We start from the raw sequence: 922,746 nt of genomic DNA, 5'->3' as shown, positions 1-922,746 counted from the left end.
TACATGGGCAATGTAAAATGAGACCAAAACTCAAATATGAACTTCAACCAATTCGAGTGCCAAGCGGTTGGACAGTTACAATCAACAACCTTTTTGAAGTTGAATTAACGCCAGAAACCAGCGACTGGTTCACTTGCTCAGTACTATTGGGCGGAGTGCGTCGAAGTAGCGGGCACTGCTTCGATTCTAGAGTAGAACCAGAGGGCGACCCCAATGGAGAGTTTGTAATTGATTTCCTGAAAATCGATTATGACCAAAAAGGAAAACCGGTTAAAAACTCCGAAGTTTTTCTTGGTGAGTTCAGAACCAAAAGCAAAATTGAATTCATTAAAAAAATTGAATCATTCATGATCGAATCGTGAGATACAGACATTTAAAACCCAGCACTCACCAATACAGCCAAAGCAAATAAAGCAAGAGGGAAATTTATTTTTCACACTTTACAAAAGACACTGAAAATAAATTCACTCCCTTTTTTTAAAATGCCCTTCTGCTATCCAACCTGAATGGGTAAAGACCTGTAGATACGGCACAACAGATCTTACGACCAAAGGAAATGTGGCGCTTAAACCCCACATTTAATCGGCGGAAAGAATGTTAGAAACCAACAAAAAAATAGCACTTAATGGAGAAGATGCTCTCGAAGTCCTTGTAGATATCGAGTTCATATTAATTTCACTGCACAATATGGGCAGCTATTACTCCGGCAAACCGATCGAAGACTACCAAAAAGCCACCACTGATTTCATTGATAACGAAGGAGTCACCCAACGCCTTGCCAAAATAAGAAAAATCATAAGCAAGAATTTTGATTTGACACTAGGGGACGACAATATGGATGACATTGAGCGCCACATGGAAAGGATTAAATTTTGGAAGCCCTAACTAAATCTTCAAACATATAATTCTCAACAGATTTGCTTATATAGATATAATCCGCAGCGGAGTTCACCAGACGCTCACAGCAATCCGGACAGCGATCAAAGGAGATAGATTATTTCCACAGCCCCAAAGATATTGAAAATAAATCTGTCACCTTTTTGCTACATTTCAATCTGCGGCCAACTAACAACTCTAAAACATAACAAAAAGACGACAGATTTATTTTTTCAACCAATTCAGATCGGCGCAGGAATACGCTGGCCAAACCGGTTCCAAGGTCAAAAATGACAATACAGAAATGTATCCCACGAAGTGTATGGTTTGGGCTCGACGGAATAGGCTACAACAACATTGCGCAAGAGCTAGAATCCGAAGCCCCTTCACTAAGAAAATGGATTTCAGTATACGCCATTTACAAATACACCTTTACCAGTGATCCATATAAGTATTACGACTTTATCCATCAATCGAAAAATTTTCGATATGCAACAGTGATATTTACAATCCCAACCGAAACACTTGAAATAAGTGACGGCGTGGACGACCGAGACATCAATCTCTTAAAATAGAAAACATGAACTCTGAGGCGGAAATCAACGCACTTCTTGAGAAGCTTGACATCGACCCAGAACTTTTCACCACTCCATGGCGGTGTGGATACCCGCTCTAGTTGCCGAACTGCAAACAGAGGGGAGCTATTTGTTTTCGTTGAAGGAAATAAATCCGCCCCCTTTTCAATTGATGGTAGCCAAATCGAATCAAAACAACTTGATCAGTTTGTAATTGAGATAGCAAAATGAATTTTTCAATTGACATTACAGAATCCTTTGGCGCTATCGATTTCGATAATGCAGGCGGAGTTATTTCACATATACATATACCGCCAAACGAAAACATCCAAGACAAATACCATATCGAACTATTTAATTTTGTCCTTAACTTAATAGACAAACCAGTAATTTACTCAATAAAAAATCAGAATCCAAACTTTCTAGAAAACATGGACGAAGACGGCTTCCTGATCATTAAGCAAGCTATTATTACATTTGAAAAAACAAAAGGTCACGAAAAATTAATACGCCTGTTAAACCAGGAAAGTGGCTACTTGACGCATGAGTCTTACGGCCCAAAACTCGAGAACAAAGATAAAATATACGACATCGGCGGAAGATCGTTTTCAACTCCTGAACTATTAATTAACCTCGCCATCATTTCACCAAAAAAAGTAACCCTCGACTTCGGCGCTTCAAACCACACCTATATACCCACATACGAAGAACTTCAGAAATCAGTAGGAATATTGAACTCACAAGCAAATCGCTCCCAACCTGAAATCCAGGGAATATTCGATACCAACTTTAGCAATTCTCATATGATAAGCAACTTTGACGCAGGCTATCGCGTATACATAGTATAGAAATGTAACGAACCGGGGCCATATGGAAGAGATTATTCAGGAGCTTTTGCGGAAAGTTTCAACCAAAGGTATCCTCACGAAAACCTGAATGTATGAATAGTTGCAGCACACACAACAAGAACCTTAACTGGTCGATAGCATTTTTTATAGACAAATCAAAAGACAAAAATACAAAACAGGCAACAAAAGCTTACAGATTTATTTCGCTTACGGATGAAAAATTACTGAAATTAAACTCATCCCTTTTTCATTGAAAAACATCGATGACTGGGAAAAGCTTCAATGAAGACCACTTTTGAAACTGCTTTAGACCTTCACGAAATATCTGATTTCTTTAAAGGAAATGGACAATATTTTGCTCGAGGCTCCGACTGGGGAGACCATCTTTTTATTAGCAATTGGCAGGAAATGTGCAGCGTTTTAAAAAACCAGAAAGCCGCACAAAACTTACTTACATCGATATTTGAAAATTATACAAAATATTCAAAGGAAAATTATTCAGATGCCGAAGGATTATTCTCCAACATAAGCGCCTACTACACACTCAAAAACAAAATAGCCTTTTTATCGAGCAATAGTTACGACCTAATCGAAAGTCTTGACGAGAGAAGCAAGAAAAACATAAGAAAACTATTTCGCCTGCTTAGGCAGCAATACGATTTAAAAAACAAGGATCTGCCGAAGTACACATTTGATGAGGAAATCAAACGGTTAAGGCTCAAGGGATGCACTCTTAATCTTGAACAGCTTTGAGAACCCTGCAGATCACGACTTCAGGACAGCTGATGATGAACATTTGAGGATGATATGATCACGTTAATACTAACGGGAAAATTTCCATGAAATTTAAATCAGCCGGCACAGAAATCAATCTAAACAAGGTCTCTTACAGAAGCCTTGGCTTCGGAGAGAAATCAAGTCTTGAAACAAAAAAATACGAAATAACGATAAACAACGATGAGTTTCCGGAGCAATTCATCAAACACGCAAACTCATTTATTATCGAATGCAAAGTTGATGACTCTAAGCAAGGCTACGCGGACATTCCAGAACTTGAAAAAATAAATTACCCAACCTTTGATAAAATTTTAAAAAGCCATCACTATTTAGCGGCCACCCTTATAAAAGATTATCTTTATTTCGAGCTTTTTTATTTTCTATTTCAAAAATCAGAAAAACCTGAAATAGTTATAAATAGCATAAAAGATGTAAAATCAGATGAAATATCAATTACGATCATGGGTGATACGTATCCAACTCAGAAAAGTTGATGAACGAAAGGTGACAGATTTATTTTCCAACTCTAATCAAAAGAGTTTGAAATAAGTCCGTCTCCTTTTACACGACCACACTTCGCATACGGAGTCTCGCCGCCCATTAAATGATTTTTTCACCATCTACGGTATAGCAATCATCTCTCCACCATTTCTTCGGCCACCTCATACTTAACCACCACCCGATTCCGATACAACCTCACCCGCTCCACCAATTCCCCCACCTGCCCCTTCTCCCTCACCTCCCGCCAGATCTCATTCTCCCGATACACCCGCTCTCCCCCCCGAACAAACCGGTGCCCTTCCTGAAACACGTGATACCGATACGCCCGCACCTGATCGCACAACAACTCGCCCTCCAGCTGCGTGTCCCCCACATTCAACTTCAACTGAAAAGTCCGATCCGTCGGGTTGTGCAGTACCAGGTCAACGTAGTTGTAGAAAATCGCCGCGCCAGAACCGAATGGCAGTACTCGCCCCTCATCCGGGAATGGATCGAAGCTGTGGTTGGAGCGTTCAACAACGACCAGCGGTGAGTGAATCGCCATCCAGTGGATCAGGTTGCTCAGTTGGCAGATTCCGCCGCCGATACCGCTGCGTGCTTCGCCGAAGGACAGTTCCATGCCTTCGACGTAGCCGCGTTTGCGGCTTGGCCGGCCGACGAGGCGGCAGAAGGAGAAGTGTTCGCCGGGGGCGATGATGAGGCCGTCGATGGCGGCGACGGCGAGTTTCAGGTTGATGACTTTGTTGTGTTGCAGGGCGAGGTCGGAGTCGCCGAGTTTGCGGATGAGTTTTGAGGTGTGTTTCAGGTAGCGGAATGGCAGGCGGTCAGCGCCGGCAACCAGGCGTGCGTAGCGATTGCTGGAGCAGTGCCAGGCGATCTGGCGGAACAGTCTTTTTTGCCACACGCGCAGCCAGTACAGGGCCGGGTGATAGAGGGAAAGTGGTTTCATCCTTGAGGCGACGGCAGGTGCCGTTTCTTCCTTGAAGCATCTGAGGGGCGCGCAGTTTAGCCTGTGGGCCGGCTTGCGTCGTGCGCGAGATGTCGTGTCTCGAAACACCTCGCCTCACTTCCTGAACAGCAAATTAAGCTTCAACTAAGCTTGCGTCGCTAGCATCCCGGCCCGAGAGACACCTGTCGCCGATCAACCGCGGATGAGCTTCCTGAATGAACCATTTTGATTTACCAGCCGTTACGCAGCCGAATTTCAGTCTTGTATTGGTAAATTACAAAACCCCGGACATCACCCGGATGTGCCTGGAGCTGTTGCGCGAGCATGTCCAGGCGCAGCGCATCCCGGTTTGGGTGGTGGACAATGACTCTGCCGACGCCAGTCTGGATTATTTGCGCTCGCTGGACTGGATCAATCTGATCGAACGCTCCTCCCCCGGCAAAGAAGCGGGACATATTGCGCATGGCAAGGCGCTGGATCTGACGCTGGGAAAAGTTGAAACCGACTATCTGTTTTTGCTGCATACCGACACTTTTGTCTACGACAAGGAAGTCTTCGCGATGATGCTGCGTGAGTGCGCAAAGTCTGCAGACATCGCTGCAGTCGGGTGTGTCGAGCAAATCAATCGCGGGATTGTCAGAGACACCTGGCGACTAACTTCGCGGTTTTGCAAACACTATATTCGCCGGGCGAAAACGGCATTGGGTTTGCGCAGTAAAGAGCCGAAACCTTATCGGGAAACTCACCTCAAAAGTTTTTGCACGTTGTGGAACGCCAGGTTGATGAAGTCTCAGGGACTGCACTTTTGCATGGATGACCGAGTTCCCGGTTATACCGTGCAGGATCGAATGGTCGCATTGGGCTACGGCATCAAGCTGCTGTCACCGCGCAAGATTTTCCGCTATCTGGATCACATCCAGGCAGGCACCGTCGCTGCCGCCGGCACCTACGGCAAAAACCACCGTCGTACCAGAATGTACGAGGCCACTCTCAAACGTTTTGAAAAGCAAGCATCGGTTTGATCACGAACACAAAAAAGGGCGACTGCAAAGTCGCCCTTTTTTAATCTGAAATTGTATACATCCGCTCCGAGGAGGTGTTCGCCCAGTGTAATGGCCTGGCAATCCATGCACCGGTAAAGAGCCCTGACACTGGGCGAACGGGAAGGATTTTAATAGAAGTTGGCGGATATGTCGTCATATACAAAGGTAAATTTTATGTACGAAAAAGTTAATAGATATTTATCGACGAAATCCTTTCGTGAAACTTTCACTACACAGTCCAACTCATTTCAGATGATTGTTCTCATACAATAATCTGTACAAGAACAACCATCTTGTAGAGTCAATACTCAACTTTCATGCTGACTGGTCACTTTTAATACATCGGTATAAGTGACAACTACGCTCTGCCCGACTTTCAGATCTTTCAGCTTGGCTTGGATTTCAGGCTTTTTCACGTCGAGTGTTTTCGACTGACCCTGCGGGTTTTGCAGGGTCACCTGATTATTCTTCAAATCAATTTTGGTGATTTTCAGTTGCACCTGAATCTGGCGATAGGCCTCACCGCCCGGGTTTTCGCTGCCCGGCGCCTTGCGCAGCTCACCGCTGCGTTCGACAGTGCCAGGCAGACCTTTATCCACATCGGTATCGAGGTAAGCCGCCACCGAGCGTTGTACTTCGAGTTTTACCAGGTCGCCGACCTTGAGGTTGGCGAGGTTTTTCGCCTTGTCGCTGAGCTGGACGTGAACCTGACGGCCTTCTGCGCCTTCGAGCACGACCTGATGGTTGGCCGCATCGACGGCCAGCACTTTGGTGGTGACCTGATCGGCCTCGATGGTGGCGGACAGCGGAATGTCCGCCGCCATGGCAACGAAGCTGGTGGCGGACAGAACGGTTGCGAGGGTGATGGCCTTGGCCAGAGCGTGGAGCTTCATAAGCGGTACTTTCCCTGTAGTGAATGGCAGCAACCGGCGCCAACGCGTGTTTGGCACCGAATGTGCCACTGAGCATAGACGCTGTTCAGGGCTTGGCTGTTGTTTATGCCGGGTCCTCAGGCTTCGGGGTCATCCAGTTCGTTGGCGATATTCGCGGCGGGCGAATTCTTGTGCAGATCATCGGCCTTGGCACGCAGGATCTGCCACTGCTCCAGATCGATCGCGCCTTGACCGAGCAGGTCGTCGGCGATGCGTTGCAGGTCGAAATAGTGAGCATCGGGGGACTGCTGCCAGTAGGTCTGATCGTCGAAAAGGCGCTGCCAGGTGTTGAGGTCTGGGGGTTGCAGGTCGTCGCTCATGGCTAATCCTCCACGGGTAATAGTTTGTAGAGGCTGCGCAATAAAACAGAGTTCAACCCAATCCCTGTAGGAGCTGCCGCAGGCTGCGATCTTTTTAAAGATCAAAATCAAAAGATCGCAGCCTTCGGCAGCTCCTACATGAATGGCAATGCAGCAGTCAGTACCCGGTCATTTCCAGATAGCCGCGTCCGCCACGGCTGCCGCTGATCTGCACCGGGCCCTCCCAATAAGGAATGCGCAGGTCCATCCAGGCCTTGGGGTTGAGCGCGTCGAGGCTGATGTCGAGGTGTTTGTCGGGAATGCGGATCGACCAGCGCACCGGCATCGTGTGCCCGGCAATTTTTGCGCTGTCCTTGGGTGTGAGTCTGATCTGCTCGCCGTGCAGGGTTTCGGTACGGCCGTCGGCGCTGATCCAGGTGCCGGTCAGATACGGCGCGCCATCGGTTTGTCGGGTGCGGAACAGCATCAGCGACTCACCACTGTCCAGGTGCAGGGAAAACCAGTCCCACCCGGTCTGATTGGCCGCCAGCGGCTGACTGCTCCATTCCCGGTCCAGCCACGCCGGGCCGCTGACGGTGTAGGTCTGGCCGTCGATTTGCAGGGTGCCGCTGGCCTGAAAGAACGGCTGACTGTAGTAGTACGAGGCCTGGCCCTGTTCGGATTTGCGGCTGAAGCCGTTGTCGCCCTGCAACACCAACGGGCGGCTGGAGGTGAGGTGCAGTTGATAGCTGAAGGCTTTGTCGCGGGCACTGAGTTGCACATCCGTCAGCGGATCCTGTGCCTGACTGGCGAAGCGCCAATCATCGATCCACGCCTCGAACGGCGCTACGTTGACACCGGCCTGCCCCACTCCGCCCCGGGCATAGCGCTCGGCAGCATGGTGCGCGGTGGCCGACGTCACCGCGGCATGCCCGAGCCAGATCGTCTGGTTGGCCCAGCCCGATTGCTCTGGCGCAGGTTTTAACGCACTGCGAAACAGCGTCCATTGCACACCGAAATCGTGGCCCTGCTGATCCTTGAGATTGGCGGTGACGTACCACCACTCGATACGAAATCCGTCGTGGGCGCCGTGATCCGCCGGGAAGCTGAACACCCGCCCCGGCACCACGGGAGTGAACTGAGCGGCCTGATCGCCGAGCCCGGCAAAACCCTTCTCTTCAGAAACAGGCTGATCGCAGCCGCCCAAAAGCAGCAGCGTGAAAAGCAACGCAACCCGCTTAATCCTCATGAGCAAACGTCCTCAGCAGATCCGCCGGTTGCGTGCGGTACAACGAATACAGCGGCCACGCCGAGGCCAACAAGGTCGCCAGTAACGCCAATCCCATCAATTGCAGCAGTTGCAGCGGGAAGATCCGCAACGGTAAGCGCCAGCCGAATGCCTGCACATTGATCACCGAGTCCAGACACCACGCCAGGGCGATCCCCAGCGGCAACGCCAGCACCAGCGTCAGCAGCGCGAGCAACCAGGTCTGGCCGAGGTTGAGCAGCATTAACTGCCGGCGCGTCACGCCCAAGGCCCACAGCGGCGCCAGTTGCCCGAGGCGGCTCTGGCTTTGGGTCAGCAAACTGATGAACAGCGCCACACCGGCCACCGCCAAAGTGAGGCTGTTGAGCGCGGCGGTGGCGGCGAAAGTGCGTTCGAAAACCTGCACCGACCAACCTTTGAGCCGCGCCTGATCCACGATGCGGCTGTCATCGAGCTGAAAGCGCGTTTGCAGCGCAGTCAAAAACGACGGGATGTCAGGCGACGCGATGCGCAGGTTGAAACGGTTCGGCGTCAGCGTCGGCCACAGGCGCAGCAGGTGGTTGCTGTTGACCAACAAATGGCCCTTGGGATTGCCGTAATCGGCGTAGATGCCGACGATGCGCGGTGACCACGGCCCACCGGGAGTCGGCACGCTCAGATGATCCCCCGCGCGAACCTTCAGCCGTCGTGCCAGTTGTTCGCTGAGCATCACCGCATCGTCCGTCGCCAGGTGCGCCCACGGATCGCCGGCAAGCGCCTCGAGCAACGGCCAGTGTTGGCGATAGTAAGGATGGTCGATCACCCCGAACACATCCGCCGGCCAGCCCTGCAGGGTCACGGCTACTTGCCAGTTGGGCAGCACCGCGCTGACGTTCGGCTGTTGTTTGAGCCAGACGTACATCTCGCGCGATTGCGCCGGATTCACCGGGTTGAGGTACAGCTCGGCACTCAGGCGTTGTTCGAGCCAGTCGTTGAAGGTCTGGCGAAAACCGGCGGTCATGCTGCCCGCGCCGATGTTTGCCGCCAGCGCCAGCAGCAGCGCCATCAGCGCCAGACTCAGTGCCGGTAACTGTTGGCGGCAATCAGCAAGAAACCACTGACCCAGCACCGAACGACTGCGCCCAAGCAATCGATTGAGCACCGCGCTGAGCACCACCGGCAATGCCAGCGCAGCGCCCAGCAGCAACCCGGCCATCAATACAAAACCGCTGCTCAGGCTGTCGCCGAACAGCAGCGCCAGCAGCGCGATCACGCCCAATAGGACCGCCAGCCAACCCTGACGGCGCAACCAGCGTGCATGCTGCTGATGCCAGGCCTGTGGATCCGCCACCGCCAACAGCGGCAAACGTGCCGCACGCAACAGACTGTTGGCGCCGGCCAACAACGCGCCGAACAGACTCAAACCAATACCGCTGAACCACCACCACGGACTCAGGCGTAACTGCCCCGCCACTTCCGCGCCGTACAAACCACGCAGGCTGGCGGCGACATCCGGCAGCAACACGCTCGCCAGCCAGTAACCGCTGACGACGCCGAACACCCCGCCAATCAACGCCAGCACACCGAGTTCGACGATCAGGCTGCCGATCAGCATCCGCGCACTGACCCCGCAGGCACGCAAGGTGCGCAGCAGGCCACGACGCTGCTCCAGTGCCAGACCGATCGCCGCGTGCACGATGAACAGCCCGACCACAAACGACAGAAATCCCAAGGCATCAAGATTCAGGTGGAAGCTCTCGGTCAGGCGCGCCAGATTGTTTTCCTCGGCGCTGCTTTTGAGCTGCAACCGGCCATTGAACGCGGCCGGCAACTCGGCGTGAAAATCCTTGGGCAGTAACAAGCGCGACAGTTGCCCGGGTTGCTCAAGCACGGTTTGCGCGACACCGATATCCACCAGCAACACGCCCGGCGCCATGTCCTGTTGCGCGTGCAGCGGTGGCAGGCTTTGTCCGTTGACGGCCTGCGGTGTTGCGCCTTCGATCAGGCCCAACGCGTGCAGGGTTTCCGGGGAAATCCACGTGCTGCCCGGCGGCGAGAAGAACGCGACGATGCGCTCGATTGGCATCGCCTGCCCGGCCACGGCGGAATCCACCGGCAGCGACACCGGTTCGATGCCCATCAGTTGCAGGCGCTGATCCGGGTGATCCTTGAGTACCAGCCGCCCCTGCAGCAGCGGCGAGACCGGCCAGCCCTGGCGGCGCAGGTCAACGAACCATTGCTGGGTAAACGTCGCTCCATTGGGCGTAGCAAGGCTGGCCTGTGGTTCGCCGCCAATCATCTGGCTCGCCCGGGCGTAACTGTCGCGGGCCTGGCTGTTCAGTGCCTCGACGCCGGTCAACAGACTGGTGGCCAGCCACAAACCCGTCAGCACACTGAAGAACTGCACCGGATGCCGCCGCCAATGGCTGAGCAGCGCACGCAGGGTTTGCCGGAACACGTTCACGTCAGACGGCCCTTGGACAACACCACCCGCTGCGCCAGTCGCGCCGCCACGCGCGGGCTGTGCGTGACCATCAGCAGCGTGGTCGGCGTGTCGTCGAGCAACTCCAGCAACAGGCGCAGCACTTCATCGCTGGTAGCTTCGTCGAGGCTGCCGGTGGGTTCGTCGGCCAGTAGCAATTTCGGCCGTGAAGCCAAGGCCCGGGCCAGCGCCACCCGCTGCTGCTGACCGCCGGAAAGTTGTTCGGGATAACGCTTGAGCAAATCGCCCAGCCCCAGACGCTGCACCAGATGCGCCTGCCAGCGCGGGTCATGGCGCCCGGCCAGACGCGCCTGAAACGCCAGATTGTCCTCGACCCGCAGGCTGCCGATCAGGTTGAACTGCTGGAACACCAGACCGATTTCGGTACGGCGCCAGTCGGCCAGTTGCGCTTCGTTCATCTGCTCCAGCCGATACTCGCCGCTGTGGATGCTGCCGCGATCCACCTTGTCGAGGCCGGCGATCAGGTGCAGCAAAGTGCTTTTGCCACTGCCGGATTCGCCCATCAGCGCCAGGCTGCTGCCGGGTTCGAGCGTCAGGTCGACGCCTTGCAGCACGGGTAATGAGCCTTGGGGAGTGAGGTAACTTTTGAAAACGCCTTGAACCTGAAGCATGCCGCCATCCGTTGGGTCAGTGTGGGGCAAGGATAGCGGATTGCGGGCTGATCAAATCAGTGGTGTTCGCACTGGCCCCATCGCTGGCAAGCCAGCTCCCACAGGGCTTGGGTTGTTCAAAAATACTGAGCACACCCAAAAACACTGTGGGAGCTGGCTTGCCAGCGATGGGGCCAGTGAACCCAACACAACGCTCAATCCCCGGTCGCCACACTGGTCGCCGCCTCCCCCGGCGTGACAATGGTGTTCAGATCAATGTGCTTCCACTCAGGCCTGGCCCCCAGCCGCGCATTGAAGCGGTAGTTGAAGGTGAAATCGTCCGCCGTCGGCAGCGTCAGCGGTTTGCCATATACCGCCTCGATGCCGGCCAGGTCGTAACCCATCAGCTGCAGCAGCGTCGGGAAAATGTTGTAGTGACTGGAACGGTCCTTGTTCACCGGTAATGACTGCGCCCAATCCGGGCCGTGCAGTTGATCGCCCTGAATCACCACCAGCGGCACCAGCCCCTCCTCCTCCACCGGATCACCACCGCAGTGGGTATTGAGCCCGGGATTGCCGCGCTCATGCAGGTCCTGGCCGTGATCGGAGGTGTAGATCAGCAGCGCATTGTTCAGCCTGGCCTGGGCAAATACCCGGTCGAAGAACTCGCCCACGTTCCATAACAGCGTGTTCTTGTAGGCGTTGCGGTACAACAGCCAATCGTCCGGCTGGCCGTTGAAACCGTCGCGTTTGCCGGTATCGGCGACTTCGGTGAACTGCCCGCGCGGCAGGGTCGGACGGTAGGCCATGAAGGCGTCGGGGTACTTGTCGTGCACAGGGAAATGCGCGCCGACTTTATTGATCACCACCAGCTCCGGCTGATCGTCGTTGAGCAACTCGATCAGCTTCGCGGCGGCAGCCATGTCGCGGTCTCGCACGCTGGTCTGGTCAAACTGTACGAACTCGTCGATGTCCTTTTTCTCGGTGTCGGTCATCAGGTTCTGCAGATTGCCGGCGGTGCGCTGGGCGTCAATGTACACCGTGCGCAACCCGGCCTTTTTCGCGTACTGCCAGATCGACGGCAGCGTGCTGTTGATCCGTATGTAGTCGGCACGCGTCCCGCCGTAACGCAACGTAACGTTGGTATCGGCGCTGCAGTTGGCAATGGACGCGGCGTAGCCGTAGTTGAAAATCTCGACCCCCGGATGCGCCTGCTTGAGGTTGCTGTGCACCCCGAACGGCGCGTTGATGTCCAGGTAATTGCCGGAGATGCTTTCGTCGATAATCAACACGATGTCGTGATTGACCGTCGCAGCGCTGCGCGCCAGCGTCACGGGCTCACGCGGACCGACCGTGTTGTGCAGCGCTTCATAGGTGAACAGGTTCAGATAGGCCAGCGGCGTGTACATGATCGGCAAGCCCCGCGCGCCCTCGCCCGCCCGCAGGAACAACACCGCGCTCAACAGCAGCACACCACACACCGGCGCCGCCACCCGCAATGCATTGGGCACCACCAGCGCATGCCGCGGTTTGAGCCCGATGCCGAACAGCAACAGCAGGCCGCTGAGCGCACCATGAATGATCGCGTCGCGATACTGGTAAGCGGCTTCCTGAATGAAGCCGCCGGAGTACACCAGCGAGACAAAGCTGCTGTAGCTCAGGTAATCCGCGGTGACCCGGGTATAGACATCAAAGAATACCGCCGAAGCAAATAGCGTTATTGCGAATAAGTGTCGAATCAATGCCTGACGAATATAAGCCGTTAGATATAACGCTAAAGTGAGCGCCAAAAACATCGCGCCAAAAAGAAGCACAGCAAAACCGACCCCGATAGCATTTAACCGCTCAATGTAATATTCGGAATAAAGCAGCAGATAAATAACTAAAAGCAGTTCTTTTAAATATCGAAACATGGCGATTCCGGTCGTACGAAACGGCATTGGGTCAATAGTTTGTCGGTCAAAATCTGACACTAGCACCCGGCCATCAAAGCGCAAGAAAAGCCTGACTTTTCTGTCAAGCGTCAAAAAACTGTTGACTCATTCCTGACACACTCCAGCGGCTACAAGTCGTTAATTTAAAGGCTTTCGACCGTTTATCGCTTTCTTCAGGATGTGAAAAAAGGGTCAAGGACGCGACAAATCCAGCAATAGCAAGCACTTGATGGCCAATAGCCTGAAAAAAGCCCGGTGTTATACACGTGCAACATGTCATTTTGCTGACACGCTTTTCCACACCTGCGCTATACCCCTTTTGACAGTTCCATTTTGATCTTCTTCCACCGTCTTACGAGGCACGCCAATATGGACGTGAGCGTATTTGGTACGGGCTATGTTGGCCTTATTCAAGCAGCCGCACTTGCCGATGTCGGACATCGGGTTTTATGTGTGGATATTGACCCGAACAAGATTAAACAACTGCAACAGGCCGTACCGCCTATTAGCGAACCGGGTTTATCCGCCGCGCTGGAAGAAAATATCAAGGCCGGCCGTCTGCTGTTCAGCACCCAGGCCAGCGACGCGGTGGAGCATGCCGAGTTGATCTTCATCGCCGTGGGCACCCCGGCCGATGAGGACGGTTCCGCCGACCTGACCCACGTGCTCAACGTCGCCCGGCAGATCGCCTCGCACATGGAGGCCGATCGCACCCTGATCATCAAGTCCACGGTGCCGGTCGGCACGGCGGATCAGGTCGCCGCCAAGGCCAGCGAAGAATTGCAGCGCCGCGGCCGCAGCAACCTCAAGGTCCGCGTGGTGTCCAACCCCGAATTCCTCAAGGAAGGCAGCGCCCTCGCCGATTGCATGCGCCCGGACCGGATCATCGTCGGCACCCGCGATGACGAAGCCCGCGAGCAGATGAGCGAGCTGTACGCGCCGTTCTGCCGTAACCACGAAAAACTGATGTTCATGGACAACCGCAGCGCCGAGCTGACGAAGTACGCGGCCAACGCGATGCTCGCCACGCGCATCAGCTTCATGAACGAACTGGCCAACCTCACCGAACTGCTCGGCGCCGACATCGAAGCGGTGCGCAAAGGCATCGGCTCCGACCCGCGCATCGGCTACCACTTCATTTACCCCGGTTGCGGCTTCGGCGGTTCATGCTTCCCCAAGGATCTGCGCGCCCTGCTGCACACCGCCGAACACAACGGCATGCCGCTGAAATTGCTGCGCAGCGTCACCGACGTCAACGACAGCCAGCGGCACATCCTCTTCGGCAAACTCAAGGCGCAGTTTCCGCAGGGTCTGGCCGGCAAGTCGATTGCGATTTGGGGCCTGGCGTTCAAACCCAATACCGATGACATGCGCGAAGCCCCCAGCCGCTACCTGATGGACGCGCTGTGGGCCGAAGGCGCGAGCGTGCAGGCCTACGATCCGGAGGCCATGTCCGAGTGCCGGCGCCTCTACGGCTATCGCGACGATCTGCACTTGTGCGCCACCCGCGACGACACCCTGGAAGATGCCGATGCGCTGGTGATCTGCACCGAATGGAAGAATTTTCGCGTCGTGGATTTCGAGCTGCTGGCGAGCAAGTTGCGCTCCAAAGTGATTGTCGACGGTCGCAACCTCTACAACCCGGAACACGTGGCCGCCGCCGGTTTGCACTACAGCGGCATCGGCCTGCGCCACATCGCACCGGAAGGATTGCGCCCATGAAAATCCTGGTCACCGGCGCAGCCGGCTTCATTGGCGCCCATTGCGTGTTGCGGCTGATGCGCGACGGGCATGCGGTGGTCGGCCTGGATAATTTCAACGGCTACTACGACCCGCAGCTCAAACACGATCGCGTGCAATGGGTGCGCGATCAGGTCGGGCATTTCCCGCTGGCACGCATTGATCTGGCCGACGCCGCCGCGATCGAAGCGTTGTTTGTCCGCGAGCAACCGCAGGTGGTGATCCACCTCGCAGCGCAAGCCGGGGTGCGCTACTCGCTGGAAAATCCGAAGGCCTACCTCGACAGCAACCTCTGCGGCTTCCTGAACATTCTCGAAGGCTGCCGGCACCATCCGGTGGAGCACTTGATCTACGCCTCATCGAGTTCGGTCTACGGCGCCAACCAGCACACCCCATATTCGGTGCACGACGGCGTCAATCACCCGCTGTCGCTGTACGCCGCGACCAAAAAAGCCAATGAGCTGATGGCCCACAGTTACAGCCACCTGTTCGGCATTCCCAGCACCGGCCTGCGCTTTTTCACTGTGTACGGGCCATGGGGGCGGCCCGACATGTCGCCCATCCAGTTTGCCCGGGCGATCACCGAAGGCACGCCGCTGAAGCTGTTCAATTACGGCGAGCACCAGCGCGATTTCACCTACATCGATGACATCGTCGAAAGCATCGCGCGCCTCACCGACCATCCGCCGCACAACCACCCGGAGTGGGATCGTGAACATCCCGACGCGGGCAGCAGCATGGCCCCGTGGTGCCTGTTCAACATTGGCGGCCACCACCCGGTAGAGCTGAAAACCTACCTGGCGCTGATGGAAAAACACCTCGGCCAGAAAGCCATTGTCGAGCTCTTGCCCCTGCAACCGGGCGATGTGCTCAACACCTGTGCCGAGACCGATGATCTGGCCCAGGCCACCGGGTTCCAGCCCCGGATCGAGCTGGATGAAGGGCTGGGGCGTTTCATCGCCTGGTTTCGCGACTACTACCCCACTGCCTATCGCCCACGCGCCGCTCGCGGCTGAACATCAGCGGAGGTCCCCATGACTGGACATGAACAAGGTGTACCGATCAACCAGATGCGCCGTGACAAGCGCATGGATCCCGAGCACCGAATGCGCCTCGATTCCGCCATCCACAGGCAGGGCCGTGGCTGGTTGACCGGCCGTGACGGTGGCCGGCCATGGACGCTGTCACGCACCAACCGGGTATTGGCCTGCTTCGGTGCGCTGGTGCTGCTGGTGGTGTTCTCGCCGCTGCTGCTGGGCCTGGCACTGGCCATCAAATTCACCAGCCCGGGACCGGTGATGTTCGTGCAGAAACGCACCGGTTATCGCGGCCGCACCTTCGGCATGTACAAGTTCCGCACCATGGTCTGCAACGCCGAAGAGCTGAAGGAATCGCTGCGTCACCTCAACAAGCACGGGGTCGACGCCATCGATTTCAAGATCGACAAGGACCCACGCATCACCGGTATCGGCGGTTTCCTGCGGCGCACCAGCCTCGATGAACTGCCCAACCTGTTCAACGTGGTGAGCGGAGACATGCGCCTGGTCGGCCCGCGGCCGACTTCGTTCAACGCCTACCGCTACAAGGACAATCACCTCGCGCGCCTGAGCATATACCCCGGCATGACCGGCCTGTGGCAGATCTCCGGGCGCAGCAACATCGACTTCGACCAGCGCGTTGAGTTGGACCTCAGCTACATCGCCGAGCAAAGCCTTTTGCTTGATCTGAAGATCTTGTTGAAAACCCCCTTCAAAGTATTCAGCGGCCACGGAGCAAGCTAATGGACGGTTCAACCAACAAAAGCCTGAGCATTGCCAACCCCAGCGAATCGAACCTGATCTCGACCGTGCTGGATCTGGATCTGCGGATCCTGTTCCTGACCGCCGCCAACCCGGGCGCCGGTACCACCACCAGCGCATTGGCGCTGGCCAGCCAACTGGCGCAGATGAGCAGCGGCCAGGTGCTGCTGGTCGATGCCAGCCAGTCGGCGGGCAACCTCACGCAGCAATTGAACCTGGGCAAGGAGCGCGGCCTGCGCGACTTGCTGTTCAACCCGGACAACCCGCCGCTGTTGCAGGATTGCGTGGTGCAGGTTTCCAGCCTGCCGTTCCATGTGCTGCCCAATGGCCGGCCGATCCGCACCCTCGAACACCTGACCGCCGAGCGCCTGAGCCCGCTGCTCGACCGCCTGGGCACGCAGTACCGCTTCGTGGTGATCGACGGCGACGCGGTGTATTCCGCCGCCGACACGCTGGTGCTCGCCACTCAAGTCGATGGCGTGGTGTTTGTGGTGCGCGCCGAAGACACCCGCTGGGAAGTCGCCCAGGCCGCCGTGCAACGCCTGACCCAGGCCGGGGCAAAAGTGGTCGGCAGCGTATTCAACCGGCGCAAGTACTACATGCCCAAGTGGCTCTACAAAAACCTGTAAGCAAACGCGAGGGATGACGCCATGAACGCCAAGATACTGGTTCTGCTGATGCTGCCGCTTGCAGGCTGCTCGAGCAATTCCGAAACCCAGAATATGCCGGTGAACATTCTCACCGCCACCCCGGCCAACGCCCAGGCCACCGACATGCCGAAGATCGAGCAGACCTTGCGCCCGCAAGACGTGCTGGATGTGATCTTCCACATCAGCACCAGCGGCTCGGACGCTTACCGCGTGCAGTCGGGTGACCAGATCGGCCTGAACTTCACCGCCGCCAGCCAGCTCAATGGCAACCAGTTGGTGCTGCCCGACGGCACCATCAACCTGCCCGGCGCCAACACCTCGGTGAAAATCGCCGGCCTGACCGCCGATGAAGCGCGCGATGAAATCCAGCGTGCCTACCAGCGCAAACAGCTGTTCCAGCCCAACCGCAATCAGTTGACGGTGCAGGTCATCAGCCCGCTGACCAATGAGCAGAACCTGAAAAGCGCGCTGAATCACCCGGCCACCGGCATGAGCCGCGAGATCACCGTGGGCAATGACGGTTATGCGAGCTTTCCGGAAATCGGCGCGGTGCCGCTGCAAGGCATGACCATCAATCAACTGGAAACCTTCCTCAACCAGAAGTACGCGCAATTGCCGGGGCGGATGAGCGTCGATGTGATGCTCAAGTCCACCGCCGGCAACGAGATCTACGTGCTGGGCGAGGTCGGCCAACCGGGCTCCTACCCGATCCGCCGTCCAGTGTCGGTGCTTGAAGCGCTGACCCTGGCGCGCGGCACCAACGTCAAGGCGCGTCTGGACTCGGTGGTGATCATGCGCCGCAACGGCAATCAGGTGCAGGCCGTGCACTACGACGTGGAAAAAGCCCTGTCGGGCGATGCGTCGCAGATCGCCTACCTGCAACCGGACGACATGCTGTTCGTGCCGAAAACCAAACTGGCGAGTGCCGGCGATCTGGCCCGGCAACTGGCCGATGTGGTGCTGTTCCAGGGCGTGGGTTTCAGCTTCGGCTACCGCGTCGACAACAAAGGCAGTAACAACAACTGACTCTCAGGTGACCGATCATGAATCCAAAGGAAAACTACCTGCATGAGTTCTTCAGGATCTTCTTCGCCAACAAGCAGCTGGTGAAACGGGTCTTCCTGATCTTTGCAGTCATCGCGTTGGTACTGCCGCTGGTGCTCAAACAGAGCTTCGATATCACCGCCCAAGTGATCGTGCAGTCGAAAAAACTCTCCCAGGGTGACGCCACCACGTCACTGACGGTCGATAACGCCACCTTCATTCCGCCGTCGCTGGCGGACATGGAAACCGAAAGCAACATCCTGCGGTCCCCGGCGCTGATCCGCCAGACCATCAGCGAGCTGCGCGACAAGGGCGAGTACAACCCGCCGGTCGGTATGTTCGCCAAACTGGTGAGTGATCCGATCCGGCGCTACGTCTCTTCGCCGCTGCGTGAGTACGTGATCAATCCGCTGCGCAACATGCTCGGGCTGCAAACCGATCCGGTGCGTGACACGGTGCTCGATGGCTTGACGCAAGATGCGATCAACAGCCTGAAGATCGAGACCCTGCCCGGCTCCAACGTGATCTCGATCATCTACAGCTTCCCGGATCCGCATCAGGGCACCACGTTCGTTGCGACCCTGCTGCAGAACTACCTGGTCAGCCGTCAGGCGCTGCAATCGATCGACTTGCCGCAATCCTTCTACGAAACCAAGAAGCACCTGTATCAGGTGCGCCTCGATGGGCTGGAAGGTAATCGGCAAGCGCTGCTGGAAAGTGTTGCATCGTCCGATCCGAAGGAAGAAATCACCTTCCGCCTGAACGCGATCAATACCGAAGAGCAAGCCCTGAACCTGTATCAGGATCGCCTGTTGCAGAGCCAGCGCTGGCTCGAATACCTGAAAACCGCGCTGACCGCTGCCAGCAGCAATAAGCTCAACGACTACACCTTCCCCTTCACCTTCACCACCACCGTCGATAACGTGGCGTTCGAGGACCGGGAAATCAAACAGTTGGGCGAGCAACTGACCACTCAGGTCAGCCGCTACATGAATGACCTCGCCGTGTTCCAGCCCGGCAGCGAGCCGATGCTGCTGACCCGTGAGCAGATCGCCCGCACCCGCCAGCAGTTCCTCAAAGTGGTGAGCAACCGCATTCAGGAACGCACCAATGACCTGGCCGTGGTGCAACAGGTGATCGATCAGAAAACCGCGCGCATCGCCGAGTTCAAGAACCGCATCCACACCTTGCAACAGACCCAGAGCAAGCTGCGGCAGATGGACACGGAAATCGACGCGCTGCACACGGCGTTCTCGACCTATGCGCAACGCTTTGCCGAAAGCAGCACCGCCGGTTCGCTCAACGATGACCTGTCGAACGCCAAGGTGCTCAGCCCGCCGTTCGAGCCGACCGAGCCGGCGTTCCCCAAACCGCTGCTGATCATTCCGTTCGGGCTGTTCACCGGCCTGCTGCTGGCGATTGCCCTGGTCTATGTGCGTGAGTTCTTCGATCACCGTTTCAAACACCCGGCGCAAATCACCCACGAACTGGGCCTGCCGGTGTTGCTGGTGATCAACGACGAGAACGTGCTGCCGAGCAATCCGCACAAGAACTGGACCGTGCCAAGCTTCGTGCACTGGGTGCGCAATTGAACACGCTGTCCACCCCGAACGCCGCGCTGCCGATCATTCACTTGCTCAGCAGCGGCGGCTTCTATGGGGCCGAGCGCATGTTGCTCGATCACTGCCTGGCGACACCGGGGCAGCACCAGGTGCTGTTTCTCGATGCACCGCCCGCATTGATCGCGCGCTTTCGCGAGGCCGGGGTGGACTGTCGTGGTTGTGCCGGGCTGGGCGAGTTGTTGCGCCACCTGCGGGCCCGGCGCAGTGAACGGCCGCTGATCAATACGCACAACTTCAAGGGGCTGTTGTTCGGCTGGGTCGGCGCGACACTGTTGCGTTTGCCGCTGGTCATCACCCAGCACGGCTTCACCCCGCGCAGCCGCAAACAGAAGTTCTACACCTGGCTGAGTCTGCAGTTGTGCCGCACCGCCTCGGTGGATCGGGTGGTGTGCGTGGCCGAGAGCATCGCGGTATTGCATCGTCAGGCCAGCGTGCAAGCTGAAAAGCTGCAGGTGATCCCCAACGGTTTACCCGCTGCCGCCGCGCGGGTCAGCAACGTTGACCGCCAGCGCTGGCTGGCCGGTTATGTCGGGCGCTTGAGCAGCGAGAAAGGCCCGGACCTGTTTCTCGATGCCCTGATTCCGCTGTGTCACCAGCATCCGCAACTGGACGCGGTGATGCTCGGCGACGGTCCGGAACGTGAGGCGCTGCAGGCGCGGATCGACGCCGCAGGTTTGCAGCAACGAATTCGTCTGCCCGGCTACCAGACCGCCATGCAGCCGTGGTGGCAGCAACTCGATGCGCTGGTGATCAGCTCGCGCACCGAAGGCACGCCGATGATTCTGCTCGAAGCGATGCAGAGCGGCGTGCCGGTGGTGGCGTTTGCGGTCGGCGGCATTCCCGATGTACTCGAGCACCGGCACAACGGCTTGCTGGCGACACCCGCCGCCAGCGCCGACCTCGCCCGCCAGCTCGATAACCTGCTGAACGAGCCGAACCTGGCTCGGCAATTGTGTGACAACGCAAAGCGTACGCAACAGGATCGCTACGACCTCAAGGCCCTGGCCGAACGCTGGTCGCAGCTGTACATCCGCACGGCACGGGAGGCACGCGCATGATTTTCCCGCTCTCGATCGTCACACTGCTCGGTCTGGTGTGCATCGGTCTGCTCGCCAGCCCTTATCCATTTCTCGCACCCGGCGCGGTCATTGGCCTGGTGGGGTTCACGGTGTTGTACCGCAAGCCGACCTGGGGCCTGCTGGGCATCGCCGCGCTGGTACCGTTTGAAGGTTTCTTCAAGGACAGTGCGCTTTCCGGAAGCAAACTGATCGGCGCCTCGCTGGCGGTGATCCTGATGCTGCAACTGGCCCTGCATCAGATTCCCGGCGAGCGCCTGCGCAGCAATATCTGGCGGTTTCTGCTGTGGTTCCTCGTCCTGTATTTCCTCAGTTTGCTCAACACCGATGACCTCGGTATGTCACTGGGGCATCTGCGTGAACTGAGCGTCGGACTGATCCTGTTTGTCATTACCCTGTTGATCGGCCGTGAACTGAATCTCGACCTGTTCGCCCGACTGGTGACCCTGAGCGTCAGCGCCACCTGCGCCATGGCGATGTTCTCGACCAAATTCCAGGATCAAGGCCGCGCCGCCGGGCTGCTGGAGGACCCCAACGCCTTCGCCCTGCTGATCGCCTTCGCCATTCCGCTGGGCCTGCTGCTGGTGATTCGGGGGCCTAACCTGCTGCACCGGTTGTTCTGGGGCGCTTGCTGCCTGCTGCTGCTCGGTGGCATGACCAAGACCGAATCGCGCTCCGGGCTGGTGGTGGTGGCCTTGAGTCTGCTGATCGGTTGCTGGCACTACCGCGCGCAACTGACGCGGATTCGCCCTCGGCACCTGGGCTTCGCCATGCTCGGTGCAGCCATCGTGATCCCGCTGGCAATCTACGCGATGCCCGCCGGTTACGCCGCGCGCATTCAGTCGCTGAGTATTCTCAGCGCCGGCTCCAAGGCACAGGATGAATCCCTCGGCCGCCGCGCCTCGTACATCGTGGTCGGCGGGCAGATGATCCGCGAGAACCCGTTGCTCGGTTCCGGCCCCGGCACCTTCCCGCTGCACTACGCGACCACCGGCTACGCCAAGGCGTTTTCCGCCAACCGCAAGATCGGTGACCTGTACCGCCGTGCGCACAACACCTACCTGGAAATCTTCAGTGAACTGGGGATTCCTGCCGGCCTGCTGTTCGTCGGCATGCTCGGCCTCGGCCTGTACAACCTGATTCGCGCCCGCGCCGCGTGGATGCGGCGGCGCGACTGGCAACAGGCGGACCTGATGACCCACCTCGGCGTGAGCTTCCTGTCACTGACCCTGTTCCTGATGTTCCTCAGCGCACCGAATCAGAAATACCTGTGGATCATGCTCGCGCTGACCAGCGTCCTGCGCCTCAAGGCCGAGCAGGCGCCACTGACCGAGGCCAGAACATGAGCCGGATCAGCATCATCATCCCGATGTTCAACGAGGCCCGGCACATTGGCCGCACGCTGCTGGCCGCGCAAAAAGCCGCACATGCAGCCGATGTCGAGTGCGAGTTGATCGTGGTCGACAACGGTTCGAGCGACGACGGCCCGCACATCGCCCGCCAGTTCGGTGCACAGGTGCTGGTGCTGCCGGGCCTGCTGATCGGTGCGCTGCGCAATCGCGGTGCGCTGCTGGCAAGCGGCGAGTGGATCGCGTTCATTGATGCCGACGTCGAGATGCCCGAAGACTGGCTCAAGCCCTTGTTCGAGCTGCAAGCCGATGGTCAGGCCGATGTGTTCGGTCTCGACCTGCACACCCCCGCCACTGCGCCGTGGTACGCCGCTGCCTGGCAACGGCGCACGCTGCGCCCGTCCAGCCAGAGCTCGCACCCGGTGGACTGGCTGCCCAGCTCCAACCTGCTGATGCGCCGGCGCTGGTTCGACAAGGTCGGCGGTTTCGACGAACACCTGCGCACTGGCGAGGACAAGGAATTCACCCTGCGCCTGCGCGACAACGGCGCCGTATTGCTCTCGATCAACAACAACGTCGCCCTGCACTGGGGCTACGAAATGAACTGGCGCGAGTGGATGGGCAAGGAAATGTGGCGCCAGGGCAGTCATCTGCAACTGCTGCGCACCCACGGGTTCAGCCTGCGCCTGCTGCGTTTTCCGTTGCTGTCGATTGCGGTGTGGATCCTCGATTTCCTGGCGATTTCAGCGTTGCTCGACGGCTTCCCGCATCACGCCGCGACGATGGTCGCGTTGACCCTTCTGCCGGGGCTGGTGCTGAGCGTGCGGCAGAGTATCAAACACCGCGACATCGGCCTGACCCTGCAACTGTGGGGCCTGCACTGGGTGCGTCTGCACCTGGCGGGCGCCGCGTTCATTCTCAGTCTGTGTCATTGGAATGCCAGGAGGCCTGCCCGTGGCTGAATTCATTTTCTGGCTGTGCCTGCTGCTGCCGGTATACGCCTACCTTGGCTACCCGCTGCTGCTGACGGTGCTGGCGCCGCTGTTCCCGGCCTGGCGCCACAGCCCGGCGCCGCCGCTGAACATCAGCATCGTGATCGCTGCGCACAACGAGGCGCGGCACATCGAGCACAAGTTGCACACGCTGCTGGCGCAGGACTATCAGCCGGCCACGCTGCAGATCATTCTCGCCAGCGACGGCTCGACCGACGACACCGTGGCCTGTGCGCACAAGGTGGTCGATTCGCGCATCACCGTCCTCGATTTGCCGCGCCAGGGCAAAGCGGCAACGCTGAATGCCGGGGCGGCGCTGGCGACCGGCGATATCCTGGTGTTCACCGATGCCGATAACCAATGGTCGCGGGAAACCCTCGGCTACCTGGTCGCGCCACTCAGCGACCCCAACGTCGGTGCCTGCGCCGGGCACATGGTGATTCCGGTGACCGGCGGCGGCCTCAGCGTCGGCGACAGTCTGTACCGGCATTACGAGGGCTGGCTGCGTCGGGTGGAGAACCGCACCGGCTGCATGGTCTCGGCCGACGGTGCCCTGCTCGCCCTGCGCCGCGAGCTGTTCCAGAGCGTACCGGCGGAGGTCAATGACGACTTCTTTCTCAGCACCTGCGCGCCGGTCGCCTTCAAGCGCATTGTCTATGTGCCCGAGGCGCAGGTGATCGACCACGGTGTCGACGAAGCGGACAAACAGTTCCGCCGCCGTCAACGCGTCACCGTCGGTGGCCTGCAAAGCCTCGCCCAGCGCCGTGAACTGCTCAACCCGCTCAAACATGGCTTGTATTCGATTGCGCTGATCAGCCACAAGCTGATCCGCCGCCTGGCACCGATCCTCCTGCTGCCATTACTGCTGAGCAATTTCTGGCTGTGGGAGGACCACGGTTTCTATCGACTGGCCCTGATCGCCCAACTGTTCGGTTACGCCGTGGCGATTGCCGGACTGCTGGATTCACAACACCGGTTACCCAAACCGTTTCGCCTTGCGGCATTTCTGCTGGTCACGCTGGCAGGCATGAGCATCGGCCTGTGGCAGTTCTTGCGCGGCCAGCGTTACGCCCAGTGGAATCCTGAACAAAACCGTTGAAAGGAGCGAAGCCATGGCGATCAAACAATTAATAAAACGCACCAGTGGCTGGCTTTACCTCAATTCCCCGGTGGGACGCAATCAGCTGCACGGCGCCGGGGTGATCCTGATGTTGCACCGGGTGCTGGCCAACGACCGCGCCGCCGACCTGCCGCACCGCAATGAGCTGTGTGTCGGACCGAAAGCCTTCGAGCACCTGCTGGTGTGGCTGCGCCGACACTTCGATTGCGTGCCGCTGATGGACATCCTCACGCCCACCGCATTACGCAGCGACCGTCCACGGGTGGCGCTGACCTTCGACGATGGCTGGCGCGACAACGCGGTCAATGCGTTCCCGCTGCTGCAAAAACATCAGGTGCCGGCGAGCATCTTTCTCTCCACCGATTTCATCGGCAGCCGCCAGCGCTTCTGGTGGGAAAGCCTTGGCGAGACCTTGTGGGGCAGCCATGGCGAAAAGGCCCGCATGCACTTGATCGAATACCTGCACATGATCCACCACCCACTGCCGGTACTGGTCGATGACATCGATGTCGACCGCCGCAGCCTGTCGCTGCTGCACTACCTGCAAAGCCTCAAAGACCTTGAACCGGCGATGCTCGAACGCTTGACCGACGAATGCCCGCCCGAAGCGCAGCCGCAAGCGCTGGACTGGCACCAGGTGCGGGCGCTGGAAGCCTCGGGGCTGGTGCGTTTCGGCCCGCACGGCGCCAGCCACGCGATCCTCACGGAACTGGACGATGTGCGCCTGAGCGAAGAAATCCGCCGCAGCCGCAACGCCCTGAACAATGGCTGCAACCGGCCGTTGCCGGTGTATTGCTACCCCAACGGCAACAACGACGACCGTGTGCGCAAACAGATGGCTGCCCACGATTACCCGTTCGCGCTGGGCACCGGCACCGGCATCTATCGCGGTGAAGGCGATCCACTGAACCTGCCACGTTTCGGCGTCAGCCAACGCACCGCGCGCAATCCCGAGCTGCTGTCGTGGCGCATCTTTCGTGGAAACCGGCCATGAGCCGCAGCCATTACCTCAAGCATCTGGCGCTGAGCATGGGCACCAAACTGGCGATGATCGCCTTGCGTTTGCTGCGCAACGTGTTGCTGGCGCGGATCCTCGGCCCCAGTGAGCGCGGGCTGTTTGCGCTGCTCAGCACCTTGCCCGATCTGATCAGCGCTGCCACCAGTGGCGGGTTGAATTCAGCCGTCGGTTATCAGGCCGCCAAGCAACGGCCGATGGGGCTGCTGCTGAGTCAGGTGCTGGTGTTTGGTTGCTTACTCGCCGGTCTGCTGACCCTGCTGGTGGTGGCGCTGGTGCGAGAGTTCGGCAGTGAACTGGATGTCACCGTGCAGCTCGGTCTGCTGGCGTGGCTGTTGCTGCTGGCGGTGCCGCTGACCGTGCTGAAAAGCGGCCTGCTGACCCTGCACAACGCCTCCGGTGGCGTGGTTGCGTTCAACGCCTTGCGCCTGACCGAGTCACTGGCGCCGCTGCTGCTGTTTCTCGCGCTGTTCTGGATGTGGAAAAGCGCGGCGCTGGAAGCGGCGTTGATCAGTTGGCTGGCCGGAATCAGCCTGGTGGTGCTGGCCGGTTGGGTCTGGCTCAAACGCGCTCAACCGCTGCACCTGCAATGGGATCGTGCCAGCCAGAACGAACTGCTGCGCTACAGCGCGCGCAGCCATCCGGACCTGCTGTTCCAGCAAGTGATTCTGCGCTCGGATTACCTGTTCATCGGCGCCCTGCTCGGCAGCACCGCGCTGGGGCATTATGCGATGGCCAGCGCCGCCGCCGAACTGCTGCTGATCGTCCCGGAAGCAGTGACCACGCCGCTGATGAAACGCCTGTTGCAACAAGACGAAGGCATGGACAAGGTCACCCCGCTGGCCCTGCGCCTGACCGCCACGGTGATGCTCGGTGCGTGCCTGAGCATGGCCGTGATCGGCAACTGGCTGATCGTCACCCTGTTCGGCATCGCTTACCAACCGGCGTATCCGGCGCTGCTCGCCTTGCTGCCGGGGCTGCTCGGCCTGTGCTACGCGAGCATCCTGCGTCTGGACCTGCTGGGGAAAAACCGCCCCGGTACGGTGTCGCTGCTGATGGGCCTCGGCGCCCTGCTCAACCTGGCGCTGAACCTGGTGTTGATTCCGGCCTACGGCATCGTCGGTGCAGCGGCGGCATCGTCGATTGCCTACCTGGCCGTGACCGTGGCGATGCTGGTGTTGTACTGCCGTTTAAGCGGCGTGGCGTTTTGGCAAACCTTGATCATCCTGCCCAGCGATGTCGCGCCGATGTGGCAGATGCTGCACCGGAAGGCCGCATGAAAGGCCTGCTCCTGCTGCTCGGTCTCGGCCTGTCGCTGGACGCCTTTGCCGCGTCGATGCGCTGGGGCGAGATCCGCGACGGCAGCCTGTATCTGCAAGCCGATCGCCCGGACACCGTGACCATTCGCTGGACCCCGGCGTGGCAGGCCGACGCCAACGAAGAGCATCTGTACCTGCTCGACGGCCGGGGCAAATTGCAGGGCGAGCGCTTGATCAAGGCCAGCGAAACCCGTGGCAGCCAGAGCTGGCCGCTGCTGCCGGGCGCTGCCAGTTATCGCCTGGAAATTCCTGGCTACAGCTTCCGCAATTATCGGGTCGAACACGATGAGCACACCGTGGCGCTGTTCGAGCCGGCCAAGGTGCATTTCAGCGCGCAGACACAGAACGGCGACGAGCTGTATTTCAAGGTGGCGTCGGGGGAACACGCGGTGCTGGCCGGCAAGTTTCATGGCGGGGTCAACGCGCTGCAGGCGCAACGGGTGGGCGATGATCAGCCACTGACGCTGGCGCTCAAACCCTATCGCGCCTACTGGCAGTTCGATCAACTGGCGTTGCCGGTCAGCGAGCGCGAACAGGTCTGGCGCCTGCGCCTGCAAGGCAGCGGCAAAGCGGCGTTCTGGCTCGACGGCACGGCCAATCGGTTTGCGCAGACTGCGCAGCAACTCAAACCCGTGCGCGAAGAGACCGGCCAGATCCACCTGAACCTGCACGACAAAATCCTCGGACGCACCCCGGATCTGGGCATCGCCCTGCCCTATGTGATGCCGCCCGCCAGTAGCCATGCGGTGCTGGATGCGTTGAAAGCGACCGCCGCCAGTTACTACAGTTTTGTCGATGTCACGGCGAAGAATCCGCACTTCGAAGACGCGTTCCGCAAGGTTTATCAGGAGCGCTTCGGCATCCGTCAGGACATCACCTTGCTCGCCGGCAGCCAGCGTCAGGCCGATCTGCGCGCCGACGTGCAAAGCAATGGCGGGCTCGACGCGTGGCTGGCCGGCACCCGCGCCTTGGGCGGCACGGGCACGCACTACATCGGTTTTGCCGATGAGCCGAACCTCAACTATTCGAGCTTCGAGCAATACCGGGCGATTTTCGCCAGCATGGCCAGGCAAGTGCGCAGCGATCCGGCAAATGCCAGGGCCGGTGTGCGCATCGCCATGCCGGCCAGTTCGCGGCTGGTCAACGGGCCGTTCGCCGATAACGCGGCAGACAAGCGTGGCATCGACTGGGCGCGGCGCTTGCTAGGTGAATCCGCCGAGCAGATCGACGCGCTGGCGTGGCACGAATGGATGATCCGCGACTTGCTCGCCACCCGGGTCTACCGCGACAGCGTGCGCCGCGCTGCCGAACTGGTTGGCCTCGACGCTCGCGGCCAACCGCGCAAGGCCTTGCTGCTGGATCAGACCAACCTGTCCAGCGGCTCCAGCCTCAGCCCCTACGATCAAGAAACCCGGTACGCCGCGCTGTGGTGGACGTCGGTGGTGATCAACGCTTCGCAGGACGGTTTGCTGAGCATGCTCAACTGGTTTCAGGCCGCCGATGAGCCGGAATACCCCAAAGGCATGATCCGGGTCCTGGGCGCTGAGGGTTTCGAGCTGAAACCGGTGGGGCTGGCCCAGCAGTTCATCGCGCAGCACTGGCTGCATCAGGTGCTGTGGCTGGAGAACGACGGCTTCGAAGTCGATGTGCTGGCGATGGCCGGCGACGACCAGCGTGGCCTGCTCGGTGTGAACAAGGGCACGCGTTTGCAGCGGGTCGACCTGAGTGGTGCCAAGTGCCCACTCAACAACGGTGCGTTGCGTTACTTCGGCGCAGACAACCGCAGCCGCGACGCACCATTTGCCTGCCGCGAAGGACGCGTCAGCTTCGACTTGCCAGGGCAAACCCTGTTCGCGTTGAGCTGGAGCGCGTCATGAACATAACCCCGATCAGTCATGAGAAAAGCCAGGCGAACATAAACTCTGTGGTGAGGGGATTTATCCCCGATGGGCTGCGAAGCGGCCCGGGGTTTTCAAGATTAAAAGCGACGACTGCTGCGCAGCCGATCGGGGATGAATCCCCTCGCCACAGGAATCCCCTCACCACAGGAATTCCCTCACCACAAGGGTTCGCCGTGCCAAAGAGTTCAGGAGTACAGAACATGGGTACCGTCAGCAAACTCAGCCAGCACATCAAACAAAAAGGCCTGCGCGCCACCCTCGCCAAGGCGTGGAAGCATTACGTGTTTTTCCATCAGGAGCTGCTGTGGATGGAGCGCGACCTGGTCAGTCCGGTGCCACCGCACAGCCTCAAACCGTACCCGCCGCTGCGGGTGGTAAAAATCACCGCCGACAACGCCAGCGCCTTTGCCCGCTACTTCGGCGACCGCGTCGGGACCATGGCCGAGCTGGCCAACGAAGGGCACACCGGGCACATGCACCTGGACGATCAGGGCGATGCCGTGGCGTTCATCTGGGGCAGCGCACGGGACTACTTCGACCGGCATTACTACGGCTGCCTGTTCCCGGTAAAACCAGGGGAATTCTTCGAGTTCGGCGGCGAGCTGACCCGCGCCTACTGGGGCAGCGAACTGTCGGTAGACCTGCAACTGGAACTGTGGAAAGCCATGGCGGCCCAAGGCTGCGACAAGGTGGTGGATGTCTGCGAATTCCACAACATCCCGGCGCTGAAACTGCATTTGCGCATGGGGTACACCGAGCAAGGCCGGATCATGAACGTCTACACCCTGTTCGGTCGCTGGCGCTTCTACCGCGAAACCCGCTACAGCGGCTCGCGGCTGGATGCGCTGCGCAAACCGTCCCGTCCACCTGTCACAGCCACGGCGGCCTGAATCTATGGTGACGCGATTCGAATGGTGCACTTCGCTGTGCGCCGCCGATTTCCCGGCAGTCGCCTATGAGGCGCTGCGCCTGCGGGTGAGCGATCACACGCCGTTCAACCAACTGGGCTGGTTGTGCGCGGCAGAGCAGGCACTGAGCGCGGGCGAGAGCCTGCACATCCTGCTCGGTTGGGAAGCGGACGAATTGCGCCTGTGCCTGCCACTGGTGGCGGGCCGCGAGCGCTTTGCCGGCGTGCCGTTTCGCGTGTTGCATCACTTGGGCCATCCACTGGCGGACCGACTGGCGCTGCTGTCGTTGCTCGAGGGCGATGACATGCGCGAAGCCCTGCGCCTGATCCGCCGACACCTGCCGCACGCGCTGCTGCAACTCAACGAGTTATCCGAGCCTGCGGGTGAAGAAAGCGCTCTCACCCCATGGATGGCCCACAGTTCGACGGGCGAACGCCGTCTCAGTTGCCGGGTGCCGGTGCATCTGATCAGCGAGGCGGATCACCAGGAGGTCTCCGGTGACCCGCGCTACAAGCTGCGCCGGGCGCGCAAACGGATTGCCGCGTGTGGCGCCCTGGTGCGGCGCATTACCCCCGACGCGCTGAGCATGGGTCCACTGTTGGGGGCGATCAGCGAAGTCGAAGCGGTGAGCTGGAAAGGTGACGAAGGCGTGGGAATCTTCGCCAGCGAGCGCAGTCGGCAATGGATCGAACGCGCCTTCACCGCCCTCGCCGGCCAGGGCCTGGTGCGGGTGGTGACGCTGGAACTCAACGGGCGTTGCATCAGCTATCGCCTCGGCTTGCTGGAACAGGGTCGACTCTACGATTACAACCTCGCGTTCCTGCCGCAATACGCCGATCTGGGCAGCGGCCGGGTGTTGCTGGAGGAATGGATTCGCTGGGGGCTGGATGAGCACTGGCGCTGGATCGATGCCTCGCGGGTCAGCCTGGAAAACTCCAGCCACCAGTTACACGAGCGCATGACCGGCCAACTGGAACACTGGCGCTGGAGCTTCTATTCCTGGCGCCCCAGCGGGATATTGCTGGGGCTGGGGTTGCGCCTCTGGCATCGCTTGAAACCGACGGTGCAGCAATGGCGCGCGCGACGTGCAGCCAGACCGGCACCCACACCTGTCGTCATCACCACGGAGGGCGATCATGCCTCGCCAAGTCATAGTCAACGCTGACGATTTCGGTTTGAGCCCGAACGAAAACGCGACGATCTTCGCCGCGTTTCAGGCCGGGGTCATCAGCTCGGCCACGGCCATGGCCAACATGCCGGCATTTGAGGCGGCCTGTGTGATGGCCCGGCATGCGTCGCTGCAAGGTCGGGTCGGGTTGCACTTCAATTTGACTTACGGTCGACCGCTGAGTGCTTCGATTCTGCGCAGCCGAACCTTTTGCGATGGCCACGGCGTGTTCGATCTGAGCCTGCCACGCCATAGCCTGTGGCTGAGTCGCGAAGATCGCGACGCAGTACGAGAAGAGTTGCAGGCGCAGTGGCAGCGTTGTGTCGAGCATGGCGTACGGCCAAGCCACATCGACTCGCACCAACACGTGCACAACATCTGGCCGATTGGTGAAATCGTCGCGCGGTTTGCCGCTCAGCAAGGCGTGCCGATTCGCCTGGCGCGCAATCTGGGGCAGAACCTCAGTCTGCCGAAACGCGTGTTCAAAGGTTTGCTCAATTGGCGCTTGCAGAGTCTGGCCGGCGCCACGGCGGACTACGTGTGCACGCCAGTGGACCTGCGCAACGCCCCCGCACCGAGCGACGGCGTGCTGGAAATCGTCGCCCACCCCAATCAGCTCGACAGCGATTTCGGCGATGCCTATCTCAACCCCGGAGAATCCCTGAACCGCGTGCTGGAGCAGCGGCTGACGGGGGTACCGCGGGTGTCCTATGCCGATTTGAACAAGGACTTTTTACGGGGTGCCGCGGCACTCGATTGATTCATTCTCACAACAGCAACATCCACCACACCGGGCCTCGGCCACGGAGGGCAACATGAGTGTTATCGAAAAGCTGCGCGAACGCATCCGTCAAAAAGGCCTCGGCCGTCTCTTCGCCACCCTGTGGAAACGCTACGTGTTCTTCCACTGGGAGCTGCTGTGGATGGAGCGCGACCTGGTCTCCCCGGTGCCGCCGCACAAGCTGCGCCCCTACGAAGGCTTGCGCAAAGTCGATATCACCCCGCTGAACACCGGGGCGTTCGCCAAACACTTCGGCGATCGCGTCGAGACCATGGCCGAACTCGCCGCCGAGGGTCACACCGGACACATGTACCTCGATGCCGACGGCCACGCGGTGGCCTTCATCTGGGGCAGCATTCGCGACTACTACGACCGCCACTATTACGGCTGCTGGTTTCCGGTGAAACCTGGCGAGTTCTTCGAATTCGGCGGCGAAATGGCCCGGCCGTATTTCGGCACCAGCCTGTCGGTGGACGTACAAGTCGCCCTCTGGGAAGCCATGGCGGCTCAAGGCTGCGACAAAGTCGTCGACGTCTGCGAAACCCACAACATCCCGGCGCTGAAGCTGCACATCCGCATGGGCTACCACGAACAGGGCCGCGTCACCCACGTCTACGGCCTGTTCGGCCGCTGGCGCTTCTACCGCGAAAGCCGCTATGACGGCTCACGCCTGGAACCCCTGCGCAAACCTGGGCGGCCAGTGGTGAGTGCGGCGGCGCAGGCGTGATTCAATCGTAAAAGCGATGGCGGCCATTTGGCCGCCATCGCGAGCAGGCTCGCTCCCACATTGGATTTGTGTACGACACCATCTTCGAGCCATCGCCTATGTGGCACAGGCTTGCTCAAACATTCAGAAGGGTCAAACGGGCGAAGTTGGTTCTGATTCTTTCAGCCAGACTTGAGATCTTGCCGACGCCTTCGCTGGCAAGCCAGCTCCCACAGGTGTTCAGGTGTCCTCGCTATTTTCGTGCGAACCAAAAAACTGTGGGAGTCTGGCTTGCCAGCGATGAGGCCCGTTGGATCGATGGAAAACTTCAGGCCTTGCTGGCGACCAAGGTGAAGCACAGCGGCATCTGCGCTGGCCGATTCAGGTACTGGTCATACACCTCTTCGCGGTTCGAATGTGCATATTCCCTGAAGTGTGCGATGTTCAGCCCGGCGGCGATGGCGCCGCTGAAGATCGCGCCGAGGGTGTGCACGAACCAGTAGGACTTGGCAGCCTGCTGCTCGACCTTGCCAACGTAGACAATCGGTTCTTCCTGCACGAATGGCTCGGCGCGGAAGTAGGAGCTGGCGAGGCGGTGCGGGTCTTCGCCTTCAGGATCAACCATTTCCAGAAACGGATGGGTTTCATAGATCACCAGTTTGCCACCCGTTTTCAGGGTTAACGCCACGTGGCGAAAGAACTCGCCGATGTCGGGCATCCAGTTCAGCACGCCGATGGTGATCAGCGCCACGTCGAAGCGGCTGTGCAGCGCAGCCGGCAGGTGATGGATATCGCATTCGATGAATTCAGCGTTGTACGGCGAGCGCTGGTTCAACTCACGGGCCTGTTCGAGAAACGCCTCCGATTGATCGACGCCGACCACACTGCGTGCACCGAGGGCAAACAGCGACAGGCTTTCGCGACCGTTGTTGCAACCGAGTTGAATCAACTCTTTACCGTCCACGCCGACCTGTTCCAGCAGACCGCGCAAGGTGTCGTCGAGGCAGGAAAAGTCTGCCTGCGAAACGTCGTTCAACAGCGCTTGCCATTCCGCCGATTCACGGTGATGGCGAGCGGAATCGTTCCACGCCTGTCGATTGCTGTCGATGGCGGTTTTATTGTTGGGCACTTCCATGGCGCACTCCGGACGATGCTCGTGATTGAGCGGCCCCGAGTCTAGAACAGCCCGATCAATACGGTTGTTGCGACTTTGTAAGCCGCACCGCCGATCCACTGTGGGAGCTGGCTTGCCAGCGATAGCGGCGGTTCAGCCAAATCATCATCGACTGAAACACCGCTATCGCGAGCAGGCTCACTCCTGTAGTTCGGAGCGCCTACATCTGATTCAGGCGTTCACGCAGGAATTCGACCAGTGCCTGCACCGGGCGCGACGCCTGGCGATGCTGCGGGTAGACCGCCGACAGGGTCAGCGGTTCGGGCCTGTAGTCGTCGAGTACCGGCACCAGTCGCCCGTCCTTCAGCGCCGCGCCGACGATGAACGTCGGCAGATAGGTAATCCCCATTCCCTGCACCGCTGCATCCCTCAGCAGCTCGCCGTTGTTCACCCGCATGCGCCCGGTGACGTTGACCAGCAGCGGCTTGCCCTGCCCCGCGTTGAAGCGCCATTGCACCGAACGACCATGGCCGTACGGCAGGCAGTCGTGGCTGTGCAGGTCTTCGGGGTTGAGCGGTGTGCCACGTTCGGCCAGATACGCCGGGCTGGCGCAGTACACCCGTTCGATGGCGGCGATGCGCCGGGCGATCAGCGTCGAGTCTTCCAGCACACCGATGCGCAACGCCAGGTCATAACCTTCTCCGAGCAGGTCCACCGGGCGATCACTCAAATCCACCTCCACCGTGACATCGCGATAGCGCTGCAAAAACAGCGGCAACAGACAACCCAGATGCGCCACGGCAAACGACAGCGGCGCGCTGAGGCGAATCGTCCCGCGTGGTTCGGCGGTCTGCCCGGCGATGCCCTGTTCGACCTGCTCCACTTCGCCGAGCAGGCGCAGCGCCGATTCGTAGTAGCTCTGGCCCAGCGGCGTGACGTCGAGGCGTCGGGTGGAACGGTTCAACAACCGCACACCGAGGCGCTCTTCGAGCTGCATCAAACGGCGGCTGACGAACTGCTTGGACAGGCCCAATTGATCAGCCGCGGCCGTGAAGCTGCCGGAGTCCATGACCTGGCAAAAAATACGCATGTCTTCGAACGGGTTCATTGTCACTCTCTGGTGGACAGTTAAACGCTTTATAGCCGCTTTTTCACATTTCGACAGCTCATTAATCTGTGTTCACGGTTTGCAAACAGCCCGACACAACACCAACAACTTTCGAAAATGGAATTGAGCATGAACATCAAAAAAACCCTGACCGCATCCCTCCTCGCCCTGTCCATCGGCAACGCATTCGCCGCCGGCAGCCCAAGTGTCGAACACAACACCCAGGCCTTCCTCGAAGCCCTTGCCGCCGGCGGTGGCAAACCATTGGAACAGTTGAGCCCGAAGGATGCCCGTGCGGTGCTGACTGGCGCTCAGGCCTCGGTGAAAGTCGACCTCTCCGGGGTTGAAGTCAGCGACAAGACGATCAAGGTCGACGGCCAGACGATCAACCTCAAAGTGGTGCGGCCGGCCAAGGTCAAAGGCGAATTGCCGGTGTTCATGTTCTTCCACGGCGGCGGTTGGGTGTTGGGCGATTACCCGACTCACCAACGCCTGATTCACGATCTGGTGGTCGGCTCTGGCGCGGTCGCGGTGTACGTCGATTACACGCCGTCGCCGGAAGCGCAGTACCCGACAGCGATCAACCAGGCCTATGCGGCGACAAAATGGGTTGCGGAAAACGGCAAGCAGATCGGGGTCGATGGCAAGCGTCTGGCGGTGGCCGGCAACAGCGTCGGCGGCAACATGGCGGCGGTCGTGGCGTTGATGGCCAAGGAACAGAAAACCCCGGCCCTGCGCTTCCAGTTGCTGATGTGGCCGGTGACCAACGCCGGGTTCGATAACGGCTCGTACCAGCAATTTGCCGAGGGCCACTTCCTGACCAAGGGCATGATGCAGTGGTTCTGGGACAACTACACCACCAACCCGGCCGAACGCGCACAGATCCACGCCTCGCCGCTCAACGCCAGCGCCGAACAGCTCAAGGGCCTGCCCGCCGCGCTGGTACAGACCGCCGAGTTCGACGTATTGCGTGACGAAGGCGAAGGCTACGCACGGCATCTGGATGCGGCCGGCGTGCCGGTGACCTCGGTGCGCTACAACGGGATGATTCATGACTTTGGTTTGCTCAACCCACTGAGCCAGATTCCCGAAGTGAAAGCGGCCGTGCGCCAGGCCGCAGCTGAGCTGAAGACGCATCTGAACTGAGGCCCCCTCCCTCGCCACACCCAACGGTGTGGCGAGTTTTTTGATTGCAAGAACCCTTGTGGTGAGGGGATTCATCCCCGATGGGTTGCGAAGCGACCCCACTGCCAACCAGAAAGGCAGGGGACTGCTGCGCAGTCCATCGGGGATGAATCCCCTGACAACTAAAGCCTCTTCAACACCGACGTTCATGCAGTTCCGGAGATCGCCATGTCCATCCTCCTCACCCACCTGCTGTCCTGGAGCGCCGCGCTGTTGCTGCTCGACGCCCTGCTCTGGCACCTCGCCCCGTTCAAGCACCGCGCGCCGCGGGTCGGTGTGCGGCTGGTGCTGTTTCTGGCATTCAGCGCGCTGGCCATCAATGCCGGCGTCAGCCCGTTGCAGGCTCCACTGTTTGCCGATGACCCGGTGACGCAGCTCGGGGCGACGGCGCTGGGCATTCTCTGGTGGCTGTACGCCGCGCGGGTGCTGACCGAAGTGATCGGCCTGATTCTGATGCGACGCATCGGCCACAGCGGTCGGCTGTTGCAGGACGTGATTGGCGCGCTGGTGTTTCTGGCGGCGATCGTCGCGGCCGCCGGGTATGTGCTGGAGCTGCCGGTCAAAGGCTTGCTGGCGACCTCCGGGGTGGTGGCGATCGTCGTCGGTCTGGCGTTGCAAAGCACCTTGAGCGACGTGTTCTCGGGGATCGTGCTCAACACCACCAAGCCGTATCAGGTCGACGATTTCGTGGTGATCGACGGTGTCGAGGGCAAGGTCATCGACATCGACTGGCGCGCCACGCATCTGTTGACCAGCACCGGCACGCTGGCCGTGGTGCCGAACTCGGTGGCGGCCAAGGCGAAGATCGTCAATCTCAGTCGCCCGACCAACCTGCACGGGGTCTCGATCAGCATCAAGGTGCCGAATCACATTCGCCCGCGGCGGGTGCTCGACGCCCTCGACCGCACGCTGCAAGGCAGCAGCAGTCTGCTGCTCAATCCGCCGCCCAAAGCCGTGTTGAAAGAGGCCGGCGAGGAGATGTCGGAGTATGTCGCCAGCGGTTTCATCAGTGAACTGGGCAAGAAAGGCGAAGTGCGCAATCAACTGTTCGACCTCGCCCACCGGCATCTCGAAGCTGCAGGTATTTCCCGGCATCCGGACGGTGTGATCGAACCCTCGACCCGCGCCCGGGCGTTGCTCGATGAAGTGAAAGTTTTCCGCTCGCTGAGCCATGAGGAACGTGATCGCCTCGCTGAATCGATGGTCGCGCAACAATACGCGGCCGGTCAGGTGGTGCTGGGGCTGGATGAAGTGCCCGACAGTCTGTTTGTCATCGCCACCGGCGTGGTCAGTGCCACCGTGCCCGACGGCGACGGCCAGACCGAGGCCGGACGCATGGGGCCAAGCGAGGTCATGGGCGAACAGAGCATCCTCGCCGATACGCCGTCGCAAGCGACGTTCACCGCACTGACGTCGAGCATCATCTACCGCCTCGACAAAGCCCTGACCCGTCAGTGCATGGAGCAGCGCAGCGAAGTCGGCCAAGCGTTGAACAAATTGCAGGCCGTGCGACAGCAGAACAGCCGGCTGGCGTTGATGGCCAAACCGGTGGCGGTGCGCAAAGGTGGTTTTTTGGGGTGGCTGCAGAAACGTTAAAAGCAAAAGATCGCAGCCTGCGGCAGCTCCTACATTGGAACGCGTTCCTCTGTAGGAGCTGCCGCAGGCTGCGATCTTTTGATCTTCTTACTTGGCAGTGAACTTGGTGTAGCTGTTGATCAGGTTGCGGTAGTTCGGCAGGCGTTCGGACAGCAGGTGCGCCAAGCCTTCCATGTCGTTGCGCCAGTCGCCTTGCAGCTCGCAGGCCACGGCAAACCAGTTCAGCAGATGTGCGCCGGCCGCCGACATGCGCGCCCACGCCGCTTGTTGCACGGTGGTGTTGAAGGTGCCGGAAGAATCGGTGACCACGAACACTTCATAACCTTCGGCGATGGCCGACAGGGTCGGGAATGCCACGCAGACGTCGGTCACCACACCGGCGATGATCAGTTGCTTGCGGCCGGTGGCTTTGATTGCCTTGACGAAGTCCTCGTTGTCCCAGGCATTGATCTGGCCAGGACGTTGAATGAACGGTGCATCCGGGAACTGCTCGCGCAGCTCAGGCACGATCGGGCCGTTCGGGCCGGCGTCGAAACTGGTGGTGAGGATGGTTGGCAGCTTGAAGAACTTGGCGATGTCGCCCAGTGCCAGCACGTTGTTTTTGAATTCGTTTGGCGAGAAATCCTGTACCAGCGAGATCAGACCGGTCTGGTGGTCGACCAGCAGCACGACCGCATCATCTTTGTTCAGACGCTTGTAGGGAACGCTCATGGGAAACTCCTCGGTGGATGGTTGTTGCGTGAGGCGCCGACCGGGTGGCCGGCGCTTTTTTGTAGTGATCAGAACGCGAAACAGGAACAGCCGAACGCGCCCCAGAAACCGGCGAAGTCACTGACCGGTGCGTTCGACAGTCGGGCTTTTTCATGGCTGTGCGCGTGCACCGCGCAGGCGCCAACGCACTGATGCACTTGCGCCTGCAAAGGCGAATTCGGGCGCCAGTGGCCCGGCACCTTGGCCACCGGCGACCAGTCCGGCAGCACGGGGATCGAGCGTGGGCCGAGGTCTTCGAAATCGCCGGCGGCGTAAACGATCTTGCCGCCGACCACGGTCAGCACCGACTCGATCCACTTGATCGCTTCTTCCTCGACGTGGAAGAAGTCCGCGCTCAGCGCCGCCAGATCCGCCAGTTGCCCGACCTTGATCTGGCCCTTCTTGCCCTGCTCGGACGAGAACCAGGCGCTGCCGTGGGTGAACAGTTCCAGCGCGGTGGTGCGCGGCAAACCTTCTTCGTACAACGCCAGACCGCCGACGGTGCGACCGCTGACCATCCAGTACAGCGACGTCCACGGGTTGTAGCTGGAAACCCGGGTGGCATCGGTGCCCGCGCCCACCGGCACGCCTTCGGCGAGCATGCGTTTGATCGGCGGCGTGGCTTCGGCGGCTTTCGCGCCGTAACGGTCGACGAAGTATTCGCCCTGGAACGCCATGCGATCCTGAATCGCGATGCCGCCGCCCAGCGCCCTCACCCGCTCAATGTTCTGCGGGGTGATGGTTTCGGCATGGTCGAAGAACCACGGCAGACCGTTGAACGGAATGTCGCGATTGACCTTCTCGAACACGTCGAGCATGCGGCTGATCGATTCGTTGTAGGTGGCGTGCAAGCGGAACGGCCAGCGCTGCTCGACCAGATGGCGCACCACCGGCTCCAGCTCCTGTTCCATGCTCTGCGGCAGGTCCGGGCGCGGTTCGAGGAAGTCTTCGAAGTCCGCCGCTGAGAACACCAGCATTTCGCCAGCGCCGTTGTGGCGCAGGAAGTCATCACCCTGATGCAACTTGACGCTGCCGGTCCAGTTCTGGAAATCGGTCAGCTCTTCTTTCGGTTTCTGGGTGAACAGGTTGTAGGCGATGCGCACGGTCAACTGGTCGTCTTTGGCCAGTTGCTCGATCACCTGATAGTCGTCGGGATAGTTCTGGAAACCACCGCCGGCATCGATCGCGCTGGTCAGGCCGAGGCGATTGAGTTCGCGCATGAACTGCCGGGTCGAGTTGACCTGATAGTCCAGCGGCAGCTTCGGCCCCTTGGCCAGCGTCGAGTACAGAATCATCGCGTTGGGTTTTGCCACCAGCATGCCGGTCGGATTGCCGTTGGCATCGCGCACGATCTCGCCGCCCGGCGGGTTCGGCGTGTCGCGGGTGTAACCGGCAACCCGCAGTGCGGCACGGTTGAGCAGCGCGCGGTCGTACAGGTGCAGGACGAACACCGGCGTATCCGGCGCGGCCTGGTTGAGTTCTTCGAGGGTCGGCATGCGTTTTTCGGCGAACTGGAATTCGTTCCAGCCACCGACCACGCGCACCCATTGCGGGGTCGGCGTGCGGTCGGCCTGCTCCTTGAGCATGCGCAGTGCATCAGCCAGCGACGGCACGCCTTCCCAGCGCAGTTCGAGGTTGTAGTTGAGGCCGCCACGGATCAGGTGCAGGTGCGAGTCGTTGAGGCCGGGGATCACGCAGCGCCCGTGCAGGTCGATCACTTGCGTGGCCGAACCACGCAGGGCCATGGCCTGGGTGTCGTTGCCGACGACGACAAAGCGTCCGTCCTTGATCGCCACAGCACTGGCGAGGGGTTTTTCGCGGTCTACCGTATGAAATTGGCCATTGAACAGAATCAGATCGGCGTTCATCGCAGTTCCTTCGAGATAAGTGAAACGAAGTCCGTATCCGCCCCTTCAGCGCGGCGGATGGGCGTTGGATTCCAGGTGTTCATGGGACTGACTGGCCGCCAGCCACGGCGCGAACAAGCGAGTGGCGGCCGGCATGCAGACGTACACCACCGACAGCACGATGGTCAGGGTGATCAGGAACGTGGCGACCACATAGTTGGACAGGAATGCATTGAGTTGCAGCAGCGGTCCCCAGATCAGCGGCACCAGCAAGGTGTGCGGCAGAATCACGAACAGCGTCACGACGGCCTGCTTCCAGCGCGGTGGTGGCGTGGCAGCGTCAACCAGTGGCGTGAACCAGAATTCGTTGGCCGCATTGACCTCGGTCTGGTCGCCGTCGGCGAGCATCGGCGCGGCTTCTTCGATCAGCGCCTGACGCTGTGGGGAGTCGAGCCAGCGCTGCATCGCCTCGGTCGAGCAATAACGCAGCACACAGGTGAACAGCGCGAGGCCACCCTGTTTACTGCGCATTACGTCCACACCCAGGTGCCCTTCTTCACGCCCCGCCACGCTGACGATATTGCGCAGCCAGGCTTCGTAGGGCTGTTCGAAGCCGGCCTTGACCCGGTGCTTGACGATCAGCGTCACGGTTTCTTCGGTTCCCGGTTTTCTCAGGGACGGGGTATCAGGCATAGCGAAGCACTCCGGGCAAACGCGCATTGAGCGCCAGCCGTCCGGGCCCGGCGATCAGCACAGTGGTGAAGAGGATCAACAGCAACCAGCCGAACTGCCCTTCGGCCACACTCCATTGCGGATGCACGAGCAGCAGCGCTACCAGCAGCACAAAAAGAATAGGCAAGCACGCCAGTCTCACCAGTATCCCGGCGACGATCAGTAGCGGACAGAGGACTTCGGCGAAGATCGCCAGGATCAACGTGAGGTGAGCACCGAGATGGAACGGGTCCTCGATGAGTTGCAGTTGCGCGGTGAAGTCCAGCAGCTTGGGCAAGCCGTGGACGAACAGTAGAAACAACCCGCCGGTCACCCGCAGAAACAGCAGGCCGAGGTTTTGCGCCCGGTCATTGCGTTGTACAGCGTTCATGGGCCCACCCTTGATCAATCATTGCCGGTAATGGTGCAACGATTGATCCAGGGGAAATTGGATGGGTGTGCTCTCTTTGCCTTGGAACGGTCGGGCTACAGCGGTGCGTCAGCCTTCAGCTCCAGATTATCCAGCGCCCGGTTCGCTGCCAACTCACAGAGCATGATCCATTGCGCGCCCCACAGAAAAACGGGCATTCATCGCTGACACTTGTAAATAAAACATTCATGTGTCACTTCAATAGCCCCCAAAGGAAGTGTCCAGTCCCGCTGCGGGCTCTCCAGGTGCAATCTGATCATCGGGGTCATAACTGAACACGTTAGTATCTGATGCCTCCATATCGACTTTTACTATCGGCAAAAATCGACCTGTCGTCTGGAAGTAATCGTGTTGACCAAACTGAGCCTGCAGCAAGCCCTTGCTGGTGTAGTGGCCCTTGAGGCTGTAGTAAAAAGCTTCAAGCGGAAGCTGTAAGGGTATGTCCTGAGGCCACGTGTGAATCATGACCTCATTCCATCCATCGCCATTCGGCACGCTGGGGCGAACATCGATGTTAAGTTGAAACTGTTCAGGATCAATATTGAAAGCACAACTTGTGCGCGGCTGTGCGGCATAGAGAGCAGCCCAACTCTCTACACTAGTGACACCCCGTTCGTCGCACATCTGCCCCCGAATTCGACAGGTGTCTTCTACTGGACGGGCTGTAGCTCCGTCAAAGGGATAGGCGCACATCACTCTGAGAGGAGTTGCTGCCGGCGCAAAGCTTTCACGAACAATGAAACCCTGTTGATGTACCGGCTTTGTCAAGTTTGCGTCCTTGCGCAGATAGGTAAATGAAACTCCATTATTGATGACGGAACCCGGACTGGGATTCCACATGTGGTAGCTTGTGGAGGCTTTGGTTCCCCTTATCAATACACCATTGCAATGAAATGCCGTTTTACCGCCTGAACAAGTTTTACTGGTATTCATGTATCTCGCGTTGAGCTGAGCAGCCACTTGATAACCGACATACAACTGATCTTGTTGATTGAAGCCAAATACTTTATCGGGTGCCAAGTCGAGAGCCAAACGTAATATGGGCAACCAATCGCCGGTGGCCTTGAAGTAGTCACGTTGATCTTTTTGAGCTCCCGCTAATGCTCCTTCATGTGTCACGTCATAAAAAAGCCCCAGAATCGGCATTTGCAAGGGTGCGCTGGCCTCCCAGTTGCGAATCTGTACTTGAGTGGGACGGGCTGACCACGCGGCATCGATCCCCTGATGAGCTATCAAACTTGCCTCAAATGTTTGTGGCTCTTGACTGCTGAAGGAACATTGAGCTGCCGGTTGCCAGTCATATTGTCGAAAATGTTCGATCCAACTCGCCGAATCATTGACCCCCAGGCTGGCACAGGAGCTTGGATCGGTCATTGCCGCGGCAGTCGGCACTTTCCATCCGCAACCAAATTCGGGATGCGTCGCTTGCAGAGGTAACTTGAACGGATACGCACAAAGCAGTTCCAGGTCCTTGCCTTGGCCGATAGCCGTGAATCCATCGCTGAACAAAACTCCATGTGCTGCATCGAGTGTTCGTGTACTGAGATCGGAGCGCAAGTAAACAAAGCTTTCCGCCCCCAGTTGGGACGACACCGCATCATGCTTCCAGAACTCTCCCTCTGACGGGCTTCCACGCGCCAGTACACCGCTACAGAAAAAGGCCGGTTTATCCCCCGGACACACTCGAGTGTTGTATTGAAAACTGCGATTGAGCAACTGTGCAACTTCCGGCCCCGTGACTCCCTGAGCGTTCGCGGTCAGTAGCGTAAGTATCAGGAATACAAGACATCCGAAGACCTTCGATTGCCTTGCCAATAGAAAGAAGTGAAAAGGTGAGCAGACAGTGTTTCCCGATATTTGAAAACTCATGACGAAAACTCCTGCCAACAAAAGAGGCGACGGAGCATTTAGACTCAAGATGAGCGGGGTTGGCTACTGTCAGAAATTACAGGTTTTGTCCTGTTCCGACAAAAGGCTCGATCGAATAATTACCTTCGATTATCGCGTGCAAAAAGTTCGCTCGGCGAAAGCCGAAAGGCCTTGTGGCTTATCGCACGCAACCACAATACCTTTGAACACCGCGCTAAACCGCCGGAATATCCAGCGGCGCCGCCATGAACTGACTGATCCGCGACCGCCGCCAGCGCTCCGCCGGGTCGTTGTCATGCACTCCGCTCCACGCCATCGACAGTTGCGCCGCATCACCGCAGGAGTGCACTGTTGATTCGACGGGGATATCTCACAAGCCGCTGGAATGATTGTCCGGCAACGCACAGCATCGTGCCCGATCAGAATCACTGGCCAGGCACGTGCAGCAACCATTCCATCATCCAATTAAGGCTTCAACGTGCCGGATATCCGCCCAGGCTGGGGCTTGTAATACTGATTTTTCACATTCCCCCCCCAAAGTACATAGCTACCATCCCTACGCCGTGCTGCAAACGATGGGTCATTGTGAGGGGGGGTTGGAGGAGGTACCTGATAAAACGGGTAACGCTTGATCGAATAAAGTTCGACAACATCTCTGCTCAGGTATCCAGCCAGCTCCGGAGGGATCGGTGGAATCTCGCCCGCGTCCTCCATGGCCAGAGTCGCCCCCCAGACAATGACCGCGCCGTAAACGCCGCCCTGGGTGGCAACCACACCATATGCACCATTTGTGCTGTACACGCCGGTAATTTTGCTGGCCATCAATGCCTGCCTCACCCCGGAACCAAATGCCCCGCCGTGCGTATTCATGCCCCAGGGTATGACCGCTTGGGTTCGACCATCAGCATATTGGCTCACCAGAAAAAAGCTCAGGTCATTTGCGTAAATTCTGACCTCGCCTGGAATCGTGATTGCACGGCTACCCACATGACTGCAGGCATAGCCGGGCCGGGGATTCATCTCCTTGATCACCGCTTCGATCTCGCTGCGAGTGGAATTGGTTATTGAGGCTCCACCGTAGCGTTGCGCCCCCCAGGACTCCGCCTCGCCACGTTCAGTAACCATACAGAAAGCCCAGCGTGATGCCTTGCACAGCATTACTCCGCCCCGCGCTGCGATCAATGATGCCGTCGCAGACATCAACCCTCCCTCCCCATCCAACCCCCAACTGACGGCCTTACGTCTGCCACGGGTAATCGCACAAAATGCTGTCGTAGACGCTATAACCGAACTCACGCCACCGTCGTCAATTATCGCCTCATACTTACTCGATGGAATCGCCCCCCCGTCAGCAGCTTTTCCCCATGTCGCGATGCTGCCGTCGCGGCCGATCGCACAAAAAGAAGCGGCAGCGGCAATAATTCGATCAACAAACATACCATTGAGGAGCACTTGAGCCTGGGCACTTATTGAACCTCCATTAGTTTGATTCCCCCACGCGTAAACCTTTCCGCCTTGGGTTCGCACTGCAAACGCATTTTCCGTGGCATGAATGGCGACAGGCTCATCAAAACGCAGAGCTCCCTGGATTTGCTCGGGAATTACATCACCGGAGTTTCTCAAACCAATAGCACCGATTCTATTGGCATCACCTGTAGCGTTTTTATAAATGAAAGCAAAGCAGACACGGTTACTGTATACCGATTTGATATCCGTCAATTTGACTGAGTGATTGGCGGGAATGTTGGCACCCCAGACCAACAACTGATTGCTTTCCCCATTATCAACTAACGCTGCAAAGTCTTTTTCAGTCGTGAACATTCGGGCCGCTGGATTGTTTTTCAAAAAGTTAACGATGTCAGGTGGTACCGGCAGGCCCCATCCCGTTTGACCTTCAAAATAAATATCCTGGGTGTCCGGGTCTATCAGGCCAAACGCGCCTCCCGTCGATACAAACACTCGATCCTGGGGTTCCGCACCATAAAAGGAAAAATTACCCCACTGTTTCAAAAAACTGTTCTCATTTTCTTCTGTACTGATCCCTTGAAATCCGGAGGTCACTTCTTTGGCGGCAGAGCTCACTTCTTCGCCCACCTCTCCTGTTGCGGAGACTGGGGTAACGCCAAATATGATGGTCCGATCGGTATAGGCGTTCTTGATTTTCAAGTCGATAGCTACCCCCTCCGGCGCCTCGATTGGCATGCCATTGAGATACCACTGGTAGCGAGAGCTGCCTTCTGGATTTTCATCAGCATTTTGGTAGCGATAGCTGCCACGCAAGTAACCACCCATTACCGGATCCCCGATGATGATGACGTCACGTGCAATAGGTTCGGCTTTAGTGCTCATCTCGAAATCCTCTAGATTGATCAACCGCGTTCCTGCGGAATATCAGCTGTTTCTTTCGGGTTCGAACTCTTCCTGTTTGACGTGAGCTCCCCACGTCACGAATTTGTTGTTCGACTTGCGGGCGGCAAAAGCAGCCGGGACAGTAGCTGTCGAGGGGGCAGGCATCGCCTGGATGGTATAAATTTCGACTACGCCACTGCTTAATGCACTACGTAGTCCAGTCGGTATCAGTCCACCGTCCTGCGACGACCGCCCCCATGCAATGACAACGCCTTCGGTTGTGCCTTGGTCTACGATCGCCGCGAAAGCGCCATTGGTGTTGTAAATCTTGCGAATCCTGCTGGCCATCAGCGTTTGCTTGGTATCACTTGGCATCGTGCCGCCCACCAATGCCAGCCCCCATGAAGTCACGTTTTTAGTGCGGCCATCGGCATGTCGACTGATCAGCAGGAAGCTTGCATCGTTGCGCAATAACTCGATCGTCTCTCCATCCTCCAATGCAAGATTGGAAGAGACTCGGCTTTGAGCATCATTAGCAAACCTGGCGCCACTGAACATTGCCTTGATCTCAGATTCGACTCCATCTTGTTCAAGCGATGCCTGGGCATTCAATGGCAAGTCGAACGATTCGCCATCAGCACTTTGAGCGGGAATTGTGCCGCCCCCGTAACCGACTGATCCCGAGGCAGCGGCTTGCCCGGTTTCATTGATAAAACAGAAGGCCCATGGAGTGGCAGCACACAGCACCAGATTGCCACGAGCAGCAAGAGTGGCAGCCTGCTCTGACAACACTCCACCGTAAGCCGCCAATCCAAAAGTCGCTGCTTTCCGGCGCCCCTGAGTGATAACAATAAAAGCACTGTCGTTGGCAATGACATTGAGTGCCCCACCATCGTCATAGATTTTTTCCAGAGTTGCAGCGGAAATGACGCCGTTTAATCCCCATGCGATGATGTCTCCGGAGGCTGTCAATGCACAAAAAGCCGTACGTGAAGCAACGATTCGATTAACTTTCATACTATTGAGTAGGGTCTGTACCTCGGCTGGAATTTCACCTCCGTTTATCTTGTTGCCCCAGGTGTAAACGCACCCGCCCTCTGTTCGCACCGCGAAAGCATCTATCGTGGCGTAGATGGCCATTGGGCGATCAAACATTAGTTTGCTCTGAATCTCAATGGGAACTACTCCACCTTTTGCAGCGGGTCCCACCGCACCAATCGTATTCTCTCCGGGCTGTCGATTCTTGTAGATAAATGCCAATGAGGAACCGTTGTTGTAAACCGACTGGATATCTTGAAGGTCAGGAAGCGATACGGGCATATCGGTTCCCCATACGAGCAATTGATTATGATCCTTGTCAACAGGGACCAGCGCCCCAAAGCTTTTCTCGGTAGTAAACATCGTTATGGCGGGATTGTTTTGTAGGTATGTTGCCAACTCCGGCGGAATAACGCCCCCAAAGCTTTGCGTACCCATGACGGATACATTCTGCGTCACTCTATTCTTTAGGGCGAACGCGCCAGCGGTCGAAGTAAAGACCCCATCCTTGGGGCCATTTGCATGGAAAGCGAACTGCCCGCGTTGTTTCAAGAAGCTGCCTTCACTTTCTTCATCCGATATATTCTGAAATCCATCCAGAATAACTTTTATGGGATCAGAAGTGCACTCAACACCCGCCTCCCCGGTTGCGGCGACAGGCTTAACCGAAAAAACAAGATCCTTTTCCGCATGTTCGGCCTTCAATGTCAGATCAATGGAAGTTGCGATAACGCTTCCACTGACACCACCGCTATACCAGCGAAATATCGACTCCCCCTCTGGATTTTCATCAGCGTTCTCATAAATGTAACTTCCGCTGAGTGTTCCACCTACCAAGGGCTCACCCATAATTGAAACTTGTTTTACCGTGGGAATTGCATTCACATTACGTTTCATCGCGATAACTCCTTATAGAGTTCCCGTTTACAGGGAACGTAAGCGCAGGTGTGCTTACTCGGTATACGACACCAACCCGGATAGTTCGGAGAGATCAGGAGCGCCAGGCCCCACTGCAAGTAACTTGCTGTCGGTACTCAGTAGCACCACTTGGGGACCGGTAGCATAAGCACAGGCAATTGGAGCCAGACTGGGGGAGGACGTATTCACTCCCCACATAACTGCGAGACCGGTGCTCAGCACCGCAGTGAAAGAACCGTAAGAAGAAGATACTGAAAGAGTGGGCGGCAAACCCGTGGGCACTGTCCCTCCTTCTGCAGGTTCTCCCCAGGCGGACAATTCCCCACCTCTTCCAAGTGCACAAAACGCCGTTGTCGAACCCACCACATGGCTTACTGTCTGCAGGTTTGTTGGCGCTTTACCACCAAATCGCTCATTGCCCCAGGCAATGACAGAACCGTCAAACTTCTGCGCAGCAAAAGCACCGCTGGTGGAAGTGATATGTTCGACCTCTACGAGAGCATTCGCCTCGGTTTCCGGGATAACTCCACCATGATCAGGCGACCCCCATGCAAATACAGTGTGATCTTCTTTCAGCGCACAAAATGCTTGGTCACTTGCACAGAATTGAATGGCGCCGTTCGCTTGCGTTATCCATTGACCATCAGGCCAGGTGTTCCCCCAGCTATACACACGACCGTCGCGCAGCAACACGGTGAAATCTGCCGTGTTACCCAAGACTTTGACTGCTGGGAAAAGTAGAGGAACGGCAGCAGTTGGTATCACTCCACCAAACTTCGGATTCCCCCATGCGACAAGTTGACCGTCGTCTGTCATAGCAACGAAAGCGCCATCAGTAGCCGCAATCGTTTTTACGTTTCGCAGTTGAGCTTGTATCTCGGGTGTAATTACTCCCCCGTCGGGGGCACTCCCCCAGGCATGAACGGTTTTGTCAACCTTCAATGCCGCAAATGCACGCCCACCCGATATAACGCAACGAACACCCGACAACCCCGAAGGTGGAAGCATCTCATCGTTGTCGCCCCACCCAAAAACACTTCCATCATCCTTCACCACACTGCCACTGTGCCGACCGTCGAGATTGAATATCCCAGCCATATTGACTGGTCGAAGAACAGTTCGAGCAATAACTTCGTTATCACGCTGAATTATTACGGTTAATGGCTTTTCGGGGTTCGTATCGAAAAAGTAATCACCCACGAAGCCATCGGCAGTACTGTCGTATGTCCATATAATTCTGTCTGAAAGACTTGTTTCTGCACCGACTGACAACGACGCAACTAATCGACTCACATTTGAGTGATAGCGAGGAGCAAGTTGTGACCGCTTACCAACTATATTGATCTGAAAGGTGATTGGTTTACCGACCAAAAAAACTTTCACATCGGAATAACTGGTCGTTCGCCCATCTGCCCATTTGATGGAATAGGACGCCTCGACCGTTCCCCCTTCATTGTCCTTGATCAGGCTGGCGCTGATGGGGAACGGCACCGGTTGACCGGCGGTAAACGAGGACAGCTTGACCGAGTCTTCATAACGACCGGCTTTCGAGCCCAGCCACACACAGAACACCTCGTCATCCTTGACGGTGTTCAGGTATTCCACGATCAACATGGTACCGGCTGTTTCCGCTGGCAATACACCGTCCACCACGCCGTCAACCTTCGGCTCTGGCAGCTCTTTCCGCGGTTCGCCGACGTTCAGGATTTCGGCGTGAATCGACTCGCGGATGGCGTGGGTGGCGTTGACGCGGTTCATCGTTCCCAACACCGCGTCGTCGCTCAGCAACTGGTAATACAGTTCCAGCTTGCCGCCTTCGATCTGTTTCAGATGAGGGCCGGGGACGTTGATCAGCAACGGCACGCCGGCCGCGATATCGCCATTGGTAATCGGGCGCAGCGGCAGGTCGGGCAAATAGGTGCTCAGGTCAGGCCGGGTGCCCAGCCAGAACAGTTTGATCGCCTGTCTCGCCGTAAAGGACTTGTCGAATGGAATCTCGATACGGGCCTGTACAAGCTCCGGATCGAGGGCGCCCTGTACCGCGTCGAGGGCGACCGGAGCCTGCAACCGTTTGACCTCGCCAATAACGTTAATGAACTGGGTCCTGGACAGCAGGTCGGTGGAGCCGTCGGCCTTTTTCAGGCGAAAGGACAAGCTGATCTGGGTCTTGGCCAGTTGCCGCAACGCGGCATTGGGAATTCTGATTTCGGGGATGCTGGGCACGCTGACCAGCGGCTGGCCAGTGATTTCGATGTTGATCGGTGCCCCTTCAACCGGTGTGCCCTTGAGCCGAACGATGGGGATGTCACCGACCATGAATTTATTGTTGTCCACGGCAAGAATCTGCGCCGTGCCATCGGTATCGCCCAGTGCGTCGGCGTCCAGCACGTTGCTCACCGCTTCCTTGCAAATCGGCGCGTCCAGCCGGTCAGCGTCGACCGCCACCACGATGCGCTGCGCGTAACTCCAGTCTTCGGAGCGGTTGTCGGCAACGTCGTAGACTTCATAGGCCACCGCGAGGCCGGCAGTGTCAGAGTCACCGACGGCGCGGATGGTTGCTTCTGTGATGTGCACGACAAGCGGTACTGTGCCGTCGGCCTCATCCTGAGTCAGCGGTCCGAAGAGTACAAACTCTCCCCCCCACGTCACCTGAATCCAGTCGCCGGCCGCTGCGTTGGGATAGGGCTCTGGCCCGCCGTCGGAAGGGCCGATGGTGATTTTCACGCCGGCGGCAACGTTGTTCTTGTCGATGCCGCTCTCGAGAATCTCCCTGGGGATGGTCATTTTCAGGTTCGGGTGGCCCGGGCCTTCATCGGTGTCATGGCCACCGGGGCGAGTGAGCTTGACTAGCGTCTGCATGACTTCGGACGGTTCGCCTGCTCCGCCCAGTCGGGTGACGACGTAGGACAGGGTGGTCGAGCCGTTACTGAAACGGGCGGCGGGCACAAACATCGACAGCGTCGTGTCGACCTCATGCTCGTCGAGGGTTTTGTTGAACACCGTCTGGCCGCCCAAAGAAATCACCAAATGGTCGCCCCGGCTCATGACCCCCCACGGCCCGGCACGGCACAGCAGGCCCTGTTTGGGGAAGTTGTCCTGCACCGCTGCGATATTGAGCCCCCAGACATCCGGCGCTTGCGACAAGGGGCCGGTACGACCGGGTATGTCGAGTTCCTTGAGCACCAGCGGTGATGAGCCAGCGGGGTTGTTGACAGTCATGGCGCGAGCTCCGATCGAATGGCAGGACGACGGAGGCATTGAACGGCGCTGTATGCGGTGTTGGCTACTGTCAGAAATTACAGGTGAGTGCTGTTTTAAGACGAACGGTCAAACAGTCCCCTACGACACCGATAAAAAACGGCCCGCTGGCCACTTTCTTTGGAACCGAGTAATTAGGTCGTAGGGACATCCAGCGGCGCCGCCATGAACTGGCTGATCCGCGACCGCAGCCAGCGCTCCGCCGGGTCGTTGTCATGCACCCCGCTCCACGCCATCGACAGTTGCGCCGCATCAATCGGAAATGGCGGATCCTCGGCCCGCAACGCACAACCTTCGACGAGCGCACACGCGGCATAGTCCGGCACGGTGGCAATCATTTCAGTGCCGGCGAGCAAGGCGCGCAAACCGCTGAACTGCGGCACGCCGAGCACCACGCGCCGACGCCGGCCAACCTTGGCCAGGTCCACGTCAATGTTGCCGCTCAGATCCCCCGAGAACGACACCATTGCGTGCGGGCGCTCGCAGTATTCGTCGAGGGTCAGCGGGCCCGGGCGGTTGTCGCCGCGCAGCACCTTGCAGGGAATGTCGCGCAGTTTCTTGCGCTTGGCGTTGGCCGGCAAATCGGTGGTGTAGCTGACCCCGACCGAAATTTCCCCGGAAGCCAGCAGTGCCGGCATCAGCAGATAGTTGGCGCGGCGTACGACCACGACGATACCCGGTGCTTCTTGCTGAAGGTTGCGCAGCAGCGGTGGAAACAGACCGAACTCGGCGTCGTCCGAGAGGCCGATGCGGAACACGTCGCAACTGCTGGCCGGGTCGAACTCTTTGGCCCGGCTGACCGCGCCGGAGATCACATCCATCGCCGGTTGCAGCTCCTGCAGGATCGCCAGCGCTCGCGCCGTCGGCTCCATGCTGCGGCCGTTGCGCAACAGCAGCGGATCATCGAACAGGTCACGCAAACGCCCCAGCGCGGCACTGACCGCTGGCTGGCCCATGAACAGTTTTTCGGCGACGCGGGTCAGGTTCTTTTCGAACATCAGCGCTTCGAAAATCACCAGCAGGTTCATGTCGACACGGCGCAGATCGTTACGGTTCATGGGCTGCAATTCCTTCTAAGACCGTTCGCAAGTGCCGAGCACTTTACCCGATCAACGGTGGTTTGCATCCGTGTCAGGCCTGCGAATTAACAACGATTAACTCGTCAGCCGGCATGTCCCTTCTTAACAATGAAGGCCTCTGCGCAGCGTTGTTTTTCACCTCCACGACACGGACACCGGCCATGGCTCATCTACAGCAATCCGTCGCCCTCGCCCCTGCCAGCGAAACGCCCCGGCCGCTTATCGGCGGCCTCAGCCCGCAACGGGAGCGGCAGGTCAAACAACTGATCCTCGAACGCCTCGGAGAAAGCCTGGAAGTGGCCGAGCTGGCACGCGCCTGCTCATTGTCGCGCAGCCATTTCTCCCGGGCGTTCAAGGCCAGCACCGGCCTCGCGCCGCAGGACTGGATTCGCGAACAACGCATTGCTCGCGCCAAACTGCTGATCCGCCACACCGACCTGAGCCTGACGCAGATCAGCCTGGATTGCGGTTTCTGTGATCAGGCACATTTCTGTCACATGTTCACCCGCAGCGAAGGGATCAATCCGTTTGCCTGGCGCTGTCAGGTCATGCGTGAAGACAAAGACACCCGGACACGGCATCTGAGCTTTTGAGCGTTGCGCAGGAGCCCGGCGTTGCACTGATGGCCAAACCTGAGGAATATGCTGCGATACCTTGTAGCCGACGATCTGCGTCTTCACGCAGCGTCCATCTGCCAGGATCGCCGCATCACCGCAGGAGTGCGCTGTTGAGTCTTTCCCCGAATCAGGCCATCGGCTTCGGCCCCTATCGGATTTACACCGGACAACGATTGGTCATGGAAGGTGACCAGCCGTTGCGGCTGGGACGGCGCGCCATGGATATTCTGCTGATGCTGCTGGCGCATGCCGGGGAAGTGGTGAGCAAGCAGCAACTGCTCGCCGGCGTATGGGCGGACACCGTCGTCGAGGACATCAATCTGCGGGTGCACATGGCCGCCCTGCGCAAGGCACTGGGCGACGGTCAGGCCGGTCAGCGCTACATCGTGACCGTGGCCCAGCGCGGCTACAGTTTCGTAGCCCCACTGACGGTGCACGCCAACGGACAACGGCTACTGGAGGCGGCGCCCGGGCGCCATAACCTGCCGCTGCGCCGTACCCGGATGATCGGGCGCCAGTCACTGGTGGACAGCTTGATGCAGCAACTGCCGCGACAGCGCTGCATCACCCTCATCGGCCCCGGCGGGATCGGCAAGACCACCGTCGCCCTGCGCGTCGCCGAGCAGTTGCTCGGACGCTATCGCGATGGCATCCGCCTGCTGGATCTGGCGCCGCTCAACGACCCGGCGCTGATCGCCTCGCAACTGGCGACCCTGCTCGATCTGGCAGTACACGACGGCGCGCCATTGGCGAGTGTGATCAACGATTTGCGCGAACGGCAGATGCTGCTGGTGATCGATAACTGCGAGCACCTCATCGATGCCGTGGCGCTGCTCGTCGAGAGCCTTTTGCGCGGTGCGCCGCAGGTCCATATTCTGGCCACCAGCCGCGAAAGTCTGCGCGCTGAGGGCGAGTTCGTGCAGCGTCTGGAATCCCTCGATTGCCCGCCTGCGACGAGCCGTCTCGATCGCGAGCAGGCGATGACTTTCGCGGCCTTGCAACTGTTCATCGAACGAACGATGGGCGCCCATGAACGCTTTGAACTGAGCGACGCCGAGCTGCCACTGGCGATGGAAATCTGCCGGCGTCTGGACGGTATTCCACTGGCTCTGGAACTGGCGGCAGCGCAGGTCGAAACCCTGGGCCTGAGCGGCCTGCTGGAACAATGGCAGGATCATTTGCACCCGCTGGCGGCGGGCAACCACCAGCGCCATGCGCGGCATCAAACGCTGCACGCCACGCTGGACTGGAGTTTCAATCTGCTCACCCCTTGCGAGCAGACTTGCCTGCGCCGCCTCGGGGTGTTTCGCGGCTGCTTCAGCCTGGCCTCGGCTGCGGCGGTGATCGTCGGTCAACACATCGATCCCGCGCAGGTGCTCGCATCGGTCACGCAACTGGTGGGTAAATCGCTGCTGAACGTGGAAGTCGGTGATGAAGAAGTGTTTTATCGCCTGCTCGACACCACCCGCCATTACGCCCTGGAAAAACTCGAACTCAGCGGCGAACGCGAAATCCTGCGCGAACGCCACGCCGAACGCTATCTGACGCTGATGGAGCAAGCGCAGACCGAGTGGGAACACACTCCGACCACACAATGGATCGAGCGCTATGCCCGAGGTCTGGAAGACCTGCGCGCTGCACTCGACTGGAGTTTGCACGGCAACGGCGCGCGCCCTCTCGGCATCCGTTTGACCGCGACGTCGGCCGCGTTGTGGCAGGAGCTGTCATTGCTCAAGGAATATGGCGCGCATGTCCGTCAGGCGTTGACCCTGCTCGAAAGCGCGGCCCAACCCTGTCCGCGCTTGCATACAGCCTTGCAACTGGCACTCGGCAGCGCTTGTTATCACACTTGCGGCGGTTCGCCGGAAACCATTGAAGCGTTCACTCAGGCTAACGCACTGGCGCAGCAGCACCACGACGTCGCCGCGCAATTGCGCGCCATTTCCGGCCACCTGGCGGTCAATCTCAGCTGCGGGCATTACCAGGCGGCATTGCAGCAAAGCGAACAGTTCGACCGCCTCGGTGGCCACGACGACCCGCTGCTGTCATTGAGCATTCACCGCTTGCGCGTCCTGGCGCTGCACTTTGCCGGCGACCAGCCGCGCGCGCGGATCAACGCCGAGCAAGTGATTCAGCGTATGGCCCACAGTGGTTGTCGCAACCGCTTCACCCACGGCTTTGGCGTGCAGTACGACCAGAGCGTGGCTTCGTTGACCATTCTCGCCCGGGTGTTGTGGCTGCAGGGGTTTCCCGAACAGGCGTGGCGCACCGCCCGGCAGGCGTTGGATATCGCCGTGCAGATCAATCACGGTACGTCGATCTGCTACACCCTGGCATTGGCCAGCTGCCTGATTGCGCATTACAACGGCGACGCCAGGACTGCGCGCGAATTGTTGCAACTGTTGCTGGAGCAGGCGCAAAAGCACTCGGTGCTGCTGTTCTATCGCTGGGGACGGCACTATGCGCAGGTGATCGATGAACGCCTGGCCCCACCCGACGCGCCGGCGGATAACGGGCTGATCAAGGAGCTGATGGTCACGCTCGATGCCCGCCATATCGATGACGCGTTGCTGGAGCGGGCACACAGTGGCGCGGCTGGCTGGAGCACGGCGGAGGTGTTGCGGGCCGAGGCTGAGCGGTTATTGGCGGATGAGGCGGATTGTCCGCAGGGACGCCTTGGCGAACAGGCAGAACACCTCCTGCAAAACGCCCTCGCCATCGCCCGCGCCCAGGGCGCGCTGGCCTGGGAACTGCGCAGCGCCACAACATTGGCCCAACTGTGGCAGCGCCAATCACGCCACCGCGAAGCACTGGCGCTGCTGACCCCGATCCATCAACGCTTCACCGAAGGCTATGCCACGCCGGACCTGCGCAAAGTGCGCTTACTGCTCGACGCGTTGCATGAACAGTTGCACACCCGCAGCTGATCGATTTGGCCTGCGGTACAGCGCACGATGGTACGCGATAGCACTCGGTTCTACGCTGGCTTCGGGCTGTTCACGGACGTAACAGCGAAGAAGATTGAGCATTCGATAACGCACCACGTCTGCACTGCGCTCCACCGTCAGCCATGACTTGGCGGCCAGGCGTTCGATCACCGATCGCAGATGCCCACCGTCGATGACCCGCAGCGCAGCCTCTTCGGTGAAGGCCATCTTGAATACCGACAGGCGCTGCAAGACCCGGCGTTCGCAGGGCCGCAGATCCTGATAGCTCCAGTCCAACGCTGCGCTCATGGATTGATGTCTTGGCTTCGCGGTGCGGCGGCCATGCCTGAGCAGGTGCAGGCCGTTGTCCAGTTGCGCTTGCAGCCCTACCAACGCCAGCGCATCGATCTGCGCGGCCGCCAGTTCAATGGCCAATGGCAAACCGTCGAGACGACGACAGAGACTGCACACGGTTTGCAGATCCTGCTCGCGCAAGCTGAAATCGTGCTGCCGGGCACGCGCGCGGCTGACCAGCAATTGCACCGCCGAATAGCCCATGAGCTCATCGATACTGGCCGGTGTCGAGGCCTTGGGAAAGGTCAATGGCGCAATCGGTTGCAGGGTTTCCAGATTGGCCTGCAACGGTTCGCGACTGGTGACCAGCAACGCCAGCCGCGGCGCCGCCAGTTGCAGTCGCTCCACCAATGCCCGGCATGAGTCACGACACCGCTCGCTGTTATCCAGCAGCAGCAAGGCATGACGCGACGCTAACGTATCGAACGAAAGGTCAAGGCTGCGCAACAGGTGTTCAAGCAGTGACGGCGCATCACCGAGCATGGACAGGTCGATGTACCAGACGCCGTCGCGGTAATGCTGCAACAGCAATTCGGCCACCCGCAGCGCCACGGTGGATTTGCCGATGCCGGCCGGGCCTGTCAGTGTCATCAAGCGGCACAGGGGCATTTGTCGGACCAGACGGCCCACCAGCGAATCGCGGCCGATGACCGGAGTCAGGCGAGCGGGCAGATTCTGTTGCGGCGCCTGCAAGGTGTCGAACACGACCTGCGCGACGCTGTCTCCGTGCACCGGCGCGATAAAGCTGTAACCACATTGCGGCACGTTGACGATGTAGCGCTGGCCCTTCTCGCCATCACCCAGCGCCCGGCGCAACGCGGCGATGTGCACCCGCAGGTTGATCTCTTCGACCACACTGTCCGGCCACACGCGGGCGATCAACTGCTCCTTGCGTACCACGCGACCGGCGTGTTCGACCAGCACCTGCAAAATATCGAGGGCGCGGCCGCCCATGCGCAATGGTCGATCCCCGTCGAGGATCAGCCGTTGGCGCAGATGAAAGGCGTATGGCCCGAAATACAACACCGATGCAGCGGGTAAGTCTTTGTGGCTGTTCATGCCGTTTTCCAGCGCCAGCGCGCGCGGGCAGCATGCCCTCGGCGCTCAGCGCGTCTCCCTTCCAAGCGTTACCGTTTATCTTGGCAGGCGCAGGTGACGGTACAACCTCCATACAGGGCGCAACACGGACATCCGGATGCACCGGACGGACACAACCGCTCTAGCTGAACTGTTCGCGGTATTGCGCCGGGGTCAGGCCGAGCTTTTCCGCAAACAGAAAACGCATATGGCGCACACTGCCGAAACCACTTTTGTAGGCCACTGTCTTCAACGGCAGCTCAGTGGTTTCCAGCAGATTACGCGCGCAATCGATCCGGGCGTTTTGCAAAAACTCCATCGGCGTCATGTTCACATCCCGCGCAAACAGCCGCGCAAAATGCCGGGTACTCATGTTCGCCAGCCCCGCCATGCGCTCAACGGTAAAGGCTTCGTCGAGATGCTCCAGCACATGGTTCTGCACCCGGGTGATCGCGGTTTCCTGTGGCGCCACTGCGGCCATCAACGGACTGAACTGTGCTTGCCCGCCCTGACGTTTCATCACCACCAGCAGCACCTTGGCCACGTCCTGAGCGAGCTTTTTCCCGTGATCCCGGGCGACCACGGCCAATGCCAGATCGATGCCGGCGGTCACGCCTCCCGAGGTAATCAGATTGCGGTCTTCGGTGTAAATCTGGTCGGTTTCCACCTGCGCCTTGGGGAACGCCTTGATCAGACGTTCGGTGTAGTTCCAGTGAGTGGTCACGCGATAACCGTCGAGCAGACCGGCATGCCCGAGCACAAAAGCCCCGGTACAGATCGAACCGTAGCAACCGGACTGCCCCACCGAGCGTTGCAACCAGGCAAGCAGCGCCGGATGTTTTTCGTTGTAGGCACCCGGTCCACCCGGCACCAGCAGCAAGTCGAAGGCCTGGGCCGGGTCGTCAATATGGCGGTCGGTCTGCACCTGCACACCATTGGACGCCCGCAGCATCCCGTGCTCGGTGCCCAAGGTGATCAGTTGGTAATGATCTTCAGGTTTCAAGTAGCGATTGGCGACCGAAAACACCTCCATGGGGCCGGCCATGTCGAGCAGGAGAAAGTCGGGGAACAGCACCATTGCCACGGTTTTCATGGGTGAACATCACTGAAATCAAGGGAAGGAACAGACCCGCATTATGGCCAAGTGCGTGACATCCAGCGAAAAGAATGCGTGATCGACTCCACAAAACTGTCAACCTGAACAGGACAGTATTTCAATTTCGATCTACTTATTGCCTCATCCGATTAACAGTAACCTTCTCCTCACTCGGACGAATCAACGTCCTGCAAGGAGAATTCATCATGCTGACCCTTCGCAAAGCTTCCGACCGCGGCCTCGCCAATCATGGCTGGTTGAAGTCCTTCCACACCTTTTCCTTCGCCAGCTACCGCGACCCGCGCGAACAGGGTTTTTCCGACCTGCTGGTGATCAACGATGACCGCGTGGCGGCCGGCAAGGGTTTCGGCCAGCACCCGCACCGCGACATGGAGATCTTTTCCTACGTGCTTGAAGGTGCGCTGGAGCATAAGGACACCTTGGGCACCGGCTCGGTGATCCGCCCCGGTGACGTGCAACTGATGAGCGCCGGCAGTGGCGTGGCCCACAGCGAATTCAACCATTCGGCCACCCGGCCAGTGCACTTTCTGCAGATCTGGATCGTGCCGGAAGTGGCCGGTGCAAAGCCGCGCTACCAGCAGGAGCACTTCAGCGCGCAGAAAAAACGCGGTCGCCTGCAACTGATCATCTCGCCGGACGGTAGCGATGGTTCGCTGACAGTGCGCCAGGATGCGCGGGTTTACGCCGGGTTGTTCGATGGCAAGGAAAGCGCCACCCTGAAACTGTCGGCCAACCGTTACGCCTACGTGCATGTCGCTCGCGGCAGTGTTGAACTCAACGGCCAGTCGCTGCAGGAAGGTGACGGCGTGCGGGTTCGCGAGGAACAGGCGTTGACCCTGAGCAATGGCGTGAATGCAGAAGTACTGGTGTTTGACTTGCGTCCGCAAGAGCTGCCACAAATGCCATGAGGCAGGGGTTTCCAATGGCAACAAAAATGGCCTTCGATTGAAGGCCGTTTTTTATTTTGGCAACACCGATGATGGCAGCTCGGCTGGCTTCGCTGCACCGACATCCTTGCCCGCCTGAACCGCCGCCAACGTTGTTTGTACCGCTACATACAGGTTGGCCTGACTGGCGAAATAACCACCCACGACAATGCTGACCACGCCAAACAAATGCACAGCCGTTGCCATCCAGACGTTGGCATTCACGGTGCCCGCCTTTTTGAGCGCCTCTCTGGATTCGATGGCAATGCCTTGAATCATCGAGTCGTAACGTTTATCCCGCTCGAACTGGATGCGCTCAATCGCCTTGTCTCGCTCTGCCTGAGAGCTAAGGAACTCTCGAATATCTGCGTGCACTCCCTCTACGCGAGCATCCATTCTTGCCTCGATGGTCTCGATCCTCGCGTTGAATTCTTCACGGCTGATAGCGTTCATGGCTTGTGCGTTACGACCTCTGCTCAATGTGTCAGTGCTTTGATATTGCTCGAATTCCCTGGCTTTCAATCCGATCCCTTCCCTGGGTTACCGACCTGTTCTGGCGCATCCCTCACACCGATTTCCTGGCGCTGCAAGTTGCATCAACAGTAGGGCTGACGCTCCAAGCCCACAAGCCGGCTGGTTCTGCTTTGAATGTAGGGCGTTTCGTCAGTCTATGTAGCTTGTCCAAAGCGCTTTGAGCCGTTACTCATTCTCCAGTGCAAACGCCTCGACAATCTGCTCAATCACCGCCCTGACACGTGCGGTGTGACGTAAGTCCGCATGGGTCACCAGCCAGACCTCATACGGTTGCGGGCGATTGCGTTCCGGCCAGAGCCTGACCAGGCCATCGCGCTCGCCCATGTAGACCGGAATCTCTCCTACGCCCAGACCAGCCGCAATCGAGCGGCGGACCAACAGACTGGAGCTCAGGCTGGCGACGATACGCCCGCGATGCAGCGGCTCGCACACCAGTGTCATGTCCTTGTGCGTCTGCAAATACGGTTGGTAGACCACCAGGTCATGGCCTTCGAACGCCGTACCCTGCGGCGGGATGCCATGGGCGTCGATATACGTCTGTGATGCGAACAATCCCACGGGCCAGCGCGCAATCCGCCGCGCGATCAGATCGGGATTGTCAGGCCGGGTATTGCGCACAGCGATGTCCGCCTCGCGCTTGGCCAGGCTAAGGATCTGCGTGGAAGCGTCCAGTTGCACGCGCACGTCCGGGTGCTGCGCATGCAGGCGGCTAATGGCCGGGATCAGGAAGTCGATGGCCAGTGAATCGGTGGTGCTGACGCGAACGGTGCCGGTCAGACGGTCATCCAGGCCCTGAATCTGCCGCTCAAGCGCCAGCGCCGACTGCTCCATTTTTTCCACGCTTTTGAGCGCGGCTTCGCCGACTGCGGTCAGTGCGTAGCCGTCGGACGTGCGCAGGAACAAGGTCGCGCTCAAGGACTTCTCCAGCGCCGTGATCCGTCGCCCGACGGTCGCCTGATCCACCCCCAGAACCCGCGCTGCGCCGCGTAAGGTCGACTCCCTGCATACCGCGAGAAATACCCGCGCATCATCCCAGTTCATGTTGTCCCGCCCGATGCGAATTTGCATCACTATAAAGCCAAATCGCTGCATTACCGCAGCAAAGATAGCCGATATCCTGAGCGCCATAGACCTCCCTCAGGATTGCTGTCATGCGTACATCGACCTCCGCGTTACCGATTTTCTCGGGGCTATGCGCCAGCCTGGTCGGCATTGGTCTGGCGCGTTTTGCCTATACACCGCTTATTCCCTCGCTGATTCAGGCGCAGTGGTTTTCTGCCAACGACGTGGTGTACCTCGGCGCAGCCAATCTGGTCGGCTATCTGATCGGCGCCCTGCTCGGCCGGCCGCTAGCGCGGCAACTGGGCAATAAAAACGCCCTGCGACTGATGATGCTGCTGGTCACCGCGGCGTTTTTTGCCTGTGCATTTCCATTGTCGGTGAGCTGGTTCTTTGGCTGGCGGTTGCTGTCGGGGATTACCGGCGGTGCAATTATGGTGCTGGTGGCGGCGACTGTACTGCCCCATGTGCCGGCATCCCGCAAAGGGCTGGCCAGCGGTGCGATTTTTCTCGGCATCGGCCTGGGGATCGCAGCCTCCGGCACCCTCGTCCCGCCCTTGTTGAATATGGGCCTGCACGCCACCAGGTTGGGTCTGGGCGGATTGTCGCTGTTGCTGACCGCAATAAGCTGGTTTGGCTGGCCTGCTGATCTCCCGCACCCGACCGCCACTCACGCAGGCGCGACGGTTGAACCAATCCCCTCCGCCGTCTATTTGCTGTTCGGCCAATACGCATTCATGGCCGCAGGTCTGGTGCCGGCCATGGTGTTTCTGGTGGATTACGTCGCTCGTGGGCTCGGTGCCGGGGCGCAGATTGGTGCACTGGTTTGGGTGATGTATGGCCTGGGGGCAATCGTCGGCCCGATAAGTTACGGCTTTCTCGCGGATCGGCTTGGCGCGCGGATGGGGATTCGGCTGGTATTGCTGGTACAGGCGATTGCGCTGGGACTGCTGGCGGTTTCCCACTCCTTCATGGCGTTGGCCGTACTGGCAGTGATCATCGGTTCATTCCCGCCCGGCATCGTCCCGCTGGCCCTGGCTCGCGTGCATGAACTGGTGCCTGATCACCATCGCCAGCAAATCGCCTGGAGCCGCGCCACCGTATCGTTTGCCACGTTTCAGGCGCTGGCCGGATTTGCCTATTCGGCGCTGTTCAATGCCACGGGCGGTCAGCACGCAATGCTCTTCGTGATCGCCGCGGGGGCGATTGCCGTGGCGATCTTGTTGGAGCATGCCCTGAAATGGCTGCCCTCAGCGACTGAACCACGCGTCTGTGAAAATTGAAGGGAATCATTGCCTGCGGGCTGTGCTCCCATCTTCAGAACCTCAAGCAACAGGAATCGACATGACTTTGCCCAACGAAATGACCCGGATCGAAATCACTCAACCTGGTGGCCCCGAAGTCTTGCAAGCCAAGCGTGTGCCCCTGCCCGTCGCCGCAGCCGGTGAAGTGCTGATTCGCGTGCATGCCGCCGGGATCAATCGCCCCGACGCCCTGCAACGGGCAGGCAAATACCCGATGAAGCCGGGCATGAATCCGATTCCCGGTCTGGAAGTGGCCGGCGAAGTGGTGACGCTGGGTGCCGGTGTCAGTCAGTTTGCCGTGGGGGACAAGGTTTGCGCGCTGACCAACGGCGGCGGTTACGCTGAATACTGCACGGTGCCGGCCGGGCAAACCTTGCCGATCCCCGAAGGTCTGGACTGGGTGCAGGCCGCCGCGATCCCCGAAACGTTCTTTACCGTGTGGGCCAACCTGTTCGGTCTCGGCAGCGCCCAACGTGGTCAGCGCGTGCTGATCCACGGTGGCACCAGCGGCATCGGCACCACTGCGCTGATGCTGTGCCGCGAGTACGGCATCGAAGCCTTTGCCACCGCCGGCAGTGCCGATAAATGCGCGGCAATCAGCAAACTGGGTGGGCAGCCGATCAATTATCGCGAACAGGATTTCGCCACGGTCATCGCCGAAAAAACTGCAGGCCAAGGGGTGAACGCGATTCTCGACATCATGGGCGCCTCGTACCTCAACGCAAATGTCAGCGCGCTGGCGATGGATGGCCGGCTGGTGATGCTGGGCTTTCTTGGTGGTGGCAAGGCCAACGACATCGACCTGCTGGGGATCATGGCCAAGCGTGCGGTGATCACTGGCTCATTGCTGCGAGCGCGCACCGCAGAGGAAAAGGCCGACATTGCCGAGCAACTGCGCGAGCACGTGTGGCCGGCGCTGACCGCCGGACGCTGCTTGCCGATCATCGACAAGGTTTATTCGCTGAACGATGCGGCCCAGGCGCATGCGCGCATGGAAGGTGGCGACCACATCGGCAAAATCGTTCTGCGGGTGGATTGAGCTGCTGCATTTTGTAATCGTTGCGAGTAGACGGTGGTCGAAAAACTCACGCGCAGACCGAGCCTTCTGGTAAAAAGCCTTCTTTGTCTGCGCCGTGGTGAACCGTTTAATGTTCCTGTCCTTCATGACCCGTTTGCGTCGTCGCCGTCTGGCGTTCGCCTGCATGGCTGCGCTGATCATTGGCGTGCCGACGAGTTGTGCGGTGCTCGAACACACCGAGCGCAAACTGCTGTTTCGCATCGAACCGGGCACGGCCGGCTGGTATCACGGCCTGCCGGGCAGCGTACAGGAGCTCGACCTGCAGCCCAGGAGTTTCAGGGCCGGGGAGAACATTCATGCCTGGTGGTGGCCGGCGGAAAAAGCCAATGCACCGGCCATTCTCTATCTGCATGGCGTGCGCTGGAACCTCACCGGGCAGTTGTTCCGCATCGAACAATTGCGCGCGGCCGGCTACTCGGTACTGGCCATCGACTATCGCGGTTTCGGCCAGAGCAAGGGCGATCTGCCTTCGGAAAGCAGCGTGTACGAAGATGCCCGTGTGGCGTGGGAACATTTCAAACTGCTGCAGCCAGACCCGAATAAACGCCTGATTTACGGTCACTCGCTAGGCGGTGCCGTGGCCATTGATCTGGCGGCAGAGCTCGGCCAGGACGCCGCGCGGGACCATACACCGCTACCGGTCAAGGGGCTGGTGATCGAGTCGACCTTCACCTCGCTCGCCGACGTGGCCGCCGCCGTGGCCAATACCTCGCTGCCGGTGCGCTGGCTGCTGTCGCAGAAATTCGACTCCATCGACAAGATCGCCGAGATTCACATGCCGCTGTTGGTGGTGCACGGCATGGCCGACGCGTTTGTGCCGCCACGCTTCAGCGAACAACTGTTCAACGCCGCCCGACAACCGAAACGACTGCTGCTGGTGCCAGGCGCAACCCACAACAACAGCATGGCGCTGGGCGGACAGAATTATCGCAAGGCGATCGATGCGCTGATGCAGTCCAGACCCGCGCCGCGCGTGGCCGGGCCGGCAGTGGCCCGCAACGCACAGGATTCCTAGCGATAGCCGCGAGCCTGCAGATCGAACAGTTTGGCGTAGCGTCCATTGCCGGCAATCAGGCTGTCGTGACCGCCCTGCTCCAATATCCGTCCGGCCTCCAGCACAATGATCTGATCGGCGTTGCGCACACTGGAAAAACGATGGGAAATCAGCAGGGTCATGCGACCTTCGGTGTGCTGGCTGAAATGCTCGAACACTGCCGCTTCCGCTGCCGGATCCAGGGCCGAGGTCGGTTCGTCGAGAATCAGGATATCGGCATCGCGGCGCATGTAGGCCCGGGACAAGGCAATCTTCTGCCATTGCCCACCGGACAACTCCTGACCGCCAGCAAACCAGCGGCCCAACTGTGTGGCGTAGCCGCGGTCGAGCCCTTCAATGAACGGCGCAGCCATGCCTTCGGTAGCCGCAGCCTTCCAGCGAGATTCTTCATTGAACGCCAGGGTATCGCCAACGCCGATATTTTCACCCACGGTGAACTGATAGCGGATGTAGTCCTGGAAAATCACGCCGATGCGCCGGCGCAAAGTGGTCTCTTCCCAATCCTGCAAGTCACTGCCATCAAGCAGGATGCGCCCTTGATCCGGCCGATACAGGCGGGTCAGCAGTTTGATCAGGGTGGTCTTGCCTGAACCGTTCTCTCCCACCAGCGCCACGCTCCTGCCCGGCACCAGGTGCAGGTCGATGCCTTCCAGTGCCGCGCGATTGGCGCCCGGATAACGAAAACCAACGTTTTCAAAGCGCAGGCCATCACCCGGGTGCGCGCCGACGGTGAGATGACCGGAATCGGCCAGCACCGGTTCAGCCAGGTATTCGTAAAGGTTCGACAGGTACAAACCGTCTTCGTACAAACCGCTGATCGCACTCAGGCTGCTGCTGACCGCACTCTGCCCCTGCTTGAACAACACCAGGTACATGGTCATTTGGCCGAGACTGATATTGCCGTGCACGGCATCGATCACCACCCACGCATAAGCCAGGTAGAACGCTCCGGTGCCGAGCAAGCCGAGACCAAAACCCCAGCCATCGCGACGCAAGGTCAGGCGCCGATCCTCGGCATAGAGCTTGGCGAACGTGTCCCGATAACGCTGCAGCAGCAACGGCGCAAAGCCGAACAACTTGACCTCTTTGATATAGGCCTCGTGGGACAGCAAGGTTTCGATGTAATTTTGCTGCCGACTTTCCGGGGCCCGGCGGGTAAACAAGCGGAAAGCATCGCCGGAAAAATGTGCCTCGGCAAAGAACACCGGCAACGCGCCGATCACCAGCAACAGCAGTGCCCACGGCGAAAAGTGCACCAGCAGCACACCAAAGCTGATCAGCATGATCAGGTTCTGGATCAGTCCCAGCGACTTCATCACCAACGCCAGCGGTCGAGTCGAGGCTTCACGGCGTACGCGCACCAGCTTGTCATAGAACTCGGAGTTCTCGAACTGCACCAGCGACAGGGTCTGGGCCTTTTCCAGAATCAGCGTGTTGACCTTCTGCCCCAACTGCACCCGTAGTAGCGACTGCTGGACCGACAATGCCCGTTGCGTGCCGGACAATAACGCCAATACCCCCGCTTCCAACAGGACATAACGCAACACCGGCCACAGCGGGGCATCGCCCTGCTGCGCGTGCAACTGCATCGCGGTCACCACCGCATCGACAATACGCTGCCCCAGCCACGCGGCCAGCGCCGGCAGCACACCGGCAATCAGGGTCGCCAGCACCAGCCCCAGAAACAACCCGCGTGATGTCGCCCAAACCAATAGCAAGGCGCGCCGGGCCTGATCGAACAGGGCGTTGAAGCGGGAAATCAAAGGCATGGCAAATCAAGCTCGACAGGTCGTACAGGGTGTCATGGTACTCCGCAGGGTTTATCCGTGCTGAAGCGCGCTGTTTTCAGAAGAAAAACATCTGGAAAAACTCCGGCCGTTACGACGTCCAAAGCTCTGCTATGTTTTTAACCGCCTTTCGCGGAACCTGGCGAAAATCGCCTCTCTCCGCGCCTACTGCCAGGAGCGCAACCATGCGAATCAATCCCTATCTGATCTTCAACGGCAACTGCCGCGAAGCCTTCACTTTTTACGAACAAGCCTTGCAGGGCAAACTCGAAGCGATGATGACTTTCGGCGAAACACCCGCCGCCGAACACGTACCGAAAGAGCACCACAACCTGGTCATCCACACCTGCCTGAAAGTCGGCGACCAGATGATCATGGCCTCCGACACCACGCCCGACCGCCCAACCGGCGGCATGAGCGGTTGCTCGATCTCCCTCAACGTCGACAGCATCGCCGAAGCCGAGCGAGTGTTTGATGCGCTGGCCAAGGACGGGCGCGTCGACATGCCGCTCGAGGCGACGTTCTGGGCCGCCCGTTTCGGCATGCTGGTCGATCGCTTTGGGGTCTCCTGGATGGTCAATTGCGAGAGCGACAAGTGACGCTGACGTATCGTCAGGCATGAAAAAGCCCAACCGTTTCAGGTTGGGCTTTTGGGTTTATCGCTGGGCCAGCTCATGCCGCACGCATTGTTCGTAATAGGTCTGCTTGACTGCCGCCGGCTTGAGCTTCGAAGTGCTGTTGTAGGTCTGCTCGGTAATGCCCATCGCCGTCATGCGCATCCACGGTTGCTGGAACTTGCGCACCTGCAACTGCTTGCGCGCGCCATACAACGAGATCCCCGAGAGCTTCGACTGTTGCGCCCCGGCAGCGATGTCCGAGCCCCAGGTACAGGCAAAACGATGACTCTTGCTCAACTCCCTCGCTTCAATGGCCGAAGCAAAGGCAGCCAGGGAAAGCGTTGCAACGGTTATGACAATCGTCCGCATATAGCCAACCTAACCTTTTGAAAAAAGGCGAGTTTGCCGGGGAAGCTCAGACCTGGGGGCCAGCAAATTGCCGCATGCGCGCGAAGCCAGCCGTTCGTCCAATGAGCAGCACCTTGGTGCGCCTGGTGCCTCCAATGCGGTACACCCCTCACCCAAGGCCAGAAAAATGGACAACAAGATTGCAACCCTGATGCTTGCTAGCCTGATGCTGGCTGGCTCTGCCTTGACACTGGCAACCGAGAAAGCAGGATCGGCCGCACCGCCCACGGCCATCCCAGGCGTCAACCAATCCAGCAACACATCTGAATCAAACGAAGAAAAAGCCAACAAGAAAGGTGAAGAAGCCTCAGGTTCGAACTCGGGCGCAGAATCGAATGAAACCGAGAAAGACGCGGCAACTTCCAGCGACTCGGAAGATATTCAGCGCAAGCCAAAGCAGTAACCACTGGATTGACCGACAACGAACGTCGATCATGCTGGGCATCGCCAATCCCCTGCAGATGAATGAAAGTATGCCCAGCAAAGAAGCGCAAACCCAGGCACCCGCGACCGCCGCTGACATCGAACGCTCGATCCAGGCCCTGAACAAAATGGCGGAACGTTTATGGGGCGATGGCCGAGAGGCAGAAGCAAAGGCACTTCTGGATGCACTGGATGCATTAAACCGGGCCCTGGACCGGATCAGGATTGGTGAGAGCCGGAGGGTTCTGCACTGAGGCGTGGCTTTTTGGCTGCGCACAGCATAGTCGTCCCGCAAAACTCACGCGCATGAAAAAGGCCAATGTCATCAACATTGGCCTAAGTCATTGAAATATATGGTCGGGACGGAGTGATTCGAACACTCTACCCCTAGCACCCCATAAAGGTGAATTACAATCCAAAGCAATCTTGCGAAATCTAACGAGAAGCTTGTGCTCCCTTATTTTGCTGGGCTCTAGCTATTTTGCAGTCCAAAGATATCCGATAGAATTCGAACAAAGCCAATCTCAATTGGCAACGAATTGGCAACTGGAGAAACGGACTGAGAATGGCGAAGATCACGGACAGGCAGATGACGGCCAAGCCGGGCAACAATGATAAATGGCTGAGCGAGGTTGCCATCTGGGGGCATGGTAGTTTGGTAGCTCGCATTACAGCCAGCGGTGAGCGTCTTTTCTATTTTCGCTACTCAAACAGCAGCAGCGAGCGCGTCACCTACCCCATCGGCACCTATAGCCGTAATGGCTCGGAAGGCACAATGACGCTCGCCGAGGCAGGCCAACGAGCCAAAGAGCTCGCCGGCCTGCATAAGACGGGAATCCGTGATATTCGGGAACATTTGACGGCCGAGGAAGCTTCCCGCCTAGCTGCACGCGATGCCGAACTTGCCCGTATTAGCTCAGAAAAAGCCGCTGTAGAAGCAGAACAAGCTCGGCAGGCTGCGAGGAAAAGCGTCACTGAGCTATTCGAACACTGGGTCAAGGTTGACCTGATCAACCGCAAAGACAAAGGCGCAGAGGTACGTCGTATGTTTGAAAAAGACGTCCTACCAGTCCTAGGAAGCCTGGCAGTAGCTGACGTTAAAAAAAGCCATATCACAGTAGTGACCGACGCCATGCTAGCCCGAGGAGTCAATCGCGCTGCGAAAATTGCCTTTTCCCTTATGCGCCAAATGTTCCGCTTTGCAGTGGATCGCGACTTGATTGAATACGATCCTACCGCCAGCATTCGCAAAGCGAAGATCGGTGGCAAGGATGTCGAGCGTGACCGCGTGTTGAGTGATGAAGAGATCCGCACATTGACTAAGTTAGCCCCCAACGCCGGACTGTTGCCTTCCACCGAAGCCGCTATCTGGATTGCTCTCTCGACCTGCTGCCGTATTGGCGAGTTGCTTGGCGCACGCTGGGAACATCTAAACTTGGTCAAGGGCACTTGGCTGATTCCTGCCGAGAACAGCAAAAACGGCAAACCCCATAGCATTACTCTGTCACCGTTTGCCGTCAGACAGTTCGAGTACGTCCGAGTGCATAATGGCACCTCTACGTGGTGCTATCCCAACACCGACGACAGCGGCCCAGTCTGCTCCAAGACAGTGACCAAGCAGTTGGGGGACAGACAACGTCAACCTGATCAAGGCACCATGAGCCGTCGCAGTGCCAAAGCACAGGCTCTATTGCTTCCTGGCGGCAAGTGGACACCACACGATTTAAGACGCACTGGCGCCACAGTCATGACGGCATTGGGTGTTCTTCCTGAAGTGGCAGAGCGCTGCCTTAACCACACAGAAGAAAACAAGGTAAAGCGCACTTACCAACGCCACAGCTACACAAACGAAATGTCGGAGGCCTGGAACAGACTTGGTGAACACCTAGACCTAGCCACGCGCAGTACCTAGTCTTACGCTCTCGATAAAAAAATAATCACTACTCGGATGCCAACTCTAGGTGAACCCTAGCCTCAGTCGCTGTTCATCGAGCAGCTGGTTTGGGGTGGGGCGACGCTCGCCTAAGCCTGAATATCACTCGCAAACCAGCCTTGAGTTAGCGCATTGATGTGGCTTTATGCTATCAATGCGCCAGATCAAACTAGGTAGCTATCAACGCAGCTACACCGAGGGACCGATTCCGGGGGACAAGGAAGCTCATGACAACACCCAAAGGGACTAACGCCACCTACCTTCGCCCATTCGCAAGCTTTCTACTCTACGAGTGGGACACGCCACCGAAGGCCGCGATGGTCGCTGCGGCATTGGCCGGGCTGCAAGCGTCGCTGATGTCAACCCTGCCGCTCAGCATGCGCGTCGTTGACGGCATCAGTGTAAAGAAACTTTCGAGTGTTGCCGCATCCGCTTTCTACGTGGTGCATCACTCGCGCCCCGCATGGACGAATGATCCAAGTGTGGTGGACGTGATGCACCATACGGTCATCCTGCTGAGCTACAAGCGGTACCTGGGTGTTGTTGTATCTGATCCTGGTCTGCGCCTGATAGTAGAGCGCGAGCTGGTCAACCACTCCACGATCAAGAAGCTGGACTCGGAAGAATTGGAGAATGCATTAGTCAGGGAAACGCCGCTACGGACTTTATGGCTCCGTTCTGCCCATCGCCCGAACCGACGTAAAGCCGACAGCAAGGTGCTAATTGGGCAGTATTTGCAGGAGGCGCTGAACCCGCTGGATGACCGCACCTTCACGTCACCATCCATGCGTGCGGAGGCACAGTTAAATCCTGCTGGCAAGGCCTCCGTGGTGGGGGTCACGACGCAGCGATCCTACGTATGGCTGGGGCCTTGTCAAAGCTTCGCCGAGTTGCAGAACGCGTTCAAATCATTGACTGATTATTTGACGCAACGCCGAAGCACTCAGCGCAAGGCCATCCCGGTGCTGGCAAAGACGCTAGCCAAGTCGCCCAAGGCTGGCGACGTAGTTCAAGCGTTTGATTTCTCTTTCTTGGCATCCTACGCCATTGCGGGTTTGGATCAGCCAACCCTCGCTGCGCTGGAGCACGCGGAGGCGGACTTGAGCATCGAAACCATTGGCAGTGCTGGCCAGGATTTCTTGCTCGCGATAACCGACGCCCAGCACCCTAATAGCCGGTGCTCTCAAGGACTTTGGCACGTCGTTGTAGAGGTGAAACTCGGCGCCACCAGGGCGACTGTGTCGGCCTCGTTAAACGGCACCTCGGCGGGCTGGCCCTCCTGGGGAAAATTCAAGGCGCTGTTTGATCAGAAGCATCTATGGAGCGTTTGGTACGAATCTGGCCAAACGTTTTCCGATGGTGATTGGGTATGGGTCGATCCCCGAAACTCAGCTTACGGGGGCGAAATCCTCTCGGTGGTTTTTGATGATAAGCGGTGGAAGGTTAGTCAGGAGAAACCGCTACTAGGTAGAAGCGTGCAGTGGGACGATATTGCCAATAGCACTGATAGCAGCCTGTTTTCATGGTGGATACATGAGGGTTACGCTTTCTGTTTTCCATCGGTCAAGAGCCCATTCAGTTCGGGTGAATTCGCGCTCGCACTATGTGACGACGGCGCAGGAGAAATTGGCGATTTCGTCATGCTGGTCAAGCATGCGGGGTTCGCCACGATGACCAATCCGTCTTCGCTGGCCGTCATCGTTGTGCATTTAAAAGGTGCCGCGAGCAGCAAGAAGCGGGCAATGGCGCCTAAGCAATATGAAGAGGTGCTGGGGCAGGCCACGAAGAACCTGAGCTGGATGTACTTCCCGGATCTTGTGACGGGCCTGAAGAAAGACCTGATGAGCGGCAAGAATCTATTGTGGCATTGGAATGGCCATGCTTTTGACAAAGTCCTGCAGCACAAACAGAAGCTCGCCAAGAGCGCGCCGCAGCTCAAAATGTTGGATGAATTCGATGGTCGGCGGGCTCATAGCTTTGTTGTGGTGGTACAGCCTCACCAAGATGCAGATGAATTCATCACGGCGATGGCGAAGTCACCCGTTGATTACAAAACGCGACTGTTGTCGACGTTGCTGTGTGCGGCAGATGGAGCGTGTCGCGGTTCGTCGACGACGTTGAAAGTGGTGATGTCGAAAACGTAGAAGCGCTAGCAGCCACGGCTGCATGTAACCCAAGGAGCGTCACTTTTGGCCGAAGAATTTGGCTTGCTGAGTTGCGCCTGCAGAAGGCGGAATCGGGACTTCTACACATCATCTGCACATCATCTGCTGGCGCTGCCACGGCCGCACACCTGAATGCTCAGACTCGCACACTGGGGTTGTCGGACGCGACTGGAGGTGGCGAGTCTAGCTACGTCGAGCTTGGGGCATAGCTGATGGATTTTAATTTCACTGCTGCCCATCTATGCGATAGCAACTCGATAATATTACTCGCCCGCTGCGCCGGCAGCCGCGTCAGCATTTCTTTGAAATAAGCATACCGATTGGCTTCAACATCGCTGCTAATCTGTCACTCCAATCCGCTAAATCGGGACGTAAACGTGTCATTTAGGAATATCGGGGAGCCGAGGCCATCAGCGCCTTGTATAGATACTGTGGCGATGCTACTCACCCAAGCAAAAAATGTCGTGCAGCAAGTATTTGATCTGCGAGGAATCGCTCCACCTGCGCAAATGCAGCACTTACAGTCAGTGTATGAAAGGATGGAGATTCAGCCTCATCAGGACAAAAAAGTCGATTTGACCATCCGCCAAGGCAAGGTCGCGATTGGAGAGCAGTTGACCGAGCATGCCGACGCTGCCCTACAGCAAGCAGTCTATGTGAAGCTTGTCCACGATAATCACCTACCGCTACAGAGTGTGCCGGGAGCAGCCGCCGCATACGAGCTTTGCCTACAGGATATGATCACAGCCTTGATGCGAGCCAATCGTCACCTGGCGATGCTCGAGGCGCTCAAGAACCTAGAAGGCAAACATTACAGCGTGCGCGGTGCCAAGGGGGGGCATGCCAAAAACATGCAGCCCTCCAGCAAGATGGCCTCTCAACTTATTCACGCCATGGTTAAGGGCATGCTCCATAACAACCCTGAGCTCGCGACTAGAAATAAGACCGACGTAGCCGATGCGATGGCGACCCGCATTTATAAATGCCAACCGCGAATTCGAGATGCTGGATATCGCTAATCTCGATGGCTTGAAGCAAGAGGTGCGCGATCTTCTGATCAGCTTTGCCAATAATGGCAAGCGAGGCAACCGGCGACAGGCAGACCGCCTGAGACTCGGACATATCCTGCGCCACTCGTTTCCCAAGCGGGATACGGAAGAAGCGCGCCAGATGGATGTCGATGCAGCGCGCACCCTAGGACGGATCGAAGGCGTGAGAACAGCGTTGGCTCTGCAACTTCAGATGCGCTTTGGAGAGTTACCTATGTCAGCTATAGAAACGCTCGAAGCTGCAGACAATCTGGATCAACTGCAAGCCTACCTAGAGCGGCTGACAGAGGCCCGATCGCTGGATGACGTTATGCAGAATAGCCAATGAGTTAATTACCCGATTGAAAACGCCACCTTGACGGATGGCAACCTCGATTGCCCACTTTTGGTAGTAGAGGAAATAAAAGCGAGCAGCCGTCATTCAAAAATGGAGGTAATCAAAGATGAGTCATGGCAAGCTGGCTTAAAAGGCATTAACGCTAAATTTGGAGGGTAGGACATGAGAATTCCACGCATCGACAACCACGCGGCGCAGGAGCAGATTGACGCGGCCACCGAGCTCTTGGCAGCTTACGAGCACGATCTTGAGAGAGAGGCCGCCGAGCTTCAACAAACTAAACGTGAAAAAGTCGAGCTGACAGCGCTTATTAGCTACGCGGAGCGCTCAGAAGAACGTCTGGCTGTCCTGCGCGAATCCGTGGCTGGCGAAGACTACAGTCAAAACGAACTCAGCCACTGCGGCGCGGATACGCTGGTGCAGTACAGCCGTTTTTTAGCGCTGGTCAACTCTCACATAAATTCCTGTGAACGGCGCGTCGGCGAGATAAATAAAGCGATTGAGCTACTTAGGAGCGACGTTGAGATGTTGACTATAATCTCTACAGCCCGTTTCCGGCAGGTCTATTCCTACTGCACGTTCAGAACGCCTGGTTGGAGCTTTTTCCGTCTTCACAACAAGGCACCGAAGCGTCAACTGAACATCGTCTCGCTAAGCAAGTTTTTGTAATGCCTTAGTGACCAGCACCCATTATCTCGATGCGCGCACCCCCCTCTAAATTGAAGACTTGTAAGGGGAGAGAACAGTTCTAGTAATTAAATTACTCATCGAGCGTTCAGGAAAAATATCTAAATATGTGACATTTCCAGACTTTGACAATAAAACCTTTCCCTGAGACGACAGCACTTCAATAGCTTGATCTAAGCGCTTTACTTTTCGCAACTGACCCGGCCCCTTTTGCAGTATAGCGTTCTTTGCCAAAAACCTCTCGCCGACCTCTCGTCTTACTTGTAGCCAGGCATCCAACTCGTGGGCATCGATCTCCTCTTGAGGTAGCGATGCAAACATACGCAAAAACTCATTAGAGTACCAAAAGCAAACATCAATAGCCGCCTCCAAAGTTTCCATCGCTATATCCCCACCTCTTTTCTCGAAGAAATGAAATAAAGCAGCAACCCTTGCGACATTGTCAGCCAACTTTGATGCATGATCCCCCATGCCAAAGTATCGCCCCCCGGCCTAATCTCCGACTCAACCGCATTAAAAACGGTTATCCATCTTTGAGCCGCCTCCTGAGAGAACCTAACCACCAACCTCGGCTTAGCGGGATCAGTCAGAAACTCAACACTGCTTTTAAGTATCTCCATAATGCGTTCAGAAAATCTTTCACAACAATTCCAGGGCGTATCCCCTCCCGCAATTAACCTAGTTCCCTGGGTCGACTTGGGGTTGCAAACCAGAAACCTAGCCCACAAGCCAGATCCACGTGATCTTTCGCCATGCTTCTGCATATAGCTGAAAAACGAATTTTCTTGAACCATTAGAGACACCGTCAGCCGTGCTCTTACCTCATAACTTTCAGATGAAACACGGTCAACGGTTATTACATCCCCGCTCCATAAAGCATTCTGCTTTGACAGATCATTGAATGCCCTGCCCGTCAACACTCCCCCACCCTCACTAGAGATGAGCCCAGCCGTTGGGATGTTCTGGTGCAATCCCAGAAACAAAGCCTCTGACGTAGAGTCTTCGTAAAGCAACTTAAATCGTCGAGGCTTGACCGGCATACGGGCCTCATGATCCATGAATTGTTTACATGCCTCATCTCCATCCTTGTTATCTGATTGGAGAGTTTTTTTTCAAAATTGACTTTCGGCGACTTTCCCAGATTGATTGCCTCGCACTCCAGTCAGAAAGTTCTTTCTGATAAATCACATCCATCTCATCCTGAAAGCGTCTAACCCCTCTCAAAAATACGTTCTCCGCAGTCGACTTCCTCTCCCCGGAATTGGCCACTGTGAGCAGCATTAGTGATGCTGGAACGACTTGGCCATTTGGTTTACAAACATCAATTAAACCTTGAGCTGCCGTCGCTATGGCTGTTAGCGCAGACGAAAAAACAAGCGCACGCGGGGCTTTTATATTGCGTTCACCCTCATCTACTGCACCCACTATAACCGGCAAAGCCATAGACCTTGGAAAGGCTTCTCCTGGAATAGGAAGCCAACTAGATACGTCATTAAAGAAGCTCACAGATCAACCCCTGAAGAATTCACACTGCCAGCATTCCGACTTTTTGCAATTCGAAAATCAATCCACCGACAGACATCTTCCTCAATCCAACCTACAGCGGACGCCCCCAACTTAATTGGCTTTGGAAAATTGCAGTCGTACCTTGGCGACATCGGATTTAGGCGATCATAAATGGTCGATGTACTCAGCCCCAGGCACTCTCGTAACTGCCGCATGCGTAAAATTCTTAACATAGGTTTACTACTGTTTTCTTTGATCATTTCTACACCCTCTACGACTATGGATTCGATGAGAAGGACTTTAAGGCTCCTGCCACTCCTAGTCATCGAAGGTGCTAAACGCCCTATCCACCCTAAGCAGATCTATAGACATTTCCATGCATTTTGTGCATGTCGCCTTCGCCCCTTCGAATCTGCCAGGGTCACTGCAGCTGCTATTCCTGCGATTAATAGCAAAAATAGCAGCCGTACTCTCCCCTACACCTGCTCAAGCCTCCCTTACGGCTCCCCCCCTTAGCCTGAATAATTCAACAGCTATGAAGCAGCCTGCCGATCAACCCATTGCAGCAGCAAGGCCCTGCCAGGCCCCTTTGGTTGTCGTCGACCCTGCTCCCAGTCCTGCAGCGTGCGCGAGCTGATCCCCAACTGCTTAGCGAGCTCCTGCTGGGTTAGGTTCAATCGTTGGCGCAGACAAGATACTTGTCTAATGATGCCGGAAGACATTGAGCAGCCTTGTATGGGATAATGCTGTCTCTTTGGCCCTTGCTGAGGGGGCTGCACTGAGGATTCCAAGTTAGCAGTTATAAAAGTTGATAAGGGAACTGCGAAACTTACAGACGAAGGCTCCGCTGTCTCCTGCGAATGCCCCCGTGACTGACTTTCATACTCAGGGTGCCGGGTGAGAAACTCACGACGCCAATGCTCGCTGTAGCTCATGCGAAAGACTCCTTTTCTAGTGAGAAACAGTGCGGCATTGCCGCACCATAGAATAGGCATGTTGAACACCTAATTAATCGTGCTCAGACCCTGCTAGTGGTAAACACGGCAAATCCCTGCCCAAGTTCCTGTGACTTACTGTAGGCCTTGCACAAGTAACTCATGGCATAGACCACTGGTTTGAGCGAGTCGGGAAAACGCCGCTCCAGACACTGGTATACCTGGCCACTGAGTTTGTCCTGGCAGGCATGTACCAACCCTGACATGTCGTGTGCGGCACACCCAATTGCCCAAGCCCAAGCGCGTACGATGCGATGAAACAAGTTATCCCTGCTGTAGGTGCCGTCTTTGCAAGTTACCGCACTTCAGAGCGTGCGAGAGTCGATTGCACTACAAGAGAAGCAGGAAGCCAAGCTCAAGCAAACGTTGCAACAGGCCATGGGTAATGCCAGTCGGGCGACCTTCGCCACCGGCTGCATCACTTGGAAAAAAGCCAAAGACAGCATGGCCCTGGATATCCCCCGTCTGTTGAAAGAAAAGCCCCACCTGCAAGTGCGCTACTCGACCACCAAAACCGGCAGTCGGCGTTTTCTGCTGGCCTGAACGCTCGTTCGCTCTCCCCCTTATTTCCATGCCCTTTCTCTCCATCGCCACCCTGGCCGTTTGCGCGGTCTCGGTGGCGTTTTTATTTCAGATACAGGAGAACTCCCATGCTCAAAGGTTTAGCCATCACTCCCCCGATTTTGGGCCGAATCTCCATCGGCAAAGTCGTCGAAAAGAACGGAAAACGTCTGCCGGAAAAGGACGATCAGTTCACTATTACTTCGCAGGTACAGAGCCGTGACGGCTGGTTACTGCATCCACTCAATGAAGAGCTGCGCAATGGCCAGGACGGCAAGTTGCGCGGCATTCCGATCCGGCTGCTATTCAACGAGCCCGATCTCAACTTTCGGGCTGACTACAGCCTGTTCGACCGAAACACGGGTCGGCCACTCTGCGTAGGCAATGGTGAGACCTGCAAGCGCTTGACCAAGGATGGCATCCAGTCGTTGCCCTGCCCTTCACCGGATGGCTGCTCCCTAGCCCAAGGCAATGCCTGCAAGCCTTACGGCCGGCTGAACGTGGTGATTGGCGAGGACGATCCACTGGGCAGTTTTGTCTTTCGTACCACTGGGTTCAACAGCATTCGCACACTGACAGCGCGTCTGCATTACCTGCAAGCCATCTCCGGCGATCGTCTGGCCTGTCTGCCACTGGAGTTGCGTCTACGCGGTAAATCCACCCGGCAGAGCCATGGCACGCCGATCTTCTACGTGGACATCACGGTGCGCAGTGGCTTGAACATGGAAGACGCCTTGCTGGAAGCCAAGCAGTTGGATGAAGCCCGACAAGTCTCGAGCTTTGACCAGAGCGCCTTGGATCACGCAGCCCGGCAGGGCTTTAACAATGGGGCCTTTGAAGACAGTGAGGAGGACACCGGGGCCATCGTCGAGGAGTTCTTCCCCGCCAGTGAAGATCAGCCCTGCCCTGTAGAGCCCCAGCCCCAACTGGCACCGCCTGCCAAATCCTCACTCGGCCAAAAGCTGGAGTCGCAAGCCACGCGGCACAGCAGCAGGCCCTCGGCGCAGTAATGCCCTTCTCAACCTATCCAGCGTGCTCCCTCATTCGTACAGGAATACCGTCATGAAGTATCACAAACTCAAAGCCGGTGAAACGACCGGCACCTATGTCATGGAATCCCCCGTCACAGAGGCCGACATCCTGCAGATGGCTCAACAACTGGCGATGAGTCGTCTGTCTAAAGGCCGGGCACTGACTGAGCCGAAGCAGGTCTTTAGCCACCTGCAAACACTGCTTCAGTACCACGAGCACGAAGTCTTTGCTTTGCTACTACTCGACACCAAGCACCGGGTTATTGGCTTTAGAGAGTTGTTCCGAGGCACGCTGGATGGGGCCAGCGTGTACCCGCGGGAAGTGGTCAAGATCGCTCTAGAGCACAACGCCGCAGCCGTAATTATGGTTCACAATCATCCCTCCGGTGACCCGGAACCCAGCCAAGCCGATCGCACGCTCACCGCCACCCTCAAGAACGCCCTGAACATGGTCGGTACCCGGATATTGGATCATGTCGTGGTGGGCCATGAAGGCTGCGTGTCGTTGGCTGAACGAGGTTACATGTAGTCCTTATGGCCACACCGTCCGATAGACTGCTCTTGGCTGATGCCAGGGCGGTCATCGGCACGGTGAGTGAACACTTATTTTTTTTTGTCGTGATCAAGCAGTTTTACTTAGCCTCGGCTGTAGCCAAAACGATGGCTGCCATCCACAAAGTCCTTGGTAGCCGACTTGCAGAGGTAGTTAGACTGCGTGATATTGCCTTCCTCGATGCTGGCCAGAACCACAAAGTGCACACCGTGCAGTAGATAGTAAGCGATTGCCCCGTTGTGGTTCTCCAGCGAAACTAGCTCCGTTCACATGGATTGAGTGGAAAATAACGATGCCAACAGTTGGCTGGATACAAGAAACCGGATTGGACAGGTACTGGGAAACCGGGAGTCCGCTGGATTTTTCAGCCGTGCCCGTCAGCTACCCGTGCCGCCACTGCGACTTGTCCTTTGACTCCATCTCGCAGCGAGATACGCATGAGATAGAGCACCCAATACAGAATCCAACCTTGTATTTTCAGGACAAGGACATTGCAGGAAAATACTTAAGAATCACCTCCCCCATCAAGTCTGGCGACCTTGCTGCTCGCAATGTAAGCAACCTGGCCATCAACGGCGTTGGCGGGCAGACAGTGGACACTCTGTTTGAACGCATACAAGGTGTACAGAAAGCCTACGTCGATGTCAGCTATGGCAATTCTGCACTGCAGAAAACGCTGAAAATCGAGGTGTGCATTGCGGATAAGCAGGAGCTGAATAACGTCGACCAGGCATTCGCTCTGTACTTCTCCAAGGACGACTTCACCAGCAGTGATATTGCTGCGTTTATTGACAACGTAAAGCAGTACAGGACTGTCACCGAGTACATCAATGGGCTGGTGCGCTATTTGCACGGCGTAATGGCTAAGGACCGGCGTTCGGGCACAACGCCCTTTGAAGACTTTGATCTTCGCTTCAACCAAGCCTTGCAGTCTTTGCAGGAATACCGCACCAGCCTTTCCATGGCTATAAGGGTTGTAATCCGATTCAACAGGAATGATTTCAGTACCCTGCAAATATGCGGTCTGCCTGAAATAGAAGCGGCCATGCAGTTCTTCAGAGGGGGGCAATATGCATCCTCTGGGCTGGTCGACAGCAGTGTCAGAATGCCGGTGGACTTCTCGACGGAGTTCAGTCTGAAGGAGCTACTGGGTAGCTATCAAAAGGCTTCGCTTCAGGATATGGAGCAGCAGATAGGGGCCCTGTCGGCAAACAACCTGTCGCTGCAGGACAGAAGTAAATTTGACTACATCTGTTACAGAAAGGCAGCCGAGCAAGATGATGTTTCCGGGATGGATAAATATCGAAGAAAACTCAGGTTTGACGATGTGTTCAATACGCTTATTGGAGAGCAATGACAGATGACTGGCATTGAGAATGAAATTACCGAACCCAAACCGGACGATATAAAAAAACGTAAACAGAGCAAGGCAAAGACCACAGCTGAAGCAAAATCTGTTGAGCAGATTCTCTCCGACGTTTTTGCAATAACGACGGATAAAGATCAGAACATCAAGCCGGCAAGCATCAGCAAGACTGACCTGAAATCGCTGGCGGCCTCTGAGCAAGATGTGGGCCTAAGCAATGAGCTTGCCGATCGGATCACTACCTCTGCCTGCAAGACTGATCCGGAACTTAAGTGTCTTTCACTCATCACCTTGGCAGCCGTCAAGTGCCAGCACGACGTGCAGCGAAATGATTTGCTGCGTTTCTGTATACGCCTGGCAAGTTCGCTATGGATTCAGCGCCACCTTGGGTCATTCGACCTTTACCGGGACATCATGGACGCAGATAAGGGGCTGGACAGCGCTCCGCTGACCTTTCTGCGCAACTCCATCACCGAGCTATACCGCAAGCGAATTGAGTTTGTCGCAAGCAGGGCAAAAGAGAATACAAGCCATAAATCCACCAATGCCGAGGTAATAGAGCCTACAGCACTCGATACCCTATCTAAAAAAGAGTTGGAGGCCCAGAGGGACAATATTTTGTTGATAGGCGCGCTGTGGCTGATGGCCCAGGGCAAGGCGGATCCCAACGCGGCTATCGAGTTTTTTTCAAATTTACTGAAAGAGCAAACGTCACGCATCCAGAGCAACCGTGCGATTGCGGTCTTTCTTGCAGAGCAATACGCCAATCAGGAAAGCCTGCTGGCCGACACCATTGACTACTTCAAAAAACAGTTCACCGAACTGGCCGACCAGCGCAAACTCTTGCAGTGGAAACAGCATGCTCAAGAGCTTGAGCTGAACAAGCTGCAAGCCGCGGTCAGGGATCAGCATTCGGCGATCGCTGACAGGGATCAGAAAATTGCTCGATTGCTGGCCGAAACTGAGCAGCTGAAACAAGCGCTGCAAGAGCAGCAGCTAGATGAGCGGGCCACAAGAACACACCTGCGTGACAATGCTGGACAGGCTAAGGGCAAGGCATTCAATCTGCTATCTGAAGATGTTCTTGAGCCATTGAAACTGTCCTTGGCAGCCTTGCAGCGTGAAAAGCCTAAGACAGAAGTTGCCGCACATCACATTGAGTTGGCAGTGGAAAACATTGAAAGGGAAATCAAATGGTTCAGCGAGTAGGCATTGACTTCGGCACCACCAACAGTCTCATTTCGGTGATTACACGTGCTAGTCGAGCAAAGTCATTCGACGATACTCAGCGCCCACATCCTTCAGTTGTGCGCTATGAAGGTGAACAGGTTATCTGCGGAAAGAAAGCACGGGACAAGCTGGAGAAGCTGGGTACTGGCGTGCTGGGCAACACGGTACGCGGTCCAAAAAAGCTGCTTGGTAATGAGCATATCAACGTCGATGGACGGGTCATGACACCGGTAGAGGTCATTGCCGACTACATCAAATACCTGGTCGCACATGCTCGCGATAACGATATTGATCAGATTGCAGATCTGACCCGCGCCGTAGTAACCATCCCGGTTGCGTTAGACGGGCGGGGCAGGCAAGCACTGCGCGAAGCAATGCTCAGTGCTGGCGTATACGTTGAAACCTTCGTGCACGAGCCATTGGCTGCTCTATATGGCTATTTTAAGGACCAGCCTGATGCTCAGGACGTACTTGCATATTACGACGGCAAGATGGTCTTGGTTTTTGATTGGGGTGGCGGAACGCTGGACCTGACTCTGTGCAAAATAGTCAATGGTTCCATTGTTCAGGTGCTTAACCGCGGTAACAACCTGGTGGGTGGTGATTATCTGGATGACGCCATTCTCAATCATGTCACCGACGAGCATGCACGTAAATTTGGCTGGAGCGCTGAAAGCAAGCTACCGGTCAATCCGGGGATGCGTGCGAAGCTAATCACCCAGTGCGAGCAGGCAAAAATCACGCTGTCCACGCGCGAAAAAACCAATATATTTCTTCCCGATTATTTTCAGGGTACAGATGAAGAGGCTGAAATTGATGTCTGGTTGAGCAGGGAGGATCTGGAAAAAATTTGCACTCGCCTGATCAATCAGGGCATCAATGAAATTGATAGCTTGCTGGCTGCCGACAATGCTGATGTAGATCCACAGACGCTTGCGCTGTGTCTTGCGACCGGCGGCATGGTCAATATGCCGCTGATCAAAAACAAGCTTACCGAAATCTTTGGTGTTTCCTCCCTGCACATCTCCGAGAAGGGTGACCGGATTATTTCGGAAGGCGCAGCATGGATTGCGCATGACAATCTTGAGTTGGCACTGGCAAAGCCGTTTGAACTGGTTGAAGCCAGAAACTCGCTGCTAACGGTGATTCATGAAGGCACTCGCTTGCCGCAACGGGGTGAGTCAATCCAGAGGCAGCAATCTATGTATTGCTCCGACCCCAGGGACAGCAAGGCCATTTTTACCTTCAAGCGCCCCCAGATGGTTCAGAAGTCAGCTGCAGCCGATCCCCGTACCACCTATGGCAGCCTAGTTGTTGAATTGAATCCGGACTTCCCACCACTCGAGGAACGTATTCAGCTCACGGTAACCATAGATGACAACCTGATTTTGCATGCCCACGCCATTGCCGAGGACTGCAGGGAGCCTACCGAGGCGGAATACTATGATCTTGAGTTTGCTCTGGTTGTGAGAAAGCAGGCTGACGATTCAGGCGAAAAAAAAAACCGCTTAAGACTGTCCGTTAACAACAGCGCCCCCAAAGAGTTGCTTGTTCGCGCCAACGTCACCAACGACAAGGAGCGCTGGGATACAGTTCCGGGTGAGTTGCTGAAGGAATACAACGACCAAAATATCTATCTGCGAAAGCCTATGACTACGGTGCAAGGCGAGGAATACGTCCGCTATCAGCCATGCTCGATGTGTGGAGCGAAATGGATGGAGAAGTGCTGCTCCTCTGAGGCGTAACTTCATAGGACGCGACCAGTTCCTGCACCAGCTCGGCATCGGTGCTGACGTGCTAGATGCTCTGTTTCTTCACTTGGCATTGTCCGGTAACGCGGCGATTCGCCGCGTGCTCAGTTTCTCTTCAGGCCGCCCCTTCAAATGGCCGAGTACGGCTTTTGCCAGGTTAAATACCTTACAAACCCAATGCGCCTCGCGCTGCGATTTGCACGGAAATGCTCTTCAATGGCCTTCATTTACCATCATTTCCAGCCAACTTGACTTGCTGATAAACGGCCCGCATCAAGTGGCTGGCAGCGATATTTCTGAACGCGTCATCATTCATAAGGCGAACAAAAATTTCTTCGTTACCATCCATGCGCTCAACAAATAGGTTTTCAAGCTGCTTATTGAATACTGGTTCGAAATTTTCAATGCTGTTGGCCATGACCGCCTGCCGCAACTGTTCGTTGGCCACAGCAGTTTCGCGGACTTGGTCAAAGAAAAGCTGGTCGGCAGGGGTGAACTCTGTCCCGAAGCGCTCATTGAGCTTGCCAATTAAGGTTGATAGCTGCACATCCTCGTCGGCTTGACCAGTGCCCACATCCGTCGCCCCCTCGAGCGCGTCGGCCTCGCCTGCGTTCAAGTCGATTGCCCCTTCGCTGATCTTTTGGAGACGGTAGTACTTAAGCTCAACTTCATCGTCGATCTGAACTGTCCGGTTGTCCGTCGTACGCGGCAGTTTGGTCAGCAGAAAACGGGCATAGGTGTAAAGTTTCTCGTGATCGGAGTCCTGGTAAGTAACAATCTGAGAGACAAAGCTGTACAGATTGCGGAAGCTGACCAACTGGCCCTTGAACAGGTTTTGATCTTCTTCTCCGAGCTTCTTGAAGCGCTCAATTGCTAGATCGAGCAGGCCATTCAATTTCTTGTGTTCACCGCCGGTAGGGTTGAGGCGGTTGCGAAACCAAATTTCACACCAGGCACTGACTTCCGCACTGCTAAAGACTTTCCATCCCGCAAGCGTATGAGCCAACGTGTTGAGCTGTTGCGGGTCGGTATCGTCGCCTTTGTCCGTCGCCTCGTAATACGGCTTAAATGCGGTGTAGATTTCGGCTGGCTCGTTAACAAAGTCAAGTACGAAAGTATCGGTCTTGCCTCGGGTCGTGCGATTGAGCCGCGATAGGGTCTGTACCGCCTGGATGCCAGACAAGCGCTTGTCGACGTACATGCTGTGTAACAATGGCTGGTCAAAGCCTGTCTGGTACTTCTCTGCCACTAGTAATACTTGGTACTCCTCGGTGTTGAATTTTTCCGGCAGCTCGGTTTCCTTGATGCCGGAATTCATGCTTACTTCAGTGAATTTTTTGTCGGCAAACTCTTTGAGCGTGATCTCGCCCGAAAAAGCCACCAGTGATTTCACATCGGTGTATCCCTTGCCTTTGATGTATTTATCAAAACCCAGTTTGTAGCGCACCGCGTGCTCACGGGATCCGGTCACCACCATTGCTTTGGCACGACCGCCGATCTTATGGCGGGTATGGGTGCGGAAATGTTCGACGATGACTTCGACCTTCTGGGCGATCTCGTAATCGTGAAACTCAACAAACCGCGCAAGCTCAAGAGCGGCCTTGCGGCGCGGCACTTCTGGATCAGCCTCGACCTTTTGGATCAGTTTGTAGTAGCGCTTGTAGCAGGTGTAGTGCGCCAGCACATCGTGAATGAAACCTTCCTCAATGGCCTGCCGCATGCTGTATTGATGGAACGGCGCTTTACCATCAGGACCGGGTTCGTTGAAAACGGCCAGCGTTTTGAACTTCGGCGTTGCCGTAAAGGCAAAGAAACTCAGATTGGGTTGCTTGGCACGCTTGAGTTGCTCCCGCAGCAGTTCTTTCTTCGCATCCTCACTCAGCGCGTCGTCATCCATATCGAGCAACTGCTCGGCGACGGCTGATTCGATACCATCGCGGTTCAGTATTTTGCGTAGCTCCATCGCAGTTTCACCGCTCTGCGAACTGTGCGCCTCGTCCACGATGACTGCGAAGCGCTTGCCGGCTGTCGAGATAGCAATGCCCTTCCCGTTGGTCTCCATCGTGCGGATGGCCTGGGTAATGAAGGGGAACTTCTGAATGGTGGAGATGATGATTGGTACCCCATCAGCCAGCGCCTTCGCCAGTTGCTGGGTGTTTTCGTCAATCTTCTGCACCACCCCCAGCTTGTGCTCGAACTGGAAAATGGTGTCTTGCAGCTGCTGGTCAAGCACACGCCGATCCGTAATCACCACCACCGAATGAAATATCTTCTCGTTGTTGTCGTCGTGCAGACTGGATAGCCGGTGCGCCAGCCACGCAATCGAATTCGATTTGCCGGAACCAGCAGAATGCTGGATCAAGTAGTTATGCCCCGAACCGTGTGCTTGCGCGTGTTCGGTTAGGGCCCGCACGGCGTCCAACTGATGGTAGCGCGGAAAGATCATCGATTCTTTGCGGTGGCGCTTTATACCTTTCTCCGTGACGACCGTCTTTTCTTCTACATCCAAGTGGATGAAGCGGGCCAGGATATCCATCAAGCTGTCCCGAGTCAGCACCTTGCGCCAAAGGTAATTGGTACGCACGTCGCCTGCCGCTGGCGGGTTGCCTGCGCCGTAACCTTGTCCCAGGTTGAAGGGCAGGAAAAATGTGTCCTTTCCTTCCAGCTTGGTGGTCATGAACACCAGCTCGGTATCCACCGCGAAATGCACAACGCAACGCTGCTTGAAGGCAAATAGCAGCTCCCTCGGGTCGCGCTCAAACCGATACTGATACTTCGCGTTTTCCACGTTCCAATGCGTGGCCGACATCGAATTTTTCAGCTCCAGCGTCGCCACCGGCAAACCATTCACAGCCAAGACCACGTCAGGGATTGCACCACTCTTGGTGTTTACTTGTCGCACAATAGTCAAACGGTTGTCGTCGTAACGCTCTGTCGCTGAAGGGTCTAGCTGGGTGTTGGGCGCAAAGTAGGCCAGACGCACCGTCTTGCCCACACACTTAAAGCCCTCACGCAAAATCGCCAGAACTCCTTTGGCGGCGAGCTCCTTCACCAAGCTATCCAGGAGCATCGCCGGAGCCTTAGTCGCATCCAGTTGAGTCAGGCGCGTCCAGATCTTGGGCTGAGTCCTCTGCACAAAGGCGACGACATCATTCGGAAAAAGCGAGGTTTCCGGGTCGTAGGTGTTTGGGTCACCTTTCTCATAGCCACCGTTGTTAATCAGCGTGTGCTCGATGTCATTCTCGAAATCAATTTCTTTGTGCATCAGACACGTCCAAGAATCAGATTAATGTTTGCAACGATTGCATTGAGATCCAGCCCAGTCCCCTCCCGCTCCTCGGTAACCAATAACGTTCCACTTCTGCCGTCATCTTCAATTGGCCATGGCGGTGGAAAGATCTGCGCCTTGCGATAGGCAGCTTCCTTGCGCTCCCATCGTTTCTTGTACTCGTCGTCCGAGAGCATTCCGTTGTGCTCCCAGTACCAGACCGTGCCGGCGTCTTCGTCGCGAATCGTGAAGTCAGGGAAGCGCTCAACACCATCCAGAACCAGTGACTGCTCATACTGGTACTTGATGCCTGCTGCCCTCAATTTGTCTGCGATGATCCATTCAGACTTTGAGCGAACTAGGTCGCCGTTTTCTGTCAGGTAAATCAGCCTTTCATCCAAGAAGACCGACTTATTCCGCACCTTGACCTCCACCGGCGCAGACGGTGAAAAGAGGTTCGTCATCCGCCTGTTGATTTCCGATGCGGTTTCTTGACTGTAGTGCATCAGCTCCCTGAAGTCCCCCTGATGCAAGATGATGATCTTGTCCCTCTGCCGCGTCAGCGCGGTGTAGAGCATCTCGCGTGTCAGGTTGCGACAGGGGTTCGGAACCACCACGAAGGTCTTACCGAACTCGCTTCCCTGCGTCTTATGTACGGTCAAGGCGTAGGCAAGCTCAAGCGGCGGCGTACCTTCCTGCGAGTCGAACTCCCAAGGCTTGTACTTGTAGGAGATCCCGGGTTGTGATGCCAACTCAACTTCGATTTCGTAGGGCGACCAATTTTTGGCTTTGGTCTTCCGGTGCCCAGTGACAATGCCTATGTCGCCATTCGCAACGTAGGTGTCGTCCCTCTCCGGATAGGTCTCACGCCTGCTCTTGTTGACGACGTTGATGACCTTGTCCCCATAAATGATTCCTTCAGGGCCCGCAGGGCTTGGGATCTTCCTCTGCCAACCCGTTTGCGCGGCCATTTTGAGGAACGACTTCCTGAACTGTTGCTGCAGGGCACGGTTGATGGCGGTAACACCTGCTTGGTATTGCTTGATCGGCGAAAGAATTTGCCACGCCTCAGCCTTCTTGGATGCTCCTGGGCGATCCATATACTGGGTATTGAAGAAGACAGTTGAGCCGCCCTCGTACTCCGAGTAAACGCCGCCAAGGGAGACCTCGAAGGCCACTTCATCATTGATCGACTCCAGCTTTAGCTCAGTCTTCAACTCATCGAGCAGCAGCTGGTGGAGCTGATCTGGCTTGTTCCACCGAACCAACTTTACGAATTTCGATTTCCCGGCTGCCACGGTTTGCCAGATTTCGTCTGCACCAGCATCGAGCGGTCGACCGCTGAAAGTTTGTGCAAGCAACACATCCTCGCGCACAACGCCCTCCTCGGCTCCTTGACGCATCGTCACGGTCAGCTCTGCAAAGCAGGCAGCAACGCGGGTGCTGAGGCTCTCTAAATTCGCTGGTTTCAGGAAATTGACGATATCCACATAAGGACGGCCCGCACCGATTGGCGGCAACTGCTTCGGGTCACCCACCAGTACCAGCCTGTCCACACCCTCTACCGCATCCAACAAGGCCGCAAGCTGTTCTTCGGTCAGCATCGAGCATTCATCAATGATGACTGTTCCATGCACCGCCGAGCGTTGGGCGACCTCATTAACATAGTACCGCCCCGTCTTACCGTCGTATCGATCCAGCCCATTCAAAAACTGCGCAACGGTTTTTCCTTGACCAGTCATACCGCTTGTGAATTCCAATCTCACACGGGCCTTGCCCGTCGGCGCCAACAGCAGAATGCCCCTATCTTTCACGCTCTCAATGCTGCAGAGCGCCTTGAGCAAAGTACTCTTACCCGTCCCAGCGGCTCCCATAAGTACTGAGACCCCAGATTTGTAGAGCACCTCCAGCGCTGCCGACTTCTCCTGACGGGCGGCAAGATCACGCCTACTCGGCTTCGTTTTAGAGGCTTCCTTGTCCCTCGTTGCGTCAATCGCTACGTCAACCAGTGCTGCCCAGTCGTGCTGCCCTGGATTTGCCCGACGTGACTTGCGCTTGCTGATCTTGGACCTAATCAATGTCGACGTCTCGACGTAGCGATCCAACTGGAAGGCCTCAAGCCCGTCTTCAATCTGAACGCTCTCAATCTTAGGCTCTAGACAATCTTCCATAATCGAAAGTGTATCTATGTCCAGAGGGCACTCTGGTTGAAGCGCTCGGTCCCGTATCCGCTGAACCATCCAAGTTGCCATCAGATAGGTGTGCCCCTCAGTACGGGCCGCTTCTTCCAGTGTCAGAAGCATTGCCGCGCGCACACGACGCTCGTCGATGGCTTCACGTACTAGGCTTGGCTCGGGCAATGGGAAGGCCATACGGATGGACTCCGGAGGGAAGACACCACGATCAACGATTTCAAATGCGACAGGATCGGCTTGCAACCGATCATCCTCATATACCAAATAGGGATTTGCCAGTATCGCTGCGTCGCTCTGATCGATCTCGGCCTTCTCACGCTCAGTCGGCTGATACCAGCGCAATGCTTGTGCATCCGAGAGATTAAAACGAGCTAGCAGCATCAGTAGTTCACGCCGCTCTGGTTGCAGTTTCTCCCACTTCTTTCGCAGGGTGTCACCGATCCCGTCGCGCAGGTAGCCAGGCAGGCTTTCTGGCTTGTTGAGTACATCCGCCAAGGCGAGCCAGGGGTTGAACTGTTTGTCGCCCTGGCTAGCCAAGTACCAAGCCAACAGGTTGCCATGTTGGAATCCGAAGGCGTTCAAGGCGGCACCCAATCCGGGAAAGGCACCACGCACTTCCCAGAGTCGGTTCAGCTCCGCATCAATCCATGCCAGATGTTCGCACCAGGGCTCGTCTGCCAAATGCTGACGCATCGCCTTGATGGCCTTCTCGATGGACAGCAGAGATGAGATAGCACCGTCATGCGCCAGATGCTCGGTGCCGTAGGAGTAGCTACCAAAGTACTCATTCGGCGCGTATGCCGTGCAAGCGGCAAGGTCAATAGATTCGTCTGCTTCAGCTGCTTGCAGCAGTTGCTGATACGGCAGTAAGAAGCCGTCCGAGTCCTTTGGGCGGATCGAATGCTCGATATTCCGCTCCCAGAGGTACCCACTGATGTTGTCCTTCGGCTTCTGCCCACTCACGTAGTGGTATTCGATCGGTGCGCTAACCGACTTGACCCGACCCACTCCGATGATCACCCGGCGAGCATCGTCCACCATAGGCGTGCGCTTGGCGTAGAAGAACACCAGCGACTCATTCGGCTGAGCGACGCTAAAGAACGTATCCAGAATGATTCGCTGATTGGTACCTTCTTGAACCCAAGTCTTCTTGTCCTTTTCCCACCCTTTGTTCACGGTAAGATCCGGCTCGCGCTCCGCCTGGTACCCCATCTGTAGGGTGTCCTTCAGGCTACCGACGCCCCACTTCTTATTGCCTTCTACCTGCTCGCGCAACATCCAACGAAACGGGATGCCTGCGACCGAGTACGGACGGATTGTGTACGGCGTTTCCGCAAAATGTCCGTGGGTGGTTTTGGCACTTTCTGTATAGGGATGCTTCTTTTGCATCGAGAGCGGAAACTTCGCCATGAAGGTGCCATGCTCATCAACGCAGGGCGGATGCTGTGAGCGATCTAGATGTTCAATGCTCCCCCCCGCATGCAGCGTTTCGAAGACATCATCGCGACCGGTCGCGATTCGCGGCAGCACAATGCAGCTGGTGTTCGCAGTGCAGGTTTGACAGAAGGTGCCCTTCCAGCCGAAGTCGTGCCAAGGCACCCGAATGGTTAGATGTTGAACAGGCAGACTGCGGGCACCTTGAATCATTTTTACCCCTTATCGAATAGTTTCTATGTTGCTATTTTCTAAGTCTGCTAAGGACATGCCATTTAAATCGGCGTAGCGATAGTGGCGAATTGTGTGATCGCGCTGAAGGTATTTGCCGGCTGCATCCAGATAGGGACTGGGGTCCGGATGGTTGCTCAGCACATACTTAGTAGCATGGATAGCGCTGCGCTTAGTCGTGTAAGCTTTGATCGTAGCATGCAATGCTTTGAGCCAATCCACACTGGCCTGCAACTGATCCGGAACATCGTGCGGGATGCTCTCAGACTTGAATTCCAAGCAATACACGTACAACTTGTTTTTGCGCAAATTGAACACTACAAAGTCGCAGCGCTTCGACCATGGCTTGGCGGTATCATCCAGAAAGTGAAACAATGGTAGCGAGGAACCATTCTTCTTGGTATCCAGCTTGATTACCAAGGTCTCCCCCGCGGTCAGCAAACTCACCTTATATTCAATGGGCTTACTGCCACTTTGGCCGAACACTCTCTCTTTCAATACAACCTCAGTGGCGCTAGCTTGGGGCTCGCCGTAATGGCCGGTATTCAAATAAGACTTTAGGCAATTAAAGTATCCCTGTGCATTCAATGCCATTTGACATGACCTCCCACCATCAAATCATACCTTTGCAAACTGTGGAACGATGAAACTACGCACATCGATCTTTCCAGTTACGGCGTTGGTAATTAGTGAGCTACGGTACTCTTGGAGACGCTCAACAACAGCTGTGACCTTGTTATGCGCCCTGATATATACACACTCAGACTGTTGAATATAGTCGAGAATTTCATCTTGCTCGCTAGCAGGGGGAACACATACCAAAACATCTTTTAACTGCTGACTATCAATACCACTAATAGTTACCTGCTTGGTTGTAGCTAATATTTGCGCGCGCCCGAATGCTCCACCAAAATAATGAAAAGCAAACATCGGCATAATTTCTTTTTTATTAAGTCGAACTCTTATCATCGAGGATTCGTAGGCATGCGGCTCTTCCAGTTCTCCAACCACTGCACATTTCCCTGACCCCTCAAAGACCAAAGAACGTCTGGCGAATATCAAGTCACCCTGCTCCAGCCCCCATTGAGATAGCTCGGCCTGACTCAACAAAACACGGTCTTTAGCAGTTCTCTTTATGATGGGTTCAGAAAATGCCTCACCCATCTGAATGAATGCCGTGCCATCTTCACTAAAAAATTCCTTGGCTTTGTATATTCCATTTTGTGTGCCACCAATAATCAAACGTCGGAATGGCAAGATCTTCCAGCTTTCGGGAATTAGCCCCAACCACGCCGCACCCGAGTCCTTCATTGGTACAGAACTATTAAGCCCCTTAGTGACGGCATGGCTGATTAACGCGATACGTTTTTCGGCCAGCTTCTCGAGCAAGGCTTGCTTCTTGGCAATTAGCGCATCGATTTGGGCGGTCTTGAAATCGAGGAAACTGGCAATCGCTTGCTGCTCTTCAACCTCAGGTAACAGAACTGGGAGATTCCCAATGAAATCCCAACTGGCCCGCGGCATTTTGCTGCCGAATGTTGACGAATTAACGATGTTGATAAAATCACGGGAAAGCATGTAGTACTTAAGAAACTCGGCGTGCAGTTCAGCCTTGCTCCTTATGACCAATGCTTCGCTGGAAATCAATCCATCTCGTTGCGCCAAGTGAACCTTTGCCAGATACGGCCTCAACTTCCCGAACAGTACGTCACCTGCCAAAAACGAAGACGCGACTCCTTCGCTATTAACAATTTCACCTTCAATCTTCCGCCCAGTCCACGACTCGATGTGTTCGAGACCGAGATAAGGCAATGGTGACTCTTCGACGCTCACTTTGTTATTAATGAGTTCGGCCGAAAACTTTAGTCGCTTCACTCCCCAATGACAGGGTATATGCTGCAACCATGCGACGCCCGAGCAATCCAAATCAGTATATTGGGCATATCCCATCACACCACCTCGCTCAACATCGCCATGATGTCTTTTTCAAGCTGACTGATCTCGCCAGCAATTTCCTCCAACGCGCGCGGCGGCTGGTACACATAGAAATGCCGGGAGAGCGGAATTTCATAGCCAACCTTGGTTTTATTGTGGTCGATCCACGCATCGGCAACGTGCGGCAGAACTTCGGCCTTGAGGTAGTCCTCGCAGTGGTCTTGTACCAATGCTAGGAGCTTGTCGTGATCGGTTTCGTTGTCATAACCGAGCGGCAGTGGCAAGGCGATATCATACGGCAATGCAACGATTTCGGTGTCCCTAAGCTCAGCATCAGGTTCACGATTGCCTTTTGCATCCAGGCAAATATCTGCCTTAGGATCCCGCTCTGACAGCGCTGCCATGATGGCTTTCCTGACCGGAGCACCAACATTAATACCTGCCTTTTTCAATACAGATCCAAGCTCTGACTCGAATGCAGGACGGTTGAGATATAGCGTTTCAACATCCATGCCCTGCAGGGCCGATTTGATCGCGTGTTGGGCTTCCTGCCCCGCAGCGACTTCGGCGCGAAAGGCGATCTCGTCCTTGCGCTTCTTGCTTCTGGCCAGATTGACGAAGGCGCTTTGCTCCTCCAGCTTACCGATACGCTCGGCACTCACCTGGAAGTTGAGGCGCAAGGGGCGCTCCACTGTGATCTTGAGGAAACCAAATTCGCGGTTGGCAAACAGCTTGCTGCAGAGACGACGCTCGGGCGTGCCTGACACCAGCACCTCGCTCTCCGCATTGTGGTCATGCTCGGCATAGAGGCGAACCAGCTCCTTGATGTGATCATCAGAGAGCTCATTGCGCTTATTGCCCAGGCTCTTGTCCATCTTTTTGAAATGCCGGGTGCCATCAATCAACTGCACCTTGCCTTGGCGATGAACGGGCTTTTTATTGGTGACGATCCAGACGTAGGTATAGATGCCAGTGTTGTAGAACATTTGGTCTGGCAGAGCGATCACTGCATCCAACAGATCGTTCTCAATAATCCAGCGTCGGATATTGCTCTCTCCACTGCCTGCATCACCCGTGAATAGGGGCGACCCATTGAACACGATGGCAATTTTTGAGCCGTCGCCACCTACATTTTTTCCATCAACCAGCTGGGGCTTCGCGTGCATCTTGGAAATCATGTGCTGCAAAAACAGCAACGAGCCATCGTTGATGCGTGGTAAACCCGCACCGAAACGACCGAAAAAACCATGCGTGTTGTACTCCTCACGCACGTATTCTTCTTCTGGCTTCCATTCCACACCGAACGGGGGATTAGCCAGCATGTAGTGGAATTTCCTCCCTGGATGACCGTCTTGTGGCACGAAGCCATTAGCCTTATTCTTAGTGTCCTTGATACCCAGCGTGTCGCCGTAGATTAGGTTATTGATCGGCTCGTCCTTGATCAACAAGTCCGAACAGCAAATGGCGTAGGACTCTGGGTTGTATTCCTGTCCAAAAAGTTCAATGTTCGCATCAGGATTTTGCCCCTGTTGCTCACCATCACCGAGAATAAATTTTTCGGCTTCTGAGAGCATACCGCCGGTGCCTGCCGTTGGATCGTAAACACTGCGGTAGATACCCTTATCATAAATTCCATAGTCGGCTTCCCCGGTGAACACCAACTGCACCATCAATCGAATCACTTCGCGTGGGGTAAAGTGATCGCCGGCCTCTTCGTTCGCCTGCTCGTTGAACTTCCGTACCAACTCTTCAAACAGGTACCCCATCTGCAAATTGCCGATTGCCTTGGGCGACAGATTGATTTCTGCAGAGCAAAATTCTTTGATGATCAAAAATAGCCGATTGGCCTCGTCGAGCTTGGCAATTTCCGCTTCGAACTCAAACTTGTCGAAGATATCGCGAGCTCTTGGCGAGAAGCCTTGGATGTAGGCGATTAGATTCCCTGCAATATTGGGGGCATCACCCAGCAATTTTTCAAACGTAAAGCCGCTGGTGTTGAACAGCTCTTGTTTGCGACCAGTAGCAGCGATGCGCGACAAGGCTTTTTCCAGCGCCGGACCAGCAATACCCTTATCTTCAAGGCGTTTCTTTTCGTCTAATACTTTTTGCTTATTTTCGGCCAATACCAGATCGAAGCGGCGCAGGACAATCAGCGGCAGCATCACGCGGCGGTACTGTGGTGGACGGTATGGACCGCGTAGCTTGTTAGCGATACTCCAGATGAAAGCGACGAGGTTTTGGTGCTGTGCGTTTTGCATGGAGGATTCCTGAATACTGTTAGTTGTTCTTGCGGGGCGTGCCTGATATTAAAGATCACGCCGCTGCCGCGCCCGATATGGTCAGTTCCCGAGCTTGCTCAGAGCGCCAACAAACCTGTCTTGTCGGTCAACGGAAAGGCTCGGAGTCCACAAATCGTCGCCCCGGACCTCTTGTGTCAGAATAAATGGCGATGTTATGACCTTGCCCTGCCCCTTGAAGGAGACGTTTTTCTTGGTGGCAAAGCTGAAATTGGTAGTGACGGGGTCCTGCAAACCTGCAACGGAACCAGGTTACCCAGGCGATGCGCCGATGACTCGCGCTTATCCTCGTCAGGAAACAAATTCACCCAACCAGACACGACAGACCTTGTTTGCGGAAAGACATGCTCTAGGTACAGGAAGCCAAACGAGTGCTTCTTACTGCAATCACTTGCCAGAGCGCCAAGGTGCGACATCCGCACCATCCGGATCGTGAGCAATCGCCGATAAATGTCGCCATCGAACGGGGCGACGAACTCGCACTTATGATTTCTGGTTAGCGCGAGGGACTTTAACCCTGCCAGATCACCATAAAATGCTTCAAGGGTCCTTTTCACTCCGCTACTCCTTAGCGGACAGCCAGGCCAAATTAGTATCAAGGCCAAATCCAGGCACGTCCGTGTAGTTATTGTCCATAATTACACAGGTGGGTTTGTAGCAAGCTAATCTCAATTGGCAACCAATTGGCAACCAGAATAACCCATTTCAAATTTTCACTCAAAAAGCATCAGGCATAAAAAATCCAAGCACCTGTAAGTGCTTGGATTTTCTAGAAAAATATGGTCGGGACGGAGTGATTCGAACACTCGACCCCTAGCACCCCATGCTAGTGCGCTACCGGACTGCGCTACGCCCCGACTGGTTTGAAACCTGCTCTTCATCTCGAAGAGCGCTCAAGAATATAGCGCAAGCTTTTGAAAACTGGAAGTATTCAAACGCAGCTTTTTATTTCTTGAGCACCACCAGTACATCTTCAAGCTCAGCGATCATCTGGCGGATCATTTGCTTGTATTGAGTGGTGTCGTCTTTGGCTTCATCGCCGGACAAACGCAGGCGCGCGCCGCCGATGGTGAAACCCTGATCGTAAAGGAGCGCGCGGATCTGCCGGATCATCAGCACGTCCTGGCGCTGATAATACCGGCGATTTCCGCGGCGTTTGACGGGGTTGAGCTGAGGAAACTCCTGCTCCCAGTAGCGCAGCACGTGTGGTTTTACCGCACACAGCTCGCTGACTTCACCAATGGTGAAGTAGCGTTTGCCCGGGATGACGGGTAGTTCGTCGTTATGACTTGGTTCCAGCATAAGCCTCAACTCGGGCCTTCAACTTCTGCCCTGGACGAAAGGTGACCACACGGCGAGCCGTGATCGGGATTTCTTCCCCCGTTTTCGGGTTGCGGCCAGGCCGCTGGCGTTTGTCCCGAAGGTCGAAATTGCCGAAACCGGACAATTTGACCTGCTCGTTGTCTTCAAGAGCGTGCCTGATTTCCTCGAAAAACAGTTCGACCAATTCCTTGGCTTCCCGCTTGTTCAGGCCCAGCTCTTCATACAGACGTTCCGCCATCTCAGCTTTCGTCAAAGCCCCCATACGTCACTTCCTTAACGTGGCGTTCAACCTTTGTTCGAGCGAGGTGAGGATATTTTGCGTCGTCGAATTCACCTCATCGTCATTAAGAGTGCGCGATGGATGCTGCCAGGTCAAGCCAACTGCAAGGCTTTTTCTATCAGGATCAATGCCTTTACCCTGATACACGTCAAACAGCCTGAGATCCGTGAGCCATTCGCCTGCATTTTCACGGATTACGTCAAGTACAGCCGAGGCCGCGACGTCTTTGTGCGCGATCAGTGCAAGGTCACGACGCACTTCAGGAAAACGCGACAACTCGTGGAATTGCGGCATTTTTCCGGAAGCGACTTCAGCCAAAACCAGCTCGAAGACGAATACCGGACGATCCAGGCCCAAGGCTTTGGACAGTTCAGGGTGAATCGCACCGATGAAGCCGACTTCACGCCCATCACGTTCAATGCGCGCGGTTTGACCCGGGTGCAGCGCCGGATGTTTGCCCGGAGTGAAAGTGAAGGCGCCCAACGCACCGGCATAACCCAGCACCGCTTCGACGTCAGCTTTCACATCGAAGAAATCGACGGTGTCACGACCCTGTGCCCAACCTTCCGGCAGACGGCTGCCGCAAACAACACCCGAAAGCATCGGCTCTTGTTTCAGACCTTCCAGCTGACCGATGAAGCGCAGACCGCTTTCGAACAGACGCACACGATCCTGCTGACGGTTCAGGTTGTGCTGCAACACCTTGACCAGGCCCGGCCACAGCGACGAGCGCATGGCAGCCATGTCATTGGAAATCGGGTTGGCCAGCATCAGCGGCTCAACGCCCGGGTTGAACAGTTCGAACTGCTTGGGATCGATGAAGCTGTAAGTGATCGCCTCCTGATAACCACGGGCAACCAGCAGACGACGCAGTTCAGGCAGTTCGCTGCGCGCTTCAGCTTTGGCTTGTGGCGCCAGACGCGCTTGCGGGTAACGAACCGGCAGACGGTTGTAACCGTACAGACGCGCCAGCTCCTCGATCAGATCGACTTCAAGGCTGATGTCGAAGCGATGGCTTGGCACTTCTACGCGCCACTGCCCTGCTCCATCAGCGGAAATCTTCAGGCCCAGGGCGCTGAGCAGACGCTCGACCTGCGCCGAATCCATTTCCATCCCCAGCATCTGGGTGATGCGCTGTGCACGCAGGGTGATCGGCGCGATCGACGGCAGGTGCTGCTCGCTGACGGTCTCGATGATCGGGCCGGCTTCACCACCGGTGATTTCCAGCAGCAGGCCGGTGGCGCGCTCCATGGCTTCACGGGCCAGTTGCCAGTCCACGCCACGCTCGTAACGGTGCGAAGCATCGGTGTGCAGGCCGTAGGAACGAGCTTTGCCTGCCACAGCGATCTGGTCGAAGAACGCACTTTCCAGGAAAACGTCGCGCGTAGTCGCGGACACACCGCTGTGTTCGCCCCCCATTACGCCGGCAATCGCCAGAGCGCGAGTATGGTCGGCAATCACCAGCGTATCGCTACGCAGGCTGACTTCCTGACCGTCGAGCAGCACCAGCTTCTCGTCCTCTTCCGCCATACGCACGCGGATGCCACCGTTGATTTCGGCGAGATCGAACGCGTGCAGCGGCTGACCCAGCTCGAGCATCACGTAATTGGTGATGTCGACGGCAGCGTCGATACTGCGCACTTCGGCGCGGCGCAGTCGTTCAACCATCCACAGCGGGGTCGGCTTGGACAGGTCAACGTTACGGATGACACGCCCCAGGTAACGCGGGCAAGCGGCAGGCGCCAGCACGTCTACCGGACGCACTTCGTCGTGCACAGCCGGAATCGCCATGACCACCGGACGGGTAACCGGAGCGGCGTACAGCGCACCCACTTCACGGGCCAGGCCGGCCAGCGACAGGCAGTCGCCACGGTTCGGGGTCAGGTCGACCTCGATGCTGGCGTCTTCCAGATCCAGATACACACGGAAATCTTCGCCCACCGGCGCATCGGCCGGCAGCTCCATCAGACCGTCGTTGCCTTCACCAATCTGCAGCTCGGCTTGCGAGCACAACATGCCGTTGGACTCGACGCCGCGCAGTTTGGCCTTCTTGATCTTGAAGTCGCCCGGCAGTTCGGCACCGATCATGGCGAACGGAATCTTCAGGCCCGGACGCACGTTTGGCGCACCGCACACGACCTGGAAGGTTTCCGCACCATTGCTGACCTGGCACACACGCAGCTTGTCGGCGTCAGGGTGTTGCTCGGTGCTCAGCACCTCGCCCACGACCACGCCGCTGAATACACCGGCGGCCGGGGTCACGCTATCGACCTCCAGACCCGCCATCGACAGACGAGCAACCAGCTCGTCGCGACTTACCTGCGGGCTAACCCAGCCACGCAGCCATTGTTCACTGAATTTCATCCTGCTCTCCTAAGAATTCGTTACGACTAGCGAAATTGCGCGAGGAACCGCAAGTCGTTGTCGAAGAACAGACGCAAGTCGTTCACGCCGTAACGGAGCATGGCCAGACGCTCGACGCCCATACCGAAAGCAAAACCGGAGAACTCTTCCGGATCGATGCCGGACATGCGCAGCACGTTCGGGTGGACCATGCCGCAGCCCATGACTTCCAGCCAGCCGGTCTGCTTGCAGACGCGGCAGCCTTTACCGCTGCACATCACGCATTCCATATCGACTTCAGCGGATGGCTCGGTGAACGGGAAGTAAGAAGGACGGAAACGTACGGCCAGCTCTTTCTCGAAGAACACCCGCAGGAATTCTTCGATGGTGCCTTTGAGATCGGCGAAATTGATATCGCGATCGACCAGCAGGCCTTCGACCTGGTGGAACATCGGCGAGTGGGTGATATCGGAGTCGCTGCGATACACACGGCCTGGGCAGACGATGCGGATCGGCGGTTGCTTGGACTCCATGGTGCGGACCTGTACCGGCGAGGTATGGGTGCGCAGCAACATGTTCGCGTTGAAATAGAAGGTGTCATGCATCGACCGGGCCGGGTGGTGGCCTGGGATGTTGAGCGCTTCGAAGTTGTGATAGTCGTCTTCGACCTCAGGGCCTTCGGCGATGCCGTAGCCGATGCGGGTGAAGAACTGCTCGACTCGTTCCAGAGTCCGGGTCACCGGATGCAGACCACCGGAGGTCTGGCCACGGCCCGGCAACGTCACATCAATGGATTCGGCAGACAGTTTGGCAGCCAGTTCGGCTTCTTCAAACAGAGCCATGCGCGCATTGAGAACGCCTGTGACACGTTCCTTGGCAACGTTGATCAGGGCGCCGACTTGCGGACGCTCTTCTGCCGGCAAATTCCCCAGGGTCTTCATCACCTGAGTCAATTCACCTTTTTTGCCAAGGTATTGAACCCGGATTTGCTCCAGGGCATTGATATCTTCAGCGCTTTGCACAGCCTCTAGTGCTTGAGAGACCAGCGCATCCAGGTTTTCCATGTACAGACTCCAGATACAAAATAGGGGAAGAGCTTGAAGGCTCTTCCCCTATTTATGACGTTTAACACCTGACCCCACAGAGGTGGGGCCGGGTGACTGTCGGGGGTACTTAAGCCAAGGTGGCTTTAGCTTTCTCGACAATCGCAGCAAACGCCGCTTTTTCGTTCACTGCCAGATCAGCCAGAACCTTACGGTCGATCTCGATGGACGCTTTTTTCAGGCCAGCAATGAAACGGCTGTAGGACAGACCGTTAACACGAGCACCAGCGTTGATACGAGCGATCCACAGAGCGCGGAACTGACGTTTTTTCTGACGACGGTCACGGTAGGCGTATTGGCCTGCCTTGATTACCGCTTGCTTGGCAACACGGAATACGCGGGAGCGTGCGCCGTAGTAGCCTTTAGCAAGTTTCAGAATTTTTTTGTGACGCTTACGGGCAATGACGCCACGCTTTACACGAGCCATGAGTTACTTCCTCTATTCTTGACTAAAATTAACGAAGGCGCAGCATGCGCTCGACTTTTGCCACGTCAGACGGATGCAGCAAGCTGCTACCGCGCAGTTGACGCTTACGCTTGGTCGACATTTTGGTCAGGATGTGGCTCTTGAAAGCGTGCTTGTGCTTGATACCGTTAGCAGTTTTCAGAAACCGCTTAGCAGCACCACTTTTGGTTTTCATTTTTGGCATGTTCGGATACTCCGCATTCAGTTGATAAACATAATCAGAAGGCCTGCCGTGCCCTGTTGATTACTTCTTCTTTTTCGGGGCGATGACCATGATCAGCTGGCGTCCTTCCATCTTAGGATGCTGTTCGACCGAACCGTACTCGAGCAGGTCAGCTTCAACCCGCTTGAGGAGTTCCATCCCCAGCTCCTGGTGGGCCATCTCACGGCCGCGGAATCGCAAGGATACCTTGGCCCTGTCCCCGTCACTCAGGAAACGTACCAGGTTGCGCAGTTTTACCTGGTAATCCCCTTCCTCCGTCCCTGGACGAAACTTGATTTCTTTTACCTGAATCTGCTTCTGGTTTTTCTTCGCCGCTGCAATCTGCTTCTTCTTTTCGAAGATCGATTTGCCGTAGTCCATCACCCGGCAAACCGGTGGGACTGCGTCAGCAGAGATTTCTACCAGATCAAGCTTTGCTTCTTCAGCAATACGAAGCGCTTCATCAATCGAGACGATGCCAATCTGCTCGCCATCAGCGCCAATTAACCGAACCTCGCGTGCCGAGATATTCTCGTTGATCGGGGCTTTCGGTGCAGCTCGTTTATCTTGTCTCATTTCACGCTTAATAATAATTACTCCGAATCTGGGCGACCACGCCGGGAAACCGCTTGCGCGAGAAACTCAGCGAACTGGGCGACGGGCATCGAGCCCAGGTCAGCACCTTCACGAGTACGCACAGCGACAGTCTGCATCTCGACTTCCTTATCTCCGATAACCAAAAGATAGGGAACCTTGAGCAAAGTATGCTCGCGGATTTTAAAGCCGATCTTTTCATTTCTCAAGTCGGACTTGGCACGAAATCCGCTTTCGTTGAGAGTTTTTTCAACCTGAGCGACGAAATCTGCCTGTTTATCAGTGATATTCATGATCACTGCCTGGGTTGGCGCGAGCCACGCAGGGAATGCACCTTCGTAATGCTCGATCAGAATCCCGACGAAACGCTCGAACGAACCGAGGATTGCCCGGTGCAGCATCACTGGGTGTTTGCGGCTGTTGTCTTCGGAGACGTATTCGGCGCCGAGACGGACAGGCAGGTTGAAATCGAGCTGCAAGGTACCACACTGCCAGACGCGACCGAGGCAATCTTTCAGCGAGAACTCGATTTTCGGACCGTAGAACGCACCTTCACCCGGCTGCAGATCATACGGCAGACCCGCGGAATCAAGGGCTGCAGCCAGTGCTGCTTCGGCGCGATCCCACAGCTCGTCGGAACCTACGCGTTTTTCCGGACGAGTGGACAGTTTCATCTCGACATCGGTGAAGCCGAAGTCGCGGTAAACGTCCATGGTCAACTTGATGAACGCTGCGGATTCGGCCTGCATCTGCTCTTCAGTGCAGAAAATGTGGGCGTCATCCTGAGTAAACGCACGCACCCGCATGATGCCGTGCAACGCACCCGACGGCTCGTTACGGTGGCAGGCACCGAACTCGGCCAGACGCATCGGCAGCTCGCGGTAGCTCTTCAGGCCCTGGTTGAACACCTGCACGTGGCACGGACAGTTCATCGGCTTGATGGCGTAGTCGCGGCTTTCCGACTCGGTGGTGAACATGTTGTCGGCGTAGTTGGCCCAGTGCCCGGATTTCTCCCACAGGCTGCGGTCAACGACTTGCGGCGTCTTGATCTCGAGATAGCCGTTGTCACGCTGCACTTTGCGCATGTACTGCTCGAGCACTTGATACAGGGTCCAGCCGTTCGGGTGCCAGAACACCATGCCCGGTGCTTCTTCCTGGGTGTGGAACAGGCCCAGGCGTTTGCCGATCTTGCGGTGATCGCGCTTTTCCGCTTCTTCGATGCGCTGAATGTAAGCCGCCAGCTGCTTTTTGTCTGCCCAGGCAGTACCGTAAACGCGCTGCAGCTGCTCATTCTTGGCATCACCGCGCCAGTAGGCACCGGACAACTTGGTCAGCTTGAAAGATTTCAGGAAGCGAGTGTTCGGCACGTGCGGGCCGCGGCACATGTCGACGTATTCTTCGTGGTAGTACAGGCCCATGGCCTGCTCGTTCGGCATGTCTTCGACCAGACGCAGCTTGTAGTCTTCGCCGCGAGCCTTGAACACTTCGATCACTTCGGCGCGCGGAGTGACTTTCTTGATGACGTCGTAATCCTTGTCGATCAGCTGATGCATGCGCTGTTCGATGGCGGCCATGTCGTCCGGAGTAAAAGGACGCTCGAAGGCGATGTCGTAATAGAAGCCTTCGTCGATAACCGGGCCGATGACCATTTTCGCAGTCGGATACAGCTGCTTGACCGCATGGCCAACCAGGTGCGCGCAAGAGTGGCGAATGATCTCCAGCCCCTCTTCATCCTTTGGCGTGATGATTTGCAGCGTCGCGTCGCTGTCAATGATGTCGCAGGCGTCGACCAGCTTGCCGTTGACCTTGCCGGCCACGGTGGCCTTGGCCAGGCCGGCACCAATGGATGCGGCGACCTCGGCTACGGAAACCGGGTGATCGAATGAACGTTGACTGCCGTCGGGAAGAGTAATAGTTGGCATGGCGCCTCCTCTCCTAGTGGTGACCCCTACCAAAGGTCACGTGGGTTGGGATGAGCCAGTACAAGATCCGATCCAGGCCATTCAATGACGAACGCCTGCCTTACAGCGGCAGGAGCCTTGCGGCCAACCGGAAAACCGAACCAGAGTGACTGGGATTCAAATCAGGGTTTCGCACGCTGACCGCTTCGGGGCTGAAGGCCATCCGGAGCCTGAGAACGCTTGAGCCCGGCATGCTAGCACAGATGAGCGGTCATCGAGTCGAAGGATTTTCAGTGCTGAAGATTTGTGCATTTTTGCGGCGCAAAGTGAACTTGGGATATACGCTTTGCCTCAAATAAGCTGAGAATCGTCGCCGATATCAACCCAAGGAGTTTCCGACATGCGCCTTATCCGACTTTTTGCTTACGCGGCCCCGCTGGCCCTGCTACTGCCGCTGAGCGCCAACGCGGCCTGGCCTGCCGGTGTCAAAGCCCAGTACATGAACGATTGCACCGCCGCAGCCAGCAAGAGCGTCAATCCAGCCGAAGCCAATAAACACTGCGCCTGCGGTGCCGATGTGCTGGAAAAGAAATTCACCACACAAGAGATCGCGCAACTGATGGACAAGAACACCCCGCCAAGTGGTGAACTGGGTCAGCGCGCACTGAAAGAAATCTCGGTTTGCCGAGTGCAGAAATAAGCGCTGACGAATGTTTTTTCGGGCGTCCGGCAGACCAAAAACCGCCAAAAAGACCCCGAAATCGATAATTTACGCAGGTTTTATAGCTTTTTTTACACCCTCGTCTTTCGGCCACAAGCCACTGAAACCGGGGCTTGCAGACATTTCAGAGGTTGAAATCGATGCAATATGAAAGCAAACAGCACGTCCGGGGGGCTACCAAAGCGAACATTTCGACTATGATACCCGGGTGTGCCCAGTTGGCCTGAGCAGCACAGTACTACTGAAAATATATGTTTCTTGGAGATACACCATGTCTAATCGCCAAACCGGCACCGTTAAATGGTTCAACGATGAAAAAGGCTTCGGCTTCATCACTCCTCAAGGTGGCGGTGACGACCTGTTCGTACACTTCAAAGCTATCGAATCCGACGGTTTCAAAAGCCTGAAAGAAGGCCAGACCGTCTCTTTCGTGGCTGAGAAAGGCCAAAAGGGTATGCAAGCTGCACAAGTTCGCCCAGAGTAATTTCCCGGCGCACTAAAAAAACCCCGTCCATGTGACGGGGTTTTTTATGCCTGCAACAAAAGCGCTCTGCGATCAACCGCAGTTGACGCGAGTGACCACCAGGTTGTTGTCGGTGTTCAGATTCAAGCGATCGGAGCGGTATTCCAGCGTGATCATGTCGGTTGGCTTGAGGAAACGGGCGTTTTGCGCGCCAGACTTGGCACGCGCCTGATCGAGCAGTTCCGGCGAAGCCTTTTTACCGATGGCAAATTCCGCTGCCTTTGCTTCACAGCGGCTGTGACCGGCATCGGTCGCCACAGGATCCTTTGCCGACTCGCTGGAGGTCGTGCTGCAACCGGCCAACATGGCAACGGCCATAAGTGCACCCAGAGACGCGAACTTCAAAGGCATGAAGCCTCCTTCTTTCAAATGGTTAAGCTGAGATCGTGCGACCGCCAATCTGGCGTTTGGTTTCACAACCAATGCTGCCACCCTGCCCCACGATCCGGAAAAACGCTGAGTCTGCCTGAAGAGCGTGCAGCGCATCCTCACACAATCGTCACCGAATATTAACGAAGCTCAATAGACGTCGATGTAGTCGAGCGGCGGATTCGGCCAGTTGTCTTTCAGCGCATTGAAAATCTGCATCACCCAGACTTCATCGCTGGCCGCGACGTTGCCGACATACCCCGAACCCTTGGCCCAGGTCTCCAGGCGAAAGAGCAGGCCATCAATATCCTGCCCGCCGGTCACACCGGAAGAAATATAGGCAATCCCACCCTTGGTCACACGCAGCTGCGTATGCACATCATCGCTGGCCGACGCGAGCAACTGGCGCACAGCGTCGAGTGTGAGGCCGTCGGGGGAATTCAAATCGATCTGCACAGCACATTCCTTGGTTCAGCCGGAAAAGACCAAGTGTCGCATAGCGTCGCGCCCATGCCTAAGTCGCAGTGCCAAACGCCCGACAAAGTGGTTAACTCGCGCTCAGACATTCCCGACTTTTCGAGCGCACTCATGAGCACCGTAAGCATCTCCGCTGACATCAAGGTTTTGTGGCCGAAGGGACACAGTTCGTATAGCCCTGGCAGTTCGGAGGAGCTGGCGCTGATCAGCATCGATCTGCTGGTCAAGACGATGGGAACCCAAGGCGCACAAACGTTTATCGCTCAAGTGTTCGAGCGGTACCAGCATGACGACAAGAGCACGCAGGACACGGAGAGGGATTAAAAACCCGCAGGCTTGCACCTGCGGGTCCTGGCCTTACTTCAAGCGCTTCAGACGCTCAGTCAGCAGATCGAAGAAACCTTGGGCATCGCCATTCTCGACCCAAAATGCGTTTTTCGGCTGTTTCAGACCGTCGTACCAGTCGACCACGGTCTGACCGAACGTGATCCCCTCACGGCTGTCGATGGCCACGTTCACCGAGCGACCAGTGAATAGCTCCGGCTTGAGCAGGTAAGCAATGACGGTAGCGTCATGCACCGGGCCACCCGGGATGCCGTAGTGCTCCATGTCGCCCTTGATGTACTCGTTGAGGATGTCGCCGACAATCTTGCTCGCATTGTTGTTGAGCGCGGCAATCTGCTTCAGGCGGGCGTCGCTGGTGAGGATCTTGTGGGTCACGTCCAGCGGCAGATAGGTCAGTTTTACACCGCTCTTGAGTACCACTTCTGCCGCTTGCGGGTCGGCAAACAAGTTGAATTCGGCCACCGGGGTGATGTTGCCGCCATTGAAGTGCGCGCCGCCCATGATCACCACTTCCTTGATACCGTTAACGATCTCCGGCTCCTGGATCAGCGCCAGCGCCAGGTTGGTCTGCGGGCCAAGCATGGCGATGGTGATGCTGTGCGGCTTGGCTTTTTTCAGGGTATCAATCAGGTAGTTGACCGCATTGCCTTCGGCCAGGCCTTTTTTCGGCTCATGTACGGTGACACCCGACAGGCCTTCCTTGCCATGGATGTTCTCGGCGTAAATTGGCGTACGCATCAGCGGCTTCGGCGCACCGGCGTAAACCGGAACATCCTCGCGCCCTGCCCACTCGCGAGCCAGGCGCGCGTTGCGCGACGTTTTGTCGAGGCGTACGTTGCCGGCCACGGTGGTCAGTGCGCGAATGTTCAGTTCATCCGGCGAAGCCAGGGCGAACAGCAAGGCGACCACGTCGTCGGCACCCGGATCGGTGTCGATGATCAGGTCGATCTTTTCAGCAGCCTGAGCGCTGGTGGCGGAAATAAAAGACAAAAGCAGCAGACTCCGAAGCAATTGATGGAGTTTTTGAGCATAGCGGTGCATGGCGCATTCCTTGTGCTGATGAAAATGAAAAGGGCGAAAACCCTATTAGAACGTTACTCCGGCCACCAGCACGATGTTGCAGTACGGCTGACATTCGCCTGTACGAACAATCGCCCGTGCCTGTCGGCTAAGAACCTTGAATTGCTCATGAGTCAGCAGATCGCGCCGACCGAGGGCGCCCTCTTCTTGCAACTCGTCCAGCACAACCATGGCGGTCGGCTGCTTGTCGAGGATTTCGTTGGCCAGCACATGGCTTTCCACCTGCATCTCGCTGAGCACGACTTTCAGGGTACTGACGAAATCCGGAACGCCGTGGGTCAGCGCCAAATCGATCAATTCAACGCCAGGAGGAACCGGCAGTCCGGCGTCACCGATCACTACCATGTCGCCATGGCCCAGGGATGCGATCAGCCGCGACAACGCGACGTTGAGCAAAGGAGTCTTTTTCATGCGGGTTTGAACGCCTGTACGTCGGACATGGTGGGAATGGAAGGCTGTGCGCCGGCCCGGGTCACAGATAACGCTGCAGCGACTTGCCCGTAACGGATCGCCTCAGCCTCGGATTTGCCACTGGCGAGCGCTGCGGCAAAACCACCAACAAAGGTATCGCCCGCGGCGGTGGTATCGACCGCCTTCACCTTGGGCGCCGGGAAATGCTCGAAACCTTTGCCATTGGCAAATAGCGAACCTTGCGCACCGAGGGTAATGATGACCTTGCCCGCGCCCATGGCGATCAACTGGCTGGCAGCGCTTTCTGCGGCCTCCAGCGAATCGACTGGCAACCCGCTCAACGCAGCGGCTTCGCTTTCGTTGGGAATCAGGTAATCGATGGCGGTAAACCAGTCTGCCGGCAACGGACGACTGGCCGGCGCCGGGTTTAAAATCACGGTTTTGCCCAGCTCACGCGCTCGCTTGAGCGCATGCTCCACTGTTGCATCCGGGATCTCCAGCTGGCAGATAATCACGTCGGCCGCTTGCAGCACCGCATCAAAACGGTCAATCACCGCCGGGGTCATTGCACCGTTGGCGCCAGCGACGATCACGATGGCGTTCTGACTGTTGTCATCGACCACAATCAGCGCCACGCCACTGGAGTCGGCAACCGTGCTCACCGCCTGACAATCGATCTGCTCGGCCAGCAATGCGTCGCGCAATTGCACGCCGTAGTCATCGTTGCCAACACAGCCGACCATCGCCACCTGCGCACCCAGGCGCGCAGCAGCGACTGCCTGATTGGCGCCCTTGCCGCCGGAAACGGTGGCAAAGGAATGACCGATCAGCGTTTCACCACCCTTTGGCAGCCGTGGCGCCCGGGTGACCAGATCCATGTTCAGGCTACCTATTACCACTACATTTGCTGGCATACATCACTACTCGTCAATTCGATTTCAGCGGTACTCGGTGAACACGCCTGACAGCGGTGCAGTCGATTCGCGCAAGACAATACTCGGGGTCACGATTCGTTGATCGGTGACCAGACTCGGGGTAGCAATCCTTCGCAGCAGCACTTCGGCAGCCATCTCGCCCAACTGCAGGATCGACTGACCAACGGTGGTCAGCGCCGGGTACACATAACGGCTCATCTGGATATCGTCGAAGCCGATCACCGACAGCTCGCTTGGCACGCGCACATTGCGCTCGGCCGCCGCACGCAGCACACCGATACCGATCATGTCGTTTCCGGCGAAGATCGCGCTCGGCGGGTTGCCTTCGAGCAGGATCGCCGCCGCGTTGTAGCCACCGGTACTGGTGAAATCGCTTTCCAGCATGCGTTCGGGCCGCACGGTGATGCCCGCCTCCTGCAGCGCCCGACAAAAACCGGCCTGACGCATTTGCGCCACGCTGGTACTCGACGGACCACCGATGGTGGCGATGTCACGATGGCCCAGCTCCAGCAGGTGCCGCGTCGCCAGATAAGCGCCATATTCATGGTCGATGCGCACCAGATCGGCGTCCACGCCATCCAGTCCACGGTCGACGATGACCATCGGCGTTTTCACCCCGGCCAGCCCTTGCGCGAGCCCGATGTCGCCACCGGCGGAGGCGACAATCAGGCCGTCAATGCGCTTCTCCAGCAGCACCCGCAAATAGCTGCGCTGTTTTTCCGGGTTATCGTCAGAGTTGCAAAGGATCACGCAATAGCCGTTACGCTCGCAATAATCCTCGATACCCCGAGCCAACTCGGCAAAATACGGGTTGAGGCTGTTGGGCACCAATAAGCCAATGGTCGCAGTGGTCTTGGCTTTCAGTGAACGCGCCACGGCACTTGGCACGTAATCGAGGCTTTTGATGGCCGCCTCGACCTTCAACCGCACTTCCTGGCTGACCGGGCGTGTCTTGTTCACCACGTGAGAAACCGTGGTGTAGGAAATCCCCGCGAGCGCCGCCACATCCTTGATCGTTGCCATGACTTAGCCCCGTCGACTGGCGCGTTGACTGCGATAAGTATCGAGTACCACCGCAATGACGATCACCGCACCGGTGATGATGCGCTTGGTCGGCTCGGTCGCACCGATCTGCGCCAGACCGGCGGCGAGCACCGAAATGATCAACACGCCGAAGAAGGTGCTGATCACCGAACCACGCCCCCCCATCAGACTGGTGCCACCAATGACCACCGCAGCGATCACTTGCAGTTCGAGGCCGGAGCCGGCATTCGGATCCGCCGCTTCCAGACGGGAAATCTGGAACAGCGCGGCGATGCCCGCGAGCAGCCCCATCAGGCTGAACACCAGAATCTTGTACGGTTTTGGATTGATCCCGGCCAGACGCACCGCTTCTTCGTTGGTGCCGATGCCGATCAGGTAGCGACCGAACACGGTGCGGGTCAACACCGCTTGCGCAATGAAGATCACCAGCAAGGCAATGATGAACGACGGCGAGATACCGAAGGCGATCGGGTTCGACAGCCAGGCAAACGAATCACCGATGTAGGCGGTGCGCGAACCGGTCATCTGATACGCCAGGCCACGGGCCATTTCCAGCACACCGAGCGAAACGATGAATGACGGAATACGCCACGCCACAGTGATCGAACCGGTCACCGTACCCGCCAGTGCAGCCACCGCCATTCCAAGCAGAGCGGACGGCAACACGCTCCAGCCCCAGCCGAGAATCGCTACGCTGACTGTCGAGGCGGCAAGCGCCAGCACCGAACCGACCGACAGGTCGATGCCGCCGATGATCAGCACGAAGGTCATGCCCACCGCCAGCACCATCAGATCGGGGATCTGGTTGGCCAGCGTGCTGAAGGTGTCATAGGACAGAAAGTGGCTGCTCATGACCGAGAACAACGCCACCATCGCCAACAAGGCACCCGCCAGGCCCAGATAGGTGCCAAGACCGTAGAAATTGCCACCACGTTTGCCGGCAGAAGATGCAGTTTTCATGGGAGTTCCCTAGGCGCCGCTTCATTGAGCTGCGCATCACGTTTTTGGTAGCCGGCGAACGCGGCAGCAAGCAAATCATCCTGGGTCCAGCTGTCGCGCTCGAAGGTATCGATCAAACGCCCTGCCGACAGAACACCGATCCGGTCGCAGATCAGCATCAGCTCGCGCAGGTCACTGGATACCACCACCAGCGCCTTGCCCTGACGCGTCAACTCGCCCAGCAAGGCATAGATATCGAACTTGGCACCCACATCAATGCCGCGAGTCGGCTCGTCGAACAACAGCACCGAGCAATCACGCTCCAGCCAGCGCCCGATCACGACCTTCTGCTGATTGCCGCCAGACAGCTCGGAAACCAATTGGGTCGGGCTCGAACTGCGGATGCGCATGGCGTTGATCTGACGCTGCGCCAAGGAAATTTCGTTGCTGTTATTGACGACCCCGGCCCGGGAAATTTCCGGCATGTTGCCCAAAGCAATGTTGGCGCTGATCGACTGACTGAGCAGCAGGCCTTCGCCCTTGCGGTCTTCGGTGATCAGGGCGATACCGTGTTTCACTGCATCAACCGGCGAACGCACACTGACCTCCTGCGCCGGCGAACCCAGCGCGATCGTGCCACTGTCGGCCAGGTCGGCACCGAAGATCAGCCTTAGCAATTCAGTGCGTCCGGCTCCGATCAGCCCGGAAATCCCGAAAATCTCGCCAGCACGCACTTCAAAGGAAACATCGCGCACCTTGTCGGAGCGGGTCAGGCCCTTGACCGTCAGGGCTGGCGCGCCAATCTTGCGCGGGCCCATGTCAATGTGTTCGCCCAGCTCACGGCCGACCATCAAGGTCACCAACTGCTCACTGTTATAGTTGGCCATCGGTTCGACACAGACCAGATTGCCGTCCCGCAGCACAGCAATGCGTTGCGCGACGCGCGCCAGCTCTTCCAGGCGGTGGGAGATATAGATGATCGCAACGCCACGCGCCTGCAAACGGGTGATCTGCTCAAAGAGCATTTCCACTTCACGGGCAGTGAGCATGGCCGTCGGCTCATCAAGAATCAGCACATGACAATCGCCGATCAGGTTGCGCGCAATCTCGACCATCTGCTGATGCCCGATACCCAACTCGCCGACCAGAGTGTCCGGATCAATCGCATCGAGACCGACCTGCGCCATGGCTTCGATGGCGGCCTTGCGCAATTGCTTGCGACTGATCCAGCCGCCGTTGCTGGGCAGGTTGTCGAGAAACAGGTTTTCCGCCACCGACAGCGTCGGCAGCAGATTGAGTTCTTGCATGACCATGCGCACGCCCAGCTCTTCAGCCTGGGTACGGCTGCCGGGGCGGTAGTCTTTGCCCTGGAACTGCATCTGGCCTGTGGTCGGCGTAACCAGACCACCAATGATCTTCGACAGCGTGCTTTTACCGGCACCATTCTCACCGGTCAGCGCCAGCACTTCACCGCGCATCAGCGTCAAGTCGATGCCCGTGAGCACCGGCTGCGCATAGGTCTTACCGATACCGCTGACCGAGAGGACAGCGTTCGGGGCGGAAACTGACATAAAAACTCTCCATGCGCTCGTCCGGACGGACGAGCGCCGTTGTGTCGCCGGAAGACTTACTGGGTGACCAGCTCGACTGGCGTTTCGATCACGCCATTGGCGCCGCTGTCGACTTTTTCGCCCTTGAGGATTTTCAGCGCGGTCTCAATACCGAACACAGCCTGCTTGGCAGCGAACTGATCGGCCGTCGCCAGCACGCGACCGTCCTTGAGCATCGGCTTGATCGCGTTGATATTGTCGTAACCGACCACTTGTACCTTGCCCGCCTTGCCGGCAGCGCGCACAGCGGAAACAGCGCCGACAGCCATGCTGTCATTACCCGCCAGCAGCGCTTTCACATCCGGGTATTCGCTGAGAATCGAAGCTGCAACCTTGTTGCCCTTGTCGATTTCCCAGTCGCCCGATTGCAACGAGACCACCTTGATCTGCGCCGCATCCATCGCATCCTTGAAGCCGGCGGTGCGCTGCTGGGCGTTGGTGGTGGTGGACACACCTTCGATGATGCCGACTTCGTCACCGGCCTTCAGTTGCTTGGCCAGGTACTCACCGACCAGACGCGCACCCTTGCGGTTGTCCGGCCCTACGAATGGCACACTGATATTTTTGCTTTTGACGATTTGCGGATCGAGCTGGTTGTCGATGTTGATCACGGTGATGCCGGCATCGACGGCTTTCTTGATCACCGGCACCATGGCCTTGGAATCGGACGGTGCGATGACCAGCGCGTTGACCTTGGCCAGAATCATCTGCTCGACGATGCGGGTCTGGCCGGCGGTATCGGTCTCGTCCTTTATGCCGTTGGAGATCAGGTCGAAATCAGCGGAGTGTTCTTTCTGGTAAGCCTTGGCGCCATCTTCCATGGTCAGGAAGAATTCGTTGGCCAGGGATTTCATGACCAATGCGACTTTGGGTTTTTCCGGGGACTCGGCGAAGGCCGAAGAGACAGGTAGTGCGGCGGCTGCAGCAGCCAGCATAGCGACAGCAAGAAGACGTCCAGCGAATGGCAGCTTCATGGGTTCACTCCGATCTTATGATTATTGTGAGCAACGCTCGCGCTGGCGTAAGCTTCAGCGCTCTACTTCCGGCCAATAGTGCACCGGGGAAGCCGCGCAAACGTTTGCGTAGACCGAACTATGCGAATCCCGCTGACATTTGTCAACAATCAGAAATCATCGATTTATTGCAGGGCGAATCGTCCGATTCGCCCTTCCCTGCTTAAGCCGTGGTGCTGACCAGGTTGCCGCTGGTTGAATCCTTGGACATTTCCTTGACCAGTGCCGCCGCGACTTCCATCAGCGCGCCGCTGGTTTGCGCGATCTGGCCCTGAACGGACATGACCGCCTGTGACTTGGCCTCGGGCGTCGGATAACTTGCCGCCTGCGCCGCCGCCAATTGCTGTTGCTGTTCTTGCAGTTGCTTCTGCAATTCCTGCATCCGCTTGAGCAGCATTTTGACGGTGATGCTCAGGCTATCGCCGCTGTCAGCATTACTCGCCTGGCTGGTTTCTTGCGCAGGCCCACCGGTTCTGACCTGGTTGCTTTGCTCATTTTCAACGCCCAGCGCCTCTTCGGATGCGTCTGCTTCCGCCTGGTTCATTGCATTGATTGTCGCTGCGGTTTTACCGCCGATGGTGACTGCGCCGGGATGTGAAAAACCGATCGTCAGTGACATGTGAACTCCCTAAATAATCGTTTCCTTTAACACCCATCGGCCTGCTGACGGGTTTCTTTAGCAGAAAAGCCGAAACCGGCAAGCCGTTTCGTTCACCAAGGCCTGTAGTCCTTTTCGGTGAACCGAACATGAAAGGCCCCAATATTCGGAAACCCGGACAGGTGATCGGCCCAACCATTGGCCATCCCACAAAAACATGATGCAAATCATGAAGTTAAACATCTCTCTGAAGCAAAGTAGCGCTGGTACGGATCCTGCTCCCTAGCCTGCACCCCGAGCATTCAGATCGGCTCGGGGCGCATCTAGATGAACCTGCATCAGCACCGTCTCACTACTAGAGAGAAAAATAATGAAATCTGCTTTCAACACCTTGGTACCGGGCGCTTTGGCCCTCCTCCTGCTCCTGCCAACCGCCCTTCAGGCAAAAGAAGTCGAAACCCAGACCAAACTCGCCAACGTCGTGGTACTTGCCACTGGCGGCACCATTGCCGGTGCCGGCGCCAGCGCAGCCAACAGCGCCACTTACCAGGCGGCCAAGGTTGGCATTGAACAACTGATTGCCGGCATCCCCGAGTTGAGCAAACTGGCAAACGTGCGTGGCGAACAAGTCATGCAGATCGCCTCGGAAAGCATCACCAACGACAACCTGCTGCAACTGGGTCGCCGCGTATCGGAACTGGCCGACAGCAAAGACGTCGATGGCATCGTCATCACCCACGGCACCGACACCCTGGAAGAAACCGCCTACTTCCTCAACCTGGTAGAGAAGACCGACAAGCCGATCATCGTCGTCGGCTCGATGCGTCCGGGCACCGCCATGTCGGCGGACGGCATGCTCAACCTGTACAACGCCGTCGCCGTCGCCAGCAGCAAAGAAGCGCACGGCAAAGGCGTGCTGGTGACCATGAATGACGAGATCCAGTCCGGTCGGGACGTCAGCAAAATGATCAATATCAAGACCGAGGCGTTCAAAAGCCCTTGGGGTCCGCTGGGCATGGTGGTCGAAGGCAAATCCTATTGGTTCCGCTTGCCAGCCAAGCGCCACACCATGGATTCGGAATTCGACATCAAGAACATCAAGAGCCTGCCTGACGTAGAAATCGCCTATTCCTACGGCAACGTTGATGACACCGCCTACAAAGCACTGGCCCAGGCCGGCGCCAAAGCCATCATCCATGCCGGTACCGGTAATGGTTCTGTTTCTTCGCGCGTAGTGCCGAGCCTGCAAGCCTTGCGTAAAGACGGCGTGCAGATCATCCGCTCGTCCCACGTGAACGCCGGTGGTTTCGTTCTGCGTAACGCCGAACAACCTGACGACAAATACGATTGGGTCGTCGCTCACGACCTGAACCCGCAAAAAGCTCGGATCCTGGCCATGGTCGCCCTGACCAAAACCAACGACAGCAAAGAGCTGCAACGGATGTTCTGGGAATATTGATTGGCCCTCGCCTGAGCCTTTCCGGATCGGGCAACCTGCTCACCACTCGCCCGCGCGGCGGGTGGTGCTGCCACTTACGCTGCGCGCGACTTTTTCGCACAAAATAATCGACCCGGCTTACACCAAAATCGCAAAAGCGCTGTCAGAGGATTTTCTTGAATTTTAAGCAGTTGCGAAAATGCTTACAGTTAAATACTGTATGCACGTACAGCTTAATAAGGATAACCTCGTGGCCACCTCCCCTGATGCTCCTGACGCTTACGAACGCATGGGTATGCGCGTTCAAAAAATCATCAATTCCCCTAACGCACAAAAAGCCAAAGCCGCCTTGATCTTCCGTCTGCCGGACGAGCCTGTGGATGCATGGGAGCAACTGCTCGAGGAAATCGACGAGAACGACAACGTCACACTCGCCTATCGCGACGATGGCGGCGTGCAGATTTTTTGGGTTGTGCCGAAGGAAGATTGATTCAATGAGTGTCCGCTGTTTTGCATTACTGTTGCTGTTCATCGCTTTTGGCGCCCAGGCTGGCGCTCCCCGCACCTTTACCGAGGCCAAGAAAGCCGCCTGGAAGCTGTATGCACCGCAGTCCACCGAGTTTTACTGCGGATGCAAATACACTGGCAACAAGGTGGACTTGAAGGCTTGCGGTTATGTGCCACGCAAAAATGCCAAGCGCGCTTCGCGCATCGAATGGGAGCACATTGTCCCGGCGTGGGAATTCGGTCACCAGCGTCAATGCTGGCAGTCGGGCGGGCGCAAGAACTGCACACGCTACGACCCGAGTTATCAGAAAGCCGAAGCCGACCTGCACAACCTGGTACCGAGCATTGGCGAGGTCAACGGTGATCGCAGCAATTTCAGTTATGGCTGGCTGCCGGTGCAATCCGGTCAGTATGGCTCGTGCCTGACTCAAGTCGACTTCAAGGCCAAGAAGGTCATGCCTCGCCCGTCGATTCGCGGCATGATCGCGCGCACCTATTTCTACATGAGCAAGCAGTACGGCTTGCGCCTGTCGAAACAGGATCGGCAGCTTTACGAAGCCTGGGACAAGACGTACCCGGTGCAAGACTGGGAACGCCAGCGTAATCAGAGCGTGGCGTGCGTCATGGGACACGGCAATGAATTCGTCGGCCCGGTGAACCTGAAAGCCTGCGGCTGACCCTCCAGCTCAAAGGAAAAGGCCTCGAACGTGATGTTCGAGGCCTTTTTTGTGCCTAACTGCCAGCCTTGTTGTAGCGCCAGTAGCCCATCAGATTGAGTGACTCACGGGGGATACCGCATTCCTTGATCAGGTATTTGCGCAGACGCATGACCGCAGCACTTTCGCCGGCAATCCAGCCATAAAAACCTTCGGGGGCCGTGTTGGCGATCTCCCAGAGAATGTCTTTGTCGATATCGACTTCGGCGAGTTCGGCGGCTTGCCCGACCGATGAATCCTCTGCAGGCAAGAACGCCTGCTGCACCGCCTCGACCATCAGCGCGCCAGCCACTGCTTCTGGCCCCTGATCGCGAACCAGCCACTGCACCGTCAGCCCGGGCCAGTCTGGCACCGAGAGCATGTCTGGCAGACTGTCGACTTCAAAGTACGCCTGAGTCTGGGGCGGCTCAGCCATGGCGGACAATTCTTCAAGAATACCCATCGCCGCCGGCAATGCCGTGGCATCGGCCACCAGCAAAACCTGTTTGAGCAGCTGCGGCGGTTTCCATTCGAACCCTCCGGCGTCCTGCGCGGAAAAACCGCTGCCGGGAGCAAGAATCTGCATCGACGCTCCCGGCTGCGCACGCAGCGCCCAGCGCGACGCGGGACCGGTCTCGCCATGCAGGACAAAATCGATGTCGACCTCGCCCTGATCAGCGCGTAAATGACGAATGGTGTACGTGCGCATTGCCGGTCGACGGCTCGCCAGCATTGAACGAAAACGCGCGTACCAGCCCTCCTCCTGCGCAAGGCTCGCAGGTGATCCATCTTCAGCAGGGAAGAACAGTTTGACGCGCTGATCCGGCGCCCAAGTGGCCATGCCACCTATTGAAGGGTCGGCGAGCGTGATCCGCATCATGTGCGGACTCACCAGCGTCTTGCGGCGCAAAACCGCATTGAAAAGCTTATAGGGAGCGGCGGAGGCCATGCGGAGCTCCTTCGAGAAATCGTGATTGACTCGTATAAGACGAGTCGACTGCGATGTCCTTTAGGCCGCTCCGCTGAAAGTGCGGCTTACGGTGCGAGCGGATGCTCGACGATCACCGATTCGACGTTCTGCTTCTTGGCCTTCACCAATGCTGCATCCACCTCGACCTTGCGAGCTTGCGCGTCGGCCTGGGAGTTGAACGGGCCAATCAGGATCCGCGTCTTGCCGCTGCTGTCCTTGATCACGGTCGGCACGAACGCATGCTCGATCAACCAGCCACTCAGGTCGCTGACAGCCTGAGGTGTTTCGCCGCGCACTTCGAGGTCCCACTGCGCAGAAGATGCCGCCACAGGCGCGGCTGCGACTGTCGTTTTCGGCTTCTGCACGTCTACACTCTTGCCTTCACCACACCCTGCCAATGCCAGTGCCGCGACCATCCAGACCAATTTGCGCACAACGCTTTCCTCGAAAATCACAAAGCGGCGATCTTAACATTCATAAATACTTCGCGAGGCCCGCAAAATGGGCACAAAACAACGAGATTGATGATTGCAGCCTCTGTATAGTTACGCCCTGGGAATTAATGCCGCATCTGCGCGTCAGAAAGAGGCACCCAAACCGTGAGACTTCGCACTAATCTATACGTACCACCGACCTCTGCACTGTCTGAATCAGGTGCCCTACAAAGCAATCAAGGAGAAGACCATGCTGATACTCACCCGCAAAGTCGGTGAAAGCATAAATATTGGTGATGACATTACGATCACCATCCTCGGCGTAAGCGGTCAGCAAGTCCGTATCGGCATCAATGCTCCGAAAAATGTTGCCGTACACCGTGAAGAAATCTATCAGCGCATTCAGGCCGGCCTGACCGCCCCGGACAAGCCACAAACGCCCTGAACCGCATTGCAGTCAGTAGCCAGTTCGTTTGCTTTGCGTAATGACTGGCTAGAGATACACGCGCCGTATTGCCATCCGCTCCCCAGCCCACTGGGCACGGCGCCTGACACATCCCATCGCTCTATTTCCTTCGCTTCCCTCCTCCCCTGCAGCGCGATACTACCTGCGACTGCACAGCCTGGCTGTCAGACATTTCCGAGAGCACACAGGGAATTGCTCCTTGTTAGCCGAACGTCACGCCGCGCGCCATGCCGGTGGCTGCAATCACCATCAATACCAACAACAGCGCCTCGACGTGACTGATCCGTGCATACAGCTTTGCACGCGCGGTATCGAACGCCTTGCCTCGCGCCAATGCGATCCGCCATTTGACCAGCGTGATCATCGGCGCCAGCTCAATCAACAGAAGCAGCACGAACAACGTCATCTTCAAATGAAACAGCGGCTGGTGCAGATAGTAGTCAGTGCCTTTTTCAAAGCCGCCAAAGGCGCGCATGCCGCCAGTCACTAGCAGCACCAGCGCAGCAATGCCCCACAGATTATCGGCAAGCAAAACCCGCTTTGCTTCACTGACGCCAGTCGCCAAACGACTGAACGCCGTGCCACGGGTCAACACGGCCCAGAAGCCCAGTGCAAAAGCCAAGAGATGAATAGCGGCGAGAAACCAATGAACCAGCATCGACGAACCTCTTGAGAAAGCCGTGGAAAACGCCAGTCAGTAGTAGTCGAAAAAAACCGGTTTCGCCCGCACACAGCAGTGGGACTGGAAAGCTTCGCGCAGGAAGCAAGGGGACAGAGAACGGGATTGGCCAAATCGCAGGCAAAAAAAATCCCAAGCAGCTGATGGAAGCTTGGGATTTAAAAATGCATAAACCGTGGTGGTGAACGCGGGGCAGATGTTACTGAAGTTCACGATCAGCAACAACATTTTTTTGATCACCGGCCGGTTAAAAATAACGGTAAGCCCTTCAGTATCCACACTTTTTAGACGGATCCAAAAAAAGCACAGAACGCCATATCAGCAGGTCGTGTTATTTCGAAACACGCTAAGCGGTCAGGGTAACGAAAAATCGGAAGGATTGAGGCGATCGCCTGGAGCAAGGCTTTGACAAATCACAGACAACAAAAAAGGGCCCACCTTTCGGTGAGCCCTTCCAGACCGCCCAGCAGAGCGGATTTTGTTTGGTAGGCGCGATTGGACTCGAACCAACGACCCCCACCATGTCAAGGTGGTGCTCTAACCAACTGAGCTACGTGCCTGCTGTGAGGCGGCATTCTACGGAATTCCGGAGGGGTGTCAACACCTTTTTTTCACCTAACCCTATGAATATGCAAAATATTTAATTTCGGGCCGGTAGATAAGATTTTTCCGGTGGCTGGCGGAGGTTTTTCAACTCGGGTAGGATCGGCGCACTCGTAAAATATATTAAACAGAGGCTGCAGGATGGCGAACACCCCTTACCCAGAGTCTTATTACGCTGCGTCGGCCAATGCCGTACCGCCACGTCCGACCTTGCAGGATGATGTGGAGACGGATGTCTGTGTGATCGGCGCCGGGTACACCGGGCTGTCCTCGGCGCTGTTTCTGCTGGAAAATGGTTTTCGCGTCACGGTACTGGAAGCGGCGAAGGTCGGTTTCGGTGCGTCGGGGCGCAATGGCGGGCAGATCGTCAACAGCTATAGCCGCGACATCGACGTCATCGAGCGCACAGTCGGCCCCAAGCAAGCACAACTGCTCGGGCAGATGGCCTTCGAAGGCGGTCGGATCATTCGTGAGCGCGTGGCCAAGTACAACATCCAGTGCGACCTGAAGGACGGCGGCGTGTTCGCCGCCCTCTCCGCCAAGCAGATGGGTCACCTGGAATCGCAGAAGCGCCTGTGGGAGCGCTTCGGCCACACGCAACTGGAACTGCTCGACCAGCGCCGCATTCGCGAAGTGGTCGCCTGCGATCAGTACGTCGGCGGCATGCTCGACATGAGCGGTGGTCACATCCACCCGCTGAACCTGGCGCTCGGTGAAGCCGCTGCGGTGGAGTCCCTCGGCGGCACGATCTATGAGCAATCGCCGGCCGTGAGCATCGAGCGCGGTGCCAACCCGGTGGTGCACACGCCACAAGGCAAGGTCAGGGCCAAGTTCATCATCGTCGCCGGCAACGCCTACCTCGGTAATCTGGTGCCGGAATTGGCGGCCAAATCGATGCCGTGCGGCACTCAGGTGATCACTACCGAACCGCTGGGCGATGAGCTGGCGAAAACTCTCTTGCCGCAGGATTACTGCGTCGAGGACTGCAACTACCTGCTCGACTACTACCGCCTGACGGGCGACAAGCGCCTGATCTTCGGCGGCGGTGTGGTTTATGGCGCGCGGGACCCGGCGAACATCGAAGCGATCATCCGCCCGAAAATGCTCAAGGCCTTTCCACAACTGAAAGACGTGAAGATTGATTACGCGTGGACGGGCAATTTCCTGCTGACCCTGTCGCGCCTGCCGCAGGTCGGGCGCCTTGGCGACAACATTTATTACTCGCAGGGCTGCAGCGGCCACGGCGTGACGTACACACATCTGGCCGGCAAGGTACTGGCTGAAGCGTTGCGCGGTCAGGCTGAGCGTTTTGATGCGTTTGCCGATCTGCCGCACTATCCGTTCCCGGGCGGGCAGTTGCTGCGCACGCCGTTTGCGGCATTGGGTGCGTGGTATTACGGGTTGCGTGACAAGCTGGGGGTCTGATCAGTTTTCTTGACTGGCAAACAACTGTGGCGAGGGAGCTTGCTCCCGCCGGTTCGCGCAGCGGACTCTCTTTTATCTGAAAAGAAGGCCAGCTGCGCAGCCCAGCGGGAGCAAGCTCCCTCGCCACAAATATTTGCAGAATTCAGATCAGAGCTGGTCCCGGGCGATCCCGCTACGAATCCGCAAGATATCCGCCAGCACCGCCAAAGCGATCTCCGCCGGTGTCTTGCTGCCCAGGTTAAGCCCGATCGGCGCATGAATCCGCGCCAGTTCGATCTCCCCCAGCGCACCAATCCTGCGCAGGCGCTCGAAACGTTTCTGCGAGGTCTGCTGCGAGCCCATGACGCCGATGTAAAACGCCTCGGTGCGCACCGCTTCCATCATTGCCAGGTCGTCGATACGCGGATCATGGGTCAACGCTACCACCGCGGTATCGCGGTGACAGCCGCCATCGGCGATAAACACTGACGGCAATTGCCGACGAATCTCCACGCCATTCAGCACCACGCCTTCGAGCACTTCGTCGCGCGGATCGCAAAGAATCACTTCAAAACCAAGACCGACCGCAAACTCGGCACAGGCTTGCGCCACGCTGGAATAGCCCGCCAGCAGCAAGCGCTGCGCGGCACCGATGCGAATCCGCACCCGGTCGATCTCGCGCTCGATGCGCGCGCCCTGCTCGCGATCCGCGAACAGACTGCGCGCACCACTGGCCAGATCGACCTCGCGAATCAGACGACGCTGGCCGAGCAACGCCGATTCAAGCTCACGCAGATGCGCCTGCACTTCGCAGTCGGCGTCAAATTTCTCTACCAGTACGTCGAGAATGCCGCCACAGGGCAGGCTGACCCGCGAGCGCGGATCATCACCTTCGCCGTAACGCACCACATTGACCGCATCGAGAAACGCACCTTCAGCGACGCGCGCGAGAAAGTCTTCCTCGACGCAGCCACCGGACAGCGACCCGATCCACTGGCCGCTATCGTTCACCGCCAGCAGCGAACCCGGCGCACGCGGCGCCGAGCCGTAAGTGGTCAGCACCGTGCACAGCCAAATGCGCTGCCCCGCCACCGACCACTCCAGTGCCCGCCGCACAACCTGTAGATCGAGATGCTGCATGTCAGTGCGCCTTGTGCTCGACGGCCGGAGCGTCAGCCTGCAGCTTCTGCACGTCGCTGACCGCCAGTTCAGCCGATTGACCGCCCCAGCCTTGACGCAGGTAGTTCAGCAGATCGGTCAGTTGCTCAGGCTTGAGCTTGTCGGCGAAACCCGGCATCGGCTGCATGTGTTCGAACCCGGCGAATTTCTGCTCGCCGATGCCGTCCTCAATCACCCGCAACAGATTGCGCGGATCTTCCAGACGCAGCGTGGTGTTGCCGCGCATGGCCACGGCGATGTGCGGCTTGCCTTCGCCACCGGCAGCATGGCAACCGGCGCAGACGTTCAAATATTCCTGACGGCCGCGCTGGGCGCTCGGGCTGAGCTTGTCCAGCGACACGTCAGTCAGCTCTTTCGCCGCGGGCGGCTTGTCGCCAAGCAGGAACGTCGCCATCGCCGCCAGATCCTGATCGTTCAGGCCCTGGGTGCTGTTGTGAAACACCGGGAACATCTCGTTGAACATCGTGCCCTGGGCGCTCATGCCGTGCTTGAGGAACGTGCTCAAGTCCTGCTGATTCCAGCCACGCGCCGCCAGATCGGTGGCGAGCAGGCTCGGTGCCAGATAACCGTTGAGGATGCCGCCGGTCAGGCGCTTGTCCAATTGCATCGCGCCCGGCAGACCGCGTGGCGTGTGGCATTCGCCGCAGTGACCGAGCACTTCGACCATGTACTGGCCCCGTTTCCAGGCTTCGCTTTTGCCTTCGGCAGATTCCAGCTTCAAGGCCTTGCCGTACAGCATGTTCCAGCCGATCAGGCCCGGACGCACGTTGAACGGAAAACTCAGGCTGGTGACCGGCGCGGCGCGCTCGATTGGCTCGATGGTTTTCAGGTACGCATGAATCGCGTCCGAGTCTTCCCGCGGCACCAAGTGATACGAGGTGTACGGCATCGCCGGATACAGATTGGCGCCGTCGCGACGCTTGCCTTCGGTCAGCGCAGCGAAGAATTCGTCATCGCTGTACAAGCCGATGCCGTGCTCTTTGCTCGGGGTGATATTGGTACCGTAGATCGTGCCGAATGGCGAGACGATCGGCAGCCCGCCAGCAAACGGCGCGCCACCCGGTGCGGTGTGGCACGCCATGCAGTCGGCGGCGCGGGCGAGGTATTCGCCACGCTTGACCTGATCGTCGGCATGGGCAAACAACACCGGCGCAGCCAGCCCGACCGCCAGGGTCAGGCGGGTCAATAGATGCTTCATGCTCAACCCTCCTTGACCAGGCCGAGATCGGTCAGCACGTTGCGCGTGGCGTTGTAATAACGCACGTACCCGGTGCAACGGCAGATGTGGTGGCCGAGGCTGTCCTCGATGACTTTTTCCAGCTGGCTTTTGACGATCGGCTGGCGCTGCAGCTTCTCCACCAGCACCGTCGCGGCGTTGACGAAGCCCGGCGCGCAGTAGCTGCACTGGAAGGCGAATTCGTCGACGAAACGCTGCTGGATCGGGTTCAGCTCGGTGACCTGACCGCTCTCATCACGCTTGGCATGACTTTCGATGGTGCGGACTTTTTTGCCTTCGAAGTAATGCGCGCCGGTGATGCAGGTGCGCACTTCTTCGCTGGTGCCGTCCGGGTTGTCGACGATCACCACGCAGGCGTGACAGATGCCCTGACCGCAGCCCAGGCGCGAACCGGTAAGGTTCTTGTATTCGTGCAGATAGTCGATCATCGGCAGGTCATCAGGGATGTCCACCGGGCCGACGGATTGACCATTGAGGGTCAGTTGAAGCGGACGGTTAGCCATTGAGGGCCTCCTTGATGCGCGCAGCAGTGATTGGCAGATCGCGAACACGTTTACCGATGGCATGCGCCACGGCGTTACCGATGGCACCGACCACCGGGATCATCACCACTTCGGCGATGCCTTTGGACGGATCGCTTGGTGACAGCGGCGGCAGAATCTCCGCAGTCTGCTTCCACACCGCCACGTGGCGGGCCATCGGCAGGCGATAACGGTTGAAGTTCCAGTCACCCTCCCCCGGTCCGCCTTCGTACAGCGGCATTTCTTCCATCAGGGCGTGACCGATGCCCATCGCGATCCCGCCTTCAAGCTGGCCCTTGACCAGTTCTTCGACCAGCACCCGACCGCACTCGACCCACGAATGGTGGTTGAGCACTTCGACTTCCGCTGAGCCTTTATTGACCTTCAACTCGACCAGTGTCGCGACCGGGCTGTAGTAAGTCACCGCAGCGTTGTTCAACTGAACCACCGGGTAGTTGATGTTCTGACGATCCAACAGGTGGAAACCCGCCGTGTTCATCAACGCCTTCTTCGCCTTCGGCGCACCATCGCCGTACTTCACCGCCAGACCGTCGAGCGGCAGACGCTCGCGCACACCGTCGATGCTGTATTCGGCCTCGGCCCAGCTCCAGCGGTTGAACGCGTGAACGGTGGCGCCGGTGACCAGACCACGCTCGTGAGCGCGCTTGGCCAGCTCTTCAAAACTCAACGGCTGCATGCCGTTGGCAGTGAGTTTGCCGTCGACCCAATGCGCATCTTCACGACGCACCACGTAAGGGTTGGCTTGACCGCCGTAAGGGCCCTGACGCCAGATTTCCATAGCCGCCGGCCACAAGCCGTTGTTGAACAGCACGCGCGCCGCTTCACGGGTGGCGTGGCTGAAGTAGTAAGCCGAGTTGGTCGCGGACGATGCCGAGGCCAGCTTGCCGACCCAGCGCGGGTTGCGCAGCAGGTTGTCCTGCTCGGCCTGACTCATGATGTAAGGGTTGCCGCTGGTGATCAGCTGCATTTCCTGCCATTCGGTTTCGCCGGTCTTCACCTCATGCGCCGGACTGCCAAGGAAATCGGCCACCACCAGCGCTTGCGAAGTGGACATGCCGGTGCCGATTTCGATACCGATGTGGCGCAGGGTGATGCGACCTTCAGCGGTGAACTCGATGCTGGCCATCGGCGCTTCGGAACCGGTGCCGAAGTCTTTCTGGCAAATGGCGAAACCCACGCCGTACCAGTTGTCCGGGTCGGCAGCTTCGCGCTGTTTCTTGATCGCGTCGCGGTTTTTCCAGACTTCGTGCACCGAGGCCTTGTCGAGAATTTCGTGCAGGCGCAAAGCACCCGCCGGGATCGCGCCCTGGGTGTTTTTCATCCCCGAACGCAAGGCGTTCTTGCGACGCAGATCAATCGCGTCAACGCCGAGACGATTGGCGATTTCGTCGACCATCATTTCGGTCGAGGCCATGCTTTGCAGGGTGCCGTAACCGCGCATCGAACCTGCTTCAACACCACGCGAGTGATAAGCGGTGACCTGCAGATCGTTCTGCGGCATGTAATAGATCGACTGCGCTGCCGTGGCACCGACTGCCGCTACCGACGGGCTGTAGTTGATACGGCCACCACCGTCGACGCTCATCTCGGCACGGAAAATCTTGAAGCTGTAGTCGTTCTTGTCCACCGCCAGTTGATAGCGGATGTCGAACGGGTGGCGCTTGATGCCGCTCTGGAACTGCTCGTAGCGGTCATTCGCCAGACGGATCGGCACACCGGCACCGTACAGCGCCGCGAGGGCCGCGTAGTAGACGAAGATGTTGTGGTCTTTGGAACCGTAGCCCACGGTGTAACCCGGGTGCATGTTCAGGTTGGCCAGGCCAAAGCGCGACGGCGCGATCATTTTCGCGGTCTCGGTCGCCGCTTCCAGCGGGCACTGAGTAGCGACCACGAAATGCAGGGTCTTGGTTTTCGGGTCGTACCAGCCGTTGCCGTTGTCCGGCTCCATTGCGGCCGGTTCGATCGACGGGGTCTTGTAGCGCTCGTCGAACACCAGCCAGTTGTCTGGCGGGGTATCGATCTGTTTTTTCATGCGATCGGCGTAGAACAGACCGCGCTCAGTCAGGTTGCCGTGCAGGTTCGGCTGGGAATTCCACACCGGCCGACGGTTCTTCAGCATCGGGAACAGGATCGAGTCTTTCAGGCTGGCGAATTCGTCTTCGTCGGCCGAGGTCGGACCGCCCACGCGCACGTAGCGGAAGCTGCCATAAGGATCGCCTTCGTAGTACGGCACTTGTGCACCGTAACGAATCGCCTTGTCATTGAATTTGAGTTTGTTCTTGGCCTGGCGGAAGCGCTCGAAATCGTTCCAGATCAGGATTGCTACCGGATGACCGATGAACATCGGCACTTTGCCTTCCGGCAGCAAGGGGTCCGGCGCGTGCTCTTCCGGGAAGACGATGCCGTCCTTGTCCAGATCGGCGGCGGTGACGATGCGGTCAGGTTGCAAGTCGGCACCGAGCCACGACAGGTCGTAGCCAGCGTAGATACGGTCGGCCTTGATGGTTTTCAGCAGCATGGCGTGGCCCTGTTGCTCAGGCCAGCCCGGCATGTCCTTGGAGCGAATGTCGCGGGCAAATACTTTGCTGCCGCAAACTTTGGACAGCGCATCATTACGTTGACGCGCCTTGCCGTTGTTGCCGAGCCACTTCTCGGACGGCACGGTGACGCTGGTTTCCATCAAGGCAGCCAGCGCCTGGCTGCTGAGCGGCGTGAGCGTGACGCTCACACCCGCCACCAGCCCGCCCTGGAGGAACGAGCGCCGGGATATATCACGGTTGGACATGGATCATCCTCTGGGCGGTTATGTGTCCGCCCTTCTGGTTATCTACTGGGAATCTCGAGTCTTGCAGAAGCCCTTCTTGGCGAAACAAAGGGCGTGTTGACAGTGCAAAGCTGACCGAAAGGTTAACTTTAAAGGTTTCCGCGCTCGCAGCAAACAACCAGTTACAAAAATTTGACTAAAGAATCAAAAAATCAATGCGACGTGGCACCGCATGAGGTCGATTGCCCCCCGCCATACATATTCGAATGCGGTTGCCCACTCCATGTAGGAGCTGTCGAGTGAAACGAGGCTGCGATCTTTTGATCCTGCTTCTACGATCAAAATCAAAAGATCGCAGCGTGCCGCAGCTCCAACAGGGATTTGTGCAGGGCTGGGTAGTGAAGGGAGAGAGAGCCAAATTTCAGACACAAAAAACCCCGGTCTTTCGACCAGGGTCTTTGCTATCGATTCCGAAACAACCAGCGGTTGCTTTCGGTGTTTCAAGGCGTTCAGTGGTCCTTGAAACAGATATGGCGCAGCGGACGGGACTCGAACCCGCGACCCCCGGCGTGACAGGCCGGTATTCTAACCGACTGAACTACCGCTGCGTATCGCTTTGAGCTTGCGCTCAATTAACTCGTTTTGACTGAAAGCTTCGGTGCTTTTCAATCGCGAACCAGACAATGTCTGATTCGTACAATATGGCGCAGCGGACGGGACTCGAACCCGCGACCCCCGGCGTGACAGGCCGGTATTCTAACCGACTGAACTACCGCTGCGCGTCGGTGGAGGCACTTTCAGCCTACCTCTTGCTTTCGCAAGTTTCTCGGGAGTGGTGGGTGATGACGGGATCGAACCGCCGACATTCTGCTTGTAAGGCAGACGCTCTCCCAGCTGAGCTAATCACCCGTTTGCATCTCCGAGGCCGCGAAATTTACGCAGGTAGCGAACCTAAGTCAATAGCAGGTTTGAAGTTTTTCTGAAAAAGACGAAATTGTTTCCATCCTGCAAGACTGCATTCGCGAGCAAGCTCGCTCCCACAGGGAAATGCATTCCTCATGTGGGAGCGGGCTTGCCCGCGAAGACGTCAGTTCATTCAACGCAAATTCAGTAGAAAAAGGAGATCTACTCGCTGTAGATCATCTTTTTCGTCATGCCACCATCCACGACGAATTCCTGCCCGGTCACAAACCCGGCATTGCGCGACAACAGCCACGCAACCATCGCCGCCACATCCTCGACCGTCCCTACCCTGCCCGCCGGATGCTGCGCATGATCGGCATCGGCCAGCGGCTCAGCTCGACGCGCAGAAGGATCCCGCGCATCGATCCAGCCGGGACTGACCGCGTTGACCCGAATCTCCGGCCCAAGACTGATCGCCAACGCATGGGTCAGCGCCAACAACCCGCCCTTGCTCGCCGCATACGCCTCGGAATCTGCCTCCGACTGTCGCGCACGGGTCGAGGCCAGATTGACGATCGAGCCGTTGTGCGCGCGCAGATACGGCGCGCAGTGCTTGGCCAGCAGCATCGGCCCGCTGAGATTCACTGCCAGCACCCGATTCCAGTACGCCAGATCCAGACTTTCCAGGGTGATGTTGTGCGGATCAGCCACCGCCGCGTTGCACACTAACGCATCGAGACGACCGAATTGCCCAAGCACTTCAGCAACACCCAATGCCACCTGACTTTCATCCGCCACGTCCATGGCGATGAACCAGGCATTCTCGCCCAGCACCTTCGCCACTTTCGAACCGCGTGCGCGATCGAGATCGGTCAGCACCACTTGCCAGCCTTCGCTGATCAGCCAGGCCGCGATGCCAAGACCGATGCCACGCGCGGCGCCGGTGACCAGCGCCACGCGGCCATGGGTACCCGCCGTCGGCGTCGACAACTCGATCACAACGCCGCCAGACCGCGCGACAGGTCGGCCTGCAGGTCGGCCACGTCTTCCAGACCGACCGCAATGCGGATCAGGCTGTCACGAATCCCCGCCGCCTCACGCTCCTGCGGCGCCAGACGGCCGTGGGAGGTGGTGCTCGGATGGGTGATGGTGGTTTTGCTGTCACCAAGGTTGGCAGTGATCGAGATCAAGCGGGTGGCATCGATAAAGCGCCATGCGCCCTCTTTGCCGCCCTTGACCTCGAAACTGACTACCGCACCGAAGCCCTTCTGCTGACGCTGGGCCAGCTCGTGCTGCGGATGGCTCTTGAGCCCGGCGTAATGCACCTTCTCGATACCGTCCTGCTGCTCCAGCCACTCGGCGAGTTGCTGAGCGTTGGCGCAGTGCGCCTTCATCCGCAGGTTCAGGGTTTCCAGGCCCTTGAGGAAGATCCACGCATTGAACGGGCTCAGGGTCGGCCCGGCGGTGCGCAGGAAGCCGACGACTTCTTTCATCTGCTCGCTGCGACCGGCCACCACCCCGCCCATGCAACGGCCCTGGCCGTCGATGAACTTGGTTGCCGAGTGCACGACGATGTCCGCACCGAGTTTCAGCGGTTGCTGCAAGGCAGGCGTGCAGAAGCAGTTGTCGACCACCAGCATCGCGCCTTTGGCGTGAGCGATTTCCGCCAGCGCGCTGATATCCACCAGCTCGGCCAACGGATTGGACGGCGACTCGACGAACAACAGCTTGGTGTTCGGCTTGATTGCCGCTTCCCAACCCGACAGATCGGCCAGCGGCACGTAATCAACTTCCACGCCGAAACGCTTGAAGTACTTTTCGAACAGGCTGATGGTCGAACCAAACACGCTGCGCGACACCAGAACGTGATCGCCGGCGCTGCACAGGCTCATCACCACCGCCATGATCGCGGCCATGCCCGTGGCAGTGGCGACCGCTTGCTCGGCGCCCTCCAGCGCAGCAATACGCTCCTCGAACGCGCGCACAGTCGGGTTGGTGTAACGCGAGTAAACGTTGCCCGGCACTTCCCCGGCAAAGCGCGCGGCCGCGTCGGCGGCGGTACGGAACACGTAGCTGGAAGTGAAGAACATCGGATCACCGTGTTCGCCTTCCGGCGTACGGTGCTGACCGGCACGTACGGCCAGGGTATCGAACGCTACGCCTTCGAGGTCGCTGTCCAGCCGACCGGCATCCCATTCCTGACTCATGCTGTCACTCCTTGCCCTGTTCTTGAAAATTAAAAGTCAGATACAAAACCGGCCCCTCAGGGCCGGTAGAAACTCAGTTGTTGTACAGATCGATGATCGCACTGACCGCCTGGGTCTTGACCTTGGAAGCATCGTTGCGTGCCTGCTCGATCTTGTCCAGGTAAGCCTCGTCGACGTCGCCGGTGACGTACTTGCCGTCGAACACCGCGCAATCGAAGTTTTCGATCTTGATCTTGCCGCCACCGACCGCTTCGATCAAGTCAGGCAAGTCCTGATAGATCAGCCAGTCTGCGCCGATCAGATCCGCCACGTCCTGAGTCGAACGGTTGTGTGCGATCAGTTCGTGAGCGCTCGGCATGTCGATGCCGTAAACGTTCGGGAAGCGTACGGCCGGGGCCGCCGAGCAGAAGTAGACGTTTTTCGCGCCAGCTTCGCGGGCCATCTGGATGATCTGCTTGCAGGTAGTGCCGCGTACGATCGAGTCGTCGACCAGCATCACGTTCTTGCCGCGGAATTCCAGCTCGATGGCGTTGAGCTTCTGGCGAACCGACTTCTTGCGCGCCGCCTGGCCCGGCATGATGAAGGTCCGGCCGATGTAACGGTTCTTGACGAAGCCTTCGCGGAATTTCACACCCAGGTGGTTCGCCAGCTCCAGCGCGGCGGTGCGGCTGGTGTCCGGAATCGGGATGACCACGTCGATGTCGTGCTCTGGACGCTCGCGCAGGATCTTCTCGGCGAGTTTCTCGCCCATGCGCAGACGCGCCTTGTACACCGACACGCCGTCGATGATCGAATCCGGACGTGCCAGGTAAACGTGTTCGAAGATGCACGGGGTCAGGGACGGGTTGGTCGCGCACTGACGGGTGTGCAGCTTGCCGTCTTCAGTGATGTAGACCGCTTCGCCCGGGGCCAGATCGCGGATCAGGGTGAAACCGAGCACGTCCAGCGACACGCTTTCAGAAGCGATCATGTACTCGACGCCTTCGTCGGTGTGACGTTGGCCAAACACGATCGGACGGATGCCATGCGGGTCACGGAAACCGACGATGCCGTAACCGGTGATCATCGCCACCACCGCGTAACCGCCGACGCAACGGTTGTGCACGTCGGTCACGGCGGCAAACACGTCTTCTTCGGTCGGCTGCAGCTTGCCGCGCTGGGCCAGCTCGTGGGCGAACACGTTAAGCAGCACTTCCGAGTCGGAACTGGTGTTGACGTGACGCAGGTCGGATTCGTAGATTTCCTTGGCCAACTGTTCAACGTTGGTCAGGTTGCCGTTGTGCGCCAGGGTGATGCCGTAAGGCGAGTTGACGTAAAACGGCTGCGCTTCGGCCGAGGTCGAGCTGCCGGCGGTCGGGTAACGCACGTGGCCGATACCCATGTGGCCGACCAGGCGCTGCATGTGACGCTGCTGAAACACGTCACGCACCAGACCATTGTCCTTGCGCAAGAACAACCGGCCATCATGGCTGGTCACGATACCGGCAGCGTCCTGGCCGCGGTGCTGGAGCACGGTTAGCGCGTCATACAGCGCCTGATTGACGTTCGACTTACCGACGATACCGACGATGCCACACATGCGACGCAACCCCTACTTAATGGATCTGAACTGAACAACACTCACTGAGGCGTTTTGGCCGAAGGCAAGAGTTGCTCCTTGAACGGAATATCAGCGGGTACGCTGATTCCGCTGGCAAGCCACTGACTGCTCCACCCGAGAATCAGGTTTTTGGACCAGTCGGCGACCAATAGAAACTTTGGCACGAGCTGTGATTCTTTCCACCACCCGTCCTGCTGTACCGGCCCCAGGCTCAACAGCCCGACTGCCACGACCACCAGCAACACGCCACGCGCCGCGCCGAAGGCCATGCCCAGGAATCGGTCGGTGCCGGATAACCCGGTCACGCGCACCAACTCGCCGATAAGATAATTGATCATTGCGCCCACGATCAGTGTGGCGACAAACATGATGGCACAGCCCGCGATCACGCGAGCCGATGGGGTTTCGATGTATCCGGCGAGGTACTCGGACAGTGAGCCACCGAACATCCAGGCAACCGCTCCTGCGATGATCCAGGTCACCAGCGATAATGCTTCCTTGACGAAGCCGCGGCTCAAACTGATCAAAGCGGAGATGGCGATGATTGCAACGATCGCCCAGTCAACCAGGGTAAATGGCACAGTGCAGCCTACAGACGGATAAGGCGGCGCATTTTAGCAGAGCGCACCGCTGTCGGTAAGCTGCGATTTTCAGTGCATTTCAATCGAATCGATAGATCCTAGCCGCGCTCGGGCTGAAAGCGCACGACAAAACCCTTGAGGTTCTGCTGGCGACTCAACAGATCACGCAGACGATCGGCCTCGGCACGCTCGATCAGCGGACCCACGAACACCCGGTTCTTGCCGTCGGCGGAACGGATATAAGCGTTGTAGCCCTGACTGCGCAGGGTTTTCTGCAGGCTTTCGGCGCTGGCGCGACTCGACAGACTGGCCAGTTGCACCGACCAGCTGACCGACAGACCGTTGGCATCGACGCGACTTTGCGTGGTGTCAGGTTTCGACGCAGCAGCAATAGGCTGAGCAGGTGCCGGAATCGGTTTAGCCACCGCAGGCGGCGCAGTCGGCTTGGCGATTGCTATGGGCGCCGTCGGCGCCGGGGCTGCCGCGATTGGTGCAGCAGGCGCAGTGTCTTCTGCGACTTCTTCATCCGCTGGCACCGGTTCTTGCGGCAAAGCCTGCGGCTCAGGCACGGCCACCGATTCCATTTGCACCTGCGGCATCGAAGGGGCTTGCGGCGCGGCAGGCGCCTCGACCGTCACTTGACGTTGCTCGTCCTGGCGGGAAAACAGCATCGGCAGGAAAATCACCGCCAGTGCCACCAGCACCAGGGCGCCAACCATGCGCTGCTTGTACGCTTTATCCAGCAAAGCCATTTGCCGCTTCCTCCGTGGAGCGCCGGGCCAGCCATTCAAGGGCCTCGGCGACACAATAAAATGATCCGAACAACAGAATTTCGTCGTCACTGGTGGCCACTGCGCACTGCCCTTCCAGCGCCGCCGCGACACTGTCATAGGACGTGACGGACGCGCCAAGGTTCTGCAACCCGGCGTGCAATTCGCTGACCGGGCGCGAACGCGGCGAATCCAGCGGCGCGACCGCCCAATGCTGGACACTAGCATTCAATTCGCCGACAACACCATCCAGATCCTTGTCGGCCAGCAAGCCGAACACCGCCAGACGTTTGCCCGCCAGTGGCCGACTGGCCAGACGCCGCGCCAGATACTCCGCCGCGTGCGGGTTGTGTCCCACGTCCAGCAGCAGGTTCAAGCGCTTGCCATTGAAGTCAAAGGAGCGACGATCCAGACGCCCGACCACGCGAGTCGCCTGCAAGGCTGCAACGATCTGCGACGCATCCCACGGCAGACCGAGCAACAGATACGCCTGCAAAGCCAGCGCAGCGTTTTCCATCGGCAGATCCAGCAACGGCAAATCATGCAGTTCGACCTGCAGGCCTTGCGCATCGGTACCGCGCCATTGCCAATGCTGATCAGTGACCCCCAAGTCAAAATCACGCCCACGCAGGAAAAACGGACACGCCAATTCGCGCACCTTGTCGAGCAACGGTTGCGGAGGATTCAGATCACCACACAAGGCAGGTTTGCCCTGACGGAAAATCCCGGCCTTCTCGAAAGCCACGGATTCACGGGTGTTACCCAGGTATTCGGCATGATCAACGCCAATGCTGGTGACCAGCGCGACATCGGCATCTACCACATTGACCGTATCCAGACGCCCGCCCAGACCGACTTCCAGTACCACAGCATCAAGTTTTGCCTGTTGAAACAGCCAGAACGCCGCCAGGGTGCCCATTTCGAAGTAAGTCAGGGAAGTGTCGCCACGCCCGGCCTCGACTGCAGCGAAGGCCTCGCACAGCTGTGCGTCAGTGGCTTCGACGCCATTGAGCTGCACCCGCTCGTTGTAACGCAGCAGGTGCGGAGAATTGTAGACACCCACGCTCAGGCCCTGCGCCCGTAGCAATGAAGCCACGAAAGCGCAGGTCGAACCCTTGCCGTTGGTGCCGGTGACCGTGATCACCCGAGGCGCCGGCTGGCCCAGTCCCATGCGGGACGCTACCTGTTGCGAACGCTCCAGCCCCATGTCGATGGCCGATGGATGCAACTGTTCAAGGTAGGCGAGCCACTCGCCAAGGGTACGTTCGGTCATACGTTGGCAGGCACCGGTGGAACGACGATTGGCTCGACAGGAGCGGCGACGTAGGTCGGTGTCGGCTGGCCGGTCAGCTGCGCCAGCAGATTACCCAGGCGCGGACGCAGTTCACGACGATCGATGATCAGGTCGATTGCGCCATGCTCCAGCAGGAACTCGCTGCGCTGGAAGCCTTCCGGCAGTTTTTCCCGCACGGTCTGCTCGATCACGCGCGGACCGGCGAAGCCGATCAGCGCCTTTGGCTCACCGACGATCACGTCGCCGAGCATCGCCAGACTGGCGGAAACACCGCCGTAGACCGGATCGGTCAGCACCGAGATGAACGGAATGCCTTCTTCACGCAGACGCGCCAGTACGGCCGACGTCTTGGCCATTTGCATCAGCGAGATCAGCGCTTCCTGCATGCGCGCACCACCGGAGGCGGCGAAGCAGATCATCGGGCAACGGTTTTCCAGGGCGTAATTGGCGGCGCGCACGAAGCGCTCACCGACGATGGCACCCATGGAACCGCCCATGAAGTTGAATTCGAACGCCGACACCACCACCGGCATGCCCAGCAAGGTGCCGCTGACGGAGATCAGCGCGTCCTTTTCGCCGGTCTGCTTCTGTGCGGCGACCAGACGGTCCTTGTACTTCTTGCCGTCACGGAACTTCAGACGGTCAACCGGCTCCAGATCGGCACCCAGCTCGTTGCGACCTTCGGCATCCAGGAAGATGTCGATGCGCGCCCGTGCGCCGATGCGCATGTGGTGGTTGCACTTGGGGCAAACATCCAGGGTCTTTTCCAGCTCAGGGCGATACAGCACAGCCTCGCAGGACGGGCATTTGTGCCACAGACCTTCAGGCACCGAGCTCTTCTTGACCTCCGACCGCATGATCGAAGGGATCAGTTTGTCTACCAACCAGTTGCTCATGCTTTCTTTCTCCAGTACCGGCGGCCCGAACGCTCTGGTTCGCAGCCCCGCGTATGCCCTTCAGCTAAATTCATGTGTGTGGCGATGGTTGGTGGAACGCCGCGGTCAGCGCGAAACATGACCTGCGTGCAACTCCAGAAACCCTCAGCCTCGCCTGCTTTGTGCAAGTGCATTGATGGACGGCGGCAGACTGCCAGCCGTCACATCGAAGTAGACGCTCCCTGCGAGCTGCTGCATACGGCATTGATGAACGCGCGGATCTTCGCAGGATCCTTGATGCCCTTGCTCGCCTCTACCCCGCCGCTGACATCGACGGCGTACGGTTTGACCCGGGCCACGGCGTCGGCGACGTTTTCCGGGGTCAGGCCACCCGCCAGGATCAGCGGCTTGCTCAATTGCTGCGGAATCAATGACCAGTCGAACGCCTCACCGGTTCCGCCAGGCACGCCTTCGACGTAGGTGTCGAGCAGCACGCCACTGGCACTCGGATAGGCATCGACGGCAGCCGCGATGTCGTCGCCGGCCTTGACCCGCAATGCCTTGATGTACGGACGATGCCAGCCTTCGCACTCTTCAGCGGTCTCGTCGCCATGGAACTGCAACAGATCCAGCGGCACGGCATCGAGGATTTCCCCCAATTCACAGCGACTGGCGTTGACGAACAAGCCCACCGTCGTCACGAAGGGCGGCAAAGCCTGAATGATCGCCCTTGCCTGCTGCACGCTCACTGCGCGCGGACTTTTTGCATAAAACACGAAACCGATCGCATCCGCCCCGGCTTCGACCGCTGCCAACGCATCCTCTATGCGGGTAATCCCGCAAATCTTGCTGCGAACGGCTGACATGTCGATAAAAACCTCAAGGTAAAAACCGGGAAAGTCCCGGATGGTAACAAAAGCGTCGGGAGGCGTCAGCCGTCAAGGTCCGAGAAACCCGTAAGGAAATGTGGCCCGATGAAACGCTCGGGCAGCGGGAACTCGTCGTGATACTCGACCTGTACCAGATACAACCCATACGGATGCGCTGTCACGCCACCGGAGCGCCGCTCCCGGCTCTCCAGCACTTCCTTCATCCACTCCACCGGGCGCTCGCCGGCACCGATGGTCATCAGCACACCGGCGATGTTGCGCACCATGTGGTGCAGGAACGCATTGGCACGGATATCGAGCACGATCATCTTGCCGTGCCGGGTCACGCGCAGGTGATGCATCTTCTTGATCGGCGACTTGGCCTGGCACTGGCCGGCACGGAACGCACTGAAATCGTGGGTGCCAATCAGATATTGCGCAGCTTGCGCCATGCGCTCGACGTCGAGCGGGCGGTGGTTCCAGGTGATCTCTTCGTTGAGATGCGCCGGACGAATCTGATCGTTGTAGATGACATAGCGATAACGGCGGGCGATGGCTTTGAACCGCGCATGGAAATGCGCCGGCATCACCCGCGCCCAGCTGACACTGATGTCGTGGGGCAGATTGATATTGGCGCCCATCACCCAGGCTTTCAGCGAACGATCGACCGGCGTGTCGAAATGAACCACTTGTCCGCAAGCATGCACCCCGGCATCGGTACGCCCGGCGCACTGCAGCGAAATCGGCGAATTGGCGACTTTCGACAAGGCTTTTTCGAGCTCTTCCTGCACCGTGGCCACGCCGGTCAACTGACGCTGCCAGCCGCTGTAGCGCGAGCCTTTGTACTCGACGCCCAGTGCCACACGGTAAAAGCCTTCGGGTGCCATTTCGGCGACCGGGTTATCTATGTTTGCCAAGGTGGGACAGCCTGCTGATGTACAAAGGCGGGCATTATAAGGCTGTGGGTCGGGGATGCCAGTTTCAAGATCAAAAGATCGCAGCCTTCGGCAGCTCCTACATGAGATTACGTTCCTCTGTAGGAGCTGCCGAAGGCTGCGATCTTTTGATATTAAAAAGCAAACAAAAACGGCAGCCTTGATCGGGCTGCCGTTTTTGATTTACCGCTGACTCAAGCCAGGTGCGAAAGCATTTCCTTGGCCTCGCCCCGCTGCTTCTCGTCACCTTCGGTCAACACCTCGTTGAGGATGTCGCGCGCGCCGTCATTGTCGCCCATGTCGATGTAGGCCTGGGCCAGATCGAGTTTGGTGGCGGCTTCGTCGGTGCCGGCGAGGAAGTCGAAGTCGTCTTCGCCCAGTTCATCACCCATGGCCGCGTCGGCTTCGGTGAAAGTCGGCTCGGCGATGCTCTGCGACAGACGATCCAGCTCGGCGTTGACGTCATCCAGCTCTGCCGCGAAGGCATCCGGTTCGGCCGGGTTGGTGTCCATCTCGTCGGCCAGCGACAGATCGAAATCGGCGGGCAGCTCCAGATCGTCCTGTGGCACTTCGTTGGCGACCACAGGCTCGGCCGGCGACAGGTCTTTCACGCCTTCGTCCAGATCCAGCAGGAAGTCATCGTCCGCCAGGTCAGCCATCGGGGCTGGCGCAGGTTCGGCACCGAGGTCCAGATCGAGGTCGAAGTCCGACAGGTCGTCGAGGTTCTCTTTGATCTCGGTCTGCTGTTGCAGCACCGACTCAAAGCTCAGATCGTCGTCCGCCGGAAACTCGTCCAACTCCACTGGTGCTTCAGGTGCGACGACAGGCGCAGGCTCAACCGGGGTGATGTTGTCGAGGTCGTCCAGGCTCAGGTCGAACGCGCTGTCCAGATCGTCCGCCGCCGGCTCAGGTGCAGGCGCCTCTGGCTCGTCAAGCAGCAGCTCCTTGACGTATTGCGCATCGAGTTCGGCGGCAGCGGCCGCTGCAGCCAGACCCGCAACCGCGACTACAGCCATGGCCGGGAAGCGTTTTTTCAGTTCTTCAACCTTGGCGAAGTTGTCGCCATTGGCAACCAGCTGGCGCTCCTGACCGACGAACGCATCGCGGTCACCCTGCTGACCATAGACTTCCATCAGTTTCAGGCGCAGGTCGCTGCGCTGCGGTTCAAGACTGACGCCCTCTTCCAGCAGCGCGGCAGCCTGATTCAGGCGACCGGCATTGATATGCGACTGAGCCTTGTCCAGCACGTCATCGGAACGCTCGGCGGCCGGCGCGACCAATGGCGCGGCAATCGGCTCGGCCATCACCACCGGAGCCACTACTGGCGCTGGTGCGGGTGCCGGGGTGTTGAGCTTGACGCTGGCGGCAGGTGTTTCCAGACCTTCGAAGCTGCTTTCCGGCAGATCCTGCTCGGCAGAGAACTCCTGCTCTTCAGCCAAAGCGCGGGCCATGCGCAGGTGTTTCTCGGCTTCCTGCTGGGCTTTGCGGCGACGGGCCAGCAGCAACAGCAGAAGCAGCAACACCACCGCACCGCCACCGATCAGACCCAGCAGGATCGGATTGGTCAGCAGTTCATTGAAGGTTTTGTCTTCATCGACTACCGGTTTTGGCGCAACCACTGGCGTCTCGGCAGGCGTGTCGACCGGTGGCGCAATCGCCGATTCCGGGGTAGGTGCGGCCTCCGCCGGCGTCGCTGGCGGCGTTGCGGCCAGTTCGGCAGTGATCGCCGGTACAGCAGCGGTGGCGGCTGGCGCAGTGCCCGGGCCCTCGGCCTGCATCTTCGCCAGTTGATTGTTTTTCAGCTCGATCAGGCGTTGCAGCTTGTCCAGCTGGCTTTGCAGATCAGCCATGCGGCTTTTCAGTTCCTCGTTGTCACGACGGGTCGTGTCGAGGCTTTCCTGAGTCACCGCCAGCTTGTTGCTCAACGCCTTGGCATCGCCGGCCGGGCCTTTGCCACGCCCTTTGGCGTTTTCGGCAGAGACCAGACTCAGGTTGTCCTTGGCATTCTGGCCGGCGCCGACATTGCTGCGACCACGCTTGGTGGCATCGAGCTGCTGCTGGCCGGTACCCGGCTTGGCCACATAGCGACGACCCTGACGCCAGGCTTCGTTCTGCGCGGCAACTTCGGCAATCGCTTTCGATTGTGGCAGCGCGGTGCTTTCCACCGAGTCTGGCAGACGCAACACTTGACCGGTTTTCAGCCGGTTGATGTTGCCGTCGATGAACGCATCCGGATTGAGTGCCTGAATCGCCAGCATGGTTTGCTGCACGGAGCCGCCGGTGCGCGCCTTCGCGGCGATCTCCCACAGGGTATCGCGCGGCGTGGTGGTGTACTGATTCGGGTGCGTGGCGCCGGTGGTCGGTGCGGTGATGGTCTGCGACGGCGCCGGTTGCGCGGCGGCGTCAGCGGTCTGTGGCGAGAATTTCGACGGATCCAGCAGCACACTGTAATCGCGCAGCAGACGGCCATTCGGCCACATCACCTGCACGAGGAATTTCACCATCGGTTCCGACAGCGGCTTGCTCGAGGTCACGCGCAGCACGCTCTTGCCGCTGGCGTTGAGCACCGGGGTGAACGTCAGGTCGTTGAGGAAGGCCTGGCGATCAACACCGGCCTTGGCGAAATCTTCGGGTGAAGCCAGGCTCGGCACCACTTCGGCAGCGGTGAGATCCTTGACGTCGAGCAACTCGATCTCGGCCACCAGCGGCTGGTTCAGGGTCGACTTCAGGGTCAGCTCCCCGAGCCCGAGGGCATGCGCCATACCGGAGGACAGCGCCGAGGCGGCCGCTATTGCTAACACCAGTTTGCGAACTTGAACCATAGCCTCATCCTTTGTTTGAACGTTCCTCGGCCAGCGAGAAGATGTTGATTGCCGCTGCCGTAAGGCATTGCGCGCGACGACGACACATGCCGCGCGCGATCATTTCTTTGATGCCCCGGAAAGTCCCGGAGGGTGACACGTTATCAAGTGCTCCGGGCAAGCATAGCGCTCACCTAGAATCAGTCGACAAATTGTTGCCAAGTATCTTTTACAGCAGGTCTTTTATCAACAATTCAGCAACCTGCACAGCGTTGAGGGCGGCGCCTTTGCGTACGTTATCTGACGTCAGCCACAGATTAAGTTCCGCCGGGTCGTCGACACCGGCGCGCACACGGCCAACATAGACAACGTCCTGCCCCACCGCGTCACCCACCGCCGTCGGATAATCGCCGGCCTCAACCAGCTCGATGCCGGGTGCGTCTTCAAGTGCGGCGTTGACCTTTTCCAGGTCGACCGCGCTCGCTGACTGCAAGGTCACGCTATAGCTATCGCCAAAAAACACCGGGGCTTGAACGCAAGTAGCGGAAATCTTTAATAAAGGCTGCGCCAACACCTGACGCAGCTCGCGCACCAGGCGTTTTTCCAGCAGCGTGTGGCCTTGAGCGTCCGGCGTGCCGACCTGGGCCAGCAGGTTGAAGGCCATCTGCCGATCGAAGAAGGTCGGCTCCAGCGGACGCATGTTCAGCAACTCGGCGGTCTGCCGCGCCAGCTCGGTCACGGCCTCGCGACCCTGGGCGGACACGGCCAGATTGGCGGTGACGTTGACGTATTGCAGGTCGAGCAAGTCGAGCAGCGGTGCCAGCACCACGGCCAGCGTCGTCGCCGACGGGCTTGGGCTGCTGATTTGGAACGGCGCGGTCATACCGGCGATGACCTCGGCGTTGGCTTCCGGCACCACTTGCGGCGCCTGCTCGGCCGGCAATGCGCCGGACAGATCGATCAGCGAGCAACCGGCCGCGTGGGCCCGCGCCGCATAGCTCAGGGAAACCGCAGCGCCAGCGGCGAAGAACACCAGTTTGACCTTGCTGAAATCGAACTCGTCGACTTCACGCACGCGCACGTTCTTGTTGCGAAACAGCACCGAGCTGCCGGCGGATTCGCTGCTGGCCAGCAGATGCAGGTTGCCGACCGGGAAGTCGCGTTCTTCGAGAATCTGTACGAGGGTTTCGCCGACAGTACCGGTGGCGCCGACGACGGCAATATCAAGGGTCTGGGTCATGGTTCTACCTCTGGCGAAACGGGGGGAGCGGCACTTTACCGGGTGACTGGCGGTTCGGCAATTTAGAGCAAAAGATCGCAGCCTTCGGCAGCTCCTACATGAGTTGCGTGTGAACCCGATTCTGTAGGAGCTGCCGAAGGCTGCGATCTTTTAAAATGCCATAAAAAAACCCGCACCTCTCACAAGGCACGGGTTCTTTCATTGCATCAAGCTATCAACGCTCCAGCAGGATCCGCAGCATGCGACGCAGCGGTTCGGCCGCGCCCCACAGCAGTTGGTCGCCGACGGTGAAGGCACCGACGAATTGCGAACCCATGTTCAGCTTGCGCAGGCGACCCACCGGGACGTTCAGGGTGCCGGTGACCTTGGTCGGACTCAGCTCCTGCATGCTGATGTCGCGGTTGTTCGGCACCAGTTTGACCCAAGGGTTGTGCTGGCTGATCAGCCCTTCGATGTCGGCGATCGGCACGTCTTTGTTCAGCTTGATGGTCAGTGCCTGGCTGTGGCAACGCATGGCGCCGATGCGCACGCAGATACCGTCGACCGGGATCGGGCTCTTGAAGCGGCCGAGGATCTTGTTGGTCTCGGCCTGGGCCTTCCACTCTTCACGGCTCTGGCCGTTCGGCAGTTCCTTGTCGATCCACGGGATCAGACTGCCGGCCAGCGGTACGCCGAAGTTCTCGGTCGGGTACGCGTCGCTGCGCATGGCTTCGGCCACACGACGGTCGATGTCGAGGATCGCGCTGGCCGGATCGGCCAGTTGATCGGCCACCGCAGCGTGGGTCGCGCCCATCTGCTTGATCAGTTCACGCATGTTCTGCGCGCCGGCACCGGAGGCCGCCTGATAAGTCATGGCGCTCATCCACTCGACCAGACCGGCCTCGAACAGACCGCCCAGGCCCATCAGCATCAGGCTGACGGTGCAGTTGCCGCCGATGTAGTTCTTGGTGCCCGCGTCCAGTTGCTGGTCGATGACCTTGCGATTGACCGGGTCGAGAATGATGACAGCGTCATCGTTCATGCGCAGGCTGGAAGCCGCGTCGATCCAGTAACCCTGCCAGCCGGCTTCGCGCAGCTTCGGGAACACTTCGCTGGTGTAGTCGCCGCCCTGGCAGGTCAGGATCACGTCGAGGGTTTTCAGCTCTTCAATGCTGTAAGCGTCCTTGAGCGGAGCAATGTCCTTGCCCACGGACGGGCCTTGGCCACCGACATTGGAAGTGGTGAAAAACACCGGCTCGATAAGATCGAAATCCTGCTCTTCCAGCATCCGCTGCATGAGCACGGAACCGACCATGCCGCGCCAACCGATCAGACCTACACGTTTCATCGCAACTACACCTTCTTGAAAAGTGGGCCGCTGCTTTGTATTGAATTTCGCAGCGGGCCCGAGAGATTACAGATTCCGCAGCGCGGCGACTACTGCGTCACCCATTTCCTGCGTTCCGACTTTGGTACAACCGGCTGAATAGATGTCACCGGTACGCAAGCCTTGATCCAGCACCACGCTGACGGCTTTCTCGATGGCATCGGCCGCGTCGTGCAGATTGAAGCTGTAACGCAGCATCATCGACACCGACAGAATGGTCGCCAACGGGTTGGCAATGCCTTTACCGGCGATGTCCGGCGCCGAACCGTGGCAAGGCTCGTACATGCCCTTGTTGTTCGAATCCAGCGAAGCCGACGGCAGCATGCCGATGGAACCGGTGAGCATCGAGGCTTCGTCGGACAGGATGTCGCCGAACATGTTGTCGGTGACGATCACGTCGAACTGCTTCGGTGCGCGCACCAGTTGCATGGCGGCGTTGTCGACGTACATGTGGCTGAGTTCGACTTCAGGGTAATCCTTGGCCACTTGTTCGACCACTTCACGCCACAGTTGGCTGGACGCCAGCACGTTGGCCTTGTCCACCGAGCACAGCTTCTTGCCGCGAACCATGGCCATGTCGAAACCGACGCGGGCGATGCGGCGGATCTCGCTTTCGCTGTACGGCAGGGTGTCGTAGGACTGACGCTCGCCGTTGTCCAGAGTACGGGTGCCACGTGGCGCGCCGAAGTAGATGCCACCGGTCAGCTCACGCACGATCAGGATGTCCAGACCAGCCACGATTTCCGGCTTCAGGCTCGAAGCGTCGGCCAGTTGCGGGTAGAGGATCGCCGGACGCAGGTTGCCGAACAGGCCCAGTTGCGCACGAATCTTCAGCAGGCCGCGCTCAGGGCGGATGTCGCGCTCGATGGCGTCCCATTTCGGACCGCCCACGGCGCCCAGCAGGACGGCGTCGGCGGCACGGGCACGGTCGAGTGTTTCGTCGGCCAGCGGCACGCCGTGCTTGTCGATGGCGGCACCACCGATCACGTCATGGCTCAGCTCGAAGCCCAGGCTGTACTTGTCGTTGGCCAGCTCCAGCACCTTGACCGCTTCGGCCATGATTTCCGGACCAATACCGTCACCTGGGAGAATCAGAATCTGCTTGCTCATGCTTTCCTCATGTCATCAGTCGGTGCGCCACTCAGGGCGCGCCCGGAAAAATTCTTATCGCTCAGCCATCAATACGATTACATCTGTACTGAACGAGCCGTCGGCATCAATCTCAAAATATTCGCGCACTTCGTTGCCCATCGACTGCTGCAACTGGCGAATCGCCGCGCGCATCACCTCGGGCGTGCGCATGCGCTCGACCCAGCTGCTGTACTCCAGACGCAGACGCTGACGCGTGGTGCTGCGGGTATGCAGCCCGGCCTCGCTGACCTGACGCAGCCACTCGCCGGCAGAATAATCGCGCACATGGCTGGTGTCGCGCAGCACTTCAACGCTCTGCAAATAGGTGTCGAACAACGGGCTGCCCGGTGACAACACGTCAACGAACGCCGCCACACCACCGGGTTTCAGCACCCGACGCACTTCGCGCAGGGCCACGCCGAGGTCGCTCCAATGGTGCGCCGAATAACGGCTGAACACGAAATCGAATTCGCCATCGGCAAACGGCAGACGCTCGGCGGCGCCGGTGACCGTGGAGATGTTGGCAAAACCGCGATCAACCGCCGCGGCGGCGACCACATCGAGCATTTGCTGCGACAGGTCGTAGGCCACCACTTCCTTGACCAGCGGCGCCACATGAAAACTCACATGACCGGCGCCACAACCCAAGTCCAGCACCCGGGCGTCGCCCTGCCCGGCCAGTTCAGCCTGTAGCAGCGCGAATTCGGTGCCTTGAGCGTGAACAGCGCTGCTCAGGTAGGCGGCGGCCTGTTCACCGAACTGCTTTTGTACGACCTGAGTGTGTTGGGCAGTGCTGGTCATAGAGACTTCCTTTTGATCTTGGGATGCCTGTTCCGGCCTCATCGCTGGCAAGCCAGCTCCCACATTGATTTGCAGCGTTCACAAAACCTGTGGGAGCTGGCTTGCCAGCGATGGGGCCAGCCCTGACTACATCAATCTCACGCGTCGCGGAACAACCACGGCTGGCTCACACGATGCTTGGCCTCGAACGCGGCAATCGCATCACCGTCCTGCAAGGTCAGGCCGATATCATCCAGCCCATTCAACAAGCAATGCTTGCGGAACGCGTCGATCTCGAAGCGGTACACCTTGCCGTTCGGGCTGGTCACGGTCTGCTCGTGCAGATCGATCTGCAATTGATAGCCCGGCTCGGCCTCGACCTGCTTGAACAGTTCATCAACTTCAGCGTCGCTCAGAATGATCGGCAGCAAGCCGTTCTTGAAGCTGTTGTTAAAGAAGATGTCGGCGTAGCTCGGCGCGATGATGCTGCGGAAACCGTATTCTTCCAGGGCCCACGGCGCGTGTTCACGGCTGGAGCCGCAACCGAAGTTCTCACGGGCCAGCAACACACTGGCGCCTTGATAACGCTCGGCGTTGAGCACGAACTCCTTGTTCAACGGGCGCTTGGAGTTGTCCTGATACGGCTGGCCGACATCCAGGTAACGCCACTCATCGAACAGGTTCGGGCCGAAACCGGTGCGCTTGATCGATTTCAAGAACTGCTTGGGAATGATCTGGTCGGTGTCGACGTTGGCACGATCCAGAGGCGCGACAAGACCAGTGTGCTGGGTAAAAGCTTTCATGCTGCGCTCCTTAGATCAATTCACGAACATCGATGAAACGACCGTTCACCGCCGCCGCAGCGGCCATGGCCGGGCTCACGAGGTGGGTACGACCACCGGCGCCCTGACGGCCTTCGAAGTTACGGTTGGAGGTCGAGGCGCAATGCTCGCCGGATTCCAAACGGTCCGGGTTCATCGCCAGGCACATCGAGCAACCCGGCTCACGCCATTCGAAACCGGCTTCGAGGAAGATCTTGTCGAGACCTTCGGCTTCCGCCTGCGCCTTCACCAGACCCGAGCCCGGTACGACGATTGCCTGCTTGATCGTCGAAGCGACTTTGCGCCCCTTGGCGATCACGGCCGCAGCGCGCAAGTCTTCGATGCGCGAGTTGGTGCAGGAGCCGATGAACACGCGATCCAGCTGAATGTCGGTGATCGCCTGATTGGCGGTCAAACCCATGTATTTCAAGGCGCGGACGATCGAATCGCGCTTGACCAGATCCATCTCTTTGGCCGGATCCGGCACGTTCTGATCAACGGCCAGCACCATTTCCGGGGAAGTGCCCCAGCTGACTTGGGGCTTGATCTGCGCAGCGTCCAACTCAACCACGGTGTCGAACGTGGCATCGGCGTCGGAGACCAGGTCTTTCCAGGCTTCAACCGCCTGATCCCACTGCGCACCTTTCGGCGCGAACGGACGGCCCTTGACGTACTCGACGGTCTTTTCATCCGCTGCCACCAGACCCACGCGGGCGCCGGCTTCGATGGACATGTTGCAGATGGTCATGCGGCCTTCGACGGACAGGTCGCGGATCGCGCTGCCGGCGAATTCGATGGCATGGCCGTTACCGCCGGCGGTGCCGATCTTGCCGATCACCGCGAGGACGATGTCCTTGGCGGTCACACCGAATGGCAACTGACCTTCGACGCGCACCAGCATGTTCTTCATTTTCTTCGCGACCAGGCACTGGGTGGCGAGCACGTGCTCGACCTCGGAAGTGCCGATCCCGTGCGCCAAGGCACCGAACGCGCCGTGGGTCGAGGTGTGCGAGTCGCCGCAGACCACGGTCATGCCCGGCAAGGTTGCGCCCTGCTCCGGGCTGATCACGTGGACGATGCCCTGACGGATGTCGTTCATCTTGAACTCGACGATGCCGTACTCATCACAGTTGTCATCGAGGGTCTGAACCTGCAAACGCGAGACCTGGTCGGCAATGGCCGTGATGCCGCCCTTGCGCTCCGGAGTGGTCGGTACGTTGTGGTCCGGGGTCGCGATGTTGGCATCGATGCGCCACGGCTTGCGCCCGGCCAGACGCAGGCCTTCGAAGGCTTGCGGCGAGGTCACTTCATGGATGATGTGACGGTCGATATAGATCAGCGCCGAGCCATCGTCGCGCTGCTTGACCAAATGCGAATCCCAGAGCTTGTCGTAGAGCGTTTTGCCGGCCATCAGACGGTTCCTCATCAGCTTGTTTCTATGCCCTGGGCTTATCAATAACCCTTTGGCTTGTGAGGCCGATCCTATGGGGTTACATTAAATAACTCAAATTCATATTTTTTATGCTTTGGATAACTAACTGGAATACGAACCATGGATCTGGCCAACCTCAATGCGTTTATCGCCATCGCCGAGACCGGCAGCTTCTCCGGCGCCGGGGAGCGCCTGCATCTGACTCAACCGGCGATCAGCAAACGCATTGCCGGGCTGGAGCAACAATTGAACGTGCGACTGTTCGACCGCCTGGGTCGTGAAGTCGGCCTGACCGAAGCCGGCCGCGCTCTGCTGCCCCGGGCCTACCAGATTCTCAACGTGCTGGACGACACCCGTCGCGCCCTGACCAACCTGACCGGTGAAGTCAGCGGCCGCCTGACCCTGGCCACCAGTCACCACATCGGCCTGCACCGTTTGCCGCCACTCTTGAGGGAGTTCACCCGCCGTTACCCACAAGTGGCGCTGGATATTCAGTTCCTCGATTCGGAAGTGGCCTACGAGGAAATTCTCCACGGCCGCGCCGAGCTGGCGGTAATCACTCTGGCCCCGGAGCCGCACACGCTGGTCAAAGCCACGCCGGTGTGGGACGACCCGCTGGATTTCGTGGTAGCGCCGGAGCATTCGCTGATCAGCAACGGCGCCGTGAGCCTGGCGGACGTTGCCGGTCATCCGGCGGTTTTTCCCGGCGGCAACACCTTTACTCATCACATTGTCCAACGCTTGTTCGAAGCCCAAGGGCTGACGCCGAACATCGCCATGAGCACCAACTACCTGGAAACCATCAAGATGATGGTGTCCATTGGTCTGGCCTGGAGTGTTCTGCCCCGCACAATGCTTGACGAACAGGTGGCGCGCATACCTTTGCCGGGCATACAGCTCAGTCGCCAGCTAGGCTATATCGTGCACACCGAACGGACGCTGTCGAATGCGGCAAGGGCTTTCATGGCCTTGCTGGATGCGCAAATCGATCTGCCAGGGACTCCCGGCTAACTTGTGCTACTCCTATAGAGCCGCTGTCCCTGTGCCTAACGCCACCATCAGCTCAAGGCCCGTTAACAATGCCGAAATCTGTTGACCGAATTCCGCCGATGCCGCGTATTCAGGCCATTGATCCGCGACGTTCCGAGCAGAGCTGGGAGAGTGCGCCGCAATTGCTCGCCGCACTCAACGGCGCCCGGCTCGGCGCCTGGTATTGGGACATCGAGCGCGGGCAGATCAGCTGGTCACGGGGCACTCAGGCGCTGTTCGGCTTCGATCCACGGCAACCGCTGCCCCAGGACCTCGAATACCTCGACCTGCTGCCACCCGAAGACCGGGCGAAAACCGTGCGCGCCTTCCACGCGGTGATTGCCGGCGCGCCGCTGGAACAGGCGATGCACCACCGTATCCGCTGGCCCGACGGCAGCCTGCACTGGCTGGAAATCAGCGGCAGCCTGCTGCCGGACAAAAACGGCCGTCCCCGAATGATCGGGGTGATTCGCGAAATCACCCACCAGCGTCAACGCGAACAGGCCCTCAGCAGCTCGGAGAAACGTTTCGCCACACTCTTTCATCTGTGCCCGAACATGGTGTTGCTGACGCGCCAGGAAGACGGCCTGATCAGCGAGGCCAACCAGTATTTCGAAAGCCTGTTCGGTTGGCCGGTGCAGAGCGCCATTGGCCGCACCACCCTGGAGCTGGGCCTGTGGGTACACCCCGAACAACGTGCCGAACTGGTGAAAAAGACCAAGGCCAAAGGCGAACTGGTCAGCATGGAAGTGCAGTTTCGCGCCAGCAACGGGCAGATTCATGACGGCATTCTCAGCGCGCAGAAGGTCGAGCTCGAAGGCCAGCCGTATCTGCTCAGCACGTTCCTCGACACCACCGAGCGCAAAGCCGCCGAACACGCCTTGAAAGACAGTCAGGAACGCCTTGATCTGGCGCTGGACTCGGCGCAACTCGGCACTTGGGATTGGCACATTCCCAGCGGCATGCTCTACGGCTCGGCGCGGGCCGCGCAGTTGCACGGGCTGGAACCGATCCCGTTTCACGAGTCATTCGAAGAGTTTTTCGAAGGCGTGCCCGGTGAGGAGCGCGACAGCATGCGCGACGCCTACCGCAGCCTGCGCGAGGGCCCGGCCGGCAACTATCAGCTGACTTATCGCGTGCAACTGCCCGACGGCAGCTCACGTTATCTGGAAAGCCGCGCCCGCCTCTACCGCGACGAGAACGGCGCGCCGCTGCGCATGGCCGGGACCTTGCTGGACATCACCGATCAGGTCGAGCGCGAGCAACGCTTGGTGGCCTCGGAAGAGAAATTCGCCACGCTGTTTCAGGTCAGTCCGGACCCGATTTGCGTCACCCGTCAGGACAGCGGCGAGTTCATCGAAATCAACAACAGCTTCACCCAGACCTTCGGCTGGAGCGCCGCCGACGTGATCGGGCGCACCGCCGAGGACATCGGCTTGTGGGACGCCTCGGCAAAGAGCCTGCAACGCATCGAACGCGTCATCCGCGAACAGGGCCTGAGCAATGTCGCAATCATCGTCCAGCACAAGGACGGCCAGTCGCTGACGTGTGTGATTTCCAGTCGGCAGATCAGCGTCGGCAATCAGCCGTGCATCGTCACCACCCTGCGCGACATCACCCAACAACAGCGCTCCGAGGCCGCACTCAAGGCCAGCGAAGAGAAATTCGCCAAGGCGTTCCACTCCAGCCCCGACGCGATCACCATCACCGAGCGCGACACCGGGCGCTATCTGGAGGTCAACGACGGTTTTTGCCGCCTGACCGGCTATCGCGCCGACGAGGTGGTGGGCAAGACCGTGTATCAGATCGGCATCTGGGCCGAAGAGAAACAACGCTCGGCGCTGCTTGCCGAACTGCAGATCAAGGGCCGCGTTCATCATCAGGAGATGCTCGGGCGCAACAAGCGCGGTGAGTTGCTGACCGTTGAAGTGTCGATCGAACCGATCACCCTCAACGAAACGGCGTGCCTGCTGCTGACGGCGCGAGATGTCAGCCTGCTGAAAAACGCCGAAGCGCAGATCCGCCATCTGGCCTATCACGATCCGCTGACCAATCTGCCCAACCGCGCCTTGCTGATGGATCGCCTGAGCCAGCAGATCGCCCTGCTCAAGCGCCACAACCTGCGCGGTGCGCTGCTGTTCCTCGACCTCGATCACTTCAAGCACATCAACGACTCGCTGGGTCATCCAGTCGGCGATACGGTGCTGAAAATCATCACCGCGCGGCTTGAAGCCAGCGTGCGCATGGAGGACACGGTGGCGCGTCTCGGCGGCGATGAATTCGTGGTACTGCTCAGCGGCCTCGAAGGCACGCGCAACGAGGTCAGCGCGCAAGTGCGGGAACTCGCCGACACCATTCGCGAGCTGCTCTCGGAGCCGATGTTCCTCGACGGCCAGCGCCTGCAAGTGACACCGAGTATCGGCGTGGCGCTGATTCCCGACCACGGCTCGACCCCGACCGACCTGCTCAAGCGCGCCGACATTGCCCTGTACCGGGCCAAGGACTCCGGGCGCAACACCACGCAGATGTACCACAACACCATGCAGAAAGCGGCCAGCGAACGGCTGCGCATGGAGACTGACTTACGTCTGGCGTTGTCGCGCGGTGAATTCAACGTGCACTACCAGCCGCAGGTCGATGCGCGGGACAACCGCATCATTGGCGCCGAGGCGCTGGTGCGCTGGAATCACCCGGAACTCGGCGCGCAATCGCCCACTGAATTCATCAAGGTGCTGGAAGACAGCGGGCTGATTCTGGAGGTCGGTACCTGGATCCTCGATGAGGCCTGTGAGGCGTTCAAACAATTGATCGCGCTGAAACTGGTCGACCCGCTCAACTTCAGCCTGTGCGTAAACATCAGCCCACGGCAGTTCCGCCAGAACGACTTCGTCGAACGCATCGAACACAGCATGAGCAGCCACGGCCTGCCCTGCTCGCTGCTGAAACTGGAGATCACCGAAGGCATCGTCATCCAGAACCTGGAAGACACCATCAGCAAAATGCGTCGCCTGAAAAAACTCGGCGTGAGCTTCGCCATGGACGATTTCGGCACCGGCTATTCATCGCTGACTTACCTCAAGCGCCTGCCGGTCGATACTCTGAAAATCGACCAGTCGTTCATCCGCGACGCAACCACCGACCCCAACGACGCCGAGATTATCCGCGCCATCGTCGCCATGGCCCGCAGCCTGGAACTGGAGGTGATTGCCGAAGGCGTGGAGACGCCGGAGCAACTGGCGTTCCTGCAAGGGCTGGGCTGCCATTTGTATCAGGGCTATCTGCACAGTCGGCCGGTGGCGTTGGAAGAATTGAAGACAATGCTCGAATGACGAGCACAAAAAAAGGGCGCCAATGGCGCCCTTTTTTTGTGCTCGGCCTTATTGCAGAACCGGCTTTTGCGCTCCGTTGATCGGGATACGCTTGGCTTTCGCTTCTTCCGGGATCACCCGCAACAAGTCGATGCTCAGCAGACCGTTGCTCAGATCGGCGGCCTTGATCTCGATGTGATCGGCCAGGCGGAAGGACAGCTTGAAAGCCCGCTGGGCAATGCCTTGATGCAGGAAGGTCACGCCTTCGTTGGCATCACGCTTGCCGCCACTGATGGTCAGCACACCCTTCTCGACTTGCAGTTCCAGGTCTTCTTCCTGGAAACCGGCTGCCGCCACGACGATGCGGTATTGATCGTCACCGTGTTTTTCCACGTTGTAGGGTGGGTAGGTGCTGCCTGGCTCGTTGCGTAGCGCGGTTTCGAACAGGTCGTTGAAACGGTCGAAACCCACCGAGGAACGGAACAGTGGTGCCAGGGAAAATGCAGTACTCATGGTTCAAATCTCCTGAAAACAATCAGCAAGTTTTTGTGTCTCCGCGACCCGAATTCGGCATCGCGTAACCCTTAGATAGGGACCGCCAAAATGATTTCAAGAGAGTATTTGCAGATTTTTTTCAGGCCGCTTCGGCGACCGGCAAACCCAGTAAACGCGAGACCTGATCCGGCTCCGTCTCGCGACGCAGCACGGTAAACAGCTCGGTGGCTTCGGGATAATTGCGCGTCAGCATCGCCAGCCATTGCTTCAAGCGACCCGGCGATTGACGTGCGGTCATCTGCGCCTTGGCTTGCAGCCAGAAGTCCTGAATCAGCGGCAGCAGCTCAGCCCAGCTCATCTCGACCACGTCTTCACCAGCGCGCGCGGCGGCGATCTGCTTGGCCAGATCCGGGCGCGATACCAGACCGCGTCCGAGCATGATGTCTTCGACGCCGCTGATCTCGCGGCAGCGGCGCCAGTCCTCGACACTCCAGATATCACCGTTGGCGAACACCGGCACCTTGACCACGTCCTGCACCCGCGGAATCCACTCCCAATGCGCCGGCGGCTTGTAGCCATCGACCTTGGTGCGAGCGTGAACCACGATGTGTTCGGCGCCGCCCTCGGCCAGCGCCGTGGCGCAGACCAGCGAGCCATCCGGGCTGTCGAAACCCAGGCGCATCTTCGCGGTGACCGGGATGTGTGCCGGCACGGCGCGACGCACGTGCTCGACGATGCTGTTCAGCAGCTCCGGCTCCTTGAGCAGCACCGCCCCGCCCCGGGACTTGTTGACGGTCTTGGCCGGACAGCCGAAGTTCAGGTCGATCACTTGCGAGCCGAGTTCGCAGGCCAGCGCCGCATTTTCCGCCAGGCACACCGGATCGGAACCCAACAATTGCACGCGCAGCGGCACGCCGGAACGGGTGCGGGCGCCGTTGAGCAGCTCCGGGCCGAACTTGTGGAAATAGGCCGGGGTGAGCAACTGATCGTTGACCCGAATGAATTCGGTCACGCACCAGTCGATGCCGCCAACGCGGGTCAGCACGTCGCGCAGGATGTCGTCGACCAACCCTTCCATGGGCGCCAGGGCAATTTGCATGGGAAAAACACTACTCAGGAAGAAAAAACGTGCGGCAGTTTACTGGATTAAGCCGGTTAAACCCACGACCACCCGTAGGAGCTGCCGCAGGCTGCGATCTTTTGACTTTGATTTTTAAAGATCACAATCAAAAGATTGCAGCCTGCGGCAACTCCTACAGGGATTGGGTCAGGCTGGGGACTGGATCGCCGGGCCGTAACCTTCGATGAACTCCGCCGGCATGCGCTTGGGTTTGCCGGTGGACAGTTCAATGCAGACGAAGGTGGTCTGGGCGCGCAACAGGGTGGCGTTGTCGCTGGGGCGGATCAACTGGAAGTGCCGGGTCATTTTCAGGCGCTGATCCCAATCGACGATCCAGGTTGCCAGTTGCAGTTCGTCGCCTTCGTAGGCCGCCGCCAGGTAATCGATTTCGTGCCGCACCACGGCCATCGCCCGATCCAGGCGCCGGTACTCGACCAGATCCAGCCCCAGACGCTGCGAGTGGCGCCAGGCGCAGCGTTCAAGCCAGGTCACGTACACCGCGTTGTTTGCGTGGCCCAGCCCGTCGATGTCCTCGGCGCCTACTTGCAGATCAATGGTGAACGGCGTTGCCCGATCCCAGCCCATGCCCCACTCCCGGTCAGATTATTCAACCGGGGCAGTGTAACGGATGTCAGGCCGATTGCCGCGTCTGAAGACTGCGCCCTGCCAGCAGTGATAACACGCCATCAACCACTCGAGGGTCGGCCAGCACGCGCTGGTGACCGCCGCTTTCCAGGCGCAGCAGGCGACTGTCGAACCAGGACTCGTGGATCAATTGCGATTCTTTGACCGAGACGAAATTGTCGTCCTCGGCATGCACGATCAGGCCCGGCATATCCAGTTGATAGTGCGCGACATCGAGGGTGGCGGCGCGCATGCCGACGTCCTGCTCGACCTGACGGATGAAGGCGGATCGTGCCCGCGGCGGCATGCCGACGTAGCGGGCGAAACCACGCAACACTCCAAGGATCCGTGCTGGCGCCGCGATGCTGACCAGGGTTTCGGTACGCAGCCCCAGTTGCACCGCGAGCATGGCACTGGCGCCGCCCATGGAGTGACCGATGACGGCTTGCAGCGGTGGCAGTTCGGCGGCCGCTTCGAGCATGGCGCGGGCGAACAGTACGACGTTGGCTTCACGCCCCGGCGAACGACCATGGGCCGGACCATCAAGGGCAACGACGGTATAGCCGGCCTCGACCAGCGCTGTGATCAACGCCGCAAACTGCGTGGGCCGCCCTTCCCAGCCGTGCATCAGCAGCACCGCCGGGCCTTGGCCCCAGCGTAGCGCCGACAGGCCAAAGCGCAAAGTGATGCGTTCGGAACTCGCCAGCAGCGGCAGCTCCCAATCGCGCAGCGGCAACGTGCGCGGCGTCATGAACGCTGCGCGCATTTTGCTCGCTACCCGCTTTGGTGCAATCCAGCCCAAGGTGCCATTAACGCCACGAACCCACTTCAACGTGTTCATCGCTCTCTCCTCAGGCGTATTGCCTTCAGGTCAACGCACCGCCGACTTGGCAGCGCGCAGCAATCGATCGGATAAATCGCCCGGGCCCAACGCGCGCGCCAGCGCCAGACCACCCACCATCAAGGCCACATCGGCCAATGCCTTGTCGGTGTCCTCGGGGCTGGACGCCAACTGCGCAATCATCAGTTCCAGGTGTTCGTTCAGTGCGATGCGGAAGGATTCCGGCAGACGCCCCAGTTCGCCAATCGAAGCCGGTATCGGGCACGCAGCGTCGCTGGAATCCCGATGCTTGCGCGACAGATAGAACGCAGCAACCAGGGCGCGACGCTCTTCGCCGGTCAGCTCGGCGTCCATGTCGGCAATCAGGTCGCGTCGACGGCTGAGCAGTTGCTTGAACGCTTCGAGCATCATGGCGTCCTTGCTTTCGAAGTGCGCGTAGAAACCACCAACAGTCAGGCCGGCGGCGCCCATCACTTCGCCTACGCTGGGGTCCGCCGGCCCCCGCTGCATCAGCGCAGCGCTGGCAGCCTTGAGGATGCGTTCGCGGGTTTGAGCTTTTTTATCGTTCATCGTTGCCTCCGAATATTACGACTAGAATATTATTCGCATAATAATATTCTGCAAGTCGAGGATATGACCGCTGGTCTGAAGCACAGTGTAAGGAAAATGGAGAATTGGCCAAACGCCAGACAAACAAAAGGGCCATTCAATAATTGAATGACCCTTATAAATCCCGCAGAGCGGGTAATCGTGGCGTCCCCTAGGGGACTCGAACCCCTGTTACCGCCGTGAAAGGGCGGTGTCCTAGGCCACTAGACGAAGGGGACACAAACCCTTCTATACAGCTGATCAGTGCTGAGATCTGATCTGATTCAAGGCCGGTGTGGCCAGACCTTGAACTGTAAAATTGGTGGAGCTAAGCGGGATCGAACCGCTGACCTCCTGCATGCCATGCAGGCGCTCTCCCAGCTGAGCTATAGCCCCGGATTTTTCGCCTCGCGGCGGAGCGACATCTTGCAACATCGCTTCTGTAAAACTGGCGTCCCCTAGGGGACTCGAACCCCTGTTACCGCCGTGAAAGGGCGGTGTCCTAGGCCACTAGACGAAGGGGACGCAAACCCTTCCATACAACTGATCAACGCTGAGTGTTGATCGCTTCGGAGCCGGTGTGGCCAGGCTTCGAAGTGTAAATTGGTGGAGCTAGACGGGATCGAACCGTCGACCTCTTGCATGCCATGCAAGCGCTCTCCCAGCTGAGCTATAGCCCCTCATCGTTGATGTCATCGCTGAGGACGGGGCGAATCTTAAGGGCGTATCGAAAGCCTGTCAAACTTATTTTTGAAAAATTTCAAAGTTTTTTGTCGGCATAACAATCACTTACCGCCCTCCCCCCGAAAATCCGGGAGGTTTACGCACACCGCCGACCTTCAGGAGCTGGCGCAGACTGCGGTCTTTTGCCGCTGGTCTTTAGAAGCAAGAGCAAAAGATCGCAGCCTTCGGCAGCTCCTACACAAGCCGCAAGCGCTTAGGCGATAGCGCCCAGCAGCTTTTCCCACTCTTTGTTTTCTTTCTTCGACACGCCACCCAGCAGGTCGATAGCCTGGCGCAGACGGAAACGGGTCAGGTCCGGGCCGAGGATTTCCATCGCATCGAGCACCGATACCGAACTCGCCTGCCCGGTAATCGCGGCAAACATCAGCGGCATTGCGTCACGCAGCTTCAGCTCGAGGGATTCGACCACCGCCTGAATCGTTGCGGTGATGCTGTCCTTCTCCCACTGACGCAGGCTTTCCAGCTTCCACAGGATCAACTGCATCAACTGACGCACCTGATCGCCCGAAAGCTTCTTCGACTCGAACAGCTTGGCATCCGGATTGACACCACCGGCAAAGAAGAACCCGGCCAACGGTGCAACCTGGCTGAAGGTTTCCACGCGGCCCTGGACGTGCGGCGCGATCTTCATCATGTATTCGGAATTGAACGCCCATTTCTGCACGCGCGCGGCGAACTCTTCCACCGGCAGGTCACGCAGCCACTGGCCGTTGAGCCACGACAGCTTCTCAATGTCGAAGATCGGCCCGCCGAGGGACACACGCTTGAGGTCGAAGTTGTCGACCATTTCCTGCAGCGAGAACTTCTCGCGCTCGTCCGGCATCGACCAGCCCATGCGACCGAGGTAGTTGAGCATCGCCTCCGGCATGAAGCCCATGCGCTCATAGAACGTCACCGAGGTCGGGTTCTTGCGCTTGGACAGCTTGCTCTTGTCCGGGTTACGCAGCAGCGGCATGTAGCACAGCTCCGGTTGCTCCCAGCCGAAGTATTCGTACAGCAGAATCAGTTTCGGTGCCGATGGCAGCCATTCTTCGCCGCGCAGCACATGGGTGATGCCCATCAGGTGGTCGTCGACCACGTTGGCGAGGAAGTACGTCGGCAGGCCGTCGGTCTTCATCAGCACTTGCATGTCCATGCGATCCCACGGGATCTCGACATCGCCACGCAGCATGTCCGGCACCACGCAGACACCTTCGGTCGGCACTTTCATGCGGATCACGTGCGGCTCGCCAGCGGCCAGACGCGCCGCGACCTCTTCCTTGGACAGCAGCAGCGCGCGGCCGTCGTAACGCGGGGTTTCGCCGCGCGCCATTTGTTCGGCGCGCATCTGGTCCAGTTCTTCAGCGGTGCAGAAGCATGGGAACGCGTGGCCCATGTCCACCAGTTGCTGGCAATACTTCTGATAGATATCGCCACGCTCGCTTTGCCGGTACGGGCCGTGCGGGCCGCCGACGTCCGGACCTTCGCTCCAGTCGATCCCCAGCCAGCGCAGGGCGTCGAAGATCTGCTGCTCGGACTCGCGGGTCGAACGCAACTGGTCGGTGTCTTCGATGCGCAGGATGAACTCACCGCCATGCTGCTTGGCAAAGCAGTAGTTGAACAATGCGATGTAAGCGGTACCTACGTGGGGGTCCCCGGTAGGCGATGGCGCGATGCGAGTGCGGACGGTGGTCATGGCATGTCTCGAAAAGAATGAAAAGCAAAACAATCAAGCGGCGAATGGTAACAGGCGACACCCGCCCCGCTCCAGCGGGCAGGGCATTTAAGCCAAGTTTGCGGCTGGAACACCCATAGAGCGTGGCGAATGGCCGAATATCGGTCGACGGCATTTACCGTTTATCGGCTTCGTGCCAGATTCGTCCCCTGATAACTTTCCTTACAATTCCTCGACTACAGTTTGCCCATGCCTGCCCAACTCAAGCGTCGCCTGTTCGTTTTCCTGCTGCTGGTTCTGTTGATTGCCGGGGGCTTCTTCGCCCATTGGTTTTTCAAGGGACGCTTTTATGAAAGCACCGACAATGCCTATGTCCAGGGCGAGATCACCCGCGTCTCCAGCCAGTTGAGCGCGCGCATCGACGAAGTGCTGGTACAGGACAACCAGCACGTGGAAAAAGGCCAGTTGCTGGTGCGCCTCGAACCCAATGATTTCCGCCTCGCCGTGGATCGCGCCAGCGCCGCCCTCGCCACCCGCGAAGCCGAGCGTTTGCAGGCACAAAGCAAATTGACTCAGCAATCGAGCCTGATCGCCGCCAGCGACGCGCAAGTGGCCGCCTCCCAGGCATCCCTGGGTCGCTCGCAGATAGATCTGTCTCGCGCTGAAGCCCTGCGCAAGCCTGGTTTTGTGTCCGAGGAACGGGTCACCACCCTCTCCGCCGACAATCACATTGCCCGCTCGCAAGTGGCCAAGGCTCAGGCCGATGCGCAGAGCCAGCGCCAGCAGGTCAACGCACTGACCGCCGAGATCAAACGCCTCGACGCGCAGATCGCCAACGCCCGCGCCGATCTGGCGCAAGCCGAACTCAACCTGACTCGCAGCGACATTCACGCGCCGATCAGCGGCATGGTCGGCCAGCGTGCCGCGCGCAACGGCCAAGTGGTGCAGGCCGGCGCGTACCTGCTGTCGATAGTCCCGGACGAAGACATCTGGGTGCAGGCCAACTTCAAGGAAACCCAGATCGGCCACATGGTCCCCGGCCAAAAAGCCGAACTGACTTTCGACGCCTACAGCGACACGCCGATCGAGGCGCGTGTCGACAGTCTGTTCGCCGCCTCGGGTGCGCAGTTCAGCCTGTTGCCGCCGGATAACGCCACCGGCAACTTCACCAAAGTCGTGCAGCGGATTCCGGTGAAATTGACGTTCAAGGCTGACAATCCGTTGCATGGCAAGATCCGTCCGGGCATGTCGGTCACCGCCACCGTGAACATCAAAGACGCCCCAGACAATGGCCGGTGATCAACTGATCCGCCCGGTCGGCGAACCGACCCGGCGGGACTGGATCGCGGTGATGAGCGTGATGCTTGGCGCCTTCATGGCAGTGCTCGACATTCAGATCACCAACTCTTCGCTCAAGGACATTCAGGGCGCGCTGTCGGCGACACTGGAAGAAGGCTCGTGGATTTCCACCTCCTATCTGGTGGCGGAAATCATCATGATTCCGCTGACCGCGTGGCTGGTGCAGTTGCTCTCGGCACGACGGCTGGCGGTGTGGGTGTCGCTGGGATTTCTGGTGTCATCGCTGCTGTGCTCGATGGCCTGGAGCCTCGAAAGCATGATCGTCTTTCGCGCCATGCAGGGCTTCACCGGTGGTGCACTGATCCCGCTGGCATTCACCCTGACCCTGATCAAACTCCCCGAACACCATCGCGCCAAAGGCATGGCAATGTTCGCCATGACCGCGACCTTCGCCCCATCCATCGGCCCGACCCTCGGCGGCTGGCTCACGGAAAACTGGGGCTGGGAATACATCTTCTACATCAACATCCCGCCGGGGCTGATCATGATCGCCGGGCTGATGTACGGACTGGAGAAGAAAGAAGCGCACTGGGAGCTGCTGAAAAGCACCGACTACACCGGGATTCTCACGCTGGGTGTCGGCCTCGGCTGCCTGCAAGTCTTTCTCGAAGAAGGCCACCGCAAGGACTGGCTGGAATCGAACCTGATCGTGACCCTCGGCAGCATCGCCCTCCTCAGCCTGATCACCTTCGTCATCGTGCAGATCTCCAAACCCAACCCGCTGATCAACCTCGGCATCCTGCGCAATCGCAACTTCGGCCTGTCGAGCATTTCCAGCCTCGGCATGGGCGTCGGTTTATACGGCTCGATCTATCTGCTGCCGCTGTACTTGGCGCAGATCCAGAACTACAACGCCCTGCAAATCGGCGAAGTGATCATGTGGATGGGCGTGCCACAGCTGTTCCTGATTCCGCTGGTGCCGAAGCTGATGAAATTCGTCTCGCCGAAGTGGCTGTGCACGCTGGGCTTCGGGCTGTTCGGGCTGGCGAGTTTTTCGTCGGGGGTGCTCAACCCGGATTTCGCCGGGCCGCAGTTCAATCAGATCCAGATCATCCGCGCGCTGGGTCAACCGCTGATCATGGTCACCATTTCGCTGATCGCTACGGCGTACATCCTGCCGCAGGACGCGGGGTCGGCATCGAGCCTGTTCAACATCCTGCGCAACCTCGGCGGCGCGATCGGCATCGCCCTGCTCGCCACGCTATTGGATGCACGCACCAAAACCTACTTCGATTATTTGCGTGAAGCGGTGGTGCCGACCAATCCGCAAGTGGCCGAGCGGCTGGCGTCGATGACCGACCGTTTTGGCAGTGACACGGCGGCGTTGGGCAAGTTGAGCGAGATCGTGCATCAGCAGGCGCTGATCATGGCTTACAACGATGCGTTTCACTTTGTCGGGATTGCGCTGGGAGTCAGCATGTTGGCGATTTTGTTGACCAAAAAATTGCCGCAGGGATTGAAGGCTGGGGAGTCTCACTGATCTGTGTTGCCTGGACCGGCCTCATCGCTGGCAAGCCAGCTCCCACAAGTTTCTTTGGTGCTCACACATTTTGTGTACGCCCTCAATCCCTGTGGGAGCTGGCTTGCCAGCGATGGGCCCGATCAGGCGATGAAGTTCAAACCGCCAAAAGCCGCTCACGCAGTTTGGCAATCTCATCGCGCATCTGCGCCGCTGCCTCAAATTCCAGATCCCGCGCCAACTGGTACATCTTCTCTTCCAGCGCGCGAATGCGTTTGGTGATTTCGCTCGGCGAGCGCAGTTCGGCTTCGTACTTGGCGTTTTCTTCGGCAGCCTTGGCCATACCCTTGCGCTTCTTGCTGCGCGAGCCGGGCACGGTGGCGCCTTCCATGATGTCGGCGACGTCTTTGAACACCCCTTTGGGCGTGATGCCGTTGGCGAGGTTGAAGGCAATCTGCTTGTCACGACGACGCTCGGTCTCGCCAATCGCCCGCTCCATCGAACCAGTGATGCGGTCGGCGTAGAGAATCGCCCGGCCATTGAGGTTGCGCGCGGCCCGGCCGATGGTCTGAATCAGCGAGCGCTCGGAACGCAGGAAGCCCTCCTTGTCAGCATCGAGGATCGCCACCAGCGACACTTCCGGCATGTCCAGACCTTCACGCAGCAGGTTGATCCCCACCAGCACATCGAAGGTGCCCAAGCGCAGATCGCGGATGATCTCGACCCGCTCGACGGTGTCGATATCCGAGTGCAGATAACGCACGCGCACGCCGTGGTCGGCGAGATAATCAGTGAGGTCTTCGGCCATGCGTTTGGTCAGCGTGGTGACCAGCACCCGCTCCTCGACCGCCACGCGCTTGGTGATTTCCGAGAGCAAGTCGTCAACCTGGGTCAGCGCCGGGCGCACTTCAACCTGCGGGTCGACCAGGCCGGTCGGGCGCACCACTTGCTCGACCACGCGCCCGGCGTGTTCGGCCTCGTAGTTGCCCGGCGTCGCCGAGACGAAAATCGTCTGCGGGCTGACCCCTTCCCACTCGTCAAAGCGCATGGGCCGGTTGTCCAGTGCCGACGGCAAGCGGAAGCCATATTCCACCAGGGTTTCTTTACGCGAACGGTCGCCCTTATACATCGCGCCGACTTGCGGCACGCTGACGTGGGATTCGTCGATCACCAGCAAGGCGTCGGCCGGCAGGTAGTCATAGAGCGTTGGCGGCGCGGCGCCGGCAGGACGCCCGGACAGGTAGCGCGAGTAGTTTTCGATGCCGTTGCAGTAACCCAGTTCGAGGATCATTTCCAGGTCGAATCGGGTGCGCTGCTCCAGGCGCTGGGCTTCCACCAGTTTGTTGCTGCTGCGCAGGTATTCGAGACGTTCCTGCAGCTCGACCTTGATCCCCTCGATGGCGTCGAGCAGGGTTTCGCGCGGCGTCACGTAGTGACTCTTCGGATAGAAGGTGAAGCGCGGCATCTTGCGGATGACTTCGCCGGTCAGCGGGTCGAACGCGGAAATGCTCTCGACCTCGTCATCGAACAGCTCGATGCGGATCGCTTCCAGATCGGATTCAGCCGGGTAAATGTCGATCACGTCGCCGCGCACGCGGAATGTCGCGCGGGCAAAATCCATGTCGTTGCGGGTGTATTGCAGGTCGGCCAGACGTCGCAGCAACGCGCGCTGATCGAGTTTGTCGCCGCGATCGACGTGCAGCACCATCTTCAGATAGGTTTCCGGACTACCGAGACCGTAGATGCACGAGACCGTGGTGACGATGATCGCGTCCTTGCGCTCGAGCAACGCCTTGGTCGCGGACAGACGCATCTGCTCGATGTGGTCGTTGATCGACGCGTCCTTCTCGATGAAGGTGTCGGACGACGGCACATAGGCTTCGGGCTGGTAGTAGTCGTAGTAGGAAACGAAATACTCGACCGCGTTGTTCGGGAAGAACGCCTTGAACTCGCCATACAGTTGCGCGGCGAGGGTCTTGTTCGGCGCCAGCACCAGCGTCGGGCGCTGTACCTGCGAGATGACATTGGCGATGCTGAAGGTCTTGCCCGAGCCGGTCACACCGAGCAGCGTCTGGTGCGCCAGCCCGGCTTCGATGCCCTCGACCAATTGGCGGATCGCTTCTGGCTGATCGCCGGCAGGCTCGAAGCGGGTGACTAGCTGGAATTCGGACATACACACCTCTGGGATCGCGGCTCGCGCAGAAAACAGCCGAGCCGCGGGGATGACCGCAAACGACCGTTGTCGCCCAAGGAAAAACGAAGATTGTGCTCAATGTGGAGCCGATTGCCTCGCCTTTCAAGGCAAACGTCCTACATCCGGTAAAGTCTCTGACAGAGTCAATCGACTAACGGTCAAGAAATAATCGGAAAAACTTGCCGGAAAAGCTGAATCGCCTGTCGCCATTGCTCAGTAATGGCCTCTATACTAGCTCCCCGTTTGTGCACCGCTCTAGTGCATTCGGCTGGAGCGCGACACGTCCCTCCACTCTCCATTCAGAGCCGCCGTAATAATGAGCCTGTTCTCCGCTGTCGAAATGGCACCCCGCGATCCAATCCTGGGCCTCAACGAAGCATTCAACGCCGATACCCGGACCACCAAGGTCAACCTGGGTGTAGGTGTTTACTGCAACGAAGAGGGGCGAATTCCCCTGCTGCGCGCGGTGATCGAAGCCGAAACCATTCGCGCTGCTCAGCACGCCTCCCGTGGCTACCTGCCGATCGACGGCATTGCCGCCTACGACCAGGCCGTGCAAAAGCTGCTGTTCGGTAACGACTCGCCGCTGATCGCTGCCGGTCGCATTGTCACCACTCAGGCTGTCGGCGGTACCGGCGCGCTGAAAATCGGTGCCGACTTCCTCAAGCAACTGCTGCCGAACGCCGTCGTGGCCATCAGCGACCCGAGCTGGGAAAACCACCGTGCGCTGTTCGAAACCGCTGGCTTCCCGGTGCAGAACTACCGTTACTACGACGCCGCCACCCACGACGTGAACCGTGCCGGCATGCTCGACGACCTCAATGCCCTGCCGAACGGCTCGATCGTTGTGCTGCACGCCTGCTGCCACAACCCGACCGGCGTCGACCTGACCCCGGCCGACTGGAAGAATGTGCTGGACGTGGTCAAGGCCAAAGGTCACGTGCCGTTCCTCGACATGGCTTACCAGGGTTTCGGCGACGGCATCGACGAGGACGCCGCAGCGGTGCGTCTGTTCGCTGAATCGGGCCTGACTTTCTTCGTTTCGAGCTCGTTCTCCAAGTCGTTCTCGCTGTACGGCGAGCGCGTGGGCGCCCTGTCGATCGTCAGCGAATCGAAAGAAGAAAGCGCGCGCGTGCTGTCGCAGGTCAAGCGCGTGATCCGCACCAACTACTCCAACCCGCCGACTCACGGTGCCAGCGTTGTCGCCGCCGTGTTGAACAGCCCGGAACTGCGCGCCCAGTGGGAAGCCGAACTGGCAGAAATGCGCCTGCGCATTCGCGGCATGCGCGAGCAGATGGTCGCCCTGCTGGCCGAGAAAGCCCCGCAGCGTGACTTCAGCTTCGTCGGCCGTCAGCGCGGCATGTTCTCCTACTCCGGCCTGACCACCGAACAGGTGCATCGCCTGCGTAACGAGTTCGGCATCTACGCCCTGGACACCGGCCGCATCTGCGTCGCGGCACTGAACCAGAGCAACATCAAAGCGGTAACGGATGCGATCGTTCAGGTCATCTGATTCGCCTGGCAATGAAAAACGGGAAGCCTTGGGGCTTCCCGTTTTTTATTTGTCCGAAGGAATGCAACATTCCCTCTAAACTGCATACAAATCTGAACTGTGGGAGCGAGCCTGCTCGCGAAATCGGTGTATCAGCCAAAGATCATGGCGACTGATCCGATGCTTTCGCGAGCAGACTCGCTCCCACAGGTTTCGTATATATCCAGGAATAACCCACATGAAAAACGACAACCTGCGCGCCGACCGAGACGACCTGGATGACTTCATCCCCCGCGCCCCGGCCAAACGCGACAAAAACCTGGTGCTGCAAGTGGCGGCCGGGGTATTCCTTGGCGGCCTGGCGCTGTGGCTGGTGCAACTGGCGGCCACGGCGTTGTACGCAAAGCTGCTGATGGGCACCCTTACATTCGGCGGCTGACAGCCGTTCGGCAAAAAAAGAATCGGCAAAGCTTGACTAGTCTTTTTAAATCAGTAACATACGCACCAATTCCGCAATAGCTCAGTTGGTAGAGCAAATGACTGTTAATCATTGGGTCCCTGGTTCGAGTCCAGGTTGTGGAGCCAAATAGCAAAGCCCCTGAATCGAAAGATTCAGGGGCTTTTTTGTGGGCGCTCGAAAGTCCAAAAGATCAAAAGATCGCAGCCTGCGGCAGCTCCTACATTTGGAATGCGCTCCCCCTGTAGGAGCTGCCGCAGGCTGCGATCTTTTGCTCTTCAAACCAAAAAGGCCGATCTGTCTCACAACAGATCGGCCTTTTTCATCCAGTCAGCGATCAGACATGCTCGCCACTCTTCACCTGCACCTTCGGCGCCCCATGCCCATGATCGTGGTCATCAGGCTCGACTACCGGCACTTCTTTGCCATCGCAATCGTGCAGCTTGCCGTCGCTGAAGTAGTCACCCTCACGCAACGCCGCCAGGTCGCGATAACGCAGAGTGCGCTCTTCCGCAGCCGCAAACACCGACTGCTGATCCGAGTTGCCGGCAGTGAAGTGGTTGAAGGCCAGGTTCAGCACAATCGCCATGATCGCCGATGAACTGATGCCCGAGTGGAAAATGGTCGCGAACCAGCTCGGGAAATGATCGTAGAAGTTCGGCGCGGCAATCGGGATCATGCCGAAGCCGATCGAGGTCGCGACGATGATCAGGTTGACGTTGTTGCGGTAATCGACCTTCGACAGCGTACGGATGCCGCTCGCCGCCACCGTACCGAACAGCACGATACCGGCACCGCCCAGCACTGAGGTCGGCACTGCGGCAATCACCCGACCCATGAACGGCAGCAGGCCGAGGATCACCAGGAAGATACCGCCGGTGGCCACCACATAACGACTCTTGATCCCGGTCACCGCCACCAGCCCGACGTTCTGCGCGAAGGCGCTTTGGGTGAACGATCCGAAGATTGGTGCAAACATGCTCGACAGCATGTCGGCGCGCAAACCGTTGCCCAGGCGTTTGGAGTCGACCTTGGTGCCGATGATCTCACCGACCGCCAGAATGTCCGCCGAGGTTTCCACCAGGGTCACCATGACCACGATGCACATCGACAGGATCGCGGCGAAGTGGAAAGTCGGCATGCCGAAGTGGAACGGCGTCGGGAAGCCGAACATCGGCCCTTGAGCGACACCGGAGAAATCCGCCATGCCAAGGAACACTGCCAGCACCGTGCCGATCACCATGGCCAACAGGATCGACAGACGCGAGATGGTCGAACTGCCGACCTTGCTCAGCAACAACACCAGCACCAGCGTGACCGCCGCCAGCCCGATGTTCTGCATGCTGCCGAAGTCCGGCGCATGGCTGTTGCCACCCATGGCCCAGCGCGCCGCCACCGGCATCAGCGTCAGACCAATGGTAGTGATCACGATACCGGTGACCAATGGAGGGAAAAACTTGGTGATTCGCGAGAACACCGGGGTGATCAGCAAGCCGATCAACGACGCGGCAATCACCGCGCCCAGCACCGACTGGAAGCCGCCCTCCCCGCCACTGCTGACGATCGCGACCATGGTCGCCACACCGGAGAACGACACGCCCTGCACCAGCGGCAACTGACAGCCAAAAAACGGTAGACCCAGGGTTTGCAGCAGTGTTGCCAGCCCCCCCGCAAACAATGAAGCAGCAATCAACAAACCAATGTCCGCCGGCGACAGCCCGGCCGCCTGGCCAATGATCAGTGGCACCGCAACGATACCGCCGTACATGGTCAGAACATGTTGCAGGCCGTAAGCCATATTCGCGCCGACCCCGAGATTTTCGTCCTCGGGCCGTTGGTGTGAAACATGGGGCGTTTTCATGTGGGGGGTTCCCTGGTTTTTGTTATGCGCACACTGTATTCAATACTCGGGACAAATGTCCATAGAGTTGTATACAACTTATCGGTCACATAATGGATAGGTAGCCACCCAAGCTTCTATCCCGCCACCTCTAGCTCCCACAAATCCGGCAACACATCCCCTCCTGCCCCCGGGTTTTATCGCACTAGGCTGAAGTGTTCATGGCGACCAGCGGTGCATTGGCGCCCTTTTTTATACATATAAAGTATGCATAATGAAGTCATTCGAAATTCAGTACGACAAAAGCAAGAACGCAGCCAACAAACTCAAGCACAGGGGTGTCAGCCTTGCCGAGACCGAGCCGGTCTTTCACGACGAGCGCGCGCTGACGATCGAGGACAACGACCATGACGAACAGCGCTGGATCACCCTCGGCCTCGATGGCAAAGGGCGTTTGCTGGTGGTTGCGTACAGTTATCGCGAAGCCAACGTCGTACGAATCATTTCTGCACGTGTCGCCACACCGAGCGAGCGTTGCGCTTACTTTCTGGAGGCTTGAACAATGAAAGACGAATACGACTTCTCGCAGGGCAAACGCGGTGCCTTGGCGCCCGCCAAGGGCAAGACCCGCATCACCATCATGCTCGATGACGCCGTCATCGAAGCCGCCCGCAACGTGGCGGAAAACGAAGGCTTCGGTTATCAGACGGTGATCAACAACACCCTGCGCCATGCCCTGCTGGAGGCTGGCAGCAAAATGCAGGAGGCCGAGCCGCCCCACTCCGGGCAATTCAAGAAAGGCATCACCGCCGCCGACCTCAAGACCCTGGAAAAAAAGCTCTCGGCGGCGGTCGGTGAAATCCGCCGGGTACTGGAACCGGAGGCAAAGCCCTGAGATCAGGCCGGTACGAGCATCCGCGCCAGCGACTGACGCACAGGCGGCTGGTCAGGCAGGCGCAGGCCGAACTCCTGCTCCAGCACCTCGATCAACTCATCGACATCCGCCACCTCGCGCCGTTCGCTGTCGGCGCCCATGTGATGAACCGCGAAGCTGCCGTTGTTCAGAGTCCGTCGCCAGCCATCGCCGGTACGCGCAACCATCAGCCGTTTGGCGAACGGTGACTCGGGATGGGTCGAGACGTACCAGTTGCCGAGGGTGTAATCGATGTCTTCCTGGCGTTGCAGATCAAACAGGTACATCGCACGCCACTCGCCTGCGACACTGGCCCGCAGCATGTAGCCGTCGGCCTGTTTCTCGATGCGATAGGACTCGTGCGGCGTCGGCTGTTCAGCCTCGGTATCGAGCAACAGCGGCGCAGTCGGCACCATGCCGCCAAAGCCGACATCGGTGATGTAGCGTTCGCCATCGATGATCACCAGGCTCAAGCGATGGGTGCGCGCCGTCCACGTGCCCTCGGGTTGCGCCAGTACCACGCGCCCGGAGATACCACGGGCCTCGAAGCCCAATTCCTGCAGCAACGCCAGAAACAGATTGTTCAATTCGTAGCAGTAACCACCCCGACCACCGTGGAGAACTTTCTGTTCGACCGACGCCAGATCGATCAGCACCGGTGCGCCCGTGATCGTCGACAGGTTCTCGAACGGGAAGATCCCGGTATGGCGTAACTGCAACTGCCGCAGGGTTTCCAGGGTCGGTGCCGGTGGGGCATCGAATCCCAGGCGCTGCAGGTACAACGTCGGATTCGCCAGACGTGGCTCGCTCATTGCTCAGTCCTTTTGCATGTGGCCGCGGCTCGCTGTGCCGCTGGCCGACAGGTATACGGGATTGGGCCCCGACTCCGACAATTGATTTCGCCAATCAGCGCTACCGCCGCTTGCGCGAACCGATGCGAATCCACGTCGGTGCATGGTCGCTGGCGTGCGGTTCGTTGCGCACCCAGGCATCGACCCCGGCCTCGTGCAGGTAAGGGCTGAGTTCCGGGTTGAGCAGCAGATGATCAATGCGCAGACCGGAGTTGGTTTGCCAATGCTGGCGGAAGTAATCCCAGAACGTGTAGAGGCGATCCTCGGGATACAGATGACGCAGCGAATCCGTCCAGCCCTGATCGAGCAGACGTTGATAACACTCGCGGCTTTCGGGCTGCAGCAGCGCATCCTTGAGCCAGGAACGGGTGTTATAGATGTCCATATCGGTGGGCACCACGTTGTAATCGCCGGCCAGCACCACCGGATGATCGCTGCTTTGCAGATCCTTGGCGTAGCGGATCAGGCGTTCGAACCAGGCCAGTTTGTAATCGAACTTCGGCCCCGGCTGCGGATTGCCGTTGGGCAAGTACAGGCAGCCGACCAGCACGCCGTGCACCGCCGCCTCCAGATAACGACTGTGCTTGTCGTCGGGATCGCCCGGCAGACCACGACGGCTTTCCAACGGTTGCGCATCGCGAGCGAGGATCGCCACGCCGTTCCATGACGCCTGACCGTGCCAGATCGCGCCGTAACCCGCCGCTTCGAGTTCGGCAGCCGGAAATGCACTGTCCACCGACTTGAGTTCCTGCAGGCAGGCAATGTCCGGCTGCTCGCGCTTGAGCCATTGCAGCAGGTTCGGTAACCGCGCACGCAAACCGTTGACGTTGAAGGTGGCGATCCGCAGGTTTTTCATCGTCCAGGCTCCGGCGAACAAGGTGGGAAAATTGTGACCCTGTGGCGGCGCCGGTGGTTGCATCGGATCAACCGGCCGCGACTGATGATCGATACTGCAGCTCGATAACCGCTCGTCAGCCAATCGGCACCAACGGGTAAACGTGTCAGACCAACGTCAGGTAATCGCCCCTTTCTGGAGACGTACCATGACTACACGTACACTCACTTCTTTGTTGCTCGCCGGCCTGCTGGCTACGACTTCGGCTGCCAGCTTCGCGGCGAACGACAGTTCCGGTACATCGAGCACCAACCCCGACGTCAACAAAAGCACGCCCAAACCGCCGGACAACACCCCAGGCGCACCGGCCGGCAGTAACGGCGCGGGTAGCCCCGGATCTGGCAATGGCACCGGCACCAACGGCGGCGCCATGGGTTCTGGTTCGGGGGCTGGCGGCGGCACCGGTGCGGCGGGCGGCGGGACCGGCGGTGCGGGCGGTGGCTCGGGCAGCTGAACGAACCGGCGTTACGGTGAGTGATGAGGCCTGTGAGAGGGAGTTTGCTCCCTCTCCTCTGCTGGAGCGCTGAAACTTCAGCGATCCGAACGCATCAACTCGGCAACCTCCGATTCCAGCGACAACACCGCCGCGCGATTACGCCCGGCATTTTTCGCCTGATACAACGCCGCGTCGGCACGCTGGATAAATTCTTCCAGGCTGTCGTTTCCGCTGGGCACAAACGCGTAGCAACCCAGGCTCACTGTCAGGTAGCCGGTCGGCGAACCGCTGTGGGTGATGCGCTTGTCCATCACGCTGCGGCGGATCTGCCCGGCAATCGCCAGCGTGCCGTTGATGTCAGTGTCCGGCAGCAGCACCGCGAACTCTTCGCCGCCGTAACGTACTGCCAGATCAGCCTTGCGCTGGCAACTGTTCTTCAGCACTTGGGCCACCTGGGTCAGGCAATGATCCCCCGCCACATGGCCGTAGGCATCGTTGTAGCGTTTGAAGAAATCGATATCGAGCATGATCAGGCCGACCGGACTCGACTGCCGTGCACCGCGGGCGAATTCGATGTCCAGCGATTGCTCGAACAGCCGCCGGTTCGCCAGTCCGGTCAGGCTGTCATGAGTCGCAATCTGCTCCAGTGCGCGCTGCGCCCTGCGCAAGTTTTTCTCGATACGCTCACCGTCACGCACCTGATGAATGAACACCCAGCCGAACAGGCCGACGCCGAGAATCACCAACGCCACAATCACGCTGGACTGAAAGGCCCGCTCGGACCAACCCTTGAGAATCGTGTCGCGCGAAGAGGCGGACGCGACCACCAGCGGGTAAGCCGTCAGCTGCCGGTAGCCGTATAAACGCACCACGCCGTCGACCACCGATCTGATCATCGCCGTACCGGCCGGCGCCTCAGGCAGCAGCTTCTGATAGATCTTGCCCCGCGCCAGCGACGAGCCGATCAGGCTCTCGTCGAACGGCCGCCGCGCCAGCAGGGTGCCGTCCTTGAGGCCGAGAAACATGATGCCGCTATCATCGAGGCTGAAGCTTTTGAAGAAGCGGTCGAAGTACGCCATCTTGATCCCGGCCATCAGCACGCCCTGAAAGTTGCCGGCGCGGTCATTGATGCGCTTCGAGATCGGAATGATCCACTCTCCATTTTCCCGACTGCGGATCGCCGGGCCGATGTGCGCCACGGTAGAAACGTTTTGCTGGTGAAACTTGAAGTACTCGCGGTCGGCCACCCCGTTGCCACGAGGCAAGTCCGGGAACGAGGTGATCACCCACTGCCCCTCGCGGTCAAACAGGAACATGCCGTGCAGCTGTTCCAGTTGCTGCACCCGACGGGCGAAGGTCTGCTGCAGGCGTGGTCGTTGCGCGGCGCCATATCCGTCGTCCTCGACCCAGTCGGCGAGACTGGTGAGCACCAGATCGGCAGCCAGAAACGTGTCTTCGGCCTGCTGCGCCATGGCTCGGGTCAAGTTGGTGGAGGCAACCTGCGCGTTCGCCAGGTCCTGACGCCGCGTCTGCTCCAGCTGCAAATAAAGCAAGCCGGACAGGCACAGGCACACCGCAACGATGAACAGCGCTGCCGCCTTACGCAACGGCAGGCGTTTAAGCGTGCCGGGAGTTTGATGCGGTTCGTGAATGGGGATTGGCAAAAACGTGTCCTGGGCAGGTACGACAGGGGCCGCAGCCCGAAACCCTTACTGTTTGTGAGCGTAGCCCACCGGGATGCGCACGGCAAACCCGCCGCGCCTACACACGCCCGCCCCGTTGTATCGGCGCGCGAGGGATTTGGATGAACGCCGCGCCGCGATTTATTTTCAGAGGTCGTTTTGCAGGTGATCGCCCTCGCGTATCTGCGCAGGGCATTCGCGCAGGGCACCAGTGGCAGCTATCGGGGTTTGTTGATTTCCCGCAGCAAATCCGCGACCGGCAGGTTCATGGTGTTTGAGTAGTAAGGTTTATAGCCATACGCGGTGACGACGACTTTGCAGGGGATTTGTTGTTTGTTGGCGAGGAGTTGATTCAGCTCTGCCACCGAGAGATTTCTTTCAGAACTCCGGTTGCTTGAAGTTTCACTCAAGAATGCGCGAGTGAGATAGGAAAACTTGGCCTTGTTGTTTTCATTTTTTTCCGAGCGTATCAAACCGGTGGCGGAAAACTGCATGGCTTTGCCTACTGAGAAATCATGATCATCCGCCAATGCGCAATGAAGCATGCCCGAAATCACCCCAACTCGCTCTCCGCGATCAAAAAGATCCAACACATCAACGTCCGACTGATACCGGATGACGTATAGCAGCGACTTTTCTCTTTCCACAGACTCGAAGCTCAGGTTTGCCGGAGGCTTTGTGTGATCCTTCGCACAACCAGAGCAGAAAGCGAGCAAGCCGCAAAGTAGTAACCTGTACATCATGGAAAATCCTTCATGATTGAATCAAAAAGCATATCGGCTGCTGATTTGCTCCCTGCGATACGGGCAGTAAACAACCCCCATGCATTTGCATGATTAGTGTCTACATTGACGTTCAATGAAGGGCCACATGAGATAAGCCACTTTTCACCAAAATCAGCGACTCCATCTGACGAATCTCTTTTAGTTGGCATTGCTTTGATATTGATCCAATCGGCAGCAATGGGATCAGGACGCTCGCGATAAATATCAGAACCCAACCAGACCAGGGCCCCTTCACCCACGGGATCAAGGGTAATCAGCATCTGAATCCGGTAACCCCATTCCGACATGATCTTTGTCAGATGCGCACCATTCCAACCGCCGAGGCTATGACCCACGATATAGACAGGACAGCTCTTGTAGGGAATCAGACTCAGGACATGACGCTGAATATCCTGTTTTCCTCTGACTTCGTTGTAGCCCAGCCACTCAGACTTGTATTTACCCTCCTTAGCCAAGCTTGTCGTGCGCTCATCAAAATCCTTCCGTGCCTCTTGGATGTTTCCATAAGGCCCCGAAAAATAATAACGTTCCTTATCCCCGGCGCCTCCAACGAAAACAACAATCGCCTTGGTACTCTCCACCGGCACAGGCTTGTCACTGACATCCTTCTTGTCCGTCAGCGCGTGTTCCTTGTGCAGCTTGTAATTAATGCCTTTCGCGCACGTTACTGTTTCAGCCGCCATGCCTCACTCCTCCAGAAACAGCTTGATGGTTTCAGGCAGGTGCGAGCTGACTTCGTGGGTGAACCCATTAGCGTCAGACACCCCGTGTTCCAGTCGCCCATCTGCGCGCTGAATCACGTAGGGATGATTGATCATGGGCTCACCGGTCACGTCATTGACCAGTTTCAACTTGTCCGTGAAATGCACCGGCATCGGCAGCAAACCACTGAAAGGTGCCGCTGTTACCGTGTCACCAATGATGACCGTGCCGGATCCACCAATGACCACATTGCCGTGCCCTCCGGTGCTGTCCAGGGTCGCGGCGTTCAAGCCATTGATAAACACCGTCGAAGAAACGCCGCCAGTAATCGGGCTGTCGCACGCTGATTTATCAGTCATTCGTGCAGCCGCCAAGCCGTCGAAATTTACGTTCGGCGAGCCACTGGCAATCGGATTGGTGCCATGCCCCGGGAGTGGGCAGGCGGTCGGATCGGTGACGCGGGCGGCGGGTTTTCCGCTCATGAACAGCTCCTTGCAGTGTTGCGGGTCATCCTTTTGGGGGCGCAAGCATGCGTGAATTTCCAGGGTGCTTCAAACCTCCAGGCAAAAAAAGCGCCCGATCGAGGCGCCTTTTTCATTCGTGCAAACCACTCACATCAACGCGACGGCGGCACCCGAATATCCCCCGCTCGGCACTGCGTCTTCACGCCTTTGCCGCACGCGCCAAACTGTAGATCCTTGCCCATGCATACCCGCACTTCCGAGAGTTCCGGGCCGCTGCAGATCACCGCGATGCCATTGGCCGGGATCCCCGGGTTGGCCTTGCGGAACAGGTCGGCGATTTCCTGGGCTTCGAAATAATACGAGGAACTGAACGGCTGCAGCTCTTGCGGGATCTTCACCGCGCCCACTGCTTTGTCCGCCTCATCCAGATAGCCCATCGCGCCCAGACCGCTGCAAGTGCCGTGCTTGGACCATTCGTGATCAAGCAGTTTTTTGGTCGGGAACAGCGTCAGACCTTTGGTCGTCTCCGCCGCCGACAGCGTGGTCAAGGGTGGGCAGGATTCCGGCCAGCCGCCATTGGCGTATTGCGGCCACAGACCGTGCAATACGAAGCCATAACCCTTGCCGGAACATTGCACGTCATCTTTGTGAGTGAGGCAAAAGGTCGGCGACCAGGACAGCGTCAGCAGGTAGTAATCGAACTGCCCCGCCACCGCTTCCGTTTGCACCTTGCTGGCGTGCGACTGACGCGCCGAACTCAGGCCGATGCTACCGGCCGTCAGCGCGATCAGCGCCAGAATTGTAAACAGCTTTTTCATGTACCCGCTCCTTGCGTTTGATTACCTGTTCCAGTTACGGCTGATTTGAACAGCCGGAAACATCTTTTCATAAAGAAATTTCAACCCTGTGACGAGAACAGTCGGTTGGAATTGGCGTGAAAAGCGCCGGGCAATCCGTGGAAAAAGAGATATCACCTTGACATCACTCCGTCACACCTCTAAAAAGTGCGGACAAATTGGATCCGAAGTAAAAATCTGATGGGGCCAGAGGCAAAATCGCCAAGGAGCTGTAAACAATGAAAAAATTCTTTATAAGAATTCTTGCTGCAACGGGAATCGCAGGCATCGCTTTTACTCTATTCGCAAGTGGTTATCTGATCTACTTGAGAGAACAGCCGATTTTTATAAAGATCGCAGCGGCGTTGATAGCCATGCTCTCCGCCTTTAAAGCCTACAAATATCTCAAGCACGCAATAGAACATGCCCAGGGCAAAAAAGACGCACCAAAGCTGAGCACTCCAGTCTTTATGGTTACCGGTGCGGTGTTGATGTTTTTCGTAACCCGCTATCTAAGCAACAACCCATTGATTTAAGAAACCATTCCCTTTACGACTTAGTACGCACATCACGCGCCCTGATCATTCAAACACAAGGACAGCCAAACCAATGGACTTTAAAAACATGGCGAATGCCGAGTACTTGTTAATGCACAAGGACTTTTACAAAACACAAGAAAGCATCGAAGAGATCCTCGTTAACAAAGCAGATGAAAACTCCCTGACATTGCTTTCTTCTCTTTCATTCAAGCATCATCAAGCGAAAGTCTTTAAAGAATGGTCCGTTTCCAGGCTCGCAAATAACAAATCTCAAAAGCAACTGCTTGAACAACATACCCCTTATGGCAGATTACAGATCTGGACTTGCTGGAAACACTATCTTTCCCATTTAAATCGGAAGCCATCGCAACAATCATTGCAGGATAGCTTAGCGACATTACATCGCACCTTTTGCAAACTAAACGACTCCGATGGCGAACAACAACACCCGCAACAGTATTTTTTGACTACGACAACCGCTTTTTCCAGGGACAGCTGGGAATTTCAGTTTATTCGAGCAAAAAAAATCTTCCTGGAAAACGAAACCCTCGCCCCTTACATCTCCGACTTTGAAAGCCACTACAATATAAAGCTTGTCGACTATTTGAATATTGTTTATTTAATTGTCAACATCTACCATTTGAAGGACGACATCGATTATCTCAACCCCACCCAGCTCGATCAATGGATCCTCGACATTGACCAAATTTGCACAAGCGCTCCGGTTAATCGCAAAACGCTCACCGAAGTGCTGAGCCTCATTTCCAGCCCCCTTGAAGAAAGCCAGTCATTTGCAAAAAGCACGTTAGACGAACCAAACAACTTTACACTTTTCCGAAACCGTCCTTTTATAAAACTGAGCGAAACTCGATACCTCCCTATCGAAGGCAAGCTTGTTGAAGATCTACTATTCAACAATCTGTATTACAAGATCAAAGATCTTTATATTGGAAAGTCACCATTCATGGATGATTTTGGAGGCGCCTTCGAAACGTATGCCGTCAATCTCTCCAACACGGCGTTTTCAGAAAAGAAAGACCAATACAAAATCATCCCCGAATTTCCTTTCGGCAAACCCCAACGCAAGTCTCCTGACTTGATGATTTCCTGCCCGGAAAACAACTCAGTAACCGTGATCGAAATAAAGTCAGCACGGGTTCTCGACCGGGTATTTTCAACCGAGCGCGATGATCAAGCGGTCGACAACTCTTTCGAGAAAACCAAAGCGCGCCCCCTCATTCAAGCTCGCACTTGCATAGGGGAAATAGTTCAGCGTAAAGTTCACCCGGATCTGACTGACAGCCAATACTATCAGTTCCTTGCGGTCACAATGAATGACTTCCCGCTTATACTTGAAAACATTGTCTTCACTGACCCAGCCGGCGAAGACATCAGTTCGTCACTTTTCTCGATGAACATCGAAGCATATGAAGTCCTTTTAAAAATCATTTCCTGCGACTATGAGTTCACACTGGACAACATACTTAATGGCTACAATCATTACAAACACAAAATGTCGATAAAGACCTATCTCAGCAGAGTGTTCACGCACAATAATCTTCATAGCGAAACGTTCGTGAAAATCATTAACGATTCAAGATCCGAATACATAGACTACTTACGCGCTTCTCGTAATTCTTAATAAGCCGAGGTCAAAAAAAGACAGGCCGAAACTAATGTTTCGGTCTATCCATTTCCCTAAAACAGCGCCTCCCAGAGAAGGTCATTCATCCCAACGCAGTCCAGAATGTACGGCTGAGTTCCAGACTGTCTCCTTGCGATTTTGGCGGTACCTTCATGACGCAAGGCAACACCACACCCCGTTGAAAGGTCTACGATTAACAGGCAGACATCAAACCAAGGGATCCGAAATGAGTAAAGCAGACGAACTGGCCGCCAAACTCAAGCAAACCCGGCACACCCACGCGGATGCCGCGCTGGAGATCGATTGCTGGCCGGCGCAGGTCTACGATCTGTACCACCGCATTGAGGTCTGGCTGCAGCCCGTCACCGAAGTCGGCCTGAAAATCCGGCGCAATCCAACCCACGTTTGCGAGAGCTCACCCGATGGCGAAAGCCACGATTACGCGATCGACCAACTGGTGATCGAAGCCAACCAGCAAACCCTGACATTTGATCCCATCGCCCGGTTTACCGAAGACGGCGCCGGTCGCGTGCAGATCACCCTGCCGGATCGCAACACCTACCTGCTGCGCACCGTCGATGAACATCATGAAAGCCATTGGTGGTTGCAGACGGTGGAAACCGGGCAGGAGCTGGATGCGATTGCGCTGACCGAGAACAATCTGTTGCAGGTGGTGCAGGAAGGTCTGGGCCTGTAACAGGAACGGGCAAACTGTCAAAACTGTAATCCCGCCCTCAGCCAACTGAAAGCCAGCGCTGGTTAGCCTCCCCGTCATGTTTCAAACGGGGACTTCCAGCGCATGCCTTCCAACACTTCAAGACGCACCTTCGTCAAAGGCCTGGCCGCCAGTGGCCTGCTCGGCGGCCTCGGTCTGTGGCGCGCGCCGGTCTGGGCGCTGAGCGGGCCAGGGCAGATCAATGAGCTGAGCGGCAGCGAGTTCGAGCTGTTCATCGGCGAAACCCCGGTCAACTTCACCGGCAGCCCGCGCACTGCGCTGACCATCAATGGCAACCTGCCCGGTCCGCTTCTGCGCTGGCGCGAAGGCGACACGGTGACGCTGCGGGTGCGTAATCGGCTCAAGGACAGCACTTCGATTCACTGGCACGGCATCCTGCTGCCGGCCAACATGGACGGCGTGCCGGGTCTGAGTTTTCACGGCATCGAACCGGGCGGCGTGTATGTCTACCAGTTCAAGGTGCGGCAGCACGGCACTTACTGGTATCACAGCCACTCCGGCTTGCAGGAACAGGCCGGGGTCTACGGGCCGTTGGTGATCGATGCGAAAGAACCGGAGCCGTTCCACTACGACCGCGACTACGTGGTGATGCTCAGCGACTGGACCGACGAGGACCCGGCCAGCCTGATGAAGACCCTGAAAAAACAGTCCGACTATTACAACTACCACAAGCGCACCGTCGGCGATTTTATCGACGACGTCAGCGACAAAGGCTGGAGTGCCACCGTCGCCGACCGCACGATGTGGGCGCAAATGAAGATGAACCCCACCGACATCGCCGACGTCAGTGGCGCCACCTACACCTTCCTGATCAACGGCCACGCTCCTGACTCGAATTGGACCGGACTGTTTCGCCCCGGCGAAAAACTGCGCCTGCGCCTGATCAACGGCTCGGCCATGACTTACTTCGACGTGCGCATTCCGGGGCTGAAAATGACCGTGGTGGCGGCGGACGGTTTGCACGTCAAACCGGTCAGCGTCGATGAACTGCGCATCGCGGTGGCGGAAACCTACGACGTGATCGTCGAGCCCGCCGCCGACGCTTATACCCTGTTCGCCCAGGCCATGGACCGCAGCGGTTACGCCCGCGCCACCCTCGCGTCCCGCGCCGGTCTGACGGCCCCGGTGCCAGCGCTGGACTCGCGCCCATTGGTGACCATGGACGACATGGGCATGGGTGGCATGGACCACGGCTCGATGGACATGAGCGACATGGTGGGCATGGACCACTCGGCGATGGGCCCGATGCAATCGCACCCCGCCAGCGAAAAAGACAATCCGCTAGTGGACATGCAAGCCATGACCCCCACACCGAAACTCGACGACCCCGGCCTCGGGCTGCGCAACAACGGCCGTCGCGTGCTGACTTACGCCGACCTGCGCAGCACCTTCGACGACCCGGACGGCCGCGATCCCGGGCGCACGATCGAGCTGCACCTGACCGGGCACATGGAGAAGTTCGCCTGGTCATTCAACGGCATCAAGTTCTCCGATGCCGAACCGCTGCGCCTCAAGTACGGCGAGCGCATCCGTCTGATGCTGGTCAACGACACGATGATGACCCACCCCATCCATCTGCACGGTTTGTGGAGCGATCTGGAAGACGAAAACGGCAACTTCCAGGTGCGCAAACACACCATCGACATGCCTCCCGGCACCCGTCGCAGCTATCGGGTCACGGCCGATGCATTGGGTCGCTGGGCCTATCACTGCCATCTGCTTTATCACATGGAAACGGGCATGTTCCGCGAAGTGCGGGTGGAAGAATGAAGGGGCTGATGATGACTCGATTTGCAGCGTTCTCCGTGTTGTTCATCGGCACCTCCGTCATGGCCGCCAACGACATGCAAGGCATGGATCACAGCCAGATGCCCGGCATGGATCACTCGATGCAAAGCATGGACGACGGCATGATGCAGCCTGCCGCACCCACTGAAAGCCGCACGCCGATCCCGGTGCTGACCGACGCCGACCGCGCCGCCGTGTTCGCCAGCCCCGGCGGCCATCAGGTGCATGACAGCGCGATCAACAGCTACTTCCTCGCCGACAAACTTGAGTGGCAAAACGCCGATGACGGCAGCGCTTTGGCCTGGGATCTGTCCGGCTGGATCGGCGGCGACATCGATCGCCTGTGGCTGCGCTCCGAAGGCGAACGCAGCAACGGCAAGACCGAGGACGCCGAGCTCCAGGCATTGTGGGGTCATGCGATTTCGCCGTGGTGGGACGTGGTCAGCGGCGTGCGTCAGGACTTCAATCCCGGCGCCGCACAAACCTGGGCCGCTTTCGGTCTGCAGGGCATGGCGCTGTACAACTTCGAAGCCGAGGCCACGGCGTTTCTCGGTGAGGGCGGACAAAGCGCGCTGCGGCTGGAAGGCGACTACGACATTCTGCTGACTAACCGGCTGATCCTGCAGCCCACCGCCGAACTCAACGTCTACGGCAAAAACGACCCGCAACGAGGCCTTGGTTCCGGCCTGTCGAACACCGAAGCCGGCCTGCGCCTGCGCTATGAAATCCGCCGCGAATTCGCGCCGTACCTCGGCGTGACGTGGAACCGCACCTACGGCAACACCGCCGATTACGCCCGCGAAGAAGGCGAAAGTCGCAGCGAAGCACGCCTCGTACTCGGTGTGCGGCTGTGGTTTTGAATCCCATTAAAAAACAACCCGGAGTCTTGCATGCGCACATTGAATATCACCTTGGCACTCGCCAGCGGATTGCTCTTGAGCACCCTCGCCCAGGCCCACCCGAAACTGCTGTCATCAACCCCGGCCGAAGGTGCTGACGGCGCAGCGCCGGACAAGATCGAGCTGCACTTTTCAGAAAACCTGTTGGCCCGGTTCTCCGGCGCCAAACTGGTGATGACCGAGATGCCCGGCATGGCCCATTCACCGATGCCGATGAAGGCCAGAGTCAGCGCTGGCAGCGACCCGAAATCCATGCTCGTCACCCCGCTCGTGCCGTTGCCCGCCGGCACCTACCAGGTCGAGTGGCGCGCGGTGTCGTCCGACACGCACCCGATCACCGGCAACGTCACGTTCAAAGTGAAGTGAGCGATGGCTGAACTGATCAACATCATTCTGCGCCTGGCGTTGTATGTGGATTTGCTGCTGTTGTTCGGGGTGGGGTTGTTTACGCTGTACAGCGCTGACGCCGACCTGCGGTCTGGCCCGATGCTGCGTGGATTGGCATTGATCGGGGCACTGCTGTCAGTGGCTGGACTGGTGCTGATGACGAGCGCCATGAGTGGCGAAACCGAACTCGCCGCACTCTGGCCGCATCTGCAGATGATGCTGCTGGAAACGGATGTCGGGCTGGCGTGGGCGCTGCGCATGATTGCGCTGATCGTGGTGCTGATTCAGCCGGGGATGTGGCTCGCGTCGACGGCCGGCGCGGTTGTCCTCAGCTCCCTTGCGTGGAGTGGGCACGGGGCCATGGACGAGGGCTCGCTGCGGTTCTGGCATTTCCTCAGCGACATCCTGCATCTGCTGGCGGCGGGTGCGTGGTTGGGGGGAATGCTGGCGCTGGTGTTGCTGGCGCGGGGTCGTGTGGATGAAGCGCGGATTCGCCTGCTGGCTGAGGCAGTGAAACGCTTCGAATGGGTCGGCGCGACGATTGTGCTGACGCTGTCGGTGAGCGGCGTGGTGAATTACCTGTTCATCGTCGGCCCGAGGCTGGATGACGTGCTGCTCGGCACTTACGGTGTGTTGCTGGCGATCAAGGTTGTGCTGTTTGCCGGGATGCTGGTATTGGCCGCGCTGAACCGCTTCCACCTCGGGCCGGCGCTGGAGCGATCACTACGCGATGGACAGCACGTCATCGCGGCGAACGCACTCAGGCGCAGTGTGCTGCTGGAACTGGGCATGGCCCTGCTGATCGTGGCGCTGGTGGCGTGGCTCGGCACGTTGAGTCCGGACGCGGGATGACACCCGCGAAGGCCTTTCACTACACTGGCTCACCGTCCTCTGCAGAAGCCCGATGTTCATGACTATTCTAAAAAGCACGATGATCCTTTGCGGCACGCTGGCCCTGGCCGCGGGTGTTCAGGCCCAGGAAGCCACTTCGCACCTCGACAGCATTCAGCAACAAGGCCAACTGCGCGTCTGCACCACCGGCGACTACAAGCCCTACACCTTCAAGCGTGCCGACGGCGAATTTGAAGGCATCGACATCGCCATGGCGCGCTCGCTGGCCGACAGCCTCGGGGTCAAAGTCGAGTGGGTGCAGACCACCTGGAAAACCCTGATGCCGGACATGCAGGCCGGCAAGTGCGACATCGGCATGGGCGGGATTTCGGTGACGCTGGAACGGCAGAAAAAAGCCTTCTTCAGCAACACCCTCGACAGCGACGGCAAGATCCCGCTGGTACGCTGCGCCGAGCAGGCCAAATACCAGACCATCGAGCAGATCAACCAGCCAGACGTGCGCCTGGTGGAACCGGCCGGCGGTACCAACGAAGCCTTCGTCCACGCCTTCCTGCCCAAGGCCCAACTGGCCCTGCACGACAACGTGACGATCTTCCAGCAACTGCTCGACAACAAGGCCGACGTGATGATCACCGACGCCTCGGAAGCGCTGTATCAGCAGAAACTCAAACCGGGGTTGTGCGCAGTGAATCCGCATCAGTACATGCAGTATGGCGAGAAGGCGTATCTGCTGCCGCGCGATGACATCAGCTGGAAGCTGTACGTCGATCAGTGGCTGCATTTGAGCAAAGTCACTGGCAGTTATCAGAAGGTCATTGGTGAGTGGCTGGCGGTGCCGCAGTAACCCACCAGACATAAACAGTTGTGGCGAGGGAGCTTGCTCCCGCTGGACTGCGCAGCAGGCCTTCTTTTGAGGGGCCGCCTCGCACGCCCAGCGGGAGCAAGCTCCCTCGCCACAATGATTCTCAGCCACAAAGTCCATCAGTCATCATGCAACATCCCGGAGCTGTATTGATTCAAGCTGCTGCCAATGCTGTTGCCGCCAAACTTCAGGGTCGTGGCATGACTGCGCCCTTCGGGCGACTGACAATCCGCAGAAAAACAACTGGTGGTGGTCAAGCCACCGGCGCCCGAACAGGCACTCAATACCGAGACAGCTGCAGCGATCAACAGCACTTTGACGACATTGGTGCGCATGGTACGGCTCCCCTTGGGATGATCTTGTGCAAGCATCCTAGGCCTTCGCCGCACCCGGCAAGATGAAACTTTGCCGATCGACAGCACGGGTTCAGGTTCGCATCAAACCGCCCGCCACGCCCCGGCAGGAATCTGCGCCATCGCCTCAAACGCCGGTTTGGCGAACCAGAATCCCTGCATCAGATAAATCCCGCAATCAGCGAGAAAATCGCGCTCCTCCGGGTGCTCGATGCCCTCGGCAATCACCTCGATCCCCAGTTCGGTACACATGCCCACCACGCCCCGCACAATCGCCTGACGTACGCGGTCGCGGTGAATACCGCGTATCAGCGCCATGTCCAGTTTGATCAGATCCGGTTGAAAGTCCGCCAGCAGATTCAACCCGGAATACCCCGCACCGAAGTCATCGATGGCGGTCTTGAAGCCAAACTCGCGGTACTCGCGCAAGATGTTCATCAAGTGCTTGTTGCTTTCGACGTGCTCGCCCTCGACCGCTTCGAAGATCAACCGCTCAAGCGGAAACGCATGCGCCCGCGCCGCCTCCAGCGTGCTGCGAATGCACAGGTCCGGGCGATAAACCGCGTTGGGCAGGAAGTTGATCGAGAGAAAACCGGTGAGGCCCAACTGCGCTGCCGTGGAGATTGCCCGCACACGGCACAGTTGATCGAAGCGATAGCGGTTCTGGTCATCGACCTGCTGCAGCACCGACAGCGCCCCTTCGCCCTGCACGCCACGGACCAACGCCTCGTGGGCGAAGGTCGATTGATCACGTACATCGACAATCGGCTGGAACGCGAAGGAGAACGCCATGTCGGCCTCGCCTTTTTGCCGGCAGCCTTGGCACCCCCCGCTGGGCTGGGGGAAAACTGGAGTTTTGGTCATGACGCCCCCTGAGAGCGGGTTGCAACCATCCATGGCCCAGAAAAAAATCACTGCACGGACCGGGTGGCGCCGCGTGGCGCCCCCCCGCTTATACAGGCTGACCGGTCAATTCCGGCCAAGTTCATTGCGAAATGCCATCAGGTGCGGAAATGCGCCGTCATGCGTTGCAGGTCCTGCCCCAACGACGCCAGCTCAAGGGTCGCAGAAGCACTTTCTTCGCTGGCGACGGCCGACTGATCAGCCACATCGCGCACACTGACGATGCTGCGATTGATCTCATCGGCCACCGCACTTTGCTGCTCGGCGGCGGCGGAAATCTGCAGGCTCATTTGCTGGATCGTGCCGATCGACTGGTTGATCTCGGTGATTGCCTGTTCGGCCTTCTGCGCCAGCACCACGGTATCCAGCGTGCGTTCGCGGCTGGATGTCATCAGTGTAGAGGCCGCTTGCGTGCCCTGCTGCAAGGTGACAATCAGCGCTTCGATTTCCTTGGTCGAATCCTGGGTGCGCTGCGCCAGCGAGCGCACTTCATCGGCAACCACCGCGAAACCACGGCCCTGCTCCCCCGCCCGCGCCGCTTCAATCGCCGCGTTCAGCGCCAACAGGTTGGTCTGCTCGGCGACAGCCTTGATCACATCGATGACCTTGCCGATCTGCTCACTGTCCTGGGACAGCACGTTCATCGCCGCGCCCAGGTCCTCGATCGCCACCGACAGCTCGCTGATCTGCACAGTCGCCTGCTTGACCACCGCACTGCCGTGACGCGCCTGCTGATCGGCCAGGGTCGCGGCGGCGGATGCGTCGGTGGTGTTGCGCGCGACCTCCTGCACCGTCGAGGCCATTTCGTGCATCGCCGTGGCGACCTGATCCACCTCGACTTTCTGCTGGCGCACACCGGCGCTGGTCTGCTCACTCATCGCCGAAAGCTTCTCGGCCGACGTCGAAATATGGGTCACGCCGTTACCGATCCCCTGCACCAGCGTGTTCAGACTTTGCGCCATGTCCTGCATCGCGTTTTGCAGATCGCCCAACTCATCCTTGCGGCTGGATTTGGCTTGCACCGTCAGATCGCCCTTGGCAATCCGCCGCGCCAGCTCCACCGTCAGCGCCAACGGCCCGGTGATCTGCCGCGAGATCAGCACCGCAGCCAACAGACCGACCACCAGCGCCAGCACCGTCAGCACGGCAATCTGGATAAACGCACGATGTTGATCGACGCGCGCCAGACGCTGCTGGGTGTCCATCAGGCCGGTCATGATGCTGTCCATCGCCTGGCTTTGTTGATCCACCTGCTGGCGCAAGCTCTGCTTCTGCTCGAACAGCGCGGCAACCTCCAGCAGCACCTCGCGATAACGCCGGATCCCGGCCTGCGCCTCTTCAAGCTGACTCGACAGGGCCGCCGGCAACCCGCTGCGCGCCTTGCCCATGTCCGTCAGAAACGTATCGGTGGTGTCCAGCAGCACCTTCTTGTTGGCCTCGCTCGGCACCGCGATATAACGCCGCAGCATCAGCCGAAACAGCGTCATGCCATTGCGCAGATCCGCCACCGTGCGCAAGTCCGCCACCCGCGCACTATCGGCTGACGCCAACGCACTGGCCGTGGCGCTCTCGAACAGCCTGTTGAAGGTCTCGGCGTACTTGTCCGACATCGCTCCCAACGGTTTCAGCGCTTCGCTGGTCGCCTTGTCCGCCTCGACCAGGCGCTTGACCTGCTGATCGTAAGCCAGCGTGGTGTCCTGCAAACGCTTCAAGGCCTGCTGGTTTTCCGCCCGCGTCAGGGTCTGCAAGGCCTTGGCGATCAGCCCTTGCAACACCGTCAGCCGCGACTGATAAGCCTCGGCAAACGCCGCGTCCGCCGCCGCCTCGTACTGCTTCTCCGACAACCGCATGTCCTGCGACGCATCGTTGAGCGTGCCGATCAGACGCGTGGTGTCCAGGCGATCCACCAGCACATTGCTGCTGCTATAGCCAATGAAAGCCACCGCCCCCACCGCCAGCAAAAGAACGCCAAACCCGGCCCCCAACTTTCGGGAAACCTTGATGTTGCCCAGGAAACTCGATGCTTCTGCCATGTTCAGCCTCTAACGCCCTGACGCGATTCAACGTCAGGCACAAAAAATTGATCTCAGGCAACCGCAATTGCCGCTCATATTCGGGGGCGTCATCCTGAGCAAATGGCGGACAGCTCCAACTGTCCCGGCTGCAACAGACTGACGCGAAAAACCGTACCGCCGGCGCACGCACCAGCGGACAAATCCAGGGTTCGCGCTGGATTTATCGTTTCAGCAAAGGTGTTGGGAACGGATGCTATAAACTTTGGGAAATGTTGTACAACTTTATATTTTTGTATAAGCGTTGAACTTTTTTGAGCCAGTGATGACGCATTGCCATCATTTTTTGTGGCACATCGCTATTGCTGTGGAAACAGGCTGAAACCCGCCATTTTCGGCGGTTGTTTTGCGCATCGACTGAGCGCCCTCCGCGACCCCGCCGCTCGCCACGGAGGGCAGCGATCTACGCTTTGAGCTCGACGTTATCCAACGCCTGATTCACCGCCAACTCCCCCAACATCACCACCTGCGCAATGCCCAGCAGCGTCTTGCGGTGCGAGACATCCAGCAACGCGGCGAAATCGTTGAGCATGGTGGTGGCGGAACCCAGGGATTCACTGGCGTTGGCGAGCAGGGATTCAGTGTCGTAGGCCGGGTTGGCGAGGAACATCGGTTTGGATTGATCGCCGCTGGCCATGATCTGGCTGGCCGGGGTGAGGTAGTGATCGAGGGCGCGCTCGGCGGCGTCGTGGAGTTTGCGGGAATCGAGGGATTCGTAGGGGGATGCGGGGTTGGATTCGGGTGGGTTGGGTGTTGGTTTGAACATGGATGAAACTCCTAACACTTTTAGTGAGGGCTTCACCCTTTCGCTACCAAACGAAGGGTGGCGGCCATGAACAGGTTGGTAGACCGGGTGTTAGGAGCCGGCGCGCCCGAAGACGCCCTGTACATGACCACCATAGACCCCGATCGACAGCACGATCGGTGATGGTGACGCTGTACATCTAACACGCGGGCTACCAAACCCGGTCACTGGTTTTCAGTGACCCGAGAACGATAGAACCCAAGGTCTAGACGTACAAGCCGGCGAATTCTGTCTTAGGTGTAGGGGGAGGCGCAAGGCGTTGTAGGGCTAAGGTAGTACAGATAACCACACTTTAAACAAGACGCATCTAAACCGTTTAAAATTTGGGAGCTTTGTCCCAAAGCGCGGTTCCAGGCAAGTCTGATAACGTCAGCACCGGTTCATTTGTTGACAGGTCTGGATGAAGAGCTTTCAGAAAGTGCTAAAGCACTTCAGCACGACTAGAAACGCAACCTCACCATGAAGTGACTTTATTTTGAAAACATAGAAATTACCGATCCACTACCGTCACGAACGAGAGCTTGGCACTCAATTGCATCTCCTATCTACTCAACCGTAGCAACCTATCCGTTATCATTAAGCGCCCGCGCCCTACACTACTTCGAATATTTCATAATATCGTCGACAGATCGTGTCGAAACCAAACTACCTGCCCTTCCTACTAGATCATAGAATTGCTGATCCGGGGTCGGACTGTCCCATGTGATCGCAACATTCGGTAGGGCAGTGGCGCAGCTAATAGACAAAGTTATGTATCCCCATAACGAAAGTGCGTTGTCTTTTTGCCTTCGGGTTGCCTATCCAGTGTCAAGTGACGCTCAGCCTGGAGTTTTGAAGGATTGACTCGCACTCTGCAAGTAGGCCGTTGAAAAGCGTAAAAAACAGCGTTTGTACCAACGCTGATCCAAAATTTACCGTTCATAAACGGACTTCCGTGATGATTTTAATAGCGCCCTAATAACTCAAAAAAATCGTATATATCGCAAAAAAATATAAAAACCTGTCATTTCTGGCAGTTCAAACCTCAACAAAAATAGTGCCAACTACCTTCTCCGACAACAAAACATATAACTACAGCAGCAAAACAAACAAAGCCTGGAGAATCAACATGACATACGTAGTGACTGACAACTGTATAAACTGCAAATACACTGAGTGCGTCGAAGTTTGCCCTGTAAATTGTTTTCATGAGGGACCAAATTTCTCGGTGATAGATCCCGAAAAGTGCATAGACTGCGGTGTGTGTGTGCCAGTATGTCCCAGCGACGCCATTTACGCCGAGGAAGACATACCTTCAAATATGGGAAATTTCATAGCAATCAACGCGGATCTCTCGCACAAATGGCCACAGATACTGAAAAAAAAAGCACCACTTCCTATGGCGGATGACTGGGTTCTCAAAGCAAATAAAATCGTTCTTCTGGAGCGCTGACAACACCTAGAGTTCTAACTAGTTCTCCGCTAAGTTTATCTTTCATAACGGGGACAGCCCGAGGAGAGCAATGCCGTGCTCCTCGAAATGCCCAAAAAAGGGTGGAAAAAGGGGTCAGATTTATTTACTACCAAGCATTCCCCGATGCTGATCCAGTTTTTTCAAGCACAGACCTCCACCAGACTCCAAACCCGTCCGTCCCCCATTCCTGATAAACTCCCCCACCTCCCAGCCCCACCCAATCCAGAACCGCCAATGTCCCCTATCTCCGCCACACCCGCCCCACTCTCCCGCCGCTTCTCCGTCGCCCCGATGATGGATTGGACTGATAGGCATTGCAGATACTTCCTACGCCTCCTGTCGAAGAACGCCCTGCTCTACACCGAAATGGTCACCACCGGCGCTCTCCTCAACGGCGATCACGAACGTTTCCTCCGTCACAACGAAGCCGAGCATCCGCTGGCGCTGCAGTTAGGCGGCAGTGTTCCACTGGATCTGGCCGCTTGCGCGCGCATGGCCCAGGAGCATGGTTACGACGAGGTGAACCTGAATGTGGGCTGCCCGAGTGATCGGGTGCAGAACAATATGATCGGTGCGTGCCTGATGGGGCATCCGCAGTTGGTGGCGGATTGCGTGAAGGCGATGCGCGATGCGGTGTCGATTCCGGTGACGGTGAAGCATCGGATCGGGATCAATGGGCGAGACAGTTACGCCGAGTTGTGTGATTTCGTCGGGACGGTGCGGGATGCCGGGTGTACCAGTTTTACCGTGCATGCGCGGATTGCGATTCTGGAGGGCTTGTCGCCGAAGGAGAATCGCGACATTCCGCCGTTGCGGTATGACGTGGCGGCGCAGTTGAAGGCGGATTTTCCGGAGCTGGAGATTGTGCTGAACGGCGGGATCAAGACGATGGAGGCCTGCCATGAGCATTTGCAGACCTTTGACGGTGTGATGCTTGGGCGTGAGGCTTATCACAATCCGTATTTGCTGGCGGAGGTCGATCAGCAGTTGTTCGGCAGCAGCGCGCCGGTGATCAGCCGGGCCGAGGCGCTGGCGCAGCTGCGACCTTATATTGCCGAGCATTTGCAGGCGGGCGGTGCGATGCATCACATCACCCGGCATGTGCTCGGGTTGGGCACCGGGTTCCCGGGGGCGCGTAAATTCCGCCAGTTGTTGTCGGTGGATATTCACAAGGCCAAGGATCCGCTGGCGTTGCTGGATCAGGCTGGCGAGTTGCTGCAAGGGCGGTGATGCCCTCCCTCCGTAAAACGCGCCAGGCGGGTTGATCCGCCTGGCGTGCGCATTACCCCGCCGCTGCTTCCGTCCAGTTGACCCAGCCAAACACCCACGTCGCCAGAATCAACAAGCCAAACGCGATCCGATACCAGGCGAACGCGGCGTAGCTGTGGTTGGCGATGAATTTGAGCAGGCCGCGCACGGCGATCATGGCGAAGATGAAGGCGATGACGAAACCCAAAGCGAACACTGGGAGGTCGCTGGCCTGGAACAGGTCACGGTATTTGTAGCCGGAGTACACCGCGGCGCCGACCATGGTCGGCATGGCGAGGAAGAACGAGAACTCTGTGGCGGCTTTCCGGGACAAGCCGAACAATAAACCGCCGATGATGGTCGAGCCCGAGCGCGACGTGCCGGGAATCATTGCCAGGCATTGCACGAAACCGATTTTCAACGCGTCTGACCAGCGCATGTCGTCGACGTGATCGACGCTCACCACATGGCTGCGCTGCTCCGCCCACAACATGACGATGCCGCCCACCACCAAGGCCATGGCCACGGTGATCGGGTTAAACAGGTATTGATGGATTTTGTCAGCGAACATTACCCCGAGGACCACCGCTGGCAGAAAGGCAATCAACAGGTTGAGGGTGAAACGTTGCGCATTGCGTTGAGTGGGCAAGCCTTTGACGATGTCGAAGATCTTCGGACGAAACTCCCAGACCACGGCCAGGATCGCCCCCAGTTGAATGATGATGTTGAACGCCATCGCGCGTTCGCCGCCGAAGTCCAGCAGGTCGGCGACGATGATCTGGTGGCCGGTACTGGAGATCGGCAAGAACTCGGTCAGGCCTTCCACTGCGCCCAAAATCAACACCTGGATAAAGGTCCAGAAATCCATTAATCCTCCGTCAGAGCGCTCTTGCTGAGCGACCGGTCAACTGTATTCAGGAATTGAGTATCTGAAGTTAAACAATCGGTATAACGCGACACCCATTGCCTGATCAGGCGACGGAGAATATGTCTTATCAAAAGACACACTCAAGCCATGTTAATAAACGTCCGCCTACGAACTACCCGAAAAATATTTAGGCCTATAGTAGAAAAAAGTTCGATTCGCCAATAAAGTGTGAACCAGCTCACACTGTCTCAAGATCGTGAACAGTGGCAATTGGACATGAATAAAGCCATCGCCATAGATTCAAAATAGTGGCACAATTCCACATTGCCACCATGTAACGACTAGTTCACAGCCCCGAGAAAATCAACTAAAAGCTTGAAATGCTTAATTATTGTTAGAAAACTCGGGAGCCACGTCTAAAAATCGCGTGAATGTTACCAATTGTCAGTCACAGATGAGAACCGGTGCTTTAACATCCCGATGTCAGCACCTAATTCGAGTCAATGCATGATGCTCTCAGGGAACTTGGCGACTAGAAGTCCGCGCCCGACGAACGACGTACCCGGTGTTCTTACTCTGGGTCGTACCCGTGGCGTGGCCGAACATTTCAGGGCGCTGATCGCGAAGCACGTACACACTGATATGGCACTTGAGGCCGGTTCGTACACTAGTTCCTTCAACAATGAACTTTCTGGTCCGTATCGCGCCATCTTCATCGTTATCGACACTCCGCAAGCGCTGGAAGACAATCTTGCGCTGATCGAAAACCTGCGCAGCGACAACTTGAAGCCGATCATCTGCGCGGTCATTACCGGTCGCGGCGCGTTCAACAAGATCAAGTATTTTCTGGCCGGCGCCGACGCGTGTATCAAACTCAATACCCTTGCCGACGAGGGCGACGAGTTGCTCGGTGAGTTCTTCAACAGTGAAGAATGGCAGCGGGATATCAATCTGACGCTCGACCCTACGCGTATCTGCCTGCTGGGCAGCCCCCGTCAGAAACTCGACATCTCGTTCGCCGAGATGAAGATCCTGGAAGCCTTTGCGCAGACCAGCAATCACATTCTCAGCCATGATGAAATCGCCAGCATCATGGGGCTCAACACCCATTTCTACGACCCGAGAGCGCTGGAAAAATCCATCAGCCGCTTGCGTGGAAAAATCAAGGACATGTATGGTACGAACGCGATTCAGAGCATCCGCGGCTACGGCTATCGCCTGATGCGGGGTCTGATATCGACTGCCTGACTCTCGGGCAGCCATCCTCTTTGCATAATTACGAAGGATCGTCATATGCAACCATACCGCTCTAGTTGTACTTCACATCTAATTATAATCAAGCCATTGAATGAGCACGGCTACACCGAACCATAACAATAAACTTCACAACATAGCAGCAGAACGAGTGGAACTTATCGAGGGCCATTTTAAGCCCAGACCCTGCCTGTCGATTACTTCCGAGGAAGTCATTGCTCGCCTGCCGATTTATCTTTTCGCCCATTTTGGTGCACATTTTAGGAGAGAGACATGGAAACGAGTACAACCCTCCCGAGAAAATATTTTGTCGTCGTGACTCACAGTACAACGTCGCAGCGTGAACTTGAGAGCATTCTGTCCAGCGAGCGCTTCAATTCGTTTGGCACGTCTCAGGCACAAATGTTTATTGAAGGTGCTACTTCGCCCTCTTCCGCGCCCATGCTGATGGAGTTCTCTTACCCAAGCGGCACCCGCAAACACGTGGCCCGCACGATTGAACACGACACCCAGCGCATCCTCGCCACCCTCGAATCGGAATGGCTGTCCGCACAATCGGCGAAGCCGTTTCAAAGTGCAGAGAGCGACAATCGCACTGCCGCCATTGAGGACGCTGCCACTGGCAACACGACCTGGCATCTGGACGATGATCAAGGCGCCCTGATCAAGGAAGGCGTCGAAATCAGCCTGACCGGACTGGAAACCGCGCTGGTGCGCAAAATGCTCCATCACGAAGAGCGCGTTGTCAGTCGCGACGATCTGATCCTCAGCATCGGCCGTGAACCGGAGCAATATCGTGGCCTGGAGATGTGCCTGAGTCGCCTGCAGGACAAGTTCAAAAGCGCCAGTAATGGGGAGCGATTATTCCGTGCCGTAAGAAACCGCGGTTATTGCCTCATCCAGGAAATCGTTGCGTAAACACGCACGATCTCCGCGAACAAAACAAACAGAAAACAGTGCGATTACAAAAACAACAAGAGCACTCTGTTTGACTTCACCTCCCTGGTAAATAAAAGTTCCCTGCCTCCACCCCTCCTACAGTAACAAACACAACATCATTTATTCACCCCTTGCTCCACGACCTTTTCTAACAGCCTTGTATTCGATTATTCGAAAGTTGGCACAGTGCCACCTTGTTAGAACTCGTCAGACACCCTCTCCGGCAATAACTTAGTCTATTGATTGACGACAGTGCGGCCTATCGACGTTGTTACCTCAGGACACTCGTCCAATAACAACAACAAGCCTATCTAGCAACTCGGACTTTAACTGTCGAAACCTGAATGGACGTATTTCTGGGGATATCTCATGGAACTCTCTCTACGGATCAATCGAAATAACGGCCTCAAGGGACTTACCTTCTGGGGCCAATGGGCATTGGCGCAGGCTTTCATTGTTGCGTTGTTATTCATACTGGCTGAACGGCACACAGGCACCGTCGAGTTCTATTACCGCCTGTGCGCGACACTGGCGGTATTGGCCTCGGTACCGGCGTATACGTTTAGCGGCGTGTACCGCAAACAGGACAATTACCTGACGGGTCTGGGACGTCTGTTCATGGGCTGGTCGATGACCATGCTCGCGCTGGCCGGCATCGCGTTCGTGTGCAAGGCCGACGAGGTGTTTTCCCGTGAAGTGACGCTAAGCTGGGCGGTGTACGGCTTCCTCGGTCAGGCGCTGCTGTACGCGCCGCTGCATGCGTTTTCCAAGTACTACCAGCGCTCCCGCACCAGTGCGCAGAAAACCCTGATTGTCGGCACGGGTGAGTTGGCGCTGGGCCTGGCGCAGAAGATCAGTCTGGTGGAAAACCTGCCATTGGTAGGTTTGGTCAGCAATGGCACGAAACCGGTTCTGGATTCGGATGCGCCGCGAGTGGTGGGCGATCAGGAAGATCTGCTGCAACTGATCAAGGATCATGACATCCGCCGTCTGTACATCACCCTGCCGCTGGCGGAAGCGGCGAAAATCGAAGCGATGTACGTCGATTTGCTCGGGGCCAACGTTGATGTGGTCTGGGTGCCGGACTTGAACAGTCTGACCCTGCTCAACCACTCGGTGAAGGTCGTGGATGGTCTGCCGGCAATCTGTCTCAACGAAAGCCCGCTGACCAGCCGCCCTACTGCTGCGCTGAGCAAAAGTCTGGTGGAAAAAGGCGTGGCGCTGCTGGCGATCATTCTGTTGAGCCCGGTGCTGCTGTTCATCGCGTTGGCGGTGAAGATCAACTCGCCGGGGCCGGTGTTCTTCAAACAGGATCGCCACGGCTGGAACGGCAAGGTGATTCAGGTGTGGAAATTCCGCTCGATGCGCGTGCACGATGATCGCGAGGTGATCCAGGCCAGCCGCAATGATTCGCGTATTACCGCCGTCGGGCGCTTCATCCGCCGCACCTCTCTGGATGAGCTGCCGCAGTTGTTCAACGTGCTGCAAGGGCAGATGGCCCTGGTCGGCCCGCGTCCTCACGCTGTCGCGCACAACCACTACTACTCGGGGAAAATCCTCGCGTACATGGCTCGTCACCGAATCAAACCGGGCATCACCGGCCTGGCGCAAATCAGCGGCTGCCGTGGCGAGACCGACACCCTCGACAAGATGCAGCGTCGGGTGGAGATGGATCTGCATTACATCAACAACTGGTCGTTGTGGCTGGATCTGAAGATCCTGGTGAAGACGCCTTTTACGCTGTTGTCGAAAGATATTTATTGATGGGCTGGTGACAAGCCAGGCGATACCGCAAGGGGACGAAAGTCCCCTTTTTTGTGGGCGGGATTTGGGTAGTGGGTCAGGCTGTTGCGAAGGTGGCAGTGCCGACGCCTTCGCGGGCAAGCCCGCTCCCACAGGGGATCTCGGCATGGATCGGGATATGTGCCTCACCACAAAACACTGTGGGAGCGTGGCTTGCCCGCGAAAGCGGTGGGTCAGGCAGCTCAGATGTTGAATGTGCCGACGCCTTCGCGAGCAAGCTCGCTCCCACAGGGGATCTCGGTATGGATCGGGATATGTGCCTCACCACAAAACACTGTGGGAGCGTGGCTTGCCCGCGATAGCGGTGGGTCAGGCAGCTCAGATGTTGAATGTGCCGACGCCTTCGCGAGCAAGCTCGCTCCCACAGGGGATCTCGGTATGGATCGGGATATGTGCCTCACCACAAAACACTGTGGGAGCGTGGCTTGCCCGCGAAAGCGGTGGGTCAGGCAGCACATATGTTGAATGTGCCGACGCCTTCGCGGGCAAGCCCGCTCCCACAGGGGATCTCGGTATGGATCGGGATATGTGCCTCACCACAAAACACTGTGGGAGCGTGGCTTGCCCGCGAAAGCGGTGGGTCAGGCAGCACAGATGTTGAATGGGCCGGCGCCTTCGCGGGCAAGCCCGCTCCCACAGGGGATCTCGGCATGGATCGGGATATGTGCCTCACCACAAAACACTGTGGGAGCGTGGCTTGCCCGCGAAAGCGGTGGGTCAGGCAGCACAGATGTTAAATGGGCCGGCGCCTTCGCGAGCAAGCCCGCTCCCACAGGGGATCTCGGCATGGATCGGGATATGTGCCTCACCACAAAACACTGTGGGAGCGTGGCTGAACTGGTCAAGTAATCTTGGACACTGATTAAGGTTTCACGCCGCCAACTTCTCCCTGGCGACTGGTGACCGATAGTCGTTGTAGCTATGTGGCCTGGTGATGTTGTAGCGCGATACATAGCGCTGCACATCCGCTCGGGCCTCATGCTCCGATTCGTAGCCTGCTTCTGGCACCCACTCTGATTTCAAACTTCCAAAGAAACGCTCCATCGCAGCGTTGTCCCAGCATTCGCCTTTACGGCTCATGCTCTGCCGGAGTCCATGTTCCAGCAGTTCATTTCTGAATTTATGGCTGGTGTACTGGCAACCTTGGTCGGAGTGAAACAGTACGTCTTTTGGGCGACCGCGTAGTTCAATCGCCATCCGCAGGGCTTCGCAGGTCAGCGTGGCATCGGAGATCATCGAAAATGACCAGCCCACAATCCGGCGAGCGAACAAGTCCAGAACCGCCGCGAAATACAGCCAGCGCTTGCCGACTTTGATGTACGTCACGTCCCCACACCACACCTGATTGACCGCCGTAACATCAAACTTGCGTTTGAGCACATGCGGTGCCACCAACGCTTCCACGCCAGGTGACTTGTACTTATGGCGCCGGCGTTGACGGCTGACAATGCCTGCTTCTCGCATCAAGCTGCGAGCCATGAACCGCCCGACATCATGCCCGCCTGCTTGCAGCTGTTTAGCCAAGGTACGAGCGCCCGCGGACTCTCTCGACGCCTTGTGATGCTTGACCAGCATGGCCTTGAGCTTCTCTCGCCTAGGGCTCACTTTGCCTTGGCGCTGACGCCATGCGTAAAAGCTACTGCGGTTTATTCCGAACACACGACAGCAATCGTTAACGCCATACTGCTCGCCCAGCTCACAGATCAACGAGAGTGATCTTTGGCGTCCAAAAGCAGGAGAGCACTGGCTTTTTTTAGGATTTCGATATCCCGGTCTCTTTGCCTGAGTAAGGCTTTAAGTTCCTGAATCTCTCTCTGATCTGCAGTAATCGCCTTGGCTCCCACCGGAGTCGAGCCCAAGCGCTCCTTACGAACCTGATCGACCCAGCGGCGCAAGGCCGTAGGGCCCATGTCCAAACTGGCACAGACCTCGGGAACCGACTGCCCCTCGTCCAGCACCATGCTGGCAGCCTTGAGTTTGAACTCACTTGAATAAGATTTACGCATATCCAAACACCTCAGATTTGGGCGCCATCATAGCGCCCGATTGAGGTGTCCAAAATCATTAGGCCAGTTCAGGCTTGCCCGCGAAAGCGGTGGGTCAGGCAGCTCAGATGTTGAATGTGCCGACGCCTTCGCGGGCAAGCTCGCTCCCACAGGGGATCTCGGTATGGATCGGGATATGTGCCTCACCACAAAACACTGTGGGAGCGTGGCTTGCCCGCGAAAGCGGTGGGTCAGGCAGCACATATGTTGAATGTGCCGACGCCTTCGCGGGCAAGCCCGATCCCACAGGTCCCGAGAAGGCTCTAGGTTTACTCGGTAATCTTCGAGAAGTTGCGGTAGAACATGTCACCCTCGCGGCTATCGGTCATCGAGTGCAGCTGGAAGCTGCGATTGAGCCTGGCGCCGCCGTCACGGGTCAGAGGGGCCCAGACCAGATTGGCGCGGCGCATGGTCGACATGCTCATCATTTCGTCGAACGGGATCGACAGGTAGATGCCCTTGTCGAAACTACCCTCCCCGTACTCGGCACTGCCAGCCGTGGTGATCGTGGCCCAGGCACCGAAGCGCACGCCGTTGAAGAACTCGCGGGAGATGTCCAGCGTACCGCCCCAGTCGCCGGCCAGGTAACGACCGACGCTGACTGCAGCCAGTGTGTCGTACGGCAAATCGGTGTAGCCGGTGATGTGCCCGGTCCAGACCGAGTAGTCGCGCAGGCCGAAACCCTGGGCGAACTCGCGCTGGCGCACGTAGTTCAGATCCGCCCCCACCGACCAGCGCTCGCCGGTCGGCCGGAACAGCACCTCACCGCCGACGCCGGCAAACATCGATTCCAGATAGCCGCCGTAGACCATGCCATACAGGTCCTTGTCCAACTGCTCGGCATGGCTGACCTGAAATAACGGCATGGTCACTTCCGAGGTGGTCAGGTACTGACGCAAATCGGTACGCACCCGCGGCAGGCCGCTCGGCGCATCGTAGGTGAACTTGTCGAAGTTGTTCACCAGGTTGGCACTGAGCAGGCCGTTCCACCAGGTGTTGCGGTTGAAGCGGTACTCGGCGTCCGCATCGGCGCTGAATTGATAGAGCAAACCATCCGGGCCGCCGACGTTCTGCTTGAAGCCCAGGCCGACGCCATAGTTGAAGTGCTGCGGCGCTTCGCTGTAGAGGGTTTTCTCGTTGTGCGGCATCGCCGGATTGATCTCGGTCGTGCGGTGCAACGACTCCAGCGGCTCCTCGTTGTTGATCACTTCGCGGAAGGTCTGGCGCGGCACGCTGGTCTCTTCCAGCGGCAGGTCGTAACGCTTGTTGACCACGGTGAACCAGTTGATGTCGTCGTTCACGCTGTTGTCGAGAATCCGGCTCGCGCGGCCAACGGCCTTGGACGAATGGAAGTAGCGCTGCTGCTCGCCGTATACGATCAGCTCGGAATCGCGCTGACTGATGCGCTCGACCTTGTACCCGGCATTCTGCTGCAAACGTTGCGACACGTCGGCCCAGTTGACCTGTTCCATTGGTGTGGTCGGCATCTTCGCCGGCAGCGGTTCAGGCGTCGGGTCGTAGGTCTTGGCCGGCGCCTTGCGGCTGACGAAATTGGTGTGAAACGTGATGCCGAACATCGCCGTATTGCCGCGCTCCCACGCCGCGCTGACGTCCACCGAATCAGCCACCTTGAACACCGCACCGAAGTTGATCGGCGAGTCTTGCTTGATCACGTTGTCCTTCGGCTCGTGCTTGTAGTCGTTGCCTTCGTATTCGAGTTTCAGGCTGAGTCGATCCCACGGCGTCTGATAGCTCACGCCACCAAAGAACGACGGCCGACCGCGAAAGTACGAGCCGGAGTTGACGTCACCGGTCCCTTCAAGAGCCGGTCGGGTATCGAAGCGATCACTGACGTAGCCCAGCGGGTTGTCGAGGTCGCCGCGATTACCCAGGTAACCCCAGGCAATGCCGGCGCTGAAATCGAAATTGTCGAAGCGTTTGTTGGCGACAAAAAATTCGCTGGAGAACAGACCCGTACCGCCAATGTCTCGGAAGCCCAGCGCGACTTCCGGCGCCCAGTGGCTTTCCTGCCACAGCCGGACTTTGGCGTCGACCGCCTTGTCCTTGTAGCTCTGGCTGCCGCTCAGCGCCTCGGAGCCGTACGGCCGGTTGGTAATCGCGGTGTAGCGGAACGAACCTTCGAGCCAGTCCAGTGGCTGCAACGACACGCTGTAGCGGCTGTAAGGCTCGGTTCGGTTGGCGTTGACGCTCAGTTCGCCGGCCGGAGCCATGCGCGCGGTCGGGGTCTGCAACAGACCGGTGCCGCCGAAATCATTTTGGGTAATACGCGGCTCGGCATGCACCAGACCGCACGGCAATAACAACACAGCTGCAACACGTAACTTCAACGAACCACCTCAGCCAGCTGCGTGGCAATCAATTCGGCCAACTGCTGATTCAGTTCAGGAACAGGCGGATCCAGATCATCATTTTTCACCGGCACCAGAATCTTGCTGCCGGCCACGGGGAACTGCCCGCTCTCGCGATTCCAGTGCGCGATACCCACCCGCCGCACCGCACCATTGGGCTGGATCAGCCACAGGTAATCGGCCTCGGCATCGTCCAGCGGTGTGCAGCTTTCCAGGTACTCGCGCGCCTCCAGCAGAGGCTGATAAGGCAGGTGACAGGTTTCGGCGACCGCGCCCAACACTTGCACCTCGTCGACCCGTTTCGGGTAGATCAGCCGATCGCCGTCGTCCAAACGAATGTTGCGCGCGAAACCGACTTCCACCGCGACCGGATCGAGGTCCGCCACCTGACGCCCGGTGACCGGCATCTGCCGCACCTGCTCGGCCAGGCGCAGCGCCAGTGCCGCGCGGCTCGGTCGATCAAACAACGAGGCCATGCGCTGCAACACATCGAGATCGAACAACACCCCGGCCTTGAGCCGCGCCTGCTGTTCCAGCAACGACTGGCGCAGCAACACGCCGGCCAGCCAGTAACCTTCGGCATTCGGCAGCGCCACGCTGATCACGTCGAGCAAGCGCCCGCCCGGCGGCAATTCCACCGGCCCTGGGTTGGCGACATCGCCGCTGACCGTGACCGCCGCCTGACTGACGCCGCTGAGCAACAGCAGCCCCGCCGATAACATCCGTAAGCGCTTCACGGCAGATGCCTGCGATCAGGGGTCAGTTGCACGATGCGCACACGCATTTGCGCGGTCAGTTGCTGCTCGCTCTGCAGGATGAAACCGTCCAGCGGATCGACCCAGTAATGGTTGGTCGCGTGCAGGCCGATGGCCGGGACGTCGATACGTTCGTCGACACGCAGCACGGTGTATTCCTTGTCGAGAATTTGCAGGGTTTGCGTGGATCGGCGGGAGAACCGGCTATTGACGATCAAACCGACTTCCTGGCCCTTGTACAGGTCGATCCAGCGCTGACTGGTGAAACCATCGGCGACTTGATGCAGGCCGCGTTTGAACGGCGCGTCGTCGGCCAGCCGCGTACCGTCTAGGTCGCCCTCGACGCCGAGGCCGATGGTGCGCACGGCGAGGCCGTCACGCAGCAGCAACACCTGTTTGCCGGAGGCGACCCAGAACTGCAGGTCTTCCCGCTCGCGCACCAGCGCCAGCACCCCGGAGCCGGACGGCGTGGTCAGTTTGATTTGCGGGTACTTGACCTCGGCCACCTGGGCCGCGCTCACGTCCAGCTCGTCCGGCCCGATCACCGCCGACTTGAGGTTGCGCACCGAGGCGGTCATCAGCGGGTTACAGCCACACAACATCAAGGCCGCCATCAGGCAGACGCCCACTTTCAAGGTTTTCACGGTCGGCCTTATTTGCTGTTGTTACTGAATTCGCTCCAGTTCTTCGCAGCGGAAGCCCCGGTCCCGACAATCGATGCCGACGGCACCAGTTGGCTGATGAAGCGGTTCCAGCGCGTGACGTTGGCCGGGCCGACGTACACCACATCCTGCGGACGCACTTCAAAGTGCGAAGCGAGTGCCATTGAGGTCGGCGACTGAGCTTCCAGTTGATAGATTTTCGCCGGCTCGACATCGAGGTTTTCCACCCCGCGAATCACATACACCGCGTTGCCATTGGAGGTGGTCTGGCTCAAGCCGCCGACCGAACCGAGCACGTCGGAGAGGTTCATCGTCGCGGTCTTGAAGCTCAGCGCACGGGGCTGGTTGACTTCACCCATGACGTAGATGCGCTTGTTGTCGTTGTACGGCAGATACAACTGATCGCCGCCCTTGAGGAAGACGTGCTGCAACTCGGAATCCTGCTGGTTCAGCGAGTCGAGATTGAGCGGATACACCCGGCCATTGCGCGTCAGCAGCAGGCCCGACAGATCGGCGTTGTTGGTATCGATGCCGGCCGTACCGAGGGCTTCGACCACGCTCAACGGGTTGGTGGAAATCGGCTGCGGACCGGCCTTGGCCACGGCCCCCGAAACCACCACTTTCTGACTGGCGAAACGCAGCACCGCGACATCCACTTGCGGCTCGGCGATGAACGCCGACAGGCGGGTTTCGATGTCCGAGCGCAGCTGTTGAATGGTCTTGCCGGCCGCCTGCACTTCCTTGATGAACGGGTAGTACAGCGTGCCATCGGAGCGCACCAGTCGACCGTTGGCGTCGATCTGCTGTTGTGCCCCCGAAGGCGCGGTCAGCTCCGGGTGATCCCAGACCGTGATGTACAGCACATCGTTGCTGCCGATGCGGTATTCCGCCGGCGTTGCCAACAGTTCCGCCGGCACCGTCTCACGCTTCTGCGTGGCACGGGTCATCGAGATCAACTTGGGCGTGATCGGGATCAACTCGACCCGACTGCTTTCGCTGGCGCCCTGGCGCGTGATGTCGCCGGTGCTCAGGTATTGGCCGGGGGAAAACATGCAACCTTGCAAAGCGATACTTGCCAACAGCAAAAGAGAAAAACTACGAGTCATAATGGCACTACGCTATTCAAGGGCGAATCTAAAAATAAAGTCACCCGACTTGCGTCGGGCGACCCTGTACTGCACTAACAAATGTTCCTGTTAGTTGTGCGTGCCAGTGGTACCGGTAGTACCGGTGGTGCCCGTGGTACCGCCGTTGGCACTTCCGCCGCTATTGGACGCCGCGACTGCACTGGCAACCATTGCAGTACTGGCAGCAGGCGCTGTAGAAGCCGCGACACTGCCAGATACATTGGTCACCGCAGTAAGCGGCGCTTCAGCAGCGGACGCCCAGTTGCTCAACATCGTCAACAGGGCAATCGCCATCACTTTTTTCATATCAACTCCTTTCTAACATTCGGCCTGTTAAAAACCGGCCTGAGTTAGCGGTGGTAGCGTTCAAGTCCGCGAAAAGCGCGAACAAGATCCGTCGTTCTTTCACAGTCTTACCCAACTGATAAAAGTCGAACGGCAGGTTTATATCTACGGACTTGCAAAAGGCATTTCCAGCGTATTTTCCCGACGATATCTAACAGCTGACCGAAACTAACATTCAGTATTAGAACGACATCATTCGAGATAACCGCGCGGATGATTCGATTGCCAGCGCCAAGTGTCGGTGACCATGTCCTGCAAACTGCGCGTGGCTTTCCAGCCGAGTTCTTTTTGCGCTTTCGAGGCGTCGGCCCAGCTCTCGGCAATATCGCCGCTGCGCCGCGGCATCACCCGGTACGGCACCGGCTGCCCGCAAGCCTGTTCGAAGGCTCGCAGCACTTGCATCACGCTGTAGCCGTCGCCGGTGCCGAGGTTCCAGGTGTGAATGCCCGGACGGTCGGCAATCGATTGCAAGGCTTTGAGATGGCCATCGGCGAGGTCGACGACATGGATGTAATCGCGCACCCCGGTGCCGTCGATGGTCGGGTAATCGTCACCGAAAATCGACAGCTCCTGCAGGCTGCCGACCGCGACCTGGCTGATGTAAGGCAGCAGGTTATTGGGAATACCGTTGGGGTCTTCACCCATGTGCCCGCTGTGGTGGGCGCCGATCGGGTTGAAGTAGCGCAGCAAGGCGATGCTCCAGCGCGGTTCGGCCTGGCTCAGGTCGCGCAGCACGTTCTCGACGATCAGCTTGGACTGGCCGTAAGGATTGGTCGGAATACCGGTGGGGAAATCCTCGCGGATCGGCATCTGCTCAGGCTCGCCGTACACCGTGGCCGACGAGCTGAACACCAGCCGGAACACCCCGGCCGCCGCCATCGCCTGACACAGCGTGATGCTGCCGCCGACGTTGTTCTCGTAATAATCCAGCGGCTTGCGCACGCTCTCGCCGACGGCCTTGAGCCCGGCAAAATGCAGCACGGCTTCGATCTGATGTTCGCGAAAAATCCGGTCGAGCAACGGCCGGTCGCAGACATCGCCGCGAATCATCAGCGCGCTTTTGCCGCAAATACCTTCTATCGCATGCAGTGCCGCATCGCTGCTGTTGCAAAGATTATCCAGTACAACAACTTCATAACCTGCTTCAAGCAGCGCAAGTGTGGTGTGCGAGCCGATATAGCCGGCGCCACCCGTTACCAGAATCTTCATAGCGCGGTCCGTCATTGGATAAGTGACAAGTAGCCTGTCAAGTCCCTTTCATTGAATCTGTGGCGCACCACACAAATAAGGACGACAACAGCCTTAAACAAAATTAGTTCAACCACTGGCAATAAATATTTTTGCAGGTCAAACTGTATTGCCCGGTACTTATTAGCACCTCGAGTACACTCATCACTATCAACAGATACCGACTAAAAATAACCAATAACGCTATAACCGACATCTCATAACATTGTCATGTTTTACCCCCTGCGCTAATTGCCATTAACAACCTGACTCAGGTATTAAAGTACTCGTTCAATAATCATTGAAACTTGTGCGCTTTGATAAGTGCGCGCACCCGTTGCCTGTGTTCCATGACTGTCCAGGATACTTTTATGATTCGTAAATGTTTGTTCCCCGCTGCCGGTTACGGCACGCGTTTCTTGCCGGCGACCAAAGCCATGCCGAAAGAGATGCTGCCGATCGTCAACAAGCCGTTGATCGAATACGCCGTTGAAGAAGCACGGGACGCCGGCCTGCAACACATGGCCATCGTCACCGGTCGGGGCAAGCGTGCGCTGGAAGACCACTTCGACATCAGCTACGAACTCGAACACCAGATCCGCGGCACCGAGAAAGAGAAATTCCTCGCCGGCACCCGCGAGCTGATCGACACCTGCACCTTCTCCTACACCCGTCAGGTGGAAATGAAGGGCCTCGGTCACGCGATTCTCAGCGGCCGCCCGTTGATCGGCGATGAACCCTTCGCCGTGGTGCTGGCCGATGACCTGTGCCTGAACCTGGACGGTGATGGCGTGCTCTCGCAGATGATCCAGCTGTACAAAAAATTCCGCTGCTCGATCGTCGCCATCCAGGAAGTCCCGGCCGACCAGACCCACAAGTACGGGGTGATCGCCGGCGAACTGATGTCCGAGGGCATCTACCGGGTCAATAACATGGTGGAAAAACCGGCGCCGCAGGACGCGCCGTCGAACCTGGCGATCATCGGCCGCTACATCCTCACCCCGGACATCTTCGACCTGATCGCCGACACCCAACCGGGCAAGGGCGGCGAGATCCAGATCACCGACGCGCTGATGAAACAGGCGCAAAACGGTTGCGTGCTGGCTTACAAGTTCAAGGGCCTGCGCTTTGACTGCGGCGACGCCGAGGGTTACCTGCAGGCGACCAACTTCTGCTACGACAACGTCTACCTCAAGGGCCGCTGAGACGGCTCCCGCCCACTTCTCTTTTCAGGAGGCAACCATGAACATGGCACAGCATGCAGCAGAGATTGAACGGGAGGTGGGCAACCTCGGGGCGGTGAGCTGGCTGTCACGCCATCAGCCGTTGCCCAGCGCCAACGAGTCGTGGCTGGGCAGTATTTTGCTGGTGGAGCGCATCGGCATGTTTCCGGCGTCCGGCGACATTCGCCGGCCGCTGGCCGATCCCTATCCCCTGCTCGCCCATCTGAAACACCTGTATGCCGAGCAGGCGCTGGAAATGGATGACCGTGATGGCCTGAAGGTGATCTTCAGCGACTGGCGCTTCCGCGTACGCCTGTGCTGCAACGAGCCGGCAATCATCATCAATGTCGAGACACGGTGTGCGACGCAACTGATGCCGCAGAAGACTGCGGAGCTCCTGAGCCAGATAGATCACTTCAAATAAAAACACTCCCCCTGTAGGAGCTGCGGAACGCTGCGATCTTTTGATCCTGATCTAGAAAAACAAGATCAAAAGATCGCAGCCTTCGGCAGCTCCTACAGGGGTTTCGTTGGGTCGCAACTGGTTGTGTTGATGCCACTGACGATCCAGCGATAGAAGTAGTCGGCAATCACTTTCCCACCCGTGGCCGGCTGCGGATGAATCTTGTCCGGCCCGATCATCGCCGCCGCATAGCGTTTGACGTCAGGGCCGAACGCGCATTGCAGATTGGCAAAGCCCAACTGCTGCTCATGCGCCCATGGCTGCAGAACCTGCGCATACGCCGACATCGGATAGGCACTGGACCGCGTGGTGTCCTGACGCATGATCAGGTTGATGCTCGCCGCCGGCTGGATCTCGCGGATCATCGCCACCAACCCTTGAACGTTGTGCAGGTACTGTTCGGGTTTGACCCCGAAGCCCTGATCGTTGCCGCCGAGCATGATCAGGTAAACGTCGGCGGGGATCTTCGACACGGCGGCTTTCCACTGCGCCTGCCATTGCGGGTTCTGGTGATAGAAATCCGCCGAGGCCGCGCCCGAGGCCGCCAGTTTTGAAACCCGCACGCCGTGCTGATCGTTGCTCAGCCACAGGCCAAACAAGGTCGGTGCGCCCTTCACCACTTCCAGTTTGAATGACCAGTCTGGCGCTGAAGAGAGACCTGCAAGCGGTACTTCCTGAACGCCCGACCCCTTGAGCGTCAATGGCTGCCAGTCTTCCGAGGGTGTCCAACGGTAGCGCAGCTCACTGGCTTCGCCGTTGCCCAGGTAGAGCAATTTCGCCTGGGTGACTTGGGTGTCGATGGCCGGTGTCGGGCTGGCATCGATTTGCAACCAGGCGCCGGGCTTGCCGGTGATCGTGCGGCTGTCGGGGCTGGCCTGACCGAGACCGGAAACCTGCCAGCCACCGCCGAAGTACTTTTCGCTGCTGCGGGTGTATTTGAAATGCGTGCCCCCCAGCGCGGCGCCGTGGTTGAAACCGACGTAACCGGGGCCGGCAAAACCCACTTCGCCGGCCACGCGCTGCACCAGTTTGTTCAGGTAGAAATCCTGCCCGGCGCTGTAGCTGTCGCCAATTACCGAGACCGACAACACCTTCCCGGCCTCGCCTTCGCGCCACTGCGCAAAGCGCTCGCGGGCATCGCCCACTTCCACCACCGACGCCGCGACGGGCTGAGCGTCATTTACTGCCAACATGCATTATTTCCTTCAGTCTGGAATGGCCCCTTCGCGAGCAGGCTCGCTCCCACATTGGCTCGGCGTCTTACACCAATTCTCTGTAGGAGCTGTCGAGTGAAACGAGGCTGCGATCTTTTGATCTTCAACCTCAAAAGATCGCAGCGTGCCGCAGCTCCTACAGGGAATGGTGTACGACGTTAAATCCGTTGGGTCTGCACCACTGGCGTAACGCTCGCCACCGGTTTTTTCTTCGCCGCGCGCTCCCCGAGAAACAGCATCGAAGTGACATTGAAGCGACTGAAAATCATCGACAGCACCACCGGCCCCAACAGACCAAACAGCAGCCCACTGAGCACCAGAATGCTTTCGTCTTTCACACCCAGCCGTCCCATGACAAACCGCGAAGTCGCCGCAAACAACACATGAAACAGAAAGATCGCGTAAGAGTAGCCGCCCAGCCAGGTCAGCCATTTCGAGCGCATGTCACTCGACAGCAAGGCGATGCAGGACACGCAGCCCACGGTCAAGCCGATCAGGCTGCGGCGGTCGACGATCAACTCACGGTCAATCGCCGCCACGTACAGCAGCGTCAACGAAATCAACACAAACACCAGCGGCCCGATCACCTTGAACCGCTGCTTCAACGCCTCGACATTTTCCTGGCCAATCATCCCCGCCACAAAAAACGGCAGCAGGTAAATCGCACCATTGATGCCGAACGCATCGAGCTTGAACGGCGGCAGCAGAAACAGCGCCGCAGCGAAGGCGAACAGCAGATACAAGCGCGACATCGAACGCAGCATCCCGCGCCATTCCAGCAGGCCGACGAACATGAAAATGATGAACACCGCCTGCAGGAACCAGAAGTGATTGACCGGCACCCAGAACGACAACAACGCATCGATCACGCCGACGTCCTTGTTCACCCCCGGCCCCACCGCCTGCAACACCGAGAACGGCACACCGACGCAAAACAACGGCACGATCAACCGTCGCACCTTGCCGCTGAAGAATGCGGAAAAGTCATTGCCGCGAATTTTGTAGATCGAATAGATGTAGCCGGAAATAAAGGTGAACAGCGGCATGCGCACGTACACCATCGAGTCGGCGATCACCCGAAACGGCGAGCTGAGATCGATTTTCAGCCCTCCGCCCAACGGGCCGATGACGTGGTAGAGCACCAGCAGCAGGCACGCCAGACCACGCAGGGTTTCGATCTCCAGGGACTTTTTCTTGCTCGACATACAGCACCTGCCTCAATTCAGAACGCGTGATTCAACCCGCACCGGTTTGTTCGCACGCAACATCAGGCCCAGGCCGACAAACAGCACCGGCACCACCATGGAAAAGTGCCGGGCGAAGGAGCCGAAGTCCGGCTCGAACAAGCCTTGCACTAACAGAAACGCCAGCGGGATCGCGATCAGTTCCTTGGGTTTGGTTTCGATCGGCGCGCCTTTGTAGTCGGTGGAGGTGATGACTTTGAACAGCAGCAGCGCGGTCATGATCATCAGCGCCACAAAGATCACCTGGCCCGGCCCGGACAACAGAATCAGCTCCACCGGGAACGACAGCCGGAAAAAAATGATCATCGAGTCCAGCGCCTGGGAGACGAAGTCACTGCCGCTGAGCCACGAGACGATCAGCGATTTCGACCCCTCCTCCCCCGCCGTGCGCAACTCGTTGTTGCTGGCGCGAATCGACGACACCGGAAACCCCAACGCCAGCTGAATCGCCATGGCCACCGCCAGGTAAAACAGGAATAGCATCAGGAAGAAGGTGAAGCGCGACACGTACTTCTTCATCACGCAGACGCCGACCCACGACAGCGAAAACAGAATCCAGTAAGGCCGGATCAGCACACCGTAGATCACCGCCGACAGAAAAAATCCGCCGCGGTATTTGCGTGTCAGCGAGCTGAACAAAATGCTCAGCACCGCCACCGAGACGATGATTTCCTTGGTCAGGTTTTCCAGGAAGAACGAACGCACAATCCCCCACAGACACAGGGTGCCGAAGATCGCCAGCGGCATGCGCCGGAACACCACCACCGGAATCGCCGTGAGGAAGAAGTTGCAGAACATCCCGTAGGCCCAAGCGTTGGTCAGGTTGATCCCGGTGGGCCGCAGCAGGAACGCCGAACACTCGTAGGAGGAGCGATCCGGCGAGAATGGGTTCCAGAAATTGCAGTTGTCGGCCCGGGCGTAGGACGACCATAAGGTCATCGCATCCGGCCCCGGATCGCGCGGGATCAGCAGCGGCATCGCCACCGACAGAAACAGCCCGGTAAACAGAATCAGGAACGACAGCGAGGAATCGAGTCTGCGGCCGCGAAACTCGATGCACGGCAACTTCAACCCCATGCCAGCGCCCCTTTGGCATGGGTCGCCCGAGTCAACACGGCGATCACCCCGAGCTGCACGATGATCGCAAAGACATTGCCCCACGCCGCGCCATAAATCGAATAGTGCTTGATCAGCAGGTAGCTGACCGGTACCGACACCAGCAGGCAGATCGCCGCGCTGGCGAATGACACCCGACTGTTTTTCGAGGCGATCAGACCGCCCCAGACGATGTCGCCGATGGCTCGCAGGGCAAAGGAAAAGATCAACACGCCGAGGAGTGCGTTATCCGGACGCGGCACGCTGCTGGCGACGTAATCGAGCACCACGTTGAAGAACAGATAGATCAGCACGGCCACCGCCGCCGACACCGCTAACGAGCGCATCACCCACTTGTTGACGAACAACTGCCGGACGCTGAACGCCTGTTGATCCGCCTGAAAGCGCTTGGCCAGCACCGGGATGCCGACTACCGCCACCACCGCGTAAGACAGCGCCTGCAGAGTGTTCGCCGCCGACCACGCATACACGTATTTGCCGAGGCTGGCGTAGGGTTCGAGATCGGCAATCAGAAAACGCTCGGCGTACTGACTCAGCGCGATCAACCCCGTACCGAAGTAGAACGGCAACCCGGCCTTCCACACGGTCGCGGTAGTCAGTGCTTCGCTGACCCGGCCCTTGTGCACATTCACCACGATCAGGTAACCGGCGACGATCACCAGCACGTTGGCGGCCACCCACAACCACAGCACACTGGCGATGCCCGACACCCAGTCGAGCATCATCGCGCCCACCGCCAGCAGCGCCCAGAGACCGGTCTTGATGAAGAACAGCAGCGCGCCCGCGGTGGCTTTCTGCGCAGAAAACACGAACGAGTTGATCTCGAACGACAGGTGTTCAGTGAGCAACACCAGCGTCACGCAGAGGATCAGCGCGGTGCTCGCCTCGACCTGCTGGAACAGCGAGTAAATCCCCACCGTCAGCAGCGACAGCAGCAGCCCCACCGCCAGGTACAGCAGCAGGACTTTGTCGACCACCCGCCGCGAGCTGCCGCCGACGCTGATCAACCGGTTGATCTCGGAACTGAAACCAACGCTGTAGAACTTCGAAGCGATCAGCGACGCGGCGACCACCACGCCATAAAACCCCAGCGCTTCGTAGCCCAGGTAATGGGTGATGGCCAACACCAGCAGAAACTTCGCGCCCAAGGCTCCGCCGCGCAGCAGCAAGCGAAATATCATCGAACGACGCCTTTGATGATCTCGTCCATCATCACCGTCTTGGCTTCGATTTCGCGGCAGGTGTCGGTCAGGCGCTTGCCGAAGTTCGACAGCGCGTTCGGCGCGTACACGGTGTCGATGATGGTGTCGACATTGATGTCGCCGCCATTGATCACCCAGTCTTCCACGCCCATGTCCTGATAGGCGCCAAAGCCTTTGCGCTCGTAGCTGATGTGGTACGCCGGGACGCCGGACAACAGCGATTCGATGGCGCCGTGCAGGCGCACCGAGATCACCAGGTCCGGCTGATATTTGGCAATCGTCGCCTTCAACGACAGCAGGTCTTCGCTGATGCCCAGTTCGCGATAGAACGCACCGTCGTCGTTACCGCGAACGGCACTCTGTACGGCGCAAACCACTTTGCTTTTGTTCTTCAGACGCTGCAGCAGCAACTTCAGGTTGGCGACGTAGGCGACTTTCTTTTCCTTGCTCCACTCCGGCGGCTTGCGCAGCACCACGCACACGGTGGCCGGCGACGCGGCACAGCGGGTGAACTTCGGCTGCTGAAGAATCTTGCTGGCCAGTGACTGCACCGCCAGATCCGGCGCGCGGTAGACGTTTTCGCAGGCATCGAACATTGCCGAGGAGCGGTTATCGCGCACGAACACCGCGTCCGCGCTGGCGTAGTGATCGACGATCTTGCGGCTCTCGCCATGGAACGGGCCGATACTTTGCGGCAGGTACACCGACGGCACCTTGCTGAGGATCGCCGTTTCCAGTTGCTTGGCGTGGCCGAGTTTGAGCTTGATGTGTTCGAAGGCGCTTTTCGAGCGCATGTAGCCGCCACCGACGCCGACGATCAGATCGGTCTTGCGCAACAGATCCGCCAGCCCGGCATACGACTGATTGAGGAACACCGCCTGCTTGACCCGCCCCAGGCCCTTGGCCGCCATCACCGGCGCATCGAAACGCGGGTGCGGCAGGTAGGCGAAAGACTGCGGGTCGGAGGCCACGACATTGATCGCGGTGTCTTCGCCAAAGTTGCGCTGCACCAACGCGATGGCCAGATCGACGAGCAGGCCGTCACCGGAGTTGGACGCACTGTAGCCATGCAAAATCGTTACGTTCATAAGCTGAGTTCTACTTAATAAGTGGGAGCGCAATACACGTCGTAGGTCTGGCGGATCATCAGCGCGGCACTGAAGCGCTCACGCACGATGTTCCGGCCTTCGCTGCCGAGGTCGAGCAACCGCGGCTTCTGGATTCGCGCCAGCACATCGGCCAGCGCCTGGTGATCACCGGTGGGAAAGACGTAGCCGGACACTTCATGGGTGACCAGTTCGGGCAGCGACGTGCAGTTGCTGGCGATCACCGGCAAACCCATGGCCATGCCTTCCAGCGGCACCATGGCGAAACCCTCCCAGCGGCTCGGCACGATCAGCGCGTCGGCCTGTTGATACAGCGCCTGCACTTCGGCCGGCGTGACCCACGGCAGGTACTCGACCGCGTCCATCTGCGGGCACTCGACCGTGTCCTCGTTGACCGCACTGCCAACCACGGTCAGCTTCAGATCGTTGCGCTGTACCTTGGCGAAGGCTTTGAGCAATACGTCGAAGCCTTTCTGGTAATCGAGGCGACCGACGAACAGCAGATGAATCGGCGCGGGGTTGTCGGCCCTCGGTGCGTCATCCTTGTGCGGGATGCCGTTGTAGATCAGGCGCATGCGCTTGCGCTCGATACCGAACCGCGCGGCTTTGTCCATCTCGTAGCGGCTGACGCAAATGATCACGTCGGTGACTTTCTGCAAGACGCGCTCGATCGAGGCGTAAACCTTCTGCTTGATGGGCGAGCTTTCCATCAGGAACGAAAAGGCGTGCGGGCAGTAGACGATTTTCGGCCGACGCCACGGTCGCAGAAGCACACAGACCACGCGGCCGATCACCCCGGAAAAGGTGCTGTGCAAATGCACCACATCGGGTTTTTCCTTGAGCATCACCCGGGTCAGTTGCCAGGCAAAACGCAGCAGCGAACGCACATCACGCCCGCTGCGTTCGAACGTGCGAATCTGCTGTGCATCAATGCCGTGCAGCTCTTGTTTCTGGTCGAGCGGCACCAGATAGACCAGCTCGTAATTCGAATCCTGGCCTTCGGGCGACGCCGAGATGGTGCGGATAACGGTGGCGACCCCACCTTTTATCGTTTCAGCCACGTGCAGTATTTTCTTCACAACCCACCCACTTTCATGCCTGTTGGAACGCCCCTGAGTCTCAGGATTTGTCCGACGCGTATTCGTAGTTGTAATAGCCGTAGCTGCCATTGCCGTAATAGCTGGCAGCGCGCTTTTCGACGCCGTTGAACACCGCACCCTTGAGCTCGATGCCGTTCTGCGCGAAGCGGCGAATGGTCGCTTCAATTTCCTTGGCCGGGTTTACTGCAAACCGGGTGACGATCAGGCTGATGCCGGCTTCACGTCCGACAATCGCCGCATCGGTCACCGCCAGCAGGGGCGGCGTATCGATGATCACCACGTCGTAGCGCTGACTCAGCTCGGCGAGCAGGTCGCGAAAGTTGGCGTGCATCAGCAGCTCGGAAGGGTTCGGTGGAACCTGGCCACGGCTGATGAAGTGCAGGTTGTCGATTTCCACGGTGTTGATCGCCTGCTCGATGCTGCAGCGCTTGACCAGCAGGTCCGACAGACCATTGGCGATCGGTACATTCAGCGTCTTGTGCAAGTGGCCCTTGCGCATGTCGGCGTCGATCAGCAACACGCGCTGACCGCTCTGCGCCATGACCGCGGCGAGGTTGGACGAGACGAAGGTCTTGCCGACCTGCGGGCTGGGGCCGGAGATCATGATGCGGTTGTTGGTCGAATCCAGCGCGGCGAAATGCAGGCAGGTGCGCAGGCTGCGGATCGACTCAATGGACAGGTCGGTCGGGTTGCGCAGCGCCAGCAGATAAGCGGGTGTTTCGGCGGTGACTTTGGCCCGGCCCTTTTTCGTGTCCTCGTCGCGCTGCAAGGCGCTGTAGGGAATCGAGGCGTACACCGGCAGCCCGAGCTGTTCGATGGCTTCCGGGCCTTCCAGACCCTTGCTCAGGGATTTGCGCAACAGCACCAGCGCCACGCCGACAAAGGCGCCGAGGAACGTCGCGATCAGCACGATCAGGGCTTTTTTCGGTTTGACCGGGCTGCTCAGGTCGACATCCGCCGGGTCGATCAGGCGCACGTTACCCACCGCACCGGCGCGAACAATGTCCAGCTCCTGGGATTTGTTCAGCAACTGCGTATAGATCTGCGAAGCCACTTCCACATCGCGGGTCAGGTTGAGCAGCTCTTGTTGCGTCGCCGGTAGATCGCCGACCTTGCCTTCCAGCGATTTCTGCTGCTGGGTCAATTCACCGATCTGCGACATCAAGGCGCGATACGCCGGATGCTGCTTGGTGAATTTGCGATCCATTTCCGCCTGCTGCATTTTCAGCTCGGAAATCCGCGTTTCCAGCGCCACGGATTGGCCGAGCACCGATTGGGTTTCCAGGGAAATGTTCACGGTCTTGCCGTGGGTCTGGTAAGCGTTCAGCGCGTCGCTGGCCTTGGCCAGATCACGCTTGACCTGCGGCAACTGGCTTTGCAGGAACGCCAGGCTTTGCGCCGCTTCCGCCGAGGTCCGACGTACGTTCTGATCGACGTAGAGCGCAGCAATCTTATTGAGGATTTTCACCGCCTCGGCGGCGTCGGCGCTGGCCAGCGCCAGACGGATAATCCCCGACTCTTTACCTTGCTCGGAGATATCCAGCGCATCCTGGTAACCCTGAATGGTCACGATCCGTGGATTGCGCACCACTTCAAAACGGGCACCCGGGTTGGCTTGCAGACGTTCGACCACCCCCTCGACGCCGTCCTGCGCGAAGGCTTCGCCGGCGACGCCTTCAATCAACAAGTTGTCGTTGTCATCGAGCAACTGAAAGTGCTGTTGCTCACCTGCAATCAGGGTGAGCTTCTTGCCCAACAGTTCTTTGGGCAGATCGAGCCGGGCGAATTCCAGACGCTCGCCGCCCCAGGCGTAGCTGTTGAAGCCAAAACGCGGCGGCGCCACGCTGGACTCGGTTTCGCCGCGATAACGCCGGGCGAGAAAACCGCCGATGACCGGGAAGGTGTTGGGGGTGACGTCGATGTCCAGGCGCAGGTCGTCGACGGTTTTGCCGATCACCGCGCGGGATTTGATGATGCCGATTTCGGTCACCGACGGCGATTGCCCGCCGAGCATGCTGCTGAGGTCGGAAAAACCGAGCATGTCGTTCTTTTTCGGTTCGACCTGCACCAGCGCGTTCGCCAGGTACACCGGCGTCGCCAGTACCGCATAGGCAACGCCGGCGGCCATGAAGGCACCGGTGAATGCACCGATCAGCCATTTCTGGTCGATCAAACTGCCGAATATGCCGAGAAGATCAATACTGTCTTGATCGTTATCACGGTTGGCGATTACTGACGGTAACTGCATAAGTCTTTCTTACCATTCACTGATCTGAAGAATATTCATCAATGTCCGAGGCGCTGCGCCCACGAGCTAACAGCATCTTCAATCAATGCATGGGCATGAATAAAAGCGGCCTTACCTTGACGATACGGATCCTGTATTTCTCGTTCGCTCTGCCACTTGCCAAGAAGAAACACTTTGCCTCGGGCGTGCGAAGCAATCTTCAGCACCTGATTCACATGTTGTTTTTCCATGACCAGAATCAGGTCTGATGCATTGACGATATCGGTCGTCAATTGCCGCGCCTTGAACCCCTCGGCGCTGTGCCCGTGGTCTTCCAGCACCTGGCGTGCCGAGGCTTCCATGCCTTCGCCGACTCGCGCTGCGAGGCCTGCGGAAGTCACGGAGATGGTTGAGGGGGTCAGCGCGTTGCGCAGCAGAAGTTCTGCTGTCGGACTTCGGCAAATATTGCCAACGCACACAACCAGGATATTTCTGAACAAGGTTTACTTTCCTGTGTAATATCATTCTGCCAACATCTAGTGCGAATCTTAATGAACCCACTAGATCATCCTGCACTCAGAAATAGATTCGCCCTGTTAGTACCAGCGTATTAAGTACCACAGGGTCAAAAGCCGCCAAAACACAATTAACGGACTAAAAATAACTGTGATTTTCAGGTCGGGTTTTCCTGACAAAAAATAACATTGGCGCACTTAGTGCCATTGTTAGTTTCGAAACAGTTATCTCGAGATACCTTTTCGCCGTTGTCACTTCTCACCCGGAGAACCGACATGAAATCAGCCCATCTCAAACCCCTGAGCGCCCTGACCCTGTTACTGCTGGCGGCAACCGGCCAGTGCCAGGCCAATGAACTGTTCCCGGCATTGCCCGCCAATAAAACCATCGGGGTTCAGGTCAAAGTCCAGACCTTTTCCGCTGCGGACGCCGAGCGCGTCAAAGCCACCGGCTTCAGTTTCGTGCGTTTTGGCGTATGGACTGACAGCCTGCCCAGCGCGGCCTACCAGAAGCAAATCAGCGATGCCTTCGCCGTGGCCCGCGCTGCTGGTCTTCCGGTGCTGATGACCCTGCGCGCGACCAAGCCGTTACCGGCCAATGATCTGGCGAACGCGGGGGTCGCGTATGCCAACTCGCTGACCAGCCTGGCAGCGACCTATGGCTCACAACTGGTGGCGATCGAGTTGTGGAATGAACCGGACCTCGGCACCTACTGGCCGACCGGCAATTTCGACACGACCTTCGTGCCGTTCATGAGCGCAGCGTGCAAGACCCTGCAAGACAAACCCCAGACAGTCCCGGTGATCGGTTTTGGTTTTGCCCGGCCGCCAACGGCCGGCTCGGCGTCGACGGTGGCGCTTAACCGAATCGTCAGCGAGTGCCCCAAGTGCCTCAACGCGGTTTCCTACCATCCGTACGGCATGACCGGTACACAGATCAGCAACGCCCAGGCGTTTATCCAGCAGAACTTCCATCTGCCGGGGGTGATCAGCGAATGGGGCATCTCGGCGCTCGCCTCCAACGGCGGGATTGAGGGGCAGGCCAGCAAAATCAGCGCATTCGTGGCCGATATCAAAACCCGCAACATTGCCCTGACTTCGATTTACGAATGGAAAAACAGCGACACCGGCAGCAATGACCGCGAAAAGAATTTCGGTCTGTTGACGTCCGATGGCCAGCCGAAACCGGCAGAAACTGCGGTCAAAACCCAGCTGAGCCAGCAATAACCTCCATCAATGTGCTCAAGGGGCGCTGGCCGTCAGTTGCTTTGAACCTGCGGCCGATTTTGGCATCGTATTCATCGATACCGCGCCCCACCCTTCAAACAGCCGTTTTCAGGTTGTTGCCCCCGGGGAACCCGTTACGCCTTGATGCCCTTGAGTGGCTGTCAGCGCTCGGGTAATGTCGTCAAACCCACAGGACAGAGCACACCCATGACTTCCAAGCTGGAACAACTCAAACAGATGACCACCGTGGTTGCCGACACCGGCGACTTCGAAGCGATCGCCCGGGTCAAGCCGGTCGACGCCACCACCAACCCTTCCCTGCTGCTCAAAGCCGCCGCCATCCCGGCTTACGCCGAGCTGCTGAACGCTTGCGTCAGCGACTGCAAGGGCGACGTGGGCCTGGCCAGCGACCGTTTCGGCGTCGCCGTCGGCCAGGAAATCCTCAAAGTGATCCCGGGCCGCATTTCCACCGAAGTGGATGCGCGCCTGTCGTTCGACCAGGACGCCGTGCTCAAGCGTGCGCATCGCCTGATCGAGCTGTACGACAAGGCCGGCATCGGCCGTGACCGCGTGCTGATCAAGATCGCGTCGACCTGGGAAGGCATCCGCGCAGCCGAGATCCTCGAAAAGGAAGGCATCCAGACCAACTTGACCCTGCTGTTCTCCTTCGCTCAGGCTGCCGCTTGCGCTGACGCCGGGGTGTTCCTGATCTCGCCGTTCGTGGGCCGCATCTACGACTGGTACAAAAAGGCAAACGGCAACGACTACACCGGTGCCGATGATCCGGGCGTTCAGTCGGTCACCCGCATCTACAACTACTACAAGGCCAATGACTACAAGACCGTGGTCATGGGCGCCAGCTTCCGTAACCTGAGCCAGATCGAACAACTGGCCGGCTGCGACCGCCTGACCATCAGCCCGGATCTGATCGACAAGCTGGCAGCCGACACCGGCAAACTGGAGCGCAAACTCGCCCCGGGCCACGCCGGCGAAGCGCGTCTGAGCCTCAACGAAGCGCAATTCCGCTGGCTGTCCAACGAAGACGCGATGGCTACCGAGAAACTGGCTGAGGGCATCCGTCAGTTTGCCCGTGACCAGGAGAAGCTCGAGGCGCTGTTGCAGGCCAAGCTGTGATCTGAGCGGTTGAAATGCAAAAAGGGCGAACCCGGTTGGGTTCGCCCTTTTTATTTATGCAGTGCCGGAAGATGCATCGTCTGGACTGACGCATTCGCGGGCAAGCCCGCTCCCACAGGGTCAGGTGTGGAATGAAGATCTCGGGTTCACTCAATCACTGTGGGAGCGGGCTTGCCCGCGAAGAGGCCGGAACAGACAACCTCAACCCCAAAGAATCAGTGTCTTTCGAGGGCGTTAACCAGATCATGAAAGGCTTCACGATTGGAGTCGTTCAGGCCCATGAGGATCTTGTGCGCTTCGAGCACCTTGATCCGCACCACTTCTTCTGACTGGTCCTGATCCGGCAGGTCATCCAGACACTCGGGGCACGGCACCGGGTGGTTAACGATGTTGAACACCTGCTCGAAGCCCATCGACTGCAACAGACGGGTAATGTCTTCGTGGGTGGTGACGACGGTCGGCAGCAGGCCGACCTTTTGCCGCGACAGGATCGACAGCTTGGCCAACAGGCCAAGGGTGGTACTGTCGATGCTGCGGGTTTCGGTCAAATCGATCACGATCGCGTTGAAATTCAACGCGGTGAAGATTTTCTCAATAGTCGCATCCAACGCCGAACACAGGGTCAGGCGAACTTCACCGACGAACTTCAGGACGAAGGTGCCGTCCTGCTCGGCGAACTGGATTCTACCGGTACTCATTGAAGGTTCCTGCTCAACACCAACAGGGCGATATCATCCGGCATCTCCCCTAGCGTGGCCAATCCAAACACTTGCCGCAGACCATCCAGGCTGCCGCCCGCCGACTTCACCCGTTGTGGCAAAGCGGCTTCTTTTTCCTTGAGCGTAGGTTCTGGCAACAGATCCAGAATACCGTCGGACATCAGCGTCAGGCTGAACGTCGGTGGCAGCTCAAGCACGTGATCTTCGTAGGTGGCCTCGTTGAAAAGGCCCACCGGCAAACCGCGGCCTTCGAGGTAACGAACACTGTCAGGCGTGTACAACACAGGCAACGGCAGATGGCCGCCGATGCTATAGGTCAACAAACCGGTCTCCTCGTCGATGACTCCACCGACCATTGTGACGTGTTTGCCCAGCTTACAACTGATCAGCCCCCGGTTGATATGACCAAGGACTTCCGAAGGCTTGAATTCCGGCAATGTGCCGTTGCGCTTGGATTCGAACAGCAAGCGCGTGGTCATGAACTTCAGCAGCACGGTGACGAACGCTGAAGAGGCACCATGCCCCGACACGTCGGCCAGGTAGAACGCCACCCGACGCTCGTCGACGCGGAAGTAGTCGACAAAATCACCCGACAGGTACAGCGACGGGATGATCTGGTGGGCAAACTGGAACTCGTCGATGCGCCACGGGCTTTCCGGCAGCATGTTCATCTGCACCTGGCGACCGGCGTTCTGGTCTTCCTGCAGCAGGTTCAGGCTGGCTTCAAGCTCGCGGTTGGCCTTCTCCAGCTTCTCGCGGTAGCGCTGGTTCTCCAGCAGCAGGCGCGCACGATCCAGCGCGCGACGCACCGAGTGCTCGAGCACGGCCAGGTCTTCAAGAGGCTTGATCAGGTAGTCCGCCGCACCCAGGCGCAGCGCCTCGACCGCGTCGTTCATCACGCCGGCACCCGAAACGACGATCATCGGCGTTTGCGGTGACCGCTCGGTGACCTGACGGATGAGTTCGAGACCACCCATCTGCGGCATGCGCAGATCGCAGATGACCAAGTCGGGCTTGTCTTGCTCGAATACCTGAAGACCCTGTTGGCCGTTGCTGGCCTGCAGGACGCTGAAACCACTGTCTTCCAAATAGGCCGCGAGGCTCGCGCGCACTACTTCGTCATCATCGATTATCAGCAGCGTGGCACTGGTTTTTGGCATGTGGGCAAACGGCGCCAGAATTAGGTTGGCGTAGCAGGCGGGGCATCGGCCCGGCTCAGACTACTGGATTCGCTTTCTAGCCTCTCTGCTGCACCGCTTTCGAGCAGTGGCCCGGAACGCGATTGCACCAGAGGTGCCCTTCTAAGGCGCAGACGGTACTCCCATCCGCGGGGCGTTTCAAGCATGCGCCGATGGTCGCTTGACGACTTTACTTGTCAAATCACCGAGAGTTATAAGAACCGCTCAAACCGTAACCCAATGGAAGGTTAAAACCATGAGTCAAACCGGTCGGGACTACAGCGAAAAGCGTGATTTCATCCGCATGCGGGTCGATGCCGATGTGGTGTTGATCCATGAAGGTGATGAGGTATCAGCCGTGTGCATCGACCTCTCGAGCAGCGGCATGCAGGTCGAAGCGCCGCGCCAGTTCGCGGTTGGCGACCGCTTGAGTGTGCGCATCGACTCCGATCATGCCGCCTTGAGCGGGCTGGAAGCGGAGACCGAAGTGGTCTGGGTCAAGGCCCAGGATGGCGACAGCCAGAAACTCGGCCTGAGCATTCTGAAGATGAAATAAGCGCACACAAAAAAGGCGGCCTCACGGGCCGCCTTCTGTCATCGGTCGAGATTAAAAATCATCTTCGACGTGACCATCCTTGACCTTGAACTCGCGGTTCTGCAGGTAGGCGTTGCGGATGAAGGTGTACTTGTCGCCGCTGATCAGCTTCTCGCTCGACAGCAGGCTGGCACGGGTGTCGACGATGTTCAGGCCGAACACCGAGTTACGTACAGGCACGTCGTTGATGTAGCGGTACGGACCGGTGTAGCTGTCGACGTACTTCGACGGCGCATCACGCAGGGTGCTCGGGCCGAGCAACGGCAGCATCACGTAAGGGCCGCTGCTGACGCCCCAGTAACCGAGGGTCTGACCGAAGTCTTCATCGCTGCGATTCAGGCCCATTTTGGTGCCGACATCGAAGAAGCCCAGCAGGCCGAACGTGGTGTTGAAGATGATGCGTGCGGTATCGACACCAGCGGCTGCGGGCTTGGCCTGCAGAATATTGTTCGCCAGGTTGGTGACGTCACCGACGTTGCGGAACATGTTGTGGATGCCATCTTCAAGGAACTGCGGCGTCACGTACTCGTAGCCCTGCGCCAGCGGCTTGAGCGCGTAGGTGTCGACGAAGTCGTTGAACTGGAAGATCGGGCGGTTGACGCTTTCCCAAGGGTCTTCTTCCGTTGCAGCATTGGCGGCGAACGGAACCAGCAAGACGCTGGCACATACACATAGCTGAGCGAGAGGATTGCTCCAGCGCATAGAAAAGCTCCTTGGATTCGTACTGGCGCGGGCACCGTCGGCCCAAGCGTTAAGACCGCTAGTATAAGCGCAAAAGCCGTTTTGGGCAGTCTACCTGTCAAGAGTAATGCAGGACGTTTCCAGAGAGCGCCTTCACACACCTGTCATCCAGCTGTCACCGATGTCGCCTAACCTCGTGACTATTTCAGGGACGTTGCCATGACCCACGCTGAAGCCTTGCCTGTCGCCGCGCCCGGCCTGACCGCCGTGCTGTTCGGACTCAGTGGCTGTCTGGTGGATTTCGGTGCCCGTGCCCGGCAACACGCCAGCATGCTGCCCGAGCACGCCGACGCCACACCCGGCGCCCTCGACAGCCTGCTCAGCCTGCAGCGCCAGGAGATTCCCTGTGCGTGGATCGATGAGTTGCCCCCTGCCCTCGCGCACCCTTTGGCGGCCTCGCTGCCGGCGTGGATCAAACCTACGCAATATTCAGCAACAATCAATCCATGGCCCGCGCCGAATGCCTGCTGGCAGGCACTGATGGGCTTGAACGTCAGCCGCCTGGATGGCTGCGTGCTGGTCAGTGGCGAGCCGCGCCTGCTGCAAGCGGGCCTCAACGCCGGGCTGTGGACCATTGGCCTGGCCTCCTGCGGCTCACTGTGCGGCCTGTCGCCGAGCGAGTGGCAAGCGCTGAGCCAGAACGAACGCGACCAACGACGCGGTAAGGCAACCCTGCAGTTGTTCGGGCTGGGCGTGCATTCGGTGATCGATCATCTGGGCGAACTCGACACCTGCCTGGCCGACATCAACCTGCGCCGCCTCAAGGGCGAAAAGCCCTGACCGGGATCATGCAGGTTGCAGCAGAGTGGATTAATCTAAAGGTCAGCCATAGACCTTTGGCGCGCGGCTGCGGTCAATGCCAGTGCCTCTTGATAAAAGGAAACCACCATGCCCGCCCAAGAACTGCAAAAACAACTCGACACCCTGCGCGAGCAACTGGAGCAGAATCCGCCGCTGTCCGAAGCCGAGCGTGAAGATTTGCATGCGCTGATGGCGCAGATTGAAACCGAAATCAAACTGGAAAGCGCCACCCAGGACGCCAGTATCGCCGATGGCGTGAACCTGGCGGTTGACCGCTTTGAACTCGAACACCCGGCCATTGCCGGCACCTTGCGCAATATCGTCAATGCGCTGGGCAGCATGGGGATCTGATTCCCGGGTATCCCCAAAAAGCAAAAGATCGCAGCCTGCGGCAGCTCCTACAGGGAATCTCATGTAGGAGCTGCCGCAGGCTGCGATCTTTTGATCTTACTGACGGACCAGTCGGTGGTTCGGCAGGTGTACCGCTTCAGTGCTGCGATACGGGTTGATATCCAGCCCGCCGCGGCGCACATACCGTGCAAACACCGTGAGTTTCTCCGGCTTCAACAAACGCTGCAGGTCGAGGAAAATCCGCTCCACGCACTGCTCGTGGAAGTCCGAGTGCTGGCGGAAGCTGACGATGTATTCCAGCAGGCTCGCGTGATCCAGCGCCGCGCCACGATATTCCACGACCACGCTGCCCCAGTCTGGCTGACTGGTCACCGGGCAGTTGGATTTGAGCAGATGGCTGTGCACGCTCTCTTCGACAATCCGCGAATCATCGCAACGCAGCAGTTCCGGACGCGGATGCTCATAGTTGCTGACGCTGATGTCCAGATCGTCGATGCACACGCCCGGCAACGCCACGACGCCTTCGGCTTCGACCTCTTTCAGGCTGCGCACACGCACGCCGACCGGTTTGCCGGCAGCGGCCGACAGGTCCTTGACCAGCGTCGCTTCGAGGCTGGCGATGTCGGCAAACGGCGTCTGGTTCAGCGAGTTCAGGTACAACTTGAACGACTTCGATTCGATGATGTTCGGCGAATCCGCCGGAATGCTGAATTCACCGATCGCCACCACCGGTTTGCCCGACGGCAGCAGCCACGACAGTTCGAAGCAGTTCCAGAAATCCACACCTTTATACGGCAGGGTTTCGGCGGTCAGGCCCAGTTCGGCCCATTTCGCGGTGCGCGGAATCGGGAACAGCAGTGACGGCGTGTACGTGGCGATGTATTCGCTGGATTTGCCCAGCGGCGAATGTTCGGCTGCGGGATGCATGGCGGAAACCTGACTGAAGAATCAGCGGATTCTATCAGCCTTTGCGCCCGCCTTTGAGTGCTTACTGACTGACAGTCAGTTTGCCGACCATGCCCGCCTGGTAGTGCCCGGGAATATTGCAGGCAAATTCCAGGTTGGTGGCCTTGCTGAAGGTCCAGGTCAGCTCGGCGGTCTTGCCAGGCTCGACCAGCACACTGTTGGGGTCGTCGTGCTGCATGCCGTGGCCCATGCTGCCGTGATCCATGCCCGCCATGTCGTGAGACATTTCTTTCATGCCGGTAGGCGTCAGCATGCCGCTTTGCTGCATCTGCAGCATTTCCTGCTGGTGTCTGGCATGCATCGCCGCATCACCGAGGTTGAATTCGTGCAGTAACTGGCCTTTATTCACCAGGACAAAGCGAACCGTCTCACCGGCCTTGACCTGAATCGCCTTGGGGTCGAACGACATGTCGTTCAGTACAACTTCAATGCTGCGAGTAGCCTTGGCTGCTGGTGCCGGTTGGCCAAAATCATAAGTGTGTGCGGACGCGGCCCAGACAGGTGAACTCAGTGCCAGCAAGCAGGCGGCGACGGCCAGAGGGTTGCGCAACAACATAGTCATACTCCAACAAGAAAAGGTTCAGCCTGTGGGAAACTCTAGCCCGCCCGCGCTGGCAGCTACCTGACAGGCAGATTACAACTTTGTCAGGTTGGCGCGCGCCGTCTGTTCCCACGGTATAACGTTTTCGTTTCTCTATATCCGAGTCGCCCATGAAACTGCTGATCGTCGAAGACCAACCGAAAACCGGCCACTACCTGCGCCAGGGCTTGACCGAGGCCGGGTTCAACACGGAACTGGTGGCCGACGGCAACAGCGGCCAGCAACTGGCGTTGAGCGGTGATTATGCGCTGCTGATCCTCGACGTGATGCTGCCCGGGCGCAGTGGCTGGCAGATTCTGCAAGCAGTGCGCAGTGCCGGCCTCGACACGCCGGTACTGTTTCTCACCGCCAAAGATGCAGTCGAGGATCGGGTTCATGGCCTCGAACTCGGCGCCGACGATTATCTGGTCAAACCGTTCGCCTTTTCCGAATTGCTGGCCCGGGTGCGCAGCCTGCTACGCCGTGGCAGCGCCCTGCCCCAGGAAACCAGTCTGCAACTGGCCGATCTGCGTCTGGACCTGATCCGTCGCCGAGTCGAACGCAGCGGTCAGCGCATCGACCTGACTGCCAAGGAATTCGCCCTGCTGGAAATGCTCCTGCGCCGCCAGGGTGAAGTGTTACCGAAATCGCTGATTGCCTCGCAAGTCTGGGACATGAACTTCGACAGCGACACCAACGTGATCGAAGTGGCGATCCGCCGCCTGCGCCTGAAGATCGACGATGACTTCCCCAACAAACTGATCCACACCGTGCGTGGCATGGGTTACGTGCTTGAAGAGCGTCCAGCCTGATGCGTCGCCTGTCGCTGAGTTCTCGTCTGGCTCTGCTGTTTGCCGCGTGCACCGCCGTGGTCTCGCTGTTCGCCGGAGTGCTGTTCAGCCGCGCCAGCGAGGCGCACTTCATTGAGCTCGATCAGCAATTGCTGGATGGCAAACTGATCGGCCTGCGCCGGGCCTTGCAGGATGTGCAACCGGCTCAGCGTGAGGCGCGGCTGGCGGATGAGCTGAGCCGTCAGGCCGATCTGGCGCTGCGTATTACCGGCAGTGACGGTCAGCGCTGGTACGACAGTTCGACGCAGATCCCTACGGAGTTGCCGAAACAATCCGGCCTGTCGACCATCAGCCATGACGGCGCCGACTACCGCGTGCTCAACGCCCCGCTCTACCCGGACAAGTCCGATACACCACAACTGACGCTGTTGCTGGATATCACCCACCACCAGCACTTCCTGCAACGGATGCAGCATCTGATCTGGCTGACCGTCGGGCTGTCGGCGCTGGCCACCGCACTGCTCGGCGCCTGGGCGGCGCGCAGCGGCTTGCGTCCACTGCGGCGCATGAGTGCAGTTGCCCGTGGGATTTCTGCGCAATCGCTCAATGCGCGGCTGCCGGAAGCGCAAATGCCGCCGGAGCTGGCAGAAATGGCCCACAGCTTCAACGCCATGCTCGGACGCCTCGATGACTCGTTTCAGCGGCTGTCGGCGTTTTCTGCCGACATCGCCCATGAACTGCGCACACCGCTGTCGAACCTGCTGACCCACACCCAGGTCACCCTCACTCGCCCGCGGCCGCTTGAGGATTACCGCGAAGCCCTGCACAGCAACCTCGAAGAACTGCAATGGATGGCACAGCTGGTCAACGACATGCTCTATCTGGCCAAGGCTGACCACGGTTTGCTGATGCCCAAGCGCGAGGCGCTGGAGCTGGCGGATGAAAGCGATGTGTTGCTTGAATTCTTCGCGCCACTGGCCGAAGACGCCGGGGTGACGCTGAGCCGCCAAGGTCATGCGCGAATAAAGGGCGATAGCAGCATGCTACGCCGGGCCTTGTCGAATCTGCTGGATAACGCGCTGCGTTTTACTCCGGTGGCGGGCAGCGTGCGCCTGTCCATCGTCGATCAGCCGCACGCGGTGCAGGTGTCGGTGGAGAACAGTGGCGAAGAGATTTCGGCAGAGCTGTTACCACGGCTGTTTGACCGGTTCTATCGCGCCGATCCGGCGCGGCAGGAAGGCAGCAGTGAGCATGCGGGGTTGGGGCTGGCGATTACCCAATCGATCGTCCGGGCGCATGGTGGGCAGATCCGTTGCGAATCGGCTGCGGGGTGGACGCGGTTTGTGATCGAGTTGCCCAAGGAGGCTTGAGGCCAGCAAGTACGGCCCCATCGCGGGCAAGCCCGCTCCCACAGTGTTTTGTGTCGCTCACATAATGGTGACGCAACTCAATACCTGTGGGAGCGGGCTTGCCCGCGATGGCGATTTCAGCGCTTACGAATATCTCAGCGCGTGAGCCGGCTCAATCTTCGCTGCCCGCAACGCCGGGTACACCGTCGCCAGGAAGCTCAGAATAAAGCCCGCCGAGCAGATCAACAGCACATCCCCGCCCTGCAATTCCGAAGGCAGGTTGCTGACGAAGTACACGTCGGAACTGAAGATGTGCTGCCCGGTAACGCGCTCGACCCAGCCGACCATCTCGCTGACGTTCAGCGCGGCAATTACGCCAAGCACGCCGCCGATGAGGGTACCGACAATGCCGATCACCGTGCCCTGCACCATGAAAATCGCCATGATCTGCCGTGGCGTGGCGCCGATGGTGCGCAGAATCGCGATGTCCGCGCCCTTGTCGTTCACCACCATGATCAGCGTGGCGATGATGTTGAACGCCGCCACCGCAACGATCATCAGCAACAGCAGGCCGATCATGGTTTTTTCCATTTTCATCGCGCTGAACAGACTGCCCTGGGTGTGGGTCCAGTCGTCAGCCTTGAACTCGGCACCGAGCCCGGCGGCAATGTCCGAGGAGACTTTCGGCGCAGCGTACAGATCCTTCACCGCCAGGCGCACGCTCTGCACCTGATTCGGCTGCCAGTGCTGCATGGTCGCGGCATCGGCCACGTGGATCAGGCCCATCGAGCCGTCCAACTCGGCGCCGACTTTGAACACACCGACCACGTTCAGCCGTTGCATGCGCGGGGTAATGCCCCCCGGTGCGGTGCTGACTTCCGGCACGATCAGGATGATCTTGTCGCCGACATTGAGACGGAAGCGGCGCGCGGTGATTTCACCGATCACCACGCCGAACTCACCCGGTTTCAGGTCATCGAGACGTCCCTGCACAATGTGCTGGGCAACGATCGACACCTTGCCTTCCTGGGCCGGATCGACGCCGCTGATCTGGATCGGCTGCATCAAACCCTTGTAGGACAGCATGCCTTCCATCTCGGTGAACGGCACGGCGGCGGTCACTTCGGGATTTTTCAGCGCGGCGGCGGCCACCGGCTGCCAGTCATCGATCGGCTTGACGCCAACGATGGTCGCGTGCGGCACCATGCCGAGGATGCGCGAGCTCATCTCGCGCTGGAAGCCGTTCATTACCGACAGCACCACGATCATCGCCAGCACGCCGAGGGCGAGCCCGATCATCGAAGTCATCGAGATGAACGAAACAAAGCGATTGCGGCGCTTGGCGCGGGTATAGCGCGTGCCGATAAAGATCGATAACGGTCTGAACATTCGCTGGGGCACCGTATAAAAAATCAAGCTTAAAAAAGCGGCCAATCGTTTGAGAGCGTAGCGAGCGAAGGAAAGACAAGGCAAAAACAGGCGAGGAAGCGGAGTCTACTGGCTGTAAATGAGCATTCCGAGCCTGTTTTTAACGCAGTATTTCCGAGCGCAGTAGCTCTCAAGCGATTGGAGTCAGGCAGCCTTCCTGCAATTGAAGGACGCGGTCCATCTGGCGGGCCAGGTTCATGTCGTGAGTCACCACCAGGAACGCCGTGCGCATTGAAGTGCTGAGTTCCAGCATCAAGTCCTGGATGCCTTCGGCGGTGTGCGAATCAAGGTTGCCGGTTGGCTCGTCGAGCATTACCAGGCCTGGATTGTTTACCAGTGCACGGGCGATAGCCACACGCTGGCGCTCGCCACCGGACAGCTCGGCCGGTTTGTGCTCCAGACGATGGCCCAGCCCCACGCGCTCCAGCAACGCGGTAGCGCGCTGACGCGCTTCCGGGATCGCGGTCTTGCCGATCAGCAGCGGCATGCAGACGTTTTCCAGCGCGGTGAATTCCGGCAGCAAGTGGTGGAACTGGTACACGAACCCGAGGGCACGGTTACGCAGCAGGCCACGCTTCTTTTCGCTCAGCGCTGACAGCTCTTCGCCGTCAAGCCAGACGCTGCCCTCGGTTGGGGTGTCGAGACCGCCCAGCAGGTTGAGCAAGGTACTTTTGCCGGAACCGGATTTGCCGACGATCGCCACACGCTCGCCCGGGTGCAACTCCAGTTGCAGACCGGCCAGCACTTGCACCGACTCCGGGCCTTCCTCGTAGGATTTGCCCAGGTTGCGGCAACTCAAGATTGCTTTATCACTCATGCCCGACTCACTCATAACGTAGCGCCTCCGCCGGCTGGGTGCGCGCGGCACGCCAGGCGGGATACAGGGTGGCGAGGAAACTCAGGACCAACGCAGCGGCGCAGACCATGACCACGTCCTGGCTCTGCACCTGCGAGGGCAGGTAATCGATGAAATACACGTCGGCGTTGAGAAACTTATGGCCGATCAGCCCTTCGAGGGCGGAAATTGCAGCGCTGACGTTGAGCGCGGCGAGAATACCGAGCACCGCGCCAATCGCCGTACCGACCACGCCGATCACGGTGCCCTGCACCATGAACGTACGCATGATCGTCCCCGGCGTAGCGCCCAGGGTACGCAGAATGGCGATGTCGCTCTTCTTGTCATTTACCACCATTACCAGCGTGGAAATGATGTTGAACGCAGCCACCGCGACGATCAGCAGCAACAGCAGACCGATCATGGCTTTTTCCATGCGGATCGCCTGATACAGGTTGCCGTGGGTACGGGTCCAGTCGCGGGCGTAGTAATGGTCTTCGCCCAACTGCTGGGCGATGGTCCAGGCCACGCGCGGCGCCTGGAACAGATCATCGAACTTCAACCGGATGCCCTGCACCTGATCAGGCTTCCAGCGGTGCATCTTCGCCAGATCCTGCAGGTTGGTGACGCCCAGATAGCCGTCCAGCTCACCGGCGCCGACATGAAAGATGCCGACCACAGTAAAGCGCTTCATGCGCGGGAACATCCCGGCCGGGGTCACGCTGACCTCCGGCGCGACGAAGGTGACCTTGTCACCAAGGCCCACGCCGAGCTTGGTCGCGGCCTTGTCGCCGATGACGATGCCGAAGCTGCCCGGCGTCAAATCGTCGAGTTTGCCCTGCTTCATGAAGTTGTCGATGATCGACACATTGCGCTCGAGCGCGGGGTCGATGGCGTTGAGCAACACCTTGGACACCTGGCCGTTGTTGGTCAGCAAACCCTGCATCTGGGTGAACGGCGCAACCGCCGTCACCTCAGGGTTGCGTTTGACCTTGGCGGCCAGGCTCTGCCAATCGTTGATCGGCTCGCCGGTTTCAAGAGTCGCGTGGGGCACCATGCCCAGCACGCGGGTGCGCATCTCATGATCGAAGCCGTTCATCACCGAGAGCACCACGATCATCACGATCACGCCGAGGGCGAGCCCGATCATCGAAGTCAGGGAAATGAATGACACAAAATGATTGCGACGCTTTGCACGGGTATAACGCGTGCCGATAAATACGAAGAGAGGTCTGAACATGTCGGGGCTTGTTCGGAGGGAAAAGGAACGTCCTTGTGGCGGGGGTCGATAACCAGCTTTACACTCAGACCACCGCCGCTACCATGGGTTCGCCATGTCGACATTAGATGAAGAAGATCGCCGCGAATACTACCGTATCGAGGACATGATCGCACTGGAAATTCGGCCCCTGTCCGCTCCCGAAGCCGCAGGCCAGGAAGTGTTGCAGGATGCTTCCCCGCTGTTCAACCTGCTCAGCGAACTGCACCTGAGCGAATTCGAGTCGCAGCACCTGTTGCGCCAGATCAGCGAGCGCGACCGGGCGATTGCCGCGTTCCTCAAATCCCAGAACAAACGCATCGACCTGCTCAGTCAGGTGGTCGCCCTGACCGTGCTCGGCCACATTGGCGAGCCGCAACCGGTGATCCTCTCCGAAGGCGGAATCGACTTTCAGCACCCGACGCCGATCGCCACGGGCGCGCACCTGTCGGTGAAACTGGTGCTGATGCCGCAGGCGCTGGGCCTGCTGCTGCGCGCCCGCGTCACTCATTGCGATCGCAAGGGCGACGGCTACGACGTCGGCACCGAGTTCGAACACTTGACCGACGCCCAGCGCCAGTTGCTCGCCCGCTATATCTTGCAGAAACAGGCCCAGGAACGACGCCTGGCCCGTGAACAGAACGAATCAGGCATTTAAATTAAGGAAGCACCGTGACCCTCATCTACGGCCACCGCGGCGCCAAGGGCGAAGCACCGGAAAACACCCTGACCAGTTTTCAGGAATGTCTCAAGCACGGCGTACGCCGTTGCGAACTTGATCTGCACCTGTCCAAGGACGGCGAGCTGATGGTGATCCACGACCCGACCCTCAAGCGCACCACCGACCGGCGCGGCAAGGTGGTCGAGCACACCGCCGCCGAACTGGTGACCTACGACGCGCGCAAGGGCGGCCCGGGCTGGATCAAACCGTGCCCGATTCCGACTCTGGAAGAACTGTTCGAACAGTGTGATTTCGAGCACTGGCAACTGGAAGTCAAAAGCGCTTCACGCACCCGCGCCGCGACTACCGTACTGGCGATTCGCGAAATGGCCCAGCGTCATGGCCTGCTGGACAAGGTCACCATCACTTCGAGCTCGCGGGAAGTGCTGAAGGCGGCGCTGGAGCTGGTGCCGGACGTATCGCGTGGATTGGTCGCCGAATACGCCTGGCTCGACCCGTTGAAGGTCGCCGCCAGCTATGGCTGTGAGATCTTGGCGCTGAACTGGACACTGTGTACGCCGGAACGCCTGCAGAAGGCGCAGCGTCAGGGGCTGCATGTGTCGGTGTGGACCGTCAACGAGCCTGCGCTGATGCGCAGACTCGCCGACTTCGGCGTTGACAGCCTGATTACAGACTTTCCCGGTTTGGCCACTGCCACCCTCGAGAATTGCTGAAATCGGTCTCCCCGGCCGGCTCAGGCCACCGGCCGGAGCCCGTCAAAAAAGCCGATTGAGGCCGTCGTACGCCGCTACCCGATAGGCTTCGGCCATGGTCGGGTAGTTGAACGTGGTGTTGACGAAGTACTTCAGCGTATTCAACTCACCCGGCTGGTTCATGATCGCCTGACCGATGTGCACGATCTCCGACGCCTGATAACCGAAGCAGTGAACACCCAGCACTTCCAGGGTTTCACGGTGGAACAGGATTTTCAGCATGCCTTGCGGCTCGCCGGCGATCTGCGCACGCGCCATGCTCTTGAAGAACGCCTTGCCGACTTCGTACGGCACTTTGGCCTGGGTCAGTTCCTGCTCGTTCTTGCCGATCGAGCTGATCTCCGGAATGGTGTAGATGCCGGTCGGTACATCATTCACAAAGCGCCAGCTACCGTTATCGACAATGCTGCCGGCCGCCGAGCGACCCTGGTCGTGGGCGGCACTGGCCAGGCTTGGCCAGCCGATCACGTCGCCGGCGCCGTAGATGTTCGGTACGCAGGTGCGGTAAGCCTCGTCGACTTCGATCTGGCCACGGCTGTTGACCTTGACCCCGATGTTTTCCAGACCCAACTGGTCGGTGTTACCGGTACGGCCGTTGCACCAGAGCAAAGCGTCGGCCTTGATCTTCTTGCCGGACTTCAGGTGCAGGATCACGCCGTTGTCCACGCCTTCAACGCGATCGTAATCTTCGTTGTGGCGCACGGTGATGTTGTTGTTGCTGAAGTGGTAGCTCAACGCCTGGGAAATTTCCGAGTCGAGGAAGCTCAGCAACTGACCGCGGTTGTCCACCAGCTCGACCAGCACGCCCAGACCGCTGAAGATCGAGGCGTATTCGCAACCGATCACACCGGCGCCATAAACGATCAGTTTGCGCGGGGTGTGGCCGAGGCTGAGGATGGTGTCGCTATCGTAGATACGCGGGTGATTGAAATCGATGTCCGCCGGGCGATACGGGCGCGAACCGGTGGCGATGATGATGTGCTTGGCCACCAGTTTTTCGACCACGCCGTTGGCGCAGACCACTTCGATGGTTTGCTCGTCGGCGAAGCTGCCGGTGCCGAAGAACACGTCGACGCGATTACGGGCGTAGTAGCCAGTGCGCGAAGCGACTTGTTTGGAGATAACCTTTTCAGCGCTTTTCAACACGTCCGGGAAGGAGAACCAGCGCGGTTCGCCGATCGCCCGGAACATCGGATTGGTGTTGAACTGCATGATCTGCCGCACCGAGTGACGCAGGGCCTTGGACGGGATGGTTCCCAGGTGGGTGCAGTTGCCGCCGACCTGGCGACGGCTGTCGACCATTGCCACCTTGCGCCCCGCTTTGGCGGCGTTCATTGCCGCGCCTTCTCCCGCCGGGCCGGAACCCAACACCACCACGTCGTAGTTGTAGACAGCCATGCGTACTCCTCAGAACAGGCCGCGGTGCCAGCAGCACCGGCGGCTAAATCACGCCGAATCGCGGCGCGAAGGAACAATTGGGGGCCAGTAAAGAACCCGGACACAGTCTATAGAAGCGTCAACGCCGCGCACATTAACCCTTGGTCGCGTCGTAGGCTACTTTTGCCTGCACTACAACGCCAGCTTTCGTACTGTTTTCAGTCAACTTTTGCGCCACTGAGGCGTTCGAAAGCCGCACTGGTGCGGATAACAAAACCTGTATCGGCACGAATCACGAAGAATGCACCAATGTCATGTTTTTCGGCATAGTCCCAAGCCCGTTCAGGCCCGAGAATCAGCAACAGCGTCGATAGTCCATCGGCCATCAACGCTGAAGGATGAATCACCGTAACTGACGCCAGGCTGTGTAGGACCGGCGCCCCGCTCCGCGCATCGAAGGTGTGGGAATAGCGCCGGCCACCTTGCAGGAAATAGTTACGGTAATCCCCGGAGGTGGAAACCCCGTAGCCGTCGACCTGAATGATCCGTTCGGCCACCTGTTGATCGTCTCGCGGCTCTTCCAGCGCAATACGCCAGGATGAGCCATCAAGCTTCTTGCCCTTGGCCTTTAGCTCACCGGTGGCTTCGGCGAGATAGTCATGGATGCCCATCGACTCGAGCCTGGCGGCGATGGTGTCGACCGCGTAACCGGCGGCGATGCTGTTGAAGTCGACTTCGACAGCGGCGTCCTTGCACAAGCGGTCGCCGTCGATATGCAAATGGCGGTAGCCGACTCGCTGCAGGGTTTCGGCCAGCACGGCGGGGTCGGGGACTTTCTCTTCACGCCCTTGCGGGCCGAACCCCCACAGATTCATCAGCGGCTCGACGGTCAAGTCGTAGGCACCTTCGCTTTGCTCTGACAGTTGTTCGCCAACGCGGACCAATTCAAGCACAGCGGCAGGCAGGGTCTGACAGCTGTTCGCCGGCAAAGCATTGAAGCGCTCGATGTCGGAATCACTGCGGTAGGTCGACATCTGTCGATCCACGTCAGCGAGGATACCTTCCACTTCCCGGCGAACTTGCGCCGGCTCGGCAATACCCGCGTGTCGCACGTACTTGATCGAATACGTGCTGCCCATGGTCGGGCCACCAAAGCTTTCCATGGACTCACCGTTGCCACAGGCAGCGAGGACAACCGCCACACTCACAAGCCCAACCCACCGTCCAGTGAACAATTCTTCATCTCCCCATAAAAGCGCGCCGGCCATTATGGATCAAAGGCCCGCACGCTCCCCATCGGATGCAACGCGTTACAAGAAACCAATAATGAGTAACTGAAAATGTCCTCGACCACGGGCAAAGGCAAAGCGATTTTTCGCGTTGTCAGCGGCAACTTTCTCGAGATGTTCGACTTTATGGTCTATGGCTTCTACGCCACGGCCATCGCCAAAACCTTCTTCCCGGCCGACAGCGCCTTCGCTTCCCTGATGCTGTCCCTGGCGACTTTCGGTGCAGGCTTCCTGATGCGTCCGCTGGGGGCGATCTTCCTTGGCGCTTACATTGACCGTCACGGTCGTCGCCAGGGCCTGATCATTACCCTTGCGCTGATGGCCGCCGGTACGATCCTGATCGCCTGCGTGCCGGGTTACGCCACCCTGGGTGTCGCAGCGCCGTTGATCGTGCTGTTCGGTCGCTTGCTGCAAGGCTTCTCGGCTGGCGTCGAACTGGGCGGTGTTTCGGTATATCTGGCGGAAATCGCCACGCCGGGCCGCAAGGGCTTTTTTGTCAGTTGGCAGTCTGCCAGCCAACAAGCGGCGGTGGTGTTCGCCGGTCTGCTCGGCGTTGGCCTCAACCACTGGCTAAGCCCGGATCAAATGGGTGACTGGGGCTGGCGCGTGCCGTTCCTGATCGGCTGCATGATCGTTCCGGTGATCTTCATCATTCGCCGCTCGCTGGAGGAAACCCCGGAGTTCCAGGCGCGCAAGCATCGCCCTACCCTGCGGGAAATCGTCCGCTCGATCGGTCAGAACTTCGGCATCGTCATCGCTGGCATGGCGCTGGTGGTGATGACCACGGTTTCGTTCTACCTGATCACTGCCTACACCCCGACCTTCGGCAAGGCCGAACTGCATCTGTCGGACTTCGACGCGCTGCTGGTAACGGTGTGCATCGGTCTGTCGAACTTCTTCTGGCTGCCGGTGATGGGCGCGGTGTCCGACAAGATCGGGCGCAAACCCCTACTGCTGGCGGCGACCCTTCTGGCGATCCTGACCGCCTATCCGGCGCTGTCGTGGCTGGTGGCAAACCCGAGCTTCAGTCATCTGCTGATTGTCGAACTATGGTTGTCGTTCCTGTACGGCTCGTACAACGGCGCGATGGTGGTGGCGCTGACCGAAATCATGCCGGTGGAAGTGCGCACCACCGGGTTCTCGCTGGCCTATAGCCTGGCGACAGCGACCTTTGGCGGCTTTACGCCTGCGGCCTGTACTTACCTGATTCACGTGCTGGACAACAAGGCTGCGCCGGGAATCTGGCTCAGCGGTGCGGCGGTGCTGGGGTTGATTGCGACGCTGGTGCTGTTCCGCGGGAACAAACATGAGCTGCGGACTGCGCAAGCCGCTGTGACAGGTGGGGCCAGATAGGACGCCATCGCTGGCAAGCCAGCTCCCACAAGGTCTTGAGGCGTACATGCCATTGCGCAGCCTGCCAGGAAACCTGTGGGAGCTGGCTTGCCAGCGATGAGGCCGGATCAGGCAATAGAGATCTGCCAGGCATAAAAAAACGCCCCGACCTAAGTCGGGGCGTTTTTGTTTGCAGCTATAGCTTAGCGCGGGAAGGCTGGCGGGTTTACACCGGCCATGTCTTCCATCACGCGAACCACTTGGCAGCTGTAACCGAACTCGTTGTCGTACCAGACGTACAGCACAACGCGGTTGTCCTGAACGATGGTCGCTTCAGCGTCGACCACACCGGCATGACGCGAACCCACGAAGTCAGTGGAAACCACTTCCTGCGAGTTGACGAAGTCGATTTGCTTGTGCAGATCGGAGTGCAGCGCCATGTAGCGCAGGTACTCGTTCATCTCCTCACGGCTGGCAGCTTTCTCAAGGTTCAGGTTGAGAATGGCCATCGACACGTTTGGCGTCGGAACGCGGATCGCGTTACCGGTCAGCTTGCCGGCCAGCTCAGGCAGGGCCTTGGCAGCGGCGGTGGCAGCACCAGTCTCGGTGATGACCATGTTCAGCGCGGCGGAACGGCCACGACGGTCACCTTTGTGGAAGTTGTCGATCAGGTTCTGGTCGTTGGTGTACGAGTGAACGGTTTCGACGTGACCGTTGATGATGCCGAACTTGTCGTTCACAGCCTTCAGCACCGGCACGATGGCGTTGGTGGTGCAGGAAGCGGCGGACACGATCTTGTCGTCAGCGGTGATTTCGTTGTGGTTGATACCGTGAACGATGTTCTTCAGCTTGCCTTTGCCAGGCGCGGTCAGAACAACGCGAGCCACACCCGGGCATTGCAGGTGCTGACCCAGGCCATCGGCGTCACGCCACACACCGGTGTTGTCCACCAGCAGCGCATCTTTGATGCCGTACTGGGTGTAATCCACCTCGGTCGGGTTCTTCGCGTAGATCACCTGGATCAGGTTACCGTTGGCGGTGATGGTGTTGTTTTCTTCGTCGATGACGATGGTGCCGTTGAACGGGCCGTGTACCGAATCGCGACGCAGCAGGCTGGCGCGTTTGGTCAGGTCGTTTTCGGCGCCCTTGCGCACGACGATGGCACGCAGACGCAGACCGTCGCCACCACCGGTTTTCTCGATCAGGATGCGCGCCAGCAGACGGCCGATACGACCGAAGCCGTACAGCACAACGTCAGTGCCTTTGCGGGCCGAAGCGTTTTGCTGGCCAACCACGTCAGCCAGTTCTTCACGCACGAACTGCTCGGCGCTGCGGCCATTGCCTTCGCTGCGGAATTTGAACGCCAACTTGCCCAGATCTACCGAAGCCGCGCCGAGCTTGAGCTCGCTCATGGCTTTAAGCAGAGGGAATGTTTCGTGGACGGAGAGTTCGCTATCGTCGGAGGAACGGTGGCGAGCAAAGCGGTGAGCTTTGAGAATCGCGATGACAGACTGGTTGATCAGGCTGCGGCCATAGATCGAGCTCACCACGTTGTTATTGCGGTAGAGCTGACCGATAAGCGGAATCATCGCTTCTGCGAGTGCTTCACGGTCGATCCATTCACCAAGACACTGGTCGGGCTTCTGAGTCACGGGAACCTTCCACATGTAGGGGCAGAAAAAAGGGGCTACATTATGCCGCCGAGAACCTCTTGTAGCAATGCGCGCTTGTCGCGCAATCGGTAACAAAATTCCGTTCAAAAAAATTACGCCTCGCGCCAGCCCAGTAAAACCGGGGCTTTCAGCACAGTCAATTTTTCGACGACTGTTAGACGATGTCTGTAACCCTCCGTAACACCAGTCGATTTCGGCACTACATAACCGTAAAAAAAGTGCTCGTTTTTATGGTTACCACTACATTTCGTGCAAACCACGAAGATAGACGCAGTCTGCAACTGACAGCCGGCACCGGACGCCGCTACAATTACCGACTTTGTCGCAAAGCCTGGAGCTCAACCTTCCGTGCCCGTTCTGCGTCTACCGCTTCTCCCTGCCGCGGCAGGTAAACAGCATTGGGGCAACCTGCCCGGTGCTGCCCTCAGCCTCGCGATTGCCGAGGCTGCCAGCGCTGCCAAGCGCTTCACCCTGCTACTGACCGCCGACAGCCAGAGTGCCGAACGGCTGGAACAGGAGCTGAGTTTCTTCGCCCCGGATTTGCCCGTGCTGCATTTCCCCGACTGGGAAACCCTGCCGTACGATCTGTTCTCGCCGCACCAGGACATCATTTCCCAGCGCATCGCCAGTCTTTATAGGCTGCCGGAACTGGCGCATGGCGTGCTGGTGGTGCCAATCACCACCGCCCTGCACCGCCTGGCGCCGACCAAGTTTCTGCTCGGCAGCAGTCTGGTGCTGGATGTCGGGCAGAAGCTCGATGTCGAACAGATGCGCGCGCGCCTGGAAGCCAGCGGCTATCGCTACGTCGATACGGTTTACGAGCACGGCGAGTTCACCGTACGCGGCGCGTTGATCGACCTGTTCCCGATGGGCAGCAAACTGCCCTATCGCATCGACCTGTTCGACGACGAAATCGAAACCCTGCGCACCTTCGACCCGGAAAACCAACGCTCCATCGACAAGGTCGAATCGGTCAAACTGCTGCCGGCGCGAGAGTTTCCGCTGCAGAAAGATGCGGTCACCCGCTTCAAGGCGCGGTTCCGCGAGCGTTTCGACGTCGACTTCCGGCGCTGCCCGATCTTCCAGGACCTGAGCAGCGGCATCACGCCCGCCGGTATCGAGTACTACCTGCCGCTGTTCTTCGATGAAACCTCGACGCTGTTCGATTACCTGCCGCAGGACACGCAAGTGTTCTCGCTGCCGGGTATCGAACAAGCAGCGGAAAACTTCTGGAACGACGTGCGCAATCGCTACGAAGAGCGCCGCGTCGATCCATCGCGTCCGTTATTGCCGCCAGCGGAATTGTTCCTGCCGGTGGAAGACTGCTTCGCCCGTCTCAAGAGCTGGCCACGGGTAGTGGCCAGTCAGCAGGACGTCGAATCCGGTGCTGGTCGCGAGCGCTTCCCGGCGCAAGCGCTGCCGAACCTGGCGATCGAAGCCAAGGCGACACAACCGCTGGCGGCGCTCTCGGCATTTCTCGACGAATTCCCCGGACGCGTGCTGTTTACTGCCGAATCCGCGGGCCGGCGTGAAGTCCTGCTGGAGTTGCTGGAACGTCTGAAGCTGAGGCCGAAAACCGTCGACAGCTGGCCGGACTTCGTTGCGAGCAAGGATCGCCTGGCGATCACCATTGCCCCGCTCGACGAGGGCTTGATGCTCGATGACCCGGCGCTGGCGCTGGTGGCCGAGAGTCCGCTGTTCGGTCAGCGGGTGATGCAGCGTCGTCGCCGGGAAAAACGTGCCGACGCCAACAACGATGCCGTGATCAAGAACCTCACCGAGCTGCGCGAAGGCGCGCCGGTGGTGCACATCGATCACGGGGTCGGGCGTTATCTGGGCCTGACGATTCTGGAAATCGACAATCAGGCGGCCGAATTCCTTACCCTGGAATACGCCGAGAACGCCAAGCTCTATGTGCCGGTGGCCAACCTGCATCTGATTGCGCGTTACACCGGCAGCGATGACTCACTGGCGCCGCTGCACCGCCTCGGCTCCGAAACCTGGCAGAAAGCCAAGCGCAAAGCCGCCGAACAGGTGCGCGATGTCGCTGCTGAATTGCTCGACATCTATGCCCGCCGCGCCGCGCGCGAAGGCTACGCGTTTGCCGACCCGAAAGCCGATTACGCGACGTTCAGCGCCGGTTTCCCGTTCGAAGAAACCCCGGATCAGCAAGCGACCATCGAAGCCGTGCGCGAAGACATGCTCGCGCCGAAGCCGATGGATCGCCTGGTCTGCGGCGACGTCGGTTTCGGCAAGACCGAAGTGGCGATGCGCGCAGCGTTCATCGCCGTGCACGGTGGGCGTCAGGTCGCGATTCTGGTGCCGACCACCCTGCTCGCCCAGCAACACTACAACAGCTTCCGCGACCGCTTCGCCGACTGGCCGGTGACCGTGGAAGTGATGAGTCGCTTCAAATCGGCCAAGGAAGTCAACGCGGCGATCGCCGATCTGGCGGAAGGCAAGATCGACATCGTCATCGGTACGCACAAGCTGCTGTCCGACGATGTGAAGATCAAAAACCTCGGACTGGTGATTATCGACGAAGAACACCGTTTCGGTGTCCGGCAGAAAGAACAGCTCAAGGCCCTGCGCAGCGAAGTCGACATTCTCACGCTGACCGCCACGCCGATTCCGCGCACGCTGAACATGGCGGTGTCGGGCATGCGCGACCTGTCGATCATCGCCACGCCGCCGGCGCGACGCCTGTCGGTGCGCACCTTCGTCATGGAGCAGAACAAGAGCACGGTCAAAGAGGCCCTGCTGCGTGAACTGCTGCGCGGTGGGCAGGTTTACTACCTGCACAACGACGTGAAGACCATCGAGAAGTGCGCTGCCGATCTCGCCGAACTGGTGCCGGAAGCGCGGATCGGCATCGGCCATGGGCAGATGCGCGAACGCGAACTCGAACAGGTGATGAGCGACTTCTATCACAAGCGCTTCAACGTGCTGATTGCCTCGACCATCATCGAGACCGGCATCGACGTGCCGAGCGCCAACACCATCATCATCGAGCGCGCCGACAAGTTCGGCCTGGCGCAATTGCACCAGTTGCGCGGACGTGTCGGCCGCAGTCACCACCAGGCTTACGCCTACCTGCTAACCCCGCCGCGCCAGCAAATCACTTCGGACGCGGAAAAGCGTCTGGAAGCGATTGCCAACACTCAGGATCTGGGCGCGGGCTTCGTGCTGGCGACCAACGACCTGGAAATCCGTGGCGCCGGCGAATTGCTCGGCGACGGCCAGAGCGGGCAGATTCAGGCCGTGGGCTTTACGCTCTACATGGAAATGCTCGAGCGCGCGGTGAAGTCGATCCGCAAGGGCGAACAGCCGAACCTCGATCAACCGCTCGGCGGAGGCCCGGAGGTCAACCTGCGGGTGCCGGCGCTGATTCCGGAAGACTATCTGCCGGACGTTCACGCCCGCCTGATTCTGTACAAGCGCATCGCGTCGGCCACCGACGAGGAAGGCCTGAAGGATCTGCAAGTGGAGATGATTGACCGCTTCGGTCTGTTGCCGGAGCCGACCAAGAATCTGGTGCGCATCACCGCGCTGAAGTTGCAGGCCGAACAACTGGGCATCAAGAAAGTCGACGGTGGCCCGCAGGGTGGCCGCATCGAGTTCGCCGCGCAGACGCCGGTCGACCCGATGACCTTGATCAAACTGATCCAGACTCAGCCAAAACGCTACAAATTCGAAGGCGCCACAATGTTCAAGTTCCAGGTGCCGATGGAACGCCCGGAAGAGCGCTTTAATACTGTAGAGGCGCTGTTCGAGCGCCTCCTCCCGAAAACTGTTTGAAGGACGCCGCATGCGCCTGTTTCGCTCACTGACTTTGCTACTCAGCTTCGTAGCACCGATGGCGTTTGCCGATGACACCTACATGGTCGAAATGATTCTGGTGCGGCAGAACGCCGTACCGGCGATTGTCAGCCGCGCGGCCCCGGAAGACTGGGCGGCCGGCGCTCAACGCCTCGACGATGCCAGCCAGCGCACACCTGCCTTGAATGAGGTGGCCAACAAACTCAGCGCCAGCGGCGAGTACAGCGTGCTGCTGCACAAGGCCTGGCAGCAAACCCTCGGCGAAGCGCCGACCAAAGTGGCCGTCAGCGACGGTAAGGAACAGTTCGGCCAGTTCCCGATCGAAGGCACCCTGGAAATGAAACTCGGGCGCTTCACCGACGTGAACGCCGACTTCTGGGTCAACCAGATCGACGCCAACGGCATGGTCACTGCCAGCGAACGTCTGAAGCAGGACAGCCACACTAAAAACGGCCAGCTCAACTATCTCGACAACGGCCACCTGGCGCTGCTGATCAAGATCACTTCCCTGACGGCGCCCGCCCCTCGGCAAGCTCCTGAAGCGATTCCGGACTGATCGAAGTCCTTATGTCCCCGCCCCTGAGCAAACCGTTGGCACCCTCCTGGGTCAGCCGATTCAAGGAACAGAGCCTGGAGCGTGGCCGCCGCTACGCCCTGGAGAATCGGGTACGCATCGCGCAGGTGGGCGATGCGACCATCACCGCCAGTTGCGAAGGCTCTGGCGGTAACGTCTACCGTCAGACCATTAACTTGCGCGAGTCAGCCAAAGGCACCCTGTTGCTGGTTGACGCCACGTGCACCTGCCCGGTGCGCAGCAACTGCAAACATTGCGCAGCAGTGCTGCTGCAAGTGCAGGAAACCCTCGAATACCCGGCCGCCGCGAAAGACGCCGAACTGCTGGAAAAGCTCCAGGCCGTGTTGGAGAACCGCAGCCCCAAGGCGCCGCCGCAAGTGCTGGTGGACAACGTGCAACCGCTGCCGCGCCTGTGGCTGGCGAGCGTCGAGTTCAGCGCGTTCGAGCCACGCAACGGCAAGATGCAGCGCTACATCCAGCATCGCGCGGCGCTGTCGTTCAGCTATCTGGATGAATACGTCAGCGGGCAGAAAAACAGCGACATCCTGATCCGCCAGGAAACCCAGACGCTGCGGATAAAACGCCATCCTGAAGTGGAACAGTCCTACCGCGAACAGTTAAGAATCCTCGGCTTTCGCATCGCCACCCGCCAGAGCAAAGCCCTGCCGGAAAGCGCCGGCGAGCTGTACGAGATGATCAACGACAGCGCCTGGCTGACCTTCACCCTCAATGAATTGCCGAAGCTGCGCACCCAAGGTTGGGAATTGCAGATCGACGAGGAATTCGGCTTCGACCTGACCGCCGTCGACGACTGGTACGCCACCGTCGAACAGGCGCCAGAGCGCGACTGGTTCGATCTGGAGCTGGGGATTATCGTCAATGGCGAACGCCTGAGCCTGCTGCCGATCCTGCTCAACCTGATGCGCTCGCACACCGAAATCCTCAACCCGGAACGCCTGGCACGGCGACGCGATGACGAGCTGATTCTGGTCAATATTCCGCAACGCAACAGTGAGCACGGGCCACTGCAGGTGGCCCTGCCCCTTGGCCGACTGAAACCGGTACTGGCGACACTGGGCGAGTTTTACTTGCAGGAGCCGGGCGAAACTACCCTGCGCCTGAGCAAAGCCGACGCCACACGGCTCAACTCACTGGAAGGCCTTCCCCTGCTGTGGGAAGGCGACGAACAGATCCGCAGCTTTGCCCAACGCCTGCGCGACATCCGTGATTACACGGCCAAGGCACCAAAGGGTTTGAACGCGACGTTGCGCCCTTATCAGCTCGAAGGCCTGAGCTGGATGCAGTCCCTGCGTCAGCTTGAGGTCGGCGGGATTCTGGCGGACGACATGGGCCTGGGTAAAACCCTACAGACCCTGGCGCATATTCTCAGTGAGAAAAACGCCGGACGCCTGGATCGGCCATGCATCGTGGTGATGCCCACCAGCCTGATCCCGAACTGGCTCGATGAGGCTGCGCACTTCACGCCGCAACTGAAAGTGGTGGCGCTGTATGGTGCCAGTCGCAAAAAGCATTTCGAACATCTGGCCGACTTCGACCTGATCCTGACCACCTATGCACTGCTGCCCAAGGACGTCGAACGGCTGGCACAACAGCCGCTGCACGTTCTGGTGCTCGACGAAGCGCAGTACATCAAGAACCCTAATAGCAAGGCCGCGCAGGCCGCTCGCGAACTCAACGCGCGCCAGCGCCTGTGCCTGAGTGGCACACCGCTGGAAAACCACCTCGGCGAGTTGTGGTCGTTGTTCCACTTTCTGCTGCCGGGCTGGTTGGGCGATGTCAAAAGCTTCAATGCCGACTACCGCGTGCCGATCGAAAAACGCGCCAGCGAAGTCAGATTGCAGCACCTCAATGGGCGGATAAAACCGTTTCTGCTGCGCCGGACCAAGGAACAGGTGGCCACCGAACTGCCGCCGAAAACCGAGATCATCCACTGGGTCGAGCTCAATGAAGCGCAGCGCGACGTGTACGAAACCATGCGCCTGGCGATGGACAAGAAAGTCCGCGACGAGATCACACGCAAGGGCGTGGCGCGCAGCCAGATCATCATTCTTGAAGCCCTGCTCAAGCTGCGTCAGGTCTGCTGCGACCTGCGCCTGGTCAACGACGCCACCCTGCCCGCTCGCGGCAGCAGTTCCGGCAAGCTCGACAGTCTGATGGAAATGCTCGAGGAGTTGTTCGAGGAAGGTCGGCGAATTCTGCTGTTCTCGCAGTTCACGTCGATGTTGTCACTGATTGAAGACGAACTGAAAAAACGCAACGTGGCCTACGCCCTGTTGACTGGCCAGACCCGCGATCGGCGCACGCCGGTGAAGGAATTCCAGAGCGGCAAGCGTCAGATTTTTCTGATCAGCCTGAAGGCTGGCGGCGTCGGCTTGAATCTGACCGAAGCAGATACAGTGATTCATTACGACCCATGGTGGAACCCGGCAACCGAGAATCAGGCGACTGACCGCGCGTATCGAATCGGCCAGGAGAAACCGGTGTTCGTCTACAAGATGATTGCCCGAGGCACGGTTGAAGAGAAAATTCAGCACCTGCAGAAGGAAAAGTCCGACCTGGCAGCAGGCGTGCTGGATGGGCGCAAGGCCGGGGACTGGAAACTGCAGAGCGATGATATCGAAGCGTTGTTTGCGCCATTGCCGGACAAGTTCGACAAGCGTTGAGCCCCTCCTTGCCAGTTAGAGAGCTATTGCTGCCAAGCCAGCTCCCACAAGGTTATAAGTCGAACACAACACTGTGATTCAACTCGCTACCTGTGGGAGCTGGCTTGCCAGCGATGGGGCCAAATCGGTCTCGGTCAGACTCAGCCCTTGAGCACTCGCGCCAGCGTCGATTTCACCTTGCCCATCCCTTCATGCAGCGCCTGCTCGATCTCGGCCATAGTAATCACTTCAGTGGTCTTGCCCGCCGCCGGATTCACCACCAGCGCCAGGCAGGCGTAATCCAGCTCCAGCTCACGGGCCAGTGCCGCTTCCGGCATGCCGGTCATGCCAACGATGTCGCAGCCATCGCGCTCCAGTCGCACGATCTCCGCCACGGTTTCCAGACGCGGGCCCTGAGTGCAGGCATACACGCCTTGATCACTGTATTCGCAACCTTCGGCAGCCACCGCCGCAATCAATTGCTGACGCAGCGGCTCGCTGTAAGGAAAGCTGAAATCGATGTGGGTGACGTGCTCCAGATCGTCGGCGAAAAATGTGTGTTCGCGACCGCTGGTGTAGTCGATGATCTGATGCGGCACACAGAAATGTCCGGTGCCCATGGCCGGATGAATCCCGCCCACCGCGTTGACCGCGATGATCGCCTCGGCGCCGGCCTGCTTCAGCGCCCACAGGTTGGCGCGGTAGTTGACCTTGTGTGGCGGAAAGCGATGCGGATGGCCGTGACGGGCGAGGAACAGCACTTCCTTGCCAGCGTACTCGCCGATCTGCAAGTCGGCTGATGGCGCGCCATAGGGCGTGTCTACCGCCAGCGATTGGCGAATGGTCAAGCCTTCGAGTTGAGTCAGGCCGGTGCCACCAATGATTGCGTAAACCGTCATAGCAAAAAATCCTTAATCGATCAGTTGAGCGTCTTTGAGCGCACCGATTGCATTGAGCCAGCGCGGATCCTGGCGGTAGTCGGTACTGGCGAACGCCTGCCCGCGCATGCGCGCGATGCGCGCGGACGGTTTGACTTTCATCCGTTGCGCGGCACTGAGCGCAAGTTCCGCAGCAGCGCGGTCGTTGCACACCAGGCCCATGTCGCAACCGGCGCTGAGCGCAGCTTCAATACGACTGGCGGCGTCGCCAACCACATGGGCGCCGGCCATCGACAGGTCGTCACTGAAGATCACGCCGTCGAACTGCAACTCGCCGCGCAAAATGTCCTGCAACCAGCGACGGGAGAAGCCGGCAGGTTGCGAATCGACTTGCGGATAAATGACGTGCGCCGGCATGACCGCCGCGAGCTGCTTGCTCAACCTGGCGAACGGTACGAGGTCATTGGCGCGGATGTCGTCGAGGCTGCGCTCGTCGTTCGGGATCGCGACGTGGGAATCGGCTTCAGCCCAGCCGTGACCGGGGAAATGCTTGCCAGTGGCAGCCATGCCGGCGCTGTTCATGCCGCGAATGAATGCTCCAGCGAGCAATGCGGCGCGCTCGGGATCACTCTCGAACGAACGGGTACCGACCACGGCGCTGCGCTGGTAATCCAGGTCCAGTACCGGGGCGAAACTCAGATCAAGGCCGACCGCCAGCACTTCAGTGGCCATGATCCAGCCGCATTGCTCGGCGAGGTACTCGGCATTCGGATTGTCGGCAATGGCGCGCATCGCCGGCAGGCGCACGAAGCCCTGACGCAGGCGCTGGACGCGACCGCCCTCCTGGTCCACCGCCAGCAGCAGATCCGGGCGAATCGCCCGAATGGCTGCGCTGAGCTCACGCACCTGGCGTGGATGCTCAATGTTGCGGGCAAAAATGATCAGGCCGCCCACTTCGGGCTGACGCAACAATTGGCGATCTTCGGCCGTCAGCCAGGTACCGGCGACGTCCACCATCAACGAGCCTTGCAGGCCAGCAGTCATAGAAATTCCTTGAAAACGAAAAACCCGATCCGCAGGAAATCGCTACCGTGAGCAATGCTCGGCAGGTCGGCAATTTCTTTGGATTTCGGGTTCAGAACGAGAGTCGGCATGGGCGGCTAGCTTAGCGGATGTAAACTGCCGCGCCCACCCGTGTGCGGTTAAACCTTGGCAGCCACCGGAGTCGACTTGCTGCGCGGGCGCAATTGCGCTGTTGCCATTGCCGGATCGGTAACACCGGTTTCCGCACGCATGCCAGCGGCGAGGAACGGCACCATCAGGCGCATCACCTGTTCGATCGACGTGTTGACGCCGAAATCGGTCTCGGCAATCGCGCGCAAGGCCTTGATCCCGGACATGCTGAACGCCGCAGCGCCGAGCATGAAGTGCACGCGCCAGAACAGCTCGATTGGCGGAATGCGCGGAGCCGCTTCGTTGACCAGCAGCATGTAGCGGCGGAACACCTTGCCGTACATGTCTTCCAGGTAACGACGCAGGTGACCTTGGCTCTGGCTGAATGCCAGACCGAGCAAACGCATGAAGATCGACAGGTCGTTACCGCTGCGTGGCTGCACCACGAGCGCTTGTTCGACGAGGATCTCCAGCAGCTCTTCAAGCGTCGGCTTGTTTTCCGGCTTGGCCTGACGCCGTTCCAATTCTTTATCGAGGCTGATGCAGAAGGGGCCGAGGAAGCGTGAGAAAACCGCCTGGATCAGGGCTTTCTTGGAGCCGAAATGATAATTCACCGCCGCCAGGTTTACCCCGGCCTTGCTGGTGATCAAACGCAATGAGGTTTCAGCGAAACCTTTCTCCGCGAACAACTGCTCGGCAGCATCAAGAATGCGTTCAACGGTTTCCGACTGGGCCATGGCTACTCCGCCTGACAAACACTTGTTTGAAACATACGTTTCAGCCTGTGCCTTGTCAAGCCTGCCAGTTCGTTTTGGGAATGGTCGGTCAGCTATTTAACCACACTCATCCGCTCCTTTAATAAGCACGGCCGCCGACCGTCCGGCGGGCTGCAAAAAAACGGGCATTGCCAAGACCGCTTCACTGTATATAATCCCAGTCACTGTATAAAAAGACAGAGCGATCAATATGCTAAAGCTGACGCCACGCCAAGCCGAGATTCTGGCCTTTATCAAACGTTGCCTCGAAGACAACGGCTACCCGCCAACCCGCGCGGAAATCGCTCAGGAGCTGGGTTTCAAGTCGCCAAACGCGGCTGAAGAGCACCTCAAGGCCCTGGCCCGCAAAGGTGCCATCGAGATGACGCCTGGTGCTTCTCGGGGCATCCGCATCCCTGGCTTCGAAGCCAAGGCCGATGACTCCACCCTGCCAATCATTGGCCGGGTCGCCGCCGGTGCTCCGATCCTCGCCCAGCAGCACATCGAAGAGTCCTGCAACATCAACCCGGCCTTCTTCCATCCCCGAGCCGACTACCTGTTGCGCGTACACGGCATGAGCATGAAGGACATCGGCATTTTCGACGGTGACCTGCTGGCGGTTCACACTACTCGCGAAGCACGCAATGGCCAGGTCGTGGTTGCACGGATCGGCGATGAAGTGACCGTCAAGCGCTTCAAACGCGAAGGCAGCAAAGTCTGGCTGATTGCCGAAAACCCTGAGTTCGCCCCTATCGAAGTCGACCTGAAAGATCAGGAACTGGTGATCGAAGGCTTGAGTGTCGGCGTCATCCGCCGCTAAAGGAGGCTTTATGCAGTTCCCACACACACCTCAGCAAACACAACTGCCTTTATTCGAAGCGTTTCTGGCACAACCGATGGCGCCGATCCTGAAAGATGTGGTCGAGCGCCCATGGATTGCCGAACCGGAAGTGTTCAGTGAGCTGTCACTGCGCGGTGCGGCCGGGAACTGCCTGAACCTGCTCGCCCCGATCCTTCGCGAACTGAGCGAGGATCAGGATGCACGCTGGCTGACGCTGATCGCCCCTCCAGCCAGCCTGACCCAGACCTGGCTGCGAGAGGCCGGCCTGAACCGTGAACGCATTCTGCTGCTGCAACCACGTGGCGCGCAAAGCGCTCAGCAACTGGCGTGTGAAGCGCTGCGTCTGGGCCGCAGTCACACAGTGGTGACCTGGCTCAACCCACTGAACACAAGCTCCCGGCAACAGCTGATCGGCGCAGCCCGCACGGGCGACGCTCAAAGCCTGAACATTCGACTGGGTTGATTAACTGGTAACGCGCGCTGTGTGAAGCGCATGGCTTCTCCAGGGACAGAGAAGCCGATCTGATGCGATAGCGGCAATCGCCGACAGGCGGGGCTCAGTGAAGAACCCGCGGCCCTTCTTCCTTATCAAACTCGCCTTCGACCATACGACCGGCCATCTGTACGCCGACGCTTAACATCGCCTTGGCGATTTCCACATGCTGGCCTTGCAGGAACGCCTTGGCATCCTCGGAGAAATCCAGCGTCACCAGAGAACCCTCGTCCTCAGCCCTGCGCAGTTCGATTCGGCCGTCTGGTAACTCGACAATTTCTAGAAAGGACGTTGGCATATAGGTCTGTTCTCCACGAAAGGCAGGGATTATATAGACATCATTCGGGCTTCGCTCGGGATCTTGACCAGCAGCATGTTTCAGATTGCCACCGTACCAACACCCATCAGCATTCGTTCAGACCTTCGCGAAAGCGGATCGCCAGACCTTTGAGATTCTGCCGCCAGCTCTCCAGCTCTTCGCGACTCAACTCCTGCGGCGCCTCTTCCTCATCGAGATTAATGGCCTGAATCAATGGCTGCGTCACATCGCCCTTGGGCTTCTGTGGCACCCGTGGCGGCTGGAACAACGCCGAATGCGCCGCCAGCAGTTTCGCCAGCCAGGTTTCAGGGTTACCGGCCAGCTCCACCATCTCGGCCAGCTCAGGGATTGCAATCGATTCCAGGACGTCACGATTCAACAACACTTCTGCTCGCGCCGCATTGGCCTGAGGCAGACGATAGAAACCGGCGATCTCATGGCAGAGCCCCAAAAGCGCGCCGTAGAGGTGAAATAACGCTGATTCACGCCCAGCCTGGATCAGCGCCAGCGAATTCATCGCTCGTCCCTCTTCGGCACGAGCCAGAGCCTCCAGCGACAGGCCGGCGAAATAGATTTTCTGATTGGTGCGGGTATAGAGTTCGTGCGCCATGCCGGCAGTCTCCACAGCGAAATAATTGCGTCACACAGACCCGACAGTGTCATGGATCAACGGATCCGACCGCAAGCACAAAACAAAAAGGCCGCATGAAAACCCGAGGGTTATCATGCGGCCTTTTTTGTATCAGGCTAACGCTTACTCAGCCTTGGCTTTCGTGCGCTTGTCTTCAACAGTCCATTTACCACCATCGTAGTACGCCTTCCAGCCGGTAGGCTTGCCGTCTACTTCGGTCTGCACGTATTGCTCCTTGGTCTTGCGGCTGTAGCGGATGACCGCTGGCAGACCATCAGGATCCTTCTGCGGCGCTTCGCACAGGAAGTGGTACTTCGGATCGATCTCGTCCTTGTGCGGCAGAATCTCGATCACCAGTGGAGCACGGGTCTCGCGGTTTTTCGGGAACTGACTGGCTGCCAGGAACAGACCGGAAGCACCGTCGCGCAGGATGTAGGTGTCGTTGACCTTTTCGCATTTCAGCTCAGGCATCTTCACCGGATCCATCTTCGGCGGCGCCGCATCACCGCTCTTCAGCAGTTTGCGGGTGTTCTTGCAAGTTGGGTTGGTGCAACCGAAGAACTTGCCGAAACGGCCGGTCTTGAGCTGCATCTCGCTGCCGCACTTGTCGCACTCGAGGCTCGGACCTTCATAGCCCTTGATGCGATAGTTGCCCTCTTCGATTTCGTAGCCCGCGCAATCCGGATTGTTACCGCAGATGTGCAGTTTGCGCTTCTCATCAAGCAGGTAGGCGTCCATCGCCGTACTGCAGATCGGGCAGCGATGCTTGCCACGCAGAACCAACGACTCCGACTCGCCCTCGTCGTCCGCGGCAATCTCGTCGCCTGGCACCAGGTTGACGGTGGCCTTGCAGCGCTCCTTCGGCGGCAGGCTGTAACCCGAGCAGCCAAGGAACACACCGGTCGATGCGGTACGGATCTGCATCGGACGACCGCATGTGGTGCACGGAATGTCGGTCATCACGGGCTGGTTGGCACGCATGCCATTGTCCGGGTTCTCCGCCACTTCAAGCTTCTTCTTGAAGTCGCCGTAGAACTCGTCCAGCACGTTTTTCCAGTCACGCTCACCCTGAGCTACATCATCGAGGTTCTCTTCCATGCCGGCGGTGAAGCCGTAGTCCATGAGGTTCGAGAAGCTCTCCGACAGACGCTCGGTGACGATGTCGCCCATCTTTTCCGAGTAGAAACGACGGTTGTGCAGGGTCACGTAGCCGCGATCCTGAATGGTCGAAATGATGGCTGCATAGGTCGAAGGACGACCGATACCGCGTTTTTCCATTTCTTTCACCAGGCTCGCTTCGGAGTAACGCGCTGGCGGCTTGGTGAAGTGCTGCGACGGATCAAGCTTGATCAGCTTCATCACATCGCCCTGCGCCATGTCGGGCAGAACGTCGTCATCGCCAGGCTTGGCGATCTGCGGCAGAACGCGGGTGTAACCGTCGAACTTGAGGATGCGGCCCTTGGCGCGCAGCTCAAAGTCGCCAGCAGCGACGCTGACAGTGGTCGACAGGTACTGCGCCGGCAGCATCTGGCAAGCAAGGAACTGGCGCCAGATCAGTTCGTAAAGGCGCTCAGCATCACGCTCCATACCTGCAAGCTTGCTTGGCGTAGTGTTGGCATCGGAAGGACGAATCGCTTCGTGAGCCTCTTGTGCGCCTTCTTTGCTGCTGTAGACATTCGGCGTTTCCGGCAAGTACTTCTTGCCGAACTCGTCTTCGATGTAGGTGCGCGCCATCGCCACGGCATCGGCCGAAAGATTGGTCGAGTCGGTACGCATATAAGTGATGTAGCCGGCTTCATACAGACGCTGGGCCATCATCATGGTTTTCTTCACGCCGAAGCCCAGACGATTGCTCGCGGCTTGCTGCAGGGTGGACGTGATGAATGGCGCCGACGGCTTGCTGCTGGTCGGCTTGTCTTCGCGCTTGACGATGCTGTAGCTGGAGGACTTGAGTTTCTCCAGCGCGGCCGTGGCCTGGGCTTCGTTCAGCGGCTTGAAGGCCTCGCCCTTCTCGCGCGCCACTTCGAAACGTACAGTCGAGCCCTTGGCGGTGCCAAGATCAGCGTGCACTTCCCAGTACTCTTCCGGGTTGAACGCACGGATTTCACGCTCACGCTCGACCACCAGCTTCACGGCAACCGATTGCACGCGACCGGCCGACAGGCCACGGGCGATCTTGGCCCACAGCAGTGGCGAGACCATGTAACCCACAACGCGGTCGAGGAAGCGACGCGCCTGCTGGGCATTCACACGATCGATGTCCAGTTCGCCCGGCTCGGAGAACGCTTCCTGAATCGCTTTCTTGGTGATTTCGTTGAACACCACGCGCTTGTAGCGGCTGTCGTCACCACCGATGGCTTCGCGCAGGTGCCAGGCAATGGCTTCCCCCTCGCGATCCAAGTCGGTTGCGAGATAGATGGTGTCAGCATCCTTGGCGAGCCGGCGCAGCTCTTCGATGACCTTCTCTTTACCCGGAAGGATCTCGTACTGGGCTTTCCAGCCATGTTCCGGATCGACACCCATGCGCGAAACCAGTTGCTTGCGCGCCTTCTCTTTCGGCGTGAGCACCGGCCCTTCGCCCGCAGCGGCCTTGCCGCGCTTGGCGGCCGGCTCTTTGCTGGCGCTAGCCGAACCGCTGGTGGGCAGGTCTCGGATATGGCCGATACTCGACTTCACCACGTATTGGTTGCCCAGATACTTGTTGATGGTCTTGGCCTTAGCCGGGGATTCCACAATGACCAGCGATTTGCCCATGGATCAGAAAATTCCTGAATTCTAGAAGTGAAAGGCGGTTGGCGCCTGACGCGGCACCGCTATATATAGTGGCTACAAGGTGAGGTCAAGCACAGGGTTCTGTGCGCACTCGCCTCATGGCTTGGAAAAAAGGCTCGGTTCGGCTTGCACCAAAGCAAAGCGTGGCACCTGCTCGCCGTCAACCTCGACCGACTCGACGAACATGCTCAAAGGGCGTACCCAGAAGCCGTAATCGCCATACAGGGCTTGGTAAAAGACCACTTCTTCCTCGGTCTCGGAATGCCGCGCCACACTGAATACGCGGTACTGCGGCCCCTTGTAATGTTGGTAGAGCCCAGGTTGTATCGGCATGCTTCGGCCCTCACTCAAATTTTTTCAAAATAAATACAAAAATAAATCCACAAAAACAAAAACCGGGGCACTTGGCCCCGGCTTCCATCGACGAGACGCTTAAACGCGTTCGAAGACGGTGGAGATGCCTTGGCCGAGACCAATGCACATAGTGGCCACCCCGAAGGTGCCGCTATTCTGCTTCATCACGTTCAGCAAAGTGCCGGAAATACGGGCACCGGAGCAACCGAACGGGTGACCCAGGGCGATCGCGCCGCCGTGCAGGTTAACCTTCTCGTTCATCTTGTCGAGTACTTTCAGATCTTTCAGCACTGGCAGGGCCTGTGCAGCGAAAGCTTCGTTGAGCTCGAAGAAGTCGATATCGTTGATGCCGAGGCCCGCACGCTTCAGGGCTTTTTGTGTAGCCGGCACTGGACCATAGCCCATGATCGCCGGATCCACACCCGCCACCGCCATCGAACGGATCACGGCCATCGGCTGGATCCCCAGGTCCTGTGCACGCTGCGCCGACATCACGATCATGCACGAAGCACCATCGGTGATCTGCGACGAAGTACCGGCAGTCACGGTGCCACCCTTCGGATTGAAGGCAGGCTTGAGGGCCGCCAGACTTTCCAGAGTGGTTTCCGGACGAATGGTTTCGTCGTAGTCGAACAGCTTCAGGAAGCCGTTTTCGTCGTAACCCTGCATCGGGATGATTTCGTCTTTGAACTTGCCTTCCACCGTCGCCTTATGGGCGAGCTGGTGGGAGCGCACGCCAAAGGCGTCCTGCTGCTCACGGGTGATGCCGTGCATCTTGCCAAGCATTTCCGCGGTCAGACCCATCATGCCCGAGGCTTTCGCCGCGTACAGCGACATGTGCGGGTTCGGATCGACACCGTGCATCATGCTCACGTGACCCATATGCTCGACGCCGCCAACCACGAATACGTCACCGTTACCGGTCATGATCGCTTGCGCAGCGGTGTGCAGGGCGCTCATCGACGAGCCGCACAGACGGCTGACGGTCTGGCCGGCCGAGGTGTGCGGGATCTGGGTCATCAGCGACGCCATGCGCGCGATGTTCCAGCCCTGCTCCAGGGTCTGGTTCACACAGCCCCAGATCACGTCCTCGACTTCAGCAGGATCGACCTTGGCGTTGCGTTCCAGCAGTTTGCTGATCAGGTGCGCCGACATGTCTTCGGCGCGGGTGTTGCGGTGCATGCCGCCCTTGGAGCGGCCCATCGGAGTACGACCGAAGTCGACAATCACGACGTCTCTAGGATTCAAGCTCATAAGTTCACTCTCACTCTAGTTGGGGGCGCTTAACCGAAGAAGCTCTGGCCGTTCTTGGCCATTTCGCGCAGCTTCGCGGTCGGGTGGTACAGCGCGCCCAAATCAGCGTACTGGTCAGCCAGGGCAACGAACTCGGCAACACCGATTGAATCGATGTAGCGCAGCGCACCGCCACGGAATGGAGGGAAACCGATACCGTAAACCAGACCCATGTCGGCTTCGGCGGCAGTTTCAACGATGCCGTCTTCCAGGCAACGCACGGTTTCCAGGCACAGCGGGATCATCATCCAGTTGATGATGTCTTCGTCAGTGACTTCGCGCTGCTCGTAAACGATCGGCTTGAGCACTTCCAGCACCGACGGATCGGCCACCTTCTTCTGCTTGCCTTTCTTGTCGGTCTCGTAGGCGTAGAAGCCCTTGCCATTCTTCTGGCCCAGACGTTTGGCTTCGTAAAGCACGTCGACTGCCGAACGACGGTCATCCTTCATGCGATCCGGGAAGCCGTCAGCCATCACGTCACGACCGTGGTGACCGGTGTCGATGCCGACCACGTCCATCAGGTATGCCGGGCCCATCGGCCAGCCGAATTTTTCCATGACCTTGTCGATGCGGACGAAATCCACACCGGCGCTGACCAGCTTGGCGAAACCGCCGAAATACGGGAACAGAACGCGGTTGACCAGGAAGCCCGGGCAGTCGTTGACAACGATCGGGTTCTTGCCCATTTTCTTGGCGTAGGCAACGGTGGTGGCAATTGCCAGCTCACTGGACTTCTCGCCACGGATGACTTCCACCAGCGGCATCATGTGCACCGGGTTGAAGAAGTGCATGCCGACGAAGTTTTCCGGACGCTTGAGGGCCTTGGCCAGCAGGCTGATGGAAATGGTCGACGTGTTGGACGCGAGGATGGTGTCCTCTTTGACCTTGTCTTCGACTTCAGCCAGCACGGCTTGCTTGACCTTCGGGTTCTCGACCACGGCTTCAACAACCAGGTCGACGTGACCGAAGTCGCCGTAGGACAGGGTCGGACGAATGCCGTTGAGCACTTCAGCCATTTTCGCAGCGGTCATGCGGCCTTTGTCAACGCGGCCCACCAGCAGCTTGGCGGCTTCGGCCAGACCCTGCTCGATACCGTGCTCGTTGATGTCTTTCATCAGGATCGGCGTGCCTTTGGAGGCCGACTGATAGGCGATACCGCCACCCATGATGCCAGCACCCAGTACCGCAGCCTGCTTCACGTCCTTGGCGATTTCGTCGTAGGCCTTGGCCTTCTTCTTCAGTTCCTGATCGTTCAGGAACAGGCCAATCAGACTCTGCGCGGCAGAGGTCTTGGCCAGTTTGACGAAACCTGCAGCTTCGACTTCCAGCGCCTTGTCACGACCGAAGTTCGCGGCTTTCTGGATGGTCTTGATCGCTTCAACCGGCGCCGGGTAATTCGGGCCAGCTTGCCCTGCCACGAAACCTTTGGCGGTTTCGAAAGCCATCATCTGTTCAATGGCGTTCAACTTGAGTTTTTCAAGTTTTGGCTGACGCTTGGCCTTGAAGTCGAACTCGCCGGAGATGGCGCGCTTGATCAGTTCAAGGGCAGCTTCCTGCAGCTTCTCTGGAGCAACCACGGCGTCGACGGCGCTGACTTTCAGCGCGTCTTCAGGACGGTTTTCCTTGCCGGCGGCAATCCACTCGATGGCGTTATCGACGCCGATCAGGCGCGGCAGACGCACGGTACCGCCGAAGCCTGGGTAGATGCCCAGTTTGACTTCCGGCAGACCGATCTTGGCCTTGGTCGACATGACGCGGTAATCCGCCGCCAGGCACATTTCCAGACCGCCACCCAGGGCGATGCCGTTGATCGCGGCCACGGTCGGAACGTTGAGGTCTTCGAAATCGCTGAAGATCTTGTTGGCTTCGAGATTGCCAGCAACCAGCTCGGCATCCGGCAGCTTGAAGTTGTCGACAAATTCGGTGATGTCGGCGCCGACGATGAACACGTCCTTGCCACTGCTGACGATCACGCCCTTGATCGAAGCATCTGCCTTGATGGTGTCCACGGCCTGACGCAGTTCGTTCAGGGTAAGACGGTTGAACTTGTTGACGGACTCACCCTTGAGGTCGAATTTCAATTCGACGATGCCACTTTCAAGAGCTTTAACCGTGATGGCTTTACCTTCGTAAATCATCAACTGATCTCCACGATATGGAAGCTGAACAGTACACGTCGGACGCAGGTAAATGGCTCGGCAGGACGCTTTTTCGTCGATGCTGACGCCAATCCACCCGGCACACCCGCCAACGCGATAGTCGGGATTCTGTAGGAGCAGTCTGTAAGACAAACGCTCAATTCATACGCCCGTTTGATTTGGGTACGCCACCTTCACGGAATTTCCGACAATTGTCAATCGCCCTAAATACGGGTTGAAATGCGACTTTGCGGTCATTTCTGTAAGACGCAGCCGCCGACACATGCTTGCATGTAAGGGTATTCATAAGATTAATAGTTAGAAATGTCGCCCTAATTCGCTGCAAGCCTTGTTTAACAGGCTACGCTCGCTGGACGACGAAGGAAAACAGGCGCACGTTTGCTGACCGGAGCACCACGAATCAACGTCAAAAAGAATTTCCGGCCTGCCTGGCCACCCCCGCCCGATGAATCATGTCGGGCTTTTTATTGTCCGTCTGCCGGACGCTCCCTACCGTTGCAGTGGGAAAAATCCGGGGTTCAGGCCAGCGCTTTCAGAGTCGCGTCGATATCCTGCAAAACCTTGGCCTCGCCCTTCTCGCCCCAGTACAAGGCGATCATCTGCTTGTCGGCCTCAACCTTGAACACATTGCCCGGCAACTTTTCGAAATAATCGAGCAGCAACCGATCCTCGCAGACTTCCTGCCATTGATTGACCCATACTCCCGGCGATTTCTGCCAGTAACTCCAGCACGCTGGCTGGCTGCCACGCCGTGGCCGATGATATTGCGCACACGGGCTGGGCGGCTCCTGCGACAGCCAATGCGGCCACTCCTGAGGCGCCAGCTGCATGGCCAGCCCGATGCGCCGCGCCTCCATGCGCAGGGCCATCCGGCCGCTCTGTACGCGCGACGGGCGCAACCATGCCAGTGGACTCAGAACCACCAGCAGGATTGACACCACCAACCAGACCGTCATATCTCTACTCCCGACTTAAGGTGAGCGCATTGTGTCACTCTGGAACCAATGTGCTTGAAACCAGCCATACTTAGCACTATTGAACCGTCACAAGGAGCACCTCATGCCCTACTCCCATATCCTGGTCGCCGTAGATCTGACCGAAGAGTGCGACCCTGTGATTCACCGCGCCCGAGAGCTGTCGACGAGCAATGGCGCCAAGCTGTCGCTGGTGCATATCGTCGAACCGATGGCGATGGCGTTCGGCGGCGATGTGCCGATGGATCTGTCACAACTGCAACAGCAGCAGTTCGATCAGGCCAAGGAACGTCTAGAGCGCCTGAAAGCCAAATATGCCGAACTCGAGGGTGCCAATTGCCACCTGACCTATGGCCAGCCACGTCAGGAAATCCATCATTTCGCCAAGGAAAATCTCTGCGATCTGATCGTGGTCGGCAGCCATGGCCGTCATGGTCTGGCGCTATTGCTGGGCTCCACAGCCAACGACGTGTTGCATGGCGCCCCTTGCGATGTGCTCGCGGTGCACCTGATCAAACGCTGAAACACAAAACCCTGTGGGAGCGAGCTTGCTCGCGAAGGCGTCGGCACATTCAACATTGATGCTACCTGACATACCGCTTTCGCGAGCAAGCTCGCTCCCACATTGGAATCTTCACCTATATCCGCATATGAAAAGCCCGGCGCTCATCACTGAGCGTCGGGCTTTTTTGTTACCGGATCAATCAGGCATCCAGCTCGGCCCAACGCTCCACCAGCGCATCCAGCTCAGCCTGCAACTGCTCCAGCGAAGCAATCACCTTGGCCGTTTCTGCCGGCGGACGCTGGTAGAAACCGGCTTCGGCCATTTCCGCCTCGACCGCAGCGATCTGCTGTTCCTTGGCATCAATGTCGCCCGGCAGCGCTTCCAGCTCACGCTGCAGCTTGTAGCTCAGCTTCTTCTTGGCGGCCGGCGCTGCAGCAGCAGGCGCGGCACCGGGTGCAGGCTCAGCAGTGACCACCGCCGAGTTCAGATCAGCCTTGCCCGACTTGCTCTCGGTCACACCCAACAGGCGCGGCGAGCCGCCCTGACGGATCCAGTCCTGATAACCGCCGACATACTCACGGACCTTGCCTTCACCTTCGAAGACCAGAGTGCTGGTGACCACGTTGTCGAGGAATGCCCGGTCGTGACTGACCATCAGCACCGTGCCGTTGAACGTCAGCAGTACTTCTTCGAGCAGTTCGAGAGTCTCGACGTCGAGGTCGTTGGTCGGTTCATCGAGTACCAGCAGGTTCGCCGGTTTGCTGAACAGTTTGGCCAGCAACAGACGTGCACGCTCGCCACCGGACAGCGCCTTCACCGGCGTGCGCGCACGCTGCGGGCTGAACAGGAAGTCGCCGAGGTAGCTCAGGACGTGGCGGCTCTGGCCATCGATTTCGATGAAGTCGCGACCTTCGGCGACGTTGTCGATCACGGTCTTTTCCAGATCGAGCTGATGACGCAACTGATCGAAGTAGGCGACATCGATCCGGGTGCCCTCTTCCACTTTGCCGCTGGTCGGTTGCAGACCGTTGAGCATCAGCTTGAGCAGAGTGGTCTTGCCGGTACCGTTAGCGCCCAGCAGACCGATACGGTCGCCACGCTGCAGGACCATCGAGAAGTCCTTGATCAGGTACGGACCGTCCGGGTGATGGAAGCTGACGTTGTCCAGGATCATCACTTGCTTGCCGGACTTCTCGGCCGTTTCCAGCTGAATATTCGCCTTGCCGGTACGTTCACGACGTTCGCTGCGCTCAACGCGCAGGGCTTTCAGGGCACGCACACGGCCTTCGTTACGGGTGCGACGGGCCTTGATGCCCTGACGGATCCACACTTCTTCCTGAGCCAGACGCTTGTCGAACAGCGCGTTGGCGGTTTCTTCAGCAGCCAGCGCGGCTTCTTTATGCACGAGGAAGCTGGCGTAGTCGCCGTTCCAGTCGATCAGGCCGCCGCGATCCAGTTCAAGGATGCGCGTAGCTAGGTTCTGCAGGAAAGAACGGTCGTGCGTGATGAACAGCACGGCGCCCTGGAAATCCTTCAGGGCTTCTTCGAGCCAGGCAATCGCACCGATGTCCAGGTGGTTGGTCGGTTCGTCGAGCAGCAGCAGATCCGGTTCGGACACCAGCGCCTGCGCCAGCAGCACGCGGCGACGCCAGCCGCCGGACAACTCGGCAAGAGTCTTGTCGGCCGGCAGTTGCAGGCGACTCAGGGTACTGTCGACCAGCGTCTGCAAACGCCAGCCGTCACGGGCTTCGAGGTCGTGCTGAACGTGCATCAGCTTGTCCAGATCGGCGTCGGTGACGATGTTCTGGCTCAGGTGATGATATTCGGCGAGCAAGGCGCCAACACCGTCCAGCCCCTCGGCAACCACGTCGAATACCGTCCGCCCGTCGGCCACCGGCAATTCTTGCGGCAATTCACCGATTTTCAGACCGGGGGCACGCCACACCGAGCCGTCATCGGGTTTCTGGTCGCCCTTGACCAGTTTCATCATGCTGGATTTGCCAGTGCCGTTGCGGCCGATGATGCACACCCGCTCACCACGGGCGATCTGCCAGGACACCTTGTCCAACAACGGCATCGCGCCGAATGCAAGGGACACATCGCTGAATTTGAGCAGGGTCATGAGCTTCTCCAAAAACCGGGCGCGCATTCTACCTGAATCAGGTCCTCAGCAGGCCGGCAATTTGTCTGCTGAAGCACTCTGCACAACATTTGTTGCGAACTTGTGCTGCAAGACCCGCAAAGCTTTCGCCCGTTGCTGGCAAAAGGCTAAGCTACAGACAATTCAGTGCTGGCCGCGGCCGGTGCTTGTCATGATTTCTCTGCCCGGATGTCTCATGCGCAGTCGCCTTTTCAGTGTCTTGTCCTGTTTGCTACTTACCGCCGCTGCCGCTCAATCCGCCCAGGCGGTGGACCTGTCGACCCAACGCCAGTATTACGATGAAGCCAAGCGCGCACTGGCCAAGGGCGATACCGGCCCGTACTTTCGTTACAGCCAGGCCTTGGCCGATTACCCGCTGGAACCGTACCTGGCTTACGACGAACTGACCGCGCGTCTGAAGACTGCCAGTAATGAGGAAATCGAGAAATTCCTCGCCGAGCACGGCGACCTGCCCCAGGCCAACTGGATGAAGCTGCGCTGGTTGCGCTGGCTCGCCGACCGTGGCGATTGGGCGACCTTCACCAAGTATTACGACCCGAAACTCAACTTCACTGAACTGGACTGCCTCAATGCGCAGTTCCAGATCAGCAGCGGCCACAAGGCCGAGGGCTATGCCAACGCCGACAAACTGTGGCTGACCGGCAAATCGCAACCGGCCGCCTGTGACGGACTGTTCGGGATCTGGGCCGCCGATGGCCAGTTGACCGAGCAGAAACGCTGGGAGCGCACCAAACTTGCCGCCCAGGCGCGCAACTATCCACTGGCCAACAGCCTGGTCAACGGCCTCACCACCCTCGCCCCGCGCGGTCGGCTGCTGGTGGATGTGGCGCAGAAACCCGAACTGCTCAATCAGCCGTCGCGCTTCACTCCCGCTGACGAGCCGATGTCCGACGTGGTCAGCCTCGGCCTGCGCCGCCTCGCCCGTCAGGACCCGGACAAGGCCATGGCCCTGCTCGACGGATACGCCAACAGCATGCATTTCTCCCGTGATGAGAAAGTCGCGATTGCCCGGGAAATCGGCCTGACCCTGGCCCGGCGTTTCGACAGCCGTGCGCTGGACGTGATGACCAAATACGATCCGGAGCTGCGTGACAACACCGTGTCTGAATGGCGCCTGCGCCTGCTGTTGCGTCTGGCACGCTGGGACGATGCGTATCAGTTGACCCGTCGGCTACCGCAGGATCTGGCGACCACCAACCGCTGGCGTTACTGGCAGGCCCGCAGCCTGGAACTGGCGCAACCACAGAACCCGCAAGCGCAAACCCTGTACAAGAATCTGGCGAAAGAACGCGACTTCTACGGCTTCCTCGCCGCCGACCGCTCGCAACTGCCTTACTCGTTGATGAACAAGCCGCTGGTACTCAGCCAGGCCACCATCAACAAAGTGCGTAATACCCCCGGTGTGCGTCGCGCTCTGGAATTCCATGCGCGCGGGCAGATCGTCGACGGGCGCCGCGAGTGGTATCACGTCAGCCGCCATTTCAATCGTGACGAAATGGTCGCCCAGGCCAGACTGGCTTACGACCTGAAATGGTACTTCCCGGCCATTCGCACCATCAGTCAGGCGCAATACTGGGATGATCTGGACATCCGCTTCCCGATGGCCCACCGCGACACCCTGGTGCGTGAAGCCAAGACGCGCGGCCTGCATTCGAGCTGGGTGTTCGCCATCACCCGCCAGGAAAGCGCGTTCATGGATGACGCCCGCTCCGGCGTCGGCGCCAGCGGCCTGATGCAATTGATGCCCGGCACCGCCAAGGAAACCGCGCGCAAGTTCAGCATTCCGCTGGCCTCGCCGCAGCAAGTGCTCGATCCGGACAAGAACATCCAGCTCGGCGCCGCTTACCTGAGCCAGGTGCACAGCCAGTTCAACGGCAACCGCGTCCTGGCCTCCGCCGCCTACAACGCCGGCCCCGGCCGCGTGCGCCAGTGGCTGCGCGGCGCCGATCACCTGAGCTTCGATGTGTGGGTGGAAAGCATCCCGTTCGACGAAACCCGCCAGTACGTGCAGAACGTGCTGTCGTACTCGGTGATCTACGGGCAGAAACTCAATTCGCCGCAGCCGCTGGTGGATTGGCACGAGCGGTATTTCGACGATCAGTGACAGGTGCTGAATACCTGAAATGAAAAATGCCCGCATCCATCGATGCGGGCATTTTTTTGCTGCCAGGAAAGGCTTCGGCAGTTCTACACCGCCATCGCATGCCCGTCGTTGAACTGCAACGCCGCCAGCCGCGCATACAGTGGATTGCTCACGATCAGCTCCTGATGCGTACCGATTGCGACCAATCTGCCCTGATCCATCACGGCGATCCGGTCGGCGTTCTTCACCGTGGCCAGGCGATGCGCAATCACCAGCGTGGTGCGGTTGTGCATCAGACTTGGCAACGCTTCCTGGATCAGATGTTCGCTCTGGGCATCGAGAGCGCTGGTGGCCTCGTCCAGCAGCAGAATCGGCGCATCCACCAGCAACGCGCGGGCAATCGCCAGACGTTGACGCTGGCCGCCGGAAAGGCCGAGACCAGCGTCCCCCAGATGAGTCTGATAACCGTTGGGCATCTTCTCGATGAAGTCATGGGCGTGAGCAATTCTTGCCGCTTCTTTGACCTGCTCCAGTGTCGCGTCGGCATTGCCGTAACGAATATTCTCTTCGACGCTGCCGAAAAACAGCGCTGGCGATTGCGAGACCAAGGCAAAATTGCGCCGCAGATCCAGCGGATCGAGGCTGGTCAGCGGCACCCCGTCAATCAGGATCCGGCCTTCCAGCGGGTCGTAGAAGCGCAACAACAAGTCATACACCGTGGATTTACCGGCGCCGGAAGGCCCGACAAGGGCCAGGGTTTCACCAGCCCTGATGGTCAGGCTCAAGCCGCTGATGGCATAGCTGTCCGGACGCGACGGGTAGGAAAAGTGCACATTCTGCAATTGCAGCTCGCCCTTGATCCGTTCTGGCAACGTCACCAGCCCGAGGGTCGGTGGCTGGATGATGTTCTGCGAATTGAGCAGTTCCGCGATGCGCTCGGCAGCACCCGCCGCACGCTGCAACTCGCCGATGACCTCGCTCAACGTACCAATGGCACTGCCGACGATCAGACTGTAGAAAACGAACGCCGCCAGTTCGCCCCCGGTAATGCGCCCGGCTATCACGTCCATGCCGCCGACCCACAACATCACCGCCACCGCGCCGAGCACCAGCACGATCACCACGGTAATCATCCAGGAGCGCTGAAAGATCCGTTTGCGCGCAGTATCAAACGCCTCCTCGACCGTCGTGGCGAAACGGCGTTCATCCTGCACCTGATGGTTATAGGCCTGAACGGTTTTGATCTGCCCGAGCGTCTCGGAAACGTAGCTGCCGATGTCGGCGACCCGATCCTGACTCAACCGCGACAGATTGCGCACACGACGCCCGAAAATCAGAATCGGCGCCACCACGAAGGGCAAGGCGATCACCACGATGCTGGTGAGTTTCGGATTGGTCACGAACAGCAGCACTACTCCGCCGATCACCATCAACAGGTTGCGCAGAAACATGGAGAGCGACGAGCCGATCACCGATTGCAGCAACGTCGTGTCGGCAGTCAGCCGTGATTGAATCTCCGAACTGCGGTTATTCTCGTAAAAGCCGGGATGCAGGTAGACCAGATGGTTGAACACCTCGCGCCGGATATCTGCGACAACTCGCTCGCCGATCCACGACACCCAGTAAAACCGCGCAAAGGTGCCAATCGCCAGGCCCAACACCATCAGCATGAAGATACCGATGCTCTGGTTCAGTTGATGCGGCGACTGCGTCATGAAGCCCCGATCGACCAGCAATTTGATCCCCTGCCCCATCGACAAAGTAACGGCCGCCGTGACGATCAACGCCAACAGCGCAGCGCAGACTTGCCAACGATAAGGCGCCAGAAACCGGCTGGTCAGACTCAGCGCTCGACGGTGCCGGGAAGAAAGCTTCGAGATCATTCAGGTACACATCCGTGTTGATGAAAGGGCTAGCCTAAACCTTCTATGGGGCGGAACTCTGTAAATCACAATGAGTCAGGTTAAATATGCCCCCAAAGACTAGGCCATAGTTGCTATTGGTCTAATGTCCCGGTTGAGACGAGCGGTCATTTCTGTTGGAGTGGAGATGCCGCTTTTGACAGACCCAAGGGTGTTGTCACAGCCTGGTCACGTGGCGGTTTTAATCTACGTGCACAACCTGATGAGGAGACAGGCCATGTCCTTGCAACACAGCAGCGATGACAAGATTCAAGTGATCCGCACCAAGCCCGGCCAACCTCTGGGTTGCTCGATTATCGACAAGGATGGGCGTGAAGTACCGATCACTGAAGACATGATCCAGGACGCGTGCCGCGAGCTGGAGAAGCGATTGGTCAAGCCTGCCGAACAAAAGTGATATAGCCACCGTCTTCCTGACCCGGCCCCTGTTTGGCCGGGTTTTTTCTGCCTGCCGTTCTGCTCTCTGTAGGAGCTGCCGCAGGCTGCGATCTTTTGATCTTGCCTTCAAAAAACAAAATCAAAAGATCGCAGCCTTCGGCAGCTCCTACAGGGTCAGGGCAAACACTGTGGGAGCGAGCCTGCTCGCGAAAGGGCCGACCTGTTATTGAACCGCAACCGCCCCCAGCGCCGCCACAATCTGTTGCAACTGCGGCGAATCACCGTCGATCCGCACCTTCAGTCCCTCGATCTCGCGCCGCACCGGGTACTGCTTGCGCAACACATCGAATGCCGCACGCTGTTCCGCGACATTGCCTACAAGACTGCGACGAAAATCCGCGTCATCGCGGCGCGGGTCGTATACGCCACGGCACAACATCGCCAGTGCCCAGGCCGGATCGCTGTCGGCGTGCAAGGTCACTTCTGACAGCCACGGTGCCGGTAGCAAGTCACTGAGCTGGATGCTCGGCGTCTGACCGATAAATTCGCAATAAGCCTGATAAATCTGCGCCGTGCCGCGCTGTTTACCATCGAGGCTGTAACCGGCAATGTGCGGCGTGGCCAGCACGCAGAGTTCGGCGAGGTCGACATCGACTTCAGGCTCGGCTTCCCACACGTCGAGCACCGCTTGCAGGTCTTCACGCGCCAGCAGCACGGTGCGCAACGCAGCGTTATCCACCACGGGGCCACGAGCGGCGTTGATCAGCCAGGTACCGGGTTTGAGCTGTTGCAGACGCGGCTCATCGAACAGATGCCAGGTCGCGCCTGCGCCGATACGGGTCAGCGGCGTGTGCAGGCTGATCACGTCGCACTGCTCGATGATCTGCTCAAGACTGACGTAATCGCCCCCCTCGACGGCCTGACGCGGCGGGTCGCAGACTTTGACATTCCAGCCCAGGCCCTTGAGGACCTTGATCAACCGGCCGCCGACTTCACCGGCACCGATTACCCCATAAGTACGTTGCGGCAATTCAACGCCTTCGATTTCCGCCAGGGTCATCAGACTGCCGAGCACATAATCGACCACACCTCGCGCATTGCAACCGGGCGCGCTGGACCAGGTGATGCCGGCCTCGGCGAAATAATCGAGATCCAGATGATCGGTGCCGATAGTGCAAGTGCCGACGAAACGCACTTTGCTGCCTTCGAGCAAAGCACGATTGACGTTAGTCACCGAGCGCACCAGCAACACATCGGCCTGCTCGACCGTCGCACGGTCGATGGCACGGCCCGGCACCCGGCGGATCTCGCCGTAACCGGCAAAAAAGGCATCGAGCAGGGGGATATTTTCGTCGGCAACAATCAGCATGGCGGGCTCCTTGGGCGGATCGGCAGTTTAACTGTAGGAGCTGCCGCAGGCTGCGATCTTTTGATTTTGTTTTTCAAGATCGAGATCGAGATCAAAAGATCGCAGCCTGCGGCAGCTCCTACAGATTACAAATCCGCAACAGAGGATTTTTCCTGACCAAAGCGTCAGCGGCGTAGAATGCGGCGCCCTGCGCATCAATCCCTGTGGACGCTTTGCCTGTGAATTCTGTTACTGATCAACCGCTCGCTGCCTCACTCACCCGCCCCGCGCGAATTCGCCTGGAGTTCAGGAATCTGCTCGCCCTCGCGCTGCCGATCATCATCGCGCAACTGGCGACCACCGCCATGGGCTTCGTCGATGCGGTGATGGCCGGCCGTGTCGGGCCGCGTGACCTGGCAGCGGTAGCACTGGGCAACTCGATCTGGGTCCCGGTGTTTCTGCTGATGACTGGCACCCTGCTGGCCACCACGCCGAAAGTCGCCCAGCGTTTCGGCGCCGGCACCCACAGCGAAATCGGCCCGATTGTCCGTCAAGCGCTGTGGCTGGCACTGGTGGTCGGCCTGATCGCCACGTGCATGCTGGTCGCCGCCGAACCGGTGCTGCACCTGATGAAAGTCGATCCCGAGCTGATCGGCCCGTGCATGCAATACCTGCACGGCATTGCCAGCGGGCTGCCGGCGGTGGCGTTCTATCACGTGTTGCGCTGTACCAGTGATGGCATCGGCTGCACCCGCCCGGCGATGGTGCTGGGCCTGTGCGGTCTGGCGCTGAACATTCCGCTGAACTACATCTTCATTTATGGCCACTTCGGCGTACCGGCCATGGGGGGCGTGGGCTGTGGCTGGGCCACGGCCATCGTGATGTGGGTCATGGCGCTGGGTCTGGCCGGTTGGGAGCGTTGGGCGCCGGCGTATCGCTCGAGTGAGATCTTCAGCCGCTTCGACTGGCCACAATGGGCGGTGATCAAACGTCTGCTGGCGATCGGCCTGCCGATTGGCATCGCCGTGTTTGCCGAGTCGAGCATCTTCGCCGTGATCGCCCTGCTGATCGGCAGCCTTGGCGCCACCGTGGTGGCCGGGCACCAGATCGCGCTGAACGTCAGCTCGCTGGTGTTCATGATTCCTTATTCGCTGGGCATGGCCGTCACGGTGCGTGTCGGCCAGGCGCTGGGGCGTGAAGAGCCGCGGGAAGCACGCTTTGCCGCCGGCGTCGGCATGGTCACCGCGCTGGCGTATGCCTGCCTGTCGGCGAGCATGATGCTGTTGCTGCGCGAGCCGATTGCGTCGATCTACACGGCGGATCCGACGGTGATTCACATCGCGGCAATGCTGATTGTGTACTCGGCGCTGTTCCAGTTCTCCGACGCGATCCAGGTCACCGCCGCCGGCGCCCTGCGCGGTTATCAGGACACCCGGGTAACGATGATCCTCACCTTGTTCGCCTACTGGGGCATCGGCCTGCCAGTGGGTTACGCCCTCGGTCTGACCGACTGGCTCGGCGAACCGCGTGGCCCAAGCGGTCTGTGGCAAGGTCTGATTGTCGGCCTGAGCTGCGCGGCGCTGATGCTGTCGATTCGCCTGACGCGCAGTGCACACAAGCGTATTCGGATCAGTCGTTCGGTGGGCTGATCAGCCATAAAAAAAGACCTGCACATGCAGGTCTTTTTTATGCCCGAATTCAATTGGACTTCTTGCGGATCCAGTACAGATAAGTACCGGCCTCTTCGTGCTGCCCCACCAGTTCGTGGTCGAGAAACACACAGAACTTGGGAATGTCGCGACGGGTCGAGGGATCGGTGGCGATCACCTTGAGCAGGCCGCCCGGCACCAGATCACGAATGTGCTGATGCAGCATCATTACCGGCTCCGGGCAATTGAGACCGGTGGCGTCGAGGGTGCCGTCGACCGGGGTATCGATCATTTCACTCATGATTCACTCCTGAAACTGGCCGGCATTGTCGCGCATTGCCGGGTGCTCAGTCATCTGTAGCGAGGGGATTTATCCCCGATGGGTTGCGAAGCGGCCCCAAAGAGTGGGGATGCGCTGCATCCCTCTCGGGGATAAATCCCCTCACCACAGAGACATTCCCACAGGGTTTAATGGTGACTCAGCGGGATTTGGCTTTCTTGATGTCATGCCGACGCAAATGACAGGTCACTTCCTCGCGGTCGTGATACAGCTGCTTGCAACCAATGTCGACCTTGATCCCGCGCGCTTTGAAGCCATCGGCGATGCGCTCGAGCAAGCGCTTCACTTCGGCATAGCGCTGTTTCATCGGCAGCTTGAGGTTGACCACCGCTTCGCGGCAATGACCGTCGCCGATCCATTCTTCCAGCATTGCCGCGTTACGCGCCGGCTTCTCGACGATGTCGCAGACCATCCAGTCCACCGGTTGCTTGGGCTTGAAGGTGAAACCGTCGGCCATCAAGTGTTGCACCAGACCGGTGTCCATCAGGCTTTCAGCCATCGGGCCGTTGTCGATGGCGGTCACCAGCATGCCGCGGTTGACCAGTTGCCAGGTCCAGCCGCCGGGTGCCGCGCCGAGGTCGACGCCGGTCATGTCGCTGTGCAGGCGCTCGTCCCACTGATCACGCGGGATAAAGTGGTGCCAGGCCTCTTCCAGTTTCAAGGTCGAACGGCTGGGCGCCTCGCGCGGAAACTTCAGGCGCGGAATGCCCATCGGCCACATCGCCGAGTTGCCGGCGTCGGCCATGCCGAGAAACACTTCGCGACCACTTTTGAAGGTCAGCAGCAGGCGCGGTTTGCTCGCGTCGTCCACCAGTTTGCCGGCGCCGGTCAGCGCCTTGCGCAGCGGGCCTTCGAATTTCTTGCAGAAGTTCGACAGCTCTTTACCGTCGTTGGTATCGACCACTTCCAGCCACAGGCTGCCGCAGACCGGGAAGTCCGCCATCTGCTCGAGGATCACGCTGATGCGATCGGTTTCCGGCAAATCGATGAAGACACCGCGCGCCCACTGGCGCGGAAAAATCAGCTCGGCGAAACGCTGGCCGCGCATCAGGCGTTCGGCGCCGTCTGCTTCGCTGCAGACAAACTCCGCGTACGCGGTGGCCGGTTTGGCCTTGGCGTAACCGGCCACATTCAACTGGGCGGCGAGGTCGGAAATCTCCGAACAGACTTCGCCTTCGAAGCCTGGCCGGCAATGCATGAATAGGGTGTTCATTCTTACTCCTGGGCAGAGGGCGGACATTCGGCCCCTGCACGCTGCTCAAGCCTTGCGGTGAAGCAAAGCCTGTCACGAAAACCGGCGCATGATAGCCGAGTTCGGAACCTTGGACTTATCGATAGAGTCCAGTTATTAGCCAGCTACTGAAAACAGGGCTACGTTGATAGCTCTGCCCGTCCCCTCAGTCCGTAGCCGTGCGGACTCAAAGGAGTGATCGTAATGCCGTCCCTCGATAGTCTGAAGACCCTTAAAACACTGCAGATCGACCAAAAAACCTACCACTATTTCAGCCTGCCGGATGCCGCGAAAAGCCTGGGCAACATCGACCAGTTGCCCATGTCGCTGAAAGTCCTGCTGGAAAATCTGCTGCGCTGGGAAGATGAAAAAACTGTCACCGGCGCCGACCTCAAGGCCATCGCCGCCTGGCTCAAGGAGCGCCGCTCAGATCGGGAAATCCAGTACCGCCCTGCCCGGGTATTGATGCAAGACTTTACCGGCGTGCCCGCCGTGGTCGACCTCGCTGCGATGCGTGCGGCGATGGCCAAGGCCGGCGGTGATCCGCAACGGATCAACCCGCTGTCACCAGTGGATCTGGTGATCGACCACTCAGTGATGGTCGACAAATTCGCCACCCCGAGCGCCTTCGAACAGAACGTCGACATCGAGATGCAGCGCAACGGCGAGCGCTACGCGTTCCTGCGCTGGGGTCAGAGCGCCTTCGACAACTTCAGCGTGGTGCCACCGGGCACCGGGATCTGCCACCAGGTCAACCTCGAATACCTCGGGCGCACGGTATGGACCAAGGATGAGGACGGCCGCACCTACGCGTTCCCCGACACCCTCGTCGGCACCGACTCCCACACCACCATGATCAATGGCCTCGGCGTACTCGGCTGGGGCGTCGGCGGGATCGAGGCGGAAGCGGCGATGCTCGGCCAACCTGTGTCGATGCTGATCCCGGAAGTGATCGGCTTCAAACTCACTGGCAAACTCAAGGAAGGCATCACCGCCACCGACCTGGTGCTGACCGTCACGCAGATGTTGCGCAAGAAAGGTGTGGTCGGCAAATTCGTCGAATTCTACGGTGACGGCCTCGCCGATCTGCCACTGGTCGACCGCGCGACCATCGCCAACATGGCCCCGGAATATGGCGCGACCTGCGGCTTCTTCCCGGTCGATGACGTAACCCTCGAATACCTGCGCCTGTCCGGTCGCCCGGCCGAAGTGGTGAAACTGGTCGAGGCCTACACCAAGGCTCAGGGCCTGTGGCGCCTGCCCGGTCAAGAACCGGTGTTCACCGACAGCCTGGCGCTGGACATGGGCAGCGTCGAAGCCAGCCTCGCCGGGCCAAAGCGCCCGCAGGACCGGGTCTCGCTGCCAAACGTGGCGCAGGCCTTCAGTGATTTCATGGATTTGCAATTCAAGCCCACCAGCAAGGAAGAAGGCCGCCTGGAAAGCGAGGGCGGCGGTGGCGTGGCCGTGGGCAACGCCGATCTGGTCGGCGAAACCGAATACGAGTATGAAGGCCACACCTATCGCCTGAAAAACGGCGCGGTGGTGATCGCCGCCATCACCTCCTGCACCAACACCTCCAACCCGAGCGTGATGATGGCGGCCGGGCTGCTGGCGAAAAAAGCCGTGGAGAAAGGCCTGACGCGCAAGCCGTGGGTCAAGAGTTCGCTGGCCCCCGGCTCGAAAGTGGTCACCGACTACTACAAGGCGGCCGGGCTGACGCAATACCTGGATCAGCTCGGCTTTTCGCTGGTCGGTTATGGCTGCACCACTTGCATCGGCAACTCCGGGCCATTGCCGGAGCCAATCGAGAAGGCCATTCAGAAAGCTGACCTCACCGTGGCGTCGGTGCTGTCCGGCAACCGTAACTTCGAAGGCCGGGTGCATCCGCTGGTCAAGACCAACTGGCTGGCCTCGCCACCGCTGGTGGTCGCTTATGCTCTGGCTGGCAGCGTGCGCACTGACATCAGCAGCGAGCCTCTGGGTAACGACCAGCAAGGCAATCCGGTGTACCTGCGCGATATCTGGCCGAGCAGTCAGGAAATCGCCGATGCGGTGAATCAGGTCAACACCGCGATGTTCCACAAGGAATACGCCGAGGTGTTTGCCGGCGATGAACAGTGGCAAGCGATCCAGGTGCCGCAAGCCGCCACCTATGTGTGGCAGGACGATTCGACCTACATCCAGCATCCGCCGTTCTTCGACGACATTTCTGGCCCATTGCCGGTGATCACTGACGTCAAGGGTGCGCGGGTTTTGGCGTTGCTCGGTGATTCGGTGACCACCGACCACATCTCCCCGGCCGGCAACATCAAGACTGACAGCCCGGCCGGGCGCTATCTGCGCGAAAAAGGCGTGGAACCGAGAGACTTCAACTCCTACGGCTCACGACGTGGCAACCATGAGGTGATGATGCGCGGCACGTTCGCCAACATCCGCATTCGTAACGAGATGCTCGGCGGCGAAGAAGGTGGCAACACGATCTACATCCCGAGCGGCGAGAAAATGCCGATTTATGATGCCGCCATGCGTTATCAGGCCTCGGGCACGCCGCTGGTGGTAATCGCCGGTCAGGAATACGGTACCGGCTCCAGCCGCGATTGGGCGGCCAAGGGCACCAACCTGTTGGGTGTCAAAGCGGTGATCGCTGAAAGCTTCGAGCGCATCCACCGTTCCAACCTGGTGGGCATGGGCGTGTTGCCGCTGCAGTTCAAGCTCGATCAGAACCGCAAGAGCCTGAACCTCACTGGCAAGGAAACCCTCGATATCCAGGGGCTGACTGGCGTCGAGCTAACGCCGCGCATGAACCTGACCCTGGTCATCACTCGTGAGGACGGCCGCCAGGAGAAACTCGACGTGCTGTGCCGCATCGATACGTTGAATGAGGTGGAGTACTTCAAGTCGGGCGGGATTCTGCACTACGTGTTGCGGCAGCTGATCGCCTCGTGATTGCTTGATTCCCGTGGTGAGGGGATTCATCCACGATGGACTGCGCAGCAGGCCCTTTTTTGGCGTCGCTTCGCAACCCATCGGGGATAAATCCCCTCACTACCCGTGCTCGACACAAATACTTTTCTGCAGGCGAAAAAAAACCCGCCGAAGCGGGTTTTTCCCAAGACCATTATCGACTCCCTGTCGGCAGCGATCCTTGCTAATGGTCGATCATCCGTGATCCTGAAACACTCCCTGTGTCTCAGTTGATGGGTGTAGATTACGCCATGGATCCAATCGGCAATAGTCGCAAAAGCTACCACCACGTGTAAGACATTCGCTATAAAAGCCCTTCCGAAACCCCTACGTCAGTCAGGCACCCAGCCTGCAAGCCGCCATGTCAGTCACCATCACGCTCGCGCGTCTTCGCACTTTCGGTGAGAAACTGTTCAAGTCGACTCAATTGCTCCTCCCAGCCGCGGCTGTCCATGTAGTACGCCTCCTTCTGCCGCACATCGGGGATATGCGCAAAGCCGGACTCGGACACCTTGAGCAATGTGCCGCTCTCGTAATCCTGCAGCTCGAACTTGACCAGCGTTGTCGGCTCCTGGGAATAGTCGATGTTCGGATTGACCGCGTACGGGTGCCAGCGAAACGAAAACAGCTGCTGCGGCTCCACCCGCTCCACCAGCACGTTCCACAGCACGTGTTCATAACCGGGATACGTGACCTGCCCTTGCGTCCATTCCCCGGCAATGAACCGCCTGCCCTCCAGTGCCACACCAAACCACTGACCAAACGCCTCGGCATCGACCAATGCACGCCAGACATATGAACGTGGCGCCTTGAGCGCGATTTTGCGTTCGAAACTATTGGGTACCGGTTTCATAAGTCACCTCCTGTTTTGAACAGTAGGCTTGTATGACCACATGTCCAACCTGAAGTTGTATCAAAGGGCTGCACCTGTCCAATCCAGAGGAAACATTCGGCGGCATTTCCGTTCATTGAAACGAGCGCCCCCCTCCGATGAACCTGTTACCGTTTCCTGCGAAATGGACACAGACAAGGATGAAGCATGCAGCCATCTCTCTCCGAACGTTATCGCGGCGCCCTGCTCGGCCTCGCTTGCGGCGACGCCGTCGGCACCACGTTGGAGTTCAAGCCAAGAGGCTCGTTCCAGCCGCTGACGGACATGGTCGGTGGCGGCCCCTTTCACTTGAAACCCGGGCAATGGACGGATGACACCTCGATGGCGCTGTGCCTGGCGGAGAGCCTGCTGAGGAAAAATACATTCGATGCGGCGGACCAGATGGGACGCTATCTGAATTGGTGGCGATGGGGGTATCTCAGTTCCACCGGTGATTGTTTCGATATCGGCATGACGGTCAGCCAGGCGCTGTCGCGGTATCAGCAAACCGGTCAGCCGTTCGCGGGATCTACCGACCCGTTTACCGCCGGCAACGGGTCGCTGATGCGCCTGGTGCCGGTGGTGCTGTTTTATTTTCCTGATGCCCGGCAGATTCGCCAGTTCGCCAGTGACAGTTCGCGAACCACCCATGCTGCACCTGAAGCCATCGAATCCTGTCAGTTATTTGCCGAAGTGCTCAGCAAAGCACTGCTAGGCGCCTCCAAGTCAGAATTGCGCAAATTGCCAGACACAACCTTCGTTCAACCTAAAGTCGCAGCCATCGCCCGAGGTGATTACCTCGCAAAGTCGGCGAGCGAAATCCGTGGCAGCGGCTACAGCGTCGAGTCGCTGGAGGCGGCTCTGTGGTGTTTTCATCACACTGACGGTTTCGCTGCGGCGATTCTGCAAGCCGCCAACCTGGGCGATGATGCCGACACCACTGCCGCGATCGTCGGCCAATTGGCTGGGGTCTACTATGGCGTTCGGGCGATTCCTGCCCACTGGCTGGAAATGCTCCATGACGGCGAGGAGATTGCAGCCACCGCAGATCGCCTGCTCGAAGCCTCCCGGCTACGCGTCCCTGATTAGAAGCTCCACAGCCGCTAAACTGCACTGCACTTTCATCCGACTCAGTGAGATTACCCAATGTCCCCACGCCTGCTTCTGGCCCTGACACCCTTTCTGTTCAGCCCCCTCGCCCACGCTGCCGTCGACTGCGCCAATGCCAGCGATCAGGCCACCATGAACCAGTGTGCCGGGCAGGAATTCAAGTCGACTGACAAGGAGTTGAACGTGGTGTATCAGCAGATCACCGGCCGCTTGAAGGACAACCCTGACCGCAAGAAGCTGCTGGTGGGTGCGCAGCGAGCGTGGATCGGGTTTCGCGATACCGAGTGCAAATTTTCGGCATCCGGGGTCGAGGGCGGGAGTGTTTATCCGCTGATCTACAGCAATTGCCTGACCGCTGTGACCAAGGCACGGATTGAGGCGCTGAAGCAGTATTTGGAGTGTCAGGAAGGTGACATGAGTTGCCCGGTGCCAGGGGCCTGACTTTGTAGTGGCTTCGGTCTTGCCGCCAGGTTTGTTGATTCCACACCTGGCGCAGCTTCGGCTCGCTGGCCAGTGAATCGATTTCCGCACCATTACCAACGACTGCGCGGAGCCCGAACATAAGAAGCTGGCGCAGCAACAAAGTACAAACTAATTATTGTAATCAGATAATTTATCATCGAGAATTCGCTACCAAATTGTAACAACCAGGAATTTTCATGAGTACTCACATCAACGGATTGGCGCCGCAGCGCATGCATTGGATCGGTCTGCTGGCTGCGATTCTTGTCTGGGTTCTGGGGGTGACGGAGGTCGGTGGCAACGTGACGATCTGGTTCTTCAAGAAGGATGAAATGCTGGCAAGCCTGCTTTATGCCTTTGCAGAAGGCTCGCCGCAATTGCTTGACCCATTTGTCGAAGGTGTATTGCTTGATCCTGACACTTGGCTGTCATCAACGGTCACTGCGCTGATCGTCTTTCTGGATTTCCTGCCCGTTGTCCTGTCGACTTACGCGTTATGGCTGACCGGGTTGTTTTTTCTGCGATTGTCGCGCGGCGAAACATGGACCGACCGCAACATCAGGGTTCTCTGGCGAGTGGGCGTACTCTGCATCGTTTCTCCGGCAACCTACCCGCTAATAGAGACCTTGCAAGGTCTGGCGTTGTCGATAGATCTGCCGCCGGGGGATCGGATTTTCCAGTTCTCGATCGGCCTGTCTTCCGCTTCTGCCTACGAGATAATCAAAGGCGTATTACTCTGTATTTTTTCAATTATCATGCGTGACGCAAAAGTACTCAGCGATGAGCAAAGCCAATACATATAGTACAATATAATGACCATTATCGTCCGCCTTGACGTCGTCATGGCCACGCAAAAAATTCGCTCGAAAGAGTTAGCCGCCTTGCTCGGAATAACCGAGGCCAACCTGTCATTGCTCAAAAACGGCAAAGTCAAAGGCGTGAAGATGGCAACTCTGGACAAGCTCTGCGCTGCGCTCGATTGCCAGCCGGGCGATCTGCTGGAATACCAGAAAGACTGAGACTTTCCCCGGACGGCGAGTTATTTATCGCAGGTCCCAATCGTTTAACTCTTATTCAATCCTTAGTTTCAAGGCGGCTTTGTCATGTCCCGTTATTTGTTATGCGCGCTGTTATTGCTGACAGCGTCACTCAGCGGCTGCGCCACACAATTTGACGTAGCGCTCAATGCAATCCCTGATCCGGACTATCAGTTCGACCGAAAGGCAACCGTACTGGTGACCTCCACGAATGGCGCGGATGAGAACGCACTGAATGCGCGCTACCATCTTCGCGACATGGTCAACGCATTGAAAGACAGGGGTTTCCAAGAGGTCTATACCGACGCCAGCCTGCCCAGAAATCACGCACCGATCAAAATGACCATCAGCCTCGATATCGGCAGCCGGCAAGTGTCTTACCGTTATACCGCTACCGACTATGGGCAAGTGCCAACCAGCACTACCACCGTTTGCAAGAACACCAAGAAGAAAGATGACCGACTGACCTGCACCAGTAAGCCCAATACGACCTATGGTCCGGTGGGTACTTCGGAGCGAATCGGCTATACCACCCTAAGTACCTTTATTGCCACCGCCCGGGATGAGACGAGTAAACGCACGGTGTATCTGCTGCGGGCGTCGTCTTATAACGAGGACTGTCAGGCCGCCAAGGTCGAAGCGTTTCTGGTCGAGCAGGGCCTGCAGAACCTGAACTTCCAGGATCGCGTGCAACGCAACTACAGCGTCACGATGCCCGAGGGTTACAGCTGCAAATAGTCAGTTACCCAAACCCCTGCCTCGACAGCTTCACAGCGCAGCCAACGTGAGCCGGTGTAGTGAAGCGCATCCCGGCTACACGTGCGGATCACCCGGCGGCTTGGCCGGCGCCGCGTATTGCGGCTTGAGGTGGCCGTCTTGGTCCAGTAGCCAGGCGTCCATGATCTGCCGCACCACGGGACCGGCAACCCGACCACCGGCCTCACCGTTTTCGATCATCACCGAGATGGCGATCTTCGGGTGTTCTGCCGGAGCGAAGCCGACAAACAAGGCGTTGTCGCGATGCCGTTCAAGGGTTTTCTCACGGTTGTAACGCTCACCCTGCTTGATCGCCACCACCTGCGCCGTACCACTCTTGCCGGCGATGCGGTACTGCGCACCGGCCGCTGCGGCACGCGCGATACCCCGGGCATCGTGCATCACCATCTGCATGCCGTGGTTGACCTGATCCCAGTCACGCGGGTTCTTCAGCAGGATATTTGGCATCGGATGCTCGTCGACCGGCGCCACGCCATCGACCGTCTTCGCCAGATGCGGTCGATTCCATACGCCCTTGTTGGCAATCAGTGCGGTGGCCTGAGCCAGTTGTAGCGGCGTGACCTGCATGTAGCCCTGGCCGATGCCCAGGATTACTGTTTCCCCCGGGAACCAGGCTTGACGGCGCGTGGCGCGTTTCCAGGCCTGAGATGGCATTAAACCGGGCGACTCTTCGAACATATCCAGCGAGACTTTTTCGCCGAGGCCGAACATCGCCATGTAGTCGTGCAGGCGATCGATGCCGAGCTTGTGCGCCAGATCGTAGAAGTAGGTGTCATTGGAACGCATGATCGCCGCGTCCATGTCCACCCAGCCATCGCCACTGTGATTCCAGTTGCGGTACTTGTGATCGAAATCCGGGAGTTGGTAATAGCCCGGGTCGAAGACTCGTGTCTGCGGGGTCACAACACCGGCATCAAGGCCGGCAATCGCCACTTCGGGTTTGATGGTCGAACCCGGTGCATACAGGCCGCGTAGCACACGGTTGAACAGCGGCCGATCGATGGAGTCGCGTAGCGCCGAGTATTCCTTGGAGCTGATACCGGTGACGAACAGGTTCGGGTCGAAGCTCGGATTGCTGACCATGGCCAGCACTTCACCAGTGGATGGATCGAGAGCCACCACCGAACCACGGCGGTCGCCCAGTGCGGCTTCAGCAGCTTCCTGCAGTTTGACGTCGAGACTTAGAACGATGTTTTTGCCTGGGACCGGATCAGTGTGTTTGAGCACTCGCAACACTCGGCCTTGGGCGTTGGTCTCAACTTCTTCGTAGCCAACGTGACCGTGCAGCTGCGCTTCGTAGAAGCGTTCAATGCCGGTTTTACCGATGGATTGCGTGCCGCGGTATTCCACCGAGTCGAGGGTTTTGGATTCTTTTTCGTTAATCCGGCCAACGTAACCGATTGAATGCGCAAAGTGCGGACCCAACGGGTAATGCCGAACAAACTGCGGCTCGACATCGAGGCCTGGCAAACGGAACTCGTTAACCGCCAACACGGCGATTTGCTCTTCCGTCAGTTCGTAGAACAGCGTCACCGGGGTGAACGGGTGACGGGACTGCTTCATGGCCTTATCGAAAACCGTACGATCTTCAGCGGGCAAATGCAGCAGATTGATCACCTCGTCCAGCTCCTGATTTACATCAGTGGCGCGTTCGCGGGTAATGATCAGGTTGTAACTGGGACGGTTATCAGCGAGCAGCACACCATTGCGATCGTAGATCAGGCCTCTCGTCGGCGGAATCGGCAATACGTGCACGCGGTTGTTTTCAGAGATGGTCGAGTGGTAGTCGTATTCAACCACTTGCAGGATGTACAAGCGCACCACCAGCGCGCAGCTGATAGCAAAGACAAACAGAGCGCAGGCGATCAACCGTTTGTTGACTAAGCGCTTCTCTTTTTCATGATCTTTGATCGGGATGGGTTCAGGCATTTCTACAGCAACTCTTTGACATAATTTGAGCGCCGATCCGTGGGCATGACATCAATCCGTTAAAAAACGAGCTGCACCATACCAAAAACCGAGTGATCACTTCAGAAGGATTTTCTCCAATGGCAGTCCTGGCGACGGTTGGAACACTCGTATCGTCTGATCTTGGCGAGCCAAGCACTTTCCTGCGGACAAAACAAAACCCCAACTGCTTTCGCAATTGGGGTTTCGGAATTTAATCTTGACGATGACCTACTCTCACATGGGGAAACCCCACACTACCATCGGCGATGCATCGTTTCACTTCTGAGTTCGGGATGGGATCAGGTGGTTCCAACGCTCTATGGTCGTCAAGAAATTCGGGGACTGAGTCGTGACCGGCTGGCCTCGCTTCAGCAAATCGGGTATGTGATACAGGTGTTTGTGAGCAGCGCGAACTTTCGGTTCATTGCGTCTTCACACACCGCAATCTGGTCTCTTTCGAGCATTCAGATTGCTTGGGTGTTATATGGTCAAGCCTCACGGGCAATTAGTATTGGTTAGCTCAACGCCTCACAGCGCTTACACACCCAACCTATCAACGTCGTAGTCTTCGACGGCCCTTCAGGGAACTCAAGGTTCCAGTGAGATCTCATCTTGAGGCAAGTTTCCCGCTTAGATGCTTTCAGCGGTTATCTTTCCCGAACATAGCTACCCGGCAATGCCACTGGCGTGACAACCGGAACACCAGAGGTTCGTCCACTCCGGTCCTCTCGTACTAGGAGCAGCCCCTCTCAAATCTCAAACGTCCACGGCAGATAGGGACCGAACTGTCTCACGACGTTCTAAACCCAGCTCGCGTACCACTTTAAATGGCGAACAGCCATACCCTTGGGACCGGCTTCAGCCCCAGGATGTGATGAGCCGACATCGAGGTGCCAAACACCGCCGTCGATATGAACTCTTGGGCGGTATCAGCCTGTTATCCCCGGAGTACCTTTTATCCGTTGAGCGATGGCCCTTCCATACAGAACCACCGGATCACTAAGACCTACTTTCGTACCTGCTCGACGTGTCTGTCTCGCAGTCAAGCGCGCTTTTGCCTTTATACTCTACGACCGATTTCCGACCGGTCTGAGCGCACCTTCGTACTCCTCCGTTACTCTTTAGGAGGAGACCGCCCCAGTCAAACTACCCACCATACACTGTCCTCGATCCGGATAACGGACCTGAGTTAGAACCTCAAAGTTGCCAGGGTGGTATTTCAAGGATGGCTCCACGCGAACTGGCGTCCACGCTTCAAAGCCTCCCACCTATCCTACACAAGCAAATTCAAAGTCCAGTGCAAAGCTATAGTAAAGGTTCACGGGGTCTTTCCGTCTAGCCGCGGATACACTGCATCTTCACAGCGATTTCAATTTCACTGAGTCTCGGGTGGAGACAGCGCCGCCATCGTTACGCCATTCGTGCAGGTCGGAACTTACCCGACAAGGAATTTCGCTACCTTAGGACCGTTATAGTTACGGCCGCCGTTTACCGGGGCTTCGATCAAGAGCTTCGCGTTAGCTAACCCCATCAATTAACCTTCCGGCACCGGGCAGGCGTCACACCCTATACGTCCACTTTCGTGTTTGCAGAGTGCTGTGTTTTTAATAAACAGTCGCAGCGGCCTGGTATCTTCGACCGGCATGAGCTTACGGAGCAAGTCCTTCACCCTCACCGGCGCACCTTCTCCCGAAGTTACGGTGCCATTTTGCCTAGTTCCTTCACCCGAGTTCTCTCAAGCGCCTTGGTATTCTCTACCCAACCACCTGTGTCGGTTTGGGGTACGGTTCCTGATTATCTGAAGCTTAGAAGCTTTTCTTGGAAGCATGGCATCAACCACTTCGTCACCTGAAAGGTAACTCGTCATCAGCTCTCGGCCTTAAGATCCCGGATTTACCTAAGATCTCAGCCTACCACCTTAAACTTGGACAACCAACGCCAAGCTGGCCTAGCCTTCTCCGTCCCTCCATCGCAATAACCAGAAGTACAGGAATATTAACCTGTTTTCCATCGACTACGCTTTTCAGCCTCGCCTTAGGGACCGACTAACCCTGCGTCGATTAACGTTGCGCAGGAAACCTTGGTCTTTCGGCGTGGGTGTTTTTCACACCCATTGTCGTTACTCATGTCAGCATTCGCACTTCTGATACCTCCAGCAAGCTTCTCAACTCACCTTCACAGGCTTACAGAACGCTCCTCTACCGCATCACTTACGTGATACCCGTAGCTTCGGTGTATGGTTTGAGCCCCGTTACATCTTCCGCGCAGGCCGACTCGACTAGTGAGCTATTACGCTTTCTTTAAAGGGTGGCTGCTTCTAAGCCAACCTCCTAGCTGTCTAAGCCTTCCCACATCGTTTCCCACTTAACCATAACTTTGGGACCTTAGCTGACGGTCTGGGTTGTTTCCCTTTTCACGACGGACGTTAGCACCCGCCGTGTGTCTCCCATGCTCGGCACTTGTAGGTATTCGGAGTTTGCATCGGTTTGGTAAGTCGGGATGACCCCCTAGCCGAAACAGTGCTCTACCCCCTACAGTGATACATGAGGCGCTACCTAAATAGCTTTCGAGGAGAACCAGCTATCTCCGAGCTTGATTAGCCTTTCACTCCGATCCACAGGTCATCCGCTAACTTTTCAACGGTAGTCGGTTCGGTCCTCCAGTCAGTGTTACCTAACCTTCAACCTGCCCATGGATAGATCGCCCGGTTTCGGGTCTATTCCCAGCGACTAGACGCCCTATTAAGACTCGCTTTCGCTACGCCTCCCCTATTCGGTTAAGCTCGCCACTGAAAATAAGTCGCTGACCCATTATACAAAAGGTACGCAGTCACAGAACAAAGTCTGCTCCCACTGCTTGTACGCATACGGTTTCAGGATCTATTTCACTCCCCTCTCCGGGGTTCTTTTCGCCTTTCCCTCACGGTACTAGTTCACTATCGGTCAGTCAGTAGTATTTAGCCTTGGAGGATGGTCCCCCCATATTCAGACAAAGTTTCTCGTGCTCCGTCCTACTCGATTTCATGACTAAGAGACTTTCGCGTACAGGGCTATCACCCACTATGGCCGCACTTTCCAGAGCGTTCCGCTAATCTCAAAGCCACTTAAGGGCTAGTCCCCGTTCGCTCGCCACTACTAAGGGAATCTCGGTTGATTTCTTTTCCTCAGGGTACTTAGATGTTTCAGTTCCCCTGGTTCGCCTCTTGCACCTATGTATTCAGTACAAGATAACCATCTTATGATGGCTGGGTTCCCCCATTCAGACATCTCCGGATCAAAGTCTGTTTGCCGACTCCCCGAAGCTTTTCGCAGGCTACCACGTCTTTCATCGCCTCTGACTGCCAAGGCATCCACCGTATGCGCTTCTTCACTTGACCATATAACCCCAAGCAATCTGGTTATACTGTGAAGACGACATTCGCCGAAAATTCGCAAAACTCTTAAGAGTCACTCACAAATTTTACCTTAGCCTGATCCGTTACCAGTGAAAGTAACGTTCAGTCTATCTTTCTATCACATACCCAAATTTTTAAAGAACGATCTAATCAAAGACTAGAAATCAATATTCGCACCGGAATATTCATTTCTAAGCTTTAACTTAGCTTTCGTCTTCTTCAATGAATCAAGCAATTCGTGTGGGAACTTATGGAGCAGCTGATGTCGTCGATTAAGGAGGTGATCCAGCCGCAGGTTCCCCTACGGCTACCTTGTTACGACTTCACCCCAGTCATGAATCACACCGTGGTAACCGTCCTCCCGAAGGTTAGACTAGCTACTTCTGGTGCAACCCACTCCCATGGTGTGACGGGCGGTGTGTACAAGGCCCGGGAACGTATTCACCGCGACATTCTGATTCGCGATTACTAGCGATTCCGACTTCACGCAGTCGAGTTGCAGACTGCGATCCGGACTACGATCGGTTTTGTGGGATTAGCTCCACCTCGCGGCTTGGCAACCCTCTGTACCGACCATTGTAGCACGTGTGTAGCCCAGGCCGTAAGGGCCATGATGACTTGACGTCATCCCCACCTTCCTCCGGTTTGTCACCGGCAGTCTCCTTAGAGTGCCCACCATAACGTGCTGGTAACTAAGGACAAGGGTTGCGCTCGTTACGGGACTTAACCCAACATCTCACGACACGAGCTGACGACAGCCATGCAGCACCTGTCTCAATGCTCCCGAAGGCACCAATCCATCTCTGGAAAGTTCATTGGATGTCAAGGCCTGGTAAGGTTCTTCGCGTTGCTTCGAATTAAACCACATGCTCCACCGCTTGTGCGGGCCCCCGTCAATTCATTTGAGTTTTAACCTTGCGGCCGTACTCCCCAGGCGGTCAACTTAATGCGTTAGCTGCGCCACTAAGAGCTCAAGGCTCCCAACGGCTAGTTGACATCGTTTACGGCGTGGACTACCAGGGTATCTAATCCTGTTTGCTCCCCACGCTTTCGCACCTCAGTGTCAGTATCAGTCCAGGTGGTCGCCTTCGCCACTGGTGTTCCTTCCTATATCTACGCATTTCACCGCTACACAGGAAATTCCACCACCCTCTACCATACTCTAGCTTGCCAGTTTTGGATGCAGTTCCCAGGTTGAGCCCGGGGATTTCACATCCAACTTAACAAACCACCTACGCGCGCTTTACGCCCAGTAATTCCGATTAACGCTTGCACCCTCTGTATTACCGCGGCTGCTGGCACAGAGTTAGCCGGTGCTTATTCTGTCGGTAACGTCAAAATTGCAGAGTATTAATCTACAACCCTTCCTCCCAACTTAAAGTGCTTTACAATCCGAAGACCTTCTTCACACACGCGGCATGGCTGGATCAGGCTTTCGCCCATTGTCCAATATTCCCCACTGCTGCCTCCCGTAGGAGTCTGGACCGTGTCTCAGTTCCAGTGTGACTGATCATCCTCTCAGACCAGTTACGGATCGTCGCCTTGGTGAGCCATTACCTCACCAACTAGCTAATCCGACCTAGGCTCATCTGATAGCGCAAGGCCCGAAGGTCCCCTGCTTTCTCCCGTAGGACGTATGCGGTATTAGCGTTCCTTTCGAAACGTTGTCCCCCACTACCAGGCAGATTCCTAGGCATTACTCACCCGTCCGCCGCTGAATCCAGGAGCAAGCTCCCTTCATCCGCTCGACTTGCATGTGTTAGGCCTGCCGCCAGCGTTCAATCTGAGCCATGATCAAACTCTTCAGTTCAAACATCTTTGGGTTTTTAAGAAACCCTAAACTTGGCTCAGCAATCGTTGGTTACATCTTTGATTTCTCGCGGAGTAACTTGTGATGCTGATAATCTTGTTGACTATCAGTCTGACTCCACAAGCACCCACACGAATTGCTTGATTCAGTTGTTAAAGAGCGGTTGGTTAAGATCTTTCGTCTCAACCGAGGCGCGCATTCTACAGCAGCCTCATTTGCTGTCAAGTGATTATTTTCAGAAGTTTTCGAAGAATTCTTCAACAACTTCAACCACTTGCGCTTCCGATCTCTCGTTAGCGGGAGGCGAATTCTACAGCGTTACACGCTGCTGTCAACACCTCTTTTCACCGCTTTCGACCGAGAAGATCGAACCGTCAAAAGAGCCAAACATCACCACTCTTTCAACTCCTTCCAGGCTTCGATGAACTGAAGCAACCCGCTGTCGAAAACTTCGTAAATCGTTGAATCTCAAGAAGTTTTCCGTTTCGACTGCGCCGGAAGTGGGGCGAATTATAGACCTCCAGAATCTGCCGTCAACCGTTAATTTCAGTTTTCTATCAATGCACCGAAAAGCCAGCTATATATAGACGCAACGCCTGCGAATGCGCAGTATATTGCCCAACACCTAAAACAATACCCTGCTCTTACTTTCGGACGATGCCTCGCAATGACTGACCAACCTCGCTCCCTGGCCTCAACGCTGTTCCCGGTTGGCCTCTTATTAATAGCCATGGCATCCATCCAGTCTGGCGCCTCTTTAGCCAAGAGCATGTTCCCGGTAGTCGGCGCTCAAGGGACGACCACGCTGCGCCTGGTCTTCGCCAGCGTAATCATGCTGTTGTTGTTGCGCCCATGGCGCGCAAGGCTGACAGCTCAGTCGCTGCGGACAGTGATCGTTTACGGAATGGCGCTAGGCGGGATGAACTTTCTCTTCTATATGTCATTGCGCACCGTACCGCTTGGTATTGCAGTCGCGCTTGAGTTCACGGGTCCGCTGGCCGTCGCCATTTACGCCTCTCGCCGCGCTATCGATTTTCTCTGGATTGCCTTGGCGGCGGTCGGCCTGCTGTTGTTGATCCCGACTGGAGCAACATCCGCGGGAATTGATCTGGTCGGCGCCGGTTATGCCCTGGGCGCCGGCGTGTGCTGGGCGTTGTATATTCTGTTCGGCCAAAAAGCCGGTGCAGACAACGGCGTGACGACTGCGGCTCTGGGCGTGATGATCGCCGCACTGTTTGTCGCGCCGATCGGCATCGTGCATGCCGGCACCGCGTTGCTGACCCCGTCGCTGATCCCGATCGCCATCGGCGTCGCCATCCTCTCAACGGCTTTGCCCTATACCCTTGAGATGGTCGCCCTCACCCGCATGCCTGCCCGCACCTTCGGCACCTTGATGAGCATCGAACCGGCCTTCGGCGCATTGTCGGGACTGCTGTTTCTGCAGGAGTACCTCACGCTGTCACAATGGATGGCGATCCTCTGCATTATTCTGGCCTCCGTCGGGGCAACCATGACCATGGGCAGCACCGCCAAGCCCGCCGTTGCGGCAGATTGAGACAGGATTTGACGAAGGTCTGGCAATTGGCGTTCATTTAGGCCATGTTTAGCCCCCTTAACTCAGTGCCAGACATGGATTTTTCGGACAGGGATATCAAACCGCTTACAGCGCAGGCGAATACAGGCAGACCCGAGCGCCAGACTCGTGGCTACCATAAGGACGGTAATGAAACGAATTTTGATACTGATCGCTGTATTGGCAGTAGCGGGGTGCGCAGCGACCTCCAAGACTCAGGTGAAGCACGGTAAAAAAGGGCTGCACATCAACTGTTCCGGGCTGTCGTCCTCTTGGGACAAGTGCTACACCAGCGCCGCCAATTCCTGTGCCCCCAAAGGCTACAAGGTCATCGCCAAATCCGGGGACGCCGTGGAAGAACCAGGCGATTACCCGTTCGGTCTCAATCCGGCTGGCTATACCAGCCGCAGCATGATCGTCATCTGCAAGTGAATCATTCTGGCTGCTCGCCTTGTCGAGCAGCCAGTTGACGCCCGATTTCCTCATGACTGGACTGCAATACCGTCTGTTGAATCTCCGGCGTCACCAGCATCCGCGCCACCACCAGTGCTCCGACACATTGCGACAGAATCGACCATGCCAGGCTGTCGCTTTCCAGGATTTGCGCCCAACTGGCTTGCAGCCGACAAATCCACAACTCTGCCTGCTCGCGAACCTGATCATCTGAACGGGCAATTTCTGCGCCCAGTGTCGGCAAGGCACAGCCCGATTCAGGCTGCTCCACGTGAGCCATGCTCAGGTACTGCTTGAGACAGCGTTCCAGCCGCTCACGGTCCTGCGCTCCCTTCCCCCCCAGCCGCTCCAGGCTCTGACACAGTTCGCGCTCGACGATAGCGGTGAACAGCTCGTTTTTCGACGAGAAGTGGCTATAAAACGCCGCGCCACTCAGGCCGATCGCCTTCATCAAACCATCGACACCGACTGTGGAAAAGCCCGAACGCTTGGCTGATAGCGCACTGCTGTTCAGCAATTTTTCTCGGGTTTCCAGCTTGTGACCGGCGGAATACCGCATGTGCTTTCCTCTTGATCGAGCGCCTTGACGTTGTCCGGATCCTAGCATAACGTTCGTTCACTTAACGATCGTTTACTAAAGGGGTTCACCCATGAATAACAACAAGAAGGTCGTATTAGTTGTTGGTGCCGGCGATGCCACCGGCGGAGCGATTGCCAAGCGCTTTGCCAGGGAAGGATTTGTCGCTTGCGTCACCCGGCGCAGTGCCGACAAATTGCAGCCGCTGGTCGACGCGATTTCGGCCGAGGGTGGAGAAGCACATGGTTTTGCCTGCGATGCACGCAAGGAAGAAGACGTCATTGCGTTGATTGAAGAAATCGAAACCCGCCTGGGTCCGATCGAGGCGTTTGTCTTCAACATCGGCGCCAACGTGCCTTGCAGCATTCTCGAAGAAACTGCGCGCAAGTATTTCAAGATCTGGGAAATGGCCTGTTTCTCGGGCTTTCTCAATGCCCGCGAAGTGGCCAAGCGCATGGTCACGCGCCAGCGCGGCACCATTCTGTTCACTGGCGCCACCGCTGGACTGCGTGGCGCTTCCGGATTTGCCGCGTTTGCCGGCGCCAAACACGGTATCCGTGCACTGGCGCAAAGCATGGCTCGCGAGTTGGGCCCGATGAACATCCACGTCGCCCATGTAGTGGTCGATGGCGCCATCGACACCGACTTCATCCGCAACAGTTTCCCGGAGAAGTACGCGACCAAGGATCAGGACGGTATTCTCAATCCCGAACACATCGCCGAAAACTATTGGTATCTGCACAGTCAGCCACGGGATGCCTGGACCTTCGAGCTGGATCTGCGCCCGTGGAACGAACGCTGGTAAGCCCCGCCTCCTCCATAACAATAAATAGAGAGCAGCGAAGATGACGAAAACCGTGGAGTTCTATTTCGATCTCGGCAGCCCTGCCACTTACCTGGCCTATACCCAGTTGCCGAAAATCTGTGCCAAGACCGCGAGCCAGCTGATCTACATCCCGATGCTGCTGGGCGGCGTGTTCAAAGCGACCGGCAACGCTTCGCCGGCGATGATTCCGGCGAAGGGCCGCTACATGTTTCAGGATCTGGATCGCTACGCCAAACGTTATGGCGTGCCGTTGAGATTCAATCCGCACTTTCCGATCAACACGCTGACGCTGATGCGCGCGGTCACCGGCATCCAACTGCGCCAACCAGAACGTTTCCAGGCGTTTATCGACTGTCTGTTCAAGGCATTGTGGGTGGAGGGACGCCCGCTTGATGAGCCGGCAACTGTCGCTGCGGTATTGAGCGAGCACGGCTTCGACCCCAATGAAGTTCTGGCCCTGACCAACGACGAGACGGTAAAGGCAGCCCTGAAGGACAACACCGAAACAGCCATTAAACGCGGGGTGTTTGGCGCGCCGAGCATGTTTATCGGCAATCAGATGTTCTTTGGACAGGACCGCCTCGACTTCGTCGAAGAAGCCCTGCGTCAAGATTAGAAACAACACCCGGGCACTGCCGACAGCGCCCGGGTTTCAGCCATTCAGATCGCCGCTGTGCGCGTGTTCAGCCACTCCAGCGCAGCGCCCTCCAACAACGGACTCAGACGCTCACGCACTTCAGCGTGATAGGCGTTGAACCACTGCTTTTCTTCCTGGGTCAGCAAGGACGGCTCCAGGCAGCGCGTGTCGATCGGACACAGGGTCAAGGTTTCAAACTTGAGGAACTCACCGAACTCGCTGTTCCCCGCCTCACGGTTCATCGCCAGGTTCTCGATGCGCACGCCCCAACGGCCCGGACGATAAGTGCCCGGTTCAATCGAGGTGATCATCCCCGCTTGCATCGCCGTTTGCGGTGCCGGTGCTGCCTGATAGGCGATCACCTGCGGGCCTTCGTGAACGTTGAGGAAATAGCCGACCCCATGACCGGTGCCGTGACCGTAATCAACGCTTTCCGCCCAGATCGGTGCGCGGGCGATGGCGTCGAGCAACGGCGACAGAATGCCTTTCGGGAACTGCGCCCGCGAAAGAGCAATCACGCCTTTGAGTACCCGAGTGCAGTCACGCTTCTGTTCAGCCGTCGGCGTCCCCACTGGCACCATTCGGGTGATGTCGGTAGTGCCGCCCAGGTACTGGCCGCCCGAGTCGATCAGCAGCAAGCCGTCCCCCTCGATCACCGCGTGTTCTTCTTCGGTGGCGTGATAATGCGGCATCGCGCCATTGGCGTTAAACGCGGCAATCGTGTTGAAGCTCAGCGACACGTAATCCGGACGACGCTCACGGGCAGCCGTGAGTTTCTCGTCGATGGTCAGTTCGGTGATGCGTTCACGCCCCCAGGCCGATTCCAGCCAGGCGAAAAATTCGCACAACGCCGCGCCGTCCTGCTCCATGGCCTTGCGGATGTGCTGCGCATCAGCCTCACTCTTTTGCGATTTGGCGAGCGTGGTCGGGTTCAGGCCTTCCACCAGTTTCACCGCGCTGTCCAGGTTATCCAGCAAACCGCTGGTCACCCGCGCCGGATCCACCAACAGGCTGGCGCCGCCTGGTACAGCGCGCAAGGCGTCGGCGACTTCGCGGTAATCGCGCAGAGTCACGCCATCCTGCTCCAACACTGCGCGCAACTCGGCGTCGACTTTGCTCAAGGCCACAAACAGGGTCGCTTGCTGTTGATTGATCAACGCGAACGACACAAACACCGGATTGAACGAGACATCGCCGCCGCGCAGGTTGAACAGCCAGGCAATGTCGTCGAGGGTGGCGATGAAGTGCCAGTCGGCGCCACGTTCCCGCAAGGTCTCACGCAGTTTGGCGAGTTTTTCGCCACGGCTGACCGTCGCTTGCGGTGGCAGATGTTGATAGATCGGCGCGTTCGGCAGGCTCGGGCGGTCCGCCCAGACTTCATTCAGCAAGTCGATGTCGGTACGCAAACGCGCGCCGCGGGCTTCAAGCTTGCTGCTCAACGTGCGGGCCGAGGCAACGGCCATCACCGCACCATCGACCGCGACCACGCCACCTTCAGGTGTCTGTTCGGCCAGCCAGTCCAGCGGGCTCGGCTGACCCGGTTGCAGCTTGACCAGTTCGATGCCGCTGCCCTTCAGTTCCTTGGTCGCCTGCTCCCAATAGCGACTGTCAGCCCAGACCCCGGCGAAATCAGCAGTCACGATCAAAGTGCCGACCGAGCCATGAAAGCCCGACAGCCATTGTCGCCCTTGCCAGTAACCCGGCAGGTATTCCGAGAGGTGCGGGTCCGCCGATGGCACCAGCAACGCATGAATGCCTTCGCGGCGCATCAGTTCACGGGTGTGCGCCAGGCGCTGGGGAACCGTTCCTTCGGTCAAAGTCTGGGTACTCATCATGTCTCCTGCCAATCACTTCATCGTTATTGTTCGTAGCCGTGAAAACCGGCTGGTTAAAGCCCTGTCGCCCAGAATGCCGGGGCACTGGCGCAGGCGCCTTTGATCAGTTCTGCCGCCTGATCGATATCGTCGACGGTGGTGAAACGGCCGAGGCTCAGGCGAATGGTGCGACCGGCCAGCCGGGCATCGTGTCCCAGGGCCAACAGCACGTGAGAGGGCGTGTTGCTCGCCGAGTTACACGCCGAGGTCGCGGAAAAGGCGATCGACTGGCTCAAGGCCGCACTGTTGAATTCACCTTCGCTGAACGTCAGGCTCAGCGTGTGCGGGATGCGCTGGCTGGCGCTGCCGTTGAGGCGAACGCCCGGCAGGCTCAGCAACTGTTCAAGCAACCGCTCGCGCAGCGCCACGATGGACTTTTTCTCGGCATCGAATTCGGCAGCCGCCAAGGCGAATGCCGCGCCCATGCCGGCGATCTGATGCGTAGCCAGAGTCCCGGAGCGCAGCCCGCCTTCGTGGCCGCCGCCATGAATCTGCGCCAGCAAGCGCTGTTGCGCGCCGGGGCCGACGTACAACGCACCGATGCCTTTGGGGCCGTAGAGTTTGTGCGCCGAAAACGACATCAAGTCCACCGGCCATTGCTGCAGATCAATCGCCACTTTGCCCGCACCCTGCGCGGCATCGACGTGGAACAACGCGCCACGGCCGCGCACGACTTCACCAATGGCCGGGATATCGTTGAGGGTGCCGAGTTCGTTGTTGACCAGCATCAGCGACACCAGAAAAGTGTCGTCGCGCATGGCTTCACTGACCGCCTGCGGGGTGATCAGGCCATTGGCGTCCGGCACCAGATAGGTCACCGCAACGCCGCCGTCCTGCAATTGCCGGGCGGTATCGAGAATGGCTTTGTGTTCAATCTGGCTGGTAATGATGTGGCCACCGGCAACGCCGCGCGCCTGCGCCACGCCCTTGAGGGCGAGGTTGTTGGATTCGGTGGCGCCGGAGGTCCAGACGATCTGCGCGGCTTCGGCGCCGACCAGTTCGGCGACTTGTCGGCGGGCCTGCTCGACCGTGTGCCGGGCTTGCTGGCCGAAAGCGTGGGAGCTGGACGCCGGGTTGCCGAAGTTACCGTGAAAACCCAGACAGTCGATCATCACCTGGATGACCCGTTCGTCCACCGGGGTGGTGGCGGCGTAATCGAAATACAGCGGACGTTTATTCATAAAAAACTCGCAGAGCGTGTTCCGGGATCAGGAGGCTCGTGTCTGCAAACGGCACAACGCAGCCTCGTGAGCTGCGCGTTGGTTCGAGAGCGTCATCAATACCTGATCGGATGCCGTTAAAGAAGAACAACTTCATTTAAAAGTGCGTAGGAACGCTCCTGAAGCCGAGCTTAACAGGCATCGGGCCGGCGGTTGAAGCAATGCGTCAGTGAAAGCTTTCGAGAAGTAACGGGTACAGCGAAATCACCAACAGCGCCGCCATGCCCCAGTTGAACACGCGCAACCAGCGCGGCTCCTTCAGCACGTTGCGCAACAGCGTGCCACACGCCGCCCAGACGCCGACACTGGGCAGGTTGATGATGGCAAACACGGCGGCAATCACCACCACGTTGGTGAAGTAACCCTGCATCGGCGTGTAGGTGCTGATAGCGCCGATGGCCATGATCCAGGCCTTGGGATTGACCCACTGAAACGCGGCGGCACCGAGATAGCTGATCGGCCTGGCCTCGCCTTCGACGCCCTCGCCCACCGGCCCCGAGTGGGCGATTTTCCACGCCAGGTACAACAGATACGCGGCGCCGACATAGCGCAGCACCGTGTACAGAATCGGGTATGTCTGGAATACCGCGCCCAGGCCAAAGCCCAGCGCGACCACCAATACGAAGAAACCGCAGGTGATGCCGAGCATGTGAGGAATGGTGCGGTTGAAGCCGAAGTTCACCCCCGACGCCAGCAACATGGTGTTGTTCGGCCCCGGTGTAATCGAGGTGACAAGGGCAAACAGGGCAAAGCCCAACAGCAGATCAAGCGAAAGGGTCATGGAGGGCAATCCGTCGGGGGGCATTCAGGTGTTGACCCTATCGCACGGCAGCCCGCAAACCCACGGACAGTTACGCGAAAATTCGAGCAGTACAGTTTTCGATTAACTTGGACGACCGTGCAGCTGTATGGCTCGCCCGGCGCTCATTTCAGCTTTCTTGTCGAATTGCGATTCGCCCAGCAGTGCGGCTTTCTTCGCGTGATATTCGTCGAAGGACAAGCCGCTGCGATTCAGCGCTTCCATCGCCAGTTCGCGGGTTTCTTCGGCGGTGTAAGGCCGTTGTTCGGGGGAAACATGGGTCGCGCAACCGGCGAGTACGGAGACAACGAGCAACAGCGAAACAGTCAGTAAACGATTCATGGGGAGCGTCCTGGCGGGGCGGTGGTAGTCGATGGACAAAGGCTACGCCCGCGCCCGGCCGGGCAAAAATCAACGCGCTCAATAGTGGCTATCAGGAATTCAGCTTGATCGGCGCTATATCTCCTAACGATCTATAAATATCGATTAACGTTCTTTTACGGAATAAAAAGCAGTCGCTATAAATCCCTGCACACGGCGAACAACTGTTGCTCCAGCAACTGTTGCTCAGGCAACAGCAGATCAACAAACCCGCCTGATATCTGCACAACCGACTCACGCCATAGCGCTAAGACCCAAGTAAACCGGGCCTTTAAGGAATTGGTACAGCGCTTGCTCAAGCCTTGGCACTGACTCACTGCTCGCTGAGCAACTGTTGATAAAAAGGAACTGATCATGTCGCGTCCCCTGAAAGTCGTCGCCCTCTCCGGCGGCACCTGGCGTCCATCGCGCACGCTGGTGCTGACCCAAGCGCTGTTGGCCGAACTGGCCGGGCACTTGCCGGTCGAGAGTCATCTGATCGAACTCGGTGACATCGCCCGGCCGTTGGGTGCTGCCCTGTCGCGTCAGGAACTGAGCGTCGAAGTCGAAGCCGAACTGCAAGCCATCGAACAGGCCGATCTGCTGATCGTCGCCGCGCCGGTGTATCGCGGCTCCTACCCGGGCCTGCTCAAGCATCTGTTTGACCTGATCGACCTCAACGCGCTGATCGACACCCCGGTACTGCTCGCTGCCACCGGGGGCAGTGAGCGCCATGCGCTGGTGCTGGATCACCAGTTGCGGCCGCTGTTCAGTTTCTTCCAGGCCGTGACCCTGCCCATTGGCGTGTACGCCACCGAGGCCGATTTCGCCGACTACCAGATCACCAGCGAACCGCTGAAAGCGCGCATTCGCTTGGCCGCCGAACGCGCCGCGCCGCTGTTCGGCACGCAAATCAAACCGTTGCTGAAAATCGCTTAAGGAGCTGTTCATGGAGGTTTTCTGGTTCCTGCCGACCCACGGCGACGGGCATTACCTGGGCACCACCCAAGGCGCACGCCCGGTCACCCTGAATTACCTGAAACAAGTGGCGCAAGCCGCCGACAGCCTCGGCTACCACGGCGTGCTGATTCCCACCGGGCGCTCCTGCGAAGACTCGTGGGTGATCGCTTCGGCGCTGGTGCCGTTGACCGAGCGCCTGCGTTATCTGGTAGCGATTCGCCCGGGAATCATTTCGCCCACCGTTTCGGCGCGCATGGCGGCGACGCTCGATCGACTGTCCAACGGTCGTTTGCTGATCAACGTGGTGACCGGCGGCGACCCCGACGAAAACCGTGGCGACGGCAGCTTCCTCAGCCACAGCGAACGCTACGAAGTCACCGACGAATTCCTCAAGATCTGGCGCCGGGTGTTGCAAGGCGAATCGGTGGATTTCGAAGGCAAACACCTGAAAGTACAGAACGCCAAGGCCCTCTATCCGCCCGTGCAGAAACCCTATCCGCCGCTGTATTTCGGCGGCTCGTCCGACGCCGCGCATGATCTGGCCGCCGAGCAAGTCGACGTGTACCTGACTTGGGGCGAACCGCCCGCCGCTGTCGCCGAAAAACTTGCCGATGTGCGAGAACGCGCCGCTCGTCATGGGCGCAAGGTGAAGTTCGGTATTCGCCTGCACGTCATCGTTCGCGAGACCGCCGAAGAAGCGTGGAAAGCCGCAGACAAACTGATCGAGCACATCAGCGACGAGACCATCGAGGCCGCGCAGAAATCCTTCTCGCGTTTCGATTCCGAAGGCCAGCGGCGCATGGCGGCGTTGCATGACGGGCGTCGCGACAACCTGGAAATCGCCCCCAACCTGTGGGCCGGCGTCGGTCTGGTACGTGGCGGTGCCGGTACCGCGCTGGTGGGCGATCCGCAGCAAGTGGCCGCGCGAATCAAGGAGTACGCCGACCTCGGCATCGAGAGCTTCATCTTTTCCGGTTATCCGCATCTGGAAGAAGCTTATCGCTTTGCCGAACGGGTGTTCCCACTGCTGCCCGAGCCGTATGCAAGTCTGGCCGGACGCGGCGTGACCAACCTGACCGGGCCGTTTGGCGAAATGATTGCCAACGATGTGTTGCCCACCAAGTCCTGACCCAACACAAACTCTGTAGGAGCTGCCGCAGGCTGCGATCTTTTGACTTTGTTTTTTACAAACAAGATCAACAGATCGCAGCCTTCGGCAGCTCCTACAGGACAGTTGTAAAACATAGGAGATTTGGTGTGACCGCCAAACCACAAAGCACCCTGCTCTCCCCGCTGCAGACCGCGCGCCAACTGGCCGCCGAATTCGCCGTCACCGCCGTCGAACGTGACGAGCGCGGCGGTACACCGAAGGCCGAACGCGATGCCCTGCGCGACAGCGGCCTGCTGGCCCTGAGCATTCCCACCCGCTACGGCGGCCTCGGCGCGACATGGAGCGAAACCCTGCAAGTCGTGCGCGAGTTCGCCAAGGTCGACAGTTCCATCGCCCACGTCTTCGGTTTTCATCACCTGATGCTCGCCACCGTGCGCCTGTTCTCGCGGCCCGAACAATGGCAGCCGTGGTTCGAACAGACCGCGCGGCAGAACTGGTTCTGGGGTAACGCCCTCAACCCGCTCGACACCCGCACTGTGGTCAAGGACTTCGGCGGTTGGCGCGAGTTTTCCGGGAAGAAAAGCTTCTGCTCCGGCGCCAGCGATTCGCAGATGTTGATCGCTTCCGCCGTCGACGAAAGTGCCGGCGGCAAGTTGCTGATCGCGGCGATCCCCAGCGGTCGCAGCGGCATCACTCTGCACGACGACTGGAACAACATCGGCCAGCGCCAGACCGACAGCGGCAGTGCCACGTTCGAACGGGTGCGGGTCGAAGAATCCGAGCTGCTGCTTGATCCCGGCCCGTTGAGCACGCCGTTCGCCTGCCTGCGTCCGCTGATCGCGCAACTGACCTTCACCCACATGTTTCTCGGCATCGCCGAAGGTGCCTTTGCAGAAGCCCGGCAATACACCCTGAGCGAAACCCGGCTCTGGCACAAATCCGCTGCCCGCAACGTACGCGAAGATCCGTACGTGCTCGCGCATTACGGCGAATTCTGGGTCGCACTGGAAGGCATTCGTCTGCAGGTCGAGCGGGCCGCCGCGCTGCTTGACGAGGCCTGGGCCCAAGGCCCGAACCTGACGGCAGAAGAGCGTGGACATCTGGCCACGGCGATTGCCACCGCCAAGGTCGCCGCCAGTCGTCAGGGGCTGGACATCTGCAGTCGTTTGTTCGAAGTCACCGGCGCGCGCTCAACCCACGCCTCGCTGCGTCTTGACCGACACTGGCGCAACCTGCGCACGCAGACCCTGCACGACCCGCTCGATTACAAACTCCACGAGCTGGGCGACTGGGCGCTGAACCAGGCGCTGCCAGTGCCAACGTTCTATTCCTGATCTTGCCTTTAATGGAGCGAGTCCCATGCAACTGCTGACCCTTCCGCCCTCACCCGCTCTGGCGACGTCGATCCGTGCCACCGCGCAAGTCTTCGAAGACCCGAAATCCCAGGCCTTGCTGGCGCATCTGAACCAAATCGCGCCGAGCGAAGCCAGCGTGCTGATCATCGGCGAGACCGGCACCGGCAAGGAACTGGTGGCGCGTCATATTCACAATCTGAGCCACCGCCGGCATCGGCCGTTTGTCGCAGTCAACTGCGGCGCCTTCTCCGAATCACTGGTGGAAGCCGAGCTGTTTGGCCATGAAAAAGGCGCTTTCACCGGCGCGCTCAGCGCCAAGGCCGGCTGGTTCGAAGAGGCGGATGGCGGCACCTTGTTCCTCGACGAAATCGGCGATTTGCCAATGGCGATTCAGGTCAAGTTGCTGCGGGTGCTGCAGGAGCGCGAAGTGGTGCGCCTCGGCTCGCGCAAAAGCATTCCGATCGATGTGCGGGTGCTGGCCGCGACCAACGTGCAACTGGAGAAAGCGATCAACGCCGGCAACTTCCGCGAAGACCTGTTCTACCGGTTGAACGTGGTCAATCTGGAACTCAGTCCGCTGCGCGAACGGCCCGGCGACATCCTGCCGCTGACCCGGCATTTCATCGAGGCCTACAGCCAGCGCCTGGGTTACGGACGGGTCAACATCAGCCCCGGTGCCGAACAGAAACTGCGCAGCTACAGTTGGCCAGGGAACATCCGCGAACTGGAAAACGTCATCCATCACACCCTGTTGATCTGCCGCAACGGTGTGATCGAGCGCGATGATCTGCGCCTGTCGAACCTGCGCATCGAGCGCGCGGACGATCAGCAGTCGGGCGCCGGCGATTCACCGGAAGCGTTGCTGGAACGGGCCTTTCAAAAGCTCTTCGAACAACAGGCCGGCGCCCTCCACGAAAAGGTCGAAGACGCCCTGCTGCGCGCCGCCTATCGCTTCTGCCATTACAACCAGGTGCACACCGCCGCCCTGCTCGGGCTGAGCCGCAACGTCACCCGCACGCGGCTGATCAAGATCGGCGAACTGGCGGTGAACAAGCGGCGACTCACGGAAAACCTGCAAGGCGAACGCCTGATCCAGTTGTCGATCTAGCCGACCAGATTGCAGTGCAGCGCATCGTCATGACTGCGGGCGATGCTGCTCAACACCTGAAATGAATTGAAGGTCACGGTTTTCGCCTGATGGGCGCGGATCAGTTGCCAGAAATCCTGCTCGCCGCTTTCATAGCGACAGAACGCCGCCTCCCCGGCTTCGCGGCTTTGCCATTGCAGCAAGCTCAGCACCCGCCGACCGTCGTCGCTGACCTGGACGCTGGCGCTGACAAAGCCTGCGTAGCGCTGCGCCAGATGTTCGCTCTGCTGCGACAGCGCACAAACCAATGCCGGCTGCTGACGCGGCTCGATCTCGAATTCGATCAATTGGGTAAAACTGCGATTTTTCGCTGAGGTTTGCATGAGAAGTCCCCACTCATTAAGCCGAGTCTTGCGACTCGAAGGCCTGCAGGGTAAAACCTCTAGTTAAGTCAAGGTCAAGAGCCCTTTGCAAAATGATCACCCCGGAAAACCTGCACAAACAGCTCACCGTCGGCGAAGTCGCCGCGCGCAGCGGTGTCGCGGTCACTGCCCTGCACTTTTATGAAGCCAAAGGCCTGATCAAGAGCCAGCGCAATGCCGGCAATCAGCGCCGTTATCCACGGGCGGTCTTGCGCCGGGTGGCGTTGATCAAGGTCGCGCAACGCCTGGGTATTCCGCTGGCGGAGATTGGCGAGGCGCTGAAGAAACTCCCCGACGACCGCGCACCAACCGCAGCGGACTGGAAAATCCTCTCCGAGCAGTGGCGCCGCGAGCTGGATGAACGGATTAATCAACTGACCCTGTTGCGTGACCGGCTTACCGGCTGCATCGGCTGCGGCTGTCTGTCGATGGAAGCTTGCCCGTTGCGCAATCAGGGTGATGTGCTCGGTGATCAGGGGCCGGGGGCGCACTTTCTGGACTGACTGCTCGTCGGGGAAAAATCCTGGCCGCGCAGACAGTTCTATAGTGAATCTTCCACAAATCCGGTGGAGCCCTACCTCGCAAAACGCAGAACAGGGAGAACGTCATGAGCGTCAAACCCATTCCCGAGGGGTATCACAGCATTACCCCGTACCTCGGCATCCTCAAGGCCGCCGAAGCCATCGAGTTCTACAAGAAAGCCTTTGGCGCGACCCAGGTCATGCGCCTGGACATGCCCTACGGGCGCGTCGGCCACGCCGAACTGCGGATTGGCGACAGCGCGATCATGCTCGGAACGCCGTGCGATCAAGGGCCGTTGAGTGGTCCGGACAATGCCGTGTCGGTCGGTCTGCATCTGTATGTCACTGATATCGATAAGTCCTTTCAACGGGCGCTGGATGCCGGGGCGAAAGCGGTGTCGGAGGTCAAGGATCAGTTTTATGGTGATCGCAGCGGGACGGTGAAGGATCCCTATGGGCACCTGTGGTTTCTGGCGACGCGCAAGGAGGATCTGACGGAAGAGCAGATCAAGCAGCGGGCGATGGAGATGTTCAGTCAGGGTTGAGATTTTCAGGGTTTGGGCTGGCCTCTCGCGGGCAAGCCCGCTCCCACAGGGATCTCCGGTGTTTACACGATGGGTGTCACACAGAAAAACACTGTGGGAGCGGGCTTGCCCGCGAAGGGGCCAGCCCTGGCGACACACATCACACTTCATGAACCACCACACCACGCTTCAACCCTTGCCCCGAATGCCGAACACTTTCAGGATGCATCCCACCCGCACCTGAACAAGGATCAGCCCGATGTTTGCCGGATTCGTCAAAGACCAGCGCCACGTCAACGGCGTCGACATCGCCTATCGCCTCGGTGGCAGCGGCCCGGGGCTGTTGCTGTTGCACGGACACCCGCAGACCCACGTGATCTGGCACAAGATTGCCGAGCAGTTGGCGGAGCATTTCACCGTGGTCGCCGCCGACCTGCGCGGCTATGGCGACAGCGCCCGACCGGCTGCCGATGAACTGCACCGCAACTATTCAAAACGCGAAATGGCCAGAGACAATCTCGAGTTGATGCAGGCGCTGGGCTTCGAACAGTTTTCGATTCTGGCCCACGACCGTGGCGCCCGGGTCGGCCATCGCCTGGCCCTCGACCACCGCGCTGCGGTGCAACGGATGATGCTGCTGGACATCGCCCCGACCCTGGCAATGTACACGCAGACCAACGAAGCGTTCGCCCGCGCCTATTGGCACTGGTTCTTCCTGATCCGCCCGGCGCCGTTGCCGGAAACCCTGATCGAAGCCGATCCCGAAGGCTATCTGCGCAGCGTCATGGGCAGCCGCAGCGCCGGACTCACGCCGTTCACCGAGCCAGCGTTCAGCGAATACCTGCGGTGCCTGCAACGTCCCGGCAGCGCCCACGGCATTTGCGAGGACTACCGCGCCAGCGCCAGCATCGACCTGGAACATGACCGGGCCGACCTCGCTGCCGCCCATCATCTCGACCTGCCGCTGCGGGTGCTGTGGGGCGCGCAAGGCACGGTCGGGCGCTGCTTCGACCCACTCAAGGAATGGCAGCAAGTGGCGAGCAACGTCAGTGGCAAGGCGCTGCCGGCCGGGCATTATCTGGCCGAAGAAGTGCCCGAACTGTTGCTCGCCGAAGCGCTGGATTTCCTGCGCTGAATCGAGCCCTGTACGGCCGATGCTATGCTGGCGGCTTGTGCCGCCAGTGCTCGTTCCCACATGTCCCAGAACCAAGACCCCGTGCCCCTGCCCGAAGACCTGCGCGTGCTGCTGACCGTGATCCGCAAGAACGGTTTCGCCGCTGCCGCCGATGAACTGGGCCTGTCCCCGGCCTACGTCAGCAAACGCATCCAGATTCTCGAATCGACCCTCGGCACCCGACTGCTGCACCGCACCAGTCGCCGCGTGTCGCTGACCGAAGACGGCGAGCGGGTGCAGCGCTGGGCCTTGCGTATTCTCGATGACTTCCAGCAACTGCGCGACGACCTCGCCGACGCCCACGACAGCCCGCGCGGGCGCTTGCACATCTGCAGCAGTTTCGGTTTTGGCCGTAATCATGTGGCGCCTGCGGTTTCACGGCTGGCCGAGCTGCACCCGCAGCTGCAGATTCGCCTGGACTTGTTCGACCGTGCAGTGGACATCGTCAACGAGGGCTTCGACCTGGAAATCCGCGTCGGCGACGACCTGCCCGGCCAGCACATCGGCCGGCAACTGGTGAGTAATCGCCGGGTGTTGTGCGCAGCGCCCGAATACCTGCAACGCCGTGGCACACCGCAAACGCTGGAGGATCTGCAACAGCATGACTGCCTGGTAATCAAGGAGCGCGACAACGCCTTCGGCGTCTGGCATCTGGATCGTGACGGCACGCAGGAAAGCGTGCGGGTCAGTGGGCCGCTGTCTTCCAACAACGGCGAGATCGTCCTGCAATGGGCGCTCGACGGACGCGGCGTGTTGCTGCGTTCCTTGTGGGATGTGAAACCGTTGCTGGAACAGGGCCGACTGCTGCCGGTGCTGGCCGATTACAGCCAGAGCGCCAACGTCTGGGCGGTATATCCGACGCGGCTGGCCAATTCCGGCAAGCTGCGGGCGTGTGTGGAGTTTTTGCAGGGGCATTTCAAGGATCTTTCTCTCTAGCCCAAACATCACAAAACCCTGTGGGAGCTGGCTTGCCAGCGAAGGCGTCAGTTCAGCCAATATAAATGTTGGATGTGCTGGCCTCATCGCTGGCAAGCCAGCTCCCACAGGGTCAAAGGGGTGTCAGGTCAGCCATGGGTTGGCGGCCAGGTGTTCGCGCTCGAACGCCTCGATCTGCTCACGCCGCTGCAAGGTACTGCCTATCGCATCCAGCCCCAGCAACAGTGCGGTCTTGCGCAAGCCGTCAATCTGGAAATCGATGACTTCACCGTCCGCCAGATGGATCTGCTGCGCCTCTAGATCCATACTGATCTGTGCCGTTTCAGGCTGACTCACCAACCGGCCAATGCGCTGCACCTGCGCCTCATCCAGCGTGATCAGCAACACCCCGTTGCGCTGGCAGTTGTCGTAGAAGATCCCGGCAAAACGGCTGCCGATCAGCGTGCGAATGCCCATTTGCTGCAGCCCCCACACCGCGTGTTCGCGGCTGGAACCGCAGCCGAAATTCGCCCCGACCACCAGAAAACTCGCGCCCTGCCAGGCTGGCTGGTTCAACACGAATTCCGGGTTGGGCGTACCGTCGGCGAGAAAGCGCAGATCGAAAAACAGCCCACGATCCAGCCCCTGACGGTCGATGCCCTTGAGGAATTGCTTGGGCATGATCACGTCAGTATCGACGTTGGCCGCGAGCAGCGGCGCGGCCCGGCCGCTGACTTGCGTGAAGGGTTGCAGACTCATGGACGTTCTCCAAAGTGGCGGATGTCGGTGAGGTGGCCGCTGATCGCGGCGGCGGCGACCATCGCCGGGCTCATCAGGTGCGTACGCGCCCCGGCGCCCTGGCGGCCTTCAAAGTTACGGTTGGTGCTGGAGGCGCAGCGGTCGCCGGGCGCGAGCACGTCATCGTTCATCGCCAGGCACATCGAGCAGCCGGACTGACGCCATTCAAACCCGGCGTCGATAAAGATCTGCGCCAGCCCTTCAGCCTCGGCCTGTGCGCGCACTTCGCTGGAACCGGGCACGATCATCGCCCGCACATGCCCGGCCACCCGCCGCCCACGCACGACGCTGGCAGCGTCACGCAAATCCTCGATCCGCGCGTTGGTGCAGGAGCCGATAAACGCGTGACTGATGACGATATCGCGCAGCGCCATGCCCGGCTCCAGGCCCATGTAATGCAGGGCGCGGCGCATGTCCTGACGCAGGATCGGATCGTCGATGGCCTGCGGATCCGGCACCTGCGCGCCAATCGCCGCCGCCTGATCCGGGCTGGTGCCCCAGGTGACCATCGGCTCCAGCAGACTGGCGTCGAGATGGATTTCGCGGTCGAACACGGCGCCGGGATCGCTGCGCAGTTCACGCCATTTTTCCACGCCGCGCGCTAACAGTTCGCCTTGCGGTGCGCGGGGTTTGCCCTTGAGATAAGCAAAAACTTTTTCGTCCGGCGCCATGAACGCGCCGCGTGCACCGGCTTCGACCGCCATGTTGCAAATGGTCATCCGCGCTTCGACGCTGAGGGCTTCGATGGTCGAACCGCAGAATTCGATGGCATAACCCGTGGCACCTGACGCACCGATCCGGCCGATCAGCGCCATGATCACGTCCTTCGACGTCAGCCCCGTTGCCAGCTCGCCCTCCACCGTCACGCGGAGGCTTTTCAGGCGCTTGTAGACCAGCGTTTGCGAGGCCAGCAGGTGCTCGATTTCCGAGGTGCCGATACCAAATCCGAACGCCCCCAGCGCACCGTAGGTGGTGGTGTGGCTGTCGCCGGCGGCGATGACCATGCCCGGCAGAATGAAGCCCTGCTCCGGGGCGATCACATGCTCGATGCCCTGACGTTTATCGAGGATATCCAGCAGTTCGATGCCGAAGTCCCGGCAGTTCTCCGCCAGATACGACACCTGCCGCGCACCGCCGGCATCAGGCATCGCCGCCACCCGTTTGGGGGTGGTCGGGTTGACGTGATCGACCACCGCCAACGCCGTACCCGGCCGCCAGACCTTGCGCCCGGCAGCACGCAGACCGCTGAACGCCTGCGGGCTGGTGTATTCGTTGATCACCTGGCGATCGATATACAGCAGCACATGGCCCTGATCGTCGAGGCGGCACACGGTGTGCGAATCGATGTGTTTGTCGTAGAGGGTTCTGGGGTTCATCAGGGGGCTCACTAGGGGAATCGAGTGATTTCCATCATAAGGAGCGCGAACCGGCCATCAATTGCCCGACAGTGAGAGCGCCATTCATGAATCGTGTTTGATCGCTTGCCCGCAAAAATCCTGTAGGAGCTGTCGAGTGCAACGAGGCTGCGATCTTTTGATCTGTTGTTTAAAGATCAAGATCAAAAGATCGCAGCGTGCCGCAGCTCCTACAGGGGGATGTCGTCGCCCCTGCGAAGTGCGAAACATTTGCTTTCATATCACCTTTCGGGATTTGTCCGGCTCATCCGTCCTATAGAGATGCAGGCCGTTCGCACAGGCAACCGCCACGACCGCGCCTTTTTGCGGACACCCGCGCTGCGAAGCCCGTAGCCGCGTGCCCTTTCATCGAAATCAAGACGCGCAATCATGTCGAAGAAATCCCGTTCCAAACTGTGGTTCCTGGTGCATAGCTGGCTCGCGCTGCCGATCTGGTTTTTTGTCCTGATCGTCTGTGTCACCGGCACGCTGGCGGTGGTCAGCCAGGAAATCGTCTGGCTGGCCAACCCGCAGATGCGCGCCAGCCAGCCATCGGATGACGCGCCGCGGCTCAGTTACGATCAGGTGCTGGCCGCGATCAAACAGGCCGAACCGCAGACACTGGTGGAAAGCATCAGCCGTCCCGACGAGTCGCACTTCGCCCTCGATGTCGAGGTCAGCTACCCCGACGGCCGTACCCAGACGGTCTACGTCAACCCGTACACGGGGGTGATTCAAGGTCCGGCGCCGGACTTCAACTTCAAGGCGTTCACTCGCGCCCTGCACGGCTGGTGGCTGGTGCCGTTCACCAACGGTTTCAGTTGGGGCTGGTACCTGGTGTCGTTCCTCGGCCTGCCGATGCTGGCCTCGCTGGTCACCGGGCTGGTGGTGTACAAGCGTTTCTGGAAAGGTTTCTTCAAACCCACCCTGCGTTTTCGCCACGGCGCGCGGATCTTCTGGGGCGACTTCCACCGACTGAGCGGCATCTGGTCGATCTGGTTCATCGCGGTGATCTCGATCACCGGCACCTGGTTTCTGATCCAGGCCATTCTGGCCGACAACCAGGTATCGATCAGCAGCGAGCCGATCATTCCCGCCATGTCCCGGGAAAGCGTACCGATGTCGAGCGACGCCAGTCCTGCCCCACGGATCAGCCTCGATCGCGCGGTACAGATCGCCGAACAGCACATCCCCGGGCTGGAAGTCAGCTTCGTCAGCCTGCCGGGCAATGCCTACAGTCACCTGAGCGTTGGCGGTCGCGGCTGGTATCCGCTGATGTTCCAGACCGCCACGCTCAACCCGTACAACGGTGACATGGCCGCCACCCGACTGCTGACTGACCGCTCTTCGCTGGAGTTCGTCACCGAGTCGATGCGACCGCTGCACACCGGTGATTTCGGCGGTCTGTGGATCAAACTGATCTGGTTCTTCTTCGGCCTGCTGCTGAGCATGATGGTCCTCAGCGGCCTGTTGATCTGGACCAAGCGCACCGCGCTGGCCACCGCCAACGCCCTCAAGCGCGAAAATAAAAAGGCCCGCAGCCCCCGCGTCAGCCGTGAACCGGCGGAGGTCAGCCTGTGAGCCCGTCCAATCGCACTGCCCAACCGTCCGCCCTGCGCCGCTTCTGGCACAAATGGCGCTTTCACCTGAACGCCTTGTTGCTGCTGATTCCGCTGGGGTTCATGCCCAAGTACTTCGCCGATGCCGCGCTGTTTCGCGGTGACGTCGGCCTCGGTGAACATGAGGTCGGCGAGATCCAGGTCGGCCCGTGGAGCCTGCGCCTGGCCGAACTGCGTAACGAAGCACCGCGCCTGAGCGGCCCCGCCGGTTACATGAAGGACTTCAATGCCGCCCTCTGCGATGCCTGTGTCGAACAGGTCAAGGCCACCTACCTGCGCATCGGCAAACCGCGCAGCCTGCGCGCCGCCGGGGTGATTTTCTTTGGCACGCCGTATCGCATGGGCGCGCAATTGCCGGTGGCGGAAAAGACCAAGGCCGATGCCGAACTGTGGATCACCATGGAAGGCTGGGACGGCAGCCTGCACCAAGCCTCGATTCCCCTGAGCCAGGCCTCCCCCGCCACCCTCGCCTGGCTGAACAAACAAGGAGCCAAACCATGAACCGCGTTCAACGCCCTTCCCGCCTGCGGTTGCGCGCCGCGTTGCTGCTGTGCGCAGGTTTCAGCGCCGGCGCCCTGGCCCATAACCCGATGTGCGAATGCAAAGCCGTTGATGCCGAGCAGATCAAATGCACCGGCGGCTTCTCCGACGGCAGCGGCGCGCCGGGGGTGACCCTCGATGTGATCGGTTACGACGAAACCATTCTGCTGCCGGGCAAGCTCGGCGCCGACTCGACCGTGACGTTCAAGAAACCGGCAGCCGAGTTTTACGTGCTGTTCGACGCCGGCCCCGGCCACGTCGTGGAAATCGACCAAGCCGACATCGAGGCCCCATGAGCACGCCCACCACGCAAGTCGTCCGCCCGGCCGGTGCCGGGCATGAAACCCTTAACGTTCTGCTGTTGTGTTTGCTGATCCTTGCCGTTGCCGGCTCGGTGGTGGCATGGCGCGGTGTGTCCCATGAACCGGAACCAGTCGCCAGCCATCAGCTCGATGCGCGGCGCGACCTCAGCGCCGCCGAGCAAGGCATCTACGCCGACCTGCGGGTGACCCTCGATGAAATCCGCCTGCTGCGTGCAGAACAGCAAAGCCTGCCGACGCCACAGACCCTGGCCGAAGAAGGTTTCGCCCCGTTCGCCCAGGACGCCAGTTCGGTCAGCCGAGGCGGTCACGTCTGGCAATTGCTCGCGGACACCGCCTATTTCGGCCACAGCCAGGCGCCCGCCGTCGCCGGTTCATTCGTGATGCGGCTGAGCGCCGACGCCACTGCCGCGCCGGATATCTGGCTCAACCGCGCTGCCGAGCTGCGGACGCCCGCCGACCTGACCGACGCCGCGCTGTCCGCCGCTGGCTGGAAACAGATCGTCGCGCAGTTCGATGCCGGTGTGACCCGCGAGCATCGCCACTGAACCGTCGCCTTCACCCGAGAGAAGACCGCTTGCCCATGCTTATTTCACTGACTCGCCGTCCCCTCCTGCGCACCCTGCTGTTAAGCCTGTGCGCGTGCCTGCTGAGCCCGCTGGCCAGCGCCGATCCGGGCAAACGCCTGCGCATCGGTATCACCCTGCACCCGTACTACAGCTATGTGGCGAACATTGTCGGCGACAAGGCCGAGGTGGTACCGCTGATTCCCGCCGGTTTCAACCCGCACGCCTACGAGCCACGCGCCGAGGACATCAAGCGCATCAGCGGGCTGGACGTGATCGTGCTCAACGGGGTCGGCCATGACGACTTCGCCGACCGCATGATCGCCGCCAGCGAAACGCCGAACATCAAGACCATCGAAGCCAATGAAAACGTGCCGCTGCTGGCGGCCACCGGTACCGCGGCGCGCGGCGCCGGCAAAGTGGTCAACCCGCACACCTTCCTGTCGATCAGCGCCTCGATTGCCCAGGTCAACAATATTGCCCGCGAGCTGGGCAAGCTCGATCCGGACAACGCCAAGACCTATACCCAAAACGCCCGCGCCTACGGCAAACGCCTGCGGCAGATGCGCGCCGACGCCCTGGCCAAACTGACCCAGGCGCCCAACGCCGAACTGCGCGTGGCCACAGTGCATGCGGCCTATGACTATCTGCTGCGCGAATTCGGCCTGGAAGTGACGGCCGTGGTCGAACCGGCCCACGGCATCGAACCGAGCCCGAGCCAGTTGAAAAAGACCATCGACCAACTGCGCGAACTCGACGTGAAGGTGATTTTCTCGGAGATGGATTTCCCCTCGACTTACGTCGAGACCATCCAGCGTGAGTCCGGGGTGAAGCTGTACCCGCTGTCGCACATTTCCTACGGCGAATACAGCGCCGACAAGTACGAAAAGGAAATGTCCGGCAACCTCGACACCGTGGTGCGGGCGATTCAGGAGTCCGGGGCATGACAGCAAAAGAAACCCTCTCTGACACCCCACCATCCCCTGTGGGAGCGAGCTTGCTCGCGAAGGCGTCCGGTCAGTCAGCATCATTATTGAATGAAGCACCGCATTCGCGAGCAAGCTCGCTCCCACAAGGATGGGGGCCGACTCTGGATTTTGCAGAAGTCTCTCTGACCCTCGGGCGCACTACGATCCTCGACAACGTGACCTTCCAGGTTCAGCCCGGTCACGTCCACGCCCTGGTCGGTCCCAATGGCGGCGGCAAGAGTTCGCTGATCAAGACCCTGCTCGGGCAGATGCCGCACCAAGGTCAACTGAGCCTGCACTGGCCCGGTCAACCCGGGACCATCGGTTACGTGCCGCAGGCGCTGGAGTTCGATCGAGGCCTGCCGATGACCGTCGACGACTTCATGGCCGCCATGTGCCAGCGGCGCCCGGCGTTTCTCGGTTTGAGCAAGCACTACGCCAACGCCATCGGCGAGGCGCTGGAACGGGTCGGCATGCAGGACAAACGCAAGCGGCGCATGGGCGCGCTGTCCGGTGGCGAACGGCAGCGCGTGTTGCTCGCTCAAGGCTTGATCCCGGCCCCGCAATTGCTGGTGCTGGATGAGCCGATGTCGGCGCTCGACGAAGCCGGGATTCAGGTGTTCGAACGCCTGCTCGGCGATTGGCGCGCCGCCGGCATCACCGTGCTGTGGATCGAGCACGATCTGGAAGCGGTCAAGCGTCTGGCCGACCGGGTCACCGGTCTCAACCGCCGCGTGCTGTTCGACGCCACGCCGCAACAGGCGCTGACTCCGGAGCGGCTGCTGAGTCTGTTTTCCACCCATCCACGGAGCGCGGTCTGATGAGTTACGAAGCCTTTCGTTTGATGGTTCAGGGCTGGGCGTCGTCCGGTTACCTGCCGGAAGCGCTGGCCTACGGCTTTGTGGTCAACGCGTTGCTTGCCGGCCTATTGATCGGCCCGGTGCTCGGTGGCCTCGGCACGCTGGTGGTGGTCAAGCGCTTTGCGTTTTTCTCCGAAGCGGTCGGCCACGCAGCACTGACCGGCGTGGCCATCGGCATTCTGCTCGGCGAACCCTACACCGGGCCGTACGGCAGCCTGTTCAGTTACTGCCTGCTGTTCGGCATCCTGCTCAATTACCTGCGCAACCGCACCGGCCTGGCGCCCGACACCCTGATCGGCGTGTTTCTCTCGGTGTCGCTGGCGCTTGGCGCGAGCCTGCTGTTGATTCTGGCCGGCAAGATCAACGTGCACATTCTGGAGAACGTGCTGTTCGGTTCGGTGCTCACCGTCAATGGCAACGACCTGCTGGTGCTGGCCATCGTCGGTTCGCTGGTCATGGCCCTGGCACTGCCTTTGTACAACCGGATCATGCTCGCCAGTTTCAACCCGCAACTGGCGGCGGTGCGCGGCGTCGCGGTGAAGACTCTGGATTACCTGTTCGTGATTCTGGTGACGCTGATCACCGTCGCAGCGGTGAAGGTCATCGGCGCGATTCTGGTCGGCGCATTGCTGGTGATTCCGGCGGCGGCAGCACGCTTGCTCAGCCAGTCGCTCAAGGGCTTCTTCTGGTGCTCGGTGCTGATTGCCACCGTCAGCACGCTGTGCGGAATTCTCGCGCCGATCATCTTCGACCTGCCGATCCCGTCCGGCGCCGCGATCATTCTGGTCGCCGGCATCGCCTTCGCCCTCGCCGCCATCGCGCGCGGGGTTGTCCCGAGTCTGAAAGGGAACCTTGGATAAATGACTTTCTCACTGCGAAAACTGACCCTGGCCATGGCCCTGTGCGGCGTGGTCGGCAGCCCGTTGCTGGCGGCTGAAAACCCTCAACCGCTACGCGTACTGGCCTCGCTGCCCATCACCTACGGCCTCGGCGAAGTGCTGCTCAAAGGCACCGACGTCAGCCTGGAACGCGCGGCCCCGGCCAATCTGCCGGGCAGCCGTCAAACCGCGTACTTCACCGGTCGCGGCGCGCCGGCGCTGGGCAAACTGGCAACCTCTGCCGACGCGGTGATCGGCGTGCGCTCGCTGTGGGCGGATGATCCGCTGTACCCGATCGCGCGGCGCAGCAACATTCGCATTGTCGAAGTCGACGCGGCGCGCCCGGTGGATGGCGCCCTGCCGGGGATTGCCCTGCAACCGGGCTTGAAGGTCGATGGCTTGAACAGTCAGCCATGGCTGGCGAGCAACAACATGGGACGCATGGCCGACGTGATCGCGGCGGATCTGGTGCGCCTGGCGCCGTCGGCCAAACCGAAGATCGAGGCCAATCTGGCGGCGCTGAAACAGCGCCTGCTCAAGCTCAGCGCCGACAGCGAAGCGCGCCTGGCCGAGGTCGACAACTTGAGTGTGATGAGCCTCAGCGATCACTTCGGTTACCTGATCGGCAGCCTGAATCTGGAGCTGATCGGCGAGGATCCACGACCCGATAGCGAGTGGACGCCGCAGGACCTGAAGCAACTCACGGCGACGCTGAAGGACAACGATGTGGCGCTGGTGCTGCATCATCGTCAGCCGTCGGAGGCAGTGAAAGCAGCAATTGCCGCCTCGGGCAGTCATTTGCTGGTGTTGAGTACCGATGCAGCGGATCCGGTGGCGGAGCTGGAGGGGAATGTGGATTTGTTGCTCAAGGGGTTGAGCGGCGGGCCTTCGGCATAAGATCAAAAGATCGCAGCCTTCGGCAGCTCCTACAGGGTGTGAGTATTCCCATGTAGGAGCTGCCGCAGGCTGCGATCTTTTGAAGGCCATGAAAAAACCCGCTGACTGTCACCAGTCCAGCGGGTTTGTTTTTACCTGTCAGATTACTGAGCAGCCGTCTGCCCTTCCATCTTCTGGCGCAGGCTCAGCGGACGCATGTCGGTCCAGACCTCTTCGATGTAGGCCAGGCATTCCTTCTTCAGGCCGCTCTTGCCCACGGTGCGCCAGCCTTGCGGCACGGCTTTGTAATCCGGCCAGATCGAGTATTGCTCTTCGTGGTTGACCACGACCTGAAAGAGGATGTCCTCGCGGTCGAATACTGACGTCATGCTGGTTCTCCATCGTTGTGAGGGTGGGCTGCAGCCGAGTGCAGCCGGTTATGTAGAATGAACGTTCGGCGCTGCGAAAAATTTACTCAGCGCCAGTGGCAGCGGCCAAGGCCCGGCCAAAGATCTCGGCGACGCGGTCGATTTCGGCGGCGGTGATCACCAGCGGCGGCAGGAAGCGCACCACCGCGCCATGCCGGCCGCCCAGCTCGAGAATCAGCCCACGCTTGAGGCATTCACGCTGCACCAGCGGTGCCAGACGCGCGAACGCGGGAGGGTGACCGAGAGCATCCGGCGCGCCGTTCGGGTCAACCAGCTCGACGCCGAGCATCAAGCCACGACCACGAATGTCGCCCAGTTGCGGAAAGTCGCGTTGCAGGATGCGCAGGTGTTCGCGCAGGCGTTCGCCCATGGCGGCAGCGTGTTCGCAGACCTTGTGTTCGAGCAGATAACGCATCACCGCGGAACCGGCGGCCATCGCCATCTGATTGCCACGGAAGGTGCCGGCGTGGGCACCCGGTTGCCAGGTGTCGAGCCAGTCGCGATAGACCACCACCGCCAATGGCAGGCTACCGCCGATGGCTTTGGACAACACCACCACGTCGGGGACGATACCGGCGTGTTCGAAGGCAAACATTTTGCCGGTACGGGCGAAACCGCTCTGGATCTCATCGACGATCAGCGCCACGCCAGCCTTCTCGGTAATCCGGCGCAAACCGCGCAGCCACTCGACATCAGCCGGAATCACCCCGCCTTCGCCCTGCACCGCCTCAACAATCACCGCTGCTGGCAACTGCACGCCGGCTTCAGGATCGTTGAGCAGGTTTTCCAGATAACTCAGGTTGGCTTTGATCCCGGCTGCGCCGCCGAGACCGAACGGGCAACGGTAGTCGTACGGAAACGGCATGAATTGCACACCGTTGCTGAGCAAGGCGCCCAGCGGTTTTTTCGGCCCCAGGCTGCCCATCAGGCTCAAGGCGCCCTGGCTCATGCCGTGATAACCGCCGGAGAACGACAGCACCGTGCTGCGCCCGGTGGCGGTGCGTACCAGTTTCAGCGCGGCTTCCACCGCATCGGTGCCGGTCGGCCCGCAGAACTGGATTTTCGCCTCGGCCGCGAGTGCCGACGGCAGCAGGCCGAACAGGTCCTGGACGAATTGATCCTTCACTGGCGTGGTCAGGTCGAGGGTGTGCAGCGGCAGCTCATCGGCGAGCACTTGCTGGATCGCCTCGATCACCACCGGGTGGTTATGCCCCAAGGCCAGCGTGCCGGCACCGGCCAGGCAGTCAATGAACGTACGGCCTTCGACATCCTCGACGTACAGGCCCTTGGCGCGTTTGAGGGCCAGCGGAATGCGTCGTGGGTAGCTGCGGGCATTGGATTCCTGCTGGCTCTGTCGGGCCAGCAGCGGCGATTCGTTGAACTGGTACAGGGTTTCGGCCGGCGCGGCGGTGATCCGCCCCGACGACTCTTCGATAAGGCTGGTGGCGACTGACATCTCTCGACCCCTCAATACGCTATGGATAGTGACCAAAACAGCACACCGCACAGGTGCGCGTTCCGGTCGCGGGGCGCACATGCAGGTTTTCCTGTTCTGGAAACGCTTAAGCGGGGCGAGGATTTAGACCCTTGATCAAGTTGTCAGCCAGGCAATGCCAACGGCTTGTACAGCGTCACGCGGTGCAAGCCTTGATCGCTGGCGGGTGGCGCCGAATCGCAATAGCCCAGATGTCGATAAAAAGCCGCGCCACTGCGGGTGCTGGCGATGCACGCCTGCGGCACGCCACGAATCCGCAGCCAGCCCTCCAGGTCGCTCATCAGCGCACGTCCTGCGCCACGGCGAAACCATTCCGGCTGCACATGGCAAAAGCCGATGTCACCGCTGGCTGTGGCCATGCCGACCCCCACCGGTTTGTCCTGTAGCAGTGCGACGTTCAGGTAGCAATGCGAGTCGGCAAGGCGCGCACTGATGATGTCGGCGGATTGCCGGTCAATCCAGCGGTTGACCTGCTGCGGGTCGTTGCGGTGTTCCAGCGCACAACCGACGCGAATCGAACGCTCGATGATGCGACTGATGAGGCCGGCGTCGGCAGGTTTCGCTGGACGAATGCAGATCGGTGCTTGCATGGCGCGTTCCCTCAATCCATTGAGTCAGAGCAGCCCCGACCTTAGCGCCGAGAGCTGTGAATCACTAATGGAGAGAAGTTACATTTGATGTAGACCAACAAAAATCCCCTGTAGGAGCTGCCGCAGGCTGCGATCTTTTGATCTTGAAAAAATCAAAATCAAAAGATCGCAGCCTGCGGCAGCTCCTACAGGGGGGAAGTGTTTTCAGAGGGATTGCAGCGGCATGGTCAGCTCAACGCGCAGCCCATCCGCGCGGCTGTCGAAATGCAGGGTGCAGGCGCAGCGCTGGACGATAGCCTGGACGATGGCCAGGCCGAGGCCGCAGCCGGTGCTCTGGCCGTTGCGCCAGAAGCGTTGGGTCAGGTGCTGCAGATCTTGCGCCGCAATCCCCGGGCCGTGGTCGCGCACCACAAAACGGGCGCGTTGGCCGACCGTTTCCAGACTCAGCTCGACCTCAGCATCCGCCGGGGTATGGCGCAGGGCGTTGTCGAGCAGATTGCGCAACGCGGCAATCGACAGCACCGCCGGCATTTGCACCGGCGCACTGGAGAGCTGCTTGGGCAAGTGCAGTTTGATGCGCTGACGCTCACCGCCCGCTGCATCCTGCATCGCCAGTTTCGCCACCTGCTCGGCGCTGCACTGCACGCCATCATCGAACGACAGACTGCCCTCGACCCGCGCCAGCAACAGCAGTTGCTCCAGCGTGCGGTGCATGCGGTCTGCGCCCTCCTCGGCCCGCGCCAGCGACTGATCGCGGGCACTGCCTTCGGTCATGCGCGCCACTTGCAGGTGGGTCTTGATCGCGGTCAGCGGGCTGCGCAGTTCATGCGCGGCGTCACCGGTCAGGCGGCGTTCACGCTCGATGGTCTTGCCGATGCGCTGGAACAGCTGGTTCTGCGTATCGAGCAACGGTTTCAGTTCGCTGGGAAACGATTGCAATTGCAGCGGCTCAAGCGAGTCGGCATTACGTCGCATCAGTGCTTCGCGCAGCCGATTGAGCGGCGCCAGGCCCTGGCCGATGCCCAGCCACAACAGGCACAGACAACCGAGCAACGCCACGCCGACCGGCACCGAGGCCGCCAGCAGGATCGACATGTTCAGCGCTTCGCGTTCAATCTGCCGATCAGCCGTGGTGATCCGCACGTCGCCTCGCGCGAGGGTAAAACTGCGCCACGGCGCGCCATCGATCATCTGGTCATGGAAGCCCATTTTTTCTGCTTCCAGGGTTTGCTCGGGACTGCTGTGACTACGCGCGAGAATCTCCCCGCGCAACGAACTGACCTGACACGCCATGCCGCCGGGAATGTTCAATTGTTCGGCGCTGAAATGGGTGCCCTCGCCCTTGCTCGGCAGCGCCGGCAGTTGCTCCAGCAGCCCGGCGACCATGCGCGCCGAAGCCACCAGCCGCTGATCGAGGGAAAACATCATTTGATTGCGCAAGTCGCTGAGCATCCAGGCAGCGGCGAGGGCCCAGATCAGGGCAAACGCGGCGCCGAGGGTCAGGCTCAGGCGCAGACGCAGGCTCATCACTTCTGTTGTTCTCCACCATCGGCCGGCCCAAGGCGATAACCCAGACCGCGCACGGTTTCGACGATGCCCTTGCCGAGTTTGCTGCGCAGGTGGTGGATATGCACGTTGAGGGCGTTGCTCTCCAGTTCATCATTGAAGCCGTAGACGCTGTCCTTCAACTGCTCGGTGGACAACACCCGGCCACGGTTGTGCAACAGCGCCTGCAACAGCGATTGCTCGCGGCGCGACAGGTCCACCGGTTGCCCGGCCAGAGTGGTTTCGCGGCTGCTTGGATCGTAGGTCAGCGCACCGTGCTCAATCAGGTTGACGCTACGCCCGGCGACCCGGCGCAGCAGGGTTTGCAGGCGCGCGAACAATTCACGCAGATCGAAGGGTTTGAGCAGGTAATCGTCAGCCCCGGCTTGCAGGCCGTCGACCCGGTCGGTCACCGAATCGCGCGCAGTCAGGATCAGCACCGGAATTTCCAGGCCCTGTTGACGCAGTTGTTGCAGCAACTTGAGGCCATCTTCGTCGGGCAGGCCAAGATCGAGCACCATCACGTCGAATTCGGCGACCTTGAGCATCGCCCGTGCTTTCGAGGCGGTATTGACGTGCTCGACCGTCAAGCCTTGGGCTGTCAGGCCGGCGACGATGCCACTGGCGATCAACTCATCGTCTTCGCAAACCAGTACGTGCATGGTGGTTCCCTGAAATAAAAGGCAAGTCGAACAGAACAGGATTAAGCCGCAATTATGGCAGGGCGACAACCAACACGGCAGCGACTCGCTTGTTCGCCGGGTCCGGACTCAAAACTGCCAACAGACAACTTGCGCAAGAACAAGGCTCAATCAACATAAAAACAAACTAGCCGACATGAAATCAAACACCTTCAAACTATACAAACCCACAACTAAAAAATAACCTCTCCATCGCAAGTTACATACAACCAATCAAAACTTCAAAAACACATACCAACCTATTAAAGGAACCATGATGAGCATTACAAAAAACTTCGTAGCCGTTGACTGGCGCACCGGCCCCGACCGCATTTATTTCTTCTTCCCGGAGAAAAACAGTTATTCCCGTTTCGACTTCGAGGATAACAAAGTACTTTCCGGCTTCCCCAAGCCGGTGGATGGCAAATGGGAAGGCTTCGACAAGACCGCTGCAGACTTGCGCTTTGGCTTTACCACAACGACCACCCACTGGAACGGTGGCGTCGACACGCTCTGGCTGTTCTACGACGAAGGAACAACACCCTCCGTTTGTGAGTTCAGCCAACAATCCGACAAGGCACTCTCGAAAACCCCCATCGCAAAATCAAAGTGGGAAAAAATATTGCCTTACTACGACAAAATCGTTGGCGTCATGTGGGCTGAAAGCACTGCACAAAGAGAGAGTTACTGGTTCTTGTTAAATGACGGAAACTATCTGATCTACGAAATATACTCAAAGACCCTGGAACTACTACCTCTAAAAGGTTCGCCCTGGGCATCGCTGGAAGAATATAAAAGCCAAATGATGACAGCCGTCACCAATGACTACCCGACCTTCGACACTTACTTTTATGTTTTCCTGAACGACAACCGCTACCTGCGTTATGAACAGAACGCGAAAAAAGTATTTGGCCCGTATACAATCTCCGACTCAACCTGGCCGGGACTGCTGAAGGACTGAGCCACTCGCAGGCACCAGTGAATCGGCGTCGGGTCGCCCATCCGACATCGTGCGGGGCGGTTAATCATCGGTTAATCGCCACCCGCCACTGTGCACCAGACTTGCACAGGGACAAGGCTCCTCCATGCGTCATTTTTTTCTTTTGTTTGCACTGCTGATCTCCAGCCTGGCCCAGGCCGGGAACAATCCATTCGAGACCAAACCGGAATTTCTGCCGGTCGACAAAGCCTTCGTGCTGACCTCCGAACGCCTGGAATCCGGGGAAACCCAGCTGTTCTGGCAGATCACCGACGGCTATTACCTGTACCAGAAACGCCTGAAATTCGACGGTTTGTCGGCAGAGCAGCAGCCGTCGTTGCCCGAGGGCGAGTCGCACAGTGACGAATTCTTCGGTGAACAACCGGTGTATCGCCAAGGGCTGGAAGTGAAAGTCCCGGCCTCGGCCAGCGGTCAGATCAAGGTCAGCTATCAGGGCTGCGCCGATGCCGGCCTGTGTTATCCGCCGCAGACCCGGGTCATTGACCTGGGCGGCAAAGCAACGCCAACGGCCAGTGCTGAAGCGCCGGATCAAGCCTTGGCCAGCAGCCTGCAACAACGGGCGCTGGGCTGGAGCCTGCTGGTGTTCTTCGGCCTCGGCCTGTTGCTGGCGTTTACCCCGTGTTCGTTGCCGATGCTGCCGATTCTGGCGGGCATGATTGTCGGCAGCGGCGCCACCCCGCGCCGTGGGTTCGCCCTGGCCAGCAGCTATGTGATCTGCATGGCGCTGGTGTATGCCGCGATGGGTGTGATCGCCTCGTTGCTCGGCGCCAACCTGCAGGCGTGGCTGCAAAATCCGTGGCTGCTGGGTGCCTTTGCGACGATTTTCGTGGTGTTGGCGCTGCCGATGTTCGGCTTCTTCGAATTGCAATTGCCGGTGGCCTTGCGTGATCGCCTCGAACACGCTTCGCGCAGCCGTAACGGCGGCAGCCTGATCGGCGCCGGAGCGCTCGGCGCGTTGTCCGGTCTGCTGGTCGGCCCGTGCATGACCGCACCGCTGGCCGGCGCCTTGCTGTACATCGCGCAGAGCGGCAATGCGCTGCACGGTGGCTTGATTCTGTTCGCGCTGGGCATCGGCATCGGTGTACCGCTGTTGCTGTTGGTGACCGTCGGCAACCGCTTCCTGCCCAAACCCGGGGCATGGATGAACCTGCTCAAAGGCATCTTCGGTTTCCTGTTCCTCGCGACCGCGCTGCTGATGTTGCGCCCGGTGCTGGACTCGTCGCTGTGGCTGGGACTGTGCGGCGCGCTGCTGCTGATCGCGGCGTTCTGCGCCTGGAAGCAATCGGAAGGCTTCGGCCGCGTCGCCCAGGTGTTCGGCGCCAGTTCGCTGTTGCTCGGTCTGTGGGGCAGCCTGTTGATGATCGGTGCCGCTGGCGGCAGTGACGACCCGTATCAACCGTTGCAGGTGTACAGCGCCGGTCGGGTCGCCAACAGCACGCCGAGCGGGCATGACGCGTTCACCACGATCAAGGATCCGGCAGCCCTGCAGCGCGAACTGGATAGCGCCAAGGCTCAGGGCAAGTGGGTGCTGCTCGATTACTACGCCGACTGGTGTGTGTCGTGCAAAGTCATGGAGAAACAGGTGTTCGGTAAGGACAAGGTCATGCAGGCGCTGAGCGATGTGCGCCTGCTGCGCCTCGACGTCACTGCCGACAATGCCGCCAGCCGCGAGCTGCTCGGCCGCTACAAGGTCCCGGGGCCACCGAGTTTTGTCTGGATCGGCACCGACGGCGAAGAACGACGCAGCCAGCGCATCACCGGTGAGGTGGATGCCGAGACGTTCCTGCAACGCTGGACCACCACCCGAGACGCCAATTAAATGCTGACGTTCACCCTCGGCACCTTTGCCATCGCGCTCAACCACCTGTTGCTGATCAGTGCCTTGGCGCTGGCGACCTTTGTCGGCTGGCGGGTGGCCAAGCGTGGTGGCGATAACCCCGAGTCGGCGCTGTTCAGCCTGTTCCTGCTGGGCATGCTCGCGGCGCGCGTGGCATTTGTCGCCCTGTACTGGGGCCACTATCGCAACGATCCGTGGCAGATCATCGACCTGCGCGACGGTGGTTTCCTCGCCTGGCCGGGGGTGATCGTGCTGCTGCTCGCCGCTCTCTATCGCGGCTGGCGTCGCCCGGGGCTGCGTCGGCCACTGGGTTTTGGCGTGGCCAGTGGCGTAGTGTTCTGGCTGTTGGCGACCCTGTCACTGAATATCTACGAACAAGGCACGCGCCTGCCGGACATCACCCTGCGCAACGCCGCCGGCGAGACCATCCAGCTCAGCGACTATCAGGGCGGCCCGCTGGTGATCAACCTGTGGGCAACCTGGTGCCCGCCGTGCCGGCGCGAGATGCCAGTGCTGGAAAATGCGCAACAACAACGCCCGGACCTGACCTTTCTGTTCGTCAATCAGGCCGAAAGCATGCAAAGCGTTGCGACTTTTCTTGAAACCCAGGGCCTGAGCCTGAACAACGTGCTGTTCGACCGCAGTGGCCGACTCGGCCAGGCCGTGGGTTCCATGGCACTGCCAACTACGCTGTTCTATAGCCCTGACGGCCGCTTGCTGAGCAGCCATCTGGGCGAACTGTCGAACGCCAGCCTGGCCCGCGCCCTGGAAAATTTCGACACCCCGAATCCAACCGCCGCACCGGCCACCTCTGCAAGGAAACTGCCATGCCCCGCCTCCGCCACCTGCTGACGCTGACCCTGGGCACTGCCCTGCTGCACCTGCCGTCGGTGCAGGCTGCCGAAGAATTGCCCGCCGCGATCAAGCAGATCGAAGCCAAGGGCGCAAAAATCGTCGGCCAGTTCGACGCCCCGGACGGCTTGCGCGGCTATGCGGCGCAGTACCAGAACCGTGGCATGGCGCTGTACCTGACGCCGGACGGCCAGCATGTGTTGCTCGGCAATCTGTACGACGCCGACGGCAAGGACTTGAGCAGCGAACCGCTGCAAAAACTGGTCTACGCGCCGATGGCCAAGGAAATCTGGGGCAAGTTCGAAGCCAGCAACTGGATTCAGGACGGCAACAAGGATGCGCCACGTACCGTGTACCTGTTCAGCGATCCGAACTGCCCGTACTGCAACATGTTCTGGGAACAGGCGCGGCCATGGGTCAAGGCCGGCAAGGTGCAACTGCGGCACATCATGGTCGGGATCATCCGCGAAGACAGCCCGGCCAAATCCGCCGCCCTGCTGGCCGCGAAAGATCCGGCCAAAGCCCTGGAAGACCACGAAAAGGCCGGCAAGGCCAGCACCCTCAAGCCCTTGAAAGACATTCCAAAAGCGGTGCAGACCAAACTGGCCGCCAACATGCAGTTGATGGAAGACCTGGAACTCCAGGCGACGCCGGCGATTTTCTATATGGATGACAAGGGTGAGCTGCAACAGCAGCAAGGCGCGCCTTCACCGGACAAGTTGGCGAAGATTCTCGGGCCGAAATAAGCCAGATCAAGAGATCGCAGCCTGCGGCAGCTCCTACAGGGGAACGAGTTTTCTGTAGGAGCTGCCGCAGGCTGCGATCTTTTTCAATGTCGCTCAGCCAGGAAGGCGAACAACACCTCAGCAACAAACTGCGGATTCTCCAGACTGGAGATATGCCCCGCCTCCGGCACCAGCACCCACGGGCAGCCGATCAATTCAGCCATTTCCTGTGCTTCGGACAGCGGTCGCGGTTTGTCTTGATCGCCGCACAGCACCAGCGTGGTTGCGGCATTCAATTCGCCCAGACGCGGCAGCAGGTCATCCCGACTGAAGGTGATACGCCCCATGGGCACGATGCTTTCGCGCAGGCGATCCGCGGTGTACGCCGCCAGTTTCGCGCGGAAGTCCTGATACAGCGCCGACTGCGGATCGATGCCCGGGCGGAAGAAGATCGGTACCACGATGTCGAGCAATTGTTCGGAGATCTCGCCGCTTTCCTCGATTTGCTTGAACAGCGAAAAGTAGTACTGGCGGGTGGGTTCCGGCTCCACGCCAACGTACGTATCCATCAGCACCAGGCCATTGAGCCGCTGCGGTGCCGACAAGGCCAGGCGTACGCCCCACATACCGCCGACGGACAATCCGATCAATGTGACCCGGTCGATACCCAGATGATCGAGCAAGGCCTCGACTTGCCGCGCGATGTCATCCAGCGACGTGGTGCCTGAAGGTAAACGCCCGGACTCACCATGGCCCCACAAATCCAGCGCAATCACCCGGTAGTGCGGTGACAGTGCAGCGATCTGCGGCGCCCACATGGCCGTGTCCCACAGATAACTGCCCGCCAGCAACACGGCCGGGCCGGTGCCTTGATCAATGTAGTGCAGCGCTTGTCCGTCAACCGTGAAGAAAGGCATCGACCACCCCCGCGATGAAAAAGAGAACCGGCAGACTGAGATGCCGGTTGTTGATCGTCAACCCTGGATATGTACGTGAATATGCCGGTTTATCGGTGTTGAATGCACTGACGCCATCGCTGGCAAGCCAGCTCCCACAGTGATCGAATGTGTACACAAATTATGTGCTCACCATGAAACGTGTGGGAGCTGGCTTGCCAGCGATGGGGCCGGAACAGGCGCTGAAGATTTACAAGCCTTCCAGCTCCGCCATCAGATCATTCAAGCGATCCACCTTGTCCTCGGTCATGTCACTCGCCGCCAGGCCTTCGATGTACTCGGCCAGTTCCTGCACCGTGCTGCACTCGAACATCGCTCGCAGCGGCACATCGCGTTGCAGGGTTTTCTGCACCCGCGAGGCGATCTGCGTGGCCAGCAACGAATGCCCGCCCAGCTCGAAGAAGTTGTCGCGTACCCCGACCTTGTCGACCTTGAGCACTTCGGCCCAGATGTCGGCCAGGGTCTGCTCCAGTTCGTTGCGCGGGGCCAGGTAATCCTCGCTCTGCAACTGGCCGATCTCCAGCGCCGGCAAGGCCTTGCGGTCGAGTTTGCCGTTGGCGTTGTGCGGCAGCTGATCGAGCCACAACCAGTGCAGCGGCACCATGTATTCCGGCAGTTCGCTGCGCAGGCGTTGCTTGATCCGCTCCAGACGTTCGCTCGGGTTGAGCGCCGAATCCGCCGCGACCAGATAGCCGACCAGGTGCTTGCCGTTCGCCCCCTCTTGCACGCCGACCGCCGCATCGCGGACTTCCGGTTGTTCGTGCAGACGCGCTTCGATTTCACCCAGTTCGATGCGGTAACCGCGAATCTTCACCTGATGGTCAACCCGGCCGACGTACTCCAGCACCCCGTCACTGCGCCGCCGCGCGAGGTCTCCGGTGCGATACAGACGCTCGCCCGGCGCGCCGAACGGGTTCGGCACAAACACCGGCGCGGTGCGCAACGGATCGCTGACGTAACCGCGACCGACGCCGGTTCCGGCCACGCACAACTCACCCACCGCGCCCAGCGGCACCAGTTCCAGCGCGCCATCGACCAGGTACAGCAAGTTGTTGTCGGTCGGCGTACCGATCGGCAAATAGCTGCCGCGAGTCGAGGCCAGGTCGACGCGGAAGAACGCCACGTCATCGGAGCATTCCGCCGGGCCGTAAGCGTTGACCAGACCGATGTCCGGATAACGCAGCAGCCATTGGTGCGCCAGTTCCGGCGGCATCGCTTCACCGGTCGGCAGCATCCAGCGCAGGCCGTCGAGGCTCAGGCGTTCCGAGGCGAGCATGCCCTGAATCAGCGACGGCACGCTCTCCAGCACGGTGATGCCCTGCGCTTGCACATGCACCAGCAAGCCTTGCGGATCGTGGGCGATGACGTTCGGCACGATGTCCACCCGCGCGCCAAACAACGGCGCGGCGAGGAACTGCCAGACCGAAATATCGAAGCTTTGCGAAGCGGTCTGCGCGATCACGTCGGCGTCCGTCAGTTGCAGGTACGGCACCTTGCTCAACTGGTTGTTGAGCATGCCGCGCTGCTCGACCATCACGCCTTTCGGCAACCCGGTCGAACCTGAGGTGTAGATCACGTAGGCCAGGTTGTCCGGGCCACTGTAGATCCCCGGGTTCTGCAGCGATGTCGCCAGCGCCAGCACTTCTTCCCAGACCAACAGCCGAGGACGGTTGGCGCAGCTGAACTCATCGAGCAAAGTCTGCGCCTGTTGGCGGCAGGCTTCGCTGCACACCAGCACTGGCGTGCGGCTCAGCTCGATGATCCGCTGCAGACGCTGGCTCGGCAGGCCCGGATCCAGCGGCAGGTAACCGGCACCGGCCTTGAAGCTGCCGATGATCATCCCCAAAAGATCCAGATTACGTTCGGCCAGCAACGCTACCGGTTGATCCAACTGCACCCCGGCGGCGACCAGTGCATGGCCGAGGCGGTTGGCGTTCTGGTTCAGCTCGGCATAGCTCTGTTGCTGGTCGAGGCAAGTGGCGGCGATGCGCTGCGGATACGCCGCGACCTGTGCTTCGAACAGCGCCACGTAGCTGTGCTCCAGCGGATAATCGTGCGCGCTCTGGTTGCAGCCGTGCAGCAGGAAGTCCTGTTCCTCGTGGCCCACCAGCGGCAGGTCGGCCATGTTGCCATGGAAACCATCGACCAGCGCCAGCAACAGACGCTTGAACTCGCCGAGCATGCGTTCGATGGTCGACTCGTCGAAGTAACGCTGGTCATACGACAGGTGCAGACCGAGGTCATCGCCCGGGTAGCACACCGCCGTCAGCGGGAAGTTGGTGTGGGTACGGCCGGAGTCCGAAGTCGCGTTGAGGCTCTGCGCTCGGTCCAGCACCGAGACTTCCACCGGCGCGTTCTCGAACACGAACAGACTGTCGAACAGCGGCTGGCCTTTCGGCAGTTCGCTCTGCTCCTGAATGTTCACCAGCGGCAGGTATTCGTACTCGCGCAGTTGCATGTTGCTGTCGAGCAGCCCGCTCAACCACTGCCGCACGCTGGCGCGCTGATCGTCCGCCGGGATCTGCACCCGCAGCGCGATGCTGTTGATGAACAGGCCGACGGTGCGCTGCATCTCCGGCATTTCCACCGGGCGCCCGGCCACGGTCACGCCGAACAGCACGTCACGATCACCGCTCAGGCGTCGCAGCACCAAGGCCCATGCCGCCTGGGCGAAGGTGTTGATGGTCAGTTGATGGGCCTGGGCCAGCTCGCGCAGACGGGCGCCATCTTCAACGTTCAATCGGGTATAGCGGTCACCAACGATCATGCCGCCGCTTTCACCCGCATGTTCACGCAGGAACGGCCGGTCGCTCGGGATCGGCGTGGTGCGCTCGAACCCTCGCAGGTTCTGCTGCCACCACTGGCGTGCCTCGGCCAGGCTCTGGCGTTGCAGCCAGCCGATGTAGTCGCGGTAACGCGGTGGCAGCGACAACTGTGCTTCGCGACCTTCACCGAGGGCGGTGTAGATCTCGAAGAAATCGTTCATCAGCAGCGAGCGGCACCAGGCATCGATGAGGATGTGGTGGTTGCTCATCATGAACCAGTAGCGCGCCGCGCCGACCTTGATCAAACGCAGGTGGAACGGTGCCTGATTGAGCAGATCGAACCCGGCCTCGCGCTCACTTTTGAGCAGCGCTTGCAGCTTCGGTTCTTGCTCTTTTTCGGCAACGGCGCTCCAGTCCAGGTACTCGATCGGCGTGCGCCCCGGCGTGTGGATCACTTGCAGCATGTCTTCGCCGACGTTCCAGCAGAACGATGCACGCAACGCTTCATGACGGGCGACCACCGCTTGCCAGGCCTGGGCGAAACGCTCGGGATCCAGCTCGCTGTTGATGCGGTAGCGATCCTGCATGTAGTACAGACCGGTGCCCGGCTCGAGCAAGGTGTGCAGCAACATGCCTTCCTGCATCGGCGTCAGCGGGTAGACATCTTCGATGTGCGCCGCCGGCACCGGCAGGGCATCGAGTTGCGCCTGGGTCAGTTTCGCCAGCGGAAAGTCTGACGGCGTCAGGCCGCCGGCCTCGTCCTGCAGGCAATGTTCGATCAGACTTTGCAGCTCGCCGAGGTAAGCGTCGGCCAGGTCACTGATGGTCTGCGCGTCATAACGTTCGGCGCTGAAAGTCCAGCGCAGCAACAGTTCACCGCCATACACCTGACTGTCGATGCTCAGCTCGTTGGGCAGCGGCGCCTGCGGATCGTGGGCTGCACCGACCGGCTCATCCAGCGGACGGAACAGCGCATCGCTGGCGAAACTCTGGTCGAACTGGCCGAGGTAGTTGAAGGTCACCGGAGCATTCGGCAACGCCGCCATGCTGCGCTGGCTGAGGTCATCGGCGAGATAACGCAGCACGCCATAACCGAGGCCTTTGTGCGGCACGGCGCGCAGTTGCTCCTTGATCGCCTTGATCGAAGCGCCCTGTCCGGCGGCCTCTTCGATGTTGTGCGGGGTCAGGCGTAATGGATAGGCGCTGGTGAACCAACCGACGGTGCGGGTCAGGTCGATCTCGTCGAACAGGGTTTCGCGGCCGTGGCCCTCCAGTTGAATCAACGCCGACGGCTGCCCGCTCCAGCGGCACAGCACGCGGGCCAGCGCGGTCAGCAGCAGATCGTTGACCTGCGTGCGGTAGGCGCGCGGTGCCTGTTGCAGCAGTTGTTGGGTACGCTCGGCATCCAGGCGCACGCTGACGGTTTGCGCATGACGATTCTGCTGTCCGCCCTGCGGGTTTTCGCACGGCAGATCGGCGTTCGATCCGGCCAGCTGGGTTTGCCACCAGTTCAGTTCTTCACGCAGTGATTCGCTGCCGGCGTATGCCTGCAAACGTGCCGCCCAGTCTTTGAAGGCACTGGTTTTTGCCGGCAGTTTTACCGACTGTTCGGCGTCGAGCTGGCGATACACGGTTTGCAGGTCGTCGAGCAATACGCGCCACGACACACCGTCGACCACCAGGTGATGGATCGCAATAAACAGGCGTTGCTGCCCTTCGGGACCATCGACCAGCAAGGCGCGCAGCAGCGGGCCGTTTTGCAAATCGAGACTGCGCTGGGCATCGGCAAACAGCGCTGCGCACTTGTCCATCGCCGCCACCCGCACCTGCCACAACACCTCGGCGTCGGACACCGGTTGATGCGTGGCCTGCCATTGATCGTTGACCTGGGTGAAACGCAGACGCAGGGCGTCGTGCTGCTCGATCACCGTCAGCAGCGCCTGTTCCAGACGATGCGGTTCCAGCGCCACGCTCGGCTCCAGCAGCAGCGCCTGGTTCCAGTGCTGACGCTCGGGGATTTCAGTGTCGAAGAACCAGTGCTGAATCGGCGTCATGGCCGACTCGCCGACCACCAGTCCCTGCTCGGCGGTGACTTGCTCGCTACGGCTGGCGACAGCGGCCAGGGTCTGCACCGTCTGATGCTGGAACAGATCCCGCGGGCTGAAATGAATGCCTTGCTGCCGCGCCCGGCTGACCACCTGAATCGACAGGATCGAGTCGCCACCGAGCTCAAAGAAGTTGTCATTGAGACCGACCTGTTTGACGTTGAGCACCTCGCACCAGATCTGTGCCAGGGTCTGCTCCAACTCGCTGCTCGGGGCGACGTAGTGCTGACGATTCAGCTCGGGATCCGGCGCCGGCAAGGCGCGGCGGTCGAGTTTGCCGTTGGCGGTCAGCGGCATGCTCGCCAGCAGGATCAGGTGCGTCGGCACCATGTAATCCGGCAGTTGCGCCTTGAGGTGTGACTTCAGTGCTTCGCGCAACTCGGCCTGGTGGGTTTCGCTTTGTTCGGCGACATCGCTGACCAGGTAGCCCACCAGTTGCTTGCCGCTCGGCGCATCCAGCGCCAGCACCACCGCTTCGCGGATCGAGTGGTGATCGAGCAGACGGGTTTCGATCTCGCCCAACTCGATGCGGAAACCACGGATTTTCACCTGATGGTCGATCCGCCCCAGATATTCCACCAGCCCATCGGCACGCTGGCGCACCAGATCGCCGGTGCGGTACATGCGCCCGCCATCGGCGGCAAACGGGTCAGCCACGAAACGCTCGGCGCTGATGCCCGGACGGTCGTGATAGCCCTGGGCCAGACCGGCACCGCCGACGAACAACTCACCGGTCGCGCCTTGCGGCACCAGTGCCAGATCGGCGTCGAGAATGTACGCCACACGGTCACCGATCACGCTGCCGATCGGCACGCTGCCGGCGCCCTCTTCCAGCACTCCCGGCGCCAGACTGGCCAGCGGCATGACCACGGTTTCAGTCGGGCCATAGGCGTTGAAGAACAGGCTCGGTTTGAATGCGGCGCGAATCCGTTGCAGGTGCTCGCCGGTCAGTGCTTCGCCACCGGTGATGATCATCCGCACCGGCAGGGTTTCATTCTGTGTGGCGAGGAATTGCGCCAGCTGACTGCCGTAGCTCGGGGTGAAACCGAGCACATTGATCCGATGAGTGCGGATCAAGTCGCAGATCTCCTCCGCGTCCCACTGCCCTTGCGCCCGCAACACCACCTGCGCGCCGCTGAGCAACGGCACCAGCAGACGCTCGGTGGCGGCGTCGAAGTTGATCGAATAGAAGTGCAGTTCGCAGTCGTCCGGACGCATGCCGAAGCGTTCGATCACCGCCTGGCAATGCATGGCGATTTCACCGTGGGACACCACCACGCCTTTCGGCTGGCCGGTCGAACCCGAGGTGTAAATCAGATAGGCCTGATGCTGTGGCAGGCTGATAAATGGCAGCTCAGTGGCTGGGTGATCGGCCAGTGCCGCGCTGTCATCCTCCAGGCACCAGCGCGCCACGCTCGACGGCAAATCGCCAAGGGCGTTGAACATCGCCCGGTCGCTGAGCAGCAGACCGATGCGGCTGTCTTCGATCATGTAATGCAGACGGTCGAGCGGGTATTCCGGGTCCAGCGGCACATAAGCGCCACCGGCCTTGAGAATCGCCAACAGGCCGACGACCATTTCCAGCGAGCGCTCCAGCGCCAGACCGACCCGCACCTGCGGACCGACCCCACGCTCGCGCAGGGCCCAGGCCAGACGATTGGCGCGGGCATCGAGTTCGGCGTAGCTCAACGTCTGCCCGGCGAACGTCAGCGCCGGCGCGTCTTTGCGCGCCAGCGCCTGCTCGGCGAACAGATGATGGATGCATTGATCGAGACGCCGTTCGCCCGGTTCGACACCGAGGCTGTCAAGCAGGTGTTGCTGCTCCGTCGGGTCGAGCAGCGGCAACTGGCTCAGACGCTGTTGCGGATCGGCGATCAACGCTTCCAGCAGGTTGCGCCAATGTTTGGCCATGCGCGCAATGGTCGGTTCATCGAACAGATCGGTGCTGTAGGTCAGGCAGCAACCGAGACGATGGTCGAGGTCGGTGACTTCCAGGTTGAGGTCGAACTTGGTCGCCCGCGCATCGTTGGCCAGGTACTCGACGGTCATCCCGGCGAGCATGCGGCTCTGCTGGAACTCCCAGCGCTGCACGTTGCACATCACCTGGAACAGCGGGTTGTACGCCGCACTGCGTGGCGGTTGCAGCGCTTCGACCAGATGATCGAACGGCAGGTCCTGATGCGACTGGCCTTCGATCACGGTGTGGCGCACTTGCTCGAACAACTCGCCGACCGACATCTGCCCGTCGAGCTGGCAACGCAGCACCTGGGTGTTGAGGAACGCGCCGATCAGCCCTTCGCTTTCCGGGCGGATTCGGTTGGCCACCGGCGCGCCGATGCGCAGGTCGGTCTGGCCGCTGTAGCGGTAGAGCAAGGTGGCGAGCGCAGCGGTCATGGTCATGAACAGGGTCAGACCGTTTTGCGCATTGAACGCTCGGACGCGGGCGGCGAGGTCATCACTGAGGTCGAAACGGAACAGTTCACCCTGATGGCTTTGCACCGGCGGACGCGGACGGTCCCCGGGCAGTTCCAGCAGCGGATGTTCGCGACCGAGTTGCGCGGTCCAGTAGTCGAGTTGGCGCTGACGTTCGCCGGACTCCAGCCACTGCCGCTGCCAGACGCTGTAATCGAGGTACTGCACCGGTAACGCTTCAAGCGGCGAATCGCGCTCATCGACGAACGCTTCGTACAGCGCGCTGAGCTCGCGGGCAAAAATATCCATCGCCCAGCCTTCGGTGACGATGTGATGCAGGGTCAGCACGAAGTAATGCTCGTGCTCGGCGGTCTTCACCAGACAGGCGCGCAGCAGCGGGCCGCTTTCCAGGTCGAACGGCAGATGCGCTTCGTCATCGGCCAGTTGCTGGACGTTCTGTTCACGCTGGTCTGCCGGCAGTTTCGAGAAATCCTTCCAGCCCATGCGCAAGCCGGTCTCGGCATGCACCTGCTGACGGGCCACGCCATCGACGCTCGGGAATGTGGTGCGCAGGGTTTCGTGGCGCAGGATCAACGCCTGCAACGCCGCCTCGAAATGCTCGACGTGCAACACGCCGCGCAGGCGCGCCATGCCGCCGACGTTGTACGCCGGGCTGTCCGGCTCCATCTGCCAGAGGAACCACATGCGCTGTTGCGAGTACGACAACGGTACCGCCTGGCGGCGATCGACTTTGGCAATCGGCGGCTGTTGGTTGGTCTGGCCGCTGGCCTGGATCAGGCGGATCTGTTCGGCGAAGTCACCGAGCTCGCTGTGCTCGAACAAGGCGCGCAACGGCAGCTCGACGTCACAGGCCTGACGGCTACGCGAGATGATTTGTGTGGCCAGCAACGAGTGCCCGCCAAGGGCGAAGAAATCGTCGCGCAGACCGATCCGTGGAAGACCCAGCACTTCACGCCAGATCGCGGCGATCTGTTGTTCCAGCTCGGTGGCCGGTTCGACGTGTTCACGCACTTGCCACTGCGGCTCAGGCAAGGCGCGACGGTCAAGTTTGCCGCTCGGGCTCAGGGGCATTGCGTCCAGACGCATCAGTTGCGCCGGGACCATGTATTCCGGCAGCTCGGCGGCCAGCGCGGTTTTCAGGCGGGCGATCTGCATGTGCTGATCTTCGCCGGCATCGACAGCGGTGAAGTAGCCGATCAGTTGCGCGCCGGCCACGGTTTCGCGCACCAGCACCACGGCCTGGGCGACGCCGTTTTGAGCCAGCAGGCGCGCTTCGATTTCTTCCGGCTCGACGCGGAAGCCGCGCAGTTTGACCTGCTGATCGAGACGGCCGAGGTATTCGATCACGCCGTCAGCGCTCCAGCGAGCACGGTCACCGGTGCGGTACAGACGCGCGCCCTGCTCGCCCAATGGGTCGACCACAAAGCGCTCGGCCGTCAGCGCCGGACGACCGAGGTAACCCCGGGCCAGACCGATGCCGCTGATGCACAGTTCACCCGGTACACCGGCCGGCACAGGATTGAGCTCGGCGTCGAGCACGCGACAGATCACGTTGCCCAGCGGCCGGCCAATCGGCGAGCGTTCGCCATCGGCGCTGGTGCAGTGCCAATGGGTGACGTTGATCGCGGTTTCGGTCGGGCCGTAACGGTTGTGCAGTTGCACCGCCGGCAGTTGCGCCAGTACGCGGTTGCGCAGTTCCGCCGGCAACGCTTCACCGCCGGAGAACACCCGACGCAGGCTGGTGCATTCGGCGCTCAGCGGTTCGTCGATGAACAGCGAAAGCAGCGGCGGTACGAAGTGCAGCGTGGTCACGCCATATTCTTGAACAAGCTGCGCGATACGATGCGGATCGCGGTGTTCACCGGGGGCGGCGATCAGCAGGCGCGCGCCAGTGATCAGCGGCCAGAAGCATTCCCACACCGATACGTCGAAACTGATCGGCGCCTTTTGCATCAGCACGTCGCTGTCATTCAGGCGATAGCTGTGCTGCATCCACTGCAGCCGTTCGGCCAATGCGGCGTGGGTGTTGCCGACGCCTTTCGGTTGCCCGGTGGAGCCGGAGGTGTAAATCACGTAGGCGAGGTTGTCACCGTGCAGGTGCAGACCCGGTGCCTGACTCGGCCAGTTTTCCAGGTGCAACGCGTCCATGGCGATCACGCTGACACCGTCACTGGCCGGCAGACGTTCGAGCAAGGCAGTCTGGGTCAACAACAGTTCGACGCCGCTGTCGCTGAGCATGTAGGCCAGACGTTCAGCCGGGTATTCCGGATCCAGCGGCACGTAAGCGCCACCGGCCTTGATGATCGCCAGCAGGCCGATCAGCAGTTGCGGCGAACGCTCGGCGGCAATCGCCACGCACACGTCCGGACCCACACCTTTGTCGCGCAGGTAGTGCGCGAGACGGTTGGCCTGGGCGTGCAATTCGGCGAAATCGAGACTGCCACCGTCCCACACCAAAGCGGTGCGTTCCGGGGTCTGCCGCGCCTGTTCGTTGAGCAGTTCCGGCAGCCAGTGTTGCGCCGGGGTGCAGGGGGCGATGCTCCATGCTTGTTGCTGTTCGTGCTCGCACGGCGTCAGCAATGGCAGGTCGCCGATCGCCTGCTGCGGTTGCTCGCAGACGGCGCGCAGCAGGTTGCTGAAATGTTCGGCCAGACGCTCGATGGTCGCCGCCTCGAACAGTTCATCGGCGTAGTCGAAGGACAAGGTCAGGCGTCCGTTGCGATCTTCTTCGCTGTGCAGTTGCAGGTCGAACTTGGCTTCGCGACTGTGCCACGGCAGCTCTTCGGCGAGCAGACCCGGCAGACGTTTGAGCGCACTCAGGTCGCGTTGCTGGTGGTTGAACATGACCTGAAACAGTCCCTGTTCGCGAGCCTGCGGGAACGCTTCGAGCAGTTGTTCGAACGGCAGATCCTGATGGGCCTGAGCCCCCAGCGCGGCCTCGCGGGTCTGCGCCAGCAACTCGACAAACGACTGCCGTGAATCAACCTCGGCACGCAGTACCTGGGTGTTGATGAAGAAGCCGATCAGGCCCTGGGTTTCCAGGCGCGGACGGTTGGCATTGGGGATGCCGATGCGGATATCGCGTTGACCGCTGTAGCGGTGCAGCAGGCTCTGGAAGGCCGAGAGCAACAGCATGAATGGCGTCGATTGATGCGCCTGCGCGGTCTGCTTGATCGCGTCGCTGAGGCTCACGCCGAGGCGCACGCTGTGGCGCGCGGCGCTGTGCAATTGTCTGGCCGAGCGCGGGTGATCGGTGGCCAGTTCCAGCACCGGATGGTCGTTGCCCAGTTGGGCTTTCCAGTACGCCAGTTGTCGCTCGCCCTCGCCTTGCGCCAGCCATTGGCGCTGCCAGCTGCCGTAGTCGGCGTATTGGGTGGGCAGCGGCGCAAGTTCGGCGCGCTGACCGTGGGAGGTCGCGGCGTACAGGCGCGAGAATTCATCGATCAGCACGTTCAGCGACCAGCCGTCGGCGATGATGTGGTGCAGCGTCACCAGCAACTGGTGATCCTCGTCGTCGAGGCGTACGAGTGTGACCCACAGCAGCGGGCCTTTTTCCAAGTCGAATTGAGTGCGCGCCTCGTCTTCGCGGATCTGTTGCGCGCGGGCTTCACGCTCGTGCACTGGCAAGTCGCTGAGGTCAATCAGTTGCAGATTGAATTCAGGCGCCGCCTCGACCTGTTGCAGCGCCACACCGTCACGCTCGAAAAAGCGCGTGCGCAGCGATTCGTGGCGTTCGATCAGTTGCTGGAAGCTGGCGCGCAGCGCATCTTCATCCAGCTCGCCACGCAGACGCAGGGCGCCGGGAATGTTGTAGGCGCCGCTGTGCGGATCGAGTTGCCAGGTGATCCACAGACGGTTTTGCGCCAGCGATTGCGGCAGTGCTTCAGTGCGCGACAACGGGGTGATTTCGCCTTGGGCGCTGCCGCCGTCCTGTTGCTGTTGCGCCACGGCAGCGGCGAATGCGGACAGGGTCGGCGCCTCAAACAGCAGACGCAGGTTCAGCTCCAGGCCCAGTTCTTCGCGCACCTTGGCGATCACTTGAGTTGCTGCAATCGAGTTGCCGCCGAGCAGGAAGAAGTGGTCGTCGGCGTTGACCTGTTTGAGATTGAGTTGCTCGGCCCAGAGCTTGCCGATCAGGGCTTCCAGCTCGGAAGCCGCCAGGGTCGATTCGGTATTTTGCACCTCGGCGGACGGGAACATCGCGTAGCTGTCGAGGCTGCCATCGGCCAGACGTGTGCGGCACGCCGAGCGTTGCAGCTTGCCGCTGGACGTCTTCGGCAGCGCGCCCGGATTGAGCAGCACCACCACGCTCGGCGCTTCCTGGCAGGCCTCGGCCACCGCTTGGCGAATGGCTTTGATCAGTGCTTCGGGCGGCAGGATTTTCTGCACGCTGCGGCTGATTTCCGCCGCGATGCCAATGCCTTCTTCACCGCCCTGATTGACCGCGAATGCCGCGACGCGACCTTTGCGCACCACTTCCACTTCACGCTCGACGGTTTGCTCGATGTCCTGCGGATAGAGGTTGTGACCGCGCACGATCAGCATGTCTTTCAGGCGCCCGGTGATGAACAGTTCACCCTCGCGGATGAAGCCCAGGTCACCCGTACGCAGCCAGGTGCGGCCGGCGTGCTGGACGAAGGTCCTGGCGCTGGCCTCGGGATTGCGCCAGTAGCCGTGGGCGATGCTCGGGCCGGCGGCCCAGACTTCGCCGACCGCATTGTCATTGAGTTCTTGCAGGCTGCCCGGATCGACGATCAGCACCGCGTGCTCAGGCTGGCTGATGCCGCAACTCATGATCGGGCTGCCGTCACCCGGCTCGGCGCGATTTTGCGCCAGCGCCAGATCGTCGACACGCAGCGCAGGAATACCGGTGCCGCGCGGTGTGCCGGCAACGAACAGGGTCGCTTCGGCCAAACCATAGGACGCCATGAAGCTGTCTTCGCTGAAGCCGCACGGAGTGAACTTCTCGGCGAAGCGCTCGAGGGTGTCGAGACGGATCGGTTCGGAACCGGAATAGGCCACGCGCCAGCGGCTCAGGTCGAGTCGTTCCAGCGCCGATTCGCTGACCCGCTCGCTGCACAAGCGATAGGCAAAATCCGGCCCGCCGCTGATGGTGCCGCCGTATTGGCTGATCGCTTCAAGCCAGCGCAACGGACGACCGAGGAAGTACGCCGGCGACATCAGGATGCACGGCACGCCGCTGAAAATCGGCTGCAGCAATCCGCCGATCAGGCCCATGTCGTGGTACAGCGGCAGCCAGCTGACGATCACGTCGTCGGGGTTTACGTCGATGCCGAAACCGTGGCGAATCAGCAGCTCGTTGGCCACCAGATTGCCGTGGCTGACCTGCACGCCTTTGGGCAGCGCGGTAGAACCGGAGGTGTATTGCAGAAAGGCGATGTGGTCCTGCGGCAGGGTCGGCTCAATCCAAGACTCGGCCAGCGTGTTGTCGAGCGTATCGACGCACAGCAACGGCGGCGCGCCTTCGATATGTTGCAAGGCATCGCGCAGGTCGGCGCTGGTCAGCAGCAAACGCGGTTCGGCATCGGCAATGATCGACAGCAGGCGTTCCTGATGATGACGACGGGCGGACTCCGGCGGATAAGCCGGCACCGCGATCACCCCGGCGTACAGGCAACCGAAAAACGCCGCGACGTAATCCGCGCCGCTGGGGAACAGCAGCACCGCGCGATCACCGAACTCAGCCTGGGCCTGCAATGCGGCAGCAATGGTGCGCGCGCGTTGATCCAGTTCGCGGTAACTGAGCACCACGCCCTGCTCCTCGGTTTCGGCGAGAAAGCGCAGGGCCAGGCGCTCCGGCGTGTGTGCCGCACGGCGCTGGAGGGCTTGGACCAGAGTGCTGGGGAGTTCGAACGCGTCGGTCATGAGGTTTCCTGCCTGAATTCGGCTTGCTAGTGGAATCGAGGGGCTGCGTCACGCCGGTCGAGGGCGTGCAGGGCGTGGTCTGTGCCGACCGCGCAAGGCTTGCGGAATGCTGTCTGGCCGGGGCTGTGCGCCCGAAGCCATTCACCAATGAGAACGGATGACGTCTGCAAATAATTAGTCAGCGGGCAGGATCGCCAACGGGGGCCGGGGTGTGGCGGTGTGTCGCAGTTCTCGATTCGCACCTTTACGGAGCATTAGTTCTCTTTCTCAATTGACAATCATTATCATTCAACATAATTTGTCGCTCGATGTGTAGGACGGCCTCGTCCCCCGGCGTCCCACTAACCTATTGGCAGCAAGGTGATTTCCATGACGGAACAAGTATCCACAAGCAGGTGCGATTCACCGCTACTTCAGGCCTTCGTCGACAATCGACTGATTCTGGTCAAGATCGCAGCGCGCATTACCGGTTGCCGTTCGCGCGCCGAAGACGTGGTGCAGGATGCGTTCTTCCGCTTGCAATCGGCGCCGCCGATCACCTCGTCGATCAAGGCGCAATTGAGTTACCTGTTCCAGATCGTGCGCAACCTCGCCATCGATCACTACCGCAAACAGGCGCTGGAACAGAAATACTCGGGCCCCGAAGAGGAAGGGTTGAATGTGGTCATTCAAGGCGCTTCGCCGGAAACCTCGCACATCAATTTCTCGACGCTGGAGCACATCGCCGACGCGCTGACCGAACTGCCCAGCCGCACCCGGTACGCCTTCGAGATGTACCGCCTGCACGGCGTGCCGCAAAAGGACATCGCCAAAGAACTCGGCGTCTCGCCGACCCTGGTCAACTTCATGATTCGCGATGCACTGGTGCACTGCCGCAAGGTGTCGGGCAGCCGTGGGGATGCGGCCTCGATGGGTCGGCGCTAAGTCCGGTTCATCGCAGAAAAAAGATCGCAGCCTTCAGCAGTTCCTACAGAGGAATACCTTTCATGTAGGAGCTGCCGAAGGCTGCGATCTTTTGCTTTTACGCCAGCTTGCACCGATCAAAAAACCGCTCACGCCCCAGAATCATCAACGCCGCGCGCTTGTGCGGAAAGTCGAACTCCTTCTCGCAGTGGAAGCACTGGTTGTGCATGTGGCCGATCATCTTCGCGTTATCGGCACGCGGTTCAGCGACCACCCGCTGGGTCCGCGGATCATCCAGAAACAGGTAGTGCACCAGCGCCGACAACCAGCTCGCGACCTTGTGCGGGCCACGGTGATTCTCTTCCCCCACCAGCATGTGAATACCACGGTCGTAATTGTCGGCGTCGTAGAACGGCGCGATACGGTCTTCCTTGGCCCAGTAGGCCTCGAAATAGGCAAACGGTTGATCATCAAAACAGCCGATCAGCGTCAGGGTGTGCGGATCGGCATCGAGCTTGCTCAGGTACTCGCGATGCTGCTCGAGACTGCCCTCCTCCTGCCAGAAACTGGCGACTCGCGGGCTGTTCTGCCAGCGATTGAACCGCGCCAGATCCTGCTCGATCTCCACCGTACGCAGGGAAATCCACGCACCGAGACGCGCGTCGAAACGCCGATAGACCTCGCCACGCGGCTTCGCCGGGCGCAGCGGATGGCGCTTGCCGTGACTGATCACCATTTGTTGCGGGTAGCTGCCGGTCAGCGACGTGCCCAGCCAGGGTTGCGGCAACTGCCAGAACAGGGTGCGTTCGCAGCGGTATTCGCCAGCCACTTCGGTGCTGACCAGCAAACCGCTGAGCAACGCTTCAGTGGGTGGTTGATCGAGTTGCCAGAGCAGTTGCTGACAGTCCGGATCGCGTGCGAACAACCAGTAACAGGCCGCCCACAGCGCCTGTCCCACGGGCAGTGCATAACGCTCGTCGAGCTGGATCGGGCCTTTGGCCAGGCGATCCAGGCGCAGGCGAATCAGCGGTTGCCCGTCCAGGCTCAGGCTCAGACGGCTTTCAGTGGCATCGGCTACCAGTTGGCTGCCCGAAGGCAGGGCCAGGGCAGCCAGGTCATTCAGATTGGACATGGGTCGGGCTCACGATAATCGTCGACAGTTCAACGATGGGACGTGAGCCGAGAGGAGAAATTTAGCCGCCTGGATGAAAATCGGTCAGGGATGAGCCACCGGCACCACGGCAATCTTGTAAGGATCGAAGATCTTCAGCATCTGGCCATTGTTGCGCAAACCCTGCAGCAACTTGCCGAACGCCTCGCCAGTGATCGGTGCCGTCGGACGCAGAATGGCGTAATGGTGGTAGACCTGATCGATGCGTTGCGACACCAGCAATTCGTCACGCACTTTTTCGTTGCGCAGCAGATAATCGAACAGGTACGAGCGCGTGACCAGAGCGATGTCGGCGCGCCCGCGCAGCACCATCAGCAGGTTGCTGTCGTGGGAATAGGTCAGCGTCGCGTTGAAGGTATCGGCGAGGTACTTGGGATCGGCGTTGAAGTTGGCGAACTCATAGTGATAACCGCTGTACAGCGCCAGGCGTTTGCCCTTGAGGTCGGCGAAATAGTTCTGCTGGCGACCGTCTTCACGTTGCGCGACGAAAATCTCGGCATCTTCCAGGCCCATATCGACGTCGGTATGAGGAATCTCCTTCCAGCCCCAATCGGGGTTCTCGAAGATCGCCATGTCGATCCGGCCCTGCTTGAAATCACCGAAACGCCGAGGAATCGAAGTCGGTACCAGTACGAACTGATAGTCCGCCTGCAGTGCATTGAGCGCCTCGACCAGTTGCGGCAGCAGGCCAGTGTCGGCACCACTTTCCGGACGCACGGTGTAAGGCGGAAAATGCGCCGCGCCCACCCGAACCAGTTGCGCTGCCTGTGCGGGTAGCACCCAAAATACCGCCAGCGCTACGAGCAAAAGCCCTGCGGTCGTCCGAATTGGCGAAGACTTCAAAACACCCCACTCCCCGAAAAAATGGCAATCAATGCATTCAAGCTAGGCGGTTTCGCCCAGTTAGCCAGTTTCCCGGCCTGTTAGAAAGTGGACTGGCGCTCTTCGAGCACCAGAATCAGCGCTTCATCGGCCAACTGATCAAGGCTCAGGCTGCCGCCGGCACGGAACCAGGTGGTGGTCCAGGACAGTGCGCCGGTGAGGAAACGACGGGTAATGAAAACATCGCCACGGATAAACCCGGCGTCCTTGGCTTCGCCCAGCACTTGCAACCAGATCTCTTCATAGACGTCACGCAGGGCCAGCACTCGGGCCTGCCCCTCCTCGGACAACGAACGCCACTCGTAGACCAGCACCGCCATCGCTTCGCCGCTGCCGCCCATGATCGACTGCAACTCGCAACGAATCAGCGCCAGCACCCGCTCGCGTACATTGGCGGCTTCGGCCAGCGCGGCGCGCATCAACGCGGTGTTGTAGACGATGGTCTCTTCCATCACCGCACGAAGGATTTCATCCTTGCTTTTGAAGTGATGAAAAATGCTCCCGGACTGAATCCCCACCGCCCCGGCCAGATCGCGCACGGTGGTGCGTTCATAGCCTTTGTTGCGGAACAGGTGGGCGGCCACTTGCAGCAGTTTGCCGCGAGCGCTGTCAGGGTCGGTCAGTTGGCCTTGGTCGACCAGTTCGCGCATGACCCTCAGGGCTTTTTGCTCGTCCACCCGTTCTCTCCTACAGTCGATCAGTCTGTTGCCCCCTGAACGCGCAGGGTTGCGCGCAATTTAAGCCGCAGACCGCGACCAAGCAAGCGCTTGGGCAGAAGATATTTCAGCTGTTTACAAACCAAGCGCTTGCTTGGTAGCCTCCAGGCACTTCTGTCGCAGGTTCCTGAGTCGGAGATCACCATGCCCACGACCGTTCGCATCGGATGCGCCAGCGCATTCTGGGGTGACACCAGCACCGCCGCCGCCCAGCTCGTGGCAGGCGGGCGCCTGGATTATCTGGTGTTCGATTACCTGGCCGAGATCACGATGTCGATCATGGCCGGCGCCCGCATGAAGGACCCACAGGCCGGGTTCGCCGGGGATTTTGTCGAGGTGCTCGCGCCGCTGCTGCCGCAACTGGTCGAACAGAAGATTCGCGTGATCAGCAACGCTGGCGGGATCAATCCGAAAGCCTGTGCCGCCGCCCTGCAGGCCGCCTGCGACAAGGCCGGGGTCAGTCTGAAAATCGCCGTGCTGCGCGGCGACGACCTGCAACCGCAATTCAAGCAACTCGCCACTCAAGGCATCCACGAAATGTTCAACGGCGCACCGCTGCCGCCGATGTGCGTATCGACCAACGCCTACCTCGGCGCGCCGGGCATCGTCGAGGCTCTGCGCCTGGGCGCCGACATCGTCATCACCGGGCGCGTGGTCGACAGCGCGGTGGTCAGCGCGGCGCTGGTGCATGAGTTCGGCTGGGCGTGGCACGACTACGACAAACTCGCTCAGGCGGCGCTGGCCGGGCACATCATCGAGTGCGGCGCACAATGTACCGGGGGCAATTTCACCGACTGGCGCGATGTGCCGGACTACGAACACATCGGCTTTCCCATCGTCGACGTCAGCGCCGACGGCCAGTTCATCGTCAGCAAACCCGAGGGCTCCGGCGGGTTGGTGACCCCGCTGACGGTCGGTGAGCAGATGCTCTATGAAATCGGTGATCCGCAGGCGTATCTGTTGCCGGATGTGGTCTGCGATTTCACTCAGGTGAAACTGCAGCAACAGGGCAAAAACGCCGTGCATGTGCACGGTGCCAAAGGCTTGCCACCCAGCGATAAATACAAGGTCAGCGCCACTTACCCGGACGGCTTTCGCTGCACCGCCAGTTGCCTGATCGCCGGCATCGATGCGGTGTCCAAGGCCCGGCGCGTGAGCCAGGCGATCATCGACAAAACCTCGGAAATGTTCAGCCAGCGCGGCTGGCCGCCCTACAGCGAAGTCGATATCGAACTGCTCGGCAGTGAAGCCACTTACGGCCCTCACGGTCAGCGCCGTGACAGCCGCGAGGTGGTGATCAAACTCGCGGTGCGCCATCCACTGAAACCGGCGCTGATCCTGTTCTCCCGGGAAATCGCCCAGGCCGCGACCGGCATGGCGCCCGGACTGACCGGCATCGTCGGCGGACGGCCGACGGTCTATCCGCTGATCCGGCTGTTCTCGTTCCTGATCGACAAAAACGCCTGCACCCTGCAAATCGACATGGCCGGTGAGCAATATCCCTGCGCCCTGCCCGCGCAAACACCACTCGACAGCCACGCTCTGCCAACCCCCGAACAGCCACCCAAACCCCAGGGCCGCGCCGACGCCAGCGTGCCGTTGGTAAAACTGGCGGTGGCGCGCTCCGGTGACAAGGGCAACCACAGCAACATCGGCGTCCTGCCGCGTCGACCGGAATACCTGCCGTGGATCGCCGAAGCGCTGACGCCAGCGGTGATCGTCGACTGGATGCGCCACGTGCTCGACCCGATTCACGGCCGGGTCGAACGCTGGTACCTGCCCGGCACCCACAGCCTGAATTTCCTGCTGGAAAACGCCCTCGGTGGCGGTGGTGTGGCAAGTCTGCGCATCGATCCACAGGGCAAGGCCTTCGCCCAGCAACTGCTGGAAATCCAGATCCCGGTGCCGCAGAGCATCGCCGAACAACTCGACTAGAGGTTGGGCTTCATGGCTTACACATCGATTTTCAAAGCCGATCTGTTCAGCGGTCAGACCCTCATCGTCACCGGTGGCGGCAGTGGCATCGGCCGTTGCACCGCCCATGAACTGGCAGCGCTCGGCGCCACTGTGCTGCTGGTCGGGCGCAAGCCGGAAAAACTGCAGAAAGTCGCTGCCGAAATCACCGAAGACGGCGGCCGCGCGCACTGGCAGGCTTGCGACATCCGTGACGAAGACGCGGTAAAACAACTGGTCACTGAGCTGATCGCCGAACACGGGCCGATCCACGGCCTGGTCAACAATGCCGGCGGCCAATACCCGTCGCCACTGGCCGCGATCAATCAGAAAGGCTTCGAAACCGTGCTGCGCACCAATCTGGTCGGCGGCTTCCTGATGGCCCGGGAAGTGTTCAACCAGTCGATGAGCAAACACGGCGGCAGCATCGTCAACATGCTCGCCGACATGTGGGGCGGTATGCCCGGCATGGGCCATTCCGGCGCGGCACGCTCGGGGATGGACAACTTCACCAAGACCGCCGCGTTCGAGTGGGGTTACGCCGGGGTGCGGGTCAATGCGGTGGCGCCGGGGTGGATCGCGTCCAGCGGCATGGACACCTATGAAGGCGCGTTCAAAGCGGTGATCCCGACCCTGCGCGAACACGTACCGCTCAAGCGTATTGGTACCGAATCCGAGGTCAGTGCAGCGATCGTTTTCCTGCTCAGTCCGGCGGCGGCGTTCATCAGCGGCAGCACCTTGAAAATCGATGGTGCGGCCAGCCTCGGCAGCCGTGCATGGCCGTTGCACAAGGCGAGCCACAGCGAGTCGTTCAACGGGTTCCATCGGGCGTACCTGCCGGACGTCCTCAAGGACAAGGAGTAAGCCATGCCGCAGATCCAGTCCCAACTCGATCCGCACAGTGATGCTTTCGCCCGCAACCGCGCGGCAATGCTCGCGGCCATCGAGCAAGTCCAGCAACTGGAACAGAACCTGCTGAACAAGGCTGCCGAAGCCAAGACCAAATTCGACAAGCGCGGGCAATTGCTGCCCCGTGAACGCCTGAATCTGTTGCTCGACGCCGGCGCACCGTTCCTCGAACTGGCGAGCCTGGCCGGCTACAAGCTGCACGACGACAAGGACGGCAGCGCCGCCGGCGGAGGCTTGATCGCCGGCATCGGTTACGTGTCCGGCGTGCGTGCGTTGGTGGTGGCCAATAACAGCGCGATCAAGGGCGGCACGATCTCCCCCACCGGCCTGAAAAAATCCCTGCGTCTGCAACAGATCGCCCAAGAGAACAAACTGCCGGTGATTACCCTCGCCGAAAGCGGCGGCGCCAACCTCAACTATGCGGCGGAGATTTTCGTCGAGGGTGCACGCAGTTTTGCCAATCAAGCGCGGATGTCGGCCATGGGTCTGCCGCAGATCACCGTAGTGCATGGCTCGGCCACGGCCGGTGGCGCCTATCAACCGGGGCTGTCGGATTACGTGGTGGTGGTGCGCGGCAAGGCCAAGCTGTTTCTTGCCGGGCCGCCGCTGCTCAAAGCCGCGACGGGCGAGGTCGCCACCGATGAAGAACTGGGTGGCGCCGAAATGCACGCACAGGTTGCCGGCACCGCCGAATACCTGGCCGAGAACGATGCCGATGGCGTGCGCCTGGTGCGCGAGATCCTGCGCCTGCTGCCGTGGAACGAACAACTGCCGTGGTTGCCGGAACCGCAATTCAAGGACCCGCTGTACCCGATCGACGAGCTGCTCGGGCTGATTCCCGACGACCCGAAGAAGCCCTACGACGTGCGCGAAATCGTTGCGCGGATTGCCGATGAATCGGAGTTTCTCGAATTCAAAGGCGAGTTCGATCAGCAGACCATCTGTGGCCAGTTGAAAATCCAGGGCCGTGCCTGCGGCTTGATCGGCAACAACGGCCCGATCACCCCCGCCGGGGCGAGCAAGGCCGCGCAGTTCATTCAACTGTGCGATCAGAGCCAGACGCCGCTGCTGTTTTTCCATAACACCACCGGTTTCATGGTCGGCACCGAGTCCGAGCAGCAAGGCGTGATCAAACACGGCTCGAAACTGATTCAAGCGGTGGCCAATGCGCGAGTGCCTAAACTGACGATTGTCGTCGGTGGCTCCTACGGTGCCGGCAACTATGCGATGTGCGGACGCGGTCTCGATCCACGTTTCATCTTCGCCTGGCCCAACAGCCGCACCGCGGTAATGGGCGGCGCGCAGGCCGGCAAGGTGTTGCGCATCGTCACCGAGGCCAAACAGCTCAAGGAAGGCCTGGTGCCGGATCCGAAAATGCTCGACATGCTCGAACAGGTCACCGCGCAGAAACTCGACAGCCAGTCCACCGCGCTTTACGGCAGCGCCAACCTGTGGGACGACGGCCTGATCGACCCGCGCGACACGCGCACCCTGCTCGGTTACCTGCTGGATATCTGCCACGAAGCCGACATCCGCACGTTGCAACCCAACAGCTTCGGCGTCAGCCGCTTCTGACTGCCACGGATCCCAAGGAGAACAATAAAAATGATCTTCACCCCGGAACACGAAGCACTGCGCCGCACCGTCCGCCAATTCGTCGAGCACGAAATCAACCCGCACGTCGATGAATGGGAAAAGGCCGGGCGCTTTCCGATCCACGAGATTTTCCGCAAGGCCGGCGACCTTGGTCTGCTGGGGATTTCCAAACCGGAAAAATTCGGTGGCATGGGCCTCGATTACAGCTATTCGATTGTCGCCGCCGAGGAGTTCGGCACCATTCATTGCGGCGGCATTCCGATGTCGATCGGCGTGCAGACCGACATGTGCACCCCGGCGCTGGCCCGCTTCGGCTCAGATGAATTGCGCGACGAATTCCTCCGTCCCGCGATCACCGGTGAGCAGGTCGGTTGCATCGGCGTCTCGGAAGTCGGTGCCGGTTCCGATGTCGCGGGTCTCAAGACCGGCGCGCGCAAGGACGGCGACGATTACGTGATCAACGGCAGCAAAATGTGGATCACCAACTCGCCCAGCGCCGATTTCATCTGCCTGCTGGCCAACACCTCGGACGACAAGCCGCACATCAACAAGTCGCTGATCATGGTGCCGATGAACAGCCCGGGCATCAGCCTCAGTTCGCACCTGGACAAGCTCGGCATGCGCAGTTCGGAGACCGCCCAGGTGTTTTTCGACAACGTGCGTGTGCCGCAGCGCAACCGCATCGGCCACGAAGGCGCCGGGTTCATGATGCAGATGCTGCAGTTTCAGGAAGAACGTCTGTTCGGCGCGGCCAACATGATCAAGGGTCTGGAATATTGCGTCGACAGCACCATCGAGTACTGCAAGGAGCGCAAGACCTTCGGCAACGCGCTGATCGACAATCAGGTGATCCACTTCCGTCTCGCCGAATTGCAGACCGAAATCGAATGCCTGCGGGCGCTGGTCTATCAGGCCACCGAGCAATATGTGAAGGGTCAGGACGTCACGCGTCTGGCCTCGATGGCCAAGCTCAAGGCCGGGCGCCTCGGTCGTGAAGTCAGCGACAGTTGCCTGCAATATTGGGGCGGCATGGGCTTCATGTGGGACAACCCGGTGGCCCGCGCCTATCGCGATGTGCGGCTGGTGTCGATTGGCGGTGGCGCCGACGAAATCATGCTGGGGATCATCTGCAAACTGATGGGCATTCTGCCGGGGAAAAAGAAATGAGCCCCCTGCCCGATTGCCAGACACTGCTGCTGGAGCTGTATGGCGGCGTATTGCACATCACCCTCAATCGCCCGGAAAGCCGCAATGCGATGAGCCTGCACATGGTCGCCGAACTGCGTTCGGTACTGGCGACGGTACGCGATGAGCGCAGTGTTCGCGCCCTGGTGCTCAGTGGCGCGGGCGGGCACTTCTGCGCTGGCGGCGACATCAAGGACATGGCCAATGCACGCGCCCGGGGCGCCGATGCCTATCGCGATTTGAACCGCGCTTTCGGTGCGCTGTTGCAAGAGGCGCAGCAGGCGCCGCAAGTGCTGATCACGGTATTGCAAGGCGCAGTGCTCGGAGGTGGTTTCGGGCTGGCATGTGTGAGCGATATCGCCATGGCCGATCATCAGGCGCAGTTCGGCCTGCCGGAAACCAGCCTCGGGCTGTTGCCTGCGCAGATCGCGCCGTTCGTGGTGCAACGCATCGGCCTGACCGAAACCCGTCGGCTGGCACTGACGGCCGCGCGTTTCGATGGCCAACAGGCGCGACGCCTGGGGCTGGTGCATTTTGTCGAGCAGGATCCGCAGGCATTGGCCGAACGCCTCGACGAAGTACTCGACCATGTTCTGTGCTGCGCACCGGAAGCGAATGCGATGACCAAAAAGCTGTTGCTGGCGAGCGCCGGACAGCCATCGAATGAACTGCTGGATGACGCAGCGCAATGGTTCAGCGAAGCGGTGACCGGTGTCGAAGGGATCGAGGGCACGATGGCTTTCGTGCAAAAGCGTAAACCGCGATGGGCCACCTGAAAGCTTCGCGAGCAGGCTCGCTCCCACAGGTTTTGTGAACGATGCAAATTCCCTGTGGAAGCGAACCTGCTCGCGAAGAGACCAGCCAACCCACCGCCAAATACTCAGGAAGATCACCATGCCCGCCATCCACAAAATCCTGATCGCCAACCGCGGTGAAATCGCCTGCCGCATTCAGCGCACCGCCCAGGCCCTCGGCTATCGCACCGTCGCCGTATTCAGCGATGCCGACGCCGATGCCCTGCACGTGCAGATGGCCGATCAAGCGGTGAACATCGGCGCCGCACCGGTACACCAGTCTTACCTGAACATCCCGGCGATCCTCGATGCCGCGCGCCGCAGCGGTGCCGACGCGATCCACCCCGGCTACGGCTTTCTCTCGGAAAACCCAGGATTCGCCCGCGCCTGCGCAGAGGCCGGCCTGACCTTCATCGGCCCCAGCGCCGAGGCCATCGAGCTGATGGGCAGCAAGCGCCTGTCGAAAATCGCCATGCTCGACGCCGGCGTACCCTGCATCGACGGTTATCAAGGCGCCGCGCAGGACGACGCTACCTTGCTGCGCGAAGCCGAACGCATCGGCTACCCGCTGATGATCAAGGCCAGCGCCGGCGGCGGTGGACGCGGCATGCGCCTGGTGCACAGCAGCGACGAGTTGCCGGCGCAATTGCGCACCGCGCGCTCCGAGGCACTGAACGGCTTTGGCAGTGACGAACTGATCCTCGAACAGGCGCTGATCGAACCACGGCACGTCGAGGTGCAACTGTTCGGCGACTGCCACGGCAATCTGATCTACCTCGGTGAGCGCGATTGCTCGGTGCAGCGTCGCCATCAGAAAGTCATCGAGGAAGCACCCTGCCCGGTGATGACCGGTGAGTTGCGCCAGGCCATGGGCGAAGCAGCATTGAAGGCTGGCCGGGCGGTGAGTTACGTCGGTGCCGGCACCGTCGAGTTTCTGCTCGATGCCCGTGGACAATTCTACTTTCTGGAAATGAACACGCGTCTGCAGGTCGAGCATCCGGTGACCGAACTGATCACCGGGCAGGATCTGGTCGCCTGGCAACTGGCCGTCGCCGAAGGCCAGCCACTGCCGTTGACACAGGAACAGGTCACGCTGAACGGCCACGCCATGGAGGTGCGATTGTATGCCGAAGATCCGACGCAGAATTTCCTGCCGCAGACCGGTCGCGTGCAGGCCTGGGAACCGGCCTTGAATCCCGGCGCGCGGATCGATCACGGCTTGCGCGAAGGTCAGTCGATCAGCCCGTTCTATGACCCGATGCTCGGCAAGCTGATCGCCCACGGCGCGACCCGCGAAGAGGCACGGCGCAAGCTGTTGCGCGCAGTGCAGGACAGTGTGTTGCTCGGTGTACAGAGCAATCAGCGTTTGCTGGTCAGCCTGCTGCAACATCCACAGTTCATCAGCGGTGAATTCAGCACCGCATTCATTGCTCAGCACTTCACTGATCACCCATGTCTGCACACCTACGCCCCTACCGCCGAGGAACTGGCCGTCGCCGCCGTGCTGTTTTATCAGTCTGGCGCGCAGGCGCATCGCGCGCCGCTCAAGGGTTGGCGCAACAATGTCGGCGCGCCGCTCGATTACCGCCTCGGGCTGGAACAGCAGGACTGGAGCTTGCAACTGCTTGCGAACGGTGCTGGCCGCTTCACCCTGAACGTGATGCAACGCGCACTGACGCTGACCGTCATTGAGTGCAACGAATGCTCGGTGACGCTGGAAGTCGACGGCCTGCGCCAGCGTCATGCGTATCGGATCGCCGGCGAAGAACTCTGGCTGTTCACCCACCCCGGCAACCTGCGCCTGGAGGATCGAACTCATGCGCTGATCAGCAGTCAGAGCAGCGTCAGCTCCGGCACACTGAAAGCGCCGATGGACGGCGCCATCGTCGACGTGCTGGTCAGCGAAGGCAGTCCGGTCAGCAAGGGTCAGTTGCTGGTGGTGCTGGAGGCAATGAAAATGGAGCATCCGCTGAAGGCCGGCATCGACGGCGTGCTCAAGCGGGTGCAGGTCAAGGTCGGCGATCAGGTAAAAAATCGTCAGGTTCTGTTGCAGGTCGAGTGAGTCGCCAGGCGCAAACGCAAGGTTTGACTACGCTCTGATCTATCAGGACGCGTAAATCAGGAAACCTGCGATGCCCCATTGGCTGGTCATTGATCTGGAAGCCACCACAGATGAAGGTGGCTGGCCGGTTACGGAAATGGAAATCATCGAAATCGGCGCGACGCTGGTCGACCGTGCCGGTCGCGAGCAGGATCACTTTCAGCGGTTCGTCAAACCGACCCGGCGGCCGTTATTGACGGCATTTTGTCGTGAACTCACGCACATCACCCAGGCCAATATCGATGCCGCGCAGCCGTTGAACGAGGTCTGGCCAGCCTTTGAGCGCTGGCTCGGGCAACACCAGACACGCCTTGAAGGCTGGGCCAGTTGGGGCGATTACGACCGCAAGCAGTTACTTCAGGAATGGCAGCGCCTGCAGCTCGACAGCGTGCTGGGCCGAGTGCCGCACATGAATCTCAAACAGCGCTTTGCCAAGGCCCGCCGCCTGGAACGACCGTTGGGCCTGAACGGTGCGCTGCAACTGGCCGGCATGCAGTTCAGCGGTCAGCAGCATCGGGCCCTGGAAGATGCGCGCAATACTGCGCGGTTGTTGCCGTTGGTCTTGCCACTCTAGAGTCGGGGCGAGAACTCGTCGGACACGCCCCGGGCAGGTGACGGCGCCGGGAGCGTTGTGCATACTGGCCAGCCTTTTTTAACCCTTTTTTGCCCTTTTCGAGAGGAATCGCCCATGTTCAAAGTCAACGAGTACTTCGACGGCACCGTCAAGTCGATCGCTTTTGGCACCGCTGAAGGTCCGGCGACCATCGGCGTCATGGCCCCGGGCGAATACGAATTCGGCACCGCTCAGCGCGAGATCATGCACGTGGTCTCCGGTGCGCTGACCGTCAAACTGCCGGACAGCAGCGACTGGGAAACCTTCGCCGCCGGCAGCCAGTTCAACGTTCCGGCCAACAGCAAGTTCCAGCTGAAAGTCGCCGTTGATACTGCCTACCTGTGCGAATACCGCGGCTAAGCCCACGGCTTTCCGGTGCAAAAAAATGCCCGTGTCCATGGACACGGGCATTTTTCATTTCCGGCCTCGGTTATTCGAGGATTTCCACCGGCATACCGACTTCCAGCCGACCATTGCTGTCGTTGACCAGATTCTGCCCGAACATCGCGCCATCAGCCTGGGCACGGTACTTCTGCAAGGTCGCCAGCGGTTCGCGATCGGCACTGCGCTCGCCAGTCTGCGGATCGATCGTGGTCAGGATGCAGCGCGAGCAAGGCTTGACCACGCGGAACTCGACATCGCCGATGCGGATGCGCTTCCAGCCATCTTCGGCAAATGCCGTACTGCCTTCGATCACCAGATTCGGCCGAAAACGCAGCATCTCCAGCGGCCGTCCGACCTTTTGCACCAGATCGTCAAGCGACGCCTGGCCAATCAACAACAGCGGGAAACCGTCGGCGAACGCGACCTGATCGTCGTCGCGGCCATACCCGGCCTGCGTCATGCGCGCGCGATCAAGTGGCACCTGCACCAGACGGGTCGGTTTGCCGATGAAATCGCTGACCCAGCGGGCCGCTGCATCACCGGCATCCGGAACGCGCAGGGTGTCGCGCCAGATGGTCACACCGCGCAACTCGGCATCGTCCTGCGGTAACGCAATATCCAGCGCGGCATGATCGGGCGCACTGAGGGTCAGCCCGCCCTGCGCATTCCACAATGCCGACAGCTGGCTCATTTTCGCCTCGGCCCTTTGGGTCAGGAAGCGGCCGCTGGCCTCGTCCACCAGCATCCAGCGTCGGTCCCCTTCAAGGCCCAGTTTATCCAGGCCAATCGATTGCAGAATCTCGGGCTTGCCGGATTTCAACGGGTAACGATAAAGCGCACTCAGACGCAGCATGTCCAGCTTCCTGATGGGCAAAAAAGCCACCCTATACGAGCTTTATCTGTGAATCAAAGCCTGATGCACGCGCCTGCAAAGATAGTTTGTGGCGAGGGGATTAATCCCCGATGGGGCGCGAAGCGGCCCCACTTGAATCAAGAAAGCGGGACTGCTGTGCCGTCCATCGGGGATAAATCCCCTCGCTACAGGATTTCCTCAGACCGGCACTTCATCGAGCATCAGACGCTGACGCACGACATCGACCAGTTTGTCCGGCTGGAACTTGGAGAGGAAGTTGTCGCAGCCGACCTTCTTCACCATCGAATCGTTGAAGCTGCCGGACAACGAGGTGTGCAGCACCACATACAGACCGCGCAGGCGCGGGTCGTTGCGGATCTCGGTGGTCAGACGATAGCCGTCCATTTCCGGCATTTCCGCGTCGGTGAACACCATCAGCAGTTTGTCGGTCATGTTCACGCCCGTATCGGCCCAGGCCTTGAGCATGTTCAGCGCCTTCAGGCCATCACTGGCGATGTGCATTTTCACCCCGAGCTGGCCGAGGGTGTCACGCAATTGCGAAAGCGCCACGTTGGAGTCGTCCACCAGCAGTACTTCGCGACCACGGGCACGCTCCAGCACCGGATCGTCGAGTTTGTCGCGCGAAACCTTGGCGTTGTACGGAACGATTTCGGCGAGCACTTTCTCGACGTCGATGATTTCCACCAGTTGATCGTCGACCTTGCTGATCGCGGTCAGGTAATGCTGGCGTCCGGCGCTGGTCGGCGGCGGCAGGATGGCTTCCCAGTTCATGTTGACGATGCGATCCACGCCACCGACAAGGAACGCCTGCACCGAACGGTTGTACTCGGTGACGATGATGGTGCTGTTCGGGCCCGGCACCAGCGGGCGCATGCCGATCGCCTGGGACAGATCGATCACCGGCAGCGTCTGGCCACGCAGGTTGACCACACCGCAGACAAACGGGTGACGTTGCGGCATCAGGGTCAGCTTCGGCAATTGCAGAACTTCCTGAACCTTGAACACGTTGATCGCGAACAATTGGCGTCCGGCCAGTCGAAACATGAGAATTTCCAGGCGATTCTCACCCACCAGTTGCGTGCGTTGGTCTACCGTGTCGAGAATGCCGGCCATCAATGACTCCTGGGCTTGTTCTGATGAATTCACTACTAAGTGGGGTTATCGGCTGTTTATGGCGATTCTTGATCCCCACAAAATCACTATCAAAATGCCACACGCAGGCATTGATGTCACATTAACATCATGGTTTACTGGCCCGGCGTTTTCATCTGCTACATTCTCTTCTGGCGCGACCACAGTTTGCGCCACAGGTTCCCGCGTGTAAGGGAATCCCCTAGTAACAATCAGGCCCAACCTGATGTTCGCAATATCCAATAGCCATTAATGTGACGCCATTCTCATTGCATGAACGGAGTCAGGCTATTGTGTGCGATCGCAGGTCAGTGGAAACCCACCCTCTGGAAAACCTCAGCCAGTGCACTTGCGCGGCGGGGCGCGATCTCCCGACGGTTCATGATCGTCGACACACACGGCATTCCCTCATCAGACATGACGCTGTGGAGATAAGCATGCCAATCGACCGTAAAGACTGGGCACAACGTTTTCCCGAATTTCTCGTCGAAGCGGAAACACTCCTGGCCAAGTCGGAAGAATGCCTGAGCCACCTGCAATTGATCAGCAACGACAAGGATGCGATCGACTGCATGCGCAGCACCCTGCTCAAGCTGGCGAGCCGTGCAGAAGCGTTGGCACTGGAAGCGATTTCCGAGTTTTCCCTGCACATTCACAGCTTGCTCGATCATGCCCCGGACTCTATCGATCTGCACGCTCAGGCACTGAATGCGCTTCAGGACTGTTTCACCCTGATGGCCTGGCAGATTGAACTGGTCGATCACAATACCGGCCAACTGAGCCTGGATAGCAGCGAGCAAACCTCGCTGATCGAAGCCTTCGCGTTCCAGGTCGGTCAACACCAGTTTCAGCCTTCGCTTTCGCCCCGGCCAATCCCGCTCTTGTCTTATTCCGAGCGCCAAGCCTGATTCGCAGCGGTTAATGCGCACATCGCGGCTGTAGAGCCGAATCGCTGAATGTCGCAAATGAATAGTTCATGCCCGCCAGCGACAATTCGAATTAAATAATCACACCTGACACCCGCAGAAATTTTCCCGCGCCTCAGGGTTTGCCTGTGTCCGTGTAACGATCAACTTCAAGCGACACGGGATATCTATCCAGCATAATAAGGTGACTTTTTTCCATTATGGAACTCACGTCCAACATGGCGACTTTCCTGACCCTTTGGACATATATGGCAAACGCGACCAACGGTATCTTAAGTGGTATTATGCCGCCCGTTAGTTGCTATCAATTAATGGCAAAGTGATTCAGTGACAGTCCTCCCCAACGAAGTTGGCGGTCAAACATCGTTCACTGAACCTCGTTCAAATCAATAACATAATTGACAGCATTTTCAGACAGAGACCCGCCAGCCAACGGCCGGTCTGCCCGCAGCGAATATCCATTGGCTCCATCCGATATGTACGCCAGCCTCAAGTCAATCACCACATGGCCACCGTCCCGGGAAAATGCACGCCGGTTCACACTCATATTGTGTGTCACTGCCACCGCCGGCTGCCTGCTGACCTACGGTTTGTCTGCACCGCTTTCGCTGGGACTGCTGCTGTTGAACATGGCCGCCACTGCTTGTGTCTGGGTGCAATATCGGCTGTCGCGCAAATCGATCAAGTTCCAGCCCCAGGAACTCGCCGACCGCTTGCTGGAAGTCCAGGAAAACGAACGCCACCGCCTCAGCCGTGAACTGCATGACGACATCGGTCAGTTACTGACAGCAGCCAAACTGCAAAGTGAATGGCTGAAAAGACGTTTGCCAAGCGACTTGCAAGAGCAATGCTCGACACTCTGCGACACCCTCGAAGAAACCCTCAACAAGGTGCGCGACGTCTCAGCCATTCTCAACCCGCGCCAGTTGACCAGCCTCGGACTGGAAGCCAGCCTGCGTGCGCACTTGCTCAAGACTCTGGCCAACACATCGGTGCACTGGAGCCTCGATTGCCAGCAGCGACTCAACGGCATTCCGGAAGAAATGGCGGTCGCCGCCTTTCGCATCACCCAGGAAGCGGTGACAAACATTCTGCGCCACGCGCAGGCCAGCAACCTGTTGATCCGTGTGCAGCGCCTGCCACAAGGGCTGACGTTGTTGATCAGCGACGATGGCCAAGGCTTCGCGCCTGCTGCAGATCCGGGTCGGGAAGGACAGCGTGGAATGGCCGGGATGGCCGAGAGGATCGAACAATTGGGCGGCACGCTGAACGTCATCAGCGAGCCGGGCAAAGGCACTCAAATCGAAGCACTATTCCCCTGGGCGCCCCGTGCACTCGAGCGGGCCAGTACGAATAAGGTTATGCGTTGACTTGTAACTTACTTCTGGTGGATGACCACTCGCTGATCAGAGCCGGCGTGCGCGCTCTGGTGCTCGACATTCCCGGTTACGCCGTCGTTGGCGAAGCCAGCGATGGCTCGCAGTTGCTTGAAATGGTCGAACAACTGGCCCCCGATATCGTCTTGCTGGATATCTCGATGAAGGAAACCGGTGGCCTTGAAGCCCTGCAACGGCTCAAGCGGGTGCGGCCCCAAAGCAAAGTGTTGATTTTGTCGATGCACACCGATCCGGCGCTGATCATGCAGGCACTGGAATCCGGAGCGCATGGTTATTTGCTCAAGGACACCACGGCCACCGAACTAGAACATGCCCTCGAAGCCCTGCGTAACAACGAACGCTACCTGAGCCCGGCGATCGCCCACACCGTGATCAACCAGGCCCTGACCCGCACGCAGAAAAACCCGCCGGAAGTCGCCGATTCGCACAACCTGACAGCCCGTCAACTGGAAATCCTGCGGTTGATCGTGCGCGGCAAATCCACTCGGGAGATCGCCAACGGCTTGGGCCTGAGCATCAAGACCGTCGAAACCCACCGCTCGCAGATCATGAAACGCCTGCAGATCTACGACGTGGCGGGTCTGGTCCTGTTCGCCGTGCGCGAACAGATCATCAGTCTTGACGACTGATCGACCCGGCACCGCCCAATAGCGGCGAATGCTCGGGCAAATGCACCCGCAAGGCCGCAGGGCGCGCCTCGAAGCGCAGGCTGTCGCCTTCAAGCGGCTCACCGTCAAGATTGATGCTCAAGCCCTCGGCGACTTTGATTTCGACCCAGGGCAGGCGGGCTCTTACAAACATATTGTCGATGCCGAAGCCGTCACTGAGCAGGGTCTTCAGCGTACCGACCAACTCCTGCGGTGCCGGCAAAATGCTGATGTCCAACAGGCCATCATCCGCCAGTGCCTGTGGACACAATTCATGCCCGCCCCCCGCCTGACGGCCGTTGCCGATTCCCAGCGCCAGCAGTTCGCCACGCCAGTGAAAGTCCGGGCCCTGCAGTTCGCCGTAGGCCGCGTGCAACTCACTGAAGCGCGATAAACCGGTGAACAGATAGGCGGCCCCGCCGAGTACTTTTTTCAAATCCTCGGATGTATTGGCTGTAACCTGACTACCGAAACCACCGGTCGCCATGTTGAGGAAAATCTGCTCGCCGACTGCGCCCAGGTCAATGTCGCGCGGCGGTACATCGAGAAGCTCAAGCGCCTCGGCCGGCTCCAGCGGAATCCCCGCCGCACGGGAAAAGTCGTTGGCCGTGCCCAGCGGCAACAGCACCAGACTGGCCTTGTGCGGATGCCTGGCAAGGGCTTCAGCGATATCGCGCAATGTCCCATCCCCGCCTCCCGCAATGATCTGCGAGTAGCCACCCGCCAAAGCTTCTTCCACCAGACGCTGAGCGTCACCGGCCTCCCAGGTCAGGCGTACTGCCAACTCCCAGCCCTGCTTGCGCTTTGCTTCGACAGCGGCGCGAACCGCCTCATTGAGTGCCTGCTTGCCATGCAGAATCAACAGCGCCCTGCGTTCACTCATAACGGTCACTCCCCACAATTGAATCGGTATGAAACATCTTGACCACCGGCACAGGCAAAAAAGCCATCGGAGCACCATTTAATTCAAGCGCCCGGCTTGTCACGTCCTACACAGCGGTATTTTTTCTTACAACAGGTAAGGAATCGGCTCAATTGACCGGACTCGATCCTTGATACACCTTGTGCAGGCAGTATCAATTTTCGTTTTTTAACAACACAAGGATGTGCAGGGAATGAGTGGATACCCCCTCGGAGCTGGTGACAGTTCGAATGACGGAAAGGCCAGCGCGCTGACAGTGAAAACAGCCGACGGATATTTCCATGTCCAGCCATGAAGCCAGAGTTTCAACCCGTCCGATTGCCCCTCTCAACGAAAGTCGCAGCAGTCACAAATCCGATTTCAAAAAGAGCGCCAGAACCGCTGGAGAAGCACAAATGGAACCGCGCGTGACCGAACTGGAAACCCACCTCAGATACATACGCCGGGATATGGATGAAGTGCGCGCAGATGTAAGAACAATCAAGCACCGACTTGCCTATTCGGCAGGTGCAACGGCAGTGATAATGGGACTGTTGGGTTGGGTTGCCAACAGTCGCTTCGATCAGTTGGTCACGCTGATGAGCAATTGACCCGGGAGAATGCAGGATCGACGCTTTCATGCGTCGAGCCTGCACTTGTAAGGTCAGGCTCAGCGAGGATCAGAGTCAGTCGAGCAGGTCGCTCAGGGGAATGAACCCGACTTCATCACCTTCTACGAGCGTGTGGCCCTCCAGCACTTCTACCAGGCCATCCGCCCAGGCAGCGCTGCGCAACACACCAGAGCTTTGATTGCGATAAATGATGGCCCGTCCTTGCTCGAGTCGACCACGCAGATATTCACGCCGATGGCCGGCCACAGGCCAGACGAAACCTGCTGGCACCGTAAACTTCAGCGGCACAACGTCTCTTACACCTTGACGCCGCAGCAAGTAAGGTCGCGTCAGCAAGGCAAACGTCACCAGCGTCGAAGCGGGGTTTCCGGGCAGGCCAATGACTGGCACGTTGCGAAAATGGCCGAACGTCAGCGGCTTGCCTGGCTTGATTGCCAGTTTCCACAATGCCAGCTCGCCCTCTTCCCTCAATGCAACACCCAGAAAATCTGCTTCCCCGACCGAAACCCCGCCGGTTGAAAGAATCAGGTCGACATCCTGCAAGTCGCCCAGACGCGCTCGGGTGGTGTCCAGATCGTCCGGCAGAATGCCCGCATCGATCACCTCACAGCCCAATCGCTGCAACCAACTGCACAACACCACCCGATTACTGTTGTAAATCTGCCCCGGCCCCAGCGGCTGGCCCGGCTCAACCAGTTCATCGCCGGTGGACAGCACCGCCACTCGGACCTTGCGCACCACATTCAGCCCGTCACATCCCAGCGATGCCGCGAGACCTTGTTCGATCGGTCCCAGCCTTGTGCCTGCCGCCAGGATCAACTCACCCACGGTGGTTTCCTGGCCTTGTGGACGAATGTTCTGGCCGAGGCTCATGATTTCGACGAAGCGCACACTGCCGTCGGCTTGGACTTCGGCGTTCTCCTGCATTTCCACACAGTCAGCACCAGCAGGCACCGGCGCACCGGTGAAGATCCGCGCGCAGGTGCCGGGCTTCAAGGGGGCAGGCGCTTCCCCGGCGAAAACCTTCTGGCTGACCGGCAGCGGTGCGCCGGTCCAATCCGCCAGCCTCAAGGCATAACCATCCATGGCGCTGTTTGGCCAAGGCGGCAGGTCCAGCGTTGAAACCAGGTCTTCGGCAAGCACTCGCCCCTCGATCTGCGCCAATGGCAGAAACTCGCGCTCGACAATCGGCGTGGCCTCGGCCATTTGCAGCAGGCGAGCCAGCGCTTCCTCGACGGGCATCAGGCTGCCGGTCTTGCCCGGCTTACCCACGGGATTCACAAGGCGCCGCCTGTTTCAGGTGAGGAACGAAGTTGCATGGCCGATGCCGCGAATCCAGCTGTTCGGCGAGAATGCCGTCCCACCCGGTGCGCACCGCATTGGTCGAACCTGGCAGGCAACATACCAGCGTGCCATTGGCCAGACCGGCCAGTGCCCGCGATTGCACGGTTGACGTACCGATATCAGCCACCGAAATCTGTCGGAACAACTCACCAAACCCGTCAACCTGCTTGTCGAGCAGACAAGCCACGGCTTCAGGCGTGCTGTCACGCCCGGTGAAGCCGGTGCCGCCGGTAATCAATACAACCTGCACCACGTCCTCGGCAATCCAGTGGGCAACTTGCGCGCGGATCTTGTACAGGTCATCTTTGAGCAGGACCCGTTCGGCCAGACGGTGGCCGGCAGCAGTCAGGCGGTCGACAAAGACTTGGCCTGAGGTGTCGGTTTCCAGGGTTCGGGTATCGCTGACAGTCAGCACCGCAATATTCAGCGGTGCGAAAGGTACATCGGCCTTGGCTTTCATTAGGCTCGTCCAGTTGTAGGAGAAACAGCCCGGTGTTATATCACAGCGCCTGAATTTTTCGCCGCCCTGCTGGAGAGCTGCCATGACCCCGAATACGCCATTGCCCCCCTGCTCCATTCTGCTCTTGGCAGGCGGACGCGGCCAGCGCATGGGCGGCCAGGACAAAGGGCTGGTCGAATGGCAGGGTGAAGCGCTGATTGCGCATTTGCAGCGCAAGGTGCGACCGCTGACTGACGATCTGATCATCTCCTGCAATCGCAATCGCGAGCGTTATGCTGCCTACGCCGACCAACTGGTGAGTGATGAAGAAGAGGACTTTCCAGGCCCCTTGGCCGGCATCCTCGCGGGGCTCAAGGCTGCGCGCTTGCCCCATCTGCTGGTCTTGCCCTGCGATGTGCCGCGCATCGACGCAGCGCTGCTGCACGACATGCGCGCAACTGCCGGCCAGTTTCCTGACAAACCTTTAATGTTGCGCCATGACGACCATTGGGAGCCCCTGCTGTGCGTGATTCCGGTGGCCCTGCTGCCCGCGTTCGAAACCGCCTGGAACGCCGGAGAACGCAGCCCCGGCAGGGTCATGCGCAACCTCGGCGCAACGGCCCTGCAATGCCCGGACAACGACCCGCGACTCGCCAACCTGAATACCCCCGAACTGTTAAAAGCGCATAACACTGTGTCAGACTGACAGCATTCAAGGAACTCTCACGCCTTGTATACGTCTCAAGCTCAGTAACCAAAAGTATTCCCATTCGGAGACACACTCATGACTCAACGGACCCTCGCCACTTTCATGCTCGCACTGGGCCTGGCAACGCTCGCTGGTTGCTCGTCGCCAACAGTGATCACCTTGAATGACGGTCGCGAAATCCAGGCCGTCGACACCCCGAAATATGACGAAGATTCGGGCTTCTACGAGTTCAAGCAGCTGGACGGCAAAGAGACCCGCATCAACAAGGATCAGGTTCGTACCGTTAAAGAGCTGTAATCTTTACGTCGACACCGGATACAGAAAAGCCCGCACTGATGCGGGCTTTTTCATGGGTACGTAAAAGTAAATGGTGTCACCACTGCAGGGTGATCTGGCTCTCGAACTCGCGCGTCTCACCGGTGACAGGGTCGACAAACCGCAGCCCTTGCGCCAGCAGTTTGAGCGGATTGGCGTAGTCATCCTCAACGTCTTTCAACACTTGCGGATAAAACGGATCGTTGCAGATACTTGCGCCCAGCGCAGTCATGTGCACCCGCAACTGATGCTTCTTGCCGGTCACCGGATACAGACCGTAGCGCCACAGATCACCGTTCTTTTCCCGGACCTCCACCGCCGTTTCAGTGTTCGCCAGACCCGGGCCTTCCTGCATGCGGAAGAACGGTTCGCCGTCTATCAAGCGACTTTTGTGCACCAGGGGAAACTCCAGCTCCGGCAGCGCACGGGCAATCGCCTCATAGCGTTTATCGATCTGCCGGGTCGGAAACAGCGACTGATAAGCCGAGCGGGTTTGTGGGTTGGCCGAGAAGATCACCAGCCCGGCGGTGTGCCGGTCGATGCGGTGCAGTGGCACCAGATGGGGGTTATCGAGGCGACGGATCAGGCGGCGCAGCAACGTCTGCTCGACATACTCACCGGCCGGTGTCACCGGCAGAAAATGCGGTTTGTCCGCTACCACCAGATGTTCATCCGCATACAGGATCGACTCGACCACTGGAATCGGCTTTTCATCCGGCACTTCACGGAAGTAGTGAATGCGCAGCCCTTCCTTGTACGGCAGATCCAGCGCAATCGGCTGACCCTGACCGTCCAGCACCCGCCCCCGGACAATCCGGTCCAGCCATTGCTCGCGACTGATCGCGCTGAAATGCTCACACAGGCAATCAAGGACGGTCGCCCAAGACCCCGGAGGAAGGTAAAGGGTGCTGGCCTGATTCTGCGCAGCAGAAAACGTTGGTGTGGACATACGGAAATTCGAACCCTCAATGCAGGCCGGCATTATCCAACACTGAGCGAAACGAACCTAGTGCGGATTCCGCGGCCCGCTTCAGGCCGGAATCGACTTGAGTGCCGCCGCTTCAGTGAACTCCTTGAGCCAGCGCAACACATCGACCGCCTCCCAGCGTCCCGGGTCATACAAGGCGTACAACAACCCCTGATAACCGACCACATCCAGTTGCTTGTGATAACCGGCACGCTGGAACAGCGCTTCGATCTCGGCAAAGCAGGTGTTGAAATGCAGTTTGTTGAACGGCGTCTTGCCCTCCGTGACCAGCCCGTCCAGGCGCAACTCGAGGACCGCCTCGCGCACCACGTCAACCGACATCCGGTTCACGCTGTTCTTCAACTGTTCGACATTGACCACGGTTCGTCCCTCTGACTGCCGGATTCACCTGCTCAAGACTTCACAAGCAGCAGGTCAACCCAATTACTGTATGCGCATACAGTAAACGAATAATCTGCAGAGTGCCAACGGGAGGATGGTCGCTCGCGACCAGCGGATGACAAATCGCTCAGCGCAGGAACGCCACCACCTGATCGGCACTGAACGGCCAATTCAGTTCTGCGCCAGTATCCACTCGGCGCAATACAGGGATCCGCAGGCTGTAAGCCTCAAACCAGGATTCATCCTCTGCAATATCCACCAGCTCCACCAGCAGACCGTGCTCGACAAACGGCATCAACTCGGCTTCTGCCACCTCGCACAGATGGCATCCCAAGGTGCCGAACAACTGACATTCAGGAAGCATGATCGCTCAACCGAAAAAATGAGCGTTCATTCTAGGCCCGCCTCGAAAACCCGTCGAGCCGGCGCAGCCAGATGGCCGGCGAACCGCAGCAAACAAGCAAAATCCTGATGCAAATCAGTCCACGGAAAAGCCAATCAGGCGATGCTTCCGCGCTTTTTGCCTCTACGCTTGAGAAGCCTGAGCCTGACATCGGAGTGTCTTGTGTTTGCCAACCTGTTGATCATCCTCGCCTCCTCCCTGGTGATGATTGCCCTGTTCCGCCGGCTGCGCTTGCCGCCGGTGCTGGGTTATCTCTGCGTGGGCCTGATGGTGGGACCGACCGCTTTCAACTGGGTCAACGAGAGCGAACATCTCCCAGATGTGGCCGAACTGGGGGTGGTGTTTCTGCTGTTCTCGCTGGGCCTAGAGTTTTCCCTGTCGAAGATGATCGCGCTGCGCCAGGTGGTGTTCCGCCTGGGCAGCCAGCAGGTATTGCTCAGCACCGGATTGCTCGGGCTGGTGCTGCTCCTGTTGGGCATGCCGCTGGCCCCGGCCCTGTTGCTCGGCGCCGGGTTGTCGTTGTCGTCGACGGCGATTGTCACCAAGGAGTTGGGCAGCCTGGGCGAAGTGTTCAGCAGTCACGGGCAGAACGCGGTCGGGGTCTTGCTGTTTCAGGACGTGGTGGCGGTGTTGCTGCTGACCCTGGTGCCAGTGTTCGCCGGAAGCAGCGCGCAAGCCTGGTACTGGGCCTTGCCGCTGACATTGGTGAAGACCGTGGTGCTGTTTTTCGGTCTGTTGCTGGCCAGCCGCTGGTTACTGCCACGGCTGTTTCATGAAGTGGCGGCCTCGCGTTCGGCGGAACTGTTCGTGCTGCTGGCGCTGGTGATTGTGCTGTTGACCGCATGGCTGACACACCTGCTCGGCCTGTCCCCTGCCCTTGGCGCATTTCTGGCCGGGATGCTGCTCGGCGAAAGCCACTACCGCCATCAGATCGAAGCTGACATCCGGCCGTTTCGCGACATTCTGCTCGGGGTGTTTTTCGTCAGCATCGGCATGCTGATCGACCTGCAACTGTTCGTCAGTCACAGTGTGTTGATTCTCGGCCTGACCCTCGGCCTGATGCTGATCAAGGGCACGGTCGTCGCGCTCTTGGTGAAATGGCGCGGCAGTGATCACGAAACCGCCTGGCGCAGCGGCCTGGCCCTGGCGCAGGGTGGGGAATTCTGCTTCGCGTTAATGGCGCAAATGCAGCAAAACCAGATGCTGCCTGCCGAGCTGGGCGCCCTGCTGCTGGCGGCAACCTTCTGCTCGATGCTGCTGACGCCTCTGCTATTGCGCGCCGCGCCGCAAATGGCCGCGCGCCTGCACCGCAAGCCGAACCAGGAGGCGCAAATCGAGGAAATCAGCGCCCTCAATGCCGGGCTGGATCAACATGTGGTGATCTGCGGTTACGGCCGTGTCGGTCAATCCATCGGCCGCTTCATGCGCAATGCCAATCAGCCTTATATCGCGCTGGATAACGATCCGGTACGTGTGCAGGAAGCCGCAGCCGGCGAAAGCGAGGTGCATTACGGCGATTCTGCGCGCGGCGACCTGCTGACCGCCGTCGGACTGTTGCGCGCCCGGCTGCTGGTGATCGCCGTGGATCAGAGCGATGTCAGCCTGCGGATTCTCAAGGAAGCGCGCCGGCTCAATGCGCGGATACCGATTCTGGTGCGCACCCGCGACGACAGCCAATGGGCTGAACTCAAAGCCGCCGGCGCCAGCGAAGTGGTGCCGGAGCTATTGGAGTCGAGCCTGATGCTCGCCTCCCACGCCTTGGTCATGCTCGGCCTGCCGGCGCATAAGGTGCAGGAGAAAATCGATCAGGTGCGCATTGATCGCTATCGTCTGCTGCACGGCTTCTATCCCGGCGCGGAAGACGAGGAAGCCTAGTCCTGGCTCACCGCGCCGATCTTGTGCAGCGACAGGTCGGCGCCGTAATACTCTTGTTCCTGACTCAGGCGCAGGCCGTGCAAGGCCTTGATCACGCCGTAGACGGCGAATCCGCCGATCAGTGCGACCAGCACACCCAGCGCGCTGCCGATCAACTGACTGATCAGGCTGACCCCGCCAAGCCCCCCCAGCGCAGTCTGGCCGAAGATGCCGCAGGCGATCCCGCCCCACACGCCGCACAGACCGTGCAACGGCCATACGCCGAGGACGTCGTCGATGCGCCATTTGACTTGCGCGGCGGTAAAACACCAGACGAACAAGGCACCGGCCAGTGCGCCAGTTACCAGCGCGCCTACCGGATGCATCAGGTCGGAACCGGCGCAGACGGCTACCAGCCCGGCCAGCGGGCCGTTGTGCAGGAAGCCTGGGTCATTGCGCCCGGCGATCAGTGCCGCCACGGTGCCGCCGACCATGGCCATCAACGAGTTGACCGCCACCAGACCGCTGACGCCCTGCAAGGTCTGTGCGCTCATCACGTTGAAGCCGAACCAGCCGACGATGAGAATCCACGAACCCAGCGCCAGAAACGGAATACTCGACGGCGCGAACGCCACCAGGCGCCCATCGCGATAACGTCCGTTGCGCGGACCGAGCAGCAAAACCGCTGCCAGTGCCAGCCAGCCACCCATGGCGTGCACCACCACGGAACCGGCGAAGTCATGGAACGCCGCGCCAAAGCGTGCCGTCAGCCAGGCTTGCAGACCGTAGTTGCCGTTCCAGATCATGCCCTCGAAAAACGGGTAGATGAACGCCACGATCAGCGCTGTCGCACACAACTGCGGAACGAATCGCGCACGCTCGGCAATCCCGCCGGAGATGATCGCCGGAATCGCCGCGGCAAAGGTCAGCAGGAAGAAAAACTTCACCAGACCGTAACCGTGATCCGCGCTCAGCACCGCCGCCGGCTGCATGAAGGTCACCCCATAGGAGATCCAATAGCCTATAAAGAAATAGGCCAGCGTCGAAACGGCAAAGTCACTGAGGATCTTGGACAGTGCATTGACCTGATTTTTCTGGCGCACCGTGCCGACTTCAAGGAAGGCGAAACCGGCGTGCATCGCCAGCACCATCACCGCACCGATCAGAATGAACAACGTGTTGGAACTGTGGACCAGCGTGTCAACAGCGCTTTGCAGATTTTCCATAAAGAGGCAGACCTGAAGGCTAAAAAGGCACCAAAGCGGTTCGCGCGGACAATTCATGCACCAAGTTGCGCCCGGCCAGGCACCGCAGTGACGCTGCAGTGAACCGCTTTGGCGCACAAGGTCGATGTCCTGACACGGACCAGGATTATTTGAGTTAAGGTTTTGCTGCATGTACGCCCGCCAACAGCGCACGAGCGCGGCAGAGCGCACCAGGACATAGCAAAAGCTGTACCAGTCATTTGTACTGAACCTTCGCGCAAGGCTCATACTCGAACGCTTCAGACGTCACTTACGGAGATCCACCCATGGCCAGCATCAAGGCAAAGACCGCTCAAGAAATCCTGATGAACGACTTCCAGACTCTGGTCGCCGACACCGAGCGGTTGCTCGAACACACCGCGACGCTGGCGGGCGATCAGGCCGATGAGCTGCGTGAGCAGATCCACGACAGCCTGTTGCGCGCCCGTGAAACCCTGAAGCTGACCGAAGACACTCTGCGCGATCGCGGTCAGGCTGCGGTCACCGCCACCGAAGACTATGTGTCGGCCAATCCTTGGCAGTCGGTGGGCATCGCTGCCGGCGTGGGCTTTCTGATTGGCCTGCTGGCCACTCGGCGCTGATCATGTCGATCGGCGAATCCGGCCTGGGGTCGGGCACTTCATCCTCCACGCGGCGTCTGGGCGCCGCTGTTCTCGGCTTGCTGCACAGCCATGTCGAACTGTTCGGCATCGAGTTGCAGGAGCAGAAAGCACGCACCGTCAGCCTGTTGCTGTTCGCAGGCCTGGCGCTGGTGTTTGCCCTGCTGTTGCTGGTCGGTCTGTCGACGCTGGTGCTGATCGTGTTCTGGGACACTTATCGCCTGGCGGCAATCATTGGCCTGTGCGTGTTCTATACCTTGGCCGCCGCTTTCTGTGGGCTACGCCTCAAAGCAGCCGTCTTCGATGAATCCTCGCCCTTCCACGGCACGCTGGAAGAGTTGGCCAACGATCGGGAGCGCCTGTTGCCATGAGCTTGCCTGAACTGCCACACAACAGCTCGCGCCGGGAAATGCGCAAGGCACTGATCCGCCTGCGTATGGAAATGCACCGGCAGGAAATCCGCCATGAAGCCGGGCAAGTGCTGCAACCCTTGCAGCGCATGCGCGGGATGACGCAAAACCTGCAAGCAGGTTTCGGCATCAAGCACGCGCCGCTATGGGGCGTGGCTGCTGTGACCCTGTTGGGTTTTATCACCGGCAAGGGCGCGAAAAGCGGTGGCGTCGGCGGCCTGACCCGGCTGATACGTCTGGGCACCAGCCTCGGGCCGCTGATCAGACTGGTGATGCAGAGCTCGGGCAAACGCTGAGCCGGCGCATCTGGCTGCATTCTTGCAATATCCGCGGGATGAACCTCTTTACCCGGAGGTTCAATCCCGCGCGCCTACCCGGTCGGCGGGGTTCACCCAGAACAAGAACGACTAAGGAGGCCCCGTGATCGACGGGCAACCGCTCGCCTGCTTTCAACCTTTCATCGATACCGCCACCGGGCGTATTGCAGGCGTCGAAGCATTGGGTCGCCTGCGCCAGTCCGACGGCCAACTGGCCTCGGTCGGGCCGTTGTTTGCCGACCCACGCACACCCGCCATCGCCCTGCGCCGCCTCGACCGACAGATCCGCGACAACGCCCTGAGCCGACTGCATGAAGCCCCCGCCGAGTGGTTTCTCAGCCTGAACATGTCGCCGCGCTGGATCAGTCGCCTGCGCGCCGATCAGCCGTTGCCCAGCCTCAAGCAAATGGTGCGACACGACGTCGACCCGCAACGCATCGTGTTCGAGATCACTGAGCTGGGCGGCAACAGTCAGCGTCTGGCCGAAGTGGTGGCGCGTTATCGCGACGCGGGAGCGCGGATTGCGATTGATGATTTCGGCGCCGGTTATTCGCAGCTCGATCGGGTGCTGGCCTTGCAGCCGGACATCCTCAAACTCGACATGCGCCTGTTCCAGGCTGCCGCACTCGGCGGGCCGAGCAGTGACGTGGTCAAAGCACTGGCGCAAATGGCCGAGAAGACCGGCTGCTGGATCATTGCCGAAGGTGTGGAAACCGAGGCCCAGCTCAATTTCGCCCTGGAATGCGGTTCGCGCTACGTTCAGGGCTTCCTGTTTGCCCGGGCGCAGGAGGCGTTCTATCCAACGGATGCCTTCGTGCAGCGCTTCGCTCAATTGCGCCAGCGTTACGTGCGGCAGAAACTGGCTGAACGCGGGCGCCTGATGCAAATGCGTCAACAGCTCAGCGAACTGATGGCGATTCTCCAGGCCTGGGCTCAGGCCCACGCACCGCTCAGTGCGCTGCCGCAACTCGAAGCCTTTCCGTGGTTGCTGCGGTTCTACCAATGCGACCGGCATGGCACCCAACTCACGCCTAACCTTGAATGGCGGAACAACGGCTGGGTCGCCGATAACCGCTACCTGGGCCACAACTGGTCATGGCGTCCGTACTTCTATCATTTGCTGGCCGAAGGCTGGGAGGAGCGTCGCCTGACGCTGTCCAGCACCTACCGCGATGCCACGAGCAACCAGTATTGCCTGACCGCCGGGCAGTTCTTCGATAACGGCGAGCGCCTGCTGCTGATCGATATCGATGCCGCGGGCTTGTAGTTCCGCTTGCAGGTGTGTGGCTGAACCGGGAAGCTAGGGCAACAGTCATCCCAGTCACCGACGGAGAGAACCAGCCTTGGATTGGCAGACCCTGCTCAACCGCGAACGCCTTGGAAAACCGCTGCACAGCCCGCAAGAGCTGGGCCGCAGCCCGTTCCACAAAGACCACGACCGCATCATCTTCTCCGGCGCCTTCCGCCGCCTGGGGCGCAAGACCCAGGTGCATCCGGTATCGAGTAACGACCATATCCACACCCGGCTGACCCACTCGCTGGAAGTCAGCTGCGTCGGCCGCTCGCTGGGCATGCGCGTCGGCGAAACCTTGCGCAGTGCCCTGCCCGACTGGTGCGACCCGAGCGATCTGGGCATGGTCGTGCAATCGGCCTGCCTGGCCCATGACATCGGCAACCCGCCGTTCGGCCACTCTGGTGAAGACGCCATTCGTCACTGGTTCCAGCAAGCCGCCGGGCGCGGCTGGCTCGACGGCATGAGCGAAGCCGAGCGCGGTGACTTCCTCAATTTCGAAGGCAACGCGCAGGGCTTTCGGGTGCTGACTCAGCTTGAGTATCACCAGTTCGACGGTGGCACCCGCCTCACTTACGCCACCCTCGGCACCTATCTGAAGTACCCGTGGACCGCACGTCACGCCGACTCGCTGGGCTACAAGAAGCACAAGTTCGGCTGTTATCAGAGCGAACTGCCACTGCTGGAGCAGATCGCCCACAAGCTCGGCCTGCCACAACTGGAAGACCAACGCTGGGCGCGGCACCCGCTGGTATACCTGATGGAAGCGGCTGACGACATTTGCTATGCGCTGATCGACCTCGAAGACGGCCTGGAAATGGAACTGCTGGAGTACACGGAGGTTGAATCGCTGCTGCTCGGCCTGGTGGGAGACGATCTGCCGGAAACCTATCGCCAGCTCGGCCCGCAGGATTCGCGTCGACGCAAACTGGCGATCCTGCGCGGCAAGGCCATCGAGCACTTGACCAACGCCGCCGCCAGGGCGTTCGTCGAACAACAGGACGCATTGCTGGCAGGCACTCTGCACGGCGACCTGGTGGAACACATGCACGGCCCGGCCAAACGCTGCGTGCTGAATGCCAAGGACATTGCGCGCAAGAAAATTTTTCAGGACAAGCGCAAGACGCTGCATGAAATCGGCGCCTACACCACCCTGGAAATTCTCCTCAACGCATTCTGCGGCGCCGCGCTGGAGCAACATGGCGGCCGCACGCCGTCGTTCAAGAGCCGACGCATCCTCGATCTGCTGGGCAACAATGCGCCGGATCCCCATGGCCCGTTGCACACTTCGTTTCTGCGCATGATCGACTTCATCGCCGGGATGACCGACAGCTACGCCAGCGACATGGCGCTGGAGATGACCGGACGCTCCAGCCACTGACAGAACACCGCGCTCACCGGGTCGCCATGACTGCCCGGTTGAGTGCATGGTCTATTGAACCGGCGTTACGGTGCGCGATACTTGGGACTTTCACAGGTCATTTGTTTAACACTCAAAAAAGCCCGGACAAATCCTGCTTGTTCAATACTCTACAAGCAACTTACAACATTCAGATAAACAAATAACCTAAACACTTCCTTACGCGACACTGAGTTTGATCGTAGTCGATTTCCCTTTAGTGTGTAGGACTTATCCTATATCGCTGCTAGAGCCGTGGGAGTTCATGCGGCCGCTCATTTATCTGAGCTAAGGTGCGCGCTTTATTCGCGCACGTATGGGATTTGATTATGAACTCCGTTTTTATTGTCGATGATCACCCCGTCATCCGGCTTGCCGTTCGGATGCTGCTCGAGCATGAAGGTTACAAGGTCGTCGGCGAAACCGATAACGGGGTCGATGCCATGCAGATGGTCCGCGAATGCATGCCCGACCTGATCATCCTTGATATCAGCATTCCCAAACTCGACGGCCTGGAAGTCCTCGCCCGTTTCAACGCCATGGGGACTCCGCTCAAGACCCTGGTGCTGACCGCACAATGCCCGACCCTGTTCGGCATTCGCTGCATGCAGTCCGGCGCATCCGGTTATGTGTGCAAGGAAGAAGACTTGAGCGAACTGGTCAGTGCGATCAAGGCGGTACTTTCCGGTTACAACTATTTCCCCAGCCAGGCGTTGAATCCGGTGCGCAGCGATGATGTGCGTTATGCCGAACTGGAGTTATTCAAGTCCGTCAATGACCGGGAACTCATGGTATTGCAGTTATTTGCCCAAGGGCGCACCAACAAGGAAATTGCCAAAGGCATGTTTCTCAGTAACAAGACTGTCAGTACCTATAAAAAACGCCTGATGCAGAAACTGAAAGCCAGGTCGCTGGTGGAACTTATCGAGATGGCCAAACGCAACGCACTAGTGTGAGAGCCCGAATGCCCAGTCGTTTAAAGATCTATCTTGCCCTCTTGTGTGCGAGCCTGTGCCTGACGACTCAGAGCCATGCCGACCTCGTCACGGCGCAAGAGTATGTGCTGCGCAGCCGTTCGGGTCATGAAGCACTGTCCGTGACACTGGAGCCTGCGCAGCGACAATGGCTGCAGACGCGCAGCGAACTGATACTGGGCACTTCCGCACCGGATTATCCGCCGTTCGACATGACGGCCAGCGGTCGCGATTACGAAGGATTTACCGCCGATTACGCCGGCCTCCTCGAACAGGCCAGCGGACTGCCAGTGCGGGTCCAGCGCTTTGCCTCACGGGAAGCCGCCTTGCGCGCATTGAAAGCCGGTCAGGTCGACATGCTCGGTACCGCCAACGGTTTCGAAGCCAGTGACGCGGATATCCTGCTTTCAACGCCCTACGCCATCGATCAGCCGGTACTGGTCACCCGTGAAGACGAAACCCGAACGCTCACCCAGGGACTGGCCGGTCTGCGCCTGAGCATGGTCTATCACTATCTGCCCCAGGACGAGGTCCGGGCGCTGTATCCGAAAGCCATCCTGACCTCCTATCCGTCCTATCAAAACGCAATCAACGCGGTGGCGTTTGATCAGGCCGACGTGTTTCTGGGCGATACCATTTCCACCCACTACATGATCAACAAGGGCTATCTGAACAACATCCGCATGGCCAATTTCGGCAAACAGGAAGCCCACGGCTTCAGCTTTGCCGTACACGCCAAAAACCCACAACTGCTGGCCATCATCAACGCCATCCTACAGGCCATACCGACCAGTGAACGGGACAGCATCGCCAAGCGCTGGAGCGCCGGCAGCGACATTCTGCTGACCGACCAGAAGCTGCAATTGACCCATCATGAAGAGCAGTGGCTCAAACAGCATCCGGTGCTGCGTGTGGTGGTGAACGAAGCGTTCGCCCCGCTGACGTTCTTCGACAGCGATGGCAATCTGCGCGGCATTACCGCAGACCTGCTTGAGCTGCTGCGCTTGCGCACCGGCATGCGCTTCGAACTGGTGCGCAGCCGCAGTGACGGCGACATGGTGGAGCAGCTCAATCAGCATCGGGCCGATCTGATCGCGGCGCTGCTTCCCAGCCCGCAGCGGGAAAAAACCCTGCAATTCAGTCGCCCCTATCTGGAAAACTCCTTCGTTCTGCTGACCCGCAAATCCCCCGACAGCCCGACGCATCCGGCTCAGCTCAGGGGCAAATACCTGGCGATTGCCCAGGGCAGCCCCATGACCGATTATCTGCGCCGCGAGTTTCCCGATATCCGCCTGACCGAAACCTCGGACACCTTCGGCGCCGCGACATTGCTCGCTGAAGGCAGGGCCGATGGCGCGGTCACCTCACTGGTCATCGCCAATTACCTGATCTCGTCGCGGATCTTCGAACATCAGTTGCAGATCACCACGACCCTGGGCACTCGCCAGGCCGCCTTCTCGCTGGCCACGGCGCGTGACAACCGCGAGCTGAGTTCGATCCTCGACAAAGCGCTGCTGAGCATCAGCCCCGAAGAACTGGGCGTCATCAACAGCCGCTGGCGCGGTTTCTCCAATGCCGCGCAAAGCAACTGGCATCAATACCAGCGCCTGTTTTACCAACTGATCGGGGCGGCATGCCTGTTGCTGTTGCTGTCACTGCTCTGGAACGCCTACATGCGCCACCAGATCAAGCAACGTCAGGCCGCCGAGCGCGCGCTCAACGATCAGTTCGAATTCATGCGCTCGCTGGTCAACGGCACCCCTCACCCGATCTATGTGCGTGACCGCCGGGGTCTGCTGCAAAGCTGCAACGACAGCTACCTGGAAGTCTTCAACGCCAAACGCGAAGACGTGATCGGCAAAAGTGTCATGCAAGGCACCCTGAGCAATGCCTTCGAAGCCCAGGCCTTCCAGGCGGATTACCAACGGGTTGTGGCCGAAGGGACGCCGCTGTTGCTCGACCGTCCGCTGCACATCGGTGGCCGGCGCCTGACGATCTATCACTGGATCCTGCCGTACCGCGACTCCAGCGGCGAAGTGCAAGGGATCATCGGTGGCTGGATCGACATCAGTGAACGTCGCCAATTGTTCGATGAACTGCGCACGGCCAAAGAGCAGGCGGACAACGCCAACCGCGCCAAAAGTACCTTTCTGGCAACCATGAGCCACGAAATCCGTACGCCGATGAATGCCATCATCGGCATGCTCGAACTGACGCTCGAGCGCATGAGCGACCAGGCACCGGATCGCTCATCCATCGAAACCGCTTACTGTTCGGCCAAGGATCTGCTGGGCCTGATCGGCGACATCCTCGATATCGCACGAATCGAGTCCGGGCACCTGAGTCTGAGCCCCGAGCGGGTCAATCTGGTCGAAACCGTGGCGTCAGTGGTCAGAATTTTCGACGGTCTGGCCCGCCAGAAAAACCTCGCCTTGCCCCTGACGGTCAATCCTCCCGGACTCGCCGTCGACGTGGAGCTGGATCCGTTGCGCTTCAAGCAAGTCCTGTCGAACCTGATCAGCAACGCCATCAAATTCACCGAACGCGGACAAGTGCGCATCGCGCTGGACGTACGACCCAACGACGCGGGCGTGTATTCCCTGATCCAACTGACCATTCACGACACCGGAGTCGGAATCAGCACCGAAGATCAACAACGCCTGTTCGAACCGTTTTCCCAGGCCAACAGTGGTCGGCAACAGGCTCGCAGCGGTGCGGGCCTGGGGCTGGTCATCAGCCGCAACCTCTGTGAAATGATGGGCGGTCAACTGCAGTTGAGCAGTCAGCCCGGGATCGGCACCCAGGTCTGCCTGTCGTTGCCGTTGCAGACGCTGCCGTGCAAGGCCACCGTAGCGAAAACCGCACCGCCGATCGCCCCGTCTGCGACACCGCTGAACATTCTGGTGGTTGATGACCATCCGGCCAACCGCCTGCTGCTGTGCCAGCAGCTGGAATTCCTCGGTCATCGTTTCAGTGTTGCCGAAGAGGGGCGAAGCGCATTTGCAGTCTGGCAGGCCGGCGAATTCGATCTGGTCATCGCCGACTGCAACATGCCAGTGATGAACGGCTATGAACTGACCGAGGCCATCCGCCAACAGGAACGGCGCACCGGCCGCGCACCTTGTACGGTGCTGGGCTTCACGGCCAATGCCCAGCCCGAAGAGGTTAAGCGCTGCAAACAGGCTGGCATGAATGACTGCCTGTTCAAACCCTTGAGTCTCAGCGCCCTGAACCATTGGGTCAACGGGTTACGACCGGCATCGCCGGGGCCGGCGTTCAATCTTCAGGGCCTGAATCAGTTGACCGGTGGCAATCCGCAGCAAGCCCGGCGCCTGCTCACGCAACTGCTAAAGAGTAGCCGTCTGGATCGCGAGGAGCTTCTGGCCCTGGCGCCGCACAATGACCGTGAAGCATTGGCGGTCGTGGCACACAAGATCAAGGGTGCCGCCCGGATCGCCCAGGCCTCGCGCCTGATTGCCTGTTGCGATGCGCTGGAACAAGCCTGCCTGCAGACAACCTCGCTGGCGACCATCGTGCGCTGCACCGAGGCCACCGACGCAGCGATTGTCGAACTGGAGCAGGCATTGCAGCGACAACTGGAACCTTTAGAAGAAGGCACACTGGGCGAGCCTTAACTATGCTTGGACGCTGAGCAGTGTGTTTACTTCAATGGAGAGTCAGCAATGCCCAGCCCACTGCGCCCGGATCAACGCCGATTCCCGTTGCACGTGCACATCAGCGTCATGTTCACCTTCCTGCTGTTGCTGACAGGCGTTGTGCTGGGGTTGTTCAATTATCGCCAGACCACCCGGATCATCCTGTCGAGCAGTGAAAACCTGTTCAACCGCATCGAACAGGACGTGCGCCTGGACCTGCATTCAACTTACGAACCGATCCGGCACCTGCTGAGCCTTCTGGCCAACGATCAGGCAGCCGACGCTTCGAACCTGCAGCAGCGTCTGGCGCTACTCAAGCCGTTCACTCAGTCACTCAAGGACAACAGCGATCTCGCGTCGCTGTATCTGGGGTACGGCAACGGCGACTTCTTCATGGTTCGGCCGTTGCGCACCAACGCCCTTAAAACCCTGCTCAAGGCGCCGCCGACCGCAGCCTATCAAGTCTGGAGCATTGAGCATGACGCCAGCGGCACCGTATCGTCGCAGTCACTGTTCTTTGACCAGACACTGGCGCCGGTGGGGCGCGACGTCAATCCCGACGACCGCTACGACCCGCGTACCCGCAACTGGTACATCAACGCCCTGCAACAGGGTGACCAGATCACCACTGAGCCCTATGTATTTTTCTCCACGCACAATGTGGGCACCACGCTCGCCCGTCGCAGCAGCGCAGACTCCGTCATCGGTGCCGACCTGACCCTTGAAGCACTTTCCGCCACCTTGCTCAAGCATGTCGTCACCCCCTCCACCGAAATCGTGTTGTTCGATGCCGATGGCAATGCGGTGGCCTATCCCGATAGCCGCCGGCTGATTGTCGACGACCGCAGCGCGCGCCTGGCCAAGGCCGCCGACCTGAGCCCGAACCTGCACGCGTTGCTGTCCGCGCCCCATCAGGGCAAACGGCTCGACGTCAATGGGCGCCACTGGATCGTCGCCCGCAGCAACCTGCAGGAAGGTGGGCCGAACGGTTTGCAGATGGCCCTGCTGGTGCCGGAGGACGAACTGCTGGCCGACGCCTACCGCATGCGCTGGCAAGGCGCGCTGATCACCCTCGCGATCTTGCTGCTGTGCCTGCCGCTGGGCTGGCTGATCTCGCGGATTCTGGTCAAACCGTTGCACGCGCTGGTCAAGGAAGCCGACGCGATCCGCAGTTTCGATTTCAATTTTCCGGTCACCCGCCGCTCGCCGGTGCTGGAGGTCGACCAGTTGAGCCTGTCGATGGCGCGCATGAAAGAGACACTCGCCAGCTTCTTCCGCATCACCGACAGCCTCAGCGCCGAAACCCGCTTCGCCCCGCTGCTGCAACGGGTGCTGTTCGAAACGGTGCAGATCGCCCAGGCCCAGGCAGGGTTGATCTATCTGCGCGAAAGCGACGGCAACCGGATGGAACCCTATGGGCTGGTGATCGACGGTGTTTCGCAGGAGCCGGGCAGGCTCAACGTGCTCGGCCAGGACCTGCTGGCAGATCAGGGCCCGGCTTGGTTTCAGCAACTGATCCACGCCGACAACGTGGTCAGCAGCCTTGGCTTCGAGCAGGCCGCAGACTTGCAAAACGTCCTGTTGGCCATGCAGTCGCCGCGCATCCACCTGATCGGTATCCGCCTGCGTAATCGCCACAACGAAACCATCGGCCTGTTGGTTCTGCTGATCAACGACAGCGGCAACGCTCAGGATCTGGAAAAACTGCGCCCGGACCGCATCGCCTTCCTGCAAGCAGTGTCCGGTGCGGCGGCGGTGAGTATTGAAAGTCAGCGTCTGCAAGCGAAACAGAAGCAGTTGCTCGATGCGTTCATCCAGTTACTGGCCGGCGCCATCGACGCCAAGAGCCCCTACACCGGCGGCCACTGCCAGCGTGTGCCGGAATTGACCCTGATGCTTGCGCAAGCCGCTGCCGCCAGCCAGGCACCGGCGTTTCAGCGTTATCAGCCCAGCGAAGACGAGTGGGAAGCCCTGCACATTGCGGCCTGGCTGCACGATTGCGGCAAGGTCACCACACCCGAATATGTCGTCGACAAGGCGACCAAACTGGAAACCCTCAACGATCGCATCCACGAAATTCGCACCCGTTTCGAAGTGCTCAAGCGCGACGCCTGGGTCAGTTATTGGCAGGCGCTGGCGCTCGGCGGCAACGCGGCGCAACTGAGCGAACAGCGTGACGCCGCGCTGACGCAACTGGACGATGACTTTGCCTTTGTTGCCCGCTGCAATCTGGGCGGCGAGGCCATGGCACCCGCCGATCTGCAGCGCCTTGAGCGCATCGCCGAGCGGCGCTGGATGCGCACCCTCGATGATCGCCTGGGGGTGTCATGGGAGGAAAACCGCCGTCAGGCGCAAACGCCCGCGCCAACGCTGCCGGTCAGCGAACCTCTGCTGGCCGACAAGCCCGAACACCTGATCGAACGCGCCGAGAGTGAACTGATTCCCGAAGACAATCCGTGGGGGTTCAAACTGGATGTGCCGCGCTACAAATACAATCGCGGCGAACTGTACAACCTGAGCATTGCCCGGGGCACGCTGACTCGCGAAGAACGCTACATCATCAATCACCACATGGTGCAGACGATCCTGATGCTCAGCCACCTGCCCTTCCCCGGGCACCTGGACAGCGTTGCGGAAATCGCCGGCGGGCATCACGAAAAAATGGACGGCAGCGGCTATCCAAAGCGCCTGAAACGCGAAGACATGAGCCTGCCGGCACGGATGATGGCGATTGCCGATATTTTCGAGGCGCTGACGGCTGCGGATCGGCCGTACAAGAAAGCCAAAACCCTGAGCGAGGCATTGGCGATCATGGCCACCATGTGCCGCGAGGCGCACATCGACGCCGAGCTGTTCGCGCTGTTCATCAATGACGGGGTTTACATGCAATACGCTGCGCGGTTTCTCGATCCGCGCCAGATCGATGCGGTGGATCCGGCCAGCCTGCTGCGCAAGGCTGGCCTGAGTGCCTGATCAGCAGTCGGTCAGACGCAGGAAGATCGCCGCCAATTGCTCGATACCCGCCTGATCGTCGGTGCCAAAACGCGCCAGTTTCGGGCTGTCGAGATCGAGTACGCCGATCAACCGACCGTCCTTGACCAGCGGCACTACCAACTCGCTGTTGGAAGCGCTGTCGCAAGCGATATGGCCGGGGAAAGCATGCACGTCTTCGACGCGCTGAGTCTGCAGACTGGCCGCCGCGGCGCCACACACGCCGCGCCCGAACGGAATGCGCACGCAAGCGATCTGGCCCTGGAACGGACCGAGCACCAGCTCTTCATTGCGATTGAGGTAGAAACCCGCCCAGTTCAAGTCATCGAGCTGGTTGAACAGAAACGCCGAAAACTGCGCGGCATTCGCGATGAAATCGCGCTCGTCCGCCAGCAGCGATTCCAGTTGTGCGGCCAACATGCCATAGCCTTCGAGGCCCTGGCCGCTTTGTTGCAAATCAATCATGCCTTGTGCTCCAGCAATTTCAGTCCCACCCAGTAACGGGCGAATTGGTACGCGCAACGGCCGTTGCGATTGCCGCGCCCGGTGGCCCAGCGCACAGCGAGAATGTCCAGTTGTTCGTCGCGCTGCCAGCTCAGGCCAGCCTTGGCGGCCAACTGGCCGATCCAGTGTTCGACGACATTGAGGAAGTGTTCCTGGGTAAACGGATAAAACGACAGCCACAGACCGAAACGGTCCGACAAGGCGATCTTGTCTTCCACCGCCTCACTCGGGTGCAGCTCGCCGTCGACACGCTTCCAGTTTTCGTTGTCGCTTTCCTTCTCCGGCACCAGATGGCGGCGATTGGAAGTGGCGTACAGCAGAACGTTGTCCGGGGCCTGCTCGAGCGAGCCGTCGAGCACGCTTTTCAGCACGCGGTAATCGCCTTCGCCGGATTCGAACGACAGGTCATCGCAAAACAGCACGAAGCGCTGCGGCAGTTTGCCGATCTGCTCGACCACGCGCGGCAGGTCGGCCAGATGATCGCGTTCGATCTCGATCAAACGCAGGCCGGCCTTGGCGTGCTCAGCCAGCAGCGCGCGCACCAGCGAGGATTTACCGGTACCGCGCGAACCCCAGAGCAGCGCATGGTTGGCCGGCATGCCGTCGAGAAACTGTTGGGTGTTGCGGCCCAGTTGCTCCAGTTGACGGTCGACACCGATCAGGTCGGACAGGCGCATGTCGAGGCTGACGTCCAGCGGCAGCAAGTACCCGCTACGCCCGTCTCGCTGCCAGCGCGCCGCCAGGCACGTGTCCCAGTCGATCAGCGGACGTGGCGCCGGCAGCAAGGGTTCGATCCGCGCCAGAACCGACTCGGCGCGTTCAAGAAAAGCATTCAATCGGGAATCCACGTCTTCTCCTCGGGCACGTTCACAGTGATGATGTCGATACAGCGACGACAGACAGATTTCAATCCCCCGCTCAGGCCTTGTTACAAGGCGATTCGGGAACCTCGGTATCCAGACATGATCGACTATGCTTGAGCAGCGAAGGGAAACGGAAGTGGTTCAACACCCCATGGATATCAAATTCACCCACCGGCTGTCTTACAAGCAAGCCAGATTCACTGTGCTGGTCGGGTTCATTCTGGGCACGCTGCTCAGCCTGCTGCAAATCGGCATCGATTATGCCAGCGAAGACGCCTCCATCAACCGTGAAATCCTGTCTTTGCTGGAAATCAGCCACAATCCGGCATCGCGGATCGCCTACAACATCGACGCTGAACTGGCGCAGGAATTGACTCTGGGCCTGTTGCGTTCGCCGGCGATCATCTCGGCACAACTGACGGACAACAATGGCAACGTGCTGGCCAACGTCAAACGCCCGGAGCTGCAAAGCGGCTATCGAGTGATCAGCGACTTCCTGTTCGGCGCCAAACGCCAGTTCGAAGACCGTCTTTACCTCGACCACCTGCCTGACGAATCATTGGGCATCCTCAGCCTTGAAGTCGACACGTACGCGTTCGGCAGCCGTTTCCTGCGCCGCGCCGAAGTCACTCTGCTCAACGGGTTTGCCCGCAGCCTGATCCTCACCGGGATCCTGCTGGCGTTGTTCTACGTGATGCTGACCAAGCCACTGGTACGGCTGATTCGTGAACTCAGTGCGCGCGACGCACGCAGTGCAGAACCGACAACGCTGGAATGCCCGGCCGGCCACGCCAATGACGAGATCGGCGTGCTGGTCAAAGTCGCCAACCAGCAGTTCGAAAACATCGCCACGGAAATCCAGCAGCGCCGCAACGCCGAAAACCGCCTGACCGACTACCTCGGGCAGTTGGAGCACATCGTTTCAGCCCGCACCGCCGAGCTCAAGGCGATCAACACCCGGCTCAGCCAGTCCAACGAAGAACTGGAGATCGCCCGCAGCACCGCACTGGACATGGCCGAAGCACGCTCGGCGTTCCTTGCCAACATGAGTCACGAGATCCGCACCCCGCTCAACGGTCTGCTGGGCATGATCGCTCTGTCCCTTGACGGCCCGCTGAACGCCGAACAACAGCAACAGCTGTCAATTGCCCATGACTCGGGCAAGGTGCTGGTGGAGCTGCTCAACGATATTCTCGACCTGTCCAAGTTCGATGCCGGGCAACTGGAGCTCGAGCACATTCCGTTCGACCTCGGCTCGCTGATCGAGGATACCGCCAACCTGCTGTCGCAGAACGCCGCGCCGAGCGTCGAGCTGACCTGCCTGATCGATCCGCACTTCCCCGCTCTGGTGCTGGGAGATCCGACCCGGGTGCGGCAGATCGTCAGCAATCTGTTGTCCAATGCCCTGAAGTTCACCCGCTTCGGCCGGGTTGATGTGCGTCTGTCGGCCCATGGCGACGGGGTGCGCATTGAAGTCTGCGACACCGGTATCGGCATCGCCCAGGAAGCTCAGGTGAAAATCTTCCAGCCGTTCACCCAGGCGGGCGCCGGTATCACCCGGCAGTACGGCGGCACCGGTCTCGGCCTGGCGCTGACCTACAACCTCTGTGAAGCCATGCAGGGTCGACTGACCATCAGTTCCGAGGCCGGTTTCGGCAGTCAGTTTTGTGCCGACCTGCCGCTGCCGTGCCATACCCGGGCGATCATGCCGCCACCGCTGCACGGCAAGGTATTGGCGATCACCTCGGCCAGCAGCGGCCTGGCGGAACTGCTCAAGACGCTGTTGCCGGTGTGGGGCGTGACGTATGAACAGCGCACCATGGACGACCCGTTGCTGGGCCTGTCACCCGATCTGCTGATCACCGATTGCCCGGAATGCCTGTTCAGTCTGCGCCCGACCCTCAGCGCGCCGATCCTGGTGGTGACCGCTTATGGCAGCTTCATGCCCAGCGAAGAGGCCGCTGCGCTGGCGCCATTGCAGCAACAGGCCCGACCACTGGCACGCAACGCGCTGTATCAGATCCTGCGGCGCATTCTGCTGGCAGACATCACCACGAACAACGATGCGCAGCAAGAAAGCCAGCCGGTTCAACGCCGCGGACGCGTGCTGCTGGTGGAGGACAATCCGGTCAACCAGTTGGTGGCCAAAGGCATGCTTGGCAAGCTCGGGTGCGACGTGGTGGTCGCCGCCCACGGCGCCGAAGCGCTGGATCAACTGGAGCACGATGAGTTCGACCTGGTGCTGATGGACTGCAACATGCCGGTGATGGACGGCTACGAAGCGAGCCGGCAGATTCGCCAGAGCGGGCGCTGGCCGCACCTCCCGATCGTGGCACTGACCGCCAACGCCATGTCCGAGGAGCGCGAGCGCTGCCGTGCCGCCGGCATGAGCGATTATCTGGCCAAGCCGTTCCGCCGCGAAGAGCTGGCGGCCCTGCTCGACCAGTGGATTCCGACTACGTCAGCGCCTTGATCTGCCCCAGCAGGTGATCAAGACCGTTACGCAAATCATTGAGCCGATCAAGATCCACGCCGCTGTCGCACAACAATCGGGCCTTGAGCGGCCCAACCTGCTCGCGCAACGCCTGGCCCTGGGTGGTCAGGCTTAGATGCACTTCACGCTCGTCACGCGTCGAGCGCTGGCGCTGCACCCACTGCAATTGCTCAAGCCGCTTGAGCAACGGCGTCAGAGTGCCGGAGTCCAGCGCCAGACGCTCGCCCAAGGCCTTGACCGTCGGTTGCTCCGGCGCTCTGTCCTGCCACTCCCACAGCACCAGCATCACCAGGTACTGCGGGTACGTCAGGCCGAGCTGATCGAGCATCGGCTTGTAAGCGCGAATCACCGCCCGGGACGCAGCATACAACTTGAAGCACAACTGACTGTCGAGCTTCAGCGAATCGTCGGGCAGGCTGTTCATTTGAGCAGGGCTTCGATCTCGCCGCTGATGTCCTGCGGCTTGGTGGTCGGCGCAAAACGCTTGACCAGTTGCCCATCCTTGCCGATCAGGAACTTGGTGAAATTCCACTTGATGCCCTCCGAGCCGAGCAGACCCGGAGCGCGTTTTTTCAACTGTACGAACAGTGGATGCGCATCAGAACCGTTGACATCGATCTTCTTGAACAACGGGAAACTCACGCCGTAATTCAGCTCACAGAATTCGCTGATCGCACCCTCGTTGCCTGGCTCCTGCTTGCCGAACTGATTACATGGAAACCCCAGCACCACCAGGCCCTGATCCTTGTAGGTCTGCCACAGCTCTTCCAGTCCTTTGTATTGCGGGGTGAAGCCGCATTTGCTGGCGGTGTTGACCACCAGAACGGCCTTGCCGGCGAAGTCGGCCAGGGTCTTTTGTTCACCCTTGATGGTGGTGACAGGAATATTCAGCAGGTTGTCGCTCATGAGACGGCTCCACGGGTTATCGGCAAAGGTCAAACATAGCGAGCAATTAAATTGTGTGCAATTTAATTAATTGAGTTGCCATCATGTAGGAGCTGCCGAAGGCTGCGATCTTTTGATCTTTAAAAATCAAGAGATCGCAGCCTTCGGCAGCTCCTACAGGGTGGATCAAACCAGCCGGTCGAGCGAGCAGTTCAATCGCGCGGCTCGAGGTTCAGGCACACCGAGTTAATGCAATAACGCAGACCGGTCGGTGGCGGACCATCGGGAAACACGTGGCCCAGATGCGCGTCACAGCGAGCGCATTTGACCTCGGTGCGGATCATGCCGTGACTGGTATCGCGGATTTCGGCCATGGCGCTTTCGCCGATCGGCGCGTAAAAGCTCGGCCAGCCGCAGCCGGAATCGAATTTGGTTTGGGAGTCGAACAGCGGCTCATTGCAGCAGACGCAATGATAAATGCCGTCGGTTTTGGTGGCGTTGTATTTGCCGGAGAACGGCCGTTCGGTCGCACTGAGCCGGCACACGTTGTACTGCTCGGGATCGAGCATCGCACGCCATTCTTCCAGGGTTTTTTCCAACTTTTCCATCATCACACCTCAACGGCTGAAAAAGCCCGATCTGTACCTTTTCCACGGATCGGGTGGCACGTATGATTGCGCCTCGTCACACGCCAGTCTGGCAGCCAGACCGGGCGCATTCAAACGGATTATTGGCGCCACCGCGCAAGACTCCGCCTGTGCGAAGACGCAGGAATCCCAGTACGGTTGGCCATCCGCCGTCTGGATCGTTCATTTTCGGGATCACATCGCCATGCAGTTCAGCAAATCGAACAAGCTCGCCAACGTCTGCTACGACATTCGCGGACCGGTGCTCAAGCACGCCAAACGTCTGGAGGAGGAAGGCCAGCGCATCCTCAAGCTGAACATCGGCAACCCGGCACCGTTTGGTTTCGAAGCGCCGGACGAAATTCTCCAGGACGTGATCCGCAATCTGCCGACCGCCCAAGGCTACAGCGATTCCAAAGGCCTGTTCAGCGCCCGTAAAGCGGTGATGCAGTACTACCAGCAAAAGAATGTCGAAGGTGTCGGCATCGAAGACATCTACCTGGGCAACGGCGTGTCCGAGCTGATCGTGATGTCGCTGCAGGCGCTGCTCAACAACGGTGACGAAGTGCTGGTACCGGCCCCGGACTACCCGCTCTGGACCGCCGCCGTGAGCCTGGCCGGCGGTAACGCCGTTCACTACCTGTGCGACGAGGGTGCCGACTGGTTCCCGGATCTGGCCGACATCAAGGCCAAGATCACGCCGAACACCAAGGCCATGGTGATCATCAACCCGAACAACCCGACCGGTGCGGTGTACTCGAAGGAAGTACTGCTGGGCATGCTGGAAATCGCCCGCGCGCACAATCTGGTGGTGTTCTCCGACGAGATCTACGACAAGATCCTCTATGACGATGCTGTGCACATCTGCACCGCCTCGCTGGCGCCGGACCTGCTGTGCCTGACCTTCAACGGTCTGTCGAAATCCTACCGCGTGGCGGGTTTCCGCTCCGGTTGGATCGCCATCTCCGGGCCGAAACACAATGCCCAGAGCTACATCGAAGGCATCGACATGCTGGCCAACATGCGCCTGTGCGCCAACGTGCCGAGCCAGCACGCGATCCAGACTGCCCTCGGCGGTTATCAGAGCATCAATGATCTGGTGCTGCCGCAAGGTCGCCTGCTGGAGCAGCGCAACCGTACCTGGGAGTTGCTCAACGACATTCCGGGCGTCAGCTGCGTCAAGCCGATGGGCGCGCTGTATGCATTCCCGCGGATCGACCCGAAGGTCTGCCCGATCCACAACGACGAAAAATTCGTCCTCGACCTGCTGCTCTCCGAGAAGCTGCTGGTGGTGCAAGGCACGGCATTCAACTGGCCGTGGCCGGATCACTTCCGCGTGGTAACCCTGCCCCGCGTCGACGACCTCGAGATGGCCATCGGACGTATCGGCAACTTCCTCAAATCCTACCGCCAGTAACCGGTCGACAGTGCGCAACGGTCCGAACGTTGCGCACTGTCTGATTCAGCAACACTTCTGCCCTCCTCGCCTCGCAGGGCCTTCTACACTTGCGATTCGTATAGTCCACACGCCTCTGGCGCAGTGGTGGCGGGTGGCGGCTGGCTGTCATCCCTTTCGGTTTCGGTCGTGGGCAATGGCCTGCAGCCCCGGAATCCGCTGTAGGACACAGTTTGAAATAGTCACTCAGTTGAATCACCCCGTGCCGCACCTTATATACCCCGCAGTACGCTACATCTTTAGCTTGAGGAGATTTCTACAACCATGATGCGCATCCTGCTGTTTTTGGCCACTAACCTGGCGGTCGTGCTGATAGCCAGCATCACCCTGAGCCTGTTCGGCTTCAACGGGTTCATGGCGGCCAACGGGGTTGATCTCAACCTCAGTCAGCTGCTGGTTTTCTGTGCGGTCTTTGGTTTCGCCGGTTCGCTGTTCTCGCTGTTCATCTCAAAGTGGATGGCCAAGATGAGCACCGGCACCCAGATCATCAGCCAGCCACGTACCCGGCATGAACAATGGCTGCTTCAAACCGTCGAGCAACTGTCCCGCGAAGCCGGGATCAAGATGCCCGAAGTCGGTATTTTTCCGGCCTACGAGGCCAATGCCTTTGCGACCGGCTGGAACAAGAACGACGCTTTGGTCGCAGTCAGCCAGGGCCTGCTCGAGCGCTTTTCGCCGGATGAAGTGAAAGCCGTTCTGGCCCACGAAATCGGTCACGTGGCCAACGGTGACATGGTCACCCTGGCGCTGATCCAGGGCGTGGTGAACACCTTCGTGATGTTTTTTGCGCGGATCATCGGCAACTTCGTCGACAAGGTGATTTTCAAGAACGAAGAAGGCCAGGGCATTGCCTACTACGTGGCGACCATCTTCGCCGAACTGGTCCTGGGCATCCTCGCCAGCGCTATCGTCATGTGGTTCTCGCGCAAGCGCGAATTCCGTGCCGACGAAGCCGGCGCACGTCTGGCGGGCACCAACGCGATGATCGGCGCGCTGCAACGCCTGCGCGCCGAACAGGGCCTGCCGGTACACATGCCGGACACTCTGAACGCCTTCGGCATCAACGGTGGCATCAAACAGGGCTTTGCCCGCATGTTCATGAGCCATCCGCCGCTGGAAGAGCGTATCGACGCGCTGCGTCGTCGCGGTTGATCCGACCGGCGTAACAATAAAAAGGCCCGCAGTGATGCGGGCCTTTTTTGTGCTCGGGATTGTGTGTTGGCTGATCTGGCCCCATCGCTGGCAAGCCAGCGATGGGGCCCGCACAGCCAGTACAAACCTATCGACCAGAAACCCGGTAAACCCGCTCCTCCAACCGCGTCACCCCCGCCTGCAGAAACTTCCAGCTCTCCCCCAGCACATCCTGCTCTTCCAGCATTCGCACCTGCCAGGCACCCGCCAGCAAGCGCTGCACCTCATCATCGCTCACCGCAAACGGTGGCCCGGACATCTGCGCCTGATCGTAATCCAGTGTGATCAACAGCCCCTGCACAACCGGCGGCAGGATTTGCTGCAGATGCGCCGCATAGCGTTCACGCATCGCAGGCGGCAAGGCGATCAACGCTGCGCGGTCGTACAATGCCGCGCAGTCCGCTACATCGCCTGCAGTCAGCGCGAAGAAATCACCGCACCGCAACTCGATGGAATCGCCGCGATAGACCTTGAACGGTCCCTCGTCGCTGACCTGCGGCGTTACCTGATGCTCACTGAAGAAGTCCTCGATGGCCTTCTGCGACAACTCGACCCCGAGCACCTGATGTCCGCGCCCGGCCAGCCACAACAGATCCAGGCTTTTGCCGCACAACGGCACCAGCACCCGCGCCTGCATCGGGATCGCCAACTGCGGCCAGTGACGCTGTAGATACGGGTTGACCTCAGGCAGATGAAAGCCGATCTGATTGGATTCCCACTTCTTGTGCCAAAACTCAGGCTGCATGCTTCACCCCAAAAATTCGATCAAAAGGCGTTAAAACTTATATTAGATTTAGATCAATGATCTGACTGAAGATGGCACCATCTTACCGCTCAGGAACCCATCATGTTTCCCAGCCTGTTTATTTCTCATGGTTCACCCATGCTTGCTCTGGAGCCAGGCGCCAGCGGCCCGGCTCTGCAGCGCCTGGCGGCTGAACTGCCTAAACCGAAAGCCATCGTGATTGTCTCTGCCCACTGGGAAAGCCAGGAATTGCGGGTCAGCAGCCATTCGCAGCCCGAAACCTGGCATGACTTCGGCGGTTTTCCCCGCGCCCTGTTTGAAGTGCAATATCCGGCGCCGGGCAATCCGCAACTGGCCGCCGAAGTGGCCGAATTGCTCAACGCTGCCCATCTTCCGGCTCGCCTCGATGCGCAACGACCGTTCGACCACGGCGTCTGGGTGCCGCTGTCACTGATGTACCCGCAGGCGGATATTCCGGTGGTGCAGGTATCGCTGCCGAGTCGCGGTGGCCCGGCGCTGCAAACCCGTGTCGGGCACGCACTGGCGAGTCTGCGCGAGCAGGGTATTTTGCTGATCGGCTCCGGCAGCATCACCCACAACCTGCGCGAACTGGACTGGCATGCCGGCCCGGAAAGCGTCGAGCCGTGGGCGCGGGACTTCCGCGACTGGATGATCGACAAGTTGGCGGCCAATGACGAAGCGGCGTTGCACGACTATCGTCAGCAGGCACCGAATGCGGTGCGCAGCCATCCGAGTGATGAGCATTTGTTGCCGCTGTATTTCGCCCGTGGCGCGGGAGGTGAGTTCCGCGTAGCGCATAAAGGCTTCACGATGGGTGCACTGGGTATGGATATCTATCGCTTCGGCTGACGTCATCGCTGGCAAGCCAGCTCCCACAGGGTTGTGGGGCGAGGCAAAAAGCAGACATAAAAAATCCCCGAACCAGTCGGGGATTTTTTATGTTTGATCAATCAGCCCGAGGGCGGATCAATCTTCGCGGTAGCGACGCAGTTTCAGCTGCTTGCCAGCGACGCGAGTGTCCTTCAGCTTGGTCAGGAGTTTGTCCAGACCATCTTCCGGCAGCTCGACGAGGCTGAAGCTGTCACGCACCTGGATGCGACCGATCGCTTCGCGGGCCAGACCACCTTCGTTGAGGATGGCGCCCAGCAGGTTCTTGGCGGCGATACCGTCACGCGCACCCAGCGCGGTACGGCAACGGGCACGGCCTTCACCCAGAGGCATTGGCGCGCGACGCTCGCGGTCGCCACGATCAGGACGATCACCGGAACGCTCAGGACGGTCGCCACGCGGTGCGTTGTTCGGCACCAGTGGACGTTCCTTCTCGATCGCTGCCAGGTTCAGCGCTTGACCGTTGGTTGCCTTGCGCAGCAGGGCTGCAGCCAGTGCACGCGGGGTGCAACCGATGTCAGCGGTCAGACGATCGAGCAGCTCGCCGTGAGTCGATTCGGCATCGGCAACCAGCGGCGACAGGCTGTTGGTCAGTTTCTTGATGCGTGCATCGAGCACAGCTTGAGCGTCCGGCAGACGCACTTCGGCAACTTTCTGGCCGGTGACACGCTCGATCACTTGCAGCATGCGGCGCTCACGTGGAGTCACCAGCAGCAGCGCACGACCTTCGCGACCGGCACGGCCGGTACGGCCGATACGGTGCACGTAAGATTCCGGATCGTACGGCATGTCCACGTTGAACACGTGGGTGATGCGCGGAACATCCAGACCACGGGCAGCCACGTCGGTCGCAACAACGATGTCCAGACGGCCATCCTTGAGCGAGTCGATGACGCGCTCACGCTGGTTCTGGGCGATGTCACCGTTCAGCGCAGCGGCTTTGTAGCCTTTGGCGTCCAGGGCACTGGCCAGATCCAGGGTCGCTTGCTTGGTGCGCACGAACATGATCAGCGCGTCGAAGTCTTCCACTTCCAGCAAGCTGAGAACGGCAGAGGTCTTCTGGTCAGCGTGAACCAACAGGTGAGCCTGTTCGATCGCGGTAACGGTCTGAGTCTTGCTCTGGATCTTCACGTGCTTCGGATCGCGCAGGTGGCGCTCGGCGATGGCACGGATCGACTGCGGCAAGGTTGCCGAGAACAATACGGTCTGACGGGTTTCCGGCATGGCCTTGAAGATCACTTCCAGGTCATCCATGAAGCCCAGTTTGAGCATTTCGTCCGCCTCGTCCAGAACCAGGTGGTTCACGGTAGCGAGGACTTTTTCGTCGCGACGCAGGTGGTCGCACAGACGGCCCGGTGTGGCGACAACGATCTGTGCGCCATTACGGATTGCTTTCAATTGTGGGCCCATCGGCGCGCCGCCGTAGACAGCCACAACAGTTACGCCCGGCATTTGCTTGGCGTAGGTTTCGAAAGCGGTTGCAACTTGTAGCGCCAACTCACGAGTTGGGGCCAGGATCAGAGCTTGCGGCTCGCGCTTGGACGGATCAATGCGGTGCAGGATAGGCAGGGCAAAGGCAGCGGTTTTACCGGTACCGGTTTGCGCCTGACCAATCATATCGTGACCGGCGAGGATGATCGGGATCGACTGCTGCTGAATGGCCGAAGGCTCTTCATAGCCGGTAGCGACTACTGCAGCGACAATATTGGGATGAAGTTCAAGAGCGGCGAAGCCGCCGATTTCCTGGGTCATGGGTCTGCCTCTAAGTGCATCCGCAAAGACCCATGCTCCAAAGCTGCGCATGCCGTGTTGAGACTCAAGAGTCGCCCTGGCAGCTTTGTCGGCGGGGATTTGCGAAAACGTATGAATGAAAAAGAATCGTCAAGGAAGAGCCCGCAGTGCGGACGTGCAGCCGAAGCTGACTTCGGGGAATTGCGCTACCTAAACGCGGCCCGGTTAAAGGCCGGCGCGCACTATACCGGAATTTGCCCAAAAAGGGAGCTTTTTTTATCAGCTGAATCGCTGTGTCACCGCTGTGTAACGGGGTTTTGCGGATAATCGTGCGAAGGTCTATTTTGCAAAGGCCCGGCCTTGCGGGTGATGACGCTTAAACGATTCATCGATGTGCGGCATACCGTCGCTGCACCCGCCCTTCCCGCCCGAGGATCTACCCATGAATCAGCCCTGCCCCGGCCGCGTCAGCCGCGAACATCGTGGTCATGTCCACTTGATTGGCCTCGACCGGGCCGCCAAACGCAATGCCTTCGACCTCGATCTGCTCAATGATCTGAGCCTGGCCTACGGTGAGTTCGAGGCCGACAGTGACGCGCGAGTGGCCGTGGTGTTCGGGCATGGCGAGCACTTTACCGCCGGTCTGGATCTGCTCAACACCAGCGCCGCCCTCGCCGAAGGCTGGCAGGTTCCGACCGGCGGTTGCGACCCGTGGGGTGTTTTCGTTGGTCCACGGGTCAGCAAACCGGTAATTGTCGCCGCGCAGGGCTACTGCCTGACCATCGGCATCGAGTTGATGCTGGCCGCTGACATCAACCTGTGTGCGAGCAACACCCGCTTCGCGCAAATGGAAGTGCAGCGAGGAATTTTTCCTTTTGGTGGTGCGACCTTGCGTTTTCATCAGGTGGCCGGCTGGGGCAATGCCATGCGCTGGCTGCTGACCGGCGATGAGTTCGATGCGCATGATGCATTGCGCCTGGGTTTGGTACAGGAAGTAATGGCCAGTGAGGACCTGCTGCCCCGCGCGATCGAACTGGCCGAGCGGATTGCCCGGCAGGCACCCTTGGGGGTGCAGGCGACGCTGATGTCGGCGCGGCAGGCACGGTATGAAGGTGAGACGGCGGCGGCACAGGGATTGCCGGCGCTGGTGAAGAAGTTGCTGGGGAGTGAGGATGCCAAGGAAGGCATCAGCTCGCTGGTTGAGCGGCGGCCAGGCATCTTCAAAGGGATCTGATGAACTCCTCCCTGTAGGAGCTGCCGAAGGCTGCGATCTTTTGATCTTGTTTCTAAAATCAAAGTCAAAAGATCGCAGCCTTCGGCAGCTCCTACAGTTGACCGAGTCGCCGCTCAGGTGGCTGGGCGAATACTGTTGATCAACGACTGCAACGAATACCCCAACCGCGGCGCCAGCGCTTCAGCGCGGGCGGTCAACGCCTGCATGTCGAGCTCCTGATCGAGATCCGCCGGCACAATCAGAATCACATTGCCCTCCTTCACCGGCAGTTCCCAGTAATGCCGGTGGTAGAGCCCACGCAGCAACGCGGCGCCCAACGGTTTGCCATCATCGGTGGCCCACTGGTTGATCACCAGCCAGCCGCCCGGATTCAAACGCTTCTGACAGTCACCGAGAAAACTCCAGGCCAGATGCCCGACACCCGGGCCGACATCGGTGTACAGGTCGACAAAGATCAGATCCGCAGGCTCGGCCGTCGGCAGCAACTCCAGCGCATCGCCGACCCGAATGTACAAACGCGGATCGTCATCCAGCCCCAGGTATTCGATGGCCAAACGCGGCACGTCCGGGCGCAGTTCGATGGCTTCGACATCTTCCAGCGGCAGGAACTTGAGGCAGGCCTGGGTCAGCGTACCGGCACCGAGGCCAAGAAACAGCGCGCTCTCCGGTTGTTCATGGCACAACGCGCCAATCAGCATCGCCCGGGTGTAGTCGTATTCCAGCCAGCTCGGATCGGCGGTGAACACGCAGCTCTGCTCAATAGCATCGCCGAATTCCAGAAAGCGGTAATCGGCTACTTCCAGCACGCGAATCACGCCGAACTCATCCTGTACCTCGGCGAGCAACAGCTCGACGCGCTCCTCAGTCATTTCGTCTCCTGATGGTCACCGGGCGCGGTGACGCGATGGCACCGCTGCGGCGCCGTGGCAAAGCGGCGATTGTCGGTGATGGGGCGGGAGCAGGTCACGCACTAATTGCTGCTACCATGGCCTTCCCGTGCGTAGAACCCATTAGAGACCGTGATGAGCCAACCCTGGAGTCCTGACAGCTGGCGCGCCCTGCCGATCCAGCAACAACCCCAATACCCCGACGCCGCGCATCTGCGCCAGGTCGAGCAGACCCTGGCCAGCTATCCGCCGCTGGTGTTTGCCGGTGAAGCACGCGAGCTGCGCCGCCAGTTTGCCGAAGTGACTCAGGGCCGGGCGTTCCTGTTGCAGGGCGGCGATTGCGCGGAAAGCTTTGCCGAGTTCTCGGCGGCGAAGATTCGCGACACTTTTAAAGTGCTGCTGCAAATGGCGATCGTAATGACCTTCGCCGCCGGTTGCCCGGTGGTCAAGGTCGGGCGCATGGCCGGTCAGTTCGCCAAGCCGCGCTCGGCCAACGACGAGACCATCGACGGTGTGACCCTGCCGGCCTACCGGGGCGACATCGTCAACGGCATCGGTTTCGACGAAAAGAGCCGCGTGCCGGATCCGGAGCGCCTGCTGCAGTCCTATCACCAGTCCACCGCCACCCTGAACCTGTTGCGCGCCTTCGCCCAGGGCGGTTTTGCCGACCTGCATCAGGTGCACAAGTGGAACCTGGACTTCATCGCCAACTCGGCACTGGCCGAAAAATACAGCCACCTCGCCGATCGCATCGATGAAACCCTGGCGTTCATGCGCGCCTGCGGCATGGACAGCTCGCCGCAACTGCGCGAAACCAGTTTCTTCACCGCCCACGAAGCGCTGCTGCTGAATTACGAAGAAGCCTTCGTGCGTCGCGACAGCCTGACCAACGATTACTACGATTGCTCGGCGCACATGCTGTGGATCGGCGACCGCACCCGTCAGCTCGACGGCGCTCACGTCGAATTCCTGCGCGGGGTGAACAACCCGATCGGGGTGAAAGTCGGCCCGAGCATGAACCCGGATGATCTGATTCGCCTGATCGACGTGCTCAACCCGGACAACGATCCGGGACGCCTGAACCTGATTGCGCGGATGGGTGCGAACAAGGTCGGCGATCACCTGCCGGCGCTGATCCGCGCGGTGCAGCGTGAGGGCAAACAGGTGCTGTGGAGCTCCGACCCGATGCACGGCAATACCATCAAGGCCAGCAGCGGCTACAAGACCCGCGACTTCGCGCAGATCCTGGGTGAGGTGAAGCAATTCTTCCAGGTGCATGAAGCCGAAGGCACTTATGCCGGCGGGATTCATATCGAGATGACCGGGCAGAACGTCACCGAGTGCATCGGTGGCGCGCGGCCGATCACGGAAGACGGGTTGTCGGATCGTTATCACACCCACTGCGATCCGCGGATGAATGCCGATCAGTCGCTGGAACTGGCGTTTTTGATTGCGGAAACTCTGAAACAGGTCCGCCGCTAGACCGAGTCGCCCCATCGCCAGCAGGCATGGATTGACCTCTATCCCTGTAGGAGCTGCCGAAGGCTGCGATCTTTTGATCTTGAAAAGCAAAATCAAAAGATCGCAGCCTTCGGCAGCTCCTACAGGGGTCAAAATCACTCAAAGATCTCTGTGGGAGCCAGCCTGCTGGCGATGAGGTCGTTCAGGCACCCTCAATTTGCGCCAACGCCACCCGCAACCGCGCCGCACTCTCACGCTGACAATTAAGCTGCACCCGCGCAAGCCCCAGCCAAACGGCCATCTGCCGCAGATTCAACGCCAGCGCCAGCATCCCCTCTTCATCCAGCCCCGGCACTTCCTCGTGCACCGCGTGCACCGCCAGGCGCCCCGACGCTCGCTCGGCCCGCAGGTCGACCCGCGCGGCAATCCGCTCGTTGTGCAAGAACGGCAGCACGTAATAGCCATAGACCCGCTTGTCTTGCGGCGTATAAATCTCCAACCGATAGCGGAAATCAAACAGTCGCTCGGTGCGACTGCGTTCCCAGATCAACGAATCGAACGGCGACAACAGTGCACTGGCAACCACTTTGCGCGGCACCTTCGGTTCCGGCAGGCAGTAGGCAATCTGTCGCCAACCGGCGACTTCACAGGTCTGCAACTGCCCGTCCTCGACCAATTCCGCCAGACGCGGTCGCGCATCCGCAGGATTCAAGCGGAAATAATCCCGCAGATCCTTTTCCGTGCCGACGCCGAGTGCCTGCGCCGCGTGCAGCAACAAGCCACGCTGCGCCTCAGCCTCGTCAGGTAACGCTTGTTGCAGAATCGGAGAGGGAATGACCCGCTCCGGCAAGTCATACAAACGCTCAAAACCGCGGCGACCGGCCACGGTCACTTCACCCGCAGCGAACAACCACTCCAGCGCATGCTTTTCCGCACTCCAGTCCCACCACTGCCCGGCCTTGTCCTCGCGGGTCGACAGGCTGCCGGCACCCAATGCACCGCGCTCCTCGACCGCACTCAAGACCCGGCGCACAACGCTCTGCTGCTCCAGACCAAACTTTGCCAGTTGCTGATAAATGTCTCTGCCATTCCTCGCCCGCTGCATGCGCCACCCCATCAACGGATACATGGCCAATGGCAGCAACGACGCTTCATGGCCCCAGTATTCGAACAACGTGCGACGTCGTCCCGAACTCCAGGCGGCCTGGTCGAGCAAATCGGCGGAATAGGAACCCAGACGGGAAAACAGCGGCAGGTAGTGCGAGCGCACCACGGCGTTGACGGAGTCGATCTGCAGCAGACCCAGCCGTTCGATCAGCCGGTTGAGCTGCGGCGCCTTGACGGTTGGCGGCTGGCGCCCGTTGAATCCTTGGGCGGCCAGCGCCAGACGTCGCGCCTGTTTGAGAGAAAGGGCCAGAGTCGCGGGCATGAACATCTCCTTGTCTGCTCGCAACCTACCTCACCTGAAAGTGGTTTGTGTAGTAAGGCGCCGATCATTTATGCATCGGATCGTCCCAGAACGCCCGAATGGCCTCGTGCTCGACGTCGGCCCGACTGACCCCGATGTCCTTCAGCGCTTCGTCGCTCAGACTGGCGAGCAACTCGCGCTCACGGTGCAGTTCGTACCAGCGGCTGAACTTGTGCAGCAGATCGGAAACGATATGGCCGTGGCCGGAAAATTTTGCGTCGTCTACATACTCTCTTTGACCTTTCATCGTGTTGCCCTCCTTGTGGATGGCTCAAGTCTCGCGCTGGCGCTAAGATCAATCCAACGAATGTTTCTGATGGCATTCATCACGGAGATTCATCAATTGTCGGCCTACCCGAGTATCGATACCGATGTCCTGCGCACCTTCGTCGCGATTGCCGATCAGGGTGGTTTTACCCGCGCCGGCGAAATGGTCAACCGCACGCAATCGGCGGTGAGCATGCAGATGAAGCGTCTGGAAGAAGACGTGTTGCAGCGTCAGCTGTTCGAGCGCGACGGCCGCCAGGTACGCCTGACTGCCGAAGGCCAGGTATTGCTGGGTTATGCGCGACGCATCCTGAAATTGCACAGCGAAGTGTTCAACACCCTGCGCGAGCCGCACATGGTCGGCACCGTGCGCATCGGTACGCCGGACGATTACGTGATGCGGTTTCTGCCGGGGATCCTGTCGCGATTCGCGCAGTTCTACCCGCTGATCCAGATCGAAGTGCATTGCGAGTCCAGCAAACAGCTGTTGCAGCGCACCGATCTGGACTTGTCGATCGTCACCCGCGAGCCGGGCAACGAGATCGGCCAGTTGCTGCGCAAAGAGCGTTTCGTCTGGGCCGAGGCGCAGAATTTCAGCGCGCACGAGCAGACGCCGCTGCCGCTGGCGATGTTCAACAGTGATTGTTTCTGCCGCTTGTGGGCTTGCAATGCGCTGGACGCGATGGGCCGCGATTACCGCATCGCCTACAACAGCACCAGCCTGTCGGCACTGATGGCGGTGGTGAGCGCGGGTCTGGCGATCACCGCGCAACTGGAGAGTTTGATCACCCCGGACATGCGTATTCTCGGAGCCAACGAAGACCTGCCGCTGCTGCCCGAGGCCAGCATCATGCTGATCCGCAACCTGAACAACCCGTCGCCGATCACCGAATGCCTGGCCGAGCACATCGTCGAAGGCTTCAAACTTTAAACGCGAGCATCACCGCACACAGCACCAGGAAACCGCAAAACAGCCCGCGCAGCAGTTTTTCCGGCATGGCGTGGGCGACTTTGACGCCCCAACTGATGCTCGCCAGACCGCCGATGGCCAGGGGCAGGCCGATCATCCAGTCGACCTCGTGATGCACCGCATAAGTCACCAGGGTCACGCCGGTGCTGGGCAGCGCCAGTGCCAGCGACAGGCCTTGAGCAACCACCTGGCTTGTGCCGAACAGACTGGTGAGGACCGGCGTCGCCACCACGGCCCCGCCAACACCGAACAGACCGCCCATGGTTCCGGACGCCGCGCCAAGCACACCCAGCCATGGCCATGAGTAACGCATCTCGGAGGTCACGGCGGTTTTCTTGCCGAACATCTTCAGCAGGTTGTACGCCGAGAGCACCACGAGGAAAGCGACAAAACCGATCCGCATGGTTTGCGCATCAATGCCCACCGCCCAGATCGAACCGATCCACGCAAAGCAAAAACCCATGATCGCCAGCGGCAGCGCGTGGCGCAGTTCGATGCGATTACGCTGGTGATAACGCCACAGCGCCAGCATCACGTTGGGCACCACCATCACCAGCGCCGTGCCTTGGGCGATCTGCTGATCGAGGCCAAACCACACGCCCAGCAGCGGGATGGCGATCAAACCACCGCCGATGCCGAAGATCCCGCCCAGTGTCCCTAGGGCGGCGCCAAACAGCAGGTACAACAAAAACTCGATCACAGCGATGTCCTCATCCGTCAGGCGATTCATCCTACGCAGTCGAGGCTGGCGGGGAAACGCACAGCAACGCACAATGGCTATGCCAATTTCGCACAAGCACCGAAACACTCATGAATCCCAATCAGTTGACCGAACAGCTCGGGCTGTTTCTCGATGTGCTGGAAAGCGGCAGTTTTTCTGCAGCTTCCCGTCGTCATCCGCTGACGCCTTCCGCCGTGGCGCGGCGCATCGACAGCCTGGAAAGCGCGGTTGGCAGCCAGTTGTTCATTCGCAGCACCCACGTCGTAAGGGCAACTCCGGCGGGTTTGGCGTTTGCCGAGCGGGCGCGGCGCATCGTCAGCGAGCTGCAACTGGCCCGCGCCGAAGCGGTGTCGTTGAGCAGTGCGCCGGAAGGCTTGATCCGCATCGATGCCCCCGCCGCTTTTGGTCGCCGCCATCTCGCGCCGGTCATCGCTGACTTTCTGGTGCTGTACCCGGGCCTCGACGTGCAATTGCACCTGATCGACAGCTTTATCGACATGCACGGCTCGAATCTGGGCAAAGTCGATCTGGTGCTGCGCGCCGGGCAAATGGCCGATACACGGCTGGTCGCCACGCCGCTGGCGAGCATGGTGCGCATTGCCTGTGCCAGCCCCGACTACCTGAAACGCCGTGGCGCACCGCGCCATCCCGCGCAGTTGAGTGAACATGACGGGCTGGATTGGGAAGGTCTCGCCCCGCCCTTCGCCTGGCGCTTCGAACTGGACGGGCAAATGCAACTGCATCGCCCCGCGCGCATCCGCATGAGCGCCAACAATGCCGAAGCGCTGGTGTGCGGGGCACTGGCCGGGCTGGGCATCGCGCATTTGCCCACTTGGCTGGCCAGTGAATACCTGCTGCGCGGCGAACTGCTGCCGCTGTTCTGCGGGAACGGCCTACCGCCACCAGAGACCACCGGCATCTATGCGCTGCGCATGGAACAACAGACCCATTCGCGTAGCCGCCTGCTGCTGGAATACCTCAAGACCCGCTTCAGCCCGATGCCGCCGTGGGATATTGCGCTACAGCGCGAACTGGGTCGGCACTAGATTCTGGATAATTATCTGGCGCATTAAACAATCGGGCGCTAGATTCAAGCCCATCACCGAACAAGGCTTTGCCATGACCACCGAACGCGACACCTGCGACGACCTGCTGCTCGACAATCAGGCCTGCTTCGCCCTGCATTCCACTTCGCTGATGATGACCAAGGTCTACAAGCCGCTACTGCAAGCGCTGGGCCTGACTTACCCGCAGTATCTGGCAATGATGGTGCTGTGGGAAAAGGACGGTTTGACCGTGGGCGAAATCAGCACGCGCCTGCTGACCGATCCGGGCTCGCTGACCCCGCTGCTCAAGCGGCTGGAAGGTGAAGGCTTGCTCAGCCGAACCCGCAGCCGTGAGGATGAACGCGTGGTGATCGTTGAACTGACTGCCCAGGGACGCGCCTTGAAGAACAAGGCCCGAACCGTGCCTCAATGCATCCTGGGGGCCAGTGGCTTCACGCTGGAGCGCCTGCAAAACCTGCAAGCTGAATTGCAGGCATTGCGTGGTCATTTGCAAGACAGCCTCGCTTAAGACTCCCCTTCCCTGTGGGCGCAGCCTTGCGCCTGCAGGCGAATCGCACATTCCCCGCTTACCCCCCGAAAATTTTTCCTCTCGTTTCAGGTTCAAAAAAACCTTCTATATCAAAAGCTTGAGATCACGACCCAGCCCGATCCAAGCGCCCATTCCCACTTTCTTCAAAAAATTATCTTGCGCACAAAACATTAGCGAGCTACATTCACTTCGCACTTACTTAGCGCGCAAATAATTAGCGCAAACAAACACACTCGACGAGGCTCACACCATGCAAACGCTCTACACCGCAATCGCAACCTCCACTGGCGGCCGTGATGGTCGTGCGATCTCCAGCGACAACATCCTCGACGTCAAGCTGGCTACTCCGAAAGAACTCGGCGGTGCCGGCGGCGCGGCCACCAACCCTGAGCAACTGTTCGCTGCCGGCTACTCGGCCTGCTTCATCGGCGCGCTGAAATTCGTTGCCAGTCAGACCAAACGCAAAATCCCGGACGACGCCTCGATCACCGCTCACGTCGGTATCGGCCAGATTCCTGGCGGTTTCGGTCTGGACATCGACCTGCACATCAATCTGCCGGGCCTGGAACAGGCTGACGCACAAAGCCTGGTCGAAGCGGCGCATCAAGTCTGCCCGTACTCCAACGCGACCCGTGGCAACGTTGACGTACGTCTGCACACCACCGTTTGAGAACAACGCCAAACCACTGTGGGAGCGGGCTTGCTCGCGAACAGGCCCGGTCAGACAACCTGTTTGTTGAATGACACACCGCATTCGCGAGCAAGCTCGCTCCCACAGGGTTCAGGGGTAGATGTGGAATCGCAGGCACAAAAAAGCCCGACTCAATGGTCGGGCTTTTTCTTTCCGTAAAAAGCAGTGCTTATTTGGCACGGCCTTTGTAGGAACCGCCTTCGCGGGTATCGATCTCGATCTTGTCACCGATTTCGATGAAGTCGGCAACCTGCAGCTCGGTACCGTTGGCCAGTTTGGCTGGCTTCATGACTTTGCCGGAAGTGTCGCCACGAGCCGAACCTTCGGTGTAGTCAACTACACGCACGATGGTGGTCGGCAGTTCTACGGACACCAGACGCTCTTCGAAGAACACGGCTTCGCAAACGTCGGTCATGCCTTCTTCAACGAAAGGCAGAACGCTTTCGATGTCTTCGGCGTTCAGCTCGTACATGGTGTAGTCAGTGGTGTCCATGAACGTGTAGGTGTCACCGCTGATGAAAGACAGGGTGGCTTCTTTACGATCCAGGATCACGTCGTCCAGCTTGTCGTCCGCACCGTAAACGGTTTCGGTCTTGTAACCGGTCAGCAGGTTCTTCAGCTTGGTCTTCATGATCGCGCTGTTACGGCCCGACTTGGTGAATTCAGCTTTCTGAACCAGCCAAGGATCGTTGTCGATACGGATCACGGTACCGGGTTTGAGTTCTTTACCAGTTTTCATTGCGAATATCCGAATTTGGATGGGATTTACAAAAATCTAGGCCGCGTATCATATCCAATTTAGGTAAAACTGTACCAGCGCCGTGGCAAGATCCGCCTGCAAGCCTTGTTCCAGACACCATTGCTCGGCGTTTTCCTGCAGTTCTGACCCGTGTTTACGGGCCTTGAGCCAGTGCTCGCCGATCGGTTGCCCGGCACTCCAGGCCCGCCACAGACCGTTCATCGCCTCGGCAGCGGCCGGCGAAAGCCCTTTCGTATACAACGCAAGAAAGGCGTCGAGCTTGTCCAGATGGATGTCTTCATCCTGCTGATAAATGTGCCAGAGCATCGGTCGCCCGGCCCACTGTGCACGGACGAACGAGTCTTCTCCGCGCACTGCGTTGAAGTCGCAGCACCACAGCAACTGATCGTATTGATCCTGACGAACGAACGGCAGCACCTGCACCGTCAGCGCCTGACGCACGTTCAGGTCACCAACGGCCAGAGAGTCGACCCCGAGCCAGCGCGCAACGTCACCGAGAATCCGCCCTTCCGGCACCAGTAGATGGGTCGGCGTGCTATCGGCAGCCAGCACGTCCAGCCAACTGGCCAGCCCGGCATTCTCGTAGGCAAACAATGAAATCAGTTGTGCGTCTGCTACGCGATCTACACCCAAGCCTTGCAGAAACTGGCGCTGTGCAGTCGCGTCCTGCTGAAATTGCCGACGCCGCTCAAGCAGACCGCTTTCACGCAGTAAGCCGCCGGTCCCAGGTCGAAATCCGGGAAAGAAAAAGAATTTCTGCACCGACTTGTACTTCACCGACGGTAAACCGTGACAACCGGTGACCCAGTCTTCAGCGCTGAGGTAATCGAGGTTCATCCACAGCGGCGGCCGTTGCCGCTCGGCCATGGCGTCCATATAGGCAGCTGGCAACTGACAAGCAAACGCGGCGATCACCACGTCCGCCGCTTCCGTCTGCGGCCAGTCGCTCGGCCAGTGCCACACCTCGACGCCCTGCTGCGATTGCTGCGCAAGGTGGATGTCGATCTCGGGGCAGATGCGTTCGAAGGCGCGCAGGTCATCAACCCACAAGCGCACTGCCAGTCCATGTTCGGCCACCAGTTGCCGGGCCAGACGCCAGGTCACGCCGATGTCGCCATAGTTGTCGACCACGGTGCAAAAAATATCCCAGCGGGTTTTCGGTACCGACATGCAAGACTCCCGTTGGCAAAAGCGCTGATTGTCCGCATAAATGACCTCGCGCAGAAGAGCCGACGGCGATTAATCTTCGTGCGACAATCGCCACTTGCCCGCAATCATCCGCCAGGAGGCAGCCATGCCCTATCGTCCCAACCCACGTCGTCCCTTGCCCATTCAGCTCAGCGCGTTGCAACTGACCGGCAGTATTGCTCTGGGCATGTGGCTGGGCTTTCTGGCCATCGCCCTGACCTGCTGGCTGATCTCGCGTTTTGTGTTGACCGAGCAACTGGCGCCGGTTGCCCAGGCCGTGCAGCAACTGGCCAAGCCGCCAGCGGCCGTCCAGGTACAACCGGACATACCGCCACAGAGTCCGCTGTTCGAGCAGTACGAAGAGAACCTGCGCAAGAACGAGCAGCAGGCACGCCTGGATCAGGCTCGCGGCAGCAGTCGCAACCAGTCGAATCCGAAATGCCAGTTCTGGCTGCAACAGGACCAGACTGCGCCGAGCGAAAAGAGCCGCGCCAACGTTTTGCAATTCTGCGATTGATCATGAACAAACACACCGTCCACCAACTGATCCTCGACAAACTGCGCGCCGACCTCGACATCGCCGAGCGCGCCGCGCAGACCGCTTATGAAACCGCGACCCACGAAGAAAACATCGCCGAGAACAAGTACGACACCCTCGTACTTGAGGCTTCCTATCTGGCGGCGGGTCAGGCGAAACGCGTCGAGGAAATCCGCCAGTCACTGGCGCTATGCCAGAACCTGACGCTGCGCGCCTACGACGAAAATCGCGGCATCGAGATCGGCGCCCTGCTTGGTCTGGAAGACGAAAAGGGTCGCGAACAATGGCTGTTTCTGGCCCCGGATGCAGCGGGCCTGAAAGTCGATGTGGTGGGTCAGCCGATTACCGTCATCAGCCCACGCTCGCCGCTGGGCAAAAGCCTGCTGGGCAAGCTCGAGGGCGATGAGGTGGAGATTCTGGTGGCAGGCACCCGGCAACAGTTCGCTGTCACCGAGGTGCTTTGAGGCGGGGACTTAGTGGACCGGCAATTCGACGCCGTCGAACAGCTCTTCCAGTTCCTGTTTGTTGTGGCACTGGATGGCTTTGGCCATCACTTCGCGGGTCAGGTGCGGGGCGAACTTCTCGATGAAGTCGCACATGAAACCACGCAGGAACGTACCGCGACGGAAACCGATCTTGGTGATGCTCGACTCGAACAGTTCGCTGGCATCCAGCACCACCAGGTCGTTATCGAGCTTGGTGTCGACCGCCATTTTGGCGACGATGCCCACACCCAGCCCCAGACGCACGTAGGTTTTGATCACGTCGGCGTCGGCGGCGGTAAACACTACTTTCGGCGTCAGGCCACGATGGCTGAAGGCTTCGTCGAGTTTCGAACGGCCGGTGAAACCGAACACGTATGTCACGATCGGATATTCGGCCAGCGCTTCGAGGGTCAGCTTCGGCAACTTGGTCAGCGGGTGGCCCTGAGGCACGACCACGCAACGGTTCCAGCGATAGCAAGGCATCATCACCAGATCACCGAACAGCTCCAGCGCTTCGGTGGCAATGGCGAAATCGACCGTGCCGTCAGCGGCCATCTCGGCGATCTGCATCGGCGACCCTTGGTGCATGTGCAGCGCCACGTCCGGGTATTGCTTGATGAAATTGCTGATCACCGGCGGCAATGCGTAACGTGCCTGGGTGTGGGTGGTGGCGATCGACAGGGTACCTTTCTTCTCGTTGGAGAATTCCTGAGCGATCTGCTTGATGCTTTCGACCTTGCGCAGGATTTCGCCAGCGGTGGTGATGATGCGCTCGCCGGCCGGGGTGACGCGGGTCAGGTGTTTGCCGCTGCGAGCGAACACTTCAACGCCAAGTTCGTCTTCCAGCAGACGGATCTGTTTACTGATACCCGGTTGCGAGGTGTAAAGGCTTTGGGCGGTAGCGGAAACGTTGAGGTCGTGGTGCGCCACTTCCCAGATGTAGCGCAATTGTTGAAGCTTCATATGTATCCCTCAAAGCAGGTAGACGCCACGGGCATCAGCGACGGTATATAACTATATTAATGGTTTGATGAATAAATCTAGAACTTTTTTATCAAAACGCCATTATTCCCGCTTCAGCGATCCCCCCGGCGCCGACGCTCCACCAACGGCACCAGATAGACCGGCACCTTGGCCAATTGCAGGACCCGGGTCGCCGTGCGCCCCAAAGGCGTTTCCGCCCCTACGCCGTGACTGTGAGTGCCTACGATCAACAAATCCACAGAGAGTTTCTGCACCTGGTCGAGAATCACCTGCGCCGGATCGCCCTGCACCACCCGAACCGCGCAAATCCGCTGCAGATCCTGCTCGCCCTCGTCGCCCAGCTCTTCGCGAAAACTGTCCAGCACCCGTTGCTCGATACTGGCGATGACAGTTTTCAGACCCTGACTGTGAAATTCGTTCAATGCCTGTTCGTCGAGATAACTCTGCAACACCGATTCGGCAAACAGCCCCATGGGCTCCACTGCATGCACCACGTACAAGTCGGCATTGAATGTCCGCGCCAGTGCCAGGGCATGCTGCATCACTAACGGTGCGTACAGACCGAGGTCAGTGGCATACAGCATCGAACGAATCATATGACCTCCTCGCGTGCCAACATGGCGGAGATTTGATTCAGCTTAGCAGTGCCTTGGCGACTACGACGTGCGACGCAACGTCTTGAAGCACAGGGGCTTTAGATCGACGTTTCGTTGCTGATGCCATGCGGCACATGGCCGGTGGCGACCACTTCACGGGCGAGCTCGCAGTGCCCGGCCTGATCGTCGAAAAACACGTCGGCGGCAAAGGCTTCGAGGAATGCCGATTTGGTCAGACCGCCGAGGAACAGCGACTCGTCGAGGCGGATATCCCACTCGCGCAAGGTGCGGATCACCCGCTCATGGGCCGGTGCCGAACGCGCGGTGACCAGCGCCGTGCGGATCGGGCAGTCGTCCTCCGGGAACTCGCGTTGCAGCGCATTGAGCGCCGCCAGAAAACCTTTGAACGGCCCACCGCGCAATGGCTCGCGTGCCGACTCGCGTTCCTTCGCCTGGAACGCCTCCAGCCCGCCGGACTGATAAATGCGCTCGGATTCGTCGGAGAACAACACCGCGTCACCGTCGAAGGCGATGCGCAACTCATCACTCGCGGCACGGCTGGCGCCACCAGACAGAATTGTCGCTGCAGCAAATCCGGCATCCAGTGCGGCGCGCACGTCCTCGGCGTGCGTGGACAGAAACAGGTCACAGCCAAAGGCCTTGAGATACGGATACGGGCTGCGTCCGCCGACGAAGGCCGCCCGGGAAATGTCCAGCCCGTAGTGATGAATCGAGTTGAACGCGCGCAGGCCGGTATCGGCACTGTTGCGCGAAACCAGAATCACCTCGACCCGGGCGCGGTCGAGGCGACTGTTGAGGCTCAGGAGTTTTTCCACCAGCGGGAACGCATCGCCAGGGGCGAGAATTTCGTCTTCGTGTTCGATCTGGTATTGCCGATAGGCTTCAACGCCGCTCGACAGGTAGACCTTGTGACTCTCGCTCAGGTCGAACAAGGCGCGAGACGAAATCGCCAGCACCAGTTTGTCATCGATATTCTTGGCCATGCCTTCCCCCCACTCCCGCAAAAAACCGACTCAGGTGTTGCGTCGGTCGATGAAACCCAACGTACGATGCAGCGCATCGATTCGTGGCAATTCACATCCTGCCGCCTTGGCGGCGGCCAATGGCCGGGCGTAAATCGCTTCCAGCTCCAGCGGCCGTTTGTGCAGAAAATCGTGGTACATGCTCGGCCAGTAATCGGGCATTTTCTCGGTCATTGTGAACAAGTACTCGGCGTAACCGGGCGGCATATCGTGACCGCAGGCCTTGGCGCCCTTCACGACTTCAGCCATCAATGCCTGAATCAACGCGCGACTGTCAGCGTCGGCCATCAGCGGCGTGGTACCGGCACCGAGCAACACCGAGAGACCGTTGTAGGGAATATTCCACACCAGTTTCTGCCAGCGCGCCTGTTGCAGATTGGCCATCGCCTGCGAATCGATGCCCGCGGCGCGGAACAGACTGGCGCCCTCTTCAACGAGCGCCATGCGCGCCGCATCGTCCGTCGCCGGGCCGCTGTGATAGCCGACGTTCACCGCCCCCAAGGCCTGATGGGTGATGTGCCCCGGGCCTTCGCGATGCACGCAGATCAGGCACAGACCACCGAGCAGATGCAGGGAGTCGGGCAGCAACTCACGCAAGCTGTCTTCGACGTCCAGACCGTTCTGCAGCACCAGCACTTTCGCGCCGGGCCTGGCCGCGGCAATGATCGCCGGGGCCAGACCCGCGCTGCTGGTGGTCTTGGCGCCGACCAGCAACCAGTCGCAGGCCGGCATGTCCTCGGCCTTGGCATACGCTTGCACCGGGTTCAATGTCAGCGTGCCATGCACGGCACTGTCCACTTGCAACCCCCGCTCGGCCACCGCTGAAAACTCACTGCGCAGTAAAAAGTGCACATCGAAACCGGCCCGCGCCAGCATCAAACCGTAAAACCCGCCAATTGCACCGGTGCCGATAATCCCGATCACCGGTTTGCTGTCTGCTCCCACCATCTATGGCAACTCCTCTGCAATTCGACCCAGCGCCTGCGCCACTGCCGCGTTCAGCGCAGCGGCGCTCAGACGCGTGTGCAATGCCCCAAAGAACTCGCCGTCGCGTACCACAAACAGCGCCGGCAAATGAAAGACCTGATAGCGCTCCACCAGCCCGCCGTTGTTGCCGGCATCGATCCAGCACAGGCGATCCACCGCCAGCGCGAACCCGGGCAACACCTCTCTGGCATAGCGGCAACTGGAACAGCCGACACTGGTGAAAATCACCAGCGAAACACCGCTCATCGCCAGCAGCCGCTGGTCGGCGTCGAAATCGGTCAGCTCGGATTCGACCACTATACTGGGGGAAACAATGTCAAATGGCCGACACAGGGAGTCTGTGCTCATGGGACGTTTCATTCCTCATCCGGACGAAGTGCCGGTTGAATTAACCTTGCTCAAGCCTGAGTGTATTTCCAGGCAACAGCTGCACACTATCAGCCTCGGCGGGATCGCTTGCAATTATCACCGCGCCTGGCGCCACGGCACCGCCCTTGAAGTGCGCTTGCCGACGCTCAATGCCGACCTCTGTTTTCCGGGCTATGTGGCGTGGTGCCTGCGACGCAAAAAGGGCTATCTGGTGGGGATCGCGTTCACTGATGAGCAGACGCTGTTCAGCGCCCGGATGGGCGAACAGGTGTGCCAGATCGAACGTTATTGCCGCATGAACGAGGCCCATGACGACCTGCAGGATATTCAGGCGCTGGCCCTGCAATGGGTCGAACAACACGCCAACGAGTTCTCCCACGACAGCGTGCGCAAGGCTTTTGCCCAGCCAGTGCTGGATTAAAGCGGTGCTTGCCCATTGTCGAGCCGCGTCTGACGCGCTAAGGTTCGGCTCCCCGACGCGCTTAAATCTGCTGTGCTCCGCCGCGCGGGGATCGCTGGCGGCCGGCACCCGTGACCTGACGAGTAAACGATGGCTGATTTACCGATCAACGACCTAAACGTCGCCTCTAACGAGACCCTGATCACTCCCGATCAGCTCAAGCGTGATATCCCTCTGAGCGATGCTGCGCTGCGCACCGTCACCAAGGGCCGCGAAGTCATTCGCAACATTCTTGATGGCACCGACCACCGTCTGTTCGTAGTGATCGGCCCGTGCTCGATCCACGATATCAAGGCTGCCCACGAATACGCCGACCGCCTCAAGGTGCTGGCGGAGGAAGTCTCCGACACCCTGTATCTGGTCATGCGTGTGTATTTCGAGAAGCCACGGACCACCGTCGGCTGGAAAGGCCTGATCAACGATCCGTACCTGGATGACTCGTTCAAGATTCAGGACGGCCTGCACATTGGTCGCCAGTTGCTGCTGGACCTGGCCGAGAAAGGCCTGCCGACCGCCACCGAAGCCCTCGACCCGATCTCCCCGCAGTACCTGCAGGATCTGATCAGTTGGTCGGCCATCGGCGCGCGTACCACCGAATCCCAGACCCACCGTGAAATGGCTTCCGGCCTGTCTTCGGCTGTCGGCTTCAAGAACGGCACCGATGGCGGCCTGACCGTGGCGATCAACGCCTTGCAATCGGTTTCCAGCCCGCACCGCTTCCTCGGTATCAACCAGGAAGGTGGCGTGTCGATCGTCACCACCAAGGGCAACGCCTACGGTCACGTGGTGCTGCGTGGTGGCAACGGCAAGCCGAACTACGATTCGGTCAGCGTCGCCCTGTGCGAGCAGGCGCTGAACAAGGCGAAGATCAAGCCGAACATCATGGTCGATTGCAGCCACGCCAACTCCAACAAGGATCCGGCCCTGCAACCGCTGGTGATGGAGAACGTCGCCAACCAGATCCTCGAAGGCAACCAGTCGATCATTGGCCTGATGGTCGAGAGCCATCTGAACTGGGGCTGCCAGGCCATCCCGAAAGACCTCGCCGACCTGCAATACGGCGTGTCGATCACCGATGCCTGCATCGACTGGTCCGCCACCGAGAACACCCTGCGCAGCATGCACGCCAAGCTCAAGGATGTGCTGCCTAAGCGTCAGCGCAGCTGATCAGCGTTTCGCGGGCATAAAAAAACGCCGGGCATTGCCCGGCGTTTTTGTGTGTAGGGGTAATCAGATTTTCGCAGCGCGCTTCTGATGGCGCTCCATATAGCGCTCGACGTAGGAGCACGACGGAATCACCGTATAACCCATTTCCTCGGCGTACTGCAGCGCGCTTTCGGTCAGCGCTGCCGCGATGCCTCGACCGCGCAGGGCGTTGGGCACGAAGGTGCGGTAGATATCCAGGGTCTGTTTCCCCAGATCCATATAGGTCAGGTAGGCACGATGACCGTCCACATTGGTCTCGAACTGATGACCAGCCTGGTCATGGTGGATGGACAACGCCTCGCTCATCACTACTCCTCGCGGGTCTTGAATTCTGACCCCTACCTTACCGATGTTTTTCCGGCGAAGGAACATCTACGCCACCCCGTGCCTGATGGACACCGAGAAAAGCCACACCGATCTCGCGCAACCGAGCACGTGATAAATAGTAGGCACCATTGGCAAAAATGCTCAAGGTGCGCTCGTCATCGTGCAGGTTGTACGGATAACTCCGATGGGCGTAGTGGCAGGCGCGGGGAACATATCCCGAGGCGCTCACCTGAACATTGCCGGATGTCGAGACTTAAGACGCAGGCTCTTCTTTAAAGTCACCTCAAGAGCGACAAAGATATGTGAGGCGTCATGCAAAATCGGAACAAAAGTGTAGACGAATTCATCTAGGCAGACTTGGTGCAAGACGCCGAAAACAGCACATGACAGCGGGAACTTTTTCTCATTAACTCGCTCAGGCAGGGGCTTGCAGCTGGATATTTTTTAATCAGCCCCGTTAAAAGTTGCTCGAAAAAGAATCAACGCCTACAATTTTTTTTGCTTCTTGCGCTACGTCAGTTTACTTACTACAAGTAATGGGTAGTATGTACGCCGGCTATTTCCTCAATCGGAGGAGAAAGCCACTTAATTGAAAGTCCTTGAAGGGGAACACGATGAACAACGTTCTGAAATTCTCTGCTCTGGCTCTGGCCGCAGTTCTGGCTACCGGTTGCAGCAGCGCATCGAAAGAAACCGAAGCACGTCTGACCGCTACTGAAGACGCAGCTGCTCGCGCCCAGGCTCGTGCAGACGAAGCATACCGTAAAGCTGATGAAGCTCTGGCTGCTGCTCAAAAAGCACAACAGACTGCTGACGAAGCTAACGAGCGTGCTCTGCGTATGCTGGACAAAGCTAGCCGCAAGTAATAATCCCTCGGGATTGTTATCAAGCCGACCCAGTTTCTGGGTCGGCTTTTTTGTGCCTGCAGCTTTTGTCCGGACAATAAAAAACCCGCCGACGCTTCTTGCATCGGCGGGTCTGGGTCGGCCTTATTGCTGCAGGTCGATCGGCGCACTCGAGACAATCGGAGCCGAGGTATTCGGCGTGCCGATTTCGGTTGGCAAACCGTCTTCGGCCGCCACCACATCACGTACCACATCCCAGTTCACGCGCAGATTGTTGGTCACGTCTTCGCGCTTGAGCATCGCGTTGATCACCGCGGTGTGCTTGTCGACTACCGACGGATTGCCCTTGTCGTCGATTGGCGTGTGCGCTTCCAGATAGACCTTGCCACCACTGCTGCCGAACTTGTACGCGTCATTGAGGATGCGCACCGAAGTCCCGACCGGCACCATGGCCGCCATTTCCAGGACGTTGTTGTTGAACATCCGGAAGCAGCCGTGGCTGGTGCGCATGCCGATGCCGAACTTCTTGTTCGAGCCGTGGATCAGGTAGCCCGGGGTGCCCAGGGTGAACTTGAACGGGCCCAGCGGATTGTCAGGACCGGCCGGCACCACGTTCGGCAGCGGATCACCATCGGCGGCGTGCTCGGCCTTGATCGACGCAGGAGGGGTCCAGGTCGGGTTCGGCGTCTTGGCGGTGATCGAGGTATGCGCGATTGGCGAACCCCAACCTTCACGGCCGATACCCAGCGGGAAGGTGTACACCACGTTCCGGCCTTTCGGGTAGTAGTAGAGACGGTATTCGGCGAGGTTGATCACGATGCCCTCGCGCGGCCCCGGCGGCAGAATGAACCGCGTCGGCAGAACGATTTCAGTACCGGCGCCCGGCAGCCAGGCATCGACACCCGGGTTGGCCGCGACCATTTCCGAATAGCCCAGGTCGTACTTGGTCCCCAGGTCAGCGAAGGTGTCTTCGTACTTGGCCTTGATCACCTGCACCTGACCGATGATGTCCTCACCAGGCGGTGGCAGGGGAAACTCCAATGCAGCAACGGGACCGGCCACACACAGGGCGGCAAGTGACAGGCAGCGGGTGACGGCAGGAAAGCGCGGCAACATCCGGAAAATCCTTCGCATGATCAACAAGGGGTATAAGGGCGCGATTGTACACCGCACCTCGGGAATTCGGGGAGATGCGCCGATGGGCAGCCAGAAGTCTTCATGCAGGCGCTGCCGCAGGCTGCGATCTATTGGTCCTAAAGCTCGAAACGCAACTCAGGCCAGATCGGCGAGGTGCCACGTTTTTGCGACTCGAGAATCGCCCGGCACAACGAACACAGACGCTGATCCTGGAACACCCGGCGATCGACGCTGGACCAGCGCGGCTGCGCCGGCAACAGACTGCCGCACAACGTACGGTCGGCCGAGCCTCCGAGTTCGAGCTGACGGGTCACCAGATGCACCCGCACTTCCTGGCAGGCGAACAGATCCAGCTGTTCGTCAGGCTCGATCAGTTGGTAGGCAAACAGGGACCAGGCAGGACGCGGCATCGGGGGCTCCAAATAAGGGGGCGCCACATTAGCCGAAAGCCTGCCACTAGAAAAGCCTCATAACAGCGGTTTTAGCGTCGGCCAGACATTTTCCAGCAACTTGCCCTGAGCCCCGACTGCCGGGTGCAGACCATCGGCCTGCATCAGCTCGGGATGCCCGCCCACGCCTTCGAGGAAAAACGGTACCAGCGGGATGTTTTTCTCGTCCGCAAGTTTGCCGTAGACCTCGGCAAAGGCCTCGGTGTAACGCTTGCCGTAGTTCGGCGGCAATTGCATGCCGAGCAGGAGCACCTTGGCACCGGTCTGGCGCGAGCGGTCGATCATTGCCGCAAGGTTTTGTTGCAATTGCGTTGGCGGCATTCCGCGCAGGCCGTCATTGCCGCCCAATTCGAGGATCACCAGTTCCGGCTTATGCTCTGCAAGCAGCGCCGGCAGGCGCGCCTGGCCTCCGGCACTGGTGTCACCGCTGATGGAGGCATTGACCACTTTGTCGTCAAAACCTTCAGCCTTGAGCCGTTGCTCGAGCAGCGATACCCACCCCAGGCGGGTATCCAGTCCGAAACCGGCGCTGATACTATCGCCAACGATCAGGACAGTACCCGCCGCTGCGTTCTGGGCCATGCACATCAAGGCCAGGCCAGCACTCAAAAACCACACACGCATCGGATTCTCCATGGGCGCAAGCATTCTCACCGCGAAGAACCTCAGCAAAGTGGTTCCCAGCGCGGAAGGTGAACTGACTATCCTGCACGAACTCAGCCTGGAACTGAACCAGGGCGACAGCCTGGCCATCGTCGGCGCGTCCGGTTCCGGCAAATCCACCCTGCTCGGCCTGCTCGCCGGCCTCGATTTGCCGAGCAGCGGCGAAGTCATTCTCGCCGGACAAGGCCTGAGCAGTCTCGACGAGGACCAGCGCGCGCGCATCCGTGCCGAGCACGTAGGCTTCGTCTTTCAGTCGTTCCAGTTGCTCGACAGCCTCAACGCGCTGGAAAACGTCATGCTGCCGCTGGAACTCGATGGCCGCAAGGACGCCCGTGAGCGCGCCACTGAATTGTTGCAGCGCGTCGGCCTCGGCCAGCGCCTGACGCACTCGCCGCGCCAGCTCTCCGGTGGTGAACAACAGCGCATTGCGATTGCCCGGGCCTTCGCTGCCGAGCCCGACGTGCTGTTCGCCGACGAACCCACCGGCAACCTCGACAGCCACACCGGCGAGCGCATCAGCGACTTGCTGTTCGAACTGAACAAGGAACGCGGCACTACTCTGGTGCTGGTGACCCACGACGAACGCCTGGCCCATCGCTGCCGGCGCCTGATCCGACTTGAAGCCGGGCTGCTGGTCGCCCCTCTGGAGCCTTGATGGCACGTCTGCCGCTCTTGCGCCTGTTCAGTCTCGCCCTTCGCCAATTGCTGCGCGATGCTCGCGCCGGCGAACTTCGCGTGTTGTTCTTCGCCCTGCTGGTGGCGGTGGCCGCGAGTACCGCAATCGGTTACTTCGGCGCCCGTCTCAACGGCGCAATGATGCTGCGCGCCACCGAGTTCCTTGGCGCCGACCTGGTCCTCGAAGGCAGTTCGCCGGCCCGCGACAAACAGATTCGCAGCGGCACCGAGCTGCGTTTGAATCATGCACAGGTGGTGGAGTTTTCCAGCGTCGTCGCCACTGACAACGGCATTCAGTTATCGAGCATCAAAGCCGTCGACCGCGCTTATCCACTGCGCGGCGAACTGAAAAGTGCCCCGGCGCCGCTTGCCGCCGAGACAACCGGCGGCGAACCGCAACCCGGTGAAGCGTGGGTCGAGGCACGCTTGCTGACCGCCCTGGACCTGAAAATCGGCGACAGCATCGACGTCGGCATGAAAACGCTGAAACTGACCCGCGTGCTGACCTACGAACCGGATCGCGCCGGCAACTTCTACAGCTTAACGCCTCGGGTGATGATCAACCTCGACGACCTTGCCGCCACCGGCGTGGTACAGCCCGGCAGCCGCGTCAGCTACCGCGAGCTGTGGCGCGGCGAACCGCAGGCGCTGGAAACCTATCGGCAATTGCTCAAACCGGGCCTGGCCGCCAATCAGCGCATTCAGGATGCGCGTGACGGCAACCGGCAGATTGGCGGCGCATTGGGCAAGGCCGAGCGCTACCTGAACATGGCCAGTCTGGTCGCGGTACTGCTGGCCGGCGTGGCCGTGGCACTGTCTGCAAACCGCTTTGCCAGTCGCCGCTTCGATGCCAGTGCCTTGCTGCGCTGCCTCGGTTTGTCGCGTCGAGAAACCATGCTGTTGTTCAGTATTCAACTGAGCGTACTGGGTTTGTTCGCCGCCCTCAGTGGCGCGGTGCTTGGCTGGCTGGCACAACTGGGGCTGTTTGCCCTGCTGCATGATCTGCTGCCCGCGGATATCCCGCCAGGCGGCCTGTTTCCGGCGATGGCCGGCATCGGTACGGGACTGGTCGCACTCGCCGGTTTCGCCCTGCCACCGCTTGCTGCGCTGGGTCGGGTGCCTCCACTGCGCGTGCTGCGCCGTGACATGCTGCCGATTCCGTCGAGTACCTGGATGGTCTATGGCGCGGCACTGGGCGCACTGGGTCTGATCATGTGGCGCCTGAGTCTGGATCTGTTGCTGACTTTCGCCCTGCTGGGCGGCGGTGTAATCGCGGCGCTGGTATTGGGTGGTTTGCTGTTGTTGCTGCTCAACAGCCTGCGACGGATGCTCGCCCGTGCGCCGCTGCCGTGGCGCCTCGGTCTGGGTCAGTTGTTGCGTCATCCGCTGGCGGCGGCCGGGCAGGCGCTGGCGTTCGGTCTGATCCTGTTGTCGATGGCATTGATCGCTCTGCTGCGCGGCGAGCTGCTCGACACCTGGCAAAACCAGTTGCCGAAAAACGCACCGAATTACTTTGCCCTGAACATCCTGCCAGCGGACAAACAAGCCTTCACCGACCACCTGATCAAAGTCTCGGCTCAAGCGGCACCGTTGTACCCAGTGGTGCCGGGACGGCTGATCAGCATCAACGGCGAACCGGTGCAGCAGATCGTCAGCAAGGATTCCGCCGGCGACCGCGCAGTGCAACGCGACTTGAGCCTGACCTGGGCCGCAGACTTGCCGGCCGGCAACACGCTCACCGCCGGTGTGTGGTGGACCGGGCAACCCTCGGAAGACATACCGGGCGTGTCGGTGGAAGGCAAAGTCGCCGAAAGCCTCAAGCTCAAACTCGGCGATCGCATGGTGTTCAGCGTGGGCGGGGTCAATCGTGAAGCCAGGGTCACCAGTCTGCGCGAAATCAATTGGGACAACTTTCAGCCGAACTTCTTCATGATCTTCCAGCCCGGCACCCTGAGGGATCTGCCGGCGACTTACCTGACCAGTTTCTATCTGGCACCCGGTCACGATCAGCAGATTGTCGAACTGTCACGGGCATTCCCGGCGGTGACCATCCTTCAGGTCGAAGCTCTGCTGGAACAGCTGCGCAGCATCCTCGCCCAGGTCACCCTGGCGGTGGAATACGTGTTGTTATTTGTGCTGGCGGCGGGGATGGCGGTGCTGTTCTCTGGCTTGCAAGCCACGCTGGACGAGCGCATTCGCCAAGGCGCGTTGTTACGCGCACTGGGCGCGCAACGGCAGTTGCTGGTCAAGGCGCGGCGTATCGAGTTCGGTCTGCTCGGCGCGGTCAGCGGTTTGCTGGCGGCCATCGGTTCGGAAGTCGTGAGTCTGGTGTTGTATCGCTTTGCCTTCGATCTGCCATGGCATCCGCATCCATGGCTGCTGGTGCTGCCATTGATTGGCGCCGCACTGATTGGCGGTGCCGGCGTGTTCGGCACGCGTCGAGCACTGAATGCGAGTCCGCTGACAGTCTTACGCGAGGGTTGATAGACTCCAGCCTTCGTCACCACAAGAAGTTGCCATGAGCCGTTATCGCCCTCCCCGCACCGCCGGCACCGCGCTGATCACCCCTGAAGGTGAAGCGCGGATGCGCGCCGAATTCCATGAACTGTGGCATGTGCGCCGCCCGCAAGTGACGCAGGCAGTCAGCGAGGCAGCGGCGCAGGGTGATCGTTCGGAAAACGCCGAGTACACCTACGGCAAGAAAATGCTGCGCGAGATCGACAGCCGCGTGCGTTTTCTCACCAAGCGACTCGAAGCACTGAAGGTCGTCAGCGAAAAACCCAGCGATCCGAACAAGGTGTACTTCGGTGCCTGGGTGACCATCGAGGACGAAGACGGCAAGCAGTCGCGCTACCGCATCGTCGGCCCGGATGAACTGGATCTGAAACTGGGTCTGATCAGCATTGACTCACCGCTGGCTCGTGCCTTGATCGGCAAGGCGCTGGACGCCGAGGTTCGGGTGCAGACGCCAACCGGTGAGCAGTTTGTCTATATCGTGGCGATCGACTATCCCTGAGCGTTTCAGCGGCGGGTGATCAAACCCTGCCGTGCAACGCGGGTCAGTTGCTTGATCATTTCCGGAGCGTCTTCAGCGCTTGGTGCCTGAATCACGGCGAGGTCAAAACTGTCACTGGCAAAGCGCGCCAGCGACTCGCCGTCTTCAACGAACTGGATCAGGAACGCGGCAGGACCGCCGCTGCGACGTGGCCAGCCATCGAGATAACGCAACAGCGTCGGCTGGTGTTTGCCGCCAAGCAGGATTTTTGGATTGCGTTGGGTGATATGTGCCGTGATCGGCGCGGGACGTGCTGGAGGGCGTAGTGCATTCATCGTGTCGTGTCTCTGCCTCAAAAGTCTGCATGGCAGGTGAGAGGCAACACCGAACCAGCGCTTTAGCGGTATTTCGAAGCCCTGTTCCGGCTTCTGACGGCAACTGTCTGAGTCACCTGGCGCCCCGCAAGTAGCTGTTTAAATCGGCGCATGAGCAACATCCTAGAGAACGTGACCGATGAGTGTCAAGAATCAGCCACAACAAAAAAAGGCCCGCACAATGCGGGCCTTTTGCTTGATCCAGAGCGCTCAACCGGCGATGGCGCGATCCACCGACAGCTTGCCGGCGCCTTCGATCATCACCGCGAGGCTGCCACCGAGCAACGCCAGGGCGAACTCGTAACCGTTGTTGGCCATGAACAGACCGTTGCTGATGTGCACGGTGAAGATCGCCACCAGCGACAGGAAGGTCAGACCCAGCGCCGCCGGGCGCGCCAGCAGGCCGATAATCAACGCCAGACCGGCAAAAAACTCAGTACCGCCGGCCAGCGTGGCCATCAGGTAACCCGGGTGCAGACCGATGCTGTCCATGTACTGCGCGGTGCCTGCCAGACCGTAACCGCCAAACAGACCAAAGAGTTTTTGCGAACCGTGGGCGGCGAAGATCACGCCGACCGCGATGCGCAGAATGGTCAGGCCGTAACCGGCGCGGGTGAACAGAACCTTGTTGATCAGTGAGCTCATGGGGCATTCCTTGTTTTGCGAGAAGTGTGTTGGGATTGGCCGCTATATTAATCAGTTAAATTCATGTTAAAAGCGCAATTATTTCGCCATAACAATCAAATTATTAGATCATTTCCGTGAGGCGACTTTCTGTTCCCGGGGCTCCAGTGACTCCCGCTCCCGGTCGAACGCCAGGTAGTACTTGTTCACGCTATTAACATAGCTGACGGGGCCCATGCCCACCTGCTCCATGGCGATGCGTTCGACCTGAAAAAACCACTGGTTGGGATTCAGCCCGCGCCGCCGAGCCTCGGCGCGCATGCCTTGCACCCGTTCCGGGCCGATGTTGTAGGCCGCCAGTGTGAACGCCATGCGCTCGCGCTCATTGAGTTTCGGACTGTTGAAAAACTTGCGACGGATCATCGCCAGATACTTGGCCCCGGCCTGCACATTCGCATCGAGATTCTGGATGTTGTTCACACCGACCCGCTGCGCCGCGGACGGGGTGATCTGCATCAACCCGGTCGGGCCGCTGCCGCTGCGGGCGCCGGGTTGCAGGGCCGACTCCTTGAAGGCCAGCGCCGCCAGGTTCAGCCAGTCCATGTTTTGTGCATCGGCGTGTTTTTGCAGAGTCGGGCGCAGTTTTTCCAGACGCTGACGGTCAGCCTTGGCCAACGGATAGTGCACTTGGTAGAGGCGCCGATAGATCCGCAGGAATTCGGCATCCCCGTTCGCCGGCTTCCTGTAGCCGACCAGAAAGCGATCGATGCTCGCCCGCAGCATCGAGGCATCACGGCGCACGAACCAGTATTCCTCACCCGGTTCACTGATCATCAATTGCCGGTCAAAACGCAGCTTGGGCAGGATCTTGCCCCAGCGCTCGGCGATCGGTTGCTCAACGATAGTCAGGTGGAAAATTCCGCCCTGCACCATCTCCAGCACGTCCTCGACCGCCAGCGTCGGATCGACCCATTCGATCTTGATCGGCGCCAGTTTGTGCAGCGCCAGTTTCTGATTGAGCTGGCTCACCGCGTCCCCTGCCGCACTGCCGGTTGGCAAGGCCAGGGTCTTGCCGGAAAGCTGCTCGACCTTGGTGTAACGACGCTCGCCCTTGATACCGACCAGCACCAGCGGCACATTGCTGGCGATCGGCTCGCTGCTGGCCACCGCGTGGCCGGGTTGCAGATCAAGCAGCTCGCCGGGCGCCACCAGATCACCTTCGCCGCGTTGCAACGCGCCGAGCAGTTGATCCTTGGCTTTGGGAATGATCTTGAGAGTGACTTCCTGGCCGTCGCGGGCGTGGCCATTGAGGTACTGCTCGAAGGCGCGCAGGCGATGGTATTCGACACCGATGGCCTGGCCCTGGACTTCTCCAGAGCTGTTGCGACTCTGGTTGACCAGCACTCGCAGTACGCGGCTGCTGCGTATCTCCGACAGGTCGCGGACCTTGGCGGCCGGTACGGCTTGCTGTGGCCCGGGCAAGCGCGCAACCGCCGTTATCGGCAGTAGCAACGACGCACACAACAGGAGCAAAACCGAGGGACGATGCATCCACTCTCCGGAAAGAATACGGGGCGTTTTTTAACCGCTGAACGGTCAAAATCGCCGACGAAAACAGAGCGCCTGGAGCGCTGGCAAAGTGCGAGAGACTGGCACAGTGATGGCTTTTGCGCCAACCCGGGCTCTGTCACGGCATCAAAAGACAGCTATAACTCTTTGTAGTTCTTGGCTTTTCTTATAAATCTACAGCTCTGGTATGCTTTCCGGCCTTCGGCCCGAGGTAGAACCATGCAACTCATCGATATCGGCGTCAACCTGACCAACCCCAGTTTTGCTGAAAAACATCAGGCCGTGCTCGACCGCGCCTACGCTGCCGGGGTCTGCCAACTGGTGCTGACCGGCACCAGCGTCGAAGGTAGCGAACAGGCGCTGGAGCTGTGCCGGCAACTGGATGACGGCGGCCAACAGCTGTTCGCCACCGCTGGCATTCACCCGCATTCGGCCAGTGACTGGAATGCTGACAGCGCGCGCCGGTTGCGCAGTCTGCTGCACGAGCCAAACGTGGTCGCCGTGGGTGAATGCGGGCTGGATTTCAACCGTGATTTCTCACCGCGCCCGCAACAGGAAAAAGTCCTCGAAGAACATCTGGCGCTGGCAGTAGAACTGCAATTGCCGGTGTTCCTCCACGAACGCGATGCCAGTCAGCGCTTGCTGGAGATCCTCCGGGACTTCCGTGATCAATTGCCCGCCGCTGTGGTGCACTGCTTTACTGGCGAGCAAAAAGCCTTGTTCAGTTACCTGGATCTGGACCTGCACATCGGCATCACCGGCTGGATCTGCGACGAGCGCCGCGGCACGCACCTGCACTCGCTGGTCAAGGAGATCAAACGCGGACGACTGATGCTCGAAAGCGACGCGCCGTATCTGCTGCCCCGCACCTTGCGGCCAAAGCCGAAGAACGGCCGCAATGAGCCGGCGTATCTGACCGAAGTATTGCGCGAAGTGGCGTTGCACCGAGGCGAGAGCGAGGAAGACCTGGCAGCGCACACCACCGCGTGTGCCCGCGCGTTCTTCAACCTTCCTGCCCTTCCCTGACACACCAGAATCCCCCTGTGGAAGCGATGTGTTCTTTTGATGTGTATCAAGATCCGCAGATCTGCATAGCGGCACAATGCTGGCACCTTGCCAAAACTGTTTCCGCTATCAGAGAAGACCTCCATGGGTGCCTGGCTTAGCAATATCTCGCTGAAATACAAATTCTGGGCGGTCAACGCGGTCGCTTTCGTCACCACCCTGTTGCTGGTGCTGTACGCCGTGCAACTGGAACAGCAGGCGCGCAGCCACACGGCGCAGGCATCCGCCCAGGCCCAGGCACAATTGCTCAAGGCCTGGCCGGCCGGGCAGGCATTGCCCAAGGCTGATCAGATTCTGACCTTCAAACGCGGGGAAGCGCCGCGCCTCAACGATCAGCCGGTGCTAGAGATCAGCGACAACAACGGCTGGAACGAAATCAATCACCTGCCATTGTTCGGCAGTAACCCGTTAATGGGCGCCGAAGTGTTCAGCCGTGCCGACGGCCAGCAGGTGGCAGTCATTGCCTATGGTCCAAGCCTGGCGCAAGTGTTCAGCGAACGTTTTGCCAACTACGCAGTGGCAGTGTTCATCCTGATGCTGGCCATGCTCGGCGCTTCGCAACTGCTGATCCGCTTCCTGCTCAGCCAACTCAACACATTGAAAGACGTGATGCTGCACGTCGAGAAAAGCGGTGACCTCTCGGCCCGTGTGCCGCTGGCGTGCAAGGACGAAGTCGGGCAGATGGCCAATGCGTTCAACGCAATGCAGGCTGGCTACCAACGGGTGGTCACCACCGTCGCCAACACCGCGCGGCAACTCGACGTCGGTGCCGCGCGTCTGGCGGCGAGCATGAACGAAGTGCGCCACGGCATGCTCGGTCAGCAAAGTGAAACCGATCAGGCCGCCACCGCAATCAACGAAATGACCGCCACGGTTTATCACATCGCCCAGCACGCCGGCGCCACCCGCGATCTGTCGCAGACCGCCGATGGTCTGGCCGGCAGCGGTCAACAAGTGGTCAGTCGCGTACAGCAGTCGATTGCCGGACTCTCCAGCGGCGTGCAGCAGACCGCCGAAATGATCCAGCGCCTGGCCGAGGACAGCCAGAAGATCAACGGCGTGGTCAGTGTGATTCACAGCATCGCCGAGCAAACCAACCTGCTGGCGCTGAACGCCGCCATCGAAGCAGCCCGTGCCGGCGAGATGGGCCGCGGTTTTGCGGTAGTCGCCGATGAGGTGCGCAACCTGGCGAAACGCGTGCAGACCTCCACCGATGAAATCACCACCATGGTCTCGGCGCTGCAGGCCGGCACCCGCGATGCGGTGGACTTCATGCAGGAGAGTTCGTACAAGGCCGACGACTGCGTGCAGCAGGCACAGGAGGCTGGCGAGGCGCTGGCGGAAATCACTGGCGCCGTGGCGCAGATGCGCGAGAGCAACACGCAGATTGCGGTGGCGGCCGAGCAGCAGAGCCAAGTGGCGGAAGAGATGAATCGGGCAGTGGTGAGCATTCGTGATGTGACTGAAAACACCGTGCAGCAGACTGTGGATTCGGCGACCACCAGTAATGAGTTGGCAACGTTGGCCGGGGAGCTCAACAAGGCAATCGGGCAGTTGAAACTCTGAAGATCAAAAGATCGCAGCCTTCGGCAGCTCCTACAGGTATACGCATTTCAATGTAGGAGCTGCCGAAGGCTGCGATCTTTTTTTGTTCACCATTACTATGATGCCAATAGCCAACCTTGATTCGCCGCCCCACCCGCCCCGGCCTATTCTTCAAGCATGTGTTCAACATGGATCGAGGAGTAGTCAACATGGGCAAACGTCACCCCAACCTTCCCGCGTGGCAATGGCGCGCGTACCCGAACAATCACCAGCACCCGACCAATCTGGTGTTGCACCTGATTGCCGTGCCGCTGTTCATCGTCGCGTTTCTGTTGATTGTGTCCGGAGTGTTCAGCCTGAGCCTGGCCAGTGTCGCCATCGGCGTAATCGGGATTGTCGCGGCGCTGGGTCTGCAGCGCCACGGCCACAGCCTGGAGGCGGAAGCCTCCGAGCCTTTCAGTGATCGCCAGGATGCCGTGTCGCGCTTGCTGGTCGAACAGTTCCTGACCTTTCCGCGGTTTTTTCTCAGCGGCGGCTGGTGGCGCGCCTGGCGGGAGCGCCATCGTCGGCACTGAGTGACTCAGGCAAAAATCGTCACGGTCTGGCGACTCATGGCAATCAACTCCCCCTCCGCGCTCCACAGCTTGGCGGCCACATGGCCGTAACCGTCGGCAGCGTACTCGATATCCGCCAGGTATTTGCACCAGTCCAGGGTGCTCAACTCGCGTAACGGCTGCACGAATTCGATGGTCCAGGTCAACGTGCTGCCCGGTGCCGGTTTCTTCAGATACGGCAACAGTGCCGGAGGCCAGGCATCCACCAGCGCTAGCAGATGCGCCTCATTGACCGGTTCTTCCTTGACGTCCCCACGCAAGCGCACCCAGCCGCCCATCTGCCGCGATTTATTGCCGGTGAATGGCATGCCGCCGACACTCCAGCGCATCGCCAGGTGCCGCATGAACTCCGGGGTCACGCCTTTGATGTAGGGCAACTCCTGGCATTCGTCCCAGTGTTTCATTTCGACTGCCGGATATGCGGCAACGGCCACTTCCGAAGGCCGCGAAGCACCGAAGCTGCCCTGCACGATAGTCACCACCTGACCGTTCTGCATCGCACGCCCCAGCACCTGACTGACCGCTTTGCCTTCGCGCAACACATCAACTTCGAAACGCACCGGGACGTCCGGCTCGACCGGGCCGACAAAGGTGATCGCCAACGAACGCACCGGGCGATCGGCCGGCACTTCCGCGCGCATGGTTTCGTATTGCAGCGCCGCGACCAGGCCGCCAAAACTGGCCCGGCCCTGACCCCACTCGGCGGGAATGGTCACTTCTGGCTGGCGACGAACCGCCTCGAGCAGATCGGAAAAGCGCATGACAACCTCGGCAAGCGAAAAAGGAATGCAGCGATCTTAACCAGCATGGCAGAGCGCCGCAGCGTCTATTCCGGTCAAATGGACTGACAGAAAGGCCTTACCCCGATTTCCCATTCAAACAAAACCCCCTGTAGGAGCTGCCGAAGGCTGCGATCTTTTGATTTTAAAAAACAAAGATCGCAGCCTTCGGCAGCGCCTACAGGGACCGGGTAATATCGAGGTTATTTGAAGCAGGCTGAACTGAGTTTTTCCAGAACGCGATCGGCCTTGGTTTCAGCCTTGATCAGGCCCGCCTGCCAGGTCGCTACGCAGGATTGCAGATCGCTTTCCTGCTCGGCCCGCGCCAGCCACTGCCAGCAATCGTGCCAGTCGCCCAGCGCACCCTGCGCCGACTTCAGTCGCTCCAGCGCCGGCTCAGGCAGGCGATCCAGTTCCGGATAGGCTTCGATGCCATACCGCACGCGCTTGATCAGCAAGCGCAGACGATGCCGGTCATGGGCCGGATCGTGCAGGGCCTCGTCGAGTTTTTTCCATTGTTTGTGCAGGCGTTTTTCGATGCGTTTGCCCAGCCCCTTGAGCAGCCCCTGACGCTCGGAGGCACGCAAAAATCGCGGGAAAGCGTCGAGGATGATCAGCAGCGAAGCCACTTCGGCGCTGGCGGCCAAGGCTGGATAAGCTTCGTCCATTTGCGCCATGCGCCGCTGCGCCGCTTGCGGTTGATCATGCTTGAGCAGGTACGCCGCCAGCACCTCGCGGTCGCGCCACGGCGTGGTCAACTGCCCCACCGCGGATGCCGCTACTTCCAGTTGCTCGACCCCGGGCAAGCCACGCAAGGGTCGCAACAGGCTGCGCAAGCGCCGTACCGTAGTGCGCAAGTCATGCAGCGCCTCGGGGTCGGTACGCGCGGTCAGGCGCGCCTGACAGGCCAGCAAACGCACTTCCAGACTCAGGACATGAGCCACCAACCGGTCAACCAACGCAGACATCACTTGCTCCTGATTCACATGGCTCGAAGGATGAGTCTGCCGTCAGAAGGCAGGCGCATCCTTGCGTCAAGTCAGCAGCTTAGCGTCCGGCGCGAGATTCGCGAATATAGAAACGGGCTTTCTCGGCCTTTTTGCTGCAGCCTTCGAAGCCTTCGAATTGCTGTTGAGTCTTGGCCGCCGTCAGCAATGACAGCGCCTTGGAGTAACTGACCGTGCCGGCAAAACCTTCGGCCTTGGCCAGGTCCAGTTCATGCCACGCCGCATCGAGCTGACTGCCACAGCTGTCACGATAAGCAGTCTTGCCAGCGCAACCGGCCAATGCCAGCGCAATCAACGGCACACAGATCCAGGCTTTCATCACTCACACCTCAAAATAGGTCAACAGTCGTGCAGGTAAGACGTTACGGCGCGAGAAAAGTGCCTTGGCGCCCCATGAATCTGCGGTGACCAAAGCATAGCGCCGAGCGGTCACGCCGTAGCGAAAAAACGACGCGCCTGCGGCCCCGAACGACCCTGACGATTGTCGCCCGCCCCCGGATGGGTGCATTGTGAAGCCTTGTCGGGGAGGAAGCTTGATGAAAAAGCGTGTCGCACTGGTGCTGGGCTCCGGTGGCGCCCGGGGTTACGCCCATATCGGAGTCATCGAAGAGATCGAAAGACGCGGTTACGACATTGCCTGCATTGCCGGTTGTTCGATGGGGGCGGTGGTCGGAGGAATCTATGCGGCGGGCAAACTCGATGAGTATCGCAACTGGATCGAAACCCTCGACTATCTGGACGTGCTGCGGCTGGTGGACGTGAGTTTTCGTCTCGGGGCCATTCGCGGCGAAAAGGTCTTCGGGCAGATACGCAAGATCGTCGGCGAAATCAACATCGAAGACCTGCGCATCCCCTACACCGCGGTCGCCGCCGACCTGACCAACCAACAGGAAATCTGGTTCCAGGAAGGCTGCCTGCATCAGGCGATGCGCGCCTCGGCGGCGATCCCCAGCCTGTTCACGCCGGTGATGCAGGGCAATCGGATGCTGGTGGACGGCGGGATTCTCAACCCGTTGCCGATTGTGCCGGTGGTGTCCAGCCACTGCGACCTGATCATCGCGGTCAACCTCAACGCCACCAACCAGCGTCACTACAAATTGCCGGTGATCCAGCGCCCGCCAGCCTTTCGTTCGCGCTTCGACAGCCTGCTCAGTTCGCTGGGTTCGAAGATGCCGTTCCGTCGCAAACAGGCCGAGCAATTGCTGCTGCTTGAACAGGAAGCCCTGCGTGCGGAGGCGGCCGACATCAACCCGTGGCTGGAAGGCAGCGAACCGGAAAGTCAGCAACCGGCAGCGGCACCCGAGCGCGAAGGCGCGCCGAAATCCGCCACCGGTTCGTTCATCATCGACAACGTCGGGCCGGCGTCACTGCTGGACTTGATCAACCAGAGTTTCGAGGTGATGCAGACCTCGTTGGCGCAGTACAAGATCGCCGGCTATCCGCCGGACATCCTGATCAACGTGCCGAAGCGCGTGTGCCGGTTTTTCGAATTCTACAAAGCGCCGGAACTGATCGCGCTGGGGCGGGAGATTGCGCGGGATACGCTGGATCGGTATGAGAGTGAGCAGGGTTGAAATCCCGGCTGGCTGTCAGGGCCTCATCGCAGGCAAGCCAGCTCCCACAGGGTTCTGCGCAGTTATTGAAATTTGTATTTCACACCGTCCACTGTGGGAGCGGGCTTGCCCGCGAAGGCGTCAGCTCAGCCAACCCGAAACCTACAGACTGTTATCACTGATCAGCCGATACCCGACGCCAGCTTCAGTGACAATAAACCGCGGCCGAGTCGGATCATCCGCCAGCTTCTGGCGCAAATGCCCAACGACAATCCGCAAATAATGACTGTCCTCGGTATGCGTCGGCCCCCAGATGTCCTTGAGCAATTGCTGTTGGGTGATCACCCTGCCCGGATGCCGTGCCAGTTGCGCCAGCACCGCGTATTCCTTGCGGGTCAGCGCCACTTCGGCGCCATCGAGCAACACCCGCCGATAGGCCAGATCCACGGTCAACGGGCCGAACGACAGCGCCGCCTGTTGCGCCTCGCCAGCCGGCGCCTGACGCAACAACGCGCGGACCCGGGCGAGAAACTCCTGAATGCCGAACGGTTTGGTCACGTAGTCGTTGGCGCCGCCATCCAGCGCCTGGACTTTCTGCCCTTCGCTGGCCCGCACCGAGAGCACCAGCACCGGCGCAGTGGCCCACTCGCGAAACTCGCGCAGCACCTGCTGGCCATCCATGTCCGGCAGGCCGAGGTCGAGCACCAGCAAGTCCGGCTTGTTCAGCGCCGCCTGCGCCAGGCCCTCGGCACCCGTGCCGGCCTCGAGCACTTTGTAGCCTTGTGAGGCGAGGCTGATGCGCAGGAATTTACGGATCTGCGGTTCGTCATCGATGACCAAAATGGTCGCGGTCTGGCTCATGAATTCACATCAACACAAAAGATTGGCAAGAGAGTAGCGCAGTCGCGATCAGGCTTCATTGTCCATCCCCGGTTGCGTCTGCAACGGCAGGTGCAGGGTGATGCAAGTGCCGCGGCCGTCGATGCCGTCGGCGACGCTGATTCGCCCGCCATGCGCACCGACCATGCCCTGGCAGATCGCCAGCCCCAGACCGGTGCCCTGCCCGCCGCGATCACCACGGGCGGCGGTGTAGAACATGTCGAAAATCTTCGCCCGCTCGTCCTCGGGAATTCCCGGGCCTTCGTCGCTGACCGAGAAGAAAATCTCTTCGTCATTGGCGCCGGCACTCAGTTGCAAACGACCGTGAGGCGGCGAGAAGCGCGCAGCGTTTTCCAGCACATTGACCAGCGCCTGCTCGATCAGCGCGGCGTGCACGAACAGCAGCGGCAACTCGGCCGGCACTTCAGTGCTGACCTGCAACGGCGCGAGCACTGCACGCAGGCGATTGAGCGAACTGCCGACGATGTCCGCCGGCGCCACCCAGTCGCGCGCGAGCTTCAATGCACCGTGACCCAGACGGGTCATGTCCAGCAGGTTCTGGATGTAGCGATCGAGGCGTTCGGCTTCGTCGCGCGTGCCTTCGAGCAACTCGCGGCGATCCTCCAGTGGAATGGCTTCGCCGAGGGCCAGCAAGCTGTCGATGCTGCCGCGCATGGCGGTCAGCGGTGTGCGCAGATCATGCGATACCGAGGCCAGCAGCGCACTGCGCAATTGCTCGGTTTCGCCGTGCAGGCGCGCGGCTTCCAGATCGTCCGCCAGTTGCGCCCGGGCCAGTGCCTGCGCCAGTGGCTGACTCAACGCGGTGAGCAGGCGTCGACGCTGGCCGCTCAAAGTCTGGCCTTCTTTGGCGCAGACCCCGAGCAGCGCCAGCGGCCCGTCTTCCACCGACAGCGGCCACCACCACCAGCGACCGAATGGCAGCGTGCCGGTGCCCATGCCCGCCGGTTGATCGTGCTGCCAAGCCCAGTCGGCGGCAGCACGTTCGGATTCGCTGAATTCCAGCGGTCCGCCGGTCTCGACTTTCCAGCCGCCCTGGCCGTCGCGGTTGAGCAGGCACAATTGCAGGTCGCTCCAGCCATTGAGGTGCTGCGCGGCAGCGCTGACCACCGCCTGACGATCCGTCGCCGCCGTGAGTTTGCGCGACAGGTCGAGCAGCTCGGTGGTCTCTTCCTGCGTGTCGCGCAGCGCCTGCAACTGCCGTCGCTGACGCGCAGCGAGATTACCGGTGAGCGCCGCCATCAGCAGGAAGAACAGCAAGGTCAAAACGTCTTCTTCGCGCTGGATGGCGAAGGAAAAATTCGGCGGAATGAACAGAAAATCGTAGGTCAGAAACGACAGCGCCGCACAGGCCAGCGCCGGCCCCAGACTGCTGCGCACCGCCACCAGCAGCACCGCCGCGAGAAACACCAGCGAGATGTTCGGCAGCGGCAAAATACTCGAGACCGCCCACGCCAGGGCACTGGCCAACACCGTGGCAACCAGCGCCAACAGATAGTCGAACCAGACCAGCGTCGGCGTCGCCCGCAGACGCGGCTGCGGGTGTTCATGGTCGTTATCGAGGACGTTGATTTCCAGGCCGTGGGCCTGGCGCAACAAACGCGCGGCGAGCCCACCACCGAACAGACGACGGCGCAGACTCGGCCGCGACTGGCCGACCAGCAGCAGACTCGCACGGCGTTCGGCAGCATGCTGGATCAGGGTTTTCGCCACTTCGCCGGCGCGCAACAACACCACTTCGCCGCCGAGGCGTTCGGCCAGTTGCTGGGCATTTTGCAGGCGCAGGCGCGATTGCTCGTCGCGCACCGTGCCGTTGTCGACATGCACCAGACTCCACGGTAAATGCCGGCGCTGGGCCACGCGGCTGGCGTGACGCACCAGGCGTTCGGCATGCGCGTCGCCATCGACGCCGACCAGCAACCGCCCGCGCACCGCCGGAGCCGCCTGACCGAGTTGGCGATAGCCTTGCGCAAGATCGTTATCAACCTGCGCGGCCGCCGTTTGCATCGCCAGTTCACGCAACGCGGTGAGGTTGGTCTGGGTGAAAAACGCATCGATCGCCGCTCGCGCCTGTTCCGGCACGTAGACCTTGCCTTCACGCAGACGCTCCAGCAGCTCGCGCGGTGGCAGGTCGATCAGCAGCAGTTCGTAGGCTTCCTGCAGCACCCAGTCCGGCAGGGTTTCGCGCACCTGCACACCGGTGATGCCGCGCACCTGATCGTTGAGACTTTCCAGGTGCTGGACGTTGACCGTGGTGTAGACGTCGATGCCGGCGGCGAGCAGTTCCTGAATATCCTGCCAGCGCTTGGCGTGACGACTGCCCGGGGCGTTGGTGTGCGCCAGTTCGTCCACCAGTACCAGTTTCGGTTTAGCCGCAAGCAGACCGTCGAGGTCCATTTCTTCGAGCATCACGCCACGGTATTCCGAGCGCACCAACGGCTGCTGCGGCAAACCGCCGAGCAGCGCTTCAGTCTCCGCGCGGCCGTGGGTTTCGACGACGCCAGCGATGACTTTCACGCCCTGGCGCAATTGCGTGTGTGCGGCCTGGAGCATGGCGTAGGTTTTGCCGACGCCGGGGGCGGCACCGAGGAAAATCTTCAGCCGACCACGGCCGTCGCGGGGCAGGTCTGCTAACAGCGCGTCGGCGCGGCCGGAGTCGCTCATGCTTGATCTCTTCAGTCAGATGTTTATGCGTTGCCAGTTATGGCCTCTTCGCGAGCAAGCTCGCTCCCACAGGTTCAGTGTTGCTCTTGTGGGAGCGAGCCTGCTCGCGAATGGCCGCGCCGCCGGTTCAGAGTTTTTCCAGTGCCATGTTCAGCTCCAGCACATTCACCACCGGCGGCCCCACCAGTGGCTGTTCGATGTGCGCATCGAGCAGTTGCTGCAAGGTCGACACCGGCAGGTTGCGCGCTTGCGCGACACGCGCCAGTTGATAGGCAATTGCCGCCGGTGGCAAGTGCGGATCGAGGCCACTGCCGGAGGTGGTCAGCAGCGCCAAGGGCACTGGCCCCTGGCCGGGCACCTGCAACTTGTTGGCGTCGTCGATCACCCGCGTGGCCAGCGCTGGATTGCTCGGCGCCAGGTTGCTGGCGCTACTGGACACGGTCGCAAACGCGCCCGCCGAAGGACGTGGATGGAACCAGGCATCACCGACGAAATCCTGGGCGATCAGCGACGAGCCGCGCACCTTGCCGTCGGCATCGTGCACCAGGCTGCCGTTGGCCTGTTCAGGGAAGGCGACCTGGGCGACGCCGGTCACCACCAGTGGATAGGCCACGCCGGTGACCAGGGTCATCAGCACCAGCAGGCTCAGGGCCGGACGTATCATTGTGGACATTGCAAAATCCTCGAATTCAGAAAGCGGATACCGCGTTAATTCAGGTGGACCGAGTCGATTTCATCGCCAGCAGGCTGGCTCCCACAGGGGACCGCATTGCAACTGTGGGAGCGAGCCTGCGCGCGAATGGATCACACCAGATGCAGCGCCGTCAGCAGCATGTCGATCGCCTTGATCCCCACGAACGGCACCAGAATCCCGCCCAGTCCGTAGATCAGCAGATTGCGTCGCAGCAATGCCGCGGCGCTCGCCGCCTGCACGCGCACGCCGCGCAATGCCAGTGGAATCAGCACGACGATGATCAGGGCGTTGAACACGATGGCCGAGAGGATCGCGCTCTGCGGACTGGTCAGGTGCATGATGTTCAGCACGCCCAGTTGCGGATAAATCGCGGCGAACAGCGCCGGCAGAATCGCGAAGTATTTGGCCACGTCGTTGGCGATGGAAAACGTCGTCAGCGCGCCACGGGTCACCAGCAACTCCTTGCCGATCTGCACCACGTCCAGCAGCTTGGTCGGGTCGCTGTCGAGGTCGACCATGTTCGCCGCTTCGCGCGCGGCTTGTGTGCCGTCGTTCATCGCCATGCCGACGTCAGCCTGGGCCAGCGCCGGGGCGTCGTTGGCGCCGTCGCCGCACATGGCGACCAGACGGCCGTCGTTCTGCTCATGGCGGATACGCGCCAGTTTTTTCTCCGGGGTGGCTTCGGCGAGCACGTCATCGACGCCCGCTTCAGCCGCGATGGCCGCAGCGGTCAACGGGTTGTCACCGGTGACCATCACCGTGCGAATCCCCAGTTTGCGCAGCTCGGCAAAACGCTCGCGAATGCCTGGCTTGACCACGTCCTTGAGGTGGATCGCACCCAGCAGCTTGCCGTCGGCGCAGACCAGCAACGGCGTGCCGCCACTCTGGGCGATCTTGTCGATTTCCCGCGACAGCGCCGGGGCCAGATCGGAGCGTTGTTGACCAAGGAACGCCAGCAGCGAATCCACGGCGCCCTTGCGGTATACGCGGCCCTGATAGTCGACACCGGACAGGCGGGTTTCCGCGCTGAACGGCACGGCAATCAAGGTATCCAGCGCTGGTTCGGATTGCGGGTGCAGACCGCGCAGGTACTCGACGATGGATTTGCCTTCGGCGGTTTCGTCCGCCAGCGAGGCGAACAACGCACCTTCGGCCAACTCGCGACCACTCACGCCCGGCGCGGCATACACCGCGCTGCAACGACGGTTGCCGAAGGTGATGGTACCGGTCTTGTCCAGCAGCAGCACGTGCACGTCACCGGCCGCTTCCACGGCGCGACCGGACTTGGCGATCACGTTCAGGCGTACCAGACGATCCATCCCGGCAATACCGATGGCCGACAACAGGCCTCCGATGGTGGTCGGAATCAGCGTGACCAGCAGCGCCACCAGGAACACCAGCGGCAGGCTGCCATTGGCGAAGTGGGCGAACGGTTGCAGGGTCACTACCACCAGCAGGAAGATCAGAGTCAGGCCGATCAGCAGGATATCCAGCGCGACTTCGTTCGGGGTCTTCTGGCGCTTGGCGCCTTCGACCAACGCAATCATGCGGTCGAGGGTCGACTCACCGGGGTTGGTGGTGATCTTCACCAGCAACCAGTCGGACACCAGGCGCGTGTTGCCGGTGACCGCCGAGCGATCGCCGCCGGACTCGCGAATCACTGGCGCCGACTCACCGGTAATCGCCGCTTCATTGACCGCCGCGATCCCTTCGATGACTTCGCCGTCACCGGGGATCATCTCCCCCGCTTCGACGCGCACCACATCACCTTTGCGCAGGTTGGCGGCAGGCACGACCTGGAAGCTGCCATTGGCCAGTTTGCGCCGCGCGCTGAGGCCTTCGCTGCCGGCCTTGAGGCTGTCGGCGCGGGCCTTGCCGCGCCCCTCGGCCAAGGCTTCGGCGAAGTTGGCGAACAGCACCGTGAACCACAGCCACAGGGCAATCTGCGCGGCGACGAACGTCGGCACGACGTTGTCCGGAATGAAGCACAGTACGGTGGTGAAAATCGCCGTCAGTTCGACCACCAGCATCACCGGCGAACGCACCAGCTGGCGCGGGTCGAGCTTGACGAAAGCTTGCACCAGCGCCGGACGCCACAGGGCCGAGATCGCGGTTTTCGCTTGTTCCGGCGCTTTGACGGCGGCGGGTTTGATTGCGGGCATATTCATCATTGACTCCTTAGAAGCCCATGCTCAGATGTTCGGCGATTGGGCCCAATGCGAGGGTCGGCAAGAACGTCAGGCCGCCCACCAGCAAAATGGTCACGGTCAGCAGCGTCACAAACAGTGGCCCGTGGGTCGGGAAGCTGTTCTGGCCAATCGGTGCGGTTTTCTTCATCGCCAGGCTGCCGGCCAGAGCCAGTACCGGCAGGATGTAGCCGAAGCGACCGATCAACATGCCCAGACCGAGCATCAGGTTGTGGAACGGGGTGTTGGCGCTCAAGCCACCGAACGCCGAACCGTTGTTCGCGCTGGCCGAGGTGTAGGCATAGAGCAACTGGCTGAAACCGTGCGGGCCGGGGTTGCTGATGGTCGCCGCCGGGCCAGGCAGAGCAGCGGCGATCGCGCCGAGTACCAGCACGCCCACCGGCATGACCAGCAAGGTCACCACCAGCAATTGCACTTCCCGCGCCTGCAGTTTCTTGCCAAGGTATTCCGGGGTGCGGCCAATCATCAGGCCAGCGAGGAACACTGCAATCAACACGTTGAGCAACATGCCGTAGAGCCCGGCACCGACGCCGCCGAAGATCACTTCGCCGACCATCATGTTGACCAGCGCGACCATGCCGCTGAGCGGGTTGAGGCTGTCGTGCATGCCGTTCACCGAACCGTTCGACGCCGCAGTCGTAGTCACCGACCACAGCACGGTGGCGGTGGTACCGAAGCGTGCTTCCTTGCCTTCCAGCGGCGCGGTCTGTTCGACCGCGACATTGTTCAGCGCCGGGTTAGGCTGATATTCGGCCCACAGCGACGTCGCGCCGCCGATCAGGAACAGTGCGAGCATGCAGGCGATGATCGCGCGGCTCTGACGCTGATCTTTCACGTAATGACCGAAGGTGAACACCAACGCCACCGGGATCAGGATGATTGAAGCGACTTCGAACAGGTTGCTCCACGCGGTCGGGTTCTCGAACGGATGCGCCGAGTTGACACCGAAGAAGCCACCGCCGTTGGTGCCCAGTTGCTTGATCGCAATCTGGCTGGCCGCCGGGCCGAGCGGGATCACTTGATCGACGCCCTGCATCGTCACCGCGTTCACATATTGCGCGAAGGTCTGCGGTACGCCCTGCCATACCAAATACAGCGCCAGCAGCAGGCACAGCGGCAGCAGGCCGTAGAGCGTGGCGCGAGTCATGTCGACCCAGAAGTTGCCCAGAGTCTTGGCCGACTTGCGCCCGATGCCACGGCACAACGCAACCAGCACCGCCAGACCGGTGGCAGCGCTGACGAAGTTCTGCACGGTAAGGCCGACCATCTGACTCAGGTAGCTGAGGGTCGCTTCACCGCTGTAGGACTGCCAGTTGGTGTTGGTCATGAAACTGACCGCGGTGTTGAACGCCTGGGTCCATTCCTGGCCTGGCAGGTTTTGCGGGTTCAGCGGCAAATGATCCTGAAACAACAGAATCGCGAACAGCAGCAGGAAACCCGCGAGGTTGAACGCCAGCAAAGCCAGCGTGTACTTCTGCCAGCTCTGTTCAGCTTGCGGATCCACCCCGGCAATCCGATAGCAACCGCGCTCGACCGGGCCGAGGATCGGTGTCAGCCAAGTGCGCTGACCTTCCATCACCTTGTAGTAAAAGCGCCCGAGGAACGGCGCCGGCAGCAAGACCACCGCAAAAAACGCGAGGATCAGCCAATAGTCATAACTGTGCATAGCCGCTCCTAGTTCCGATCCGCGCGCAACAGCGCAACCAACAGATAAATGAACAGCCCGGCTGCCAACAGCAGGGACACCCCGTCCAGAACGCTCATGGAAGATCTCCGTGTTACGGCGTATTGCCGCGTCTGGAGGCATTGTCGGAAAGGAGGCTGTAAAGGAACGAGACCGAGGGGTGCAGCGAGGCATAAAGAAAGCGTAAAGAGTGGGTTTATGCTGGCGTTACAGCGAGGTTTTGCAGCGTCAGGTCGGGCCTCATCGCGGGCAAGCCCGGCTCCCACAGTTTTTTGCGTGGTCCGCAGAGTTTGATTCCAACGCCAAACCTGTGGGAGCGGGCTTGCCCGCGAAGACGGCAGCACTAACGACGTCGCACCCAACTGGCGCACGAAAATGTGCCCATCCGGTAATGAACATCTTGGATAACGACAGCTTTCAGCCTATTGCGACCTGATTCACAGGACTGGCACGCCCACTGCAAACGCCCTCCCCCGAGCTTTCCAAACCGTTCCGGGAGCATGCGCATGAACACACAACTCAAACCCACGCTGGGCACCTTGCACCTGTGGGGCATCGCCGTCGGGCTGGTAATTTCCGGCGAGTACTTCGGCTGGAGTTACGGCTGGGGCGTCGCCGGCACACTGGGTTTTCTGGTGACCTCGTTCATGGTCGCCACGATGTACACCTGCTTCATCTTCAGCTTCACCGAACTGACCACCGCGATTCCTCATGCGGGCGGGCCGTTCGCCTATAGCCGCCGAGCCTTCGGTGAAAAAGGCGGACTGATTGCCGGACTGGCCACGCTGATCGAATTCGTCTTTGCCCCTCCAGCCATCGCCCTGGCGATTGGCGCCTATCTGAATGTGCAGTTTCCGGCGCTCGACCCGAAACATGCGGCAGTCGGCGCCTATATCGTGTTCATGACCCTGAACATCCTCGGGGTGAAACTGGCGGCAACGTTCGAACTGATCGTCTGCGTGCTGGCGGTGATCGAATTGCTGGTGTTCATGGGCGTGGTCGCACCGGCGTTCAGCTTCAGCAGCTTTGCCCTGAATGGCTGGGCCGGCTCCGATGTGTTCGGTGCGCCGGCGATTGCCGGGATGTTCGCTGCGATTCCGTTTGCGATCTGGTTTTTCCTCGCCATTGAAGGTGCGGCGATGGCTGCCGAAGAAGCCAAGGATCCCAAACGCACGATCCCCAAGGCCTACATCAGCGGGATCCTGACCCTGGTGTTGCTGGCGATGGGCGTGATGTTCTTCGCCGGCGGTGTCGGTGACTGGCGCACCCTGGCGAACATCAATGACCCGCTGCCACAGGCGATGAAAACCGTGGTCGGCGACAATTCCGGCTGGTTGCACATGCTGGTGTGGATCGGCCTGTTCGGTCTGGTGGCGAGTTTCCACGGGATCATCCTCGGCTACTCGCGGCAGTTCTTCGCCCTCGCCCGCGCCGGTTACCTGCCGGCGTCGCTGGCGAAACTCTCGCGTTTCCAGACCCCGCACCGCGCAATCATCGCCGGCGGCATCATCGGCATCGCTGCGATCTACAGCGACGGACTGATCAACCTCGGTGGCATGACCCTCACCGCCGCGATGATCACCATGGCCGTGTTCGGCGCGATCGTGATGTACATCATGAGCATGCTCAGCCTGTTCAAACTGCGCAAATCCGAACCCAATCTCGAGCGGACTTTTCGCGCGCCGTGCTATCCGCTGATTCCGCTGATCGCGCTGGTGCTGGCGGTGGTGTGTCTGATCGCCATGGCTTGGTTCAATGCGCTGATCGGGCTGATTTTCCTCGGCTTCATGGCGGTCGGTTTCGGCTACTTCATGCTTACCGGTCAGTTGCGCGCTGACGCTCCGGCCGATGCCATGCTGACGGGGCGATAACCCATCATGTAGGAGCTGCCGAAGGCTGCGATCTTTTGATCTTGTTTTTGAAAAAGCAACGTCAAAACATCGCAGCCCTCGGCAGCTCCTACAGGGAATTAAGGTGCGGCTTGGATATCGGGCCTAGAATGGAACCACTGCGAAGTCATTTCGCTCATAAGTGGTATGCAGCGTCGCTGGCGAACCCTCGCCCGCCAAGCTGCCATTAAGGAGAGCCGTTATGCCCTGGTATGCCTGGTTGATTCTGGTCGTTGCAATCGGCTCGATCGTTGGCGGATTGATGATGTTGCGCGACACCGCCAACAAGGTTGAACTGACCGATGAGGAACGCAAGCGCGTTGCGCAGCGCAACGCCGAAGCGGACATCAAGGACGCGCAGGATCGCTGAACGAAAAACCCCGCCGGATCAGGCGGGGTTGGTTTTTTGTGGAGCGTATTCCCCCAAGGATCATGTTGGACTCAGCCGCACGCTTTTAAGAAGTAGAAGTACAGTCACCATTTCATTTACCTTGGTTAAGATGGTGGTCTTGTTGCGGAGAGTTCCACATGCGTTACTCGCACGATCATAAAGCTCAAACCCATCAGCGGATCATCAAGGAAGCCTCGGCGCGATTTCGCAAAGACGGCATCGGTGCTACCGGCCTGCAACCTTTGATGAAAGCACTGGGGCTGACCCACGGCGGCTTTTATTCGCACTTCAAATCCAAGGACGAACTGGTCGAAAAAGCCTTGCAGGAGGCGAGCGCTCAAGTCGATGGCCTGTGCGCCGAGATCTTTGCTCAGGAACAGCCGCTGCAGGCATTTATCGATACTTATCTTTCCGAATGGCATCAGACCTCCCCGCACGAAGGCTGCCCACTGCTGACCATTTCTTCAGAGCTGGGTCTGCGCGGCCAGCCAAGCCCGACCAGTGATGCGGTACTCAATGCCCGACTGAGTCAAATCGAAGGCACCCTTGAGGGCAATAACAGCGCCGACCGGGCCATCGTCATCATGTCGACACTGGTCGGCGCGCTCTTGCTGTCACGCAGTGTCGCTGACGCCGAGCTTGCCCAGCGCATCCTCGACGTCACGCGCGATCACCTCAAGCAATCGCAGGACTAAGCCTGCCAACGCTTGAACAGCACACTGGCGTTTACCCCGCCGAAACCGAAACCGTTGGACAGGGCATACTCGATCGGCATCGACCGTGCCTGACCATGAACGATGTCTACACCCGCACTCGCCGGATCCGGATTTTCGAAGTTGAGCGTCGGCGGGACGACCTGATCGCGGATGGCCAACAGGGTGAAGATCGCTTCCAGTCCGCCGGCAGCGCCGAGCAAATGCCCGGTGGCGGATTTGGTTGAAGTCACGGCGATTTTATTCTCCGTACCGAACAGCGCCTTGATCGCTGCCAGCTCACCAAGATCGCCCACCGGCGTTGAGGTCGCATGCGCATTCAGATGCTGCACCTGCTCCGGCGCAACACCCGCCTGAGCCAACGCCAACTGCATCGCCCGTCGCGCACCGCTGCCATCTTCCGGCCCGGCGGTGAGGTGATAGGCGTCGGCAGTGGTGCCATAACCGACCAGCTCAGCCAACGGCTGCGCACCGCGTGCCAGCGCATGCTCCAGCGATTCGATCACCAGCAGCCCGGCCCCCTCGCCCATCACGAAACCATCGCGACCGCTATCAAACGGTCGTGAGGCTCGTTCGGGGGTGTCGTTGTAACCACTGGACAGCGCCCGCGCCGCGGCAAAACCGGCCAGACTGACCCGATCAATACAGGCTTCCGCTCCGCCACAAACCGCGATGTCCGCTTCACCGGCACGAATCATCCGCGCAGCATCGCCAATCGCCTGCACCCCGGCAGCACAAGCAGTCACCGGTGCGCCGAGCGGGCCTTTCAAAGCGTGCTGGATCGACACATGTCCGGCCGCCAGATTGACCAGAAACGATGGGATGGTGAACGGCGACAGACGACGCGGACCACGACTGTCCGTAGTGCGTACAGCGTCAGCTATTGCACCGAACCCGCCAACACCGGAGCCGATGATCGTCGCGGTGCGTTCCTGATCCTTGGTCTCGGACGGCTGCCATCCTGCCTGAAGCAGGGCCTGGCGTGCCGCTTCCATGGCGAACAGGATGAAGCGATCCATCTTCTTCTGTTCCTTGGGTGGCGTGGCAAGGTCCGGATCGAAACCGGCCTCGACGTCTTCCGCCGCCATGGGCACCATCCCGGCGACCCGGGTCGGCAAGTCTGCGCTCACCGCGTCCGGCAAATTGCGCAAGCCCGAGCGCCCGGCGAGCAAGCGCTGCCAGACCCTCTCGACGTCACTGCCCAAAGGCGAAACCAGGCCCATACCGGTGACAACAATTCGACGCTGACTCATACCGCAGTTACCTCTGATCAATTTTTGTAGCGTTGGGCCGCGGAGCTGCGCGACAGATTCGGTGCCATGACATGCCGCGCGCGCACGAAGGCCTGCCATTCCCCCTCATCCGGCAACGAAGGGATAGTAATCAACTCGCCCTGATCCAGACCGGCCAGCGCCGCATCAACCATCTCGCCAGCCTCCATCACCATCTCTGCCGGAATACCGCTGGCGTCGATGCCCGAGCGTTCCCAGATTTCAGTGCGGGTAACCCCGGGCAGCACCGCTTGCACTTTCACGCCAGTACCTTCGAGCTCGGCGTTGAGCGATTGAGTCAGGCTCAACACGTAAGCTTTACTCGCGCTGTAGGTGGCGTTGAAGCGCTCCGGAAACAGCGCCACCACCGAGGCGATGTTGATGATCGTGCCACGTCCGGCCTTGGCGAAACTGGCGGCGGCTGCCGAGGCCAGCAACGTTACGGCGGTGACGTTCAACTGGATCAGACGCTCCAGTTGCTCGGCATCGGAGTTGGCCAGTAAGCCATCGGCTGCGACCCCGGCGTTGTTCACCAACAGCGTGATGCCTGAATCACTGCGCAGGCGTTGCTGGAGTTTGAGGACATCGTCCTTTTGCGTCAGGTCGGCTTTGAGCACTTCGACCTTTACACCGTGCGCTTCGCGCAACTCGCCCGCAGCGCTTTCAAGACGCTGTTGATCGCGTGCCACCAACAGCAAATCAAAACCACGCGCTGCCAGCCGCTGCGCGTAGATGGCACCGATACCGGACGATGCGCCAGTGACGACGGCCGTACCTTGAGACTGGACTGAACTCATGAGAGCGCTCCTGAAACATATTGGGAGATAGGCCTCCAACGCTCACTTGCCTGGAGGTGACGGAAATTATTATAGGCATAATCTCAAGACAATATGATACCCATAATTTTCAGCTCGCCGACGGACGCGACGGCGCTCCCTCTGTCGCATCTCTACCACCAGAAAGCAGAAAGGCCGGTCAATGACCGGCCCCTTGGCGTTGAATAATCAGCTTAGTTCACTTCCAGCTTGTCGCGGTTGCGATCGAGGATCGCCTTGCCGATGCCCTTCACTTCCAGCAACTCATCCACCGAGGCGAATGGCCCATTAGCATCACGATACGCAACAATCGCTTTGGCCTTTGTCTCGCCAACTCCGGCCAATTGTTTTTGCAGAGTGGCTGCGTCGGCACCGTTGAGATCGACCTTTTCACTCGACGGCAATGTCACGTTATCGCTCACCATCGTTGCATTATCCGTGTTCGGGACGACGGCAGGTGCCGCGACTACAGCGATTGAAGCACTGGTGAGCAAAGCAAAAACCAGGGAGTAGAAAAAACCGTTACGCATAAATGACGCTCCATCATCGATTGAGAAAGCAGCTTTTCCGAAGCTGCTCTCCAAACTTAGGCGATGGTTGGCGGGTGTCAAAAATGCGTCTATTACAGGATGTGAAACAATCAGGGTTCAAGACGGCGTTGTTGATAGATCCAGTCGACGATTTCGCCGTCCGGGGTGTAGCCGCTGACAGTTTCGCGCAGCAACTGGCGCACTCGTGAGTAATCATCCTTTTCGACTGCGACGAGTAATTCGTGCAGGCGCGCCTTGAGTACATCCCAGGGAAGGTGATCCTCGTTGGCGGTCATGATCATCGGATGGGGTGTTGCTGCTACGTTGTCGCCGATCAACAGCTCCTCGTAGAGCTTTTCACCTGGCCGCAAGCCAGTGAATTCGATGGAAATATCCCCCTGAGGGTTGCGCTCGGAGCGAATGCTCAAGCCCGACAGGTGGATCATTTTTTCTGCCAACTCGACAATTTTGACCGGTTCCCCCATGTCCAGCACGAAGACATCACCGCCCTGCCCCATGGACCCGGCTTGAATGACCAGCTGCGCGGCTTCCGGAATCGTCATGAAGTAGCGGGTGATCTTGGGATGGGTGACCGTCAGCGGGCCGCCTGATTTGATCTGACTGTGGAACAGCGGGATCACCGAACCCGACGATCCCAGCACATTGCCGAAACGGACCATGGTGAAGCGGGTTTTGTTGACTCGGGAAACGTTTGATTTGTCACCAAACAATACCGGCGCTATCTCACGGCTCAAGGCCTGCAACGTCAACTCGGCCAAACGTTTGGTGCTGCCCATGACATTTGTAGGCCGCACCGCTTTGTCGGTGGAGATCAGGACGAAATTCGAAACGCCCGACTGTAAGGCGGCCTGAGCAGTATTGAGTGTACCCATTACATTGTTGAGTACACCTTCAGCTATGTTGTGCTCAACCATAGGTACATGCTTATAGGCTGCGGCATGATAAACGGTGTCGACTTTCCAGTACTTCATGACATCGAGGAGTTTAGCCGGGTCACGGATTGACCCGAGAATCGGCAGCAACCGCAAGGAAATCGATTCACAGGCAGCACGCTGCTCTAGCTCTGACAAAATGCTGTAGAGGTTGAATTCGCCGTGGTCGAACAAAATGAGAGTGATCGGGCCCAAGGCAAATATTTGCCGGCACAGCTCCGAACCTATCGACCCCCCTGCGCCCGTGACCATGACCGTCTTGCCTTTGATACAACGCTCGAGCAGATCAGGTTGGGCAGGCACGGAGTCGCGCCCCAACAAATCCGCGATATCCACTTCCTGAATATCTTCAACCTTGACCCTGCCACTGGCTAGATCAGTAAAGTTCGGGACGCTGCGAATATGGAGCGGAAAACCTTCAAGCAAGTTAAGGATTTCCCGACGTCTCGCCCGGGTCGAAGAGGGTAAGGCAAGTAGAATTTCCTTCGCGCCCGTCACATCGATCATTTGCTGAATATGCTTGGGCTTGTACACCTGCAAGCCTGAGATGGAGCGATCGGAAATACCCGGATCGTCATCGATGAACGCTACCGGACGCATTACCCGCCCCATGCGAAGCGCCGCTACCAGTTGGTTACCGGCAACCCCCGCGCCATATACAGCAACTTTGATCAGGCCATCGTCGCGGTTGGCAAAGGGCACATGCTGAACCGCATTGAACCAGTCACCCATGAAGTACTGGCGCATCAGTAGACGCAGTCCACCGATGATCACCATACTCAACCACCAGTAGTTGAAGATTATGGAGCGCGGAACCACAGTTTCGTGATTGCTGTACCAGTAAACAATCAGCGCGAGAATCAACGATGAAAGACTGACCGCCTTGATGATCGCAACCAATGCGTCGTTGCCGAAGTAACGCATGACCGCCCGGTACATGCCGAAACGGATAAACAGGGGGATAGCCACAAGCGGGGCTGACGCGAACAACCATAAATGGACGCGCAACGGGTTATACATATCGTCGATGCCAAGCCGAACGATAAAAGCCAACCAAAGCGCCAGCCACACCAACACAATATCGGTGGCAACCTGAATCAACCTTTTGCGGCGCCGAGGCAATCCCAGCAGATACGCTCGAATTTTATCCATCATCCCGTCACTTCCTCAGCACGATCCTTTCAACTGAATTTTTGCGCCGAATCCTGTGATACAGACGACTTTTACAGCAGCGCTAAACAGTAACACTGTTTTTCAATTATTTGATGTTCGACCTTCCAGTCGTCCCGCCTCGTACCTCACCGCCAGCCACACCAGAGGCAGGTAAGCCAGGATCAGGGCGAAGGCTCCATCCCATTTGTAGAGCACTACTCCAATCGCAATAGGCATTAGCCAGAGCAAGTTGATCAGGCAGACGGCAAGCGCGACAGGCATATGACCGCCATGCGACCGGGAAGCAAACTGATAGGCATGGCTCCGGTGCGCCTCGTAAACCTTGTCGCCGCGAAGCAGACGCCTTAACAGCGTGAAGGTGGCATCGACAATAAACACCCCTAGCAGAATGAGCCAACCCCACAGTAAATCAGGCGCGATCCAAGCCGCTTGTAGAGACAAAAGTCCCAACACGACACCCAGAAAACCACTGCCTGCATCCCCCATGAAAATCTTCGCCGGCGGAAAATTCCAACACAAAAAACCCGCTACGCAAGCAGCAAGAAGGACTGCGGGCCATGCAAGATCAGCGTTACCGCTGAACCAATAGATAAGCACGCCGCCGAAACACACGGTGATCGCCTCAAGACTGGCAATACCGTCGATACCGTCCATGAAATTGTAGAGATTCAGCATCCACACCAGATAAACCACAGCCAGAAAATGCCCGATCCAGCCTGGATCAATCGAGAATCCAAACAAGGCAAAGGGCGCGACCCCCCCCAGCCAGTAAACTCCCCAACCCGCACTCAGGAAATGCGCCAGCAATCTCCATCGCGCGGCAATATGGCCATGGTCATCCAGAAACCCGATCACAGCAGTGACCGAACCCGCCCCTAGAAAAGCAATAAAGGTATCAGATGACATCAATCCACAGCCATATAGCATACAGAGCGCTACAACATAGCTCAGCACTATTGCCACTCCTCCGCCGCGCGGAGTCGGGACTGAATGAGAGCTGCGGTCATTCGGCACATCCATGAGGCTTCGCGCCAGCGCATAACGCCTTAAGCCTGCGGTCAGGGCGAACGAAACTCCCACCAACAATGGAACAATCCAGTAGAAGTTCATTACTTTTGAGATTCCAGATAGGCTTGCACGGTCGCGTTCAGTCCTTGATCGAGGCTCATTGGAGGCACCCACCCCAAGAGTCGTAAGTTTTTGCTTATATCAACCTGAAGAGAACCGAAAAGTCGCTGGGCAATGGCCTCCCTGCCCAGGAGCTTTGCCCCCAGACGCATAAAAGCCACCGGAAATGGCAACAGCCTCGCGGGCTTATTCAATGCTCGACCGATTTTCATCAACAGCTCTGTTGTGGATACATCCTCACCATCGCTGGCAAGAAAAGTCTGATTGGCCGCTGCTGGATGAGAGAAGCACGTCAGTATCAGATCGATCAGGTTATCCAGGCTCACCAGACTACGCTTGTTGACGATCGCACCAAACGGCAACGGAACTCCCCGTTCCAGCCAGCGGATCATACTTAAAAAGTTCGCTTTCACGCCCGGCCCGTAAACCAGTACGGGCCTGATAATAACAAGTTCCATTGACGTCGAAGATACCAACTGGCGAAGAGCTTCTTCAGCTTCACACTTGGAAATGCCATAGGGATCGACGGGGGAAAAGGGATCGTCTGCCGTAAAGGCTCTGCCAGGAACAGTAGACTCCCCGTTCACTTTGATTGAGCTGATGTAAATGAATCGACGGACCTTCGCTTTCACGGCCTGTCGAGCCAGGTTCAGAGTGCCCTCGACATTTACCAAGCGAAACTCGGTCAAGGGATCGCCCGACTGCTCGTCCATCACGTGAACCCGTGCTGCGGCGTGCACTACAACGTCGACGTCAACCAGAGCAGCCTGCCAATCAACGGTTGGAGTCAGGCCAGGAACATTGAACGCGCGCACTGACGCAGGCAGGCTTTTGCAGTCACGTCTTAATGCCGTGCGCAAGGAGTATTCTTTTTGACTTGCCAATGTCCTTAACAGGGCGCCGCCCAGAAAACCCGAACCACCTGTAACCAATACGGTGCTAGCGTTCATCTATCTCATTCTTAAATAGCAAAATCATCGTGATAGCAACCCTGGTCCCACACCTTCGACATATCGCGCAGTCTGCTGTGATCGCGAAGCATCGTCCTGGGCAGCAAGCCAATGCACTGAACACGCGAAACCGAATGGATTTGTTATAGGGCAACGCCTGAGATCTGTCGTCTATGGCGGCCATGATACCTGTAAACCCGGACCATGCTTTTCAGCCATAAAAATGACGGATGCACATGCTACCTGATTGCCCCCTGTCCGCCGGTCAATATCCCTGCGCAGATGCGGCTAAGCACTACTAGGGCAAAGTAATTTTCGCTACAATGCCCGTTTTGACTTTGGTCATCCAATGTTATTCCGAGGCTGACTCGCGGTTAGTGCCCTCGCCACGGATTTTTCTGACCAACGAGTCATTTATTCGCAACGGAGTGCTAGGTGCATAGCCCCTCAACATCAGATTCTAGCGTGGACACTCACCCGGCAAACCAACTCGTGAAGTCAAATTGCTTCCACCGCTCATTGTCCAAGCGTGTCGCAATACTTATGTGCACGTACAACGGTCAACGTTTTCTGGCTGACCAACTGGCCTCCATCGCAACCCAGACTCACGAAAACTGGATAATTGCCGTATCCGACGACGGATCAACCGATCAGACCCTGGACATTCTCGCGGCGTTTTCCGAAGGATTGAAGACAGCAGACAGTGTCCGCGTGTTCCAGGGTCCCAAACGGGGGTTTGCCGCCAATTTCCTGACTCTCACCTGCAACGAGGCTGTTCAAGCGGATTTTTATGCATGGTCTGATCAGGACGATATCTGGCTGGACACCAAACTCGAGACAGCTCTGGACTGGCTGCAAACGATTCCCACGGATGTTCCGGCACTTTACTGCGGGAGGACCCGCGGCATGAACTCGCACGGAAAGCCCATGGAATGCTCACCACTTTTTTCACGTCCTCCGGCGTTTGCCAATGCATTGGTACAGAGCATCGCGGGAGGCAATACGATGGTGTTCAACCATGCAGCACGCGAATTGATGCGCATCGCAGGCGATCATCTAGAGATCGTCGCGCACGACTGGTGGGCCTATCTTCTGGTGACCGGCGCTGGCGGCAAGGTTGCCTACGACGCACAACCTTTCGTTCTGTATCGTCAGCATGAAGACAACCTGATCGGGGCCAACTCCGGATTGAAAGCCCGGTTTTCACGGTTTCGCCAGATGCTCAAAGGACGCTTTTCGAACTGGAATGAACAGAACATCCATTGCCTGACTTCGGCGCACGCACTGCTGACTAATGAAAACCGGAAAAAACTTGAATGCTTTCGCCTTGCGCGAAAAGGCAACTTGCCGCGCCGCCTTCTTGGACTGCTGCGTGCCGGTGTCTACCGCCAGACACTGCCAGGTAACATCGGACTTCTCCTCGCAGCCATCGTGAAGGGTATTTGACCGATGACAACCAATCGAAAGCTTCACCGTGACGGCAACGGTGTATTCGTCAAATCGGGTTTCAGTCATTGCGCTGCACCCATCGGCTACTTCCAGTCGCCACCTTCAAGCGAACTAAATAACGTCGCTCGTACAATCTATCAACTTACCGAACGGCCTCCATTGGAGCTTTTGCCTTGAACATGCATGATTCATTTCCAACGTCGCCTTTGCGAATGCTGATCAGCGCAATTAAAAATCGCCAACTGATCATGCAACTGACAAAACGAGAGATTTCATCTCGTTATCGCGGTTCAGTGGGGGGCGTAGCATGGTCATTTATCAACCCGCTGCTATTGCTCGCTATTTATACATTTGTCTTTTCAACCGTATTCAATGCGCGCTGGGGCGGCAGCGGTGCGGCCACCGGGTCCAAAGTCGACTTCGCGCTGATTCTGTTTACCGGCCTGATCATTCATGCGTTCTGCGCAGAATGCATCAACTCGGCACCCAAACTGATCACTGGCAACGTCAACTTTGTAAAAAAAGTCGTTTTTCCGATTGAAACCCTCGCTCCGACCTCGGTGTTGAACGCCCTGTTTCACCTGTGCGTCAGCCTGTCGGTGCTGCTGGCAGCACAACTGGTGTTCAATCACTCGATTCCGCTTACTGCGCTGTTTTTCCCGATTGTTCTGATACCGCTAATCCTGATGGTGATAGGCCTATCCTGGATCTTGTCCGCACTCGGCGCATACATACGCGATATTGGCCAGGTCACGGGCATGGCCGCCACGGCACTGCTGTTTCTGTCGCCGGTTTTCTACCCGATCAGCGCCTTGCCTGAAGAGTACCGCGGCTGGCTATATATCAACCCATTGACCGCTATCATCGAAAATGGCCGCGCAACCCTGTTGTTCGGCCAGATCCCTGATATGCACACACTTGGCACGAGCTATATCGTCGGCATTGTTATCTGCTGCCTCGGCTTTGCATTCTTCCAAAAAACTCGCGCAGGCTTTGCTGATGTCCTCTAAAGATGTTGCCATTCGCGTCAATGACCTCTCCAAGCGTTTCAACATGTATGAGAAAGCGCACGATCGCTTGCTTCAGATGATCTTGCCATCAAAGAAACTTCACCATGAGTTCTGGGCTCTCAAGGACATCAACTTTGAAGTTGCACGCGGCGAGTCTGTCGGCATCATCGGCAAAAACGGTTCGGGCAAATCCACACTGCTGCAGATTATCTGCGGCACACTGACGCCGACCTCGGGCACGGTAAATGTCGATGGGCGCATTGCCGCGTTGCTTGAGCTGGGCTCAGGTTTCAATCCGGAATTCAGCGGGCGGGAAAACGTTTATCTCAACTGTGCGATCCACGGCCTGAATCGCAGCAAGACTGACGAACTGATGGATGACATCCTGTCGTTTGCAGACATCGGGGAATTCGTCGACCAACCCGTAAAGACTTACTCCAGCGGTATGTTCGTGAGGCTGGCATTTTCTGTCCAGGCTAATCTGAAACCTGAAATCCTGATTGTCGACGAAGCCTTGGCGGTCGGCGATGCGCTGTTTCAGAAACGTTGCTACGAACGAATCGAAAAGCTCACCAGCAATGGCACAACCCTGCTGTTCGTCTCCCACGATGAAGAATCGGTGCGGACCCTCACGCAGCGGGCGATCTTTCTTTCCAATGGGAAAATTGAAAGCATCGGGTCTTCGGCCGACGTCATCCTCGATTACCGCAGGAACCTGCACGAACAGGAAAGTCTTTACCTGCAACAGTTGACGAAAAACCTTTCCGACAAGGCTGCGCAACATCAGAAGGACGATAACAAGGCTGCCAAGACCGAATCGAAAACTGCAGACCGGTTCTCCTTCGGTAATCAGGATGCCGAGGTTCTGGATGTGCGCGTGTTGAACGCCGAGGGCGAAGAAACCCAGGTTTTCTATGCCACACAGACGTCTGTCATTCGCGTGTCCTTCCGCTGCAACGTCGATCTTGACCACCTGAATGTGAGCCTGCGTCTTCGCAACAAGGAAGGCGTCAAGATTTACTCCTGGGGCACGCTAAATCAGGACATGGCCATTGCCGCCAATCTGGCGACGGGCGAGACCTTCTGGACCAAGACATTCACTGCCGGCACCGAGTCATCTGTTGATTTTCAGTTTGAATGCAGTCTGGGCGCCAACCTTTACGAAATTCAGGCTGCCATCTCCCAGGAAGGCAAACCTTACTACGCCGAACAACGCATTCTTCACTGGCGAGACGAGGCGGCATTTTTTACGGTGGCTACCAAGCCCCGCGAATACCATTTTGGCGGTGTCCTCGACCTCCGCATGAAAGCAATCGAACTCAAGGGCTGAGTTAATGAATATTTCCACCACAAACATTTGCTCGGCATCACTGACGGCAGGGGAACGCCAACAACTGGTCTCGCAGGTACTTTCAGCCTGTGGTAACGGCAAAGTGCTACATATCGGCCTGCCTGATACAGAGTTGCTGCGGGCCTTCCTGCTGGCGGGTGTGCAGGCGTACAACGTCTTCCCGGGTGCTGAAACCGAGTGTGGCAATGCACAGCTCCCAGGACGGTTCATTGCATGGGACGGTGCTGACCTGCTATTGGACGACGAGAGTTTTTCGACGGTATTGATCACTCATGCCGACGACGCAGCTCTCTCCCTCAAGCGTTTGGCTGTCGAAGCGCCAAGAGTCTCGAAACGCAACATCTTCCTGTTTCTGGACACCAGCTGCGAACCCGACACAAAAGAAGCCCGCAAAGCTTGGGAAATGCTGTTCTTCGAAAACGGCGTACGCAAACACCCTGCCTACTATCGCGTCAACGACTACCAGTCTCTGCAATATGAACAAGGCAAAATTGCCATACCGCTTGAGAAGCTTCCCAAGGAAGCCGCCACCGTTTATCCATTGGAAGCGCTGAAAGACGAGCGCGACTTGCACATGGACATGACGCGTGAGCCTGGCAGTCGCTCCGATGGCCATATCATTCGCTATCTCCTGGCCAGTCGCTATGTGCGCAACGGCGACCGCATCCTCGACGCAGCCTGCGGACTGGGTTACGGCGCCTATACTTTGTTCAACTGCTCGGACGCCAGCTCGATCCTCGGCGTTGATGGCAGCAACTATGCAGTCAAATACGCTGAAAAAAACTTCTCTGCGGTCAATTCGCAACTCACCTTCAAAGAAGGCTGGCTGCCGGAAGCGCTGAACGATATTCCGGATAATTCGATCGACCTCATTACCTCGTTTGAAACCTTGGAACACGTACCGGATCCGGTTGGATTGCTGGCAGAGTTCTACCGGGTCCTGAGTCCGTCCGGGCGAATCGTACTTTCCGTTCCAAATGACTGGTCAGACGAAACCGGAGAAGATCCGAACGAATTCCACTTTCACGTCTACACGTGGGAGCGCATCGTTAAAGAACTGGAAAAAGACTTCATCGTCGAAGCGGCTTACGCCCAGACAGCGGATCAATACAAACCGAAAATCAACAATGCTTACGAGTGGGCAGTCGGCATTCGCGAGCTGTATGAAGTAGACCCCAAGACATTGATCGAAAAAGATCCGTCTTGTGAATGGTGCCTTCTGGTCGGCATGAAATCGCCGACACTGGGCGCAACCGTGCCTTACCGCGAAACCACCTACGATCTCTATCCTGAAAACCCGGGATGGAAGGTCACGCGTTTTGACGACTATGCCAACCCCTGGCTGGTGAAAGGCCTGGTCACGATCGGTCATCGCATCGAAGACAGTCAGAAGCTGCTCGAACTGTCCCGCGAAGTGGCCACTCAAGCCTCGGCAACCTCACCGGACCTGGGGGCGGCACTGTGCATTCAGGCTTACCAACTGCTGCAGGCATCCACACTGACGGTGAATCAGCTGGAAGTGTTTGCAAAAGATGCTGACGTTTACATGAACCAGGCGGATCATTCACCGCAGCAGTTGCGCTGGAAAGTATCGATATCGTTCGTTATGGCCCAACTCTGGCAGGCCGCAGGCGACACTGATCGCGCCATTGATCTGTATAAAACTTGTGTGGCCTATGACTGCACCCAATACAGCCCGACTCTGATTACCAAGCAAATCAGGTCCTACCTGAATCTGGGTTTGATCGAGTCCGGCAAAGGCAACAATCAACAAGCTGTGTTGTATTGGCGTACAGGTGTCACCAGCGCAGAAAAGGCCCTCGCCATCGATTGGTGCGCCTCATTGGGCTCGCTCGAAAAACCGACCGATTTTGGTATGTCCGAACTGGGCGCCATTGTCGAACTCGCTTCTTCGTGCGCTTATGCCTTGCGATACGTTTCCAACACTGAGAATCGCACCCCGCAATGGTGGCATCAGCATCTTCGTGACCGCGACTCTCAACTGTCGAGAATGCCAGGTATCGTGGCGGAAACCGCGCGACTGAATCGGGTGGTCATCGACAAAGATGCGACCATTCAGTCTGTGATCACGCAGACCGAGCTCGCTGTACAGGCCGCCATCACCAAAACTGAGGCAGCGTTTCACTCTGCGATCACACAGACGGAAGAAGCGTTCGTGTCCGCCATCTCGCAAACCGAGGCAGCGTTCCAATATCTCATCAACAAAACAGAGGCGGTTGCTGAGTCCGCCATCAATCAGAGTCAGAATCTGAACTCCACGCTGAATGAAATTAATGACGCTCTGCAAGAAGCACTGGCCGCCTCTGAAGCAAGACAGCAGGAGATCAGCGCCCTGAACCAGCACCTGGAACAAAAGAACGCCATCGTGCAACAGCTCAACGTTGAAGTCGCACATCGCGAGCAACGGCTACAAGCCATCGGCCGGAGCCGACTGTTTCGTTTGAGTCAGGCATTTGCAGCGCAACCCAACGATCTCAAGAAATACTTGCGCATCGCCTACATGCTCGCCTCCCTCGTGACCCCTGCCCCCGCACGTCGCTTGCTGAGTCCGACCGTCTCGGCCTTGAAGAAAAGCCTGAGAGGCCAGCCACCAGCTATTGTGTCGAACACTGATGCGCCCACCGACATCAGTGAAGATACTTACATCGTCAAGCAGCCAACCAGTGTGAATGCTGTCCGGCCGCGGGTGCTGCATGTCATCGCCAACTTCATGACCGGCGGCTCCTCACGCCTGGTGGTGGACATCTACGAATACCTGGGCGTCCGGTTCGAGCAAAGTATTCTGACCAGCCATGCGCCGATCCCCGCCGCGTATTCGGGCATCACCATTAAGGAAATCAAACTGTCTGCAGACGAGATGCCTTTTGTCGAGTACCTGCAAGCACTACAACCAGATGTCATTCACATGCACTACTGGGGCGACTGTGATGAACCCTGGTATGACCAGACCATGCGTGCCGCGCAACAATTAGGCATTCCCGTCATCCAGAACATCAACACACCGGTTGCGCCTTACTTGTCGCCCTCCATCAAGCGTTACGTATACGTCAGTGATTACGTTCGCAACGTTTTTGGACAAGCAGAAGCACCGAATGCAACGGTTTATCCCGGCTCCGACTTCTCGATGTTCAAAGCCGATGCGCCCAATCAGACTGCTACCGACACGATCGGCATGGTTTACCGACTGGAAACGGACAAGCTTAATGCTGACTCCATTACTCCATTCATCAAAGCCGTACAGAAACGCCCGCAGACCCGCGTATTGATTGTCGGTGGCGGAAGTCTGATGGAGACCTTCAAGGAAGCGGTGAACTCGGCAGGCGTATCAGACAACTTTGAGTTCACCGGTTATGTCGCCTACTCGCAACTGCCGGACTTGTACCGCCGCATGAAGCTGTTTGTTGCGCCGGTCTGGAAAGAAAGCTTCGGCCAGGTGAGTCCTTTTGCGATGCGCATGCATGTTCCGGTTGTCGGGTATGACATCGGTGCAATTGGCGAGATTGTCGATGACAGCAGCCTGCTCGCCCCTTACGGCGATGCGGACAAGCTCTCTGACATCATCGTAGATCTGCTGAATGACAGTGCTCGTCGCACCTACATTGCCGACCGTCACAGCGAAAGAGCCGAGGCTCACTTCTCGATCCAGGCAATGATTGCGAGCTACGACCAGATCTATGCCGAAACCCTGGCGGAAACCAAACAATGAAAATCGTTTTTTTTGTGCACTGCTTCTTTCCGGATCATTTTTACGGAACAGAAACCTATACGCTGGAACTGGCAAAGAACTACCGCAACTGGGGTCACGAGGTAGTCATCGTCAGCGCCTTGTTCCAGGGCGAGCCGGCGGCAGCGGAACTGATCACTCGATATGAGCATGAAGGCTTTGAAGTTGTCCTGGTCGACAAAAACAAAATCCCTCACGTCAATATCAAGGAAACGTACTACCAGGCGGAGATGCGTCCGGTCTTGACCGATATTCTCGCCGACTTGAAACCGGACATCGTTCACGTCACTCATTTGATCAACCACACCAGTGCCTTGCTCGAAGCGACCAAGGCCTTGGGCATTCCGACCTACGCAACTTTCACGGACTTCTTCGGTTTCTGCCTGACCAATAAACTGGAAGCAGCCGACGGTGCACTGTGCGCAGGCCCGTCCAGAACTCGCAGCAACTGCGTGGCCTGCTACTTGAAAGAGACTGCGCGCACGTCGAAAGAGGGCTGGATCAGATACGCGAACAATGGCACGTCAGCCAAGCTCATCGCCAGCGCCGTAACTGCTCTGCGCAAAATGCCGGGCGTGAAAAACAGTGTGTTCGATCAAACGATCGACTACATCGCGGAGCGTCCGGACATTCTTGGAGCTCTTTACAACGGCTCCTACGCAGGTGCCGTCGCGCCAACCACCTTTTTAAGGGAAGCCTATGTCAACAACGACATCAACGTACCCATGAAAACCTTGTGGTTCGGCATCGATGTCGATCGCACGCCGAAGCCGCAGCGAGACGCCGAACACATTCCAGTGATCGGTTTCATCGGCCAGATAGCACCGCACAAAGGTACAGATCTGCTGATTGATGCCTTCAATCGCCTGCCAAAAGACAGTGCAAGATTGGTGATCTATGGTCCAACCGACCAGGACCCGGCGTACATGGAAGAATTGAAAGCCAAAAGCTCCGGCACGCAAATCGAGTTCCGTGGCGTTTTCGAGAGCAAGGATATGGTCAATATCCTGCGCGATATGGACACCTTGGTAATCCCGTCACGCTGGTATGAAAACAGCCCACTGGTGCTGCTGAACGCTCTGGCCACCCACACCCCTGCCTTGGTATCGGATGTGCGCGGCATGACCGAGTTTGTAGAGGCCGGGATAAACGGAGAGATATTCGATCGCGGCAGCGCCGAAGATCTTTATCGCAAGCTGTCAGCCTGGGTTGCCAACCCACAAGCCCTTTACGATCTCGCGAAAACCACGAACTACGAAAGGACGCCGGAAATCATGGCCCGAGAGACATTTGCCATGTATGCGAAGACGCCTGAAACGGTCTGACGGTTTTGTATTGAACAGCAGGGGCCAAGGACGGCCGATGCTGTACGCACTTCACATTCGCTTTAAATACCAAGCGCACGGGATTCATTTATGCATGCGACAGTCAAACTTGACGCACTGACATCATTACGTTTTTTTGCCGCTGCAATGATCGTTCTGGGACACACCCATGGAGCTTTTGGCTCTTTGGGGCTGGCAACGACGCTGTCCCTGGCTCAAGGTGTATCCTTCTTCTTCGTACTCTCCGGCTTTATCCTGGCGTACAACTATCCAACGCTCGCTACACGCCAGGAAACTGCCCATTTTTTTAAAGCACGCATAGCCCGGATCTGGCCTGCACACATCGCAGCAATCATCTTGCTGTACCTGCTGACGTCCGGTTGGAACCTGGGTGGGCTGACCTATCTTCAGGCTATATTTACAGCCCTGGCCAACCTGTTTCTGATTCAGTCCCTTATCCCCCTCAGAGATGTATTTCTCACATTTAACGGTGTCGCCTGGAGCATCTCGACCGAGATGTTCTTTTACTTCAGCTTTCCGTTATTGATTTCCAGTTTTATCCCGGGCTGGAAAGTAAAACTGATTTTCCTGAGTACCGTGGCAGCATTGTTTTTCGGATTCGCGATCGCTTGGAATATACCGGCAGATGATGCAGCGCCATCGGTGAGCCTGATGGGCCTGTTTTATGTGAACCCATTTGTTCGGATCATTGAGTTTTTTGCAGGGGTCCTCGCTTGCGGGGTGTATCAGAAAATCCACAGCCGTACCAAGAACCAATCCGGCCTGCTCTTTTCCGCAGCAGAGTTACTGGTCGTTGTGCTCGCAGTATTCGCAATGTGGATAACGCCAAAGCTCACGACTATTTTTGCCATGCACGGTGCCATTGGCGGCGCCGTAAACTATTACCTGATCAAGTCCGGCAGTTTCCTGTTTTTTGCAGCCCTGATTGTTGTATTCGCTCTCGGCAAGGGTGTGTTTTCCAAAGCCCTCTCCGCGCCTTTTCTCGTGCTGTTGGGAGAAATCAGCTTTTCCCTGTACCTGGTACACATGACGATCTTCCAGTGGTACATGGCAAACTCCTTGTACTTCAGCCATCTTCCACTTCTTGTGCAAACTGCCGGCTACTGGGCTATCGCCCTGTCAATGGCGTTTCTTCTGCACAAAGCCGTGGAGAACCCCTGCCGCAAGTTGATCCTGAGCGTAAACAAAACCACGATCCCAAAAGCCCTGAGCACGGCATACAATGTAAGAGCAAGTGCCTACCTCGCAGCAGCAGGTGCCTTGATCCTGGCCCTCAATGTGTTACCCGCAGCGTTCGCCCCCAAAGGCTGCCAATCAGACGAATGCACTTACCTGGTCAAGAACCACGCGTTAACCAGTTCACCGGAATTTGGTGAAAATCTGCGCCTTGTCGCCGCTAAATCCGTGAAGACGAGTTCAGGCAGCGACAACATCGAGTTGGCCTTCGAACTGATCAAGCCTCTCCCCAAGGGATATATTCTGGCGGTTCACCTCCTGGACAAGAACGCGGAGATTCTCGACAAGTCGGACACTGCGCTTTCAAAGTCTGAAAAGCTGAGGCCAGGGGATCAATGGACAGAGGTTGTGACACTCACAGCAGGTCTCAGTAAACCCTCACCGCAAATGCTGGGACTGGCAGTTTATCTTGACCCGGCCAGCCCGATTGCTGTGCACAGTAAGGTCTCTGACTATAACGGACGCCGAGCGCTACTCCAGCTCTCAAACATCCAATCCAATTAAGAGCCTTAGACTTTGGTGAGAATCATCGAAATTATCAAAATACGCAGCGCTGTTGACCACCATGCAAGGTGAAACGCCTTTTGCCAATGGCAAACGTATTCTGCTGTGCGTTCATCAGTTTTTTCCGCATTTTTCTGCGGGAACAGAAGTGCTTACATTATCGACTGCTCAGGCACTGAGAGACGAAGGCTACATTGTTGAAATTGTGACGGCGCAGCTTCAGGGAGAAGAAAACCTGAGTCTTGCTTCTTACGATCATGAAGGCTTCAGGGTTCATCAACTACTGGTGCCCTACGTCGCAGGGAAGTTCTCCAGCACTACACTAGTGGATGAATACAACAACCGTGCGGTATACGCCCCCTTCAAAAGTCTGCTTGATCACTTCCAACCGAATCTAGTGCATTTCTTTCATTTCAAAAACCTGACGATATCAGCACTTCAAGCGTGCGTTGACAAGAATATTCCAACGGTTTACACCCCTACCGACTACTGGATCAACTGCCGATCCTGTCAGCTGGTGAAACCCTGGGGTCAGAATGAGTGCTCTGGACCAAGTCTTTTGGCAAGTAACTGCCTCAAACACGTAGCCATTAATAACCAGAAGGGCACCATGCGCCGGCTTTTGGCGCATACGCCTCAGGTACTATTTTCCGCGTTGATGCTGGCTGCGTCCGCGCCAATCAATACCCGCTTCAAGAACATCATGCTGGCCATGAAGGATCTTCGCAATCGTGAGCAGACCATTGCCCAAGCCATGCTCAAAATTGATAAAATTTTACCGCCTACACTATTCATAGAACATTTACTGATCAACGCGGGAATCCCCCAGCACAAAATCAGACGCCTCAAATACGGAATCCAGCCGCCAATCATCTATCCAGTTGATCTGGATCGAATCAAAGCGACAGGAAAGACTCCCACCATCGGTTTTATTGGAACGCTGACAAACCACAAGGGTTGTCATGTTCTCCTGCAGGCCATCAAGCAACTTCCAAACATGGACGCGGACGTTGTCATTTACGGCGATACACAACAAAACCCGGATTACGTGAAAAATCTCGACGGGATTATTCAGAATGATCCACGAGTTCGGTTCATGGGAACTTTCCCTCACGAACGAATTGGTAGCGTTTTGCACTCGCTGGATGTACTGGTCATCCCTTCTACATGGAGAGAAAACGCGCCGCTCGTGTTATTGAATGCTTTGGCTTGCGGAACCCCCATCATCGCAAGCGACGTAACGGGAATAACTGAATACTTGGGGGAAAAGGATAACGTAACTGTATTCGAGCCTGGAAACGCCGAAGAATTGGCGCAAAGTCTCCGGTCGTGCCTTGCATTGAATAATGAGCACGCCCACAATCATGGCGCAGGAAGGATAGCCGGTGAGCCGCTGCACGCCTACATCAGCGTACTATCGGGTGTATATGCGGATCTCATGCAAATTCATGAAAAATTGGAATAAATTATGAAGTATGTAATTTTCGGCGGCGGTGGCTTCATCGGCTCGAACATAGCGGACAAGCTCCTTGCAGAGGGCCACAGCCTGCGAATCTTCGAAAGGCCCCGAGTCCCTCCGTACCGCGTGTTCGAGGCCCATGAGAACGTTGAATGGATCGCTGGAGATCTTCAGAGCAAACACGACCTTGAAGAAGCGATCAAAGGCGTAGATGGGGTACTCCACTTGGTATCTACTACCCTTCCTAAATCTTCTAATGATGATCCTATTTATGACATTCAAACGAATGTCATTGCGACACTGAACATGCTGAATGTGATGGTGGAGCAAAAGGTTGAGCAGATCGTGTTTATATCATCAGGTGGTACCGTTTACGGGAAGCCCGTGCAATGCCCACTTTCCGAAGAACACCCCACTGATCCAGAAGTATCCTACGGCATCAGCAAACTCACCATCGAAAAATACCTGTATCTCTACAAGAAGCTCCACAACATCAAACCGGTGATTTTAAGGGTTGCCAACCCTTATGGCGAAAGACAACGAATTGAAACGGCACAAGGTGCAATTGCAGCTTTTGTAAGCAGAGCGACAGCGGGAAAAACCATAGACATCTGGGGAGATGGCTCGGTTACGCGAGACTATATATATATAAAAGATATCGCCAACGCATTCTCGAAAGCCCTCAAGTACCAAGGCTCTGAGATTGTTTTTAACATCGGCTCAGGCGAAGGGACATCACTTAACGCGCTGATCGATCTTATTGAGAAGATAACTGATAACGCGGTGACTCGTAACTTCATGCCCGCACGAGCTTTCGATGTACCTATCAACGTACTTAATTGTTCGCTTGCAGAAAGGGAACTTGGTTGGAAGGCAGAGTTCAGTCTTCATGATGGGCTGAGGCACACAATTAACTGGTACATTGATAGCCTGACAACCGAAAAGAACAAAGGTTAAGTTAAACCATCAAATCAACGGGGCAAAAACCGCTTGCCCCGTCTACAGAGTAAAAAATTGGAGACTGTTACTTGGGATTGTAATATCCACTGCATGCGCGGAAAAGTACCGCCAACACAGCTAGATTCCCCTTAATTCCGTTGATTTTAGTTGGAACTTTGCCGATCGGATATCGCCTCACCGTCGCCAATTCTTTGCATTGGAAACCGAGTTTGGGAGCCCTGTAGCTAAGGTATGCAAGCAATTCGTATGTCATAAAGACATTGCGAAATGGCAAAATCCTGGTATCCAGCAGCATCTTGCGACTATAGGCCCGGAACCCCTGAGTGGTGTCTGTCCACTTAAACCCCGACGAAAGACTCAGTAAGGGTGCATGAATCAATCGAATGGCCAGGTCTCTCGATTTCGGCGTATTTTCTGCAACGCCGCCTTCCAGGAATCTGGAGGCTTGCACGAAATCTGTTCCTTTATCTAGCTCGGCGATGAATTGCGGTATGGCGTCCGGATCATCTTTGTCATTACCGTCAATAGTAACAATTCCCTCATACCCTTGATCAAGAGCGAAGGCATAGGCGCAGCGTAACTGCGCACTCAGCTTGCCTGGTCCACGCTTGATTAATAATCCGCGGACCTCGTTGCGACGCAGAAACTCCGCATCGAGTGAGTTATCAGTACTGCCACCGTCTACGATAATGATGTCGGCATGTTCACTAATAGTCAGGCGACTCATTCTATCTAGAAGGCTTCTGATTCGATCACCTTCGTTAATGACCGGAATCACGACACACCAACGCTTCGATCGACCCAGCCACAGGCTTTCTTCGTACGCGGGCACGTCCCAACTGAGGCGAGTCTTATCGGTTTTATCTGTAATCATGTTCATCGTTACCATTAAGTCGAGCGAAGTGTGATCAAGAACACACCGATAATTACCAAGACAATCCCTGCCAATGTCGTGGTATGGAACGGCTCTCTGAAGACAAGCACTGAAGAGATAGCAACGGCTGCAACAGCACCGGCGGTGAGAACCGGGTGCGCTACGTTCAACGGTAAACGCGCCAACGCAGCTGCGTAAAGGAGAAATGCCGTACCGTACAATCCCAAGCCCAGCCAAAAAGGCCAGTTCGTCAGCGCCGCAAAGGGATCGGAAAATGAAGGGAATTTACGTGGCGCCATCATCGCCATTTTAATTAATACGCTGGCAGACGCATTCGACAAAATCCCCACTATCAGGATTATCCACTTCATGAAGCGCACCCGGATAAGTTTTCTCGGTAGCAACTGACAGCAACGCCTAATGCGCGCTCTATTGATACCGGATTCGGTTCGCTCTTCAGCCCCAACATCTCAATGCAGACGACATGATTAGGCAAACGCTCGTGGAGAATACGGCTCATCGTTACATGATCGGTAGTACCATCCCCTAACGGCACCAGGTTGGGCTCACTGGCGTGAACATGGCCAATAATATCTGCACACTGATCAAGTGTTAATAAAGGCTCTTCATTGGAAATCGTTATTGCCCCAGTATCAAACTGCATCCTGATAAAGGGGTGATCGACTTCCCGGACGACTTGCGCGGTCTCAGTATTGGTTACCATATAGTTTGCGCCATAGCAGACCGGATTCGGTTCCAAACAAATGGTAGTGCCATATTCCCCAGCGATGTCTCCAATTGCGCGAAAAAAAGGAATCGCAATTGAGGATACTTCGTTGTCTGACAATCCACTTCGATCCCTGTTTTTTGGAGATCCGAAAACCAGAAATTTTGCACCCAGGCCTTGGCCGACACGACACACATGAGACAAATGCTTGATCAGCTCACCTCTGCTGCGGTCAGAACCGAACACATTCAATCCGGTTGTGCCAAAGAGCAAAGACTGCATACCGGTTATTTCCACCCCCTTGGCTTTCCACCAGTCTCGGACGCTCAATATATCTTCTTTTCGAGCGTTAGCCAGATCAGGAAAATATTTGCTTGGGGCCACATCGATGGCATCAACCGAGTATTGCTTCAGTAGTCCCGCGACGCTTTCGTCGTCCTGCGGATCCCATGCAATATTTGAGATAGATAGCCTCATTGCGCAAGGTTCTCTATCTTCGGTTCGGACTGAACATAGGCCCTGACCGCCTGAATGGTTTCCCGCGAACTATACTGGTAACGACCACTGCCGCCGAACAAATGAGCATGATTAGTCTGCATATTGTAAACAGCCGCAGGCTGATCTTTTACATTATCAAATTCAACACCAAAGCCGAGCTCGGATATATGTCCAACAGATACGGGAGCAGCGGTCAAATGAACAAGTTTCAAACCCGAACTAAGCGCGATCGATATATCATACCAAAGATTAACCATCGGATAGAATTGAAAAACACCCCGACTATCGATAGCTTCAAGGTTATTCCGATTGAGAAAGTCGTAAATAATATTTTTCCGTAAACCAGGTCCAACTAACCCGGGAAGGCGGACAATCAGATGCTCAGAAAAATGACCTTCAACAAACTTCTCTAGCATCCTCCTATTCAGGCCGTAAGGATGAAGCCCGATTTCATCAACGTGCGTATTTTCATCAACATCGACTGCCTTCATGAAAACATCTACAGTACTGATCAAAATGAATCGTTTACATTTGACGGTCTTGAGGACTTCAATCAGCCCACGTATATTTTCGAGATCGGCTTCCGGCTGCGAGTTGGCAATCCACTTTTGCGCGGGGGCGCCAGAGCAGACGACGGTATCAAATTGCTGCCCCTGAATATCGGCAATATTCGTGGATCGGTAGAGACAATCAAAATGGGTTTGATTTAATAGTGTCCCGCCGACAAATCCACTGTAACCAATGAGTGCACTAGCCATCGTATCCTCCTTACGGGCGACATTGATAATCACTGTTTAACCTCAATTAGATGAGGATAACCATCCAGGTTTGGATTTAAAGGATTACCACTGACAGTCACATTAATATACTGTTCACTGTACTCCAACGCAGTAATCTCTCGCACTCCGGCATCGGAAAAATATATTCCAGCACCAACAACCAATGACTGTCTATTTGAAAAATCATTTTTGACAAAAAATCGTGTTCCGGAAACCCCGTTCACCCAGTTCGCATCAGTAAGATTGAAAGCAGCAAATGTTTTCGCCTGGAGTTGCTTATCAACAAGCATTGAATCCCGCCATATGATGTTGATTGAGCCGTTCACTATTGAATACTGACCAAAATCAATCTTGCTTATACTATAGTTTGGTAACTTCACCAGGGCAATGCACGATACTGAATGCCGAGAAGGCCAATAAGGGGTAGGCACCTCGAATCGCTGCCATTCGAAATCCAGATTTTCAAATTGATCAGTGCCTGATGAAGCCCCGGTCTTATATACATGCAAGTAAAATGTCTTACTTTTATCAAACCGGCGGCAATCGCGCGAGTACAGAGCCAACTCTCCACTCAGTGTAACTTTTGCAACGATCCCGACCGATGTTTTTATCTCACTGCTTGGGTCCAACTCCAGCGCGGCCAAACTCTGTTCGAATACCTTTCCTTGCTCATAATTAAAACTGAAGCTAACAAAAGCCAGCATTACCAAGACATGAAGAAGCATCATCACGGGTTTATGCGGCGAGCGCTGCTTTAACGATAGCTTTAAATCCTCAACACACAAAACAAAGTAAGAAATCAAAACGTAGGCCAGAGCCTGGACAAACCCGAAATACCATAAGACGTAGTTTAATTGAGTATGGATGTAGGAGTGCCCTTTGGCAAGAATCAGCCAGGAAGCGGAAGCGCTAAAAAAAACAAATAGGGTTATGCCATTTTTAAAATCGAACTGGCGCCTGGAAATAGAAGCATATAAAAATCCAGTCAGAGAAAGTAGAATCAACCACTTGAACAAGGCACCTGGCAGATAGAAAAAAACCGCAGTTTCCCAAATATTGATATAGCGTTTCACTACATCTAGCGGAGAACTTTGAAGCGACGCTTTGAATACGTCATCAAAGGTAGATGGATCACCATACGTACGTCGCTTGACATCCTGCTCAAAGATATTTTGCAGTCCAGCGACAATCGTGTCACCGCGCATTCCCGCATGAAGCAATAGAGCAAAAACAAAACCGAGTACGCATAATGCGAAGGTGAGTACAAAAAATTTCAGATTACGCCGATGGTCAGGACGCTCCTCGCGAAAAAAGGGAGCGATAAGGAATACAGAACAGGCGAATAGCGTAATCGCGGAGAGGTACTCATAACCTGCCAAACTCTTCAGAAAAACTGCCGCACCAGTAAGGCCGCAAAACATGAATTTCTTGGCACGCTCATTAGACTTGTATGCTAACGCCGCAAATACCGCAGGTAAAAACCACAGCACGGGGACCCAATAAAGGTTTCTTGCGAAAGCAATGACCCAAGGAGAACTGATCATCACAACAAAAAAAATTGCGGCAAAACGCCCATTATATACTTTCGCATACAACAGTGTGAGCAACCCGACAATCAGTGCAAACAAAACAGAATTCAATAATTGCAGTTCTGCGACCGAATGAAGACCAAACAAAGAATAAGAAGCTGAGAAGAACAGCCCTTGAACACCATACTGTGACTTATAGGGTGAATAATAAATATCCTTGCCAGCAGCCTCGCCGGCAAATACGGGATAAGCGTCCAACATATTTTGGCTGTAATCGAATTTCTGCCCAATCGACATGAAACCTATATGGGAACCGCCCTTATCCAGACCAGAATCATCCGCAAAAATCCCTCCTAGCACCAGCGCTTGAGAGCCTTTATCGAAACTATCAAAAAAATAGTCATTAGCAAAATTAAAAAAATTAAGCTGAAAACTTAGCGTAGCTACTATCACCATGGCAAAGAGTTTTAATAAACTCACCTTCCCATTAATCAAGGCGTTCAGCATCTAGCTTCTCCAGCACATCATAAATATTATCGATCTTTCCACCAAGAATTGAAAAACACTTTGGTAAATCTTCGTATTTTTCAAACAAAATTGGCCGACCATCATCACTTTCGTTTTTCATTAGAATTGTCTTGACTTCAAACAATGACTCCACATATTTCGCCGTTGAAAGTGATGGAAGATATCTGGATACATCTCGCACCATACGGTCAACTTGTGAAACCCTTCTGTAATCGTTTAGTTTTCCATAAGGGCTTATCCCAGGCTCATCCACCCACTGAAGGTGTGGCGTGTATCTGACATGAGAAAGTGTGTGAAGGTTTCTTGCCGGAAATGGCATCAACGAGAAAAAAGGCCCATCCATAACAGTAATACCCAGGCCCTTCAAGGGAGCCGGCATATCCATAAGTGCCATCTCGGTAATTTCCTGTTTCAACTTCGTCCTTATACCCGGAAAATCACCCTTCAACTGATTGATTCCGCTGTAACTGCAGTTAAAAATATATCGACTGGACACAGAGCTGAAATTGCCATCCTTACTCTTGAAGATAACACCAAGCTCACCATTCACCGCCTTGGAGATAGACTCTACTTCGGTTTCAAGCAACAAATTTACACCTAGATCTTGCAACTCACCGAGAGCCCTCTTGGCAACAAGATCAGAGTTGAAAGCATACTCCTTGACCAAATAAACCTGCTCAATCAGGCGTGGATCGAATAGCTTTCGCATTTCCGGATCTGGCGCATATACCTCCGCCCCAATATCAGCACAGAATCGAACAAACTGTTTCGCTGTAACCTTTGAGTTACGTCTGGAAATAGCATATAGCTTGGTAAATTCCTGATTTATAGCCTCAGGCCAATCTTGCACAAACTTTGGCAGATTCAGACGACTGCGAAATGCGGTAGTAAAGCTTCTCGGATAGTGATATCCGTTATGCACTCGCGCTTGATTATTATAGGATGCTCGTTTTAGAAGAGATGCCTCTCTCTCTACAACCAGAACTCTTTCGAAGCCACGATTTTTTGCGAGATAAATAGCGATGGCGCAGCCATAAAAGCCTCCACCAATAACTACCGCATCGAAATCCGTCTCAGACATTGGCATTATTACTCCGCTCGCCAACTAAAACGGAGCCATCTTTAGAAGAGATCGAAACCTCCTCGATATTCAGTTTTTCACGCCGTGTGATCTTGGAACTCGTCAACTCTTGTGCGACATGGTACAACGGCGCCTCATTAGACAGACTCGCCATATGCAGGATATATTCCCCAAGCACAAGCAGTACCAATGAAATCAGGAAAAACATTCCCGACTGCTGAAGTGAAACACTAATCCATCCTGGAGCAACATTGGTTTTAAACAGGCCAACCGAAATAACATAGATACAATAAAACAAATTCGCCATCGCGCCAAACAACGAAAGAGAGGTAACAAGACGCATGGGCGCTCTGGTAGTCGATACCAACAGCCGCATTCCCCTATCAATACTCTCTGCCAAACGCTTGGGTTGGGACGTTTTTGGCGGTGCACTATATGAAAGCCGCACTTGGGAGAAACCTCCCGTCGCTGGAAGGTGACGATACGTCATAGCCGACTGAGGATGCTGCAAGATGAAGTTAATCACTTTCTTGCTAAGCAATCGAAATTGTGGAGCCTCTTTTGCAAGATGCACCCCATTGAAGTGATTGTACAGGCCATGGAAAACAGCAAACGCGCCTCTGTAAGCGAGACTTTGAGAGTTTTTTTGCTCGTTATTGGCAAAAACAACATCTACACCATCGATCGCCTTTTTGAGCATAGTCGGTAAAAATTCAATGCTGTCGGTAAGTGGATCAATGACCGCAACAAAATCACCCAACGCACTTTCAAGCCCCACCCAGGAAGCAGTGTCCGAATCTACTTCTTTGGTGAGTGCGTAAACCTGGAGATTTGCGATTCCATCTTCGCTTGTCAGACGCTTCATCACCGAAATACTTTCGTCTTCAGAAGCATTGTCGACGATTATTATTTCGTAATCACGTACGATATCCGAAATCACATTAGTGGCATTCGTGATGATACTTTCAAGATCCAGTGCCTGGTTCCGAACCACAAAAACAATGGATATAAAACAAGGAAAAAAATTCATGCCATCATCCCTCTAGACAAAAAATACAAATAGCCCTTCAAAACACCATCTCTATATATAGAGACTTTAATTTCTCGACGAGTCATTCGCTGACAAGTCACCAAAAAGACCTCTTTATCCGCCAGCTATAACCCTGAGACAGCAAACAAAAAAGAAGAATATTTTATCTCGCACACGACGGCGACATTTACACGCATTCAGCGAAAGGGCGAAAAACCTGAACCTTCCCATCGGCTTCGACGAACAGGCGAATGGGTGAAAATCCGCACCGACAAGGCCTGATATCAAATTGACCTGTGAAAACCACCATCCATCCTGGATGGCTTTATATCTTGCTATAAGGGATTTGATTCCCGTATTAGCTCCGACCTGATTGTGCTGGTGTTGGCGATACTGCATCGTTGAGTGCGCGTCGATAAACCACTTATATCCATGTGTACGAGCAAAAGCATAAAAATACCAGTCATGAAGACTGACAGATTGAAGCAGCTCCCAGTTACGTAGCATCGACTCTTTCAAAGCGTCGGCGAGCCCCCTTCGAAATACATAAGTACAACCGGGTCCTGCAGCCTCAAACAAGAAATCCCATTCAGCCTGAGGTTGTGCTTTGTCCAGTACACGTGTCCTGCCGTCAGGCCAAAATGCAGTGACGTTGCTGGAGTAGGCATCGCCTTGGTAGTGCTGGAGCATTGCTACGGAACGCTCCAGTTTATCCGCATCCCAGATATCATCCTGGTCAGAAAACGCAACATAGTCATAACCGTCGAACGCGACGTCACGAATCAGGCGGAAAAAATTGCGAGCAGCGCCCCCGAACACCTCGGAGACAGGCAGAAGAACTATTTCGGAATACTTTGCAGCAGTCGCGGCGCACCACTCCTCGGTACCATCAGTGGAAGGGTCGACGCTGATGTAAATCGTCAAATCCACCGCCGTCTGGCGGCGAATTGACTCAATTTGCTCTTCTAGCCAGCGCACACCATTGTAGGCCGCCAGCAAAACAGCGATACGGGGTTTTACTGGCGTTTGGTTTTGGCGAGCACTCACAAAACATCCTTTGCATCAAATCGCCATTTTCAGCGATTAGTTGGCTCCAAGAGTTTCTGCAAGTACTGGCCATAACCAGTCTTCTTCAGCGCATCGGCTTGGGCACCGAGTTGCTCAGCAGTGATCCAGCCGTTGTGGTATGCGATCTCTTCCAGGCAAGCCACCTTGAGGCCCTGACGCTGTTCGATGGTGTGTACGAAGTGACTGGCCTCAAGCAGCGAATCGTGCGTGCCTGTATCGAGCCAGGCAAATCCACGACCGAGCATTTCAACACTCAGCGTCTTTCTTTCAAGGTACGCACGGTTGACGTCCGTAATTTCCAACTCACCACGCTCAGATGGCTTGATGCCCTTCGCGATCTCGACGACATCGTTATCGTAGAAGTACAGCCCGGTCACGGCGTAGTTGGATTTAGGCTTGAGCGGTTTCTCTTCAATACTCAGAGCACGGCCCGTTTCGTCGAATTCGACAACACCGAAACGCTCCGGATCAGACACGTGATAACCGAAGACCGTAGCGCCTGTTTGCTGAGTGCTCGCAGAACGCAAATTGTCCGAGAAGTGCTGCCCGTAAAAGATATTGTCACCAAGAATCAGGCAGCAAGGATCTTTGCCAATGAACTCTTCACCGATGATGAATGCCTGGGCCAGACCGTCGGGACTAGGTTGTTCTGCATAGGTCAGCTTGATCCCGTAAACGCTTCCATCACCTAGCAATTTGCGAAAACAAGGCAAATCTTCCGGCGTGGAGATGATCAGGATTTCGCGCATCCCCGCGAGCATCAACACGGACAGCGGATAGAAGATCATCGGTTTGTCGTAGATCGGCAGCATCTGCTTGGAAACGCCAAGGGTCAGCGGGTGCAGGCGTGTACCCGAACCACCAGCGAGGATGATGCCTTTACGATTTGTCGTGGTCATTTGTTCAGAACTTCCCTAAGCATTCGGTTCACACCACTTTGCCAATCCGGCAAGTGTAGATAAAATTTGGCACGTAACTTCTGGGTATTAAGACGTGAGTTCAGGGGACGTTGTGCAGGAGTCGGGTAAGCAGTCGTGTCGATTGGATTGACGGCCGTTACTGCAAGTTTTTCCCCATTGGCCTGAGCGAACGCAATGACATGAGCCGCATACCCATGCCAAGACACTTCGCCGCTGGCCGCCAAGTGATAAACACCTGAAAGTTCCGGCTGCTGCAACGCCTGACGAATGGCCAAAGCGCTTACATCCGCTATCAGATCAGCCCCTGTCGGAGCTCCGATCTGGTCCGCGATAACATTCAACGTTTCCCGATCCTTTGCCAACCGCAACATCGTCTTGGCGAAGTTGTTGCCGCGCGCTCCGTAGACCCAACTGGTCCGGAAGATCAGATGCTTGCAGCCCGACGCAATGATCGCCTGCTCGCCTGCCAGCTTACTCGCACCGTACTGATTCACCGGGCCGACAGCATCCGTCTCCAGCCATGGAATGGAACCAATACCATTGAAGACATAATCGGTTGAATAATGAACCAGCCAGGCATTCAGAGCAGCGGCCTCTTCGGCCAAGACCTGCATCGCTTGGCCGTTCACAATGAAGGCCAGCTCAGGTTCTGATTCTGCCTTGTCGACTGCGGTGTACGCAGCGGCGTTGACGATGACATCCGGCTTGATCCGTCGGATCGTCGCACGCACGGCGGCCAGATCGGTGAGATCACCACACAGCCCGTCGGCAGTCTGGCGATCCAGCGCAATCAACTGACCAAGCGGCTCGAGCGAGCGCTGCAGCTCCCAACCTACCTGACCGTTCTTACCCAGCAGAAGTATTTTCATGCCTTGTTCGAGCGATCCGCATAGTTCTGATCGATCCACTGCTGGTAACTGCCGCTCTTCACGTGCTCAACCCACTCAGTGTTGTTCAGATACCATTCGACAGTCTTGCGAATACCGCTCTCGAAAGTTTCTTCCGGAGTCCAGCCCAATTCGCGCTGAATTTTGCTCGCATCGATTGCGTAACGCACGTCATGTCCAGGGCGATCTTGGACATAGGTAATCAGGCTGGCATGAGGACGATGGGACGAATCAGGACGCAACTCATCAAGCAGCGCACAGAGGGTGTGCACCACTTCGATGTTTTGTTTTTCGTTATGACCGCCAATGTTGTAAGTCTCACCAATTACACCTTCAGTGACGACTTTGTACAACGCACGAGCGTGATCTTCGACATACAACCAGTCACGTACCTGATTACCTTTGCCATAAACCGGCAACGGCTTGCCTTCCAGTGCATTGAGAATGATCAGAGGGATCAACTTCTCAGGGAAGTGGCAAGGGCCGTAGTTGTTCGAGCAGTTGGTAACCAGTGTCGGCAGATCATAGGTGCGTGCCCAAGCGCGAACAAGGTGATCAGAGCTAGCCTTGCTGGCCGAGTATGGCGAGCTTGGCTGGTAAGGTGTGGTCTCGGTGAAGAGGTCTTCCGGACCTTCGAGGTCTCCGTAAACTTCGTCAGTCGAAATATGGTGAAAGCGGAAACTGGCTTTACGCGCATCATCCAGCGCTGCCCAGTAGTGGCGGGCAGCTTCGAGCAGCGTGTAAGTACCGATGATGTTGGTCTGGATGAATTCGGACGGGCCGGAGATCGAACGATCGACGTGGGACTCTGCGGCCAGGTGCATGATTGCATCCGGTTGGTGCTCACGCAGGACACGGTCAACCTGATCACGATCGCAGATATCGACGCGCTCGAAAGCGTAACGCGAGTTCTGGCTGACTTCTGCCAAAGACTCCAGATTGCCGGCGTAAGTCAACTTATCGACATTGACGACAGAATCAGAAGTATTGGAGATGATGTGACGGATGACTGCCGAGCCAATGAAGCCGGCGCCGCCGGTAACTAGAATTTTCACGCGAAACGATACCCTTGAGCTGCGGACAGCGCTGCCTGCGAGCGCGGTCTAATCCATGAATGCAGAAGCCACCATCAGTTGGCATCCGTCAGAGTCAGTCTGAATCGACATGCATTTAGGCATGATCGAACAAGGGTGCATTTTACAGCTTAATGATGGTTTTACTAATGGATAAAGACAGGCCAAGGCGCAAATTCGACAGATGCCGTGCGCCTGTCGCTTTCAGACCAGTCGTTTGCGCGCTGCCCTGGACGAACGCCCCAGAAACCAGCCCAATACAGGACCAATCATCATGCCGATCAGCAATGCCAACACAACAACAACCGACACGGGCAACTGCGGCCCGGAAAAGCCCATAAACAAAAGCGAAACCGACTGCTGGTTCTCGAGCACAAACGCAAGAATTGCCAACACCAACAATAAAATGAAAACGCCAAGAAGTATGCGCTTGAGATTACGCATGAGTTACTCCTCGAGAGATAGCGACTGTCAAACCCCCTCCTCCTCTTCCTCATTCACCCGGTCACGCAATTCCTTGCCCGGCTTGAAATGCGGAACAAACTTGCCGTCAAGGCTGACAGACTGACCGGTCTTTGGATTGCGACCGACGCGCGGCGCACGATAATGCAGGGAGAAGCTGCCAAACCCACGGATCTCGATGCGATCCCCGGTAGCCAGGCACTGGGACATTTGTTCAAGCATGGTCTTGATGGCCAGCTCCACATCCTTGGATGAGAGTAGCCCTTGATGGGTGACAATTCGTTCGATCAACTCCGACTTCGTCATATTTTTCCCTTCTTTTTCAAGCAGCTAGATCAGCGCTTGAAAGGTTTTAGCACGCCCGGAAGATTTTGAACAGCCCAGGGATTGACATATCTTTCTCGGCATCAAAACGCCCGTTTTCTGCGCACAAAAGCACCGAACCGGAGCAGCACTCATTCAGCGACACATCACCAGCATTGTCCGAGTGACGTAGCCTGCGGGATTGAAGCCAAACGGATATTCATCTTCATCCTTGGCCTGATCAGATCGGGTGATCACCCGGTAACCTGCCCCCTTGCACTCCTTCGCCGCGCGCCTTTGGCATTTCTCCCACCCTGAACCCAAACCCGAGCAGTCGATCTCGATACCACTGACGCCACGCACCGCATGCGTCTTGGCACTGGTGGTACAGCCAGCCAAAACCAACGCCGCAATCAACACAATAAATCTGTTCATCCACTTCCTTATGCCAGGCAACGCCCGACTACTGCACGACTACTACCCACAGCTTAGTCGCGAATAGGCGATTGATCCGATTAAAGAAACAGACAACCCGCTAAAGGGATTGGTTTCACCGCAGCCTAGATCTCCCCACCAAATCGCAGGCACAAAAAAGGGCGACCGAAGTCGCCCTTTTTCATGATCAAGCAGAACTTAGTTCTGTTTGGCCATTGCTTGCTTCAACAGAGCAGCCATGGTGGTATCGGCTGGAGCTTCCTGAACGGAGTTCAGGCTCTGGATAGCTTCTTTCTCTTCAGCGTCATCTTTCGACTTGATCGAGAGCTGGATTACGCGGCTCTTGCGGTCAACGCTGATGATCTTGGCTTCAACTTCCTGGCCTTCTTTCAGAACGTTGCGCGCGTCTTCAACGCGGTCACGGCTGATTTCGGACGCTTTCAGGGTCGCTTCGATGTCGTCAGCCAGAACGATGATGGCGCCTTTGGCGTCAACTTCTTTCACGGTGCCTTTAACGATAGCGCCTTTGTCGTTAACCGAGACGTACTCGGAGAACGGATCGCTTTCCAGTTGCTTGATGCCCAGGGAGATGCGCTCGCGCTCTGGGTCAACCGACAGGATGACGGTGTCCAGCTCGTCGCCCTTCTTGAAACGGCGTACGGCTTCTTCGCCCACTTCGTTCCAGGAGATGTCGGACAGGTGAACCAGACCGTCGATGCCGCCGTCCAGACCAATGAAGATACCGAAATCGGTGATCGACTTGATGGTACCGGAGATCTTGTCGCCCTTGTTGAACTGGCCAGAGAAGTCTTCCCATGGGTTCGACTTGCACTGCTTGATGCCCAGGGAGATGCGACGACGCTCTTCGTCGATGTCCAGAACCATGACTTCCACTTCGTCGCCGACTTGTACGACTTTCGAAGGGTGGATGTTCTTGTTGGTCCAGTCCATTTCCGAAACGTGTACCAGACCTTCAACGCCCTCTTCCAGCTCAGCGAAGCAGCCGTAGTCGGTCAGGTTGGTTACACGAGCGGTTACGCGAGTGCTTTCTGGGTAACGGGCTTTGATAGCAACCCATGGATCTTCGCCCAGTTGCTTCAGGCCCAGGGAAACACGGTTGCGTTCGCGATCGTATTTCAGAACCTTGACGTCGATTTCGTCACCAACGTTGACGATCTCGGAAGGATGCTTGATGCGCTTCCAGGCCATGTCGGTGATGTGCAGCAGGCCGTCCACGCCACCCAGATCGACGAATGCGCCGTAATCGGTGAGGTTTTTGACGATACCTTTGACTTGCTGGCCTTCCTGCAGGGATTCCAGCAGAGCTTCACGCTCGGCGGAGTTCTCGGCTTCGAGGACGCTGCGACGGGAAACGACAACGTTGTTGCGCTTCTGGTCCAGCTTGATGACCTTGAATTCCAGCTCTTTGCCTTCCAGGTGCGTGGTGTCGCGCACTGGACGGACGTCAACCAGGGAACCTGGCAGGAACGCACGGATGCCGTTAACGTCGACAGTGAAGCCGCCTTTAACCTTACCGTTGATAACGCCCTTGACCACTTCCTCAGCTGCGAAGGCTGCTTCCAGAACGATCCAGCATTCAGCGCGCTTGGCTTTTTCACGGGACAGCTTGGTTTCACCGAAACCGTCTTCAACCGAATCCAGAGCAACGTGAACTTCGTCACCGACATTGATAGTCAGATCGCCAGCGTCGTTGTAGAACTGTTCCAGCGGGATGAGTGCTTCAGACTTCAGGCCAGCGTGAACGGTTACCCAGCGAGCCTGGTAATCGATATCAACGATAACACCGGTGATGATGGAGCCTGCCTGAAGGTTCAGGGTCTTTAGGCTTTCTTCAAAGAGTTCCGCAAAGCTTTCGCTCATTTTAATTCCTGTAGATGAGGGCGAAGAATACGCCCATCTCCACACCCCAGACGGTGTGGGTTAGTTTCATTTAAAAGAAGCGCTGCAGGACTATGACTGGTCCCCTGCGGCCTTCTTGGTCACCCGGCGATATCGCGAATGGCGATCTCGCTCATGATGCGTTCAAGCACCTGATCGATGGACAACTCCGTGGAATCCAGCTGAATCGCGTCGGCCGCCGGCTTGAGCGGGGCCACTGCACGCTGGGTATCACGCTCGTCGCGTGCACGGATCTCATCTAGCAGACTCGACAGACTAACATCCTCGCCTTTGCCCTTCAACTGCAAATATCGGCGACGCGCTCGCTCCTCGGCGCTGGCGGTGAGGAAGATCTTCAATGGGGCATCGGGAAAAACCACCGTACCCATGTCGCGACCATCAGCCACCAACCCCGGCGCCTCCTGGAAGGCGCGCTGGCGCTGCAGCAGCGCCTCACGCACCGCCGGCAGCGCAGCTACCTGGGACGCGCCTGCGCCAACACTTTCAGTACGGATGACATCGCTGACTTCATCACCTTCCAGAATGATGCGCTGCAGCTGACCTTCAGTCGCCGCGATGAACTGCACATCCAGATGAGCAGCCAGTTTTTTCAGCAACTCTTCATTGGTCAGGTCGACACCATGGTTGTGCGCAGCGAAGGCCAGCAGGCGATACAGCGCACCGGAATCCAGCAGGTTCCAGCCCAGACGCTTGGCCAGAATCCCGGCGACCGTGCCCTTGCCCGAACCGCTTGGCCCATCGATGGTGATGACCGGTGCAATGTTTTTCACGACTGAGCCTCTTGAGCCACACGAATGCCAACCTGCGCGCACAGCGCGAGGAAGTTCGGGAACGACGTCGCGACGTTGGCGCAATCATGGATACGGATCGGCGCAGTGGCGCGCAGCGAGGCCACGCTGAAGGCCATGGCGATACGGTGATCGCCGTGACCATGCACTTCGCCGCCACCGATCTGGCCGCCATCGATGATGATGCCGTCCGGGGTCGGCTGGCACTTGACGCCCAGCGCCAGCAAGCCGTCCGCCATGACCTGGATGCGGTCCGATTCCTTGACGCGCAGCTCTTCGGCGCCGGTCAGCACGGTACGACCTTCGGCACAGGCCGCCGCCACGAACAGTACCGGGAATTCGTCAATCGCCAGTGGCACCAGCGCTTCCGGAATCTCGATACCTTTGAGTTTAGCTGCCCGCACGCGCAGGTCGGCTACCGGTTCGCCACCGACCTCACGTTGGTTTTCCAGGGTGATATCGGCGCCCATCAGACGCAGGATGTCGATAACGCCGGTACGGGTCGGGTTGATGCCAACGTGCTCCAACACCAACTCGGAACCTTCGGCGATCGACGCCGCCACCAGAAAGAACGCCGACGACGAGATATCGCCCGGTACTTCAATGTGGGTCGCGGTCAGCTTGCCGCCGGACTCGACCGAAGCGGTCGCGCCATCAACGCTCACCGGGTAGCCGAAACCACGCAGCATGCGCTCGGTGTGATCACGGGTTGGAGCCGGTTCAGTGACGGTGGTCTTGCCTTCCGCGTACAGGCCCGCCAGCAGCAGGCAGGACTTCACCTGAGCACTGGCCATCGGCATGGTGTAGGTCAGACCCTTGAGCTTATGACCGCCACGAATGGTCATCGGCGGACGACCTTCGGCAGCAGTTTCAATCACAGCGCCCATTTCACGCAGCGGATTGGCCACGCGATTCATCGGACGCTTGGACAGCGACGCATCGCCCGTCAGGGTGCTGTCGAAGTTCTGCGCCGCCAGCAGGCCGGACAACAGACGCATCGAGGTGCCGGAGTTGCCCAGATAGATCGGGCCAGGTGCCGGCTTCAAGCCATGCAGGCCAACGCCGTGAATGGTCACGCGACCGTGGTGCGGGCCTTCGATGACCACGCCCATGTCGCGAAATGCCTGCAAGGTCGCCAGGGCATCTTCACCCTCGAGGAAACCTTCAACCTCGGTCACGCCTTCGGCCAGCGAGCCGAGCATGATCGAGCGGTGGGAAATCGATTTGTCACCTGGTACGCGAATCCGACCGGACAAGCGGCCACCAGGTTGAGCCAGAAAAATCAGATCGTTGGAATTCATAGCGTCCACATAGGCCCTGCGGGCCAGGATTTTACTGAAATGCTCGCGGGCAACCCGGGCGCGCGTGAAGACGCCCAACAATTGGTGCCCATCCCCTGCATCGACCGCGTCGCGCAAGGCGTCGAGGTCGCTGCGAAATGTATCGAGTGTGCGCAGGACAGCCTCGCGGTTGGCGAGGAAGATGTCGTGCCACATCACCGGGTCGCTTCCGGCGATTCTTGTGAAATCGCGAAAACCGCCCGCAGCGTAACGGAAGATCTCAAGGTTTTCATTGCGTTTGGCCAACGAGTCGACCAGACCGAAGGCCAGCAGGTGCGGCAGATGACTGGTCGCGGCCAACACTTCGTCGTGGCGCTCGACCTGCATATGCTCGACATCGGCACCCAGCTCACGCCACAAGCGATCGACCACCGCCAGCGCGGCCGGGTCGGTTTGCTCGAGCGGGGTCAGAATCACCTTGTGCCGACGGAACAGCTCAGCGTTGGAAGCTTCCACCCCGCTCTGCTCGGAACCGGCAATCGGATGCCCCGGCACAAAACGCGCCGGCATGCCGCCGAACGCCTCGGTCGCCGCGCGCACCACATTACCCTTGGCACTGCCGACATCGGTCAGAATCGCCCGGCCAAGATCGACACTCGCCAGACGGGCGAGCACCTTCTCCATGGCCAGAATCGGCACCGCCAGTTGAATCACGTCGGCGCCCTGACACGCAGCAATCAGGTCGTCTTCGCAACGATCCACCACACCCAACTCGACCGCCAGCTTGCGCGATTGCGGGTCGAGATCGACCCCGACCACTTCACGGCAGATGCCGCTTTCACGCAAGCCTTTGGCAAACGAACCACCGATCAACCCCAGACCGACCACCACAAGGCGACCGATCATAGGTGCAGCAGATTGCAGAGCAGTGACATCACCCACGAGCCAGAACCTTGCGCAGCGCTTCAAGGAAGCGGCTGTTTTCCGCCGGCAGACCGATGGTCACCCGCAGGTGGTTCGGCATGCCGTAATTGGCCACCGGACGCACGATCACGCCTTCACGCAGCAGCCCCTGGAAAATCGGTGCAGCGACCTGACCAAGATCGACGCAGATGAAGTTGCCCTTGGACTCGATCCAGCTCAGACCCAGCTCACGGAAACCCGCCTGCAGTTGCTGCATGCCGGATTCGTTGAGCTGACGGCTTTGCGCCAGATACTCGTCGTCCTTCAGCGCCGCACAGGCTGCGGCCAGAGCCAGGCTGTTGACGTTGAAAGGTTGGCGCACACGGTTGAGCACGTCCGCTACTACCGCAGTGGACAGGCCATAACCGACGCGCAGCGCTGCCAGGCCATAGGCCTTGGAGAACGTGCGCGATACCAGCAGATTCGGGTACGCCGCGAGGAAATCCAGACCGTCCGGCAGGTCGCTGCCTTCGGCGTACTCGATGTACGCCTCGTCCAGCACCACCAGCACGTGTTCCGGCACGTCCTGCAGGAACTCGTCCAGCGCTTCGGCGCCGAACCAGGTGCCGGTCGGATTGTTCGGGTTGGCGATGAACACCACACGAGTGTTGGCATCGATGGCCGCGAGCATTGCAGGCAAGTCGTGCCCCCAGTCCTTGGCGGGCACCACTTTGGCCTGCGCGCCGACCGCCTGGGTGGCGATCGGGTAAACGGCAAACGCATGCTCACTGAACACGGCGTTCAGACCCGGCGCCAGATAGGCGCGCGCCACCAGCTCGAGAATGTCGTTGGAGCCGTTGCCCAGGGTTACCTGGTTCAGCTCGACGCGGCACTGCTCGGCCAACAGCGATTTCAGCGCGAAGCCGTTGCCGTCCGGATAACGGGTCAGCTCGGCCAGCTCATCACGGATTGCCGCCAGCGCTTTCGGGCTGGCGCCCAGCGGGTTTTCATTGCTTGCCAGTTTGACGATTTTCGCCGGATCCAGATCCAGCTCGCGCGCCAGCTCGTCCACAGGCTTGCCCGGAACGTACGGCGAAAGTTGTTGCACGCCCGGCTGTGCCAGAGCGAGGAAGTTGCCACTCATTTGCTACCGCCCCTTAAAGAACTGCTTTCGGGTAGGAACCCAGCACTTTGAGTGCTACTGCTTCCTGACTGATCTTTTCCAACACACCTTTGATCAACGGATCACGGTGGTGGCCGACGAAGTCGATGAAGAACACGTAGGTCCATTTGCCACTGCGCGACGGACGGGTTTCGATCCGGGTCAGGTCGATCCCGTTATCATGGAACGGCACCAGCAGCTCATGCAGCGCGCCAGGCTTGTTGCTCATCGAGACGATGATCGAGGTTTTGTCGTCGCCGGTCGGCGGCACTTCCTGATTACCGATCATCAGGAAGCGCGTCGAGTTGTCCGGACGATCTTCGATCTTCTCGGCCAGACGCGTCAGGCCATACAAGCCAGCAGCCATGTCGCCGGCAATCGCCGCCGAGTTCCACTCACCCTTGACCCGCTTGGCCGCTTCGGCGTTGCTCGCCACCGCCACGCGCTCGACATTCGGGTAATGTGCGTCCAGCCACTTGCGGCACTGGGCCAGCGACTGCGCGTGGGAGTAGATGCGACTGATGCTGTCGGTCTTGGTGTTTTCACCGACCAACAGGTGATGGTGAATGCGCAGCTCGACTTCGCCGCAGATCACCATGTCGTGTTCGAGGAAGCTGTCGAGGGTGTGGTTGACCGCGCCTTCGGTGGAGTTCTCCACCGGCACCACGCCGAAGTTCACCGCACCCGCCGCCACTTCACGGAACACTTCGTCGATCGCAGCCATCGGCTTGCTGATCACCGCGTGACCGAAGTGCTTCATCGCCGCTGCTTGAGTGAAGGTACCTTCAGGGCCGAGGTAAGCCACTTTCAATGGCTGCTCGAGCGCGAGACACGAGGACATGATTTCGCGGAACAACCGCGCCATCTCTTCGTTGCCCAGCGGCCCCTGATTGCGCTCCATCACGCGCTTGAGCACCTGAGCTTCACGCTCGGGACGATAGAACACCGGCACCTCGCCTTCGGCCAGCGAGGCCATCTTGACTCGCGCAACTTCCTGGGCGCAGCGCGCACGCTCACTGATCAGTTCCAGGACCTTTTCGTCCAGAGCGTCAATACGCAGGCGCAGGGCCTTGAGTTCTTGCTCGGACATCAGCCGTGTTCCTTCTCGAATTCAGCCATGTACGCCACCAGCGCGTTGACGGCGTTGATGTCGACGGCGTTGTAGATGGAGGCGCGCATGCCGCCCACGGAGCGGTGGCCCTTGAGGTTGAGCAGACCGCGCGCATCGGCACCGGCCAGGAACGGTTTGTCCAGGCGATCGTCAGCCAGACGGAACGGCACGTTCATCCACGAGCGGTCCGACTTGTTGATCGGGTTGCTGTAGAGGCCACTGGCGTCGATGAAGTCGTACAGCGTGCGCTGCTTGACGTCATTCAGTTTGGCGATCGCTTCAACGCCGCCCTGCTCTTTCAGCCACTGGAACACCAGACCGGAGAGGTACCAGGCCAGGGTCGGCGGAGTGTTGTACATCGAACCGTTATCGGCCGCGACCTTGTAGTCGAGCATGGTCGGGCACAGCGAACGTGCCTTGCCCAGCAGGTCTTCGCGGATGATGTTGACGACGATACCGCTCGGGCCGATGTTCTTCTGTGCGCCGGCGTAGATCATGCCGAAACGCGAGATGTCGACCGGACGCGAGAGGATGTCCGAAGACATGTCAGCCACCAGCGGTACATCACCGGTTTCCGGGATCCACTGGAATTCCAGACCGCCGATGGTTTCGTTCGGCGCGTAGTGAACGTAAGCGGCGTCTTTCGACAGCTTCCATTCGTTCTGACCCGGGATGGCGAAATAGTCGTAAGGCTTGGCGGTGGCGGCAACGTTGACGTGGCCGTAGCGCGAGGCTTCTTCGATGGCTTTCTGCGACCAGATACCGGTGTCGATATAGTCGGCGCTGCCGCCTTCAGGCAACAGGTTCAGCGGAATCTGCGCAAACTGCTGGCTGGCGCCGCCTTGCAGAAACAGCACTTTATAGTTCGACGGGATATTCAGCAGGTCACGCAGATCCTGCTCGGCCTGGGTGGCAATGGACACGAACTCATCGCTGCGATGGCTCATTTCCATGACCGACAGACCCTTGCCATGCCAATCAAGGAGTTCACCCTGGGCACGTTGCAGGACAGCTTCAGGAAGCGCCGCAGGACCGGCACAGAAGTTATAGGCTCGCTTGCTCACATCCAATCTCGCTCTGATTTGGTGGTATCACATATCAGTCGGCGCCGATCCTGTGGGAGCGAGCTTGCTCGCGAAGGCGGACTGACATTCAACAACGATGTCGCCTGTTGCTCCGCTTTCGCGAGCAAGCTCGCTCCCACAGGGTTCGTCATGGGCGCCGATATTTCATACCGGACAAATAACAAGGGGGCGAATTTTCATCCGCCCCCTCGCTTGTCCGCTTATTCCTGCGGCTCTTCGTCAGCTGCGGCGTCGAGTTGCTGGTCCTCGGCAACGTCGTCGATCACGACATCTCCCTCGAACTCGGCACCCTCTTCACCTTCAAGCTCGTCGCCTTCGACTTCCGATGGCTCCTGAACCCGCTCCAGACCGACCAGGGTTTCATCCTTGGCCAGTTTGATCAGAGTCACGCCCTGGGTGTTACGACCCAGGCTCGACACTTCGTCGACACGGGTACGTACCAGCGTGCCCTGATCGGAAATCAGCATGATTTCTTCGCCGTCGAGCACCTGAACCGCACCGACCAGACGGCCATTACGCTCGTTGCTGACCATGGCGATCACGCCCTGACCGCCACGCTTGTACTCTGGGAACTCGGTGATCGCGGTGCGCTTGCCATAACCACGCTCGGAAGCGGTGAGGATCTGGCTGCCTTCTTCCGGGATCAGCATCGAAATCAGCTTCTGCCCTTCCGGCAGACGCATGCCGCGTACACCACGGGCAGTACGGCCCATGGCACGGACGTCGGACTCTTTGAAGCGCGTCACTTTGCCGCCATCGGAGAACAGCATCACTTCGCGCTCGCCATCGGTGATGGCCGCGGAGATCAACACGTCGCCTTCGTCCAGTTCCAGCGCGATCAGACCGACGCTGCGCTGACGGCTGAAGGATTCCAGCGGAGTCTTCTTCACGGTGCCGTTGGCGGTCGCCATGAAGATGTAATGACCTTCGGTGTATTCCTCGACCGGCAACATGGTGGTGATGTATTCACCGTCATCCAGCGGCAGCAGGTTGACCAACGGACGCCCACGGGCGGCGCGGGACGCTTCCGGAATTTCGTAAGTCTTCAGCCAGTACACCTTGCCTTTGCTGGAGAACAGCAGCAGCGTGGTGTGACTGTTGGCCACCAGCAGGTGAGCGATGTAATCCTCATCCTTGACGCCGGTGGCCGACTTGCCTTTGCCGCCACGACGCTGAGCCTGGTACGCAGCCAATGGCTGGGTCTTGGCGTAGCCACCGTGGGAAATGGTCACGACGCGCTCTTCTTCCGGGATCATGTCGCCCAGGGTCAGATCGAGACGCGCATCGAGAATCTCGGTGCGACGTACGTCGCCGTATTCGGCGCGGATCACTTCCAGTTCTTCGCGGATCACTTCCATCAGGCGCACGGCGCTGTTGAGGATGCGGATCAGCTCGCCGATCTGGTTGAGAATCTCTTGATACTCGGCCAGCAGCTTCTCGTGCTCCAGACCGGTCAGACGGTGCAGACGCAGCTCCAGAATGGCTTGTGCCTGCTCTGGCGACAGGAAGTACTTGCCTTCGCGCAAACCGTATTGCGGATCGAGGTTTTCCGGACGGCACGAATCGGCGCCAGCACGTTCCACCATCGCCACCACCGCCGAGGATTCCCAAGGGGTGCTGACCAGCGCTTCCTTGGCTTCCGACGGAGTCGGCGACGCCTTGATCAGAGCAATCACCGGGTCGATGTTCGACAGGGCAACGGCCTGACCTTCGAGGATGTGACCACGCTCGCGGGCCTTGCGCAGCTCGAATACGGTACGACGGGTGACCACTTCGCGACGGTGACGGACGAAGGCTTCCAGCAGATCCTTGAGGTTGAGGATGCGTGGACGGCCGTCGATCAGCGCGACGATGTTGATGCCGAATACCGATTGCAGCTGGGTCTGGGCGTAGAGGTTGTTGAGGATTACCTCAGGCACTTCGCCGCGACGCAGCTCGATCACGACGCGCATACCGTCCTTGTCGGACTCGTCGCGCAGCTCGGTGATGCCTTCGAGCTTCTTCTCTTTGACCAGCTCGGCGATCTTCTCGATCAGACGCGCCTTGTTCAGCTGATACGGCAGTTCAGTGATGACGATCTGCTGACGACCACCGACCTTGTCGATGTCTTCGATGATCGAACGCGCACGCATGTAAATGCGGCCACGACCGGTGCGGTAGGCTTCGATAATGCCGGCACGACCGTTGATGATCGCGGCCGTCGGGAAGTCCGGACCGGGGATGTATTGCATCAGCTCATCAACGGTCAGCTCGGGATTGTCGATGAGGGCCAGGCAACCGTCGATGACTTCACCGAGGTTGTGCGGCGGAATGTTGGTCGCCATGCCCACGGCAATACCGCTGGAACCGTTCACCAGCAGGTTCGGCACGCGGGTCGGCATGACCGCCGGGATCAGCTCGGTACCGTCGTAGTTCGGCACCCAGTCCACGGTTTCCTTGTGCAGGTCGGCCAGCAGTTCGTGCGCCAGCTTGGTCATGCGCACTTCGGTGTATCGCATGGCCGCGGCGTTGTCGCCGTCCACCGAACCGAAGTTGCCCTGACCGTCAACCAGCAGGTAGCGCAGGGAGAAAGGCTGAGCCATGCGGACGATGGTGTCGTACACCGCGGTATCACCATGCGGGTGATACTTACCGATCACGTCACCGACAACACGGGCAGATTTCTTGTACGGCTTGTTGAAGTCGTTGCCCAGCTCGCTCATCGCGAACAGTACGCGACGGTGCACGGGCTTGAGGCCATCGCGCGCATCCGGCAGTGCACGGCCGACGATTACGCTCATTGCGTAGTCGAGGTAGGACTGTTTCAGCTCGTCTTCGATATTGACCGGGAGGATTTCTTTGGCCAGTTCGCCCATGAGAAGCCTGATTCCTTTTTCTGGTGAAACTTCGTCATATCCATATGGGATGTACGAAGCTCGTCGGGGCAGGCTGAGTGCCGTGCGCCGACTTACGACAAATCAACGGATACAACCACGGATTTGCGCAGTAAAGACAGCTCCGTGAAGCCGCCTCGGAAAACGCCGGATGTTATCACAAGAGCCGCCACGCACCTATCCCCCAGATGCGCATGGAGCATAGTTAGTTGACCGATGACAGGCGTAAAGGGGACGAGAGAGGCTCAGAGCTTCTTTGAATGCAGTTTTGAGGTCAGGTTTTGCGATGTTTATTGACTTTTAGGGCCCCATCGCTGGCAAGCCAGCACCCACAGGGTCAGCGGCGAGCACAGAACCTGTGGGAGCTGGCTTGCCAGCGATGGCGTCCTTGCAGACGCCGCGACCCATCAATGCAGGCGTTTGCGGCACATCAACTGAGCCATTTTCGCCGTATCCGGACGCTCCACGATGCCCTTTTCAGTGACGATCGCATCGATCAGATCGGCCGGCGTCACATCGAACACCGGGTTGAACGCTTCAACGTCTGCGCCCACCCGCTTGCCACCGACCTCCAGCAACTCGGCGCCATCACGTTCCTCGATCGGAATGTCGTCGCCGCTGGCCAGATGCATGTCGATGGTCGAACTCGGTGCCACCACCATGAAGCGCACGCCGTGGTGCATGGCGTTGACCGCCAGTTGGTAGGTGCCGATCTTGTTCGCCACATCGCCATTGGCAGTGATGCGGTCAGCACCGACGATCACCCAGGTCACGCCTTTGGTTTTCATGATGTGCGCAGCTGCCGAATCGGCATTGAGCGTCACCGGGATGCCTTCATTCGCCAGCTCCCAGGCGGTCAGGCGCGAACCCTGCAGCCACGGGCGGGTTTCATCGGCGTAGACGCGCTCTACCATGCCTTCAAGATAGGCCGCGCGAATCACCCCCAGTGCGGTACCGAAACCACCGGTGGCCAAGGCGCCGGTATTACAGTGAGTGAGAATCGCCTGGGCGTTGCCCTGATGCTTGCGGATCAGGTCGACACCGAGCTGAGCCATGGTCAGGTTGGCTTCGCGGTCGCTTTCATGAATAGCGATGGCTTCAGCTTCCAGTGCCGCCAGCGGATCGGCGTTTTCTTTCAGCCGGTCCAGGCGATCGTGCATGCGATTCAGCGCCCAGAACAGATTGACCGCTGTCGGCCGGGAATCGGCCAGCAAGGCGAAATCCTCTTCCAGCGCCGCGTACCAGTCACCCCCCTCAGCGATCCGTGCGCGGGCCGCCAGCACAATGCCATAGGCCGCGCTGATGCCGATGGCCGGTGCGCCACGCACCACCATCGAACGAATCGCCTCAGCCACACCGGCCGCGCTGGTGTAGGCAATCCAGGTTTCCTCGAACGGCAAAATACGCTGATCCAGCAGGTGGAGCGCGCCATCTCGCCAATCGATGGCCTTTACTTTCTCCGCAGCCAACAGTCGATCGCGCATCCCTCACCCCGCACTCATGAACAAAAGCCGCCGATTATAGCGATCCCCCCGCGAAGACGCTCGGGTATACTTCGCCATCCTTTACAAAAGCACTGGAACCGACCCTCGATGCCGAAACCTGCCATTGCGCTCGACTTATTATTGCTGCCGACCTGGCTGGTACCCGTCGAACCCGCAGGCGTTGTGCTCAAGGAGCATGGCCTGGGCATTCGCGACGGTCGCATCGTGTTTATCGGCCCGCGCGCCGAAGCATTGAAGTGTAACGCCACTGAAGTCCGCGAATTGCCGGACGTGTTGCTCAGCCCAGGCCTGATCAACGCCCACGGGCATGCGGCGATGACCCTGTTCCGTGGCCTGGCCGACGACCTGCCGCTGATGACCTGGCTGGAAAACCATATCTGGCCGGCCGAAGCCAAATGGGTCGATGAAGAGTTCGTCCGTGATGGCACTGACTTGGCGATTGCCGAGCAGATCAAGGGTGGCATCAGCTGTTTCTCGGACATGTACTTCTTCCCGAAAGTCGCCAGTGAGCGTGTGCACAACAGCGGCATTCGCGCACAGATCGCGATTCCGATCCTCGATTTCCCGATCCCCGGCGCCAGCAGCGCCGATGAGGCCATTCGTCAGGGCGTCGAGCTGTTCGGCGATCTGAAGCATCACGAACGGATCAAGATCACTTTCGGCCCTCATGCACCCTACACCGTGGGCGACGAGAACCTGGAAAAAATCCGCGTGATCGCCGAAGAGCTGGACGCGTCGATCCACATGCATGTCCACGAAACTGCCTTCGAAGTCCAGCAATCGCTGGAGCATCGCGGCGAGCGGCCACTGGCCCGCCTCGCTCGCCTCGGCCTGCTCGGCCCGCGCTTCCAGGCGGTGCACATGACCCAGATCAGCGATGAGGATCTGGCATTGCTGGTAGAAAGCAACACCAGCGTGATCCACTGCCCGGAATCGAACCTGAAGCTGGCCAGCGGTTTCTGCCCGGTGGAGCGTCTGTGGCAGGCTGGCGTGAACGTTGCCGTCGGCACCGATGGCGCAGCGAGCAACAACGACCTCGACCTGCTCGGCGAAACCCGCACCGCCGCGCTGCTGGCCAAAGCCGTCGCCGGCTCGGCCACCGCGCTGGACGCCCATCGCGCGCTGCGCATGGCCACGCTCAACGGCGCACGGGCCTTGGGCATTGAGGCACAGGTCGGTTCGCTGGAGATCGGCAAGGCTGCAGACATCGTCGCCTTCGACCTGTCCGGCCTGGCCCAGCAACCGGTCTATGACCCGGTGTCACAGCTTATCTATGCCACCGGCCGCGACTGCGTGAAACACCTGTGGGTCGCCGGCAAACAGTTACTCGACGACCGGCGCCTGACCCGCCTGGACGAACAACAGCTGGGCGCCACCGCCCGGGCCTGGGGCCAGCGCATCAGCGGCCACTCAGAATCGTAAACACCGCGGAGCAGACTTCGCGGCTACAGCCTTTTTCAAGTTTTTCGAGGAATAGATCATGAGCAACGTCGACCACGCCGAAATCGCCAAATTCGAAGCCCTGGCCCATCGTTGGTGGGACCGTGAAAGCGAGTTCAAACCACTGCACGACATCAATCCGCTGCGCGTCAACTGGATTGACGAGCGGGTCAATCTGGCCGGCAAGAAAGTTCTCGACGTCGGCTGCGGCGGCGGCATTCTCAGCGAAGCCATGGCCCAGCGCGGCGCCACCGTAACGGGCATCGACATGGGCGAAGCGCCGCTGGCGGTCGCGCAACTGCATCAATTGGAATCCGGGGTCAACGTCGAGTACCGGCAGATCACCGCCGAAGCCCTGGCTGAAGAAATGCCAGAGCAGTTCGACGTCGTAACCTGCCTGGAAATGCTGGAGCACGTACCGGACCCGTCGTCGGTGATCCGCGCCTGCTACCGTATGGTCAAGCCCGGCGGCCAAGTGTTCTTCTCGACCATCAACCGCAACCCGAAGGCGTACCTGTTCGCCATCGTCGGTGCCGAATACATCATGAAGCTGCTGCCGCGCGGCACCCACGACTTCAAGAAATTCATTCGCCCGTCCGAGCTGGGCGCCTGGAGCCGCATCGCCGGCCTGACCGTCAAGGACATCATCGGCCTGACCTACAACCCGCTGACCAAGCACTACAAGCTGGCCAACGACGTTGACGTCAACTACATGATCCAGACCCTGCGCGAGGAGTAAGTCGATGGCCATCAGAGCAGTCCTTTTCGATATGGACGGCACCCTGCTCGACACCGCGCCGGATTTCATCGCCATCTGTCAGGCGATGCGCGCGGATCGCGGCTTGCCGCCGATGAACGACAAGCACATCCGCGACGAAATTTCCGGCGGCGCCAAAGCCATGGTCGCGGTGACGTTCTCGATGGATCCGGAATCGCCGGGCTTCGAAGAACTGCGGCAGGAATTCCTCGAACGCTATCTGGCCGGTTGCGCGGTGCACAGCAAGCTGTTCGACGGCATGGACGAGCTGCTGGCCGACATCGAGCGGGCCAACCTGATCTGGGGCGTGGTCACCAACAAACCGGTGCGGTTTGCCGAACCGATCATGCAGCAACTGGGGCTGGCCGAGCGCTCGGCGCTGTTGATCTGCCCGGACCACGTGAAAAACAGCAAGCCGGATCCGGAGCCGCTGATCCTCGCGTGCAAGATGCTTGATCTGGATCCGTCCACCGTGCTGTTTGTGGGCGATGATCTGCGCGACATCGAATCCGGGCGCGATGCGGGCACTAAAACCGCCGCCGTGACCTATGGCTATATCCATCCGGACGACAACCCGCGGCACTGGGGCGCGGATGTGGTGGTGGATCATCCACTGGAACTGCGCAAGGTCATCGACAACGCGCTGTGCAGCTGCTGAAAACGGCCTTTGTGGCGAGGGGATTTATCCCCGATGGGTTGCGAAGCAGCCCCCGCATTCTTTCAGGTCGATTCGATACGCAGGTTTCACGACTGCTTCGCAGCCGGTCGGGGATAAATCCCCTCACCACAAGGAAGCAGGTCTTCATGAATGGATTGTGAGGTTTTTATGTTTGATTACACCGCCCGTCCCGAATTGCTCAAGGACCGGGTCATTCTGGTCACCGGTGCCGGACGCGGCATCGGCGCGGCGGCTGCCAAAACCTACGCCGCCCATGGCGCTACCGTGCTGTTGCTGGGCAAGACCGAAGCCAATCTGACGCAGGTCTACGACGAAATCGAAGCAGCCGGCCACCCACAACCGGCGGTGATCCCGTTTAACTTGGAAACCGCCCTGCCCCATCAATACGATGAGCTGGCGGCGATGATCGAAACCGAGTTCGGCCATCTCGATGGCCTGCTGCACAACGCCTCGATCATTGGGCCGCGTACGCCGATCGAGCAACTGTCCGGCGAAAACTTCATGCGCGTCATGCAGGTCAACGTCAACGCCATGTTCATGCTGACCAGCACCTTGCTGCCGCTGCTCAAGCTGTCGCAGGATGCCTCGGTGGTGTTCACCTCCAGCAGCGTCGGACGCAAGGGCCGGGCCTACTGGGGCGCCTACGGTGTGTCGAAGTTTGCCACCGAAGGCTTGATGCAGACGCTGGCCGACGAAGTCGATGGCGTAGCACCCGTGCGCTCCAACAGCATCAACCCGGGCGGCACGCGTACCAGCATGCGCGCACAGGCCTATCCGGGGGAAAACCCGCTGAACAATCCGACCCCGGAAGAGATCATGCCGGTGTACCTGTACCTGATGGGCCCGGACAGTACAGGCATCAATGGCCAGGCATTCAACGCGCAATAACTGCCATACGTCGCTTTTGTTGCCGTGGCGGATTACCGTCGCGGCACACCTTTGCCGCTTTTCGATGTCATATTCCAGTCAAATATCTGCCACTCCCGCCCAAAGCAAAATGCCATCCTATTGATTAATAACGGTTTTAATTATCCTGAACCGAATGGCACGACTTTCGCTCTAATTTCTCTCAAAGCACGCCGTGTGAAGGCACTGGGGCAAGGCCGATTTCGATAGCTGACTAATCGACATCCGGCAGACTAAACTTACGCCAAATGTCCTACGGGACTGATGGATCAGTATGACGCGCAGCCCATAGCCGCTCTCACCCAGCCTGTAAGACAGACTTACTGCTTAGGGGCTCACGCCATATGAAATCACCTTCCCAGACCAATGCAATTGACTTTGACAGTGCCAAATTGCAACGCCTGGGCTTTGGTCAGCTGCCTCCGCTTCTGGAACGCCCGGCCAGCCTCGCGCAACTGCGCCAGCAAATGAGCCTGCAACTGCAAACCAGTCTTGAGCCGCAACGAATCCTCGGTCTGTTTTTTCGCGAAGTTCAGCGCCTGGTGCCACTGGACGCCTTGAGTTATGTGCATTCAGGCAGCGACCTGCGCCTGGAATTCGGCGCCCGCGGTCACCATTCCGTCAGCTATAGCCTCAGCCACGAAGGCGAGCACTTGGGCGAACTGGTGTTTCGCCGCAACCAGCGCTTCAGCGAGCAGGATCAGGGCAACCTCGAATCGCTGCTGTCGTCGCTGTTATTCCCGATGCGCAACGCCCTGCTCTACCGCGCTGCCACGCAAAGTGCGTTGCGCGACCCGCTGACCGGAACCGGCAACCGGATCGCCATGGAGCAGACCCTGCAGCGCGAGATCGACATGTCGCGCCGGCACCTGCAACCACTATCGGTTCTGATGCTCGACATCGACCACTTCAAACGGGTCAACGACAGCCACGGTCACAGCGCCGGTGATGACGTGCTCAAAGCGGTGGCAGCCTCGATCAAGAGCCAGTTGCGCAACGTCGACATGGTGTTTCGCTATGGCGGGGAAGAGTTTCTGATCCTGCTGTCGAACACTGGCCGGGAAGCGGCGCAGATGATTGGCGAACGATTGCGCCATGCCGCGCAGGCTGAGGAATACTTCGCCGACGGCCAATTGATCGACCTGACCGTGAGCCTTGGCTGTTCGACTCTGCTGCCGGGGGAATCGGCCGACAGTCTGCTGCGCCGGGCGGACAGTGCGCTGTATGTAGCCAAGCGCGAAGGGCGTAATCGGTTGGCGATGGCAGGCTGAATTTTTCTGACCACCCCAATACAACTGTGGGAGCGAGCCTGCTCGCGAAAGCGGCGAATCAGTCAAAACCGTGCTGACTGAAGCGCCGTCTTCGCGAGCAGGCTCGCTCCCACATTTTTGCTACACCTCAGACCTTGAATCAGCTCTCTGCCAACGCCAGACGTTCACGACCGTGGATCGCGCGCTCCGTGGTCTCCAGCTGCATGCAGCGCTCAAGGAACAAGTACATGTAGTCGTAGCTCTTGCACACGGCCTGGCGCAGCTCGGTCTGCAATGCCTGGCTCGGGTTCATCCCCGCCAGCGTGCAGATGATTTCCAGCGCTTCCCATGGATGGGCGTCGTCATATTGGGCATGCATCTTCAGCCATTTCATCGCGCGCTTGCGCTCCTCTTCCGGAAACGCCGCAGCGTACACGCCAGTGGAACACACGAGCGCCGACCACTCCCCGGTCGCGCCCTCGATGGCGTAGTTGGTGGCGGCGATGGCGACGATCAGCGAATCCGCCGAACTCGTATGCCAGCACCAATGACTCAGCGCATGCAGTTCCGGCGGCACTTGCTGAGCCTGAAGATCCTCAAGGCTGACGCCGTGCGCGCGGCTCCAGTTCAGCCAGTAATCGGCATGATTGAGTTCAACACGGATGTTACGCATCAGCCAGCGGCGCGCCATGTCCTCCCCAGGATGGCGGGCAAACTTGGTCTTGGTCAGGTTCTGCGCCATATACAACGCAAACTGTTCAACGACCGGCCAGCCCCCGATCAGGTACTGGCGCATGGTCCTGGCGCTGAGCTTGTTATCGCGCATGCGCTGGTACAGTTCATGTTCGACAACCCGGCGCTTGCTCTCGCTGCAATCCGTAATGAGCTGTTGCGCCCAGGCGGGATAACTTGCAGCTTCCATGAGTGGTCCGGTTCGGTTGAATGTGTCGATCACTGTTCGGCTCCTTTTGATTTGTGATTGTAAGGATCGGCAAGAGATTTCAACGGAACGTGCCAGGCGCCTTGAATAACAACGGCTGCGGTCTGGCGGGCCGACTTTGCAAACTGTCGCAGGTAAACAACTGCGGGCGTTCGATGACGTAACCCTGAGCGTAATCCACCCCGATTTCAAGCAATGCCTGCTCGATCTGGGTTGTTTCTACAAACTCGGCAATTGTCTGCTTACCCATGACATGCCCGATGTGATTGATCACTTCGACCATTGCGCGGTTAATCGGGTCGTCCAGCATATCCTTTACGAAACTTCCGTCGATCTTCAGGAAGTCTACAGGCAAATGTTTCAGATAAGCGAATGAAGACATTCCGGCACAAAAATCATCAAGCGAGAAGTAACAACCTAAGCCTTTGAGTTCATTAATAAATCGAATTGCACTCCCAAGATTGGCAATTGCACTGGTTTCGGTAATTTCAAAACAAATCATTTCAGGAGGTATGGCGTAATTAACAAACTGTTCACGCAGAAAGTGCAAGAACGCGTCATCTCCGATAGTAATGCCTGAAAGATTAATCGCACACATTGCCAAAGGCCCTTGATGTTGTTCGGCAATACATTGGGCAATGACTTTAAAAACATTTTCTACAACCCAGCGGTCCAGTTGACTCATCAGGCCATAACGTTCGGCCGCCGGAATGAAACTGTCCGGCAGGATCATCCGCCCGGCCTCGTCATGCAGACGCAAGAGTATTTCGATGTGCCCGCCGCCATCAGCTGCGGGGCCCAGTGGCGCGATTTCCTGGGCGTAAAGGCAAAAGCGGTCTTCTTCCAGAGCCATGTGCAGGCGTTGCACCCAGGCCATTTCGCCGAAGCGCAGAGACAGTTCGGAGTCATCTGCGTGGTAAACCTGCACCCGGTTACGGCCCTTTTCCTTGGCCATGTAGCAAGCCATGTCAGCTGCACGCAATGAGGCTTCGAGGGTGGTCGGGGTCTGGGCGATGTGCACCAGACCGATACTCACCGTGGTCAGAAACGGTCGCCCCTTCCACACGAAGTGCAGGTTCTGCACAGTCTGACGCAAGCTCTCGGCAATTTTCTCGGCAGCGTCCGGGGCGCAGTTCTCCAGCAGGATGCCGAACTCGTCGCCGCCCAGCCGTGCCAGGGTGTCGCTCTCGCGCAAGCCCGATTGCAACAGCGCGCAGATGTGCCGCAGCAACTCATCGCCAGCGGCATGGCCGCAGGTGTCGTTGACCAGTTTGAACTGGTCCAGATCAAGGAACATCAGCGCATGCCGACCGGGCTGGCGCGTCAGATTGTGCAGGGCCTGCTCCAGGCGATATTCGAATTCGCGGCGGTTGGCCAGACCGGTCAGGGCATCGTGGGTGGCCTGCCACGACAGGTTGGCGATGTATTGCCGTTCCTGAGTCATGTCATGCAGCACCAACACTGTGCCACTGACTTTCTCGGCATTGCGGATCGGTGCGCCCACCAGCGTCACGGAAACCGTGCTGCCGTCCAGGCGCTGAATCAGTTTGGAATGTTCACTGCCGCCGACCAGTTGCCCGCTGAGGATATGCTCGATCAGCGTCAGCCCTTCTGCCTGCGCGTTGTCGTCCAGCAGATTGAACAGCGCGGCCAGAGGCAGCCCCGCCGCATGCTCGGACTTCCAGTGCGTCATGGCTTCTGCCGCAGGATTCATGTAATCGATCGCACCATTGACATCAGTGGTGATGACTCCGTCGCCAATCGATTGCAGGGTGATGTGCGCCCGGTCCTTCTCCAGCTGCAGCGCCTGGGCAAAGGCATGGCGCTGTTTGAGCAGTTTGTGGGTGCGCAACAGTGCCAGCACGATCAACCCCAGCGCCGTGGCCAGGTTGGTGAACAGCAGCAGGCGCAGGATCATCCGCGAGCCTTCGCCCAAGGCATCGCTGAAAGCCTTGGCCGCCGGCGTTACACCGTCATTGATGGCAAAGATTTGCGCTTTCCAGTGCTGGATATCAGCCGGCGTCGCGACATTCTCGCTGATGCCCTGATGCATCTCGCGCGCGACATTGTCCAGTTGCACCAGATAGGCATCGCCGATGGTCCAGCGGTCGATCGCTGTTTCCAGATAACTGAAATGACGGAAATTGAGGTACAGCCAGATCAGGCTCGAAACGTCATCGGGATGGTTGCCACCCTTGAGAATCCCCTCCCGCGCCGCCTGCAGATCCGGTGGTTGACGATCCAGCGCCAGACGCAACTGGTGACCGCCCTGGGGCACCGCAATCGCGTCCTTGTACTTGAGGAAGATCGCCTCGTCACGGCTGTCGGCATACAGGTTCAGGTAATAGATGGCGTCCTTCTGGCCCTTGGACCAGAGACTTTCACCGGCGACATAGCCACGCACGGCCGACAGGACGTAGAGACTCACGCCCCCCAATAACGCCTGAAATAACACGACGGCAATAAATGGCCAGACGATGCCCAACAACCGTGGCGTTCCGAGTGTCCTTTTTTGCTTCATGAGGTCCTTTGCGCACGTACTGCCATCATCAAGGGGAAACCGCTAAAGCCAGACTAGGGGGCGTTCCCCCTTCCGGCAAGCCAGGAAGCTTGCAACCGACGATACATAAGTACCGCACCCGAGGTGCGCGATGCTTCGACACTGACGGCTTTCAATCATCCAGAGCCGTTTTCCATGCAGTCACTTACAACCGCGCTGCAACGCCATACTGCCCAACAGGACGAATACCGCGCAATGATCACTGCCCTGCGCGCGGTCCTCGACGCTTCGACTTCACTGGAGTCCTACTACCTTGCGCCCCAAGCCCATTCACGCCTGGGCGCAGCGCAAGAGCAGGCGCAAAACATGCTGCAAACGCTGTTCGAAAACAGCGGCGAACCGCTATTGACCGCGTATCTGCAGACCTCCAGAGGAGCCCTGCTGCAAGTCGACGCCACGGCGGATCAATGCAACTTCTCCTTCAACCGTCGCGATGGCAGCGTCGCCCGTTATGTCATCGAGAGCGTCAGCCAGGCCTCCAGCAGCCTTCAAGCGTTTCAGCGAGCGTTGCTGAGTATAGGCGCACACCTGCGTTCCGACAGGCTGCAGCCGCTGTCACAACTGCTGCGTGAGTCCGGGTTCACATTTGCGGACACACCGGACGCCACGGCGCTGACCCGGCTGATCGGCAAAGTCGAAGAACAGCGCGCCAGCCACCGGCTGAATCTGCGACATCACCCGACGCTCGCGGTGTTGATGAGCGACGAGGACAAAGCCGCGATTCACGACGTGATGGGCGACTGGCTCATCGGTAAACCCCTGTCGGCCATTGACAGTCTGGCCAGCGAAGTCTCGCCTCCTTTTACCGTCCAGCAACTGGAGCAGCAGCCCGCCACCTGCCTGGAGCGCCTGCTCGACACCCCCCAAGCCCATGGCCTGGGCCAGCGCTTGCTGCAAAGGCTGCAATGGTACGGCGCCCGACCCGATGAACTGACCGTCCCCGATATCGGCCTGCGTTTACTGCTCGAAGCCTTGTGCCTGTGGTACGACCTGCCCGGCAACCGCAGCTCAACCGAGGTGGCCGGTTTTGCGCTCGAACAACGCGCTCACTACGGAGCCGGCTACGCCACCATTCGCCGGGACTTTTTACAGCATCTGGAGGATTCTCACCGAACCTCGACGACGATCGAGAAACACCTGCTGGGATGGGTCTGTCTGGCGCAATTCGGACCGGAATTTCAAGTGCGCGACATCCCTGACGACCTGCCTTACGCCAGCTCGGTGGTCTGGGTCAATTTCGTGCATGGCGTGCACCTCGCTCATGCCCTTGATCCACGGTCGCTGGAGTATCTGAGCTTCCAGCAACTGGTCGATCTGCCGCTGCACAAAAGTCACAACGCCAGCAGCGACCTGCAAATCCTGATCGCCATGACCCGCTTGGCTGCCGCACGTACCTGGACCGCAGCCACCGGAGCGCTGGCTGTCGCGAGCGAAGCCTCCAACGGTCACGCGCCGCTGAACGCTCTGGAAGACCACGAGAAACAACTGAACGCGGCGATCCTGCAACTGGACGTCGAGCCGCCACGCAGACTCGCCCTGGCGCAACAGGAACTGGACAAGGCGCTGACCAACGGTCTGTACGATCACACGACGATTCGCCTCAAGCGCTACCATCACTCGGCACGCAACCGTGCCCGACGCAGCATTATCGATACCGAGGAAGTGGCATTGCACACCTGGCCGCTGCTGGAGGTCTATGCCTCTGGCGGGCTGAACAACGACACGCGCTGGTACGTCAGCAGAGATGGCCGCAACGCCAGCGAATGGATCAGCCTGAATCCGGAAGGCAACCTGCACAGTGGTTTTGTCGACGCCGGACATCAACCAGGCAAACGTCTATCCCGGTTTCCGAGCAAGTGCACCCTGCCCGATATCAGGACAGTGTTCGATCGGCAGTTCGACGATTATCTGAGCAAGACCCGCAAAGCCTATGAATATTTGATCAAGTCGCTGTTGGTCACTCTGCCATGGGCTGACCGCCGGGCACTGGAACACGGCGAAGTGAGGATTCACAGTCTCAGGGATAAGACGCGGCACATCGAGGCTCACCTGGAAACACCGGAAAACATCCTGCCGCTTCGGGCACGCATGGGTTTCTTCCTGCAAGTGACGTATCAGGGCTCACCACGCTTCTACGAATGCCTGCCGCGCGCCGGCATCATTCGCCAACGTACAGATCTGGATAGCACCCAAATGGGCGGTGTGTTATTGCCACCACTGCCGCCGAAACGTGGACGCACCAGGGCGCAGAGCATCACTCGCATCGTCGCCCGCCGCCTGCCATTCGATCGAGAAGCACACTGGAACGGCTCGCCCCCCGCCACCGACGCCATGTGCATCGCCATCCTCGAACCACTGGGCGAGCCCCTTCCGGTTTCGATGATCCCGGCGGCCCATCAGGACAGCTCGCCGAACCTGAGCTTCACCTCGCCGCGCACTGCGCAAATCGCCTCTGTCATCGCGACGCAGCTGTTCTATGTCGACGAGCAGACGCTGCGCAGCGACGCCTGGGGAAAAACCCGCTACGAACAAGACACCAGCAAAACGCACTGGATTCATGCCCTCAAGGGCTTCATTCCGTTCTGGGGCAGTCTCGAAGACCTGCAATCGGACAGCCCGGAGAAACGCGCACTGGGCGTACTCGGCCTGTTCCTCGATATCGTCTCGTTCGCGATTCCCCTGGGCAAGTTTGTTGCCGGCAGTATCCGCCTCGCTGCAGTGGCAGGAAAAATGGCGATTCGCGTCGCACTGCCACGCATGGCGCAATTGTCGAAGAACCTGCTGGTTTCGAGCTTGAGAAACTTCAATCCGCTGGACGCTGCGCCTGCCTTGCTCAAGCTTGGCGGCCGAGGCGCAATCGGCGCAGTGCGGGCCGTGGCGCATCTGGAACACCGCGCCGTCATGCGCCTGAAAAAACTGGCCGGCAGAAGCGCTGACTACGACTTGATGCACAGCCTGCCTCAGGCACTGGATGCCGGGCGCTGGAAAGCACTGAACCCTGCCGATCATCTGGCCGTGGTCAAAGGCATTGACGATGTGCCGGTGCGCAACGTCGCTGTCAGCGATTCCCGGTATCACCTGCTTGATCCGCTGTCCGACCGTCCTTACGGGCCTCAGTTGCTCGCACACGAACACGACTTTTCGCTGGGGCGTTCGCACTACAGCGTCGTGAAAAAAACCGACAATCAGCTCGATATCGAGCTGGCGCGCGATACGCGCATCGAACTCATGCCCGAGGCTGGCGGACGCACCACAGTACTGATCGATGATGTGCCCTATCGACTCGACGGCGATGAACTGCGCCGGGTCGATCTGCTTGATGACAGACAGCACTGGACGCTGCTGCCATGCCGGGTACGTCGCGCACCGGGCGCGGGCGACTGCCGCGTCAGCTACGTCACTGCAGAACCGGCTCCGACACCCGGCCTTGGCACGATCGACAAGGAAAAAGGTTACGCGCCGTGGTTTGGCGAGCGGATTTCGGAGCCCGCCGCCCTGCCCCGGCAAGAAGGAACGTTCCTGGCGGTCGATGCCAAGCTTTATCAAATCATCGATAACCGCCCGCGGCTGTTCACCGGTGACCTGCGTCGTCTGGGCTTCAATCAGGGCAGGCTGGTGCCAAGACAGCAGATTCAAGCCACGCTGCAGTTTCGCAAAGGTATTTATGCCCGGATAAAAACCGGCGGTACCTACGACGGGATCAATGATTCACATCAGGTCGGCGCAGTGCTGCTGCCGGCCATCGACGACTCGGCCAGCCATGTATTTTTCCGGGTCAACAACCATGAGTACTACCTCGCCACTTTCGCCAAAGGCGAAGTCCCGGGCAGGCAGCTGACATTCAAACGCCTGGCTCCCGCCGAACTGGCCGACGGCAGTCTCGGTGCGGAATTGCTGACCGTCTACACCGGCTCGCTGCACGCCAACAACATCGTGCGCATCCATGGCCTCGAATCGGTGCAGCGCGCGATGAAGACCATGGAGCAGATAGCGATTCCCATCGGCACCACAGCCAGTCCGGCCAACAATCTGAAATGGCTGAAAGTCGACACCAGTCCGGGCGAGGCGCTGATGTTTGATCACTCGACGCGGATGATCGTCACCCGTCTGCCCGAAGGCGCCGTCACGTGGGCGCGCAGCAAGGAAGCGCCGGAAGCCTTTCGGCAGAAAACCGCAGAGATTTTCGACACGTTGCTCCTGTCACCGACGATCAACCCGGCCAACAACAACGCAGCACTGCGTATCGACAGTGCCATGCAGAAACTGCACAACCTGTTGCCCGTGCGTGAACGGCCGCTCAACGCACGTAACATCGCCTATGCCGAAGTCACCACGGCCAGCGGCAAACGGGAAGTCTACGTCAGCGTCTCCGGCGCTCAGGGCAGCACCCAGCGCCTGCCGCTGTTTCGCCACATGGGCGCCAATCATGTGCGGATCGGCAACACCACTTACATCAACATCGACTACAACCCGGCCTTCCCGCGCACCTCGCTGGAGGTCACCGAGCAAGGGCAATTGCTGGCCGTGCCGCTGACCATCAAGGATCTGAAAACCTATCAGCCGACGCAGACCAGCCGGCCGACCTCGCTGGACAGCGAAAGCAAACTGATCAGCGTGCTGCGCGAGAAATACCCCGATCCGAAGGAGATTCGCGCGGTCGACATCGCGACGACCATGCGCCCATGCGAATCCTGTTCGGTGGTGATGAAGCAATTTGGCCATGACAGCGAGGAGGCGGCGCTGCAAGTGCTGTGGGGCTGATTACAGACGCTGCAAGTGGCCGTAGAGCTTGGCGTATAGGCCGCCGTCGGCGATCAGTTGCTGGTGGTCGCCATCCTCGGCCACTTGCCCGCCATCGAACACCAGCACGCGATCGGCCTGCTTCACCGCCGACAGGCGATGGGCAATGATCAGCGTGGTGCGGCCGCTGAGAAAGCGCGCCATGGCCTGATGCAGGTTGTATTCGGTAGCGGCATCGAGGGCCGAGGTGGCCTCGTCGAGGATCACCACTTTCGGCTCGGCGAGGATCATCCGCGCAATTGCCAGACGCTGGCGCTGACCGCCGGACAGGCGCACGCCGGAACGTCCGACGATGCTGTCGAGACCGTCCGGCAACGCCCGGATGGTCGCTTCCAACTGAGCGATTTCCAGCGCCTGCCAGCAAGCTTCGTCGCTGCGGGTGCGGCCCATGGTCAGGTTGGCGCGGACGGTGTCGTTGAACAGCGCCGGATGCTGCAGCACCACCGCGACGTTTTCACGAATCAGCTCCAGGCCGATTTCCTGCTGGGTCGAACCGCCGAAACGAATGGTACCGGACAACGGCGTGTATAACCCGAGCAGCAACTGCACCAGCGTGCTCTTGCCGCCGCCACTGGCACCGACAATCGCGACTTTTTCACCGGGGGCAATGGACAGGTTCATCTGATCCACCACCAACTCGTCGCCATAGCCGAAGCTCAGCCCCTGCACCTCGATGCCCACGGTTTCACGGCCCTTGAACGGATCGACGCCACCCGGGTACTGCGGTTCATCAGCCCGCGCCAGCAGTTCGTTGATCCGCGCCAACGCGCCGCCCGCCGCGTAGTAGGCGTATTGCAGATTGAGCAGTTGCTCGACCGGGCCGATCATGAACCACAGGTAACTGAACACCGCGAGCATCTGCCCGATCGACAGGTCGGAGAACAGCACCGTGAGCATCGCCGCCGCGCGGAAGATGTCGATGCCGAACTGGAACAGCAGACCACTGGCGCGGTTCGACGCGTCGGTCTTCCACTGCGAGTTGACCGCATAGTTACGCACTTCCTGCGCGCGCAAGCCGAGTCGGCCGAGGAAGAAGCCCTGACGGTTGCCGGCGCGCACTTCCTGGATCGCATCGAGGGTTTCGCTCAAGGCTTGAGTGAAACGCGAGGTGCTGTCGTTCTCCAGTTTCTTCAGGTGCTTGACCCGCTTGCCCAACTGCACCGTGGCGTAGATCACCAACGGGTTGAACAGCAGGATCAGCAGTGCCAGTTTCCAGTGCATCCACATCAGAATGCTCGCGGTGCCGACCAGGGTCAGCATCGCCACCAGAAACCGGCTGAGGGTTTCACCGACGAATTTGTCGAGGGTGTCCAGATCGGTGACCAGATGCGTGGTCACGGTGCCGCTGCCGAGGCTTTCGTATTCGCCGAGGGAAATCCTTTTCAGGCGCTCGATCAGGCGCACGCGAATACGGTAGACGATGTCTTTCGCCAGCCGGGCAAACAGCCGCGCCTGCAACACGCCAAAACACAGGGCGCTGCAACGCAAAGTCAGCGTGACCAGCAGCATCAGACCTATGTAGCCCGCCGCCTGCTGCCACATCGACGGCAACACATGGTTCATGACTTTCAGCGCGGCATCGCCATGGCCGAGCAGGACTTCGTCCACCAGCAACGGCAACAGCAACGGAATCGGCACGCTGCACAGCGTCGCCAGCACGGCCACGCCGTTAGCGATCCACAGGGACTTTTTGTGATGCAGTGCCAGGCGCCGGACTTCTGCCCAGCTCAGCCGGTCGACACGCTTTACGGCTGGCGTGTCATCGGCCCGGTCAGGCACAGGCTGCGCGCTCCAGCCAGCGGCCGAGCAACGGCGACAGCTCACTGAGCGGTTGATAGCCGTTGGTCAGCAAGGCCAGTTGGCCATTGCGTTCGGCGAGCAGGGTCGGGAATCCGGCAATGCCCAAATCCTGCACCCAAGTGAAATCCGCCTGAGTCGCTTTGTGTTGGTCGGCATGATCGAACAAGGCAGCAAATTCGATGCGCGGCACGCCAGCCTTTTCAGCCAGCTCCACCAGCACACTGGCCTGGGTAACATCGCGACCTTCAGCGTAAAACGCCTGCTGGATCAGGCCGACCAGTTTCCACGCACAATCCGGTGCCAGGCTGCGCGCGGTAACGATTGCGCGACAGGCCGGTTCGGTGTCGTAGACAAAACCGTCAGGCAACGCGCCGTCGAACTTGAACGGCTGACCGGTGGCCTCGGTGACCGCTTGCCAGTGCTCAAGGATGTAGCGCCGCGTGGTCGGTTCCAGCGCCGCACCGCTGCCAGTGCGCAAGCCGCCGACCACCAGATGCAGCTCCACTCCCGCTGCCTGCGCCTGCTCGACCAAGGCCTTGGCGACCGGAGCGAACCCCCAGCACCAGGAACACATCGGATCCATCACATAGAGCAGGCGCGCAGTCATGATCAGGCCTCGGTGGATGCTTGTTTATAGTTGTAGCCGATCGGGTGCGGCATGTTGCGCGCCTTGGCCAGTTCGATCTGCTTCTGCCGATCGATGGCGCTGCGGCGGGTTTTCTCGCTCAGCTTGTCCCAGCAATGCGGGCAGCTGATGCCGGCCACGTAGTGCTCGGAGGCGCGATCTTCAACGCTGACCGGAGTGCGGCAGGCATGACATTGATCGTAGTCGCCTTCGCTGAGGTCGTGACGCACGGTCACGCGGTTGTCGAAGACGAAGCAGTCGCCCTGCCACTTGGTTTCTTCCTGCGGCACTTCTTCGAGGTACTTCAGGATGCCGCCCTTGAGGTGGTAAACCTCTTCGAACCCCTCGCCCAGCATGTAACTGGAGGCTTTCTCGCAGCGAATGCCACCGGTGCAGAACATCGCGACCTTCTTGTGTACGGCCGGGTCGAAGTGCTCTTTGATGTAGTCGGGGAATTCGCGAAAACTGGTGGTTTTCGGATCGATGGCGCCTTCGAAGGTGCCGATTGCCACTTCGTAATCGTTGCGGGTGTCGATCAGCAGCACTTGCGGGTCGCTGATCAGCGCGTTCCAGTCCTGCGGTTCGACGTAGGTGCCGACCTTTTTGTTCGGGTCCACGCCTTCGACGCCGAGGGTGACGATCTCTTTCTTCAGCTTGACCTTGGTGCGGTAGAACGGCTGCTCGTCGCAGTACGACTCTTTGTGATCAATGTCGATCATGCGCGGGTCGTTCTTCAGCCAGGCGAGCAGGCCATCGATGCCTTCGCGGCTGCCGGAAACGGTGCCGTTGATGCCTTCTTCGGCGATCAGCAGCGTGCCTTTGATGCCGTTGTCGACCATCGCTTTGAGCAGTGGCTCGCGCAGGTCAACGTAATCTTCGAGGGTGACGAACTTATACAGTGCCGCCACGACAATCGGTTGTGTCATGGGTATTTCTCCAGGTGGCTACCCTCGCAAAGGGTGAACCGGATTCAAAAAAAACGCGCCGGCTGAGCGGCGCGTTGCGGATTCTAGCAAAAAAGATCGCAGCCTGCGGCAGCTCCTGCAGGGAACTCAATCCAATGTAGGAGCTGCCGCAGGCTGCGATCTTTTGATCTTAATGTTTGCTACCGCCGGCACAGGTTGGCGACGCCGGGGCGGCGCCCACTTCTGCCCATTCCTGCGGGGTGTAGGTGTGCAGCGCCAACGCATGGAACTCGCCCATCAGCTCGCCGAGCGTGCCGTAGACTTTCTGGTGGCGCTTGACCCGGTTCAGGCCTTCGAACTGCGCGCTGACCACCACTGCCTTGAAGTGCGTCTGTAACCCGCGACTGTGCATGTGGCTTTCGTCCAGCACTTGCAGATGCTCAGGCTGCAGCAGGCCCAGCGTCGATTCGATGCGTTGTTGCATGGTCATCACGAACTCCGCTTACTTCTTCTTGGCCGGCGCAGCGCCTTTCGGTGCCAGCTCGTTGGTCATGTCGTCGAGCAGCTTGTTGACGACAGGCACGGCGCTTTCCAGTTTGGCCTGGGTCATCTGGGCCGATTGCTGGGTCAGCTGCGGCATTTTTTCCAGGACTTTCTTGCCCAGTGGCGACTGGTAGAACGCAACCAGATCTTTCAGCTCCGATTCGCTGAAGTTGCTGGTGTAGAGCTTGACCATGTCAGGCTTGAGCTTGTTCCAGCCGATGGCCTGGTCCAGCGCGGCGTTGGCCTTGGCCTGGTAGGTTTCCAGTACGGCTTTTTTGGATTCCGGGGCTTTGGTCTGTTCAAAACGCTGAGCGAACATTTGCTGCACTTGCATGTACACCGGAGTGCCCAGCTTGTCAGCGTGCGCCAGGGTCAGGAAAGCTTCAGCACTGGCGTTGTGGCTGGCGGTATCGGCAAGCACCTGGCCGCTGGCGCAAACCAGTGCAACCGCGGTGCAGATGGCACGAAGACGAGTCATCGAGTTTCCTTTTCAGCTAGGCGAGGTCAAACCCCAAGGGCGACCATTCTGCGCCTAAAAAACCTCGTGGCTCAACCCCCGAGCCTTGCCGTGCTTGATTGGCCGGGTTTTGCCGGTCAACAATCGGTTCGAGGGAACCACCTGGGCCTGACCGGGCCTAAACTGCGCAAACAGACCAACAGGAGTGTGCACGATGAGCCGTATCGAAACCGACAGCCTGGGCCAGATCGAAGTCCCGGACGGCGCCTACTGGGGTGCTCAGACGCAACGCTCGCTGATCAACTTCGCCATTGGTCAGGAACGCATGCCGCTGCCGGTACTGCACGCGCTGGCCCTGATCAAGAAAGCCGCCGCCCGGGTCAACGACCGCAACGGCGACCTGCCCGCCGACATCGCCCGCCTGATCGAGCAGGCCGCCGACGAAGTCCTCGACGGCCAGCACGACGACCAGTTTCCGCTGGTGGTCTGGCAGACCGGCAGCGGCACCCAGAGCAACATGAACGTCAACGAAGTGATTGCCGGTCGCGCCAACGAACTGGCCGGTAACCCGCGCGGCGGCAAGACGCCGGTGCACCCCAACGATCACGTCAACCGCTCGCAAAGCTCCAACGATTGCTTCCCCACCGCCATGAGCATCGCCACGGCCAAAGCCGTGCAGGAGAAATTGCTGCCGGCCATCGCCGAGCTGTCCGGTGGTCTGGCCGAACTGGCAGCGCGCCACATGAAACTGGTGAAGACCGGTCGCACGCACATGATGGACGCGACGCCGATCACCTTCGGTCAGGAGCTATCGGGCTTTATAGCGCAGCTGGATTACGCCGAACGGGCGATCCGCGCCACGCTGCCGGCGGTGTGTGAGCTGGCGCAGGGCGGCACCGCGGTCGGCACCGGTCTGAATTCGCCGCACGGCTTTGGCGAAGCGATTGCCGCGGAACTCGCCGCGCTGTCCGGGCTGCCGTTCGTCACTGCGCCAAACAAGTTTGCTGCGCTGGCTGGGCATGAGCCGCTGGCCAGCCTGTCCGGTGCTCTGAAGACCCTCGCCGTGGCCCTGATGAAAATCGCCAACGACCTGCGCCTGCTCGGCTCAGGCCCCCGCGCCGGATTGGCCGAAGTGAAATTGCCGGCCAACGAACCGGGCAGCTCGATCATGCCCGGCAAGGTCAACCCGACGCAGTGCGAAGCGCTGTCGATGCTCGCCTGCCAAGTGTTGGGCAACGATGTCACGATCGGTATCGCGGCGAGTCAGGGTCACCTGCAATTGAACGTATACAAACCGGTGATCATCCATAACGTGTTGCAATCGATCCGACTGCTCGCCGACGGCTGCAGCAACTTCCAGCAGCACTGCATCGCCGGGCTGGAGCCGGATGCGCAGGTCATGGCGCAGCATCTGGAACGTGGCCTGATGCTGGTGACCGCGCTGAATCCGCACATCGGCTACGACAAGTCGGCAGAAATCGCCAAGAAGGCTTACGGCGAAGGCCTGACCTTGCGTGAAGCGGCGTTGCAACTGGGCTATCTGACCGATGAAGAGTTCGATGCCTGGGTGCGACCGGAGAATATGATCGAGGCTGGCGCCAAGGGCTAACAGCAAAAAGATCGCAGCCTGCGGCAGCTCCTACAGGGGAACGCATTCCAACTGTAGGAGCTGCCGCAGGCTGCGATCTTTTGCTTTTCAGGCCACCCGCATCCGCCGCGCCTTCAGCCCGGCGATCAACGACGGCCCCAGCGCCACCAGCGCCGACCCCAGCACCACCAGCACCGCGCCGCCGTAGCCCAGACCATTGATCTGTTCGGCATGCACATAATCCGGCCACATCCACGCCGCCAATGCCACCGCGCCAAAGGTCACCAACGGCGTGATCGCCAACGTCGCACTGACGCGCGACGCCTCCCAATGCGCCAGCGCCTCGGCAAATGCACCGTAGGCAATCAGCGTGTTCATACAGCAAGCCAGCAGCAGCCAGCCCTGCAACGGACTCAATTCCAGCGCTTTGAGCGGATGCACCCACGGCGTCAGCAACAAAGCGCAGAACAGGTAAATCACCATCATCACCTGCAACGAATTCCATACCGTGAGCAATTGCTTCTGGCCCAGCGCGTAGAACGTCCAGACGGTCGAGGCCAACAGCACCAGCAACACGCCGGCGGTGTAGTCCGACAATGACGTCAGCAACTCGGCCAGCCGTTGATTGAAAAACAGCACGAAGCCGATCAGCAGCACTGCCAGACCCATGCCCTGACCGATGCTGAAGCGCTCCTTGAACACAAACAGGCTGGCGATCAGCAACATGATCGGCCCCATCTGCACCACCAGTTGCGCGGTGCCGGGGCTGAGCAGATTGAGCCCCATCAGGTACAGCACGTAGTTGCCCACCAGCCCGAGCACCGCCATCAACACCAGCCAGCCGCCCCGGGGGCCGAGGACTTTGCGGCTCGGCAGACGCTTGACCGACGCCAGATAAATAAACAGGCAACCACCGGAGACCAACAGACGAAACCAGGTCACGGTGATCGGGTCCATCACCTGCAACACCTGTTTGAGCTTGATCGGCAGGATGCCCCACAAAAACGCCGTCAGCAGCGCCAGGAACAGACCGTAGACCCAGCGACCGGATGAAATGTGCATGCGAACCCCAATGCCTGCTGACGAGAGCGGTCATTCTAGGCCCGCGCGCAGGCGCAACACAGGGACAGTTCCGGCCAGGCCGCGAATGAAACTGTGCAGGTCGCAGCATTAAATTGACGTTTTGCCGTTGATCGGCTGACCAGGCGCGCCAAGTGCTTCAGGCATAAGCTCATTGGATCCCTTTCAGCGCATCAACCAAGGAGGCCGATCATGTATGGAATGCGCGCCCAGGACAGCGCCCCCGCCACCCACTTTCGCAGTGAGCGGATGTGCCGGGTCAATGGCGAACTGTTTTTCTGCACACGGGAGAACACCCTTGAAGGGCCGTTCGCTTCCCCGGAGAAGGCTGAGCAGGAAATAAAAGCGTATATCGCGCGGATGCAGCTTCTGGATTCCAACCGGTCATCAGGTTGATCCCATCGCTGGCAAGCCAGCTCCCACAGTGTTCCAGAGTGTTCACAAATACAGGCAACACCTTCAGAACCTGTGGGAGCTGGCTTGCCAGCGATGACGGCTTGAATGCCGACAATTATCCCCAGGCTTACCGAACAGCCTCAAACAATCCCGTCGCCCCCATCCCGCCCCCCACGCACATGGTCACGATGCCGTAACGCAGATTGCGCCGCTGCAACTCACGCACCAGATGCCCGACCTGCCGCGAGCCGGTCATGCCGAACGGATGGCCGATGGAAATCGAGCCGCCATTGACGTTGTATTTTTCGTTGTCGATCTCCAGCCGGTCGCGGGCATACAGGCACTGCGAAGCAAACGCCTCGTTCAGTTCCCACAGATCGATATCCGCCACTTGCAGGCCCTTGGCCTTGAGCAGTTTCGGCACCGAGAACACCGGGCCGATGCCCATTTCGTCCGGCTCGCAACCGGCCACGGTGAAGCCGCGGAAAAACGCCTTCGGCTTGAGCCCCAGTTGCAGGGCTTTCTCCAGACTCATCACCAGCGTCATCGACGCGCCGTCGGACAACTGCGACGAGTTGCCGGCGGTGACCGAGCCGTCTTCGGCAAACACCGGTTTCAGTCCGGCGAGACTTTCGTAAGTGGTGTCCGGGCGGTTGCAGTCGTCGCGATCGACGATGCCGTCGAGGATCTGCACCTCGCCGCTGTTTTTGTCCTCGACCCGGTATTTGACCGCCATCGGCACGATCTCGTCATCGAACAGCCCCGCCGCCTGAGCCTGGGCGGTGCGCAGTTGGCTTTGCAACGCATAGCGATCCTGCACCTCGCGACTCACGTCATAACGACGCGCCACGACTTCAGCGGTCTGCCCCATGGTGTAGTAGATGCCTGGCACCTGCTGCTTGAGCAGCGGATTGATCAGGTGATCGGTGTTGACGCTTTTCAGGGTCAGGCTGATCGACTCGACGCCACCGGCGACGATGATGTCGCTGCAACCGGAAGCAATCTGGTTGGCGGCAATCGCAATCGCCTGCAAACCCGAGGAGCAAAAACGGTTGAGGGTCATGCCGGCCACGTGGGTGCCCAGCCGCGAGAGCACCGCCACGTTGCGACCAATGTTGTAACCCTGCGCGCCTTCGTTGGAGCCGGCGCCGACAATGCAGTCCTCGACGCTGGCCGGGTCGATGTCATTGCGCGACAGCAGCGCATTGACGCAATGGGCCGCCATGTCGTCGGGGCGGGTCTGGTTGAACTTGCCGCGAAAGGATTTGGCCAGGCCGGTCCGCACGCTGTCGACGATCACCACTTCACGCATGGCATACCTCAATTGTTGTTGTCGGAGGAGAGTCAACCGAGGATAAGTCCACCCCGCCGCCGACCGCGACAATCATTCACCCCGCGTATGCGTGGCCATCGGCTCAGTCCTTGTGTTTTTTCGCGCGCTTGTCGGACTTCTCGAACGCCTCTTCGAGCGCGCGGTTGATCGTGCGCAGCACCTTGACCCGCGCCCAGCGCTTGTCATTGGCTTCGACCAGCGTCCACGGCGAAATCTCGGTGCTGGTGCGGTCGACCATGTCGCCCACGGCGGCGCGGTAGGCGTCCCACTTGTCGCGGTTACGCCAGTCGTCCTCGGTGATCTTGAAGCGCTTGAACGGGATCTGCTCACGGGCCTGGAAACGTTCCATCTGCGTGTCCTTGTCGATCGCCAGCCAGAACTTGACGACGATGACCCCGGCGTCGGCGATCTGCTCTTCGAAGTCATTGATCTCGCTGTAGGCGCGCAACCAGTCGGCCGGGCTGCAAAAGCCCTCGACCCGCTCCACCAGCACCCGGCCATACCACGAGCGGTCGAACACGGTGAACTTGCCGCGTGCCGGCAAATGTCGCCAGAAGCGCCACAGATACGGCTGCGCGCGCTCCTCTTCGGTCGGCGCGGCAATCGGCACGATGCTGTACTGACGCGGATCGAGCGCCGCCGCCACCCGGCGAATCGCCCCGCCCTTGCCCGCCGCATCATTGCCTTCGAACACCGCCACCAACGCATGGCGACGCATGCGCTTGTCACGCATCAACCCGGACAGCCGCGCCTGCTCGGTGATCAGTTGTTCTTCGTAATCTTTCTTTTCCAGCTGCTGGTTCAGGTCGAGGCTGTCGAGCAGGTTGAGTTCGTCGACGGCAGTGCCCAACGGGGCGGCGTTGACCTCTTCGGTATGCACCTCAGGACGCTTGAGCGCGTTCTGCAAGCCCTCCAGCAGGATCTTGCCCACCGCGAGGCTGCGGTAGTTGGCGTCCATGCCTTCGATGATGTGCCAGGGCGCGTAGTCGCGGCTGGTGCGGCGCAACACGCGCTCGCCGTATTTGACGAACTTGTCGTAGGTCTGCGATTGCTGCCAGTCCAGCGGGCTGATGCGCCAGCTGTGCAGCGGGTCGTCGGCCAACGCCTTGAGGCGGGCCTTCATCTGTTTCTTGGACAGGTGAAACCAGAACTTGAAGATCAGCGCACCTTCATCGCAGAGCATCTTTTCCAGACGCTCGGCGGCGTTGATCGCCTGATCCAGACGCGGATCCTTGAACAGCCCGTGAACCCGGCCCTGAAGCATCTGGCTGTACCAGTTGCCGAAGAACACGCCCATCCGCCCCTTGGCCGGGAGCATCCGCCAGTAACGCCACGCCGGTGGCCGCGCCAGTTCTTCATCGGTCTGCTGATCGAAGGTACGCACCTCGATCAGACGCGGGTCCATCCACTCGTTGAGCAACTTGACGGTCTCGCCCTTGCCGGCGCCCTCGATGCCGTTGATCAGAATGATCACCGGGAAACGCTTCTGCTGCTGCAACTCGAACTGCGCTTCCAGCAGTGCTTCACGCAAGGCAGGCACAGCCGCGTCGTAAGTCTCTTTGTCGATGGCATGGCCGATTTCGGCGGATTCAAACATGGGGACGGCTCCTTCCAGGATTCAGCAAGACTAGCGGATTGGGCACGGGCACGGCGGAGAAATTCCGCTCCTTTTGGCTTCAGGAAAAACTCTGTGGTGAGGGGATTTATCCCCGATGGGCAGCGCAGCGGCCCCAAAGCCATTCAACACCAGATGCACGCTGGTAGCGGGATTGCGACTGCTACGCAGCCGATCGGGGATGAATCCCCTCGCCACAGGTTGCTCTGATCAGCGCCCAAATCATCGATTGTCTTCGAGGCTGCACAGCCAGGCCTTGCCGTGGATCAAGCACCCTCCGCCCGATCAGCTAGAATGGCCGCCTTGTCGTTGCCGAGCCTGCCATGAAACCTGTATTGCCCCACGCCCAACTCGACTGGGATGACCAGGGACGCCCGCGCTCGCGGGTGTTCGATGATGTGTATTTTTCCGACCAGTCGGGGCTGGATGAAACCCGTTACGTGTTCCTCGAACAGAACCGCCTGGCCGAGCGGTTTGCCGCGCTGTCAGCGGAGGGGCGACTGGTGATCGGCGAAACCGGCTTCGGCACCGGGCTGAATTTTCTCTGCGCCTGGCAACTGTTCGAGCAGCACGCGGTGGCCGGAGCACGGCTGCATTTTGTCAGTGTCGAAAAGTACCCGCTGAGTCCGGCGGATCTGCAACGGGCTCTGGCCCTGTGGCCGCAACTCAAGCCGCTGGCCGATCAACTGCTGACCCATTACGTGGCCATCCATCAGGGCTTTCAGCGGATCGTCCTCGGCAACGGCCGGGTCACGCTGACGCTGCTGATCGGCGATGCGCTGGAGCAGCTGCCGCAACTCGATGCGCAGATTGACGCGTGGTTTCTCGACGGTTTCGCCCCGGCGAAAAATCCCGACATGTGGACCGCCGAACTGTTCGTCGAACTGGCTCGACTGGCCGCCCCCGGCTCGACCATCAGCACCTTCACCAGCACCGGTTGGGTCAGGCGTTTGCTCAACGCCGCCGGGTTCAAGATGAAACGCACCCCGGGCATCGGCCACAAGTGGGAGATCCTGCGCGGCGAGTTTCTCGGCTGGCCGCAGGATGTCGCGCCACCGCTGCCGGACAAACCGTGGTTCGCCCGCCCTGCTCCGCTGACCGCTGAACGTCGGGCGCTGGTGATCGGCGCCGGACTGGCCGGTTGTGCCACGGCCGCCAGTCTCGCGGCGCGCGGTTGGCAGGTCAGTCTGCTGGAGCGGCATGCCGAGGTGGCGCAGGAAGCGTCAGGCAATCCACAGGGCGTGCTGTACCTGAAGCTGTCGGCCCACGGCACGGCGTTGTCGCAACTGATCGTCAGCGGCTTCGGCTACACCCGCCGCCTGCTGGAAACCCTGCAACGCGGCACCGACTGGGACGATTGCGGCGTGCTGCAACTGGCGTTCAACGCCAAGGAAGCCGAGCGTCAGGCGCAACTGGCCGCGGCCTTCCCGGAAGACCTGGTGCACTGGCTCGATCAGCCGCAAGCCGAAATCCAAGCCGGGATTGCGGTGGCACACGGCGGGCTGTTCTACCCCGAAGGGGGCTGGGTGCATCCGCCCGCGCTGTGCCAGGCGCAAGCCGCGCAGGCGAACATCGAACTGCTCAAGCATCACGATGCGCTGGAACTGCGCAAGGTGGAGGGACAGTGGCAAGCCCTCGACGGCGAACGGGTGCTCGCCAGCGCGCCGGTGGTGGTGCTGGCCGGCGCAGCGGAGATCAAACGCTTTGCGCAAAGTGCCGAGCTGCCGCTCAAGCGCATTCGCGGGCAGATCACGCGCCTGCCGCAAACCGCCGAGAGTCAGGCGCTGCGCACTGTGGTCTGCGCCGAAGGTTATGTCGCCCCGGCACGTCTGGGCGAACACACGCTCGGCGCCAGTTTCGACTTCAACAGCGACGACCTGACACCGACCACCGCCGAACACCTGGGCAATCTGGCGATGCTCGAAGAGATCTCCAGCGATTTGGTAGCGCGTCTGCACATCAATGAGCTGCCCCCGGAAACCCTGGAAGGACGCGCCGCATTTCGCTGCACCAGTCCTGACTATCTGCCGATTGTCGGCCCCCTCGCCGACCGCGAAGCCTTCGCCGAGGCCTATGCCGCATTGAGCAAGGATGCGCGACAAGTGCCGGACATCGCCTGCCCGTGGCTCGATGGCCTGTACGTCAACAGTGGCCATGGTTCACGCGGGCTGATCACCGCACCGCTGTCGGGCGAGCTGCTCGCGGCATGGCTGGACAACGAGCCGCTGCCGCTGCCGAAAAGCGTCGCCGAGGCCTGCCATCCCAATCGTTTCGCCTTGCGCACGTTAATTCGCGGCAAATGAAAAACGGCGGCTGGCCGCTGGTCAGTCGCCCCCTCTTATAACTCATCGTTCTAAAACTCCCACATCTGCAGCGGGTCAGTTTCTGAGTATCGGCCATTTTGGCCTGACTTGAATGCCCCCTCCCCAACGGAAAAACCGGTAAGGACTTTATGTGCGGATTAGCTGGCGTTTTTGGCCTGGGGGTTTTAAAGGGCTTCAGGGGGGATCAAGCCCCCTGAAATCCCCTAAAAATCGCAGGAATGGTACAAAAAGTGGTACGAGGGTTACCGTGCCTTTGTTGTTTTCCAGCTGGATATTTGCAATAGAACAGCGGCATCACCGCTATCGTTCCATATAGGACTTTTGAAGTTCCAGTAAATGTGATGCCATAGAACTCCGCTTTGCACCTGATCGTTATCTGCTCCAACCCTTGTATGCAGAGAGATGCGCTCGCCCTTCTTCACCTGCTTATCGTGAAACCACTTCGTATGACGGTTTTTGTTAGAAAGCATCCCGTCATTAGTGTAGGTTGCGTCACACACCATGTAGCTGCTCAAGTTACAGTCTTCTAGGACAGTTAATACAACTCGCTCCTCGCTGGCATCTCCATGTCCGTGAACAAAATCAATTTTCAGTTTCATTTCAGCTTCCATGTCGTAGACGTGTCTAGTGGAAAGCTGAATGTATTTGATCAAATGGCTTTCTGCCACACAGATCGCTATTGGTCGATACAGGGTTTAATTGCGTCATTCGAAACGGGCAGGTGCAAGCGCCCGGACGCAGGCTTGGCACGCCTTCAGCACGATCAATCCCCGGTCGCCGATGTCGGTGGAGGAGATGACTCGTTGAGCAGACGGCGTAGCATCCGCACGACGGATGGGCGTTTGCATTCTTTATGGGAGTGCTAGATTTGACGCTGGTGCGGATTTCATCTCCCCCAACCGCATGGGCGCTCGCTGCAGAGTCTGATGAAGGTCGCACCAACTCATAGAGATGTGTGCCCATGACCAAGCTCGTCTTTCAGCCCCGCATAATTAGAGCAAAGCAGGCACCGGATTATCTCGGTATGTGCCGCGCCATATTTAACAGCACCGTGCGTCCTTACGTGCACGAGTTCCCGATAGGCCAGCATGGCGTTGGCTTTGATCGCCTCGAGCTCGATCAGTGGGCGGATGCTTATATCGCAGCGCATTCGATAGACAAAATAACGAAGGTAAGGTCGCCGTCACCTTCGATCGCTGGCCTGCAATCGTGGCGCAAAAAGCGCGGTCCGATTATGGCTGATTTGGGCACTGACAAAGCTACCTACAAACCGCCCACGTCAGAGGATTTCTACAAGCTGGTGGACGAACTCATGGGGCGGTCGACGGACAAGAATAATCGTGCCGGAAAAAACTTGAGAACCACGAGCCGCTCGCCGAGAACAAACCCTAGGATTTAATATGAGCGAAGACTGCGAAGTGGTATTCGTAGCGGGTCTGGCCAAGATGCTTGGCCGAACTGAGGCATCGGTCAGAGAGGGGATTCGCCGGGGCGTGGACTGGCTGCCCAAGAGTTTCAGGATGGGCTCCCGGCACTGTTGGCTAAAGCAAGATGTGCGGGTGTTTCTGACTGAGTACCGCGACGGGAAAAAGGCACCGAGGGTCGGTAGACCGCGCCAGACTCCGCCAACACTGAGAGATATCAGAGGATGAAAGAAAGCATTGATCGATTCCTGCGCCTTGACGAGGTGTTGCATACGACAGGTCTCGGCAAAAATACGGTTTACCGTCGCATGAGAGAAGGCACCTTCCCAAAACAGGTCAAGATCGGCCCCAACTCGGTGGCCTGGCGTCAGTCGGCAGTCGCGAAGTGGATGCTTGCCTTAAGCCCAGTGGATTGAGGGATTTTTCGGCGGAACTCATTTTTGCGCAAATACTACTCCGCGAACGATCTCAGCCAATTCACGTTATCCACTAGGTAAGCGACATGACTCTAATATCGATTGCTGAAACGGCTATTCTATTGGGAATTGGGCGCACGACAGCCTATCGTCTCGCGAAAGAAGGCCGGATTCCCTCAGTGCGAAGTTTCGGGCCTCTGAGAATCCACGCGGAAAAACTTCAATCCATGATTGATGCAGAGGCTGAGGCAAGTATTGCGCCCGAGTCAGGCCCTATCCCGATCTGCAGCATATCTCCCCCCTGTAGGTCCAGAGCGGGCGGTTCATTATCGTCGGCTCAAGCTTCACGAAAACTTGACGAGCTACTCAAGCCCAAGCCCAAGTCTGAGAAGTAGAAACGCCTTTTAAGTCTCACTAAAGGTGGCTGTTCATCACGATTGGGAGCGCGGAAGCAATGCGCTATTTGACTATCAGAAAGTTCTCTAGCGAATCGGGATACACGGAGGCCGCAATACGGTCGAAAATCGCCGACGGGACCTGGATGGAAAATCGAGTATGGCGACGAGCACCAGACAAACGGATTTTGATCGACGTACAGGGGTATGTTGAATGGGTCGAAAGCGAATCTGGGCCACAACGACTGACTCAAAAAGCACCTCGAAAATTACCTGAAAACAGAAAACACGTAGTTCTTAGTCCTCCACCTTTGGTGTGAGGAAATCTCGACTAGCGCGGAGATTCACATGGGAAGTGTCCAAGTAACTCAAGACCTGAAGCCCGACCCGGAGAATGAGGGCTGGTACCTCGGATGGGGGGTACTAAGAAACAGCCCCTGGCACCTTGCTGCCGTTTGCGCTTCTGAAGATGAGGCCACTGCTTACGCCAAAAAAAACTTTGTTGAACCCTATCGAATCGGTTTCGGTAGCCATCGACTAGGAACCGATGAATTTATTTTTTCTGAATGACCCAGATCGGGCCTTGCGACGCCGCCCACCATGATGCGAGAAGCACACATGACAAGGATTTTCCAGCACCACGAAAACGTCTATAACGCCGCAGACTCCGTTCAGAGGCACGGATATGCCGCGGTTGAAGGGACTCTGTCCTCTGCGGTTCCGTATTGTAAAAGGGTGATTCACTCGCTCTCTATCTACGAGGAAATCCTCGCGAGGATGGCCTACCTCAACGTCCCGAACCAGGGCTATCTGTACTTCGTATACGACGGCACCAGATTCACCCTTGCCGAAGTCGAGCCCTTGATTCAAGCTGTGGATTTGCGGAGCTTGTAATAACTCAGTCGCCCCTGATGCAGCAGTATGGGCCGGAACAATGCATAGGCCACGTAAAACGTGGCCTTCAGCATTTCACTGTCTAAAACCATACCGTCATTTAGGCGCGTTTTAGGTCAGTGAATACGCGGTAGACGGGGTTAGTTTTAGACAGAAAATCAGCCCCTTTTCTACACGGATTTGCCGTCAATCCTCACGCTGGCGTTGCCGGTGCCAGAGTTCGGAATCCGCACCTCCACCCGCTTACCCGATTCGGTAGTCACCGTAATGACCACACTCGTGGGAGGCGGCCGCAGATCATCACCACATATCAGTTCTACAACGTCCTCGCCCGACGCGCCCTCGTCGAGTGGATCCCACAAATCGCCATTAACGAGTGGTGCAGTTACTTTGATCGACATCCCATATTCCCGTTTGGTTAGGTTTATGGTCTGACGCTACCAGATGCGCAGGGAATATTCCTGCGTCGCACCTGGGAAAGCTAGAGGGCGCGGATTAGCTGGCGTTTTTGGTCTGGGCCTCTAAAGGGTTTCAGCGGTCACTCGCTTCCCAACCTTAAACAACCCTCTAAACGCAAGAATGGTTCAAAAAGTGGTACGGCCCTTTCCCATCATGACCATTTTTTGGGCGCGCCTCTTCTCTGCAAAAAATGCAAAGCCTCCCAAAACGTCTTTTGATGGTCCACAATAGATCTAAATCTTGGACCTTTGGTGAAGCATGGCAGCTATCTCGAATCGCCGTTTTATTCTCCCGGTGCTTATAGCGTTCTCATTCGCGACCGGTTTCTTTTTTGGACTAATAGCAAAGGGGCTATTAAACCCTTCAGGCTGGGCCGAGGCGCTTTCCGGTATAGCTACGGCAGTCGCTCTCATTCTAGCTGTAGTGACATATATGGGATGGCACAAGCAAAAAATCAGAGAAGACGCTTACTCAACAAAGAAACTATATATTTCAACGCTTGTTCAGATCGAAGCTACAACAGTAAAGATAGCAAATATTATTTTAAATCTTGTCCCTGAAGCTGGGATGTTGGTACCTAGCGAAAATCAGGCGAGATCAAACTTAGAGAAGGTTATTGATGAAGATCACGAACTAAAACTAAATACCCACTCACTTTCTTCAGTTGCTAGCGAGCTTGGTTTCTGGGGCGCATCGCTTACCCCGGATTCAGCAACCGATCACGCTAAGCTTATAGATGCAATAAACGAATACTTGCGATCTCTCCACGGACTTCACAATTGCTTAATGAATATTTACATCCACAAATCATCCGACAACACCATAGAACAATGGAAGGAGCGATTCATTAGAGCCAACAAAGAAATATTCGATTTATTCAACTTGAGAAAAACAAAAAGCATGAGCACTGTTTTTCTGGACTAGATCAAACTTCAGGAACCGTGCGGAGATGTGTGGCGCCGCGTGAGAACCCTGACGTAGTCCTGACACGCCTGTAGCGCGATCAATCCCCGATCGCCGGTGTCGGTGATGGCGACAATTCGTTGAGCATGCGCTGGGTCAAGTCTGGCGCGTACAGCTGCATGATCCACGCCGCCGGGGCCGGTGGCGGCTGGCACACCACAGCCTTTGGCAGTGTCGGTTGCATCGAGGAGGACTGACAGCCGGAGATCAGAAGTGGCAAGGCGATCGCGCAGGCGAGCTTGGTCACGTTGGGCATCGGTCATTTTCCTGAAGTGGATTTGCTCGCTGGCCGACAGCTGCTGCTCGAGCGCCAGACGCTTGTCCTGCTCCGCCTGCTGTGCGGTGGCTGCGGCCTGAGTCAGTTGATTGAGGGTTTCCGCGTGCTGCTGGGCTTGCTCGGCCAACTGCTTACCGTAACGCCAGTCCTGAAACCGCCAGGCGCTCCCGGCGCCGATTAGCACCAGCGCCAGCGCGCCCACCGCTTTCCACGGAACGACCATCACGGCACATCCTTGAAGAAAACGTGGCCGCCCAACTTGAGCGTCTGCTTGGCCTTCGCCGCCCAGGCCGGCGCCTTGATGCTGGTGGCGTAGTAGTGCGTGGCGCCGCCGGTAGGATCAGGCACCACGCCGTCGATCACCTTGTCAGCAGCGGTCCGACATTGCGCCAGCTCGCGGAACGGGATTTCCTTCACGCCGATCAGGAACTGATAGTTCGGGTCAGTCTTGTTCCAGCAGCTGAACTGGTACGGCTTCTGGCACACGCCGGCGTAGCCCTCGCCCCACCACGAATTGGGCTTGCCGTCATTCACGCGATTGCGGATGGTCCACGCCACGGCAATCTGGCCAGCCGTACCTTCGCCGCGTGCCTCACCCCACAGCGTGCGAGCAAGGATGTCGCGGTCTTTATCGGTTGCAGTCATTACTTTTCTCCAGGCAAAAAAATACCCGCTGGGTGGCGGGTTTTAACTTTCAGGGGATACTGGCCAGTCAGGGTTGTCGGGCCAACCCACTCTCTCAGGCGTCTTGCCAAGCGCACTTCGGTACTTTTTCCATACCCGCCACTTGGCAAGATCGGCATCAGTTATCTCGTCGATATCGAAGTCATCCTGCAGCGGCTGAACCACTTCGTTCGCTTCGGCAAGCCTGGCGCTCAGTTCGAACCGAGCAGCCATCTCAACCCTTTGAAGTTCCACTGCTTCTAAAAGCCATTGAGGAATGCTTTCGGCAAGCGTTTCGCCTTCAGCCAGCGCCCAACCCTCGCCGATTTCGCGCCACCCGATTTGTGTAATTGCGTAAGGCATTTTTATCGCTCCAGTCCGTAGCCGCGAACCTCGATTGAACTGCCACCGGTAACGGCGCTGCCGTGGCTGTATATGACTTGCTGTGCGGTGTTGCAGAGCGTGTCCGCTTGGTATCGTGTTGTTGAGGCGCAAGAAAGCAATGTGGTGCTGGTGTAACCCACCTGCAGTGCTCCGCCCGAGGCGGCGCCGTACAGCATCAAGATGCAGCGTTGTGTCGTCGGCGGGACGTACGCCGAACAATCAACCACTGTGGCACCGGTGGCGGTCCCGTTGGTGAGTGCCAAGTAAAGAGTGGCCACATCAACATACATCTGGGCGTTGTTAGTGAAAATGAATGGTCGGAATCCAGAAGGACCGCTGCGCGCCGCGAACAGGAATCGTCGGGAGGTGTCACCAGCCTTCGTCCTGGCCTGGCCCACATACGGAATTGCCGGTGCTGTTGTGGAAACCTCAAGGTCTGGCACGCCGCCATTGTCGAAAAGGTACAGGTAGTACCAGGTGTTTGGCGCTGCTCCACTCAGCCCGGACTTGGTCAAAGGTGCCGTTACTACCAGCGTCTTTTGCGCTCCCGGAACGAAGGCGGCGCCACTGTCGACGCCAAGAGAGGTGCTGGACAGCCACCGCGGTGCTAACCCCTCAATGTAGGCTTGACCTACTCCGCCTTGCGCCGCAGCGATAGGTTTTGTCAGCCCGGAGAGCTCTGTGATATCGGAATTCGCGCCTGATTTCGCAGCACTCAGTGCGAGTCGGGCGGCACTTTCTGATCCAGCGCCGGTTCCACCCTTCTGTACCGGCAGGATATCGTAGTTTCCCGTAGTCCCCAGTGCAGCGAGCTTTGAACCAAACTGATTCACCAACGCACGAAGGGCATCGGCCGAGTCCTTGACGTAGCCTTGCATCGGCGCCAAAGCGTAAATACCGGCGTTGTTGGTTGCGCCCTGATAGTTCGGTGAAATCGAGAGCGCGGTATCGCTCGCGATGTTGGTCACTTCGTACCAACCGCCATCGGGGCCGCGGAAGGCATCGCCAACCCGGCTGTTGGCGATGAAAGCGGTACCTGTGCCAATTACGGCGTTGGAATTTTGGACGACAGAAACCGTCCCGGCTTTGTACCAGGGCATGGCGACTTCCTATAAAAAGTTAAGCGGCTTGTTTTGCGAAAACTGCCGGCAGAAAAAAAGCGAACGGATTTGACGCTGCAACCGTGATTGCGTATAGCTTGTTGTTGGGGAAGTCCCACCAGCAGTAGAGATTCCTAGGAATTCCGCTACCTGAGGTCATAGACATGCCGAACGTATTCAGCAGCATGAATTCGCTCTGCGGAAAATCAAACGGGACCGAGTAGTAGATTCGAGTCAGCCCCTGCGCATCCAGGTCATAGGTGACGTAATTCCAATTCTGGAACGCCCGGGTGAAGCTGGCGTTTGGCGTACCGGAGTCGAACAGAAGTTTCCCCGCTCCATCCCACAAACGCATTCCGTATTGGGCAATAGCTTGCGCAGCGAAAGCCGCCACGAAATATCGACCGTTGGGCTGAGCGGTGAGCGCGTTGTAGGCACGAACATAGAACCCGGTCCAGTTCCCTGCCGATCCGATGAGACGCATCTGGCAAAGGCCTGCGATTGAGTTGACAGTGTCCGGGCGCACGAAGACCAGGGGCGGTTCCTGCGACGTGACCGGCCTCGCAAAATAAGTCGTTGAACCGAGGCCGCCCTCCTCAGTCGGGGAGAACCTTCCCGAGGAAATCACCATCAATCGAGCGAACTCCGAATCGAGCGTGACGACGTTGCTGTTGTTGGTGAATTGAAGGCCATAGCTCATCAGCCCCACCTCATCACGATTAATCGCATGGTTCCGGACGACGTTGTGCTGGCTGCATAAGTACGCGTGTGGTTGTAGACGCGGGCGACACCATCAAGCATCTCAGTTTCAAATTGCATCTGAGAAGCGCTATAGGCGCCGGTCGGGACCACGATAGCGGTTCCATTTCCGGGACCTACACCTGGTACCGCAAAATCCTGGCTCCCCTTGGGGGCTCCAACCGCGAAAGTCACCAGTATTGAAAGCGCGACGCGAATCGTGAACGAGTTTTCGTCGATCTGAAGGGCGCCGTCGGCGCCCCAGATACGCATTCCATGTGCCATTGATTACCCCAGATAGCCGAGCCGGACACGCAACACATTGTTCGCGTCGTAGACCGATACGTTCAGCGAGTTGATCACCAGCCGACCCTGACCGGGCACGATTCCGTTGATCTCCAGCGTTCCGTCTTTATTGAGAATCCAGCCTTGTTGGCCAGCTATGTAGTTGGAGGAGCTGATGTAGTTGCCGATCTTCGCATTGGTGATCGAACCGTCCATGATGAATGCCGAGTTCATGAAGACCTGCCCGCCCTGCACTGCAAACGGCACCGCAATGGCACCGCCGGCGATGGTGTTAACGATCGCGAACCGGTCAGCAGCGACGAGGAACTGGCTCTGCAATCCTGCACCAGTGTTCTCGATGCCCAGTCCGATACCGGCGGCGACATACTGCCCGCCCGCTGTTACCTGCATCTTCACCGACCACATCGTGGTCAACTTGCCGTTGGTGTCCGCGAACGCAGTAGAAGTCTGCTGGATCGCCGCCGAGTTATTGCCAACGGCAACATTCAGCTGTTCTAACTTGGTCGCCGTCGCGGCGGTGCTGGTAGCGACCACTAGAGTCAGATCGGTGACATTGGCGGCAACTTGCGTCACGCCATCGGTGTTTGAGGTAATCCTCGCGTCGTAGGTCTTGAGCTCTCTGGCGGTCGCTTCGTTTTCCGATGCTCTGACTTTCTCTTCCGAGGCGATTGCAGCAGTGCTCGTCCAGCCTTTCAACGCATCGGCCAGGTCGCCCTCGCCATTGTCATCGCGGGACGACGCACGCAGTGCCTGAAACGCCGTCGCCTGCGCTGTGACCACGCCGTCGAGTTCGGTAATCTCGGCAGTGTTGGTGGCCACCTGCTGGGCAAGCCCATTCGCCGTTTCTACTGTCTGCCCTACGTCGAGCCAGTAGAGTGGGTTGGGCGGCGGTGTTTCGATAGGTACCGGTCCAGTGGCCTGATAGATCCGCTTGCCCTGCACCACCAGGTCGTACTCCTCGTAGGTCGCGCCCGGGTCGTAGCCTTTCAGGCCGTCGAGCGCATCGATCTGCGCCTGTAAGCCTGGGATCTTCTCGATTTCTGCCAGCAGATCCTCGCCGAGTTCCGTCTCGGTGATTTGTCCAGCGATCATTTCCAGAATGTCACTAGCGTTCGAACTGGACTGCCCCTGTACGCCCAAGCCGATCGGGTACCACGGCCCGATGTTGCCGATTTTGTCGACGATCCGGCCCCAGAAGTAAAACGTCACGCCAGCCCGCAGGCCGAGCAACGAAAAGTCACTCTGTGGGTAAGCTAAATCGGTCAACTTGGTCGTAGCGTCCAAGCTGGTGGTTGGCCCGTACCAGATTTCAGTGCGCTGACTGTCCTCAGCGCCAGCAGGGAAGCCCCATTTCAGATAGATGCCGAACAGCAGCGGCGTGGCCGTCAAATAGCTGAGCGCCGGCGGTAGCCCCTGCTTACCCTTCAGGCTGGTCAGGATCGAGTTGCGCCATTGCGACGAGATGTCGAACGCACTCACCGCACGGACCCGCGCCACATAGGCGCCAGCATAGATACCCACCACGTCCACGTTGGTCATGCCGGTGCGCTGCAGCTTGATCCAGTTGCCGCTGTCCTTGCGCCACTCCACGTCATAGCCCACAGCTCCATCAACCGCGGGCCAGCTGATGGTCATCGTGGCCACGGCCAGGCCTTGCACCACGGACGACGTCGATGTGAGAGATACGCTCGCAGGCGCCGGTACGACGGTGATCGGGATTACGCTGATCGGCCGATCTTCCAAACGAGCGCCGGTGTCGATGTGTGCGAACTTGCTCGGCTCGAACTGCAGCGCGCTGATCTCGAAGTCGCCCTCGGTGGTGCGCTTGGTGCGCAGCACGCGGTAAAGCGGAATTGCCAAGTCGTCAGCGTCGAGCGCCCATTGCAGTTGCGCGACTGGTGGCTCGCTATAAGCGACGGTCACCGTCACCGCGCGGCCGTTGACACTCTGCACGGTGCGCCCTTCGGCGCGGCCGCCCGGCAAGTTGATGATCAACCGATCACCCGCCTTGGCCTGGGTATCGCGATCAAGCGTCACCACGCGGCCAGCCGCTGACGAGATCCGCCCGCCGACTTCCCGCCCGGCCAGCAACGAATCCGCCACCGGAATGATGTGGCCCGGCAGCGGAATAACGCCTTCCATCCCGGTCTTGAACGACACGGTGCGGTCTTGGTTGTTGCTCAAGATCGCCCACTTGCCGCGGCGCTGGGCCTCGGAGGCGCGGGTGCAGCCAATGGCGCTCAGCTCGGTCGGCCGGTCGCCGTAGCGGCGCTGTAGATCCAAGTCCGCGAACGGGATGACGTCGGTGTCGTAGTTGTTCGCCGGGTTGTCGTAGCTGACCAGTGCCCGGGTGTACCGTGTCTTCGCAGAGGCGCTGCCATACGAGAACTTGCCGTCGATGACGTTGGCACGCGTGAAGACATAGTCGAAGTCCTGCGCGCGCGGCATGTCCGCCTGCATCACCAGTTGGCCCTGCGCCCAGTACGTCATGCCCCTGTAAATCGCCGAGATGTCGCGCAGCAGCGACCATGCATCAGCCTTGCCCTGCAGGTTCATGTCACAGAGGAAGCGCGGCTCCTGACCGCCGAGACCGTTCGGCACCAGCTGGTCGCAATACTGGGCAATCCGGTACAGCTCCCACTTGTCGACCATGAACGGCTTGATGCGCTTGCCCAAGCCGAATCGGTCTTCGGTGCAAATGCCGTAGGTGATCCACGCAGGATTGTTGGTCCAGGCCGATTTCATCGAGCCGTCCCACGTCCCGGTGTAGGTGCGCTGAATCGGGTCGTAATTGCTCGGTACCATCCAGCGCCGGGCTTTGCACTTCACAGTTACAGCCGGGATGTTGGTGAACTGCTCGGCGTCGAATTCGATGTAGAGCAGCGCGGTGTTTGGGTACCGCAGCTTGGCGTCGATCACTTCGGTATAGCCGGCCACCAGCATGGTGTCGGCGACCTTGTTGCTGTTCTGGTTCGGCGTCAGGCGGCGCACGCGGATCTGCCAGCCCGTGGTCGCGGTCGGCAGGTCAATCCGGCGGGAGCGTTCGTAGCGTGTGGTGGTCTTGCCGTCGACAGCGTCCACCATCACCTGCTGATACGCGCCGCCGTCGGTGGCCACGTCGATGGCGTACTCGATCCGGTAACCGCCAACGTTGCCTTCGTCGTCTGACCGTTGCAGCGCAGGCCACGCTAGGCGCATGCGCACCGCCGACAGCTGGGTATTGCTGATCGATCGCACCCAAGGTGCGTCGCTGCGCAGCTCAATGTTCAGCGAGGTCTCGTTCTCCACGGACGGAATGCCCGGAATATAGGTCTGATCCACTGAGCCCGGGCGCCAGTCCCACTTCACGTTCGGGAAGTTGTAATTGCCGCTGGCATCGCGAATCGGCGTGTTGTCCAGGTAGATGTCGTAATCGGTTGGAACGCTGTCGAACTCGCCCTCGCCCACGGCGATCAGCAGTTTCGCAAGGTTGGTCGAGCGCAGACTATCGCTGGCTTCGACCGGCGACTTCGGCTTGCTGCTCCCGCCCTTCTCGCCGTGGATCTCGATCTGTTGCGCTGCGCCCATGCTTTCCTCCAGGCATAAAAAAACCGCCTCGCGGGCGGTTGGTTTGTTGCTGTCCTGCTTACACTTTGTCTTCAGCCAGAATTGAGGCCGAGATGATCATCCCGCCCCACCGGCGCTCGCCGATGCAGATCGGTACCGGGTTGCCGCTGGCTGTGGTGTTTTTGGCGCTGCCGAAGGCGTAGGACGGGGAATTCTCTGGGGACGCGCTCTGCTTCAAACCTGAGGCTTGAGGGCTTAGCATTTGGATCACGCCGCCTGCGACAAGTGCGACACCGACCGAAAAGGTAGAGCCCCCAGTGAAGTACGAGGCAGCTATCAATACGGCTCCAACAACCGTCTGGAGAATACCGGCACGCTTGCTTCCCGAAATTACGGGCACGATCCTGACTTCCCTGCATCCACCCAAGCCGAAAGAGTTTTCACCAACGTTATGCCGGTTTCTGAAGATCGAAAATCGAAGGCCTAGACGATCCAAGCGTCGTATTTCAGCCTCAAAACCCTGCAGTGTCGCTTTCAAAGCTCGAATGACTTCCCATGTGTCGCCGGAATCTATCTGACGGCGATGTGCTCGACCAAATTTTTGAGCGAGGGAACCAGACAGCTTGATCGTAACCATGGATGGATAAACGATTGTGCTCACCTCGCCTCCTTGTGTCGAAGAATTAACCTGCTTCTATCAAGCCATGGGCCACCGAAAACGATGACTTCCGACGGCCTGCCATACAGGTGGTGCAGCAGGAAAGGCCCGGGGCCGAACGTCGCGGCATCCTCGTCAGGCAACGCGGGATCCGCACCGAGAAAGATCCCTGCGTGATTCGGATAAACCGTCCGCCCTACTTCCATGACGATCATGTCGCCGCGCTGCGGCTGGTCCACGCGGTAGAACCCGGCAGACTCGTAGTTCGCCTCGTACAGGCTGGCGTTTTCCTTGCTCTCCCACCAGCCATCGGCACGCTTGAAGGCTTCGAACTCCAGCCCCCATTCGCGCTTGTACCAGTCCGCGCAAACCTGCCAGCAGTCCCAGGCGCCGTGGACGAAAGGGCGTTTGAGCAGCGGCACCTCACCGGCCGGTATGACCGTCCGAAGATCGCCTTCGGGCCAGCTCAGGATGTGCCATGGCAATGCAGTCGCTTCGCACATAGCGAGATCGCGCGGCGAAGGCCGGCTGGTGGCGTCCGGATGCGAATGAATTACGCCGATTACTTCGCCGATGTCTTCGGCTTGGGCGTATTCCTCCGGGTCGATGCGAAACTCCTCGTTCGGCTCGGTCGAAACGTTGCGGCAAGGGTAATACTGCTGTTTGCGACCGATGCCCAGCAGCAGCCCGCAGCATTCTTTCGGGTACTCGGCCGCCGCGTGAGCCTGGATCGCGTTCAAAATGTGTTTACGCATATCAGCTCCGTGCGATCAGGGATACGGCTGGGAAGCCACCAAATGGCAGCGGGTTTCCCTCGCCGAAGCGCGGGATGCAGCCCTTGCCCAGCGTGGCGTCGCATTGGTCGAGTTCCGGATTGTCGGTGATGACGCCGTCTTTGGTGAAGTAAGGGCCGGTGTAGCCGCAGTTCGGCCCGCGATAACCTCCGGTGAGGCACCAGTGGCAAAGCGTCGTGGCCTGCCGCCCAATCGACTCGTTTCCGACGTCGCCCGGGCTGGCTAGCTCCCAACTGACGTTTTCCCCGTCCTCGTTCGTTTTCTGGTCGATGTACCAGACTTCGATCGTCTCTTGGGTCGGATCTGCCTTCGGATTGCCGTCCGGGAAGTTCGCCGCATCGAGGTAGGTACCCAGCGTGTGGCGCATGGTCAGCTTGAACTCGAGCAGATCCTCGAACGCAAGGCACAGCGCCGTGATGCGCCCATTGACGTTGCCCACCGATAACGTGGGCCGGACGGCAGTTCCGTCGCCATTCGCCTCGATGCCGTCGATCTGCATCGGCCAGGCGCCGTACTCGTTCCCCTGCCAATAGATGGCCTTCGCGGGCAGCTGATCGGCATTGGCGCCGGCGGCGATCAACTCGGCCGGCGTATATGGAATCGAATGCCCGTGGAAGCGAAGAATATCCGCACCGTAGTCCGTGCCGTCCAATTCAAAGAGCAGCACTTCGCTGCCAGGCTCAAGCACCTGGATATCACTGATCAGCGGCATGATTGCCCCTTATGGAAGAAAGGATTGGGTGAAGGTGGTGGTCAGGGTGTACCAGCCAGCGCCTTTCGGCGTGATCGACGGCGCAGTTCCGCGATAGAAGGAAAGCTCCCCCAGCGGCGGCGTCCAGAAAAACGACTTGTGCCCGGCGTGACGATCAAGAAACGCCTTGATGTCCAGCGCGATAGCCTCCCGAACGACAAACGTCAGCGGCCAGGAGTCGACCCGATTATTCGGGCCATCCCCCACCACCTGTTCGTATCCATTGCCGAATTTGGATGATCGATTGCGGTATTCCGGCGTGCTGGTGGACTCGATCATTGGGCACCAGTCAAAAGTTTCAACGGCCATTCACAAGCCTCCAGATTTGTCCGCCGGGTTGGGTTTCCTTGGCGATTTCCTGCTGGGCACCACGCCGCGCGACATCCGCATAGGCTTGGCCAAGGGCCTGAGAATCCTGCTGCGACGCTCCACCGCCAGCACTCTCGACCTGAAACGACTGATTGATAACGACTTGACCGGTGGCTGCCGGCGCGGCAGATGCCCCGCCAGACAACCCAACATAACCACCGTCCGCATAACCCCGCTTGTTCAGCCGAACGAGGTAGTCCTTCATTCCAGGCTGATCGACCACCTCTTTGCGGATCACGACCTCGCCGCCATGCACGATGCCGGCAGGCTCGTACTTGCCGCCGGGGCCGGTGTAGCCGCCATCATCAAAACCATATTGCGCGGTATAACCGGCGGCGGTACTGCCCATCGACGCCGGCGCGCCACCACCGCCAAAAGCACCACTAATGGCAGCTCCAGCAGCGCTGCCGGCAATACTGGTGAAGACGTTGGAAGCAGCTGACTGTAAGGCCATCTTGGCCACCATCTTGGCGAAACTGGTTGCGACATCGCCGAAGGTTTTATCAGCACCAAACGCCCAATCTACGGCGGCATCGGTCAATCCGTCGTACAGCGACGTGAATGCCGACCTCGCCTGACCAGCAACATCCCGGGCCTGGTTGAGGTAATTGTCGAACGCGGCTGAGGCGCCCAGCTGCCAGTCACTGCGTGCAGCGTCTTCGTCCTCGTAGTACTTCGTCTGCATCGACAGACGCTGGTCGAGCGCCGATTTGAGCGACTGCGTTTCCTTGTCGTACAGCTCAGTGCTGAACTGGTCCTTGTTGCTCTTGTTGTAGTCCGAGGTCAGCTTGTCCATCTGCGACTGGTAGGACTGCTGAATATTGCGCTGCTCCTGCAGGCGCTTGCGCTGCTCATCGCCCAAGCCGATGCCGGCCAGGTTGTTGTCCAGGCCCTGCTGCGCGCTGGAAAGCTGGCTTTTCAGATTCTCATCGAACGCCGCGAGCTTGCGGCGGGTTTCCAGCCCCTTTTCACGAAGTGTGTTCTCGGTTTCGAGCGCAGCATTGCGCTTGAGCTGGGCAGTGATCAGTTCCTGGTTGGCCAGCAGCGACTGCTGTTCGGCGGTGAGAGTCTTCTTGCCTTTGATATCGGCGAGTTGCTGCTCCCACTCGACCAGCTTTTTCGCACTGGCGCCAAGCGTCTGGCTTGCGGCCGACTGGTCGCCGATCAGAGCGCTTTGCTGCTGAAGAACCGCATATTGCTGCTTCGCCTGGTCGAGCGCCTTGATACCAGCGTCTTCCTGATACTTCGGCGTCTTGGCGGCCTTCGGATCCTTGTATTTGTCGTTGATCGCGGCGATGTCTTTCGCCTGCTGCTCAGCGGAGATCAGCAGGGAGTTGTCGCCTTTGGCCTTGGCCTGAGTGACCCGGCGCTCTACCAACAGACGGTAATCCGCCAGCTCGCGCTCACGCTTTACCGAGTTGCTTTCGGTCTCCTTGCGCAGCTTGTCCAGCCGCACCTGGTCCTCCAGCGCCTGCTGCTGTTGCTGCTGCTGGTACCCCTTCGATGCTGCGCGCCGATCCTGCTCAGCCTTGAGCACCAGTTTTTCGGTTTTCTCACGCTCAAGCGCTTCCGTGCGAAAGCTGTCATCAGGCGTCAGATTGCTGAACGGGTCGGCCGGTTTGCCTCGCGGATTGCGCTTGCTTCGCAGGGCCGCACTGTCGGCGATCGCATTGAGTTGTTCATCCAGTTTGGCGATCTGCTGATCAAGCGTTTCCTCACGCCCGACGTTCAGCGCTGCATCCCAAGCACCCTTGGCGGCGCTCTTCACCGCGCCCCAACTGGCCTCGAGGATGCCGAGGTTTTGCTTGATGGACGTTGAGGTACGGTTCAAACCGTCCTCATACGCCGCAGTGGCCGCAGTCGCCGCTTCCTGAGTTTTACCCTGCTCCTGCAACGACCGGATGTGTTCGTAGGTGGTGGCCGTCAGAAAATTCATCGACTCGTTGAGTTTCAGAATTTCGCCAGCGGGATCCTTGGCGATTTTTTCGAAGTTCTCAACCGTTTTGCTGGCCGCAACTCCGGTCGCCGATTCGAACTTGATCGCCGCCTCTGAAATTGACTCAAACGCCGCCACCGGGATCTTGGTGGTGGCCGCGAGCTGAGCCAGCACCTCAGATGCTTTGCCGACGGTACCGCCAGTGCTAGACACCTGGCGGGCCATGGTTGCCAAGCTGCTGGCCGTGGTACCGGCAGTGTTCCCAGTCATCGCCAGCGAGGTGGTGAATGCGGTGGCTTCGTCGGAACCCTGCTTGTACGCCAGCGCCAGTACCGCAGCAGCTGCCGCCGCGACGGTGAACGGATTCACCAGCCCCAGCACGTACCCGCCCAGTGCCTTGGCAGCCGGGCCAACACCGCCGAACATATCCTTGAGCTGACCACCCTGCTGCAGGAACACCGTCATCGGATTCTGCCCGGCCTGCAAAGACACGGCGATATCGGTGAACTGCGCAGGTACGCCGCGGAGGTTGGCAGCGTACTGCTTGGCGGTCTGGCCGTTCTTGGCCATGAGCCGGTCGACCTTCTCTACTGCGTCGCGCTGCTCCTTCAGCTTGTTGAGGTACATCGTGAAGTCGGCATTATCCAGCCGACCAGCCGCACGGTGCTTGCGCAGCTGCTCTTCCATTTTGTCGAGGCGACCGTAGGCCCCGATCACCGGGTCAATCTGGCCGACCAACTTGTCGAGCTGGCCAGCCTGATAGGCCGCTTCCTTGGTGGCCGACTTCAGCGCACGTTGGGCACGGTCCATCCCCTTTTCAAAGCCGCCGGTGTTGGCCACCAGATCGACCGTTAGTTGGCCCAGCGAATCAACCGCCATAAATCACCTCTTGACCGACTGCAGCAGTGCCAACAGATCCTGCGGCGTCGCCTCTTTTGGCTCCGGCTTTTGGCCCCGATCAGGAAGGAAGTCATCAAACGTCGCCTTCCCGCCGTGCACGTTGTTGAGCAGCGTCGCCAGCATTGCGAAACCATGTTCGAGGCGGATGCCCAGATTCAGCGAACCGGCCTTACGGGCGTATCGCATCCAGTTCATCGCCTCGACATAGGTCAGGTTTTGTTTGGCTTCCGCAATCGTGCGGCCGCCGATCCCCGCGAGGACGAGCTCGTGCCAGAACTCTTCCTCGGGATCGATTTTTTTTCTAAGGCGCCCTCTTTCACCTGGTTGACCTCGCCAATCGCCGAGAGCAGCACGATCGCCAGCTCAGCACACAGCGGGCCATGCCCGGTCTCAGGCCCGCCGACAACGTCAGCAACGGTGAAGACTGGCTTGCCATCTTTGTCGACGATGCAAGACGCAATGCGCTGCGCGGTGATATCCACGCCGCGGTCCTGCGCCTCCCAGCGCTCGGTGACAGAGATGTACGATTCATGAGCCACGTAGACGGTGGCCTTCTGAAGGACACCGCCCGAGTGCCATTGGATTTCCTTCTTCACCGACGGCGCGGCGAATGCGCCGGCGGCTGCCAGCGCTGCGATACTCAGATCCATGGAGATTCCTTACACAGAGGTTTTGGCGATCAGCTCGATCTCGCCCGATACCTGAATACCGACGTTGGATTTCACGACATCGCCGAGCGCGAACGTGAACGGGAACGCGTTCATGTAGCCCTCGAAGGTGAGCCAGGTGCGGGTATTCGGGAGATCGAAATCGACGCTGTCGTTGACCAGGGCGCGAGCCGATGCGCCAGTGCCCGAGCCGCCGGTGAGCGCAACAGTAGGCACGGTGGTGTAACCGGCGCCCGGGTTGGTGATGGTGAAACCGGTGACTTTGCCGTCGGCAATCTGCGCCGTTGCAGTCGCACCGGTACCGCCGCCACCGGTGATGGCAACCGTTGGAGCAGTGGTGTAGCCCGTACCTGCCGAGTTCAGCACGATGCCGGCCAGCGAGCCTTCTGCACCCACCAAAGGCTGAATACCGGTTTCGGTGTCGAAGTTGTAACCGTCCGACCAACCCACGACCCACTTGAGTTTGGTGCCCGCTTTTTTCAACTGGTGAAGCCGCAAATGCGCAGGATTTTTAGGATCGATGTTCAGGCCGAAAGACGCGGAACCCGGCTCCGCCAAGCCAGCTTCGTATTCGCGCGCCTTGGATTTGGTGCAGGTCACGTCCATCTGGGCGATTGCGGTGTCGATCCCGTCAAGCGAGGTGAAGCAACCGACGTCGATGACGGTGTTGTTGGCAGGATCCAGCGCGAAAAGCTCCGTGCCTTGGGTGTTAATGGTCAATTTGGTACTCCCCGATTTCCTGTGAAATCACTGTTTGACGGGCATAAAAAAACCCGCCGGAGCGGGTCGTTCTTTCTGGTGCGATCTACTGGCTCACAAGCCAGGCGACGTCGAAACCTTTTCTGTAATTGTGCGTGTCCTTGTCACGGGCATCCACGCCGAAGCCGGTGACGTATGCACGCTTGGCGATCGCGCCGCGCAGCGCTTTCACTACTGCCTCAGCGGATGATGCCGTCTCAGCGTATACGTCCACCTGCAGGCCATACCGATCCGTATCCGGAACGCCGTTGATGTAGTTGATCGGCGAGCCGCTGACGACCTGCCAGACCGCATAGGGTCGCTGAGTGCCCTCCGGTGCTTCGCCGTGCGGATAAAGCCGGGTCGGGTTGATGCCGAGCAGCGCAGTGACCGCCGGCGCCCCGGCGCACACCGTGAAAATGGGCGCTGTCATCAGTTCACCCCCAGCTTGATCAGTTGGTACTTGGCCGAGCTCAGGAACTCCTTGAACAGTGCCTCGCGGTTGTTGGCCAAGGCCGGCCGGAGAAAGGGTTTCGCCCGGTTCTTCTCGGTACCCAATTCCACCCACCACCAATAGAACGTGTTGCCGCCCTTCTGTCCGCGTTTGCGCATACGCACGCCCACAGAAATGATCACGGCGCCGAGCTCTTCGCCCAGCGCCTTGCGTTCGACCATGGCCAGGTTGGCCGGGATGAAATTGGCGGTTTCGGGATCGTCGATCCGCGCCGCGCGGTCCTTCGCGTCGAGCAGAACGATATCCATGGCGTCCTTGGCCGCCGGCAAAACCACCTTGCGGCGCATTTCTTCGGTCAGGCCCTTGAATCTGGCGGACAACTCGTCGGCGCCCTTGAGGTTAAACCTGACGATGTCACCCATCGTTCACCCCCGTCTTGGTCAGGATCGTGAGGTACTCCAAACCCGATTTCCGATCAGGTAGAGGCTCGCCCTCGATGCTGTACACCTTCCCGCGATGTACGATCCGCATAGTTGGCAGCAGCCCAGCCCAATGGCGAATCACGAACCTGACCGTGGCCTGGGACTGCGCTGCCTGCGCGGCGAACAAATCCTTGGAACTCAACGGTTCGAAGTCTGCCGGCACCCTTTGACGAACTGGGCGCCAGCCTGGAATCATTTCGCCGTTATTTGGGTCTTGCACAAGGGACTTTTCTTGAAACTCAATCCGATGCCGCAGACGACCAGCTTTCATCAAACACCCATCCTGATGCGGTAAGGCGTCAGCAAGTTTTTGGCGGCGATCGGAAGCTCTGGTGAGTCTTCGCGATTCGCAAATAGATCCCCAAGCTTTAGCAGGCAAGCGGCGGCGATAGCCTCATTGATCACCATGCCGCGCGCGGCGGCCGTGCACGAATCAAGTGCTTCCTGAAGCACAAAATCCGCGTCTGAAACGGCTGATTCCCTGTCGCAGAGATCCTCGATGTCAGATGCAGCCTCAATCGAAGCCGCATGAATTGCTCGGGCGGCGCTACGATCACCAGGAACAGACGCGACAGCCTCTGCCAGCGCTGCTTGATCGGCATAGAAACGCCGCTGTAGGTAACTGGCAGCGGCAGTTTCTGCGCCATCGAGCTGCGACTGAACAAGATCCTGGTCTTCTGGCTCAGCCAGCAGATGATGCATAGCGCGCTCGATGGGAATCACGCTCATAGCTACTTCGCCTTTGCTTGGGCTCCCGGCTTTGGTTTGCCGGCAACCTTGTTATCTGGATCGGGGGCCTTTTTATTCTCAGGTACCGGAGCGCTTTTCACTTCGTAGTCCTCGATCAGTCCGTTTCGCAGAAGCTCTTTGGCCCGGAACTCGTCTACCGTGATGGTGGAGTTTTTCTTCACGTAGCCATCATCGGCCTTGAAGCTCTTCAGCGTTTTTACTTCGATCCCGCTCATAACCAGACACGCCCGGTTAACCCGGGCGTGCTCCATTGTGGTGAAACTTGCTGATTACGGGGCTTCGAACTCACCGTGTACGAAGGATTCTGGACGGTATACCGCCAGTGCCAGCCGCTCTTCGGCGCGGATCGTGACCATGTTGGTACGGAAGTTGTCGCCGTCCTCAGTGGAGACTTCGACAGCAGCGTCCTCACGGTCAAAGACCTGGGCAGCGATGTTCATTGCGCCGACCAGGAATTCACCTTCAGGCACCGCGTTGCTGTCCACGACCGGCAGCTTCCACAGACGCTGAACGCCGCCTTCTTGAACGTTGACCCAGATGTACGAACCGGTACTGTCCTTGGTCAGTTCAATATCGGCCCAGTCAACCGGGTTGAGCGCAATAGCCGAAGCGCGATATTCGGCGACACGGACCTGCAGAATGGCGCGGCGCAGGGTGTCGATCTTGGTGTCGCCCGCCTTGCGCAGAGCGTTGTTGAAGTCGGTTGCTTGCGGGATCAGGCCCAGAAGGTTCTGACCAGTGCCATCGCCCGCCAGAATCTGCTCTTCTTCCTTGTATTTCAGGCCGTAAATCGCGCGGCCGTTGATGTAGCTCTGAAGCAGCGGAATATCCGACAGAACCTGCTTCGACGCCCGGAACCAGTGAGCGATGGTCTTAACCGTGGTGGTGACCAGGCCGAACGACAGGTCGGACTGCGCTTTCGCGGCGCCTTCACCAGCCTGCGGCGCGGCCATGTTCTGGAAACCGGTTTCCTGCACGAACTCAACTGCGTTCGATCCGGTGCGGCCGGGCATGATCAGGTCGCGAATGGTGAACTGACGCTCTGGGTCAGTGATGATCCCTGGAACGCGAGTCGGCTGAATGCCAACGCCAACGCCGCCAGTGCCAGTGGTAGCACTGGTGATATTGGTCACAGCCTTCAGGTTCAGTCGGGCGATGCCGCGACCTTTCGTAGTCAGTGACTTGTAATCTTCGGAATCAGAAAGCTGCTCACCTACCGATTTTCCGTCGATGGGGTCGTTGGCCGAGAACCTGCGAGCCATCTTCTGCTCGATATCGTTCAGGCGATCCTGCAGGCCCAGGCCATCCTTGACCAGACCGTCGAGGACGGTTTTGGTATCTGCGAGAATGGTGCCGTGTTCCTTGATTTCCTGACTTGCCTTTTCGGCGAAGGCCTTGATTTCCTTGTCGCGCTGGTCGAGCAGATCATTCACCGCTTTGAGCTGGACTTTATCGTCAGCGTGCTCTTTGCGTTGAAGTTGGCGATGTTCGGAGCGTGCGTCATTGCTCATGGCGTTATGCATGGTGAATCCTCAAAAAGAAGGGAGAACCAGTGCCGGGCGCGATTTCAGCGCCTCGACGATTTCAATGGCTGCCAGGTCGCCCTCGGACTCACTCCGGAGCAGGTGCTGCAGTCCGCGATTGGCAATCACCGCAGACTGTGTTTTCGAGAAGCCTGCCTCACGCAGGAGCAGCTCAAATTCTTGTAATGAAGGCAGGCCGCCGTGGGCCAGCTTCGACTTGATGACATCGGTACGGGCTTCGTCGTTGGCCGGGACGGTGACAATGGAAATTTCGACCAGATCGAGTTTCGTCAGCGTGCGAATGCGGGTCTTCTCGTCGAACGACGACTCGCGCACGTAGTAGCCAATGGAGAGCCCGGTAATCGACCGGGTCTTCATCCCTCGATAGGCGATCCGGGCATATGGCGCTTCGGCCATCCACAGAGAACCATCTCCAAACAGCCCGCGATCGTCTTCCTTCAAGGACTCCATCGCCCAGTCGCCGATCGGCTCACCGGTCCGGTGCTGCCAGAGCACGGGCAAAGATCTGGATTTGGCTTTGAGTTCCGCGATGGAGTCGAGAAACGCGCCCGGCGCGACGATTTCGTTGTAGCTGTCGATGACGCCGAACACGGAACCGTAGCCAGAAAAAAGGCCGTCATCGCTGACAGCCTTTACGTCGTAATCGAATGAGCGGTATTTCACCGCCTGGCATTGGTCTTTACGGTTCATTCCGCATTCCCCTCTGATTTTTCGTTGAGCCAGTCCATAAGCGCCGATCGTGCTTTTTGCGCATCACCGCCCCCTTCTCCAAGTTTGTCGATCGGAAGCATGTTGGATTGCACAGTGAGCTTCGCGGCGTTCCCACCATGCGGCGCCAGATTTTCCTTGATGCGGCAATCGTCGCGGGTATAAATCCCGTTTTGGGTCATGGAGCTGTAAAAAGCAGCCCGAGCTGCGCTGTCCGCACGCAACAGCCCTTCTGGGTTGAACTTTGCGTAGAACCGCCGGCGCTCGTCAGGTCGCAAGAGGCGCCGATTGATGCTTTGCTCTATGCGCTTCATCCAGGGCAGCAATGTGAAACTCAGAAAACCGAGCATTTGCTGTTCCATCCCGGTCCCCCAACTCGTGCTATTCGAGGTGTGTCCAACCATCCAAGGCGGAACCCTGAACCAGCGGCAGATCTCCTCAACGTTGAATGCACGCGTCTGCAGCATTTGGGCGTCCTCAGGCGTCATCGACACCTGCTGATACTTCATGCCCGCTTCAAGAACCATGGTTTTGCCGGTGTTCACTGCGCCAGCGAATTTCGCCGCCATATCCTCGCGGATGTCGTTGCGCTGCTCCTTGTTGAGGATCTGATCGGTAGAAAGCACGCCGCCAAGCTTCATGCCGTTCGCGAACATCTTGCTTGCCGACTCGTCTGCCGCCATCGCTGCACCGAAAACGTTTCGCCCCATAGAAAGAGGGCTCAACCCACACATCGGATCGGTACCAAAACCCCGTGTATGCATCATCTCGTCATCGAGCAGGGTGTGAGGCCTGCCGTCGCTGTCGATGAATCGGTACTCGATCGCACCACTACTGGTCCTGCGCGGCGGGCTTACCGACTGAGGGAGCAAAAACTCCAACGATGACAGCTCACCCCGTACGCGGTGCGGCTCGTTGAAACTGTTACCAGACAGCAGCAGGCTTGCCACCACACACTCCCAAAACTCCACGGGAGTCTGGTCTGCATTGGGCTGAATGCTGATGACTCGGTGTACTGGGTGCGAGCTGGCCACAACTGGCACACCGTTTTTGTCCTCATACAAGGCGATCGGCAGAGTTGCCAGTGTCTCGGCGATCAACCGAACACAGGCCCAAACCGTGGACAACTGGAGCGCTGTCTGTTGGCTGACGGTTTTTCCAGATGCCGAATCTGTGCCGTAGTAGCTGTTCCAGAAAGATGAGTCACCCAGGCCGATGCGGCGCCCGACCCAGCTGGAAAGCGAGCTTTTAACAATCCCCGGCTCCGCTGATTTGATGAGCGCCTGCCGAAGTACAGACTTGATGGGTTTACTCACTGGTCAGCCCCTTGCGGATGAATCCAGCTGCAGCCAGGAACGACACTCCGGCCGCAATCAGCGCCCAGCCAAGACCGGTGAGCACGAAAACTCCACCTACAAGAGAGCAAAGCGCGGCCATGGCCACCACGATGAAGAGGATCAGGCCGTTGTCCATGATTCGTTTTATCCAATGATGATTGGGTTTGAGAAAAAATCGCTGATGTCCTGGCTTTCAGCCTGGGCACCAGATATCCCCACAGCCATCAGAAGCGCGCACATATCGTCGATTTTGTCCGCAGAGCGCTTCTTGTTTGGCCCCATGTTCATGTTGTCGTCGTACTTGACGATGAGGTTTGAGGCGCACCAATTGAGCAGCATGTCGCCGCCATGGCAGAACTTGCCCGAGACATATGCAAGCTCCAGCGCCTGCATGGCAGGGTGATACGACTTTGGGCCTTGGATGAATTCAATCATCGGGATATCGGACGCTACCAGTCGGTTAACAAGATCCCTTGCGTTCCAACTGTCATAGGCGATCTGCTTGATATCGAAGCGCTCGTACACTGCCTTGATATCGGCCTCGATCACCGCATAGTCGGTAACGTCCCCCTCGGTTTGCTTGAGCAGTCCAGACTCTACCCACGATCCGTAGGGAACCGTCCCGCGCTCAGTTCTAAACGAAACTGCGCTCTCCGGTGCCCAGCGCCACCCGTAGGTATACAGAACGCCATCGACGTTCCACACCAATCGAAACGACGTAATGTCGGTAGTCGAAGCCAGGTCAAGCCCACCCCAGCATGGATAGTCACGCAACCATTCAAGATCGACTTCACCACCACATTTCTGCCACTTGTTGAGATCAACCCAGCCATCCGCCGTCGATGCCGGGCGGTTCAGCCGCTTGATGCGAAACTCAGCCATCTTTGATGGCATTTGCTTCGCCTCGACCGCCTCCTTGCGAATCGCCGCCATGAGATGTGGGTTCACATCCATCAACGGGTTGGCTTTGATCCAGCAGTTCTCGTCGAACTCGTCATCGGCCTTGATACCGAGGGTCTTGTCCTCGTCGTCGACGGCGTAGAACACCACTAGGTAGTGATCGGCTGTGGTGCCAAACAATCCAGACAGCAACTTTTTTGCGAACATCCGGATTTCTGCCCACGGTCCCGGATTCGTGTACCCCTCGGTGGTGGTGAATAACCACAGCGGGTTACCCCTGGCGCCGGCGGCAGACTGCAGGACGTTGAGCAAGTCGGCAGTCTTGTGTGCATGAATTTCATCGAGCCCCGTATGCGACGGGTTCAGGCCGTCCTGAGTGGACGCTTTGGCGTGAATCGGTTTGAAACTCGCGCCTGTTTCAGCGCGACTGATCGACTTTGCCCAAACCTCAAGACCGAAGTACTCACGCAGGTCAGCGTTTTTTTCGACCATGCGTTTGGCAGCATTGAAGATGATCGCAGCCTGTCCGAACGTTGTAGCCGCGCTGACGATCTGGGCGCCCTCCTCCGGCTCGCAGCACTCGCAGTACAGAAGAATTGCTGAAGACAGAGTGCTTTTCGCATTCTTCCGCGCTACCGCGAACAGCGCCGAGGTGAATCGGCGAGGATGAAATTTCCCATCATCGCCCCACCCTTCGGTGTATACCGCTTCGCGCTTGCGAAAGCCGAACAGCTGTACCACGAAGAAAATGTGCGACGGATGCATGACGATCGTCGGCTTTTCCCATTTGCCCTCTACGTGGTGCAGTTTTTCGATGAAGTCGCAGGGGTCATTGGCGTGCCAAGGGTCAAAAAGGAAGGGGCAATCCTTCTTTTTGGCCCGCTTCAGGTCATCCAGAAAGCGCTGCGCGGCCTGACGAATCAGCTTTCCGTGCTTTTTGCGCTTCTTATCTGCAACCGCAGCCTTGGCGTAGTCGGTCGCGATTTTTACGAAATCACGCATTCCTACCCCAATTCCCAGGTGATTCAGTTATTTGGCTGCTCGCTTTCTGCCGTTACCGGCGAAGACGTTGCCCTTTGATTCGGATCCTCCCGAAGAAACCTTCCGGCGACTCGCCGGGGTCATGCCGAACTCAGAAAAAAGAGCTTTCAATGCTGTTGTCTCGGCCGCGGTTGCCTCCATGTCGGCCTTGGCTTTTTTCCGAAAGCACTGCCATGCGTGGCAAAGCTGCTCGAGTGAATACAGATCAACAACCTGTAGAACCTTGGCGCTCACAAGCTGCCGACCGAGACTCCTCCACATTTCTGCACCGTCTGCATTGAGGTGCTGGGGCGGGTCGGGAAAATCTTCGATGAGATCAAATTCCGGCGCGTCTTTCTCCTCGCGATCCGGACGATCAGTACCGGCCAGAACCTTGAGGTGCGGGGCCGTCGGCTTCCGTCCTCTGGTCATTTGTCACCCTTATATTTTCAAATCCTAATTTTGACGGCGCGAAAAAATCCTTCGGGCGCGGTCGGGAAGCAAAAAGGTCCAGACTTCTGACCCACCCCTTGGGGCTGTGACGTGCCACAACGGGGAGTTGACGTGCCTCAAGCCATCCGAAGCTCGCGGTTGGCGTGCCTCAACGCCTGCCCGCAGCGCCTCTCGCGTTGCCGAAACCACCGTCCTCTGTGGCTGTCTTCCTGCTGTGGTGCGGGCGGCAGAGCCCTTGCCAGTTGGTCCGATCCCAGAACAGAACCATGTCGCCTCTGTGCGGGACGACGTGGTCAACCTCGGTCGCGGCGCCCACTCTCCCTTCCTGCTGACAGTGGACGCATAGCGGATGCTTGGCCAAGTAGCCCTTGCTCGCCTGCTGCCAGCGGTAGGTGTAGCCACGGGCGTTGCTGTTGCCTCGTTGCCGCTCGGGAGTCGAATACTTGGGCGTGACGGGTGCCGCTGGCTTGTGTCGTTGCGGCCGGACTGGCATGCGCTCTACTCGGTTGGTGGCTCGCTCTTGGCGGGCTGGCTGGGTTGGGATGTCGTTGTCGCGCGCTCGGTCAAGAGGCGGACACGCTCAGCTGCAACCATCAGCCACTTGGCTGCTCGCGCTCGGCGGGCAGCGCATCCCGCGCAGCTCATACCGGATCGCCCTCGACGACCAGATCGCGACCGTTGACGGTGAACACCACGGTTAGTTGAACGGGTTGCAGCCCTGTGCTGGTCATGCTGGTGCTGACCTGGCACGGCAGAGCGGCACCGTCCTCAGTATGCAATGCGAATCCTCCGGGGATATCGCTCTCTCGCACGATGCGCTTCAGTACCAACTTCATGGGGATACCTCATATGTGAAGTCCAAGCGCCCGATAGCAATGGCAGCGCGGTGAGCGTCCCATTCACCATCGAAGGCAATGGTTCTGGTGTAGGGCGACGTGGTCTTGCCCTCGAAGCACTCTCGATGCACGTCCTTGCCCTTGAGCGAGAGGACGATAACGACGCGGCCATCCATGCCGTCGATAGTGATCTTCATCGGATGATCTCCGTTTTGATGCCGTGATCAGCAACCCACTCTATGAACCGATGCGATGCCTCATTTCGTCCCCGACAATAGAGGCCTGCTGCGTAGCAGTAGAGAAGCGGAGTAACCCACCAGCAGACCTTCGTGACCAGCATCACCGTGACCTTAGCCATCACCAGCCTCCTGCCATTTTGGCGCCGACAGCGATGCCGGCGACGAACACCACAACGATCCACAGCGAACCCAGGCTCGGCGTCACCGATGCGTTAGGGTTTCGAAGCGGCGGCGGTGGCGGAAGCCCGCGCTGCTCTGTTGTCGGCGGCGGGATCAGTGATCGACGGCAGGCTTCGCACATCAGGCCGCTGCCATAGTACGGAACGCCCTCAGTCTTCATTCGTCCGCACCTGGCGCACTCGAATGTGTGACCCATGGCGATTCCTCGTCGCGTGTCGCGACACAATTTGAGTTGTGTGAAAACGTGTCGCGGCTCAGTCCATCCGAAGGATGCGAGCCACGTTGCCCCTGGCGCGGTAGACCAACACCAGCAGGACAACCAGCACCATCAGCAAGAATGGCGACACCGCGGGCGCAGGCTTGGCCGTCAGCGTTGCCAGGGTGATCTGCAGCGACTCGCAACCAGTGCCGACGGCCAGCAGGTACGCCAGCCATGAAACGCCGGCGCGATACCTGGCACCCTCACGGCGGTAGACGGCAATGCGCAGGCAGATCGCGCCACAGAGCGCGCCTGCAATCAAAGTCCATGGATCAACCATTGGGACGTCCTCCGATACGATCGGCGAACCATTGCAGCCAACCGGGCATTTTGCCGCCGCTCACCCACTCCAGCAGGCTGATGCAAACGGCCACGCAGAACAGGGCGCCGAAGAAGGCGACAAGTCCTGATGTCTTGGCCCACTCACGGCCGATGATCTCGCTGGCCACGTAGTAACCGGCAACCCATGAGGCGATGAAATATCCAAGCCTCGACAGCGGGGTCAGGTCTCGGGCGAACACCACGAAGAACATGGCGCCGGCAAAGCTGCCCACCACCGCATTTACATCCACTCCGGGGATCAGGCTTGCAGTGGTCATGCCCACAACAGCCGTCGCCGCCAGTACGCCGGCACTCGGTTCGGCCATTGGTTTGCTCCTGATTTGATTGTTGTCCCGTCCTGGGATCAGTTGGCGTTCGGCCTACGGAAGCGATTCGACTCGATGTTGGCCAGGCGCTGATCAATCGATGCAAGGCGGCGATCCAGTGCCTGCTCGAACCGGGGCGTCTCCTTGATGGCGAAGCGGTCAGCGCTGACCAGGAACTGCGATGGAAAACCGAGGCCGATACCGGCCGCGACGTATTGCCCGCCGGCGGTAACCTGCATCTTCACCGACCACATCGTTGAGGCCTTGCCGTCTACCACACCGTCCTTGATGAACGCCTCGTTCAGGTAGGTCGTACCATCGACAACGATGAAAGGTTTTGCAGGCTGATCAGCGGTGCCATGCTCAGGCTCTGCCGCGGCGAGGTTGCCAAGCCGGTACCGAAGAATTCCGTTATGGAAAACGGAAGTGACTCCGCCTTCGTATTTGATCTGAGTGCCGGCGTTCTTCGCCTTTTCGAGGCGATCGGCCAACTCCTCCTCGGTTTCGAGTCGCGAGTAGCTGAGGAATAGTCGCGAGCTGAACGAGCCATCGCCGTAGCTCGCATCGAATTCCTCAAACTCTGCAGCGTGTCGATATTCATCCGGCACCTTCTGCAGCTCGGCCTCCATGAACTGAACCAGGTTGGCGGCATTCTTGGGCAGGTCGTACTTGCTGTAGCTGGCGACCTCTACCGACACCATCTGACGCTCGGGCGTTTTGCTCGCGCTGCCAAAGGTACAGGAGTTGATTTCGAACTCGCCGGTTTGCTTGTTGAGCTTCCAGCCGGAGACACCCGGCACATAGTCGTGGCTTTGCATCGAATGCTCCAGAAACAAAAAAGCCCCGGCGAATGCCGAGGCTTGAGGGTATTTCAGCAGCTATAGCAAGCCGCTGAATGGGGTTTAATGAACGGCTTTACCCGCCTTCTCCAAAGCGTTTTGATACATGGCGTCGAACAAATGGGTCATGTCCTCGCGGGTAATCGCGAACTCTTCGAAGTCGTTAAGCCAAACCTTGTAACCCTGGGCGGCTCTCTCAAGCTGCAGGTGATAGTTGATTGCGCCCTGAGTCTGCGTTTTTGGTTCGGGGTCGTAGGTAAAGCGAATGTCGAATTGAATGCGGTCATCGGATGCTCGTGGGAACTCCTTATTTGGAACCCCTCTGAAGTACCCATTATCATCAAGCTGCCCAATGGCTACGTGAGGCGCCTTAGAACCATTGATCATTATCGGATCCCCGGTCGGCACTCCCAAGTACTCCGCAAAATTCTTCCGCAGCTCCGAGGCGACATCTCGCAAATCTTTGAGCTTCTCAGCATCAGCTTCGAGAGCTTGCTTAAAGGTGTTCGCCACTTCTAGAAACTTAGACATTCCAGACACTCCATTAGTCGGAGTAGCAGAGTGCCATAATGAAAAAACCATTCCAATAAAAAGCCCGACGCAATGGCCGGGCTTTGTCTGTTGTGTCGCGCTTGAAAAGCTGAACACGGTGCCATGAAAACAGGGCTATTCCGCGAGTGCAACTTTTTCTTTACGCGGCTTCGATGAATCGCTCAAGCGAGCAGTCAATCCACCCAACGCCCGTCTTGATGATCTCTCTGGCCTTGGCCTCGCTCATGTCGTACTTGTTGCCGATGCGCTTGGCTGGCCACTTGGCCCCGTAATACAGCCAAACGAAATCACCCATCTCGGGCGCGCGCTTACAGAGCCTGGCGACGGCACCATCCACGACTGTGGCCAGCTCGTCAGTAATGACGTAGGACTTACTTGTCGATGGAACCATATCTCTCATGATCGCCCAGGATGGCGACACATAGCTCGGCACGCCCATGCCATCCATTCGCCAGAGACCCCACTGCTCGAGCATGTACTCGGTATCGCCCAGCGGCAGTCTTGATGGTTTTCTTGTATTCATGCCGCTTTCCTCGGGTTTGGCTCATCCATGCCGAACAACTCCCGCAGCAGCTTGTCAGCGATCTTGTTTTTTGCGTTGCCTTCAGTGATCCAGAGTCGAGCGAATGCCTCGAAACCCAGGTTGGCGCGGGACGCATGCCAGTCGGCAATGATGTCCATGAACGCCGCAGATCCGATCCGGCCATTGGTCTTTTCCAGCAGCAGACGATTGCCCTGCTTCAGGAACTGGCACTCGACCTTAGTCAAGCTTTTGCGCGGCAGTGCCGCCGTTACGTTACTCATCGGGCTTTCCCCTTGTACTGACTGGCAAACGAGCGGCCCATTTCGACCTCCTCGTTACTCGGCTCGCGGTTGCCGGCGAAGTTGACGAATCGGGCGTACTGGCCCTGCTGCTGGACGTGGCAAGAACCGACCGGCGCGTGCCTGCACTTGGGCATGATCAGCTCGGTGACGCCGTTCTGGCCCTCCTCCGAGTCGTTGTCGCGATGAACGAGGATGATGCAGTGGGCGTCCGCTTCGATCTGGCCAGAATCGCGCAGGTCGGAGGCAATCGGCTTTTTGCCCGGGCGGTTCGTCGAGTTGCGGTTCAGTTGCGCCAGCAGGATCACAGGCACCTCCAGCTCCTTGGCGATGTTCACAATGCCGGTCGAGATCTTGCCCAGCTCCGAAGTGCGGTTGAACGCCTTGCCATCGGAACCAATCAGGCCGATGTAGTCGATGACCACCACGTCGAGACCATGAGCGCGCTGCACCTGGCGGGCGATGCTGCGAATGCGCGCCACCGTCAGACCGGACTTGTCGCACACGAACAGCGGTACATCGAGGATCTTGCTCACGGCCGAGGTCAGCCGCGGCCAGTCATCGTCCTGCAGTTGCCCGTCATCGAGTTTGCGCAGGTCGATACCGCCGATGGACGCTAGCGCACGATTGCCCAGCTCCTCCTCCGGCATCTCCAACGAGAACACCATGCCAACGCCGGCACCGCTGCACGCGACGTGCTGGGCGATCTGCAGGCCAAGCGTGGTTTTACCGCTACCCGGCAGGCCGGCCACGATGGTGACGGTCTTTTTCCGCAGTCCGCGGATCAGCTTGTCCAGATCCACCAGGCCGGTCGATAGGCCAGATTGAAGGGTGCCATTGAACTTGGAGTCGATGATGTCGATGTTGCGGGTCACCACCTCGTCCATGCGCTTGTAGTCCGGCTCGCCGGTATCCAGATCACGCAGATCGGCCATCGCCTGCTGAGCGCTGGCGATGATCTCGGCGACCGGCCGATTCTCGGTGGCCAGCTCGCGCACCGTGTCGGCAGCTTCCACCAGACGGCGCAGCACAGCGCGCTCTGTCACCACCTTGGCATAGGCCTTCCAGTTGGCGGTGCTTGGCGTATTGCGCGCCAGCTCGCCGGCGTAGGCCATCGTGCGTGTGCCGCTCGGCAGGTACTCGGCAAAGTCATGGAGTGTCACCGGGTCAACCGGACTGCCGGCCGCATGACAGCCAACCATCGTCTGGAACAGTGCAGCATTCTCTGGATCATGGAAGTCCGCCGCCGAGACCTGGCTGGTGATGGCGTCGAACAGCTCACCATCCAGCAGCATCGCCCCCAGCAGTGCGTGTTCAGCCTCATCGCTGAACAATTCGCGATACTCGCTCATGCGGTAGCCCTCATCGAAGACCAGCTGAAGCCGACGGCCTGGCCGCCGTTCTGGCGCAGCCGATCGAGCGCGCGATCGCCGATGACCTGGCCCAAAGTGCTGGCTGGCAGGTTCGACACCACCACGGTCGGGCGCACCAGCTGGTACCGGCGATCAATGACTTCGTGCAGCAGGCCCAGCTCGTACTCGCTGCCCTTCTGTGCGCCGATTTCGTCGATCACCAGCAGGTCCACCCCGGCCAGTTCGTTGATCACGTCGCGCTCGGTGTATTCGGCGCCGCGCACCATCGCGCCTTTGGCGATGCGGATGATTTCCGCCGCAGAGACGATGTGCGCCACCGCGCCGAACTTCCGGATCACCTGCTGGACGATGCCGCTGGCCAAGTGAGTTTTCCCGGTACCGATATTGCCGGACAGGATCAGCGAGCGCCCGGCGCGGTAGTTCTCCTCGAACTGATCGACGTAGGACTGGCAGGTCGTCAAGGCGCGAACCTTTTCCAGCACCGCGCCAGTGGTGAAGTTGTCCAGGGTGCAATCGGCGAAGCGCGGAGTGATGCCCGAGCCGATCAGCAGCTCGTTCAGCGCCGTAGCCTTGCGGCGGGCCAACGCCTGAGTGTGAGCCTCGCTGCGTGTGTCGGCGGTGTGCATCGCCTCCCACTGGCACCGCCGGCAGGTGCGCACCAGATACGAGCCATCGAACTGCTCGACTTCGGCGCCGTCGACCGTGCCGTGTACTGGGCATTGGGCCTCGAAGAAACGAACATCCGGCACGCGGCAGAAATTAGAAATTGGTTTGGCCATGCGGCACCTCCGGATAAGCGTTTGGTTCGTGTTGCGGCAAGTTGGTGAACGTCGAAGTTTTCCAGGTCGCCGGCGCGAGTTCGTCATGCCAGCGCTCACCGTTGAGCCAGGTCGCAGCGTTCGGGATGTACCGCCCACCATCTTTCGCCCAGCCTTCAGAAGCGCAGTGACTGCCCAAAGCGGTGATCAGGGTCTGGCGTAGCTCATCGTTCGGTTTCAGCTTCGCCCAAGCCTTGGCGGCGTCCTTGCGAGACTTCTTCTTCGGGTACAGTTTCCAAAACTGATCAAATCCTTCCATCGAGTCAGTGCCCATAGATTTAGGTTCACTGACTGGTTCAGAAGAGTGACTGGTTCTGGTGCTTTCTGGGCCTACACCCCCTGTAGGCTGTGGGCCTACACCTGTGCTTTCTGGGCCTACAGGGGTGCTTTTTTGGCCTACAGCCCAAAGGTTCAGGAAATACAGATTCGTTGAGTTGCCTTTCGGGCCTTCCCGGTTCTCGATACGTAGCAGTCCCTGGGCCTCAAGCTGCTTGATGTGCTTGCGCACCGTGCTCCGGTCGATCTCGCACTGGTCAGCGATGTGCTGGTAGGACGGCCAGCACTCTCCGGTATCGCTGGCGTTGTCGGCCAACTTGATCAACACCAGCTTGCGCAATGGGTTTCCAACCTTGGTTTCCAAAGCCTTGACCATCAAATTCATGCTCATGGTCAGATCTCCAGCTCGGCGCAGACGCGACGGATGAAGGCCTCGTACCCCTCAGCCATTACCAACCCCTGATTCTCCAGGGCCACGCGATACGCCTTGGCCGATCCATATAGAACCCAGCGATCACGCTCTGGCAGGCTCTTGAACTGGCTGTAGGTCGGCCAAGGCCCGGCGATCACCGAGGCCGGACCTCGCTCGGCGGACGAGATGTGCGGGAGACGGCTCATTGCACTGTCTCCCAAGCTGGCAGTTGAGGCGTTTCAGGTTCCAGCACCAAAACTTCAAGCTGCCTTTGCTGAACGGCTTTCCGGAGATCGTCTGGGTTCATGCCCGTCAGTCGGCGAACCAGGACGCGGAGCGCCATAGCGGCGTGTGCCACCTCATATTTGGCGTCCTGCATGCAGTTCTCGATGCCCTCTTCGTCGAAAAGGATCTCCTGCACCAGATCTGCACCGCACCACGCCTTGTATGCGAGCTGGTCGTTAGTGAACCGCTCCATGTACGCCTCGTCGATCACGGTAGGCTCCGTGGTCGGATTCGCTGTTTTCTCAGTCATGCGGATTTCCTCCGGCGCAGCTTGAACCGGCCTTGCTGAATGTCGGGATGGGTCGCTCGCTCGGCAGTCTCGAAGGTGCATTCGGCTGCGAACCGGTCGAAGCGGCGGGTGATATCGGCCGTTGGCCAGATCGGGTAAGGCTGGGCGCCGTCATCGGCGTGCGGGCTGCGAACCATGGCGAACGGAAGCGGCGCGCCGGGGACATCGCGCATCACGGCGTTGATCACCCAATGCGGAAGGCCGTGGCGCAGATTGATGCGCTCGCGGATCGTGGTCATCGATTCAAAACCGGCCGGCCTTGAGTCGAGGTAACGGACCTGCTCGACCTGGGCCACACGGTTTTCGATACCCGCCACGACCTGCTCGGTCTGATCTTGGCGGCGCTCCATGTCCACCAGCAGCTGGGCGTTGGCGAGCAGTTGCTCGGCCGGGCTCAGTTTTCGTTGGTAACCACCGGTCTTGCGGATGCTCGGCAGCACATCGCCCACCACCCACTCTTCGAAGGCCTCAGCCGCTGGCATCTGCGAGCGCATCACCAGTCGGTAAAGGTCACGTTCTGGAATGACCTTTACATGTCGGACCTGACCCGCCGTTTCGACGGGGTAGGTTTTTGAGGCTTTGCAGTGAGTGCGGACTGCCTTATCGGTATCGGCATACTCGAGCAGATCGGCGACATCCTTGGCGACAAACCATGGCTCACCCTGGTCATCGGTAATTACGCGGATCTCGGCGCCGCTAAAATTGAAGGGGGTCAGGTTCATTGAATACCTCCCGTTTCCCGCGCCACGTTTTCTGAGCGTGCAGTTGGTGGTGCGCAATCGTTCAGGTCTTTGACGGTTTCCCCGCAATGGCAGCTGGCGAGGTTCGCGGCATCACAGGCAGCGTTTCCCCCCCAATCAATCAGGTTTCTGACGGGAGGACTGAGGCTTTCGTCGGCAGAGACGGCATAGAGAGGCGCCTCAAGCTGCTCCAATGAGCGCATGGCGGGTTCAAGGTTCTCGAGTGCATTCTCGGCAATTTGCTTGAGCTCGGTCATGCTTCACCACCTTGGACCTGCGCGGCCTCGATGCCGGCGTGCGAGGCGTAGACCAGTGCAAGCGCAGCATCTGCTGCCAAATAGACCAAAGTCGCTTCGTGTGTGCACTCGGAGACGTTCATGAGCGAGCGCAGGCCGGAGCAAACCGACTCTAAATAGCTGCTCGCTGCGTCGAGCGAATCAACTACCGGAACCCCGCCAACGGCTGCCAGAACAGCATGATTGCCGCTAACACAATGCTCATGCTCGAGCGTAAGGATTGGAGTCTTCATTGCGCGAGTTCTCCTTCTGATGCGGCACCCTTTTGAACGGACCAGACCAGCGCGCTGACCGTCTCCGCCAGAAACCCCAGAGCCGCCATGCCGTCGCAATAGACCATTTCGCCCATGTTCAGACTGTCGTGCATGTGGCTGCAGATCTGCCCCAAGCCAGACGACAGAACTTTTGCGGTTTGGAGTGCATCCTCAGCGTTCGTACCAGACGCGACCTGAAGCAGTTGGATTCCCCGGTTATCAATCGGCGTGTTGCAGAATCCGACAAGGGCTGTTACTAGCTCTTGCGATGCAAAGAGGTTGGTGCTATTTTTTGGGTGCATGAATTCGTCCTCCAACAGACGAAGAAGTACTGAGGCACTTGTCCAATCAAGTGCTGGTTAAAGAAGCCCGCCTCCAACAGCGGGCTTTTTTGTGCCTGGCGTTTAGGTTTCCCCATCATCCACGGCACAAAATTAATGCAACCCCCTCCCCTGAGAGGGGCTGCTACCTACCCAGGACGGGCTGGTGGATTAGTTGCTCGGGCGCGCATATCACATCTCCAAAAATTGCAACTCACACCTATCAGTGCGAAGGCCGAGGGGCGCTATAGCGATTAAAATTTTTAGAACACACCAATCTGTCGCACTGCTGTATGAATTGGTCGCATTTTCAGAAAGCCCGCTCATGCACGGAATTTTCAAAGAATTTCTCTTTAACAGTTTCCTGCGGATGGTCCTTTTCATTGGGCAGGCAAAAGCAAACCATTGGAAGTGCCTGAACAGGCCCTGGCGAGGGCCTTCCTTTTTCATCGGAAAAGTGCCCATTCATAAGGTACCCACACACCGAGGGTCTCGAGAGAGCCGAGTTTCTGAGCGCTTGCATTTGCGAAACCATGTGATATCTCTGAAATTTTCTGTCCTTTTCTGTGTAGTGCTGCGTGGTCGCCCCCGATAAGGAAAGAAAATTTAGAGATTGGATAATTTGGCTAGAACAACGCACAGTTTGGCGAGAAAGACGCATTAAAAGCTCAAATTCCCGCGCATGCGCGGGATAGTTGAAGCTTTCACATGCGGGATTTTTCATTTCCCTTTCCCTGTACTGGATGGAACGACAGGGACTTCTGAACATGACGAATCAGAGCCTGCGGGATTATTATTTGTGTACCGGTTGGCCAGGCTGCGACGACGCTGCCCAGGAAATGGTTTTTCTTCGAGAGCGGAAAGCTTGCCGTCGTCTGACACTATTACGAAGATGGACCGCCCTTCACGGATAGCCTTGCTCAAAGAGCCCTGACTCATCCCAAGCTTCTCGGCCGTCCCGGCATGGCGCTTTGCTGCGTATTCAGCGAGGGGAATTCGTTGCACCGGAGTAACTCCAAAATTCGGTTCTATTTAAATAGTGCTGGCGGGATTTTTTAAAGTCAATGCTTGCGGCATTTGAATTTTAATGCCGCCGGACATATGGTCAAATCATGAAGAAAAAAGAGCTTCCCCCTGTAGGCAAAGAGGAATGTGCTGCGCTTAAGGCCATTTTTGTGGAAAAGCGTAAAGCGCTCGGCTTGACGCAAGAAAAAGCCGCCGCTGCGCTAGGGATGAACCAAGGGTCATTCAGCCATTACCTCAATGGCAGAAATCTTATAAACACCCCTTTCGCGGTACAGGTGTCGCGGCTTCTTGGCGTGCCTGTGGAGAGTTTTTCCCCTCGCATCGCAAAACATATCGCGATGATGACTCGGTCGATCTCAGGCGAATCGCTTGCGGACATACATCAGGGAGAGCGCGATGAATCAACTTTGGACCCGGCAGCCCAGCGCTGGATAAAGGCAAAGAAGTACCCGCTGATACCTTGGACGGAAACCGACAACCAGGTGCATCCGCTAAGAAATAAAAGGATGCAGCAAGGGGTGGAGTACCTACCGTCGACAGAGGAAGCCGGCGAGAATGGCTACTGGCTCACCGTGGAAGGATCTTCCATGAGCCACAGTGGAAGTCCTAGCTTTCCAGTCGGAACCCGCATCTTGATCAAGCCGCAAGGCTTCGATTTGATTAGCGGCAAGTACTACATCGCGGAAAATAAAGGCGGCGAAAAGACCTTTAGGCAGTTCGTGAAGGAGGCAGGGACTTTTTACCTTATACCCCTGAACCCCTCCTATAAGCCGGTAGAAATCGGTGAAGAGTGGCTAGTAATCGGTCGCGTCGTTGATGCAAAAATGGACGGCTTGTAAAAAATAATCCCGCAAGGATTGACTTAAACAAATCCCGCCAGCACTATTACTCCATCCTCTACGAGACATGGAGCCTCACATTATGGAATTTGTCACTTGCGGTTTATGGCGCGGCCTCCTTGGTCATGGCCTTGCTGAGCGCGAGCTGTTCTGCCTGCTATCGGTAGCTGCGGGTCACACTGATAAGGAAATTGCCCGTAAGTACGGTCTCACTCCTCGAGCAATCAAAGGTCGCGTTGAATCAGCAATGCATAAGCTTGGTGTTTATAGACGTCCAGCATTGGTTGCTGAAGCTATACGCCGCGGACTGATTTCTATAGCAATTCCATTTCCCGCATACCCAGATCCAAACCACCATCACAAACAAAACTCCACAGGTGGCGTACTCGTCGCGTGATCAGCGGCGTGTGCCTGAGCGCGGGCGCAGTCCGGTGATCAGCCAAGTCTGACCCATTCCAAGACGATTTTTTGCGAAAGCCAACAACGCGGTCGAGATTCGCTCGTCCCGAAAAAGGAGAAATGCCAATGCTAATACTCACCCGTAAGCCAGGAGAAACCATCCGCATTGATGACAACATCAGCGTCACCGTGCTTGGCGCCACCGGTCAGCAAGTGCGCTTGGGCATAGATGCGCCAGCGGAAGTTGAAGTACATCGTGAGGAAATATACCAGCGCATTCAGGCCAGCATTCCGAAGCCTTAGGGAGACCACTGATGATGGCGTTAAGCGCCACCACACTGGCTCCTTTCACCTAAGGAGGTTCGTTCGCGGGGCCTCGACGACGAGCAAATGGGATGGTGTGGCATTTCCAGCTCGCATGACGCATGGCCGTAACGCGACACAAAACGCCGATCAAGAAATCGTGTCGCGACACGTAGGAGGTGACTGATGGGGGCTGCTGAAAAATTGCCCGAAGAGGATGGTCACGACAAGGTGACCGAGAAGCGGATGGCGGAGCTGGTGGGCACCACAGTGAAAGCGCTGGCGCGCAAGAGAGAGCGGAAAATCATCCCGCAAGGCGTCTGGTCGAAGATCGACGGCCGGATCATGTACAGCAAACGGAGGTATGACGAATGGATCGAAAGTCTGTGGACTTGCCAACAGGGGTTGAGTTTGTCGGTCCATCAATCCGAATTCGTTTCTCCTGGAACAAGAAGCGGTGCTGCGAAACGCTCCCCTTCCCTCAAACCGCGAAAGGAATCGCTGCAGCGGCAAGCCTTCGTGCTCAGGTAAAGCAACTGGACAAGCTCGGCGCGCTGACACCGCAGAAGTACGCCGAGCTGTTCCCGGGCACTCGCAGCGTTGAGGTTCAGGGTATGCCGATCTTCTTCGACTACGCCCAAGACTGGCTCGACAGCCTCCAGATCGTCGAAAGCACGCGCAAAAACTATCGCTCAACACTCCAGAACTACTGGGTGACCTACCTTGCCGACAAGCCGCTGGACATGATCACACCGGTGCTCATGCGAAAGGTCGTCAATAACATCGAATGGACGTCACCGGTTCGCCGGAAGAACGCCATTCGGTTGGTGACCACAATCTTCACCCAGGCCGTGCGCGACGAGTTGATCACCCGTAACCCGGCCGGCTCGATTCCGCCAACACGGGTGACGAAGCGTGAGCTCGATCCTTTCACCCGCCCAGAGGCGGATCTAATGATCGCCAAGCTGTACGAACTGACGAGTGGTTTGCAGGAGATTTACGCGATCTTTTTTGAGTTCTCGTTCTACACCGGGATGCGCCCGGGAGAAGCCATGGCGCTGCGCTGGGAAGAAGTTGATATGAGAAAGAAGACGGCCCGTGTTTGCCGGATTCGCATCTACGGAAAGATTCAGGAAAGGACTAAGACGAAGACTTCGCGAGAAGTTTTATTGAACGATCGCGCAATGAAGGCGCTCGAAAAAGCCAGGCCACTTACTGCGGCGCGTTCGGATTATGTGTTCGCGCCGGAGGGATCGGGTGATAAATCCGAACTGTTCATTCGATCCGAGACTGGCCCAAAACGCTACTGGCTGAGCGCGCTGCGAAAGTTAGGTATTCGGCATCGCAGGATGTATGACACGCGCCACACGTACGCAACGATGTGTTTGATGTCGGGGATGAATCCAGCATTCATCGCTGCGCAACTCGGACACAGCGTTCAGGTACTGCTCTCCACCTATGCAAAGTGGATCAGCTCGCCTAGTGACTGGGCTGAGCTTGAGAAGCTGGATCGATTGGAAAGTGGTACAAAAACGGTACGGGAAAATCACCAGTAGCTACATGAGCGCCGAAATACAAAGGGTTTACGGTACATGTGCGGATTAGCTGGCGAGTTACGTTTTGATCATCAACCTGCAGACCTTGCAGCGGTAGAGCGAATCACCCATCACCTGGCCCCTCGCGGCCCCGACGCGTGGGGCTTCCATGCCCAAGGGCCGATTGCCCTCGGCCATCGTCGCCTGAAAATCATGGACCTGTCGGACGGCTCGGCTCAGCCGATGATCGACAGCCAATTGGGCCTGTCGCTGGCCTTCAACGGCGCGATCTACAACTTCCCGGAACTGCGTGCCGAACTCGAAGCGCTCGGCTATGCCTTCTATTCCGGTGGCGACACCGAAGTGCTGCTCAAGGGCTACCACGCCTGGGGCGAAGCGCTGCTGCCAAAACTCAACGGCATGTTCGCCTTCGCCATCTGGGAGCGCGATGCCCAGCGCCTGTTCATCGCTCGTGACCGCCTCGGCGTGAAGCCTTTGTACCTGTCGCGCACCGGCCAGCGTTTGCGCTTCGCCTCGGCCCTGCCGGCGCTGCTCAAGGGCGGCGACATCAACCCGATCCTCGATCCGGTGGCGCTCAATCACTACCTGAATTTCCATGCGGTGGTGCCGGCTCCACGCACTTTGCTCGCGGGCATCGAAAAGCTGCCGCCAGCGACCTGGATGCGCGTCGAAGCCGATGGCCGCACCGAACAGAAAACCTGGTGGACCCTGCCCTACGGCCCGCACGACGACGAGAAAAACCTGACCCTCGAAGACTGGCGCGACCGCGTGCTCGACAGCACCCGCGAAGCGGTAGCGATTCGTCAACGGGCGGCAGTGGATGTCGGCGTGCTGCTGTCCGGCGGTGTCGATTCGAGCATGCTTGTCGGCCTGTTGCGTGAAGTCGGCGTGGAGAACCTGTCGACCTTTTCCATCGGCTTCCAGGACGCTGGCGGCGAGCGCGGTGACGAATTCCAGTATTCCGACCTGATCGCCAGACACTACGGCACGCAGCACCATCAATTGCGCATCGACGAAAAAGAGATCATCGAGCAACTGCCCGCGGCGTTCCGCGCGATGAGCGAGCCGATGGTCAGCCACGACTGCATCGCCTTCTATCTGCTGTCGCGCGAAGTGGCCAAGCACTGCAAAGTGGTGCAGAGCGGCCAGGGCGCCGACGAACTGTTCGCCGGTTATCACTGGTACCCGCAGGTCGACGGTGCGGCCGATCCCTACGCGGCCTATCGCGCGGCGTTCTTCGACCGCAGCTACGACGACTACGCCGCCACCGTGCAGCCGAAATGGCTGACCGCCAACGACGCAGCCGGCGACTTCGTGAAGGAACACTTCGCCCAACCTGGCGCCGAGGCCGCGGTCGATAAAGCGCTGCGTCTGGACAGCACGGTGATGCTGGTGGACGACCCGGTCAAACGCGTCGACAACATGACCATGGCTTGGGGTCTGGAAGCGCGCACGCCGTTTCTCGATTATCGACTGGTTGAGCTCTCCGCAAGGATTCCCGGTCAGTTCAAGCTGCCGGACGGTGGTAAACAAGTGCTCAAAGAAGCGGCGCGTCTGGTGATTCCAAGCGAAGTGATCGACCGCAAGAAAGGTTACTTCCCAGTGCCGGGCCTCAAGCATTTGCAAGGCGACACCCTGAACTGGGTGCGTGAACTGCTGCTGGATCCGAGCCAGGATCGCGGCCTGTTCAACCCGGCCATGCTCGACAAACTGCTGACGGATCCGCAAGGCCAACTGACGCCTTTGCGCGGCTCGAAACTGTGGCAACTGGCGGCCCTGAACCTGTGGCTCAGTGAACAAGGAATCTGATTGATGAAACCTCACGCCACAGCGATCAATCAGCGCCTGATACGCGGCCAGACACCGTCGTATGAACGCTTGCAGGCGCGTCTGGCCGAAGACGGCAGCGAGCTCGGCGCCGACCCCATCGCCGTGCATTGCGGTTGGGGCCGGCTGCTGATCGGCCACACTTTCCCTGACCCGGCGACGCTGGCGCAAGAACTGCTCAACGAGCAGCCCGGCGAACGCGATATCGCCCTGTACGTTGCCGCGCCGCAGCAGATTCTCGGGCTGGAACCGACGCAACTGTTTCTCGATCCGTCCGATACTCTGCGCCTGTGGTTCAGCGATTACCGTCAGGCCACCCGGGTATTTCGCGGCTTCCGCATTCGCCGGGTACAAAGCGAAGCCGACTGGCAAGCAATCAATCTGCTGTATCAGGCACGCGGCATGCTGCCGATCGATGCCACGCGCCTGACTCCGCATCATCAGGGCGGCCCGGTGTACTGGCTCGCCGAAGATGAAGACAGCGGCGCGGTAATCGGCAGCGTCATGGGCCTCAATCACCAGAAAGCCTTCAACGATCCGGAACACGGCAGCAGCCTGTGGTGCCTGGCGGTGGATCCGCAATGTTCGCGGCCCGGCGTCGGCGAAGTGCTGGTGCGGCACTTGATCGAACACTTCATGAGTCGCGGCCTCAGCTATCTGGATCTGTCGGTACTGCATGACAACCGTCAGGCCAAGAACCTGTACGCCAAACTCGGCTTTCGCAACCTCTCGACCTTCGCCATCAAGCGCAAGAACGGCATCAATCAGACGCTGTTCCTCGGGCCCGGGCCGGAAGCCAATTTCAACCCTTATGCGCGGATCATCGTCGAGGAAGCGCATCGGCGCGGCATCGACGTGCAGGTGGATGATGCCGAAGCCGGGCTGTTCACCCTCAGCCATGGCGGGCGTCGCGTGCGTTGCCGCGAATCGCTGAGCGACTTGACCAGCGCGATCAGCATGAGTCTGTGCCAGGACAAAAGCCTGACCCACAAAGTGTTGAAAGGCGCCGGACTGAAGCTGCCCTCGCAGCAATTGGCAGGCAACGCCGACGACAATCTGGCGTTTCTCGATGAGCATCAGCGGGTGGTGGTCAAGCCGCTCGACGGTGAACAAGGCCAGGGCGTGGCGGTGGATTTGCAGAGCATCGAAGAGGTGCAGCAGGCCATCGAAGCCGCCAAGCGTTTTGACAGCCGCGTACTGCTCGAAAGCTTCCACGAAGGCCTCGACCTGCGGATTCTGGTGATCGGTTTTGAAGTGGTGGCGGCAGCGATTCGTCGTCCCGCCGAGGTGGTCGGTGACGGCCATCATTCGATCGGTGCGCTGATCGAGGCGCAGAGTCGACGCCGGCAAGCCGCGACTGGGGGCGAGAGCAAGATCCCGCTGGATCACGAAACCCAACGCACTCTGCATGCGGCCGGTTATGACTACAGCACTGTCTTGCCGGCAGGCGAACACCTGTTTGTGCGCCGCGCCGCCAATCTGCACACCGGCGGCACGCTGGAAGACGTCACGGCGATTCTGCACCCGACTCTGGTCGATGCCGCCGTTCGTGCAGCGCGGGCGCTGGATATTCCAATGGTCGGCCTCGACTTGATGGTGCCGGCAGCGGATCAGCCGGAGTACGTGTTTATCGAAGCCAACGAACGCGCCGGACTGGCCAATCACGAGCCGCAGCCGACGGCGGAGCGCTTTGTGGATCTGTTGTTTCCGCACAGTCAGCCGGCTGTTTCTTGATCATGTAGAGCCTGAAACGGCCCCATCGCTGGCAAGCCAGCTCCCACAGGTTTATCGGTGTACCCAATCACTGTGGGAGCTGGCTTGCCAGCGATGAGGCCCTGACAGGCAACACAAATTCCCTCATCGAAACCATCGATGCGCCTCAACTCATCAGGAGTTTCCATGACCACACAAATTCCCGAACCGGATCTGAACTACCTGCAAAAAGTCCTGCTGGAAATGCTCGCCATCCCCAGCCCCACCGGCTTCACCGACACCATCGTGCGCTACGTCGCCGAGCGTCTGGAAGAACTCGGTATCCCTTTCGAAATGACCCGTCGCGGCACCATTCGCGCCACGCTCAAGGGCAAGAAAAACAGCCCCGACCGCGCCGTTTCCGCGCACCTCGACACCATTGGCGCCGCCGTGCGCGCGGTGAAAGACAACGGTCGCCTGACCCTGGCCCCGGTCGGTTGCTGGTCGAGTCGGTTTGCCGAAGGCAGCCGGGTCAGCCTGTTCACCGACAACGGTGTGATTCGCGGCAGCGTGTTGCCATTGATGGCCTCCGGGCACGCGTTCAACACCGCCGTGGACGAAATGCCGATCAGTTGGGATCACGTCGAACTGCGTCTGGATGCCTACTGCGCGACCAAGGCCGATTGCGACTCACTGGGCATCAGTGTCGGCGACGTGGTGGCGTTCGACCCGTTGCCGGAGTTCACCGACAGCGGCCACATCAGCGCCCGTCACCTCGACGACAAGGCGGGTGTCGCCGCGCTGCTCGCCGCGCTCAAAGCCATCGTCGACAGCGGCCAGGAATTGATGATCGACTGTCATCCGCTGTTCACCATCACCGAAGAAACCGGCAGCGGCGCGGCAGCAGCCTTGCCGTGGGATGTCAGCGAATTCGTCGGCATCGACATTGCACCGGTCGCGCCGGGCCAGCATTCCAGTGAGCACGCGGTGAGCGTAGCGATGCAGGATTCCGGCGGGCCATACGACTATCACCTGTCGCGGCATTTGCTGCGGCTGGCCAGCGAAAACGAACTGCCGGTAAGGCGCGACCTGTTCCGCTATTACTTCAGCGACGCGCATTCGGCGGTGACCGCCGGGCACGACATTCGCACGGCCCTGCTCGCCTTCGGTTGTGATGCAACCCATGGCTACGAGCGCACGCACATCGACAGTCTGGCGGCGCTCAGTCGTTTGCTTGGAGCGTACATTCTGAGTCCGCCGGTATTTGCCAGCGATGCCGCGCCGGCCAATGCTTCGCTGGATCGCTTCAGTCACCAGATCGAGCACGACACGCAGATGGAGAGCGATACGCGAGTGCCTTCGGTGGACAGTCTGGTGGGGCAGCGCTCCGACAGCTGATACGGGCTTCCGTGGTGGCTGGACTGGCCCCATCGCTGGCAAGCCAGCTCCCACAGTTTTCGGGGTGGCTCAGTTGTTTGTGTACACCATCAAACCCTGTGGGAGCTGGCTTGCCAGCGATAGGGCCGATACTGCCCACACAAAACTGGCAGCCAGCCACCAATCGCCGTAGCATCCCGCCATTGATTTAGCTGAGGTGCCCATGCTGATTCCCTACGACGCTCTAGAAGTCGACACCCTCACCCGCCTGATCGAGGACTTTGTCACTCGCGATGGCACCGACAACGGTGATGACACGCCGCTGGAAACCCGCGTGCTGCGCGTACGCCAGGCGTTGACCAAAGGCCAGGCGCTGATCGTCTTCGACCCGGAAAGCGAACAATGCCAACTGATGCTCAAACACGACGTGCCCAAGCACCTGTTCGACTAGCGGACCTTCTCGGTGGCCTGTTTGCGCTGAATCCGCTCGTAGACCTCCGAACGGTGCACATTGATCTTCTGCGGCGCTTCGACACCAAAGCGCACACTGGAGCCGTTGACGGACAACACCCGCAGGGAAATGTCGTCACCGATGGAAATCAACTCGCCCACAACACGGCTGAGTACAAGCATGGAGTTCGTCCTTCAAGGGTTAGCCAGCCCTGAAGATGCGCGGTGCGCGCCCGCTCTACAATGCGTGGCGAGCAATTCAGTCTTGCCCTACACCCGCAAGCGCTGCGCCCGTCAGACGTTTCCTGCAAATCGCTAAACAGTCTCGCCTCACGCGGCGCTAAACCGCGGCCCGAACAGGATCACACTGGCGCCGATCACGCACAGCGCCACGCCGATCCAGTCCGAACCCAAGGGACGTACCCGTTCAACCACTGCCAGCCAGCCAATTGACGCGACAATATAGATCCCGCCATAGGCGGCATAGGCGCGACCGGCGTAAGCCGCTTCGACACGGGTCAGCAACAGGGCGAACAGCGTCAGGCTGAGCAGCGCCGGGATCACCCACAAGGCACTTTTGCCCTGGCGCAACCACATGAAAAAGGCGAAACAACCGGCGATTTCAAACAGCGCCGCGAGGAAGAACCACAGGTAATTGAGCATTGATGCGTCTCGACAGGGTGACCATTGCGGCCACCCTAACGACGCGACACCCATGGGGCAAGTTCAGCCGTTGGTTTGTTTGGCCTTGGCGCGCATTTTATCGGCCATGGTGGTCATTTCGTTGTAGATCAGTTGCGGGTTCTTCTGCTTGATCGCCCAGGCCATGCGTCCCTGCTCGTGCGGCAGGATCATGAACTCGCCGGCGGCCACTTGCTGATAAATGTAGTCGGCGATGTCGGCTGCGCTGATCGGAGAACTTTCCAGCAACTTGCCAACCTGAGCTTTCATGGCTGGCGTCGGGCCACGGAACGAGTCGAGCAAGTTGGTCTGGAAGAACGACGGGCAGACCACATGCACCCCGACTTCCTGCTGCGCCAGTTCCACCAGCAAACTTTCAGACAGCGCCACCACACCGGCCTTGGCCACGTTGTAATTGCTCATCGCCGGGCCCTGCATCAATGCCGCCATCGAAGCAATGTTGATGATCTTGCCTTTGCTCTGTTCCAGCAGCGGCAGGAAGGCCTTGCAGCCTTTGACCACACCCATCAGGTTGATCGCGATCTGCCAGTCCCAGTCCTCCAGCGACAGTTCGCTGAAGAACCCGCCGGACGCCACACCGGCGTTGTTGACGATGATGTCGATGCCGCCGAGCTTCTCTTCGCAGGCCTGGGCAAACGCGGTGAGCTGGCTGTAATCACGCACATCACAGCGCTGGATGAACCCGTCGCCACCGGCCTCGCGCACCCGCTTCAGGGTTTCCTGCAGGCCAGGTTCGCTGACGTCGGACAAGGCCAGCTGCCAGCCTTCACGCGCCCAGCGCAGTGCAAGTTCGCGACCTAAACCTGAGCCCGCACCCGTGATCATCATGCGATTTTGCATAGCAGACAGCCTTGTTGTTCTGTAGGAGATGCGCGGAGTGTAGCGAAGGAACACTGGCCACCCACGCTCCATCAGAATGCTGAATACAGGATCAAAAGATCGCAGCCTTCCGCAGCGCCTACATCAGTTCCCTGTAGGAGCTGCCGAAGGCTGCGATCTTTTGATCTCGCGCTTCAAAGGAAATAAACGAGTCATCCAAATACATTAAAAAAACATTGAATTTTCTTTCATACGCACCGGTCGGAATTTGTAAGCCGCCTGGAATTAGTTAGCCTCCAGTCGCCCTTGAATACCAAGACTTCTCGAACGCTATAAACAAGGAAATCGACATGGGCACAATTCTTATCATTATCCTGATCCTGTTGCTGATCGGTGGTCTGCCGGTCTTCCCGCACTCCAGAAGTTGGGGTTATGGCCCTTCGGGCATTATTGGCGTGGTGTTGGTGGTGCTGTTGGTCTTGCTGTTACTTGGCAGGATATAAAACCCCAAGACAAAAAAAGAGGCCCTCAGGGGCCTCTTTTTTTATGCAGCGGTTTTATCAGTCCGGCTTGCCGTTGATCACACCGGCCGTGTTGTCCATCAGGCTCTTGGTCGCCGTTTGCAGAAACGCTTCAAGCTTGAGTTTCAATTCGGCGGTACGCGGTGCGTCCGGAATGATCTCGGCAGAAGGGTTCGCGCCCAGTTGGTACTGGTAGATCTTCGGTGCCATTTCCTTCTCTTTCGGCAAGACCAGGATCTGGTCAGCGGTGACGATGGCAGTGGTCTGCTCGCTGCCCGACGGCTTGATCACACCAAAACCGGTGTCGCCGGCCGGCAGGTTGAGCAGGTCGCGCCCCCAGCACTGGTGACGCACTTCGCCACCCAGACGACCCATGATGGTCGGCACGATGTCGATCTGGGTGCCCACGGTGTGGTCACGGGTACCGAACTTCTCCTGAATGCCCGGCGCAATCATCAGCATCGGCACGTTGAAGCGGCCCAGGTCCATTTCGGTGATCTGACGCTCGTTGCCGAAACCGTGGTCGCCGACGATGACGAACAGGGTTTCCTTGAAGTACGGCTCTTTGCGCGCCTTCTCGAAGAACTGACCCAGGGCCCAGTCGGCGTAACGCATGGCCGTGAGGTGTTCGTTGAGCGTGCCGCGATCCGTCACGCGCTCCACCGGCAAAGGCGTCGGCAAGGCGTACGGCGTGTGGTTGGACAGGGTTTGCAGCAGCGCATAGAACGGCTTGCCGTTTTCCCGCGCCTTCAGTTCCACCAGACCACGGTCGAACATGTCCTGGTCGGACACGCCCCAGGTCGGATCGGAGAACACCGGGTTGACGAAGTCGTTACGGCCAACGAAGTTGGTCATGCCCTGGTTGCTGAAGAAGCCCGACTGGTTGTCCCAGGCGAAGTCGCCGTTGTAGACATACACGTCGTCATACTTGCGCGCACTGAGCAGCTGCGGCAGGCCGGAGAGTTTGTGGCTGCCTTCCGGGGTCTGCATCAGGTATTCGAAACCCGGCAGGTTCGGGAAGCACGCCATGGTCGCAAACATGCCCTGGTGGGTATGGGTGCCGTTGGAGAAGAAACGGTCGAACAGCAGGCCTTCCTTCGACAGTTTGTCGAGGTACGGCGTGATGTTGCCCGGCGCGCCCAGAGCGCCCACCGAGTGACCGGCCATGCTTTCCATCAGGATCACGACCACATTCTTGATCGGCAGGGTCTTGTCGGCCGGTGGCGTGTAGTCACGACGCACCGCCGCAATGTCGGCATCGACCAGTTTGTCGTCCGGCATCACCAGCATCTCGCGCACCACTTTCTGCGCCTGTTCCTGCGGCAGGGTGGCTTTCCAGATGTTGTTGCGATCTTCACCCATGCGGTCCTTGGCGGCGGCGATCAGCGACAGCGTGCCGTTGAGGCCAAGCTGGTTGGCGAAGTTCGATTCGGTGGTGTACACGTCACCCCAGCGCAGCGGCGGGCCCTGACGCAGGGTGCCACGGGCCGCCACGACGCAGATCAGCAGGCACACCACAAACACCGCCAGACGGGTGTACCACGGCGCCACTTGACGGGTGCCGACATTGCCGCCGCTGAACGGGCCGCGCGGACGGGTTGCACGATCCGCGCCCTTGAAAGCCAAGGTCAGGATCACGGTGCCGATCACCCACGCCAGCAGGTAGCGCACCACCGGGAAACCGTACCAGAGCATGCTCATCACGGTTTTCGGGTCTTCTTTCACGTACTGAAATACCAGGCCATTGAGGCGCTGGTGGAACTCACGGTAGAAGTCCATCTCCATCAGGCCGAGGAACAGCGCGATGCTGGACGCCACGGTCAGCCACAGACGGAAGAACCCGCGCGCAGCCATCGCCCGCGCGCTGAACAGTGCCAGCAGCAACGGAACGCAGACGTAGACCACCAGGCGCAGGTCGAAACGCAGGCCGTTGGCGAACGCTTCGAGGAAGGTCGAAGCCGGGGTATCGAGGATCATCTCGCGGTTGTAGACCAGCAGCGCGAGGCGCAGCACGGAAAACATCACCATCATGACCAGGGCACACAACAGGGTGTAGGCCAGATGCGATTTGACGGTCGGTTGCAGCAGGCGAGTTGAAGATCGCTGCTGATTCAGGGCGTCCGGGTTTGCCATGTCGTTTTAGGACCCATTGGAAGTTGAAGTTGCAAAATACAGCGGCGCCATGCCCTCTATTGGCCATTCCAGGCCCCGGGGCGTGCGCGGTGCGCAAATGTTGCACGATCACCGGCAGCATTGCCATTGATTAGTGCCCCGCTGCCCGACTCTTTCATAAAGGCAATCGTTCGCAGACAGCACGCATTGCGCGGGCGAATTGTCAGGAACGCTTTGTGAAAATTTCGTGCAGCGCATATCTGGAAACATAATATAACGACAAAACAAAACGCCCCGAATCGATCGGGGCGTTTTTGCGCAAAGCGCGCGGATTACTTCTCGGCGCGCTCTTTCAGGGCTTTAAGGGTGTTGAACGGCGCATCAACCACAAACTTGTTGGCAACCATGGCCGGTACGCTGCCGCCTGGCTCAGTGTGCACTTGATAGGTCACTTCGACCTGATCACCTTTCGGCACGAACTTCCAGAAGCCTTTGACCTGAGTGACGCGCACAAAGCCTTTCTCTTCGGGAATGTACTTCGGCAAGCCTTCGAGGTTGCGGGTCAGGCTGCCATCGGCACCTTCCACGGTGGTGATGTGCAGCACCGAATCACGCGAAGTGACTGGCCACGGCGTGTTGAACTGCGTATAGGTCCAACTCTGATCGCCCTCGTGCTTGAGCAGCTTCTGGGCCTTGCACTCGTAGATCCACGCACAGGCTCCGGACACGTCTTCCTGCAAGGCACGCAGTTTGGCCACGGTGGTCTTCATCAGAGTCACGCCCTGATAGGACTTGTAATCCGAGCCCGGTACTTCAGCCAGCGAGACCTTGATCCCGTCCTGTTCCTTGGCGACCTTCCAGTCCTCGGCCTGAGCCACCGAAGTAGCCAGCACAGCGGTCAAACCACACAACACAGCGATACGATGCAGCGAACCCATAGTCTTATTCCTTATTGTTGAAGTTCCGTTCGTTTGACACATCACGCCGCCGTCATCTGCTCCCACCAGCCGATCAGTTTGATCGCTTCCTCGGAGCTGCTGCCGCAGACTTCGACATCGGCGGCAAATCCTGAACAAACCGCCGGACGCTCCGGCTGGCCGAAAATGCTGCACAGGTTTTCGACCGAGAGTTGCACGCAACGTTCGCCGGCAGGTTTGCCGTTGGGCATGCCTGGAATGGCAGAACTGATGGAGGGGGCAATACAGCAAGCGCCACAGCCTTCACGGCATTTCATGACGAGCAAGTCCTCGCGACGGGCAATGTGTTAAAGAGACACGGACAGAGTAACCGCTAAAACGGTTGTTTCAAATTCCCTGCACCGGGGTTTTTACCGATAACTGAATGTGACTGACCAGTCTCCGACAAAGCGTCTGGTTCGCGGGTCACGGATCGATTGAATTTATTGCTTGAACTCGAAATCCAGTGCTGCGCCTTCGATATCACGGCGCTCATCGTTGCGCAGCTGCAACTGCATTTCGTTGCTGAGCAGGCGACCATTGAGCTGGAAGCCGCTGTTTTTCTCGCCGAACATCTGCGGCAGGATCGCCTCATGCTTGGGCAGCGATACAGTACCGGCGGGTTTTAGTTGCTGGACCATGTCCTTGGGCAGGCTCAGATCCAGCTTGGCCGGCGGCAATCTGGTTTTCACCACCTCACTGGCCGGTTTCGACTTGGACGCGACCGGGGGCCGTTTCTTCACCGCGGCGGCTTTCTTCTGTGGGGCTTTTTTAACCGCAGCTTTGTTATCCGCAACGGCTTTTTTGCTCGCCGCCGGTTTGTTTGCCGGCGCGGACGTTGCGGGCTTTTCCTGAACGGCAGCTGCCATGACACCGGGCGTATGGCCCATCATCAACACACCAAGCAATATCCAGGCAGCAGGCAAAATCGCTTTCATGAACCCTACAACACTAACGGCAGAGGGCCATATGCTCGCCTGTTGAGCGTCACAAGACAAGCACGACGCGCCCCCCGTTCAGAAACCGCCAGCCGTTTCCTGGCACAGTTGAGTCGCCAGCAGACCGAGGGTCATCAGCGCCCTTTCCGCCTCGCGATTCCACGGTGTGCCGCAGTTCAGGCGGATGCAGTGATTGAACTGCTCGGTATTACTGAAGATCAGCCCCGGTGCAATGCTGATGCCCTGCTGCAATGCGCGGACATGCAATTCCTGGGTATTGACCCTGCCCGGCAGACTCACCCAGAGGATGAAACCGCCCGTGGGCCGGGTCATCTGTGTACCTTCGGGAAAGTACTGCTGCACCGCCAACTGGAACGCGCTGAGATTTTTCCGGTATTCCTGGCGGATGTACCGTAAATGCCGGTCATAACCGCCATTTTCCAGATAAGCGGCAATCGCCATCTGCGTCACGCTGCACGCCGAATGCGTGGTGAAAGTCTGCAGACGCTGGATTTCCTGCTGATATTTGCCGGCAATCATCCAGCCGACGCGCACGCCCGGCGACAATGTTTTGGAAAAGCTCGAGCAGTAAATCACCCGATCCAGTCGATCGTAAGCCTTGAGGGCTTTGGTGCGGCCCTGTTCGAACATCAACTCACCATAGATATCGTCTTCGACGATCTGGATATCGAAGTCCGAAGCCAGACGCAGCAGTTGTTTCTGCCGTTCTTCCGGCATGGTGCCGCCCAGCGGATTGCTCAGGCGCGTGGTCAGAACCAAAGCCTTGATCGACCATTGGTTGGCCGCCAGTTGCAAGGCTTCGAGGCTCATGCCGGTGGCCGGATCGCTGGGGATCTCGATCACTTTCAGGCCCAACAGATCGGCCAGTTGCAGCAAACCGTAATAGGTCGGCGATTCGGCAGCGATCAGATCTCCCGGACGGGTCAGTACCCGCAGCGACATCTGCAGCGCATCGACACAGCCGTGGGTAATGACCACTTCCGACGGATCGACCACCACCCCGGCGTCGCGCATGCGGATTGCCACCTGCCGGCGCAACGGTTCGAAACCCGGGCTGAACATGTAGCTGAAGGCGCGTGGGCTGTGGAATCGGGTGACCTTGGCCAGTTGCTGATGCAGTGCGCGAACCGGGAGGTAATCGACACTCGGCACCGCAGCGCCTAACGGGAAAACCCCCTCGCGGCGAGACTCGACCAACACTTGCTGAATGATACTGGCGCGGGTGACCAGGCCTGGGCGCTCGACCCGGGCGATGTCCGGGGTCGGCGCCGTCAGTGCCGGGGTCTGGTGCACGTAGTAACCGGATTGCGGCCGTGCGCGGATCAGGCCCTGATCTTCGAGATTGGCATAAGCCTGCAACACCGTCGCATGGCTGACATTGAGCTGCGAACTCATCTTGCGCACCGACGGCACGCGTTCTCCGGGTTGATAGACACCGCGCCGGATGTCTTCCGCCAATTGTTGAGCAATACGTTGGTAGAGCAAGAGGTTGGTCATGACGCAGCACTCGATTTCACGGGCATTTTATTCTTGTGTGAAACAATACCGGAACAGTTTAGAAGTGTACTGGGACAGTTGCCACCATAGTCGACCGTACAGTGCAGTGTCAGCCAAAGCTGTACGGATTTGCGTGCTATTCGACAGTCGTAAAAAAGCCCGGCGCTGCATGACAGGCCGGGCTTTCCAGAGACGCAGCCCTCAACGGGCGGCGCCGAGCTGGCCTTTTTCGTCGGAGAAGACAATTTCCACCCGACGGTTCTGTGCCCGACCGCGCTCGGAAGCGTTGGCGTCCACCGGGTATTCGTCACCGTAACCTTCGACCTGAATCCGCTTGTCCTCAATCCCCAGGTCCATCAACACATCGGCTACTGCTTGCGCGCGATCACGCGACAGCTTGAGGTTTTCCTGTTTGCCACCGGTGCTGTCGGTGTAACCCTCGATACGCACCACACGTTTCGGGTTGAGTTGCAGGAACTGCACAATCTTCAACACCACGCGATTGGCCGAGTTCTTCAGCTCCGCCTCGCCAGTGTCGAACAGTACATCGCCGAGGGTCATCACCAGGCCGCGATCGGTCTGCGTAGTGGCCAACGCCACGATCTGTTCCTCAAGCCATTTACCCTGCTGCTGCACGCTCAGCAGTTTGGACTCGCGCAGGGCCAGCTGCAGACGCTGACGCTCCAGTTCAAGCTTCGCCGCGCGCTCTTCGTTGAGCACCAGATTGGTGTGTTCGCGAGCGATTTCGCTGTAGCGCTGACTCAAGTAGGCGTAATGCACCACGTCCGCGCCACTGCCCCAATAGGTGGACAGGCGATCGGCGCGGGCCAGCGACTCACCGGCGCGGATCACATCCTTCGGCGCGATACGCAGCACATTGGAATCTTCCTTGACCTTCTGAAAGTCGCTGCCAGCCTGTTGCAGTGCGGTTTCGCCGTGTTGACCGGCGCAGCCATAGAGGCTTGCGCAACCGGCCAGAATCATCCCGCCGAGGATTTTGGACTTGAGGCTCATTGGGCATCTCCCAGTTGCTTGCGCAGGCGGATGATGCGGGTGTTGAGCACGTTGAGTTGCTCTTCGCTCTTTTGCGTCAGCACTTTGGCTTCGGCCAGACGCGCATCCAGCTCGGCCTGTTCGGCGCGCATGCGGGCGTTCTTGAAAGACTCGTCGGTCATGTTGCCCTTGGCCCGGTTGAACTTGTCTTCGGCCAGTTTCATTTCCGGCATTTCATCGGCGGTCGCACCGACAGCCTTGGCCTGGGTGATGGCCTGCTCGGTCAGGCGCATTTGCTCATGGGGTGCCGGATCGTTGGCGCAGCCGGCCAGGGCCAGAACGGCCATGGCCGCGAAAAGAGGTCGAATACTCACTAAGAATCCCTACTGTTTTGGGGCACTGACAGGTGGCTGCGGTTGTTGCTGCTGGGCCTTCCAGCGCTCGATATTGCGTTGCAGCGCGGCCTCGATCAGTCCGGACGCGGGCAATTCTGTCATCTTTTTAGCGAGCTGTCCGCGCAACCACGGATCGTTGCAGGCCGAGTTATGTGAAACCGCGAGGAACAATCCCGGTCGGTCGATCGGCTGCTCGAACGCCAGCAGATCATTGGCCATGCCTAATGCCTGCGCGGCAGCCATGCCCGAATAGCGCCCAGCGAGTACATATTCCACTTCGCCCAGCAGAAGTTTCTGAAAGGCCTGAGTGATGTTTGCTGTCCGCGTCAGGGTCAGATTCTGCTCGGCGAAAGTGCCAAAAGCCTGGGTCATTCGAGACTTTTCCGACAACCCGCCAGCGTGCCCGTGCAGATCTTTTGCTTCGCTGTAGGCGAGCGTCGAGCCTTTGCGCGTCCACACCAGGTAGTCGTTTTCGAGCAACGGCGGATAGACGTAGTCGAGGTTCTCCAGCTCATTGAACATCAGCGGCGTGTCCGCCAGCATGTCCATGCGCCCGCTGCGCACTTCGTCGAGGGCCTGCGCGCGTTTGCCGGCGTAGAGCAGCTCGACCTTGATCCCCAGATCCTTGGCCACTTGCTGCAACAGGTCGGCACTGGCGCCGATCAGATGTTTGGGATTCTGCGGGTCCTGCCACAAGTACGGCGGCGCGTCCGGACTGCCGGTAACGACGAGGCGCTCGCATTTGCCGGCAGCCGCAGCCATCCCCGGCAACAGGATCAATCCCAATAACAACCTGCGGCGCAGATCCATGGCAAACGCTCCCACTCAAATTCGAGACAAAAAAAAGCCCGACCATAAGGCCGGGCTCTTTATAAGTGAAGCTGCCGGATTAGACCAGCTTCTCCAGCTCAGGTACCGCTTCGAACAGATCGGCCACCAGACCGTAATCGGCCACCTGGAAGATCGGCGCTTCTTCGTCCTTGTTGATCGCGACGATCACTTTGGAGTCTTTCATGCCGGCCAAATGCTGGATCGCGCCGGAGATACCGACCGCGATGTACAGCTGTGGCGCAACGATCTTGCCGGTCTGACCGACCTGCATGTCGTTTGGTACGAAACCTGCGTCGACCGCAGCGCGCGAAGCGCCCACGGCAGCGCCCAGCTTGTCGGCCAGGGCGTACAGGTGTTTGAAGTTGTCACCGTTCTGCATGCCACGACCGCCGGAAACCACGATCTTGGCAGCGGTCAGCTCAGGACGATCCGACTTGGCCAGTTCTTCGCTGACGAAGCTGGAAGTGCCGGCGTCGTGCGCAGCAGCAACGGCCTCAACAGCCGCCGAACCACCTTCAGCAGCAACCGGGTCGAAACCGGTGGCACGCACGGTGATCACTTTGATCGCAGCGGTCGATTGCACGGTAGCGATGGCGTTACCGGCGTAGATCGGACGCTTGAAGGTGTCGGCGCTTTCTACCGAGATGATCTCGGAGATCTGGTCAACGTCCAGTGCAGCGGCAACGCGCGGCAGGATGTTTTTGCCGTTGGACGTGGCGGCAGCCAGGATGTGGCTGTAGCCCTTGCCCAGCTCTGCAACCAGCGGAGCTACGTTTTCCGGCAACTGATGCGCGTAAGCAGCGTTGTCAGCGTTCAGGACTTTGCTCACGCCTGCGATTTTCGCCGCAGCTTCGGCCACGGCGCCAGCGCCCTGACCTGCGACCAGTACGTGAATGTCGCCGCCGATTTTGGCAGCAGCAGCCACGGTGTTCAGCGTGGCCGGGGCCAGCACTTTGTTGTCGTGTTCAGCGATTACCAAGATAGTCATTTTTAGATTACCTTCGCTTCGTTTTTCAGTTTCTCGACCAGTTCAGCCACCGACTTGACCTTGATACCCGCGCTGCGTGCAGCCGGCGCTTCGACTTTCAGGGTCTTGTTGGTGGAGGCGGTGGAAACGCCCAAAGCGTCCGGAGTCAGCACTTCGAGAGGCTTCTTCTTGGCTTTCATGATGTTTGGCAGGGACGCGTAGCGCGGCTCGTTCAAACGCAGGTCGGTGGTGACGATGGCCGGCAGTTTCAGGGAAACGGTCTGCGCGCCGCCGTCGATTTCGCGGGTCACGGCAACGCTGTCGCCGGAGACTTCGACTTTCGAAGCGAAAGTGCCCTGACCGTAGCCGCTCAGTGCAGCGAGCATCTGGCCGGTCTGGTTGTTGTCGCTGTCGATCGCCTGTTTGCCCAGGATCACCAACTGAGGCTGTTCCTTGTCGACCACAGCCTTGAGCAGCTTGGCCACAGCCAGCGAAGTCAGGTCTTCAGCGGATTCGACGAGGATGGCACGGTCGGCACCCAGAGCCAGTGCGGTACGCAGCTGTTCCTGAGCGGTGGACGGGCCGATGGAGACGACGACGATTTCAGTCGCAACACCTTTCTCTTTCAGGCGTACGGCTTCTTCCACTGCGATTTCGCAGAACGGGTTCATCGACATCTTGACGTTGGCGAGGTCTACGCCGGAATTGTCCGCCTTGACGCGAACCTTGACGTTGTAATCCACAACGCGTTTGACAGCTACAAGAACCTTCATGGATTCCTCGTTACTCTCCGGTGAAAAGAAAGTCGCCTAGGCGAACCTGGCGGTTGATGCTCATCGGGCACAAGGGCACCTCTAAAAACGCTGGCTGGGGGCGATGACCGTTCGTCAGTGGTGACCAACGGGTCATTGAATCGCACGGTGTGTAAACTGCGCGCCGGACTTGCGCTGCGCATCACCTTCAATTGCCTGTGCCCTGTCTTTAGAGGTGCTCTTGAAACCGCCAGTCTGCCTACGGCGAGCGCAAAACCGCCCGTATCTTGACCGGAACGCCTATTCCGGTCAATACGGCAAAATGGCCGTTCATAAGCCGCGCTTCTTTGATTTCTCTGGGCTGGAGCCGATTCAAACAAACGTTTGTATTGGACGCTCCGAGTGGTGTAGATATAATGCGCCGCCTAGAGAGAAAGGTGGTTTGCCCATTATTACCCTTGACGTTAACGTAAAGGCAATAACGGATACGACACCGAACCTCCAAATTAGAAAAAAAACTGTTGAGCCTTGAGTAGGAGATAGCCTGTGGAACGCGAATACATGGAATTCGACGTGGTCATCGTCGGTGCCGGCCCCGCTGGCCTGTCCGCCGCCTGCCGTCTGAAGCAGAAGGCCGCCGAAGCCGGTAAGGAAATCAGCGTCTGCGTGGTCGAAAAAGGCTCCGAAGTCGGCGCACACATCCTGTCCGGTGCCGTGTTCGAACCACGCGCTCTGAACGAACTGTTCCCGGACTGGAAAGAACTCGGCGCCCCGCTGAACACGCCGGTCACCCGCGATGACATTTTCGTGCTGAAAAACGCCGACAGCGCGCAGAAAATCCCTGACTTCTTTGTGCCCAAGACCATGCACAACGAAGGCAACTACATTATTTCCCTCGGCAACCTGTGCCGCTGGCTGGCCCAGCAGGCCGAGAACCTGGGCGTGGAAATCTACCCGGGCTTCGCCGCTCAGGAAGCGCTGATCGACGAAAACGGCATCGTGCGCGGGATCATCACCGGTGATCTGGGCGTCGACCGCGAAGGCAACCCGAAAGAAGGCCTGTACACCCCGGGTATGGAACTGCGTGGCAAGTACACGCTGTTCGCCGAGGGCTGCCGTGGCCACATCGGCAAGCAACTGATCAAGCGCTACAACCTCGACAGCGATGCCGACGCCCAGCACTACGGCATCGGCCTGAAAGAAATCTGGGAAATCGACCCGGCCAAACACCAGCCAGGCCTGGTGGTGCACACCGCCGGTTGGCCGCTGGACATCATGGGCACCGAAAACACCGGCGGCTCGTTCCTCTATCACCTGGAAAACAACCAGGTTGTGGTCGGTCTGATCGTTGACCTGTCTTACAGCAACACTTACCTGTCGCCGTTCGATGAGTTCCAGCGCCTCAAGCATCACCCGGTGCTGGCGCAGTACCTGGAAGGCGGCAAACGCGTCAGCTACGGCGCCCGCGCGATCTGCAAAGGTGGCCTGAACTCGCTGCCGAAAATGGTCTTCAAGGGCGGCGCGCTGATCGGTTGCGACCTCGGCACCCTGAACTTCGCCAAGATCAAAGGCAGCCACACCGCGATGAAGTCCGGCATGCTCGCCGCGGAATCGGTGGCCGACGCCCTGTTCGCCGAGAAGGATGGCACCGAAGAGCTGACCACTTACGTCGACGCGTTCAAGAAGAGCTGGCTCTACGACGAACTGTTTGCCAGCCGCAACTTCGGCCCGGCGATCCACAAGTTCGGCGCGATTGTCGGCGGTGGCTTCAACTGGCTGGACCAGAATATCTTCGGCGGCAAACTGCCGTTCACCCTGCACGACACCAAACCGGACTACGCCTGCCTGAAGCTCGCGGCCGACTGCAAGAAGATCGACTATCCGAAGCCGGACGGCAAACTCAGCTTCGACAAACTGAGCTCGGTGTTCATCTCCGGTACCAACCACGAAGAAGAGCAACCGTGCCACCTGAAGCTGACCGACCCGAGCATTCCGCTGAGCCGCAACCTGCCGATGTACGACGAACCGGCACAGCGCTACTGCCCGGCCGGTGTATATGAAGTGATCACCAAGGAAGACGGTGAAAAGCGCTTCCAGATCAACGCCCAGAACTGCGTGCACTGCAAGACCTGTGACATCAAGGACCCTTCGCAGAACATCACCTGGGTCACGCCGGAAGGCGCTGGCGGCCCGACTTACCCGAACATGTAAGTCGCATCGCTGAACAACGAGGCTCCCGAAATGGGGGCCTTTTTGTTGCCCAAAATTTAATGCATCACATCATCCCCTGTGGGAGCTGGCTTGCCAGCGATGGGGCCGTGTCAGTCGACATCTTGGCAGCCTGGATCACCGCCTTCGCTGGCAAGCCAGCTCCCACAGGGTCACGCAAACTCTCAGGCCACGCGTTCCTCGCCCGGACTGCGCTCGAAGTAGCGCTTGTATTCGCGACTGAACTGCGAAGTGCTCTGATACCCCACCCGATGCGCCACTTGCGCCACACCCAGCCCTTCGGCGACCAGCAAGGTCTGCGCCTTGAGCAAGCGCAGGCGCTTGAGATACTGCACCGGCGACAACAGCGTGCTGCGCTTGAAGTGCTCGTGGAAGGACGACACGCTCATGTTGGCGCAACTGGCCAACGTCTCGACATTCAGCGGCTCGGTGTAATGCGCATGCAGATGACTGATCGACGCCGCCACCCGGGCGAACTGCCCCTGCTGTTCGACCAGTGCGCGCAACACATCGGCCTGCGGCCCGCGCAACGCAGTGAACAACAATTCGCGGACCCGTGCCGGTCCGAGAATCTGCCGCTCCAGCGGATCGTGCAGGCAACGCAGCAAGCGTTCGACACAGCCTCGCATGTCATCGTCGAGCACCACCGAGGTCATCGACTCCGGTGTCTGCGCCGGAATGTGCCGCCCCGGCGCCAGCCCCATGGCCAGCACCAGTTCGCCGAGCAACACCCGGTCGATGGCCACCGACACACCCAGCAACGGCGCATCCGGCAAGGCAAAGGTTTCACACTCGAACGGCACCGGCAGCGCCTGAATCAGGTAGTGCCCGGCGCCATATTCCATGGTGCGCGGGCCGAGGAACGCCAGTTTGCTGCCTTGGGCGATGATCATCAGGCTCGGTTCATAAATGTGCGGGCCACGCGCCACGTCGCAACTGGCGCGCAACACCTGCACACCGGGTAACCCGGTCTGGCTGTAACCGTCGCAAAGCGCCAGCGGCTCGATCAGCGAAACCAGCGTGGCATTGGCATCAAGGTGGCGAGTCAACTGCATCGGAGGGGTCTTCAAAAAAGTCACGGAAAAAGGCATGCAAGCATCATCGCAGATCCTTTTGCCAATGCGCTTGCCCAGACCTGCATGCCGGAGGATTAGGCATGAGACCCGGAGGAATCGTCATGGCCGCAGCGGCAGTCGGCGCCCAAAATGCGCCACCTCACCTGTCACTGCTTCTGCGAGGTTTCTCATGTACACCGCTATCGGTTATGCCGCTCAATCGGCCACCACTCCCCTCGCCCCGATGAAATTCGAACGCCGCAGCCCGCGCGCCGACGACGTGGCGATCGAGATCCTGTACTGCGGCGTCTGCCACTCCGACATCCACCAGGCGCGCAACGAATGGGGCATCGCCGTGTATCCGTTGATGCCCGGCCACGAAATCGTCGGCAAAGTCACCGCCATCGGTGCCAACGTCACTCAACATAAAGTCGGCGACCTGGTCGGTGTCGGTTGCATGGTCGACTCTTGCCGCACCTGCGCCGCCTGCCAGCAGAACCTCGAGCAATACTGCCTCGAAGGCCCGACCATGACCTACGCCACCCCGGACCGGGTCGACGGCAGCAACACCATGGGCGGTTATTCGGACAGCATCGTGGTCAGCGAGCACTTCGTGGTGCGCATTCCGGAAAAGCTGGATCTGGCCAGCGCCGCGCCGATCCTCTGCGCTGGCATCACCACCTACTCGCCGCTCAAGCACTACGGGGTCAAGGCCGGCGACAAGGTCGGGATTCTCGGCATGGGCGGCCTCGGCCACATGGGCATCAAGTTCGCCAAGGCCATGGGTGCGGAAGTCACGCTGTTCACCCGTTCGGCGAGCAAGGCCGAAGAAGGCCGTCGTCAGGGCGCCGATCATGTGATCGTCTCCACCGATGCCGAGCAAATGGCCGCCGCTGCGGGCCGTTTCGACTTCCTGCTGGACACCATTCCGGTGCAGCACGACCTCAACCCGTACCTGCAAACCCTGCGCTTTGATGGCGTGCACATTCTGGTCGGCCTGATCGAACCGATCGATCCGCCCGTGCACGCCGCCAACCTGGTGCTGGGCCGTCGCGTGCTGGCCGGCTCGTTGATCGGCGGCATCGCCGAAACCCAGGAAGTGCTGGATTTCTGCGCCGAGCACAACATCACCTGCGACATCGAAATGCTCGACATCCGCCAGATCAACGAAGCTTACGCGCGGATGATTGCCGGTGACGTGAAGTACCGCTTCGTGATCGACATGGCGACCTTGAAGCTTTAAACCTTCAAGCCAAGCTCCGCCGAGAGCCGGGCTGTGACCCCTTTGATCAGGGGGATCAGCTCGGCCATTTTTTCCAGCGGCATGTACGGCACGGTGCTGGCGATGCTGATCGCCGCGACAATGCGCTTGCTCGCATCGCGAATCGGCGCCGCCACGCAGCGGATCGACGGTTCGTTGTCCTCCAGATCGAAGGCGTAGCCGCCGGCCACGTACTCGGTCATGCGCTGCTCGAGCTGTTCCCACGATTGCTGGGGATGCTGCGGCCAGAACTGACTTTTCCCACCCGCCGGCAGGCTGATGTCGTACAGGCGCTGCCAATCCTGCGGCGCATCATCGAGCATCAACGCCTTGCCGATCCCGGTGCGCGCCAACGGCATGCGGTGGCCGACTCGCGAGCGCATTTCCGGGCCGTTGCGCCCCGGATTCTTCAGCAGGTACAAGACCTCATCGCCTTCGCGAATGCCCAGGTGCACGGTGTCGCCGGTCAGCGCCGACAACTCGTCCAGATACGGCCCGGCCAGACTCACCAGCGGCAACTCTTCACGCGCCTGAAACCCCAGCTCGATCAGCTTCGGCCCCAGCAGATAGCCGATTTGCGGCACTACGCGCAAATAGCGCTCGTCCACCAGGCAACTGGCCAGACGATGGGTGGTGCTGCGCGTGGTGCCGATCAGCCGGGCAATCTCTTTCAGATCGCGGGCGCCACTGGCCACCGCGTGCACCACGCCCAGGCCGCGAAGCAGCGTCTGGGTGCCGGTGGGTGCGGCGTCCTTGGTTTTTTCCGGGGCGTCTTCCTGCATATCCAGCCTTTACCGTTGAGCGAGGGAACGGGCGGCATTATGGTCGCCCGACGCAGACGACTACAACTCGATACGCTCGACCTTGCCCACCAGCAGCACGTAGGACAATGCACCGATCAGCGCCAGAACCGCGATGTAAGTAATCGCCGGGGCGAACGAATCACCGCTGGCGAGGAAACCGATGACAATCGGCGTGGCAATCGCCGACAGGTTGCCGATGAAGTTGAACACCCCACCGGTCAACCCCAGCAACCGCGCCGGAGCGAGGGTCGAGACCAGCGACCAGGTGATCGACGCCAGCCCGTTACCGAAAAACGCCAGCGCCAGGAAGGCAATCACCAGCGGTGTCGATTCAACGAAGTTGGCACCGATGATCGAGGTGGAAATCAGCAGCCCGCCAATGATCGGCAACTTGCGCGCAAAGCCGACGCTGCAGCCACGGCGGATCAACAGGTCGGAAAAGAACCCCGAACACAGCACGCCAATGAACGCGGCAAGAAACGGCAGCGACGCCAACAGGCCGGATTTGATGAAGTCCATGCCGCGATATTTCACCAGATAGGTCGGGAACCACGTCAGGAAGAACCACAGCGTCGAGTTCAGACAGAACTGGCCGAGGTAGATGCCCCACAACTTGCGTTTGCTTAGGACGATGCCGAGATCGGTCCAGCTGAATGAGGCCTTGGTTGCTTGCGCTTGAATGTCTACCAGTCCGCCACCCTCGCGGATCAGGTCAATCTCCGCGTTGTTGGCGCCCTTGAAGTCTCGCGGTTCGCGATACACCGCATACCAGATCGCTGCCCAGATGATGCCAGCCGCACCGGTTGCGACGAACACCATGTGCCAGCCGAACTCATGTTGCAGCCAGGCCAGCACCGGGGTCAGAAACGCCAGGCCGACAAATTGCCCGGAAGTGTAGAAACCAATTGCCGTGGCTCGCTCGCGCTCGGGAAACCAGGTGGTGACCACGCGGCTGTTGATCGGATAGGCCGGCGCTTCCAGCGCGCCGACCGCCATGCGCAGCACGAACAGCGCGATGAAACTCGCGGCGAAGCCGAGCAGCACCGTGGCCAGCGACCACAACAGCAGCGCGACGCTGTAGAGAATGCGCGGCGGCACCCGATCCACCAGCCAGCCGCCGGGGATCTGCATCGCGGCGTAGGTCCAGCCGAATGCGGAGAAAATCAGCCCGACGTGAACCGGGTCGATGCCCAGTTCGCTGGTCAGCGCGGGCGCGGCAATCGACAGGTTGCTGCGGTCGAGGTAGTTGATGACCACGGTGATGAACAGCAGCACCATGATGAAAAATCGCTTGCGGCTGGGCGTGACTAAAGACGCCTGCCCGGTGAGGGTTTGCGTTGGCATGGGGGTGCCTCTTCTTATGATTATTTGAGGACAATCGTAAAACTTGCGCCGAACCCTGTGGGAGCTGGCTTGCCAGCGATAGCGGTGCATCTGTTACATCAATGTCGGATGTGCCGCCGTCATCGCTGGCAAGCCAGCTCCCACAGTGGATTTTGGGTGGGTCAGAAGGGACTCACCACTCGGCAAAACTGCCGTCGGCATGGCGCCAGATCGGGTTGCGCCAGCGGTGGCCGACAGCGGCACGCTCGATCACGTATTCTTCGTTGATCTCGATGCCCAGTCCCGGCCCGTTCGGAATCTTCACGAAGCCCTGGTCGTAGTCGAACACCCGCGGATCCTTCACATAGTCGAGCAAGTCGTTGCTCTCGTTGTAATGGATACCCAGGCTCTGCTCCTGGATAAACGCGTTGTAACAAGCCGCGTCGAGTTGCAGACACGCCGCCAGCGCAATCGGCCCCAGCGGGCAATGCAGCGCCAACGCCACGTCGTAGGCTTCGGCCATGTTGGCGATCTTGCGGGTCTCGGTGATGCCGCCGGCGTGGGAGGCATCGGGCTGAATGATGTCGACGTAGCCTTCGCTCAACACCCGTTTAAAGTCCCAGCGCGAGAACAGCCGCTCACCGAGGGCAATCGGCGTGCTGGTCAACGGCGCCAGCTCCTTCAGTGCCTCATAGTTTTCACTGAGCACCGGCTCTTCGATGAACATCAGCTTGTACGGGTCGAGCTCCTTCATCAGCACCTTGGCCATCGGCTTGTGCACCCGACCGTGGAAGTCGACACCGATGCCGACGTTCGGCCCGACCGCATCGCGCACGGCGGCGACATTGGCCAGGGCCAGATCGACTTTCTCGAAGGAATCGAGGAACTGCAGCTCTTCGGTACCGTTCATTTTGACTGCCGTAAAGCCACGGCTCACTGCCTCTTTCGCGGCACGTGCGGTGTCGGCCGGACGGTCGCCACCGATCCACGAATACACGCGGATCTTGTCACGCACCTGACCGCCGAGCAGATCACTGACCGACACACCAAGGGCCTTGCCCTTGATGTCCCACAGCGCCTGATCGATACCGGCCAGCGCACTCATGTGGATCGCGCCACCACGGTAGAAGCCACCGCGGTACAACACAGTCCAGATGTCCTCGATGTTGCGTGGGTCTTTGCCGATCAGGTAGTCGGACAATTCTTCAACGGCAGCGGCGACGGTGTGTGCGCGGCCTTCGACCACAGGCTCGCCCCAACCGGTCACGCCCTCATCGGTTTCGACCTTGAGGAAGCACCAGCGCGGCGGCACGATGAAGGTGGTGAGTTTGGTGATTTTCATCTGCTTGTCTCTCTTGTTAGATGCAGCGCACGCAGCGCCGGATAAATCTCAGCGAAGGGCCTTCCAGGCAGCCACATAGGCCTTGGCGTTGGCGGCCACTTGCTCAACCGTCATGCCCGGTTTGAACAGGCCGGAACCGAGGCCGAAACCTTTCACGCCGGCGTCGATGAACGCTTGCATGTTGTCCGGGGTGATCCCGCCGACCGGCGCCAGCACCGTCCCGGAAGGCAACACCGCGAGCCACGCCTTGACCACCGCCGGGCTCATCTGCTCGGCCGGGAACAGCTTGAGAATGTCCGCACCCTCCTCCAGCGCCGCGAACGCTTCAGTCGGCGTGGCGACACCCGGCGACAGGTACAGCCCCGCCGCTTTCGCTGCTCGCAGTACCTTGGCATCGCTGTGCGGCATGACGATCACCTGGCCGCCAGCCTCTTTCACCAGTTCGACCTGCTCCGGGGTCAGCACCGTACCGGCACCGATCAGGCAATCGGCGGGCAAGGTCTGACGCAGGATGCGGATACTTTCGTACGGCGACGGGGAATTGAGCGGTACTTCGATGACGCGAAATCCGGCGGCATACAGGACTTCTCCGACCGCTGCGGCTTCCTGCGGATGCAGGCCACGCAGGATTGCGATCAGACCGTTTTGTGCCAGTGCTTGCTTGAGCATGTCAGGCCTCCAGTCAGGGTTAACGGGATGAGGAATCGAGCAGTCCGGCGGCCAGCGCCAGTTGCCACAGGCCACGCTCGGTGGCCTGCTCGGCCAGCGTGACGCGAGCGAAACCGCAAGCCTCGAGGGCACGGCCGTAACGGGCGCAGAGTTGCGCGTTGCCAATAAGGATGATTGCCGGCAGATGCACGCTGTGGCGCCGGCGCCGCTGCACCGCGGCAAGCGCCGCCAGTTCATGGCCGATCATCAGCCCGGACAGGTAATCCGCTTGCGCCGTCGGGGCCAGTTCGCCGGTCAGGCCCAAAGCGCGTGCACTGAATAATGTGGAGAGCACACCCAGTTCGCCGTCCGCCGACAGCGCCACTTGCACGCCACGGTCAAACGCCAGCCCATCGAACGCTGCACCCTGTTGCTGGGTACGCCCGAGAATGCTGTGTTCACTGAGCACGGCGAACACTTCGCCGGTCATGAACGTATCGAAATGCGTGATGCAGCCGTCGATCACTTCCACCCACTTGGAATGGCTGCCCGGCAGACCGATCAACAGATCGCCGCCCGCCTCCGCCGGCAGGTTCTGCAGTACGCCGAGGACCTGAGTTTCTTCGCCGCGCATCACATTCGGCAGGCGTGAACGCTGGATCACCCCCGGCACGATATGTACCCGCGTGCCGCGCAGACTGACCAGTGTTTGTAAGGAATTTCCGAGATTGGCGACGTTTGCCGGCGTTTCGCAGTAGGCCGCCTCGCGCCAGCCCTGGGCGCTGCCCACCATGCCGCAGGCGATCACCGGCAGATCCGGCTGCGCATCAAGCCAGTCGCCACACGCCTCTTCGAAGGCCAATTCAAAACCGTCGGAGCATTCACCACCGTTGATGACTCGCGGCGTCTTCGGTAACTGCATGATTCCGGACGACAGCGCACGCTGCTCCAGCACCACTGCGCCCGCCGCGAGTTTGTAAGCACGTAATGAGGTCGTCCCCCAATCGAGCGCGATCAATTGCGCCTGCATCGCTTCACCTGTTTTGTTTTTGGCAGTGAGTGCGACGGACTATAAACCTTGGCGCAGGAAAATCTCAATATATAAATATCATTCCCATATTATGGGATTTACAAGTGTAACAAGCGTTTCTCTGCCAAATCTTTAAAATGCCGGCCGCGTCCATGCGACGACCGCTCTCGATATGTTCAGGGAAGAAAAAATGAAAACCGCTTTAACGGCGTTACTGCTCTGTGGCGCACTCTGCTTCGCGGCGATTGCCAGCGCCTTGCCCGCTATCAAGGAGGGTGATATCTGGGCTTACAACACCCGGCCGGGTGAAGAAGCCTCGACCTTGACCATCCTCAAAATCGAAGGTTATCCGCATTACGGCACCGTCGTGCATATCCGCGTTGATGGCATTCGGATGATCAACCCGGTCACCGGAGGCGAGTTCACCGCAATGCCCCACCTGCCTTTCCAGGCCGAGGCTTTGCAGCGCAGCCTGACTCGGCGCGTGGGAGAAACGGCGCAGATTCCGGATTTCAGCCAGGGCTACACCTACTGGAAGGCGGCCTTCGATGAAGAGAAGGCCGGGGCTTTCAAGATTTCCGTGCGAAAGACGCTTGATGGGTTGCTCAGCGGCAACTGGGAAATGACTGATGATGACACCGCCAAAACCACATCGACGCCCTGACGATCATCCCTCGGCAAACTCACGCAACACCTTGCCATCCATGCGATAGCGCACCCACTCTTCCTGCGGCTGCGCACCAAGGGATTTGTAGAATTCGATGGCCGGGGTGTTCCAGTCCAGCACACTCCATTCGAAGCGACCGCAGTCGTTGTCGCAGGCGATTTTCGCCAGATGCCGCAGCAGGGTTTTACCGGCACCGCCGCCGCGCTGTTCGGGGGTGATGTAGAGGTCTTCGAGGTACAGGCAATTGCTGCCGAGCCACGTCGAATAGCTGAAGAAGAACACCGCAAAACCGATCGGCACACCGTCACGCAGGCAGATCAGACCATGGGCCGTGGCGCCTTCACTGAACAGGCTGCGCTCGATATCGGTGACGCTGGCGATCACTTCGTGGCGGGCCTTTTCGAAATCTGCCAGTTCGGTGATGAAGGCGAGGATTTGCGGCGCATCGCTGGGGGTCGCCGGGCGGATTTCGATCGTCATGAACGGGCCTTGTCGGAAAAGGGAAAGCGCCATACTAAAGCCGTGGGCGGCGCTCGTCACATTCCATACCTGGTAGAGAACCTTGTGGTGAGGGGATTTATCCCCGATGGGGTGCGCAGCAGCCTTGAAAAAGGGGAGTGCTTCGCACTCCATCGGGGATAAATCCCCTCACCACAGAAGTATCATGGGCTTCAAAATTCAGGTAAGTCTGCAAGGATGTTCATGAACGCCACTGCTTTTGCGCCGCTCACCTCACTCGCCGCCGAGTTGCTGCCCCACGCTCTGGAGACCTCCGACGACGGTGCCCACGACCTCGCTCACTTGCAACGGGTCTGGCACACCGTGCGCACCTTGCAGGCCGAGGAAGGCGGCGACTTCGAAGTATTGCTCGCCGCCGTGCTGCTGCACGACTGCGTAGCTGTCGAAAAGAACTCGCCGCTGCGCTCGCAGGCCTCGCGCCTTGCCGCTGACAAAGCCGCCAACGTGTTGGCCGATCTGGATTGGCCCGAAAGCAAAATCGCCGCCGTCAGCCACGCCATCGAAGCCCACAGTTTTTCCGCCAACATCACCCCGCTGACCCTCGAAGCGAAACTGGTCCAGGACGCCGATCGGCTCGACTCGCTGGGCATGCTCGGCGTTGCCCGCACCTTCTACGTCGCCGGGCGCATGGGCAGTGCGTTGTATGACCCGCTGGACCCTGAAGCCAAGGAGCGCGACTACGACGACACACGCTTCTGCCTCGACCACTTTCAGACCAAGCTGCTGCACCTGGCCGACGGTTTCCAGACTGGCGCTGGTCAGCGTCTGGCGCAGATCCGCCATCAGCGTCTGAAGGGTTTCATGGAGCAGTTCAAGGAAGAGATCGGCATTGATGCCGCACTTCGCCAATAGACCGTTCGTCGATCATCAGGCACCAATCCGATTCAGGGGCAGACCAAACACAGGTAAGGATTCCAATCACTGGAGAAGCCCTATGATCCCGTCAAGGTTGACTGCCCTCGTTTTCGCCGCCCTGCTGAGCCCTGCGGTTTTCGCCGCTTCTACCACTGCAGCGGGCACCGGCCCTACCGATCCGGTTCCATCACCGCGCGCCCCGGCCATTAACAGTGCCCCAGGCATGAACACCGATGGCTCCGGGGTTCCGTTGATCAACCAGCCACCGGCCACTGGCACCGACCCACGCACACAAGGCAGTGACCCCGGCCGCCAGGGTGGCATGAACACCCCCGACTCCCCCGCAACACCCGATAACGCCGGCCCCGGCATCGGCTCGAAAACCACTACCGGTGGCTCGGGTTCCGAAGGCAGCGGGCAGTAGTTCGCCGACGCGAGCGTCCTATTCACATCCATGAAGAGGTAACCATGAACGTCGATAAAAACCTGGAAAAAGAAGTCCTTACCCGCCTGCTGCACGCCCATCCGAGTGGATTGGGCAAAGAGGTGCTGGACAACTATCGCGGTGAGAAAGTCGTGGCCAGCGCCCTCGCCGCCCTGCAGGATCGCGGACTGATTCACCATGGTCATGTGACCTGCAACGAGGCCGGCGAACACTCCTTGAATCTGCCGATCAAGCTCAGTGCCGCGGGCGTTGAAGCGGCGAGAAAGCTGGATGTCTAGAAGCGGTGGTTGTGTGAACACATGATCTTTTAAGAGCTGCCGCTGGCGGCGATCTTTTGATCTTGCTTTTTAAAATCAAAAAATCGCAGCCTTCGGCAGCTCCTACACATGAAACCCATCTACTGGTGCAAGGAGAAATCCCATGCCTCGTGGAAGCAAAGACAAATACACCGCCGAGCAGAAGCGCAAGGCCGAACACATCGAAGACAGCTATGAGAAAAAAGGCTTGTCGAAGGATGCAGCCGAGGCGCGGGCCTGGGCGACGGTCAACAAACAGTCGGGCGGTGGCGAAAAGGCTGGCGGCTCCGGACGCAGGAAACCGGCGAGTGCCAAGTCCGAAGATCGCAAAGAATCATCGCGGCGAGCGGTGGCCAGTCGCGAGGGACATGCGCGCGACAGCAAGACTTCGCGCGAGACGCAGACTGTCGACAGTCTGCGGAAAGAGGCGCGGGCGAAGAATATCGCCGGGCGGTCTTCGATGCGCAAGGACGAGTTGATTGCGGCGTTGCGCAAAGCCGGCTGATATTTGTTGTGAGGTTGATGGCCTTATCGCTGGCAAGCCAGCTCCCACAGTGACTCCGGGGTACACAAATTTGCGTTTCACCCTGTAAACCTGTGGGAGCTGGCTTGCCAGCGAAAGCGTCAGTTCAGTCGCCGCAGGACTCGCGGATAAACCCATCCACTTCAGCCGCCCCCGGCGCTGTCGCCGGCCCCCATCGCGTGACTGCCAAAGCCGCTGCCGCATTCGCCCGCCGCGCCGCCTCATGCGCATCCAAGCCCTGCGCCAACCCGGCGACAAACACCCCGGCATGCGCATCCCCCGCACCGTTGCTGTCGACCGCTTTCACGGCGAACCCCGGCACATGCCGACGTTCACCGGCCTGCTGAATCCAGCAACCCTGCGGCCCGTCGCGTACCACCAACAGCACGTCTTGCGGTAAGTGTTCGGCGAGTCGGTCCAGTGCCGCGCCAATGTCCGCAGCTCCGGTGAAGCGCAACGCCTCGACGCCGTTGCTGGTCCACACATCGATGCGCGGCAGCAGCGCTTGCATCAACGCCGAGTCCGGCGACTCGACCAGCGGGCCCGGATCGAACAACACGTTGATCGCGTCCGGCAGCGCCAGCGTCCAGTCCAGCAAAGCTTGCGCCTTGCCTGCATGCAGCAGGCTGTAGCCGCTCACATAAACGTAATCGCCCGCCTCGGCGGCCACGCTGTTCAAATCCTCCTCGGTCACCTCACCTTCAGCGCCGATGTAGGAAATGAAACTGCGCTCGGCCGACGCATCGGTCAGCGCCACGCAAATCCCGGTGTCGCGTTGCGCAGGCGTCGGGATGCCGATATGAATGCCTTCATCCTTCATCGCCTGACGCGCCAGATCACCGAAACGCCCACTGCCGTGGCGACCGAGATAAACCACCGGCAAACCATTGCGCACGGCAGCGGCCATCACGTTGAAACCGCCGCCGGCCTCGAACGCGGCAGACTGCGCCAGCACATCGCCGCCGATTTGCGGCAACCGATCCACGGCCATGACCAGGTCGATGATGACCTGGCCGGTGTGCAACATCTTAGGCATGAGCATTCTCGACTTGCGCGGCGCGGCGGTCTTTCGCCCCGCCGAGGACGAAGTAAATGCCACCGGCCACCACGAAGGTCACGATCCAGCCCAGACCGTTGTGCCCCAGCCACGAGTCGGACAAAAAGCCCTTGAACCAGACGTTCTCGGCGGTGGTGCCGATGGTGGTGAAACTGAAGCCGAGCACGATGGCAATCGCCCACGCGCCGAACGCGCGCCACTCGATGCCGCCGCTGTACCAGTAGGCGCTGCTCGGGCTGACGTCGAGCAGGTCTTTCGGGCTGTAGTAGTGACGGTGAATCAGGTCGACCACGAAGATCCCGACCCACGCGGTGATCGGCACCGCCAGCAGGGAAATGAAGGTGATGAACGGGCCGTAGAAGCTGTCGGCGATCAGCATGAAGTAGATCGAACCGGCGAAGATCGCCACGATGTCGACCACCACTGCGTAGACGCGTTTGACCTTCAGACCGAGGGTCAGCGTGGTCAAACCGGCGGAGTACACCGAGAGGTTGTTCGACAGCAGCAGGCCGCCGAATGCGGTGATCAGGTACGGCACGGCCATCCAGGTCGGCAGCATGTCGCGGATCGCCACGATCGGGTCAGTCGCCGAGGCGAGATCGTTGTTGCCTACCGACAGCAGGCCGCCGAGGGTGATCAGCAGCACCAGCGGAATCCCCGCACCGAACGCCGCCGAAGCGACCAGCCGTACAGCCTTGACGCTGCGGTGCTGATAGCGCGACATGTCCGCACCGGCGTTGGCCCAGCCGATCCCGGTACCGGCAGCCATGGTGCCGATGCCGATGATCATTGCGCTCAGCGGGGCCGGCGTGGCGTTGAACACCGCGCTCCAGTCGATGGTCGCGCAGAGGAAGCCGCCGACCAGAATGTTCAGCGCGCCGAACACGTAGGTCGCCCACTTCTGGATCACCAGCAACGTCGCGTGTCCGAGACCGGAAACCGACAGGGTCAGCAACACGAAAATAGCGATGAAGATCAGCGTCAGCACGGGCGCGCTTTTCGCTTCAACTGGTGAGCCGAACAGGATCGAGCACAGCGACAGCAACACAAATGCGGCGGTGGTGGTGTTGACGGTTTCCCAGCCCAGACGCGACATCAGCGAGACCAGGGTCGGGCCGATGTTACCGCGCACGCCGAAGATTGCCCGCGACAGGGTCAGACTCGGTGCACGACCGCGGCGGCCGGCAATCGAGATGATCCCCACCACCGCAAACGAACCGGCTGCGCCGACAATCGCGACAATGATCGCCTGCCAGATTGCCAGCCCGCGAAACGCCACCAGCGTAGCGCCGAGCGGCAGTCCGAGAATGGAAATGTTGGCCGCAAACCAGACCCAGAACAGTTGCAGCGGATGGCCGTTGCACTCGGCTTCCGGCACCGGCTCGATACCCCGGGTTTCCAGCTGCCCGGCGCTTGGCCCGACGTTTGATGAACTCATGAACAGTGCTCCTGTTTGCCTTTATTGTGTTTGTGGCAATGACGCAAAACGACAAGACATCTGTGGCCTTCCCGGGCCTGTCTGTGCGATCCATTGCGGGTGAATAATTCATAAATGCGTCGCGCCTATCGCGGGCAAGCCCGCTCCCACAGGTTCAAAGTGAACCTTAAGATATGCACGATCCCTGTGGGAGCTGGCTTGCCAGCGAAGGCGTCAATTGAATCAACGCAAGGCCAACAGCCCCTGCACCAACGGCTCAAGCTCCAGATGATTGACAGCCTTCACCGTCTTGATCATCTCGGCAGGCCAGCTCTCAAGACCCAGGCAGGCCCCGAGCATGGCGCCGAGAATCGCCGCGATGGTGTCGGTGTCACCGCCCAGGCTGGCAGCCATGCACAACGCGTCGAACGCGCTCATCTCGCCGACCGCCACTTGCTGCGCCAGGGCAAACGAGACCACCACCGATTCCTGCGAGGCCACTGACGTGCCGATCACGTCGTACAGCAGATCCGCCAGCAGCGCCTTGTCGCTGTCGACGCTGATGCTGCGCGCCCAACTGATGCGCGAAGCGATGCGCCCGCCAGCGACCCAGTGCCCATGTGCCTCGGCCTGTTGCGCAATCTGCTGGCCAAGGTTCAATGCCTCGCCCAGATCCATGCCGTTGATCCCGGCCGAAACCACCGCCGCCACCGCCGCCGCGCTGGAAATCCCCAGCGTGGTGTTGTGGGTGACCTGACAGGCCTGCACCACGGCCGCAATGAAACGCTCGGGATCGGCGACGTTTGCGGCGATGCCAACCGGGGTGATGCGCATCGCCGCGCCATTGGTGGTGCCGTAACGCCCGGCCTCCTCCGGCGAATGCCCGGCGAGGATCATTTCAATGGCGCGTTTGGTCGACGGGCCGAGCAGGTCCTGCGACCCCTTGGCCTGCATCTCGGCTTCCCATTCGATCAGCCGTTGGGCGAGGACTGCCGGCTCGATCTGACCCTTGCCTTCGACCAGCAGCTCGCCGACCAGAATCGCCTGTTCGGTGTCGTCGGTGATCGAGCCCTTGGGCATGTTGGCGGCGATCGGTTGCAGAGGACCGGCATCCTGCAGATCAGTAATCCGGCCAAAGCGGGTCTTGATCGTTTCGCGGTTCAGCGATTGCGTCGGCATGCCCAGCGCATCACCGAGGGCCAGGCCATAAAACGCACCGAGGGCACGGTTGAGCGCGGTCATTTCGATTCTCCAAATTGCAGGTGCAGGCGGAAATGCACCGGGTCGAGCAGGCTTTCGACCTGTTCCATGAAACGGTTCTGTCGGTCGTAGGTGGTGCGCAGGGCCTTGAGGAACACGGTCCCAGTCGGGCGCCCGAGCAGTTCGGCGTCCTCGGCATTCAGCGGTTCGGCGCCGATCCATTGATCGCCGCGTTCGCCGATGTAGCCGTAGGCCGCGAGGGTAATGGTCAACGAGTTGTCGATCAGACCGACACGCGGCAGGCTTTCCAGGCCGCCGGTGGCCGGCATCAAAGAGCGTTCGAGGGACACCAGGGTGCCGTCGTTGGAGCGGCGACGGCGGTCGAGGGTGATGAATTGGTCGGTGCCGAAGCGCGAAAGCAGATCGGGCCGGGTCACGGCTTCCAGGCGCAGCACTTCGGTGTTGATCAGCGCCCCGCTGTCGGCCAGCGCCTGCGCCCAGCCGCTGCGCTGATCGAGCGCTACACCGTCGAACGTGACAATGGAGCCCACCCCGCTTTGCGTGGCGATGTAATTGCGCCGCTTCAGCTCGGCCAGCGCCTCGCGCAACGTGCCACGGCTGACGTTGAATTCCTGCGCCAACTGATGCTCGCCGGGCAACAGAAAGCCGTCCTCCAAGAGGCCGCTTTCGATGCGCCGGACGAGCTCGTCGACCACCCGTTGTTTCTTGTCAAATCGTACCTGTCTAATCATGTACAAAGTGATACCCGAAACGGGCGCGAGCGGGCAAGAAGTTTTTAGCGGTTCGGACAGAAGGAATGCATACCTGTGGCGAGGGAGCTTGCTCCCGCTGGGCTGCAGAGCGGCCCCAAATCCGGTGACAGCGGTGAGTCTGACACACCGCACTGTCCGGGTTTGCGACTGCTGCGCAGCCGAGCGGGAGCAAGCTCCCTCGCCACAAAATTATGCTTCGACAGATGGAATCAGCGTTGTTTGAGGCGGTCGATGACCACGGCCAGCAACAGAATCGAACCGCGAATCACATACTGATAAAACGTGTCGATGTTCTTCAGGTTCATCGCATTTTCGATGATCGCCAGAATCAGCACCCCGGCAATCACATGCCGGATCATACCGATCCCGCCGCTCAACGACACGCCGCCGAGCACACACGCCGAAATTACGGTCAGCTCGAAACCCTGGCCAATCATTGGCTGCCCGGAGGTCATGCGCGATGCCAGAATCACCCCGGCCAGTGCGCCGATCACGCCGTGCACGGCAAAAATGATGATCTTGGTCCGGTCAACGTTGACCCCGGCGAGCAACGCCGCTTCCTGGTTGCCGCCGATGGCCATGGTGTTGCGCCCGTAGGTGGTGTAGTTCAGCAGCCAGCCGAAGAACAGGAAGCAGACGATGGTGATCAGGATCGGCACCGGCACGCCGAACAACTGGCCGTTGCCGAAGACGAAGAACGATTCCTGCGACACGCCCACCGCTTTGCCGTTGGCAAAAATGTAGGCCAGACCGCGGACGATCTGCATCGTCGCCAGCGTGGTGATCAGCGCATTGACCCGCAACTTGGCAATCACGATGCCGTTGATCAGCCCGACCATCAGGCCCATCACCAGCGCCGCGCTGACGCCGAGGAACACGCTGTTGGTGTCGCGCATCACCACCGCCGCAACGACCCCGGCGCAAGCGATCACCGAGCCTACCGACAAGTCGAAGTGCCCCGACGCCAGGCAATACAGCATGGTGCACGCGGCAATGCCGGTGGTGGAAATCGCCAGGCCCAGCCCGCGCATGTTCAGTGGCGAGAGGAAGTTGTCGATCAGCAGCGTGCAGGCGACGAAGATGCCGATGGCCGCCAGCAGCATGACCCAGTCGTCGAGGAAGCGCCGCAGGTCCAGCGGTTTGCGGGGAGTCGGCAGCGCCTTGTTTTGGATGGTCATCATAGTCACCTCTCAGTTCGCCACGCCGTCAGCGCGATGGCGCGGCAAAGCCAGTTGCAGCAGGTTGGATTCATTGGCCTGGTCGCGGCTGACTTCGCCGCGCAGCGCGCCTTCGCAGAGCACCAGAATGCGGTCGGAAATGCCCATCACCTCCATGAGGTCGCTGGACACCACGATCACCGAAATGCCGTCGGCGGCCAGGTTATGGATGATCTGGTAGATCTCGGCCTTGGCCCCGATGTCGATGCCGCGAGTCGGCTCGTCGAGCAGCAGAACCTTCATCGGCATTGACAGCCAGCGACCGAGAATGGCCTTCTGCTGATTGCCGCCGGACAGGAATTTGATCTGCTGACCGGCGTGCGGGGTTTTGACTTTCAGCGCCTTGATCTGCTTGTCAGCGTTGCCCTTCTCCCACAGCCCGCGCAGCAGGCAGCCGAGGCTGGCATTGGCACCGCGCGCGCTGATGTTGATGTTCTCGGCAACGCTGGCCAGCGGGATGATCCCCTCTTTTTTCCGGTCCTCGGGGCACAGCAGGATCCCGGCGGCAATCGCGTCACGTGGTGAGCGCAATTTCAGTTCATGCCCGCGTAATTCCAGGCGTCCGGCGGTGTTGCGTTCAAGCCCGCTGAGCAAGCGGAACAGCTCGGTGCGCCCGGCCCCGACCAGGCCGAACAGCCCGAGAATCTCGCCCTTGTGCGCCTCGAAACTCACCGGCTCACGCAGCCCCGGGCCGAGCAAACCGTCGACCTTCAACGCCACCGCGCCGCGTGGACGGCTGCGGTAATCGTAGATGTCCTGAATGTCGCGACCGACCATGCAGGTCACCAGTTGATCGTGGGTCAACTGGCTCATGTCATCGAAGGTGCGCACGTAACGGCCATCCTTGAACACCGTCACCGCGTCGCAAATGCGGAACACTTCTTCCATGCGATGCGAGACGTAGAGCACCACTTTGCCCTCATCGCGCAGGCGGCTGATGATCGCCATCAGACGGTCGATTTCGCGCGCCGAGAGGCTGCTGGTCGGCTCATCGAAGGCGATCACATGCGCGCCACGGGACAGCGCCTTGGCGATTTCCACCAGTTGCCGCTGGCCGAGCGACAGGCGCCCGACCTTGGTCTGCGGGTCGATCTCATCGGCCAGGCCCTTGAGGCAGGCCAGGGCATTCTGGCGCAGGACACCACGATTGATCAGGCCGAAACTGGCCGGCAGATGACCGAGAAACAGGTTCTCGGCCACGCTCATTTCCGGCACCAGATGCAGCTCCTGGTGAATCACCGCGACGCCGCTGCCGATGCTGTCGGCGGTCGACTTGAACGCCATGGTCTGCTCGCCGATCTGCAACTCGCCGCTGCTCGGGATGTAGGCGCCGCCAAGGATTTTCAGCAGGGTCGATTTGCCGGCGCCGTTCTCGCCCATCAAGGCGTGCACCTGCCCCGGGTGGGCGACGAAGCTGATCGCGTCCAACGCCTTGACCCCGGGGAAGGTCTTGCCGATCCCGTTGAAGCGCAGGCTGCCGCCGGCGCTGCTTTCATGTGTCTGTACTTGCGCGTGCATCTGAGTCACCTCTTCACACCGATCGAGCAGCCATCAGTTCCACAGGCCGATTTTTTCCAGCTCTTGCTTGAAGTTCTCGCGGGTGATCAGGGTGACATCGTCCATCGCCGTGTACTTCGGCGGTTCTTTGCCGGTGGTGACCCACTCGTACATCATCTCGGCGGTCTTGTAGCCTTCGATGTGCGGGCTTGGCAGCATCGAACCGAAGAAACCGCTATTGGGCTTTTTCAGCTCACCGATGGCGTCGGTGCCATTGATGCCGATACCAATCACGTTGGCCGCAGCGAACCCGGCGGCTTCGGTGGCGCGCACGCCGCCGAGCACGGTGTTGTCGTTCATGCCGCCGATGATCAGGTTCTTCGCTGCGCTGGGCAGCTTGACCAGCGCCGAGTTGGTGGCGTCCATGCTGCCCGGCACGTCGAGGGTTTTCAGCGCGGCGGTCAGGATGTGGTCTTTCGGCAGGCCGGCGTCTTCGAGCGCCTTCATCGAACCGTCGGTGCGCTTCTTGCCGGTGTCGAGCTCGTTGTAGGTGTTGACCACCGCGTAGGTGTCTTTCCAGTCCCAGTTGCGTTTCTTCGCTTCGGCGACCATCGCGTTGCCCTGCTTCTGGCCGACTTCGAACGCGGCCATGCCGAGGTACGGCACGTCCTCCATGAACTTACCGTTGGCGTCGACGAAACGATCATCGACGGCAATCACTTTGAGGTCATTGAGCTTGGCTTTGGCCATGATCGCCGGGCCGAGCGAGACGTCCGGCGGGCAGATCACGAAGCCTTTGGCGCCGTTCGCCGCAAGGCTGTCGATGGCCGAGAGGGTTTTCTCGCCGTCCGGCACGGCGATCTTGATCAGTTCGAAGCCTTTGTCCTTGGCGGCTTTTTCAGCGAAGGCCCATTCGGTCTGGAACCATGGCTCTTCAGCCTGCTTGACCAGGAAACCGATTTTCACGGCGTCGGCAGCGAGCAGCGTACTGCTCAGACTGAACGCGGTGACCGCCAGCGCGGCACTGCACAGGGTACGAATCCCGAAACGACGTTTCATAAGCTGACTCCTTGTTATTTTTCTTGAGCAAATTAAACAGCTTGTGGCGAGGGAGCTTGCTCCCGCTGGGCTGCGAAGCGGCCCTAAAACCGGTTACCTCGGTCAATCAAACACACCGCGCAGCCCGAATTTACGACTGCTGCGCAGCGGAGCGGGAGCGAGCTCCCTCGCCACAGGTGTGGTGGCGTGACACGTACTGCTGCAAAGCCTGTTGAAAATAGTCATATCGTATGATGATTGGATTTCAGACGGCGTTCACCGCCTGAAACCCAAGCTATTCAGTCGTGGTACATCACCGAGCGCCCACCATCGATGGTGATGCACGAGGCGTTGATGAACGGCGCTTCATCACTGGCCAGAAACACCGCGGTCATGGCCACTTCAATCGGCTGGCCGATACGTTTCGGCGGGTGCAGATCGAAGGCGCGCTGACGCTCGGCGTGCGGGTCGGCAAAGCCGTTCCAGTAATCGACGTTGAGTTGCGTCTCGATGTAGCCCGGCGCGATAGCGTTGACCCGAACGCCCTTCGCCGCGTACTCGATACCCAGCGCCCGGGTCAGGCCGAGCAGGCCGTGCTTGGCCACCGGGTACGGGAAGCAACCGGGAATGATGTGGGAGGAATGGGTCGAAGCGATGTTGATGATGCTGCCGACACCTTGCTCGATCATCTGCGGCAGCACGGCTTTGCAACCGTAGCAGGCGCCGTCCAGATCGATGGCGAAGCAACGACGCCAGTCTTCTTCGGTCATTTGCAGCGGGTCGCGGAACACGTTGACCCCGGCGCAGTTGACCAGCACGTCGATGCGTCCGTGCCGCTCAACCGCCAGTCTGGCCATGGCGTGCAGGTCTTGCTGGCGCGAGACGTCGGCCTTGATTGCCTGCACGTCAGCGCCCTGCTCGCGCCAGTGCGCGGCAACCTTCTCGACCTTCTCTGCCTGAATGTCGCTGATCACCAGCCTGGCCTGCTGTGAGGCGAAGGTGGCGACGATGGCTTCGCCGATGCCTTGGGCCGCGCCGGTCAGCAGCACCACTTTGTCTTTCAGACGCTCACCCTTCGGCGGCGCAGGCACCGGCGGCAAGGAAAGAGGTTCAGCCATGGATCAGGACTCCTGTTCGTCGACACAAAAAAACCGGGCATCTGACGATGTCCGGTCTGGAAGACTGTGAAAACGAAACAGGCAGGCGCGGCGAGCGACGCCGGGCCGTTGCGAGACGCTGACTCCGTTGGGGAGTGCGATAGAGATTCGCTGCATCACTTCACCTGTTTTGTTCTTTTTAAGTGTGAGTGCGTGTTACTGCTGGAGCCGACTATAAACCCGACCGCCGAATAATCTCAATATATAATTTTGCATCCCATATTTTGGGATTCAGTCAGCGAAGCGCGTGCAGAGTTTGCCCGGCACATCGACCCTCATCGACAGGACTGCGCCATCCAGCGGATGGTTATGCGGACTCTGGGCGCTGGTGATGTAGAGGGTTTTCAGGTCTTCGCCACCGAATACGCAACTGGTCGGGCGGCTGACGGGAAGATCGATTTTGCGCTCGACCTTGCCTTCCGGGCTCAGGCGCAGCAGACAACTGCCATCCCAGCGGGCGTTCCACACGTAGCCTTCGGCGTCCATTGCCGAACCGTCAGGACCACCCTGCCCGTTTGCGGCATACCAGACCTCAGGACTGCCTAGATTGCCGTCGGTGTGAATGAAATAGCGATTGAGCACCCCGTCGAGGCTGTCGCCGAATAGCAGCGTGGTGCCGTCGTCGCTCCACAGCAAGGTGTTGGGAATCCCCAAGCCCCGCAGCAACGGTGTGACGCGCTGGTCGGGATCGATGCGGAACAGGCCACCGGAACGACGCTCGACCGGCAGGTCTTCGCCGTTGTCGCCGATGTTGTTCTGCATGGTGCCGAGCCACAATCGCCCCTGACCATCGCAGCGCGCTTCATTGGGCCGATTGCCCGGTTGCGGGTCGGCGATACAGAACAGCGTCAGGCGTGGCTCGAGGCCTGGTGAGTCGAGATCCAGTCGATAGACGCCGCTGCTCAGGGTCACCAACGCGTCGCCGCTGGCGCACGGGATAAAAGCCGAAACGTGCTCGGGCATCTGCCAGATCTGCACGTTGTTGCCGATCAGCCGCAGCGCCTGCTGGCCGGCGATATCGACCCAGTACAGCGCCTGGGTGGGGGCGTCCCAGAACGGGCCTTCTCCGAGTCTGGCGCGGTGTTGGGTTACGGCGGTCCAGCTCATGGCAACTCCTTGGTTCTTGTGGTTTTTATGGTAAGGATTTGTGTTTTCAGCTGGCTTTTTTGTCGGCCATCACCTGCGGGTAAAAGCGCTTGATTGCCAGATCGGCATTGTCGATCAGGGTCATGCAGGCCCACACACCGCGCGCCGCATCGCGGGCGACGATGGCGTCGGCCATGTCCTTGTGGATTGGCAATGTGCGACGCAGTTCATCGGGGTCAGCGGCGGAGACTTCAAACGACACCGCGAGCAAAGCGCCGAGGGCCGGTACCATTTGCTCAATGAACTGGTTATGGCTGGCTGCCAGAATGCACTCGTGGAACACCTGGTCGGCGCGGTTGTAATCGATGCCGCTGTCGACCGCCCGTTCCAGCGCGTTGTAGGCCAGTTGCACCGCATGAATCTGCTCCAGGCTGGCGCGCTCGCAGGCCCAGCGCACGGCCATCGGTTCGATGGTGCGACGCAGATCGAGCAGGTCATCGACAAAGTTTTCCGGCAAGCCATTGCGTGACAGCCAGCCGACGACTTGCGGATCAAACAGGTTCCAGCGCCGCACCGGTAACACGCGGGTGCCGACTTTCGGTCCGACCTCAAGCATGCCTTTGGCGACGAGGGTCTTGATCGCTTCGCGAATCACCGTGCGGCTGACGCCGAGTTGCTCGCCCAGATCGGCCTCGACCTTGATCGTCTGCCCCGGTTTTACCTGGCCAGCGGCAATCCAGCTGCCCAGCCAATCGACCGTTGATGCATGAAAGCTGCTGGACATGAAAACCTCAAAGCGCTTGGCGATGGGTGTTCACGCTAATGATCATATGATTAACAGTCAATCGGGATTTTAAGGTGACTCTCAAATCCAATGTGGGAGCGAGCCTGCTCGCGAAAGCGATGTATCAGTCACCCTAAGCATCGACTGACATATCGTCTTCGCGAGCAGGCTCGCTCCCTCAGGATTTTTGTTTAAGGCTCGAGGCCGATGCGGAAGAATTCGCCGCCACTCCATACGCCCAACCAGCGCTGCCCGTCGATTTCGCGACTGACCGCCAGTTCCACCAGTTGGTAAAACACATTGCGGTGAATCAGCGCTTCGAGGTTGGTGCGCACGTGCACGTAAGGCGCGGGCTCTTGAGTCACCGGGTCGATCTCGACGCGGATCGGATGTTCCGGCCCGGCCTCGGCGGTCTCCTCGACGTTGGTGGTGAAGCGCAGCAACTGCGCTTCACCCTCGCCTTCAACCTCCACGGCAATCGCCACAAACGGCGCGTCGTCGACTTTGATCCCGACCTTTTCCACCGGGGTAATCAGGAAGTAATCATCGCCGTCGCGGCGGATGATGGTGGAGAACAGCTTGACCATCGGCTTGCGCCCGATCGGCGTGCCCAGGTAATACCAGGTGCCGTCACGGGCGATGCGCATGTCGATGTCGCCGCAGAAGTCCGGGTTCCACAAGTGCACCGGCGGCAGGCCTTTGGTTTTGGGGATTTGTCCCAACAGGTCATTGGCTTTTTGCGGGCCACTCATGGCGTACTCCTTGGTTTATTGGTCGCCGACTCCCAGCAGGCTGCGCGCATATTGCGCCAGCGGCGGGCCGATCAGGTCTTCCGGCTTGTTGTCGTGGAACGTCAGTAAACCGCCACGACTCTTGATCCGTGCAGTATCAATCAAATACTGGGTGCTGGTCTCGATCAACATGATCTGAATCACCCCGCCGTCGATGCCGAGGCGATCCACGGCTTCCTGATCGAGCCACTCGTCGGAGTTGCCGATGCGGTCGTCAGCCTTGGCGAAGCGGGTATACAGCAGGTAGTGAGCACCGGCATCGCGAGCTTCGCCCAATGCCTGATCGAGGCCTTCCGGGGCTCGCGCACGGCGGACCATCGGGAAGTATTCGACAAAACCTTTGAACGCTTCTTCGGCCACAACGTTCGGGCGCGGATAGGAGCCACCCGGCGGCGCAAATGAACCCTGGGCGATGTAGATGAACGAGTCCGGCTGAATGCGGAAGTTGTTCACCCGACGGCTGTCGCTGTGATCCAGCAGCCCCGCGTCGCTCATCTGATAGCGAGTGCCTTCGGCCATATCGCTGACAGTCATACAGCCGCCAAGCGCCAAAACGGCCAGCAGCAAAACCAGGCTACGCATCCTCATCCTCCAGAAGCCGGTGACGGAAAACCGGCGAATGGCCGTTGGATGCAGCTTTTGCGCCAGCTCAGGAAAATCGTTGATTGTAAGATCGTATTCGCGAGCAAGCTCGCTCCCACAGGAGAATGCATTCGAAATGTGGGAGCGAGCTTGCTCGCGAAAGCGGTTGTTCAGCCGCCGATAATCTTCATAACGGTCGCGCCACCGGAGAACGCCACTTCCTGCTTGTCGCCCAGCGCCTTGACCAGCAAGCGCTGCAACGCCGGCAATGCCTGATGACGCGGCTTGTCGAGCAGATCGCCGACATAGTGGCGGTTGCTCGACGACAGGCAGCCGTGCAGCCATCCCGTCGAAGACAGACGCAAGCGCGAACAGGTTCGGCAGAACGGCACGCTTTCGTTGGCAATCACGCCGAAATGGCCCAGCCCCGGGATCGCATAACGCACGGCCGTTGCATCGACTGGCGCATCGGCTTGCGCGTACTCGTAACGCTCGCCAATCAGGCTCAGCAACTGCTGCAGGCTGACGAACTGTTGCAGGAAGGCATTGGAGTCAGTGGCGAGGTGGCCCATGCGCATCAACTCGATGAAACGCAGCTCGTAGCCACGTTCCAGGCAGTAATCGAGCAGCGGCATCACCTGATCCAGGTTCTGCCCGCGCAACGGCACCATGTTGACCTTGATCTTCATCCCCGCCGCTTTCGCCTGGTCCATGCCATCGAGCACGGTCGCCAGATCGCCGCCACGGGCGATACTGCGGAACGCGCCGGTATCCAGGGTATCGAGGGATACGTTGATCCGGCGCAGACCGGCGTCCACCAGCAGCGGCAGCTTCTTCGCCAGGAGTTGACCGTTGGTGGTCAGGCTGATGTCTTCCAGGCCCATCTTGCCGACGGCACTCATGAAAGATTCGAGTTTGGGGCTGACCAGCGGCTCGCCACCGGTGATGCGCAGGCGCTCGATGCCGGCGGCTTCGATCAGATACGCCACGCCACGGGCCATGGCCTCGGCCGACAGCTCATCCTGCGCAGCCACCAGCCGCTTGCCGTTGGGCACGCAGTAGGTACAGGCGTAATTGCAGGCTGAAGTCAGGCTGATGCGCAAATTGCGAAAACGCCTGCCTTGACGGTCAACGATCATGATCACTCCGGCGATAGAATTTCGAGCCGCTAAAACTTGACTCACAAATCAAGTTTTAGCAAGCCCTATGCCTGAGTATATTCCTGCGGTACTGCGTCATGTAGCGAAATCATGGCGCAATAAGGCCGCTGAATGATTCAGCTGCTCGGGGTTTCCGGATCGCGCTTGCGCTTGTTGCCCATGCGCACGCCGATGTCCATCAGAAACTGGAAGAAGCCTTCCTGATCTTCGAGCACGTTGCTCCAGAACGGCGAGTGATACAGCGCGACCGCGCCGTGCACCAGCGCCCAGGACGCGCAGTAGTGGAAGTACGGCGGCACGTCTTCGAGCTTGCCTTCGCTGATCCGGCCCTTGATGAGCAAGGTCAGGCGTTCGAAGTTCGAGGCACGGATCTTGTGCAGTTCCTCGACCATTTCCGGTACCTGATTGCCTTTCACCACCTTCTCTTCGAGACGGTCGAACAGGCGATAGCGCTGAGGGTCGCGCATACGGAATTCGAAGTAGGCACGGGACAGCGCTTCCTTGTCCTTGTCGACATCGGCCGAATGCAGCAGCTCGTTCAAATCGCGCTCGTAATCGAGCATCAGCCGCAGATAGATCTCGGCCTTGGATTTGAAGTGCTTGTAGATCGTGCCTTTGCCGATACCCACGGCATCAGCAATCATCTCGACGGTGACACTGTCTTCACCTTGTTCGAGGAACAGCTTGAGCGCGGTATCGAGAATTTCTTGCTCGCGGCGACGAAACTCACGGACCTTACGAGGTTCTTTGTGCATAAGAAAAGGTCTGTAGGGGTCAAAATTCGAAGCCGCGTATTATGCCTAACTTGCACAAAAATGCACGGATCATCCGACCATATCTGTGTTTCTTGTTCATTTTGCGAACGCTGAGGCGGCAATGAGAACTCAACAGAAGCGCACGTATTCCAAATTTGTTTAAAAACCCCGACCGCTCAACTGGACTGAACGCCAGACTGATCAATACTTGAACTGTCGGGCGGCATCTCCCCCAAGTGCCGTGCCGGTAAAGGTACCAAGGGACCGCGTGCCTTTGTTTTACTCCTAATGGTCTTAACCCGGATTCACCCCCCAGAACCCGGGTTTTTTTTGCCTGCGATTTGCCGATGACCTACATGGCAGATTTGACAGAGGCCAGCGGAAACAGGCGCTTGAAGTTCTCGGTGGTCTGCTCGGCAAACCGCTCATAGTCTTCCCCACGCAGCATCGCCAGAAACTCCGCCACCTCGCGCACGTACTGCGGCAGGTTCGGTTTGCCGCGATACGGGATCGGCGCCAGATACGGCGAGTCGGTCTCCACCAGCAGGCGATCAGTCGGCACCTTGCTCGCCACATCGCGCAGAGCGTCGGCGTTGCGGAAGGTGACGATGCCCGACAGGGAAATGTAATAACCCATGTCCAGTGCAGCCTTGGCCATGTCCCAGTCTTCGGTGAAGCAATGCAGAACACCCGCCTGGGGCAACGCCGCTTCGCGCAGCAGTTCGAGGGTATCGGCACGGGCGCCACGGGTGTGGATGATCACCGGTTTACCGGTCTGCTGTGCGGCTTGCAGGTGCAGACGGAAGGATGCCTGCTGCAGCTCGGCGGCTTCCGGCTCGTAGTGATAATCCAGACCGGTTTCACCGATCGCCACCACTTTCGGGTGATTGAGCTCATGCAGCAGCCAGTCCAGCGCCGGCGCCGCGCCCGGTTGCACATCCAATGGGTGCACACCGACCGAGCAATCGACGTCGTCATAGCGCTCGGCGAGGGCTTTGACGTCGGCGGCGTTGTCGGCACTGACGCCGATGCACAGAAAATGCCCGACCCCACGCTGGCGGGCCGCATCAAGTGCAGCATCCAGCGAGCCGTCATGGGCGGCGAGGTCGAGGCGATCAAGGTGACAATGGGAATCTACGAGCATAAAAGAGACGGCTACTTACATCGTATGAGTGGGACGGTCGGATTTCAGGGCTCCGGCCAGATGGGTTTCGATGCGACTGCGGGCGGTGTTGTCGCCCTCGTTGAATTGCACGCCGACTCCGGCTGCGCGGTTGCCCTGAGCGCCTTTGGGGGTAATCCAGGCGACCTTGCCGGCCACCGGGATCTTCTCCGCCTCGTCCATCAGGTTCAGCAGCATGAACACCTCGTCGCCCAACTTGTAGCTCTTGTTGGTCGGGATGAACAGGCCACCGTTCTTGATGAACGGCATGTAGGCGGCGTAAAGCACCGATTTGTCCTTGATCGTCAGGGACAGGATGCCGTTGCGCGGCCCGGGGCTGATGGCTTCATTCATGATGACCTCCACTGCTGATGTTCAGAGTCTAGGTACACATTCTTATCTTTGACCAGGCAAACCCGCCCATTGCACCAACAACGCTTCCAGCAGCAGTGCCGGGTTGAGGTTGGCTTTGCTCAGGACTTTCTGCCGCTGGGCGAGAATCCAGTCCTGAATATCGAGGACTTTGCCCTGAGCACTTTTCTGCGCCAGGTACTGCACGACTTTGCGCATATCGGCCAGACCGAGGCCGGCTTCATCCTGGGTCAGTTGGTAGCGCAGGACCAGGCTGGACCAGTCGCAGAACCAGTCGAACAGGCGCAGCATCGGAATGCTTTTCCATTCTTCGGCCAATTGTGTCGGCGATTGCTGCTGCTTGAGCAACTTCTTCACCCCTTCGACCACCTGCGCCCGCTGCTCGCGCACGCCCTGGGACTGCAGGCTGACCGCCGCCAGTGGCGAGCCTGCCGCCAGCGTCAGCAATTCGATGCGCTCCTCTTCGGAACACTCCGGCAGCGCCTGTGCCAGCCATTGCAGGCTCATGGCCTCACCGGGCAGCGGACACGCCTGCTGCACGCAGCGGCTCTTGATCGTCGGCAGCAAACGGCTCGACTGGTGGCTCACCAGCAACAGCACGGTATCGCCGGAAGGCTCTTCAAGGCTTTTTAGCAAGGCGTTGGCGGCATTGATGTTCATCGACTCCACCGGCTCGATCAGCACCACCTTGCGCCCGCCCAGTTGCGCGGTCTGCACCACGAAACTGACCAGATCACGGACCTGATCGACCTTGATCGCCTTGTCGGCTTCTTCCGGCTCAAGGATGTAATTGTCCGGATGGCTGCCGGCCTTGAGCAGCAGGCAGGACTTGCACTCACCGCACGCTTCTGGTGTCGGACGCTGACAGAGCAGGCTGGCCATCAGGCGCTCGGCCAACGCGCGCTTGCCGATCCCGGCCGGGCCGTGCAGCAAATACGCGTGAGCGTGCTGACTGCGTCCGGCCAGTTGCTGCCAGAGGCTGTCCTGCCATGGATAGGCCTCAGCCACGAATCAGCTCCAGCAAGTTCGGAATCAAGGTATCCAGCGATTGCTGAACCTTGACCAATGGCTGACCGGCATCGATGCGCACATAGCGCGCAGGATCAGCCTCAGCGCGCTTGAGAAACGCATTGCGCACGGCTTCGAAAAACGCCCGGCCTTCCAGCTCGAAACGATCCAGACGGCCACGGGCACTGGCACGAGCCAGGCCCATTTCCACCGGCAGATCGAAAATCAGTGTCAGATCCGGACGCAAGTCGCCCTGAACGAACGTCTCCAGCGCAGCAATGCGTTCCATTGACAAACCACGACCGCCGCCCTGATAGGCGTATGTCGAATCAGTGAAACGATCACACAACACCACCGCGCCACGGGCCAGTGCCGGACGAATCACTTCGGCCAGATGCTGGGCGCGCGCGGCGAACACCAGCAACAACTCGGTGTCGGGGTTCATGACCTCATCGGCCGGGGCCAGCAGCACGTCGCGAATCCGTTCGGCCAGTGGCGTTCCGCCGGGTTCGCGAGTCAGCACCACTTCGATACCTTCAACGCGCAGACGCTCGGCGAGGTACTCGCGGTTGGTGCTCTTGCCGGCGCCTTCCGGGCCTTCCAGGGTAATAAACAAGCCAGTCACAGGCAGTCCTTAATCAAAGTCATTGCGCGTTCTGCGGTGCGGTCGTCGCGGGTTCGGCAGCAGGGGCTGGCGCAGGTTCCTGAGGCGGAACTTGCGGTAGCGCCTCAGGGCCGGTGTCCGGGGACGCCGCGGCCGGCGCATTTGCCGGGGCCGGGCTGGAGCGGTAATCGGCGCGGCGCTTGAGCTGAAATTCGCGCACCGCACTGTTGTGTGCATCCAAATCATCGGAGAACACATGGCTACCATCACCACGGGCGACAAAATACAGACTGTTGCCTTCCACCGGATTGAGCGCGGCGTGAATCGCCTCGCGTCCGACCATGGCAATCGGCGTCGGCGGCAACCCGGGAATCACATACGTGTTGTACGGCGTCGGCTCTTTGAGATGCGCACGGGTCAACTTGCCGGTGTAGCGGTCGCCCAGGCCATAGATCACGGTCGGGTCGGTCTGCAACTGCATGCCCAGCGCCATGCGGCGCACGAACACGCCGGCAATCTGCCCGCGCTCCTGTGGCACGCCGGTTTCCTTCTCCACCAGCGACGCCATGATCAGCGCCTGATAAGGCTCGCTGTACGGCGCATCGGCCGAGCGGTTCTCCCACTCCTTGGCCAACACTTCATCGAGCCGGTCAAAGGCCTTCTTCAGCAATTCGACATCGGAAACGCCCCGCACGAAACGGTAGGTATCCGGGAAGAACCGACCTTCCGGGAACAATCCACGATGACCGATTTTCTCCATCACTTCGCTGTCGCTCAAGCCCTTGAGGGTTTGCTCGATCTTTTCATCTTTTGACAGCGCAGCGCGGACCTGGTGGAAATTCCAGCCCTCGACCAGCGTCAGACTGTATTGCACCACTTCGCCACGCTTCCACAAGTCGATCAGACCGTTGACGGTCATGCCTGGCTGCATGCGGTACTCGCCGGTATGGATCGGTGTGCCGGCCAGATTGAAGCGCCAGTAAATGCGCAACCAGAAGGCGTCCTTGATGACCCCATCGGTTTCGAGTTCAAGAAAGGTGCGGGTCGGTGTCGAGCCTTTCGGCACATCCAGCAGTTCTTCCTGCGTGATGTTCAGAGGCTGTTCCAGCGCCGAATGAATTTTCCAGGCGCTGGCGCCCAGTAGCAGCCCTGCCAGAACCAGTCCGGTTTCCAGCAGCAGCAAGAATTTACGTCTCACGAATCAGGCATCCAGTAGCGCGCGGGCAATGGTTTGCAGTTTACGGGTGAGCGGGCCAACCGGCCAGCTCAGTGCAGCGTAGGCGCGTACCGGCCAGACGCCATAAACGCTGTTGCAGATAAAGACTTCGTCAGCCCATTGCAGCTGTTCGAGGCTGACATCGGTAATTTGGGTGGGGATGGCCAATGACTCGGCCTGAAACAATAGTTCGGCACGCATCACACCGGCCACGCCACAGCGCTTCAGATCCGGGGTGATCAGTACGCCGTCGCGCACCAGAAACAGGTTGCTGAACACGCCTTCGATGACGCGTCCGGCCTGATCAAGCATCAAGCCTTCGGCGTGTTCGCCGTCGCGCCATTCGGCGCGGGCAAGCACTTGCTCCAGACGATTCAGATGCTTGAGCCCGGCCAGCAACGGCTGATTCGACAGCCGCGTGACGCAGGGAAACAGGCGCACACCCTGCTCGCCATGCACGGCAGGATAAGCCGCAGGCGGGTTGCCTTGCAGGATGCGCCGACCCTGCGCCGCAGGATCGGGCGCGTAGCCACGCAAGCCATCACCACGGGTAAGGATCAGCTTGAGTACGCCCTCGCCCATTGCCGCTGCATAGGCCCGCAGTTCCGTGCGAACCCGATCAATATCCGCAGCGATAGCCAGACGCGAGCAGCCCTCGGCCAACCGCGTCAGGTGACGATCCAGCAATATCGGCTGGCCGCCGTGCACGGCGATGGTCTCGAACAGCCCATCGCCATAAGCCAGGCCGCGATCTTTCAGCGACAGAGCGTCAGCCGGCTGACCGTCGACCCAGCTGTCCATCAGCCGGCGAACCGACGGAACGCCAACGTGCCGTTGGTGCCGCCAAACCCGAAGGAGTTGGACAGGACGACATCGATGTCCATGTTGCGCGCCGTGTGCGGCACGAAATCGAGATCGCAGCCTTCATCCGGCTCGTCGAGGTTGATGGTTGGCGGGGCCACCTGGCTGTTGATTGCCAGCACACTGAAGATCGCCTCGACCGCGCCCGCCGCACCCAGCAGGTGACCGGTCATGGACTTGGTGGAGCTGACCGCCAGGTTGTAGGCGTGATCACCGAACACGGTCTTGATCGCGTTGGCTTCGGCAAGGTCGCCGGCCGGGGTCGAAGTACCGTGGGCGTTGATGTACTGCACCTGGTCGATGTTGATTTTCGCATCGCGCAGGGCATTGGTGATGCAGCGCGCTGCACCAGCGCCATCAGCGGGTGGCGAAGTCATGTGGAACGCATCGCCACTGGTGCCGAAGCCGATCAGCTCGGCATAGATGGTCGCTCCGCGAGCCTTGGCGTGCTCGAGCTCTTCGAGTACCAGCGCACCGGCACCGTCGGACAGCACGAAGCCATCACGGCCCTTGTCCCAGGGACGACTGGCGCGAGTCGGTTCGTCGTTGCGGGTCGACAGCGCACGGGACGCGCCGAAGCCGCCCATGCCCAGACCGCATGCGGCCATCTCGGCACCGCCGGCGATCATCACGTCGGCTTCGTCGTACATGATGTTGCGCGCCGCCATGCCAATGCAGTGCGTACCGGTGGTACAGGCAGTGGAAATGGCGTAGTTCGGCCCCTGTGCACCCAGGTGAATGGACAGAAAACCGGAAATCATATTGATGATCGAGCCTGGCACGAAGAATGGCGAGATTCGACGCGGGCCCGTCTCATGCAGGGTACGGCTGGTTTCTTCGATATTGGTCAGACCGCCGATGCCCGAACCCATGGCCACGCCAATGCGCTCACGGTTGGCGTCGGTGACTTCCAGACCAGCATTGCGAACAGCCTGAAAACCCGCGGCCAGACCGTACTGAATGAACAGGTCGAGCTTGCGTGCTTCCTTGACCGACAGGTATTCCTCGACATTGAAGCCCTTTACCGAGCCGCCAAAACGGGTGGAATAGGCAGAAAGGTCGGTGTGTTCGATCAGACCAATGCCACTGCGGCCAGCCAGAATGCCCTGCCAGCTGCTTGGCACATCCGTGCCCAGTGGCGACAACATACCCATACCGGTGACTACGACGCGTCTACGCGACACAGCACTCTCCTTTTTCAAATGACGACTTTGCATCAGGCCTAAAGAAAAAACCGCACGCCATGATGGCAGTGCGGTTTTTCCATGACAGCAGACAACGATTACAAACTATTACGCCTGGTGGCTAGTAACGTAGTCGATTGCAGCTTGTACAGTAGTGATCTTCTCAGCTTCTTCGTCAGGGATTTCGGTCTCGAATTCCTCTTCCAGAGCCATCACCAGCTCAACGGTGTCAAGGGAGTCGGCACCCAGGTCTTCAACGAAGGAAGCAGTGTTGACCACTTCTTCTTCTTTAACACCCAGTTGCTCGGCAACGATTTTCTTGACGCGCTCTTCGATGGTGCTCATACCTTGTTTTCACTCCTAATGGACAAATTCAGGCAGCTGGCCAGTGGGTAAGTGTATAGAAAGGCTTTTCAGCTTTTCAACTGAAAGCTTCACTCCTCAAACCCTGCGGCCCTCTGCCTATAAATAGATTGCAGCTTTATAACGGATTTTAGACAGCTCGTATGACATTTTTTTGAAGCAATCCGTCACATTTTACTTACATGTACATCCCACCGTTCACCGGGATTGTAGCCCCAGTGACGTATGCCGCACCGTCGGATGCAAGAAAAGCGACCACCGAGGCGATCTCTTGAGCTTGCCCCAGACGACCCAGCGGAATCTGCGTCTGCAAGGCTTCACGCTGTGCTTCCGGCAGCTCGCGGGTCATATCGGTGTCGATGAACCCTGGGGTTACCGAGTTGACCGTAATCGAACGCGAACCGACTTCACGCGCCATCGCACGGCTGAAACCTTCCAGACCGGCCTTGGCGGCTGCATAGTTTACTTGGCCTGCGTTGCCCATGGCACCCACCACCGAGCCAATACTGATAATTCGGCCCCAGCGCGCTTTGGTCATGCCACGCAAAACGCCCTTGGACAGGCGATACAGACTGTTCAGATTGGTATCGATCACGTCGTACCATTCATCGTCTTTCATGCGCATCATCAGATTATCGCGGGTGATGCCAGCATTATTGACCAGAATGGCCGGCGCACCGAACTGCTCCTGAATGCTCGCCAGCACCGCGCTGACCGATTCGTCGCTGGTGACGTTCAGTTCCAGACCCGTGCCCTGGATACCGTGCTCTTTCAGGGTGGCAGCAATGGCCTCGGCGCCTTTGGCGGAGGTCGCGGTGCCAACAACGATGGCGCCCTGACGACCCAGTTCCAGTGCGATGGCCTGGCCGATACCGCGGCTTGCACCGGTGACCAGTGCAACTTTACCTTGCAGACTCATGCAAGTTTCTCCTGATTCAGGCCAGCGCTGCACGGGCGGCAGCGAAAGCGTCTGGGGTATTGAGGTTGGAAGTCGAAACGCCTTCGGCGCAACGTTTGTTCAGACCGGCCAGGACTTTTCCCGGGCCGCATTCGACCAGACTGGTGGCGCCTTTGGCGGCCAGGGTCTGGACCGATTCAACCCAGCGAACGGGCTTGTACAGTTGTTCGAGCAGATCACGCTTGAGGGTGTCCAGATCGGCCGGCACTTGCGCGCTGACGTTCTGTACGACCGGGATCTGCGGTGCCTGCCAGTCGATGGCAGCGATGGATTCGGCAAAGCGCTCGGCCGCCGGACGCATCAGCTCGCAGTGCGACGGCACGCTCACCGGCAACGGCATGGCACGCTTGGCACCACGGGCCTTGCAACCTTCAATAGCACGCTCGACGGCAGCCTTGGCACCAGCAATCACCACTTGGCCCGGCGAGTTGAAGTTCACCGCGCTGACCACTTCGCCTTGCGCCGCTTCGGCACAGGCGGCCAGCACATCAGCGTCTTCCAGACCGAGAATGGCGGCCATGCCACCCTGCCCGGCCGGAACGGCTTCCTGCATCAGCTGGCCACGGCGCTCGACGAGCTTGACCGCATCAGCCAGGCTCAGGCTGCCGGCAGCAACCAGCGCGCTGTATTCACCCAGGCTGTGACCGGCAACGAATGCGGGACGCGCGCCACCTTCAGCCAGCCACAGACGCCACAGGGCGATCGAGGCGGTCAGAATGGCCGGTTGGGTTTTATCGGTTTGATTGAGCAGCTCTTCCGGGCCCTGCTGGGTCAATGCCCACAGGTCATAGCCCAGAGCCTCAGAGGCTTCTTTGAAAGTTTCGAGGATCAGCGGATGTTCCGCGCCCAACTCGGCCAGCATGCCGAGGGACTGCGAACCCTGTCCTGGAAAGACGAATGCGAGGGAAGCAGACATGTAACAAGCCCCTAATGATCTTGTCGTCGGAAAGTGACGCCCCACCGGGGGACGCAAGAAACTGACAGTTGGATGGCCCTTTGAACCGGGCGGTCACATTTAAGCATTGTCCGACGAAAACGCCTAAGACAACAGATCCTCCAGACGACCGTGGAGGCGCTCAGGGAGGTTCTCCTGAATCTCGATCAGCGCGCGCTGAATCGCGCTCTGAAAGCCCTGAACCCCGGCCGAACCGTGACTTTTCACCACGATGCCCTGCAAGCCGAGGAAACTTGCGCCGTTATGTCGCGCAGGCGCCAGATCCGCCTGCAGACGCTTCATCAATGGCAGGGCCAAAGCACCCACCACGCGGGAAGCGAAGCTTTGCTTGAACAAGGCCTCGATACGCGCGGCGATCATCGTCGCCAGGCCCTCGCTGGACTTGAGCAGGATATTGCCGACAAAACCGTCACAGACCACCACATCCGCCTCGCCGCGATACAGGCCATCGCCCTCGACAAAACCGATGTAGTTGATGCCGCGCGCCGCCTGCAACAAGGTCGCCGCCAACTTGACCTGCTGATTGCCCTTGATGTCTTCGGTACCAATATTCAGCAACGCGACACGCGGCCGGGCGATGCCCAGCGTCTGCGCCGCCACCGAGCCCATCACCGCGAACTGCAACAAGTGTTCGGCGCTGCAATCGACGTTGGCGCCCAGGTCGAGCAACTGGCAATAACCCTTCTGCGTCGGAATCGCCGCCACCATCGCCGGCCGATCAATCCCCGGCAAGGTCTTGAGCACAAATCGCGACAGCGCCATCAACGCCCCGGTATTGCCGGCGCTGACACAGGCCTGGGCCTTTCCGTCACGCACCAGTTCCAGGGCGACACGCATCGACGAGTCAGGCTTGCCACGCAAGGCCTGGGTCGGCTTTTCGTCCATGGTGATGACTTCAGACGCCGGGACAATTGTCAGGCGCGCGCGATCGGCAGCCGATTGGCCGTTGATCAGTTCTTCAAGTAGGGAGGGTTGACCGACGAGGGTCAGGTGCAGCGAGGGCGTAGCAGAAAGGCAAGCAAGGCTGGCCTGAACAATGCTGCGGGGACCGAAGTCCCCGCCCATTGCGTCAATCGCGATGACTTGAGCGGACAAGTGATTACTCGTCAGCGCCCTTGTCGATCACTTTACGGCCACGGTATACGCCTTCTGGCGATACGTGGTGACGCAGGTGAACTTCACCAGTGGTTTTTTCTACAGACAGGGTGCTAGCCTCGAGAGCGTCGTGCGAACGGCGCATGTCACGGGCAGAGCGGGATTTTTTGTTCTGCTGAACAGCCATAATTGATTAACTCCTAAACGTTTGGGTCACGCTTTAACTGCGCCAATACACTGAACGGGTTGGACCGCGTTACCTCGTCCTCGCTCGGTTCGGGCTCATCTGCTCCCGCCGGCTGCTGGCATTCTTCCGGATGATGAGCAGGCACAATGGGCAAGGCGAGCAGAAGCTCCTCCTCGATCAGTGACTGCAGATCCAATGGATCTTCGCCCAGTTCCAGCACGTCATAACCTTTCGGTAACGACTGGGTATTCGCACCCTCCTTCACAACAGCGTAACTGCATTCGCTGTGGATCGGCAGGGTGACCAGCTCAAGACAACGCTGGCAAACCATTTTGACTTCGGTGTCGATAAAGCTGTGGATCACCACAGATTTACGTTCATCTCGCTCAAAAACGAATTTGGCCTGCACCGTACCGACATCGTCGGAAAGCGGGTCGCAGAGTCTCTTCAAATCGGCCAGCAGCAGTTCACCTTGAAGGGTGGTGCCACGGTCAGCCAATTTGCGCGGGTCAACGTGAGGTGGAATCGGGTCATTCAACATAGGCGCAGCATTATAGGGATGCCCCCACCCATGTCAAAGGAAATTGTGCCCTGTCCGTCACTTGCGTGCCTCCGCTAGAATTCGCGCCTGCCTCAGGAGACGTCAATGCTGCCTTTATTACTTGCTTCGAGCTCGACTTATCGCCGTGAATTGCTCGCCCGCCTGCACCTGCCGTTCGTCTGCAGCTCGCCGGATATCGACGAAAGCCACCAGCCGGGCGAATCCGCCATCGAACTGGTCAAGCGCCTCGCCGAACAGAAAGCCCGCGCACTGGCCGCCAGCTACCCCGCTCATCTGATTATCGGCTCAGACCAGGTTGCAGTGCTCGGCGAACGGATCATCGGCAAGCCACACACCTTCGACAAGGCTCGTGAGCAACTGCTGGCCGCCAGCGGCGCCAGCGTGACCTTCCTCACCGGCCTGGCCCTGCTCAACAGCCAGACCGGCCACTGCCAGGTCGACTGCGTGCCATTTACCGTGCACATGCGCCAGCTCGACGAGGCGCGCATCGAGCGCTACCTGCGCCTGGAGCAGCCTTACGACTGCGCCGGCAGCTTCAAGGCCGAAGGCCTGGGCGTGAGCCTGTTTCAGTCCACCGAAGGATCTGACGCCACCAGCCTGATCGGCCTGCCACTGATTCGCCTGATCGACATGTTGCTGGCCGAAGGCGTGCAAATCCCTTAAAGCAAAAGATCGCAGCCTGCGGCAGCCCCTACATTGATCTCTGTAGGAGCTGCCGCAGGCTGCGATCTTTTGATCTTTACAACGAATCAGCGCAACGAAGGCCCGTGAAACCCCATCCACATCGCCAACTGCTCAGCGACACTGGCACCGAGCTTTTTCGAGAAGCGGTCGAATGGCGATTCCTGAACCGTGAAGTCCACCAGCTCTTTCTCGCCAATCACATCCCGCGCCACCGAACTGGCATTCCCCAAACCATCGATCAGGCCCAGCGGCAGCGCCTGCTCGCCAGACCAGACCAGCCCGGAGAACAGCTCCGGATGCTCCTTGTCCTTCAGACGATCGCCACGACCCTGCTTGACGCTATTGATGAACTGCTTGTGCGTGGTGTCCAGCACGGTCTGCCAGAAAGCCGTCTCATCAGGCTTCTGCGGCTGAAACGGATCGAGGAACGACTTGTGCTCACCCGATGTATAAGTGCGACGCTCGACGCCGAGCTTGTCCATGGTGCCGACAAAACCGTAACCGGCCGCCGTTACACCGATGGAGCCGACCAGACTGGCCTTGTCGGCATAGATCTGATCCGCCGCACTGGCGATGTAATAGGCACCGGACGCACCGAGATCGGAAATCACCGCGTACACCTTGGTATCCGGATGCAGGCCGCGCAGACGCTTGATCTCGTCATACACATAACCCGACTGCACCGGGCTGCCGCCAGGACTATTGATCCGCAGGATCACGCCCTTGACCTTCTTGTCCTCGAAGGCTGCACGCAGACTACCGACGATGTTGTCAGCGCTCGCAGGCTCCTTGTCAGCAATCATGCCGGTGACGTCGATCAGCGCGGTGTAGTTCGGGCCACGGGTGGCGCTCTTCTCCATGTCCATCAGCGGCGTGAACAGGATCAGCGCAACAAACAGATAAACAAACGTCAGCAGCTTGAAGAAGATCCCCCAACGCCGTGAGCGACGCTGCTCCTGCACACTGGCCAGCAAAGTCTTTTCCAGCAGCTTCCAGCTTTTCTCGTCACCGTCGTCGGCACTTGCCTTGGCCGGTGCTTTCCATTCGTCGGTCATGCGCTGTACCCCAGCAAAAACGTATTAAGCCTGCTGCCCCAGCCAGGCGTGCAATTCACTAAAACGGTCGATCGACAGGCGCGGCTCGAACTGCTGCAGCGACTCGATCGACTGCGCGCCATAGCTGACAGCCACCGACGCCATGCCCGCATTGCGCGCCATCAGCAGATCGAAGGACGAATCCCCGACCATCAGCGCCTGCTCAGGCCGCACGCCGCAATGCGCGAGAATCTGCTCCAACATCAACGGATGCGGCTTGCTCGCGGTCTCGTCGGCGGCGCGGGTGATATCGAAATAATCTTCCCAGCCATTAGCCTTGAGCACCCGGTCCAGCCCGCGACGATTCTTGCCGGTCGCGACCGCCAGGTGATAGCCCTGCTCGCGAAACGACGCCATCGACTCGACCACACCCTCGAACAGCGGCGAAGGCACGGCTTCTGCCGCGATGTAATGATCGGCGTAGTACTCGCGAAACAGGGTCATTTCGGCATCGCTGATGTCCGGGTACAAGGTGCGGATCGCCTCGGGCAAGCCCAGACCGATGATGCCCTTGACGGCAAAATCATCGCGCAACTCGAAACCGGAGCGCGCGGACGCCGAATGCATCGCCTCGACAATCCGACCAATGGAATCGGCGAGGGTGCCGTCCCAATCAAAAATCAGCAGTTTGTAATCAGATGGGCGCACTCAATCGCTCCACGGTCTTGGCCCACATTTCATCCACTGGGGCTTGCAGCTTGAGCTCACCGCCATCGGGCAGTGGCACGGTCAGCATGTAGGCGTGCAGGAACAGGCGCTTGCCGCCCAGATCACGGATTTCCTTGCTGAAACCGTCATCGCCGTACTTGGTGTCGCCGGCAATGCAATGCCCGGCGTGCAACGTGTGGACGCGGATCTGGTGGGTGCGCCCGGTGATCGGCTTGGCTTCGATCAGAGTGGCAAAGTCGCCAAAGCGGCGCAGGACCTTGAACACCGTCACCGACTCCTTGCCCTCCTCCTCATCGACCTCGACCATGCGCTCCCCGGAGCGCAGGTTGCTTTTACCCAGTGCCGCGCGGACTTGCTTGATCGAAGTCGCCCAATTGCCACGCACCAGTGCCATGTAGCGCTTGTCGACACCATCGCCACGCAAGGCGGCGTGCAAGTGCCGCAACATGCTGCGCTTCTTGGCGATCATCAGCAGGCCGGAAGTGTCACGATCGAGACGATGAACCAGCTCCAGCTCCTTGGCATCGGGACGCAACTGACGAAAGGCTTCGATCACCCCGTAATTCAAGCCGCTGCCGCCGTGAACCGCAATGCCGGCGGGCTTGTTGATCACGATCAGGGCTTTGTCTTCGTAGACAATCGAGGCTTCCAGACGCTGCAACAGGCCTTGAGCCAATGGCACCGGTTCGTCGCGCTCAGGCACACGAACCGGCGGCACGCGCACGATATCGCCGGCCTGCAGCTTGTATTCGGGCTTGATCCGCCCCTTGTTCACGCGCACTTCGCCTTTACGCAAAATGCGGTAAATCAAGGTCTTGGGCACGCCTTTGAGCCGGGCAAGGAGGAAATTGTCGATTCGTTGGCCGGCATACTCCGGCGAGACTTCAAGCAGTTGAACGCCTGGAGTCGAAGGGGCAGTAGTTGTCATGCCGCGGATGATAACAATTTTTATGGAATTGAAGCACTTAATCATTGCTGCTATAGTCGCGAACGCCGCCAAAAGCGGCCTGGACAGCGGAACCACGGTCAAAAACCGGCCCTGACCAACGCAATTCACCAGGACGCGAGGCCGTCCTACGGGGCTTTCGCTACGTAACGGTGGAGTTTGCAGTTGTAACAAGCGCAGGTGACATGAGGCCTGAATTACACCGTCGAGCAGAGTTTTCACTCGCCTGACAGGCACATATTCAAGGCCAGTTCACAAAGTGCAGTCAGCTGCAGATGACCCCGAGCGAAGGCTTCGGAAACATCGCCTGAATTAGCCATGATGCGTGACCTCCCCTTTCGGAGCTCACGGTAAATGCCAACCCGCTGCGGATTCTGCGCGCGGCAGCACCCGAATTATCAGGGATACGTGTAGGGTGGAGATGCACAACCGCCGGACTGTGTAGCAATAGGCTTTATCAAGACGCTTCATCTCGTCCACAGCCGCTGGTTGATTCCTCCTCCTGACTGAGTGCTTAAGTAGCCACAGCAAGCAGGACGCGTACGTCGCGATATCGGCCCAATTGGCCTGACATCGCTGGACACGGGAATGGCCAACCACTCCCGACGCACCTGACACCGACCGTGAGAAGTCGTGTGTGCCGAACGCCGTTTCCGGCAGCCCGGAAACCGACGGTACTACATGAAAAGAATGCTGATTAACGCAACTCAACCCGAAGAGTTGCGTGTTGCACTGGTAGATGGCCAACGCCTCTACGACCTGGACATCGAATCCGGTGCACGCGAGCAGAAAAAGGCCAACATCTACAAAGGCCGTATCACTCGCATCGAACCAAGCCTTGAGGCTGCCTTTGTCGATTTCGGCTCCGAGCGCCACGGCTTCCTGCCCCTCAAAGAAATCTCCCGCGAATACTTCAAGAAAGCCCCTGAAGGCCGCGTCAACATCAAGGACGTCCTGAGCGAAGGCCAGGAAGTCATCGTTCAGGTCGAAAAAGAAGAACGTGGCAACAAGGGCGCCGCCCTGACCACGTTCATCAGCCTGGCCGGTCGTTACCTCGTGCTGATGCCGAACAACCCACGTGCCGGCGGTATCTCCCGTCGCATCGAAGGCGAAGAACGCAACGAACTGCGTGAAGCGCTGAACGGTCTGGTTGCACCGGCCGACATGGGTCTGATCGTGCGCACTGCCGGCCTGGGCCGCAGCAGCGAAGAAATGCAGTGGGACCTCGATTACCTGCTGCAACTGTGGACCGCCATCAAAGAAGCCTCGCTGGATCGCTCCGCGCCATTCCTGATCTACCAGGAAAGCAACGTGATCATCCGCGCCATCCGCGATTACCTGCGCCAGGACATCGGCGAAGTGCTGATCGACAGCGTTGAAGCCCAGGACGAAGCCCTGACCTTCATCCGCCAGGTGATGCCGCAGTACGCCAGCAAGATCAAGCTGTACGAAGACAGCGTGCCGCTGTTCAACCGTTTCCAGATCGAAAGCCAGATCGAGACCGCTTTCCAGCGCGTCGTCGAACTGCCTTCCGGCGGTTCCATCGTTATCGATCCGACCGAAGCCCTGGTGTCCATCGACATCAACTCGGCGCGCGCCACCAAAGGCAGCGACATCGAAGAAACCGCACTGCAGACCAACCTTGAAGCCGCCGAAGAAATCGCCCGTCAGTTGCGCCTGCGCGACATCGGCGGCCTGATCGTCATCGACTTCATCGACATGACCCCAGCCAAGAACCAGCGCGCCGTGGAAGAGAAAGTCCGCGAATGCCTGGAAGCCGACCGCGCTCGCGTGCAGATCGGCCGCATTTCGCGCTTCGGCCTGCTGGAAATGTCCCGTCAGCGCCTGCGTCCATCGCTGGGCGAAAGCAGCGGCATCGTCTGCCCGCGCTGCAACGGCACCGGCATCATCCGTGACGTCGAATCGCTGTCGCTGGCAATCCTGCGCCTGATCGAAGAAGAAGCCTTGAAAGACCGCACTGCCGAAGTGCGCGCTCAGGTGCCGATCCCGGTTGCCGCGTTCCTGCTCAACGAAAAACGCAACTCGATCACCAAGATCGAACTGCGTACCCGTGCCCGTATCGTCATTCTGCCGAACGACCACCTGGAAACCCCGCACTTCGAAGTTCAGCGTCTGCGTGACGACAGCCCGGAAGCTGCGACCAACCAGTCCAGCTACGAAATCGCTGCTGCCGCTGCCGAAGTCGAAGAAGTCCAGCCAGCCGCTGCGACCCGCACCCTGGTTCGCCAGGAAGCTGCGGTCAAGACAGCTCCTGCCCGCGCCAACGCGCCAGTGCCAACCGAAGTCGCCGCACCAGCCCCCGCGCCGGCTCCGGTTGCCGCGCCAGAGCCAAGCCTGTTCAAGGGTCTGGTGAAATCGCTGGTCAGTCTGTTCGCTACCAAAGAAGAGCCAGCCGCGCCGGTCGTCGTTGAAAAACCGGCCACCGAGCGTCCGGCCCGCAACGAAGAGCGTCGCAACGGTCGTCAGCAGAGCCGCAACCGTAACGGTCGCCGCGATGAAGAGCGCAAGCCGCGCGAAGAACGTGCACCGCGTGAAGAACGCGCCCCACGCGAGCCGCGTGAAGAGCGTCAGCCACGTGAAGCCCGTGAAGTCCGCGAGCCACGTGAAGCCCGCAGCGAGGCGCCAGCCGCTCGCGAAGAACGTGCTCCACGCGCTCCACGTGAAGAACGTGCGCCACGTGCTCCACGTGAAGACCGCAAGCCACGTGGCGAGCGTGAAGAGCGCGTGCGTGAACTGCGCGAGCCTCTGGACGCCGCTCCGGCTGCACCCGTAGCGGCTGCCACTGCCGCCGTGGTCGCAGAAGAGCGTCCGGCCCGTCAGCCACGCGAAGAACGCGCACCGCGTCCGCCGCGTGAAGAGCGTCAACCGCGCGCCGAGCAGGCCGCTGCTGCCGTCGCTGAAGAAGAAGTGAACACTAACGAAGAGCAACTGCCGGAAGACGGTCAGGACAACGCCGAAGGCGATCGTCCACGTCGTCGCTCCCGTGGTCAGCGCCGTCGCAGCAATCGTCGCGAGCGTCAGCGTGATGCCAACGGCAACGTGATCGAAGGTTCGGAAGAATCCGAGTCCGGCGAAAACGCCGCTGCTCCAAGCGCTGCCGATCTGGCTGCCGGCCTGGCCGTGACCGCCGCTGTGGCCAGCAGCGTGATCAGCGCTCCGGCCGAAGCACAGGCTCACGAGCAAGCCGAACGCGCCACCGCCGCTGTTCAAGAAACCGCTCCAGTGGAAGCGCCGGTCGTTGAGGCCACTACCCCGGTGGAAGTGGTTGCTGCTCCGGAAGTCGAAGTGGCACCGGTTCAAGAAACACTGCCTCAGGTTGCAGCCGCTGCAGAACCCGCCGCTGAGGCGCCAGTCGTGGCCGCAGAGCCGGTTGCTGAAACCGTCGCTGAAACCGTGACCGAAAGCGTGCGTGAAGTTCGCGAAGAACAGACCGCGTTCAACTGGGTTGCCGAGCCTGCCGTCGCTGAAACGCCAGCGCCAGTCGTTGAAGCCCCGGTGGTTGAAGAAGCCAAGGCTGCCGCGCCAGTGGTTGAAGCTCCTGCACCTGCTCCAGCGCCAGTCGTTGAAGCACCGGTCGAAGCACCTGTGGTGGCCGAAGAGCCTGCTCCAGTGGTTGAGGCCACGCCGGTCAGCGCCCTGACGCCAAACGGCCGTGCACCGAACGACCCACGTGAAGTGCGTCGCCGCAAGCGTGAAGCCGAGCGCCTGCAGAAGGAAGCCGAACTGGCTGCCGCTGCTGCTCCGGCGGCTGAAGTGGTCGAAGTTGCTGCGGTGACTGAAGAGGCCGTGGTTGAGTCGGTGATCGCCGAAGCACCACGCTCCGTTCAGGACGCGGTCGAGCATCACCAAGCGGCCGAGGAAAAAGAACACGAGCCTAAACCGCTCGTCTGATTCCGAAAGCCAATAAAAAGCCCCGCCGGGTGAAAACCTGGCGGGGCTTTTTTATTTCATTTAGAAGATCAAAAGATCGCAGCCTTCGGCAGCTCCTACATAGGTCTCCTGTAGGAGCTCCCGAAGGCTGCGATCTTTTGATCTGGCTTTATTTGAACACCAACGCTTCTGGCACATCGATATCCCACAACACCCCGGGATCATCCACCGCTACCTCAATCACCCTGCCCTGCTTGAACAAAGGCCTGGCGCCGCGATCACCACTCAAGGCCTGCAAGCCCGGCCCGAACGAACGCCCAAACCCCACCGGATGGCCAAATTCGCCCTCCTGCACCGGCACACTAACCGCGTCATCGGTCATTGCCGCCACCACCCGCTCAATGCTCGACGGCAAAATAAACGGCATGTCCCCCAACACGATCAGCCAGCCATCCGCCTCGGGGCAGGCGGCAACGCCCGCCGCAATGCTGTCACCCATCCCGCTCGATTCAATCGAGACCACGTCACAGCTATAAGCCTGAGCCATGCGCATCGCCTGCGGCCGTGCTTCAGTGGTCACCAGCACCCGCTTGTCGAGGTTGGCCGGCAGATTCAGCAACACTTGCTCGATCACCGAGCGCACCGCGCCATCACGCCCGGTGCAATCGGCCAGCAACTTGTCCTTGTCGGCACCGGCAACCTGGCGAAAGCGACTGCCCTCGCCCGCCGCCAATACGATCACTGCGATGGATCGACTCATGCGCCCTCCACGGCTTTCTTCTGTTTCAACTCGACACCATTCTTGATCGCCACAATCTCCGCCAACAACGACAGGGCAATCTCCGCCGGTGAATGGCTGCCGATGTGCAGACCGATCGGCCCATGCAATCGCGCAATGGCTGATTCTGACAAGCCTAGCTGAGCCAGATTGTCCCGGCGTTTCTGACTGTTGACCCGAGAGCCGAGTGCACCGACATAGAAGGCCGGCGAATCGAGCGCCGTAAGCAACGCCATATCATCCAGACGTGGGTCGTGGGTCAGCGCGACAATGGCTGTGCGTTCGTCCGTCTGAATGCTTATTACAGCGTCATCCGGCATGCCCGGGACAAAGCGCCCGTGATGCTCTTCCCAACCGTAGACGAACTCGGTACGCGGATCGCAAATCAGCACTTCGAAATCCAGCAGCCGGGCCATGTCCGCCACGTAGCGCGACAGCTGCCCGGCACCGATCAACAACAGACGCCAGCGCGGGCCATAAATGGCGCGCAGGGTCTTGCCGTCGAATGCCAGCACATCGGATTTGCTCGCCGCTGATAGCACCACTTCACCGGTTTCGATGTTCAGCTCACGGGCGACAATTTCATGCGCCTCGCACCGCGCGAGCAATTCGGCGACCCACGCCGGATCAGCGACCAGCTCTTCGGTCAGACGCAACGTGCCGCCACAGGGCAAGCCAAAGCGCGCAGCCTCCTCGCGGGTGACGCCATAAGTAATCAGCTGCACCGGTGGCCCGTCGCTGGCGATGCGCCCGTCGTGCAGACGGGCGATCAAGTCATCCTCGACACAACCGCCCGACACCGAGCCAATCACCACGCCGTCCTCGCGCAACGCGAGCATCGCACCCGGCGCCCGGGGCGCGGTGCCCCAGGTCTGCACCACGCTGAACAGCACCACTCGCTGCCCGGCGCGGCGCCATTCGAGCACGCTGCGCAGAACGTTGAGATCGGCGCAGTCCATCACGCTTGCGCCTTCTGCCAACCCTGCAACTGATAACGCACCGGCAGGTTGCGGATGCGCTGGCCGGTGGCAGCGAAGATGGCGTTACACAGCGCCGGCGCAATCGGTGGCACGCCGGGTTCACCGACACCACCCAACGGCACGTCGCCCGGCGGCGCCACCAAATGCACCGCGATTGCCCTCGGCGCCAGCGACATGCGCGCCACTTCGTACATATGGAAGTTGTCCTGCTGGACCTTGCCGTCCTTGAAGCTGATTTCACCCAGCACCGCGTTGCCCAGGCCCATCACACAAGCGCCTTCGAACTGCGAGCGGATGCGTTCCGGGTTGATCTGCGGCCCGCAATCGACGGCGATGTCAGCCTTGTGCACGATCAGCGTACCGTCGTCCTTGACCTCGACTTCGATCACCGCCGCCACATAGGTGACGAAGCTGTAATGCACCGCCAGACCCAGACCACGGCCCTTGGGCAACTGACGTCCCCAACCGGCAGCCTTGGCCGCAGTTTCCAGTACCGTGCGCATGCGTCCGGTGTCGATCGGATAGCGCTCGGGGGATTCGCCGTAGTTCCACTCCTCACTCAGGGTGCGTGGATCGATCTGCCGATCCGGGCCGAGCAACTTGATCTGATATTTGAGTGGATCGACGCCGGCCTTGTGCGCCAGTTCATCGACAAAACTCTGAATCGCAAACCCGTGAGGAATGTTCGACACCGAGCGATACCAGCCGACGCGGGTATGCACCGTGGCTTCGGGGTTTTCCAGACGCACGTTGGGAATCGCGTAGGCCATGTTGGTAAAGCCCATGCCCAGCTCGAACGCCGCCTCATGGTTCATGCCCGGAGCAAACAGCGCAGTAATGCTCGGCGCCACGGTGCGGTGCAGCCAGCCGGACGGCATGCCGTCCTTGCCGACAGCCGCCTTCAAATACTCGGCGGACACTGTGTGGAAATACGAGTTATGGATGTCATCTTCGCGGGTCCATTGCACTCGCACGGCTTTACCGGGGAACTCCTTGGCAAGGATCGCCGCTTCGACGACGAAATCCGGCTTGGATTTACGGCCGAAACCGCCACCGAGCAGCGTGACGTTGAAGGTGACATTGTCGAACGGCAGCCCCAGGCGCTCGGCGATGCGCTCGCGAGTCACCTGCGGCGCCTGGCTCGGCGCCCACGCTTCACACACACCTTTGTCGTAGCGAGCGATGGCGACCATCGGCTCCATCGGTGCCTGCGCCAGATGCGGCAAATAGTAGGAGGCTTCGAGGCTACTGGCAGCGCCGCTCAGTGCCTTGTCGATATCACCGGTGTTGCGCACCACTTTGCCGGGTTTGCGCGACGCCGCTTCCAGTTCCTTGCGATAAGCGATCGAGTCATAACTGGCATTGGGGCCGTCGTCCCATTCGATTTTCAGCGCCTCGCGGCCCTTGATCGCCGCCCAGGTATTGCTGGCAATCACCGCTACGCCGCCCAGCGGCTGGAATTCCGAAGGCAGCGGACGGCTTTCGATCTGCATGACCTTCAGCACACCCGGAACCTTCAGCGCGGCGCTGTCATCCAGCGACTTGACCTTGCCGCCGTACACCGCCGGACGGGCGATGGTCGCGTAGAGCATGCCGTCGAAATGCACGTCGGCGCCGTACACCGCGCGCCCGTTGACGATGTCGTCACCGTCGATGGCCTTGGTGCCTTCCTTGCCGATGTAGCGAAACTCCGACGGCTGCTTGAGGCGCAAGCTGTCACGGGCCGGCACCGCCAGCGCGCTGGCTGCGGCGGCAAGTTCGCCGTAACCCAGCTCGCGGCCGGACGGTGTGTGCAGCACTTTGTGCAACTGCGCATGGCACTCGCCCACCGGCACCTGCCACTGCGCAGCGGCGGCTTGTTCCAGCATGGTCCGGGCCGCCGCGCCGCAACGGCGCATCGGTTCATACCAGTGACGCATGCTGCGTGAACCGTCAGTGTCCTGGTTGCCGAACCGCACTTCATCGCCCGGCGCCTGCTGCACTTTGACCTTGGCCCAATCGGCGTCCAGTTCATCGGCGACCACCATGGTCAGGCTGGTGCGCACACCCTGGCCCATTTCCGAGCGGTTGCAGACCACGGTGACCGTGCCGTCTGCGGCAATGCTCACGTAAACCTTGGGATCGTCGATCCAGCCGTTGGGCATGCCATCAGCGCCAAACTTCTTCGGCGCGTCTTCAGCCAATGCATCCTGCCAGCCCCAGCTCGCGGCCAGCACCAATGCGCCCGTGGCGCCGACGCCTTTGAGAAAACCGCGGCGGCTGAGATTGCACAGGGCGAAATCATTCGGCAAGCGGCTCATGCCTTGGCCTCCTTCAGGTGAGTTGAAGCCTGACGGATCGCGGTCTTGATCCGGTTATACGTGCCGCACCGGCAAATATTGCCGACCATTGCCTCTTCGATCTGCTCATCGCTCGGATTCGGATTGGTTTTAAGCAACGCCGTGGCAGACATGATCTGCCCGCCCTGACAGAAACCGCACTGCGCCACGGCGCTGTCGAGCCAGGCTTGCTGAACGACTTGTCCAACCGGATCGGCGTGCAGATTGTCGATGGTGCTGACGTTCTGCCCGATCACCGAGCCGATCGGCGTAATGCAACTGCGCGCCGGCAAGCCGTCGATGTGAATGGTGCAGGCACCGCACAGGCCCATGCCGCAGCCGAATTTGGTGCCGTTGTAACCGGCGACATCACGAATAGCCCACAACAGCGGCATGTCTTCCGTGACATCGAGGGAATGGTCTTGACCGTTTAATTTCAGGGTAATCATGGGCACGCCCGCATATTAGTGGTTATGGGGTCGAGCAGAACTGGCGGTGATTCACGCAGATCGACTCAGGCTAATGGGCTCTCTTGTGCCGACGCGAACGTCTGCACCGGGCCTTTGGTGGAGCAAATGACGCTTATCGTTAGCTGGCTAAGTTAACCCACCGTTAACAAAAAAGCCCTGCACTTTCGCTCAGTGCAGGGCTTTGGATACCGACTTGAAGCGTAGCCTCAATAACGGTTCGGCTCCATTTCCAGCTCGACATTGAAACGTTCGGCAATATCTTTCTGGATGCGTTGCGCCAGCTCCAGCAATTGCAGGCCGGTGGCGGTGCCGTAGTTGACCAGCACCAGCGCCTGCAATTTATGCACGCCGGCATCGGCCTCGCGGAAACCTTTCCAGCCAGCGCGCTCGATCAACCAGCCGGCGGCCAGTTTCATCTGCCCGTCCGCTTGCGCATAGGCCACCAGATCCGGGTGCTGCGCCTTGATCTGCTCGACCAGTGCGGCCGACACCAGTGGATTCTTGAAGAAACTGCCGGCATTGCCGAGCACCGCCGGGTCCGGCAGTTTTTCGCTGCGGATACTGCAGATTGCGCGGCTGACGTCGCTCGGCGTTGGTTGCTCAATGCCCTGCTCAGTCAGGCGCTGGCGCACCGGGCCGTATTCCAAATGCAGATGCGCGACACGATCAAGCTTGAAGCGCACCCGCAGGATCAGCCAACGTCCCGGCTGCTGCTTGAACAGACTGTCGCGGTAGGCGAAGTTGCACTCCTCCAGGCTGAAGTCGCGCAGTTCGCCGGTCTGGCGGTTCAGCGCGGTCAGCCCGGCGAACACATCCTTGATCTCAACGCCGTAGGCGCCGATGTTCTGCATCGGCGCCGCGCCAACAGTGCCGGGGATCAGGCTGAGGTTTTCCAGACCGGAAAAACCCTGCGCCAGCGTGTGCTGCACGAACGGATGCCACGGCTCGCCGGCTTCGGCTTCGATCACTACACGATTGCCGTCGTCACTGATCAGCCGAATGCCTCGGGTCGCCATGCGCAGCACCAGCGCCGGAATATCTGCAGTCAGCAGCAGGTTGCTGCCGCCGCCGATCACCAGCAACGGCACGTCATGGGCAGTCGCGTAGGCCAGTGCTTCGTGGACGTCGGCGTCGCTGTGCGCCTCGGCGAACAACTGCGCGCGAACGTCGACGCCAAAACTGTTGAACGGTTTCAGCGAAACCTGTGATTGAAGCTGCAAACTCATAACCGGCCCTTCACTTCGATCAACAGTTGGTCACACGCCGCTTCGATCAGGTCCAGCACCTGCTCGAAGCCCTGATCGCCGTCGTAGTACGGATCCGGCACTTCATCGACCACACCGGCGTAACGGCGCAGGAACAGGTCCAGTTCGGCCTTGCCGGTGGACGGTTGCAAGGCCTTGAGGTTGCGCAGATTGCTGTGGTCCATGGCCAGAATCAGGTCGTAACTGGCGAAATCGGCACGGCTGACCTGCTGCGCGCGTTGCGCCGACAGGTCATAACCGCGCACTTTGGCTGCGGCCTGGCTGCGTTTGTCCGGCGGATTGCCGACGTGCCAGTCACCGGTGCCGGCGGAGGCCACTTCGACCTGATCCGCCAGCCCCGCTGCGCGCAGTTTGTGGCGCAACACGCCTTCAGCGGTGGGCGAACGGCAGATGTTGCCCAGGCACACGAACAGAACGCGCATCAGGCCTCCAGCAGGCGACGAACGCGCTCGAGGTCTTCAACGGTGTCGACCCCGGTTGGCGGCGCGATCAACGCATCGGCCACATGAATCCGCACGCCATGCCACAGAGCACGCAGCTGTTCCAGCGATTCAGTGTTTTCCAGCCAGCACGGGCCCCAGCTCACAAAGTCCTGAAGGAAGCCGGCGCGGTAGGCATAAATGCCGATGTGGCGACGGTACGGCACGCCTTCCGGCAACACGTCACGGCTCTTGGCGAAAGCATCGCGGGCCCACGGCAAGGTGGCGCGACTGAAGGTCAGCGCCAGACCGTTAATGTCGCTGACGACCTTGACTACGTTGGGGTTGAACAGGGTTTCGACGTCTTCGATCGGCTCGGCCAGGGTGGCCATGCGCGCTTCGGTGTGGGCCGCGAGGTTGGCGGCGACCTGATCGATCACGCTTGGCGGGATCAACGGTTCATCGCCCTGGACGTTGACCACGATCGCGTCCGGCGCGAGGCCCAGTTTGGCGGCGACTTCCGCCAGACGGTCGGTGCCGGAATTGTGGTCCTCACGGGTCAGCACCACTTCGGCGCCGAACGCCTTGCAGGCTTCGACGATGCGCGCATCGTCCGTCGCCACCACCACACGGCTGGCGCTGCTTTTGCTCGCCTGTTCCCAGACGTGCTGGATCATCGGCTTGCCGGCGATATCCAGCAGCGGTTTGCCCGGCAGGCGGGTCGAGGCGTAGCGCGACGGGATGACAACGGTGAAAGCAGTGGTCATTTATCCAGACGCTCGTCGGTGGTCAAGGTGCGCGCTTCGCTTTCGAGCATCACCGGGATGCCGTCGCGGATCGGATAGGCCAGACCGGCGCCCTTGCTGATCAGTTCGGTCTTGTCGGCGCTGAGCTTGAGCGGGCCTTTGCAGATCGGGCACGCGAGGATATCGAGCAATTTGGTGTCCATGAACATTCCCTGGATAAAGAGTTAAGGCAAAAGACGATTGGGCAACAGGCGCATCAACTGGGTGTCGAACCAGGCCACGAAGGCCGGAGACGGCACGGCATCGACCGCCAGATACCACCAGTCGTCAGCCGCGAAGGCACGGCACTTCACCGCATCCTTCTCGGTCATCACCAACGGCAATGACGGTGTGAAATTCAAGGCCTGCACGCTGTACTCGGCGTGGTCGGCAAACGCATGGGGGATTGCCCGCCAGTCTAGCGCTTCGAGGGTATTGAAGAAACGTTGCGGATTGCCGATCCCGGCCACCGCGTGCACTGATTGACCGGGCGCAAAATGCGCCAGCGGCTGGCGCTCGCCGCTGCGCAGATTGACCAGCGACGTCGGCTGCAGGTGAAAGGCGAAACCCTCTTCACGATCCGCCGTGGCACCGTTGAACAGTACGCCATCGACGCTTTGCAGGCGCTCGATCGGCTCGCGCAACGGGCCTGCCGGCAGGCAGCGTTTGTTGCCCAAACCTCGGGCGGCGTCGATCAGTACCAGCTCCAGATCCCGCGCCAGACGGTAATGCTGCATGCCGTCGTCGGAGAGGATCAGATCCAGCGGTTCACTGGCGAGCAAGGCTTTGACCGCTGCGCTGCGATCAGGGTCGATCATCAGCGGTACGCCGGTGCGCTGCACGATCAACAGCGGTTCGTCGCCGGCGATATCGGCGCCCTGCTCGGCGGTGACCCGCCATGGCAGTTGCGGTGGTTTGGCGCCGTAACCACGACTGACCACGCCGACGCGCAGGCCGGCACGGCGGCAATGCTCGATCAACCACAGGATCATCGGCGTCTTGCCGGTGCCGCCCACCGTGATGTTGCCGACCACGATCAACGGCACCGGCGGCTGATAGATCGGGCCTTCACCGTCGAGAAAGCGCTGGCGCTTGTTGACCACTACGCGGCGGTAGAGCATTTCCAGCGGCCGCAGCAGCGTCAGGGCCGGATGCCCCTGATACCAAGCGGCGAGCAAACGATCGGACAGGCTCATCAGGATTTGGGCGCCGCCTCGACCGTGGTCATGCGCAGATGGCTGAAACCGAGCTTGCCGGCCGCATCCATGGCGGTGATCACCGATTGGTGTTGGGTCTTGCCGTCGGCACTGATCGACAACGGCATGTTGGTGTCACCGTTGGCTTCTTTCTGCATGGCTTCCATCAGCGTCGCCAGGTCGTTCTTCGGCAGAATCTTGTTGTTCACCGAGAACACACCTTCGGCGCTGATCGCGACGTCCAGTTGCTTGAGCTGCTGGTCTTCGGCAGGCGAGCCGCTGACCGATTCCGGCAGATCGACACGTAGCTGGGTTTCGCGGGTGAAGGTGGTGGTCACGACGAAAAACAGCAACAGGATGAACACCACGTCGATCAGCGACGCGAGGTTGATGTCGATCGTTTCCCGGGGTTTGCGACGGAATTTCACGCTTTGTCCCCGGCCAGATCGACGTCACGGTCGCCCTGCACCACTTCGACCAGTTTGATCGCTTCCTGCTCCATGCCCACCACCAGCTCATCAATGCGGCGCTGCAGGAAACGGTGGAAGAACACCGACGGAATACCGACCATCAGGCCCGCCGCCGTGGTAATCAGCGCCTTGGAAATACCGCCGGCCAGGACCGAGGCATTAGTAGTCATGCCCGAACCGGTGAAAGCGCTGAAAATGTCGATCATGCCCAACACCGTGCCCAACAGCCCCAGCAACGGCGACATGGCAGCAATGGTGCCCAGCGCGTTGACGTAGCGTTCGAGCTCGTGAATCACCCGCGCCGCGGCTTCTTCGATGCATTCCTTCATGATCTCGCGACCATGTTTGGAGTTGGCCAGGCCCGCGGCGAGAATTTCACCCAGCGGCGAGTTGGCGCGCAATTCCTTGAGCTTTTCTTTATTGAGCTGCTTGTCCTTGATCCAGACCCAGACCTGGCCCAGCAGATGCTCGGGGGTGACGCGGCTGGCGCGCAGGGTCCACAGGCGCTCGGCGACAATCGCCATGGCCGCGATGGAACTCAGAATGATCGGCAACATCATCCAGCCGCCGGATTTGACCAATTCCCACACAGTGACAGTCCCCTCGAAAAAGTGCGCCACTTTACCATACCGGTTCGCGATTAAGACCCGCTGCCCCGACGACCTGATGCCGCACTCGGCGATCCCGCGATCAATGGTGTATCACCGCCAGAAACGCCGCTGTTGACGCATCAGCCATGGCGCCTGAAAGCCGCCCAGGCGCAGATGAATGGCGCCGTGCTGCGCGCTGTCGTAGATGCGCAGCCCTTGCTGGCGATAACGCGCCAGCACCAGCGGATGCGGATGCCCGAACGAATTGCCCTGCCCACGGGAAATCAGCACCGAATGCGGCCTCAGAGCCCGAAGCAGTGCCATTGAAGACGAACTGCGACTGCCATGATGCGGCGCTTGCAGCCAATGCGTCGGCAGCGCCAACGGACTCTTCAGCAGAGCCCGTTCGGCAGCCGTGTCGATATCGCCTGTCAGCAGCAGACGCTCGCCATTGGCCTCGATCTGCAACACGCAGGAGCGCTGATTGCTGTCATGGGCCGCCGACCACTGCCACAGTTGAAACCGCACCCCGTCCCACTGCCATTGACGTCCGCTTTCACAGGCGTCGGCCCGCAGGATGGCGGGCAGCCCCGGAGGATCGCCGCTGATCACCCGCGTCACTTTCAGGCCCCGCGATACCGCCAGCGCACCACCGGCATGGTCGGCATCGGCATGACTGAGCAGCATCAGGTCGATGCGTTCAACCCCCAGTTTGTGCAGCGCCGGCAACACCACCCGCTGCCCCAGATCGAAATCGCCGAAACGTGGACCGGCGTCGTAGAGCAGCGTGTGATGACGCGTGCGGATCAGGATCGCCAGGCCCTGACCGACATCGAGTTGCCAGATATCAGCCAGTCCCTCGGCCACCCGCTCGCGAGGCGGCGCCAGCAAAATCAACAGCAACGGCCAGCCCAATGGTTGCAATGGCAGACCGCGCGGCAACAGCAACAATACGGCCCCGAGACTGCCAGTCAACAAGGTCCACCACGGCAGCGACGGTGAGATCCATGCCGGCCAGGCGCCGGCGATCACCGACAAGCCACGAAACAGCCAGTCGATCAAACCACCGGCCAGCCACAACAAGCCTGCACCGACGTAGGGCACCGGCAACAATAGCGTGCCGAGCAGCGCCGGTGGCAGCACCAGCAGACTGACCCACGGCACCGCCAGCAGATTCGCCAAGGGTCCGCTGAGGCTGATCGGCAGGTTCAGCGCCAGCAACACCGGGCACAGCCCCAGCGCAATCAGCCATTGCGCGCGCGTCCAGGTCTGCCACCATGTCCACGCGCCGAGGCGCCCGCCGAAGGTAAAAATCAAAATCCCCACCGCGGCGAACGACAGCCACAAACCGGGACGCAAGCTGGCCAACGGATCGAATAACAGCAGCGCATTGAAGGCCAGCAACAGCGGCCACCACGCGCCGAGATGTCGAAAGCGCAGGCGCCACAACAACACCAGCCCGACCATTACGCAGGCCCGTTGCACCGGCACATCGAACCCGGCGAGCAAGCCGTAGCCGAGCGCTGCGGCAAACGCCAGCCCACAGGCCCATGGCAGCCAGGGCCAGCGCAGCGGCCACCAGCCATAGCGCGCCAGCCCGGCGATCAGCAGATACACGACCGCCGCCAACATCCCGATGTGTTGACCGGAAATCACCAGCAGATGCACGGTGCCGGTGTCCTGCAGGATCTGCCAATCCTCGCGACTGAGCCCGGAGCCGTCACCGAGCACCAGCGCCGCCAATGCACCGCCCCGGCCCTGCGTGTCCACTTCAAGCAAGCGCTGGCGAATGCTGTCGCGCCACGCCCAACCTGCCTCGGCCAAGCGCTGACCGTCCTTGATCGTGCCGGTCGCGCCGATGCGTTGCGCCAGTAGCCACGCTTCGTAATCGAACGCATCGGGATTGAGCAGGCCACTCGGGCGCCTGAGCTTCACCGCCAGGCGCCAGCGCTCACCGCTGTTGAGCGGCGGCCCGGCGTACCACGCCAGACGCATCAACGACGGCAATTTTTCGTGTCGCGAGCGGGCATCGGCCAACTCGAACCGCACCACGCCCTCGCTGGTTTGCGGCAAACCGACCACCCGCCCTTCGACCCAACGGGTTTCGCCGTCAAGCGCTTCCGGCAGGCGATCATTCAACGCCCATTGCGCACTGACGCACGCCCAAGTGAAACCGAATAGCAGAAACGCCAGGGGATAGCTGCGAAACGGCAGCAACATCAGTCCCACCAACGGCAACAACATCATCAACCCGACCGGCGGTAAAACCGGCAAAAAAACCGGAACCAGCAGACCGACTGCCAGCGCCATCATCCCTGTGCGCATAAGCCCGTCCTTGAGAGTTCCTGCATTAGGCGTAGCTGGTATGAGGGCGGGTCGTCGTCAACAATTGTCACAAAGTCTGAATGGGCGCTTCGTAGAATCCAGACATACTTGCCGCCTTAACCGACCGAGAAGCCTTATGCCCCGGCGCTTATTCAAACGTTACATGCCCGACCCGACGAGCATCAGGGAACACAAATCCTTACGCTTTCTCGGCAAGTTGCTGCATGACCCGAACCTCTGGCACCTCAATCGGCACTCGGTGGCCCGGGCGATGGCCGTCGGCCTGTTCGCCGCGTTCCTGCCGATTCCGGCGCAGATGCTGGTGGCGGCGGCACTGGCGATCACCGTGCGCGGCAACATGCCGATTGCCGTCAGCCTCGTGTGGCTGACCAACCCGATCACCATGCCGGCGGTGTTTTTCTGTACTTATCAGGCCGGAGCCTGGTTGATGAATGTGCCCGCTCGCACCCTGCCCGACTCCTTGACCTGGGAATGGATCAGCGGAGAGCTCTCGACCATGTGGCAGCCGTTTTTGCTGGGGTCGGTGGTATGCGGACTGCTTCTGGGCATCCTCGCCTACTTCACGGTGATGCTGTACTGGCGCTGGTGGGTGGCGCGGCAATGGGCGCGGCGCAAAAAAAACCGCATGCATTGAATGCAAAACGGCCTCCGCAGTGGGAGGCCGTTTTTTGTAGCGTCTGAATGGGCCCCATCGCGGGCAAGCCCGCTCCCACAGAATCTGGTTTGCCCGAAATTATTTGAACGACACAAATCCCTGTGGGAGCGGGCTTGCCCGCGATGGCAGCGACTTGGTATCGGATCAGGTCCGCATTCCGCGCCCACTCACCAGCAACCGCGCACAACCGAGGTACAACACCACGGTCGCCACCAGCATGAAGGTGATCGCGATACCGATGCGGATATCCGACACCCCGAGAATGCCGTAGCGGAAGGCGTTGACCATGTGCAGCACCGGATTGGCCAGCGACACGGTCTGCCAGAACGGCGGCAGCAAGGTGATCGAGTAGAACACGCCACCGAGGTAGGTCAGCGGCGTCAGCACAAACGTCGGGATGATCGAGATGTCATCGAAGTTGCGCGCAAACACCGCGTTGATGAAGCCCAGCAGCGAGAAGATCGTCGCGGTCAGAATCACCACCAACAAGGTCACGCCAAGGTGATGCACCTGCAGATGGGTGAAGAACAGCGACAGGATGGTCACGATCACCCCGACCATCAGACCACGCAGCACGCCGCCGATGGTGTAGCCGATCAGAATGGTGTGCGGCGACACCGGCGAGACCATCAGTTCCTCGATGGAACGCTGGAACTTGCTGCCGAAGAAGCTCGAGACCACGTTGCCGTAGGAGTTGGTAATCACCGACATCATGATCAGCCCCGGCACGATGTACTCCATGTAACTGAAGCCACCCATGCCGCCGATCTGCTTGCCGATCAGGTTACCGAAGATCACGAAATACAGAACCATGGTGATCGCCGGCGGCAGCAGAGTCTGCGGCCAGATCCGGGTAAAACGCCGAACTTCACGGTAAACGATGGTATTGAGGGCGACGAGGTTGGGGCGCAATTCGGAACTCATACCGCCACCTTCGACAGATTTTTCTCCACCAGGGACACGAACAGCTCCTCAAGGCGATTGGTTTTGTTACGCAGGCTCAGCACTTCGATGTTCTGTTGCGCCAACTGAGTGAACAGCGCGGTGATGCCCATGGATTTGTCGACCTGGACCTCCAGCGTATGGCCGTCGAGCAACCGCGCGGGATAGCCGATCAATTGTGGCGCAGCGTGCAAGTCGTTTTTCAGATCCAGCAGGAAGGTCTCGACGTGCAATTGGCCCAGCAGCTGTTTCATGCTGGTGTTCTCGACGATGGTGCCGTGGTCGATGATGCCGATGTTGCGGCACAACTGCTCAGCCTCTTCCAGATAATGCGTGGTGAGGATGATGGTGATGCCTTTCTGGTTCAGCTCGGTGAGGAATGTCCACATCGAACGACGCAGTTCGATGTCGACGCCTGCGGTCGGCTCATCGAGGATCAGCAGGCGCGGCTCATGCACCAGGGCGCGGGCAATCATCAGACGCCGCTTCATGCCGCCGGACAGCGAGCGCGACGGTACATCGCGCTTGTCCCACAGGCCAAGCTGGGTCAGGTACTGCTCGGCGCGCTCCTTGGCGACTTTCGCCGGAATGCCGTAGTAACCGGCCTGGGTCACGACGATGTCGAAGGTCTTTTCGAACTGGTTGAAGTTGAATTCCTGGGGCACCACGCCGATCGAGCGCTTGAGCGCGGCGGGGTTCTTGTCCAGGTCATGACCGAAGATATTCACCGTGCCGCTGGTCTTGTTGACCAGGGTCGAGAGAATGCCGATGGTCGTGGATTTGCCCGCGCCATTGGGGCCGAGCCAGGCGAAAAAGTCACCTTCGGCGACGTCCAGATCGATACCACTCAAGGCCTGGAACCCGTTGCCGTAGGTTTTGGTTAGCTGCCGGATGGACAGAGCGGAACTCATATCGGATTTACGCACCAAGAAGGGAAGAAAAGGAAAGATTGGGCCGGGCGGCGAACAAAACAACCACGGCGCGTGAACGCAATGGTGCTTGCCGCCGCCACACAAGTACAGTCAAGAGTGTCGATAGTTATTATCAAGTCAACGCGGTCATGACCGCTTTCTGATAAGCCGGACGCTGCTTCAAACGTGCGTACCAGGCCTCCAGATGCGGCTGCGCGGCACGGTCGATGGGCATCTCGAACCAGGCATAAATGAAACTGCCGAGGGGAATATCGCCCATGCCGATTTCGCGGCCGGACAGGTATGGCTCGCTGGCGAGGGCCTGATCGGCCATGGCCAGCAGCGCCGTGCATTCTTTGATCGCGGCGTTGATCGCCGGCCAGTCCTGCTGGTCCGCTGGCGTACGCAGCACACCCCAGAACACGGTACGGAAGGGTCCGGCAAAACTCGAGGTGGTCCAGTCCATCCATTTGTCGGCGATGGCCCGGGCTTGCAGGTCTGCCGGAAACCATTGGCTGTTCGGCGCATGTTTGGCCAGCAGGTAACGGACGATCGCATTCGATTCCCACAGCACGAAGCCGTCATCCTCGATCACCGGGACCCGGCCGTTCGGGTTCATCGCACGATATTCAGGTGTGTCGACCACCCCGAAAGCGCCACCGGCGTCAATCGCCTGATAAGCCAGGCCAAGCTCCTCGGCGGCCCACAGTGGCTTCCTGACATTCGATGAGTTTTTCCGTCCCCAGATCTTCAGCATGACCGCCTCTTTTCCAATGCGTGGGCAGGCAGCATACGCCGGATCATGTGCGGCTCAAATCACTCTGCATATCGCCCAGCACCTTCACCTGATGTTCGCCGAACAGGTGCGGGTAGCACTTTTCCAGATGTTCGAAGAAGAACTGTTCCGGCACATCGGCGAACTGCCCGTGATCGACCAGATACTCCATCAGCAACGCGCCGTCTCGGTTGTACGGGTGGAAAACGCTGTCATTGATGCCGTCAAAGTCCAACGGTGCGACATTGAACAGTTCGCAGAGTTGCTGGTTGAAGGCCGGCGTGGCCTTGACCCAACGGTCATTAAGGAACAGCTCGGTGTAGCCGTGCATGGCGAACACATCGCTGCGCAACAGCTCCAGCAAACGCGGGGTCGACAGGTGATTCCTGACGTCGGCCAGACCGATGCGTGCGGGAATGCCGCAATGCCGTGCACACCCGGCCAGCAAGGTGGCCTTGGGCACGCAATAACTTTCTCCGGTCGCCAACGCATGGCTGCCACACAGGGTCTGCGGGTCGAGGCTGAAGGTGTACGGGTTGTAACGCACCGCTTCACGTACGGCGTAATAGAGACCAAGCGCCTGCTCGAGCGGGTCGCGGCTGGCACCGCGGTGCTGTTCGGCGAACTCCACCACCGCCGGGTGGTCACTATCGATGAAGCGGCCGGGACTCAGATACTCGCGCATGACGATGTTCTCCTGGGGGAGCCCCGAGTCTAGCGACAGCTCAAGCACAGAGATAACGACGTTTCGGCCAAACATGCACGCGAAGACGCGGGAATGGCGAACGATTTCCCACGGGTGTTGCCCACCGAACCTACGAAAACCATCCGGGGTTTCCCACGAGTTCAATCACCATGTTCTGACCACCCGTTTTACAGATGCCGTCTAAGCTCTGGTGGGTCGGTTGGCCTTGGTTCACGGAGGATTACATATGCTGTTGTTGTGGATACTGGTTCTGATCGTCGGTGTGGCGTACCTCGCTTACCGCCGCATCGCCCCGCTGCCCGCGTTGGGCATCGTCGCCACTTACCTACTGGCGATGGGTATTTTCAGCCATGCCCCGGGCTGGTTGCTGCTGGTGCTGTGGGTCGTGCTCGCGGTGGTTGCCGCGCCGTTGCTGCTGCCTGACCTGCGCCGCAAACACTTCACCGCGCCGCTGTTCAACTGGTTCCAGAAAACCCTGCCGCCGATGTCGCAGACCGAACGCGACGCAATCGATGCCGGTACCGTCTGGTGGGACGGCGAGCTGTTCAGCGGCCGTCCGGACTGGGACAAGCTGCTGTCCTACCCGAAAGCGCAACTGAGCGAAGAGGAGCAGGCCTTTATCGACGGCCCCACCGAAGAGCTCTGCGCGATGGTCACTGACTGGCAGATCGGCCAGTCGATGGACCTGCCGCCAGAAGCCTGGAGCCACATCAAGGAACACGGCTTCTTCGCCCTGATCATCCCCAAGGAATTCGGTGGCAAGGGCTTTTCCGCCTATGCCCACTCGCAAGTGGCGATGAAACTCGCCACCCGCAGCGGCGACCTCGCCTCCACCGTAATGGTGCCTAACTCCCTCGGCCCGGCCGAACTGCTGCTGCATTACGGCACCGAGGAACAGCGCAATCACTACCTGCCCCGACTGGCCCGTGGCGACGATATTCCGTGCTTCGCCCTCACCGGTCCGCTGGCCGGTTCCGATGCTGGCGCCATGCCGGACACCGGAATCATCTGCAAAGGTCAATGGGACGGCCAGGAAGTCATCGGTCTGCGCCTGAACTGGGAAAAACGCTACATCACCCTCGGTCCGGTGGCGACCCTGCTCGGTCTGGCCTTCAAAGCCTATGACCCGGAGCATCTGCTGGGCGACAAGGAAGATCTCGGCATCAGTCTGGCGCTGATCCCCACCGATACCCCAGGCGTGGAAATCGGCCGTCGGCACCTGCCACTGGGCGCCGCGTTCATGAACGGCCCGAACTCGGGCAAAGACGTATTCATCCCGCTGGACTATCTCATCGGCGGCCAGGAAATGCTCGGCAAGGGCTGGATGATGCTGATGAACTGCCTGTCGGTCGGGCGTTCGATTTCGCTGCCAGCCGTCGGCACTGGCGCGGCCAAGTTCACCAGTCTGGTGACCGGTCAGTACGCGCAGATTCGTGAGCAGTTCAACGTTCCACTGTCGGCCTTCGAAGGCATTCAGGAAGCCATGGCGCGTATCGGCGGCAACGCCTGGATGATGGACGCCGCACGGATGCTGACTGCCAACGCAGTGGATCTGGGCGAAAAACCGTCGGTGCTGTCGGCGATTCTCAAGTACCACCTGACCGAACGCGGCCGCGAGTGCATCACCCACGCCATGGATGTGCACGGCGGCAAGGCGATCATCATGGGTCCGAACAATTACCTCGGGCGCAGCTGGAACGGCGCGCCGATCTTCATCACCGTGGAAGGCGCCAACATCCTTTCGCGCAACCTGATGATCTTCGGTCAGGGCGCCATTCGCTGCCATCCCTTCGTGCTCAAGGAAATGGCCCTCGCCGGCCGTGAAGACAAGGAACAGGCACTGAAAGAATTCGATGGCCTGCTGCTCAAGCACATCGGTTTTGCCGTCGGCAACGCCGCCAGCACCTTGGTGCTGAACCTGGGCTTTGGCCACTTCGAACATGCGCCAGGGGACAGGATCAGCCAAGGTTATTTCCGCGCACTCAATCGGCAGGCGGCAGCGTTCGCCATGCTCGCCGACTTCAGCATGATGTTGCTGGGTGGTGAACTGAAGCGTCGCGAACGCCTGTCGGCGCGTCTCGGCGACGTGTTGAGCAACCTGTACCTGGCCTCCGCTGCGCTCAAGCGTTATCACGACCTGGATTCGCCGGCGCATATGGAGCCGCTGTTCCGTTGGGCGATGGAAGAAAGCCTCGGTCAGTCGGAACGCGCACTGGATGAGCTGCTGAGCAACTTCCCGAACAAAGTGTTTGGCTGCCTGCTGCGGGTGATCGTGTTCCCGTTCGGCCGTCGCCACAAAGGCCCATCGGACAAGCTCGGTGCCGAAGTGGCAGCGGTGATCGGTCGCGCCAAAGGCGATCCGACCCTCGAAGAACTGCTCGCCGGCTGCTATCGCCCGCAGTCCGCCGACGATGCCGTGGGTGCCCTGCAACACGCCAGCGATCTGCTGAATACTGCCCAGCCGTTGCACAAGAAACTGCACACTGCGCTGAAAAGCGGCCAGGTCAAACCGGCGGCGGGCGAACACGCTATCGACGCCGCGCTGGAGGCCGGGGTGTTGCAAGCGGCGGAGGCGCAAACCCTGCGCGATGCTGAAGCGGCTCGGCGCAAGGTGATCGATGTCGATGATTTCGACAAGGAAGAACTGAAACAGGCAGAAGGCAAAGTCCGCTGATGCTGACGACCGTGTAGCTGTTTATTTGTGAAAAACGGGCGCGAGAGCTTTATACTCCCGCGCCCGTTTTGCTCTTGAGGACTTATCTCGTGTCCAACGTCGTTGCCGATCATCTTGTTTTGCTCGACCACCTGCGCAGTATCCTGGTCGCCGTAGGTGAGGCCGATCAGGTTCCCGAAGAAAGCCATGCCTTGTTCCTGGAGCGCTTTGACGACCTGCTGGCATCCCTGCCGATCGATCCGATCGAAAGCCAGTACCTGGGCCAGGACATCCTGACCCAAGTGATTACCCGCTATCCGCAAATTGCCCACCTGATCCCGCGGGATCTGCTGTGGTTCTTCGCTGGCGACTGCCTGCACTACCTGTCCGATGAAGAAATCGACCTGTATCAGGCACTGGAAGAACGTCGCTACGAAGCCGAACAGAACGACGAACCGTTCGACTGGAATCAGGAAAAACAGCTGCTGGCGATGTCTGCCCAGGACAGCAAGCACTAAGCGTCCAAAGATCAAAAGATCGCAGCCTTCGGCAGCTCCTACAGGGATTGTGTAGGAGCTGCCGCAGGCTGTGACCTTTTGCTTTTAAAGCAGCCCCTCGCTCTCCGGCAATTCATACGCCATCGCCAGATTATTCGGCGCCCCCGCCTTGCCCGGCTTGCTCAACGTCGGCTCCTTCTCCAGGCACTCCACCAGATAGTCGATGAACACCCGCAGCTTCGGCGGCAGATAACGCGTCGGTGAATGCAGCAGCCACAGCCCACCGTGATAGGACGCGAGGAATGTCCACTCCGGCAGCACCTGCACAATCAGTTTCTGCTCCAGCGCATAACGCGCGGTGAAGTACGGCAAGCTGCCGATACCAATGTGCTGCAACACGGCTCCGAGCCGCACGCCGGTGTGGTTGGCGGCATAGCGGCCACGCACGCCGACCGTCACTGCTTTACTGCCCTTCTTGAATTTCCAGCGGGCATCGCTCGGGGTTTCTCCCAGATAGATACAACTGTGATTGAGCAGATCATGCGGATGCGTCGGTGTGCCGTGGTCGGCCAGGTATTGCGGGGTGGCGCAGAGCAAATGGTCGATGGTCAGCAACTGTCGCCCGACCAGCCCGGCCGGCGGACGGTCCGTAATTCGAATCGCCAGGTCGACATGATCGTCAATCAAATCAACCTGGCGGTCTTCCAGCAGCAACTCGACATCGACCTTTGGATAACGCCGCAGAAACTCGGGCATGTGCGGATGAATCACGAAGCGTCCGACCGCTTTCGGCACACTGACCCGCACCAGCCCTTCCGCCTCGTGGGTGAACTGCCCACTGATCTCCATCACCGACTTGGCGGCGCTGACCATCTCCTGACAGCGCTTGAACACCTCTTCACCACCATCACTCAGGCGCAATTTGCGCGTTGTGCGCTGCAGCAAACGCGTGGCCAGAGCCTTTTCCAGTCGGGAAATGCTGCGACTGATCGCCGACGGCGAGGAACCCAGCTGGCGGGCGGCTTCGGAGAAACTGCCGGTCTCCACGACCTTGACGAAGATCGCCATTTCACCGAGCAGTGGCAGCGGAAGATTGATGCTCACAGCGCACAAGTCCTTTGATGTTTGAACGGATTATCACGTTATTGCACGATTCATATAATAAAAAAAGACACTTTAATAAGGGCATGGAATATGACGCTTCGCCTCTTTTTCCATAGTGATGACCTCAAGGCTAATGTGGAAGTCCTCGACTGCACGCCCCACGAGAACGAATATGCCGTGGTGTTGCGCGCCACGCTGTTTCATCCGCAAGGCGGTGGGCAGCCTTGCGATACCGGCATGATCGGCGAAAGCCAGGTGCTGCGCGTGGTCCAGGAGCCGGATCGGATCGTGCATTACGTCGACCGTCCGGTGAAACTGGGCATGACCTGCATCCACGTCGATGAACAACGTCGCCGCTACAACACCCGCATGCATTCAGCCGGGCACCTGATCGGGCATTTCGTGCAGGCCATGGGCTGGACGCCGATCAAGGCGCACCACTGGCCGGACGAAGGTCGGGTGCAGTTCAAACCGGGCGATGCTGCTCAGGAAGTCGACGCACCAACCGTTCAGTACGGTATTCGTGAGTGGATCGAACACGACCTGCCCCGCCTGACCTCGCTGCGCGAAGGCGCGCGGGAAATCGGTTTTGGCGAGCTCCCGGCCTACGGTTGTGGTGGCACCCATGTACGCAGCCTGAAGGATTTGGGCACAGTCACGATCGCTTCCCTTTCGCAGAAGAAAGGCACGTTATCCGTCCACTACAGCGTGGATTAAGCATCTCGGGCGCTGCCTCGCGCAGCGTCCGGCGCCGGGGGAACCGCACTCGCCGGTTCCGTTGACTATCGATAGATGGACCTAAAACAATGATGCTAGACGTCGAGCGTCTCGATGAGACGTGCATAAAAAAACTGGCCAACGAAGAAGTCCTCGCCATCCGCGTCAAAGGCTTTCTGCCGGAGCCGCTGGCGGTTCAGCTTGGCGACAAGATTCTGGCTCCGGGCTTTGAGGGCTACATCAACGCGCCGAGCATCGGCCGCATCGGCATGGCGTTTTACGAGGCGGAGAACCAGCCGCTGCTGATCGAGGACTACTTCGAACGCGCCACCCGCAACATCGCGGAACTGCGCGAACGTTGCGCCCCCTACTCCTCGCCGGTCGATACCCTGCGCTGCATGCTCGACGAGTCCTGGCCGGCCGGCGCTCATCTGGAAAACCTCTATGGCCGCAAGATGTATGTCGGCCTGTCGCGGGTGGTCAAACCCGGTGTGTGTTTCCTCGCTCATCACGACATTTTCGCCAAGGACGCCCCGGACAGCTTTCAGGCCCGCAGCCTGGAAGCGCAGTTTGCCTGCAACGTGTACCTGAACATGCCGACCGAGGGCGGTGCACTGCAGATGTGGGACGACGATATCAGCCCGGACCGCTTCGACGAGATGCGCGGCGACAGCTACGGCATCGACCCGGCGCTGCTCGGCCCACCGACCCTGGAAGTGCGGCCGGAGCCGGGCGATTTCATCATGTTCAATTCGCGCTGCATGCACTCGGTGACGCCGGGCGTAGCGGATCCGCGACTGAGCCTTTCATTCTTTGTCGGCTATCGCGGCAATGCTTCTCCCCTGACCTTCTGGAGCTGAGATGTTATCGAACTACCTGGGCGAGTTTCTGGCACTGGCCACCATTCACTTTCTGGCCGTGGTCGCTCCCGGCCCGGACTTCGCCGTGACCATCCGCCAGAGCGTACGCTTCGGCCGACTGGTGGGCATCTGCACCGCACTGGGCATCGGCGCCGGCATTTCCGTGCACGTTCTCTACACCTTGCTCGGCGTTGGCGCGCTCATGCACACCACGCCGTGGTTGCTGACCGTGGCCAAGGTGATCGGTGGCGCGTACATCTTTTACCTCGGCATCAGCCTGATTCGCAGTAAACCGAAGTCCACGCTCGAGGGTGAAAACAATACCGACGAGCCGCTGGTCGCGCAGTCACTGTTCAAGGCGTTCAGCACCGGTTTTCTGACCAATGCCACCAACCCCAAGGCCACGCTGTTTTTCCTGGCGATCTTCACCACGATCATCAGCGCCACTACCCCGCTGAACATCCAGGCGCTGTACGGGGTGTGGATGTGCTTCGTCAACGCGCTCTGGTTCGTGATCGTCGCACTGTTTTTTTCCAGCAGCCGGGTGCGGACCCTGTTCATGCGCATGGGCCATTGGTTCGAACGCAGCATGGGCGTGATCCTGATTCTGTTCGCCGGCAGGCTGGTGCTGTCGATGTAAACGCTGCGCCCAAAGACAAGGCCCGATCAGTTGCACACTGCTCGGGCCTTTTTCGTTTGTGCGCCGCCTTTGCATTTCTGTGCGACGGATCCCACTTCAGGGGCTCCCCTTCAACACCTTCGCGGTGTTAGTTTGGAAAAGATTTGTTTCAACTTTCAAACACTTCCCTTCAAATGCCTGCAAAGGAATGCCCACTGCAATGAATTTTTCCCTCAAGCGTCTGGCTGCCGCCAGCCTGATTCTGGCCAGTCTTTCGTCGTTCACCCTGCCGGCCCAGGCCAACATCAGCACCGAGCAAAGTGCTGCGATCCTCAAGGCCTTCAGCGATACGACGGTCAGCGATTTTCGTCAGTTTCTCGGTGCGGTAGCGAACAGCAATCCGGGCAAGACCGACAACCTCGCCCCGGCGATCAATGGTTTTCTCGACAACAAGACCCTGACCGCCGAGCAGCAGAACGAGATCAATCGCCTGCTGGGCATCTACACCCGCGCCAAGTACGGCAAAGCCGCCCTGGAAACGCTGCGCGAACTGGTGGAAATCCCGACCTTCCGCAAAGAAGGCGTGGCCCAGCACGACAATCCCGAGTTCATCAAGATCGCCGAAAAGATCAAAAACCTCGCCGAATCGTTCAACCTGAAATTCCGCAACGTCGACAACCGCGTCTATGAAATTTCCCTCGAGGGCAGCGGCGATGACGTCGTGGGCATTCACGCGCATGCCGACGTGGTACCGGTCACCCCGGAAAACTGGGTGCTGAAGGACGGCACCAAACTCGATCCATTCAAAGTGACGTTGATCGGCGACCGCATGTATGGCCGTGGCACCGAGGACGACAAGAACGGCATCGTCGTCGCCATGTACGCCATGAAAGTGATCAAGGAAGAAAAGCTGCCACTGGCACGCAACTTCAAACTGCTGGTGGACACCACTGAAGAAACCACGGGTGACGCGATCCCCTACTACTTCGAACACAACCCGACGCCGAACTACAACATGGCACTGGATGGCGGTTACCCGGTGGTCATCGCCGAGAAAGGCTACGGCACGGTCATGGCCAATTTCCCGCTGCGCAAGGCTGAAGGCAGTGGCGCCGAAATCACTTCGATGACCGGCGGCCTGGCGACCAACCAGATTCCGTCGGTTTCGGTCGCCACCCTCGTCACCGACAAGCCGGAGCAATTGGCGGCGAGCCTGCAGAAGGCCGGCAACGAGTACGCGAAAAAACACGGTGGCGACTTCAAAGTGGCGGCAAAAGTTGACGGCAAAGACGTCAAGCTGAGCGTCACCGGTGTGTCCGCGCACTCCTCCGAACCCGAGTCCGGCGTCAACCCGGTCGCGCGGATGCTCGACTTCATCAACGGTCTCGACGGCAAGGTGGCGCTCAAGCACAACCAGATCACCGACGCTGTACGCTATGCGTCCAACAACTGGGGCCTGGATTATCTGGGGAAAAAACTTGGCGTCGGCTTCTCCGATTCGTTCATGGGCCCGCTGACTGCTTCGCTGACCTACGTCGGTGTGGACGACAAGGCCTTCAAACTGGCTGTCAACTTGCGCGTGCCGAAGGGTAAATCGCCAGAAGTGCTGCAGAAGGAAATCGCTGACAAACTCGCCGCCTGGAGCAAGAAAACCCACGTTGCCGCGGACTTCACCTACTCGATCGACGAACCGATGTACCGCAACCCGGAAGGCGAATGGGTCAAAGCACTGTTGGCGGTGGCCACGGAGAACCTGGGCATGAAGCACGAGTTCGGCACCTCGGCCGGGGCGACCTCGGTGCATGACTTGCCGAACGGCGTGCAGTTCGGCCTGGCCCGTCCTGAAGTCAAATACACCGGCCATACTGACGGTGAGTTCAAGACGGTTGACCAGTTCCTGCTGGACCTGCAGATCGTCACTGAGATGATGGGCCGTGTCGGCCAACTGCCGAAGCTCTGATAAGACACGGGCCCGTGATTCAGCGGGCCTGACGTGAAAACAGAAAAGGACCCGAAGGTCCTTTTTTGTTGCGTGCAAAATGCTGCACAAACAAAAACGCCGATCATCACTGATCGGCGTTTTTGTGAAATTGGAGCGGGAAACGAGACTCGAACTCGCGACCCCGACCTTGGCAAGGTCGTGCTCTACCAACTGAGCTATTCCCGCAATGGCGTCCCCTAGGGGACTCGAACCCCTGTTACCGCCGTGAAAGGGCGGTGTCCTAGGCCACTAGACGAAGGGGACAGGCTACAACTTTCACTAATAAAAACGCCGCTCACTGAGCGGCGCTTTTAGAATTTGGAGCGGGAAACGAGACTCGAACTCGCGACCCCGACCTTGGCAAGGTCGTGCTCTACCAACTGAGCTATTCCCGCAAATGGCGTCCCCTAGGGGACTCGAACCCCTGTTACCGCCGTGAAAGGGCGGTGTCCTAGGCCACTAGACGAAGGGGACACGCTACCCGGAACACATGGTGTGTGTTTCGGTGTCCAGAGCCGTCTCCGAAGATCAGGTTCTGGTTTCACTCAGCCCTGCCCGAAAGCAGTGCTGTTTAAAATTGGAGCGGGAAACGAGACTCGAACTCGCGACCCCGACCTTGGCAAGGTCGTGCTCTACCAACTGAGCTATTCCCGCATTGGCGTCCCCTAGGGGACTCGAACCCCTGTTACCGCCGTGAAAGGGCGGTGTCCTAGGCCACTAGACGAAGGGGACACACTACAACATTCACTCCCTGCCGCGTTTCGCTGTGTGCTTTACGCTGCAAGTGGCGCGCATTCTATGGATGGTTTGAGAGGTCGTCAACCCCCGAATATAAATTTATTTAAATCAATGACTTCGACCTGCTTTACGAAAGCATTCGGGCTTTTCCGTCGCCCGACGATTGACGCCTATATTCCGCCACTCGCCAAGGCGTTATAGTCCGCAACACTATGATGGCAATCTGCGCACTCTGCGCCAGCATTCATATAAGCAGTGTGCAGCCGATATACACAGAAGCTGCTGAATCAACTCGTCGAGCGGCGCTGGGCGCCTGAATGTCCAGCCACTACACTCGCATGCGAACCCTATAAAGAGGTCTTACCGGTGACACCACTCATGATCACCCTGCTAGTCGTAGCCGGGATCGCAATTCTGATCGCCATTGGCTACATGAACCATGTGGTGGAAAACAACAAACTGGAGAAGGCCCGCACCAAAGTCGAACTCAACGACCGCCTGCGCCGCTGCGGCGAACTGACCGAAACCTTCCCCGGTCAGTTCATGACGCCGGCACTCAAGCTGCTGCTGACGCGTCTGGAACTGAACGTCTGCCAGCGTCTGCTGAACCTGGAAAAAACCAGCGCCACAATCAAGGCACGGATCACTGAACTCAGCGCACTGGTGGCTCAGGGCGAATCGATCCCGGTCAACAACCCGCCGGCACCGATCCTGACCGAAGCCAAAGCCAAGGACGTCCGCTTCCTGCTCGAAGCCCTCCACGGCCAGATCACCCGCGCCGCCCATGACGGCTTCCTGCCACCAAACGAAGCCAAACACTGGATCAAGGAAGTCCGCCACATCCTGGTCCTGCTGCACATCGAGTTCTTCAACAACCTCGGCCAACAATCCCTGCAACAAAACCAGCCAGGCCAGGCCCGCCTCGCCTTCGAACGCGGCGTGCAATACCTGCGCAAACAGCAAGACCCGCAGATGTACTCGGAACAACTGCAATACCTGGAAAAACTGCTGGCCCGCGCCAATGCCCAAGTCATGGACAAAATTGCACCGGTCGAAGGCGAAGTGAACCAGCTGACCGAAGGCCTCAAGGAAGTTGAAGCCGATGCGGACTGGAAGAAGAAAGTGATCTACGACTAAGTGTCGAGAGTTAAGAAAAGCCACCGAGAGGTGGCTTTTTTGTGGGGGGTAAGCTGGCTGCCATTGAAAACATTCAGTTAGAGATTGGTCGGCTGTCAGGCCGCCATCGCTGGCAAGCCAGCTCCCACAAGATCAAGATCAAGATCAAGATCAAGATCAAGATCAAGATCAAGATCAAGATCAAGATCAAGATCAAGATCAAGATCAAGATCAAGATCAAGATCAAGATCAAGATCAAGATCAAGATCAAGATCAAAAGATCGCAGCCTTCGGCAGCTCCTACACAGGATGAGCGCAAGCTCGGCTGCAGCTCTTGATCTTGCCGTGCCGGCCCCGTCGGCAGGCTGAGTGGAGGGATTTATCCGGGTGTGGGAGCGCAGCGACCGTTTGGCGCAGCCAAACACATCGAGAGGAGGTGCAGCGAAGCAAACCGGATGCGATGCGCCCGGATGAATCCCGCAACGAAGGAACCCGAGCCTAAGCGAGGGCCGAACGCTGGGGCCAAGCCTTTTGCTTACTTTTCGGCGTCTGGAAAAGTGAGCCGCTGTAAGAGCGGAACCATAAGAAGCCGTTACCGCAGCAACGGATATTCACACCCCCCCCCAAGAACCTGGTCGGCCCAGAGGCCGCCAAGTCAAAGCCGAAAATGCCCCACCATCCCCTTGAGCTCCCCCCCCAACCGCGCCAGCTCAACACTCGAAACCGCATTCCCCTGCATCGCCATCGAAGACTGATCCGCACTCGCACGAATACTCGTCACACTGCGATTAATCTCCTCGGCCACCGAACTCTGCTCCTCGGCCGCCGCCGCAATCTGCTGATTCATCTGCTGAATCAACGACACCGCCGCCGCAATACTCCCCAGCGCACTTTCAGTCTGCAGGGCATCACTGACCGCCAGCTTCACCAACTCGCCGCTGCTCTGAATTTGCTGCACGGAAGCATGCGCTGCCGAACGCAACGCGCTGACCAGCCGCTCGATCTCCTCCGTCGACTGCTGCGTACGTCGCGCCAACGCACGAACCTCATCGGCCACCACCGCAAAGCCCCTGCCCTGCTCCCCGGCCCGCGCCGCTTCGATCGCCGCGTTGAGCGCCAGCAGGTTGGTCTGCTCGGCGACGCTTTTGATCACATCCAGCACCGTACCGATGTTCTGGATCTGCGCACTGAGGCTTTCGATGCTCGAACTGGCCGACGTTGCCGAATCCGCCAGTTGCTCGATCCGCGCCATGCTCTGGCGCACCACCTGCTGTCCGCTCTCGACCTTGCCATCCGCGGTTTGCGCGGCCAGTGCCGCCTCCTCGGCATTACGCGCCACGTCATGCACGGTGGCGGTCATCTGGTTCATGGCCGTGGCCACCTGCTCGGTCTCTTCCTTCTGGCTGTTGACCTCGAGGTTGGTCTGCTCGGTGACCGCCGACAGCGATTGCGCGGAACTGGCCAACTGCTCGATGCCCGCCTGCAATCCGCTGACAATCGTGCTCAACCCGGCCCCCATCTGCTGCATCGCCAGCATCAACTGGCCGATTTCATCACGCCGGGTAACCTCGACTTTTGCGCTCAAATCCCCGGCCGCAATCTGTTGTGCAACGCGCATCACTGCGCGCAGCGGCGCGACGATCAACCGGGTAATGACCCACGCGGCAATCAGCCCCACCAATAAGGCCAACGCCGAAGAACCGAGGATCAGCACCGAGTTTTTCTTCAATTCCACCTGCATCGCGCCGTCTTCGGCCACATAGGCCTGGTCGACACGCGACATCACTTGCGCCGCGCGCTGGTGCAACTGTTCATAGACGGTTTTTTCCTGGGCCAGCAGACCGGTGTACTCGGCCAGTTTGTCGTTGAAACCGGCGATGTGCCCGGACACTTCGTTGAGCACCGTCAAATAGCCCTCATCCTTGACCGTGGTCTTCAACTGCTCGGCCTGAGCCTGGGCCTGGGCCGCCTGTTCAATGCTGCCCTTGTCGGCACTGTCGGCATCGCCCTTGCGGCTCTGATCCAGACGAATCCGTGCCTCGTTCATCGCTTGCAGCATCAACCGCGACACCTGACTGACCTGACTGGCCTGTTCGATGAACTGCGCACCATCCTTGCCTTCGCTGTCCTTTAACGTGTACGCGCCATCATCGGCCAGCCCGGCTTGCAGTACGTCCAGGTTATTGGCCACACTGGACACCGACCAACTGGCCATTTCCAGCGCCAGATCCTTGGCCTGGGTCAGTGAAACGAACTCGTCAAACGCCTTGCGATAGTCGCCCAAGGCTTGCTCGACATCGCTCATCACCGCCCCGTTCGCCGGCGTCTGCGCCTTGAGTTGCGCGGCCTGGGTCAACAGACCGTCGACGCCCTCGTGCACGGCATCAACCGTTTTCGGGTTGCTGTGCAGCGCATAGTCCTGCTCCAGCAACCGCACCTTGAGCAAGGCACTGTTGAGCGACGACATTTGCTTCAAGCCGTCGAAGCGCTGGCTGATGGTCTGCAGGGACCAGACTCCAATGGCAGCCACCAGCGCAGTCAACAGCAGCACCAGTACGAACCCGAGACCCAGTTTCTTTGCCATACCGAGGTTGGCAAAACGTCCTTGCACGGCCGAAATCATTGCGCGTAGTCCCCTGCCAAAGTCTGTTGCCGAAGATTCGCAACGGTCATGGAGCAGCACAAGTCTCTGGCGTCGGAATAATGGCAAAAAGCTACGCACGCGTCGTTTTCAGAACGCTTGAGGTCGATTCACGCCGGTACTGCGAAAAAACTGCCGGGCCCGTGGATCACAGGCATAGGCCACATTGATTCGCTGCCACTCACTGATCTCGCCGCTCGGACTGAAAGCCCCCGCAGGACTGAGACTGACACCACTGCACTGCGCATGCCTGTGCAAGCGGTCCGGATCCCTCAGCGGGGAGCGGGCCCAGATGAACAGGCCGCCACACGGCTTGCCGAAAACCTCCCAGCCTGCGTCCTCCAATGCCTGCAATGCGGCGACGCGGTCGGTATTCAGGCGTTGACGCTGGCGCTGGACCATTTTTCGATAGGCGCCACTGGCCAGCAGGCTCGCCAGCACCGCTTCATTGAAACTCGAAGCTCCCATGCTGCTGATCATCTTGACCCGGGCCAGACGCGCGATCAGTTCTGGCCCGGCGTACACAAACCCGACGCGCAACGAGCTGCTCAGCGTCTTGGAAAAACTGCCGACATAAATCACCCGTTCATCAAGCGCCGCCAGGCGTACACCGTTGCCATTGTGCAGATCGGCGTAGACATCGTCTTCGATCAGTTGCACATCGTGCGCGTTGCACAATCGCAGGATCTGCTGTGCCACACACGGACTCAGGCAGGAGCCGGTGGGATTGTGGTGATGGCTGTTGACGAACATGGCGACGGGCCGGCACTGGCGCAACAGTGCCTCCAGCGCCTGAGGGTCTGGCCCGCTTGGCGTACGCCGAACTTCCAGCAGCTGCGCGCCACGCAGGCGCAACAGCTCGAACAGCGGCGCATAGCCCGGGGTTTCGACAACAACGCAGTCCCCGGCCTTAACCAGCGTGCGCACGAGCAGATCCAGCGCCTGGCTGGCACCGGAGGTCGTCAGCACCTGTTCCGCCGGGGCCTGGATGTCGATCAGCCTGAGACGCCTGACGATCTGCGCACGCAGCGCCGCAAACCCCAGCGGGGTGCTGTAATTGAACAGACTCGCCATGTCGGTTCGCGCCACCTGACGGATTGCATAGCTGAGGTCATCGGACTCGCGCCAGCTTTGCGGCAAACCGCCCTCGCCGAGTTTCAAACTGCTCTCGGCCCGCCCGTATTCAAGCCCGAGCAAAGCGCGGCTGTGCGCGGCGACCATGAATCCCGCACCCTGCCGCGGGGCCAGGATACCTTGCGCCACCAGCCGCTCGCAGGCCTCGGCCACACACGACTGGCTGAGCAGATTGGAGCGTGCTATCTGTCTGACGGAGGGCAGTCGCGTGCTCGGCGCCACACCCGTTCGCGAGATCCACTCGGTCATTCCATCAACAATCTGCTGTACGACCGGCACCATTGCCTGTCGGTCAATTCTCAATTCCATGAGCACGCAAACTCCTGTCCGTTTTGCTGGCAGCAGTAAATCACAGCCGCGTCGTTCAGGCTGTGCGACAACGCCGTCAAAAGCAGCCGTTCTAACCGTTTGATACACATTGTTTAGCGGTTTAACGGAACGGATCGCCAGCCATGAAAAAACCCGCACGATGGCGGGTTTCTTCATGGCTGACAGAACCGTTTCAGAAAGCAGTGACGCCGCCATCCACCGCCAGGGAGTGACCGGTGGTGAACGCCGCGCCATCACTGCACAGATACAGCACGGCACTGGCGATTTCCTCGACCTTGCCGATACGCCCCACCGGGTGCATCGCATTGGCGAACTCGCCTTTTTTTGGATCGGCCTCGTAGGCCCGGCGGAACATGTCAGTGTCGATCACCGCCGGGCACACAGCGTTGACGCGGATTTTTTTCTTCGCGTATTCGATCGCCGCCGATTTGGTCAGGCCAATCACCGCGTGTTTGGACGCCGCATAGATGCTCATCTTCGGTGCCGCGCCAAGCCCTGCCACCGAAGCAGTGTTGACGATCGCCCCGCCGCCCTGGGCCAGCAGCAACGGCAACTGGTACTTCATGCACAGCCAGACGCCCTTGACGTTGACGCCCATGATCGCGTCGAACTCGTCCATCGAGCCGTCTGCCAACTTGCCTTGTTCGATTTCGATCCCGGCATTGTTGAAGGCATAGTCGAGACGTCCGTAAGTATTGATCACCTCGTCCATCAGATTCTTCACTTCGCTTTCAACGGTAACGTTGCAGCGCACGAAGGTTGCTTCACCACCGGCTGTACGAATCAGCGCCACCGTACCCTCGCCCCCTGCCGCGTCCAGATCGGCCACCACCACTTTCAGGCCTTCGGCGGCGAACGCCTGGGCGGTCGCGCGGCCAATGCCATTGGCCGCGCCAGTGACTACGGCAACCTGACCGGAAAACGTCATGCTCATTGTTATGTCCTCGGAGGAGAGATGCAGGAGGGTTTGCAGACTCGCAGCATAGCCATCACGGCCCGCCCCGCATCAGCACTATCAGAAGGCTGTTTATGCCTTCATGCGTCGCAGTGATAAAACCCGCCGGGCGACTATCACTGCACTGGATCATTGTGCATTCGCCGCATCAGCTCACCTTGCAGCATTGGCCTTGAGGGTCTATCAACAAGGCTTCATTCAGTTCGAGTGCCTGCCATGACCAGCCAGACCAATCGCCAATTCCTGCTCGCCAAACGCCCAGTGGGTGCTGCCACCCGCGAGACCTTCACTTATCAGGAAGTCCCGGTCGGCGAACCTGCGGCAGGGCAGATTCTGGTCAAGAACGAATATCTGTCCCTCGACCCGGCCATGCGTGGCTGGATGAACGAGGGCAAGTCCTACATCCCGCCGGTGGAAATCGGTGAAGTGATGCGCGCTCTGGGCGTCGGCAAAGTCATCGCTTCGAACAACCCGGGCTTTGCCGTCGGCGACTACGTCAACGGCGCCGTCGGTGTGCAGGATTACTTCCTTGGCGAGCCCAGAGGTTTCTACAAGGTCGATCCGAAACTGGCGCCGCTGCCGGTGTATTTGTCTGCACTGGGCATGACCGGCATGACCGCTTACTTCGCGTTGCTCGACGTCGGCGCACCAAAAGCTGGTGACACCGTGGTGCTGTCCGGGGCTGCGGGCGCGGTAGGCAGCATTGCCGGGCAAATCGCCAAGATCAAGGGTTGCCGGGTGGTGGGCATCGCCGGCGGGGCCGACAAGTGCAAGTACCTGATCGATGAACTGGGCTTCGACGGCGCCATCGATTACAAGCACGAAGACGTGCTGGCCGGGCTCAAGCGCGAGTGCCCGAAAGGCGTGAATGTGTATTTCGATAACGTCGGCGGCGAGATCCTCGACGCCGTGCTCAGTCGTCTGGCGCCAAAAGCCCGGGTGGTGATTTGCGGCGCCATCAGCCAGTACAACAATAAGGAAGCGGTCAAAGGCCCGGCCAACTACCTGTCATTGCTGGTCAACCGCGCACGCATGGAGGGCTTTGTGGTGATGGACTACGCCGCGCAATACGCCAGTGCAGCGCAGGAAATGGCCGGCTGGATGGCCAAGGGACAACTCAAAAGCAAGGAAGACATCGTCGAAGGTCTGCAGACCTTTCCGGAGACACTGATGAAATTGTTCAGCGGGGAGAACTTCGGCAAGTTGGTGCTGAAAATCTAAACAAAAGATCGCAGCCTCTGTAGGAGCTGCCGAAGGCTGCGATCTTTTGATCTTGCCTTTAAAAAGCAAAATCAACAGATCGCAGCCTTCGGCAGCTCCTACAGGTAATCCTAATACCTGCGGAAACTGATCAGGCCAGTTCGGCCACGACCGACGCCAGGGCCTTGGCTGGATCCGCCGCCTGGCTGATCGGACGGCCGATCACCAGGTAATCGGAACCGGCATCCAGTGCCTGACGTGGGGTCAGGATACGGCGCTGATCGTCCTGCGCACTGCCCGCCGGGCGAATCCCCGGGGTCACCAGTTGCAGCGACGGGTGCGCCGACTTCAGTGCGGTGGCTTCCAGCGCCGAGCACACCAGACCGTCCATTCCGGCCTTCTCGGCCAGCGCGGCCAGACGCAGCACCTGCTCCTGCGGCTCGATGTCCAGACCGATGCCGGCCAGATCCTCGCGCTCCATGCTGGTCAGCACGGTCACGCCGATCAGCAGCGGTTGCGGGCCGCTGCGCTTGGAGAGCTCTTCACGGCAGGCCGCCATCATGCGCAGGCCACCGGAGCAATGCACGTTGACCATCCACACGCCCATCTCGGCAGCGGCTTTCACGGCCATCGCGGTGGTGTTGGGAATATCGTGGAATTTCAGGTCGAGGAACACCTCGAAGCCTTTGTCACGCAGGGTGCCGACGATTTCCGAGGCACAACTGGTGAACAGTTCCTTGCCCACTTTGACCCGGCACAGTTTCGGGTCCAACTGGTCGGCCAGCTTCAGTGCGGCGTCACGGGTGGGGAAATCCAGGGCGACGATGATAGGAGTCTGGCAGGCGGACATGGATGGGCTCTCAGGCAAGTCGAAATCGGCGCGCATTGTAGCGGAAGCGGCGACGGCGCGGCACCCGATGATCGGTAAATCGTCGCCGCAACCGTGATCAGCATAGCGCTCGCGGCTATTGTGTCGAACCCGATACACAACCGACACGCCGCCAACAAGCGCCCGCGCTAGCCTCGCCAGCCGCAACACGTCCTTACATCAGCACTTCCCGCCTCACGGCAGGACGCCTATGCTGAAACCACCACCTCGCAGCCCATCTTTGTGGTTGGCGGCCTACTGGCAGATGAACAGCCCCATGCACAACACCCAAACGACCGTGACTGATGAGCAGAAAGACGACAAGCGCTGGAGCATCCGCGCGCTGATCGTCGATGACGATGTGCCGATCCGCGAGCTGATGATCGACTACCTCGCGCGCTTCAACATCCACGCCAGCGGCGTCACCGACGGCGCAGCCATGCGCCAGGCGATGCAGGCCGAACATTTCGACGTGGTGGTGCTCGACCTGATGCTGCCCGGCGAAGACGGCCTGTCGCTGTGCCGCTGGCTGCGTGCCGAATCGGACATCCCGATCCTCATGCTCACCGCCCGCTGCGAACCCACCGACCGCATCATCGGTCTGGAACTGGGCGCCGACGACTACATGGCCAAACCGTTCGAGCCACGGGAACTGGTGGCGCGGATCCAGACCATCCTGCGCCGGGTGCGCGATGACCGCACCGAACAGCGGGCCAACATCCGCTTCGACAACTGGCGCCTGAACAGCGTGCTGCGTCAGCTGATTGCCGACGATGGTCTGGTGGTGCCGCTGTCCAATGCCGAATTCCGCTTGCTTTGGGTGTTCATTGAACGCCCGCGCCGGGTACTCAGCCGCGAACAACTGCTGGATGCCGCCCGTGGCCGTTCGATCGAAGCGTTCGACCGCAGCATCGATTTGCTGGTGTCGCGCCTGCGACAAAAACTCGGCGACGACCCGAAAGCCCCGCAGTTGATCAAGACCGTGCGCGGCGAAGGTTACCTGTTCGACGCGCGGGATATCGGCTGATGCGAGGGCGCTTCGACACGCTGTTCGGCCGCCTGTTTGGCATGCTGTTCGTGGCGATCGTCCTGGCGCATCTGCTGGCCTTTGCCTGGTTTCACCACTACGGCCCGCCCCCACCGCCGCCCCCGCCGGAATTTGCCGAGGGCGTCGACGGCCAACGGCCGCCGCCGGATCCGCGTTTCGCCCATCGCCCGCCACGTCCGTGGTTCGGCGGGCCGCTGGTGCCGCTGACGTTCCAGTTCATCTCGCTGATGATTGCTGCGTGGTACGGCGCCAAACTGCTCAGCCGACCGATCCAGCGCCTGAGCGACGCCGCCGAGCGTCTGAGCGAAAACCTCGACAGCCCACCGCTGGACGAGTCCGGCCCGCGTGAGGCACGGCAAGCGGCGCACACCTTCAATCTGATGCAACAACGCATCCGCGAACAGGTGCAACAACGAGCACGCATGCTCGGCGCCGTCTCCCACGACCTGCGCACCCCGCTGTCGCGACTGAAACTGCGACTGGAACAGATCGACGACGAAAAACTGCAAGGCCAGATGCGCCAGGACCTCAACGACATGATCGGCATGCTCGACGCCACCCTCACCTACCTGCACGAACAGCGCACCAGCGAAGCCCTGCAGTTGATGGATGTGCAGGCGCTGGTCGAATCGTTGTGCGAGAACGCTCAGGATCAAGGCGCAGACGTTGAAGTCAGCGGCCATTGCGCACCGCTGCAGGTGCAACCGATGGCGCTACGCTCGTGCATCAATAACCTGATGGACAATGCCCTGCGCTACGCCGGGCAGGCGCGCATCGAACTGCAGGATCAACGCGAACAACTGCTGATCCGCGTGATTGACCACGGCCCGGGCATAGCCGAAGACCAACGCGAGGCGGTGTTCGAACCGTTCTATCGCCTGGAAGGCTCCCGCAACCGCAACTCCGGCGGCGTCGGCCTGGGCATGACCATTGCCCGTGAAGCGGCGCAGCGTTTGGGCGGGCAGTTGAACCTGGAAGAAACTCCCGGCGGCGGCCTGACCGCAATCATCCGCCTGCCGCGCGCCTGAGAAGAACACCTGTCCTCCTGTGGGTTTCTGGTGTTTCCGCGACTGTGTACCACCCGGTACAAAATCCAAATACCCAGGACAACTAGCTCCTTGAGTCTGTACCAGCCGGTACACCGACCGGCTTTACAGTCCAAGGAGTGAGCCCATGATCGGTAGCGTCAGCAACTACACGAGCTATACCAGCACCAGCAGCACCCAGAACGCCCGCAGCCAGCAACTGCAAAAGCAACTGTTCGCCAAACTCGACAGCAACGGCGACGGCGCGGTGGACCAGGACGAACTGAAAAGCGCCCTGTTGCAGAAGTCCGACGACGGTTTGCTGGTCAACCTGAGCAAGCAATTCGGCGACCTGGACAGCGACGCCAGCGGCAGCCTCAGCGCCGAAGAAATGACCGCCATGGCGCCCCCTCCGCCGCCCAACGACCAGGCCCCGAACACCGACCTCGCCGACGCCCTGATCAGCGCCCTCGACACCGATGGCGACGGCGCCATCAGCAGCGACGAACTGAGCAACGGCCTCACCAGCGCCGGCAGCAGCGCCGACAGCAACCAGATCTTCTCCGCGCTGGACAAGAACAAGGACGGCACCGTCAGCCAGGACGAACTCACCACCAGCCTCACCCCGCCACCACCGCCACCGCAGCAAACTTCCAGTGATGAACTGTTCAGCCAACTGGATGCCGATGGTGACGGCAGCATCAGCGCCACCGAACTGAGCAGCGCGCTACAGACCCGCGACAACACCTCAACGAACAGCACCGACACCAGCGCCGCACTGCTCAAAGCGCTGGACAGCGACAGCAGCGGCGACGTGAGCAGCGACGAACTGAAAGCGGCGCTACAGGCAGGTCGGGAACGCCCGCCTGAAGAAAGGACCGCCAGCAACCAGACCACCAGCGAAGCGCTGAACCGGATGATTGCCAACTTGAGCAAACAGTACTCGCTGGACAATGCTGCGCCGGTGGGCAAGTACCTGAATGTGGCGACTTGAGTTGATGTAGTGATGAGTGATCGTTTCCATGCAGTGGTGTGGGAACGGTCATTTGAGTACAGCGAGAAGAGAGTGTTGCCTGAGAGGGCCTCATCGCCAGCAGGCTGGCTCCTACAGTGAGAATGGGTGTGATCAGTTAGAGATTGGTCGGCTGTCAGTCCGCCTTCGCGAGCAAGCTCGCTCCCACAGTGGGAATGGGTGCGGTCTGTTGGAAATTGGTCGGCTGTCAGGCCGCCATCGCTGGCAAGCCAGCTCCCACAGGTGGATTGGGTGGGTTCAGTTAGAGATAGGTCGGATGTCAGGCCGCCTTCGCTGGCAAGCCAGCTCCCACAGTGGGGATGGGTGCGGTCTGTTGGAGATTGGTCGGCTGTCTGGCCGCCTTCGCTGGCAAGCCAGCTCCCACAGATGGATTGGGTGTGATCAGTAAGAGATTGGTCGGCTGTCTGGCCGCCTTCGCTGGCAAGCCAGCTCCCACAGATGGATTGGGTGGGTTCAGTTGGAGATAGGTCGGCTGTCTGGCCGCCTTCGCTGGCAAGCCAGCTCCCACAGGTGGATTGGGTGTGATCAGTAAGAGATTGGTCGGCTGTCTGGCCGCCTTCGCTGGCAAGCCAGCTCCCACAGGTGGATTGGGTGGGTTCAGTTGGAGATTGGTCGGCTGTCTGGCCGCCTTCGCTGGCAAGCCAGCTCCCACAGATGGATTGGGTGTGATCAGTAAGAGATTGGTCGGCTGTCTGGCCGCCTTCGCTGGCAAGCCAGCTCCCACAGGTGGATTGGGTGGGTTCAGTTGGAGATTGCTCTGCTGTCCGGCCGCCTTCGCGAGCAAGCTCGCTCCCACAGTGGAAATGAGTGTATTCAGTTGGAAATTGGTCGGCTGTCAGGCCGCCTTCGCTGGCAAGCCAGCTCCCACAGTGGGGATGGGTGCGGTCTGTTGGAGATTGGTCGGCTGTCAGGCCGCCTTCGTGAGCAGGCTCGCTCCCACAGGTGGAATGGGTGTGTTCAGTTGGAAATTGGTCGGCCCATAGGCCGCCTTCGCTGGCAGGCTGGCCCCCACAAAAAAGCAAAGCAGTCCAGGCAGACCGCATGCTTTTCACCACTCAACAGGATGAGCGTTAGCTCGACTGCAGCTCTTGATCTTGCCGTGCCGGCCCCATCGGCAGGCTGAGTGGAGGGGTTTATCCGGGGGTGGGAGCGCAGCGACCGTTCGACGCAGTCGAACACATCGAGAGGAGGTGCAGCGAAGCAAACCGGAGGCGATGCCCCCGGATGAACCCCGCAACGAAGGTACCCGAGCCACGGCGAGGGCCGTACGCCGGGGCCAAGACCTTTGGTTACTTTGGGCTGGGCCGGCACTCCGGCGTTTGCCAAAGTGACTCGCCGTAAGGGCGAAACCGCCAGCCGCAACACCCGAAGCAACGGATAAACACCCAAAACCCCAAGAACCTGGTCGGCCCAGAGGCCGCCAAGTCAAACCAACCCAGCCAAATCTAAACCCGAGCCTGACTCTTACTCCAATCCGTCAACAAACTATAAGCCACCGCCAACAACGTAGGCCCGATAAACAGCCCGATAAACCCAAACGCAATCAACCCGCCAAATACCCCAAGCAACACAATCACCAACGGCAGATTCCCGCCCCGGCTGATCAGATAAGGCTTCAACACGTTATCCACGCCACTGATGATGAACGTCCCCCAGATCCCGAGAAACACCGCCATCCCGTATTCACCTTTCCAGGCCAGCCAGGCCGTGGCCGGAATCCACACCAACGGTGGCCCCATCGGAATCAGGCTCAACAGGAACGTCACGATCCCCAGCACCAGCGCCCCCGGGACCCCGGCAATCAGGAACCCGATCAACGCCAGAATCGCCTGCGCCGCTGCCGTACCGATCACCCCGTTGACCACCCGCTGCACAGTGCCGGCCACCAGCTCGATGTAATACCCGGCACGCTCGCCAATCAGCCGCTCCAGCAGACCGTGCACAAACGCCGCCAGTCGCGGCCCGTCGCGATAGAAAAAGAACACGAAGACAATGCTCAGGGTCAGCTCGAGGATCCCGCCGCCGATCTGCGCACTGCGCGCGAGCAACCAGTTGCCGACCTGCCCCAGATACGGCTTGATCGACACCATCAGCGCTGCGCCCTGCTGATCGATGCTGTTCCAGACCCCGACCAGCCGCTCGCCGACCAGCGGCACGCTGCCAAGCCAGGTCGGTGCTTCCGGCAGGCCGTCGACCTGTACATCCTTGATGAACGCCGTGGCATCGCGCACGTGATCGGCCAGGTTGAACCCCAGCCACACCAGTGGCGCCGCCACCAGCAGCATCCAGCCGAGGGTCAAAATAGCCGCAGCGAGCGATTCGCGGCCATTGAGCCAACGGGTCAACAGACGCATCAGCGGCCAACTGGCGAACGCCAGCACCGCCCCCCAGAACAGCGCCGACCAGAACGGCGCCATCACCCATAGGCTGGCACCAAACAGCACCAGCAGGAGGATCTGCACCAACAGCCGATCATTATTGAGCATATAAAGTCTCGAAGAAGTCAGTCGGTCAAAGCGTAGGCGAACACGCCCCGCGTGCACGTACGATGTAGCTTATCGCAACAGATCAATGCGCAGGCCAGCGCCGTCGGCGCTCCCCGCCTCCATCCGCGCCGCGCGCACGCCCTGACCGATCAATGCCTGACGCCAGGCCTCGGCCTTCGGCCCGGCGATCGTCACGCGCTGGGTGGTGTCGAGGTTCAAGCCACGGGAAATCAGTCGTAGCCAGGTGTCATCCGGGTCTCCGGTCAGCTTGGGAAAGTCCAGTTCGCCGGTGCTTTTGAGCTGTCGCAACAGCGTGGCCGAGGTCGGCAGCAACTCGCCCAACGGCGCGCTCGCTTCGAACTGTTCGACATGCAGGTAGGCTTTGCGATTGCCACGGGTGATGCTGTAGAGCGCCACCAAGGTGTTGTCCTTCGGTGCGGCCAGACGCAACAGCAGATAGGCCTGTTGCTCGTCGGCACCGTACAGCTTGGCATTGCCGAACACTTCATTGGCCCACAGGCTGCTTTCGCCACAGTCGCGGGCCTGGCACCAGAACAGCAACTCGGCGTCCTGCTTTTGCAGGGCTTCGCGAGCAGCAGTGAAGGCTTCGGTGGCGGAGTGCTCCGGGGGCAATTCGTAGGTGACCGAAGTGGTCTGGCCGCGCGCGGTGACCTGGCCGTCGAAGCGCAACTGGCCGCTGATCTTGCGGATCGAGCCCAGCGGATAGATCCGCTCGAGCTCCACCGGAGGGCGATAGTCGACAATCTGCGCATCGGCCAGGCGCGGCACGATCTGCAGGTCATGGCTGCCTGGCACATCGGCAGCGAAGAGAACGGGACTGAAACAGCACAGCGCCAACAGACTGAGTGACCGCATTGTCAGGCTCATCGGATCGGCATGGCTTGGCGGGTCGGGGTCGCAGCGGTATAGAAATCCATCGTGTTTGTCTCCCATTTCAACCCGCCCAGCCTCGACAGTTGCCCGGTGCAAGTCAAGGAATGGCGAAGAAGCGATTGAAACAGTCTGCGACAAGGTCGGCACCGGACTCATCGTTCAGGTGCAAATGATGCCCGCCCGCCAGCTGTTCCTGGCTAAAGGGTAGACGCTCCAGCAACTCAGGATGTCTGGCCAGCATGCCGTCGGCGGCTACCACCAGTTGCGCCGGACAGGTAATGCGCTGGACGAACGCCATCGCCTGCTCCTGCGTCAGGCGCAGCGGTGATGGCAGGGTCAGGCGATTGTCGGTGCGCCAGGTATAACCGCCGGGCACTGGCATCAGGCCGCGTTGCGCCAGCAGCTCGGCGGCTTCGCGACTGACCGCCACCAAGCCCTTCATCCGGGCTTCGATGGCACGATCGAGGGTGTTGTAGACCGGTTTGCGCTTCTCGCGCAGATCCAGCTGCGCCTGCAAGGCCATGCCCATACGCTCGGCAGCGTTTTCGCCTTTGTCTGTAGGCGGAATCACCCCGTCGATCAACGCCAGGTGGCTGATACGCTCCGGCAACGAACCGGCCAGCACCAGCGAAACAATAGCGCCCATCGAATGCCCGAGCAGGCCAAAGCGTTTCCAGCCCAATTGCTCGGCGACCTGCAGCACATCATGGGCGTAGTCCCACAGCGCATAACCGGCGCCGTTCGGGCGATGCCCGGAATGCCCATGCCCGGCCATGTCCAGGGCAATGATGCGCAGGCCTTTGAGCCTCGGCGCCAGGCGCGCGAAGCTGTTGGCGTTGTCGAGCCAGCCATGCAGGGCGATCACTGGCAGACCGTCCTCGGGGCCGAACAAGTGCGCCGCCAGTTCGATATGCGGCAGGCTCAGGCGCACTTCTTCGAAGGTCGGGCTCATGCGCAGTCCTTCTGCTGGCGGCGCTCCCAACGCGTAAACAGCTCCTTGAGCAGGCGCGCGGTGTCTTGCGGACGTTCGAGCGGGAACATGTGCCCGCCGGGCATGCTCAGGGCTTCACCCTGGGGCAGGCGCCCGACGAACCGCGTGTGATGACGCATGACCACCCGGCTCTTGTGCCCGCGCACCACGGCCAGCGGCACTTTCAGCTGACGAGTGCGACCGGGACTGGTGTGCGGCACGCCGCGATAGATGCTGATTTCAGTGGCCGGATCAAAGCGCAGACGCAGCTTGTCGCCGACCGTATGCAATCCGTGCTGCAGGTAGGCATCGAAGCATTCCGGATCGAAACCGCGAAACAGGGTCTTGCCGGCAAAGTAGCTGCGCGCCGTGTCGATGTCGGCGAACTCTTCGCGCCGCCCCAACGTACGTCCGGCCGGGGTCAGTTTGTCGATGAAGCCGAAGCGCTTGGCCGCGCGGATCACCCACTGGTCTGTGCGAGTCAGCACCGGCGAGTCGAGCATGACCACGCCGCGATACAGCTCAGGGCAACGCAACGCCGCGTGCAGGTGCAACACGCCGCCAAAGGAATGGCCGACGCCCCACACCGGTTGATCCTGTTGCTGCAAATGGTGGATCAGCTCGTCGACCAGGTTGTACCAGTTGTCGTCCGCCGGGAAACGCGGGTCATGGGCATGCTGCTCCAGATGCGCAACCCGGTACTCGGGCGCCAGCGCCGCGAACAACTTGCCGTAGGTGCCCGAGGGAAACCCGTTGGCGTGGGCGAAAAAGATCGGTTGCGACATGCAGGTTTATCCATGAGCGGAAACATGCCGCTGATTGTCCGCAAGAGCGCGGCCCTGAGCAATGACCGTAACTGCCAGGAATGATGACAGTCCGGTCATGGCGATGGCGCATCGGACCTCAACGCGCCGGCGGTTGCTCACCCAATGGCACCACTGCCATGGTCAAACGAGACACACAACTGGCCTTGCCTTCATCGCTGGTCAGGCGGATGTCCCAGACATGCGTGGTGCGGCCGATGTGAATCGGTTTGGCCACTGCGCTCACCCGACCGCTGCGCAAACCGCGCAAATGGTTGGCGTTGATCTCCAGCCCCACGCAATAGAATTTGCTGGCGTCGATGCACAGGTAACTGGCCATGGAACCGACGGTTTCCGCCAGCACCACCGAAGCGCCGCCGTGCAGCAGGCCATAAGGCTGATGGGTGCGGTGGTCGATGACCATGCTCGCCGTCAACGACGCTTCGTCGAAGGACTCAAAGCGGATATCCAGCACTTCGCCGATAGTGTTTTTCTGGATTGCGTTCAACTGCTCGATGTTCGGAGTGGTGCGCCACAAGGTCATCGCAGGCTTCCTTTGTTGTTTTGATCGTCACTCAATCCTGCCACAGCACCGCCTCGCTGCGCGCGCTCCATTCTTCAAACCGCGCACCGTAAGTGTCTTCGATGACGTTGCGCTTGATCTTCAAGGTCGGCGTGAGAAAGCCGTTTTCCACCGCCCAGCTGTCCTTGACCACCACCAGTCGGCGCAGGCGCTCGTGCTTGTCGAGCACGGCGTTGACCTCTTCGAGCAGCTTCTCCAGGCTCGAATGCAGACTCGCCCGCGCCTCCTCCTGATTGACGTTCGACAGCACGCACAAGCCCAGCGGCGCACTCAGGCCATCGCCAACCACGCAGACCTGTTCGATCCGCGAATGCACCGCCAGCCGGTTTTCAATCGGCGCCGGGGCCACGTATTTGCCTTTGCTGGTCTTGAAGATTTCCTTGAGCCGGCCGGTCAGGCGCAAGCGCCCCTCGGCATCCTGCTCGCCCTTGTCGCCGGTACGCAGGAAGCCGTCTTCGGTGAGGGTCTCGGCGGTTTTCTGCGGCTCCTTGAAATAGCCAAGCATGTTCGCCTGACTGCGCACCTGTACCTCACCGGACTCGTCGATCCGCACCTCGACCTCCGGGCACGGCTTGCCGATCCAGCCTTGCTTGTACTGACCCGGCAGGCAGATGTGCGAATAGCCGCAACTCTCGGTCATGCCATAGACCTCCAGCACATCGAGGCCAAGTTTCCGATACCAGCTGAGCAGGGTCTGCGGTACTGGTGCCGCACCGGACAGGGCAACGCGCAAGGCATCAAGGCCCAACCCGGCCAACACCTTGTGCCCGATCCGCTTGCCAATGAATGGCAGGCCAAGCAGGAAATCCAGGCGTTTGGCCGGGATCTTGCCGTAGACGCCCATCTGGAATTTGGTCCAGATGCGCGGCACGCCGAACATCGCCGTGGGCCGCGCCCGCTGCAGATCGGTGATGAAGGTGTCGAGGCTTTCGGCAAAGAACACGGTTTGCCCGGTATAGATCGCGGCCAGTTCAACGAACATTCGTTCGGCGACATGGCACAGCGGCAGGTACGACAGCAGGCGGTCTTGCTCGTTGAGCCCGAACAGTTGCGTGCCGCGAGTCGTGGCAAAGCCCAGATTGGCAAAACTGTGCATCACGCCTTTGGGCAACCCGGTGGTGCCGGAGGTGTAGATGATGGTCGCCAGTTGTTCGGCCGCCGGGCGTGGATCGTCCTGGATCGGCGAGCTCCTTTGCAGGTCATCCCAACTGAAATCGAACTCGCCGGGCGGATGCAGCGGCAGACTGATGGTTGGCAAATCCGCCGGCACACCGACCGACATGCCCGGCCAGTCATCGAGCTTGCCGATGATCGCCAGCACGCTTTCCGAATGTGTCAGGACCTGATTCACCGAGTCTGCCGTGAGGTTGGGATACAGCGGCACCGAGACGTGTCCGGCCATCCAGATCGCCAGATCGGCAATGATCCAGTGCGCGCAGTTTTTCGAGATCAGCGCGATATGGCTGCCTTGCGGCAATTCCCGTGCGCGCAGCCAGTGCGCGGCGCAACGGGCCTGATGGCCGACATCGGCCCAGGTCAGCGTCTCGACCTGCCCGCCGCCGATGGGCTGCACCAGAAAACGCTGGCGCGGGTGCCGGGCCTCACGCTCGTAGAACATGTCCAGCGGTAAACGGAAGGCGGCAGACATGCGACTCGCTCCTGTTTTTTGGGTCTGGAGCAAGCGTAGTCAACCAAGCAAGTGCTTGGTTGGATTTTTTACCAAAAGAAACAAGATCAAAAGATCGCAGCCTGCGGCAGCTCCTACACGGATCAATGTAGGAGCTGCCGCAGGCTGCGATCTTTTGCTGTTAAGGGTGTTTGAGGCTGTTGAGGGTCATCGAGCCAATCAACAACTCAGGACTTTCCAATTCGGCCAGGCCAGCGGTGCTGACCTTCTCCGGCGGATAACCGGCGCCGTGCTGCAGATAGCTGAGCAGATTGCCCACCAGCGGGTTATGGCTGACCAGCAGCACATTGCTCACCGACACCAGCTGATCGGTGACCTTGTCCGGATCGGTTTCCGGCGTCAGCCATTCGACGGTGCGGATCTCCGGCTCGAACCCCAGAGCCTCGCGAACGATCTGCGCAGTCTGTTGTGCGCGCAGATAAGGGCTGGCGTAAATCGCCGTCAGTGGCTGACCGATCAATCGGGCAGCGCTGCTCAAGACCTCTTGGCGACCGTGCGCGGTCAGTTCCCGCTCGGAGTCGGGGCACGAGCCATAAGGCACGGCCTCACCGTGACGCAATACCCAGAGTTTCATAGCTTGGGTTCCTCATCGCGGGCCGGATGCGGGGCTGGCGGCACGGCGTGCGGCGCCTCGCCTTCCGGGGCACGCGGGGTCGGCCAGTCGGCGAACGGCCAGGGTTTCTGGTCGCTGTGAAAGCTGCCGAAGCGACCGATCTGCGCGAGGAACTGGCTCAGGCTGTCGCCGAAATTCATCAGGCTGGCGCTCGGCGCGCCGTAAATCAAACGATAGATCAGTTGCACCAGCACCACCGCGCCGAGGATGAACTGCGCCACTTGCCAGACCAGCACGTAGACGATCATCCACAACACCCGCAGGAGGATGGATTCGTACTTGGCTTCGGTTTTCGGATCGTTCATGGCTCGCTTCCTGTTGAATCAGTTGAAACCGCTGGTGGAAATAAAGTCGACGTCGGTTTTCGGCTCGGCCCGCATCAGTAGACCGATCACCTGCTCCAGCGTGCGTCCTTCAAACAGGATCGCATGCAGCCCGGCGACCAGCGGCATGTACACGCCAACCTCCTGGGACTTGGCCTTGAGCACTTTCAGGGTGTTGACCCCTTCAGCGACTTCGCCCAGGCGCGACACGGCTTCATCAAGGCTCAAGCCCTGACCGAGGGCAAACCCGACCTGATAGTTGCGGCTCTTGGGTGACGAGCAGGTCACGATCAAGTCACCGACCCCGGCCAGACCGAGGAAGGTCATCGGGTTGGCGCCCTGGTTCACCGCGAACCGGGTCATCTCGGCCAGGGCGCGAGTGATCAGCATGCTCTTGGTGTTCTCGCCCATCTCCAGCGCCACCGCCATGCCGGCAATGATCGCGTAGACGTTTTTCAACGCGCCGCCCAGTTCGACACCGAAACGGTCAGCACTGGCGTAAACGCGGAAGGTGCGACCATGCAACGCAGCCTGTACCGCTTTGCAGAGTTCTTCGTCTTCGCTGGCAACAACCGTGGCGGTCAGCGCGTGCTCGGCGATCTCCCGCGCCAGGTTCGGCCCGGACAGCACGCCGATGCGCGCCTGCGGGGCGATTTCTTCGAGGATCTGGCTCATCAGTTTGAAGGTGTGGGCTTCGATGCCCTTGGTCAGGCTGACCAGCATCTTGCCACTCAGGCGCTCGGCATGAGCGGCCAGCACCGTGCGCAGGGCGCTCGACGGCAGCGCGACGAAGCACAGCTCGCAGGCGTCGAGGGTGGCCTGCAGGTCCGTGACCGCAGTCACCCCCGGCAGGATCTTGATGCCTTTGAGGTAACGCGGGTTCTCGCGATTGACCCGGATGGCCTCGGCCTGCTCGGGGTCGCGCATCCACTGCAGGACTTGATGGCCGTTCTCGGCCAAAAGATTGGCCACGGCGGTACCAAAACTTCCGCCTCCCAGGACCGCAATCGGGCGCTGTTCAGTCATATGCAATCCGTTAATCCATACCAGTGGCGATGCCGGCATTATACGGGGCGACCGGAGCGCGGCCAGCCCCTGCGTCAATTACCGACACTTGTAGGAAGAAGACCAATAAAACCTAGGAAAATGCCTGCATCGTGACTGGAAAAGTCACTGTGCTCGGTTAACATGCGCGCCAATTCTTTGTGATCAAGGCTGTGTCGTGTCTTTTGGCTCTCCCCCCTCACGTTCGTCCCTGTTGCTGGCGCTGCTGTTCAGCCCGGTGTTGCAGGCGGACGACCTGTTTGTCGACAGCGAAACGCTGCCGCAGGTGCTGACGGCCACACGCCTGAAACAGACACCGGCGGAAGTGCCGGGGAGCATGACCGTACTCGACAGTGAACTGATCAACGCCAGTGGCGCCCGCGATATCAGTGAGTTGCTGCGGCTGGTGCCGGGAATGATGGTCGGCAACATCAGCGGCAATCAGGCGGCGGTCAACTATCACGGGACCAACGCCAGCGAAGCGCGGCGCATGCAGGTGCTGATCGATGGCCGCTCGGTGTACCGCGCGGGCCTGGCCACGGTGGACTGGAGTGATATTCCGGTGGCCATGGAAGACATCGAGCGGATCGAGGTTTTCCGTGGGCCGAACACGGTCAGCTACGGCGCCAATGCGCTGATGGCGGTGGTCAACATCATCACCCGCAACCCGGCGGACAGCCACGGCACACGCCTGAAGTACACCCGTGGCCAGCGCGGCATCAACGATTTCTATGCCAGCCAGGGTACGGGGTGGAATGGCGGCGACTTGCGCCTGTCGCTGTCCGGTCAGGAAGACGATGGCTTCGACAGCGACCGCACCGGCGCCGATTACCGCGACAGCCGCCGTTTGAACCGCTTCAGCCTCGCCGTCAGCCAGACTCTGAGTGACAACCAGAGCCTCGACTGGCAGGTCAATGCAAAGGACGGTACCAACCAGCGGCCTTATACCTACCGCCCGGTGTTCTCGGGGATTACCGCTGCCGGGAACAATTCCGACGTGATCGCCAAGGATTACGCCGGCTCGGTGCGCTGGAATCTCGACATCAATCCCGAACACAGCCTTTATATACAAGGCTCGGCGCAGCACTGGGATCGCCAGCAAGTGTGGCGCGCCTGCGATGCCGAAGTGTCGTTCAGCCCGCAACTGACCCAACTGTGGCAGCTCAACCCGAACTACACCGAACGCCTGGCACGCAATATCACCCGCTTCACCGGCCCTGGCGCCGCGCCGGGTACCCCGCAGGAAATGGCCCTGGCCAATCAAGTGCTGGATCAGTGGCGCAACGGTGCCAGCCAGACCCTGTGCGGCGACATCGACCAAAGCGCCCGCGAGTCGCGCTACGATCTGGAATTGCAGGATACTCTCAGCCTGTCCGACAGCCTGCGACTGGTCAGCGGCATGAACTATCGTTACGACCGGGCCGACTCCGAGACCTACTTCAACGGCACGCTGGACGACACCACCTGGCGTGCGTTCGGCCAATTGGAATGGCGTGCCAGTGAACACTGGCTGTTGCAGGGCGGCGCCATGTTTGAAAACACCCAACTGATCGGCAGTTCGCTGACGCCCCGTTTCGCCGTCAACTACTTGATCAACCCACGCCATGGCCTGCGCGCGGTGTACTCGGAGGCGATCCGCTCGCCGGACATGTTCGAGAACAATGTCAACTGGAGCTATCAGGTGAGCAACCTGCGGCCGTCCGCCTATGGCCAGTCTTCGGCGCGCTACTTCGTCAAGACCCGCGGCCCGGGCAATCTCGACCAGGAACACATGCGCTCGCGCGAGTTGGGCTACAACGGCTATTTCGCCGAGTGGGGGCTGGCCGTGGACGTGAAGCTGTTCTACGACGAAATCACCGGAATGATCAGCGAGCCGCTGCGCAACAACCAGTACATCGCCAGCAACGCCAACAGCTCGCGCTTTCGCGGCACCGAAACCCAGCTCGACTGGCGCCTGAGCATGATCGATCGCCTGCGCTTCACTTACGCTTTCGTCGACGCCGAAGCGAGCAATCCGCTGGATCAGCAATTCACCTCGCGCAACAGCGGTTCTGCCGGCTGGCTGCGTGATTGGGGCCACGGCTGGAACAGCGCCCTGTTCTATTACGGCGACAACGCGCTTAACGGCTACCGCTTCGAGCGCGTTGACACGCGCATCGCCAAACGCATCCCGCTGGGCAAGGCGCAACTGCAACTGGCCGGCGTGCTGCAGCAGCGGCTCGACAACCAGCCGACCACTTTCGTCGACAACAATTACGACGAACGCCGGGTGCTGTACTTCAGCGCCGAGCTGGAGTTCTAGGGTGCGCTACGCCACGGCAAACAAGACGCCCACCCTTGGCCACTGGCTGGCGGGTGCCTGCCTGTTCTTGACCGCGTGGCTGCACGGCGTGGCGGTGCAAGCCGCCGATATCCTGTTGACCGGCGCCGAAGAAAGCCCTGGGGTGCAAGCCTTCGTCCAGGCCCTGAGCGAGCTGCGCCCCACTGACAACGTGCGGTTTCAGCCACTGGCCAGCCTGCCGGCGCCGGGCAAGTTGCCGGGCAATTTGCGGATGATTCTGCTCGATCTGCCCAGTCTCGATTGGCGCCTGCAGGAGTCCCAAGGGCCGGCGACGCTGGTGTTGCGCATCAGTCGTCTGCAAGCGCGCAAACGCCTGGGTGCCGCACAGCCACCGCACTTGAGTCTGCTGTGGAGCGATCCGCCGCTGGGGCGGCAACTGCAATTGATTCGGCGGATTCTGCCGCAGGTGCGGCGGGTCGGCGTGCTGTTCGACCAGCACAGCGAATTCCTGCTCAAGGAGCTGCACCAGGCAGCAGCGCCGCTGAATCTGCAAATCGTCAGCCAGCGTTGGGACAACACCCAAGACAGTCGCCCGTTGCAAAGCGTGCTGAGAAACAGTGACGTGCTGCTGGGCCTCGACGATCCCGATCTGTACAACCCGAAAACCGTGAAAAACCTGTTGCTCAGCAGTTACTCCCGGCAAGTGGCACTGGTCGGGCCGAACGTTGCGTTCGTGCGTGCCGGCAGCCTCGCCAGCACTTACAGCGATCAGCCCGACTGGCTGGCGATCCTTGACGGGTTGCTGGATCGTCCCCCGGCGACGTGGCCGCGCGCGCTCTACCCCGATCGCTTCAAGGTCTCAAGTAATGCACAGGTCGCTCGTTCCCTGGGTATCGAGCCAATCGATGAAGCATCTGTCGCCCGCCAGTTGGCTGAAGGAGAAAGCCACCCATGAATCTGCGTCGCCGCTGGGACATCAACACCCGCACGCAATTGATCAGCCTCGGCCCGGCCCTGCTGCTTACGCTGCTGCTGATCAGTTTCTTTACCTTCGTGCGGATTCAGGATTTGCGGCAGGAGCTCAATCACACCGGGCAACTGATCGCCAACCAACTGGCGCCCGCCACCGAGTACGGAGTGATTTCCGGCAACAACGAAGTGCTGGAAAGCCTGCTCAAAGCGACCCTGGCCACACCAAACGTACGCTTCCTGGAAGTACAGGACAGCGCCAACCGGATCCTGGCCTACGTAGAACAGGCCGCCGATGCGCACAACCGCCCGCATCAGGTCGAGGTGTTTCAGGCCCCGGTGCGCTTGCAACGGATCGCCCTCAACAGCGACTTTTTCCACGACGCCAAAGCCAGCAATAACGTGACCAGCGAGGACTATCTGGGCCGGGTTATCGTCGGCCTGTCCAACGATGCCTTCAGTCAGCGTCAGCAGGAAATTCTGTTCAAGGCCGGGATTCTGGCGTTGTTCGCCCTGCTCTTCACGTTTGTGCTGGCGCGGCGTCTGGCCGGCAGCCTGTCGGCGCCGATCCGCGATATCGGCAACGCGGTCAAGGCGATTCAGCAAGGCGACTACAAGACCCCGCTGCCGATCGTCGATGACACGGAACTGGGCGCCCTGTCGCAGCACATCAACAACCTCGCCCAGGCACTGGAACAGGCCAGCCGCGAACAGCATCAGGCGATGGCGCAACTGATCCAGACCCGCGAAGAAGCGGAAAAGGCCAACAATGCCAAATCCGATTTCCTGGCGATGATGAGCCACGAACTGCGTACGCCCATGAACGGTGTGCTGGGCATGTTGCAGTTGCTGGAAACCACGGACATGACCGAGGAGCAGATCGAGTACGCGGCGCTCGCTTCAGAGTCCACCGAACACCTGTTGAAAGTCATCAATGACATCCTCGACTTCTCGCGGATCGAACGCTCGGAGCTGGAGCTTGAGCACATTCCGTTCAATCTGGCCGACCTGATCGGTGCGTGTGCCCAGTCGTTCCAACACAGCGCGGTGCAGCGTGGCCTGGACCTGAACCTGCGGATCCCCGAGGACATGCGCGCCTTGCAGGTGCAGGGCGACCCGACGCGGATCCGGCAGATTCTGGTCAACCTGGTGGGCAACGCGTTGAAGTTCACCGAGCGTGGCCGGGTCAGTATCGAAGCGCAATGGCAGTCGCTGGATCACGAGTTGCTGTGGTTCACCTGTTCGGTGCGTGACAGCGGCATCGGCATCTCCTCGGAAAGTCTGGAGTTGATGTTCAACGCCTTCCAGCAGGCCGACAGTTCGATTTCCCGGCGCTATGGCGGCACCGGCCTCGGCCTGCCGATCGCCCGCACCCTGGCCGAACGCATGGGCGGAACGTTGCGCGCGCAAAGTGAAGAAGGCTTGGGATCGGTGTTCACCCTGGAAATCCCGCTGGCTTTATATAAGCAGTCGCTGCCGCAGTTGGCGGCACCGCGCACGTCTAATGGCAACGGGCATGGCGAGGGGCGCCATGTGTTGCTGGTGGAGGACAATCCGGTCAACCAGACCGTGATCGAGGCGATGCTGCGCAGCCTTGGCTTCACCGTCAGCGTCGCCACCGATGGCGCGCAGGCGGTGCGCAGCGCTGAAGGCAATGATTTCGAAGTGATTCTGATGGACTGCCGGCTGCCGATCATCGACGGCTATGAGGCGACCCGGCAGATTCGCCAACTGCCTGGACGCGGCGAGGTGCCGATCATTGCGCTGACCGCCAACGCGCTGCAGGGCGACCGCGAAACCTGCCTGTCGGCGGGCATGAACGATTACCTGGCGAAGCCGTTCAAACGCAATGACCTACAACAGATTCTGCAGCGCTGGGTGCAGTAGTGACGGTTTTTCGACCATCTGCGACTGGCGTGAAAAGCGAAAGTGCGGCAGTCTTAGGCACCCGAACGAGCCTCAAAAGAGGCTTGAATAAAAATTTCAGTGCACAAGTGTACATTCATGTCCTTGGTGCTGTGACTTTCACCACAACGCAATAGTCTATGAGTAGGCTGCCGGTACGAGGCATGAACGCGTCGATCGGCCGGGAAGATTTGCCCCACCTGCCGCATGGGATTATTGAGGAGCTCGCATGACCAAACAAAACGCCTTTACTCGGGAAGACCTGCTGCGCTGCAGTCGCGGTGAGCTGTTCGGCCCAGGTAACGCGCAACTGCCCGCCCCGAACATGCTGATGGTGGATCGCATCACCCTGATCAGCGAAGAAGGCGGCAAGTACGGCAAAGGTGAATTGGTCGCCGAGCTGGATATCAACCCTGACCTGTGGTTCTTCGCGTGCCACTTCGAAGGCGATCCGGTGATGCCGGGCTGCCTGGGTCTGGACGCCATGTGGCAACTGGTCGGCTTCTTCCTGGGCTGGCAAGGCCTGCCGGGCCGTGGCCGTGCGCTGGGTTCGGGCGAAGTGAAATTCTTCGGCCAGGTCCTGCCGACCGCCAAGAAAGTCACCTACAACATCCATATCAAACGCGTCCTGAAGGGCAAGCTGAACCTGGCCATCGCCGATGGTTCGGTGACTGTCGACGGTCGCGAAATCTACACCGCCGAAGGCCTTCGCGTCGGCGTGTTCACCTCCACTGACAACTTCTAAGGGTTATTCGCATGCGCCGCGTCGTTATCACTGGTCTGGGCATTGTTTCGTGCCTGGGCAATGACAAAGAGACCGTCTCCGCTAACCTGCGTGCAAGCCGCCCTGGCATCCGGTTCAACCCGGAATATGCTGAAATGGGTCTGCGTAGCCAGGTTTCCGGCTCCATCGACCTCAACCTTGAAGAACTGATCGATCGCAAGATCTATCGTTTCGTCGGCCATGCAGCGGCTTACGCCTACCTGGCCATGAAAGACGCCATTGCTGACTCCGGCCTGACCGAAGAGCAAGTGTCCAACCCGCGTACCGGCCTGATCGCCGGTTCCGGCGGCGCGTCGACCCTGAACCAGATGGAAGCGCTGGACATCCTGCGCGAGAAAGGCGTGAAGCGCGTCGGCCCATACCGTGTAACGCGGACCATGAGCAGCACCGTTTCCGCATGCCTGGCCACGCCGTTCAAGATCAAGGGCCTGAACTACTCCATCGCGTCTGCCTGCGCCACCAGTGCTCACTGCATCGGTACCGCCATGGAACAGATCCAGATGGGCAAGCAGGACATCGTCTTCGCCGGTGGTGGTGAAGAAGAGCACTGGAGCCAGTCGTTCCTGTTCGACGCGATGGGCGCCCTGTCCAGCAAGCGTAACGACACCCCGGAACAAGCCTCCCGCGCCTACGACGCCGACCGTGACGGTTTCGTCATCGCTGGCGGTGGCGGCATGGTCGTGGTTGAAGAGCTGGAACATGCGCTGGCCCGTGGCGCCAAGATCTACGCCGAAATCGTTGGCTACGGCGCCACGTCCGACGGCTACGACATGGTTGCCCCAAGCGGCGAAGGCGCGATCCGCTGCATGCAGATGGCAATGTCCACCGTCGACACCCCGATCGACTACCTGAACACCCACGGCACTTCGACCCCGGTCGGCGACGTCGCGGAAATGAAAGGTGTGCGTGAAGTGTTCGGCGACAAAGCGCCTGCGATCAGCTCGACCAAGAGCCTGTCCGGTCACTCCCTGGGCGCCGCTGGCGTTCACGAAGCGATCTACTGCATGCTGATGATGGAAGGCAACTTCATCGCCGGTTCCGCCAACATCGACGAGCTGGACCCTGAAGTGGCCGATCTGCCGGTGCTGACCAAGACCCGCGAGAACGCCACCATCAACACCGTGATGAGCAACAGCTTCGGCTTCGGCGGCACCAACGCCACGCTGGTACTGAAGCGCTGGGAAGGCAAGTAATTCCCCAGGCTTGCGCCACACAGGAAAACGCCCCGACTGGTTCGGGGCGTTTTTTTTGGCCTGCAGAAATGACTGAGTAATGCATAAGCCCTGTAGAAGCTGCCGAAGGCTGCGATCTTTTGATCTTGTCTTTAAAAATCAAAGTCAAAAGATCGCAGCCTGCGGCAGCTCCTACAGAGGACATCAGTAGCCTCCAAGATGAAACTTCTGTCATGAAACCTTGCACCCTGCGACCGAATGTCGCGGATTACGCGGGCTGCAGCACTGTTGCAAAAACCGCAACAACACCTTGCGCAAATCAAGCGTTTACTTAGCAAGCTAACAAATCATATAAAAGAGTCCTGCACACGCCTTGCTGCAGATAACTTGAGATTTGGAGCTAGCAGATGACTGTAAAAGTAACTGAACGCGACGATTCACACATGTCCCATGAAGGCGTAGCCGCCGGTGTACGGATCTGGGATGTGCATCAACAAGACTTGCTGGTCGGCATGTTCCACAACGAGATCGACGCCCACAACTACAAGGCCGAACTTGAACTGCAGGAACAGCAGCGGGATCTGAAATCCGCCTGAAGCAACCACAGCATTGAAAACGACAAACCCCGCCATGAGCGGGGTTTGTCGTTATTACAGCTTTATCGGTTTACCACATCAGGTCATCAGGGATCTGATAGGCCGCGTACGGATCGTCCTCGGTATTGACCTCTTCAGTCTGCACGTTGAGCTGCACGATACGTTGCGGGTCGCGCTCCTGGATCTTCAGGGCCGCTTCACGAGGGATCACTTCGTAGCCGCCGGCATGGTGCACGATCGCCAGCGAGCCGCTGCTGAGTTTGTTGCGCATCAGCGTGTTGACCGAGATGCGCTTGACCTTCTTGTCGTCGACGAAGTTGTAGTAGTCCTCAGTGGTCAGCTTGGGCAGACGCGAGACTTCGATCAACTGCTTGACCTGTGCGGCACGGGCCTTGGCCTCGGCTTTCTCCTGCTGCTGGCGGTTCAGCTCCTGGTCGCGCTTGACCTTCTCGGCCATGGCTTCCTGAGCGGCGCGCTGCTGCGAATCATCCAGCTCGGCCTGCCCTTTGTGGGCCAGGCGCTGTTGCTTCTGCTTGTCTTTGCTGACCTGCTTGGCCTGCTTTTGGTTGACCAGGCCTGCTTTGAGCAACTGGTCGCGAAGGGAAAGGCTCATTAATGCTTACTCACTTGGGCAACGGCTCAGCCGCAGCTGGGCAGATTCTTTTCCTGGCGTTTGGCTTCACCCCACAGGGCGTCCAACTCTTCGAGGGTGCAATCTTCCATGGGACGACGGGTGTCGCGCAATGCCTGTTCGATAAAACGGAAACGTCGTTCGAACTTGGCGTTGGCGCCACGCAGCGCGGTTTCCGGATCGACCTTCAGATGCCGGGCCAGATTGACCACGGAAAACAGCAGGTCGCCGATCTCGTCGGCCACCGCTTGCGGATCATTTTCGGACATGGCTTCGAGCACTTCATCGAGCTCTTCGCGCACCTTGTCCAGCACCGGCAGGGCATCCGGCCAGTCGAACCCGACCTGCCCGGCACGTTTTTGCAACTTGGCCGAACGCGACAGCGCCGGCAACGCGGCGGGCACGTCATCGAGCAGTGACAGCTGCTCGGGCGCGGCAGATGTCTCGGCGCGTTCTTCGGCCTTGATCTCTTCCCAGCGCTGCTTGACCTGTTCTTCGCTCAGGCGCGGCACATCCAGCGGCGCATACAGATCGCCGGTGGGGAAGACGTGTGGATGACGGCGGATCAGCTTGCGGGTGATGCTGTCGACCACCCCGGCAAATTCGAAGCGCCCTTCTTCCCGGGCCAGCTGGCTGTAATAGACCACCTGAAACAATAGATCGCCCAGCTCGCCCTGCAAATGATCGAAGTCACCGCGCTCGATGGCGTCAGCCACTTCGTAGGCTTCTTCGAGGGTGTGCGGGACGATGGTCGCGTAGGTTTGCTTGATGTCCCACGGGCAACCGTACTGCGGATCGCGCAGGCGGTTCATCAGGTGGAGCAGGTCTTCAAGGCTGTGCATACAAAATCTCACTCAACCGTGTAGGAGCTGCCGAAGGCTGCGATCTTTTGATCTTGAAAATCAAAATCAAAAGATCGCAGCCTTCGGCAGCTCCTACAGGGAACCGCGTTATGGGGTACGGTTACGCCGCGTTTCGATGATGTTCGGCAACTGCGAAATCCGCCCCAGCAAACGCCCCAGCGCATCCAGACCCGGAATCTCGATGGTCAGGGACATCAGCGCGGTGTTGTCCTCCTTGTTCGAGCGGGTGTTGACCGCCAGCACGTTGATGCGCTCGTTGAGCAGCACCTGCGAGACGTCACGCAGCAGACCGGAACGGTCGTAGGCGCGGATGACGATGTCCACCGGATAGGTGAGCACGGGCACCGGGCCCCAACTGACCTGGATGATCCGCTCCGGCTCGCGCCCGGCCAGTTGCAGCACCGAGGCGCAGTCCTGCCGGTGAATGCTCACGCCGCGGCCCTGGGTGATGTAGCCGACAATCGCGTCGCCCGGCAGCGGCTGGCAGCAGCCGGCCATCTGCGTCATCAGGTTGCCGACGCCCTGAATCTGGATATCGCCACGCTTGCCCGGCTTGTAACCGGTCGCTTTGCGCGGAATCAGCTCCAGTTGTTCGTTGCCGCGTTCCGGCTCGACCAGTTGCTGCGCCAGGTTGACCAGTTGCGCCAGACGCAGGTCGCCGGCACCGAGGGCGGCGAACATGTCTTCGGCGGTTTTCATGTTGGCCTTTTCGGCCAGCTTGTCGAAATCCACCGCCGGCAGACCGAGGCGATTGAGTTCGCGCTCGATCAGGGTTTTACCCGCCGCGACGTTCTGATCACGGGCCTGCAACTTGAACCAGTGAACAATCTTCGCTCGCGCCCGGGAGGTGGTGACATAGCCCAGGTTCGGGTTCAGCCAGTCGCGGCTCGGCGTACCGTGCTTGCTGGTGATGATCTCGACCTGTTCACCGGTCTGCAGGCTGTAGTTGAGCGGCACGATCCGCCCATTGATCTTCGCGCCACGGCAGTTGTGACCGATTTCGGTGTGCACGCGGTAGGCGAAGTCCAGTGGCGTCGCGCCTTTCGGCAAGTCGATGGCGTGGCCGTCCGGGGTGAAGATGTAGACCCGATCCGGTTCGATATCGACCCGCAGCTGTTCGGCCAGACCACCGATGTCGCCCAGTTCTTCATGCCACTCGAGGACCTGCCGCAACCAGGAGATTTTCTCTTCATAGTGGTTGGAGCCGGATTTGACGTCGGTGCCCTTGTAGCGCCAGTGCGCGCACACGCCCAGCTCGGCCTCCTCGTGCATGGCGTGAGTACGAATCTGCACCTCAAGCACCTTGCCCTCCGGACCGATCACCGCCGTGTGCAGCGAGCGGTAGCCGTTCTCTTTCGGGTTGGCGATGTAGTCGTCGAACTCTTTCGGGATGTGCCGCCACAGGGTGTGGACGATGCCGAGCGCGGTGTAGCAGTCGCGCATTTCCGGCACCAGCACGCGCACCGCGCGCACGTCGTAGATCTGGCTGAACTCCAGACCCTTGCGCTGCATTTTGCGCCAGATCGAATAGATGTGCTTGGCCCGGCCGCTGATGTCGGCGTCGACGCCGGTGGCCTGCAATTCATCCTTGAGCTGGGTCATCACATCGCTGATGAAGCGCTCACGGTCCAGCCGCCGCTCGTGGAGCAGCTTGGCGATCTGTTTGTATTGATCGGGTTCCAGGTAACGGAAGGACAAGTCCTCCAGTTCCCACTTGATATGGCCGATGCCGAGTCGGTGCGCGAGCGGCGCATAGATGTCGAAGACTTCCCGGGCGACGCGGTTGCGCTTCTCGTCGTCAGCGGTTTTCACCGCGCGAATGGCGCAGGTACGTTCGGCCAGTTTGATCAGCGCGACACGAACGTCGTCGACCATCGCCACCAGCATCTTGCGCAGGTTTTCCACCTGGCCCTGGGTGCCCATCACCATCGACTGGCGCGGGCTGAGGCTGGCACTGATCGCCGCCATGCGCTGCACGCCGTCGATCAGCTTGGCCACCACCGGACCGAAACGCTGGCTGACGGCCGCGAGCTCAATCTGACCTTCACGTACGCCACGGTACAGCACCGCCGCGACCAGCGAGTCCTGGTCAAGCTTGAGGTCGGCGAGAATCTCGGCGATCTCCAGGCCCGTACTGAAACTGCCGCTGCCCTCGACCCAGAGGTTCTTCTTGGCATTGGACTGCTGTTCGGCCTCGCGAGCGAACTCGCAGGCTTCTTTCAAGGCTTCGCGATCCAGTGCCATGTCGACACTGACCGCGTGATCGAGCCAAGCCTCGAGATTGATACTGCCGTCGGTGTTGATCGGCTGGTGTGCTCTCACCTGTACCATGCTGCTTTACCTTCCCTACGACGCAGATTCAATGCGTCAAATCGCTGATCCCTAATGCCCGTTTGCGCTCGCGGGGCTGAAGCGAGCGCTGCGCGGACAGATCAGACGGATTCAGACGAGCCATCCTGGCTCGCTTCAAATAACGCCATGGCCTCGACATGCGCCGTCTGAGGAAACATATCGAGAATCCCGGCACGTTTTAACCGGTAGCCCTGCTTGATCAATTCGACCGTATCGCGCGCCAGAGTTGCAGGGTTGCACGACACATAAACCAACCGCTCGGCACCCAGGGTCGCGAGCTTGCGCACCACCTCGAAAGCACCGTCACGCGGTGGGTCCAAGAGTACCGCAGAAAAGCCGTTTCCGATCCATTCGACATCGGTCAAAGGCTGGGATAAATCGGCTTGAAAAAACTTTGTGTTATGCAAATTGTTGCTAGCGGCATTCGCAGCGGCTCGGTCGACCATGGTCTGCACGCCCTCCACCGCCACCACCTCACGCACGCTTTTGGCCAGCGGCAAGGCGAAGTTGCCCAGACCGCAGAACAGGTCGAGCACGCGCTCGTCACCGGTCGGCTTCAGCCAGTCCAGTGCCTGCGCCACCATCGCCTCGTTGACCCCGGCGTTGACCTGGATGAAATCCCCCGGCCGCCAGGCCAGATCCAGATCCCACTGTTCCAGGCGATAACCCAAAGACTGCGTGGCATCCACCGGTTGCGGCTCGCCGTCGCCATGCAGCCACAGTTGCGCGTCATGGAACTGGCAGAATTCCTTGAGGATCGTCAGGTCGGCTTCAGACAACGGCGCCATGTGCCGCAGCAATACCGCCAGCGAAGAACCACTGAACAACTCGACGTGCCCCAGCGCTTGCGGTTTGCTCAAACGACGGAGCATCTCCGGCAAACGGGTCATGATCGGCTGCAAGGGCTGTACCAGCACCGGGCATTCGTTGATGGCAACGATGTCCTGGCTGCCGGCGGCGCGGAAACCGACTTCGAGTTTTTTCGCCTTCATGTCCCAACGCACGGCAATCCGCGCGCGGCGGCGGTAGCCGAATTCCGCTCCGGTCAGCGGCGCCGCCCATTCGTCAGGCGCGACCCCGGCAACCTTCGACAGCTGCTCGGCGAGCATGCGCTGTTTCAGGGCAAGCTGTTCGGCATGGGGCAAGTGTTGCACGCTGCAGCCACCGCAACGGCCGGCGTGCTGACAGGCAGCCGGGCGACGCAACTCGCTGGCCTTGAACACGCGCTCGGTGCGCGCTTCAACCACTTTGCCGCGGGCGCCAAGCACCCGCGCCTCGACCTCTTCACCGGCGAGGGCGCCGAGGACGAACCAGGTTTTGCCTTCGAAAAACGCGATGCCGCGACCGTCATTGGCCAGGCGCTCGATGTTCAAGCGCTGCTTTTTGCCGGTCGGGATTTGCGCGGCCTTGCTGCCGCCGGTGGGCTGGAAGCGCAGGCCTCTCTCGTGCTTGGCCATCAGTTGGCCGCGTCGAAAATGCCGGTCGACAGGTAACGGTCGCCACGGTCGCAGATGATCGCGACGATCACCGCGTTTTCAACTTCTTTGGACAGGCGCAGCATGGCTGCCACCGCACCGCCCGAGGACACGCCGCAGAAGATGCCTTCTTCGCGAGCCAGACGTCGGGTCACGTCCTCGGCTTCGCTTTGCGCCATGTCGACAATGCGGTCAACGCGGTCGGCCTGATAGATCTTCGGCAGGTATTCCTGCGGCCAGCGACGGATGCCGGGAATGGCCGAACCTTCCATCGGCTGCAGCCCGATGATCTGCACGCTGTCGCTCTGCTCTTTCAAGTAGCGCGACACGCCCATGATGGTCCCGGTGGTGCCCATCGAGCTGACGAAATGGGTGATGGTGCCCTGGGTCTGACGCCAGATTTCCGGGCCGGTGGTGGTGTAGTGCGCCTCAGGGTTGTCGCCGTTGGCGAACTGATCGAGCACCTTGCCACGGCCCTCGGCTTCCATCCGCTGGGCGAGATCGCGCGCGCCTTCCATGCCCTCTTCCTGGCTGACCAGAATCAGCTCGGCACCGTAAGCGGTCATCGCCGCTTTACGCTCGGCACTGGAGTTGTCCGGCATGATCAGGATCATTTTATAACCCTTGATCGCAGCAGCCATGGCCAGCGCGATGCCGGTGTTGCCCGAGGTCGCTTCGATCAATGTATCGCCAGCGTGAATCTGCCCGCGCAACTCGGCGCGAGTGATCATCGACAACGCCGGACGGTCCTTGACCGAACCCGCCGGGTTATTCCCTTCAAGCTTGAGCAAAAGGGTGTTGCTGGTTGCACCGGGCAGGCGCTGCAAACGCACCAGCGGAGTATTGCCGACGCAATCGGCGATGGTTGGGTACTGCAGGGTCATGGCGTATTCGCAATCCAGACGTGCGGGGGCGCCTATCATACCGGCAAACGTTCGCAGGCCATATCACGCAAAGTGCGGTGCTTATGGTTTATGGGAATAAGCAGATGAATGTCGCACCGGTGGTGCGACTTTTGAGTTCAGCGGTGAATCGAAGGGCCCCTTCGCGAGCAAGCCCGCTCCCACAGGAGGGTGGCGGTGTTGGTTATACAATCTGCGGACGACACACATCCACTGTGGGAGCGGGCTTGCTCGCGAAGGCGTCAGCCGTCACGCCGCCGTCATCGGCAATCAGCCGAAAATTCAGGCGCAACCCTGCCCCACCATTCTCCGCCCACACCATCCCACCCTGGCGCTGCACCGCATTCCTCGCAATGCTCAACCCCAACCCAAACCCGCCGTCCCCCGGGCGCGAGCCGTCGAGGCGGGTGAAGGGTGAGAAGATCCGTTGCAGATCGCCCTCGGCCACCCCGCCGCCCTGATCCTCCAGCCACAAATGCCAGTAATCGCCGTCACGCCGTCCATCGAGGCGCACGATGCCGCCCTCGGGTGAATGCCGAATGGCGTTGCGCAGAATGTTCTCCAGCGCCTGCGCCAAAGTATTGAGGTTGCCGCGCACCCAGCACGACGCCGGCACCGCGCACTGCAATTGCAGGCTCGGCCAGCCGCTTTCATAACAGGCGTTGTCGGTGAGCATTTCCCACAGCGCCTGGATCTGGATCGCTTCGTTAGGCAGCGGCGCACGCTCGGTGTCGAGCCACGCCAGTTGCAGGGTGTCTTCGACCAGCCGTTGCATGCCGTCGACTTCACGGCCGATGCGCTCGCGCAGTTGTTGCAGGTCCTGCTCGCTTTCACTGGCCACCCGCAGCCGGCTCAGCGGCGTACGCAGTTCATGGGACAGGTCGCGCAGCAGCTGCTGTTGCAGGGCGACGGTGGATTGCAGGCGTTCGGACATCGAGTCGAAGGCCCGCGCCAGCTCGCCGAGTTCGTCCGGGCGCTGGGTGATGCCGCTCGACAGGCGCACATGCAATTGGTCGGCACGCCAGGCGTTGGCCTGCTCACGCAAGTTATTCAACGGCACTACCAGCAAGCGATACAGGCCAATGCACAGCAATAAGGTGAACAGCCCCGGAATCACGCCGTTGGTGATCACCCGCCAGAACACCCGGTATTTCCCCGGCAGGAAACGCTCGGGCAACTCAATCACCAGACTGCCGGCGGACGGGTCCTTCGGAAACGGCACGCGCAGCCACGGCCGGCCCTTTTTGTGGATCGGCCAGTCGAGGCCGCGCAAAAAGGTCAGGTGCTGGATTTCCTGTTCATTCAGCGGCTCGCTGCTCAACGATTGCAGATTGCGGTCGATCACCCCGACCCAGGCCGCCTCGCGCAACTCCATACTCTGCAACCAGTTATCGACACCGTCGCGCTCGCCGCGCTGCCACGCCCGCTCGGCCTCGCCGGCATAACGGCTGAGGGTGCCGCGCGCCTCGTCGGAGAGGAACTGGTTGCGCTCCTCCATGTAGCGCCCCCACGACCAGCTCAGCCAGATCATCAGCAGACAGAACGCCACCAGCAGACACGCCAGTTTCCAGAACAGCGAATGCCGCCCCGGCAAGTCAGAGACTTTCATCGGGCGCACTCAGCACATAACCCTTGCCCCACACCGTGCGCACTTCTCGTTCGGTGTAGCCGATGGCCTTGAGTTTGCGGCGGATCTGGCTGATGTGCATGTCGAGGCTGCGGTCGTGGGCCGCATAGCCGCGTTGCAGCACGTGCTGATACAGGAAGGCCTTGCTCAGGACTTCTTCATCGTTGCGATTGAGGGTTTCCAGCAAGCGGTATTCGCTACGGGTCAAACCGGCAGATTGCGCGTTATAGAAGACCTCGCACTGTTCGTCGTCGAAACGCAGCGCGCCATGAATCGCCGCCGGTGCAATGGCTGCCGGACGCCGATCCAGCGCCACCCGGCGCAGGATCGCCTCGATCCGCACATGCAGCTCGGCCATGCTGAACGGCTTGGGCAGGTAATCATCGGCGCCCAGACGAAAGCCGCTGATGCGATCGGCCTCGGCGCCCAGCGCCGACATCAGCAGCACTGGCGTCGAATGGCTCTGGCGCAACTGCGTCAGCACCTTCAGGCCATCGAGCCCCGGCAACAGAATGTCCATCAGCACCACGTCGAACGGCTGATGGCGAGCGATGTTCAGCCCTTCATGCCCGTTCTGGCACCAGGTCACCGCAAAGCCACTCCGGCCCAGGTGTTCGTGAACATAGGCACCAAGCACCGGGTCGTCCTCGATGGCAAGAATGCGTGGCAGGTCGGTGGAAACAGGAGTCATGAGTATCTGCAAATAATTCTCAGTTGGCCGATTATTCAAGATTGCCCGCCATCGGGCAACCCAAGCTTGACCGGCCGGACAAACGCGCCTCGCCCTGACGGCCGAGGGCGAGATGATTTTTCCGAAGATTGCCTGCCTGCAAATCGCTACACTGCGCCAATGTCGCGTGCCGGACGCACGTGCGAGTCAACAGTTCAGCGGGATGCAGGAGATGGGTGTGCTCAAGAAACTGGGAATCAAAGGTCGCGTATTGTTGCTGACCCTGTTGCCCACCAGCCTGATGGCGTTGGTGCTCGGTGGCTATTTCACCTGGATGCAACAGTCCGATTTGCAGACCCAACTGATGCAGCGCGGTGAAATGATCGCCGAGCAACTGGCGCCACTGGTAGCGCCCGCCATGGGCCACGGCAACACCGATCTGCTCGAACGCATCGCCACCCAATCGCTGGAACAGCCTGACGTGCGCGCCGTCACCTTCCTCGCCCCTGATCGCACACCGCTGGCGCACGCCGGTCCGACCATGCTCAATCAAGCCCCCAGTGGCGACAGTGCACAACTGCAACGGCGCAGCGGCAATGACGCCACACGTTATCTGATGCCGGTGTTCGGCAAGCATCGCAACCTCGCCGGCGACGTGATCCCACAAGAATCCGAGCGCCTGCTCGGCTGGGTCGAACTGGAGCTGTCGCACAACGGCATGCTGCTGCGCGGTTATCGCAGTCTGTTTGCCAGCCTGCTGCTGATCGCCGCGGGCCTCGCCGGCGCGGCCCTGCTCGCCTTGCGCATGGGCCGCACCATCAACCGCCCGTTGAGCCAGATCAAACACGCCGTCGCGCAACTCAAGGACGGTCATCTGGAAACCCGTCTGCCGCCGCTCGGCAGCCAGGAGCTGGACGAGTTGGCCTCGGGCATCAACCGCATGGCCGGGACCCTGCAGAACGCGCGCGAAGAATTGCAGCACAGCGTCGATCAGGCCACCGAAGACGTGCGGCAGAACCTGGAAACCATCGAGATCCAGAACATCGAACTGGACCTGGCGCGCAAAGAAGCGCTGGAGGCGAGCCGGATCAAATCCGAGTTCCTCGCCAACATGAGCCACGAAATCCGTACGCCGCTCAACGGCATTCTCGGCTTCACGCATCTGTTGCAGAAAAGCGAGCTGACCCCGCGCCAGCTCGACTATCTGGGCACCATTGAAAAGTCCGCCGACAGCTTGCTCGGGATCATCAACGAGATCCTCGACTTCTCGAAGATCGAGGCCGGCAAACTGGTGCTCGACCATATCCCGTTCAACCTGCGCGACCTGTTGCAGGACACCCTGACGATTCTGGCGCCGGCGGCGCACGCCAAGCAGTTGGAGCTGGTGAGCCTGGTCTATCGCGACACGCCGCTGTCGCTGGTCGGTGACCCGCTGCGGCTGAAACAGATCCTCACCAACCTGGTCAGCAACGCGATCAAGTTCACCCGCGAAGGCACCATCGTCGCGCGCGCCATGCTTGAAGAAGAACATGAAGACAGCGTGCAACTGCGCATCAGCATTCAGGACACCGGCATCGGCCTGTCGAGTCAGGATGTGCGCGCGTTGTTCCAGGCGTTCAGTCAGGCCGACAACTCGCTGTCGCGCCAGCCCGGCGGCACCGGTCTGGGTCTGGTGATTTCCAAGCGCCTGATCGAACAGATGGGCGGCGAAATCGGCGTCGACAGCACCCCGGGCGAAGGCTCGGAGTTCTGGATCAGCCTGAGCCTGCCGAAAACCCGCGACGACACCGAAGATTTGCCGGCCCCACCGCTACTCGGACGCCGCGTGGCGGTGCTGGAAAATCACGAACTGGCGCGCCAGGCCTTGCAGCATCAACTGGAAGACTGTGGCCTCGATGTCACGCCATTCAATACCCTGGAGAGCCTGACCAACGGCGTCACCGGCGCGCACCAGACCGATCAGGCCATCGACCTTGCGGTGCTCGGCATCACCAGCAACGACATGCTCCCGGAGCGCCTGAACCAGCACATCTGGGATCTGGAACACCTCGGTTGCAAAGTGCTGGTGTTGTGCCCGACCACCGAACAGACGTTGTTCCATCTCTCGGTGCCCAACCCGCACAGCCAGCTCCAGGCCAAACCGGCCTGCACGCGCAAATTGCGTCGGGCGCTGGCGGATCTGGCCAACCCGCGCCAGCCGCGCCATGAACCGGGCGAACCGCTGTCGAGCCGTGCACCGAAAGTGCTGTGCGTCGACGACAACCCAGCCAACCTGTTGCTGGTGCAGACCCTGCTCGAAGACATGGGCGCAAAGGTACTGGCCGTGGAAAGCGGCTACGCAGCGGTCAAGGCGGTGCAGAGCGAATCCTTCGATCTGGTGCTGATGGACGTGCAGATGCCGGGCATGGACGGACGCCAGACCACCGAAACCATCCGCCAGTGGGAAAGCGAACGACATTGCACACCGCTGCCGATCGTCGCCCTCACCGCCCACGCCATGGCCAACGAGAAACGCGCCTTGCTGCAAAGCGGCATGGACGACTACCTGACCAAACCGATCAGCGAGCGGCAACTGGCGCAAGTGGTGCTGAAATGGACGGGGCTGGCCTTGCGCAATCAAGGCGCGGAGCGCGCCAGCGAGAGTGCGACGGGCAGCAACGAACTGCCCGTGATCGACCACGAAGAAGGCTTGCGCCTGGCCGCCGGCAAGGCCGATCTGGCGGCGGACATGCTGGCGATGCTGCTTGCCTCGCTGGAAGCCGACCGCGAAGCGATTCGCGCCGCCAGTGAAGCCCGCGATCAGAATGCACTGATCGAGCGCGTGCATCGCCTGCACGGCGCGACCCGGTATTGCGGCGTGCCGCAATTGCGCGCGGCCTGTCAGCGCAGTGAAACCCTGCTCAAACAGGGCGATCCGAAAGCACCGGCGGCGTTGGAGGAATTGGAGCGGGCGATCAATCGCCTCGCGACCCAAGCCAGAATCAGCGCCTGACCCATGGCAATACCGGCGTTCGCAACCGCCGTTAAAGTGGTGGTGGTCAACATTGACTCGCCACCCCGTTCCAGGAGGAATACATGCGCACGCTCGTTTTCAGCAGCCAGACCTACGACCGCGACAGTTTCCTCGCCGTCGATTGCCCGGGCGGGATAGAACTGCACTTTCAGCAGGCCCGGCTCAGTCTCGACACCGCCGCCCTGGCCGAGCACCACGAGGTGGTCTGCGCCTTCATCAATGACGATCTCAGTGCGCCAGTGCTGGAGCGTCTGGCGGCCGGGGGCACGCGCCTGATCGCCCTGCGTTCGGCGGGCTACAACCATGTCGATCTGCTCGCAGCGAAACGCCTCGGGTTGGCCGTGGTGCGGGTGCCGGCCTATTCACCACATGCGGTGGCCGAACACGCGGTGGCGCTGATTCTGGCGCTCAACCGGCGCCTGCACCGCGCCTACAACCGCACCCGCGAAGGCGATTTCACCCTGCACGGCCTGACCGGTTTCGATCTGGTGGGCAAAACGGTCGGCATCGTTGGCACCGGCCAGATCGGCGCGACGTTCGCGAAAATCATGCACGGTTTCGGTTGTCAGTTGCTGGCCTACGATCCGTATCCAAATCCGGAGGTTGTGGCTTTGGGCGCGCAGTATCTGAGCCTGCCGGAGCTGCTCGCACAGTCGCGGATCATCAGCCTGCATTGCCCGCTCAATGCGCAAAGCAAACACTTGATCAACCGTGAGTCACTGGCCCATCTGCAACCGGGGGCGATGCTGATCAACACCGGGCGCGGCGGCCTGGTGGACACACCGGCGTTGATCGATGCACTGAAGGACGGCCAATTGGGCTATCTGGGACTGGATGTGTATGAGGAAGAAGCGCAGCTGTTTTTCGAGGACCGCAGCGACCTGCCGTTGCAGGACGACGTGCTGGCGCGGTTACTGACGTTTCCGAACGTGATCATCACCGCGCATCAGGCGTTCCTGACCCATGAAGCCTTGGGTGCGATTGCCGCGACCACCCTGCACAACATCGCGACCTGGGCCGCAGGCACGCCGCAGAACCAGGTCGAAGGCTGAGGATTGGCGGCTTATTTGGGCGACAGCGACGAGGCCAGAATCAGCAGCGCCAGCCAGCCAAACCCGAAAAAGCGCTGTTTCATCGAGTGGCCGTTGCGCAGCAGGAACCAGACAAAGACCATCGGCAACAGAAACACCATGATCTTCAACCAGCCTTCCACCGGACGCGAACCATCGGCGTTGGCCTGAGGCTGCGGCGCGGGCTCGGGCTGCCGACGGCGCCGGCCGACAGCGGCCGGTGTCACTTTCGGCGTCGGCTCCGGAGCTGGTGGCGGAACAAAGGCTTCGGGCACGGATTTGTTGCGCGGCAGGCTGCCGAATGAAATCGTCGCGGCGGCTTGCGCCGGTGTGTGCTCGTGCTGCTGCGCCATCGGAGCACCACAATGAATGCACGCCTTGGCTTCCGAGCTGATGCTGCGCTTGCATTCATAACATTCGATCAACGCCATGTTCCGTTCCCTCAGATTGAAGGGCGGCAGTTTGCCATGAGCGCCAGCCGATTTGAACCGGATCGAAGGTCGCACACGTACGCCATCCTGCAATCCAGCCCGTGCTAGCATGTCGCGCAGATTTGGAGGACCCATGGTCGAACACGATTTCCGCTACACCCTGATGAACCCGCAACACACCCTCACCGAATGCCGCGCCCTTGTACCGGGCCGCTATCAGGTCACCGGCAATGGTGGCTCGATTCGCAACGGTGACGTCCTGTTGGTCACTCTCAAAGGCAGCAAGGACTTGTCCATGCGCCTGACCGTCGACACCGTGCGCCACCTGATCAATCCGCCGGGCCAATGGACCGCGATGACCACCGGCCCGGTATTCGGCGAACTGGCGATCCACACCTGGCAGGTCAACTGCGACAGCTGCGCCAAAGAGCTGAACTTCGAGTTCGCCGTGGACGCCAAGCTGGGCAAGAGCGCCGAGAAGCCGGCCGCCACCGCGCGCATCGCCGAGCTGGGCTGGAAAGCCGTCGGCGACAAGCACTTGTGCCCGAAATGCCAGGAGCCTGCGTGATGAAACGCCTTGCCCTGCCGCTGCTGGTCGGTGCCGGTCTGGTGGGCTGCGCCGCAGAGCCAGTGCAGTTGCAACAGAACCGCAGCTACATTCTGGAATGGATCGGCGAGCGGCCCTTGATGGATTACAGCCACCTGACCGTGACCCTCGGCGACGATGGTCGTGCTTACGGCAACGGCGGCTGCAACCACTGGTTCGCGCCGTACACCCTCGAAGGCGACAAGCTGAGCTTCGGCCCGATCGGCAAGACCCGCAAACTCTGCGCCCCGGCGCTGATGGAGCAGGAACAACGCTTCCTGCAGGCGCTGCAAGGCGTTGAGCGCTGGGACATCTCCCCGATCGAGCAGATGCGCTTCTGGCCGGCGCAAGGCAAGCCGTTGCGTTGGTGGCTGGAAGAGGGTTAACCCCCTCCTGCTGCTGAGACTACCCTGTGGCGAGGGGATTTATCCCCGATGGGTCGCGGAGCGACCCCCTTCGGAGAGTCAGGGTAAACCGAGCTCTCGGGTTTCAGGGCTGCTGCGCAGCCCATCGGGGCGGTGCGACGTTTCGCTAAATCCCCTCACCACAAAACCTCACTTGCCCTACTTCGTCGCCTGCAACGCCTCCAGCTTCGCCATCACCCCCGCCGCCGTCTGCTCACCCATCAACTGCTCACGCACCTTGCCCTTGTTGTCGATGATGTAGGTCACCGGCAAGGCCTCACTGCGCGGCAGGTCGAACAGGTCGGCCGGATCCTGCGCCAGCACGGTGAATTTGATGCCGAGTTTCTCGCTGGCGCTCTTCAGGTCTTCACCCTGGACGTTGTCGAAGTTGACCCCGAACACACCGACATTCTTGCTCTTGAGTTCGTCCGCCAAATGGTTGAGTTCCGGGATTTCAGTGCGGCACGGGCCACACCATTCGGCCCAGTAATTGAGCACTACCCATTGTTTGTCCAGGCGCTCGGACGCCACTTTCTGACCATTCTGGTCAATGCCGTAGTCGTTGCCGCAGCCCCCCAGCATTAACGCCCCGATTATCGTCAATGCCGCTGCCAATCGCCGTGTCATGTCATGTTCCCTGGTCAAAAATTGAAGGCGCCTGCGACCCGTTGCCTCTGAAGGTTCTGGATTGCGCGCTGCACAGTTAGAATAGCCGCCACTTTACGCCAGAAGCGACCTGCCATGACCGATCTGACGCTTTATCACAATCCGCGCTGCTCGAAATCCCGCGGCGCGCTGGAACTTCTTGAGGCCCGTGGCCTGACCCCGAACGTGGTGCGTTACCTCGAAACCCCGCTGAATGCGGTGCAAATCAAGGCACTGCTCGGCAAGCTCGGGATCAGCGCGCGGCAGTTGCTGCGCACCGGAGAAGATGAATACAAAATGCTTCAGCTGGCTGACGAAAGCCTCAGCGAAGCGCAATTGATCGACGCCATCGTCCAGCACCCAAAACTGATGGAACGGCCAATTCTTGAAGTCGGCAACAAAGCCGTGATCGGTCGTCCGCCGGAAAATGTGCTGGAACTGTTGCCGTGAGCGCGCCCTATATTCTGGTGCTGTATTACAGCCGCAACGGCGCGACCAATGAGATGGCCCGGCAAATTGCGCGCGGTGTCGAACAGGCGGGTCTCGAAGCGCGCTTGCGTACGGTGCCCGCCATTTCCACCGAGTGCGAAGCCGTGTCGCCGGACATCCCGGATGAAGGCGCGTTGTACGCCACGCTCGATGACCTGAAGAATTGCGCGGGTCTGGCCCTCGGCAGCCCGACACGTTTCGGCAACATGGCCGCACCGCTGAAGTACTTCCTCGATGGCACCAGCAACCTGTGGCTGACCGGCGCACTGGTCGGCAAACCGGCTGGCGTGTTCACCTCCACCGCCAGCCTGCACGGCGGCCAGGAAACCACCTTGTTGTCGATGATGCTGCCGCTGTTGCACCACGGCATGCTGATCACCGGCCTGCCGTACAGCGAGTCGGCGCTGCTGGAAACCCAGGGCGGCGGCACGCCGTATGGCGCCAGTCATCACGCCGGGGCCGATGGCAAAAAAGGTCTGGATCCGCACGAGATGGCGCTGTGTCGCGCACTCGGCGCACGCCTGGCGAAAACCGCGCAAAAACTGGAGGGCTGACATGGCCCGGAAGCCGAAAGTCCTGCCCAGCGTTGAATGGCTGGAGCCGCGTGTACGGGCGATGCGGGTTATCAGTCTGCTGTGCTTTTTCGGCCTGGCAGGATTGCTGGCGGCTTATTACCTGGTGTTCGCCGACCTGCACGGCGCTCGACCGTGGGTGATCCTGCTGGTCGAACTGATCCCGTGGCTGATCCTCGCGCCGGGGATGCTGATGGGCAACGCACGTGCGCACTCGTGGATGTGCTTTGTGGTGAATCTGTACTTCATCAAAGGTGCACTGGCAGCGTATGACCCGAACCGGCAGCTGTTTGGCGTGTTGGAGATGGCCGCGAGCCTGGCGCTGTTCTGCTCGGCGCTGCTGTATGTGCGGTGGCGGTATCAGTTGAATCGCAAGCTGGCTGGCGAGGGCGAGATGTCCGTAGCCTGATGAAAAAGATCGCAGCCTCCGGCAGCTCCTACAGGGGGAACGCATTCCAAATGTAGGAGCTGCCGAAGGCTGCGATCTTTTAGCGATTCAATGATTGACGGTGTACGCGAGCATCATCGAAATCTGACTCATCGGCCGCCCGCCACTCTGCTCATGCCACTGATTGAACGCGTTCTGCACAATCGCCAGATCGCGCAGACTGGTCGGCGCCTTGTCGACGATCTTCTGCGCATTCAGCGCCGCGACCACGTCATAGCTCGGCACGAAGGTGTCCTTGCCGACCATGCGCAGGAAGCGCGGTGCCGACAGCCCACCTAACTGACTCCCGTGTTTTTTCAGGTAGGTCCACAAACCGACGATATCGGTCACCGGCCAGTCGGCGATCAGCGCGCCGAAACTGCCCTTCTCCTGCTCGACATCGAGAATGAACTGCGCATTGCGCGGCACGCTCTTGAGCTTGCCCAGGTGGCGGATGATCCGCGCGTCCTGCATCAGGCGTTCAAGATGTTCGGCGCTCATCAGCACGACTTTTTCCGGATCGAACTTGAAGAACACCTCTTCGAAAGCCGGCCACTTGGCGTCCACCAGGCTGTGCTTGAGGCCGGCGCGAAAGACGCGCAGGGCCATGGTCGAGAGGTAGCGGTCGTCGCTGATCTTGCGCAATTGCGCGGGAGTCTTGGGAACGGGCAGATGGGCTTCCAGTTCAGCCGCCGAACCGAAGCGGTTCAGACAGTATTCGTGCAGCCACTTGTAATCGCGCATGCCCTCTCCTATTGAATGAAACGAAAAACCCCATGTGGGGGCAGGCCCTGTGGTGAGGGGATTTAGCGAAACGTCGCACCGCCCCGATGAGGAGCAAAGCTCCCCCAGAAAAGCTGGGGCTGCTGCGCAGCCCATCGGGGATAAATCCCCTCACCACAGGGCCGCTCCCACAGGGAAAGGGTTTACAGGTTGACGACGTTAACGAAGCGCGAAGCCGCGGTCTCGTCGATCTTCAGGCTGGTGAAGTCGAACAGGTTGCGGTCGGCCAGTTGCGACGGCACAACGTTCTGCAGACTGCGGAAGATGCTTTCAGTGCGGCCCGGAGTCTTGCGCTCCCAGTCCTGAAGCATTTCCTTGACCACCTGGCGCTGCAGGTTTTCCTGCGAACCGCAGAGGTTGCACGGGATGATCGGGAATTCCTTGAAGTCCGAGTAGGCCTGGATGTCTTTCTCGTTGCAGTAGGCCAGCGGACGGATCACCACGTTGCGCCCGTCGTCGGCGCGCAGCTTCGGCGGCATCGCCTTGAGGGTGCCGTTGAAGAACATGTTGAGGAAGAATGTCTCGACGATGTCATCGCGATGGTGACCGAGGGCCATCTTGGTCGCACCGATTTCATCGGCGAAGGTGTACAGCGTGCCGCGACGCAGGCGCGAGCACAGCGAGCAGGTGGTCTTGCCTTCGGGAATCAATTCCTTGACCACCGAGTAAGTGTCTTTCTCGACGATGTGGTACTCGACGCCCAGCTCTTTCAAGTAGGCCGGCAGCACGTGCTCGGGGAAGCCCGGCTGCTTCTGGTCCATGTTCACCGCGACGATCTCGAACTTGATCGGTGCAACCTTCTGCAGGTGCAGCAGCACGTCGAGCATGGTGTAGCTGTCCTTGCCCCCGGACAGGCAGACCATGACCTTGTCGCCGTCTTCGATCATGTTGAAATCGGCGACCGCTTCGCCGGCCAGGCGGCGCAGGCGCTTTTGCAGTTTGTTCTGGTTGACCGTAAGAGTGCCCATGACGCGAAATCCGTGAGGTGTGACGAAAGGCGGGCATTTTACGCAAAAACCCACCGGCGGCGCAGCCTCCTGACGGACGCACCCTGTAGGAGCTGCCGAAGGCTGCGATCTTTTGATTTAGAAACAGGATCAAAAGATCGCAGCCTTCGGCAGCTCCTACAGAGATAACTGCGATTAACCCACCCGTTTACAGCGCGATTTGCTCTAAGCCCCTAGTCCCTGTGCGGTTAAGTCCTTTCTATACTGCGACATAAGGTCGCACACATCTGAAGACCTGTATTTGCTCGGCCACCTTGGCCCGTAGGCGCTCCGCTGGGGGGCGATGGCAATAACAAGAGGAGTGACTGGCATGATCCATCACGTAGTGGGACTTTTTACCCACCCCGATCAGGAATGGAAGGAAATCCGTGGCGACCAAGAGGAAAGCATCAGCCACATGTACCTGACACACACGCTGATCCTGGCGGCGATTCCGGCCGTTTCGGCGTTTATCGGCACCACGCAGGTCGGCTGGGTGATCGGCAACCGCGCGCCGGTGATGCTCACCGTCGAAAGCGCAATCTGGATGACGGTGATGTCATACCTGGCAATGCTCGGCGGGGTCGCGGTGATGGGCGCCTTTGTGCACTGGATGGCCCGCACGTATGACGCCAATCCAAGCCTGGCGCGTTGCGTGGCGTTCGCGACCTACACCGCGACACCGTTGTTCGTCGGCGGGCTGGCGGCGCTGTATCCGCATATGTGGCTGGGGATGATCGTCGGCACGGCGGCCATCTGCTACACGGTGTACCTGCTGTACGTCGGGCTGCCAACGTTCATGAACATTCCGTCGGACGAAGGCTTCCTGTTTTCCAGCTCGGTGCTGGCGGTGGGTCTGGTGGTGCTGGTGGCCATCATGGCGTTCACCGTGATTGTCTGGGGCCTCGGCGTGGGGCCGGTGTATACCAACTGACAAGCTTCACCCCAGAGAAAAACAAGATCTGCCAATACAGGCCGCCGCAAGGCGGCCTTCTCGTTTGGCGGATGACCATTCGGCAGGTCAGCGATTCGCAAGTCAGGAACGTTGCGGCATACTCGACGCCTCTGGAGATCCATCAAGCATGCCCGAGCAACTCAATACCCGCGTCGAAGACTGTTACCAACTCGCTGAAGCCTTTTTCAAACGTCATTTCCAACGCCCGGTCGTCAGCCTCAAGCTGCGCGGGCAAAAAGCCGGTGTCGCGCATCTGCACGAGAACCTGCTGCGCTTCAACCCGCAGCTGTACCGGGAAAACACCGAACACTTCCTCAAGCAGACCGTGGCCCACGAAGTCGCGCACCTGATCGCCCATCAACTGTTCGGCGACCGCATCCAGCCGCACGGCGAGGAGTGGCAACTGATCATGCGCGGGGTTTATGAACTGCCACCGGATCGTTGCCACACCTACGCCGTGAAACGCCGCAGCGTGACCCGCTATATCTACAAATGCCCGTGCGCCGACAGTGATTTTCCGTTTTCGGCGCAGCGTCATAGCCTGGTGCGCCAGGGGCGGCGGTATTTGTGCCGGCGTTGTCGCAACACTTTGGTGTTCAGTGGTGAGATGCGGGTGGAATAGCCGGTTCGTTGCTGCATTGGAGGGCCTCATCGCTGGCAAGCCAGCGATGAGGCCAGCACCAACGCTAGAGAATGACCTTGGCCGCACGCAATTGAGCAATCCGCTCAGCATCAAACCCCAACTCCCCCAGCACCTGCTCCGTGTGCTGTCCCAACTTCGCACCAACATGCCGCGGCGCCGGCAGCGCCTCGGAGAATTTCAACGGACAGCCGATCTGCGCCTGAGTCGTACCGTCGCCACGCGGCACCTGGGTCACCAGTTCCCGTGCCTGCAATTGCGGATGCTGCACCGCCTCGCTCAGGTTCAAGACCGGTTCGACACAGGCATCGACTCCGGCGAACAATTCACACAGCTCGGCAAAGTCGTGCCTCTCGAATTCAACTTTCAGCGCATCCTTCAATAACCGTTGCTGTTCAGGTTTCGGCGACAAGCCCTGCGCCGCCAGCTCCGGCCGGCCCAACGCCGCGCACAGTTGCTGCATGAACCCCGGTTCCAGACTGCCCACCGACAACCAGCGCCCGTCGCGCGAGCGGTAATAGTCATAGAAGCTGCCGCCATTGAGCATCTGGTCTTCCCAGTGCGGTTCCTCGCCACAGGCCAGATATCCGGCGCCAGCCATGGCGTTCAGGCTGAAGGCGCAATCGGTCATGCTCACGTCCAGATGCGTGCCCTGCCCGCTCTGCTGCCGGGCGATGACCGCCGCCAGCAGGCCGATCACCCCATGCAGTGAACCGCCCGCGATATCCGCCACCTGCATGCCCAACGGCAACGGCCCGCTATCGGTGCGGCCGGTGTAGCTGGAGAGCCCGGCCAGCGCCAGATAATTGATGTCATGCCCGGCGCGATCCTTGTACGGGCCGGTCTGGCCGTAGCCGGTGATAGACACGTAAATCAGCTTCGGGTTGATCGCCTTCAACGCCTCGTAGCCCAGCCCCAAACGTTCCATCACCCCGGGACGGAACTGTTCCAGAATGATGTCGTATTCGCCCAGCAACTGCCTGATCACCTCCAGCGCCTCCGGCTGCTTGAGATCCAGCGCCAGGCTGCGCTTGTTGCGGTTGAGGTAAGCGTGGCTGGCGGACACCCCTTGATCGTGCGGCGGCAACACCCGCAGCAGGTCCATGCGCGTGGGCGACTCGATGCGCAGCACTTCGGCGCCCATGTCGGCCAGCAACAGCGAGGCGAATGGCCCCGGTAGCAGGGTCGAAAAATCGAGAATCTTCAGTGAGGCCAGCGGTGCGGACATGGGCGAACTCCTTGTGCGATGCACTCAGACTAGGCAGCGATGCCGCGCACGGCAATCACCGGATGTGTCAGCGGCAGTGACCGTAATGCTCAAATCGCAGGCAATAAAAAACCCCTGTAGCGAGGGGATTTATCCCCGATGGACTGCATAGCAGTCCCCTTCTATCTAAGAAGGGGCCGCTTCGCGACCCATCGGGGATAAATCCCCTCACCACAAGGGTTATCAGGCTCCAGCATTACACTGGAGCCAATTCAGATTACTTGACGTTGCTCGGGGTAGCACCTTCAGCCACACCCAGGTCGTCTTCCGGACGGGTGTCAGCAATACCGCGACCACCCGAAGCCAGCTCGGATTGCAGCACGTCGGTGTCCAGCTCTTTCACCCACTTGGCAACCACGATGGTCGCCACGGCGTTGCCGACCAGGTTGGTCAGGGCGCGGGCTTCGGACATGAAGCGGTCGATACCGAGGATCAGCGCCAGACCGGCCACCGGCAGGTGACCTACCGCCGACAGGGTGGCGGCCAGCACGATGAAGCCCGAACCGGTCACACCGGCGGCGCCTTTGGACGACAGCAGCAATACCACCAGCAGGGTGATCTGGTGCGTGATGTCCATGTGCGTGTCGGTGGCCTGAGCAATGAACACGGCGGCCATGGTCAGGTAGATCGCGGTACCGTCGAGGTTGAACGAGTAACCGGTCGGGATCACCAGACCCACGACGGATTTCTTCGCGCCCAGACGCTCCATCTTGATCAGCATGCGTGGCAGTACCGATTCCGACGAGGAAGTGCCCAGTACGATCAGCAGCTCTTCACGGATGTAACGGATCATCTTCAGCACGCTGAAGCCGTGCATACGGGCAATGGCACCCAGCACGATCAGGATGAACGCCAGGCAGGTGATGTAGAAGCAGGCCATCAGTTGACCCAGCTGCACCAGCGAACCGACACCGTAAGCACCGATGGTGAACGCCATCGCGCCGAAGGCACCGATTGGCGCGAGCTTCATGATCATGTTGATGATGTTGAACATCACGTGGGCGAAGCGATCGATGAAGTCGAGGATCGGACGGCCATAGTCACCCAGGCGATGCAGGGCGAAACCGAAGATCACCGAGAACATCAGCACTTGCAGGATGTCACCGGTAGCGAACGCGCCGACGATGGTGGTCGGGATCACGTTGAGCAGGAAGCCGACAACGCTCTGGTCTGCGCCTTGCTGCACATACGTGGCGACTTTCGAGGCGTCCAGGGTGCTGACGTCAATGTGCATGCCGTTGCCCGGCTGCACGATGTTGACCACGATCAGACCGACCAGCAGGGCGATGGTCGAAACGATTTCGAAGTACAGGAGTGCGTAACCGCCGGTCTTGCCGACCGACTTCATGCTTTGCATGCCAGCAATGCCGCTGACCACGGTGCAGAAAATGATCGGGGCGATGATCATTTTGATCAGCTTGATGAACCCGTCGCCCAGCGGCTTAACCGCCACACCGAACTGCGGGTAGTAGTGACCAAGGGCAATACCGATGATGATCGCGACGATCACCTGGAAATACAGGGATTTGTACAGTGGCTGACGAGTCGTCATTGCAAGTGTCCTCAAGCGTCCCGCGGACAACATCCATCTGTTGAGCGCAGAACCTGAATTGCGAACCCTCCTGCACTGGAGGGATTTGTTGTGTCGAGCAGCGTTTTTCCAGCGGAAAGACGCACACTTCTGTCGCTCTTATCGCAAACGCCGTGCCACTTTGGTGCGATTCGCTGCAAGCCTTTTGATATCAGGGTATGCAGGGTATTTTTTGTCACCGCCCGGTGACGCAGGTGTGGCGGATTTCCGCCAAGTCAGCGGATCTCGTCCTACAATTTGGCGGAAATCCGCCTTGTTGCCCTGCGCTTGCCCCGGCTACCATCCGGCGCCTGAGGAAGGATCAGCCGCTTATGCGCGAACGTACCATCGCCAGTCATTTCGCCCGCGCCGCCCTCGGTGGCGCACGCCGTTCGGGATTCGACTATGCGCCGTTGCTGCAGCAACTGGGCATCAGCCCCGAGTTGCTCGATGAGCCACGGGCACGCATCGCCCCGGAACAATTCACCCAACTGATCCAGAGCCTGTGGCTGGCGCTGGATGACGAATACCTGGGCTTTGGCAACGCGCCGAGCAAACCCGGCAGCTTCGCGATGATGTGCCACGCCTTGATCCACTGCCGCAATCTGGAGAAGGCACTGCAACGCGGTTTATTGTTTTATAGCCTATTCCCCGAAGCCCCGCGCCTGAGCCTGAGCCGCGAAGACGAATGGGTGCGCCTGAGCCTCGATGATGCGCAGTTATGGGACCCGGATCACTTTCTCAGCGAGAGCCTGCTGGTGATCTGGCATCGCCTCGGCAGTTGGCTGATCGGCCAGCGGATTCGTCTGGAGCAGGCCACCTTCAGTTACCCGAAACCGGCGCACGGTGCCGAGTACGACCTGCTGTTCCCCTGCCCTTTGGTGTTTTGCGCCGAGCAGAGCAGCCTGCTGTTTCACAGTCGCTACCTGCACATGCCGCTGTTGCAGGACGAACGCACCTTGAAGCATTTCCTCGAACGCTCCCCCGCCGACCTGCTGTCGCGCCCGGACGACGGCGACAGCCTCAGCAGCCGCCTGCGCCGTTTGCTCAGCCGCGACAGCGCACAGTGGCCGGACCTCGAAGCCGTGGCCGCGCAGCTGCACATCAGCCCGCAAACCCTGCGTCGGCATTTGCGTGAGGAAGGCAGCAGTTTTCAGGAATTGAAGGATCAGTTGCGCCGCGACATCGCGATTTATCACTTGGGCCGGGCGGATCTGTCGTTGCAGCAGATTGCCGAGCAACTGGGGTTTTCCGAACCGTCGGCGTTTCACCGGGCGTTCAAGAAATGGACGGGGCTGACACCGGGGGCGTATCGGGCGCAGGAGCAGTGATCTGCTCGCCGTCTGTGGCGCCTTGACTGGCCTCATCGCTGGCAAGCCAGCTCCCACAGGTGTTGATGTCGTTCAAGGAATTTGTATACGACTCGGACACTGTGGGAGCTGGCTTGCCAGCGATAGCGCCCGAAAGACCAACACCTAAACCGCAGGAAACTGAATCCTGAACGCCGCCCCGCCCATCGGCGAATCTCCGAGCATCAGCTTGGCGTTGTAGCTTTCGATGATGTCCTTGACCACCGCCAGCCCGATGCCCTGCCCCGGATGCTGGCGATCCAGACGCTCACCGCGCTCAAGGATCCGCGCGCGCTGATTCGGCGGCACACCGGGGCCGTCGTCTTCGATGCACAACTCGATACCGGCCAGGCTCTCGCGCACGCTGATGCGCACTTCGCTCAGGCACAGGCGATAGGCGTTTTCCAGCAGGTTGCCCATCATCTCCAGCAACGCGCCCTGTTCGATCGGCACATAACATTGCTCCGGCAGGTCGAACGCAACTCGAACATGTTTATCGCGGTAAACCTTGTCCAGCGTGTCGCACAGACTCTTGAGCACCGGTTGCAGCCGCACCTGATGGCGTACCAGACCGCTTTTGCGCAGGCTGGCCCGTTGCAGTTGATAGCTGATCTGCTGGCTCATGCGTTCGATCTGGGTTTGCAGCACCCAGGCCTGATCGCGATCTTCCGGGCGTTGGGCCATGTCTTCACTGACCCCTTGCAACACCGCCAACGGGGTTTTCAGGCTGTGCGCCAGGTCATCGAGAGAGTCGCGGTACCGGCTGCGTTGCTGGCGTTCACTGTGCAGCAAACGGTTGAGCGATCCGGTCAGGCGCAGCAGCTCGCGCGGGTGCTGTTCGGTGAGGCTTTCGCGGGTGCCGCTTTCGATTTCGTCGAGTTCCTGACTCAGCCGACGCAGCGCCTTGAGGCCCCAGGTCAGGCCGATCCACAACAGCGCCAGCAGCACCAACAAGGCAGCGCCGAAGCCCAGATAGAGGTTCTCGCGCAGGCCTTCAAGGGTGTTTTCATATTCGCGCACCGGTTGCAGCGCAACGATACTGAAAGCCGCGCTCTTGCCGCCGAGCAGTTTGACTTCGACGTCGTAGACGAAGAACTCCTGGCCGTTGCTCTCGCGGATCCGCGCGAACTCGTTACCCATGCCGTCGTAACGCGGCTTGTAGTTGATCTGCTCTTCCTGAGTACCTTTCGAGCGCCAGACCAGTTTGCCCTGGCGGTCGTAGATGTAGCCGAGCAAGCGGTTGTCGGTGAGGTTGAAACGTTCATCCGGCAACTGCGTCGGCATCACCAGTTGGCCGCTGTCGATGCGCGCCGCCGAGATCAGCGTGGTGACATCCGAGGCCAGGCGCTGCTCGATCGAGTCCTGCAGTGCCAGGCTGAACGCGCCCTGCATGGCCGGCAGCAAGCCGAGCATGAACAACACCGCCAACGTGGTGGCGGCGAGCATCAAGCGAACGCGAAGAGAACGAATCAAGTGCAGCGCTCATTGAACAGGTAGCCGAGACCACGCACGGTATCGATCGGCTTGAACCCGCCCGGGCCTTCGAGCTTGCGGCGCAAGCGGCCGACCAGCACTTCGATCACGTTCGGATCACGCTCGTCGTCGTCCGGATAGAGCTGTTCCATCAGGCGATCCTTGGGCACCACTTGCTGGTGGTGGCGCATCAGGTATTCGAGGATGCGGTATTCGTAGGCGGTCAGCGCCAGCGGCTCTTCATCCAGTGACGCCTGCTTGCGATTGAGATCAAGCAACAGCGGCCCGGCGACGATGGTCGACTGGGTGAAGCCGCTGGAGCGACGCAGCAAGGCGTTGAGGCGCGCGTCGAGTTCTTCGAACTGGAACGGTTTGACCACGTAGTCGTCGGCACCGGCGGCGAGGCCTTCGACCTTGTCCTGCCAATTGCCGCGGGCGGTGAGAATCAGGATCGGAAAGCTCTTGCCGCTCGAACGCAACTGGCGAATCAGGTCCAGACCACCCATGCCGGGCAGACCGAGGTCGATCACCGCCAGATCGAAGTTGAACTGTCCGGTCTGGTACAGCGCCTCTTCGGCATTGGCCACGGACTCGACCACGTGGCCACTCTCCGTCAGGCGGGTTTGCAGGTGATGGCGCAACAGCGCTTCATCTTCGACGACCAACAGTTTCATAACGCTCTCCCGGGCAAATCAAAAACTCCAACAACGCATGTGTGGGAGCGGGCTTGCTCGCAAAGGCGATGTATCAGCCAACAGTGTTGTCGACTGATAGACCACTTTCGCGAGCAAGCTCGCTCCCACAGGGTCTAGAGCGGACCGCGCTTTAGAAAGCGTAGTTCGCCGACAGGTAAGTCTGGGCGCTGCTGGTCAAGTCCAGCGAGCCTTGCTTGCTGCCACCGCTCTCTTTCATTTCGGTGCTGGCGTTGCTCATCAGGTAACGGTAACCGAGTTCCACCGAAACGTTCTGCGCCACTTGTTGCAGCACACCGAACTGACCACCAACGGCGTACCCGATGTCGCTGTCACGGCTGTAGCCTGGCGAAACCTGAGTCAGCTTGGTCAAACCGGCCGTGGCGCCGCCGAACAGCTTGGTGCTGCCGCCCACTGGATAGAACAGATCGTAGCTGCCCAGCAGGTTTTCCTGGCGCAGTTTAATGCCATTGTGCGAACCGGACACGTTGTCGTAAGTGGCGTAGTAGCGACCTTGCGAGTTTTGCTGACCGAGGCGCACGCCGTAAGTGTTGTTGCCATCGATTGCGCCGCTGGCGTCCGGGTGGCCAAGGTTGTCGTTCAGCGCGTGGGACTTTTTGACCTTGTCACTGGTCTGGCCGAACGTCAGACCGGCGAAGTTGCTGGTGTCATCGGCATGTGCCGCAAGGCTGGAGCCCAACAAGGTAAAAGCCAGCAGCAGTTTGTTCAGACGATTCATCGCGTTTCCTCTTTCACAGTGCTGTTTGGGTATGGCGCAAGGTTACTGACCTGCCCCTGTACCTGCCCTGAACACTCTCTGAACCTGCGCTGAATCAAATCGACTAGGCTGTTCTGACCACTTTCGATAAGGAGACCGACCATGCGCCTGTTTTTCGCCCTTGCCCTGCTCGCCGCCAGCAGCCTGGCCAACGCTGCGATCAAGACTCAGGAGATTCCTTACCAGAGCGCCGACGGCACCCGACTGATCGGCTATTACGCCTACGACGACGCGATCAAGGGCAAACGCCCGGGCGTGGTGGTGGTGCATGAATGGTGGGGCCTGAACGATTACGCCAAACGCCGCGCCCGCGACCTCGCCGAACTGGGCTACAGCGCCTTGGCAATCGACATGTATGGCGAGGGCAAGAACACCGAGCACCCGAAAGATGCGATGGCGTTCATGCAGGCCGCGACCCAAGATGCTGCGGCCTCCAGCAAGCGCTTTGAGGCCGGGCTGAATCTGCTGAAAAAGCAGCCGCAGACCGACGTCAATAAAATCGCCGCCATCGGCTACTGCTTCGGCGGTGGCGTGGTGCTCAATGCGGCGCGTCAGGGCGAGCCGCTGGCGGGCGTGGTGAGTTTCCACGGTGCGCTGGCGACCACCACCCCGGCGACGCCCGGCAGTGTGAAAGCGAAAATTCTGGTCGAGCATGGCGCGCTGGACAGCATGGTCACTGCCGACAACGTCACCGCGTTCAAATCTGAAATGGACAAGGCCGGCGCCGACTACAGATTCGTCAGCCTCGACGGCGCCAAGCACGGTTTCACCAATCCGGATGCCGATCGCTTGAGCCACGGCGATCACGGTGGCCCGGATATCGGCTACAACAAAGCGGCCGATGAAAAATCCTGGGCGGACATGAAGGCGTTCTTCCAGAAAATCTTTGGCTGACCCACTTCGCCCCCTGTAGGAGCTGCCGAAGGCTGCGATCTTTTGATCTTGCTTCTTAAGATCAAGAACAAAAGATCGCAGCCTTCGGCAGCTCCTACAGGGTCAGCGACGCCTGATACAGGTTTTGGCTCTACCCAGCATCCGCGCCAACCGGCAAAATGCCCGCCATGAATTCCAGCCCGCCCCTCCCCGCCTGCTGCACCCCGCTCGACGCCCATTGGCCGTTGCCCAACGTGTTGCCCGACACCGTTCTGCTCAGTACCCGTTTCGACCCGAAGCAACTGCTCGGCGATGACTTCCAGCGCAGCGCCATCGAGCCGCCGCCGAGCATTCAGCGCTCGGTGGCCAAACGGCAGGCCGAGTTTCTCGCCGGGCGGATTTGTGCCCGGGCTGCGCTGCAGCAACTGGAAGGCTCAAACGTGATTCCGGCGATTGGCGAAGACCGTGCGCCGGTGTGGCCGGCGCACATCTGCGGCTCGATCACCCACAGCACCGGACACGCGGCGGCGATTGTCGCCAACAAGCGACACTGGCGCGGCTTGGGCATGGATCTGGAAAACCTGCTCGAGACCGAGCGTGCCGAACGCCTGGCCGGGGAGATCCTCACGCCAGCGGAATTGCAGCGCATGGCCGCTGGCTCGCGAGAGCAACTGGGGTTGTGGGTGACCCTGACGTTTTCGGTGAAAGAGAGCCTGTTCAAGGCGCTGTACCCGATTGTGCAGAAGCGCTTTTATTTCGAGCACGCCGAGGTGCTGGAGTGGACGGAACAGGGTCAGGTTCGCTTGCGCTTGCTGACCGATCTTTCAGGTGAATGGCGTCATGGCACCGAGCTGGACGCGCAGTTTGGTGTGCAGGATGGGCAGTTGTTGAGTCTGGTCAGCATCCCTGCCTGAAGATTTTTCAGCGCCGCTGAGGGGCCCATCGCTGGCAAGCCAGCTCCCACAGGTTTCAGGGGTGTATCCAAAATCTGTGCTCACCACGGACACTGTGGAAGCTGGCTTGCCAGCGATTGGGGCCGGCAAAACCAGCACAAAACTCAGCGGCGCTCCTGATTCCTCGGCCAGCTCAGACTGAAACAGGCCCCACCCAGACTCTTGCTCTTGTTGATGAGCGCCCGCCCGTCATGCCAGTGAATGATCCGCCGCACAATCGACAGACCCAGCCCATGCCCGCCCGACGCCCGTGTGCGGCTGTCATCCAGACGCAAGAACGGCGTGAAGATGCGCTCCCACGCCGACTCCGGCACACCCGGCCCGTCATCCTCGACATCCACCCGGCAGCGCAACTGTCCAACCTGATAACTCACCGTGACGTTCGAGTGCGCATGGCGCATCGCGTTGCTCACCAGGTTCTGCAACGCGCGGTGCAAAAAGCGCGGCTCGGCCTCGACCCAGGCGCCGTCATTATCGGCAGCGGACAGGCATAACCCGCGCTGCACCGTGACCTCGGCACGCAACGGCGCCAGTTCTTCAATCACTTGATTGACCAGCGCATCGAGGTCGATGCGTTGAAAGGTCAGCGCGGGCGACCCCTGCTCCAGCCGCGCGTAGGTGAGCATTTCGTCCACCAGCTTATCGAGATCCTCGATGTCGTGATCCATGCCCTCGCGGTACTTTTCCAGCGCCTGCGGGGTGGTGGCCGAGCCGATCATCTCCAACCCGAATCGCAGACGCGCCACGGGTGTACGCAACTCATGGGACACCGCGCGCACCAGTTCGCGCTGGATCGCCAGCAACTGCTGCAAGTGCTCGGCCATGCCGTTGAACGCTGCCGCCAGCCGCCCCACCGAGTCAGCGCCACGAGCCGGCACTCGGGTTTCCAGACTGCCCTTGGCGATGCGCGTGGCTGCGGCTTCGAGACCGCGCAGACGTCGTTCGAGCTGGCGCACCAACAGATAAACGATCAGGCCGATCAGGCTCAGGCCGAGGGCCGCAATCAGCACCAGCCATTGCGGCGGATACGGATTCATCTGATACAGCGGACCGATTTCCAGCACCCACGGCGTGCCGACCATGCCGGCAAACACCCGGATCGAATCCCCGCCCTTGCCCAGCGCCATCACCGTATCGCCCTCGGACACACGGCGGCTCTGGTCTTCGTCCATGTCGGCCTCGTTGACCGTGACCAGGCGCAAATCAAAACCGAAACCTTTCTCCTCCTTTAACTGCGCCAGCCGCTTGGGCTGTTCGCCAACCGGCACCCGCACCAGTTCATCGGCCAGCAGGTAAATAGTCGCGCGGGCCAGTTGTTCGCTGATCTGCTGGACGTCGCCGGTCAGCAGCAACTGTTCCTTGTCGCTGACCAGTCGATAGACCCGCGCCGCATGCGGGCCGGTCTGCTCCACCAAGGCCTGACCGCGCTGCACCCGGGCGCGCTGAGAGAGGTCCAGATCGGTCTCGGAAAACGTCTTCAGCGCCAGCGGAATCCCCAGCAGACGCTCCCAGACCAACAATGCCCGGTGGCGCTCGGTTGCGTTCATCGGTTGCAGGTTGTCGGCCATCAGCGAGAACGTGCCGTGGGCCAGGCGCTCGCGGTATTGCTCGCTGCGCACCTGATTGAGCAGGTGCAATGCCAGCACCCCAAGCACCGCCACCAGAATCAGCGCCGCGCACATGCCGCCATAGATGCGCAGGAAGATCGAGTTCACAGCGCCAGATCCACGCAGGCTTCCGGAACGAACAGATAGCCTTTGCTGCGGATGGTCTTGATCAGGCGCGGATGATCGGGGTCATCACCGATTTTCGGGCGGATGCGCGAGATGCGCACATCGATCGAGCGGTCCTGGCCGTCATAGCCGATGCCACGCAGCGCAGTGAAAATTTCTTCGCGAGAGAGGATTCGCCCGGCATTCGACACCAGCAGCCAGAGCAGGTCGAATTCGGCGCTGGTCAGTTCGATGCCGCTGTCACTGAGCCAGGCTTCGCGCAAGGCGTTGTCCACCACCAGCGGGCCAAATTGCAGGCGGCGGCTTTTTTCCGTGACCGGCTCGGCGCTGTCACTGCGCCGCAGCAAAGCCTGAATCCGTGCCAGCAACAGCCGTGGGCGCACCGGTTTGCACACGTAATCGTCGGCACCGAGGTCGAGGCCCTGGATCTGGTCGGCATCGTCGGTGCGCGCGGTGAGCATCAGGATCGGCCCGTCGTAACGGTCGCGGACCTTGCGGCAAATGCTCAAGCCGTCTTCACCGGGCAGCATCAGGTCGAGGATCACCAGGTCCGGCTGCTCCTTGATGATCCGCGCCGCCGCCAGCGCACCGTTGCCTTCGATCTCCACGCGCAATCCATTGGCTTGCAGGTATTCGCGGGTGAGTTCGGCCAGTCGCTGGTCGTCCTCGACTATCAATACCTGCCAGGCTTCTTGCTCCACCGGTGACCTCTGCTTGCTGTTTTTGTTAATAAGGCAGAAACACACTGCCCCCTGTAGGAGCTGCCGCAGGCTGCGATCTTTTGCTTTTAAAAAGCAAGGTCAAAAGATCGCAGCCTGCGGCAGCTCCTACACAGGCGTGCGGTTGCCCGCAGATTCCGATGCTCCCGTCTTTTTGTCATCTTTTGGGAGCATAAGAATGGGTAAACACCGCCCGATTGTATAAACAGCGTACAGCCAGAACACAAGTCGGCAAATGCGTTCGGACACGGCGGTTTTTTGTGATAGGGTTCGCGCCCTTAAAAATCCGCTGAAGCGTTTTTCCCGCGTGAAAAACAGTGACAAACGGTCTAGCTCAGCAGGTTCGCGGCCTACACGCGAATCAGCCCTTTCGCACACAATTTACGCACAGGTTTATCCACAGGCTATACGTTGCAATACTCCCCCGAAACGCATTATCTTGTAGCCCGTGCGCAAAAAAACCCTACATGTAGGGGTTAGCGCTAAAAAACCAAACACAAACCGGACAGTGAATTCAAGGCTTTTTATTGCCATTGTCGGGTTGAACCAAACGTATTTTCAGAAGCCCAAACCGCGCCTGCGGATGGCTACCGTTTTTCGGTCGACCACGACGATAACGGTACGGGTGTTGCAGTGAAGAATCTGCTCCCCGAAAGGAATGCGGTTTCACGCGTAAAGCGCGAACCGAAGACTTCGGCATGGAAGCGGCGCCCACAAGGCCCCCTTCCTGAACTGTCCCGAAGTCGTTATGCCCGGCGCGTGCCGGTTGTAGTGCTTCAGGACGGAACGGTGGGCACCTTCATGGTGCCCAAACAAACATAGAGAACGTGGAGACACCCATGCAAACCGACACAACTCGCGAGAACCCGCAGGGCACCTTGCCGCAGGCCGCCGATTCGAATTCGGATCTGGCCGCCACCGCGCCTGGTCAACTGCGCGTGATCAAGCGTAATGGCACTGTCGTTCCTTACACCGATGACAAGATCACCGTCGCTATCACCAAAGCGTTTCTCGCAGTTGAGGGCGGCACCGCTGCCGCTTCGTCGCGAATCCACGACACCGTTGCCCGCCTGACCGAACAAGTCACCGCGACCTTCAAGCGTCGCATGCCGTCGGGCGGCACCATCCACATCGAAGAAATCCAGGACCAGGTCGAACTGGCCCTGATGCGTGCCGGCGAGCAGAAAGTCGCTCGCGACTACGTGATCTACCGTGACGCCCGTTCGAAAGAACGCGCAGCCCATACCCCGGTCGAAGCCGCAGTCGACGCGCACCCGTCGATCCGCATCACCCGCGCCGACGGCAGCCTCGCGCCGCTGGACATGGGCCGCCTGAACACCATCGTCACCGAAGCCTGCGAAGGCCTGGCTGAAGTCGATGGCGACCTGATCCAGCGCGAAACCCTGAAAAACCTGTACGACGGCGTGGCCCTGAACGACGTCAACACCGCACTGGTGATGACCGCGCGTACCCTGGTTGAACGTGAGCCGAACTACTCGTTCGTCACCGCCCGCCTGCTGATGGACACCCTGCGTGCCGAAGGCCTGGGCTTCCTGGGCGTGGCCGAAAGCGCCACTCACCACGAAATGGCCGACCTGTACGCCAAGGCGCTGCCGGCTTACATCGCCAAAGGTATCGAGTTCGAACTGCTGAACCCTGTGCTGGCCTCCTTCGACCTGGAAAAACTGGGCAAGGCGATCAACCACGAGCGCGACCAGCAATTCACCTACCTGGGCCTGCAGACCCTGTACGACCGTTACTTCATCCACAAGGATGGCGTGCGTTTCGAACTGCCGCAGATCTTCTTCATGCGCGTGGCCATGGGCCTGGCGATCGAAGAGAAGCAGAAAGAAGACCGTGCGATCGAGTTCTACAACCTCCTGTCGTCCTTCGACTACATGGCTTCGACCCCAACACTGTTCAACGCCGGTACCCTGCGTCCACAGCTGTCGAGCTGCTACCTGACCACCGTTCCAGACGACCTGTCGGGCATCTACCACGCGATCCACGACAACGCCATGTTGTCCAAATTCGCTGGCGGCCTGGGCAACGACTGGACGCCGGTGCGTGCACTGGGTTCGTACATCAAGGGCACCAACGGCAAGTCGCAAGGCGTGGTTCCGTTCCTCAAAGTAGTGAACGACACCGCCGTCGCCGTTAACCAGGGTGGCAAGCGCAAAGGCGCTGTGTGTGCCTACCTGGAAACCTGGCACATGGACATCGAAGAGTTCATCGAACTGCGCAAGAACACCGGTGATGACCGTCGTCGTACCCACGACATGAACACCGCCAACTGGATCCCTGACCTGTTCATGAAGCGTGTCTTCGATGACGGCAAGTGGACCCTGTTCTCGCCTTCCGAAGTTCCGGACCTGCACGACCTGACCGGTAAAGCCTTCGAAGAGCGCTACGAGTACTACGAAGCCCTGACCGAGTACCCGGGCAAGGTCAAGCTGTTCAAGACCATCCAGGCCAAAGACCTGTGGCGCAAAATGCTCTCCATGCTGTTTGAAACCGGCCACCCGTGGCTGACGTTCAAAGACCCGTGCAACCTGCGCAGCCCGCAGCAGCACGTCGGCGTTGTTCACAGCTCGAACCTGTGCACCGAGATCACCTTGAACACCAACAAGGACGAGATCGCCGTTTGCAACCTGGGCTCGATCAACCTGCCGAACCACATCGTCGACGGCAAGCTGGACACCGCCAAGCTGCAACGCACCGTGAACACCGCCGTGCGCATGCTCGACAACGTGATCGACATCAACTACTACTCGGTGCCGCAAGCGAAGAACTCCAACTTCCGCCACCGTCCGGTCGGTCTGGGCATCATGGGCTTCCAGGACGCGCTGTACCTGCAGCACATCCCTTACGGTTCCGACGCGGCCGTCGAGTTCGCCGACAAGTCGATGGAAGCGGTCAGCTATTACGCGATCCAGGCGTCCTGCGACCTGGCCGACGAGCGCGGCGCGTACGAGACGTTCAACGGTTCGCTGTGGTCCAAAGGCATCCTGCCGCTGGATTCGCAACAGATCCTGATCGAACAGCGCGGCCAGAAGTACATCGACGTTGACCTGAACGAAACCCTGGACTGGGCACCGGTTCGCGCCCGTGTACAGAAAGGCATTCGTAACTCCAACATCATGGCCATCGCACCGACCGCGACCATCGCCAACATCACGGGCGTCTCGCAGTCGATCGAACCGACCTACCAGAACCTGTATGTGAAATCGAACCTGTCGGGCGAATTCACCGTGATCAACCCGTACCTGGTTCGCGACCTCAAGGCTCGCGGTCTGTGGGACTCGGTCATGATCAACGACCTGAAGTACTACGACGGTTCGGTGCAGCAGATCGAGCGCATCCCGCAAGAACTCAAAGAGCTCTACGCGACCGCGTTCGAAGTGGACACCAAGTGGATCGTTGACGCCGCCAGCCGTCGTCAGAAGTGGATCGACCAGGCCCAGTCGCTGAACCTGTACATCGCCGGCGCCTCGGGCAAGAAGCTCGACGTGACCTACCGCATGGCCTGGTACCGTGGTCTGAAAACCACTTACTACCTCCGTGCCCTGGCCGCGACCAGCACCGAGAAGTCGACCATCAACACCGGCAAGCTGAACGCTGTTTCCAGCGGCGGCAACCACGGCGACGATTCGGTTCTGGCCGCTCCGGCCGGTCCGGCGCCAGTGCCAAAGGCTTGCGCGATCGACGAGCCGGATTGCGAAGCTTGCCAATAAGCTGAGCCGGGTCAGGCGTCGCGAGACGCCTGATGCTTCCAGGCAAAAGAAACCCCCGACAGACTTCTGGTGTGTCGGGGGTTTTCTTTTGTCCGCCATTTACCTGTAGGAGCTGTCGAGTGCAACGAGGCTGCGATCTTTTGATCTTTAGTGCTCTGCCAAAGATCAAAAGATCGCAGCCTTCGGCAGCTCCAGAGGATGAGTACATCTGGCAGGCCGCCATCGCTGGCAAGCAGCTCCCACAGGGACTGGATACATTCGGATAGAGAGTGGTCGGCTGGCAGGCCGCCATCGCCAGCAGGCTGGCTTCCACAGAAGAGCAAAAGCCAAGCGCATGCTTTTCACCACTCAATGGCCGAGTGTCAGCTCGCCGAAAGCTTTTGATCTTGCCGTACCGGCCCCGTCGGCAGGCTGAGTGGAGGGGTTTATCCGGGGGTGGGAGCGCAGCGACCGTTTGGCGAAGCCAAACACAGCGAGAGGAGGTGCAGCGAAGCAAACCGGAGGCGATGCCCCCGGATGAATCCCGCAGCGAAGGAACCCGAGCCTAAGCGAGGGCCGAACGTTGGGGCCAAGCGTTTTGGTTACTTTTGGGCGTCTGCAAAAGTGACCCGCCGTAAGGGCGAAACCCTAAGTAGCCGTTACCGCAGCAACGGATAAGCCCACAAAACAATAGCCCACAAAAAAGCCCCTCAAAAAGAGGGGCTCCCTTGCACAACCAGAAACCGCAATCAGGTCATCTGAATGATGGTCTGCATGATGGTGCTCTGGGTGGAGATAGTCTTGGCATTCGCCTGATAGTTGCTCTGGCCCTTGATCAGATCCACCAGCTCGTTGGTCAGGTTAACGTTGGACTCTTCCAGCGAGTTGGACACCACCTCACCCAAGGTACCGGTTTTCGGCGCGTCGTAACCCGGGATACCCGAGGCGAACGTCTCTTTCCAGCTGGTGCCGCCGACAGGCTGCAGGCCTTGCTCGTTGGTGAAGCTGGCCAGCGCAACCTGGCCGATGGCCTTGCTCTGGTTGTTGCTGAAGTTGGCGAACAGCGTACCGGTGCCGTCGATGGTCAGGTTGGTGATCTGGCCAGTGGCGTAACCATCCTGAGTCGGGATCGAACGAGCGGTATCTGCGTTGTACTGGGTGGTCTGCGCCATCGAAATGGTGATACCGGCCGGGTTCGCCGAAGCGCCGTTAGGCGTGAACGTCCCGTTAACCACAGTACCCGGCACCCAGCCAGTGAGCTTCAGGTCACTGCTGATCACAGGACCTGGCAGAGTGCTGACCTGGGTCAGCTTGCCAGCGGAGTCAAACGTCATGGTAGAAGGTGTCGGCGCGGTGACCTTCGGATCGCTGCCGGTAGCGTCCGGGTTACGACCGTCTACCAGGGTGTAGACCTTCCAGGTGTTCTGGCCAGTCTTCACCACGTACTGATCCATGACGTGCGAGTTGCCCTGGGAATCATAGATCGGCGTACTGAACTGCTTGGTGTAAGTCTCAAGTTTTGACGGATCGAACTTGCCGGCCGCCACTGTGTCGTCGATCACCGGTGCCGACGAATTCAGGTTGATGGTCGAGGTCACCAGCGAGGTGGACTTCGGCGCCAGGTTGGAAGTATCGATTTTCAGGTCGGTCAGCACACCATTGATGATCTTGCCGTTGGCATCCACACCATAACCTTGCAGACGCGAGGTGTAGTCGGTGTTGGTGATATAACCGGCGTTGTCGACTTTGAACGTACCGGCACGGGTATAGGAAATCGAGCCGTTGTTGCTCATGGTGAAGAAGCCGGAACCGTTGATGCCCATGTCCAGCACGTTACCGGTGTTGTTGATGTCACCCTGGGTGAACTGCTGGGACACGTTGGCCAGGCGCACACCGTTGCCGATGACCTTGCTGCCGCTACCCAGGCGAGTGGCCGAGTAGACGTCTTCGAATTCTGCACGGGACGATTTGAAACCGGCGGTCGCGACGTTGGCGATGTTGTTGCCGGTCACGTCCAGTTGTTTGTTGGCTGCATAGAGACCGCTAAGGCCGATATTGAAAGACATATTCCACTCCTTTGTGCCGGTTAGTCGGCTCTATATACCAATGGTTTGTACTTTGGACAGGGCGACGGTGCCCTTGCCGGACAGGTTGAGCATCAACTCGCCACCGGTCTGGCTGATCGTCACGCTGTTGACCGTGGCTGGCAGGTAGGTCGCCATATCGGTCGAGGTGCCATTGATCGAGGCGTTGGCCTTGACGGTATAGGTACCGGTCTTCACCAGGTTGCCGTCCTTGTCCTTGCCGTCCCAGGTGAAGCTCGCGCTGCCTGCGGCGCGACTGCCCAGATCGAGGGTGCGAACCACCGTGCCGCTGCTGTCGGTAATGCTCACGGTACCACCGGCAATCGACGACGGAACGCTGACCGAACCGGTCATGCCTTTGCTTGGGTCGTCCAGTTGAACGGTGTTGGTCTGCACGATCACGTTGCGGCCCACCAGCGACGACGCCTGCAAGGCTTGCGAGGAGTTGTAGTTGCCGGCCAGCGAACTGACGGTGCTGTTGAGGGTGGTGATGCCCTCAAGGCTGCTGAACTGCGCCAGCTGCGCAACGAAGGCGCTGTTGTCCTGCGGATCAAGCGGGTTCTGGTTTTTCAGCTGGGTGACCAGCAGTTGCAGGAACGCATCCTTGCCCAGGGCCTGGCCGCCGGTGGTGCTGTTGGTGGCCGAGGCAATGCCATCGCCGGTCGTACTGCTCGTTTTCTTCGAGGAGTTCGACAGGATGTCATTCATGCTCAGGCTGCTGGTGGTATCGGAAACACTCATGGCCGTCGCCCCTTATTACTGACCGAGGGTCAGTACCTTCTGCATCATGGTTTTGGCGGTGTTCATCATTTCGGCGTTGGTCTGGAACGACCGGCTCGCGGAAATCATGTCAGCCATTTCTTCCACCACGTTGACGTTCGGGTAGTACACGTAGCCCTTGGCGTCAGCGGCCGGATGGTTCGGCTCGTAGCGCGCTTCGAGGTTGCTCTGGTCTTCGACCACGCCAAGTACCTGCACGCCCTGCCCTGCGGCGTCCTGGCTCTGGAACAGCGAGTTGCTGCCGCTGTTCTGGCCGCCCTGAAACATGGTGGCGAACACCGGGTGACGGGCGCGGTAGGTCTGGTCGATGCTCGACGAAACGGTTTCGGCGTTGGCGATGTTCGACGCCACGGTGTTCAAACGCGTGGTTTGTGCGCTCATGCCGCTGCCGGCAATGTTGAAAACGCTGGACAGGGACATGGATTACTCTCCGCGCAGGGCCGATACCAGCCCTTTGAATTTGCTGTTGAGCAGGGTGAAGCTGGCCTGGAAGCCCACGGCGTTTTCCGCGTAATTGGACTGTTCCAGCTGAGCATCCACGGTGTTCTGGTCGATCGAAGGCTGCATCGGCGTGCGATACATCAGCGACTCGTCGCCATTGCCCAGGCCTTCAGCTTCGATGTGACGGCTGTTGGTCATGTTCAGGGCGATGGTGCCGTTGGCGTTTTTCTGGCTCTGTGCTTCGAGCACTTTGGAGAAGTCCAGATCCCGAGCCTTGTAGTTCGGGGTATCGGCGTTGGCGATGTTGTTGGCCAGCACTTCAGCGCGCTGGGCACGGAAACCCAATGCCTTTTCGTGAATGCCGAGCGCTTTATCGAAGCTGATGCTCATGTCGGGAACCTTCGGGTGAGCGGTTTTTCGTACCTGAGCTTTAGCAAGCGCCGTGCCAAACACAAAAACCCAGGTAAACCGGGGCTTTGCGGGGAATCGGCAAAGCGGCAATGCCAGAAAAGCGGCAACCGGTTTCCGCTGCCTGCCGCTTTTCTGCCGCTTCGTCCTGTTAACACCTCTCCCTGTAGGAGCTGCCGAAGGCTGCGATCTTTTGATCTTGATCCTTCAAAACAGGATCAAAAGATCGCAGCCTTCGGCAGCTCCTACATGAAACAAAGCATCAGGCATAAAAAAGGGAGCCCTTGGGGCTCCCGATTTTGTATGCCTGATGCTTTGTTTCACTTCGCCTGGTAAATGATCCCCGGACTGCACTGAACCATCTGGTAATGATCCGGCAAACCGTTCAGCGCTTCGGACGCGCCAAGGAACAGATAGCCGCCCGGCTTCAGCGTGCTGTGAATGCGCAACAGGATGTCTTTCTTCACCTCGGCGGAGAAGTAGATCAGCACGTTGCGGCAGAATACGATGTCGAACTTGCCCAGACTGGCGTAGCTGTCGAGCAGGTTGAACGAACGGAATTCCACCCGGTTCTTGATCGGCGCCTTGATCACCCAGCGCCCCGGCCCTTTCGGGTCGAAGTAGCGCTGCAGGCGATCAGCGGACAGACCGCGACCGATTGCCAGGCTGTCGTACTCGCCGGTCTTGCAGTTGGTCAGCATGCTGCCGGACAGGTCGGTGGCAACGATCTGCACGCCCATCTTCAGCTGACCAAGGTTGCTGCGCTCGAACTCGTCGATCGACATCGACAGCGAATACGGTTCCTGACCCGACGAGCATGCCGCCGACCAGATCCGCAGACGCTGGTTGGGGCTGGCCTTGATCGCCTCGGGCAGCACCTTGTTCTTCAAGACTTCAAACGGATAGGTGTCGCGAAACCACAGGGTTTCGTTGGTCGTCATGGCATCGACCACCTGCTCGCGCAAACCGCTGCGCGGCTGGGTCTGGATGCGCTGTACCAGCTCACCCAGGGACTTGATGCCTTGCTGCTCCATCAGTTTGTTGAGACGGCTCGAGACCAGGTACTGCTTGTTTTCACCGAGCAAAATGCCACAGGCTTTTTCCAGGAAGACCCGGAACTGTTCGAAATCCAAATTACCCGTAGACAATGATGCCGCCTCTTAAATCGTGTTGACCGCCAGGGGCAGAAGGCCCCTAGCTGATATCTGCTGCTTTGATCCGGTCGACTACCCGGGATGCCAGGTCATCAGGACGGAATTTGGCCAGGAAGTCATCGGCACCGACTTTCTTGACCATCGCCTGATTGAATACCCCCGACAACGAAGTATGCAGGATGATATGAAGCTTTTGCATGCGTGGATCGCTGCGGATTTCCGCCGTCAGGGTGTACCCGTCCATCTCCGGCATCTCGATGTCGGAAATCATCATCAGGAACTCTTCTTCCGGCTTCTTGCCCTCATCGACCAGCTTGCGCAGGTAGTCCAGCGCCTGCTTGCCATCGTTGAGCGCCACCACTTCGACCCCGACCGTCTGCAGGCAGCGCGTGACCTGCTTGCGCGCCACCGACGAGTCATCGACCGTCAGCACCCGCAGCGACAACGCCTTGCTCTGGGTCTCGACATCGACCACGCCGACCGAAATCGCTTCCGGCGTCGGCGCGACTTCCGCCAGCACCTTCTCGACATCGATGATTTCGACTAACTGATTGTCGACTCGAGTCACAGCGGTCAGGTAATGATCGCGCCCCGTGCCCTTGGGCGGCGGATGGATCTCTTCCCAGTTCATGTTGACGATGCGCTCCACCGAGCGAACCAGGAAACCCTGGGTCTTGGTGTTGTACTCCGTGATGATCACGAACGGACTGTTCTTGTCTTTCAACGCCCCGGAACCGGTCGCCATTGCCAGATCAAGGATCGGAATGGTCGCCCCCCGGATATTCGCCACCCCGCACACGACAGGACTGGACTTGGGCATCAACGTCAGCGACGGGCATTGCAGCACTTCCCGCACCTTGAACACGTTGATTCCGTAGAGCTGTTGGCCGTCGAGACGGAACAACAACAGCTCCAGGCGATTCTGCCCCACCAGTTGCGTGCGCTGGTTCACCGAATCCATTACACCAGCCATGCCCAGACTCCTACACCAACGCCAAGTGTTGTTGCGACGCACATTCATTGCTAAACGGCACGGCGCTTGCTTTTTAACTCGTATGAACGCTCAAACGACATTTTTCCGACGCCTGACCTCCCGCACCCGCAAAGCGCTGTGCGCGGTGTCTGCCGTCTGCTTCTTCTTCGCTGGCAGCCCTGCCGGTGCTGATACGGTTACCTTGCCTGACATGCTTATCGGCGTCACCCAAGGCTTTCTTGAGTTCACCGTAGAAGACTATCTGGCTACCAGTCAAACGGAAGGCCGCTACGAAATCGAGGTCAACCAGCTCGACCCGCGTATGCGCATGCCTATGTGCGACAAGGAATTGACAGCGTCGCTGGAGAGTCCTGCACGTCCGCTGGGCCGGGTTACGGTCAAGGTCCGGTGCGAAGGAAGCTCGCCGTGGACGGTGTTCGTGCCCGCTCAAGTCCGCCTGTTTCGCGAGATTGTCACCACCACCCGACCGCTCAAACGCGCCGGCATTATCGAGCCGCAAGACGTGACCTTGCGTGAACGCGACATCAGCCAGATCAATCAGGGTTTTCTGACGTCGGTGGATGAAGCCATCGGGCAGAAATTAACCCGACCAACGGTAGCCGATCAGGTGATTACCCTGGTGCATCTGGAACAGGCAGAAGTGGTGCGCAAGGGCGATCAGGTGGTCATCATCGCCCGCAGCGGCACACTCGCCGTGCGCATGCCCGGTGAAGCCCTGGCCAATGGCGGTTTGAAAGAACAGATCCGAGTGAAAAACCTCAATTCCAACCGGGTAATCAAGGCGCAGGTCATCGCGCCGGGCCAAGTGGAAGTCGCCATGTAAAACGCTCGAGCAGAAAACTGGCGCCAGCCCCGACGCTTCCCTAAACTGTGCCGCAGCAGGACACGCTTCGGCACATGCAGCTCATTGCAAAGTGAGCCTAAAGTTTTCCAGGGAATGGCCGAGAACATGGCAAGCGTCCAAATTCCCAGAGGTTTTTAACATGGTCATCGATTTCAGCCGTTTGAACAGCTCCTCGTCACTTACGGGCAGTACGCGTACCAGCAACGCCAAGGAAACCGCCGAAACCGGCACCTCCGCGCCGCTGAATACCCAGGCCGAAACGGCCGGTACCGCAAAAAGCGGGGAATCGGTACACCTCAGCAATGAGGCTCAACAGTTGCAGAAGGTCACTGACAAGCTGCGCGATCAGCCTGCCGTCGACAAAGCCCGCGTGGCCGAGTTGAAAGCAGCGATTGCCGATGGCAGCTACAAGGTCGACAGCAACCGTGTAGCCAGCAAACTGCTCAACTTCGAAGCCCAGCGCTAGGCTTTTGCCGGCGCCAGGCTTTTGGACGCTTAGAACCCAAGGCCAGCCATGCACGACACTAATTTATTGCAACTGATCACTGACGACTTTGCTCCAGCTCAACAATTGCTGGAGTTGCTGCAAACCGAGTCCCTCGCCTTGCACGGTCGCGACATGCCTCTGCTCGAAGATATTCTGGCGCGCAAACAGGCATTGATCATTCTGCTTGAACAGCATGGCCGCAAGCGCAGCGAAATCCTTGCCAGCCTCAACCTGCCGCTCGACCGTCAGGGCCTGGAGCAATTGGCCAGCCAGTCGAGCATTGGCGACCAGTTGCTGTCCCAAAGCGATGTGCTGACCGACCTGATTGCCCAGTGCCAGGCGGCCAACGTCAAGAACGGCCAGTCGATCCAGATCCAGCAGGCCGCTACGGCCAATCAGCTGAAAATCCTCACCGGGGGCGAACCGCCAGCGCTGTATGACGCCTCGGGCACTTTCGCCAAACCCACCAAGCCGCGTACGCTCAGCCAGGCGTGAGCCATTCGATGTGCCTGCACTATCAACCCGCGAAACATGCTGGCAAAATGCTGGCTAGTCGTAGTCAAATTTTGTCTGGAGATTGAGAAAACGTGCCAAACGCCCTAAGCGCGGATGATACTCCGCAGCCACCAAAGGTGCTGACCACGCCCCTGGAAATCTCCAGCAACCTGCGCCAGCTGCAAGAAAGCCACGATCCGCTGATCATCACCTTCCATGAGCGCAGCCAGCGCTTCCAGAGCTACCTGATCAAGGTTGACCGGGAAACCGCGACGATTGCCCTGGACGAAATGATCCCGCGCGATGGCGAGCGTTTTCTGCAGGCGGGCGAACCGTTCAAGGTCGAAGGCTTCCACGAAGGCGTGCGCATCGCCTGGGAATGCACTGGCACGCTGAACATCGAAGAATCCGACGGTGACCGCTTCTACACCGGTCAACTGCCAACCGAAGTGGTCTACCACCAGCGCCGTAATGCCTTCCGTGCCGCGTTGAAGCTGACCGATCTGGTCAGCGTCGAACTTGGCGGCGAAAAACTCAAGGCGCCGATCAACGGCAAACTGCTGGATATTTCCGCCACCGGGTGCAAGCTGCGCTTTGAAGGCGACATCACCGACCGCCTGCAACTGGGCCAAGTCTATGACCGCATGATCGCCACCCCACTGTTCGGCAATCAACCGATCTCGGTCGAGCTGCGCTACCTGCACTTCGAAGAAAAGCTCAACATCACCTTCGCCGGCTTGCGCTTCCACAACATCAGTGGCCAAGCGGCGCGCAACGTCGAGCGCTTCGTTTATCAACTGCAGCGTGAAGCACGCCGGTTCGATAAAGACGATCTGTGATTCGCACAGGCAAATAGTAAGGGCAGTCCCTGGCGGGACTGCCCTTTCTTATTTCTACTGTCCCGTCTTGGGCTGGAGATACCTGTGGCGAGGGGATTTATCCCCGATGGGTTGCGCAGCAGCCCCAGACCGGACGCCTCGATTCCACTGCCACACCGCACTGAATGGCTTTAGGGCCGCTTCGCAACCCATCGGGGATAAATCCCCTCACCACAATTAAAGAATCACTCTTTGAACATTGTTGCCATCACCCGATTCAGGGTCTGGCCCCACTGATGTCCGGTGTCGGTTTATCGCCGCCATCCGCCGGATCAGTTTCCACCACCGCTTCAGGCTGCACTTCGGGTTCTGGCTCAGGCTCAGGCTCCGGCGTAACCGTGGTCTGCATCTGCTCCTGCACCACCTGCTCATCCACCCGCGGATCGAGCGCGGCCACCAGCGGCGAGCTAGACATGCTGTCGGGCATCGCCACGTGATGCAGCGGTGCGTCGTCGACCTGATGCAGATTGGTTACCGCTTTCGGCCGAATGCGCCACACCAGCACCAACGCAAAGAAGCTGAAGAACGCGTACAAACTCTGACTGCCGAACAGCTTCATCAGCACGCCCGCCAGCAGCGGACCGATACTCGCGCCGACCCCGTAGGTCACCAGCAGCATCGCCGTCAGCGACACCCGGCGATCGCCCTCGACATGGTCGTTGGAGAACGCCACCGCCAGCGGATACAGGCAGAACTGCACCAGCGAACAAAGGAAGCCGACCACGAACAGCACCTCAAGCGGCACCTGCGGCAAGATCGCCAACGGCAACGCCGCCACCGCGAGGAATCCGGCAAAACAACGAATCAGCAGCGCTCGGTCATAACGGTCGGACAACCAGCCCAACGGCCACTGCACCAGCAATCCGGCAAAAATGCAGCTACCCATGAACAGACCGACCTGCTCGGTCGACAGCCCCTGCTGCGACGCATACAACGGCGCCAGACCGTAGAACGAGCCGATGATCAGGCCTGCGCCGAGCACCGTGCTCAACGACTGCGGCACGCGCTTGATAAAGAAGCGCGGCTCCATCGGTGCCGGATGCAGCGGCGCCGGGTGAATCCTTCGGGTCAGCGCCACCGGCACCAGGCACAGGGCAAAACACAGCGCGACCAGCATCAGCAGCTCCAACCCCAGGCCCGGGTGCATGACCAGAATCAACTGACCGAGCACCAGCCCCAAGTAAGAAGCGATCATGTAACCGCTGAACACCAGCCCGCGCTGATTGGCGTCGGCCTGCTCATTGAGCCAGCTCTCGATCACCATGTACTGACACATCATGCCCAGACCGACGATGGTCCGCAGCACCAGCCACGCCGGCAGCCAGTCCACCAGGCCATGCCCGAGCACCGCCGCGCCGACGATCCCGGCACACGCCGAATACGCTCGAATGTGTCCGACACGGGCGATCAAGCGGTGACCGATCTTGCCGCCCAGCACCAGGCCGAAATAGTTGGCCGCCATCAGCGCACCCACCCACAGCCCATCGACATGGTCAGAAGCCAGGCGCAATGCCAGGTAAGTAGAAAGAAGGCCCGAGCCGATCAACATCATCAGCGAGGCGAAATACAGCGCTCGAAAGGATTTCCAGATTTGGCGCATCGGCGTTCCGAGCGGCTCCTTGCAGTGAGTATCGGGCTATCCAAACGATAGCCCGGTGGCGACAGTTCGTCAGGCCTGGGCTGCTAGAACACGCCGTTCCCAGGGAGTGATTTCATCAAAGAAGCTGGTCAACTCCATGGTCTTCGAAGCGATGTAGCCTTCGATGAACTCCTGTCCGAACAGTTCCCTGGCCAATTGGCTACGTTTCAGACGCTCGAGCGCGGCATGCAAGGTACACGGTAGCGAAAGATTGTCCGGCACTTCGAATTCGCCCTGAATCGCCGCACTCGGCTCCAGCTCATGTTCGATCCCGTGCAAGCCGGCGGCCAGACTTGCGGCAATCGCCAGATACGGGTTGGCATCGGCGCCAGGCAACCGGTTTTCCACGCGTCGAGCCACTGGCGAACTGGCCGGAATGCGCAACCCTGCGGCGCGGTTGTCGTGTGACCAGCAGGCATTGTTGGGCGATGCATACGGGTGACACAGACGCTGATAGGAGTTCACGTTCGGCGCAAACAGCGCGGTGAAATCGGCCATGGCCGCCTGCTGTCCGCCGATGAAGTGGCGGAACATCGCCGTCGGCTGGCCACTCTCGTCACTGAACACATTCTTGCCGGTGGCGATCTCGACGACGCTCTGGTGAATGTGCATCGAACTGCCCGGTGTGTGCGCCAGCGGCTTGGCCATGCACACCACGTTCAGACCATGCTTGAGCGCGACTTCCTTGAGCAGGTGTTTGAACAGGAAGGTCTGGTCGGCCAGCAACAGCGGATCACCGTGCAGCAGATTGATTTCGAACTGGCTGACGCCCATTTCATGCATGAAGGTATCGCGCGGCAGACCGAGGGCCGCCATGCATTTATAGACTTCGCTGAAGAACGGCCGCAGACCGTTATTGGAACTGACGCTGAACGCCGACTGCCCATCCTCGCGGCGTCCATCAAGACCTACCGGCGGACGGAACGGCTGGGTCGGATCGGTGTTCGGCGCGAAGACAAAGAATTCCAGCTCGGTCGCCACCACCGGCGCCAAGCCACGTGCGGCGTAATGGGCGATGACTTTCTTCAGTTGACCACGGGTCGACAGGTTTGAGCTTTCGCCGCTCAGTTCGTCAGCATCGCAGATGGCCAGGGCACGTGGCTCGTCGCTCCATGGCAAGGGATGAATCATGCTCGGCTCGGCGACCAGCGCCAGATCGCCGTCATCGCTGCCGTAAAACCGCGCCGGCGGATAACCGCCCATGATGCATTGCAGCAGCACCCCCCGCGCCATCTGCAAACGCCGGCCCTCGAGGAATCCCTCGGCGGTCATCACCTTGCCGCGCGGCACGCCGTTCAAATCCGGCGTGACACATTCAATCTCATCAATGCCGGTCAGTCGCTGCGCGAGTGAACGCTGGCCATCGGTTGTCATGACGCAATCCTTGTTATTGTGCGAGCCGCGAACGGCGACCCGTACAAAATAGGCTCCGGCTGTTCGGAATATCAAGCAGCGTCAAACAAAAACCCGAGTCACGGCAGGTAAAGGCTGAACACCCCGCCCCCCAATGGCCCGCCATTACGAATTTCGGTGTGCCCGACCACGCCGTTGCGCTGATGCAACGCAGCAATGCGGTTGGCGAAATACAGGCCCAGACCCGTGCTGCCGCTGCCGTGATTGATGCCCTGCACGTAATCCGCCTGACGCTCGAGCATCTCGACCGGGTAACCGTCGCCGTCATCGTTGATGCTCAACACCAGTTGCCCGGCTTCGTCACTGACGGTAATCAGCAGCGACTCGCGGGCATAACGAATGGCGTTGTTGATGCAGTTGCCCAGCACCGACGCAACCAATTCGCGATCGAAGAACCCCAGCGGGCTCAGCGGATCGACTTCATAGGTAGCAATGATCCCGCGACTGGCGAACACCTCTTGGTGCGATGCCAGTTGCGCCTCGATGAAATCATCCAGCTCGTGATACGCCGGTTGCAGCGGCAACTGGTTGACGCCGAGCTTGTACAGCCCAAGCAACTGCACCAGCATGCCGTTGAGGTGGGCAAACTCGAAGTCGATCACGCCCTGCTCCGCCCCTCCACGCTGCCCCTCGGGCAAACGCGCCAACCACTGGCTATGGGCCTGCGTCAGCATCGCCAGCGAGTTCTTCATGTCGTGAACGGTGGAGGCGATCACCGTGGAAAAATCCAGCGCCTGCTCGTCTTGGTTCATTCGCCAAACGCCTTGCTTTTCAGCTTCTGATAACGCGCATAACGCGCGTCGGTGTCGGGCATCAGGCCGACCATTTTCAGGCAGGCCCGACATTCTTCCAGTTCCGCCGACGGCACACTGGTGTCGGTGCCGTGCAGCAGAGACTGGGCCATGTTCAGCGCGATACTGATGTTCTTCGGTTGCATCTTCAGCGCCTTGCGGAACACCTCGCGGGCTTCCACCAGGTTGCCGGTCTTGTACACGCGCACACCCTGCCGGTTGAGGTCGGCAGCAGCGTTGCTCGAACTGAGGATAGTCGGGTCGTCGGTGAGCTTGGCGATGTCTTTCATCACCGCCGGATCGTCACCGTAGATCTCCGCACAGCTCTTGAGCATCGAAGTGCCCGCCTCGGCCTGACCAAGCATCTGCAATTGCTTGGCGACCAGCAGCGCCGCTTCAGGGCTCATGAACTGCTCCATGCCGTCGAGGCGCATCAGCGCTTGTTCGGTGAGCTTGTCGGCGGTTTCGGCATCGTTGAGCAACAGACTGGTGGCCTTCATCAGGCGCGCACGGATCTGCAGGCCCGGGTCCGACGGGTTCTCTTTGGCGACGGCGCTGAGCGTGGTGTTGATCTCCAGCCGCGTGCGCGTATCGAGACCGCGTTCACTGCCCTTGCTGATCAAGGCATGGGCCAGGCCAAGATTGCTTTCCGGGTCCTTGAAGCGCGACTGCGCCCCCTGCGCCACCGCCTGCCGATAGGCCCGGGACGCGGTGTCGAAATCTTCGTTGGCCATCGCCAGCTTGCCGAGCAACGCTTGCCGACGCACCGCCAGCGGCGACAAGCGAATCGCCTCCTCCAGCACCCGCTGCGCGCCTTTGGTATCGCCCTCGGCGACCAGCACATCGGCCATGCCGTCGTACAACGCCGGCATCATCGGGAACACTTTCAGCGCCTTTTCGTAAACATCCTTGGCCTGCGCCACTTGCCCACGCTTGAACAGCAACTTGCCCAGCCCGGCAAACGCCCACGGCAAAGGCCGGTCAGCGATGATGCTGTCGTAGAGGCGTTCCAGCGCTTCGTTCTGGTTCATGTCGCGCAGGGCGTCGGCCCGATAACGCAGGCACAGCGGCGAATAACGGATGTCCTGCTTGCACAGCGCAATGCAGGCATTGAGCACCTCAACCGGCTTGCCGCGATCAAGGGCTTGCAGAATCGGTTTGAGCAACGTCTTGCGCTGCTCCAGACGCTCCAGGCGCTGAGCGAGACCGGAGCGGTTGAACGGCTTGGTCAGGTAAGCATCCGGCTCGTGCTCCAGGGCGCTGAGCACCATGGCCTGACTGGTCTCGGCCGTGACCATGACAAACACCGCTTCATGGCTGATGAGCTTTTCCGACATCAGATCTTCCAGCACCTGCTGACCGTTCTTCTTGCCGTCACCGAGGTGGAAATCCTGCAGGATGAAATCATAGGACTTCTGCGCGCACATCTTCAGCGCCTGCTCGCCGGTATCGGCGGTATCCACGTCCTTGACCCCCAGCTCGCGCAGCATAGAACGTACGGAACTGCGGAAATCCGAGAAATCATCGACGATCAGAAAACTCTTTTGGTGATACGACAGCATCGAGGATTTCCAGGCAATTGAAGTAGGTGAACCGGGGGCGTTTTCACAAGCGCGCAGATGATAGCTGGAGGCCAAATGCTATCAAGCGATTTCGTGCGAGTCTGAGGTCGCCGAATGAGTTATCGGCAAGGGGTGGGGTTCTCTGAAGTGGAGGGGTTCAAGATTCCTTGTGCAGCGATTACCCTGCGCGCCGGGTCATCTTTTCACTACAGGGTTTATCTCGACTGGCGACACGGGCGAAGCACTGAAGGCTATCGACGTCGATCATTCTGGTTTCGCGGAGCTCCTCCCGGATGCGAAACCAAAAGGTCTTGAGTTCGGTTTTACGGATCGGAACAACGTTAACGAGAAAGAAATAAAGATGGGGTGCGAAGGAGATTCGCTTGTCATGCGACGTAATCCTCCCAGCCTGGCCCTCCATAAGGCGTCTTGTCCAACTCGGGAAAGTCCGTCGTCCACTCCCCCCAATCCATGTACTCATAGTACTTGTTCATCGCTTCGAAGCGGCTTGCCGCCTCAACTTCCCAAATCAGTTTCGACCCCGGCTCAAGCAGGGCCCGGGATTCATCGCCATGAGGCCCAGAGGGACAAAACAGTTGTAAGCCATCGGGTTCCAACCATAGTTCATGGTTCAAGGTTCATCCTCATTGGTCTGAATGAGCCATTGGCTGTAGTTCACTGAGAAGCGAACCTTCAACCCAAGCCGAGAGACGCAAGTTCGGTAGTTCGAATAGTCTAGGTCAGCAGTCGCTATCGTCGACCAAAGACTCAGCTCTTCTTGCAGAGCAATACCTTGGTACAAGGTCACGATTTACTGAAAAGCCCCGACAGGCAATTGCCTGAGTGGGGCTCTTTGAATGCTTGAAGCGATCCATTTGCACCCACTCTGCACCTATGAGGCTTGGGCGCTGGCAGCTCAAATCGTTGGACGCATTGATATATATGGTGTCCCAGGGCAGGTTCGAACTGCCAACCTTCCCCTTAGGAGGGGGATGCTCTATCCAATTGAGCTACTGAGACACTGAGTTGTCACGGCCGGACACGGCGCGACGGACGGCGAGCATGTTAACGGCCAGCCCTTGGTTTGTCATGTCGTCCATGGGTTTTTTAAGTGTAGGCAGGCGCCTTGCAATGCTGCGGGAACATTTACCGTGCAATTTGCACTACCGCAAAAAGCCATCATTGCAGATTGCAACCCGACACTTGCTAAAAACCCTTCCAAATGCTTGTTTTTAAAGGACTTCACAGCGGTTAGACTGTTGGCACGCCGGGTGCTTTGTCTGTTCGTATAACAGAACAAACGGAGTCCGCCCCATGAACAGCACTCTCTTGCTTGCAAACGCAATCGCACTGGCGATTTTGGTTGGCTTTCATTTTGCTCCAGAGCGTGCTGAACCGGTGGCTCAGCGTATGCCGCATTACTTGCAGGTGCAGAAAGCGCCGCAGTTGGCGGTGCTGAGCGATCAGGGGGACTTCGCGGCGCAGGCAGTCAATGAGCCTGAGCAAGCACTGCCGGCGCGCGACACCGAACGTCTGGTTTTTTGAAATATCTTCAGGAGTACAGCATGTCCAAATCAGCCGCAGGATTTCTGATCCTCGCCTTATTGAGTGGCGTTGTGCATTTTTCGCTGTTCGAGGAAACCGAAGTCACTCTGCCGCTGATTGGCTGCGGCGTGTTTGTAGTGTTGTTTGTGCTGGCCCTGGTGGCCGGGCGCAAGATCAAGTTTGATCCGGTGCTGCGCTAAGCCGGATCAAGTCCAGCAGTTGCTTGACGGCGGTTGCCAGGTCGCCCGAGTTGTCGATCAGATGCACGGGCAAGTCAGTGGCCCTTCTATCCTTGAACTGCGCATTGCGCGCCAGCCTCGCATCAATCTGCTCAGGTGTTTCCCGGCCGCGCCTGAGCAGGCGTTCACGCAAAACCTCATCCTTGACCGTCAGCAGCACCGGCAGCAATGTCGGATACCGCTCATGCGCCTGACGCAAATTGGCCCGTGAGCCATTTACCAGCACGGATCGCCCTGCACGCAACCGTTCATCCATTTCTGCCGGGATGCCATAAGCCAGCCCATTGGCGTGCCAGGAAAGCGAGAAATCCCCGACTTGCTGACGTCGTTCGAATTCTTCGGGCGTTACGCCGATGGCATCCTCACCCACCGATTCCGCTGATCGAGTAATCACCCTGCGGATGATTTCGCAGTTCAACTGGCGCAATGGCTCACGCGCGGCCTCGATCAGGCTGTCCTTGCCTGAACCGGAAGGTCCCATCAAATAAATAAGCCTGCCATCCATCCTGAAAACGCCCTCCAATGGGGGTTTGCCCTAGTAAATCGGCAAATTGCCACTATCCTGTACAAGTAGGGATCAAGGATTGAAAGCCGCATAGCATGCACGTTCTGACGTCTTCGGACATCAATAGATGTGCAACAGGAAGCGGCCAGTGATGCGGGCCAAGGCAAAGTTTTCAAACCAGTCCGCATTTCTGATAATTGGTGCTGGCATTACGCCTTTACCCAGCTCAATATTTGTCACAGAATTGACGCCAATGATCTGGCAATTTTGAGGCATGATGCGGGCCTCTTAACAATTCAGGTTGAACCATTTGGCGCGGATGCTTGTCCTATCACACATCCTGCGGCAAATCCCGAGAACCGCTCCCCTGAACTAACCGGTTAAATATATGCGCCCATTGAAACAGGCAATTTATTCCAGCCGTACGGCTGACAAGTTTGTCGTACGTCTGCCAGACGGAATGCGTGAACGCATTGCCGAGGTGGCTCGCAATCATCATCGCAGCATGAACTCCGAAATCATTGCGCGCCTTGAGCAGAGTCTTATTCAGGAAGGCGCACTGGGCGAAGAACTGAGCATGCGCCTGGACAGTCCGGAGCTGTCGCTGCACGAGCGTGAGCTGCTGCAACGCTTCCGTCAGCTGTCGCACCGTCAACAGAACGCTCTGGTGTCGCTGATTGCTCACGACGCCGAGATGGCCGCAGACGCGTCCTGAGTGACATCGAAGATCTCAAGCCAGCTTAAGTGCTGGCTTTTTTTTGCCTGAAATCTGCCCCCGAGCAAACCTTGTGGCGAGGGGGTTCATCCCCGATGGACTGCGCAGCAGGCCCTCTTCCGGGGTCGCTGCGCAACCCATCGGGGATGAACCCCCTCGCCACAGATCAATACACAAGCACAGATAACTACACAGGCACAAAAAAGCCCGCCATTTCGGCGGGCTTTTGCATGGTGGCGAATCAGAGCAGAAAGATCGTCGCCAACCCCAGGAAGATGAAAAATCCACCGCTGTCGGTCATGGCCGTGATCATCACGCTGGCGCCCATCGCCGGGTCGCGGCCCATCTTGGCCAGTGTCATTGGGATCAACACACCCATCAGCGCAGCGAGCAGCAGGTTGAGGGTCATCGCCGCCGTCATCACCACGCCCAGCGACCAACTGCCGTAAAGCAGGTAGGCGACCACACCGATCACCCCGCCCCAGACCAGACCGTTGATCAATGCGACCGCCAGCTCCTTGCGCATCAGACGCGAGGTGTTGCCGGTGCTGACCTGGTCCAGCGCCATGGCGCGCACGATCATGGTAATCGTCTGGTTACCGGAGTTACCCCCGATACCCGCCACGATCGGCATCAGCGCCGCCAGCGCCACCAGCTTCTCGATCGAGCCTTCGAACAGACCGATCACCCGCGACGCAACAAAGGCAGTGATCAGGTTGATTGCCAGCCACGCCCAACGGTTGCGCAGGGATTTCCAGACGGAGGCGAAGATGTCTTCCTCTTCGCGCAGACCCGCCATGTTGAGGACTTCGCTTTCGCTCTCCTCACGAATCAGGTCGACCATTTCGTCGATGGTCAGACGGCCGATCAGCTTGCCGTTCTTGTCGACCACCGGGGCCGAGATCAAGTCGTAACGCTCAAACGCCTGAGCAGCGTCATAGGCGTCCTCGTCCGGGTGAAAACTCACCGGATCGCTGGCCATGACTTCAGCCACCTGTTTCTCGGGGTCGTTGACCAGCAGACGCTTGATCGGCAGTACGCCCTTGAGCACGCCGTCGTAATCGACCACGAACAATTTGTCGGTGTGGCCCGGCAGCTCCTTGAGACGACGCAGGTAACGCAAAACCACTTCGAGGCTGACGTCCTCACGGATGGTCACCATCTCGAAGTCCATCAGCGCACCGACCTGCTCCTCGTCATAGGACAAGGCCGAACGCACGCGCTCGCGTTGCTGCTGGTCGAGCGTTTCCATCAGCTCATGGACGACGTCTCGCGGCAGCTCGGAGGCCAGGTCAGCAAGTTCGTCGGCGTCCATGTCCTTGGCCGCAGCCAGGAGCTCGTGATCGTCCATGTCGGCGATCAGCGTTTCACGAACGGAATCGGATACTTCGAGAAGAATGTCGCCGTCGCGATCAGCCTTGACCAGTTGCCAGAGCGTCAGACGGTCGTCCAGCGGCAGGGCTTCAAGGATGTAGGCAACGTCGGCGGAGTGCAGATCATCGAGTTTGCGTTGCAGTTCGACGAGGTTCTGCCGGTGAACCAGGTTCTCGACCCGGTCGTGATGCGCGCCTTCCTGGCGATGAGTCAGGTCTTCGACGACCTTTTGGCGCTGCAGCAGCTCAACCACCTGAGCCAGGCGATCCTGCAGGCTTTCCTGTGTTTTCTTTACTTCGATTTCGGACATAGGCGAACTCCACTCCCAGCAGCGGGGCACGCCGGAAGGATCAATCAGTCAATTCATGATTGGTGAAACGGGCTACTGAGTAACTACTGGGTAAGTCCATGGAGGTTTTCCATAAGCCCCGGCGGGGCTGACGGGCGCAATGATACACCGCCTGACGGTTTTAAACGCTAAAAAATCGCGGTCGAAACAAGCGCTTGCGCAACAAAGCTGAGTGCTGTCCTGACCCGTGCAGATGCGACGACTCATCTTGAAAAGAAAACACACCGGCGTTGAAAAATGTAGCGACTACCCTTGAGCGTAGACCGTCATGGAGGACGTCGAATGCTATCCAGAACATCCCGCTTTGTAGTCGTCAGCCTGCTCTGCCTGCCACCCGCCGGGGCCGCTACCACCCTTCACCGATGCGAAGCGCCCGACGGCGGCATCACCTTCACCAGCCTGAGTTGTGCCAACGATGAGCAGCTCTCGGTGCAGCAGGTTCACCCTTACATGCCCGGCTCCGTCGTACCGGTCATGCCGGAACACAATCACGAAGAAATATCCGGTATGACAATCAAGGGACGTGAACCGGGCATCGTTGGCCGTCTGGAGGACAAATGCGGCAACCTGATCAATGCCAGGCAGCGCCGCGAAGCGATCATCAATCGTCGCGTTATCGCCGGAATGAGCCAGCGGGATGTCGAGAGCGCTCTCGGCAAACCGGACAAGGTGAATATTCGAACATCGACAACGAGCTATCGCTATGACCTGAAACGAGGCCGTAGTGCTCAAGTCGATTTTGATGAGAGGGGATGCGTGAAAGGAAAAACCAAATCGCAGACAACAAAAAGCCCGCGTTAAACGCGGGCTTCTTGAATATGGTGCACTCGACAGGATTCGAACCTGTGACCGCTCGGTTCGTAGCCGAGTACTCTATCCAGCTGAGCTACGAGTGCATTTTGTGTTTTTAAACCAGACCACAACTGGCTGAAGCCAAGTTACCTGCATCACTGCAACTAACTCTTAAATGGTGCACTCGACAGGATTCGAACCTGTGACCGCTCGGTTCGTAGCCGAGTACTCTATCCAGCTGAGCTACGAGTGCATTTGTGTTTTTTGACCAGACCACAACTGGCTGAAGCCGAGTTCTTTATATCGCTATAAACAACTCTTAAATGGTGCACTCGACAGGATTCGAACCTGTGACCGCTCGGTTCGTAGCCGAGTACTCTATCCAGCTGAGCTACGAGTGCATTTGTTGCGCCGCATTATAGCCCGTCTAATCTCTATTCCAACCACTTTTTCTAATAAATTCAACAACTTACAGAAAAAGCCAGATTACAACGTACTAAGCAAATAATGGCGGAGAACGGGGGATTCGAACCCCCGACACCCTTTTGAGGTGTACTCCCTTAGCAGGGGAGCGCCTTCGGCCACTCGGCCAGCTCTCCGCAACACGGGGCGTATATTAACCACCTTCTTCCCCGTTTGCAAACATAAAAATCGATAAAAATTAATGGCTTGGTTCTTCGTCCTTCTCTTTCTTTATACGCAGGTAAATTTCCTCACGGTGCACGGCAACCTCTTTCGGGGCGTTGACGCCGATGCGCACTTGATTTCCTTTGACGCCGAGCACGGTCACGGTGATTTCGCCATCACCGATAATCAGGCTTTCTGCGCACCGACGAGTCAGAATCAGCATACCTTTCTCCTCACGCATTTCATTTCAGGGACAACAGTCTGCAAAAAAAAGGCACCCGACCTACAACCGGAGCGATCGTAGCCCTACATGCCTGAGTATTGACCAGCGCGAGCAAAAGAACAGTTCGGGGCTCGCGCCATTCAAAAAATAAAGGGCGCGGTCAGACCGCGCCCTTCAGGTGACCGGATTACTCGCCCTGACGGGCCGGAGCGTCCAGTTCGAAAGCCGTGTGCAGGGCGCGCACAGCCAGTTCCAGGTATTTCTCTTCGATCACCACGGAAACCTTGATTTCCGACGTCGAGATCATCTGGATGTTGATGCTTTCCTTGGCCAGGGATTCGAACATGCGACTGGCCACGCCTGCGTGGGAACGCATGCCGACGCCGACGATCGAGACCTTGGCAATCTTGGTATCGCCTACGACTTCACGGGCACCGATCTCGCGAGCGGTGTTTTCCAGCACGGTCTGTGCGGCCTGGTAGTCGTTGCGGTGCACGGTGAAGGTGAAGTCGGTGGTGTTATCGTGCGCGACGTTCTGCACGATCATGTCGACTTCGATGTTCGCGGCACTGATCGGGCCGAGAATCTTGAACGCCACGCCCGGGGTGTCTGGCACGCCACGGATGGTCAGCTTGGCTTCATCGCGGTTGAAAGCGATGCCGGAAATGATCGGCTGTTCCATGGTTTCCTCTTCATCAATAGTAATGAGGGTGCCCGGACCCTCCTTGAAGCTGTGCAGTACGCGCAGCGGAACGTTGTACTTGCCGGCGAACTCCACCGCACGGATCTGCAGCACCTTGGAACCGAGGCTGGCCATTTCCAGCATCTCTTCGAAGGTGATCTTGTCCAGACGCTGAGCGACTGGCACCACGCGCGGGTCAGTGGTGTAGACACCATCGACGTCGGTGTAAATCTGGCACTCGTCAGCCTTCAATGCAGCCGCCAGTGCCACGCCCGTGGTGTCGGAACCGCCACGACCGAGGGTGGTGATGTTGCCGTGCTCGTCGACGCCCTGGAAACCGGCGACAACCACCACGCGACCTGCTTTCAGATCACCGCGAATCTTCTGGTCATCAATCTGCAAGATACGCGCTTTATTGTGCGCACTGTCCGTCAGGATCCGCACCTGATTACCGGTGTACGATACCGCCGGCACACCGCGCTTGATCAGCGCCATGGCCAACAGGGCAATCGTCACCTGCTCACCGGTGGAAACGATCACGTCCAGCTCACGCGGAACCGGTTGCACGTCGCCACTGATTTGCTTGGCCAGATCGATCAGACGGTTGGTTTCGCCGCTCATTGCAGACAGCACAACCACCAGGTCATCGCCGGCATCGCGGAATTTCTTAACCTTGTCGGCGACCTGCTCGATTCTCTCGACAGTGCCGACCGAGGTGCCTCCAAATTTCTGTACGATCAAAGCCATTTCAAAGCCGCCTCTGCCCATGAAGGGCGCCCAATAATCACTCGAACAGCCGCCGGACCCGCCACTAGACTGCGGGCCCGGCGGGCCGTCTTATAAACCCTGCTCGACGAATGGAACGGTCAGCGCCAGGGCGCCATCCAGTGCGCCGGCGTCGACACCGCCGCCCTGCGCCATGTCCGGACGACCACCGCCCTTCCCGCCCACTGCCGCAGCAGCCTGTTTCATCAAATCACCGGCTTTGAGTTGGCCAGTCAGGTCCTTGGTTACGCCTGCAACCAGTACGACCTTTTCCTCATGGACACTGCCGAGCAGGATCACTGCGCGGCCGAGTTTGTTTTTCAGCTGATCGACCAGCGCCAGCAGCGCCTTGCCGTCCTGACCATCCAGACGTGCAGCCAGCACCTTCACGCCTTTGACGTCGACTGCCGAGTTCGACAGATCGTCGCCGGCGGCGCTGGCAGCCTTGGCCTGCAACTGCTCGAGTTGCTTTTCCAGCGCGCGGTTGCGCTCCAGCACAGCCGACAGCTTGTCGATCAGGTTGTCGCGGCTGCCCTTGACCAGGTTGGCCGCTTCCTTGAGTTGTTCTTCAGCAGCGTTCAAGTAGGCCAGCGCCGCAGCACCGGTGACTGCCTCGATACGACGCACACCCGATGCCACACCGCCTTCGCTGATGATTTTCAGCAGGCCGATGTCGCCGGTACGGTTGGCGTGGATACCGCCACACAGCTCGACGGAGAAATCGCCGCCCATGCTCAGCACGCGCACGTTGTCGCCGTACTTCTCGCCGAACAGCGCCATCGCGCCCTTCTGCTTGGCGGTTTCGATGTCGGTTTCTTCGGTTTCAACCGCGGAGTTCTTGCGGATCTCGGCGTTGACGATGTCTTCCAGCGCCTTGATTTGCTCTGGCTTGATCGCTTCAAAGTGGCTGAAGTCGAAGCGCAGACGCTGGCTATCCACCAACGAACCCTTTTGCTGAACGTGCTCGCCCAACACCTGACGCAGCGCAGCGTGCAGCAAGTGAGTCGCGGAGTGGTTCAGCGAGGTCGCGTGACGCACTTCGGCATCGACGTGGGTTTCCACTGGCGCGCCGATGGTCAGGCTGCCGGAATCCAGCACGCCGTGGTGCAGGAACGCGCCGCCGGTCTTGGTGGTGTCACGGACGTCGAAACGTGCGTTACCGGCCTGCAGGAAACCGCAGTCGCCGATCTGGCCGCCGGATTCAGCGTAGAACGGCGTCTGGTTCAGGACGATCACCGCCTCTTCGCCTTCACTCAAAACGTCGACCGACTGGCCATCTTTATAGATAGCGACGATTTTTGCCGAGCCGCTGGTGTCGGTGTAGCCGGTGAACTCGGTGGCCACATCAACCTTGACCAGGGTGTTGTAATCCAGACCGAACGAGCTGGCCGAACGCGCACGCACACGCTGGGCTTCCATTTCACGCTCGAAGCCGACTTCGTCGACGGTCAGGCCACGCTCGCGAGCGATGTCAGCGGTCAGGTCCATCGGGAAACCGTAGGTGTCGTAGAGTTTGAACACCACGTCGCCCGGCACGACGGTGCCTTTGAGTTCCAGCAGATCCTGTTCGAGGATCTTCAGGCCGTGCTCCAGGGTCTTGGAGAACTGTTCTTCCTCGGCCTTCAGTACACGCTCGATGTTGCTCTGCTGCTTCTGCAGTTCCGGGAAGGCTTCGCCCATTTCGGCGACCAGCGCCGCGACGATCTTGTAGAAGAAGCTGCCGGTGGCGCCCAGCTTGTTGCCGTGACGGCAGGCACGACGAATGATCCGGCGCAGCACGTAACCGCGACCTTCGTTGGACGGCAGCACGCCGTCGGCGATCAGGAAACCGCACGAACGGATGTGGTCGGACACCACTTTGAGCGACGACTGATCGCCATTTTCGCAGCCAATGGCTTCAGCCGAGGCTTTGAGCAGGTTCTTGAACAGATCGATGTCGTAGTTGGAGTTGACGTGCTGCATCACCGCACTGATCCGCTCCAGGCCCATGCCGGTGTCGACCGACGGCGCTGGCAACGGATGCAACACGCCATCGGCGGTGCGGTTGAACTGCATGAACACGTTGTTCCAGATCTCGATGTAACGGTCGCCGTCTTCTTCCGGCGAACCCGGTGGGCCGCCCCAGATGTGGTCGCCGTGATCGTAGAAAATCTCGGTGCAGGGGCCGCACGGGCCGGTATCGCCCATGGTCCAGAAGTTGTCGGAGGCGTAAGGCGCGCCTTTGTTGTCGCCGATGCGGATCATGCGCTCGACCGGCACACCGATTTCTTTGGTCCAGATGTCATACGCATCGTCGTCGGACGCGTAGACGGTGACCCAGAGTTTTTCCTTCGGCAGTTTCAGAACGCCGGTCAGGAAGGTCCAGGCAAAGGTAATCGCGTCGTGCTTGAAATAGTCACCGAAGCTGAAGTTACCGAGCATTTCGAAGAAGGTGTGGTGACGAGCGGTATAACCGACGTTTTCCAGGTCGCTGTTCTTGCCACCGGCACGCACGCACTTCTGGCTGCTGGTTGCGCGGGTGTACGCGCGCTTTTCCTGGCCCAGGAAGCAGTCCTTGAACTGGTTCATCCCCGCGTTGGTGAACAGCAGGGTTGGGTCGTTGCCCGGAATCAAAGAGCTGGAGGCTACACGGGTGTGGCCTTGCTCTTCGAAGAAGCGAAGGAAGGCTTCACGGATTTCTGCGCTTTTCATTAGGTTCTTCCACGGAGGCTGCGGCCAAAGGCCTGTACGAAACGTCAACAGACGAAACGACGGCAAAGGGCCGCATTATATCGGCCCTTCGCGCGGGGTACAGCGTGTTTATACGATAGTAACGGTCAATTGGACGGCTAACGCTGTCACTTGCGCGAAAACTCGACGAATGTCGCGATCACTTGCTCGATTTGCGAGCGATTGACGTCCATGTGCGTGACCATGCGCAAGCGCGCGGCGGCGCTCAACTTGATCCCGCGCTCGGCGGCAAACGCTTTGAGCGCTTCGGCACGGTCGCCCATTTGCACGTAGACCATGTTGGTCTGCACCGGCTCGACGCTGAACCCGGCCTCGCGCAGGCCTTCGGCCAGATAGTGCGCGTTGGCATGGTCATCCGCCAGACGCTCGACGTGGTGATCCAGCGCGTACAGCCCCGCCGCCGCGAGCAAACCGGCCTGACGCATGCCGCCGCCGACCATTTTGCGCAGGCGGCGGGCCTTGCCGATCAACTCGGCTGAACCGCACAGCACCGAACCCACCGGCGCGCCAAGGCCTTTGGACAGGCACACCGACACCGAATCAAAGTACTGAGTGATTTCCCGTGCATCGACGCCCAGCTTGACCGCGGCGTTGAAAAGGCGCGCGCCGTCGAGGTGCAGTTGCAAGCTTTTATCCTGAGTGAAGCGCCGGGCGCGGGCCAGATACTCCAGCTGCAGCACTTTGCCTTGCATGGTGTTTTCCAACGCCAGCAAACGGGTCCGGGCGAAATGGAAGTCGTCCGGCTTGATCGCTGCCGCGACCTGATCCAGATCCAGCGAACCGTCGGCCTGCACTTCCAGCGGCTGCGGCTGGATCGAGCCGAGCACCGCCGCGCCACCGCCTTCGTACTTATAGGTGTGCGCCTGCTGGCCGACGATGTATTCGTCGCCACGTTCGCAGTGCGCCATCAGGCCCAGCAGGTTGCTCATGGTGCCGGTCGGCACGAACAGCGCAGCGGCGAACCCCAGGCGCTTCGCCAGTTCCGCCTCCAGACGATTGACCGTCGGATCTTCGCCGTACACATCGTCACCGGTGGCCGCCGCCGTCATCGCGTCGAGCATGGCAGGAGTCGGTTGGGTAACGGTGTCGCTGCGAAGATCGATAATGCTCATGAACCTGGCCTCAGAGTCAGCAGGGGAAATCCCTTTTCGAAGGTGAATTACTGCGGTCATGGCGCCGATTAATCAACCCTTGGGGCAAGAATTCTCGCCACGAACATTCAACAAACTCGATAGCAATCATCACAAAGGCGCAATGCACCGCTCGCTGATCTGTGATAAAAACGCTGCGCCGCCCGAGAACGGGCGGCAAAAACGTTCTCAGGGCGGGGTGTAATTCCCCACCGGCGGTAATTGCGCGCAACGCGCATAGCCCGCGAGCGCTTGGCGACGGACACGGCAAAGGCTGTGATCGGCGGCAAGGTCAGCAGACCCGGTGTGATTCCGGGGCCGACGGTCATAGTCCGGATGAAGAGAGAACGGGATTGACGCCAAAGGGCCGCCCGCGCGCTTGTGTGCTCGTGCGCACCCTTGAATCCCTTTCGATTCATAACGCCCTGTTTTTCACACAAACAGGAGTCAGAACATGCAACCCACCGCTATCGACAGCAAAAGCAAACACCCCCACGGCGAACGCGTTGCGTTCATCCAGGCCTGCTGGCACAAGGAAATCGTCGACCAGAGCCGTAAGGGCTTCGTCGCCGAAATGCTCGTTCAGGGTTATCAGGAATCGGACATCGATTTCTTTGAAGTCGGCGGCGCCTTTGAAATGCCTCTGCACGCCAAGTTGCTGGCCAAGACCGGCCGTTATGCCGGCATCGTCGCGGCTGCTCTGGTCGTGGACGGCGGCATCTACCGTCACGAGTTCGTTGCCCAGTCAGTGGTCAGCGGCCTGATGCAGGTGCAGCTGGAAACCGAAGTGCCGGTGTTCTCGGTATCGCTGACACCGCATCATTTCCATGCCGGTGAAGAGCACCAGAAATTCTTCTTCGAGCACTTCGTGCACAAGGGTCAGGAAGCGGCGCGGACTTGCGCGGATACGCTGCAGAAGGTTCGCGCACTGCGTCGCAGTGAGCCGCGCGCAGTCGCCGTCTGACCACAACGCTCCCCTGTAGGAGCTGTCGAGTGAAACGAGGCTGCGATCTTTTGATCGTCTAAAAACAAGATCTAAAGATCGCAGCCTTCGGCAGCTCCTACAGGAATTTCTGTCAGCTCAGAGACGGCATCAGGCGAGGTTTTCGTCGGTGGTCGGCACGATCAGAATGCCCGCGCGCAAGCCGTTCTTGACCTTGGGGTTCGGGAAGATGATTCGTGCGCCCTCCTCCTCGATGATCCAGCGGGTATTGGCCAGATCTTCGGCCAGCACATAACCCACGTCCAATTCAGAAAAGTTCTCGATGTCCGCTGGCAGGTTCAGGCGGAACGCATCGCTGTGCTTGATGATTTCCCGGGCGACGCTGAACAGCTGCAGACCATCCAGTCCCTCTGCTGCCAGATCCGGCTCATTGCCTTCGATGATCTGCTTCAGACGAGCTTCCAGACGTGAGACATCCACCCCTTGGTTCTGCCCGAACGGCCGTGCCTTGCCCAGCTCAAGAGTGAAAGCCTCGGCGCCGAGCTTGTCGTAGGTGTAGGAGCTGAACACGATCGACGGCTTGTTCTGCAGCAGCACCGCTTCCATCCCGGCGGCGCGCAGACGCGCCAGTTCGCGGCGCGAATGCTGACGTCCTTCTTTCCACGGGTACAGGGCGAACTGCTCGATCTTCGAACCACGAATCGCGGTGTGCAGGTCGTAGTGCAGACGCTGACGGTCCGGCAGGCTGAAGAAGCTCGCCGCCAGGCGTTCCAGCTCGCAGGCGCGGATGGCTTCGGAACCGCTGGTTTGTTCATGCCGGCCGTTGAACAGCCGATTGACGTCCTGCTCGACGAAGCGCTCGCCCTTGCGAATCGCTTCCGGATTGCCGAACAGGAACAGAATGCGTGCGCGCGGCTTCAGATCGCCGCGAGCGATGTCATGCAGCAGCCGGTCGAGCAATTCGATCGGCGCTGTTTCGTTGCCGTGAATACCTGCCGACAGCAGCAGGTCCAGGCCATTGTCGCGCGCTTCGGGTGGCCGGACTTCCAGCGCACCCTCGCTCAACCAGCGCATGCGCACGCCTTCGACAGTCAGTTGAGTCTTCTCCGCCGGTTCGCGGCCGGCGAGGGTCAGTTCAAGCAGTTTGCCGAGGGCGAGCATAGAGCGGTTTCCTTAGTGATCGTGGTTGCAATCCGGGCCGTGCACGTGGTCTTCGTCACCGACTTCAGCCGGTTCCATTTCCAGTTGCAGACTGACCAGATTAGTTGCCAATGGGCGCAGCAGCAGGTTGGCGTACTCTTCGTCACCTTCCTCGACGTCCACGCCGATCAGCAGCTGGCCACGGCCGTCCTGCTGGATCCACAGCTCTTTGCCTTGCCACATGACCGCGACGCGGGTGCACGAGGTTTGCAGTTGCGTGCCGTCGGTGTCTTCAAGGATCAGCTGCAGGGAATCGCTCATGTTTTTACTCTCTTGGGGAGACAAGCCGCGCGCCGCGTTCAGGCAACGCGCCGGCCATCAATTGATCTGGAATGGATAAACCGCGCCCAGTTTAAGGATTTGCGTCAGTTCATCCAGTGCCGTCCGGCATTCAAGCAGCAATTGCGGGTCCGCCAGATCGGTTTCGCTCAGGCGGTCGCGGTAGTGCTTTTCAACCCATGCGGTCAACGAACCGTACAACGGTGCGGTCATGATAACCCCTGGGTTGACTGCTGCCAGCTCGGTTTCGTTGAGCGCGACGCGCAGTCGCAGGCACGCCGGGCCACCGCCGTTCTGCATGCTTTGCTTGAGGTCGAAGACTTTGACTTCGCGGATTAGCCCGCCGGAGCTGGTCAGACCTTGCAGGTAGTTCCACACACGCTCGTTGCCACGGCACTCTTCCGGCACGATCAGCAGCATCGAGCCATCCGGACGCGACAACAGCTGGCTGTTGAACAGGTAGGAGCGCACCGCATCGTCCACGGTGACCGCCGAACGCGGCACGCAGATCGACTGGAACTGGCCGCCGACCTTGGCCAGTTTGCCCTGCAACTCGGCCAGCATCTGTTCGGTGTCGAGGAACGCGTCCTCGTGATAGAACAGCACCTCGCCGTTACCCACCGCGATCACGTCGTTGTGGAATACGCCCTGGTCGATCACCGCCGGGTTCTGCTGCGCGTAGACCACGCCCTCGTCACGCAGACCGTGCAGACGCGCCACCGCTTGCGACGCTTCCAGCGTCTGGCGCGCCGGGTACTTTTGCGGCGCCGGGTAGCGAGTGTCGAACGCACTGCGACCGAACACGAAGAACTCGACACCGGCCTCGCCGTACTCACGGCAGAAGCGCGTGTGGTTGGCCGCGCCTTCGTCACCGAATTGCGCCACCGCCGGCAACGCGGCGTGGTGGGCGAAGTGCTGCTGATCAGCGAACATCGCACCGAGCACGCGGCTGGTGGTCGGGTGTTCGATACTGCGGTGGTATTTGCAGTTGAGGTTGGCGGCGGTGAAGTGCACGCGACCGTCAGCAGTATCGGCACTCGGGCTGACGGTGGCGGCGTTGGCCACCCACATGCTCGACGCCGAGCAACTGGCAACCAGCAACGGCATGGCTTCTTTCGCGGCGCGTTCGATCACTTGCGCGTCGGTGCCGCTGAAACCCAGACGGCGCAACGCGGCCACGTCCGGACGCTCCTGCGGCGCCAGCACGCCTTGCTGAAAGCCCATTTCCATCAGCGCTTTCATTTTCGCCAGGCCTTGCAGCGCCGCTTCCTTCGGGTTCGAGGACTGCTGGCTGTTGCTCTGGGACGCAACGTTGCCGTAGGACAGACCACCGTAGTTATGGGTCGGCCCCACTAGACCGTCAAAATTGACTTCATAGGATTTCATCAGCGAGGCTCCACGAGAATCTGTTGTTATAGGCTTCAGTAACTATTCTTTGAGACCGCGGCGCGGCCATCGCTGGCAAGCCAGCTCCCACAGGGATCTCATCGCACTTGTGGGAGCTGGCTTGCCAGCGATAGGCATCACACCATTTTCACGCCAGGCGTCAGGGCCGCCGGCAACACCAGACTTGGGGTTTCCAGCGAGGCCACCGGGTACGCGCAATAATCCGCCGCGTAATAGGCACTGGCGCGATGGTTGCCCGAAGCGCCGACACCACCGAACGGCGCGCTGCTCGCGGCACCGGTCAGTTGTTTGTTCCAGTTGACGATACCGGCGCGGCTTTCCAGCCAGAACTGCTGATAACGATCTTCGGAATCCGACAGCAAGCCAGCCGCCAGGCCATAAGCGGTGTCGTTGGCCTCAGCGATCGCCGCAGCGAAATCGGCGTAGCGGATCACTTGCAGCAACGGGCCGAACAATTCTTCGTCCGGACGCTCGGCCACGGCGGTCACATCAAGAATGCCCGGGGTGAGCAAGGCCGATTGCGCTTGCGGCTGAGTCATCGCCAGCAGCGATACCGCGCCATTGGCCAGCAGATGTTGCTGGGCATCCATCAGCGCTTTCGCCGCGCCAAGGGAAATCACCGAGCCCATGAACGGCGCCGGCTGTTGATCGAACGCACCGACTTCGAGGGTCGCGCTGACGTCCACCAGACGCTTGAGCAGGCTGTCGCCCCACGCGCCTTGCGGCACCAGCAGACGACGCGCGCACGTGCAGCGCTGGCCAGCAGAGATGAAGGCCGACTGAATGATCGTGTAAACGGCTGCGTCCAGATCAGCGACCTGATCGACCACCAGCGGATTGTTGCCGCCCATTTCCAGCGCGAGGATCTTGTCCGGACGCCCGGCGAACTGCTGGTGCAGGTGATTGCCGGTGCGGCTCGAGCCGGTGAAGAACAGACCGTCGATGCCCGGGTTCGCCGCCAGGGCGATACCGGTTTCGCGAGCGCCTTGCAGCAGGTTCAACACGCCGGCCGGCAAACCGGCTTCGATCCAGCACTTGACCGTCAGCTCGGCGACTTTCGGCGTCAGCTCGCTTGGCTTGAACAGCACGCTGTTACCGGCCAGCAGCGCCGGCACGATGTGGCCGTTCGGCAAGTGGCCCGGGAAGTTGTAAGGGCCGAACACCGCTACCACACCGTGTGGCTTGTGGCGCAACACGGCGGTGGCGTCGCCCAGCGGGCCGCTCTTCTCGCCGGTACGTTCGCGGTAGCTCTGCACCGAGATCGCAATCTTGTTGACCATGCTGGTGACTTCGGTCGCGGCTTCCCACAGGGGCTTGCCGGTTTCCTCGCCGATGGTGCGGGCCAGTTCGTCGCTGTGGTTTTTCAGGGCGGCGGCAAAGGCTTCGAGGACACTGATGCGCTCATCCAGCGAACGCCGCGCCCAACCCGGAAAGGCCTGGCGCGCCGCCTGCACGGCGGACTCGACCTGAGCGGCGGTGGCGCCCTCCCCCGACCACAGCACTTGCTGGGTCACCGGGTTCAGCGACTGGAAGGCTTCGCCCTGACCGGCCAGCCATTCACCTGCGATGTATAGCGAATTCATTATTTCGACTCCCGAGCAGCAGACAACGCCACGGCGCGCACTTGATCGCCGGCGTTGAGTTGAAGACGTTTGGCGGTCAGCGGATCGACCACCAGCGTGCCGGCGGCCAGACGGGCCGGGGCAGCCGTAATGCGGCAGTCTTCGCGCTTGCGGTTATGGATGATGAACGGCGTGGCGTCTTCGCCCGGCGTACCGATCGCCAGCACCAGCGCTTCGCTGTCGCGCACCGCGCGGATCTTGCTGGTTTCGCACTCGATGGCCGGGCCGGCATCGAAGATATCGACGTAGCCCTGATAGCTGAAACCTTCGCTCTTGAGCATCGCCAGCGCCGGCTCGGTGTCCGGGTGCACCTGACCGATGACGTTGCGCGCATCCGGCGACAGGAAGCAGGTGTACAGCGGGAATTTCGGCATCAGTTCGGCGATGAACGCCTTGTTGCCGACGCCGGTCAGGTAATCGGCCTGACTGAATTCCATCTTGAAGAAGTGCCGACCCAAGCTTTCCCAGAACGGCGAACGACCGGCCTCATCGGAAACACCACGCATCTCGGCGATGATCTTGTTGCCGAACAGTTCCGGAAACTCGGCGATGAACAGCATGCGTGCCTTGGACAGCATGCGGCCGTTCAGGCCGGTGCGGTAATCGGCGTGCAGGAACAGCGAGCACAGCTCGGAGTTGCCGGTCAGGTCGTTGGCGAGGAACAGCGTCGGAATCTCGCGATAGATGTTCAGCTCTTGCGAGGCGCTGACGGTCAGGCCGACGCGGAAGTTGTACCACGGCTCACGCAGACCGACCGCGCCGGCAATGGCGGAAATCCCCACCACGCGACCGTTGTCGTCTTCGAGCACGAACAGGTAGTCCGCATCGCCACGGCCGGCTTCGCCGCGAAAGGTCTTCTCGGCCCAGCCGACTCGGTGAGTCAAACGCTCTTCATTGGCCGGCAAGGTGGTCAGGCCGGTGCCGGTGCTGCGGGCCAGGTCGATCAGCGCGGATAAATCGCTGCTGCGTACGGGACGAACAATCATGCTATCTCCTCAAACGGGCCGCCTTCGCCACCCGTGAAACTCGCTAAGGCGTTAAACCGCCACCAGGCGCACGCTGGCACCTTCACCGACGCCCAGGGCTTCGGCTGCTTCCAGATCCAGGGTCACCGGTTTACCCGGCGCGTAATCGAGTTCCAGCAGCACCGCGCGGTAATCCTGCAACTGCGCGTTGGCCACCAGGTACTGGCGCCCGGCACCTTTGACCGGTTCGCCGATCTTCACCGGCACCACACGGCTCTGGGCGATCGAACGGATCCCCGAAACACGCGCATGCAGGGTCGGGCCACCGTCGAAAATGTCGATGTAGTGATCGGTCTCGAAGCCTTCGCGCATCAGGATGTCGAAGGTGATCTGCGCACGCGGGTGCACCTGGCCCATCGCTTCCTGAGCGGAATCCGGCAACAGCGGCACGTAGATCGGGTAATGCGGCATCAGCTCGGCGAGGAACGTGCGGCTCTTCAGGCCACACAGGCGCTCGGCCTCGGCGTAGTTGAGGTCGAAGAAGTTGCGGCCGATTGCATCCCAGAATGGCGAGTCGCCGTTCTCGTCGCTGTAGCCGACAATCTCGGTCACCACCGAATCGGCGAAACGCTCCGGGTGACTGGCAACGAACAGCAGGCGACCACGGGAGTTGAGCTCGGCCCACGGCGACCCCACCAGTTCACGCTGCACGTAGAAACTGGTCAGCAAGCTGTTGCCGGTCAGGTCGTGGCATTGCGAAAGCACGTGGATCTTGTTGTGGATCTTCAGCTCACGGGAGGCGTGGACGAAGGTCTCGTTGCGGAAGCTGTAGAACGGCTCCGAGTAGCCGGCCGAGGCGACAATGGCCGAGCAGCCGACCAGTTTGCCGGTGGCGGTGTCTTCAAGAACGAAGAAGTAACTCTCCTCGCCGTTGAAACTCACTTCAGCAGCAAACGAGGCTTCGCTTGCGGCGATCTTGTCGCTCAGACGTTCCACGTCATCCGGCAAGGAAGTGACACCAATCGGACTGTCCGCAGCCAGACGCTGTACCTCGCCCAGATCAGCCATTTGCGCAGGGCGCATCACCAGCATGGTGTCACTCCTTTCTCTTATAAAAATTTACTGAAGAAATAGCCGGGCCTTGTAGGAGTGAGCCCTGTGGTGAGGGGATTTATCCCCGATGGGTTGCGCAGCAGCCCCAAGATTTTGGGGGCCGCTTCGCCGCCCATCGGGGATAAATCCCCTCACCACCAAGGCTGACTCCGACAGTTAAATCTGTCCGGTATCAAAAATTGGGTTCGACGCCAGAATCCTCAGACGTCGAAAGGTCTATCAGGCTTGCGTCAGTGCGGCGGCGGCGCGTTCGAAGCGGTCGAGACCAGCGTCGATATCGGCGTCTTCCACCACCAGGCTCGGGGCAAAACGAATCACGTCCGGGCCGGCCTGCAGAATCATCAGGCCTTCTTTTTCAGCGGCGTTGAAGATGTCCTTGGCTTTGCCTTTCCAGGCATCGCTCAGCACGCAACCGATCAACAGACCGAGGCCACGCACCTGAGTGAACAGGCCGTACTTCTCGCCAATCTGCTGCAGGCGGGTCTTGAATTTGTCGTGCTTGGCGTTGACGCCGTTCAGCACCTCAGGGGTGTTGATCACGTCGATCACCGCTTCGGCTACCGAACACGCCAGCGGGTTGCCGCCGTAAGTGGTGCCGTGGGTGCCGACCACCAGATGCTTGGCCAGCGCTTCGGTGGTCAGCATCGCGGCGATCGGGAAACCGCCGCCCAGGCTCTTGGCGCTGGTCAGAATGTCCGGGGTCACGCCGTAGTGCTGGTAGGCGAACAGATGGCCGGTACGGCCCATGCCGGTCTGCACTTCGTCGAACACCAGCAGCGCGTTGTGCGCGTCGCACAGTTCACGGGCACCTTGCAGGTAAGCCAGTTCGGCCGGCAGTACACCGCCCTCGCCCTGGATCGGTTCGAGCACGACCGCACAGGTCTTGTCGGAAACCGCCGCTTTCAGCGCGGCCAGATCGTTGTAAGGAACGTGGGTGATGCCGGTGATTTTCGGACCGAAACCGTCGGAGTACTTCGACTGGCCACCAACGTTGACGGTGAACAGGGTACGGCCGTGGAAGCTGTTGAGCGCAGCGATGATCTCGTACTTCTCGCTGCCGAACCGGTCGAACGCCACGCGACGGGCCAGCTTGAAGGCGGCCTCGTTGGCTTCGGCGCCGGAGTTGCAGAAGAACACGCGCTCGGCGAACGTGGCGTCGATCAGCTTGTGCGCCAGGCGCAGGGCCGGCTCGTTGGTGAACACGTTGGACACGTGCCACAGCTTGTTCGCCTGTTCGGTCAGCGCACCGACCAGCGCCGGATGCGCATGGCCCAATACGTTAACGGCAATCCCGCCGGCGAAGTCGATCAGCTCGCGGCCGCTCTGGTCCCAGACGCGGGAACCGGCGCCACGCACCGGAATAAAAGCGGCAGGCGCGTAGTTGGGAACCATTACCTGGTCGAAATCGGCGCGTTCTACCGCAGCGTGCTCAACGGACATCGGAGTCTCCTGAAGAGGAACACCCGCCTGAAACTGGCGAGCGATGGGGGGATTGTAAGGACAGTTTTCAGCCCGGCCTTGTCGCCAAGCGACAACTTCTTATAGCGCAAACCCCGGATTTTCCCGGGTTTACGGCAATGCGACATATAGCGTCGCAAAGGCGCAGTTTAACTGGCCGCAGCCGTTTGCGGCAGCTTGCTGATTTGTACCCGAGAACGAATTGGCGAGTGCGGTATATAGGTACCGCACATCACCCTGAAGAGCAGTTTTTACCGGGCGGACTTTTCCAGCGCAGGCAACCGCCCACGCGCCGAAACAACCGGGCAACCCGATACACCCACGAAGGAGAGATAAAAGAGGCCAGGGTCGACGCTGCGAAACACTCGGCCCGCCCCTGAACAGGACGCGGATCAACCGCGCTCTGGCGGCACCGACGACAGTTCGAAAGGACTGCTGCTGCGTCGCTGATTGCGATCTTCCCGCGGCGTCGCGCCGAAGAAGTTGCGGTAGGCACTGGAGAAATGCGGCCCGGAAGAGAAACCGCAGGACAGGCCGATCTGGATGATCGACTTGCTGGTTTGCATCAACATCTGCCGGGCCTTGTTCAGGCGCAACTCCAGGTAGTACTGGCTCGGCACGCGGTTGAGGTATTGCTTGAAGATCCGCTCCAACTGGCGACGGGACACGCACACGTGCTGGGCGATTTCGTCGGTGGTCAGCGGTTCTTCGATGTTGGCTTCCATCAGCAACACCGCTTGCGTGAGCTTCGGATGGCTGGAACCGAGACGGTTCTGCAGTGGAATGCGCTGGCGTTCGCCGCCCTCGCGGATGCGCTCGACCACCAGTTCTTCGGACACCGCACCGGCCAGCTCGGCCCCATGATCACGGGCCAGCACCGCCAGCAGCAGATCCAGCACCGACATGCCGCCACACGCGGTCAGGCGATCACGGTCCCAGTCGAACAGGTGACTGGTGGCGATGACTTTCGGGAAGCGTTCGGCGAAATCGTCCTGCCAGCGCCAGTGCACGGCTGCACGATAACCGTCGAGCAGACCGAGTTGCGCCAACGGATAGACACCGGCCGACAGCCCACCGATCACGCAGCCGGCACGCACCAGTTGCTTGAGCGCGCTGCTGAGGGCCGGGGCCAGCGTGGTCGGCGGCTCGTCGGCGAGCAGGAACAGTTTCTGGAAGTTTTCCAGCTTGCCGGTCCAGGCTTCGCCGGGCAGTTGCCAGGCTCCGTCGGCCGCCGCTTCAGGACTAGCTTCGGCCTGCAGGAACGACAGTTCGTAAACCACCTCCGGATGCACCCGCTGAGCAACACGCAAGGCCTCCTCCGCCAGCGCCAGCGTCAGAGCTTTAGTGCTGGGCCAAATCAGGAAACCAATTCGATGGGCAGTCATGGGCGGGCAATCCGAAACGAAGAACGGTGATGAAGGCATGGGCCAATGCTAGCCCGTAAATGAACGCAAATCTCGAAACCTGCAAAGCTCCCGCTGTAGGAGCTGCCGAGCGAAACGAGGCTGCGATCTTTTGATTTTCAAAAACAAGGGCAAAAGATCGCAGCCTTCGGCAGCTCCTACAGGGGATTGGAGCCAACCTTCAGGCTGCGAAGCATGCACTATTTGGGTGCATATCGGCAGCTCTGATTACTTGAGACTGCCCGACAGGAACTGCTGCAGACGCTCCGATTGCGGATTGACCAGCACTTCGCGCGGGTTGCCGCTCTCTTCCACCACACCTTTGTGCAGGAACACCAACTGGTTCGACACTTCACGGGCGAAGCCCATTTCGTGCGTGACCACGACCATGGTGCGACCTTCCTGAGCCAGCGCTTGCATCACCTTCAGAACGTCGCCCACCAGTTCCGGATCGAGCGCCGACGTCGGTTCGTCGAACAGCATCACTTCCGGCTCCATCGCCAGCGCACGGGCAATCGCCACACGCTGCTGCTCGCCACCGGACATGTGCCCCGGGAACGCGTCTTTACGATGGGCCACGCCAACCTTGTTCAGGTAGTGCTCGGCCTTCTCGCGCGCTTCAGCCTTGGACACGCCCAGCACGTGGACCGGCGCTTCCATGATGTTTTCCAGCGCGGTCATATGCGACCACAGATTGAAGTGCTGGAACACCATCGACAGGCGCGAACGCATGCGCTGCAGCTGTTTCGGATCAGCGGCTTTCAGCGCGCCGTCTTTGTTGGCCACCAGCTTCAGCTCTTCGTTGTTGAGCAGGATCTTGCCCGCGTGCGGCTGCTCAAGCAGGTTGATGCAGCGCAGGAAAGTACTTTTGCCGGAGCCACTGGAGCCGATGATGCTGATCACATCGCCGGCTGCCGCCTTCAGGGACACGCCCTTGAGCACTTCGTGACTGCCATAGCGTTTATGCAGGTCTTGGACTTCAAGTTTGTACATGCGGTCGGTTCTCACAAAAACAGTCAGTCAGTCGTTGAGCAAGCGCCCGTGACGCAGCGCTTCGCGCCCCGCCACCTTGGCCAGCCAGAAACCGGGTTGGGCATAGCGCAGCCGTTCAATGGCAAACAGCACCCCGGAGGTACCAGCACACACCGTGCTGACCCGATCGGACACAGGATCGATCACTTCGAAAATCTCATCCCCGGCTTCAACCCACTCGCCGGGTTTACGCAGAAAACTCACCACACCGGGGTGCGGCGCCAACAGTAATTCAGTGCCTTCGAACGGCATGCCTTCGCACGGTTCATTGGCCGGTTTTGGCCACTCGCCAGTGATCAGGCCTTGCTCGGCGAGGAACGCCAGAATGCCTTCGGCCCAGGCCAGCGCATCGGCGCGATCGGTGTTGGCCTGACCGCCCAGCTCGACAGTCGTCGCCAGGCACGCCAGCGGAATCTGCGCGTCCGGGAACTGCCGCGACAAACGCAGCCACGGTAACGAGCACGCCTCATCGAAGGAGCTGCCACCAGAGTCTTCCGCTAGCAAACCGACCTTCACATTCAGGTGCGCGGCCAGCGAACGCCACTGCGGCCAGTGCTGCGGCAGTGCATACATGTGCAGCGCGGCTTCGGCATCGCAGTGCAAGTCCAGCACCACATCGGCGGTGCAGGCATGGCCGAGCAACACGCGCTGCATGCCTTGCAACTGGCTGCTCGCCTCGGGCAATGCCGCCAGATGATCAGCCATGGCCTGACGGATCAGGCGAATGTTGGCGTGCGGATCGTCACCGAGACGCTCGGCCAGCGCCGCTGCAACCGGCGCGCTCAGCTCGACGAAATCGCGGTTGAAATTCTTGCCACTGCCCGCCTCGAAACGTCCCTGATGATTGCCTTGCAGCAATTGGCCGAGGCCCAGCGGGTTGGCGACTGGCACCAGCTCGATCACGCCGTTGAGCAGGCCTTGGGCTTCGAGTTCGCCAAGGCGCTTTTTCAGCTCCCAGGCAGTGCGCATGCCCGGCAGTTCATCAGCGTGCAGGCTGGCCTGAATGTAGGCCTTGCGCTCGCCTTGGCCAAAACGGAAGACCGAGATCTTGCGCTCGCTGCCCAGATGGCTCCACGGCAATACGTGGTCGATGCGTTCCATATCAGTGCTTCCGCGGGGCCAGGTAGCTCAGCCAGCGACGCTCAGCCAGCTTGAACAGCTTCACCAGAATGAAGGTCAGGCACAGGTAGAACAGGCCGGCGGTGATGTACGCCTCGAACGGCAGGTAGTACTGCGCGTTGACGGTACGGGCCGCGCCGGTGATGTCGATCAGGGTCACGATGGACGCCAGACTGGTGGTCTGCAGCATCATGATCACTTCGTTGCTGTATTGCGGCAGCGCCCGACGCAAGGCCGATGGCAACAGGATGCGCTTGTACATCTTGAAGCGCGACATGCCCATCGCCTTGGCGGCTTCGATCTCGCCGTTCGGCGTGGCCTTGAGGCTGCCGGCAATGATCTCGGCGGTGTAGGCGCTGGTGTTGATCGCGAACGCCAGGCACGCACAGAACGTCGCGCTGGACAGCCACGGCCACAAGAAGCTTTCACGTACTGCTTCGAACTGCGCCAGACCGTAGTAGATCAGGAACAGCTGCACCAGCATCGGCGTGCCGCGGATCACGTAGGTGTAGAGCCACGCGGCGCCGTTGACGATCGGGTTCTTGGAGACGCGCATCAGGCCCAGCGGCAGTGCCGCCAGCAGACCAAACAACAGCGACAGCGCGAGCAGTTTGAGGGTGGTCAGCAGGCCGCCGAGGTACAGCGGCATGGCCTCCCAAATGACGTTGTAGTCGAAGATCATAGATCAGCCGCCCTTACGCCTACCGAGTAGCGCTTCTCAAGGTGACGCAGCGCCAGCAACGAGACGCTGGTGATCACCAGGTACATCGCCGCCACTGCGAGGAAGAAGGTGAAAGGCTCGCGGGTGGCGTCTGCCGCCTGCTTGGCCTTGAACATCATGTCTTGCAGACCGACCACAGAAATCAGCGCGGTGGCCTTGGTCAGCACCAGCCAGTTGTTGGTGAAGCCGGGAATCGCCAGGCGAATCATCTGCGGCACCATCACCCGGAAGAACACCTGAAAACTGCTCATGCCGTACGCCATGCCCGCTTCGGCCTGGCCCTTGGGGATCGCCATGAACGCACCACGGAAGGTTTCCGACAGGTAGGCACCGAAGATGAAACCGAGGGTGCCGATACCGGCGGCCAGCGGGTTCAGGTCGATGTAGTCGTCATAGCCAAGCATCGGCGCGACGCGGTTGAGCAAGTCCTGACCGCCGTAGAAGATCAGGAGGATCAGCACCAGGTCGGGAATCCCGCGGATCACCGTGGAATACAGATCGCCCAGCCACGCCAGCCAGCGAATCGGCGACAGGCGCAACGCGACCCCGATCAGCCCGAGAACGATGGCCAGGGCCATGGACGACAAGGCGAGCTGAAGCGTCAGCCATGCGCCATCGAGGATGACAGCCCCGTAGCCTTTCAACATGATTCAGGTCCTCGAAAGTTGGGATGAAAAAATGGCGCAAACCGCAGAGATCCTGTTGCTTGCGCCATTTCTGACTTGTCGCAGAGACGTGTTACTTGCCGTAGATATCGAAGGCGAAGTACTTGTCCTGGATAGCTTTGTATTTACCGTTTTCACGGATAGCCGCGATCGCAGCGTTGATCTTGTCTTTCAGCGCGTCGCCCTTGCGCACCGCGATGCCTACGCCGTCGCCGAAGTATTTGACGTCGGTGAACTGCGGGCCGACGAAGGCGAAGCCTTTGCCGGAGTCAGTGTTCAGGAAGCCGTCCTGCAGCAGGGTGGCGTCCGCGACGGTACCGTCGAGGCGACCGGCGGCCACGTCGAGGTAGATTTCGTTCTGCGAACCGTATGGCTTGATCTCGGCGCCCAGCGGGGCCAGGACTTCGCGGGCGAAACGCTCATGGATCGAACCACGTTGCACGCCGATGTTCTTGCCCTTGAGCTCAGACAGGTTGTCGCTGACAACGGTACCTTGCTTCATGACCAGACGGGCCGGGGTGTTGTAGTACTTGTTGGTGAAGTCCACGGACTTCTTGCGGTCTTCGGTGATCGACATGGACGACAGGATCGCGTCGATCTTGCGCACTTTCAGTGCCGGAATCAGACCGTCGAACTCTTGCTCGACCCACTGGCACTTGACCTTCATTTCTTCACACAGGGCATTGCCGATGTCGTAGTCGAAACCAACGATGCTGCCATCCGGCGCTTTGGAAGCGAACGGAGGATAAGCCGCTTCGATACCGATCTTCAGAGGTTTTTCATCAGCGAAGGAATTCAGCGACAGCACGGACAGTGCCAGGGCGCCAAGCAGCACAAGTTTCTTCATCTTGGGACTCCATCGGTAAAGGGCAAAAACGGCAGAGTGAGCGACAGCCCAATATGCGAATGGGTGAATCGGGAAAGCGGTGCAGCATCGGTGGGAAATTTCCCGGTGAAACCACCAGGGGTTTCAACGTCAGCCACGATGAGCGAGTGATCGGCATTCTAACGACAGGCCCGAAGCCGATATTTCTTCAATGCGACAACTAATTACAGATGCACAGAGAAACCCGCTTGAGCGCATTGACAGCCTTGCAAATTCATGCAAGAGCGAAAGACAGTGAACCGATCTATGCTGCAAATTGCGGGCCTATTATTCGCAAACCCTTCTAATCCGGCAAGCGCAGCGTTGGGTCTTATTTTTCAGCGGGGATTTTGAGGCTCTAAAACGGGGCGATGCGTTTCCCTTCGCCCCGGTTTGACGCGGGCGGTTACACATTCGGTTACGTGGAAGGCAGGCGGTAACAGCGGGAAATGGCTTGCGCGGGAGATCGATAATTATTGGTTGGGTGGTTTGGGTTTCTGACAGGGGAATACTGCGGCGCCTGACAGATGGCTATCGCTGGCAAGCCAGCTCCCACAGGGATTTCGATTGAGATTGAAATCCCGTTCACACCTCGGAAACCTGTGGGAGCTGGCTTGCCAGCGATGAGGCCGGCACAGCCACCACAAAACCACCTGACACAAAAAAGCCCCGCCCGGCATCACCGGACAGGGATCTTCAATGCATCAGACAGGCTTAAGCCACATTCATCGTCTTGTGCGTATCAATCAAATGCTGCACCACACCCGGATCCGCCAGGGTCGAGATATCCCCCAACCCATCGTACTCAGCCGTAGCAATCTTGCGCAGAATCCGCCGCATGATCTTGCCCGAACGGGTCTTCGGCAGCCCCGGCGCCCACTGGATGACATCCGGCGAAGCAATCGGGCCGATCTCCTTGCGCACCCAGTTCTTCAGTTCCAGGCGCAGTTGCTCGCTCGGTTCTTCGCCATTCTTCAGGGTGACGTAGACATAAATGCCCTGGCCCTTGATGTCGTGCGGCACACCGACCACCGCCGCTTCGGCGACTTTCGGGTGGGCGACCATCGCACTTTCGATCTCGGCGGTACCCATGCGGTGGCCGGAAACGTTGAGCACGTCGTCCACGCGCCCGGTGATCCAGTAGTAACCATCGGCGTCACGCCGCGCACCGTCACCGGTGAAGTACATGCCGCGGAACGTCTTGAAGTAGGTGTCGACGAAGCGGTCATGGTCGCCATACAAGGTGCGCGCCTGACCCGGCCACGAATCGAGAATCACCAGATTGCCTTCAGCCTCGCCCTCGATGATGTTGCCAAGGTTGTCGACCAGCGCCGGCACCACGCCGAAGAACGGACGTGCTGCCGAACCCGGCTTCAGTGCATGCGCACCGGGCAGCGGGCTCATCATGTTGCCGCCGGTTTCGGTCTGCCACCAGGTATCGACGATCGGGCAGCGCGACTTGCCGACATTCTTGTAGTACCAGTCCCAGGCTTCCGGGTTGATCGGCTCGCCCACCGAACCGAGCAGACGCAGGCTACTGCCATCCGCACCCTCAACAGCAGCGGTACCCGACGCCATCATTGCGCGGATCGCGGTCGGTGCGGTGTAGAGGATGTTGACCTTGTGCTTGTCGACGATCTTCGCCACCCGGGTGATGTCCGGGTAGTTCGGCACGCCTTCGAAGAGCACGGTGGTCGCGCCATTGGCCAGCGGGCCGTAGACGATGTAACTGTGACCAGTGACCCAGCCGACGTCGGCAGTGCACCAGTAGATTTCGCCGGGACGATAGTCGAACACGCGCTCGTGGGTCATTGCCGCGTATAGCAGATAACCGCCAGTGGTGTGCTGCACGCCCTTCGGCTTGCCGGTCGAACCCGAGGTGTAAAGGATGAACAGCGCTTCTTCAGCGCCCATCTCTTTCGGCGCGCAGACGGTGCCCGCCACTTTCATCAGGTCTTCGTACCAGATATCGCGATGCTGGTTCCACTTGATGTCGCCACCGGTGCGCTTGCACACGATGACTTTCTGGATGCTGCTGGTTTCCGGGTTGGTCAGCGCGTCGTCGACGTTGGCCTTCAGCGAGATCTTCTTGCCGGCACGAATGCCTTCGTCAGCGGTGATCACCACTTTCGATTTGCAGTCGATGATCCGCCCCGCCAAGGCTTCCGGCGAGAAGCCGCCGAACACCACCGAGTGAATCGCACCGATCCGGGTACAGGCCAGCATGGCGACCACGGCTTCGGGGATCATCGGCATATAAATAGTCACCACGTCGCCACGGTGCACGTCCTGACCACGCAGGGCGTTGGCCAGTTTGCACACTTGCTCGTGCAGTTCGCGGTAGGTGATGTTGCGGCTTTCGGAAGGATCGTCGCCTTCCCAGATGATTGCGACTTGATCGCCGCGCTCGGCCAGATGACGGTCGAGGCAGTTGTAGGAAACGTTCAGGGTGCCGTCGGCGAACCATTTGATGTCGACATGGTGATCGTCGAAGGAAGTCTGCTTCACCGTGGTGAAAGGCTTGATCCAGTCGAGGCGCTTGGCTTGCTCGCGCCAGAAACCGTCAGGGTTGACGACCGACTGCTGGTACATGGCTTTGTAGGTCGCCTCGTCAGTCAGCGTATTGGCCAGAACCTCGGGACGAACGGGATACAGAGAAGCCGCACTCATCTTTCTTACCTCGGTGGAATAGTTGTTTTTGTATGACCCCGTTGTAGCCGGGCCGGCCCCATAGAACCATTCGACGATGGTTGTAGGAGCTGCCGCAGGCTGCGATCTTTTGATCTTGCTTTGCAAAAATCAAAGGCGAAAGATCGCAGCCTTCGGCAGCGCCTACAAGGGTTGGGCGGTGTTTTGTGGGGATTGTTACCAAAACCACCAAAAGTGTTTATCAAAACCCCACCTGTTTACCCCCACCCCACCTGCCTAAAATCCACCTCGCCGACAAGGCAAACGCGATTAACAACGTTACAGCCCCCACGAAGGCCGTTAATCCAGCTCTCAAGTAATAACTGCAAATGATGAAGTTCCACACGCAACCCTAAAAAGGTTGCGTGACCCCACTCGACCTCAAAAAGGTAAATCTGAAATGAAAGCTTTATTGGTTCTGGCCCTCAGCAGTCTGTGCGCAACCGCCATGGCAGACGAGGTCCCGACTGATGTCGCACAGCAACAACCGGCTATCGAGGAATACACTTACTCGACTCACCTGGACATCGCCAACGTAGTGTCCATGAGCGAAGTTCCAAACGTCTGCGAAGTTGTTCCGATGAAAATGGAGTACGACGACTCTAAGGGTCAGCGTCACATCCTGCGCTACAGCGTGATGGGTAACGGCTGCACCAATTGATGATCGAGACTGCACCGAATCGGACCGCTCAGCGCCTCATTTGAGGGTCGATTCCAGCCCGGCTTCGGTCGGGCTCAGTTGTGTCTGGAGTCGTCAAAAATGCTTGCAAAACACTAGATGTAGTGAAAACACGGTTTTTTTGTTCGTTTTTTGAGCAAATCCACAATCGCGAGATTTTTACGAAAAAAAATCTATCCCCGGCAAAGCCCTGTAAACCCGCACTCTCATCGAAAAACCAGCCTCCTCGACCGCGCCATGCGCGGATTCGCCTCAGCACAGCCGTGTTTTTTTCCCTATAATGCCGCCCTAATCGGGTCAGCAATATTCCCTTACAGGGAGCAAAAGCCATTCTGAAGCCCCGCAGCAGCGTCAACGCTGATCTGCGCCCGTCAGAGGCTCTCGGAAACCCGTACAAAATTCTGTTTTATTGCCTGCCTTGGCTGCCGCAAAAAACGATTCCTTAAGATCCAACGCGGTCTGTACGACCGTGTGAAAAAACCACCAATCAGGTTTCACACGGGGCGACAGGCCCTCACGCAGGAGACGACACGTCATGCTGAGCTGGGACGAATTCGACAAAGAAGACAGTGAAGTAGCAACCGTGAAAGGCGCCAACGCCGGCCACGCTACTGAAGCCAACATGGACCGCCTCGACAGCGCCGGCGGTGCCGCAGCTCTGGAAGCCCGCGCCGTGACCGCCGACGACTCGGCCGCCGTGGCCCGCGCCAAGGCTGCACTGGATTCCCTCGACATCGCCGAAGGCCTCGCTGAACTCGAAGGCGCCTCCGCCCGTGTCGCCGTTGACGAAAAGCGCATGATCAACTGCCGCGCCGACCTTAACCAACTCGTACCTTTCAAGTACGACTGGGCCTGGCAGAAGTACCTGGACGGCTGCGCAAACCACTGGATGCCGCAAGAAGTCAACATGACCGCCGACATCGCCCTCTGGAAAAACCCGGAAGGCCTGACCGACGACGAACGCCGCATCGTGATGCGCAACCTCGGCTTCTTCTCCACCGCCGACTCCCTGGTTGCCAACAACCTGGTGCTGGCCGTGTACCGCCTGATCACCAACCCGGAATGCCGCCAGTACATCCTGCGCCAAGCCTTCGAAGAGGCGATCCACACCCACGCCTACCAGTACTGCATCGAATCGCTGGCCATGGATGAAGGCGAGATCTTCAACATGTACCACGAGATCCCGTCGGTCGCGAAAAAGGCAGCCTGGGGCCTGAAGTACACCCGCTCGATCTCCGATCCGAAGTTCGAAACCGGCACCCCGGACACCGACAAAGAACTGCTGCGCAACCTGATCGCCTACTACTGCGTACTGGAAGGCATCTTCTTCTACTGCGGCTTCACCCAGATCCTCTCCATGGGCCGCCGCAACAAAATGACCGGCGTCGCCGAGCAGTTCCAGTACATCCTGCGCGACGAATCCATGCACCTGAACTTCGGCATCGACGTGATCAACCAGATCAAAATCGAAAACCCACACCTGTGGGATGCCGAAATGAAGGAAGAAGCGACCCAGATGATCCTGCAGGGTACGCAGCTGGAGATCGAATACGCCCGCGACACCATGCCTCGCGGCGTACTGGGCATGAACGCGGCGATGATGGAGGACTATCTGAAGTTCATCGCTAACCGTCGTTTGTCGCAGATTGGTTTGAAAGAAGAGTACCCAGGGACGACTAACCCGTTCCCTTGGATGAGCGAGATTATGGACTTGAAGAAAGAGAAGAATTTCTTTGAGACTCGTGTGATCGAATACCAAACTGGTGGTGCGTTGAGCTGGGACTAATGGTCTCGCTTGGCACGATTTGACGATTGCTGCTTGAGTCGCCAAGTCGAGAATGCGAAAAGCCCCGATCTGATCGGGGCTTTTTTATGGACGGTTGGTAATCGTTTTTTACGCCTACGTCACAGCGCTCAATCTCCTACAGCACTTACAGCCGCGTCCCATTGAAGCCCGCTACAAGCACTACTAAGCTCTATCGCAGGTGCCTAAGAAACGCCCAACGTAGAAAGCTTGGTCAGTGACACAGACGTGTGATTCGTCGGTGACAACTGCTCTGCTCGTTGGGATTTCTTAAGTCCGCTCTACGTTGGGGTCAGGTCCTCCCAAAATCCAAAACGTAGAGGTCATAGATATGTCTGATCCATGCTCGGTAACAGTATTCTCTCGCCACAACCTTTCTCTGCATGCCCTTCTACTCGAAAACCAGCCATGGTTCTCCGCCCGGGATGTTGGCCGTTTGATGGGCTTCCACCTGAATGATCGGGTGGTCAACAAGCTAGATAGCGATCAGCGCCGCGTCATGTGGATTGAGTACTTTCGAGAACCAGAACAGCATCTGATGCTCAGTGAGTCCGGGGTGTACGCGCTGCTGGTCTATCACTACGTTCCGGGTAATCGGTTGTTGCGGGAATGGCTGACCAATGAGGTGGTGCCGACATTGCGCGATGCTGCGGATTCAGGAGATTCGAATCGGCCAATGTTGAGCTTGTTGGATTGGCCGGAGATATCTTTGAGTTTGCTGCATTGGCAGGATGAGGGCTGGATTCGGCTTCGGGATATGCCTTACCTGTTAAATGATCAAAATCTACGACGAGCTTCTCTAGAGAAACCCTGGTGGCGGAGGGTTACGCAGGTGTTTCAGTCCTCGAAGCACTCGATGGGCTAGGGAGAGGTTTGTAGGATTGCGCGGGATCCGTCGCTGTTTTCTGTAGGAATTTTCGTAGACAGCAGTAATGGCCACTCAGTATCGTCCGAGGGTTTTCAACCCTCGGCGACTGTATGGATACGAAAAAGGAACAAAAAGGCTGGACCGATGAAGAATTGGAAGCCTCTGTCGATGCCTATCTCTCGATTCAAGTGAGATATCCAAACGATGAAAAATTCAACAAGTCTGCGGAGCACAAGCATCTGCAGGACGGTGTACTTGCTAATCGTAATACCAAGTCGATCGACTATCGCCTGCAGAACATCTCGGCATTGTTTGATGAGCTGGGGCTGAAGACGATTGTTCACTACAAACCAAAAGTTAACCTTGGTTCAGGTATCACTGCGCGCCTAACCAAAATTTTAGAGTCAAAAGGTATTCTGACTCGGAGTATCGGCTCTCCTTCTGACGAGGCTGCAATTCGCAATCGCCACATAAAGCCCACTAGAACACCGAACTTCGTAAGCGAACCGGAAAATGATGCACCGCCTCAACAAGGGGTGACCATAACCAAATACTTTGTTCGAAACTCCAAAATCAAAGATTGGATTCTCGATAACGCTAAGGGTATCTGCGAAGGCTGCGGGCAACCGGCTCCGTTCGAAATGGATGGAGAGCCATATCTTGAAGTTCATCACGTTAAGCATTTGGCACAGCAGGGTAGAGATCGCAAAAGCAACACAGTTGCACTGTGTCCGAATTGCCATAGACGCTGCCACCATTCTAGCGATCGGAAGGAATTCACAGATTCGCTTTATCAAAAAGTGAAGCGACTGAAGCGCGAGTAACTGGTTTATATGGAACCTGTAGCGAGGGGATTCATCCCCGATCGACTGCAAAGCGATCGCCAAACTAACACTTTCTGTCGATCGCTTTTTAATGGCGTGGGTCAGCTCCGCTGCCCATCGGGGATAAATCCCCTCACCACAATTGAGATGTGTTGCTGCAAAGTGGGTATCTGGCAGCAGGACTGAGTTGATGCCCGGGATCGCCAGCAGGCTGGCTCCCACAAATTCCGCATCATCTTGAAAACAATCAGTGCAACCCGCCGCGCCTCCCGCTATTAATACCCCTCCCCCACTCAAGGATCCGAGCCCTGCCATGAAATTCGATCTCGCCTACTGCCTCAGTCTCGACGACAAGTTGTCGATCTATGACGTTCGCGATCTCAATTTCGATGAGACGGTGGCCTTCGACTCCGCGAAGGAACAATTCCAGTGCCCCAACGATACCTGTCGTTCGGCGTTTGATGCCTCCAACGAGTTGGGCACGTTCAACGCCAAGAATGTGAATTACGTGCGTACACCGCACTTCAAAAACTTGCCCGGAACGCAGCATGTAGCGGGTTGTCCGTATGTGAGTTTGAAGGCGTCGGCGTCGGGAGTTGAGGCGGCGGAGGGTGAGGTGGATGACGGGCGGGAGGAGCATTTTCCGTCGGAGTTGTTGTTGACGCGGCGGGAGTATGTGCGCAAGCCTGCTGCGCCGGCGGGGGCGGCGGATGTGTTGCGGGATGATCCGGTGCGGGTGGCGCGGGTGAGTTCCAGGGAGTCGCCGGGGCGTGAGACGGCGCCGGACAAGACCAGTGTGTTTGCGCATCCGGTGGAGTGTTTTGTGTCTAATTTCGCCGACAAGGAGTTGCTCAAGCGTATGCCGTTGAAGATCGGCGAGCACACGGCGCCTTATGGATCGTTCTTCAAGAAGATCGAGTATCTGACGGACAATAAGGGGCTGATTTACTGGGGCAAGATCAAGGAGATCAAGGATTACACCCAGAGTTTTCGCATCGACTTCGAGCAGAAGGTCTGGTTCAAGCAGGCGGATGAGGCGAAGAAGAAGCCGTATTCGGTGAACGTGTACTTGAGCAAGAAGTTGATCGACAACTACCGCAAGCGCAAGGCGTTTCTGGAAGAGATCAAGCACGCGATCGACAGCGACAAGGAGTTGTTCTGTTTCTTCTATGGCGTGACGCCGGAGTTGAAGCAGGTGCCGAGCAAAAAGAACCCCGAACAGACGTTCGGGGTGTTCAGTGCCAACATCGAGAACCTGGATCACTTTATTGTGCGGGAGGCGCCGGGGTTGGCGTGACGGTTAGTCTTTGGACAGTTGCAGGTTGACGGCGCCGGGGTGTTGTTTGACGACGGCGTACGGCAGAACACTCCAGTCCACAAATCCGCAGACCGCCGCGACGTGCGCAAATGATGGTTCGAGCTTGGTGCCCTGTTCCGTGAAGTACCAACCCGGAAATTGCCAGGGATCCTTCTCGTCGTAGTTGCAGTCGTTTTCGCCCTCGGCAGTGACAGTCATTTCACTGGGGTAAAGTTTCAACAACTGAGCGACCAGCCAGGGTGCCAGTTCTGTAGTGCGGTAATTCGACCAGGCATCAGACGAGGTGGACGAACCCTCGTCGAAGTCGCGCTGTTGTTCGAAGTGCAATGGCTTGCTCTGCCCTACCCACAAAACATCATCAAGGGTCAGAAGCTTGCCTGACTGGGTATCGAAATTAAGCGCGTCGTTGTTCTGATCCGGATAGGCGCCGCCGCAGTAGTAATCCGATGATATCCGCACACTCATCACTGTCGGCGACATCCACAGTGGCTGGCTCGATTGCGCATAGCTGCCTGAACAGCCATAAGAAGACAACACCTCGCTCCACAAACGCGCCATCAATTGTTGGTTGATGCTTCGACGTTCTTCGAGGGAATAACCCGAGACCACTTCAAACAAAGAGGTGCCTGTATGCGGCTCGCTCCACCACTGCAGCGTGTAGCCCATGAAGGTGTCAGTCTTGCCTTTTTTGAGCGTGATGCCCTGCAGACGCAGATATTCGTAAGGGTACTTGTCGTGAAGTCTGGCTAAAAAGGGTAAGGCGTCAGCGGGTACATCGGGGATGACAGCGGGTTCTAAATTGATCTTCAGGGTTTTACCGGCAGTACTTGTCCACTCGCCACTCCAGCCGTGAGTTGTCGGTTGCAGACGGAGGGTCGAGCGCGATTCCTCCATGCTCGAACCTTCTTGCAGCTCAAGCGTGTCCCCGTCCAGGGAGCCGTCGAGTGGCAAATCCTTGCGGTACTTCTTATAAAAGTAACGCCCCTCTCCAGTACGGGGATTAATTTCAAGGACGATGGGCGATTTCCCCAAAGTGCCGGTGTACACCTGCGCGCCGTTATCGGCCCGAGTTGCAGTCGAGACAAACAACCCGCTCAATAAAAAAACAGTCCAAAGGCGTAACAGTCCTCGGTACATCACTTCTTCCTTGAATAAACGAGCAACCGCCCGCGAAAAGTAGCTGCGGATTATGTCGAGGTTGCGCGGGGGAATCGAGCGCGGTAGCTATCAGCTCACACACATGCTGATCATCACCATCATGAGCAAACCGATGTACACCCAAGCATGCACCCGATCCGGTATCCGCCCGATCCACGGCGTGGCCATGCGAATCCCGACCAACGACCCCAGCGTCAGCACCGCAAACGCCAGCAAATCCACATACCCGATAAACCACACGCCCAGATCCGTTTCGCTAAAACCGGCCAGTGCCATGTAGGTCAGCGTCCCGGCCACCGCCACCGGCACGCTCAACGGGTTCGCCATGGACGTGGCCTGGGACATGCTCAGTCCGCAGCGGCGCAGAAGCGGCACGGTCATGACGCTTCCTCCTACGCCGAGGAACGTGGCGATGGCGCCGATGCCTACACCGCCGGCGGATATTTCCTTGCGATTCAATCGGCGTGGGATGACGCCTTCGTCACGGATGAGGAAGCCGCGTCTGAGCAGGCAGTCGATGATGGTCACGCCCAGGTAGGCGATGAAGGCGTAGCGGATGACCTCGCCGCTAACCCACACCGCCGCGATCGCGCCGATGATCGCGCCCAGGGCGATGAAGCCGCCGAGCGGCCACAGGTAATGGCGGATCAGGTTGCCGGCGCGGCGGTGTTTGTCGGTGGCGATCAGGGCGTTGACGATCATCACGCAGGTCGAGGTGGCGACGGCGATGTGCATGGCCGATTGGCCGATGGCGTCGTCGGCGCCGTGACTGGCGCTGAGCATGCGGTAGAGCAGCGGCACGACGACGAAGCCGCCGCCGAAGCCGAAGAGCACGGCGGTGATGCCGGTCATACAGCCGAAGAGGGTCAGCAGAAGGTAGAACATGGCGCGTCTTCCGTTGATGGGGAGCGCTCGACGATAGAGCGGCGCGGCTTGGCCTGCTTCAGCAACTCAGCCAATAATGTTTGCGTTTACGCCAACTGCAGGGAAACGCTCGATGCGCAATGTTTCGATCAATCTGCTGGATGACACGCCGCGCCCGGTGGTGGCGATCGGTACGGATTATTCCCACGGCCATCTGTTGCCATTTCATACGCATCGACGGGCGCAATTGTTGTACGGCGCGACCGGGGTCATGCAGGTTCGCACCCATGACGGCAACTGGGTGGTGCCGCCGCAACGGGCAGTGTGGATTCCGCCGGGAGTGGCGCATGAGGTGCTGATGCTCGGCGTGAGTACGCGCAGTTTGTACATCGAGTCGGGGGCGGTGGATTTGGGCGAGCGCTGCCAGGTGATCAGCGTTTCGCCGTTGATGCGGCACTTGTTGATGGAGGCGGTGGAAGTGCCGCTGGCCTATGACCTCGAAGGACGCGATGGCGTACTGATCGACTTGCTGCTACATGAACTGGCGCGCAGTGCCCCTCTGCCCTTGCACATTCCGCTGCCGACTGACGGAAAGCTCCTGGCTTTGTGTCAGAACTTTCTGCATCAGCCGAACGCCCATCAGTCACCGCAATACTGGGCCGAGCAGTTGCACATAAGCTTGCGCACCTTCAACAGAGTGTTTCGGCAGCAGACCGGGTTGAGCTTCAGTCAATGGCGGCAACAGGCCTGCGTGGTGCTGGCACTGGCGCGGCTGGCGGCCGGTGATGCGGTGACGCGGATCGCCCTGGATTTCGGTTATGAGAGCCCGGCGGCGTTCTCGACGATGTTCCGGCGCATCCTCGGCCAGGCACCGTCCGTCTGGTTGGAGGCGGCGAACTAGGGCAAATCAAAAAATGCGTTTGATCCCGGCCGAAAACAACTGTACAAAAACCCAGTATATTTTCAATCAGCACTCTTGAGCCCGGAGCACACCATGGCCTCTCTTGCGATGAACCACATCCTCGAACGCATTGCCCTTTTCCAGTTCACCCCGACGCACTGCGTCCAGGCCCGAGCGATGCTGGGCTGGAGCGCGGAACAACTGTCGCGCGAGGCGCAGGTTGCGGTGGATGATATCCAGCGGTTTGAAGCGCAGCAGGACGTGGCGGATGCGACGCGGCTGGCGTTGGCTTATCGATTCGAGGCGCAGGGGTTGGTGTTCTTTCCGGGGTTTGCGCCGGGGCGCAGTGCGAGTATGGGTGCGCCATCGGATGCAGTGGGGCGTGGGGATTATGCGATGGCTGAATGAACATTTGTGGTGAGGGGATTTACCCCCTCACCACCAAACATCAGCATTCACTAATGGGGGTCAGGCGTTCTGCACCACCCCTTCACTCTCCCCTTCAACCGCCAACCACCACGCACTCCCGCGCTGCGGCTGCATCAGGTTGAACGCCTCGCCCATTTGCGGCGTGGTGATCGCCACACTGCGCTCCCAGGCCAGTGACAGGATGCGATCAAACGGTTCGTGCCAGGCGTGCATGGCCAGGTCGAAGGTGCCGTTGTGGATCGGAAACAGCCAGCGGCCCTTGAGGTCGATGTGCGCTTGCAGGGTTTCTTCGGGTTGCATGTGCACGTGCGGCCATTCGACGTTGTAGGCGCCGGTTTCCATCAGGGTCAGGTCGAACGGGCCGTATTGTTCACCGATGCGTTTGAAACCGTCGAAGTAGCCGCTGTCTCCGCTGAAGAAGATGCGGGTGTCGCCATTGATCATCACCCACGAGGCCCACAGCGTGCTGTTGCTGTCGAACAGGCCGCGGCCGGAAAAGTGCTGCGAGGGCGTGGCGACGAAGCGGATGCCGGCGATTTCGGTGCCCTGCCACCAGTCGTACTGGCGGACTTTGCTGGCATCGATGCCCCATTTGACCAAGGTATCGCCGACGCCCAGCGGGGTCAGGAAGTAGTTGGTCTTGGCCGCCAGTTTCAGCACTGCCTGGTAATCGAGGTGGTCGTAGTGGTTGTGCGAGAGGATCACCGCTTCGATCGGCGGCAACTGGTCGATACTGATCGGCGGCTGGTGAAAGCGTTTCGGGCCGGCCCACTGCACGGGCGAAGCGCGCTCGGCGAAGACCGGGTCGGTGATCCAGAATTTGCCGCGCATTTTCAGCAGCAGGGTCGAGTGGCCGAGGCGATAGACGCTGTGGTCAGGCGCGGCCAGCAGGTCTTCAGTTGTCAGCGACTGCACCGGGATCGCAGCGGCGGGACGGGTATTGCGCGGCTTGTTGAAAATCATGTTCCACATGATCCGCAGCATCTTGCGCCCACCTTCGCGTTGCACCGGCGCATGGTTACGGAATAGCCCTTGATCCTGGCGAGAGGCTTCAGGCGTGGAAGTTTGATCCGCAGAAATATCTGAATTGGCCATGACTGAGAGACTCCAGAAAAACCGCGCAATTCACGGTTTTCCACGGTGGGACGATAAATGGCCAAGGCACGCACGCATCAGCCGAACTGTCTGGTTTTTAGGTTGCGTGGATTAACGCAACATTACACTCGACGGTGTAGTTTCTAGGTTGCATCAAACCGGATGACAAGTAAACTGCCAAGTGTAATTCCCCTCTTTCTCTGCCGAAGCGTACTTATGACAGCTGCACAGCGCCTTACCGACCGCAAACGCGAAGCCATCATTCAGGCGGCGATTGCCGAATTCCGGGCCAACGGGTTCGAGATCACCAGCATGGACAAGATCGCGGCCACCGCCGGGGTGTCGAAGCGCACGGTGTACAACCATTTCCCCAGCAAGGAAGAGCTGTTCGCCGAAATTCTCAACCAACTCTGGGCACGAATTACTGAAGAGCAGACGGTGAGCTACCGCGCCGATCAGCCGCTGCGCGAGCAACTGCTGCCCATGTTGCTGGCCAAACTGCAGATGATGGCCGATGACAATTTTCTCGGGCTGGCGCGGGTGGCGATTGCTGCCACCATTCATTCACCGGAGCGCGCGCAAGACATGGTGGCGCGCATGGGCGAGCGGGAAGAAGGCCTGACAGTGTGGATTCGCGCCGCACTGGCCGATGGTCGGTTGAAAACCGTGGATGCCGATTTCGCCGCGCAGCAGGTGCAGGGACTGTTGAAGTCATTCGGTTTCTGGCCGCAGATTTCCATGGGTTTGCCGCCGCTGGATGCAGACACGCAAAAAGCCGTGGCCGAGTCGGCACTGGAGATGTTTCTGGCACGTTATCAGCTCTGAACCGGCCTTTTCGGCACCCGCCCGGCGTCACTGACTCGAACTTTGAAAAAACCGGAAACGTACCAACGCGCAATTTCTTGTACAACTTAACTTGGTTTGTATAAGATCGAGCCGTCAGCCTGGATGCTGGCACTTTGCAGTCAATGACAAATGCTGACCCGGCATTTGCTCTGCCAGCGCGGAAACAGGGACACAAACCTCGTCTTTCCCTACTTCCAGGTACTGCCTCTATGTTTTTCAAACGCCACCAGGCCGAACTCAACGATCTTCAACACACCATCACCGAACAAAACGGCCTGCTTGAAGCGATCAATCGCTCCATGGCGGTGATCGAGTTCGACCTTGACGGTGTGGTGTTAAAGGCCAATGACAACTTCCTCAAAACCATGGGCTACCGCGCCGAACAGGTGATCGGCCAGCCGCATCGCTTGTTCTGCACTCCGGAGTTTGGCCGCAGCGCGCAATACACCGAACTGTGGTCGCGCCTGAAAAACGGCCAGTTCCAGTCCGGCACCTTCGAGCGGATCAACAGCCAGGGCCAGCCGATCTGGCTGGAAGCCAATTACAACCCGATCAAGGATGCGTCGGGACGTGTGGTCAAAGTGGTCAAGTTCGCCATGAACGTGACGACCAAGGTCCAGCAGGAAAGCGAGGCCAACGCCAAACTGCAGGCAATCGACCGGGCGATGGCAGTGATTGAATTCGACCTCGACGGCGGCATTCTCACGGCCAATCAGAATTTTCTGACACGCATGGGTTACACCCTCGTTGAACTCAAGGGTAAACATCACCGTTTGTTCTGCCGCGCTGAGCTGGTCAACAGCAGTGCCTACGAGGACTTCTGGCGACGCTTGAATCAGGGTGAACTGTTCCAGGGCCAGTTCGAACGCGTTGACAAGCGCGGCCAGAGTATTTGGCTGGAGGCCAACTACAACCCGGTGTACGACGCCGCCGGGCGTTTGTGCAAAGTGGTGAAATTCGCCACGGACGTCACCGCCCGCGTCGAGCAGCACGAGCACGATGCCCGTAGCGCCAGCGCCGCTTATCACATCTCCGTGGAAACCCGGAAAGTCGCCGAGCAAGGCACTCAGGTGATTCAGCAGGCGGCCAGCGAAATGCGTGAAATTGCTGACGACATCGCGCAGTCATCAACGCTGATCGCGCAACTTGGCGAGCGCTCGGAGCAGATCACCGCGATCGTCAATACGATCCGCGCGATTGCCGACCAAACCAATCTGCTGGCGCTCAACGCGGCGATTGAAGCGGCGCGCGCCGGGGATCAGGGCCGCGGTTTTGCCGTGGTGGCGGACGAAGTGCGGCAACTGGCGGCGCGCACCAGCGGCTCGACGGCGGAGATTTCCAGCATGATCGGCCTGATCCAGAGCGAGACACGGCAGGCGATCAAGAGCATGGAAGGCACCCGCGGGCGGGCGGCGCAAGGCGTTGAACTGGCGGATCAGGCCGGCAGCGTGATACTGCAGATCCGCGATGGCGCCAGTGAAGCAGTGCAGGCGGTGAGCATGTTTGCCAATGAGCGGGCGCCGGGCTGACAGACCGCGTCGCGGCCTTCGCGAGCAAGCTCGCTCCCACAGGGATTGAGTCGATCACTTGACTTGTGATCAACCCGGAACCTGTGAGAGCGAGCCTGCTCGCGAAAGGGCCATCAGCCTCGATGCAGGGCTATAGTGACCTCCAGTCCCAAGTCCTGCCGAGCCCACCATGACCACAGAAAAAACCGATGTCCCCGCCCCCGCCCCGGTCGATCACCTGCGCTTCCACCGCCCCCACGCCCACCTCAACACCACCTTCGGCAACGACGCGTTCGCCCTGCGTGCCGAGGCCTTCGCGCGGTTCTTTGGCACGCCGCTGTTTCTCGGCGCGCAAACGCTGATCGTCGCAGTGTGGATCGGCCTCAACGTCTCGGGCGTGACGCAGTTCGACGTCTACCCGTTCATCCTGCTCAACCTCGCGTTCAGCCTGCAAGCCGCCTACGCCGCGCCGTTGATTCTGCTGGCACAGACCCGACAGGCCGCGCGGGACAAGGCGCAGTCGGACGCCGACGCGCAACACCGTGAAGCGCTGGCGGTGGCCAACAGCGAGCGCCAGGCGCAGGCCGCACAGACCACCGCGCAACTGCTCGAATTGCTGGAACAGAACACCCGACTCACCGAGATGACCAAGAGCCTGACTGAACGCATCGAAGGTCTGACCCGCGAACTGCATGCGCACATCTGCCAGGATCCGCAACGCTGATCATGGCAGACGCAGCGCCCGCCCCAGTTCATCGAACAGCGTGACCACCGCGCGCAACGCGCGGCAGTCCGCGCGGGTCAGCAGCCATAGCGCGGTGTCATAGCCGTGCAGCGGTGCGCTGAGGGGCTGCAAACCTTCCGTGATCAGAAAGTCCGGCAACGCCGCCACGCCGAGACCGCCGCGCACCAGCTCCGTCACCGAGAGCATGCTGTTGCAGCGATAACTCGGGATCACGCCGGGCAACTGTTGGCGGCGCCAGGCGACGGTCGGGTGATCCGGCAGAAACTCGTCCGGGGCGATCCAAGTCAGCGCTGCCAGATCCGTCGCATCCACATTCTGCAGATACCGCGCACTGGCGCAGACCCGGTAGGAAACCTTCGCCAGTTGCCGTCCGACCAGATGCTCCGGCGGTGTACGCGTCAGGCGCAGGGCGATGTCGGCATCACGCCGGCTGAGGTTGGCGAAATCGTTGGAGGTGCTCAGCTCGAGAGTCAACGCCGGGTAGTTCGGCATGAACTGCGCCAGCGCCGGCAACAGCAGGCCTTGCAGCACCGAATCGGTACAGGTCAGGCGCACCGTACCGCTGACCACTTCCCCGCCCTGCTCGACACCGATTCGCGCCGCTTCCAGCGCCTGCTCGGCGCGCTCGGCCTGCTCGGCCAGCGTCTGCGCAAGGGTGGTGGGCAAATAACCGGCGCGGCTCTTTTCGAACAACAGCTGGCCCAGCGCCGACTCCAGACGACGCACTGCGCGAAACACCGTCGACACGTCTACCCTGAGCAACTGCGACGCCCGGGCCAGAGAGCCGCCGCGCACCAACGCAAGGATCAGCGCCAGATCCGGGTAGTCGAGTCGATAGTGCGTCGCTGCATTGATCACTTGGGAAAACGCCAATATTGAGTGCGTGAACGCCAATCTATAGTGAGCCCCGGTGATCGACAACTGCACACATTCACTGTGGTGAGGGGATTCATCCCCGATGGACTGCGCAGCAGGCCTTGTTTGAGGGCCGCTTCACGCCCCGTCGGGGATAAATCCCCTCACCACAGAGGCTTACTCACTCAAATCAAGGAAATCCCATGGACGCCATTTCCATCGCCCTGATCGGCGATCACGACCCGCAAGTCACCGCCCACCAGGCGATCCCCGTTGCCCTCGGCATGATCGCCGAGCAGTCCGGCCACAATGTGCAATTCGACTGGCTGGCCACGGATCAAATCCACGTCGATACACCATTGGCACACTACGACGGCTTCTGGTGCATCCCGGCCAGCCCCTACAAAAGTGAGGCCGGTGCACTCAGGGCGATTCGTTTTGCCCGCGAACAACAGCGCCCGTTCCTTGGTACCTGCGGCGGTTTTCAGCATGCGCTGCTGGAATTTTCCCGCAATGTGCTGGGCTGGGCCGATGCCGAGCATGGCGAAACGTCACCGGATTCGCCGCGAGCGGTACTGACACCGCTGACCTGCTCGTTGGTGGAGGCGGTAGACAGCATTCATCTGGTCGCCGGTTCGTTGATCGCCAAGGCGTACGAAACGTCTGAAATTCATGAAGGCTATCGCTGCCGATTCGGTGTGAACCCACAGTTCGAAAAGGAATTACTGACCCCTCCGCTACGTGCCGTGGGGCACGATTCGGCGGGCGATTTGCGCGCGATCGAATTGACTGACCATGTGTTTTTTGTCGCCACGTTGTTTCAACCGGAACGTGCGGCGCTCAGGGGCCATGTCCCGCCGCTGGTGCGGGCGTTTGTCGAAGCGTGTGCGGAGAAACGTCCATGAAGCCGAACGAATCCTGCTTCGCGGTGATTTTCACCTCGACCCGCACCGAAGGTGACAACGGTTATGCCGCGGCCTCCGAGCGCATGATGGAACTGGTCAGCCAGCAACCGGGGTTTCTCGGGATTGATTCGATTCGTGGGGAAGATGGCGTCGGCATCACCATTTCCTACTGGGAGAGCGAGGCGGCGATTCTGGCCTGGCGCGAGCATCCCGAGCACCGGGTGATTCAGGCGCGCGGGCGGGCGCAGTGGTATTCGACGTTTCAGACCCGGGTGTGTCGGGTGGAGCGCGAGTATCGGTTTGGGTAGGGAGTTGGGTGGTGTTCTCACTGGCCTCATCGCTGGCAAGCCAGCTCCCACAGGTACTGCGTGATCTTCAGAACAACGAATAACCTGTGGGAGCGTGGCTTGCCCGCGATGCGGCCAGTAGCGTCAATACAAAAACCTCAGCCCTGCACCAGACTGCGCACCGCCACAATCTCCGGCACCTCAACCTTGCTCATGTACACCCGCAACGGCTCGCTGATGTTGATCCGCTCGTCGATGTTCTGATCCAGCAGCAACTGAATCAACTCGCGCTTCAAGGTCATGGTGGTATCCGAAACCGGCGCCCAGACAAATTCGCTGGTGGGAATAATGCCGTCATCGGCCACGTCCATGCCGAACGAATCCTCGCTGAAACGCACGATGTACTGACCGGTCTTGCGGTTGAGGCCGACAAAACCCTTGAGGTCATCGGCGGCCTGACAGATGAGTTGGGAAGTGATGCGCATGGTAAACCTCACGAAAAATCATCGATGGTTTACACGCAGGGCAACAGACTCGGCGCGCCCTCTGCCGGAGCGTCTGCCGAGGCCAAGCGTACTGCAAACCGCGCCACAAAAGTGCAGGAAAAATCGCTTTTAATACGTTTATGTCGGTCTGGCGATAGCACGCAACCGATTCAGTTGTTAAAAGGTACGTCTTTGAAAATGCCCTGCGAAAGGAACTCGAACATGCCCGCCACTTTCACCAAAAGCGCCCTCATGCTGAGCCTGATGCTCGGTCTCGGCCAGGCCCACGCCGCCGCGACTGACGTCAACGCGCTGGCCGCCGCCCATGGCATCCCGCATCCAGCCGTGATCGCACACCGTGGCGCGTCCTTCGATGCGCCGGAGTCCACCGCCGCCTCCTACAAACTGGCCCGCGACCTCGGCGCCGACTACCTGGAAATGGACTTGCAGCGCAGCAAGGACGGCGTGCTGTTCGCCCTGCACGACAACAACCTGCAACGCACCACCGACGTCGCCACCAAATTCCCGGAGCGCAAAGACAGCCCGGCCACCGCCTTCACCATGGCCGAACTGAAAACCCTCGACGCCGGCAGCTGGTACAACAAGGCTTACCCGGATCGCGCACGTCCGACCTATGCCGGGCTGAAAATCCTCACCCTCGATGAAATCATCGACATCGCCCAGGCCAACCCGAAACACAAGCCGGGCCTGTACATCGAAACCAAGGAGCCGCAACTGTTTCCGGGGATCGAGCATGACCTCAAAGAGAAGCTGCAAGATCGCGGCTGGCTGAGCCCGGCCGGTTCGAAACTGGCCAAGAGCGAGCTGGGCGTCGGCCAGGGCAAGGGCAAAGTGATCCTGCAGACTTTCGAGAAGAACAGCCTCGAACTGCTGCAAAAGGAAATGCCGCAAGTGCCGAAAATCCTGCTGCTGTGGGTCGGCGAAGGCAGCATCGAGCCAAAATCCAAGGTGACCTTTGCCGAATCCGGCGAGAAGGACAAGAACGTGTTCTACGGCAAGCAGGAGCCGAAGTCCGAAGCCGAATTCAAGCAATGGGTGGATTTCGCCAAGGCTCACGGCGCCATCGGCACCGGCCCTTCGGCCAAACTGACCCAGGGTGGCGATCAGAGCTACTCGGATCTGGTGCAACCGTGGATGAACCAGTACACCCACGATCAGGGCATGCTGGTGCACGTGTACACCGTCGATGAGCCGGTGGACTTCGAGAAAGTCATGGCGGCCGGGGTTGATGGCATCTTCACCAACCGCGCCAGCGAACTGTTGAAGTTCTACAAGCGTCCAGCCAGCGCCAGTGTCGATCAGGTGTTGAAGAACAACGGGTTCTGATCTGAAAAAACCGAGGCGCCTTGATCGCGGGCAAGCCACGCTCCCACAGGTTTTGTGTCGGGCACGGCTTGTCCGTTTTGTATTCGGGGTTTTAAGGGTGAATTAAGTTGTGGTGGTTAACCTGAGCCCACTTCAACGAACAACCCAAGGAATGACCCGATGAAAACTTTGACTGCCCTGTTTACCGCCGCTGCCCTGACCCTGACTGCTGGCCTCGCCCAGGCCGATGTGCGTGTCGACCAGATCCCTGAGCTGGTCAAATCCGGCAAGATCAAGTCGCTGGAATCGATGAACGCCGAGGCACTGAAACTGCACCCGGGTGCGACCATCACCGACACCGATCTGGATAACCACTTCAACGGTTACGAGTACGAAGTCGAGCTGAAAACCGCCGATGGCAAAGAGTATGACGTCGACTTCGATGCCACCACCGGCAAGGTGCTGAGCAACAAGCAAGACACCTGATACAGCGCCAACGCACAGCCGCACGATCCCGGATCCTGCGGCTTTTTTGCGTCCGTTGCCCGGCGAATCACGCGGATGCCGCCTGAAGGGATGCCAAAACCGCCATCAGACGGCTAGTATGGCGACCATCAGATAAACGATTGCAGCCGAGAGCGATGGGCATGGGGCAGACAGCGGCAGCAGACATCGCAACGATCAAACGGATCAGCGCGGTTCCGGCGATACTTCAGGTGATTCGCGAACTGACCGGCCTGCGCTTCGCCGCCGTGGCGCGGGTTACCGAGGAGTCATGGACAGCCTGCGCCGTCCTCGATCAGCTGGATTTCGGCCTGCAGGTCGGTGGCGAACTGGATGTGGTCACCACGCTGTGCCACGAAATCCGCGCTGCGCACACCTCGGTGGTGATCGACAAGGCCAGCGAAGACCCGCTCTACCGCGATCATCACACCCCGCGTCTGTACAAATTCGAGAGCTATATCTCGGTGCCGGTGTTCCGCACTGACGGACGGTTTTTCGGCACGATCTGCGCGCTCGATCCGAACCCGGCACAGCTCAAGTCCAGCAGCATCCAGAGCACCATGGAGTCGTTCGCGCGAATGCTCGCGTTGCAGATCGAAGCCGAGGAAAACGCGCAGCTCACCGAAACCGCGTTGTTGCAGGAGCGCGAAACCGCCGAGTTGCGCGAACAGTTCATTGCCGTACTCGGCCACGACTTGCGTAACCCGTTATTCGCGATCAGCGCTGGCGCCGAAATGCTCCTGCGCAAGCATCCGGATCCGGCCATCGACGTTCGGGTACGCAATATCCTCGGCAGTGCGCAACGGGCAACCCGGCTGGTGGATGACGTACTCGACTTTGCACGCGGACGCTTGGGCAAGGGCATTCCGGTGAATATCCAGCCCTGCGCCGATTTGACCGAAGCCGTGCAGCAAGTGGTGACGGAAATTCGCAACGTGCATCCGCAGCGCACCATTCACGCGTCCATCGGCGACTTGCAGGGCTTGCCCTGTGACCGCGCGCGGATCGCTCAATTGCTGTCGAACCTGCTGGCCAATGCGGTGGCCCATGGCGACCCGGCGGGTGACATTGAGGTCATCGCGCAAGTCGAGCACGACGTGTTGATGCTGGCGGTGAAGAATCAGGGGCATATTCCCGAGGCGGTTTTGCCGCATCTGTTCCAGCCTTACTCGCGCCCAAGCGCCAGCACGCCACAGGCCGGGCTCGGTCTGGGGCTGTATATCGCCAGTCAGATCGCCCAGTCCCATGGCGGGCATTTGCATGTGGCGTCAACCGCACAGAGCGGCACGCTGTTCACCTTCAGCCTGCCCACTGCCTGAAAAGCACACCTTGGATCCCTGTGGGAGCGAGCTTGCTCGCGAAGCTGTTGTGTCTGCCACACATGAGGCGACTGGCACACCGCTTTCGCGAGCAAGCTTGCTCCCACATTGGTTCTGCAGTGTTTCGCAGTTGTCAGGCCGAAGTGCTGACCAGCGAGCCCGAGCTGCTCGACCCGGAATCCTGCAACGCCTGCAACAACGCCGCCGTCGCCGTCTGCAACGAAGCCGAGGTGCTGGAGATTTGCGACTCGGCGGAGGCCACGTCAGCCGCTTTGGCATCAGCGTCTTCCTGCTTGGCCTGAGCCGCTTGCAGCGCTTGCTGTTGCTCCTGCAATTGCTTTTGCAGCTCGGCGATCTGCTTGCGCAGTGCTTTCACCGAATCCGATTCACCGCTGCTGTCGGAACTGCTGTCGCCTGCCGGAGCCGCGCCCCCGCCGGCCGCCACTTTGCTGGTATCGGCGCTGACGCTTGCGCTGCTGGTTGCAGTGGCCGAGGTGTCGTCACTGGCGTCGCTGATTTTGGTTTTGCTGGTGGCGGTGGTGACGGTCTGATTGATTGAAACGGAGGTGATGCTGACCATGGGCTGGCTCCAATGCCGGTTATAGATAACCGGCCATCGGCGGTAGTCGCACGGATTTGAGATCGACTGTGTACCGACTCGGTAACCGAACCGGTACACGTCGGCGGACGTCAGGCGCTCAGGCGCGCAGTGACTTCGTTGAGTTGCCCGGACAGGCCGTGCAGGTTCTGGCTGGCGCTTTCAGTGCGCTGCACGCTGTTGAGGTTGGTGCTGGCGATGGACGTGATCTCGGTCAGGTTGCGCGAGATGTCTTCGGCCACCGAGGTCTGCTCTTCGGCGGCGGTGGCGATCTGGCGGTTCATGTCGCGGATCGCCTCCACCGCGTGGGTGATGCGCTCCAGCATCGCACCGGCCTGAGTCACTTGCTCGACGCTTTCGTCGCTGCGCGCCTGACCGCTTTCGATCGCTTGCGCAGCATCCACGGCACCGGTCTGCACGTTTTGAATGATCTGGTTGATCTCGATGATCGACTCCGCCGTACGCTGCGCCAGATTGCGCACCTCGTCGGCGACCACCGCAAAACCGCGTCCGGCCTCACCGGCCCGCGCCGCTTCAATCGCCGCGTTAAGCGCCAGCAGGTTGGTCTGTTCGGCGATGCCGCGAATCACTTCCAGCACTTTGCCGATGCGGCCGCTGTCGCTTTCCAGGCGACGAATCACTTCAGCGGTGTTGGCGATTTCGCCACGCATCTGGGTGATGGTGTGGATGGTGCCCTGCATGACCTTTTCACCCTGCTGGGCAGACTGGTCGGCATCGTCGGCAGCGCGCGCCGCATCCGCCGCGTGACGGGCGACTTCCTGGGCAGTGGCGGACATTTCGTTCATCGCCGTGGCCACCTGATCGGTGCGGTTGAACTGCTCGTTGGTGCCGCCGGCCATGGTCGTGGCGATCGCATTCAATTCGCCGCTGGCGCTGTCCAGATCACTGGCACTGCGTTGCAGGTGAGTGAAGGTTTCAGCGAGGAAATCGCGCAGGGTATTGGCGGCGGCCGCAAGGTTGCCCAACTCGTCCTGACGGGCGTTGGTAACGCGTTCGGCGAGGCGCCCACGGCTCAGTTGGGTGACGTAATCGATCAGTTTGCGGATCGGTTCGATCAGGTTGCGGTTGACCAGCCACAGGCTGAGCAAGCCGATCAGCAGACCGGAACCGAGCATCACCACAATCCCCAGCAACACGGTGCTGTCGGCACTGGCGCTGATCTGCGCCGACTGTTCGGTGCCCTGCTTGCGCAGCTCGGCGACCAGTTCGCTCATCTGATCGCTGGTGGCGCGGTCCACGCCTTTGACGGCACTGTCGCCAGCCGCTGGATCGGCACCGGCCGCGACGTAGGCATCGCGACCTTTCTGGTAGGCGCTGCCGAGTTGGCGGTGCTCTTCACGCAGGCGTTCGATGCGGGTTTTCAGCGCCGGCTCAAGGCCTTTCTGGCCGGCCAGTTCACCGAGAATGCTCTGCACATCGCGCTGACGATCTTCGAACTGGCTCCAGTATTTGGCCAGGTCCGCCGGTTGCTTGCCGCGCAGCAAGACGTTTTTCCACTCCTGCACCTGCACCTTGAATTGCAGGTTGGCCTCGTCGATCAATTGTGAGGTGTGCAAGGGGCCGGCGATCAACTGGCTGTAGTTCTGCACGCCATTGGACAGGAAATGAAAGCAGGCCAGTGCGATCAACAGCATCGCCAGCAGGCTGCCGCTCAGCAGGGCGAGAATTTGTGCTCTCAGGGATTTTTGCAGCATCGCGAGATACTCAGGACAGGGATGAGGCACGCCCGATAAGGCGTGGGATTTTGCCGGACATCCGTGTCGGCGAGCCTTGGCTCATGGCCAAGCGCGCGCAACGTAACCCAAGCGTGATCGGCGCACCAGAGCGCTTCTTGAAGAGAATCCGACCGCCGGTAAGACATTGATCTGGCGTCATTTTGTCGTCACGCAAGTGTCATATCCGGTTGCGATGATGCGGCTCAGGTGAATCTGAAAACTCCATGCCAGACGCCCTCCTCGCAGCGAGCCTCCATGAACCACAGCCTTGATCTCAGTCATCGCGATCCTGATTTGTTCGGTCTGCTTTACGGCTTCCGTTTTCGTCCCGGTGAGCGTGGCCGCGAAGTCGATTCGGCGACCGCCCTGCGTTGCTTGCAAGACGACAGCGACCGTGATGAATTCCTCTGGCTGCACCTGAACCTGGCGCACGCCGCGTGTGAGCGCTGGATGAAAAGTCATCTGCAATTACCCGAAGAATTCTTCGAGGCGCTGCACGAAGGTTCACGCTCGACGCGCATCGAGCACGTGGACTCGGCGTTGCTGGCGGTGGTCAACGACGTGGTGTTCAACCTCAGCAGCATGGTGTCCTCGGACGTGTCGACGCTGTGGGTCTGCGTGCGCAGCAAACTGATCGTCAGCGCACGCCTGCAACCGCTGCACTCGGTGGACAAACTGCGTTCGTCGGTGAAGGCCGGCGAATGCTTTCGCTCACCGTCGGAACTGCTGGTGCACCTGCTGCGCGATCAGGGCGAAGTGCTGACGCAGATCGTGCGCAAGACCAGCATGAGCGTCGATCAGGTCGAAGACGAATTACTCTCCTCGCGCCTGTCGACCAACCGCGCCGAACTCGGCGCCAACCGTCGGGTGCTGGTGCGCCTGCAACGCCTGTTGGCGCTGGAGCCGGGCTCCTTGCTGCGCCTGCTCAACCGGCCGCCGGCGTGGCTGCAGAAGGAGGACGTCAAGGAGCTGCGCAAGTCCACCGAGGAATTTGCGCTGATCATCAACGACCTCACCGCCCTCGGCGAGCGGATCAAACTGCTCCAGGAAGAAATCGCCGCCAACCTCAACGAACAGAGCAACCGCACGCTGTTCACCCTGACCGTGGTCACGGTGCTGGCGCTGCCGATCAACATCATCGCCGGTTTCTTCGGCATGAACGTCGGCGGCGTGCCGCTGGCGACGGATCCCGAGGGGTTCTGGATTCTGGTGGCGCTGGTGGCGACGTTTACCGTGATTGCCGGGCGCTGGGCGTTTCGCAAGCGTGGGGATTACTAACCACCAAACTTGATGTCCAGCACAGTTCCCCTGTGGGAGCGAGCTTGCTCGCGAAGACGGAATATCAGGCACCATCATTGTTGAATGACACACCGCTTTCGCGAGCAAGCTCGCTCCCACAGGGATCTGCCTCAGCCTTCAGATCAGTGGTGGAGCTAAAAACCCAAACACTGATCTATCGCAGTCTCTCTGTAATATTTAGCAACGATCATGACGAACAAACCTTCCCTCGCTCAGGATTGTCCGCTCATGGCTACTCCCTCCCTGACCGCCGCCCGCCCCGCGTCCGCCCACGGCGGCCGGCCGGCACTTGATAAGAAACCCGGTCCGTTCACTTACGTGGTGTTCTTCGCGGTTCTGGCCATGGGCATGTTGTTCACCGCTTACAGCCTGATGCACGACATGCATGAGCTGGGCACCACCGTCACCACCTGGACCCCGTTCCTGTTGCTCGGCGTGGCGTTGCTGATTGCGCTGGGCTTCGAGTTCGTCAACGGTTTCCACGACACTGCCAACGCGGTCGCGACGGTGATCTACACCCACTCGCTGCCGCCGAACGTGGCGGTGGTCTGGTCGGGCTTCTTCAACTTCCTCGGGGTGCTGCTGTCCAGTGGCGCGGTGGCGTTCGGCATCATCGCCCTGCTGCCGGTGGAGCTGATTCTGCAGGTCGGTTCGTCCGCCGGTTTCGCGATGATCTTCGCCCTGTTGATCGCGGCGATCCTGTGGAACCTCGGCACCTGGTGGCTAGGCCTGCCGGCCTCGTCATCGCATACGCTGATCGGCTCGATCATCGGCGTCGGCGTCGCCAATGCCCTGATGCACGGGCGCGACGGCACCAGCGGCGTGGACTGGGCGCAGGCAACCAAGATTGGTTACGCGCTGTTGCTGTCGCCGCTGGTGGGCTTCGGCTGCGCGGCGCTGTTGCTGCTGGCCATGCGCGCCTTCATCAAGAATCGCGCGCTGTACAAGGCGCCGCAAGGCAACAACCCGCCACCGTGGTGGATTCGCGGTTTGTTGATCGCCACCTGCACCGGTGTGTCTTTCGCCCACGGCTCCAACGACGGGCAGAAAGGCATGGGCCTGATCATGCTGATTCTGGTCGGCACCTTGCCCATGGCTTACGCGTTGAACCGCACCATGCCCGCCGATCAGGCGCTGCAGTTTGCCGCTGTCGCCGAAGTCACCCAGCAAGCGCTGGTGAAAAATACCCCGCTGCCAGCCCCGGTCGATCCGCGTCCGGTGCTGTCGGATTACGTGCGCAGCAAGCAAGCCACGCCGCAACTGATCCCCGCCCTCGCCGCCCTGACCGGGCACATTGGCGAAGAGGTCAAAGGCTATGGTTCGCTGTCGAAAGTCCCGGCCGAAGCCATGGGCAACGTGCGCAACGACATGTACCTGGCCAGCGAAAGCATTCGCTTGATGGAGAAGAACAAGGTCGGCAACTTCGACGCCGACACCACGGACAAACTGCAGCTGTTCAAGCAGCAGATCGACAACGCCACACGCTTCATTCCACTGTGGGTGAAGATCGCCGTGGCCATCGCCCTGGGGCTGGGGACCATGGTTGGCTGGAAACGGATTGTGGTGACGGTCGGCGAAAAGATCGGCAAGACCCACCTGACCTACGCCCAGGGCGCCTCGGCGGAAACCGTGGCGATGCTGACCATTGGCGCGGCGGACATGTTCGGTTTACCGGTCTCGACCACCCATGTGCTGTCATCGGGCGTGGCCGGAACCATGGTCGCCAATGGCGGTGGCTTGCAGATGAAGACCATCCGCAATCTGCTGATGGCGTGGGTGCTGACCTTGCCGGCGGCGATTCTGCTGTCGGGCAGCCTGTACTGGCTGTTCACCCAGATCTTCTGATCCCCACAAATCCCTGTAGGAGCTGCCGAAGGCTGCGATCTCTTGATTTTGCTTTAAAAAACAAAAATCAAAAGATCGCAGCGTGCCGCAGCTCCTACAGGGGGATGTCGTCAGAGCGTCGAGCGGATGACCTCCCCCAACCACTCCATGAACACCCGCACCCGCAGCGGCAAATGCCGTTGCCGTGCATACAGGATTGAAATCGCCATCGCCGGCGCGGTGAACTGCGGTAGCACAGTCAGCAGCTCTCCGGTGTCCAGATGGGGCTGCATGCCGGTGCGCGGCACCTGGATCAGACCAAAGCCACCCAGGCACGCCGACTCGTAAGCATCAGTGCTGTTGACCGTGACACTGCCAGCCATCGGCAGGCGCCGCACCTGACCGTCCTGTTCATACACAAACCCTTCCGAACGCGAACCGAGCACGCCGACGTAATGCACCAGTCGATGCTGCGCCAGATCTTCCAGGGTCTGCGGCACGCCGTAGCGTTCAAGGTACGCAGGGCTGGCGCAGTTGATCATCGGGAAGTCACCGAGATGCCGCGCCACCACCGACTGATCCGGCTGCGCGCCGATGCGCACCACGCAATCGAAACCCTCGCTGAGCAGATCGACACGGCGGTCGGTGCTGCTGATTTCCAGTTCCAGATTCGGGTGCCGCGCCATGAACTCAGGCAGCAGCGGCATGATCAGGCGTCGCGCGAGGATGTTCGGCATGTCGACGCGAATCCGCCCGCTCAACGAGGCCGGATCCTGGCGAAACAGCCCCTCGATCTCGTCCATGTGCGACAGCAGATCCTTGCTGCGCTCGTACAACACCAGACCGTCCTGCGTTGCCTGCACCTTGCGCGTGGTGCGTTGCAACAGGCGCGTGCCTAGCAGGCCTTCCAGGGCCTGCACATGCTCGGACACCGTCGAGCGCGGCAGCCCGAGACTCTCGCCGGCCAGGGTGAAACTCGACAGTTCGCTGACCCGGACGAAGGTGCGCAGCAGTTCCAGTTTGTTCATGAGGACACCCGTTGATTGTTCGACTGAGCCGATCAGTGATTCCGGTTTCAGTCTGTTTATCACCCCACGGCGGATAAATAAACTTTGCTCATCACCACTCACCGCAATCGAGGATTTCACATGAGCCGCAAAATCGCATTGATCACCGGCGCCAGCCGTGGCCTGGGCAAGAACGCCGCCCTGCACCTCGCCGCCGAAGGCGTGGACATCATTGGCACCTACAACAGCCGCGCCGATGAAGCCCAGGCGCTGGTGGCTGAACTGGAACAACGCGGCGCCAAAGCCGTGATGCTGCAACTGGATGTGGGCCGCAGCGAAAGCTTTGCCGATTTCGCTTCGCGGGTTGAGCAGGCGTTGCAGCACTTTGATCGTCCGCGCTTCGACTTCCTGATCAACAACGCCGGGATTGGCGTGCATGCGGCGTTCGCCGAAACCACTCCGGAACAGTTCGACCTGCTGATGAACATCCAGCTCAAAGGGCCGTTCTTCCTGACTCAGCAACTGCTGCCGCTGATCAATGACGGCGGGCGTATCATCAACATTTCCAGTGGGCTTACCCGCTTCAGCCTGCCGGGCTACGCCGCCTACGCAGCGATGAAAGGTGCGATGGAAGTGCTGACCCGCTATCAGGCCAAGGAGCTGGGGGCGCGGCAGATCGGCGTGAACATTCTGGCGCCGGGCGCCATCGAGACGGATTTTGGCGGCGGCGCGGTGCGCGACAACGCCGCGTTGAACGCGATGGTTGCGAGCAATACCGCACTGGGACGCGCCGGGCAACCGGATGACATCGGTGGCGCACTGTCGATGCTGCTGGCGCCGGGTGCGCAGTGGATCAACGGGCAGCGGGTTGAAGCATCGGGCGGCATGTTTCTCTAAGCCCAACACGCCCCTGTAGGAGCTGCCGCAGGCTGCGATCTTTTGATCTTGTTTTTAAAAAATCAAAGTCAAAAGATCGCAGCCTGCGGCAGCTCCTACAGGGTTCGGGTTAGCTCTGACAGGCGCTGCGCTGCACAAACCGCTCGCGCACCACGTCATACCCCCAGTGATACACATAGGTGTACGGCAGGAAAAACAGCAGCACGCCGATGTCCAGCAAGAACGCCTGCCACAGGCTGACCGACAGCCACCAGGCAATCAGCGGTACGCCCATCACGATCAACCCGCCCTCAAACAGCAGCGCATGGATCACCCGCGTCCAAGCGTTATGCCCGAGGTTCAGGCGCTTGAGCGCCCGGTCGAAGAGTCCGTTGAACAGCACGTTCCACGCGAGCGCCAGCACGGCGATCAGCACGGTCACCGCGCCCATGTCCAGCAGCGGTTTGTCCATGATCCACGCCAGCAACGGCGTGCAGATCAGGATCGCCAGACACTCGAAACCGATGGCCTGGAAGATACGTTCAGTGATGGATTTGTTGGCAGTCATGGCCTGACTCCTTGAGTGAAGAGGGTTGCCATGATCTGCCCTCACACCGATACTTCATAACCAATAACCATCGATCAAGGCGATAGTTCATGGTTTCGCAGGAAGTGCTGTTGGCGTTTGTTCAGGCTGCCACTCAGGGTTCGTTTTCGGCAGCGGCGCGCAAACTGGGACGCAGTCAGTCGACCATCAGTGCGGCGGTGGCCAGTCTGGAGATCGATCTGGATCTGATGCTGTTCGACCGCAGCAGCCGCAAACCGACCTTGACTCCGGCCGGCCATGTGATGCTGCAACGGGCCGAGGCGATTCTGGCGGCCACCCATCGTATGGCAATGAGCGCCCGGCAACTGGCACAAGGCGTCGAGCCGAAGCTGACCGTGGCGATTTCCGACACCTATCAATCGGCGCGCTTCGAAGCGGCGCTGGTCGACTTCGAGCAGCGTTATCCGGACCTGGAACTGGAATGCCTGATCGCCGAGTGCGACGACCTGATCGAACTGGTCCAGCGTGGCCGCGCGCACCTGGCATTTGCCGAAATGCGCGACAGCTACCCGCCGGACCTGGTGACCTCGACCGTGGCCGAGCACACCGACATCGCACTGTTCGTGAAACGTGATCATGTGCTGACCGGCATCCAAGGTGTCGATCAGCAGGTGCTGGAGCAGCATCGCGAGTTGCGCCTGGCGACCATCGTCAATCCCTACGACAGCCGGGCCAAAGGCCGGGTGTGGTCGGCGCCGAGTTACCTGATGCTGATGGAGATGGCGGAAATGGGCTTCGGTTGGGCGGCGTTGCCACGCTGGCTGGTGGGGCGTTTCGGCAATGGCTCGCTGGTGGAGCTGACGGTGCGTGGCTGGCCACGGCCGGTGTATGTCGATGCGTTGTGGTCGCGGGTCTATCCGCCGGGCCCGGCGGGGAGCTGGTTGCTGAGCAAGATGCTGGAATAGCGGCGCCGCCAATCGCTGGCAAGCCAGCTCCCACAAGTACCGAGGTGTTCATTAACTTTGTGTACGGCGCAGACACTGTGGGAGCTGGCTTGCCAGCGATGAGGCCGGCACTGCCAATGAATTCCCCCGGATCAATCCAGTTCGCTCAGCCGCCCCTCGATAAACCGCCGCTCCGGCTCTTGCCGGGTCAGTTCCAGTGCTCGCCGATACGCCGCCCGCGCCTGCTCTACCCGACCCAACTGCCGACAAAATTCCGCCCGCGCCGAATGCGCCAGGTGGTAATCCTGCAACTCGCCGCGATCCAGGATCCCCTCGATCAGCGTCAGCCCCGCCAACGCGCCATCGCGCTTGGCCACTGCCACTGCGCGGTTCAACTCGATCACCGGCGACGGCACCGCCCGCAACAGCACGTCATACAGCCCGACGATCTGCTGCCAGTCCGTATCCGCTGCTGAAGGCGCCTCAGCATGCACCGCAGCAATCGCCGCTTGCAGGCAATAAGGCCCGAAACGCCGCGTACTCAGCGCACGCTCGATCAGCGCGCAACCCTCGGCGATCAACCCGGCATCCCAGCGCGAGCGGTCCTGATCGTCGAGCAGAATCAACTCCCCTTGGGCCGAGGTTCGCGCCGGTCGCCGCGACTCATGCAGCAGCATCAACGCCAGCAAGCCCATGACCTCCGGCTCCGGCAGCAATTCCATGAGCAAACGCCCGAGCCTGATCGCCTCACGGGTCAGGTCTTCACGGATCAACTCAGTGCCCATCGACGCCGAATAGCCTTCGTTGAACACCAGATAAATTACCCGCAACACACTGTCGAGGCGCTCCGGCAACTCGTTCAGGCTCGGCACCTGATAAGGGATTTTCGCATCGCGGATCTTGGCCTTGGCCCGCACGATGCGCTGAGCAATCGCCGCCGGAGCCGAAAGAAACGCGCGGGCGATTTCCTCGGTGGTCAGGTCGCAGACTTCACGCAAGGTCAGCGGCACTTGCGCATCCGCCGCCAGCGCCGGGTGACAGCAGGTGAAGATCAGCCGCAAGCGGTCGTCTTCCACGTCTTCGCCACTCCAGTCGGCCTGTTCCAGTTCTTCGAGCTGCGCCAGCGACAGCGGCTGCGAGGCCTTGAAGCGGGCGCGGCGGCGCAACACATCGATGGCCTTGAAACGCCCGGTGGACACCAGCCAGGTGCGCGGATTGTCGGGCACGCCGTCGCGCTGCCAGCGCTCGACCGCGACGAAGAACGCCTCGTGCAAGGCTTCTTCGGCGAGGTCGAAATCGCCGAGCAGGCGAATCAGGGTTGCCAGAATCCGCCGCGAGTCTTCGCGATAGACCTGCTCGACCCGCGCCTGGACTTCAGACATTCAACTGCCGCACCGGACGCACTTCGACGCTGCCGACCCGGGCCGCCGGAATGTGGCCGGCGACCTGAATCGCTTCGTTCAGATCCTTGGCATCGATCAGGTAAAACCCGGCCAGTTGCTCCTTGGTTTCAGCGAACGGGCCATCGGTGATCGACAGCTTGCCGTTGCGCATGCGCACCGTGGTTGCGGTCTGCACCGACTCCAGCGCTTCGGCGGCAACCATCCGCCCGCTGCCCTGAATCGACTCGGCATAGGCCCAGCACTCGGCGTCTTCCGGGCTGTCGGGCGAGGTGTGCAGCAGGCGCTCATCGCTGTAGACCAGGCATAGATACTTCATGGCTTTCTCCTGAATCGAACGGATCAACTATGGCTGAAGATCAGGGTTGCACATCGAACAGCGTGCTGCCGCTCATCGGATCGAACGGCGCCGACCAGTGCTCGTGGACAATCTTCCACGTTCCGCCCACTGGCCGATAACACGCGGTAGCGCGCATCCAGCAGCTCTGGGTTTCGCCCTTGTCGTTGGTCCCCCCGCAATGCGTGACCCAATGGGCGAAAGCGAGGTTGTCGGCGGTCTCGATGGCGATCTCGTGAAACTCGAAAACGTGCGGGCCGGAACACATTTCCATGCAGGCTTCCCAGTGCGCGCGGTAGGCCGCCTTGCCTTTGAATTGCAGGGCCTTGATCGCATCGAACGAGACGATGTCGTCGGCGTACAACGCCATGACTTTGTCAACGTTCTTGGTCATCACCGCTTCGCGGTAAGTGTTGATCAGGGCCTGGATTTCAGTGTGTGCGCTCATGGTGTTCTCCGTGTTTTTTGTAGTGAAGACACCCTTAGTCGTTCGGCCATCGGGCAGATCGACAGACGAAACAAAAAATTTCCGCCAAAGACAAAATCGCTAGAATCCAAGGCTTACCTTTGTAGGAAAAAGGAAATTCCCGTGTCAGCCCAACTCGTGCCGTACGACAGCCTGAACGCCTTGCAGCGTCAGCAGGTCGAGGCGATTGAAATCCATCCCGAGCAGATCAAGTTTTCCGGCGACATTCACGGTGCGCTGCATACGCTGCTGTCCAAACCCGGCCCCGGCGTGAAAGGCTTTGCCCTGCTGGCCGATCAAGTGCCGGTGGCGTTCCTGCTGCTCAAGCGCCCGCCGGTGTTGCCAGCCTGGGCCGATGAACACAGCGCCACCCTGCACGCCTTGCAGGTCGATCACCGCGCGCAAGGCAAGGGGTATGGCAAGGCCTGCCTGCAGGCCCTGCCCGACGTCGCGCGTGAAGCATGGCCGGAGATCAAAGGGCTGGAACTGTCGGTGGATGCCGATAACGACGCGGCGATCGCGCTGTACGCCAAACACGGTTTCGTCGACAGCGGCGAAGCGTACAAGGGCCGGATCGGTTACGAGCGGCGCATGGGGCTGTTTTTCTAAATCATCGAGGGATGCACGATGATCGATTCAATCGAAGCACTGGAAGCTATTTACGGCCTGCCCCACGAGCGCGCGGTGCGCAAGCAGATCGGTTTTCTCAACGAGGATTATCAGGCGATGGTACGGGTTTCGCCGCTGGTGATCGTCAGCTCGGTGGGCGCCGACGGCCTGGACAATTCGCCACGCGGCGATGCGCCGGGATTTGTGCGGATCATCGACCAGAACACCCTGGCCCTGCCGGATCGCCCGGGCAACAACCGCATCGATACCTTGCGCAATGTGCTGCAGGATCCACGGGTGTCGCTGCTGTTCATCATTCCGGGGATCGGCGAGACCTTGCGGGTCAACGGCACCGCGACCATCAGCGCCGATCCCGAACTGCTGGAAAGCTTTGCGGTGAACGGCAAACCGGCAAAAACGGTGCTGCTGGTGACGGTGGAGGCGGCGTTTTTCCATTGTTCGAAAGCGTTTGTGCGTTCAGATGCGTGGAACCCCGAGACTCACCTGCCGCGCTCGGCACTGCCCTCGGCGGGCGCTTTCCACAAGCGTCTGAATGATGGGCAGTTCGATGCCGAGACGTACGATCGCGAAGCACCGAAGCGGGTAATCGACACCCTTTACTAAACGGGGAATTGCAAACACCGCTAGAACCAGTGGGAGCTGGCTTGCCAGCGATGGCGTCGGCGCATCAAACATTGATGTCGATTGACCCACCGCTATCGCTGGCAAGCCAGCTCCCACAGGTTATGTGCGATGCCTTACAAAGTAAGGATCATCTCGTGCCACGCCATCCCGCCATGGTCGGACTCCGACGGCTTGATGTAGGCAAAGCCGAATCCGGCGTACAGCGCAATGTGTCGTTCCTTGCACATCAGATGAATCGTCGCCTTGTCCATCCCGCGCATGCGCTCGATGAATTCGGCCATCAATCGCTTGGCCAGGCCCTGCCCCTGATAGTCCGGGTGCACCACCACCGACATGATCACCACGTTCGGCCCTTTGGAGTCGTGGCCGATCAGTTCCTTGAACGCCTCGTCGGACATCTGCACGTCAAACGCCGCGCCCGAATTGATGAACCCGGCGACCACGCCCTCCACTTCGGCGACGATAAAACCCTCCGGCCAGGTGGCGATGCGCGTGGCGATCTTTTCGCGCGTGGCGGCTTCATCGCCTTCGTAGGCAACGGTTTCGATGGCGTAGCAGCGGTCCAGGTCGGCGGCGGTGACGTTGCGGATGACGGTGTTCATGGCAGCTCGAAAATCAGCGGAGAAAAGTGCGCAAAGCATAAAGGAATAAGGTGTGCATATCGATCCGCATGGGGGGCGTAAAGCTTGCGTATAAGCGCTTTTCTTCGTGCGGGCGGCGGGCTATTTCTGCGGTGTGTCTCTGATCACCCTTGGGGGTAACCGCTTATGAGCAGCGTTGAAATCGGCCTGTTGATGGTGTTGGGCATCAGTACGTTCGGCTTTATCACCTTGGGCATCGACCTGTTGCGGGCGCGACGGCTGGGCAAGGGCAAGCGCGGTTGAACAACATGAGGCGGATCAGTGATCCGCCTCATCGTTATGGTTCAGGCTTTGGTATCGACCGGCACGCAGATTTCCAGTTTGCCGGTGTGCAGTCGCGGATTGAAATCGGCGCTGTAGCGTTCCAGCTCCGGGGCGTTGAGCTCGACATAGTGGGAAGTCGGCAGCCAGGTTTTGTAGATGTATTGCAGAGTCTGAGGTAACTGATCGAGCGGTCCCTTGTGCTCGAATACGGCGTACTGACGAGGCAGCACTTCGACCCACTGATAGACCTTCTGGTCGAGGTCGTCGAGCTTGCTGATTTCCACCCCGGCGATGTAATCGAAGCCACCCTGGCCGTCGAAATTACTGCAGACGCCGTAGGTCACTTCGTTTTTTTGTCCCTGTATCTTTCCCAGGTGCGGCAAGAACCTTTCCCACAGTGCGGGGATGTCCTTGGCGGTGTCCTGGGTAAATCGACCACGAAATCCTGCGATCAGCAGGAAGTGTCCATGTTCGAAGCGAGGTTCAGCCACTTCGACGCGTTTTTGCTCATCCATGACTCGACTCCTGGAACAAAAGAAGGGGTTCGGCTGCTGAGTATAGAAGCCAAACCCGATTCGCAATGCTACAGGGCGTGCAACTGGTCGGCGGCCCCGGAACCGACGAACTCGTTATAACCGGATACGATCACGTACACCGCGAAATAGCAGAAGATCGCTGCCGATGCCATGTACGAGTAGCGCAACAGCTTGTCGCCGAGCAACTTGCCGCCGTGGCTCGCGGCGAAGCACAGCCCGGCCGACCACAGCAGACCGGCGCACAGGAAGCCGCCGAGGAACAGCGCCGAACTTACAGGGCCGCCGCCACCGGAGCGGGCGATCAGGGTGCCACCCACCGCGGCGAACCAGAGAATCGCGCTCGGTGAAGACATGGCGAGGAAAATCCCGCGAAAGAACTCCTTGCGATGCGAGTTCCGCCCCACTTCCGCGGTTGCTGCCAACTGCGCTTCGTGGTGAATCGCCGAATAGATCATCTTCGCCGCAAAGTAGATCAGCAGCGCCGACCCGCCGATCCACAGCACCCAGCGCACGCTTTCGTACTGCAGCAGCACGGTCATCCCGGCCAGCGCCAGCACCGCGTAGATCAGGTCACCGACGCAGGTGCCGAGGCCCAGCGCGAAGCCCTGAAAGTACCCGCGCTGCATCGCCAGGGTGATCATTGCGATGTTGGCTACGCCGATGTCCAGGCACAGCGAGAGGCTCAGCAAGAAGCCGCTGGTGAATTCCATTAAGCATTTCCTTGGAAAAAATTATTGTCTTGCACGCTGGACAGTCCGCCCTCGCTGCCCTTATCTTCCGCCACAGGTCACCGCAGTGACCAGCGTCGCTCGGACGGTTCCGGGCGCTTACGTTATCCGAGGCAACAATGGCTGAACAAGGTTCGCCGCGCCGCTTTGCGCGCATTGATCGACTCCCCCCCTACGTTTTCAACATCACCGCCGAGCTGAAGATGGCCGCGCGGCGCCGTGGTGAAGACATCATCGACTTGAGCATGGGCAACCCCGACGGGGCCACGCCGCCGCACATCGTCGAAAAACTGGTACAAGTTGCCCAACGTGAAGACACCCACGGTTACTCCACGTCCAAGGGCATTCCACGTCTGCGCCGGGCGATTTCCAACTGGTACAAGGAACGCTACGCGGTCGATATCGACCCGGAAAGCGAAGCCATCGTCACCATCGGTTCCAAGGAAGGCCTGGCGCATTTGATGCTGGCGACCCTGGATCAGGGCGACACGGTACTGGTGCCGAACCCGAGCTACCCGATTCACATCTACGGCGCGGTGATTGCCGGCGCTCAGGTGCGTTCGGTGCCGCTGGTGCCGGGCGTGGACTTCTTCGCCGAGCTGGAACGGGCCATTCGCGGTTCGATCCCGAAGCCGAAGATGATGATCCTCGGCTTCCCGTCCAACCCCACCGCACAATGCGTGGAGCTGGACTTCTTCGAACGGGTGATTGCCCTCGCCAAACAATACGACGTACTGGTGGTGCACGACCTGGCCTACGCCGACATCGTCTATGACGGCTGGAAAGCCCCGTCGATCATGCAGGTGCCGGGCGCCAAGGACATTGCGGTGGAGTTTTTTACCCTGTCCAAGAGCTACAACATGGCCGGCTGGCGCATCGGTTTCATGGTCGGCAACCCGGAACTGGTCAACGCCCTGGCGCGGATCAAGAGCTACCACGACTACGGCACTTTCACTCCGCTGCAAGTGGCGGCGATTGCTGCGCTGGAAGGCGATCAGCAATGTGTGCGTGACATCGCCGAACAGTATCGCCAGCGCCGTAACGTGCTGGTCAAAGGCCTGCACGAGCTGGGCTGGATGGTCGAGAATCCGAAGGCGTCGATGTACGTCTGGGCGAAGATTTCCGAGGCTTACGCGCATCTGGGCTCGCTCGAGTTTGCCAAGAAACTGCTGGCCGAGGCCAAGGTCTGTGTCTCGCCGGGGGTGGGTTTTGGTGAGTATGGCGATGATCATGTGCGCTTCGCGCTGATCGAAAACCAGGACCGGATTCGGCAGGCGGTGCGCGGGATTCGCGGGATGTTCCGGGCGGATGGCCTGGCCCCGAAAACCGCCGGCTAACACATCCCCCTGTAGGAGCTGCCGCAGGCTGCGATCTTTTGATCTTGATCTTTAAAATCAAAAGATCGCAGCCTTCGGCAGCTCCTACAGGGTTAGCCCTTTCGCCTCATCCACAAAAAAACCGCATCGCTGCGGTTTTTTTGTGTCTTGCGTTCGAGGTTAAACGAACAGCGACAGCAATAGAATGAAGCCCAGGCCCACCACCGACAGGATGGTTTCCATCGCTGTCCAGGTCTTGAACGTCTCGGCCACGGTCATGTTGAAGTACTGCTTCACCAGCCAGAAACCGGCGTCGTTCACATGGGACAGGATCAACGACCCGGCACCGGTGGCCAGCACCAGCAGTTCACGGTTGACGCCCGGAATCATCCCCACCACCGGCACCACGATGCCGGCGCCCGTGATGGTCGCCACGGTGGCCGAACCGGTGGCGATACGAATCACCGCCGCCACCAGCCATGCCAGCAGGATCGGCGAGATCTGCGCGCTGACCGCCATGTGGCCGATCACGTCGCCCACGCCGCTGGTCACCAGCATCTGCTTGAAGCCACCACCGGCACCGATGATCAGAATGATCGCGGCGGTCGGCGCCAGGCTCGCGTCCAGCCACTTGAGCATCTGCTGTGAACCGATGCCCTGCTTGTGACCGAAGGTGTACAGCGACAGCAGCAAGGCCAGCAGCAGTGCAGAGATCGGATGGCCGATCATGTCCATCCAGGTGCGGAAGAAATGACCGTCCGGCAGTGCCACGTCAGCGAAGGTTTTCAGCAGCATCAGGAACACCGGCAGCAGCACAGTGACCAGGGTGATGCTGAAGCTCGGCAGGTTCTGCGAATCGGTTTCGCGGGCCAGTTGATCGACCAGTTCCTGATTCGGCGTGCCGGGAATGTGCTTGGCAATGAACGTACCGAAGATCGGGCCGGCGATGATGGCGGTCGGCAGCGCAACGATCAGACCGTAGAGGATGGTCTTGCCGATGTCGGCACCAAACACGCCGATTGCCAGCAGCGGGCCCGGGTGCGGCGGCACCAGACCGTGTACCGCAGACAGACCGGCGAGCAGCGGAATACCGATCTTGATGATCGACACCCCGGTGCGTCGGGCAACGATGAACACCAGCGGAATCAGCAGCACGAAGCCGATTTCGAAGAACAGTGGAATACCGACCAGGAACGCGGCGAACATCATGGCCCACTGCACTTTGTCCTTGCCGAACGCGCGGATCAGGGTCTGCGCGATCTGATCGGCGCCACCGGATTCGGCCATCATTTTGCCGAGCATGGTGCCCAGCGCAAGGATGATGCCGACGAAACCGAGCACGCCACCGAAGCCGTCCTGGAACGCCTTGATGATGGTGCCGATCGGCATGCCGGACGTCAGGCCGAGGAACGCGGCCGCGATGGTCAGGGCGATGAAGGGGTGAATCTTGAATTTGGTGATCAGGATAATCAGACCGATTACCGTGACCACTGCATCGAGCAGCAGGTAGGCGTCGTGGGACATGCCAAACATTGGGGGTGTCTCCTGGCTTGTTGTTGTTATTAAAGCGGGTTAAACAGAATTCGTGAGGACAGCGCTAACTCTTTCAACACACTCATACCGCCTGTTTCAGACCATGAGCCTGCCACCAGACGTGCGCCTGGGCCGCCAGCTCTTCAACGCTGTGGATCGAAGCATTCAGTGCCAGGGTCAACGGCTCGCCGACCGGCGATTCGAGGGTGGCGAACTGGCTTTCGATCAACGTCGCCGGCATGAAGTGGCCCGGGCGATGGGACACGCGGTCGGCAGCCACTTCAGGGGTCAGTTCAAGGAACACAAAGCCCAGGCCCGGCAAGGCACTGCGCAGCACTTCGCGGTAACTGTGTTTAAGCGCCGAGCAGGTCAGCACCGGACGCTCGCCGAGTGCATCGACACGACGCAACTCAACGCACAGGCTGTCGAGCCAGCCGGCACGGTCGTCGTCGTTCAGGGGGATCCCCGCGCTCATCTTTTCGATGTTGGCGGCCGGATGAAAAGTATCGCCTTCAATGGCAGTGGCGCCGCTCAATTGGCACAGGGCCTCGCTGACGCACGTCTTGCCGCAACCGGCAACGCCCATGATGACCAGGGCGGTGATGGGATGACTCATATAACACCTCAGCGCGCAGACAGCGCTACCTTTGCTAGCTATGACTCTAGTGCACAGGCAGAAGTTGCCGACGCCTTCTTGTCGTTTTTTTGGGTTGCAGCAGGTTGTCGCCCAACGCCAAAAAGCGAGGATCAGGCAGGACCTCGCTTACGCATTTGCAGCTGCATCAGGACAGCGCTACCTTAGTGCCTTGATTTTTGTTTGGCAAGCCGCCCGATGACCACCCCTAAAAACGATAAAAACACTCGCACCACCGGCCGTCCCACCCTTAATGAAGTTGCCCGCCTTGCCGGCGTGAGCCCGATTACCGCGTCCCGCGCCTTGCGCGGGGTCAGCACCGTGGCCACCGAACTGGTGGAAAAAGTGCAGAAAGCCGCGCTCGAACTCAATTACGTGGTCAACCCTGCCGCCCGCGCCCTGGCCTCGGCGCAGAGCCATTCAGTGGTGGTGCTGGTGCCGTCGCTGTCCAACCTGTTGTTCATCGATACGCTGGAAGCCATTCATCGGGTGCTGACACCCAAGGGCTTCGAAGTGCTGATCGGCAACTTCCACTATTCGCGCGATGAAGAAGAAAACCTGCTGCGCAACTCCATGGCTTATCAACCGCGTGGTTTGCTGTTGACCGGGTTTGATCGCACGGAAAGTTCGCGGCGGATGATCGAGGCCAGCAACATTCCCTGCGTGTACATGATGGAACTGGACAGCGCGGCCGGCGTGAATTGCGTGGGTTTCTCGCAGCTCAGCGCCGGCGAAACCGCGGCCGAACATTTGCTCTCGCGCGGTCGCAAGCGTCTTGCCTATATCGGCGCACAACTTGATCAGCGCACCTTGTTGCGCGGCGAGGGTTTTCGCAAAGCCCTGCAGAAGGCCGGGCGCTATGACCCGGACCTGGAAGTGCTGACCCCGCGCTCCTCGTCGGTGGGATTAGGCGGAGAGCTGTTCCTGCAACTGCTGGCGGCGCATCCGGACGTCGATGCGATCTTCTTTGGTAACGACGACCTGGCGCAGGGTGCCCTGCTCGAAGCGCTGCGCAACGGGATCAAGATCCCCGAGCAGGTGGCGATCCTCGGCTTCAACGACTTGCCGATGTCCGAGCACATGGTGCCGCGCCTGAGCAGCATCAACACCCCGCGCGAGGCGATTGGCCGGCGCGCGGCGGAGCAGATGCTGACGTTGATGGCCGGCAATAGCGTGGCGCGGCCGGTGGAAGACATGGGTTTTGAACTGAAGATTCGCGAGAGTACCTGAAGCCCCTTCCCATGTAGGAGCTGCCGAAGGCTGCGATCTTTTGATTTTTCTTTTCAAGATCAAGATCAAAAGATCGCAGCCTTCGGCAGCTCCTACAGGGGGAATGTGTTGCGGTCAGTGCCTGAGCAGTTCGACGAGGGCCGACGCGCCCTTCTGCAGTGGCTGGCTCTTGAGCCACACCGCGTGCACCGGCAGTACCAGGCCGTTTTCGATGTTGCGAAAATTCAGGCGCTGCAAGCGCCCGCTGTCCAGCCACGGCTGCACCACCGACAACGGGAAATTGCCCCAGCCCAGTCCCGCCTCGACCATCTCCAGCGCCGCCTCCAGCGTATCGGTGCGCCAGTGCGATTCGGCCACCAGCGGCCGGGTTTCGCTGATCGGCAAGTCGCGACTGGCGACGAAGATCTGCCGCACATGCACGAGATCTTCGAGAAACAGATCCTGCCCCCGCAACAATGGACTGTCTGCCGCCAGCGTGGCGATCATCCGTTCGCTGCCGACAAACTGAAAACGCTCCAGCACGTTCATGCTCAACCCGGCGAACGCCAGACAGATGCTGACGCGGCCACGGTGCAGCATCGCCAGCACATCGTCCTGCGGCGCGGTCAGCACTTCGATGTCGAGCAACGGATGACGCTCGGCAATCACCTTGATCGCGGCGAGCAAGCGCCGGCGATCGATGTCGGCGACCACACCAATCGACAGCTTGCTCTCCAGCCCCAACGACAACTCCACCGCGTGCACTTGCAGCTGCTTGAGCTGCTCGGCAATCAACCGCGCATGGGGCACCAGTGACAGCGCCATCGCGGTTGGCTGCGGTTCGCGATGGCTGCGGTCGAACAAGGCATAGCCAAGCTCCGCCTCAAGATTGCCGATGCCCATGCTGACCGCCGAAGGCACCCTGCCCAAAGCGCGGGCGGCGGCGGAGAACGAGCCACGATCAATCACCGCAAGAAACAGCTCGATGCTGTCGCTGTTGAAATTCAAACCACCACCTATCACCAAAACTGAAAGCTACTGACTTTTTCTGTCACCACTATTGAAGCTATCTTTCGCCGCCTCCGCCAGCCCCGCTGGCCAACACATTGCAAGAAAGAGGCAAATCCCCATGCAAGGCGTCAAACGCAAACTGGTCTATGTGTCGCTTTACGAAGTGATCGGCATGACCTTCTCCGCCCTCGGCCTGGCGCTGTTGTCCGGCACTTCACCGGGCAGCACCGGCCCGCTGGCGGTGATCATCACCACCATCGCCGTGACCTGGAATTTCATCTACACCTCGCTGTTCGAGCACTGGGAAAGCCGCCAGCAGTCACGCACCCGCACGGTCAAGCGGCGTATCGCCCACGCCGTGGGTTTTCAGCTGACACTGATCGTGTTCCTGATCCCGCTGATCGCCTGGTGGATGAACATCAGTCTGGTGCAGGCGTTCCTGTTGGATCTGGCGCTGATTATCTTCATCCCGTGCTACACGTTCACCTTCAACTGGCTGTTCGATCGCATTTTCGGCCTGCCGGCCTCAGCGCTGCCCGACTCGGCCGCAGCGGCATAAATCGTTAATTCGTAAGCAGTTATTGCGAAAAATCGGCGGTATCTGCGGGAGAACCGCCGATATTCACAATCCATCCACTCCGATAGCAGGCTAAGCTTTTCCATCAATAAAAAATGGACCAGCCCCATGACTGCTCACGCCCCCGCCGCCGCGCCATGCGACGGCATCGATCCGATACGCGCCGCCGAGATTTCCGCTCGCATCGACCGCCTGCCCGCCGTCGCCACCATCTGGCGACTGGTGGCGCTGTTGTCGATTGGCGGCTTCTTCGAACTCTACGATTTGTTCCAGACGGCCTACATCAGCCCCGGGCTGATCCGTGACGGGATCTTCGCCACCGGCAATCAGGGTGTGTTCGGTTTCTCCGATCAGGCGGCGTTCGCGTCGGCGACCTTCCTGGGTCTGTTTCTCGGCGCCAGCCTGCTCAGTCCGTTGGCCGATCGTTTCGGCCGCCGCGCGATCTTCACCTTTGCGCTGGTCTGGTACACGGTGGCCACGGTGCTGATGGGCATTCAAAGCTCGGCGCTGGGCATCATCTGCATGCGTTTTCTAGTGGGGATTGGCCTCGGTATCGAGCTGGTGACCATCGACGCCTACCTATCGGAACTGGTGCCCAAGCGCATGCGCAGTTCGGCGTTTGCCTTCGCCTTTTTCGTGCAGTTTCTCTCGGTGCCGGCGGTGGCGTTGATGTCGTGGTGGCTGGTGCCGCAGGCGCCGTTCGGTGTGTCGGGCTGGCGTTGGGTGGTGCTGGCGAGCGCGGTGTTTGCGCTGTTCATCTGGTGGCTGCGCAAGCGTCTGCCGGAGTCGCCGCGCTGGCTGGCGCAGCATGGGCGTTTCGATGAAGCGAACAAGATTCTCGACGCCATCGAAGCCCGCTGCGAGAAGGATCATCGCCAACCGCTGGATGCGCCTGAAGCCGTTCCGGTGGATGTCGAGGGCAAGGGCCGCTTCGTCGATATCTGGCAACCACCGTATCGGCGTCGGGCGCTGATGTTGATCGTGTTTCACGTGTTCCAGGCGATCGGTTTCTTCGGTTTCGGCAACTGGCTGCCGGCGCTGCTTTCCGGCCAGGGCGTGAGCGTCACTCACAGCCTGATGTACGCCTTCATCATCACCCTGGCCTACCCGCTCGGGCCATTGCTGTTCGTGAAGTTCGCCAACCGTTTCGAGAACAAATGGCAGATCGTCGGCTCAGCCCTTGGCGCCATGACCTTCGGCACCTTGTTCGCGTTACAGACCAGCGCCTTCGGCCTGATCTTCTGCGGGGTGATGATCACCTTCTGCAACGCTTGGCTGAGTTTCAGTTATCACTCGTACCAGAGCGAACTGTTCCCCACCAACATCCGCGCCCGGGCGGTGGGTTTCTGTTATTCGTTCAGTCGCTTGTCGACAGTGTTCAGCAGCCTGTTGATCGGGTTGTTCCTCGACCACTTCGGCACGCCCGGCGTGCTGGCGTTCATCGTCAGCAGCATGCTGATCGTGATGCTGACCATCGGCGGGTTCGGCCCGCGCACGCGCAATCTGGCACTGGAAAACATTGCCCATCGCTGACGGCCACACGGTCATCCTCTGCCGCCCGGCGGCAACGGATGACCGCCTGATTGCGCATGCACCAACAGTAAAGCCTTGAAACAGCGGGATTTGCTGCAAAGGCACGCTAATTGCTCGGCTATGCCCGTCAGCAATTATCCAAAGGTCTCCATCATGATGTTGGTCAGTGCCAAACAGCAGCAGCTCATCCACCTGCCCAAGCGGTTGGCGGATGACGCGACCACGACCGCCGCTGCCGGTCTGCAAAGCGGCCTGCACGGCGCCATGTTGCAATCGCTGCAGAACCAGACTCAGTCGCAAGCCACCGATGCGACCTCCAAGGTCCAGGATTCGGCCACGCAGATCGCCACCCAGCAAGTGGCCGCCGCCACGCGCATCAGCGATAACGTCGACGAAGCCTTCGCCAAGACCCGTGTCGGCCTGCAAACCACCGACGCCACGACTGCCGGCAGCACCAGCGGCACCTCGGCCACCGACGCGTTCAAGGACTACATGAGCAAGTCGCCGGAACAGCGTCTGCGCGACAGTATCCTTCAAAGCATGGGCATCACCGAAGACGACATCAAAGCCATGCCGCCGGAGAAACAACTGGCCATCGGCAAAGAGATCGCCGAGCGTCTGCAGGACAAGATGAAACTGGCGCAGACGGAAAAAGACAACGCCAATGATGTCAAGGACAGCGACAAACTGGCGGACAAGTTTCTCGCGGCGCTTTGACTGCAAACCCATGTAGGAGCTGCGGCACGCTGCGATCTTTTGATCTAAAAAAACAAAATCAAAAGATCGCAGCGTGCCGCAGCTCCTACAGTTTTTTGGCGTAGATGCTAGTTGAGTTGCAACGTCGCATTGAACTGCCCGATCGCATCCACCACATGTCGCGAACCCTGCTGAATCTCCAGGATCACCTCCCCCGCCTCGTTCGCCAGTTCCACACCCAGCCCGGTGCGGCTCAGGCTCGACTGCATGCTCGACACCGCGCTCAGCGACAGGTCATGGTTTTTGCGCACCACTTCGACAATCTCCAGGGTCGCTTGACTGGTGCGCGCCGCGAGACTGCGCACCTCGTCCGCGACCACGGCAAACCCGCGTCCGTGCTCACCGGCCCGGGCCGCTTCGATGGCGGCGTTGAGCGCCAGCAGGTTGGTCTGGTCGGCGATCCCGCGAATGGTCTGGACGATGGTGCCGATGATGTCCGACTGCTTGTTCACCGCATCGATGCTCAGCGCCGCTTCGTTGAGGTCGCGGGAGATGTCCTGGATGATCTGCACCGTCTGCTGCACGACCTGTGAGCCTTTTTGCGCGCAGGCGTCGTTTTGTACCGAGGTGCTGTGGGCCGATTCCGCGGCGTTCTGCAGCGTAGTCATCTGCTGGGTGATGTCGCTGGCGAACTTCACCACCTTGTACAAACGACCCTTGGTGTCGAACAGCGGGTTGTACGAGGCTTCGAGATAAACCATCTGTCCGGACTTGTTCTTGCGCTCGAAACGGTGCGAGTGATATTCGCCGCGATTGAGCGACGCCCAGAACGCTTTGTACTGCGCCGATTCGGATTCGGAACGGTGGCAGAACATGCTGTGGTGATGGCCGACGATTTCCGGCAGCGTGTATTGCATGGTGCGCAGAAAGTTGTCGTTGGCGGTAATCACATTGCCTTCCGGGGTGAACTCGATCACCGCCATCGAACGGCTGATTGCCGCCAGCATGCTTTCTTCTTCGTGCTCTTTGTTGACCCGGGCGGTGATGTCGGCGGCAACTTTTATGACGCTTTTGACTTGTTTGTCCGGGCCGTACACCGGCATGTAACTGGCTTCAAGCCAGATCTCCCTGCCGGACTTGTTCAAGCGCAGAAACGTGCCGCTGATCGGCTCGCCCCGGGCCAGGTCGCGCCACAATCTGGCGTATTCCTCGCTGCGGTAAAACGCTTCTTCGCAGAACACCCGGTGATGTTTGCCACGCACTTCCTCGGCGCTGTAACCCATGGTCTTGCAGAAGTTTTCGTTGGCATCCAGAACAATGCCTTCGGGGGTAAATTCGATCATCGCCATCGAGCGGCTGATCGCTTCGAGCTTGGCGTTGGCTTCGGTCAAGGCGCAGCTGAAACGCTCGATTTCCTGCAGGTCAGCCTTGTGATGTAGGTTGAACATGGTTGTATCACCTTCCGCGCGGTCTTTTGATTTGATGAAAGTTCAGGTCTTTCAGAATCCACCACTACGTTCCACAGAACAGGCACACGCATTCCTCCACGGGAGGAAGTTGTCAGGTGATAAATGATGTTTAATCCGAGCGTGCATGCCGCGACGCTCTCATCAAGACATCCTTCTCTTGATAGCCCGCGAGCGGGCCAGCCCTAACGTGCAGAAGAACTTCCATGTACAACTTGCTCCTTGTTGGTTCAGTGTCCGGTGCCTTTGATTGCGCACTCTGGCAGCGTTGAAATCACGGCTAACCGATGACGGTCGACATAGTTAGTTACAGCTAGCATAGCCAGCGCCCTGCCACGCGCAAGGCCACTAGTCGGCCAGTATCTGGCACTTTTTGCACAAGAAACGGTTCAGCGAACAGAGGCAAGCGAAGTCTCCGCCACCAAATCCAGCAGCGCCTGCACCGCTGCCGACGCCGTCTGCCCCGCAGGCAACACCAGCGAAAACACCCGCTCGACAGGTGGTTGCAGAGCAATCACGCGCAAGCCCTGACGGTCGACCGGCAAGGTCATTTCCGGCACCAGCGTCACGCCGAGGTTTTCCCGCACCAGCGTGAAGGCGCTGCTCCACTCGCGCACCTCGACCCGCACATCCTGCAACTGCAAACAGGCTTCGGCGGCAAGGCTGCGGGCGTTGGTCGAGCAACCGCCGGTAGCCAGCACAAAGGGCAGCGCGGTCAGTTCTTGCAGGGTGACGCCCTGCTCGGTTCCTCGCAGCGCCAGCGGATGGCCCGTCGGCACGACCGCCACCCATTCATCACGGCCCAATGGCCCGGCATTGCGCTCGGGGGCCGGGTTGAGCACCACACCGACATCCACCAGACCGGCCGCGAGCAAGGTTTCCACCTCGTCATCGCTGACCTCCAACGCCACCACTTCGATCCCGGGGTACAGGCGATTGAACTGACGCAGCAGCGGCGGCAGAAAACTCGCCAGGACCATGGGAAAACTTGCCAGGCGAATCGTCCCGCGCAGCATCGGGCGCACGCTGTCGACGGTCTGGCGAATGATTTGCAACGCGCCGAGCATTACGCGCGCCTGCTCAATCACCGGCAACCCAATGGCGGTGGGCAAGGTTTGCCGGCTTTCGCGACTGAACAGTTGCACACCGAGGGTTTGTTCCATCAGCGCCAGGGCCTGGCTCGCGCCAGACTGCGTCATGCCGACCCGCTCGGCCGCGCGGGTGATGTTGCCGTGATCGGCCACAGCGACCACCAGCCGCCAATGCATCAGGTTCATCATGGCAGTAGCTGTCCTTATGGCTGCTTTCTGAAAGATTAATTTTACCGAGGGTGCGGCGCACTATGACACTGGCGCCAAATCCTCACCAGAGAGCTGCCGATGAAGCTGTATTACGCCCCGCAAGCCTGTTCGCTGGCGCCGCATATTGTGTTGCGCGAACTGAAGCTGCCCTTCGTACTGATCCGCGTCGACAACCGCAGCAAGCGCACGGCCAGCGGTGAAGACTTCCTGGCGATCAATCCCAAGGGGTACGTCGCGGCACTGCAACTGGACAACGGCGCGGTGCTGACCGAAGGCCCGGTGATCCTGCAATATCTGGCGGATCTGCAACCACAGTCAGGGCTGGCGCCGGCGCCCGGCAGTTTCGAACGGCTGCGTTTGCAGGAGTGGCTGAATTTCATTTCGAGCGAGATCCACGGCGGTCTTGGTGCGCTGTTCGATGAGCGGTTGCCGGCCGAGGTCATCAAGGAGAAGTTGTTCAAGCGTTTTGCCGTGTTGGTCACGGTGCTGGAGCAGCAGGAGTATCTGCTGCCGAGCGGCTTCAGCGTGGCGGATGCGTTGTTGTTTGTGGTGCTGCGTTGGGCCGGGTTGTTTGACATTGACCTGGCGCAGTGGCCGGCGCTGGCGCGGTTTCATGCGCGGATTGAGCAGCGGTCGACCGTGATGGCGGCGTTGGCGGCGGAAGCGGTGTAAGTCTTTAGATCATTCGCGAGCAAGCTCGCTCCCACACTGGATTCGGGCAAGCCATAGACCCAGTGTGGGAGCGAGCTTGCTCGCGAAGGCGGTAGCTCAAACGCCACAGATCAAACAGTTGAAACTCACAGCCCCGCCGTCACCTTGCTCGCCACCTCCCCCGGCACCCACGCCTGCCACACCTGCGGCTGATCACGCAGAAACGCTTCGGCGACCTGCCGCGGTGGCTGGCGCTTTTCGCTCATTCCGGCCAGCGTCTGGTTCAGCAGATCAATCGGCAAGTCGACTTTCTCGAAGAACGCCACCAGTTCCGGGTATTGCACCTTGAACGGCGCCGACACGCCAATCGCCAGGCTGGCCGGCATCGAGCGGGTGCCCTTGGGATTCGGATTATTGGCATCGGCCAGGGTTTTCCAGGCCTCGGCATCGAACGGCGGTTCTTCGAGTTTTACCAGTTTGAAGCGACCGAGCAGCGGCGTCGGCGACCAGTAGTAGAACAGCACCGGTTTGCCGCGTTTGATCGACGACGCCACCTCGGCATCCAGCGCCGCGCCGGAGCCAGTGCGGAAGTTGACGTAGCTGTCGGTCAGCGCATAGGCCTTGAGCTTCTGGCTGTTGACGATCTCCGAGGTCCAGCCGGTCGGGCTGTTGAGAAAGCGTCCACGGCGCGGGTCTTCCGGGTCGCGGAACACGTCCTTGTAGCGCGGCAGGTCAGCCACCGATTTCAGCTCCGGGGCCAATGGTTTGATACCGCGCTCGGGGTCGCCCTTGATCACGTATTCCGGCACCCACCAGCCCTCGGTCGCGCCCTTCACCGTATCGCCCAGGCCAAACACCTTGCCTTCATTGGCAGCCTTGACCCACGCCGGACTGCGCCCGGCCCATTCCTCGCCGATCACTTGAATGTCGTTTTTCGCCAGCGCCGCTTCCAGGCTGACGGTGCTGCCCGGCAGCGTGTCGGTGGGGTAGCCGTAGCCTTTCTCGACGATCAGGCGCAGCACTTCGGTGATGAAACTGCCACTTTCCCAAGTGATGTCACCGAAGTGGATCGGCGCGTTTTTTTCCGCCGCCGAAACAGCGCCGACACTCAGGCTCAGTGCCAGCAACGAACGGCCGAGCAGGGTTTTGATCGATCTCATGCGGACCTCTTGTCTGTCAGGATTTGGTTGGCGCTGTGGCGGTCGCACAGGGCCTGGGAACGGCTCATGTAAACGCTGACCGAACGCTGCGAGATGCCCAGTTCGGCGGCGATTTGCGGGTAGGTCAGGCCATCGATCCGCGCCAGCAGGAAGGTCGAGCGGACCTTGCCGGGCAGGCGTTGCAAGCTGTGGTCGAGGCGCTTGAGGGTCTGGCTCAGGTGTGCGAGTTCTTCAGGCGAAGTGGCGACCTCGACCTCGAACTGCTGCACATGCCGGCGCTCCAGGTCCGCGCGGCGCCAACGCTGATAAAGCAGGCGCTGGGCAATCGTAGTGAGCATGGCGCGGGGTTCACGAATCGCCGTGACACTGGGCGCCTGAAGCAATTGCGCGAAGGTTTCGGCAGCGATGTCTTCCGCGTTTTCGGCGTCGTGCAGCTGCCGGCGCAAGTACGTGCATAGCCAGCGATAGTGGGCGCGGAACAGCACGTCGAGATGATTGCGGTGAACGGTATCGGCGCCGGACATAAGGGCTCCTGGGCAAGGGGTCGCTGGATGTCCGGTGATCCGGTGGCGCGATCCTAGCAAGGCGTCTTATGCATTAATAATATTTATATTTCATTCCTATATTCTTTTTGGAGATATAAGAGCGAAAGATCGCAGCCTTCGGCAGCGCCTGCATTTGAAATGCGTTCAACCTGTAGGAGCTGCCGAAGGCTGCGATCTTTAGCGCAAGCGGCCATAGCCCAACTCTTCAGCCTCACGCTGATAGTCGAGCACAACCCGATAATCGCTTTCACTGGCCGGCAACACCTCAGGCAAGCCAAGGATCTGCGCCACATCGGGCAGTTCACGCAACGCCCGATTCATCACCTCGCGCAGGTGTTCGACCTGCTCATCAGTGGCAGTAGCAACCGTAATAAACGGCAACGTCGGGCTCAACGCACTGCGCGCCACCACCCGCAAACCGCTGACGTCTTCCGGCGCATGCTGAGCGAGATAGGCATAGGTCACGCTGTCGACAGCCGCCAGATCGGCGCGGCCGTCCCGCAACCAGCGCAAACTCTCGCGGTGTGCGCCACTGATGCCGACCGTGGCGAAAAACTGCCCGTCGCGCTGCAGCGGCGCCAAGCGCTGGCGCAACAGATTCATGCCACTGTTGGAGTCTTCACTGTTGATCACCCCGCGACTGCCACGAAAATCCGCCAGGGTTTTGCGCACATCATCGGCACGGCTGAGAATCAGGCTGCAGTGATTGCCGGCGCTGGCGTCGGGCAATTCGTAGCGCGGGCGACCGACGATGCGCACCTGATCGCGCAGCAAGGTCATCAAGGGGTAGCCGCAGGTTTGCGTCAGTAGCAGATCGGGCGACAACCACAGTTCGGGCAGCGACAGGCTGGCGGCGTTCAGGCGGGAATGCCCGAGGTGTTCGAGGATGCGTGAAACCCAGCGCTCGTTGGCCGCGCGAATGGGCTCGGGGGCGGTGTACATCAGCAGTTCGAGGTGGTGTTGGGTCATACACATTATTTCCCTGCAAATACTTATCTGTGGTGTTCCTGGGGTCAGTGGAAGGGATGCTCGGGACTGTCAATCGGCTTGAACCCGTGGCGCCACCACAACTGCCCATAACCCTGCACCAGAAATCCGCCGCTACGCGCGACCCATTGCTCGCGGCGCATACGGTAAGCCTGGGGCAAGTCGTACCACGCCAGCCCCGGCAGGTCGTGATGCACCAGATGAAAATTCAGATTCAGAAACAGCCAGCGCCATGGCCAGCCGGCCTCGTTGAGCACGGTGCGTTGCTCCGGCTGTGCGTGCGGGCGGTGTTCATAGTAGGAGCGGATCATCGCAATCGACAGCGCCGGTACGCTGATCAGCAAGAGATAATGCCAGACCGGCAACACGCTGAAGCGCGCGACAAAGCACAGCATCAGCACGGTGAACGCACCGTGGGTCAGCCACATTAGCCAGGCTTGCCGCTCGCGGTTTTTCAGGCGTTGCAGTTCTTCCGCGGCCAATGCCAGCAAGGCCAGCGGCGCGCCAATCGCGAACCGCCCGAGCACGGTTTTGTTCAGCCAGTGCAGGCCGCGTTCGAACAAGGAACTGCCCTGCCAACGCACGGCCGTCAGATAACGGCTTTCCGGATCGACACCGGGCACTGTCAGGTCTTCATCGCGGTGATGCAACAGATGGCTGTCACGGTACAAGGTGTACGGGTACCACACCGCAAAGGGTGCATAACCGAGGATTTTATTGCAAAGCACCGAGCGGGTCGGATGCCCATGCAGCAACTCATGCTGCACTGACAGCCACAGCACCAGCAGCGGAATCAGCAGCAATGAGCTCAGGCCGCGTCCCAGCCATGCGCTGTTGAGGATGATCGCAAACCAGCCGCCATACACGCCGATCAGCAACAGCCATGTCGGCCATTCGGTGCGGGCGGTGAAGCGCTGGCGCAGGGTTTCGATTTGCTGGCGATGTTCGGCGTCGAAGTAATTCGGCATGGCGTGGCTCGGAACGGGAATCTTCCCCTTCTGTGCAACGAAGCCGGGCAATCTTGCAGATTATTTTTGCGCTGAGGCGGGAGCCCGGAGGACGGACTCCCGAGGGACGTGATCAATGACCGAAAATATCGACCTTCTTGGCTTTTTTCTCTGCACGCTTTTCAATGGCCGTCTTGGCCGGTTTCTTCTTCGCGGCTTTCTTTGAATCCATACCTTTGGACATGACGCGTACTCCACTCACAGGGATGTAGGCTCAGGTATACACCTATCGCGCGTCGCGCGTTCTTTTATAATCGGCGCTTTGCCCGCCGTCAGTCCGATCCCATGTCCGATACCCAGTACAGCCTGCTCGATGAGCCTTTGTGGCCATTGATGAACAAGTTTTACCGCCGCCACCAATCGTCGATGAAAGCAGTGCGCGACGCGCAACTGTGGGTGGCCCGACGCGAGGACATCGTTGCCGCGCTGTGCTTGCGACCGGTGGCGGGCGGGTATTGGTTGACCGGGCTGTTTGTCGACCCGGGTTGCCGTGAGCAAGGGATTGCCGGGCAGTTGATCGCGGCGGCGGTGAAGGATGTGCAGGAACCGGTGTGGCTGTTCTGCCATCCGGATTTGCGCGGGTTTTATGAGCGGCGTGGTTTCAGCTTCGACCCTGCCCTGCCCTATGCGTTGGCCGAACGGTTGAGCCGGTATGCGCGAAGCAAGCCGATGATTGCGATGGGGCTTGTTTGAAGATCAAAAGATCGCAGCCTGCGGCAGCTCCTACAAGGATCGGTGTAGGAGCTGCCGAAGGCTGCGATCTTTTGATTTTTGCTTAATCGTCTGCGCTCGGATCAAGATCCGGGAACATCACTTCGGTAAAACCGAATTTGCTGAAATCGGTAATCCGCGAAGGATACAAGCGGCCGATCAGGTGATCGCATTCGTGCTGCACCACCCGCGCATGAAAACCTGAGGCCACGCGCACGATCGGTTCGCCCTTGGGATCGAAACCTTCGTAGCGAATCTGCTGATAACGATCCACCGCGCCACGCAGGCCTGGCACCGACAGGCAGCCTTCGAAACCCTCCTCGGTCAGCGGACTCAACGGGGTGATCAGCGGATTGATCAGGATCGTCTGCGGCACCGCTTCGGCGTCCGGGTAGCGTTCGCTGTGCTCGAAACCGAAAATCACCAATTGCAGATCGACGCCGATCTGCGGCGCGGCCAGGCCAACTCCGCCGACGCTTTCCATGGTCTGGAACATGTCATCGATCAGTTGCCACAGCTCGGGGCTGTCGAACATCTCCGGCGGCACTGGCGGGGCGATGCGCAGCAGACGTTCGTCGCCCATTTTTAGGATTTCACGAATCATGATCAGGCTTCGTCAGTGTCCGGCTTGAGCGAATGATCGCGCCCCAGGCCCGAGACGTGTTGTTTGGGATGTACATCGAGTTCGCCGGGGACTTTCTCGCCCGCGTCCTTGCCCTCGCTGGACATGTGTTCGATCACCGCATTCATCTCGGCGCCAAGCAGCAGCACCGCCGAGGAAATGTAGAAATACAGCAACAGCACGATGATCGCCCCGATGCTGCCATACATCGCGTTGTAGTTGGCGAAGGTTTTGACGTAGAACGCAAAGCCCAGCGAGGCGATGATCCACACCACCACGGCCAGTACCGAGCCGGGGGTGATGAAACGGAACTCCTGTTTGACGTCGGGCATCACGTAATAGATCAGCGCCACCGCGACCATCATCAGAATCACGATCACCGGCCAGCGCGCAATCGTCCACACGGTGACGATGAAGTCTTCCAGCCCTACCTGCGCGGCAATCCAGCCCATCACTTGCGGCCCGAGCACCATCAGTGCGGCGGCCACCAGCAACATGCCGGCAATGCCTACGGTGTAGAAAATCGACAGCGGAAAACGTTTCCAGATCGGCCGTCCCTCGACCACGTCATACGCGGCGTTCATCGCGCTCATCATCAGGCGCACACCGGCAGACGCGGTGTACAGGGCGATGACGATACCCACCGAGAGCAAGCCGCCCTTGGACTGCTGCAACTGATCGATCACCGGGTTGACCTGCTCCAGTGCCTGCGGCGGCAATACCAGCTCCGACTGCAGGCGCAGCCAGGTGAAGAAGTCCGGCAGGTGCAGGAAACCGATCAGCGCAATCAGGAACAGAATGAACGGGAACAGCGAAAACAGCATCTGGTAGGCCAGTGCCGAGGCGTAGGTCGACATCTCGTCGTCGACGAATTCAGTGACCGTGCGCATCATCACTCGATGCAGGGGCAGACCTTTCATGTCCGGAAAAATCATTCGCGTCTCCTTTCGCCGCATTACAGGTTGAAGTCGTGGCGACTCAGGGGCCGTTTTTTACATCACGGTAGCCTACTTGGCGACCTTCGTGGATGACCGTCGAGTTTTGACACAAAAACGGCCATCCTTGGATGGCCGTTCGTGTGTTTCGTTCAAGGCGGGAATTACGCCTTGTCGACACCTTTCTTGATGGCGTCTTTGGCTTTGCCGACAGCTTGCTGGGCTTCGCCTTTTTTCTCTTGCAGCTTGCCTTCGGCTTGCAGCTTGGTGTTGTCGGTGGCTTTACCGACACCTTGCTTGACGTTGCCGACGGCTTCGTTGGCCATGCCTTTTACTTTATCGCCAGTGCTACTCATGGTGTTTCTCCTTGGTGCATTGAAGGGGAAAAGTCAGTACGTAATGATTGACTGGCCGGGTTTGCCACGAGTTTCATTTATTTTTGCCCTTCATTTCGTCGTGCAATGCAGGTTGGGCTTTATGTTTGCCCCCCAAGCCCCGAGAATGCGCAGCTATGGGCGCGCTGCGCCAACGATCAGACCCCGCAGGAATGTTATGAAACTCGATAAAAAGCAGGCCATTGCCCGTCGCAACCAGGAACTGGGCGGCGCTGTGCTCGGCACCAACAACTGCCACTTCGCCGAACTCAACCGCAACCGCAACATCTGGTGGTTTGACCTGCCGGTGACGCGCCTGGCCGTCGGTCAGTACGAGTGGATTCACCTGCTGATGCACACCCCGGCCACCGACGAACTGCTGCACCTGAAAGTGCCAACCGTGTTCCTGCGGGAAAAGCTCGAAGGCCTGGTGATTCGCAACGAAGGCAAGCGCAAGGCGGCGTTGAGCCTGGAATTGAGTGCAGACAAGGATTCGTACCTGCAGGACATGCGTCCGGCGGGCACCAACGTGAATTTCGCGCCGTTCCGGCAGTAAGCATTCCTTGTGGCAACTGGACTCTGTGGCGAGGGAGCTTGCTCCCGCTGGGCTGTGAAGCAGCCCCATAACCCCGTGTCAGTTGAGTCCTGACACACCACATTCACCGGACTTACGACTGCTGCGCAGCCGAGCGGGAGCAAGCTCCCTCGCCACAGGATTGAAGAACGCCGCCCAACAAAAAGCCCCGCATTTGCGGGGCTTTCTGTTTTACGCGGCGTTCTTCGCCTTGATCTTCTTCAGCTCTTCGTCACGCAGCTCGCGGCGCAGGATCTTGCCGACGTTGGTGGTCGGCAGTGCATCGCGGAATTCCACCGAACGCGGCACCTTGTAACCGGTGACGTTGGCGCGCATGTGTTCCATCACGGTTTCCTTGGTCAGGGTCACGCCCGGTTTGGCCACGATGAAGATCTTGATCGCTTCGCCCGACTTCTCGTCCGGCACGCCGATGGCCGCGCACTGCAACACGCCCGGCAAGGTTGCCAGCACGTCTTCCAGTTCGTTCGGGTAAACATTGAAACCGGACACCAGGATCATGTCCTTCTTGCGATCGACAATGCGCATGTAGCCATCGGGCTGGATCAGCGCGATGTCACCGGTCTTCAGCCAGCCTTCGCTGTCGAGGATCTCGTCGGTGGCTTCCTGACGCTGCCAGTAGCCCTTCATCACTTGCGGGCCCTTGACGCACAGCTCGCCGATTTCGCCCATGGGCTGCTCGACACCGGCATCGTCGATGACTTTGCACAGGGTCGACGGCACCGGAATGCCGATGGTGCCGATCTGGATGTTCTGGATCGGGTTGACCGTGGCCACCGGGCTGGTTTCGGTCATGCCGTAACCTTCACAGATCGAGCAGCCGGTCACGGCTTTCCAACGCTCGGCCGCGGCCAGTTGCAGGGCCATACCGCCGGACAGGGTGACTTTCAGGTTGGAGAAATCCAGCTTGCGGAAACCTTCGTTGTTGCACAGCGCCACGAACAGTGTGTTCAGGCCAACGAAACCGCTGAACTTCCACTTCGACAGTTCCTTGACCATCGCCGGCAGGTCGCGCGGGTTGCTGATCAGGATGTTGTGGTTGCCGATCAGCATCATCGCCATGCAATGAAAAGTGAACGCATAGATGTGGTACAGCGGCAACGGGGTGATCAGGATCTCGCAGCCTTCGTTGAGGTTGGAGCCCATCAGCGCCTTGCACTGCAGCATGTTGGCGACGAGGTTGCGATGGGTGAGCATTGCGCCCTTTGCCACGCCGGTGGTGCCGCCGGTGTATTGCAGTACCGCGACGTCGCTGCTGTGCGGGTTGGCTTCGGTCACAGGCTGGCCCTGGCCCTTGCTCAGCACGTCATTGAACTTGACGGCTTTAGGCAGGTGATAGGCCGGCACCATCTTCTTCACGTACTTGATCACGCTGTTGATCAGCAGGCGCTTGACCGGCGGCAGCAGGTCGGCGACTTCGGTGACGATGACGTGTTTGACGCCGGTCTTCGGCACCACGGCTTCCGCCAGGTGCGCCATATTGGCCAGACACACCAGGGCTTTGGCGCCGGAGTCGTTGAATTGGTGTTCCATTTCCCGCGCGGTGTACAGCGGGTTGGTGTTGACCACAATCAGCCCGGCGCGGATCGCACCGAAGACGGCGACCGGGTACTGCAGAACGTTGGGCAGTTGCACGGCGATTCGATCACCGGGCTGCAAGTCGGTATGCTGTTGCAGATACGCGGCAAACGCACCGGACAATTCGTACAGTTCACCGTAGGTGATTGTCTTGCCCAGGTTGCTGAAAGCCGGTTTGTTGGCGAAGCGTTGGCAGGACTGCTTCAACACTGCCTGAATATTCGGGTACTCGTCTGGATTGATGTCGGCAGCAATTCCAGCCGGGTATTTATCCTTCCAAAAGTCTTCGATCATGGAAGCCCACTCCTCAGCAACGCGAATTCTTCACCGCATTTGATGCGATTATTATTGGTGTGTGTTTTGTATTGGTGAATCTGGCTTTTCTACAGGCCGAGAAGTCACAAAGCGCGCCGAGAGTAGCAGCTTTGCCAAGGGCCGACTAGAGCCAAAAGCGGCCTCCATGGTCACTTTAATGACTCAAGACTTTCTAACAGTCATTTTAGAGCAAAAATCCTATATCACCCTGAAAGCCCCGGTTTTCCGGGCCTTCACCCCCCAAAAAGCATCGCGGGCAAGCCCGCTCCCACAAGGTTGATGGAGATCCCTGTGGGAGCGTGGCTTGCCCGCGATCCGCGCAACGCGCGGCCATTCACCGATCAGGCGATATCGCGCAACTCCCGCCGCAAAATCTTGCCGACCGGCGTCATCGGCAATGACTCACGCAGCACGATGTGTTTCGGCACTTTGTAGGCCGTGAAATTCTCTTTGCAGTACGCCTTGAGCTCTTCGAGGCTGACCCCGGTTTCCCGCGCCACCACAAACAGCTTCACCGCCTCGCCCGAACGCTCATCCGGCACACCGATCACCGCGCAGTTGGCGACTTTCGGGTGAGCCATCACCACGTCCTCGATCTCGTTGGGGTACACGTTGAAACCGGAGACGATGATCATGTCCTTCTTGCGGTCGACGATGCGCACGAAGCCGTCCGGGTCGATCACCGCAATATCACCGGACTTGAACCAGCCCTCGGCGTCCAGCACTTCGGCGGTGGCCTCGGGTTTGTGCCAGTAGCCTTTCATGATCTGCGGGCCTTTGATACACAGCTCGCCACGCTCGCCCATCGGCTGCTCGACGCCCTCGTCATCGATGACTTTCAGCAGCGTACCCGGCACCGGCAGGCCGACCGTGCCCAGGCGCGACTTTTCGCCATACGGGTTGGTGCAGGCCACCGGCGAGGTTTCGGTCAGACCGTAACCTTCAGTAATGCGGCAACCGGTGATCTGCTCCCAGCGCTCGGCGGTGGCCTTGACCAGCGCGGTACCGCCGGAGTTGGTCAGCTTGAGGCTGGAGAAATCCAGGGTCTTGAAGTCCGGGTGATCCATCAGCGCGACGAACAACGTATTCAGCCCGAGCAACGCCGAGAAGCGCCAGTTCTTCAGTTCCTTGATGAAGCCTGCGATGTCTCGCGGATTGGTGATCAGCACGTTGTGGTTACCGGAAACCATCATGCACATGCAGTTCGCGGTGAAGGCATAGATGTGATAAAGCGGCAGCGGCGCCACCATCACCTCCTGCCCCTCACGCAGCAGTGGCTGACCGTCAGGCCCCAGTTGGGCGAGACAGGCGCGCACTTGTTGCATGTTCGCCACGAGGTTGCCGTGGGTCAGCATCGCGCCCTTGGCCAGCCCGGTGGTGCCACCGGTGTATTGCAACACGGCGATGTCGTCGAGGCTGACTTTCAGCGGTTTGATTCCCAAACCACGGCCCAGGCGCAGCGCACTCTTGAACGAGATCGCCTGCGGCAGCGAATAGTCCGGGACCATTTTCTTCACTTTGCTGACCACAGTATTGATCAGCCAGCCCTTGGCGGTGGGCATCAGATCGCCCATTTTCGCTTCGATCAGGTATTGCAGGTCGGTGTCCGGCAGCACTTCCTGGACCTTCTGCCCGAACATGTTCAGGTATACCAGCGCCCGGGCACCGGAGTCCTTGAACTGGTGGCGCATCTCGCGCGCGGTGTACAGCGGGTTGGTGTTGACCACGATCAGCCCGGCGCGCAAGGCGCCGAACACGGCAATCGGATATTGCAGCACGTTGGGCATCTGCACCGCGATGCGATCCCCCGGCACCAGATCGGTGTGGGCTTGCAGGTAACCGGCGAACGCCGCGCTGTAGCGCTCGAGTTCCGCGTAGGTCAGGGTCACGCCCATATTGCTGAAGGCCGGACGGTCCGCGAATTTCTTGCAGGAACGCTCAAACACCTCGATCACCGACTTGAACTCGCCCATGTCGATGTCCAGGGGTACGCCGGCGGGGCGTTTGTCATTCCAGAAATCAGGTTGCATTGTTCTTGTCCTCTTTACCTGAATCGATCCGGGAGCCGCTTTTCTGTGGTTTCGCGCTGATCCCTGAGGGCACAAAGCAAAAAGCGGAGCTTCACGGACACTAGCAGTTATGGCCATTGAGGCAAATAAGGGCAATGGCGACATTGATCGTATGAATCTTCGTGCCGTGGCGTGAGCTGATCGGACGCGCTATACAATGCAACGACTGCGGGCCGTAACCGCTCGATCAAAAAGGAATTGCCATGATCCACCGTGCCTTCTGGCTGGACGCGAGTGACCGCAGCCGCCTGTTCGTCAACCAGTGGCTGCCCGCCGCGCCATTGAAAGCAGTCATTCTGCTGGCCCACGGCATGGCCGAACACAGCGCTCGCTATGAAAGGCTGGCGAATGCGTTCTGCGAACAAGGCTATGGTGTGTATGCCCCGGATTTGCGCGGGCATGGCAAAACCGCCGAACACGGGACGCTCGGGCATTTCGCCGATGACGACGGCTGGTGCAAAGTGATCGGCGATCTGGCCAGCCTCAATCAGCACATCGGCCAGCAGCATCCCGAGGTACCAATCATCCTGCTCGGGCACAGCATGGGCAGCTACCTCGCCCAGGGTTACCTGCTGCATCACAGCGCCAGCCTGCACGGGGCGATTCTCAGCGGCTCGAACTTCCAGCCTGTCGCGCTTTACGGCGCGGCGCGGCAAATCGCCCGTTTCGAAAAACTGCGTCAGGGTGGCAAAGGCCGCAGCGCGTTGATCGAGTGGTTGTCGTTCGGCTCGTTCAACAAAAAATTCAAACCGGCGCGTACCCCGTTCGACTGGCTGAGCCGCGATCCGGTGGAGGTCGATCGCTATGCCAGCGACCCGCTTTGCGGCTTTCGCTGCACCAACCAACTGTGGATCGACTTGCTCGGCGGCTTGCAGCAGATCAGCAAAGCGTCCAATCTCGCGCAGATCGACCCGGGCCTGCCGCTGCTGGTGATCGGCGGTGAATGTGATCCGGTGAGCGAAGGCAAACGTCTGACAGATCTGGCCGAAGCGTTGCGCTCGGCCGGCAGCCAGAACCTGCAACTGAAGATCTACCCGCAGGCGCGGCACGAATTGTTCAATGAAACCAATCGCGACGAAGTGATCGCCGATGTGCTGGCCTGGATCGACCAGGCGCTGAGCCATCGCCGCCCTCATCGCAGCGAATAATTTTTTGTGGATTCACTTTAATCCGTCACAGGAATCAAGACCGATGACCCAGGTTACCAACATCCCTTACGAAGCCCTCGAAGTCGGCCAGACCGCCAGCTACAGCAAGACGGTGGAAGAACGCGACATTCAGCTGTTCGCCGCGATGTCCGGCGACCACAACCCGGTGCACTTGGACGCCGAGTTCGCCGCCGCCAGCATGTTCAAGGAACGCATCGCCCATGGCATGTTCAGTGGTGCGTTGATCAGCGCGGCCGTGGCGTGCGAGCTGCCTGGGCCGGGCACCATCTACATCGGTCAGCAAATGAGCTTTCAGAAGCCGGTGAAGATTGGCGACACCCTGACCGTGCGTCTGGAAATTCTCGAGAAATTGCCGAAGTTTCGCGTGCGCATCGCCACTCGCGTGTTCAATCAGCGTGATGAATTGGTGGTGGATGGCGAGGCCGAGATTCTCGCGCCGCGCAAGCAACAGACCGTGACCCTGCCGACGTTGCCGGCGATCAGCATCGGCTGATGGAAAAAATCGCAGCCTTCGGCAGCTCCCACCGTGGAATGCGTTCCCCTGTAGGAGCTGCCGCAGGCTGCGATCTTTTGCTTTCCCCTCACGCATAAAAAAACGCCAGACTAGCTGGCGTTTTTTATAACCTGCAAACGCTTACGAACGCGCGCGAGCCTGGTTACGCAGGGCTTTCACCTGGTCGTGATTGCGTTGCACGCCGTGGTACTGACGCTCAACCAGGTCACGGATGCCGACCAGGTTGTGCTTGTTGATTTTCTCGATGGCTTCACGATAAGCCTTGAGTGCATGATCTTCACCGCGCTCGGCTTCGTTCAGTACAGCCTCTTCGTCCTTGCCGGTGAACATGGCTTTGACGTCGACCCAGCGACGGTGCAGGTCACCGCTGACGCTGGTAGAGGTTTCCGGATCACCGCCCATCGAACGCACGGTAGCCTGCAGTTCGGCAGCGGCAGTGGCGCAATCGGCAGAACGCTTGGCGAACAGCGCTTTGAGTTCTGGATGCTTGATGTCTTCGGCGCAAGTCTTGAACCCTTCCTGACCGTCCTTGCTGGTTTCGATCAGGTCGTTGAGTACAGAGATGGCTTCTTTGTTCATGTCAGTCATTTTTCAATTCCTTGCGGTTGGTTGAAGATGCAAGGGTTATTGCAGTGTGCGTGCCAGCTTTTTGATAAAAAATAAATCCTTATTTTTCAACAAGTTAAAGATATTTGAACTATCTGTATCACGGTTATTTGCATGATCTGTCATTTGGCCTGCATGCAGAATGCCTGTATTTTCCAGAGTGTTCCGAAGCCAGATGATTGCCCCTGATGAATCCTGAAAAACTCGAACTGCTGATCACCCGTGAAATGCCCTTTGGCAAGTACAAGGGCCGGATCATTGCCGACCTGCCGGGCCCTTATTTGAACTGGTTCGCTCGCGAAGGCTTCCCTCACGGCGAGCTCGGCGGACTGTTGGCGCTGATGCAGGAAATCGACCATAACGGTCTGTCGGAGCTGCTTGAACCGCTACGCGCCAAACACGGCAAACCCGCCCCGCGCCACTGAAGCGCCCTCCCCTTCCTGAGCCGAGTCGACCATGCCTGACAACACCCGCCGCGCCCGTGACGAAGCATTCTGGCAAACCTTCGCCGATCGTTACGAAGCGCAAACCGGCCCGCTGAACCTGGAGAACGGTTACTTCGGGCGCATGTCGCGCACAGTGATCGAGGACTATCAGCGCAATATCGAGATGATCAACACCCGCAACTCGGTGTACGTGCGCCAGCGTTTCGAACAACACGACAGCCTGGAGATCCGTGCGCAACTGGCCGAGACCATCGGTGTGCGCGCGCAGAGCATCGCCTTCACCCGCAACGCCAGCGATGCGCTGCAGTCGCTGATCCGCAATTACAATCGCCTGCAGCCGGGCGATCAGGTGCTGATCTGCGACCTGGAATACGACACGGTCAAAGGCGCCATGCGCTGGCTGGCGCGCCATCGCGGCGTGGAGGTGATCGAGATCAGCCACACCCATCCGGCCACTTTCGACAGCCTGCTGGATACCTATCGCGAAGCCTTCGTCCGCTATCCAAAACTCAAGCTGATGGCCCTGACCCACGTGACTCATCGCACGGGGCTGGTGATGCCGGTGCAGGCCATCGCTGCGCTGGCGAAACAACATGACGTAGACATTATCCTCGACGGCGCCCACGCCCTCGGCCAGATAGAGTTCAACCTTGAAGCCTTGGGCATCTCGTTCGCTGGTTTCAATCTGCACAAATGGATTGGTGCACCGTTGACTCTGGGTTTTCTGTACATCGCCCCGCAGCGCCTTGCCGACATTGATCCGGACATGGGCGAAATGCACTTTCCGGCCAGCGACATCCGCGCGCGCACGCCGTACAGCACACCGAACATTCCGGCGTTGATGTCCCTGCCGCTGGCGCTCGAGGAGCATCGTTCGCTCGGCGGCGCAGCAGCCAAGGGCGCGCGACTGAATTACCTGCGCAACCTGTGGGTCAGCGCCGTGCGCCACTTGCCGGGGATCGAAGTGATGACCCCGGACGATCCGCGCTTGTATTGCGGCATCACCTCGATGCGCTTCACTCGCCACACCGATCAACAGGTGATGGTCGAACGCCTGCTCGATGAGTACCACTTGTTCACCGTGGTGCGTAACGGTGCGGCGAGCGGGCCGAGCATCCGTATCACTCCGGGATTGACCACCACGGCGGCTGACATGCAGTTGCTGACCCGTGCACTCAACGAGCTGCGCTGATCCGTTCACACGGTGTACTTGTCGAAGTCCTCGGGCTTGATCTGCGACGAGGCGGCAAAGGTGTCGATGCCGATGGTCAGGTGGCCGAAAAAACCGTCCTCGTGCGATTCACGCCCGATCGGCCACACCGTCAAGGTTGAGCCCTCGCCGCCCATGTTGGCGTAGTAGCTGTCCTCGGCGTTGTTCAACGGTGCAGAGGCCCGCCCGCGATAGTCCCGGGCATTGAGCACGGCGCGGGACACCACCTCGGGAAAATACAGCTGACCGACCCAGGCCACGTTGCGCTCATCCAGATATTCACTGCCGCTGACCATGCGCACGGCCACATGAATGTGCAGCGCCCGACCGGCATAGAACCCCGGATAGATGGTGGTGAAGCGCGCCCGTCCCTGCTGATCACAGAACTGGCTGCCGCGCAGGTAGGTGTCATCATCGGTACGCGGGATCGAGCCGATGGCATCGGTGTCGACCTCCCGATCCGGATTGATCCGGCTCCACCCCGAATAGGCGCCCCGCGCATTGCAGTGCCAGATATCCACCAGCGCGCCGCTCACCGGCTCGCCGGTCATCGCGTCGACGATCGTCAGGCGCAGCAGCAGTGGCAGGCCCTCGGCGCCCTCGCTGATATTGCGTCGCAGTAATTTGGGATTGCGGAAATACGGCCCGGCGATCTGCTCGGGCGCCAGTTGATACACCGGTTGGGGTGTTGCGGCTGAAGTGTCTCGTTCCATGACGCGTTCTCTCTTCCATAAGATGAACGCAGATTAACGGCGCACGCCGCTCTCGGTGCGGTAACTATGTATCGCGTCATTTCTCATGACTTTTTCCGGGCAAAAAAAAACGGTGCACCGACCAAGCGCACCGTAAAGCCGTAGAACACACAACGAAGTGTCGGGTAAAACGTTTAGTCCAGCAGTGCCAGGGCCTCGGCAGTGCATTCCTGAATACGCGCCCAGTCGCCGTTCTTGATCCACTCCGGATCGAGCATCCAGCTGCCGCCCACGCACATGACGTTTTTCAGCGCCATGTAGCTCTTGATATTGGCCGGGCCGACGCCACCGGTCGGGCAGAATTTCACTTCACCGAACGGGCCGCCGAGGGCCTTGATCGCCGCCACGCCACCGCTGACTTCCGCCGGGAACAGCTTGAAGCGGCGATAGCCCAGGCCATAGCCTTCCATAATGCCGGAGGCGTTGCTGATGCCGGGCAGCAGCGGAATCGGGCTGTCGACGCTGGCTTCGAGCAGGTCACGGGTGATACCCGGGGTGACGATGAACTGCGAACCCGCCGCTTCAGCCGCCGCAAGCATGTTACGGTCGAGCACGGTGCCGGCGCCGGTCACCAGTTCCGGACGCTGCTCACGCAGGATCTGGATCGCCTTGAGACCGAACTGCGAACGCAGGGTCACTTCCAGCGCAGTCAGACCACCCGCGGCCAGGGCGTCGGCCAGCGGCAGCACGTCCTGTTCACGGGCGATGGTGATCACCGGCAGGATCCGCGCCTTGGCGCAGAGGCTGTCGATCAGGGCAACTTTGTCCGCCATGGAAACGGTCGGGGATGGGGTTGTCATAGCGGCTGTTCCTTGGCTCATGGGCACCAGTAGATCTCTAACGTAGGTTGCAGAAACGCGCGCACCGGCATGGCCGCGACGTCGTCGGATGCCAGTGCGGCATTCAGTGTGGTCAGTTTCGATTGACCGGAAATCGACAGAATCTTGTGCTTCGCCGAAGCCAGCAGCGCGCGGCTCATGGTCAGACGTTGACGCGGCACACTCGGCGCCAGCATTGGCCAGCAGCGACGGCTGCCGTCAGCCTGCAACGCTTGCGTCAGGTTCGGGCTGTCGGGGAACAGCGACGCGGTGTGACCGTCATCGCCCATGCCCAGCACCAGCACGTCAATCGGCGGCAATTCGGCAAGCAAGCGGTCGGCCTGCTCCGCAGCCTGCTCGACGTTCGCCGCCGCGCTGTAGAGGCTGAGGAACTGCGCCTTGGCGGCCGGGCCCTTGAGCAGGTACTGCTTGAGCAGACCGGCGTTGCTGTCGGCGTGTTCGACCGGTACCCAGCGCTCGTCGGCGAGGGTCACGACGACCTTCGACCAGTCCAGCTCCTGCTTGGCCAGGTGCTGAAAAAACGCCACCGGGCTGCGACCGCCTGAGACCACCAGCACCGCGTTGCCGCGTGCAGCGATGGCATCGCTCAACTGCTTGGCAACGTTCAGCGCCAGACCTTCGGCCAACAGCACCGGGCTCTTGAATTCGTGGGCATTCACGCCCGCGGGCAGTTTCACATCAGATATCGCCATACCACGACCTCCCGTCCCGCGTGATCAGTGCAATCGAGCTCATCGGCCCCCACGACCCGGCCGCATACGGCTTGGGCGCGTCACCGGACTTCTTCCAGCCGGCGATCAACTGGTCACACCACTTCCACGCGGCTTCGATTTCATCTTTACGGACAAACAGGTTCTGATTGCCGTTCATCACTTCCAGCAACAACCGCTCGTAGGCGTCGGGGATCCGCGCACTGCGCCAGGTGTCGGAGAAATTCAGTTGCAGCGGGCCGCTGCGCAGTTGCATGCCCTTGTCCAGGCCTTGCTCCTTGGTCATCACACGCAAGGAAATGCCTTCGTCCGGTTGTAGACGGATGATCAGTTTGTTGCTGATCTGCAGGCGCTGTTCCGGCGCAAAGATGTAGTGCGACGGTTCCTTGAAGTGAATGACGATCTGCGACAGCTTCTGCGGCATGCGCTTGCCGGTCCGCAGGTAGAACGGCACGCCGGCCCAGCGCCAGTTGCGGATGTCGGCACGCAGGGCGACGAAGGTTTCGGTGTCGCTCTGGGTGTTGGAATTCGGCTCTTCGAGGTAGCCCGGCACGGACTTGCCTTCGCTGTGCCCGGCGATGTACTGACCGCGCACCACCTGCGTGGTCAGGCCTTCCGGGCTGATCGGCGCCAGGGCCTTGAGCACCTTTACCTTTTCATCACGAATGCTGTCGGCGGACAGGTCGGCCGGCGGGTCCATGGCGATCAGGCACAGCAGCTGCAACAGGTGATTCTGGATCATGTCGCGCAGCTGGCCGGCCTTGTCGAAGTAGCCCCAACGGCCTTCGATACCGACCTTCTCGGCCACGGTGATTTCCACGTGGGAGATGTAATTCTGGTTCCACTGGGTTTCGAACAGGCTGTTGGCGAAACGCAGGGCGATCAGGTTCTGGACGGTCTCTTTGCCCAGGTAGTGGTCGATGCGATAGGTGCGGTTCTCCGGGAAGAACTGAGCCACGGCGTCGTTCACCTTGCGCGAGGATTCCAGATCGGAGCCGATCGGCTTTTCCAGAACCACGCGGGTGTTTTCTGCCAGACCGACTTTCGCCAGGTTCTCGCAGATCGCGCCGTACACCGCTGCCGGTGTGGCGAAGTAGGCAATCATGCGTTGCCCGCTGCCGGCCGCTTCGGCCAGCGCCACATAGTCTTCAGCCTTGAGGAAGTCGACGTGCAGATAGCTCAGGCGCGCGAGAAAGCGCTCGGCCACCGCCTCGTCCAGCTCTTTGCCGACGTAACGGCGCAATTCGGCGGCGATAAACGCCAGGTGCTGCTGCTCGGAACCGGGTTCACGGGCCAGCGCAATAATGCGCGTGTTCTCGTGCAACAGGTCGGCGCCATCGAGGTGATAAAGGGCAGGAAACAGCTTGCGTAGGGCCAGATCGCCCAGAGCGCCGAACAAGGCAAAGGTGCACGGTTCAACCGTAATCGAAGGCATGATGTTTGTTCTTTTATCAAGTTAAGCTACAAATACCTTTTTTCAAGGCATCACTCAAGGGAAAATGTAGTAATAACCACAACATTTTCGCAAAATACAGATTCCGAGTGGTGGTCGGTCGGAGCCATCAGTAGGATAGGCCACCGTCACGGGCCACATCAAAGGCCCAATTTGCATAGCCCGGCGCACCTTTGCGCAGGTGAATTAGGAATTCCATATGGACCGCGTGCGAAATTTACTGGAACAGATCCAGAGTCGCCTTGAAGAGCTGAACAAGGCCGAACGCAAAGTCGCCGAGGTGATCCTGCTCAACCCACAGCAGGCCACCCGCTTCAGCATCGCCGCCCTCGCCCAGGCCGCGTCGGTGAGCGAGCCGACGGTCAACCGTTTCTGCCGTTCGTTCGGTGTCAGCGGCTACCCTGAACTCAAGCTGCAACTGGCGCAGAGCCTGGCCAGTGGCGCGGCGTATGTCAGCCGCGCGGTGGAGGCCGATGACAATCCCGAGGCGTACACGCAGAAGATTTTCGGCAGTGCCATCGCTTCGCTGGACAGCGCTTGCCAGGCGCTCGATCCGAACCTGATCAGCCGCGCCGTCGACCTGTTGATCCAGGCGCGGCAGATCCACTTTTTCGGCCTGGGTGCTTCGGCTCCGGTGGCGCTGGATGCGCAGCACAAATTCTTCCGTTTCAATCTCGCCGTCACCGCGCACGCGGATGTGCTGATGCAGCGGATGATTGCGTCAGTGGCGCACACCGGCGAACTGTTCGTGATCATTTCCTACACCGGTCGTACCCGCGAACTGGTGGAAGTGGCGCGCATCGCCCGGGAGAACGGCGCTTCGGTGTTGGGCTTGACCGCGGAGAATTCGCCGCTGGCCAAGGCCAGTACCCTGAGCCTGAATATTCCGCTGCCGGAAGACACCGACATCTATATGCCGATGACCTCACGGATCATTCAGTTGACAGTGCTGGATGTGTTGGCGACCGGCATGACCCTGCGTCGCGGGGTGGATTTCCAGCCGCATCTGCGCAAGATCAAGGAGAGCTTGAATGCCAGCCGGTATCCGGTGGGTGACGAGTTCAACTGAGGCCTGATAATTCTTTATTGAATGATCCGACCTCTTCGCTGGCAAGCCAGCTCCCACAGTGTCCGGGTCGTCCACAAAATCCATGACCGCCACTGAATCTGTGGGAGCTGGCTTGCCAGCGATGGGGCCAGCAGCCACCGTACAAACTCAGGCAGCAGCCCACGCCTGCAAACTCAAATGCGCCTTCTCCCCCGGCGCCAGATGCAGGCTGTCGGTACCGCCCGCCGCCGCTTCGACACAGACAAACTCCGCCACTTCATCCCAGCTCACCCCCAGCAATGGTCGCGAGCCAGGATGCCAGACCACGGTGTCGCCGCTGTCACCGGTATCGATGCACAATTCGCGCTGCCAGGCGTGATCCTTGAGCTGCAATTCGCCGTCGTGCTGGAACACCCGCTGACAACCGCCCTCCACGCGCAGTTCGCCTTCCTGCTGGCAGGACTGGCGGCTCAACTGGTCATAACCCTGCGCCCCTTCGAGCCCGGACAGCGCTATCTCACCGACATCGCCAATACGCCAGTAAGCATGCAAAGCCTGGCTCAACTGGCACGGCATGTCGTCCTGATGCTCGGTGCTCAGGCGTAATTCCATGCGTTCGCCCAAATGCGCGTGCAGGTCGACCTGCCAGTCGCACAGCTGCAATTGCCAATGCAGGCGCACGCCATCCTCGGCACTGCTGCTGTCGATCAGTTTCCAGTCGAGCAGTCGCGCCCAGCCATGGGACGGCCATGCGTTTTCGCTCGGATGGCGGCCATACCATGGCCAGCACACTGGCACACCACCGCGAATGGCACCCACGTGCGGCCACTTCGCCGCACACCATAACCACGGTTTCTGCCCGCGCGGCTGAAAGTGCAGCAACTGCGCGCCCTGGCGACTGAACACCGCCTGACACAGCGGATGGTCGATCACCAGCACATCGCGCATCTGATAGCGCTCCCAGGCAAACACCGGTCGTTCGCGCAGGGATTTGAAGAAGCGTTGCAGCGGATGCTCATGCATTGGCCACGGTCCTGAAAATCATGGGGGTACTCAATTACCTTTGTGCCCAGTGAGAGTGAACACTGTGGCGAGGGGATTTAGCGAAACGTCGCACCGCCCCGATGGGGCGCGGAGCGGCCCTGAACCAATTGCATACGGTATGTCAGGGTGAAAACGGTTGCAGGTCTGGGGTCGCTTCGCAACCCATCGGGGATAAATCCCCTCGCCACAGGTATTTCATTGGACGGCTATCGCAAAAAAAAGCGGACAGCCTGGGCTGTCCGCAAATATGCGCACATGGAGAGGAGCTTATCGCAGACGCGTCAGAACGTAGACTGAATTTTCAGGCCAGCGACCAAAGCGTTGTCCACGGCATCAACACCGCCCGGGTGAGTGATGTACTGCAGGTTAGGACGCACGGTCAGCCAGTTGGTGACGTGGAAGCCGTAGTTGATCTCGTAGTTGTATTCGGTTTCACGAATCGGCGAGAACACCGGATTGTCGTAATCCGAGACACCGTTGGAGGCATTCAGCAGTTCGGCGTTTTTCTTCACGTCATCGTTGACGTGTATACGCGCCGCGCCGATGCCGACGTCATCCTTCGGACGGGCGTCGAACGGGCCTTTGTAGACAAACATCACCGACTGATAGTTATCGATGAAGTTGGTGTCCTTGTCGTGGAAGGTCGCGTTGGCGGCAATGTTCAGACCGCGGCTGGCATCACCGTTGTGGCTGGTGAGTTGCTGCTGCGCGACGAACCAGTAGCCGTGTTTGCTGCTGTGGGTCTTGTAGGCGTCACCAGTGGTCGCTGCGTCGAAACCGTTGACGTCTTCACGCACGTCGCTGGCGTCAGCGGTGCTCTTGTAGTAACCGATGCGGTATTCGCCCGGCAGGCTGTTGACCTTCGGCGACCAGACCAGTTCGACTGGCAGAACAGTCCCTTTGGTGCCGCTGCCGCTGAGCTTGAAGCCGTTGCCGTGTTCCAGCTGCGACGGGTTCTGGTTGTACGCACCGATCTGCGCGTAGAGCTCGTCGTTGATGTTGTACTTCACGCGGATCGCGGCCTGGCTGACCGGCCAGTTGTACCAGATGTTGGTCGCCCAGTTACCCACTTGCGAGCCGCAGAACGCCAGGTTCTGGAAGTCGCACGGGAAGGTGTTGAAGTCTTCGCCCTCACCGAAGTAACCGGCCTTGACGTCAAGCTTGTTGTCGAAGAACTGGTGCTGAATCCACAACTGGGTCAGACGCACCATGTGGCCACGGCCGTAGACTTCCTGCGAGGAAGACAAGGTGCCGGCACGCGGATCGCCAATACGATCGTTGGAGATGTTCTGACCGTTACGGTTGGTCAACTGGATCTTGGCCTGAGTGTTGTCCCAGCCCCAGAGTTTTTGCAGGTCCAGCGCCACGCCCAGACCGAACTGATCGCTGTAGCGACCGGTCTTGTCGTCGTTGTAGCCGCCATGCAGGTTGGCGCCCATTTCCCCAACGTAGTCAGCCTTGATGTCGATACCCTGCTCGATCAGCTTGGTCCGCTCGCCACCCCAGTCGCCCGTCATCCATTTCGAATCGGAGCTGAACGCATCCGCAGCCATTGCATTGCCGGCCAGCACCAATGCCGCCGCAGCTGACACTTGGCAGATCAACCGGGCATTGACGTGTTTCTTTTTCATCCCTACATCCTCGTCTTTATTGTTATTAACTGTTTTTTTCCAACGCGGTTTACATAAATTGCGATGGATTACAGGCAATCCAGCGCGTGCTCCTGTTTGGAATCCGATCCCTGTGGGAGCTGGCTTGCCAGCGATGGCGGTGATTCAGGCGACATCCATGTTGGATGTGCCGGCCCCATCGCTGGCAAGCCAGCTCCCACATGACCGCATTCCAGCATTGATCTTCAGCGACCTTTGAACTGGGCGACATTTGCCGACCGCGCTTCGGTCTGCGCCTGGCCCGCAACGCCCAGACGCTCGCCAGTCTTGGCATCGAACAACAACACTTTCGACGGATCGAATTGCAGGGTCAGGGTCTCGCCCACCTGCGGTGCCACGTCCGGCGCCAGGCGGCAGCAGACTTTGGTTTCATTCAGGTTGACGAACACCAGGGTGTCCGGACCGGTCGGCTCGGTGACCTGCACTTCGGCCTTGATGCTCGGCAGGCCATTGCCCTCGCCGTTCGCCAGCACGATCTGCTCCGGGCGCAGGCCGAGGATCACTTCGCGATCTTCCAGCCCTGCATCCTGCATGCTCATCGGCAACTCGCAACGCGCCTGACCGCTGTCGAGCAGCGCCAGCAGACGACCGTCCTTGCGTTGCAGACGCAGCGGAATGAAGTTCATCGGCGGCGAACCGATGAAGCTCGCCACAAACAGGTTGGCCGGGTCGTTGTAGATCTCTTTCGGCGTGCCGAACTGCTGAATGATGCCGTCCTTCATCACCGCCACCTTGTCGCCCAGGGTCATCGCTTCGATCTGGTCGTGGGTCACGTAAACGGTGGTGGTTTTCAGACGCTGGTGCATCAGTTTCATTTCGGTGCGCATCTCGACGCGCAGCTTGGCGTCGAGGTTCGACAACGGTTCGTCGAACAGATAGATCTTCGGCCGCCGCGCCAACGCACGACCCATTGCCACGCGCTGTTGCTGACCACCGGAGAGTTGGCCCGGTTTGCGGTTGAGCAGGTGTTCGATCTGCAGCAGCTTGGCCACGCGCGCGACTTCTTCGTCGATCGCCGACTGGCTCATCTTGCGAATTTTCAGACCGAACTCGATGTTCTCGCGCACGCTCATGGTCGGGTACAGCGCGTAGGACTGGAACACCATGGCGATGTCGCGATCCTTCGGGCTCATGCCGCTGACGTCCTGGTCGCCGATCATGATCGCGCCACCGGTGATGGTCTCCAGGCCGGCGATGCAGTTCATCAGGGTCGACTTGCCGCAGCCCGACGGGCCGACCAGGATCAGGAACTCACCGTCCTTGATCGACAGTTCGATGTTCTTCAGGGTGTCCGGCAGGCCGGCACCGTAGGTCTTGTTGACGTTGCGAAGTTCGAGCGTTGCCATGATTACCCCTTGACTGCGCCGGCCGTCAGCCCGCGCACGAAATACTTGCCTGCGACCACATAGACCAGCAGGGTCGGCAGCCCGGCGATCATCGCCGCTGCCATATCAACGTTGTATTCCTTGGCCCCGGTGCTGGTGTTGACCAGGTTGTTCAGCGCCACCGTGATCGGTTGCGAATCACCGCTGGAGAACACCACACCGAACAGGAAGTCGTTCCAGATCTGGGTGAACTGCCAGATCAGGCAAACCATGATGATCGGGGTCGACATCGGCAGAATGATCTGCCGGAAGATCGTGAAGAAACCCGCGCCATCCAGCCGTGCAGCCTTGATCAGCGCATCGGGAATGCTCACGTAGTAGTTACGGAAAAACAGCGTGGTAAACGCGAGACCATAGACCACGTGCACGAACACCAGGCCGGTGGTGGTGCTCGCCAGGCCCATCTTGCCGAGGGTGAACGAGGCCGGCAGCAGCACGGTCTGGAACGGCAGGAAGCAACCGAACAGCAGCAGACCGAAGAACAGCTGCGAACCACGAAAGCGCCAGAACGACAGCACGTAGCCGTTCAACGCGCCGATGGCGGTGGAGATGACCACGGCCGGCACGGTGATCTTGATCGAGTTCCAGAAGTAACCGTCAACCGTGGCCCAGGCCTTGACCCAGCCGATGCCGCTGACCACGGTCGGCCAGCTCAGCAGGTTGCCGGTGCTGATGTCTTCCGGCGTCTTGAAGCTGGTCAGCAACATCACCACCAGCGGAATCAGATACAGCAATACCGCGAGGATCAGCACCGCGTAGATCGCGACGCGACTGAGGCTGAACGCGGGTTTTGCAGCGAGACTAGTCATGACGCTTGGTCCTCAGCTCGGAGTACAGGTAAGGCACGATGATCGCGAGAATCGCACCGAGCATCAGAATCGCACTGGCCGAGCCCATGCCCATCTGGCCGCGACTGAAGGTGAAGGAGTACATGAACATCGCCGGCAGGTCGGAGGAATAACCCGGGCCACCTGCCGTCATCGCCGCGACCAGGTCGAAGCTCTTGATCGCGATGTGGGCGAGGATCATCACCGCACTGAAGAACACCGGACGCAGGCTTGGCAGCACGACTTTCCAGTAGATGGTCGGCATGCTCGCACCGTCGATCTGTGCGGCACGGATGATCGACTGATCAACCCCGCGCAGGCCGGCAAGGAACATTGCCATGATGAAGCCCGAGGCTTGCCACACAGCGGCGATCACCAGGCAATACACCACACGATCCGGGTCGATCAGCCAGTCCAGACGGAAGCCTTCCCAGCCCCAGTCACGCAACAATTTGTCCAGGCCCATGCCCGGGTTGAGCAGCCATTTCCACGCGGTACCGGTGACGATCATCGAGAGCGCCATCGGGTACAGGTAAATGGTGCGGATAAAGCCTTCGCGACGGATGCGCTGGTCGAGGAACACCGCCAGCAGCACGCCGATCACCAGGGTGATGCCGATGAACATGCCACCGAACACCGCGAGGTTCTTGCTCGCTACCCACCAGCGGTCGTTGTCGAACAGCCGGGCGTATTGCGCCAGACCGGCCCACTTGTAGTTGGGCAGGAACGTCGAGGTGGTGAACGACAGCACGAACGTCCACAGGATGTAGCCATAGAAGCCCACCAGTACGATGAACATGCTCGGCGCCAACACCAGTTTCGGTAGCCAGCGCTGCAGTGCATCGAACGGCGAGGCTTTGCTGAACACAGCAACAGAACTCATGGGGAAATCCAGTACGAGGGTAGAAAATTCACACGCTTTCCCCTTGTGGGAGCGAGCTTGCTCCCACAGGGGCTGCGGTGCTGATGCTTATTTGGCCGACTGAACCGCCGCGCCCAGTTTCTTGGCCGCATCGGCCGGGTCGGCTTTCGGGTCGTTGATGTAGTTGGTCACGACATCAAAGAATGCGCCCTGCACCGCCAGCGTGGTCGCCATGTTGTGCGCCATGCTCGGTTGCAGGCCACCGGACTTGGCGTCAGCCAGAAAATCCTTGGCAGCGGTCTGCGCGCAGGAGTCGAAACCGAGTTTGTCCATGTTGTTCAACATGTCGTTACGTACCGGGATCGAGCCTTTGTTGATGCTGAAGACTTTCTGGAAGTTTTCCCCCAGCACGACTTTGGCGATGTCTTGCTGACCGGCCGCAGTGCCTTTGTCTTTCTGCTTGAACACCGCCAGGGAGTCGATGTTGTAGGTGAACGCCTTGTCGGTGCCCGGGAAGGCTACGCACTCGTAATCCTTGCCGGCGACTTTCTTGGCGGCGGTCCATTCGGACTTGGCCCAGTCACCCATGATCTGCATGCCGGCCTTGCCGTTGATGACCTTGGCCGCTTCCAGGTTCCAGTCCTGGCCTTTGCCGTCCTGGTCCATGTAGGTCGCGACTTTCTTCAGCTCGGTCAGCGCCTTGACCATTTCCGGACCGGTCAGCGCTTTGTTGTCCAGATCGACCAGGGCTTTCTTGTAACCATCAACGCCCATGACCGAGAGCACCACGGCTTCGAACACGGTGCTGTCCTGCCAAGGCTGACCGCCGTGAGCCAGCGGGATGAAGCCCGCAGCCTTGAGCTTGTCGCCGGCGGCGTAGAATTCTTCGAGGGTGGTCGGGTTCTTGGTGATGCCGGCTTTCTTGAACACTTCCGGGTTGATCCACAGCCAGTTCACGCGGTGAATGTTCACCGGTACGGCCACGTAATCACCGTCGTACTTCACGGTATCGGAGACTTTCTTGTCGAGCAGGCTGTCCCACTTCTCTTCTTTGGCCACGTCCTTCAGGACGTCGGTGTCGAGCAGACCGGTGGAGGCCCATTCCTGAATATCCGGGCCTTTGATCTGGGCCACGCCCGGCGGGTTGCCGGCCACGGCGCGGCTCTTCAACACGGTCATGGCCGTGGCACCGCCACCGCCGGCGACAGCGCCGTCTTTCCAGGTGAAACCGTCTTTTTCAACTTGCGCCTTGAGCACATCGACAGCGGCTTTTTCGCCACCGGACGTCCACCAGTGCACGACTTCAACCGAACCTTTGGATTCGGCAGCGGACACACTGAGAGGCAGAATTGCGAGCGGGAACAGGGAGGCGACAGAAATGACAGTAGCGAGGCGAGAAATCGCATTCATCTGAGATGTACCTTTCTTGTTGTTATGCATGCAAGTCTGGTGCTTGCGCTGCACAGGAGTTTAAACAGGGCGATTCCCTTCGCAGGTAACGAAGGGACGCGCAAATGTCACCACATGGTTACACAGGAACAGCCCGGGATATTTGCGCCAGAGCGGTTGCCATACTCGGTGACAAGGGTAGACGAGGGATCAACACCGCTTGCCACGCGTGGTAGAGATCGGGTTTGCCCGGCCAGATATCGGCGCTCGGACGGTTTTGCGGATCGAGTTCGTGATGCCAACTGCCATCGCAGCGATCGATGAAATGGCCTTCACAGAATTCCCAGAACAGCCGGTACCAGGTTTCGTATTGCGCATCACCGGTGCGTTTGAGCAAGGCGCTGGCCGCCGCGCTGGCTTCGGCATGGGTCCAGTGCAAGCGATGACGCACCACGGCTTTGTTGTCCCAGTCGAGGGTATAAACGATCCCCGGCGCGCCATCGACGTCCCAGCCGTTTCGGCAATTCTGCTCGAAGAGTTTTTGCGCATCGGTCGCCAGCCAACCGGGCGTGAGCATCCCGGCCTGGACCCGCGCCGCTTCGAGGTGCAGCAGCAGCCGCGCCCACTCGAAACCGTGGCCCGGGGTGGTGCCGTAAGGGCGGAAGCCGTCAGCGGGATTGTCGCGGTTGTACTCGCGCAGCGGTTGCCAGTCGCGGTCGAAGTGCTCGATGACCATGTAGCCGTTGGCGGCGGCGTGACCGTGGATCACCCGCTCGACGATGCGCTGCGCACGTACCAGCCAGCGCGGATCTTCAGTGACATCGGCCAGCGCAAGGAACGCTTCGGTGGCGTGCATGTTGCTGTTGGCGCCGCGGTACGCCTCTTCTTCGCGCCAGTCGCGATTGAAGAATTCGCGCATGGCGCCCTCTTCTTCGCTCCAGAAATACGTGTCGATGATGTCGATCGCGTCATCCAGCAATGCCTGGGCGCCGGGACGTTGCGCGACCACCGCCGAGCTGGCCGCGAGCGCGACAAAGGCATGCAGATAGGCGTTCTTGCCAGTGTCGCCATCGCGATGTTCGGCGACCGCAAACCAGCCGCCGTGCAGCGCATCCCGCAACGGGCCGCGCAGGGCCGCGATGCCGTGATCGACCAGTTCGGCAAACCCCGGCAAGCCTTGAATGTGAGCCATGGCGAAGCTGTGGGTCATGCGCGCGGTGTTCATGGTTTCGGCCTGCGCGTTGGCGGGCAAGCGGCCGCGCTCATCGAGGTTGCCGAAGCCTTCGGGCAACCTGGCAGCCTTGGCGAATGCCAGCAGGCGCAGGCCTTCGTCGGCGAGCCATTGCTGGTGGGCAGGGGCATTCAGCCAACTGCTGAAGCCTGGGTGAAAGGTGTCCATGAGTGGCCCTTTTTTGTTGTTATGACTGCGGGCAGTCTAAACAACGGGCCGGGGTGGGCTTGTAACGAAGGGGGCGGGTTTTGTCACCAAGCAGTGACATTAGAAAAGCAAAGTCAAAAGATCGCAGCCTTCGGCAGCTCCTACAGAGTGCGGTGTAGGAGCTGCCGAAGGCTGCGATCTTTTGATCTTCAGTCTACTGAACGCGGCAACTGCAACGTCACCCGCAACCCGCCCTCACGCAAATTCTGCAACGTCACCTCACCACCATGGCTGTGGGCAATGTTGCGCGCTATGCCCAAACCAAGACCATAACCCTGCTGCTGCCCGGCCAAGCGAAAGTGCGGCTCGAACACTTGCTCCAACCGCTGCTCCGGCACGCCCGGGCCTTCGTCGTCGACGTGCAGGACAAACGCGCGCTCATCGTCATCGATGTGCAGGTGCGCGTTCTGCCCGTACTTCAGCGCATTGTCGATGAGGTTGCCGATGCAGCGTTTCAACGCCAAAGGCTTGCCCGGATACGCCGCCAGCGCCTTGCCTTGCAGGGTCACGCGACCATTACCGTTGGGCGCCAGGTACGGTTCTACGAGGCAGTCGAGTACATGATTGAGATCCACCGGCTCGATGTTCTCGTGGATGTCGGTGTCTTTCACGCATTGCAGCGCGCCTTTGACCAGCAGCTCCAACTCATCCAGATCGCGACCGAACTTGGCTTGCAGCTTCTCGTCTTCGAGCAGTTCGACGCGCAAGCGCAGACGGGTGATCGGCGTGCGCAGGTCATGGGAAATCGCGCTGAACAACTGGCTGCGTTCGGTCAGGTAACGGCTGATGCGTTCGCGCATGGTGTTGAACGCACGGCCCACTTCCACCACTTCGCTGCCGCCGCCCTCGGCCACCGGCTCGACATCGGCGCCCAGCGACAGATCCCGCGCCGCCCGCGCCAGACGCTTGAGCGGCCGGCTCTGCCAGTGCACCAGCAGGCCGATGAACAACAGCAAGAAACCGCTGGTGAGGACAATGAACCACACCTGCTGCGCCGGCAGGCCTTGCTCTTCAAGACTGGTGTAGGGCTCGGGCAATAACGAGGCGATGTACAGCCATTCGCCCGGCGCCATCTGAATCTGCGTGACCAGCACCGGCGGATTCACCGGTTCCAGCGTCAGCGCGTAATGCGCCCACGAGCGCGGCAGCTCATCGAGTTTCAGCCCGGCATTGAAGATCCGCAGATCCTCGGGACTGACGAAGGTCACCGAAATATCAGTGTCATGCCCCAGCGACTGGCGCAGCACTTCATCCACCGCTTGAATCACCGCGGCCTTGCGTGGGGTGATCGGCAGCACGTCCATACCCAGCGGTTTGTCGTTGAGCGTCACCACGAAACGGGTGCCGCCCATGCTGCGCAACTGGTCGAGCACCAGCGGCCGGTAAGCCACTGGCAGCGAGCGGAAATAACTGACGCTGGCGGTCATCGAATGGGCCAGGCTGCGGGCGCTGGTGACCAGGCCTTCAAGCTGGGTGGCACGCAGTTGCGAGACCCAGATCACGCTCGACAACGTCTGCGCAAACAACACCGCCAACAAGGTCAGCAGCAGCATCCGCCCGAGCAGCGAACGCGGCACCGGCACTTTGCTGGCGAGCCGGCGCAGCGACTCAGTGAGCATTGCCGGCAACCACATTGGCTGCCAGTTGGTAGCCACTGCCGCGCACGGTGCGGATCAGTCGTGGCGGTTTTTCCGTGTCGCGCAGACGCTGGCGCAAGCGGCTGACGGCCATGTCGACAATCCGGTCGAGCGGCATCAGGTCACGGCCACGGGTGGCGTTGCCGATGGTGTCGCGGTCGAGAATTTCCTGCGGATGATCGAGAAACAACTTCAGCAGCGCAAAGTCGGCACCAGAGAGAATCACTTCCTCACCGTCGGTGTGAAACAGCCGATGACTGACCATGTCCAGCCGCCACTCGTCGAAGGCCAGTACGTCGCTGCCGCTGCGCTCTTGACCGAACTGCGCGCGACGCAGCAGCGCCTTGATTCGGGCTTGCAGCTCGCGGGGGCTGAAAGGTTTGCCAAGGTAGTCGTCAGCGCCGAGCTCCAGCCCGATCACGCGGTCGGCTTCGTCGGAACTGGCGGTGAGCATGATGATCGGCACCTGCGCCTGACGCGGATGCTGGCGCACCCAGCGGCACAGGCTGAAACCGTCTTCATCGGGCAGCATCACATCGAGGATCACCAGATCGCTCGGCGCCTCGTTGAGTGCCTGGCGGAAACTGGCGCCATCGGCGGTGGCCCGCACCTGAAACCCGGCGCGGGTCAGGTAGGTTTCCAGCAACTCGCGTATTTCCTGGTCGTCATCGACCAACAATATCGACTTGTTGACTGAGCTCACTTCGAAGGCATCCTTGTTGTTGGAATTGGGGCGGATTATGCCTGATGAACCTTGGAAATTTGTTGTCTGTTCTGGCCCCATCGCTGGCAAGCCAGCTCCCACAAGGTCTTGTACACATCCTGAGGATGTCTTCGATCCTGTGGGAGCTGGCTTGCCAGCGATGCAGGCGACTCAGTCTCAAAACTGTTCGAGTGCCACACCAGCGCCAACAAGACCGGAATACGGCGCCGTCACCAGCCACACCGGAATGCCCTTGAAGTAGTCGCTCATGCAGCCCTTGTCGGCGAAGCTGCGGGCGAAACCGCTTTCGACGAAGAAATCGGCAAAGCGCGGAATCACCCCGCCAACGATGTACACGCCGCCACGCCCACCGGTGGTCAGCACGTTGTTGCCGGCCACACGGCCGAGCCAGCAGCAGAACTGTTCCAGCACTTCCAGGGCGATCGGATCGCCAGCCAGACCGGCCGCGGTAATCGCTTCCGGCGTCTCAAGCTTCGGTTCATGTCCGTCCACTGCGCAGATCGCCCGGTAGACGCGCGGCAAGCCACCACCGCTCAGCGCCGTTTCTGCGCTGACGTGTCCGATCTCGTTGTGGATGTGCTGCCAGAGCTGGGTTTCACGCGGACTGCTCAGCGGCAGATCGACGTGCCCGCCCTCCCCCGGCAGCGCGGCAAACCGCCCTTCGCCGAGATCAAGCAAGGTACCGACGCCCAGCCCCGTGCCCGGACCGATCACCACCGCCGGGCGCAACGGCTCCGGCGTGCCTTCGCAGACCACACGGAATTCCCCGGGCTGCAAACGGGTCATGCCCAGCGCCATCGCCGAGAAATCGTTGATCAACAGCAGTTGTTCGACCTGCAAGGTCTTGCAGAACGCCGTGCGACTCAAGCGCCAGTGATTGTTGGTGAATTTGAATTCATCCCCACTCACCGGCCCCGCCACCGACAGGCACACCGAACCGATCGAACCCGGCGCCAGACCGAGGCCGCTCAGGTACAGGCTGATCGCCTCTTCCGGGCTGGCATGGTCGGCTGTGGCCAGCACCTGAACCGATTCCAGTTGCTGGTTTTTCCACAACGCGAATCGCGCGTTGGTGCCTCCGATATCACCGACCAAAGCCAGTTTCAATTAAGCGTCTCCAGGGCAGAAGTGAAGGCGCTGGCGCCCTGCTCCGCCGAGCTGAAGGCCAAACGCATGAAGCCAAACAGTTCGCGACCGCTGCCGATGTTGTTGCCCAACAGGCCTTTGGCGGGTTCGCGCGCTGCAAATTCGGCGGCGTCGACCTTGAGTTCCAAAGTGCCTTTGACGCCATCGACGCGGATGATATCGCCCTCTTGCACCCGCGCCAAAGCACCGCCGACATACGCTTCGGGACTTACGTGAATCGCCGCCGGGATTTTCCCCGACGCGCCGGACATGCGCCCGTCGGTGACCAGCGCGACTTTGAAGCCACGATCCTGCAGCACGCCGAGGAACGGCGTCATCTTGTGCAGCTCGGGCATGCCGTTGGAGCGCGGGCCCTGGAAGCGCATCACCGCAACAAAATCCTTCTCCAGCAAACCGGCCTTGAACGCGTCGGCCAGGTCCTGCTGATCCTGGAACACCATGGCTGGCGCTTCGACGATCTGGTTTTCCAGCGCCACCGCGGAGACTTTCATCACCCCGCGACCGAGGTTGCCTTCCATCACCCGCAGACCGCCCTCGGCGGAGAATGCACGGGCGACCGGACGCAGGATGTTTTCGTCGAGGCTTTCGGTCGGGCCTTCGCGCCACACCAACTCACCGTTATCGAGGAATGGCTCCTTGGTGTACTGGCTCAAGCCGTGGCCGAGCACGGTGTTGACGTCTTCGTGCAGCAGGCCGGCCTCGAGCAGTTCGCGGATCAGGAACGACATGCCGCCAGCAGCCTGGAAATGATTGATGTCGGCTTTGCCGTTCGGGTAAACGTGGCTCAGGGTCGGCACGACTTCGGAGAGGTCGGCCATGTCCTGCCAGGTCAGCTGGATGCCAGCGGCCATGGCAATGGCCGGCATGTGCAGGGTGTGGTTGGTCGAGCCGCCGGTGGCGTGCAGTGCGACGATCGAGTTGACCAGCGCCTTCTCGTCGACGATTTCGCCGATCGGCATGAAGTTGCCGTTTTGCTTGGTCAGACGCGTGACCTGATGCGCGGCTTCGCGGGTCAGGGCATCACGCAGCGGCGTATTCGGGTTGACGAAAGACGCGCCCGGCAAGTGCAGGCCCATGACTTCCATCAGCAACTGGTTGGTATTGGCGGTGCCGTAGAAGGTGCAGGTGCCCGGGCTGTGGTAGGACTTCATTTCTGATTCCAGCAGCTCTTCGCGGGTCGCCTTGCCTTCGGCGTACTTCTGCCGCACGTCGGCTTTTTCCTTGTTGGAAATCCCCGAGACCATCGGCCCGCCCGGGACGAAGATCGTCGGCAGATGGCCGAAACGCAGCGAGCCCATCATCAGGCCCGGGACGATCTTGTCGCAGATGCCGAGCATCAGCGCGCCATCGAACATGTTGTGCGACAACGCCACCGCCGTCGACATGGCGATCACTTCACGGCTTGGCAGGCTCAGCTCCATGCCCGGCTCGCCCTGGGTCACGCCATCGCACATCGCCGGCGTACCACCGGCGAACTGGCCGACCGAGCCGATTTCGCGCAAGGCGTTTTTGATCTGCTGGGGAAACACTTCGTACGGCTGGTGCGCCGAGAGCATGTCGTTATACGAAGAAACAATGGCGATGTTCGCCGAGTTCATCATCCGCAGGCTGTGCTTGTCTTCGCTGCCACATCCGGCCACGCCGTGGGCGAAGTTGGCGCATTGCAGCTTGCCGCGCATCGGCCCGTCAGTGGCGGCGCCGCGAATCAGTGCAAGGTAAGCCTGACGCGTGGCGCGGCTGCGGGCGATAAGCCGTTCGGTGACCTCAAGAACGCGGGGATGCATGTGTAGAACTCCAGGCTAACGGATGTGGCGACCTGATTGTCTATGCTGATCAAACGCCGTTGTTGTTGGAATGACAGACGGCTTTTTTGACCATTCGGACCAGTTGATTCAGGTCACTCGTTGTAGATAAAACAAAATATTGCCACTAAAAAGGCTTGTTTTCTATTTTTATGCGAATAATCTTGTAATTCCAACAACAAAACGACGGCGGCGCTGTTCAATGACTCTTCGAATCGCAATCAATGGTTTTGGCCGCATCGGCCGTAATGTCCTGCGCGCACTGTATACCCAAGGCTATCGACAGGATTTGCAGATCGTCGCCATCAACGATCTGGGCGACAGCGCCATCAACGCCCATCTACTCAAATACGACACCGTTCACGGCACATTCGACGCCGAAGTGGCCCATGACAATGAGAGCCTGACGGTCAATGGCGACCGCATTGCGGTCAGCGCCATTCGCAACCCGGCCGAGCTACCATGGGCCGCGGAAAAGATCGATGTGGTGTTCGAATGCACCGGTCTGTTCACCGACCGCGCCAAAGCGGCCGCGCATCTTACTGCCGGCGCGCGCAAAGTCATCATATCGGCACCGGCCAAAGGCGCCGACGCTACCGTTGTTTACGGCGTGAACCACGACATTCTGCGCCAGTCGCACCAGATCATCTCCAACGCTTCGTGCACCACCAACTGCCTGGCGCCGGTGGCGCAGGTGCTGCACCGCGAACTGGGGATCGAAAGCGGCCTGATGACCACGATTCATGCCTACACCAACGACCAGAACCTCACCGACGTCTATCACACCGACCCGTACCGCGCGCGTTCGGCCACGCAGAACATGATCCCGAGCAAGACCGGCGCCGCCGAAGCGGTAGGCCTGGTGCTTCCGGAACTGGCGGGCAAACTGACCGGCATGGCCGTGCGGGTGCCGGTGATCAATGTGTCGCTGGTGGACCTGACTGTGCAGTTGAAGAAGGAAGCCACGGCCGACGAAGTCAACGCGCTGATGAAAGCCGCCAGCCAACACTCGAAAATTTTGGGTTACAACACGTTGCCGCTGGTTTCCAGCGACTTCAACCACAACCCGCTGTCGTCGATCTTCGACGCCAATCACACCAAATCCAGCGGCAAACTGCTGAAGGTGCTGGCCTGGTACGACAACGAATGGGGCTTCTCCAACCGCATGTTGGATAACTGCCTGGCGCTCTGCAACGCGGAGTAACCGACAACTCCTTGTAGGAGCTGCCGAAGGCTGCGATCTTTTGATCTTGTTTTAAAAGCAACATCAAAAGATCGCAGCCTTCGGCAGCTCCTACATTTGTCTGCTTCGTTCAAAAACAACACTTGACCACTCGACTAGATGATAAGCATTATCATTCGCTCGAAATAGATCAGGTTCCCCCGTGAGTCAATCGCGCTTCAATCACGTCTTCCTCTCTCAGCGCACATCCCTGCTGCGTACGATCGAGCGGATGGTCAACAATCACAGCACCGCCGAAGACCTGTTGCAGGAAACCTACCTGCGCGTCACGCGGGCGCTGAGCGAGCGCGCCATCGATCACCTTGAACCCTTCGTGTTCCAGACCGCGCGCAACCTGGCGCTGGATCACCTGCGTGCGCGCAAGATCCATTCGCGAACCATGGTCGATGACGTGCCGCAGGACGTGGTGCACAGCGTCGCCGCCCCCGCCAGCAGCGCCGAAGACGCCGCCCACGCTGAACAATTGCTGGAGCGCCTGAACGTGAGCCTCAGTCAACTCAGCCCGCGTCAGCAGCAGATTTTCATCCTCAGCCGCCTGCACGGGCACAGCTACCAGGAAATCGCCGACGAATTGAATGTGTCCCTCAGCACCGTGCAGAAGGAACTCAAGCTGATCATGTCGATCTGCATCGGTGTCGCCGAGCGCTTGAATGGCGCCTGAGGTCGCAGGCGATTTCTGTCAGCATCAGCATCGACTGCACTGATCAGCGGGCTTTGCTACCCTTGCCCGACTTTTACGCTTCACTAAAAAAACAGCCGTGCACAGACACTGCCGAGGAAACACCGTGACGGACACCCACCGCCCGCCTTCGCCCGACACGGCGCAGGACGCCGCCCGTGCAATGGACCAGGCTCTGGACTGGCTCATCGTGCTCGGCAGTGCGGACGAAGAGCAGACCCGGCAATTTCATGCATGGCTGGCGGCCGATCCGTTGAATGCCGAGGCGTTCGCCAAGGCCCAGGCGATCTGGGACGGGCCGCAAGTGGTGCAATGCGCGCAGAGTCTCGCTGCGAAACCCGCGAAAGTGACGCTCATCAAACGTCTGCGCCCGCACTGGAAACCGTTGGCCACCGCTGCGGTGCTGATTCTGGGCCTGTTCAGTTTCAGCAACCTGCCGATGCGCCTGCAGGCCGATCATCTGACCGTGGTCGGCGAGCGTCAGCGCCTGCAACTGGAGGACGGCTCCAAGGTGCTGCTCAACACCAATTCGGCCTTCTCCAGCAGCATCAATGAGCGCCAGCGCGTGGCGCGGCTGTATCAGGGCGAAGCGTTTTTCGAGGTGGCCGCCAACCGTGGCCAACCGCTGGAAATCGATGCCGGCCCGGTACAGGCCAGCGTGCGCGACACCGATTTCGCCGTGCGTTATCTGGACGGTGTGGCACAGGTCAACGTACAGCGCGGCGATGTCGATCTGCGTGCCACCCACAATGACGCGCGCGTGCGTTTGAGCGCCGGCGAAAGCATCCGTATCGGCCCCAACGGTTTCGATCGTCCGGCCAAACTCGATGCCGCCACCGACCTGGCCTGGGTCCAGGGCCGGTTGATCTTTGAAAACTGTCCGCTCGACAAGGTGCTGGCCGAACTGCGCCGCTACTACCCGGGCTGGATCATCAACACCAACGAGCAGTTGGCCGACGTCAACGTCACCGGCAATTACCGTCTCGACCAACCGCTGGACGTCGTGCGTTCCCTCGCCCACATCACCTCGGCGCGCCTGCAGGAATTCCCGGCGCTGGTGATCCTGAACTAAATGAGAATTATTTTTACTCGATAGCGAAACCCCGTTCGTCTCGTTATAGCCAATGCAATTGATTCGCATCTTCGGAGGCGGATCAGCACCTATAAAGATTCGTGCGACACGGAGCGCTATCGATGTCCTCTCGCCTTACCCGCCAGACTGCTTCCCCTTCCCGCGTATTGTCGCTGCTGACGGCTGCCATCCTCATGGCCGGCACCGCACCGCTGATGGCTGCCACCGAGCAACCGGCACGCAACATGGGTGATTACTCGTTCTCGATCGGCCAGCAACCGCTGGTGTCGGCGCTCAATGCCTTTACCAGCGTGACCGGTTGGCAGGTCGGCTTGCCGGCGGAACTGGGTCAGGGCGTGTCGTCGCCGGGCGTGCGCGGTTCGCTGCCGCCGGAGAAAGCCCTGGAACGCCTGTTGGTGGGGACCAACCTGAGCTTCCGCAAGCTGAGCAACAACAACGTGGTGCTGGAAAAACGCAGCACCAGCGGCACCTTGAATCTGGATCAGGTGACCATCAGCGCCACCCGCCAGGAACAGTCGGTCAACAGCGTGCCGGCCACAGTCACCGTGCAGACCCGCCAGGATCTGGACCGCAACAACGTCAACACCCTCAAGGATCTGGTGCGCTACGAGCCGGGCGTGTCCGTCGGCGGCGCCGGTCAGCGCGGCGGTATCAGTGGCTACAACATTCGCGGCATCGACGGCGACCGCATCCTCACTCAGGTTGACGGCGTCGAAGTGCCGGACGGTTTCTTCAACGGCCCGTACGCCAAGACCCAGCGCAACTACGTCGACCCGGAAATCATCAAACGCGTGGAAATCCTCCGTGGCCCGGCCTCGGTGCTGTACGGCAGCAACGCCATCGGCGGCGCCGTCAGCTACTACACCCTCGACCCGGACGACATCATCAAGCCCGGCAACGATGTCGGTGCCCGGTTGAAGACCGGCTACAGCTCCGCCGATGAGAGCTGGCTGAAATCCGCCACCGTCGCCGGGCGTGCCGAGCAGTTCGACGGCTTGCTGCACTTCAGCCAGCGCGACGGTCACGAAACCGATTCCTACGGCAGCAACAACGGCACCGGCCTCGCCCGCACCGCCGCCAACCCGGAAGACGTCAAAGCCACCAACGTGCTGGCGAAGATCGGCTGGAACTACAACGAAGATTCGCGTCTGGGCCTGACCTACGAAAAGTACAAGGACGACCGCGACACCGATCAGAAAAGTGCCTACGGCGGCCCGTACTTCAACGGTGCCCCGACCATCCCCAACAGCGTGCTGCCCGGCGGCATGTATCAGTGGCGCACCGGCAACGACACCATCACCCGCGAGCGTTTCGGCCTGGAGCACAGCTTCGCCCTCGACAGCCTGCTGGCCGATAACGTGAAGTGGAGCCTCAATCACCAGATCGCCAAAACCGATCAGAGCACCGAAGAGTTCTACTACCCGATGACCCGTAAAGTGCTGCGCACCCGCGACACGGTCTACGAGGAAAAACAGTGGGTATTCGACGCGCAACTGGACAAGGCCTTCGCCATCGGTGACACCGACCACGTGCTGACCTACGGCACCACGATCAAAAAGCAGAAGGTCACCGGCTCGCGCAGCGGCGACGGCAAGTGCCTGGCAGTCGGCCGTGGCTGCACCGCCATCGGCGCCACCAGTGCGGCAGACGTGCTGAAAAAATCCAGCGACTTCCCGGACCCGACCATCAACACCTACAGCCTGTTTGCCCAGGATCAGATCAGCTGGAACAAGTGGACCTTCCTGCCGGGCCTGCGCTACGACTACACCCAGCTCAAGCCGCACATCACTGAGGAATTCCTCAACACCGTGGCCGCCGACGGCAACGGCACCGTCAGCGACGAGAACAAGACCTGGCACAAAGTCTCGCCCAAATTCGGCCTGACCTACGCCCTGACCGACAACTACACCTGGTACGGCCAGTACGCCGAAGGCTTCCGTACACCGACTGCGAAAGCGCTGTACGGGCGCTTTGAAAACAGCACCACCGGCTACAACGTGGCGCCGAACCCGAACCTGGAACCGGAAAAAAGCAAAAGCTATGAAACCGGTCTGCGCGGCAACTTCGAGCAAGGCTCGTTCGACGTGGCGGTGTTCTATAACAAGTACCGCGACTTCATCAACGAAGACGCCGTCACGCCTGGCTACGACGAGCTGACCTTCCAGTCGAGCAACATCAAGCACGCGACCATCAAGGGCGCCGAAGTCAAAGGTCGTCTGAACCTCGATGCGTTCGGCGCGCCGCAAGGCCTCTACACCCAAGGCTCGATCGCCTACGCCTACGGTCGCAACAACGACAACGGCGAGCCACTCAACAGCGTCAATCCGCTGACTGGCGTATTCGGTCTGGGTTACGACCAGGACAATTACGGCGGCCTGCTGAGCTGGACCGTGGTGAAGAAAAAGGATCGCGTCGACGACAGCAACTTCAAGTCGCCGGATGGCGTCAGCAGCCAGTTCAAGACCCCGGGCTTCGGCATTCTCGATCTGGCCGGCTACTACAAAGTCACCGACGACGTCACGGTCAGCGGCGGCATCTACAATCTGACCGACAAGAAGTACTGGCTGTGGGATGACGTGCGCGGTTACGACAGCGTCGGCGAAGCCTCGGTGACACAACCGGCCAACCTCGATCGCCTGACCCAGCCGGGCCGCAACTTCGCGATCAATCTGGTCTGGGACATCTGAACCGCACGGCCCTGCGACGCGCATTGATCAGCGCGTCGCGGGGCTTTTTTTACGGTTGGGCACCTGCCCGTTCGTCTCGTTATCAAGCGCCTCTCTTTTATCAAGGACACCCATGACCACTTCGGAAAAAGCCCTGCGTTCACAACGCCTGAACCAGATCACCCACGAGCCGCACAGCAAGCTCGACGCCCTGGTCAAGGCCCACGCGCCGTTCGAAACCCGCGCCAACTTCGCGCGTTTCGTGGTCGCGCAGTACCTGTTCCAGTCGGAACTGGTCGATCTCTATAACAATGCCGAACTGACTGCCATCGTCCCGGATCTGCCGGGCCGTTGCCGCGCGGATGCGGCCAAGGCTGACCTGGCGGATCTCGATACCGATATCCCGCCACCGGTGGCCGGTGCGCTGAAAAACCCGAGCAAGGCCCGTGCCCTCGGCTGGATCTTCGTCTCCGAAGGTTCGAAGCTTGGCGCAGCGTTCCTGATCAAACGCGCGGTGGCGCTGGAGCTGAGCGAAACCTTCGGCGCCCGCCACCTCGGTGAACCGGAAGGTGGCCGCGCCGAGGGTTGGAAAAGCTTCGTGCGTACTCTCGACTCCCTGCCGTTCACCGCCGAAGAGGAAGCCGAAGTCGAGCAAGGCGCAATCGACGCGTTCAACCGCTTCACCGTGCTGCTGGAACAGGCTTACGCCACCGAAGCCGAACCGGCCTGATTTACCGGCACAACACAAAACCCTGTGGGAGCTGGCTTGCCAGCGATGGCGGCGGGTCAGACAGGATCTATTTCGACTGATACATCGCTATCGCTGGCAAGCCAGCTCCCACAGGGGTCTCCACAAGTCTGTAAGATTCCCGTTTCGCCTCACTGCAACCCCGAGCCCATGCCGCAACCCGCCACCTCAAAACTCGCCCGCCTGCTGTTCGGCCTGTTGGCCTATGTCAGCCTCGGCATTGGCCTGATCGCCATCGTCGTGCCCGGCCTGCCGACCACCGAGTTCATCCTGCTCGCCGCCTGGGCTGCGACCCGCAGCTCGCCGCGCCTGAGTGCCTGGCTGGAAAACCATCGGCTGTTCGGGCCGATCCTGAGCAACTGGCGCAACGGCAAGATCATCGCGCGCAAGGCCAAGGTCAGCGCCACCGTCAGCATGCTGCTGTGCGCGACACTGATGCTGGTGATGCTCGACCACGGCTGGCCGGTGTATCTGGCGATTGCCGGGATGAGCCTGGGCAATCTGTGGATTTGGTCGCGCCCGGAAACGATCCCGCCCCCCGCCTGACCGCCCGCTATTTTTGGCAAATGAGCTTTTGTGGTGAGGGGATTCAGCGAAACGTCGCACCGCCCCGATGGCTGCGCAGCAGCCACTAATCAGGCTCCGCAGAGTTTCAGTTAAAAATGGTTGTCAGGTTTTGGGCCTGCTGCGCAGTCCATCGGGGATGAATCCCCTCACCACAAAGCCTCATCACCAGCAGCTCCCCGGTGTTCATCAGGCTGAAACTTCCCTGTAATTAATCGCCTTTTCAGCACAATCCCCTGCGCAAACGTTTAGCGCTGACCGTTCGTCGGCAAGCGCCTCATGCGCCGTCGCTGTGCGCCGATGAGCAATGCATGGCGCTGAATGGATTTGGCGAACCGGGTAGTTCATCCCGTGGCCACCTGCTCATTCATTCACGAGATCGCCCCATGTTCGACTCTCTTTCCATTCGCCTGAAAATCGTCCTGCTCTCCGGTCTGTGTCTGCTCGGTGTGGTCGCGCTGATCGTCGGCATGAACATTTACCAGACCAACCAGAACGACGATCTGGTCAGTGACTCCAGCAGCAAGATGCTCACCGCCAGTGTGCAAAACCTGTTGCAGGCCAAGGCAGCCGAGCAAGCGGTGCGGGTACAGAAGACCTTTGGCGAAAGCCTGACGGTGATCACTGCCCTGGCCGACCAGATCAAGGACATGCGGGTGATGGCCGCCAAGCGTTCGCTGGACGCCGGTGCCCTGCGTGAAGAGTTGAACCAGAGCCTGAAAACCGCGTTCGAGCGCAACGACAAGGTGCTCGGCATCTGGCTCGCTTTCGAACCCAACGGCCTCGACGGCAAGGACAGCGAGTTCGTCAACGATGCCGCGCGCCAGTCCAACGAAGCCGGGCGCTTTGCGACCTACTGGAGCCGCGCTGCCGGTTCCGCGCTGAACACGATCATGGTCGAAGAAGACATGACCAAGACCACCCTCAGCGTCAGCGGCACGCCGTACAACAGCTGGTACACCTGCCCTCGCGACAACAAGCGCACCTGCCTGCTCGACCCGTACGCCGACACCGTGGGCGGCAAGGAAATGTTGATGACCACCATTTCCGTGCCGCTGATCGTCGACGGCAAGGCCATCGGCGTGGCCGGCGTCGATATCGCCCTCGATGCCCTGCAAGCAGCGGCGGTGGACTCCCAGCGCGATCTGTTCAACAACGCCGGGCACATGCTGATCGTCTCCGGCAGCGGCGTACTCGGCGCCGACAGTTCCGACGCGACCAGGGTCGGCAAAAAAATCAGCGATACCCTCGGCGCCGACGGCAAGGACCTGCTGCAACTGGTCAGCAGCGGTACGCCGAAGATTCTTGAACAGGGCGAGCTGATTCGCGCGGTGTACCCGGTCGATCCGATTGGCAATTCGCGGGCCTGGGGCGTGGTCATCGACCTGCCGAAACAGGTGCTGCTGGCCGACTCGGTCAAGCTGCAAGCGGTGCTCGACGATGCGCAGAAAAGCGGTTTGGTCAGCGCGTTGCTGGTGGCCGTGGTCGCGGGTCTGATCGGTTTGCTGCTGATCTGGCTCACCGCCTCGGGCGTGACCCGGCCGATCAACAGTGTCGCTGAAATGCTGAAGAACATCGCCAGCGGTGAAGGCGATCTGACCCAGCGCCTGAACTACAGCAAGAAGGATGAACTGGGCGAACTGGTGAACTGGTTCAACCGCTTCCTCGACAAGCTGCAACCGACCATCGCCCAGGTCAAACAGAGCATCACCGAAGCGCGTGGCACTGCTGATCAGTCCTCGGAAATCGCCCGCCAGACCAGCGAAGGCATGCAGGTGCAGTTCCGCGAAATCGATCAGGTCGCCACCGCGTCCAACGAAATGAGCGCCACCGCCCACGACGTCGCCAACAGCGCGTCGAACGCGGCCAGCGCCGCCAAGGGCGCCGATCAGTCGGCCCGCGACGGCATGTCGATCATCGAACGCAGCACCCGCGACATCAATCAACTGGCCGACGAAGTCAGCAAAGCGGTGACCGAGGTCGAAGCACTGGCGGTCAACAGCGAGCAGATCGGTTCGGTACTGGAAGTGATCCGCAGCATCGCCGAACAGACCAACCTGCTGGCGCTCAACGCCGCCATCGAAGCGGCCCGCGCCGGGGAAAGCGGTCGTGGTTTCGCAGTGGTCGCCGACGAGGTGCGCAACCTGGCCAAGCGCACTCAGGATTCGGTGGAAGAAATCCGCATCGTCATCGAGCGCATCCAGACCGGCACCCGTGGCGTGGTCGCGACCATGCATTCGAGCCAGACCCAGGCACACAACAACGCCGGGCAGATCCGTCAGGCCGTGGACGCGCTGGGCAAGATCAGCGACGCGGTCACCGTGATCAGCGACATGAACCTGCAGATCGCCAGTGCCGCCGAACAACAGAGCGCCGTGGCCGAAGAGGTCAACCGCAACGTCTCGGCGATTCGCACCGTGACTGAAACGCTGACCGAGCAGGCGACTGAATCAGCGGCGATCAGCAGTCAGTTGAATGCCCTGGCGAGCCAGCAGATGAAGCTGATGGACCAGTTCCGCGTCTGATAATCACCACCGTCCCTGTGGGAGCTGGCTTGCCAGCGATTGCGGTGTGTCAGTCACTCATGTACTGACTGATCCACCGTCATCGCTGGCAAGCCAGCTCCCACAGGGGGCAGCGTGGGTTGTCCGGAATTTCATCTGGCCCGAGATTCTTTTGCACTATCATCGCCCTCTCTCCCGGAGGGCCTTCGATGACTGATCTACTCACGTCCATTCAAGCCGCACTCGGCTTGCCCCACACGCCGATTCCGTTCACGGGCCATGGCGCCCTGCCCTCGGCATTCGCCGTGACCGACCTGGCCTGCGCCAGCATCGGCGCTGCCGGGCAGGCCGTCAGCGAACTGCTCCGGCAACAGACCGGGCACTTGCCCGCGGTGGAAGTCGATCGACGTCTGGCCTCGTTCTGGTTCGCCACTTCGCTGCGTCCGATGGGCTGGAACGCTCCGCCGCTGTGGGATCCGGTGGCCGGTGACTACGCAACCGAGGACGGCTGGATCCGCCTGCACACCAACGCCCCGCATCACCGCGCCGCCGCCGAACGCGTACTGGGCACCTGCGCCGACCGTGCCGCCATGGCAGCGAACGTCGCGCAATGGCGCAGTGCCGATCTGGAACAAGCAGTCGTCGACGCCAACGGCTGCGCCGCCGAAATGCGCAGTTGGGCGCAGTGGCAGCAGCATCCGCAGGGGCTGGCAGTGAGTGCCGAACCGCTGGTGCATTTCCTCGATGCGCAGGATGAACACACCAACGCCTGGCAAGGCTCGGCAGCGCGGCCGCTGGCCGGCCTCAAGGTGCTGGACCTGACCCGCGTGCTTGCCGGCCCCACTGCCAGCCGTTTCCTTGCCGGTCTCGGCGCCAATGTGCTGCGCATCGATCCGCCGACCTGGAACGAACCGGGCGTTATCCCGGACATGACCCTTGGCAAACGCTGCGCGCGGCTGGATCTGCAGCAACCGGCAGATCGCGTGGTGTTTGAACACTTGTTGCAGGACACCGACATCCTCGTGCACGGCTACCGTGCCGACGCGCTGGAACATCTCGGCTTCGGCTCCGAGCGCCGGCGGCTACTGGCGCCGGGGCTGATCGACGTCTGCCTCAACGCCTACGGCTGGAGCGGCCCGTGGCAGAACCGCCGTGGCTTCGACAGCCTGGTGCAGATGAGCAGCGGCATCGCCGAGGCCGGGCAACGCTGGAAGCACGCGGACCAACCGACGCCGTTGCCGGTGCAGGCGCTGGACCATGCAACAGGGTATTTGATGGCGGCGAGTGCGATCCGGCTGTTGACGCAACGTTTGAAGACGGGTCGAGGTGGCTCGGCACGCTTGTCGCTGGCGCGCACCGCCAAGCTGTTGATCGAACAGGGGCCGGGGTCGAGCGAAGCGTTGCGGGCTGAAGATGCGCAGGATCAAAGTCTGTCGCTGGAGCAGACTCCATGGGGGCCGGCGCATCGCTTGCTGGTACCGGTGAAGATCAGCGGGACGCCGCTGCAATGGCAGTTGCCGGCTACAGAGTTGGGTTCACACAGCCCGCTATGGTGATGACCATTCGGGCCCCTTCGCGAGCAAGCTCGCTCCCACAGGGGCACGCATTTCAAATGTGGGAGCGAGCCTGCTCGCGAAGAGGCCCGCACTGACATCACCTACAATGACAACACCCCGCTGTACAACCCATATGCCGCCAACCCCGCACCAATGATCACGCCGGTGAAAATCACCTTCTCGACATGGGTGAACAACGGCTCGCCCTGCTCATGCTTGGCCTTGGCGAACAGCACCACACCTGGCGCATACAGCAGCGCCGACAGCAGCAGGTATTTCACCCCGCCGGCATACAACAGCCACACCGCGTAGCACAGCGCTATGCCGCCGATCAGCAGGTCCTTGGTGCGCTCGGCCGAGGCATGTTCATAGGTTTCGCCACGCCCGCTGAGCAACACCGCGTACGCCGCCGACCACAGGTACGGCACCAGAATCATCGACGAGGCGAGGTAGATCAGGCTGGTGTAGGTGCCGGCGGAAAACAGCGTGATCAGCAGGAAAATCTGAATCATCACGTTGGTCAGCCACAGCGCATTGACCGGCACGTGGTTGGCGTTTTCCTTTTTCAGAAACGCGGGCATGGTCTTGTCCCGCGCCGTGGCAAACAGGATTTCGGCGCACAACAACGCCCACGACAGCAACGCGCCGAGCAGCGACACCGCCAGCCCAAGGCTGATCAACAACGCGCCCCATGGCCCGACGATGTGTTCCAGCACCGCCGCCAGCGACGGGTTTTGCAGGGTCGCCAATTCTGGCTGGCTCATGATCCCCAGCGACAGTACGTTGACCAGCACCAGCAGCGCCAGCACGCCGAGAAAACCGATTACCGTGGCGCGGCCGACATCGGTGCGTTTCTCCGCCCGTGCCGAGTACACGCTGGCGCCCTCGATGCCGATGAACACGAACACCGTCACCAGCATCATATTGCGCACCTGATCCATCACCCCGCCGAAGCTCGGGTTGCTGCGGCCCCAGATGTCGCGGGTAAAGATATCGGCCTTGAACGCCACCGCCGCAATCACGATGAACATGATCAGCGGCACGATCTTGGCGACCGTGGTCACCTGATTGATGAAGGCCGCCTCCTTAATCCCGCGCATCACCAGAAAATGCACGGCCCACAACAGCACCGACGCACAGCCGATGGCGACCGGCGTGTTGCCCTGGCCAAACACCGGGAAGAAGTAACCGAGCGTGCTGAACAGCAACACGAAATAACCGACGTTGCCCAGCCAGGCGCTGATCCAGTAACCCCAGGCGGACGAGAAACCCATGTAGTCGCCAAACCCGGCCTTGGCGTAGGCGTAGACGCCAGAGTCCAGCTCAGGCTTGCGGTTGGCGAGGGTCTGGAACACGAACGCCAGGGTCAGCATGCCGATGGCGGTGATTCCCCAGCCAATCAGGATCGCCCCGGCATCGGCGCGCGCCGCCATGTTCTGCGGCAGGGAAAAAATCCCCCCGCCAATCATCGAACCTACAACCAGGGCGATCAACGCACCAAGGCGCAGCTTTTGCGTCGGTTGCGACATTCTTGTCTCCCTTAATTCATTTTGTAACAACTATTAACTAAATGTCTGATACCGAATGACGCTTATCAGGTAATGCCGAGCAATACCCACTTATATATAGCGACTGACGCTAACGCATAGCACGTCGAGACAGTTTTGTGCGCTGATCCTGATAAATCAATTCTGTACTGAAAACAGATGTGAAAAATTTGCCAAAAGCTGAAAACCAACTAGCGTGATAATTCCAAAGTAATAGGAGAAATTCCCAACCACATCTGCCGCAAGCCTCTGGAATGGGCCTCTTCGGGCAGCAGCTTTATGCCATCAGCCTTTTCATAAGTCATTCATTAACAATGGAATGTGGCCATGAACTGATCTAAGTCAGCTGTTTGAACAGACAACGGCACTACGCTGTGAACTCTTCTCTCCTGCAATGGAGTCATACAATGTCTGAAGCTCCCGGAAAACTACGACTCGGTGCACTGGTTGCATTGGTAGTCGGTTCAATGATCGGTGGCGGGATATTCTCTTTGCCACAAAACATGGCCGCCAGCGCCGACGTCGGTGCAGTGCTGATCGGTTGGGCCATCACCGCTGTCGGCATGCTCACCCTCGCTTTTGTCTTTCAAACCCTCGCCAATCGCAAGCCCGACCTGGACGGCGGCGTCTACGCCTACGCCAAGGCCGGATTCGGCGATTACATGGGTTTCTCGTCCGCCTGGGGCTACTGGATCAGCGCCTGGCTGGGTAACGTCGGTTACTTTGTTCTGTTGTTCAGCACCCTCGGGTATTTCTTTCCGGTTTTCGGCGAAGGCAACACGGTGGCCGCCGTGATCGGCGCCTCGGTGCTGCTGTGGGCCGTGCATTTCCTGGTGCTGCGCGGAATCAAGGAAGCGGCGTTCATCAACCTCGTGACCACCGTCGCCAAGGTCGTACCGCTGCTGCTGTTCGTCCTGATCGCGGTCTTCGCCTTCAAACTGGACATCTTCACCGCTGACATCTGGGGCGTGAAAAACCCGGATCTGGGCAGCGTGATGAACCAGGTGCGCAACATGATGCTGGTCACCGTGTGGGTGTTCATCGGCATTGAAGGCGCGAGCATCTTCTCGGCCCGGGCGGAAAAACGCTCCGACGTCGGCAAGGCCACCGTCATCGGTTTCATCACCGTGCTGCTGTTCCTGGTGCTGGTCAACGTGCTGTCGCTGGGCATCATGACTCAGCCGGAACTGGCCAAACTGCAGAACCCGTCGATGGCCGCCGTGCTTGAGCACGTGGTCGGTCATTGGGGCGCGGTGCTGATCAGCGTCGGTCTGATCATCTCGCTGCTGGGCGCGCTGCTGTCGTGGGTGCTGCTGTGTGCGGAGATCATGTTCGCCGCCGCCAAAGACCACACCATGCCCGAGTTTCTGCGCAAGGAAAACGCCAATCACGTACCGGTCAACGCGTTGTGGCTGACCAACGCGATGGTTCAGTTGTTCCTGATCATCACCCTGTTTTCGGCCAGCACTTACCTGTCGCTGATCTACCTCGCCACTTCGATGATTCTGGTGCCGTACCTGTGGTCGGCGGCCTATGCCCTGCTGCTCGCGGTACGCGGCGAAACCTACGAAGGCTTCGCAGCCGAGCGGCGCAAGGACCTGATCATCGGTGGTATCGCCCTGATCTACGCGGTCTGGCTGCTGTATGCCGGCGGGGTGAAGTACCTGCTGCTCTCGGCCCTGCTGTATGCCCCCGGCGCGATCCTGTTCGCCAAGGCCAAGCTCGAACTCAAACAAGCGGTTTTCACCAACGTCGAGAAGCTGATTTTCGCCGCGGTGGTCGTCGGTGCCCTGGTGGCAGCCTACGGTCTCTACGACGGCTTCCTGACCCTGTAATTGCCCAAGTTTTTACCTCTGGAGGATCACTGCAATGACCACGGAAAAAGTTAAGTACGGCGTCCATTCCGAAGCCGGCAAACTGCGCAAAGTCATGGTTTGCTCCCCAGGTCTGGCCCACCAGCGGCTGACCCCGAACAACTGCGACGAATTGCTGTTTGACGACGTGCTGTGGGTCGCCCAGGCCAAGCGCGACCACTTCGACTTCGTGACCAAAATGCGTGAACGCGGGATCGACGTGCTGGAAATGCACAACCTGCTGACCGACATCGTCGCCATCCCGGAAGCACTGGACTGGATCCTCGAGCGCAAGGTCACTGCCGATTCGGTGGGCCTGGGCCTGATCAGCGAAGTCAAATCCTGGCTGAAAAGCCTTGAGCCACGGCACATCGCCGAATTCCTGATCGGTGGCGTGTCCGCCGACGATCTGCCGGACAGCTTTGGTGGCAAGACCATCCAGATGTTCCGCGACTTCCTCGGCCACTCCAGCTTTATCCTGCCGCCGCTGCCGAACACCCAGTTCACCCGCGACACCACTTGCTGGATCTACGGTGGCGTGACACTGAACCCGATGTACTGGCCGGCGCGCCGTCAGGAAACCCTGCTGACCACTGCCATCTACAAATTCCATCCGCAGTTCACCAACGCCGATTTCGAGATCTGGTACGGCGATCCGGACAAGGATCACGGCAGCTCGACGCTGGAAGGCGGCGACGTGATGCCGATCGGTAACGGCGTGGTGTTGATCGGCATGGGCGAACGCTCATCCCGACAGGCCATCGGCCAACTGGCGCTGAACCTGTTCAAGAACAAAGCCGTGGAGAAAGTCATCGTCGCCGGCCTGCCGAAGTCCCGCGCCGCGATGCACCTGGACACCGTGTTCAGTTTCTGCGACCGCGACCTGGTGACGATTTTCCCGGAAGTGGTGAACCAGATCGTCGCGTTCACCCTGCGCCCTGACGAAAGCAAACAGGGCGGCATCGACATCCGCCGCGAAGAAGGCAGCTTCCTCGACACCGTGGCCAAAGCCCTCAACCTGCCGAAGCTGCGCGTGGTGGAAACCGGCGGCAACAGCTTCGCTGCCGAACGCGAGCAATGGGACGACGGCAACAACGTGGTCGCGGTAGAACCGGGCGTGGTCATCGGCTATGACCGCAACACCTACACCAACACCCTGCTACGCAAGGCAGGCGTCGAAGTCATCACCATCAGCGCCGGCGAACTCGGCCGTGGTCGCGGCGGCGGCCACTGCATGACCTGCCCGATCATCCGCGACCCAATCGATTACTAAACGACCATCTCCCCGGCCGCACTCACCCTGTAGCGGCCGGGCCGATTACCGAATCCAAGGAGAATCATCATGGCGTTCAACATCCACAACCGTAACCTGCTCAGCCTGGAACACCACACCCCGCGCGAGCTGCGTTATCTGCTCGACCTGTCCCGCGATCTGAAACGCGCGAAATACACCGGCACCGAGCAGCAACACCTCAAGGGCAACAATATCGCCCTGATCTTCGAAAAAACCTCGACCCGCACCCGTTGCGCGTTCGAAGTGGCGGCCTATGACCAAGGCGCCAATGTCACCTACATTGACCCGAACTCATCGCAGATCGGCCACAAGGAAAGCATGAAAGACACGGCCCGCGTGCTGGGTCGCATGTACGACGCCATCGAGTACCGTGGCTTCAAACAGGAAATTGTCGAAGAGCTGGCGAAGTTCGCCGGGGTGCCGGTGTTCAACGGCCTGACCGATGAATATCACCCAACGCAGATGATCGCCGACGTGTTGACCATGCGTGAACACGCCGACAAGCCGATCCACGAAATCAGCTACGCCTACCTCGGCGATGCGCGCAACAACATGGGCAATTCGCTGCTGCTGGTCGGTGCCAAACTCGGCATGGACGTGCGCATCTGCGCGCCAAAAGCCCTGTGGCCGCATGACGATCTGGTGGATCGCTGCAAGAAATACGCGGAAGAATCCGGTGCACGCATCACCCTCACTGAAGACCCGAAAGCGGCGGTCAAAGGCGTCGATTTCATCCACACCGACGTCTGGGTGTCGATGGGCGAACCGGTGGAAGCCTGGGCCGAGCGTATCCAGCAACTGCTGCCGTACCAGGTCAACAAAGAGCTGATGAAAGCCACCGGCAACCCACGCACCAAGTTCATGCACTGCCTGCCGGCGTTCCACAACAGCGATACCAAGGTCGGCAAACAGATCGCCGAACAGTATCCGCACCTGGCCAACGGCATCGAAGTGACCGACGACGTGTTCGAGTCGCCCGCCTGCATCGCCTTCGAGCAAGCGGAAAACCGCATGCACACGATCAAGGCGATTCTGGTCTCGACCCTGGCTGATCTGTAAACCAATACAGCTCTCACTGACACGACACGGTCACTGTGGGAGCTGGCTTGCCAGCGATAGCGGTGTGTCAGCCAGCGACAATGTTGCCTGATCCACCGCCATCGCGGGCAAGCCCGGCTCCCACAAGGACCGCATTCGTCCTGCGAGCTTTCACTGTTTTCCAGAAGGACATGCACCATGCGTATCGTCGTTGCTCTGGGCGGTAACGCCCTGCTCCGCCGTGGCGAGCCGATGACCGCTGACAACCAGCGCGCCAACATCCGCATCGCCACCGAGCAAATCGCCAAGATCCATCCCGGCAACCAACTGGTCATCGCCCATGGCAATGGCCCGCAAGTCGGCCTGCTGTCGCTGCAAGCGGCGGCGTACACCTCCGTCACCCCTTACCCGCTGGACGTGCTCGGTGCCGAAACCGAAGGCATGATCGGCTACATCATCGAACAGGAACTGGGCAACCTGCTGGACTTCGAGGTGCCGTTCGCCACCCTGTTGACCCAGGTCGAGGTCGACGCCAAGGACCCGGCCTTCCAGAACCCGAGCAAACCGATCGGCCCGGTCTACGAGAAAGCCGAAGCAGAAAAGCTCGCCGCTGAAAAAGGCTGGGCCATCGCCCCGGACGGTGACAAATTCCGCCGCGTGGTGGCCAGCCCTCGGCCGAAACGCATCTTCGAGATCCGTCCGATCAAGTGGCTGCTGGACAAGGGCAGCATCGTCATCTGCGCTGGCGGCGGCGGGATTCCGACCATGTACGACGAGCACCGTAACCTCAAGGGCATCGAGGCGGTGATCGACAAGGATCTGTGCTCGTCGCTGCTGGCCGAGCAACTGGAGGCCGATTTGCTGGTGATCGCCACGGACGTCAACGCGGCATTCATCGATTACGGCAAGCCAACCCAGAAAGCCATCGCCGAAGCGCACCCGGACGAACTGGAACGCCTCGGTTTTGCCGCCGGTTCCATGGGGCCGAAGGTACAGGCAGCTTGCGAGTTCGCGCGCCATACTGGCAAGGTCGCGGTGATCGGTTCGCTGGCGGACATCGAAGCCATCGTTCAGGGCACCGCCGGAACCCGTGTCAGCACCGCGACGCCGGGCATCAGCTATCGATAATCAGAAACTCCGGGGGCAGGCCCAGGGTCTGCCCTTCTCCCATGCCTTGAGAAGGAGAAACCCATGGCCATATTCAACCCCGGTCATTTGCACATCGAGCGACATGCGTTGACGCCAGATGACGTCAGTTACGACTTGTGCCTCGACTATGAAGTGTTCACCGATCCGCAAAAAGGCAAAGGGATACAGTTCACCCTGCACGGCAATATGCAGGGCAAGGACATGAAGGAAGCGTTTTTCCTGCCCAAGGAAGAGGCTTACAACTTCGCCCGCGACGTGACCCGGATTGCCGAGAAGTACGGGATTCCAAAGGCTCACAGCCAGATCGGCTCGGTGCACAAGCATTACGACCTGATGTTTGAGGACATTCGGCAGAAGTTGAATATGCAATCCGGAGATCCGGTTAATCCCGAGCATTTCGAGTAACCCCAGGTTCAAAGATCGCAGCCTTCGGCAGCTCCTACATTGATCGCTTTTCTGTAGGAGCTGCCGAAGGCTGCGATCTTTTGATCTGATTTCACCATTGCCCCGCCCCAAGGCATACTTGCCCCCCTCCGCATTCCAGAACACTGAACCGCCCCATGCGTATCCACGTCAGCTTCATCGACCGCGTCGGCATCACCCAGGAAGTCCTGGCGATCCTCGGTGGGCGCAATCTCAATCTGGATGCGGTGGAGATGATTCCGCCCAACGTCTACATCGACGCCCCGACCTTGAGCCCGCAAGTGCTCGAAGAACTCAAAGATGCGCTGTTTCGGGTGCGCGGTGTCGAAGCGGTCACGGTGGTCGACATCCTCCCCGGCCAGCGTCGGCACCTGCAGCTCGATGCATTGCTCGCGGCGATGACCGATCCGGTGCTCGCCCTCGACAGCGCCGGGAAAGTGCTGCTGGCCAACCCGGCACTGATCGCGCTGTACGGACGCGAACCGGCGGGTGAAAGCGTCTCTGAACTGTTCAACGATCCCGGCCTGCTGGAAACCCTGCTCGAACAAGGCTTCCGTCTGCCGCTGCGCGAGATCACCGTCAACGGCCAGACCCTGTTGCTCGACGCCACGCCGATCACCGACGCCGGCGCGCTACTGACCCTGTATCAACCGAACCGTATCGGCGAACAACTCTCGGCGCTGCACCACGACCATGCCGAAGGTTTCGATGCGCTGCTCGGCGAATCCCCGGCGATCCGTACCCTCAAGGCCCGCGCGCAACGGGTCGCCGCACTCGATGCGCCACTGCTGATTCAAGGCGAAACAGGCACCGGCAAAGAGCTGGTGGCCCGCGCCTGCCATGCGATCAGTACGCGACACAGTGCGCCGTTCCTCGCCCTGAACTGCGCGGCCCTGCCGGAGAACCTCGCCGAGAGCGAGCTGTTCGGCTATGCCCCCGGCGCCTTCACTGGCGCGCAGCGTGGCGGCAAACCGGGGCTGATGGAACTGGCGAACCAGGGCACGGTGTTTCTCGACGAAATCGGCGAGATGTCGCCGTACTTGCAGGCCAAGCTGTTGCGGTTCCTCAACGACGGCAGCTTCCGTCGGGTGGGTGGTGATCGGGAAGTCAAAGTCAACGTGCGGATCCTCAGCGCGACCCACCGCGACCTGGAAAAAATGGTCAGCGAAGGCCTGTTCCGCGAAGACCTGTTCTACCGCCTCAACGTGCTCAACGTCGAAGTGCCGCCGCTGCGCGAACGCGGTCAGGACATCCTGTTGCTGGCGCGCTACTTCATGCAGCAGGCCTGTGCGCAGATTCAGCGGCCGGTCTGTCGCCTTGCGCCCGGTACCTATCCGGCGCTGCTCGGTAATCGTTGGCCGGGTAACGTGCGGCAATTGCAGAACGTGATCTTCCGCGCGGCGGCGATCTGCGAAAGCAGTCTGGTGGACATCGGTGACCTCGACATTGCCGGCACCTCGGTGGCGCGGCAGACCGACAGCGACGTCGAGAGCCTTGAACAAGCCGTCGAGTCCTTCGAAAAATCGCTGCTGGAAAAACTCTACGCCAGCTACCCCTCGACCCGCCAACTGGCCAGCCGCCTGCAGACCTCGCACACGGCGATTGCCCATCGCCTGCGCAAGTACGGCATTCCGGGCAAGTCTTAAACTCACCCTAACCCCCTGTAGGAGCTGCCGAAGGCTGCGATCTTTTGATCTTGATCTTAAAAAACAAAATCAAAAGATCGCAGCCTTCGGCAGCTCCTACAGTCCGGGTTTCCAGTTCAAAATTTGTATTTTTCTACTTGAAAACGACCTCCATCTGTACTGAAAGCGCTACAGCGGAACGATATCGCTACACCCACCTACAGCGACCGCTGTGCAAGGCTTTGATCCGCTTCAGCTTTTCTCCCCGCCCTGAACTGTAGCGATTTCGCTACAGTCATCCCTTCATCAGGCTTGCCGACAATCAATAAGCCATTGTTTTATATAGATAAATCCAAGATGGCCGCGTTCTTGCTAAGTAACCGCTCTTAAAATCAGGGCTTTCATGCCCAAGCCTTCCACCGCGTCCACCAGACGAGTCTGGCCCCCTTAGGAGTTTCCATGAGCGAGTTGCGTTTTACTGAAGATCACGAATGGCTGCGCACCGAAGCTGACGGCAGCGTCACTGTCGGCATCACCGCTTTCGCGCAGCACGCCTTGGGCGACGTGGTGTTCGTGCAACTGCCTGAGCTGCAGGCTTACGAAAAAGGCGCCGAAGCCGCCACCGTGGAATCGGTGAAAGCCGCCAGCGGTGTATACATGCCCCTCGATGGCGACGTCCTGGAAGTTAATCCGGCGCTGGAAGACGCTCCGGAACTGGTCAACGAAGATCCGCTGGGCGAAGGCTGGTTCTTCCGCTTCCAGCCAAGCGACGCCTCGGCGGTGGCGAAATTGCTGGATCAGGACGCCTACGACCGTTTGATCAAAGCCCAAGACGAAGCCTGAGGAGTAGCGAAATGACTCAAGTAAACCTCGGCACTGCCAACGAATTCATCGCCCGTCACATCGGCCCGCGCGCCGGTGACGAGCAAGCCATGCTCAACAGCCTCGGTTTCGACTCGCTCGAAGCGCTGAGCGCCAGCGTCATTCCTGAAAGCATCAAGGGCACCAGCGTGCTCGGCATGGACGACGGCCTGAGCGAAGCCGACGCCCTGGCGATGATCAAATCCATCGCCGGCAAGAACCAGCTGTTCAAGACCTACATCGGCCAGGGCTACTACAACTGCCACACGCCGTCGCCGATCCTGCGCAACCTGCTGGAAAACCCGGCCTGGTACACCGCTTACACCCCGTACCAGCCGGAAATTTCCCAGGGCCGTCTCGAAGCGCTGCTGAACTTCCAGACCCTGATCAGCGACCTCACCGGCCTGCCGATCGCCAACGCCTCGTTGCTCGACGAAGCCACCGCCGCTGCCGAAGCCATGACCTTCTGCAAACGCCTGAGCAAGAACAAGGGCAGCCACCAATTCTTCGCCTCGATCCACAGCCACCCGCAAACCCTCGACGTGCTGCGCACCCGTGCCGAGCCGCTGGGCATCGACGTGGTGGTTGGCGATGAGCGTGAACTGACGGATGTCACGCCGTTCTTCGGCGCGCTGCTGCAATACCCGGCGAGCAACGGTGACCTGTTCGACTACCGCGAACTGACCGAGCGTTTCCACGCCGCCAACGCGCTGGTTGCGGTGGCGGCCGATCTGCTGGCCCTGACTTTGCTGACCGCTCCGGGCGAGTTCGGCGCGGACGTCGCCATCGGTTCGGCGCAACGCTTCGGTGTACCGCTGGGCTTCGGTGGGCCGCACGCCGCCTACTTCTCCACCAAGGATGCATTCAAGCGTGACATGCCGGGCCGTCTGGTCGGTGTTTCGGTTGACCGTTTCGGCAAGCCGGCCCTGCGCCTGGCGATGCAGACTCGCGAGCAACACATCCGCCGTGAGAAAGCCACCTCGAACATCTGCACCGCGCAAGTGCTGCTGGCCAACATCGCCAGCATGTACGCGGTCTACCACGGCCCGAAAGGCCTGACCCAGATCGCCAACCGCGTGCATCACCTGACCGCGATTCTCGCCAAGGGCCTGAGCGCACTGGGCCAGACCGTCGAACAGGCAAGCTTCTTCGATACCCTGACCCTCGCAACCGGCGCGCACACTGCCGCGCTGCACGACAAGGCGCACGCTGCACAGATCAACCTGCGCGTAATCGACACTCAGCGTCTGGGCCTGTCGGTCGACGAAACCACCACTCAGGCTGACATCGAAACGCTGTGGGGCCTGTTCGCCGACGGCAAAACCCTGCCGGACTTCGCTGCGCTGGCCGCTTCGGTGCATAGCACCATCCCGGCGGCGCTGGTACGTCAGTCGCCAATCCTCAGCCACCCGGTGTTCAACCGTTATCACTCGGAAACCGAGCTGATGCGCTACCTGCGCAAACTGGCGGACAAGGATCTGGCACTGGATCGCACCATGATCCCGCTGGGCTCGTGCACCATGAAACTCAACGCCGCCAGCGAAATGATTCCGGTGACCTGGGCCGAGTTCGGCGCGCTGCACCCGTTCGCTCCGGCCGAGCAAAGCGCCGGCTACCAGCAACTGACCGATGAACTGGAAGCGATGCTCTGCGCCGCCACCGGTTACGACGCGATCTCGCTGCAACCGAACGCCGGTTCGCAAGGCGAATACGCAGGCCTGCTGGCGATTCGCGCTTACCACCAGAGCCGTGGCGATGAGCGCCGCGACATCTGCCTGATCCCGTCGTCGGCCCACGGCACCAACCCGGCCACCGCCAACATGGCCGGCATGCGCGTGGTCGTGACCGCGTGCGATGCCCGTGGCAACGTCGACATCGAAGACCTGCGCGCCAAAGCCATCGAGCACCGCGAACACCTCGCAGCGCTGATGATCACCTACCCGTCGACCCACGGCGTGTTCGAAGAAGGCATCCGCGAAATCTGCGGGATCATTCACGACAACGGCGGCCAGGTGTACATCGACGGCGCCAACATGAACGCGATGGTCGGCCTCTGCGCACCGGGCAAGTTCGGCGGCGACGTCTCGCACCTGAACCTGCACAAAACCTTCTGCATTCCGCACGGCGGTGGCGGCCCGGGCGTCGGCCCGATCGGCGTCAAGTCGCACCTGACCCCGTTCCTGCCGGGTCACGGTCAGATGCAACGCAAGGAAGGCGCGGTCTGCGCAGCGCCGTTCGGCAGCGCGAGCATTCTGCCGATCACCTGGATGTACATTCGCATGATGGGTGGCGCCGGTCTGAAGCGGGCTTCGCAACTGGCAATCCTCAACGCCAACTACATTTCCCGTCGTCTGGAAGAGCACTATCCAGTGCTGTACACCGGCAGCAACGGTCTGGTGGCGCACGAATGCATCCTCGATCTGCGCCCGCTGAAAGACAGCAGCGGCATCAGCGTCGATGACGTCGCCAAGCGCCTGATCGACTTCGGCTTCCACGCCCCGACCATGTCGTTCCCGGTGGCCGGCACGCTGATGATCGAGCCGACCGAAAGCGAATCCAAGGAAGAACTGGACCGCTTCTGCGACGCCATGATCCGCATCCGCGAAGAAATCCGCGCAGTGGAAAACGGCACGCTGGACAAGGACGACAACCCGCTGAAGAACGCCCCGCACACGGCGGCGGAGCTGGTCGGCGAGTGGACCCACCCGTACAGCCGCGAGCAAGCGGTATATCCAGTGGCGTCGTTGATCGAAGGCAAGTACTGGCCGCCGGTCGGTCGCGTCGACAACGTGTTCGGCGACCGCAACCTGGTCTGCGCCTGCCCGTCGATCGAAAGCTACGCTTAAACGAAGGAGGGGCGGGTCACCTGCCCCTTCCTCCAGAACACCACAAATCCCTGTGGGAGCTGGCTTGCCAGCGATGAGGGTGGATCGTCTCCATCTCTGTTGCCTGACACACCGCCATCGCTGGCAAGCCAGCTCCCACAAGAAACGCATCAAGCCTGATATTCCGCCAATTCCTATAACAAGAAACCGGAGAACCACTCATGTCGTTAAGCGTGTTCGACCTGTTCAAGATTGGCATCGGCCCTTCCAGCTCCCACACCGTCGGCCCGATGCGTGCCGCTGCGCGCTTCGCCGAAGGCCTGCGCCGGGAAAACCTGTTGGCCGCCACCGCCAGTGTCCGGGTCGAGTTGTACGGCTCGCTCGGCGCCACCGGCAAGGGTCACGGCAGCGACAAAGCCGTACTGCTCGGTCTTGAGGGTGAACACCCGGACACCGTCGATACCGAAACTGTCGCCGCGCGCCTGCAGGACATTCGCGGCAATGGCCGGCTGAATCTGCTCGGCGAACACAGCATTGCCTTCAATGAGAAAGAACACCTGGCGATGATCCGCAAACCGTTGGCCTATCACCCCAACGGCATGATCTTTCGCGCATTCGATGCAGCCGGTATTCAGATCCGCAGCCGCGAGTACTACTCGGTCGGCGGCGGTTTCGTCGTCGATGAGGATGCCGCCGGTGCCGACCGCATTGTCGAAGACGCCACACCGCTGACCTTCCCGTTCAAAAGCGCCAAGGACTTGCTCGGCCATTGCGCCACCTACGGTCTGTCGATCAGCCAGGTGATGCTGACCAACGAAAGCGCCTGGCGCCCGGAGGCCGAGACCCGCGCCGGTCTGCTGAAAATCTGGCAAGTGATGCAGGACTGCGTCGCCGCTGGCTGTCGCAACGAAGGCATTCTGCCGGGCGGGCTGAAGGTCAAGCGCCGGGCGGCGGCGCTGCATCGACAGCTGTGCAAGAACCCGGAATCGGCGCTGCGCGATCCGCTGTCGGTGCTCGACTGGGTCAACCTCTACGCCCTCGCCGTCAACGAAGAAAACGCCAACGGCGGGCGCGTGGTCACCGCGCCGACCAACGGTGCGGCCGGGATTATTCCGGCGGTGCTGCATTACTACATGCGGTTTATCCCGGGTGCGAACGATGACGGCGTGGTGCGTTTTCTGCTGACCGCCGCCGCGATCGGCATTCTGTACAAGGAAAACGCCTCGATCTCCGGCGCTGAAGTCGGCTGTCAGGGCGAAGTCGGCGTGGCCTGCTCGATGGCCGCCGGCGCGTTGTGCGAAGTGCTCGGCGGCAGCGTGCAGCAAGTAGAGAACGCCGCGGAAATCGGCATGGAACACAACCTCGGCCTGACCTGCGACCCGATTGGCGGGCTGGTGCAGGTGCCGTGCATCGAGCGCAATGCCATGGGCTCGGTGAAAGCGATCAACGCAGTGCGCATGGCCATGCGCGGCGACGGGCAACACTTCGTCTCGCTCGACAAGGTCATCCGCACCATGCGCCAGACCGGCGCCGACATGAAAAGCAAATACAAGGAGACCGCCCGTGGCGGTCTGGCAGTCAACATTATCGAATGCTAATTAGCCCCCTCTTCCTCCGGGAGAGAGCTGGTATGAATCAAGGAGTCACGCATGTCCACCGAACAACTGTCGAAAACCCCGCTGCACGCTCTGCACCTCGAACTCGGCGCCCGCATGGTGCCGTTCGCCGGCTACGACATGCCGGTGCAATACCCGCTCGGCGTGATGAAAGAGCACCAACACACCCGTGAGCAGGCCGGGCTGTTCGATGTCTCGCACATGGGCCAGATTCGCCTGACCGGCGCCAATGCCGCCAAGGCCCTGGAAACCCTGGTGCCGGTGGACATCATCGACCTGCCGGTGGGCATGCAGCGCTACGCGATGTTCACCAACGACAACGGCGGCATCCTCGACGACCTGATGGTCGCCAACCTCGGTAACGACGAGCTGTTCCTGGTGGTCAACGCCGCGTGCAAGGATCAGGACCTGGCGCATCTGCAAAAGCACATCGGTGATCAGTGCACCATAACGGAGCTGTTCGAAGCGCGCGCGTTGCTGGCGTTGCAAGGTCCGGCTGCAGTCACCGTACTGGCGCGTCTTGCACCAGAGGTGGCGAAGATGACGTTCATGCAGTTCAACCGCGTGCAGCTGCTGGGCATCGATTGCTTCGTCAGCCGTTCGGGTTACACCGGTGAAGACGGTTTTGAGATTTCCGTACCGGCAGCCGATGCAGAAAAACTCGCCCGTGCCCTGCTGGCCGAACCGGAAGTCCAGGCCATTGGCCTCGGCGCCCGCGACTCGCTGCGCCTGGAAGCCGGCCTGTGCCTGTACGGCCACGACATGAACACCGACACCACCCCCATCGAAGCCAGCCTGTTGTGGGCGATCTCCAAGCCACGCCGCGCCGACGGCGCTCGGGCCGGTGGTTTCCCGGGTGCAGAGCAAGTATTTGCTCAGCAGCAGAACGGCGTCGCGCGCAAACGCGTCGGTCTGCTGCCACAGGAACGTACGCCGGTACGTGAAGGCGCTGAAATCGTCAACGAAGCGGGCGAAATCATCGGCAGCGTGTGCAGCGGCGGCTTCGGCCCGACCCTGGGCGGGCCGTTGGCGATGGGTTATCTCGACAGCGCTTATGTGGCACTGGACACGCCAGTCTGGGCCATCGTTCGTGGGAAAAAGGTGCAAATGCTTGTAAGCAAAATGCCATTTGTTCCACAACGCTACTATCGTGGTTGATTGACTGTTTCTATAAGTAACGCGATTGCGTTATGCGTGCACTAATGTGTAACGCAATCGCCACAAAAAAGTGCATTTTCTAACATCTGATTCGAATATGAACTTTGCTTATAACGATCGAAAACAATTGAACCCGTTCATCGTCTAAGCCGACACTAGTGGATTGACTAACTGCCAGCAAGCGCAGGAAAACCGGGCCTTCGCGGGGCTTGTTTTTTCTCCCGTAGTTGGCGTAGAGTTTGTCCACTGTGTTTGCATGGGTCAGCTTGGAATCGTGACCTGGGCAGTAGCCTACAAAGTTAGCTACATCCCGCTCGACGTCTTCTTACTCTCCTGCAACCAGCCCCAGTACTCTTTCATGAGAAAGAGACTGTCATCAATTTATGCGTCAAAGGAAATAAGAAATGTCGACACGTCAGAGCGGTACCGTCAAGTGGTTTAACGACGAGAAAGGTTTTGGTTTTATCACTCCAGAAAGCGGTCCGGATCTGTTCGTGCATTTCCGCGCCATTCAGGGCAACGGCTTCAAGAGCCTGAAAGAAGGCCAGAAAGTGACCTTCGTTGCTGTGCAAGGTCAGAAAGGCATGCAGGCTGACGAAGTCATCGCCGAAGCCTGATTTTCTGTCACAAAAAAGCCCCTGATATTGATATCAGGGGCTTTTTTGTGCGCGCGAATCCGTAAAATGGCGCTTCATTTTGCGCCCAGAGGCTGCCATGTCGAAAAACCTGCTCACTCCCCAGGGCGACTTTCCTGCTGTTGGCCTTGGCCGGCGTCTGGCAGCAATGTTCTATGACTTCCTGCTGTGCACCGCCCTGCTGATCGTCACCGGCTTCGTTTACAAGTTGATCCAGGCAGCAATCATCGGTGAAGAACGCCTGCGCGCACTGACCGATGCCGGCAAGATGGATGGCGATCCGCTGTATTCCACGGTGCTGTTGCTGGTGCTGTTTGCGTTCTTCGCCAAGTTCTGGACTCACGGCGGGCAGACACTGGGTATGCAGGTGTGGGGGATTCGAGTGCAGAACGCCGATGGCAGCGCGATCAGCCTGTGGCAGGCGCTGCTGCGCTTCATGGTGTCGATCGCGTCGTGGCTGTGCGCAGGGCTTGGATTTCTCTGGTCGCTGTACGACAAGCAGAAGCGCACCTGGCATGACATCTATTCCGATACCCGCGTGGTGCGGATTCCGAAGAAGAGCAAATAATTTCCTGACACCGAATACCACTGTGGGAGCGAGCCTGCTCGCAAAAGCGTAGCATCAGCCGACATTTATGTTTGCTGATTCACCGCCTTCGCGAGCAAGCTCGCTCCCACAGGTTTTGGGGTGTTTCTGAAAGACCTCAGGCGTTACCCGCCAGCTTCATCCGCGCTGCCTGGGTGAAATCCAGCATGCGCTTCAATGGGCGGATCGCCTGTGGAATCAGCGCCGGATCGACAAAGATCTCGTTCGTCCCTTCCTTCAGGCTCTTGAGCGTGCGCTCAAGGGTGTTCATGGCCATCCACGGGCAATGTGCGCAACTGCGGCACGCGGCGCCGTTACCGGCGGTTGGCGCCTCGATGAAGACCTTGTCCGGGCACAACTGCTGCATCTTGTAGAAAATGCCGCGGTCGGTGGCGACGATCAGGGTCTTGTTCGGCAGGCTTTGCGCGGCAGCGATCAACTGACTGGTGGAACCGACGGCGTCGGCCAGCTCGATCACCGAGGTCGGCGACTCCGGGTGCACCAGAATCGCGGCGTCCGGGTACAACGCCTTCATGTCTTCAAGCTGCTTGGACTTGAACTCTTCGTGGACGATGCAGGCACCGTCCCACAGCAGCATGTCGGCGCCGGTCTTGCGCTGAATGTAAGTGCCCAGATGCTTGTCCGGGCCCCAGATGATGGTCTCGCCGTTGTCCATCAGGCTTTCGACGATCTCCAGTGCGCAGCTCGACGTCACCACCCAGTCAGCACGGGCTTTGACTGCGGCCGAAGTGTTGGCGTACACCACCACTGTGCGCTCCGGGTGCTGATCGCAGAACGCCGAAAACTCGTCCACCGGGCAACCGAGGTCCAGCGAGCAGGTCGCGTCCAGGGTCGGCATCAGCACGCGTTTTTCCGGGTTGAGGATCTTCGCGGTCTCGCCCATGAACTTCACACCGGCGACCACCACGGTCTTGGCCGGGTGAGCGTTGCCGAAGCGCGCCATTTCGAGGGAGTCGGACACACAGCCGCCGGTTTCTTCGGCCAGGGCCTGAATCACCGGATCGCAATAGAAGTGGGCCACCAGCACCGCGTCCTGAGCCTTGAGCTCGGCGGCGATGGCGGAACGGTAGTAGGCCTCTTCCTCGGCAGTCAGCGGTTTGGGCTGTTTGGCATCGAGGTGGGCTTGAACCAGAAGGCGTTCGGAAATCTGCGTCATGTTCGCAAGACCTGCAGGCGCTTTCGCGCGAAAGTCGAGTATACACCCGGCTCCGGACCACTTGAGGGTACCGCCGGGAGAGTGAGTATTATCAGGCACGGACAGCATTGAAGCTGCGCAAGGCTACAGAATATCCCGTTGATACAAAAGATGATTCTGACCTGTGTCAGCGCAGGCAATGATGAAAGGAGCGGTGCCTGATTCGCAGGCAAAAAAAAACCCGGAAATCCTCACTTTCGTGGGCCTTCCGGATTTTCTAAACCGCCAAATATGGTGGGTCGTGTGGGATTCGAACCTACGACCAATTGGTTAAAAGCCAACTGCTCTACCAACTGAGCTAACGACCCGCTGTGTGGTGGCGCGTATAATACTGATTTTTAAGGACTATTCAACACCTTTTTGAAAAAAATCAAAAATAAGGTGTTGGATCGCTTACACCGGCCGCCGCAAAGCCCTCTGCACGCAGGCGGCAGCTGTCGCATTTACCGCACGCACGGCCTTCATCGTCCGCCTGATAGCAGGAAACGGTCAGGCCATAATCGACGCCCAGCTTCACGCCCGCCTGGACGATCTGCGCCTTGCTCAGGTTCTGCAGCGGCGCCTGGATACGGAAACCGTTGCCTTCCACGCCCGCCTTGGTTGCCAGGTTGGCCATGCGCTCGAACGATTCAATGAACTCGGGACGGCAATCCGGGTAACCGGAATAGTCCACGGCGTTGACGCCGATAAAGATGTCACGCGCGCCGATTACTTCGGCCCAGCCCAGTGCCAGTGATAGAAACACCGTGTTGCGCGCCGGCACGTAGGTCACCGGGATGCCCTCGCCCAGCTCTTCCGGGATGTCGATGCTGGTGTCGGTCAGCGCCGAGCCGCCCATGCCGTTGAGGTTCAGGCCAATCACTTTGTGCTCGACCACACCCAGATCGCGGGCGACGCGCGCTGCAGCATGCAGCTCCGCATGAGAGCGCTGGCCGTAATCGAAACTCATGGTGTAGCAGGCGTAGCCTTCAGCCCGGGCCATCGCGACCACAGTGGCCGAATCGAGGCCACCCGATAGCAGGATTACCGCACGTTTTTCGTGAGTGTTCAGTTGTTCAGTCATATCAGCGCCCCGGCTCGTCATTCCATAGATATTTATGCAGCTGCAACTGCAACCGCACCGGCAGGTTGTCTGCCACCACCCAGTCCGCCAGATCCCTGGCATTGAGGTCATGATGACTTGGGGAAAACAGCACTTCACCCGCACGTCGATCAAGACCGTACTGGATCAGCTTCGAGACCGCCCAGTCATAGTCGTCCCGCGAGCAGATGACAAACTTCACCTGATCGTTGGGCGTCAGCAGTTCGATATTTTCGTAGCGGTTGCGGTGCGCCTCTTTGGAGTCCGGCGTCTTCAAGTCGACTACGCGACTGACGCGCGGATCGACCGCCGAGATATCGAGCGCACCACTGGTTTCCAGTGACACTTCGTAACCGGCATCGCACAACTGTTTGAGCAAAGGGATGGCATTGGGCTGCGCCAGCGGCTCACCGCCGGTCACACAGACATAGCGTGGGCGAAACCCGGCCACCTGCTCGAGGATGTCGTCGAGGGTGCGGATCGTACCGCCGCTGAACGCATAGGCACTGTCGCAGTATTGGCAACGCAATGGGCAACCGGTCAGGCGCACAAAAACCGTGGGCAGCCCGGCAGTCCGCGTTTCCCCCTGCAACGAGTAGAAAACTTCGGTGATTCTCAATGTGTCTTGCATAGTCGCCACGGGCGTAACAGCTAAACAGGCTGTCCGCCTCCGTCAGGCACTTCAGGCAACCCCGCCAACGCGTAGATCACCAGAAGCGTGTTTCAGAAAAAGGGCGTGAATTCTAACGAAAAAACCCGCGACAAGCGCGGGTTTCTTCCAAACGGGTCAAACACACTTACATGCGTTGCAGATCGCGTTGGGCCAACTGAGCAGCGGAGGTCCCCGGGTATTGGGAAACCACCTGTTGCAGAATGCCTTTGACCTTGTCGGTATGACCGAGGCGGCGCTCTACATCAGCCAGCTTGTACAGCGAATCCGGCACTTTGGCGTGCTTGGGATAGAGCTGTGAAACCTTGGCAAAAGCCTGACCCGCACCTTGCAGATCGCCCTTGGCCAGGTTCACTTCGCCCAACCAGTACTGGGCATTGCCCGCATATTGGCTGTTCGGGTATTTGCGCAGGAATGCCGAGAAAGCCTGGCTGGCCTTGTCGAAATCCTTGGCTTTGATCAGGTCGAAAGCCGCATCGTAATACAGCTTTTCCTTGGCCGGATCACCCGGTTCGCTACTGGCAGCAGGTGCCTGGGCGGCAGCAGCCCCGGCGCCAGCGGCAGCACCGGCAGCAGCACTTGCATCGCCACCGGCAGAAGAATTCTCAGGAGTCGCGGCAGGTGCAGCACCGGATCCTATGCGCCGATCAAGATCCTGGTATCGCTCCAGGGATTCCTGCTTCATGCGCGCAACCTGATTCTGCAGTTCTTCGATCACACCTTGCTGGCGCGATATCTGATCCTGCATCTGTTGCAGTTGGTTGAACAGCATGCCCTGTGCCGAGGCAGGGGCCGAAGCCGCTCCCCCGGCATAGGCGCCGTTCGTACCGTAACCCGCAGGCGGATAACTGCTCCCGCTATTGTTATAACCGGAGTTGTCATCGACCACAGGAACCGCAGCCCACGCCGCAAGCGGCGCGAGGCTGAGAGCCAGAACAGTTACAGCACGACGGCACGTTCGCATATCGAATTACTTACGCAGTTCGACGCGACGGTTTTGAGCCCAGGACTGCTCGTCGTTGCCGGTAGCAACTGGACGCTCTTCGCCGTAGGAAACCAGTTCCAGCTGAGCTGGGGAAACACCTTGCAGTACCAGGTAGCGCTGAACGGCTTTCGCACGACGCTCGCCCAGTGCCATGTTGTACTCACGAGTACCACGTTCGTCGGTGTTGCCTTCCAGAACAACGCGAGCGCCGTTTGCTTTCAGGTCTTTGGCGTGAACGTCCAGAGCGCGCATGGCTTCTGGCTTCAGGTCCGAGCTGTCGTATTCGAAGTAGAAGGTGGTGATTGCGCGCAGAGCAGCTTCTTCGCTCAGGGAACCGTCAACGGCACCAGTGTTTGCGCCGTAACCAGCGTTTGGATCAACAGCGCCTTCACCGGCGTTGTCGCCGCCTTTGGACGAGCAACCTACAGCTACAGCCATGGCCAGAGCCAGCGCAGCAAATTTACCAAACTTCAGCATTTCCATCGTGAAACTCCTAATGAACCCCAGTGTGTTAAGTAAAACGTAAAGCGCCGCGTCAGTTCAGGTAAGGGGACCAGGACGGTTCTCTGACTTCGCCTTGTGCGGTAGGAAGCGGGAGCCTCACGCGTCCATTAATGGACACGAGCATCAAGACTCCCCGGCCCTGCTGGCGGGTGGCGTAGATTACCATGGTGCCGTTGGGCGCAACAGTGGGTGACTCGTCCAGAGTGCTATCAGTGAGGATCTTTACACTGCCTCGCTGCAAATCCTGCGCCGCCACCTTGAAATTGGTGAAACCGTCCTGGCGATGGATCATCACCAGGGTCTTTTCATCAGCCGAAAGCTTCGGGTTGGCGTTGTAGTTGCCAATGAAGGTCACACGCTCGGCACCACCGCCGCTGGCGCTGGTCTTGTAGATCTGCGGCTTGCCGCCACGGTCCGAGGTGAAGTAGATGGTCGAACCATCCTTGCCCCAGTACGGTTCGGTGTTGATGCCAGGGCCTGCAGTCACACGAGTGATCTGACGCGAACCCAGGTTCATCACATAGATGTCCGGGTTGCCGTCTTTCGACAGTACGAACGCCAGGCGATTGCCATCCGGCGACCAGGCTGGTGCGCCGTTCAGGCCTTCGAAGTTGGTGATCTGCTCACGGCGACCGGTGTCGATGTTCTGCATGAAGATCCGAGGACGCTTCTGCTCGAACGACACGTAGGCGATGCGCTTGCCATCCGGTGCGAAACGCGGCGACAGGATCGGCTCGCGCGATTGCAGCAGAGTCACGGCACGGGCACCGTCGTAGTCCGAACGCTGCAGGGTGTAGCGAGTGTTCTTCTCGGAGAAACGCTCGGCTGTCACGTACAGCAGACGGGTCGAAAACGCACCTTTGATACCGGTGAGTTTTTCGAACGACTGGTCCGAGATGAAGTGCGCCATGTCACGCAGTTGCTCGGTGGTACCGGAAACACTGCCGTCAGCCACTTTCTGCTCGGTAGCCACGTTGAACAGTGCCCACTGCACCTGCAGACGACCGCCGGCTGGCGCAATGCTGCCGACCATCATGTATTGAGCACCCACCGCCTTCCAGTCACGGAAGATGATTTCGCTCGGCTGGCTTGGCTGGCTGATCATGTTCTGCTTTGGAATCGGCGAGTAGTAGCCCGAGTTCCGCAAATCGTTACCAATGATTTCAGCCATGTCGTCCGGCAACACGGCACCGCCCTGCATGCCGAACGGTACGACGGCAATCGGGGTGGCCCGATCGCTGCCGCTGGTGACCAGAATGTTCTTTTCATCAGCCATCGCGATCCCTGCCATGCAGCAGATCACGACCAGCATTCCTCGAAGAAGGTTTCTCACAAGGCTAGATCCTCAGGTGTGAATGTCATCTTGAATGAACGATACGGAGCGAAATCGCTCGGCTTCATTCCCTGCATTTCCGTCAAACGTCCAATATTCTTCACTGCCGCGACTGCCGAAGCATCGAACGGACCGTCGCCACTGGATTTGGCCACGCTGACCGAAGTCACCGTACCGTCCGGCAACATGCCGATTTGCAGCACGACCGTCATGCCTTTGCGTGCCGAAGGAGGACGCGCCCAACCTTCCGCTGCCCGCGCACGAATCAGGTCATCGAAACTGCCCGCGACTTCGTCACCCTGCTCATCGGCCAAGGCCTGCTGACGCTGTGGCGTATCGGAAAGCAAATCTGCCAGGGCCTGAGCCTTTTTCTCTTCGGCGGACTTACGTGCCGCTTCCTGCGATTTTTTCTTCGCAGCATCGGCAGCAGCTTTCTTCTTCGCTTCGTCGGCGACTTTCTTCTTCGCCTCTTCAGCTTCAGCTTTTTTCTTGGCGTCTTCGGCGGCTTTCTTCTTCGCGTCTTCGACGATCTTCTTCTTGGCTTCTTCAGCGGCCGCTTTCTTGGCCTCTTCTTCAGCCGCCTTCTTGGCTTCTTCTTCGGCTTTCTTCTTGGCTATATCAGCCAATTGTTTCTCTTCTGCCTTCTTGGCCTCGGCTTTCTTCGCATCGTCGGCTTTCTTGGCTTCATCAGCCTTTTTCGCCTCGTCCGCTTTCTTCGCCTCGTCGGCCTTCTTGGCTTCCTCGGCTTTTTGAGCCGCTTCTTCTTTCTTTTGTTCCGCAGCCTTCACCGCTTCCTGCTCGACCTTTTTCTGTTCCATCTGCTCGACTTCGGTCTGGCGCGCGGCGGATTTCTTCGCCTCACCCGCAATCTTCTGATTGGTCTGGGTGGTTGCCTGACTTTTCGATTTCAGCTGGTACAGGGTCGCCTGGACAATCGGCTTGGCCGGCGGCAACTCGGGTGTGAAGGCAAAACTGACGAACAGCATGCCGAACACCAGCACGTGCAGGACAATCGCCAGAACACTGGGCCAGAAGTAGCTTTCCGAGGCGGACGGCTCTCGCTGTTGCTGCATCAGGGGGCCTCGGTAATCAAACCAACATTACCGACCCCGGCTTTCTGCAACCCGCCCATGGCCCCCATGACGGCGCCGTAATCGACCGACTTGTCGCCACGGATAAAGACCTGGGTACGCTTGCCGCCTTCGGTGCCGGCGCGAATGATCTTGGTCACTGCGTCAGTCATCTGTGGCAGCGTCATTGCCCTGTCCTGCTGCTTTTCAGTATCGACTTCGCTGCCAAGGTTCCAGTAGTAGGTCTTGTCAGCCTTGATCGAAATGGTCAGCACCTGAGTGTTGTTGTCCTGCGGCAAGGCTTCGCTGGAAACCTTGGGCAGATCCACTTTCACGCCCTGATTGAGCATCGGCGCGGTCACCATGAAGATAACCAGCAGCACCAGCATCACGTCGATGTATGGCACCACGTTCATCTCGGCGACCGGCTTGCGCTTGTTTCGGGCTCGAGCGATTAAAGCCATCGGGAAATACCTGCTTATTCTTCGCTGGTGTGCACTTTGCGGTGCAGGATCGCCTGAAACTCATCGGCGAAGGTGTAGTAGCGGCTCAGCAAGGTTTCGCTGCGGGCAGAGAAACGGTTGTAAGCGATAACGGCCGGGATCGCGGCAAACAGGCCGATCGCAGTGGCGATCAGGGCTTCGGCGATGCCCGGGGCCACGGTGGCCAGGGTCGCCTGCTGGGCGCTGGCCAGACCGCGGAAGGAGTTCATGATGCCCCACACGGTACCGAACAGACCGATGTACGGGCTGACCGAACCCACGGTGGCGAGAAACGGCAGGCTCTGCTCCAGCTTTTCTTCCTCACGGGAGATGGCAACGCGCATGGCCCGCGCCACACCTTCCATCACCGCTTCCGGGTCAACACCTGGCTGCTGACGCAGACGGGAGAATTCCTTGAAGCCGGCACGGAAGATCTGCTCCACGCCGGAATCCGGATCCGGGTTGCTGCCGGCCTGACGGTACAGCTTGGACAGGTCGATACCCGACCAGAAGCGCTCTTCAAAGCTCTCCAGGGCGCGTCGACCGGCGCGCAGCAGATTGCTGCGCTGAAAGATCATGATCCATGAGGTCACCGATGCGGCCACCAGGGTCAACATTACCAACTGCACCACGATGCTGGCATTGCTGACCAGGCTCCACATGGAGGAATGGTCGACGACGTTAGCTTCCACGCTTTATCTCCTGCTTTGAGTGTGTACCCGTGCCGCCCGCGTCGGCAAAGGCCGCACGCAAGGATTCGGGCATGGCCCGGGGTTTCAAACTGTCGGTGCGCACGCAGGCCACCAGAAACTGCCCTTCACAGAGCAGCACATTATCCGTGGCCCGCCTGACCTGCTGTTTGAAGCGCAGGCTGGCACGGTTCAATTCGATTACATCAGCGCTTACCAGCAGTTCGTCGTCCAGTCGCGCCGGCGCGTGGTAGCGCGCTTCGCTGGAATGCACGACAAACAACAGGTCCTCTCCGGCCAGTTCCGACTGGGCAAAGCCCAGCGTCCGGAGCCGCTCGGTTCGAGCCCGTTCCATAAACTTGAGGTAATTAACGTAATACACGATGCCGCCCGCATCGGTGTCCTCGTAATAAACGCGACAACGATGTGCGAACGGCTCAAGCCCGTTTTGCGCGCGCATACTCTAGTGCTTACTCCTCGGGTTGCCAATCCGGCCAGGCAACTGTTTTTTCAGTGTTTAAGGCTTTACCGCAAAAGTACCGTCCTGTGACAGTACAAACGCTGAATAAATCGCCAAAAAATGTGTATCAATCGTCCACGGCATCGAGAAACTCGTCTGCCACGGGCATCTCGCCCATTCGTGACGGAATGTTTAAACCGAAATGCAAGTACGCATGCCGCGTCACCACCCTGCCCCGCGGTGTACGCATGATGTAGCCCTGTTGAATCAGGTACGGCTCCAGCACGTCTTCGATGGTGTGGCGCTCTTCACTGATCGCCGCCGCCAGACTGTCAATGCCCACCGGGCCGCCATCGAACTTCTCGATCATGGTCAGCAGCAAGCGCCGGTCCTGGTGATCGAAGCCGTGTTCGTCGACGTCCAGCAGGTTCAACGCCAGATCGGCCACCGACTTGGTGATGTGGCCCTTGGCCCGCACTTCGGCAAAATCGCGTACCCGCCGCAGCAGACGGTTGGCGATCCGCGGCGTACCGCGGGCACGACGAGCAATTTCAAAAGAGCCCTCCGGGTCCAGCGGCAGTCCGAGAATAGACGCCGAACGACTGACAATCGTCGCCAGATCCGCCGTGCTGTAGAACTCAAGACGCTGGACGATACCGAAGCGGTCACGCAACGGATTGGTCAGCATGCCGGCACGGGTTGTGGCGCCCACGAGAGTGAACGGTGGCAGATCCAGCTTGATCGAGCGTGCCGCCGGCCCTTCACCGATCATGATGTCGAGCTGGAAGTCCTCCATCGCCGGGTACAGCACTTCTTCAACGATGGGTGACAGACGATGGATTTCGTCGATGAACAACACGTCGTGCGGTTCAAGATTGGTCAGCAGAGCCGCCAGATCGCCCGGACGTTCAAGTACCGGACCGGACGTGCTCTTGATCGACACGCCCATTTCCTCGGCGATGATGTTGGCCAGCGTGGTTTTGCCCAGACCCGGCGGGCCGAAGATCAGCGTATGGTCGAGGGATTCACTACGGCCACGCGCCGCCTGGATGAACAGTTCCATCTGCTCGCGCACGGTCGGCTGGCCAATATAGTCGGCCAGACTGACCGGGCGAATGGCCCGATCCTGGACTTCTTCGCGCTCGCGCGGACTATGCGCGGCGGCGATCAGACGATCAGCTTCAATCACTTAAATCATTCCCTTCAGGGCGCGGCGGATCAGGTCTTCACTGCTCAAATTCTTGTCCTTGATGGCGGTAATCGCCTTGCTCGCTTCCTGCGGCTTGTAGCCCAGGGAAATCAGCGCACTGACGGCATCGTTCTCGGCAGTGTTGACCGGCGCCGGGCCGTCCGGCTGGTTCGGCACCAGAGCGAACATGGCTGGTGAGGTTTCCCAGGCCTTGAAACGATCCTTGAGTTCGACCAACAGGCGCTCAGCGGTTTTCTTGCCGACCCCCGGGACCTTGGTCAACGCCGAGGTGTCCTGGGATTGCACGCAGCGGATCAGCTCATCGACTTCCAGACTCGACATCAGCGCCAGGGCCAGTTTCGGCCCGACACCATTGAGACGGATCAACTCACGAAAAAAGTCTCGCTCACGCTTGCCGGCGAAACCATAGAGTAACTGCGCGTCTTCGCGTACGACCAGATGGGTGTGCAGCGTCAGCGGTTCACCGACCGACGGCAGACGATAAAGGGTGGTCATGGGCACTTCCAACTCATACCCGAGGCCGTTTACATCCAGAATCAGGTGCGGCGGCTGTTTCTCAGCCAGGGTGCCGCGCAAGCGTCCAATCACGTTTCAGATCCTTGAGCGTTGGCCAGCCGTGGGCTGGCGACAGATGGAAGGCGGGAATCGGGCCGACGACCCAGGCGCAAAATCCGCATTCCGCAAAAATGATTGCTGATGCTATCAGAGACGCAGGCGCCCGCCACGACTGCGTGCGGTTCCCAAACCATGCGGCAGCAGGCTGGAACGGGTATGCGCGTGACAAATGGCAATGGCCAGAGCATCCGAGGCATCGATCTGCGGCTTGCTGGTCAGCTTGAGCATGTGCATGACCATCATCTGCACCTGTTCTTTATTGGCCGCGCCGGTGCCGACCACGGCTTGCTTGACCTGAGTCGCGGTGTACTCGGCAATCTCCAGGCTCTCCTCGGCGCCAGCCACAATGGCGGCGCCGCGAGCCTGCCCGAGTTTGAGGGCGGAATCGGCGTTTTTCGCCATGAACACTTTTTCGATGCCCATGGTCACCGGGCCATAGGTCTGAATGATTTCACGCACGCCGCGATAAACGATCTGCAGCCGCTCATGCAGCTCGCCGGCGCCGGTACGGATGCAGCCCGATGCCACATAGATGCAGCCGCCACGTCCGGTATCGCGAACAATCCCGTAACCGGTGATGCGCGAACCGGGGTCGATACCCAGAATTAATGTCATAACGCCTGCTGGTTCGAAATAACACAAAAACAAATGTGGGAGCTGGCTTGCCAGCGATGACGGAGTGTCAGGCGCCATCATTGCCTGAGGTGCCGACGCCATCGCTGGCAAGCCAGCTCCCACATTGAATCGTAGTCGCTCTTAACCGAGCTGAGCGGCCACGTCTTCCGGAATGTCCGCGTTGGAGTAGACGTTCTGCACGTCATCCAGATCCTCAAGCATGTCGATCAGCTTGAGCACCTTCTCCGCGCCTTCCAGATCCAGTTCGGCGCTGGTGGTCGGCTGCATGACGATTTCCGCGTCGTCGCCCTTGAACCCCGCCGCTTCCAGCGCGTTGCGCACGGCATAGAAGCTGGTGAACGAGGTGAACACGTCGATCGAGCCGTCTTCATGGCTGACCACGTCGTCGGCATCGGCTTCCAGCGCCGCTTCGGTCAGGGCGTCTTCATCGACGCCCGGGGCGAAGCTGATCTGCCCTTTGCGCTCGAACAGATAAGCCACCGAGCCGTCGGTGCCGAGGTTGCCGCCGCATTTGCTGAATGCATGGCGGACAGCTGCAGCGGTACGGTTGCGGTTGTCGGTCATGCATTCGACCATCACCGCCACGCCGCCCGGGCCGTAACCTTCATAGGTCAGCTCTTCAACGTTGTCCGCTTCCGTCGCACCGGCGCCACGCGCCACGGCGCGGTCGATGATGTCGCGGCTCATGTTCGCGCCAAGGGCCTTGTCCAGGGCCAGGCGCAAGCGCGGGTTGGAACCCGGATCGCCGCCGCCCTGACGGGCCGCAACGGTCAGTTCACGGATCCACTTGGTGAAGATCTTGCCTCTCTTGGCATCCTGACGTTCTTTGCGGTGCTTGATGTTCGCCCACTTGGAATGACCTGCCATAACTCGCTCCGAATTCTCTTGAAACGTTGCCCACCCTGCTCACGCAGTGGCCAGCCAACAAAAAATCTCGACCTGCTCTCTATAGAAAGAAAAAAGGCGCATCCGAAGATGCGCCTTCAGGCCCGTCTTACTCAGCCTTTGGCGTTTCGCGCAAACGAATGTGCAGCTCGCGCAGCGCCTTGGCATCCACCACACCCGGCGCTTGCGTCATGACGTCCGCAGCACTCTGGGTTTTCGGGAAGGCGATCACTTCACGGATCGACTGGGCGCCGGTCATCAGCATCACCAGACGGTCCAGACCGAAGGCCAGACCACCGTGCGGCGGCGCACCGTACTTCAGCGCGTCGAGCAGGAAGCCGAACTTCTCTTCCTGTTCCGCTTCGTTGATGCCCAGCAGGCGGAACACCGCTTGCTGCATTTCCTTGCGGTGGATACGGATCGAACCGCCGCCCAGCTCGGTGCCGTTCAGTACCATGTCGTAGGCACGGGACAGAGCGCCGGCCGGATTGGCTTCCAGCTCTTCAGGCGAGCACTTCGGTGCGGTGAACGGGTGGTGCAACGCAGAGAAGCTACCGTCGTCGTTTTCTTCGAACATCGGGAAGTCGACGACCCACATTGGCGCCCATTTGCAGGTCAGCAGGTCGAGGTCGTGGCCCAGCTTGATACGCAGCGCGCCGAGGGCTTCGCTGACGATCTTGGCCTTGTCGGCGCCGAAGAACACGATGTCGCCGTCAACTGCACCAACGCGATCAAGGATCACGTTCAGGTTGGCTTCAGGGATGTTTTTCACGATCGGCGATTGCAGACCGTCAACACCGGCAGCGCGCTCGTTGACCTTGATGTACGCCAGGCCCTTGGCACCGTAGATGCCGACGAACTTGGTGTAGTCGTCGATCTGCTTGCGCGGCATGCTCGCCCCGCCTGGAACACGCAGTGCAGCGATACGGCATTTCGGATCGTTGGCCGGGCCGCTGAAGACCTTGAATTCGACTTCCTTGAGCTGATCGGCAACGTCGACCAGTTCCAGCGGGTTACGCAGGTCTGGCTTGTCGGAGCCGTAACGACGCATGGCTTCTTCGAAGGTCATGTGCGGGAATTCGCCGAACTCCAGATCCAGCACTTCCTTGAACAGGTTGCGGATCATGCCTTCGGTCAGGCCCATGATGTCTTTTTCGTCGAGGAAGCTGGTCTCGATGTCGATCTGAGTGAACTCAGGCTGACGGTCGGCACGCAGGTCTTCGTCACGGAAGCACTTGGCGATCTGGTAGTAGCGGTCGAAACCGGCAACCATCAGCAGTTGCTTGAACAGCTGAGGCGATTGCGGCAAGGCGAAGAAGGAACCGGCGTGAGTACGGCTCGGCACCAGGTAGTCGCGAGCACCTTCCGGGGTCGCGCGGGTCAGGATCGGCGTTTCCACGTCAAGGAAGCCGTTCTCGTCGAGGAAGCGACGGATACTGGTGGTCATGCGCGAACGCAGACGCAGCTTCTCGGCCATTTCCGGACGACGCAGATCGAGGAAGCGGTAGCGCAGGCGGGTTTCTTCGCCGACGTCGGAGTATTCGTTGAGCGGGAACGGCGGGGTTTCCGCTTCGTTCAGCACTTCCAGCTCGTAGCCCAGCACTTCGATCATGCCCGACGCCATGTTGGCATTGGTTGCACCAGCCGGACGCAGACGCACCTTGCCGGTGATTTTCACCACGTACTCGCTGCGCACGCGATCGGCGGCGGCGAAGCTTTCGGCGCGATCCGGATCGAACACCACCTGAGCCAGACCATCACGATCACGGATATCGAGGAAAATCACCCCGCCGTGGTCGCGACGACGGTGAACCCATCCGCAAAGGGTAATTTCCTGGCCTTCCAGGCTTTCGTTCAGTTGGCCGCAATAATGGCTGCGCATCATGGTAGTGGTTTCGCTTCTCGTAATTCGAAATTCGGTGGAGATACCGTCGCACTCAAGCACTGCGGAATCTCACGCGTGTCGTTCGACCTGGGCCTGAACCCTAGTCAGATTTGTCGCCACCGGCCAGATTCTTCTTGGCTCCGGTCTTGAAATCGGTTTCGTACCAACCGCTGCCGCTGAGGCGAAAACCCGGCATGGACAGCTGTTTTTTGAGCTCTGGCGCCTGACAGGCAGGGCAGTCGACCAGCGGTGCCTCGCTGATCTTTTGAATGGCTTCCAACTGATGACCACAGGAAGCACATTGGTAATCGTACATCGGCATGGGGGTGTCTCGGCGATCAGATTGCCACCGCGCGCAGGGCTTTGCGGCGAAAGAGCGGGATTATATCCATTAAATGCGGGCTGTGCAGCCGTAAGACTGCACAGCCCGCCACGTCATTTCAAGTATTGGTCGTTCCGGGCATGACGGCCGCCGGGGTATCCCGCAGACCATTCATCACACACACCACCCGCACCAGACCGCTGAAGTTTTTCACCCCGCCGTGGCGCAGGTGCACTTCACGGTCCACATGTGACAGCAGCGTGCTGACCGAACAGCCGTTGTGCCCGGCCATGTCACCAAGAATGTTCCAGTAAACCTGCTCGAGCCTCAAGCAAGTGGCAAACCCGTTCAAACGCACTGACCTTGCCAGCGGCCGGATCAACTCAAAATCAAAATCGCTGACAAACGGATCGACCTTCATTTCCCGTTGCGAACCGACATGCTCGCATCGCCTGTCTCCACCTACCATATCGCTGACACTCCTTTGCCATCGCTGCTTGTAATAAAGACAACATCCTGTGCCTTCATAAAAACGCAGACGCAAAGTCAGCGCCAGATGACTAGTTGCCCAGCGACGTAGGATAAGCCGACATGTTCAGTAAGATTTGAAACAGTACGCGGACATCCCCCCGGACATCCGCGCAAACGCTTGTCAGGTCTCGAGCAACGCGCGCAGCATCCACGCAGTCTTCTCATGCACCTGCATGCGCTGGGTCAGCAGGTCGGCTGTCGGCTCGTCACTGACCTTGTCCAACAGCGGGAAGATCCCGCGAGCGGTACGAGTCACAGCCTCTTGGCCCTCGACCAACTGTTTGATCATGTCCTCGGCGCTTGGCACGCCGACTTCCTCTTTAATGGAGGAGAGTCGCGCGTAAGTCGCGTAGGCACCCGGCGCCGGAAAACCCAGGGCGCGGATACGCTCGGCGATCAGATCCACCGCCAGCGCCAGCTCGTTGTATTGCTCTTCGAACATCAGATGCAGGGTCCTGAACATGGGACCTGTGACGTTCCAGTGGAAGTTATGAGTTTTCAGATACAGCACGTAGGTGTCCGACAACAACCGCGACAGCCCCTCGACGATGGACTTGCGGTCTTCTTCACTGATACCGATATCGATTGCCATGCTTACCCCCTAAGGCGATTGAATTCATCCAACAGGTGCAGACCCACTCTAGCAAGGCAGCCGCGACCTCGCAGCCGGCAATTTTCGCTCGCTGTGCGACAAATCGACCGGGCAGGTGCCGCTGGCCGGGGTGATTTGAGTCGCTGCAGGCTTTGCTGTTAAATAGGCAGTGTGTCGCTATGCCCCATTTTTCGGGGCCTCGCGCATAGGCTGATGCCGGGCACGTGTCCAACGCCTCTTTATTGTTTCCGAAGCGAACCGTGCGCCTTCAGCTCTTCCTTGTGAGCCGTCATAACGTGAGCCAATCAAAATGTTGAAAATCGTCCACCTGCTAATGGGCGCAGCGGCCTTGCTGCTGTCGTTCATACCCAGCTTGAAAGCCGAAGCTGTTCCTTACCTGCAACAACCCGATGCACTTTACCTGGCCTTTTTCGGCCTGCTGAACCTGGTCATCGCTCCAGTGATTCCTTACTGGAACAAAGGCCCGCGCCAGCATCTGCAAAATCTGGTCAGCGCTCTTCTCGTGCTGACTGTCGTCCTGCAAACCCTGACCCTGATCGCACCAATGCCTGTCATCGCCGGTCAACCGGCCGTGTTGTTCAGTCTGGTAATCGCCTTGGTTGCCGTGGTCCTGCATCTGGCCATCAGCTTCTACAAGTCTTCACCGGCCGCCGCACCGACTACCTATGACATGAGCAACCGCGATACCGGTACCGTCAAGTGGTTCAACACTTCCAAAGGGTTCGGCTTCATCTCCCGGGATTCCGGCGATGATATTTTCGTGCACTTTCGTGCAATCCGTGGCGAAGGCCACCGCGTCCTGGTCGAAGGCCAACGCGTGGAGTTCTCGGTGATGAACCGGGACAAAGGCCTGCAAGCCGAGGACGTGATCGCCGCCCTGCCGCGTCGCTGATTCGAGGCAACAAAAAACCGCGAGCAGCCAGGCTGCTCGCGGTTTTTTTACGCCTGCACAAACGTGTTGGCATCAGTAATGCGGCGGTGGTGCTTCTTCCTCGAAAGAATCGAACTGCCCGACCATCTCCTCCTGACGCTTGAGCAACGCCGCCATTTGCAACTGCAGGCGCTCGATCACGCGCTGCTGCGCCACCAGCTCATCGTTCAACGCCTGAATGGTGTCATCCTGAAACGCCAGGCGGCTTTCCAGATCGGTAACGCGCTCTTCAAGGTTCATGGTTCAACCCTCCAGAAACGTGAAGTGTTCGGTCAGCACCAGACTCAGCCGCTCACGAATGCCCGCCACCTCCTCGGCACTGTAGGGTCTGGCCGGGTGTTTACCCCAGACCGGCGCCGGCCAGGCCGCGTCATCACGCTTGCGCACGATCACATGCATGTGCAACTGGCTGACAACGTTGCCCAGCGTCGCAACGTTCAACTTGTCGGCGTCGAACAGATCCTTCAGCAGCTCGGCCAGCGCCGTGGTTTCCTGCCACAACTGCTGCTGGTCGGCGACATCCAACTGAAACAACTCGCTGATATCGTCGCGACGAGGCACCAGGATGAACCACGGGTAATTGGCATCGTTGGACAGCAGCAGCCGGCAGAGCGGGAAATCGCCGATGGTCAGGGTGTCCTGTTGAAGTCGTGAATCTAAAGCAAACACTGCGTGCACTCCCGGCTGATCGACATAATTCAGCTTAGCGGCCGTGAACGACAGGCGACACACCAAGCGACAGGCAGGCAGCATACCTGCGAATCCATCAGGCTTCACGAGCGCCGTGCCCGCCCAGGCCATCACAGCCCAGGCAAGGGACATTTGCAGAGACCGCGCACCATTACAGCGCCAGGACGGTGCCCGGACACGGGCAAACACCCGAAATGGGCAGGTTCATTGACAGCAGGCTCGTCACAAGCTGTATGAATCCGGTACAGCCTGTAAATTTTTTGCACCAAAACCGCACAGTGCGTCTACGCTCAGTGCGTCGGGCATCCGCCAAATACTCACTGACGGGGTGAACCGGTAACGTTTTTGGTTGTCATGGCCCCACGCGAACCTGACAACACGATGCAAAGGTATGCGTCAAGCCCCTGATACAAAAGGGCTTGAACCCCCGTTTTTATGCGGTTTTTACAGCGAAAGGCGGGTGTGCAGAAAAATAAACGTGGCATCCCTGCACTTTGTGCACGCTTGTTGCATTGAGACACACATGGTCTATAGCGCACCACGGGAAGTGGCAGCTTGAGACCAAACAAATACGGTGGCAGGGTTGCCCCAATGGAGATTCAAGTGTTTTGCCAGGGACTCTTTTTTACCGATGCAAAAAGGCCCAGAAACAGCGATAAAGTTGTCAGCCCGGCTGCATGGGTAACGTGAATTTGCGACATCAACCCAGCTGTTTGCGACGTCGTCGTAAAGATCATGAAAGGTTGTATGAGCAAGTATCGCCAACATTGTCGGCGTGATATAAGTTTGCGCCGACACAAAAAGAAAGAGCCGCCCAGATAATAAAACAGGTGGGACGGCAGTACTCTTCTAAAACCAAAGGAGCAAATCACGATGCGCGTGATGAAGTGGAGCACAATCGCACTGGCAGTTGCAGCAGCAGCCAGCACTCAGTTGGCTACGGCCGCCCCGTTTGTTAGTGACCAGGCAGAAGCCAAAGGTTTCGTTGAAGATGCAAAACTCACCGAAACGTTGAAGAACTACTACTTCAACCGCGACAACAAGAACGGCGGTCACGACCAGAAAGACTGGACTCAGGGCTTTCTCGGTAACTTCACTTCCGGTTACACCCAAGGCACCGTAGGCGTCGGTATCGATGCATTCGGTTACCTGGCGGTCAAACTGGATGGCGGTGATGGTACTTCCGGCACCGGTAACATGAGCCGTAGCGACACCGTCAAAGCCAACGGTTATGCACACGACGTTAACGACAGCCAAGGCAAAGCCGGCGCAGCCGTTAAATTCCGCATCTCCAAAACCGAGCTGAAATTTGGCGACATGCAGCCAAGCACCGCTCCGGTATTCGCTGTTGGCGGCTCCCGTATCCTTCCGCAAACGGCCACTGGCTTCCAGTTGCAGAGCAGCGAAGTCAAAGACCTTGACCTCGAAGCCGGTCACTTCTACTCGGCCACCAGCCAGGACAAAAACGCTCGTGAAGGCGGCCTTTACGCCACTTACGCGGGTGTTGAAGCCAAAAACATCGACTACTTCGGTGGCAAATACGGCATCACTGACAACCTGACTGCCTCGCTGTACGGCGCCAAGCTGGAAGACATCTGGAACCAGTACTACGCCAACGTGAACCTCACCACCCCATTCGGTGGCGACACTTCGCTGAACACTGACTTCAACATCTACCGCACCACCGACACCGGCAGCGCCAAAGCGGGCGACATCAGCAACACCGCCTTCTCGCTGGCAACCGCCCTGTCGTTCCTGAAGGCACACACCTTCACCCTGGCCTTCCAGAAGGTCAACGGCGACACTCCGTTCGACTACATCGGCGTAGGCAAGAACAACCGTGGTGGCGACTCGATCTTCCTCGCCAACTCCATCCAGTACTCCGACTTCAACGGTGCAGGCGAGAAATCCCTGCAAGCCCGTTACGACCTGAAAATGGCCGAGTACGGCGTTCCTGGCCTGAGCTTCATGGTTCGTTACGTTAAAGGTTGGGATATCGACGGTACCCACACTCCAGCGGGTAGCGCTTACGCCGGCCTGTACGGTGAAGACGGTAAACACCACGAAACCAACTTCGAAGCCAAGTACGTTGTTCAGTCTGGCCCAGCAAAAGACCTGTCCTTCCGCATCCGTCAAGCCTGGCACGTTGCTAACGCTGACGAAGGCGAAGGCGACGTTAAAGAGTTCCGCCTGATCACCGAATACCCACTGAACATCCTGTAATTATCAGTGGTTAGTTTGGAAGCATAAAAAAAGGCCCATCTTCGGATGGGCCTTTTTGATTGCCTGTCACTTGTCATAAATGCCTGACCAACAAGTCAGGCATTTAATTAGCAACCTATCATTGTGTAGCTGTTTCCTGAACCACACGAATCACCCGCTGTGGAAACGGAATATCAATACCGGCCGTCTTCAAACGATCACGCGACTGTTCGTTAAACATGAACATCACGTCCCAGTAGTCTGCAGTTTTAACCCATACACGCAGGGAAACAGTGATCGAACTGTCACCCAGCGTCGAAATGACCGCTTGTGGCGCAGGGTCCTGCAATACGCGCTCATCCTTGGCCAGATCCAGCAGTACCTGACGGGCTTTCTGCAGATCCGCTTCGTAATCCACACCCACGTCGAACACCACCTTGCGGGTTGGCTGACGGTTGGTGTTGGTGATGATGCCGTTCGACAGATTGCCGTTCGGGACGATGATGGTCTTGTTGTCACCGGTACGCAGCACGGTGTGGAAAATCTGGATGCTGTCGACAGTACCCGCCACGCCTTGCGCTTCGATCCAGTCGCCGATACGGAACGGACGGAACAGCAGAATCAGCACGCCGCCAGCGAAATTCGCCAGGCTGCCCTGCAACGCCAGACCGATGGCCAGGCCAGCAGCACCGATCGCGGCCACGAACGAGGTGGTTTCCACGCCGATCATCGAGGCCACGCTGACGATCAGCAACACCTTGAGGATGATGTTCGCCAGGCTGCTGATAAAGCCTTGCAGCGCCAGGTCGGCATTGCGCAGGGCCAGCAGACCGCCAAGCTTTTGCGTGACCTTGTTGATCAGCCACCAGCCGATCGCCAGGGTAATCACCGCCAGCAGCACACGGCTGCCGTATTCCATGATCATCGGAATCCACGCCTGGGACGCCTTGACCAGGTTGTCTACCTCAGCATTCAAATCCATCTTCCATCTCCTGATTTCCGGCTACCCGGGCTGTAAAAAATCAGCGGCAGAAACCGCCAGGTATACATAAAACAATGTGGGAGCGAGCTTGCTCGCGAAGGCGATGTGTCAGTCAACTCATGGCTGAATGACATACAGCTTTCGCGAGCAAGCTCGCTCCCACAATTCTTCTGACCGGACTTAGTCGCGGAAGTTGTTGAACTGCAGCGGCATGCCGAATTCCTTGGCACGCAGGGCCGCGATGGCTTCCTGCAGGTCATCGCGTTTCTTGCCGGTCACGCGCACCTGTTCGCCCTGAATGGCGGCCTGCACCTTGAGCTTGGCGTCCTTGATGTGAGCGACGATTTTCTTCGCCAGCTCCTTGTCGATGCCTTCCTTGAGGATCGCGTCCTGCTTCATCAGCTTGCCCGAGGCATAAGCGTCTTTGACTTCAAGGCACTGCACATCGATCTTGCGCTTGGTCAGGGCCAGCTTCAGGATCTCGATCATCGCTTCCAGCTGGAACCCGGCTTCAGCGGTGAGGTTGACGGTCAGGTCCTTTTCCTTGAACTCGAAGCTGCCTTTGCCTTTCAGGTCATAACGACGATCGAGTTCCTTCACGGCGTTCTCGACCGCGTTGGTCAGCTCGTGTTTGTCCAGTTCGGATACCACGTCGAACGACGGCATGTAGTCTCTCCAATAAAAAGGCGCGCTCGATCAGGAGGGAGCGCGCTTGGCTTGCGGTTAAAATCCGGCTCATTATAACGGGTCTTTTCCCACCAACACGGCGAGCCTTGCATGCCAGTACCTTACCGAGTGAAAAACTGATGTCCACCCCCTGGCACGTTCTCGGCGCCGGGAGCCTCGGCACCCTCTGGGCCACGCGTCTGGCCCGCGCGGGTCTGCCGGTACGGCTGATCGTGCGTGATGCCGAGCGTTTGCGCAGCTATCAGGCGGCCGGCGGGCTGACCCTGGTCGAGCACGGCGCAGCCACCACCTACGCCGTCCCCGCGCAAACGGCGGATGACCCGGAGCCGATCCGCCGCCTGCTCGTCGCCTGCAAAGCCTATGATGCCGAAAGCGCGGTCGCCCGCCTCGCCCCGCGCCTGAGCGCAGATGCCGAGCTGATCCTGCTGCAGAACGGCCTCGGCAGTCAGGACGCGGTCGCAGCGGTGGTTCCGCAGGCACGCTGCATCAGCGCCTCCAGCACCGAAGGCGCGTTCCGCGACGGCGACTGGCGCGTGGTGTTTGCCGGCCACGGTTTCACCTGGCTGGGCGATGCCGGTCATCCGGTGGCGCCGATCTGGCTGGACGACCTGCAAGCGGCGAACATCCCCCACGAATGGAGCACCGACATCCTCACCCGGCTGTGGCGCAAACTGGCGCTCAATTGCGCGATCAATCCTTTGACCGTGCTTCACGATTGCCGTAACGGCGGACTGGAGCAGCATCAATGCGAAGTCGCCACGCTGTGCGCGGAACTGGCCGAGTTGCTGGAGCGTTGCGGTCAACCGGCAGCCACGCTCAATCTGCAACAGGAAGTCGAACGAGTAATCCACGCCACGGCGGCCAACTACTCGTCGATGTATCAGGACGTGGCGAACCAGCGCCGCACCGAAATCAGCTACTTGCTGGGCCACGCCTGCAAAGTCGCCACCCGTCATCAACTGAACCTGCCGCACCTCAAGCAATTGCAGCAGCGTCTGGTCGAGCATCTGCGCAGCCTTGGATTGCCCAGCGACTGAGCAGCGGCTACGCTGCCCACTTGTTCCTCTGCTGCGATAAACCTGATGCCATTGCGCCAGCGCCTTGAAAACCTGCCGGTCGGCCAGAAACTGCTGGCCGCCCTGCTGGTGTTGTTGACCACCGTCCTGCTGGTCGCCAACCTGACCTTTATCAGCGCCGCCTATTACATCTCCCAGGAAAGCATGGCGCCACAGGCGCTGCAGACCATCGGCCGGTTGATCTCCAACCCGAGCCTGGTCGCGCAAGCCCTGGAATCACCACAAAGCGCCGAACGCCTGCTCAAGGAACTCGACAGTTATTCGCCGCTGCGCGCGGCAGCGCTGTATGACGGCAAAGGTGACCGTCTCGCTCAGGTGCAGCGTGGCGACAAGCTCAATCTGCCGGAACACTATCGACACATCGAAGCCTGGCAACTCACCGAGTTTCGCAGCAACCAATTGATCACCCTGCCTCGCCCGGGCACTGCACCGGGTCATCTGCTGCTGGTGGCCAGCAGTGAACTGCCGATGGCGTTTTACACCGGCACCCTGACTGCCAGCCTCGGCATCCTGATTTTCAGTGTGCTGCTATGGCTGGTAATCGCGCGACAGATCAAACGCCTGATCACCCGCCCGATCCATGAGCTGGAGGAGCTCTCGCGCCAGGTCACTCGCGAAGAGAACTACGCCCTGCGCGCCTCGCGCGGCAATCACGACGAAATCGGCAGCCTCGCCGAGGCGTTCAACACCATGCTCTCGCGCATCGAAGCCCGCGAGCAGCAGCTCAAGCGCGCCCGCGATGACTCGCAGGCCGCCTACGATCAGGCTCAGGGGCTGGCCGAAGAAACCCGTCACACCAACCGCAAGCTGGAACTGGAAGTCCAGGTTCGCAGCAAGATCGAGAAGAAGCTCACCGGCTTCCAGAACTACCTCAACAGCATCATCGACTCCATGCCCTCGGCGCTGATCGCCCTCGACGAACAGCTCTACGTGACGCAGTGGAACCAGGAGGCCAGCGCCCTCTCCGGCACGCGCCTGGATGAAGCGTTGAACCAGCCGATCTTCCTCGCCTTCGAACCGCTCAAGCCGTTTCTGCCGCAACTCAAGCAGACCGTGGAAGAACACACGGTGGCGAAGATCGATCGAGTGACCTGGTTCAAGGACGACGAACCCAAGCATTACGCCCTGACCTTCTACCCGCTGATGGGCGGTGCCGGGCGCGGCGTGGTGATCCGTATCGACGACATCACCCAGCGCCTGTCGCTGGAAGAAATGATGGTGCAATCGGAAAAAATGCTCTCGGTCGGTGGCCTCGCCGCCGGCATGGCCCACGAGATCAACAACCCGCTCGGTGCGATCCTGCACAACGTGCAGAACATTCGCCGGCGACTGTCGGCAGATCTGCCGAAGAACCTCGAAACCGCCGAACAGCTCGGCATCGAGCTGGACACGGTCAACCGCTACCTGCAAAGCCGTGAAGTGCCGAAGTTGCTCGACGGCATCCAGCAGGCCGGCGCCCGCGCAGCAAAAATCGTCACCCACATGCTCAGTTTCAGCCGGCGCAGCACCCGGCAAATGGCCCCGTGCGATTTGCCCGCGCTAATCGATCAAGCAGTGGAAATTGCCGGCAACGACTTCGATCTGGCGATCGGTTTCGACTTCAAGGGTCAGGCGATTATCCGCCAGTTCGACCCGGCGCTCGGCCCGGTGCCAGGCACCGCCAACGAACTGGAGCAGGTGCTGCTCAACCTGCTGAAAAACGCTGCGCAAGCCATTCATCAGCGCGACGATGACAGCGAGCCCGGGCGAATCATCCTGCGCACCCGACTCAATCCGCCATGGGCCGAGATTCAGGTCGAAGACAACGGCATCGGCATGAGCGAGAGCGTGCGCAAACGCACCTTCGAGCCCTTTTTCACCACCAAGGAAATCGGCCAGGGCACGGGGCTGGGGCTGTCGGTGTCGTACTTCATCATTACCAACAACCATAAAGGCCAGATGGAAGTGCAATCGGCGCCGGGCCAGGGCACCTGTTTCACCCTGCGTCTGCCGCTGACACAACCGGCAGCCATCGCCGCCGAAACCAATCAACTAACGAGGTAACCCATGGGCTTTCGCTTGTCGAAGATCTACACCCGCACCGGCGACAAGGGTGAAACCGGCCTGGGCGATGGCCGCCGCGTGCCCAAGGATCACCCGCGCATCGAAGCCATTGGCGAAGTCGACACACTGAACAGTCAGGTCGGTGTGCTGCTGGCCGGGCTGATCGCCGAGCGCGAGGCGTTCCCCGATCTGAATGAACTGATCGAGGTGCTCGCGCCTTGCCAGCATCGTTTGTTCGATCTGGGCGGTGAGCTGGCGATGCCGGCCTATCAGGCGCTGAACACGGCGGAAATCGAACGCCTGGAAGCAGCGATTGATGTGTGGAACGAAGAATTGGGGCCGCTGGAGAATTTCATTCTGCCCGGCGGTTCGATGCTGATCGCCCAGGCTCATGTATGCCGCAGCCTGGCGCGCAGTGCCGAGCGGCGCTGTCAGCATTTGAATGCGATTGAGCCGTTGGCCGGGGTGGGGTTGGCGTACATCAATCGGTTGTCAGATTTGCTGTTTGTGGCCGCAAGGTTGATTGCGCGGCGGCAGGGGATTGCAGAGATTCTGTGGCAGCCGGCGGCCAAACCTTCAGGAACGTAGTGTTTGATCGGCCGCCATCGCTGGCAAGCCAGCTCCCACAAGGTTTTGTGTCGTTCTCCGCATTTGCGGTGCATCCAATACCTGTGGGAGCTGGCTTGCCAGCGATGAGGCGAGTGGCCTCAGCACATAATCAAGCTTGCGGCCAGAATGCGCGAATCCCCGCTACACCCTGAGCCCCGACACCCCAAGCCTTCTCGCGCTCCGCCGGGCCAACGCCGCCGAGCAAGAACACCGGCTTGGTGAAACCCTCGATCAGCATCGACGCTTGCTCCCAGCCCAACGGCTGCGCATCCGGATGGGTCAGGGTCGGCTGTACCGGCGACAGGGTGACGAAATCCACGCCCATCTGCTCGGCCAGCGCCAGCTCCTCAGCGTTATGGCACGAAGCCGCGAGCCAGCGCTCCGCCGGCAACGGGCGCCCCGCTTCGGCGTATTTGCGCAGTTGCGCGGCGGTAATGTGCCAACCGGCCGACGGGAAATCACCGAGCCATTCGAACGGCCCCTTGATCATCAACTGCGCCTTGCCAGCACACAGGCCGACTGCATCCACCGCCAGGTCTCGATACTTAGGGTCATAGCCGTTCGGTGCGCGCAGCTGGATCAGTTTGATCCCGCCGGCAATCGCCTTCTGAATGCCGCGCAGCAAGGCCGGGGCTTCCAGATCTTCCGGAGTGATCAAGTATTCGCCGGGCAAACGCGCGGCGGCGACAATCGGCTGGTTGGCGGCCGGGAATTCGTAGTTCAGCAGATCCTTGGCGCTGACCCAGGCCAGTGGCTGACCTTCGGCACCGTGCGGCTCACCGCTGAACTGCGACACTTCCCAGACATCCAGCAACACCTGCTTGTCCGGGTAATCGTGGCGAACCTTGATCAGCGGACGAGCAGCGCCAACGACAATGCCCAGCTCTTCGTGCAGCTCGCGCGCCAAGGCGCTTTCGACGGATTCATCAGCCTCGACCTTGCCACCGGGAAATTCCCACAGACCTCCCTGATGCTGGGTATCGGCACGGCGGGCGATCAGGATCTTGCCACTGTCGTCACGAATGACGGCAGCGGCGACATGTACGCGTTTCACGGATTCAACTCCTCCAGTCCAGCCTTTTGCCATGCCTTGAAGGCGGGCCATTGGTAGACGGTTTCAACATAGGCTTGATCAACCGCCGGTAACGGCACCTGGTAAGTTCGCAGACGCACGGCAATCGGCGCGAAGAACGCGTCAGCCAGGCTAACCCGGCCAAACAGATACGGCCCGGGCTCCGTGGCGGCGGCGCGGCATTCAGCCCACAACGCGAGCATGCGTTCGATATCGACCTTCACCTCCGGCGGTACCGGGTTGAGCGGAGCGTCGTGGCTCAGGTTGAACGGCATGTGATTGCGCATGGCGAAGAAGCCACTGTGCATTTGCGCGCACGCAGAACGGGCCTGAGCGCGAGCGTAAACATCGCCCGGCCAGAGCTGTTCGGCCGGGAACTGTTCGGCCAGGTATTCGGCAATCGCCAGAGAGTCGGCGATGGTGCCGCGAGAGGTTTGCAGCAACGGCACCTTGGCGGTCGGCGAATGCTTGAGCAGCCGCTCGCGGGTGTCGGGCTTGCCGAGCTTGATCAGTTCTTCGCTGTAAGGGGCGCCGGTCAGTTCCAACGCCAGGGCGGCGCGCAAAGACCAGGAGGAAAGCAGTTTGTCGCCGATGATCAGGTGCAGGGACATGGTGTGGCGCCTTTTCGTCAGTGGAAAGCTTCAAGACTTGTAGTGACTGGACCGACGCTTTCGCGGGCAAGCCCGCTCCCACAGTAGTTTCGGTCGTGCACAAATCTGGTGTACACCACAGAACCCTGTGGGAGCGGGCTTGCCCGCGAAGAGGCCGGCAGCCCACCCTCACCCTTTGGATCAGGTGCGGTACTCGGCGTTGATCTTCACGTACTCATGCGACAGATCGGTGGTCCAGATGGTTTCGCTGCAGTCGCCGCGACCCAGTTCGATACGGATGGTGATCTCTTCCTGTTGCATCACCGCCGAGCCCTGCGCTTCAGTGTAGGTCGCTGCGCGCGCGCCACGGCTGGCGATGCACACGTCGCCGAGGAACACGTCGATCTTGCTCACATCCAGGTTCGGCACGCCGGCACGGCCGACAGCGGCCAGAATACGGCCCCAGTTCGGGTCGGAAGCAAACAGCGCGGTCTTGATCAGCGGCGAGTGGGCCACGGTGTAGCCGACGTCCAGGCATTCCTGATGATTGCCGCCACCGTTGACTTCAACGGTGACGAACTTGGTCGCGCCTTCGCCGTCACGCACGATGGCCTGGGCCACGTCCATGCACACTTCGAATACCGCCTGCTTAAGCTTGCCGAACAGCTCGCCTTCGGCACGGGTGATTTCCGGCAGTGCAGCCTTGCCGGTGGCAATCAGCATGCAGCAGTCGTTGGTCGAGGTGTCGCCGTCGATGGTGATGCGGTTGAACGACTTGTTCGCACCGTCGAGCATCAGGTTGTGCAGCACGTCGCGGGAAACTTTGGCGTCGGTGGCGATGTAGCCGAGCATGGTCGCCATGTTCGGGCGAATCATGCCTGCACCTTTGCTGATGCCGGTGACGGTAATGGTCACGCCATCATGCTCGAACTGGCGGCTGGCACCCTTGGGCAGGGTGTCGGTGGTCATGATGCCGGTGGCGGCGGCTTCCCAGTTGTTTTCCGACAGATCATCCAGCGCCGCTTGCAGCGCGCCTTCGATCTTCTCGACCGGCAGCGGCTCACCGATCACACCGGTGGAATACGGCAGGATCTGGCTGGCATCGACACCGGTCAGTTCGGCCAGTTTCGCCGTGGTGCGCTCGGCAGCCGCCAGGCCCGGCTCACCGGTGCCGGCGTTGGCGTTGCCGGTGTTGGTCAGCAGATAACGCACGTCGTTCTGCACACGCTTTTTCGCCAGGATCACCGGCGCGGCGCAAAAAGCGTTCAACGTGAACACACCGGCCACGGTCGAACCTTCGGCACAGCGCATCACTACCACATCCTTGCGCCCGGGGCGCTTGATGCCGGCCGAGGCGATACCGAGTTCAAAACCGGCAACCGGGTGCAACGTTGGCAAAGGACCAAGACCAACAGCCATGAATGCGCTCCTTACTCAATGATGTCAGCACCGCTCAGAGGGATGGCGGTGGTGTAAATGGCAAAACGCCGCGACGGCAGGAGCCGGTCGCGGCGCGGGTATTTCAGCGATTGAAACGGGTTTACTGGATCTGCCCGTGGCAATGCTTGAATTTCTTGCCCGAACCGCAGTAGCAAAGTTCGTTGCGACCCAGCTTCTGCTCGTTGCGAACCGGCGCGGTGGCGAGGGCTACATCGACCTCTTCACCCAACACTTCCGGCTGCTCCAGACCCGGGGCCTCGGCGTGTTCGAACTGCATGCGCGCGGCCAGTGCTTCGGCTTCTTCACGCAGGCGTTGTTCTTCGGCTTCCGGATCTTCGCGGCGCACCTGAACGTGCGACAGCACACGGATCGAGTCGCGCTTGATCGAATCCAGCAGCTCGGAGAACAGCGTGAACGACTCGCGCTTGTATTCCTGCTTCGGGTTCTTCTGGGCGTAGCCACGCAGGTGGATGCCGTGACGCAGGTGATCCATGGTCGACAGGTGGTCTTTCCACAGATCGTCCAGAACGCGCAGAACGATTTGTTTCTCGAAGGAGCGCAGTGCTTCGGCACCGGCCTGATCTTCTTTCTCGTTGTACGCCGCCATCAGCTCGACCATCAGCTTCTCGCGCAGGGTCTCTTCGTACAGGTGATCGTCTTCGTCGAGCCATTGCTGGATCGGCAGTTTCACCCCGAAGTCGCTGGCAATCGACGCTTCCAGACCGGCCACGTCCCACTGCTCTGGCAGCGATTGCGGCGGAATGTGCGCGCTGACGGTGGCGTTGAGCACGTCCTGACGGAAGTCGGCGATGGTTTCACCGATGTTGTCGGCGGCCAGCAACGTGTTACGCATGTGATAGATCACTTTACGCTGTTCGTTGTTGACGTCGTCGAACTCGAGCAGTTGCTTGCGGATGTCGAAGTTGCGACCTTCCACCTTGCGCTGCGCCTTCTCGATCGCGTTGGTCACCATGCGGTGCTCGATCGCTTCGCCCGGCTGCATGCCCAGGGCTTTCATGAAGTTCTTCACCCGGTCAGAGGCGAAAATGCGCATCAGGCTGTCTTCCAGCGACAGGTAGAAGCGGCTGGAACCGGCATCGCCCTGACGGCCGGCACGGCCACGCAGCTGGTTGTCGATACGACGGGATTCGTGACGCTCGGAGGCGATCACCTGCAGACCGCCGGACTCCAGCACTTGCTGGTGACGTTTCTGCCAGTCGGCCTTGATCTGGGCGATCTGCTCGGGGCTCGGGTTTTCCAGCGCCGCGACTTCCACTTCCCAGTTACCGCCCAACAGGATGTCGGTACCACGACCGGCCATGTTGGTGGCGATGGTCAGGGCGCCCGGACGACCGGCTTGCGCGATGATCTCGGCTTCTTTTTCGTGGAACTTGGCGTTCAGTACCTTGTGCTCGATACCTTCCTTGTTGAGCAGGCTGGACACGTGCTCGGAGGTTTCGATGGTCGCGGTACCCACCAGGATCGGACGGCCCTGGGCCATGCCTTCCTTGATGTCGTTGATGATCGCCGCGTATTTCTCTTCGGCGGTCAGGAACACCAGGTCGTTGTAGTCTTTACGCGCCAACGGCTTGTTCGGCGGAATCACCATGACCTGCAGGCCGTAGATCTGGTGGAATTCGAACGCTTCGGTGTCAGCGGTACCGGTCATGCCGGACAGCTTGGTGTACAGACGGAAGTAGTTCTGGAACGTGGTCGAGGCCAGGGTCTGGCTCTCGGCCTGGATGTTCAGACCCTCCTTGGCTTCGATGGCCTGGTGCAGGCCTTCGGACAGACGACGACCCGGCATGGTACGACCGGTGTGTTCGTCGACCAGTACGACCTGACCGTCCTGCACGATGTATTCGACGTTGCGGTGGAACAGCTTGTGCGCACGCAGACCCGAATAAACGTGGGTCAGCAGGCCCAGGTTATGCGCCGAATACAGGCTCTCGCCTTCGGCCAGCAGGCCGACGCCGGTGAGCATTTCTTCGATGTACTGGTGGCCGGCTTCATTGAGTTCGACCTGACGGGTCTTCTCGTCGATGGTGTAGTGACCGGCCTTGGTGACCTGGCCTTCGACTTCTTCGACATGCAGTTCAAGCTGCGGGATCAGTTTGTTGATCTCCATGTACAGCTTGGAACTGTCCTCGGCCTGACCGGAAATGATCAGCGGGGTACGGGCTTCGTCGATGAGGATGGAGTCGACTTCGTCGATCACGGCAAAATTGAGTTCGCGCTGGAATTTCTCTTCCATGCTGAACGCCATGTTGTCGCGCAGGTAGTCGAAACCGAATTCGTTGTTGGTGCCGTAGGTGATGTCGGCAGCGTAGGCGGCGCGCTTCTCTTCCGGCGGCTGGAACGGCGTCACGACGCCGACGGTCAGGCCGAGGAATTCATACAGCGGACGCATCCAGTTGGCGTCGCGGCGGGCCAGGTAGTCGTTCACGGTCACTACGTGCACGCCCTTGCCGGACAGCGCGTTGAGGTAAACGCCCAGGGTGGCCACGAGGGTTTTACCCTCACCGGTACGCATTTCGGCAATCATGCCTTCATGCAAGGTCATGCCGCCGATCAACTGGACGTCGAAGTGGCGCATGCCCATGACGCGCTTGCCGGCTTCACGGGCGACCGCGAAGGCTTCAGGCAACAGCTTGTCGAGGGATTCCCCTTTGGCGATACGGGCCTTGAACTCGTTGGTCTTGGCACGCAATTGATCGTCCGAAAGGGCCACCATTTGCTCTTCGAAGGCATTGACGAGCTGCACCGTCTTGAGCATGCGTTTGACTTCACGCTCGTTCTTGCTTCCAAAAAGTTTCTTTAACAAAGGCGCAAACATATCGGCAGGATCTTCCACACTAAAGGGATGGAGGGCGGCCCCGTGAGTCGCCCGTGCAGCCCTCATGGCCGCATGCGAACGAGCATTCTACCCGGAAACGGTGGTGAGGAAAGTGGCGATATTCCACGATGCTGGCACTGCGCTTTGACGGGGCTCACTTAAAATAAGGGCGTTTTGCTCAACTTCAACCCATCAAGGCAAGAAGTTAGTTGTTGATTTAATGGGTAAAGCAGGGACAAAAGCAATGGGCGAGTGGTTCCGTTGCTTTCTGCTACCATGGCGCTTCTGTTACTTCAGGTGTTCGATCATGGCATTTCGCCCTCTCACAGCCAGAGCGCCCGCCGTTCTGCTACGCGAAGCCAAGCCGCTCAAAGCCATTCTCGGCCATGCTCAACGCCTCGCTCATCTGCAACGCCTGCTTGAAAGCCAGCTGCAACCGGCCGCCCGCACGCATTGCCATGTGGCCAAATGGCGTGAAGGCCAATTGACGCTGGTGGTGACCGACGGGCACTGGGCGACGCGCCTGCGTTACCAGCAAAAACGCCTGCAACGCCAACTGCAGCTGTTCGAAGAATTCGCCAACCTGACGCGCATCCTGTTCCGCGTGCAACCGCCACTGGTCCAGCATCGGCCAGGCGGACACTCAATGGATCTGTCGACGGATGCAGCGCAGACGATTCAATCAACGGCCGACGGGATCAGCGATCCAGGTCTGCGTGCAGCGCTTGAGCGTCTGGCGGCGCACGCTAAAGACAAAAGCTGAAGGCAAGATCAAAGGATCGCAGCCTGCGGCAACTCCTACATTGGGAATGCGTTCCCCTGCAGGAGCTGCCGCAGGCTGCGATCTTTGCTTTTAGCGGCGTTTGCTGCCGCCGAGCAGTGAGCCCATCAGCCCTCTCACCAGTTGTTTGCCGAGATTGTTGGCCGCCTGACGCATCGCTGACTTCAGCGCCTGCCCCGCCGCCGTGCCCAAAAACTCCCCGGCCCGATCGGCCAGGCTCGGCTCTTCGGCTGCCGGCTTACCCGCTGGCGCATCCGCCTCCGGCGCCAGATCCTTGCGGCCCATCAGGATTTCATACGCCGATTCACGATCGATCGGCTTGTCATATCGGCCCTTGAATGGTGACCCGGCGATCAGCATAGTGCGTTCGGTCTCGCTCAGCGGCCCGATCCGCGACTGCGGCGGCGCCACCAGCACCCGCTGGACCATTTCCGGCGTGCCCTTTTCCTGCAGCGTCCCGACCAGTGCTTCGCCGATGCCCAGTTCGGTCAATACCGACAACGTATCGAACGCCGGATTCGGCCGGAAGCCATCGGCCACCGCGCGCAGGGATTTCTGTTCCTTGGCGGTAAACGCGCGCAAACCGTGCTGGATGCGCAGGCCAAGCTGCGCCAGCACGTTATCCGGCAAATCCCCCGGCGACTGGGTGACGAAATACACGCCGACACCTTTCGAGCGGATCAGCCGCACCACCTGTTCCAGACGCTCCTGCAACGCCTTGGGCGTATCGCCGAACAGCAAATGCGCTTCATCGAAGAACAGCGCCAGCAGCGGTTTGTCGGCATCGCCGCGCTCCGGCAATTGCTCGAACAGCTCGGCCAGCAGCCACAGCAGGAACGTCGCGTAGACCTTCGGTGCCTCATGCACCAGACGGCTGGCATCGAGCAAATGAATCCGCCCACGACCATCGGCGGCCGGTTGCAGAATGTCTTCGAGTTGCAGCGCCGGTTCGCCGAACAACGCTTCAGCGCCCTGCTGCTCCAGAGTCGCCAGCCGGCGCAATAGTGCCTGACTGGAACCGGTGGTCATCAGCGCCGCGTCTTCGCCGAGCAGCTGCGGGTTGTCCTTGAGGTGATTGAGCAGCGCCTTGAGGTCTTTCAGGTCGAGCAGCAACAGGCCTTCGCGGTCGGCCACTTTAAACGCCGCGTACAGCGCCGACTGCTGGCTGTCGGTCAGTTCCAGCAGGCTGCCGATCAGCAGCGGGCCCATTTCACTCAAAGTCGTGCGCAACGGATGACCGGACTCCCCGTGAATATCCCACAGCGTCACCGGATAAGCCTGCGGTTTGTGGTCGAGCCAGGGCATCCCGGCGATGCGCTCGGCGACCTTGCCCTGCGGATTGCCGGCAGCGCCCAGACCGCACAGGTCGCCCTTGATGTCGGCGGCGAACACCGCGACCCCGGCGTCACTGAACGCTTCGGCAAGGCGTTGCAAAGTCACGGTCTTGCCGGTCCCGGTCGCACCGGCGATCAGCCCGTGGCGGTTGGCCAGGCGCATGGCCTGAGCAATCGGTTGCCCCGCCAGATCGGCGCCGATAACGAGTTGCGATGTGTCAGGCATTTTGTCACCTATGGTTAATCTTTAATCCGCTGTGGCCGATAGATAAGGGCGAGAACCTGACTGAAAAGTCGGTCGGACATTTCCCTAAGGAGAGCCGGAAATATCAGTTTTTTTCACCCTTGCCCATATTGCGCGTCTTTATAAAAGCACGCCCAGGACATTAAGACCTTAGCGGAACCCCAAGCCATGAACAAAAACCTGCGCTTCAGCCATAAAATTTTGCTTGCCGCCGCCCTCATCGTCATCGCCGCTTTCGCCTCGTTCACGCTGTACAACGACTGGCTGCAACGCAACGCGATCCGCGATGACCTGAACAACTATCTCAACGAGATGGGCGAAGTCACCGCCGACAACATTCAGACCTGGCTCAACGGGCGCATTCTGCTGGTCGAGAACGCCGCGCAGAACATCGCCATCAACCCGGAGCCGGCCAACGTCGCCAGCCTGCTGGAGCAGAAATCCCTGACCTCGACGTTCATGGCCACTTACCTGGGCGATGCCACCGGTCACTTCACCATCCGCCCGGACGTAAAGATGCCGGACGGCTTCGATCCACGGGTGCGCCCTTGGTATAAAGGTGCCGAGAGCAGCAGCGCCTCGACCCTGACCGAACCGTACATCGACGCCGCCACCGGCCAGTTGATCATCTCCATCGCCACCGCCTCGAAAAAAGCCGGTCAGAGCGTTGGCGTGGTCGGCGGCGACCTGAGCCTGCAAACCCTGGTCGACACGCTCACCGCCCGGGACTTCTCCGGCATGGGCTATGCGTTCCTGGTCAGCGCCGACGGCAAGATCCTCGTGCACCCGGACAAGGCGTTGGTGATGAAGTCACTGAAAGAAGCCTATCCGCAGGACACCCCGCGCATCAGCAGCGACTTCAGTGAAATCACCGTCGACGGCAAGACGCGCATCGTCAGCTTCACCCCGATCAAAGGCCTGCCATCGGTGAACTGGTACATCGGTCTGTCGGTGGACAAGGACAAAGCCTTCTCGATGCTCAGCGAGTTCCGCACCTCGGCGGTGATTGCCACCGTGATTGCGGTGGTGATCATCATTGCGCTGCTGGGCATGCTGATTCGCCTGCTGATTCAGCCGCTGCACGTCATGACCCGCGCCATGGAAGACATCGCCGATGGCGAGGGCGACCTGACCAAGCGCCTGACTATCGTCAACAACGATGAATTCGGCGTGCTGGGTACCGCATTCAACCGCTTCGTCGAGCGTATTCACGGCTCGATCCGCGAAGTGTCGTCGGCCACCGGCCAGGTCAACGAGGTCGCGCTGCGCGTGGTCGCCGCGTCCAACTCGTCGATGTACAACTCCGACCAGCAAGCCTCGCGCACCAGCAGTGTCGCCGCCGCGATCAATCAACTGGGCGCTGCCGCCCAGGAAATCGCGCGCAATGCCGCACAAGCCTCGAACCAGGCCAGCGACGCCCGCGGCCTCGCCGAAGACGGCCAGCAAGTGGTGGATCGCAGCATCAAGGCGATGAACCAACTGTCGAGCATGCTCAGCGCCTCCAGCACCAATATCGAGTCGCTGAACAGCAAAACCGTGAACATCGGGCAGATTCTGGAAGTGATCACCAGTATCTCCCAGCAAACCAACCTGCTGGCCCTCAACGCCGCCATCGAAGCGGCGCGTGCCGGTGAGGCCGGACGTGGTTTTGCCGTGGTCGCCGACGAAGTGCGCAACCTGGCGCACCGCACTCAGGAATCGGCGCAGCAGGTGCAGACCATGATTGAAGAGCTGCAAGTCGGCGCCCGTGAATCGGTGAGTACCATGAGCGACAGCCAGCGCCACAGCCAGGACAGCGTGGAAATCGCCAATCTTGCCGGCGAACGCCTCAACAGCGTGACCCAGCGCATCGGCGAGATTGACGGGATGAACCAGTCGGTGGCCACCGCGACCGAGGAGCAGACGGCGGTGGTCGAGTCGATCAACGTCGACATCACCGAGATCAACACATTGAACCAGGAAGGCGTCGAAAACCTGCAGGCGACCTTGCGCGCCTGTTCGGATCTGGAGCAGCAGGCTTCGCGGCTGCAGCAGTTGGTCGGCAGTTTCCGCATCTAAGATCAAAAGATCGCAGCCTGCGGCAGCTCCTACAGGGTGAACACACATCCTGTGTAGGAGCTGCCGCAGGCTGCGATCTTTTTACCCTTGAGACCCTCCGCCAATTCCCGACCGAACATCTATTCTGGATAAAGGTCAACCAAGGGAGAGCAGCACAGCGGAGGGCTCGTCATTGTGCACATCGCCGATATCACCATGTTCTACGCCCCGGCCAGCGGCGGCGTACGCACGTACCTGGACGCCAAGCACCGCCGGTTGGGCGTCAAACCGGGCATTCGCCACAGCCTGCTGATCCCCGGTGCGCACTTCGGTGAACACGACGGCGTCTACACAGTGCCCGCACCTGCCTTGCCCTTCGGCAAAGGTTATCGCTTCCCGTTGCGTCTCGCCCCTTGGCGCAACGTCCTGCAGGATTTACAGCCGGATCTGATCGAAGTCGGCGATCCGTACCTGACTGCCTGGGCGGCGCTCGACGCGCGGCGTCAACTGGATGTACCGGTGATCGGCTTTTATCACTCGGACCTGCCGTTGCTGGTGAGTAACCGAATGGGCCATTGGGTCACGCCGAATGTCGAGGCTTACGTCAGCAAACTGTACGGCAACTTCGACCGGGTGCTGGCGCCGAGTCAGGTGATGGCCGACAAGCTCCGGGGCCTGGGGGTGCGCAACGTGTTCGTACAGCCGCTGGGGGTGGATCTGCAAATTTTCCATCCTGGCGCCCGCGACAAGGGTTTGCGCGCCGAACTGGGAATTGCCGAAGACACCCGTCTGCTGATCTTTGCCGGACGCGGCTCCAAAGAAAAGAACCTGCCGGTGCTGCTCCAATGCATGCAACGCCTCGGCCCGCGCTATCACCTGTTGCTGGTCGGTTCATCGATGCCCGCCGTGGTGCCGGACAATGTCAGCGTGATCGACGGGTTCTGTCCTGCCGCCACCGTGGCGCGATTAATGGCCAGCGCCGACGCCCTGATCCATGCCGGCGATCAGGAAACCTTCGGCCTGGTGATCCTCGAAGCCATGGCCTGCGGGGTTCCGGTGGTCGCCGTGGCGGCCGGTGCGTTTGAAGAAATCGTCGCCGAAGACTGCGGCTTGCTCTGTGCACCGAACAACCCGCAAGCCATGGCCAATGCGGTGCGCGAGCTGTTCAGTCGCGGCTGCCTGAAACTCGGCCAACAAGCGCGACAACATGTCGAACGGCGTTATTCCTGGGATAGCGTGGTCGACAGTCTGCTCGGTCATTACCACGCGGTGCTCGGTCACTCGCGGCAAAGAGTGGCCAATGGCTGATTCCTTGAATGACCGCGCAGTGCTGCTGGTGCTGCACGACGTGGCGCCGTCGACGTGGGCGGATTATCGGCCATTTGTCGAGGCGGTCGACGCAATGGGTGGCGTGCCGATGACCTGGCTGGTCGTTCCGGATTTCCATGGTCACGATGCGCTTGAGGCTCATCCCGCGTTCTGCCGAATGCTCGGCGAGCGGCTTGTCCGTGGCGATGAGCTGGCCCTGCACGGCTATTACCATGACGACCGCGAGCCAGCCCCGACCACGCCCCGCGACTGGTTCATGCGCCGCATCTACACCCACGAGGGTGAGTTTTATCGCCTGTCCCGGGAAGCGGCGCAGGCTCGCCTGCGCCACGGCATCGAACTGTTCCGGCGCAATGGCTGGCCGTTGCACGGTTTCGTCGCCCCGGCATGGCTGATGAGCGAGGGCACCCGCCAGGCCCTTCGTGAAACGCCATTGAGCTACACCAGCGACCCGCAACATCTTTATCAATTGCCGGATTTCACCGCCATCAACGCCCCGGGTCTGGTCTGGAGCGCGCGCAGTGCCTGGCGCCGGGGGTTGTCAAAAATCGTCAGCGAACAGCGCCAACAGCACTGGCGCGACGCCGCGGTGATTCGTCTAGGCTTGCACCCGGTAGACATGCGCCACCCATTCGCGCGGTCTTACTGGCTGCAAACCCTTGAACGGCTGCTGGCAGAAGGACGCACGCCCATGAGCAAAATCGACTGGCTCACCGAGCACCGCGAGCGAATGGAGCGCGCTGCATGAGTCGCGGCATTGTGTTGTTGATCGGCCTGCTCGCCGCTGTACTGATCCCGGTGCTGCTTGGCGGCGGCGAGATCGGCGCGCGGTTGCAGAACTTTCCGCTGCACTGGCTGCTGATCATGTTCGGCATGATTCTGCTCTGCTGGGGCATCAACACCCTGCGCCTGCGCTTGTTGCTGGGCGATCAGCGCGATCGGGTCACGCCGCTGAAAAGCCTCGGTGTGGTGATGGCCGCGGAATTCGCCTACTGCGCCACGCCCGGCGGCAGTGGCGGGCCGCTGACGATCATGGCCTTGCTGGCGCGCAGCGGCGTGCGCCCGGCCCGAGGCAGTGCGGTGTTTGCCATGGATCAGTTGAGCGATCTGCTGTTCTTTCTCTGCGCCCTGAGCGGGATTCTGATTTACGCGTTGTTCCAGCACCTCAGTGACCGCCTGGAGTGGTTGCTGATGGTCAGCGCCGTGTCGCTGTTCGGTGGGCTGTTCAGTTGCGTGCTGCTGGCGCGCTACCACCGCCGCCTGATCCTTCTGAGTGGACGCGTGCTTGCCCGCCTCAACGTGCAACCGGCCACGCGCCGGCGCTGGGCACGCAAGCTGCTGCATTTCCTCGATGCGTTCATCGACACGCTCAAGTTGCCGTGGCAGACGCTGATCAAGGTATTCGCCCTGACTTGCATGCACTGGCTGCTGCGTTACAGCGTGCTGTATCTGGCCCTGCGCGGACTCGGCGCGGACCTGCAGTGGGCCTGGAGTTTTCTGGTGCAAATGCTGTCGCTGGGGGCTGGTCAAATGAGCCTGTTGCCCGGTGGCGCGGGGGCGGCGGAACTGACCTCGGCGGCGCTGCTGGCACCGATGGTCGGCAAATCCACCGCGGCGGCAGCGATTCTGATCTGGCGGGTGGTGACGTTCTATTTCTATCTGGTGGTGGGCGGCCCGGTGTTTCTGTTGATGCTGGGGCGGCCATTGCTCAAGAAGCTGCTGAAGATCAGGCAGGCTTCTTAGGTTCGTCCTCCTCCTTCATCTGCTCCCACAGTTCGGCGGCGCCGGGGAACTCGGTGCCGTCTTCCGGGCTCAGGTCATCCGGGTCATAACGGCTCAGACAACCTTCGCCCAATGTGGCAGGCGCTTTCGAAGTGGCTTTGTCCAGTGGGTCGCTCACGGGCAGTTCCTCAAGGGGCTGAAACGAAAAAAGGGCCTGGGACGATTGAACGCCCAGGCCCTTCTTTATTCAAGCACGCGTGGGGTAGATCAGAACACCACGGTCTTGTTGCCGTGCACCAGCACACGGTCTTCGAGGTGATAACGCAAGCCTCGGGCCAACACCATCTTCTCGACGTCACGGCCGAAACGCACCATGTCTTCGATGCTGTCGCTGTGGCTGACGCGCACCACGTCCTGCTCGATGATCGGACCGGCGTCCAGCTCTTCGGTCACGTAGTGGCAAGTCGCGCCGATCAGCTTCACGCCGCGCAGCGACGCCTGATGGTATGGCTTGGCACCGACGAACGACGGCAGGAAGCTGTGGTGAATGTTGATCACCTTGTGCGCGTATTCGCGGCACAGCGCCGGCGGCAGGATCTGCATGTAGCGCGCCAGCACCACCACTTCGGCGTCGTGCTGTTTGACCAGACGCGAGACTTCGGCGAACGCTGGCTCCTTGTCCTGCGGATTGACCGGGACATGGTAATAAGGAATGCCGTGCCACTCGACCATGCTGCGCAGGTCATTATGGTTGGAAATCACGCAGGAGATTTCGCAATCGAGCTCGTCGCTGTGCCAGCGGTGCAGCAAGTCGGCCAGGCAGTGGGATTCGCGGCTGGCCATCAGCACCACGCGTTTCTTCTGCTCGGTATCAGTGATTCGCCAGTCCATCGAGAACTCTTCGGCAATCGGCGCAAACTTCTCGCGCAGCACTTCAATACCGAACGGCAGCGAATCGGCGCGGATCTCGTGACGCATGAAGAACCAGCCGTTCTGATTATCCGAATGGTGGCTCGCTTCGGTGATCCAGCCGTTGTGGGATGCCAGAAAGTTACTGACTTTGGCAACGATGCCAACGCGGTCAGGGCAGGAAATCACCAACCGAAAGGTGCGCATGAGGGGGAAACTCCAGAACTTCGCAAAGGCGGCCATTCTAGCGACTGTGCGCGGAAACTGCAGTATTGATCAGCACTTGCCCCGAGAAGGCGCGGTTCATGGCGCCTGAGCGCACTGTACGACAAAGCGATGATGTGCTCGTGAAGCTGTTCGGCCAGATAATTGTGAATATTCGTGATGACTGCATCACATTATTTAGATGACCATTCAATTTACCGGTTATTTCACGTAACTAATTCAAATAAAAAAACCGCTTAAATGTTTACTTGATGAAACAGCCTGACTATTATTGCGGCACTGTCCCCTGCCATTCAACACATCCGCATAAGGTAGTTACCATGTCCTTGATCAACGAATATCGCGCCACCGAAGAAGCAATCAAAGAGCTGCAAGCCCGTTTGAAAAACCTGTCGCAAGACGACAAATTGCAAGCCGAGCTGGAATTCGAAGGCAAACTGCGCACCCTGATGGGCGAATACTCCAAATCCCTGCGCGACATCATCGCCCTGCTGGATCCGGAATCGAAAACCAAAGGCACCCGTGGCGTCGCAGTCAAAACTACTGGCACCAAGCGCGCACGCAAAGTTAAACAATACAAAAACCCGCACAACGGCGAAGTCATCGAAACCAAAGGTGGCAACCACAAGACGCTGAAAGAGTGGAAAGCCAAGTGGGGCGGTGACGTGGTTGAAGGCTGGGCTACCCTGCTGGGCTAAGCCGCAACGCCGGTCGCCGATAGCCTCTGCGACCCATGAAAAACGCCAGCATACGCTGGCGTTTTTTTATGCGTGATGTTTCATCGACGCACTATGTTCGATTTCAAAGATTCAAACGTTTGCGCAATGCCTGGACATAATTCTGCCACTCATTGAGCACTTGATTCTGCATCGGCGTAGCACTAAGCGCCCATTGCTGCGCGGCTTCGGCAAAAGATTGCAGGGTATTAGGTGCGCCCATGTGCGGCTCGGACAAACGCTGCTGGCAGAATATTCTCCAGCGCTCTTGCTCGGCAAAACTCAACGTATCGGGAAAGTTGCGTGCGCGATATCGAAAGAGTAATTCCGGTAGACGTTCATCATCGAACGGCCAGTGCTCTTGCGCTAATTGCGCCGGATCTGCTGTCCTCACTTGCTCGCACAGGCGCCGATCGCGATCACCGATAAATCCATCGTACAACTGCTGTTCCGGATCTTCATTCGGGGTGAAATCTTCGCTGGCATAAATTGCCGTTACTTTATCTTTCCAAACTTGTTGTGCGTCACTTAGCCGCAGCGCACGCGCCTGATACAGCGCCATGTCCAGGTCCAGGCGCTGCTGATCTGCGGCACGCAATACCGACAACGGCGCCACCACCGGACAACGGTTGATGTGAATCAGTTTGAGCGGCACCGGCAGTTCCCCCTCGGCGAGGTCGTCGCGACGGGTGTACAGGCGCTGACGCAGCGTTTCGGCGTCCAGATCGAGCAGACCTTGCGGATCAAGGTGCAAGTCACAGACGATCAGGGCATTGCGATTGCGCGGATGCCAGGCCAATGGCAATACCACACCGACATAGTGCCGCGCCGCCGAAAAGCGCCCGGAGATGTGCACCAGCGGCTGCAACAGGCGAATCTGATCCATGACTTTCTGTTTGCTGCGCAGTTGGAACAGCCACTCATACAACTTCGGCTGTTTCTCGCGGATCAACCGTGCCAGGGCGATGGTGGCGCGCACGTCCGAAAGCGCTTCGTGAGCATGCCCATGGTCGATGTTGTTGGCAGCCGTCAGGCGTTCGAGCTTGAGGGTGACCTTGCCTTCGTCATCGGTTGGCCAGACCAGGCCATCCGGGCGCAACGCATACGCGGCGCGTACCACATCGATCAGATCCCAACGACTGTTGCCGCCCTGCCATTCACGGGCATACGGGTCGAAGAAATTGCGATAGAGGCTGTAGCGGGTCATCTCGTCGTCGAAACGCAGGGTGTTGTAACCCGCACCGCAAGTTCCGGGTGCCGCCAGTTGCGCATGCACCCGAGTCATGAAGTCGGCTTCGCTCAAACCCTGTTCGGCGAGACGGCTCGGGGTGATACCGGTAATGGCGCACGCCGCCGGGTGCGGCAGGATGTCTTCGCTGGGCTGGCAGTAGAGGTTGACCGGTTCGTCGATTTCATTGAGATCGTGGTCGGTGCGAATCCCGGCGACCTGCAGCGGACGGTCATTGCGCGGATTGATGCCGGTGGTTTCGTAGTCGTACCAGAAGATTGAAGTCACGGGCGGTTCCTGAACTTGAGATCGGCAAAGTCTAGGCGTTCAACCGCCATTGCGGCCAGCGCCGTGTCATTCGACCAGCCTGCGCCACACGCGGTGCAATACATAGTTATGTCGTTTTCCCCCAAGAGGCTGCTAGCATCGGACAAACCTCGTATCCCGATCCGGCCCCATCAGGTAGCCCATGCTCGAGAACACAGCACTGCCACGGAAAGCACCGCTGAACCCGCCACTCGATACCCGTTATCCAGTGGAAACCCCGGAGGGCATCGACCTGCCGTTGCGCCCGGCCGGTCTGTTGGTACGCAGCCTCGCCTTCGGCATCGACCTGGGCATTCGCGGCGCCATCCTCGGCGGGCTGTTCCTGGTGCTGGCGTTTCTTGGCCAGCTCGGCATGGGCCTGGGTTCGTTGCTGCTGTTTGCCGTCAGCTGGTGGTACATGGTGCTGTTCGAAGTGCTGCGTCAGGGCCGTTCGCCAGGCAAGCAGTGGATGGGCCTGCGAGTGATCCACGACAACGGCACACCGGTCGGCTGGTCGGCGTCGCTGCTGCGCAACTTGCTGCGTTTTGTCGATCTGCTGCCGTTCGGTTACGCCTTCGGCGCCATCAGTTGCCTGCAACATCCCACCTTCAAACGCCTGGGCGACATCGCCGCCGGCACTCTGGTGGTCTACAGCGAACCGGCCCTGCTTCGCCCGCAATTACCCGACGTCCAGCCGCGCCGCTCGCCCGTGCCGCTCAACCTCAGTGAACAACGGGCCCTGCTCGCCTTCGCCGAACGCCAGGCCGAACTGTCGCCGGCGCGGGTCAATGAGCTGGCCGCCCTGCTCGCCCAGCCGCTGCACATGCCGGCACCCAAAGCGGTCAGCGAGCTCAATGGCATCGCGCGCGGCTTGCTGGGTCCGACATGAAGCAAAGTCTTTTCGAAGCTCGCCACAAGGCCGAATGGGAGCGTTTCACGCTGGCTCTGGAACGTCTCGAACGTGGCAAGGACACTTCGCAGGTGGCCGGATTCCCCAAGGCTTATCGACGCCTCTGCCAGCATCTGGCATTGGCGCAGGAGCGCGGCTACAGCAGTTTTCTGATCGATTCGCTGCAACAACTGGTGTTGCGCGGCCACCAGCAGCTGTATCGGCACCGCAGTCGCTTCGCCGCCAACCTGCTCGGTTTCATCCTCGCTGACTTCCCCCGGCTGGTGCGCGCCGAATGGCCGTTCGTGCTGGCCGCTGGCCTGGTGTTTTTCGGCAGCCTGATCGGCTTCGCCTTGCTGGTGTATGCCTTTCCCGAACTGATCTACAACCTGATCCCCGCCGAACAGGTGCGCGAGATGCAGAGCATGTACGACCCGGTGGCCGGGCACCTCGGGCGCTCGGCCGAACGGGCGGCCAGTGAGGACTGGGTGATGTTCGGTTATTACGTGATGAACAACATCGGCATCGCCTTCCAGACCTTCGCCAGCGGTTTGCTGCTGGGCGTGGGCAGCGCATTTTTCCTGTTCTACAACGGGCTGGTCATCGGTGCGGTGGCCGGGCACCTGACCGAAATCGGTTTTGGCCAGACGTTCTGGTCGTTCGTGATCGGCCACGGCGCCTTCGAGCTGACTGCCATTGCCCTAGCGGGTGCGGCGGGGCTGAAACTGGGCTGGAGCGTGATTGCGCCCGGGCGGCTGACGCGCGGCGAGGCGCTGGTGGAGGCCGCGCGCAAAAGTGTGCTGCTGGTGTGCGGGGTCATGCTGTTCCTGTTGATCGCGGCGTTCATCGAAGCGTACTGGTCGTCGAAGACCGGGGTCACGCCGCGGATCAAATACGCGGTCGGCGCTGCGTTGTGGATCGCCGTCGCAGCTTATCTGCTGTTCGCCGGAAGGACACGCCATGCGCCTGAGTGATGCCACCGTGGCGATCCGCCCGCGCAGCAGCTGGGAAGCCATGGACCTGGGCGTGCTCATGAGCCAGCAGCATCGACGCCTGCTGATGACCAGTTGGGCCATCGTCACCCTGCCGCTGTTCGCCGTGCTGACCTTGCTGCTGTGGGATTCGCCGTCGCTGGCGGTATTGATTTTCTGGTGGCTGAAACCGGCGTACGAGCGCCTGCCGCTGTACATCCTGTCCAAGGCCCTGTTCGGCGAAACGCCCACGCTGAAACAGGCCCTGCGCGAATTTCCGCGGCTGTTGAAACCACAGCTGCTGGCCAGCCTGACCTGGCGCCGCCTGAGCCTGAGTCGCAGCTTCCTGCTGCCGGTGGTGCAACTCGAAGGCCTCGACGGCACGGCGCGTCAGCAGCGCTTGCAGGTGTTGCTGCAACGCAATGCCGGCGCCGCGCAATGGCTGACGATCATCGGCATGCACCTGGAGACCGCGCTGTGGATCGGCCTGATGGTGCTGTTCTACATGCTCCTGCCGCAGCAGATCGAAACCGACTGGGACTGGCAATCGCTGATCCTCGACAGCGATCACCACTGGCGTTGGCTGGAGCACCTGACCAACGCTTTCTACGCGCTGGTACTGGTGGTCTGGGAACCGGTGTATGTCGCCTGCGGTTTCAGTCTGTATCTGAACCGACGCACTGTACTGGAGGCGTGGGACATCGAACTGGTATTCCGCCGTTTGCGCCAGCGCCTGAGCGGCAGCGCTCTGGGCCTGCTGTTGGCCGTCTGTCTATGGTTGCCGACAGTGCCGCCGGCGTGGGCGGATGCGCCGACCAACGCTCCGGAGGCACCCCGCCTGCTGAATCAACCGCTGACCAGTCAGGCTGCGCACGACAGCATCAAGGCAATGCTCGAACAACCACCGTTCAAGAACAAGGAAAGCGTGACGCGCTATCGCTTGGGTGACGACCCGGCAGCCCCGGCCGAGGGCAAACCCGGCGAGGCCCCGCAATGGCTGAAAACCCTGCTCGGCTGGCTCGACGGTCAACGCTTCAATGCTTTGGCGGTCTTGATCGAAGTGCTGCTGTGGGGCGCGTTGCTCGCGGCTATCGGCTGGCTGGTCTGGCGCTACCGCGAATTCCTGCGCACCTTCGTCAGCCGTCGGCCGAAGCCGCCCGCCAGCGTCCGGCCTCCTGCCCCACAGCAAGCATTCGGCCTTGACCTGAACCCGCAATCCCTGCCCGACGACATCGCCGCCAGCGCCGAACAACTCTGGCAAACCCAGCCGCGCGCCGCGCTGGGCCTGCTCTATCGCGGATTGCTCAGCCGTCTGCTGCACGATTTTGCCCTGACCTTGAAACCCGCCGACACCGAGCATCAGGTACTGCTGCGGGTTGAGCAATTGCAGCGCCCTGAACTGCTGGCGTTCAGTCGCAGCCTGACGCTGCACTGGCAGAACATGGCCTATGGGCACCGCGAGCCGGCGGCCCATCTGCGACAAGAACTGTGTGACGGCTGGCGCGCCTTGTTCGACCATGGAGCGCACGCTTGAGCCGGCGTGGCGCGTGGTTGCTCGGTGGGCTGATCGTCGCCCTGCTCGCCGCGTTGAGCGTTTATCTGTACGTCAAGGCCCGGCCCTATCAGGAGGTGATCGATCACGGCCCCTCGCCCCAGGCGCAAGCCAATCCTTATCTGGCGGCAGAAATGTTTTTGCGCGAGCACGGCCTCAACGTCAGCCATGCCGAAACGCTGGCGGTGCTGCCCGATATTGATCCGCGCCGGCACACCCTGCTGTTGTTTGGCGAGCGTTCGCGCATGACCCCGCGTCAGGTTGATCAAGTGTTGAACTGGGCTCGCGCCGGCGGGCGAATCGTGTTCGTGGCCGAAGCGTTGTGGGACAAGCAGGCCAAACAGAGCGATGACCTGTTGCTGGACCGGGTGCAGTTGCACCAGTCGCTGAGCAAGGATCTCAAGGAACCGCCGGCGGACCTGGCCGATGACCCGTACCCGAACCTGACCAAACTCTACCTCGAAGACGAGGACGCGCCGGCCTACGCCGGTTTCGACACCGCGTTCCATCTGGACGACCCGAAGAATCTCGCCCAGGCCTGGGCCAACAGCGCCAAGGCCACGCACATGATGCAATTACCCTACGGCGTCGGCTCGATCACGGTGGTCACCGATGCCGAACTGTGGAAAACCCCGGCTATCGGCAAGCACGACAACGCCTGGCTGCTCTGGTACCTGAGCGCCGACACCGACGTCACGCTGATTTACAGCACGACGCACGATGGTCTGCTGACCTTGCTCTGGCGTTACTTCCCGCAAGCCATCGTCGCCCTGCTGGCGCTGATCGTCCTCGGCCTGTGGCACGTTGCTGTGCGCCACGGGCCATTGCAGGCGCCCGCCCCGAGCGGCCGGCGCCAGTTGCAGGAGCACTTGCGCGCCAGTGCCGATTTCATCCTGCGCCACAACGGTCAGCACACGCTGTTGCAAGCCCTGCAGCAGGACGTACTGCGCCGTGCCCGCCGCCGTCATCCCGCCTTCGACCAATTGAACGTGGCCGAGCAATGGCTAGTGCTGTCGCGCCTGACCCGCCAGCCGACCCGCGCCATCAGCCAAGCCCTGAGCCCGGTGCCGAAACAGCGCATGAGCAGCGCTGATTTCAGTCGCCAGGTGGCCCACCTGCAAACCTTGAGGAACACGCTATGAGTGAACAGATCGAGCCCGGCAGCGCCACTCACGCCGCCCAGCAACGCCAGCGTGCCAGCCAGTTGGCGCAAGCGGTGCGCGGCGAATTGCAGAAGGCCTTGATCGGCCAGAACAGCGTGATCGACGACGTGCTGACCGCGTTGATCGCCGGCGGCCACGTGCTGCTCGAAGGCGTCCCCGGACTTGGCAAGACGCTGCTGGTTCGCGCCCTGGCGAAATGCTTCGGCGGCGAGTTCGCGCGCATCCAGTTCACCCCGGACTTGATGCCCAGCGACGTCACCGGCCACGCGGTCTACGACCTGCAGAGCGAACAATTCAAGCTGCGCAAAGGGCCGTTGTTCACCCACCTGCTGCTGGCCGACGAGATCAACCGCGCCCCGGCCAAGACTCAAGCGGCATTGCTCGAAGCGATGCAGGAACGCCAGGTCACCCTCGAAGGCCGGGCGCTGCCGATCGCCCAGCCGTTCATGGTGCTCGCCACGCAAAACCCGATCGAACAGGAAGGCACTTATCCGCTGCCAGAAGCCGAGCTCGACCGTTTCATGCTCAAGGTGCGCATGGATTACCCGGAGGCCGAGCAGGAGTTGAACATGGTGCGTCAGGTCAGCCGCTCGACCCGTGCCGACATGCTCGATGTGCAACCGCTGCGCACGGTCCTGCAGGCCAAGGACGTGCAGGCTTTGCAGCGCATCGCCAGCGAGCTGCCGATTGACGACCAAGTGCTGGATTACGCGGTGCGACTGGCACGCAGCACCCGCTCCTGGCCCGGCCTGACCCTCGGCGCTGGCCCGCGAGCCTCGATTGCGCTGGTGCGATGCGCCCGCGCCCGTGCGTTGCTGCGTGGCGGCGAGTTCGTGATCCCTGATGACATCAAGGGTTGCGCACTCTCGGTGCTGCGCCATCGGGTGCGAGTAGCGCCAGAGCTGGACATCGAAGGCCTGCAGGTCGATCAGGTGCTGCAGCAGTTGCTCGACCAAGTGCCGGCGCCGCGCTTGTGAGAGTTCAGGAAAGATCAAAAGATCGCAGCCTGCGGCAGCTCCTACACGGAATCACGCTCCCTATAGGAGCTGCCGCAGGCTGCGATCTTTTCAGCAGACAACCCGGTACAGCGCCATGAAACCTTCGCGCCTGTTATTGATCTGGCTCGCCGCCCTGTGCCTCATCGGTATCCTCACGGGCACCCTGCAAGCCCTCGACATCGACGTGCCCGCCCCGCTGTCGGCGATCAACTGGGGCTTGCTCCTGGCGCTGCTGGTACTGGCGATCATCGATGCGCTACGCCTCAGCCACCGGCCCTCGCCACGCATTCAGCGCCAGACGCCCGGCAGCCTGGCGCTCGGACGCTGGAGCGAGGTACGGCTGCAGCTCAGCCATGACTTCAACGAGCCGGTTGCGGTGGATATTTTCGACCACGTGCCACAGGGGCTGAGCTTCGAAAACCTGCCGCTGGCGGTCGAACTGCAACCCGGGCAATACAGCGAGGTCGGCTATCGCCTGCGCCCGCTCAAACGTGGTCACTTCAGCTTCGAGCATTGCGAAATCAATCTGCCCAGCCCGTTGGGTCTGTGGACAGGAAGACGCCTGCTCGACGTGCGCGGCGAGATCCGCGTCTATCCCGACTTCGCCCGGCTGTACGGCGGCGAACTGCTCGCAGTGGACAATTGGCTCAGCCAGCTCGGCGTACGTCAGCGCCAGCGTCGTGGCCAGGGGATGGAGTTTCATCAACTGCGCGAATTTCGCGAGGGCGACAGCCTGCGCCAGATCGACTGGAAAGCCACCGCCCGTCAGCGCACGCCGATTGCCCGCGAGTACGAAGACGAGCGTGATCAGCAGATTGTTTTCTTGCTCGATTGCGGGCGGCAAATGCGCAGCCAGGATGGCGAGCTGTCGCATTTCGACCATGCGCTGAATGCGTGTCTGCTGCTGAGCCACGTGGCCCTGCGTCAGGGTGATGCCGTGGGGCTGAGCACATTCGCCGTCGCGCAACCGCGTTTTCTCGCGCCGATCAAGGGTGCCAGTCAGCTCAAGGTCCTGCTCAACGCCGTTTATGATCTGGACAGCAGTCAGCGTCCTGCCGACTATTCAACCGCGACCCATCAGCTGTTGGCGCGGCAGAAGCGCCGGGCGCTGATCGTGCTGCTGACCAACCTGCGTGACGAGGACACCGAAGACCTGCTCGCCAGCGTCAAACGCTTGAGCCAGCAGCATCAAGTGCTGGTGGTCAGCCTGCGCGAGGAAACCCTCGATCGCGTGCGCAATGCCCCGGTACAAACGCTGCCCGAAGCACTGGCTTATTGCGGCACGGTGGATTACCTCAATGCCCGGGTCGAGCTGCATGAGCAGTTGAATGCTCATGCCGTTCAGGTGCTGGATGTGCGCCCCAGCGGGCTAAGCACGGAGCTGCTGAGCCGTTACATGAGCTGGAAGCGATCCGGTGTATTTTGATAACACCTTCGACAACGGGAGCACGTTTACAGACGCAAACTCCAACTTGAACCTCCCCTGACAGTCGCCGAGACGCTATCCCAAGCGGGCAAAATGAATCTGACCTCTGCAAAGCCGTCGTCATCTGTTCGTGACGCCGCAAGTTCCAAATTCGGGAAACTCCAGAAAACCTGCTCGCCCTTGATCGGCACCAAGGCTGTGTTCGCAACGCGAACCTGTATATGAGCTTCCTTACCAATAATCGACTGCCCATGAAGCTTTTGTATCATTACGATCTGCGGTCTGCTCGCAGGATCAAATACCTCAAACTCCAGTGACTGCGAGCCGCCCAAGGCAACCGTTGCCCGCAACTCATACACGCCTGTTTCAATCGGTCTGAAATCAACGCGCGATTTTCCATCCGGCCCCGTGTAAGTAGCCGGCAACGTCAACTCCGGATAATCCCAGATGACCCTGACGCCTGCCAGGGCCCGGCCATCGTGACGCGACACCACCCGGACCTCGGCCGTTGCCTCTTTGCCCAGATCGATATTTGTATCGGGACTGGTCAACGACTCAATCTCCGGCACTATGCCGAAATACCCCAGTCGCGCCATATCCCAACCACCCAGCCCGCCTCGGACAATGGCCGATAAGACTTCATCTACGTCAGCCGGATAATTAAAGGTCAACCGCGCAAGACCCTCCTCATCCGTCACCGACGGCGTCAAGGTACTGCCTGCAAAATCCCAGCGCACCTGCACACCCGCCAGCGGTAAACCGGTACGTGCCGACACCACTTTGGCTATGGCATGCGCGCGGTCCTCATTGGGTGGCGAACGAGAATCTTCCGGTTCGTACAATTCGCTGATGACGCGCGGTTCTTCAAGCGTATAGGGCAGCTCAACCGACTCCGAATGCGCCGTCTCTCCCACCTTCGCCGTCACTACCGCCGGCCCCGGCGTCTTCGGTTTGAAGCGCACAGTGGCAACACCATAAAAGTCGGTCAGACTGGTGGTCGTTCCCAGATCTTCGTTGCGCCAGGTCACCAATACGCCGGCGATACCTTGACCAGAAACGGACGACACCACTTTCACCTGCTCGACCAGTTCCTGCTCCCATTCCACCACTTGCTGAACGCTAGTACTGGTGAGCAGTTTCCACACCTGCGCGCCCTCCCCCAGCGACATCGCGTTGGCCGGCGACAGGCTGGCGAGGCGCTCGGCTCCAAGGCGCAGCGCGAAGCTGCCGTCCTTCAGGTCGGCGCAACGCAAGGAATAGCGCAGAAAACCGAAGGCTGAAGGCTGGCGTGGCGCGCCGAGCGCGGGTTCGAAACTCAGCCCCAATTCCACTGGCCCGGTGCCGGTCAAACCCAGGGTCAGCTCCTGGTCGAGCAATGGGCTGCCCTCCGGGAACAGTACCTCGATGGCATGTGAACCGTTGCGTCGCGGAAAGTAGGTGTGACTGCCCCATGGATGTTCATCATGCCCATCGAACCGCACCCGCACATCCTCCCAAGGGTCACCGGCAATTGCCGTAAAGGACAGGGCACGCTGCTCCACATAGCCATCGAACAGGCTATGCACATGGGCCACCACCTCCTGCTGACCCGCAGTAACCGGCAGCAGGCCAAAACCCGACCAGCCGAGGTCATCGCTGGCGACGGTGTCGGAGCCGATCGCGCTCGTCCACTGCACCGCCACCTGCGCGACTGCCTGGCGGGTGAAAGCCGAGACCACCCGGATCCAACTCCAGGCTTTATCCTTGCCAAGGACGGCATGGACCGCGGACTCACGCCAGCCTTCGATTCGCAACTTGTTGTGGCCGAGCTGCATCGGGTTGGCGGTCATGGACAGGTTCAATGCCGGCAAATAAAGACCCAGCATAAAGTTGCCGGAGACCTTGCTCGCGCTGAAGTCCAGTACCCATCCGACACCACCGTCATCGAGTGGCCGGGCAGTATCGAGCGGAGGCTCGACGCTCGCGTCCAGCTCTTCAGCCGGGGTTCCCAGCCACATCAACGTCCCCTGCAGTCCCACCAGAGGGCTCAAGGCATTGGGCAGGTAGCGCAAGCTGTGCGTGGCCCCGATGCAGGGAAACATTCTCTGACTGGCGCTTGTCGCAGTCATCTGATCCAGCATCACCGTCAGTTCATCCACAAGCGCTGTAGAGATCAGCCGACCGAACAACTCCCGGGGCGCGGCAAGCACCGGACTGCTCAAGGTCAGGCTGAACAGACTGCTGGTACTCGAGGCGACCTGCGAACTGAACGTCCACTCCAGCCCTTTTACCTCAAGCTTGCGCGGCTCGCCGATAAACGTGACGGTCAACCCGATTCCCGGCGACTCCCCCCGCCATTGCAGCGTCACCATCTGGTCAAGCAGCACACTGCTGGTCGTGGGTTCGACTTTCAGTGTGTGTGGGGCTCCGCGCCAGCACAGCAACCCCAGCTCGGCCAGATCGACTGCTACATCGTCGAACAAAATCCTGACCTGATTCTTCCACGGACTGCTGGCCAGCGCCGTCACTGCAAACGTTCGCTCTATCGGCACCGCGTCATCGTGTGCCCGCACGCGAGCGGTCACCACCAATTCACCGGCGCGGCTTGGTTGATACAGCACACTGGCCCAGCCGCCGAGCCCCGATCGGGTGACAATCGTGCCTTCGGGCGTCTGCCAGTCCACCCGTGCATTGTTGACCGGCTCGCCGTCGCCGCTGGTGACCACATGCACCACCTGCACCCGCAACAGAACACTTTCGCCTTCGTCCACCACGGGAAACTTGTTGGCCTCCTGAACGTCGCCAATGCGCACCAGATTGCGTGCCAGTGACATGTGTTTCCTGTCAGAACGCAGTAGCAACTTCGAGCACGACAGCAGCAGCTGGAAACGCCCGTCAAGCTCGTCCCGGCAGTCCAGCTCCCAGCTCAAGTCAGCGGCGTCGGACGGCACCCATTCTTCCAGCTCGGGACGTACCCGCACACCCAACTGTGCCGCGGAATCGCCTTCCCAGCGCATGGCCAGTTCGCTGCCACGTAATGCCTCAGGCAGCCGGACACTCAGCTGATAAGTCGAACCCCGATTGGGATAACCGGTCTTTTGCGCCCAAGGCGAGGCATCGCCTTCTACCACGGCCAGCACGTCCTTCCATGGATCGGTCGCCAGCACACGAACGTCCAGCTTCGTGGTCTCGACCCCGCTGGCGTAGTAAGGACTCGCCACCGAGGCCAGAATGGCAATGTCGCCTGCTGCAACGGGCAGATAATCGAAATACGCCCAGCCTTCCGGGTCGGTGGGTGTCGTGCTCAGAACCCCCCGCTCTTCTGTGGCCCAGGTCACCATGCGCCCAGCCAGAAACTGACCGGTGTACCAGGACGCCACTCGCACCCCCAGACGCACTGATTGTTCCAACTCCAGCACCGGGAAATACGCCGCTTCCAGCACCTCACCAAACATCAGCCGGTGATGCCCCAGCGAGACCTGCATCGAGTAAGGCTCGGCGGTGAACTGGTTCACCAGTTGCACCGTGAACAAGTAAGGTTCCTGATCACCGATCAACGGGCATTGAAGGAACCACGGTGAATCCAGTGGTTGATCCACGCCCCAGTCAGGGGTCGCAATAATGGCGCCTTGTGGATTGTCATCGCTCACCAACGCAGCTTTGGTGTGCAGCCAGGGACTGTCGGGGGCGAGTATGAACTGAAGTCGGTGCTGCAAGTCCTCCGTCGCGCCCAGCCCCAGAAAAACCGACTCGTCAGGCAACAAGTGCTCCGCGTCTACCTTCACCGTGCGCATCTGCGGCAGCGCAAGGTGCAAGTCCAGGCGAATGCGGGTGATCACAACCTGCAGGTGATAGTCCTCGGGATCAGCATTGGCCGGAGCGACGATTGTGAGGCGAATCTTGTCCTGGCGCTGCACCGGCAGATCGAACGGAGCATTGTAGAACGTCGGTTTGAATTCCAGCGGCTGCCCACTGGCAATCCGGACCCGATCCTCTGCCGAGTTGCGAGGGCTGCCCGGCGGCAACAGTATTTCCCTCAACAGGGTGCCATTTTCAGCCGTGATGAGTATTTTTCCCGGTTCGGTGTGCCGCGTCTCATACAAAAAACTCAGCACATACCTGGCGCTGGCACCCGGTTCCACAGGTAAAGTGAACTGTTGAGAGACAGAGGCACGGTTTCCCGCAGTAAGCACTTTAATCTGCACATCCTCATACACCTCGCCTGTGACTGAAATCTCACGGTCATTGTTGCCCTTTTCCCAGAAGTCCAGACTCTCACGGAAATCCCCGTTCAGCACCAGACTGTCATTAGCCTGAATCACCGGTTCAAACATGATGGTCTGCTCCTTGGTTTTTACGTGACTGGCGGGAAGTCAGCGCCCGGGTGACCAGGTCTTTGACAGCGAGGGTAAACGTCGGCTCACCGGCCTTGGCCGTGTACCGGACGCGCACAATGATGTCGGTAAGCGATTCGAGCATCGACGCTTGCCCCTCGCTTTGGGGCCAGGGAAAGTGCAACTGCCAGCGCGAGACCGCACCGGTGTTCTCGAACGGGTTGAGCAAGCCCTCGTCCGGTTTACCGGCGTTCATGCCGGTGTCGGCGAGCCCTGCCGATAAACCGATCTGCTGACCACTGCGCAAATTGAACAGCACCTCGGCAGGCGCCACCTTGCCCGCCGGCTGATGCAGGTACTCGACCGAGCGTGCCGAGGCCTGGGTAGCGGTCATGCTGCCAATCTGCAGCAGCGTCGCCAGTACATCCTGATAAGGTCCGAGCAGTCCGGGCAGATCGACCTCGACCAGGTTGATCTGCCGGCAATACTCACCCGGGTGATCACGATCGAATGACAACTGCGTCAGCTGGAACTCCAGCATGCCCTTGTCGATCAATTCGTCCCGTGCCTGGGTCCAGTCGGAGAATCCCGTCTGCGGATCAACCTTGTCATCGAACAGCCGTCGCAGCGAAATGGTCTTCACTCGCTCCAGACGACGCTCATGGCTTTGCAGGTACAGCCGATCCATGCGCAGCAGGTATTCGCGCAAGTGTTCACCGGCGGTCAGCCCGTGACGGTTGTCCAGCCAGACCTGCGGCAACGCCTCAGCGGTTTCGTAATTGCCGGTTTCAGCACTCAACGACGCACGGGCACTCAGGCACAGACTGACCACCGCATCGTAAGCCTGATAGTGCAAGGCCTTGAGCTGGCCCAGCAGCCAGCCGAACAATTCTGCATTGGTCGCGCGTTTCTTCAGGTAGTTGTAGAGCACCAGTGCCTGACCGTTGGCCCGCAGGGTTTGCTCCAGACTTGTCCTGGCCGCCTCGAGGGCGAATGTCTGCGCGGTGATCTGCTCTGCGATCGCACCGACTTCGGCCAGTGCCTGATCGCGTTGCAACTCCCACTCTCTGCGGCGCAGGCGGTAGCTTTCGGTGATGGCTTGTTTATCCGCGTCGATCTGCAACAGCATCGCGCCGATTTCCAGACCGAAAACCACGGCATCGGCGATTTTTTCTGGACGATGGCCACCGTTGGCCATGCCAAAAATGCTCGGCAGGGCCCCCACGACCGCGCCTCCGGTCTTGATCGCGTGCGTCCCGGCATTCATCCATTTGACGGCCTGCAGCTTTTCCATGACCTGGTATTCGGCATCGCTGATGTGTTCGTCGTACCAGGCGTTGTATCGATCGGCCCGCTGCCTGGCCATGGTCTGACTCTGCCTCAGGGCCGTGAGCCCCGCTTCAAGCTGGGCAATGGATTGTTCTTGAACCGTGCGGGCGTAGTCGCCCAGTTCCTTGAGATGCTCTTGCTGCAGTTCTTCCTGCTCGGCCCGATCGCGCTGTTCCAGCAGGCGCAAAACCTGGCTGCCGTACTCCTGCAAGGTCTGCACAGCGCGCAACGCCGCCTCGTAGGTGACCCGCCAGCGGAAGGCGCCCACCACCAGACGTCCGCCCATCGGCCGCAGCATGCCAATCCCGCCAGCGGCCAGATCGAGCAACAATTGGTTGGGATCGGTGGGTGGGCTGAACAGCGGAACGTCCAGTGGTTTGCCATCCAGGGTCAGGTTGTTGCGCAAGTTGTTCAGACGCTGGCCCGGCCAGTCGAACAGATCAAGCAACTGTTCGTTGATCGGCAGTTTGAACGGCTCGTTCGCCAGCAGGCCCAACAACGGTGACGCTTCGGCAGCCGGAGGAATGTCTGCCGGAGAAAACTGCAGTTCCTGCTCGAACTGTTCGAGCGTCGGGCGGTTCGTGCTCTGCTTCAACAAGTCATCTACCGTCCGCGCTTGCCAGCGAGTCACCGCCCGGGCAAAGGGTGGTTTGCCCATCAGAAACTCGGCTTGTACGTAACACAGTTTTGCCGCCACCAGCGCATCGCGGGTGAGCTGGCGGTAGTACCAGTCGCCCCACGCGACCAGGTTTCTCACGTATTCGGTGAACACCAGAATCCGATAGTGTCGTGGCGCGGCATAGGCAATCGCATCAGGATCGGTGGGCATCTGTGTTTCGTACCCGGCGTTCCCCTCGCTTGCCAGGGGACGGCAGCGCCAATAACGAGGTTTCTTCGGTTCGACCGACGTTTCAACGGCTTGCGGATCGAACACATAATGCAGCCAGTTCTGCGCCTCCAGATAGCGATCCTCAGCCCGCAAACGGGTCGCCACCAGATGCGGCAGATGAAAAAACAGCTCCCAGAAATACAGACCATTGGCCCCGTCGAACGCCCCGTTCGGCTCAGCGATCGGCCCCGCAGCTGGAGGGGGTTCGGTCAGGAACTGGGTGTCCCAGTCCAGTACGGCATCCACGGAAATATTGCTGCGCAGCACCAGCTCCGGGCCGAACAGCGAGTTCAAGCGTGTGCGGGGCAGCATGTCGGGCTGTCTGAATCCGATGAACTGCGCGGCATTCAGCGTATTTTTTTCCAGCGTCGGCGGCACGAAACGGGTGATCCCGGTCAGCGAGACTGTAAATTGCTTGCTGCCTTGTTCGGCGTTGCTCAACGAGAACTCGAACAACCCGGTGAATCCTCCTTTCAAGCGCTTGAGGTGCATCCAGTCCGTGGCCCACCCCCCTGCAACTGGTTTTGATGCCTTGACAGGTGTAGGGTCACCTTCGGCACCCTCGCGGAACGCCAGCTCAAACTCGGCGACTTCGCTGGTGATTCCGCCCTTTTCCCGACACAGCCCCCTGACCCAGAGAAAATCCTCTGTGCCCGCCTCCGAAAACACCGCCTGCAGCCCGTAATAATCCGTCAGCGCCCCCGAGGTCTCACTCTTGATCGCGACCACTGGCTGATTCTTTGGTGTCAGCGGATGCTGCAAGGTCAGAATATCGGTGAAGCGATGAGTGGCCAGATGATTGAGCCAAGTGCCGTCGTCTTCGGCCAGCGGACGAAAAAGCACATCACGGGTGACGCGTATGTTCAGACCCGCCGGGCTGGTGAGCAATACACCCAGCCGTCCCTTGGGGTGAATGAGGTCATCGGCCAACGTCATCGCCAGCAAGCGGGCACCCGCGCTGATATCACTGTCCTGATCAGCGCTGTACAAGCTCAGGGGGGCGGACCATTCCGCGTTCTGGCTCATGAACGCCAGGTTGATATCGAGCTTGGGGGGTAAATAGCCGTCCTCCCCTTTTTTACCCACTTGGTCGCGCCATTCGGCCCACACCAGACACATGCGTCCCGCCCAGAACAACGGCCGTATATCCAGAACCCGGCCTCCCACCGGAATGTCGACGGGTTGCCATTCACTCCATGTCGCCGGGTTGACCGGATTACCGGCAGCGGTGAGTTCGATGTCGGCCTTGCGCCAGTAATACTGCAACGGCTGCACCCGCTGACGACCGACGAAATAGTAAGTTGCACGGCTTGGCGAATCGCCATCCAGACAGGCGCTGATAACGTCCAGATTACAGATCTGTTCGAATGCCTTGAGGTATCCGTGCAACGCACGCCGCACCGAATCGTCGGTCAGACGCGTCTGATTCAAATCATTTTCCAGCGCCTTGAACAGACGGGTCTTGCGTTGCCGCACAAAGGGATTGATGAAGTTTTCCGGATAGACCGCGATCAACGTCAGCGCCGCCCAGTCGGGGTAATTGCTGTACAGCTCCCAGAGCTTCACTTCCGCCGCCGGGAATGCGGTGTCTTGGTAGCCTGGCTCAAGCTTGCGATAAGCCGCATGAATGAATTGCTGCGCGCAACTGGTCGCCTCGGCAACCCATGAACTTTGCACCGGGTAGTTGTCCAGCGGATCCATGCGCAATAACTCGAACAGGTCCTGCGGCGTTTTCACGAAAGAGTAATTCTTCCTGGCAGCCTGACCGATGCAGTAATCGACCAATGCTGCGCGGCGCTTTTCCAACAAGGGAGACAATTTGCGTTGAGTCATGGTCTTGTCCTGAGTCGTGGGGTTGACGCTGCGTCAACCAACGCTGTCATTGGAGAATCGGTGCTTCGGTGAAAGTGACCGGGTCAAAATCTATTTCGCGATTATTGGCTTCGCAGCGCACGCTGAAAATGAACGTGCCACCGGACGAACTCGACACGTACACCCGCGTAATCCCCTCGGCATCGGCATAATTCTGTTCGGGACGGATCACCGCCGAGCCGCTACTGCCGCTGGCGGGTCGGGCAAACCAGCGCACCAGACGGTTGCGTCCGAGGTTTCGATAGTTGTCGCGCAGCGTGGCGTACAACGCGACTTCCTGCCCCGCAGGAACCGGTTCCAGCGGCACCAGAGACGTTAATGGTGCCGGGAAGAAGAGCGTCTCGGGGTCATCGGAGATGTTGATGGCCGGGGCCTGTTGCGCATCGATCAGGTCAAGCCAGAACAGCGGCGTTTCCTGCCCCATGACCTTGCCCGGCAGATACTCGACCGATACCGTTCCGTCGACCTCGGTGGCCTTGGTCGCAAGCGTGCCGAGGCTCACCTGCCAGTACACGTTGACACCCCTCAATGGCCGATTGTCGGCATCGCGCAGCGTTACGGTAAATATCACTTTCTCGCCGGGCTTGCCGGCCACCACCTCCGTCTTGTCTACCACACAGGTCATGGTGACCAGCGGTTGCGCTACCTCATCGGCGAAAGCGCCCACCGACTCACGGTTGTCTGAAAGGCTGAACAGCGAGCGCTCGGCAGCGACTCGATAAGCCTCCCTGTCTACGGTCTGCGGCAGGTTTCCCACGAGGAAAATCGTCAGGGCGTCCATGCCGCTGTCCCGGGCCAGTACGCGGATGCGCATCAGCAAATCGAGCTGGGGCAGTGTCTTGAGAATCTTCAACGTCGAGTCGATGCGGCTGACACACTCACGCACCTCCTGCACGCTCCAGTCGAAAAACGCCGCCAGTCGCAACGCGGCCGCTTCTTGTGCCAAGCGCAACGCATCGCCTGTCAGAGGGCTGGGCAATGCATTGACCTGACGCAGGTAGTCGAGCAGTTTGCCGGCCGGCTGCTCGCTCAGCTCGAAGGCCCGACCCAGCGTGCTCAGGTAATACAGGGTACGAATCGACAGCTGATGTCGATCGTTCTGAGCCATCCAGGCCTTGTGGCCGTATTGCAGAAAGTCGTCGAGCAACACCGCAGACAGATCCAGCTGGTTCGTCACGGCGCTGCGACGTCGCACATCAGCCAACAAGTTCAGCAGCGGGTCGGGCTGTTCAGAAGCACGCGCAGCGTGGCTGAGCGCATCAGCGGCATCATGATCGGCACGTGCGCTGACCTGAGACAACAATTGATAAACCGTGGACTGTGCCCAGGTCAGCATCAGCAATCCGCGTTCGATATCAAGGCCGGTGTACGCCACCAGACACTCCCTGGCGACCGAGACCTGCGCTTCCCGCGCCTGCAACAGCACGCCGAGCATTCGCTCGACAAGCGCGCCCCGAACACTGGCATCGTTCTCGCCCAGCCCTTCCCTGATGGCCTGGTCGAAAATCTCCCGGGCCAGGCTCAAGTACTGGGCCTCGGGTAATTGCAGATCGATGATCAACCCCCTGTGGTCGACCAGCTTGGTCAGCAATTGCAGCCAGTCCAGCCCCTCCAGCGAGGGTACGCCAGCCATCGACAACCCGGCATTGTTGAACAGCGTCGCCGGCAGCAGGTTGAGAATCTGTTCAAACAACCGACGCTCAGCCTGCGTGGCCACCGCCAGCGCCTGCAGCGGTGCCACCTGATTCAACATCCATAGGACAGGGATTTCGCGATCCCTGCACCAAGACACACAGGCGTGCAGGGCATCAATCAGATTGAGCACATCCGGTGGGGTTTCGCTTTCGAGGCGTGTGTACAGGCGCGGTACGCCTGCGAGCCCGTCGACCCAGCGCTCGCCACCCAACAGGGTCAGCATCAGCACCCCTTCGACCGGGGTAATGCCCAATAACCGTGGCAACTTCACCAGTCGGTAGAAACTCGAAATGACTGCCGGGGTGCGCCAGAGCGTCCTGTTGAACCCGTGTGCCCGTTCGATCGCGACCGCAAGGTAGGCATAAGTCTGCAGATCAATAGCCAATCCGCTGCACAACTGGCTGATCGTCAGTTCCGCCCCAGACTGCGCCGGCAGCGTCGCAAATGTTTCGCCGTCCAGCACCAGCGGCTGACGATAATTGCCCTGGCTGTTGAAGGTACGATCGAACAATGACAGGGCATCGGCACGGCCGTAAATCGGGATTTCATCGATAAATACCGCGAAGTCCTCTGCCGAACAGCCATAACGTTCACGCAGCGACTGAAACAAGCCGAGGGCCTGCACCTGATGAGTGGAAATCCACCACGGGTTTGCCAGTTTCGCCTGACGTGTCTCTGCCCTGATCGCTGCCGTCAACAACGCGTCCACCTGCTCGCTGGGCAGCTCCAGCCATCGATCCAGGCGCAACTTGCGATTCATTCGTTCGTAGCGGTCAATGGTGGCCGGGGCTTGTGTAAAACGATGCAGAAAAGTTGCGCCGTCTTCACTGTAAGCAATGCCGAGTGCCGGGCTGGTCGCGGCATTGAGATACACCGAGCCGGATCGCTGGCTCTCGTCAGCGCCCGGCTGCTCGCTCTCATACACGGTGACGTTGGCCGAACGCGTCGGGGCGAATTCGCGAATCGACAGCAACGACTCGATATCACGGGTGTCCAGCCCTGTTTGCTGGCCAAAGAACTTCACCTGATTGAGGTCCTGCCAATCTTCTCCGGTCGTACCAAAGTTGCGTTGGTAATATTCGAGTTTGTTTGCCTCGTCAGTGGGCGCTTCCGTCAACAGTTCACGCTGGTAAGGCCCCAACCGCGACGCATGGGTGAAGGCGCGACCTGCATCGTTGTCCCACAGCTCGGGCTGCAGGAAGTAGGGATAGGCCAGATCCACGATCTGGACGATATCGCCCACCGACAGGCCATGTTCACGGGCGACAAAATCAAGCGTGACCCAATGCTGGTGGTACGGCAGACCGTTGGGATAACGGGTCTGGATCAACGCCTCTTCGAGGTCTGTAGCGCTATCGTTTTCCTTGATGAACGTCTCGAGCACCGGAACGATGATGTCCAGCGCCGACACCGCCTGATGTACGGCATTGAAGTCAACCAGCAGCCTATTCAGATCCTGACGACGCTCATGCAAATCGAGCTTATCGGCGCTGCCAACGGGGTATATTTTCTCCTCGATCCAGCGCAACAGCTCAATCAGGTAGGCCACCGGGGAGACGATTGACTCCAGTGCCTGCGGCGGGCACAAGGCATCGAAATCTGGCGAGAACAGCTGCTCGTAGCTCGGCCCATCGACCCTCGACAACAGACCGCTGTCGGGCCGGGTAACCCGGGCGTTCGAACCGCTCAACGAGTGTTCGATGAACCGACGTCGGACGAACACAGCCAGGCTGTTGGCTCTGCGTAAAAAAGTCTGCGCATCGTCGGGGTTCAACCGGTAATGCCTGACCAGCCCCTGAACGCCTTGCTCGACCAGCGGAAAAATCGAACCACCGTTTTCGAGGTGTTCACAAAAATCGGCGTAGCTTTCCCGCTGTTCGTCACTGAAGACTTGTTTCAGCCACTGCTGCACTGGGCGGATCAAAGGCTCGGTCATGGTCGGGCTCCCGGAGCAATCGACGTTATCTCGAAACGCTCGCTTTCAACCCAGTCGGATACGGTCGAGCCATCCGCTGCGTCGGTGATGGTTTGTTGGAATCGACACCACTGGCCGCCCGGGAGCTGGGGTTGCGTTGCCTCGCCGCGCCAGCCTTGAGCAGTGACGGCAATGCCTGCGCTCAGCGCGGTTTCAGGGTTGAACCAGGGCACTACGCGCCCGACGCCCGTGCGTCCCTTGCCGACGAAGCGCAGCGGATTTTCTACCCAGAACCCCGGCGCCGGTTCATCGATAGTTGGCAAATATGTGCCCAATACCACGGGAAGTGCAGCCGAGGCGGCAGATTCGAACTCATCACGCGAAGCCACCGCCACCAGATCCGCGGGGCCGAGGGACTGCCCCGTTTCAAGCATCAATGACCAGGTACGGTCGTCAAGCACCGGAGCGCTCGCTCGCACCGTGCCGCCATTGCCTGTCAGCGTCACAAGAACGGTGTCACCCGGATAGCCGAAGCCGGACACAACGACCTGACGACCGACGTGCACGCCTCGTCCGGGGCTTTCGATCACCGGGGCGGCAGGCACCACTTTGTAAGTGCGCGGAGCACTTTCCTTTGACTCGTGGGTCTCGAGGAATTGCCGGCCTTTTACGGTGTAATTGCCGACCGGCACCGTTACCTCCGCACGCCATTTTCCCAAAGAGTCGACCGGGACTTTATCGAGCAGGATTTCACTCGAATTTTCACGCCGGATCGTCACATGACCAAAGGGTTCGGCGGTGCCCGAAAGCGTCGAGGTACGGGCCAGCGATTGATTCGGCGCCGGCACCTCGATGACCGGCGGCACCAGCACGACAAAAAAGCTGCGCACGGCACTGGGCAAAGAGGGTCTGCCAGCAATGGTTTGCACGGCATCGATCTGGTATTTGCGAAACTCGAGTTTTCTCAGTTCGATGAACCAAGCGTTATGAGTGGTCAGCTGTTTCGGCTCACCCAGATTCCGCCCGAATTGCGCGTCCCGCAGTTGCAACGTCGCACCGCTATAGCCGTTGATACCGCGCACGGTCATGTCGTAGTGGGTGTCTGCGTTTTCATCCGGCTCGGTGATGACCGGTTTTTCCGGGCTGACCGAGAACATTTGCGAGGCCGGCGGTGACGGGCGTCCGGCAACCGTCTGGATCACCGTCACGGTGTGCTGCTTGTCCGGGGCGAATCCCGCGTCGCGCTTGAAGGTCCATGCGCCGCTGGTGCCGACCGGCCGGTGCTCGGTCGCACTGTCGCTGTACTTCAGGCTCAGCGTCGCGCCGGGCCAGCAGGTGCCGGAGATTTTCGGTGACAGTCCATCGTCCTCGACGGCAGTGATGATGGGGGCCAGCAGCGGCACGGTGATCGTCATTTCCACCGGGTCGGAAGCGAGCGCACCGTCCTTCTGCACCAACTGCACCACCTTGGTGGTGTTCGGCTCCCAGCGTGCAGATGCCTGTGCCGACCAAACCTGAGCCGTGACCGATGCCGGCGGCGCAATCGCCACTCCGCTTGCCTTGTCCGTCACGTGCACGGTCGCGCCACTGACCCCCTTGCCAGACAGGATCGGCGTGTAATCGACCACCGTATAAGACAGGTCAGTCGGTGCTGGAAAACGGTCGATATTGATGATCCGCTTTACCGCATCCGACTCCGCATTACCCAGTTTCTGCAGGATGAGTACCGTGCGCGTCGAACCTGGCGCCCAGGCTTGAAAAGCCCGGGTCGACCAGCCTTGCGCCGTGACGGTGGTTGCCGGCGCAACCGCATTGCCATTGGCCTCGTCGGTAACCTCGACCGATGCGTTGGTAACGCCCTTTCCGGTGAAGGTGGGGGTGTAATTGGAAACGGTGTAAGTCACCTCCGTGGGCGGAGGCAATTTCGATGAAGTTTTGAACAGGTACTCATGCGAGGGAATCCAGCCCCCGGCGTTATCGGAAACTTTCTGCACGATCTTCAGATCGTAGTCGCCGATGGGCCAGTTCTGTGAAGTCGTTCTCCAACTGCCTGCGGTCACGACTACAGCAGGTGGCAGCGTCGCACCTCCCGGGCCTTTGACAATCGTGATCTCGACTGTGGCGTTGGTAAGCCCTGCACCGGAAAACTCGATGGTAGTGAGTGTCGGGTAGATGACGCTGACTGCGGTCAGTGCGGGCGGGCGAACCTTGAAAGTACATGGCGGACCCGCATCGGAAGTAACCCCTGACACCGTTTGCTTTGCGACGATCGTGAACGAACCGAACGGCATGTCTCGGGTGAACGTCGTGACCCGCCATTGTCCGTTGCTATCTGCTGTGCCCTGGCCAATCTTGAATGAATGCTCTGAATCCTTGAGTACTTCGACGACGGCGCCTGAAACAGCTCGCTCCCCTGCTATCGGTCCTCTCGGATCGGTCACTGCGCCTTCGACCGGTGTCGTGATTGTCGGGCGCAGAAACAAGGTGAAAAATTGCGGATTGGTCCAATCATTCATGCCACGGTGGCCGGCAGTCATTTCGACACGTCCGCCGTTGGGATAGTTAGCCTGGTTGAATGTGGCTTCCCATGTATCGTCAGGCTTGACGGTTGTCGTGGCGTGTAACACAGCGCCCCCCGGGGTCATCACATCGATGACATTGCCTGGCGTGCCTCGGCCTTTGATCAGCAATCCGCTGGCCGACTGAAGCACAGCGCCGTTTGCCGGGGAGTCGATGCGTGGTGCCACGTACCTTGGCTTGAGGTTAACGGTATTGGACTTACCGGAGTTCTGGTTGCCAATGATTTGCTCGGCGTAGAAAGCCAATACGCCGGGCGGCAATCCGATGGAGGTATTCCAACTCCCGTTGTTCAAGACAGGAGTAGTACGGACTGGAATTTCGGTACCGTTGTACTGACACTTCAAGTGAATTGAGCCGGGGACAAGCCCGTTTCTACCGGAAACAGTGAACGGCTTCTCGACATCGATCTCGGTTCCGGAAGTCGGAACCTCAATGATCGGTTTCTGTGCCGGATAGATATCAAGGCCCCAGCCTTCGTGGGGTTCAACATCGTTGTTGGTTCCGTCGTAGTCAACCCGGATTGCAAGCGACACGCCATAATCAGGAGGGCCGAGCGGGGAGTCGACATATTCCACATAATCGTGCCATTGGGTGTCCTGATGCATGGAGTCAGGGGAGTTCTTGCGAACCCAGTCACGAGCTTGAAGACCCACATCTATATTGGCGCGAGTCCAGTTCCCGTAGCGCGTGGTCATCTTGTAACGCAAGGTCTTCACATAGATGCGGCCGGATTCGAACTTGTACCGGCACACCATTTGAGTTTGCAGCTGCGGCACTCGGGGGTGGGTCTGGTAAAGCGATGTTTCGACCGCATCCGCCCAGAACACCTCGGAAAACTGCGCTCCATCGCCCAGTTCCTTGAGTGATCCGTCTGCCAGTTTCGTGACCTGAGCGACAGTGGTCTGAACCTTTTCGGTATCAAGCCAGGCTCGTCCTTTCTCGTCGTCCTCGACGGTTTCGTTCATGTCGGCAGTGCTCCGGGCAATGGGTCGCTCACGTTGTGGGATCAACATACGTGTGCTCATTGCGCGCAACCACTGTCAGAACTGACAGTCAAAAAGACCCAATTCATCTAAAAAAAGATTGCTTTATTACTAGAACAGCTAAGGCTTTCCACGCCTTACTTCGACACCCGCAGCAAACTACATCGCCTTGTGCCTTTGCCTACAGATCCGCCAGAATCCGCCGGCTTGTGCGCCTTGCCGATGCCCCGTAACGTGATCCGTGCCGCTGCCAATCAGTGGTCGGGTTCAGTCGCCCGGGGGTTTCACCAATGTGCATAAGCGTCATCAAGTCGGGTATTCCCTATCCCCGCACTCGATGGTGGCTGTCACAGGTCGCCTTCGGGCGCGCCGGTTTTGGGTGATGGTTTCCCCCGGTCGACTAACCTGCGTCCAGCCGCCACCCTCGCGCAATTCCGTGGATCGCGGCATGCAGATGTTTCCCGTTGCGGCGGAGAAGACCCTGGACAGTGAGCGGGCGATTGCTGTGGGTTAGCTCATGAATAGACGTTGTCTGGGCTGATGCATTCGCGGGCAAGCCCGCTCCCACAGGGATTTGTGGTGTCCACAAACGCTTTGATCAACCGAGGACACTGTGGGAGCGGGCTTGCCCGCGATGGCAATCGTGCGAGCGCCGCCGAAGTCAGGCCGAAGCCGGCAATGGCTGGAAGCTGAAGTACTGACGCAGCGCCTCGACCAGTTGCCCGTATTCCGGAGGCGGGCGTTGCAGGCTGAAGCCGGCGTCGTAATGCAGCGGTGTTGCGTCTTCCTGGCACCACAGGCAACACGCGTTGAGGTCGATCACCTGCTGGCAACCATCGCTGGCAGGGATTTTCAGGCGTAGACGGAATTCGGCGCCGAGCATCATCGGCAACTGACTGATGAGCATCAGCCCGTCTTCGGACACGTTGCCCAGAAAACCGATGGGTTTGTCGGTGACGCTGTTGTACACCCGGAGGAAGTACGGCAGTTGATGCCGTTCGATTCGGCGGTCAGTAAACATGCGCAGTACGCCATGCAAGGCTCCACTACAGAGCCGCACCTTTGCTTCGGAACGGGCCCGTCTCGCAGACACGCTCTCCCCGCTCCCGGTGTGACGGTCGCCAATACGCCATCACCTCAACCTCTACCAGTCGCAGGTGTTGCCTCGGTTCGGGCGCCAGGCGCCGAACCGGATCAATGGACTATAGCTCAGCTTGTACAGTCGGCCAGCGTTTGTATGACACCCGGCATCAGAAGCGTTGCGGACCTGGCACGGCCGCTGCGCTGCGCGTCGGGTAATGGCCCAGGCTCTGCAGGGTTTCCAGCCGCGCGCGAGCGCGGAAGGCGTATTCGCTGTTGGGGTACGAGGCGATGATGAACTGGTAGGTCTGCGCCGCGTCGATGTACATCTTTTGCCGTTCCAGGCACTGACCGCGCATCATCGACACTTCCGGCCACACATACGGGCGGGCCCGGCTGGCGCGTTCGACCTTGGACAGTTCGAGCATCACCTGCTCGCAATTGCCCCGGTCATAGGCGCTGTAGGCGTTGTTCAGATGATGGTTCATCGACCAACGGGTGCAGCCCGTGACGGCGAGGACGCTAAGGGCAAGGGCGGCAATGGGCACGAATCGCATGGGGTATTCTCCTGTCTTGTGATCATTATCGACCTCGGGCGAGAAATCTTCAGAGCCCTTTGCTCCGATTGTCGCGTTCAATAAAGAAAACAATAAGTAGTGCAAACGAACAATGACTACACCCAAAGAGCGTAGTAGCCTCTGCGAGCGCTTGAACCTGAGGAGTCTTTGCATGTCCGTCCGTCGTACCAAAATCGTCGCTACCCTTGGCCCGGCCAGTAACTCGCCGGAAGTTCTCGAACAGCTGATTCTGGCTGGTCTGGACGTCGCCCGTCTGAACTTCTCCCACGGCACCCCCGACGAGCACAAGGCTCGCGCGAAGCTGGTGCGTGACCTCGCGGCCAAGCACGGCCGCTTCGTCGCCCTGCTGGGCGACCTGCAAGGCCCGAAAATCCGTATCGCCAAATTCGCCAACAAGCGCATCGAGCTGAAGATCGGTGACAAGTTCACCTTCTCCACCAGCCATCCGCTGACTGAAGGCAACCAGCAAGTGGTCGGCATCGACTACCCGGATCTGGTCAAGGACTGCGGCGTGGGCGACGAGTTGCTGCTCGACGATGGTCGCGTAGTGATGCGCGTCGAAACCGCCACCGCGACCGAACTGCACTGCATTGTGACCATCGGCGGCCCGCTGTCCGACCACAAAGGCATCAACCGTCGCGGCGGCGGCCTGACCGCGCCGGCCCTGACTGAAAAAGACAAGGCCGACATCAAGCTCGCCGCCGAAATGGAAGTCGACTACCTCGCCGTGTCCTTCCCGCGTGATGCGGCGGACATGAACTACGCCCGTCAACTGCGCGACGAAGCCGGCGGCACTGCCTGGCTGGTGGCGAAGATCGAACGCGCCGAAGCCGTGGCCGATGACGAAACCCTCGACGGTCTGATCAAGGCCTCCGACGCCGTCATGGTTGCCCGTGGCGACCTCGGTGTGGAAATCGGCGACGCCGAGCTGGTGGGCATTCAGAAGAAGATCATTCTGCACGCACGCCGCCACAACAAAGCGGTGATCGTGGCGACCCAGATGATGGAGTCGATGATCCAGAACCCGATGCCGACCCGCGCCGAAGTGTCCGACGTGGCCAACGCCGTGCTCGACTACACCGACGCCGTGATGCTGTCTGCCGAATCCGCTGCCGGCGCTTATCCGCTGGAAGCCGTGCAGGCCATGGCGCGCATCTGCGTTGGCGCCGAGAAGCACCCGACCAGCAAGACCTCCAGCCACCGCATCGGCAAGGAATTCGAGCGCTGCGACGAGAGCATCGCCCTGGCGACCATGTACACCGCCAACCACTTCCCGGGCGTCAAGGCGATCATCGCGCTGACCGAGAGCGGCTACACCCCGCTGATCATGTCGCGTATCCGTTCGTCGGTGCCGATCTACTGCTTCACCCCGCACCGCGAAGCCCAGGCCCGCGCGGCGATGTTCCGTGGCGTGTACACCGTACCGTTCGATCCGGCTTCGCTGGCCCCGAACGAAGTCAGCCAGAAAGCCATCGACGAGCTGGTCAAGCGCGGCGTCGTGGAAAAAGGCGACTGGGTCATCCTGACCAAGGGCGACAGCTACCACACCACCGGTGGCACCAACGGCATGAAGATCCTGCACGTGGGCGATCCACAGGTCTGAGTGATTCGCTGAAAACCAAAAGCCCCGGCATGTGAGTGCCGGGGCTTTTTGCATTCTGATCCAACAGATTTTGTATCGGCTCTGGCCTCATCGCTGGCAAGCCAGCTCCCACAGGGCTAGGCGGTGATCACAGATCTTGCATCCACCACAAAAACTGTGGGAGCTGGCTTGCCAGCGATGAGGCCAGCCCGGCCAGCGAAAATCTCAATGCCGCTTGATAAACCCGGTCAACGCCGCCAACGCCTCCGGCGAGCGCAAGCGCTGAGTAAACAGCGCGCCCTCCTCCTCGATCACCTTACGGATCAAGTCGCGATCCGGCGCCTTCATCAATTGCTTGCTGATGCGCACCGCGTCCGGCGGCAATTCATCGAAACGCAACGCCATCTCCCGCGCCTTGTTCAGCGCCGCTTCGCCGCTGCCCAGCGCCTCGCTGGCGATGCCCCACTGCGCCGCTTGCTCCCCGCTGAAGCCTTCGCCGAGCAACAACAACTCGGCCGCTTTGGCCTGCCCGAGCAAACGCGGCAGGATCAGGCTGGAACCGAACTCCGGGCACAGCCCCAGGTTGACGAACGGCATGCGCAACCGCGCATCGCGGCTGACGTAGACCAAATCGCAATGCAGCAGCAACGTGGTGCCGATGCCCACCGCCGCGCCGGCCACGGCGGCGATCACCGGTTTGCGGCATTCGAGCAGATTGAGCATGAAGTGGAACACCGGGCTGTCGAGGTCGCTCGGCGGTTGCTGGATGAAGTCGGCGATGTCGTTGCCGGCGGTGAAGCATTCGGCGCTGCCAGTGATCAGCACGGCATTGATTTCAGGATCGCTGTCGGCCTGCTTCAGGGCCTCGGCAAGGCGACTGTACATCGCGCGGGTCAGGGCGTTTTTCTTGTCCGGGCGGTTGAGGCGCAGGGTAAGCAAGCCGCGTTCGCGTTCCAGCAGGATGGCTTCGGTCATCAGCGTTACTCAACATTAAAAAGGGCTGACAAAGTTCTTTTGTGGTGAGGCTGGATTGCTGTGGTGAGCCAGAACTCCTGTGGTGAGGGGATTTATCCCCGATTGAGTGCGCAGCGCTCAGAAAAACTGGGGGCCGCTGCGCAGCCCATCGGGGATAAATCCCCTCACCACAGGAGTTCACCTTCACACGAGATTCAGCGCTTAACGGCGGGACAAAAACACATCGGCCAGCAGTTGATTGCGCGGCAGTCCGGCCAGGTACAGACGCTTGGCAAACGCATCGACGCTGGCCGTTGAGCCGCAGACTAAGGCCAGGGTCTGCCGGGAAACAAGGCGCAGTTGCGCCAAAGCGGCGGCTGACTCGGCCGCCGTCCATAGCTCGACGCTGAGGTTTTCGCGCTGCGCGGCGAGCGCCGCCAGGGGTTTGGCCAGATAGTGCTCGCGCGCGTCATGGGCCAGGTGAATGACGCGGATGGCGCCCTGGTGATCCTGACGCAAGGCTTCGCGCAGCACGCCGAACAATGGCCCCAGCCCGGTGCCGGCGGCCAGCAGCCACAGCGGGCGCGCGTGCCAGTCCGGGTCGTAATGCAGGGCGCCGCCGCGCAGCTCGCCGAGGCGGATCAGGTCGCCGATCTGCAGGCGCCGCGCCGCATCGCTGAATTCGCCGGGCTGGCGACAGTCGAGGTGGAATTCGAGATAGCGGTCTTCCTGCGGCAGGCTCGCCAGCGAATAAGGCCGGGCGATGTGGTTGATCCACAACACCAGATGTTGCCCGGCACTGTAGCGCAGCGGTCGTTGTGGGGTCAGGCGCAAACGCAGGACGTTGTCACTGAGCCAGTCCAGCGCCTCGACCACCGCCGGGCGACCGTCAGTGAGCGGGTCGAAGGTGTGTACCTGCAAGTCTTGCGTGACCTGGCACTGACAGGCCAGCCGCCAGCCTTCCTGGCGCTGTTCAGCACTCAAGGCGTCCGGGCGACTGTCGGCGGGCAAGCCGTTCACGCACTGCACCAGACAGGCATGGCAACTGCCGGCGCGGCAGCTGTAAGGCACCGCGACGCCGTGCTGATTCAGCGCGTCGAGCAAATTGCTGCCCGCCGACACCGACCATTGCCGGTCACCGACCCGAAGTTCAGGCATCCACATTCTCCCACGCCGCTGCACAACGATTGCGCCCGTCGCGCTTGGCCCGGTACAGCGCCTGATCGGCGCGCTGCAAGGCGTCGTCCAGATCATCGCCCAGTTCCAGCAGGGTCATGCCCGCCGACAGACTGAGGTTGCGCACATTCAGCCCCACCAGTTCAACATCAGTGAAAGCAATGCGCAGGCGTTCACAACAAGCCGTCAGGCGTTCGGCATCGCAGTCGGGCAGCAACACCACGAATTCCTCGCCACCGTAACGCGCCAGCACGTCGCCGTCACGCAGACAGGCACCCGCCACGCCAGCGAAGGCCTGCAACACCTGATCGCCGGCGGCATGGCCGTGCAGATCGTTGATGCGTTTGAAATGGTCGAGATCGATCAGCGCCAGACCGTGAACCACACCCGGCTCCATGTCGTCGAGTTCGCGGGAAGCCAGACGCAGAAAATGCCGGCGGTTGAACAGCCCGGTCAACTCATCGGTGGCCACCAGATCTTCGAGCTGGCGCATCATGCCGCGCAAGGTGTCCTGATGCGCCTGCAGGGCAAACCGGCGCTGGCGCATGCGTTGCCGTGAGACCTGGACAAAGCGTGCGTAAATCACCAGCCAGGCCAGGACCATCGCCAGAATGCACACCTGCAACGCCGCCATTGCCGGATCCGGCAGACGGAAGTGGTAGCCGTCCCAGAGAGTGATCGCACAGAAACTGAAGAACACCAGCAGCGCGCAACGAATGAACGCGCGCCGGGATAAATGAAACAGGCCGAACAGCAGGATCAGCACGTAGAACACCAGAAACGCGCCACGTGCTTCGTCCAGATGAGCGATCAGCCAGGTCTGCCAGCCGAGCCCGAGCAGCACTTGCGCTTCGGTCAGGCTGGGGTCGGCAAAGCGCTGATTGTGCCCGGACCAGAACAGCGCAAACAACGTGGCCTGGCAGATCACCACCAGCGCGCTGCCGATGGCCACACTGTTCAATGATTGCGGGTAATGCCCGGTAAAAAACGCCAGCCACAGCAGCAGCAAAGCCAATCCATAGGTGGCCGCAGCGAGGGCGAAGCGTTTGAGCAAAAGACGTTGAATGGCGTTATGGGTCAATCGTTGACTCACCGTGCGATAGGAGGCTGACCGAGTGTCCTACTCTACAGACCGGATGCCACTTTAGAGGGGCGGTCGATAAATGACCACCGATTTTCGGCGCCAAAAATTGACGTCAAATGCATGACCCATCAATGCCCCATGAAGACCTGTGGTGAGGGGATTTATCCCCGATGGGGCGCGAAGCGGCCCCCTGTAATCCCTCAGACAAACCGGGTGCACAGGATTTACGGCTGCTGCGCAGCCGACCGGGGATAAATCCCCTCGCCACAATGTTTATCCGACCAAAAGCCAATGTGTGCCCACCACCGAGGCGCGGTATACTGCCGCGCCTTTTTAGCGTCGCGCCAGCAGCCCCGGCGTGCCTTGAAAGGTGCTTGCAACCGACCGATGCACCCAAGCTGCAAGCACCTTATTGAATGTTCCCGTCTTTTAGAGGAGCGCGACTCATGACCGTGATCAAGCAAGATGACCTGATTCAGAGCGTTGCCGACGCCCTGCAATTCATTTCCTACTACCACCCCGTGGATTTCATCCAGGCGATGCACGAAGCCTACCTGCGCGAAGAATCGCCAGCGGCCCGTGATTCGATCGCGCAGATCCTGATCAACTCGCGCATGTGCGCCACCGGCCACCGTCCGATCTGCCAGGACACCGGCATCGTCACCGTGTTCGTGCGTGTGGGCATGGACGTACGTTGGGATGGCGCGACCATGAGCCTGGACGACATGATCAACGAGGGCGTGCGCCGCGCCTACAACCTGCCGGAAAACGTCCTGCGTGCCTCGATCCTCGCCGACCCGGCGGGTGCTCGTAAAAACACCAAGGACAACACCCCGGCGGTCATCCACTACTCCATCGTCCCGGGCAACACCGTGGAAGTGGACGTGGCGGCCAAGGGCGGCGGTTCCGAGAACAAGTCGAAAATGGCCATGCTCAACCCATCCGACTCGATCGTTGACTGGGTGCTGAAGACCGTTCCGACCATGGGCGCCGGCTGGTGCCCACCGGGCATGCTGGGCATCGGCATCGGCGGCACCGCCGAGAAAGCCGCGGTCATGGCCAAGGAAGTGTTGATGGAGTCCATCGACATCCACGAACTCAAAGCCCGTGGCCCGCAGAACCGTATCGAAGAGATCCGTCTGGAGCTGTTCGAGAAGGTCAACCAGTTGGGCATCGGCGCCCAGGGCCTCGGTGGCCTGACCACCGTGCTCGACGTGAAGATCATGGACTACCCGACTCACGCCGCCTCCCTGCCGGTGTGCATGATCCCGAACTGCGCCGCCACCCGTCACGCGCACTTCGTGCTCGACGGCAGCGGTCCGGCCTCGCTGGAAGCGCCATCGCTGGACGCCTACCCGGAAATCGTCTGGGAAGCCGGCCCGTCGGCCCGTCGCGTCAACCTCGACACCCTGACCCCGGAAGAAGTGCAGAGCTGGAAGCCGGGCGAAACCGTCCTGCTCAACGGCAAGATGCTCACCGGTCGCGACGCGGCGCACAAGCGCATGGTCGAGATGCTGAACAAGGGTGAAACCCTGCCGGTGGATCTGAAAGGTCGCTTCATCTACTACGTCGGCCCGGTGGATCCGGTCGGTGACGAAGTGGTGGGCCCGGCAGGCCCGACCACCGCGACGCGGATGGACAAATTCACCCGTCAGATCCTGGAGCAGACCGGTCTGCTGGGCATGATCGGCAAGTCCGAACGTGGCCCGACCGCGATCGAAGCGATCAAGGACAACAAGGCTGTGTACCTGATGGCCGTGGGCGGCGCCGCTTATCTGGTGGCCCAGGCCATCAAGAAATCCAAGGTGCTGGCCTTCGCCGAACTGGGCATGGAAGCGATCTACGAGTTCGAGGTCAAGGACATGCCGGTCACCGTCGCAGTGGACAGCAACGGTGAGTCGGTACACATCACCGGCCCGGCGATCTGGCAGCAGAAGATCGCCGAAAGCCTGGCGGTAGAAGTGCAGTAAGCGTTTCACAGCCATGAACAAGGCCGGCCCGTCCTGTGACGAGCCGGCCTTTTTTGTACCCTGCACATCAATAGCCCTTTGGCACCTGTCAGATCTGACAGGTTACGTACTTCCCACTTGTTGGTAGCGTCTGTGCACTCACGTGTGTCACGTGTGCAATGGATCCGACCATGGCCGATCAAGAGCTGAGCATCATCACCCCGTCCATCGCCAGCAGCGCGTCGATCACCACCATCGGCAAAAGCTGGGGAGCGGTCGGTGCGACCGGCGCGGCTTCATTTGAACTGCCGCTGCCTTTGTCCGCCGGACGCGGCTGGGATCCCGAACTCACGCTGACTTACAGCAGCCAGGCCGGCAACGGGCCGTTCGGCATCGGTTGGAGCCTGGGCATTGGACAGATCAGCCGTCGTACTCAAAAAGGTGTACCGCGTTATAGCGATCTCGATGAAATCATCGGTGACGACGGTGAAGTCTGGCACCCCGAACTGAACAGTGATGGCACACCAAAGTCACGTGTAGAAGACAGCTACAACGCCATTCCCGTCGGCGCTCATAACGTGGTGCGCTTCTGGCCACGGGTAGAGAGCGACTTTACCCTGCGCGAACGCTGGCAGCCCGTTGCTGCGCAGGGTGAACCAGAGGAGCCACCCTTCTGGCTGATCCACGGCGCGGACGGTTCGCTGCACGTATACGGCAAGACCAGCGCCTCGCGCCGGGCCGATCCGGACGATGCACATCGCGTCGGCAGTTGGTTGCTGTGCGAGAGCATGAATCCGCTTGGCGAGCACATCTGCTTCGCCTATCTGGCCGATGATCAGGACCTCGACCCGATTCACGATTACCGCGCCCAGCGTTACTTGCACGCGGTGTTCTATGGCAATGTCAGCGCCAGCCAGCATTTGTACAGCTGGACCGTGGACGATCCGGCCGAACTGGATTGGCATTTTCATCTGTTGCTCGACTACGGCGAGCGCACCCGTTCACTGACGGAAGCTCCGGTGTACGCTGGCGACAGCCTGGCTGTCTGGGATAAACGCCGGGATCCGTTCTCCACCTTCGGTCAGGGTTTCGAGCTGAGCACGCGGCGCCTGTGCCGACAAATCCTGATGTTCCACAACTTCTCGCGACCTGCCGATGAGGATCCACTGCTGGTGCGGCGGCTGCTGCTCGAATACCCGTCGCCCTCTGATCCGTGGACTTACAACCGGATCAACGCCGCTCACTATCAGGCCTTCGATGCCAGCGGCGCGCTGGAGACGACACCGCCGGTGGAGTTTGACTATTCGCCCTTCGAGATCAATAAAATCCCCACACAGATATTCGCCGAAGACACTGTGCCAGGCATCGAGGATGGGCAGTTTTACCAGTGCGTCGATCTGTACGGCGAAGGTGTACCGGGATTTCTCTGCCGCTACGAGCAGTGCTGGTATTACCGCGAACCGCTTCGTGCAATCGCGGGACCTGACGCCATCACCTATGCGCCCTGGACTGAACTGGAACAGATCCCGGTGGCCAGACGCGACGGCGCCGCCCGGCAGATCTTGCTCGACCTGACCGGCAACGGACGACTGGACTGGAGCGTTGCCCAACCGGGCATCAGCGGATATCGCACGTTGAATGCCGACCGCAGTTGGGCGCCATTCATCGCGTTTAACGGCATGCCGCTGGAGTTTTTCAACACACTTTCGCAGCTCGGCGACCTGGTCGGTGATGGCCTCAACTCACTGGCACTGATCGGTCCGCGCGCGGTGCGCTTGTATGCCAACCGCCGGGAGCAGGGATTTTCCAGCGCCGAAGACGTGCCTCGCGAAGACGATGAGGACAGCCTGCCGCTGTTCGGCAACGCCCCCACAGAACTGGTGTTTCTGGGCAACATGCTCGGCAGTGACATGAGCGAGCTGTGCCGGATCCGGCACAACGAAATCAAATCCTGGCCCAATCTGGGGCATGGCAAATTCGGCCAAGGCCGGGTGATCAGTGCCCTGCCCTTCCTGTATGGCGAATTCAACGTCGAACAACTGCGGATCGCCGACATCGACGGCTCCGGCGCACCGGCCTTGTTTTATCTGAAAACCGCCGGCTTCGAGATCTACCTCAATCGCGGCGGCAATGGCCTGGAACAGACGCCCGTCTTCGTGCCGTGGCCGGAAGGCGTGAGTTACGACCGCCTGTGTCAGGTCACTTTCGCCGATCTGCAAGGGCTGGGTTGTGCCAGCCTGATCCTGACGGTGCCGCACATGACCCCGCAGCACTGGCGCTACGACTTCGTCGCGGCCAAGCCTTACTTGCTGACCGCTAGCAACAACAACATGGGCTGCGCCACGCAAGTGGTCTATCGCAGCTCTGCCCAGGAATGGCTGGATGAAAAGCAGCAGTGGCTCACCGATCATCCCGGAGAAATACCGGTCTGCCATTTACCGTTCGCGGTTCAAGTCGTCAGCCGGCAACGCCAACTGGATGAAATCACCGGCAATTGCCTGACGCAATCGTGCCTCTATCGCGAAGGCGTCTACGACAGTATCGAGCGTGAGTTTCGAGGTTTCGGTCACCTGCAGCAGAGCGACAGTGAACGTTCGGCGGGCGATGACGACGTTGGCTTCACAGCACCGGTGCGGGTCTGTACATGGTTCTTGACCGGGCAGGCGATGGATCGGTCAAGGCACGGCTACTTCGACGGTGACCGTGACGCAGTTGATTTGCGACCCACCGTCTTCAGTCGCTATCACCCCGGCGATGAATACGATGAACCCGTAACGCCAGAGGACGAAGGCGTACGCCATGCAATCGCGCGCGCGCTGGTCGGCGCCGTCGCCCGCATCGAAACCTGGACCGGCACTGACGAGCCGGCCAATACACGGCTCTGTGCGGTAGAAGAGTTTCGCTATCGGGTACGAGATGTCCAGCCCACAGGTCGGCAGGGAGCGGCAGCCGTGCTGCTGGTGCAGCCCCTGGAAAAACTCAGCTATCAGTACGATGGTTTCATTGACGACCCGTTGTGCCGGCATGAAGTGTTGCTTGCCAGCAGCGAATACGGCCACGCCACGCACAGCCTGACCATCAGTTATGCACGACGGCGCCTGCCCGGTGATCCGCCGCCTTTCAGCGACCCCGACGAGCAACAGTGGTGGCGGGACGCGCATGACCCGGCGCAGCAGTCGTTTTATATCAACGAAACGCGCGCGCGCGCGATTGATCTGGACGACAAGCTCTATCAATGGCGGCTGGGCCTGCCCTGGCAGCAACGCAGCAATGCGCTGGCGCTGCCCAAAGGTGATCTGCCGTCGGGCCTCAATCCGCAACAGGTGACATGGGATTTACTCAAAGAGCATGTCCGCTCGCCCGAGTGGAATGCCCTGCGGGTGCTGAGCGGACAAACCGTGCAGCGCTATATCGAGACAGAAGACGGCAGTCCGCTGCCCGACGGTACAGCCGGGTTCGAAGCGCTGAAAGCGCCGCTGGAAATGGCCAGCTTTGACAAGACGGCCCTCGCCGCCTACGACGTTGTGCCGCCACCGTTCGATATCCTGCAGGAGCTGGCGAACATCGGTTACACACCGATGGCGTTGCTGTTCGAAGACTCGGCGATCAATGCGGACGCAGAAAGCCTCTGGTCCGCGCATTACAACTACGCGAAGTACGCCGAGGCCAAGGATTTCTTCCGGGTCCTTGAGTACCGCGAAACCCTGAGCCACGGCTGGACCGAGGCGCAATATGACGAGTATCGCCTGTTGGTCATCAGCGTCGAACTGCCGGATGGCTGCATCACCCGCTGCGAATACGATCGCCATGCCCTGCAGCCCGTGCGCATCATCGATGCCAACGAGAACATTCAGGAAGCACTTTACGCACCTTCTGGCCAACCTTTTGCGGCCAGTTTCCATGGCACAGAAAACGCTGTCGCTGCCGGTTTTCGACCGCTCGACGAATACGTCCGCCCAGTAGATCCAGGCCCGGACGCCGCCATCGCCAACCCGCAAGCGACCGTCCAAAAAGCGGCCAGCACCTTGCACAGGGATTTGTTCAGCTGGATGGGACGGTTGCCTGCGACGATCAACGCAACGCCGCAGCTGCTTGACCAATGGCTGGCCAGCGGCGATGTCTTGCCGAGCCTGCACATTCGCGCCAGCGCGCGCCGACGGCTCGCGCAATTGACGGCGCCGACACCCGCCGAACAGGCACTGCGTGAGCTCATCGACGCGGTTGCGCGCACACCGGTGCACAGCGTGACGCTGAGTGCCGACCGTTACCCCGATGATCCGGTGGCGGCACAAGTGCAGATCATCATCAGCTACGTGGACGGCTTTGGCCGCGCGCTGCAAACCCTGCAACGGGTCGAACCCGGAATCGCCTGTGCGGTGGCCGCTGATGGGTCGCTGATCGTCGATCGCGGACAGCTGCGCGAGGAACACGCCGAGTCACGCTGGCGGGTCAGCGCCCGGGTCGAATACAACAACAAGGGCCTGGCGGTGCGGCAGTTCCGGCCGTTTTTTGCCGACACTCACGGCTACGTCAATGATCAATCGCTACGACGGTACGGCTACTTCGATCAACTGTTCTATGACCCGCTCGGGCGTCCGATCAAGTTGATCAACGCCAAGGGCTATTTTTCTCGCGAGACTTATCATCCGTGGTATCAGACCAGTGAAGACTTCAACGACACCGACGAATCCGTCGAGTCGAAGCCGGCATCCCCCTGGACCCTGCACTGATGAACGCCAATCTCCATCGGCGCACGCCGTCGCTCCTCGTGATCGACAGTCGCGGCTTGCCGCTGCGTCAGGTTGCCTACCTGCGCGCACTGGCCGATGAACCGGCCGTGGCCTTGGTGACGCGGCAACAGCACGATATGGCCGGGCATCTGGTGGCGCAGTTCGATCCACGCCTGAACGGTCCGACTATCACCCACCTCAACGACCTCAACGGCCAGCCACTTAAGGTCAGCAACGTCGATGCCGGCTGGCGCCTGAGTCTGCCCGGGTTGGCCGGGCAAATCTTGCAGCGCTGGGACGCACGCGGCGTGCACTGGCGCAACCGCTACGATGAGTTGCTGCGCCTGGTGTCGATCAGCAACAGCGCCGACCCGCTCAGCGACACCTTCACCTATGCCGATGCCAGTGCCCCGACCGATCACAATCAGCGTGGACGATTGCTGGAACAGCTCGACCCGTCCGGCCCCCTGCACCTGGACAGCTACAGCCTGACCGGTCAGTTGCGGTGTGAACGGCGCACCTATACCGATGCCCGGGAATTTGTCACCCAGCGCATCTTCAGCCCGCTGGACGCGGTGCTGGAACAGACCGACGCCGGCGGCCACCGTCAGCAATCGCGCTATGACCTCGCGGGTCAGCTCAAGCATCTGCAACTGCAGTTGGCCGGACACAACACGTGGCAAGCGGTATTGCTCGACGCGCACTTCAACGCCGCCGGACAGATCATCGCGCAGCATGCCGGCAATGGTGTCAGCCGCTACTGGCGTTATGAGCCGGACACCGGGCTTGTGCAACGGCAATGGGCACAGAAAGGTGCGCAGCAGCCCCTGCAGGACTTCGAGCATGAATACGACCCGGTCGGCAATCCGACCCGGATCCTCGACCACGCTTTCACGCCCAGCCATTTCGCCAATCAGCGGGTCGACGGCGAACGCACCTTCAGCTACGACTCGCTGTATCGGCTGATCAGCGCCAGCGGTTACGACGACGCTGCCCCCGACGACCTCCCCGGCCGACCGCAACCGAGCGATCCCAACGACCGGCGCAATTACCTGCAGACCTACCGCTACGATCACGGCGGCAACCTGACGCAACTGTGTCATGTGCGCGACGGCGCCTGCCAGACCCGGTTGATGCGTATCGATGCTGCGAGCAATCGCGGTGTGCGCTGGAAAGAAGGTGACCCCGCTCCGGATTTCGCTCAGCTATTCGACCGCCACGGCAACCTGATGGCCCTGCAACCGGGACAGACATTACGCTGGGACGCCCGCGATCAACTGGCCTCGGTGACCCTGGTCCAACGCGAAAACGGCGCGGATGACGCCGAGTTTTATCACTACAGCCAAGGCGTGCGCGTGTACAAACGCCACGACACCTACAGCGGTTCTACCCGGCATTTCCACGAAGTGCGCTACCTGCCCGGACTGGAGATCCGCAGCAAGGACAACGCAGAGCAATTGCACGTCATCAGCCTCGCCAGCGGCGGCAGCCATGCCGTTTGCCTGCATTGGCTCAGCGGTAAACCGCCGGGCGTTGCCGACAACCAGTTGCGTTACACCCTCAATGATCACTTGGGCTCCTGCGTGATGGAACTGGACCAGCAGGCGCGCTTGATCAGCCACGAAGGCTATTACCCGTTCGGTGCGACCGCGTGGATGAGCGCGAACTCGGCTGTTGAGGTTGACTACAAGACGCTGCGCTATTCAGGCAAGGAAATGGATGTCAGCGGTTTGTATTACTACGGTGCGCGGTATTACGCGCCGTGGTTGCAACGATGGGTCAGTGCGGATCCGGCGGGAGATGTCGATGGGCCGAACCGGTTTGCGTTCGTCGGTAACAATCCGCTGCGCTATGTGGATCCTGACGGAAACAACAGAGCGGAAAGTGTGATCATGCTGTATTCAGCCTTTCTTTCAAGGGTCCAGGGACACTCCACGCAGGTGGCGGGGCAAATCCACAACATTCTCCATGAGGAGGGTGTGGCAATGAATCTGGCACTGAACATGGGAGGCGAAGTCGTGAGAGGGGTCGTCGGCTATGAGGGCGGTGTTGCAGGCGGCAAGCAGGTTGACCTGATCATGCCCAATGTGCCTGGCACCACACCCTACACCACCACCGGAGGCGTGATCGGCGGCAATATCGGCGGCGACTCTGCCACGGCCATGATCGATCCGATAGCCAACAGCGCAGGTTTCAGAACGGGCCCACTGATTCCGCAAACCTCGCAGATCTCGGTCAAGGCTATTGATCACGGGCTGGGCATCAGAGAGGGCGCCAAGGAAATCAACTCTTGGCGAGACGTGAAGGACAACCTGATTCATCCGGGCCTTGATGCGGTACTCAACCCCTCCTTCGTGATGGGCCGGCTCATGGCTTCGTGGATATCGATCATCCCCGCAGCACTGAACATGTTTGCCCGGGCAATAGAAGCAGAAGACATCAAAAACCGCCTTGATCCGGTAAAGATCAAGAAAATAGACACAATGCTCGATGACTGGAAATCGGCGGTAGAACAACGCGCCGGCTGGGCTGAAAATGCATTCGATGCGCTGGGCACCGATATCGTTTACCCGGCCAACTCCCTGCCGAACATCAACCATATGACATCGGCAGAAACCCTGACTCCCATCTCTCGCTCAGACCTGCGTCGTTTGACCCGTTTTACGCTGTCCAATATCAAGCGCTCTCAAGACATGATGACGGCGTACAAAGCGATGGGCACTACTGACAATCAGTTCTTGCTGGCGCAGCGCCGAACCCGGAAAAAGGCAGCCTGAATGATCCGTTTCACGGAGGGGCGGGCATGAGTCCTTCAGTGCACTGGCGAACGCCCACCCTGTCGGCTCACGACCCCAGGGGGCTGCCGGTCAGAACCGTTGCTTATCTGCGGGCGGTGGTGGACGCCGAAGTCCAATGCCGGATCACCCGCCAATGTTACGACCCCAACGGCCGTCTGATCGAACAATATGACCCACGGCTCCCAGTGCCCTGCCTGACCACCGCCTACCGTCTGGACGGCGAACGACTGAAAGTCGACAGCATCGATTCCGGCTGGCGCGTCAATCTGCCCGGTCTGGCCAATGAAGTGTTGCAACGCCACGACCAGCGCGGCAAGCAATGGCGCTATCGATACGACCCGATGATGCGGTTGATCGCCGTCACTGAAAATGCGCAAGACGATGTCGAGCGCTACAGCTATGCCGACCACAATGCCGACCCCGGGCATAACCTGCGCGGTGAGCTGAGCGAAAGCGCCGACCCGGGCGCCACGGTGGTGGTCGACGGATACAACCTGCATGGCAAGGCCTTGGGTGAAACCCGTACGCTGTCTGGCGAGACGGCAGCGTTCATCACTCGTATGGATTTCGACGCGCACGGCAATGTGGTGCAAGTCACCGATGCCGGTGGTCACCGACAACGCTCGAGCTACGATGTCGCCGGCCAGTTAAGTCGGGTATCGCTGTGGATAGCCGGGGCTGACGCGGCACAACCGGTGCTCGACGCTGCCACGTACAACGCCTCCGGCCAACCGCTGGAACAACTGGCCGGCAATGGTGTTCGCAGCCGCCGCGCATACGATCCCGCTGACGGTCGGCTGCTGAATCTGCTGGCCGGCAAGGATCAGGAAAAACCGCTGCAGGACTTGCGCTACACCTACGACCCGGTCGGCAATGTCCTGCGTATCGAAGACCGCACCCTGGCCACGGTGTATTTTGCCAATCAGCGCGTCGATGGCGTCCGTCTCTTTGTCTACGACTCGCTTTATCGTTTGATCGAAAGTCTTGGCTTCGAAGGCGAGATCCCGCAGCAGTCGCCCGGTTTGCCGCAACCGATCCAGCCTGTCGATCCAGGACGACGCTACAACTACACCGAACATTATGCATATGACGCGGGAAACAACCTCGTCGAGCTTGTGCATGTGCGCGAAGGCCACAATTTCACTCAACTGATGAAGATCGACCCGAACAGTAATCGTGGGGTGCGCTGCAAACCCGGCGATCCCGACCCGGTGTTCAGCGATCACTTCGACGAGCACGGTAACCAGTTGAGACTGCAACCCGGCGCTCAGCCTCTGGCGTGGGACAGTCGGGATCAACTGATCCGCGTTACCTTGCTGCAACACAGCAACGGCTTGCCCGACGACGTTGAAACCTACCGTTACAGCCAAGGTGAGCGCATCTACAAGTGCGCGCTAAGCCACACCCCGTCCGTCACCCACCGTCACGAGGTGCGCTACCTGCCAGGCCTGGAAATCCACAGCCGCAGCGACGGCCAGCAACTGCATGTCATCATTCTTCCAGGGGCGCGTTGCCTGCACTGGCTCAGCGGCCGACCGCCCGGCATCGAAGCCGATCAACTGCGCTACAACCTTGATGACCATCTTGGTTCTTGCGCACTGGAGCTTGATCGGCAGGCTGACGTCATCAGCCTGGAGCATTACTACGCATTTGGTGGAACCGCCTGGCTGGCAACTCGCTCGACACTGGAGGTCGGCTATAAAACCATTCGCTATTCAGGCCGGGAAATGGACAGCAGCGGCCTTTACTACTACGGCGCACGCTATTACGCACCGTGGTTGCAACGCTGGGTCAGCGCTGATCCGGCCCTGGATATCGACGGGCTGAACCTGTATGCCTTTGTCGCCAACAATCCGATTGGCCACATCGACACCGACGGCCAGACCTTGGACGGGTTTCTCGAAACACCCGCTCAGCGCGATCAGAGAAAGGCACTGAGCAAAGAGGAAAAACAGAATTACCGGGCTCGGGCCAACCTGTCGCATCAGGTCGAACGTCACCTGAACATTCTGGCGCTGTCGCTGCGTCGCGGTCTGGATGCCCAGCAACAGGTACTCAACCAGCGCTCGACGGGGCAATTTGCCGGGGCCGTCCTGCGCCGCACCGGTGTACACCTGGCCGGACAAGTCGTGGCCTATGGTGGCGGCATTCTGGTCGGTATTCTCTTCCAGGCGCTGGGCGCCGCCGCCCCCGGCGTGGGCAATGTCCTGGGGGCCGCGATGGGCATTGGTGCAAAGAAACTGATCAGCGGGTTGTGGGATTACGCCGCAGAACGCACCGGCGCCAGCGCTTCTGTGAAATTCAAGGCCAGCCGCCTGTCCAAGGAAAAAATCGTCGAGAAAGCCGAATATAAAACCATGGCACCGGTCCATTACCTGCAGCAAAAGTACGCGAAAATGATCCCCGATACGCAGAAGGGCGTGCTCAAGGGCTCCAAGGAAGTGGCGTCCACGCTCATCAGTGTTGGCGCCAAAGAAATGCTGCCGCAAGCCGCCGCTGAAATCAGCGCCACGGCGGGTGCGATGTTGGGCGCAATTGAAATAGGCCATGAAATCGCCGGAGCCAGTCATGAGCTCAGTGCTCAAAAAATAGCCAAGGGCATCGCCAATGCGAGCGGGTTGATCGATTATTTATCCGCCAACATGCTCGATATCGAAAAAGCCTTCGAGGGCGCAGGCATGACGGCAATCAATACCTATGGGCTATTGGGCCGAAACGAAGGCAATACACCGCACAATCTATGGTATGCCACGGCGGCCGTGATCAACGAGCTGGATTACACGCGCACTATATTGCGCTCCAGATCCCGTCAGTTCACTACGGTCTGATCTGCTGACACATGAAGCGAACAGGATCGCCGGCCCCATGCTATCGTGCCCGCCCGTCCCCTTATCCATCAGTCCAGCATGCTGCCGACTTCTCGTACCCTGCGTTTGTCGTTGTACACCCTGCTGATCATTGCCGGTGCGGCCATCGCCGCGACCTTTGCCATCCGCCACGCCGAGCGTCAAGCGCTGGAGGAAGACGCTACCCGCGCCAGCCAGCAATTGGCGCTGTATGCCAACTCACTGCATACCCTGATCGACCGCTACCGCGCTCTGCCCGCCGTGCTGGCGCTGGATCCGCAATTGCGCGGCGCACTGGCCGGGCCGGTGGGTGCGGAGCAACAGAACGCGCTGAATCTGAAACTGGAGCAAATCAACGGCGCCGCGCAGTCCTCGACCCTTGAACTGCTCGATCACACTGGCCTCGCGGTGGCCGCCAGCAACTGGCGCCTGCCGAGCAGTTACGTCGGCCACAACTACGGTTTTCGTCCGTACTTCAGCCAGACCCGCACTCAGGGCAGCGGGCGCTTTTATGCGGTGGGCGTGACCAGCGGCATCCCCGGATATTTTCTGTCCAGCGCCGTGTTGGGCGACAACGCCGAGTTCCTCGGGGCGATGGTGGTCAAGCTGGAGTTCCCCGAGCTTGAACGCGAATGGAGCCAGGGCAGTGACACGCTGCTGGTCAGCGATGCGCGCGGGATCATCTTCATCGCCAACCAGCCCGGTTGGCGCTATCGCTCGTTACGGCCGCTGGATAGCCGCGACATGGCCGAGATCAAGCGTACACGGCAGTACGACAAACAGTCGCTGGTCCCGCTGACGCATCTGTCGCTGCGTCACTTCGACGACAACAGCGACTTGCGCCGGGTCGAAGGCCCGGACGGAACAGCGGATTACTTGTGGGAATCGCTGCCGCTGACCACCGAAGGCTGGACCCTGCACCTGCTGCGCCGCCCGCAAGTAGCCTTCGAAGACTTGCGCAACGCCGGGCTGGCCGCTGCGGGTGTGTGGCTGGCGTTGGTGTTTTTGCTGCTGTTCCTCAATCAGCGCTGGCGCCTGTCGAAAGTCCGCCAGCGCAACCGCGAAGAACTCGAACAATTGGTAGAGGAACGCACCCGCGACCTGCGCACCGCGCAAGACGGTCTGGTGCAATCGGCCAAACTGGCGGCGCTGGGGCAGATGTCCGCCGCACTGGCCCACGAAATCAATCAACCGCTGACCGCGCAACGCATGCAACTGGCGACCCTGCGCCTGCTGCTCGAGCATGGCCGTGTCGATGACGCCTACAAGGCGCTCAAACCGGTGGACGACATGCTCACGCGCATGGCGTCGCTCACCGGCCACCTGAAAACCTTCGCCCGCAAAAGCCCCAGCGGTCTGCGCGAACGCCTGGATCTGGCGACGGTGGTCGATCAATCGCTGCAATTGCTCGACGCCCGACTGCGCGACGAACAGGTCAGCCTGGTGCTGCACCTGACGCGTCCGGCCTGGGTGCGGGGTGATGCGATCCGCCTCGAACAGGTGCTGATCAACCTGCTGCGCAACGCCCTTGATGCGATGCAGGGCAAACCGTGCAAGCGTCTGGAAATCCGCCTGGAAGCCGACGAACAGCTGTGGCGCCTGAGTGTGATCGACAATGGCGGCGGGATTGCCGAAGAACACCTGAATCAGGTGTTCGACCCGTTCTTCACCACCAAACCGGTCGGCGACGGTCTGGGGTTGGGGCTGGCGGTATCCTTCGCTATCGTGCACGAATCCGGTGGGCGTCTGAGCGCGGAAAATGGCGAAGCCGGCGCGATGTTTGCCCTGACCCTGCCGATCGATCTGGAGGCACACCTCTGATGCTCAATTCAGTGATGGTGGTCGATGACGAAAGCAGCATTCGCAACGCCGTGGAGCAATGGCTGAGTCTTTCGGGGTTCGAGGTGCAGCTGTTCAGCCGCGCCGAAGATTGCCTCGCGGCCCTGCCGGCGCACTTTCCCGGGGTGATCCTCAGCGATGTGCGCATGCCCGGTCTCAGTGGTCTGCAGTTGCTGGCCGAAGTGCAGAAACGTGATGCCGATCTGCCGCTGATTCTGCTGACCGGCCACGGCGATGTGCCGATGGCGGTCGAAGCCATGCGTGACGGCGCCTACGACTTCCTCGAGAAGCCGTTCAGCCCGGACACCCTGCTTGGCAGCCTGCGCCGCGCGCTCGACAAGCGTCGGCTGGTCCTGGAAAACCGCGCCCTGCACGCGCAGGCCGACCACCGCGCCCGCCTCGACGCGACGCTGCTCGGCGTGTCCCGTGGCATGCAGACCTTGCGCCGCCAGGTGCTGGATCTGGCGGCGCTGCCGGTCAACGTGCTGATCCGTGGCGAAACCGGCAGCGGCAAGGAACTGATCGCCCGCTGCCTGCATGACTTCGGCCCGCGCGCTGACAAGCCCTTCGTGGCGCTGAACTGCGCGGCGATTCCCGAGCAGTTGTTCGAAGCCGAGTTGTTCGGTCACGAAAGTGGTGCGTTCACCGGAGCGTCCGGCAAGCGTATCGGCAAGCTGGAATACGCCGACGGCGGCACGCTGTTTCTCGATGAAATCGAAAGCATGCCGCTGGCCCAGCAAGTGAAATTGCTGCGGGTGCTGCAGGAACAGAAGCTGGAGCGCCTCGGGTCGAACCAGAGCATTCGTGTCGATCTGCGGATTGTCGCCGCGACCAAACCGGATCTGCTGGATGAGGCCCGGGCCGGACGTTTTCGCGAAGACCTGGCGTATCGCCTGAACGTCGCCGAGCTGCGTCTGCCGCCGCTGCGTGATCGGCGCGAAGACATCCCGCTGCTGTTCGAATCTTTCGCCTTCAGCGCCGCCCAGCGTCTGGGCCGCACCTTTGCGCCTCTTTCCGGAGCGCAATTGAGTCACCTGCTCAGCCACGACTGGCCGGGCAACGTGCGGGAACTGGCGAACGTTGCCGAGCGGCAGGTGCTGGGGCTGGATGAGCCGGTGCAGGGCATCGACCCCGGCCAATCCCTCGCTGCGCAGCAGGAAGCGTTTGAAGCGCAGTGCCTGCGTGCGGCGTTGACCCGGCACAAGGGCGATGTGAAAGCGGTGCTGGAAGAATTGCAGCTGCCGCGCCGCACCTTCAATGAAAAGCTGCAGCGGCATGGGTTGAATCGGGAGATGTTTGTTTCGGGCAGCTGAGTTTTGCAGTGTCTGATCGGGCCTCTTCGCGGGCAAGCCACGCTCCCACAGGGTTTTGTGCTGAACACAGAATGTGTGAACACCACCGACCACTGTGGGAGCGGGCTTGCCCGCGAAGAGGCCCGCACAGGCAACATTTATCCATCAGCCTGAATGAGCGACTTTCCGCTCACCACAACTCAGACCTAAGCGGATTTCCGCTCATTAAATCCCGCCACCCCGTCTAAACCGCCCCTCTCGCCGTTGGCACAGCTCCTGCTATAGCCCCGGCAGGCTGCGTTTTAACGCGCTCCACAAAAACAATTAAACGAAGGATCCTTCAATGGATAACTCCAACGCCCTGCCCCTTGGGTCGGCTGCCGCGCCCGCCAAAACAAGAACCACCGCCAGCCGGATCAAATCGATCTTCAGCGGCTCGGTCGGCAACATGGTCGAGTGGTACGACTGGTACGTCTACGCTGCCTTCTCGCTGTACTTCGCCAAGACTTTCTTCCCCGCCGGTTCCACCACCGCGCAACTGATGAACACCGCCGCGATCTTCGCCGTGGGCTTCCTGATGCGTCCGATCGGTGGCTGGCTGATGGGCCTCTACGCCGACAAGGTCGGTCGCAAGAAAGCCTTGATGGCCTCGGTCTACCTGATGTGCTTCGGCTCCTTGCTGATCGCCCTCAGCCCGAACTACGAAACCATCGGCATCGGCGCGCCGATCCTGCTGGTGTTTGCCCGTCTGCTGCAGGGCCTGTCAGTCGGTGGCGAATACGGCACCTCGGCCACCTACCTGTCGGAGATGGCGACCAAGGAACGTCGCGGTTTCTTCTCCAGCTTCCAGTACGTGACCCTGATCTCTGGCCAGCTCATCGCGCTGGGTGTGTTGATCGTGCTGCAGAACCTGCTGACCACCGAACAGCTGTACGCGTGGGGCTGGCGTATTCCGTTCGCCATCGGCGCGCTGTGCGCGATCGTTGCGCTGTATCTGCGTCGCGGTATGGAAGAAACCGAATCGTTCACCAAAAAAGAAAAGTCCAAGGAAAGCGCCATGCGCACCTTGCTACGCCATCCGAAAGAGCTGTTGACTGTGGTCGGCCTGACCATGGGCGGTACGCTGGCGTTCTACACCTACACCACTTACATGCAGAAATACCTGGTGAACACCGTCGGCATGAGCATCTCCGACTCCACCACCATTTCCGCGGCCACGCTGTTCCTGTTCATGTGCCTGCAACCGATCATCGGTGGCCTGTCGGATAAAATCGGTCGGCGTCCGATCCTGATCGCTTTCGGTGTGCTCGGGACGATCTTCACCGTGCCGATCCTGATGACCCTGCACACCATCCAGACCTGGTGGGGCGCGTTCTTCCTGATCATGGCCGCACTGATCATTGTCAGCGGCTACACCTCGATCAACGCCGTGGTGAAGGCCGAGCTGTTCCCGACCGAAATCCGCGCGCTGGGCGTCGGCCTGCCGTACGCACTGACCGTGTCGATCTTCGGCGGTACCGCCGAATACATCGCACTGTGGTTCAAGAGCATCGGCATGGAAACCGGTTACTACTGGTACGTGACCGCGTGCATCGCGGTGTCGCTGCTGGTGTACATCACCATGAAAGACACGCAGAAACATTCGCGGATCGTGACGGACTGATCGGGTTTTCACAGCCACTGCAATGGTGGCTGTGGTGGCCTCATCGCTGGCAAGCCAGCTCCCACAGGTTCAGGTGGTGCACACAGATTTGGTGAACATCACCGATCATTGTGGGAGCTGGCTTGCCAGCGATTGGGGCGACTCGGTATCAAGTCAACTCGGCAACCGGCGGCTTGCCATAACGCTTCTGCGCATACGACGCGCCGACAATCATCACCAGCAGAATCCCTGCCAGCACCGCCGACGAGCCGATGGTGCCGAAGTCCAGGCCACCCTTTTCATGGGATTTGGTCATCAGGTCGCCCAAGGTCGCACCGAACGGCCGGGTCAGCACGAACGCCACCCAGAACAAGACCACGGTCGAAATCCTGGTGAAGTATTTGAGCGCAACCACCACGGCAATGGTCGAGCCGATCAGCAGCGCGCCACCGGCAAAACCCAGGCCCGAATCATCGGCCAGGTAGTCGCCGAGCGCGGTCCCCAGGGTGTTGGAAAACAGAATCGCCATCCAATAGAACATCTCGCCGCGGAAGGTTTGCACCTTGCTGACGTTCAGCGAATCGCCGCTCAGGCGCCAGGCCGCGAAGATCGCCAGAAGAATCGCAATCAGGATCATCGATCCGGTGGCGTAGCCCAGTTCAAGGGTGCGGTCCATGAAGTCGGACATGGTGGTGCCGGCGGTGCTGGTCGACAGAATCACGATCCAGTACAGCAGCGGCTTGTAGGTCTTGGCCATCAACTGGGTGATCAGGGTCAGCACGAACACGCTGATCAGGATCAGCGAGCTGAGGGCGTAACCGACGTTGAGGGTCATCGACAGCAAATCCCCCGCGGTTTCCCCCAGGGTCGTCGCGCAGATTTTCATGACCCAGAACGCCAGGGTGATTTGAGGCAGTTTATTCATCGCAAGCAAAGCTCCAGTGTGAGACGGCCGGTTCTTGGTTTTCTGGCCGTGGGCAGACTGGCGTCGCGCCGGTGAAAAACCGGTCGGGAATGTATGAAAAATCTGTCACACAGCCCGAAGGAGGCCATTAATTAGCGGTTAATGCATCTCCCGCATCCTGCACCTACCTGATCGATGACCTGCGCGGCGCTCGCTCTAACGACGAAAGCGAATTGAATGCGTCGCCCTTAATATCAAGTTAATCGATTGTTTTTAGCATTTATTTGCGCTTTTTAATCAATTTAGTTGGCGTAGCATTAGATCCAAGCAAGACACATCGCCAACGCATCTGGAGTAACTGACATGAAAACCAAACTGATCCTCGCCCTGACCCTGTCCGTATTGGCCGCCAACACTTTCGCTGCCGATGGTTCGGACAAAACCAAATCGGCCGACTTCATCTCCGGCGCCAGCGCCGCCATCGAAACCAGCCACTCGGGCACCTACGCCGCTGACGGTTTCGATAAAACCAACATCGGCAAAACCGTGGCCGCCGATGGCTTCGATAAAACCGGTACTGCCAACGCCATCGCGGCTGACGGCTTTGATAAAACCGGAACTGCTGCAGCCATCAGCTGAATATCAGCAGCTCTTCCACAGCCCGGCTTCGGCCGGGCTTAGTCATTTCTGAAGCATTACAATTTCTGAAATCCATACAAATCCCCTGTAGGAGCTGCCGAAGGCTGCGATCTTTTGATTTTGTTTTTAAGATCAAGATCAAAAGATCGCAGCCTTCGGCAGCTCCTACAGTGGGATCAGCGTTCGACTGGAAATACGCGGTGCGCTCTTACACTATGGCGTCTTTCAGATTGCCCTTTTGAGGAACCCCATCCATGTCCGATGACATCCACTTCTACGAACCGGCCCACGGCCACGGCCTGCCCCACGATCCGTTCAACGCCATCGTCGGCCCGCGCCCCATCGGCTGGATTTCCTCGCAGGATGCCAATGGGCAGTTGAACCTGGCGCCTTACAGCTTCTTCAACGCGTTCAACTACATTCCGCCGATCATTGGTTTTTCCAGCGTCGGGCGCAAAGACAGCCTGAACAACATCGAGCAGACCGGCGAATTCGCCTGGAACCTCGCCACCCGCCCGCTGGCCGAGCAGATGAACCAGAGCTGCGCGATGGTCGCGCCGCAGGTCAACGAGTTTGAACTAGCCGGACTGACGCCCGTAGCGTCGAAGGTGATTGCCGTGCCACGGGTCGCCGAAAGCCCGGTGTCCTTCGAGTGCAAGGTCACGCAGATCATTCAGCTGCAGCGCGCCGATGGCGAAACCGTGCCGAGCTGGCTGATTCTCGGCGAAGTGGTTGCCGTGCATATCGCCAAGTGGCTGTTGAAGGACGGGATTTACGACACCGCCGCGGCAGAACCGATTCTGCGCGGCGGCGGGCCGGCGGATTATTTCCAGTTGGGGCCTGAAGCCCTGTTCAAGATGTGGCGCCCGGGGCGGTCAAATAACTACCAGATCAACTCGGCGTCATCAGTGACACCCTTGAGGCGATCCAGCTCATTGATGGCAGCCTCATCGGCAGCGATGGCGCCGGGGAAAACCTGATCACCCAGCAGTTTGTGGAAGCGTGGCGCACCGCCATCGACCAGGGCCTTGACCGCGATTGCCGCGTGATAACCCTTGTTGCCGCCCAACTCGACGGGGACGACTGCGGAGACTGCTTCGAAGTGTTCAAACTCTTTACGTGCCATGGCACACATCCTGGCTCAGACCAATAAGCCGGACATTAAACCCTCAACCGGCGAGTTTGTGTATCGGTGCCGGGCATTGTCCCAGCGCCTGCACCGCTGACACCTCTTTGAAGGTGTGGAAATCCAGGCTGTTGACCACCAGGTCCTGGACCAGCTCGGCAAAGATCTGCATCGACGGGCTGTTGAAATACGCAGTCATTGCCTGTTGATGGCTCCAGAAACCGGAGACCAGCCACAGTTCCGGATCGCATTGCGAATGCTGCAAGGCGAAGTTCAGGCAACCGGGGGCGTTGCGTGACGGTTCGATCAAGGCACTGAGGCGTACACCCAGTTCGGCGGAGCGTCCGGCGCGCGCTCGAACGAAGGCCATATGACTGACGGGAATCTGCTTGGACATGTTCAACCCTCCCAGGGAGTCGCGTGGCAGCCGGGGGACGGGCTGCGACAGGATCCAAGGTTAAGGGCCGCGCGCAAGGTGCCGTTAGTCGATTCCTGCCGCTGCGTTGCACAATCCTGCGAGACTGCACAAATGCCCTGCGTCGACGGGAAGAAACCTGTCACACCGCTGTCACAACGCTTTTGTGTAGGAGCTGCCGAAGGCTGCGATCTTTTGACTTTTGTTTTTAAAATCAAAAGATCGCAGCCTTCGGCAGCTCCTACAGGGGTCTTCGACCCAAGGGGTAAGGTGGCGGTCGCGGGCTGATGGCCGGCACGCAAAAGCAGCCCATGCAGAATCAGGCAAGCATTTGACAGGATGTGTCTACCGCTGACGCTTGCACAAACATATGCTCTGCCCCATTCCAGATTCCTTGCCGAGGATGCCGTGCATGACGTCATTCGATCGTTTCCAGTCTCCGCCCGATGCCGACATGGAAAAACAGCGCGCAGAACTCGCGGCGATCATCCGCCGCAACACCACGGACGACGGCAGTTACCAGACCGCCATCGGCTCACTGTTCATGTCGCGCCACACAAAATCCCATGACTTCGCCCCGGTGCTCGCGCAACCGGCGCTGTGCATCATGGCTCAGGGCCGCAAAGAGGTGCGCCTGGCCGATGAGTTCTTCAATTACGACCCGCTGAATTACCTGGTGGTCTCGGTCTCCATGCCGCTCAGCGGACGGGTGGTGAATGTCTCGCCGGAGGATCCGATTCTCGCCGTGCGCCTGGACATCGACCCGGCGGAAATCACCGCACTGATCGCCGACGCCGGCCCCATGGGCGTGCCGACCCGACCGACCGGGCGTGGCCTGTATGTGGAAAAGATCGACAGCGCGATGCTCGACGCGGTGTTGCGTCTGGCGCGACTGCTGGATGCGCCGAAAGACATTGCCATGCTCGCGCCACTGATTCGCCGGGAGATTCTTTATCGCCTGCTGCGCAGTCCGCAGGGCCATCGCCTGTATGAAATCGCGATTGCCAACAGTCAGAGCCATCGCATCAGCCAGGCGATCAAATGGCTCAACGGCAACTTCGAACAACCGCTGCGCATTGATGATCTGGCGAAAGAAGTGAACCTCAGCGTCTCGACCTTGCATCACCGTTTCAAAGCGATGACGGCGATGAGTCCGCTGCAGTATCAGAAGCAATTGCGCCTGCAGGAAGCGCGGCGCCTGATGCTGGCCGAAGGGCTGGAAGCGTCGGCGGCGGGCTATCGCGTGGGCTATGAAAGCCCGTCGCAGTTCAGCCGCGAGTACAGCCGCTTGTTTGGTGCGCCGCCGTTAAGGGATCTGGCGCGGTTGCGGCAGTCGGTCTGATCAAGGTGTTGTGTT

Annotated in this window: 843 protein-coding genes, 22 tRNA genes, 3 rRNA genes, 7 pseudogenes and 1 riboswitch (1 of these 876 running past the window's edge); of the genes and pseudogenes, 344 read left to right on the top strand and 531 right to left on the bottom strand. The window is 59.5% G+C overall.

What is annotated here, in order from left to right; all coding sequences use genetic code 11:
* The 6 genes from KVQ82_RS11735 to KVQ82_RS11710 form a co-directional block, all read left to right on the top strand.
* Window positions 1-21: the 3' end of an RHS repeat protein gene (locus KVQ82_RS11735; RefSeq protein WP_260688087.1), read on the top strand. Its footprint begins 4,665 nt before the window's first position; 21 of the gene's 4,686 nt are visible here — the last part of the coding sequence; its start codon lies off the left edge, out of view; its stop codon occupies window positions 19-21.
* Complete coding sequence (locus KVQ82_RS11730) at window positions 18-362, top strand: hypothetical protein (RefSeq protein WP_146188728.1); 345 nt, start codon at window positions 18-20, stop codon at window positions 360-362. The genes KVQ82_RS11735 and KVQ82_RS11730 overlap by 4 nt, the downstream gene beginning before the upstream one ends.
* 232 nt (window positions 363-594) lie before the next feature.
* Window positions 595-885, top strand: coding sequence for a hypothetical protein (locus tag KVQ82_RS11725; RefSeq protein ID WP_222018933.1), 291 nt, complete (start codon window positions 595-597; stop codon window positions 883-885).
* A 793-nt stretch (window positions 886-1,678) separates the two neighbouring features.
* A complete protein-coding gene (locus KVQ82_RS11720) occupies window positions 1,679-2,299 on the top strand; it encodes a hypothetical protein (protein ID WP_222018932.1) in 621 nt (206 codons plus the stop codon).
* Window positions 2,300-2,581: 282 nt separating this feature from the next.
* Complete coding sequence (locus KVQ82_RS11715; RefSeq protein ID WP_222018931.1) at window positions 2,582-3,052, top strand: hypothetical protein; 471 nt, start codon at window positions 2,582-2,584, stop codon at window positions 3,050-3,052.
* Window positions 3,053-3,138: 86 nt separating this feature from the next.
* Window positions 3,139-3,570 carry a hypothetical protein gene (locus KVQ82_RS11710; RefSeq protein WP_222018930.1) on the top strand — a complete coding sequence of 144 codons (432 nt, stop codon included), beginning with the start codon at window positions 3,139-3,141 and terminating at the stop codon, window positions 3,568-3,570.
* 140 nt (window positions 3,571-3,710) lie between these two features.
* Here the strand turns inward: KVQ82_RS11710 and KVQ82_RS11705 are convergent, their stop codons facing one another.
* Window positions 3,711-4,526 carry a VanW family protein gene (locus tag KVQ82_RS11705; RefSeq protein WP_222018929.1) on the bottom strand — a complete coding sequence of 272 codons (816 nt, stop codon included), beginning with the start codon at window positions 4,524-4,526 and terminating at the stop codon, window positions 3,711-3,713.
* A 215-nt stretch (window positions 4,527-4,741) separates the two neighbouring features.
* On the opposite strand from KVQ82_RS11705, the gene KVQ82_RS11700 reads away from it, so the two are divergent.
* The gene (locus KVQ82_RS11700) at window positions 4,742-5,548 is read left to right on the top strand and encodes a glycosyltransferase family 2 protein (RefSeq protein WP_222018928.1); all 807 of its coding nucleotides are present in this window, start codon (window positions 4,742-4,744) and stop codon (window positions 5,546-5,548) included.
* A 329-nt stretch (window positions 5,549-5,877) separates the two neighbouring features.
* Here KVQ82_RS11700 and KVQ82_RS11695 read toward each other — a convergent pair whose 3' ends face one another.
* From KVQ82_RS11695 to KVQ82_RS11670, 6 genes are all read right to left on the bottom strand, one after another.
* Window positions 5,878-6,462, bottom strand: coding sequence for a hypothetical protein (locus tag KVQ82_RS11695; protein ID WP_041066300.1), 585 nt, complete (start codon window positions 6,460-6,462; stop codon window positions 5,878-5,880).
* 116 nt (window positions 6,463-6,578) lie between these two features.
* Window positions 6,579-6,821: a hypothetical protein gene (locus tag KVQ82_RS11690; protein WP_222018927.1), complete on the bottom strand. Its 243-nt coding sequence runs from the start codon at window positions 6,819-6,821 to the stop codon at window positions 6,579-6,581.
* A 157-nt stretch (window positions 6,822-6,978) separates the two neighbouring features.
* A complete protein-coding gene (locus KVQ82_RS11685; protein WP_222018926.1) occupies window positions 6,979-8,049 on the bottom strand; it encodes a lipocalin-like domain-containing protein in 1,071 nt (356 codons plus the stop codon).
* A complete protein-coding gene (locus tag KVQ82_RS11680) occupies window positions 8,039-10,510 on the bottom strand; it encodes an FtsX-like permease family protein (protein WP_222018925.1) in 2,472 nt (823 codons plus the stop codon). Before KVQ82_RS11680 ends, KVQ82_RS11685 begins: the two co-directional genes overlap by 11 nt.
* Complete coding sequence (locus KVQ82_RS11675) at window positions 10,507-11,160, bottom strand: ABC transporter ATP-binding protein (RefSeq protein WP_222018924.1); 654 nt, start codon at window positions 11,158-11,160, stop codon at window positions 10,507-10,509. Before KVQ82_RS11675 ends, KVQ82_RS11680 begins: the two co-directional genes overlap by 4 nt.
* A gap of 194 nt (window positions 11,161-11,354) precedes the next feature.
* Window positions 11,355-13,052: a sulfatase-like hydrolase/transferase gene (locus tag KVQ82_RS11670; protein ID WP_222018923.1), complete on the bottom strand. Its 1,698-nt coding sequence runs from the start codon at window positions 13,050-13,052 to the stop codon at window positions 11,355-11,357.
* A gap of 390 nt (window positions 13,053-13,442) precedes the next feature.
* Between KVQ82_RS11670 and KVQ82_RS11665 the strand changes: the two genes are divergently transcribed.
* The 17 genes from KVQ82_RS11665 (at window position 13,443) to KVQ82_RS11585 (ending at window position 32,284) form a co-directional block, all read left to right on the top strand.
* Window positions 13,443-14,795: a UDP-glucose/GDP-mannose dehydrogenase family protein gene (locus tag KVQ82_RS11665; RefSeq protein ID WP_222018922.1), complete on the top strand. Its 1,353-nt coding sequence runs from the start codon at window positions 13,443-13,445 to the stop codon at window positions 14,793-14,795.
* Window positions 14,792-15,829: an NAD-dependent epimerase gene (locus tag KVQ82_RS11660; protein WP_083368658.1), complete on the top strand. Its 1,038-nt coding sequence runs from the start codon at window positions 14,792-14,794 to the stop codon at window positions 15,827-15,829. Before KVQ82_RS11665 ends, KVQ82_RS11660 begins: the two co-directional genes overlap by 4 nt.
* An 18-nt stretch (window positions 15,830-15,847) precedes the next feature.
* Window positions 15,848-16,594, top strand: a complete 747-nt coding sequence (locus tag KVQ82_RS11655) for a sugar transferase (protein WP_047293357.1) — start codon at window positions 15,848-15,850, stop codon at window positions 16,592-16,594.
* Window positions 16,594-17,241 carry a CpsD/CapB family tyrosine-protein kinase gene (locus KVQ82_RS11650; RefSeq protein WP_007961335.1) on the top strand — a complete coding sequence of 216 codons (648 nt, stop codon included), beginning with the start codon at window positions 16,594-16,596 and terminating at the stop codon, window positions 17,239-17,241. Before KVQ82_RS11655 ends, KVQ82_RS11650 begins: the two co-directional genes overlap by 1 nt.
* Before the next feature lie 21 nt (window positions 17,242-17,262).
* On the top strand, window positions 17,263-18,288 hold the full coding sequence (locus tag KVQ82_RS11645) for a polysaccharide biosynthesis/export family protein (RefSeq protein ID WP_041066273.1): 1,026 nt from the start codon (window positions 17,263-17,265) through the stop codon (window positions 18,286-18,288).
* A 17-nt stretch (window positions 18,289-18,305) separates the two neighbouring features.
* Window positions 18,306-19,898, top strand: coding sequence for a Wzz/FepE/Etk N-terminal domain-containing protein (locus KVQ82_RS11640; protein WP_041066270.1), 1,593 nt, complete (start codon window positions 18,306-18,308; stop codon window positions 19,896-19,898).
* Window positions 19,895-20,986 carry a glycosyltransferase family 4 protein gene (locus tag KVQ82_RS11635; protein ID WP_145595174.1) on the top strand — a complete coding sequence of 364 codons (1,092 nt, stop codon included), beginning with the start codon at window positions 19,895-19,897 and terminating at the stop codon, window positions 20,984-20,986. Before KVQ82_RS11640 ends, KVQ82_RS11635 begins: the two co-directional genes overlap by 4 nt.
* A complete protein-coding gene (locus KVQ82_RS11630) occupies window positions 20,983-22,350 on the top strand; it encodes an O-antigen ligase (RefSeq protein WP_108183138.1) in 1,368 nt (455 codons plus the stop codon). Before KVQ82_RS11635 ends, KVQ82_RS11630 begins: the two co-directional genes overlap by 4 nt.
* Window positions 22,347-23,315, top strand: a complete 969-nt coding sequence (locus KVQ82_RS11625; RefSeq protein ID WP_222018921.1) for a glycosyltransferase — start codon at window positions 22,347-22,349, stop codon at window positions 23,313-23,315. Before KVQ82_RS11630 ends, KVQ82_RS11625 begins: the two co-directional genes overlap by 4 nt.
* Window positions 23,308-24,444, top strand: coding sequence for a glycosyltransferase family 2 protein (locus KVQ82_RS11620; protein ID WP_222018920.1), 1,137 nt, complete (start codon window positions 23,308-23,310; stop codon window positions 24,442-24,444). Before KVQ82_RS11625 ends, KVQ82_RS11620 begins: the two co-directional genes overlap by 8 nt.
* Window positions 24,445-24,457: 13 nt before the next feature.
* A complete protein-coding gene (locus KVQ82_RS11615) occupies window positions 24,458-25,459 on the top strand; it encodes a polysaccharide deacetylase family protein (RefSeq protein WP_222018919.1) in 1,002 nt (333 codons plus the stop codon).
* Window positions 25,456-26,760, top strand: a complete 1,305-nt coding sequence (locus tag KVQ82_RS11610) for a lipopolysaccharide biosynthesis protein (protein WP_222018918.1) — start codon at window positions 25,456-25,458, stop codon at window positions 26,758-26,760. The genes KVQ82_RS11615 and KVQ82_RS11610 overlap by 4 nt, the downstream gene beginning before the upstream one ends.
* Window positions 26,757-28,676 (top strand): hypothetical protein, encoded by a 1,920-nt coding sequence (locus KVQ82_RS11605; protein ID WP_222018917.1) that lies wholly within the window; start codon window positions 26,757-26,759, stop codon window positions 28,674-28,676. Before KVQ82_RS11610 ends, KVQ82_RS11605 begins: the two co-directional genes overlap by 4 nt.
* 224 nt (window positions 28,677-28,900) lie before the next feature.
* Window positions 28,901-29,590, top strand: coding sequence for a GNAT family N-acetyltransferase (locus KVQ82_RS11600; protein ID WP_007961305.1), 690 nt, complete (start codon window positions 28,901-28,903; stop codon window positions 29,588-29,590).
* A gap of 4 nt (window positions 29,591-29,594) precedes the next feature.
* A complete protein-coding gene (locus tag KVQ82_RS11595) occupies window positions 29,595-30,773 on the top strand; it encodes a GNAT family N-acetyltransferase (RefSeq protein WP_222018916.1) in 1,179 nt (392 codons plus the stop codon).
* Window positions 30,745-31,536 (top strand): ChbG/HpnK family deacetylase, encoded by a 792-nt coding sequence (locus KVQ82_RS11590; RefSeq protein ID WP_198758481.1) that lies wholly within the window; start codon window positions 30,745-30,747, stop codon window positions 31,534-31,536. Before KVQ82_RS11595 ends, KVQ82_RS11590 begins: the two co-directional genes overlap by 29 nt.
* A 55-nt stretch (window positions 31,537-31,591) precedes the next feature.
* Window positions 31,592-32,284, top strand: a complete 693-nt coding sequence (locus KVQ82_RS11585) for a GNAT family N-acetyltransferase (RefSeq protein ID WP_222018915.1) — start codon at window positions 31,592-31,594, stop codon at window positions 32,282-32,284.
* A gap of 307 nt (window positions 32,285-32,591) precedes the next feature.
* Here KVQ82_RS11585 and KVQ82_RS11580 read toward each other — a convergent pair whose 3' ends face one another.
* Together KVQ82_RS11580 and KVQ82_RS11575 are read right to left on the bottom strand one after the other, a co-directional pair.
* On the bottom strand, window positions 32,592-33,398 hold the full coding sequence (locus tag KVQ82_RS11580) for a class I SAM-dependent methyltransferase (RefSeq protein WP_222018914.1): 807 nt from the start codon (window positions 33,396-33,398) through the stop codon (window positions 32,592-32,594).
* A 199-nt stretch (window positions 33,399-33,597) separates the two neighbouring features.
* The gene (locus KVQ82_RS11575; RefSeq protein WP_041066230.1) at window positions 33,598-34,485 is read right to left on the bottom strand and encodes a LysR family transcriptional regulator; all 888 of its coding nucleotides are present in this window, start codon (window positions 34,483-34,485) and stop codon (window positions 33,598-33,600) included.
* Between the two features lie 129 nt (window positions 34,486-34,614).
* Here KVQ82_RS11575 and KVQ82_RS11570 point away from each other — a divergent pair, with 129 nt between their 5' ends.
* Both KVQ82_RS11570 and KVQ82_RS11565 read left to right on the top strand, forming a co-directional pair.
* On the top strand, window positions 34,615-35,631 hold the full coding sequence (locus KVQ82_RS11570) for an alpha/beta hydrolase (RefSeq protein WP_222018913.1): 1,017 nt from the start codon (window positions 34,615-34,617) through the stop codon (window positions 35,629-35,631).
* A gap of 207 nt (window positions 35,632-35,838) precedes the next feature.
* Window positions 35,839-37,266: a mechanosensitive ion channel family protein gene (locus KVQ82_RS11565; protein ID WP_222018912.1), complete on the top strand. Its 1,428-nt coding sequence runs from the start codon at window positions 35,839-35,841 to the stop codon at window positions 37,264-37,266.
* A gap of 87 nt (window positions 37,267-37,353) precedes the next feature.
* On the opposite strand, the gene ycaC is transcribed toward KVQ82_RS11565, so the two are convergent.
* From ycaC to KVQ82_RS11515, 10 genes and pseudogenes are all read right to left on the bottom strand, one after another.
* On the bottom strand, window positions 37,354-37,977 hold the full coding sequence (ycaC, locus tag KVQ82_RS11560) for an isochorismate family cysteine hydrolase YcaC (protein WP_047293334.1): 624 nt from the start codon (window positions 37,975-37,977) through the stop codon (window positions 37,354-37,356).
* 68 nt (window positions 37,978-38,045) lie between these two features.
* Window positions 38,046-39,884, bottom strand: coding sequence for an amidohydrolase (locus KVQ82_RS11555; protein WP_222018911.1), 1,839 nt, complete (start codon window positions 39,882-39,884; stop codon window positions 38,046-38,048).
* Window positions 39,885-39,929: 45 nt separating this feature from the next.
* A complete protein-coding gene (locus KVQ82_RS11550; RefSeq protein ID WP_041066216.1) occupies window positions 39,930-40,556 on the bottom strand; it encodes an antibiotic biosynthesis monooxygenase in 627 nt (208 codons plus the stop codon).
* Window positions 40,549-40,965 carry a DoxX family protein gene (locus tag KVQ82_RS11545; protein WP_222018910.1) on the bottom strand — a complete coding sequence of 139 codons (417 nt, stop codon included), beginning with the start codon at window positions 40,963-40,965 and terminating at the stop codon, window positions 40,549-40,551. The genes KVQ82_RS11550 and KVQ82_RS11545 overlap by 8 nt, the downstream gene beginning before the upstream one ends.
* Window positions 40,966-41,202: 237 nt before the next feature.
* On the bottom strand, window positions 41,203-42,873 hold the full coding sequence (locus tag KVQ82_RS11540; protein ID WP_222018909.1) for a hypothetical protein: 1,671 nt from the start codon (window positions 42,871-42,873) through the stop codon (window positions 41,203-41,205).
* A 214-nt stretch (window positions 42,874-43,087) separates the two neighbouring features.
* Window positions 43,088-43,207, bottom strand: a pseudogene (locus tag KVQ82_RS11535) (LysR family transcriptional regulator); the annotation flags it as partial.
* A 131-nt stretch (window positions 43,208-43,338) separates the two neighbouring features.
* Complete coding sequence (locus KVQ82_RS11530) at window positions 43,339-45,222, bottom strand: hypothetical protein (protein ID WP_222018908.1); 1,884 nt, start codon at window positions 45,220-45,222, stop codon at window positions 43,339-43,341.
* Window positions 45,223-45,264: 42 nt separating this feature from the next.
* Entirely contained in the window at window positions 45,265-47,157 is a 1,893-nt protein-coding gene (locus KVQ82_RS11525) for a hypothetical protein (RefSeq protein WP_222018907.1), read from the bottom strand.
* Window positions 47,158-47,211: 54 nt separating this feature from the next.
* Window positions 47,212-50,397, bottom strand: a complete 3,186-nt coding sequence (locus tag KVQ82_RS11520) for a hypothetical protein (protein WP_222018906.1) — start codon at window positions 50,395-50,397, stop codon at window positions 47,212-47,214.
* Window positions 50,398-50,570: 173 nt separating this feature from the next.
* Window positions 50,571-51,494: a LysR substrate-binding domain-containing protein gene (locus KVQ82_RS11515; RefSeq protein ID WP_222018905.1), complete on the bottom strand. Its 924-nt coding sequence runs from the start codon at window positions 51,492-51,494 to the stop codon at window positions 50,571-50,573.
* A gap of 182 nt (window positions 51,495-51,676) precedes the next feature.
* On the opposite strand from KVQ82_RS11515, the gene KVQ82_RS11510 reads away from it, so the two are divergent.
* The gene (locus KVQ82_RS11510; RefSeq protein WP_041066207.1) at window positions 51,677-52,108 is read left to right on the top strand and encodes a helix-turn-helix domain-containing protein; all 432 of its coding nucleotides are present in this window, start codon (window positions 51,677-51,679) and stop codon (window positions 52,106-52,108) included.
* Between the two features lie 134 nt (window positions 52,109-52,242).
* Window positions 52,243-55,059 (top strand): winged helix-turn-helix domain-containing protein, encoded by a 2,817-nt coding sequence (locus KVQ82_RS11505; RefSeq protein ID WP_222018904.1) that lies wholly within the window; start codon window positions 52,243-52,245, stop codon window positions 55,057-55,059.
* Here the strand turns inward: KVQ82_RS11505 and KVQ82_RS11500 are convergent.
* Both KVQ82_RS11500 and KVQ82_RS11495 read right to left on the bottom strand, forming a co-directional pair.
* Entirely contained in the window at window positions 55,015-56,472 is a 1,458-nt protein-coding gene (locus KVQ82_RS11500; RefSeq protein WP_222018903.1) for a winged helix-turn-helix domain-containing protein, read from the bottom strand. The two genes, KVQ82_RS11505 and KVQ82_RS11500, sit on opposite strands and share 45 nt — an antisense overlap.
* Window positions 56,473-56,632: 160 nt before the next feature.
* Window positions 56,633-57,583, bottom strand: a complete 951-nt coding sequence (locus KVQ82_RS11495) for a GlxA family transcriptional regulator (protein WP_047293323.1) — start codon at window positions 57,581-57,583, stop codon at window positions 56,633-56,635.
* A gap of 209 nt (window positions 57,584-57,792) precedes the next feature.
* On the opposite strand from KVQ82_RS11495, the gene KVQ82_RS11490 reads away from it, so the two are divergent.
* Window positions 57,793-58,515 (top strand): pirin family protein, encoded by a 723-nt coding sequence (locus KVQ82_RS11490; RefSeq protein WP_222018902.1) that lies wholly within the window; start codon window positions 57,793-57,795, stop codon window positions 58,513-58,515.
* Window positions 58,516-58,566: 51 nt separating this feature from the next.
* Here KVQ82_RS11490 and KVQ82_RS11485 read toward each other — a convergent pair whose 3' ends face one another.
* On the bottom strand, window positions 58,567-58,986 hold the full coding sequence (locus KVQ82_RS11485; protein ID WP_222018901.1) for a hypothetical protein: 420 nt from the start codon (window positions 58,984-58,986) through the stop codon (window positions 58,567-58,569).
* 246 nt (window positions 58,987-59,232) lie between these two features.
* The gene (locus tag KVQ82_RS11480; RefSeq protein WP_198758496.1) at window positions 59,233-60,108 is read right to left on the bottom strand and encodes a LysR family transcriptional regulator; all 876 of its coding nucleotides are present in this window, start codon (window positions 60,106-60,108) and stop codon (window positions 59,233-59,235) included.
* A 110-nt stretch (window positions 60,109-60,218) separates the two neighbouring features.
* Between KVQ82_RS11480 and KVQ82_RS11475 the strand changes: the two genes are divergently transcribed.
* The 3 genes from KVQ82_RS11475 to KVQ82_RS11465 all read left to right on the top strand — a co-directional run bounded on the left by KVQ82_RS11475 (window position 60,219) and on the right by KVQ82_RS11465 (window position 63,523).
* On the top strand, window positions 60,219-61,409 hold the full coding sequence (locus tag KVQ82_RS11475) for a YbfB/YjiJ family MFS transporter (protein ID WP_222018900.1): 1,191 nt from the start codon (window positions 60,219-60,221) through the stop codon (window positions 61,407-61,409).
* 61 nt (window positions 61,410-61,470) lie between these two features.
* Window positions 61,471-62,469 carry an NAD(P)H-quinone oxidoreductase gene (locus tag KVQ82_RS11470; RefSeq protein ID WP_222018899.1) on the top strand — a complete coding sequence of 333 codons (999 nt, stop codon included), beginning with the start codon at window positions 61,471-61,473 and terminating at the stop codon, window positions 62,467-62,469.
* A 109-nt stretch (window positions 62,470-62,578) separates the two neighbouring features.
* Window positions 62,579-63,523: an alpha/beta hydrolase gene (locus tag KVQ82_RS11465; RefSeq protein WP_222018898.1), complete on the top strand. Its 945-nt coding sequence runs from the start codon at window positions 62,579-62,581 to the stop codon at window positions 63,521-63,523.
* Here the strand turns inward: KVQ82_RS11465 and KVQ82_RS11460 are convergent.
* The gene (locus tag KVQ82_RS11460; RefSeq protein ID WP_222018897.1) at window positions 63,520-65,331 is read right to left on the bottom strand and encodes an ABC transporter ATP-binding protein; all 1,812 of its coding nucleotides are present in this window, start codon (window positions 65,329-65,331) and stop codon (window positions 63,520-63,522) included. The two genes, KVQ82_RS11465 and KVQ82_RS11460, sit on opposite strands and share 4 nt — an antisense overlap.
* Window positions 65,332-65,534: 203 nt before the next feature.
* Here KVQ82_RS11460 and KVQ82_RS11455 point away from each other — a divergent pair, with 203 nt between their 5' ends.
* Window positions 65,535-65,948 carry a VOC family protein gene (locus tag KVQ82_RS11455; RefSeq protein WP_108183164.1) on the top strand — a complete coding sequence of 138 codons (414 nt, stop codon included), beginning with the start codon at window positions 65,535-65,537 and terminating at the stop codon, window positions 65,946-65,948.
* 57 nt (window positions 65,949-66,005) lie between these two features.
* On the opposite strand, the gene KVQ82_RS11450 is transcribed toward KVQ82_RS11455, so the two are convergent.
* Complete coding sequence (locus KVQ82_RS11450) at window positions 66,006-66,335, bottom strand: hypothetical protein (protein WP_007961262.1); 330 nt, start codon at window positions 66,333-66,335, stop codon at window positions 66,006-66,008.
* Window positions 66,336-66,501: 166 nt separating this feature from the next.
* Here KVQ82_RS11450 and KVQ82_RS11445 point away from each other — a divergent pair, with 166 nt between their 5' ends.
* From KVQ82_RS11445 to KVQ82_RS11415, 7 genes are all read left to right on the top strand, one after another.
* The gene (locus KVQ82_RS11445; RefSeq protein WP_041066175.1) at window positions 66,502-66,777 is read left to right on the top strand and encodes a hypothetical protein; all 276 of its coding nucleotides are present in this window, start codon (window positions 66,502-66,504) and stop codon (window positions 66,775-66,777) included.
* A 70-nt stretch (window positions 66,778-66,847) separates the two neighbouring features.
* Entirely contained in the window at window positions 66,848-67,051 is a 204-nt protein-coding gene (locus KVQ82_RS11440) for a hypothetical protein (RefSeq protein WP_041066334.1), read from the top strand.
* A gap of 311 nt (window positions 67,052-67,362) precedes the next feature.
* A complete protein-coding gene (locus tag KVQ82_RS11435) occupies window positions 67,363-68,709 on the top strand; it encodes a site-specific integrase (RefSeq protein ID WP_222018896.1) in 1,347 nt (448 codons plus the stop codon).
* A 248-nt stretch (window positions 68,710-68,957) separates the two neighbouring features.
* A complete protein-coding gene (locus KVQ82_RS11430) occupies window positions 68,958-70,874 on the top strand; it encodes a hypothetical protein (RefSeq protein WP_222018895.1) in 1,917 nt (638 codons plus the stop codon).
* Window positions 70,875-71,332: 458 nt separating this feature from the next.
* Window positions 71,333-71,914, top strand: a complete 582-nt coding sequence (locus KVQ82_RS11425; RefSeq protein ID WP_222018894.1) for a hypothetical protein — start codon at window positions 71,333-71,335, stop codon at window positions 71,912-71,914.
* The gene (locus KVQ82_RS11420; protein WP_222018893.1) at window positions 71,898-72,272 is read left to right on the top strand and encodes a hypothetical protein; all 375 of its coding nucleotides are present in this window, start codon (window positions 71,898-71,900) and stop codon (window positions 72,270-72,272) included. The genes KVQ82_RS11425 and KVQ82_RS11420 overlap by 17 nt, the downstream gene beginning before the upstream one ends.
* 171 nt (window positions 72,273-72,443) lie before the next feature.
* Complete coding sequence (locus KVQ82_RS11415) at window positions 72,444-72,950, top strand: hypothetical protein (protein ID WP_222018892.1); 507 nt, start codon at window positions 72,444-72,446, stop codon at window positions 72,948-72,950.
* Between the two features lie 45 nt (window positions 72,951-72,995).
* Here KVQ82_RS11415 and KVQ82_RS11410 read toward each other — a convergent pair.
* The 5 genes and pseudogenes from KVQ82_RS11410 to KVQ82_RS31875 form a co-directional block, all read right to left on the bottom strand.
* A pseudogene (locus KVQ82_RS11410) lies at window positions 72,996-74,008 on the bottom strand (YfjI family protein).
* 49 nt (window positions 74,009-74,057) lie between these two features.
* On the bottom strand, window positions 74,058-74,474 hold the full coding sequence (locus KVQ82_RS31550; RefSeq protein ID WP_260688086.1) for a YfjI family protein: 417 nt from the start codon (window positions 74,472-74,474) through the stop codon (window positions 74,058-74,060).
* A complete protein-coding gene (locus KVQ82_RS11405) occupies window positions 74,471-74,689 on the bottom strand; it encodes an AlpA family transcriptional regulator (RefSeq protein WP_239688446.1) in 219 nt (72 codons plus the stop codon). The genes KVQ82_RS31550 and KVQ82_RS11405 overlap by 4 nt, the downstream gene beginning before the upstream one ends.
* Window positions 74,690-75,007: 318 nt before the next feature.
* The gene (locus KVQ82_RS11400) at window positions 75,008-75,196 is read right to left on the bottom strand and encodes a DNA-binding transcriptional regulator (protein ID WP_222018890.1); all 189 of its coding nucleotides are present in this window, start codon (window positions 75,194-75,196) and stop codon (window positions 75,008-75,010) included.
* A gap of 296 nt (window positions 75,197-75,492) precedes the next feature.
* Window positions 75,493-75,732: an inovirus-type Gp2 protein gene (locus KVQ82_RS31875; protein ID WP_222018889.1), complete on the bottom strand. Its 240-nt coding sequence runs from the start codon at window positions 75,730-75,732 to the stop codon at window positions 75,493-75,495.
* 40 nt (window positions 75,733-75,772) lie between these two features.
* Between KVQ82_RS31875 and KVQ82_RS11390 the strand changes: the two are divergent.
* The 7 genes and pseudogenes from KVQ82_RS11390 to KVQ82_RS11360 form a co-directional block, all read left to right on the top strand.
* A pseudogene (locus tag KVQ82_RS11390) lies at window positions 75,773-76,012 on the top strand (alkaline phosphatase); the annotation flags it as partial.
* Window positions 76,013-76,119: 107 nt separating this feature from the next.
* Entirely contained in the window at window positions 76,120-77,040 is a 921-nt protein-coding gene (locus KVQ82_RS11385) for a hydrolase or metal-binding protein (RefSeq protein WP_222018888.1), read from the top strand.
* Between the two features lie 52 nt (window positions 77,041-77,092).
* A complete protein-coding gene (gene radC / locus KVQ82_RS11380) occupies window positions 77,093-77,590 on the top strand; it encodes a DNA repair protein RadC (RefSeq protein WP_222018887.1) in 498 nt (165 codons plus the stop codon).
* 5 nt (window positions 77,591-77,595) lie between these two features.
* A complete protein-coding gene (locus KVQ82_RS11375) occupies window positions 77,596-77,832 on the top strand; it encodes a hypothetical protein (protein ID WP_222018886.1) in 237 nt (78 codons plus the stop codon).
* A gap of 74 nt (window positions 77,833-77,906) precedes the next feature.
* Window positions 77,907-78,971, top strand: coding sequence for a hypothetical protein (locus tag KVQ82_RS11370; RefSeq protein ID WP_222018885.1), 1,065 nt, complete (start codon window positions 77,907-77,909; stop codon window positions 78,969-78,971).
* 3 nt (window positions 78,972-78,974) lie between these two features.
* Window positions 78,975-80,189: a hypothetical protein gene (locus KVQ82_RS11365; protein ID WP_222018884.1), complete on the top strand. Its 1,215-nt coding sequence runs from the start codon at window positions 78,975-78,977 to the stop codon at window positions 80,187-80,189.
* Complete coding sequence (locus tag KVQ82_RS11360; protein WP_222018883.1) at window positions 80,174-81,955, top strand: Hsp70 family protein; 1,782 nt, start codon at window positions 80,174-80,176, stop codon at window positions 81,953-81,955. Before KVQ82_RS11365 ends, KVQ82_RS11360 begins: the two co-directional genes overlap by 16 nt.
* A 229-nt stretch (window positions 81,956-82,184) precedes the next feature.
* Here KVQ82_RS11360 and KVQ82_RS11355 read toward each other — a convergent pair whose 3' ends face one another.
* From KVQ82_RS11355 to thrS, 15 genes are all read right to left on the bottom strand, one after another.
* Window positions 82,185-85,226: a type I restriction endonuclease subunit R gene (locus tag KVQ82_RS11355; protein WP_222018882.1), complete on the bottom strand. Its 3,042-nt coding sequence runs from the start codon at window positions 85,224-85,226 to the stop codon at window positions 82,185-82,187.
* Entirely contained in the window at window positions 85,226-89,071 is a 3,846-nt protein-coding gene (locus KVQ82_RS11350; RefSeq protein ID WP_260688085.1) for an ATP-dependent RecD-like DNA helicase, read from the bottom strand. Before KVQ82_RS11350 ends, KVQ82_RS11355 begins: the two co-directional genes overlap by 1 nt.
* A 9-nt stretch (window positions 89,072-89,080) precedes the next feature.
* Entirely contained in the window at window positions 89,081-89,683 is a 603-nt protein-coding gene (locus tag KVQ82_RS11345) for a hypothetical protein (protein ID WP_222018881.1), read from the bottom strand.
* A gap of 24 nt (window positions 89,684-89,707) precedes the next feature.
* A complete protein-coding gene (locus KVQ82_RS11340) occupies window positions 89,708-91,039 on the bottom strand; it encodes a restriction endonuclease subunit S (protein WP_222018880.1) in 1,332 nt (443 codons plus the stop codon).
* Entirely contained in the window at window positions 91,039-93,282 is a 2,244-nt protein-coding gene (locus KVQ82_RS11335; RefSeq protein WP_222018879.1) for a class I SAM-dependent DNA methyltransferase, read from the bottom strand. Before KVQ82_RS11335 ends, KVQ82_RS11340 begins: the two co-directional genes overlap by 1 nt.
* 194 nt (window positions 93,283-93,476) lie before the next feature.
* Window positions 93,477-93,737 carry a DUF1524 domain-containing protein gene (locus KVQ82_RS31870; protein WP_369426615.1) on the bottom strand — a complete coding sequence of 87 codons (261 nt, stop codon included), beginning with the start codon at window positions 93,735-93,737 and terminating at the stop codon, window positions 93,477-93,479.
* Window positions 93,738-94,101: 364 nt separating this feature from the next.
* A tRNA-Pro gene (locus tag KVQ82_RS11325) sits at window positions 94,102-94,178 on the bottom strand.
* A gap of 88 nt (window positions 94,179-94,266) precedes the next feature.
* Window positions 94,267-94,623: a MerR family transcriptional regulator gene (locus KVQ82_RS11320; RefSeq protein WP_003179985.1), complete on the bottom strand. Its 357-nt coding sequence runs from the start codon at window positions 94,621-94,623 to the stop codon at window positions 94,267-94,269.
* Window positions 94,604-94,906 carry an integration host factor subunit alpha gene (gene ihfA / locus KVQ82_RS11315; protein ID WP_002553164.1) on the bottom strand — a complete coding sequence of 101 codons (303 nt, stop codon included), beginning with the start codon at window positions 94,904-94,906 and terminating at the stop codon, window positions 94,604-94,606. Before ihfA ends, KVQ82_RS11320 begins: the two co-directional genes overlap by 20 nt.
* Before the next feature lie 3 nt (window positions 94,907-94,909).
* Window positions 94,910-97,288 carry a phenylalanine--tRNA ligase subunit beta gene (gene pheT, locus KVQ82_RS11310; RefSeq protein WP_222018877.1) on the bottom strand — a complete coding sequence of 793 codons (2,379 nt, stop codon included), beginning with the start codon at window positions 97,286-97,288 and terminating at the stop codon, window positions 94,910-94,912.
* Window positions 97,289-97,314: 26 nt separating this feature from the next.
* Window positions 97,315-98,331 carry a phenylalanine--tRNA ligase subunit alpha gene (gene pheS / locus KVQ82_RS11305; RefSeq protein ID WP_003226365.1) on the bottom strand — a complete coding sequence of 339 codons (1,017 nt, stop codon included), beginning with the start codon at window positions 98,329-98,331 and terminating at the stop codon, window positions 97,315-97,317.
* Window positions 98,332-98,440: 109 nt separating this feature from the next.
* Window positions 98,441-98,797 carry a 50S ribosomal protein L20 gene (gene rplT / locus KVQ82_RS11300; protein WP_002553161.1) on the bottom strand — a complete coding sequence of 119 codons (357 nt, stop codon included), beginning with the start codon at window positions 98,795-98,797 and terminating at the stop codon, window positions 98,441-98,443.
* Window positions 98,798-98,825: 28 nt separating this feature from the next.
* Window positions 98,826-99,020, bottom strand: coding sequence for a 50S ribosomal protein L35 (gene rpmI, locus KVQ82_RS11295; protein ID WP_002553160.1), 195 nt, complete (start codon window positions 99,018-99,020; stop codon window positions 98,826-98,828).
* A 60-nt stretch (window positions 99,021-99,080) separates the two neighbouring features.
* Window positions 99,081-99,632 carry a translation initiation factor IF-3 gene (infC, locus tag KVQ82_RS11290; protein WP_170929410.1) on the bottom strand — a complete coding sequence of 184 codons (552 nt, stop codon included), beginning with the start codon at window positions 99,630-99,632 and terminating at the stop codon, window positions 99,081-99,083.
* Window positions 99,632-101,554 (bottom strand): threonine--tRNA ligase, encoded by a 1,923-nt coding sequence (thrS, locus tag KVQ82_RS11285; RefSeq protein ID WP_007961251.1) that lies wholly within the window; start codon window positions 101,552-101,554, stop codon window positions 99,632-99,634. Before thrS ends, infC begins: the two co-directional genes overlap by 1 nt.
* Window positions 101,555-101,933: 379 nt before the next feature.
* Between thrS and KVQ82_RS11280 the strand changes: the two genes are divergently transcribed.
* Together KVQ82_RS11280 and KVQ82_RS11275 are read left to right on the top strand one after the other, a co-directional pair.
* Window positions 101,934-102,233 carry a hypothetical protein gene (locus KVQ82_RS11280; protein ID WP_041066136.1) on the top strand — a complete coding sequence of 100 codons (300 nt, stop codon included), beginning with the start codon at window positions 101,934-101,936 and terminating at the stop codon, window positions 102,231-102,233.
* A 292-nt stretch (window positions 102,234-102,525) separates the two neighbouring features.
* Window positions 102,526-102,738: a cold-shock protein gene (locus tag KVQ82_RS11275; RefSeq protein WP_003179963.1), complete on the top strand. Its 213-nt coding sequence runs from the start codon at window positions 102,526-102,528 to the stop codon at window positions 102,736-102,738.
* 72 nt (window positions 102,739-102,810) lie between these two features.
* On the opposite strand, the gene KVQ82_RS11270 is transcribed toward KVQ82_RS11275, so the two are convergent.
* Both KVQ82_RS11270 and KVQ82_RS11265 read right to left on the bottom strand, forming a co-directional pair.
* Window positions 102,811-103,128 carry an I78 family peptidase inhibitor gene (locus KVQ82_RS11270; RefSeq protein WP_222018876.1) on the bottom strand — a complete coding sequence of 106 codons (318 nt, stop codon included), beginning with the start codon at window positions 103,126-103,128 and terminating at the stop codon, window positions 102,811-102,813.
* 168 nt (window positions 103,129-103,296) lie between these two features.
* Window positions 103,297-103,602 (bottom strand): hypothetical protein, encoded by a 306-nt coding sequence (locus KVQ82_RS11265; RefSeq protein WP_041066130.1) that lies wholly within the window; start codon window positions 103,600-103,602, stop codon window positions 103,297-103,299.
* A gap of 132 nt (window positions 103,603-103,734) precedes the next feature.
* On the opposite strand from KVQ82_RS11265, the gene KVQ82_RS11260 reads away from it, so the two are divergent.
* Window positions 103,735-103,947: a hypothetical protein gene (locus tag KVQ82_RS11260; protein WP_086793391.1), complete on the top strand. Its 213-nt coding sequence runs from the start codon at window positions 103,735-103,737 to the stop codon at window positions 103,945-103,947.
* A 33-nt stretch (window positions 103,948-103,980) separates the two neighbouring features.
* Here the strand turns inward: KVQ82_RS11260 and KVQ82_RS11255 are convergent, their stop codons facing one another.
* The 8 genes from KVQ82_RS11255 to KVQ82_RS11220 form a co-directional block, all read right to left on the bottom strand.
* A complete protein-coding gene (locus tag KVQ82_RS11255; RefSeq protein ID WP_108183220.1) occupies window positions 103,981-105,009 on the bottom strand; it encodes a nucleoside hydrolase in 1,029 nt (342 codons plus the stop codon).
* Window positions 105,010-105,054: 45 nt separating this feature from the next.
* Complete coding sequence (gene rbsD / locus KVQ82_RS11250; protein WP_108183221.1) at window positions 105,055-105,459, bottom strand: D-ribose pyranase; 405 nt, start codon at window positions 105,457-105,459, stop codon at window positions 105,055-105,057.
* On the bottom strand, window positions 105,456-106,373 hold the full coding sequence (gene rbsK / locus KVQ82_RS11245; RefSeq protein ID WP_222018875.1) for a ribokinase: 918 nt from the start codon (window positions 106,371-106,373) through the stop codon (window positions 105,456-105,458). The genes rbsD and rbsK overlap by 4 nt, the downstream gene beginning before the upstream one ends.
* A 24-nt stretch (window positions 106,374-106,397) precedes the next feature.
* Window positions 106,398-107,417: a LacI family DNA-binding transcriptional regulator gene (locus KVQ82_RS11240; protein ID WP_222018874.1), complete on the bottom strand. Its 1,020-nt coding sequence runs from the start codon at window positions 107,415-107,417 to the stop codon at window positions 106,398-106,400.
* Between the two features lie 3 nt (window positions 107,418-107,420).
* Window positions 107,421-108,398, bottom strand: coding sequence for an ABC transporter permease (locus KVQ82_RS11235; protein WP_041066117.1), 978 nt, complete (start codon window positions 108,396-108,398; stop codon window positions 107,421-107,423).
* The gene (locus tag KVQ82_RS11230; RefSeq protein ID WP_222018873.1) at window positions 108,395-109,948 is read right to left on the bottom strand and encodes a sugar ABC transporter ATP-binding protein; all 1,554 of its coding nucleotides are present in this window, start codon (window positions 109,946-109,948) and stop codon (window positions 108,395-108,397) included. The genes KVQ82_RS11235 and KVQ82_RS11230 overlap by 4 nt, the downstream gene beginning before the upstream one ends.
* Window positions 109,949-110,004: 56 nt before the next feature.
* The gene (locus KVQ82_RS11225; protein ID WP_041066111.1) at window positions 110,005-110,961 is read right to left on the bottom strand and encodes a sugar ABC transporter substrate-binding protein; all 957 of its coding nucleotides are present in this window, start codon (window positions 110,959-110,961) and stop codon (window positions 110,005-110,007) included.
* Between the two features lie 202 nt (window positions 110,962-111,163).
* A complete protein-coding gene (locus tag KVQ82_RS11220) occupies window positions 111,164-111,619 on the bottom strand; it encodes a hypothetical protein (RefSeq protein ID WP_222018872.1) in 456 nt (151 codons plus the stop codon).
* 349 nt (window positions 111,620-111,968) lie between these two features.
* Here KVQ82_RS11220 and KVQ82_RS11215 point away from each other — a divergent pair, with 349 nt between their 5' ends.
* The 3 genes from KVQ82_RS11215 (at window position 111,969) to KVQ82_RS11205 (ending at window position 114,220) form a co-directional block, all read left to right on the top strand.
* Window positions 111,969-113,057 carry an asparaginase gene (locus KVQ82_RS11215; protein ID WP_027611548.1) on the top strand — a complete coding sequence of 363 codons (1,089 nt, stop codon included), beginning with the start codon at window positions 111,969-111,971 and terminating at the stop codon, window positions 113,055-113,057.
* Window positions 113,058-113,235: 178 nt separating this feature from the next.
* Window positions 113,236-113,526, top strand: a complete 291-nt coding sequence (locus tag KVQ82_RS11210; RefSeq protein ID WP_222018871.1) for a DUF1654 domain-containing protein — start codon at window positions 113,236-113,238, stop codon at window positions 113,524-113,526.
* 4 nt (window positions 113,527-113,530) lie between these two features.
* The gene (locus KVQ82_RS11205) at window positions 113,531-114,220 is read left to right on the top strand and encodes an endonuclease (RefSeq protein ID WP_041066103.1); all 690 of its coding nucleotides are present in this window, start codon (window positions 113,531-113,533) and stop codon (window positions 114,218-114,220) included.
* A 55-nt stretch (window positions 114,221-114,275) separates the two neighbouring features.
* Here the strand turns inward: KVQ82_RS11205 and KVQ82_RS11200 are convergent, their stop codons facing one another.
* Both KVQ82_RS11200 and KVQ82_RS11195 read right to left on the bottom strand, forming a co-directional pair.
* On the bottom strand, window positions 114,276-115,187 hold the full coding sequence (locus KVQ82_RS11200) for a siderophore-interacting protein (protein WP_222018870.1): 912 nt from the start codon (window positions 115,185-115,187) through the stop codon (window positions 114,276-114,278).
* Window positions 115,188-115,273: 86 nt separating this feature from the next.
* On the bottom strand, window positions 115,274-115,642 hold the full coding sequence (locus KVQ82_RS11195; RefSeq protein ID WP_108184417.1) for a penicillin-binding protein activator LpoB: 369 nt from the start codon (window positions 115,640-115,642) through the stop codon (window positions 115,274-115,276).
* Between the two features lie 250 nt (window positions 115,643-115,892).
* On the opposite strand from KVQ82_RS11195, the gene csrA (KVQ82_RS11190) reads away from it, so the two are divergent.
* Entirely contained in the window at window positions 115,893-116,087 is a 195-nt protein-coding gene (csrA, locus tag KVQ82_RS11190; protein WP_003179932.1) for a carbon storage regulator CsrA, read from the top strand.
* Between the two features lie 223 nt (window positions 116,088-116,310).
* Here the strand turns inward: csrA (KVQ82_RS11190) and KVQ82_RS11185 are convergent, their stop codons facing one another.
* Together KVQ82_RS11185 and KVQ82_RS11180 are read right to left on the bottom strand one after the other, a co-directional pair.
* Window positions 116,311-116,766, bottom strand: coding sequence for a DUF2214 family protein (locus KVQ82_RS11185; protein WP_222018869.1), 456 nt, complete (start codon window positions 116,764-116,766; stop codon window positions 116,311-116,313).
* 504 nt (window positions 116,767-117,270) lie between these two features.
* Window positions 117,271-117,347: transfer RNA gene (locus KVQ82_RS11180), tRNA-Val, on the bottom strand.
* A 184-nt stretch (window positions 117,348-117,531) separates the two neighbouring features.
* Here KVQ82_RS11180 and KVQ82_RS11175 point away from each other — a divergent pair.
* Window positions 117,532-118,815, top strand: a complete 1,284-nt coding sequence (locus tag KVQ82_RS11175; protein ID WP_222018868.1) for an FAD-binding oxidoreductase — start codon at window positions 117,532-117,534, stop codon at window positions 118,813-118,815.
* A 147-nt stretch (window positions 118,816-118,962) separates the two neighbouring features.
* On the opposite strand, the gene KVQ82_RS11170 is transcribed toward KVQ82_RS11175, so the two are convergent.
* The 23 genes from KVQ82_RS11170 to leuC (KVQ82_RS11060) form a co-directional block, all read right to left on the bottom strand.
* Window positions 118,963-119,934 carry an XdhC family protein gene (locus tag KVQ82_RS11170; protein WP_222018867.1) on the bottom strand — a complete coding sequence of 324 codons (972 nt, stop codon included), beginning with the start codon at window positions 119,932-119,934 and terminating at the stop codon, window positions 118,963-118,965.
* 1 nt (window position 119,935) lies between these two features.
* A complete protein-coding gene (locus KVQ82_RS11165) occupies window positions 119,936-121,171 on the bottom strand; it encodes a cytochrome c (RefSeq protein ID WP_222018866.1) in 1,236 nt (411 codons plus the stop codon).
* 2 nt (window positions 121,172-121,173) lie between these two features.
* Entirely contained in the window at window positions 121,174-121,713 is a 540-nt protein-coding gene (locus KVQ82_RS11160) for a (2Fe-2S)-binding protein (protein WP_003226408.1), read from the bottom strand.
* Window positions 121,706-124,537, bottom strand: coding sequence for a xanthine dehydrogenase family protein molybdopterin-binding subunit (locus tag KVQ82_RS11155; protein WP_222018865.1), 2,832 nt, complete (start codon window positions 124,535-124,537; stop codon window positions 121,706-121,708). The genes KVQ82_RS11160 and KVQ82_RS11155 overlap by 8 nt, the downstream gene beginning before the upstream one ends.
* A 510-nt stretch (window positions 124,538-125,047) precedes the next feature.
* Window positions 125,048-125,124, bottom strand: a tRNA-Asp gene (locus KVQ82_RS11150).
* A 94-nt stretch (window positions 125,125-125,218) separates the two neighbouring features.
* Window positions 125,219-125,295, bottom strand: a tRNA-Asp gene (locus tag KVQ82_RS11145).
* A 54-nt stretch (window positions 125,296-125,349) separates the two neighbouring features.
* Window positions 125,350-125,425, bottom strand: a tRNA-Val gene (locus tag KVQ82_RS11140).
* A gap of 216 nt (window positions 125,426-125,641) precedes the next feature.
* Complete coding sequence (locus KVQ82_RS11135; RefSeq protein ID WP_041066071.1) at window positions 125,642-126,418, bottom strand: SDR family oxidoreductase; 777 nt, start codon at window positions 126,416-126,418, stop codon at window positions 125,642-125,644.
* Window positions 126,415-127,626: an O-succinylhomoserine sulfhydrylase gene (locus KVQ82_RS11130; protein WP_095668817.1), complete on the bottom strand. Its 1,212-nt coding sequence runs from the start codon at window positions 127,624-127,626 to the stop codon at window positions 126,415-126,417. The genes KVQ82_RS11135 and KVQ82_RS11130 overlap by 4 nt, the downstream gene beginning before the upstream one ends.
* A 73-nt stretch (window positions 127,627-127,699) precedes the next feature.
* Window positions 127,700-129,205 carry an amidophosphoribosyltransferase gene (gene purF, locus KVQ82_RS11125; protein ID WP_003226416.1) on the bottom strand — a complete coding sequence of 502 codons (1,506 nt, stop codon included), beginning with the start codon at window positions 129,203-129,205 and terminating at the stop codon, window positions 127,700-127,702.
* A 41-nt stretch (window positions 129,206-129,246) separates the two neighbouring features.
* Window positions 129,247-129,807, bottom strand: a complete 561-nt coding sequence (locus KVQ82_RS11120; protein WP_007961197.1) for a CvpA family protein — start codon at window positions 129,805-129,807, stop codon at window positions 129,247-129,249.
* A 98-nt stretch (window positions 129,808-129,905) separates the two neighbouring features.
* Window positions 129,906-130,559, bottom strand: a complete 654-nt coding sequence (locus tag KVQ82_RS11115; RefSeq protein ID WP_096796160.1) for an SPOR domain-containing protein — start codon at window positions 130,557-130,559, stop codon at window positions 129,906-129,908.
* Window positions 130,543-131,850 (bottom strand): bifunctional tetrahydrofolate synthase/dihydrofolate synthase, encoded by a 1,308-nt coding sequence (folC, locus tag KVQ82_RS11110; RefSeq protein ID WP_222018864.1) that lies wholly within the window; start codon window positions 131,848-131,850, stop codon window positions 130,543-130,545. The genes KVQ82_RS11115 and folC overlap by 17 nt, the downstream gene beginning before the upstream one ends.
* Complete coding sequence (gene accD, locus KVQ82_RS11105) at window positions 131,847-132,767, bottom strand: acetyl-CoA carboxylase, carboxyltransferase subunit beta (RefSeq protein WP_041066058.1); 921 nt, start codon at window positions 132,765-132,767, stop codon at window positions 131,847-131,849. Before accD ends, folC begins: the two co-directional genes overlap by 4 nt.
* A 200-nt stretch (window positions 132,768-132,967) precedes the next feature.
* On the bottom strand, window positions 132,968-133,612 hold the full coding sequence (locus tag KVQ82_RS11100; RefSeq protein ID WP_222018863.1) for a phosphoribosylanthranilate isomerase: 645 nt from the start codon (window positions 133,610-133,612) through the stop codon (window positions 132,968-132,970).
* Window positions 133,613-133,677: 65 nt separating this feature from the next.
* On the bottom strand, window positions 133,678-134,502 hold the full coding sequence (gene truA / locus KVQ82_RS11095) for a tRNA pseudouridine(38-40) synthase TruA (protein WP_041066053.1): 825 nt from the start codon (window positions 134,500-134,502) through the stop codon (window positions 133,678-133,680).
* Window positions 134,503-134,744: 242 nt separating this feature from the next.
* A complete protein-coding gene (locus tag KVQ82_RS11090) occupies window positions 134,745-137,372 on the bottom strand; it encodes a FimV/HubP family polar landmark protein (protein ID WP_222018862.1) in 2,628 nt (875 codons plus the stop codon).
* 208 nt (window positions 137,373-137,580) lie between these two features.
* Window positions 137,581-138,591: an aspartate-semialdehyde dehydrogenase gene (locus KVQ82_RS11085; protein ID WP_222018861.1), complete on the bottom strand. Its 1,011-nt coding sequence runs from the start codon at window positions 138,589-138,591 to the stop codon at window positions 137,581-137,583.
* A 214-nt stretch (window positions 138,592-138,805) separates the two neighbouring features.
* On the bottom strand, window positions 138,806-139,918 hold the full coding sequence (asd, locus tag KVQ82_RS11080) for an aspartate-semialdehyde dehydrogenase (protein WP_003226428.1): 1,113 nt from the start codon (window positions 139,916-139,918) through the stop codon (window positions 138,806-138,808).
* 66 nt (window positions 139,919-139,984) lie between these two features.
* Window positions 139,985-141,067, bottom strand: coding sequence for a 3-isopropylmalate dehydrogenase (gene leuB / locus KVQ82_RS11075; protein ID WP_047293218.1), 1,083 nt, complete (start codon window positions 141,065-141,067; stop codon window positions 139,985-139,987).
* 54 nt (window positions 141,068-141,121) lie between these two features.
* On the bottom strand, window positions 141,122-141,889 hold the full coding sequence (locus tag KVQ82_RS11070; protein WP_222018860.1) for a class I SAM-dependent methyltransferase: 768 nt from the start codon (window positions 141,887-141,889) through the stop codon (window positions 141,122-141,124).
* 137 nt (window positions 141,890-142,026) lie between these two features.
* Complete coding sequence (gene leuD / locus KVQ82_RS11065; protein WP_007969234.1) at window positions 142,027-142,671, bottom strand: 3-isopropylmalate dehydratase small subunit; 645 nt, start codon at window positions 142,669-142,671, stop codon at window positions 142,027-142,029.
* 10 nt (window positions 142,672-142,681) lie between these two features.
* Window positions 142,682-144,100 (bottom strand): 3-isopropylmalate dehydratase large subunit, encoded by a 1,419-nt coding sequence (gene leuC / locus KVQ82_RS11060; protein ID WP_222018859.1) that lies wholly within the window; start codon window positions 144,098-144,100, stop codon window positions 142,682-142,684.
* 141 nt (window positions 144,101-144,241) lie between these two features.
* Here leuC (KVQ82_RS11060) and KVQ82_RS11055 point away from each other — a divergent pair, with 141 nt between their 5' ends.
* Window positions 144,242-145,132 carry a LysR family transcriptional regulator gene (locus KVQ82_RS11055; protein ID WP_041066034.1) on the top strand — a complete coding sequence of 297 codons (891 nt, stop codon included), beginning with the start codon at window positions 144,242-144,244 and terminating at the stop codon, window positions 145,130-145,132.
* Between the two features lie 68 nt (window positions 145,133-145,200).
* Window positions 145,201-148,479 (top strand): PAS domain S-box protein, encoded by a 3,279-nt coding sequence (locus KVQ82_RS11050; RefSeq protein ID WP_222018858.1) that lies wholly within the window; start codon window positions 145,201-145,203, stop codon window positions 148,477-148,479.
* 48 nt (window positions 148,480-148,527) lie between these two features.
* Here the strand turns inward: KVQ82_RS11050 and KVQ82_RS11045 are convergent, their stop codons facing one another.
* The 10 genes from KVQ82_RS11045 to gltX all read right to left on the bottom strand — a co-directional run bounded on the left by KVQ82_RS11045 (window position 148,528) and on the right by gltX (window position 154,545).
* Entirely contained in the window at window positions 148,528-148,971 is a 444-nt protein-coding gene (locus KVQ82_RS11045; protein ID WP_007969230.1) for an Hsp20 family protein, read from the bottom strand.
* A 121-nt stretch (window positions 148,972-149,092) separates the two neighbouring features.
* Window positions 149,093-150,052 (bottom strand): tRNA-dihydrouridine synthase, encoded by a 960-nt coding sequence (locus tag KVQ82_RS11040; RefSeq protein WP_222018857.1) that lies wholly within the window; start codon window positions 150,050-150,052, stop codon window positions 149,093-149,095.
* Window positions 150,053-150,220: 168 nt separating this feature from the next.
* Window positions 150,221-150,658, bottom strand: coding sequence for a thioesterase family protein (locus KVQ82_RS11035; protein ID WP_047293202.1), 438 nt, complete (start codon window positions 150,656-150,658; stop codon window positions 150,221-150,223).
* 46 nt (window positions 150,659-150,704) lie between these two features.
* Window positions 150,705-151,538 carry an alpha/beta fold hydrolase gene (locus KVQ82_RS11030; protein WP_198758558.1) on the bottom strand — a complete coding sequence of 278 codons (834 nt, stop codon included), beginning with the start codon at window positions 151,536-151,538 and terminating at the stop codon, window positions 150,705-150,707.
* Between the two features lie 30 nt (window positions 151,539-151,568).
* Window positions 151,569-152,108 (bottom strand): TetR/AcrR family transcriptional regulator, encoded by a 540-nt coding sequence (locus KVQ82_RS11025; protein WP_041066015.1) that lies wholly within the window; start codon window positions 152,106-152,108, stop codon window positions 151,569-151,571.
* A gap of 181 nt (window positions 152,109-152,289) precedes the next feature.
* Window positions 152,290-152,365: transfer RNA gene (locus tag KVQ82_RS11020), tRNA-Glu, on the bottom strand.
* Between the two features lie 81 nt (window positions 152,366-152,446).
* Window positions 152,447-152,522: transfer RNA gene (locus KVQ82_RS11015), tRNA-Ala, on the bottom strand.
* A 53-nt stretch (window positions 152,523-152,575) separates the two neighbouring features.
* Window positions 152,576-152,651: transfer RNA gene (locus KVQ82_RS11010), tRNA-Glu, on the bottom strand.
* Window positions 152,652-152,730: 79 nt separating this feature from the next.
* Window positions 152,731-152,806: transfer RNA gene (locus tag KVQ82_RS11005), tRNA-Ala, on the bottom strand.
* A gap of 257 nt (window positions 152,807-153,063) precedes the next feature.
* Entirely contained in the window at window positions 153,064-154,545 is a 1,482-nt protein-coding gene (gene gltX / locus KVQ82_RS11000) for a glutamate--tRNA ligase (RefSeq protein ID WP_047293199.1), read from the bottom strand.
* Between the two features lie 228 nt (window positions 154,546-154,773).
* On the opposite strand from gltX, the gene KVQ82_RS10995 reads away from it, so the two are divergent.
* Both KVQ82_RS10995 and KVQ82_RS10990 read left to right on the top strand, forming a co-directional pair.
* Complete coding sequence (locus KVQ82_RS10995; RefSeq protein ID WP_047293197.1) at window positions 154,774-155,823, top strand: HlyD family secretion protein; 1,050 nt, start codon at window positions 154,774-154,776, stop codon at window positions 155,821-155,823.
* Between the two features lie 49 nt (window positions 155,824-155,872).
* On the top strand, window positions 155,873-157,363 hold the full coding sequence (locus KVQ82_RS10990) for an MDR family MFS transporter (RefSeq protein ID WP_222019379.1): 1,491 nt from the start codon (window positions 155,873-155,875) through the stop codon (window positions 157,361-157,363).
* 136 nt (window positions 157,364-157,499) lie between these two features.
* Here the strand turns inward: KVQ82_RS10990 and uvrB are convergent, their stop codons facing one another.
* Window positions 157,500-159,515, bottom strand: a complete 2,016-nt coding sequence (gene uvrB / locus KVQ82_RS10985; RefSeq protein WP_108183251.1) for an excinuclease ABC subunit UvrB — start codon at window positions 159,513-159,515, stop codon at window positions 157,500-157,502.
* A 337-nt stretch (window positions 159,516-159,852) separates the two neighbouring features.
* On the opposite strand from uvrB, the gene KVQ82_RS10980 reads away from it, so the two are divergent.
* The 3 genes from KVQ82_RS10980 (at window position 159,853) to KVQ82_RS10970 (ending at window position 161,613) form a co-directional block, all read left to right on the top strand.
* Window positions 159,853-161,049: an amino acid aminotransferase gene (locus KVQ82_RS10980; protein ID WP_025111170.1), complete on the top strand. Its 1,197-nt coding sequence runs from the start codon at window positions 159,853-159,855 to the stop codon at window positions 161,047-161,049.
* 217 nt (window positions 161,050-161,266) lie between these two features.
* Window positions 161,267-161,467 (top strand): hypothetical protein, encoded by a 201-nt coding sequence (locus tag KVQ82_RS10975; protein ID WP_108183252.1) that lies wholly within the window; start codon window positions 161,267-161,269, stop codon window positions 161,465-161,467.
* 70 nt (window positions 161,468-161,537) lie between these two features.
* Window positions 161,538-161,613, top strand: a tRNA-Asn gene (locus tag KVQ82_RS10970).
* A gap of 209 nt (window positions 161,614-161,822) precedes the next feature.
* On the opposite strand, the gene KVQ82_RS10965 is transcribed toward KVQ82_RS10970, so the two are convergent.
* Complete coding sequence (locus tag KVQ82_RS10965; RefSeq protein WP_222018856.1) at window positions 161,823-163,346, bottom strand: nucleobase:cation symporter-2 family protein; 1,524 nt, start codon at window positions 163,344-163,346, stop codon at window positions 161,823-161,825.
* 253 nt (window positions 163,347-163,599) lie between these two features.
* Here KVQ82_RS10965 and KVQ82_RS10960 point away from each other — a divergent pair, with 253 nt between their 5' ends.
* The gene (locus KVQ82_RS10960) at window positions 163,600-163,884 is read left to right on the top strand and encodes a BrnT family toxin (protein WP_095668807.1); all 285 of its coding nucleotides are present in this window, start codon (window positions 163,600-163,602) and stop codon (window positions 163,882-163,884) included.
* Window positions 163,885-163,887: 3 nt separating this feature from the next.
* Window positions 163,888-164,220 (top strand): BrnA antitoxin family protein, encoded by a 333-nt coding sequence (locus tag KVQ82_RS10955; RefSeq protein ID WP_222018855.1) that lies wholly within the window; start codon window positions 163,888-163,890, stop codon window positions 164,218-164,220.
* 2 nt (window positions 164,221-164,222) lie between these two features.
* On the opposite strand, the gene KVQ82_RS10950 is transcribed toward KVQ82_RS10955, so the two are convergent.
* Together KVQ82_RS10950 and xth are read right to left on the bottom strand one after the other, a co-directional pair.
* Window positions 164,223-165,050, bottom strand: a complete 828-nt coding sequence (locus tag KVQ82_RS10950) for an arylamine N-acetyltransferase (protein ID WP_222018854.1) — start codon at window positions 165,048-165,050, stop codon at window positions 164,223-164,225.
* A 100-nt stretch (window positions 165,051-165,150) separates the two neighbouring features.
* Complete coding sequence (xth, locus tag KVQ82_RS10945) at window positions 165,151-165,945, bottom strand: exodeoxyribonuclease III (protein ID WP_222018853.1); 795 nt, start codon at window positions 165,943-165,945, stop codon at window positions 165,151-165,153.
* 187 nt (window positions 165,946-166,132) lie between these two features.
* Here xth and KVQ82_RS10940 point away from each other — a divergent pair, with 187 nt between their 5' ends.
* Entirely contained in the window at window positions 166,133-166,438 is a 306-nt protein-coding gene (locus KVQ82_RS10940) for a hypothetical protein (RefSeq protein WP_086793229.1), read from the top strand.
* A gap of 77 nt (window positions 166,439-166,515) precedes the next feature.
* Here the strand turns inward: KVQ82_RS10940 and KVQ82_RS10935 are convergent, their stop codons facing one another.
* The 5 genes from KVQ82_RS10935 to KVQ82_RS10915 all read right to left on the bottom strand — a co-directional run bounded on the left by KVQ82_RS10935 (window position 166,516) and on the right by KVQ82_RS10915 (window position 170,871).
* The gene (locus KVQ82_RS10935; protein ID WP_222018852.1) at window positions 166,516-168,084 is read right to left on the bottom strand and encodes a sensor domain-containing diguanylate cyclase; all 1,569 of its coding nucleotides are present in this window, start codon (window positions 168,082-168,084) and stop codon (window positions 166,516-166,518) included.
* A gap of 236 nt (window positions 168,085-168,320) precedes the next feature.
* A complete protein-coding gene (locus KVQ82_RS10930; RefSeq protein WP_222018851.1) occupies window positions 168,321-168,845 on the bottom strand; it encodes a hypothetical protein in 525 nt (174 codons plus the stop codon).
* The gene (locus KVQ82_RS10925) at window positions 168,842-169,570 is read right to left on the bottom strand and encodes an alpha/beta hydrolase (RefSeq protein ID WP_086793231.1); all 729 of its coding nucleotides are present in this window, start codon (window positions 169,568-169,570) and stop codon (window positions 168,842-168,844) included. Before KVQ82_RS10925 ends, KVQ82_RS10930 begins: the two co-directional genes overlap by 4 nt.
* A gap of 3 nt (window positions 169,571-169,573) precedes the next feature.
* Window positions 169,574-170,071: a PAAR domain-containing protein gene (locus tag KVQ82_RS10920; protein WP_222018850.1), complete on the bottom strand. Its 498-nt coding sequence runs from the start codon at window positions 170,069-170,071 to the stop codon at window positions 169,574-169,576.
* A gap of 134 nt (window positions 170,072-170,205) precedes the next feature.
* Complete coding sequence (locus KVQ82_RS10915) at window positions 170,206-170,871, bottom strand: ribonuclease T2 (RefSeq protein ID WP_086793233.1); 666 nt, start codon at window positions 170,869-170,871, stop codon at window positions 170,206-170,208.
* Between the two features lie 257 nt (window positions 170,872-171,128).
* Here KVQ82_RS10915 and KVQ82_RS10910 point away from each other — a divergent pair, with 257 nt between their 5' ends.
* The 8 genes from KVQ82_RS10910 to KVQ82_RS10875 all read left to right on the top strand — a co-directional run bounded on the left by KVQ82_RS10910 (window position 171,129) and on the right by KVQ82_RS10875 (window position 178,579).
* Window positions 171,129-171,425 carry a hypothetical protein gene (locus tag KVQ82_RS10910; protein ID WP_086793235.1) on the top strand — a complete coding sequence of 99 codons (297 nt, stop codon included), beginning with the start codon at window positions 171,129-171,131 and terminating at the stop codon, window positions 171,423-171,425.
* Between the two features lie 88 nt (window positions 171,426-171,513).
* Window positions 171,514-173,070 (top strand): hypothetical protein, encoded by a 1,557-nt coding sequence (locus KVQ82_RS10905; RefSeq protein ID WP_222018849.1) that lies wholly within the window; start codon window positions 171,514-171,516, stop codon window positions 173,068-173,070.
* A gap of 229 nt (window positions 173,071-173,299) precedes the next feature.
* Window positions 173,300-173,770, top strand: a complete 471-nt coding sequence (locus KVQ82_RS10900) for a hypothetical protein (RefSeq protein ID WP_041065962.1) — start codon at window positions 173,300-173,302, stop codon at window positions 173,768-173,770.
* A 102-nt stretch (window positions 173,771-173,872) separates the two neighbouring features.
* Window positions 173,873-175,579 carry a copper resistance system multicopper oxidase gene (locus tag KVQ82_RS10895; RefSeq protein ID WP_222018848.1) on the top strand — a complete coding sequence of 569 codons (1,707 nt, stop codon included), beginning with the start codon at window positions 173,873-173,875 and terminating at the stop codon, window positions 175,577-175,579.
* An 11-nt stretch (window positions 175,580-175,590) separates the two neighbouring features.
* A complete protein-coding gene (locus KVQ82_RS10890; RefSeq protein ID WP_222018847.1) occupies window positions 175,591-176,457 on the top strand; it encodes a copper resistance protein B in 867 nt (288 codons plus the stop codon).
* 30 nt (window positions 176,458-176,487) lie between these two features.
* A complete protein-coding gene (gene copC / locus KVQ82_RS10885; protein WP_222018846.1) occupies window positions 176,488-176,862 on the top strand; it encodes a copper homeostasis periplasmic binding protein CopC in 375 nt (124 codons plus the stop codon).
* 3 nt (window positions 176,863-176,865) lie between these two features.
* Window positions 176,866-177,735 carry a copper homeostasis membrane protein CopD gene (gene copD / locus KVQ82_RS10880; RefSeq protein ID WP_222018845.1) on the top strand — a complete coding sequence of 290 codons (870 nt, stop codon included), beginning with the start codon at window positions 176,866-176,868 and terminating at the stop codon, window positions 177,733-177,735.
* A 58-nt stretch (window positions 177,736-177,793) separates the two neighbouring features.
* Window positions 177,794-178,579, top strand: a complete 786-nt coding sequence (locus tag KVQ82_RS10875; protein WP_041066325.1) for a transporter substrate-binding domain-containing protein — start codon at window positions 177,794-177,796, stop codon at window positions 178,577-178,579.
* A gap of 137 nt (window positions 178,580-178,716) precedes the next feature.
* Here KVQ82_RS10875 and KVQ82_RS10870 read toward each other — a convergent pair whose 3' ends face one another.
* The 4 genes from KVQ82_RS10870 to KVQ82_RS10855 all read right to left on the bottom strand — a co-directional run bounded on the left by KVQ82_RS10870 (window position 178,717) and on the right by KVQ82_RS10855 (window position 182,691).
* Window positions 178,717-178,932 carry a hypothetical protein gene (locus tag KVQ82_RS10870; RefSeq protein ID WP_222018844.1) on the bottom strand — a complete coding sequence of 72 codons (216 nt, stop codon included), beginning with the start codon at window positions 178,930-178,932 and terminating at the stop codon, window positions 178,717-178,719.
* A gap of 102 nt (window positions 178,933-179,034) precedes the next feature.
* Window positions 179,035-179,742 carry an EAL domain-containing protein gene (locus tag KVQ82_RS10865; RefSeq protein WP_230679365.1) on the bottom strand — a complete coding sequence of 236 codons (708 nt, stop codon included), beginning with the start codon at window positions 179,740-179,742 and terminating at the stop codon, window positions 179,035-179,037.
* 209 nt (window positions 179,743-179,951) lie between these two features.
* The gene (locus KVQ82_RS10860; protein ID WP_222018842.1) at window positions 179,952-181,886 is read right to left on the bottom strand and encodes a methyl-accepting chemotaxis protein; all 1,935 of its coding nucleotides are present in this window, start codon (window positions 181,884-181,886) and stop codon (window positions 179,952-179,954) included.
* 442 nt (window positions 181,887-182,328) lie between these two features.
* Window positions 182,329-182,691 carry a DUF6124 family protein gene (locus KVQ82_RS10855; RefSeq protein WP_222018841.1) on the bottom strand — a complete coding sequence of 121 codons (363 nt, stop codon included), beginning with the start codon at window positions 182,689-182,691 and terminating at the stop codon, window positions 182,329-182,331.
* A gap of 1,147 nt (window positions 182,692-183,838) precedes the next feature.
* On the opposite strand from KVQ82_RS10855, the gene fdxA reads away from it, so the two are divergent.
* Window positions 183,839-184,162, top strand: coding sequence for a ferredoxin FdxA (fdxA, locus tag KVQ82_RS10850; RefSeq protein WP_108183264.1), 324 nt, complete (start codon window positions 183,839-183,841; stop codon window positions 184,160-184,162).
* A 255-nt stretch (window positions 184,163-184,417) separates the two neighbouring features.
* The gene (gene dusA / locus KVQ82_RS10845; protein ID WP_123588481.1) at window positions 184,418-185,413 is read left to right on the top strand and encodes a tRNA dihydrouridine(20/20a) synthase DusA; all 996 of its coding nucleotides are present in this window, start codon (window positions 184,418-184,420) and stop codon (window positions 185,411-185,413) included.
* Between the two features lie 52 nt (window positions 185,414-185,465).
* Here the strand turns inward: dusA and KVQ82_RS10840 are convergent, their stop codons facing one another.
* A complete protein-coding gene (locus KVQ82_RS10840) occupies window positions 185,466-186,299 on the bottom strand; it encodes an undecaprenyl-diphosphate phosphatase (protein WP_041074644.1) in 834 nt (277 codons plus the stop codon).
* A 507-nt stretch (window positions 186,300-186,806) separates the two neighbouring features.
* On the opposite strand from KVQ82_RS10840, the gene KVQ82_RS10835 reads away from it, so the two are divergent.
* From KVQ82_RS10835 to KVQ82_RS10825, 3 genes are all read left to right on the top strand, one after another.
* A complete protein-coding gene (locus tag KVQ82_RS10835; protein WP_222018840.1) occupies window positions 186,807-187,547 on the top strand; it encodes a winged helix-turn-helix domain-containing protein in 741 nt (246 codons plus the stop codon).
* 279 nt (window positions 187,548-187,826) lie between these two features.
* The gene (locus tag KVQ82_RS10830) at window positions 187,827-188,471 is read left to right on the top strand and encodes a helix-turn-helix domain-containing protein (protein ID WP_041074648.1); all 645 of its coding nucleotides are present in this window, start codon (window positions 187,827-187,829) and stop codon (window positions 188,469-188,471) included.
* A 390-nt stretch (window positions 188,472-188,861) separates the two neighbouring features.
* Window positions 188,862-190,256 (top strand): undecaprenyl-phosphate glucose phosphotransferase, encoded by a 1,395-nt coding sequence (locus KVQ82_RS10825; protein WP_222018839.1) that lies wholly within the window; start codon window positions 188,862-188,864, stop codon window positions 190,254-190,256.
* Window positions 190,257-191,165: 909 nt separating this feature from the next.
* Here the strand turns inward: KVQ82_RS10825 and KVQ82_RS10820 are convergent.
* From KVQ82_RS10820 to galE, 8 genes are all read right to left on the bottom strand, one after another.
* On the bottom strand, window positions 191,166-192,002 hold the full coding sequence (locus tag KVQ82_RS10820; protein WP_260687688.1) for an IS3 family transposase: 837 nt from the start codon (window positions 192,000-192,002) through the stop codon (window positions 191,166-191,168).
* Entirely contained in the window at window positions 191,999-192,301 is a 303-nt protein-coding gene (locus KVQ82_RS31545; RefSeq protein ID WP_232967021.1) for a transposase, read from the bottom strand. Before KVQ82_RS31545 ends, KVQ82_RS10820 begins: the two co-directional genes overlap by 4 nt.
* 308 nt (window positions 192,302-192,609) lie before the next feature.
* A complete protein-coding gene (locus KVQ82_RS10815; protein WP_222018838.1) occupies window positions 192,610-194,688 on the bottom strand; it encodes a YjbH domain-containing protein in 2,079 nt (692 codons plus the stop codon).
* Window positions 194,685-195,446 (bottom strand): capsule biosynthesis GfcC family protein, encoded by a 762-nt coding sequence (locus KVQ82_RS10810; RefSeq protein ID WP_313902820.1) that lies wholly within the window; start codon window positions 195,444-195,446, stop codon window positions 194,685-194,687. Before KVQ82_RS10810 ends, KVQ82_RS10815 begins: the two co-directional genes overlap by 4 nt.
* Window positions 195,443-196,108: a YjbF family lipoprotein gene (locus KVQ82_RS10805; protein ID WP_222018837.1), complete on the bottom strand. Its 666-nt coding sequence runs from the start codon at window positions 196,106-196,108 to the stop codon at window positions 195,443-195,445. The genes KVQ82_RS10810 and KVQ82_RS10805 overlap by 4 nt, the downstream gene beginning before the upstream one ends.
* Before the next feature lie 8 nt (window positions 196,109-196,116).
* The gene (locus KVQ82_RS10800) at window positions 196,117-197,178 is read right to left on the bottom strand and encodes a polysaccharide biosynthesis/export family protein (RefSeq protein WP_232966796.1); all 1,062 of its coding nucleotides are present in this window, start codon (window positions 197,176-197,178) and stop codon (window positions 196,117-196,119) included.
* A gap of 144 nt (window positions 197,179-197,322) precedes the next feature.
* Complete coding sequence (locus tag KVQ82_RS10795) at window positions 197,323-197,559, bottom strand: hypothetical protein (RefSeq protein ID WP_003226528.1); 237 nt, start codon at window positions 197,557-197,559, stop codon at window positions 197,323-197,325.
* A gap of 231 nt (window positions 197,560-197,790) precedes the next feature.
* Window positions 197,791-198,807, bottom strand: coding sequence for a UDP-glucose 4-epimerase GalE (gene galE / locus KVQ82_RS10790; protein ID WP_222018836.1), 1,017 nt, complete (start codon window positions 198,805-198,807; stop codon window positions 197,791-197,793).
* A 389-nt stretch (window positions 198,808-199,196) separates the two neighbouring features.
* On the opposite strand from galE, the gene galU reads away from it, so the two are divergent.
* Both galU and KVQ82_RS10780 read left to right on the top strand, forming a co-directional pair.
* Window positions 199,197-200,030, top strand: coding sequence for a UTP--glucose-1-phosphate uridylyltransferase GalU (gene galU / locus KVQ82_RS10785; protein ID WP_047295217.1), 834 nt, complete (start codon window positions 199,197-199,199; stop codon window positions 200,028-200,030).
* Between the two features lie 37 nt (window positions 200,031-200,067).
* Entirely contained in the window at window positions 200,068-200,472 is a 405-nt protein-coding gene (locus KVQ82_RS10780) for a mannose-1-phosphate guanylyltransferase (protein ID WP_222018835.1), read from the top strand.
* A 92-nt stretch (window positions 200,473-200,564) separates the two neighbouring features.
* Here the strand turns inward: KVQ82_RS10780 and KVQ82_RS10775 are convergent, their stop codons facing one another.
* The 8 genes from KVQ82_RS10775 to KVQ82_RS10740 all read right to left on the bottom strand — a co-directional run bounded on the left by KVQ82_RS10775 (window position 200,565) and on the right by KVQ82_RS10740 (window position 210,220).
* A complete protein-coding gene (locus KVQ82_RS10775; RefSeq protein ID WP_222018834.1) occupies window positions 200,565-201,704 on the bottom strand; it encodes a GDSL-type esterase/lipase family protein in 1,140 nt (379 codons plus the stop codon).
* 179 nt (window positions 201,705-201,883) lie between these two features.
* Complete coding sequence (locus KVQ82_RS10770) at window positions 201,884-202,930, bottom strand: acyltransferase family protein (protein WP_222018833.1); 1,047 nt, start codon at window positions 202,928-202,930, stop codon at window positions 201,884-201,886.
* A 12-nt stretch (window positions 202,931-202,942) separates the two neighbouring features.
* Window positions 202,943-204,046 carry a hypothetical protein gene (locus KVQ82_RS10765; protein WP_222018832.1) on the bottom strand — a complete coding sequence of 368 codons (1,104 nt, stop codon included), beginning with the start codon at window positions 204,044-204,046 and terminating at the stop codon, window positions 202,943-202,945.
* Window positions 204,037-205,266 carry a polysaccharide biosynthesis C-terminal domain-containing protein gene (locus KVQ82_RS10760; protein WP_222018831.1) on the bottom strand — a complete coding sequence of 410 codons (1,230 nt, stop codon included), beginning with the start codon at window positions 205,264-205,266 and terminating at the stop codon, window positions 204,037-204,039. The genes KVQ82_RS10765 and KVQ82_RS10760 overlap by 10 nt, the downstream gene beginning before the upstream one ends.
* Entirely contained in the window at window positions 205,263-206,375 is a 1,113-nt protein-coding gene (locus tag KVQ82_RS10755) for a polysaccharide pyruvyl transferase family protein (RefSeq protein WP_108183322.1), read from the bottom strand. Before KVQ82_RS10755 ends, KVQ82_RS10760 begins: the two co-directional genes overlap by 4 nt.
* A gap of 14 nt (window positions 206,376-206,389) precedes the next feature.
* Window positions 206,390-207,472: a glycosyltransferase gene (locus KVQ82_RS10750; RefSeq protein ID WP_222018830.1), complete on the bottom strand. Its 1,083-nt coding sequence runs from the start codon at window positions 207,470-207,472 to the stop codon at window positions 206,390-206,392.
* Between the two features lie 40 nt (window positions 207,473-207,512).
* A complete protein-coding gene (locus KVQ82_RS10745; RefSeq protein WP_222018829.1) occupies window positions 207,513-209,741 on the bottom strand; it encodes a polysaccharide biosynthesis tyrosine autokinase in 2,229 nt (742 codons plus the stop codon).
* Between the two features lie 38 nt (window positions 209,742-209,779).
* Window positions 209,780-210,220 carry a low molecular weight protein-tyrosine-phosphatase gene (locus KVQ82_RS10740; protein WP_108183325.1) on the bottom strand — a complete coding sequence of 147 codons (441 nt, stop codon included), beginning with the start codon at window positions 210,218-210,220 and terminating at the stop codon, window positions 209,780-209,782.
* A gap of 291 nt (window positions 210,221-210,511) precedes the next feature.
* Here KVQ82_RS10740 and KVQ82_RS10735 point away from each other — a divergent pair, with 291 nt between their 5' ends.
* Complete coding sequence (locus KVQ82_RS10735; RefSeq protein ID WP_222018828.1) at window positions 210,512-211,462, top strand: glycosyl hydrolase family 5; 951 nt, start codon at window positions 210,512-210,514, stop codon at window positions 211,460-211,462.
* Between the two features lie 207 nt (window positions 211,463-211,669).
* The gene (gene tal, locus KVQ82_RS10730) at window positions 211,670-212,596 is read left to right on the top strand and encodes a transaldolase (RefSeq protein WP_027611470.1); all 927 of its coding nucleotides are present in this window, start codon (window positions 211,670-211,672) and stop codon (window positions 212,594-212,596) included.
* Window positions 212,597-212,811: 215 nt separating this feature from the next.
* Here tal and rssC read toward each other — a convergent pair whose 3' ends face one another.
* Entirely contained in the window at window positions 212,812-213,294 is a 483-nt protein-coding gene (gene rssC, locus KVQ82_RS10725; protein ID WP_003226553.1) for an anti-sigma factor antagonist RssC, read from the bottom strand.
* The gene (gene rssB, locus KVQ82_RS10720) at window positions 213,291-214,475 is read right to left on the bottom strand and encodes a two-component system response regulator RssB (protein ID WP_041074010.1); all 1,185 of its coding nucleotides are present in this window, start codon (window positions 214,473-214,475) and stop codon (window positions 213,291-213,293) included. The genes rssC and rssB overlap by 4 nt, the downstream gene beginning before the upstream one ends.
* 274 nt (window positions 214,476-214,749) lie before the next feature.
* Between rssB and KVQ82_RS10715 the strand changes: the two genes are divergently transcribed.
* The gene (locus KVQ82_RS10715) at window positions 214,750-215,049 is read left to right on the top strand and encodes a PilZ domain-containing protein (protein WP_095668728.1); all 300 of its coding nucleotides are present in this window, start codon (window positions 214,750-214,752) and stop codon (window positions 215,047-215,049) included.
* A 51-nt stretch (window positions 215,050-215,100) separates the two neighbouring features.
* Here KVQ82_RS10715 and KVQ82_RS10710 read toward each other — a convergent pair whose 3' ends face one another.
* The gene (locus KVQ82_RS10710) at window positions 215,101-215,790 is read right to left on the bottom strand and encodes a VacJ family lipoprotein (protein ID WP_041074007.1); all 690 of its coding nucleotides are present in this window, start codon (window positions 215,788-215,790) and stop codon (window positions 215,101-215,103) included.
* Window positions 215,791-215,988: 198 nt separating this feature from the next.
* Here KVQ82_RS10710 and KVQ82_RS10705 point away from each other — a divergent pair, with 198 nt between their 5' ends.
* Complete coding sequence (locus KVQ82_RS10705) at window positions 215,989-216,609, top strand: HAD family phosphatase (RefSeq protein WP_222018827.1); 621 nt, start codon at window positions 215,989-215,991, stop codon at window positions 216,607-216,609.
* A 108-nt stretch (window positions 216,610-216,717) separates the two neighbouring features.
* A complete protein-coding gene (locus KVQ82_RS10700) occupies window positions 216,718-216,981 on the top strand; it encodes a DUF4404 family protein (protein ID WP_041074003.1) in 264 nt (87 codons plus the stop codon).
* Window positions 216,982-217,077: 96 nt separating this feature from the next.
* On the opposite strand, the gene queF is transcribed toward KVQ82_RS10700, so the two are convergent.
* Both queF and KVQ82_RS10690 read right to left on the bottom strand, forming a co-directional pair.
* A complete protein-coding gene (queF, locus tag KVQ82_RS10695; protein WP_222018826.1) occupies window positions 217,078-217,908 on the bottom strand; it encodes an NADPH-dependent 7-cyano-7-deazaguanine reductase QueF in 831 nt (276 codons plus the stop codon).
* Window positions 217,909-217,969: 61 nt separating this feature from the next.
* Window positions 217,970-218,503, bottom strand: coding sequence for a plastocyanin/azurin family copper-binding protein (locus tag KVQ82_RS10690; RefSeq protein ID WP_222018825.1), 534 nt, complete (start codon window positions 218,501-218,503; stop codon window positions 217,970-217,972).
* A 155-nt stretch (window positions 218,504-218,658) separates the two neighbouring features.
* Between KVQ82_RS10690 and KVQ82_RS10685 the strand changes: the two genes are divergently transcribed.
* A complete protein-coding gene (locus KVQ82_RS10685) occupies window positions 218,659-219,339 on the top strand; it encodes a heavy metal response regulator transcription factor (RefSeq protein ID WP_222018824.1) in 681 nt (226 codons plus the stop codon).
* Window positions 219,339-220,688 (top strand): heavy metal sensor histidine kinase, encoded by a 1,350-nt coding sequence (locus KVQ82_RS10680; RefSeq protein WP_222018823.1) that lies wholly within the window; start codon window positions 219,339-219,341, stop codon window positions 220,686-220,688. The genes KVQ82_RS10685 and KVQ82_RS10680 overlap by 1 nt, the downstream gene beginning before the upstream one ends.
* Before the next feature lie 123 nt (window positions 220,689-220,811).
* Here KVQ82_RS10680 and KVQ82_RS10675 read toward each other — a convergent pair whose 3' ends face one another.
* The 3 genes from KVQ82_RS10675 to KVQ82_RS10665 form a co-directional block, all read right to left on the bottom strand.
* Window positions 220,812-222,056, bottom strand: a complete 1,245-nt coding sequence (locus KVQ82_RS10675) for a lipoprotein-releasing ABC transporter permease subunit (protein ID WP_222018822.1) — start codon at window positions 222,054-222,056, stop codon at window positions 220,812-220,814.
* Between the two features lie 169 nt (window positions 222,057-222,225).
* Window positions 222,226-222,912: a lipoprotein-releasing ABC transporter ATP-binding protein LolD gene (gene lolD / locus KVQ82_RS10670; protein WP_171061910.1), complete on the bottom strand. Its 687-nt coding sequence runs from the start codon at window positions 222,910-222,912 to the stop codon at window positions 222,226-222,228.
* 7 nt (window positions 222,913-222,919) lie between these two features.
* The gene (locus KVQ82_RS10665) at window positions 222,920-224,170 is read right to left on the bottom strand and encodes a lipoprotein-releasing ABC transporter permease subunit (RefSeq protein ID WP_041068963.1); all 1,251 of its coding nucleotides are present in this window, start codon (window positions 224,168-224,170) and stop codon (window positions 222,920-222,922) included.
* Window positions 224,171-224,264: 94 nt separating this feature from the next.
* Here KVQ82_RS10665 and KVQ82_RS10660 point away from each other — a divergent pair, with 94 nt between their 5' ends.
* Window positions 224,265-224,846, top strand: a complete 582-nt coding sequence (locus KVQ82_RS10660) for a PilZ domain-containing protein (RefSeq protein WP_047295261.1) — start codon at window positions 224,265-224,267, stop codon at window positions 224,844-224,846.
* Between the two features lie 14 nt (window positions 224,847-224,860).
* Window positions 224,861-225,583: a glycerophosphodiester phosphodiesterase family protein gene (locus KVQ82_RS10655; protein ID WP_041068969.1), complete on the top strand. Its 723-nt coding sequence runs from the start codon at window positions 224,861-224,863 to the stop codon at window positions 225,581-225,583.
* Window positions 225,584-225,625: 42 nt separating this feature from the next.
* Here the strand turns inward: KVQ82_RS10655 and sthA are convergent, their stop codons facing one another.
* Together sthA and KVQ82_RS10645 are read right to left on the bottom strand one after the other, a co-directional pair.
* Window positions 225,626-227,020: a Si-specific NAD(P)(+) transhydrogenase gene (sthA, locus tag KVQ82_RS10650; RefSeq protein WP_007968192.1), complete on the bottom strand. Its 1,395-nt coding sequence runs from the start codon at window positions 227,018-227,020 to the stop codon at window positions 225,626-225,628.
* Between the two features lie 197 nt (window positions 227,021-227,217).
* A complete protein-coding gene (locus KVQ82_RS10645) occupies window positions 227,218-228,267 on the bottom strand; it encodes an FAD:protein FMN transferase (RefSeq protein ID WP_222018821.1) in 1,050 nt (349 codons plus the stop codon).
* A gap of 72 nt (window positions 228,268-228,339) precedes the next feature.
* Between KVQ82_RS10645 and KVQ82_RS10640 the strand changes: the two genes are divergently transcribed.
* Window positions 228,340-229,641 (top strand): MFS transporter, encoded by a 1,302-nt coding sequence (locus KVQ82_RS10640; RefSeq protein ID WP_222018820.1) that lies wholly within the window; start codon window positions 228,340-228,342, stop codon window positions 229,639-229,641.
* A gap of 182 nt (window positions 229,642-229,823) precedes the next feature.
* On the opposite strand, the gene KVQ82_RS10635 is transcribed toward KVQ82_RS10640, so the two are convergent.
* The gene (locus KVQ82_RS10635) at window positions 229,824-231,287 is read right to left on the bottom strand and encodes a glyceraldehyde-3-phosphate dehydrogenase (RefSeq protein WP_003226583.1); all 1,464 of its coding nucleotides are present in this window, start codon (window positions 231,285-231,287) and stop codon (window positions 229,824-229,826) included.
* A gap of 354 nt (window positions 231,288-231,641) precedes the next feature.
* Here KVQ82_RS10635 and mfd point away from each other — a divergent pair, with 354 nt between their 5' ends.
* From mfd to KVQ82_RS10620, 3 genes are read left to right on the top strand one after another with little or no spacing between them, the layout of a single operon-like run.
* Window positions 231,642-235,091 carry a transcription-repair coupling factor gene (mfd, locus tag KVQ82_RS10630; RefSeq protein WP_041068978.1) on the top strand — a complete coding sequence of 1,150 codons (3,450 nt, stop codon included), beginning with the start codon at window positions 231,642-231,644 and terminating at the stop codon, window positions 235,089-235,091.
* A gap of 10 nt (window positions 235,092-235,101) precedes the next feature.
* Window positions 235,102-235,668 (top strand): CsiV family protein, encoded by a 567-nt coding sequence (locus KVQ82_RS10625; protein WP_041068980.1) that lies wholly within the window; start codon window positions 235,102-235,104, stop codon window positions 235,666-235,668.
* An 11-nt stretch (window positions 235,669-235,679) separates the two neighbouring features.
* Window positions 235,680-238,370: a DEAD/DEAH box helicase gene (locus KVQ82_RS10620; RefSeq protein WP_222018819.1), complete on the top strand. Its 2,691-nt coding sequence runs from the start codon at window positions 235,680-235,682 to the stop codon at window positions 238,368-238,370.
* A gap of 140 nt (window positions 238,371-238,510) precedes the next feature.
* On the opposite strand, the gene KVQ82_RS10615 is transcribed toward KVQ82_RS10620, so the two are convergent.
* The 3 genes from KVQ82_RS10615 to KVQ82_RS10605 form a co-directional block, all read right to left on the bottom strand.
* Window positions 238,511-239,248 carry an S-methyl-5'-thioinosine phosphorylase gene (locus KVQ82_RS10615; RefSeq protein WP_222018818.1) on the bottom strand — a complete coding sequence of 246 codons (738 nt, stop codon included), beginning with the start codon at window positions 239,246-239,248 and terminating at the stop codon, window positions 238,511-238,513.
* A gap of 12 nt (window positions 239,249-239,260) precedes the next feature.
* On the bottom strand, window positions 239,261-240,271 hold the full coding sequence (gene nagZ, locus KVQ82_RS10610) for a beta-N-acetylhexosaminidase (RefSeq protein WP_222018817.1): 1,011 nt from the start codon (window positions 240,269-240,271) through the stop codon (window positions 239,261-239,263).
* Window positions 240,272-240,429: 158 nt separating this feature from the next.
* Window positions 240,430-241,137, bottom strand: a complete 708-nt coding sequence (locus KVQ82_RS10605) for a TetR/AcrR family transcriptional regulator (RefSeq protein WP_007961819.1) — start codon at window positions 241,135-241,137, stop codon at window positions 240,430-240,432.
* Between the two features lie 229 nt (window positions 241,138-241,366).
* Here KVQ82_RS10605 and lexA point away from each other — a divergent pair, with 229 nt between their 5' ends.
* Window positions 241,367-241,975 (top strand): transcriptional repressor LexA, encoded by a 609-nt coding sequence (lexA, locus tag KVQ82_RS10600; RefSeq protein WP_003226590.1) that lies wholly within the window; start codon window positions 241,367-241,369, stop codon window positions 241,973-241,975.
* A gap of 10 nt (window positions 241,976-241,985) precedes the next feature.
* Window positions 241,986-242,459, top strand: coding sequence for an SOS-induced cell division inhibitor SulA (gene sulA, locus KVQ82_RS10595; protein ID WP_041068994.1), 474 nt, complete (start codon window positions 241,986-241,988; stop codon window positions 242,457-242,459).
* Between the two features lie 94 nt (window positions 242,460-242,553).
* On the opposite strand, the gene KVQ82_RS10590 is transcribed toward sulA, so the two are convergent.
* The 7 genes from KVQ82_RS10590 to KVQ82_RS10560 all read right to left on the bottom strand — a co-directional run bounded on the left by KVQ82_RS10590 (window position 242,554) and on the right by KVQ82_RS10560 (window position 250,973).
* The gene (locus tag KVQ82_RS10590; RefSeq protein WP_003226592.1) at window positions 242,554-242,787 is read right to left on the bottom strand and encodes a hypothetical protein; all 234 of its coding nucleotides are present in this window, start codon (window positions 242,785-242,787) and stop codon (window positions 242,554-242,556) included.
* Window positions 242,788-242,893: 106 nt separating this feature from the next.
* Entirely contained in the window at window positions 242,894-243,418 is a 525-nt protein-coding gene (locus KVQ82_RS10585) for a DUF6586 family protein (RefSeq protein ID WP_222018816.1), read from the bottom strand.
* 144 nt (window positions 243,419-243,562) lie between these two features.
* Window positions 243,563-246,193, bottom strand: coding sequence for a type I DNA topoisomerase (topA, locus tag KVQ82_RS10580; protein WP_041069001.1), 2,631 nt, complete (start codon window positions 246,191-246,193; stop codon window positions 243,563-243,565).
* 114 nt (window positions 246,194-246,307) lie between these two features.
* Window positions 246,308-246,544, bottom strand: coding sequence for a DUF1653 domain-containing protein (locus tag KVQ82_RS10575; RefSeq protein ID WP_041069004.1), 237 nt, complete (start codon window positions 246,542-246,544; stop codon window positions 246,308-246,310).
* Window positions 246,545-246,643: 99 nt separating this feature from the next.
* Window positions 246,644-247,819: an acetyl-CoA C-acyltransferase FadA gene (fadA, locus tag KVQ82_RS10570; protein ID WP_007910465.1), complete on the bottom strand. Its 1,176-nt coding sequence runs from the start codon at window positions 247,817-247,819 to the stop codon at window positions 246,644-246,646.
* 29 nt (window positions 247,820-247,848) lie between these two features.
* Window positions 247,849-249,996 carry a fatty acid oxidation complex subunit alpha FadB gene (gene fadB, locus KVQ82_RS10565; RefSeq protein ID WP_198758592.1) on the bottom strand — a complete coding sequence of 716 codons (2,148 nt, stop codon included), beginning with the start codon at window positions 249,994-249,996 and terminating at the stop codon, window positions 247,849-247,851.
* 539 nt (window positions 249,997-250,535) lie between these two features.
* Window positions 250,536-250,973 carry a hypothetical protein gene (locus KVQ82_RS10560; RefSeq protein ID WP_222018815.1) on the bottom strand — a complete coding sequence of 146 codons (438 nt, stop codon included), beginning with the start codon at window positions 250,971-250,973 and terminating at the stop codon, window positions 250,536-250,538.
* A gap of 103 nt (window positions 250,974-251,076) precedes the next feature.
* Here KVQ82_RS10560 and KVQ82_RS10555 point away from each other — a divergent pair, with 103 nt between their 5' ends.
* Window positions 251,077-251,514, top strand: coding sequence for a universal stress protein (locus tag KVQ82_RS10555; protein WP_041069017.1), 438 nt, complete (start codon window positions 251,077-251,079; stop codon window positions 251,512-251,514).
* 181 nt (window positions 251,515-251,695) lie between these two features.
* Here KVQ82_RS10555 and KVQ82_RS10550 read toward each other — a convergent pair whose 3' ends face one another.
* The gene (locus KVQ82_RS10550; protein WP_222018814.1) at window positions 251,696-253,618 is read right to left on the bottom strand and encodes an ATP-binding cassette domain-containing protein; all 1,923 of its coding nucleotides are present in this window, start codon (window positions 253,616-253,618) and stop codon (window positions 251,696-251,698) included.
* 214 nt (window positions 253,619-253,832) lie between these two features.
* Between KVQ82_RS10550 and KVQ82_RS10545 the strand changes: the two genes are divergently transcribed.
* Window positions 253,833-255,761, top strand: a complete 1,929-nt coding sequence (locus KVQ82_RS10545; RefSeq protein ID WP_222018813.1) for a transglycosylase SLT domain-containing protein — start codon at window positions 253,833-253,835, stop codon at window positions 255,759-255,761.
* A gap of 83 nt (window positions 255,762-255,844) precedes the next feature.
* On the opposite strand, the gene KVQ82_RS10540 is transcribed toward KVQ82_RS10545, so the two are convergent.
* Window positions 255,845-257,623: an ABC transporter transmembrane domain-containing protein gene (locus tag KVQ82_RS10540; RefSeq protein WP_222018812.1), complete on the bottom strand. Its 1,779-nt coding sequence runs from the start codon at window positions 257,621-257,623 to the stop codon at window positions 255,845-255,847.
* Window positions 257,624-257,879: 256 nt separating this feature from the next.
* On the opposite strand from KVQ82_RS10540, the gene KVQ82_RS10535 reads away from it, so the two are divergent.
* On the top strand, window positions 257,880-258,059 hold the full coding sequence (locus KVQ82_RS10535) for a PA1571 family protein (protein ID WP_027611439.1): 180 nt from the start codon (window positions 257,880-257,882) through the stop codon (window positions 258,057-258,059).
* A 204-nt stretch (window positions 258,060-258,263) separates the two neighbouring features.
* Here KVQ82_RS10535 and pdxB read toward each other — a convergent pair whose 3' ends face one another.
* The gene (gene pdxB, locus KVQ82_RS10530; RefSeq protein ID WP_222018811.1) at window positions 258,264-259,409 is read right to left on the bottom strand and encodes a 4-phosphoerythronate dehydrogenase PdxB; all 1,146 of its coding nucleotides are present in this window, start codon (window positions 259,407-259,409) and stop codon (window positions 258,264-258,266) included.
* A 218-nt stretch (window positions 259,410-259,627) separates the two neighbouring features.
* On the opposite strand from pdxB, the gene KVQ82_RS10525 reads away from it, so the two are divergent.
* A complete protein-coding gene (locus KVQ82_RS10525; RefSeq protein WP_222018810.1) occupies window positions 259,628-261,037 on the top strand; it encodes an MATE family efflux transporter in 1,410 nt (469 codons plus the stop codon).
* Window positions 261,038-261,086: 49 nt separating this feature from the next.
* On the opposite strand, the gene tusA is transcribed toward KVQ82_RS10525, so the two are convergent.
* On the bottom strand, window positions 261,087-261,338 hold the full coding sequence (gene tusA / locus KVQ82_RS10520) for a sulfurtransferase TusA (protein WP_007961802.1): 252 nt from the start codon (window positions 261,336-261,338) through the stop codon (window positions 261,087-261,089).
* Between the two features lie 178 nt (window positions 261,339-261,516).
* On the bottom strand, window positions 261,517-262,590 hold the full coding sequence (gene rlmM, locus KVQ82_RS10515; RefSeq protein ID WP_145594848.1) for a 23S rRNA (cytidine(2498)-2'-O)-methyltransferase RlmM: 1,074 nt from the start codon (window positions 262,588-262,590) through the stop codon (window positions 261,517-261,519).
* Window positions 262,591-262,812: 222 nt separating this feature from the next.
* Between rlmM and acnA the strand changes: the two genes are divergently transcribed.
* Window positions 262,813-265,554: an aconitate hydratase AcnA gene (gene acnA / locus KVQ82_RS10510; protein WP_222018809.1), complete on the top strand. Its 2,742-nt coding sequence runs from the start codon at window positions 262,813-262,815 to the stop codon at window positions 265,552-265,554.
* Between the two features lie 382 nt (window positions 265,555-265,936).
* Here acnA and KVQ82_RS10505 read toward each other — a convergent pair whose 3' ends face one another.
* Window positions 265,937-266,425 carry an SRPBCC family protein gene (locus KVQ82_RS10505; protein ID WP_198760283.1) on the bottom strand — a complete coding sequence of 163 codons (489 nt, stop codon included), beginning with the start codon at window positions 266,423-266,425 and terminating at the stop codon, window positions 265,937-265,939.
* Window positions 266,426-266,611: 186 nt separating this feature from the next.
* On the opposite strand from KVQ82_RS10505, the gene KVQ82_RS10500 reads away from it, so the two are divergent.
* The 5 genes from KVQ82_RS10500 to KVQ82_RS10480 all read left to right on the top strand — a co-directional run bounded on the left by KVQ82_RS10500 (window position 266,612) and on the right by KVQ82_RS10480 (window position 269,790).
* Window positions 266,612-267,532, top strand: coding sequence for an ADP-ribosylglycohydrolase family protein (locus tag KVQ82_RS10500; RefSeq protein WP_222018808.1), 921 nt, complete (start codon window positions 266,612-266,614; stop codon window positions 267,530-267,532).
* 57 nt (window positions 267,533-267,589) lie between these two features.
* Window positions 267,590-267,994 (top strand): lysozyme inhibitor LprI family protein, encoded by a 405-nt coding sequence (locus tag KVQ82_RS10495; protein ID WP_222018807.1) that lies wholly within the window; start codon window positions 267,590-267,592, stop codon window positions 267,992-267,994.
* 218 nt (window positions 267,995-268,212) lie between these two features.
* Complete coding sequence (locus KVQ82_RS10490) at window positions 268,213-268,818, top strand: hypothetical protein (RefSeq protein WP_222018806.1); 606 nt, start codon at window positions 268,213-268,215, stop codon at window positions 268,816-268,818.
* A 9-nt stretch (window positions 268,819-268,827) separates the two neighbouring features.
* On the top strand, window positions 268,828-269,034 hold the full coding sequence (locus KVQ82_RS10485; RefSeq protein WP_003226632.1) for a helix-turn-helix transcriptional regulator: 207 nt from the start codon (window positions 268,828-268,830) through the stop codon (window positions 269,032-269,034).
* Between the two features lie 84 nt (window positions 269,035-269,118).
* Window positions 269,119-269,790 carry a hypothetical protein gene (locus tag KVQ82_RS10480; RefSeq protein WP_222018805.1) on the top strand — a complete coding sequence of 224 codons (672 nt, stop codon included), beginning with the start codon at window positions 269,119-269,121 and terminating at the stop codon, window positions 269,788-269,790.
* 75 nt (window positions 269,791-269,865) lie between these two features.
* On the opposite strand, the gene mrdA is transcribed toward KVQ82_RS10480, so the two are convergent.
* From mrdA to KVQ82_RS10460, 4 genes are all read right to left on the bottom strand, one after another.
* Entirely contained in the window at window positions 269,866-271,758 is a 1,893-nt protein-coding gene (gene mrdA, locus KVQ82_RS10475; RefSeq protein WP_041069057.1) for a penicillin-binding protein 2, read from the bottom strand.
* 236 nt (window positions 271,759-271,994) lie between these two features.
* Window positions 271,995-272,110 (bottom strand): 5S ribosomal RNA (rrf, locus tag KVQ82_RS10470).
* Window positions 272,111-272,263: 153 nt separating this feature from the next.
* Window positions 272,264-275,155 (bottom strand): 23S ribosomal RNA (locus tag KVQ82_RS10465).
* 291 nt (window positions 275,156-275,446) lie between these two features.
* Window positions 275,447-276,983, bottom strand: a 16S ribosomal RNA gene (locus KVQ82_RS10460).
* Together the 16S, 23S and 5S rRNA genes form the textbook arrangement of a ribosomal RNA operon.
* Before the next feature lie 667 nt (window positions 276,984-277,650).
* Between KVQ82_RS10460 and rhtA the strand changes: the two genes are divergently transcribed.
* The gene (rhtA, locus tag KVQ82_RS10455; RefSeq protein ID WP_041069804.1) at window positions 277,651-278,538 is read left to right on the top strand and encodes a threonine/homoserine exporter RhtA; all 888 of its coding nucleotides are present in this window, start codon (window positions 277,651-277,653) and stop codon (window positions 278,536-278,538) included.
* Window positions 278,539-278,706: 168 nt separating this feature from the next.
* Window positions 278,707-278,988, top strand: a complete 282-nt coding sequence (locus KVQ82_RS10450) for a hypothetical protein (protein ID WP_041069802.1) — start codon at window positions 278,707-278,709, stop codon at window positions 278,986-278,988.
* Between the two features lies 1 nt (window position 278,989).
* Here KVQ82_RS10450 and KVQ82_RS10445 read toward each other — a convergent pair whose 3' ends face one another.
* Entirely contained in the window at window positions 278,990-279,568 is a 579-nt protein-coding gene (locus tag KVQ82_RS10445; protein ID WP_086794366.1) for a TetR/AcrR family transcriptional regulator, read from the bottom strand.
* Between the two features lie 91 nt (window positions 279,569-279,659).
* Between KVQ82_RS10445 and KVQ82_RS10440 the strand changes: the two genes are divergently transcribed.
* Window positions 279,660-280,391 carry an SDR family oxidoreductase gene (locus KVQ82_RS10440; protein WP_086794364.1) on the top strand — a complete coding sequence of 244 codons (732 nt, stop codon included), beginning with the start codon at window positions 279,660-279,662 and terminating at the stop codon, window positions 280,389-280,391.
* Window positions 280,392-280,431: 40 nt separating this feature from the next.
* Window positions 280,432-281,028, top strand: coding sequence for a 2-hydroxychromene-2-carboxylate isomerase (locus KVQ82_RS10435; protein WP_222018804.1), 597 nt, complete (start codon window positions 280,432-280,434; stop codon window positions 281,026-281,028).
* 44 nt (window positions 281,029-281,072) lie between these two features.
* On the opposite strand, the gene KVQ82_RS10430 is transcribed toward KVQ82_RS10435, so the two are convergent.
* The 4 genes from KVQ82_RS10430 to KVQ82_RS10415 form a co-directional block, all read right to left on the bottom strand.
* Window positions 281,073-282,881 carry an aminopeptidase P family protein gene (locus KVQ82_RS10430; protein ID WP_086794360.1) on the bottom strand — a complete coding sequence of 603 codons (1,809 nt, stop codon included), beginning with the start codon at window positions 282,879-282,881 and terminating at the stop codon, window positions 281,073-281,075.
* Window positions 282,882-282,937: 56 nt separating this feature from the next.
* Window positions 282,938-284,104, bottom strand: coding sequence for an aminotransferase class V-fold PLP-dependent enzyme (locus KVQ82_RS10425; protein ID WP_222018803.1), 1,167 nt, complete (start codon window positions 284,102-284,104; stop codon window positions 282,938-282,940).
* A gap of 205 nt (window positions 284,105-284,309) precedes the next feature.
* Window positions 284,310-284,924, bottom strand: a complete 615-nt coding sequence (locus tag KVQ82_RS10420) for a LysE family translocator (protein WP_222018802.1) — start codon at window positions 284,922-284,924, stop codon at window positions 284,310-284,312.
* 102 nt (window positions 284,925-285,026) lie between these two features.
* Entirely contained in the window at window positions 285,027-285,284 is a 258-nt protein-coding gene (locus KVQ82_RS10415; RefSeq protein WP_003226643.1) for a hypothetical protein, read from the bottom strand.
* A gap of 393 nt (window positions 285,285-285,677) precedes the next feature.
* Between KVQ82_RS10415 and msuE the strand changes: the two genes are divergently transcribed.
* The 4 genes from msuE (at window position 285,678) to KVQ82_RS10395 (ending at window position 289,836) form a co-directional block, all read left to right on the top strand.
* Window positions 285,678-286,241, top strand: a complete 564-nt coding sequence (gene msuE / locus KVQ82_RS10410; protein WP_041069777.1) for an FMN reductase — start codon at window positions 285,678-285,680, stop codon at window positions 286,239-286,241.
* Window positions 286,242-286,251: 10 nt separating this feature from the next.
* Window positions 286,252-287,391 carry an FMNH2-dependent alkanesulfonate monooxygenase gene (gene ssuD / locus KVQ82_RS10405; protein WP_222018801.1) on the top strand — a complete coding sequence of 380 codons (1,140 nt, stop codon included), beginning with the start codon at window positions 286,252-286,254 and terminating at the stop codon, window positions 287,389-287,391.
* Between the two features lie 128 nt (window positions 287,392-287,519).
* Window positions 287,520-288,707: an acyl-CoA dehydrogenase family protein gene (locus tag KVQ82_RS10400; RefSeq protein ID WP_222018800.1), complete on the top strand. Its 1,188-nt coding sequence runs from the start codon at window positions 287,520-287,522 to the stop codon at window positions 288,705-288,707.
* A gap of 25 nt (window positions 288,708-288,732) precedes the next feature.
* The gene (locus tag KVQ82_RS10395; RefSeq protein WP_222018799.1) at window positions 288,733-289,836 is read left to right on the top strand and encodes a sigma-54-dependent Fis family transcriptional regulator; all 1,104 of its coding nucleotides are present in this window, start codon (window positions 288,733-288,735) and stop codon (window positions 289,834-289,836) included.
* On the opposite strand, the gene KVQ82_RS10390 is transcribed toward KVQ82_RS10395, so the two are convergent.
* Entirely contained in the window at window positions 289,833-290,198 is a 366-nt protein-coding gene (locus KVQ82_RS10390) for an antibiotic biosynthesis monooxygenase (RefSeq protein WP_041069765.1), read from the bottom strand. The genes KVQ82_RS10395 and KVQ82_RS10390 overlap by 4 nt on opposite strands.
* Window positions 290,199-290,290: 92 nt before the next feature.
* Between KVQ82_RS10390 and soxR the strand changes: the two genes are divergently transcribed.
* From soxR to KVQ82_RS10370, 4 genes are all read left to right on the top strand, one after another.
* Entirely contained in the window at window positions 290,291-290,740 is a 450-nt protein-coding gene (gene soxR, locus KVQ82_RS10385; RefSeq protein ID WP_222018798.1) for a redox-sensitive transcriptional activator SoxR, read from the top strand.
* A 104-nt stretch (window positions 290,741-290,844) separates the two neighbouring features.
* Window positions 290,845-291,303: a VOC family protein gene (locus KVQ82_RS10380; RefSeq protein ID WP_222018797.1), complete on the top strand. Its 459-nt coding sequence runs from the start codon at window positions 290,845-290,847 to the stop codon at window positions 291,301-291,303.
* 238 nt (window positions 291,304-291,541) lie between these two features.
* Window positions 291,542-292,417 (top strand): alpha/beta fold hydrolase, encoded by an 876-nt coding sequence (locus tag KVQ82_RS10375; RefSeq protein ID WP_222018796.1) that lies wholly within the window; start codon window positions 291,542-291,544, stop codon window positions 292,415-292,417.
* A gap of 24 nt (window positions 292,418-292,441) precedes the next feature.
* A complete protein-coding gene (locus tag KVQ82_RS10370) occupies window positions 292,442-293,392 on the top strand; it encodes a LysR substrate-binding domain-containing protein (RefSeq protein WP_041069752.1) in 951 nt (316 codons plus the stop codon).
* Between the two features lie 123 nt (window positions 293,393-293,515).
* Here the strand turns inward: KVQ82_RS10370 and leuD (KVQ82_RS10365) are convergent, their stop codons facing one another.
* Both leuD (KVQ82_RS10365) and leuC (KVQ82_RS10360) read right to left on the bottom strand, forming a co-directional pair.
* Window positions 293,516-294,130, bottom strand: a complete 615-nt coding sequence (leuD, locus tag KVQ82_RS10365) for a 3-isopropylmalate dehydratase small subunit (RefSeq protein WP_222018795.1) — start codon at window positions 294,128-294,130, stop codon at window positions 293,516-293,518.
* Window positions 294,127-295,545, bottom strand: coding sequence for a 3-isopropylmalate dehydratase large subunit (leuC, locus tag KVQ82_RS10360; protein WP_222018794.1), 1,419 nt, complete (start codon window positions 295,543-295,545; stop codon window positions 294,127-294,129). Before leuC (KVQ82_RS10360) ends, leuD (KVQ82_RS10365) begins: the two co-directional genes overlap by 4 nt.
* A gap of 408 nt (window positions 295,546-295,953) precedes the next feature.
* On the opposite strand from leuC (KVQ82_RS10360), the gene KVQ82_RS10355 reads away from it, so the two are divergent.
* Genes KVQ82_RS10355 through KVQ82_RS10320 form a run of 8 tightly spaced genes read left to right on the top strand, consistent with a single transcriptional unit; the run spans window position 295,954 to window position 302,211 of the window.
* The gene (locus KVQ82_RS10355; RefSeq protein ID WP_222018793.1) at window positions 295,954-297,144 is read left to right on the top strand and encodes a PepSY domain-containing protein; all 1,191 of its coding nucleotides are present in this window, start codon (window positions 295,954-295,956) and stop codon (window positions 297,142-297,144) included.
* Complete coding sequence (locus KVQ82_RS10350; RefSeq protein ID WP_222018792.1) at window positions 297,141-297,683, top strand: thiamine pyrophosphate-binding protein; 543 nt, start codon at window positions 297,141-297,143, stop codon at window positions 297,681-297,683. The genes KVQ82_RS10355 and KVQ82_RS10350 overlap by 4 nt, the downstream gene beginning before the upstream one ends.
* Window positions 297,680-298,018, top strand: coding sequence for a hypothetical protein (locus KVQ82_RS10345; protein ID WP_222018791.1), 339 nt, complete (start codon window positions 297,680-297,682; stop codon window positions 298,016-298,018). Before KVQ82_RS10350 ends, KVQ82_RS10345 begins: the two co-directional genes overlap by 4 nt.
* Window positions 298,015-298,590, top strand: a complete 576-nt coding sequence (locus KVQ82_RS10340) for a DUF6162 family protein (protein WP_222018790.1) — start codon at window positions 298,015-298,017, stop codon at window positions 298,588-298,590. The genes KVQ82_RS10345 and KVQ82_RS10340 overlap by 4 nt, the downstream gene beginning before the upstream one ends.
* 35 nt (window positions 298,591-298,625) lie before the next feature.
* Complete coding sequence (locus KVQ82_RS10335) at window positions 298,626-299,555, top strand: metal ABC transporter substrate-binding protein (RefSeq protein ID WP_222018789.1); 930 nt, start codon at window positions 298,626-298,628, stop codon at window positions 299,553-299,555.
* Entirely contained in the window at window positions 299,552-300,397 is an 846-nt protein-coding gene (locus KVQ82_RS10330; protein WP_260688078.1) for a metal ABC transporter ATP-binding protein, read from the top strand. The genes KVQ82_RS10335 and KVQ82_RS10330 overlap by 4 nt, the downstream gene beginning before the upstream one ends.
* On the top strand, window positions 300,397-301,296 hold the full coding sequence (locus KVQ82_RS10325; RefSeq protein WP_222018787.1) for a metal ABC transporter permease: 900 nt from the start codon (window positions 300,397-300,399) through the stop codon (window positions 301,294-301,296). Before KVQ82_RS10330 ends, KVQ82_RS10325 begins: the two co-directional genes overlap by 1 nt.
* Complete coding sequence (locus KVQ82_RS10320; RefSeq protein ID WP_222018786.1) at window positions 301,297-302,211, top strand: metal ABC transporter solute-binding protein, Zn/Mn family; 915 nt, start codon at window positions 301,297-301,299, stop codon at window positions 302,209-302,211.
* A gap of 143 nt (window positions 302,212-302,354) precedes the next feature.
* Here KVQ82_RS10320 and KVQ82_RS10315 read toward each other — a convergent pair whose 3' ends face one another.
* The 5 genes from KVQ82_RS10315 to KVQ82_RS10295 all read right to left on the bottom strand — a co-directional run bounded on the left by KVQ82_RS10315 (window position 302,355) and on the right by KVQ82_RS10295 (window position 306,910).
* On the bottom strand, window positions 302,355-302,579 hold the full coding sequence (locus tag KVQ82_RS10315; RefSeq protein ID WP_047295362.1) for an MbtH family protein: 225 nt from the start codon (window positions 302,577-302,579) through the stop codon (window positions 302,355-302,357).
* A gap of 82 nt (window positions 302,580-302,661) precedes the next feature.
* Complete coding sequence (locus KVQ82_RS10310) at window positions 302,662-304,074, bottom strand: aspartate aminotransferase family protein (protein WP_222018785.1); 1,413 nt, start codon at window positions 304,072-304,074, stop codon at window positions 302,662-302,664.
* Between the two features lie 143 nt (window positions 304,075-304,217).
* Entirely contained in the window at window positions 304,218-304,703 is a 486-nt protein-coding gene (locus KVQ82_RS10305; protein WP_041069716.1) for a GNAT family N-acetyltransferase, read from the bottom strand.
* A 204-nt stretch (window positions 304,704-304,907) separates the two neighbouring features.
* On the bottom strand, window positions 304,908-306,230 hold the full coding sequence (locus KVQ82_RS10300; RefSeq protein ID WP_108183372.1) for an ATP-binding protein: 1,323 nt from the start codon (window positions 306,228-306,230) through the stop codon (window positions 304,908-304,910).
* The gene (locus KVQ82_RS10295) at window positions 306,230-306,910 is read right to left on the bottom strand and encodes a response regulator (RefSeq protein WP_007969056.1); all 681 of its coding nucleotides are present in this window, start codon (window positions 306,908-306,910) and stop codon (window positions 306,230-306,232) included. The genes KVQ82_RS10300 and KVQ82_RS10295 overlap by 1 nt, the downstream gene beginning before the upstream one ends.
* A gap of 295 nt (window positions 306,911-307,205) precedes the next feature.
* Between KVQ82_RS10295 and KVQ82_RS10290 the strand changes: the two genes are divergently transcribed.
* From KVQ82_RS10290 to dsbG, 4 genes are all read left to right on the top strand, one after another.
* A complete protein-coding gene (locus KVQ82_RS10290) occupies window positions 307,206-307,889 on the top strand; it encodes a hypothetical protein (RefSeq protein WP_222018784.1) in 684 nt (227 codons plus the stop codon).
* A gap of 124 nt (window positions 307,890-308,013) precedes the next feature.
* The gene (gene dsbD / locus KVQ82_RS10285) at window positions 308,014-309,747 is read left to right on the top strand and encodes a protein-disulfide reductase DsbD (RefSeq protein ID WP_222018783.1); all 1,734 of its coding nucleotides are present in this window, start codon (window positions 308,014-308,016) and stop codon (window positions 309,745-309,747) included.
* Window positions 309,748-310,617, top strand: a complete 870-nt coding sequence (locus KVQ82_RS10280) for a TlpA disulfide reductase family protein (RefSeq protein ID WP_095668688.1) — start codon at window positions 309,748-309,750, stop codon at window positions 310,615-310,617. It abuts the gene before it with no gap.
* Entirely contained in the window at window positions 310,593-311,363 is a 771-nt protein-coding gene (dsbG, locus tag KVQ82_RS10275; RefSeq protein ID WP_095668687.1) for a thiol:disulfide interchange protein DsbG, read from the top strand. Before KVQ82_RS10280 ends, dsbG begins: the two co-directional genes overlap by 25 nt.
* An 83-nt stretch (window positions 311,364-311,446) precedes the next feature.
* Here the strand turns inward: dsbG and KVQ82_RS10270 are convergent, their stop codons facing one another.
* The gene (locus KVQ82_RS10270; RefSeq protein ID WP_222018782.1) at window positions 311,447-312,259 is read right to left on the bottom strand and encodes an alpha/beta fold hydrolase; all 813 of its coding nucleotides are present in this window, start codon (window positions 312,257-312,259) and stop codon (window positions 311,447-311,449) included.
* Window positions 312,260-312,488: 229 nt separating this feature from the next.
* Window positions 312,489-325,487 (bottom strand): non-ribosomal peptide synthetase, encoded by a 12,999-nt coding sequence (locus KVQ82_RS10265; RefSeq protein WP_222018781.1) that lies wholly within the window; start codon window positions 325,485-325,487, stop codon window positions 312,489-312,491.
* Window positions 325,488-325,856: 369 nt separating this feature from the next.
* Between KVQ82_RS10265 and KVQ82_RS10260 the strand changes: the two genes are divergently transcribed.
* Window positions 325,857-326,411, top strand: coding sequence for an RNA polymerase factor sigma-70 (locus KVQ82_RS10260; protein ID WP_027613402.1), 555 nt, complete (start codon window positions 325,857-325,859; stop codon window positions 326,409-326,411).
* A gap of 97 nt (window positions 326,412-326,508) precedes the next feature.
* Here the strand turns inward: KVQ82_RS10260 and KVQ82_RS10255 are convergent, their stop codons facing one another.
* The 3 genes from KVQ82_RS10255 to KVQ82_RS10245 form a co-directional block, all read right to left on the bottom strand.
* The gene (locus tag KVQ82_RS10255) at window positions 326,509-327,522 is read right to left on the bottom strand and encodes a GNAT family N-acetyltransferase (RefSeq protein WP_222018780.1); all 1,014 of its coding nucleotides are present in this window, start codon (window positions 327,520-327,522) and stop codon (window positions 326,509-326,511) included.
* A gap of 84 nt (window positions 327,523-327,606) precedes the next feature.
* Complete coding sequence (locus KVQ82_RS10250) at window positions 327,607-328,404, bottom strand: ABC transporter substrate-binding protein (protein WP_041069688.1); 798 nt, start codon at window positions 328,402-328,404, stop codon at window positions 327,607-327,609.
* A gap of 80 nt (window positions 328,405-328,484) precedes the next feature.
* Complete coding sequence (locus tag KVQ82_RS10245) at window positions 328,485-329,120, bottom strand: TetR/AcrR family transcriptional regulator (RefSeq protein WP_145594058.1); 636 nt, start codon at window positions 329,118-329,120, stop codon at window positions 328,485-328,487.
* Between the two features lie 183 nt (window positions 329,121-329,303).
* Between KVQ82_RS10245 and KVQ82_RS10240 the strand changes: the two genes are divergently transcribed.
* From KVQ82_RS10240 to KVQ82_RS10205, 8 genes are all read left to right on the top strand, one after another.
* A complete protein-coding gene (locus tag KVQ82_RS10240; protein ID WP_222018779.1) occupies window positions 329,304-331,094 on the top strand; it encodes an acyclic terpene utilization AtuA family protein in 1,791 nt (596 codons plus the stop codon).
* Between the two features lie 12 nt (window positions 331,095-331,106).
* Window positions 331,107-331,976 carry an SDR family oxidoreductase gene (locus KVQ82_RS10235; RefSeq protein WP_222018778.1) on the top strand — a complete coding sequence of 290 codons (870 nt, stop codon included), beginning with the start codon at window positions 331,107-331,109 and terminating at the stop codon, window positions 331,974-331,976.
* Window positions 331,977-331,979: 3 nt separating this feature from the next.
* Entirely contained in the window at window positions 331,980-333,596 is a 1,617-nt protein-coding gene (gene atuC, locus KVQ82_RS10230; RefSeq protein WP_222018777.1) for a geranyl-CoA carboxylase subunit beta, read from the top strand.
* A 30-nt stretch (window positions 333,597-333,626) separates the two neighbouring features.
* Window positions 333,627-334,784, top strand: a complete 1,158-nt coding sequence (gene atuD, locus KVQ82_RS10225) for a citronellyl-CoA dehydrogenase (protein WP_222018776.1) — start codon at window positions 333,627-333,629, stop codon at window positions 334,782-334,784.
* Window positions 334,781-335,578 (top strand): enoyl-CoA hydratase/isomerase family protein, encoded by a 798-nt coding sequence (locus KVQ82_RS10220; protein ID WP_222018775.1) that lies wholly within the window; start codon window positions 334,781-334,783, stop codon window positions 335,576-335,578. The genes atuD and KVQ82_RS10220 overlap by 4 nt, the downstream gene beginning before the upstream one ends.
* Window positions 335,579-335,696: 118 nt before the next feature.
* Window positions 335,697-337,658, top strand: coding sequence for an acetyl/propionyl/methylcrotonyl-CoA carboxylase subunit alpha (locus KVQ82_RS10215; protein WP_222018774.1), 1,962 nt, complete (start codon window positions 335,697-335,699; stop codon window positions 337,656-337,658).
* Between the two features lie 70 nt (window positions 337,659-337,728).
* Entirely contained in the window at window positions 337,729-338,271 is a 543-nt protein-coding gene (locus KVQ82_RS10210) for an exonuclease domain-containing protein (protein ID WP_047295400.1), read from the top strand.
* A 114-nt stretch (window positions 338,272-338,385) separates the two neighbouring features.
* The gene (locus KVQ82_RS10205; protein WP_003226701.1) at window positions 338,386-338,670 is read left to right on the top strand and encodes a pyrimidine/purine nucleoside phosphorylase; all 285 of its coding nucleotides are present in this window, start codon (window positions 338,386-338,388) and stop codon (window positions 338,668-338,670) included.
* Window positions 338,671-338,740: 70 nt separating this feature from the next.
* Here KVQ82_RS10205 and KVQ82_RS10200 read toward each other — a convergent pair whose 3' ends face one another.
* Together KVQ82_RS10200 and KVQ82_RS10195 are read right to left on the bottom strand one after the other, a co-directional pair.
* Window positions 338,741-339,547 (bottom strand): MOSC domain-containing protein, encoded by an 807-nt coding sequence (locus tag KVQ82_RS10200; RefSeq protein WP_041069662.1) that lies wholly within the window; start codon window positions 339,545-339,547, stop codon window positions 338,741-338,743.
* A gap of 198 nt (window positions 339,548-339,745) precedes the next feature.
* Complete coding sequence (locus tag KVQ82_RS10195; protein ID WP_041069659.1) at window positions 339,746-340,681, bottom strand: chemotaxis protein CheV; 936 nt, start codon at window positions 340,679-340,681, stop codon at window positions 339,746-339,748.
* A gap of 455 nt (window positions 340,682-341,136) precedes the next feature.
* On the opposite strand from KVQ82_RS10195, the gene KVQ82_RS10190 reads away from it, so the two are divergent.
* The 3 genes from KVQ82_RS10190 (at window position 341,137) to KVQ82_RS10180 (ending at window position 343,651) form a co-directional block, all read left to right on the top strand.
* On the top strand, window positions 341,137-341,607 hold the full coding sequence (locus KVQ82_RS10190; RefSeq protein WP_041069656.1) for a hypothetical protein: 471 nt from the start codon (window positions 341,137-341,139) through the stop codon (window positions 341,605-341,607).
* 494 nt (window positions 341,608-342,101) lie between these two features.
* Entirely contained in the window at window positions 342,102-342,995 is an 894-nt protein-coding gene (locus tag KVQ82_RS10185; protein ID WP_222019377.1) for a sensor histidine kinase, read from the top strand.
* On the top strand, window positions 342,992-343,651 hold the full coding sequence (locus KVQ82_RS10180) for a response regulator transcription factor (protein ID WP_041069648.1): 660 nt from the start codon (window positions 342,992-342,994) through the stop codon (window positions 343,649-343,651). Before KVQ82_RS10185 ends, KVQ82_RS10180 begins: the two co-directional genes overlap by 4 nt.
* On the opposite strand, the gene yegS is transcribed toward KVQ82_RS10180, so the two are convergent.
* Entirely contained in the window at window positions 343,635-344,552 is a 918-nt protein-coding gene (yegS, locus tag KVQ82_RS10175; protein ID WP_108183383.1) for a lipid kinase YegS, read from the bottom strand. The genes KVQ82_RS10180 and yegS overlap by 17 nt on opposite strands.
* A gap of 320 nt (window positions 344,553-344,872) precedes the next feature.
* Here yegS and KVQ82_RS10170 point away from each other — a divergent pair, with 320 nt between their 5' ends.
* Entirely contained in the window at window positions 344,873-345,181 is a 309-nt protein-coding gene (locus tag KVQ82_RS10170; protein WP_222018773.1) for a hypothetical protein, read from the top strand.
* Window positions 345,182-345,256: 75 nt separating this feature from the next.
* Here KVQ82_RS10170 and glp read toward each other — a convergent pair whose 3' ends face one another.
* Complete coding sequence (gene glp, locus KVQ82_RS10165) at window positions 345,257-346,483, bottom strand: gephyrin-like molybdotransferase Glp (protein ID WP_222018772.1); 1,227 nt, start codon at window positions 346,481-346,483, stop codon at window positions 345,257-345,259.
* Window positions 346,467-347,006 (bottom strand): molybdenum cofactor biosynthesis protein B, encoded by a 540-nt coding sequence (gene moaB, locus KVQ82_RS10160; protein WP_003226719.1) that lies wholly within the window; start codon window positions 347,004-347,006, stop codon window positions 346,467-346,469. Before moaB ends, glp begins: the two co-directional genes overlap by 17 nt.
* An 82-nt stretch (window positions 347,007-347,088) precedes the next feature.
* Here moaB and mobA point away from each other — a divergent pair, with 82 nt between their 5' ends.
* Both mobA and KVQ82_RS10150 read left to right on the top strand, forming a co-directional pair.
* Window positions 347,089-347,691 (top strand): molybdenum cofactor guanylyltransferase MobA, encoded by a 603-nt coding sequence (gene mobA, locus KVQ82_RS10155; protein WP_222018771.1) that lies wholly within the window; start codon window positions 347,089-347,091, stop codon window positions 347,689-347,691.
* 78 nt (window positions 347,692-347,769) lie between these two features.
* The gene (locus KVQ82_RS10150) at window positions 347,770-347,991 is read left to right on the top strand and encodes a YgdI/YgdR family lipoprotein (protein WP_003226722.1); all 222 of its coding nucleotides are present in this window, start codon (window positions 347,770-347,772) and stop codon (window positions 347,989-347,991) included.
* Window positions 347,992-348,067: 76 nt separating this feature from the next.
* Here the strand turns inward: KVQ82_RS10150 and KVQ82_RS10145 are convergent, their stop codons facing one another.
* From KVQ82_RS10145 to KVQ82_RS10135, 3 genes are all read right to left on the bottom strand, one after another.
* Window positions 348,068-348,958: a pseudouridine synthase gene (locus KVQ82_RS10145; protein WP_222018770.1), complete on the bottom strand. Its 891-nt coding sequence runs from the start codon at window positions 348,956-348,958 to the stop codon at window positions 348,068-348,070.
* Between the two features lie 81 nt (window positions 348,959-349,039).
* Window positions 349,040-349,357: a transcriptional regulator gene (locus tag KVQ82_RS10140; RefSeq protein WP_003226726.1), complete on the bottom strand. Its 318-nt coding sequence runs from the start codon at window positions 349,355-349,357 to the stop codon at window positions 349,040-349,042.
* Between the two features lie 148 nt (window positions 349,358-349,505).
* Window positions 349,506-349,742, bottom strand: coding sequence for a glutaredoxin family protein (locus KVQ82_RS10135; RefSeq protein WP_041069630.1), 237 nt, complete (start codon window positions 349,740-349,742; stop codon window positions 349,506-349,508).
* Window positions 349,743-349,943: 201 nt separating this feature from the next.
* Here KVQ82_RS10135 and KVQ82_RS10130 point away from each other — a divergent pair, with 201 nt between their 5' ends.
* Window positions 349,944-351,656 carry a monovalent cation:proton antiporter-2 (CPA2) family protein gene (locus KVQ82_RS10130; RefSeq protein WP_222018769.1) on the top strand — a complete coding sequence of 571 codons (1,713 nt, stop codon included), beginning with the start codon at window positions 349,944-349,946 and terminating at the stop codon, window positions 351,654-351,656.
* Here the strand turns inward: KVQ82_RS10130 and KVQ82_RS10125 are convergent.
* Complete coding sequence (locus tag KVQ82_RS10125) at window positions 351,653-352,861, bottom strand: ammonium transporter (RefSeq protein ID WP_222018768.1); 1,209 nt, start codon at window positions 352,859-352,861, stop codon at window positions 351,653-351,655. The genes KVQ82_RS10130 and KVQ82_RS10125 overlap by 4 nt on opposite strands.
* Window positions 352,862-353,166: 305 nt before the next feature.
* Between KVQ82_RS10125 and KVQ82_RS10120 the strand changes: the two genes are divergently transcribed.
* The 8 genes from KVQ82_RS10120 to KVQ82_RS10085 all read left to right on the top strand — a co-directional run bounded on the left by KVQ82_RS10120 (window position 353,167) and on the right by KVQ82_RS10085 (window position 364,519).
* On the top strand, window positions 353,167-353,481 hold the full coding sequence (locus KVQ82_RS10120) for a YqjD family protein (protein WP_025113166.1): 315 nt from the start codon (window positions 353,167-353,169) through the stop codon (window positions 353,479-353,481).
* Between the two features lie 2 nt (window positions 353,482-353,483).
* Entirely contained in the window at window positions 353,484-353,870 is a 387-nt protein-coding gene (locus tag KVQ82_RS10115) for a phage holin family protein (protein WP_041069617.1), read from the top strand.
* Entirely contained in the window at window positions 353,867-354,205 is a 339-nt protein-coding gene (locus KVQ82_RS10110) for a hypothetical protein (protein ID WP_041069615.1), read from the top strand. The genes KVQ82_RS10115 and KVQ82_RS10110 overlap by 4 nt, the downstream gene beginning before the upstream one ends.
* A gap of 124 nt (window positions 354,206-354,329) precedes the next feature.
* Window positions 354,330-355,493: an EAL domain-containing protein gene (locus tag KVQ82_RS10105; RefSeq protein ID WP_222018767.1), complete on the top strand. Its 1,164-nt coding sequence runs from the start codon at window positions 354,330-354,332 to the stop codon at window positions 355,491-355,493.
* Between the two features lie 76 nt (window positions 355,494-355,569).
* Window positions 355,570-356,898: a deoxyguanosinetriphosphate triphosphohydrolase gene (locus KVQ82_RS10100; protein ID WP_086794306.1), complete on the top strand. Its 1,329-nt coding sequence runs from the start codon at window positions 355,570-355,572 to the stop codon at window positions 356,896-356,898.
* 347 nt (window positions 356,899-357,245) lie between these two features.
* Window positions 357,246-357,872: a response regulator transcription factor gene (locus KVQ82_RS10095; RefSeq protein ID WP_041069609.1), complete on the top strand. Its 627-nt coding sequence runs from the start codon at window positions 357,246-357,248 to the stop codon at window positions 357,870-357,872.
* A gap of 8 nt (window positions 357,873-357,880) precedes the next feature.
* Window positions 357,881-361,525 carry a transporter substrate-binding domain-containing protein gene (locus KVQ82_RS10090; RefSeq protein ID WP_222018766.1) on the top strand — a complete coding sequence of 1,215 codons (3,645 nt, stop codon included), beginning with the start codon at window positions 357,881-357,883 and terminating at the stop codon, window positions 361,523-361,525.
* A 48-nt stretch (window positions 361,526-361,573) separates the two neighbouring features.
* Complete coding sequence (locus KVQ82_RS10085; RefSeq protein WP_222018765.1) at window positions 361,574-364,519, top strand: HD domain-containing phosphohydrolase; 2,946 nt, start codon at window positions 361,574-361,576, stop codon at window positions 364,517-364,519.
* Here the strand turns inward: KVQ82_RS10085 and KVQ82_RS10080 are convergent, their stop codons facing one another.
* A complete protein-coding gene (locus KVQ82_RS10080) occupies window positions 364,520-365,002 on the bottom strand; it encodes a GAF domain-containing protein (RefSeq protein WP_039770434.1) in 483 nt (160 codons plus the stop codon). It abuts the gene before it with no gap.
* Window positions 364,999-365,889, bottom strand: a complete 891-nt coding sequence (locus KVQ82_RS10075) for an ATP-binding protein (RefSeq protein WP_041069591.1) — start codon at window positions 365,887-365,889, stop codon at window positions 364,999-365,001. The genes KVQ82_RS10080 and KVQ82_RS10075 overlap by 4 nt, the downstream gene beginning before the upstream one ends.
* A gap of 166 nt (window positions 365,890-366,055) precedes the next feature.
* Here KVQ82_RS10075 and KVQ82_RS10070 point away from each other — a divergent pair, with 166 nt between their 5' ends.
* Window positions 366,056-368,377: a response regulator gene (locus KVQ82_RS10070; protein ID WP_222018764.1), complete on the top strand. Its 2,322-nt coding sequence runs from the start codon at window positions 366,056-366,058 to the stop codon at window positions 368,375-368,377.
* Here KVQ82_RS10070 and KVQ82_RS10065 read toward each other — a convergent pair.
* The 3 genes from KVQ82_RS10065 to msrB form a co-directional block, all read right to left on the bottom strand.
* A complete protein-coding gene (locus KVQ82_RS10065; protein ID WP_108183396.1) occupies window positions 368,361-368,822 on the bottom strand; it encodes a MarR family winged helix-turn-helix transcriptional regulator in 462 nt (153 codons plus the stop codon). The two genes, KVQ82_RS10070 and KVQ82_RS10065, sit on opposite strands and share 17 nt — an antisense overlap.
* Complete coding sequence (locus tag KVQ82_RS10060; RefSeq protein ID WP_027613435.1) at window positions 368,819-369,304, bottom strand: glutathione peroxidase; 486 nt, start codon at window positions 369,302-369,304, stop codon at window positions 368,819-368,821. Before KVQ82_RS10060 ends, KVQ82_RS10065 begins: the two co-directional genes overlap by 4 nt.
* A 191-nt stretch (window positions 369,305-369,495) precedes the next feature.
* Window positions 369,496-369,891: a peptide-methionine (R)-S-oxide reductase MsrB gene (gene msrB / locus KVQ82_RS10055; protein WP_108183397.1), complete on the bottom strand. Its 396-nt coding sequence runs from the start codon at window positions 369,889-369,891 to the stop codon at window positions 369,496-369,498.
* A gap of 223 nt (window positions 369,892-370,114) precedes the next feature.
* Here msrB and KVQ82_RS10050 point away from each other — a divergent pair, with 223 nt between their 5' ends.
* Together KVQ82_RS10050 and htpX are read left to right on the top strand one after the other, a co-directional pair.
* Window positions 370,115-371,326: a pyridoxal phosphate-dependent aminotransferase gene (locus KVQ82_RS10050; RefSeq protein WP_003226761.1), complete on the top strand. Its 1,212-nt coding sequence runs from the start codon at window positions 370,115-370,117 to the stop codon at window positions 371,324-371,326.
* 303 nt (window positions 371,327-371,629) lie between these two features.
* Window positions 371,630-372,517, top strand: a complete 888-nt coding sequence (gene htpX, locus KVQ82_RS10045) for a protease HtpX (RefSeq protein ID WP_041069582.1) — start codon at window positions 371,630-371,632, stop codon at window positions 372,515-372,517.
* Between the two features lie 127 nt (window positions 372,518-372,644).
* Here the strand turns inward: htpX and KVQ82_RS10040 are convergent, their stop codons facing one another.
* On the bottom strand, window positions 372,645-373,301 hold the full coding sequence (locus KVQ82_RS10040; protein WP_222018763.1) for a thiopurine S-methyltransferase: 657 nt from the start codon (window positions 373,299-373,301) through the stop codon (window positions 372,645-372,647).
* Window positions 373,302-373,403: 102 nt separating this feature from the next.
* Here KVQ82_RS10040 and KVQ82_RS10035 point away from each other — a divergent pair, with 102 nt between their 5' ends.
* On the top strand, window positions 373,404-374,171 hold the full coding sequence (locus tag KVQ82_RS10035; protein WP_222018762.1) for a class III extradiol ring-cleavage dioxygenase: 768 nt from the start codon (window positions 373,404-373,406) through the stop codon (window positions 374,169-374,171).
* Between the two features lie 117 nt (window positions 374,172-374,288).
* Here KVQ82_RS10035 and KVQ82_RS10030 read toward each other — a convergent pair whose 3' ends face one another.
* Window positions 374,289-375,962, bottom strand: coding sequence for a DEAD/DEAH box helicase (locus tag KVQ82_RS10030; RefSeq protein WP_007964821.1), 1,674 nt, complete (start codon window positions 375,960-375,962; stop codon window positions 374,289-374,291).
* Window positions 375,963-376,383: 421 nt separating this feature from the next.
* Here KVQ82_RS10030 and KVQ82_RS10025 point away from each other — a divergent pair, with 421 nt between their 5' ends.
* Window positions 376,384-377,175, top strand: coding sequence for a crotonase/enoyl-CoA hydratase family protein (locus tag KVQ82_RS10025; protein WP_222018761.1), 792 nt, complete (start codon window positions 376,384-376,386; stop codon window positions 377,173-377,175).
* A gap of 113 nt (window positions 377,176-377,288) precedes the next feature.
* Here KVQ82_RS10025 and KVQ82_RS10020 read toward each other — a convergent pair whose 3' ends face one another.
* Window positions 377,289-378,044, bottom strand: a complete 756-nt coding sequence (locus tag KVQ82_RS10020) for a spermidine synthase (RefSeq protein WP_041069570.1) — start codon at window positions 378,042-378,044, stop codon at window positions 377,289-377,291.
* 153 nt (window positions 378,045-378,197) lie between these two features.
* On the opposite strand from KVQ82_RS10020, the gene KVQ82_RS10015 reads away from it, so the two are divergent.
* Window positions 378,198-379,544, top strand: a complete 1,347-nt coding sequence (locus KVQ82_RS10015) for a class II 3-deoxy-7-phosphoheptulonate synthase (protein ID WP_007964815.1) — start codon at window positions 378,198-378,200, stop codon at window positions 379,542-379,544.
* 181 nt (window positions 379,545-379,725) lie between these two features.
* On the opposite strand, the gene KVQ82_RS10010 is transcribed toward KVQ82_RS10015, so the two are convergent.
* Both KVQ82_RS10010 and KVQ82_RS10005 read right to left on the bottom strand, forming a co-directional pair.
* A complete protein-coding gene (locus tag KVQ82_RS10010) occupies window positions 379,726-380,952 on the bottom strand; it encodes a winged helix-turn-helix domain-containing protein (protein WP_222018760.1) in 1,227 nt (408 codons plus the stop codon).
* Window positions 380,953-381,016: 64 nt separating this feature from the next.
* Window positions 381,017-381,238 carry a DUF1127 domain-containing protein gene (locus KVQ82_RS10005; RefSeq protein ID WP_222018759.1) on the bottom strand — a complete coding sequence of 74 codons (222 nt, stop codon included), beginning with the start codon at window positions 381,236-381,238 and terminating at the stop codon, window positions 381,017-381,019.
* A 96-nt stretch (window positions 381,239-381,334) separates the two neighbouring features.
* Here KVQ82_RS10005 and KVQ82_RS10000 point away from each other — a divergent pair, with 96 nt between their 5' ends.
* Window positions 381,335-382,189, top strand: coding sequence for a LysR substrate-binding domain-containing protein (locus tag KVQ82_RS10000; protein WP_047295460.1), 855 nt, complete (start codon window positions 381,335-381,337; stop codon window positions 382,187-382,189).
* On the opposite strand, the gene KVQ82_RS09995 is transcribed toward KVQ82_RS10000, so the two are convergent.
* A complete protein-coding gene (locus KVQ82_RS09995) occupies window positions 382,179-382,928 on the bottom strand; it encodes a sulfite exporter TauE/SafE family protein (RefSeq protein ID WP_222019376.1) in 750 nt (249 codons plus the stop codon). The two genes, KVQ82_RS10000 and KVQ82_RS09995, sit on opposite strands and share 11 nt — an antisense overlap.
* Before the next feature lie 110 nt (window positions 382,929-383,038).
* On the opposite strand from KVQ82_RS09995, the gene KVQ82_RS09990 reads away from it, so the two are divergent.
* From KVQ82_RS09990 to KVQ82_RS09980, 3 genes are all read left to right on the top strand, one after another.
* Window positions 383,039-383,995: a LysR family transcriptional regulator gene (locus tag KVQ82_RS09990; RefSeq protein ID WP_222018758.1), complete on the top strand. Its 957-nt coding sequence runs from the start codon at window positions 383,039-383,041 to the stop codon at window positions 383,993-383,995.
* Between the two features lie 73 nt (window positions 383,996-384,068).
* Window positions 384,069-384,524 carry a MarR family winged helix-turn-helix transcriptional regulator gene (locus KVQ82_RS09985; RefSeq protein ID WP_041069550.1) on the top strand — a complete coding sequence of 152 codons (456 nt, stop codon included), beginning with the start codon at window positions 384,069-384,071 and terminating at the stop codon, window positions 384,522-384,524.
* A gap of 271 nt (window positions 384,525-384,795) precedes the next feature.
* Window positions 384,796-385,215 (top strand): organic hydroperoxide resistance protein, encoded by a 420-nt coding sequence (locus KVQ82_RS09980; protein WP_108183405.1) that lies wholly within the window; start codon window positions 384,796-384,798, stop codon window positions 385,213-385,215.
* A gap of 190 nt (window positions 385,216-385,405) precedes the next feature.
* On the opposite strand, the gene KVQ82_RS09975 is transcribed toward KVQ82_RS09980, so the two are convergent.
* Together KVQ82_RS09975 and earP are read right to left on the bottom strand one after the other, a co-directional pair.
* Window positions 385,406-385,975 carry an elongation factor P gene (locus KVQ82_RS09975; RefSeq protein ID WP_047599842.1) on the bottom strand — a complete coding sequence of 190 codons (570 nt, stop codon included), beginning with the start codon at window positions 385,973-385,975 and terminating at the stop codon, window positions 385,406-385,408.
* A 48-nt stretch (window positions 385,976-386,023) separates the two neighbouring features.
* The gene (gene earP / locus KVQ82_RS09970) at window positions 386,024-387,166 is read right to left on the bottom strand and encodes an elongation factor P maturation arginine rhamnosyltransferase EarP (protein ID WP_222018757.1); all 1,143 of its coding nucleotides are present in this window, start codon (window positions 387,164-387,166) and stop codon (window positions 386,024-386,026) included.
* 124 nt (window positions 387,167-387,290) lie between these two features.
* On the opposite strand from earP, the gene KVQ82_RS09965 reads away from it, so the two are divergent.
* Window positions 387,291-387,701, top strand: a complete 411-nt coding sequence (locus KVQ82_RS09965; protein WP_222018756.1) for a hypothetical protein — start codon at window positions 387,291-387,293, stop codon at window positions 387,699-387,701.
* Between the two features lie 2 nt (window positions 387,702-387,703).
* A complete protein-coding gene (locus KVQ82_RS09960; RefSeq protein ID WP_222018755.1) occupies window positions 387,704-388,186 on the top strand; it encodes a GreA/GreB family elongation factor in 483 nt (160 codons plus the stop codon).
* Window positions 388,187-388,195: 9 nt separating this feature from the next.
* Here KVQ82_RS09960 and cysB read toward each other — a convergent pair whose 3' ends face one another.
* The 5 genes from cysB to KVQ82_RS09935 form a co-directional block, all read right to left on the bottom strand.
* Window positions 388,196-389,170, bottom strand: a complete 975-nt coding sequence (cysB, locus tag KVQ82_RS09955; RefSeq protein WP_007908591.1) for an HTH-type transcriptional regulator CysB — start codon at window positions 389,168-389,170, stop codon at window positions 388,196-388,198.
* A 113-nt stretch (window positions 389,171-389,283) separates the two neighbouring features.
* Window positions 389,284-389,787, bottom strand: a complete 504-nt coding sequence (locus tag KVQ82_RS09950; RefSeq protein ID WP_041069532.1) for a universal stress protein — start codon at window positions 389,785-389,787, stop codon at window positions 389,284-389,286.
* A 98-nt stretch (window positions 389,788-389,885) separates the two neighbouring features.
* Window positions 389,886-390,791, bottom strand: coding sequence for a 5'-nucleotidase (locus KVQ82_RS09945; protein WP_041069529.1), 906 nt, complete (start codon window positions 390,789-390,791; stop codon window positions 389,886-389,888).
* 30 nt (window positions 390,792-390,821) lie between these two features.
* Window positions 390,822-391,778 (bottom strand): putative 2-dehydropantoate 2-reductase, encoded by a 957-nt coding sequence (locus tag KVQ82_RS09940; RefSeq protein WP_222018754.1) that lies wholly within the window; start codon window positions 391,776-391,778, stop codon window positions 390,822-390,824.
* Window positions 391,779-392,165 (bottom strand): co-chaperone YbbN, encoded by a 387-nt coding sequence (locus tag KVQ82_RS09935; protein WP_222018753.1) that lies wholly within the window; start codon window positions 392,163-392,165, stop codon window positions 391,779-391,781.
* Here KVQ82_RS09935 and KVQ82_RS09930 point away from each other — a divergent pair.
* Both KVQ82_RS09930 and KVQ82_RS09925 read left to right on the top strand, forming a co-directional pair.
* Entirely contained in the window at window positions 392,164-392,607 is a 444-nt protein-coding gene (locus KVQ82_RS09930) for a PilZ domain-containing protein (RefSeq protein WP_041069521.1), read from the top strand. The genes KVQ82_RS09935 and KVQ82_RS09930 overlap by 2 nt on opposite strands.
* A gap of 129 nt (window positions 392,608-392,736) precedes the next feature.
* Window positions 392,737-393,813 carry a 3-deoxy-7-phosphoheptulonate synthase gene (locus KVQ82_RS09925; RefSeq protein ID WP_003226802.1) on the top strand — a complete coding sequence of 359 codons (1,077 nt, stop codon included), beginning with the start codon at window positions 392,737-392,739 and terminating at the stop codon, window positions 393,811-393,813.
* A 63-nt stretch (window positions 393,814-393,876) separates the two neighbouring features.
* Here the strand turns inward: KVQ82_RS09925 and KVQ82_RS09920 are convergent, their stop codons facing one another.
* Window positions 393,877-394,158 carry a GNAT family N-acetyltransferase gene (locus KVQ82_RS09920; protein WP_025113131.1) on the bottom strand — a complete coding sequence of 94 codons (282 nt, stop codon included), beginning with the start codon at window positions 394,156-394,158 and terminating at the stop codon, window positions 393,877-393,879.
* Window positions 394,159-394,793: 635 nt separating this feature from the next.
* Here KVQ82_RS09920 and oprI point away from each other — a divergent pair.
* The gene (gene oprI, locus KVQ82_RS09915; protein WP_025113130.1) at window positions 394,794-395,045 is read left to right on the top strand and encodes an outer membrane lipoprotei OprI; all 252 of its coding nucleotides are present in this window, start codon (window positions 394,794-394,796) and stop codon (window positions 395,043-395,045) included.
* 123 nt (window positions 395,046-395,168) lie between these two features.
* On the opposite strand, the gene KVQ82_RS09910 is transcribed toward oprI, so the two are convergent.
* From KVQ82_RS09910 to KVQ82_RS09900, 3 genes are all read right to left on the bottom strand, one after another.
* The gene (locus tag KVQ82_RS09910) at window positions 395,169-396,140 is read right to left on the bottom strand and encodes a L,D-transpeptidase family protein (protein WP_041069516.1); all 972 of its coding nucleotides are present in this window, start codon (window positions 396,138-396,140) and stop codon (window positions 395,169-395,171) included.
* Window positions 396,141-396,277: 137 nt separating this feature from the next.
* Window positions 396,278-396,571, bottom strand: coding sequence for a hypothetical protein (locus KVQ82_RS09905; protein WP_003226812.1), 294 nt, complete (start codon window positions 396,569-396,571; stop codon window positions 396,278-396,280).
* Between the two features lie 57 nt (window positions 396,572-396,628).
* Window positions 396,629-397,234 (bottom strand): arylesterase, encoded by a 606-nt coding sequence (locus KVQ82_RS09900; protein ID WP_108183411.1) that lies wholly within the window; start codon window positions 397,232-397,234, stop codon window positions 396,629-396,631.
* Between the two features lie 10 nt (window positions 397,235-397,244).
* Here KVQ82_RS09900 and KVQ82_RS09895 point away from each other — a divergent pair, with 10 nt between their 5' ends.
* From KVQ82_RS09895 to greB, 3 genes are read left to right on the top strand one after another with little or no spacing between them, the layout of a single operon-like run.
* Complete coding sequence (locus KVQ82_RS09895) at window positions 397,245-397,928, top strand: ABC transporter ATP-binding protein (protein WP_222018752.1); 684 nt, start codon at window positions 397,245-397,247, stop codon at window positions 397,926-397,928.
* A complete protein-coding gene (locus KVQ82_RS09890) occupies window positions 397,928-400,432 on the top strand; it encodes an ABC transporter permease (RefSeq protein WP_222018751.1) in 2,505 nt (834 codons plus the stop codon). Before KVQ82_RS09895 ends, KVQ82_RS09890 begins: the two co-directional genes overlap by 1 nt.
* A 34-nt stretch (window positions 400,433-400,466) precedes the next feature.
* Window positions 400,467-400,964: a transcription elongation factor GreB gene (greB, locus tag KVQ82_RS09885; RefSeq protein WP_007964774.1), complete on the top strand. Its 498-nt coding sequence runs from the start codon at window positions 400,467-400,469 to the stop codon at window positions 400,962-400,964.
* 5 nt (window positions 400,965-400,969) lie between these two features.
* Here the strand turns inward: greB and KVQ82_RS09880 are convergent, their stop codons facing one another.
* The 3 genes from KVQ82_RS09880 to KVQ82_RS09870 form a co-directional block, all read right to left on the bottom strand.
* A complete protein-coding gene (locus KVQ82_RS09880; RefSeq protein WP_003226820.1) occupies window positions 400,970-401,278 on the bottom strand; it encodes a hypothetical protein in 309 nt (102 codons plus the stop codon).
* A 249-nt stretch (window positions 401,279-401,527) separates the two neighbouring features.
* Window positions 401,528-401,962: a DoxX family protein gene (locus KVQ82_RS09875; RefSeq protein ID WP_041069491.1), complete on the bottom strand. Its 435-nt coding sequence runs from the start codon at window positions 401,960-401,962 to the stop codon at window positions 401,528-401,530.
* Between the two features lie 108 nt (window positions 401,963-402,070).
* Window positions 402,071-403,492: a transglycosylase SLT domain-containing protein gene (locus KVQ82_RS09870; RefSeq protein WP_222018750.1), complete on the bottom strand. Its 1,422-nt coding sequence runs from the start codon at window positions 403,490-403,492 to the stop codon at window positions 402,071-402,073.
* Between the two features lie 237 nt (window positions 403,493-403,729).
* Here KVQ82_RS09870 and KVQ82_RS09865 point away from each other — a divergent pair, with 237 nt between their 5' ends.
* From KVQ82_RS09865 to KVQ82_RS09855, 3 genes are all read left to right on the top strand, one after another.
* Window positions 403,730-404,536 carry a TatD family hydrolase gene (locus KVQ82_RS09865; protein WP_222018749.1) on the top strand — a complete coding sequence of 269 codons (807 nt, stop codon included), beginning with the start codon at window positions 403,730-403,732 and terminating at the stop codon, window positions 404,534-404,536.
* Between the two features lie 123 nt (window positions 404,537-404,659).
* Window positions 404,660-406,141: a methyl-accepting chemotaxis protein gene (locus KVQ82_RS09860; RefSeq protein ID WP_222018748.1), complete on the top strand. Its 1,482-nt coding sequence runs from the start codon at window positions 404,660-404,662 to the stop codon at window positions 406,139-406,141.
* A 188-nt stretch (window positions 406,142-406,329) separates the two neighbouring features.
* On the top strand, window positions 406,330-406,695 hold the full coding sequence (locus KVQ82_RS09855) for an Mpo1-like protein (protein ID WP_108183415.1): 366 nt from the start codon (window positions 406,330-406,332) through the stop codon (window positions 406,693-406,695).
* Between the two features lie 5 nt (window positions 406,696-406,700).
* Here KVQ82_RS09855 and KVQ82_RS09850 read toward each other — a convergent pair whose 3' ends face one another.
* The 3 genes from KVQ82_RS09850 to KVQ82_RS09840 all read right to left on the bottom strand — a co-directional run bounded on the left by KVQ82_RS09850 (window position 406,701) and on the right by KVQ82_RS09840 (window position 408,839).
* A complete protein-coding gene (locus KVQ82_RS09850) occupies window positions 406,701-407,495 on the bottom strand; it encodes an acyl-CoA thioesterase II (RefSeq protein ID WP_222018747.1) in 795 nt (264 codons plus the stop codon).
* A gap of 221 nt (window positions 407,496-407,716) precedes the next feature.
* Complete coding sequence (locus KVQ82_RS09845) at window positions 407,717-408,481, bottom strand: CHAD domain-containing protein (RefSeq protein WP_222018746.1); 765 nt, start codon at window positions 408,479-408,481, stop codon at window positions 407,717-407,719.
* A 79-nt stretch (window positions 408,482-408,560) separates the two neighbouring features.
* Complete coding sequence (locus KVQ82_RS09840) at window positions 408,561-408,839, bottom strand: hypothetical protein (RefSeq protein WP_041069470.1); 279 nt, start codon at window positions 408,837-408,839, stop codon at window positions 408,561-408,563.
* A gap of 217 nt (window positions 408,840-409,056) precedes the next feature.
* Here KVQ82_RS09840 and KVQ82_RS09835 point away from each other — a divergent pair, with 217 nt between their 5' ends.
* Entirely contained in the window at window positions 409,057-410,094 is a 1,038-nt protein-coding gene (locus KVQ82_RS09835; RefSeq protein WP_222018745.1) for a patatin-like phospholipase family protein, read from the top strand.
* 141 nt (window positions 410,095-410,235) lie between these two features.
* Here KVQ82_RS09835 and KVQ82_RS09830 read toward each other — a convergent pair whose 3' ends face one another.
* The 6 genes from KVQ82_RS09830 to kdpF form a co-directional block, all read right to left on the bottom strand.
* A complete protein-coding gene (locus tag KVQ82_RS09830; RefSeq protein ID WP_041069463.1) occupies window positions 410,236-410,934 on the bottom strand; it encodes a response regulator in 699 nt (232 codons plus the stop codon).
* A 48-nt stretch (window positions 410,935-410,982) separates the two neighbouring features.
* Entirely contained in the window at window positions 410,983-413,634 is a 2,652-nt protein-coding gene (locus KVQ82_RS09825) for a sensor histidine kinase KdpD (RefSeq protein WP_222018744.1), read from the bottom strand.
* 127 nt (window positions 413,635-413,761) lie between these two features.
* Complete coding sequence (gene kdpC, locus KVQ82_RS09820) at window positions 413,762-414,307, bottom strand: potassium-transporting ATPase subunit KdpC (RefSeq protein ID WP_108183417.1); 546 nt, start codon at window positions 414,305-414,307, stop codon at window positions 413,762-413,764.
* A gap of 131 nt (window positions 414,308-414,438) precedes the next feature.
* Window positions 414,439-416,496 carry a potassium-transporting ATPase subunit KdpB gene (gene kdpB / locus KVQ82_RS09815; protein ID WP_222018743.1) on the bottom strand — a complete coding sequence of 686 codons (2,058 nt, stop codon included), beginning with the start codon at window positions 416,494-416,496 and terminating at the stop codon, window positions 414,439-414,441.
* 10 nt (window positions 416,497-416,506) lie between these two features.
* Complete coding sequence (gene kdpA / locus KVQ82_RS09810; RefSeq protein ID WP_041069451.1) at window positions 416,507-418,201, bottom strand: potassium-transporting ATPase subunit KdpA; 1,695 nt, start codon at window positions 418,199-418,201, stop codon at window positions 416,507-416,509.
* 8 nt (window positions 418,202-418,209) lie between these two features.
* Complete coding sequence (gene kdpF / locus KVQ82_RS09805) at window positions 418,210-418,299, bottom strand: K(+)-transporting ATPase subunit F (RefSeq protein WP_007963673.1); 90 nt, start codon at window positions 418,297-418,299, stop codon at window positions 418,210-418,212.
* 426 nt (window positions 418,300-418,725) lie between these two features.
* Between kdpF and eat the strand changes: the two genes are divergently transcribed.
* The 3 genes from eat (at window position 418,726) to KVQ82_RS09790 (ending at window position 421,194) form a co-directional block, all read left to right on the top strand.
* Window positions 418,726-420,090, top strand: coding sequence for an ethanolamine permease (gene eat / locus KVQ82_RS09800; protein WP_095668643.1), 1,365 nt, complete (start codon window positions 418,726-418,728; stop codon window positions 420,088-420,090).
* Between the two features lie 220 nt (window positions 420,091-420,310).
* The gene (locus KVQ82_RS09795) at window positions 420,311-420,478 is read left to right on the top strand and encodes a DUF2897 family protein (RefSeq protein WP_003226857.1); all 168 of its coding nucleotides are present in this window, start codon (window positions 420,311-420,313) and stop codon (window positions 420,476-420,478) included.
* 158 nt (window positions 420,479-420,636) lie between these two features.
* Window positions 420,637-421,194: a TetR/AcrR family transcriptional regulator gene (locus tag KVQ82_RS09790; protein ID WP_222018742.1), complete on the top strand. Its 558-nt coding sequence runs from the start codon at window positions 420,637-420,639 to the stop codon at window positions 421,192-421,194.
* Here KVQ82_RS09790 and fabF (KVQ82_RS09785) read toward each other — a convergent pair.
* From fabF (KVQ82_RS09785) to KVQ82_RS09760, 6 genes are all read right to left on the bottom strand, one after another.
* Window positions 421,191-422,465, bottom strand: a complete 1,275-nt coding sequence (gene fabF / locus KVQ82_RS09785; RefSeq protein WP_222018741.1) for a beta-ketoacyl-ACP synthase II — start codon at window positions 422,463-422,465, stop codon at window positions 421,191-421,193. The genes KVQ82_RS09790 and fabF (KVQ82_RS09785) overlap by 4 nt on opposite strands.
* A gap of 17 nt (window positions 422,466-422,482) precedes the next feature.
* A complete protein-coding gene (locus KVQ82_RS09780; RefSeq protein WP_222018740.1) occupies window positions 422,483-423,280 on the bottom strand; it encodes an SDR family oxidoreductase in 798 nt (265 codons plus the stop codon).
* A 212-nt stretch (window positions 423,281-423,492) separates the two neighbouring features.
* Window positions 423,493-423,828, bottom strand: a complete 336-nt coding sequence (locus KVQ82_RS09775) for a helix-hairpin-helix domain-containing protein (RefSeq protein ID WP_041069434.1) — start codon at window positions 423,826-423,828, stop codon at window positions 423,493-423,495.
* A gap of 110 nt (window positions 423,829-423,938) precedes the next feature.
* On the bottom strand, window positions 423,939-425,936 hold the full coding sequence (locus KVQ82_RS09770) for a nucleoside-diphosphate sugar epimerase/dehydratase (RefSeq protein ID WP_222018739.1): 1,998 nt from the start codon (window positions 425,934-425,936) through the stop codon (window positions 423,939-423,941).
* A 99-nt stretch (window positions 425,937-426,035) separates the two neighbouring features.
* Window positions 426,036-427,064, bottom strand: a complete 1,029-nt coding sequence (locus KVQ82_RS09765) for a glycosyltransferase family 4 protein (RefSeq protein ID WP_222018738.1) — start codon at window positions 427,062-427,064, stop codon at window positions 426,036-426,038.
* The gene (locus KVQ82_RS09760) at window positions 427,064-428,032 is read right to left on the bottom strand and encodes an NAD-dependent epimerase/dehydratase family protein (RefSeq protein WP_222018737.1); all 969 of its coding nucleotides are present in this window, start codon (window positions 428,030-428,032) and stop codon (window positions 427,064-427,066) included. Before KVQ82_RS09760 ends, KVQ82_RS09765 begins: the two co-directional genes overlap by 1 nt.
* Before the next feature lie 543 nt (window positions 428,033-428,575).
* Here KVQ82_RS09760 and KVQ82_RS09755 point away from each other — a divergent pair.
* The 8 genes from KVQ82_RS09755 (at window position 428,576) to KVQ82_RS09720 (ending at window position 441,089) form a co-directional block, all read left to right on the top strand.
* Window positions 428,576-429,478, top strand: coding sequence for a glycosyltransferase family 2 protein (locus tag KVQ82_RS09755; protein ID WP_222018736.1), 903 nt, complete (start codon window positions 428,576-428,578; stop codon window positions 429,476-429,478).
* A gap of 182 nt (window positions 429,479-429,660) precedes the next feature.
* Window positions 429,661-430,491 carry an ABC transporter permease gene (locus tag KVQ82_RS09750; RefSeq protein WP_222019375.1) on the top strand — a complete coding sequence of 277 codons (831 nt, stop codon included), beginning with the start codon at window positions 429,661-429,663 and terminating at the stop codon, window positions 430,489-430,491.
* Window positions 430,481-431,821 carry an ABC transporter ATP-binding protein gene (locus KVQ82_RS09745; protein WP_222018735.1) on the top strand — a complete coding sequence of 447 codons (1,341 nt, stop codon included), beginning with the start codon at window positions 430,481-430,483 and terminating at the stop codon, window positions 431,819-431,821. Before KVQ82_RS09750 ends, KVQ82_RS09745 begins: the two co-directional genes overlap by 11 nt.
* Window positions 431,822-431,825: 4 nt before the next feature.
* Complete coding sequence (locus tag KVQ82_RS09740; protein ID WP_222018734.1) at window positions 431,826-435,569, top strand: glycosyltransferase; 3,744 nt, start codon at window positions 431,826-431,828, stop codon at window positions 435,567-435,569.
* Window positions 435,566-436,912: a glycosyltransferase family 4 protein gene (locus KVQ82_RS09735; protein WP_222018733.1), complete on the top strand. Its 1,347-nt coding sequence runs from the start codon at window positions 435,566-435,568 to the stop codon at window positions 436,910-436,912. Before KVQ82_RS09740 ends, KVQ82_RS09735 begins: the two co-directional genes overlap by 4 nt.
* Window positions 436,913-437,002: 90 nt before the next feature.
* Window positions 437,003-438,673: an acyltransferase gene (locus KVQ82_RS09730; RefSeq protein WP_222018732.1), complete on the top strand. Its 1,671-nt coding sequence runs from the start codon at window positions 437,003-437,005 to the stop codon at window positions 438,671-438,673.
* 61 nt (window positions 438,674-438,734) lie between these two features.
* Complete coding sequence (locus KVQ82_RS09725) at window positions 438,735-440,138, top strand: glycosyltransferase (RefSeq protein ID WP_260688116.1); 1,404 nt, start codon at window positions 438,735-438,737, stop codon at window positions 440,136-440,138.
* Between the two features lie 3 nt (window positions 440,139-440,141).
* Window positions 440,142-441,089, top strand: coding sequence for an NAD-dependent epimerase/dehydratase family protein (locus KVQ82_RS09720; protein ID WP_027612436.1), 948 nt, complete (start codon window positions 440,142-440,144; stop codon window positions 441,087-441,089).
* Window positions 441,090-441,156: 67 nt separating this feature from the next.
* Here KVQ82_RS09720 and KVQ82_RS09715 read toward each other — a convergent pair whose 3' ends face one another.
* The 22 genes from KVQ82_RS09715 to mtnA all read right to left on the bottom strand — a co-directional run bounded on the left by KVQ82_RS09715 (window position 441,157) and on the right by mtnA (window position 465,892).
* Window positions 441,157-441,966: a glycosyltransferase family 2 protein gene (locus tag KVQ82_RS09715; RefSeq protein ID WP_049827887.1), complete on the bottom strand. Its 810-nt coding sequence runs from the start codon at window positions 441,964-441,966 to the stop codon at window positions 441,157-441,159.
* Between the two features lie 14 nt (window positions 441,967-441,980).
* Entirely contained in the window at window positions 441,981-442,337 is a 357-nt protein-coding gene (locus KVQ82_RS09710; protein ID WP_027612434.1) for a multidrug transporter, read from the bottom strand.
* Entirely contained in the window at window positions 442,334-443,170 is an 837-nt protein-coding gene (locus tag KVQ82_RS09705) for a sugar phosphate isomerase/epimerase (RefSeq protein WP_027612433.1), read from the bottom strand. The genes KVQ82_RS09710 and KVQ82_RS09705 overlap by 4 nt, the downstream gene beginning before the upstream one ends.
* Window positions 443,167-443,949, bottom strand: a complete 783-nt coding sequence (locus KVQ82_RS09700; protein WP_027612432.1) for an NAD-dependent epimerase/dehydratase family protein — start codon at window positions 443,947-443,949, stop codon at window positions 443,167-443,169. The genes KVQ82_RS09705 and KVQ82_RS09700 overlap by 4 nt, the downstream gene beginning before the upstream one ends.
* Before the next feature lie 29 nt (window positions 443,950-443,978).
* Window positions 443,979-446,006, bottom strand: a complete 2,028-nt coding sequence (locus tag KVQ82_RS09695; protein ID WP_027612431.1) for a hypothetical protein — start codon at window positions 446,004-446,006, stop codon at window positions 443,979-443,981.
* Window positions 445,987-447,108 carry an FAD-dependent oxidoreductase gene (locus KVQ82_RS09690; RefSeq protein WP_222018730.1) on the bottom strand — a complete coding sequence of 374 codons (1,122 nt, stop codon included), beginning with the start codon at window positions 447,106-447,108 and terminating at the stop codon, window positions 445,987-445,989. Before KVQ82_RS09690 ends, KVQ82_RS09695 begins: the two co-directional genes overlap by 20 nt.
* Complete coding sequence (locus tag KVQ82_RS09685; RefSeq protein ID WP_027612429.1) at window positions 447,101-448,138, bottom strand: glycosyltransferase; 1,038 nt, start codon at window positions 448,136-448,138, stop codon at window positions 447,101-447,103. The genes KVQ82_RS09690 and KVQ82_RS09685 overlap by 8 nt, the downstream gene beginning before the upstream one ends.
* A gap of 114 nt (window positions 448,139-448,252) precedes the next feature.
* Window positions 448,253-449,185, bottom strand: a complete 933-nt coding sequence (locus KVQ82_RS09680; RefSeq protein WP_115989186.1) for a glycosyltransferase family 2 protein — start codon at window positions 449,183-449,185, stop codon at window positions 448,253-448,255.
* Between the two features lie 29 nt (window positions 449,186-449,214).
* A complete protein-coding gene (rfbA, locus tag KVQ82_RS09675; protein WP_027612427.1) occupies window positions 449,215-450,105 on the bottom strand; it encodes a glucose-1-phosphate thymidylyltransferase RfbA in 891 nt (296 codons plus the stop codon).
* Window positions 450,102-450,995, bottom strand: coding sequence for a dTDP-4-dehydrorhamnose reductase (rfbD, locus tag KVQ82_RS09670; RefSeq protein ID WP_222018729.1), 894 nt, complete (start codon window positions 450,993-450,995; stop codon window positions 450,102-450,104). The genes rfbA and rfbD overlap by 4 nt, the downstream gene beginning before the upstream one ends.
* Window positions 450,992-452,068 carry a dTDP-glucose 4,6-dehydratase gene (rfbB, locus tag KVQ82_RS09665; RefSeq protein WP_222018728.1) on the bottom strand — a complete coding sequence of 359 codons (1,077 nt, stop codon included), beginning with the start codon at window positions 452,066-452,068 and terminating at the stop codon, window positions 450,992-450,994. Before rfbB ends, rfbD begins: the two co-directional genes overlap by 4 nt.
* A 222-nt stretch (window positions 452,069-452,290) precedes the next feature.
* Window positions 452,291-452,530 (bottom strand): lipopolysaccharide assembly protein LapA domain-containing protein, encoded by a 240-nt coding sequence (locus tag KVQ82_RS09660; RefSeq protein WP_222018727.1) that lies wholly within the window; start codon window positions 452,528-452,530, stop codon window positions 452,291-452,293.
* 27 nt (window positions 452,531-452,557) lie between these two features.
* Window positions 452,558-452,854, bottom strand: coding sequence for an integration host factor subunit beta (gene ihfB / locus KVQ82_RS09655; RefSeq protein ID WP_003189779.1), 297 nt, complete (start codon window positions 452,852-452,854; stop codon window positions 452,558-452,560).
* A 153-nt stretch (window positions 452,855-453,007) separates the two neighbouring features.
* Window positions 453,008-453,286, bottom strand: a complete 279-nt coding sequence (locus KVQ82_RS09650) for a hypothetical protein (protein WP_222018726.1) — start codon at window positions 453,284-453,286, stop codon at window positions 453,008-453,010.
* A 198-nt stretch (window positions 453,287-453,484) separates the two neighbouring features.
* Window positions 453,485-455,167: a 30S ribosomal protein S1 gene (gene rpsA, locus KVQ82_RS09645; protein WP_041069380.1), complete on the bottom strand. Its 1,683-nt coding sequence runs from the start codon at window positions 455,165-455,167 to the stop codon at window positions 453,485-453,487.
* Window positions 455,168-455,286: 119 nt separating this feature from the next.
* Window positions 455,287-455,976 (bottom strand): (d)CMP kinase, encoded by a 690-nt coding sequence (gene cmk / locus KVQ82_RS09640; RefSeq protein ID WP_007963625.1) that lies wholly within the window; start codon window positions 455,974-455,976, stop codon window positions 455,287-455,289.
* Window positions 455,973-458,180: a bifunctional prephenate dehydrogenase/3-phosphoshikimate 1-carboxyvinyltransferase gene (locus KVQ82_RS09635; protein ID WP_260688071.1), complete on the bottom strand. Its 2,208-nt coding sequence runs from the start codon at window positions 458,178-458,180 to the stop codon at window positions 455,973-455,975. The genes cmk and KVQ82_RS09635 overlap by 4 nt, the downstream gene beginning before the upstream one ends.
* 28 nt (window positions 458,181-458,208) lie before the next feature.
* The gene (gene hisC, locus KVQ82_RS09630) at window positions 458,209-459,321 is read right to left on the bottom strand and encodes a histidinol-phosphate transaminase (RefSeq protein ID WP_041069377.1); all 1,113 of its coding nucleotides are present in this window, start codon (window positions 459,319-459,321) and stop codon (window positions 458,209-458,211) included.
* Between the two features lie 13 nt (window positions 459,322-459,334).
* A complete protein-coding gene (pheA, locus tag KVQ82_RS09625; RefSeq protein ID WP_041069374.1) occupies window positions 459,335-460,429 on the bottom strand; it encodes a prephenate dehydratase in 1,095 nt (364 codons plus the stop codon).
* Window positions 460,429-461,514 carry a 3-phosphoserine/phosphohydroxythreonine transaminase gene (serC, locus tag KVQ82_RS09620; protein ID WP_222018724.1) on the bottom strand — a complete coding sequence of 362 codons (1,086 nt, stop codon included), beginning with the start codon at window positions 461,512-461,514 and terminating at the stop codon, window positions 460,429-460,431. Before serC ends, pheA begins: the two co-directional genes overlap by 1 nt.
* A 221-nt stretch (window positions 461,515-461,735) precedes the next feature.
* Complete coding sequence (gene gyrA / locus KVQ82_RS09615) at window positions 461,736-464,390, bottom strand: DNA gyrase subunit A (protein ID WP_041069368.1); 2,655 nt, start codon at window positions 464,388-464,390, stop codon at window positions 461,736-461,738.
* 425 nt (window positions 464,391-464,815) lie between these two features.
* Entirely contained in the window at window positions 464,816-465,892 is a 1,077-nt protein-coding gene (gene mtnA, locus KVQ82_RS09610; RefSeq protein ID WP_086794158.1) for an S-methyl-5-thioribose-1-phosphate isomerase, read from the bottom strand.
* Between the two features lie 108 nt (window positions 465,893-466,000).
* Here mtnA and KVQ82_RS09605 point away from each other — a divergent pair, with 108 nt between their 5' ends.
* From KVQ82_RS09605 to KVQ82_RS09585, 5 genes are all read left to right on the top strand, one after another.
* On the top strand, window positions 466,001-467,335 hold the full coding sequence (locus KVQ82_RS09605) for a TRZ/ATZ family hydrolase (protein ID WP_222018723.1): 1,335 nt from the start codon (window positions 466,001-466,003) through the stop codon (window positions 467,333-467,335).
* Window positions 467,336-467,393: 58 nt separating this feature from the next.
* Entirely contained in the window at window positions 467,394-468,092 is a 699-nt protein-coding gene (ubiG, locus tag KVQ82_RS09600; protein WP_041069358.1) for a bifunctional 2-polyprenyl-6-hydroxyphenol methylase/3-demethylubiquinol 3-O-methyltransferase UbiG, read from the top strand.
* A gap of 4 nt (window positions 468,093-468,096) precedes the next feature.
* Entirely contained in the window at window positions 468,097-468,768 is a 672-nt protein-coding gene (gene mupP / locus KVQ82_RS09595; protein WP_222018722.1) for an N-acetylmuramic acid 6-phosphate phosphatase MupP, read from the top strand.
* 168 nt (window positions 468,769-468,936) lie between these two features.
* Window positions 468,937-469,677, top strand: coding sequence for a YciK family oxidoreductase (locus tag KVQ82_RS09590; RefSeq protein WP_003226924.1), 741 nt, complete (start codon window positions 468,937-468,939; stop codon window positions 469,675-469,677).
* A 362-nt stretch (window positions 469,678-470,039) separates the two neighbouring features.
* Window positions 470,040-470,966, top strand: a complete 927-nt coding sequence (locus KVQ82_RS09585; protein WP_222018721.1) for a GGDEF domain-containing protein — start codon at window positions 470,040-470,042, stop codon at window positions 470,964-470,966.
* 139 nt (window positions 470,967-471,105) lie between these two features.
* Here KVQ82_RS09585 and KVQ82_RS09580 read toward each other — a convergent pair whose 3' ends face one another.
* Together KVQ82_RS09580 and KVQ82_RS09575 are read right to left on the bottom strand one after the other, a co-directional pair.
* Window positions 471,106-471,900, bottom strand: coding sequence for a TenA family transcriptional regulator (locus tag KVQ82_RS09580; RefSeq protein ID WP_222018720.1), 795 nt, complete (start codon window positions 471,898-471,900; stop codon window positions 471,106-471,108).
* Window positions 471,901-471,946: 46 nt separating this feature from the next.
* The gene (locus KVQ82_RS09575; RefSeq protein ID WP_222018719.1) at window positions 471,947-474,406 is read right to left on the bottom strand and encodes an EAL domain-containing protein; all 2,460 of its coding nucleotides are present in this window, start codon (window positions 474,404-474,406) and stop codon (window positions 471,947-471,949) included.
* Window positions 474,407-474,580: 174 nt separating this feature from the next.
* Here KVQ82_RS09575 and KVQ82_RS09570 point away from each other — a divergent pair, with 174 nt between their 5' ends.
* Window positions 474,581-479,206, top strand: a complete 4,626-nt coding sequence (locus tag KVQ82_RS09570) for a deaminase domain-containing protein (protein ID WP_222018718.1) — start codon at window positions 474,581-474,583, stop codon at window positions 479,204-479,206.
* On the opposite strand, the gene KVQ82_RS09565 is transcribed toward KVQ82_RS09570, so the two are convergent.
* The 5 genes from KVQ82_RS09565 to KVQ82_RS09545 all read right to left on the bottom strand — a co-directional run bounded on the left by KVQ82_RS09565 (window position 479,207) and on the right by KVQ82_RS09545 (window position 483,596).
* The gene (locus tag KVQ82_RS09565) at window positions 479,207-481,024 is read right to left on the bottom strand and encodes an ABC transporter ATP-binding protein (protein WP_047295570.1); all 1,818 of its coding nucleotides are present in this window, start codon (window positions 481,022-481,024) and stop codon (window positions 479,207-479,209) included.
* The gene (locus KVQ82_RS09560; protein ID WP_186448459.1) at window positions 481,017-481,619 is read right to left on the bottom strand and encodes a DsbA family protein; all 603 of its coding nucleotides are present in this window, start codon (window positions 481,617-481,619) and stop codon (window positions 481,017-481,019) included. The genes KVQ82_RS09565 and KVQ82_RS09560 overlap by 8 nt, the downstream gene beginning before the upstream one ends.
* Window positions 481,620-481,654: 35 nt before the next feature.
* A complete protein-coding gene (locus tag KVQ82_RS09555) occupies window positions 481,655-482,596 on the bottom strand; it encodes a rhodanese-related sulfurtransferase (protein WP_041069334.1) in 942 nt (313 codons plus the stop codon).
* 169 nt (window positions 482,597-482,765) lie between these two features.
* Complete coding sequence (locus KVQ82_RS09550) at window positions 482,766-483,065, bottom strand: BolA family transcriptional regulator (protein WP_003226935.1); 300 nt, start codon at window positions 483,063-483,065, stop codon at window positions 482,766-482,768.
* 12 nt (window positions 483,066-483,077) lie between these two features.
* Window positions 483,078-483,596, bottom strand: a complete 519-nt coding sequence (locus KVQ82_RS09545) for a DUF2059 domain-containing protein (RefSeq protein ID WP_003226938.1) — start codon at window positions 483,594-483,596, stop codon at window positions 483,078-483,080.
* Window positions 483,597-483,789: 193 nt separating this feature from the next.
* On the opposite strand from KVQ82_RS09545, the gene KVQ82_RS09540 reads away from it, so the two are divergent.
* Window positions 483,790-485,184 carry a class II fumarate hydratase gene (locus KVQ82_RS09540; protein ID WP_222018717.1) on the top strand — a complete coding sequence of 465 codons (1,395 nt, stop codon included), beginning with the start codon at window positions 483,790-483,792 and terminating at the stop codon, window positions 485,182-485,184.
* Window positions 485,185-485,271: 87 nt separating this feature from the next.
* Here KVQ82_RS09540 and KVQ82_RS09535 read toward each other — a convergent pair whose 3' ends face one another.
* Window positions 485,272-486,225 (bottom strand): DMT family transporter, encoded by a 954-nt coding sequence (locus KVQ82_RS09535; RefSeq protein ID WP_108183453.1) that lies wholly within the window; start codon window positions 486,223-486,225, stop codon window positions 485,272-485,274.
* A gap of 210 nt (window positions 486,226-486,435) precedes the next feature.
* On the opposite strand from KVQ82_RS09535, the gene KVQ82_RS09530 reads away from it, so the two are divergent.
* A complete protein-coding gene (locus tag KVQ82_RS09530) occupies window positions 486,436-486,639 on the top strand; it encodes a DUF6316 family protein (protein ID WP_041069325.1) in 204 nt (67 codons plus the stop codon).
* Between the two features lie 127 nt (window positions 486,640-486,766).
* Here the strand turns inward: KVQ82_RS09530 and KVQ82_RS09525 are convergent, their stop codons facing one another.
* Together KVQ82_RS09525 and pap are read right to left on the bottom strand one after the other, a co-directional pair.
* The gene (locus KVQ82_RS09525) at window positions 486,767-487,951 is read right to left on the bottom strand and encodes a thiolase family protein (RefSeq protein ID WP_041069323.1); all 1,185 of its coding nucleotides are present in this window, start codon (window positions 487,949-487,951) and stop codon (window positions 486,767-486,769) included.
* Between the two features lie 103 nt (window positions 487,952-488,054).
* A complete protein-coding gene (gene pap / locus KVQ82_RS09520) occupies window positions 488,055-489,569 on the bottom strand; it encodes a polyphosphate:AMP phosphotransferase (protein ID WP_041069320.1) in 1,515 nt (504 codons plus the stop codon).
* A gap of 341 nt (window positions 489,570-489,910) precedes the next feature.
* Between pap and mnmC the strand changes: the two genes are divergently transcribed.
* Entirely contained in the window at window positions 489,911-491,890 is a 1,980-nt protein-coding gene (gene mnmC / locus KVQ82_RS09515; protein WP_222018716.1) for a bifunctional tRNA (5-methylaminomethyl-2-thiouridine)(34)-methyltransferase MnmD/FAD-dependent 5-carboxymethylaminomethyl-2-thiouridine(34) oxidoreductase MnmC, read from the top strand.
* A gap of 263 nt (window positions 491,891-492,153) precedes the next feature.
* Here mnmC and KVQ82_RS09510 read toward each other — a convergent pair whose 3' ends face one another.
* Window positions 492,154-492,510, bottom strand: coding sequence for a hypothetical protein (locus KVQ82_RS09510; RefSeq protein ID WP_222018715.1), 357 nt, complete (start codon window positions 492,508-492,510; stop codon window positions 492,154-492,156).
* A gap of 105 nt (window positions 492,511-492,615) precedes the next feature.
* Window positions 492,616-492,726, bottom strand: a pseudogene (locus KVQ82_RS31540) (lysis protein); the annotation flags it as partial.
* 146 nt (window positions 492,727-492,872) lie between these two features.
* On the opposite strand from KVQ82_RS31540, the gene KVQ82_RS09505 reads away from it, so the two are divergent.
* The 6 genes from KVQ82_RS09505 to KVQ82_RS09485 all read left to right on the top strand — a co-directional run bounded on the left by KVQ82_RS09505 (window position 492,873) and on the right by KVQ82_RS09485 (window position 495,040).
* The gene (locus tag KVQ82_RS09505; protein WP_222018714.1) at window positions 492,873-493,310 is read left to right on the top strand and encodes an AlpA family transcriptional regulator; all 438 of its coding nucleotides are present in this window, start codon (window positions 492,873-492,875) and stop codon (window positions 493,308-493,310) included.
* 1 nt (window position 493,311) lies between these two features.
* Entirely contained in the window at window positions 493,312-493,563 is a 252-nt protein-coding gene (locus KVQ82_RS31535) for a hypothetical protein (RefSeq protein WP_260688070.1), read from the top strand.
* Window positions 493,560-493,751 carry an AlpA family transcriptional regulator gene (locus tag KVQ82_RS09500; protein WP_222018713.1) on the top strand — a complete coding sequence of 64 codons (192 nt, stop codon included), beginning with the start codon at window positions 493,560-493,562 and terminating at the stop codon, window positions 493,749-493,751. The genes KVQ82_RS31535 and KVQ82_RS09500 overlap by 4 nt, the downstream gene beginning before the upstream one ends.
* Before the next feature lie 86 nt (window positions 493,752-493,837).
* A complete protein-coding gene (locus KVQ82_RS31865; RefSeq protein WP_222018712.1) occupies window positions 493,838-494,146 on the top strand; it encodes a helix-turn-helix domain-containing protein in 309 nt (102 codons plus the stop codon).
* A gap of 348 nt (window positions 494,147-494,494) precedes the next feature.
* A complete protein-coding gene (locus KVQ82_RS09490) occupies window positions 494,495-494,716 on the top strand; it encodes a hypothetical protein (RefSeq protein ID WP_222018711.1) in 222 nt (73 codons plus the stop codon).
* A 48-nt stretch (window positions 494,717-494,764) separates the two neighbouring features.
* Window positions 494,765-495,040: a hypothetical protein gene (locus KVQ82_RS09485; protein ID WP_222018710.1), complete on the top strand. Its 276-nt coding sequence runs from the start codon at window positions 494,765-494,767 to the stop codon at window positions 495,038-495,040.
* A 170-nt stretch (window positions 495,041-495,210) separates the two neighbouring features.
* On the opposite strand, the gene KVQ82_RS09480 is transcribed toward KVQ82_RS09485, so the two are convergent.
* The gene (locus tag KVQ82_RS09480; protein ID WP_222018709.1) at window positions 495,211-495,441 is read right to left on the bottom strand and encodes a hypothetical protein; all 231 of its coding nucleotides are present in this window, start codon (window positions 495,439-495,441) and stop codon (window positions 495,211-495,213) included.
* Window positions 495,442-495,757: 316 nt separating this feature from the next.
* Between KVQ82_RS09480 and KVQ82_RS09475 the strand changes: the two genes are divergently transcribed.
* Window positions 495,758-496,423: a hypothetical protein gene (locus KVQ82_RS09475; protein WP_222018708.1), complete on the top strand. Its 666-nt coding sequence runs from the start codon at window positions 495,758-495,760 to the stop codon at window positions 496,421-496,423.
* Between the two features lie 8 nt (window positions 496,424-496,431).
* On the opposite strand, the gene KVQ82_RS09470 is transcribed toward KVQ82_RS09475, so the two are convergent.
* From KVQ82_RS09470 to KVQ82_RS09240, 47 genes and pseudogenes are all read right to left on the bottom strand, one after another.
* A complete protein-coding gene (locus tag KVQ82_RS09470; protein WP_222018707.1) occupies window positions 496,432-496,962 on the bottom strand; it encodes a lysis system i-spanin subunit Rz in 531 nt (176 codons plus the stop codon).
* On the bottom strand, window positions 496,962-497,384 hold the full coding sequence (locus KVQ82_RS09465; protein ID WP_222018706.1) for a cell wall hydrolase: 423 nt from the start codon (window positions 497,382-497,384) through the stop codon (window positions 496,962-496,964). The genes KVQ82_RS09470 and KVQ82_RS09465 overlap by 1 nt, the downstream gene beginning before the upstream one ends.
* Before the next feature lie 42 nt (window positions 497,385-497,426).
* On the bottom strand, window positions 497,427-497,765 hold the full coding sequence (locus KVQ82_RS09460; protein ID WP_222018705.1) for a tail fiber assembly protein: 339 nt from the start codon (window positions 497,763-497,765) through the stop codon (window positions 497,427-497,429).
* 2 nt (window positions 497,766-497,767) lie between these two features.
* Window positions 497,768-498,886 (bottom strand): hypothetical protein, encoded by a 1,119-nt coding sequence (locus tag KVQ82_RS31530; protein ID WP_260688069.1) that lies wholly within the window; start codon window positions 498,884-498,886, stop codon window positions 497,768-497,770.
* 19 nt (window positions 498,887-498,905) lie between these two features.
* Window positions 498,906-499,586, bottom strand: coding sequence for a hypothetical protein (locus KVQ82_RS09450; protein ID WP_222018704.1), 681 nt, complete (start codon window positions 499,584-499,586; stop codon window positions 498,906-498,908).
* Window positions 499,586-499,897, bottom strand: coding sequence for a hypothetical protein (locus KVQ82_RS09445; RefSeq protein ID WP_222018703.1), 312 nt, complete (start codon window positions 499,895-499,897; stop codon window positions 499,586-499,588). The genes KVQ82_RS09450 and KVQ82_RS09445 overlap by 1 nt, the downstream gene beginning before the upstream one ends.
* Before the next feature lie 15 nt (window positions 499,898-499,912).
* On the bottom strand, window positions 499,913-503,497 hold the full coding sequence (locus tag KVQ82_RS09440) for a host specificity protein J (protein WP_222018702.1): 3,585 nt from the start codon (window positions 503,495-503,497) through the stop codon (window positions 499,913-499,915).
* A gap of 58 nt (window positions 503,498-503,555) precedes the next feature.
* Window positions 503,556-504,137: a tail assembly protein gene (locus tag KVQ82_RS09435; RefSeq protein WP_222018701.1), complete on the bottom strand. Its 582-nt coding sequence runs from the start codon at window positions 504,135-504,137 to the stop codon at window positions 503,556-503,558.
* Window positions 504,134-504,889: a C40 family peptidase gene (locus tag KVQ82_RS09430; RefSeq protein ID WP_222018700.1), complete on the bottom strand. Its 756-nt coding sequence runs from the start codon at window positions 504,887-504,889 to the stop codon at window positions 504,134-504,136. Before KVQ82_RS09430 ends, KVQ82_RS09435 begins: the two co-directional genes overlap by 4 nt.
* A gap of 1 nt (window position 504,890) precedes the next feature.
* Window positions 504,891-505,640 carry a phage minor tail protein L gene (locus KVQ82_RS09425; protein WP_222018699.1) on the bottom strand — a complete coding sequence of 250 codons (750 nt, stop codon included), beginning with the start codon at window positions 505,638-505,640 and terminating at the stop codon, window positions 504,891-504,893.
* A 9-nt stretch (window positions 505,641-505,649) separates the two neighbouring features.
* Window positions 505,650-505,988: a phage tail protein gene (locus KVQ82_RS09420; RefSeq protein ID WP_222018698.1), complete on the bottom strand. Its 339-nt coding sequence runs from the start codon at window positions 505,986-505,988 to the stop codon at window positions 505,650-505,652.
* Entirely contained in the window at window positions 505,978-508,824 is a 2,847-nt protein-coding gene (locus KVQ82_RS09415; protein WP_222018697.1) for a phage tail tape measure protein, read from the bottom strand. The genes KVQ82_RS09420 and KVQ82_RS09415 overlap by 11 nt, the downstream gene beginning before the upstream one ends.
* Window positions 508,825-508,866: 42 nt before the next feature.
* Window positions 508,867-509,079: a hypothetical protein gene (locus tag KVQ82_RS09410; RefSeq protein WP_233101275.1), complete on the bottom strand. Its 213-nt coding sequence runs from the start codon at window positions 509,077-509,079 to the stop codon at window positions 508,867-508,869.
* 14 nt (window positions 509,080-509,093) lie between these two features.
* Window positions 509,094-509,534, bottom strand: a complete 441-nt coding sequence (locus KVQ82_RS09405; RefSeq protein ID WP_222018696.1) for a phage tail assembly chaperone family protein, TAC — start codon at window positions 509,532-509,534, stop codon at window positions 509,094-509,096.
* Window positions 509,535-509,543: 9 nt separating this feature from the next.
* The gene (locus KVQ82_RS09400) at window positions 509,544-510,272 is read right to left on the bottom strand and encodes a phage tail tube protein (protein WP_260688066.1); all 729 of its coding nucleotides are present in this window, start codon (window positions 510,270-510,272) and stop codon (window positions 509,544-509,546) included.
* Window positions 510,273-510,357: 85 nt separating this feature from the next.
* The gene (locus tag KVQ82_RS09395; protein ID WP_222018695.1) at window positions 510,358-510,723 is read right to left on the bottom strand and encodes a DUF3168 domain-containing protein; all 366 of its coding nucleotides are present in this window, start codon (window positions 510,721-510,723) and stop codon (window positions 510,358-510,360) included.
* Window positions 510,723-511,166, bottom strand: coding sequence for an HK97-gp10 family putative phage morphogenesis protein (locus KVQ82_RS09390; RefSeq protein ID WP_222018694.1), 444 nt, complete (start codon window positions 511,164-511,166; stop codon window positions 510,723-510,725). Before KVQ82_RS09390 ends, KVQ82_RS09395 begins: the two co-directional genes overlap by 1 nt.
* Window positions 511,159-511,497, bottom strand: coding sequence for a phage head closure protein (locus KVQ82_RS09385; RefSeq protein WP_222018693.1), 339 nt, complete (start codon window positions 511,495-511,497; stop codon window positions 511,159-511,161). The genes KVQ82_RS09390 and KVQ82_RS09385 overlap by 8 nt, the downstream gene beginning before the upstream one ends.
* The gene (locus KVQ82_RS09380) at window positions 511,497-511,955 is read right to left on the bottom strand and encodes a head-tail connector protein (protein WP_222018692.1); all 459 of its coding nucleotides are present in this window, start codon (window positions 511,953-511,955) and stop codon (window positions 511,497-511,499) included. Before KVQ82_RS09380 ends, KVQ82_RS09385 begins: the two co-directional genes overlap by 1 nt.
* 2 nt (window positions 511,956-511,957) lie before the next feature.
* Window positions 511,958-512,191 carry a hypothetical protein gene (locus KVQ82_RS09375; protein ID WP_222018691.1) on the bottom strand — a complete coding sequence of 78 codons (234 nt, stop codon included), beginning with the start codon at window positions 512,189-512,191 and terminating at the stop codon, window positions 511,958-511,960.
* A 54-nt stretch (window positions 512,192-512,245) separates the two neighbouring features.
* Window positions 512,246-513,499, bottom strand: coding sequence for a phage major capsid protein (locus KVQ82_RS09370; RefSeq protein WP_222018690.1), 1,254 nt, complete (start codon window positions 513,497-513,499; stop codon window positions 512,246-512,248).
* A 9-nt stretch (window positions 513,500-513,508) separates the two neighbouring features.
* Window positions 513,509-514,210 (bottom strand): HK97 family phage prohead protease, encoded by a 702-nt coding sequence (locus tag KVQ82_RS09365; RefSeq protein WP_222018689.1) that lies wholly within the window; start codon window positions 514,208-514,210, stop codon window positions 513,509-513,511.
* Window positions 514,207-515,544, bottom strand: coding sequence for a phage portal protein (locus KVQ82_RS09360; RefSeq protein ID WP_222018688.1), 1,338 nt, complete (start codon window positions 515,542-515,544; stop codon window positions 514,207-514,209). Before KVQ82_RS09360 ends, KVQ82_RS09365 begins: the two co-directional genes overlap by 4 nt.
* Complete coding sequence (locus tag KVQ82_RS09355) at window positions 515,537-515,701, bottom strand: hypothetical protein (RefSeq protein ID WP_222018687.1); 165 nt, start codon at window positions 515,699-515,701, stop codon at window positions 515,537-515,539. The genes KVQ82_RS09360 and KVQ82_RS09355 overlap by 8 nt, the downstream gene beginning before the upstream one ends.
* 8 nt (window positions 515,702-515,709) lie before the next feature.
* Window positions 515,710-517,467 carry a terminase large subunit gene (locus tag KVQ82_RS09350; protein ID WP_222018686.1) on the bottom strand — a complete coding sequence of 586 codons (1,758 nt, stop codon included), beginning with the start codon at window positions 517,465-517,467 and terminating at the stop codon, window positions 515,710-515,712.
* Window positions 517,468-517,494: 27 nt separating this feature from the next.
* Window positions 517,495-517,917 carry a hypothetical protein gene (locus KVQ82_RS09345; protein WP_222018685.1) on the bottom strand — a complete coding sequence of 141 codons (423 nt, stop codon included), beginning with the start codon at window positions 517,915-517,917 and terminating at the stop codon, window positions 517,495-517,497.
* Window positions 517,918-518,086: 169 nt separating this feature from the next.
* Window positions 518,087-518,353: pseudogene (locus KVQ82_RS09340) on the bottom strand (HNH endonuclease); the annotation flags it as partial.
* A gap of 226 nt (window positions 518,354-518,579) precedes the next feature.
* Window positions 518,580-518,774: a hypothetical protein gene (locus KVQ82_RS09335; protein WP_222018683.1), complete on the bottom strand. Its 195-nt coding sequence runs from the start codon at window positions 518,772-518,774 to the stop codon at window positions 518,580-518,582.
* Entirely contained in the window at window positions 518,771-518,971 is a 201-nt protein-coding gene (locus KVQ82_RS09330) for a hypothetical protein (protein ID WP_222018682.1), read from the bottom strand. The genes KVQ82_RS09335 and KVQ82_RS09330 overlap by 4 nt, the downstream gene beginning before the upstream one ends.
* Window positions 518,972-519,131: 160 nt before the next feature.
* Window positions 519,132-519,353 (bottom strand): hypothetical protein, encoded by a 222-nt coding sequence (locus tag KVQ82_RS09325; protein ID WP_260688065.1) that lies wholly within the window; start codon window positions 519,351-519,353, stop codon window positions 519,132-519,134.
* A 94-nt stretch (window positions 519,354-519,447) separates the two neighbouring features.
* A complete protein-coding gene (locus tag KVQ82_RS09320; RefSeq protein ID WP_127648863.1) occupies window positions 519,448-519,732 on the bottom strand; it encodes a phage holin family protein in 285 nt (94 codons plus the stop codon).
* A complete protein-coding gene (locus tag KVQ82_RS09315; RefSeq protein ID WP_222018681.1) occupies window positions 519,725-520,099 on the bottom strand; it encodes a putative holin in 375 nt (124 codons plus the stop codon). Before KVQ82_RS09315 ends, KVQ82_RS09320 begins: the two co-directional genes overlap by 8 nt.
* 38 nt (window positions 520,100-520,137) lie before the next feature.
* Window positions 520,138-520,917 carry a DUF1983 domain-containing protein gene (locus KVQ82_RS31525; RefSeq protein ID WP_260688064.1) on the bottom strand — a complete coding sequence of 260 codons (780 nt, stop codon included), beginning with the start codon at window positions 520,915-520,917 and terminating at the stop codon, window positions 520,138-520,140.
* An 84-nt stretch (window positions 520,918-521,001) separates the two neighbouring features.
* Window positions 521,002-521,469 (bottom strand): hypothetical protein, encoded by a 468-nt coding sequence (locus KVQ82_RS09305; RefSeq protein ID WP_123587062.1) that lies wholly within the window; start codon window positions 521,467-521,469, stop codon window positions 521,002-521,004.
* A 160-nt stretch (window positions 521,470-521,629) separates the two neighbouring features.
* The gene (locus KVQ82_RS09300; protein WP_222018680.1) at window positions 521,630-522,013 is read right to left on the bottom strand and encodes an antiterminator Q family protein; all 384 of its coding nucleotides are present in this window, start codon (window positions 522,011-522,013) and stop codon (window positions 521,630-521,632) included.
* Complete coding sequence (locus tag KVQ82_RS09295; RefSeq protein ID WP_222018679.1) at window positions 522,010-522,294, bottom strand: hypothetical protein; 285 nt, start codon at window positions 522,292-522,294, stop codon at window positions 522,010-522,012. Before KVQ82_RS09295 ends, KVQ82_RS09300 begins: the two co-directional genes overlap by 4 nt.
* Complete coding sequence (locus KVQ82_RS09290; protein ID WP_222018678.1) at window positions 522,291-523,664, bottom strand: replicative DNA helicase; 1,374 nt, start codon at window positions 523,662-523,664, stop codon at window positions 522,291-522,293. The genes KVQ82_RS09295 and KVQ82_RS09290 overlap by 4 nt, the downstream gene beginning before the upstream one ends.
* Window positions 523,661-524,464 (bottom strand): ATP-binding protein, encoded by an 804-nt coding sequence (locus KVQ82_RS09285; RefSeq protein ID WP_222018677.1) that lies wholly within the window; start codon window positions 524,462-524,464, stop codon window positions 523,661-523,663. The genes KVQ82_RS09290 and KVQ82_RS09285 overlap by 4 nt, the downstream gene beginning before the upstream one ends.
* Window positions 524,445-525,170, bottom strand: coding sequence for a helix-turn-helix domain-containing protein (locus KVQ82_RS09280; protein WP_222018676.1), 726 nt, complete (start codon window positions 525,168-525,170; stop codon window positions 524,445-524,447). The genes KVQ82_RS09285 and KVQ82_RS09280 overlap by 20 nt, the downstream gene beginning before the upstream one ends.
* 2 nt (window positions 525,171-525,172) lie before the next feature.
* Window positions 525,173-525,397, bottom strand: a complete 225-nt coding sequence (locus KVQ82_RS09275) for a hypothetical protein (protein WP_222018675.1) — start codon at window positions 525,395-525,397, stop codon at window positions 525,173-525,175.
* Window positions 525,394-525,726, bottom strand: a complete 333-nt coding sequence (locus KVQ82_RS09270; protein ID WP_222018674.1) for a hypothetical protein — start codon at window positions 525,724-525,726, stop codon at window positions 525,394-525,396. Before KVQ82_RS09270 ends, KVQ82_RS09275 begins: the two co-directional genes overlap by 4 nt.
* Window positions 525,723-526,442, bottom strand: a pseudogene (locus tag KVQ82_RS09265) (Bro-N domain-containing protein). The gene KVQ82_RS09270 and the pseudogene KVQ82_RS09265 overlap by 4 nt, the downstream one beginning before the upstream one ends.
* 41 nt (window positions 526,443-526,483) lie before the next feature.
* Window positions 526,484-526,762, bottom strand: coding sequence for a hypothetical protein (locus tag KVQ82_RS09260; protein WP_222018672.1), 279 nt, complete (start codon window positions 526,760-526,762; stop codon window positions 526,484-526,486).
* Window positions 526,759-527,034, bottom strand: coding sequence for a hypothetical protein (locus KVQ82_RS09255; RefSeq protein WP_222018671.1), 276 nt, complete (start codon window positions 527,032-527,034; stop codon window positions 526,759-526,761). Before KVQ82_RS09255 ends, KVQ82_RS09260 begins: the two co-directional genes overlap by 4 nt.
* The gene (locus KVQ82_RS09250) at window positions 527,031-527,357 is read right to left on the bottom strand and encodes a hypothetical protein (protein ID WP_222018670.1); all 327 of its coding nucleotides are present in this window, start codon (window positions 527,355-527,357) and stop codon (window positions 527,031-527,033) included. The genes KVQ82_RS09255 and KVQ82_RS09250 overlap by 4 nt, the downstream gene beginning before the upstream one ends.
* A gap of 328 nt (window positions 527,358-527,685) precedes the next feature.
* On the bottom strand, window positions 527,686-528,099 hold the full coding sequence (locus tag KVQ82_RS09245; protein ID WP_222018669.1) for a hypothetical protein: 414 nt from the start codon (window positions 528,097-528,099) through the stop codon (window positions 527,686-527,688).
* A complete protein-coding gene (locus KVQ82_RS09240) occupies window positions 528,096-528,380 on the bottom strand; it encodes a Cro/Cl family transcriptional regulator (protein WP_222018668.1) in 285 nt (94 codons plus the stop codon). Before KVQ82_RS09240 ends, KVQ82_RS09245 begins: the two co-directional genes overlap by 4 nt.
* A 107-nt stretch (window positions 528,381-528,487) precedes the next feature.
* Between KVQ82_RS09240 and KVQ82_RS09235 the strand changes: the two genes are divergently transcribed.
* The 9 genes from KVQ82_RS09235 to KVQ82_RS09200 all read left to right on the top strand — a co-directional run bounded on the left by KVQ82_RS09235 (window position 528,488) and on the right by KVQ82_RS09200 (window position 536,845).
* A complete protein-coding gene (locus KVQ82_RS09235) occupies window positions 528,488-529,240 on the top strand; it encodes a LexA family transcriptional regulator (RefSeq protein WP_222018667.1) in 753 nt (250 codons plus the stop codon).
* Window positions 529,241-529,322: 82 nt separating this feature from the next.
* Window positions 529,323-529,637 (top strand): LuxR C-terminal-related transcriptional regulator, encoded by a 315-nt coding sequence (locus tag KVQ82_RS09230; protein ID WP_222018666.1) that lies wholly within the window; start codon window positions 529,323-529,325, stop codon window positions 529,635-529,637.
* Window positions 529,638-529,765: 128 nt separating this feature from the next.
* Window positions 529,766-529,942 carry a carbon storage regulator CsrA gene (csrA, locus tag KVQ82_RS09225; RefSeq protein ID WP_222018665.1) on the top strand — a complete coding sequence of 59 codons (177 nt, stop codon included), beginning with the start codon at window positions 529,766-529,768 and terminating at the stop codon, window positions 529,940-529,942.
* Between the two features lie 186 nt (window positions 529,943-530,128).
* On the top strand, window positions 530,129-530,473 hold the full coding sequence (locus KVQ82_RS31520; RefSeq protein WP_260688063.1) for a hypothetical protein: 345 nt from the start codon (window positions 530,129-530,131) through the stop codon (window positions 530,471-530,473).
* Window positions 530,368-531,498 carry a site-specific integrase gene (locus KVQ82_RS09220; protein WP_260688114.1) on the top strand — a complete coding sequence of 377 codons (1,131 nt, stop codon included), beginning with the start codon at window positions 530,368-530,370 and terminating at the stop codon, window positions 531,496-531,498. The genes KVQ82_RS31520 and KVQ82_RS09220 overlap by 106 nt, the downstream gene beginning before the upstream one ends.
* A gap of 36 nt (window positions 531,499-531,534) precedes the next feature.
* Complete coding sequence (locus KVQ82_RS09215; RefSeq protein WP_047295591.1) at window positions 531,535-533,307, top strand: N-acetylglutaminylglutamine amidotransferase; 1,773 nt, start codon at window positions 531,535-531,537, stop codon at window positions 533,305-533,307.
* A gap of 3 nt (window positions 533,308-533,310) precedes the next feature.
* Window positions 533,311-535,059, top strand: a complete 1,749-nt coding sequence (gene ngg / locus KVQ82_RS09210; protein WP_222018663.1) for an N-acetylglutaminylglutamine synthetase — start codon at window positions 533,311-533,313, stop codon at window positions 535,057-535,059.
* Between the two features lie 165 nt (window positions 535,060-535,224).
* Window positions 535,225-536,415, top strand: a complete 1,191-nt coding sequence (locus tag KVQ82_RS09205) for an osmoprotectant NAGGN system M42 family peptidase (protein ID WP_041069309.1) — start codon at window positions 535,225-535,227, stop codon at window positions 536,413-536,415.
* Between the two features lie 202 nt (window positions 536,416-536,617).
* A complete protein-coding gene (locus tag KVQ82_RS09200) occupies window positions 536,618-536,845 on the top strand; it encodes a YheU family protein (protein WP_003192759.1) in 228 nt (75 codons plus the stop codon).
* On the opposite strand, the gene csrA (KVQ82_RS09195) is transcribed toward KVQ82_RS09200, so the two are convergent.
* The 3 genes from csrA (KVQ82_RS09195) to KVQ82_RS09185 form a co-directional block, all read right to left on the bottom strand.
* On the bottom strand, window positions 536,842-537,027 hold the full coding sequence (gene csrA, locus KVQ82_RS09195) for a carbon storage regulator CsrA (RefSeq protein WP_041069300.1): 186 nt from the start codon (window positions 537,025-537,027) through the stop codon (window positions 536,842-536,844). The two genes, KVQ82_RS09200 and csrA (KVQ82_RS09195), sit on opposite strands and share 4 nt — an antisense overlap.
* 147 nt (window positions 537,028-537,174) lie before the next feature.
* Window positions 537,175-537,507, bottom strand: coding sequence for a YnfA family protein (locus KVQ82_RS09190; RefSeq protein WP_003226957.1), 333 nt, complete (start codon window positions 537,505-537,507; stop codon window positions 537,175-537,177).
* Between the two features lie 63 nt (window positions 537,508-537,570).
* Window positions 537,571-538,386 (bottom strand): SDR family oxidoreductase, encoded by an 816-nt coding sequence (locus KVQ82_RS09185; RefSeq protein ID WP_041069294.1) that lies wholly within the window; start codon window positions 538,384-538,386, stop codon window positions 537,571-537,573.
* A 323-nt stretch (window positions 538,387-538,709) separates the two neighbouring features.
* On the opposite strand from KVQ82_RS09185, the gene KVQ82_RS09180 reads away from it, so the two are divergent.
* The gene (locus KVQ82_RS09180) at window positions 538,710-538,868 is read left to right on the top strand and encodes a DUF3309 family protein (protein WP_169432680.1); all 159 of its coding nucleotides are present in this window, start codon (window positions 538,710-538,712) and stop codon (window positions 538,866-538,868) included.
* A gap of 57 nt (window positions 538,869-538,925) precedes the next feature.
* Here the strand turns inward: KVQ82_RS09180 and KVQ82_RS09175 are convergent, their stop codons facing one another.
* From KVQ82_RS09175 to KVQ82_RS09130, 10 genes are all read right to left on the bottom strand, one after another.
* Window positions 538,926-541,019 carry an LTA synthase family protein gene (locus KVQ82_RS09175; protein ID WP_041069289.1) on the bottom strand — a complete coding sequence of 698 codons (2,094 nt, stop codon included), beginning with the start codon at window positions 541,017-541,019 and terminating at the stop codon, window positions 538,926-538,928.
* A gap of 311 nt (window positions 541,020-541,330) precedes the next feature.
* A complete protein-coding gene (locus tag KVQ82_RS09170) occupies window positions 541,331-541,936 on the bottom strand; it encodes an START domain-containing protein (protein ID WP_222018662.1) in 606 nt (201 codons plus the stop codon).
* A 41-nt stretch (window positions 541,937-541,977) separates the two neighbouring features.
* Window positions 541,978-542,232 carry a YkgJ family cysteine cluster protein gene (locus KVQ82_RS09165; RefSeq protein WP_041069283.1) on the bottom strand — a complete coding sequence of 85 codons (255 nt, stop codon included), beginning with the start codon at window positions 542,230-542,232 and terminating at the stop codon, window positions 541,978-541,980.
* Window positions 542,233-542,397: 165 nt separating this feature from the next.
* Complete coding sequence (locus tag KVQ82_RS09160; protein WP_222018661.1) at window positions 542,398-542,892, bottom strand: translation initiation factor 2; 495 nt, start codon at window positions 542,890-542,892, stop codon at window positions 542,398-542,400.
* Between the two features lie 78 nt (window positions 542,893-542,970).
* Complete coding sequence (locus tag KVQ82_RS09155) at window positions 542,971-544,410, bottom strand: PLP-dependent aminotransferase family protein (RefSeq protein WP_003226969.1); 1,440 nt, start codon at window positions 544,408-544,410, stop codon at window positions 542,971-542,973.
* A gap of 201 nt (window positions 544,411-544,611) precedes the next feature.
* On the bottom strand, window positions 544,612-545,424 hold the full coding sequence (locus KVQ82_RS09150) for an OmpA family protein (RefSeq protein WP_108183461.1): 813 nt from the start codon (window positions 545,422-545,424) through the stop codon (window positions 544,612-544,614).
* Window positions 545,421-545,777 carry a DUF4398 domain-containing protein gene (locus KVQ82_RS09145; RefSeq protein WP_047295606.1) on the bottom strand — a complete coding sequence of 119 codons (357 nt, stop codon included), beginning with the start codon at window positions 545,775-545,777 and terminating at the stop codon, window positions 545,421-545,423. Before KVQ82_RS09145 ends, KVQ82_RS09150 begins: the two co-directional genes overlap by 4 nt.
* Before the next feature lie 9 nt (window positions 545,778-545,786).
* Window positions 545,787-546,608, bottom strand: coding sequence for an ABC transporter substrate-binding protein (locus KVQ82_RS09140; protein ID WP_222018660.1), 822 nt, complete (start codon window positions 546,606-546,608; stop codon window positions 545,787-545,789).
* Between the two features lie 79 nt (window positions 546,609-546,687).
* A complete protein-coding gene (locus tag KVQ82_RS09135; RefSeq protein WP_007961977.1) occupies window positions 546,688-547,617 on the bottom strand; it encodes an electron transfer flavoprotein subunit alpha/FixB family protein in 930 nt (309 codons plus the stop codon).
* A gap of 2 nt (window positions 547,618-547,619) precedes the next feature.
* A complete protein-coding gene (locus KVQ82_RS09130; protein ID WP_003226982.1) occupies window positions 547,620-548,369 on the bottom strand; it encodes an electron transfer flavoprotein subunit beta/FixA family protein in 750 nt (249 codons plus the stop codon).
* Between the two features lie 525 nt (window positions 548,370-548,894).
* Here KVQ82_RS09130 and KVQ82_RS09125 point away from each other — a divergent pair.
* Complete coding sequence (locus KVQ82_RS09125; RefSeq protein ID WP_108183462.1) at window positions 548,895-550,559, top strand: electron transfer flavoprotein-ubiquinone oxidoreductase; 1,665 nt, start codon at window positions 548,895-548,897, stop codon at window positions 550,557-550,559.
* Between the two features lie 182 nt (window positions 550,560-550,741).
* Here the strand turns inward: KVQ82_RS09125 and KVQ82_RS09120 are convergent, their stop codons facing one another.
* Window positions 550,742-551,632: an AraC family transcriptional regulator gene (locus KVQ82_RS09120; protein ID WP_047295740.1), complete on the bottom strand. Its 891-nt coding sequence runs from the start codon at window positions 551,630-551,632 to the stop codon at window positions 550,742-550,744.
* Window positions 551,633-551,822: 190 nt separating this feature from the next.
* On the opposite strand from KVQ82_RS09120, the gene KVQ82_RS09115 reads away from it, so the two are divergent.
* Complete coding sequence (locus KVQ82_RS09115) at window positions 551,823-552,875, top strand: NAD(P)-dependent alcohol dehydrogenase (protein ID WP_041069261.1); 1,053 nt, start codon at window positions 551,823-551,825, stop codon at window positions 552,873-552,875.
* Here KVQ82_RS09115 and KVQ82_RS09110 read toward each other — a convergent pair.
* The 5 genes from KVQ82_RS09110 to KVQ82_RS09090 all read right to left on the bottom strand — a co-directional run bounded on the left by KVQ82_RS09110 (window position 552,872) and on the right by KVQ82_RS09090 (window position 558,039).
* Window positions 552,872-553,675: an IclR family transcriptional regulator gene (locus KVQ82_RS09110; RefSeq protein WP_041069258.1), complete on the bottom strand. Its 804-nt coding sequence runs from the start codon at window positions 553,673-553,675 to the stop codon at window positions 552,872-552,874. The genes KVQ82_RS09115 and KVQ82_RS09110 overlap by 4 nt on opposite strands.
* A 60-nt stretch (window positions 553,676-553,735) precedes the next feature.
* Window positions 553,736-555,040 (bottom strand): MFS transporter, encoded by a 1,305-nt coding sequence (locus tag KVQ82_RS09105; RefSeq protein ID WP_041069255.1) that lies wholly within the window; start codon window positions 555,038-555,040, stop codon window positions 553,736-553,738.
* A 172-nt stretch (window positions 555,041-555,212) separates the two neighbouring features.
* Window positions 555,213-556,361, bottom strand: coding sequence for a galactonate dehydratase (gene dgoD / locus KVQ82_RS09100; RefSeq protein ID WP_007961968.1), 1,149 nt, complete (start codon window positions 556,359-556,361; stop codon window positions 555,213-555,215).
* 48 nt (window positions 556,362-556,409) lie between these two features.
* The gene (locus KVQ82_RS09095; protein ID WP_103369247.1) at window positions 556,410-557,030 is read right to left on the bottom strand and encodes a 2-dehydro-3-deoxy-6-phosphogalactonate aldolase; all 621 of its coding nucleotides are present in this window, start codon (window positions 557,028-557,030) and stop codon (window positions 556,410-556,412) included.
* A 19-nt stretch (window positions 557,031-557,049) separates the two neighbouring features.
* On the bottom strand, window positions 557,050-558,039 hold the full coding sequence (locus KVQ82_RS09090) for a 2-dehydro-3-deoxygalactonokinase (protein WP_222018659.1): 990 nt from the start codon (window positions 558,037-558,039) through the stop codon (window positions 557,050-557,052).
* Window positions 558,040-558,229: 190 nt separating this feature from the next.
* Here KVQ82_RS09090 and KVQ82_RS09085 point away from each other — a divergent pair, with 190 nt between their 5' ends.
* Complete coding sequence (locus KVQ82_RS09085; protein WP_108183467.1) at window positions 558,230-558,703, top strand: hypothetical protein; 474 nt, start codon at window positions 558,230-558,232, stop codon at window positions 558,701-558,703.
* Between the two features lie 3 nt (window positions 558,704-558,706).
* Here the strand turns inward: KVQ82_RS09085 and KVQ82_RS09080 are convergent, their stop codons facing one another.
* Window positions 558,707-559,186, bottom strand: a complete 480-nt coding sequence (locus tag KVQ82_RS09080; RefSeq protein ID WP_007961964.1) for a GNAT family N-acetyltransferase — start codon at window positions 559,184-559,186, stop codon at window positions 558,707-558,709.
* A gap of 222 nt (window positions 559,187-559,408) precedes the next feature.
* On the opposite strand from KVQ82_RS09080, the gene KVQ82_RS09075 reads away from it, so the two are divergent.
* From KVQ82_RS09075 to KVQ82_RS09060, 4 genes are all read left to right on the top strand, one after another.
* On the top strand, window positions 559,409-560,077 hold the full coding sequence (locus KVQ82_RS09075) for an HD domain-containing protein (RefSeq protein ID WP_108183468.1): 669 nt from the start codon (window positions 559,409-559,411) through the stop codon (window positions 560,075-560,077).
* A gap of 82 nt (window positions 560,078-560,159) precedes the next feature.
* A complete protein-coding gene (locus KVQ82_RS09070; protein ID WP_047295624.1) occupies window positions 560,160-560,504 on the top strand; it encodes a hypothetical protein in 345 nt (114 codons plus the stop codon).
* 44 nt (window positions 560,505-560,548) lie between these two features.
* Window positions 560,549-560,803 (top strand): hypothetical protein, encoded by a 255-nt coding sequence (locus tag KVQ82_RS09065; protein WP_007961959.1) that lies wholly within the window; start codon window positions 560,549-560,551, stop codon window positions 560,801-560,803.
* A 142-nt stretch (window positions 560,804-560,945) separates the two neighbouring features.
* On the top strand, window positions 560,946-561,326 hold the full coding sequence (locus KVQ82_RS09060; RefSeq protein ID WP_222018658.1) for a Rho termination factor N-terminal domain-containing protein: 381 nt from the start codon (window positions 560,946-560,948) through the stop codon (window positions 561,324-561,326).
* Between the two features lie 124 nt (window positions 561,327-561,450).
* On the opposite strand, the gene KVQ82_RS09055 is transcribed toward KVQ82_RS09060, so the two are convergent.
* The 27 genes from KVQ82_RS09055 to KVQ82_RS08925 all read right to left on the bottom strand — a co-directional run bounded on the left by KVQ82_RS09055 (window position 561,451) and on the right by KVQ82_RS08925 (window position 586,364).
* The gene (locus KVQ82_RS09055; protein WP_222018657.1) at window positions 561,451-562,380 is read right to left on the bottom strand and encodes a PfkB family carbohydrate kinase; all 930 of its coding nucleotides are present in this window, start codon (window positions 562,378-562,380) and stop codon (window positions 561,451-561,453) included.
* Window positions 562,373-563,839: a cytosine permease gene (locus KVQ82_RS09050; protein ID WP_222018656.1), complete on the bottom strand. Its 1,467-nt coding sequence runs from the start codon at window positions 563,837-563,839 to the stop codon at window positions 562,373-562,375. The genes KVQ82_RS09055 and KVQ82_RS09050 overlap by 8 nt, the downstream gene beginning before the upstream one ends.
* A gap of 222 nt (window positions 563,840-564,061) precedes the next feature.
* On the bottom strand, window positions 564,062-565,060 hold the full coding sequence (locus KVQ82_RS09045) for an ADP-ribosylglycohydrolase family protein (protein WP_222018655.1): 999 nt from the start codon (window positions 565,058-565,060) through the stop codon (window positions 564,062-564,064).
* On the bottom strand, window positions 565,057-565,770 hold the full coding sequence (locus KVQ82_RS09040) for a GntR family transcriptional regulator (protein WP_222018654.1): 714 nt from the start codon (window positions 565,768-565,770) through the stop codon (window positions 565,057-565,059). Before KVQ82_RS09040 ends, KVQ82_RS09045 begins: the two co-directional genes overlap by 4 nt.
* A 230-nt stretch (window positions 565,771-566,000) precedes the next feature.
* Window positions 566,001-566,969, bottom strand: a complete 969-nt coding sequence (gene araH / locus KVQ82_RS09035; RefSeq protein WP_041069807.1) for an L-arabinose ABC transporter permease AraH — start codon at window positions 566,967-566,969, stop codon at window positions 566,001-566,003.
* 12 nt (window positions 566,970-566,981) lie between these two features.
* Window positions 566,982-568,526, bottom strand: coding sequence for an L-arabinose ABC transporter ATP-binding protein AraG (gene araG, locus KVQ82_RS09030; protein WP_047598780.1), 1,545 nt, complete (start codon window positions 568,524-568,526; stop codon window positions 566,982-566,984).
* 33 nt (window positions 568,527-568,559) lie between these two features.
* Window positions 568,560-569,564: a substrate-binding domain-containing protein gene (locus KVQ82_RS09025; protein WP_027612369.1), complete on the bottom strand. Its 1,005-nt coding sequence runs from the start codon at window positions 569,562-569,564 to the stop codon at window positions 568,560-568,562.
* Between the two features lie 278 nt (window positions 569,565-569,842).
* Window positions 569,843-570,661 carry an SDR family oxidoreductase gene (locus tag KVQ82_RS09020; RefSeq protein ID WP_222018653.1) on the bottom strand — a complete coding sequence of 273 codons (819 nt, stop codon included), beginning with the start codon at window positions 570,659-570,661 and terminating at the stop codon, window positions 569,843-569,845.
* 270 nt (window positions 570,662-570,931) lie between these two features.
* Complete coding sequence (locus KVQ82_RS09015) at window positions 570,932-571,807, bottom strand: SMP-30/gluconolactonase/LRE family protein (protein ID WP_222018652.1); 876 nt, start codon at window positions 571,805-571,807, stop codon at window positions 570,932-570,934.
* 46 nt (window positions 571,808-571,853) lie between these two features.
* Entirely contained in the window at window positions 571,854-572,570 is a 717-nt protein-coding gene (locus tag KVQ82_RS09010; RefSeq protein ID WP_041069214.1) for a FadR/GntR family transcriptional regulator, read from the bottom strand.
* Between the two features lie 191 nt (window positions 572,571-572,761).
* Complete coding sequence (locus KVQ82_RS09005) at window positions 572,762-573,322, bottom strand: DUF1285 domain-containing protein (protein WP_041069211.1); 561 nt, start codon at window positions 573,320-573,322, stop codon at window positions 572,762-572,764.
* A 15-nt stretch (window positions 573,323-573,337) separates the two neighbouring features.
* Window positions 573,338-573,943, bottom strand: a complete 606-nt coding sequence (locus KVQ82_RS09000; protein WP_041069208.1) for a DUF4823 domain-containing protein — start codon at window positions 573,941-573,943, stop codon at window positions 573,338-573,340.
* Window positions 573,944-574,113: 170 nt separating this feature from the next.
* Entirely contained in the window at window positions 574,114-575,082 is a 969-nt protein-coding gene (locus tag KVQ82_RS08995) for a GTP 3',8-cyclase MoaA (RefSeq protein ID WP_222018651.1), read from the bottom strand.
* Window positions 575,083-575,219: 137 nt separating this feature from the next.
* Window positions 575,220-575,858 carry a TetR/AcrR family transcriptional regulator gene (locus tag KVQ82_RS08990; protein ID WP_007950805.1) on the bottom strand — a complete coding sequence of 213 codons (639 nt, stop codon included), beginning with the start codon at window positions 575,856-575,858 and terminating at the stop codon, window positions 575,220-575,222.
* Between the two features lie 352 nt (window positions 575,859-576,210).
* Window positions 576,211-577,002, bottom strand: a complete 792-nt coding sequence (locus KVQ82_RS08985) for a TatD family hydrolase (RefSeq protein WP_222018650.1) — start codon at window positions 577,000-577,002, stop codon at window positions 576,211-576,213.
* A 15-nt stretch (window positions 577,003-577,017) separates the two neighbouring features.
* Window positions 577,018-577,374 (bottom strand): PilZ domain-containing protein, encoded by a 357-nt coding sequence (locus tag KVQ82_RS08980; protein ID WP_027612362.1) that lies wholly within the window; start codon window positions 577,372-577,374, stop codon window positions 577,018-577,020.
* A gap of 42 nt (window positions 577,375-577,416) precedes the next feature.
* A complete protein-coding gene (locus KVQ82_RS08975) occupies window positions 577,417-578,400 on the bottom strand; it encodes a DNA polymerase III subunit delta' (protein WP_222018649.1) in 984 nt (327 codons plus the stop codon).
* Window positions 578,393-579,025 (bottom strand): dTMP kinase, encoded by a 633-nt coding sequence (gene tmk, locus KVQ82_RS08970; protein WP_041069196.1) that lies wholly within the window; start codon window positions 579,023-579,025, stop codon window positions 578,393-578,395. The genes KVQ82_RS08975 and tmk overlap by 8 nt, the downstream gene beginning before the upstream one ends.
* A 19-nt stretch (window positions 579,026-579,044) precedes the next feature.
* On the bottom strand, window positions 579,045-580,202 hold the full coding sequence (gene mltG, locus KVQ82_RS08965; RefSeq protein ID WP_222018648.1) for an endolytic transglycosylase MltG: 1,158 nt from the start codon (window positions 580,200-580,202) through the stop codon (window positions 579,045-579,047).
* 3 nt (window positions 580,203-580,205) lie between these two features.
* Window positions 580,206-581,021: an aminodeoxychorismate lyase gene (gene pabC / locus KVQ82_RS08960; protein WP_222018647.1), complete on the bottom strand. Its 816-nt coding sequence runs from the start codon at window positions 581,019-581,021 to the stop codon at window positions 580,206-580,208.
* Window positions 581,021-582,265, bottom strand: coding sequence for a beta-ketoacyl-ACP synthase II (fabF, locus tag KVQ82_RS08955; protein WP_003227039.1), 1,245 nt, complete (start codon window positions 582,263-582,265; stop codon window positions 581,021-581,023). The genes pabC and fabF (KVQ82_RS08955) overlap by 1 nt, the downstream gene beginning before the upstream one ends.
* Before the next feature lie 108 nt (window positions 582,266-582,373).
* Window positions 582,374-582,610 carry an acyl carrier protein gene (gene acpP / locus KVQ82_RS08950; RefSeq protein WP_003175607.1) on the bottom strand — a complete coding sequence of 79 codons (237 nt, stop codon included), beginning with the start codon at window positions 582,608-582,610 and terminating at the stop codon, window positions 582,374-582,376.
* A 196-nt stretch (window positions 582,611-582,806) separates the two neighbouring features.
* Entirely contained in the window at window positions 582,807-583,547 is a 741-nt protein-coding gene (gene fabG / locus KVQ82_RS08945) for a 3-oxoacyl-ACP reductase FabG (RefSeq protein WP_007967600.1), read from the bottom strand.
* Window positions 583,548-583,563: 16 nt separating this feature from the next.
* Window positions 583,564-584,502: an ACP S-malonyltransferase gene (gene fabD, locus KVQ82_RS08940; protein ID WP_222018646.1), complete on the bottom strand. Its 939-nt coding sequence runs from the start codon at window positions 584,500-584,502 to the stop codon at window positions 583,564-583,566.
* 123 nt (window positions 584,503-584,625) lie between these two features.
* Entirely contained in the window at window positions 584,626-585,636 is a 1,011-nt protein-coding gene (gene plsX / locus KVQ82_RS08935; protein ID WP_369426606.1) for a phosphate acyltransferase PlsX, read from the bottom strand.
* 4 nt (window positions 585,637-585,640) lie between these two features.
* Window positions 585,641-585,823: a 50S ribosomal protein L32 gene (gene rpmF / locus KVQ82_RS08930; protein ID WP_003179396.1), complete on the bottom strand. Its 183-nt coding sequence runs from the start codon at window positions 585,821-585,823 to the stop codon at window positions 585,641-585,643.
* A 13-nt stretch (window positions 585,824-585,836) separates the two neighbouring features.
* Window positions 585,837-586,364 (bottom strand): YceD family protein, encoded by a 528-nt coding sequence (locus KVQ82_RS08925; protein ID WP_003204262.1) that lies wholly within the window; start codon window positions 586,362-586,364, stop codon window positions 585,837-585,839.
* Between the two features lie 105 nt (window positions 586,365-586,469).
* On the opposite strand from KVQ82_RS08925, the gene KVQ82_RS08920 reads away from it, so the two are divergent.
* Window positions 586,470-587,048: a nucleoside triphosphate pyrophosphatase gene (locus tag KVQ82_RS08920; RefSeq protein WP_222018645.1), complete on the top strand. Its 579-nt coding sequence runs from the start codon at window positions 586,470-586,472 to the stop codon at window positions 587,046-587,048.
* A gap of 86 nt (window positions 587,049-587,134) precedes the next feature.
* Here the strand turns inward: KVQ82_RS08920 and sppA are convergent, their stop codons facing one another.
* The 3 genes from sppA to rluC are packed head-to-tail and all read right to left on the bottom strand — an operon-like array spanning window position 587,135 to window position 589,760.
* Window positions 587,135-588,124 carry a signal peptide peptidase SppA gene (sppA, locus tag KVQ82_RS08915; RefSeq protein ID WP_027612352.1) on the bottom strand — a complete coding sequence of 330 codons (990 nt, stop codon included), beginning with the start codon at window positions 588,122-588,124 and terminating at the stop codon, window positions 587,135-587,137.
* Between the two features lie 24 nt (window positions 588,125-588,148).
* A complete protein-coding gene (locus KVQ82_RS08910; protein WP_064588686.1) occupies window positions 588,149-588,811 on the bottom strand; it encodes an HAD-IA family hydrolase in 663 nt (220 codons plus the stop codon).
* The gene (gene rluC / locus KVQ82_RS08905; RefSeq protein WP_007950779.1) at window positions 588,798-589,760 is read right to left on the bottom strand and encodes a 23S rRNA pseudouridine(955/2504/2580) synthase RluC; all 963 of its coding nucleotides are present in this window, start codon (window positions 589,758-589,760) and stop codon (window positions 588,798-588,800) included. The genes KVQ82_RS08910 and rluC overlap by 14 nt, the downstream gene beginning before the upstream one ends.
* Window positions 589,761-590,459: 699 nt before the next feature.
* On the opposite strand from rluC, the gene rne reads away from it, so the two are divergent.
* Complete coding sequence (gene rne / locus KVQ82_RS08900) at window positions 590,460-593,690, top strand: ribonuclease E (protein ID WP_222018644.1); 3,231 nt, start codon at window positions 590,460-590,462, stop codon at window positions 593,688-593,690.
* Between the two features lie 148 nt (window positions 593,691-593,838).
* On the opposite strand, the gene KVQ82_RS08895 is transcribed toward rne, so the two are convergent.
* The 12 genes from KVQ82_RS08895 to KVQ82_RS08840 form a co-directional block, all read right to left on the bottom strand.
* Complete coding sequence (locus KVQ82_RS08895; protein WP_041069139.1) at window positions 593,839-594,429, bottom strand: nucleotidyltransferase family protein; 591 nt, start codon at window positions 594,427-594,429, stop codon at window positions 593,839-593,841.
* Window positions 594,426-595,406, bottom strand: coding sequence for an XdhC family protein (locus KVQ82_RS08890; protein WP_222018643.1), 981 nt, complete (start codon window positions 595,404-595,406; stop codon window positions 594,426-594,428). The genes KVQ82_RS08895 and KVQ82_RS08890 overlap by 4 nt, the downstream gene beginning before the upstream one ends.
* Entirely contained in the window at window positions 595,406-597,727 is a 2,322-nt protein-coding gene (locus tag KVQ82_RS08885) for a xanthine dehydrogenase family protein molybdopterin-binding subunit (protein ID WP_222018642.1), read from the bottom strand. Before KVQ82_RS08885 ends, KVQ82_RS08890 begins: the two co-directional genes overlap by 1 nt.
* Complete coding sequence (locus KVQ82_RS08880) at window positions 597,724-598,194, bottom strand: (2Fe-2S)-binding protein (RefSeq protein ID WP_145594289.1); 471 nt, start codon at window positions 598,192-598,194, stop codon at window positions 597,724-597,726. The genes KVQ82_RS08885 and KVQ82_RS08880 overlap by 4 nt, the downstream gene beginning before the upstream one ends.
* A 227-nt stretch (window positions 598,195-598,421) precedes the next feature.
* Window positions 598,422-599,441 carry a UDP-N-acetylmuramate dehydrogenase gene (gene murB / locus KVQ82_RS08875; protein WP_108183492.1) on the bottom strand — a complete coding sequence of 340 codons (1,020 nt, stop codon included), beginning with the start codon at window positions 599,439-599,441 and terminating at the stop codon, window positions 598,422-598,424.
* Window positions 599,438-599,902, bottom strand: coding sequence for a low molecular weight protein-tyrosine-phosphatase (locus KVQ82_RS08870; RefSeq protein WP_041069125.1), 465 nt, complete (start codon window positions 599,900-599,902; stop codon window positions 599,438-599,440). The genes murB and KVQ82_RS08870 overlap by 4 nt, the downstream gene beginning before the upstream one ends.
* Window positions 599,902-600,666: a 3-deoxy-manno-octulosonate cytidylyltransferase gene (gene kdsB, locus KVQ82_RS08865; protein WP_047295688.1), complete on the bottom strand. Its 765-nt coding sequence runs from the start codon at window positions 600,664-600,666 to the stop codon at window positions 599,902-599,904. The genes KVQ82_RS08870 and kdsB overlap by 1 nt, the downstream gene beginning before the upstream one ends.
* Complete coding sequence (locus tag KVQ82_RS08860) at window positions 600,663-600,848, bottom strand: Trm112 family protein (protein WP_003174668.1); 186 nt, start codon at window positions 600,846-600,848, stop codon at window positions 600,663-600,665. Before KVQ82_RS08860 ends, kdsB begins: the two co-directional genes overlap by 4 nt.
* 21 nt (window positions 600,849-600,869) lie before the next feature.
* Entirely contained in the window at window positions 600,870-601,880 is a 1,011-nt protein-coding gene (lpxK, locus tag KVQ82_RS08855) for a tetraacyldisaccharide 4'-kinase (RefSeq protein WP_222018641.1), read from the bottom strand.
* Window positions 601,880-602,308, bottom strand: a complete 429-nt coding sequence (locus KVQ82_RS08850; protein ID WP_027612340.1) for a biopolymer transporter ExbD — start codon at window positions 602,306-602,308, stop codon at window positions 601,880-601,882. The genes lpxK and KVQ82_RS08850 overlap by 1 nt, the downstream gene beginning before the upstream one ends.
* Window positions 602,305-602,940 (bottom strand): MotA/TolQ/ExbB proton channel family protein, encoded by a 636-nt coding sequence (locus KVQ82_RS08845; protein ID WP_003227083.1) that lies wholly within the window; start codon window positions 602,938-602,940, stop codon window positions 602,305-602,307. The genes KVQ82_RS08850 and KVQ82_RS08845 overlap by 4 nt, the downstream gene beginning before the upstream one ends.
* Before the next feature lie 111 nt (window positions 602,941-603,051).
* Entirely contained in the window at window positions 603,052-605,265 is a 2,214-nt protein-coding gene (locus KVQ82_RS08840) for a DNA internalization-related competence protein ComEC/Rec2 (protein ID WP_222018640.1), read from the bottom strand.
* A 136-nt stretch (window positions 605,266-605,401) separates the two neighbouring features.
* On the opposite strand from KVQ82_RS08840, the gene KVQ82_RS08835 reads away from it, so the two are divergent.
* Window positions 605,402-605,920: a DUF2062 domain-containing protein gene (locus tag KVQ82_RS08835; RefSeq protein ID WP_041069099.1), complete on the top strand. Its 519-nt coding sequence runs from the start codon at window positions 605,402-605,404 to the stop codon at window positions 605,918-605,920.
* Between the two features lie 165 nt (window positions 605,921-606,085).
* Here KVQ82_RS08835 and KVQ82_RS08830 read toward each other — a convergent pair whose 3' ends face one another.
* From KVQ82_RS08830 to KVQ82_RS08815, 4 genes are all read right to left on the bottom strand, one after another.
* The gene (locus KVQ82_RS08830) at window positions 606,086-606,865 is read right to left on the bottom strand and encodes an ABC transporter permease (RefSeq protein WP_041069097.1); all 780 of its coding nucleotides are present in this window, start codon (window positions 606,863-606,865) and stop codon (window positions 606,086-606,088) included.
* A complete protein-coding gene (locus tag KVQ82_RS08825) occupies window positions 606,862-607,794 on the bottom strand; it encodes an ABC transporter ATP-binding protein (protein WP_222018639.1) in 933 nt (310 codons plus the stop codon). The genes KVQ82_RS08830 and KVQ82_RS08825 overlap by 4 nt, the downstream gene beginning before the upstream one ends.
* A 133-nt stretch (window positions 607,795-607,927) precedes the next feature.
* On the bottom strand, window positions 607,928-608,551 hold the full coding sequence (locus KVQ82_RS08820) for a glutathione S-transferase family protein (RefSeq protein WP_222018638.1): 624 nt from the start codon (window positions 608,549-608,551) through the stop codon (window positions 607,928-607,930).
* A 43-nt stretch (window positions 608,552-608,594) separates the two neighbouring features.
* Complete coding sequence (locus tag KVQ82_RS08815) at window positions 608,595-609,254, bottom strand: transglutaminase family protein (protein ID WP_222018637.1); 660 nt, start codon at window positions 609,252-609,254, stop codon at window positions 608,595-608,597.
* A gap of 247 nt (window positions 609,255-609,501) precedes the next feature.
* Here KVQ82_RS08815 and KVQ82_RS08810 point away from each other — a divergent pair, with 247 nt between their 5' ends.
* Both KVQ82_RS08810 and KVQ82_RS08805 read left to right on the top strand, forming a co-directional pair.
* Complete coding sequence (locus KVQ82_RS08810; RefSeq protein ID WP_222018636.1) at window positions 609,502-611,949, top strand: acyl-CoA dehydrogenase; 2,448 nt, start codon at window positions 609,502-609,504, stop codon at window positions 611,947-611,949.
* An 89-nt stretch (window positions 611,950-612,038) separates the two neighbouring features.
* Window positions 612,039-612,446 carry a PA2817 family protein gene (locus KVQ82_RS08805; RefSeq protein WP_222018635.1) on the top strand — a complete coding sequence of 136 codons (408 nt, stop codon included), beginning with the start codon at window positions 612,039-612,041 and terminating at the stop codon, window positions 612,444-612,446.
* 84 nt (window positions 612,447-612,530) lie between these two features.
* Here KVQ82_RS08805 and KVQ82_RS08800 read toward each other — a convergent pair whose 3' ends face one another.
* Entirely contained in the window at window positions 612,531-613,529 is a 999-nt protein-coding gene (locus KVQ82_RS08800; protein ID WP_041069083.1) for a LysR family transcriptional regulator, read from the bottom strand.
* Between the two features lie 90 nt (window positions 613,530-613,619).
* Between KVQ82_RS08800 and KVQ82_RS08795 the strand changes: the two genes are divergently transcribed.
* The 4 genes from KVQ82_RS08795 to KVQ82_RS08780 all read left to right on the top strand — a co-directional run bounded on the left by KVQ82_RS08795 (window position 613,620) and on the right by KVQ82_RS08780 (window position 617,685).
* A complete protein-coding gene (locus KVQ82_RS08795; RefSeq protein WP_222018634.1) occupies window positions 613,620-614,246 on the top strand; it encodes an alanyl-tRNA editing protein in 627 nt (208 codons plus the stop codon).
* Between the two features lie 89 nt (window positions 614,247-614,335).
* Window positions 614,336-615,106 carry a 2OG-Fe(II) oxygenase gene (locus KVQ82_RS08790; RefSeq protein WP_095668580.1) on the top strand — a complete coding sequence of 257 codons (771 nt, stop codon included), beginning with the start codon at window positions 614,336-614,338 and terminating at the stop codon, window positions 615,104-615,106.
* 1 nt (window position 615,107) lies between these two features.
* Window positions 615,108-615,746 carry a LysE family translocator gene (locus KVQ82_RS08785; RefSeq protein WP_041069074.1) on the top strand — a complete coding sequence of 213 codons (639 nt, stop codon included), beginning with the start codon at window positions 615,108-615,110 and terminating at the stop codon, window positions 615,744-615,746.
* A gap of 199 nt (window positions 615,747-615,945) precedes the next feature.
* Entirely contained in the window at window positions 615,946-617,685 is a 1,740-nt protein-coding gene (locus KVQ82_RS08780) for a dipeptidase (protein WP_222018633.1), read from the top strand.
* A 131-nt stretch (window positions 617,686-617,816) separates the two neighbouring features.
* On the opposite strand, the gene KVQ82_RS08775 is transcribed toward KVQ82_RS08780, so the two are convergent.
* The 6 genes from KVQ82_RS08775 to KVQ82_RS08750 all read right to left on the bottom strand — a co-directional run bounded on the left by KVQ82_RS08775 (window position 617,817) and on the right by KVQ82_RS08750 (window position 618,438).
* A tRNA-Gly gene (locus KVQ82_RS08775) sits at window positions 617,817-617,892 on the bottom strand.
* Between the two features lie 2 nt (window positions 617,893-617,894).
* Window positions 617,895-617,970: transfer RNA gene (locus KVQ82_RS08770), tRNA-Glu, on the bottom strand.
* 55 nt (window positions 617,971-618,025) lie between these two features.
* Window positions 618,026-618,101: transfer RNA gene (locus KVQ82_RS08765), tRNA-Gly, on the bottom strand.
* Between the two features lie 3 nt (window positions 618,102-618,104).
* Window positions 618,105-618,180: transfer RNA gene (locus tag KVQ82_RS08760), tRNA-Glu, on the bottom strand.
* Between the two features lie 104 nt (window positions 618,181-618,284).
* Window positions 618,285-618,360: transfer RNA gene (locus tag KVQ82_RS08755), tRNA-Gly, on the bottom strand.
* Window positions 618,361-618,362: 2 nt separating this feature from the next.
* A tRNA-Glu gene (locus KVQ82_RS08750) sits at window positions 618,363-618,438 on the bottom strand.
* Between the two features lie 384 nt (window positions 618,439-618,822).
* Here KVQ82_RS08750 and KVQ82_RS08745 point away from each other — a divergent pair.
* Both KVQ82_RS08745 and KVQ82_RS08740 read left to right on the top strand, forming a co-directional pair.
* Window positions 618,823-619,581, top strand: coding sequence for a hypothetical protein (locus KVQ82_RS08745; RefSeq protein WP_174377049.1), 759 nt, complete (start codon window positions 618,823-618,825; stop codon window positions 619,579-619,581).
* A gap of 41 nt (window positions 619,582-619,622) precedes the next feature.
* Window positions 619,623-619,898, top strand: a complete 276-nt coding sequence (locus tag KVQ82_RS08740; RefSeq protein ID WP_222018632.1) for a hypothetical protein — start codon at window positions 619,623-619,625, stop codon at window positions 619,896-619,898.
* A gap of 317 nt (window positions 619,899-620,215) precedes the next feature.
* On the opposite strand, the gene KVQ82_RS08735 is transcribed toward KVQ82_RS08740, so the two are convergent.
* The 3 genes from KVQ82_RS08735 to KVQ82_RS08725 all read right to left on the bottom strand — a co-directional run bounded on the left by KVQ82_RS08735 (window position 620,216) and on the right by KVQ82_RS08725 (window position 624,599).
* A complete protein-coding gene (locus KVQ82_RS08735) occupies window positions 620,216-622,183 on the bottom strand; it encodes a methyl-accepting chemotaxis protein (RefSeq protein ID WP_222018631.1) in 1,968 nt (655 codons plus the stop codon).
* A gap of 108 nt (window positions 622,184-622,291) precedes the next feature.
* Window positions 622,292-623,644 carry a PLP-dependent aminotransferase family protein gene (locus KVQ82_RS08730; protein ID WP_222018630.1) on the bottom strand — a complete coding sequence of 451 codons (1,353 nt, stop codon included), beginning with the start codon at window positions 623,642-623,644 and terminating at the stop codon, window positions 622,292-622,294.
* A gap of 193 nt (window positions 623,645-623,837) precedes the next feature.
* Window positions 623,838-624,599 (bottom strand): SDR family oxidoreductase, encoded by a 762-nt coding sequence (locus tag KVQ82_RS08725; protein ID WP_041073750.1) that lies wholly within the window; start codon window positions 624,597-624,599, stop codon window positions 623,838-623,840.
* 237 nt (window positions 624,600-624,836) lie between these two features.
* Here KVQ82_RS08725 and KVQ82_RS08720 point away from each other — a divergent pair, with 237 nt between their 5' ends.
* Window positions 624,837-625,841, top strand: coding sequence for an NADP-dependent oxidoreductase (locus KVQ82_RS08720; protein ID WP_086794196.1), 1,005 nt, complete (start codon window positions 624,837-624,839; stop codon window positions 625,839-625,841).
* 130 nt (window positions 625,842-625,971) lie between these two features.
* Here the strand turns inward: KVQ82_RS08720 and pyrF are convergent, their stop codons facing one another.
* Window positions 625,972-626,670, bottom strand: a complete 699-nt coding sequence (gene pyrF, locus KVQ82_RS08715; RefSeq protein WP_041073746.1) for an orotidine-5'-phosphate decarboxylase — start codon at window positions 626,668-626,670, stop codon at window positions 625,972-625,974.
* A 295-nt stretch (window positions 626,671-626,965) separates the two neighbouring features.
* Between pyrF and KVQ82_RS08710 the strand changes: the two genes are divergently transcribed.
* From KVQ82_RS08710 to xopAW, 3 genes are all read left to right on the top strand, one after another.
* Complete coding sequence (locus KVQ82_RS08710; protein ID WP_041073744.1) at window positions 626,966-627,715, top strand: response regulator; 750 nt, start codon at window positions 626,966-626,968, stop codon at window positions 627,713-627,715.
* The gene (locus tag KVQ82_RS08705; protein ID WP_108183506.1) at window positions 627,715-628,764 is read left to right on the top strand and encodes a HAMP domain-containing sensor histidine kinase; all 1,050 of its coding nucleotides are present in this window, start codon (window positions 627,715-627,717) and stop codon (window positions 628,762-628,764) included. Before KVQ82_RS08710 ends, KVQ82_RS08705 begins: the two co-directional genes overlap by 1 nt.
* Window positions 628,765-628,909: 145 nt before the next feature.
* Window positions 628,910-629,755 (top strand): XopAW family type III secretion system calcium-binding effector, encoded by an 846-nt coding sequence (gene xopAW, locus KVQ82_RS08700; protein WP_222018629.1) that lies wholly within the window; start codon window positions 628,910-628,912, stop codon window positions 629,753-629,755.
* Between the two features lie 1,484 nt (window positions 629,756-631,239).
* On the opposite strand, the gene KVQ82_RS08695 is transcribed toward xopAW, so the two are convergent.
* The 9 genes from KVQ82_RS08695 to KVQ82_RS08655 form a co-directional block, all read right to left on the bottom strand.
* Window positions 631,240-632,280 (bottom strand): AI-2E family transporter, encoded by a 1,041-nt coding sequence (locus KVQ82_RS08695; RefSeq protein ID WP_198758355.1) that lies wholly within the window; start codon window positions 632,278-632,280, stop codon window positions 631,240-631,242.
* A gap of 69 nt (window positions 632,281-632,349) precedes the next feature.
* The gene (locus tag KVQ82_RS08690) at window positions 632,350-633,156 is read right to left on the bottom strand and encodes a DUF4892 domain-containing protein (protein ID WP_222018628.1); all 807 of its coding nucleotides are present in this window, start codon (window positions 633,154-633,156) and stop codon (window positions 632,350-632,352) included.
* A gap of 115 nt (window positions 633,157-633,271) precedes the next feature.
* The gene (locus tag KVQ82_RS08685) at window positions 633,272-634,126 is read right to left on the bottom strand and encodes an alpha/beta hydrolase (RefSeq protein ID WP_108183510.1); all 855 of its coding nucleotides are present in this window, start codon (window positions 634,124-634,126) and stop codon (window positions 633,272-633,274) included.
* Window positions 634,123-634,929 carry an alpha/beta fold hydrolase gene (locus tag KVQ82_RS08680; RefSeq protein WP_222018627.1) on the bottom strand — a complete coding sequence of 269 codons (807 nt, stop codon included), beginning with the start codon at window positions 634,927-634,929 and terminating at the stop codon, window positions 634,123-634,125. Before KVQ82_RS08680 ends, KVQ82_RS08685 begins: the two co-directional genes overlap by 4 nt.
* A 118-nt stretch (window positions 634,930-635,047) precedes the next feature.
* Window positions 635,048-635,491, bottom strand: a complete 444-nt coding sequence (locus KVQ82_RS08675) for a hotdog fold thioesterase (protein ID WP_222018626.1) — start codon at window positions 635,489-635,491, stop codon at window positions 635,048-635,050.
* Between the two features lie 31 nt (window positions 635,492-635,522).
* Window positions 635,523-637,178: an AMP-binding protein gene (locus tag KVQ82_RS08670; RefSeq protein WP_222018625.1), complete on the bottom strand. Its 1,656-nt coding sequence runs from the start codon at window positions 637,176-637,178 to the stop codon at window positions 635,523-635,525.
* Between the two features lie 160 nt (window positions 637,179-637,338).
* Window positions 637,339-637,791 (bottom strand): phosphohistidine phosphatase SixA, encoded by a 453-nt coding sequence (sixA, locus tag KVQ82_RS08665; RefSeq protein WP_222018624.1) that lies wholly within the window; start codon window positions 637,789-637,791, stop codon window positions 637,339-637,341.
* Window positions 637,788-638,135: a DUF4389 domain-containing protein gene (locus KVQ82_RS08660; RefSeq protein WP_007968953.1), complete on the bottom strand. Its 348-nt coding sequence runs from the start codon at window positions 638,133-638,135 to the stop codon at window positions 637,788-637,790. Before KVQ82_RS08660 ends, sixA begins: the two co-directional genes overlap by 4 nt.
* Window positions 638,136-638,153: 18 nt before the next feature.
* A complete protein-coding gene (locus tag KVQ82_RS08655; protein WP_047295760.1) occupies window positions 638,154-639,179 on the bottom strand; it encodes an NAD(P)H-dependent glycerol-3-phosphate dehydrogenase in 1,026 nt (341 codons plus the stop codon).
* A 196-nt stretch (window positions 639,180-639,375) separates the two neighbouring features.
* Here KVQ82_RS08655 and KVQ82_RS08650 point away from each other — a divergent pair, with 196 nt between their 5' ends.
* The 6 genes from KVQ82_RS08650 (at window position 639,376) to KVQ82_RS08625 (ending at window position 646,904) form a co-directional block, all read left to right on the top strand.
* Window positions 639,376-641,499: a TonB-dependent siderophore receptor gene (locus KVQ82_RS08650; RefSeq protein ID WP_222018623.1), complete on the top strand. Its 2,124-nt coding sequence runs from the start codon at window positions 639,376-639,378 to the stop codon at window positions 641,497-641,499.
* A gap of 1 nt (window position 641,500) precedes the next feature.
* Entirely contained in the window at window positions 641,501-642,433 is a 933-nt protein-coding gene (locus KVQ82_RS08645) for an ABC transporter substrate-binding protein (RefSeq protein ID WP_222018622.1), read from the top strand.
* The gene (locus KVQ82_RS08640; protein WP_222018621.1) at window positions 642,430-644,334 is read left to right on the top strand and encodes a response regulator; all 1,905 of its coding nucleotides are present in this window, start codon (window positions 642,430-642,432) and stop codon (window positions 644,332-644,334) included. Before KVQ82_RS08645 ends, KVQ82_RS08640 begins: the two co-directional genes overlap by 4 nt.
* A gap of 247 nt (window positions 644,335-644,581) precedes the next feature.
* Complete coding sequence (gene fabA, locus KVQ82_RS08635) at window positions 644,582-645,097, top strand: 3-hydroxyacyl-[acyl-carrier-protein] dehydratase FabA (RefSeq protein WP_003227150.1); 516 nt, start codon at window positions 644,582-644,584, stop codon at window positions 645,095-645,097.
* Window positions 645,098-645,108: 11 nt separating this feature from the next.
* Entirely contained in the window at window positions 645,109-646,329 is a 1,221-nt protein-coding gene (gene fabB, locus KVQ82_RS08630; protein ID WP_003227152.1) for a beta-ketoacyl-ACP synthase I, read from the top strand.
* A gap of 386 nt (window positions 646,330-646,715) precedes the next feature.
* Entirely contained in the window at window positions 646,716-646,904 is a 189-nt protein-coding gene (locus KVQ82_RS08625) for a hypothetical protein (RefSeq protein WP_003227153.1), read from the top strand.
* Between the two features lie 70 nt (window positions 646,905-646,974).
* Here KVQ82_RS08625 and KVQ82_RS08620 read toward each other — a convergent pair whose 3' ends face one another.
* The 7 genes from KVQ82_RS08620 to KVQ82_RS08590 all read right to left on the bottom strand — a co-directional run bounded on the left by KVQ82_RS08620 (window position 646,975) and on the right by KVQ82_RS08590 (window position 655,445).
* The gene (locus tag KVQ82_RS08620) at window positions 646,975-647,517 is read right to left on the bottom strand and encodes a DUF2058 domain-containing protein (protein WP_222018620.1); all 543 of its coding nucleotides are present in this window, start codon (window positions 647,515-647,517) and stop codon (window positions 646,975-646,977) included.
* 26 nt (window positions 647,518-647,543) lie between these two features.
* Window positions 647,544-648,377, bottom strand: a complete 834-nt coding sequence (mazG, locus tag KVQ82_RS08615) for a nucleoside triphosphate pyrophosphohydrolase (RefSeq protein WP_222018619.1) — start codon at window positions 648,375-648,377, stop codon at window positions 647,544-647,546.
* 108 nt (window positions 648,378-648,485) lie between these two features.
* On the bottom strand, window positions 648,486-650,729 hold the full coding sequence (relA, locus tag KVQ82_RS08610; RefSeq protein ID WP_222018618.1) for a GTP diphosphokinase: 2,244 nt from the start codon (window positions 650,727-650,729) through the stop codon (window positions 648,486-648,488).
* A 101-nt stretch (window positions 650,730-650,830) separates the two neighbouring features.
* The gene (gene rlmD / locus KVQ82_RS08605; protein ID WP_108183520.1) at window positions 650,831-652,207 is read right to left on the bottom strand and encodes a 23S rRNA (uracil(1939)-C(5))-methyltransferase RlmD; all 1,377 of its coding nucleotides are present in this window, start codon (window positions 652,205-652,207) and stop codon (window positions 650,831-650,833) included.
* A complete protein-coding gene (cysM, locus tag KVQ82_RS08600; RefSeq protein ID WP_041067515.1) occupies window positions 652,207-653,109 on the bottom strand; it encodes a cysteine synthase CysM in 903 nt (300 codons plus the stop codon). Before cysM ends, rlmD begins: the two co-directional genes overlap by 1 nt.
* Before the next feature lie 202 nt (window positions 653,110-653,311).
* Window positions 653,312-654,736 (bottom strand): sensor histidine kinase, encoded by a 1,425-nt coding sequence (locus tag KVQ82_RS08595; RefSeq protein WP_222018617.1) that lies wholly within the window; start codon window positions 654,734-654,736, stop codon window positions 653,312-653,314.
* The gene (locus KVQ82_RS08590) at window positions 654,723-655,445 is read right to left on the bottom strand and encodes a response regulator transcription factor (protein WP_222018616.1); all 723 of its coding nucleotides are present in this window, start codon (window positions 655,443-655,445) and stop codon (window positions 654,723-654,725) included. The genes KVQ82_RS08595 and KVQ82_RS08590 overlap by 14 nt, the downstream gene beginning before the upstream one ends.
* Before the next feature lie 217 nt (window positions 655,446-655,662).
* Here KVQ82_RS08590 and KVQ82_RS08585 point away from each other — a divergent pair, with 217 nt between their 5' ends.
* The gene (locus KVQ82_RS08585) at window positions 655,663-658,416 is read left to right on the top strand and encodes a response regulator (protein ID WP_108184422.1); all 2,754 of its coding nucleotides are present in this window, start codon (window positions 655,663-655,665) and stop codon (window positions 658,414-658,416) included.
* Between the two features lie 83 nt (window positions 658,417-658,499).
* Window positions 658,500-659,489, top strand: a complete 990-nt coding sequence (locus KVQ82_RS08580) for a 2-hydroxyacid dehydrogenase (RefSeq protein ID WP_121186698.1) — start codon at window positions 658,500-658,502, stop codon at window positions 659,487-659,489.
* Window positions 659,490-659,500: 11 nt separating this feature from the next.
* Here KVQ82_RS08580 and KVQ82_RS08575 read toward each other — a convergent pair whose 3' ends face one another.
* Entirely contained in the window at window positions 659,501-659,938 is a 438-nt protein-coding gene (locus tag KVQ82_RS08575) for a hypothetical protein (protein ID WP_041067528.1), read from the bottom strand.
* Between the two features lie 133 nt (window positions 659,939-660,071).
* Here KVQ82_RS08575 and KVQ82_RS08570 point away from each other — a divergent pair, with 133 nt between their 5' ends.
* Together KVQ82_RS08570 and KVQ82_RS08565 are read left to right on the top strand one after the other, a co-directional pair.
* Window positions 660,072-660,506 carry a hypothetical protein gene (locus tag KVQ82_RS08570; protein WP_041067531.1) on the top strand — a complete coding sequence of 145 codons (435 nt, stop codon included), beginning with the start codon at window positions 660,072-660,074 and terminating at the stop codon, window positions 660,504-660,506.
* Entirely contained in the window at window positions 660,506-660,910 is a 405-nt protein-coding gene (locus KVQ82_RS08565; protein WP_108183526.1) for an META domain-containing protein, read from the top strand. The genes KVQ82_RS08570 and KVQ82_RS08565 overlap by 1 nt, the downstream gene beginning before the upstream one ends.
* Window positions 660,911-661,087: 177 nt before the next feature.
* Here the strand turns inward: KVQ82_RS08565 and KVQ82_RS08560 are convergent, their stop codons facing one another.
* Window positions 661,088-661,555 (bottom strand): TlpA disulfide reductase family protein, encoded by a 468-nt coding sequence (locus tag KVQ82_RS08560; protein WP_041067536.1) that lies wholly within the window; start codon window positions 661,553-661,555, stop codon window positions 661,088-661,090.
* 114 nt (window positions 661,556-661,669) lie between these two features.
* On the opposite strand from KVQ82_RS08560, the gene arsC reads away from it, so the two are divergent.
* From arsC to KVQ82_RS08545, 3 genes are read left to right on the top strand one after another with little or no spacing between them, the layout of a single operon-like run.
* Window positions 661,670-662,023 (top strand): arsenate reductase (glutaredoxin), encoded by a 354-nt coding sequence (arsC, locus tag KVQ82_RS08555; protein WP_041067539.1) that lies wholly within the window; start codon window positions 661,670-661,672, stop codon window positions 662,021-662,023.
* Window positions 662,020-662,616, top strand: a complete 597-nt coding sequence (gene wrbA / locus KVQ82_RS08550) for an NAD(P)H:quinone oxidoreductase (RefSeq protein WP_041067542.1) — start codon at window positions 662,020-662,022, stop codon at window positions 662,614-662,616. Before arsC ends, wrbA begins: the two co-directional genes overlap by 4 nt.
* 1 nt (window position 662,617) lies before the next feature.
* Entirely contained in the window at window positions 662,618-663,043 is a 426-nt protein-coding gene (locus tag KVQ82_RS08545) for a DUF2069 domain-containing protein (RefSeq protein ID WP_108183527.1), read from the top strand.
* A gap of 87 nt (window positions 663,044-663,130) precedes the next feature.
* Here the strand turns inward: KVQ82_RS08545 and KVQ82_RS08540 are convergent, their stop codons facing one another.
* A complete protein-coding gene (locus KVQ82_RS08540) occupies window positions 663,131-663,805 on the bottom strand; it encodes a DNA-3-methyladenine glycosylase I (protein WP_041067548.1) in 675 nt (224 codons plus the stop codon).
* A 182-nt stretch (window positions 663,806-663,987) separates the two neighbouring features.
* The gene (gene ttcA / locus KVQ82_RS08535) at window positions 663,988-664,812 is read right to left on the bottom strand and encodes a tRNA 2-thiocytidine(32) synthetase TtcA (RefSeq protein ID WP_041067551.1); all 825 of its coding nucleotides are present in this window, start codon (window positions 664,810-664,812) and stop codon (window positions 663,988-663,990) included.
* A gap of 349 nt (window positions 664,813-665,161) precedes the next feature.
* On the opposite strand from ttcA, the gene KVQ82_RS08530 reads away from it, so the two are divergent.
* Window positions 665,162-665,764, top strand: coding sequence for a Yip1 family protein (locus tag KVQ82_RS08530; RefSeq protein ID WP_007917515.1), 603 nt, complete (start codon window positions 665,162-665,164; stop codon window positions 665,762-665,764).
* Between the two features lie 148 nt (window positions 665,765-665,912).
* The gene (locus KVQ82_RS08525) at window positions 665,913-666,407 is read left to right on the top strand and encodes a SprT family zinc-dependent metalloprotease (RefSeq protein ID WP_041067555.1); all 495 of its coding nucleotides are present in this window, start codon (window positions 665,913-665,915) and stop codon (window positions 666,405-666,407) included.
* A gap of 64 nt (window positions 666,408-666,471) precedes the next feature.
* Here the strand turns inward: KVQ82_RS08525 and KVQ82_RS08520 are convergent, their stop codons facing one another.
* Both KVQ82_RS08520 and KVQ82_RS08515 read right to left on the bottom strand, forming a co-directional pair.
* Window positions 666,472-667,653, bottom strand: coding sequence for a CaiB/BaiF CoA-transferase family protein (locus KVQ82_RS08520; protein ID WP_222018615.1), 1,182 nt, complete (start codon window positions 667,651-667,653; stop codon window positions 666,472-666,474).
* A 256-nt stretch (window positions 667,654-667,909) separates the two neighbouring features.
* Window positions 667,910-669,244, bottom strand: coding sequence for a dicarboxylate/amino acid:cation symporter (locus KVQ82_RS08515; RefSeq protein WP_027612291.1), 1,335 nt, complete (start codon window positions 669,242-669,244; stop codon window positions 667,910-667,912).
* Window positions 669,245-669,594: 350 nt separating this feature from the next.
* Here KVQ82_RS08515 and KVQ82_RS08510 point away from each other — a divergent pair, with 350 nt between their 5' ends.
* On the top strand, window positions 669,595-670,593 hold the full coding sequence (locus KVQ82_RS08510) for an AraC family transcriptional regulator (protein ID WP_222018614.1): 999 nt from the start codon (window positions 669,595-669,597) through the stop codon (window positions 670,591-670,593).
* Between the two features lie 144 nt (window positions 670,594-670,737).
* On the opposite strand, the gene KVQ82_RS08505 is transcribed toward KVQ82_RS08510, so the two are convergent.
* The 3 genes from KVQ82_RS08505 to KVQ82_RS08495 form a co-directional block, all read right to left on the bottom strand.
* Entirely contained in the window at window positions 670,738-672,084 is a 1,347-nt protein-coding gene (locus tag KVQ82_RS08505; RefSeq protein WP_086794698.1) for an ATP-binding protein, read from the bottom strand.
* Window positions 672,081-672,758 carry a response regulator transcription factor gene (locus tag KVQ82_RS08500; protein WP_086794696.1) on the bottom strand — a complete coding sequence of 226 codons (678 nt, stop codon included), beginning with the start codon at window positions 672,756-672,758 and terminating at the stop codon, window positions 672,081-672,083. The genes KVQ82_RS08505 and KVQ82_RS08500 overlap by 4 nt, the downstream gene beginning before the upstream one ends.
* Before the next feature lie 151 nt (window positions 672,759-672,909).
* Complete coding sequence (locus KVQ82_RS08495) at window positions 672,910-673,515, bottom strand: hypothetical protein (protein WP_222018613.1); 606 nt, start codon at window positions 673,513-673,515, stop codon at window positions 672,910-672,912.
* 141 nt (window positions 673,516-673,656) lie between these two features.
* Between KVQ82_RS08495 and KVQ82_RS08490 the strand changes: the two genes are divergently transcribed.
* Window positions 673,657-674,448, top strand: coding sequence for a dienelactone hydrolase family protein (locus tag KVQ82_RS08490; RefSeq protein ID WP_222018612.1), 792 nt, complete (start codon window positions 673,657-673,659; stop codon window positions 674,446-674,448).
* A 167-nt stretch (window positions 674,449-674,615) separates the two neighbouring features.
* The gene (locus KVQ82_RS08485; protein WP_095668551.1) at window positions 674,616-675,341 is read left to right on the top strand and encodes a 4'-phosphopantetheinyl transferase; all 726 of its coding nucleotides are present in this window, start codon (window positions 674,616-674,618) and stop codon (window positions 675,339-675,341) included.
* Window positions 675,342-675,484: 143 nt separating this feature from the next.
* Here the strand turns inward: KVQ82_RS08485 and KVQ82_RS08480 are convergent, their stop codons facing one another.
* Window positions 675,485-677,095, bottom strand: a complete 1,611-nt coding sequence (locus KVQ82_RS08480) for an ATP-binding protein (RefSeq protein ID WP_041067572.1) — start codon at window positions 677,093-677,095, stop codon at window positions 675,485-675,487.
* The gene (locus KVQ82_RS08475) at window positions 677,092-677,814 is read right to left on the bottom strand and encodes a response regulator (protein WP_047295809.1); all 723 of its coding nucleotides are present in this window, start codon (window positions 677,812-677,814) and stop codon (window positions 677,092-677,094) included. The genes KVQ82_RS08480 and KVQ82_RS08475 overlap by 4 nt, the downstream gene beginning before the upstream one ends.
* An 857-nt stretch (window positions 677,815-678,671) precedes the next feature.
* Between KVQ82_RS08475 and KVQ82_RS08470 the strand changes: the two genes are divergently transcribed.
* A complete protein-coding gene (locus KVQ82_RS08470; protein ID WP_041067575.1) occupies window positions 678,672-681,566 on the top strand; it encodes a ribonucleoside-diphosphate reductase subunit alpha in 2,895 nt (964 codons plus the stop codon).
* 728 nt (window positions 681,567-682,294) lie between these two features.
* On the opposite strand, the gene flgE is transcribed toward KVQ82_RS08470, so the two are convergent.
* The 6 genes from flgE to KVQ82_RS08440 all read right to left on the bottom strand — a co-directional run bounded on the left by flgE (window position 682,295) and on the right by KVQ82_RS08440 (window position 687,385).
* Complete coding sequence (flgE, locus tag KVQ82_RS08465; RefSeq protein ID WP_041075033.1) at window positions 682,295-683,611, bottom strand: flagellar hook protein FlgE; 1,317 nt, start codon at window positions 683,609-683,611, stop codon at window positions 682,295-682,297.
* Between the two features lie 30 nt (window positions 683,612-683,641).
* A complete protein-coding gene (gene flgD, locus KVQ82_RS08460) occupies window positions 683,642-684,370 on the bottom strand; it encodes a flagellar hook assembly protein FlgD (RefSeq protein ID WP_047295813.1) in 729 nt (242 codons plus the stop codon).
* 15 nt (window positions 684,371-684,385) lie between these two features.
* Window positions 684,386-684,829 (bottom strand): flagellar basal body rod protein FlgC, encoded by a 444-nt coding sequence (gene flgC / locus KVQ82_RS08455; RefSeq protein ID WP_003227217.1) that lies wholly within the window; start codon window positions 684,827-684,829, stop codon window positions 684,386-684,388.
* Between the two features lie 3 nt (window positions 684,830-684,832).
* Complete coding sequence (gene flgB, locus KVQ82_RS08450; protein WP_025112931.1) at window positions 684,833-685,240, bottom strand: flagellar basal body rod protein FlgB; 408 nt, start codon at window positions 685,238-685,240, stop codon at window positions 684,833-684,835.
* 338 nt (window positions 685,241-685,578) lie between these two features.
* The gene (cheR, locus tag KVQ82_RS08445) at window positions 685,579-686,406 is read right to left on the bottom strand and encodes a protein-glutamate O-methyltransferase CheR (RefSeq protein WP_007963053.1); all 828 of its coding nucleotides are present in this window, start codon (window positions 686,404-686,406) and stop codon (window positions 685,579-685,581) included.
* A gap of 46 nt (window positions 686,407-686,452) precedes the next feature.
* Window positions 686,453-687,385 carry a chemotaxis protein CheV gene (locus tag KVQ82_RS08440; protein WP_041074300.1) on the bottom strand — a complete coding sequence of 311 codons (933 nt, stop codon included), beginning with the start codon at window positions 687,383-687,385 and terminating at the stop codon, window positions 686,453-686,455.
* A gap of 82 nt (window positions 687,386-687,467) precedes the next feature.
* Between KVQ82_RS08440 and flgA the strand changes: the two genes are divergently transcribed.
* The 4 genes from flgA (at window position 687,468) to KVQ82_RS08420 (ending at window position 690,071) form a co-directional block, all read left to right on the top strand.
* The gene (flgA, locus tag KVQ82_RS08435; protein WP_027612276.1) at window positions 687,468-688,229 is read left to right on the top strand and encodes a flagellar basal body P-ring formation chaperone FlgA; all 762 of its coding nucleotides are present in this window, start codon (window positions 687,468-687,470) and stop codon (window positions 688,227-688,229) included.
* Window positions 688,230-688,389: 160 nt separating this feature from the next.
* Window positions 688,390-688,716: a flagellar biosynthesis anti-sigma factor FlgM gene (flgM, locus tag KVQ82_RS08430; RefSeq protein ID WP_041074296.1), complete on the top strand. Its 327-nt coding sequence runs from the start codon at window positions 688,390-688,392 to the stop codon at window positions 688,714-688,716.
* 48 nt (window positions 688,717-688,764) lie between these two features.
* Window positions 688,765-689,232 carry a flagella synthesis protein FlgN gene (locus KVQ82_RS08425; protein WP_027612275.1) on the top strand — a complete coding sequence of 156 codons (468 nt, stop codon included), beginning with the start codon at window positions 688,765-688,767 and terminating at the stop codon, window positions 689,230-689,232.
* Between the two features lie 92 nt (window positions 689,233-689,324).
* Window positions 689,325-690,071: a flagellar brake protein gene (locus tag KVQ82_RS08420; RefSeq protein WP_041074294.1), complete on the top strand. Its 747-nt coding sequence runs from the start codon at window positions 689,325-689,327 to the stop codon at window positions 690,069-690,071.
* A 256-nt stretch (window positions 690,072-690,327) separates the two neighbouring features.
* On the opposite strand, the gene KVQ82_RS08415 is transcribed toward KVQ82_RS08420, so the two are convergent.
* From KVQ82_RS08415 to KVQ82_RS08395, 5 genes are all read right to left on the bottom strand, one after another.
* Entirely contained in the window at window positions 690,328-691,710 is a 1,383-nt protein-coding gene (locus KVQ82_RS08415) for an MFS transporter (protein WP_222018611.1), read from the bottom strand.
* Between the two features lie 69 nt (window positions 691,711-691,779).
* On the bottom strand, window positions 691,780-693,021 hold the full coding sequence (locus KVQ82_RS08410; protein ID WP_222019371.1) for a glutamine synthetase family protein: 1,242 nt from the start codon (window positions 693,019-693,021) through the stop codon (window positions 691,780-691,782).
* A 200-nt stretch (window positions 693,022-693,221) separates the two neighbouring features.
* Window positions 693,222-693,914 carry a sensor histidine kinase KdpD gene (locus KVQ82_RS08405; RefSeq protein WP_222018610.1) on the bottom strand — a complete coding sequence of 231 codons (693 nt, stop codon included), beginning with the start codon at window positions 693,912-693,914 and terminating at the stop codon, window positions 693,222-693,224.
* The gene (locus KVQ82_RS08400; RefSeq protein ID WP_047295822.1) at window positions 693,911-695,515 is read right to left on the bottom strand and encodes a tetratricopeptide repeat-containing response regulator; all 1,605 of its coding nucleotides are present in this window, start codon (window positions 695,513-695,515) and stop codon (window positions 693,911-693,913) included. The genes KVQ82_RS08405 and KVQ82_RS08400 overlap by 4 nt, the downstream gene beginning before the upstream one ends.
* 943 nt (window positions 695,516-696,458) lie before the next feature.
* Window positions 696,459-696,535, bottom strand: a tRNA-Arg gene (locus KVQ82_RS08395).
* A gap of 294 nt (window positions 696,536-696,829) precedes the next feature.
* On the opposite strand from KVQ82_RS08395, the gene KVQ82_RS08390 reads away from it, so the two are divergent.
* Window positions 696,830-697,060: a hypothetical protein gene (locus KVQ82_RS08390; protein WP_222018609.1), complete on the top strand. Its 231-nt coding sequence runs from the start codon at window positions 696,830-696,832 to the stop codon at window positions 697,058-697,060.
* 20 nt (window positions 697,061-697,080) lie between these two features.
* Window positions 697,081-697,260, top strand: coding sequence for a PA3371 family protein (locus tag KVQ82_RS08385; protein WP_222018608.1), 180 nt, complete (start codon window positions 697,081-697,083; stop codon window positions 697,258-697,260).
* Here KVQ82_RS08385 and phnN read toward each other — a convergent pair.
* On the bottom strand, window positions 697,235-697,804 hold the full coding sequence (gene phnN / locus KVQ82_RS08380) for a phosphonate metabolism protein/1,5-bisphosphokinase (PRPP-forming) PhnN (protein ID WP_222018607.1): 570 nt from the start codon (window positions 697,802-697,804) through the stop codon (window positions 697,235-697,237). The genes KVQ82_RS08385 and phnN overlap by 26 nt on opposite strands.
* 120 nt (window positions 697,805-697,924) lie before the next feature.
* Window positions 697,925-698,080 (bottom strand): hypothetical protein, encoded by a 156-nt coding sequence (locus KVQ82_RS08375; protein WP_174377054.1) that lies wholly within the window; start codon window positions 698,078-698,080, stop codon window positions 697,925-697,927.
* A 112-nt stretch (window positions 698,081-698,192) separates the two neighbouring features.
* Between KVQ82_RS08375 and KVQ82_RS08370 the strand changes: the two genes are divergently transcribed.
* On the top strand, window positions 698,193-698,519 hold the full coding sequence (locus tag KVQ82_RS08370; protein ID WP_003178899.1) for an Arc family DNA-binding protein: 327 nt from the start codon (window positions 698,193-698,195) through the stop codon (window positions 698,517-698,519).
* A gap of 241 nt (window positions 698,520-698,760) precedes the next feature.
* On the opposite strand, the gene mgtE is transcribed toward KVQ82_RS08370, so the two are convergent.
* Window positions 698,761-700,203: a magnesium transporter gene (mgtE, locus tag KVQ82_RS08365; protein WP_007963078.1), complete on the bottom strand. Its 1,443-nt coding sequence runs from the start codon at window positions 700,201-700,203 to the stop codon at window positions 698,761-698,763.
* A 321-nt stretch (window positions 700,204-700,524) separates the two neighbouring features.
* Between mgtE and KVQ82_RS08360 the strand changes: the two genes are divergently transcribed.
* Window positions 700,525-701,043, top strand: a complete 519-nt coding sequence (locus KVQ82_RS08360) for a cell envelope protein SmpA (RefSeq protein WP_222018606.1) — start codon at window positions 700,525-700,527, stop codon at window positions 701,041-701,043.
* An 18-nt stretch (window positions 701,044-701,061) separates the two neighbouring features.
* On the opposite strand, the gene KVQ82_RS08355 is transcribed toward KVQ82_RS08360, so the two are convergent.
* From KVQ82_RS08355 to ltaE, 8 genes are all read right to left on the bottom strand, one after another.
* A tRNA-Arg gene (locus KVQ82_RS08355) sits at window positions 701,062-701,138 on the bottom strand.
* 72 nt (window positions 701,139-701,210) lie between these two features.
* Window positions 701,211-701,287, bottom strand: a tRNA-Arg gene (locus tag KVQ82_RS08350).
* Between the two features lie 71 nt (window positions 701,288-701,358).
* Window positions 701,359-701,435, bottom strand: a tRNA-Arg gene (locus KVQ82_RS08345).
* A 107-nt stretch (window positions 701,436-701,542) separates the two neighbouring features.
* Window positions 701,543-701,633 (bottom strand) — tRNA-Ser (locus KVQ82_RS08340).
* Window positions 701,634-701,695: 62 nt separating this feature from the next.
* On the bottom strand, window positions 701,696-701,884 hold the full coding sequence (csrA, locus tag KVQ82_RS08335) for a carbon storage regulator CsrA (protein WP_002554426.1): 189 nt from the start codon (window positions 701,882-701,884) through the stop codon (window positions 701,696-701,698).
* A 187-nt stretch (window positions 701,885-702,071) separates the two neighbouring features.
* Entirely contained in the window at window positions 702,072-703,313 is a 1,242-nt protein-coding gene (locus KVQ82_RS08330) for an aspartate kinase (RefSeq protein ID WP_025112914.1), read from the bottom strand.
* A gap of 90 nt (window positions 703,314-703,403) precedes the next feature.
* Window positions 703,404-706,022 carry an alanine--tRNA ligase gene (alaS, locus tag KVQ82_RS08325; RefSeq protein ID WP_222018605.1) on the bottom strand — a complete coding sequence of 873 codons (2,619 nt, stop codon included), beginning with the start codon at window positions 706,020-706,022 and terminating at the stop codon, window positions 703,404-703,406.
* Between the two features lie 146 nt (window positions 706,023-706,168).
* Complete coding sequence (gene ltaE / locus KVQ82_RS08320; RefSeq protein ID WP_222018604.1) at window positions 706,169-707,173, bottom strand: low-specificity L-threonine aldolase; 1,005 nt, start codon at window positions 707,171-707,173, stop codon at window positions 706,169-706,171.
* 199 nt (window positions 707,174-707,372) lie between these two features.
* A riboswitch (FMN riboswitch) is annotated at window positions 707,373-707,544 on the top strand.
* A 101-nt stretch (window positions 707,545-707,645) separates the two neighbouring features.
* Between ltaE and KVQ82_RS08315 the strand changes: the two genes are divergently transcribed.
* Window positions 707,646-708,155: a 6,7-dimethyl-8-ribityllumazine synthase gene (locus KVQ82_RS08315; RefSeq protein ID WP_041066540.1), complete on the top strand. Its 510-nt coding sequence runs from the start codon at window positions 707,646-707,648 to the stop codon at window positions 708,153-708,155.
* Window positions 708,156-708,284: 129 nt separating this feature from the next.
* Here the strand turns inward: KVQ82_RS08315 and astE are convergent, their stop codons facing one another.
* From astE to acs, 14 genes are all read right to left on the bottom strand, one after another.
* Entirely contained in the window at window positions 708,285-709,295 is a 1,011-nt protein-coding gene (astE, locus tag KVQ82_RS08310) for a succinylglutamate desuccinylase (RefSeq protein ID WP_222018603.1), read from the bottom strand.
* A gap of 12 nt (window positions 709,296-709,307) precedes the next feature.
* Window positions 709,308-709,595, bottom strand: coding sequence for a hypothetical protein (locus tag KVQ82_RS08305; RefSeq protein ID WP_007963090.1), 288 nt, complete (start codon window positions 709,593-709,595; stop codon window positions 709,308-709,310).
* Between the two features lie 57 nt (window positions 709,596-709,652).
* A complete protein-coding gene (astB, locus tag KVQ82_RS08300) occupies window positions 709,653-710,999 on the bottom strand; it encodes an N-succinylarginine dihydrolase (protein WP_108183542.1) in 1,347 nt (448 codons plus the stop codon).
* Window positions 711,000-711,136: 137 nt separating this feature from the next.
* On the bottom strand, window positions 711,137-712,606 hold the full coding sequence (gene astD / locus KVQ82_RS08295; protein ID WP_222019370.1) for a succinylglutamate-semialdehyde dehydrogenase: 1,470 nt from the start codon (window positions 712,604-712,606) through the stop codon (window positions 711,137-711,139).
* Window positions 712,603-713,628, bottom strand: a complete 1,026-nt coding sequence (astA, locus tag KVQ82_RS08290; RefSeq protein ID WP_086794680.1) for an arginine N-succinyltransferase — start codon at window positions 713,626-713,628, stop codon at window positions 712,603-712,605. Before astA ends, astD begins: the two co-directional genes overlap by 4 nt.
* Before the next feature lie 51 nt (window positions 713,629-713,679).
* A complete protein-coding gene (gene aruF / locus KVQ82_RS08285) occupies window positions 713,680-714,699 on the bottom strand; it encodes an arginine/ornithine succinyltransferase subunit alpha (RefSeq protein ID WP_025112905.1) in 1,020 nt (339 codons plus the stop codon).
* Window positions 714,700-714,939: 240 nt separating this feature from the next.
* Window positions 714,940-716,160 carry an aspartate aminotransferase family protein gene (locus KVQ82_RS08280; protein WP_047295848.1) on the bottom strand — a complete coding sequence of 407 codons (1,221 nt, stop codon included), beginning with the start codon at window positions 716,158-716,160 and terminating at the stop codon, window positions 714,940-714,942.
* A 410-nt stretch (window positions 716,161-716,570) separates the two neighbouring features.
* Window positions 716,571-717,563, bottom strand: a complete 993-nt coding sequence (argR, locus tag KVQ82_RS08275; protein ID WP_179294966.1) for a transcriptional regulator ArgR — start codon at window positions 717,561-717,563, stop codon at window positions 716,571-716,573.
* Window positions 717,564-717,809: 246 nt separating this feature from the next.
* Window positions 717,810-718,574, bottom strand: a complete 765-nt coding sequence (locus tag KVQ82_RS08270; protein ID WP_003227281.1) for an ABC transporter ATP-binding protein — start codon at window positions 718,572-718,574, stop codon at window positions 717,810-717,812.
* A 27-nt stretch (window positions 718,575-718,601) separates the two neighbouring features.
* Entirely contained in the window at window positions 718,602-719,714 is a 1,113-nt protein-coding gene (locus KVQ82_RS08265) for a M14 family metallopeptidase (RefSeq protein WP_222018602.1), read from the bottom strand.
* A 1-nt stretch (window position 719,715) separates the two neighbouring features.
* Complete coding sequence (locus KVQ82_RS08260) at window positions 719,716-720,414, bottom strand: ABC transporter permease (protein WP_222018601.1); 699 nt, start codon at window positions 720,412-720,414, stop codon at window positions 719,716-719,718.
* The gene (locus tag KVQ82_RS08255) at window positions 720,411-721,100 is read right to left on the bottom strand and encodes an ABC transporter permease (RefSeq protein ID WP_003227287.1); all 690 of its coding nucleotides are present in this window, start codon (window positions 721,098-721,100) and stop codon (window positions 720,411-720,413) included. The genes KVQ82_RS08260 and KVQ82_RS08255 overlap by 4 nt, the downstream gene beginning before the upstream one ends.
* A gap of 91 nt (window positions 721,101-721,191) precedes the next feature.
* Complete coding sequence (locus tag KVQ82_RS08250; protein ID WP_027612633.1) at window positions 721,192-721,965, bottom strand: ABC transporter substrate-binding protein; 774 nt, start codon at window positions 721,963-721,965, stop codon at window positions 721,192-721,194.
* A gap of 732 nt (window positions 721,966-722,697) precedes the next feature.
* Window positions 722,698-724,653: an acetate--CoA ligase gene (gene acs / locus KVQ82_RS08245; RefSeq protein ID WP_222018600.1), complete on the bottom strand. Its 1,956-nt coding sequence runs from the start codon at window positions 724,651-724,653 to the stop codon at window positions 722,698-722,700.
* Window positions 724,654-725,071: 418 nt separating this feature from the next.
* Here acs and KVQ82_RS08240 point away from each other — a divergent pair, with 418 nt between their 5' ends.
* From KVQ82_RS08240 to KVQ82_RS08220, 5 genes are all read left to right on the top strand, one after another.
* Complete coding sequence (locus KVQ82_RS08240) at window positions 725,072-725,332, top strand: DUF2790 domain-containing protein (RefSeq protein WP_003227290.1); 261 nt, start codon at window positions 725,072-725,074, stop codon at window positions 725,330-725,332.
* Between the two features lie 553 nt (window positions 725,333-725,885).
* The gene (locus KVQ82_RS08235) at window positions 725,886-727,136 is read left to right on the top strand and encodes a ribonucleotide-diphosphate reductase subunit beta (RefSeq protein WP_222018599.1); all 1,251 of its coding nucleotides are present in this window, start codon (window positions 725,886-725,888) and stop codon (window positions 727,134-727,136) included.
* A 349-nt stretch (window positions 727,137-727,485) separates the two neighbouring features.
* A complete protein-coding gene (locus tag KVQ82_RS08230) occupies window positions 727,486-728,019 on the top strand; it encodes a Bro-N domain-containing protein (RefSeq protein WP_222018598.1) in 534 nt (177 codons plus the stop codon).
* 113 nt (window positions 728,020-728,132) lie between these two features.
* Window positions 728,133-728,846 carry an HNH endonuclease gene (locus tag KVQ82_RS08225; RefSeq protein WP_145594408.1) on the top strand — a complete coding sequence of 238 codons (714 nt, stop codon included), beginning with the start codon at window positions 728,133-728,135 and terminating at the stop codon, window positions 728,844-728,846.
* A 313-nt stretch (window positions 728,847-729,159) separates the two neighbouring features.
* The gene (locus KVQ82_RS08220; RefSeq protein ID WP_222018597.1) at window positions 729,160-730,143 is read left to right on the top strand and encodes a hypothetical protein; all 984 of its coding nucleotides are present in this window, start codon (window positions 729,160-729,162) and stop codon (window positions 730,141-730,143) included.
* A 3-nt stretch (window positions 730,144-730,146) separates the two neighbouring features.
* Here the strand turns inward: KVQ82_RS08220 and KVQ82_RS08215 are convergent, their stop codons facing one another.
* Both KVQ82_RS08215 and KVQ82_RS08210 read right to left on the bottom strand, forming a co-directional pair.
* Window positions 730,147-731,301, bottom strand: a complete 1,155-nt coding sequence (locus KVQ82_RS08215; RefSeq protein WP_222018596.1) for a hypothetical protein — start codon at window positions 731,299-731,301, stop codon at window positions 730,147-730,149.
* 90 nt (window positions 731,302-731,391) lie between these two features.
* The gene (locus KVQ82_RS08210; protein ID WP_222018595.1) at window positions 731,392-732,207 is read right to left on the bottom strand and encodes a sulfite exporter TauE/SafE family protein; all 816 of its coding nucleotides are present in this window, start codon (window positions 732,205-732,207) and stop codon (window positions 731,392-731,394) included.
* A 112-nt stretch (window positions 732,208-732,319) separates the two neighbouring features.
* Here KVQ82_RS08210 and KVQ82_RS08205 point away from each other — a divergent pair, with 112 nt between their 5' ends.
* Both KVQ82_RS08205 and KVQ82_RS08200 read left to right on the top strand, forming a co-directional pair.
* Complete coding sequence (locus KVQ82_RS08205) at window positions 732,320-733,087, top strand: helix-turn-helix domain-containing protein (protein ID WP_222018594.1); 768 nt, start codon at window positions 732,320-732,322, stop codon at window positions 733,085-733,087.
* Window positions 733,088-733,180: 93 nt separating this feature from the next.
* Window positions 733,181-733,495, top strand: a complete 315-nt coding sequence (locus KVQ82_RS08200) for an XRE family transcriptional regulator (protein ID WP_222018593.1) — start codon at window positions 733,181-733,183, stop codon at window positions 733,493-733,495.
* 60 nt (window positions 733,496-733,555) lie between these two features.
* Here KVQ82_RS08200 and KVQ82_RS08195 read toward each other — a convergent pair whose 3' ends face one another.
* Entirely contained in the window at window positions 733,556-734,611 is a 1,056-nt protein-coding gene (locus KVQ82_RS08195; RefSeq protein ID WP_222018592.1) for an MBL fold metallo-hydrolase, read from the bottom strand.
* A 216-nt stretch (window positions 734,612-734,827) separates the two neighbouring features.
* Here KVQ82_RS08195 and KVQ82_RS08190 point away from each other — a divergent pair, with 216 nt between their 5' ends.
* The 3 genes from KVQ82_RS08190 (at window position 734,828) to KVQ82_RS08180 (ending at window position 737,689) form a co-directional block, all read left to right on the top strand.
* Window positions 734,828-735,436: a TetR/AcrR family transcriptional regulator gene (locus KVQ82_RS08190; protein ID WP_145594418.1), complete on the top strand. Its 609-nt coding sequence runs from the start codon at window positions 734,828-734,830 to the stop codon at window positions 735,434-735,436.
* Window positions 735,437-735,666: 230 nt separating this feature from the next.
* Window positions 735,667-736,986 carry a PAS domain-containing methyl-accepting chemotaxis protein gene (locus tag KVQ82_RS08185; RefSeq protein ID WP_222018591.1) on the top strand — a complete coding sequence of 440 codons (1,320 nt, stop codon included), beginning with the start codon at window positions 735,667-735,669 and terminating at the stop codon, window positions 736,984-736,986.
* 169 nt (window positions 736,987-737,155) lie between these two features.
* Window positions 737,156-737,689 (top strand): DUF1003 domain-containing protein, encoded by a 534-nt coding sequence (locus tag KVQ82_RS08180; RefSeq protein WP_222018590.1) that lies wholly within the window; start codon window positions 737,156-737,158, stop codon window positions 737,687-737,689.
* On the opposite strand, the gene KVQ82_RS08175 is transcribed toward KVQ82_RS08180, so the two are convergent.
* Complete coding sequence (locus KVQ82_RS08175) at window positions 737,690-738,631, bottom strand: LysR family transcriptional regulator (protein ID WP_222019369.1); 942 nt, start codon at window positions 738,629-738,631, stop codon at window positions 737,690-737,692.
* 137 nt (window positions 738,632-738,768) lie between these two features.
* Between KVQ82_RS08175 and KVQ82_RS08170 the strand changes: the two genes are divergently transcribed.
* The gene (locus KVQ82_RS08170) at window positions 738,769-739,470 is read left to right on the top strand and encodes a CTP synthase (protein ID WP_222018589.1); all 702 of its coding nucleotides are present in this window, start codon (window positions 738,769-738,771) and stop codon (window positions 739,468-739,470) included.
* Entirely contained in the window at window positions 739,467-739,778 is a 312-nt protein-coding gene (locus KVQ82_RS08165; RefSeq protein ID WP_041066466.1) for an antibiotic biosynthesis monooxygenase, read from the top strand. The genes KVQ82_RS08170 and KVQ82_RS08165 overlap by 4 nt, the downstream gene beginning before the upstream one ends.
* Window positions 739,779-739,915: 137 nt before the next feature.
* Here KVQ82_RS08165 and KVQ82_RS08160 read toward each other — a convergent pair whose 3' ends face one another.
* Window positions 739,916-740,242: a DUF2025 family protein gene (locus tag KVQ82_RS08160; RefSeq protein WP_041066464.1), complete on the bottom strand. Its 327-nt coding sequence runs from the start codon at window positions 740,240-740,242 to the stop codon at window positions 739,916-739,918.
* A 222-nt stretch (window positions 740,243-740,464) separates the two neighbouring features.
* On the opposite strand from KVQ82_RS08160, the gene KVQ82_RS08155 reads away from it, so the two are divergent.
* From KVQ82_RS08155 to KVQ82_RS08145, 3 genes are all read left to right on the top strand, one after another.
* Window positions 740,465-741,589, top strand: coding sequence for a glycerophosphodiester phosphodiesterase (locus tag KVQ82_RS08155; RefSeq protein WP_086791922.1), 1,125 nt, complete (start codon window positions 740,465-740,467; stop codon window positions 741,587-741,589).
* Between the two features lie 159 nt (window positions 741,590-741,748).
* On the top strand, window positions 741,749-742,054 hold the full coding sequence (locus KVQ82_RS08150; protein ID WP_041066459.1) for a PepSY domain-containing protein: 306 nt from the start codon (window positions 741,749-741,751) through the stop codon (window positions 742,052-742,054).
* A 161-nt stretch (window positions 742,055-742,215) separates the two neighbouring features.
* Window positions 742,216-743,391, top strand: coding sequence for a GAF domain-containing sensor histidine kinase (locus tag KVQ82_RS08145; RefSeq protein ID WP_145594432.1), 1,176 nt, complete (start codon window positions 742,216-742,218; stop codon window positions 743,389-743,391).
* A gap of 133 nt (window positions 743,392-743,524) precedes the next feature.
* On the opposite strand, the gene KVQ82_RS08140 is transcribed toward KVQ82_RS08145, so the two are convergent.
* A complete protein-coding gene (locus tag KVQ82_RS08140) occupies window positions 743,525-743,971 on the bottom strand; it encodes a hypothetical protein (protein WP_041066454.1) in 447 nt (148 codons plus the stop codon).
* Between the two features lie 110 nt (window positions 743,972-744,081).
* Window positions 744,082-745,704: a methyl-accepting chemotaxis protein gene (locus KVQ82_RS08135; RefSeq protein ID WP_222018588.1), complete on the bottom strand. Its 1,623-nt coding sequence runs from the start codon at window positions 745,702-745,704 to the stop codon at window positions 744,082-744,084.
* A gap of 276 nt (window positions 745,705-745,980) precedes the next feature.
* Here KVQ82_RS08135 and KVQ82_RS08130 point away from each other — a divergent pair, with 276 nt between their 5' ends.
* A complete protein-coding gene (locus KVQ82_RS08130; RefSeq protein WP_041066447.1) occupies window positions 745,981-747,003 on the top strand; it encodes a transporter in 1,023 nt (340 codons plus the stop codon).
* Between the two features lie 249 nt (window positions 747,004-747,252).
* Window positions 747,253-748,869, top strand: a complete 1,617-nt coding sequence (locus KVQ82_RS08125) for an inorganic phosphate transporter (RefSeq protein ID WP_041066444.1) — start codon at window positions 747,253-747,255, stop codon at window positions 748,867-748,869.
* Between the two features lie 110 nt (window positions 748,870-748,979).
* Here KVQ82_RS08125 and KVQ82_RS08120 read toward each other — a convergent pair whose 3' ends face one another.
* Window positions 748,980-749,876: a LysR family transcriptional regulator gene (locus KVQ82_RS08120; protein WP_222018587.1), complete on the bottom strand. Its 897-nt coding sequence runs from the start codon at window positions 749,874-749,876 to the stop codon at window positions 748,980-748,982.
* A 120-nt stretch (window positions 749,877-749,996) separates the two neighbouring features.
* Here KVQ82_RS08120 and KVQ82_RS08115 point away from each other — a divergent pair, with 120 nt between their 5' ends.
* Window positions 749,997-750,752 carry an SDR family NAD(P)-dependent oxidoreductase gene (locus KVQ82_RS08115; RefSeq protein ID WP_222018586.1) on the top strand — a complete coding sequence of 252 codons (756 nt, stop codon included), beginning with the start codon at window positions 749,997-749,999 and terminating at the stop codon, window positions 750,750-750,752.
* Between the two features lie 109 nt (window positions 750,753-750,861).
* On the opposite strand, the gene KVQ82_RS08110 is transcribed toward KVQ82_RS08115, so the two are convergent.
* Window positions 750,862-751,299 (bottom strand): multidrug/biocide efflux PACE transporter, encoded by a 438-nt coding sequence (locus KVQ82_RS08110; RefSeq protein WP_222018585.1) that lies wholly within the window; start codon window positions 751,297-751,299, stop codon window positions 750,862-750,864.
* 89 nt (window positions 751,300-751,388) lie between these two features.
* Between KVQ82_RS08110 and KVQ82_RS08105 the strand changes: the two genes are divergently transcribed.
* On the top strand, window positions 751,389-752,243 hold the full coding sequence (locus KVQ82_RS08105; RefSeq protein WP_222018584.1) for a LysR family transcriptional regulator: 855 nt from the start codon (window positions 751,389-751,391) through the stop codon (window positions 752,241-752,243).
* 131 nt (window positions 752,244-752,374) lie between these two features.
* Here KVQ82_RS08105 and KVQ82_RS08100 read toward each other — a convergent pair whose 3' ends face one another.
* The 3 genes from KVQ82_RS08100 to KVQ82_RS08090 are packed head-to-tail and all read right to left on the bottom strand — an operon-like array spanning window position 752,375 to window position 754,407.
* A complete protein-coding gene (locus KVQ82_RS08100) occupies window positions 752,375-753,604 on the bottom strand; it encodes an RNA polymerase sigma factor (protein ID WP_222018583.1) in 1,230 nt (409 codons plus the stop codon).
* Window positions 753,597-753,941, bottom strand: coding sequence for a YciI family protein (locus KVQ82_RS08095; protein ID WP_003227360.1), 345 nt, complete (start codon window positions 753,939-753,941; stop codon window positions 753,597-753,599). The genes KVQ82_RS08100 and KVQ82_RS08095 overlap by 8 nt, the downstream gene beginning before the upstream one ends.
* Window positions 753,942-753,981: 40 nt before the next feature.
* A complete protein-coding gene (locus tag KVQ82_RS08090) occupies window positions 753,982-754,407 on the bottom strand; it encodes a nuclear transport factor 2 family protein (RefSeq protein ID WP_041066426.1) in 426 nt (141 codons plus the stop codon).
* Window positions 754,408-754,548: 141 nt separating this feature from the next.
* On the opposite strand from KVQ82_RS08090, the gene KVQ82_RS08085 reads away from it, so the two are divergent.
* Together KVQ82_RS08085 and KVQ82_RS08080 are read left to right on the top strand one after the other, a co-directional pair.
* Window positions 754,549-755,034, top strand: a complete 486-nt coding sequence (locus KVQ82_RS08085) for an N-acetyltransferase (protein ID WP_222018582.1) — start codon at window positions 754,549-754,551, stop codon at window positions 755,032-755,034.
* A gap of 18 nt (window positions 755,035-755,052) precedes the next feature.
* Entirely contained in the window at window positions 755,053-755,658 is a 606-nt protein-coding gene (locus tag KVQ82_RS08080; protein WP_095668507.1) for a pyridoxamine 5'-phosphate oxidase family protein, read from the top strand.
* Window positions 755,659-755,792: 134 nt separating this feature from the next.
* On the opposite strand, the gene KVQ82_RS08075 is transcribed toward KVQ82_RS08080, so the two are convergent.
* The 3 genes from KVQ82_RS08075 to KVQ82_RS08065 all read right to left on the bottom strand — a co-directional run bounded on the left by KVQ82_RS08075 (window position 755,793) and on the right by KVQ82_RS08065 (window position 757,830).
* Window positions 755,793-756,281: a GNAT family N-acetyltransferase gene (locus KVQ82_RS08075; protein ID WP_222018581.1), complete on the bottom strand. Its 489-nt coding sequence runs from the start codon at window positions 756,279-756,281 to the stop codon at window positions 755,793-755,795.
* Between the two features lie 323 nt (window positions 756,282-756,604).
* Complete coding sequence (locus KVQ82_RS08070) at window positions 756,605-757,099, bottom strand: GyrI-like domain-containing protein (protein WP_041066414.1); 495 nt, start codon at window positions 757,097-757,099, stop codon at window positions 756,605-756,607.
* 68 nt (window positions 757,100-757,167) lie between these two features.
* Window positions 757,168-757,830 (bottom strand): LysE family translocator, encoded by a 663-nt coding sequence (locus tag KVQ82_RS08065; protein WP_041066411.1) that lies wholly within the window; start codon window positions 757,828-757,830, stop codon window positions 757,168-757,170.
* Between the two features lie 137 nt (window positions 757,831-757,967).
* Here KVQ82_RS08065 and alaC point away from each other — a divergent pair, with 137 nt between their 5' ends.
* Window positions 757,968-759,185, top strand: a complete 1,218-nt coding sequence (gene alaC / locus KVQ82_RS08060) for an alanine transaminase (RefSeq protein ID WP_222018580.1) — start codon at window positions 757,968-757,970, stop codon at window positions 759,183-759,185.
* Between the two features lie 159 nt (window positions 759,186-759,344).
* Here the strand turns inward: alaC and KVQ82_RS08055 are convergent, their stop codons facing one another.
* Together KVQ82_RS08055 and KVQ82_RS08050 are read right to left on the bottom strand one after the other, a co-directional pair.
* On the bottom strand, window positions 759,345-760,697 hold the full coding sequence (locus tag KVQ82_RS08055) for a GntP family permease (RefSeq protein ID WP_047295923.1): 1,353 nt from the start codon (window positions 760,695-760,697) through the stop codon (window positions 759,345-759,347).
* Window positions 760,698-760,779: 82 nt separating this feature from the next.
* Window positions 760,780-761,313, bottom strand: coding sequence for a gluconokinase (locus KVQ82_RS08050; RefSeq protein ID WP_041066400.1), 534 nt, complete (start codon window positions 761,311-761,313; stop codon window positions 760,780-760,782).
* A gap of 216 nt (window positions 761,314-761,529) precedes the next feature.
* Between KVQ82_RS08050 and KVQ82_RS08045 the strand changes: the two genes are divergently transcribed.
* Entirely contained in the window at window positions 761,530-762,561 is a 1,032-nt protein-coding gene (locus tag KVQ82_RS08045) for a LacI family DNA-binding transcriptional regulator (protein WP_222018579.1), read from the top strand.
* Window positions 762,562-762,675: 114 nt separating this feature from the next.
* On the opposite strand, the gene KVQ82_RS08040 is transcribed toward KVQ82_RS08045, so the two are convergent.
* Window positions 762,676-763,548: a LysR family transcriptional regulator gene (locus KVQ82_RS08040; protein WP_222018578.1), complete on the bottom strand. Its 873-nt coding sequence runs from the start codon at window positions 763,546-763,548 to the stop codon at window positions 762,676-762,678.
* 121 nt (window positions 763,549-763,669) lie between these two features.
* Between KVQ82_RS08040 and KVQ82_RS08035 the strand changes: the two genes are divergently transcribed.
* The 3 genes from KVQ82_RS08035 to KVQ82_RS08025 all read left to right on the top strand — a co-directional run bounded on the left by KVQ82_RS08035 (window position 763,670) and on the right by KVQ82_RS08025 (window position 766,378).
* Window positions 763,670-764,110: a PACE efflux transporter gene (locus tag KVQ82_RS08035; protein WP_108183572.1), complete on the top strand. Its 441-nt coding sequence runs from the start codon at window positions 763,670-763,672 to the stop codon at window positions 764,108-764,110.
* A gap of 126 nt (window positions 764,111-764,236) precedes the next feature.
* Window positions 764,237-765,661 carry an MFS transporter gene (locus KVQ82_RS08030; RefSeq protein WP_222018577.1) on the top strand — a complete coding sequence of 475 codons (1,425 nt, stop codon included), beginning with the start codon at window positions 764,237-764,239 and terminating at the stop codon, window positions 765,659-765,661.
* A 156-nt stretch (window positions 765,662-765,817) separates the two neighbouring features.
* Window positions 765,818-766,378, top strand: a complete 561-nt coding sequence (locus KVQ82_RS08025; protein ID WP_222019368.1) for a hypothetical protein — start codon at window positions 765,818-765,820, stop codon at window positions 766,376-766,378.
* 107 nt (window positions 766,379-766,485) lie between these two features.
* Here KVQ82_RS08025 and KVQ82_RS31815 read toward each other — a convergent pair whose 3' ends face one another.
* Both KVQ82_RS31815 and KVQ82_RS08015 read right to left on the bottom strand, forming a co-directional pair.
* A complete protein-coding gene (locus KVQ82_RS31815) occupies window positions 766,486-767,805 on the bottom strand; it encodes a PAS domain-containing methyl-accepting chemotaxis protein (protein ID WP_041066384.1) in 1,320 nt (439 codons plus the stop codon).
* Window positions 767,806-768,212: 407 nt separating this feature from the next.
* Complete coding sequence (locus KVQ82_RS08015; protein WP_222018576.1) at window positions 768,213-769,103, bottom strand: LysR family transcriptional regulator; 891 nt, start codon at window positions 769,101-769,103, stop codon at window positions 768,213-768,215.
* A gap of 99 nt (window positions 769,104-769,202) precedes the next feature.
* On the opposite strand from KVQ82_RS08015, the gene gstA reads away from it, so the two are divergent.
* On the top strand, window positions 769,203-769,796 hold the full coding sequence (gene gstA, locus KVQ82_RS08010) for a glutathione transferase GstA (RefSeq protein WP_222018575.1): 594 nt from the start codon (window positions 769,203-769,205) through the stop codon (window positions 769,794-769,796).
* 125 nt (window positions 769,797-769,921) lie between these two features.
* Here gstA and KVQ82_RS08005 read toward each other — a convergent pair whose 3' ends face one another.
* The 4 genes from KVQ82_RS08005 to KVQ82_RS07990 form a co-directional block, all read right to left on the bottom strand.
* Window positions 769,922-770,935 carry an ABC transporter substrate-binding protein gene (locus KVQ82_RS08005; protein WP_222018574.1) on the bottom strand — a complete coding sequence of 338 codons (1,014 nt, stop codon included), beginning with the start codon at window positions 770,933-770,935 and terminating at the stop codon, window positions 769,922-769,924.
* A complete protein-coding gene (locus KVQ82_RS08000) occupies window positions 770,932-771,459 on the bottom strand; it encodes a sigma-70 family RNA polymerase sigma factor (RefSeq protein ID WP_086791903.1) in 528 nt (175 codons plus the stop codon). The genes KVQ82_RS08005 and KVQ82_RS08000 overlap by 4 nt, the downstream gene beginning before the upstream one ends.
* Window positions 771,460-771,657: 198 nt before the next feature.
* Window positions 771,658-772,449, bottom strand: coding sequence for a phosphate/phosphite/phosphonate ABC transporter substrate-binding protein (locus KVQ82_RS07995; RefSeq protein ID WP_222018573.1), 792 nt, complete (start codon window positions 772,447-772,449; stop codon window positions 771,658-771,660).
* 44 nt (window positions 772,450-772,493) lie between these two features.
* Window positions 772,494-773,435 carry a fatty acid desaturase gene (locus KVQ82_RS07990; protein ID WP_222018572.1) on the bottom strand — a complete coding sequence of 314 codons (942 nt, stop codon included), beginning with the start codon at window positions 773,433-773,435 and terminating at the stop codon, window positions 772,494-772,496.
* 324 nt (window positions 773,436-773,759) lie between these two features.
* Between KVQ82_RS07990 and KVQ82_RS07985 the strand changes: the two genes are divergently transcribed.
* Window positions 773,760-774,167: a GNAT family N-acetyltransferase gene (locus KVQ82_RS07985; protein ID WP_222018571.1), complete on the top strand. Its 408-nt coding sequence runs from the start codon at window positions 773,760-773,762 to the stop codon at window positions 774,165-774,167.
* Window positions 774,168-774,249: 82 nt separating this feature from the next.
* Here KVQ82_RS07985 and def read toward each other — a convergent pair whose 3' ends face one another.
* The 3 genes from def to KVQ82_RS07970 form a co-directional block, all read right to left on the bottom strand.
* Window positions 774,250-774,789: a peptide deformylase gene (def, locus tag KVQ82_RS07980; protein ID WP_047295954.1), complete on the bottom strand. Its 540-nt coding sequence runs from the start codon at window positions 774,787-774,789 to the stop codon at window positions 774,250-774,252.
* 2 nt (window positions 774,790-774,791) lie between these two features.
* Window positions 774,792-775,742 (bottom strand): YihY/virulence factor BrkB family protein, encoded by a 951-nt coding sequence (locus KVQ82_RS07975; RefSeq protein WP_222018570.1) that lies wholly within the window; start codon window positions 775,740-775,742, stop codon window positions 774,792-774,794.
* 164 nt (window positions 775,743-775,906) lie between these two features.
* Window positions 775,907-776,098 (bottom strand): CsbD family protein, encoded by a 192-nt coding sequence (locus tag KVQ82_RS07970; RefSeq protein WP_027612573.1) that lies wholly within the window; start codon window positions 776,096-776,098, stop codon window positions 775,907-775,909.
* Between the two features lie 196 nt (window positions 776,099-776,294).
* On the opposite strand from KVQ82_RS07970, the gene KVQ82_RS07965 reads away from it, so the two are divergent.
* A complete protein-coding gene (locus KVQ82_RS07965) occupies window positions 776,295-776,672 on the top strand; it encodes a hypothetical protein (RefSeq protein ID WP_007969330.1) in 378 nt (125 codons plus the stop codon).
* Window positions 776,673-776,882: 210 nt separating this feature from the next.
* Here KVQ82_RS07965 and fadD1 read toward each other — a convergent pair whose 3' ends face one another.
* Complete coding sequence (fadD1, locus tag KVQ82_RS07960; RefSeq protein WP_047295961.1) at window positions 776,883-778,580, bottom strand: long-chain-fatty-acid--CoA ligase FadD1; 1,698 nt, start codon at window positions 778,578-778,580, stop codon at window positions 776,883-776,885.
* A 362-nt stretch (window positions 778,581-778,942) separates the two neighbouring features.
* A complete protein-coding gene (gene fadD2, locus KVQ82_RS07955; RefSeq protein WP_041068686.1) occupies window positions 778,943-780,631 on the bottom strand; it encodes a long-chain-fatty-acid--CoA ligase FadD2 in 1,689 nt (562 codons plus the stop codon).
* Window positions 780,632-780,873: 242 nt separating this feature from the next.
* Between fadD2 and KVQ82_RS07950 the strand changes: the two genes are divergently transcribed.
* Window positions 780,874-781,818 (top strand): alpha/beta hydrolase, encoded by a 945-nt coding sequence (locus KVQ82_RS07950; protein ID WP_041068683.1) that lies wholly within the window; start codon window positions 780,874-780,876, stop codon window positions 781,816-781,818.
* Between the two features lie 43 nt (window positions 781,819-781,861).
* Complete coding sequence (locus KVQ82_RS07945) at window positions 781,862-782,332, top strand: MaoC family dehydratase (protein WP_003227420.1); 471 nt, start codon at window positions 781,862-781,864, stop codon at window positions 782,330-782,332.
* A gap of 141 nt (window positions 782,333-782,473) precedes the next feature.
* Here KVQ82_RS07945 and KVQ82_RS07940 read toward each other — a convergent pair whose 3' ends face one another.
* Window positions 782,474-782,941 (bottom strand): PA2169 family four-helix-bundle protein, encoded by a 468-nt coding sequence (locus KVQ82_RS07940; protein WP_025112834.1) that lies wholly within the window; start codon window positions 782,939-782,941, stop codon window positions 782,474-782,476.
* Between the two features lie 206 nt (window positions 782,942-783,147).
* Here KVQ82_RS07940 and KVQ82_RS07935 point away from each other — a divergent pair, with 206 nt between their 5' ends.
* Both KVQ82_RS07935 and KVQ82_RS07930 read left to right on the top strand, forming a co-directional pair.
* A complete protein-coding gene (locus KVQ82_RS07935; RefSeq protein ID WP_003213031.1) occupies window positions 783,148-783,384 on the top strand; it encodes a DUF3820 family protein in 237 nt (78 codons plus the stop codon).
* 31 nt (window positions 783,385-783,415) lie between these two features.
* On the top strand, window positions 783,416-784,597 hold the full coding sequence (locus KVQ82_RS07930; RefSeq protein WP_222018569.1) for an aminotransferase class V-fold PLP-dependent enzyme: 1,182 nt from the start codon (window positions 783,416-783,418) through the stop codon (window positions 784,595-784,597).
* Window positions 784,598-784,602: 5 nt separating this feature from the next.
* Here the strand turns inward: KVQ82_RS07930 and KVQ82_RS07925 are convergent, their stop codons facing one another.
* The 4 genes from KVQ82_RS07925 to zwf form a co-directional block, all read right to left on the bottom strand.
* The gene (locus KVQ82_RS07925; RefSeq protein ID WP_108183586.1) at window positions 784,603-785,328 is read right to left on the bottom strand and encodes an intradiol ring-cleavage dioxygenase; all 726 of its coding nucleotides are present in this window, start codon (window positions 785,326-785,328) and stop codon (window positions 784,603-784,605) included.
* Between the two features lie 173 nt (window positions 785,329-785,501).
* Window positions 785,502-786,167: a bifunctional 4-hydroxy-2-oxoglutarate aldolase/2-dehydro-3-deoxy-phosphogluconate aldolase gene (locus tag KVQ82_RS07920; RefSeq protein ID WP_007969324.1), complete on the bottom strand. Its 666-nt coding sequence runs from the start codon at window positions 786,165-786,167 to the stop codon at window positions 785,502-785,504.
* Between the two features lie 17 nt (window positions 786,168-786,184).
* The gene (gene pgl, locus KVQ82_RS07915; protein WP_222018568.1) at window positions 786,185-786,898 is read right to left on the bottom strand and encodes a 6-phosphogluconolactonase; all 714 of its coding nucleotides are present in this window, start codon (window positions 786,896-786,898) and stop codon (window positions 786,185-786,187) included.
* Window positions 786,885-788,351, bottom strand: coding sequence for a glucose-6-phosphate dehydrogenase (gene zwf, locus KVQ82_RS07910; protein ID WP_041068660.1), 1,467 nt, complete (start codon window positions 788,349-788,351; stop codon window positions 786,885-786,887). Before zwf ends, pgl begins: the two co-directional genes overlap by 14 nt.
* 226 nt (window positions 788,352-788,577) lie before the next feature.
* Here zwf and KVQ82_RS07905 point away from each other — a divergent pair, with 226 nt between their 5' ends.
* Window positions 788,578-789,438 (top strand): MurR/RpiR family transcriptional regulator, encoded by an 861-nt coding sequence (locus KVQ82_RS07905; protein WP_169842436.1) that lies wholly within the window; start codon window positions 788,578-788,580, stop codon window positions 789,436-789,438.
* A gap of 147 nt (window positions 789,439-789,585) precedes the next feature.
* Here KVQ82_RS07905 and KVQ82_RS07900 read toward each other — a convergent pair whose 3' ends face one another.
* The 11 genes from KVQ82_RS07900 to edd form a co-directional block, all read right to left on the bottom strand.
* Window positions 789,586-790,440 carry a D-hexose-6-phosphate mutarotase gene (locus tag KVQ82_RS07900; RefSeq protein WP_086791892.1) on the bottom strand — a complete coding sequence of 285 codons (855 nt, stop codon included), beginning with the start codon at window positions 790,438-790,440 and terminating at the stop codon, window positions 789,586-789,588.
* 302 nt (window positions 790,441-790,742) lie between these two features.
* Window positions 790,743-792,092 (bottom strand): carbohydrate porin, encoded by a 1,350-nt coding sequence (locus tag KVQ82_RS07895; RefSeq protein ID WP_041068654.1) that lies wholly within the window; start codon window positions 792,090-792,092, stop codon window positions 790,743-790,745.
* Between the two features lie 224 nt (window positions 792,093-792,316).
* Entirely contained in the window at window positions 792,317-793,477 is a 1,161-nt protein-coding gene (locus KVQ82_RS07890) for an ABC transporter ATP-binding protein (RefSeq protein ID WP_027612564.1), read from the bottom strand.
* A gap of 2 nt (window positions 793,478-793,479) precedes the next feature.
* Window positions 793,480-794,325, bottom strand: coding sequence for a carbohydrate ABC transporter permease (locus KVQ82_RS07885; RefSeq protein WP_007969317.1), 846 nt, complete (start codon window positions 794,323-794,325; stop codon window positions 793,480-793,482).
* Entirely contained in the window at window positions 794,318-795,226 is a 909-nt protein-coding gene (locus KVQ82_RS07880; RefSeq protein WP_003227452.1) for a carbohydrate ABC transporter permease, read from the bottom strand. The genes KVQ82_RS07885 and KVQ82_RS07880 overlap by 8 nt, the downstream gene beginning before the upstream one ends.
* 87 nt (window positions 795,227-795,313) lie before the next feature.
* A complete protein-coding gene (locus KVQ82_RS07875) occupies window positions 795,314-796,615 on the bottom strand; it encodes an ABC transporter substrate-binding protein (protein WP_027612563.1) in 1,302 nt (433 codons plus the stop codon).
* 118 nt (window positions 796,616-796,733) lie between these two features.
* On the bottom strand, window positions 796,734-797,993 hold the full coding sequence (locus KVQ82_RS07870; protein WP_222018567.1) for an AGE family epimerase/isomerase: 1,260 nt from the start codon (window positions 797,991-797,993) through the stop codon (window positions 796,734-796,736).
* Between the two features lie 188 nt (window positions 797,994-798,181).
* Window positions 798,182-799,651 carry an ATP-binding protein gene (locus tag KVQ82_RS07865; RefSeq protein ID WP_222018566.1) on the bottom strand — a complete coding sequence of 490 codons (1,470 nt, stop codon included), beginning with the start codon at window positions 799,649-799,651 and terminating at the stop codon, window positions 798,182-798,184.
* Window positions 799,641-800,372, bottom strand: a complete 732-nt coding sequence (locus tag KVQ82_RS07860; protein WP_007917879.1) for a response regulator — start codon at window positions 800,370-800,372, stop codon at window positions 799,641-799,643. The genes KVQ82_RS07865 and KVQ82_RS07860 overlap by 11 nt, the downstream gene beginning before the upstream one ends.
* A 177-nt stretch (window positions 800,373-800,549) precedes the next feature.
* Window positions 800,550-801,500 carry a glucokinase gene (locus KVQ82_RS07855; RefSeq protein ID WP_222018565.1) on the bottom strand — a complete coding sequence of 317 codons (951 nt, stop codon included), beginning with the start codon at window positions 801,498-801,500 and terminating at the stop codon, window positions 800,550-800,552.
* Window positions 801,497-803,323 (bottom strand): phosphogluconate dehydratase, encoded by a 1,827-nt coding sequence (edd, locus tag KVQ82_RS07850; protein WP_041068637.1) that lies wholly within the window; start codon window positions 803,321-803,323, stop codon window positions 801,497-801,499. The genes KVQ82_RS07855 and edd overlap by 4 nt, the downstream gene beginning before the upstream one ends.
* 220 nt (window positions 803,324-803,543) lie before the next feature.
* On the opposite strand from edd, the gene gap reads away from it, so the two are divergent.
* From gap to KVQ82_RS07810, 8 genes are all read left to right on the top strand, one after another.
* Window positions 803,544-804,545, top strand: a complete 1,002-nt coding sequence (gene gap / locus KVQ82_RS07845; RefSeq protein ID WP_145594494.1) for a type I glyceraldehyde-3-phosphate dehydrogenase — start codon at window positions 803,544-803,546, stop codon at window positions 804,543-804,545.
* Window positions 804,546-804,726: 181 nt separating this feature from the next.
* Window positions 804,727-805,245 (top strand): RNA polymerase sigma factor, encoded by a 519-nt coding sequence (locus KVQ82_RS07840; protein WP_041068631.1) that lies wholly within the window; start codon window positions 804,727-804,729, stop codon window positions 805,243-805,245.
* A gap of 124 nt (window positions 805,246-805,369) precedes the next feature.
* Window positions 805,370-806,335: a FecR domain-containing protein gene (locus tag KVQ82_RS07835; RefSeq protein ID WP_222018564.1), complete on the top strand. Its 966-nt coding sequence runs from the start codon at window positions 805,370-805,372 to the stop codon at window positions 806,333-806,335.
* Between the two features lie 122 nt (window positions 806,336-806,457).
* Entirely contained in the window at window positions 806,458-809,043 is a 2,586-nt protein-coding gene (locus KVQ82_RS07830) for a TonB-dependent receptor (RefSeq protein ID WP_222018563.1), read from the top strand.
* A gap of 112 nt (window positions 809,044-809,155) precedes the next feature.
* Window positions 809,156-809,752, top strand: coding sequence for a biliverdin-producing heme oxygenase (locus KVQ82_RS07825; RefSeq protein ID WP_222018562.1), 597 nt, complete (start codon window positions 809,156-809,158; stop codon window positions 809,750-809,752).
* A 168-nt stretch (window positions 809,753-809,920) separates the two neighbouring features.
* Window positions 809,921-810,316 (top strand): YbaN family protein, encoded by a 396-nt coding sequence (locus tag KVQ82_RS07820; RefSeq protein WP_145594502.1) that lies wholly within the window; start codon window positions 809,921-809,923, stop codon window positions 810,314-810,316.
* 404 nt (window positions 810,317-810,720) lie between these two features.
* Window positions 810,721-812,859 (top strand): methyl-accepting chemotaxis protein, encoded by a 2,139-nt coding sequence (locus KVQ82_RS07815; protein WP_222018561.1) that lies wholly within the window; start codon window positions 810,721-810,723, stop codon window positions 812,857-812,859.
* A gap of 188 nt (window positions 812,860-813,047) precedes the next feature.
* A complete protein-coding gene (locus tag KVQ82_RS07810; RefSeq protein ID WP_222018560.1) occupies window positions 813,048-814,394 on the top strand; it encodes a CoA transferase in 1,347 nt (448 codons plus the stop codon).
* Window positions 814,395-814,495: 101 nt separating this feature from the next.
* Here KVQ82_RS07810 and arcD (KVQ82_RS07805) read toward each other — a convergent pair whose 3' ends face one another.
* Window positions 814,496-815,923 carry an arginine-ornithine antiporter gene (arcD, locus tag KVQ82_RS07805; RefSeq protein WP_041068612.1) on the bottom strand — a complete coding sequence of 476 codons (1,428 nt, stop codon included), beginning with the start codon at window positions 815,921-815,923 and terminating at the stop codon, window positions 814,496-814,498.
* Window positions 815,924-816,348: 425 nt separating this feature from the next.
* Between arcD (KVQ82_RS07805) and arcD (KVQ82_RS07800) the strand changes: the two genes are divergently transcribed.
* The 12 genes from arcD (KVQ82_RS07800) (at window position 816,349) to KVQ82_RS07745 (ending at window position 830,986) form a co-directional block, all read left to right on the top strand.
* Window positions 816,349-817,776, top strand: coding sequence for an arginine-ornithine antiporter (gene arcD, locus KVQ82_RS07800; RefSeq protein ID WP_041068609.1), 1,428 nt, complete (start codon window positions 816,349-816,351; stop codon window positions 817,774-817,776).
* 34 nt (window positions 817,777-817,810) lie between these two features.
* Window positions 817,811-819,067, top strand: a complete 1,257-nt coding sequence (arcA, locus tag KVQ82_RS07795) for an arginine deiminase (RefSeq protein WP_047296012.1) — start codon at window positions 817,811-817,813, stop codon at window positions 819,065-819,067.
* A 69-nt stretch (window positions 819,068-819,136) separates the two neighbouring features.
* Complete coding sequence (locus tag KVQ82_RS07790; RefSeq protein WP_003227481.1) at window positions 819,137-820,147, top strand: ornithine carbamoyltransferase; 1,011 nt, start codon at window positions 819,137-819,139, stop codon at window positions 820,145-820,147.
* A gap of 177 nt (window positions 820,148-820,324) precedes the next feature.
* A complete protein-coding gene (gene arcC / locus KVQ82_RS07785) occupies window positions 820,325-821,254 on the top strand; it encodes a carbamate kinase (protein ID WP_222018559.1) in 930 nt (309 codons plus the stop codon).
* A gap of 63 nt (window positions 821,255-821,317) precedes the next feature.
* On the top strand, window positions 821,318-821,680 hold the full coding sequence (locus KVQ82_RS07780; RefSeq protein ID WP_041068604.1) for a DUF5064 family protein: 363 nt from the start codon (window positions 821,318-821,320) through the stop codon (window positions 821,678-821,680).
* Between the two features lie 155 nt (window positions 821,681-821,835).
* Window positions 821,836-823,344, top strand: a complete 1,509-nt coding sequence (locus tag KVQ82_RS07775) for a sigma-54-dependent transcriptional regulator (RefSeq protein ID WP_198759255.1) — start codon at window positions 821,836-821,838, stop codon at window positions 823,342-823,344.
* A 438-nt stretch (window positions 823,345-823,782) separates the two neighbouring features.
* Window positions 823,783-824,166 (top strand): glycine cleavage system protein GcvH, encoded by a 384-nt coding sequence (gcvH, locus tag KVQ82_RS07770; protein ID WP_145594520.1) that lies wholly within the window; start codon window positions 823,783-823,785, stop codon window positions 824,164-824,166.
* An 11-nt stretch (window positions 824,167-824,177) separates the two neighbouring features.
* A complete protein-coding gene (gcvP, locus tag KVQ82_RS07765) occupies window positions 824,178-827,030 on the top strand; it encodes an aminomethyl-transferring glycine dehydrogenase (protein WP_222018558.1) in 2,853 nt (950 codons plus the stop codon).
* Window positions 827,031-827,230: 200 nt separating this feature from the next.
* Window positions 827,231-828,607, top strand: coding sequence for an L-serine ammonia-lyase (locus KVQ82_RS07760; RefSeq protein WP_198759688.1), 1,377 nt, complete (start codon window positions 827,231-827,233; stop codon window positions 828,605-828,607).
* A gap of 51 nt (window positions 828,608-828,658) precedes the next feature.
* Window positions 828,659-829,783, top strand: coding sequence for a glycine cleavage system aminomethyltransferase GcvT (gcvT, locus tag KVQ82_RS07755; protein WP_041068588.1), 1,125 nt, complete (start codon window positions 828,659-828,661; stop codon window positions 829,781-829,783).
* A gap of 404 nt (window positions 829,784-830,187) precedes the next feature.
* Complete coding sequence (locus KVQ82_RS07750; RefSeq protein ID WP_007951194.1) at window positions 830,188-830,400, top strand: cold-shock protein; 213 nt, start codon at window positions 830,188-830,190, stop codon at window positions 830,398-830,400.
* 97 nt (window positions 830,401-830,497) lie between these two features.
* Window positions 830,498-830,986, top strand: a complete 489-nt coding sequence (locus KVQ82_RS07745; protein WP_041068583.1) for an RDD family protein — start codon at window positions 830,498-830,500, stop codon at window positions 830,984-830,986.
* 136 nt (window positions 830,987-831,122) lie between these two features.
* Here the strand turns inward: KVQ82_RS07745 and nadA are convergent, their stop codons facing one another.
* The 19 genes from nadA to KVQ82_RS07650 form a co-directional block, all read right to left on the bottom strand.
* The gene (gene nadA / locus KVQ82_RS07740; RefSeq protein ID WP_003227499.1) at window positions 831,123-832,181 is read right to left on the bottom strand and encodes a quinolinate synthase NadA; all 1,059 of its coding nucleotides are present in this window, start codon (window positions 832,179-832,181) and stop codon (window positions 831,123-831,125) included.
* 271 nt (window positions 832,182-832,452) lie between these two features.
* Window positions 832,453-832,528: transfer RNA gene (locus KVQ82_RS07735), tRNA-Lys, on the bottom strand.
* A 62-nt stretch (window positions 832,529-832,590) separates the two neighbouring features.
* On the bottom strand, window positions 832,591-833,283 hold the full coding sequence (queC, locus tag KVQ82_RS07730; RefSeq protein WP_222018557.1) for a 7-cyano-7-deazaguanine synthase QueC: 693 nt from the start codon (window positions 833,281-833,283) through the stop codon (window positions 832,591-832,593).
* A 1-nt stretch (window position 833,284) separates the two neighbouring features.
* Entirely contained in the window at window positions 833,285-833,932 is a 648-nt protein-coding gene (queE, locus tag KVQ82_RS07725; protein ID WP_041068581.1) for a 7-carboxy-7-deazaguanine synthase QueE, read from the bottom strand.
* Between the two features lie 166 nt (window positions 833,933-834,098).
* The gene (ybgF, locus tag KVQ82_RS07720) at window positions 834,099-834,935 is read right to left on the bottom strand and encodes a tol-pal system protein YbgF (RefSeq protein WP_064588907.1); all 837 of its coding nucleotides are present in this window, start codon (window positions 834,933-834,935) and stop codon (window positions 834,099-834,101) included.
* A 6-nt stretch (window positions 834,936-834,941) separates the two neighbouring features.
* Complete coding sequence (gene pal / locus KVQ82_RS07715; RefSeq protein ID WP_003178634.1) at window positions 834,942-835,439, bottom strand: peptidoglycan-associated lipoprotein Pal; 498 nt, start codon at window positions 835,437-835,439, stop codon at window positions 834,942-834,944.
* A 52-nt stretch (window positions 835,440-835,491) separates the two neighbouring features.
* Window positions 835,492-836,772, bottom strand: coding sequence for a Tol-Pal system beta propeller repeat protein TolB (tolB, locus tag KVQ82_RS07710; protein ID WP_164747834.1), 1,281 nt, complete (start codon window positions 836,770-836,772; stop codon window positions 835,492-835,494).
* A gap of 17 nt (window positions 836,773-836,789) precedes the next feature.
* Window positions 836,790-837,866 (bottom strand): cell envelope integrity protein TolA, encoded by a 1,077-nt coding sequence (gene tolA / locus KVQ82_RS07705; protein WP_041068568.1) that lies wholly within the window; start codon window positions 837,864-837,866, stop codon window positions 836,790-836,792.
* Window positions 837,866-838,318, bottom strand: a complete 453-nt coding sequence (gene tolR, locus KVQ82_RS07700; protein WP_161794900.1) for a protein TolR — start codon at window positions 838,316-838,318, stop codon at window positions 837,866-837,868. Before tolR ends, tolA begins: the two co-directional genes overlap by 1 nt.
* Before the next feature lie 23 nt (window positions 838,319-838,341).
* Entirely contained in the window at window positions 838,342-839,037 is a 696-nt protein-coding gene (gene tolQ, locus KVQ82_RS07695; RefSeq protein ID WP_007912733.1) for a protein TolQ, read from the bottom strand.
* Complete coding sequence (gene ybgC, locus KVQ82_RS07690) at window positions 839,027-839,494, bottom strand: tol-pal system-associated acyl-CoA thioesterase (protein WP_027612533.1); 468 nt, start codon at window positions 839,492-839,494, stop codon at window positions 839,027-839,029. The genes tolQ and ybgC overlap by 11 nt, the downstream gene beginning before the upstream one ends.
* A 127-nt stretch (window positions 839,495-839,621) precedes the next feature.
* Entirely contained in the window at window positions 839,622-840,683 is a 1,062-nt protein-coding gene (ruvB, locus tag KVQ82_RS07685) for a Holliday junction branch migration DNA helicase RuvB (RefSeq protein ID WP_041068559.1), read from the bottom strand.
* Window positions 840,684-841,292: a Holliday junction branch migration protein RuvA gene (ruvA, locus tag KVQ82_RS07680; protein ID WP_003227522.1), complete on the bottom strand. Its 609-nt coding sequence runs from the start codon at window positions 841,290-841,292 to the stop codon at window positions 840,684-840,686.
* 114 nt (window positions 841,293-841,406) lie between these two features.
* Window positions 841,407-841,934 (bottom strand): crossover junction endodeoxyribonuclease RuvC, encoded by a 528-nt coding sequence (gene ruvC / locus KVQ82_RS07675; RefSeq protein WP_007951206.1) that lies wholly within the window; start codon window positions 841,932-841,934, stop codon window positions 841,407-841,409.
* A 141-nt stretch (window positions 841,935-842,075) separates the two neighbouring features.
* Entirely contained in the window at window positions 842,076-842,822 is a 747-nt protein-coding gene (locus KVQ82_RS07670) for a YebC/PmpR family DNA-binding transcriptional regulator (RefSeq protein WP_003227527.1), read from the bottom strand.
* A 127-nt stretch (window positions 842,823-842,949) separates the two neighbouring features.
* Window positions 842,950-844,725 (bottom strand): aspartate--tRNA ligase, encoded by a 1,776-nt coding sequence (gene aspS, locus KVQ82_RS07665; protein ID WP_095668473.1) that lies wholly within the window; start codon window positions 844,723-844,725, stop codon window positions 842,950-842,952.
* A 100-nt stretch (window positions 844,726-844,825) separates the two neighbouring features.
* Window positions 844,826-845,047: an FmdB family zinc ribbon protein gene (locus KVQ82_RS07660; RefSeq protein WP_003227532.1), complete on the bottom strand. Its 222-nt coding sequence runs from the start codon at window positions 845,045-845,047 to the stop codon at window positions 844,826-844,828.
* Window positions 845,048-845,165: 118 nt separating this feature from the next.
* Window positions 845,166-845,516, bottom strand: a complete 351-nt coding sequence (locus KVQ82_RS07655; protein ID WP_145594823.1) for a ribbon-helix-helix domain-containing protein — start codon at window positions 845,514-845,516, stop codon at window positions 845,166-845,168.
* A 183-nt stretch (window positions 845,517-845,699) separates the two neighbouring features.
* Window positions 845,700-846,170, bottom strand: a complete 471-nt coding sequence (locus KVQ82_RS07650; RefSeq protein WP_003227537.1) for a Dps family protein — start codon at window positions 846,168-846,170, stop codon at window positions 845,700-845,702.
* 310 nt (window positions 846,171-846,480) lie between these two features.
* Between KVQ82_RS07650 and KVQ82_RS31810 the strand changes: the two genes are divergently transcribed.
* On the top strand, window positions 846,481-847,083 hold the full coding sequence (locus tag KVQ82_RS31810) for a cold-shock protein (RefSeq protein WP_041068544.1): 603 nt from the start codon (window positions 846,481-846,483) through the stop codon (window positions 847,081-847,083).
* A 72-nt stretch (window positions 847,084-847,155) separates the two neighbouring features.
* Here the strand turns inward: KVQ82_RS31810 and KVQ82_RS07640 are convergent, their stop codons facing one another.
* Both KVQ82_RS07640 and KVQ82_RS07635 read right to left on the bottom strand, forming a co-directional pair.
* Window positions 847,156-847,362, bottom strand: a complete 207-nt coding sequence (locus KVQ82_RS07640; protein ID WP_007962092.1) for a SlyX family protein — start codon at window positions 847,360-847,362, stop codon at window positions 847,156-847,158.
* 3 nt (window positions 847,363-847,365) lie between these two features.
* Window positions 847,366-847,791, bottom strand: a complete 426-nt coding sequence (locus tag KVQ82_RS07635) for an HIT domain-containing protein (protein ID WP_041068712.1) — start codon at window positions 847,789-847,791, stop codon at window positions 847,366-847,368.
* Between the two features lie 894 nt (window positions 847,792-848,685).
* Between KVQ82_RS07635 and KVQ82_RS07630 the strand changes: the two genes are divergently transcribed.
* Window positions 848,686-850,035, top strand: a complete 1,350-nt coding sequence (locus KVQ82_RS07630) for an OprD family porin (RefSeq protein WP_041068541.1) — start codon at window positions 848,686-848,688, stop codon at window positions 850,033-850,035.
* A gap of 118 nt (window positions 850,036-850,153) precedes the next feature.
* Here KVQ82_RS07630 and KVQ82_RS07625 read toward each other — a convergent pair whose 3' ends face one another.
* A complete protein-coding gene (locus KVQ82_RS07625) occupies window positions 850,154-850,996 on the bottom strand; it encodes a mechanosensitive ion channel family protein (protein ID WP_041068538.1) in 843 nt (280 codons plus the stop codon).
* 180 nt (window positions 850,997-851,176) lie between these two features.
* Complete coding sequence (locus KVQ82_RS07620; protein ID WP_003227548.1) at window positions 851,177-851,662, bottom strand: YajQ family cyclic di-GMP-binding protein; 486 nt, start codon at window positions 851,660-851,662, stop codon at window positions 851,177-851,179.
* A gap of 140 nt (window positions 851,663-851,802) precedes the next feature.
* Here KVQ82_RS07620 and KVQ82_RS07615 point away from each other — a divergent pair, with 140 nt between their 5' ends.
* Genes KVQ82_RS07615 through KVQ82_RS07605 form a run of 3 tightly spaced genes read left to right on the top strand, consistent with a single transcriptional unit; the run spans window position 851,803 to window position 855,390 of the window.
* The gene (locus KVQ82_RS07615; RefSeq protein ID WP_222018556.1) at window positions 851,803-852,720 is read left to right on the top strand and encodes a putative 2-dehydropantoate 2-reductase; all 918 of its coding nucleotides are present in this window, start codon (window positions 851,803-851,805) and stop codon (window positions 852,718-852,720) included.
* A 45-nt stretch (window positions 852,721-852,765) separates the two neighbouring features.
* On the top strand, window positions 852,766-854,802 hold the full coding sequence (locus tag KVQ82_RS07610) for a HAMP domain-containing sensor histidine kinase (RefSeq protein WP_222018555.1): 2,037 nt from the start codon (window positions 852,766-852,768) through the stop codon (window positions 854,800-854,802).
* Window positions 854,803-854,805: 3 nt separating this feature from the next.
* Complete coding sequence (locus KVQ82_RS07605; RefSeq protein ID WP_222018554.1) at window positions 854,806-855,390, top strand: cob(I)yrinic acid a,c-diamide adenosyltransferase; 585 nt, start codon at window positions 854,806-854,808, stop codon at window positions 855,388-855,390.
* Between the two features lie 130 nt (window positions 855,391-855,520).
* Here the strand turns inward: KVQ82_RS07605 and KVQ82_RS07600 are convergent, their stop codons facing one another.
* The 4 genes from KVQ82_RS07600 to secA form a co-directional block, all read right to left on the bottom strand.
* On the bottom strand, window positions 855,521-856,465 hold the full coding sequence (locus KVQ82_RS07600) for a Nudix family hydrolase (RefSeq protein WP_222018553.1): 945 nt from the start codon (window positions 856,463-856,465) through the stop codon (window positions 855,521-855,523).
* Window positions 856,462-857,094: a glutathione S-transferase family protein gene (locus tag KVQ82_RS07595; RefSeq protein ID WP_047296068.1), complete on the bottom strand. Its 633-nt coding sequence runs from the start codon at window positions 857,092-857,094 to the stop codon at window positions 856,462-856,464. The genes KVQ82_RS07600 and KVQ82_RS07595 overlap by 4 nt, the downstream gene beginning before the upstream one ends.
* 180 nt (window positions 857,095-857,274) lie before the next feature.
* Window positions 857,275-858,492 (bottom strand): bifunctional glutamate N-acetyltransferase/amino-acid acetyltransferase ArgJ, encoded by a 1,218-nt coding sequence (gene argJ / locus KVQ82_RS07590; protein ID WP_198758890.1) that lies wholly within the window; start codon window positions 858,490-858,492, stop codon window positions 857,275-857,277.
* Window positions 858,493-858,613: 121 nt separating this feature from the next.
* Window positions 858,614-861,349: a preprotein translocase subunit SecA gene (secA, locus tag KVQ82_RS07585; protein WP_041068523.1), complete on the bottom strand. Its 2,736-nt coding sequence runs from the start codon at window positions 861,347-861,349 to the stop codon at window positions 858,614-858,616.
* Between the two features lie 307 nt (window positions 861,350-861,656).
* Here secA and KVQ82_RS07580 point away from each other — a divergent pair, with 307 nt between their 5' ends.
* A complete protein-coding gene (locus KVQ82_RS07580; protein ID WP_041068521.1) occupies window positions 861,657-862,112 on the top strand; it encodes a DUF721 domain-containing protein in 456 nt (151 codons plus the stop codon).
* 90 nt (window positions 862,113-862,202) lie between these two features.
* Here the strand turns inward: KVQ82_RS07580 and KVQ82_RS07575 are convergent, their stop codons facing one another.
* Complete coding sequence (locus KVQ82_RS07575) at window positions 862,203-863,690, bottom strand: helicase HerA-like domain-containing protein (RefSeq protein ID WP_222018552.1); 1,488 nt, start codon at window positions 863,688-863,690, stop codon at window positions 862,203-862,205.
* Window positions 863,691-863,876: 186 nt separating this feature from the next.
* Between KVQ82_RS07575 and KVQ82_RS07570 the strand changes: the two genes are divergently transcribed.
* The 4 genes from KVQ82_RS07570 to KVQ82_RS07555 all read left to right on the top strand — a co-directional run bounded on the left by KVQ82_RS07570 (window position 863,877) and on the right by KVQ82_RS07555 (window position 868,817).
* A complete protein-coding gene (locus KVQ82_RS07570; protein ID WP_047296072.1) occupies window positions 863,877-865,766 on the top strand; it encodes a methyl-accepting chemotaxis protein in 1,890 nt (629 codons plus the stop codon).
* Between the two features lie 195 nt (window positions 865,767-865,961).
* Entirely contained in the window at window positions 865,962-867,053 is a 1,092-nt protein-coding gene (locus tag KVQ82_RS07565; protein ID WP_222019367.1) for a glycosyltransferase family 1 protein, read from the top strand.
* Window positions 867,046-867,822 (top strand): DUF2334 domain-containing protein, encoded by a 777-nt coding sequence (locus KVQ82_RS07560; protein WP_222018551.1) that lies wholly within the window; start codon window positions 867,046-867,048, stop codon window positions 867,820-867,822. The genes KVQ82_RS07565 and KVQ82_RS07560 overlap by 8 nt, the downstream gene beginning before the upstream one ends.
* Window positions 867,819-868,817: a lysylphosphatidylglycerol synthase transmembrane domain-containing protein gene (locus KVQ82_RS07555; protein ID WP_222018550.1), complete on the top strand. Its 999-nt coding sequence runs from the start codon at window positions 867,819-867,821 to the stop codon at window positions 868,815-868,817. The genes KVQ82_RS07560 and KVQ82_RS07555 overlap by 4 nt, the downstream gene beginning before the upstream one ends.
* Here the strand turns inward: KVQ82_RS07555 and KVQ82_RS07550 are convergent.
* The gene (locus KVQ82_RS07550) at window positions 868,801-868,974 is read right to left on the bottom strand and encodes a hypothetical protein (protein ID WP_186448453.1); all 174 of its coding nucleotides are present in this window, start codon (window positions 868,972-868,974) and stop codon (window positions 868,801-868,803) included. The two genes, KVQ82_RS07555 and KVQ82_RS07550, sit on opposite strands and share 17 nt — an antisense overlap.
* Before the next feature lie 89 nt (window positions 868,975-869,063).
* Window positions 869,064-869,912 (bottom strand): formyltetrahydrofolate deformylase, encoded by an 849-nt coding sequence (gene purU / locus KVQ82_RS07545; protein ID WP_003227580.1) that lies wholly within the window; start codon window positions 869,910-869,912, stop codon window positions 869,064-869,066.
* A gap of 338 nt (window positions 869,913-870,250) precedes the next feature.
* Here purU and mvaT point away from each other — a divergent pair, with 338 nt between their 5' ends.
* The gene (gene mvaT, locus KVQ82_RS07540; RefSeq protein ID WP_041068510.1) at window positions 870,251-870,628 is read left to right on the top strand and encodes a histone-like nucleoid-structuring protein MvaT; all 378 of its coding nucleotides are present in this window, start codon (window positions 870,251-870,253) and stop codon (window positions 870,626-870,628) included.
* A 103-nt stretch (window positions 870,629-870,731) separates the two neighbouring features.
* Here mvaT and sbcB read toward each other — a convergent pair whose 3' ends face one another.
* Entirely contained in the window at window positions 870,732-872,162 is a 1,431-nt protein-coding gene (gene sbcB, locus KVQ82_RS07535) for an exodeoxyribonuclease I (RefSeq protein WP_222018549.1), read from the bottom strand.
* Between the two features lie 181 nt (window positions 872,163-872,343).
* Between sbcB and KVQ82_RS07530 the strand changes: the two genes are divergently transcribed.
* The 6 genes from KVQ82_RS07530 (at window position 872,344) to KVQ82_RS07505 (ending at window position 879,179) form a co-directional block, all read left to right on the top strand.
* On the top strand, window positions 872,344-873,069 hold the full coding sequence (locus KVQ82_RS07530) for an RDD family protein (RefSeq protein ID WP_222018548.1): 726 nt from the start codon (window positions 872,344-872,346) through the stop codon (window positions 873,067-873,069).
* On the top strand, window positions 873,066-874,043 hold the full coding sequence (locus tag KVQ82_RS07525; RefSeq protein WP_222018547.1) for a stage II sporulation protein M: 978 nt from the start codon (window positions 873,066-873,068) through the stop codon (window positions 874,041-874,043). The genes KVQ82_RS07530 and KVQ82_RS07525 overlap by 4 nt, the downstream gene beginning before the upstream one ends.
* The gene (locus KVQ82_RS07520; RefSeq protein WP_222018546.1) at window positions 874,030-875,574 is read left to right on the top strand and encodes a DUF4129 domain-containing protein; all 1,545 of its coding nucleotides are present in this window, start codon (window positions 874,030-874,032) and stop codon (window positions 875,572-875,574) included. Before KVQ82_RS07525 ends, KVQ82_RS07520 begins: the two co-directional genes overlap by 14 nt.
* Window positions 875,571-876,734 carry a DUF4350 domain-containing protein gene (locus tag KVQ82_RS07515; RefSeq protein WP_222018545.1) on the top strand — a complete coding sequence of 388 codons (1,164 nt, stop codon included), beginning with the start codon at window positions 875,571-875,573 and terminating at the stop codon, window positions 876,732-876,734. Before KVQ82_RS07520 ends, KVQ82_RS07515 begins: the two co-directional genes overlap by 4 nt.
* Window positions 876,731-877,732, top strand: coding sequence for a MoxR family ATPase (locus KVQ82_RS07510; RefSeq protein ID WP_222018544.1), 1,002 nt, complete (start codon window positions 876,731-876,733; stop codon window positions 877,730-877,732). The genes KVQ82_RS07515 and KVQ82_RS07510 overlap by 4 nt, the downstream gene beginning before the upstream one ends.
* A 115-nt stretch (window positions 877,733-877,847) precedes the next feature.
* Window positions 877,848-879,179 (top strand): DUF58 domain-containing protein, encoded by a 1,332-nt coding sequence (locus tag KVQ82_RS07505; protein WP_222018543.1) that lies wholly within the window; start codon window positions 877,848-877,850, stop codon window positions 879,177-879,179.
* A 26-nt stretch (window positions 879,180-879,205) separates the two neighbouring features.
* Here KVQ82_RS07505 and KVQ82_RS07500 read toward each other — a convergent pair whose 3' ends face one another.
* From KVQ82_RS07500 to KVQ82_RS07475, 6 genes are all read right to left on the bottom strand, one after another.
* Window positions 879,206-883,492, bottom strand: a complete 4,287-nt coding sequence (locus tag KVQ82_RS07500; RefSeq protein WP_222018542.1) for a collagen binding domain-containing protein — start codon at window positions 883,490-883,492, stop codon at window positions 879,206-879,208.
* Window positions 883,485-887,543, bottom strand: coding sequence for a neuraminidase-like domain-containing protein (locus KVQ82_RS07495; RefSeq protein ID WP_222018541.1), 4,059 nt, complete (start codon window positions 887,541-887,543; stop codon window positions 883,485-883,487). The genes KVQ82_RS07500 and KVQ82_RS07495 overlap by 8 nt, the downstream gene beginning before the upstream one ends.
* A 46-nt stretch (window positions 887,544-887,589) precedes the next feature.
* Window positions 887,590-891,213, bottom strand: a complete 3,624-nt coding sequence (locus tag KVQ82_RS07490) for a Tc toxin subunit A (RefSeq protein ID WP_222018540.1) — start codon at window positions 891,211-891,213, stop codon at window positions 887,590-887,592.
* Window positions 891,210-894,737 (bottom strand): hypothetical protein, encoded by a 3,528-nt coding sequence (locus KVQ82_RS07485; RefSeq protein WP_222018539.1) that lies wholly within the window; start codon window positions 894,735-894,737, stop codon window positions 891,210-891,212. The genes KVQ82_RS07490 and KVQ82_RS07485 overlap by 4 nt, the downstream gene beginning before the upstream one ends.
* A 679-nt stretch (window positions 894,738-895,416) precedes the next feature.
* Window positions 895,417-895,776, bottom strand: a complete 360-nt coding sequence (locus KVQ82_RS07480) for a PilZ domain-containing protein (protein ID WP_222018538.1) — start codon at window positions 895,774-895,776, stop codon at window positions 895,417-895,419.
* 229 nt (window positions 895,777-896,005) lie between these two features.
* Window positions 896,006-896,392 (bottom strand): tol-pal system YbgF family protein, encoded by a 387-nt coding sequence (locus KVQ82_RS07475; protein WP_047296095.1) that lies wholly within the window; start codon window positions 896,390-896,392, stop codon window positions 896,006-896,008.
* Between the two features lie 172 nt (window positions 896,393-896,564).
* Here KVQ82_RS07475 and pyk point away from each other — a divergent pair, with 172 nt between their 5' ends.
* Window positions 896,565-898,016: a pyruvate kinase gene (pyk, locus tag KVQ82_RS07470; protein ID WP_041068487.1), complete on the top strand. Its 1,452-nt coding sequence runs from the start codon at window positions 896,565-896,567 to the stop codon at window positions 898,014-898,016.
* Window positions 898,017-898,220: 204 nt separating this feature from the next.
* Here the strand turns inward: pyk and KVQ82_RS07465 are convergent, their stop codons facing one another.
* The 3 genes from KVQ82_RS07465 to KVQ82_RS07455 all read right to left on the bottom strand — a co-directional run bounded on the left by KVQ82_RS07465 (window position 898,221) and on the right by KVQ82_RS07455 (window position 901,206).
* Complete coding sequence (locus tag KVQ82_RS07465; protein WP_198758904.1) at window positions 898,221-898,970, bottom strand: enoyl-CoA hydratase-related protein; 750 nt, start codon at window positions 898,968-898,970, stop codon at window positions 898,221-898,223.
* Window positions 898,971-899,171: 201 nt separating this feature from the next.
* Window positions 899,172-900,107: an iron-sulfur-binding ferredoxin reductase gene (locus tag KVQ82_RS07460; protein ID WP_222018537.1), complete on the bottom strand. Its 936-nt coding sequence runs from the start codon at window positions 900,105-900,107 to the stop codon at window positions 899,172-899,174.
* Entirely contained in the window at window positions 900,100-901,206 is a 1,107-nt protein-coding gene (locus KVQ82_RS07455) for a GGDEF domain-containing protein (protein ID WP_108183636.1), read from the bottom strand. Before KVQ82_RS07455 ends, KVQ82_RS07460 begins: the two co-directional genes overlap by 8 nt.
* 449 nt (window positions 901,207-901,655) lie before the next feature.
* On the opposite strand from KVQ82_RS07455, the gene KVQ82_RS07450 reads away from it, so the two are divergent.
* The 7 genes from KVQ82_RS07450 to KVQ82_RS07420 all read left to right on the top strand — a co-directional run bounded on the left by KVQ82_RS07450 (window position 901,656) and on the right by KVQ82_RS07420 (window position 918,326).
* Window positions 901,656-903,179 (top strand): fumarate hydratase, encoded by a 1,524-nt coding sequence (locus KVQ82_RS07450; protein WP_027612504.1) that lies wholly within the window; start codon window positions 901,656-901,658, stop codon window positions 903,177-903,179.
* Window positions 903,180-903,349: 170 nt separating this feature from the next.
* Entirely contained in the window at window positions 903,350-907,888 is a 4,539-nt protein-coding gene (locus tag KVQ82_RS07445) for a SpvB/TcaC N-terminal domain-containing protein (RefSeq protein WP_222018536.1), read from the top strand.
* Complete coding sequence (locus tag KVQ82_RS07440; protein ID WP_222018535.1) at window positions 907,888-910,665, top strand: RHS repeat domain-containing protein; 2,778 nt, start codon at window positions 907,888-907,890, stop codon at window positions 910,663-910,665. Before KVQ82_RS07445 ends, KVQ82_RS07440 begins: the two co-directional genes overlap by 1 nt.
* A 26-nt stretch (window positions 910,666-910,691) precedes the next feature.
* The gene (locus KVQ82_RS07435) at window positions 910,692-913,514 is read left to right on the top strand and encodes an RHS repeat domain-containing protein (RefSeq protein ID WP_222018534.1); all 2,823 of its coding nucleotides are present in this window, start codon (window positions 910,692-910,694) and stop codon (window positions 913,512-913,514) included.
* A gap of 78 nt (window positions 913,515-913,592) precedes the next feature.
* A complete protein-coding gene (locus tag KVQ82_RS07430; RefSeq protein WP_222018533.1) occupies window positions 913,593-915,353 on the top strand; it encodes an ATP-binding protein in 1,761 nt (586 codons plus the stop codon).
* Entirely contained in the window at window positions 915,353-916,684 is a 1,332-nt protein-coding gene (locus tag KVQ82_RS07425) for a sigma-54 dependent transcriptional regulator (RefSeq protein WP_222018532.1), read from the top strand. The genes KVQ82_RS07430 and KVQ82_RS07425 overlap by 1 nt, the downstream gene beginning before the upstream one ends.
* Before the next feature lie 322 nt (window positions 916,685-917,006).
* Window positions 917,007-918,326: an MFS transporter gene (locus KVQ82_RS07420; RefSeq protein WP_198758911.1), complete on the top strand. Its 1,320-nt coding sequence runs from the start codon at window positions 917,007-917,009 to the stop codon at window positions 918,324-918,326.
* A 148-nt stretch (window positions 918,327-918,474) separates the two neighbouring features.
* On the opposite strand, the gene KVQ82_RS07415 is transcribed toward KVQ82_RS07420, so the two are convergent.
* Window positions 918,475-919,230 carry a membrane protein gene (locus KVQ82_RS07415; RefSeq protein WP_041068467.1) on the bottom strand — a complete coding sequence of 252 codons (756 nt, stop codon included), beginning with the start codon at window positions 919,228-919,230 and terminating at the stop codon, window positions 918,475-918,477.
* A gap of 342 nt (window positions 919,231-919,572) precedes the next feature.
* Here KVQ82_RS07415 and KVQ82_RS07410 point away from each other — a divergent pair, with 342 nt between their 5' ends.
* The gene (locus KVQ82_RS07410) at window positions 919,573-919,848 is read left to right on the top strand and encodes a hypothetical protein (protein ID WP_086791830.1); all 276 of its coding nucleotides are present in this window, start codon (window positions 919,573-919,575) and stop codon (window positions 919,846-919,848) included.
* 254 nt (window positions 919,849-920,102) lie between these two features.
* Window positions 920,103-920,720: pseudogene (locus tag KVQ82_RS07405) on the top strand (flavin reductase family protein); the annotation flags it as partial.
* An 11-nt stretch (window positions 920,721-920,731) separates the two neighbouring features.
* Here the strand turns inward: KVQ82_RS07405 and KVQ82_RS07400 are convergent.
* Both KVQ82_RS07400 and KVQ82_RS07395 read right to left on the bottom strand, forming a co-directional pair.
* A complete protein-coding gene (locus tag KVQ82_RS07400; RefSeq protein ID WP_007965872.1) occupies window positions 920,732-920,974 on the bottom strand; it encodes a hypothetical protein in 243 nt (80 codons plus the stop codon).
* Window positions 920,975-921,017: 43 nt separating this feature from the next.
* The gene (locus KVQ82_RS07395; protein ID WP_222018531.1) at window positions 921,018-921,371 is read right to left on the bottom strand and encodes an antibiotic biosynthesis monooxygenase family protein; all 354 of its coding nucleotides are present in this window, start codon (window positions 921,369-921,371) and stop codon (window positions 921,018-921,020) included.
* Between the two features lie 430 nt (window positions 921,372-921,801).
* Here KVQ82_RS07395 and KVQ82_RS07390 point away from each other — a divergent pair, with 430 nt between their 5' ends.
* Window positions 921,802-922,731: an AraC family transcriptional regulator gene (locus KVQ82_RS07390; RefSeq protein ID WP_007965868.1), complete on the top strand. Its 930-nt coding sequence runs from the start codon at window positions 921,802-921,804 to the stop codon at window positions 922,729-922,731.
* Window positions 922,732-922,746 lie beyond the last annotated feature (15 nt).

Source organism: Pseudomonas sp. AO-1, from assembly GCF_019775695.1.
GTDB classification, from domain to species: domain Bacteria; phylum Pseudomonadota; class Gammaproteobacteria; order Pseudomonadales; family Pseudomonadaceae; genus Aquipseudomonas; species Aquipseudomonas parakoreensis.
This window is presented reverse-complemented; position numbering and strand designations above follow the sequence as displayed.

Coding starts and splice junctions, on each gene's coding strand:
- csrA (WP_222018665.1), top strand. CDS start 529,766: ATGCTAATACTCACCCGTAAGCCAGGAGAAACCATCCGCATTGATGAC.
- KVQ82_RS07500 (WP_222018542.1), bottom strand. CDS start 883,492: ATGTTTGAACCGGTGATTCAGGCTAATGACAGTCTGGTGCTGAACGGG.
- KVQ82_RS11350 (WP_260688085.1), bottom strand. CDS start 89,071: ATGATTCAAGGTGCCCGCAGTCTGCCTGTTCAACATCTAACCATTCGG.
- KVQ82_RS09405 (WP_222018696.1), bottom strand. CDS start 509,534: ATGGATCTGAGTATCGCAGCGCTGGCAGCCGCCGGCGCATTCGCCGCG.
- pdxB (WP_222018811.1), bottom strand. CDS start 259,409: ATGCTGATTGTTGCCGACGAAAATATCCCCCTGCTCGATGCCTTTTTT.
- gcvP (WP_222018558.1), top strand. CDS start 824,178: ATGACTCAAGTAAACCTCGGCACTGCCAACGAATTCATCGCCCGTCAC.
- KVQ82_RS09770 (WP_222018739.1), bottom strand. CDS start 425,936: ATGATGGATAAAATTCGAGCGTATCTGCTGGGATTGCCTCGGCGCCGC.
- sppA (WP_027612352.1), bottom strand. CDS start 588,124: ATGACCGACGAATGGAAAGCACCGGCCAAGGCAAGTGCCGACGACGGT.
- KVQ82_RS11610 (WP_222018918.1), top strand. CDS start 25,456: ATGAGCCGCAGCCATTACCTCAAGCATCTGGCGCTGAGCATGGGCACC.
- KVQ82_RS09700 (WP_027612432.1), bottom strand. CDS start 443,949: ATGGCTAGTGCACTCATTGGTTACAGTGGATTTGTCGGCGGGACACTA.
- KVQ82_RS09385 (WP_222018693.1), bottom strand. CDS start 511,497: ATGAAAGCTGGTCGTCTGCGGCATCGGATTGAGTTTCAAGAAAAGTCC.
- KVQ82_RS07490 (WP_222018540.1), bottom strand. CDS start 891,213: ATGACCGAGCCTTTGATCCGCCCAGTGCAGCAGTGGCTGAAACAAGTC.
- kdpC (WP_108183417.1), bottom strand. CDS start 414,307: ATGTCCACAATGATACGTCCGGCCCTGAGCCTGCTGGTGCTGATGACC.
- KVQ82_RS08730 (WP_222018630.1), bottom strand. CDS start 623,644: ATGGAATTGAGAATTGACCGACAGGCAATGGTGCCGGTCGTACAGCAG.
- KVQ82_RS07440 (WP_222018535.1), top strand. CDS start 907,888: ATGAACGCCAATCTCCATCGGCGCACGCCGTCGCTCCTCGTGATCGAC.
- KVQ82_RS08540 (WP_041067548.1), bottom strand. CDS start 663,805: ATGCGCGATTACAAGTGGCTGCACGAATACTGTCTGAACCGCTTCGGT.
- KVQ82_RS09045 (WP_222018655.1), bottom strand. CDS start 565,060: ATGACCGCGCTCAACCGTGCCCTCGGTGCGTTTTATGGCCTGGCCCTC.
- KVQ82_RS10040 (WP_222018763.1), bottom strand. CDS start 373,301: ATGCAGCCTGAGTTTTGGCACAAGAAGTGGGAATCCAATCAGATCGGC.
- tolA (WP_041068568.1), bottom strand. CDS start 837,866: ATGCAGCAACAGCGAGAGCCGTCCGCCTCGGAAAGCTACTTCTGGCCC.
- KVQ82_RS09015 (WP_222018652.1), bottom strand. CDS start 571,807: ATGAGCTGGACCGCCGTAACCCAACACCGCGCCAGACTCGGAGAAGGC.
- KVQ82_RS07660 (WP_003227532.1), bottom strand. CDS start 845,047: ATGCCGATGTACGATTACCAATGTGCTTCCTGTGGTCATCAGTTGGAA.
- KVQ82_RS08035 (WP_108183572.1), top strand. CDS start 763,670: ATGCAAGGCGTCAAACGCAAACTGGTCTATGTGTCGCTTTACGAAGTG.
- KVQ82_RS07865 (WP_222018566.1), bottom strand. CDS start 799,651: ATGCTCACTGAGTCGCTGCGCCGGCTCGCCAGCAAAGTGCCGGTGCCG.
- KVQ82_RS09005 (WP_041069211.1), bottom strand. CDS start 573,322: ATGAGTGGCCCGCAAAAAGCCAATGACCTGTTGGGACAAATCCCCAAA.
- KVQ82_RS09075 (WP_108183468.1), top strand. CDS start 559,409: ATGAACGCCACTGCTTTTGCGCCGCTCACCTCACTCGCCGCCGAGTTG.
- KVQ82_RS07890 (WP_027612564.1), bottom strand. CDS start 793,477: ATGGCAACGCTCGAACTTCGCAACGTCAACAAGACCTACGGTGCCGGC.
- KVQ82_RS10125 (WP_222018768.1), bottom strand. CDS start 352,861: ATGGAAAATCTGCAAAGCGCTGTTGACACGCTGGTCCACAGTTCCAAC.
- KVQ82_RS07815 (WP_222018561.1), top strand. CDS start 810,721: ATGTTCGACTCTCTTTCCATTCGCCTGAAAATCGTCCTGCTCTCCGGT.
- KVQ82_RS10235 (WP_222018778.1), top strand. CDS start 331,107: ATGGCTTACACATCGATTTTCAAAGCCGATCTGTTCAGCGGTCAGACC.
- KVQ82_RS09685 (WP_027612429.1), bottom strand. CDS start 448,138: ATGAATTTTTTTCCTTGTTTTATATCCATTGTTTTTGTGGTTCGGAAC.
- KVQ82_RS11100 (WP_222018863.1), bottom strand. CDS start 133,612: ATGTCAGCCGTTCGCAGCAAGATTTGCGGGATTACCCGCATAGAGGAT.
- KVQ82_RS08580 (WP_121186698.1), top strand. CDS start 658,500: ATGCGCACGCTCGTTTTCAGCAGCCAGACCTACGACCGCGACAGTTTC.
- araG (WP_047598780.1), bottom strand. CDS start 568,526: ATGCACGCGCAAGTACAGACACATGAAAGCAGCGCCGGCGGCAGCCTG.
- KVQ82_RS08595 (WP_222018617.1), bottom strand. CDS start 654,736: ATGAAAGTCTCTGACTTGCCGGGGCGGCATTCGCTGTTCTGGAAACTG.
- KVQ82_RS09155 (WP_003226969.1), bottom strand. CDS start 544,410: ATGACCAACCTCTTGCTCTACCAACGTATTGCTCAACAATTGGCGGAA.
- KVQ82_RS10690 (WP_222018825.1), bottom strand. CDS start 218,503: ATGTTGTTGCGCAACCCTCTGGCCGTCGCCGCCTGCTTGCTGGCACTG.
- KVQ82_RS09260 (WP_222018672.1), bottom strand. CDS start 526,762: ATGACCGAGCTCAAGCAAATTGCCGAGAATGCACTCGAGAACCTTGAA.
- flgD (WP_047295813.1), bottom strand. CDS start 684,370: ATGAGTGTTTCCGATACCACCAGCAGCCTGAGCATGAATGACATCCTG.
- KVQ82_RS10700 (WP_041074003.1), top strand. CDS start 216,718: ATGCCCGCCCAAGAACTGCAAAAACAACTCGACACCCTGCGCGAGCAA.
- KVQ82_RS11445 (WP_041066175.1), top strand. CDS start 66,502: ATGGACAACAAGATTGCAACCCTGATGCTTGCTAGCCTGATGCTGGCT.
- KVQ82_RS10660 (WP_047295261.1), top strand. CDS start 224,265: ATGTCGACATTAGATGAAGAAGATCGCCGCGAATACTACCGTATCGAG.
- KVQ82_RS10715 (WP_095668728.1), top strand. CDS start 214,750: ATGAGTCAAACCGGTCGGGACTACAGCGAAAAGCGTGATTTCATCCGC.
- KVQ82_RS08695 (WP_198758355.1), bottom strand. CDS start 632,280: ATGCTCAATAATGATCGGCTGTTGGTGCAGATCCTCCTGCTGGTGCTG.
- KVQ82_RS07790 (WP_003227481.1), top strand. CDS start 819,137: ATGGCGTTCAACATCCACAACCGTAACCTGCTCAGCCTGGAACACCAC.
- KVQ82_RS09375 (WP_222018691.1), bottom strand. CDS start 512,191: ATGAGCGGGATCGAAGTAAAAACGCTGAAGAGCTTCAAGGCCGATGAT.
- KVQ82_RS08710 (WP_041073744.1), top strand. CDS start 626,966: ATGCACAACACCCAAACGACCGTGACTGATGAGCAGAAAGACGACAAG.
- KVQ82_RS10060 (WP_027613435.1), bottom strand. CDS start 369,304: ATGAGCGACAACCTGCTGAATATTCCTGTCACCACCATCAAGGGTGAA.
- KVQ82_RS08440 (WP_041074300.1), bottom strand. CDS start 687,385: ATGGCTGGTGTAATGGATTCGGTGAACCAGCGCACGCAACTGGTGGGG.
- KVQ82_RS10120 (WP_025113166.1), top strand. CDS start 353,167: ATGGCCAGCATCAAGGCAAAGACCGCTCAAGAAATCCTGATGAACGAC.
- KVQ82_RS09710 (WP_027612434.1), bottom strand. CDS start 442,337: ATGAAGTGGATAATCCTGATAGTGGGGATTTTGTCGAATGCGTCTGCC.
- KVQ82_RS11600 (WP_007961305.1), top strand. CDS start 28,901: ATGGGTACCGTCAGCAAACTCAGCCAGCACATCAAACAAAAAGGCCTG.
- KVQ82_RS11655 (WP_047293357.1), top strand. CDS start 15,848: ATGACTGGACATGAACAAGGTGTACCGATCAACCAGATGCGCCGTGAC.
- acpP (WP_003175607.1), bottom strand. CDS start 582,610: ATGAGCACCATCGAAGAGCGCGTCAAGAAAATCGTTGCCGAGCAACTG.
- KVQ82_RS09750 (WP_222019375.1), top strand. CDS start 429,661: ATGCATGATTCATTTCCAACGTCGCCTTTGCGAATGCTGATCAGCGCA.
- KVQ82_RS11175 (WP_222018868.1), top strand. CDS start 117,532: ATGGCGAACACCCCTTACCCAGAGTCTTATTACGCTGCGTCGGCCAAT.
- atuC (WP_222018777.1), top strand. CDS start 331,980: ATGCCGCAGATCCAGTCCCAACTCGATCCGCACAGTGATGCTTTCGCC.
- KVQ82_RS11705 (WP_222018929.1), bottom strand. CDS start 4,526: ATGAAACCACTTTCCCTCTATCACCCGGCCCTGTACTGGCTGCGCGTG.
- KVQ82_RS09060 (WP_222018658.1), top strand. CDS start 560,946: ATGCCTCGTGGAAGCAAAGACAAATACACCGCCGAGCAGAAGCGCAAG.
- KVQ82_RS08415 (WP_222018611.1), bottom strand. CDS start 691,710: ATGCGCCAAATCTGGAAATCCTTTCGAGCGCTGTATTTCGCCTCGCTG.
- rlmM (WP_145594848.1), bottom strand. CDS start 262,590: ATGAACACCCTATTCATGCATTGCCGGCCAGGCTTCGAAGGCGAAGTC.
- kdpA (WP_041069451.1), bottom strand. CDS start 418,201: ATGCACAGTTATGACTATTGGCTGATCCTCGCGTTTTTTGCGGTGGTC.
- KVQ82_RS10795 (WP_003226528.1), bottom strand. CDS start 197,559: ATGAAAAAAGTGATGGCGATTGCCCTGTTGACGATGTTGAGCAACTGG.
- xopAW (WP_222018629.1), top strand. CDS start 628,910: ATGATCGGTAGCGTCAGCAACTACACGAGCTATACCAGCACCAGCAGC.
- KVQ82_RS08995 (WP_222018651.1), bottom strand. CDS start 575,082: ATGATCGTTGACCGTCAAGGCAGGCGTTTTCGCAATTTGCGCATCAGC.
- KVQ82_RS10920 (WP_222018850.1), bottom strand. CDS start 170,071: ATGAGCGGAAAACCCGCCGCCCGCGTCACCGATCCGACCGCCTGCCCA.
- KVQ82_RS10190 (WP_041069656.1), top strand. CDS start 341,137: ATGCCAATCGACCGTAAAGACTGGGCACAACGTTTTCCCGAATTTCTC.
- KVQ82_RS08185 (WP_222018591.1), top strand. CDS start 735,667: ATGTTTTTCAAACGCCACCAGGCCGAACTCAACGATCTTCAACACACC.
- KVQ82_RS09290 (WP_222018678.1), bottom strand. CDS start 523,664: ATGAGCGAGTATCGCGAATTGTTCAGCGATGAGGCTGAACACGCACTG.
- KVQ82_RS08895 (WP_041069139.1), bottom strand. CDS start 594,429: ATGAGTCGATCCATCGCAGTGATCGTATTGGCGGCGGGCGAGGGCAGT.
- KVQ82_RS09295 (WP_222018679.1), bottom strand. CDS start 522,294: ATGAGTAACGTAACGGCGGCACTGCCGCGCAAAAGCTTGACTAAGGTC.
- KVQ82_RS09730 (WP_222018732.1), top strand. CDS start 437,003: ATGCATGCGACAGTCAAACTTGACGCACTGACATCATTACGTTTTTTT.
- KVQ82_RS10685 (WP_222018824.1), top strand. CDS start 218,659: ATGAAACTGCTGATCGTCGAAGACCAACCGAAAACCGGCCACTACCTG.
- KVQ82_RS11495 (WP_047293323.1), bottom strand. CDS start 57,583: ATGAAAACCGTGGCAATGGTGCTGTTCCCCGACTTTCTCCTGCTCGAC.
- rpsA (WP_041069380.1), bottom strand. CDS start 455,167: ATGAGCGAAAGCTTTGCGGAACTCTTTGAAGAAAGCCTAAAGACCCTG.
- KVQ82_RS08980 (WP_027612362.1), bottom strand. CDS start 577,374: ATGAATGAAGCCATCAGCCCCGGGCCGCGCAACGGCATCCTGTCCCTG.
- rhtA (WP_041069804.1), top strand. CDS start 277,651: ATGACTGACCAACCTCGCTCCCTGGCCTCAACGCTGTTCCCGGTTGGC.
- KVQ82_RS08490 (WP_222018612.1), top strand. CDS start 673,657: ATGCGCCTGTTTTTCGCCCTTGCCCTGCTCGCCGCCAGCAGCCTGGCC.
- KVQ82_RS08145 (WP_145594432.1), top strand. CDS start 742,216: ATGGGGCAGACAGCGGCAGCAGACATCGCAACGATCAAACGGATCAGC.
- KVQ82_RS07510 (WP_222018544.1), top strand. CDS start 876,731: ATGAGTGAACAGATCGAGCCCGGCAGCGCCACTCACGCCGCCCAGCAA.
- KVQ82_RS09550 (WP_003226935.1), bottom strand. CDS start 483,065: ATGACCATGCAACAACGCATCGAATCGACGCTGGGCCTGCTGCAGCCT.
- KVQ82_RS09020 (WP_222018653.1), bottom strand. CDS start 570,661: ATGGCTGAACCTCTTTCCTTGCCGCCGGTGCCTGCGCCGCCGAAGGGT.
- KVQ82_RS09460 (WP_222018705.1), bottom strand. CDS start 497,765: ATGCCTTACGCAATTACACAAATCGGGTGGCGCGAAATCGGCGAGGGT.
- KVQ82_RS07620 (WP_003227548.1), bottom strand. CDS start 851,662: ATGCCGTCGTTCGACGTGGTATCCGAACTGGACAAACACGAGCTGACC.
- KVQ82_RS09575 (WP_222018719.1), bottom strand. CDS start 474,406: ATGAAGCAAAAAAGGACACTCGGAACGCCACGGTTGTTGGGCATCGTC.
- ssuD (WP_222018801.1), top strand. CDS start 286,252: ATGGAGGTTTTCTGGTTCCTGCCGACCCACGGCGACGGGCATTACCTG.
- KVQ82_RS09935 (WP_222018753.1), bottom strand. CDS start 392,165: ATGAGCACAGACTCCCTGTGTCGGCCATTTGACATTGTTTCCCCCAGT.
- KVQ82_RS07870 (WP_222018567.1), bottom strand. CDS start 797,993: ATGGACACCTTTCACCCAGGCTTCAGCAGTTGGCTGAATGCCCCTGCC.
- KVQ82_RS11515 (WP_222018905.1), bottom strand. CDS start 51,494: ATGAACCGTAACGATCTGCGCCGTGTCGACATGAACCTGCTGGTGATT.
- KVQ82_RS11660 (WP_083368658.1), top strand. CDS start 14,792: ATGAAAATCCTGGTCACCGGCGCAGCCGGCTTCATTGGCGCCCATTGC.
- KVQ82_RS07625 (WP_041068538.1), bottom strand. CDS start 850,996: ATGGATTTGAATGCTGAGGTAGACAACCTGGTCAAGGCGTCCCAGGCG.
- KVQ82_RS10025 (WP_222018761.1), top strand. CDS start 376,384: ATGAATCAGCCCTGCCCCGGCCGCGTCAGCCGCGAACATCGTGGTCAT.
- KVQ82_RS08525 (WP_041067555.1), top strand. CDS start 665,913: ATGCCCGAGCAACTCAATACCCGCGTCGAAGACTGTTACCAACTCGCT.
- KVQ82_RS09445 (WP_222018703.1), bottom strand. CDS start 499,897: ATGCGTATCTGGGGCGCCGACGGCGCCCTTCAGATCGACGAAAACTCG.
- KVQ82_RS09895 (WP_222018752.1), top strand. CDS start 397,245: ATGGGCGCAAGCATTCTCACCGCGAAGAACCTCAGCAAAGTGGTTCCC.
- KVQ82_RS08130 (WP_041066447.1), top strand. CDS start 745,981: ATGAACCACAGCCTTGATCTCAGTCATCGCGATCCTGATTTGTTCGGT.
- KVQ82_RS10620 (WP_222018819.1), top strand. CDS start 235,680: ATGTCCCCGCCCCTGAGCAAACCGTTGGCACCCTCCTGGGTCAGCCGA.
- KVQ82_RS08820 (WP_222018638.1), bottom strand. CDS start 608,551: ATGCTGAAGATCTGGGGACGGAAAAACTCATCGAATGTCAGGAAGCCA.
- KVQ82_RS08795 (WP_222018634.1), top strand. CDS start 613,620: ATGACGCTTCGCCTCTTTTTCCATAGTGATGACCTCAAGGCTAATGTG.
- pgl (WP_222018568.1), bottom strand. CDS start 786,898: ATGGCGATATCTGATGTGAAACTGCCCGCGGGCGTGAATGCCCACGAA.
- KVQ82_RS07630 (WP_041068541.1), top strand. CDS start 848,686: ATGCGCGTGATGAAGTGGAGCACAATCGCACTGGCAGTTGCAGCAGCA.
- KVQ82_RS10030 (WP_007964821.1), bottom strand. CDS start 375,962: ATGACCCAGGAAATCGGCGGCTTCGCCGCTCTTGAACTTCATCCCAAT.
- KVQ82_RS09050 (WP_222018656.1), bottom strand. CDS start 563,839: ATGAGTTCATCAAACGTCGGGCCAAGCGCCGGGCAGCTGGAAACCCGG.
- KVQ82_RS10355 (WP_222018793.1), top strand. CDS start 295,954: ATGTCGAAGAAATCCCGTTCCAAACTGTGGTTCCTGGTGCATAGCTGG.
- KVQ82_RS09590 (WP_003226924.1), top strand. CDS start 468,937: ATGTTTGATTACACCGCCCGTCCCGAATTGCTCAAGGACCGGGTCATT.
- kdpF (WP_007963673.1), bottom strand. CDS start 418,299: ATGAGCGTTCTGGACGGGGTGTCCCTGCTGTTGGCAGCCGGGCTGTTC.
- KVQ82_RS08690 (WP_222018628.1), bottom strand. CDS start 633,156: ATGCGGTCACTCAGTCTGTTGGCGCTGTGCTGTTTCAGTCCCGTTCTC.
- KVQ82_RS11490 (WP_222018902.1), top strand. CDS start 57,793: ATGCTGACCCTTCGCAAAGCTTCCGACCGCGGCCTCGCCAATCATGGC.
- KVQ82_RS11570 (WP_222018913.1), top strand. CDS start 34,615: ATGAACATCAAAAAAACCCTGACCGCATCCCTCCTCGCCCTGTCCATC.
- KVQ82_RS08100 (WP_222018583.1), bottom strand. CDS start 753,604: ATGTCTGAAGTCCAGGCGCGGGTCGAGCAGGTCTATCGCGAAGACTCG.
- KVQ82_RS09110 (WP_041069258.1), bottom strand. CDS start 553,675: ATGCAGGAAGACGCCCCGGAAAAAACCAAGGACGCCGCACCCACCGGC.
- KVQ82_RS10930 (WP_222018851.1), bottom strand. CDS start 168,845: ATGATGTACAGGTTACTACTTTGCGGCTTGCTCGCTTTCTGCTCTGGT.
- argJ (WP_198758890.1), bottom strand. CDS start 858,492: ATGGCTGTTGGTCTTGGTCCTTTGCCAACGTTGCACCCGGTTGCCGGT.
- KVQ82_RS09545 (WP_003226938.1), bottom strand. CDS start 483,596: ATGACTCGTCTTCGTGCCATCTGCACCGCGGTTGCACTGGTTTGCGCC.
- KVQ82_RS09845 (WP_222018746.1), bottom strand. CDS start 408,481: ATGTCTGCGTTGGTTGACCGGTTGGTGGCTCATGTCCTGAGTCTGGAA.
- KVQ82_RS11425 (WP_222018894.1), top strand. CDS start 71,333: ATGCTACTCACCCAAGCAAAAAATGTCGTGCAGCAAGTATTTGATCTG.
- KVQ82_RS08545 (WP_108183527.1), top strand. CDS start 662,618: ATGGCCCGGAAGCCGAAAGTCCTGCCCAGCGTTGAATGGCTGGAGCCG.
- KVQ82_RS11710 (WP_222018930.1), top strand. CDS start 3,139: ATGAAATTTAAATCAGCCGGCACAGAAATCAATCTAAACAAGGTCTCT.
- KVQ82_RS08045 (WP_222018579.1), top strand. CDS start 761,530: ATGACCACCCCTAAAAACGATAAAAACACTCGCACCACCGGCCGTCCC.
- rne (WP_222018644.1), top strand. CDS start 590,460: ATGAAAAGAATGCTGATTAACGCAACTCAACCCGAAGAGTTGCGTGTT.
- KVQ82_RS09390 (WP_222018694.1), bottom strand. CDS start 511,166: ATGGGTGACATCGTCAGGTTTAACCTCAAGGGCGCCGACGAGTTGTCC.
- KVQ82_RS10090 (WP_222018766.1), top strand. CDS start 357,881: ATGCCCAGTCGTTTAAAGATCTATCTTGCCCTCTTGTGTGCGAGCCTG.
- KVQ82_RS09255 (WP_222018671.1), bottom strand. CDS start 527,034: ATGAAGACTCCAATCCTTACGCTCGAGCATGAGCATTGTGTTAGCGGC.
- mupP (WP_222018722.1), top strand. CDS start 468,097: ATGGCCATCAGAGCAGTCCTTTTCGATATGGACGGCACCCTGCTCGAC.
- KVQ82_RS07525 (WP_222018547.1), top strand. CDS start 873,066: ATGAAGCAAAGTCTTTTCGAAGCTCGCCACAAGGCCGAATGGGAGCGT.
- KVQ82_RS10965 (WP_222018856.1), bottom strand. CDS start 163,346: ATGAAAACGCCCCATGTTTCACACCAACGGCCCGAGGACGAAAATCTC.
- KVQ82_RS09230 (WP_222018666.1), top strand. CDS start 529,323: ATGGAATTTGTCACTTGCGGTTTATGGCGCGGCCTCCTTGGTCATGGC.
- flgE (WP_041075033.1), bottom strand. CDS start 683,611: ATGTCTTTCAATATCGGCCTTAGCGGTCTCTATGCAGCCAACAAACAA.
- KVQ82_RS07430 (WP_222018533.1), top strand. CDS start 913,593: ATGCTGCCGACTTCTCGTACCCTGCGTTTGTCGTTGTACACCCTGCTG.
- oprI (WP_025113130.1), top strand. CDS start 394,794: ATGAACAACGTTCTGAAATTCTCTGCTCTGGCTCTGGCCGCAGTTCTG.
- KVQ82_RS11320 (WP_003179985.1), bottom strand. CDS start 94,623: ATGCTGGAACCAAGTCATAACGACGAACTACCCGTCATCCCGGGCAAA.
- KVQ82_RS09960 (WP_222018755.1), top strand. CDS start 387,704: ATGAACAAACACACCGTCCACCAACTGATCCTCGACAAACTGCGCGCC.
- KVQ82_RS10575 (WP_041069004.1), bottom strand. CDS start 246,544: ATGCCGATACAACCTGGGCTCTACCAACATTACAAGGGGCCGCAGTAC.
- KVQ82_RS07940 (WP_025112834.1), bottom strand. CDS start 782,941: ATGACTGACATGAACAAAGAAGCCATCTCTGTACTCAACGACCTGATC.
- KVQ82_RS08220 (WP_222018597.1), top strand. CDS start 729,160: ATGAAATTCGATCTCGCCTACTGCCTCAGTCTCGACGACAAGTTGTCG.
- KVQ82_RS07775 (WP_198759255.1), top strand. CDS start 821,836: ATGCGTATCCACGTCAGCTTCATCGACCGCGTCGGCATCACCCAGGAA.
- greB (WP_007964774.1), top strand. CDS start 400,467: ATGAGCCGTTATCGCCCTCCCCGCACCGCCGGCACCGCGCTGATCACC.
- KVQ82_RS07830 (WP_222018563.1), top strand. CDS start 806,458: ATGTCCTCTCGCCTTACCCGCCAGACTGCTTCCCCTTCCCGCGTATTG.
- phnN (WP_222018607.1), bottom strand. CDS start 697,804: ATGGATGGCAGGCTTATTTATTTGATGGGACCTTCCGGTTCAGGCAAG.
- KVQ82_RS31520 (WP_260688063.1), top strand. CDS start 530,129: ATGGGGGCTGCTGAAAAATTGCCCGAAGAGGATGGTCACGACAAGGTG.
- KVQ82_RS10860 (WP_222018842.1), bottom strand. CDS start 181,886: ATGGCAGAAGCATCGAGTTTCCTGGGCAACATCAAGGTTTCCCGAAAG.
- KVQ82_RS10640 (WP_222018820.1), top strand. CDS start 228,340: ATGTCCTCGACCACGGGCAAAGGCAAAGCGATTTTTCGCGTTGTCAGC.
- htpX (WP_041069582.1), top strand. CDS start 371,630: ATGATGCGCATCCTGCTGTTTTTGGCCACTAACCTGGCGGTCGTGCTG.
- fabB (WP_003227152.1), top strand. CDS start 645,109: ATGCGCCGCGTCGTTATCACTGGTCTGGGCATTGTTTCGTGCCTGGGC.
- rfbA (WP_027612427.1), bottom strand. CDS start 450,105: ATGACCACGACAAATCGTAAAGGCATCATCCTCGCTGGTGGTTCGGGT.
- def (WP_047295954.1), bottom strand. CDS start 774,789: ATGATTCGTGAAATCCTAAAAATGGGCGACGAACGTCTGCTGCGCATC.
- KVQ82_RS11070 (WP_222018860.1), bottom strand. CDS start 141,889: ATGACCAGCACTGCCCAACACACTCAGGTCGTACAAAAGCAGTTCGGT.
- KVQ82_RS11275 (WP_003179963.1), top strand. CDS start 102,526: ATGTCTAATCGCCAAACCGGCACCGTTAAATGGTTCAACGATGAAAAA.
- KVQ82_RS10380 (WP_222018797.1), top strand. CDS start 290,845: ATGAGCGTCAAACCCATTCCCGAGGGGTATCACAGCATTACCCCGTAC.
- KVQ82_RS11455 (WP_108183164.1), top strand. CDS start 65,535: ATGCGAATCAATCCCTATCTGATCTTCAACGGCAACTGCCGCGAAGCC.
- KVQ82_RS10015 (WP_007964815.1), top strand. CDS start 378,198: ATGAGCCAACCCTGGAGTCCTGACAGCTGGCGCGCCCTGCCGATCCAG.
- KVQ82_RS08265 (WP_222018602.1), bottom strand. CDS start 719,714: ATGGAACGCATCGACCACGTATTGCCGTGGAGCCATCTGGGCAGCGAG.
- KVQ82_RS10320 (WP_222018786.1), top strand. CDS start 301,297: ATGACTTTCTCACTGCGAAAACTGACCCTGGCCATGGCCCTGTGCGGC.
- KVQ82_RS10875 (WP_041066325.1), top strand. CDS start 177,794: ATGACTATTCTAAAAAGCACGATGATCCTTTGCGGCACGCTGGCCCTG.
- KVQ82_RS10835 (WP_222018840.1), top strand. CDS start 186,807: ATGATGCTCTCAGGGAACTTGGCGACTAGAAGTCCGCGCCCGACGAAC.
- KVQ82_RS09930 (WP_041069521.1), top strand. CDS start 392,164: ATGGGACGTTTCATTCCTCATCCGGACGAAGTGCCGGTTGAATTAACC.
- xth (WP_222018853.1), bottom strand. CDS start 165,945: ATGAAAAACCTGCGGATCGCCACCTTCAACGTCAACGGTTTGCGTGCG.
- KVQ82_RS07560 (WP_222018551.1), top strand. CDS start 867,046: ATGGCTGATTCCTTGAATGACCGCGCAGTGCTGCTGGTGCTGCACGAC.
- aspS (WP_095668473.1), bottom strand. CDS start 844,725: ATGATGCGCAGCCATTATTGCGGCCAACTGAACGAAAGCCTGGAAGGC.
- KVQ82_RS07485 (WP_222018539.1), bottom strand. CDS start 894,737: ATGAACGAAACCGTCGAGGACGACGAGAAAGGACGAGCCTGGCTTGAT.
- KVQ82_RS09095 (WP_103369247.1), bottom strand. CDS start 557,030: ATGCTCAAGCAAGCACTGGCACAAAACGGTCTGATCGCAATCCTGCGT.
- rlmD (WP_108183520.1), bottom strand. CDS start 652,207: ATGGCCAAGCACGAGAGAGGCCTGCGCTTCCAGCCCACCGGCGGCAGC.
- KVQ82_RS08790 (WP_095668580.1), top strand. CDS start 614,336: ATGATGCTAGACGTCGAGCGTCTCGATGAGACGTGCATAAAAAAACTG.
- KVQ82_RS10005 (WP_222018759.1), bottom strand. CDS start 381,238: ATGAAAGGTCAAAGAGAGTATGTAGACGACGCAAAATTTTCCGGCCAC.
- KVQ82_RS10050 (WP_003226761.1), top strand. CDS start 370,115: ATGCAGTTCAGCAAATCGAACAAGCTCGCCAACGTCTGCTACGACATT.
- KVQ82_RS08510 (WP_222018614.1), top strand. CDS start 669,595: ATGCGCGAACGTACCATCGCCAGTCATTTCGCCCGCGCCGCCCTCGGT.
- KVQ82_RS09945 (WP_041069529.1), bottom strand. CDS start 390,791: ATGGCCAAGAATATCGATGACAAACTGGTGCTGGCGATTTCGTCTCGC.
- KVQ82_RS07950 (WP_041068683.1), top strand. CDS start 780,874: ATGATCCACCGTGCCTTCTGGCTGGACGCGAGTGACCGCAGCCGCCTG.
- KVQ82_RS08810 (WP_222018636.1), top strand. CDS start 609,502: ATGCTGTTGTTGTGGATACTGGTTCTGATCGTCGGTGTGGCGTACCTC.
- KVQ82_RS07825 (WP_222018562.1), top strand. CDS start 809,156: ATGACCACTTCGGAAAAAGCCCTGCGTTCACAACGCCTGAACCAGATC.
- KVQ82_RS10975 (WP_108183252.1), top strand. CDS start 161,267: ATGAAAAACGACAACCTGCGCGCCGACCGAGACGACCTGGATGACTTC.
- KVQ82_RS09755 (WP_222018736.1), top strand. CDS start 428,576: ATGTGCACGTACAACGGTCAACGTTTTCTGGCTGACCAACTGGCCTCC.
- KVQ82_RS08030 (WP_222018577.1), top strand. CDS start 764,237: ATGACTGCTCACGCCCCCGCCGCCGCGCCATGCGACGGCATCGATCCG.
- KVQ82_RS09715 (WP_049827887.1), bottom strand. CDS start 441,966: ATGATTACAGATAAAACCGATAAGACTCGCCTCAGTTGGGACGTGCCC.
- KVQ82_RS09470 (WP_222018707.1), bottom strand. CDS start 496,962: ATGGTCGTTCCGTGGAAAGCGGTGGGCGCGCTGGCGCTGGTGCTAATC.
- KVQ82_RS11085 (WP_222018861.1), bottom strand. CDS start 138,591: ATGACCCAGACCCTTGATATTGCCGTCGTCGGCGCCACCGGTACTGTC.
- KVQ82_RS11715 (WP_222018931.1), top strand. CDS start 2,582: ATGAAGACCACTTTTGAAACTGCTTTAGACCTTCACGAAATATCTGAT.
- KVQ82_RS09365 (WP_222018689.1), bottom strand. CDS start 514,210: ATGAACCGTAAAGACCAATGCCAGGCGGTGAAATACCGCTCATTCGAT.
- KVQ82_RS11050 (WP_222018858.1), top strand. CDS start 145,201: ATGCCGAAATCTGTTGACCGAATTCCGCCGATGCCGCGTATTCAGGCC.
- KVQ82_RS08200 (WP_222018593.1), top strand. CDS start 733,181: ATGGCCTCTCTTGCGATGAACCACATCCTCGAACGCATTGCCCTTTTC.
- KVQ82_RS31865 (WP_222018712.1), top strand. CDS start 493,838: ATGACTCTAATATCGATTGCTGAAACGGCTATTCTATTGGGAATTGGG.
- leuC (WP_222018794.1), bottom strand. CDS start 295,545: ATGAACCCCAGAACCCTCTACGACAAACACATCGATTCGCACACCGTG.
- fadD1 (WP_047295961.1), bottom strand. CDS start 778,580: ATGATCGAAGACTTTTGGAAGGATAAATACCCGGCTGGAATTGCTGCC.
- fabD (WP_222018646.1), bottom strand. CDS start 584,502: ATGTCTGCTTCCCTCGCATTCGTCTTTCCAGGACAGGGTTCGCAGTCC.
- KVQ82_RS11470 (WP_222018899.1), top strand. CDS start 61,471: ATGACTTTGCCCAACGAAATGACCCGGATCGAAATCACTCAACCTGGT.
- KVQ82_RS11025 (WP_041066015.1), bottom strand. CDS start 152,108: ATGAACGATAAAAAAGCTCAAACCCGCGAACGCATCCTCAAGGCTGCC.
- KVQ82_RS08530 (WP_007917515.1), top strand. CDS start 665,162: ATGATCCATCACGTAGTGGGACTTTTTACCCACCCCGATCAGGAATGG.
- KVQ82_RS07390 (WP_007965868.1), top strand. CDS start 921,802: ATGACGTCATTCGATCGTTTCCAGTCTCCGCCCGATGCCGACATGGAA.
- KVQ82_RS09395 (WP_222018695.1), bottom strand. CDS start 510,723: ATGACAGCGCCCATTTTCACGGTGTGCGCCGGGGCGCCGGCGGTCACT.
- ngg (WP_222018663.1), top strand. CDS start 533,311: ATGAAACCTCACGCCACAGCGATCAATCAGCGCCTGATACGCGGCCAG.
- relA (WP_222018618.1), bottom strand. CDS start 650,729: ATGGTACAGGTGAGAGCACACCAGCCGATCAACACCGACGGCAGTATC.
- KVQ82_RS11510 (WP_041066207.1), top strand. CDS start 51,677: ATGGCTCATCTACAGCAATCCGTCGCCCTCGCCCCTGCCAGCGAAACG.
- KVQ82_RS10080 (WP_039770434.1), bottom strand. CDS start 365,002: ATGATTGATTTGCAACAAAGCGGCCAGGGCCTCGAAGGCTATGGCATG.
- KVQ82_RS09735 (WP_222018733.1), top strand. CDS start 435,566: ATGAAAATCGTTTTTTTTGTGCACTGCTTCTTTCCGGATCATTTTTAC.
- KVQ82_RS07745 (WP_041068583.1), top strand. CDS start 830,498: ATGTCGAAAAACCTGCTCACTCCCCAGGGCGACTTTCCTGCTGTTGGC.
- KVQ82_RS09585 (WP_222018721.1), top strand. CDS start 470,040: ATGAAATCACCTTCCCAGACCAATGCAATTGACTTTGACAGTGCCAAA.
- KVQ82_RS09925 (WP_003226802.1), top strand. CDS start 392,737: ATGGCTGATTTACCGATCAACGACCTAAACGTCGCCTCTAACGAGACC.
- KVQ82_RS31870 (WP_369426615.1), bottom strand. CDS start 93,737: ATGTCGCACCTTGGCGCTCTGGCAAGTGATTGCAGTAAGAAGCACTCG.
- KVQ82_RS09190 (WP_003226957.1), bottom strand. CDS start 537,507: ATGCTCAATTACCTGTGGTTCTTCCTCGCGGCGCTGTTTGAAATCGCC.
- KVQ82_RS10485 (WP_003226632.1), top strand. CDS start 268,828: ATGACCATTATCGTCCGCCTTGACGTCGTCATGGCCACGCAAAAAATT.
- KVQ82_RS08860 (WP_003174668.1), bottom strand. CDS start 600,848: ATGGACACCAAATTGCTCGATATCCTCGCGTGCCCGATCTGCAAAGGC.
- KVQ82_RS09795 (WP_003226857.1), top strand. CDS start 420,311: ATGCCCTGGTATGCCTGGTTGATTCTGGTCGTTGCAATCGGCTCGATC.
- KVQ82_RS10780 (WP_222018835.1), top strand. CDS start 200,068: ATGAACATGGCACAGCATGCAGCAGAGATTGAACGGGAGGTGGGCAAC.
- arcC (WP_222018559.1), top strand. CDS start 820,325: ATGCGTATCGTCGTTGCTCTGGGCGGTAACGCCCTGCTCCGCCGTGGC.
- KVQ82_RS08680 (WP_222018627.1), bottom strand. CDS start 634,929: ATGTCGCAACCGATCTTTTTCGCCCACGCCAACGGGTTTCCCTCGGGC.
- KVQ82_RS09235 (WP_222018667.1), top strand. CDS start 528,488: ATGAAGAAAAAAGAGCTTCCCCCTGTAGGCAAAGAGGAATGTGCTGCG.
- KVQ82_RS10665 (WP_041068963.1), bottom strand. CDS start 224,170: ATGTTCAGACCTCTCTTCGTATTTATCGGCACGCGTTATACCCGTGCA.
- KVQ82_RS10440 (WP_086794364.1), top strand. CDS start 279,660: ATGAATAACAACAAGAAGGTCGTATTAGTTGTTGGTGCCGGCGATGCC.
- argR (WP_179294966.1), bottom strand. CDS start 717,563: ATGACTGCCCATCGAATTGGTTTCCTGATTTGGCCCAGCACTAAAGCT.
- KVQ82_RS07555 (WP_222018550.1), top strand. CDS start 867,819: ATGAGTCGCGGCATTGTGTTGTTGATCGGCCTGCTCGCCGCTGTACTG.
- KVQ82_RS11155 (WP_222018865.1), bottom strand. CDS start 124,537: ATGTCCAACCGTGATATATCCCGGCGCTCGTTCCTCCAGGGCGGGCTG.
- KVQ82_RS11365 (WP_222018884.1), top strand. CDS start 78,975: ATGACTGGCATTGAGAATGAAATTACCGAACCCAAACCGGACGATATA.
- KVQ82_RS10260 (WP_027613402.1), top strand. CDS start 325,857: ATGACGGAACAAGTATCCACAAGCAGGTGCGATTCACCGCTACTTCAG.
- KVQ82_RS07990 (WP_222018572.1), bottom strand. CDS start 773,435: ATGCCGAATTACTTCGACGCCGAACATCGCCAGCAAATCGAAACCCTG.
- KVQ82_RS08215 (WP_222018596.1), bottom strand. CDS start 731,301: ATGTACCGAGGACTGTTACGCCTTTGGACTGTTTTTTTATTGAGCGGG.
- KVQ82_RS10170 (WP_222018773.1), top strand. CDS start 344,873: ATGTCCAGCCATGAAGCCAGAGTTTCAACCCGTCCGATTGCCCCTCTC.
- KVQ82_RS09540 (WP_222018717.1), top strand. CDS start 483,790: ATGAGCCGTATCGAAACCGACAGCCTGGGCCAGATCGAAGTCCCGGAC.
- mvaT (WP_041068510.1), top strand. CDS start 870,251: ATGTCCTTGATCAACGAATATCGCGCCACCGAAGAAGCAATCAAAGAG.
- KVQ82_RS10855 (WP_222018841.1), bottom strand. CDS start 182,691: ATGTTCAAACCAACACCCAACCCACCCGAATCCAACCCCGCATCCCCC.
- KVQ82_RS08825 (WP_222018639.1), bottom strand. CDS start 607,794: ATGAGTTCCGCTCTGTCCATCCGGCAGCTAACCAAAACCTACGGCAAC.
- flgB (WP_025112931.1), bottom strand. CDS start 685,240: ATGAGCATCAGCTTCGATAAAGCGCTCGGCATTCACGAAAAGGCATTG.
- KVQ82_RS11215 (WP_027611548.1), top strand. CDS start 111,969: ATGAAATCTGCTTTCAACACCTTGGTACCGGGCGCTTTGGCCCTCCTC.
- KVQ82_RS08720 (WP_086794196.1), top strand. CDS start 624,837: ATGACCAGCCAGACCAATCGCCAATTCCTGCTCGCCAAACGCCCAGTG.
- KVQ82_RS09440 (WP_222018702.1), bottom strand. CDS start 503,497: ATGGGCGCAGCGCAACAGATCGAGATCCACGGCGAGAAGGGCGGGAGC.
- KVQ82_RS07760 (WP_198759688.1), top strand. CDS start 827,231: ATGTCGTTAAGCGTGTTCGACCTGTTCAAGATTGGCATCGGCCCTTCC.
- KVQ82_RS08890 (WP_222018643.1), bottom strand. CDS start 595,406: ATGGACTGCGCCGATCTCAACGTTCTGCGCAGCGTGCTCGAATGGCGC.
- KVQ82_RS11700 (WP_222018928.1), top strand. CDS start 4,742: ATGAACCATTTTGATTTACCAGCCGTTACGCAGCCGAATTTCAGTCTT.
- KVQ82_RS07530 (WP_222018548.1), top strand. CDS start 872,344: ATGCTCGAGAACACAGCACTGCCACGGAAAGCACCGCTGAACCCGCCA.
- KVQ82_RS10680 (WP_222018823.1), top strand. CDS start 219,339: ATGCGTCGCCTGTCGCTGAGTTCTCGTCTGGCTCTGCTGTTTGCCGCG.
- KVQ82_RS10340 (WP_222018790.1), top strand. CDS start 298,015: ATGAGCACGCCCACCACGCAAGTCGTCCGCCCGGCCGGTGCCGGGCAT.
- ycaC (WP_047293334.1), bottom strand. CDS start 37,977: ATGAGCGTTCCCTACAAGCGTCTGAACAAAGATGATGCGGTCGTGCTG.
- KVQ82_RS09990 (WP_222018758.1), top strand. CDS start 383,039: ATGAATCCCAATCAGTTGACCGAACAGCTCGGGCTGTTTCTCGATGTG.
- KVQ82_RS08070 (WP_041066414.1), bottom strand. CDS start 757,099: ATGGATGAGCAAAAACGCGTCGAAGTGGCTGAACCTCGCTTCGAACAT.
- KVQ82_RS10035 (WP_222018762.1), top strand. CDS start 373,404: ATGTTTCCCAGCCTGTTTATTTCTCATGGTTCACCCATGCTTGCTCTG.
- ihfA (WP_002553164.1), bottom strand. CDS start 94,906: ATGGGGGCTTTGACGAAAGCTGAGATGGCGGAACGTCTGTATGAAGAG.
- KVQ82_RS08125 (WP_041066444.1), top strand. CDS start 747,253: ATGGCTACTCCCTCCCTGACCGCCGCCCGCCCCGCGTCCGCCCACGGC.
- KVQ82_RS08565 (WP_108183526.1), top strand. CDS start 660,506: ATGAAACGCCTTGCCCTGCCGCTGCTGGTCGGTGCCGGTCTGGTGGGC.
- KVQ82_RS08000 (WP_086791903.1), bottom strand. CDS start 771,459: ATGTCCGGCGCCGATACCGTTCACCGCAATCATCTCGACGTGCTGTTC.
- KVQ82_RS08210 (WP_222018595.1), bottom strand. CDS start 732,207: ATGTTCTACCTTCTGCTGACCCTCTTCGGCTGTATGACCGGCATCACC.
- KVQ82_RS08425 (WP_027612275.1), top strand. CDS start 688,765: ATGCACGACACTAATTTATTGCAACTGATCACTGACGACTTTGCTCCA.
- KVQ82_RS11665 (WP_222018922.1), top strand. CDS start 13,443: ATGGACGTGAGCGTATTTGGTACGGGCTATGTTGGCCTTATTCAAGCA.
- KVQ82_RS07400 (WP_007965872.1), bottom strand. CDS start 920,974: ATGGCACGTAAAGAGTTTGAACACTTCGAAGCAGTCTCCGCAGTCGTC.
- KVQ82_RS09330 (WP_222018682.1), bottom strand. CDS start 518,971: ATGAAGATCACTATCGACGGCATGGATGGCCGCGTCGTTATCGTCCTC.
- KVQ82_RS09860 (WP_222018748.1), top strand. CDS start 404,660: ATGGGTGCCTGGCTTAGCAATATCTCGCTGAAATACAAATTCTGGGCG.
- KVQ82_RS07450 (WP_027612504.1), top strand. CDS start 901,656: ATGACCGTGATCAAGCAAGATGACCTGATTCAGAGCGTTGCCGACGCC.
- KVQ82_RS31810 (WP_041068544.1), top strand. CDS start 846,481: ATGTTGAAAATCGTCCACCTGCTAATGGGCGCAGCGGCCTTGCTGCTG.
- KVQ82_RS10290 (WP_222018784.1), top strand. CDS start 307,206: ATGAGCATTACAAAAAACTTCGTAGCCGTTGACTGGCGCACCGGCCCC.
- KVQ82_RS08835 (WP_041069099.1), top strand. CDS start 605,402: ATGCCCCGGCGCTTATTCAAACGTTACATGCCCGACCCGACGAGCATC.
- KVQ82_RS10325 (WP_222018787.1), top strand. CDS start 300,397: ATGAGTTACGAAGCCTTTCGTTTGATGGTTCAGGGCTGGGCGTCGTCC.
- KVQ82_RS08080 (WP_095668507.1), top strand. CDS start 755,053: ATGATCGATTCAATCGAAGCACTGGAAGCTATTTACGGCCTGCCCCAC.
- KVQ82_RS09105 (WP_041069255.1), bottom strand. CDS start 555,040: ATGCCAACGCAAACCCTCACCGGGCAGGCGTCTTTAGTCACGCCCAGC.
- ubiG (WP_041069358.1), top strand. CDS start 467,394: ATGAGCAACGTCGACCACGCCGAAATCGCCAAATTCGAAGCCCTGGCC.
- KVQ82_RS10085 (WP_222018765.1), top strand. CDS start 361,574: ATGCCCAGCCCACTGCGCCCGGATCAACGCCGATTCCCGTTGCACGTG.
- KVQ82_RS10895 (WP_222018848.1), top strand. CDS start 173,873: ATGCCTTCCAACACTTCAAGACGCACCTTCGTCAAAGGCCTGGCCGCC.
- KVQ82_RS10755 (WP_108183322.1), bottom strand. CDS start 206,375: ATGAACGTAACGATTTTGCATGGCTACAGTGCGTCCAACTCCGGTGAC.
- ruvC (WP_007951206.1), bottom strand. CDS start 841,934: ATGACATTAATTCTGGGTATCGACCCCGGTTCGCGCATCACCGGTTAC.
- rbsD (WP_108183221.1), bottom strand. CDS start 105,459: ATGAAAAAGACTCCTTTGCTCAACGTCGCGTTGTCGCGGCTGATCGCA.
- KVQ82_RS09605 (WP_222018723.1), top strand. CDS start 466,001: ATGCCGAAACCTGCCATTGCGCTCGACTTATTATTGCTGCCGACCTGG.
- KVQ82_RS08515 (WP_027612291.1), bottom strand. CDS start 669,244: ATGACGACTCGTCAGCCACTGTACAAATCCCTGTATTTCCAGGTGATC.
- KVQ82_RS09090 (WP_222018659.1), bottom strand. CDS start 558,039: ATGCAGGCGCAATTGATCGCGCTCGATTGGGGGACGACCTCATTACGT.
- KVQ82_RS08180 (WP_222018590.1), top strand. CDS start 737,156: ATGACCACAGAAAAAACCGATGTCCCCGCCCCCGCCCCGGTCGATCAC.
- acs (WP_222018600.1), bottom strand. CDS start 724,653: ATGAGTGCGGCTTCTCTGTATCCCGTTCGTCCCGAGGTTCTGGCCAAT.
- accD (WP_041066058.1), bottom strand. CDS start 132,767: ATGAGCAACTGGTTGGTAGACAAACTGATCCCTTCGATCATGCGGTCG.
- KVQ82_RS08095 (WP_003227360.1), bottom strand. CDS start 753,941: ATGAAGTATCTATGCCTGGTCTACAGCGATGAGCGCCTGCTGCACACC.
- KVQ82_RS08050 (WP_041066400.1), bottom strand. CDS start 761,313: ATGAGTCATCCCATCACCGCCCTGGTCATCATGGGCGTTGCCGGTTGC.
- KVQ82_RS09835 (WP_222018745.1), top strand. CDS start 409,057: ATGAAAAAGCGTGTCGCACTGGTGCTGGGCTCCGGTGGCGCCCGGGGT.
- KVQ82_RS10010 (WP_222018760.1), bottom strand. CDS start 380,952: ATGCCCGCGACTCTGGCCCTTTCTCTCAAACAGGCGCGACGTCTGGCG.
- KVQ82_RS10560 (WP_222018815.1), bottom strand. CDS start 250,973: ATGACGGTCTGGTTGGTGGTGTCAATCCTGCTGGTGGTTCTGAGTCCA.
- astA (WP_086794680.1), bottom strand. CDS start 713,628: ATGATTGTTCGTCCCGTACGCAGCAGCGATTTATCCGCGCTGATCGAC.
- KVQ82_RS08270 (WP_003227281.1), bottom strand. CDS start 718,574: ATGTACAAACTTGAAGTCCAAGACCTGCATAAACGCTATGGCAGTCAC.
- KVQ82_RS11465 (WP_222018898.1), top strand. CDS start 62,579: ATGTTCCTGTCCTTCATGACCCGTTTGCGTCGTCGCCGTCTGGCGTTC.
- KVQ82_RS09355 (WP_222018687.1), bottom strand. CDS start 515,701: ATGGACAACGGCCTGATCCTCTTCATCGTGGTGGCCATGGCCGCGCTT.
- gyrA (WP_041069368.1), bottom strand. CDS start 464,390: ATGGGCGAACTGGCCAAAGAAATCCTCCCGGTCAATATCGAAGACGAG.
- KVQ82_RS09650 (WP_222018726.1), bottom strand. CDS start 453,286: ATGAACAGATTTATTGTGTTGATTGCGGCGTTGGTTTTGGCTGGCTGT.
- KVQ82_RS09760 (WP_222018737.1), bottom strand. CDS start 428,032: ATGAACGCTAGCACCGTATTGGTTACAGGTGGTTCGGGTTTTCTGGGC.
- gcvH (WP_145594520.1), top strand. CDS start 823,783: ATGAGCGAGTTGCGTTTTACTGAAGATCACGAATGGCTGCGCACCGAA.
- KVQ82_RS09135 (WP_007961977.1), bottom strand. CDS start 547,617: ATGACTATCTTGGTAATCGCTGAACACGACAACAAAGTGCTGGCCCCG.
- yegS (WP_108183383.1), bottom strand. CDS start 344,552: ATGAGTGAACGCAGGGCGCTGTTGATTCTGCATGGCAAGCAGGCACTC.
- KVQ82_RS10210 (WP_047295400.1), top strand. CDS start 337,729: ATGCCCCATTGGCTGGTCATTGATCTGGAAGCCACCACAGATGAAGGT.
- KVQ82_RS11590 (WP_198758481.1), top strand. CDS start 30,745: ATGCCTCGCCAAGTCATAGTCAACGCTGACGATTTCGGTTTGAGCCCG.
- tusA (WP_007961802.1), bottom strand. CDS start 261,338: ATGAGTGAAATGATCGATACCCCGGTCGACGGCACCCTCGACGCCACC.
- KVQ82_RS08885 (WP_222018642.1), bottom strand. CDS start 597,727: ATGAGCCGCTTGCCGAATGATTTCGCCCTGTGCAATCTCAGCCGCCGC.
- KVQ82_RS08815 (WP_222018637.1), bottom strand. CDS start 609,254: ATGCGCGAGTATCTGAGTCCCGGCCGCTTCATCGATAGTGACCACCCG.
- KVQ82_RS08255 (WP_003227287.1), bottom strand. CDS start 721,100: ATGTTGAAAGGCTACGGGGCTGTCATCCTCGATGGCGCATGGCTGACG.
- KVQ82_RS09010 (WP_041069214.1), bottom strand. CDS start 572,570: ATGTCCAGCAGCTTTCATGCATCAACGGTCGATTGGCTGGGCAGCTGG.
- KVQ82_RS07925 (WP_108183586.1), bottom strand. CDS start 785,328: ATGGAACGAGACACTTCAGCCGCAACACCCCAACCGGTGTATCAACTG.
- KVQ82_RS07965 (WP_007969330.1), top strand. CDS start 776,295: ATGAAACTCGATAAAAAGCAGGCCATTGCCCGTCGCAACCAGGAACTG.
- KVQ82_RS10370 (WP_041069752.1), top strand. CDS start 292,442: ATGCTGGCGGCTTGTGCCGCCAGTGCTCGTTCCCACATGTCCCAGAAC.
- KVQ82_RS09525 (WP_041069323.1), bottom strand. CDS start 487,951: ATGCGTGAAGTGGTGATCGTCGACAGCGTGCGGACCGGCCTGGCCAAA.
- KVQ82_RS09025 (WP_027612369.1), bottom strand. CDS start 569,564: ATGAAACGTCGTTTCGGGATTCGTACCCTGTGCAGTGCCGCGCTGGCG.
- KVQ82_RS07780 (WP_041068604.1), top strand. CDS start 821,318: ATGGCCATATTCAACCCCGGTCATTTGCACATCGAGCGACATGCGTTG.
- KVQ82_RS08090 (WP_041066426.1), bottom strand. CDS start 754,407: ATGAGCGCACACACTGAAATCCAGGCCCTGATCAACACTTACCGCGAA.
- gap (WP_145594494.1), top strand. CDS start 803,544: ATGACTCTTCGAATCGCAATCAATGGTTTTGGCCGCATCGGCCGTAAT.
- KVQ82_RS08785 (WP_041069074.1), top strand. CDS start 615,108: ATGTTATCGAACTACCTGGGCGAGTTTCTGGCACTGGCCACCATTCAC.
- KVQ82_RS08015 (WP_222018576.1), bottom strand. CDS start 769,103: ATGATGAACCTGATGCATTGGCGGCTGGTGGTCGCTGTGGCCGATCAC.
- gstA (WP_222018575.1), top strand. CDS start 769,203: ATGAAGCTGTATTACGCCCCGCAAGCCTGTTCGCTGGCGCCGCATATT.
- KVQ82_RS11345 (WP_222018881.1), bottom strand. CDS start 89,683: ATGGCATTGAATGCACAGGGATACTTTAATTGCCTAAAGTCTTATTTG.
- KVQ82_RS07580 (WP_041068521.1), top strand. CDS start 861,657: ATGGCATTTCGCCCTCTCACAGCCAGAGCGCCCGCCGTTCTGCTACGC.
- KVQ82_RS10910 (WP_086793235.1), top strand. CDS start 171,129: ATGAAAAAATTCTTTATAAGAATTCTTGCTGCAACGGGAATCGCAGGC.
- KVQ82_RS07920 (WP_007969324.1), bottom strand. CDS start 786,167: ATGACAACCCCATCCCCGACCGTTTCCATGGCGGACAAAGTTGCCCTG.
- KVQ82_RS07565 (WP_222019367.1), top strand. CDS start 865,962: ATGTTCTACGCCCCGGCCAGCGGCGGCGTACGCACGTACCTGGACGCC.
- edd (WP_041068637.1), bottom strand. CDS start 803,323: ATGCATCCCCGCGTTCTTGAGGTCACCGAACGGCTTATCGCCCGCAGC.
- KVQ82_RS11055 (WP_041066034.1), top strand. CDS start 144,242: ATGGATCTGGCCAACCTCAATGCGTTTATCGCCATCGCCGAGACCGGC.
- hisC (WP_041069377.1), bottom strand. CDS start 459,321: ATGAGTGGCAACTTCCTCGCTCTGGCACAGCCGGGCGTGCAACAACTT.
- KVQ82_RS08385 (WP_222018608.1), top strand. CDS start 697,081: ATGTCCAAATCAGCCGCAGGATTTCTGATCCTCGCCTTATTGAGTGGC.
- KVQ82_RS09000 (WP_041069208.1), bottom strand. CDS start 573,943: ATGCGTAGCCTGGTTTTGCTGCTGGCCGTTTTGGCGCTTGGCGGCTGT.
- KVQ82_RS11225 (WP_041066111.1), bottom strand. CDS start 110,961: ATGAAGCTGCCATTCGCTGGACGTCTTCTTGCTGTCGCTATGCTGGCT.
- KVQ82_RS11500 (WP_222018903.1), bottom strand. CDS start 56,472: ATGAACAGCCACAAAGACTTACCCGCTGCATCGGTGTTGTATTTCGGG.
- KVQ82_RS08315 (WP_041066540.1), top strand. CDS start 707,646: ATGCAACCCACCGCTATCGACAGCAAAAGCAAACACCCCCACGGCGAA.
- KVQ82_RS09830 (WP_041069463.1), bottom strand. CDS start 410,934: ATGAGCCAGACCGCGACCATTTTGGTCATCGATGACGAACCGCAGATC.
- KVQ82_RS09065 (WP_007961959.1), top strand. CDS start 560,549: ATGAACGTCGATAAAAACCTGGAAAAAGAAGTCCTTACCCGCCTGCTG.
- KVQ82_RS11185 (WP_222018869.1), bottom strand. CDS start 116,766: ATGCTGGTTCATTGGTTTCTCGCCGCTATTCATCTCTTGGCTTTTGCA.
- KVQ82_RS08360 (WP_222018606.1), top strand. CDS start 700,525: ATGCTATCCAGAACATCCCGCTTTGTAGTCGTCAGCCTGCTCTGCCTG.
- KVQ82_RS11525 (WP_222018907.1), bottom strand. CDS start 47,157: ATGAAACGTAATGTGAATGCAATTCCCACGGTAAAACAAGTTTCAATT.
- KVQ82_RS08115 (WP_222018586.1), top strand. CDS start 749,997: ATGAGCCGCAAAATCGCATTGATCACCGGCGCCAGCCGTGGCCTGGGC.
- KVQ82_RS09985 (WP_041069550.1), top strand. CDS start 384,069: ATGACCACCGAACGCGACACCTGCGACGACCTGCTGCTCGACAATCAG.
- KVQ82_RS08675 (WP_222018626.1), bottom strand. CDS start 635,491: ATGACCTTGTGGCGCACCACTCCGAACATCGAGCAGTTGAACGCAATC.
- sthA (WP_007968192.1), bottom strand. CDS start 227,020: ATGGCTGTCTACAACTACGACGTGGTGGTGTTGGGTTCCGGCCCGGCG.
- sixA (WP_222018624.1), bottom strand. CDS start 637,791: ATGAAACTCTGGGTATTGCGTCACGGTGAGGCCGTGCCTTATGGCTCG.
- KVQ82_RS09370 (WP_222018690.1), bottom strand. CDS start 513,499: ATGCATAACGCCATGAGCAATGACGCACGCTCCGAACATCGCCAACTT.
- KVQ82_RS08155 (WP_086791922.1), top strand. CDS start 740,465: ATGCCCGCCACTTTCACCAAAAGCGCCCTCATGCTGAGCCTGATGCTC.
- KVQ82_RS07985 (WP_222018571.1), top strand. CDS start 773,760: ATGTCCGATACCCAGTACAGCCTGCTCGATGAGCCTTTGTGGCCATTG.
- KVQ82_RS10955 (WP_222018855.1), top strand. CDS start 163,888: ATGAAAGACGAATACGACTTCTCGCAGGGCAAACGCGGTGCCTTGGCG.
- pheA (WP_041069374.1), bottom strand. CDS start 460,429: ATGTCCGAGCAAGAACTCAAGGCCCTGCGCCTGCGTATTGACGCTCTG.
- KVQ82_RS08495 (WP_222018613.1), bottom strand. CDS start 673,515: ATGAATCGTCTGAACAAACTGCTGCTGGCTTTTACCTTGTTGGGCTCC.
- KVQ82_RS08160 (WP_041066464.1), bottom strand. CDS start 740,242: ATGCGCATCACTTCCCAACTCATCTGTCAGGCCGCCGATGACCTCAAG.
- KVQ82_RS07460 (WP_222018537.1), bottom strand. CDS start 900,107: ATGCCTGAACTTCGGGTCGGTGACCGGCAATGGTCGGTGTCGGCGGGC.
- KVQ82_RS11230 (WP_222018873.1), bottom strand. CDS start 109,948: ATGTCAGTTTCCGCCCCGAACGCTGTCCTCTCGGTCAGCGGTATCGGT.
- KVQ82_RS10020 (WP_041069570.1), bottom strand. CDS start 378,044: ATGACTGAGGAGCGCGTCGAGCTGTTGCTCGCCGAGGTACAGGATGAG.
- KVQ82_RS09465 (WP_222018706.1), bottom strand. CDS start 497,384: ATGACTGCAACCGATAAAGACCGCGACATCCTTGCTCGCACGCTGTGG.
- KVQ82_RS09115 (WP_041069261.1), top strand. CDS start 551,823: ATGTACACCGCTATCGGTTATGCCGCTCAATCGGCCACCACTCCCCTC.
- KVQ82_RS09140 (WP_222018660.1), bottom strand. CDS start 546,608: ATGGATCTGCGCCGCAGGTTGTTATTGGGATTGATCCTGTTGCCGGGG.
- KVQ82_RS10645 (WP_222018821.1), bottom strand. CDS start 228,267: ATGGCCGGCGCGCTTTTATGGGGAGATGAAGAATTGTTCACTGGACGG.
- KVQ82_RS08660 (WP_007968953.1), bottom strand. CDS start 638,135: ATGAACGATCCGAAAACCGAAGCCAAGTACGAATCCATCCTCCTGCGG.
- KVQ82_RS11165 (WP_222018866.1), bottom strand. CDS start 121,171: ATGAAGCATCTATTGACCCGCCTGACCCTGGCGGTCGGGCTGGCTGCG.
- KVQ82_RS09315 (WP_222018681.1), bottom strand. CDS start 520,099: ATGGCCGAACCGAGTGCCGGCGTACTGGCGGCGACGGCTGTTGTGGGC.
- KVQ82_RS09215 (WP_047295591.1), top strand. CDS start 531,535: ATGTGCGGATTAGCTGGCGAGTTACGTTTTGATCATCAACCTGCAGAC.
- rssB (WP_041074010.1), bottom strand. CDS start 214,475: ATGCCAAAAACCAGTGCCACGCTGCTGATAATCGATGATGACGAAGTA.
- copC (WP_222018846.1), top strand. CDS start 176,488: ATGCGCACATTGAATATCACCTTGGCACTCGCCAGCGGATTGCTCTTG.
- KVQ82_RS10435 (WP_222018804.1), top strand. CDS start 280,432: ATGACGAAAACCGTGGAGTTCTATTTCGATCTCGGCAGCCCTGCCACT.
- KVQ82_RS11210 (WP_222018871.1), top strand. CDS start 113,236: ATGCTTACAGTTAAATACTGTATGCACGTACAGCTTAATAAGGATAAC.
- KVQ82_RS11640 (WP_041066270.1), top strand. CDS start 18,306: ATGAATCCAAAGGAAAACTACCTGCATGAGTTCTTCAGGATCTTCTTC.
- KVQ82_RS11545 (WP_222018910.1), bottom strand. CDS start 40,965: ATGAACGCTGTACAACGCAATGACCGGGCGCAAAACCTCGGCCTGCTG.
- KVQ82_RS10500 (WP_222018808.1), top strand. CDS start 266,612: ATGCAGCCATCTCTCTCCGAACGTTATCGCGGCGCCCTGCTCGGCCTC.
- pabC (WP_222018647.1), bottom strand. CDS start 581,021: ATGGACAGCTGGGTCGACGGTCAGCCGGCTGACGCTCTGTCGCTGAAA.
- KVQ82_RS07605 (WP_222018554.1), top strand. CDS start 854,806: ATGGGCTTTCGCTTGTCGAAGATCTACACCCGCACCGGCGACAAGGGT.
- KVQ82_RS09660 (WP_222018727.1), bottom strand. CDS start 452,530: ATGCGTAATCTCAAGCGCATACTTCTTGGCGTTTTCATTTTATTGTTG.
- KVQ82_RS10330 (WP_260688078.1), top strand. CDS start 299,552: ATGACAGCAAAAGAAACCCTCTCTGACACCCCACCATCCCCTGTGGGA.
- KVQ82_RS11730 (WP_146188728.1), top strand. CDS start 18: ATGAGACCAAAACTCAAATATGAACTTCAACCAATTCGAGTGCCAAGC.
- KVQ82_RS11485 (WP_222018901.1), bottom strand. CDS start 58,986: ATGAACGCTATCAGCCGTGAAGAATTCAACGCGAGGATCGAGACCATC.
- soxR (WP_222018798.1), top strand. CDS start 290,291: ATGATCACCCCGGAAAACCTGCACAAACAGCTCACCGTCGGCGAAGTC.
- pyrF (WP_041073746.1), bottom strand. CDS start 626,670: ATGTCCGCCTGCCAGACTCCTATCATCGTCGCCCTGGATTTCCCCACC.
- msrB (WP_108183397.1), bottom strand. CDS start 369,891: ATGGAAAAGTTGGAAAAAACCCTGGAAGAATGGCGTGCGATGCTCGAT.
- KVQ82_RS09450 (WP_222018704.1), bottom strand. CDS start 499,586: ATGAGCTATGGCCTTCAATTCACCAACAACAGCAACGTCGTCACGCTC.
- KVQ82_RS10395 (WP_222018799.1), top strand. CDS start 288,733: ATGCAACTGCTGACCCTTCCGCCCTCACCCGCTCTGGCGACGTCGATC.
- rluC (WP_007950779.1), bottom strand. CDS start 589,760: ATGACAACTACTGCCCCTTCGACTCCAGGCGTTCAACTGCTTGAAGTC.
- KVQ82_RS10915 (WP_086793233.1), bottom strand. CDS start 170,871: ATGAAAAAGCTGTTTACAATTCTGGCGCTGATCGCGCTGACGGCCGGT.
- KVQ82_RS08190 (WP_145594418.1), top strand. CDS start 734,828: ATGACAGCTGCACAGCGCCTTACCGACCGCAAACGCGAAGCCATCATT.
- KVQ82_RS09510 (WP_222018715.1), bottom strand. CDS start 492,510: ATGAAACTGAAAATTGATTTTGTTCACGGACATGGAGATGCCAGCGAG.
- KVQ82_RS11650 (WP_007961335.1), top strand. CDS start 16,594: ATGGACGGTTCAACCAACAAAAGCCTGAGCATTGCCAACCCCAGCGAA.
- queF (WP_222018826.1), bottom strand. CDS start 217,908: ATGCATCCCGCAGCCGAACATTCGCCGCTGGGCAAATCCAGCGAATAC.
- KVQ82_RS10760 (WP_222018831.1), bottom strand. CDS start 205,266: ATGATATTTCGCTTGCTGCTGCGCGGCGGAGCCTTGGGCGCGAAGTTT.
- KVQ82_RS09890 (WP_222018751.1), top strand. CDS start 397,928: ATGGCACGTCTGCCGCTCTTGCGCCTGTTCAGTCTCGCCCTTCGCCAA.
- KVQ82_RS31530 (WP_260688069.1), bottom strand. CDS start 498,886: ATGCCCTGGTACAAAGCCGGGACGGTTTCTGTCGTCCAAAATTCCAAC.
- KVQ82_RS10905 (WP_222018849.1), top strand. CDS start 171,514: ATGGCGAATGCCGAGTACTTGTTAATGCACAAGGACTTTTACAAAACA.
- KVQ82_RS10545 (WP_222018813.1), top strand. CDS start 253,833: ATGCGCAGTCGCCTTTTCAGTGTCTTGTCCTGTTTGCTACTTACCGCC.
- KVQ82_RS11580 (WP_222018914.1), bottom strand. CDS start 33,398: ATGGAAGTGCCCAACAATAAAACCGCCATCGACAGCAATCGACAGGCG.
- KVQ82_RS08330 (WP_025112914.1), bottom strand. CDS start 703,313: ATGGCTTTGATCGTACAGAAATTTGGAGGCACCTCGGTCGGCACTGTC.
- KVQ82_RS09745 (WP_222018735.1), top strand. CDS start 430,481: ATGTCCTCTAAAGATGTTGCCATTCGCGTCAATGACCTCTCCAAGCGT.
- KVQ82_RS10115 (WP_041069617.1), top strand. CDS start 353,484: ATGTCGATCGGCGAATCCGGCCTGGGGTCGGGCACTTCATCCTCCACG.
- KVQ82_RS09780 (WP_222018740.1), bottom strand. CDS start 423,280: ATGAGTTCAGTCCAGTCTCAAGGTACGGCCGTCGTCACTGGCGCATCG.
- KVQ82_RS09305 (WP_123587062.1), bottom strand. CDS start 521,469: ATGTCTAAGTTTCTAGAAGTGGCGAACACCTTTAAGCAAGCTCTCGAA.
- KVQ82_RS11695 (WP_041066300.1), bottom strand. CDS start 6,462: ATGAAGCTCCACGCTCTGGCCAAGGCCATCACCCTCGCAACCGTTCTG.
- KVQ82_RS09380 (WP_222018692.1), bottom strand. CDS start 511,955: ATGAGCGTGATTCCCATCGAGCGCGCTATGCATCATCTGCTGGCTGAG.
- dgoD (WP_007961968.1), bottom strand. CDS start 556,361: ATGAAAATCACCAAACTCACCACCTTCATCGTGCCGCCGCGCTGGTGC.
- KVQ82_RS10480 (WP_222018805.1), top strand. CDS start 269,119: ATGTCCCGTTATTTGTTATGCGCGCTGTTATTGCTGACAGCGTCACTC.
- KVQ82_RS11690 (WP_222018927.1), bottom strand. CDS start 6,821: ATGAGCGACGACCTGCAACCCCCAGACCTCAACACCTGGCAGCGCCTT.
- KVQ82_RS11405 (WP_239688446.1), bottom strand. CDS start 74,689: ATGCGGCAGTTACGAGAGTGCCTGGGGCTGAGTACATCGACCATTTAT.
- KVQ82_RS10590 (WP_003226592.1), bottom strand. CDS start 242,787: ATGCCAACGTCCTTTCTAGAAATTGTCGAGTTACCAGACGGCCGAATC.
- KVQ82_RS11520 (WP_222018906.1), bottom strand. CDS start 50,397: ATGACTGTCAACAACCCCGCTGGCTCATCACCGCTGGTGCTCAAGGAA.
- mazG (WP_222018619.1), bottom strand. CDS start 648,377: ATGCACAGCCTTGAAGACCTGCTCCACCTGATGAACCGCCTGCGCGAT.
- queE (WP_041068581.1), bottom strand. CDS start 833,932: ATGCAAGACACATTGAGAATCACCGAAGTTTTCTACTCGTTGCAGGGG.
- arcD (WP_041068609.1), top strand. CDS start 816,349: ATGTCTGAAGCTCCCGGAAAACTACGACTCGGTGCACTGGTTGCATTG.
- KVQ82_RS09170 (WP_222018662.1), bottom strand. CDS start 541,936: ATGGGTTCGCTGCATCGTATCGCTGTGTTGTGTGGTTTGACCGCTGTG.
- acnA (WP_222018809.1), top strand. CDS start 262,813: ATGCCGTCCCTCGATAGTCTGAAGACCCTTAAAACACTGCAGATCGAC.
- KVQ82_RS08575 (WP_041067528.1), bottom strand. CDS start 659,938: ATGGCGTTGATCGAATGTTATGAATGCAAGCGCAGCATCAGCTCGGAA.
- lexA (WP_003226590.1), top strand. CDS start 241,367: ATGCTAAAGCTGACGCCACGCCAAGCCGAGATTCTGGCCTTTATCAAA.
- KVQ82_RS08840 (WP_222018640.1), bottom strand. CDS start 605,265: ATGCGCACAGGGATGATGGCGCTGGCAGTCGGTCTGCTGGTTCCGGTT.
- KVQ82_RS09320 (WP_127648863.1), bottom strand. CDS start 519,732: ATGGTTGATCCATGGACTTTGATTGCAGGCGCGCTCTGTGGCGCGATC.
- fadA (WP_007910465.1), bottom strand. CDS start 247,819: ATGAGCTTGAATCCTAGAGACGTCGTGATTGTCGACTTCGGTCGTACT.
- murB (WP_108183492.1), bottom strand. CDS start 599,441: ATGAGTTTGCAGCTTCAATCACAGGTTTCGCTGAAACCGTTCAACAGT.
- KVQ82_RS10345 (WP_222018791.1), top strand. CDS start 297,680: ATGAACCGCGTTCAACGCCCTTCCCGCCTGCGGTTGCGCGCCGCGTTG.
- KVQ82_RS09635 (WP_260688071.1), bottom strand. CDS start 458,180: ATGATCGGTCGCCTTGTGGTGGTCGGTCTGGGGTTGATCGGTGGTTCG.
- KVQ82_RS11670 (WP_222018923.1), bottom strand. CDS start 13,052: ATGTTTCGATATTTAAAAGAACTGCTTTTAGTTATTTATCTGCTGCTT.
- KVQ82_RS10635 (WP_003226583.1), bottom strand. CDS start 231,287: ATGTGGAAGGTTCCCGTGACTCAGAAGCCCGACCAGTGTCTTGGTGAA.
- mnmC (WP_222018716.1), top strand. CDS start 489,911: ATGAAACCTGTATTGCCCCACGCCCAACTCGACTGGGATGACCAGGGA.
- mgtE (WP_007963078.1), bottom strand. CDS start 700,203: ATGTCCGAAATCGAAGTAAAGAAAACACAGGAAAGCCTGCAGGATCGC.
- thrS (WP_007961251.1), bottom strand. CDS start 101,554: ATGCCAACTATTACTCTTCCCGACGGCAGTCAACGTTCATTCGATCAC.
- KVQ82_RS11685 (WP_222018926.1), bottom strand. CDS start 8,049: ATGAGGATTAAGCGGGTTGCGTTGCTTTTCACGCTGCTGCTTTTGGGC.
- KVQ82_RS08670 (WP_222018625.1), bottom strand. CDS start 637,178: ATGTCTGCCGCCTTCCGTTTACCGCTGGACATGTTCTACGAGCGTGAG.
- leuC (WP_222018859.1), bottom strand. CDS start 144,100: ATGGCCGGCAAAACGCTCTACGACAAGCTCTGGGATTCGCATTTGGTC.
- KVQ82_RS10585 (WP_222018816.1), bottom strand. CDS start 243,418: ATGGCGCACGAACTCTATACCCGCACCAATCAGAAAATCTATTTCGCC.
- KVQ82_RS09940 (WP_222018754.1), bottom strand. CDS start 391,778: ATGGTGGGAGCAGACAGCAAACCGGTGATCGGGATTATCGGCACCGGT.
- ybgC (WP_027612533.1), bottom strand. CDS start 839,494: ATGCGCGCGCAAAACGGGCTTGAGCCGTTCGCACATCGTTGTCGCGTT.
- KVQ82_RS09705 (WP_027612433.1), bottom strand. CDS start 443,170: ATGAGGCTATCTATCTCAAATATTGCATGGGATCCGCAGGACGACGAA.
- KVQ82_RS07900 (WP_086791892.1), bottom strand. CDS start 790,440: ATGCATGAGCATCCGCTGCAACGCTTCTTCAAATCCCTGCGCGAACGA.
- fadD2 (WP_041068686.1), bottom strand. CDS start 780,631: ATGCAACCTGATTTCTGGAATGACAAACGCCCCGCCGGCGTACCCCTG.
- queC (WP_222018557.1), bottom strand. CDS start 833,283: ATGACTGAACAACTGAACACTCACGAAAAACGTGCGGTAATCCTGCTA.
- KVQ82_RS09725 (WP_260688116.1), top strand. CDS start 438,735: ATGCAAGGTGAAACGCCTTTTGCCAATGGCAAACGTATTCTGCTGTGC.
- KVQ82_RS08120 (WP_222018587.1), bottom strand. CDS start 749,876: ATGAACAAACTGGAACTGCTGCGCACCTTCGTCCGGGTCAGCGAACTG.
- KVQ82_RS07610 (WP_222018555.1), top strand. CDS start 852,766: ATGCCATTGCGCCAGCGCCTTGAAAACCTGCCGGTCGGCCAGAAACTG.
- KVQ82_RS08620 (WP_222018620.1), bottom strand. CDS start 647,517: ATGAGCCTTTCCCTTCGCGACCAGTTGCTCAAAGCAGGCCTGGTCAAC.
- KVQ82_RS11595 (WP_222018916.1), top strand. CDS start 29,595: ATGGTGACGCGATTCGAATGGTGCACTTCGCTGTGCGCCGCCGATTTC.
- KVQ82_RS11585 (WP_222018915.1), top strand. CDS start 31,592: ATGAGTGTTATCGAAAAGCTGCGCGAACGCATCCGTCAAAAAGGCCTC.
- KVQ82_RS10280 (WP_095668688.1), top strand. CDS start 309,748: ATGCTGACGTTCACCCTCGGCACCTTTGCCATCGCGCTCAACCACCTG.
- leuD (WP_222018795.1), bottom strand. CDS start 294,130: ATGAGTCTGCAACCCTTCACGCAAGTCAGCGGCCGGGCCGCGCCGCTG.
- KVQ82_RS10095 (WP_041069609.1), top strand. CDS start 357,246: ATGAACTCCGTTTTTATTGTCGATGATCACCCCGTCATCCGGCTTGCC.
- KVQ82_RS07415 (WP_041068467.1), bottom strand. CDS start 919,230: ATGAATAAACTGCCTCAAATCACCCTGGCGTTCTGGGTCATGAAAATC.
- sulA (WP_041068994.1), top strand. CDS start 241,986: ATGCAGTTCCCACACACACCTCAGCAAACACAACTGCCTTTATTCGAA.
- lpxK (WP_222018641.1), bottom strand. CDS start 601,880: ATGAGCCTGTCCGATCGTTTGCTCGCCGCTTGGTATCAGGGGCATCCG.
- nadA (WP_003227499.1), bottom strand. CDS start 832,181: ATGACGCAGATTTCCGAACGCCTTCTGGTTCAAGCCCACCTCGATGCC.
- nagZ (WP_222018817.1), bottom strand. CDS start 240,271: ATGACTGCTGGCCTGCAAGGCTCGTTGATGGTGGACGTCGCCGGTACC.
- KVQ82_RS09855 (WP_108183415.1), top strand. CDS start 406,330: ATGGGCAAACGTCACCCCAACCTTCCCGCGTGGCAATGGCGCGCGTAC.
- KVQ82_RS11645 (WP_041066273.1), top strand. CDS start 17,263: ATGAACGCCAAGATACTGGTTCTGCTGATGCTGCCGCTTGCAGGCTGC.
- ihfB (WP_003189779.1), bottom strand. CDS start 452,854: ATGACGAAGTCGGAGTTGATCGAACGAATTGTCACCCATCAAGGGCTA.
- tal (WP_027611470.1), top strand. CDS start 211,670: ATGACTTCCAAGCTGGAACAACTCAAACAGATGACCACCGTGGTTGCC.
- KVQ82_RS11625 (WP_222018921.1), top strand. CDS start 22,347: ATGAGCCGGATCAGCATCATCATCCCGATGTTCAACGAGGCCCGGCAC.
- KVQ82_RS07945 (WP_003227420.1), top strand. CDS start 781,862: ATGACCCAGGTTACCAACATCCCTTACGAAGCCCTCGAAGTCGGCCAG.
- KVQ82_RS08140 (WP_041066454.1), bottom strand. CDS start 743,971: ATGGTCAGCATCACCTCCGTTTCAATCAATCAGACCGTCACCACCGCC.
- KVQ82_RS10940 (WP_086793229.1), top strand. CDS start 166,133: ATGACTACACGTACACTCACTTCTTTGTTGCTCGCCGGCCTGCTGGCT.
- KVQ82_RS11605 (WP_222018917.1), top strand. CDS start 26,757: ATGAAAGGCCTGCTCCTGCTGCTCGGTCTCGGCCTGTCGCTGGACGCC.
- KVQ82_RS07615 (WP_222018556.1), top strand. CDS start 851,803: ATGTCCACCCCCTGGCACGTTCTCGGCGCCGGGAGCCTCGGCACCCTC.
- KVQ82_RS09425 (WP_222018699.1), bottom strand. CDS start 505,640: ATGCCGCTGATCAGTGATATCCAGGTGCTTGAGCCTGGCAGCGAAGTG.
- KVQ82_RS10605 (WP_007961819.1), bottom strand. CDS start 241,137: ATGGCCCAGTCGGAAACCGTTGAACGCATTCTTGATGCTGCCGAGCAG.
- KVQ82_RS10865 (WP_230679365.1), bottom strand. CDS start 179,742: ATGGCGTTCTCCTTCGCGTTCCAGCCGATTGTCGATGTACGTGATCAA.
- KVQ82_RS09690 (WP_222018730.1), bottom strand. CDS start 447,108: ATGTCTGAGACGGATTTCGATGCGGTAGTTATTGGTGGAGGCTTTTAT.
- KVQ82_RS11630 (WP_108183138.1), top strand. CDS start 20,983: ATGATTTTCCCGCTCTCGATCGTCACACTGCTCGGTCTGGTGTGCATC.
- KVQ82_RS07895 (WP_041068654.1), bottom strand. CDS start 792,092: ATGAAAAAGAAACACGTCAATGCCCGGTTGATCTGCCAAGTGTCAGCT.
- KVQ82_RS08405 (WP_222018610.1), bottom strand. CDS start 693,914: ATGAACCAAGACGAGCAGGCGCTGGATTTTTCCACGGTGATCGCCTCC.
- KVQ82_RS10145 (WP_222018770.1), bottom strand. CDS start 348,958: ATGTCCACACCAACGTTTTCTGCTGCGCAGAATCAGGCCAGCACCCTT.
- rplT (WP_002553161.1), bottom strand. CDS start 98,797: ATGGCTCGTGTAAAGCGTGGCGTCATTGCCCGTAAGCGTCACAAAAAA.
- KVQ82_RS09905 (WP_003226812.1), bottom strand. CDS start 396,571: ATGCCGCGTCCTGCCTGGTCCCTGTTTGCCTACCAACTGATCGAGCCT.
- KVQ82_RS08370 (WP_003178899.1), top strand. CDS start 698,193: ATGCGCCCATTGAAACAGGCAATTTATTCCAGCCGTACGGCTGACAAG.
- KVQ82_RS09275 (WP_222018675.1), bottom strand. CDS start 525,397: ATGAGCCGTCTCCCGCACATCTCGTCCGCCGAGCGAGGTCCGGCCTCG.
- KVQ82_RS09300 (WP_222018680.1), bottom strand. CDS start 522,013: ATGAATACAAGAAAACCATCAAGACTGCCGCTGGGCGATACCGAGTAC.
- KVQ82_RS08400 (WP_047295822.1), bottom strand. CDS start 695,515: ATGCTGTCGTATCACCAAAAGAGTTTTCTGATCGTCGATGATTTCTCG.
- KVQ82_RS10310 (WP_222018785.1), bottom strand. CDS start 304,074: ATGTCAGTCGCCACCAGCCTTATCGAAGAGTCGTCGGGGCGGATCACC.
- KVQ82_RS10770 (WP_222018833.1), bottom strand. CDS start 202,930: ATGTCGAGCAAGAAAAAGTCCCTGGAGATCGAAACCCTGCGTGGTCTG.
- KVQ82_RS07395 (WP_222018531.1), bottom strand. CDS start 921,371: ATGTCCAAGCAGATTCCCGTCAGTCATATGGCCTTCGTTCGAGCGCGC.
- KVQ82_RS07655 (WP_145594823.1), bottom strand. CDS start 845,516: ATGGTAGGTGGAGACAGGCGATGCGAGCATGTCGGTTCGCAACGGGAA.
- KVQ82_RS10375 (WP_222018796.1), top strand. CDS start 291,542: ATGTTTGCCGGATTCGTCAAAGACCAGCGCCACGTCAACGGCGTCGAC.
- galU (WP_047295217.1), top strand. CDS start 199,197: ATGATTCGTAAATGTTTGTTCCCCGCTGCCGGTTACGGCACGCGTTTC.
- KVQ82_RS11615 (WP_222018919.1), top strand. CDS start 24,458: ATGGCGATCAAACAATTAATAAAACGCACCAGTGGCTGGCTTTACCTC.
- KVQ82_RS10335 (WP_222018789.1), top strand. CDS start 298,626: ATGCTTATTTCACTGACTCGCCGTCCCCTCCTGCGCACCCTGCTGTTA.
- KVQ82_RS09130 (WP_003226982.1), bottom strand. CDS start 548,369: ATGAAGGTTCTTGTAGCTGTCAAACGCGTTGTGGATTACAACGTCAAG.
- msuE (WP_041069777.1), top strand. CDS start 285,678: ATGTCGCGTCCCCTGAAAGTCGTCGCCCTCTCCGGCGGCACCTGGCGT.
- leuD (WP_007969234.1), bottom strand. CDS start 142,671: ATGAAAGCTTTTACCCAGCACACTGGTCTTGTCGCGCCTCTGGATCGT.
- arcD (WP_041068612.1), bottom strand. CDS start 815,923: ATGTCGCAACCGACGCAAAAGCTGCGCCTTGGTGCGTTGATCGCCCTG.
- KVQ82_RS10305 (WP_041069716.1), bottom strand. CDS start 304,703: ATGCAAGCACCGATCTGCATTCGTCCAGCGAAACCTGCCGACGCCGGC.
- KVQ82_RS10890 (WP_222018847.1), top strand. CDS start 175,591: ATGACTCGATTTGCAGCGTTCTCCGTGTTGTTCATCGGCACCTCCGTC.
- purF (WP_003226416.1), bottom strand. CDS start 129,205: ATGTGTGGCATCGTCGGTATCGTCGGTAAGTCGAACGTCAATCAGGCG.
- KVQ82_RS08780 (WP_222018633.1), top strand. CDS start 615,946: ATGAATTTTTCCCTCAAGCGTCTGGCTGCCGCCAGCCTGATTCTGGCC.
- KVQ82_RS09555 (WP_041069334.1), bottom strand. CDS start 482,596: ATGACACAACCGATTGTCGTGGCGGCACTGTATAAGTTCGTCACCCTC.
- KVQ82_RS11480 (WP_198758496.1), bottom strand. CDS start 60,108: ATGAACTGGGATGATGCGCGGGTATTTCTCGCGGTATGCAGGGAGTCG.
- KVQ82_RS09410 (WP_233101275.1), bottom strand. CDS start 509,079: ATGAACTGGATGCGATACGCCCGTAAGGCCGGTTCGCTGAATCTGGGC.
- kdsB (WP_047295688.1), bottom strand. CDS start 600,666: ATGACCACTGCTTTCACCGTTGTCATCCCGTCGCGCTACGCCTCGACC.
- KVQ82_RS11450 (WP_007961262.1), bottom strand. CDS start 66,335: ATGCGGACGATTGTCATAACCGTTGCAACGCTTTCCCTGGCTGCCTTT.
- KVQ82_RS07435 (WP_222018534.1), top strand. CDS start 910,692: ATGAGTCCTTCAGTGCACTGGCGAACGCCCACCCTGTCGGCTCACGAC.
- KVQ82_RS10960 (WP_095668807.1), top strand. CDS start 163,600: ATGAAGTCATTCGAAATTCAGTACGACAAAAGCAAGAACGCAGCCAAC.
- KVQ82_RS10765 (WP_222018832.1), bottom strand. CDS start 204,046: ATGGGGTTGAAGTTGCCGTGCATCGAGTTTCGCGGCCGCAGACTCGAT.
- ltaE (WP_222018604.1), bottom strand. CDS start 707,173: ATGAGCATTATCGATCTTCGCAGCGACACCGTTACCCAACCGACTCCT.
- KVQ82_RS08205 (WP_222018594.1), top strand. CDS start 732,320: ATGCGCAATGTTTCGATCAATCTGCTGGATGACACGCCGCGCCCGGTG.
- KVQ82_RS08990 (WP_007950805.1), bottom strand. CDS start 575,858: ATGCACAAAGAACCTCGTAAGGTCCGTGAGTTTCGTCGCCGCGAGCAA.
- KVQ82_RS10240 (WP_222018779.1), top strand. CDS start 329,304: ATGCCCACGACCGTTCGCATCGGATGCGCCAGCGCATTCTGGGGTGAC.
- KVQ82_RS08985 (WP_222018650.1), bottom strand. CDS start 577,002: ATGCTCGTAGATTCCCATTGTCACCTTGATCGCCTCGACCTCGCCGCC.
- KVQ82_RS09980 (WP_108183405.1), top strand. CDS start 384,796: ATGCAAACGCTCTACACCGCAATCGCAACCTCCACTGGCGGCCGTGAT.
- KVQ82_RS09975 (WP_047599842.1), bottom strand. CDS start 385,975: ATGAAAACTGGTAAAGAACTCAAACCCGGTACCGTGATCCGTATCGAC.
- KVQ82_RS07475 (WP_047296095.1), bottom strand. CDS start 896,392: ATGCGATTCGTGCCCATTGCCGCCCTTGCCCTTAGCGTCCTCGCCGTC.
- KVQ82_RS09085 (WP_108183467.1), top strand. CDS start 558,230: ATGAAAACCGCTTTAACGGCGTTACTGCTCTGTGGCGCACTCTGCTTC.
- KVQ82_RS11540 (WP_222018909.1), bottom strand. CDS start 42,873: ATGAGTTTTCAAATATCGGGAAACACTGTCTGCTCACCTTTTCACTTC.
- KVQ82_RS09200 (WP_003192759.1), top strand. CDS start 536,618: ATGCTGATTCCCTACGACGCTCTAGAAGTCGACACCCTCACCCGCCTG.
- KVQ82_RS07880 (WP_003227452.1), bottom strand. CDS start 795,226: ATGAGTTCTGTTGCTGTGTTCAGCAAAGCCTCGCCGTTCGATGCACTG.
- KVQ82_RS08570 (WP_041067531.1), top strand. CDS start 660,072: ATGGTCGAACACGATTTCCGCTACACCCTGATGAACCCGCAACACACC.
- fabG (WP_007967600.1), bottom strand. CDS start 583,547: ATGAGTCTGCAAGGTAAAGTTGCACTGGTCACCGGTGCAAGCCGCGGT.
- KVQ82_RS11220 (WP_222018872.1), bottom strand. CDS start 111,619: ATGTCACTGACGATCGGTTTTTCACATCCCGGCGCAGTCACCATCGGC.
- KVQ82_RS11040 (WP_222018857.1), bottom strand. CDS start 150,052: ATGCAAATTGCCCTGGCGCCCATGGAAGGGTTGGTCGACGACATCCTG.
- KVQ82_RS10445 (WP_086794366.1), bottom strand. CDS start 279,568: ATGCGGTATTCCGCCGGTCACAAGCTGGAAACCCGAGAAAAATTGCTG.
- leuB (WP_047293218.1), bottom strand. CDS start 141,067: ATGAGCAAGCAGATTCTGATTCTCCCAGGTGACGGTATTGGTCCGGAA.
- KVQ82_RS09430 (WP_222018700.1), bottom strand. CDS start 504,889: ATGCGTAAACACATTTTGAACGCGATCCAGGCTCACGCGGCGGCCGAG.
- KVQ82_RS10270 (WP_222018782.1), bottom strand. CDS start 312,259: ATGCCTTTCTTCACGGTTGACGGACAAGCGCTGCACTACATTGATCAA.
- KVQ82_RS08005 (WP_222018574.1), bottom strand. CDS start 770,935: ATGAGATCGATCAAAACCCTGCTCGGCCGTTCGTTGCTGGCACTGAGC.
- KVQ82_RS11340 (WP_222018880.1), bottom strand. CDS start 91,039: ATGGGATATGCCCAATATACTGATTTGGATTGCTCGGGCGTCGCATGG.
- KVQ82_RS07420 (WP_198758911.1), top strand. CDS start 917,007: ATGGATAACTCCAACGCCCTGCCCCTTGGGTCGGCTGCCGCGCCCGCC.
- KVQ82_RS10705 (WP_222018827.1), top strand. CDS start 215,989: ATGACCCACGCTGAAGCCTTGCCTGTCGCCGCGCCCGGCCTGACCGCC.
- KVQ82_RS08250 (WP_027612633.1), bottom strand. CDS start 721,965: ATGAAGAAACTTGTGCTGCTTGGCGCCCTGGCACTGTCCGTGCTGTCG.
- KVQ82_RS10735 (WP_222018828.1), top strand. CDS start 210,512: ATGAAATCAGCCCATCTCAAACCCCTGAGCGCCCTGACCCTGTTACTG.
- KVQ82_RS08240 (WP_003227290.1), top strand. CDS start 725,072: ATGAAAGCTTTATTGGTTCTGGCCCTCAGCAGTCTGTGCGCAACCGCC.
- KVQ82_RS09205 (WP_041069309.1), top strand. CDS start 535,225: ATGACCACACAAATTCCCGAACCGGATCTGAACTACCTGCAAAAAGTC.
- KVQ82_RS11475 (WP_222018900.1), top strand. CDS start 60,219: ATGCGTACATCGACCTCCGCGTTACCGATTTTCTCGGGGCTATGCGCC.
- KVQ82_RS10110 (WP_041069615.1), top strand. CDS start 353,867: ATGAGCTTGCCTGAACTGCCACACAACAGCTCGCGCCGGGAAATGCGC.
- KVQ82_RS09490 (WP_222018711.1), top strand. CDS start 494,495: ATGGGAAGTGTCCAAGTAACTCAAGACCTGAAGCCCGACCCGGAGAAT.
- tolB (WP_164747834.1), bottom strand. CDS start 836,772: ATGCTGGTCGTGATCTGCTGCATGGCAGGGATCGCGATGGCTGATGAA.
- KVQ82_RS08410 (WP_222019371.1), bottom strand. CDS start 693,021: ATGACCGCCGAGGGATTCCTCGAGGGCCGGCGTTTGCAGATGGCGCGG.
- KVQ82_RS11720 (WP_222018932.1), top strand. CDS start 1,679: ATGAATTTTTCAATTGACATTACAGAATCCTTTGGCGCTATCGATTTC.
- KVQ82_RS10625 (WP_041068980.1), top strand. CDS start 235,102: ATGCGCCTGTTTCGCTCACTGACTTTGCTACTCAGCTTCGTAGCACCG.
- KVQ82_RS09840 (WP_041069470.1), bottom strand. CDS start 408,839: ATGAAAGCCTGGATCTGTGTGCCGTTGATTGCGCTGGCATTGGCCGGT.
- rpmI (WP_002553160.1), bottom strand. CDS start 99,020: ATGCCAAAAATGAAAACCAAAAGTGGTGCTGCTAAGCGGTTTCTGAAA.
- KVQ82_RS09965 (WP_222018756.1), top strand. CDS start 387,291: ATGCCCTATCGTCCCAACCCACGTCGTCCCTTGCCCATTCAGCTCAGC.
- KVQ82_RS09505 (WP_222018714.1), top strand. CDS start 492,873: ATGACCAAGCTCGTCTTTCAGCCCCGCATAATTAGAGCAAAGCAGGCA.
- copD (WP_222018845.1), top strand. CDS start 176,866: ATGGCTGAACTGATCAACATCATTCTGCGCCTGGCGTTGTATGTGGAT.
- KVQ82_RS10390 (WP_041069765.1), bottom strand. CDS start 290,198: ATGCAAACCTCAGCGAAAAATCGCAGTTTTACCCAATTGATCGAATTC.
- mtnA (WP_086794158.1), bottom strand. CDS start 465,892: ATGCGCGATCGACTGTTGGCTGCGGAGAAAGTAAAGGCCATCGATTGG.
- KVQ82_RS09740 (WP_222018734.1), top strand. CDS start 431,826: ATGAATATTTCCACCACAAACATTTGCTCGGCATCACTGACGGCAGGG.
- KVQ82_RS11280 (WP_041066136.1), top strand. CDS start 101,934: ATGCGCCTTATCCGACTTTTTGCTTACGCGGCCCCGCTGGCCCTGCTA.
- KVQ82_RS10265 (WP_222018781.1), bottom strand. CDS start 325,487: ATGACCGACGCGTTCGAACTCCCCAGCACTCTGGTCCAAGCCCTCCAG.
- KVQ82_RS11035 (WP_047293202.1), bottom strand. CDS start 150,658: ATGGGCTGGGATCGGGCAACGCCGTTCACCATTGATCTGCAAGTAGGC.
- KVQ82_RS09950 (WP_041069532.1), bottom strand. CDS start 389,787: ATGATTCGTTCGATGCTGTATGCCACTGACCTCGGTCTGTACGCACCG.
- KVQ82_RS11200 (WP_222018870.1), bottom strand. CDS start 115,187: ATGGCCTCCGCCGCTCCCTATAAGCTTTTCAATGCGGTTTTGCGCCGC.
- KVQ82_RS10430 (WP_086794360.1), bottom strand. CDS start 282,881: ATGAGTACCCAGACTTTGACCGAAGGAACGGTTCCCCAGCGCCTGGCG.
- KVQ82_RS07885 (WP_007969317.1), bottom strand. CDS start 794,325: ATGACTAGTCTCGCTGCAAAACCCGCGTTCAGCCTCAGTCGCGTCGCG.
- atuD (WP_222018776.1), top strand. CDS start 333,627: ATGATCTTCACCCCGGAACACGAAGCACTGCGCCGCACCGTCCGCCAA.
- mrdA (WP_041069057.1), bottom strand. CDS start 271,758: ATGCCTGAACCCATCCCGATCAAAGATCATGAAAAAGAGAAGCGCTTA.
- KVQ82_RS10825 (WP_222018839.1), top strand. CDS start 188,862: ATGGAACTCTCTCTACGGATCAATCGAAATAACGGCCTCAAGGGACTT.
- csrA (WP_003179932.1), top strand. CDS start 115,893: ATGCTGATACTCACCCGCAAAGTCGGTGAAAGCATAAATATTGGTGAT.
- KVQ82_RS09765 (WP_222018738.1), bottom strand. CDS start 427,064: ATGAACTTCTACTGGATTGTTCCATTGTTGGTGGGAGTTTCGTTCGCC.
- KVQ82_RS07650 (WP_003227537.1), bottom strand. CDS start 846,170: ATGGCAATCGATATCGGTATCAGTGAAGAAGACCGCAAGTCCATCGTC.
- KVQ82_RS07410 (WP_086791830.1), top strand. CDS start 919,573: ATGAAAACCAAACTGATCCTCGCCCTGACCCTGTCCGTATTGGCCGCC.
- KVQ82_RS08195 (WP_222018592.1), bottom strand. CDS start 734,611: ATGGCCAATTCAGATATTTCTGCGGATCAAACTTCCACGCCTGAAGCC.
- KVQ82_RS08470 (WP_041067575.1), top strand. CDS start 678,672: ATGCAAACCGACACAACTCGCGAGAACCCGCAGGGCACCTTGCCGCAG.
- KVQ82_RS07970 (WP_027612573.1), bottom strand. CDS start 776,098: ATGAGTAGCACTGGCGATAAAGTAAAAGGCATGGCCAACGAAGCCGTC.
- KVQ82_RS08260 (WP_222018601.1), bottom strand. CDS start 720,414: ATGATCTTCGACTACAACGTCATTTGGGAGGCCATGCCGCTGTACCTC.
- KVQ82_RS09040 (WP_222018654.1), bottom strand. CDS start 565,770: ATGATTAGACAGGTACGATTTGACAAGAAACAACGGGTGGTCGACGAG.
- KVQ82_RS11355 (WP_222018882.1), bottom strand. CDS start 85,226: ATGCACAAAGAAATTGATTTCGAGAATGACATCGAGCACACGCTGATT.
- KVQ82_RS10495 (WP_222018807.1), top strand. CDS start 267,590: ATGTCCCCACGCCTGCTTCTGGCCCTGACACCCTTTCTGTTCAGCCCC.
- lolD (WP_171061910.1), bottom strand. CDS start 222,912: ATGAGTGATAAAGCAATCTTGAGTTGCCGCAACCTGGGCAAATCCTAC.
- KVQ82_RS07495 (WP_222018541.1), bottom strand. CDS start 887,543: ATGACTCAACGCAAATTGTCTCCCTTGTTGGAAAAGCGCCGCGCAGCA.
- KVQ82_RS08625 (WP_003227153.1), top strand. CDS start 646,716: ATGACTGTAAAAGTAACTGAACGCGACGATTCACACATGTCCCATGAA.
- KVQ82_RS08590 (WP_222018616.1), bottom strand. CDS start 655,445: ATGACTCCTGTTTCCACCGACCTGCCACGCATTCTTGCCATCGAGGAC.
- KVQ82_RS07505 (WP_222018543.1), top strand. CDS start 877,848: ATGAAACCTTCGCGCCTGTTATTGATCTGGCTCGCCGCCCTGTGCCTC.
- KVQ82_RS08500 (WP_086794696.1), bottom strand. CDS start 672,758: ATGAAACTGTTGGTCGTCGAAGATGAAGCGCTGTTGCGCCATCACCTG.
- KVQ82_RS09825 (WP_222018744.1), bottom strand. CDS start 413,634: ATGAGCGACTCCGGCCGCGCCGACGCGCTGTTAGCAGACCTGCCCCGC.
- KVQ82_RS08920 (WP_222018645.1), top strand. CDS start 586,470: ATGCTGCCTTTATTACTTGCTTCGAGCTCGACTTATCGCCGTGAATTG.
- KVQ82_RS09875 (WP_041069491.1), bottom strand. CDS start 401,962: ATGAGCTCACTGATCAACAAGGTTCTGTTCACCCGCGCCGGTTACGGC.
- KVQ82_RS08230 (WP_222018598.1), top strand. CDS start 727,486: ATGTCTGATCCATGCTCGGTAACAGTATTCTCTCGCCACAACCTTTCT.
- KVQ82_RS09055 (WP_222018657.1), bottom strand. CDS start 562,380: ATGCCTAAGATGTTGCACACCGGCCAGGTCATCATCGACCTGGTCATG.
- KVQ82_RS10205 (WP_003226701.1), top strand. CDS start 338,386: ATGTTCAAAGTCAACGAGTACTTCGACGGCACCGTCAAGTCGATCGCT.
- KVQ82_RS10135 (WP_041069630.1), bottom strand. CDS start 349,742: ATGCTTCCTGAATGTCAGTTGTTCGGCACCTTGGGATGCCATCTGTGC.
- KVQ82_RS09420 (WP_222018698.1), bottom strand. CDS start 505,988: ATGGCCGTTGAAACTTTTGACTGGTGCCCAATGATCGAGTCCACCAGC.
- KVQ82_RS11045 (WP_007969230.1), bottom strand. CDS start 148,971: ATGAGTACTGCATTTTCCCTGGCACCACTGTTCCGTTCCTCGGTGGGT.
- KVQ82_RS10535 (WP_027611439.1), top strand. CDS start 257,880: ATGTCCTTGCAACACAGCAGCGATGACAAGATTCAAGTGATCCGCACC.
- KVQ82_RS09270 (WP_222018674.1), bottom strand. CDS start 525,726: ATGACTGAGAAAACAGCGAATCCGACCACGGAGCCTACCGTGATCGAC.
- KVQ82_RS09480 (WP_222018709.1), bottom strand. CDS start 495,441: ATGTCGATCAAAGTAACTGCACCACTCGTTAATGGCGATTTGTGGGAT.
- KVQ82_RS09285 (WP_222018677.1), bottom strand. CDS start 524,464: ATGGCCAAACCAATTTCTAATTTCTGCCGCGTGCCGGATGTTCGTTTC.
- folC (WP_222018864.1), bottom strand. CDS start 131,850: ATGACCGAACGTACCCTTGGCGAGTGGCTCGCCTACCTTGAACAGTTG.
- KVQ82_RS11160 (WP_003226408.1), bottom strand. CDS start 121,713: ATGGCTAACCGTCCGCTTCAACTGACCCTCAATGGTCAATCCGTCGGC.
- KVQ82_RS08705 (WP_108183506.1), top strand. CDS start 627,715: ATGCGAGGGCGCTTCGACACGCTGTTCGGCCGCCTGTTTGGCATGCTG.
- KVQ82_RS11435 (WP_222018896.1), top strand. CDS start 67,363: ATGGCGAAGATCACGGACAGGCAGATGACGGCCAAGCCGGGCAACAAT.
- pheS (WP_003226365.1), bottom strand. CDS start 98,331: ATGGAAAACCTGGATGCGCTGGTCTCTCAAGCACTAGAGGCTGTGCAA.
- flgC (WP_003227217.1), bottom strand. CDS start 684,829: ATGTCCCTGTCCAGCGTTTTCAACATTGCCGGCAGCGGCATGAGCGCA.
- KVQ82_RS09560 (WP_186448459.1), bottom strand. CDS start 481,619: ATGTGTTCCTGGTGCTGGGGGTTCGCTCCGGTCGCCAAGGCCTTGGTC.
- KVQ82_RS11415 (WP_222018892.1), top strand. CDS start 72,444: ATGAGAATTCCACGCATCGACAACCACGCGGCGCAGGAGCAGATTGAC.
- KVQ82_RS08870 (WP_041069125.1), bottom strand. CDS start 599,902: ATGCGCGTTCTGTTCGTGTGCCTGGGCAACATCTGCCGTTCGCCCACC.
- KVQ82_RS08725 (WP_041073750.1), bottom strand. CDS start 624,599: ATGAGCATGACGTTTTCCGGTCAGGTTGCCGTAGTCACTGGCGCGGCC.
- pap (WP_041069320.1), bottom strand. CDS start 489,569: ATGTTTGAATCCGCCGAAATCGGCCATGCCATCGACAAAGAGACTTAC.
- KVQ82_RS08110 (WP_222018585.1), bottom strand. CDS start 751,299: ATGACTGCCAACAAATCCATCACTGAACGTATCTTCCAGGCCATCGGT.
- KVQ82_RS10675 (WP_222018822.1), bottom strand. CDS start 222,056: ATGTTCAGACCGTTATCGATCTTTATCGGCACGCGCTATACCCGCGCC.
- KVQ82_RS09695 (WP_027612431.1), bottom strand. CDS start 446,006: ATGCTGAACGCCTTGATTAATGGGAAGGTGAGTTTATTAAAACTCTTT.
- KVQ82_RS08305 (WP_007963090.1), bottom strand. CDS start 709,595: ATGAGCGATTCCCTGCAGCTGATCCTTGAAGACACCGACGGCACGCAA.
- topA (WP_041069001.1), bottom strand. CDS start 246,193: ATGGGCAAATCGCTGGTCATTGTGGAATCCCCGGCTAAGGCCAAGACC.
- KVQ82_RS08225 (WP_145594408.1), top strand. CDS start 728,133: ATGGATACGAAAAAGGAACAAAAAGGCTGGACCGATGAAGAATTGGAA.
- KVQ82_RS07810 (WP_222018560.1), top strand. CDS start 813,048: ATGACTGATCTACTCACGTCCATTCAAGCCGCACTCGGCTTGCCCCAC.
- KVQ82_RS10215 (WP_222018774.1), top strand. CDS start 335,697: ATGCCCGCCATCCACAAAATCCTGATCGCCAACCGCGGTGAAATCGCC.
- KVQ82_RS10995 (WP_047293197.1), top strand. CDS start 154,774: ATGCCTGCCCAACTCAAGCGTCGCCTGTTCGTTTTCCTGCTGCTGGTT.
- truA (WP_041066053.1), bottom strand. CDS start 134,502: ATGGCACCCGAAGGCTTTTACCGTGTGGCACTGGGCGTCGAGTACAAA.
- KVQ82_RS07935 (WP_003213031.1), top strand. CDS start 783,148: ATGAATCCTGAAAAACTCGAACTGCTGATCACCCGTGAAATGCCCTTT.
- KVQ82_RS08105 (WP_222018584.1), top strand. CDS start 751,389: ATGGTTTCGCAGGAAGTGCTGTTGGCGTTTGTTCAGGCTGCCACTCAG.
- KVQ82_RS11235 (WP_041066117.1), bottom strand. CDS start 108,398: ATGAAAACTGCATCTTCTGCCGGCAAACGTGGTGGCAATTTCTACGGT.
- KVQ82_RS10150 (WP_003226722.1), top strand. CDS start 347,770: ATGACTCAACGGACCCTCGCCACTTTCATGCTCGCACTGGGCCTGGCA.
- pyk (WP_041068487.1), top strand. CDS start 896,565: ATGTCCGTCCGTCGTACCAAAATCGTCGCTACCCTTGGCCCGGCCAGT.
- KVQ82_RS10185 (WP_222019377.1), top strand. CDS start 342,102: ATGTACGCCAGCCTCAAGTCAATCACCACATGGCCACCGTCCCGGGAA.
- ttcA (WP_041067551.1), bottom strand. CDS start 664,812: ATGGGCACTCTTACGGTCAACCAGAACAAACTGCAAAAGCGCCTGCGC.
- KVQ82_RS10775 (WP_222018834.1), bottom strand. CDS start 201,704: ATGTTGGCAGTAAATGACGCTCAGCCCGTCGCGGCGTCGGTGGTGGAA.
- KVQ82_RS09475 (WP_222018708.1), top strand. CDS start 495,758: ATGGCAGCTATCTCGAATCGCCGTTTTATTCTCCCGGTGCTTATAGCG.
- KVQ82_RS09150 (WP_108183461.1), bottom strand. CDS start 545,424: ATGAGCCTCAAGTCCAAAATCCTCGGCGGGATGATTCTGGCCGGTTGC.
- KVQ82_RS09325 (WP_260688065.1), bottom strand. CDS start 519,353: ATGAAGACTGAGGGCGTTCCGTACTATGGCAGCGGCCTGATGTGCGAA.
- KVQ82_RS11420 (WP_222018893.1), top strand. CDS start 71,898: ATGCTGGATATCGCTAATCTCGATGGCTTGAAGCAAGAGGTGCGCGAT.
- KVQ82_RS10220 (WP_222018775.1), top strand. CDS start 334,781: ATGAGCCCCCTGCCCGATTGCCAGACACTGCTGCTGGAGCTGTATGGC.
- KVQ82_RS11385 (WP_222018888.1), top strand. CDS start 76,120: ATGCTCAAAGGTTTAGCCATCACTCCCCCGATTTTGGGCCGAATCTCC.
- gltX (WP_047293199.1), bottom strand. CDS start 154,545: ATGACCACCGTCCGCACTCGCATCGCGCCATCGCCTACCGGGGACCCC.
- csrA (WP_002554426.1), bottom strand. CDS start 701,884: ATGCTGATTCTGACTCGTCGGTGCGCAGAAAGCCTGATTATCGGTGAT.
- KVQ82_RS10745 (WP_222018829.1), bottom strand. CDS start 209,741: ATGCAGTTACCGTCAGTAATCGCCAACCGTGATAACGATCAAGACAGT.
- KVQ82_RS11115 (WP_096796160.1), bottom strand. CDS start 130,559: ATGGCTTTGCTGGATAAAGCGTACAAGCAGCGCATGGTTGGCGCCCTG.
- KVQ82_RS09160 (WP_222018661.1), bottom strand. CDS start 542,892: ATGAAAGCGATTTTGCCTGCTGCCTGGATATTGCTTGGTGTGTTGATG.
- rpmF (WP_003179396.1), bottom strand. CDS start 585,823: ATGGCTGTTCAGCAGAACAAAAAATCCCGCTCTGCCCGTGACATGCGC.
- KVQ82_RS08560 (WP_041067536.1), bottom strand. CDS start 661,555: ATGACACGGCGATTGGCAGCGGCATTGACGATAATCGGGGCGTTAATG.
- fdxA (WP_108183264.1), top strand. CDS start 183,839: ATGACATACGTAGTGACTGACAACTGTATAAACTGCAAATACACTGAG.
- KVQ82_RS09250 (WP_222018670.1), bottom strand. CDS start 527,357: ATGCACCCAAAAAATAGCACCAACCTCTTTGCATCGCAAGAGCTAGTA.
- galE (WP_222018836.1), bottom strand. CDS start 198,807: ATGAAGATTCTGGTAACGGGTGGCGCCGGCTATATCGGCTCGCACACC.
- KVQ82_RS10840 (WP_041074644.1), bottom strand. CDS start 186,299: ATGGATTTCTGGACCTTTATCCAGGTGTTGATTTTGGGCGCAGTGGAA.
- KVQ82_RS10295 (WP_007969056.1), bottom strand. CDS start 306,910: ATGCACGTACTGGTTTGCGAAGACGATGAGTTGATCGCCAGTGGCATC.
- KVQ82_RS31545 (WP_232967021.1), bottom strand. CDS start 192,301: ATGCGTAAATCTTATTCAAGTGAGTTCAAACTCAAGGCTGCCAGCATG.
- KVQ82_RS11440 (WP_041066334.1), top strand. CDS start 66,848: ATGCCCAGCAAAGAAGCGCAAACCCAGGCACCCGCGACCGCCGCTGAC.
- KVQ82_RS09175 (WP_041069289.1), bottom strand. CDS start 541,019: ATGGCAAACCCGGACGCCCTGAATCAGCAGCGATCTTCAACTCGCCTG.
- earP (WP_222018757.1), bottom strand. CDS start 387,166: ATGTCGGTACCGAAAACCCGCTGGGATATTTTTTGCACCGTGGTCGAC.
- KVQ82_RS11370 (WP_222018885.1), top strand. CDS start 77,907: ATGCCAACAGTTGGCTGGATACAAGAAACCGGATTGGACAGGTACTGG.
- KVQ82_RS09245 (WP_222018669.1), bottom strand. CDS start 528,099: ATGAAAAATCCCGCATGTGAAAGCTTCAACTATCCCGCGCATGCGCGG.
- KVQ82_RS09910 (WP_041069516.1), bottom strand. CDS start 396,140: ATGTTGCCGCGCTTTCCTGCCGTCACCCGCTGCCTGTCACTTGCCGCC.
- KVQ82_RS07570 (WP_047296072.1), top strand. CDS start 863,877: ATGAACAAAAACCTGCGCTTCAGCCATAAAATTTTGCTTGCCGCCGCC.
- cysB (WP_007908591.1), bottom strand. CDS start 389,170: ATGAAGCTTCAACAATTGCGCTACATCTGGGAAGTGGCGCACCACGAC.
- KVQ82_RS10195 (WP_041069659.1), bottom strand. CDS start 340,681: ATGGCCGGCATTCTCGACACGGTAGACCAACGCACGCAACTGGTGGGT.
- KVQ82_RS11090 (WP_222018862.1), bottom strand. CDS start 137,372: ATGGTTCAAGTTCGCAAACTGGTGTTAGCAATAGCGGCCGCCTCGGCG.
- araH (WP_041069807.1), bottom strand. CDS start 566,969: ATGACCATCCAAAACAAGGCGCTGCCGACTCCCCGCAAACCGCTGGAC.
- KVQ82_RS09900 (WP_108183411.1), bottom strand. CDS start 397,234: ATGCGTGTGTGGTTTTTGAGTGCTGGCCTGGCCTTGATGTGCATGGCC.
- KVQ82_RS11375 (WP_222018886.1), top strand. CDS start 77,596: ATGGCCACACCGTCCGATAGACTGCTCTTGGCTGATGCCAGGGCGGTC.
- KVQ82_RS09775 (WP_041069434.1), bottom strand. CDS start 423,828: ATGCGTAACGGTTTTTTCTACTCCCTGGTTTTTGCTTTGCTCACCAGT.
- mobA (WP_222018771.1), top strand. CDS start 347,089: ATGACCCCGAATACGCCATTGCCCCCCTGCTCCATTCTGCTCTTGGCA.
- radC (WP_222018887.1), top strand. CDS start 77,093: ATGAAGTATCACAAACTCAAAGCCGGTGAAACGACCGGCACCTATGTC.
- fabA (WP_003227150.1), top strand. CDS start 644,582: ATGACCAAACAAAACGCCTTTACTCGGGAAGACCTGCTGCGCTGCAGT.
- KVQ82_RS08280 (WP_047295848.1), bottom strand. CDS start 716,160: ATGTCCGTTGAGCACGCTGCGGTAGAACGCGCCGATTTCGACCAGGTA.
- KVQ82_RS11575 (WP_041066230.1), bottom strand. CDS start 34,485: ATGAACCCGTTCGAAGACATGCGTATTTTTTGCCAGGTCATGGACTCC.
- KVQ82_RS10950 (WP_222018854.1), bottom strand. CDS start 165,050: ATGAGCGAGCCACGTCTGGCGAATCCGACGTTGTACCTGCAGCGCCTG.
- KVQ82_RS08745 (WP_174377049.1), top strand. CDS start 618,823: ATGATCACCCTGCTAGTCGTAGCCGGGATCGCAATTCTGATCGCCATT.
- secA (WP_041068523.1), bottom strand. CDS start 861,349: ATGTTTGCGCCTTTGTTAAAGAAACTTTTTGGAAGCAAGAACGAGCGT.
- fabF (WP_222018741.1), bottom strand. CDS start 422,465: ATGAGTCAGCGTCGAATTGTTGTCACCGGTATGGGCCTGGTTTCGCCT.
- KVQ82_RS11565 (WP_222018912.1), top strand. CDS start 35,839: ATGTCCATCCTCCTCACCCACCTGCTGTCCTGGAGCGCCGCGCTGTTG.
- KVQ82_RS08735 (WP_222018631.1), bottom strand. CDS start 622,183: ATGATTTCGGCCGTGCAAGGACGTTTTGCCAACCTCGGTATGGCAAAG.
- KVQ82_RS11430 (WP_222018895.1), top strand. CDS start 68,958: ATGACAACACCCAAAGGGACTAACGCCACCTACCTTCGCCCATTCGCA.
- KVQ82_RS09335 (WP_222018683.1), bottom strand. CDS start 518,774: ATGAAGTTGGTACTGAAGCGCATCGTGCGAGAGAGCGATATCCCCGGA.
- KVQ82_RS09720 (WP_027612436.1), top strand. CDS start 440,142: ATGAAGTATGTAATTTTCGGCGGCGGTGGCTTCATCGGCTCGAACATA.
- KVQ82_RS08075 (WP_222018581.1), bottom strand. CDS start 756,281: ATGAACACCGTCATCCGCAACGTCACCGCCGCCGACCTGGACCGCTGC.
- KVQ82_RS11725 (WP_222018933.1), top strand. CDS start 595: ATGTTAGAAACCAACAAAAAAATAGCACTTAATGGAGAAGATGCTCTC.
- KVQ82_RS11130 (WP_095668817.1), bottom strand. CDS start 127,626: ATGAGTCAGGAATGGGATGCCGGTCGGCTGGACAGCGACCTCGAAGGC.
- KVQ82_RS11170 (WP_222018867.1), bottom strand. CDS start 119,934: ATGCAGCATCTCGATCTACAGGTTGTGCGGCGGGCACTGGAGTGGTCG.
- KVQ82_RS10710 (WP_041074007.1), bottom strand. CDS start 215,790: ATGCGCTGGAGCAATCCTCTCGCTCAGCTATGTGTATGTGCCAGCGTC.
- KVQ82_RS08055 (WP_047295923.1), bottom strand. CDS start 760,697: ATGTTTGGCATGTCCCACGACGCCTACCTGCTGCTCGATGCAGTGGTC.
- KVQ82_RS09345 (WP_222018685.1), bottom strand. CDS start 517,917: ATGACCAGAGGACGGAAGCCGACGGCCCCGCACCTCAAGGTTCTGGCC.
- KVQ82_RS10425 (WP_222018803.1), bottom strand. CDS start 284,104: ATGAATAAACGTCCGCTGTATTTCGATTACGCCGCCACCACCCCGGTG.
- KVQ82_RS09535 (WP_108183453.1), bottom strand. CDS start 486,225: ATGCACATTTCATCCGGTCGCTGGGTCTACGGTCTGTTCCTGGCGCTG.
- flgA (WP_027612276.1), top strand. CDS start 687,468: ATGAACGCTCAAACGACATTTTTCCGACGCCTGACCTCCCGCACCCGC.
- KVQ82_RS07875 (WP_027612563.1), bottom strand. CDS start 796,615: ATGAATGCGATTTCTCGCCTCGCTACTGTCATTTCTGTCGCCTCCCTG.
- KVQ82_RS11530 (WP_222018908.1), bottom strand. CDS start 45,222: ATGAGCACTAAAGCCGAACCTATTGCACGTGACGTCATCATCATCGGG.
- astB (WP_108183542.1), bottom strand. CDS start 710,999: ATGAAATCCTATGAAGTCAATTTTGACGGTCTAGTGGGGCCGACCCAT.
- pal (WP_003178634.1), bottom strand. CDS start 835,439: ATGGAAATGCTGAAGTTTGGTAAATTTGCTGCGCTGGCTCTGGCCATG.
- KVQ82_RS09850 (WP_222018747.1), bottom strand. CDS start 407,495: ATGCGCTTTTCCGATCTGCTCGAGGCGGTTCGTCGCCAGCCAGAAGTG.
- KVQ82_RS31525 (WP_260688064.1), bottom strand. CDS start 520,917: ATGCAAAGCCACGACTATGTGCCGGGTGTCTCCGGCTGGAAGCTCAAC.
- KVQ82_RS09070 (WP_047295624.1), top strand. CDS start 560,160: ATGATCCCGTCAAGGTTGACTGCCCTCGTTTTCGCCGCCCTGCTGAGC.
- KVQ82_RS11270 (WP_222018876.1), bottom strand. CDS start 103,128: ATGCCTTTGAAGTTCGCGTCTCTGGGTGCACTTATGGCCGTTGCCATG.
- pheT (WP_222018877.1), bottom strand. CDS start 97,288: ATGAAATTCAGTGAACAATGGCTGCGTGGCTGGGTTAGCCCGCAGGTA.
- KVQ82_RS07520 (WP_222018546.1), top strand. CDS start 874,030: ATGCGCCTGAGTGATGCCACCGTGGCGATCCGCCCGCGCAGCAGCTGG.
- KVQ82_RS09080 (WP_007961964.1), bottom strand. CDS start 559,186: ATGACGATCGAAATCCGCCCGGCGACCCCCAGCGATGCGCCGCAAATC.
- KVQ82_RS10450 (WP_041069802.1), top strand. CDS start 278,707: ATGAAACGAATTTTGATACTGATCGCTGTATTGGCAGTAGCGGGGTGC.
- KVQ82_RS08235 (WP_222018599.1), top strand. CDS start 725,886: ATGCTGAGCTGGGACGAATTCGACAAAGAAGACAGTGAAGTAGCAACC.
- KVQ82_RS07930 (WP_222018569.1), top strand. CDS start 783,416: ATGCCTGACAACACCCGCCGCGCCCGTGACGAAGCATTCTGGCAAACC.
- KVQ82_RS11360 (WP_222018883.1), top strand. CDS start 80,174: ATGGTTCAGCGAGTAGGCATTGACTTCGGCACCACCAACAGTCTCATT.
- KVQ82_RS11555 (WP_222018911.1), bottom strand. CDS start 39,884: ATGAACGCCGATCTGATTCTGTTCAATGGCCAATTTCATACGGTAGAC.
- KVQ82_RS08655 (WP_047295760.1), bottom strand. CDS start 639,179: ATGACTGAACAGCGCCCGATTGCGGTCCTGGGAGGCGGAAGTTTTGGT.
- KVQ82_RS11550 (WP_041066216.1), bottom strand. CDS start 40,556: ATGCCTGATACCCCGTCCCTGAGAAAACCGGGAACCGAAGAAACCGTG.
- rfbD (WP_222018729.1), bottom strand. CDS start 450,995: ATGAAAATACTTCTGCTGGGTAAGAACGGTCAGGTAGGTTGGGAGCTG.
- KVQ82_RS07640 (WP_007962092.1), bottom strand. CDS start 847,362: ATGAACCTTGAAGAGCGCGTTACCGATCTGGAAAGCCGCCTGGCGTTT.
- KVQ82_RS07995 (WP_222018573.1), bottom strand. CDS start 772,449: ATGACCCAACACCACCTCGAACTGCTGATGTACACCGCCCCCGAGCCC.
- KVQ82_RS09120 (WP_047295740.1), bottom strand. CDS start 551,632: ATGCAGTTGACTCGCCACCTTGATGCCAATGCCACGCTGGTTTCGCTG.
- KVQ82_RS10065 (WP_108183396.1), bottom strand. CDS start 368,822: ATGAACAGCCTGCCCGACGATTCGCTGAAGCTCGACAGTCAGTTGTGC.
- dsbG (WP_095668687.1), top strand. CDS start 310,593: ATGCCCCGCCTCCGCCACCTGCTGACGCTGACCCTGGGCACTGCCCTG.
- KVQ82_RS10925 (WP_086793231.1), bottom strand. CDS start 169,570: ATGGCGGCTGAAACAGTAACGTGCGCGAAAGGCATTAATTACAAGCTG.
- alaS (WP_222018605.1), bottom strand. CDS start 706,022: ATGAAAAGCGCAGAAATCCGTGAAGCCTTCCTTCGCTTCTTCGAAGAG.
- KVQ82_RS11260 (WP_086793391.1), top strand. CDS start 103,735: ATGAGCACCGTAAGCATCTCCGCTGACATCAAGGTTTTGTGGCCGAAG.
- KVQ82_RS11240 (WP_222018874.1), bottom strand. CDS start 107,417: ATGGCAACGATCAAGGATGTGGCGGCGCTCGCGGGGATTTCCTACACC.
- kdpB (WP_222018743.1), bottom strand. CDS start 416,496: ATGAATATGCCCGCAATCAAACCCGCCGCCGTCAAAGCGCCGGAACAA.
- arsC (WP_041067539.1), top strand. CDS start 661,670: ATGACCGATCTGACGCTTTATCACAATCCGCGCTGCTCGAAATCCCGC.
- KVQ82_RS10800 (WP_232966796.1), bottom strand. CDS start 197,178: ATGTTTTCCCCCGGCCAATACCTGAGCACCGGCGACATCACGCGCCAG.
- KVQ82_RS09570 (WP_222018718.1), top strand. CDS start 474,581: ATGCAGTCACTTACAACCGCGCTGCAACGCCATACTGCCCAACAGGAC.
- KVQ82_RS07480 (WP_222018538.1), bottom strand. CDS start 895,776: ATGTTTACTGACCGCCGAATCGAACGGCATCAACTGCCGTACTTCCTC.
- KVQ82_RS08065 (WP_041066411.1), bottom strand. CDS start 757,830: ATGGAATTCACCAGCGGCTTCTTGCTGAGCCTCTCGCTGTGCCTGGAC.
- KVQ82_RS09865 (WP_222018749.1), top strand. CDS start 403,730: ATGCAACTCATCGATATCGGCGTCAACCTGACCAACCCCAGTTTTGCT.
- KVQ82_RS08375 (WP_174377054.1), bottom strand. CDS start 698,080: ATGCCTCAAAATTGCCAGATCATTGGCGTCAATTCTGTGACAAATATT.
- fadB (WP_198758592.1), bottom strand. CDS start 249,996: ATGATTTACGAAGGTAAAGCCATCACGGTTAAAGCTCTTGAAAGTGGC.
- KVQ82_RS07465 (WP_198758904.1), bottom strand. CDS start 898,970: ATGACCGAAGCCATCCTGCTGGAACGCGAACGCGGCTTGCTTACCCTG.
- gcvT (WP_041068588.1), top strand. CDS start 828,659: ATGTCCACCGAACAACTGTCGAAAACCCCGCTGCACGCTCTGCACCTC.
- moaB (WP_003226719.1), bottom strand. CDS start 347,006: ATGAAAGCCAAGGCCGATGTACCTTTCGCACCGCTGAATATTGCGGTG.
- KVQ82_RS09485 (WP_222018710.1), top strand. CDS start 494,765: ATGACAAGGATTTTCCAGCACCACGAAAACGTCTATAACGCCGCAGAC.
- KVQ82_RS10555 (WP_041069017.1), top strand. CDS start 251,077: ATGCCCTACTCCCATATCCTGGTCGCCGTAGATCTGACCGAAGAGTGC.
- KVQ82_RS11335 (WP_222018879.1), bottom strand. CDS start 93,282: ATGCAAAACGCACAGCACCAAAACCTCGTCGCTTTCATCTGGAGTATC.
- KVQ82_RS09530 (WP_041069325.1), top strand. CDS start 486,436: ATGTATGGAATGCGCGCCCAGGACAGCGCCCCCGCCACCCACTTTCGC.
- KVQ82_RS07575 (WP_222018552.1), bottom strand. CDS start 863,690: ATGCCTGACACATCGCAACTCGTTATCGGCGCCGATCTGGCGGGGCAA.
- KVQ82_RS08485 (WP_095668551.1), top strand. CDS start 674,616: ATGAATTCCAGCCCGCCCCTCCCCGCCTGCTGCACCCCGCTCGACGCC.
- KVQ82_RS08520 (WP_222018615.1), bottom strand. CDS start 667,653: ATGTCCGCACCGCTGGCCTCACTGAAGATTCTCGATTTTTCGACCCTG.
- dsbD (WP_222018783.1), top strand. CDS start 308,014: ATGCGTCATTTTTTTCTTTTGTTTGCACTGCTGATCTCCAGCCTGGCC.
- KVQ82_RS09790 (WP_222018742.1), top strand. CDS start 420,637: ATGCGTTACTCGCACGATCATAAAGCTCAAACCCATCAGCGGATCATC.
- KVQ82_RS11030 (WP_198758558.1), bottom strand. CDS start 151,538: ATGAACACGTTGAAGTGGGTTCGTGGCGTTAATGGCACCTTGGGCTGG.
- KVQ82_RS08170 (WP_222018589.1), top strand. CDS start 738,769: ATGGACGCCATTTCCATCGCCCTGATCGGCGATCACGACCCGCAAGTC.
- KVQ82_RS09870 (WP_222018750.1), bottom strand. CDS start 403,492: ATGCATCGTCCCTCGGTTTTGCTCCTGTTGTGTGCGTCGTTGCTACTG.
- KVQ82_RS07670 (WP_003227527.1), bottom strand. CDS start 842,822: ATGGCAGGTCATTCCAAGTGGGCGAACATCAAGCACCGCAAAGAACGT.
- KVQ82_RS11675 (WP_222018924.1), bottom strand. CDS start 11,160: ATGCTTCAGGTTCAAGGCGTTTTCAAAAGTTACCTCACTCCCCAAGGC.
- KVQ82_RS08925 (WP_003204262.1), bottom strand. CDS start 586,364: ATGTTGAATGACCCGATTCCACCTCACGTTGACCCGCGCAAATTGGCT.
- KVQ82_RS08640 (WP_222018621.1), top strand. CDS start 642,430: ATGAATCTGCGTCGCCGCTGGGACATCAACACCCGCACGCAATTGATC.
- KVQ82_RS08830 (WP_041069097.1), bottom strand. CDS start 606,865: ATGAGTTCCGAATTGCGCCCCAACCTCGTCGCCCTCAATACCATCGTT.
- uvrB (WP_108183251.1), bottom strand. CDS start 159,515: ATGTCCGAATTCCAGCTAGTCACCCGCTTCGAGCCTGCCGGCGATCAG.
- KVQ82_RS07595 (WP_047296068.1), bottom strand. CDS start 857,094: ATGTCCCTGCACCTGATCATCGGCGACAAACTGCTTTCCTCCTGGTCT.
- asd (WP_003226428.1), bottom strand. CDS start 139,918: ATGAAACGTGTAGGTCTGATCGGTTGGCGCGGCATGGTCGGTTCCGTG.
- KVQ82_RS07425 (WP_222018532.1), top strand. CDS start 915,353: ATGCTCAATTCAGTGATGGTGGTCGATGACGAAAGCAGCATTCGCAAC.
- dusA (WP_123588481.1), top strand. CDS start 184,418: ATGTCCCCTATCTCCGCCACACCCGCCCCACTCTCCCGCCGCTTCTCC.
- KVQ82_RS07750 (WP_007951194.1), top strand. CDS start 830,188: ATGTCGACACGTCAGAGCGGTACCGTCAAGTGGTTTAACGACGAGAAA.
- KVQ82_RS09165 (WP_041069283.1), bottom strand. CDS start 542,232: ATGAAATGCCGTGAAGGCTGTGGCGCTTGCTGTATTGCCCCCTCCATC.
- KVQ82_RS07975 (WP_222018570.1), bottom strand. CDS start 775,742: ATGATTTTTCCGGACATGAAAGGTCTGCCCCTGCATCGAGTGATGATG.
- purU (WP_003227580.1), bottom strand. CDS start 869,912: ATGCGCACCTTTCGGTTGGTGATTTCCTGCCCTGACCGCGTTGGCATC.
- KVQ82_RS09350 (WP_222018686.1), bottom strand. CDS start 517,467: ATGCGTGATTTCGTAAAAATCGCGACCGACTACGCCAAGGCTGCGGTT.
- KVQ82_RS10300 (WP_108183372.1), bottom strand. CDS start 306,230: ATGAGCCTGCGTCTGCGCCTGAGCCTGACCCTCGGCGCCGCGTTTGCC.
- ybgF (WP_064588907.1), bottom strand. CDS start 834,935: ATGCGAACGTGCCGTCGTGCTGTAACTGTTCTGGCTCTCAGCCTCGCG.
- eat (WP_095668643.1), top strand. CDS start 418,726: ATGAACACACAACTCAAACCCACGCTGGGCACCTTGCACCTGTGGGGC.
- KVQ82_RS31815 (WP_041066384.1), bottom strand. CDS start 767,805: ATGTTCAACCTACATCACAAGGCTGACCTGCAGGAAATCGAGCGTTTC.
- KVQ82_RS08880 (WP_145594289.1), bottom strand. CDS start 598,194: ATGATTACCCTGAAATTAAACGGTCAAGACCATTCCCTCGATGTCACG.
- KVQ82_RS08150 (WP_041066459.1), top strand. CDS start 741,749: ATGAAAACTTTGACTGCCCTGTTTACCGCCGCTGCCCTGACCCTGACT.
- rbsK (WP_222018875.1), bottom strand. CDS start 106,373: ATGCCAGCAAATGTAGTGGTAATAGGTAGCCTGAACATGGATCTGGTC.
- KVQ82_RS10070 (WP_222018764.1), top strand. CDS start 366,056: ATGGATATCAAATTCACCCACCGGCTGTCTTACAAGCAAGCCAGATTC.
- KVQ82_RS08025 (WP_222019368.1), top strand. CDS start 765,818: ATGTTGGTCAGTGCCAAACAGCAGCAGCTCATCCACCTGCCCAAGCGG.
- KVQ82_RS10255 (WP_222018780.1), bottom strand. CDS start 327,522: ATGTCCAATCTGAATGACCTGGCTGCCCTGGCCCTGCCTTCGGGCAGC.
- KVQ82_RS10900 (WP_041065962.1), top strand. CDS start 173,300: ATGAGTAAAGCAGACGAACTGGCCGCCAAACTCAAGCAAACCCGGCAC.
- KVQ82_RS11255 (WP_108183220.1), bottom strand. CDS start 105,009: ATGCACCGCTATGCTCAAAAACTCCATCAATTGCTTCGGAGTCTGCTG.
- cysM (WP_041067515.1), bottom strand. CDS start 653,109: ATGACCCTGCAGTACCCAACCATCGCCGATTGCGTCGGCAATACTCCG.
- KVQ82_RS10315 (WP_047295362.1), bottom strand. CDS start 302,579: ATGACGTCAGTATTCGACCGCGAGGACATCCTCTTTCAGGTCGTGGTC.
- KVQ82_RS10200 (WP_041069662.1), bottom strand. CDS start 339,547: ATGCTGCGTCTGAGTGCGCTTTATCGTTACCCGTTGAAATCCGGCAAG.
- KVQ82_RS09185 (WP_041069294.1), bottom strand. CDS start 538,386: ATGCAAAATCGCATGATGATCACGGGTGCGGGCTCAGGTTTAGGTCGC.
- KVQ82_RS11205 (WP_041066103.1), top strand. CDS start 113,531: ATGAGTGTCCGCTGTTTTGCATTACTGTTGCTGTTCATCGCTTTTGGC.
- KVQ82_RS08135 (WP_222018588.1), bottom strand. CDS start 745,704: ATGCTGCAAAAATCCCTGAGAGCACAAATTCTCGCCCTGCTGAGCGGC.
- KVQ82_RS08390 (WP_222018609.1), top strand. CDS start 696,830: ATGAACAGCACTCTCTTGCTTGCAAACGCAATCGCACTGGCGATTTTG.
- KVQ82_RS11400 (WP_222018890.1), bottom strand. CDS start 75,196: ATGTCTTCCGGCATCATTAGACAAGTATCTTGTCTGCGCCAACGATTG.
- astE (WP_222018603.1), bottom strand. CDS start 709,295: ATGCTCGCCCTCGGCAAACTGCTTGAACTGACCCTCGCCGGCCGCGAA.
- KVQ82_RS08685 (WP_108183510.1), bottom strand. CDS start 634,126: ATGAGCCCGACCTTCGAAGAAGTGCGCCTGAGCCTGCCGCATATCGAA.
- KVQ82_RS10540 (WP_222018812.1), bottom strand. CDS start 257,623: ATGATCTCGAAGCTTTCTTCCCGGCACCGTCGAGCGCTGAGTCTGACC.
- KVQ82_RS10615 (WP_222018818.1), bottom strand. CDS start 239,248: ATGACGGTTTACGCAATCATTGGTGGCACCGGCCTGACTCAACTCGAA.
- KVQ82_RS09500 (WP_222018713.1), top strand. CDS start 493,560: ATGAAAGAAAGCATTGATCGATTCCTGCGCCTTGACGAGGTGTTGCAT.
- zwf (WP_041068660.1), bottom strand. CDS start 788,351: ATGCCTTCGATTACGGTTGAACCGTGCACCTTTGCCTTGTTCGGCGCT.
- KVQ82_RS08165 (WP_041066466.1), top strand. CDS start 739,467: ATGAAGCCGAACGAATCCTGCTTCGCGGTGATTTTCACCTCGACCCGC.
- arcA (WP_047296012.1), top strand. CDS start 817,811: ATGACCACGGAAAAAGTTAAGTACGGCGTCCATTCCGAAGCCGGCAAA.
- KVQ82_RS10490 (WP_222018806.1), top strand. CDS start 268,213: ATGAGTACTCACATCAACGGATTGGCGCCGCAGCGCATGCATTGGATC.
- KVQ82_RS07820 (WP_145594502.1), top strand. CDS start 809,921: ATGCCGCAACCCGCCACCTCAAAACTCGCCCGCCTGCTGTTCGGCCTG.
- KVQ82_RS10830 (WP_041074648.1), top strand. CDS start 187,827: ATGGAAACGAGTACAACCCTCCCGAGAAAATATTTTGTCGTCGTGACT.
- KVQ82_RS10980 (WP_025111170.1), top strand. CDS start 159,853: ATGAGCCTGTTCTCCGCTGTCGAAATGGCACCCCGCGATCCAATCCTG.
- KVQ82_RS10550 (WP_222018814.1), bottom strand. CDS start 253,618: ATGACCCTGCTCAAATTCAGCGATGTGTCCCTTGCATTCGGCGCGATG.
- KVQ82_RS31535 (WP_260688070.1), top strand. CDS start 493,312: ATGAGCGAAGACTGCGAAGTGGTATTCGTAGCGGGTCTGGCCAAGATG.
- KVQ82_RS10505 (WP_198760283.1), bottom strand. CDS start 266,425: ATGAAACCGGTACCCAATAGTTTCGAACGCAAAATCGCGCTCAAGGCG.
- KVQ82_RS09920 (WP_025113131.1), bottom strand. CDS start 394,158: ATGAGCGAGGCGTTGTCCATCCACCATGACCAGGCTGGTCATCAGTTC.
- KVQ82_RS11460 (WP_222018897.1), bottom strand. CDS start 65,331: ATGCCTTTGATTTCCCGCTTCAACGCCCTGTTCGATCAGGCCCGGCGC.
- csrA (WP_041069300.1), bottom strand. CDS start 537,027: ATGCTTGTACTCAGCCGTGTTGTGGGCGAGTTGATTTCCATCGGTGAC.
- alaC (WP_222018580.1), top strand. CDS start 757,968: ATGGCTGAACAAGGTTCGCCGCGCCGCTTTGCGCGCATTGATCGACTC.
- KVQ82_RS07445 (WP_222018536.1), top strand. CDS start 903,350: ATGGCCGATCAAGAGCTGAGCATCATCACCCCGTCCATCGCCAGCAGC.
- KVQ82_RS09880 (WP_003226820.1), bottom strand. CDS start 401,278: ATGAATGCACTACGCCCTCCAGCACGTCCCGCGCCGATCACGGCACAT.
- KVQ82_RS10420 (WP_222018802.1), bottom strand. CDS start 284,924: ATGACCCTTTCGCTTGATCTGCTGTTGGGCTTTGCCCTGTTTGCCCTT.
- flgM (WP_041074296.1), top strand. CDS start 688,390: ATGGTCATCGATTTCAGCCGTTTGAACAGCTCCTCGTCACTTACGGGC.
- KVQ82_RS09280 (WP_222018676.1), bottom strand. CDS start 525,170: ATGAGCATGAATTTGATGGTCAAGGCTTTGGAAACCAAGGTTGGAAAC.
- KVQ82_RS10415 (WP_003226643.1), bottom strand. CDS start 285,284: ATGAATCGTTTACTGACTGTTTCGCTGTTGCTCGTTGTCTCCGTACTC.
- rssC (WP_003226553.1), bottom strand. CDS start 213,294: ATGAGTACCGGTAGAATCCAGTTCGCCGAGCAGGACGGCACCTTCGTC.
- aruF (WP_025112905.1), bottom strand. CDS start 714,699: ATGCTGGTGATGCGCCCTGCGCAAATGGCTGATCTGGGCGAGGTACAG.
- KVQ82_RS10870 (WP_222018844.1), bottom strand. CDS start 178,932: ATGCGCACCAATGTCGTCAAAGTGCTGTTGATCGCTGCAGCTGTCTCG.